The organism is Pseudomonas sp. CH61, assembly GCF_059429415.1.
On the sequence record NZ_CM182098.1, the window covers coordinates 1,144,310 to 2,063,944 of the forward strand.

Below are 919,635 nucleotides of genomic sequence, written 5' to 3' on the forward strand. Positions count from 1 at the left end.
GGCCTCGTTCTCGCAGATGGACACGCGCTACGTCTGGAATGACGACGGCAGCGTGGCGGTGCATTACGTCGACGGCACCGAAGAAACGTACGTCCACGACGAGCGTGCGCGGCTGGTGCGCAAGGTCGAGGCCGACGGTGGTGAACAGCTCAAGGCCTATGACTCCTCGGGGCGCTTGATTGCCGAGCAGGATGCGTTGGGTGCCGTCACCGAATACCGCTACGACGAGGTCGGACGGCTGATTGCGCTGATTCCCCCGGATGAGGCGCCCACGTCCTACGAGTATCGCAACGGTTTCCTGCACAAACGCTCTCGCGGTGACGCGGTGTGGATCTACCGGCGCAATGTCGAGGGCGATGTCACCGAAGCGGTCGACCCCGATGGTCAGGTCACCCATTACTACTACGACACCCGGGGTCAGTTGCTGTCGATCCGCTACCCGGACAGCAGCCGGCATCGGCTGGTCTGGAATGCCCTCGGCCAGTTGACCGAAGAAACGCTGCCCGACGGTGGCGTGCGGCGTTTTTCCTACGACGCACTGGGTCGGCGGACCACCACCGCCGACGAACACGGTGCAGTCACCCGTCAGCATTGGGACGCCGTTGGCCGACTGATTCAGACGACTTTTCCTACCGGCAGCACTCGCGCCTACAGCTATGGCGCCTACGGTCAGGTCACTGCCGAGCGCGATGAACTCGGGCGCATCACCCGCTACGAATACGACGATGACCTGCACTTGGTCTCGCGGCGGATCAACCCCGACGGCACGCGGGTGCAGTACCGCTACGACCATGCGCAACTGCTGCTCACCGAGATCGAAAACGAGTCCGGGGAAAAATACCGGCTCGATTACACGCCGACCGGGCTGATTCGTCAGGAAAGCGGTTTTGATGGCCGGCGCACGGCGTATGCCTATGACCTCAACGGCCATCTGCTGGAAAAGACCGAGTTCGGTGATGACGGCTCTTGTTTGCTCACTGCGTATGAGCGCGATGCTGCCGGGCGTCTGCTGATCAAGACCCTGCCCGACGGCCTCAAGGTCACCTACCAATACGACCGTCTCGGCCGTTTGATTGGCGTCGACGACGGCCAGCAACACCCACTGGCCTTCGAGTACGACCGTCAGGACCGGTTGATCACCGAGCATCAGGGCTGGGGCACCCTGCGTTACCGCTACGACGCCTGCGGCCAGCTCAAGCGCATGCGCCTGCCGGACAACAGCGTGCTCGACTACCGCCACGCCAAGGGCGGCGCGCTGACCGACATCGACCTCAACGGCGCGCCGCTGACCCGTCACGTCTACCAGTCCGGGCGCGAACGGCAACGTCAGCAGGGCCTGCTGCTCAGCGAATACTCCTACGACGATCAGGGACGATTACTCGCCCACGCCGTAGGTCATCAACGCGATTCGCTGTACCGCCGCGATTATGCCTACAGCGCCAACGGCAATCTCGCGCACATCGCCGACAGCCGCCACGGTCAACGCACCTACGGCTACGACGCCCTCGACCGCCTGATCCGCGTACGCCACTCACGCGACGAACTGCCGGAAAGCTTCGCCCACGACCCGGCCGGCAACCTGCTGATGCAGGACCGTCCCGGCCCGAGCCAGATCAAGGGCAATCGCCTGCTGATGCAGGGCGATCGTCATTACGACTACGACGCCTTCGGCAACCTGATCCGCGAACGCCGTGGCCGCGCGCAGACACTCGTCACCGAATACCGCTACGACAGCCAGCACCGCCTGATCGGCCTGACCCGCCCCGACGGCCAGACCGCGTCTTACAAGTACGACGCCTTCGGCCGACGCATCAGCAAAACCGTCGGTGACGCCACCACCGAATTCTTCTGGCAAGGCGATCACCTCATCGCCGAAAGCAGCGAAAGCGAATACCGCAGCTACGTCTACGAACCCGGCACCTTCCGCCCCCTCGCGCTGCTCGACGGCAAAGGCCCGAAAAAAGCCTGCCCGTTCTACTACCAACTCGACCACCTCGGCACCCCGCAGGAGCTGACCGACTACAGCGGCGACATCGTCTGGTCCGCGCGATACGACGCCTACGGCAAAGTCGCCGCACTGACCCTCGCCGGCGAGGACTACCTGAACCAGCCGCTGCGCTTTCAAGGGCAGTACTTCGATGCGGAAAGCGGCCTGCATTACAACCGGCATCGGTATTACGACCCGCGGTTGGGACGGTATTTGACGCCGGATCCGATCAAGTTGGCCGGTGGCTTGAATCAGTACCAGTACGTGCCGAATCCGACGGGGTGGGTGGATCCGTTGGGGTTGAGCTCCAACTGCCCGCCGCCGAATAAGCCTGGGTGTGAGGTGCCGGGTGGGGTTGGTGGGGCTAAGGTAGATGAGGGGGAGCCAGCGCTGCCGACGCCAAAATTAAGCGCGAGTGAAGCTGCGAAGAGAGAGATTGTGAGGCTAAACAACAGTCAGGGGATGCATATGGTTGGCAAGCATGACCCCGAGTTAACAGATGAAAAATTTAAACAAAGAGCTATTGATGGAACGGACCCTATCACGGGTCAACAAAGAAGAGGTCGAAATGCTGGTATAGGCAATCCGAGCTCAAGATTTTACAGTTGGGAAATAATGCTTGAAGCCTATGTCCTCGCAACAACCAGGGTTGAACACGGGCTTCCTCGTTACACCGGCCAGGATAATCAGGGCGCCAACGTTGTAAAGATGAGGCTTCCTGACGCTGGGGAAGGTTACAAGCCAAATAGAAGGGATAAAGAAAATCCTAGATTAGTTACCAATATGGGTGGGTTCGAAATGAAATTCGATCCAATTACAGAAGTGCCATTTACTCTTTATCCGACTGAGTGATTTATGTTAATTGATCCTGAAACGTCGAAGCCATATCTACCTAGTCCCGCATATTTTTTGTGCTGTTTTGATGTTTATGATCGGGAGGAAACCTTGGGTGAGGAGCTTGAAAAATATAATCCGAATGCTGCAGTAGATAGGGAAAGGCTTATTTTAAAGTATTGCATGCCTATGAAGCGCTCGTATCGGCAAAAATTCTTACTTGTAGAATGTTTGAAGCTTGCGTTGCTAGAAGAAGACTACGACTTTCAATCACTTTTCCAATACGACCCTGAAGCCTATTCATCATTTCCGGATGGTTGGGATGAGATGGATAATTCAAGGGTTTTTTTTGAAGATATATATCGGCTAGCCATGGTTGAATGGGCCGCGGATTTGAGTAAGGCAAGTTTGGAAGATCAAGCGACGTGGTAAATGAGTTTAGTAAATTATGCTGTTGTGGTGGAGTAGTGACGGAAAATGTTTAGAGGCGTATACAGTTCACAGTTTGCAAGTCATCGAGCACAGTTGAATGCTTATAACAAAGCGATGACAAGAGAGGCAAGCAAGATGTCGCGATTTACGGGTGAGGACAGAATGGGTAATTTGGTTGTGAGAATGGCTGCCGAAAATGTCGGGCGAGGATATGAACCTAATCCATTAGACCCATTAGAGCCTCGCTTCATTGAAAAAATGAATGGGTTTGAAATGAAGTTTGACTTTGAAACGTTGAGCCCTATCGCCCTGTATCCGGTGGAGAATGTTTGATGTTGATGCATCCCTATCTTGATGTCCCATATAATCCCCAGCTGAAACACTTTCTTGGTGGGTTCGATATATACGATCGCGAGGAGACGCTGGGCTCGGAGTTGGCGGAGTACGATCCTGAGTGTCCTGCGGATCGAGTGAGTTTGATATATAAGTTTATTGTGAAAAGATTTTCTGGTTTGACTTATCGGCACAAGTTTGTCTTGTTTTTCGTGTTGGGTGAGGCTCTGAATGGCGAAATAAGTGATCTTGCTGAAGTTTTTAAACATGATCCTTTTTCTCATTCGTTGCTTCCATTTGGTTGGAACGAAATGAAAGATCCGAAGAGTTTTTTTGAACATATATACTCTATCCTGTCCGAAGTCTGGGTTGATGATTTATATCTAGCCAGTCAGGAAGACTACTCAACGTGGTAGCCGGCATTAGAAGCAGAACCTAGAGTGACTTTACTGACCCCTTCGCGAGCAAGCCTGTTCGCACAGGGATCTGTGTGTTTGGGGGGAATCAACGTTGTCCGATTAGTTGCGATGGGTGGAGGTCTGGAGCGGTGAGACTATCAATCACATGCACGCTATACCCCGGAACATTCTTCGCATGATGCTTCGCCTGGGAAGCCATTTCCGCGAGTTGACTGGCGTCGAGTTGTGCGCAGGCCTCGGGGTGTAGGTGCACCACTCCAATGGACAGCGACAACAACGGAAACTCCTGCCGCACCCCTTGGCGATTCGGCGCAATAAAACATCCCGCCTCAAGGTGTTCAGGCCGGTAGAAGCGCCGGCACTGACTCTGGAAGTCATCAAGCAACTGATTAAGTCTTTTGCGCCAGTCTTCCGGGCCTAGGACGAGCAGGAAGTCGTCACCGCCGATATGGCCAACGAAGTCACGGGTCGGGTCCACCCGCTCGTTGAGGCATTGCGCCAAACACAGCAGAACTTCATCGCCGCGCCCGTAGCCGTAGATATCATTGAAGGGTTTAAAGCTATCGATGTCGACATAGCAGATGACTGACTCGCGGCCTTGTTGCAGCAGGCGAGTCAGACATTGCTGAATCGGCACATTACCCGGCAGCAAGGTCAGCGGGTTGGCATAACGAGCCTGTTGAATTTTCAGCTCGGTGATTAGTTTAAGCACGTCGATCACCCGGCCAAGACCCAGGTAGCTGCCGTTGAGGGTGATGATGAAGTCTTCTTCGATGCGTTGGCGGGCGCGGCTGGTGATCAGGCGGCTGACCTGTTGCAGCGACTGGCTCATTTCCACGGCGAGGAAATCGTCGTTCATCAGGCGGCTGATCGGTTTGCGCGCGAACAGGTCGGTGGCGAACGGTTTGAGCAGGGCATCCGATAACGAGTGGCGGTGGACGATGCCGCAGGGTTGGCCTTGTTCGTCGAGTACTGCCAGTGAGTTGAGATTGGCCTGGCGGCGGAAGGCTTCCAGTACGGTGGCGGTTGGTGTGTCGCGACGCACGGCCGGTTGGTCGTTGAGCAGGGCGCTGAGGTCGCTGCCTTCGTCGTTCAGCGCAACGCTGCTGCTGTCGTGTTTGGGCATCAAGGCGCGTGCATCGCGTGGTGGGTGTTCTTGGGGGCGGCCGAGCAGGTAGCCCTGCACCAGATCAACGCCCATTTCAGTCAGCACTGCGAGTTCTTCCGGCAACTCGATGCCTTCGGCAATGACTTGTGCGCGTGAGGCTTTGGCGATTTGCAGGATCGAGCCGACGAACTCGCGCTTCAGCGCGTCCTGATGAATGCCATCGATGAAGTGGCGATCGATCTTCACGTAGTCCGGGCGCAGTTCTGACCACAGACGCAGGCTTGAGTAGCCGGCACCGAGATCATCCAGCGCAATGGAAAACCCCATCGCCCGATAGTAATGCAGGGCCGTTTGCAGCAACTGGAAATCGTCGATGGGTGTCTGTTCGGTCAGCTCGATGACCACCTGACTCGGCGGAATGCCGAAATCCTGCAGCAGCTGCAACGTGCGCCCCGGTTGATGGGCGGCTTCCAGCAAGGATTCCGGCGAGACGTTAAGAAACAGTTTGCCCGGCAGTTGCTGCTCGTTGAAGCGACGGCAAGCGCTCTGGCGGCAGGCGATCTCCAGTTCGCTCAAACGCCCGGCCTGACGTGCCACGGCGAACAGCGCGATCGGCGAGTGGAGAGGACTGTTGGAAGGGCCGCGCGTGAGGGCTTCGTAGCCGAGAATGCGCCGTTCCGAGAGAGAGATGATCGGTTGGAACAGGCTGTGTAAACCGCTTTGAGTCAGGATCGAGCTCAAGGCACTCAGCTGTTCGGTCGTGGTCATGGCAATCTCTGGCGATAAAAAAAGGACTGGGAGCGCTCTCGATGAAGAGAGTTGCTCCCAGTCCTTTATTGCACGACAGAATGATGACTGTTTGATGACGATCCGGGGATCGTCAGCATTAAATTGCCATCACCTTACTTCTTGGCCACCTGATTGCTCAGCTTCAGGTAATCCAGCAGCACGCGCCCGGTTTCGCTCAGGTAGGCATCGTCTTCTGGTTTGACCTTGTCCGGATCGGCAGCCGCAAGGGCGTCTTCGTCTTCTTTCTTCAGCTCTTTGAGCGGTTCTTCGCCTTTGGCTTTGCGACGGATGTTTTCCATCGTCAGTTGCTTGGCGTCGATGTCGTTGTGCTGGGCACGGCGCTCGGCTTCGTTGAGGCTGACGGTTTTTTCTTCCATCAGTTTCTGCGCCAGGGCCAGCTTGTCACGGATGAACACAAACTCGGCATCCTTGGCGGTGCGCGTGTCATGTTCGGACTTGAGCTGGGCCAGGAACGGTTTGAACGGATCGGCCGCCGGTTTGATTGCCGCGCGGATGGTGTCCCACGGCATGGCTTCCGGCAGTGCGCTCTCGCCAATTTCCTTGGTGTCGATCAGCGACGGATAGTCGATGTCCGGCAACACGCCCTGATGCTGGGTGCTCTGACCAGAGACCCGGTAGAACTTGGCCAGGGTCAGTTTCAGTTCGCCATGGTTCAGCGGCTGAATGGTCTGCACGGTGCCTTTACCGAAGGTCTGGCCACCGATGATCAGTGCGCGGTGGTAGTCCTGCATGGCACCGGCGAAGATCTCCGAAGCCGAGGCGGACAAGCGGTTGACCAGCAACGCCATCGGGCCTTTGTAGAACGCGCCCGGGTTTTCATCTTCGAGTACGTCGACACGGCCATCGGCATTACGCACCAGTACGGTCGGGCCTTTGTCGATGAACAGACTGGTCAGCTCGGTGGCCTCCTGCAGGGAGCCGCCGCCGTTGTTGCGCAGGTCGATGACCACGCCGTCGACTTTGTCTTTCTGCAGCTCGGTGAGCAGCTTCTTGACGTCGCGAGTGGTGCTCTTGTAATCCGGATCACCGGCACGGAAAGCCTTGAAGTCGAGATAGAAAGCCGGGATCTCGATCACGCCGAGTTTGTAGTCCTTGCCGTCCTGTTTCAGGTTGAGCACGGACTTCTTCACGGCCTGGTCTTCGAGCTTCACCGCTTCACGGGTGATCGGCACGATCTTGGTGGTCTGGTCGTTCGGCGCATTGCTCGCCGGAATCACTTCCAGACGCACCACGGTGCCTTTCGGGCCACGGATCAGTTTGACCACTTCGTCGAGACGCCAGCCGACCACGTCGACCATTTCCTTGTTGCCTTGGGCAACGCCGATGATCTTGTCGGCCGGGGCGACCTGTTTGGTCTTGTCGGCCGGGCCCGCCGGCACCAGACGCACGACTTTCACCTGGTCGTTGTCGCTCTGCAACACGGCACCGATGCCCTCGAGGGACAGGCTCATGTTGATGTCGAAGTTTTCCGCGTTATCCGGCGACAGATAGTTGGTGTGCGGATCGTAGGACATGGCGAAGGTGTTGATGTACGCCTGGAAGATGTCTTCCGGACGGGTCTGGTCCAGGCGCGCCAACTGGTTCTTGTAGCGCTTGGTCAGGGTTTCCTGGATCTGCTTCGGCTCTTTGCCGGCGATCTTCATCCGCAGCACTTCGTCCTTGACGCGTTTGCGCCACAGGTCGTCGAGTTCAGCGGTGGATTTGAGCCAAGGGGCGTCCTTGCGATCGATCAGCAAGGTTTCCTTGGTGGTGAAGTCCATCTTGTCGACGCCTTTGTTCAGCTCGGCAAGGGCGAAGTCCAGACGCGACTTGACGCGGTCCAGATAGCGCTTGTAGATGGTGAACCCGGCGTTGAGGTCGCCGCTTTTGAGGAAATCGTCGAACTGGGTCTTCCACTTGTCGAATTCGCTGATGTCACTGGCCATGAAGTAGCTGCGCGACGGATCCAGCAGCTTGAGGTAGCTGTCGTAGATGATCACCGAGCGCGCATCGTCGAGCGGCGGCTTGCTGTAGTGGTGACGCTTGAGCAACTCGACGACGTTCAGGCTGGCGATGACTTCATCGCGATCAGGCTGCAATTTGTCCCAGCTGTTGGCTGCGAATGTATTGCCCGACACCGGCAACAAACCGATACCGATGAAAAGAGCGAGGGCGGTGCTGGGGAGCAAATGCTTCATGCTGATTCGACGCGGGGACAATTGATAACGCATATTAGGCCGTCTTTGAAGTCGCCGGTTCTACGAGAGCCGGTCGCATAATGCAAAAAGCCCGGCGCTACAGCTTCGGGCTCAGTCCAGACTCACTATGGAGGCACTGTGAAGGCATTGCAAGGCGTTGACGGTCAAGTGGCATGGGTTGAAGAGCCGAGTCCTACGTGCGATGTAGGACAAGTCCGCATTCGAGTGGCAGCAGCGGGCCTCAATCGCGCCGATTTATTACAGAAAGCAGGGCTCTATCCGCCACCACCAGGGGCCAGCCAGGTACTCGGTCTTGAGTGCTCCGGGGTGATCAGCGAGGTCGGCGCGGGCAGTGCCTGGCAGGTCGGCGATCGGGTTTGCGCCTTGCTGGCCGGGGGCGGCATGGCCGAAGAGGTGGTCGTCGACGGGCGGCACGTGCTGCCGGTTCCCGAAGGCGTCTCGCTGATCGAGGCGGCAGCATTGCCCGAGGTTTATGCAACAGTCTGGCTGAATGTGTTTCAACTTGCGGCGCTCAAACCGGGTGAGAAAGTTCTCTTGCACGCCGGCGCAAGTGGAATCGGTTCAGCCGCCATTCAGTTGTGCAAGGCGTTCGGCAATCCGTGTTGGGTCAGCGTCGGTTCGTCCGAGCGTTTGGCCTACTGTGAGGCGCTGGGTGCGCAGGGCGGGGTGCTGCGCACCGATGATCTGGAGAGCCTGCGTGATTTCGGGCCGTTCAATGTGATTCTCGATCCGGTCGGCGGCAATTATTCGGCGCTGAACCTCAAGCTGACGGCGCTGGACGGGCGTTGGGTGTTGATCGGTTTGATGGGCGGCCGTGAGGCCAAGCTGGATCTGGCGCAGGTGTTGGCCAAGCGTGTGCAGCTGCTGGGCTCGACGTTGCGCAGTCGTGACGATCAGTTCAAGGCGGATCTGTTGAGTGATCTGGGTCAGCAGGTGTGGCCGCTGTTTGCTGAAGGGCGGTTGAGTCCGCAGTTGGCCAAGGCGTTTGCGGTGAAGGATGCCGAAGCGGCTTTTGCCGAGTTGGCGAGTAATACCGTTTCTGGAAAATTGGTATTGGTGATCGACGAAAGTCTGAGCTGAGATCAAGGCAAAAAGCCCCTCACCCTAACCCTCTCCCAAAGGGAGAGGGGACTGACCGGGTTGTTCGGTCAAGCTACATCGACCTGACACCTCGAGGCGAACTCGGGTTCGGGATGTCAGCCTGTCTGCAATTGCAGATTAAATCTTTGTCATTTCCAGAGATGGATTGGCCAGCCGGCTTTTTCCGCGTGCTCCAGCAGCACCGGGTCCGGATTGACCACGTGCGGGAAATCTACCTTCAAAAGCAACGGCAGATCATTGCGTGAGTCGGAATAGAAACTCGCACCTTCCAGGTTCTCTTCTTCAGCATCCAGCCATTCCAGCAAGCGAGTGATTTTACCTTCGCGGTAGGTCAGGGTGCCGACGGTATGGCCGCTGTAAACGCCGTGCGCGACTTCCAGTTCAATCCCCAGAACTTCATCAATGCCCAATCGATCGGCAATCGGTCTGACCAGATGCGTGCCCGACGCCGAGATCACCAGAATGCGGTCGCCGGCCTTACGGTGGGCGGCGATGGTTTTGGTCGCGTCGCTGAAGATGATCGGTTCGATGAAGTCTTCAACCCATGGCCCGACCAGGTGTTCGACTTCTTCCGGCGTACGCCCGATCAACGGCTCCAGGCTGAATTCCATGTAGTCTTCCATGCGCAATTTGCCATGGCTGTAGGCGTCCATCAGTTCGTTGTTCTTGCGCATGAACGACTCGGGATCGACCCAGGCGAGGCGCCCCATCTGCTCGCTCCAGAGGGTGGCGCAGTCGCCGTGGATCAAGGTTTCGTCCAGATCAAAAATTGCCAGGGCCATCAGTGCAGTTCTCTCTTCAACGTCAGCAAAGTCATCAGGCTACCTTACACAGGGCCGTCGGATCGATGGAAAGCGCCAGACGCTGACCGTCGGGATGCAGATCGGCCGCCGAGCGGTTAAGCACATCCACCACCAGTTCCACGCCACGCGCTTCGATGCGATAGCGGATGACGTTGCCAAGAAGGCTGTGGCTGCGGATCTGCGCGTCGAGTTCGCCTTCCAGGCTCAGTTCGATGGCTTCCGGGCGAATGGCGATGCGGTGGTTGATCGGGCGCTGCAACAGCTTCGATGCGTCGTCGGCATCAAGCAGGTTGTAGTTGCCGATGAAGCCGGCGGCGAACACATCGACTGGCGCGGTGTACAAGGTTTCGGCGTCGCCGCTCTGGACGATTTTTCCCTGATTCATCAGGAAAATCCGATCTGACATGGTCAGCGCTTCTTCCTGATCGTGGGTGACGAAAATCGTCGTCAGGCCGAGTTCGCGCTGAATCTGGCGGATCTGTTCACGCAGGTGCTTACGAATGCGCGCATCCAGTGCCGACAGCGGCTCGTCCAGCAGCAACAAACGCGGACGTGTGACCAGCGAGCGGGCGAGGGCCACGCGCTGACATTGGCCTCCGGACAATTGATGCGGATAGCGACTGGCGAAGTCGTTCAGTTCAACCAGTTTCAACACCTCGGAAACGCGTTTATGGCTGTCGTCGGCATTGACCTTCTGCATGCGCAAACCGAAGGCGACGTTCTGTTCGACGGTCATGTTGGGGAACAGCGCATAACTCTGAAACACCATGCCGATCCCGCGTTTCTGCGGACTCAATGGCACGATATCGACGCCATCCAGCAGGATCTTTCCGCCATCCACCGGCGTCAGGCCGGCGATGCAACGCAGCAGGGTGGACTTGCCGCAACCGGACGGGCCGAGCAGGGTGACGAACTCGCCTTTGTTGATTTCGCAGTCGATGTCGCTGAACACCGTGGTGCCGGCGTAGCTTTTCTGCAGGTGTTGGACGCTGACATAGCTCATTCGCTTTTGTCCTTGTTCAAGATGTTGGCGATCCAGGTCAGGACCAGCACGAAAAAGAAATACGAGATGACCAGCGCACTGGTGAAGTGGCCGCTGCTGTTACGCATGTTGTTCAGATAAACCTGCAGGGTTTCGTAGCGAGTGCCGACCAGAATATTGGCGAAGACGAACTCACCAAACAGGAACGAGAACGACAGCAGCAAGGCGACCATCAGGCCTTTGCGCAGGTTCGGCAGCACCACCAGAAACGCTGCCTGAAAGGTGCTGGCGCCGAGCAGTTGTGCGGCGTCCATCAGGTCGCGCAGGTTGATCGCTTGCAGGTTGTTGGTGATTGCCCGGTACATGAACGGCAGGGCCACGGTGAAGTAGCAACCGATCAGAATCCACGGCGTGCCGACCATCGCCATCGGCCCGGAACCATAGAGCTGCAACAGACCCACCGACGACACCACCGGCGGCACCGCGAAGGGCAGCAGGATGAGGATGTTCATCAGCGCATCGAGTTTCGGGAAGTGGTAATGCACCACGAACAGCAGCGGCAGGATCAGCACCACCGACAGCACCAGCGCGCCGACGCACACCAGCAAAGACTGACCGAACGCGTGAAGAAAGCGCGGATCGCTCCACAACTGGATGTACCACTTTAAGGTGAAGCCGCTGGGCAGGATGGTCGCTGACCAACTGCTGGCGATCGAATAAACCAGCGTGCCTACGAGTGGTAGCAAGAGGATCGCGAACAGCAGATAAACCACGACGCGGTGGTAGAGGCCGGCCGGGCCGGATTCAGCGCGAGACATGGTAGCTCCTCTTCAACAGCAGTTGATGCACGACGGTGACGATGGTCATCAACGCCACCAACACCACGGCCAAAGCGCTGGCCAGATTCGGATCGAGGGAAATATCGCCGGAGACCATCGCTGCAATACGGATCGGCAGGACGTTGAAGTTGCCCGTCGTCAGTGCATACACCGTGGCGTAGGCGCCGAGGGCGTTGGCCAGCAGGATCACGAAGGTGCCGAGCAACGCCGGGGTCAGCACCGGCAAACCGATGTGTCGCCAGAACTGCCAGCCGTTGGCGCCAAGCAACGCGGCCGACTCGCGCCAGTCTTCACGCAAGGCGTCGAAGGCCGGGTAGAGCAGCAGCACGCCAAGCGGAATCTGGAAATAGGTGTAAAGGATGATCAGCCCGGTTTTCGAGTACAGGTTGAAATCCTGAATGATCCCGGACTGCTTCAACATGATGGTGATACTGCCGTTGAAACCGAGCAGGATGATGAACGCGAACGCCAGCGGTACACCGGCGAAGTTGCTGGTCATGTTGGCGAAAGCGTTCACAAAGTTGCGCAGTTTCGAGTCGACCCGGCGTAGCGAATACGCGCCGAGTACGGCGATGATGATGCCGAATACACTCGACCAGAAACTGATTTCCAGGCTGTACTGAATCGCCTGCAGGTAAAATTTCGAGCTGAAGATTTTGCTGAAGTTGGCGAAGCCCCAACCGAACTCTTCCGATTGCAGGCTGCTGATCATCACCCAGGTCAGCGGGGCGATTTCGAAGACGATAAAGAACAACGCGAAGGGCACCACGCACAGGGCTGCCAGCCATTTGCCGCGAGTCATTGAGTTCACTTGAGCAACTCCCGGCACACAGGTTTGTCGTGGGGCACGCCGAGCAGTTCGCAGACCGTGCCGCAGATTTCCGTCTGCTTGGGTGCGGCGCCAGCGTCGAGGCTGAACGCGTCACCGAGGACAAACAGTGGCACTTGGCGCTCTTCCGGCAACAGGCCGTTGTGCGAACGATCGTTGTTCATTCCGTGGTCGGCAGTTACCAATACCTGATAGCCAGCGTCGAGCCAGTTCTGCAGATAGTCGGCGAGGATGATGTCGGCGAAGCGCGCACTGTTGCGGTATTGCGAAGAGTCGAGGCCGTGCTTGTGCCCGGCGTCGTCGATGTTCATCGGGTGAATCAGCAGGAAGTTCGGATCGTGGCGCAGGCGCAGGTTTTCCGCGTCGGCGAACAGGTGCGAATCCGGGTAGTGATCGCTCCAGTAGAAATGCCCGTGCTGGATCGGCAGCGACAGATTGTCGGTGTGGCGGTCGCGGGCGGCTACGAACGGCGAGCGGTTGTACAGCTCGCTGACCCAGTGATACGCCGCCGCCGCGGTTTTCAAATCGGCATCGCGGGCGTAGTGATAAATGCTGCGCTGGTTGGACAGGCGCGAGACGTTGTTGTGGACGATACCGCTGTCGATCGGCGGTACGCCGGTGAGGATGCATTCATAAAGCGGTCGGGACAGGGCCGGCAGTTCGCACTCCAACTGGTAGAGCGCGGCGCGTCCTGCGCCAACATAAGCCTGCAGATGCCCCATGGCGTGACGCGCGACCTCGTAGTTGAGGCCGTCGAGCACGACAAGGATGACGTTGTGCTTCATAGGGGCAAAAACTCCGCGAAAACAGGAAATTTCAGATTCAGCCGAGATCCCCTGTAGGAGTGAGCCTGCTCGCGATAGCTGTTGAACATTCAACGACAATGTTGACTGAACTACCGCTATCGCGAGCAGGCTCACTCCTACATGGGGATTTGTTTCAGATCATGCATCGGTGATCAGCCGGTTTACTTCATCTCGACGATGACTTCCTCGTTCCACTGCTGTGGCAGGGCTTTGGAAGTCTTTTCCCACGCATCGGCGTCTTTGATCGGAGTGACCTTTTTGTACTGCTCGTTCGGCAGCAGTTTGGCCTTCACGTCTTCCGGCAGTTGCAGGTGTTCGGCGCGGATCGGGCGGGCGTTGCCGCGAGCGAGGTTGGTCTGGCCGGCGTCGCTGAAGATGTATTCGCGGGTCAGCTTGGCGGCGTTCGGGTTTTTCGCGTACTTGTTGATGATGGTGGTGTAGCCGGAAATCACCGAACCGTCGGACGGGATCAGCACCACGTAGTCATCCGGGTTGGCCATCTTGGCTTTGTAGCTGAGGCCGTTGAAGTCCCAAACCACACCGACTTCGATCTCGCCTTTTTCCATGGTGGCGATGGTCGGGTTGGCCATCGACAGGCGACCTTGCTTGGCGATGTCGGCGAACAGCAGCAGGGCAGGCTTGATGTTTTTCTCGTCGCCACCGTTGGCCAGGGCTGCGGCCAGTACGCCGTTGGCCGCTTGTGCGGCGGTGCTCACGTCACCGATGGAGACCTTGTATTTGCCGCCCTTGAGGTCAGCCCATTTGGTCGGCACTTCGGAGCCGTGCAGCAGCTTCTTGTTGACGATAAACGCGATGGTGCCGGTGTAAGCCAGTGCCCAGTTGCCGTCCTTGTCCTTGGCCCAGTCTGGAACCTGATCCCAGGTGCTTGGCTTGTACGGTTGCACCACGCCTTGCTTGACCGCGATCGGACCGAAGGCGGCACCGACGTCGCCGATGTCGGCGCTGGCATTGTCTTTCTCGGCGGCGAACTTGGCGATTTCCTGGGCGGAACTCATGTCGGTGTCGATGTGTTTCAGGCCGTAGGTCTTGGCCAGGTCTTCCCAGGTGCCTTTCCAGTTGGCCCAATCATCGGGCATGCCGACGCTGTTGACGGCGCCTTCCGCTTTCGCAGCGGCTTCGAGGGTTTTCAGATCGGTGCCGGCCGCCATGGCGGAGGTGCACATTGCAATGGTCGAGCCTAACAGTGTTGCCAGGAAAAGCTGTTTCATTCCGAAGCTCCTTGGTCGTGTTCAACGCTGCGATTGCGGTGTGTGTTGGTCTAGGTCAGCAATACCTGAGCCAATTTAAGGGGGCTGGATGACACTTTGATGTCGGCGGCCTTGCGGCGGGCCTTTTATTTGCCCGGTATTGGCGGCTGCCAGATAAGCGTAGACCATGCTCAAAGGCCCGGAGCGCAAGGGACTTGGCCGATGTATTGCAAGTCGTGAAGACGACCGTTCGGTAGTTTTGTCATCTCTCGGTCATCTGCACTGCCTAGGCTTGCATCATCAGGAAACGGCTCGATTGCCGTGCGGTTTTGCCCCGAAACAGTGCTGGTCTAGTCCAGATAGGTAACGTTGATGCGCGATGAGGCAACAAAAGCGGTGACAGCGATTGGCCAGGTGTTGCAGGAGCAGCTCGATCACGGCTTGCTGGCGGCGGGCAGCAAGTTGCCGGCCGAGCGCAAGCTCAGTGAGTTGTTCGGCACGACGCGGATTACCGTGCGTGAGGCGTTGTTGCAGTTGGAGGCGCAGGGGCAGATTTATCGTGAGGAGCGCCGTGGCTGGTTCGTCTCGCCGCCGCGTCTGGCCTATAACCTGATGCAGCGCAGTCACTTTCACGCGATGGTCAGTGCGCAGGGGCGGGTGCCGTCGACCGAGGTGATTTCGGCGCGGTTGCAGCCGGCGTCTGCGGCGGTGTGTGCCTGGTTGCAGTTGCCGGCGTTGTCGAGCGTGATTCAGATTTGTCGGTCGCGGCGCATTGATGGGCGGCTGGTGCTTTATGTTGAGCATTATTTGAATCCGCAGTTTTTTCCGGGGATTCTTGAGTTTGATTTGAATCAGTCGATGACCGAGTTGTATGCGCGGCATTACGATTTGCACTATGGGCGGGTGCGTTTTGAGATTGTGCCTACGTCACTGTCTGTGGATGCTGCGGCGGCTTTACGGGTGTCGGTGGGGAGTCCGGGGTTGCGGATTGCTCGGGTTAATTATGATCAGCATGAGCGGTTGATTGATTGTGATCTGGAGTTTTGGCGGCATGATGCGATTCACGTTGGGGTTGATGTGGTTTGATCGTTTTTTTGGGGGGGGCATATCCGTTGCTTCGGGTGTTGCTGATTAGGGTTCCGCCCTTACGGCGGGTCACTTTTTCCAGACGCCGAAAAAGTAACCAAAAAGGCTTGCTCCTGCGTGCGGCCCGCTCGCTGGGGCTCGGGGTTCCTTCGCTCCGGAATCGATCCGGGGGCAGCGCCTACGGTTTGCTTCGCTGCACCTCCTCTCGCTGTGTTTGGCTGCGCCAAACGGTCGCTACGCTCCCACCCCCGGATCAATCCCTCCACTCAGCCTTCCGACGTCGCCCGTGGATCAAGATCAAAAGCGGTACTCGAGCTAACGCTCATTGTGTTGAGTGGTGAGAAGCAGAAGCGGTTGGACTCAATCCTTGTGGAAGCTGGCTTGCCAGCGATGGCGGCCTGACAGCCGACCTGTTTCTGACAGGCTGCACACGTTCCAAATGTGGGAGCGAGCTTGCTCGCGATGGCGGCCTGACAGCCGACCTGTTTCTGACAGGCTGCACACGTTCCAAATGTGGGAGCGAGCTTGCTCGCGATGGCGGCCTGACAGCCGACCTGTTTCTGACCGGCTGCACACGTTCCAAATGTAGGAGTGAGCCTGCTCGCGATGGCGGCCTGACAGCCGAACTGTTCCTGACAGGTTGCACACGGTCCAAATGTAGGAGTGAGCCTGCTCGCGATGGCGGCCTGACAGCCGAACTGTTCCTGACAGGTTGCACACGGTCCAAATGTAGGAGTGAGCCTGCTCGCGATGGCGGCCTGACAGCCGAACTGTTCCTGACAGGCTGCACACGGTCCAAATGTGGGAGCGAGCCTGCTCGCGAAAGCGCCCCCACAGTCACCTCATCTCTACTTGCCAGCCCCCGCATTGGCATACAAATAATCCGTCGCCAACGACGCCAATGTCCTCACGCCCACCACCAGCGCCGACTCATCAACAAAGAACCCCGGATTGTGATTCGGCGCTGCCTTGCTCATGTCCTTGTCTCTTGGTGTCACGCCGAGAAACACAAACAGTCCCGGCACTTCCTTGGCATAGAAAGAAAAGTCTTCCGCGCCCCCCACCAGCGGCGCATTCACCACATCATCCTTGGCCGCCCACTTCAACGTCGGCAGCATTTTTTCCGTCAGTGCCGGGTTGTTAATGGTCGGGTCGTATTTTTCGATGATGGTGACGTCGGCTTTCGCGCCACCGCTTTCGGCGATTTTTTCCACGGTCTGGCGTACGTCGGCATGCAGCTTCTGGCGGATGCCGTAGTCGTAGGAGCGGATCGTGCCGGTCATGTCGACGGATTCGGGAATGATGTTGTAGCGCGTTCCGCCGTTGATGGTGCCGATGCTGACCACAGAGGGATAAGACGAGATATCGGTGCGGCGGCTGACCACGGTTTGCAGGCCGACGATGGTTTGCGCGCTGACGGTGATCGGGTCGATGCCGTCCCATGGGCGGCCGGCGTGGGTTTGTTTGCCGAGGATTTTGATGCGCAGGTCGTCGGAGCTGGCGAGGGTGGCGCCGGGGCGGTAGGCGATCTGGCCGGCGGGGATGCCGGCCCAGACGTGCAGGCCGAAAACCGCGTCGGGTTTTGGCGATTTCATCACGCCTTCCTCGACCATCATTTTCGCGCCCCAGGTGTTTTTGCCGTCGGGGATGAAGTCGCTTGGGCCTTCTTCGGCGGGCTGGAAGTAGAACACCACGGTGCCGGGCAGGGTGTCGCGCATGCCCGTGAGAATTTTCGCCGTGCTCAGCAGGATCGCGGTGTGCGCATCGTGGCCGCAGGCGTGCATGACGTCGACTTCTTTGTCGAGGTAGGTGCCTTTGGCTTTCGAGGCGAAGGGCAGGTCGGAGACTTCCTTGACCGGCAGTGCGTCCATGTCGGCGCGCAAAGCCACAGTCGGGCCGGGCAGGGCGCCTTTGAGGACGGCGACCACGCCGGTGCGGGCGACGCCGGTTTTGACGTCCAGACCCATGGCTTTGAGTTGTTTGGCGACCAACTCAGCGGTGCGTTTTTCAGTGTTGCCGAGCTCTGGATGAGCGTGGATGTCGCGGCGGGTTTCCAGCAGCTCGGGCTCGAGCTTTTGCGCTTGTTCGGCGATTTGCGTGCGGGTACTTTCCAGCGTCGCGGCGCCGGCGTGGCTGGCGAACAGGGTGAGTAGAACGGCCTGGGCAATGCGCGTCAGTTGCATCGGTTTCTCCTTGATTATTGTTGTCGGGCTTCCCTGCCTGTGACTGCAACCGCACGCCTGAGTGCTATTCCTTCGGTTCGCCACCGCCGGCAGTGATCACTTGCACGCTCATGCGCGGCGTTGCCAGATCGAGCCCGGCTTCGTCGAGATGGCGTTTGAGCGACAGGTTGAAGGCTCGGGACACTTCCCATTGTTTGATCGGCGCGGTCTTGAACCGTGCGCGCAGGATCGCGCTGCCGGATTCGAAACTCTCGACCCCCTGAATCTCCAGCGGCGACCAGATGTTGCGTCGCTGCAATGGATCGGTGCGCATCTTCTGGCCGACGTCACGCATCAGTTTGATCGCGTCGTCGATTTCCATGTTGTACGGCACCGCGACGCGGAAGATCGCGTAGCCGAACTCCCGTGAGTAGTTCTTGATGCTTTTGATTTCGCTGAACGGGATGGTGTGGACGATGCCGTCGATGTCGCGCAGGCGCACGGTGCGGATGGTCAGGCCTTCGACGGTGCCGAGGTGGCCGCCGACGTCGACGTAGTCATCGATGGCGAGTGAGTCTTCGATGATGATGAACAGGCCAGTAATCAAATCCGCAACCAGCGATTGCGCACCGAAACCGATGGCCAGACCGATCACGCCGGCACCGGCCAGCAATGGCGTGACGTTCATGCCCATGTTCGCCAGCGCGACGATCAGCGCAATGATGAAGATCGCTACAAACAGTACGTTGCGAATCAGCGGCATCATCGTTTGCGCACGAGCATTTGCCAGACCTTTGCGCGAGCGGGTGAGGGCGTGATGCACGGCGGTGTCGGCGAGGATCCAGATCAGCCAGGAGAAAATCAGTGTGCCGATCAGGCTGAACAGTTTGACGCTGACGTCATGTCCTTCGCCCTCGGCGAAACCGATCAGCGACTGTCCCCAGACGCGCAGGCCGAGTTCGATGAAGACCAGCCAGACCACCAGGTGCGCGAGGGTGTAGAAGAAGTTTTTCAGGCGTTCGGAGTACAGCGCATGACGTTTTGGCCCGCGTTGCGGTTTCAGTGAGTGGCGGCGCACGAGGCCGTTGATCACCATGCACATCACCAGCAGCACGGTGCAGATCAGCGATTGGCGCAATGCCGTGCTGGTGTCGCCGGCGGAAACGAACGTGGCGAACAGCGAGATGCCGACCAGCACCAGCGCCGGCACGTACCAGAAGGTGCCGAGGATTTCGATGGTGTCGCTGAGGGCGCGGCGGGTCAGGCGCCGTGACAGCGGCTGGTTGCGAATCAGATGCGCAATCGGTCGGCGGAAGCGCAGGATAAACAGACCGGTCGACAATGCGGCGAGGACATTGGCGATGGTTGCAGCGGTGTGGGCCAGATGCACGCCGAGGCTTTCGATCAGGCGTGGATCGTTCAACGCCTCACCGAACGCGGCGAAGCTGCCGATCAGCCACAGCGGCCGAAATGCCTGATGACGCAGGATGTACAGCGCACGGTGGCGGTGCGGGCCATCGAGCAGGGAAAACGCGATCACGCAGATCGCCGAGAAACAGGTGCCGACCACCAGCGCATAGGCCAGCACCATCGCCAGGCTTTTACCCAGCGACGACGGCAGCGCATAGCTCATGTAAACGGTCATCACCAAAGCGATCAGCCACGGCCCGAGTTTGCGCAAAGCGAAGCGCAGCATGTCGAGGGCCTTGGGGTGTTGCGGCAATTCTTCGGTAAGGCCGAAGCGCATGCGCACGCGATGGCCGAGCCAGATCAGCGCGGCGGCAAGCAGACTCCACACCGCGAGGATCATGGCGAAGCCGAAGATGATCGGCAGCCATTCGTTGGCCGGCAGCATCATCGCGCTCAGTTCGTCCTTGGCCAGGTCGAACTCGTTGCCCCAGCGGTTGAGCGGGCTGTCGGCGCCGGTGAATTGTTTTTCGAAGTTGGACAGAGTGCCGCCGATCAGGCCGAGCACGCCTTCTTCGGGGCTGGCCTGGGCCTTTTTGGTGGCGTCGCGCAGCTTCTTCAGATCGGTCAGCAACTGTGCGCGTTGCTTGTCGTTTTCCAGCGACTTGATGACTTCGTCGAGGGACTGGCCGAGCGGTTCCTGGGCTTCGGGCTGGGCTTTGTTGGTGTTGAGCAGACCGGGCAAACCGACCGCGTGGGCGGGGGCCAGCGGCAACAGCGTCATCAGGCAGACGAGGAACAGGCTGGGCAAAGCAAAAAGACGAGCGAACACTAGGCGGTCAACCTCGCAAGGGGCGGATTCGCTGGAGTGTACGAGGCCCACTAAAGCAATGCGAGCCGGGCGCGGATTTATTCGTTGAGTTTGGCGAGGATCTTGTACACCACCGTGGCGAGGATTGTCAGCATGCCGACCCACATGGCAAACACCCCGGCGTTCTTGTCACGGAAGTTGAAACCGATCGCCAGCAGGATCATTCCGCACAGGATGGGAATGAGCATGGCGTGGAACGAAGACATCGAGATCATGGAGACTGCCTTGTCGAAATGAATGATGTAAGTCTAGGTCGGTTTTGGCGGAGCAGTTCTGATGTGTATCAGAGTTGAGTCATTCCAAAGATGAAATATGTGTTGTCTGGACTGCCGCTTTCGCGAGCAGGCTCGCTCCCACAGTTTGGAATGCATTCCAGGGTGGGAGCGACGGTGCGACGATTCGACCTGCTCGCGAAGCTTTTAAGGCAACTCGCGGCAGGCGTAGAACGCGCTCAGCACTTTGACCAGATGCGCCAGGTCGTGGCTGCCGCACAGTTCGCGGATCGAGTGCATGGCGAAGGTCGGCAGGCCGATATCGACAGTACGCACACCGAGGTGGCTGGCGGTGATCGGGCCAATGGTCGAGCCGCAGCCCATGTCGCTGCGCACAACAAAGCTTTGCACCGGCACTTCTTCGGCCATGCACAGATGGCGGAAGAACCCGGCGGTTTCGCTGTTGGTGGCGTAGCGCTGGTTGCTGTTGACCTTGATCACCGGGCCGGCGTTGAGTTTCGGGCCGTGGTTGGCGTCGTGCTTTTCTGCGTAGTTGGGGTGCACGCCGTGGGCGTTGTCGGCCGAGACCAGCAGGGATTTCTGGATGGTGCGGACGAACTCGTCACCTTCCGGCAGCAGACGACGCAGGGTCTGTTCGAGCATCGGGCCGTCGGCACCGCAGGCCGAGCAGGAACCGACTTCTTCGTGGTCGTTGCACACCAGCACGCAGGTTTCGTCGGTTTCGGCGGTGAGCAACGCTTGCAGACCGGCGTAGCACGACAACAGGTTGTCGAGGCGCGCGCCGGCGATGAAGTCGCCATTCAGGCCGATGACTGCAGCGCTTTGCGTGTCGTAGAAGCTCAGCTCGTAATCGAGTACGACGTCGGCGTTCAAGCCATGTTCGCGGGCCAGTTGATCGGTGAGCACGGCGCGGAAATCGACGCGCTCGTCACCGGCAAATTGCGCGAGGATCGGCGGCAGTTCGGTCTGCGCGTTGATCGCCCAGCCTTGATTGGCTTCACGGTTGAGGTGAATGGCCAGGTTCGGAATGATGGCGATCGGTGCCTTGAAGTCGATCAATTGGCTTTCGACTTTGCCGTCGCGGCGGAAGGTTACGCGGCCGGCCAGCGACAGATCGCGGTCGAACCACGGTGCCAGCAGCGCGCCGCCGTAGACTTCAACGCCGAGTTGCCAGAAGCCCTGACGCTGCAGTTCCGGTTGCGGCTTGACCCGCAGGCACGGGCTGTCGGTGTGCGCGCCGACCAGGCGGATGCCGCCGTGCAGTGGCGAAGTGCGGCCCATTTTGATCGCGACGATCGAGGAGTCGTTGCGGGTGACGTAATAGCGGCCGTTTGGCTCGGTGGTCCATGGCTCGCGCTCGTCGAGGCGCACGTAACCGGCAGCCTCCAGACGCTGCACCAGACTGGCGGTGGCGTGGAATGGGGTAGGGGAGGCCTTGAGAAAGTCGATCAGGCCTTGGTTCAACTCTTCGCGCATAAGAAACTCCAGACAGCAATGGGCGGGAGTTTAACGCATCGGCCGGGGAATTGAATCTGCACCCGAACCCTTGTGGGAGCGAGCCTGCTCGCGAAAGCGATTGATCAGTCAACATCAATGCTGAATGTGAAACCGCTTTCGCGAGCAGGCTCGCTCCCACAGGGGGGCAGTGTGGTCTGTCAGAACGGCGCGGGACACTCGAAGCGCAGGCGTTCGCCGGTTTGTGGATGGGTGAAGCTGAGCATGCTCGCGTGCAGACACAGGCGTGGCCATGCCGCCAGCGCCTGCTCATGGGCGTAGAGCCCGTCGCCGAGCAGCGGATGCCCGATCGACAGCATGTGCACGCGCAATTGGTGCGAACGGCCGGTGATCGGCGTCAACTCAACGCGACACCAGTCACCGCAACGCTCCAGCACACGCCAGAAGGTCAGTGCATGCTTGCCGAATTCGTGGTCAACCACGTGGCGCGGTTTGGTTGGCGGGTCATAACGCAATGGCAAGTCGATGCTGCCACTGTCGAGTTCCGGCTGACCCCAGGCCAACGCGGTGTAGGCCTTTTCGGTTTCGCGGTCGTGAAACTGCCGCGACAGTTCGCGGTGAGTGTCGGCGTCACGCGCGAGCAAAATGATGCCGGAGGTTTCCCAGTCCAGACGATGGACGATGCGCGCTTCCGGGTAGCCGTTTTCCTGCAAACGGGTAATCAGGCAATCCTTGTTGTCGTCGGCGCGACCGGGCACCGAGAGCAGCAACGTCGGTTTGTTCACCACCAGTACGGCGGCGTCCTGATGGAGGATGTGGATGTTGGACAGCGGCATTAAAACAGCCTCGTAACAAATGCCAACGGCGGCTCGGAACTGCTGATAACCCTGTAAGAGCTGCCGAAGGCTGCGATCTTTTGACTTTGAAGATCAAAAGATCGCAGCCTTCGGCAGCTCCTACACAAGCATCAATAGTCCGAGCCGCCGTAGCGACTGCCGGATCGACTCAGCGATCAGGCAGGGTGATGTTGAGTTCCAGAATCGAGCAACTGCCCTGGCTTTCCAGTGCAACATGTACGTCGTCGTTGCCGATGTTGACGTACTTGCGGATCACGTCGACCAGTTCCTTCTGCAAGGCTGGCAGGTAATCCGGCGTGCTGCGCTGGCCGCGCTCATGCGCCACGATGATCTGTAGACGCTCTTTCGCTACCGAGGCGGTACTTGGCTTTTTGTTGGCACGAAAGAAGTCAAAAAGGTTCATTACCTACCTCCAAACAGGCGCTCGAAGAATCCCTTCTTCTCGACATCGAGGAAACGGTGGGCTTTTTCTTTGCCCAGCAAACGGTCGACGGTATCGCTGTACGCCTGACCGGCATCGCTCTGGTCGTCGAGAATCACCGGGACGCCCTGGTTGGATGCCTTGAGCACCGCCTGGGATTCCGGGATCACGCCGAGCAGCGTTACCGAGAGGATTTCCTTGACGTCTTCAACGCCGAGCATTTCGCCCTTTTCAACACGCTCCGGGTGGTAGCGGGTGATCAGCAGGTGTTCCTTGATCGGGTCTTCGCCACGTTCGGCACGACGCGATTTGCTCGCCAGCAGGCCGAGCATGCGGTCCGAATCTCGTACCGACGACACTTCCGGGTTGGTCACGACGATCGCTTCGTCAGCGAAGTACATGGCCAGGTGTGCACCTTTTTCGATGCCGGCCGGGGAGTCGCAGACGACGAACTCGAATTGTTCCTTGAGCTCCATCAGGACTTTTTCCACGCCTTCGACAGTCAGCGCGTCTTTGTCGCGGGTCTGACTGGCGGCCAGTACGTAGAGGTTTTCCAGACGCTTGTCTTTGATCAGGGCCTGTTGCAGGTTGGCTTCGCCATTGACCACGTTGACGAAGTCATACACCACGCGGCGCTCGCAACCCATGATCAGGTCAAGGTTACGCAAGCCCACGTCGAAGTCGACGATCACTGTTTTGTGGCCGCGCAGAGCGAGGCCGGTACCGATAGCGGCGCTGGTGGTGGTCTTACCCACACCACCCTTGCCGGATGTAACCACGAGAATCTTGGCCAAGGTGTTTCACCCCTAAGGAAGAAGGACTTTTTAGCCCCTGAAAAACATCTCTTGAAAACTACTGCAGTCGGACAGCCTTGGCTGGAATTCGGCGTTGAGCCTTTTTCCTACTTCGTTTGAGCCGTTTTCGCTACGTTTTAGAGATGCTTGGAAAATGCGGCAGTATCCGTTAAAGCCGAATGATGTTCAACACGTCGCCCGACAGGCTGACCTGTACGCCCGAGCCCCACATAGGGTCGCGGCGCAAATCTTCGGAAACCTTGTAATGACCGGCGATGGAGATCAGTTCAGCGCTCAATTGCTGACAGAAAATCCGTGCCTTGGTGTCACCCTTCACGCCGGCCAGCGCCCGACCGCGCATCGGGCCGTATACATGGATGTTGCCATCGGCGAGAAGTTCCGCCCCCGGACTGACCGAAGACACCACGACCAAATCGCCACCCTGGGCATATATCTGTTGGCCACCACGTACTGGCGTGGTGATGACGCGGGTCGGTTTGACCGTTGGCTCCGGCGGTTTTTCCGGTTTCTTTTTGACTTCGGCTTCCGGGGTTTCCAGCGGCCGCTCACGGGCGCCCGATGGCGGTAATACCGGAATGTCGATGGCGATGGCGGCGGCGATGTCTTCGATGCGGCTGGCGCGAATCGCCAGAGTGCGCAGGCCATGTTGGCGGCAGACGCGCATCAGGCCCGGCAGATCGACGGCGCCTTCGCTCGGCGGCAGTTTGTCCAGCGCCAGAACCAGCGGCGCATTGCTGAAGAAGTTCGGCGCCTGGGCGACTTTGGCGGCCAATTGCCGATCGAGGCTTTCGAGGTCGTTACGGGCCAGTTCCAGCACAGTAATGGCCAGCATGCTGCCCTTGAGCTGGAATACGGGATCTTGGTCTAACGGTTCGGTTTGGCTCATGTCGGCATACAACGGCTTGTCACTAAAAGTGCCGAGACTTATAACGAGAACGCCCGCAGGCCGCAAGCCGGGTCGAACGATGTAGAATGCGCGGCCACTGTATTTACGGAAGCTTTAATGGATCGCCCGCGTTTTCGAAAAGCATTTTTATCGCCACGCTTCTGGCCGCTCTGGTGCGGTCTGGGGCTTTTATGGCTGATCGTGCAGCTGCCGTATCCGGCCTTGCTGACCATCGGTCGAGTTTTGGGCGCCTTGATGTATCGCGTGGCCGGCGACCGGCGGCGCATCGCCAAGCGCAATCTCGAACTGTGCTTCCCGGAAAAATCCGCCGCCGAGCGCAAACGTCTGCTCAAGGAGAATTTCGCCTCCACCGGCATCGCCTTTTTTGAAATGGCCATGAGCTGGTGGTGGTCGCGTGAACGTCTGGCGAAGCTGGCCCACGTTGAAGGCCTGGAGCATTTGCAAAAGGCCCAGCGCGAAGGCAAAGGCGTGATCCTGATGGCGGCGCATTTCACCACGCTGGAGATCGGCGCGGCGTTGCTCGGCCAGCAGCACACCATCGACGGCATGTACCGCGAACACAAGAATCCGTTGTTTGACTATGTTCAGCGTCAGGGCCGTGAGCGGCACAACCTCGATTCGCTGGCGGTGGAGCGTGACGACGTGCGCGGCATGCTCAAGTTGCTGCGTTCCGGTCGCGCGATCTGGTACGCACCGGACCAGGATTACGGCGCCAAGCAGAGCATCTTCGTGCCGCTGTTCGGCATTCAGGCGGCGACCGTGACAGCGACGACGAAATTTGCCCGTCTGGGCAAGGCGCTGGTGGTGCCGTTCACTCAGGAACGTCTGGCCGACGGAAGCGGTTATCGCTTGGTCATTCATCCGCCACTTGAAGACTTCCCCGGCGAAACCGAAGAAGCCGACTGCATCCGCATCAATCAGTGGGTCGAGAGTGCCTTGCGTGCCTGCCCCGAGCAATATCTGTGGGCGCACCGTCGCTTCAAGAGCCGCCCACCGGGCGAGCCGAAGTTGTACGCCAAGCGCCGCTGAACCAATCACTGACAAGCACCATGGAGTGTTGCGATGAGCCCAGCTGAACCGGTCACAGGTTTGATTCTTTCCGGCGGCGGGGCTCGGGCGGCGTATCAGGTGGGGGTATTGGCGGCGATTGCCGAGTTGCTGCCGTTGGGCGCGGACAATCCGTTTCCGGTGATCGTCGGTACCTCGGCCGGCGCGATCAATGCGGTCAGCCTGGCCAGTGGCGCCACGGATTTTCGCGCTGCCATCGAACGTCTCACCTTGTTCTGGCAGGGCTTTCGCAGCCATCGCGTGTTGCGCAGTGACTGGCCCGGGGTTATCCGTCAGGCCAGCCGCTTTGTCAGCCACAGCCTGCTCGGCCTCGGTCGGCAACTGCCGGTGGCGCTGCTCAACAGTTCGCCGCTGCGCGAACTGCTCAATGAAAAACTGCACATGCCCGGCATCGCCGAATCGATCGCGCGCAAGCAATTGCATGCGGTGGCGGTGACCGCGTTCGGCTATGAATCCGGACAAGCGGTGACGTTCTATCAGGGTGGCGGCAAGATCGATTCGTGGTTGCGGCATCGGCGCATCGGCGTACCGACGCAATTGTCGGTGGATCACTTGCTCGCCAGTTCGGCGATTCCGTTGCTGTTCGCGCCGGTGAAAATTGGCGATGAATACTTTGGCGATGGCGCGGTGCGGCAATCGGCGCCGATCAGCCCGGCGCTGCACTTAGGGGCGAGCCGGGTGCTGGTGGTCGGTGTCAGCGGCAATCCGCGCGGATATGATCCGCAGCAGCCGCTGGAGCGCGCTTATACGGGGCAACAGCCGACGCTGGCGCAGATTGGCGGGCACATGCTCAACAGCACGTTCATTGACAGCCTCGAGAGCGACATCGAGTTGCTGCAGCGTCTCAACCAGTTCAGCCACTTGATGCCCGCCGGCACACCGACGCGCGAGTTAGGTGTGGCACCGGTGGAGGTGTTGGTGATTTCGCCGAGTCAGCCGATCGATGAGATCGCGGCGCGGCATCGCCAGGAATTGCCGGCGGCGTTACGTCTTTTTTTGCGTGGGCCGGGGGCGACCAAGACCAGTGGGGCAGGGGTGTTGAGTTATCTGCTGTTCGAGGCGGGGTATTGCAGCGAGTTGATTGATCTGGGGCGGCGTGATGCGCTGGCCAAACGTGAGGAGTTGTGCCGGTTTCTCGGACTATCCGAGTCGGTGGTTCCAGTCTGAGATTTGCGGTGAGGTCTTCGCGAGCAGGCTCGCTCCCACATTGGAACTCGGTCGAATGTGGGAGCGAGCCTGCTCGCGAAGCTTTTAAGATCAGAAGTGGAACTTCACCAGGAAGCTCGTGGTGCTCTGATTGGTCTTGAACGCACCGGTGTCGTCGATGCCGTACTTGTCTTTCCAGTAGTCGTATTCCACACCGACATACAACTGCTTCTCGCCGAAACTCAGCGCCTTGCCCAAGTCGTATTTGACCTGTGGGTTGAAGTGCAGGTTGGCGTGGTAATCGCCTTTGGAGTTGGAATCGTTGTCGGTGACCCAGTCCATGAAGCCGTCGATCAGGATGTCCGACTTGCCGACCGGGATGGTGTAGGACCAGACCGGGGTGATCTGCCAGACGTTGTCACCGGCGCGAGCACCCTGGGTGTGGCGCTGGTAGAAGTTCAACTGGAAGTAGTCGAAGCCCGGGATGGCCAGGTCGAAGCCTGGACCGATCAGGTACGACTCGGTATCGCCTTCGCCGAACTCGTAAGTCATCGCCACCAGGACGTCTTTGATCGGGCCGAACTCGATCTTCTGGTCAAGCACTTTGCCCAGCGAGATGCGCGGGCTGAACTCACCGTAGTAGGTGTTCGGACCGTTGCTGAAGTCCTTGCCACCGTTGTAGAAGATCTTGTCGAGGAAGAAGAAGTTGTCCCCGTACTTCCACGCATCGGCGTGCTCGAAGGTGACGGTCTGCTGGATGCGCGGGTTGACCTGGAAGTCCTTGCCATAGAGGTAGGTCAGGCTGTTGTTCTGCCACTGCAGCAGGCCCTCGGCCATGGCCTGGCCGCCGGCCAACATCGATCCCGCGAGCATCAGGCTGGTGCACATACGTTTCATTCGGTTGCTCCCAAAGTAGGTGTTCCACGTTTATTTTTTTTAAGATCGGCGCTCTGGTGTGGCGCCTTTTTTCGTTGCTGCAAAAGTCATCCGATCGGTCAGCTTCGTTGCTGTTAGCAAGAGCCGAGCCAAGGCTTTCGAAAAGCAAAAAAACACCCGCTCGGCTGCTGAAAAACAGTCGATTGAGTGTGTTTTCGGGATGCCTCGGTACTGACCGGGGCCGGGATAAGTTGGCTTTTCGGTCAGGAATTAAATCCGGGCTTTTTTTTAGACCGAATTCAAGAGGCCGCGGAGAATACTGACTCAACGGCCAGGCCTCAAGTGCCCCGCAACAGAGCACCGACGACAGGCATGGGGCACGGTTGCGGGCCATCTTAGAAGTGCACCTTGACCAGCAGGCTGGCGGTGTTCTGATTGGTGTCGAAGTTGTGGGTGTTTTCGACGCCGTATTTATTTTTCCAATAACTGTATTCGGTGCCGACATACAGTTGCTTGTGGCTCCAGCCCAAGGCTTTTCCCAGGTCATATTTGATCTGCGGATTGATGTGCAGGTTGGCGTGATAGGTGCCGCGCGAGTTCTCATCGTTGTCGACCACCCAGTCGAGGTAGCCGTCGATCAGCACATCGGAATTACCGAGGGGAAAGCTGTAGGACCAGCCGGGGGTTATCTGCCAGACGCCATCGCCGGGGCGCGGGCCTTCGGTCTGGCGGCGGAAAATGTTCAGGGTGACGTAGTTGAAACCGGGCACCTTGAGGTCGAAACCGGGGCCGATCAGATAGGCCTCGCTGTCGCCTTCGCCGTACTCGTAAGTCATGGCGAGCAGGACGTCTTTGATCGGGCCGAACTCGAGTTTCTGGTCGAAGATCTTGCCGAACGAGAAGCGCGGGGTGAACTCACCGTAGAAGGCGTGGGGGCCTTTGTTCGCGTCTTCCTTGCCGTTGTAGAAAATCTTGTCGACGAACAGGAAGTTGTCGCCGTACTTCCACTTGTCGGCGTGCTCGAAGGTCAGCGTCTGCTGGATCGACGGATTGATCGCGAAATTCTTGCCGTACAGGTAGCTGAGGCTGTTGGTTTGCCATAGCAATAAATCGCCGGCCATGGCCTGACTCGCGGCCAGCAGGCCGCCACTCAACAGAACGTTGGTTTGCGTGCGAATCATCTGTTGCTCCCTCTTGTTTTTATTGTTTGAGGCGCAGAGCTGTTGACCCTTGTAGGAGTGAGCCTGCTCGCGATAGCGTTCTTTCAATCAACTCATGTGTTGAATGTCATACCGCGATCGCGAGCAGGCTCACTCCTACAGGGGCTACATCGGTGTTGCTGTTAGTGCTGGTGCGCATGGCAGTCGTTGATCGCTGCGCGCTCTTTGCCGCCGAGAATGTTGAACAGCAGGTTCAGCGTCAGCGCGCTGAGCGTGGCCATGGCGATACCGCTGTGGGTAATCGGGCTCATCCACAGCGGCAGGTGCGCGAAGAATTCCGGACGCACCACCGGGATCAGGCCCATGCCGATGCTCACCGCGACCAGCAACTGGTTGCGCCGGTCACCGATGTCGGCTTCCTGCAGGATCTTGATGCCGGTCGCTGCAACCATGCCGAACATCGCAATCGCTGCGCCGCCGAGTACCGCCGGTGGAATCGACGCCACCAGAAACGCCGCTTTCGGCAGCAGGCTCAACACGATCAGCAAGCCACCGGCAACGATGGTCACCGAGCGGCAGCGCACGCCGGTCATCTGCACCAGGCCGATGTTCTGCGCGAAAGAGGAGTGGGTAAACGTGTTGAAGAAACCGGCGACAAACGAGGCGCCGGCATCGCACAGCAAGCCGCGACGCAGCATGCGTGGGCAGACTTCCTGGCCGGTGATCTTGCCCAGTGCGAGGAACATCCCGGTGGATTCTACGAAGATGATCACCACCACCAGACACATCGACAGGATCGGCGCCAGTTCGAATTTCGGCATGCCGAAATGCAGCGGGGTGACGAACTGAATCCATGGCGCGTTGGCCATGCCGCTCAGGTCGACCATGCCGATCGCGCCGCACAGGATGTAGCCGAAGCACATGCCGATCAGTACGGAAATGTTGACCCAGAAACCGCGCATGAAGCGGTGGACCAGCAGAATGGTACCCAAGACCAGGGCGGCGATGGCCAGATAAATCGGTGAGCCGAATTGCGCAGCGGCGGCACCGCCACCGGCCCAATTCACGGCCACGGGGAACAGCGACAAACCGATCGAGGTGATGACCGTGCCGGTCACCAGCGGCGGGAAGAAGCGTACGACCTTGGACATGAACGGCGCGATGAGCATGCCGAAGAAACCGGCGGCGATCGTCGCACCGAAGATGCCTTGCAGGCCGATACCGGGCATGCCGGCTATGGCGACCATGCTGCCGACAGCGGCAAAACTGGCGCCCATCATCACCGGCATGCGAATGCCCATCGGGCCGATCCCTAAGGATTGCACGATGGTGGCGATACCGGCGACCAGCAGGTCGGCGTTGATCAGGAAGGCAATTTCTTCACGACTCAGGCCAGCGGCCTGTCCAATGATCAGCGGCACCGCGATGGCGCCACCGTACATCAGCAGAACATGTTGCAAACCGACCAGGATCAGTTGCAAAAGGGGCAATCGCTGAATGGCGGGTGCGTCGGGGATGCGCGCTTTGGACAGCTCGGACATGCAACACCTCGGATCTTTTTATTCTTGTGATTGAACAGCTGCCGGGTTGCTCACAGCTGTTTCTGTGCATCAGGTAAACCGCGTTGCGGCGATTCGCGAGCAGGCTCGCCCCCACAGGAAATGCGCGATCTCTGTGGGAGCGAGCCTGCTCGCGAAGCTTTGTTGCTTAGTTGGTCTGTGCTCCCTGGGCGATCCATGCACCGATCAGGTCACGTTCCTGCTGGGTCATCTGCGTGATGTTGCCCAGTGGCATGATCTGCGTGGTGATGGCTTGCGCCTGGATGCGCGCCGCGTTCTGGCGAATCTGCTCTGGGGTGTCGAACATCACACCGGCAGGCGCCGCACTGAACAACGGACTGGTTGGTTTGGCCGAGTGGCAAACCGCGCAGCGTTCCTGGATCACTGTGTGCACTTTGTCGAAACCCGGGCCTGCGTTGGAGGCTTGCGCCGGTGCTGCTGCAGGTTCGGCAGGGGCTGCCGGTGCCGCTTCAGCCGGTTTCGCGCCACCGCCCAGGGCCGTTTCCGGCAGCGGTTGGTACTCGATTTTGGCTGGCGCCTTGGCCACTTCCGGCGCGGTCGACATCGGCGTTGGGCCGGTGACGTAGGCCAGGGTGATCATGCCCACCGCTGCCACTGGCAGCGTCCAGGCAAACTTGTGGCTGTCGTGACGGGTGTTGAAGTAGTGACGCACCAACACCGCCAACACCGCGATCCCGGCCAGGATCAACCAGTTGTACTGGCTGCCATAGGTGCTCGGGAAGTGGTTGCTGATCATGATGAACAGCACCGGCAGGGTGAAGTAGTTGTTGTGACGCGAACGCAGCAAGCCTTTGGCTGGCAGCGCCGGGTCCGGCGTACGGTTCTCGGCAATCGCCGCGACCAGTGCGCGTTGCGCCGGCATGATGATGCGGAACACGTTACCGACCATGATGGTGCCGATGATCGCGCCGACGTGCAGGTATGCACCACGACCGCTGAACACTTTGCTGAAGCCATACGCCGCGCCGATGATCAGCACGAACAGAATGAAGCCGAGCAGAGCAGGGCGTTTGCCCAAGGCCGAGTCGCACAGGAAGGAGTAGATGAACCAGCCGATAAACAGCGAGCCGATACCGATGGCCACGCCTTCAGGGCCGCTCAGGGTGCTGCCCGGAGCCAGCAGGTAGAGCGTTGGGTTGGAGTAGAACACCACGCACAGCAGCGCGATCCCCGACATCCAGGTGAAGTAGGCTTCCCACTTGAACCAGTGCAGGTTCTCCGGCATCGCCGGCGGGGCCAGTTTGTATTTTTCGAGGTGATAGATACCGCCACCGTGGATCGCCCACAGATCACCGGCCAGGCCGGTTTTCGGGTTGACGCGGTTGAGGTTGTTCTCCAGCCAGACGAAGTAGAACGACGCGCCGATCCAGGCCACGCCAGTAATCATGTGAACCCAGCGCACGCTCAGGTTCAGCCATTCCAACAGATGTGCTTCCACAGTCTTTACCTCTCGCCTGTCACTCTTGTTGTCGAGTGATCAGACCTTCTCTTATTGGTGGGGGGCGAGGATCAAACGCTCATCCTCTTTGAAAAAATGCTCATCGCAGTTATTGCCTGTGCCACTGCGATCAACCACCAGGAAGTCATCCCGCTTTTCGATCGTCAGCACCGGATGGTGCCAAACGCCGCGATGGTAATTGATGCCCTGCCTGCCGTTGGTGACGAAGGCGCGGACCAAGCCTGATACAGGTTCATCGCCAACGGGCGCGACCACGATCAGAAAGGGGTTGCCGAGCAGCGGAATGAAAGCCTGGCTGCCCAGCGGATGGCGTTCCAGCATGCAAACGGTCAGCGGCATGTCCTGCGCGTCGGCGCGGAAGATGCTGATGATCGCGTTGTCCTCAGGCTGGGCGGTTTCGACCGTCGCCAGTTTGTGGAAGCGCATGGTCGAACCGTTGTTGATCATGAAGTGATCGCTGCCGTCGGTTTCGATCACGTCACCGAAAGGGGCGAAGGCTTCTTTGCTCAGCGGTTCAATCGTTAGTGTGCGCATGCTGTTCTTCTTATCCGAATTCTGTGTTGACTGTTCTGACGCCTTCGCGAGCAGGCTCGCTCCCACAGGGGATTGCATTCCAAATGTGGGAGCGACGGTGCGACGATTCGACCTGCTCGCGAATGGGTTCAACCTTATTTAGCGACCTTGCCCAAAACGCGCAGGCGACTCACACCACCATCCGGGAACACGTTCAGGCGGATGTGGGTGATCGGGCCCAGCGCTTTGATCTGCTCGACGAAGGTGTGTTCGGCGTGCATTTCCAGCTTCTGGCTCGGCAGCAGTTCACGCCAGAACAGCGACTGGGTTTCGATCTGGCTGTCAGTACCACCTTTCACGAACGCGCCCTGGATCGAGCAGGTGTCCGGGTAGTTGCCTTTGAAGTGCAGGGTGTCGACGACGATCTTCTCGATCTCGCCCGGGTGACCCAGCGCGACGATGACCCAGTCATTGCCTGGCGTGCGACGACGTGCAGTTTCCCAGCCGTCGCCCATGTTGATGCCACGGCCCGGGTTGAGGATATTGCTCATGCGGCCGAAGTGTTCGTCGGAGCAGGCGAGGGCGCGGCCACCGTTCAGAGCTGCTGCCAGATCGACTTGCTCGTTGTCGCCAACCGCCGACCAGTCGCGATGCGGCACACCGTACACGCGCAGACGGGCTACACCGCCGTCCGGGTAGATGTTGAAGCGCAGGTGGCTGAACGCTTGGTCGTTGCTGATTTCGTGGTAGTGGTGGCTGTTGCCCTGCAGCTCGACGGCCGACAGCACTTCAGTCCACTGGGTGTTTTCATCAGGCTCGCCCGACGCCAGGAAGCAGGCTTCCAGAGAGGCCGATGGCGGGAAGTTGCCGGTGAAGAATGAAGTGTCGATGTCCACGCCTTTGATCGAGCCCGGTACGCCCAGACGGATCACTGCGCTGTCGAAGCCTTCGAAGCGCTTGCGGCGCGATTCCCAGCCGTCCATCCACTTGCCGTTGTCATCGAACACGCCCTCCTTCCATACGGCCGGGGTCGGTTGGAACAGACGATTGGCGTCTGCGAACCAGTCATCGGTGACCGAGATGATTTTGGTGCCCAGACGGGCATCGGCCAGGTTGACGAATTTTTCGAAAGGTACGGCGTAAGCTTTCATTCTTCTTGTCTGCCTTTAAAAAAGTGGCTGGGGATGCTTGCAAGACCCTGGGTGCTCTCCGCGTCTGATGCACTCGGGTCAGGCTTCGCTAAAGAGTCAGTAAACGGAACAGGGCGATCTTGTTGATCTCCGCCAGCGCGCACTTGAACTCGGTGTCTTGCGAGTTGTGAATGCGCGTTTCGAACGCCGCGAGGATCTGATGCCGGTTGCTGCCTTTTACCGCCATGATGAAGGGAAACTTGAACTTGGCTTTGTAGGCGTCGTTCAGCTCGGTGAAGCGCTGGAACTCTTCGGCCGTGCATTGGTGAATACCGGCGCCAGCTTGTTCATTGGTGCTGGCTTCGGTCAGTTGGCCCTGGACGGCGGCTTTGCCGGCCAGGTCCGGGTGAGCGTTGATCAGTGCCAGTTGACTGGCGTGATCGGCGCTCAACAGGATGTCGCTCATGCGCTGGTGCAGGGTTTCGATCTCGTCGATCGAAGCGTCCGCGCCGAGGTCATAGGCCTTTTCGGCCACCCATGGCGAATGTTCGTAGATGTCGGCGAAAGCTTTGACGAAGGCGTCGCGGCTCAGGCTCGACGGTTGCAGGGTTTGAAAGCGGCTCATTGGGCGGCCCCTTGGTACGGCTGGGTTTCGTGCCAGTGACGCGCGATGTCGACGCGACGGCTGAACCAAACCTGTTCATGACTTTTGGCGTATTCGATAAAGCGTTTGAGCGAAGCGATGCGACCCGGACGGCCGATCAGGCGGCAGTGCAGACCGATCGAGAGCATTTTCGGTGCTTCAGCGCCTTCGGCGTAGAGCACGTCGAACGCGTCTTTGAGGTATTCGAAGAAGTCGTCACCCTTGTTGAAACCCTGCACCTGGGTGAAGCGCATGTCGTTGGTGTCGAGGGTGTACGGGATCACCAGATGCGGCTTGCCGGTCGGGTTGTTCGGTTCCCAGTACGGCAGGTCATCGTCGTAGGTGTCGCAGTCGTAGAGGAAACCCCCTTCTTCCATGACCAGACGACGGGTGTTCGGCCCGGTGCGACCGGTGTACCAGCCCAGTGGGCGTTCACCGGTGATTTCGGTGAGGACGCGGATCGCCTCGAGCATGTGCTCGCGTTCCTGCGCTTCGTCCATGTACTGGTAGTCGATCCAGCGGTAGCCGTGGCTGCAGATTTCGTGGCCGGCATCGACCATCGCGCGGATCACATCCGGGTGGCGCTGCGCTGCCATCGCAACGGCGAAGATCGTCAACGGAATGTCGAATTCCTTGAACAGTTTCAGGATCCGCCAGACGCCGGCGCGGCTGCCATACTCGTAAAGCGATTCCATGCTCATGTTGCGCGCGCCTTGCAGCGGCTGAGCGGCAACCATTTCAGACAGGAAGGCTTCGGATTCTTTATCGCCGTGCAGAATGTTGCGCTCGCCGCCTTCTTCGTAATTGAGTACGAAGGACAGGGCGATGCGGGCATTGCCCGGCCAGTGTGGGTGAGGAGGGTTACTGCCGTAACCGATCAGGTCGCGTGGGTAGTCAGCGCTCACTGCAGTCTTCCTTCTTGTTCGTTGACAGATGTATGTGGCGGCCTGGCAGGCTGGCGTCACAGCGATGGGCTGATTGTATACAACTTTATTCGCAATTTGTAAGCCTGAATTTTCGCATTTTTCACCGACTGTCATCTTTTACTGCTATTGGCGTGAGCCTGCAAGAAACCTGCCTGACCAGTCAGCTAATGGATAGGAGGTTCAATGAATAGGCGTATCGCTGGCTCATCGGCAGGAAACCCCCGAATGGCGGGGGTGAAGTGAAAAATGTCGTTTTTATTGTGTACAATTTTTTTGAAAAGTGTCTTAATCAATCGCTCGCCGCAGCTTTTCGTGCTCCGAATCGGTGCGGTCTCCTTTTCAACTGACTTCGGGAGGCGCGAGGTCTGACTGCTCCAAGCAGGCAGGCGCGCAGAATCAATGGGACGTTTGACAACACACGTTTTGGACGCTGCACACGGTTGCCCGGGCAGTTCGATCAAGGTCGAGCTGTACCGCGTTGAAGGTTCGCAACTGGAATTGGTCGCCAGTGCCGTCACCAACAGCGATGGCCGGGTCGATGCGCCGCTGCTGCAAGGCGACGATTATCGTACCGGGGTTTATCAGGTTCAGTTCCACGCGGGCGATTACTACCGCGCCCGTGGCGTTCAGTTGCCGGAACCGGCATTTCTGGACGTGGTTGTGCTGCGCTTCGGCATCTCCGCCGAACAGGATCACTACCACGTGCCATTGCTGATTTCGCCGTACAGCTATTCCACGTACCGGGGCAGCTGACCCCCAAGCAGCTGCCCCCACCGGGAAGCGACTGCGCATATAGCTTCTTTGGTCTTTCGCCCGCTCACACTGCGGGCTTTTTTTATTTCACTCTGATGATGACGAGGTTGTTTTCCCCGGAACCCTCAATAGGCATGTTTGCGCCAGCGAGATAAATAATCTTGTTGGCAGCGTGATGATCTTGAAGGGTTATCTTGTGGTGAACCTCGATTTTATTGACCAACGCTCTTTTCTTCAGCCAGGTGACCGGGTCAATTGCATTCAGGGATTGGCTAGGGAAATGCACAGGAAACAAAACGAACACGCTATCAAGGCCTCGTCGTTGGATCAGCAGAGCATCTTTCGCATTGCGCCGAAAGTCTTCCGACACTCGGTAGCCATTCCCTTTCAGAATTCCTGTCAGCAAACTTCGCACAGAGGGGCGACTGACATGATATTGCGATCCGGCAAACAACTGAGGGTTGAAATCAATTCTTTGCAGGCCTTCTGCAGACGGCTGAGGCAATTGGAAGTAGCCATTTGCGTCTATCGACTGTGGTGTAAGGAGCATCAACGGATCGCTCAGGTCCTGACGCACGACTCTTTTATCGTCGACGGATACAGGGCGGTTTTCCCAGTACTTGAAAGTCTCGAACAGCGCACTGACACCGGGACCTGTTATTTCATCGGAGTGGCTGGCGCGATTGAAAATCTCCCGCGCGACTCTGTTTGCGCAGTCATAAGAAAGATAGGGAAACTGATCGCTGACAGCTTGGGTCAGGGTTTTGCCAAAGGGCAGTCCCTCGACGATTCTCCAGGTATCACCGCCGCGCCCCGTCCATTTGTCCGCCAGTTTCACCACACCCCAGGGCTGCAATTGAGGCGTGGTTAACAGCATGCGTTCGAACGCATCGAAACGCGTGGCAGCAAATTGCGGATGTTTGATAAAGGCCAGTGAGTCTGTGGCATGTGTTGGCTGGGCGAGGATGGGAAAGTGCAGGCCATCGATTTCGATGGAGTCGCCGACTAACGGTTTCGTCGCAGCGCCCCAGGTTTTCCAGTCTTCAATGCGTATGGCTGAAGTCAGTGTCACAGCCGGGTCGCTCTCACCACCCAGCCGCGCACGTTTGCCTGGCCCCGGTTCGGCGTCTACTCGCGAAGCTGCAACTTCAGCGCTGTAGGCTGGCGAAGTGTGTTGCGCAGCGCTGATGTCTGCCACCTGGCGACGCCATAGCGATTGCCCCGGAATCTGCTCGAGGGTGATGTCGGGCAGGTTGATCGTCGTTGCGCTCGCCAGTTTGTATTCGCCTTGTTCGTTTTTACGAACCATGACAGTGCCGTCGGCGAGGTCGACGTAGATTTTTCCACGGGGTCCCTTTCGAATGCCGTCAACGGATTCATGTGCGCCAGGGAGTAACGTTGCCAGGTTGGGGTCGACATGGAAAATCGCCAGCGGCTCGTCGGCGGTCAGGCGGGGCATGAACAGGCTTCCCTGCACTGATTCGCTCGAGTACCACTGCGCCTCGATACGCCAGCGTGACTGTCCCGGGATCTGTTTCAGAATCGGCGGCGTCACACCCGGTGCGGCGGGCCATGGAATCTGGTAATTCCCGTCGGCGTTGAGTTCTACTCGGTAATAACGGCCTTCTTCAAGATGGGCATAGGTCTGACCGCTTGGGGCTATGAACAACCCGTCGACCGATTCGTGTGGCTGCAAGAGATGGGTTTGCAATCCTGGCAGCGCAATCTCTGCCAGCCTGGCATTCGCTTCGGTAATGATCGGATCAGATATATAGCTCACCACCACGCGTGGCTCGTCGACAACCTCGGTCCTTGGCGGTAATGAAGTTGAAGTGCCCGGTTGTGGATTCAGGTCGGGTATCCGTGAATCTGGATTACCGCTAGTCCTTATGCTGATCGCGCCAGTATCGACGTCGATTCGGGTGATCGTGGAAGTACTCGACGAAGCAGGGAGAACAGTCGTTTTTGTCGGTTTGATCATTGAAGTGCCTCAGAGTCGGTCATGGTTGCATTGCTCACTGTCTCGATTGATCTCTCGTTGATTACTTGTCTCTGATAACGAAGAGCGTTGTCTGCCCGAGCGCATCTTTTTGAACCCCTCCGAGCAGGTAGATGATCTTGTTTTCTTCGCGGTACGTGGACAGTGGTTTTTGCTCGGTGATGAGGGTTCGCAGTTGGCTGTCACTGAACTCAAAACTTTCCAGCGTCACGCGTTTGAGCCTGCCGTTGATAAGCGGTGGCAGTCTCAGCACGAATACCTGGTCGATCTTCTTTCGATGAAACAGCAATGCGTCGTCGCCCAGCGGTTGAGCAGTGGCATTCACTTCGTAACCGTCATCTTCCAGAACCCTGCTGAACAGCCTGCGCAAGTTGGGCGGAGTCCGCGCCGCGGCGTACTCGTTCCAGTGTTGAGAGAATCTTCCGGGATCAAAATCCAGGCGCATCAAGCCTTCACCCAGCGAAGAGGGGATGGTCAGCGTGTCTGACTGTTCTTCGGTCCTGCGCAATATCAGCAACGGATCACTCAGTCCTCGCGGTGGCGCACGGCGCACCTGCCTGTTTTCCCAATAGCGAAACACTTGATTGAGGTGTGCCAGACCATGGCCGCTGATGACCTCGGATCGGTTGGCTCGGTTGAACATGGCGCGAGCCAGCGCGCTGACTGATTGATCCGACAGGTACTTGAAGGTGCTTGAGATGTATTGAGTGATTGGCATCTCGAATGGCACGACGTTGTCCAGAACCGTCCATTGGTTATTGCGCTTGATCGCCCATCTCGGTTGCTGGGCCGGGTTGTCCCGCAGCATGTGTTCGAAGGCGTCGTACAAGGCGGGCGAAAACAAGGGGTGCAACAGATAGACGAGTCTCGGGTTCGGTCCCGGATTCTGATGCAGGATTCGATAGTATTGCCCATCGATCTCGATGTGCTGGCCCAACGGTGGAGGGGCATCTCGCCCCCAGTTGCGCCACAACCCGTAACTCAGATTAATGGCTGCGGGATTGGCTGAAAGCAGGCTTTCGGTCAATGCCTGGGTGGTGTCAGTGGCCTCTTCCAGATGCGCCCGTTTGCTGGGCCCCGGCGCAGGTTCCTGACTGTCGGGCGGGGCTTTGTGTTTTACCGGTTGTGCAGATTCCGCTAATGACTCGCTCGCCTCGGTTTTGCGCCGCCACAGCCGTGTACCGGGAATCTGTTCGAACACTATTGGCGAAGCGTCGCGTGCGCTTGCGGAGGCCTGCTGATAATGACCTTCAGCGTTTCTGCGCACCATGACGGTTCCGTCAGGTGTATCGATATAGGTTTTACGATGTTTGTCATAGCGCAAGCCGTCCGTGGTCTGCAGTGCAGGCGATAGCAGGGTCGCATCTTCGGGCGCAAGGTAGATGGGTTGATGCACCGTCGGCAGGTCAGCGACGGTCTGTCGCTGATCGTGATCCGGGTTGTGCGCAAGCCAGCCGGGGCGTTCAAAAGTCCAGATGGCCTGGCGCTCGGTTTTTACCAGAAAGGGGCCAGGCAAGTGCGGTGTGAAGTTGAAGGGAATCTGGTAACGGCCGTCAGCAAGGCTTTCGACCAGCAGATGCCCTTCATTCTCAACATGGGCATACAACTTGCCATCGGGGCTGGTGAACAGTCCGCTTTCGGCATCCAGGCGTCGCAACAAATGTACTTGCTCGGCAGGCCAGGTGATTGAGCGCAGAGCTGTCTGCGCTGACAGCGTGGTGGCAGGTATTTCTGTGACCTGCACCAACGCTTGTTGCGGGTGTGTGCTCGCCGGGTCGCTCGAGGAATCTGCGTCGGGCGGGTTTTCGCCGGGCAGCCTGCGGGAGCTGCCAGCAGGGTTTGCAACAGGCGGCGGGGAGTCGGGCGCAGTGGTCCCGGCCATACGTTTCGGTGGTTTGGCCATTATTTGTCTCGCTGTTGGTTAGGCGCGGCGATCGATGTGCGTTGGAAGGCGAGTCAACCTTCCCTGATCATGAACAGCGTCGGGTTGTCGGGGGATATCTGTTGCACACCGCCCACCAGGTAGATGATTTCGGTGTGGTTCAAATCGTTCTCAAGCTGCTGTCTTTGCGCGGGGCTGAGTCTGCTCAGGAAATCAGGATTGTTGAGTTCTGATCCTGGCGAGGTGTAGCGAGGCACCTGATTGTCCACGATGCGGGGCAGCTTCAGCACAAAGACCGCGGCGACATCCGGGCGATGAAAGATCAACGCGCCTTCGCTGTGCTGACGGGGGGTGGGATTGATGGTGTAGCCGTTAAGCTGCAAGACCGAGCTGAATAGTTCGCGCAAGGCACCGGGTGTGGGACCCGCTGTGTACGTGGCCCATTCCTGGGCGAAGCGTGCCGGATCAAGATCCAGACGCTGCAGCGGGCTTGAGTCAGGCGCGGGCAGGGTGAGCAAGCCAACGCGTGGCAGACTGCCGGGCGGTGGCGCCAAGACTGGCAGCATGATCAACGGGTCTGACAGATGATGGATGGGCGCCTGGTTATTCGCTCGGTCTGTCCAGTGGCGGAACGTCAGCGCCATCGCTGAAAGGCTCTGCGCATTGACGCCATGAGGGGCAGAGACATGCTCGAATACGGCTCTGGCGAGGTTACTTGCCGATTGCGCCGACAGATAGTTGAATGCGCTGGCAGCGTATTGGGTTGCCGACATTTCAAAAGGCGGGTGATTGTCCAGCACCTTCCATTGGCCTTCGCGTTTGAGTGCCCATTTCGGCTGACGCGAAGGCTCGTGGCGCAACATGGTTTCGAAGGCGTCAAAGCGATCAGGAGTAAATCCAGGGTGTTGCAGGTACACAAGGCCGGTATCGTCTCGCAGACCTTGCGCGACGATCGGATAGTGCTTGCCGTCTATTTCAATGGATTCACCGGATTCTGGCCTTGCGGTTCGCCCCCAGTTTTTCCATTGACCTGCGGAAAGATCCACTGCAATGGACTGTTGAGAAAGCAGACTGCTGACCAGCGTGCTTGCATCTGCGAGGGTGCTGCGTTGCTCCGTTAACGGGGAGTGCCTGCCCGCACTGACTCTCGCCTCGACTGTTTCGGTGGTTGCGGTTTTGTGGGCGAGGGGCGGCGTTTCGACTTCACGCCAGAGCATTGTCCCAGGGATCTGTTCAACCCTTGTCCCGGTGGGTGTCGCTTCCCCAGCATGGGTCTGCCGCCATCCGTCTGTGGTTTTCGACACCATGACGAAACCACCGGGCATTTCGACGTAGGCCTTCTTGCGCTTGTCGTATCGCAAGCCGTCTTCATCGCCGGCCTGTAACTTGAGCAGGTCGGCTGACTCGGGGTTGATAAAAACAGATTGCGGCAAGCTTCCATCCCTCGACGTGCCGGCCAGCGCCAGGTTATCTGGATCAATCGAGTGCCGCCGTACCCATTCCGCTGTGCGCGTTGCGCTTGATTGCGCTTCGTGCACGTGCGCATGACTGACTATAACGCTGGAGCGTTGCGAAGACTCAACCGGTAGCGGGTTCGCCGTTATCACGCCGTGCTCGGAACTGCCTCTTTCAACGGCGAGATTACCGCTTGGGTTGAGTCCGGGATCCGGCGATGTCGACGTTGTTTGTGGTGATGTCTGACGCGGGATTTTCTTGGGTGGTTTGGCCATTGAATTGCTCCGATGAGGTGCTGACAAGTCAAAGGGCCGGTCAATCGGGCAGCACATCAATGTGTTGTGTGCTGCGCCATGATTGCCCGGCCTATCGGCTTCAAAGGCTTGATGTTCGGCAAAAAAACGCACTTGTGTGCGGTACATATGTATTGCGCTGCAAGCTGGAGGCAGCAGAGTGTTGCGCCGTGTTGAAGAGGATTGCGCGACGCTCGCGATCAATCGCGGATGAGCGTCACCGCAGGGCTTAACGCTCTCTGAGAATGAATACCGAGTCCGGTTGCGACTCGACTTTCAGCACCCCGCCGATCAGCCACACCACCTTGTTCTGCGAATGCGCGGCCATCAGCGCGAGAAGTGCGTCTGAGCCAATTCGGGCCGATAGACTTGGATCAGTCAGTTCGTTGCCCGGGGTGTGGGAAAGTCCGACCTGTTCGACCGATCCCAATTTCAAATAAAACACCTGATCATGATGTTCGCGCCTGAACACCAGGGTCGGCTTGCGGTGTTCGTGAGTCAGCGGAAAAACTTCGTATCCCGAACGAATCAGCAGGGCGCCGAGCAGGCGTCTGAGGTTCAGATCGGTTGGATAGGTTTTATAGTGATTCCACTCGAGGGAAAAACGCTGCGGATCGAAGGTCAGGCGTTTCAGATCGCCCTCGGTCTGCGCCGGCAGCGGAATGATTTTCTTGCCTTGATGATCAACGGAGGGCGCAATCGTGAGCAGATTCAGCGGGTCGGCGAACGCCGGTGTGGTGGGAAACGGCTTTTGCTTCCACTGATGCAGGACTGCCTGAATGTGGATCAGTCCAGTACCGGTGATAAAGGGCAAATAGTCGGAAACGTCGAATAGTTTTCTGGCGACCGCCCGTGCAGTGACGTCGGAAAAGTCCGGGAATGCTTCGGCAACCGATCGGGTCAGAGTCGTTTCAAAAAAGCGTTTGCCGGGGTGTATTTCTCCCGGGTCGCTGCCGATGCGAAAGGTGGCGACCGGTTGCAGTGATGGGGTATTGCGCAGCATGTTCTCGAAGGCGTCGAAGCCGCTCGGGACAAATTCCGGGTGTTGCACGAAGTACACTTTGGGCGTGGCATTGGAACCGGCGGGCACTATGGGGTAGTGAAGCCACCCCAGTTGTACCGATTCCACCGCTGGCTTGTGCAAATGTCCCCACGACAGCCAGAAGAACGGTGTTGGATTATCGGTTGTCGCTGTTGCAGTGCGCGATGGCGACGCTGGCGCCAGGGGCTCATCTAGCCTTGGCCGTTTGCTGAGGCTGGGACTTGGTTCGGTCTGCTCGGTAGTGGCACGTGGCCGCTCTGAAACAACAGGCTCACCCGGGATCGTGCTCGCTGCTCTTTGTCGCCAGAGAAGGGTGCCGGGAATCTGTTCGAAAAATACGTCGGGCGAGACGCTGCTAGACGCAAAGGCTTGCTGGTAATCGCCGTTTTTGTTTTTGCGCACCATGACCGTGCCTTCGGCCGTATCGATGAAGGTTTGTTTGAGTTTGTTGTAACGGACCGCACCGGTAGCAGGTTCTGCCTTGGTCAGTGTGCTCGCGTCACTGGGCGACAGGTAGGCCGGCGTTTGCGGCACCGCTGGAGCACCGGCCGGGTTCTGCGTGGGCTGCCAGCCGGGGCGCTGGATACGCCAGCTTGTTTCACTGCCACTTCTTGTTACAACAGGGCCGGGTATCCCAGGCGAGAACGTCAGAGGCACGTAATAGTTGCCGTGCATATCTCGCTCGACAATGAACCGGCCTTCATTGCCGATCTGCGCGTAGGTGCGCTGATCCGGCCCGATGAACAGGCCGGTGTTGTCGGCAAGCGGGGTCAATTCGCTCAATCGAGTCTCAGGCCAGGCGATGGCATTGTGTGCCGCGCGGTAGGTGTCGACGTGACTGCCGGGCATTTCACTGACGACGATTGCAGGCTGGTGAGGGGCCGAGTCTGCGGCAGTGTCCGGTGCGAAAGGTCGTGGAGATGAATCGGCACCAACCCTCGAGACGTCAAGGGTGTGGCGGGTAATGTGGCTGCCCGGATTCGAGTGCGTGGGGTTTGTGTTAACGGTTGAATCGGCTGCGGTTGTCACTGCAACTTTTTTGGGTGGTTTGGCCATTGCAAATTACTCATGGAGTGTGGGATGTCGAGCGCATGGAAGCGACTCGCCGTATTTCGGGCGCACTCGTCTACATCCCGAGGTATCCGGGATGTGACTGTCATGGAGACATTGGTTATTTCAACTTCAGAGTGCGCAAATCGCGATCAGCCATCGACCGACGTCTGCAGCGTCAGGCGGGGGGCACGTCAATCAAGGGCTGTGGAGAGAAGATGTATTTATCTTGATGGCTGCAACGATTGATCACCCGCAACTGCGAATATTCAACGCGCGACTTGTCGGCGCGCAGTATCCAGCCGTGGGCGGCGAAGCTGTAGTTCACCGTTTCACGGAGATCGTCGACGGTGGCGATATTTCTGACCTTCAGCTCTTTGCTGGCCATTGAGGAAAAGACTTCGGGTAAGGCTTTGGTCGCGTCGGGTTCTTCAAAATACCGTGCATCAAGGCCATCCAGATAGATACGGTCGAAGGACAGGTCAACCGTATGTACAACACCGTTTTCGGTAATGACGCGTACCTGATCAATCAGGTCCTCGCTGTCATAAACCGGTAAATGAATCCGGCAAGTGCCGATGTGCAGTTGGTTGTTTTCCAGTGTGATCGTGACCTTGCCCAATGTGGTTGCATCGAGTTCCCAGGTCGAGGAATAGGGCAGACGGACTGTGGCGTTGGCCAACGCGCCCGGCGTAGAAAGCCTGAATGTCATGTCAGCCGCCAAATGGATCAGGTATGTGGAGCCTTCACCTTCCAGACTTTCCATGGCGGTTTGCCCCGGCACGGACGTGAGCATCGCACAACCGTTTTTGCTGCCGAGTTCGTGCGCCTCATTGGTCGGCAGCTCATAAGGGAACTCGCCTGTTCGAAACTTCAAAGGCAAGTTGATTGGAGTTGTCCATTCTTTGAAAGAATACGTAGGGTAGTTCTTGTCAGCAGGGGCGACATCCGTTTCCGGCGTAAGTCCCGCATTCAAGGCAACACCGTCGTTGAATACCAGAACATATTTGCTATACGTGCGAACGGCCATGGTCCGCAGAATTTTGGTCATGTTGTGCGGGTCTTCTCCTCCTCGTGCTCCGGCAAAGTATTTAAGCGTCAAGACCTTCTCGCCAAAGTGGTAGGCAAGATCGCAGCCCGCGAGCAGGTCCTGATTCTTGTCCGATTGTCGTGCAATGAAGTGGGCTTCGGCCTTGGTCAGTTCACTGCTGGCGTAATCCAGATAAAGGGTTGTCACGGCGTCGGTACGTTCTACCGAATGGAACCGGGTAGGTTGCGAGGAGCGCGGCAGGTAGTAACGCACATCGTGCTTATGCATGATCCAGCAGTCGGCCGCGTAGAGAATGGTTGCTTTTGCCGGGTAACCTTTTTTGACGGTAATGACATCGACAAGAAGGTTTTCATCACTGGTTATTTTCTCGGGGAGCACAGGCTTGAGGATGTAACCGTCCAGGGTGAGAAACGTCAGATGACTGTTCTTGAGTTGCCTTTGCGTCCCGACTTGCATGTAGATGTCGTGCAGAGTGACTACGCTTTTGGGCCTGTCATGGAAATCAAAACCTGAGGTGATGATCAAGGCATTGTCCGCAATCACCCAGCTTTCAATCAGCTCCTCGCGCCATTTCAAAACGACAATGCTTGCCTGTACGCCATCCTCATGAATGGCGGTATACCCTTCTTCGTGGGCAATGAAGTATTCGTCGATACCGGCCTCGCCCGAAGCCGTCGCACCGGCGTGCAGTAGATGAATCTGGTCATTTCCTGCTCCCGCATTGATCCTGTCTTTGCCTTGCGAGCGGATGAGGTTGTTGGCCCCGTTGCCCGTCACGACAGATGCAGCACCCTTCAGGGTTTCAATATTTTCGATTCCTTCGAGAAAACTGTGGAAAGTGTATTTTTCGCCATTGTCGGCGGCAGGATCAGCAGTGATTGTCTGGAGCGTCTGTGCCAGCAGATCGATGTCATATCCCGCTTTGGCCTCGTGGCGAGTGTAGTAATCGCCACCGAGCACCAGTGTGTCGTTACCGGCGGCGCCCTTTATCGTCGAGAACCCGGAAATCATCGCGCCTTCGCGAAGCAGATCGCCGGCGCTTTCAAAGACGAAGCGGTCGTCCTTTTCGCCGCCGGTCAGGTCTTTCTTTCCTGAGCGGTAATGGAAGGTATTGGGTTTTTTCTCCACACCCTTGATCGAGTCGCGACCCTCACCGATCAACCACACAACACCTTTGTGTTCTGCCGGAGTGCCCAGTACAACACCGGGCGTGTCTTTGGTGACGCCATCGCGAGCATCGATGATGTCATCGGTGCCTCTGATTTTAGGGACGTTGACGGTTTTCCAACTGTCTTGCTTGGTCCACCAATTGCGCGTCCAGACCTGGGTTGGCTGGAGAAAGACTTCGAACCCGCCGTGGACGATGGCTTCGGTGGTGTCCTTCAACGGACCCTCCAACAACCTTCGAGCCGTGTCCCGCAATTGGGCTGAGTGTTGCAGCCTGGTTTTCGCGGCGTTGTAGCGATCCTGAATGTCCTGATCAATGTCCATCATGCAGAACGAAAACCAGCCGGTGCGCCAACGCTCATCAAGGGTCAGTTCGATGTAATCATCGATGTCGTCGACCACACGCACTGCACCATAGACTTGCGATCCAATCGCCAGAATGGCTCCGGCCGCCAGGCCCACCGGACCGGCGAAGGAGAATCCGGCCATGGCTGCGGTGCCAAGGATCACCGTCATGGCCGCACTGGTGATGCTCAGCCCTGCGCTGACGTAATGATCCATCGCTTCCTTGCCGGTTGTATTGTCTGCGGCCCTGAAAGATCTGATCGCGGTGAAGACATCGAATGGCAGTGTCAGCGCGCCGCCGATCAAACCGCCAGAGCGGCCCAGCCTCAGGGCAAATCGGGTTTTGGCAAAGTCCTTGAAGGCAGTCTGGCCGGCGGTGAGCATTTCGGTGGCGATCTTGCTGACGGTGATGTCCACGGCGATGGAGCCTACTTCCGATGCAATACCAACGCTGTTAATTGCAACTTCGGCTTTATTGTTGGCTTTGATCGCATCGACAACACCGCGCAATCCCATGAATATCCCGAAACCCTGGATACCGACACTTGAACCCAGTGTGGAGTAGCTTTTCGTCAACTCTACCCAGCGTCGGTTGTTCTTTGGAAGATGAGCATGACTCAGGTCGAGTTTCTGTGCGGAACTTAAAAGTTTCGCCAGCTTGTTGCGATAGTTACCCGGGTCAGTATCGGAATCGAGGCTTTCCTTGATCATGCCGGGGGCCGTTAACGGACGCCGGCTGGCCATTTCGAAAAGCAGCGTCGGCAACAGATAACTGTCGTTGCCGGTAGCGGACTTTATGTGCTGTTCGATATTGACTGCGCTGAACTGCAATGCGTCGGTAAATGAGCGCTTGGGTGTTCGGAAGAAAGTGTTTTTGCCATTTAACGGTTGATTGTCGACGGTTGCGCCCAATGCATCGAGGGCAACCCGTGTTATCGATACATCGCCAAATTGCAGCGGGCCAAATACCGAGTCGTTGATTCTCAACTGCTCGACGTTATTTTTGAGCGGCAGATCCGGATTGTTATCAGGGCTGTTTTTTATATCGATCGTTGAAGCATTTTTCTCATTTTTCTCAATGCGCATGTCAGTGATCACGATCGGATCAATGTGTATCGATGCTTCGCTGATAAGCGTGGCCATTTGAACGTCCTTGTTCTGGCGGATTGTCGTTAAAACCGTGAGGGATAGTACGGGGGGATTTTGCGCGATGTATATCAGCGGGTTGTTGCGGTGTATTGCACGCCGCGCCGAGCATTTTTGGCAGGAGCAGGGGAAGTCCGTCGCAAGGGCGGGGCTCCCTGGCTTGAGCCTTTCAAGTCAGGGAGTGTGCAGCTCATCAGCAGTCATTTGAAGTAACGCTTCAATCGTTTCAATGGCTACCCAGCAATGCCGCAGCCCCGGCGCCACCGAACAATCCGGCACTGATCCGGTTGAACCAGCTCTGACCTTTGCCGCTGCGCAGATAGCGAGCCGCACCATGGGCGCCAAGGCCGTAAGCCAGTTTGCACAGCAGGTCCAACAGGGTCCAGGTGACGATCATTACCAGCAACTGCGGCAGGAAAGGCTGTTCGGCACTAAGGAATTGCGGCAGAAACGCAGCAAAAAACAGGATGTCTTTAGGGTTGCTCGCACCCAATACAAAGGCGCGTCCGAACAAGGCGCGAAAGCGTGGGACGGGGGCCGCTTGCGGCACCTCGGCACCCACCGATGGCTGACGCGATTGCTGCCAGCTTTGCCAGGCGAGGTAGAACAGGTACAGCCCGCCGACGATTTTCAGAGCACTGAACAACTGTTCGGAAGCCAGCAACAAGGCGCCCAGCCCCAGAGCCGAAGCGCTGAGTAAACAGATCGATGCCGAGACACCGCCGAGAAACGCCGGATAGGAGCGGCGCAATCCGTAATTCAGACTGTTGCTGATCATCAGCAACGACAGTGGTCCCGGAATGAGGATCACCACCAGTGCAGCGCCGCTGAACAGCAGCCAGGTTTCCAGACTCATCGTTTCGCTCCTTTCTATTGTTATCAAGATGCACAAAAGCCCCACCCGCAAGGGTGAGGCTGTTTTCAAACGTGTGCCGCGCAGCGCTTACAGAAAGATGAACTTGGCGATGAAGATCGCGCAGAGCACCCACAGGCTGACGGAAATTTCCTTGTACTTGCCGGTACCGGCCTTCAACGCCACGTAGGTGATGAAGCCCAGTGCGATGCCGTCGGCGACCGAGAAGGTCAGCGGCATCATGATCGCTGTGACGATCGCCGGAATGGCGTCGGTCGCTTCATCCCATTCGATGTGGGCCATGCCGCCCATCATCAGCATCGCCACGTAGATCAGTGCACCGGCGGTGGCGTAAGCGGGAATCATGCCGGCCAGCGGTGCGAAAAACATTGCCGCTATAAATAGCACACCTACGGTGACTGCGGTAAGACCAGTCCGACCACCAGCGGCTACGCCCGCAGCACTTTCCACATAGCTGGTGACAGGTGGAACACCGACCACGGCGCCGAATACGCTGGACGCACTGTCGGCTTTCATTGCGCGGGAGAGGTTTTCGATGCGGCCGTCAGCGTTGACCAGATTGGCGCGCTGGGCGACGCCCATCAGGGTGCCGGCGGTGTCGAACATGTGCACAAAGAGGAAGGCGAGCACCACGCTGATCATGCTGACGTTGAACACGCCGGCCACGTTCATCGCCATAAAGGTCGGCGCCAGACTTGGCGGAGTCGACATGATCCCTTCGTAGTGCACGATACCCAGGCCCCAACCGGCCAGGGTCACGGTGATGATACTGATGAGGATCGCACCGAACACGCGGTGGTAGCTGAGGATTGCGATCATCAGGAAGCAGATGGCCGCGAGCAGTGGACCAGGCTCGCGCAGGGAGCCGAGTTTGATCAGCGTCGCCGGACTATCGACGACGATGCCTGCAGTTTTCAGGCCGATCAGACCAAGGAACAGACCGACACCTGCGCCCATCGCAAAGCGCAGGCTGACCGGAATACTGTTGAGCAGCCACTCGCGAATCCGCGAGAAGGTCAGGATCATGAACAGCACGCCCGAGACAAACACCGCACCGAGCGCGGTTTCCCAGTTGTAGCCCATGGTGCCGACCACGGTGTAAGTGAAGAAGGCGTTGAGGCCCATGCCCGGTGCCAGACCCACTGGCCAGTTGGCGTAGAGGCCCATCAACAGGCAGCCCAACGCGGCGGCGATACAGGTGGCGACGAAGGCTGCACCGTGATCGATCCCGGCATCGGCCATGATGTTCGGGTTGACGAAGATGATGTAGGCCATGGTGATGAAGGTTGTCAGACCGGCAATCAGCTCGGTCTTCACCGTGGTGCCATGCAAGCTGAGTTTGAACAGACGTTCCAGCAGACCACTGCGTAATGGTGGCGAGAGGTCCAGCGTCGATGCTTCGGATTTGCGGCTTTCCACAGCGAGTACTCCTCAAGAGTTTTATTGTTATTTCTAGGGCCGGACCCATGAGGGGTGGCAGCGGCCCTTTGAGGCATACGCGAATTTGTTGACCATGCGGTCAGGAACTCGCACGCTGTGGATTATGCTTTTGTGTACAAATAAAGCAAATATTGTTTTTGGTTTTGTTTACGAAAGTTCCGTCGATAGGGATATATCACTTGTGCTGGCCCTTCGCGAGCAGGCTCGCTCCCACATTTGAAATACGTTCCCCTGTGGGAGCGAGCCTGCTCGCGAAGAGGCAGTCCCATTCAATCGAGAACCGTCTGACTGTTCCCCAATGCCAGATTCACCGCCAACCAGCCATTCACCGCCGCTTCGCCAGCCTCGGCAAACACCCGCTCCAGCAATTTCACCTGCTCACGCCGCAACGTCTGCTCAAACTTCGCACCTTCCGCCGTCAGCTCCAGCAGGCGTTTACGCTTGTCGGCCTCCGACGCCACGCTGTCGACCAGATGCATTTCCTGCAACTGCCGCAACGGCATGTTCAACGCCTGCTTGCTCACGCCGAGCAATCCCAGCAATTCCTTCACGCTCAAATTCGGGTAACGCGCGATGAAAAACACGATGCGCTGATGCACCCGCGACAGCCCACGGCGCTCGAGCATTTCATCAGCCTTGGCGGTGAAGGCCTGATAGCCGAAGAAAAACGCTTCCATGGCCTGTTGCTGACTGGATGGGTTTTTAAGGTCAAGCATATTGACGTACTCGCTCAAGCTGTCGTAATTTCAGTCAACCAGTTTGACTCATTTTTCGTCCGCCTCGCTACCGGTGACCCCCATGGCTTTTTCCGAACGTGTCTCGCGCCTTAAAAGTTCTTTGATCCGTGAAATCCTCGCTGCCGCTCAGCGCCCTGAGGTGATGTCGTTCGCTGGCGGATTGCCGGCCGAAGCCATGCTGCCGAAGGTCGAGTGGGCCGACATGCCGCTGTCGCTCGGCCAATACGGCATGAGCGAAGGCGAGCCGGCATTGCGCGAGGCTCTGGCGGCGGAGGCGAGGGCGCTTGGGCTGGAATGTCAGGCGAGTCAGGTGCTGGTGGTCAGCGGCTCTCAACAGACCCTCGATCTGGCGGCCAAGCTGTACATCGACAAAGGCACAGAAATTCTGCTGGAGGCACCGACTTATCTCGCCGCACTACAGATATTCCAGCTGTTCGGCGCCGATTGCCTGACCGTGCCGCAAGAGTCCGACGGCCCGAACCTGGCACAGTTGCGCGAGCGTTTGGAGCAACATCACCCGGCGTTTATCTACCTGATTCCGACGTTCCAGAACCCGTCCGCCGTGCGCTATAGCGAAGAAAAGCGTGCAGCGGTAGCGGCTTTGCTCGACGAGTTTGGCGTCACGCTGATCGAAGATGAGCCTTACCGTGAACTGACGTTCGATGGCGGCAGCGCCAAGCCGATTGCCGGTCGCTTGAAGAAATCCAGTTGGATCTACACCGGCACCGTGTCGAAAACCTTGCTGCCGGGTTTGCGTGTCGGCTATCTGATCGCCAGTCCCGATCTGTTTCCGCACTTGCTCAAACTCAAGCAATCGGCGGATCTGCACACCAATCGCATCGGCCAATGGCAGGCGTTGCAGTGGATCGGTACTGAGAAGTATCAGCAGCATCTGAGCGAGTTGCGCGGCTTCTATCGACAGCGGCGGGATGCCTTCCAGGCGGCGCTGGAAACACATTTTTCTGATCTGGCGGATTGGAACACGCCACAGGGTGGGCTGTTTTTCTGGCTGACGCTGAAGCAACCGCTGGACACGCGAACGTTGCTTAACGAGGCGTTGGCCAATGACGTGGCGTTTATGCCGGGGGAGCCGTTTTTCCCGGATACGGATAAGCATCACGGGCATTTGCGTTTGAACTTCAGCCACATCGATCCGGCGCGCCTGGATGAAGGGCTCAAGCGATTGGCGGCGGTGGTGCGCCAGGCGCAGCTAGATAAAGCGGCTTGAAAACAAATAAACCGGCTCGAGGGCCGGTTTGTTTTTGTCTGAGCTTTGAGGTGATTTGGCGGGCCTCATCGCGAGCAGGCTCACTCCTACAGTTGGAATGCATTCACCTGTAGGAGTGAGCCTGCTCGCGATAGGGCCATCAGCCCCAGCACAAAACCATCAGACCGCAGCGAAGCGCTTATCCAGATAATCAATAATCACCTTGGACTCATACATCCAGGTGGTCTGGCCATTCTCTTCAATGCGCAAGCAAGGCACCTTGATCCGGCCACCCTGATCCAGCAGCGTCTGTCGATCCTGCTCGTTGTTCTTCGCATCCTTCAGCGCCACCGGCACATTCAGGCGGCGCAGCGTACGGCGGGTTTTCACACAGAACGGGCAGGCGTGGAACTGATACAGTGTCAGATCCTTCGCGGCTGCATCGACCTGAGCCTGGGCAGCGGCGGGGCGTTTTTTCTTGCCCGGACGGGTGATGAAGTCGATGAAGATAACCAGTTGGCCGAGGCCGACACGAAGCGCTTTGACGAACACGTTGAAGCCTCACGGTGCATATTGAGAAAGGCGCGCAGCTTACCCGATTTTTCTCGGGCGAAAAAAAACCGGCGATGAATGCCGGTTTTTTTCGTGCTGCGAATTACTTGATCAGGCTGAGAAACTCGCTGCGAGTCGCGGCGTTTTCACGGAACTCACCGAGCATCACCGAAGTGATCATCGACGAATTCTGCTTCTCGACACCGCGCATCATCATGCACATGTGCTTGGCCTCGATCACCACGGCCACGCCCAGCGCGCCGGTGACTTGTTGCACTGCATCGGCGATCTGGCGGCTGAGGTTTTCCTGAATCTGCAGGCGGCGGGCGTACATGTCGACGATCCGCGCGACCTTCGACAGGCCCAGCACTTTGCCGCTCGGGATGTACGCGACGTGCGCCTTGCCGATGAACGGCAGCAGGTGGTGTTCGCACAACGAGTACAACTCGATGTCCTTGACCAGCACCATTTCGCTGTTATCGGAGCTGAACAGGGCACCGTTGGTGACCTCTTCGAGCGTCTGTTCATAACCGCGGCAGAGGTACTGCATGGCTTTGGCGGCACGCTTTGGCGTGTCGAGCAGGCCCTCGCGGGACACGTCTTCGCCCAATTGGCCGAGAATCGCGGTGTAGTTCTGTTCCAGTGTCACAGGGGCTGATTCCATAAGGGTTTCAGAGGGGTACTGTTTCTGTCTGTACCAATTTTGTACCAATCAAGCTGTTTTCGAGCTTGCCGAGTTCACCCCAGTCAGTGCTGGAATTGATCCATCGGGCGTAGGTCGATAGCAACATCTGAACGCTATGACCGAGCTGAGTGGCAATAAACGCAGGGTTCATACCCGCCATGACGCACATGGTAGCGTATGTGTGTCGGCAGTTGTATTGCCGGCGGGCGCGAATCCCCAATTCGATCAGCGCAGCCTGAAACGGTCACCGACACCCAGAGCGCCAGACCCGATCTCTCACTTCGGCGATTTTATCGAGTAAAATCGCAGCCCACAGGTCACCTTTACCCTGTAAAGAACTCCGCAGAGTTGCTGCGTGTCGAGGCTGAGCCTTGGCATGGGGAAGGCAACAAGCGTTGAGTGAAAGGTTCATTGAAACGACGGCCCGAAAGGGCCTTTTGCATTACCTGGATGCGATTTTCGCGCCTATTAGCCAAAGGAAGATCATGAAAAGTTCAATCAATGATATGGCGTTTACCGAGCGTCGCCGCGTGCCTGTGAGGGCTTTATTGGGCGGTGTTTTATTCTTGGTCATGGCCATCCAGGGGTTCCGTATGGAGTCCAATGGAATCGCTGCGCTGCTGCTGGTGTGTTCGTTATGGTACTTGGGCATGGCGTGGCTGAATCGCAACGCGGGTTCGCAAACCTTGATGATCCTCAAGGACAAGGGCATCTGGTTTTTCAATGCTGATGGGTTAGTCCCTTACACATCGATTGAAGCCACAGAGGTCGAATCGTACAGAGGGATAGCTCAGATGCAACTCAATACGGTACTTCATATCATTGCCGAAAGGGCTGACACTCTGCCGAACTTTAATGACAGCCGGTGGAAGATCTTCTTCAAGATGCCAAGTGCGCGTAAGGGTAAAGGCTTTCGTAAGCATCTCGTAGTGTTCAACTATGGCGGTCTGCGCGACGAAGACGGCAAAAACGTCGACTATGAGAACCTTGAAGAAGAACTTACGTATCGCATCGAAAAGGCTCACCAAGAGGAACATGAACTGAGCAATTCGGTTTATGTGCCCTCATCGTCAGCAAACGATGCGCTGTCGCCTGTCACTCATTGAATCCCGCTTAACGCGTCGGGCGCTGGCAGTGGGTGCAAAGCCGACTGCCGAAAGCTGCCGTTCGGCTCTGTCTTTCAAACAGCTTCAGCCAAATAAAAGCCCCGCATCGTGACTAACGATGCGGGGCTTCAAATGGGGCGGATTATTCGTCGCGGCCTTCCATCATGGTGCGTTTGAGCATCACGTAAACCGCGCCAGCGCCGCCGTGTCTGGCCTGGCACGAGCAGAAACCCAACACCTGCGCATGTTGACGCAGCCAAGTGTTGACGTGGCTTTTGATCATCGGCCGCTTGCCGTCCAGGCGCACAGCCTTGCCGTGAGTAACACGCACACAGCGGATTTCGAATTTGGTCGCTTCGGCGAGAAACGCCCAGAGGGTTTCGCGGGCCTTTTCCACGCTCATGCCATGCAGGTCGAGGCTGCCTTCGAACGGGATCTGGCCGACCTTGAGCTTGCGCATCTGACTTTCCTGCACGCCGTCGCGGGACCACATCAGCTCGTCTTCCGGGCCGACGTCGATCACGAACTGATCGGACAGACCGTCAACGGTGGTGGCATCGGTGCGCACGGTGGCGGACTGGCGCAGCTTGGCAATCTGTGCGCGGTCTGCCTTGGGTTTGCCGGTGTCGGCGCGGTCGTGCTTGATCGGCTTGACGCCTTGGATCGCACTTTTGAACAGGGAAAAATCGTCGTCTTGCATGTCAGCCTCCGCGAAGGGCGGCCAGTTTACCCAAGTCGAAACAAAACGGCCCGGCAAAAAGCCAGGCCGGTGAGTCAGTCGTGTTTTTTCATCAGGTGCGGGGACATGTTCAGTTCCCGCGATTGCCGTGCGCGACGGCGGCAGCGGCGCCACAGGGCGACACCGAAATACAGAAACAGCAAACCGACCGCCAGAATGATCGCCGAGCCCATCGGCGTAGCGTTCAAGTCACCGAGTGCCGGTGGACGGCCGAGCAGGCTGGCCGCTCCGGCCATCGCCAGCAGCACGCCGAACGTGGCCAGAATGGCCGCGATCGCCGCGCCGAATCGAAAACGCCAGTTGCTTTGGCCTTTGGGCCGCAAGCGGCGTGCGTCAAATCCATCGGATAACTTCATTCCGACCTTCCTCAATGGGTATCGGCCCTTCGACCGGGAGTTGACCGGGTTGTTCCTGAGGCTATGGCATTTGCGGCAAATGAGAGGGTTTTGCGGATGAGCGGCGCGCTGAGCCGCTCATCAGAGCAGATCAGATCAGGTCCTGAGTCAGCGCGAGGGTGGCGAAGTTGTCCGCCATGATCGCCATTTCGGCTTCCTGCACCACGGCGGCGCTGAGCACGCGGCCCTTGAACGGCAAGTCGCGGGTGGCGCAGGCGTCTTCCACCAGGGTGCAGCGGAAACCCAGGTTCTTCGCCGCGCGCACGGTGGTGCTGACGCTGGAGTGGCTCATGAAACCGCAGACGATCAAGTCCAGCGAGCCAAGGTTTTGCAAACGATCGAGCAACTCGGTGCCGTGGAACGCGCTCGGCAGCAGTTTGCCGATAATGGTTTCATCGCCTTGTGGCTCGAGGCCCGGGATGAATTCGCCGCGTTCGCCCTGCGGGTCGAACAAGCCACCGACGGTGCCGAGATGACGCACGTGCACGATCGGCCGACCGGCTGCACGGGCTGCGGCAACCACTTGTTTGATGTTCGCGACGGCCGCGTCCATGCCGCTCAGGGCCAGCGGGCCACTGAGATATTCTTTCTGGGCATCGATGATGACCACGGTGGCATGGCTCAGTGTGGCCGCTGCGTACCCGCGACCGCTGAGTTGAAACATCGTTTTTGGAACGGACATTCTGGGGCTCCTTGGGGTGGGGCTTTTGCGACATTGTCCTCTGGCTGAGCGGTTCTGTGAATCGCTACCATCGTAGGCACCGTCGTTATTGGCCTGCAGCCTTGTCAAGTTACACGTTCTGTTCAATGGCTGATGCAAAAAACAGAAAACTCCTACTGTCGGCGCGATGTTTTTCCTGCGTCGTCGTCACGCGTTTTGGCTGGTAGAATCGCCAGTCGTTTTTTCTGGAGTTCTGCGCCGTGATCACTTCCCGCCTTCGTACCCTGCGTGACCATATCCGTTGGGCCGTCAGCCGCTTCCATGGGGAGGATCTGTTTTTCGGCCATGGCACCGACAATGCCTGGGACGAAGCCCGGCAACTCGTGCTCGGTGCGTTGCACCTGCCGTGGGAAATCGCCGACAGCTACCTCGATTGCGCGCTGGAAGACGACGAGCTGGTCAACCTGCAACGCCTGCTCAAGCGCCGCATCGAAGAACGCATTCCCACCGCTTATCTGTTGGGTGAGGCGTGGTTCTGTGGCATGTCGTTTATCGTTGACGAGCGTGTGTTGATCCCGCGTTCGCCGATTGGCGAACTGATCGAAAACCGCTTCGCCCCGTGGATCGGCACCGAACCTGCGCGGATTCTCGACCTGTGCACCGGCTCCGGTTGCATCGGCATTGCCTGCGCCTACGAGTTCCAGAACGCCGAGGTGGTGCTGGCCGATCTGTCGTTCGAAGCGCTGGAAGTGGCCAACCAGAACATCGAGCGCCATGGCGTCGATGAACGCGTCTACACCGTGCAGGGCGATGGTTTTGATGGTTTGCCGGGTCAGCGTTTCGACCTGATCGTGTCGAACCCGCCTTACGTGGATGCGGAAGATTTCGCTGATATGCCGGATGAATATCAGCATGAGCCCGAGCTGGGTCTGGCTTGCGGTGATGATGGATTGAATCTGGTTCGACGCATGCTCGCTGAAGCGGCGGATCACCTGACCGAGAAGGGCTTGCTGATCGTTGAAGTGGGCAACAGTCAGGTGCACGTTGACGCGCTGTACCCGGAAGTCGATTTCGCCTGGCTGGAATTCGAGCGCGGCGGGCATGGCGTGTTCATGCTGACAGCGGAGCAGTGCCGCAACCACCAAGCCCTGTTCGCTTCCCGCGTCTAATCGAGACTGATCGTTCCCACGCTCTGCGTGGGAATGCCTCAATGGGCGCTCTGCGTCCGCTGTTGGGACGCGGAGCGTCCCGGGCTGCATTCCCACGCGGAGCGTCACTAGTGTCCGGTAAAAACTGAAGGGGGAGCTTGCTCCCCCTTGCTGTGCCTGCTTCCTGAGCAATAATCAGGTTTTTCAGACTCGATTTTCGACTATGTTCACCAGCACCCGATTTGCGCAGATGCTTCAAGCCCTTCCTCATCAGCTTTTCAAAGCAGCGGTCAAGCGCTGTGGGGCTGATCGGTACGCCAAGCAGTTCACCTCCTGGGATCTGCTTGTCACGCTGATTTATGGCCAGATTACTCAGGCCAAGAGCTTACGTACGCTGGCGACAGCTTCGCAGTCACTGGAACCTCATCGCCACCATCTCAACGCTAAGAACATGGTCCGCTCCACCCTTTGTGACGCGCTGAACAAGCGCAGTTCAGAGCCCTTTCGGTTGGCCTGCGAGCACCTCCTCAAAGGCATCGGTCGTAAACAGCGCAAGTCTCTCGAAGCGATGATCACCTTGATCGATTCGACTTCGATCAGCTTGCGCGGCCCAGGTTTTGACGAATGGACCACCGCGACGAAAACCCGTATCACCCAGGGACTGAAGGTGCATGTAGCCATCGATCCAAGGCAAACAGCCCCAACCTACGTAAACATCACTGCGGCAAACGTCAACGATCTAAGCGATGCGCTGACCATGCCACTCGAAGCAGGCATGACTTACGTTTTCGACAAGGGTTACTGCGATTACAACTGGTGGCACCAGATTGATCAGATAGGTTCTTTTTTCGTCACACGCCTGAAAAAAAACGCCAATCTGAAGCGGGTCGAAAATTTGAAAAAAGAGGATGCAGCAGAATCTATCGAGGCGGATGAATCAGTATTGTTCGCCAAGAAATATCTGAGCACCCGACGCCCGAATCTCTATCGGGATCAGGCGGTACGCCGAATACAGGTTCGCCGAGATGATCACGAAACGCCGCTGGTGCTGGTCACTAACGACTTTTCTCGCTCTGCTGAAGAAATTGCCGGGCTGTACAAACAGCGCTGGCAGATTGAGTTGTTTTTCAAGTGGATCAAGCAAAACCTAAAGCTCAAACGCTATTTTTGCTTCTCCGAAAATGCCGTTCGTCTGCAGATTTACAGCGCTCTGATCACATACCTTTTGCTGCATCTCTATCAGCGCCGGTCAGGTGGCTCTGGGTCTATTTCCAGCTTCGTCATTCGGCTAGCCCACTCGTTGTTCGAACGGCCATCAAGCATCGAACATCTTGAACACCGAAGACAGAAGCGAACGGAGCAGAAGGCAGCTCAAGGCTGCCTCCTGCTATGAAACAGGTTTTACCGGACACTAGTGACGCGGAGCGTGGGAACGATCAAGCACAGGGAAATGCATTCCAAGGTGGGAGCGAGCTTGCTCGCGAATGGCCGCGACGCGGTTTCAAGCGATCAGCGGTGTGTGGCAATCCAGATCAACAACCCCGCCTGAAACACCGCAAACGCCACCAGGCACGTAATAGTGAAACGCAAACCAGCGTCTTCACGCTTGAACTTGCTGACCTTGTCTTCCTGCTTCTTCAGCTTCACTTCCTGCTCGGCCAGATTCTGCTCGGCCTGCTGGAGCATCTGCGCCGCTTCAAGAATTTCGACGATCTGCAGCTTTTCGCTGTTCCAGTCACCGAGCAAATCGCCAACCTGCACTTCCTTGACGCTGCCTTTCAAATGCTGGGCGTCGGCGTACACCACATCAAAGCCGTGCACACGCAGGAAATGATCGCGACGCAGACGCGTGTCTTCGTTCAGCGCGTCCTTGTTGTTCAAGTCCATGCCGTCGACGGTGTAGGTCGGCCAACGCTTTTTCGCCCAATTGATGCCTTGCGCGGCCATGTAACGGCCGATGCCACGGTTCATCGGTTCGATCTGCAGGCCGCTGTCCGGGCCGAAGTGCACACGTTTGGTCGTGTGATCTACCCACACGTCCAGTTGATTCTGCTCTTTGCGCACACGCTGGCCCGGCAGTTTGATTGCCATGCGCATCAGGCTTTTTTCTTTGCTGTTGCGCTCGGCATAGCCGAATTCGACGAAGCGCAAGGGGCGCCCGCCAGTGTTGCGATCGGTTTGCAGCGGGGCCAGGCGGAGCATCTTGTGGTGCTCGACGTGGACATCCGCCCACGGCAGCTCGACCGCTGGCGGTGCGTCTTTTTCAGCGGTGGTGTCGGGTGAAGTCTGGGTATCAGTCATAACGGCGAGATCCTGTCCAAGCCCTGCTTGTCGCCAGCCGTTGCGCTGGCGACAAAGGCTTATCGGCCGTTTTTTGCAGGACTAGAGGGCAAACAACCGTTAACGGGTGCGAAGTCCGTCAATAAACTCAATGATCTTCGCGCCGAGTTCCGCCGCTAGCGGCAAATTTGGATCCTTGTACGAAGCCAATTGCCGCTTCATATCGTTGTGGACGATGCGCATGACATGGTTCATGCCGTCGATCACCACCAGTTCGGCGTCGGGTTTGGCGGCTTTCAGCGCCTGCGCATCGCCAACGCCGACCTGCATGTCGTTGCTGCCCTGGACGATCAGCGCCGGCATCTGCAATTGCGCGAAGGCTTTGGCCGGATCCTGACGGAACAGTGAAATCAGGTACGGCTGCACGCTCGGGCGGAAAATCACCTGCAACGGTTGTGGAACATTGTCATCGGTATGGCCGGCCTTGAGGCTGTCGAGCAGTTCGTTACTGCGCAGCATCAGCGGCGGCGGCAGGCTGCGGGCCAGTTGCTCGCGGATCACCTGATCGACCGGGCGGGCGCTGCCGGACAGGGAAATCACCGCCGCCGCATCGACTTTCGGTGCAGCGAGGCTGGCAATCAGCGCGCCTTCACTGTGGCCGAGCAGGATCAACTTGCCGAAACGCGGATCAGTCTTGAGCTTCTGCCCCCACGCCACCGCGTCCGCCGCGTAGGCTTCCACCGACAAATTGCGCTCATCCGGCGTCGCCGCCAGGCTCGCCGCAACGCCGCGTTTGTCGTAGCGCACGCTGGCGATATTGTGTTTAGCCAGCACCCAGGCCAGGCGCTTGAGGCTGTCGTTGCGCCCGCCGTCGGGGTTGTTTCCGTCACGATCCGTAGGACCCGAGCCAGAAATAATCAGGACAACCGGCACCGGGTTGTCAGATTTTGGTAGCAGCAGCGAACCGAAAAGTTCGCCGGTGCCGGTATCCAAAGTAACCGGGCGTTGTAGGACCGTCGCTTGGGCAAAGCCCGTAAACAGGGTAAGACTCAAGATCAAAACTCGCAGCATCATCACGCCATCATTCGCCAAGGTGCCGGTTGGACTCGCCAGCACCACTAAGGTTCGAGGATGAACTACTCGGTTAGCCTGCGTATACTGGCGCGCATCACGAATTTGGGTTTGATTTCACGGAGCGTCCTGCATGTCCGGCAATACCTACGGCAAGTTGTTCACTGTCACCACCGCTGGCGAAAGCCATGGTCCGGCGTTGGTCGCCATTGTCGACGGCTGCCCGCCGGGCCTGGAGATCTCCCTCGAAGACCTGCAGCGCGACCTCGATCGCCGCAAGCCGGGCACCAGCCGCCACACGACCCAGCGTCAGGAAGCCGACGAAGTCGAAATCCTCTCCGGCGTGTTCGAAGGGCGCACCACCGGTTGCTCGATCGGCTTGCTGATCCGCAACACCGACCAGAAGTCCAAGGACTACTCGGCGATCAAGGATCTGTTCCGCCCGGCCCACGCCGACTACACCTATCACCACAAATACGGCGAGCGCGATTACCGTGGCGGTGGCCGCAGTTCGGCGCGGGAAACCGCGATGCGCGTGGCCGCCGGTGCAATCGCCAAGAAATACCTGGCCAGCCAAGGCATCGTTATTCGTGGCTACATGAGCCAGCTCGGTCCGATCGAAATCCCGTTCAAGACCTGGGACTCGGTAGAAGAGAACGCCTTCTTCAGCCCGGATCCGGACAAAGTCCCTGAGCTGGAAGCCTACATGGACCAATTGCGCCGCGACCAAGACTCGGTCGGCGCAAAAATCACCGTGGTTGCCGAAGGCGTGATGCCCGGTCTGGGCGAGCCGATTTTCGACCGTCTCGATGCCGAACTGGCCCACGCGCTGATGAGCATCAACGCCGTCAAAGGCGTGGAAATCGGCGCCGGTTTCGCCTCGGTTGCCCAGCGCGGAACCGAACACCGCGATGAAATGACCCCGGAAGGTTTCCTCAGCAACAACGCGGGCGGCATCCTTGGCGGCATCTCGTCCGGTCAGCCGATTGTTGCCCATTTGGCGCTGAAGCCGACGTCGAGCATCACCACCCCGGGCCGTTCGATCGATATCCACGGCAATCCGGTCGATGTGATCACCAAGGGCCGTCACGACCCGTGCGTCGGCATCCGTGCAACGCCGATTGCCGAAGCGATGATGGCCATTGTGCTGATGGATCACTTGCTGCGTCACCGTGGCCAGAACGCCGATGTGCGCGTGAGCACGCCGGTGCTGGGCCAGCTTTGATGGCGGGCTCTAAAGCCGTCGCGGCATAACCGTGGCGGCGCTCCCTTACTGGCGGCTGTCCAGTTTCTATCTGTTCTATTTCGCCTTGCTCGGTTCGACCGCGCCGTTTCTGGCGCTGTACTTCGATCACCTCGGCTTCAGTCCGGCGCGGATCGGTGAGCTGGTCGCGATCCCGATGCTGATGCGCTGCGTGGCGCCGAACATCTGGGGCTGGCTCGGCGATTACACCGGCAAACGCCTGGCCATCGTGCGCTTTGGCGCGGTGTGCACGCTGCTGACCTTCTCGTTGATTTTCGTCAGCAAGACCTACGCCTGGCTGGCGATGGTCATGGCGCTGCACGCATTCTTCTGGCACGCGGTGCTGCCGCAATTCGAAGTCATCACCCTGGCGCATTTACAGGGGCAGACTTCGCGTTACAGCCAGATTCGCCTGTGGGGCTCGATCGGTTTCATCATCACCGTGGTCGCGCTCGGCCGGTTGTTCGAATGGCTAAGCCTCGATATCTACCCGGCGGCGCTGGTGCTGATCATGGCCGGCATCGTTCTCAGTAGTTTGTGGGTGCCGAATGCGCAACCGCCGCAGGGCAATCGGCCGAACGGCGAGGGCTTTCTCAAACAGCTGCGCAATCCCGGCGTGCTGGCGTTTTACGGTTGCGTGGCGTTGATGCAGATGAGCCACGGCCCGTATTACACCTTTCTTACCTTGCACCTGGAACGGCTCGGCTACACACGCGGCACCATCGGCATGCTCTGGGCCGTGGGTGTGGTCGCCGAAGTGCTGATGTTCATGGCGATGAGCCGGATTCTTGCGCGGTTTTCCCTGCGTCGGGTACTGATGGCGAGTTTTCTGCTGGCGGCGCTGCGCTGGTTGCTGCTAGGTTCGTTCGCCGAGTTTCTGTCGGTGCTGTTGTTCGCGCAGATTCTGCACGCAGCAACCTTCGGTAGCTTTCATGCCGCTGCCATCGCGTTCGTGCAACGTAGCTTCGGCGCGCGCCAGCAAGGGCAGGGTCAGGCGTTGTACGCAGCACTGGCCGGCACCGGCGGCGCCATGGGCGCGTTGTATTCCGGTTACAGCTGGAATGCCCTCGGCGCGACATTGACCTTTAGTATTGCCAGTCTCGCGGCGCTCGCTGCTGCCGTTATCATTGCCACACGTATGCAAGAGGACAGGCCATGAGCCTTACGCGTGAACAACTCGCCCAGCAAATCGTCGATGCCGGGCGCTTTCTTTATGGTCGCGGCTGGTCGCCGGCCACCAGCAGCAACTACTCGACACGCCTGTCGCCGAGCGAAGCGCTGCTGACCGTGTCCGGCAAGCACAAGGGCCAGTTGGGTCTGGACGATGTGCTCGCCACTGACCTTTCTGGGAACAGCCTGGAACCGGGTAAAAAACCGTCCGCCGAAACCCTGCTGCACACTCAGCTGTATAGCTGGCGGCCGGAGATCGGCGCAGTGCTGCACACCCATTCGGTCAACGCCACGGTGCTGTCGCGCCTGACCCCGGAAGACTTTATCGAGTTCGAAGATTACGAACTGCAGAAAGCCTTCAGCGGCATTTCGACTCACGAATCCCGGGTGCGCGTGCCGATTTTCGACAACGATCAGGATATTGCGCGCCTCGCCGCCAAGGTGCAGCCTTGGCTCGACGCCCATCCTGATTGTGTCGGTTATCTGATTCGCGGCCACGGCCTCTACACCTGGGGCGCGCAGATGAACGACGCGCTGCGGCAGATCGAGGCCTTTGAATTTCTGTTTGAATGCGAGTTGAAAACCCGCAGCGTCATGAACCGCCAAGGCTGACTTCACCGGAAGTAGCCCATTTGCCTGATGAAATGCTGTGCCCGACCGGTCTGCAAGAACCGGACGGCAAGGCCGATACCGAGGAATTGCCCCAATGAGCAGCCTGTCCGTCTATCACGTCTCAAGCCCCGACATCCCGAACAAGGTGCTGACGCACTTCGAGGACATCGCCTCGACCCTGGCCGAGCAGGGCGTGCGCTTCGACCGCTGGCAAGCCGCCGCAAAGATCCAGCCCGGTGCCACCCAGGAAGAAGTGATCAGCGCCTATAAAGAGCAGATCGACAAGCTGATGACCGAGCGCGGTTACATCACCGTCGATGTCATCAGCCTGAACAGCGATCACCCGCAAAAAGCCGAATTGCGCGCCAAGTTCCTTGAAGAACACCGTCATGGCGAGGACGAAGTCAGATTTTTCGTCGCCGGCCGTGGCCTGTTTACCTTGCACATCGATGATTACGTCTACGCCGTACTGTGCGAGAAGAACGATTTGATCTCGGTGCCGGCCGGCACCAAGCACTGGTTCGACATGGGCGAGCATCCGCACTTTGTCGCGATCCGTCTGTTCAACAACCCAGAAGGATGGGTTGCCAACTTCACCGGCGAAGACATCGCTGGCCGTTTCCCGCGACTGGAGGACTGATTCGATGTCGATCAAAGCCATTGTCACTGACATCGAAGGCACCACCAGCGCGGTGAGTTTCGTCTTCGACGTGCTGTTTCCGTATGCGGCTAAACACCTGCCGGATTTTGTTCGGCAGAACGCCGGGCGTGCTGATGTCGCCGAGCAACTCGACGCCGTACGCCGTGACAGCAATGCGCCGCAGGCCGATGTTGAACGGGTCGTTGAAATCCTCTTGAGCTGGATCGAAGAAGATCGCAAAGCCACGCCGCTCAAAGCCTTGCAAGGCATGGTCTGGGCCCAGGGTTATCACGCCGGGCAGTTGAAAGGGCATGTTTACCCGGATGCCGTTGAAGCGCTAAAACGCTGGCACGCGGCGGGTTATCAACTGTTTGTGTACTCGTCGGGCTCGATTCAGGCACAGAAGCTGATTTTCGGCTGCTCGGAGGCGGGGGATCTGACGCCGCTGTTCAGCGGGTATTTCGACACGACGTCGGGGCCCAAGCGCGAGGCGCAGTCGTACACCAATATCCAGCAAGCCATTGGCGTTGAAGCGGGGGAGATTCTGTTCCTCTCGGACATCGTCGAAGAACTCGACGCTGCGCAGGCAGCCGGCCTGCAAACCTGCGGCCTCGCCCGTGAAGGCGGCGAATTGGGCAGTCACATCACCGTCGACACCTTCACCGGCATAGAACCCGAAGCTTTCTAACCCACACTCGATCCAAATGTGGGAGCGAGCCTGCTCGCGAAAGCGTCCGTTCAGCCAACCTTTTCAGTGGTTGACACACAGCCTTCGCGAGCAGGCTCGCTCCCACAGGAATTGGCGTCAGGCACAAAAAAACAGGCCGTGAAGCGAAAGCTCACGGCCTGTTTTGTTTAAAACGCTTTAGAAATTACAGCGAGTGATACGTCGGCAGGGCAAAACGCTGCTGGCTCTGTAGCATGGCAATTTGCGGCAGTTCACTGGCTTGTTCAGCCAGGTCGCGGCGAATTGCACTGATCGCCCACGACAATTGGTCGCCGGCATGCAGTTGTTGATAAGTCAGTGCGCGCTTGAACACTTTGCCATCGCTGCTGCGCAGAGTCAGCAGGATCCCGCCATCAGGACGTGGCGCAGTGGTGACGTCGAAGTTGGAGAACAGGGAGGTAAATTTTTCTTGGATCAGGCTCATGTCTATCAGCTCCGTATGCACTTGAATGGCAAGCATGCAGAGGAGGTTGCAGCGATTGTGCCAGCATTTGAAATTAATAAAATCCTTATAAATCAATAAGTTAAAAAATAGGAAAATTCAGGTTGTCGTGCAAACTGCATGAATGGCCATCGTGCATCCTGCATTTTGCGGGATCGTTGTCGAAACAACGGAACCAATCGCTTACCCGATGATCATCGCCGCCGTCGGCCGATCAGCGGATACAAAACATTGCAAAAACCGCGTGTACAGCCCGAGAAGCGCTGACGTATTTTCGATCTCGACCCGCGCTTGAGTGCGCTGGTTGCTTCAAGCAAGCCCGAAAAATAAAAACATCGACCTGCACGCCAAGGTCGAACGGGGAGCTTCCATGAGTCACGCGCCAAGCGACACGATTACCTGGGGCATGATGCTCCGCAAACTGCCGATGATTGCCAAAGCCATTCCGCGAGTGGTCAAGGGCATGAAGGTGGCTAACGTCACGGATCCGACCCAAAGCTGTGGCCTTGGCTGGACATTCGAACAAGCGACGCTGCGCAATCCCGAGGGCTCGGCGTTACTGCAGGGCGATGTGCGGCTGACCTATGCGCAGGTCAACCAGTGGGCCAACCGCATCGCTCATTATCTGAACGGGCAGGGCATCGGCAAGGGCGACGTGGTCGCGGTGTTCATCGAAAACCGCCCGGAATTGCTGGTGACCATTCTGGCGCTGGCCAAGGTCGGCGCGGTCAGCGCGCTGCTCAATACCTCACAGACTCGCGACACGCTGATCCACAGCGTGAATCTGGTGGCGCCGGTAGCGATTGTGGTCGGCGAAGAGCTGGTTCCGGCTTATGCGGCGATTCGCGAGCAAGTGGCGATCACCGCGGCGCGCACCTGGTTTGTCGCCGATCAGGACACCTATAGCCATCCGGGCATTGCGCCCGAAGGCTACGTCAATCTGATCAGCGCCAGTGCCGATGCCTCCAGCGAAAATCCGCCGAGCAGTCTGCAGGTGTTTTTCGACGATCCGTGTTTCTACATTTACACCTCCGGCACCACCGGCCTGCCCAAGGCCGGGGTGTTCAAGCACGGGCGCTGGATGCGCAGCTCCGCTAGTTTCGGCATGATCGCCCTCAATATGGGCCCCGACGATGTCGTCTACTGCACCTTGCCGCTGTATCACGCCACCGGTCTTTGCGTGTGCTGGGGCTCGGCAGTCAACGGCGCCTCGGGCTTCGCGATTCGTCGCAAGTTCAGCGCCAGCCAGTTCTGGAACGACGTGCGTCGTTATCGCGCGACCACCATCGGTTATGTCGGCGAGTTGTGTCGTTATCTGGTCGATCAACCGGCCAGCGCCGATGACAGTCGGCACGACGTGCGCAAGATGATCGGCAACGGCTTGCGTCCCGGCGCCTGGGCCGAATTCAAGACCCGTTTCGCCGTCGAGCACATCTGCGAGCTGTATGCGGCGAGTGACGGCAATATCGGTTTCACCAACATCCTCAACTTCGACAACACCATTGGCTTCTCGCTGATGGCGTGGGAGCTGGTGGCCTACGATCATGACCGCGGTGAACCGCTGCGCAGCGCCGACGGTTTCATGAGCAAGGTTGGCAAAGGTGAGCAGGGCCTTTTACTCGCGCGGATTGACGAAAAAGCCCCGCTGGACGGTTACACCGATCCGCAAAAAACCGCCAAAGTTGTCCTTCACGACGTGTTTAGCAAAGGCGATCGTTTTTTCAACACTGGCGATCTGCTGCGCAACATCGGTTTTGGTCACGCGCAATTTGTTGATCGGCTCGGTGATACGTATCGCTGGAAGGGCGAAAACGTCTCGACCACTGAAGTCGAAAACCTGTTGCTGCAACACCCGCACATCTCCGAAGCAGTGGCTTATGGCGTGGAAATCCGCAATACCAACGGCCGTGCCGGGATGGCGGCGATAACGCCTGCGGAATCCCTTGCGACGCTGGATTTCGCCGAGTTGCTGACCTTTGCCCGGGAGCGTATGCCGGCCTATGCCGTGCCGTTGTTCCTGCGGGTGAAGGTGAAAATGGAAACCACCGGCACCTTCAAATATCAGAAAACCCGCCTGAAAAATGAAGGCTTCGACCCCGGCCAGACGGGCGATGACCCGATTTACGCCTGGCTGCCCGGCACGCAGACTTACGTACGAGTCACCGACGAAGTGTTGGCGGAAATTCATCAGGGCAAGCATCGTTATTGAATCTGGCTATGGCGCGACTTGAGAAAAAGGGGGTGACAGCCAGCGTCTCGCTCGGGAAACTGTCGACTTTCCGATTGACCGAAAGTGGAGTTGCCCCATGTCCGACCAAAGCCGCCAGATGACCCCTGAAGAAGCTGCCGAATTCACTGAGCAGGTTTTCAACAAGGCGCGCGACGGTGATGCCGAGATGCTTGATCGTCTGGTCACGGCCGGTTTGCCGGTCAACCTGAAAAACAGCAAGGGCGACACATTGCTGATGCTGGCCAGCTACTACGGCCATGTGGATGCGGTGCAAGTGCTGCTTAAACACAAAGCCGACCCGGAAATGCGCAATGGCAACGGCCAGAGTCCGATTGCCGGTGCGGCGTTCAAAGGTGATTTGGCAGTGGTCAAGGCGCTGGTCGAGGCGGGTGCCGAGATCGAAGGCTCGTCGTTTGATGGTCGTACGGCGCTGATGATGGCGGCGATGTTCAACCGCGTTGCAATCGTTGAATACCTGATCAGCAAAGGCGCCAACGCGCAGGCCAAGGACGCCAACGGCGTGACCGCGCTCGACGCTGCACGGACGATGGGCGCGGTTGATACCACTGTGCAGCTGGAAAAATTGTTGGGTTGATAAGATCAGAAGATCGCAGCCTGCGGCAACTCCTACACTGATTGCGTTTGTGGCCCGTTTCGCGGTCGAACGCTGAACTTGTAGGAGCTGTCGCAGGCTGCGATCTTTTGCTTTGTGCGCTATCCTCCGCGCCCTCGAAATTCACCTTCGCCACAGGATCCGCCCTCATGAAAGCCGCACTCGTCGAACTCATCAGCAAAATCAGCTCCGGCTGCATGGGCGAGGACGAGATCGTGAAAGTCGCCGACGAAGCGGCACAGGCCTACGCCGATGCTGATGCCTTTCTGACCGCCAACCCCGACATCAACTACGACGAGACCTTTCCGATTCCGCTGGGCGAGTGGGTCGTGGTCGGTAGCTTGCCGGAAACCGTGCTGTTCCAGGCTGACACTTACGTTGACCTGTTCGCGCAGATCGTTGCCTCGTTCGGCCCGGGTGTGGATTTCAACCTCAAACCAAAGCAACTGGCCAAGACCGAAGCGCTGGTCGCACTCAACCGCATCCAGGTGCAGATGAGCAGCATGAACAAGGAAAACGGCGGTTACACGCTGATGAACTTCAGTCAGTTGCTCGACGACGAGCTGCAGATGGTTTTGGTCTACGGCAACGACGTGCCACGGGTACTGGAGTTGTGCGCCGAAGTCGGCATCGCCGCCGCGCCATCGCTTGAAGCCCTGAAGATCGCTGTTCACGTCTGAACGCAATAAAAGGGAACCCTGCGCGCGACCGTCTATCCTAAAAGTGCATGCCACTATTCTGGAGCGACACCATGGGTTCCACGTTCAACGGTCTGATCGGTCTGATCATCCTTGCCCTCGACATCTGGGCCATCATCAACGTGTTGAAAAGCGGCGCGACCACCGGGATGAAAATCGTCTGGGTGCTGCTGATCATCCTCCTGCCGGTGCTGGGCCTGATCATCTGGGCGATTGCCGGACCGCGGGGCAACGTGCGGATCTGAGCCGATCCCGAGAACACCGCAATACCCTGTAGGAGTGAGCCTGCTCGCGATAGCTATCCTTCAGTCAATGAGTCAGTGACTGAAAAACCGCTATCGCGAGCAGGCTCACTCCTACATTGGATTGCGGGTTGCCGATAAAGTGAGGTTCGACCTGTCATCTTCGGCAACGTAGAATGCGCGCCTTTCCCGGGCAATCGTCCCCACGATTGGCGCCCGCGCATTCATCGGAGCACTTGACCATGACCGTCACCAAAACCAGCGAGTACCTGGAAACCCTCTACGAAGGCTACGGCCAGCGTTTTCGCATGGAAAAACTGCTGCACGAAGTGCGCACCGAACACCAGCATCTGGTTATTTTCCAGAACCCGCGCATGGGTCGTGTAATGGCGCTGGACGGCGTGATCCAGACCACCGAAGCCGACGAATTCATCTACCACGAAATGCTCACCCACGTGCCGATCCTCGCCCACGGCAGCGCCAAGCGCGTGTTGATCATCGGTGGCGGTGACGGCGGCATGCTGCGTGAAGTGACCAAGCACGCCGGTGTCGAGCACATCACCATGGTCGAGATCGACGGCACCGTGGTCGATATGTGCAAAGAGTTCCTGCCGAACCACTCCAGCGGCGCCTACGATGATCCACGTCTGAACCTGGTGATCGACGACGGCATGCGTTTCGTCGCCACCACCACAGAAAAATTCGACGTGATCATCTCCGACTCCACTGACCCGATCGGCCCGGGCGAAGTGCTGTTCTCGGAGAACTTCTACCAGGCGTGCCACCGCTGCCTGAACGAAGGCGGCATTCTGGTGACCCAGAACGGCACGCCGTTCATGCAGATCGACGAAGTGAAAACCACCGCCGGTCGCCTGAACAGCCTGTTCCCGGACTGGCACTTCTATCAGGCCGCCGTGCCGACCTACATCGGTGGCTCGATGACGTTCGCCTGGGGCTCGACCAACCCGGCTTACCGCAAGCTCAGCCGTGAAACCCTGCAACAGCGCTTCATCGGCAGCGGCATCGTCACCCGCTACTACAACCCGGAAATCCACATCGGCGCGTTCGCCTTGCCGCAGTACGTGCTGCAGGCGATCAACAAGCCAAGCAACGACTGAATAATCGCTGCAAATCTTTGTAGGAGTGAGCCTGCTCGCGATTACGGTCTGTCTACCAACATCAGCGTTGGATGAGAAATCGCTATCGCGAGCAGGCTCACTCCTACCGTAGATGTCGTTTTTTTCATCTTCGCCCGCTGTAATCCTTTTGAACCAACTTTCGGCGTACACAGTCGAGATAGTGGTAAGCCCATTTGCGGGTTTGATCGAGGAGGCACCGATGCAAAAGTGGAAAGTCACTTTCGTGGACGATCATGGTGAAATTGTCGATGGGGTCTTCGAGTGCGAGGAGTGCCCGAGTCATGAGCGGGCGGCCAAACTCATCAAGGAGCGCTTTCTTCCTGTTGCCGCCGAACTGGATCTGAACGATCTGGAAGGTCGCACCGCCGATGCTGGCGTGAAAAGCCTGAAAACCCAGAACAGCATCGAAATCCTCAGCATCACTCCCGTCTGACATTCTTCCTGTCACCTTTCACGCCAGGCCTTGGCAGCAGCTCTGACTTGGGGCTACTCTGCAAGCGAGATCAGCGAACGGATCGCTAAGGTCTGGTCTTGTCAGCTACATGCTTGTTCCCGCGTGCAACCACGTTGCCGTAGTACTTTGGCCACAGGCCCGGGGCGGGAATACGGAAAGTCTATCCATCTATGCGAGGGGGACGATTCATGAGCACAGCCTATCAAGAAGACATCAGCAGCAATGTTCTGCGCCGCATGAAAGAAGGCGGTTTCGATTTTTCCCGATTCCATCCCATCGAGTTCTACGCGATTTTCCCGGACGAGGAGCGGGCGCGCAGGGCGGCAGGCAAATTTCGCGGTGAGTCCATCAATGCCCAGGTCAGCGTGCGTGATGACGGTGCTTGGGCGCTGGAATTAAGCAAAGTGATGTACGCGACCTATGACGATATCGGCGACTTCGAGCAGGGATTCTCTGCCGTGGTTGAACCTCTGGGTGGCATCATCGAGGGCTGGGGCGTAAAGCAGGAGGTGCGCAACCGCCACCGTTTGAACTGATCTCTGGTTTCATTTGTTGAACAACGGCTGACCTTCGGGTTGGCCGTTGTCATTTCCGACGTAAGCAAAACGCTGTGGCAAAACCCTGAAACAAGAAACCGAGGCAAAAAAAAGCCACCGGAGAGGGTGGCTAAAAGGGAAGACCGATAAGGAGAGGAAACCGGTCAGGGTTACAGCGGGGCGGGCTGCGAGGGCAGTCCAGGTCAGTTGAGCTGGCGACTTCGCGGCGCTGTGCGCGGGGAAGTTTTGCAGCGGATGCGCGGATTATCCGCAGGCAGCGCCGGGCAGTGAAATCAACTCTGACTATGCTGGTGATAGGCGATGCAGTGCGTCGCAATGAAGCGGGGGCAATCCGGTTGGGGCATTTGCCGCACAGGAATGGTGCGGTGCCTGCGGCGTGTATTTCCAACCGATTGAAATCAAAGCGTTTATGCCGATGGCACGGGCCTTGCGAAGGCCTGTAGGTCCGGGTGACAAGGAGTACGGCATGATCCGCACCTATTTTGATGAGATGTACGACGCCGGCGGCCAGGTTCGCCCGCATTATCGGGAGTTCGCCCGCTGGCTGGCCGACACGCCTGACGAACTGCTGGCCCAACGGCGACGCGAGGCCGATCTGCTGTTCCATCGCGCCGGCATTACTTTCACGCTCTATGGCGACGAGCAGGGCACCGAGCGCCTGATTCCCTTCGACACCATCCCGCGCAGCATCCCTGCCAGTGAATGGCGGATCGTTGAGCGCGGCTGCATCCAGCGGGTCAAGGCGCTGAACATGTTTCTCGCCGACCTCTATCACGAGCAGCGCATCATCAAGGCCGGGATCATTCCTGCCGAACAGGTGCTGGCCAACGAGCAATATCAGTTGGCGATGCAAGGCCTCGATCTGCACCGTGATATCTATTCGCACATCTCCGGCGTCGATCTGGTGCGCGACGGCGACGGCACCTATTACGTGCTCGAAGACAATCTGCGCACTCCGAGCGGCGTGAGCTACATGCTCGAAGACCGCAAGATGATGATGCGCCTGTTCCCGGAGCTGTTCGCCGCCCAGCGCATCGCGCCGATCGATCATTACCCGAACCTGTTGCTCGACACCCTGAAAAGCTCAAGCCCGATCGACGACCCGAGCGTGGTGGTGCTGACGCCGGGGCGCTTCAACAGTGCGTTCTTCGAGCACGCGTTTTTGGCGCGGGAAATGGGTGTGGAGCTGGTCGAGGGCGCGGATCTGTTCGTGCGTGACGATAAAGTCTTCATGCGCACCACCGACGGCCCGAAAGCGGTGGACGTGATCTACCGCCGCCTCGACGACGCGTTCCTCGATCCATTGGCGTTCAATCCCGATTCGATGCTCGGTGTGCCGGGGCTGCTTTCGTCTTATCGCTCCGGCAACGTAGTGCTGGCAAACGCCATCGGCACCGGCGTGGCGGATGACAAATCGGTGTACCCGTTTGTCACTGACATGATCCGTTTTTATCTCGACGAAGAACCGATCCTGAAGAACGTGCCGACCTGGCAATGCCGCAACCCGTCTGAACTTTCCCACGTGCTGGCCAATCTTCCAGATCTGGTGGTCAAGGAAACTCAAGGCTCCGGTGGTTACGGAATGCTCGTGGGGCCGGCGTCGACGACGGCGGAAATCGACGCCTTCCGCGAGCGCATCAAAGCCAAGCCGCACGCATACATCGCGCAACCGACGCTGTCGCTGTCGACCTGTCCGACCTTTGTCGAAAACGGCATCGCCCCGCGCCATATCGACTTGCGTCCGTTTGTCTTGTCCGGGCGCGAAACCCGTGTGGTGCCTGGTGGTTTGACCCGTGTGGCGCTGCGTGAAGGCTCCCTGGTGGTGAATTCCTCCCAGGGCGGCGGAACCAAGGACACCTGGGTGGTCGAGGATTGAAGGAAGCTTGCCATGTTAAGTAGAACTGCCTCGGATCTGTATTGGATGTCGCGTTACCTGGAGCGGGCGGAAAACCTCGCCCGGATGCTCGACATCAGTTATTCGCTGTCGCTGATGCCGCAGGACGGTCGCGGCGACGGTTTGCACGAATTGGCCATGCCACTGTTGATCACCGGCACCCTCGACGATTATCTGGAGCGTCACGGCGCGCTGCATGCCGAACGCCTGCTGCACTTTTTTGCCCTTGATGCGGCCAACCCGGCGAGCATCTACAGCTGCCTCGGCGCGGCGCGGGCCAGCGCCCATGCCGTGCGCGGGCGCATCACGGCGGATATGTGGGAGAACATCAATTCGACGTGGCTGGAAATTCGCGGGATCGCCGAACAGGGCCTCAGTCGCTATGGCATGAGCCGTTTCTGCGAATGGATCAAGGAGCGTTCGCACCTGTTTCGTGGTGCGTCCTACGGCACGATCATGCGTAACGATGCATTTCGTTTCATTCGTCTCGGGACGTTCATCGAACGCGCGGACAACACGCTGCGGTTGCTCGATGCACGCTATGAAATGGCCGGCGATCAGGCTGAAGCGGTCAGCGACGGTACGGCCCACGCTTATTACCAGTGGAGTGCCTTGCTGCGCGCCTTGTCCTCCTTCGAGGCCTACACCGAAATCTACCGCGATGCGCCCGGCGCCCGTCACGTCGCCGAGTTGCTGCTGTTGCGTGCCGATGTGCCGCGCTCATTGCGAGCCTGCACCGAAGAGATCGACCAGATTCTCGCGCAGTTGCCTGGCGCCAATGGCCGACCGGCGCAACGTCTGGCAGCAGAGATGGACGCGCGCCTGCGCTACACCGGCATCAACGAAATTCTCGAGGAAGGCCTGCACGCCTGGCTGACCGAATTCATCCCGCTGGTGCGCCAGTTGGGCAACGCCATTCACAGTTCCTACCTGGAGGCTGCATGAGACTTTCCATAAGCCACGAGACCACCTATCACTACGAAGATCAGGTGCGGGCGAGCATCCAGTACCTGCGGCTGACCCCCCACGACAGCGAGCGTCAGCATGTGCTGAGCTGGCAACTCGACCTGCCACGCCCGGTGCGCGCGCAACTCGATCCGTTCGGCAATATCCTGCATGTGCTGACCATGGATGAACCGCACGAAGCGATCATCATCGGCGCCCGCGGGCAGGTCGATATCGACGAATTGCGCGAGGCCGAGCACGAGAGCCAGTCGGCGCTGCCGTTTCTGCGCTTCACTCGCTTGACCGAGGCCGATGAGGCGCTGCGTGCGTTCGCGGAAAAATCCTGCAAGCAGCGGCGCGATCGCACGGCGCTGATTGATTTGATGCACGGTTTGAATCAGCACATGACGTATACGCCGGGTTCTACTGAAGTCGACACCAGCGCGGCGGAAGCTTTCGCCGGACGTGCCGGGGTTTGTCAGGATCACGCTCACGCGTTTCTGGCTTGCGCACGCAGCCTCGGGATTCCATCGCGTTATGTGTCGGGCTATTTGTACAGCGAGGATTGCGAGCATCTGGCGAGCCACGCCTGGGCGGAAGCCTGGCTGGATGACGCTTGGTACAGCTTTGATGTGACCAATCAACTGGCGCGGCCGGAGCGGCATTTGAAACTGGCGGTGGGTCTGGATTATCTGGATGCCTGCCCGGTACGGGGCATGCGCCGGGGCGGTGGGTGCGAGCAGATGCATGCGAAAGTGTTTGTCTCGCCGACGCCAGTCATCTCCGTCCAACAACAGTAACTGGCCCACACAAAACCCTTGTAGGAGTGAGCCTGCTCGCGATAGCGGTCTGTCAGTTACAAATGTGCTGACTGATACACCGCTATCGCGAGCAGGCTCACTCCTACAAGGAAATGTGCTCAGGGCTTAACCTTGCGCCCGGCCATGTGTTTCAAATATCCCACCAACATCTGCAAATCCCCATCCGGCAACACCTCCACCGAAAACCCCGGCATCTTTGCCTGTGGCCACTGACGCAGACTCTGCGGATCACGAATGTAACGCTTGAGGAAATCCGCGCCGAAATACTCGGTCGGGTTATACGGAATATTCAGATCCGGCCCGAACTGCGCATCCCCCGCACCGTTCAACCGGTGACACGCCAGACAGTTCTTCTGAAACAGCACAAACCCTTGGTTCACCGGGTCATCCGCCTTCAACGCAGGATACGGCAGCAGGGCAGGGAAGCGTTCGGCCACCGGCGCCATGCGCTTGATGCTCGCGACCTGGAATGGCCATTGCTCCGGGCTGATATTGCCAGCCTGTGGATCGCTCCAGACCAGATAGAACGGCCCGGCGCTGTGCTTGCCTTCCGACAGCGGTGGCCACGGCTGTGCCGGATCTTCGATGGCCAGCCATGCCCGTGCGCCGTCGCGGTTGAGTAACGGAGCCGCAGCCAATTCCGCGGCAAACCCGTCCAGTGCCACCGCTTGCAGATGATCTTGCGGTTTTATCCCGGTCAGCAGCGCAGCCACAGGCACGACGCGATAGGTCATGTCCTTCTTGTAGGACACATCGTTTTTGATCGTGAGGGTTTGCACTTGAGGATGCTTGAGCAGTTCTTCGGTCTGCCAGGTGCGGCTGTTTGCGCCCAGTTGCAGATCCAACTGTGCGGCAGACAAGGGCATGCTCAGCAGCATGGCCCCGAACACAATGAGCGCTTTCAAATGATCGCCGTCCATGTCGTGGGAGTGCGCAAGGTTGGCACAGCCACGCTGGCCCGGGTAGCGGGCCAGTCACATTTTCAGTGGCGATAAACAGCACCTGCCGCTCGATTCAGCCGATGACCTTGGTCAGATTCGGCAAAATCAACAACAGCGTCGTGGCGAAAAGAATGAGCCCTGCTTGACGAACTTTCGGTTGTTTGAACATGGCTTGACCGCCTTTATTGTTATTTCCTGATGCTTGCCTGCATATCCATGACGGCAAGCGCTGCACTTCCTGTTGAAGAACGTCGGCCTCGGCAAAACCCGACGACTCTGACGTACATGTACTACCTTAGGGCCCGCGTCACGCTTGGCTTAGATCCATTTCATATGGAGTACTAGGCAATTGCGATTAAAAAGGCATGAGGCTTATTGCCAGCTTCTTTGCCGCCCGCTGGCTAGACAACTCGCCGACCTGAACCGGTTCACCCAGCCTTCTGTGACCGTCCGTCTGAGCGTGTGCGTCAACCGCATTGAGCGCTGTGGTCATTGAAACCATGACGGCTTGGGCCAAGAGTGAAGGTACAAGAAATCACTCACCGCACAGGTTCGAGGACGACATGACCCAAGCTTTGATATTCGATGCGCTACGCACGCCCCGTGGCAGAGGCAAGGCCGATGGCGCTTTGCACAGCGTCAAACCGGTGAATCTGCTGGCCGGTCTGCTGACCGCGCTGCAAGCGCGTAACGCGCTGGACACCAGTCAGGTCGATGACGTGGTGGTCGGCTGCGTCACGCCGATTGGCGATCAAGGCTCGGACATCGCCAAAACCGCCGTGCAAGTGGCCGATTGGGACGTCAGCGTTGCGGGCGTGCAGATCAACCGTTTCTGCGCCTCGGGACTCGAAGCGGTCAACCTCGGCGCAATGAAAGTGCGCTCGGGCTTCGAAGACCTGGTGGTGGTCGGCGGCGTCGAGTCGATGTCGCGGGTGCCGATGGGCAGCGATGGCGGCGCCTGGGCGCTGGACCCGCAAACCAACCTGCACAGTCATTTCACTCCGCAAGGTGTTGGCGCGGACCTTATCGCCACGCTGGAAGGCTTCAGCCGTCAGGACGTCGATGCCTACGCCTTGCACTCGCAACAGAAAGCCGCACGGGCGCGGGCTGACGGCTCGTTCAACAAGTCGCTGGTGCCGGTGCAGGACCAGAACGGCATCATCCTGCTCGATCACGATGAGTTCATTCGTGCCGAGTCGACTCTGGAAGGCTTGGGCAAGCTCAAGCCGAGTTTCGAAATGATCGGGCAGATGGGTTTCGACGCGACGGCATTGCGGGTCTACAGCCATGTCGAGCGAATCAATCACGTGCACACACCGGGTAACAGTTCCGGGATCGTCGACGGTGCCGCGCTAATGCTGATCGGCTCCGAAGCCAAGGGCCGCGCGCTGGGGCTGCAACCTCGGGCGCGGATTGTCGCCACGGCGGTTACCAGCACCGATCCAACGATCATGCTCACTGGCCCTGCGCCGGCAACGCGCAAGGCGCTGGCCAAGGCCGGGTTGCGCGTTGAAGACATCGACCTGTTCGAGGTCAACGAAGCGTTTGCTTCGGTGGTGCTGAAGTTCATCAAGGACATGGCCGTCGACCCCGACAAGGTCAATGTCAACGGCGGCTCCATCGCCATGGGCCACCCGCTGGGCGCGACCGGTTGCGCGATCCTCGGCACCTTGCTCGATGAGCTGGAAGCGCGACGCCAGCGCTATGGCCTGGCGACGCTGTGCGTCGGCGGCGGCATGGGCATTGCCACCATCATCGAACGCCTCTGAGCCCCGAATTCAAGGAATCTTGTTATGAGCGAAGCCATTCGTTACGAAAAAGGCCAGGACGCGATCGTCGTGCTGACCATCGACATGCCGGGCCAGAGCGCCAACACCATGAACGCTGTGTACCGCGAGGCCATGGCTGCGTGCGTCGCCCGGCTGGTGGCGGAAAAAGACAACATTGCCGGGGTCATCATCACCTCGGCGAAGAAAACCTTCTTTGCCGGCGGCGACCTCAATGAGCTGATCAAGGTCGGCAAGCCAGAAGCCAAAGCCTTCTACGACATGGTGCTGACCCTCAAGGGGCAATTGCGCACTCTGGAAACCCTCGGCAAACCGGTGGTCGCGGCGATCAACGGCGCGGCGTTGGGCGGCGGTTGGGAAATCTGCCTCGCCTGTCATCATCGCGTGGCGCTGGACGATGCATCGGTGCAACTCGGTCTACCGGAAGTGACCCTCGGCCTGTTGCCGGGCGGCGGCGGGGTGGTGCGCATGGTGCGTATGCTTGGCATCGAAAAGGCGCTGCCGTATTTGCTCGAAGGCAAGAAAGTGCGTCCGCAACAGGCGTTGCAGGCGGGTTTGATTGATGACCTGGCGGCGAACCGCGATGAATTGCTGGCCAAGGCGCGCGCCTGGATCGTTGCCAATCCGACGGCCGTGCAGCGCTGGGATGTGAAGGGTTATCAGATTCCGGGCGGCACGCCGTCGAATCCGAAAGTCGCGCAGATGCTGGCGATTGCTCCGTCGATTCTGCGCAGCAAGACCCAGGGGACAATGCCGGCACCGGAGAAAATCCTCTGCGCGGCAGTCGAGGGCGCTCAGGTCGATTTCGATACTGCACATCTGATCGAAACCCGTTACTTCACTGAACTGACCACCGGCCAGATCTCGAAAAACCTCATCGGCACGTTCTGGTTTCAACTCAATGAGATCAACGCCGGAGGTTCGCGGCCGCAGGGCTTTGCGCCTTATAAGACGCAGAAGGTCGGCGTGCTCGGCGCCGGGATGATGGGCGCGGGGATTGCATTTGTCAGTGCTTTGGCGGGGATTGAAGTGGTGCTCAAGGACGTCAATCTGGCTGCCGCCGAAAAAGGCAAAGCACATTCTGCCGCGTTGCTGGACAAGAAAGTCGCTCGCGGACAGATGGATGCTGCGAAGCGTGATGAGGTGTTGGCGCGGATCAAGCCGTCCGAAAGTGATGCCGACCTCGCGGGTTGCGATCTGATCATCGAGGCGGTGTTTGAAGATCGCGATCTCAAGGCCAGGGTTTCCTCTGCCGCCCAGCAAATTGTCGGCGCCGAAGCTGTCATCGCCTCGAATACATCGACGCTGCCGATCACCGGCCTGGCAAAGGCTGTGCCTGATCCTGGAAAATTCATCGGTCTGCATTTCTTCAGTCCGGTAGAGAAAATGCCATTGGTGGAAATCATCAAAGGCGCGCAGACCAGCGACGAAACCCTGGCTCGAGGTTTCGATTTCGTCCTGCAAATCAAGAAGACCCCGATTGTGGTCAACGACAGTCGCGGCTTCTTTACCTCGCGGGTATTCGGCACGTTCACCAATGAAGGCATTGCCATGCTTGGTGAAGGCGTGAGCGCGCCAATGATCGAGACCGAAGCGCGCAAGGCCGGGATGCCGGTCGGACCTCTGGCGATCTCCGACGAAGTTTCCCTCAGCCTGATGAGCCATATCCGTCAGCAAACCGCCAAGGACCTACAGGCAGAAGGGAAATCGCTGATTGAGCACCCGGCCTTCGCCGTGATTGACTTGCTGCTTAACGAATACAAGCGTCCGGGCAAAGCGGCGGGTGGCGGTTTTTACGATTACCCAAGCGGTGCACAGAAACATTTGTGGCCCGAACTGAAGACGCGATTCGAGAGAGCCGATGGGCAGATTTCGCCCAAGGATGTGCGTGATCGGCTGCTATTTGTACAAGCCATTGAAACCGTGCGCTGTGTGGAGGAGGGTGTGCTGACCTCGACGGCGGACGCCAACGTTGGCTCGATCTTCGGTATCGGTTTTGCAGCGTGGACGGGCGGTGCGTTGCAGTTCATCAACCAATACGGGGTGACGGATTTCGTCGCTCGCGCGCAGTATCTGGCCGAGCAGTATGGCGAGCGTTTCGCGCCGCCAGCGTTGCTGCTGGATAAAGCGGCAAAAGGTGAAATGTTCTAAGGGCAACGAGCATTCCGGGGCTTGCCTTGCCAGGGTGTTTCAAGGCAGGCTCTGGGGTGTTCATTATTCCCATCACGTGTCAGGTATTTTTTATGTCGCTACGCATCTGCATTCTGGAAACCGACATCCTGCGTCCGGAACTGGTCGATCAATATCAGGGTTACGGGCAGATGTTCCAGCGCCTGTTCTCGCAGCAACCGATTGCCGCCGAGTTCACTGTCTACAACGTGATGCAGGGCGAATACCCAAGCGATGACCTGACCTTCGACGCGTACCTGGTCACCGGCAGCAAGGCTGACTCGTTTGGTACTGATCCGTGGATCCAGACCCTCAAGGAATACCTGCTGACTCGTTACGAGCGTGGCGACAAACTGCTCGGCGTTTGCTTCGGCCATCAATTGCTGGCGCTGCTGCTCGGCGGCAAGAGCGAGCGTGCGACGCAGGGTTGGGGCGTCGGCACTCACAACTACAAACTGGCGGCGAAGGCGCCGTGGATGAGTCCGGTACGTGAGGAACTGACGCTGCTGATCAGCCACCAGGATCAGGTCACAGCGCTGCCGGAAAACGCCACGGTGATTGCTTCCAGTGATTTTTGCCCGTTTGCGGCCTATCACATCAACGATCAGGTGTTGTGCTTCCAGGGCCACCCGGAGTTCATTCACGATTACTCGCGGGCGCTGCTCGATCTGCGTCAGGAAGCGTTGGGTTCGCAGATCTACAGCAAAGGTGTGGCCAGTCTCGAGCAGGAACACCATGGTGCGACAGTCGCGGAATGGATGATGCGTTTTGTGGCGCATAAGCCAGAAACTGTCTAAGGCCAAAAGCTTCGCGAGCAGGCTCGCTCCCACATTGGATTTTCGGTGCGCCACCGATCAATGTGGGAGCGAGCCTGCTCGCGAATGTTCCAGTCAACTCGGTCTGCGCTACAACCACCCGGATTTCTTGAAGCTCGCCCACAAACTTACACACCCCACCGCAATAAACCCCAGCACCCCGAAGTAACCGTAGTGCCAGCTCAACTCCGGCATGTTCTGGAAGTTCATCCCGTAAATCCCCGCCACCGCCGTCGGAAACGCCAGGATTGCCGCCCAGGCAGCAAACTTGCGCTGTACCACGCTTTGCCGTGAAGCCTCGAGCAACACACCGATCTCGATGGTCTGGCTGGCGATGTCGGCCAAAGTGCTCAGGTCTTCCATCTGCCGCGTTACGTGGATCTGCACATCGCGGAAGTATGGGCGCATGTTCTTGTCGATAAACGGGAAACTCAGTTTCTGCAGTTCCTCGCCAATCTCCACCATCGGCGCCGCGTACCGGCGCAGGCGCACGACATCGCGGCGCAAGCCATGCAGCTTCTGAATGTCACGTTCATTCAACGCGCTACACAACACGTTGCGCTCCAGTTCATCGATTTCGGCATGGATCGCTTCGCCGACCGGCTGGTAGTTCTCGATGACGAAATCGAGCAACGCATACAGTACGAAATCTTCCCCATGCTCCAGCAGCAGCGGACGCGCCTCACAGCGTTGGCGGACATGGGCGTAGGACGCCGAGTGGCCGTTACGCGCGGTGATGATGTAGCCCTTGCCGGCGAAGATGTGCGTTTCGATGAACTGCAGAACGCCGTGTTCGCGGATGGGCGAATAGGTGACGATAAACAGAGCGTCGCCAAAGGTTTCCAGCTTCGGTCGGCTGTGTTTTTCCAGGGCGTCTTCAATGGCCAGTTCGTGCAGGTTGAACTGACGTTGCAGATTGGACAGTTCCTGTGCGTCCGGTTCTTCCAGACCGATCCAGACAAAGTGACCGGTTTTCGCGGCCCAGGCAGCGCCTTCGTCGAGGGTAATATTGGTGACTTTCTTGCCTGCGCTGTACACCGCAGCAGCAACAACTCGACCCATGGTGGTGATTCACTTCTTCTTGGCAGGTGGCAGGGAATACAAGGCTTCAGCTTAGCCGTGTCGCTGCTTGAGAGTCAGTGAAATCTGTACAGTTCACCGGGCAAAAGAAAACCCGCACAGGGCGGGTTGTCTTTTCAGGCGGCTTGCAGTTGCCGATCCATCGACTCAATGCACTCGCGCATCTGTTCGCGGCACTGATTGATGAGCATGGGCATGTCATCCATGGTCAATCCGGCTGTAGGAATCGCCGGCAGCGAGCGTATGAGAATTTTTCCGCTGCGCCAGCGATTCAGACGCATGTGCTTGATGTAACTGCTCACGCAAACCGGAACGATCGGTACACCAGCGGCAATTGCCATCTGGAACGCGCCTTTCTTGAAGGGCAGCAATTCTTCGCCGAGGTTGCGCGTGCCCTCCGGGAACACCCAGATCGAGGTGTCTTCGTTCTGCAAGGTATTGGTGGTGGTCAGCATCGACTGGCGTGCCTTGTGCGCATTGCCACGGTCGATCAACACATTGCCGGCCAGCCAGAACAGTTGTCCGAACAGTGGCACCCACTTGAGGCTCTTCTTGCCGATGCACACGGTACGGCGCGGCACGACGTTGCCGAAAACGAACAAGTCATAGTTGGACTGATGGTTGGCGATGATCACGCAACTGTCGGGTTTGTTCATCAAACCGCTGACATCGGATTTCACCCGTAAACGCAAAATACACATCGCTGGTAGCGCGTAGAGGCGGGCGCACAGCCGGCTGTTGTCCGGATTGAACGGGCGGCAGATCCCGAGAATCACCCCGAGCACGCCGGCGAGAATAAAGTGCAGGCCCATCAATAACATACGAAACACGAACAGCATTTTCAGGCCCACCGGGACAAAAGGTGGCGCAGTGTACGGATGTGCACTGTTTTCGGCAATTGCCACTATAGAGTCCGGAGATAGCCGATGTTTAAGCGCATGTTTCCGAATGGATGGTCAGACCTGTCCTAGAGCTGTTGCAGACTTTTAAACCATGCGTGCAAGAAAAAGCCCGACACGACGGTCGGGCTTTTCGTTACGTTCTTGAATCCAGCCTTAACCCAGATGCTCCTGATCCTGGATGATCGCGTTATCCAGCGCTTCCAGCAGTGCCTTACGGACTTTCAACTTGGTGTTCTTGTGCGCGAGCATATTGATCTTTTTCAACTGACGCGCAGCGGCGAGGGCGGCACCTTGCAGCTCTTCGGCGGAAACCACCTTGTCGAGAAAACCGGCATCCACGGCGCTTTTCGGATCGAACATTTCGCCGTTGATCACCGAGCGGTGAAACGCCGAGCGACGCAGACGATCACGCGCCAGCTCGATACCGGCGTGGTGCATGGTCATACCGATCTGCACTTCGTTCAGACCGATGCTGAACGGGCCATCAACACCGATGCGGTAATCGGCAGACAACAGAATAAACGCGCCCTTGGCCACGGCATGACCCGGGCAAGCGACGATCACCGGGAACGGGTGAGAGAGCAGACGACGCGCCAACGTCGAACCGGCAGTCACCAACGCTACCGCTTCTTTCGGGCCGGCTGTCATCACCTTCAGGTCATAGCCGCCGGACAAAATCCCGGGCTGACCGGTAACGATCACGATGGCACGATCAGTCACCGCCTGATCCAGCGCCGCGTTGAATGCCGCAATCACGTCCGGAGAAATGGCATTGACCTTGCCGTTGCTCAAGGTCAGGGTCGCGATACCGTCTTCGAGGTGGTAGGAAATCAACTCACTCATGACGCTATTCCTTGTAAGAAAGATGGGCAGACGTTACCCACCGCCGCAGGCCAGGTAAAGCGCCGTGACTGACTCGCCAGTCATCGTTTCCCGGCCCACCCAGCGTAACGAGGCATTGCGCTTCTATATAGAAGGGCCGCACCCACCGAAGATTGGCCGGTTTGCCATGGCCCGCCGGTGGGCAAAATGGTTTTTTCTCTTAACCGCATGAAAATTCTGAAAAAAAGTTTGCCATCGCAAAAGCTTTCGACTACATTAGCGCGCCTCGACAGACAGAACATGTTTGAAGAGATACGGTGAAGTGTCCGAGTGGCTTAAGGAGCACGCCTGGAAAGTGTGTATACAGGAAACTGTATCGAGAGTTCGAATCTCTCCTTCACCGCCACATTCAGTAAACGCAAACCCCTGATTTTCCTAGAGAAAGTCGGGGGTTTGTGGTTTTTGGCGTCTGGAAAATGGTGATATGGGACCAAATCTGGGACCAGAGCAGATTAAGCGCTTCACACTTCGTATAGGTGGGTCTGATCAGTCGGCCCACTTGCCGGTCAGCGCTTTGAAATTTTGATCACATAGACGACAGCACTCGGCTATGAAGAATTTCTGAAAGCTCTCCATGGGGGCGGCCACTGTGATTGCAATGAGCCATCATCCACAAGGAGTTGTACCGATGGCTGTTGAAGACGTAAAAGAAGTAATGAGCACTGACAACGTAAGTAAGAGCAACGCTTACCTCAGAGCTGGCTGGATCCTTTTGGCCGTGAATCCTGCCAGGCAAGAAGATGGTTCGCCTTGGACTTGGTATTCACTTGGCTGGACTTTGCCAGGGGCACCTGTACATCCAGATTATCCGCGCTGAGCGTGAATAGAGCCGCTTAATTAAAAAGCCCCCGAGTCTAGGAACAGGCTGGGGGCTTTTTTCTGAGCAGAGAGATTTGGAGCTTAGATTTTCAACGCTAATTGCAACATTCCTACAACATCCGGTCCATCTTCGTTAATCCAAGTCCCATAGTGCTGCCGAATCATATTCCCGTTGGTATGGCCCATCTGTTCAGCGATCCAGTCAATTGAAGCCACGCCTGTAGTCAGCAACTGGCTGGCATAGGTATGCCAGCATTGACCAGGCCCCCGATAACGCGCCCCGGCCGCATTCAAGCCCGGCCCCGCGTCGGGCTTTTTGATGCTTGGGGGAGGGCGCCGAAAGCACGCCCAACCACCGTCGAAGCACTCAAACGCAGAGGCTCCGCTCGCTATTTTGCGGCTTTCAGTGTCACCGGGCCGGGCCGGGGCATGGTGACATGGCTTTGAGGACATCATCGACCACCGCTTTTGCGAACACCGTCAGCAAGTGCGCGCCCCAGGCTATCGGTCAGTTTCCTTCGCGAAAGCGGCGTCTTCTGCCAGTGATTTGGCCAGGCACAGCAGATCTGATGCCTGAGTCAATGCGTCCTTGAACGGAACGCCGGCACAAACCTGAAACAGTGGCTTGTCCGCGCAATAGATGAAGTGGGTGTGACCGATGGTTTTTTCTTCGGCTCTTTGATCATTTGGCACCTCCAGTAATGGAGGGCAATTGGGAAGAGAATGGAATTAAGCGTTGAGGCTGAGGTGGGGCATATATGAGGGAAGCGCTGTACATGGTCTAACTCCTTGACATGAGGAGCTGCCACTGTCGTTTCCAAGCGAATGGGTGGCAGCTGTACGCAGGTTGGAAACCGGGAGTCAAGGAGACCGGCACGCCCTAAAGACGTCCCACGCACAGCCGCCATAACATAAACCTACAGTCGTAAAAGTACGCTGACGCTTATGAGGGGAGCGCTGTTGCGTGACTCGACGGGTTTCCAAGCCCGATCGCTGAATGTGCAGCGATGTCTGGAGAATATTCCGGCGAATTGAAGGTCGGCAAGGCACTTGCCTGCTGAGAGCAAAGAAGTCGTGCTTCCTTACGCAACTCGCGGAGTTTGCCTACAACCGCGACCTGAGTCACTCGATATTCTGATGGTCGTGCCAAACAGGCGGTGGGCTTGATACGAAAAAACGCCACTCCCCGATAAGGATAGTGGCGTTTTTTCGTATCGAAGGCTTGCTTCACGTAGCTGCGGTAGGACTGCGGGTACAAAATTTTTGTGCGGTATCATGATATAATACCATGAACAATAAACAGCTCAGTACGCTCAAAGCTGTATTCTCCAAGCCCGTACCGAACACACTGGAATGGGCCCGAATCGAAGCCCTCTTCGGTGCGGCGGGCGCCCGGACAATCGAAGGCAACGGCTCTCGAGTGCGTTTTGAATTGAACGGTGTGGTCGCCACCTTTCACCGACCTCACCCAGACAAAGAAGCAAAGCCCTATCAAGTGCGTGACGCGCGGGCTTTCCTTGAGCAAGCAGGAGTCATCCCGTGAACGTAATGAACTACAACGGCTATGCCGCCCGAATCGATTACAGTGATGAAGACGGCCTGTTTGTCGGCCACATCGCGGGCATCAAAGATGTCGTTGGCTTCCACGGTGAGTCGGTCGCAGAACTGCGCAAAGCTTTCCAAGAGGCCGTAACTGACTACCTTGAAACCTGCGCCAAACTCGGTCGCGTCCCCCAAAAACCCTACTCGGGCAATCTCAGCCTGCGCCTGGCGCCGGCTCTCCATGCCACAGTCGCTGTAAAGGCACAGCTGGCCCAGAAGAGCATCAACCAATGGGTGGCGGATATTCTGGATCGTGAAGCGCACGCTTGAAATTTTGCTTTTACGAGTTTCGGCGAAACCACGTTGAAGACCTGAATCAACGCTCGTTGTTATGAAAAATCCCGCTTCAGCTTCGACTGAAGCGGGATTTTTTTTGGGGCAGATAAAGCTGTCATAACTAATATTCTCCATTAGCGATTCCACTGAGCGAGTAGGGCATTTCGTCGGCATCTGAAGCTATCATGCGAAGAGTCTTAATATGCTGGTTATGCGTGCAGTGTTATACGCATGAGCATTTGAATCGATGAAAACCTCAACCACCGTCGCATCTATCTCACAATCAAGAGACCTAATGCACTGGCAAGCCATGCTGGCGGACAGAACCGCGCTACTTGCGGAGCAATGTCATGGTGAATTCTTCGGTAGGCAAGGAGCTGGGGCGCGCCGCCAATGTCGCTCGTGTAGATGTGGGCATGCCACTTGATCCAGATCCTTTGCCCCCGTTGCTGGACGCAACACTTGCAGGCATGGCCGTTATGGGATTCGTTCTCAGCGGCATCGAATACATTGATGGCTGCGTTATGCGCAGTATTGGTGGTGCAAAGGAGTGACTGGTATTTCCGATAAAGAACGGGGCACGGCGGCCCCGTCTACGAAGATCACTTCGATCCACTTGATGTTGCTCGAAAGCAGACAGTTTACCTATGACCGGAAAGGGTCAGGCTCGCCGGTGCATTGCTTCAATCGAGCAATAACGTCCGGGCGGGTTTTAGCAATATCGATCCTGCCTGTTTCATCTAGATAGATGTCAATGGTTCGACCCCACTTGGGTGTGATGTCGATGCACCTCTGAAAACCTTTATCAGTCCACCAATCGAACATCATGAAAAAGTCGTCATCGGGGAATAGGTAGCCGAACTCAACGGCCGAGCCACCGTGCTTGATATCGCCTCTATGAATCCTGTCTTGAGTATTCCAAACGTAGTGAAAATCTCCCTCGCTGTTCGGGGAAAAATTCACCGCTACGACTGGGGAGCCGAAATACCAAAACGCGATTGGAAGGGCGACGAGTATCAGGAGGATCCAGCGCCCATACCGCCGACCGGTTTTATTTGCATTCATGTAATTTGATTCCTTTTCCCCATTCCTTAGGCGGCACTGCAAGGACTTGATCCATGATCATTTTGGCTGTGATGCCACCATTGGGATGTTGACGATAGAGATTCACACCGATGCTTATGGATATTCGATCGGGCGCATCATCCCACGCCCTCAGACCGTCGACATTGGCTGAGCGGTTTGGGCCAGGTAATTCCCATTGCTCTTTAGGCTTTGTTACGACTTCTTGGGCTTTGCGTAGGGCATCTGAAATGATTTGCTCACCACCGGCACCATCCAGCAGCACACTCTCGGATAGACCTCCAGCCCTGCCCACATAGCCGTAATGGACGTTCGACCAAATGTCATAGAAATACTCGTACTTTCCTTGCTTGTGCCAAACGCCTCCGATGGTCTTGCGGATGATCGGCTTGTGGTCCCAAGGGCGATTCTGACCGACACGCTCAGTCCAAATGGCCAATGCTCTGGCTTTCATCCCAAGCGCCATACTATAGAAATCAGGCTTTGGACCGAGTTGAAGCCAGAAGGGCTGCGCCATGTATTCCTTGGTTTTCGCATGGGCGTCGTAGCTGTTCAATTCCCTCATCTGGCGAACGGCTGGGCTATTAATGTTGGTGTTCATCTCGGCCGCGATGTAGCTCGCCAGCTTTTCCATCATGTCAGGGTCTTTACAGACAGCAGGTTCAGCTTTTGGCTCGGGTTTCTTTTCCGGCTTTTTTACGGGTGGCTTGGCTGCGGGCTTCGGTGCTACCAGGGCATTCGCAGCAGTGGCCTTTTCAGTGAGCTTTGGATCGGCCAACAAGGTCGCCATTTTCTCATCGTCCACGGAGCCATCGGGGCGGAAGGCCCCGAGCGCCATGAAGTTGATGATTGTTGCACCACCAGCATCTCCCATGACAAAGCCGCCACCGACATCGCCTGATCCTGTGATGATCGTCCCGCCATGGCTGGTGGGACTTCCCAAGTGAGCCATAGGGCGGCCATTCACCTGGATAGAGGGAAAGCCCGTTGTGATGACAGCGCCACATCCACAGGTATCACCGACACGGGCAGAGCCCATCGTGTTGATGTTTACGTCACCGCTGGCGGAGGCAATCGGGGTGGTGCCGTGACCTGGCAATGGGCAGACGTGCTTGTCACCCAGGCGAGCAGAAGAAATCATTTATCGTCCTTGAGTCATTCATCCGTGTCATGAACCAGCGTCGTGTTGGTTCGGGGGGAGACTACCGCAAACGTATGAAAGGGTCTGTAAGAAAAAGCCGTTTTGAGCGATTACAATCGCGGATTTACTCATCCGTATAAGGACGACATTCCATGATCATTTCCACCACTCACGCCATTGAAGGCCGGCAGATCACAGCGTATTTGGACATCGTCAGCGCCGAGTCGGTACAGGGCGTCAATGTGATCCGTGACATGTTCGCCGGTATGCGCGATTTTTTCGGCGGACGTTCGCAGACACTGGAGCGGGCGTTGAAGGAGGCGCGTATTCAGGCGACCGAAGAGATCAGGGAGCGGGCGCGTGCTCTGCAGGCGGATGCGGTGGTCGGGGTGGATTTCGAGATCAGTATGCCCGGCGGCAAGGGCGGGATGGTGGTGGTGTTTGCGACGGGGACGGCGGTGAAGTTGCGCTGAGTTTTGATCAACAGGCTTGTGAGCCCATTCAGAGTTGAATGGGCTTTTTTTGTCTGCGTTCAGCCCTGCGGCTTGGGGGCCATAACAGTTCAGCGGTGTGATTAAGTATTGCAGGCCATTCGTCGGGCGTCAGCTGATCTGAATTACAAGTCCAGGAATGACCGACTAGTCTCAAAAGCAGAGGAGGTCGGTATTTTTTCAGGCAAAAGAGTTTTTGCCGGTATCGGTCTGTTGCGAAGGGGAAAAGATATGACTGGTCCGTATATCGAAGACGATGGCGCTGAATTTTCCTTCAATAACTGTGTACGGTGCGGTCAGACCGAGTACCAGTCAGGTTTTGGCGAGGATCCGGTGCAAATCGGCAAGATCAAATCCACGGCACCTAAAGGACCGAAGGCGAAATTCCTGCCCAAGGTCACTGCACGATCCAGAAAATAATCATTCTCTGAATAACCCCGTCATTGAACGGGGTTTTTTATGCTTGAGCGTTCGAGGAAATATCTTACGGACGATGTTTGGCGGATGTGGCTGGATTTCACAAACTTTTCACGTCTGCCGCAGTAGGGTGAAGCCATCCGTTAGAAAGCAAGTCTCCAGCCCGTCTCCCCAGCGGGCTTTTTTTTGCCTGTCATAAAACCTTTTCCAGAATCGCTGTCCAATCGGCGCCGAGTACGCGAAGCCACTGATTTAGGCTGGACTTCTTCGCGGCGACAGCATTAAATCCCGGCCCTTTTGTCATCCCAATTTTTGAGGTTTTCGTCATGCGTTTAACACTGCCCGCTCTGGTTCTTGGGCTTCTGGTTGCTCAAGGTGCAATGGCTGCTGGCGATGGTACTGCGGCGCTGGGCGGCGGTCTGGGTGGCGCGCTGGGTAATGTCGTCGGCCAGAAAATGGGCGGCAGCACTGGCGCGGCAATCGGTGCTGGCGTAGCAGGCGCGGCCGGTAGCGCAATGGCCGCGCGCAAGGGTAGCCGGACGAAAGCGGCGATTGGCGGCGGTGTTGGCGCGGCCGGTGGTTCGGTGATCGGCAACAGCTTGGGCGGCAGAACCGGCGCCACGATCGGTGCAGGCCTGGGCGGCGCTGCTGGCGGCGCGGTGGGCAGCAACTTGTCCAAAGGTCACAAGCGTCACTGAGACTGATCGTTGTCCGAAAAAGCCCGACTTGATGTCGGGCTTTTTCATGGCTGAACGTTTTTCCCGTTTGCGTCTCCAATCTCACATAGGCCCATGTCTGGGCGGACTGTCCCGCTTCGGGAACTGTGAGGTTCATATGCGCTTGTCATTATCTGCACTGTTTTTCGGTTTGCTGGTAGCACAAGGGGCGATGGCCGCCGGTGATGGCACCGCCGCTGTGGGTGGCGGCCTGGGCGGCGCGCTCGGCAATGTGGTCGGTGGACAACTCGGTGGCAGTACTGGCGCGGCGGTAGGTGCGGGTGTTGGTGGCGCGGCCGGCAGTGCCGTCGGGGCGAATAAACGCAATCGAACCGAAGCGGCCATTGGTGGTGGTCTCGGCGCGGCGGGCGGCTCGGTCGTCGGCAACAGCCTCGGCGGCTCTACGGGTTCGACCATTGGCGCAGGGTTGGGCGGCGCGGCGGGTGGTGCGGTCGGTAATAACCTGGGTGACGATGGTGGCTCTCATTCGGGCGGCGGTCATAAACACAAGAACAAACATAAAAACCGCCATCATTGATGGAGGGTTAAACGGAAACCCGGCTTTTTGCCGGGTTTTTTGTATTTGCTCGTCGGACACCGGAACGATTGGCTGTAGGGCTTTTCGAACGTCATACACGCCACGAGATGATGAGGTTTGCCATGACTCCCGAAACTGAAGGCAAGGAAGAGAAAGGTTCGAGTGGACTGCCGCCTATCAATGATCCGGGGAATGAGGATCCGGGGTCGTTGATGGATGATGCGACGGTGCCGTTGAATGATTCGGATGAGGCGGATATGGAGTATGAAGAGGATGAGGATGAGCAGTGATGGGGAGTAGGGTGGATTAAGAGTTTGGAGTTGGTTTTAGGGCCTGAGTGAACAGGCCCTTTTGGTGGTCATGTCTAATCGGTTTCTTTTGAGTCAGCCAATACATACAAGTTACTTATGTCTGACATTTTTTTGATTTTTTTTAGCTTTAAATATTCATCGAGTTCTTTTTTAATGGTTTCTTCATCGCAATATTTTCTATGTTTAGAGGGTCTGTCACGGGCAAAGTAGTATAAGCGCCGAGTATCAAACCCATTGATTTCACCGTTTGGGCCATAGTCAAAATCTACGCTTCCTGTCGATAAATTGATGCGGCAGCCAATACCATGCAATACATATTTAACGCCTCGAGTGACTCTCCCGCATCGCTTTATTGCCTTGGTGCGCCAAAGCCTTCGAATGTCACGAGTGCCAAATTTGCGCTCAAATATCAGTGTGCTGGACTCCACCATGGAGATAAAGTCATTTATCAGGATGTCCAAAGTTTCATTTTGATCAGTCATCTTCTTCTCCGATGCTCCAATCTGTCTAAACCTACGTTGTTTGCTGATTCTATTACATCTTCAATACTGTTTAGAGTTTTGTCGTATTTTATGAGGTCGGTTATGAGTTTAATTGTCACATTTGTCGAAGTTTGTCGTGCAGCTGCTGCGCGATGGTGTCCGTCCAGAATATATAGGTTGCCGTCATGTTCTATGACATCGATGGGATCTGTTGGATCGTATCCGTTGAGCATTTTATTTTTATAATCATCGACTGTCTTGGTTGAGGTCTTTCCCTCTATTGTATGTATTCTCTTCAAAGTTTTCGGATCTATATTGTGAGCAATCGCCGGTAGGTTCGGATCTCCTTCATCAACCTTAACCCCATCACTTCCACCCGGCACCTCACACCCAGGCTTATTCGGCGGCGGGCAGTTGGAGTTCAACCCCAACGGATCCACCCACCCCGTCGGATTCGGCACGTACTGGTACTGATTCAGCCCACCGGCCAACTTGATCGGATCCGGTGTCAAATACCGTCCCAGCCTCGGGTCGTAGTACCGATGCCGGTTGTAATGCAGGCCGCTTTCCCCGTCGAAATACTGCCCCTGAAAGCGCAGCGGCTGGTTCAGGTAGTCCTCGCCGGCCAGGGTCAGTGCGGCGACTTTGCCGTAGGCGTCGTATTGCGCGGACCAGACGATGTCGCCGCTGTAGTCGGTGAGTTCCTGGGGGGTGCCGAGGTGGTCGAGTTGGTAGTAGAACGGGCAGGCTTTTTTCGGGCCTTTGCCGTCGAGTAGCGCGAGGGGGCGGAAGTTGCCGGGTTCGTAGACGTAGCTGCGGTATTCGCGTTCGCTGCTTTCGGCGACGAGGTGGTCGCCCTGCCAGAAGAATTCGGTGGTCTCGCCATTGGTGGTTTTGCTGATGCGTCGGCCGAAGGCGTCGTACTTGTAAGACGCGGTCTGACCGTCGGGGCGGGTCAGGCCGATCAGGCGGTGCTGGCTGTCGTAGCGGTATTCGGTGACGAGTGTCTGCGCGCGGCCTCGCCGTTCGCGGATCAGGTTGCCGAAGGCGTCGTAGTCGTAATGACGGTCGCCCTGCATCAGCAGGCGATTGCCCTTGATCTGGCTCGGGCCGGGGCGGTCCTGCATCAGCAGGTTGCCGGCCGGGTCGTGGGCGAAGGATTCCGGCAGTTCGTCGCGCGAGTGGCGTACGCGGATCAGGCGATTGAGGGCGTCGTAGCCGTAGGTGCGCTGACCGTGGCGAGTGTCGGCAATGTGCGCGAGATTGCCGTTGGCGCTGTAGGCATAATCGCGGCGGTACAGCGAATCGCGCTGATGGCCTACGGCGTGGGCGAGTAATCGTCCCTGATCGTCGTAGGAGTATTCGCTGAGCAGCAGGCCCTGTTGGCGTTGCCGTTCGCGCCCAGACTGGTAGACGTGGCGTGTCAGCGGCGTGCCGTTGAGGTCGATGTCGGTCAGCGCGCCGCCCTTGGCGTGGCGGTAGTCGAGCACGCTGTTGTCCGGCAGGCGCATGCGTTTGAGCTGACCACAGGCGTCGTAGCGGTAACGCAGGGTGCCCCAGCCCTGATGCTCGGTGATCAAGCGGTCCTGGCGGTCGTACTCGAAGGCCAGCGGGTGTTGCTGGCCGTCGTCGACACCGACCAAGCGGCCGAGGCGGTCGTATTGATAAGTGACCTTGATCCCGTCCGGCAGAGTTTTGACCAGCAGCCGGCCAGCAGCATCGCGTGCATATCCGGTAATCAGCGTCGAGCCGTCATCACCGAACTCGGTCTTTTCCAGCAGATGGCCGTTGAGGTCATAGGCGTACGCCGTGCGCCGGCCATCAAAACCGCTTTCCTGACGAATCAGCCCGGTCGGCGTGTAATCGAGCCGGTACTTTTCCCCGGACTCGTTTTCGATCTCGGTGAGCAATAACTGCGCATGGTCGTAGCGGTACTGCACCCGCGTGCCGTCAGGGTTGATTCGGCGCGAAACCAAGTGCAGATCGTCGTCATATTCGTAACGGGTAATGCGCCCGAGTTCATCGCGCTCGGCAGTGACCTGGCCGTAGGCGCCATAGCTGTAGGCGCGGGTGCTGCCGGTAGGAAAAGTCGTCTGAATCAGTCGGCCAACGGCGTCCCAATGCTGACGGGTGACCGCACCGTGTTCGTCGACGGTGGTGGTCCGCCGACCCAGTGCGTCGTAGGAAAAACGCCGCACGCCACCGTCGGGCAGCGTTTCTTCGGTCAACTGGCCAAGGCTGTTCCAGACCAAGCGATGCCGGCTGCTGTCCGGGTAGCGGATCGACAGCAACTGACCCCGGGTGTCGTAGTAGTAATGGGTGACCTGGCCATCGGGGTCGACCGCTTCGGTGACATCGCCCTCGGCATTGCGCCGGTAGATCCACACCGCCTCGCCGCGAGAGCGTTTGTGCAGGAAACCGTTGCGATACTCGTAGGACGTGGGCGCCTCATCCGGGGGAATCAGCGCAATCAGCCGTCCGACCTCGTCGTAGCGGTATTCGGTGACCGCACCCAAGGCATCCTGCTGGGCGATCAACCGGCCGGCATCGTCATAGGCCTTGAGCTGCTCACCACCGTCGGCCGAGACTTTACGCATCAGCCGCGCCCGATCATCGTGGACGTAGGTCTCTTCGGTGCCATCGACGTAATGCACCGCCACGCTGCCGTCGCCATTCCAGACGTAACGGGTGTCCATCTGCGAAAACGACGCCCAATGACGCACGCAACGCGCGGCTTTCCCCGAGCGCTCCCACTCCCAGAAAAAACTCGCGCCGCCGGCCAGTTGCCGCTGCAGAATCACGTGAGCGTCGTCGTAGTCGTAACGCTCGCTGTCACCGACGGCGTTGGTCGCTTCGACCAGATGCTGGTAGGCGTCGTAGCGGTAACTGACCAGCGCCTGTTCGGTACTCCAGGCTCCGTCGCGAAACACCTGATAATCGACACCGAGCAACTGCGCGCGGTCATAGCGCAACAGCAGCGAACGCCCGGCCCCGTTATCCAGTCGCTGCACCCGGTCAGAGCGATCGCTCTGCACCGTCAGACGATTGCCATAGGCATCGCTGATCGCTGTCAGTCGTCCTGCGCGAAAGTGATAAAACCGCGCCGTTTCCCCGGCCAGCGCGAGTATCAGCTCTTCCGGTTCATCCCCCAGAAAGATCGCCGCCCGCGACAGGCTGTTGTGAATCGCCGGTCGCTCAACACTCGGCAGCGGAAAACGGGTACGCCGGTTTTCGTGGTCAATCCAGACCACAAAGTCGCCTTCAAAGGCCAGCCGATGCGCCAGCGAATGACTCCAGCCAAACCCCAGCCCGGTATCGATTTCCACCGCACTGCTGCGATACAACCGCGTGAACTCAAACGGCAACACGCCATCGAGCACCGCATCAGTCAGGGTCAGCAGTTCTTCACCGGTGACCATCGACACCGGGCAGCCGTTGGTACAGGTGCGCGGCACGCAATCGGCGCTGTCGCCGTTGGGGTTTTTCGCCTGATCCGGCGAATCGTCGTGAGGCTCATGCCGCTCGATCCGGCTCGAACCGCCAGACTTGTCCCGCACAACAGGCGCCGGATTCGGCACGGTCAACACCACAGAATCAGCCTGACGAATGTTCAGCGGTATCGCCGGTGTCGGTTTCAACTCAACGTCACGCACATTGAGCATCAGCGGCTTCAAAACGCTGGCATGCCGCGTCAAATCCGCCGAGGACGTCAGTTCGGCCAAGCGCAACGCAGAGGCCGCCAGCCATTCCCGAGCGCGAGGCGACTTGACCTTCGCCAGCACCTTGCTGCTCAAACGCAGCGGCACGCCGACGCCCCCCGACAAGCCCATCAGCAGAAAACTGATCAGCAGTTCGACCCGCACCTCGGCCACCACTTCGGCCAGGTGCTGCGGCGGCAGCATCTTCAGCCAACTGGTAAACGCGGCCAGATGAATGAACAGCAGCGGTTCGTCACTGAGGATCAGCAGACCGTTGGCGATGGCGTCGCTGGAGGCATTCAATAACGCCTCAAGCTCGGCCTCGCTGAGGTACTCCAGCAATTTTTCACTGTTGGCCTGCAGGTCGGCGAGGAGGGCGAATATCTGTTTGATGTCATCCCAAACGCCATTCAGGGCTTTCTCGAACCCGCGCCAGTCGGCCTGTTGCAACTGACCGTAACGCTGAAGAAATCCGGCGCTGGAAAACTCCGTCCACTGTGGGTTAAACCCTGCCCACTCCGCGCGCAGCCAGCCTTCCAGGCCTGCAATGACACCTTCATAAGAGGCATACAGAGCACGCACATGGTCGGTGGACACATCGGGAAAGAAGGTGATGCGATAACGCTGGCCCCGATCGCAATCGGTCACCTGCAGAATGCCGCTGGGGCCGATGGTGTGGTGCCGTGGTTCGCCGAAAGTCAGCACGCCGCCGACATCGGCAAGCACCGGTTCGAGGGTTACCGGGGTGTTGCCAATCGGCACAAACCGCGCGGCCTCGAACATGTGCACCAGCGTCAGCGACCCGCTGGCCGAGCACATGACCACCGATGAACTGAGCGGTTGACGCGACTTGATCGGCGCGCTGAGGCGCACGTCGTTACCGACGGTGAAGACCTGCTCGACATCCAGCGCGGTGCCTGTCCAGAACTGCTCGGCCCAGGCGTCGTAGTGGTTCAGACACAGGCGGAATTCGCGGATCAGGTGTTCGAAGTCCGGCTCGTCCGGGTTCAAAGCAGCAACAACGAGCAGGCCGATGCTGTTGTTCAGGGCCAGCAGCCGATCGGTTGGAAGCATTCGCAGTCTCTCGCGCACATCAAAAAGGTGCGGGGACTTTGCGGGGGATCAAACAGGAAAGAAGTCGGGCGAGTAGGCGATGCCTGTAGGATTTTTCGCTAAATGCTCGTGAGTAGTTCATCGGCTCAAAGAACATTGCCCGTTGCTCAATGTCTGCCGCGCTCGTTATGCTGCTGAACCCTTTAATCAGATCCGAGCAGCGGCATCACCTGCCGCCTGGGATGTCTTTGTTAACGGATCCGATGATGAATGCACCGCTGAAGGCGTTCGGCCCGATCAAGGCCGTGATTTTCGATATGGACGGTTTGCTGCTGGACACCGAGGGCATTTATACCGAGGTCACCTCGCTGATTGCCCAGCGTTACGGGCGCACCTTCGACTGGAGCATCAAGCAGAACATCATTGGTCGCGGGGCCAATGATCTGGCGAACTATGTGGTGCAGGCGCTGGATCTGCCGATCACCGCTGAAGAGTTTCTGGTCATCCGTGAACCGCTGATGCGTGAGCGCTTTCCCACCGCGCGAGCGATGCCGGGTGCCGAAGAGCTGATCCGCCACCTCAAGGCGCACAACATTCCGATCGCGGTGGGCACCAGTTCATCGCGGCAATCGTTCGGCCAGAAAACCACGCTGCACCGTGACTGGTTTGCGTTGTTCGACTTCATCGTCACGGCAGACGACCCGGAAGTCGGCGCGGCCAAACCGGCGCCGGATATTTTTCTCACCGCTGCCCGGCGCCTGGGCGTGGCACCTGAGGATTGCCTGGTGTTCGAGGATTCGCCGTTCGGTGTGACCGCAGCGAAATCCGCAGGCATGACGGCGATCGCCATCCCCGATGCCGCCATGGCCGATGAAAAATACGCACACGCTGACGGGATTCTTCGCACACTGAAGGCGTTCACTCCGAGTGCTTGCGGCTTGCCGGCGCTGGAATGGGCGTAAACATCTGAGACAAAAAAACGCCGCCCCTGTGTAAAAAGAGGGGCGGCGTTTTTCGTTCAGTCGACTCAGATAAATCAGGCGCCGAAACCACCGTCGATGGTCAGGCTGGCACCGGTGATGTAACCGGCTTCCGGGCCTGCCAGATAGGCGACGAAGCTGGCGATTTCTTCGGCTTTACCGTAACGACCTACAGCCATCAGCGGGATCAGGCTTTCAGCGAAGTCACCGTGCGCCGGGTTCATGTCGGTGTCGACCGGGCCGGGTTGCACGTTATTGACGGTGATGCCGCGTGGGCCGAGGTCGCGGGCCAGACCTTTGGTCAAACCGACCAGCGCCGATTTGCTCATCGCATACACACCGCCGCCGGCGAAGGGCATGCGGTCAGCGTTGGTGCTGCCGATGTTGATGATGCGCGAACCTTCGCCCATGTGTTTGGCGGCTTCCTGCGAGGCGATGAAGACGCTGCGAATGTTGATCGCTACGGTCTGGTCGAAGTCTTCGAGTTTGAAATCTTCCAGTGGTGCGACGGCCAGCACGCCAGCGTTGTTGACCAGAATATCGACGCGGCCAAAGGCTTCGACGGTGGCGCTGACGGCGTGGCGAATGGCGGCGGCATCGGCGCTGTCTGCCTTGATCGCCAGGGCTTTGCCGCCGTTGGCGGTGATGCTGTTCTGCAATTCTTCGGCTTTCGCGGCGGAGCTGACGTAAGTGAATGCTACTGCAGCGCCTTCAGCGGCCAGACGTTTGACGATGGCTGCGCCGATACCACGGGAACCGCCTTGAATCAGAGCGACTTTACCGCTGAGGTGTTGAGTGGTCATGTTCGATCTCCAGAGTGTTCAAGGCGGGAATGCCTTGGTATTGGTGGCGAGTATCGGCGTGGTATCGACAACTGTGTAGACCATGATTGCTATAGTCTGTGTAAACCAAAAGTTTATAGTGGCGATCATGGAAACCTTCAGCAGCATTGAATGCTTTGTGCGCAGCGCCGAAGTCGGCAGCTTTGCCGAGGCCGCGCGACGCTTGAGTCTGACCCCGGCGGCAGTCGGCAAAAGCGTGGCCAAACTCGAGGTGCGGCTCGGTGTGCGGCTGTTCCAGCGTAGTACACGCAGCCTGACATTGACTGAGGCCGGGCAACTGTTTCTGGATCAAGTCAGCGGTAGTCTGACGACGATTCAAAATGCCGTGGCCAATCTCTCCAGCGTCGAAGGGCGTCCGGCGGGGACGCTGAAAGTCAGCATGGGCGCAGCATTTGGCTGTCTGCATATCGTGCCGATGCTCGGTGAGTTTCTACGACGATATCCGGCGATCAATCCGGACTGGCACTTCGATAATCGACAGGTCGATCTGATCGCCCAGGGCTTTGATGCGGCCATCGGTGGCGGTTTCGAACTTCCGCAAGGCGTGATCGCGCGCAAGTTGAGCCCGGCGCACCGGATATTGGTCGCGTCTACCGACTATTTACAGACCAATCCCGAGATCATCGAACCAGACGACCTCAGCCACCACGATGGCATTCTGATCCGCTCGCCGCAAACCGGACGCGTGCGTTCCTGGCAATTGACCGGACGTAATCCACAGAACTGTCAGCCGTTGATGCTCAAGGCGCGAATGACCATGAGTGATTCCGAGGCCGCTTGCAGGACAGCAGCACAAGGCTTGGGAATCGCGCTGGTGAGTATGCCGTTTGCGGTGGGCTATCTGCAGGCGGGGACATTGCAGCGAGTGTTGCCGGACTGGTTTGTTGATGATGGCAATATCTCGATCTATTACGCCGAACATAAGTTGTTGCCGGGCAAGACGCGGGCGTTTGTCGATTATGTGATTGAGCAGTTTGCGGAGCGGGGGTTGGCGCGGAGGTTCAGTGCAATTTGAGCTCGGCTTGATACCGAGTTGTGGCCTTCGCGAGCAGGCTCGCTCCCACATTTGGAATGCGTTTCCCTTGTGGGAGCGAGCTTGCTCGCGAATGGGTCGACTCGGTTTTCGCTGATCACCTCAGCGGGCAAACCGCCCCGGCCAGCCAATGATGTTCTTCGGTCGCGGTGTCGCATACGTCCGCACTTTCGACGTCGACAAGCGCAATCGCACCAGCGCTTCCGCAATCGTCACCGCCGCCGTCACCCCGTCCACCACCGGCACCCCGGTACGTCGACGAATCTGCTCATCGAGCCCGGCCATGCCGCCGCAACCCAGGCAGATCACCTCGGCTTTGTCCTGCGTCACCGCCAACTCCGCCTGATGCACGATCGCTTCCAGCGCACGCTGTGGTTCGTGCTCCAGCTCCAGAACGGCCAGCCCACTGGCCCGCACCGAAGCACAACGATCCCACAGGCCTGACAGTTTCAGCCGATCCTCGATCAGCGGGACGGTGCGATCCAGCGTGGTTACCACCGAATAGGCATGGCCAAGAAACATCGCCGTACTCGCTGCTGCATCGGTGATGTCCACCACCGGCACGTTGAGTAGTTCCTGCAAACCTTCACGGCCGTGTTCGCCGTAACCGGCCTGAATGACTGCGTCGAACGGCTGATCGTAGGACATCACTCGATCCATCACCGCAATGGCGGCGAGGTAGCTTTCGAAGTTGCCTTCAATCGAATCGGCGCCGAAATATGGCGTCAAACCGACGATTTCGGTTCCGGGTGAAGCGACAGCCTGCGCCGAACGGGCAATGGCCTCGGTGATGGATTCGGTGGTGTTGACGTTGACCACGAGAATACGCATGGGGAAATCCTTATAGCGGGCAGTTCTGCGGCCCGAAACCGGGCCGCGAGGGAGTTAATGGCAGACGTTGTCGACAGCGATCGATTCGCCGCTGATGTCGGCGTAGTGCGGCTGACGCTTGGCGATGATCAGGTAAAGCATTCCGGCGATCCCGGCGCCGATCAGCCAAGAGAATGGCGAGACGCTGTGGAAGCCCGGCACCAGTGCCAGGACGATGGCGATCAGCGCCGCAGGAATAAACGCCGCCACCGCGCGGAAATTGACCCCGTGGTTGTAGTAATAAGCGCCGTTGGGATCTTCGCTGTAGAGCTGCGGGACGTTGATCCGGCCTTTGCGGATCAGCCAGTAGTCGACCATGATCACCCCGTACAACGGGCCGAGCAGGGCGCCGAGGCCGGACAGGAAATACACGATCACCAGCGGGCTGTTGTAGAGATTCCACGGCAGGATCAACACGGCAATGGTCGCGCTGATCAGTCCGGCGCGGCGGAAGGTCAGGTACTTCGGCGCAAGGTTGCTGAGGACGAAGGCTGGGGCGACGAAGTTGGCCATGATGTTCACCGCAACGGTGACGATCAGGAATGCCAGGCAACCGAGCACCAGGAAAAAGGTGTTGGGAATCGAGGCAATGATCTCGGTCGGGCTCTCGATGATCCGGCCATTGATCTGAAATTGCGCACCGCAGAGCAGGACGGTGATCGCGGCGAACACCAGAATATTCACCGGCAAACCCCAGAAGTTTCCTACCTTGATGGTCTTGCGGCACGGCGAGGAGCGGGCGAAGTCGCAGAAATTCAGAATCAGCGTGCCGTAGATCGCCAGCCACAACGCGCCGCCGGCAAAGATGTTGCGCCACATCTCGCCACCGATCAGCGGCTCGCGAGTCGACCAGGCAATGGTCGCGTTGGCCTGGAAATACATCCACGCGGCGAGGGCGGCGACGGTCAGCAGAATCACCGGTCCGGCAAACGCTTCGTAGCGACGCACCATTTCCATGCCGTAGGCGAGGATCGCCAGTTGTACGAACCAGATCGCCACGAAGCAAATCCAACCCAGCGTCGACAGGCCAAGAATCGAGTTGTGGTCGTAATCGGCGAATCCGGGATGGACCGCCGTAAGCAACACGCGGAATACGACCGAGGCCAGATACGTCTGAATGCCGAACCAGGCAATGGCGATAACCGCCCGGATCAGTGCAGGAATTTGCGCGCCGTGGATGCCGAAACTGATCCGGCTGATCACCGGAAACGGCACGCCGGTTTTCTGTCCCATGTAGCCGGACAGGTTCATGAAGAAGTACACCAGCGCCGCGCCGATCCCCAATGACAAGAGAATCTGCCAGCCACCCAGGCCCAGGGCGTAGAGACCGATGGCGAAGGAGTAGTTGGCGATGTTGTGCACGTCGTTCGTCCACAGGGCGAAGATGCTGTATTTGCCCCAGCGTCGACCTTCGGCCTTGGTCGGTGCCAGGTCGCTGTTGTGCAGACGCGGACTGAGTTGCAACGGCTCGGTGAGTCCGCCATCGGGTAACGGTTGGGTAACGGGAGAGGCGGGCAGATTCAGCGTGATGTTATTGGAGAGAGTTGTACGCATTCCGGCAGGCTCCTGATGTTCAAGGCTGCGATGACTGTGCATAAGCCGTCAGGCTCGACATATCTTCGTCGCGGCCAGCGAACATCACTGGTTACGGGGCATCTGCAGCCTGTACGGGATAGGGCGCTTCAGGCTTGCGGATCGAAAGTGTTTATGTTTTGCGGTTTTGTATACAAAACATGTATGCACCTAAGCCAGATCTGTGCCAGTCGTTGATCTATGCGCAGCCGTGCTCATTTCGAAAAGTTATCGATGAGCGCTAAGTGTCTGAAAATAATTGGTTAAAAATTGACCGATTGAACAAGTATTTATTTTTGGCGGGGGATTTTGTTGGCGGGCGGAGGCGAGAGGTTTTTGGTAGGGATGTAACTTTTCAGGGCGCGATACAAAAAAGTGCACACATAAATGGCACCGATGGTGACATTCGTGTGTACACGTTTATTGAGTCGCTAGTGACCTTTGTAGGAGTGAGCCTGCTCGCGATAGCGGTGTATCAGGCAAAAAATTCATCGACTGAGACACCGCTATCGCGAGCAGGCTCACTCCTACAGGGGGAAATCAGCGCGGCAGGGAGTTACGCCTTGCTGATGATATTCCCGGCATGCAGCCCGCATTCTTTCTGCGTCGCTTCTTCCCACCACCAGCGACCTTCGCGCTCGTGCTGGTTCGGCAGGACCGGGCGGGTGCACGGTTCGCAGCCGATGCTGATGAAACCGCGCTCATGCAGGCTGTTGTACGGCAGTTCGAGCATGCGGATGTAACCCCAGATCTCTTCGCTGGTCATCTGCGCCAGCGGGTTGAACTTGTACAGGGTGCGTTCAGGAGTGGAGAACGCTGTATCGATTTCCATCACCGCCACGGCACTGCGAGTGCCCGGGCTCTGGTCGCGGCGCTGGCCGGTGGCCCAGGCTTTGACGCTGGACAGTTTGCGCCGCAGCGGTTCGATCTTGCGGATCCCGCAGCATTCGCCGTGGCCGTCCTTGTAGAAACTGAACAGGCCTTTTTCCTTCACGAACGGTTCCAGTTTCGTGTAGTCCGGCGACACCAGCTCGATGTCGATCTTGTAGTGGTCGCGCACCTGATCGATAAAGCGGTAGGTCTCTGGGTGCAGGCGGCCGGTGTCGAGGCTGAACACCTTGACCTTCTTGTTGAGCTTCCAGGCCATGTCCACCAGCACCACATCCTCGGCGCCGCTGAAAGATATCCACAGATCATCGCCGAACTCGGCAAATGCGAGTTTCAGAATGTCCTGGGCGGATTTGTTGGCATAGGTCGTGGCGAGTTCCACGACGTCGAACGTTGGGCTCATCAGGGCGGCTTCCTACAGGTCGGTGGCGCTGGGCGCTCTATATGGCGCTGATGGTAACAAAAAGCTGCACGGCTCGGGGACGTGCTGTGCGTTGCGCGTCTGCATGTGAGTCGCTAGAGTTCGGCGTCGCTCGACTCAAATAATCACTACAAACGGGAGTGTCTTGTGGAAATTGCTTGCCTGGATCTTGAAGGGGTGTTGGTGCCGGAAATCTGGATCGCCTTCGCCGAAAAAACCGGAATCGAATCCCTCAAGGCCACCACCCGGGACATTCCCGATTACGACGTGCTGATGAAGCAGCGTCTGCGCATCCTCGATGAGCACGGCTTGAAGCTGTCGGACATTCAGGAAGTGATCGCCACCCTGAAGCCGTTGGACGGTGCAGTGGAGTTCGTCAACTGGCTGCGTGAGCGCTTTCAGGTGGTGATTCTGTCGGATACGTTTTACGAATTCTCGCAGCCGTTGATGCGTCAGTTGGGCTTTCCGACGTTGCTTTGCCATCGTCTGATTACTGACGAGACCGGGCGGGTGACCAGCTATCAGCTGCGCCAGAAAGATCCCAAACGTCAGTCGGTGCTGGCGTTCAAGAGCCTGTATTACCGGGTGATTGCGGCGGGGGATTCGTATAACGACACGACGATGCTGGGCGAGGCGGATGCGGGGATTCTGTTCCATGCGCCGGAGAATGTGATTCGTGAGTTCCCGCAGTTTCCGGCGGTGCATACGTTTGCCGAGCTGAAGCAGGAATTCCTCAAAGCCTCGAATCGGGATTTGAGTTTGTAGTCGTCTGGAAAGACGCCATCGCGAGCAGGCTCACTCCTACAGGGGAACGCATTCCAAATGTAGGAGTGAGCCTGCTCGCGATAGCTTTTAAAGGTTCTGCAGGGTTTCGAGCAGGATCTTCACTTTGGTGATCGACTCCTGATACTCCGCCTGCCAGTCCGAATCGGCAACAATCCCGCCGCCACCCCAGCAACACACCTGGCCATCCTTGACCAACAGACTGCGAATCGCGATGGAACTGTCCATCTCGCCGCGCACGTCCAGATACAGCAACGAGCCGCAATACAATCCACGCCGGGTCGGTTCCAGCTCATCAATGATCTGCATCGCACGAATCTTCGGTGCGCCGGTGATCGAGCCGCCGGGGAAACTGCCGGCAATCAGATCCAGTGCGTCGCGATCATCGGCCAATTCACCGGTGACGCTGCTGACCAGGTGATGCACGTTCGGATAGCTTTCCAGGCTGAACAACTCCGGCACCCGCACCGAGCCGATGCGGCAGGTGCGGCCGAGGTCGTTGCGCAGCAGGTCGACGATCATCAGGTTTTCCGCGCGATCCTTGGGACTGGCCAGCAGTTCGGCGGCGTTGGCGGCATCTTCGGCGGGTGTCAGGCCACGCGGGCGGGTGCCTTTGATCGGACGGGTTTCGACCTGACGCTGGCTGACTTTGACGAAGCGCTCTGGCGACAGGCTCAACACGGCGCCGCCGTCGGGCAGGCTTTGGAAACCGGAGAACGGTGTCGGACAGGCTTCGCGCAATTTGCAGTAAGCCAGCCACGGATCGCCCTGGCACGAAGCGCGGAAGCGCTGGGCGAAGTTGACCTGATAGCAATCGCCGGCCTGGATGTAGTGCTGGATGCGTTCGAAGGCTTGGCGGTAATCGTCGGCCGAGAGGTCGGCGGTCATCGGAGCGTTCAATTTGAACGGGGTCAGCGCATCAGCATGTGGCTGAGTGAATAACGCAATCAGGCGTTGTTTCTCGCCGTCGATCACGGACGGGTGGAAGACCAATTGGCTGGTGGCCATCTGGTGATCGCTGATCAGTGCCCAGGCGTACAGGCCAAAACGCGCATCTGGCAATTGCAGATCATCGCGCGCCTGACTTGGCAGGTTTTCCAGGTGCCGACCGAAGTCGTAGCTCAGGTAACCGATCAAACCGCCAGCGAAGGGCAGCTCGAAACCCGCTGGCAAATCAGCCTCACCGAGGCGATTAAGATTGTCACGCAGACGTTGCAGGAAATGATTGCCGCTTTCGTCAGGCAACACCGCCAGTTGTTCCAGCGGCCAGGCGCTGAGCAGGTCATAACGGCCACGGTCAGCGCTCGGGCGGCCACTGTCGAGCAGCACGGCGCCGGGGGCATTGCGAATGGCCGCGAAGTAGTCGGCGGGATTGGCGCGGTAGGGCAGCGGGTGTACGGAACAGGTCAACATGGGCGGGGCAGATCGGCCGTTGAGGCGGGGAGGGGATTGTAGTCCTCTCTCGGCTGTCAGATCAAAATCAAAAGCCTACCCCCTCACCCCAGCCCTCTCCCCCAAGGGGGCGAGGGGGAAAGGGAGCAGATCTTCATGATTTTCAAGATCCGAGTTTGGCTGGATATCTCAAGCTGGTGAGGGGGAAGGGAGCCGATCTTCATGCTTTTCAAGATTCGAGTTCGGCTGGATATCTCAAGCTGGTGAGGGGGAAAGGGCGCCGATCTTCATGCTTTCAAGACCTGAGTTCGACTCAGGACGTTCAGGTCGGCGTACTTCCCACATCCACCTCGGTTGATCTGGCTTAATGATTCTGGACACCCCTAAAGGGCGTTAATCTACGCCCAACGAAGAGGTGTGATTTGACCAGACGATATTTTTCGACAGATTTCAAACGGGATGCGGCTTGCCTGGTTTTGGATAAAGACTATTCGGTGAGTGAAGCCTGCGAAGCAATGGGCGTGGGCCCTACAGCTCTGCGCCGCTGGGTTGAGCAACTGCGTGCGGAGCGCAGTGGCAAGACGCCTGAGAAGTCCAAGGCCATGACCGTTGACCAACAACGCATCCAGGAACTGGAAGCAACAATTCGACGGATTGAGCGCGAGAAGGAAATTTTAAAAAAGGCTACAGCTCTCTTGATGTCGGATTCCCTCGATCGGTAAGGCTGGTCGAGGAGTTAAGCGAGCAATATCCAAGATCCGAGTTGTGTGGCGTGTTTGGTATCAACCGCAGCAGTTATTACGAGCGTCTGAAACAGCGGGCGAAAGTGCATGTCGGGCGCGATCGCCTAAAGATCAAGGCTGCCGAATTACATGAGCAAAGTCGCGGATCAATGGGCGCGCGCAGCCTGTCAAAAGCGCTGTGTAACGAAAAAGAGTCGGTAGGTCGTTACATGGCTCGTAGCCTGATGCGCGAGCTCGGTTTGAAGAGCCAGCAACGGCGCAGGCATCGGTACAAACCCAGCGGTGCGGAGGCGCAATACGCCCCCAATCATTTGGAGCGTAGATTCAAAGTCGAGGCCCCCAATCGAGTGTGGTGTGGCGACGTGACTTACATTTGGGCCGGTACTTACTGGGTTTATCTGGCTGCTGTACTTGATCTGCATGCCCGCCGCATCGTCGGCTGGGCGATGTCCAGAAGTCCGGATTCAGCTCTGACCTGTCGAGCGTTAAAGATGGCTTTCGAGTCGCGAGGACGCCCTGAAAACCTAATGTTCCATTCGGATCAGGGCTGTCATTACAGCAGTAAAGTGTTTCGTGAAACGCTGGCGGACATGCGCATAAAACAAAGCATGAGTCGACGAGGAAACTGCTGGGACAACGCCCCGATGGAGCGTTTCTTTGGCAGTTTGAAATCTGAATGGATACCCAAGGCTGGCTACCGAAACGAAGATGAGGCCAGTACCGATGTATTGCGCTACCTGACCCATTATTACAATCGGATCAGGCTGCACAGTCACAATGGCTACCGAACTCCGGTGGACATGGAGGCCCTGGCGGCATGAAAAAGGGTAAAACCCTATAACCGTGTCCAGTATCGTTTGACCAGATCAGATCAGTCCCCTCTCCCTCTGGGAGAGGGCTAGGGTGAGGGGCTTTTAGTTTTTCAGCTCTTAGCCTTCGACCGCAGGAATATGCCCAAACATCTCCTGAGTAAACGCCACCCGCTCTTCAACCGTCTCCGTCACCCCTCGCGCCTTCAGCTCTTCCAGCCGCGCTTCCACTGCATGGGTACGCAACGTCAGCCCACAGTCATTGGCAATCTGAATATTCAGCCCCGGCCGCGCATTCAACTCAAGAATCAGCGGGCCTTTCTCCTGATCGAGCACCATATCAACACCGATATAGCCCAGCCCGCACAGCTCATAGCAGCCCGCCGCGAGTTTCATGAAACCGTCCCAGTAGGGCAGTTGCACGCCGTCCACCGCGTTGGTGGTGTCGGGGTGTTTGGTGATGATGTTGTTCAGCCAGGTGCCACGCAACGTCAAACCGGTCGCCAGATCGACACCGACGCCAATCGCGCCTTGGTGCAAGTTGGCCTTGCCGCCGGACTGCCGGGTCGGCAGGCGCAGCATCGCCATCACCGGATAACCCATCAAGACGATGATGCGGATGTCCGGCACGCCTTCGTAGCTGATGCTTTTGAAGATCTGATCCGGGGTCACCCGGTATTCGATCAGCGCCCGGTCGCGGTGGCCGCCCAGCGAATACAGGCCAGTGAGAATGCTCGAGATGTGATGCTCAAGCTCTTCGTGGGCAAGGATCTTGCCCGACACCGTGCGATAGCGACCTTCGAAACGGTCGGCGATGACAATGATGCCGTCGCCGCCGGCGCCCTGCGCCGGTTTGATCACGAAGTCGCTGCGCCCGCCGATGATCTCGTCGAGCTTGTCGATTTCCTTCTCGGTGGAGATCACGCCATACAGCTCCGGCACGTGAATGCCGGCCTCGATCGCGCGTTCCTTGGTGATGATCTTGTCATCGACGATCGGGTACAGGCTGCGCTTGTTGTACTTGAGCACATAGTCGGCGTTACGCCGATTGATGCCCATGATGCCGCGCGCTTCCAGCGCCTTCCAGGTCTTCCAGAAACCGAACATCAGGCGTCAGCCTTCTTCAGGAAAGCCTTGAAACGCACCAGTTCGGTCAGGCGGTAGCCGCGATAGCGACCCATCGCCAGCATGAAGCCGACCAGAATCAGCAGGATCGCCGGGAAGGTGAACACGAAGTACACCAGCTCAGGCACGGTCATGATCAGGTGCGCCAGAGAAGCGGCGAACAGCGTGCCGATGGCGACTTTCATCGCATGGCTGGCACCGCGCTCTTCCCAGGTGATCGACAGGCGTTCGATGGTCATGGTCAGAATCACCATCGGGAACAGCGCAACAGACAAGCCGCGCTCCAGACCGAGCTTATGGCTGAACAGGCTGATCGCCGCGATCAACACCACAACAAAGGTCAACACCACCGAGAGTCGCGGCAGCATTTGCAGCTTCAGGTGTTCCAGATACGAACGTAATGACAAGCCCAGCGCCGTGATCACGGTAAACAGCAGAATGCCGAAACCCAGCTGCGTTTCGCGGAAGGCGAGGGCGATCAGTACCGGGGTGAACGTGCCGAGCGTTTGCAAGCCGATCAGGTTGCGCAGGATCAGGATCACCAGCACGCCAATCGGGATCATCACCATGATCATGAAGGTCTGCTGGGTCTGTAGCGGCAAGCCGTACAGCGAATACTCGAGGAAGTTGGCGTCGGTGTTTTCGTCGGTCAGCTTGGCCAGACGAATCGCGTTCATCTCGCTGTTGTTCAGGCTGAAGGTCACGTTGGCTTTTTTGCCGCCATCGACGGTGATCAGGTTTTCATCGCCGGTCCACCACAGCAGGCGGTCGGTCGGCAGGCCTTGCTCGCCGGTTTCCGGATTGAAGTACAGCCAGTCGTTGCCATTGAAGCTGCGCAGCCACAGTTCAGGCATTTGTGGCTGATCGGCGACGAGACGGATGGTGTGGACTTTTTCCACCGGCACGTGGGCGATGGACAGCAGCAGTTCGACGATTTTGGCTTTGTGCGGCGTCGACGGATCGCCGGCCAGCAGCAGTTTGACGTTGTCATCGTTGACGTTGTTGACGCGTTTGATCGCCTCGCCAATAAAGGTTTCGACGTCGGCCGAGTGCTGGCGGATCGGCGCGAGCAGGGCTTCGGCGGCGATTTTCTCAGGGCCTTCGATAGCGATGCTGTCGCGGAAGGTCGGGCCTTTGATCTTGGATTTTTCCGCGGTGTAACGCTTGGTCAGCACCAAACGGTAATAAAGCGTCTGGTTGCCCTTGGCCCGGCGTGCCGACCAGGTGACCTTGCGGTTGCCGTCGACGCGGTTGACGGCGACCCCGTAGTTATTGGAGATAAAGCTCTCGTTGAGGCTGACGTAGTCGCGGCTCAACGGTGGCACGAACATCTGGATCTTCACCGGATCCTTGGTGCTGGCGACGAACTCGACCTTGGCGTCGATGTTCCACAAGTCGTCGGTCGCATCTTCGGTCACCGGGATGCCGAGCACGAAAATCTGATAGGCCGTAACCGAAACGCCCAGCAGCACCAGAATGGTGATCAGGATTTTCAGGTGGAAGGTTAGAGAACGCATGGAAATTACTCGGCGGTATGAGCGGCGATGGTGCAGGCGGGTTTGCCGGCAGCGTATTTAAGGCTTGGATCGACCAGCGCATCGAAGCGTTTCAGCGCTTCGGAGCCAATCAAAAGCGGGTATTGGAACGCACTTCGGTCGGTCAGGTTCACTTCGATGCTGCGCATCGCCGATCCCATGCAGATATCCAGCTCGATCACCGGACGGGCGGTGTACTTCTTGCCTTCTTCCGGGTCGTAGTCGCCGGCACGGCGCTTGATCTTGCTGACCCGGGCCAGCGGCCGTTCGATCGGGTGCGAATGCGCGGCATCGATCGCCAGGTAGAAACGTACCCAGGATTCACCGTTGCGTTTAAAGCGTTTGATGTCGCGGGCGCTCAGCGAGGCGGTTTTCGCCCCGGTGTCGAGTTTGGCTGCGACTTCGAGATTGATGCCGTCAAGCGAAGCGTATTCGTTGAGGCCGTACACGGTTTTTTCCCCCGCGGCGGCGAGGCCGGGCAGGCAAAACAGGGCAAAGAATGTGGGAAAAGGCTTGAGTCTCATAAATCCTGGTGCGCAGCGTTCCGTTTTCGGTTCAGGTCCTTGGCAAAACTTGCGCAAGGCCCTTCGTGTGCCTGGCAGCTTTATATGACAAGCCGTACAAATGGCCAGCAAATGCGGGCGGCATTCTAGCACGGTGGTTTTATGGCGCCAGCGCCGGGGCCGGTCTATAACCCTTGGGATTCCCTGTGGGAGCGAGCCTGCTCCGGGCGGCGTTCCGACGAAGGCGGTGCGTCATCTCAAGCAGATGCTGACTGACACTACGCTTTCGCGAGCAGGCTCGCTCCCACAGGGTTAATCGACCAATGGAAGATTGCCTACGGTTATTAGACGATTGTCGACAATACCTATTTATCCTTTGACTGATGCGGGCTAATTGGCTAGTTTTTGCCGCATTGGATTTAAAGGTGTCGACAATCATGCTGGATCAACTCGATCCCCCGGTTATCAGTGGCGACGATTCCGAGACGCTTTCGGAAAACGTCTTCCGGCGCATTCAGGCAGCCATCGTCAAAGGCGAGATCGCCCCGGGCAGCAAGATCTCCGAGCCGGAGCTGGCGCGCACCTACGGCATCAGCCGGGGGCCGTTGCGTGAGGCGATTCATCGCCTGGAAGGTCAGCGCCTGCTGGTGCGCGTACCGCACGTCGGCGCGCGGGTGGTCTCACTCAGCCATGCCGAATTGCTTGAACTCTACGAAATTCGCGAATCCCTCGAAGGCATGGCCTGCCGTCTGGCGGCCGAACGCATGAGCGTCGAAGAAATCGAGGAACTGCGCCGGGTGCTGGAAACCCACGAGCGCGATGCCGCGTTTCAGGCCGGTGTCGGCTACTACCAGCAAGAAGGCGATTTCGACTTTCACTACCGGATCATCCAGGGCAGCGGCAACCGCACGCTGACGCAGATGCTCTGCGGCGAGCTGTATCAATTGGTGCGCATGTACCGCATCCAGTTCTCCACCACGCCGAACCGTCCGCGTCAGGCTTTTGCCGAACACCACCGGATTCTCGATGCCATCGCCGACCGTGACGGCGAACTCGCGGAATTGTTGATGCGCCGTCACATCGGCGCCTCGAAACGCAACATCGCCCGTCATTACCAGGACGGCGCCCACAATAAGACAGCCACTGAACGAGGTGAGTCATGAGTTCCAAGCACAGCACTCCAGGCCAGCGTTTCCGCGATGCGGTCGCCAGCGAGCACCCATTGCAGGTGGTCGGCGCGATCAACGCCAACCACGCGCTGCTGGCCAAGCGCGCCGGTTTCAAGGCGATCTACCTGTCCGGTGGCGGGGTGGCCGCAGGCTCGCTCGGCGTGCCGGATCTGGGCATCACCGGTCTGGATGATGTGCTGACTGACGTTCGGCGGATCACCGACGTTTGCGATCTGCCGCTGCTGGTCGATGTGGACACCGGTTTTGGCTCGTCGGCGTTCAACGTCGCGCGCACGGTCAAATCGATGATCAAGTTCGGCGCGGCGGCGATTCACATCGAGGATCAGGTCGGCGCCAAGCGCTGTGGCCACCGTCCTAATAAAGAGATCGTCAGCCAGCAGGAAATGGTCGACCGCATCAAAGCCGCCGTCGATGCCCGCACCGATGACAGCTTCGTGATCATGGCGCGCACCGATGCGCTGGCGGTGGAAGGTCTGGAATCGGCACTCGACCGCGCTGCCGCGTGCATCGAGGCCGGTGCCGACATGATTTTCCCGGAAGCGATCACTGAGCTGGAAATGTACAAGCTGTTCGCCAACCGTGTGAAAGCGCCGATCCTGGCCAACATCACCGAGTTCGGCGCGACGCCGCTTTACACCACCGAGCAACTGGCCGGCGCCGACGTGTCGCTGGTGCTCTATCCGCTGTCGGCGTTCCGCGCGATGAACAAGGCTGCGGAAAACGTCTACACGGCGATCCGCCGCGACGGCACGCAACAGAATGTCATCGACACCATGCAGACTCGCATGGAGCTTTACGATCGCATCGATTACCACACGTTCGAGCAAAAGCTCGATGCGTTGTTTGCACAAAAGAAAGGCTGAACAAGACCCTCTGTGGGAGCGAGCCTGCTCGCGAAAGCGGTGGATCAGGCAATATCAAAGTGACTGACACGACGCTTTCGCGAGCAGGCTCGCTCCCACAAGTTTCCCCATACAAATTCAAAAAGATTGGAGAACACAATGGCCGAAGCAAAAGTACTCAGTGGCGCCGGGCTCCGTGGCCAGGTTGCCGGGCAAACCGCACTGTCCACCGTGGGCCAGGCCGGTGCCGGACTGACCTATCGCGGCTACGACGTGCGCGAACTCGCTGCCGATGCGCAATTTGAAGAAGTCGCCTACCTGCTGCTCTACGGCGAGCTGCCAACCCAGGCGCAACTCGACGAATATCAAAGCAAACTGAGCAAGCTGCGCGACCTGCCGCAAGCGCTGAAAGAAGTGCTCGAACGCATCCCCGCCGACGCCCACCCGATGGACGTGATGCGCACCGGTTGCTCGTTCCTCGGCAATATCGAGCCGGAGAAAGACTTCTCCGAACAGCGCGACAAGACTGACCGCTTGCTGGCCGCATTCCCGGCGATCATGTGCTACTGGTATCGCTTCAGCCACGATGGCAAGCGCATCAATTGCGTCAGCGACGAGCCAACCATCGGCGGCCACTTCCTGCACCTGCTGCACGACAAGAAGCCGAGCGAACTGCACGTCAAAGTCATGAACGTCTCGCTGATCCTTTATGCCGAGCACGAATTCAACGCCTCGACCTTCACCGCCCGTGTTTGTGCATCGACGCTGTCCGATCTGTATTCCTGCGTAACCGCCGCCATCGGTTCGCTGCGCGGTCCGTTGCACGGTGGCGCCAACGAAGCGGCGATGGAAATGATCGAGCGTTTCGCGTCGCCGGAAGAGGCGATCAAAGGCACCCTCGGCATGCTCGAGCGCAAGGACAAGATCATGGGTTTCGGCCACGCGATCTATAAGGACAGCGATCCGCGCAATGAGGTGATCAAGGGCTGGTCGAAAAAACTCGCGGATGAAGTCGGAGACAAGGTGTTGTTTCCGGTTTCGGAAGCCATCGACAAGACCATGTGGGAGCAGAAGAAATTGTTCCCCAATGCCGATTTCTACCATGCCTCGGCGTACTACTTCATGGGCATCCCGACCAAGCTGTTCACGCCGATCTTCGTCTGCTCGCGCCTGACCGGCTGGGCTGCGCATGTGTTCGAGCAGCGCGCCAACAACCGCATCATCCGTCCAAGCGCCGAGTACGTCGGCGTCGAACAGCGCAAGTTCGTGCCAATCGAACGTCGCTGAAATGGTGGGCTGACCCGGAGAGCAAGATCACCGCTAACCCCTGTAGGCCTTCGCCTGCTCGCGATGACGGACTGACATTCACCATCAATGTCGACTGATCTACCGCTATCGCGAGCAGGCTCACTCCTACAAGGGACGGTGTGAATCTTGAGTCTGGCGTCTGCCCACCCTTTGAAACTACCGTGACCCGAGTCCTGACCCGATGAACACAGAATTCCGCAAAACCCTGCCCGGCAGCCCTCTGGATTATTTCGACGCCCGTGCGGCGGTCGAAGCGATTCAGCCCGGCAGTTACGACACCCTGCCGTACACCTCCCGCGTGCTGGCGGAAAACCTTGTGCGTCGCTGCGACCCGGCCACGCTCACCGATTCCCTCAAGCAACTGATCGAACGCAAACGCGACCTCGACTTCCCGTGGTTCCCGGCGCGTGTGGTCTGCCACGACATTCTTGGCCAGACCGCACTGGTCGACCTCGCCGGCCTGCGTGACGCGATCGCCTTGCAGGGTGGCGACCCGGCGCAAGTCAACCCGGTAGTGCCGACGCAACTGATCGTTGACCACTCGCTGGCGGTGGAGGCGGGCGGTTTCGACAAGCAGGCGTTCGAGAAAAACCGCGCCATCGAAGACCGTCGCAACGAAGACCGTTTCCACTTCATCAACTGGACCAAAAAGGCTTTCAAGAACGTTGATGTGATCCCGCCGGGCAACGGCATCATGCACCAGATCAACCTGGAGAAAATGTCGCCGGTGATCCAGGTACGTGAGGGCGTGGCGTTCCCCGACACCTGCGTCGGCACCGACAGCCACACCCCGCACGTCGATGCGCTGGGCGTGATTGCCATTGGTGTCGGCGGTCTCGAAGCCGAGAGCGTGATGCTCGGTCGCGCGTCGTGGATGCGCCTGCCGGAAAGCGTCGGCGTCGAACTGACCGGCAAGCTGCAACCGGGCATCACCGCCACCGACATGGTGCTGGCGCTGACCGAATACCTGCGCAAACAGAAAGTCGTCGGCGCGTGGCTGGAATTCTTCGGCGAAGGCGCCGCCGCGCTGACCCTCGGCGACCGCGCGACCATCTCCAACATGGCCCCGGAATACGGCGCCACCGCAGCGATGTTCTACATCGATCAGCAGACCATCGATTACCTGAAACTGACTGGCCGCGAAGACCAGCAAGTGCAACTCGTCGAGCAATACGCCAAGCTCACCGGCCTGTGGGCCGACAGTCTGAAAGGTGCCCAATATGAGCGCGGTCTGACTTTCGACCTGTCTTCGGTGGTGCGCAACATGGCCGGCCCGAGCAACCCGCACGCGCGCGTCGCGGTATCGGATCTGGCCGCCAAAGGCATCTCCGGGCAGTGGGATGACGTGCCGGGGCAAATGCCCGACGGCGCGGTGATCATCGCTGCCATCACCAGTTGCACCAACACCAGCAACCCGCGCAACGTCATCGCCGCCGGCCTGATCGCGCGCAACGCCAACAAGCTCGGTCTGACCCGCAAACCTTGGGTGAAATCCTCGCTGGCGCCGGGTTCGAAAACCGTCGCGCTGTACCTCGACGAAGCGGGGTTGACCACTGAGCTGGAGCAACTCGGTTTCGGTGTCGTCGCCTTTGCCTGCACCACCTGCAACGGCATGTCCGGCGCGCTCGATCCGGTGATTCAGCAAGAGATCATCGATCGTGATCTGTATGCCACCGCCGTGCTCTCGGGCAATCGCAATTTCGACGGCCGCATCCACCCGTACGCCAAGCAAGCGTTCCTCGCTTCGCCGCCGCTGGTGGTCGCCTATGCGATTGCCGGGACCATCCGCTTCGATATAGAAAAAGACGTGCTCGGTGTCGTGGACGGCAAGGAAATCCGCCTCAAAGATATCTGGCCGAGCGACGAAGAAATCGACGCCGTGGTGAAGTCTTCGGTCAAGCCTGAGCAGTTCCGTCAGGTCTACATTCCGATGTTCGCCGTCCACGAAGACACCGGCCCGAAAGTCACGCCGCTGTACGACTGGCGCGAGATGAGCACCTACATCCGCCGCCCGCCGTACTGGGAAGGCGCGCTGGCCGGCGCGCGTCCGCTGAAGGGCATGCGCCCGTTGGCGGTGCTGCCGGACAACATCACCACCGATCACCTGTCGCCCTCCAACGCGATCATGCTCGACAGCGCCGCCGGCGAATATCTGGCGAAAATGGGCCTGCCGGAAGAGGACTTCAACTCCTACGCAACGCACCGTGGCGACCACTTGACCGCGCAACGCGCAACGTTTGCCAACCCGAAACTGTTCAACGAAATGGTCGTGGAAAACGGCAAGGTCAAACAGGGTTCGCTGGCGCGGGTCGAGCCGGAAGGCAAAGTGATGCGCATGTGGGAAGCCATCGAAACCTACATGGAACGCAAACAACCGCTGATCATCATTGCCGGCGCCGATTACGGTCAGGGTTCGTCCCGCGACTGGGCGGCGAAAGGCGTGCGTCTGGCCGGCGTCGAAGCGATTGCCGCTGAAGGTTTCGAGCGCATTCACCGCACCAACCTGGTGGGCATGGGCGTGTTGCCGCTGGAGTTCAAGCCGGGCACTGACCGTCACACCCTGGCCATCGACGGCAGCGAAACCTACGACGTGATCGGCGAGCGCAAACCGCGTGCGGATCTGACGCTGGTGATCCATCGCAAGAACGGCGAGCGCGTTGACGTGCCGGTGACTTGCCGTCTGGATACTGCTGAAGAAGTGTCGATCTACGAGGCCGGCGGCGTGTTGCAGCGCTTTGCTCAGGACTTCCTTGAAGAGTCGGCGGTTGCCGTTTAAATCAACTGATGCAGGCGTGAGGCTTGGGTCTCACGCCTGTGGTTAAGGAGCACCATGGCTCACGCACCACAAATCAAAATTCCTGCGACCTACATGCGCGGCGGCACCAGCAAAGGCGTGTTCTTCAGCCTCAAGGATCTGCCCGAAACGGCGCAGATTCCCGGTCCGGCTCGCGACGCTTTATTGCTGCGTGTGATCGGCAGCCCCGACCCTTACGACAAACAAATCGACGGCATGGGCGGCGCGACTTCAAGCACCAGCAAAACCGTGATCCTGTCGAAAAGCATCAAGGCCGATCACGACGTCGATTACCTGTTCGGTCAGGTCTCGATCGACAAGCCGTTCGTGGACTGGAGCGGCAACTGCGGCAACCTCTCGGCTGCGGTCGGTTCGTTTGCCATCAGCAACGGTCTGGTCGACGCCAGCCGCATTCCGCACAACGGTGTTGCGGTGGTGCGCGTGTGGCAGGCCAACATCGGCAAAACGATTATTGCCCACGTGCCAATCACCAACGGCGAAGTGCAGGAAACCGGTGATTTCGAACTCGACGGGGTGACCTTTCCGGCCGCCGAAGTGCAAGTCGAATTCATGGACCCGGCGGCGGAAGAAGAGGGCGGCGGTGGTTCAATGTTTCCTACCGGCAACCTGATCGATGAGCTGGAAGTGCCGGGCGTTGGCACGTTCAAGGCGACCATGATCAACGCCGGCATCCCGACGATTTTCGTCAATGCTGAAGACATTGGTTACACCGGCACCGAGTTGCAGAGCGCGATCAACAGCGATCCGAAAGCATTGCAGATGTTCGAGACGATTCGGGCTTACGGCGCATTGCGCATGGGCCTGATATCCAATCTGGACGAAGCGGCCAAGCGGCAGCACACGCCGAAAGTCGCGTTCGTTGCCAAACCTGCGGATTATGTGGCGTCGAGTGGCAAAGTGGTTGGCGCGGGTGACGTGGATTTGCTGGTGCGGGCGTTGTCGATGGGCAAGTTGCACCACGCGATGATGGGCACGGCGGCGGTGGCGATTGGTACTGCGGCGGCTATTTCCGGCACCTTGGTAAACCTTGCTGCCGGGGGCGTTGAACGCAATGCCGTGCGTTTCGGGCATCCGTCCGGGACGTTGCGCGTTGGCGCTGAAGCCAGTCTGGAAAACGGCGAGTGGATCGTCAAAAAAGCGATCATGAGCCGCAGTGCGCGTGTCCTTATGGAAGGCTACGTGCGCATCCCGGGCGATTCTTTCTGATTTGAGATTTTTCACCCTCACCCCAGCCCTCTCCCGGAGGGAGAGGGGGCCGACCGAGTTGTCTGGAGTAGTACATCGACCTGAAAGATCGAGTCGATTATGGATTCAGGGGCCGACCGAGGTGTCTGGGGTTGTACATCGACCTGAAAGATCGAGTCGATTATGGATTCAGGGGCTGACCGAGGTGTCTGGGGTTGTACATCGACCTGAAAGATCGAGTCGATTATGGCTTCAGCTGGTCGACCGAGGTGTCTGGGGTTGTACATTGACCTGATCGATTACGGATTCAGCGCAGATCGCTCAGGTCGGTGCACCTCTACAGCATCCCCCAATCAGTTCCCTCTCCCTCGGGAGAGGGCTAGGGTGAGGGGCCCACCCACTGAAGAAACCCAAAACAAGCAGGCACCCCAGACCTGCAATCAACCAGAACAAACCCGCCAAGCCTTGAGGAAGACCGCACCACTCATCATTCCCGCACAGGAGAACCGCAATGAGCGCCAACGTCGACCTGAACAACCGCCCCGACTACGATCATGTCCTGCAGGACATCGCCGATTACGTCTTCACCTTCAAAGTCACCTCCGCCGAAGCCCTCGACACCGCCCGCAACTGCCTGATGGACACGCTGGGCTGCGGCCTGTTGGCGCTGCGCTTTCCGGAATGCACCAAGCATCTCGGCCCGATCGTCGAAGGGACGCTGGTTCCTTACGGTGCGCGGGTCCCCGGCACCAGCTATCGCCTCGACCCGGTCAAAGCCGCGTGGGATATCGGCTGCATCGTCCGCTGGCTCGACTACAACGACACCTGGCTCGCTGCCGAGTGGGGGCATCCCTCCGACAACCTCGGCGGCATTCTCGCCGTGGCCGATCACCTCTCGCAGAAACGCCTGGCCAACGGTGACCCGCAGTTGACCATTCGCGATGTGCTGGAAGCGATGATCATGGCCCATGAAATTCAAGGCGTGATTGCCCTGGAAAACTCCTTCAATCGTGTAGGACTCGATCACGTCATTCTGGTGAAAGTTGCTTCAACCGCCGTCACCGCCAAACTCATGGGTGCCAATCGCGAGCAACTGTTGTCGGCGTTGTCCCACGCGTTCGCCGACGGTCAGGCCTTGCGCACCTATCGTCATGCGCCGAACGCCGGTTCGCGAAAATCCTGGGCAGCGGGGGATGCGACGAGTCGTGGCGTGCGCCTGACCGACATCGCCATGCGCGGCGAGATGGGCATCCCCGGGGTGCTGACTGCGAAACAGTGGGGCTTCTACGACGTGCTATTCAGCCACAGCAACAGCGATCTGGCGCTAAAACCGGAAGGCAAACGCGCCTTCAGTTTTTCGCGGCCGTTCGGCAGTTACGTGATGGAAAACGTGCTGTTCAAGATCAGCTTCCCCGCCGAATTCCATGCGCAAACCGCCTGTGAAGCGGCGGTAACCTTGCACCCGCAAGTGCGCAATCGTCTGCATGAAATCGACCGGATCGTCATCACCACCCACGAATCGGCAATCCGCATCATTTCCAAAGTCGGGCCACTGGCCAACGCCGCCGACCGCGACCACTGCATTCAGTACATGACCGCCGTGCCGCTGGCGTTCGGCAATCTGGTCGCCGAACAATACGAAGACGATTTCCACAAGGCGCATCCGGTCATTGATGTGTTGCGCGAAAAAATGGTGATCGTCGAAGAACCGCGTTTCACCCGCGAATACCTGGAGCCTGACAAGCGCTCGATCGCCAACGCCGTGCAGGTGTTTTTCAAGGACGGCAGCAGCACTGAAAACGTCGTCGTGGAATACCCGATCGGTCATCGCCGGCGCCGTGCCGAAGGGTATTCCATTGCTGGAGGACAAGTTCAAGGCCAATCTGGCTACGCGTTTCACCGGTCAGCGCTGCGGCGAGATCTTTGCGTTGTGCAAGGATCAGGCGCTGCTTGAATCGACGGCAGTCAACCGCTTTGTGGATATGTTCGTTATCTGAACCACTTTTCCACAGGCAATTTGGTGATCGCAAAACCACTCAACAAAATCGCCGAATAGATCATCAGCTCCCGGGACAGGGTTTGCCCCTCGTACCAGGCGCCGATGATCACGGCGAACACCGGGAAAATGATAAACACGAACGACAGGATGATCGGGCTCAAGCGTTTAAGCAGCAAAAAGTAAACGATGAATCCGCCGACCGAGGCCACCAGCCCGAGATAGAGCAAGGCGCCCCACGAGCGTGCTGTCACTCGCGCAAACACCGGCGCTTCAACACTCAATCCGACAATAAATAACATCGCTCCGGCGATGCCGATCGGCAGGGTGTTGTAGGTGATCACGCTGATCGCGCTGCCGTGTTTTTTCGTCACCACGTAGCACAGCGCATGCATCACCGCTGCACACAGGATCGCCAGCACCCCCAGCCATTCGGCCTGATCCAAGTGCAGACCCTGACTGCGAATAATCATGAACAGACTGCCAAAACCGATGGCGATGCCGAGCATTTGCGAGGGGTAGATTCTCTCGCGCAGAAACAGTGCGGAAAACAACAGGATAAACACCGGCATGCAACTGAACAGCAGGGCGGTCAGGCCCGATGACACGTGCATCTCGCCGTAGTTGAGCAGGTAGTAGGGCAGGCTGAAATACGACAGCGTGACGAACACAAAAAACCAGCGACTTTGCCGTGGGAACAACAGCGGTTCCTTGCGCAACAGCGCGAAGCTCAGGAACAGCGGAAAGGCAATCAGAAAGCGCAACCCGGCGGCGGTCAGCGGCGGCACGCTTTCCACCGCAATCTTGATCCCCAGCCACGTCGTGCCCCAGCTCAGACAGACGATCAAAAACAGCGTGCTGGTGAGCAATCCGGCGAGCCAGGGTTTGCTGATGTGCATCGGTGTGCTGACGGCGGTCGACATGTGGTGTGCTCCGAACGGTGGAATTGACCTGATCGCGGAAACGGTCTATTTCTGATTGAACCTGTTTCCAGCACGCTATTCGGGGCGAGAATGACTGTCAAAGTAAGTATTGCCATGGTGTCAATCCTCCGCGACGGCCTCGCCAATGGCGTCGGCGTGAAATACAAACGCCTGGCCGATGCGGTCGCACAGGCCATCGACGAAGGGGTGATCGATGCGGGATGCAAGTTGCCGCCGCACCGATTGCTGGCGGATAGCCTGGGGGTGACCATCGGCACCATCAGCCGTGCCTACGGTGAACTTGAGCGTGTCGGATTGGTGGTTGCTCGCGTAGGAGATGGCACCTATGTGTGTCAGCGCGGGATGGAGCGGCCGCAGGACAAAGGCTTTCGCAATGTCAGTGATGAGCCTTCGGCTTGTTTCGATATGAGCCGCAATCAGCCGATTCCCGCACAGGAAGCGGCGTTCATGAGCCAGAGTCTGCAGGAGCTGGCCAGCGATCCGCGGGTGTTACAGCAGTTGACTGGGTACACCGCCGAAGCGGGGCTGGCACGGCACCGATTGGCCGGGGCGGTCTGGTTGCAGCACGAAGCGTTCGTGCCGCACGCCGATCAGGTGTTGTGCGTCAACGGTGGTCAGCATGGCTTGTTGTGCGCGTTGATGGGCTTGCTCAAGGCCGGCGACACAGTGGTTACCGAGCATTTGTCCTACCCGGGATTGATCGGCGTCGCACGCCAGCTTGGGATAAAACTTGTCGGCGCGGCGATGGACGACGAAGGGCTTTTACCGTCGGCACTGGAGGACATCTGCCGTCAGCACCGAGTGTCGGCAGTGTATTGCACGCCGACGATCCAGAATCCTACAGCCGCCGTGATGTCGATCTCGCGGCGCGAGGCGATTGCCGAGCTCTGTCGCCAGCACAATTTGCTGATTATCGAAGACGAAGCTCACGCGGTTCTGGACCGTCAACGCCCGTTGCCGCTCAGTTATTTTGCGCCGGAGCGTTCAGTGCTGATCGGCAGTTTGAGCAAAGCTGTTTCCGCCGGATTGCGCGTCGGTTACCTGCACGCTCCGCAGCCGTTGATCGGGCGTTTGAGTGCTGCAATCCGCGCAACGTGCTGGATGGCCAATCCGTTATCGATGGAAGTGGCGAGCCTGTGGATTGAAAGCGGCATGGCCGAGCGCTTGCTGGACGAACAGATCAGCGAGATCGCTCGGCGCAAAGTGTTGGTGGCGCCTGTTCTGCAGGGTTTGAATTACAAGACTCACCCTTACAGCCCGCATTTCTGGGTCGAGGTGCCTGAGTTGTGGCGGGCCTCGCAGATTGCGGCGGAATTGAAGGAGAACAATTATCTGGTAGCAACCGCCGAGGCGTTTGCGGTGGGGCATGCAGCGGTGCCGCAGTTTGTTCGGGTGAGTGTGTGTAATGCGGTGGGGGATGATCGGTTGTTGCTGGCAGGTTTTGAAGCTTTAAGCCGGGCACTGACAGAGATCGTGTAATCGTTCATCGCGAGCAGGCTCACTCCTACAATGAATCTCTGTCGTCCACGTGATCTGTGCCCGCTGAAGATCAACTGTAGGAGTGAGCCTGCTCGCGATAGCGGTCATTCAGACACCACAAATCTATTTGAACCGCCGCTCCACACCTTTCTCCACCAGAATCTTCGCCGAAATCTCTTCCACCGAAAAATGCGTGGAGTTGATGTTGGGGATGTTCTCGCGGCGAAACAGATTTTCCACTTCGCGCACTTCGAATTCGCACTGCGCGTAGCTCGAATAGCGGCTGTTGGGCTTGCGCTCGTTGCGGATCGCGGTGAGGCGGTCGGGGTCGATGGTCAGGCCGAACAGCTTGTGCTGATGGGCGCGCAGGGCCGTCGGCAGGGTCAGGCGCTCCATGTCGTCTTCGGTCAACGGATAGTTGGCCGCGCGGATGCCGAACTGCATGGCCATGTACAGACACGTCGGCGTTTTGCCGCATCGCGACACACCCACTAGTATCAAATCGGCTTTGTCGTAATAGTGGGTGCGCGCACCGTCGTCGTTGTCGAGGGCAAAGTTGACCGCCTCGATGCGCTCCATGTAATTGGAGTTGTGCCCGATCGAATGCGATTTGCCGACGGTATAGGAAGAATGCTCGGTGAGTTCCTGCTCAAGCGGGGCAAGGAAGGTCGAGAAAATGTCGATCATGAAACCATTGGACGTTGCGAGAATCTCACGGATGTCCTGATTGACGATGGTGTCGAAGATGATCGGGCGAAAGCCGTCGGTTTCAGCGGCTTTGTTGATTTGTTGTACCATGGCCCGCGCTTTTTCAACGCTGTCGATGTACGGTCGCGTGAATTTGCTGAAGGTAATGTTTTCGAACTGCGCCAGAAGGCTTTGCCCCAGGGTTTCGGCAGTGATGCCGGTGCCATCGGAGATGAAGAAAGCAGATCGTTTCATTTGCACCTTGGGCCTTAAGCTAGTCATCAATCTTGGATATGATAGGCGCGATTTGTCGGCCGCGATTGGCCAGCATTCTCACTTATTTTCCAGGTCCAGGCCATACAACCGGCCAAGGCTCCCCCGGGCCGCCGGTTTCTGAGCTTTTCCAACACAGTTAGTGGAGAGATCACCTTGGTAGAGTACGTAGTTTCCCTCGATAAGCTCGGCAAACACGATGTTGAGCATGTGGGGGGCAAGAACGCATCCCTGGGCGAGATGATCAGTAACCTGGCAGGCGCCGGTGTTTCGGTCCCCGGCGGCTTCGCCACGACGGCTCAGGCTTATCGTGATTTCCTCGAACTGAGCGGCCTCAACGACCAGATCCACGCGGCCCTCGATGCGCTCGACGTCGATGACGTCAACGCCCTGGCCAAAACCGGCGCACAGATCCGTCAATGGATCATGGAAGCCGAATTCCCCGAAAAACTGAATGCCGAGATCCGCACCGCGTTCGCCGCGCTGTCGGCTGGCAACCCTGACGTGGCCGTGGCCGTGCGTTCTTCCGCCACCGCCGAAGACTTGCCGGATGCATCCTTCGCCGGTCAGCAGGAAACCTTCCTGAACATCCGTGGTGTGGAAAACGTTATCCGCGCCGCCAAAGAGGTGTTCGCTTCGCTGTTCAACGACCGTGCGATTTCCTACCGCGTGCACCAGGGCTTCGACCACAAACTGGTCGCCCTGTCGGCCGGCGTGCAGCGTATGGTGCGTTCGGAAACCGGCACTGCCGGCGTGATGTTCACCCTTGATACCGAATCCGGTTTCCGTGACGTGGTGTTCATCACCGGCGCCTACGGTCTGGGCGAAACCGTCGTACAAGGCGCGGTCAACCCGGACGAGTTCTATGTACACAAGGGCACGCTGGAGGCCGGTCGTCCGGCGATCCTGCGTCGCAACCTCGGCAGCAAAGCCATCAAGATGATCTACGGCGACGAGGCCAAGGCCGGTCGTTCGGTCAAGACCATCGATGTCGACAAGGCTGATCGTGCGCGTTTCTGCCTGTCCGACGCTGAAGTCAGCGAGCTGGCCAAGCAAGCGATGATCATCGAAAAGCACTACGGCTGCCCGATGGACATCGAGTGGGCCAAGGACGGTGACGACGGCAAGCTGTACATCGTGCAGGCCCGTCCGGAAACCGTGAAAAGCCGCACCCAGGCCAACGTCATGGAACGTTACCTGCTGAAAGAAACCGGCACCGTGCTGGTTGAAGGTCGCGCCATTGGCCAGCGCATCGGCGCCGGTAAAGTGCGCATCATCAAGGATGTCTCCGAGATGGACAAAGTCCAGCCGGGCGACGTACTCGTTTCCGACATGACCGACCCGGACTGGGAACCGGTGATGAAGCGCGCCAGCGCCATCGTCACCAACCGTGGCGGCCGTACTTGCCACGCAGCGATCATCGCTCGCGAGCTGGGTATTCCGGCTGTGGTTGGTTGCGGCAACGCCACCCAATTGCTGAAGGATGGCCAGGGCGTGACCGTGTCCTGCGCCGAAGGCGACACCGGTTACATCTTCGAAGGCGAGCTGGGCTTCGACATCAAGAAGAACTCCGTCGATGCCATGCCGGAGCTGCCGTTCAAGATCATGATGAACGTTGGCAACCCGGACCGCGCTTTTGACTTCGCGCAGCTGCCGAACGCCGGTGTCGGCCTGGCCCGTCTGGAATTCATCATCAACCGCATGATCGGCGTCCACCCGAAAGCGCTGTTGAACTACGACGGTCTGCCACAGGAAATCAAGGACAGCGTCGACAAGCGCATCGCCGGTTACAACGACCCGGTCGACTTCTACGTCGACAAACTGGTGGAAGGCATCAGCACCCTGGCTGCAGCGTTCACGCCGAAAAAAGTCATCGTGCGTCTGTCGGACTTCAAGTCCAACGAATACGCCAACCTGATCGGCGGCAAGCTCTACGAGCCGGAAGAAGAGAACCCGATGCTGGGCTTCCGTGGCGCTTCGCGTTACATCAGCGAATCGTTCCGCGACTGCTTCGAGCTCGAATGCCGCGCGCTGAAACGTGTGCGCAACGAGATGGGCCTGACCAACGTTGAAATCATGGTGCCGTTCGTCCGTACTCTGGGCGAAGCCAGCCAGGTTGTCGATCTGCTCGCCGAAAACGGCTTGAAGCGCGGCGAGAACGGTCTGCGCGTGATCATGATGTGCGAACTGCCTTCCAACGCGATCCTCGCTGAAGAATTCCTCGAATTCTTCGACGGTTTCTCGATCGGTTCCAACGACCTGACTCAGCTGACGCTGGGCCTGGACCGCGATTCCGGTATCATCGCGCACCTGTTCGACGAGCGTAATCCGGCGGTCAAGAAGCTCTTGGCCAACGCGATTGCCGCGTGCAACAAGGCCGGCAAGTACATCGGCATCTGCGGTCAGGGTCCTTCGGACCACCCGGATCTGGCCAAGTGGCTGATGGAACAGGGCATCGAAAGCGTGTCGCTGAACCCGGATACCGTGCTGGAAACCTGGTTCTTCCTCGCCGAAGGCCAAGCCCCGGCTTGATCAAGATGTGAACGGGCCGCGTCTCCCTGTAGGAGTGAGCCTGCTCGCGATAGCGTCATGACAGTCAGCATTGATTCGAATGACACACCGCCATCGCGAGCAGGCTCACTCCTACACGATTCGGCTCCTTATGATTCAAACAGGGCGGGGTCTCCGGATGCCGCCCTTTTTTGTGCAAGAGCATTATGCAAAGCAGCAGCAACCTGTTTCCTGTCGCCCTGATCAGCGCCGAACGGCGCGGCGATCTGAGCGAAGACGTGTATCGACTGAAACCCGGCAACAGTCCCGACTGGTCCGTGGAAATCGCTGTGACCCGGTTGGGCATGGCCGATGCCTCGGCGCCTCGCGGTGTGCCGGTGATTCTGCTGCACGGCAGTTTTTCCAATCGGCGCTTCTGGTTCTCACCCAAAGGCCTGGGCCTGGGCGCGTATCTGACGCGACTGGGGTTCGACGTGTGGATTCCGGAGATGCGCGGCCACGGCCTGTCGCAGCGCAACGAGGAATACCGGCGCAACCGTGTCGCCGACTATGCCCGTTACGATCTGCCGGCGATTGCCGCATTCGTGCGTGAGCAGAGCGGGCAGATTCCGCACTGGATCGGCCATTCGCTGGGCGGCATCACCCTGGCCGCCGCGCTCGGTGGCGAATACCTCGGCGAGCCGGCAGTTGCCTCTGCGGCGTTTTTCGGCACGCAGGTCAGTCGCACGTACTGGCCGCTGAAAATCCCGCCGGTGGAGTGGAGCGGGCGCTTTATTCTCAAGCGCTTCGCGCAGCTGTCGGGTTCGCGGCTCAAGCGTGGCCCGGAAGATGAGCCGATCGGTCTGGCGCTGGAAAGCATGCGTTGGTACGGCTTGTTCGGCCGTTTTGGCGACAAGGACAAGGATTGGTGGGCGGGACTGGCCGATGTTCAAGTGCCAGTGCTGGCGGTGACTGCGGCCGGGGATCATCAGGATCCAGCGTGGGCCTGTCGCAAGTTGTTCGAGCAGATCGGCTCGGAGCACAAGCAGTTCATCAATCTGGGCCGCGAGCAGGGCTTCAACGATAATTTCGGCCATGTCGAGATGTTGGTGAGCAAAGCGGCGCAAACCGAGGTGTGGCCGTTGGTGGCGCGCTGGTTGAACGATCAGCACACGCCATTGCTGGGCGAGAAGCCGGATCTGGCTGCTGCGGTCTGAGAGGCAGGCCCAGAAAAGGGCATTTCGTTCGGGTTGGCTTGCGGCTAAGATATGACGCATTGTGCGGTTCTGGTCATTTTTGGTGGCTGTTTAGCTATTACGTTTCAGGGTTTGTTCAGGTTCGTTCAGCGACCATGGGATGGACTAAGGTAAACAGCGACCGCCGGAGATCGTCTCAACAGAATGCGTCATCCTTGATCGTCTTCCTTGTTACAGGAGTTTTTCGATGAACCATTACCTTACGCCTGACCTGTGCGACGCCTATCCGGAGCTGGTGCAGGTGCTGGAACCGATGTTCAGCAATTTCGGCGGCCGTGATTCGTTCGGCGGCGAAATCGTGACCATCAAATGCTTCGAAGACAACTCGCTGGTCAAGGAACAAGCCGAACTCAAAGGCAACGGCAAGGTGCTGGTGGTCGATGGCGGCGGTTCGCTGCGTCGCGCGCTGTTGGGTGACATGATTGCCGAGAAAGCCGCTAAAAACGGCTGGGAAGGGCTGGTGATCTATGGCTGCATCCGTGACGTCGATGTAATCGCGCAAACCGATCTGGGCGTGCAGGCGCTGGCCAGCCATCCGATGAAAACCGAAAAACGTGGTATCGGCGACCTCAACGTGCCGGTGACTTTCGCCGGTGTGACGTTCCACCCGGGCCAGTACATTTATGCGGACAACAACGGCGTGATCGTCTCGCCGAGTCCGCTGAAGATGCCTGAATAAGCTTTCGACAAAGGGATGCGGATGTTCGAGGAAGAAAACGCGCAATGGGGGCTGGTGCATGCCCTGGTGCTGGACGGAAAAGGCGGTGCGCGTTCGATAGCCCGGACTGAGCTCGACGATTTGCAGCTGCAGGCCCATGAAAGCCTGTGGCTGCACTGGGATCGCAGCCATCCGCAAACCCAGACCTGGCTGCGCAAATCCAGCGGTCTCAACGAATTCACCTGCGATCTGCTGCTGGAAGAAAACACGCGTCCGCGTCTGTTGCCGTTGCCCGATTCCGAGCTGCTGCTGTTTTTGCGCGGAGTCAATCTGAATCCGGGCGCCGAGCCGGAAGACATGGTCTCGGTGCGGATTTTCGCCTCCGCCCAGCGGGTGATTTCCCTGCGTTTGCGCCCTTTGCGTGCCACTGATGAGCTGTTGGTGCAATTGGCCGACGGCAAGGGCCCGAAAACGGCCTCTGAACTGATCCTTTATCTGGCGCAGTTCCTCACCAACAAGGTGCAGGATCTGGTCACTTGCCTCTCGGAAATCGCCGACGAGGAAGAAGAAAAGATGGATGCCGACGAACGGTATACCCCTGAGCATGGCGCCATTTTGCACATCCGTCGCAGAGCTGCCGGGCTGAAGCGTTTTCTTGCGCCGCAGCGGGATATTTTCGGACAACTCACACGGATAAAACTGCCGTGGTTTGTCGATGACGATGCCGATTACTGGAACGAATTGAACAACAGCCTGACCCGCTATCTCGAAGAGCTCGAATTGACCCGAGAGCGCGTGGGGCTTGTGCTGGAGGCTGAAGACCGGCGTTTGAGCGAGCGCATGAATCGCACGATGTACCGCTTCGGGATCATCACCTGCATCTTTTTACCGATGAGTTTCATCACCGGTCTGCTGGGCATCAACGTTGGCGGAATTCCATTCTCCAGCAGCCCTTATGGTTTCCTGATCGCCTGCTTGACGGTGCTCGCCCTGGCCTTCGGTCAGTGGTGGTTATTCCGTCGTTTGCGCTGGGTCTGAACATGGCGCATGTGACCCGACCAAATCTGCCCGCGTCTTTCACAGACATCACGAGAGGTGCGTATGCACGATCCGTTTGAACAGTCTTTGCGCGACATGCTCAACGCCTCGCCGTCCAGCCGCGACGACGATGCCTGCCTGGGCCGCGTACTCAAAACCGCCAACCGCCAGGTCGGCGCCGGTGATCTGTTCAGCCTGCTGGGCCGCTGGCTGCCCGCGCTGATGATCGCCCTGAATAACGGCTCGGCCCATGTCTCGCCGGTTTCCCGTCTTCGTAAACCTACCGCTCGCACTGCTGATAAGGCTGATTGAATATGGAACTCGACCTCTGGACTCAGAGCCTCGTCACTGCAATGACTGCGTTGTGGACCAAAGTAGCCAACTTCATCCCGAACCTGTTCGGCGCACTGGTCGTGCTGCTGTTGGGTTTCGTCGTGGCCAAGCTGCTCGATACCTTGCTCTCCAAGCTGCTCGCCAAACTCGGCCTCGATCGCTTGATGGGCGGCACCGGCCTGACCAAATTGATGTCGCGTGCGGGGCTGCAGGTTCCGATCTCGACCCTGATCGGCAAGATCGTCTACTGGTTCGTTCTGCTGATTTTTCTGGTTTCGGCAGCAGAATCACTTGGCCTTGAGCGAGTTTCAGCTACGCTGGATATGTTGGCGCTCTATTTGCCGAAAGTATTCGGCGCGGCGCTGGTGTTGCTGGTAGGTGTTTTGCTCGCGCAACTGGCCAACGGACTGGTGCGCGGGGCGGCAGAAGGCGTAGGCCTGGACTACGCTTCGGGGCTGGGGCGAATTGCGCAAGGGCTGGTGATCATCATCAGTATCTCGGTTGCGATCAGCCAGCTTGAGGTCAAGACCGACCTGCTGAACCATGTGATTGTCATCGTATTGATTACCGTTGGTCTGGCCGTTGCGCTGGCCATGGGTTTGGGAAGCCGGGAAATTGCCGGTCAGATTCTTGCGGGAATCTATGTGCGTGAGTTGTATCAGGTTGGGCAACAAGTGCGTGTTGGCGAGGTCGAAGGGCAGATCGAGGAGATCGGCACGGTGAAAACCACATTGCTGACCGATGAGGGTGAGCTAGTCTCTCTTTCCAATCGGATCCTGCTGGAACAGCATGTGAGTAGCCGCTAATCCGGCAAACCCTGCTAATGTATGCCGCCGCAAAATGCCAGCTGATGCTGGTTGCGGTGGACATTGACCTGACTGTCGGCACGACTTGTTTTGAATAAAGCCCAAACGCTATCCACGCGCTACGACCCCCGCGAGCTCTCTGATGAGGAGTTGGTCGCGCGCTCGCATACCGAGCTTTTTCACGTAACGCGCGCTTATGAAGAACTGATGCGGCGTTACCAGCGAACATTATTTAACGTTTGTGCGAGATATCTTGGGAACGATCGCGACGCAGACGATGTCTGTCAGGAAGTCATGTTGAAGGTGCTGTATGGCCTGAAGAACTTCGAGGGGAAATCGAAGTTCAAAACGTGGCTCTACAGCATCACGTACAACGAATGTATTACGCAGTATCGGAAGGAACGGCGAAAGCGTCGCTTGATGGACGCATTGAGTCTTGACCCCCTCGAGGAAGCGTCCGAAGAAAAGGCGCCGAAACCCGAGGAGAAGGGCGGGCTTGATCGCTGGCTGGTGTATGTGAACCCGATTGACCGTGAAATTCTGGTGCTTCGATTTGTCGCAGAGCTGGAATTTCAGGAGATCGCAGACATCATGCACATGGGTTTGAGTGCGACAAAAATGCGTTACAAACGTGCTCTAGATAAATTGCGTGAGAAATTTGCAGGCATTGCTGAAACTTAGTTCAGCGCAAATATCTCTTACGTGTAGGCAAGTTCTGATAGACTTGCCGCCGAGTTGTCCCCCGGTTTGCGGGACTGCTTCACAATCACCAGATGGGGATTTAACGGATGAAACTGAAAAACACCTTGGGCTTGGCCATTGGTTCTCTGATTGCCGCCACTTCGTTCGGCGCTCTGGCACAAGGCCAAGGCGCAGTTGAAATCGAAGGCTTCGCAAAGAAAGAACAATTCGACAGCGCTCGTAACTTCAAGAACAACGGCAACCTGTTCGGCGGCTCGATCGGTTACTTCCTGACCGACGACGTTGAACTGCGTCTGGGCTACGACGAAGTGCACAACGTGCGTTCCGACGACGGTCGTAACATCAAGGGCGCTAACACCGCTCTGGACGCTCTGTACCACTTCAACAACCCAGGCGACATGCTGCGTCCATACGTATCGGCTGGTTTCTCCGATCAGAGCATCGGTCAGAACGGTTCCGGCGGTCGTGACCGCTCCACCTTCGCCAACCTGGGCGCTGGTGCCAAGCTGTACTTCACCGAGAACTTCTACGCCCGTGCTGGCGTTGAAGCTCAGTACAACATCGACCAGGGCGACACCGAGTGGGCTCCTAGCGTTGGTATCGGTGTGAACTTCGGTGGCGGCTCCAAGCCTGCTGCTGCTCCAGTTCCAGCACCAGCTGAAGTCTGCTCCGACAGCGACAACGATGGCGTTTGCGACAACGTTGACAAGTGCCCGGACACCCCAGCCAACGTAACTGTTGACGCTGACGGCTGCCCAGCAGTTGCTGAAGTTGTTCGTGTTGAGCTGGACGTTAAGTTCGATTTCGACAAATCTGTTGTTAAAACCAACAGCTACGGCGACATCAAGAACCTGGCTGACTTCATGAAGCAGTACCCATCCACCACCACTACTGTTGAAGGTCACACTGACTCCGTCGGTCCTGACGCTTACAACCAGAAACTGTCCGAGCGTCGTGCAAACGCCGTTAAGCAAGTTCTGACCAACCAGTACGGTGTTGAATCGTCCCGCGTTCAGTCTGTTGGCTACGGCGAATCCCGCCCAGTTGCTGACAACAAAACTGAAGCTGGCCGCGCTGTAAACCGTCGCGTAGAAGCGCAGGTTGAAGCTCAAGCTAAGTAATTAGCTGCCGCTCTGAGAAAAGCCCGGCTTAGGCCGGGCTTTTCTTTGCCTGCGATTTGGCTTTGCAGCTTTAAAAGATCGCAGCCTGCGGCAGCTCCTACATGAAATCTGCATGCGTCCTGTAGGAGCTGCCGCAGGCTGCGATCCGTTGATCTTCAACAACAGCCGCCACAGCCCCGATCACCAGAATCGCCGGGCTTTTCAATCCGAAAATTCCTGCGTCATCGCTCATGCTCATCAGATCACTACGGCATTCGCGCTGCTCTGGCAACGATGCATTCTCGATCATCGCCACCGGCGTATCCGCCGACATCCCGCCCGCCAGCAACTGATCACGAATCTCGCCCAGCTTGGCCACGCCCATATAAACCACCAGCGTCGTACCGCCCTGCGCCAGCGCCTGCCAGTTCAACTGACTATCGTCCTGAGTATGCGCAGTCACCAGTGTCACCCCGCGCGCCACACCGCGTAACGTCAGCGGAATATCGCACTGCGTCGCCCCAGCGAGCCCGGCGGTAATGCCATTGACCAACTCCACCTCAACGCCACGTTCACGCAACCACTGCGCCTCTTCACCGCCACGGCCGAAAATGCACGGATCGCCGCCCTTGAGCCGCACCACACACTTGCCATGGCGGGCATAGCGCAGCATCAACCGATGGATAAATGCCTGCGGCGTGGAACGGCAACCACCGCGTTTACCCACCGCAATGATGCGGGCGCCAGGGCAGTGTTCGAGCACCGCGTCGTTGACCAGATCATCGATCAGCACCACATCGGCTTCGCGCAGGGCGCGCACCGCTTTGAGGGTCAATAATTCGGGATCACCAGGACCTGCACCCACCAGCCAGACTTTTGCGTTCATGGTGTTTTCCTCATCAGATGACGGCGACTGGCTGCACATCGGCAGCCAGCAAGCGTTTTATTTCCGGGACACAGGAGCCGCATTGGGTGCCGCAGCCCAGATTGTTTTTCAAGCCTTGCAGATCCAGCCCCTGGCGAATGCCGGCGCAGACCGCGTTGAGGCTGACGTTCTTGCAGTTGCACAGGGTTTTATCCGCAGCGATCTGCGCCCCGGCACTGCCCGGCGGAGCACTCATCGGTGCCAACAACCAGCGCCGCAGTTGTTCGTCCGCACGCCCCTCCAGCCACAACCCTTGCAGCCAATGCCGGGCGAGGGTTTCGCCGGCCAGGCGAATCGCGGTGATTCGGCCGTTTTCAATGCGTACGCGCTTGCCAATGGCCCGACGTGGATCGTCGTAAGCCAGTACCGGGCCGTCGATCAGTGACAGGCATCGGTCGATTTCACTGAGCAATTGCGCATCCGGCGCCTCACTGCTGGCTGCGCGTATCAGCAATGCCGATCGTTCACGTCCGACAAGGCTGAGACTCACGTAGGAAAATGCCTCACAGAGCGGTCGTAGGGCCTCGAAATGCCGTTGAACATCGCCCTCAATGAGCGCGAAAAGCTGCCACGGCAGATTGACCGGCTCCAGGCGCACACCGCTGTGTTTCAGTTCCGGTTGTTTCGACAATGGATCGAAGGCCGGCAGGGTCAGGCTGTTCACACCGCCCTTGAGAAAACGGTCACCCCAGTGCATCGGCAGAAACGCCTGTCCCGGACGTACGCTGTCGTCGCTGCCAACCGCGACGATCACTGCGTCGCGACGACTTTTAAGGTTGACCAGATCTCCCGGCTGCAAGCGATGCCTGCGCAGTTCGTCCGGGTGCAAGCTCAACACCGCTTCGCTGACATGCCCGAACAGTTGCGCCGCCGTGCCGGTGCGGCTCATACCGTGCCATTGATCACGCAGACGTCCAGTGATCAATGTCAGTGGAAAGCGGGCATCACGCTGTTCTTTGGCGGCGCGATAAGGATCTGCGATGAACTGAGCGCGTCCGTTGGCGGTTGGGAAAATCCCATCCTCGTACAGGCGTGGCGTTCCTTGCCGCGCGCCGGCAGGGAAGGGCCATTGCTGCGGTCCGATCTGGTCGATCAGCGCATGACTGATCCCGGACATATCCAGATCGCGGCCATGCGTCAGCCCTTTGAATTCATCGAATAACTGCGCAGGTTGCTTGAACGTAAACAGGCTCGATTCAGCGGGACGCAGACGTTTCTCCAGACGTTGTGCGAAATCTACCGTAATCGCCCAATCCGGCCGCGCTTCGCCCGGTGGGAGGATGGCTTTGCGCACGTGGGAAATGCGTCGCTCGGAATTGGTTACCGAGCCTTCCTTCTCGCCCCAACTGGCAGCAGGCAGCAGCAGATCGGCGAACGCAGCGGTTTCGGTGGTGCGAAAAGCCTCCTGCAACAGCACAAACGGGCAGGCTTCCAGCGCCGCGCGCACCGCACTCTGATCCGGCATCGATTGCGCAGGGTTGGTGCAGGCGATCCACAACGCTTTGATCTTGCCGCTGCGCACTTGCTCGAACAGTTCGATGGCGCTGAGACCAGTGCTTTCCGGCAGTTGATCCACACCCCAATAAGCCGCCACTTCAGCGCGGTGTTCAGGGTTGGCTGCGTCTCGATGCCCCGGCAACAAGTTCGACAAACTGCCGGTTTCGCGTCCGCCCATGGCATTTGGCTGACCAGTGAGGGAGAAAGGTCCTGCACCCGGACGGCCGATTTGCCCGGTGGCCAAGTGCAGATTGATCAGTGCACTGTTTTTCGCGCTGCCAGCCGTGGACTGGTTCAATCCCATGCACCACAGCGACAAAAAACTCGGCGAAGTGCCGACCCATTCGGCGCACTGCTGCAATTGCTCGACGCTGATGCCGCATAACTGCGAAACCATTTGCGGGGTGTAATCGCGCACCAGACTTTTCAGTTCGGCGAGGCCATCGGTGTGCGCTTTGACGAAATCGCGGTCGATCCAGTCTTCCCACAACAACAGATGCAAAATCCCATGAAACAAAGCGACATCGGTACCGGGCAGAATCGCCAGGTGCAAATCGGCAAGGTCGCAAGTGTCGGTGCGCCGTGGATCAATGACGATGACTTTCATCTGCGGGCGGCGAGATTTTGCTTCTTCCAGCCGACGAAAAAGTACCGGATGGGCGTAGGCCATGTTACTGCCGACAATCATCACGCAATCGCTGAGTTCCAGGTCCTCATAACTGCAAGGCGGGGCGTCGGCGCCGAGGCTGCGCTTGTAGCCGACCACGGCTGAAGACATGCACAGGCGTGAATTGCTGTCGATGTTGTTGGTACCGACCAGTGCCCGTGCCAGCTTGTTGAAGGCGTAATAGTCCTCGGTCAGCAACTGTCCGGAGATATAGAACGCCACGCTGTCCGGGCCGTGTTCGGCGATGGTTTCGGCGAACACGTTGGCGGCGTGTTCCATTGCCGTGTCCCAGTCCGTGCGGCTGCGCGCCAGGCCTTTGCCCAGACGCAGTTCCGGGTACAGCGCGCGGGCCGTGAGGTCGCCGGTCAGGTGCAGGGTCGAGCCTTTGCTGCACAGTTTGCCGAAGTTGGCCGGGTGCGCCGGATCGCCGCTGACGCCGAGGATGCGCTCGCCGTCATGCTCGATCAGAACGCCGCAGCCGACCCCGCAATAACAGCAGGTCGAGGCGGTCGTCTGGCGGTTCATCAGATGGCGTCCCGCAGGGCCAGTTGCACACGACCGTTTTCGACCCGCGCCGGGTGATGGTGCGCGCAACCGATGTCTGGCGCTTGCGCTTCGCCAGATTCGAGGTCGATTTGCCAATTGTGCAGCGGACAGGCCACGCGTTTGCCGTAGATCAAACCTTGTGACAACGGCCCGCCCTTGTGTGGGCAGCGGTCGTCGAGGGCGAAAACCTCATCGTCACTTGTACGAAAAATCGCGATGTCACCTTTTGGTCCGGCAATGATCCGCGAGCCGAGGGCGTTGATCTCTTCGAGAGCACAGATATCCAGCCAGTTCATGCCGGCACCTCCAGGTTTTTCACAGGGATCACATCGAATTCTTTCTTCAGTTGCGGCTGCGCCAAGCGTTCTTTCCACGGATCCTGTTCGAACGACAGGGAGAATTGCAGGCGCTCGTTCAAGGCTTTGCGGCGCTCGGGATCTTCCAGCACGGCTTTCTTGATGTGCTCCATGCCGACCCGTTGCAGGTAGTGCACGGTGCGTTCGAGGTAGAAGGCTTCTTCGCGATACAGCTGCAGGAACGCACCGTTGTATTCGCGCACTTCCTCGGCAGTTTTCAGCTTGACGAAGAATTCGGCGACTTCGGTTTTGATCCCGCCGTTGCCGCCGATGTACATCTCCCAGCCGGAGTCGACGCCGATGATTCCTACGTCTTTGATCCCCGCTTCCGAGCAGTTGCGTGGGCATCCGGAGACGGCGAGTTTCACTTTGTGTGGCGACCACATGTTGAACAGGTCGTGCTCAAGCTCGATGCCCAGTTGCGTCGAATTTTGCGTGCCGAAGCGGCAGAACTCACTGCCGACGCAGGTTTTTACCGTGCGGATGGATTTGCCGTAGGCGTGGCCGGACGGCATGTCGAGATCTTTCCAGACGCCGGGCAGATCCTGCTTCTTGATGCCGAGCAAGTCGATGCGCTGGCCGCCGGTGACCTTGACCATCGGCACCTGATACTTGTCAGCCACATCGGCAATTCGCCGCAGTTCCGAAGGATTGGTCACGCCGCCCCACATGCGTGGTACCACCGAGTACGTGCCGTCCTTCTGGATGTTGGCGTGTGCACGTTCGTTGATCAGGCGCGATTGCGGATCGTCCTTGGCTTCGCCGGGCCAAGTGGAAATCAGGTAATAGTTGAGGGCAGGGCGGCAGGTTGCGCAGCCGTTCGGGGTGCGCCAGTTGAGGTAGCTCAGGGTGCCGGCGATGGTCAGCAGATGTTGCTCGCGGATGGCCTGACGGATCTGCCCGTGGTTGAGGTCGCTGCAACCGCAGATGGCCTTTTCGCTTTTCGGTTTGACGTCCGCCGCACCACCGACGGTGTTGATCAGGATCTGCTCGACCAGGCCGGCACAGGAGCCGCAGGAGCTCGCGGCTTTGGTGTGTTTCTTCACCTCATCAACGCTGAACAGGCCGTGTTCCTGAATGGCTTTGACGATGGTGCCTTTGCACACGCCGTTGCAGCCGCAGACTTCGGCGGTGTCGGCCATGACCATGGCTTTGTCCTGGCCCTGATGTCCTACGTCGCCTAACGCATTTTCTCCAAACATGAGGTGATCGCGGATCTCGCCGATGGCGTGATTCTCACGAATCTGGCGGAAATACCAACCGCCATCTGCCGTATCGCCGTACAGACAGGCGCCGACCAGCACGTCATCCTTGATCACCAGTTTTTTGTACACGCCACCGATCGGGTCGGAGAGGGTGATGGTCTCGGTGCCTTCGCCGCCCATGAAGTCGCCAGCGGAAAACAGGTCGATGCCGGTGACTTTCAATTTGGTCGAGGTTACTGAGCCCTGATAACGGGCGAAACCCAATTGTGCGAGGTGGTTGGCGCAAACCTTGGCCTGTTCGAACAGCGGCGCGACCAGACCGTAGGCAATCCCGCGATGGCTGGCGCACTCGCCGATGGCATAAATACGCGGGTCGTAGGTTTGCAGGGTGTCGTTGACCAGAATCCCGCGATTGCACGGGATGCCGGCCTTTTCCGCCAGTTCGGTGTTGGGGCGAATGCCGGCGGCCATTACCACCAAGTCGGCGGGGATGATGTCGCCGTTCTTGAATTGCACCGAGCCGACCCGGCCATTGCCAGCGTCGTGCAGGGCTTGGGTCTGTTCGCACAGACGGAAGTGCAAACCACGGGATTCGAGGGCGCTTTGCAGCAGTTGACCGCTGGTTTTGTCCAGTTGCCGTTCCAGCAGCCATTCGCCGATATGCACCACGGTGACGTGCATACCGCGCAGCATCAGGCCATTGGCGGCTTCGAGACCGAGCAGACCGCCACCGATGACCACCGCGTGTTTGTGGGTTTTCGCGGTGTCGATCATGGCTTGGGTGTCGGCGATGTCGCGGTAACCGATCACCCCGTGCAAGGTGTTGCCGGGGATCGGCAGAATAAACGGCGTCGAACCGGTGGCGATCAGCAGGCGATCGTATTCGGCTTCGGTGCCGTCCTCGGCGATCACCCGGCGTTTGACCCGGTCGATCTCCACCACTTTGCGGTTGAGCAGCAACTTGATGTGGTTTTCCAGGTACCAGTCGAGGTCGTTGAGCACGATCTCCTCGAAGGTCTGCTCACCGGCCAGCACCGGTGACAGCAGGATGCGGTTGTAGTTGGTGTGCGGTTCGGCGCCGAAGACCGTGATGTCGTACAGCTCGTTACTCAGCTTGAGCAGTTCTTCGAGGGTGCGGACCCCGGCCATGCCATTGCCGATCATCACCAGTTTGAGTTTTTTCATCAGGTTCTCCGGGGAGCTGCGGCTGGCCTCTTGTGGGCAGTCAGGCCTTGCTCGAGAAATTTTGCGCAAACAAAAAAAGGCGTCCCGCTAGTTGCCTAGCGAGGACGCCTTTGTCCTGGTCCCGTTCTCTCGGGAAGCGCAGCCTTCGTCGTTGAAGGTTGGGCTTTATGTGTGTGTTGGTAGAGGTAATGCAGTGGTTGTGCCAAGTGGGGGAATGGCGTGTTTATTGGGATTTAGCAGTTTTTGAGGGGGATTTTTTGCACTGAATCGAGGCGGGTTGCTCGTTCGTGGGGCGCTCAGGTAGATGGATTTCTGGTGAATGGGCTGACGTCATCGCGAGCAGGCTCACTCCTACAGGGGAACGCATTTCAAATTGTAGGAGTGAGCCTGCTCGCGATGGCCGCGACGCGGTGTCAGTGATGAAACAACAAAATCAGCAGCACCAGATTTCCCAACAGAGCCACCAACGCCATCGTCCGCCAGACCTTCAACGGCTCACGCTCCAATAATGGTCTGGGCCGCACGCTCAAACTGCGCCGCTCGCCCTGTTCCAACACCAACAACCATTCCTCAGCCGTTTCAAAGCGCAACTGCGGATCAGCCGCCACCCCACGCTCCAGACTCTGCGCCAGCCATTCCGGCAGATCCGGCCGATAGCGACTGGCGCTTACTGCCACAGCAAATCGCGGCCGCTGAAATGCTTCGATCTCGCCATAGGGATAATGCCCGGTGAGCAGGAAGTACAGGGTCACGCCGACTGCATACAAATCCTGTTGCGCACTCGGCGGATCCCCGCGAAACGCTTCCGGGGCGATGTAGCTGGGCGTTCCCGGCAACGTTGACGGCGCGTCTTCGGACAATCCCGGACAATACGCCAGGCCAAAATCCAGCAGGCGCAGTTCGCCATCGTCACCCACGTGCAGATTTTCCGGTTTGATATCGCGGTGCAGGATCTGCCGCCGATGCAGCAGCCCGACCGCACGCAACAGGCGCTCGGCGATGTCCTGCCACTGCGCCAGCGGCAATGGGCCGGGCTGTTGAAACAACTGAGCGAGCGTTGCCCCGGAGTATTCGCGCATCACGTAGTACAAATGCTGACGCTGGCTGCACGCATGGACTTCAGGAAAATGCCGTCCGGCCACACGTTTCAGGAACCATTCTTCGGACAACAGCGCTTGCCCGGCGTAGGAATCATCAGCGGAGCGCGTGGGCAGGGTTTTCAGCAACCACCTCTGACCCTGACCATCCAGCACTCGATAGAGCAGCGATTGCTGACTCTGAGCAACAATCTCTTGCACCTGCCAGCCTTCAAAGTGCTGCCCGGATTTCAGCGCTGGAGGCAGTGGCCATTGCTGCAGATGAATCAGCGCATCACCAATACTCGTCTCACCGACAGCATCGACCCGCACCAGCAAAGCACTGGCATTGTCCTGGCTCCCCGCCAGATGCGCGGCGTTGACCAGCGTCTGCGCGGCGCTGTGCAGATCTGGCTGATCACGCAGAATCGCCGCAATGGCGGTATCGCCCAGCGTCGACCAGACACCGTCACTGAGCAAAACAAAGCACTCGCCGTCGCGCAGTTCACCGTCAAGGAAGTCCAGCACCAGATGCTGATCCAGCCCCAGCGCACGCTTGAGCACATGCTGCATGCCTTGCTGTTCCCAAACGTGATCTTCAGAGATCCGCTGCAAACTTTCGCGGTGCCAGCGATACACCCGGCAATCGCCGACGTGGGCGAGGGTAAAACGCCGACCGCGCATGACCAAGGCACTGACCGTGGTGAGCAACGGTTGCCCACCACCGTTGGCCTGCAACCAGCGGTTTTGCGCAAGCAGCAGGCGATCCAGCGCCTGGGCCACGCTCCAGGTTTCCGGCGTGGCGTAATAGTCGAGCGCCAAGGCCTGCAAGGTCGAACGCGCAGCCAGTCCGCCATCGGCACACTGGCTGACGCCGTCGGCGATGGCGAACAGAAAACCTTTGCTCGCCGCCAGCGCCGGAGCGGGCGTGACCAGGCGCAAAGCGTCCTGATTTTCCGCGCGCGGGCCGGTGGCGCTGGCTTCGGCGAAACTCAGTTGCAGGGCCATCGATGCTTCAGACCCGCGCCGCCGTCACTGCCGCCGAACCCCAAGTGGTTCTCCAGCGACGCTTGACGCCGTGCAGACCAAACCACGCCAACACGCCAAGGCTGGCGAACAACCACAGTGCCAGTTGATAGCTGCCGGTGCTCTGTTTGATCGCGCCCATGCCGGCGGCCAAGGCAAAGCCGCCGATGCCGCCGGCCATGCCGATCAGCCCGGTCATGACACCGATCTCCAGACGAAAACGCTGCGGCACCAGTTGGAACACCGCGCCGTTGCCGGCGCCCAGACCGAGCATGGTGCAGACGAAAAGTGCCAGCGCCGCGTAGGAACTTGGCAGATTGAAGCCGACAGCAGCGATGCAGACGGCAGCGACGGTGTACATCGCCAGCAAGGTGCGGATGCCACCGAAACGGTCAGCCAGGGCGCCACCCAATGGCCGCATCAAACTGCCGCCGAACACGCAAGCTGCGGTGTAGTAACCGGCGGTCACCGGGCTCAGCCCGTACTGATCGTTGAAGTAGCCGGGCAGGGCGCTGGCCAGACCGATGAAGCCGCCGAAGGTCACGCTGTAGAAAAACATGAACCACCAACTGTCACGGTCGCCCAAGGCTTTGAAGTAGTCGGTCATGGCTTTGGCTTTCGGCCGCTCAGGGGCGTTTTTTGCCAGCCAGGCGAACAGCACCAGGGTCAGAATCAGCGGGATCAGAGCGAAACCGAAGACATTGCTCCAGCCGAACGCGGCGGCGAGCACCGGCGCGAGCAGCGCGGCGAACACCGTGCCGGAGTTGCCCGCACCGGCAATGCCCATGGCTTTGCCCTGATGCTGCGGCGGATACCATTGCGACGCCAGCGGCAGGGCGACGGCGAACGAGGCGCCGGCCATGCCGAGGAACAGACCCAATATCAGCGCCTGCTCGTAGCTATGAATGCCGATTTTCCAGGCACCGAACAGTGCGCAGATGACGATGACCTGACCGATCAGCCCGGCGGTTTTCGGCGACAGTCGATCGGCGAGCATGCCCATCACAAAGCGCAGCACTGCGCCCGCGAGGATCGGCGTGGCGACAACGAGGCCGCGTTGTTGCGTGGTCAGGTGCAGGTCGGCGGCGATTTGCACCGCCAACGGGCCGAGCAGGTACCAGACCATGAAGCTCAGGTCGAAATAGAGGAAGGCCGCGAACAATGTCGGGGTGTGGCCGGATTTCCAGAAGCTTGAATTCATCGCGCACCTCAGCTGAAAAGAGTCTCGAAAGGAGTCATGCAACAGCAAGTGGGGCGCCGCTACGGCCGCACCACCGGCCCCGAGCTGTGGGGCCAAAACGCAAAAACGCCGCTACCTGATGCGCCGGTTGGGCGAACGGGTGAGCGACGTCTTTGTCGTGGGTGGGGCAACCGCCGTTGGTTACCTGTGCGTTTTACTTAGCGAGATTTGTGCCAACAGCCGGAAAATCAAAAGCCCCTCACCCTAACCCTCTCCCGGAGGGAGAGGGGACTGACCGAGGTGTCTTGCGCTAAACATCGACCTGAAAGACCGAGTCGATTATGGATTCACAGCAGAAAACTACAGGTCGGCGTACTTCGCGAGGGGACTGACCGAGGTGTCTGGCGTCAAACATCGACCTGAGAGACCGAATCGATTATGGATTCACAGAAGAAATTGCAGGTCGGCGTATTTTCCGAGCATCCCTCGGTCGGTCCCCTCTCCCTCCGGGAGTGTATGTACCGGACACATGGTGGACAGGTGTTCGGAGACATGGTGGACACATTTTAATAGACGCATTGCTCATCGCGAAGGAGATGGCCTGTGTCTTGGGAAGAGGTGTCCACCGTGCAACTTCGTTCAGAATTCGTGCTGTTGGCTCGGCAGGAAGGGGCCAATGTTCGGCAGCTTTGCCGTCGATTCAATATCAGCCCAAGCACTGCCTACAAATGGCTCAACAGGTTTGAAAACCTGGGTGAGGAAGGGTTGATCAATCAGTCTCGACGACCCAAGACGTCACCCAAACGCTGCGCTGGAGAGGTTGAGCAGCAGATTCTGACCGTGAGTCAGGAGTACGCGGCTTGGGGCGCTCGCAAGCTCAAGCGTATGTTGGAAGACGACGGAAAAGTGATGCCTTCGGTCAGTACCGTGCATGCGGTTTTACAGCGTCATTCGCGCGTTGATCCAAAGGCTGCTGAGATCAAACCGTTTATCCGGTTCGAGCATGAAGCGCCCAATGATCTTTGGCAGATGGACTTCAAGGGGCATATCAGCCTGGCTCAAGGGCGTTGCCATCCGTTGACGATATTGGATGATCATTCACGGTTTTCGCTGTGCATCGCCGCGTGCGGCAATGAGCAGCGCCGAACCGTCCAGGAGCAACTAGTGCGGGCCTTTCGGCTCTACGGTCTGCCTCTGCGCATGACGATGGACAACGGTTCGCCTTGGGGTGATCAGACAGGCGTTTATACCGCACTGGAGGTCTGGCTGATGAGCCAAGGCATCAAGGTCGGCCACTCTCGTCCTTATCATCCGCAAACCCAAGGAAAGCTGGAACGCTTCCACCGCAGCCTGAAAAATGAAGTCCTGCGAGACCGGCATTTTATCGATCTCAACGACGCGCAACGGGCGTTTGATATCTGGCGTGATATCTATAACCAGAAGCGCCCGCATCAAGCGCTGGACATGCAGGTTCCTGCTACTCGTTACAGCAGCAGCCCACGGGAATATCAGGAGCAACCTGCGGCCCCGGAGTACGACGAAGGGGACGTGGTCAGGAAGGTTCAGGTGAAGGGCGAGATTTACTGGGGGAATCGTGAATACACGGTCGGAAAGGCTTTTTACGGAAGATCAGTAGCTATCCGGGAAACGACGGAGGACGGCATCCACGATGTCTACTGGAGTAGACATCGTATCGCCCAAATCGACTTGAACTTGCAGATCGTGACGGCAGGTAAGAAGATCTAAAACCGTCCACCATGTCTCCGAACATGTGTCCACCATGTGTCCGGTACATACAGGGAGAGGGCTAGGGTGAGGGGCTCTTCAGCGGTGAGAACACCTCAGCCCAGCAGCTCACTCATGGCAATAATCTGCTCCGCCACCTGAATCAGCTTCTGCTGCCGGCTCATCGCCTGGCGCCGCATCAAGGTATAAGCCTCTTCCTCATTGCAGTCCTTCATCTTCATCAATAACCCCTTGGCCAGCTCAATACGCTTGCGCTCAGCCAATTGCAGGTCTCGCGCCTGCAACTGCGCACGCAAGGCCTGATCACTCTCGAAACGCGCCATCGCCACATCGAGAATCGGCTGCAAACGCTGGGCGTGAATGCCTTCGACGATGTAGGCACTGACCCCGGATTTGATCGCCTGACGCATCACCCCCGGATCATGCTCGTCGGTAAACATCACGATCGGCCGAGGCTGGTCGCGGCTGACCAGCACGACTTGCTCCATGACATCGCGGCTCGGTGACTCGGTATCGATCAGGATCACGTCCGGGCGCACCGTTTCGACGCGCGCGGGCAGGTCGATGGTCAGACCGGATTCATCGATGACTTCGAAACCGGCTTCAGTCAGCGCGGCTTTCAGGCGCCCGACTTTTTTCGCTGTGTCGTTGATCAACAGAATGCGCAACATGTTCGCGGTCTCCTGTCAGCGGCGGGCGAGAAGGGGAGCGTCGTCGCTCATCGCGTGCAGCTTGAAGCTGCGCGCATAACCGGCCGGATCGCTGCCGTCCCAGACTTTGCCGTCGAGCAACTGGCTGCTGCGCATGTCGGTGCCCCACGCCGCCACGCCGACAGCGGTTGCCGCATCGCGGTAGATAGCCAGTTGCTGGACCTGCCGGGCGACGCCGAGATAGTCCGGATCCTCACGCAGCAGGCCCCAGCGGCGGAACTGGGTCATGAACCACATGCCGTCCGACAGATACGGCAGATTCACCTCGCCGTTGCCGTGGAAGCGCAGCGCATGAGGATCCTGCCAACGATTGCCCAGCCCATCGGCATAGTCCCCGAGAAAACGCGGTTCGATGCACGCAAGCGGCGCGTCCAGATACGCCGGCGCGCTGAGCAATTGCGCGGTGCTGCGACGATTTTCCGGGCTCTCTTCGATAAAGCGGCTGGCTTCAAGGATCGCCATCACCAGCGCCCGCGCCGTGTTCGGGTATTGCTCGACAAATTCGCGAGTGCAGCCAAGGACTTTTTCCGGGTGATCGGGCCAGATGGTCTGGCTCGTCGCCAGGGTGAAACCGAGATCCTGCTGCACCGCACTGGCCGCCCACGGTTCGCCAACACAAAAGCCGTCGATGCGCCCGGCTTGCAGGTGCGCGACCATTTGCGGCGGCGGCACCACCACGCTGTCGACATCCTGCAGCGGATGAATGCCCTGGCTTGCCAGCCAGTAATAAAGCCACATCGCGTGCGTGCCCGTGGGGAAGGTCTGCGCGAAGGTGAGTTTTGCGCGGCTTTGGTGCACGTGGCGGTCCAGCGCTTCAGGACTGCTCACGCCAAGGTTTTGCAGACCGTGGGAGAGGTTGAGGCTTTGGCCGTTCTGGTTCAGCCCCATCAGCACCGCCATCTCAGTCGGGGCGACACCGCCGATGCCCAGATGCACCGCGTAAATCAGCCCATAAAGACCGTGTGCAGCGTCGAGTTCGCCGCTGACCAGATTGTCGCGCAGATTCGCCCAAGAGGCCTGGCGCTTCAGGTTCAGCGTTAGTCCGTAAGGTTGGGCAAAGCCCTGTGTGGCGGCAACGACAACCGATGCGCAGTCGCTCAACGCCATGAAACCGAGGTTGATTGCAGTCTTTTCCGGGGCATCGCTGCCATTGACCCAAGCCAGCGGCCCTGCTGAAGATTCATTCATCCAACGCTACCTCGAAAAAAAAACGTCGCCGCGGACTTTGCGCAGGCAAAACCCGGGACGACGCCATTGTCCTTACCCACACGCCGCCATTGGCCTGCAAGCTGATAGCGATGAAAGTGCAAGGCATATGCCAGTCACCTCGATTTGCGCATGTGCCTCGCGCCGCAGGTCGATGCCCGGCTATAATCGCCGCCTCTTTTCGCCGCTCGAGTCATCGCCGCCCATGTACACCCTGGCCCGTCAGCTGTTGTTCAAACTTTCCCCGGAAACCTCCCACGATCTGTCGCTGGATCTGATCGGCGCGGGTGGGCGTTTGGGCCTCAACGGCTTGCTGTGCAAGGCGCCGGCGAAGAAGCCGGTGACGGTCATGGGCCTCGAATTCCCGAACCCGGTGGGTCTGGCGGCCGGTCTGGACAAGAACGGCGCGGCCATCGATGGCTTTGCGCAACTGGGTTTCGGTTTTGTCGAAATCGGCACCGTGACCCCGCGTCCGCAGCCGGGCAACCCGAAACCACGGATTTTCCGCCTGCCGGAAGCCGAGGCGATCATCAACCGCATGGGCTTCAACAACCTCGGTGTCGATAACCTTTTGGCGCGCGTTGCCGCCGCTAAGTACAAAGGCGTGCTGGGCATCAACATCGGCAAGAACTTCGATACGCCGGTTGAACGCGCGGTCGACGATTACCTGATCTGCCTGGACAAGGTCTACGCCCACGCCAGCTACGTGACGGTCAACGTCAGCTCGCCGAACACCCCGGGCCTGCGCAGCCTGCAGTTCGGCGATTCGCTCAAGCAATTGCTCGCCGATCTGGCCACGCGCCGCGCCGAACTGGCGTTGCGTCACGGCAAACATGTGCCGCTGGCGATCAAGATCGCGCCGGACATGACCGATGAAGAAACCGCGCAGGTGGCTCAAGCGTTGATCGAAACCGGCATGGACGCAGTGATCGCGACCAACACAACGCTGAGCCGTGTTGGCGTTGAAGGCATGGAACATGGCGACGAGGCGGGCGGTTTGTCCGGTGCGCCGGTGCGTGAGAAGAGCACCAATACCGTGAAGGTGCTGGCCGGTGAGTTGGCTGGGCGGTTGCCGATCATTGCCGCGGGTGGCATCACCGAAGGCAAGCATGCGGCAGAGAAGATTCTGGCCGGTGCGAGCCTGGTGCAGATCTACTCCGGTTTCATCTATAAGGGCCCGGCGCTGATCCGTGAATCGGTAGACGCGATCGCCGCCCTGCGCTGATCCATAGACACCACTGTTCCCTTGTAGGAGTGAGCCTGCTCGCGATAGCTTTCTTTCGGTCACTTCATCAGCGACTGACAGACCGCTATCGCGAGCAGGCTCACTCCTACAGGTTTTGTGTATGGCACAGATAATGTGACAGGCATAAAAAAGGGCTCCTCGAAGGAGCCCCTGGGCCGTAGCCCGCCGTCCGGGAAGGACGTGCATGGTAAGTCGTTACAAATTCAGATTGTCGTGTCGGAATTAATGCCCTGTGTCAGCCGACGGCGTGAAGTTCGTTGAGTCTGTGGATTCCCGCAGTGCCGGTCATACCGTCCCAGTTGTCGCCGCGTCCTTCTCGCCAGCCGTTAATCCAGGCTTGGCGTACCGACGGTAGAGTAAATGGGCAAAGCTCACGGGATTTGCCACCAACGCCATATTGATATCCGCGCAAAAATGCTCTTTCCAACGGATCACGCTTAAGTCTTCTCATAGGGTGTTTCCCTCACTTGTTGACTGTTTTGTGTCGCGTTGACCTCAACTGAGGTCTGGCAGAAGTAACCTGCCATGGTGCGGCTCGCTGCCGGCGTGGCGAGCCAAGGTGTTGACGCCGTTGCGACGTCAACCTGTGTTCAGTTCTAACCAATGAGTCACACCGAGGGAATGATCGTTTTGTCATAAGGACGTAACGAAATTAGTGCTACAGCCATAAGTAACGACGGGTTTCATGCACGGTTTTTCAGCAAACCCCGGTATGATCGGCCCCGCGCTGGATGATGGGGTTAATTCTTTAGTGAGAATGACCCACGTTTGCGCTGGGGTATAAAGCGACGAAGGGTCGCTTTAAGACTTTTTGTTTCATCAACTTTTTTATCTGTCCCGGCATCTAAGCTCCTTTAACCCGAGCAGCGGGGATGGAACGGCACATCTTCGTGCCACGCGGGCGTTCTTTTAGAAAAACGCCTGATTGAAAACCGGATCGGCAATGCGTTGCCGATTCACTAGCCAAAGGCTTTGGAAATCCCATGTCCGACCGTTTCGAACTCTTCCTCACTTGCCCTAAAGGCCTTGAAGGCCTGCTCATCGAGGAAGCCGTCGGGCTTGGCCTTGAAGAAGCGCGCGAGCACACTTCCGCCGTGCGTGGCATGGCGACCATGGAAACCGCTTATCGCCTGTGCCTCTGGTCGCGCCTGGCCAACCGCGTATTGCTGGTGCTCAAGCGTTTCCCGATGAAAGACGCTGAAGACCTCTACCACGGTGTGCTCGACATCGAGTGGCAGGATCACATGCTCAGCGACGGCACCCTGGCCGTCGAATTCAGCGGCCACGGCTCAGGCATCGACAACACCCACTTTGGTGCCCTGAAAGTCAAAGACGCCATCGTCGACAAACTGCGCACCCCGCAGGGCGACCGTCCGTCGATCGACAAGCTCAACCCGGACCTGCGCATTCACCTGCGTCTGGATCGCGGTGAAGCGATTCTCTCCCTCGACCTTTCCGGCCACAGCCTGCACCAGCGCGGCTATCGCTTGCAGCAGGGTGCGGCGCCGCTGAAGGAAAACCTCGCGGCAGCCATCCTGATCCGTTCCGGCTGGCCACGTATTGCCGCTGAAGGCGGCGCGCTGGCTGACCCGATGTGCGGTGTCGGTACGTTCCTCGTCGAAGCCGGCATGATTGCCGCTGACATGGCGCCGAACCTGCGTCGTGAGCAGTGGGGCTTCACCGCTTGGCTCGGTCACGTGCCGGCGCTGTGGAAAAAACTCCACGAAGAGGCCGTCGAGCGCGCCGCTGCCGGTCTGGCCAAGCCACCGCTGTGGATTCGTGGCTACGAAGCCGATCCGCGTCTGATTCAACCGGGCCGCAACAACGTTGAGCGTGCCGGCCTGAGCGAGTGGATCAAGATCTACCAGGGCGAAGTCGCGACCTTCGAGCCGCGTCCGGATCAGAACCAGAAAGGTCTGGTCATCTGTAACCCACCGTACGGCGAGCGTCTCGGCGACGAAGCCAGCCTGTTGTATCTCTACCAGAATCTCGGCGAGCGCCTGCGTCAGGCCTGCCTGAACTGGGAAGCGGCGGTGTTCACCGGCGCCCCGGATCTGGGCAAGCGCATGGGCATTCGCAGCCATAAACAGTATTCGTTCTGGAACGGCGCGCTGCCGTGCAAGCTGCTGTTGATCAAAGTGCTGCCGGATCAGTTCGTCACCGGCGAGCGTCGCACCCCGGAACAGCGTCAGGCCGAGCGCGAGCAAGCGGCTTACGACCAGACCCCGGACGAGCCGCAAGAACGCAAGTTCAACAAGAACGGTAACCCGATCAAACCGACGCCAGCCCCGGCACCGGTGATCGAGCAACCGCGCTTGAGCGAAGGCGGGCAGATGTTTGCCAACCGTCTGCAGAAAAACCTCAAGGCCATGGGCAAGTGGGTCAAGCGCGAAGGCATTGATTGCTACCGCGTCTACGACGCCGACATGCCTGAGTACGCGATGGCCATCGACCTGTACCACGATTGGGTGCATGTCCAGGAATACGCCGCGCCGAAATCGATCGATCCGGAAAAAGCCTCGGCGCGCATGTTCGATGCCTTGGCGGCGATTCCGCAGGCGCTGAACGTCGACAAGAGCCGCGTGGTGGTCAAACGCCGCGAGCGCCAGAGCGGCACCAAGCAGTACGAGCGTCAGGCTGCGCAAGGCAAGTTCAATGAAGTCAGCGAGGGCGGCGTGAAGTTGCTGGTCAACCTCACCGACTACCTCGATACCGGCCTGTTCCTCGATCACCGTCCGATGCGCATGCGTATTCAGAAAGAGGCCGCCGGCAAGCGCTTCCTCAATCTGTTCTGCTACACCGCGACCGCCAGCGTACACGCGGCCAAGGGCGGCGCGCGCAGCACCACCAGCGTCGATCTGTCGAAGACTTACCTCGACTGGGCGCGTCGCAACCTGTCGCTGAACGGCTATTCGGACAAGAACCGTCTGGAGCAGGGCGATGTCATGGCGTGGCTGGAAAGCAGCCGTGACGAGTACGACCTGATCTTCATCGATCCGCCGACGTTCTCCAACTCCAAGCGCATGGAAGGCATCTTCGACGTGCAACGTGATCAGGTGCAGTTGATTGACCTGGCCATGGCCCGTCTGGCAACCGGTGGTGTGCTGTATTTCTCCAACAACTTCCGCAAGTTCCAGTTGGAAGAAAACCTCGCCGAGCGTTACGCGGTAGAGGAAATCAGCGCGCAGACCATCGATCCGGATTTCGCCCGCAACACCAAGATTCACCGCGCCTGGAAAATCACGGCTCGTTGACGCTTTGCGCAATTGGATCCACAGAGCCTTGATTTTTAAAGGCTCCGTGGATCTGCCCGCGCTAGCTAAATTAGTGGCTAATAGCTATAACTCACACACGGTCAATGGGGTTTTCCCGTAAATGCTGGCGTAGTGAGTTGTCTTTATGTCGTTGCACCCCGTGCGCCCAAAGATTCTGGGTTTCATCAGCGAAGACGTCTCGGCCTGGCTGGTCGCGCTGCTGGTATTGCTCGCCGGCGGGATTCTCACGGGGCTGCTCGCCTGGGCCACCCTCAATCAGTTTCAGCAACAGACCCGTCAGCGTTTTCAACTGCTGGCCAACGAACGTTACAGTCGCATCGAAGAACGCTTTCAGGATCAGGAGCAACGCCTGGACGGCTTGCGCCGCTTCTTCGCCAACTCTGAATCGGTGTCCCGCACCGAATTCGACGGTTACACCCAACCCTTATTGATGCGTACCCAGGCCTATTCGTTTGCCCTCAAGGTCAGCGGTGCCGAGCGCGCGGCATTCGAGCAGCGGGTGCGTGACGAAGGCCTGAGTAACTTCACCCTGCGTGAACTGAATGCCCAGGGCGAGCTGCAACTGGCTGGCGTGCGCGATGCCTACGTGCCGGTGCTCTATAGCCAGACGCAAAGCCGGCTCGGCTCACCGTTGGGTTATGACTTGCTCGCGCAACCGCTGCGGCGCGACACCCTGCAACGTGCCGACAAGCTCGGCGGGCTGGCGGTATCGCAACCGATGCATCTGGTCAGCATCGAGCCGTCCTATGCGCGCGGTGTGCTGCTCGTCGCGCCGGTGAGCCGCAATGGCGAGCGCCAATCGTTCGGCTACGTGATGGCGGTGATCAGCATGCGCCAGCTGCTGGCCGACGGTTTGCCGGATGCCTTCCATGACTATCTGTCGGTGCGCATTCTCGACATGTCGACCCATGATCAGCACGAGGTGTTGTTCGAATCGACCAATGAACCGGCGCCGAGCGACCTGTCGGCCACGCGGTTACTGCGCATGGCCGATCACGACTATCAGGTCGATATCCTGCCGAGCGACGCGTTCGTTCAGGCCAACCATTCGTCGGTGGGCAGCGTGATCATTCTGGGTGGCTTGCTCAGTCTGCTGCTCAGCGCCTTGCTCTACGTGTTGGTCAGTCAGCGTCAGCGCGCCTTGCTTATGGTTGAGCAGCGCACGCAGGAACTGCACGCCAGCGAACAGGAACTGCGCGGCACCCACGGCCAGTTACGCGGCGTGCTGAATGCGGCGACGCAGGTGGCGATCATCGCCACCGACCTGCGCGGCGTGATCAACACGTTCAATCCCGGCGCCGAGCAAATGCTCGGCTACAGCAGCGCCGAAGTCGTCGGCCACATGACCCTGGAAAACCTGCACCTGCCCCGAGAGCTGGCGGCCCGTGCCGGCGAATTGAGTGCGCGCTACGGTAAAAGCATCCCGACCTGCCACGCGATGCTGGTCGAGGGCGGCGAAGTCGGCGGCCACGAGGCCCGCGAGTGGACGCTGGTGCGCAGCGATGGCAGCCATATTCCGGTGAACATGCTCGCCACCCCGGTACTGGATGAGCAGGGTTTGTGGGTCGGGCATCTGGCGATCTGCATCGACATCACCGAGCGCAAGCGCGTGCACGAGGTGCTGGCGGCGCGCGACGTCTTGTTGAAAAAGCTCAGCGCGCACGTGCCCGGCGGCATCTATCAATTCAAGATGGAATTCGACGGGCGCTTCAGTGTGATCTACGCCAGCGACGGTATTCGCGAGATCTACGAGCTGGAGCCGGACGTGCTGTTGTTCAACGCCGAGGCGATCTTCACGCGCATTCATCCACAGGACGTTGTCCGCGTGCGCTCCTCAATTCGCGCCTCGGCCGACAGTCTCAGTCCGTGGCGCGAGGAATACCGCGTGCAACTGCCTGAGCGTGGCCTGCGCTGGGTGCGCGGCGAGGCGACGCCGGAAGAACTGCCGGGCGGTGGTGTGCTGTGGCATGGCTATATCTCGGACATTTCTGACCTCAAGCGCGTGGAAGAAGAACTGCGCGCACTGTCGGTGACCGACTCGCTGACCGGCATTCACAACCGTCGCTATTTTCAGGAACGTCTGACCACGGAAATGGCCCGGGTCGAGCGCGGCGGCGGTGAGCTGTCGGTGATCATGCTCGACATCGACCATTTCAAACGCATCAACGATCAGTATGGCCACGCCGTCGGTGACCGGGTGCTGCAAGCGGTGTGCGAGCGGATTGGCCATCGTCTGCGGCGTACCGATGTGTTCTGCCGGTTGGGCGGTGAGGAGTTCATGGTGCTGTGCCCGGACATCGACGGCGAACATGCGTACATGCTGGCGGTTGAGTTGTGGCAGGGTTTGCGCAGTGCGCCGGTGGATGTAGTCGGCGTGGTCACGGCGAGTTTCGGGATCGCCAGTTGGCGATCGGGGGAGGGCGCGGATGCGCTGCTGTTGCGGGCGGATTCGGGTGTGTATATGGCAAAGCAGCGCGGGCGCGATCGTGTCGAGCAGATGAGCTAGGGTCTTGCGCAAAACCTTGTAGGAGTGAGCCTGCTCGCGATTGCGGTATGTCAGTCACCTCGATGTATCGGGACCGACGCTATCGCGAGCAGGCTCACTCCTACAGGAGGCGCGGTGATCAGAGGACCGAAGCGGTCTGCGCCAGTTTCGGTTGCTTGTACAGATCCAGCAGCACCTGATCGAGCACCGACGATGCGCCAAACGGTGCCTTGTCGTTGAGGATCGCCACCACCGCCCAGGTATTGCCATTCACATCACGGCTGAAACCGGCAATCGCCCGCACAGTGTTCAAAGTACCTGTCTTGACGTGCGCCTCACCGCGCATCGCCGTGGTTTTCAGACGCTTGCGCATGGTGCCGTCGGTGCCGGCGATCGGCAGCGAGCTGATGTACTCGGCGGCATACGGGCTGTGCCAGGCGGCTTGCAGCATGCTCGCCATTTCACGGGCGCTGACCCGTTCAGCACGGGACAGGCCGGAGCCGTTCTCCATCACCAGGTGCGGTGCGGTAATGCCTTTCTTCGCCATCCACTGGCGCACCACACGTTGTGCGGCTTTCGCGTCATCACCGTCAGCGTCGTTGCGGAATTTCTGCCCAAGACTCAGGAACAACTGCTGAGCCATGGTGTTGTTACTGTATTTGTTGATGTCGCGGATGATCTCCGCCAGATCCGGCGAGTAGGCACGCGCGAGCAGTTTGGCGTTGCTCGGCGTCGACGCCAGGCGATCCTTGCCCTGAATGCTGCCACCCAGTTCTTTCCAGATCGCGCGCACGGCGCCGGCGGTGTAGGTCGCGTGGTCGAGCAGCGACAGGTAAGTCTGCGAGCTGCAACCTTCGCCCAACTGGCCGGCCACGGTCACGGTCACGCTGCCATCCGCCTCTGGCACCGGGTTGTAGCGCACGCCGCCGGTGCATTGTTTGGAGGGCAGGGCTTTAACGGTGTTGGCGATGTGGATGCTGGCAATCGGCGGCTCAACCGAAATCAGCACTCGGCCATTGTCGTTACGGGCAACAAAGCGCAGGGCCTTGAGGTTGACCAGCAGCGAATCCGGTTTGACCAGGAACGGTTTGTTCTCGTCATTGCCGTCATCGTTGAATTCCGGCAGTTGCGGCTGCACGAAGAAGTTGCGGTCGAGAATCAGGTCACCGGTGATCTGGGTCACGCCGTTGGCTCGCAGGTCGCGCATCAGCAGCCAGAGTTTTTCCATGTTCAGCTTCGGATCGCCGCCACCCTTGAGGTAGAGGTTGCCGTTGAGGATGCCGCCGTTGAGGTCGCCGTCAGTGTAGAACTCGGTCTTCCACTGATGATTGGGACCGAGCATTTCCAGCGCCGCGTAAGTAGTGACCAGCTTCATGGTCGAGGCCGGGTTGACCGAGACGTCGGCATTGAACACGGTCGGCGTGCCCGGGCCGTCGAGCGGCACCATCACCAGCGACAGGGCGCTGGGCTGCAATTTGCTTGCCTTGAGGGCTTTTTCGACATTCGGGGTGAGTGAAGTATTGATGGTGGCAGCGGAAACAGGCAGCGCCAGAGGCAGAAGAAGGCCGGCGAGAAGCAGAGGACGCAACGATTTGATCATATGAAATAAAACCCTACAGCCGAGGGGAAAAAAGACGAGGACATGGATGAAAAGGTCCTCAGTGGTCACGAAAGTGTCGGCATTATGCCCCAAGGTGTAACCGATTGTGCCGTCCTCGGGGTGGCGATTCGTTGATTTTTTTACAGGCGGTCGGCCTCCGTGTCCAGAGAGGCGGGCAATCGATTGCTTAAACTGGTAAAGTGCCCGCCGTATTTACTTAAGAGGATTGTTCCAATGGCGACTAACCGTTCCCAGCGTCTGCGCAAAAAACTGTGCGTTGATGAATTTCAAGAGCTGGGTTTCGAACTGAACCTGGACTTCAAAGAAGACTTGTCCGAAGAAGCCATTGACGCTTTCCTCGAAGCCTTCATCAAAGAAGCCATGGAAGCCAATGGTCTGGGTTATGTTGGCGGCGACGACTTCGGTCTGGTTTGCCTGCAGAAGCGTGGCTCGGTCAACGAAGAGCAGCGTGCTGCCGTTGAAGCCTGGCTGAAAACCCGCTCCGAGCTGACCAAGTATGAAGTCAGCCCGTTGCTGGACGTTTGGTATCCGGAAAAGCCGATCAACGCGGCTAAGTGATACTGAAAAAAACGGCGACCTGAGGGTCGCCGTTTTTTTTCGTCTGGGGTTTGGCTGTTCGGTTTGGGATTTGTGGTGAGTCTGCCCCTCACCCCAGCCCTCTCCCCCTGGAGAGGGAGCCGATTTATGGGCTTTTCAAAATTCGAGTTCGACTCGGGATCTCGTCTTGGTATAGCTCGCGCGTCCAACACGGTCAGTCCCCTCTCCCTCGGGGAGAGGGCTAGGGTGAGGGGCTTTTGACCTTACGCTTTGCGCCAATTCAAAATCACCAGCGTCAAAACCCCCGCAACAATCCCCCAAAACGCCGAACCAATGGAAAACAGCGTCAGCCCCGACGCCGTGACCATAAAGGTAATCAACGCCGCTTCCCGTTCCTTCACCTCAGTCATCGCAATGCTCAAGCCATTGATGATCGAACCAAACAACGCCAACGCCGCAATCGACAGCACCAGTTCCTTCGGCAACGCTGCAAACAACGCCGCCAACGTGGCGCCGAACACCCCGGCAATCCCGTAGAAAATCCCGCACCAGACTGCAGCGGTGTAGCGCTTGTTGCGATCTTCATGGGCGTGCGGCCCGGTGCAAATCGCCGCGCTGATCGCTGCGAGGTTGATGCCGTGGGAGCCGAACGGCGCCAGCAACAGTGAAGCGATGCCGGTGGTGGTGATCAGCGGCGAGGCCGGGACGTTGTAGCCGTCGGCGCGCAGCACGGCGATGCCGGGCATGTTCTGCGAGGTCATCGCGACCACGAACAGTGGAATGCCAATGCTGATGGTCGCGGCCAGCGAGAAGTGCGGCGTGGTCCACACCGGCGTCGCCACCTCCAGATGAAAACCGCTGAAATCCAGCAAGCCCATGAAGCCTGACAGCGCGGTGCCAATCAGCAGTGCCGCGAGCACGGCATAACGCGGTGACAGGCGTTTAACCAGCAGATAGGTGAAAAACATCCCCAGCACTAGCCCGGTGCGATGCTGCGCGGCGACGAAAATTTCGCTGCCAATCTTGAACAGAATCCCTGCCAGCAATGCGGCTGCGAGCGAGGCCGGAATCTTTTTCACCAGCCGTTCGAAGCTGCCGGTCAGCCCGCAAATCGTCACCAGCACCGCGCAAGTGATGTAGGCGCCGATGGCCTCGCCATAACTGACACCGCCCAGACTGGTGATCAGCAACGCCGCGCCGGGTGTCGACCAGGCGATGGTGATCGGCGTGCGATAACGCAACGACAGGCCGATCGAACACACCGCCATGCCTATGGAAATCGCCCAGATCCACGAAGAAATCTGCCCGCTGGTCAGGCCTGCCGCTTGCCCGGCCTGGAACATCAGCACCAGGGAGCTGGTGTAGCCGGTCATCATCGCGATGAAACCGGCGACGATCGCCGAGGGCGAGGTGTCGGCCAGAGGGCGCAGTTGAGTGTGCGTGGCGTCGTTCATGACAACGGTGTTCCTTATACCAATGAAGATGTCCGCCATGACGCAAACCCTTGTAGGAGTGAGCCTGCTCGCGATTGCGGTGGGTCAGCCACAACATTGCCCAATGACACACCGCAATCGCGAGCAGGCTCACTCCTACAGGGAAATGTGCGTTGAAGGCGGATTCTGCGATCAAGCCTAAACTCAATCGTAACGGATCGTTGCAATACAGCCGAGGTCGCAAACAGCCGTACAGTCGTGTTGCCACCTTTCATTGTGTACAATCGCGCTGTTTTTTACGCGATACTTGCCAGCGACCTACTGTGCCGTATTACAGTCACGGTCTATTCGCCGCAGTTCTCCCGACTCGAGTGCCCATGAACGAACAGTTGCAACCCCTCAAGAAACAACCGCGAGCAGGCAAAGCCGGCCGCAGCGGAACCCAGGACGATATTGTCTACGCGCATATCTTTGAGGCTATCCTCGAACAGCGTCTGGCGCCCGGCACAAAATTGAGCGAAGAAGCGCTGGGGGAAATCTTTGGGGTCAGCCGCACCATCATTCGCCGCGCGCTCTCGCGTCTGGCCCATGAAGGCGTCGTGCTGTTGCGGCCGAACCGTGGCGCCGTGGTCGCCAGTCCGAGTGTGGAAGAGGCGCGACAGGTGTTTCTCGCCCGCCGTCTGGTCGAGCGCGCGATCACCGAGCTGGCCGTGCAACACGCCACCGCCGAGCAGATCGCCGAGCTGCGCCAGATGGTCAATGATGAACGCGACAGCTTCTCGCGTGGCGATCGCGGTGCCGGTATTCGTCTGTCGGGCGAATTCCACCTGAAACTGGCGGAAGCGGCGATGAACGCTCCATTGATCAGCTTCCAGCGCAGCCTGGTGTCGCAGACATCGCTGATCATCGCTCAGTATGAAAGCGGCAACCGTTCGCACTGTTCGTACGACGAACACACCCAGTTGATCGACGCGATCGAGAAACGCGACGGTGAGCTGGCGGTCAATCTGATGATGCATCACATGGATCACATCGACAGCAAGCTCAACCTCGACGAGGAAGGCGCGTCGGATGATCTGCATGCGGTGTTCTCGCATTTGTTGCAGACCAAGAAGCCGGGGCGCCCTGCGGCCAAGCTCTAAGTTAGACCGAGCTGGCCCCATCGCGAGCAGGCTCACTCCTACATTGGATCTTCAGTGGCCACAAAATGTGTGAACAACTAAGATCAACTGTAGGAGTGAGCCTGCTCGCGATAGCAATCTGACAGACAACAAAAATCCCCCAGGCTGAAAGGCGCTGGGGGATTTTTTTTCGACGATAAATTTTAGCGCTGATGCACCAACGCACCCGCCGCATACGTCTGCTGCACCGTGCGGTCATCGCCCAGCGTCATCAACACAAACAACGTCTCGGCAATGTTGTTGGCCTGCTTCAGGCGATAGCTCAGCAGCGGCGTAGCGTTGTAATCCAGCACTAGGAAGTCAGCGTCGGAACCCGGTTGCAGATTGCCGATCTTGTCCTCCAGACGCAGCGCTCGCGCACCGCCCAGTGTCGCCAGGTACAGCGACTTGAACGGGCTCAGTCGCGCACCTTGCAGTTGCATCACCTTGTACGCTTCGTTCAGGGTTTGCAGCAGCGAGAAACTGGTACCGCCACCGACGTCAGTGCCCAGACCGACATTGAGTTTGTGCTTCTCGGCCATCGGCAGGTTGAACAAGCCGCTGCCGAGGAAGAAGTTCGAGGTCGGGCAGAACGAGATCGCCGAGCCGGTTTCTGCCAGACGCGCGCATTCGTCGTCGCACAGGTGCACGCCGTGAGCAAATACCGAGCGCTCGCCGAGCAGTTTGTAGTGATCGTAAACGTCGAGGTAGCCCTTGCGCTCCGGGAACAGCTCCTTGACCCACTCGATTTCCTTGAGGTTCTCGCTGATGTGGGTCTGCATGTACAGATCCGGATATTCGGTGAGCAGTTGCCCGGCGAGGGTCAGTTGTTCCGGGGTGCTGGTCGGCGCGAAACGCGGGGTGACTGCGTAGTGCAGACGACCCTTGCCGTGCCAGCGCTCGATCAGCGCTTTGCTGTCGACGTAGCTGGATTCGGCGGTGTCGGTCAGATAATCCGGCGCGTTGCGGTCCATCATCACCTTGCCGGCGATCATGCGCAGGTCGAGCTTCTCGGCCGCTTCGAACAACGAGTTCACCGACTGCGGGTGCACGCTGCCGAACACCAGCGCGGTGGTGGTGCCGTTGCGCAGCAGTTCCTTGATGAAAATGTCAGCGACTTCGTCGGCGTGGGCCTTGTCGCCGAACTGGCTTTCGCACGGGAAGGTGTAGGTGTTGAGCCAGTCGAGCAGTTGCTCGCCGTAGGCGCCGACCATGCCGGTTTGCGGAAAGTGAATGTGCGTGTCGATGAAGCCCGGGGTGATCAGCGCGTCTTTGTAGTGCTCGATTTCGATGTCCGCCGGCAGGGTCGGCAGCAAATCACTGGCGTGGCCGAGGGCGCTGATCTTGCCGCCATCGACCACCAGCAGGCCGTCCTCGAAATATTCGTAGGAGGCTTCGATCCCGACTTCGGCGGGGTCGGCGATGCTGTGCAGGATGGCGGCGCGGTAGGCTTTGCGAGTCAGAGGCATGAGGGTTCTCTAATCAGTTTGAGGCTTTGAGTTTGGTCGCCTGACTGCGCCGCGAAACCGGCAGCAGTTTGGCAATCGGTTCGGCGCTGGCAGTCTGCTGGCCGAAGTTGGCGTTGTAGGTGGCGATGATTTCGCCGGCGATGGAGATGGCGATTTCCACAGGCAATTTGCCTTTGACTTCGCCGATGCCCATCGGGCAGCGCATGCGTTGCACGACGCCGCTGTCGAAACCGCGATCACGCAAGCGATGTTCGAACTTCGCGCGTTTGGTCTTCGAACCGATCAGGCCGAAGTAGGCGAAGTCGTTGCGCTTGAGGATCGCAGCAGTGAGTTCAAGGTCGAGCTGATGGTTGTGGGTCATGACGATGCAATAACTGCCGGCGGGCAGCTCATCGATTTCATCCACAGGCTCTTCGGCGACGATTTTACGCACGCCGTGGGGGATCTGTTCGGGGAATTCGGCCTCGCGCGAGTCGATCCAGCGCACCCGGCAGGGCAGGCTGGCGAGCAGCGGCACCAAGGCGCGGCCAACATGGCCGGCACCGAACACGGCGATCTGCGCCTGCACCTGGCCCATCGGTTCGAACAGCAACACGGTCGCGCCGCCGCAGCACTGGCCCAGGCTGGCGCCGAGGCTGAAGCGCTCCAGATGGGTGTCCTGCTTGCCGCTGGCGAGCATCTCGCGGGCAATCTGCATGGCTTTGTACTCCAGATGCCCGCCACCGATGGTGTCGAAACTCTGATTGGCACTGATGACCATTTTCGAGCCGGCGTTGCGTGGCGTCGAGCCGAGTTCTTCGATGATCGTCACCAGAACGCAGGGTTCACCCTGGTTCTGCAGGTCGGCGAGGGCGTCGATCCAGTTGTACATGTTCACCTCGACATCTTCGTTGTCTGTTCGGGCCTCATCGCGAGCAGGCTCACTCCTACATTTGGAATGCGTTCCCCTGTAGGAGTGAGCCTGCTCGCGATAGCCGCGCCTCGGTCCTAGAGCGGAGCCAACTCGGTTTCAGCTTCGACGGCTTTCACCGCTTTCAGCTGACGCATCTGCTCGCAACCCCACAACACCCGCTCCGGTGTCGCCGGCGCATCGATCTGCGGCTGATGCTTGTAGTCACCGAGGCTCGCCACCGCATCCTTGATCGCACACCACGACGCAATCCCGAGCATGAACGGCGGTTCACCGACAGCCTTGGAGTGGAACACCGTGTCTTCCGGGTTCTTGCGGTTTTCCACCAACTTCACCCGCAGATCGAGTGGCATGTCCGCCACCGCCGGAATCTTGTAGCTGGCCGGGCCGTTGGTCATCAGCTTGCCTTTGTTGTTCCAGACCAGCTCCTCCATGGTCAGCCAGCCCATGCCCTGGATGAAACCACCCTCGACCTGACCGATGTCGATGGACGGGTTCAGCGAGGCGCCGACGTCGTGAAGAATATCGGTGCGCAGCATCTTGTATTCGCCGGTCAGGGTGTCGACGATTACTTCGCAGCACGCCGCGCCGAAGGCGAAGTAGTAGAACGGACGGCCACGCGCCTGGCTGCGGTCGTAATAGATTTTCGGGGTCTTGTAGAAGCCGGTGCTCGACAGCGACACCTGATTGAAATACGCCTGCTGGATCAGCGCTTCAAAGGTCAGGATGTGGTCGCGAACCCGCACGTGGCCGTTGTGGAATTCAACGTCTTCTTCAGTGACTTTGTAGTGCCGCGCAGCGAATTCGATCAGGCGTTTCTTGATGATTTCCGCCGCGTTCTGCGCCGCTTTACCGTTCAGGTCAGCGCCGCTGGACGCCGCTGTCGGCGAGGTGTTCGGCACCTTGTCGGTGTTGGTCGCGGTGATCTGCACGCGATCGATTTCGACCTGGAACACTTCGGCCACGACCTGCGCGACTTTGGTATTCAAGCCCTGACCCATTTCCGTGCCGCCGTGGTTCAGGTGGATGCTGCCGTCGGTGTAGATGTGGATCAGCGCACCGGCCTGGTTCAAGAAACTCGCGGTGAAGGAAATGCCGAATTTCACCGGGGTCAGCGCCAGGCCTTTTTTCAGGATCGGGCTGTTGGCGTTGTAGCGACGAATTGCTTCGCGGCGTTCGTGATACTGGCTGCTTTGTTCCAGTTCAGCGGTCATCTCTTCGAGCATGTTGTGCTCGACGGTCTGGTAGTAATGGGTGACGTTGCGCTCGGTCTTGCCGTAGTAGTTGGCCTTGCGCACAGCGAGCGGATCGAGGTGCAGGTGACGGGCAATCGCGTCCATCACTTCTTCGATCGCGACCATGCCTTGCGGGCCACCGAAACCACGGTAAGCGGTGTTCGACGCGGTGTTGGTCTTGCAGCGGTGACCGTTGATGGTCGCGTCGCCGAGGTAGTACGAGTTGTCGGAGTGAAACATCGCGCGGTCAACGATCGAGGCGGACAAGTCCGGCGAGCAGCCGCAGTTGCCGGCCAGGTCCATGTTGATCCCGTGCAGGCGGCCGGTGCTGTCGAAGCCGACGTCGTATTCGACGTAAAACGGGTGACGCTTGCCGGTCATCAGCATGTCTTCGACGCGCGGCAGGCGCATCTTGGTCGGCTGGCCAGTGAGGTGCGCAACCACCGCGCACAGGCACGCCGGACTGGCGGCCTGAGTTTCCTTGCCACCGAAACCACCGCCCATGCGGCGCATGTCGACGACGATTTTGTTCATCGACACGTCGAGCACTTCGGCGACCAGTTTTTGCACTTCTGTGGGGTTCTGCGTCGAGCAGTAGACGATCATGCCGCCGTCTTCAGTCGGCATTACCGAGGAGATTTGCGTCTCCAGGTAAAAGTGTTCCTGACCGCCGATGTGCAGCGTGCCTTGAATGCGGTGTTCAGCGGTCGCCAGCGCGGAGGCCGAGTCGCCGCGCTGATGGGTGTGGCTGTCGAGCACGAAGTGGCGTTTGCGCAGGGCTTCAACCACGTCGAGCACAGGTTCGAGGTCTTCGTATTCGATGATCGCGGCCATCGCGGCTTTGCGCGCGGTTTCCAGATCTTTCGCGGCGACGGCCAGCACCGGTTGACCGACGAACTGCACATCATCGATGGCCAGCAGCGGGTCGCCCGGCATCAACGGGCCGATGTCTTTCAGGCCCGGCACGTCTTCGTGGGTGATGGCGATGCGCACGCCTTCGAAGGCGTAGCACGGCTTGGTGTCGATGCTGATGATTTTCGCGTGGGCGCGATCCGACATGCGTGCGTACAGGTGCAATTGGTTGGGAAATTCCAGGCGATCATCGATGTACTGCGCTTCACCGGACACGTGCTTGGCGGCGCTGTCGTGCTTGACGCTGCGGCCGACACCGGAGGTCAGGTCCTTGGCGAACAATTCAGCCAGTTCAGCTTGAGTTTTCTCTACGCCGTGATGGTTAGACATAAGCGGTCACCCGAGTCTCGATGTGCGGTGTTTGCAGTTCGATGAAGTATTTACGCAGCAGGTTCTGCGCGCTGAGCAGGCGGTATTCCTTGCTGGCGCGGAAGTCCGAAAGCGGCGTGAAATCTTCGGCCAGCGCGGCGCAGGCGCGTTCGACCACGGCGTTGTTGAACGGCGCACCGATCAGCGCAGCTTCACAGTGGGCAGCGCGTTTCGGGATCGCGGCCATGCCACCGAAGGCCATGCGCGCATCGGTGATCACGCCGTTTTCCACGCGCAGGTTGAACGCGGCGCAGACGGCGGAGATGTCGTCGTCCAGACGCTTCGACACTTTATAGGCGCGGAACAACTGCTCGGCGCTGGCGCGCGGCACGATGATCTTTTCGATGAATTCACTTTCCTGACGGGCCGTGACTTTGTAATCGATGAAGTAATCGTCGAGGTTCAGGGTGCGGCGGGTTTCGCCTTTGCACAGCACCACCTGTGCGCCGAGGGCGATCAGCAGCGGTGGCGAGTCACCAATCGGCGAGGCGTTGCCGATGTTGCCGCCGAGGGTGCCCTGGTTGCGGATCTGCAGCGAGGCAAAGCGGTGCAGCAGTTCGCCAAAGTCCGGGTACTCGGCGTTCAACGCTTCGTAGCAGTCGGAGAGGGCGGTGGCAGCGCCGATTTCGATGCGGTCATCGAAGGTTTCGATGCGCTTCATTTCCGCGACGTTGCCAACGTAGATCATCACCGGCAGGGTGCGGTGAAACTGGGTGACTTCCAGCGCCAGATCGGTGCCGCCAGCGAGAAGCCGTGCTTGTGGATAAGCGTCGTAGAGATCGGCCAGATCAGCGACGGTCAGCGGCACCAGGCAGCGCTTGTCGCCGCTGTTGAGTTCGCCGATATCGGTCGGGGCGATGGCTTTCAGGCGCGCGATGGTCTCTGCTTCGCGGGCATCGAACTGATCCGGTTGCTTGCCGCAGCACGATTGCTCGGCAGCCGCCAGAATCGGCCGGTAGCCGGTGCAGCGGCAGAGGTTGCCGGCCAGCGCTTCGTGGGCCTTGGCGTGATCCGGTGCATCGCTGTTCTTTTGCAGGGCGAACAGCGACATGACGAAACCGGGGGTGCAGAAACCGCACTGCGAGCCGTGGCACTCGACCATGGCTTTCTGCACGCTGTGCAGTTCGCCCTGGTGCTTGAGGTCTTCGACGCTGATCAATTGTTTGCCATGCAGCGACGAGACAAAGGTCAGGCACGAGTTGAGGCTGCGATAGCGAATGTGTTCGCGGCCAGCGTCATCCGTTTGCAACTCACCGACCACCACGGTGCAGGCGCCGCAGTCACCGCTGGCGCAACCTTCTTTGGTGCCCGATTTACCCACGTGTTCACGCAGGTAATTGAGCACAGTCAGATTCGGGTCCAGGGCGTGCTCGCTACGGAGTTCCTGGTTAAGTAAAAACTGGATCACGGAAGGCCTCGCAGACTCATTATTGTTGTTAACCGACTTGAGCCGAATTTAGCAGGTCTGACTTTTCGGTCAATGGTTTTCTGACTTAAAGGTCAGGAAAAAACATTTCGTCGATCAACAACGTGTCTATTCAGTATTGACCTTCATCGGTCAGCCTGGTTTTTTGTTTGGTTTTCTAAAGAAAACTGCGGGATTCGTGCCAAAAACCGCTGAGTGGGCACTCCGCCATGACCGTGCATTTGCGCTACACTGCGCCGCTTGTGCAGATCGATAGAGTTTGAAGGACAACCATGACGTTCAAGGCGCCGGACAGCCTCGCCGAGCAAATCGCTCACCACCTCGCCGAACGCATCATTCGTGGCGAAATGAAGCCGGGAGAGCGCATCCAGGAACAGAAGGTCACGCTGGCCCTCAATGTCAGCCGCGGCTCGGTCCGCGAAGCCTTGCTGATCCTCGAACGCCGTCACCTGATCGCGATCCTGCCGCGTCGTGGTGCGCACGTCACCGAGCTGACGCCGCACAAGGTGCAGAGCCTGTGCACGCTGATGAGCGAGCTGTACATCCTGCTCGGCAACTCGGTGGCCAATGGCTGGCAAGTGCAGTCGGACATGGCGCCGTTCGTGCAGATCCAGCAGCGCCTGACCGCCAGCTACGAGCGTCAGGACATCCGCAGCTTCGTCGACGACAGCTTCAGCGTGATGCGCGCTGCCTATCCGTTCGCCAACAATCCGTACCTGCAAGAAACGGTCGAGAACCTGCAGCCGGCCATGAGCCGCGCTTACTTTCTCGCCCTCGAACAGCGCAAGGCCTCAATGAGCGAGTTCCTCGAACTGTTCGAACGCCTGCTGGCCGCCGTGCTTGCCCGTGATTTGCCGCAGATCCGCATCGTGCTGACGGCGTACGCCCAGCGCAGTTGCGATCTGGTGGTCTCCGCGCTGACGGTTGCCTAAGCGTGCGGCTCAAGTGCATCAAACTGGCGGGATTCAAATCCTTCGTCGACCCGACCACGGTGAACTTCCCCAGTAACATGGCGGCGGTCGTCGGGCCGAACGGTTGCGGCAAGTCGAACATCATCGACGCCGTACGCTGGGTGATGGGCGAAAGTTCGGCGAAGAACCTCCGTGGCGAGTCGATGACCGACGTCATCTTCAACGGTTCGACCAGCCGCAAACCGGTGAGTCAGGCGAGTATCGAGCTGGTTTTCGACAACTCCGACGGCACGCTGCTGGGCGAGTACGCCGCCTATGCCGAGATTTCCATTCGCCGCAAAGTCACCCGCGACAGCCAGACCACGTATTACCTCAACGGCACCAAGTGCCGTCGCCGCGATATCACCGATATTTTCCTCGGCACCGGTCTCGGCCCGCGCAGCTATTCGATCATCGAGCAGGGGATGATCTCCAAGCTGATCGAATCCAAGCCCGAAGACCTGCGTAATTTCATCGAAGAAGCGGCCGGCATCTCGAAATATAAAGAGCGCCGCCGCGAGACTGAAAACCGCATCCGCCGCACCCACGAAAACCTCGCGCGTCTGACCGACCTGCGCGACGAACTGGAACGTCAACTCGAACGCCTGCACCGTCAGGCCGAAGCGGCGAAGAAGTACCAAGAATTCAAAGCCGAGGAGCGTCAGCTCAAGGCGCAACTGTCGGCCCTACGCTGGCAGGATCTGAATGATCAGGTTGGCCAGCGCGAGTCGATCATCGGTACTCAGGAAATCAGTTTCGAAGCACTGGTCGCCGAGCAGCGTAATGCTGACGCGGCCATCGAGCGCCTGCGCGACGGTCACCATGACCTGTCCGAACGCTTCAATCTGGTGCAGGGACGCTTCTATTCGGTCGGCGGCGACATCGCCCGGGTCGAGCAGAGCATCCAGCACGGCCAGCAGCGTTTGCGACAGTTGCAGGACGACTTGAAAGAAGCCGAGCGCGCACGCCTCGAAACCGAATCACACCTGGGCCACGACCGCACGTTGCTGCTGACCCTCGGCGAAGAGCTGGACATGCTCACCCCTGAGCAGGAAGTCACCAGCGCCGCCGCCGAAGAAGCCGCCGCTGCGCTGGAAGATTCCGAATCGGTCATGCACGGCTGGCAGGAGCAGTGGGACGCCTTCAACCTGACCGCCGCCGAACCGCGCCGTCAGGCCGAAGTGCAGCAGTCGCGCATCCAGCAGCTGGAAACCAGCATGGAGCGTCTTGCTGACCGGCAAAAGCGTCTTGGCGAAGAGCGCGCGTTGCTCTCGGCCGACCCGGAAGATGCGGCGATCATGGAGCTCAACGAGCAGCTCGCCGAGTCCGAAGCGACCCTCGAAGATTTGCAGACCAGTGAAGAAGCCCAGGTCGAAAAGCTTGAACAACTGCGGCAAGAATTGCAGCAAGCACTGACTTCGCAGCAACAGGCGCAGGGCGATTTGCAGCGCCTCAATGGTCGCCTCGCATCCCTCGAAGCTTTGCAGCAAGCCGCGCTCGACCCGGGCACCGGCACCGCCGAATGGCTGAAGGAACACAATCTCGCCGAGCGTCCGCGTCTGGCCGAAGGCCTGAAGGTCGAGGCCGGTTGGGAACTGGCGGTGGAAACCGTGCTCGGCGCTGATCTGCAAGCGGTGCTGGTCGACGATTTCAGCGGTTTCGATTTATCCGGTTTCACCCAGGGCGATCTGCGCCTGCTCAGCCCGGCCAGCGATGGCGTGCGTGTGGCGGGCAGCTTGCTCGACAAGGTCGACGCGCAGATCGATCTGTCGCCGTGGCTCGGTCAGGTCAAACCGGTCGACAGTCTTGAGCAGGCGTTGGCCTTGCGCGGGCAGTTGAGCGCTGGCGAGAGCCTGATCAGCCGCGACGGTTACTGGGTCGGTCGGCACTTTTTACGCGTACGACGCGCCAGCGAAGCAGAAAGCGGCATGCTCGCCCGGGGTCAGGAAATCGAAGCGCTGCACCTTGAGCGCGAAGAAAAAGAAGCCACGGTCGAGGCCATGGAAACCCGTCTGCAAACCCTGCGCGCGCAACAGCGTCAGCAGGAAAACGGTCGCGAGCATTTGCGCCGTTTGCTGCAAGACGAAGCGCGTCAGCAAGGCGAATTGAAAGCACAGCTGTCCGCCGGTAAAGCCAAGGCTGAACAGTTGACCCTGCGTCGTACTCGCCTCGATGAAGAGCTGGTCGAACTCGGCGAGCAACGCGAACTCGAGCACGAACAGATCGGCGAAGCGCGCATGCAATTGCAGGAAGCGCTGGATGCCATGGCGCTGGACACCGAGCAGCGTGAGTTGCTGCTGGCCCAACGCGACAGCCTGCGCGAACGCCTCGACCGCGTGCGCCAGGAGGCGCGGCAGCACAAGGATCACGCCCATCAACTGGCCGTGCGTCTTGGCTCGTTGCGCGCGCAGCACGACTCCACGCGTCAGGCGCTTGAGCGTCTGGAAATGCAGGCCGAGCGCCTCACTGAAAAGCGCGAACAGTTGAGTCTCAATCTGGAGGAGGGCGAGGCGCCGCTGGAAGAGCTGCGCCTGAAGCTCGAAGAACTGCTCGACAAGCGCATGACCGTCGACGAAGAACTCAAGACCGCGCAGATCGCCCTCGAAGACGCCGACCGCGAATTGCGCGACGCGGAAAAACGCCGGACTCAGGCTGAGCAGCAATCGCAGTTGATTCGTGGCCAGCTCGAACAGCAACGCATGGAATGGCAGGCTCTGACCGTGCGCCGCAAGGCTCTGCAGGATCAATTGCTGGAAGACGGCTACGATCTCAACGGCGTGCTCGCGACATTAACCGCGCAAGCCAGTGAACGCGAAGCCGAAGAAGAACTCGAACGCATCAACGCGCGAATTCAGCGCCTGGGCGCGATCAACCTCGCGGCCATCGATGAATACACGCAACAGTCCGAGCGTAAACGTTATCTGGATGCTCAAGACGCCGATCTGGTCGAAGCACTGGAGACCCTGGAAAACGTAATCCGCAAGATCGACAAGGAAACCCGTAACCGTTTCAAAGATACCTTTGATCAGATCAACGGTGGTTTACAGGCACTTTTTCCAAAAGTTTTCGGTGGCGGGCGCGCGTATTTGGAACTGACGGGCGAAGATCTACTCGATACAGGGGTAACGATCATGGCGCAGCCGCCAGGGAAGAAGAACAGCACCATCCATTTGCTCTCCGGCGGGGAAAAAGCCTTGACCGCGCTGGCACTGGTGTTTGCCATCTTCAAATTGAACCCGGCGCCGTTCTGCATGCTCGATGAGGTTGACGCGCCACTGGATGACGCTAACGTTGGACGCTACGCACGCTTGGTCAAAGAGATGTCGCAGACCGTGCAGTTCATCTATATCACCCACAACAAGATCGCCATGGAAATGGCCGAGCAGTTGATGGGCGTGACGATGCATGAACCGGGTTGTTCGCGACTGGTAGCCGTGGATGTCGAGGAGGCGATGGCGATGGTGGACGCCTGAGTCAGCGTGGTGTCGGAAAAGGTAATTCAGGGCTGTAGGACTTTTTTACCAACTGCGACTTGCTGGCCAATCGACATATTCGCGCAAGCCAAATGAGACAGACGGTGTAAAGTTGTCTTTGGTCGTGCTAGTTTAATGTCAATTTTTCGTATACGTGGGCAAAACGCCTGTCAGAACATAGAGTTGGCGCCACGTTTTAAAGCGGTTTGCACAATGTAAACCCCTTATTTTTCAGCATTTTTTATAGAGGCACGGGATTACATGGAAATCGGTCTGCGCGAGTGGCTGATCGTCATCGGCATCATTGTGATAGCCGGTATTCTTTTCGATGGCTGGCGCCGTATGCGCGGCGGCAAGGGAAAACTGAAATTCCGTCTTGACCGAAGTCTGTCCAACCTGCCGGACGAGGACACCAGCGCTGAGCTGTTGGGCCCGGCCCGTGTACTGGACAACCATAAGGAACCACAGCTGGACGAACACGACCTGCCGTCGGTGAGCATGCCGGCCCGCGAAGCACGCGAGCCTCGCGAATCCGGCTCGAAACGTGGCAAGCGTGGCAGCAACGGTCCGGCGCAGGGCGACCTGAACCTCGACCTGGATCTGGATGGCGGCCCGAGCTTCAGCAGCCGTGACGACGATTTCGCCGAAGACACCAAGCCTTCGCCGGCGGTGGTCGACAAAGACCAGCCGCAAGCTGAAGAAGTGCTGGTGATCAGCGTGATCTGCCGCGACGCTGCCGGCTTCAAAGGCCCGGCGCTGTTGCAGAACATTCTCGAAAGCGGTCTGCGTTTTGGCGAGATGGATATTTTCCACCGCCACGAAAGCATGGCCGGCAACGGTGAAGTGCTGTTCTCCATGGCCAACGCGGTCAAGCCGGGCATTTTCGATCTGGACGATATCGACCATTTCAGCACCCCGGCGGTGAGCTTCTTCCTCGGCCTGCCAGGCCCGCGCCATCCGAAGCAGGCCTTCGATGTGATGGTGGCCGCAGCCCGCAAGCTGTCGCAGGAACTGAACGGTGAGCTGAAAGATGACCAGCGCAGCGTTCTGACCGCACAGACCATTGAGCACTACCGTCAGCGCATCGTCGAGTTCGAACGTCGCGCCCTGACCCAGAAGCGCTAAGGCCAAGATCAAAAGATCGCAGCCTCGTTTCACTCGACAGCTCCTGCAGGATTGCGATGTCTGTAGGAGCTGCCGAAGGCTGCGATCTTTTGCTTCTGCTGCCACAGATAGATGAATTAGAGCAGCCTCGGCTGCTCTTTTGCTTTATGAGAGAACACCCCATGACCGCCGCCAAAAACCGCATTCTCGAGCTACGCGCTGAACTCGATCAGCACAACTACCGTTATCACGTCCTCGACGAGCCGAGCATTCCGGACGCCGAGTACGACCGGTTGTTCCACGAGCTCAAGGCACTGGAAGCGGCCAATCCGGAATTGATCACCAGTGATTCGCCGACCCAGCGCGTTGGCAGCGTGGCACTGACCGCGTTCACCCAGGTGCGCCACGAAGTGCCGATGCTCAGCCTCGGTAACGCCTTCGAAGAAAGCGACATGCGCGAGTTCGATCGCCGCGTCACCGAAGGTCTGGACATGCCGGTCGGCGATCTGTTCGGCGGCAGTGCGGCGGTGGAATACAGCTGCGAGCCGAAACTCGATGGCCTGGCGGTCAGCCTGCTGTATCAGGATGGCGTGCTGGTGCGTGGCGCCACACGCGGCGACGGCACTACTGGTGAAGACATCAGCGTCAACGTGCGCACCGTGCGCAATATTCCGCTGAAGCTGCACGGCGAAGGCTGGCCGGCGACCCTGGAAGTTCGCGGTGAAGTGTTCATGTCCAAGGCCGGTTTCGAACGCCTTAATGCCTCGCAACTGGAAGTTGGCGGCAAGACCTTCGCCAACCCGCGCAACGCCGCTGCCGGCAGCTTGCGTCAACTGGATTCGAAGATCACCGCCAATCGTCCGCTGGAATTCTGCTGCTACGGCATCGGTCAGGTTTCCCACGATATTGCCGACACGCACATCGGCAACCTCAAACAACTGCAGAAGTGGGGCATGCCGATCAGTCACGAACTGAAACTGGCCAAGGGTATCGGCGAATGCCTGGATTACTACCGCGACATCGGTGCGCGTCGAAACTCGCTGACCTATGAAATCGACGGCGTGGTGTTCAAGGTCAACAGCATTGCCGATCAGCGCGAACTGGGCTTCCGCGCTCGCGAACCGCGTTGGGCGATCGCGCATAAATTCCCGGCGATGGAAGAGCTCACCGAGTTGCTCGACGTGGAATTCCAGGTGGGCCGTACTGGCGCTGTTACGCCGGTGGCACGTCTGAAGCCGGTAAAGGTTGCCGGCGTCACTGTGGCCAACGCCACGCTGCACAACATGGATGAAGTCGCGCGTCTGGGTCTGATGATCGGCGACACCGTGATCATCCGCCGTGCCGGTGATGTGATTCCGCAAGTGGTGCAAGTGGTCATGGATCGCCGCCCGGAAAACGCGCGCGCGGTACAGATTCCAGAGAGCTGCCCGGTGTGTGGCTCACACGTCGAGCGCACGCAACTGATCAAGCGCAGCAAGGGCAAGGAAACCGTCAGCGAAGGTGCGGTGTATCGCTGCGTCGGCCGTCTGGCCTGTGGCGCGCAACTGAAGCAGGCGATCATTCACTTCGTCTCCCGTCGTGCGATGGACATTGAAGGTCTGGGCGACAAGAGCGTCGAGCAACTGGTCGATGAAGGTCTGGTCAGTTCGCCGGCGGATCTGTATGCGCTGAAGTTTGATGACATCGTCGATCTGGAAGGCTTTGCCGAAGTCTCCAGCAACAAGCTGTTGGCAGCCATCGAGGACAGCAAGAAGCCGGGGCTGGCGCGCTTCATCTATGCGCTGGGGATTCCCGATGTCGGCGAAGAGACGGCCAAGGTGCTGGCGCGCTCGCTGGGTTCGCTGGAGCGTGTGCAGCAGGCGCTGCCGCAAGTGCTGACCTACCTGCCGGACGTCGGGCTGGAAGTGGCGCACGAGATTCACAGCTTCTTTGAAGATGCGCATAACCAGCAGGTGATTACCGAATTGCTCGGCCATGGTTTGCAGATTCAGGACCAGGGTGAGCTGGGCGCCGAGTTTGCCGCCAGCACCACGCTCGGTGGCTTCCTCGACAAGCTGCACATTCCTTCGGTCGGCCCCGGTGGCGCGCAGAAGCTGGCGGACAAGTTTGGTTCGCTGGAAGCGGTGATGGATGCGGACTGGCTGGACATGCGTCAGGCCTTGCCGGAGAAGCAGGCCAATTCGGTGCGCGAGTTTTTTGCGCTGCCTGAGAACCGGCAACTGGCTGAGGCCTCCGAGAAGCAACTGCGTGATTTCGGCATGCACTGGCAGAGCGAGAAGAAAGTCGTCGAAGGCTTGCCGCTGTCCGGGCAGACCTGGGTGCTGACCGGCAAGGTTGAGCTGATGAGCCGTGATGTCGCCAAGGAGCATCTGGAAAGCCTAGGCGCCAAAGTCGCGGGTTCGGTGTCGGCGAAGACTCATTGCGTCGTCGCAGGCCCCGGTGCCGGTTCCAAATTGACCAAGGCCAATGAGCTGGGTGTGAAGGTGATGGACGAGGAAACCTTCATCGCCTTCCTCAAAACCCACGGCCTGAACGTCTGATCGTTCCCACGCTCCCGCGTGGGAATGCCGCTCCGGACGCTCCGCGTCCGCTGTGACGCAGAGCGTCACTGGATGCATTCCCACGCAGAGCGTTGGAACGATCAGCAAAGCGCGGGAACGATGTTGTCATGGGAATGATCTAGTCTTGGCAAGCCCCAGGGAGAGATCGCCATGCACCGCTTTTTCGAGCAGCTCAGTTCCCGCATCATCGCGCCGTTCATGGGCGAATCTTCACGCAACAGCAAAGTCTGGCCGTGCCGCTGCGGCCAGTCGCTGTTCTTTCGTAACAGCCAGTGCCTGGCTTGCAATGCCTTGCTCGGTTATCAACCCGAAGAAAGCCGTCTGACGTCGCTGCAAGCGGGGCCGTACGAAGGCGCCTGGACGCTCGATGCCGACCCCGAGGCCGGGTTGTTCCGCCGCTGCGCCAACCTCGACACAGCCGCCGCGTGCAACTGGCTGCTGCCGGTCAACGATCACGACAGCCTGTGCGTCGCTTGCAGCCTCAATCGCACCATCCCTGACTTGTCTGATCCAGACAACCCTGAGCGCTGGCGCAAAGTCGAAATCGCCAAGCGTCGGCTCGTCGCGCAGTTGATCACCCTCGGCTTGCAGGTCATCCCGAAAACCGTCGATGAAGACACCGGCCTGGCCTTCGACTTCATAGGCGTCGACCTCGAAGGCAATTCGCCGATGACCGGCCACGCCAACGGCCTGATCACCCTCGACATCAAAGAAGCCGACGACGCCCACCGTGAGCAGGTGAGGGCGGCGATGCACGAACCCTATCGCACGTTGCTCGGGCATTTCCGCCATGAGGTCGGCCATTATTACTGGGATCGACTGATCGCCAACGGCCCATGGCTCGGCTCATTCCGCAGCCTGTTCGGCGACGACCGCGCCAGTTACGCCGAGGCGCTTGATCGTCACTATCAACAAGGCGCACCGCTGGACTGGCCGCAGCACTACGTCAGCGCCTACGCCACCATGCATCCCTGGGAAGACTGGGCGGAAACCTGGGCGCATTACCTGCACATGATGGACGCGGTGGACACGGCGCTGGGTTTTGGCATGAGCGCGCGGGAAATGGATTTCGACTACCAGCCGTTTCCGACCAGCACGCTCTACGACCCGGAGCATCCCGGTGGCGAGGCGTTCCTGTCGTTCGTCAACGCGTGGATCGAGTTGGCGGGGATGCTCAATGAACTGTCACGCAGCATGGGCCAGCCGGATTTCTACCCGTTCGTGCTCCCGGCGCCAGCGATTGCCAAGCTGCACTTCATTCATCTGGTGATCCAGCAGGCGGGCGGCAGGGCGGATGAGGTGCTGGCCCTGTAGAAGCCGCCGCGGGCTGCGATCTTTATGTCCTTGAACCCGTTCATATTTTTAATCTGCAACCAACGGTTGTAACTTCGTCTCAGATAGGTACAATGGCGCGGCTCGCCGACAGGCAAGCGTCGTTATGGTGACCCCATCGGTCCCCCCGCAACGATTACCCGTGAACCTGGTCAGAGCCGGAAGGCAGCAGCCACAGCGGGAACATTGTGTGCCGGGGTGTGGCTGGTGGGGTTACCACCTTAACGAACAATCGCACGCTTCAATCGAACTGCATGGGTTTCGCCCACTGCGGTTTTTTTGTGTCTGCGATTTATGAATCCGACACAAATCTCCTGTAGGAGTGAGCCTGCTCGCGATGGCGGTGGATCAGTTAATTCATTATTGGCTGACAGGACGCCATCGCGAGCAGGCTCACTCCTACAAGGGGTTATGGGGTGGCTTCGGAGGACCCGGTGTAGAGCCGGATAATCTGATCAATCTCCCCCGACATTTTCATCCGCAGCAACGTGCGCAATATCCGTTGCACCGGCACCTTTGGGTCATTCCGCACATAGCAGCCGACCTTCTGCTCCTGCAACACCGCTACCCCTTGCAGTTGTTGCTCCGGCATCAAGCGCTGGTTAAACCAGTCCAGCGTCCACTGATTACTCACCGCATAGCGATAACGCCCGGCCAGCAGTTTCTCCAGCACCTGCTCCTGATTGCGCGCATCTTCGCGTTGCAGCCGATCAGTATCAAACAGCGGTTGCAGGGTAGGGTAGGTGTAGCCCAGAACGGTGCCGATGGATTGGCGGGGCAAATGCGCGGGGACGACACTGGCAGGTTGATCCTGGCGGCTGATCAACAGATCGCGCTGGAAGAACAACGGCAGACTCCAGATGTAATCCCCCGACTGATTCGGCAGCCACGACTGTGCGGCATAGCAGCGCACGTCGATCTCGCCATGTTCCATGGCGCTCTGCACGCGGGCGCGGGGCAGGACGTGGAACTCGGCCGGTACGCCGACCTGCGTGGCCAGGCTGAGCAACAGGTCATAGAGGATGCCTTGCGTGGGTCGGCCGCGTTCGTATTGCACCATCGGCATCGCCCAGCTGTCAGGCATGGCGAAGCGCAACGGGGTTTCCGCTGCCGTCACGTTCAGGCTGATTCCCAGCAACGCCCCCACGGCCCACCGCATAAACGCTCCGGTAATTCCCGCTCCCGAGCCGATAAAAGCCTCTGCTGATGCAGCTTAGCCATATTAGACGAGGACACCGGATGCAATTTTGCCCTTGCTCCGCTAGCATTAGCCGCTTCAGCTTCCTTCGTTGCGACGGTTTTCGATGAGTTATCAGGTTCTTGCACGTAAATGGCGTCCGCGCTCGTTCCGCGAAATGGTCGGCCAGACCCATGTGCTCAAGGCTCTGATCAATGCCTTGGACAGCCAGCGGCTGCACCACGCGTACCTGTTCACCGGTACGCGCGGGGTGGGTAAAACCACGATTGCGCGGATCATTGCCAAATGCCTGAACTGTGAGACAGGTATCACTTCCAGCCCGTGCGGCGAGTGCTCGGTGTGCCGTGAAATCGACGAGGGTCGTTTCGTCGACCTGATCGAGATCGACGCCGCGAGCCGCACCAAGGTCGAAGACACCCGTGAACTGCTCGACAACGTGCAGTACGCGCCAAGCCGTGGGCGCTTCAAGGTCTACCTGATCGACGAAGTGCACATGCTTTCCAGCCATTCCTTCAATGCGCTGCTGAAAACTCTCGAAGAACCGCCGCCGTACGTCAAGTTCATCCTCGCGACCACTGATCCGCAGAAACTTCCGGCAACGATTTTGTCGCGCTGCCTGCAGTTCTCGCTGAAGAACATGACGCCGGAGCGCGTGGTCGAGCATTTGACCCACGTCCTGACCGCCGAAAACGTGCCGTTCGAAGACGATGCACTGTGGTTGCTCGGTCGCGCCGCTGACGGTTCGATGCGTGACGCCATGAGTCTGACCGATCAGGCGATTGCCTTCGGTGAAGGCAAGGTGCTCGCCACCGACGTACGGGCGATGCTCGGTACGCTGGATCACGGTCAGGTCTATGACGTTCTGCATTCGTTGATCGAGGGCGATGCCAAGGCGCTGCTCGAAGGCGTGCGTCATCTGGCCGAGCAAGGCCCGGACTGGAACGGCGTGCTCTCGGAAATTCTCAACGTATTGCACCGGGTGGCCATCGCTCAGGCGTTGCCGGAAGGTGTCGACAACGGGCATGGCGACCGTGATCGCGTGCTGGCACTGGCGCAAGCCTTGCCCGCCGAAGATGTGCAGTTCTATTACCAGATGGGCCTGATCGGTCGCCGCGATTTGCCGCTGGCGCCGGATCCGCGCGGTGGTTTCGAAATGGTCCTGCTGCGGATGCTCGCCTTCCGGCCGGCAGATACGGCGGACGCCCCGAGGCAACCGCTAAAGCCAGTGGGGATCAGCCAGGCCACAGTTGATTCCGCAAACTCCGTGGCTGCCGCGCCTAAGCCTGCGCCGGTAGTCGCTGCGGCTGTTGCGCCGGCTCCAGCTCCGGCACCCGTGGCAGCACCAGCACCAGCACCAGCTCCCGAGCCCGCGCCGGTTGCTCCTGTTGCCGCGCCAGAACCTGAGCCTGCGCCTGTCGTTGCCGAAGCCGTCGTCGACCTGCCGTGGAATGACCCGGTAGAGCCCGAGGCGGAGCCAGAGCCCGAACCCGCGCAGCAACCCGCCGTCGAACCGGTGCTGGAAACCACCGCCGAGCAACCCGAGTTGCCGCCGATGCCGTTGCCGACCCCGGACAGCGTCGTTCCGGAAGCTCCAGAACGGGCCGCCGTACCGATTCCCGAGCCGTCGGTCGCCGAGGTCGATGCCGCCACGCCGGGCATGGACATGGACGACGAGCCGCCGCTGGATGAGGATTACATCGAACCGGACATGGATTCGGCGTACAGCTACCTCGACGAGTTGGCCAGCGAACACGCCGCTGATCCCGAACCGGAACCCGAGCCAGAACCGGCTGCGGCACCGGCCACTGGCTTGGCGTTGCAATGGCTGGAGCTGTTCCCGAAACTGCCGATCTCCGGCATGACCGGCAGCATCGCCGCCAACTGCACATTGATCGCGGTCGATGGCGATCATTGGCTGATGCATCTTGACCCGGCGCACAGCGCACTGTTCAACGCCACGCAGCAGCGACGTCTGAACGATGCGTTGAACCAGTTCCACGGTCGCACGCTGAGCCTGACCATCGAACTGATCAAGCCCGAGCAGGAAACCCCGGCCCAGGCCGCGTCCCGTCGCCGCGCCAACCGTCAGCGCGAAGCGGAAGAGTCGATTCACGGCGATCCGTTCATCCAGCAGATGGTTCAGCAGTTCGGCGCGGTGGTGCGACACGATACTATTGAACCTGTCGACGCCTTGGTCGCCCAAGGCTAATAACTGAAGGTGCCCGGCCTCGCTGGCCGGGCGCTGTTTTGATCCAAGTACTTTGAGGTGATTCCCATGATGAAAGGTGGCATGGCCGGCCTGATGAAGCAGGCGCAGCAGATGCAGGAAAAAATGGCCAAGATGCAGGAAGAACTGGCCAACGCCGAAGTCACCGGTAAGGCCGGCGGCGATATGGTCACCGTGGTGATGACCGGTCGTCACGACGTCAAAAGCGTGAGCATCGACCCAAGCCTGGTTGAAGGCATGAGCGAAGACGACAAAGAGATGCTGGAAGCGGTCATTGCTTCCGCCGTCAACGACGCAGTGCGCAAGATCGAAAAGAACAGCCAGGACAAAATGGGCAACATGACCGCCGGCATGAACCTGCCAGCCGGTATGAAACTGCCATTCTGATTCGCCATTCGGCGGCAGATGAGCTACACAAAATGCCAGGCCTTGTGCCTGGCATTTTTGTTTCCGACTGATCGTTCCCACGCTCTGCGTGGGAATGCAGCCCGGGACGCTCCGCGTCCCAAGTACAGAGCCGAACGCGGAGCGTCCGCTGCGGCATTCCCACGCGGAGCATGGGAACGATCAGCCCCGGCACCTGAATAAACATCGAACGCGCAAAAGCCACAACGGTCTGCTCCCTATACCCGCTGAATTCACTATTCACAGGAGACGCTGACATGTCCGACCCTCTTACCCTCAACCAACGCTTCGTCCTCGCCTCGCGCCCGGTCGGCGCGCCGACCCCGGAAAACTTCCGCCTCGAACGCGAAGCGCTGCCCGATCTTGCGGACGGCGAAATACTGCTGAAAACCCTCTACCTGTCCCTCGATCCCTACATGCGCGGGCGCATGAGTGACGCGCCGTCCTACGCCGCGCCGGTGCAAATCGGCGAAGTGATGACCGGTGGCGCGGTCAGCCGTGTCGAGGACTCGCGTCATCCGAAGTTTCATAAAGGCGATCTGGTGGTCGGCGCCACCGGTTGGCAAAGCCACAGCATCAGCGACGGACGCAATATCATTCCGATCCCGGCCGGTCTGCCGAGCCCGTCGATGGCGCTGGGCGTGTTGGGCATGCCGGGGATGACCGCGTACATGGGCTTGATGGACATCGGTCAGCCTAAAGAAGGCGAAACGCTGGTCGTGGCTGCGGCTTCCGGCGCGGTGGGCTCGGTGGTCGGCCAAGTGGCGAAGATCAAAGGCCTGCGCGCGGTCGGCGTGGCCGGCGGTGCCGACAAATGCAAATACGTGGTCGAAGAGCTGGGTTTTGACGCCTGCATCGATCACAAGGCGCCCGATTTCGCCGAGCAACTGGCCAAGGCCTGTCCCGATGGCATCGACATCTATTACGAGAACGTCGGTGGTCATGTGTTCGATGCGGTAGTGCCGCTGCTTAACGCCAAGGCGCGCATTCCGTTGTGCGGTCTGATCGCCGGTTACAACGCCTCCGAAGCGCCGCAAGGCCCGGATCGTCTGCCAATACTGCAACGCACACTGCTGACCAAACGCGTGCGTATTCAGGGCTTTATCGTCTTCGACGACTACGGAGATCGGCAGCCGGAATTCATCAGCCACATGGTGCCGTGGGTGCGCGACGGCAAGGTGAAGTTCCGCGAGGACGTGGTCGATGGCCTGGAGCGGGCGCCCGAGGCGTTTATCGGTCTGCTGGAGGGGCGCAACTTCGGCAAACTGGTGGTGAAGGTCGCCCAGGACTGAGTATTTGACGCTGGCCAGAGGCGCGGGTATAAACCGCGTCTCGTTGTTTTGTCGGACTTTTTACCCATGAGCTTCAGCCCTTTGATTCGCCAACTGATCGACGCGCTGCGCACCTTGCCGGGCGTGGGTCAGAAAACCGCCCAGCGCATGGCGTTGCAGATGCTCGAGCGTGACCGCAGCGGCGGTTTGCGTCTGGCCCAGGCCCTCAGCCAAGCTATGGAAGGGGTCGGTCACTGCCGTCAGTGCCGCACGCTGACCGAAGATGACCTGTGCCCGCAATGCGCCGATACCCGCCGTGACGATACGTTGCTGTGTGTGGTGGAAGGGCCGATGGATGTCTATGCGGTCGAACAGACTGGCTTCCGTGGCCGCTACTTTGTGCTCAAGGGGCATTTGTCGCCGCTCGATGGTCTGGGGCCTGAGGCGATCGGCATTCCGCAGTTGATGACGCGGATCGAAGAGGCGGGGACTTTTGCTGAAGTCATTCTCGCGACCAACCCGACGGTGGAAGGTGAGGCGACGGCGCATTACATCGCGCAGTTGCTGAGCAACAAAGGCCTGATCGCTTCGCGGATTGCCCACGGCGTGCCGTTGGGGGGTGAGCTGGAGCTGGTCGATGGCGGCACGCTGGCGCATTCGTTTGCCGGGCGGAAACCGATTTCCCTTTAAGTTATGTAGCGTTTGATTTGACGCCTTCGCGAGCAGGCTCGCTCCCACATTGGTTTTGTTTCGATCACGAATCCATTGTGGGAGCGAGCAGGCTCGCGAATGGCGCACCTCGGTCAATCTGATTCACACAATTGAGTTGAAAACCAAGCAAGCGCTCGGTTAAGTTCGGCGAACCCTTCCGTGGAGCTCGCCCATGCCTGCCTTTCAGGAATACTTCGATCCCAGCCATCAATTGGTCCGCGACAGCGTCAGGCGCTTCGTCGAGCGCGAGATCCTGCCGGACATCGATCAGTGGGAAGAAGCCGAAAGCTTCCCCCGCGAGCTGTACCTGAAGGCGGGCGCGGCGGGCATCCTCGGCATTGGCTATCCCGAAGCGCTGGGAGGCAGCCATGAAGGCGATCTGTTCGCCAAGGTTGCCGCCAGCGAGGAGTTGATGCGCTGCGGCTCTGGCGGCCTGGTAGCGGGGCTCGGCTCGCTGGACATCGGTCTGCCGCCGATCGTCAAATGGGCGCGTCCCGAAGTCCGCGACCGCGTTGTGCCGCAAGTGCTCAGCGGCGAGAAGATCAGCGCCCTGGCGGTCACCGAGCCCGGCGGCGGCTCCGACGTTGCCAACCTGCAAACCCGCGCCGTGCGTGACGGTGACTGCTATCGCGTCAGCGGCAGCAAAACCTTTATCACCAGTGGCGTACGCGCTGATTTCTACACCGTCGCGGTGCGTACCGGTGCGCCGGGTTTCGGCGGTATCAGCCTGTTGCTGATCGAGAAGGGCACGCCGGGCTTCACCGTTGGCCGTCAGTTGAAGAAAATGGGCTGGTGGGCGTCGGACACCGCCGAATTGTTCTTCGACGATTGCCGCGTGCCTGTGGGAAATCTGATTGGCGCCGAGAATATGGGTTTCGTCTGCATCATGGGCAACTTCCAGAGCGAACGGCTGGCGTTGGCGCTGATGGCCAACATGACCTCACAGCTTGCGCTGGAGCAAAGCCTGAAGTGGGCGCGCGAGCGCGAAGCGTTTGGCAAGCCGATCGGCAAATTTCAGGTGATCAAGCATCGCCTCGCCGAAATGGCGACTGCGCTGGAAGTCTCACGCGAATTTACTTACCGGCAAGCGGCGAAGATGGCGGCGGGGCAGAGTGTCATCAAGGAAATCTCCATGGCGAAGAACTTTGCCACCGACACGTCGGACCGGATCACCACCGAGGCGGTGCAGATTCTTGGCGGGCTCGGTTACATGCGCGAGAGTCTGGTGGAACGGCTGTATCGGGATAACCGCATCTTGTCGATTGGCGGCGGGACGCGGGAGGTGATGAACGAGATCATCAGCAAACAGATGGGGCTTTAGGTTTTGCGGTGAGGCTGCCGGCCCCTTCGCGAGCAGGCTCGCTCCCACAGGAGAATGCATTCCAATGTGGGAGCGAGCCTGCTCGCGAAAGCGGTCTGACAGGCGCTACTTACTTATCAGTCAGGGCAAACTGCGTCAGGCAGAACGTCGGAATGCCCATGTCCTCAAGGCGCTGCGACCCGCCCAGCTCCGGCAAGTCAATAATCGCCGCCGCCTCATGTACCCGCGCGCCCATGCGGCGAATCAGGTTGGCTGCCGCAATCAGCGTGCCGCCCGTGGCAATCAAATCATCGAACATCACTACCGAATCGCCTTCGCACAGGCTGTCGGCGTGCACTTCCAGAAACGCTTCGCCGTACTCGGTCGCGTAACCTTCGGCCAATACGTCCGCCGGCAGTTTGCCTTGCTTGCGAAACAGCACCAGCGGCTTGTTCAACTGATAGGCCAGCACCGAGCCGATCAGAAAACCGCGGGCGTCCATCGCACCGATGTGGGTGAAATCGGCTTCCACATAGCGGTGGGCGAAGCTGTCCATCACCAGGCGCAGGGCCTTGGGCGATTGAAACAGCGGGGTGATGTCGCGAAAGATCACGCCCGGTTTCGGGAAGTCGATCACAGGGCGGATAAGCGATTTGATGTCGAAGGAGTCGAAGACCATCGTCGAGGTGTCCTGGCAGGGCTGCAAACGGCGCAGTATACCCGCGGCTGAAACGCTTCGCTCAACCGCGGATCGACATTAACCCTCGAGTGAGCCACCGGCCAGCGCGCAGAGCTGGATCGGGTCGAGGATGTGAATCTCCTTGCCCTCGGCGGCGATCAGCTCGTTTTGCTGGAAGCGCGTGAACACGCGCGACACCGTTTCCACGGCCAGGCCGAGGTAGTTGCCGATTTCATTGCGCGACATGCTCAGGCGGAACTGATTGGCCGAGAAGCCGCGAGCGCGGAAGCGTGCGGACAGGTTAACCAGGAAGGTGGCGATGCGCTCATCAGCGGTTTTCTTCGACAGCAGCAACATCATTTGCTGGTCATCGCGGATTTCCCGGCTCATCACGCGCATCAACTGGCGACGCAGTTGCGGCAGTTGCAGGGCCAGTTCGTCGAGGCGTTCAAACGGGATTTCGCAGACCGAGGTGGTTTCCAGTGCCTGCGCCGACACCGGGTGTTTCTCGGTGTCCATGCCGGACAGACCAACCAGTTCGCTCGGCAGGTGGAAACCGGTGAGCTGTTCTTCGCCGCTGTCGCTCAGGCTGAAGGTTTTCAGGGCGCCGGAGCGTACTGCATAAACGGAATCGAACGTGTCGCCCTGGCGGAACAGGAACTCGCCTTTTTTCAGCGGGCGGCCGCGTTTAACGATTTCGTCCAGCGCATCCATGTCTTCCAGATTCAGAGAAAGTGGCAGGCAGAGAGGGGCCAGGCTGCAATCCTTGCAATGGGCCTGGTTATGAGCGCGCAGTTTAACTGGCTCGGACATTTCTTTAATCCTTGTGGGAAAACACACATAAGCCGTAAGGGTAACCCACGGGAGGACATTCAGGCCAGTCTGGGGCGACTTTGCCCTACAGCCATAAAGCCACAGGGCCAGCAGCCGATAAACAGGTATCAAAGTGCATACAAGGAACGAATCGATGGCCGCCATTGGCACGCTGGGCCCCGGTAGCAGCGACGTTGCGGCCATGCCGGAAACGTTTAAAACCTCTTTAAACAACGCACGTGACCCAGAGTCGACCGAAGAGGCAACCCCGACCTTGGTCGAGGGCGTCAAAGTGTCGCTGTCCGGTGCGTCGATCGCAAAATCTGCCGGTGTCGGTGGTGAAAACAGCGACATCGACGACAGCGGGTTGCCGGAGAACATCCAGCAATTGCTGAAGATGATCCGCAAACTGCAAAAAGAAATTGCCGAGAAAAAGGCGCTCATCGAAGCGGTCATGGCCGACAAGCGCCTCTCCAACGAAGAAAAGATCATCAAAACCGCCGCGCTGCGCGGCGCCATCGCCGCGTTGAATACCGGTCTGATCACGGCCAATCTTGCTTTATCGAAAGTGGTGGGGCAGTCGGGCCTGACCGCGGATCAGAATATGAAAGTCGGTTCGCTGCTGATGAAAAACTAAATCACCCGCGAAAAACGCTGGCGGTTCTGCTGTTCCAGGTACGCATCGAACACCATGCACACCGAGCGCACCAACAGGCGTCCCGCCGGCAATACTTCAATCCGTTCGCGATCCAGCGCAATCAGGCCATCGCTAGCCATGCCTTGCAGTTGCGGCCACAGCGCGCCGAAGTAACCCTGAAAATCGATGTTGAACTGCTGCTCGATCTCGGCGAATTGCAGGCTGAAGTTGCAGATCAGTTGCTGGATCACCGCACGACGCAAGCGATCATCGGCGTTGCACACCAGGCCCCGACTGGTCGCCAGTTGCGCGGCGGCGAGGGTGTTCTGGTACTCGTTGAGATCGCTGCTGTTCTGGCAGTACAGGTCGCCGATCTGGCTGATCGCGGAAACCCCCAGACCAATCAGATCGCAATGACCGTGGGTGGTGTAACCCTGGAAGTTGCGTTGCAGGGTTTCCTCCTCTTGGGCAATGGCCAGCTCATCGTCGGGCAGGGCAAAGTGGTCCATGCCGATATAGCGATAGCCAGCGGCGGTGAGCTGTTCGATGGTGCGTTCGAGCATTTCCAGTTTCTGCGCGGGCGCCGGCAACTCATTGCCATTGATCCGCCGCTGCGGCATGAAACGCTCCGGCAGGTGCGCATAGTTGAACACCGAGAGTCGGTCCGGTTGCAGACTGATGACTTCTTCGACTGTGCGGGCGAAGTTTTCCGGGGTCTGTTTGGGCAAGCCGTAGATCAAGTCGATATTGATCGAGCGAAATTGCAGGGTGCGCGCGGCATCGATCACCGCGCGGGTTTCTTCCAGACTCTGCAGGCGATTGATCGCGCGCTGCACCGCAGGATCGAGATCCTGCAGGCCGATGCTGACCCGGTTGAAACCGAGTTCGCGCAGCAGGCCCATGGTCGACCAGTCGGCTTCGCGCGGGTCGATCTCGATGCCGTAGTCGCCGGAGTCGTCATCCAGCAGATTGAAATGCTTGCGCAGGTGCGCCATCAACTGCCGCAGTTCGTCGTGGCTGAGAAAGGTCGGCGTGCCGCCACCAAAGTGCAGTTGCTCGACTTTCTGTGCCGGGTCGAGATGACAGGCGATCAGCTGGATTTCCTGCTCCAGTCGTTGTAGATATGGCGCCGCGCGACCTCGGTCCTTGGTGATGACCTTGTTGCAGGCGCAGTAGTAGCAAATGTTCGCGCAGAACGGCACATGCACGTACAGCGACAACGGGCGCAAAGCCTTGCGGCTGTCGCGCAGGGCATGGAACAGGTCGAAGGTGCCGACCTGACCGTGAAATTGCACGGCCGTCGGATAGGAGGTGTAGCGCGGCCCCGCCAGGTCGTAGCGGCGGATCAGATCAGAGTCCCAACGAATGGCGTCGAGCATGCGGGCATTCCCCCGGATAGGCTGGCAGTGTGAGCGAGTCTATCGGGGTGCGGCGATGGGGCTGTTGATTTGCATCAACGGGGAGAGGTGTGGTGTTAGTGCGGGCCTCTTCGCGAGCAGGCTCGCTCCCACATTGGATCGGTGGTGCAACACAAATCCCCTGTGGGAGCGAGCCTGCTCGCGAAGGCCGCGCCGCCGATCTAATGGCCCATCAGCCAATGTTGATGTGGGCCGGGTAATGTCCAGATACCAAAGAGGATCACCAGCAATCCACCGGCCATGCGCACGCTGCGTTTGCGCAAAATGGCGGTCACGCGTTCTGCCGCAAGGCCCGTGGCGAGCAATACCGGCCAGGTGCCGAGGCCAAAAGCGAGCATCAACAACGCACTGTCCAGCGCATTGCCCTGACTCGCCGACCACAGCAACGTGCTGTAAACCAGTCCGCAGGGCAGCCAGCCCCACAACGCACCCAGCAATAACGCACGAGGCAGACTCGACACCGGCAGTAGGCGGTTGGCGACGGGCTGAATGTAGCGCCACAAACCGCGTCCAAGACTTTCAATGCGCGTCAGCCCGCTCCACCAGCCGGCCAGATACAAACCCATGGCAATCAGCAGCAGCCCGGCCAGCACGCGCATGAACAGCGCCGCCGGACTGTTGGCCACCGCCCATCCCGCCAGTCCGATCAGCAATCCCGCCGTGGCATAACTGAGAATCCGCCCGAGGTTATACGCCAGCAGCAAACGAAAGCGTCGGCTGCGCTGTTCCTTGGGAATCGCCAGGGTCAGCGCGCCCATCAATCCGCCGCACATGCCCAGGCAATGACCGCCGCCGAGCAGGCCGAGGATCAATGCCGAGACCAGCAATGGCGCCAGTTCAAGCATGGGGTGGGGCCTTGTCGTCCGGTTTGCTGGCGTTGGCTTCGTCCACCGCCGCGGTGTGGTTCGGATCCTGATCATCGAACAGGATGCTGTGCGCCGGGCCGTCGAGGTCGTCGTACTGACCGCTGTCCACTGCCCAGAAAAAAATGTACACGGCGATGGCCACGATCAGCAGGGCGGCCGGGATCATCACGTAAAGAGCTGGCATCGGTACTCCAGGCGCCCGCGCGGCTCAGGCCGGCAGCGGGCGGGTTTGCGAGCGGGTGCTGGCGGGCGGCGGACTCGGCAGGCGAGTCAGGCGCAGGGCATTGAGCACCACGGTCAACGAACTGATCGACATGCCGACGGCGGCCCACACCGGAGTGATCCAGCCGAGGGCGGCGAACGGCAACATGAGGCCATTGTACAGCGCCGCCCACAGCAGGTTCTCGATGATTACCCGGCGGGTGCGGCGCGCCAGCGTGAAAGCCTGGACCAGTGCGTCGAGGCGGTTGGACAGCAGCACCGCATCAGCACTGGTTTTCGCCAGATCGGTGGCCGAGCCCATGGCGACACTGATGTCGGCCGCCGCGAGCACCGGCACATCATTGACGCCGTCACCGAGCATCAGCACCTTGCGACCTTCCTTGTGCAGTTGTTGCAGCACTTGCAGTTTGTCGTCCGGGCGCAAGCCGCCACGGGCCTCATCAATGCCCAGTTCCGCCGCCACACTGGCGACCATCGGCGAGCTGTCGCCGGACAAGAGCAGCGTCCGCCAGCCACGCGCCTTGCACGCGGCGAGCAGCGCCGGGGCGTCGTCACGCAAGCGATCGTCGAGGACGAACCACGCCAGTGGCCCTTGAGTGTCGCCGAGCAGCAGCCATTGGCCGGCCTCGTCCGGCATCGACGGTGTTGCAGTGCCGCTGAGGGCGCAGACAAATTCTGCCTGGCCGATGCGCAAACGCTGTCCGCCCACCAAGCCTTCAAGGCCAAGCCCCGGCGTGCTGTGGACCTCTTCAGCAGCCAGTGGCGCACGGCCAAAGGCGCGGGCAATCGGGTGTTCCGAACGGTTTTCCAAAGCGGCGGCGAGGCTCAGGCATTCATCGCTGTCATGCGCGCCGAGTGGGCGAATCGAGCGCAGCACCAATCGGCCTTCGGTGAGGGTGCCAGTCTTGTCGAAGATCACCGTGTCGATCTGATTCAAGCCTTCCAGCACATGACCACGGGTCAGCAGCAAACCAAGTTTATGCAGGGTGCCGGTGGCGGCGGTGAGGGCGGTCGGCGTTGCCAGCGACAGTGCGCACGGGCAGGTGGCAACCAGCATGGCGAGGACAATCCAGAATGCTCGCGACGAATCCAGTTCCCACCACAACAGGCCAATGGCGGCCGCCGCGATCAGCGATAACAGCAAAAACCATTGCGCGGCACGGTCGGCGATTTCCGCCAGTCGCGGTTTTTCCGCCTGGGCGCGGTCGAGCAAGCGAACGATGGCGGACAGGCGCGTATCTTGACCCAGTGCCTGAACTTCCACGGTCAACGCGCCTTCGACATTGAGTGTGCCGGCGGTGACCGAGTCGCCGGGTACGCGCGGTTGCGGCAGGTATTCGCCGGTGAGCAGCGATTCGTCAATGCTCGACTGGCCATCGATGATTTTGCCATCCGCCGGCAGAATCGAGCCGGCCTGCACCAGAATCCGCTCGCCGAGGCGTAATTCGCTGAGCAGGATGCGTTCGCTCTGGCCGTTGTTGTCCAGTCGCAGACACGATGCCGGCAACAGATTGACCAGTTGCGCCGTTGCGGCGGCAGTTCGCTCGCGGGCACGGCGCTCCAGATAACGCCCAGCGAGCAGAAACAGCGCGAACATGCCGACCGCGTCGAAATACAGCTCGCCAACCCCGGTGATCGAGGTCCAGATCCCGGCAATGTAGGCGCTGCCGATCGCCAGCGACACCGAAACATCCATGGTCAGGTGACGTGTGCGCAGATCGCGCATCGCCCCTTTGAAGAACGGCGCGCAACTGTAGAACACGATCGGCGTGGTCAGGAACAGCGCGACCCAGCGCAGGATCGTGTGCAGCTCGGGGCTGAGGTCTATGTTGAATTCCGGCCAGGTGGCCATGGTCGCCATCATTGCCTGAAACCACAGCAGACCGGCGACACCGAGCTGGCGCAGGGCGAGGCGGTTTTCGCTGGCCAGTTGTTCGCTGGCGCGGTCGGCCTGATACGGGTGGGCGGCGTAACCGATGTGACGCAGTTCGGCTAGGATCTGGCTGAGCGGCAATTGCGCGTCGGCCCAACTCACATGCAAACGATGGTTGGACAGGTTCAGCCGCGCGTCGGCCACGGCGGGCAACGTGCGCAGGTGTTTTTCGATCAGCCAGCCGCAGGCGGCGCAACTGATGCCTTCCATCAACAGCGTGGTTTCGGCTAGTTCACCTTCGCGACGAACGAAGGGTTGCTGCACATCGGCGCGGTCGTACAGCGCCAGTTCGTCGGTCAGTTGCACCGGCAATGCTTCAGGGTTGGCCGAGGCTTCGCTGCGGTGTTGGTAATAGCTTTCCAGACCACCGGCGACGATGGCCTCGGCCACGGCCTGACAGCCCGGGCAGCAGAATTCGCGGGACTCCCCGAGCACGACGGCGGTGAAGCGGCTGCCGGACGGGACGGGCAGGGCGCAGTGGTAGCAGGGGAGTGGGGTAGTCATGGCATCGTTGAGGGGGTAAGCCCTTGCATTGGAGTTGTCCGCTTACCCTCACCCCAGCCCTCTCCCGGAGGGAGAGGGAGCCGATCGGTGCGAGCCTGGATTTTCACTGTCATACACAAAACGTGCAAACACTCGAGATCAGTCCCCTCACCCGGAGAGAGAGGGAGCCGATCGGTGTGAGCCTGGATTTTCACTGTCATACACAAAACGTGCAAACACTCGAGATCAGTCCCCTCACCCGGAGAGAGAGGGAGTCGATCGGTGTGAGCCTGGATTTTCACTGTCATACACAAAACGTGCAAACACTCGAGATCAGTTCCCTCTCCTGGGGGAGAGGGCTAGGGTGAGGGGGCTTTTGAAGTTGTTTACTTCTTCAAGTCTTCGGCACCTTGCAGCGGCTCATCACCCAGCAGCAGATCCTTGTCATGGCTGACCAGCTCTTCTTCGAACATGCGCCACACATGATCATCCTGACTACCGAGCAGTTCAACAAAGCGACGACCCTCAACCTTGTCACCCAACTGACCAATATAACGGCCGGTTTCGCTTTCGCTGCGAGTCAGAACAATCTTGCGATCCTTCTCCGGCTGCGTCGGCGAGATCAGATTCAATTCCAGCGTCTTTGGCTGACTGTCACCGCTCAAACGCAAATCAACTTCACCGGTCATGCCATCCAGATGCACCGCCGCACGCATCTTCAGGTTCTGCGCCAACAGCTCACGATCCAGCGAACGGTTGATGCCTTTGCCAGCCTCGTAGTAGTTGTCGTTGACCAGGTTGTCCGGGTTGTTCACCGCGATGGTCACCATGGACAGGGTCAGGGTCACCGAACAGGCCAGAATCCCGATGATGATCCATGGCCATAGGTGCTTGTACCAAGGACTTGCGGCGTTTGCTGCGGGCATGTTCAGTTCTCTCAGCGGATTTGTGGGCCGATGAATCGGCTCTTGGCTTCAACGTGGACGCTGTCATCATCGGCATCCTTGAGGAGGAATTTCACCTCGTTGGTGCTCGATGGCAGTTGTTCCGGCGCGCTCGACAACTCGACCGGCATGCTGACGATGTCGCCGGCCGCGACCTTGATCTCGCGCTTGCCTTGCAGGCGCAGATCCGGCAAGCCGGCGGCTTCCAGCAAGTAGGTGTGGTCGCGCTGATCCTTGTTCATGATCTTCAGGCTGTAGACGTTTTCGATCCGGCCTTCGGCGTTTTCGCGGTACAGCACGCGGTCCTTGCTGACGTCAAAACCGACCAGCGAACGCATGAAGAACGCAGTGACCAAGAGGCTGATCATCGCCAGCAACACCACGGCGTAGCCGATCAGGCGTGGCCGCAGTTTATGGGTTTTCTGCCCGGACAGGTTGTGTTCGGTGGTGTAGCTGATCAGGCCACGCGGGTAATCCATCTTGTCCATGATGCTGTCGCAGGCATCGATGCACGCGGCGCAGCCGATGCATTCGATCTGCAGGCCGTCGCGGATGTCGATACCGGTCGGGCAGACCTGAACACACATGGTGCAATCGATGCAGTCACCGAGGCCTTGGGCCTTGTAATCGATGCCTTTCTTGCGCGGACCACGGCTTTCGCCGCGACGTGGATCGTAGGAGACGATCAGCGTGTCCTTGTCGAACATCACGCTCTGGAAGCGCGCATATGGACACATGTAGATGCACACCTGCTCGCGCAACCAGCCGGCGTTGCCGTAGGTGGCGAGGGTGAAGAAACCGACCCAGAAATACGACCAGCCATCGGCTTGCCCTGTGAAGAACTCGAAAACCAGTTCACGGATCGGCGAAAAGTAGCCGACGAAGGTCATGCCGGTGACAAAACCGATCAGCAGCCACATCGAATGTTTGGCGGCTTTGCGTAGAAACTTGTTGGCACTCATCGGCGCCTTGTCGAGCTTGATGCGCTGGTTACGGTCGCCTTCGGTGACCTTCTCGCACCACATGAAAATCCACGTCCACACGCTTTGCGGGCAGGTGTAACCGCACCAGACGCGGCCGGCATACACGGTGATGAAGAACAGGCCGAACGCGGCAATGATCAACAGGCCCGAGAGCAGGATGAAGTCCTGCGGCCAGAAGGTGGCGCCGAAAATGAAGAACTTGCGCTCCGGCAGGTTCCACCACACGGCCTGATGACCGCCCCAGTTCAGCCACACCGTGCCGAAATACAGCAGGAACAATGCCGCGCCGCCCATCATCCGCAGATTGCGGAACAGGCCGGTGAACGCGCGGGTGTAGATTTTTTCTCTGGAGGCGTAAAGGTCAACGCTGTTGTTCGCGTTTTTGCTCGGTGGTGTGACGTCGTGTACCGGAATCTGGTTGCTCATCATTGCATCCCACGGCAGTGGAAAAATGCCTCGGTCGATACGTGCCAACCAAGGTCAAAAAGGGGTGTTGCAGTGGCGCAATGATACGCCGGTCGCTCTGGTTCAAGGGTGCGACCTTTGGTCGCGTTGGGTAAAAAACCTGAATGGTGTAGCGAATGCAGCAAAGCCTGATGCAGGTCAATTGACTTGTTGAGTATGGACGGTTTTGGCGTGGCGGCTAATCCAGGGTTCTCAGGGGTGCTCAGTTCGCTGGGGCTGGCCATCGTCAAAAAAGCCCCATCAGTAATCTGGCGGGGCTTTTCACGATCAGCTATTGGCAGCGATCCATGGGTTGATCAGATGAACGCCGCTGAGTTGAAAGTCGGCAACATTACGGGTGACCAGGGTCAGCCCGTGTACAAGCGCAGTGGCGGCAATCAAGGCATCGCATTCATTGCTGCGATCAGGGACGTGCAACTGAGCGCATCGGGTGGCGACGGCGCTATCGACCGAGAGGATTCTTCCCGAGAATGCCGGTTTGACGTGGCGCTCAAGCCAGTTACGCAGCATCCCTCCTTGCGGTGGGTCGCGGCGTTCGATGCGCAGAATGCCGGTTTCCAGTTCCAGTACGGTAATTGCCGATAGATACAGGCTGGCCGGGGCGACGCTGTTTGCCCATGTCACCACTTGTGGGTCGGCTTGGGGTTTTCGTAGTTCGGAGACCACGTTGGTATCGAGTAGAAACATCAGGACAGATCCACACGGCGAGGGGTGATGACGGCGCGCTCGGGTTCGAATTCGATGTCAGGCGCATTCGGCATGACCAGCAGGTCGACGATGCTGGTCTGGCTACCGGTCAGTTTCTGGTATTCCTCGATGCTCAGCAGTACATGGGCAGGCTTGCCACGATCGGTAATGATGACCGGACCCTGATGCGCGGCTTTTTTGGCTGCACTGGTGTCCTGATTGAATTCGCGGCTGGAAATGGTCGTGATGGCCATCATGTTTGGCCTCCAGAGATTCGGGTGTAGAAACGTTACTACCTTGGAGTTTGCGCGGCAATCGAAAAGGTGGATTGCGGACGATAGGTTTATCACTGTCATAACGGCACCGGCGAAAGCGCCCCTGCCGAACGGCGGGGGCGCAGGGTATTGGGCAAATGTTCGCTGTGTTTTGCTGCCCCGTGTCAGGGCAATCGCCCGCCGCCGAGACCGTCCAGACCACCTCCGTTTCCCGGATGGCCAGCGGTGTCTGGCAATGTTGAGCTAGCGGGCGTAGCAGGCGTTTTTACCGGCGTTGCGTGATGATCAGGGCGGGGCTGCAAACGTTTTGGCAATGTGTTTTGGTCATTTTTTGACATGTAGGCTTCATCCTTGAAGGTTGACCCGATGCTGCTCATCGGGGTGAGAAAAACCTACAGGGCAGCTCTCCTCAGGTCTATTGAGCAAACGTTTCAAGTCATGAATGCCAGCATGAAAAAAGGCCCCGCCAATCAATATTGGCGGGGCCTTTTTGTGCTTCAAGCGATGGCCTTACTCGGCGTTCGCTTCCGGTGCTTTTTCACCGTGGGACAGGCTGTAAACATACGCCGCCAGCAGGTGAACCTTGTCGTTGCCTTGCAGTTGTTCCTGCGCCGGCATCTGGCCCTGACGGCCGTAACGGATGGTCTGCTGCAGTTGCGCGAAGCTCGAACCGTAGATGAAAGCACCCGGGTGGGTCAGGTCAGGCGCGCCCATGGCGGGAGTGCCTTTGCCGGCCGGACCGTGGCAGGCCACGCAGTTGGCGGCGAACAGTTTGCCGCCGTTGGCCGGGTCAGCCTTGGTGCCTTCCGGCAGCTTGCGGCCATCCAGGTTGGTCACGACAAACGCTGCCACGTCGGCAACGCCTTGCTCACCAATCACTTCAGCCCAGGCTGGCATCACCGCGTGACGACCGCCCATGATGGTGGTCTTGATGGTTTCCGGCTCGCCACCCCAGCGCCAGTCGGCGTCGGTCAGGTTAGGAAAGCCGTAAGCGCCCTTGGCGTCGGAACCGTGACACACCGAGCAGTTGGAGGCGAACAGACGGCCACCCATTTTCAGCGCTTGCGGATCCTTGGCCACTTCTTCGATTGGCATCGCGGCGAACTTGGCGAAGATCGGACCGAACTTGGCGTCCGAACGGGCCATTTCCTTTTCCCACTCGTGCACGCCGGTCCAGCCGGTCTGGCCGTTGGCGAACGCGGTCTGCTTGTCGTTATCGAGGTAGTTGTAGCCCGGCAGCAGACCTTTCCAGTTGCCCAGGCCCGGGTACAGCACCAGGTAACCCAGGGCAAAAATGATCGTGCCGACAAACAGCATGAACCACCATTTAGGCAGTGGGTTGTCGTACTCCTCGATCCCGTCGAAGGAGTGCCCGACCGTCTCGTCCGTCTGTTCGCTGCGCTGGCCCTTGCGGGTCGACAGCAGCAGCCAGGTCAGGGCGAAGATCGTACCGAGACTGAGGACTGTGACGTACAGACTCCAGAATGTAGTCATTCTTTGTTACTCCTAGAAGCTTGCTCGACGTGCTTGATGGCTTCGGGGTCATCCGCAAAAGGCAACAAGGTCGCGTCTTCAAACTCCGACTTGCGCTTGGGGCTGAACACCCACAAGGCCAGACCGATGAAGGCCACCATCACGACAACGGTGCCCAGGCCACGAATCATCCCGATATCCATCTAATTCACCGTTTGCTTTTGATGATGGTGCCCAGGCCTTGCAGATAGGCCACCAGCGCGTCCATTTCGGTTTTGCCCTTCACGGCGGCCTGTGCACCGGCGATGTCTTCGTCGGTGTAAGGGACGCCGAGGGTGCGCAAGACTTCCATTTTTTTGGCCGTCTCTTTGCCGTCGAGCTTGTTTTCCACGAGGAACGGGTAAGCCGGCATTTTCGACTCAGGGACCACGTTGCGCGGGTTGTACAAGTGCGCACGTTGCCAGTCATCGGAGTAACGACCGCCGACACGGGCCAGATCCGGACCGGTACGTTTGGAACCCCACAGGAACGGGTGATCCCAGACGCTTTCACCGGCGACCGAGTAGTGGCCATAGCGTTCGGTTTCAGCACGGAACGGACGGATCATCTGCGAGTGGCAGCCGACACAACCGTTGGCGATGTAAACGTCGCGGCCTTCCAGCTCCAGCGCCGAACGTGGCTTCATGCCTTCGACCGGCTTGTTGGTGACGTCCTGGAAAAACAGCGGAACGATTTGGGTCAGGCCGCCAATGCTGACGGCGATGACCATGAAGAAGGCCAGCAGGCCAATATTCTTCTCGACAGCTTCATGCTTCATCAGTGAGCTCCAACGACAGCGATCTGGGCGGCGGCTTCGGCTTCAACCGGGTTCGAGGCGCGCACGGTGCGCCAGACGTTGTAAGCCATCAGGAACATGCCGCTGGCGAAGAAAGCACCGCCCAGGGCACGGACGATGTAACCCGGATGGCTGGCTTGCAGCGCTTCAACGAACGAGTAGGTGAGGGTGCCGTCGTCGTTGATTGCACGCCACATCAGGCCCTGAGTGATGCCGTTGACCCACATCGACGCGATGTACAGCACGGTGCCGATGGTCGCGAGCCAGAAGTGCGCGTTGATCAGGCCGACACTGTGCATCTGCGCACGGCCGAACAGACGCGGGATCATGTGGTAGATCGCGCCGATCGAGATCATCGCTACCCAGCCCAGAGCGCCGGCGTGTACGTGGCCGATGGTCCAGTCGGTGTAGTGCGAGAGCGAGTTGACGGTCTTGATCGCCATCATCGGACCTTCGAAGGTCGACATGCCGTAGAACGCCAGCGAGACCACGAGGAAACGCAGGATCGGGTCGGTGCGCAGCTTATGCCAGGCGCCCGACAGGGTCATCATGCCGTTGATCATGCCGCCCCAGCTTGGCGCCAGAAGGATGATCGACATTGCCATGCCCAGCGATTGTGCCCAATCCGGCAGCGCGGTGTAGTGCAAGTGGTGCGGGCCGGCCCAGATGTACAGGGTGATCAGTGCCCAGAAGTGCACGATCGACAAGCGATATGAGTAGATCGGACGTTCGGCCTGTTTCGGCACGAAGTAATACATCATCCCGAGGAAACCGGTGGTGAGGAAGAAGCCCACCGCGTTGTGGCCGTACCACCACTGGATCATCGCGTCGGTCGCGCCGGAGTAGGCAGAGTAGGACTTGAACAGGTTCACTGGCAGCGACATGTGGTTGACGATGTGCAGCATCGCGGTGACGACGATGAACGCACCGTAGAACCAGTTACCGACATAGATGTGCTTGGTTTTGCGCTTGGTGATGGTGCCGAAGAACACCAGACCGTAGGTGACCCAGACAATGGCCAGCAAAATGGCGATCGGCCATTCCAGTTCCGCGTATTCCTTGGTGGTGGTGTAGCCCAGCGGCAAGGTAATGATCGCGCCGACGATCACCGCTTGCCAGCCCCAAAAGGTGAAGGCCGCAAGGCTGTCGGAAATCAGTCGCGTCTGGCAGGTTCGCTGCACGACATAGTAGGAAGTGGCAAATAGTGCACAACCACCGAAGGCGAAAATCACCAGGTTTGTGTGCAACGGGCGCAGGCGTCCAAAGCTCGTCCACGGCAGACCGAAGTTCAACTCCGGCCAGACCAGTTGCGAGGCGATGAAGACACCGAGCCCCATGCCAAGGATCCCCCAGACCACCGTCATGATGGCGAACTGGCGGACTACCTTATAGTTATAAGCAGTCGGACTGATTGCTGTGCTCATTCTAAGGTTCCACGGTTTGGGTGTTTTATTAGGATTAAAATCGGCCGCAAGTATGCAGAGAGCAGGGGGTCATTGCAACGCGCCATGACCTGGGTCAATGCTTTCCAACGCTGATTCTGCGGCCTTTCCATGCGCCGCGTAAGGACAAAATCGGCCTCGGACAAAATGTCGCAGCGGACGAAAAAAGCGAGGGGTTCAGGTCGCTTGTAACGGGGTGCGTTCAAACGCTCGGTTCGGGTGACGGACGGTAAATGGCACGACAGCCGGTATCTACCGGCGTTTGCGGCCACATCAGTCAGCCGGTTCGCGGAACACAGCAGTCAGCGTTGACCTGGAACCGGCACAAGCCAGTCCGCATCGAGCAAGCGTAGACCCGAATCCGGGGAACCGAAAGGTGAGGGTGTGAAGGGGTGCGACAATGCGTCGCAAAGGGGCTGGATGCTGCCGCACCGAGACAGGTGCGGCAGAGGTGTACGCAATACTTACTTGTTGTTGTCTTCAGTAATCAGTTTTTCTGTATTCAATCCGTGAGATAGGCTGTACACATAAGCGGCGAGCAATTGCACTTTATCGTTACCCAACAGCTCGTTCTGCGCCGGCATGTGGCCCTGGCGACCATGGCGAATGGTCTGCTCGAGTTGAGTCAGGCTGGTGCCATAGATAAACCCGGCCGGATGCGTCAGATTCGGCGCACCCATGGCTTCAGTGCCGTGGCCGGTTGCCCCATGACAGGCTACGCACGTGGTGCTGAACGCCTGTTGTCCGGCTTGCAGGTCAGCCTTGCTGTCGGCGGGCAATGGCAGCCCGGCCAGTTCGTGACGCACATAGGCGGCCACGTTTTTCACCCCGGCCTCGCCCAACACTTCGCCCCAGGCCGGCATCGCCGCCATCCGGCCACCCATGATGGTGGTCTTGATGGTGTCGGCGTCGCCGCCCCAGCGCCAGTCACTGTCGGCGAGGTTAGGGAAGCCGAACGCGCCCTTGGCATCGGAACCGTGGCACACCGAGCAATTGGAAGCGAACAAGCGGCCACCCATTTTCAGTGCCTGCGGATCCTTCGCCACTTCTTCCACCGGCATGGCGGCGAACTTGGCGAAGATCGGCCCGAATTTGGCGTCAGCTTTGTTCATCTCCTTTTCCCACTCGTGGACACCGGTCCAACCATCCTCGTAACCCGGCAGGATGCCCTTCCAGTTGCCCAGGCCCGGATAGAGGATCAGATAGCCCACGGAAAACACCAGCGTGCCGGCGAACAGCATGAACCACCACTGCGGCAGCGGGTTGTCGTACTCCTCGATGCCGTCGAAGCTGTGGCCCATGGTCTGGTCGACGCTGCCCTTGGTTTCGCCCCGGCGGGTGCCGATCAGCAGCCACGTCAGGCCGATCAGGCTGCCGATGGTCAGTACGCAGATCCACGTACTCCAGAAGGTGGTCATGGCCGGGTACTCCTTGTTTCATTTGCTTGGGTTGTTTCGGCTTGCGGTTCGTCGGCGAACGGCAGCAGACGTGCTTCGGCAAACTCCGGGGTGCGCTTGCGGTTGAACACCCAAAGCGTCAAACCGACGAAGGCGACGAACACCACGACCGTGCCGAGGCCACGAATCAGGCCTGCACTCATTTCAATGATCATCGTGCTCACCTCTTGCTCTTGATCGCAGTGCCGAGCACTTGCAGGTAGGAGACGAGGGCGTCCATTTCGGTCTTGTCCTTGAGGCTGGCCACTGCGCCGCTGATGTCGTCGTCGGTGTACGGCACGCCGAGGGTGCGCATGGTCTTGAGCTTGGTTTCGGTGTGGCTGCTGTCGACCGCTTGCGTAACCAGCCACGGATAGGCCGGCATTTTCGATTCCGGTACGACGTTGCGCGGGTTGTACAAGTGCGCGCGGTGCCAGTCATCCGAGTAACGCGCGCCGACCCGGGCCAGATCCGGACCGGTACGTTTCGAGCCCCAGAGGAACGGGTGATCCCAAACGCTTTCGCCTGCAACCGAGTAGTGCCCGTAGCGCTCGGTTTCGGCGCGGAACGGGCGGATCATCTGCGAGTGGCAACCGACACAGCCTTCGCGGATATAGATGTCGCGGCCTTCCAGTTGCAGCGCGGTGTAGGGCTTCATGCCTTCCACCGGTTTGTTGGTGACGTCCTGGAAGAACAGCGGGACGATCTGGGTCAGGCCGCCGATGCTCACGGCGAACACCATGAGCAACATCAACAGGCCGACGTTCTTTTCAATCGTTTCGTGTTTCATGGCGGACTCCTCAGGCCATCTGCGCGGCAGCAACGACATCAGCAGGCTGCGAGGCCCGCACGGTGCGCCAGGTGTTGTAAGCCATCAGGAACATGCCGCTGAGGAAGATCGCCCCACCAATCAGCCGCACGACGAAGCCTGGGTGGCTGGCCACCAGGGTTTCGACGAAGGAGTAGGTCAGCGTGCCGTCCTCGTTCACCGCGCGCCACATCAGGCCCTGGGCGATGCCGTTGACCCACATCGACGCGATGTAGAGCACGGTGCCGATGGTCGCGAGCCAGAAGTGCGCGTTGATCAAACCGACGCTGTGCATCTGCGCTTTGCCGAAGATTTTCGGGATCATGTGGTACAGCGCGCCGATGGAAATCATCGCCACCCAACCGAGGGCGCCGGCGTGTACGTGGCCGATGGTCCAGTCGGTGTAGTGGGAGAGGGCGTTGACGGTCTTGATCGCCATCATCGGACCTTCGAAGGTCGACATGCCGTAGAACGCCAGCGAGACCACGAGGAAGCGCAGGATCGGGTCGCTGCGCAACTTATGCCAGGCGCCCGAGAGGGTCATCATGCCGTTGATCATGCCGCCCCAGCTCGGTGCCAGCAGAATCAGCGACATCACCATGCCCAGCGACTGTGCCCAGTCCGGCAGCGCGGTGTAGTGCAAGTGGTGCGGGCCGGCCCAGATGTACAGGGTGATCAACGCCCAGAAGTGCACGATCGACAGACGATACGAGTACACCGGACGCTCGGCCTGTTTCGGCACGAAGTAGTACATCATCCCGAGGAAACCGGCGGTGAGGAAAAAGCCTACGGCGTTGTGGCCGTACCACCATTGCACCATCGCGTCGGTTGCACCGGCGTACACCGAGTACGACTTGGTGAAACTCACCGGCAACTCAAGGTTGTTGACGATGTGCAGAATCGCCACGGTGATGATGAACGCGCCGAAGAACCAATTGCCCACATAAATGTGCTTGGTCTTGCGCTGCATGATCGTGCCGAAGAACACGATGGCGTAGGCGACCCAGACGATGGTGATCAGGATATCGATCGGCCATTCCAGCTCGGCGTATTCCTTGGAACTGGTGTAACCCAGTGGCAGGCTGATCGCCGCCAACAGGATCACCAGTTGCCAGCCCCAGAAGCAGAACGCGGCGATTTTTGGCGCAAACAATTGGGTCTGGCAGGTGCGTTGCACCGAGTAGAACGAACTGGCGAACAGCGCACAGCCACCGAACGCGAAGATCACCGCGTTGGTGTGCAGCGGGCGCAGACGGCCGAAACTGGTCCAGGGCAAATTGAAGTTGAGTTCGGGCCAGACCAATTGGGCCGCGAGAAAAACCCCGAGGCCCATGCCGACGATGCCCCACACCACCGTCATAATGGCGAATTGGCGGACCACCTTGTAGTTGTAGGCGGTACTGATAGAAGTGTTCATGGTTCCCCATCCACGGTTCAGCCGAAGTGAGCGCGCGCAAATACGCGGCGAATCCTTCGTCTGGAGTTATAGGCAGACTAAAAGCGAGGCAAGCATGGACAAACAGCACAAGGCCAGTATTGACGGGGATCAATGGGCGCAGTGCGTGCGTGATCATGGGTGGCTTTGGGATGCCGCCCGTGGTGAGGCTGCGGCGACGTTGATCCTTGCTCACGGTGCTGGTGCGCCGATGGATAGCGAGTGGATGAACGACATGGCTGGGCGCCTTGCCGGGCTTGGGGTGAATGTTTTGCGGTTTGAGTTTCCTTATATGGCGCAGCGGCGGGTGGATGGGGTGAAGCGGCCGCCGAATCCTGCGGGGAAATTGCAGGAATGTTGGCGTGAGGTGTATGCCGAGGTGCGGCGTCATGTCGCTGGGGTTTTGGCGATTGGCGGGAAGTCGATGGGGGGGCGGATGGCGAGTCTCTTGGCTGACGAATTGGGCGCTGATGCGTTGGTGTGTCTGGGGTATCCGTTTTATGCGGTGGGGAAGCCGGAGAAGCCGCGGGTTGAGCATTTGGCTTCTTTGCAGACGCGGACGTTGATTGTGCAAGGCGAGCGGGATGCGTTGGGCAATCGTGAGGCGGTTGAGGCTTACGCCTTATCACCGAGTATTGAGGTGACGTGGCTAGCTGCAGGCGATCATGATTTGAAGCCGTTGAAGGTTTCTGGGTTTACCCATGAGCAGCATTTGGCCAGCGCCGCCGAGCGTGTGAGCGGGTTTCTGCGGGGTAGATCGAGTTGAATTGGATTTTGAACTGCATGGAGATTGGCTCCCTTCCCCCTCGCCCCCTTGGGGGAGAGGGCTGGGGTGAGGGGGTAAATCTTGAACGCGACACATTTTTCGATCTGAGTGCATATCCATTGCTGCGGTAACGGCCGCTCAGGGTTCCGCCCTTACGGCGGGTCACTTTTTCCAGACGCCGAAAAGTAACCAAAAAGGCTTGCTCCTACGTGCGGCCCGCTCGCTGGGGCTCGGGGTTCCTTCGCTCCGGGAGCGATCCGGGCGCAGCGTCTCCGGTTTGCTTCGCTGCACCTCCTCTCGCTGTGTTTGGCTGCGCCAAACGGTCGCTGCGCTCCCACGCCCGGATCAATCCCGGAACGAAGCCTTCCGACGTCGCCCGTGGATCAAGATCAAAAGCAGGCGAGCTGACACTCGGCCTATTGAGTGGTGAAGAGCGGGGCGTAGTCGGCTTTGGATTTGTGGTGGATTTTTCCCTCACCCCAGCCCTCTCCCGGAGGGAGAGGGAGCCGATGGTGGGCCTTTCAGAATCTGAGTTCGACTCGGTATCGCACGTCGGCGTATCTCTTCCATTCCACGCGGTCAGTCCCCTCTCCCTCTGGGAGAGGGTTAGGGTGAGGGGCTTTTGATCTGTTTTTCAGAATCTGAACTCGACTCGGTATTTCACGTCGGCGTACCTTGCCCAAACGCCTCGGTCAGTCACCTCTCTCTGGGAAGGAGAAGAGCCGATTTGTGTGCTTTTCAGTGCTTGAGTTCAACGCGGTATTGCACGTCGGTATACCTTGCCCAAACACCTCGGTCAGTCCCCTCTCCCTCTGGGAGAGGGTTAGGGTGAGGGGCGATTTCGCTGACACGATAAAAAACTGGAAGCGCTCTCTGTCCAGCATTTCCTGTGCGTCAACATGATTTTGTGAGCGCGTTTAAAGTACACGAACCGTTACGCCATCGGGCCTACAACACCTTGCGCCGTTACCTACGCGTACGCCAGAATCCGCCTGCTTACGCGGCTATGAGGTGGGTTGTATCGTTTCTCTGTCACTGGAAAACAGTGATCGGGTTTGGTAGCCCGCTTCGAAACCGTATTGTGTCACCGTATGCAGTCTCTTTCTGGGGGCTCAGATTTTTATGGTGGACATGCGTGGGGCTCATTCGTGAGCGCCGGGTTTCCCGTTTCGACCGGTCTACCAACCCACGTATGGCCACCACCCACTCGTTTGGTAGCGAGGGTGATGGCTCCTAATATTCGAAACTGGAGTTACACCTATGTTCAAAATCACACCAAACCCGCCCGTTACCGATCCAATCCCACACGACCCCGTGCTTAGCCCGCAAAAGATCAAAGAAGCAACCGACCGCGCCCTCGACTACTACCTCCGACCCGAAGCACTGGGTGCTCCGCCAAACCCGCCCAAGTTTCGCCCGGTCTATCTCGTCGACCCCACGCTGGATGACGAAACCCTGCTGGTCGAGGCGAGCGAGTCGCTTTCATACGCCCATGCCATGGCCGGTAACATCGCCAACTCAATCGGCGGCCCGGAACGCAAACCGCTGCTGGCGCTGCAACAGGTGATCATGCTCAACGAGCTGTTGGTCAATCGACTGCTGGATAAGCTGAAGCTGCCTCAATAATTTAACTGGCTGTTATGGCCTCATCGCGAGCAGGCTCACTCCTACAGGGGATTGTCGTCGGACACAAATCTGTGATCCCACTACGTTCCAAAGTGGGAGCGAGCCCTGCTCGCGAAGGTGGTCTGCCAAGCACTATCAATTTCAGACACGCGATAAAAAAAACCGGAAGCTTTCGCTGCCCGGTTTTGCAGTATCAAAGGATCGCAGCCTGCCACAGCCCTTACAGATCATCGGCATGGACGGTGCGCAGGTAGCGATCTTTCGCTTGTTGCCGGTCTCGATTAGCTCTTTGAATCACAAATCATCCAGATCGGGAAAGATAATCCTGCCTAATGCCCAGGGTTCAACGATTTCACAATGCACGGTGCGCAAAAATGACCCCCACTCGCTTCGGTTATGGGCATCCGGGTCGGTGATTGTCAGTAGCAAGTACTCATCCCGAAAAGCGTCATAGGCATAAATCAGCCAAAAGTCATTGTCAGCATCATTAACCAATGCTGTCCGGTAATACTGACGATTGATTTTTGCCCATCGAGCCTGCAGTGCCTGTGTACTGGCAAGGTGGATATGGTGCATGTCGCTCAGATCGAGTCGTTCATCCCGCCCGAAAATGGCAGGTAATTCATCGCAGATTTTGTAGTTGTAGAAGTGTGCAGCAAAGTTTTGCCAGTTATTGATTCGTTCAAAAAGTGCAGAAATTTTGATGGCTGGCATCCAGGCCTACTTTGTAATAGGTAGCCTGCCAGTGATCACAAATTTATCGAACACTTTCTGCCCATCACGCGCGGCTTGCCGAACATCAAGGAATGTCAGTTCTTCACGAACTTCCTTTTTGCTGGGTTTGTCGGTTTTTCGGGTGGTGGCCATCGGAGCCTCCGAAGGATGTGTATTCATGCTGACCAGCTTATGTGAATAAGTTTTGACCGGCAAACAATAGAACCTGGCCTTAACGAGCACCAGTCGGCTCATTCTGGGCGAGTTGTAGGCAGTGTCTGCATTGCTTGAGTGAGATCTTCGCCGGCAGAGAAGGCCTCTTCGCGAGCAGGCTCGCTCCCACAGGAGATTGTCGTCGGACACAGAACTGTGGTTCCGAGCAGTTCCAATGTGGGAGCGAGCTTGCTCGCGAAAGCGGTCAGCCAAACAACATCTATTTCATACAAGCAACAAAAAACCCGGAAGCTCTCGCTGTCCGGGTTTTTTGTTATCACCAGTTCAATCAGCGGTTAAACCGCTCCACCAACGAGTACTGCGTATTCGCCGTCTTCGTCAGCTCTTCACTCAGCAACGCCGAGTTATGCGCTTGCTCGGAAGTCTGATCCGCCAACTCCGAAATATTGCTGATGTTGCGGCTGATCTCTTCAGCCACAGCACTTTGCTCTTCGGTCGCCGCAGCAATCTGCGTGGTCATGTCGGTGATATTAGCCACGGCTTCACTGATCCCGACCAACGCCTGATCCGCTTCCAGCACCCGCGCTACGCCTTCTTCGGCCTGGCGATGGCCGGCTTCCATGGTTTGCACGGCACTCGAAGCCGTCTGCTGCAACTTGGCGATCAGGGCATGAATCTGCCCAGTCGACTCACTGGTGCGTTGCGCCAATTGGCGAACTTCGTCAGCCACCACGGCAAATCCACGGCCCATTTCACCGGCACGCGCGGCTTCAATCGCAGCGTTCAGTGCCAAGAGGTTGGTCTGGTCAGCGATGCCTTTGATCACATCAACCACGCCACCGATTTCGTCGCTGTCCTTGGCCAGTTGGGTCACGGTCAAACCGGTTTCGCCAACGACGACCGACAAACGCTGAATGGCTTCGCGGGTTTCCCCGGCGATGTCACGGCCGCGACCGGTCAGGCGATTGGCTTCCTGAGTGGCGTCGGCGGTGCGCTGCACGTGGCTCGCTACTTCCTGAGTAGTGGCGGCCATTTGGTTGACGGCGGTGGCGACCTGTTCGGTTTCCACGCGTTGACGTTCCAGACCGCTGGAGCTGTTGTGCGCCAGGGCGTCGGATTGCTTGGCCTGATCGGTCAGGTGTTCGGCGGTGTCCTGCAGGCGGGTCAGGCAGGTTTTCAGGCGGGCTTCCTGGCTGAGGATCGACATTTCCAGACGCGCCTGGGCGCCACGGCTGTCGGTGTACATCTGCGCGATCAGCGGGTCGGAGGTGGTCTGCTCGGCCAGACGCAGCAGGCGTTTGAGCCCGCGTTGCTGCCATTGCAGGCCCATCAGGCCCAGCGGCACCGACAGACCGGCGGCGAGGGCGAAGCCCCACTGCGAATTCAGGGTCGCGCCGATCACGAAGCTCAGTTGACTGACCAGAATGAACGGCAGCCAGTCTTGCAACACCGGCAGCCATTTATCGCTGGAAGGGATCGCCGACTTGCCTTGGTTGATGCGTTGGTAGAGCGCTTCGGCACGGCGGATCTGTTCGGCGGTGGGTTTGATCCGCACCGACTCGTAACCGACCACCTGATTGCCGTCGAACACCGGTGTGACATAGGCGTTAACCCAGTAATGGTCACCGGTCTTGCAGCGATTCTTGACAATGCCCATCCATGGCAAGCCTTGTTTCAATGTGCCCCACATGTGCGAAAACACCGCAGCCGGGACGTCGGGGTGACGGACCAGATTGTGCGGCGCACGGATCAGTTCTTCACGCGAAAACCCGCTGATCTCGACGAAAGCGTCGTTGCAGTAGGTGATCACGCCCTTGGCATCAGTTGTGGAGATCAACCGCTGCTGAGCCGGGAAAGTCCGTTCGCGTTGTGTAATGGGCTGGTTATTACGCATGGTTTTTCAATCCGCAAGGCTTTGAAAGGTTGTCGGCGGTGACAGCTTTTTATTGAAATTTTTTTTCAATAATCAGCACGGCGTCGCAAAACGGCGCTTGCTTCAGCCGGCGAGCATCGGATAGGTGAACAGGCCAAAATGCAGCAGGTTCAGGCCGAAATGCGTGGCGATCGCCGCGCCGAGCCCGCCAAAACGATAGGCCAGACCATAGCCGACACCCGCCAGCCCTGCCAGCAACACCCAGGTCCAGCCCGCGCCGGCATGCACCAGACCAAACAGCAACGAGGCCAGCAGCAGGGCGAGGTTGTCGCCGTACGGCAGGTGTTTGAAGCGCTGGCTGAGGCCGCCCTGTATATAGCCGCGAAACAGCGCTTCTTCGACCAAGGTCACCAGCAGCAGGTTGTTCAGCACCCATAGCCACGCCTGATCCGGCCACTTCGGCGCCCAAGCGATTACGCCCAGCAACAGCGCGCCGCCGAGAGCCAGAACCGCGCTCAGCGTCAGGGCGAGAGCGGTGGCGTACACGCTCAGGCGCAACGACCGTCGCCCGACAATCCACGGGCAGACCAGCAATAGCCAGAAACCAATCAGCGGTTTATCCAGATTCAGGTACATCGAGAACGGTACGGCGTCATCGGTGAAGCGTTGCGGATCGATGGCGCGACCGTTGGCGAAGCCCGGCAGCCAATGCAGTGCCAGCGCCAGGGTCAGCACGATGAACAGGCCATGGCCGAGAAAACGCGCGACCGGCACCTGTTGCTGGCGCACGGCAAAGCCTGCGAACACCAGCAATCCAACGGAAATCAAAGCCAGCCAGCCGAGGTGGCCGTAGCTCAGCGCCCATCCATAACCGAGGCTGAGAAGTGCCAGATAGAGCCATGGCAAAGCCTTCATCGAAAGTCCCTGTGCAAATGTGTGGAGGGGCTTTCTACACGGGTGGGGGCGTGGGGACAAGTTAAGGTGTGGCGGTGATCGGGGACAACCAAAATATCCTTGGTAACCCGATCAACTGTAGGAGTGAGCCTGCTCGCGATAGCGGTGGATCAGCCAACATCTGCGTTGAATGACACACCGCTATCGCGAGCAGGCTCACTCCTACAGGGTTTTGCGTTTGGCTTGGGATCAGTGCAGATTGAGTTTCGCGGCAGCACGTTCGGTGATTTCCGTGCGCAGCTTCAGCGATGGCGCGGCGCGCAATCGTGCTTCATCGACAATCGCCCCCGGCGCAGTCTCCGGGCTGCCTGCGTTGAACGGCGGTGCCGGCGCATATTCCAATTGCAACTGGATCAGTTGCGCCGCGTCGGCACCCACCAACTCTTCAGCCAGCACCAAGGCAAAATCAATCCCAGCCGTAATTCCGCCACCGGTAAAAAGATTACCGTCACGCACCACCCGATCCTTCACCGCAATCGCGCCCAGTGTCGGCAGCAAATCGTGATACGCCCAATGCGTGGTCGCGCGTTTGCCTTGCAGCAGGCCCGCCGCGCCGAGCACCAGCGAGCCGGTGCACACTGAGGTCACATATTTCGCCTGAAGGGCCTGGCGTTTGATGAAGTCCAGCGTCTGCGCGTCTTCCATTAACGGCCCGACACCGCCGCCACCGGGAATGCAGATCACATCCAGACACGGGCAATCCTCGAACGTGATGGTCGGTTTCAATAGCAGCCCGGTGCTGGCGGTGACCGGCATCAGATCCTTCCAGATCAAGTGCACCTGCACGCCCGGCAACGAGGCGAGCACGTCGTACGGCCCGGTCATGTCGAGTTGCTGAACTTGCGGAAACAACAGAAAACCGATCTGCAACGTCATCGTTCTTGCTCCATGAAAAGGGGTGGACGGCTTCACTGTAGGCGCGTAGGTTCTGGCGCATACGCCAATAACCCCACGAATTACGCCAAATGCCCAAAGCCATCCATGTACTCGCGTTTGCCAACATGCAGATTCTCGACGTCACCGGGCCGTTGCAGGTGTTCGCCTCGGCCAACGACATCGCCCGCCAGCGCGGCTTGCCGATGCCTTATGCGCCGAGCGTGATTGCCAGCGGCGGCGGGGCGGTGATGTCGTCGGCGGGGTTGGCGGTGTTGGCCGAGCCGTTGCCGGACGTGGCCAGCGACACGCTGATCATCGCCGGTGGCTGGGGCATTTATCCTGCCGCCGAAGATGTGCTGTTGGTGGATTGGGTACGCGAGCACGCCGCTAAATGTCGGCGTGTGGCCTCGGTGTGCACGGGTGCATTTCTGTTGGCGGCCAGTGGTTGGCTCGATGGCCGTCGCGTGGTCACCCACTGGACCCGCTGCGAACAACTGGCGCAGCAGCATCCGAAACTGCAAGTCGAAGCCAATCCGATTTTCATCAATGACGGCCCGGTCTGGACCTCGGCAGGAGTCACTGCCGGTATCGATCTGGCATTGGCGATGGTCGAGGAGGATCTGGGCAGCGACATCGCTTTGGATGTCGCCCGCCATCTGGTGGTGTTCCTCAAACGCCCGGGCGGGCAATCGCAATTCAGTGTGACCCTGTCGTTGCAGAATCAGGGCAATCGTTTTGATGAACTGCACGCGTGGATCGCCGAGAACCTCACCTGCGACCTCGGCGTTCCGACCCTGGCCGAACAGGCTGGCATGAGTGAACGCAGTTTCGTCCGCCACTACCGCGCCGACACGGGGCAGACCCCGGCGCGGGCGATTGAACTGATCCGTGTCGAGACCGCGCGGCGACTGTTAAGCGACACCGGATTGCCAGTCAAACGCATCGCGGCCAATTGCGGTTTTGGTAGTGAGGAGACGTTGCGCCGTAGTTTTCTGCGCGCGATCGGCGTGACGCCGCAAGCCTATCGTGAGCGGTTCTCGGTCAGTGCAGTGGTTAACCCGTAATGCCTTGGGGGTTCTCCTTCAACTAAACCTCGGCTTCCGCCAGCTGATTGAAATACTTCGTCCGATCCGGGGTAAACGTCACCCGCATCTTCGTCCCTGAGCACGTCAGCGAACGCTCTTCGCTCAAATCAATATCCAGATCTTCGCCACGCAAGCCCTGCCACTGGGCCAGGTATTTCAGTGAGCCATACTTTTCGTTTTTCTTCAGGCTGCGGCTCACGCCACCCTTCCAGCCGAGCACGGGCAGTTCGCCGGCGAGACATTTTTGTGCGAGGTCGGGAAAACGCGCGGCGCGCTGGCGGCCGATTTCCCAGCATTTGATCAGGCCTTTGTCCGCGGCTTCCCAAAGTTGGGTGCGGGTCAGGCCGCTGCGAAGGGGCGTGTCGATGGTGCGTTGGACGTGCTGGGACATTCTGGTTCCTTGAATTCGGGTTTTGTTGGACAGCTCCGCTGTGCCCGTTGCGGTGGATGGTAGGGGTGGATGTAACGGCTGGCAACAAGGTATTTCAGGGTGTAAGTGCAGTTTGCGGGGAAGGGATTGGCAAGGATTTGTTTAATAGATGCAGGCATCCAGACACGCCCTGTGTGGCGAGGGAGTTTGCTCCCGCTCGGCTGCGCAGTAGCCGCAAAGCCAGGCAATACGGTGTTTTTGGCGCAATTGGGATAAGGAATCGGGGCCGCTTCGCGACCCGGCGGGAGCAAGCTCACTCGTCACAGGAACTGCGACTCTGTTTATTTGTGTGTAGGGGTTAGCCCCGGGAAGCGCGTAGATGCGGCAGATTTCCTACATACCCTGGCGAAATTACGGCTGCCACTCACTCTTCTCCCCGCTCAAGCGCCGATCGAGAAAACTCGCCGCACTGATCAACGCCAGATGTGTCAGCGCTTGCGGCGTATTGCCCAGATGCCGGCCATGGCTGTCGAATTCCTCGGCATACAACCCCAGCGGATTGGCATAACGCAGCAATTGCTCAAACTCCAGATGGGCTTTTTCAACCTGTCCCGCGCGAGCCAGGCATTCGACGTACCAGAACGAGCACGCCGCGAAGGCGCCTTCGGTGCCGGCCAGGCCATCGATATTGCTGTCGTCGTTGCGATAGCGATAAACCATGCCGTCGCGCACGAGGGTCTTTTCGATGGCCGCGAGGGTCGACAGCCAGCGCGGATCCTTGGCGCTGACGAAACGCACCAGCGGCATCAACAACATCGAGCCATCCAGCGCCGTGCCACCCTTGTACTGAACGAAATGCCCGCGCTCTTCATTCCAGAAGTTGTCCCAGATATCGGCGTAGATCGCTTGCCGGGTCTGATCCCATTGCGCAAACGGTGCCGGCAGCGAACGTTTCGACGCCAAACGAATGGCTCGATCCAGCGCCACCCAGCACATCAAGCGCGAGTGCAGAAAGTGGTGCTGTTCACCGCGCATTTCCCAAATCCCTACATCCTTGGTCTGCCACGTTTCACAAACTTGATCGACGACTTCACGCACATGTTTCCAGCCCTCGTGGGAAATCGCGTCGCCATATTTGTTGACCAGATACACCGCGTCCATCAGCTCGCCGAAGATGTCGAGTTGGATCTGGTCGTACGCGCCATTGCCGATGCGCACCGGTTTCGCGCCGCCGTGTCCCGACAGGTGATCCAGTTCGGTTTCCGGCAATTCCTGTTGTCCGTCGATGGCGTACAGAATATTCAGTTTCATCGGCTGGCCACAGCAGTCGCTGACCCGCCCGCGCAACCAGCCCATATAGGCGTTGGCTTCGCCGACGAAACCCAGGCGCATGAACGCGTACACCGTGAACGAGGCATCGCGGATCCATGTGTAGCGATAATCCCAGTTGCGTTCGCCACCCGGCGTTTCCGGCAGGCCGAAGGTCGCGGCAGCGAGAATGGCGCCGTGTTTGCGCGAGGTCAGCAGTTTCAACGCAAGGGCCGAGCGATTGACCATCTCCCGCCAGCGCCCGCGGTAAATCGACTGTCCGATCCAGTCGCGCCAGAACTTCAGCGTGCGTTCCATGCACAAGTGTCCGGCGCCTTCGGCGAATCGCGGATCGTCGGTCGCACCGAGCATGAACGCCGCCGTTTCATCTTGCTTGAGGGTGAATTGCGCCACCGCCGCTTGCGCGTCGATCTGCATCGGCTGATCCGAAGCCAGGCGCAGTGACGGTTGGCCGGAAGCGCTGAACGTCACGTCTTGTTGATCCATCTCTGCTCGGGTGTCGGCTCGGGCGTAGTCGTGGCGCACGGCGCAGCGCATCGTGAAAGTCGCCGAGCCGCTCACTACACGAACCCGCCGCATCAGCAGCGGCAGGGCATCGTCACTGTCTCCGATAGGCAGCAGATCGGTGACTTCCACCACCGCCCGCTCGCTCAGCCAGCGGGTTTGCAGAACATTGGTGTCCGGCAGATAGATCTGCTCGCGGCGGGCGTCGGGCAAGTCAGGCGCCAACTGGAAAATCCCCGCATCAGGGGTGTCCAGCAACGCGCAGAAAATCGATGGACTGTCGAACTCCGGCCAACAGAAAAAATCCACGCTGCCACGGTCGTTGATCAGTGCCGCGCTGCGCATGTCGCCGATGATGCCGTGGGCATCGATCGGGCTTTGTCGTTCCAGGTGATGCTCAGCCATTGCCGCGAAACTCCGGATAGAGGCTCATGCCGCCGTCGATGAACAGGGTGGTACCGACGATGTAATCGGAGGCGTCCGAGGCGAGAAAGACCACCGCATTGGCAACGTCCTCAGCATCGCCGATGCGCCCGTAGGGAATCAGTTCGAGCAGCTTTTCAGCGGCCGCGCCTTCGGTGGCGTCTTGATTGATCGCCGTGCGAATCGCCCCCGGCGCGATGCCATTGATGCGAATGCGTTGATGGCTGACTTCCTGCGCGAGGGTCTGCATCAGTTGATCGACGCCGCCCTTGGACGCGGCGTAATTGACGTGCCCGGCCCAGGGAATGCGCTGGTGCACCGAGCTCATGTGGATGATCTTGCCGGCCGCGCGCGACACGCCTTGGCGAACGCCCTGGCGATTGAAAATTCGCAGGGCGGCGCGGGCGCAGAGGAACTGCCCGGTGAGGTTGACGCCGATCACCGCGTTCCAGTCGTCCAGCGACATATCCACAGCGGCGGCGTCTTTTTGCAGACCGGAATTGGCCACCAGAATATCCAGTGAGCCGAAGGCATCGATAGCCGCAGCGAACAGCCGTTCAACCTCGTCTTCTTTCGACACATCGGCGCCGATGGCGATGGCTTGTCCACCGTCAGCGATGATCTGCCGGGCCAATGCTTCCGCAGGTTCGGCCTGGCGGTTGTAGTTGATGACGACAGCAGCGCCGGCTGCGGCCAGGGCTTTGGCACACGCGTAGCCGATGCCGGAACTGGCGCCGGTGATCAGGGCTGTTTGTCGGGCGAGGGAAATGTGCATGCAACGTCGCGCCTTGGGTCGGTGGGCTTATTTAGCTGACTGACGAGCGGCGGCGAGAGTTCATCTCGCGATCATGAAAAGATCGATAGCTTTAGACCTGATAGCGCCCACTGGTGCGATGCCACTCTACGCTGCCGGCCAGCCAGCACTTGAGGCCTGTCAGATAGCATTTGAGTAACGGCGAGGCCTGCGGCAGTACGCTGCTTTCTGCCGCCTCGTACAAATGCATGATTTCGTCGTGAATGGCGGCACTTTGCGCCATCGCTTGTTCAGGCGAACATTGCTGTTCGCGGATCAACAGCAAGGGCAGGTTGAAATCACCGATCCCGGCTTGCTGTTCCTTCAGCGCCGAAAAGAGATCATTGGCAATGATCGTCGCGCTGGCGGCCAGTGTCGTGACGCGTCGCACATCGGGTGCGCTATACACATTCGCGGGCAGTTCATAGCCCCCGATGATGTCGATCAACGACAGGCACGGCAGGAAACTGTTGACCTGACGGTGGGCCAGATATTCCCAAAGCGCTGGCGTGAGACCTTCGGTGCGCCAGGTCGCTTCGGCGCTCATGGTCACGAACATGGCGATGATTTCATGGCGTACGCGTGCGACCTGTGCCGGTGTTGCGAGGGCCTCCACCCGCGCCAGATAGCCGCGCAGAGCGACCAATACCGGATCGCTGCTCAATGCCTGCTCAAGACCGGGCCGGAACCGTTCGCTCAAGTACACCGGTTCCAGTGCCGCCAGCGCCACGGACAGTCGCGGGCCGACCATTTTCGGTTCCGATCCGGTTCTCTCGTCATCACAGTAGTAATCATCGACAGCGAAGAGAGCGGCAAAACATTGCGCCGCCAGTAGCAGACGATCGGGATCATCGGTGTCGGTATGACACAGCACGGCGAAGCGCCCGAAGCCCATCGCCCGCACTTTTTTGTGCTTACCTGGAAAAATCCCGACCTGCTCGATCCACGGCATGAGGCGATCATCCACTTCTGCCGCCAGAGAGAGGTCGACTCTAAAGGGCGCAAGTCCATACAGCGGTGGGACGGTCCAGGGCGATTTCATTGACGATTCCTTCGCGGTTGAGCGCAGGGTCATCAGAGCCCTATTGGCCAAAAAAGGCACCTGTCATACCTGACAGGTCTGTGCGTTTTGCGACGGGTGGTCAACGTCGATCCAGCATCCGACGGAGGTTTCCATCGGTCTGGTCAGTTGACACCGGCAGGCTCGCCGGGGCGGCTGAGTCATCTGTTTATCAAAAGGCCCTTGGACTTCACTCCTTCACATTCCACCAACAATTCCCCGCTTCCCCGACACCCGACCCTATGGCAACTTGGCGGCCCTTGATGAGGCTGCAATCCATGGCAAACCCCTACCGCGAACTATTCAACGCCCCCGGCGCACGCAATTTTGTGTTGGCCGGAATGATCGCGCGCATGCCGATCTCCATGACCGGTATCGGTGTGATCACCATGCTCTCGCAGTTGAAGGGCGGCTATGCGTTGGCGGGTGCGGTGGCGGCGACGTTCGCACTGGCAACGGCGTTTTGCGCGCCACAGGTGTCGCGGCTGGTTGACCGCTATGGCCAGCGAAAAATTCTCCCGGCATCGGCGTTGATCGGCGGCGGGGCGCTGTTGATGTTGCTGCTCTGCACCCGCTTGCAGGCGCCAGCCTGGACGCTGTTTGTGTTCGCTGCGCTGGCCGGGTGCATGCCGAGCATGTCGGCGATGGTGCGGGCGCGCTGGACGGAAATCTATCGTGGCCAGCCGCAACTACAGACTGCTTATGCGCTGGAGTCGGTGCTCGATGAAGTCTGCTTTATCGTCGGAGCGCCGCTGTCGGTCGGGCTGTGCGTGACGCTGTTTCCCGAAGCCGGGCCGTTGGCGGGGCTGTTGATGCTGGCAGTCGGCGTTACAGCATTTGTTGCCCAGCGCAGCACCGAGCCAACGGTGCATCCGCATGAGGAACACCATCAAGGCTCGATCATTCGTTCCACGGACATGCAACTGCTACTGCTGTTGATGACGGCCATGGGCGTCATCGTCGGTGTCATCGATGTCGTCAGCGTTGCGTTCGCCCAGCAACAGGGTCAGCCCGCGGCGGCAAGCATTGTGTTGTCGGTGTACGGTATCGGCTCATTTCTGTCCGGTATCGCTTTCGGTGCGATGCGCTCGAAGTTGCCATTGCCGCAACTGTTTTTGTACGGTGGAGTGGCGACAGCGGTGACGACACTGCCGCTACTGCTGGCGAGCAATATTTTCGGCTTGTCGGTGGCCGTGTTCGTCGCCGGGCTGTTCTTCTCGCCGACGCTGATTGTGGCGATGGCGTTGATCGAGCGCATCGTGCCGCCGGCCAAACTGACGGAAGGCCTGACCTGGCTGGTAACGGGATTGAGCATCGGCGTGGCGATCGGTGCGGCGGGCTCTGGTGCGTTGGTCGATGCCTTCGGCGCGCGCAGCGGGTTCTGGCTGGCGATCGTGGCCGGGGCGGTGGTGTTGGGTTCGGCGATACAGAGTTATCGCCATCTGAAATGAGATTGTCATTGTGGGAGCGAGCCTGCTCGCGAAAGCGGTCTGTCATTCAACACTCATATTGAATGTGAAATAGCCTTCGCGAGCAGGCTCGCTCCCACAGGATTTGCAGTGTTACCACCCGCGTCCCGAGTTCACCCAGAAGTTCACCGACAACGACGTCGACACCGATTCCACCTGATGGAACCAGCCCTCCGGCAAAAACAGCAAGTCCCCAGCCTCCAGCGTCACCCGCAGGAACGTCACGTCGCGCGCCTTGGGGAAACGCAGGTAATCCGGCGCATCCGGGTTGAAGTCGCAACCGTCCAGTCCGCCTTCCGGCGCCGTTGACCAGGTGCCCAGCGCTTCACGGTGATGCGGTGCGGCGAGGGTGAATGTCTTCTGCCCCCAGACCTGCGCGAACAGGTTATCGGTGTCATCACGGTGCAGCGGCGTCAGCGTGCCCTTGGGGCCGATCCAGATCCGCGGCGGGATAAACAGCGAGGCATCGAAGTAAGCCGGGTATTTGATCTGCTGCATCAACGCGGCCGGCAAAATGTTGTTGCCCATGTAGGCGGGAGGTTCACCGTCCGCACCTTTGACGGCCGGGCTGTCGAGCGAGGCGATGAAGTCGGCCATCGACGTCGAGCGGAAATCCCGTTCGGTGGAGAACGTTTTCTTCACGTAATCACCGTGGCGGGTGATGCCTTGCAGTTCGGCGAAATGCACCAGCGATTCTTCGCGGCTGAGCTTGAACAGCGGCCAGTCGTGCAGCGCATTGCTGATCACCACGGGAACGCCGTGGGGCAGATAACGGCTTCTGAATTCAGTCACCGACAGTTCATCGCGGGCACGGTGTTCGACGTTGAGCTGGGTCGGCAGGCTGGCGGTGAGCTTTTCGCTGAAGCGTGGCGGCGTCGGGTAGCGTTTGTTCATATCGACCTTTTCCGCCACGGCGCCGCCACCGTTGCGTGCGTGGTCAATGATCTGTGGCAACAGCGTCGCCAAACCCATGTTGCCGCCGATTTTCAGGCGACCGCTGGCGAACAGTTCCTCGACGTTGGCCATGCCAGCCATGATCCCGAGGAAATCCTGTTCCGCGACTTCAATGGTCACGTCCGGACTGGCGTGGCGCCCGGCCTCGGTGCGGCTGCTGGCCTTGACCTCGGACCAGTAGGCCTGTTGCGGGCCAAAGACGAATTGGAAAACACCTTCGATGCCGACGGCACCGGCGTTGGCGAACAGCTTGCCCAGAATGCTCTGCAAGTCCACGGTGAATCCTCGTTATTGGTTTTGGTCTGAACAGTTAACGAGGGCCTGTAGAGGGGATTTAGCGCGCGGCGACTAATTTGTGTGGGCGGCGATCCGTTTCTCTCTACAGACGAATTCTTTTGAGGGACGTGTGGTGACCCAGCTGACTCTGCTGTGCCTGCCTTATTCAGGTGCCAGTGCGATGGTCTATAGCCGCTGGCGGCCGAAGTTGCCGCAGTGGCTGCAACTCAAACCGGTTGAATTGCCAGGGCGTGGGGCGCGATTTGACGAGCCACTGCAGACCGACATGCGCGCCTTGGCGATGCAATTGGCCAAGGAGTTGCAACCCACACTGAAGACGCCTTATGCGTTGTTCGGCCATAGCCTGGGAGCCTTGCTGGCGTGTGAAATTGCCCATGCGCTGCGTGCGCTGGGTTGCGCGGAGCCAGTGGCACTGTTCGCTTCCGGCACCGCAGCGCCGACCCAGCGTGCCGACTACGATCGCGGATTTGCCATCGCCAAGACCGATGTCGAGCTGATCGAGCAACTGCGCACGCTCAATGGCACCAGTGAAGAAGTGCTGGCCAATGACGAGTTGATGAGCCTGACCCTGCCGATCCTGCGTGCCGATTTCCTGCTGTGTGGCAAATTCGAGCCGCTGCAACGGCCGTTGCTCAATTGCCCGGTGCATGTGCTCGGCGGCAAGGCTGACCGCGCCACTACCGAGCAATTGATTGGCTGGAGCAAGGAAACCTCAGGCAGCTTCTCGGTGGACATGCTCGCCGGCGGGCACTTTTTCATTCATGAGCACGAGGCAAAAGTGCTCAAGGTGATCAAGGATCAGCTCGACGTTCACCACCGCCGCCACGCGATGGTCGCCACGGCCTGAACAGCGCAGAACCTGTGGGAGCGAGCCTGCTCGCGAAAGCGTCGTCACCGTCGACATTTTCATTGCCTGACATACCGCTTTCGCGAGCAGGCTCGCTCCCACCTTTGATTTGTGCTGGCAAAAAAATCCCCGCTCTACCTCTCGCCTGATAGTTGTTCTCAATCGCTAATTTTTCCGGTCTGCATTCGTTTTATAGGGACGACGTGCCTTTGTGCTGCCTGCCTACTGATCCGGATGCCAAGAAATGAATGCAGAAGACTCCCTGAAACTCGCTCGCCGGTTTATCGGGTTGCCCCTGGAAAAACGCCAGATGTTCCTCGCTGCCTTGCAGAGGGAAGGGGTGGATTTTTCCCGGTTTCCGATTCCGGCCGGGGTCGAGGCTGAGGATCGGCAGGCGCTGTCTTATGCCCAGCAACGCATGTGGTTTCTCTGGCATCTGGATCCGCAGAGCGGCGCGTACAACCTGCCGGCCGCGGTGCGCCTGAGCGGGCGGCTGAACCAGTCAGCGCTGGAGCAGGCTTTCGCCAGCCTGATCGAACGCCACGAAACCCTGCGCACGGTGTTCCAGCAGCAGCCCGACGACAGCCTGCTGCAGGTGCCGCTGCAACAACCACTGGATATCCAGCGCATCGACCTCAGCGCCTTGCCGGCCGCCGAGCGCGAACTGCGCGTGGCCGCGGCGGCCGAAGAGCAATCGCTGCTGCCGTTCGATCTGGCCAACGGCCCACTGCTGCGTGTGCGTCTGCTGCATCTGGCCGAGCAGGAACATGTGTTGCTGCTGACCCTGCACCACATCGTTTCCGATGGCTGGTCGATGAACGTGTTGATCGACGAATTCTGCCGTTTCTACGATGCCCATGATCAGGGGCAAGTGGCCGAGTTGCCGCCAATGCCGGTGCAGTACAGCGATTACGCACTGTGGCAGCGGCGTTGGCTGGAGGCTGGCGAGCAACAGCGGCAGCTCGATTACTGGCTGGCGCAAATGGGCGATGAGCACCCGGTGCTGGAGCTGCCGCTCGACCGGCCGCGCCCGGTATTGCCGAGCAATCGCGGGCGCCGCCATGAGCATGTGGTGGACGCGGCACTGGTCGAGCAATTGCGCGGCGTGGCGCGCCAGCACGGCGTCACGCTGTTCATGCTGTTGCTCGGCACTTTCAACATTCTGCTGCACCGTTACACCGGGCAGAACGATCTGCGCGTCGGTGTGCCGATCGCCAACCGTAACCGCCGCGAGATCGAAGGTCTGATCGGCTTCTTCGTCAACACTCAGGTGCTGCGCGTACAGCTCGACGGTCAGACCGCATTCGCTGATCTGCTCAGTGCGCTCAAGGAAACCGCGCTCGGTGCCCAGGCGCATCAGGATCTGCCGTTCGAACGGCTGGTCGAGGCGCTGAAACTGGAGCGCAGCCTGAGTTACAACCCGCTGTTCCAGGTGATGTACAACCATCAGCCGGAAGTCGCTGACGTCACCACCCTCAAGGTCGGCAGCGGTCTGGAACTTGGCGTGATCGAATGGGAAAGCCGCAGCACCCAGTTCGACCTGAGCCTGGACACCTATGAAAAGGGCGGTCAACTGCACGCCGCGTTCACCTACGCCAGCGACCTGTTCGATGGCGCAACTATCGAGCGCATGGCGCGGCACTGGACACATCTGCTGCACAGCATCGCCAGCGATCCGCAGCAGCGGGTTGGCGAGATCGGTTTGCTGCAAGCGCAGGAGCTGAAGCAACTGACTCAGGACTGGGGCCGTCACGACACGGTCTGGCCGAGCGAGCGCCCGGTGCATGAGCTATTCGAAGCGCAAGCCGCGCAGACGCCGGATGCCATCGCGCTGATTTTCGACGCTCAGCAACTGACTTGTGCACAGCTCAACGCCCGCGCCAACCGTCTGGCCCGTACGTTGCTGGCGCAGGGCGTCGGCCCGGAAGTGCTGGTCGGCGTTGCGCTTGATCGCGGGCTGGAGCTGATCGTCGCCATTCTCGCCGTGCTCAAGGCTGGCGGCGCGTATGTGCCGCTGGATCCGCAATACCCGCGCGATCGCTTGCTGTGCATGATCGAGGACAGCGGCAGTCGTTTGCTGCTGACGCAAAGCCATTTGCTCGAACGCCTGCCGGTGCCGCAGAACGTGCGCAGCCTGTGCCTCGATCAAGCTGAGGCATGGGCGTTCACCGACGAAAGCAATCCGCAACGCGCGGTGTGGGCGGATAACCTCGCTTATGTGATGTTCACTTCCGGCTCCACCGGCCGCCCTAAAGGCGTCGGCATCAGTCACGGGGCGCTGAGCAAACACGCCTTCGCCTCGCAGCATTACTACGGCTTGAGCGCTGCCGATTGCGCGCTGCAATTTGCCACGTTCAACTTCGATGCCTTCGGCGAACAACTGTTCGGCCCGCTGACCTGCGGCGCCTCGGTGGTGCTGCGCGGCAATGAAGTCTGGGACAGCGAAACCCTGTACCGAAATATCGTCGAGCAGGGCATCACGGTCATGGACTTGACCACCGCCTACTGGAACATGATCGCCAAAGAGTTCGCCGCTGCCGGCCCGCGTGATTACGCCGCGCTGCGCCAGGTGCACAGCGGTGGTGAGGCGATGCCGCCGGAAGGTGTGCAAGCCTGGCGTCTCGCCGGGCTGGAACACGTCAAGTTGCTCAATACCTACGGCCCGACCGAAGCCACCGTTACTGCGACCACCCTTGATTGCAGCGATTACGTGTGCGCTCGTCAGCCGCTGCCGCTGACCCTGCCGATTGGTCAGCCGTTGCCGGGGCGGCATGCCTATCTGCTGGATGCTGACGGTCAACCGACGCCGATTGGCGTGGTCGGCGAGTTGCTGATTGGCGGTGAATTACTGGCGCGGGGTTACTTCCAGCGTGCGGACTTGACCGCTGAGCGATTTATTCCCGATCCGTTTTCCGCCACGGGTGCACGTCTTTACCGCACCGGCGACCTGGCGCGTTTCAACGCCCGAGGCCAGATCGAATACGTCGGTCGCGTTGACCATCAAGTAAAAATCCGTGGCTTCCGTATCGAGCTGGGCGAAGTCGAAGCCCGTCTGCTAGAACTCGATGCCGTCAAAGAAGCGGTGGTGCTGGCAGTGCAGGGCGGCAGCAGCCTGCAACTGGTGGCGTACGTGGTGCCGAAAGACACCGCCGTGATTGCGGCTTCAACTGAAGCCCAAGGCGCCGCGCGCGAAGCGATCAAGGCGCAGCTCAAGGACAGCCTGCCGGACTACATGGTGCCGACGCAGTTGCTGTTCCTCGGCGCATTGCCGCTGAGCCCCAACGGCAAACTCGATCGCAAGGCCTTGCCGGCGCCGGACGCCAGCCAGATGCAGCAAGCGTTTGTCGCCCCGCGCAGTGAGCTGGAACAGAAAATCGCAGCCATCTGGCAGGACGTGCTCAAGCTCGAACAGGTCGGCCTGACCGACAACTTCTTCGAGCTGGGCGGTGACTCGATCATCTCCATTCAAGTGGTCAGCCGTTCGCGTCAGGCCGGGATTCATTTCAGCCCGCGTGACCTGTTCCAGCACCAGACCGTGCAAGGTCTGGCCAGCGTCGCCCAGCAAGGCAACGCCGGCGTGAGCATCGATCAAAGTCCGGTCAGCGGTGAAATGCCGTTGCTGCCGATCCAGCAAACGTTCTTCGCCGACGACATTCCCCAGCGTCACCACTGGAACCAGGCGGTGCTGCTGCGCAGTCATCAGACCCTCAATGCCGAAGCACTGTTGCAGGCACTGAATGCCTTACTGGTGCAGCACGATGCGCTGCGTTCGCGTTTCATCGACAGCGCCGAAGGTTGGCGTGCAGACATCGCGCCGGTTGCGGCGGAGCCTGAGCTGTTGTGGACGGCTGACCGTCTCGACGCTGATGCTTTGCAAGCGCTTTACGCCAAGGCCCAGCAAAGCCTGAATCTGCAAAACGGCCCGCTGCTGCGCGCCGTACTGGCGACCGTCGCCGATGGCAGTCAGCGCCTGTTGCTGGCTGTACACCACTTGGCAGTGGACGGTGTTTCGTGGCGGATTCTGCTCGAAGATTTGCAACAGGCTTATCAGCAAGCACTGCAAGGCACGAGCATCAAACTGCCGGCCAAAACCAGTTCGTACAAAGCCTGGGGCGAGCATCTGCAAGCCTATGCGGCGACTGACGCGGTGCAGGCCGAACTGAATTTCTGGCAGCAACAACTCGCCGGCGCAGCACTGGATCTGCCCTGCGACAACCCGCAGGGCAGTCGGCAAACTCGCCACGCTCAGGTGCTGCACAGCCGCCTCGACAAAACCTTCACCCAGCAACTGCTGCAACAGGCGCCGGCGGCGTATCGCACCCAGGTCAACGACCTGTTGCTGACCGCGCTGGCGCGGGTCATCTGCCGCTGGAGCGGGCACGCCGACACGTTGATTCAACTGGAAGGCCACGGTCGCGAAGACCTGTTCGACGACGTCGACCTGAGCCGCACCGTCGGCTGGTTCACCAGCCTGTTCCCGGTACGCCTGACCCCGGCCGATTCGTTGCCGGGAACAATCAAGCAGATCAAGGAACAACTGCGCGCGATCCCCAACAAGGGCCTCGGTTTTGGCGTGCTGCGTTACCTCGGTGACGATGCGGCGCAAGCCACGCTCAAGGCGCTGCCGTTGCCCCGTATCACTTTCAACTACCTCGGCCAGTTCGACGGCAGTTTCGATGCCGAGGACGGCGCACTGTTCAGCCCGGCCGGTGAGCGCGCCGGGCTGGAGCAAAGTCTCGATGCGCCGCTGGACAACTGGCTGGGCGTCGAAGGCCAGGTTTACGACGGTGAACTCGACTTGCGCTGGACCTTCAGCCGTGAGCAGTTCAACGAGGCAACCATCGCCCGTCTGGCTGACGAATACGCCGCTGAACTGCAAGCGCTGATCAGCCATTGCTGCCTGCCGGAAACCATGGGCATTACGCCGTCGGACTTCCCGCTGGCGCACATCGCTCAGGCGCAACTGGATGCGATCGCGGTGCCGGCCGCTGGCATCGAAGACATTTATCCCTTGTCGCCGATGCAGCAGGGCATGCTGTTTCATACCTTGTACGAGCAGGGCACCGGCACTTACATCAACCAGCTCTGTGTCGATGTCGACGGCCTCGATCCCGAGCGTTTCCGCGCCGCGTGGCAGGCGACCATGGATGCCCACGACATCCTGCGCAGCGGTTTCATCTGGCAGGGAGAATTGCAGGAACAACTGCAGATCATCCATCGCCGCCTCGAATTGCCGTACACGCTGCTCGACTGGCGTGAGCGCGCCGACATTGCTCAGGCGCTCGAGGATTTCACGGCTGCCGATCTCGCTCAGGGCTTCGATCTGACCGAGGCCGGACTGCTGCGGGTGACGCTGATTCAAGTCACCGATCAGCGTCATCACCTGATCTTCACCAACCACCACATCCTCATGGATGGCTGGAGCAGCGCGCAGATGCTCGGCGAAGTGCTGCAGCGTTATGCCGGCCAGCAACCGCCGCGTCCGCTGAGCCGCTACTCCGATTACATCCAGTGGCTGCAACGTCAGGACGGCGCTGTCAGCGAAGCGTTCTGGCTGGGGCAACTGGCCGACTTCCATGAGCCAACCGTGCTGGCGCAAGCTGCGGCGGGCGGCGGTGAGGTGCGTGTCGAGCGCGGGCATGCGCTCAAGCATTACTCGCTCGACGCAGCGCGTACGCAACGCCTGAACGAGTTTGTCCGGCAGCAGAAAGTCACCGCCAACACCTTGGTGCAAGCGGCGTGGCTGCTGCTGTTGCAGCGTTACACCGGCAGTGCTTGCGTGGCGTTCGGCACCACCGTCGCCGGGCGTCCGGCGGAACTGGTCGGCATCGAGCAGCAAGTCGGCTTGTTCATCAACACGCTGCCGGTGATCGCCGGTTCGCGTCCCGATCAAAGCGTTGCCGCATGGCTGGCCGCGGTGCAGGCGCAGAACCTCAGCCTGCGCGAGTTCGAACACACGCCGCTGGCCAACATTCAGCGCTGGGCCGGGCAGGGCGGCGAGTCGCTGTTCGACACGCTGCTGGTGTTCGAAAACTTCCCGATTTCCGAGGCGCTGCAACACGGCACCGCGCAAGGCGTGGTGTTCGGTGAAGTGGCCAACCAGGATCAGACGCACTACCCACTGACTCTTGGCGTAACGCTGGGCGAAACCCTGGCGCTGCACATGAGTTTTGATCAGGCGCATTTCAGTGTCGCGACTGTCGAGCGCCTGAGCGCGCAACTGCTGCATCTGCTGGAGCAATTCGCCGAATCTGCCGAACGCCGCCTCGGTGAAATCGCCTTGGCAACGGCTGAGGAACACGCCCGGCAGATCCTCGAAAATCAACCGCAGGCGTACCCGGTCGACCTTGCCGTGCATCAGCGTTACGCGCGCCTGGCGGCGCAACAGCCGGATCGCACCGCGGTAATTTTCGACGGCCAACATTTCAGCTACGGCGACATCGACGCCCGCGCCAACCGTCTCGCCCATGAACTGGTAGCCCGCGGCGTTGGCGCCGAAGTGCGTGTCGGTGTTGCGCTGCCACGCAGCGAGGGCCTGATCGTCGCGTTGCTGGCGGTGCTCAAGGCCGGTGGCGCCTACGTGCCGCTGGACACCAGTTACCCGCGCGAGCGTCTGGCGTACCTGATGGAGGATTCCGGTCTGGCGCTGTTGCTGACCGATTCGCGGGTGACCGCGCAATTGCCGATCGCGGACGCACTGACCGTGCTGGAACTCGATCACCTCGACCTCAGCGCGCATTCGACGCAGGCACCGATCGTTGCACTGGATCCGCACAACCTGGCGTACGTGATTTACACCTCGGGTTCCACCGGCAACCCGAAAGGCGTCAGCGTCAGCCACGGGCCGCTGGCCATGCACTGTCTGGCGATTGGTGAGCGCTATGAAATGCGCGACAGCGATTGCGAATTCCACTTCATGTCGTTCGCCTTCGACGGTGCCCACGAGCGCTGGTTGACCAGCCTGACCCACGGCGGCTCGCTGCTGATTCGCGACGACAGCCTGTGGACACCTGAGCAGACCTACAACGCGATGATCGAACACGGCGTGACCGTGGTCGCGTTCCCGCCGGTGTACCTGCAACAACTGGCCGAACATGCCGAACGCGTCGGTAATCCACCCAAGGTGCGCATCTACTGCTTCGGCGGTGATGCGGTGCCGAATGCCAGTTTCGAGCGGGTCAAACGTGCGCTGAATCCCGAGTACATCATCAACGGCTACGGCCCGACCGAAACCGTGGTCACGCCGCTGATCTGGAAGGCTGGTCGCGACGAGCCGTGCGGCGCCGCGTATGCGCCGATCGGCAGCCGCATCGGTGATCGCAGCGCCTATGTGCTGGATGCCGATCTCAACCTGTTGCCGCAAGGCATGGCCGGTGAGTTGTATCTGGGCGGCAGCGGTGTGGCGCGGGGGTATCTCAATCGTCCGGCGATGACCGCCGAACGTTTTGTCGCTGACCCGTTCAGCCGCCGCGGTGGCGTGCTCTATCGTACCGGCGACCTGGTGCGCCAGCGTGTCGATGGCACGTTCGACTACCTGGAACGTATCGACAATCAGGTGAAAATCCGTGGTTTCCGCATCGAACTCGGCGAGATCGAAGCCAGTCTGCAGGCGCTGGATGGCGTGCGCGAAGCGGTGGTCGTGGCGCAGGAAAGCGCCGGCAGCAAACGCTTGGTCGCGTACGTGGTCAGCGATTCGCCGCGCGAGGATTTCGCCGAGCAATTGCGTGAGCAACTCAAAGCCACGTTGCCAGCGCACATGGTCCCGGCGTACGTGTTGCGCCTGGAGCGCATGCCACTGACGCCGAACGGCAAACTCGATCGCAAGAATCTGCCCAAACCGGATGTCAGCCAATTGCAGCAAGTCTATGTCGCGCCGCAAAGCGCGCTGGAGCAGCAACTGGCAACGATCTGGCAGGACGTGCTCAAGCTCGAGCGCGTCGGCCTCAGCGACAATTTCTTCGAGCTGGGCGGCGATTCGATCATCTCGATTCAAGTGGTCAGCCGGGCCCGTCAGGCCGGTTTGCGCTTTACCCCGAAAGACTTGTTCCAGCACCAGACCATTCAGGCACTGGCCGCCGTGGTGCAAAGCGGCGAGCCGCTGCAACTGATCGATCAACAACCGGTGACCGGCGCAACGGCATTGCTGCCGATTCATCAGTGGTTCTTCGCGCAGCCGATTCCTGATCGTCACCACTGGAATCAGTCGGTGATGCTCAAACCGTCCCAGGCGCTCGACGCGCAGGTGCTGGAGCAAGCGCTGGATGCGCTGGTGGCGCATCACGACAGCCTGCGTCTGGACTTTGCCGAGCAGGCGCACGGCTGGTCGGCGCAGTATCGCGATGTCGCGACGCAAGCGGGCGAAACCGTTCTGTGGCAAGTCGAGGTCGCCGATCTCGCGGCGCTTGAGGCGCTGGGCAATCAGGCGCAGCGCAGCCTGCAACTGAGTGACGGTTCGCTGATCCGCGCGGTGCTGGCGAACCTCGCCGACGGTACTCAACGACTGCTGCTGGTGGTTCACCACTTGGTGGTGGATGGCGTGTCGTGGCGGATTCTGTTCGAAGACCTGCAAAGCGCTTATCGGCAGATTCTGTCCGGCGCAGCCGTGCAACTGCCGGCCAAGACCAGTGCGGTCAAAGCCTGGGCCGAGGCACTGCAGGGCTACGTCGCGAGCGCGCCGTTGCAGGCCGAACTGGGTTTCTGGCAGCAACAGCTGCAAGGTGCCTCGACTGCATTGCCGTGCGATAACCCGCAAGGTGCTCAGCAACACAATCAGGCGCAATCGATCCGCACGCAACTGAACAAAACCCTGACCCGGCAGCTGTTGCAGGAAGCCCCGGCGGCCTACCGCACGCAAGTCAACGACCTGCTGCTGACCGCACTGGCGCGAGTGATGGTGCGTTGGACCGGCGACAACAGTGTGCTGGTGCAACTGGAAGGCCATGGTCGCGAAGACTTGTTCGACAACGTCGACCTGACCCGCACCGTTGGCTGGTTCACCAGTGTGTTCCCGGCACGCTTGGTGCCGGTCGCTGATCTCGGCGCTTCGCTGAAACAGATCAAGGAACAGTTGCGCGCGATTCCCGACAAAGGCATCGGTTTTGGAGCGCTCGCGCACCTTGGCGACGCCGCTGCACAGCAAGCGTTGCAAGCCCTGCCGAAACCGCGTCTGACCTTCAACTACCTCGGCCAGTTCGACGGCAGCTTCGATGCTGGCGACGACGCCTTGTTCGTGCCAACCAGCGAATCCGGCGGCGAAGAAGTCAACATGGCCGGCCCGTTGGGCAGCCCGTTGGCGCTGGACGGCAAAGTGTTTGGCGGCGAGTTGGACCTGAGCTGGACCTTCAGCAGCGAGATGTTCAACCCGGCGACGATTCAGCGTCTGGCCGACGATTACCTGCAAGAACTCACCGCGCTGATCACGCATTGTTGCGACAGCGCCAACCGTGGCGTGACGCCGTCGGACTTCCCACTGGCGACGCTGACCCAGTCGCAGCTGGACGTGCTGGTGCAACAGCCGCAGTCCGTCGACGACATCTACCCGCTGTCGCCGATGCAGCAGGGCATGCTGTTCCACACCTTGCTTGAACAGGGCGGTGGCGACTACATCAACCAGATGCGTCTGGACGTCGACGGCATTGATCCGCAGCGTTTCCGCGCCGCGTGGCAAGCGGTGGTCGATGCCCATGACATTCTGCGCACCGGGTTCTTCTGGCAGGGCGATCTGGATCAACCCGTTCAAGTTGTGCAGCGCCATCTGGAGGTGCCATTCCGCGTGCTCGACTGGAGCGCTCAGGCGAATCTGGACGCTGCGCTGCAAAACCTCGCCGATGCGGAGCGCGCGCAAGGTCTGGATCTGAGTGCTGCACCGCTGATGCGTCTGGTCTTGGTGCGCACCGCGGCCAACCGTCATCACCTGATCTACACCAACCACCACATCCTGATGGATGGCTGGAGCAGTGCGCAGTTGCTCGGCGAAGTGTTGCAGCATTACAGCGCTGAAGCGGTGGCGCGGCCGAACGGGCGTTATCGCGATTACATTGCCTGGTTGCAGCGACAGGATGCCGCTGCCGCAGAAGCCTTCTGGCTCGATCAATTGCGTGAACTGGATGAGCCGGTGCGCCTGGCGCAGGTGTTTGCGGCACCGACGCAAGGCGTCGAGCCTGAGGCTTATGCGCAACATCGGGTACAACTGGACGCGACACAGACCCTGCGCCTGAGCGATTTCGCCCGCGATGCGAAAGTCACGGTCAACACGCTGGTACAAGCGGCGTGGCTGCTGCTGTTGCAGCGCTACAGCGGCAAATCCTGCGTGGCGTTCGGCGCGACGGTGTCGGGGCGTCCGGCGGATCTGCTCGGCGTCGAGCAGCAGATCGGGCTGTTCATCAACACCTTGCCGGTTATAGCCAGCCCGCGTCCGGAGCAGCGCCTCGGTGACTGGTTGCACTGTGTACAGGCGCAAAACCTGGCGTTGCGCGAGTTCGAACACACCGCGTTGTTCGACATTCAGCGCTGGGCCGGGCTGGGCGGTGAGGCGCTGTTCGACAACATTCTGGTGTTCGAGAACTACCCGATTTCCCAAGCGCTGGAACAAAGCTCGCCGCAAGGCCTGCGTTTCGGTGCCGTGGACAACCTCGAGCAAACCAACTATCCGCTGACCCTGTCGGTCAGCCTCGGTGCCGAACTGGCGGTGCAATTCAGCTACCAGTGCGCACAGTTTGCCCCGGCTTCAGTCGAGCAGATGGGCTTGCACCTGCAACGGTTGTTGCTGCAGATGATTGACGGCAGCGAGCGTGCGCTCGGTGACTTGAACCTGCTCGACGCCGCCGAAACCGATCAGCAATTGTTGGCGTGGAATGCCACCGCAGCGGCCTGGCCTGAAGCGCGTTGCATCCACCGCTTGATCGAAACGCGCGCGGATCAGACACCTGACGCGATTGCGCTGGTGTTTGCTGAACAGCGCCTGACCTACGCCGAGCTCAATGCGCAGGCCAACCGTCTGGCCCATCGCCTGATTGCCCAAGGGGTTGGCCCGGATCGTCTGGTCGGCATCGCGCTGGAGCGTGGCGTGGCGATGATTGTCGGCTTGCTGGCGATCCTCAAGGCCGGTGGCGCTTACGTGCCGCTGGATCCGCAATACCCGAGCGATCGTCTGGCGCACATGATCGAAGACAGCGGCTTGCAGTTGTTGCTGACTCAAGCCTCGTTGCTACAAGTGCTGCCGATTCCGGCCGGTGTGCAGACGCTGGTGCCGGGTTCCCTCGAAGAGCCGATCAGCGCTGCACAGGCGGCCAATCCGCAGGTGCCGGTCGACGGTGACAACCTCAGCTATGCGATCTACACCTCGGGCTCCACCGGCAAGCCGAAAGGCGTGATGGTGCGTCATGAGGCACTGGTCAATTTCGTCGCGAGCATGGCCCGTGAGCCGGGGCTGGTGGCGACTGACCGGGTGCTGTCGCTGACCACGTTCTCGTTCGATATTTTCGGGCTTGAACTGTACGGCGCGCTGTTCAGCGGAGCCTGCGTGGTGCTGGTGGACAAGCAGAGTGCGCACGACCCGCAGGCGCTGCTGCAGATCATCGAGCAACAGCAGGTCAGCGTCGTCCAAGCGACACCGTCGACCTGGCGCATGTTGCTCGATCATCCGCAGGCTGCGCGGCTCGCGGGGCGCAAATGCCTGTGTGGCGGTGAAGCGCTGGCCGAGGATCTGGCCGCGCGTCTGCTCGCTGTCGCCGGGCAAGTCTGGAACCTTTACGGGCCGACGGAAACGACGATCTGGTCGGCGGCGTATCAACTGACGGCCGAGCAGCGCCAGCCGTACCTCGGCGGGCCGATTGCCAATACCACGCTACATATCCTCGGCGAACACTTTGCGCCGAACCCGGCCGGTGTGATCGGTGAATTGCTGATCGGTGGCGATGGCCTCGCGCGGGGTTATCACGACCGGCCGGCGCTGACCGCCGAGCGCTTCCTGCCCGATCCGTTCGGCAACGGTGCGCGGTTGTATCGCACCGGTGACCTGGCGCGGTATCGCGCTGACGGGGTGATCGAGTACCTCGGGCGTGTCGACCATCAGGTGAAGATCCGCGGTTTCCGCATCGAGCTGGGCGAAATCGAAGCCTGCCTGTTGGCTCAGGCGTCGATTCGCGAAGCAGCCGTGGTGGCGCAGGAAGGGCCGGGTGGCTTGCAACTGGTGGCCTACCTGATTGCGGCGAATCCGCAGGATGCCGACCCCGCAGTCCTGCGCGACACGCTGAAATCGGCACTGGCACCTTTGCTGCCCGATTACATGATTCCTGCGCACTGGATGCTGCTGGAGCATTTCCCGCTGACCCCCAACGGCAAGCTCGACCGCAAGGCCTTGCCGCTGCCGGACGCCAATCAACTGCTGCGCACCTACGTGGCGCCGGACGGTGCGCTGGAACAGAGCGTCGCGGATATCTGGCAAGACGTGCTCAAGCTCGAACGGGTAGGGCGCGACGACAACTTCTTTGAACTGGGTGGACATTCACTGTTGGCGACTCAGGCCACGGCGCGACTGCAACTGGAGCAAGGGGCGGCAGTGCCGCTGGACCTGCTGTTCCGCACCGCATCGCTGCGCGAGTACGCCGAGCAACTGGCGGTTCACCTGACCCCTCACTCCAGCGAAGACCTGAGTGAGATGCATGATTTCCTGGCAGACCTGGAGACCCTTTGAAAATGACTCAGCTCGATAACCTGTCTCTGGTTCAGCGATTCATCCGTTTGCCGCTCGCCCAACGGCAAGCGTTTCTGCAAAAAATGCAGAGCAAGAACATGAGCTTTGCGGCGTTGCCGATTCCGCCGGTGCGCGATGAGTTCGAGAGCATTGGCCTGTCGTTCGCACAGGAGCGTCAGTGGTTCCTTTGGCAGCTTGATCCGCACAGCGCGGCTTACCACGTGCCGACAGCGTTGCGTTTGCGCGGTGCTCTTGATCTGTCGGCGTTGCAGCACAGCTTCGATGCCTTGCTGGAACGCCATGAAGTGCTGCGCACGGTGTTTGTCGATGGCCCGGATGGTCCGATTCAGGTAGTCCAGCCGCGACTGAGCCTGGCGCTGACCGCGCAGGTGCTGGACACGCCGCTCGACGATGCAGGCCTCAAGGCATTGATCGACACTGAAATCGCCACGCTGTTCGACCTGCAACAGGGCCCGCTGCTGCGGGTCAAGCTGCTGCAAATCGCGCCGGATGATCATGTGTTGGTGCTGACCCAGCATCACATTATTTGCGACGGTGCTTCGGCGCAGATCATGGTCGATGATCTGGTCAAACTCTACGCCGCGCACAGCAGTGGTCAGCCAGCCAACCTCGCGCCTTTGCCGATCCAGTACGCCGATTACGCGATCTGGCAGCGCAAGTGGATGGAGGCCGGTGAGCTGGAGCGGCAACTGGCGTACTGGACCGAGCGTCTGGGCGATGGCGGCGAAGTTCTGCCATTGCCCACGGATCGTCCGCGCCCGGCAGCGCAAAGCTATCGCGGTGCGCGTCTGGATCTGCGCGTTGGCAGCGAGCTGACTGAACGCTTGAAACAGTTGGCCCAGCGCGAGGGCCTGACCCTGTTCATGGTCTTGCTGGCGTCGTTCCAGGCCTTGTTGCACCGCTACAGCGGCCAGGCGGATATCCGCGTCGGCGTGCCGGTGGCTAACCGTAATCGGGTCGAAACCGAAGGGCTGATTGGCTTCTTCGTCAACACCCAGGTGCTGAATGCTCAGGTGCAGGGCGGCATGCCGTTCCTGGAGTTGCTGGCGCAGGTCAAACAGGCGTCGTTGGGCGCGCAGGCGCATCAGGATCTGCCGTTTGAGCAACTGGTGCATGCCCTTGCACCGGATCGGCAGTTGAGTCACAGCCCGCTGTTCCAGGTGATGTTCAACCATCAGGGCGGCGCTACGGCGCAGGCCCTGCAACTGCCGGGTCTGCAAGTCGAAAGCCTCGACTGGAGCTCGCACACCGCGCAGTTTGATTTGACCCTCGACACCCACGAAGCTGACGGCGCATTGGCGGCAACCCTGAGTTACGCCACCGACCTGTTCGACGCCGCTACCGTGCAGCGCATGGCCGGGCATTGGCTGAACCTGCTGCACGGCATCGTCGCCGACCCGCAGCACCGCATCGGTGAACTGCCGTTGCTGGACGCCATCGAGCAGCAACAGAACATCGCCCAATGGAACCCGAACCCACGCAGTTTCCCGAGCGAAGCCTGCGCGCACCAGTTGATCGCCGAGCAGGCGCGTCTGCGTCCCGATGCAATCGCCGTACGTTTCAACGAGCAAACCCTGAGCTATGGCGAACTCAACCGTCAGGCCAACCGCCGCGCCCATCAGTTGATCGCCCTCGGCGTCGGCCCGGACGTGCTGGTTGGTCTGGCCGCCGAGCGTGGTGTGGAAATGATCGTCGGCCTGCTGGCAATCCTCAAGGCCGGCGGTGCGTACGTGCCGCTCGACCCGGCTTATCCGCAGGATCGTCTGGCCTACATGATCGAGGACAGCGGCATTCAGTTGCTGCTGAGCCAGGCTGCGCTGGCCGGTCAACTGCCGGTGCCGGACGGCGTGCAGACCTTGCTGCTGGACAGCGATGTCAGCGCCTTCGTCGACACCGATCCGCAAGTAACGATGGCGTCGTCGAACCTCGCCTACGTGATCTACACCTCCGGTTCGACCGGCAAACCTAAAGGCACTTTGCTGCCGCACCAGAATATTTTGCGTCTGTTCGAAGCCACCGAGCCGTGGTTCGGTTTCGGCCCGACGGACGTCTGGAGCCTGTTCCATTCCTACGCCTTCGATTTCTCGGTGTGGGAGATTTTCGGTGCGCTGTTGCACGGCGGTGAATTGCTGGTGGTGCCGTACGACGTCAGCCGCTCGCCGCAGGAATTCCACGAACTGCTGTGCGACGCCGGGGTCACCGTGCTCAACCAGACGCCATCGGCGTTCAAGCAATTGATGCACGTGGCCTGCGCCGATACGCGGGCGAATGCCTTGCGTTACGTGGTGTTCGGCGGCGAAGCGCTGGATGTGAAATCCCTGCGCCCGTGGTTCGAGCGTTTCGGTGACTCGGCGCCACAACTGATCAACATGTACGGCATCACCGAAACCACCGTGCACGTGACGTATCGTCCGTTGTCGGTGGCGGATCTTGAGCAGGACGCCAACAGCCCGATCGGCGAACCAATCGCTGACCTGTCGTGGTACGTGCTCGACGGTGAACTGAACCCGGTGGCCAAGGGCTGCATCGGCGAGTTGTACGTCGGCCGTGCCGGTCTGGCACGCGGTTATCTGAACCGTGGCGACCTCACCGCACTGCGCTTTATTCCCGATCCGTTCGGCGAGAGCGGCGCGCGTCTGTACCGCACTGGCGACCTCGCGCAGTACCGCAGCGACGGTGTGATCGAGTACGTCGGGCGTATCGACCATCAGGTGAAAATCCGTGGTTTTCGCATCGAACTCGGCGAAATCGAAGCACGCCTGAATGCCCTCGACGCCGTGCGCGAAGCGGTGGTGCTGGCGCAGGACGGGCCGAGCGGTCAGCAACTGGTCGGCTACGTGATTGCCGCGCACCACGTCGACAACGACGCCGAATTGCGCGAGCAACTGAAAGCCCAACTCAAAGCCAATCTGCCGGATTACATGGTGCCGACGCACCTGTTGTTCCTCGAACAATGGCCACTCACCGCCAACGGCAAACTCGACCGCAAAGCGCTGCCGCAAGCGGATGCCAGCCAGGTTCAGCAGGATTACGTCGCGCCGCAAAGTGAACTGGAACAGCAGATCGCGGCGATCTGGCAGGACGTGCTGAAACTTGAGCGAGTCGGCCTCAGCGACAACTTCTTCGAACTCGGCGGCCATTCGCTGTTGGCCACGCAAATGGTTTCGCGCATCCGCCAGACCCTTGGGCTGAATCTGCAACTGCGCCAATTGTTCGAAAACGCCAGCCTCAAAGCCTGCGTTGCCGCGCTGGAACAAACCCAGGTGGCCAAGCCAACAGATATTCCTCGGGCGCCGCGTGATAAAGCACAACTGCCGTTGTCGTTTGCCCAGCAGCGTCAGTGGTTCCTCTGGCAAATGGAGCCCGCGAGCGCGGCGTACCACATTCCGGCGGCGCTGCGCATTCACGGCGCGCTGGATCTGAACGCGCTGCAACGCAGTTTTGCCGAGCTGATTCAGCGTCACGAGAGCCTGCGTACGACCTTCGTGCAGATCGATGAACAAGCGTTTCAGGTGATTCACGCGCAACAGGCACCGCTGCTGGTGCCGGACATTCTCGACGGCACTTCAGGCACTGCTGCCGAGCAGACTCAGGCGTATGTGCAGCGTCAGATCAGCCAGCCGTTCGATTTGCAAAACGGCCCGCTGCTGCGCGTCGGTTTGTTGCAAGTCGCCCGCGAAGAACATGTGCTGGTGTTGACCCAGCATCACATCGTCTCCGATGGCTGGTCGATGCAACTGCTGGTGCAGGAACTGATTCAGCGCTATGCCGCGTATAGCCAGGGCCAAACGGTCGAGTTGGCTGAGTTGCCGATTCAGTACGCCGATTATGCGCTGTGGCAACGTCAGTGGATGGAGGCCGGCGAGCGCGAGCGCCAGCTCGATTACTGGACCGGCGTACTCGGTGGTGAGCAACCGTTGCTGGAACTGCCGACTGACCGTCCGCGTCCGGCGCGGCAGAGTTTTGCAGGCGCACGTCTGGCCATCGACCTGCCGCCGCTGCTCAGCCAGCAACTGCGGCAACTGGCCCAGCGCGAGGGCAGCACGCTGTTCATGGTCTTGCTGGCCTCGTTCCAGAGCCTGTTGCATCGCTACAGCAACCAGTCGGACATTCGCGTCGGCGTGCCGATTGCCAACCGTAACCGGGTCGAGACCGAAGGCCTGATCGGCTTCTTCGTCAACACTCAGGTGCTCAAGGCCGAGGTCGATCCACAGCAGCGCTTCAGTGCACTGCTGGCGCAGGTCAAACACGCCGCACTCGGTGCCGAGGCGCATCAGGATCTGCCGTTCGAACAACTGGTCGAGGCGCTGCGTCCGGAACGCAACCTGAGCCATAGCCCGCTGTTTCAGGTGTTGTACAACCACCAGAGTGCCGGGCGTCAGGCCTTGCCGGCGTTGCCGGGGCTGGTCATCGAAGCGCAGGACTGGGACAGCCAGACCGCACAGTTCGACCTGACCCTCGACACCCTTGAAGCGGACGGCCAACTCAGCGCTGCGCTGACCTATGCCACCGATCTGTTCGACGCCGCCACCGTGCAGCGCATGGCCGGGCACTGGCTGAACCTGCTGCACGGCATCGTCGCCGACCCGCAGCACCGCATTGGTGAACTGCCGTTGCTGGACGCCAGCGAGCAGCAACAGAACATCACCGAGTGGAACCCGAATCCGCGCAGCTTTCCGAGCGAAGCCTGCGCGCACCAGTTGATCGCCGAGCAGGCGCGTCTGCGTCCCGATGCAATCGCCGTGCGTTTCAACGAGCACACCCTGAGCTACGGCGAACTCAATCGTCAGGCCAACCGCCGCGCCCATCAGCTGATCGGCCTCGGCGTCGGCCCGGACGTGCTGGTTGGTCTGGCCGCAGAGCGTGGTGTGGAAATGATCGTCGGCCTGCTGGCGATCCTCAAGGCCGGCGGTGCGTACGTGCCGCTCGACCCGACGTATCCGCAGGATCGTCTGGCCTACATGATCGAGGACAGCGGCATTCAGTTGCTGCTTAGCCAGGCTGCGCTGGCCGGTCAACTGCCGGTGCCGGACGGCGTGCAGACCTTGCTGCTGGACAGCGATGTCAGCGCGTTTGCCGACACCGATCCGCAAGTAACGATGGCGTCGTCGAACCTCGCCTACGTGATCTACACCTCCGGTTCCACCGGCAAACCCAAAGGCACGTTGCTGCCGCATCAGAACATCCTGCGCCTGTTCGAAGCCACCGAGCCGTGGTTCGGTTTTGGCCCGACGGACGTCTGGAGCCTGTTCCATTCCTACGCCTTCGACTTCTCGGTGTGGGAGATTTTCGGTGCGTTGCTGCACGGTGGCGAATTGCTGGTGGTGCCGTACGACGTCAGCCGTTCGCCGCAGGAATTCCATGAATTGCTCTGCGACGCCGGGGTCACCGTGCTCAACCAGACGCCATCGGCGTTCAAGCAATTGATGCACGTGGCCTGCGCCGATACGCGGGCGAATGCCTTGCGCTACCTGGTATTCGGCGGTGAAGCGCTGGACGTGAAATCCCTGCGTCCGTGGTTCGAACGTTTCGGCGATGCTGCCCCGCAACTGATCAACATGTACGGCATCACCGAAACCACCGTGCACGTGACGTACCGTCCGTTGTCGGTGGCGGATCTTGAGCAGGACGCCAACAGCCCGATCGGCGAACCGATTGCCGACCTGTCGTGGTACGTGCTCGACGGTGAACTGAACCCGGTGGCCAAGGGTTGCATCGGCGAGCTGTACGTCGGCCGTGCCGGTCTGGCGCGCGGTTATCTGAACCGTGGCGACCTCACCGCACTGCGCTTTATTCCCGATCCGTTCGGCGAGAGCGGCGCGCGTCTGTATCGCACCGGCGACCTCGCGCAATACCGCAGCGACGGTGTGATCGAGTACGTCGGGCGTATCGACCATCAGGTAAAAATCCGCGGGTTCCGTATCGAACTCGGCGAAATCGAAGCACGCCTGAATGCTCTCGATGCCGTGCGCGAAGCCGTGGTGCTGGCGCAGGACGGGCCGAGCGGTCAGCAACTGGTCGGCTACGTGATTGCCGCGCACCACGTCGACAACGACGCCGAATTGCGCGAACAACTGAAAGCCCAACTCAAAGCCGATCTGCCGGATTACATGGTGCCGACGCACCTGTTGTTCCTCGAACAATGGCCACTGACCGCCAACGGCAAACTCGACCGCAAAGCGCTGCCGCAAGCGGATGCCAGCCAGGTTCAGCAGGATTATGTGGCGCCGCAAAGTGAACTGGAACAACAGATCGCAGCGATCTGGCAGGACGTGCTCAAACTCGAACGCGTTGGCCTGACCGATAACTTCTTCGAACTCGGCGGCGACTCGATCATCTCCATTCAGGTGGTCAGTCGTGCACGCGCGGCGGGCATTCGTTTCTCGCCGAAAGATCTGTTCCAGCACCAGACCGTGCAGGCGCTGGCTTCGGTGGCGCAGACCGGCAGTGATGAACACACGGTCGATCAGGCCCCGGTTCAGGGTGCTGCGTTGTTGCTGCCGATCCAGCAAGCGTTTTTCGCTGAGGCGATTCCCGAGCGTCACCACTACAACCAGTCGGTGCTGCTGAAACCGGCCGGCCCGTTGCAAGCCGAGCTTGTCGAACAAGCCTTGCAGGCACTGGTGCAGCATCACGATGCCTTGCGTCTGTCGTTCAGCGAAAGCGCTGAAGGCTGGCGCGCCGAGTACCGTCAAGCGGCGTCGGAAAACCTGCTGTGGGTGCGCGAAGTCGCCGATGCAGCGGCGCTGGAAACCCTGGCCAATCAGGCCCAGCGCAGTCTCGATCTGCAAGCCGGGCCGTTGTTGCGCGGGGTGTTGGCGAACCTTGCCGATGGCACTCAACGGCTGTTGCTGGTGATCCATCACTTGGCGGTGGACGGCGTGTCGTGGCGGATTCTGTTCGACGATCTGCAAACCGCTTACAACCAATTGCACGCCGGGCAGGCCTTGCAACTGCCGGCCAAGACCAGTTCGGTCAAAGCCTTCGCCGAACAGTTGCAGGCCCACGCCCGCAGCGCCGAACTGCAGGAACAATTGGCTTACTGGCAGGCGCAGTTGAGCGATGTGCAGGGCGACCTGCCGTGCCTCGATCCACAAGCCAGTGCGCTCAACAGTCAGGCCGTCACGGTCGATACGCGACTGGACAAGCAACTGACCCGACAACTGCTGCAAGAAGCCCCGGCGGCGTATCGCACGCAGGTCAACGATCTGTTGCTGACCGCGCTGGCGCGGGTGATTTGCCGCTGGAGCGGGCACGCCAGCACCTTGATCGAGCTGGAAGGTCATGGCCGCGAAGAGTTGTTCGCCAATATCGACCTGACCCGCACTGTGGGCTGGTTCACCAGTCTGTTTCCGGTGAAATTGACCCCGGCGGCTGACCTTGCCGATTCGATCAAGTCGATCAAGCAGGGCTTGCGCGCAATTCCCGACAAAGGTGTCGGTTTTGCTGCGCTGCGCTTCCTCGGAGACGACGCCACCCGCGCAGCGTTGCAGGCACTGCCGCCACCGCGCATCACCTTCAACTACCTGGGCCAGTTCGACGGCAGTTTCGATGAAGCGCAGGGCGCGTTGTTCAGCCCTGCCAGCGAAGGCGCCGGCGATGAGCAGAGCCCACTGACCACGCTCGGCAACTGGCTGACCCTCAATGGTCAGGTGTTCGACGGCGCGTTGAATCTGGGCTGGACGTTCAGTCGCCAGCAATTCGATCCGGCGCTGATCCAGCAACTGGCCGATGACTACGCCGCTGAGTTGGCGCTGCTGATCGCGCATTGCTGCGACCCGAGCAATCAGGGCATGACGCCGTCGGACTTCCCGCTGGCCGACTTCACTCAGGCGCAGCTTGATGGTCTGGCACTGCCGGCGCGCGCGGTAGACGACATTTATCCATTGGCGCCGATGCAGCAGGGCATGCTGTTCCACAGCCTCTATGAAAACGGCAGCGGGCATTACATCAATCAAATGTGCCTGGACATCGAAGGCCTCGATCCACAGCGTTTCGAAAATGCCTGGCAGGCCGCCGTCGATGCCCACGACATTCTGCGCAGCAGCTTTGTCTGGCAAGGCAGTGAGCGTCCGCTGCAAGTGGTGCACAAGCAAGTGCGTGTGCCATTCACGTCGCTGGACTGGAGCGCTCGCGCCGATGTCACGTCAGCACTCGCTGACTTGGCTTCGGCAGAACTGGCGCAGGGCTTTGATCTGGCCTGCGCACCGTTGTTGCGTCTGGTGCTGGTGCAGACCGGCGCGCAGCGTTATCACCTGATCTACACCCATCACCACATCCTGATGGATGGCTGGAGCAATTCGCAGTTGCTCGGCGAAGTGCTGCAGCGTTATGACGGCCAGACCTTGCCGCATCAGGCCGGGCGCTACCGCGACTACATCAGTTGGCTGCAAGGGCGCGATGCCAAGGTCAGTGAAGCGTTCTGGCTGGAGCAACTGCGTTCGTTCGAGGCGCCGACCCGTCTCGCCGAAACCCGTTTCGACGTTGACGAAGCGGCGTTCGCCAGCAGCCATGCCAGTCACGATCACTGGTTGGACACAGCGCAGACCCAAGCCCTGAGCGAGTTTGCCCGTACGCAGAAAGTCACCCTCAACACCGTCATCCAGGCTGCCTGGCTGATGCTGCTGCAGCACTACACCGGGCATGCCACCGTGGCCTTCGGTGCCACGGTCTCGGGACGCCCGACCGAGCTCAAAGGCATCGAGCAACAGATCGGCCTGTTCATCAACACCTTGCCGGTCATCGCCAGCCCACGTCCGGAGCAGTCAGTGTCGGCGCTGTTGCAACAGGTACAGGCGCAAAACGTCGCCCTGCGCGAGCACGAGCACACGCCGCTGTTCGAGATTCAGCGCTGGGCCGGGCAGGGTGGTGAGGGCTTGTTCGACACCTTGCTGGTGTTCGAAAACTACCCGTTGTCGGACGCGCTGCAAGCGCAGGCACCGTCAGGGTTGAGCTTCGGCACCGTGGACAATCAGGAACAGACTAATTTCCCGTTGACCCTGGCCGTTAATCACAATGACACCCTGAGTCTGCACTTTACTTATGCCCACGCTGCTTTCCCTACACACACCGTCGAGCGCCTGGCTGAACAGGTGGCACACGTGCTCGCGCAGATGGTGAGCGCGCCGGCCGGCCGCAGCCTCGGCGAGATCGACTTGCTGGGCGATGTCACGCGCACGCTGTTGTTGCGCGACTGGAACGCTACGGCCGTCGAAACCTCCGAGCGCCGTCAGGTGCAGCAATGCATCGAAGCGCAGGCACGCCTGACCCCGGACGCCGTGGCGCTGGTGACCGAGCAGGCCACGCTGACGTATGCGCAACTCAATGCCCAGGCCAACCGTTTGGCCCATGCCTTGATCGAGCGCGGCGTCGGCCCTGACGTTCTGGTCGGTCTGGCGATGTCGCGCAGCGTACAGATGGTGGTTGGCCTGCTGGCGATCCTCAAGGCTGGCGGCGCTTACGTGCCGCTGGATCCGGCGTATCCACAAGATCGTCTGACCTACATGGTCGAGGACAGCGGCATTGCCTTGCTGCTGACTGAAACCAGCTTGCAACCACGTTTTGCCGATGTCGCGGTGACCACGCTGTTGCTCGATCAGCCAGCGCATTGGCTGGACGCTTACAGCGAGCGCGATCCGCAGGTGCTGATCGATGAGCAGAACCTCGCCTACGTGATCTACACCTCCGGCTCCACCGGCAAGCCGAAGGGCGTGACCTTGCGTCATGGCGGCTTGAGCAACCACATGCAGTGGATGCAGGAATGCCTGCAACTGACGCCGGCGGATCGCGTCCTGCAAAAAACCGCGATCAGCTTCGATGCGTCGGTCTGGGAATTCTGGCTACCGCTGATGAACGGTGCGCAACTGGTGCTGGCCTCGGCACAATTCAATCTCGACCTGACCACGCTGTGGGCCGACGTCGCACGCCTGCGTATCAGCGTGCTGCAAATGGCGCCGTCGCTGTTGCAAGCATTGTTGCCGCTGGCGACGCGTGAACAACTGGCCTCGCTGCGCCTGTTGCTGTGCGGTGGCGAGGCCCTGAGTGCGCACCTTTCGCGTCAAGTGCTGGCGCTGTTCGACGGCGAGTTGCGCAATCTCTACGGCCCGACCGAAGCGACCATCGACACCAGCAGCCACGCCGTACCGCGCACGGTTGAAGATGATGCGCGAATCATGCCGATCGGTCGTCCGATCAACAATGTCCGCACCTATGTGCTGGACGCAGCGCTGCAACCTTGCGCCATTGGTGCCACTGGCGAGTTGTACATCGCCGGTGACTCGCTGGCCCGTGGTTATCACCAGCGCGGCGCGCTGACCGCCGAACGCTTTATTCCTGATCCATTCGCCGGTTTCGGAGGTCGTCTGTACCGCACCGGCGACCTGGCGCGCTATGCCGAGGACGGCGTGATCGAGTACATCGGCCGCATCGACCATCAAGTGAAAATCCGCGGTCTGCGCATCGAACTGGGTGAAATCGAAGCACGCCTGCAAGCATTGCCCGAGGTTCGTGAGGCGGTGGTGCTGGCGCGGGAAGAGCTGAGCGGGCCGAATCTTGTTGCGTATCTGGTCAGCCACGACCACAGCCTCGATCCGACATCTCTAGCAGAACAACTCAAGGCGCAATTGGCCCGGCAGGTGTCGGACTTCATGGTGCCGACCCACCTGGTCTTCCTTGACCAATTGCCGCTGACGCCTAACGGCAAACTCGATCGCAAGGCCTTGCCGGCGCCGGACACCCGCGCCCATCAGTCGGTCTATCTGGCGCCGCAAAGCGAGCTGGAATGCAAGGTCGCAGCGATCTGGCAGGACGTGCTGAAAATCGAGCAGGTCGGGCTGGCTGACGACTTCTTCGAACTCGGCGGGCACTCGCTGCTGGTGGTCAACGTGGTCTCGCGCCTGCAACTCGAACTGGGCCTGAAGCTGACGCCGCAACTGATATTCCAATTCCCGGTGCTGGGTGCGTTTGTCGCGCAACTCGAGCAGTCCGGCGAGCAAATGAGCACGTCGAAATTGAGCAAGCTTGAAGCGCTGCTTGATGAATTTGAGGAGGTTTGATGGACACCGCTGTCGCACAACGTATTGCCAGGCGCTTCATAACGCTGCCGCTGGAAAAACGTCGCTTGTACTTGCAGAAGATGCTCGAAGAGGACGTTTCCCCGGCGAACCTGCCGATTCCGCCTGTCAGTGCCGAGTTCGACACCTTGTCGTTGTCTTTCGCCCAGGAACGCCAATGGTTCCTGTGGCAGCTGGATCCGGAAAGCGCGGCGTACCACATGCCCACGGCCCTGCGTCTGCGCGGGCCGCTGGACGTCGCTGCGCTGGAGAAAAGTTTCCATGCGCTGGTGGCGCGCCACGACAGTCTGCGCACTACTTTCGTGCTGCACGGCGAGCACGCCGTGCAGCAAGTCCACGCGGTTACGCCGGTGCAGCTGCAAGCGCAAGTGCTGGCGCAGATGCCGGACGACACGCAACTGCGCCACTTGATCGAAGAAGAAACCCGGCAACTGTTCGACCTGCAACAAGGGCCACTGCTGCGCACACGCCTGTTGCAACTGGCGCCAGACGATCATGTGCTGATCGTGACCTTGCACCACATCGTCTCCGATGGCTGGTCGATGCAGGTGATGGTCGAGGAACTGGTCAAAGGTTACGCCGCGTTCATTCAAGGCCAGGCGCCGCTGTTGCCCGAATTGCCGATCCAGTACGCCGACTATGCGATCTGGCAGCGCCACTGGATGGAAGCGGGCGAGCGTGAGCGTCAACTTGAATACTGGGTCGCGCGCCTCGGCGGTCAGCAACCGGTACTCGAATTGCCGAGCGATTTTGCCCGCCCGGCGGTCATGAGTTATCGCGGTGCACGTCTGGAACTGGATATCGACGCCGCGTTGGCCAGTGGCCTCAAGCAGATGGCGCAGCGCGAAGGGGTCAGTCTGTTCATGATCCTGCTGGCTTCGTTCCAGGCCTTGCTGCATCGCTACAGCGGTCAGAACGACATCCGCGTCGGCGTGCCGACGGCCAACCGCAACCGCGTGGAAACCGAGCGCCTGATCGGCTTTTTCGTCAACACCCAAGTGCTCAAGAGCGAGGTCGACAGTCAGGACGCGTTCAGCGCGTTGCTGCAACAGGTCAAGCAGACTGCGCTGGGCGCGCAGGCGCATCAGGATCTGCCATTCGAGCAATTGGTCGAAGCGCTGCAACCCGAGCGCAACCTCAGTCACAGTCCGCTGTTCCAGGTGATGTTCAATCACCAGACCCAAGGCTTGTCGACTGCGGCGCCGGTGGGCGGTTTGAAAGTCGAGGGCTTGCGTTGGGACAGCCACAGCGCGCAGTTCGATCTAACCCTGGAAACCGTCGAGCACAGCGATGGCCTGTCGGCGGCGTTGATCTACGCCACTGATCTGTTTGGCGCCGACACCGTTGCGCGCATGGCCGGGCATTGGCAGAACCTGCTGCGCGGGATTGTCACCAATCCTGCGCAGTCCATCGGCGAACTGCCGCTGCTGAGCGCCGCCGAACATCAAGCGCAGCTCAACGACGGCAACCGCAGCGTCGTGCCGGCACCTGAAAAGGGCTTCGTTCATCAACTGTTCGAAGCACAAGCGGCGCGCACTCCCGATGCCCCGGCGCTGGTGATCGATGGCCAGCGCTTGAGCTACGGCCAGCTCAATGCCCGGGCCAATCAGTTGGCGCGCAAGCTGCAAACCCTCGGTGTCGCGGCAGATGTGCTGGTCGGTATTTCGGTCGAGCGCAGCACGCACATGCTGGTGGGCCTGCTGGCGATCCTCAAGGCGGGCGGCGCCTATCTGCCGCTGGATCCGGCATTCCCGCAGGATCGTCTGGCGTACATGATCGACGACAGCGGCATCGATTTGCTGCTGACGCAAAGCTCGCTGCTCAGCCAGTTGCCCGTCCCGGCCACGGTCACCACGCTGGTGCTGGATCAGGAGGGCGATTGGCTCGACGGCTTTGCCTGCGAGGATCTGCCGACACGTCTGCATGCCGAACATCTGGCCTACGCGATCTATACCTCCGGCTCGACCGGCCAGCCGAAAGGGGTGATGGTTCGCCACGCGGCGTTGACCAATTTCGTCGCCAGCATGGCCAAGGCCCCGGGCATGGTCGCGCAGGATCGTGCGCTGTCGCTGACCACGTTCTCATTCGATATTTTTGGCCTGGAAATCTACGTTCCGCTGATGGTCGGTGCGTGCATTGTCCTGACCGGTCAGGAGGTCGCGCAGGATCCGTACGCGGTACTGGCGCTGATGACTGCCGAGCAGGTCAACGTGGTGCAGGCGACGCCGTCGACCTGGCGCATGCTGCTCGACAACGAAAACGCCGCACAGCTGCGCGGTTGCAAGTGCCTGTGCGGCGGCGAAGCGCTGCCTCAGGAACTGGCGGTGCGCATGCTCGCCCTCGGCGGTGAAGTGTGGAACCTCTACGGGCCGACCGAAACCACGATTTGGTCGGCGTTGCATCCGCTGCGCGCGCAAGATGCGCAACCTTGGCTGGGAGGGCCGATCGACAACACCACGCTGTACATCGTCGGCGCCGATTTGCTGCCGGTGCCTTATGGCGTGGCCGGCGAGTTGCTGATCGGCGGTGAAGGCCTGGCGCGCGGTTACTTCCAGCGTCCGGCGCTGACGGCCGAACGGTTTGTGCCGCACCCTTATTCCGCGACGGGCGAGCGTCTGTACCGCACTGGCGACCTTGCGCGTCAGCGTGCCGACGGCATCATCGAATACCTCGGCCGGATTGACCATCAGGTGAAAATCCGTGGCTTCCGCATTGAATTGGGCGAGATCGAAGCGCGCCTGCTCGAACAGGACGCCGTGCGCGAAGCGGCCGTGCTGGCGCAGGATGCTCCGGGTGGTCAGGCGCTGGTGGCTTACGTGGTGCCGAGCGCTGATCTGAGTACACTCGATGCCGACGCACAGAGCCGCTTGCGCGACAGCCTCAATGCCCGCCTCAAGGTCAATCTGCCGGATTACATGGTGCCGGCGCACATGGTGCTGCTGGCGCGTTTCCCGCTGACGCCGAACGGCAAGCTCGATCGCAAACAGTTGCCCAAACCCGACGCCAGCCAATGGCGCAAAACCTATGTGGCACCAGAGACGCCGGTGCAACAGGCCGTGGCCGCGATCTGGGCGCAAATCCTCAAGGTCGAGCGCGTTGGTCTGAGCGACAACTTTTTCGAACTGGGCGGTCATTCGCTGCTGGCCACGCAAGTGGTGTCGCGCATTCGTCAGCAACTAGATATTCAGGTGCCGCTGCGCTTGCTGTTCGCCCACAACAGCCTGCAAGGGTTTGTCGAGGCGATGGACCCGGCATCTGCCGAGCAGGAGCCGGCGATCAGTCGCGTTCCGCGCGAGCAGCCGCTGGCCTTGTCTTACGCGCAACAGCGTCAGTGGTTCCTCTGGCAACTGGACCCGACCAGCAGCGCTTATCACATTCCGGCGGCGCTGCGTTTACGCGGCGAGCTGGATCAAGCGGCGCTGCAACAGAGTTTCGATGCGCTGGTGGAACGTCACGAAAGTTTGCGTACCCGCTTCGTGCTGGACAACGAACGTCCAGTGCAAGTCATTGAGGCTGCTGCCCCCGTCACCATTGCGATGACATCGGTCGACGCCGCGCTCGACGCGCCAGCCCTGCGCAGCTTGATCGAAGCCGAAACCCGGCAACTTTTCGATTTGCAGCGTGGGCCGCTGTTGCGGGTCAAACTCTTGCAATTGGCCGCTGACGATCATGTGTTGATCCTGACTCAGCACCACATCGTCTCCGATGCCTGGTCGATGCAAATCATGGTCGATGACCTGATGCAGCTGTACGCCGGTTTCAGTCAGGGTCAACCGGCTGCACTGGCACCGTTGCCGATCCAGTACGCCGACTATGGCCACTGGCAACGGCAATGGCTGGAGGCGGGGGAGCAGCAACGGCAACTGGATTACTGGACGGCGCAGTTGGGCGGCGAACAGCCGATTCTCGAACTGGCCACCGATCATCCGCGTCCGGCGCAACAAAGCTATCGCGGCGCGCGCCTGCCGATCAGCCTGGAACCGGCGCTGGCGGAAGGTCTCAAGCGTCTGGCCAAAGAGCGCAACACCACGTTGTTCATGCTGTTGTTGGCGGGGTTCCAGACCCTGTTGCATCGCTACACCGGGCAAAACGATATTCGCGTCGGCGTGCCGATCGCCAACCGCAATCGCGTGGAAACCGAGCGCCTGCTGGGCTTCTTCGTCAACACGCAAGTGCTCAAGGCTGACATCGACGGCAACCTGCGTTTCGACCAGTTGCTTGATCAGGTCAAACAGCACGCTTTGGGTGCGCAGGCGCATCAGGACCTGCCGTTTGAACAACTGGTGGAATTGCTCGCACCCGCTCGCAACCTCAGCCATACGCCGTTGTTCCAGGTGATGTTCAACCACGCCAGCGATGCGCGCCGCGCCGTTTCGGCGTTGCCCGGCCTGAGCCTGGAAGAGCTGACTTGGGACGCCGGCACCGCGCAGTTCGACCTGACGCTGGACACCTTCGAGTTCGATGAAGGCATCAGTGCGGCGCTGTCGTATGCCAGCGATCTGTTCGAACCTTCGACTATCGCTCGTCTCGGCGAGCATTTCCTCAATCTGTTGCGCGCGATCGTCGCGCAGCCGACCCGACGCATTGGCGAACTGCCGATGCTCGACGCGGCGCAGCGCCGAGTGATCGTCGAAGACTGGAACCACACGTTTGCCGACTACCCGAATCAGCAGCCGGTGCATCATCTGATCGAAGCGCAGGTCGAGCGTGCTCCGCACGCGGTGGCGTTGACGTTCGAAGGGCAGTCGCTGACCTACCGTGAGCTGAACGAGCGGGCCAACCGTTTGGCCCATGCCTTGATCGCACGGGGCATTGGCCCGGATGTGCTGGTGGGCATCTCGGTGCACCGCAGTCTGGAAATGGTCGTCGGCTTGCTGGCCACTCTCAAGGCCGGTGGCGCTTACGTGCCGCTGGATCCGGAGTACCCGACCGAACGTCTGGCGTACATGATCGATGACAGCGGCATCCAATGGTTGCTGACGCAACAGGCGCTGGTCGAGACCTTGCCGATTCCAGAGCATGTGCAGACGCTGCTACTCGACGCCGATGACGCGTGGCTGGGGGACGCCGAGTCGAGCAATCCGACGCTGGCGCTGAGCGCACAAAACCTCGCGTACGTGATTTACACCTCTGGCTCCACCGGCAAGCCGAAAGGCGCCGGCAACAGCCACGGCGCGCTGACCAACCGTTTGTGCTGGATGCAGCAGGCTTATGAGCTGCGCGGCGCTGACAGCGTGCTGCAAAAGACCCCGTTCAGTTTTGACGTGTCGGTGTGGGAATTCTTCTGGCCCCTGATGACCGGCGTACGTCTGGTCGTCGCGGCACCGGGCGACCATCGTGATCCGGCGAAACTGGTCAGCCTGATCGAGCGCGAAGCGATCACTACCCTGCATTTCGTGCCGTCGATGCTGCAAGCGTTTGTGCTGGATGCCAATGTCAGCCGCTGCACCAGCCTGACCCGCATTGTCTGCAGCGGTGAAGCGTTGCCGATCGATGCGCAGCAACAGGTCTTCGCCAAGTTGCCGAATGCCGGTTTGTACAACCTCTACGGCCCGACCGAAGCGGCGATCGACGTGACCCATTGGACCTGCCGCGACGAAGGTCGCGATACGGTGCCGATCGGCGAGCCGATTGCCAACCTGATGACCTACATTCTCGACGCCGAACTCAACCCGGTGCCGAGCGGCGTCAATGGCGAGCTGTACCTCAGCGGCCAAGGCCTGGCGCGCGGCTACCACCGTCGCCCGGAATTGACCGCCGAACGCTTTGTCGCCAGTCCGTTCGTGGCCGGCGAGCGCCTGTATCGCACCGGCGATCTGGCGCGCTATCGCCCGAACGGTGTGATCGATTACATCGGTCGCATCGACCATCAGGTGAAAATCCGTGGTTTCCGCATCGAGCTGGGTGAGATCGAAGCGCGTCTGCTGGAGCACGACGCCGTGCGTGAAGCGGTGGTCGTCGCGCAGGACAGCCGCAGCGGCAAAGTCCTCAGTGGTTATGTCGTCGCCACGGAGATCGACGCGACGGATTGGCCATCGATGCGTGAGACCCTGCAGGCGCATTTGCGCCAGACCTTGCCGGAGCACATGGTGCCTGCGCACTTGACCCTGCTGCAGAGCATGCCGCTGAGCCCCAACGGCAAGCTCGACCGCAAGGCATTGCCAGCGCCTGATGTGGCCGAAGCCCAGCAAGATTTTGTCGCGCCGGTCAATGCGATCGAAACAGCGCTGGCGCAGATCTGGCAAGCGGTGCTCGGCGTGGCTCAGGTGGGTACGGCGGACAATTTCTTCGCCCTCGGTGGCGACTCGATCAACTCGATTCAAGTGGTCAGCCGCGCGCGTCAGCAGGGCATTGGCCTGACCCCGAAAGACCTGTTTCTGCATCAGAACATTCAAGCGCTGGCCCGCGTGGCCACGGCCGCCGAGGAAGCGTTGATCGATCAAGGCCCGGTCACCGGCGACAGTCCGCTGGTGCCGATGCAGCAATGGTTCTTCGCCAGCGACATCCCGCACCGCGAGCACTGGAACCAGTCGGTCATGCTGACGCCGCGCGAAGCGCTGAACGTCGCACACTTGCAGCAGGCGCTGGCGCATGTCGTGGCGCATCACGATGCCTTGCGTCTGCGTTTTGTGCAGGCGAGCAATGGCGCTTGGCAGGCCAGCCATCAAGCACCGGCCGAGCAAGCGCTGGAAATCTGGCAACGCTCAGCCGAGGGCGCTGACGAAATTGTCGCCATCGCCGATGAGGCCCAACGCAGTCTCGATCTGCAAAACGGCCCGTTGTTGCGCTGCACATTGATTGCCGTGCAGGACGGCAGCGAGCGTCTGCACCTGGCGATTCACCATTTGGTGATGGACGGCGTGTCGTGGCGAGTGTTGCTGGAAGATTTGCAAACCGCCTATCGTCAATTGAATTCAAACCAGCCGGTGGCGCTGCCGGCGAAATCCACCGCGTTCAAAGCCTGGGCCGAGCAGTTGCAGGCCTATGCGCACAGCGCAACGCTGAACAAGGAACTCGACTACTGGAGTCGTCAACTCGATCAGGCCTTGCCGGAGTTGCCGCGCAGTCGTCCCGAGGGCAGTCAGGCGTCGGTGCATGGCCGTTCGGTCAACACGCGGCTGGATGCCGAACAGACCCATCGTCTGCTCAAGCAGGCGCCGTCGGCGTACCGCACGCAGGTCAATGACCTGTTGCTCAGCGCTCTGGCGCAGGTGATCTGCCAGTGGACTGCGCAACCGGCGTGCCTCGTGCAGCTCGAGGGTCATGGTCGCGAAGAACTGTTCGACGGCGTCGACCTGAGCCGCACGGTGGGTTGGTTCACCAGCCTGTTCCCGGTGCTGCTGACCCCGGCGAAACAACCGGCCGAGGCGATCAAACGCATCAAGGAACAACTGCGCGCGGTGCCGGAAAAAGGCCTGGGTTATGGCGTGTTGCGCTACCTCGGCGCGGACGCTGTTCAGCAACGTCTGGCGCAATTGCCGCAAGCGCGGATTACTTTCAACTACCTCGGCCAGTTCGACCAGAGTTTCGATGAGCAGGCGCTGTTCGTACCGAGTGAAGAGGGCAGCGGGGCCGGGCACGGCGACGACGTCGCCCTGAGCAACTGGCTGACCATCGATGGCCGGGTGTTCAACGGGCAATTGTCGCTGGACTGGACGTTCAGCCGCGATGTCTTCGACGAAGCGGTGATTCAGCAACTGGCGGATGCCTACGCGGTGGCGCTGGAGCAATTGATCGAGCATTGCTGCACGCAGGAACATTTGGGCCTGACACCGTCCGACTTCCCATTGACGTGTCTGACCCAGCCGCAGCTGGATCGACTGCCGGTGCCGGTGGCGCAAGTGGAGGATATCTATCCGCTGTCGCCGATGCAGGACGGCATGCTGTTCCACACCCTGGCCGACGACAGTTCCGGTTTGTACATCAACCAGATCAGCCTGCCGGTGCACGGTCTGGACACCGAACGGTTTGCCCGGGCGTGGCAATATGTGATCGGGCGCGAGGATATTCTGCGCACCAGTTTCCACTTCCCGGAAGGCTCGAATACCCCGGTGCAGATCGTCCATCGTCAGGTCGAATTGCAACTGACGGTGGAAGACTGGCGTACAAAAGACATCAGCGAGGCGGCCGTCACCGAGCGGGCGACCGCCGATTATCTGGCCGGTTTCGACCTCGGCCAGGCGCCGTTGCAGCGCGTCCTGCTGCTGCGTCTGGAAGACGATCGCTACCAGATGATCTGGACCTGCCACCACATCCTCATGGACGGCTGGAGCAGTTCGCGGTTGTTCGGCGAGGTGATGCAGTTCTACAGCCACGGCCAGGTGCAGGGGCGCAATGGCCGCTATCGCGAGTTCATCGAATGGCTGCAACGCCAGGATCAGGGTTCGCTGGAAGGTTTCTGGCGCAACCGCCTCGAGCCGCTGCAACAGGCGACGTCGCTGAATCAGGCGATGTTCCCGCGGCATGTCGAGGAACTGCCGGGGCACGAGGCGATATATTCACGTTGGGACGCGGCGCAAACCGCGCGTTTGCAGCAAGCTTGCCGTGCTCTGCAAATCACCCCGAACACCCTGATTCAGGGGGCGTGGTTGCTGCTGCTGCAACGCTTTACCGGGCAGAACACCGTGGTGTTCGGCGCGACCGTTTCGGGGCGCCCGGCCGGTTTGGCCAACGCTGACAATATTCTTGGCCTGTTCATCAATACCTTGCCGGTGATTCAGACCCTGCGCCCGGAGCAGCCGCTGGACCAGTGGCTGCAGCAACTGCAGGCTTACAACACCGATATTCGCGAGTTTTCCCATGCACCGCTGGCGGACATTCAGCGTTGGTCGGGACTCGGCGGGCAGGGCTTGTTCGACAGCATCATCGTCTTCGAGAACTACCCGATCGACGAACGTCTGGGCGAGCAGCAGGACAGTGGTCTGAGCTTCGGCGAGTCGCGCAATCATGACGTCACCAACTTCCCGATGGACCTGGCGGTCAATCTCGGCGAACAGCTGTCGATCGAATATCTGTTCCTGCGCAATGCCTTCAGCCTGGAGGCGGTGGAGCAGATCCGGCGCACTCTGGAAGACACCCTTGAAGCCATGATCGTCGCGCCGAGCGAGCGTCTGGGCAACCTGCAGCGTTTGTCCGCGCAACAGTGGCAAGCGTTTGAACAATGGAGCGCAGCGCCTGGCGCAAGCTATCAGGAGCAGTTGCTGCCTGAGTTGATTGCCCGCCATGCACAGTCGCGGCCAGAGGCCACGGCACTGGTGTGCGGTGACGCTACGCTGAGCTACGGCGAACTGGAGCGTCGCGCCAACCGTCTCGCTCATCGTCTGATCGAACTGGGTGCCGGGCCGGAAGTGGTCATCGGTGTGGCGCTGGAACGTTCGGTCGAGATGGTCGTGGCGTTGTTGGCGGTGATGAAAAGCGCTTCGGCGTATGTGCCGCTGGACATCGATTATCCGCCGGAGCGACTGGCGTTCATGATCGAAGATTCGGCGATGGCGCTGCTGCTCACCCACACGCAGGTGCAGGAGCGCTTGCCAGTGGTCGAAGGGCTGGCGCGGCTGGCTATCGATGAGTTCGACGACAGCGCTTACCGCGACACAGCTCCGCACAGCGGCTTGCTCGCCGGCAACCTCGCCTATCTGATCTACACCTCCGGTTCGACCGGGCGGCCGAAAGGCGTCGCAGTGGCGCACGGGCCGATGAGCATGCATTGCCAGGCGATCGCCGAGCTGTACGACATGGACGAGCACAGCCGTGAGCTGCATTTCATGTCGTTTGCCTTCGACGGTGCCCACGAGCGCTGGCTGAGCACGCTGTTCAGCGGCGGCACGCTGGTGATCCGCGATGCCAGCCTGTGGACACCGGAACAGACCTTCGAGGCCCTGCATCAGCACGGCATCACGATTGCCTGTTTCCCACCGGCCTACCTGAAACAACTGGCCGAATACGCCGCACACAGCCAATTGGCGCCACCGCCGGTGCGCGTATATTGCTTTGGCGGCGACGCGGTGCCGGATCAAACCTTCGAGCAAGTGAAAGCCGCGTTACGTCCGCAATTCTTCACCAACGGTTATGGCCCGACCGAAACCGTGGTCACGCCGATGCTGTGGAAGGTGCCGGTCAGCGAGCGCTGTGAAGCGGCTTACGCGCCGATCGGTCGTGCTGTCGGCGAGCGTGCGCTGTACGTGCTCGACGAAGATCTCAATCCGCTGCCACCGGGCATTGCCGGCGAACTGTACATCGGCGGCCAGGGCATCGCCCGTGGTTACTATCAGCGGCCGGACCTGAGCGCCGAGCGTTTCGTGCCGGATCCGTTCGGCCAGCCGGGTGAGCGTCTGTATCGCAGCGGTGACCTGGTGCGCCAGCGTGCCGACGGCGTGCTCGATTACGTCGGGCGGATCGACCATCAGATCAAGGTGCGCGGGTTCCGGATCGAACTCGGCGAAATCGAAGCCAGTCTGCGTCAGCTCGCCGATGTCAGCGATGCCTTGGTGATCGCTCGTGACAGTGCGTCGGGCAAACAACTGATCGGTTATGTGGTGACGCCAGAGGGCGTGGCCATCGGTGATCGGCTGAAGTCCGAGTTGCGTGCGCAACTGCCCGATTACATGGTGCCGGCGCAGGTGATCTGCCTTGCCGCGTTACCGGTCACGCCGAACGGCAAACTCGATCGCCAGGCCTTGCCGGAACCCGAGTTCAAAGGCGCGGAGTATGTGCCGGGGCGCACCCGTGACGAGCAACTGCTGGCCGAGGTCTGGGCCGATGTGTTGCAAGTCGAGCGCGTGGGCATTACCGACAACTTCTTCGAACTGGGTGGCGACTCGATTCTCAGCCTGCAAGTGGTTTCGCGGGTGCGTAACCACGCGGAGTTGAAGCTGGATCTGAAACTGCGCGACCTGATGCGTGGGCAGACCATCGAAGCGATTTTCGAACAGCGTTCGAGCGCTGTGGCGAGCGTGGTTGAAGACGTGACGCAGGTGGCGGCGGAAGGGCAGTTCAACCTGATTCCGATCCAGCAATGGCTGTTCGATCAGCGCATGAGCGAGCCGCATCACTACAACCAGGCGTTGATGTTGCGTGCGCGGCAAGCGCTGAATCTGCCAGCGCTGGAAATGGCCCTGCGCGCGATGATGCAACAACACGATGCACTTCGCTTGCGCTTCAGCGATGTCGGCGGGCGGCATTATCAGCATTACCAACCGCTGGCGGACATGCAGGCGCAATGGGCCAGCGAACCGCTGCTGTGGCAGCACGAAGTGGCCGATGAAGCCGAGCTGGAACTGTACGCCGAGCAAGTGCAACGCAGCCTCGACCTGCAAAACGGACCGGTGTGGCGCACGGCGCACGTGACCTTGGCTGATGGCGAAATCCGTGTGCTGATGGTCATTCATCACCTGGTGATCGACACGGTATCGTGGCGTTTGCTGTTGCAGGATTTGCAGGTGGCTTACGAGGCGTACAGCGCCGGTGGCTCGCCGAACCTGCCGATTCGCACCAGCAGCTATCGCGCCTGGGCCGAAGGCTTGCAAGCCTATGCGGCGGATTACCCGACGGAGGAAAAAGCCTGGTGGCTGGCGCAGATCGACCAGCCCGGCAGCGAGTTGCCGTGCGATAACCCGCGCGGCAAGAATCAGGTGCAATACCAGTCGGTGGCGCATTTGGGGTTGTCGGAGCAGCACACCCAGCAACTGCTCAAGCAAGTGCCGGCGGTGTATCAGACGCAGATCAACGACGTGTTGCTAGCGGCGTTGAGCCGGGTGTTGTGCCGCTGGAGTGAGCAGTCTTCGGTGCTGATTCAACTTGAGGGCCACGGTCGTGAGGACCTGGTCAAAGACATCGACCTGAGCCGCAGTCTGGGCTGGTTCACCAGCATGTTCCCGGTGCGTCTGACACCGGGCGAGAATACCGACATCGGCACCTCGGTGCGTGCCGTGCAGCGACAATTGGCGGCGGTGCCGAACAAAGGTCTGGGCTATGGCGTGCTGCGTCACATGAGCGGCGGGCAAATGGCTGAAACATTGAGTCAGGCACCGCAGGCACGGGTGACCTTCAACTACCTCGGGCAGTTTGACCAGAGCTTCGACGACAAGGCCATGCTGGTGCCGGCGGCAGAAAGTTACGGCAGTTGCTACAGCCCGCACGCTGCATTGGGTAACTGGCTGGAAGTGGTGGGGCAGGTGTATGACGGGCGCTTGGCTTTGCGCTGTATTTACAGCACTCGCCGTTACCGCGCCGAGACCGTCGAACAGCTGATGCGCGAGTATCAGGCGGAACTGGAGGCGCTGATCGAGCACTGTGTCGCACAAGCGGCCTAAGTATTGGGCCTGATCCATCGTTATACACAGAGGAGCCCTTGCGGCTCCTCTTTTGTCTGTGGCTATTTCATAAGGAAACCTGCGATGTCCCTGCATCCGGAACTCAATGCCTTCCTCGACCTGGCCGAAGAAAGCCAGGCCGATGGCCCCGGCCCGTTTCATTTGTCGACGCCAGCTCAGGCCCGGGAGGCTTTCGAGCGCACCACGGAGCAGTTGCGCTGGGGCGCGCCGGCGGATGTCAGTGTCGTGACGCTGCCGTTTACAGCGCGTGACGGTGCCGGCCTGGAATTGCGCCTGTACCGTCCCGCCAATCCGCAGGCCGAGGCGCTGCCGGTGCTGGTGTATTTCCACGGTGGCGGTTATGTGGTCGGCAGTCTGCAATCCCACGATGGCGTGTGCCGCGAGTTCTGCGCCCGGACGCCGTGTGCGGTGTTGTCGGTGGGCTATCGCGTAGCCCCGGAACACAAGTTTCCAACGCCGCTCAATGATGGGGCCGATGCCTTGGCGTGGCTGGCGCAGCACGCTGCGGCTGAAGGTCTGGACATCACGCGCGTGGCGTTCGGTGGCGACAGCGTCGGCGCGACACTGGCGACAGTATTGGCTCTGCAATCGGCGCGCGATCCCGCCTCTCTGGCCGTTACGCCTCGTCTGCAACTGCTCTGCTATCCGGTAACGGACGCCTCGACCAGCAGCCCCTCGACCGAGCTGTTCGGCGAAGGCTATCTGCTGGAAAGCGAGACACTGGAATGGTTTTACCGGCACTACGCCAACGACGCGGCGGATCGTCTCGACTGGCGCTTCTCGCCGTTGCTGGCAACGGATTACCAAGGCATGGCCCCTGCGGTGATTGCCCTGGCCGGTCACGATCCGTTACTGGATGAAGGCCGCGCCTATGCCCGGCGTCTGCAAGAGCAGGGCGTCACCGTGGAACTGATCGAGTACAGCGGTTTGATTCACGACTTTCTGCGTCTGCAGAGCGTGGTGCCGGACATCGATAACGTCTACACCCAACTCACCCAAAGCCTGCGCACAGCCTTGTCACATTAAACACATCCCCTGCAGGAGCTGCCGAAGGCTGCGATCTTTTGCTCTTGAAGATCAACAGATCGCAGCCTTCGGCAGCTCCTGCAAAGAGCGGTTTCAGGGCATAAAAAAACCGGGCAATCGCCCGGTTTTTTGTCGGTGGGGTGGCTTACCAGTCGTAAGACACTTCAACCGATGCAACGCGCTCCTGGCCGTAGTAGCAACCGAACGAGTAGTTGCAGTCCGAGATGTACTCACGGTCAAAGATGTTCTGCACGTTCAGGCTGGTTTGCACACCGCGCAGGCTAGGCGACAGTTTGCCCATGTCGTAGCTGACGGTGGTGTCGTAGACAACGTAGGACGGCACGTCGAACGAGTTGGCCGCATCCCCCGGCTTGCGCCCGGTGTAGCGTGCGCCCGCACCAAAGGTCAGGCCGTTGAGCGACGCCTGGGTGAAGTGGTAGTTGGCCCAGACCAGTGCCGAGACCGGCGCCTGAGCTTCGCTGCGGTTGTCTTTGTTGCCCCAGGTGTCTTTGGTGTAGAAGGAGTCGAGATAGCTGGCGGCAGCCATCACGTCGATGTTGTCGAAGGTCGATTTGACTTCCAGTTCGACGCCGCGCGAACGTACTTCACCCGTCTGGGCCTGGTACTGCGGGTAATCGGTGTCGCCGGTCAGCACGTTCTTCTGCTTGATCTGGAACACCGAGGCGGTGATCAGGGTCTGGTCGAACGGCTGGTATTTCACACCCACTTCGTACTGCTGGCCTTCGGTCGGCTCGAAGCCCTTGCCACCGCGTTCAGGTGCTGCGGTGCCGAGGGTTGGCAGGAACGATTCGGAGTAGCTGACGTACGGCGCAAGGCCGAAGTCGGTGACGTACGTCAGGCCCACGCGGCTGGTGAACTTGTGGTCACGCTTCTCTTCGACGGTACGTGCCAGCAGGTCCTTGTTTTCCACTTCGGCCCAGTCCTGGCGGCCACCGATGGTCAGGATCCACTTGTCCAGTTTGATCTGGTCTTGCAGGTACACACCGGTCTGGCGAATGGTGTTGTCCCACTTGGTGTCCAGTTGTGGCGTGACGCTGCTGGTGTCGTAGTTGTTGTTTTCGCCATACAGGTTGATCGGCAACACGTTATAGGCGTTGTAGCCGTCGTACTTGCGGTTGAAATGGCGATAGTCGACGCCCATCAACGTGGTGTGTTCCAGCGCACCGGTGTTGAATTTGTATTCCAGGTTGTTATCGACGGTGTACGCGGTGTTGTGCTGTTTCCAGTTCAGCTTGACCCGATTGGCGCGGGTGTAATCGGTCACGCCGGCGTCATCGGTGACGAAGCTGCGCAGGTAGAAACCCTTGTAGTCATCGCGTACGTCGGTGTAACGCGCGGTGGAGCGGTACTTCAGATCTTCGGTGAAATTGTGCGTGAAGTCGTAGCCGAAGACGTATTGGTCACGCTTGTAGTCGTTGTATTTGGAGTCGCCGGAGAAAAACTCGCGGTCGATGCGCTCGCCGTTCGGGCCGCGCTTGAGCGAGCCGATCATCGGCAGCGCCTGATAGTCTTCCAGGCCGTCGTCACGCTGGATCTGTGCGAGCAGGGTCAGGGACGTGTCGTCGTTGGGTGTCCAGGTCAGGCTGGGCGCCAGCAACATGCGCTCGCTGTGCGTGTGATCGACCTGTTGGCCGCCTTTCTTGCCAACGCCGATGACGCGGTAGGTGAACTCTTTCTGATCGTCGATCGGGCCGCTGGTGTCGAATGCGCCGTTGACCCGGTCGTAGCTGCCGGCGCCCAGTTTGACCTGGCTGCGCTGTTCGGTGGTCGGACGCTTGGAGACCATGTTGATGATGCCGCCCGGCTGGTTCTGACCGTAGAGCACCGACGACGGGCCCTTGAGCACTTCGATACGCTCGAGGGTGTACGGGTCGATCTGCGGAGCACCGCCCAGGCTACCGGCGTACGGCAGGTAGGCGCCGTCGAGGTACAGCGGGGTCGGCGCGAAGCCACGGCTGGTGATTTCGTCGGCGATGGCGTTGCGGTCGGTGAAGCCACCGACGTTCAGGCCGGGCGTGTAGCGCAGGGCCTGGGTCAGGTTGCGTGCACCCTGGGTCTGTACTTGTTCGGCGGTGACGACGTTGATGGTTTGCGGAATTTCGAGAATCGGCGTGTCAGTCTTGGTGCCGGTGGCACTGCGGGTCGCGACGTAACCATCGACCGGGCCGTAAGCGGATTCCACGGCTTTGCCATTGATGTTGGTCGCACCCAGTTCCAGCGAGTTACCGGAAGATCGGGCGCGCAAGGTGACGGTGTTGCCTTGTACGGTGAACATGACGCCGGTCCCCACCAGCATCTGCGACAGCGCCTGCGACGGCGACAACCGGCCGCTGACCGGCTGGCTGCGCAAGCCCTGCACGTCATCGGCGCTGTACAGCACTTGCATGTTCGATTGCGTGCCCAACGCCTGCAGTGCACTTGCCAGCGATTGCGCAGGAATATTGAAACTGACTTCTTCAGCCTGGACATGCGCGCTGAACGGCAAGGCAAGGGCCATGCTGAAAGCAGTGGCACTGAAGCCCGGTTGCAACATGCGACGCATGATCAGCGCCTTGGTAAAACGTGGAATCCCCGGAATTGCTGGCATCGTGTTTCACTCTTGCAGGTTTTAATTGGGTTGTAGTTGTTATCGATTCTTAATTAGACGCACGAGGCTCATAAAACCAGAATGAGAATCGTGGCTATTTACGCCGTTTGCAGTTCCGTAATGACTTTTCCTGCTTCCATGCGCACCAACTGGTCGGCAATGTCGAAATAGCGGTCATCGTGGGAAATGACGATGATGGTTTTGCCCAGACGCTTCAGGTCGGGCAGCAGTTCGGTGTAGAAAATTCTTCTGAAGGTCGGGTCCTGATCGGCGGCCCACTCGTCGAAGACCAGTACCGGACGTTCCTCCAGCCACGCATTGACCAATGCCAGACGCTTGCGCTGACCGGTCGACAGATCGGTGGTGGTGAACGAGCCGTCACGCACGCTGACCTTGTGCGCGATCTCCAGGCGTTGCAGGTACTGGTTGGCGTCTTCGGGGATATGCGTGTCGCCCTGCACCACGTCGTCGAACAGGTAGTAGTCGGCGAAAATCGTCGTGAACAATTGTCGGTAATCGTCGCGGGTGAGGGCGGTGACCACTTGCTCGTTGAGGCGGATTTCACCCTGCTGCGGCGCGTAAAGTCCCAGCAGCAACTTGATCAGGGTGGTCTTGCCGCAACCGTTTTCGCCGACGATGAAAATGATGTCGCCCTGATCGATTTTCAGGTTCACCGGCCCCAGGCGGAATGGCGTGGCGCCTTCGACCGCCGGGAAGCTGTAGGCGACGTCGGTCAGTTCCAGGCTGTGCACCGGGGTTTTGCGATTGCCCTGATCGCTGAGCAGCAGGTGCGGCTCTGGCGAGGAGAACTGCTCCGACAACTCGGCAATACGGCGGAAGGCGATCTGTGCGCGGCTGACAATCGGCAGCGTGCCGATCAGATGCTCCAGCGGTCCTTTCATGTACAGCAGCACCAGCACGAAGCCGCTCATCACCGCTTTGTCAGTGCTCGGCCAGAGTGACTGCAGGGCCAGCGCCAAACCGATCACGACAAAGAACAGCATCGAACCGAACGTTTTCGCGACCACGAAAATGTTCACCGAGCGAATCTGCGTGTCGCAAATCTTGTCGGCGGTGTGCTCGATACCCGAGACGAACATGCGGTGCCGGCGCGGGCGATGAATGCGCAACTCTTTGGCGCCTTCGGCAATCGCGTTGTAGTGCTTTTGCAGTTCGTCTTCGGAATCGCGGGCCTCCATGAACCCCTTGATGCCGTGGCCACGAGCGATGTACTGAACAACGGTGCCGATAATGATCGCTACGACCATCATCAGAAACATCGGCCACGACAGCATCGCCAGATAGCCCATGCAGCCCAGTGTCACGGTCAGGGAAATAGCCAGCGGCGCGAACGCAAAGGCGAAATCGCTGATGGTGTCGACATCGTGAGTCAGCACCGGAATCAGACGATGGCTGCGATAGCGTTCGATCTGTTCGATCGGCGCCGAGAGGACTTTTTCACCCAGCTCCTTGCGCAGCTTGGCAATGATTTTCTGGCCGACGTAGTTGGTACCGATATCGGAAAAAATCGAACTGACCAGTGCCAGCAGGCACAACCCGGCGAACGCGGCGACCACGGTGTTGGTCAGGCCGCCCTCGGCATGCAGGACATTGTTGATCGTCGCCAGCAGCACGGTAACGCTCAGGCCACCGACCATGCCCAGCAGGATCGAGCCGGCAACAATCAGACGAAAGGGTTTGAGCAGGGTGAACAATTCATTGATCACCCCGCGTGTTGGTTTGCTCATGGAGGTTCCCTGCTTGTAAGAACGACGAAGGCCGGCATCGGTGGCGGCCTTCACCTGGGTGACGTTGAGGGCGGGGGCGCGTCGCTTTGGAGCGCGCCCACCTGTAAAACGACTGGAGGGGGGGTTAATTTAAGCGGCGTGGTCGTTACAGATCGCGGGCAACCCGGAAGCCGATCCAGTCGCCGCGATCACCGGGCACCAGTGCATTGCGGTTGCCGGAGCGAGAAAACACCGGAGCCTCACCCCAATCGTTGCCACGGATGCGCTTGAATTCACACTTGCCGGTCAGCCAGGCACTGCCATCGCTCGGTGCGCCGACGTAGTTTTCGTTGTAGCAGTCGGCTGTCCATTCGTAGACATTGCCGTGCATGTCGTACACGCCAAAGGCGTTCGGCGCGAAGCTGCCAGCCGGGGCGGTGAAGTTGTAGCCATCGGCAGCACCATAGGTGTTGGCGTGTTTGGCGATGCTGTATTCCTTGCCTTCATCGAACGGGAAGGGGAACGGGCCGCTGGTACCGCCACGGGCGGCGTATTCGCGCAGGGATTCGCTGACCAGGCGGTATTGCTTGCCGGTCTTTTTCGACAGCCACGCGACATAGGCGTTGACCTCGGCAAAGTCCATGCACACGGCCGGGTGGCGGTCGGTGTATTGCTTGCGCGGATCACTGCCCTGGTAGTCCGGGATCCCGGCCTTGCAGGCACGACCCGGGCGGTCATCGCCGTCAGGCATCTGGTAGCCGGTGTCTTTGAGGAAGGCGAACCACTCGCCCTTGAGCACTTGAAAGCGGCTGATGGCCAAGGGTCTGGCGAACGTCACCGGGTGCATCGGGCCTTCGTCAGGCTCGCGGCCGACTTCGTCTTCCGGGGTGCCCATGGTGAAGGTGCCGGTCGGTAGCACGACCATTTCCGGGCAATCCTTGCACTCTTTGAACACTTTGCCTGGCGCGGGTGGTGTTGCGGCCTGAGCGGCGCTCGGCAACAGGCCGGCGGCGAGGGCGGCGAGCATCAGGGCAGGCAGGACTTTCAAGGAAAAACGAGGTAACTCACTGTTCATTTCGCGTCTCGCTAAAAGGAAAAAAGGATCGGCTTCACAGGGCCTGGTCGAGGATGTCCAGCAGGCGGTCGATCTGCGCTTCGCTGTTGAGCAAACCGGGGGCGGTGCGGATCACCGGGCCGACATCACGGGTCACGGCATCGGCAACCACGCGGTTGGCCATCAGGTGCGCGGCGATCTTGTCGCTGTCCTTGCCCTTGACCCGGAAGAAGGTGAATCCGGCAGAAAACTCGGGGTTCAGCGGCGTCACCAGCTCGATCTGCGGGCGTTGCAGCAGACGTTTTTTCAGGTAGCTATTGAGTTCATGGATGCGCGCCTGCACCTCGGCTTTGCCCAATTGCAGGTGCAATTTGAACGCCTCGGTCAGCGCCCAGCGGTGTTCGAAGGCGTGGTAACCGCCCGGCGTCATCGTCGTGGAAAAGTGCTCGGCCTCGGAGAACGTCGGGATGATCGGCGTGACGTATTTCACTTCCGGCGTGCGGCTGCACACGATGCCGGTGCCGCGCGGGCCGAACATCCATTTGTGCGTGCCAGCGATAAAGAAGTCGCAATTCATCGCCGGGAAACTCAGGTCCTCGACGCCAAAACCGTGCACGCCGTCGACCACGTAAATGATCCGGTCAGCATCGCTGCGGCCGCGGTTGTGTTTGTCGACCAGCGCGCCGATGGCGCCGAGCGGCAGTTTCACGCCACTGCCCGAATGCACCCAGCACATACCGAGTACGCGGGTTTCCGGGCGGATGCTGCGGTCGATGTTGGCCAGTAATTCTTTTTCACTGATCTTTTGCGGGTCGTCGAACAGGCGAATCTTGCGCACCTTGGTGCCTTCGCGTTCGCTGCGCAGTTCCAGAATCGTGTGGGTGGCGTAATGCTCGTGTTCGGTGGTGAGGATTTCCTGATCGGCGCGCACGTGCACACCGCCATAAATCATCGTCAGACCTTCGGTGGTGCTGCCGGTCAGGGCGATTTGCCTGGCATCGGCTTGCAGGTATTGGCCGGCCCAGACGCGTACGTCGTGTTCGCGCTGTTCGATCACGCCGACGTCCCAGTCCATCGCCAGCCCGGGGTTTTTATCGAGGGCGGCGCGGTGCATTTCAATCGCCTCGCGCACCGGTTTCGGGTGGGTGGTAATCAGGAAGTTGGAAAAGTGCAGGTAGTCAGGATCCTGATTGAACAACTGCTGCAACTGCCGCCACTTGTCGCGCGGCAACGCTGTGGCGGGCGCTGCGGGCGCGGCAGCGGCGACGTTTGGCAGGCTCGCACCCAATGGCAGTGCCGCGGCGAGAATCCCGGCCTGCTTCAAGAAGTCACGACGGTTGCTCATGGCTTGACGACATCCCGAGCAGTGGCCAGCGCCGGTTTGGCAGATTTCTCGACCTGATCCCAGACGCGCAGAAAGTTGCCGCCCCAGAGCTTGGCGATGTCGGCTTCGGAGTAGCCGCGTGAAATCAGTTCAGCGGTGACGTTGCGAATCTCGCCGACGTTCTCCCAGCCTTTGACGCCGCCCCCTTCGTTGAAGTCCGAGCTGATGCCGACGTGGTCGATGCCGATCTTGCGCACCGTGTAATCGATGGCGTCGCCCAAGTCCTTGAGGCTGGCTTTCGGCTCTTCTTCGAGGATGGCGTAGAGCTGGCCGGCGTACTCGCCGAACTTCTGCTCGGACCATGCGGCGATGATCGGGTCGCCCGGCATCAGCGCCATGGCCAGGTTTGGCAGCGGCGGCAGGTCGTAGCGTTTGCGCAGTTCGTTGAGCTTGTCCTGGGTGCCTTGGGTCAGCGGGCGCAGGTACTGCGAGAAACCGACGATCTGCACCACGCCACCGCTGTTCTTGATCAGCTGCAATTCCTTGTCGCTGAGGTTGCGCGGGATGTCCACCATCGCCCGTGGTGCCGAGTGCGACGCCACCAAAGGTGTGCGGCTCAGTTGCGCGACCTGCTCCAGGGCCTTGGTCGACATCTGCGAGACATCAATGATCACGCCCAGGTCGTTGAGGCGTTTGACCGCTTGCTTGCCCAGATCCGACAGGCCATCGAGGGCGTCCGGCGAATCATTGAAAAACGGCAGCGGCCGCGACGAGTCAGCCCAGTCGTTGTTGCCGATGTAGCTGAAGCCGAACATGCGCATACCGCGCGCCGTCCACAGATCCAGCAGGTTGAGGTCGTGGCCGAGCGGGTAGGCGTTGAGCATGCTGATGAAAATCGCAAACTTGCCTTCGCCGTGCAGGCAGCGGAAATCGGCAGGGGTGTAGGCGATCCCGACCTGGTTGGGAAAGTCGCGGACCATGCCGGAAATGATCTTGTAGCGGATTTCCTGCTGATTGCGTGCTTCGTCGACGAAACCGGCGGTAGGTTTGTGCGGCGCGTTGGCACCGTTCCAGATTTCCGGCCAGCCGAAAATCGTCAGCGCCGCACCGGACAGGCGACCACGGTTGGCTTTGACCAGATCGAACTGGCCACTGCCGTCCTTGTCGACTTCGTTACCGGTGGTGCCGAAATCCTGGGTGACGGTGATGTGACTGTCGAACGAGAGCATGTGTTCGTGCAGCGCTTCGGCCTGCTGCATGACCTTGTGCGGATAGCCGGGATTGTCCTTGAACCAGATATCCCAGACCGCGAAAGCGGCGCCGGCACTGATCGCCAGAGCCAGCGGCAGGCCAATGAAAAGAGCCTTTTTCGAACGTGGTTTTGTCATTGCCATCTCAGTCAGGTTCGCCGTCGAGGTGCAGGCGCAGAGGCCTTTGCTATCTGGGAAGAACGAGTGGATGGCCGTGGAATTTAGGTCGCCGGGTTAAAAGATCGCAACCCCCATAAATTTACCCGCGCAGCAAACGTTCTAGCTTGGATAAAGCCTGCTTCATGGCTGACACAGGTAGGGCAATGAGGATTTCTCGACGATGGTTCATGGCAGGCCTGGCGTTGACCGGCGCTGCCGTGCCTGCGGCTTATTTCGGGCACCGTGAATGGACGAAGCCTGACCCGACGATCACTCCGGGTGAGGCGTCGTTCGATGTCGCTGACGTGGCCGGGCAGCGCCTGGCCAACGCCTTGCGCGGGGTCTGGAAAATTCGATTTACCGGCATTGACGCCGGCCTCGATGGCTTGCCGGCTGAAGGGCTGGAAGTGTTTGTCGACATCGGTCAGAAGGGCCGGGGCGTCAATGGCTTCCTCGACACTGCCGAGCGTTTGCGCAGTGATGAAACACCTCGTTACCGAATTCTTGGCGATCTGGCCGGGGCAGAGGCCTCGAAACTCAGTTGGCGGTTGCTCGGCACTGACGGTCGCGTCGATTACGAACTGAACATGATCCTCGATGAAGTCTGGGCTGACTTCGGCAATGCCGGCAGCGGCACCCTCAGTGGCACGGTGCAGCGCCTTGATCGCCCGTTGGCCTTGCCCGCTCAGGATAATCGCTTCATCGCGGTGAAATGCCTGTTCCCTGAAGCCCGCCAACGCACGCCACTCAACGAGCCATTGCTGGCGTGGTTAGTTTCGCCCGAACATCGCCTGTTCCATCAGGTCTGGCACGCCACCCGTGACAAGTGGCACACCCTGTCCGAGGACAAGCGCAACGCATTACGCGGCTTGGGCTGGCAGCCCGGTCCGCGTGACAAGGAGCGCGACGCCCGCGGTGTGCACAAGGATCGTAACGGCTCCGGCATCGATTTCTTTTTCATGCACCGGCACATGCTCGGCACGGCACGCTCGATGATGGATCTGCCGTCGTGGCAGTTCTTCCCATTGCCGCAACCGGAGCTGATCCGCGACCGCCAGGGCTTCGCGCGCTACTTCGACAACCACGATGGCACGGCGCTGCCGCCAACCTGGCTGGCGGCCGAAGATGACGAATACACCCAGTGGGTCAGCGATCTGAAAACCGCCGAGACCTATCAAAGCAATTTTGAAGTCTGGGAATCGCAGTACCGCGATCCGCAATATCTGTCGAAATTGACTTTGGGCCAGTTCGGCTCGGAAGTGGAACTCGGTCTGCACGACTGGCTGCACATGCGCTGGGCGTCGGTGCCGCGCGACCCTTCCAACGGTCAGCCGGTACCTATGGCGCGGGATCTCGACGACTTCGCCGCGCGCTGGTTCGCCCCGGAAAACGACTTTCTCGGCGACCCGTTCTCTTCCCATGTGAATCCGGTGTTCTGGCATTTCCATGGCTGGATCGATGATCGTGTCGAGGATTGGTATCGGGCGCACGAGCGCTTCCATCCCGGTCAGGTCACGCGCCTTGAGGTTAACGGCGTAAAGTGGTTTGCCCCAGGTCGCTGGGTCGAAGTCGCGGATCCGTGGCTGGGGCCGGACACCCACGGTTGCAGCACCACGCCGGGTTTGCAGGTGGGAAGGTCGGTGGAGATGGATCCGGAAACCATGAAGCTGGCGCTGCGCATCACCTTCGGCGAAGACGAAAAGAAACTCGCCAATCTGTTCCGCCGCGTGCCGCAGCGACCGTGGTATGCGCGCAATCTCAAGCCGAAACAAACTTCGGCTTGAGACCGCGTCATCGTTCTTCGCGAGCAGGCTCGCTCCCACACTGGATCTCATTCCTAGTGAAGGAACTCGGTCAAATGTGGGAGCGAGCCTGCTCGCGAAAGCGGCCTGACAGGCTGCGCAATTAAAAAGCCTGCCACCCACCCCCAAGCGCCTTGTACAAGGCAATGCTCGCCTGCATCCGCGACAGCCGCAGTTGCACGTTCAGGTCCTGCGCCGCATACAGCGTGCGTTGGGTTTCCAGCACGGTCAGCAAATCTTCGGCGCCCGCCTGATAGCGGCTTTGGGCAATGTTGAACGCGGTCTGCGCCTGATTCAGTTCTTCGCTCTGCCACTGGCGTTGTTCATCGAGGCCGCGAATGCTGTTGAGGGCTTTTTCGACGTCGGCAAAACCGTTGATGATCGCGCCGCGATAGCTCTGCAGCAGTTCCTCCTGACGCGCCGTGGCCTTGTCGCGCTCAGCGCTCAGGCGGCCGTTGTTGAAGACCGGCGCGAGCAGTCCGGCAGTCAGGTTGTAGAAGGGGCTGCGGATCAAGTCGTCGAACTGGTTGGCCCCCGAGCCTATCTGCGCCGTCAGGGTGACGGCGGGCAGCATGGCGGCGCGGGCGACTTTGACGTCGGCCCGGGCGGCGGCCAGTTGCGCTTCAGCGCGGGCGATGTCGGGGCGGCGGGTGAGCAAATCGCTGGGCACGCCACTGGCAATCCCCGGCCATTGCAGGCGATCGAATGATTCCTGGTTGGCCGCCAACTGCTGTACCGATTGGCCGAGCAGGGCGGCGAGGCTGATCAAGGCTTCCTGCGCCTGTTGTTGCACCAGCGGCAATTGCCGTTGCTGGGCCGCGACCAGGCTTTTCTGCTGCGCCAGTTCCAGTGCGGTGGCCGAACCCGAATCAAAGCGCGTCTGCACCAGTTTCAACACGCTCTGTGCGTTGGCCAGATTCAGTTCGGCGATGCGGCTTTGCTCGCGCAATGACAAGGTTTGCGCATAAGTGCTGGCGACGCTGCTGAGCAGGGTCAGTTCGACGGTCGCCCGATCGAACTCGCTGGCCTGCAAGGTGAATTGCGCACTGTCGCGGGAGGCGCGTTTGCCGCCCCAGAAATCGATTTCATACGTGGCGCTCAAACTGGCATCGAAGTAGTCCACAGCCTTGTTGCTGCTGTCGGCATCCAGCTGGCTGTAGCCATTGCCGCGCAACAGTTTCTGCCGATTGGCATTGAGCCCGGCCTTGACCTCTGGAAGCAACGAGCCGCTGGCAATCACTGTGCTGGCCTGCGCTTGGCGCACTCGGGCCACCGCAGCGGCAAGATCGAAGCTGCCGACGCGCGCCTGTTCGATCAGGCGATCCAGTTGCGGGCTGCCGAACTGGGTCCACCACTGCGGGTTGTTGCGAGTGATGCTTTCGTGGTGCGGCGATTGCCAGGCAGCAGGCGCTTGCACGCCACTGTCCGGACGTTGCACGGGACTGCCGCAGGCACTGAGGATCAGGCACACGGTCAATAAACTGAGGCGCGGTTTCATAGGTCGATCATTCACTGGTAAGGGCCGTGACCGGGTCGAGCCGGGCAGCTTTGCGGGCCGGCATGAAGCCGAAGACAACACCGGTCACAAGGGCGCAGCCGAAGGCGCCGAGCACCGCGATCAACGAAAATGCCACGGCGACTTCGCTGAGGATCAATACACCGCCGACGATCAGCGCCAGGGCGATCCCGGCGATGCCGCCGACCACCGAGAGCATCACGGCTTCGGTGAGGAACTGGCGCAGAATATCGCGCTGACGCGCACCGGTGGCCATGCGGATACCGATTTCGCGAGTCCGCTCGCGCACGGTCATCAGCATGATGTTCATCACGCCGATGCCGCCGACCAGCAGCGAAATCGCGGCAATCGAACCGAGCATCAGCGACAGGGTATTCTGCGTGCGCGCCTCGGCCTGAATCATTGCGGCGTTGTTGGTCAGCTCGAAGTCCTTCTTGCCGTTGTGCAGGCGCAGCATCAGCTGTTCGATGGCGTGCTCGGCTTGCTTGACCTTGCGCGCATCGGCAGCGGCAATCGCTACGTATTCAGGGTCACGCGTGCCGAACAGGCGCACGCTGGCTGCCGAGTAAGGCACGGCGATGCGGTCGTCACTGTCGGAATCGCCGGAGCTGGCGCCTTTTTCCGCCAAGACGCCGACGACCTGGAAGGGTACGTTTTCGATCAGGATGTATTGGCCGATCGGGTTGGCGACGTCCTTGAGCAATTTGTTGCGGACCTTGTTGCCGATCACGGCCACGGCCGAGGCATTCTGTTCGTCCTTCTCGGTGAAGTAGCTGCCCTGAACCACCGGCCAGTTGAAGATGGCCGGGAAGTTGGTGTCATTGCCGCCGACGTAACTCAAGTGGTCGACATTGCCGTAGCGCACGCCGGCTTCGGCGCCGATGACCGGCATGATCCGCTGCACTTGCGGCAGGCTCGCCACCGCGCGGACATCGTCCAGCGTGATGATCCCTGCCGGTGTGCGCGGGTTCGGTGCCGAGCCGCTGAGATAAAGAATGTTGGAGCCGAACGCGCCCATTTGCGCCATGACCTGACGCTTGCTGCCTTCGCCGACTGCGAGCATCACCACCACCGAGGCCACGCCGATGATGATGCCGAGCAGGGTCAGCGCCGTGCGGAAGCGGTTGATCCACATCACGCGCCACGCCGCGTGCAAGGCATCCACCAGCTCGCCTTTCCACGCGCCGGTGGCTTCGGCGCCTTCGCTCAGACGCTTGCGCAAGTCGACCGCTTGCAAGGCGCCGGGGTTGGCGCTGGTCTGGGCTTCGGGGTTGTCTTTGGCGCTGTCGCTGATGATCAGGCCGTCGCTGATTTCGATGATGCGTTTGGCGCGTGCCGCCACTTCGCGATCGTGGGTGATGAGGATCACCACATGGCCCTGACTGGCCAGTTCGTCGAGCAGCGCCATGACCTCTTTGCCGCTGTGGCTGTCGAGGGCGCCGGTTGGCTCATCGGCAAGAATGATGTGGCCGCCGTTCATCAAGGCGCGGGCAATCGACACCCGTTGTTGCTGACCGCCGGAGAGCTGGTGCGGACGGTTGCCGGTGCGTGATGCCAGGCCGAGGCGGTCGAGCAGGGCGGCGGCGCGGGCGTGGCGCTCGGCGGCCGGAGTGCCGGCATAGATCGCCGGCATTTCGACGTTTTCCTGGGCCGAGCCGGACGGAATCAGGTGATAACCCTGGAATACGAAACCAAAGGCTTCGCGGCGCAGCCACGCCAGCTCATCGCTGTCGAGGCCAGCGACGTTTTCCCCGGCGAAGCGGTATTCGCCGGACGTCGGTCGGTCGAGGCAGCCAAGGATGTTCATCAGCGTCGATTTGCCGGAACCGGAGGCACCGACAATCGCGACGAATTCGCCGGCGTGGATCGACAGGTCGATACCACGCAGCACATGAACTTCCGGCGCGTCGCCGCCACCGTAGGATTTGCGGATGTCCTGCAGGTCGATCAGGGGCGTTTGCATTTAACCCCCGTTGCCATCAGCCGGGCCGATCAGCAGGTGATCACCTTCACTCAGGCCATCGAGAATCTGCACCTTCAGCCGATCGCTGATACCGGTGCGCACTTCGCGGGATTCGATTTTGCCGTTGGCGGCAACCACCTGCGCGGTCTGCTGGTTGGCTTTGTCGCTGCCTTGCAGGGCCGCCACCGGGGCGGTGAGGACATCCCTGGCCTGATTGGCGACGAAGAATACCTGGGTGGTCATCTCCGCCATCAGTGCGTTGTCGGCGTTATCGACGTCGAGCAAAACCGTGTACAGCACGACCCGGGCGCTGCCGCTTTTGCTGCTGCTGGCCGGGCTGCCACCGCCCTGGCTGGTCTGATCGAGCGGTTTGGGTGGCACCGGGAGGATTTGCCGTACGGTGCTGCTCCAGCGCCGATTGCCGCCGCTGAGGGTAGTGAAATAAGCGGTCATGCCCGGTTTGACATGGCCGATATCCGCCTCGGAAACCTCGGCCCAAACGGTCATCGGTGACAGCTTGGCGATGCGCAGGATCAGCGGCGTCTGCTGTTGCGCGTTGAGAGTCTGACCCTCGCGGGCATCGAGGGCGACCACGGTGCCGGCCATGGGCGCATAGATCCGTGTGTAGCCAAGCTCGGCCTGATCGCTGCGCAGGCTGGCTTCGGCCTGACGGATCTGCGCCTGGAACATGTCGATGCGCGCTTGCGTGGCTTTCAGTTCGGCGCGGGCGGTCTGCACGTCTTCCTCGCGGGTTGCCCCGCCGGCCGCCAGATTCTGCTGGCGCTGATACTTCTGTTGCGCCAATTCGTGCTGGGCACGTTGTTCCTGCAATTGCGCCTTGAGGTTTTCGATCGAGAAGCGCCCGGCGTCGAGCTTGGCTCGTTGCGTCGACGGGTCGATCTCCACCAGCAGTTGGCCTTCCTTGACCACGTCGCCGACTTCGACATGGATTTTCCGGATCTGCCCGGACGCCTGCGCACCGACGTCCACGTAACGGCGTGGTTGCAAGGTGCCGAGCGCGGTAACGCTGCTTTCGATATCGCCGCGCGACACTTGCACGGTGGCGAATTTATCCCGGCCCGGCGGCATCATTTGCCACGCGGCATAGCCAACAACGGGGATCAGACAGAGGACTACGAGCAGGGCGCGTCGGGCGGGGCGGGGACGTTTCATGCAGGGTTCCGGCCAGTGGAAATCGGCCCGTCGTTCGGCTGGCACACAGGTTCGGGCAGCACTGAACGCTGTCGCAAGGTGCGACAGACACGGGGAGCTGTCCTGTAAACGATGGAAGTGCAGGGGAATTTAACTGCGGACACACGAAGTTACAGCTATAGAGCAGGACTATTTGTCGGTCAACGACAAACACCACTTTAAATCTATATGAGAATTACTATAAATTACGCACCTCAAGTTGCCACTATCTTGCTACTGCGTTTCGCGCAGCGGTAACTCAGTGAGCTCAAGGACAGAACCCGCAGGTTTGCGGCCGGGAGTCATGTTGGAAAACTACTATCGGGAGCTGGTGTGTTTCCTGAACGCCAAGCTCGGCAACCGTCAGGTTGCCGAAGATGTGGTGCATGACGCCTATCTGCGGGTGCTGGAACGTTCCAGCGACACACCGATCGAGCAACCCCGGGCCTTTCTTTACCGCACCGCGCTCAATCTGGTCATCGACGACCATCGCCGCAACGCTTTGCGCCAGGTCGAATCACTCGAGGTGCTCGATAATGAAGAGCGCTATTTCACCCCGTCGCCCCACGGCACCCTCGATCATGGCCAGCGCCTGGAGATGCTTCAGCGCGCGCTGGCCGAGTTGTCACCGCTGTGTCGTGAAAGTTTTCTGCTGCGCAAGATCGAAGGCCTGTCACACCCGGAAATCGCTCAGCAGCTGGGCATTTCCAAGGCTCTGGTGGAAAAGCACATCGTCAATGCCATGAAGCATTGCCGACTGCGCATCAAGCAATGGGATGCCCATTGAGCCGTCCGCGTTAAATTTTATTTCACTGTCCTCGTTCCTACTCAACAGACGACCTGCTGTCCTGCTCAAGGCCAGTCAGGTCACTTAGGCTCTCCTTGCCCCTTGTTGAGGGGTTCATCCAGAGGACACTGGAAATGACTCAGGCAATTGCATCGCCCATCGTTCACGACCTGATCGGCGTCGGTTTCGGCCCTTCGAACCTGGCGCTGGCTATCGCTCTGCAAGAGCGCGGGCCGACCCACGGCGAGCTGGATGTGCTGTTCCTCGACAAGCAGGCCAACTACAGCTGGCACGGCAACACCCTGTCGACCCAGAGCGAGTTGCAGATTTCCTTCCTCAAGGATCTGGTGACCCTGCGCAATCCGACCAGTCCGTATTCCTTCGTCAACTATCTGAAGTACCACGGTCGTCTGGTCGACTTCATCAACCTCGGCACCTTTTATCCTTGCCGCATGGAGTACAACGACTACCTGCGCTGGGTCGCCGCGCAGTTCACCGAACAAAGCCGTTACGGCGAAGAAGTGCTGACCATCGAGCCGGTGCTGCACAACCATCAGGTTGAAGCGCTGCGGGTGATTTCCCGTGGCAGCGATGGTCAGCAATTTGTGCGTACCACGCGCTCGGTTGTCGTCAGCGCTGGCGGCACCCCGCGGATCCCGGAGGCGTTCAAAGCGCTGAAGGGCGACACCCGCGTCTTCCACCATTCGCAATACCTGTCGCAAATGGCCAAGCAACCGTGCGTGAACAATCAGCCGATGAGCATCGCGATCATCGGTGGCGGCCAGAGCGCGGCGGAAGCCTTCATCGATCTGAACGATTCGTTCCCGTCGGTGCAGGTCGACATGATCCTGCGTGGTTCGGCCCTGAAACCGGCGGATGACAGCCCGTTCGTCAACGAAGTGTTCTCCCCGGAATTCACCGACCTGGTGTTCCAGCAGAACAGCGCCGAGCGTGAGCGTCTGGTCAACGAGTACCACAACACCAACTACTCGGTGGTCGACATCGACCTGATCGAGCGTATCTACGGCATCTTCTATCGTCAGAAGGTCTCGGGGATTGCCCGTCACGCGTTCCGCACCCTGACCACCGTCGAGAAAGCCACCGCCACCGAAAACGGTATCGAACTGGCCGTGCGCAACAACGCCACTGGCGAAGTCACCGTGCGCAACTACGACGCCGTGGTACTGGCCACCGGTTACGAGCGGCAGATGCACCGCAAACTGCTGGCGCCGCTCGAAGAGTACCTGGGTGACTTCGAAGTCGATCGCAACTACAAACTGATCACCGACGAGCGCTGCAAGGCTGGCCTCTACATGCAGGGCTTCTGCCAGGCCAGCCATGGTCTGAGCGACACACTGCTGTCGGTGCTGCCGATTCGCGCGGACGAGATTGCCGGTTCGTTGTATGAACATGGCAAGAACCGTGGGCATCGGTCGATGGCGGATCTGTTGTTAGCAACCGCCAGCTAAGATCAGCGGCGCCTGATACACCGCTATCGCGAGCAGGCTCACTCCTACAATGTTCTGTGTACGCAGGACCAATGTAGGAGTGAGCCTGCTCGCGATGGGGCTCTCGAAAACACCAGAGTTTCACAATCCTGAACCCTTCCTGAACATCCGCCACATTCCCCGACACACCTCCTTTTGCGGGTTTACTCTGCAGACATCGGGGCGTAAGCTTCGCGCGTTTTCATCAATAGCGGAGACCCACAGTGGGTACTTGTTCGAGTGACAGTTGTCGGCCGGTCTCGGTAACCGGCAGATTCTCGGCAAGATAACGCAGACTTTCTCTGTCGTTGTCTCGCCGTAAAAGCGAGCAGCGGCATCCCGTGCATGGCCCGTCAGTGGTCATGTCTGGACGTTCCTTCTCATCGACGCTGAACAGAGCGTGATTTCGACTTCATTGTCGCGATCGCAGCCCTATCGACACGCCTGTCTTTTCTGACCGGCGCGCCAGGCCTTGCCGTGCCGGTTTTTCCGGCGGACGAGGCGCGGCCGTACCTGCTTGACGGTTTCCCGGCTGACCATAGGGGCAACAGCCATGAAACTTACGCTCAAGGAATTTTTCGCAGGCTTCCTGCGGACCCGCCACATCGCCCGACACTTCCGTCGCCTGGCGCTGCTGGAATCGATCAACGACACCACGGTCAGCCGTGAAGTCCCGCCCACTCTGGCCAACACGTTGGTCGATGCCGCGCATTGCGACAGCGGTGTATTGCTGTCGTCACTCGGCACGCATTCCGATGGTCTGACCGATTTCGAAGTCGATGCGCTGCGTGCGCAATACGGCCTCAACGAAGTCGAACACGAGCAGCCGCTGCCATGGTGGATTCACCTGTGGCACTGCTACAAAAACCCGTTCAACCTGCTGCTGACGCTGTTGGCGGTGATCTCGTGGCTGACCGAAGACCTCAAGGCCGCCGTGGTGATTTTCTCCATGGTGGTGCTGTCGACGCTGCTGCGCTTCTGGCAGGAAAGCAAATCCAACCAGGCCGCCGATGCGCTGAAAGCCATGGTCAGCAATACCGCGACGGTGATGCGCCGTGATGCGCCGCGCAGCGAATTGCCGATCAAGCAATTGGTGCCGGGCGATCTGATCGTGCTCTCGGCCGGTGACATGATTCCTGCCGATTGCCGCGTGCTCAGCGCCAAGGATCTGTTCGTCAGCCAGGCGGCGATGACCGGCGAATCGATGCCGGTAGAGAAGTTTCCGCGTCAGGCTGATCGCGACACGCGCAATCCGCTGGAGCTGGACAACATCCTGTTCATGGGCACCAACGTTGTCTCCGGCACGGCGGTGGCGGTGATTCTCACCACTGGCAACAGCACCTATTTCGGCGCGCTGGCTCAGCGTGTCGGCGCCACTGATCGTGCAGTGACTTCATTCCAGCAAGGCGTCAACAAAGTCAGCTGGCTGTTGATCCGTTTCATGTTCGTCATGGCGCCGCTGGTGCTGTTCATCAACGGCTTCACCAAGGGCGACTGGACTGAAGCGCTGCTTTTCGCGCTGTCAATTGCCGTCGGCCTGACCCCGGAAATGCTGCCGATGATCGTCACCTCGACGCTGGCCAAAGGCGCGGTATTTCTGTCACGGAAAAAAGTCATCGTCAAACGCCTCGACGCGATCCAGAACTTCGGCGCCATGGACGTGCTGTGCACCGACAAAACCGGCACGCTGACTCAGGACAAGATCTTCCTGGCGCGCAATGTCGATGTCTGGGGCGCCGATTCCGACGACGTGCTGGAAATGGCTTACCTCAACAGCTACTACCAGACCGGTCTGAAAAATCTGCTGGATGTCGCGGTGCTGGAACACGTGGAAATCCACCGCGAACTGAAAGTCGGTACGGCGTTTCGCAAGGTCGATGAGATCCCGTTCGACTTCAATCGTCGGCGCATGTCGGTGGTGGTCGAAGGCCGTGGCCAGCCACATCAACTGATCTGCAAAGGCGCCGTGGAAGAAGTCCTGGCAGTGTGCAGCCGCGTGCGTCACGGTGAGGTCGATGAAGCCTTGAGCGATGAATTGCTGACCCGGATTCGTCAGGTCACCGCAGCATTCAACGCTGAAGGCTTGCGCGTGGTGGCCGTGGCCGCCCGCTCGATGCCCGAAGGTCGGGAGATTTACAGCCTGGCTGATGAACAGGAACTGACGCTGATTGGTTACGTGGCGTTCCTCGATCCACCGAAGGAAAGCACCGCGCCAGCGCTCAAGGCCTTGGCCGAACACGGTGTGGCAGTGAAGGTGCTGACCGGCGATAACGAACTGGTGACGGCGAAGATCTGCCGCGAAGTAGGTCTCGCTCAGCAAGGTTTGCTGCTGGGCAACGACGTCGAGCGCATGAGTGACGCCGAACTGGCAGTGGCAGTGGAAACCACCAACGTCTTCGCCAAACTGACGCCGTCACACAAGGAGCGCATCGTGCGCATCCTCAAAGGCAACGGTCACGTGGTCGGCTTCATGGGTGACGGCATCAACGACGCGCCAGCGCTGCGCACCGCCGACATCGGTATTTCCGTGGACAGTGCGGTGGACATCGCCAAGGAAGCGGCCGACATCATCCTGTTGGAAAAGAGCCTGATGGTGCTGGAGGAGGGCGTGCTCGAAGGGCGGCGCACCTTCGCCAACATGCTCAAGTACATCAAGATGACCGCCAGTTCCAACTTCGGCAACGTCTTCTCGGTGCTGGTCGCCAGTGCGTTCATTCCGTTCCTGCCGATGTTGCCGATGCACCTGCTGGTGCAGAACCTGCTCTACGACATTTCGCAGATTGCCATTCCGTTCGATAACGTCGACGAGGACATGCTGAAAAAACCACAACGCTGGCAGCCGGGCGACGTCGGGCGCTTCATGCTGTTCTTCGGCCCGATCAGTTCGATCTTTGACATCACCACGTTCGCCTTGATGTGGTACGTATTCGATGCCAACACCCCGGATCACCAGACGCTGTTCCAGTCCGGCTGGTTCGTGGTCGGGTTGCTGACCCAGACGCTGATCGTGCACATGATCCGCACGCCGAAGATTCCGTTCCTGCAAAGCCGTGCAGCCATGCCGCTGCTGGTAATGACCGGGATCATCATGGCGGTCGGCATCTTCCTGCCGATGGGGCCGCTGGCGCACTACTTCAAATTGCAGGCGCTGCCGTCGCTGTACTTCGTGTTCCTGCCGGTGATCCTGCTGGCGTACATGGCGCTGACCCAGGCAGTGAAAGGTTTTTACATCCGCCGGTTCGGCTGGCAATAACAGCACGGCCAACACCATTTCCCCCTGTGGGAGCGAGCCTGCTCGCGAAAGCGGAGTGTCAGCCACTACAGCTGTGGCTGAAAAACGCCTTCGCGAGCAGGCTCGCTCCCACAGGGGGACTTTGTGTTCTCAAGGATTTCATCATGCAAGCCATCAACAACCTCAACCTCGATTCGCTGCTCGACACCCTGGTCAGCCTCAGCGCCGCGTTCATTCTCGGTGGCCTGATCGGCTTCGAGCGCCAGTACCGGCAACGCACTGCCGGCCTGCGCACCAATGTGCTGGTCGCCGTCGGTGCAGCGATTTTCGTCGACATGGCCAACCGTCTCGCCGGCGCCGAGGGCGCGGTGCGTGTGGTCGCCTACGTGGTGTCCGGCATCGGTTTTCTCGGCGCCGGGGTGATCATGCGCGAAGAGGGCAACGTGCGCGGCCTCAACACCGCCGCGACCCTGTGGACCTCCGCAGCGGTCGGCGCCTGTGCCGGTGCTGACCTGCTCGCCGAAGCCGTGCTCGGCACACTGTTCATCCTCGCCGCCAACACTTTGCTGCGGCCGATCGTCAACAACATCAACCGTCAGCCACTGGACGTGGTCTCGGCGGAAGTCACCAATATCGTCTACGTCATCGCCCGCCGCTCCCAGCAAACCGCCGTGTTCGCCTTGCTCGAAGCCGAGCTTGAGCGCAGCAACTACCCGGCCAGTGACGTCGATGTGCATGCGTTCGGCGCCGATGAAATCGAGATCGAAGCGACGCTGGCGACGACATCGGTCGATGGTGATGAACTCGACGCTCTGGTGGCGCGGATTTCCACATCGGCGCTGGTGGTGCAGGCGTTCTGGAGTCCTAGCACTACTGAATAAAAGTACTACCGAATAAACCGCTCTCCATCTTCCAGGGGGTTGAGACGGTCACCAAAGCGTCGAGTGATGGTCAGGCTCGTTGAGCCTGCGATGAATAACCGTATTTTTCGGAATATTCCTACAGAACCGGCCCCGGGGCTTGCGTAGTCTTGCCGCACCCAGAAACCGTGACCCCGGGAGATTGACCATGATCAATAAAGCCCTGCGCATCCTGATCGCCGACACGCAGCATTTCCACCGGTTGAAAATCGAGCGGCTGTTCAACAGCCTCGATTATTACCGTGTGGCTCCGGCACAGAGCCTGACCGAACTGCTGACGCTGGTGGACTTCGGGTGCGAGCCGTTCGATGCGGTGGTCATCAATGCCGAACTCGCCAAGGGCTCGCTGGATCTGCTGGGTTTTTTCCTGGATAACCCGCAGGTTCGTCAGGTACTGATCTACAACGAAGCCACGGCGCCGTTACAACAGGCCTCGGGTTTCGCCCGGGAAAATGTGCAAGTCAGCCATTTGGCACTGCCCTCAAAACAGTCGATCAGTCAGCTGATGGCGTTGGTCGATACACCTGCGAGGCGGCAAGTGTTGTCAGCCAGCCAGCCGTACTCGTCGGTGAAAATCGTTGCTCATGCATAAAAACTCACTGGCCGCAACTGTCAGGTCTGACAGGTGATTTGCTCGCCGTTCCATGTAACAGTCCCGGCGCAGCCACTGAGTCTGGATCAGCCCCGATCGGTGGCCTGTTCGTCAGACTTTGCACCGGGAGTGGCCATGAAGTCAGCGCTGATCGTCGACGATCATCCGGTGGTGCGCGCCGCCATCCGGATCGTGTTGCAAGCCGCAGGATTCAAGCAGATCTACGAGGCGTCCCAAGGCAACGAGGTGGTGTCGCTCATTCGGCAACACCAGCCTCGATTGGTGATACTCGATCTGAATTTGCCGGGAAGCAACGGGCTGCAGGTTCTTGCCAGGATCAAGGCCAATGATTTTGCTTGCCGAGTGCTGGTGTTCAGTACACACGAACCCATGTTCTATCAGGATCGCTGCGTACGGGCCGGAGCCATGGCCTACGTGACCAAAACCAATCAACTGGAGCAACTGCGCAACGCCATTCGAGCTGTGATGTCGGGCCACACCTATTTTTCCTCACTCCCGGACAGTTTCAGTACGCTGAATGCCGTGCAAACCACGGAAAAACAGATGATCGATCAGCTTTCCGACCGTGAGTTGAGCATTTTTCAGCAATTGGGACAGGGCAAGTCCAACAAGGCGATTGCCGAGGACATGCACCTGAGCCACAAGACCGTGAGTACCTACAAGACCCGTCTGATGAAAAAACTCGGGGTCAGTTCAGCGGTGCACTTGCGCGATTTCGCCAAGCGCAATCATGTGATCTGAGCGACCGCACATGAGCCCGGGCCGCTGGATTATGTGTTTGGGCTTGAGCCTGATGGCCACCTGCTGGGCCAGTGACACGCCGCAGGTGCTGCAATTGCTGAGCCGCACCGGACTGGAAAACGTCCAGCTGCGCCTCGACGAACAGGATCGCCAATGGCTGCGTCAGCACCCGGTGCTGCGCATGGGGATTTCCGGGCCGGATTACCCACCGTTCGAGATCTCCCGCAATCAACAGGAACTTGAGGGCCTGACCGCCGATTACGCTGATCTGCTCGCGCAGTTACTGGGTGTGCGTATCGAAGTGCGGCGCTTTGCCGACCGCGATGCCGTGATGGCGGCGCTCAAGCGCGGCGATCTCGATCTGTTGGGGACCTCCAACCAGTTTGAAGCCGCCGACCCGGACTTCATTTTGTCCCGTGCCTACGCTGAAGATCAGCCGATGCTGGTGACCCGACTCGAAGAACAGTTGCCGACGGATCTTGCCGGCAAGCGTCTGGCCATGGTCGAGGACTATCTGCCGTTGGCGAGTGTGCAAGCGTTCTATCCTCAGGCGAACGTGCAGCGCTATCTGTCAGCGATGGATGCGCTTGGTGCAGTGGCCTTCGGCGCGGATGACGTTTATCTGGGCGACTTGATCAGTGCCAACTACCTGATCAACACCAATTATCGCAACGACCTGCAACTGGCCGGTCCTGCGGGGCTGGATGCCCTTTCGTTCAGCTTTGCCCTGTTGCGCAGCGATGCGCGCCTCAAACGCATCGTTGACAAGGCACTGGCGGCCATTCCCATGGAGCGTCGCCAGCGCATCGAGCAACGCTGGAGCGTAGGCCTGGCCGAGATGGCTGAGCAGAGCCGGGTGCAACTCAGTGCCAATGAACAGGAGTGGCTGGACCAGCATCCCGTGGTCCGGGTCGGTGCCATCGAAGATTTCGCACCGCTGACGTTTTTCGATGCCGATGGCCGCTTCAGTGGGCTGACGGCGCAACTGCTGAGTTTGATCAGCCAGCGCAGCGGGTTGAACTTCGAGATTGTGCGCGGAACGTCGCTGGATCGTCAGATCGAACAGCTCAAGGCCGGTGAACTGGATGTGTTGCCGGTGGTGACGCCGAGCAGCGAGCGCGAAACCGAACTGCAATTTACCCGCGCCTATCTGAACAATCCGTTTGTGCTGGTCAGTGCAATTACTGCGCAAGGGCCGCTCAATCTTGATGATCTGGCAGGCAAGCGGCTGGCCATTTATCGCGGTCATCCGTTGCGCAGTTATCTCTTGGGGCGCGTGCCGCAGATCCGTCTGGTCGACGTCAAAAGCCCCGCTGAAGGCATGGCATTGATTGCCAAAGGCCAGGTCGACGCCACGGTGAGTTCGTTGCTGGTGGCACGCTTTCTGATCGCACGTCACTACCGCGAGCGCCTGCGCATCACCGGGACCATCGGCGATCAACCGGCGCGCATTGCGTTGGCGACGGCCCCGCAGATGCCGGCACTGCATTCGATCCTGAACAAGGCGCTGTTGAGCATCGCCCCGCAACAGATGGACGAACTGGTGGAGCGCTGGAGCCACGATGTGGTGGTGGAAGGCAGTTATTGGTTACAGCATCGTCGCGAGATTCTCCTTGGTTTTGCCGGTGCGGCAGTGTTGCTGACGCTGGCGTTGGCCTGGATCGTTTTTCAACGCCAGCAGATTCGCCGACGCCAGCAGTGGTTACAGCAATTGCAGGAAGCCAAGGACGCGGCGGACGACGCCAATCGGGCCAAAACCACGTTTCTGGCGACCATGAGCCATGAAATCCGTACACCGATGAATGCCTTGATCGGCATGCTCGAACTGGCCTTGAAGCGCGCCGAGGAAGGCGTGACTGACCGTCTGGCGATTCAGGTGGCGTCCAATGCCGGGCAACAATTGCTGGCGCTGATCGGCGACATTCTCGACATCGCGCGGATCGAGGCCGGGCATTTGTCCCTCGCCCCCGAACGCGCCAACTTGCGGGAACTGGTGGTGTCGGTGTGTCGGGTGTTTGAAGGGCTGGCGCGACAGAAGCGTTTGTTGTGGCACATCGAACTCGATGCGCGCAGCAATGTGGACGTGCTGATCGATCCGACGCGCTTCAAGCAAGTGCTGTCGAATCTGCTGAGCAATGCGATCAAGTTCACCGAGGAGGGCGAGGTCAGCCTGCGACTGGTGGTGACCACAATGGCCGCCGAGCACCTGGCGGTGAAAGTCCTCATTGAAGACAGCGGTGTGGGGATCAGCCAAGACGATCGGCGACGGCTGTTCAGCCCGTTCGTACAGGCGAGCCATGATTCGAAAACCGCACGCAGCGGCTCCGGATTGGGTCTGGTGATCAGTCGCAGCCTGTGCGAAATGATGGGCGGCACGCTGCGACTCGACAGTACACCGGGCGCAGGAACACAGGTCGAAGTCAGCCTCGAACTGCCGCTGTTGGAAGCCCTCGCACAGGCCCCGGAGCCCTCAGACACTGCGCTCACCGCGACGTGCTCACTGAATGTTCTGGTGGTGGACGATCATCCGGTGAACCGCTTGCTGTTGTGCTGGCAGTTGAGTGAACTCGGCCATCGTACGGTCGACACCGAGAACGGCGATGAAGGGCTGGAGCGCTGGCGGGCGCAAGCGTTTGATGTGGTAATCACCGATTGCAACATGCCGCGGCGCAACGGTTATCAACTGGCGCGGGCGATCCGTGATGAAGAGTCGCTTGCCGGCCGCCAACCCTGTCTGATTCTTGGTTTTACCGCCAACGCGCAGGTCGAGGAGCGGATGCGTTGCCTGAATGCCGGCATGGACGAATGTCTGTTCAAACCGATCCGCTTGCATGACCTGGCGCAGGCATTGGCGGCGGCCAGTCATTGCGACATCGCGGTTGACCCCGGCGAAACGCCGGTGCTGGCGGAAATCGACCTGAGCACCCTGGAGCAAATGGCCGGGGATGATCGTGGCTTGATCGAACAATTGCGCAAGGAAGTGTTGAACAGTTTGCAACTCGATCTGCAACGTCTTGCTGATTTGCAACCTGAGCAGGATCGCGCAGGGCTGCGTGAACTGACTCATCACATCAAGGGCGGGGCGCAGATGGTGGGCGCGGCGCAAGTAGTGGCGGCGTGTGTTGATCTGGAGCTGGCGAGTCAACAGGCGCAAGCGGCAACGCTGGGCATCGCGGTCGAGACGTTGCGCAAGGCCATGACCGGTCTCGCGCAACGTCTGCAGGCCTGAACGGGCACTATCGCCGGATCAGTCCCAGTCTGGCGCGATGCCTTTGGGGCTGGTCAGGCGATGGCCGCGATCCAGCGTGGCAATCAGCGCCATGTCGGCGTCGCTTAGCGTCAGTGCGGTGGCGGCAAGATTGCTTTGCAGGTTGTCACGTTTGGTCGACGACGGAATCACGGCATAGCCCGACTGCATCGCCCAGGCCAGGGTGACTTGCGCCGGGGTGGCCTGCAGGCGCTCGGCGATTTGCTGGATCAGCGGATCTTTCAGCACTTCACCGTAAGCGAGGGTCATGTACGAAGTGATGTGAATGCCTTGGCTCTGGGCAAACTCGACGACTTTACGGTTTTGCAGGTACGGGTGCAGTTCGATCTGGTTGGTCGCGATGTGGTCGGCACCGACCGCCGCAATCGCCTGCTTCATCAAATCGATGGTGAAGTTGGACACACCGATCTGCCGGGTCAGGCCCAGGCGTTTGGCTTCGAGCAGGGCGCCCATGAATTCTTCCACCGGTACCTGGTTTTCCGGCGATGGCCAGTGAATCAGCGTCAGGTCGAGGTAGTTGGTCTGCAGTTTTTTCAGGCTGTCCTTGAGGCTGTCGATCAGGCGATCCTTGGCGAAGTTGGCGACCCAGATCTTGCTGGTGATGAACAGCTCGTCGCGCGGGATGCCGCTGGCCGCAATGGCCGCGCCGACATCAGCTTCGTTTTCGTAGATTTGCGCGGTGTCGATGACCCGGTAGCCGAGTTCAAGGGCGGTGCTCACTGAGTCAATGACGACCTGGCCTTGCAGGCGAAACGTGCCAAGGCCGAAAGCGGGAACAGACATGAAAGACTCCAGGGGTTGCAGTGGGAATGAGCAGGAGTATCCGCATCCGGATGGTTGAGAAAAACCGCTGGCGGGACAAAGCACTGTTGATCAGAAGTCATGAATCATTTTCAGGACTTATGTTGTCGGGGCTGGCCTCTTCGCGAGCAGGCTCGCTCCCACATTGGAATGCGTGCTCATGTGGGAGCGAGCTTGCTCGCGAAGGGCGCACCGCCGATTCAGGCAATGTCGCTGTGGGCAAACTCCTCCCCGAGAAAATCAATCAACGTCCGTACCGACGGCAACAACCCGCGCCGCGACGGAAAGATCGCATGCACCACCCCGCATTTCGGTGCCCACCCCGGAATCAGCTCCACGACGCGTCCGGCGGCAATGTCCTCTCGCACGACTACGCTTGGCAGATGCGCCACGCCAACGCCGGCAATCACCGCCTGACGCAAGGCAATCAAGTCATCGGTGACCATCCGCGGCGTATGCCGAATCAGCGCCGTGTTGTCATTCGGCCCAAGCAGTTCCCACTGATATTCACGCTGCGCCGCGCCCCAATGCAGGCTCGGCAGGCCATTGAGGTCAGCAGGCGAGGGCGGTGATGACAGGCGTTCGACAAACTGTGGGCTGCCGACCACCGATTGCATGCTGTTGCCGAGCACTTTCATGACCATGTCGGTGTTTTCCAGCGGCGGAAAGCGCACGCGCAGGGCGATGTCGAAGCCTTCGTGCAGCAGATCGACACGGCGGTTGGTGCTCTCGATAAATAACTCCACCAACGGGTACTTGAGCATGTAGCGCGTGAGCATCGGCCCGACCCAGGAGTTGAGCAGCGCCGTCGGGCAACTCAGGCGCACCAGCCCTTGCGGTTCCGAGCGATTGCGCTCGATCAGCTCGGCGGCGCTTTCGGCTTCGACGCGCATGGCCAGGCAGCGCTGGTAATAGGCCTGGCCGATTTCCGTCAACGAGCAATGGCGGCTGGTGCGATGCAGCAGGCGTACGCCGAGGCGCTCTTCCAGTTCGGAAATCCGCCGGCTGAGCTTCGATTTGGGCATGTCCAGTGCGCGCCCGGCGGCGGCGAAACCGTGGTGTTCGACCACTTGGGTGAAGTAGTAGAGGGTGTTGAGGTCTTCCACCATCGTTCTCCAGATAGAACGCTAAGGCTGATTTTTGCAGTCTAGTGCATTAATGCCCATGGATTTAAGCTTAATCCATCGCGTCACTCACCCAAATTGGAGACAACCATGAAAAACATCATCGGTATCTACACTAGCCCGCGCGGCCATTGGGTCGGCGATGGTTTCCCGGTTCGCACGCTGTTTTCCTACGACAACCTGGGCAAACACATCAGCCCGTTTCTGCTGCTCGATCACGCCGGCCCGGCCGATTTCACCCCGACCAGCGAACGGCGTGGCGTTGGTCAGCATCCGCACCGTGGTTTCGAAACCGTGACTATCGTTTATGAAGGCGAAGTGCAGCACCGCGACTCGACCGGCAGCGGCGGAGTGATCGGCCCGGGCGATGTGCAATGGATGACGGCCGCTTCCGGGATCCTCCACGAGGAATTCCATTCGGAAAACTTCGCCAGAACCGGCGGCAAACTGGAAATGGTCCAGTTGTGGGTCAACCTGCCGGCCAAGGACAAAATGGCCGCGCCGGGTTACCAGACGATTCTCGACAGCGACATCCCGAGCATCGCGCTCAAGGACAACGCTGGCAGCCTGCGCCTGATCGCCGGTGAATTCGATGGCCACAAAGGTCCGTCGCGCACCTTCACACCGATCGACGTGTGGGATCTGCGTCTGAACGCCGGCAAGTTGCTGACGCTCGATTTGCATGAAGGCCGCAACACCGCGCTGGTGGTGTTGAAAGGCTCGGTGCAGGTCAACGCTGTGGAAGCGGTGCGTGAAGGGCAATTGGCGCTGTTCGAGCGTGACGGCCAGCAACTGACCCTCGAAGCCAGCCAGGACGCCGTGGTGTTGCTGCTCAGCGGCGAGCCGATCGACGAACCGATCGTCGGCCACGGCCCGTTCGTGATGAACACCGAGCAGGAAATCCACCAGGCCTTCGCCGACTTCCAGTCCGGCCGCTTCGGCCAGATGCACGCTTAACGCACCATCACTCCGCTCTACACAGGACGCGTAGGCCGGTTCGCAGGCCAGGGATGGCTGTTGCCTATAGAAAAGAGGAAACGCACATGAACATTGTCAATGCAGCGAACTTCGACGGCCAGAAACCGACCATCGATGCCAGCGACGCAGCGATGCTGCTGATCGACCACCAGAGCGGTCTGTTCCAGATCGTCAAGGACATGGACGTGCCGCAACTGCGCGCCAATGCCATCGCACTGGCCAAAGCCGCGACCCTGTTGAAGATGCCGGTAATCACCACCGCCTCCGTGCCGCAAGGGCCGAACGGGCCGTTGATCCCGGAGATTCACGAAGCGGCGCCGCATGCGCAATACGTGGCGCGCAAAGGCGAAATCAATGCCTGGGACAATCCGGAATTTCACGCAGCGGTCAAAGCTACTGGCAAGAAGACGTTGGTGATCGCCGGCACCCTGACCAGCGTTTGCCTGGCGTTCCCGTCGATCGCCGCCGTGCACGAAGGCTACAGGGTGTTTGCCGTGGTCGACGCGTCCGGTAATCACTCGAAACTCGCCACTGATCTGACCGTTGCCCGTTTGGCCCAAGCCGGGGTGGTGCCGATCGACATCATGGCTACGCTTTCCGAGCTGCAAGGGTCGTGGAACCGTCCCGATGCCGAGCAGTGGGCGGCCGTCTACGCCCAGGCCATGCCGCATTATCAATTGCTGATCGAGAGCTACCTCAAGGCTCAGCAAGTCGCGAACGAACACGAAGTGCTGGATTCCCAGCGCTGATCGAGTCTCCTGAGGCCGACCACCGGTCGGCCTCTACCACCCGCGAGGATTACTGCAATGACCACTCAATACAAACGTCTGGACAAGAACAACGCTGCGGTGCTGCTGGTCGACCATCAGGCCGGGCTGCTGTCGCTGGTGCGCGACATCGATCCGGACAAATTCAAGAACAACGTGCTGGCGCTGGCCGATCTGGCCAAGTACTTCAAACTGCCAACGATCCTCACCACCAGTTTTGAAACCGGCCCGAATGGCCCGCTGGTGCCGGAACTCAAGGCACTGTTTCCCGAGGCGCCATACATTGCCCGTCCGGGGCAGATCAACGCCTGGGACAACGAGGATTTCGTCAAGGCGATCAAGGCGACTGGCAAGAAGCAGTTGATCATTGCTGGTGTGGTGACCGAAGTTTGCGTGGCGTTCCCGGCACTGTCGGCGATAGAGGAAGGTTTTGATGTGTTCGTGGTCACCGATGCCTCGGGCACGTTCAACGAACTGACCCGCGAATCGGCGTGGAATCGCATGTCCTCGGCCGGCGCGCAATTGATGACCTGGTTCGGGCTGGCCTGCGAACTGCATCGCGACTGGCGCAACGACATCGAAGGGCTGGGCACGCTGTTCTCCAACCACATCCCGGACTACCGCAACCTGATGACCAGCTACAGCACCCTGACTAACGGTAAATAACCCAAGTCCTGTGCAATAACTGTAGGAGTGAGCCTGCTCGCGATAGCGGTGGGTCAGTCAAAGAGATTTCGACTGATACCCCGCCATCGCGAGCAGGCTCACTCCTACATGGGTTTTGCGATGTTTTTGCGTGGGCGTTCATGCTCTGAAATCAATTGCTCCTACACTTGCTCAATCTGTGCGATCTTCTCGCGATTGGCCCCCGTCGGAGTTGTTTGATGCTGTCTCTGCTCACTGAACATCCGTTGTTTTGCGCGCTGATCCTGATCCTCCTCGATCTTGGGTTATGGCGCTTGATCAGCTCCCATGGCAGCGAGTGGAAACTGCTGGTGCGGGTGCTGATTTTCACTCTGTTCAGCGTGCTGCTGTTCAACGAAGGCCTCAACCCGATGGAGCCCGCACCGTGGGCCGACAACGTGCCGCTGCATTTGGCGGCGACCGGGTTGCAGATTGGCTGGTGGCTGTTCGGTGCGCGCACTCTGACGGTGTTGATCGGCGCGGTGATGATGCAGCGGGTCGGCCACACCGGGCGGCTGTTGCAGGACTTGCTCGGCGCGGTGATTTTCCTTATCGCGATCATCGCGGCGCTGGCCTATGTGCTGGATCTGCCGGTCAAAGGCGTGCTGGCGACGTCTGGCGCGTTGGCGATCATCGTCGGTCTGGCCTTGCAGAGCACGCTCAGCGATGTGTTCTCCGGGATCGTCCTCAACACCACCAAGCCGTATCAACTGGATGACTGGATTTCCATCGACGGCACCGAAGGCCGGGTCACCGACATCGACTGGCGCGCCACGCGCCTGCAGACCAGTCAGGGCAGCATGGCGGTGATTCCCAACTCGCTGGCGGCCAAGGCGAAGATCATCAACTTCAGTCGGCCGAGCAATATGTTCGGCGTCGCAGTCAGCGTGCAGGTCAGCCCGCATGCGCGGCCCAATTCGGTGATCGATGCGCTGGAGCGGGCGATGCAGGGCTGTCGCCAGTTGCTCGACACACCTGCACCGAGCGTCGCACTGAAAAGCTCAGGCAGCAGCGGTGCGGAATACGAAATCAGTGGATTCGTTGCATCCATGGGCGAGAAGCGCGTGGTGCGCAATCAGCTGTTCGACCTGGCGTATCGGCATTTGCAGGCGTCCGGGGTCAATCTGCTGTCGAGTGATGAAAGCAGCGCGCCGACTAACCTTAACCTGTCGCGGCCACGGGCACTGCTCGACAGTTCGCCGATTTTCTCGACCCTGCGTCAGGAGGAGAAAGACACTTTCAGCCAGAACATGAACCTGCAAACCTTCCGTGCCGGCGAAGTCATTCTCGCGGGCGGCGAGGTCAGCGATCATCTGTTCATTATTGAGTCCGGTGTGGTGTCGGTGACGTTGAAGCGTCACGGCACGCCGTTCGAATCCGGGCGCATGGGGCCGGGCGAGGTCATCGGCGAGGCCGGGATTCTTGCCGATACCTCGCTGCCTGCGGACTTTTCGGCGAAAACCTTTTGCGTGCTGTACCGCATCGAAAAGTCCTACCTCAAGCCGTGCCTCGACGCCCGCCACGACATCAACGATGCGATGCAAGCCTTGCTCGATTATCGCCTGCACAAGGCGCAATCGCTGACCGAGGAAACGCCGGTGGTCGCACCGAAAAAAGGCTTTCTGCAATGGCTGCGCAATCGTACCTGAATGTTTTACGCGTAGGCGGCGAGTTTCTGCTCCAGATGCAAGCGCACCTGCGGCCACTCGTCGTCGATGATGCTGAAACGCACCGAGTTGCGCTTGCGCCCGTCCGGCATTATTCGTTCGTGGCGGACGATGCCTTCCTGCTGTGCGCCGAGACGCAGAATCGCGTTGCGCGACTTCTGGTTGTTCTCGTCGGTGGTGAACTGCACGCGCACGCAACCGAGGACTTCGAAGGCGTGACGCAGCATCAGGTACTTGGCTTCGGTGTTGACGAAGGATTTCTGCCAGCTCGCCGCGATCCAGCTGCTGCCGATTTCCAGCTTGCGATTGAGCGGGTCGATCTTCCAGAAACGCGTGGAGCCGATGACTTGGCCGCTATCTTTCAACACGATCACGAACGGCATCACCGTGTCGGCATCACGGCCATCGAGGGCTTTTTTCAGGTAGCTGTCGACCGTGCTGGCCGAAGGCACCACGGTGACGGTGAGGTTCCACAATTCGCCGTCAGCGGCCGCATGGAGCAGGGCGGCGGCATCTGAATACTCAAGCGGGCGCAGGAGAATGCGCTGACCTTGCAGCGTGGTTTTCATGGGGATCAGGTCTCGGCGGAGCGGGCGAATGGCGAGGGCCTATTACGCCGCATCGGGTGGATCCGATGCAACCGCCACGATGTTCACGAGGTCACAGTTTTCACAGCCCATGGGCAGGAGCCTCAGTTGATGAAAAACCTGCGGATCGCCACCTACAACGTCAACGGTTTACGCGCTCGTTTGCCGAATCTGCTGGATTGGCTCAAGCGCGAGCAACCGGACATCGCCTGCCTGCAAGAACTCAAATCTGTCGACACGGCGTTCCCCGCCGCCGAACTGGAAGCCGCCGGTTACGGCGCAATCTGGCAGGGACAAGCCGCGTGGAACGGCGTGGCGATTCTTGCCCGTGACGCGCAACCGCTGGAGAGTCGGCGCGGTTTGCCCGGCGATCCCGACGACAAGCACAGTCGTTATCTGGAAGCGGCGGTGCATGGGGTGTTGGTCGGGTGTCTGTACCTGCCGAATGGCAACCCGCAACCGGGTCCGAAATTCGATTACAAACTGGCCTGGTTCGAGCGACTGATCAACTATGCGAAAGACTTGCAAAGCAGCGATCACCCGGTGGTGCTGGCGGGTGACTACAACGTTGTGCCCACTGACATGGACATCTACAACACCCGCTCGTGGCTCAAGGATGCGCTGCTGCAACCCGAAAGCCGCGAGTGTTATCAACGCTTGCTCGATCAGGGCTGGACCGATTCGCTGCGGCATTTGTATCCCGAGGATCGCCTCTATACGTTCTGGGATTACTTCCGCCAGCACTGGCAAACCAATTCCGGTTTGCGCATCGATCATCTACTGCTCAATCCGGCGCTGAGTCCGTATTTGCACGAGGCCGGGGTAGACGCCTGGGTGCGCAACGAACCCCACGCCAGTGACCATGCGCCGACGTGGATCCGTATCGGTTCACGGAAAAAACGCTAGCGGGCGATTGGCGAAATCAATTGTCGGAACCAGTGCCCGATCCCGTATACATGGCGACCATCAACGCAGTGAACTGCGGCCCCATGCATAAGGACCGAGCAATGAGTGAGCCTCGCCTGACGAATCTGAAGTTGTACCTGCAACGTCTCGGTTTTGAAGCGCCACCGGAGCCGACACTGGACACCCTGCGACTGCTGCAATTGCGCCACACCGGCGTGTTTCCTTTCGAGAACCTGGCGACGATTAGCGGGGCGCCGGTGTTGATCGACCTGCCGTCCATCGAAGAAAAAATCCTCGTCGGTGGCCGTGGTGGTTACTGCTACGAACTCAACAACCTGTTCTTTGCCTTGTTGCTTGAACTGGGCTTCGACGCACGCGCTATCAGCGGGCGCGTGGTGATGAATCAGCCCGAAGGCAACTGGACAGCGCGCACCCACCGCTTGAGTCTGTTGACCATCGACGACGTGCGTTACATCAGCGATGTCGGCTTCGGTGGCATGGTCCCGACCGCGCCGCTGCTCCTCGACACCGAAGCCGAGCAAGCGACCCCTCACGAACCTTATCGCATCGAAAAACAGGTCGACGGCTACATGCTGCAGGCCAAGGTGGCGGGGGAGTGGCGATCGATGTACCTGTTCGATCTGCAACGCCAGGAAGACATCGATTACACCATTGGCAACTGGTACGTCTCGACACATCCTGAGTCACCGTTCAGTCAGCGCCTGATGGTCGCGCGCACCGGGGAGGGCTGGCGCAAGACGCTGAACAACGGCAGCTTCGCCGTCCATCGCATGGGTGCCAATAGTGAGCGGCGCGAAGTGACGCAGGTCGATGAGCTGATTGAGTTGCTGGCGCGCGAATTTGCTCTGCACCTGCCGGATCTACCCCACACTCGGCAGTCTCTGGCGCGGATGATCGAGCCCGTGTCTGGCTAGGGCTTGGCGTCTGGCTCCAGCACTCGGCGGATTTCCCCGACCGCTGCCGACAGTTTTTTCTCGAGGCTTTTGAGATCGGCGGCGGTGATACCTTTCTTGAATTGGCCGCTCGATTCGACTTGCTCCGGTTTTGCAATCGCATCGAGCAGGGCATGACGCAGGGTGTTATTGATTACCGTCTGATAACCGAACCCTTCGCTCTCCGCGGCCGTACGCGCCGCTTCGATGACGGCGTCATCCAGCATGATGGTAATGCGCGTTTTACCCTTGTTGGGCGCCACTGCACCGCGTTTGCCCTGAGAGAAGTCATATTCGTCTTTCATCGGTCAAGCCTCCAGAAAATAAGCGCAACGTTCGCTGGGTGTGGCGACACGTGCAGAAATGATTCGAACGACATTCGCATCCCGGTAACTGTAAGCAACGACCAACAAGCGCCCTTTGCCGTTGAGGCCAATAGTGATCCAGTGCTGTTCGTCATGGTCGTTGTCCTCGACCGTCAGTGCTCGTTCGTCGTGCAAGACCGGTTCAGTTTCGGCGAGGCTGACGCCTTTGTGCTTGAGTTTGTTGGCTGCGTTCTTGCTTTTGTCGTACTGAATAGTGAATGACTTCATTATGCATACTTTATATGTATAAAAAAGAGTGCGACCGCGCCGCTGGTCGCCATGAACACTTCAGCCTAGTGGGCGTTGGCGCAGACACAGAAGCGCATGTGTTGCCGGATTTGTGGGGGATGCAAGCGGCGGGATAGAAGGTTGGGTGGCTACCTATCCATTATGTGACTGATAAGTTGTATACAACTCTATGGACATTTGTCGTGAGTATTGAATACAGTGTGCGCATAACAAAAACCAGGGAACCCCCCACCATGAAAACGCCCCATGTTTCACACCAACGGCCCGAGGACGAAAATCTCGGGGTCGGCGCGAATATGGCTTACGGCCTGCAACATGTTCTGACCATGTACGGCGGTATCGTTGCGGTGCCACTGATCATCGGCCAGGCGGCCGGCCTGTCGCCGGCGGACATCGGTTTGCTGATTGCTGCTTCATTGTTTGCGGGGGGGCTGGCGACGCTGCTGCAAACCCTGGGTCTACCGTTTTTTGGCTGTCAGTTGCCGCTGGTACAGGGTGTGTCGTTCTCCGGTGTGGCGACCATGGTCGCAATCGTCAGCAGTGGCGGGGAGGGCGGCTTCCAGTCGGTGCTCGGCGCAGTGATTGCGGCGTCCTTGATAGGCTTATTGATCACACCGGTGTTCTCGCGGATCACCAAGTTCTTCCCGCCATTGGTTACCGGCATTGTGATCACCACCATCGGCCTGACGCTGATGCCGGTGGCCGCACGCTGGGCGATGGGCGGCAACAGCCATGCGCCGGACTTCGGCAGCATGCAGAACATCGGTCTGGCGGCGGTCACGCTGGTATTGGTGCTGCTGCTGAGCAAGGTCGGCAGCTCGACCATCTCGCGTCTGTCGATTCTGTTGGCCATGGTGATCGGCACGGTGCTGGCGGTGTTCCTCGGCATGGCGGACTTCTCCAGCGTCACCACCGGGCCGATGTTCGGCTTCCCGACGCCGTTCCACTTCGGTATGCCAACCTTCCACTTCGCCGCGATCCTGTCGATGTGCATCGTGGTCATGGTGACCCTGGTGGAAACGTCCGCAGACATTCTCGCGGTCGGTGAAATCATCGGCACCAAGGTCGATTCCAAGCGTCTGGGCAACGGCCTGCGGGCGGACATGCTGTCGAGCATGTTTGCGCCGATCTTCGGTTCGTTCACCCAGAGCGCTTTCGCCCAGAACGTCGGGCTGGTGGCGGTCACCGGGATCAAGAGCCGTTACGTGGTCGCTACGGGCGGTATCTTCCTGGTGATCCTCGGCCTGCTGCCGTTCATGGGCCGGGTCATCGCGGCGGTGCCGACCTCGGTACTCGGCGGCGCCGGTATCGTGCTGTTCGGCACCGTGGCGGCGAGTGGTATCCGCACGCTGTCGAAGGTTGATTACCGCAACAACGTCAATCTGATCATCGTCGCCACCTCGATCGGTTTCGGCATGATCCCGATTGCTGCGCCGAACTTCTACGATCATTTCCCGAGCTGGTTCGCGACCATTTTCCACTCGGGCATCAGCTCGTCGGCGATCATGGCGATCCTGCTCAACCTGGCATTTAACCACTTCACGGCGGGCAACTCGGATCAGCAGTCGGTGTTTGCGGCGGCGGAAGAGCGGACTCTGCGTTATCGCGATCTGGCAGCGCTGCGTGAAGGTGATTACTTCAGCGATGGCAAGCTGCATGACTGCGATGGCAAGGAAGTGCCGGTCATCGAGCCGGATGATCACGATCATGGGCACGGAGCGCCGAAGGTGCAGGTGAAGAGCAGCGAACACGTCTGACGGCTGTCTCTAAACAAAAAGGGCCGATCTGTTAAACACAGATCGGCCCTTTTTCATTTCAAGATCAAAAGATCGCAGCCTTCGGCAGCTCCTACACAGATCTCATACTCCGCCGACTCTGTGGATGAACGCTGAACCTGATCTTTTCGAGCGCCCACAAAAAAGCCCCTGAATCTTGCGATTCAGGGGCTTTGCTATTTGGCTCCACAACCTGGACTCGAACCAGGGACCCAATGATTAACAGTCATTTGCTCTACCAACTGAGCTATTGCGGAATTGGTGCGTATGTTACTGATTCAAAAAGAGAAGTCAAGCATCGGTTGCAAAAATGAGTGAATTCTCGGGACGGACGGTGGTTTGTCAGCGATTGGCGGTTACCAGAACCGTAGCAGAGGTCTACCATGGCCGCCCGGAAGTGGTGACACGCGCTGCCGGCCATTCGCCGAAAAGGTACGCGCCATGAAGCATTCAATCCGCAACAACGAGGTGTTCGCATGAGCATCGCGCAAATCAGCCTGCCCAAAGGCGTCGGCCCACACGCCGAAAAACTCTTCGACGCAATCACTCAGGCTGGCACCGCTGAAGAATTGAACCGCGCCGGCGGCAAGGCCGAAGGTTTTGTCCTCGGCCTGGAAAGCACCAAGGCGATCAAAAGCCAGATCGCCGAATCGCTGTACGTCGTCTATGACGATGCCGCGACTCAGCGCGCGAGCGAACTGGCTTAACTGCCGAAGGTAATAGTGCCCAGCATCAGTTTGGCGTAGGCCGCGGTGGCTGCCAGTTGCACCAGCCACAACACCAGGCCACCCAGGAACACACCGGCGGCGACTTGCAGCACCAGGCTTTTTTCGCGTTTGGCCGAGGCGCGAGGGATGAAATCATCCAGATCGTCACGGTCGGCGCGCAGGTTGTCGTTTTTCATTAGGGTTCTCGCAGAATTCTTGGGTTAACTCATCACTAATGTGGGAGCGAGCCTGCTCGCGAATGCGGTGGGTCAGTCGCCATCATTGTTGGCTGACAAACCGTATTCGCGAGCAGGCTCGCTCCCACAATTGGATTTGTGTGCAGTTTAGAGGGAATGTTGCATTCCTTCGGACAAATAAAAAACGGGAAGCCCCAAGGCTTCCCGTTTTTCATCACGCGCTGAAATCAGATGACCTGAACAATCGCATCCGTCACAGCCTTGATGTTGCTCTGGTTCAGCGCGGCCACGCAGATGCGGCCGGTGTCCAGGGCGTAGATGCCGAACTCGTTACGCAGGCGATGCACTTGCTCAGTGGTCAGGCCAGAGTAGGAGAACATGCCGCGCTGACGACCGACGAAGCTGAAGTCGCGGCCCGGGGCTTTCTCGGCCAGCAGGGCAACCATCTGCTCACGCATGCCGCGAATGCGCAGACGCATTTCAGCCAGTTCCGCTTCCCACTGCGCGCGCAGTTCCGGGCTGTTCAGCACAGCGGCGACGATGCTGGCACCGTGAGTCGGCGGGTTGGAGTAGTTGGTGCGGATCACGCGTTTGACTTGCGACAGCACGCGCGCGCTTTCTTCTTTCGATTCGCTGATGATCGACAGGGCGCCAACGCGCTCGCCGTACAGCGAGAACGATTTGGAGAACGAGCTCGAGACGAAGAAGGTCAGGCCGGACTCAGCGAACAGGCGCACGGCAGCGGCGTCTTCATCGATGCCGTCGCCAAAACCCTGGTAAGCCATGTCGAGGAACGGCACGTGACCTTTGGCCTTGACCACTTCCAGCACGTTGTTCCAGTCCGCCGGGGTCAGGTCGACGCCGGTCGGGTTGTGGCAGCACGCGTGGAGGATAACGATCGAGCCGTTCGGCAGGGCGTTGAGGTCTTCGAGCATGCCGGCACGGTTAACGTCGTGGGTGGCGGCGTCGTAGTAACGGTAGTTCTGCACCGGGAAACCGGCGGTTTCGAACAGCGCGCGGTGGTTTTCCCAGCTCGGGTCGCTGATTGCCACAACGGCGTTAGGCAGCAGCTGCTTGAGGAAGTCGGCACCGATTTTCAGTGCGCCGGTACCGCCGACAGCCTGAGTGGTGATGACGCGACCGGCGCTGATCAGCGGCGAGTCGTTACCGAACAGCAGCTTTTGCACGGCCTGGTCGTAGGCAGCGATGCCATCGATCGGCAGGTAACCGCGCGAAGCGTGTTGAGCGGCGCGAACGGTTTCGGCTTCGATCACGGCGCGCAGAAGTGGAATTCGCCCCTCTTCGTTGCAATACACACCCACGCCCAGGTTGACCTTGGTGGTCCGGGTATCGGCGTTGAATGCTTCGTTGAGGCCCAGGATTGGATCGCGGGGTGCCATTTCGACAGCGGAGAACAGGCTCATTATTGCGGCGGCTCTGAATGGAGAATGGAGGGACGTGTCGCGCTCCAGCCGGATGCACTAGAGCGGTGCACAAACGGGGAGCTAGTATAGAGGCCATTACTGAGCAATGGCGACAGGCGATTGGGCTTTTCGGGTAAGTTTTTCCTATTATTTCTTGACCGTTAGTCGACTGCGCGTGTCAGAGTCTTTACCGGATGTAGGACGTTTGCCTTGAAAGGTGAGGCGATCGCCACCACATTGAGCACAATCCAGGTTTTTTCTTGCGCGACACCGGTCGTTTGCGGTCGTCCCCGTGGTACTCCGCTTTGCTCGGAATGCCGCGATCCCAGAGGTGTATATGTCCGAATTCCAGCTCGTCACCCGCTTTGAGCCCGCCGGCGATCAGCCGGAAGCCATCCGCCAATTGGTGGAGGGCATCGAAGCCGGGCTGGCGCACCAGACGCTGCTCGGTGTGACCGGCTCGGGCAAGACCTTCAGCATCGCCAATGTCATCTCGCAGATTCAACGGCCGACGCTGGTGCTGGCGCCGAACAAAACCCTCGCCGCGCAGTTGTACGGTGAGTTCAAGGCGTTCTTCCCGAACAACGCCGTCGAATACTTCGTTTCCTACTACGACTACTACCAGCCCGAAGCCTATGTGCCGTCGTCCGACACCTTCATCGAGAAGGATGCGTCGATCAACGACCACATCGAGCAGATGCGCCTGTCCGCGACCAAAGCGTTGCTGGAGCGCAAGGACGCGATCATCGTCACCACGGTGTCGTGCATCTACGGTCTGGGTAGCCCGGAGACCTATTTGAAAATGGTCTTGCACGTTGATCGCGGCGACAAGCTCGATCAGCGCGCACTGCTGCGGCGTTTGGCTGACCTGCAATACACCCGCAACGACATGGATTTTGCCCGTGCGACCTTCCGTGTGCGCGGCGATGTGATCGACATTTACCCGGCGGAATCCGATCTGGAAGCGATCCGCATCGAATTGTTCGATGACGAAGTTGAAAGTATTTCCGCGTTCGACCCGCTGACCGGTGAAGTCATCCGCAAGATGCCGCGCTTCACCTTCTACCCGAAGAGCCACTATGTGACGCCACGGGAAACCCTGCTCGACGCCATCGAACACATCAAGGTCGAACTGCAGGAACGCCTCGAATACCTGCGCAGCAACAATAAACTGGTCGAAGCCCAGCGGCTGGAGCAGCGCACCCGTTTCGACCTGGAAATGATCCTCGAGCTGGGTTACTGCAACGGCATTGAAAACTACTCGCGCTATCTGTCTGGACGTCCGGCCGGTGCCGCGCCGCCAACCCTTTACGATTACCTGCCGGCGGATGCCTTGCTGGTGATCGACGAATCCCACGTCAGCGTGCCGCAGGTCGGCGCGATGTATAAGGGCGACCGTTCGCGTAAGGAAACCCTCGTTGAATATGGCTTCCGTCTGCCGTCAGCGCTGGACAACCGGCCAATGCGTTTTGACGAGTGGGAAGGGGTCAGCCCGCAGACCATTTTTGTCTCGGCGACCCCGGGCAATTACGAAGCCGAGCACGCCGGGCGGGTGGTCGAGCAAGTGGTGCGGCCGACCGGTCTGGTCGACCCGCAGGTTGAAGTGCGCCCGGCGCTGACTCAGGTCGACGATCTGCTCTCTGAAATCAGCAAACGCGTGGCGGTCGAGGAGCGGGTGCTGGTCACCACGCTGACCAAACGCATGGCCGAAGATCTCACCGATTACCTCGCCGACCACGGCGTGCGTGTGCGTTATCTGCACTCGGACATCGACACCGTCGAGCGCGTGGAAATCATCCGTGACCTGCGCCTCGGCACCTTTGACGTGCTGGTCGGGATCAACCTGCTGCGTGAAGGCCTGGACATGCCGGAAGTGTCGCTGGTGGCGATTCTTGATGCGGACAAGGAAGGTTTCCTGCGCTCCGAGCGTTCGCTGATTCAGACCATCGGCCGCGCGGCGCGTAACCTCAATGGTCGGGCGATTCTATATGCCGATCGCATGACTGGTTCGATGGAGCGGGCGATTGGTGAAACCGAGCGTCGTCGTGACAAGCAAATTGCCTTCAACCTGGAAAACGGCATCACCCCGCGCGGTGTGATCAAGGACGTCGCCGACATCATGGAAGGCGCCACCGTGCCGGGCTCGCGCAGCAAGAAGCGCAAAGGCATGGCCAAAGCCGCCGAGGAGAACGCCAAGTACGAAGCCGAACTGCGCTCGCCGAGTGAGATCACCAAGCGTATTCGTGCGCTGGAAGAGAAGATGTATCAGTTGGCGCGGGATCTGGAGTTTGAAGCGGCGGCGCAGATGCGTGACGAGATTGCCAAACTGCGCGAGCGGCTTTTGGCAGTTTGATCTTCATTGCCTGGGCGGGCCTCTTCGCGAGCAGGCTCGCTCCCACTTTGGGTCTGTGTCGTTCACAAATCCCCTGTGGGAGCGAGCCTGCTCGCGAATGGCGGCAACGCGGTCTTAATGAGACTCCCCAGCCTTCAGCCCCTCCGGCAATTTCTTGGTCAACAAAATCGCCAGCATGCTGATCCCCAACGCAATCCCGACAAAGTGAAACGCATCGTTGTACGCCATGATCGCCGCCTGCTGATGGACGATCTCACTCAATTTGCCCAACGCTGCCGTGTCACTGCCAAACCGATCGGTCATCGACGCCAGCCGTTCCGCCACCTGCGGATTGGTCGGCACCACCGCCTCACGCAAATAATCGAAGTAAGTTTTGGTGCGCGCATCCAGCAGCGTCGCCAGCAGAGCAATACCAATCGCGCCGCCCAGATTTCGCAGGATATTGAACAGACTCGACGCTGACCCTGCGTCCTGCGGCAGGATGTACGCCGTGGCGATCAGCGAAATGGTCACCATGATCAACGGCTGCCCCAGCGCGCGAATAATCTGAATCTGATTGAACTGCGGCCCGGCGAAATCCGGGTTGAGCACGCCGGACGAAAAACTCGCCAGACCAAACAAGCCAAACCCCAGCGTGCACAGCCACTTCGGCGAAATAATCTTCATCAGTTTCGGCACCAGCGGAATCAGAAACAGCTGCGGCACGCCCATCCACATGATCACTTCGCCGATCTGCAGGGCGTTGTAGTTCTGAATCTGCGCCAGGTACAGCGGCAACAGATAAATCGAGCCGTACAACCCGACACCCATGCCCAGGCTGGAAATACTCGACAACCCAAAGTTGCGATTGCGCAGAATGCCCAGGTTGATCAGCGGATTGGGTTTGGAGATCTGCACGATCACAAAGGTGATCAGACTCACCAGCGCGATGCTGCCCAGCGTCACGATCAGGCTCGATTCCAGCCAGTCCTTGCGATGACCTTCTTCCAGAAAAACCTGCAAGCAACCAAGACCAATGCCGAGCGTGAGAATGCCGGTGTAGTCGGTGCTTTTCAGCAGTTCCCAGTGCGCTTCTTTCTTCTCCAATCCGTACATCAGGCCGGCGATCATGATCAGGCCCGGCGGGATGTTGATATAGAAGATGTATTCCCAGCCCCAGTTTTCCGTGAGCCAGCCGCCCAGCGTCGGGCCGATCGACGGCGCGAACGTGGCGGTCATGGCAAACATCGCCATGCCTTTGGCGCGGTGGTGTTCGGGGAGTTTGATCAGGGTCAGGGTGAATGCCAGCGGGATCAGCGCGCCGCCGGTAAAGCCCTGCATGGCGCGAAAGACGATCATGCTCTCCAGGCTCCAGGCCATCGAGCACAGCAGCGAAGAAACCAGAAAGCCCAGCGACACCCACACCGCCAGACGCCGCGCCGAGAGCAACTGCACCAGCCACGCGGTCAGCGGGATCATGATGATTTCCGCGACCAGATACGACGTGGAAATCCACGAGCCTTCTTCCAGCGTCGCTGACAAGGCGCCCTGAATATCTTTCAAGGAAGAGTTGGTGATCTGGATATCGAGCACGGCCATAAAGGCGCCGAGCATCACGCTCATCACCGCAATCCAATCGCGCCGGGTCGGCTCGCCGACCGGGCGGATCAGTGAATCACCGGCCATTGTCCGGAGCGTCTTTGATGTTCACGGTGGCGGTCACCGACATGCCCGGACGGATCTTGCCGTGCAGCGGGTTGTCGGCCTTGAAGGTCAGTTTCACCGGAATCCGCTGCACGACCTTGGTGAAGTTGCCGGTGGCGTTGTCCGGCGGCAGCAGGCTGAACTGCGCGCCGGACGCGGCGAACAGACTATCGACTCGCGCTTCGATCGGTGTGTCGCCATACGCGTCGAACGTCAGTTCGGCTTTTTGTCCAGGTTGCATATGACCGATCTGGGTTTCCTTGAAGTTGGCCTGCACCCAGATGTCTTCGTCCGGGACGATCGACAGCAGATAAGCGCCGGCCTGTACCACTTGACCATTGCGCGCAGCGCGCTGGCCGACCAGACCACTGATTGGCGCGTGGATTTCGCTACGGGTCAGGTTGAGTTCGGCTTGCGCGAGATCGGCGCGGGCGTTGGCGATCTGTGCGTCGAGGCGTTTGATTTCCGCGTTCAAGGCGTTGACCTGTTGGCGCTGGCCCTGTGCGTCGGCTTGCGCCTTGGCCACTTGCGAACGGGCGATATGAGCGTCAGCGGAGAGGGTGGTCACGCGCTCTTCGGAAACGTAACCGGGTTTGCGCAGGGTTTCGGCACGCGACAAATCCATCTGCGAGCGGCCGAGGGTAGCTTGGGTGGTCGCCACTTGCGCATCACTGGAAGCAATCAGACTGGCTTGTTGAGTCAATTTGCTTTGCGCTTGCAGACGTTCGGCTTCGCGGGTGGCGAGCGCGGCATTGGCGCGGTCGATGGCCAGACGGAAATCATTAGGTTCAAGGCGCACCAATAACTGGCCTTTTTCCACGTGCTGATTGTCCTGCACCAACACTTCATCGATGCGCGCGCTCAATTGGCTCGAGACACGGGTGATTTCACCCTGGACATAAGCGTTGTCGGTGCTTTCATAAAAGCGTCCCTTGAAAAACCAATGGGCGAAAAAGCCCCCGGCGATCAGCAGGACGAGCAGCAGGAAAATCAACAGGCGACGCTTGAGTTGGGCAGGCATGGGCAAACTGTAGTCGAGGAATTGTAAGGAAAGTTATCAGCAGGCGAATCTGGCATACAGCCGATCAACGGTAAATGCCATCCGCTGATATTTGCCCATTCACCACGACTTACCGGCGTTCCAGAGGCAAACTTGGCTTAAATGCCCTGTCTGCTGGAGCGGGGCGGGTGTCGCCTGTTACCATTCGCCGCTTGATTGTTTTGCTTTTCATTCTTTTCGAGACATGCCATGACCACCGTCCGCACTCGCATCGCGCCATCGCCTACCGGGGATCCCCACGTAGGTACCGCTTACATCGCATTGTTCAACTACTGCTTTGCCAAGCAGCATGGCGGTGAGTTCATCCTGCGGATCGAAGACACCGACCAGTTGCGTTCGACCCGCGAGTCCGAACAGCAGATCTTCGACGCCCTGCGCTGGTTGGGTATCGACTGGAGCGAAGGCCCGGACGTCGGCGGCCCGCACGGCCCGTATCGCCAGAGCGAGCGCGGCGACATCTACCAGAAGTACTGCCAGCAACTGGTCGACATGGGTCATGCGTTCCCATGCTTCTGCACCGCTGAAGAACTCGATCAGATGCGCGCCGAGCAAATGGCTCGCGGCGAGACCCCACGTTACGACGGCCGCGCGCTGTTGCTGTCGAAAGAAGAAGTCGCGGCCCGTCTGGCCGCTGGCGAACCCCACGTGATCCGCATGAAAGTGCCGAGCGAAGGCGTTTGCGTGGTGCCGGACATGCTCCGTGGTGATGTCGAGATCCCGTGGGATCGCATGGACATGCAAGTGTTGATGAAGACCGACGGCCTACCGACGTACTTCCTCGCCAACGTCGTCGACGACCATTTGATGGGCATCACTCACGTCCTGCGCGGCGAAGAGTGGCTGCCGTCGGCGCCGAAACTGATTCTGCTGTACGAATACTTCGGCTGGGAGCAGCCAGAGCTGTGCTACATGCCGCTGCTGCGTAACCCGGACAAGAGCAAGCTGTCCAAGCGCAAGAACCCGACTTCGGTGACGTTCTACGAGCGCATGGGCTTCATGCCTGAGGCGATGCTCAACTACCTCGGTCGCATGGGCTGGTCGATGCCGGACGAGCGCGAGAAGTTCTCGCTGCAGGAAATGGTCGACAATTTCGACCTCAAGCGTGTCTCGCTGGGCGGGCCGATCTTCGACATCGAGAAGCTGTCGTGGCTCAACGGCCAGTGGCTGCGTGATCTGCCGGTGGAAGAATTTGCCGCACGTTTGCAAAAGTGGGCGTTCAATTCCGAATACATGATGAAGATCGCGCCGCACGTTCAGGGCCGTGTCGAGACTTTCAGCCAGGTCGCGCCGCTGGGCGGGTTCTTCTTCGCTGGTGATATCAAACCGGATGCCAAGCTGTTTGAATCGAAAAAACTTTCGGGCGATCAGGTTCGTCAGTTGATGCAGTTGATCCTGTGGAAGCTGGAAAGTCTGCGTCAGTGGGAAAAGGACAACATCACTGCGACGATTCAGGCGGTGGTCGAGTCGCTGGAACTGAAGTTGCGCGATGCGATGCCTCTGATGTTTGCTGCGATCACCGGTCAGGCGAGTTCGGTGTCGGTGCTCGATGCAATGGAAATCATTGGCCCGGACCTGAGCCGTTATCGTCTGCGTCAGGCGATTGAGCTGCTGGGCGGCGTGTCGAAGAAAGAAAACAAAGAGTGGGAAAAGCTGCTGGGCGCTATCGCCTAAGCACGCCTGACTCTGCAGGAACCACCGAAGGCCGGGATCTTTTGATTCCGGCCTTCGGCGTTTTTCCCCCCGAATTTACGGGGGGGGGGCGGTAAGTGATTGTTATGCCGACGAAAAACTTTGAAATTTTTCAAAAATAAGTTTGACAGGCTTTCGATACGCCCTTAAGATTCGCCCCGTCCTCAGCGATGACATCAACGATGAGGGGCTATAGCTCAGCTGGGAGAGCGCCTGCATGGCATGCAGGAGGTCAACGGTTCGATCCCGTTTAGCTCCACCAATTTACACTTCGAAGCCTGGCCACACCGGCTCCGAAGCGATCAACACTCAGCGTTGATCAGTTGTATAGAAGGGTTTGCGTCCCCTTCGTCTAGTGGCCTAGGACACCGCCCTTTCACGGCGGTAACAGGGGTTCGAGTCCCCTAGGGGACGCCAGTTTTACAGAAGCGATGTTGCAAGATGTCGCTCCGCCGCGAGGCGAAAAATCCGGGGCTTTAGCTCAGCTGGGAGAGCGCCTGCATGGCATGCAGGAGGTCAGCGGTTCGATCCCGCTAAGCTCCACCAATTTTACACGGTCAAGGTCTGGCCACACCGGCCTTGAATCGATCAGTTCTCAGCGCTGATCAGTTGTATAGAAGGTTTGTGTCCCCTTCGTCTAGTGGCCTAGGACACCGCCCTTTCACGGCGGTAACAGGGGTTCGAGTCCCCTAGGGGACGCCACGATTACCCGCTCTGCGGGATTTTATAAGGGTCATTCAGTTATTGAATGGCCCTTTTGTTTGTCTGGCGTTTGGCCAACTCTCCTTTTTCCTTACACTGTGCTTCAGACCAGCGGTCATATCCTTGACTTGCAGAATATTATTATGCGAATAATATTCTAGTCGTAATATTCGGAGGCAACGATGAACGATAAAAAAGCTCAAACCCGCGAGCGCATCCTCAAGGCTGCCAGCGCCGCACTGATTCAGCGCGGCCCGGCTGACCCTAGCGTGGGCGAAGTGATGGGCGCAGCCGGCCTCACCGTCGGTGGCTTCTATGCGCACTTCGAAAGCAAGGACGCGATGATGCTCGAGGCGTTCAAGCAATTGCTCGGTCGCCGCCGCGACCTGATTGCCGACATGGATACCGAATTGACCGGCGAAGAGCGCCGCGCCCTGGTCGCCGCGTTCTACCTGTCGCGCAAGCATCGTGATTCCAGCGACGCCGCGTGCCCGATTCCAGCGTCCATCGGCGAATTGGGTCGTTTGCCGGAATCGTTCCGCATCGCGCTGAACGAACACCTGGAGTTGATGATTGCGCAGTTGGCGTCCAGCCCTGAGGACACCGACAAAGCCCTGGCCGACGTGGCCTTGATGGTGGGTGGTCTGGCCCTCGCAAGGGCGCTGGGCCCGGGAGATTTATCCGATCGATTGCTGCGCGCTGCCAAGTCGGCGGTGCGTTGACCTGAAGGCAACACGCCTGAGGAGAGAGCGATGAACACGTTGAAGTGGGTTCGTGGCGTTAATGGCACCTTGGGCTGGATTGCACCGCAACGGGTAGCGAGCAAAATGCGTCTGGCGTTCATGACGCCACGTTCGCTGCCGCTAAGGGATTGGGAGCTGCCGCTGCTGGCCAGCTCCGAACGCATCACTTTGCGCTTCGGTCTCTCGGCGCTGCGCTGGGGCCAAGGTCCGACGGTGCTGCTGATGCACGGCTGGGAAGGGCGGCCAACTCAGTTCGCCGCGCTGATCACCGCGCTGGTCGACGCCGGTTATACCGTCGTCGCGCTCGATGGTCCGGCCCACGGACGTTCGCCGGGGCGTGAAGCCAATGTCGTGTTGTTCGCCCGGGCGATGCTCGAAGCGGCTGCCGAGTTGCCGCCACTGCAAGCGGTCATCGGTCATTCCATGGGCGGCGCCAGCGCCATGCTCGCCGTGCAATTGGGCTTGCGCACCGAAACCCTCGTCAGCATCGCCGCGCCTGCGCGCATTCTTGGCGTACTGCGCGGATTTGCTCGCTACGTTGGTATGCCGCCCCGGGCCCGTTCCGCTTTCATCCGTCAGGTCGAGCAAGATGTCGGCATGCGCGCCGCGACTCTCGACGTTGCCCACTATCAACTGGATATGCCCGGTCTGATCGTGCATGCCGAGGACGACAACTTCGTCTCGGTCAAAGAGTCGCAACTGATCCACGAATCCTGGTTCGACAGCCGCTTGCTGCGGCTTGAGGGCGGTGGTCATCAGCGCGTGCTGGCCGACCCGCGGGTGGTTGATGGCGTGTTATCACTGCTGGCCGGCCGCAGCCTTCAGGCGCGCCAATCGGCGTAAGCTCCGTTACACTGCCCCGGTTGAATACATTGACCGGGAGTGGGGCATGGGCTGGGATCGGGCAACGCCGTTTACCATTGATCTGCAAGTAGGCGCCGAGGACATCGACGGGCTGGGCCATGCGAACAACGCGGTGTACGTGACCTGGCTCGAGCGTTGCGCCTGGCGCCACTCGCAGCGTCTGGGCCTGGATCTGGTCGAGTATCGGCGACTGGATCGGGCGATGGCCGTGGTCCGTCACGAGATCGATTATCTGGCCGCCGCCTATGAAGGCGACGAACTGCAATTGGCGACCTGGATCGTCGATTGGGATCAGCGCCTGAAAATGACCCGGCATTTCCAGCTCAAGCGCCCGAGTGACAACACCACGCTGTTGCGCGCGCAAACCACGTTTGTCTGCATTGAACTGTCCACGGGTAAGCCCAAGCGCATGCCGGCCGAGTTTATCGAGGGCTATGGTCCTGCGATCCAGATCCCGGATACCGCGCAAATCTAAATGTGGGAGCGAGCCTGCTCGCGAATGCAGTCTGTCAGTTGATATATGCATGGCTGATCCACCGCTTTCGCGAGCAGGCTCGCTCCCACAAGGTTTCTGCGATTTCTTGCGATATCCAGTAAACTGCCGCACGTTTTTCTTCAAGTAGTGTTTTCCCATGCAAATTGCTCTGGCGCCCATGGAGGGGTTGGTCGACGACATTCTCCGCGATGTGCTGACCCGCGTTGGCGGCATCGACTGGTGCGTGACCGAATTCATTCGCGTCAACGATCAGTTGCTCACGCCGGCCTATTTCCACAAGTTCGGCCCGGAGTTGCTCAACGGCGCACGCACCGCGTCCGGTGTGCCATTGCGCGTGCAATTGCTCGGTTCCGACCCGGTATGCCTGGCGGAAAACGCTGCACTGGCCTGCGAACTCGGCTCCGAGGTGATCGACCTCAACTTCGGCTGCCCGGCCAAGACCGTCAACAAATCCCGTGGCGGCGCCGTGCTGCTCAAAGAGCCGGAACTGCTCAACCAGATTGTCGAGCACGTGCGCCGCGCCGTACCCGCGCATATTCCCGTCACCGCAAAAATGCGCCTCGGTTTCGACAGCCCGGACGGTTCGCTGGTCTGCGCAACGGCATTGGCCGAAGGCGGCGCCGAGCACATCGTGGTCCACGCCCGAACCAAAATGGACGGCTACAAACCGCCGGCCCATTGGGAGTGGATCCCGCGCGTGCAGGACGTGGTCAAAGTCCCGGTGTTCGCCAATGGCGATATCTGGAGCGTCGAAGACTGGCGCCGCTGCCGCGAAATCAGTGGCGTGGAAGACATCATGCTCGGTCGCGGTCTGGTGTCGCGCCCGGATCTGGCCAAGCAGATCGCTGCCGCCCGCGCCGGCGAAGAAGTGGTCGAGATGACCTGGGCTGAGCTGATGCCGCTGATCCAGGACTTCTGGCTGCAAGCCAAAGCGCAGATGACCGCACGCCAATCGCCGGGCCGTTTGAAGCAATGGCTGGCCATGCTGACGCGTAATTATCCTGAGGCTGCCGAGCTGTTCACCGTCCTGCGTCGTGAGACCGAGCTGGATCATGTCTCGCGTTTGCTCGGTTTGCCGGTCGCCGAAGCGGCCTGAAAAAAATCTGCAAATACTCTCTTGAAATCATTTCAGCGGTCCCTATCTAAGGGTTACGCGATGCCGAATTCGGGTCGCGGAATCAAAAAACCTTGCTGATTGTTTTCAGGAGATTTGAACCATGAGTACTGCATTTTCCCTCGCGCCACTGTTCCGTTCCTCGGTAGGTTTCGACCGTTTCAACGACCTGTTCGAAACCGCCCTGCGCAACGAGCCGGGCAGCAGCTACCCACCTTACAACGTCGAAAAGCACGGTGATGACCAGTACCGTATCGTCGTTGCCGCCGCCGGTTTCCAGGAAGATGACCTGGAGCTGCAAGTCGAAAAAGGTGTGCTGACCATCAGTGGTGGCAAGCGTGATGCCAACGAAGGCGTGACCTTCCTGCACCAGGGCATCGCCCAGCGTGCGTTCAAGCTGTCCTTCCGTCTGGCCGATCACATCGAGATCAAGGCTGCCGATCTGAGCAACGGTCTGCTGAGCATCGACCTGTTGCGCGTGATCCCGGAAGAAGCGAAAGCCAAACGCATCCCGATCAACGGGACGCAGAAGCCGGCGTTGCAGCACTGAGTCATGTGCCGCAACACAATCGCCTGAACCGGCGATGAGCCGCTGAATGAAGGCCCCGATACGTCGGGGCCTTTTTTGTGCGCGCAAGAAAACCGCTGTGCGACTTTGCCGCTGGCGGCGGTTTCTCTACAATCCGCCGCAGTTTTGCCGACCCCCATTTCTCACCGGTCGGCCTGGAGCCTTTTTCATGGACGAGATTCAACAGCGCTGGCTGTGCGCTTTGTCTGCGCCAATGGCGGCGATCAATACCGGCGCCAGCTACGACGACCCCGCGTTCTGCGACGATCGCTACATCGACCTGAAAGACAGCTGGGGTATCGATGACCGTGGGCAATTGTTCGACATGCTCGAACGGATGACCGACGACGGCCATGCCAAGCACCTCAGCGCGGCCTACTTGGCGTGGCAGCGTTGTCTGCCAAGTGAATGGCAGGCTCTGCTCGACGACCTGAGTCCCCGTGAACGCACCCTGCATGAGTTTGCCAGCCGCACCTTCGGCAGTTGTGGGCCGGGCGGGATTTTGTCCTGGGACTATGGCCGTATGGGGTTTCTCTTGCGCTGCGCGGTGCGCAATCAGTGGGTCGACCTGGACGAAAGCAACTGGCTGCACAGTCGTTTGGCCCTCAGAGCGCAGTTTCACTACGGTAGCTGGATGGCTTACTTCGACGGCTTTGTCGTGGGCCGGACGTTTTGGTCCTGCCTGAGTGCCAGCGACGATGAGCTGGCGCGCGAACTCGATCGACAAGGCGCCAACGCCCTTAACCTGCGGATTGCCCGTGGGCTTGCCGAAAACATCCCTCGGTTCCTTGCTGATTTGCCGTGGCATATGGAAATCGATTTGCCGCCACGCCCGGCATCGCTCAAGGAGTTCGACTGGTCATGAGTTGCTGGATCCGCCTGGGCATCGAGCCTACTAACGACGAAACCCTGATTCGCAATGCCTACCGCGCACGCTTGCCAGCGCATCACCCGGAGACTGACCCGCAAGGCTTCCAGGCGCTGCGCATGGCCTACGAAAACGCCCTGCGTCTGGCGCGTGAAGACGACGAAGAAGAGCCCGAGGACGAGGACGAGTCCCAAGCCTCAGAACAGACTGTCGTTGAGGTCCCTCCGGTGTTCGGGGATTTTTGCGAGCTGCTGGATGATCCCGCGCGCCGGTTCAATTTCGCCGCGTGGCAGGCCTTTGTCCGAGGACTGGATGAGCTGTCGCTGGACGTGCTCGATGAACTCAGCTGGCCGCTGTACCACCGGATGGCCGACGCCGGTCCGTTGTCGTACCGCTGCGCGAATCTGTTGGCCAAGCGTATGGCCTGGGATCAACAGTTGCTGGATCTGGGCTTCGACGACGCCCACCAGGTGGGCTTCTTTCTCCAGCGAATCGAAACGCCGGACCCGTTCGACACGGATCTGATGTGCACCTGGTCAGAGGCAGCCCAGACTGAATCGCTGTGGTACGCCCGTAGTCTCGACTTCATCTTCAACCAGCGTCCACTGCAGGAGTTCGCCGATTTCGCCAGTCAGCATACCTGCCTGCCGTTGCCGGAGGATGCCGCGTTCCTCAAGCGTCTGTTGGTGCAGTTCACTCAGGCAGGTATTGGCGGGCCGACGTTTTTGCAGTGCTGTGTCGAACAGCAGCTTGCTGCCCCGGATGATGTCGACTGGCTTTACCTGTTGGCCTGTCAGAGCAGTCTGCTGGGCCGGGACGATCAGGCATTGCCGTGCTGGATCCGGCTGTGGAACGAGCACCGCCATCCGATGGCTGAAAGTCGTCTGCTGGAAATGTGCGCCAAGCGCCAGCCGACTTTTCTGCCCCTGCTGATTCAGGCATTCGATCGCCTGCAGGGCATCTCTGACTGGTCAGAGGATCTTGCCGATGACTGCCAGGTGTTTGGCAGCCCGTCACAACACCCCGAAACACTGAACCGTTGGCTGGGTGTCGGCAGACTGAAGCTTGAGAGCCTTGCGCAAAGCTTTGTCGATTGGCGTATCACGGGTGATGAACTGCCGTTGCTCGCGCAATTATTGGGCGAAAATGCCGACAGCCGATTGCTGCATCTGTACCGCCACGCCTGGGCGCTTCATCGAGGTGAGGCAGCGTTGTTGCAGCAGATTGTGGATGCACCGCTGCCGATCGATGCCCTCGAAAGCCTGGTGATGAGCGGATTCAAATATCAGGCCGAGCAACATCTGCGCTGGTTGCGCAGGGCGCCGATTGCGCTGGCCATGAGCGCGTTCAGCGATGCGGATTCAGGTTCGCGGCCATTGCCGCAGGTGCTGACCAACGGCGAGCCGCACAAGGTCTGTCGTCTGTGGTTGCGTCGCTTGCGGCCTTACAGCGACGCTGCGCTGGAACGGCTGGCAGACGCGTTCACGCTGGCCGCGGTCAAAGATGATTGCGACTTGTCCGAACTCGATTTGATTCTGCAGTTGAGCCAGCGCGGGATTCAGTTGCCACCGGTCGGGCTGGGTGAGGCCACTTGGGAGTGGCACGCGCAGACCTTGTTTTTGCTGGCGTTGCTGGAACAACCCGAACGCTGGTTGCAGTTGATTGACGCGCAGTGCGTTGAGCGCCTGCCTTTCAATCCGGCCCATCCCTTGAGTCGCCTGCAACCTTTGTTGCGGCGCTTGCAGCGTGAGCAAGGCCACTGCGCCGGTTTGCTCGGATGGCTGCAAGGCAATGACCCGGTACACGGCTTGTTGGTGCAGCAATTGTTCAGCGTACAGCAGGCACTCGACAGTATCCGGTTGCCGGCCAATACCCTGCTTTACACCTGCCTCGAAAGTGATCGTGCTGCCTGCGGCGACGATTTGCTGGGTTTGATGATGTTCTGGGGCGTGCTCTATCACGATCCGAGCCTGAGTGCCGAGCAGCATCGCGCATTGTTGCAATCGATCGCGGCGATCAGTTGTGAAGACGACTGGTTCGAAGGCTTCCGCGACGGTTTGATCAAAGGCGAACCGGTGTGGCCGCCGCGCAAAGTGCTGACCGATTTTGGCGTCGACAAACTGCTGGCGTATGAAGCGCTGGATGCGCTCAAGGGCTTGATTCGCTATGGCGCTGCCGGCGTGCCGAAAACGCGCGTCCTGCGCCAACTGCAACAGGGCAAGGACGATGTGCAGAACAGCGTTGGCCTGCGCCTGGCCTTGTGCGCGTTATTGTCCTGGTCGGAACGATTACTGCTGGCGAAAAGCGATGTGCAGCCGGTACCAGCGAGAGCGATCTGGCGTCTCGGCTCGCGGTTGGGGCGCAAGGCTTTTATCGCTCAGGTCTTGGGGTGTTTGGTGATTGCGCCGGTGGCAGGGTTGATCAGCGGCACCACGGGCGCTGGCATTCTTATCCTGCTATTGGCCGTGCTGCTGGTGTTCGGCGCCATTCTGCGTCGATTGCACGACATGGGCCGAGGCATTCCGACGTTGCTCATCTTCATGGCGCTGACGCCGGTTCTGCCATTTTTGCCGTTGGTGTTGTTCGGGCTTGCCGGTGACAAGTTGCCCAACCGCTATGGTGTGCCGCCGGACAGCGGTGATAGCGAAATGCTGTCCGGCGGCCTGCAGGCTGCCTTGCGGCGTCTCAACGGCTAGAGACGCAGTTGATCCAGCGCCTTGTTCAGCTCTGTGCGATGGCTGGCAATCTCCGAGGGTTGCTGGCCGCCGAGCACGGTGGTGAAGTTGTGCAGCCATTCGGCAATGTGCTCGCGTTGCGTGCCAAGACTCTGCATCCATGCCCGTTCCAGACGAGCCAGCAATGTGCGGTTGGGCAGCGCATCGCGCGGATGGACTTTCAGTGTCGACAGCCGGTTATGGCTGTCTCGGCGCGCTTGCTCGTCCAGACCGGTGGGGCTGCGGTCGATGCTGTGACTGTGACGCTCGCCGGTTTCGAGCAGGGTGACGTCGACTTCGAGCAAACCGTTGATGTCATAGCTGAAGCGCACGTCCAGTTCCTGGATGTGTTGAGTAGGCGTCAACGTGACTTCGAAAGCATCAATCAGAATGTTGTCGCACACCCACGGCCGTTCACCCTGATAGACGGCGATGCGCAGCACTGTTTGCTTAGGTTGGGTGGTGTAATAGCGCTCCACCCTTGACGTCGGAATGATGGTGTTACGTTCGATGATGGGCGAGAAGGCACCTTTGATGTCTTCGCCACGCATGGTCGCAATCCCCAGCGTATACGGGCAGACATCCGTCAGAATCAACTCTTCAACCGCCCCGTCGCGCGCCTTGCACGCTGCTTGTGTCGCCGCCCCGAGCGCAACAATGGTATCCGGATCAAGATGCCGGTAAGGCAGGCGCCCGAACAGCGTGGCGACCATTTGCTGCACCGCCGGCATGCGCGTGGCGCCACCGACCAGCACCAGGCTGTCGAGATCGCGAGGTTTGAGTCGGGCATCGCGCAGGGCTTGCTCGATCGGCGCGCGCAAACGCGCCAGCAACGGTTCCCAGATTTTTACCGCCGCCGCTTCGTCCAGTGACCATTCGAAGGTTTTGTCGGCGTGGCGCCAGCTCAGGTGTTGAGTGCCTTCGCCGAGTTTGCATTTCAGTTGCTCAAGGGCATCACCGAGGCTGGCCATGCTTTGCGCGTCGACCATTGCCGGGGTCAGTTGCCAGTGTTTCAGGCAGGCCTGCAACAGGGCGGCCGTGAAGTCTTCGCCGCCGAGAAAGTTGTCGCCGGTGGAGGCGTGCACTTCGATCAGCGGCAAAGCGTATTCCAGCACCGTAACGTCGAAGGTGCCGCCGCCCAGATCGAAGATCAGCGTGCGTTCGAACTTCTGTTCATGCAGTCCGTAAGCCATGGCGGCGGCGGTCGGTTCGTTGATCAGACGCGTCACCGAGAGCCCGGCCAGTTCGGCGGCAAACAGCGTGCGTTTGCGTTGTTCATCGCTGAAATACGCCGGTACGGAAATCACCGCTTCCGAAACGGCGTGGCCGAGAAAGGCTTCGGCGTCCTGCTTGAGTGAGCCGAGGACCAGCGCTGACAACTCTTCGGGGCTGAACTGACGTGTGCCGAGCTGGACTTGTTTATCGCTGCCCATGAAGCGCTTGAATGCTGCAGCGGTTCGCTCCGGGTGCGTGGTCAGGCGGGCGCGGGCGGCTTTGCCGACCAGAATGGTGTCGTCTTCATCGAGGCTGACCACCGAGGGCGTCAGCACATCGCCCAGAGCGTTGGGAATCAGCCGGGCCTGACCGTCCTGCCAGACGGCGATCAGACTATTGGTGGTGCCAAGGTCGATGCCCAGCAGAGCCGGGCGGGGGAGGGTTGCATCCTGCATGACAGATCTCGAAACGGCGCAAAAACCGCGACCCTACAGGTTGCCGCAAACCGTGGCAATTGCGCGTCTGTTGCAACGTGCACCGGTTATGGCAGGAGCTTTTTCAGATCCTCCAGCGCAACCGGTCGACTGTGCAGATATCCCTGATACAAATGGCAGCCCAAACCTTGCAGGAACGCCAGTTGTTCCGGGGTTTCCACGCCCTCGGCAATCACCTCCAGTTCAAGACTGCGCGCCATGGCAACGATCGCGCGGATGATCTCGGCATCGTTCGGATCGGTCGTCGCATCGCGGATAAACGATTGATCGATTTTCAGCGTGTCCACCGGCAGGCGCTTGAGGTAAGTCAGCGAGGAATAACCGGTGCCGAAGTCATCCATCGCAAAGCTCACACCGAGCTTTTTCAGCCGGCGCATTTTGCTGATGGTGTCTTCGAGGTTCTGGATGACGATGCCTTCGGTGATTTCCAGTTTCAGCAGCGAACAGGGCAGGCCGTGGCTGCTCATGCTGTGCTCGATGCGCTCGACAAAGTCGTTCTGGCGGAACTGCCGTGGACTGATGTTCACGCACAGGCTGAAATTCAGCGGATCGACCAGCTTCAGCGCGATCAATTGTTTGAAGGCATTGCAGGCCTCGTCGAGGATCCAGGTGCCGACTTCGAGAATCAGGCCGCTGTCTTCCAGCACCTTGATGAACTCGGTAGGTGACTGCGCGCCCAGTTCCGGGTGATTCCAGCGCACCAGGGCTTCGGCGCCGATGATGCGGTTGTCGCGGGCATCCACCTGCGGCTGAAAGTGCACGTTGAATTCACCGCGCGACAGCGCCAGGCGCAGGTCGGTCTCCATGCGCAGCCGTTCGCTGGCGGCTTTCTGCATGGTGTTGTGGTACATCTGCGTGGTGTTGCGCCCGGAATCCTTGGCTCGGTACAGCGCGATGTCGGCGCGCTTGAGCAGGTCGGTCGGCGTCGAGCCGTGATCGGGGATCAGCGCCACGCCGATGCTCGGCGTCACTTGCAGGCGCTGGCCGTCGAGGAACATCGGTTCCGAGAGCAATTCGCGCAGGGTGTCGGCCAGATTGCGCACTTGCGTGCTGACTTCGTTGCGCGAGCCTTCGAGGCCGCTGAGCAGTACGACAAACTCATCGCCACCGAGGCGCGCGACCGTGTCTTCCATGCGCACGCTGGCTTCCAGTCGCGCTGTGATGATCTTCAGCACGGTGTCGCCGACCGGGTGACCGAGTGAATCATTGATGTGCTTGAAGTGATCGAGGTCGAGAAACAACAAGGCGCCACGCAGATTGTGGCGTTTGAGCAGGGCGATCTGCTGGCTCAGGCGATCCATCAGCAGGGCACGGTTGGGCAAGTTGGTCAGCGGGTCGTGATACGCCAGATGTCGAATCTGCGCTTCGGCGTTTTTCAGCAGGCTGACGTCCCGCGCGGTCAGCAGCAGGCAAGCAGTTTCATTGAGGGTGATCGGCTCGACCGAGACTTCCACCGTCAGCATCTCCCCGCGTTTGTTGCGCCCGAGCATTTCCTGATGGTGCACGCGGCCCTTGATCTGCAACTCGGCGAGTAACGCCGAACGCTGTTTCTCTTCAGCCCAGATCCCCACCTGATAAACCGTTTTGCCCACGACCTCTTCGGCACGATAGCCAGTGAGACGGCAAAAACCGTCGTTGACCTCCAGATAACGCCCGGTGTCGCGCTCGGTGATGGTGATCGCGTCGGGGCTGGAGTGGAACGCCTTGGCGAATTTCTCCTCACTGGCTTTCAGCGCCGCTTCCGAGCGCTGCTGCTGGGTGATGTCGCGCAGGGTGGTGACGATGCACGGCTGGTCGCCGACGCTGATCTGCCGACTGGAAATCACACAGGTCAGCGACTGGCCGTCCTTGTGCTGAACGATGATCGCGACATTGCTCAAGCCCTGTTCGCGGATGACCCGTTCGATGCGTTGCAGGCTTTTCGCCGAGGCATCCCACAAGCCGATTTCTTCAGCGGTGTGGCCAATCACGTCGGCGGCGCTCCAGCCGAAAGTCTGGGTAAAACTGTTATTGATTTCGATGAACTCGCCACTGTCCTGGCGGGTCACGCAGATCGGGTCCGGGCTGACCTGGAACAGCGTGGCGAATTTCTCTTCCGAGGCCACCAGTCGTTGCTCGCGCTCGACCTGATCGGTGATGTCGAGCAACGTGCCGGCCATGCGCAGCGGCGCGCCGTTGTCGTCACGGTAGAGGCGGGCGCGGCTTTCCAGATAACGCGAACTGCCGTCCGGCAATTGCACGCGATAGGTCAGTTGATAGTTGCCTGCCGGGCCTTCGCGCAGGCTGCGGTAGGCGTCGCGCATGCTGTCGCGCTCTTCGCCGGGCACGCCCTCGAAAAACTCTTCAAACGATTCATGAAACGGTATCGGTTCGAGCCCGTGCAATTGCGCGGCCCGCGCCGAGCCGTAGAGCATGCCGCTGGGGATGTGCCAGTCCCAGGTGCCGAGCTGTGCCGAGTCCAGTGCCAGATCGAGGCGTTCCTGGCTGTCCTTCAAAGCGTGTTCAGCGGCTTTGCGTTCAGTGGTGTCGAGGAAGGTGCTGAGCAGATACGGCTGACCTTCAAGTTCGACTTTCTGCGCACTGAGAATGCCGTCGTGAATCTGCCCGTTACTGGCGCGAAACTGCACCTCCATGCTGATCAATTCGCCCTTGGTGTTGGTCTTCTTCACCAGTTCGCCGCGCTGTTCGGGGTGCACCCACAGGCCCAGTTCCAGCGTGGTGCGGCCAATAGCGCTTTGTACCGGCCAGCCGAACAGGCTTTCGAAATATTGATTGGCCTCGCTGATCAGGCCGTCTTCCTGACGGGTCAGCAAGACCATGTTCGGGCACAGGTGAAAAAGTGTCGCGAAACGTTTCTCCGAGCTGCTCAGGGCCTGTTCGCGTTGGCGCTGGTGGGTGATTTCACGAATCACCCCGATCATTCGGGGGCGGCCGTGTTTATCCGGCAGCAGGCTGCCGCTGATCTCCAGCCAGTGCAGGCTGCCGTCAGGCCAGCGAATGCGGTGGTGCATCGCCTGTTCCAGCGGCGCGCCGGCAATCACCGCGTGGAAGGCGCGGACGGTTTTCGCCCGGTCTTCCGGCGGCAGCAGGTCGAGGTATTCCAGATCTTTGGGCAGCGGTTGCCGAGGATCGAAGCCGAACAATGCCTGCGTACCGCGCGACCAACTGATCTGCCCGCGCTCGATGTCCCAATACCAGGCGCCGAGCCGCGCACCGTTGAGCGCCGCCAGCAATTGCGGCGCGCTTTCCCAGCTCTGCTCGGAATGACGCGGGTCAATCGCCTGAATACGCGGCATCGGCGGAATTCGGTCAACAGATTTCGGCATCGTGGACAAGCCTTGAGCTGATGGTGGCGTTAGGCACAGGAGCAGCGGCTCTATAGGAGTAGCACAAGTTGGCCTCAACTCCCTGGCAGATCGATTTGTGCATCCAGCAAGGCCATGAAGGCCCGTGCCGCATTCGAGAGCGTCCGTTCAGTGTGCAGGATATAGCCTAGCTGGCGACTGAGCTGTATGCCCGGCAATACGATGCTTGCCACCTGTTCATCGAGCATGGTGCGTGGCAAAACGCTCCAGGCCAGACCGATCGAGACCATCATCTTGATGGTTTCCAGGTAGTTGGTGCTCATGGCGATGTTCGGCGTCAGCCCTTGGGCCTCGAACAAGCGTTGGACAATGTGGTGGGTAAAGGTGTTGCCACCGGGGAAAACCGCCGGATGACCGGCGATGTCCGCCAGATTGACCGGGCCATTGCTGATCAGCGAATGCTCCGGGGCGACCACAAAGTCCAGCGGGTCGTCCCAGACGGGCGTGGCTTTGACCAGTGTGTGTGGCTCAGGCGCGAGGGTGATGACCGCTAATTCTGCGCGGCCGTGGAGAATTTCTTCGTAGGCCACTTCCGAATCAAGGAACTGAATATCCAGCGCCACCTGTGGGTAACGGCGGGTGAATTCCCTTAATAGAGGCGGCAAACGGTGCAGGCCAATGTGGTGACTGGTGGCCAGCGTCAGGCGACCGCTGACTTCGCCGGTGAGGTTGGTCAGGGCGCGGCGGGTGTCATCCAGCACGTTGAGAATCTGATACGCCCGTGGCAGCAGGGCGCGGCCAGCCTCGGTCAGGCCGACTTCACGGCCCAGTCGATCGAACAGGCGCACCTTCAATTGCTGCTCCAGCCCGGCGATGCGTTTGCTGATCGCCGGTTGTGTCAGGTGCAGGCGTTCGCCGGCGCCGGAGAAGCTGCCGGTCTCGGCAATTGCGATAAAAGCGTTGAGGTTGGCCAGATCCATGTTCGTATTCCAGTTGGTTATCCAAAGCATAAAAAATATGAATTTGAGTTATTTAATCTAACCCCATAGGATCGGCCTCACAAGCCAAAGGGTTATTGATAAGCCCAGGGCATAGAAACAAGCTGATGAGGAACCGTCTGATGGCCGGCAAAACGCTCTACGACAAGCTCTGGGATTCGCATTTGGTCAAGCAGCGCGACGATGGCTCGGCGCTGATCTACATCGATCGTCACATCATCCACGAAGTGACCTCGCCGCAAGCTTTTGAAGGCCTGCGTCTGGCCGGGCGCAAGCCTTGGCGCATCGATGCCAATATCGCGACCCCGGACCACAACGTACCGACGACTCCAGAGCGCAAGGGCGGCATCGAAGCCATTGCCGATCAGGTCTCGCGTTTGCAGGTTCAGACCCTTGATGACAACTGCGATGAATACGGCATTGTCGAGTTCAAGATGAATGACGTCCGCCAAGGCATCGTCCACGTGATCAGCCCGGAGCAGGGCGCGACCTTGCCGGGCATGACCGTGGTCTGCGGCGATTCGCACACCTCGACTCACGGCGCGTTCGGCGCTCTGGCGCACGGTATCGGCACTTCCGAGGTCGAGCACGTGCTCGCCACCCAGTGCCTGGTCGCGAAGAAAATGAAAAACATGCTGGTGCGCGTTGAAGGGCAATTGCCGTTCGGCGTGACCGCCAAGGACATCGTCCTCGCGGTAATCGGCAAGATCGGCACCGCCGGCGGTAACGGCCACGCCATCGAATTCGCTGGCAGCGCGATCCGCGACTTGTCCGTCGAAGGCCGCATGACCATCTGCAACATGTCCATCGAAGCGGGCGCCCGCGTCGGTCTGGTGGCAGCGGACCAGAAAACCGTCGACTACGTGAAGGGCCGTCCATTCGCCCCGAAAGGCGCGGAATGGGACATGGCCGTCGAAGCCTGGAAAGACCTGGTGTCCGATGACGACGCCAAGTTCGACACTGTGGTTGAGCTCGACGCTGCGCAGATCAAACCGCAAGTCAGCTGGGGCACTTCGCCGGAAATGGTTTTGGCCGTTGATCAGAACGTGCCGGACCCGGCCAAAGAAATGGATCTGGTCAAACGCGACTCGATCGTCCGTGCCTTGAAGTACATGGGTTTGACCGCCAATCAGGCGATCACCGACATTCAACTGGATCGCGTTTTCATCGGTTCCTGCACCAACTCGCGGATCGAAGACTTGCGCGCTGCGGCGGTGATCGCCAAGGGCCGCAAGGTCGCTTCGACCATCAAGCAAGCGATCGTGGTGCCGGGCTCGGGTCTGGTCAAGGCGCAGGCAGAAGCCGAAGGTCTCGACAAGATTTTCCTCGAAGCCGGTTTCGAATGGCGTAAGCCGGGTTGCTCGATGTGCCTGGCGATGAACCCGGACCGTTTGGAGTCCGGCGAGCATTGCGCCTCGACCTCCAACCGTAACTTCGAAGGCCGTCAGGGCGCCGGTGGCCGTACCCACCTCGTCAGCCCGGCCATGGCGGCGGCGGCAGCGGTGAATGGTCGTTTCATCGACGTTCGTGAATTGATTTAAAGGAGCGCAGCATGAAAGCTTTTACCCAGCACACTGGTCTTGTCGCGCCTTTGGATCGTGCCAACGTCGACACCGATCAGATCATTCCAAAGCAGTTCTTGAAGTCGATCAAGCGCACCGGTTTCGGCCCGAACCTGTTCGACGAGTGGCGCTACCTCGATGTCGGCCAGCCGTATCAGGACAACTCCAAGCGTCCGTTGAACAAGGACTTCGTCCTCAACGCCGAGCGTTATCAAGGCGCCAGCGTCTTGCTCGCTCGCGAGAACTTCGGTTGCGGCTCCAGCCGTGAACACGCGCCGTGGGCGCTGGAAGAATACGGTTTCCGCAGCATCATCGCGCCAAGCTACGCCGACATCTTCTTCAACAACAGCTTCAAAAACGGTTTGCTGCCGATCATCTTGAGCGACGCTGAAGTCGATGAATTGTTTAAGCAAGTTGAGGCCGAGCCGGGCTATCAATTGCAGGTCGATCTGCAGGCGCAGACCGTGACCCGTCCGGATGGCAAGGTGTACAGCTTCGAGATCGATGCGTTCCGCAAGCACTGCCTGTTGAACGGTCTGGACGATATTGGCCTGACCTTGCAGGACGGCGATGCGATTGCGACGTTTGAGGCCAAGCACCGGGTTAGTCAGCCGTGGTTGTTCCGCGACGCGTGATTTGCGTATGGCGAATGGCGCCATCGCGAGCAGGCTCACTCCTACATTTGAAATGCGTTCCCCTGTAGGAGTGAGCCTGCTCGCGATGAGGCCCTCAAAAGCACCACAAGACTCACCCTAAAAAGGAAGTCCCCAATGACCAGCACCGCCCAACACACCCAGGTCGTACAAAAGCAATTCGGTGAACAGGCCGCCGCCTACCTGAGCAGCGCCGTTCACGCTCAAGGCACCGAATTCGCGCTGCTACAAGCTGAGCTGGCCGGGCAGGGCAACGCCCGGGTGCTGGACTTGGGTTGCGGCGCCGGTCACGTCAGTTTCCACGTCGCACCGCTGGTCAGGGAAGTGGTTGCCTACGACCTGTCGCAGCAAATGCTCGACGTGGTCGCCGCCGCTGCCGTTGATCGGGGGATGAGCAACATTGCCACGGTCAACGGTGCCGCCGAGCGACTGCCGTTTGCCGATGGCGAGTTCGACTTCGTGTTCAGCCGTTATTCGGCGCATCACTGGAGCGATCTCGGTGTGGCCCTGCGCGAAGTGCGCCGGGTGCTGAAGCCGGGTGGTGTGGCGGCGTTCGTTGATGTGTTGTCACCGGGCAGTCCGTTGTTCGACACTTACCTGCAAAGCGTCGAAGTGCTGCGCGACACCAGCCATGTGCGCGATTATTCCGCCGCCGAATGGTTACGTCAGGTCAGCGAGGCCGGTTTGCATGTGCGCAGCACCACCCGTCAGCGCCTGCGTCTGGAATACACCAGTTGGGTTGAACGCATGCGCACACCGGAAGTGATGCGCGCCGCGATCCGCCAGTTGCAGCAGTCGATGGGCCACGAAGTGCGCGAATATTTTGAGATTGATGCCGACGGCTCGTTCAGTACAGATGTCATCGTGCTGATGGCCGAGCGATAAGAATTTTTCCGGGCGCGTCTAAGATGGCGCACCGACTGAAGACACGAGGAAAGCATGAGCAAGCAGATTCTGATTCTCCCAGGTGACGGTATTGGTCCGGAAATCATGGCCGAAGCGGTCAAGGTGCTGGAGCTGGCCAACGACAAATACAGCCTGGGCTTCGAGCTGAGCCATGACGTGATCGGTGGCGCCGCCATCGACAAGCACGGCGTGCCGCTGGCCGATGAAACCCTCGACCGTGCCCGCGCTGCCGACGCTGTGCTGCTGGGCGCCGTTGGCGGCCCGAAATGGGACACCATCGAGCGTGACATCCGTCCCGAGCGCGGCCTGCTGAAAATCCGTGCGCAACTGGGCCTGTTCGGCAACCTGCGTCCGGCGATCCTGTACCCGCAACTGGCTGACGCTTCGAGCCTGAAGCCGGAAATCGTTGCCGGTCTGGACATCCTCATCGTTCGTGAGCTGACCGGCGGCATCTATTTCGGCGCGCCGCGTGGCACCCGCACTTTGGAGAACGGCGAGCGTCAGTCCTACGACACACTGCCGTACAGCGAAAGCGAAATCCGCCGCATCGCCCGTGTCGGTTTCGACATGGCCATGGTTCGCGGCAAGAAGCTCTGCTCGGTGGACAAGGCCAACGTGCTGGCGTCCAGCCAACTGTGGCGTGAAGTGGTCGAGCAAGTGGCCGAGGATTACCCGGAAGTCGAACTGAGCCACATGTACGTCGATAACGCCGCCATGCAACTGGTGCGCGCACCGAAGCAGTTCGACGTGATCGTCACCGACAATATGTTCGGCGACATTCTGTCCGACGAAGCGTCGATGCTCACCGGTTCCATCGGCATGCTGCCGTCGGCCTCGCTGGATTCCAACAACAAGGGCATGTACGAGCCTTGCCACGGTTCCGCTCCGGACATCGCCGGTAAAGGCATTGCCAACCCGTTGGCGACCATTTTGTCGGTGTCGATGATGCTGCGTTACAGCTTCAATCTGCATGACGCGGCCGATGCCATCGAGAAAGCCGTGAGCGTGGTGCTGGATCAAGGCCTGCGCACCGGTGACATCTATTCGGCCGGTTGCAGCAAAGTCGGTACGCAGGAAATGGGCGACGCAGTAGTCGCCGCGCTGCGGAATCTGTAATCTCTCGGGCCCGCTGCGAAATTCAATACAAAGCAGCGGCCCACTTTTCAAGAAGGTGTAGTTGCGATGAAACGTGTAGGTCTGATCGGTTGGCGCGGGATGGTCGGTTCCGTGCTCATGCAGCGGATGCTGGAAGAGCAGGATTTCGATCTAATCGAGCCGGTGTTTTTCACCACGTCCAACGTCGGTGGCCAAGGCCCGTCCGTGGGCAAGGACATTGCTCCGCTCAAGGATGCTTACAGCATTGATGAGCTGAAGACCCTCGACGTGATTCTGACCTGCCAGGGCGGCGACTACACCAGCGAAGTGTTCCCCAAGCTGCGCGAAGCCGGCTGGCAGGGTTACTGGATCGACGCGGCCTCGAGCCTGCGCATGAACGATGACGCGGTGATCATTCTCGATCCGGTCAACCGCAAGGTCATCGACCAGCAACTCGACGCGGGCACCAAGAACTACATCGGCGGCAACTGCACCGTCAGCCTGATGCTGATGGGCCTGGGCGGTCTGTTCGAAGCCGGTCTGGTCGAGTGGATGAGCGCCATGACCTATCAGGCGGCCTCCGGTGCCGGCGCGCAGAACATGCGTGAACTGATCAAGCAAATGGGCGCAACCCACGCCGCGGTCGCCGATCAACTGGCTGATCCGGCCAGCGCGATCCTCGACATCGACCGTCGTGTGGCCGACGCCATGCGCAGCGAAGCGTACCCGACTGAAAACTTCGGCGTACCTTTGGCCGGCAGCCTGATCCCGTGGATCGACAAGGAACTGCCGAACGGCCAGAGCCGCGAAGAGTGGAAAGCTCAGGCCGAGACCAACAAGATTCTCGGTCGCTTCAAGAGCCCGATCCCGGTCGACGGCATCTGCGTGCGCATTGGCGCGATGCGTTGCCACAGCCAGGCGCTGACCATCAAGCTGAACAAAGACGTGCCGATCGCCGATATCGAGGGGCTGATCAGCCAGCACAACCCTTGGGTCAAACTGGTGCCGAACCAGCGCGAAATCAGCATGCAGGAGCTGAGCCCGACCAAGGTCACCGGCACTTTGAATGTTCCGGTGGGTCGTCTGCGCAAGCTGAACATGGGTTCGCAGTTCGTCGGTGCCTTTACCGTCGGCGACCAACTGCTGTGGGGCGCGGCCGAACCGCTGCGTCGCATGTTGCGGATTTTGCTTGAGCGTTGATTGCTTGAAGTAATGAAAGAGCCCGTGCCTTGTGAGAGGTGCGGGTTTTTTTATGCCGATCGTTCCCACGCTCTGCGTGGGAATGCATCCCGGGACGCTCCGCGTCCCTTTACAAGCCGAACGCAGAGCGTCCGATGCGGCATTCCCACGCAGAGCGTGGGAACGATCCTGGTGGGCAGAAATTGCCTGTGCGCCAGTCACCCGGTAAAGTGCCGCTCCCCCCGTTTCGCCAGAGGCTCGCACCATGACCCAGACCCTAGATATTGCCGTGATCGGCGCCACCGGTACTGTCGGCGAAACCCTCGTACAGATTCTCGAAGAGCGCAGCTTCCCGGTTGCAAACCTGCACCTGTTGGCGAGCAGCGAATCCGCTGGCAGCTCGGTGCTGTTCCGCAACAAGAACGTGCGCGTTCGCGAAGTCGACGAGTTCGATTTCAGCAAGGTCAAACTGGTGTTCTTCGCCGCCGGCCCGGCCATTACCCTGAGTTACGCCGCCCGTGCCCACGCCGCCGGTTGCTCGCTGATCGACCTGTCCGGTGCCTTGCCGGCCGATCAAGCGCCGCAAGTGGTGCCGGAAGCCAACGCCGAAGTGCTCGCCGCTCTGAAAGCACCGTTCCAGGTCAGCAGCCCAAGCCCGTCGGCTACTTCGCTGGCGGTGGTACTGGCGCCGCTGCTCGATCTCATTGACCTGCAATCTGTGCATGTCACCGCTAATCTGGCCGTGTCCGCCCAAGGCCGTGAAGCCGTGACCGAGCTGGCGCGGCAGACCGCCGAGCTGTTGAACATGCGCCCATTGGAGCCGACTTTCTTCGACCGGCAGATGGCCTTCAACCTGCTGGCCCAGGTCGGCACGCCCGATGCGCAGGGCCATACGCTGCTGGAAAAACGCCTGATGCGCGAGTTGCGTCAGGTGCTGGCCAAGCCTTTATTAAAGATTTCCGCAACTTGCGTTCAAGCCCCGGTGTTTTTTGGCGATAGCCTTAGCGTGACTTTGCAGTCAACGTCGGCTGTCGACCTGGCAAAAGTCAACGCTGCCCTCGAAGACGCGGCCGGTATCGAGCTGGTCGAGGCTGGTGATTACCCGACCGCAGTCGGTGACGCGGTAGGGCAGGACGTTGTCTATGTCGGTCGCGTGCGCAGCGGTGTCGACGACCCGGCGGAACTAAATCTGTGGCTGACGTCAGATAACGTACGCAAAGGCGCGGCCCTTAACGCTGTGCAGGTGGCTGAATTGTTGATAAAAGACCTGCTGTAAAAGATACTTGGCAACAATTTGTCGACTGATTCTAGGTGAGCGCTATGCTTGCCCAGATTGCTTGATAACGTGTCACCCTCCGGGACATTCCGGGGCATCAAAGAAATGATCGCGCGCGACATCTGTCGTCGTCGCGCGCAATGCCTTACGGCAGCGGTATTCAACATCTTCTCGCTGGCCGAGGAACGTTCAAACAAAGGATGAGGCTATGGTTCAAGTTCGCAAACTGGTGTTAGCAATAGCGGCCGCCTCGGCGCTGTCCTCCGGTATGGCGCATGCCCTCGGGCTCGGGGAGCTGACCCTGAAGTCGACCCTGAACCAGCCGCTGGTGGCTGAAATCGAGCTGCTCGACGTCAAGGATCTCACCGCTGCCGAAGTGGTGCCGAGCCTGGCTTCACCCGAAGATTTTGCCAAGGCCGGCGTCGATCGCCAGGCCTTCCTCAATGATCTGACATTTACCCCGGTACTCAGCGCCAGCGGCAAAAGCGTGCTGCGCGTAACCTCGAGCAAGCCGCTGTCGGAACCGATGGTCAAGTTCCTCGTGCAGGTGATGTGGCCGAACGGCCGTCTGCTGCGCGACTACAGTGTGCTGCTCGATCCGTCGAAGTTCTCGCCACAGACCGCTGACGCCGCTGCACAACCAGCGCCGTCGCAGACCATCGCAGCGCCGACCACTGGCGCTACGCATCCGACCCAATACACCACCACGCCGCGCGACACCCTGTGGGAAATCGCCGCGAAGGCGCGTACCGGCGGCTCGGTGCAGCAGACCATGCTGGCCATTCAAGCGCTGAACCCGGATGCGTTCATCGGCGGCAACATCAACCGTCTGAAAACTGGCCAAGTGCTGCGTCTGCCGGATGCGGTGCAAAGCACCGCGCTGCCGCAATCGAAAGCGATTGCTGAAGTCGCGGCGCAGAACGAAGCCTGGCGTCAGGGCCGTCGTTATGTGGCCAAACCAGGCACTGGCCAACAGCAACTCGATGCGACCAACCGTGGTCGTGGCAATACCGGTGCAGCACAGAACGCCCAGGACAATCTGAGTCTGGTTTCCGCCGAAAGCGCCAAGGCGCGCGGCAAAGGCCCGGCGGGTGACGCCAAGGCGCTGAGCAACAAGCTTGCGGTCACTCAGGAAAGCCTCGACACGACCCGTCGTGACAATGAGGAATTGAAAAGCCGCATGTCCGATCTGCAAAGCCAGATGGACAAGCTGCAAAAACTCATCGAGCTGAAGAATAATCAACTGGCGAAACTGCAGGCTGAAGGGGCGGGCGCAGTGCCGGCCGCCAACGCTGCTGCACCGGCGGTGCCTGCGATCACGGCTGAACTGGCTGCCACACCGCCGGCCACCCCGGCTGAAGCAGCGCCGACGCCAGAATCCGCCATTGCGCCGCCGGCTGAAACACCAGTCGTCGAGCCAGTGGTCGCACCAAAGCCGCCTGTCGATGAAGAGAAAACCTTCAATGAGCTGCTGACCAATCCGATCCTGCTGGGTCTGATCGGTGGCGGTGCTGTGGTTCTGGCGCTCCTGCTGTTGCTGCTGGCACGTCGCCGCAAGGCCCAGCAGGAAGCCGAGAAACATCTGCGCATGGCCCGCGCTCTGTCGGAAGAACAAGAGTTCTCCGCCGAGCAGGATCTGCCGGAAAGCAGCTTCGAAGGTCTGGAAACCCCGGCGGCCAGCGTCAAGCTCAACACCCCGGCACCTGCTCCGGCAGCCGTAGTGGCTCCGGTAGTCGCGCCGATCGTGATGGCTGAACCGATTGCTGCGCCGCTGGTGGCACCGGCCGCCGAACGTTCCGATGACGTTCTGGACAAGGCGCAATCGCACATCAACGCCGGTCGCCTGAATCAGGCTGCCGCGTTGCTGGAAGAGGGCGTTAGCCTGGAGCCGCAGCGCAGTGATCTGCGTCTGAAGCTGATGGAAGTCTACGGTCAGCAGGGCGACCGCGATGCCTTCGTCGGTCAGGAGCGTCAACTGGTCGCCAATGGCGACAACTTCGCCAAGGTCGAAGAGCTGAAAAGCCGCTTCCCGGCCATGGCCGTGGTCGCTGCTTCGGGTCTGGCCGCTGCTGCCGTGGCCGCCGAACTGGACGCGCAATACGTCAAGGATCTTCTGCTGGATGAGCCGGAAGCACCTGCGCCGGCGCCAGCGGAAGACGATCTGGACAGCGCGTTTGACCTGAGCCTGGACGATCTCGACAACATCACCCCGGTAGAGCCTGCGCCGGTGGTTGAACCTGAAGCGCCGGTCGAGCTGGACGAGTTTCCAGCGGACGACGACCTGAGCTTTGAATCGGTGCTGCAGCAGCAGACCGAGATCAAAGAAAACCTGGACGACCTGTCGGACTTCGACCTGGATATGGATCTGGGGGCCGAGCCGGCGCCTGCGGTTGATCTGGCGGACGATGATTTCCTGCTGGACCTGGACGAGGGCGTGAAGGATCTGCCGCCGGTCGAGGCGCCGGTGGTGGCTGACGTGCCACAGGATGATCTGGAACTGCCGGCCGATTTCGATCTGTCGCTGGCCGATGAAATGGACAGCAACCCAGCGGCCGAGCCTGATACGTTCGCTGCCGAACTGGACGACGTCAATGCTGAGCTGGATCGTCTGTCGCAAACCATTGCCGAGCCGACCTTCACCGAAGCTGATGCGGCAATCGGTGGTGATCTGGGGGAAGACGATTTCGACTTCCTCGCCGGCACTGATGAAGCCGCGACCAAGCTCGATCTCGCCCAGGCCTACATCGACATGGGCGACAGCGACGGCGCGCGCGACATCCTCAACGAAGTGTTGACCGAGGGTGACGAGAAGCAACGTGGTGAAGCCAAGGAAATGCTCTCGAACCTGGCGTAAGTTCACATCGGTAAATCAAAAACGGCAGCCCGGTGAGGCTGCCGTTTTTGTTTGTGCCGGATTCAGTGGTGTCTGAAGGATTGCTATCGCGAGCAGGCTCACTCCTACATTTGGAATGCGTTTCCCTGTAGGAGTGAGCCTGCTCGCGATAGGGCCAGAACTGCCAATAGAGAGTTCTGGCATCCCTGAACCACAACCTTATAATGCCCGCCTTTGCACAAACAGCAGGCTGTCCCACCTTGGCAAACATAGATAACCCGGTCGCCGAAATGGCCCCCGACGGCTTTTACCGCGTCGCGCTGGGCGTTGAGTACAAAGGCTCGCGCTACAGCGGCTGGCAGCGTCAGTTGACGGGTGTGGCGACGGTGCAGGAAGAGCTCGAAAAAGCCCTGTCGAAAGTCGCCAATTCACCGGTTTCGCTACAGTGCGCCGGGCGCACCGACGCCGGCGTGCATGCCTGCGGGCAAGTGGTGCATTTCGATACCACCGTCGATCGTTCGCTGAAAGCCTGGGTCATGGGCGCCAACATCAATCTGCCCCATGACATCAGCGTCAGTTGGGCGCGGGTGATGCCGGCGCATTTTCATGCGCGCTTCAAAGCCATCGCCCGGCGTTATCGCTATGTGATCTACAACGATCAGATCCGCCCGGCGCATCTCAACGAAGAGATCACCTGGAACCACCGTCCGCTGGACGTCGAGCGCATGGCAGAGGCCGCGCAGTACCTGATTGGCACCCACGATTTCAGTGCCTTCCGCGCCGGCCAGTGCCAGGCCAAGTCGCCGATCAAGAAGATGCATCACCTGCGCGTGACCCGCCACGGCAAGATGATCGTGCTCGACATCCGCGCCAATGCGTTTCTGCATCATATGGTGCGCAACATCGCCGGTGTGTTGATGACCATTGGTGCCGGCGAGCGTCCGGTGGAGTGGATGAAGGAAGTGCTGGAAAGTCGCGAGCGCCGTTCCGGTGGCGTTACGGCGCATCCGTACGGTCTGTATCTGGTGCAGGTCGAGTACCACGACGAATTCCCGTTGCCCGAGCGTTTTATCGGGCCACATTTCCTTACGGGTTTCTCCGAACTTGACGGCTGACGGCCTCGAACGCTTTTGTTACCATCCGGGACTTTCCCGGATTTTACCTCGGAGTTTTTCTCGACATGCCAGCCGTTCGCAGCAAGATCTGCGGGATTACCCGCATAGAAGATGCGCTGGCCGCCGTTGAGGCCGGAGCGGATGCGATCGGGTTCGTGTTCTACGCCAAGAGTCCACGCGCTGTCACCGTACAGCAGGCGCGGGCGATTATTCAGGCATTGCCGCCGTTCGTGACCACCGTGGGCCTGTTCGTCAACGCCAGCCGCTGCGAGTTGGGGGAAATCCTCGATGCCGTGCCGCTGGATCTGTTGCAGTTCCATGGCGATGAAGCTGTTGAAGATTGTGAGGGCTGGCATCGTCCGTACATCAAGGCGTTGCGGGTCAAGGCCGGCGATAACATAGCGGCGGCGGTTGATGCCTATCCGAGCGCCAGTGGCGTGCTGCTCGACACCTACGTTGAGGGCGTGCCCGGTGGAACCGGTGAGGCGTTTGACTGGTCATTGATTCCGCAAGGTTTGAGCAAACCGTTGATTCTGGCCGGTGGTTTGACCCCGGAGAACGTAGCAGACGCCGTGGCTCGGGTGAAACCGTACGCGGTAGACGTCAGCGGCGGGGTAGAGGCGAGCAAGGGCATCAAGGATCACGCAAAGATTCACGCGTTCATCAACGCGGTACGCAAAGCGCCATATTGATGTGACGGCTGGCAGTCTGCCGCCGTCCATCAATGCACTTGCACAAAGCAGGCGCGGCTGAGGGTTTCTGGATCGCACGCAGGTCATGTTTCGCGCTGATCGTGGCAGTCCGGCAACCATCGCCACACACATGAATTTAGCTGAAGGGCATACGCGGGGCTGCGAACCAGAGCGTTCGGGCCGCCGGTACTGGAGAAAGAAAGCATGAGCAACTGGTTAGTAGACAAACTGATCCCTTCGATCATGCGTTCCGAGGTCAAGAAGAGCTCGGTCCCTGAAGGTCTGTGGCACAAATGCCCGTCTTGCGAGGCGGTGTTGTATCGTCCAGAGCTGGAAAAGACCCTGGACGTTTGCCCTAAATGCAACCACCACATGCGCATCGGCGCACGTGCGCGCATCGACATCTTCCTCGATGCCGAAGGTCGCAACGAACTGGGCGCCGATCTGGAGCCGGTTGACCGTCTGAAATTCCGCGACGGCAAGAAGTACAAGGATCGCCTGACCGCTGCACAGAAGCAGACCGGCGAAAAAGATGCGCTGATCTCCGTCAGCGGCACCTTGCTGGGCATGCCCGTAGTGGTTTCGGCCTTTGAATTCGCTTTCATGGGCGGTTCCATGGGCGCCATCGTTGGTGAACGCTTCGTGCGCGCCGCCAACTACGCGCTGGAAAACCGCTGCCCGATGATCTGCTTCGCCGCCTCCGGTGGTGCGCGCATGCAGGAAGCGCTGATCTCGCTGATGCAGATGGCCAAGACTTCGGCGGTACTGGCGCGTCTGCGTGAAGAAGGCATTCCATTCATCTCCGTACTGACCGACCCGGTCTACGGCGGTGTTTCCGCGAGTCTGGCGATGCTCGGCGACGTGATCGTCGGTGAGCCGAAAGCCCTGATCGGCTTCGCTGGCCCGCGCGTTATCGAACAAACCGTACGTGAGAAGCTGCCGGAAGGCTTCCAGCGCAGCGAATTCCTGCTGGAGCACGGCGCGATCGACATGATCATCCACCGTCAGGAACTGCGCCCGCGTCTGGGTAACCTGCTAGCACAAATGACGGGCAAGCCGACGCCGAAATTCGTCGCCGCGCCAATCGAGCCGATCGTGGTTCCACCGGTCCCTGCTGGCCTATGACCGAGCGCACCCTTGGCGAATGGCTCGCCTACCTTGAGCAGTTGCATCCGTCGGCCATCGACATGGGTCTGGAGCGTTCGCAACAGGTAGCGTCCCGCATGGGGCTGGGCCAGCCGGCGCCTCGGGTGATCACGGTCACCGGCACCAACGGCAAGGGTTCGACCTGTGCTTTCGTGGCTTCCTTGCTGCGCGCGCAGGGCCTGAGCGTTGGTGTCTACAATTCTCCGCACCTGCTGCGTTACAACGAGCGGGTGCAGCTCAATGGCGTCGAAGCCACTGACGCACAGCTGTGCGAAGCCTTTGCAGCAGTCGAGGCCGGGCGCGGCGACACTTCCCTGACTTACTTCGAAATGGGCACCCTCGCGGCGTTCTGGCTGTTTCAGCAGGCCGGGCTTGATGCGGTGGTGCTGGAAGTCGGGCTGGGCGGGCGTCTGGACACGGTCAACGTGGTCGATGCCGATATCGCACTGGTCACCAGCATTGGCGTCGATCACGCCGATTATCTGGGCGACACCCGCGAATCCGTGGCTTTCGAGAAAGCCGGAATTTTCCGTCAGGGCAAACCTGCCTTGTGCGGCGATCTGAATCCTCCGCAACCGTTGCTCGACAAGGCGCGTGAACTGGCTTGTCCGTTCTTCCTGCGCGGGCGCGACTTCGATCTCGGCATCACTGATCAGCACTGGCAATGGCGCGGCACCGATGCGCGCGGTCAGGCTGTTGAGCTGCGTGACTTGCCGCTGCTCGATCTGCCGATGGAAAACGCCGCACTGGCGTTGCAGGCGTATCTGCTGCTCGGTTTGCCGTGGAATGCCCAGCAGATTGTCGCTGCGTTGCAGGCCACTCGCGTGGTCGGTCGTCTGGATCGTCGCTCCTTCGAGTGGAACGGCAAGCGCCTGAATCTGTTGCTGGATGTGGGACATAACCCGCATGCCGCCGAGTATCTGGCCCGCCGTCTGGCCTCGCGACCACCGGTCGGCAAGCGTCTGGCGGTATTTGGTCTGCTGGCCGACAAGGATCTGGATGGTGTTGTCAGCGAATTGAATGCTAGTGTCGAGCATTGGGCGGTGGCGCCGCTGGATTCGCCGCGCGCACGTCCAGTGGCTGAATTAAACGCTGCCTTGCAGAACCTTGGCGCTGCGGTCACGTCTTACGACAGTGTCGCCGCCGCCCTGGAAGGGCAGTGCGCGGTGGCTACAAGCGACGACGAGATTCTGTTGTTCGGATCATTTTATTGTGTCGCCGAGGCCCTTGAATGGCTGGCCCGGCGCTCCACGGAGGAAGCGGCAAATGGCTTTGCTGGATAAAGCGTACAAGCAGCGCATGGTTGGCGCTCTGGTGCTGGTTGCGCTGGCGGTGATCTTCCTGCCGATGCTGTTTTCCCGTCAGGACGAGCAGCGTCAGGTAACTGTCGAAGCGCCGGCCGCTCCGCAAGCGCCTGTCGTGCCGCAAGTGCAAATGGAAACGGTGGCTGTTCCCGAGCCGCAAGCCTTGCCGCAAGAACCTGTGCCGACAGATGAAGAAGTCGCAGAAGAGGCGGCGCCTGCCGCACCCGTTGCGCCGGCACCGGCACCGGCAGCGCCCATTATGATCACCAAGCCTGTTGCGCCGCCGGCGGTGGCCAAGCCGATTCCTGCGCCTGCCCAGCCGATTACCTCTGCATCGAGTAAGCCCGACACCACGCAAAGCCGCGTCGATGCCAACGGCCTGTCGGTGAGCTGGTCGGTGCAACTGGCCAGTCTGTCGAGCCGCGCCAGCGCCGAAAGCCTGCAGAAAACCCTGCGCAGCCAAGGTTATAACGCCTACATCCGCTCTGCCGACGGCAAAAATCGGGTGTTTGTCGGCCCGCTGATCGAGCGTGCCGAGGCTGATCGTCTGCGTGATCTGTTGGGTCGTCAGCAGAACCTCAAAGGGTTTGTCGTGCGCTTCCAGCCTGAGCGCGGCTAAAAACTATCACCTCGATTGAAATGCACTGACAATCGCAGCTTACCGAGAGGCATGCGCTCTGCTAAAATGCGCCGCCTTATCCGTCTGTAGGCTGCACTGTGCCATTTACCTGGGTTGACTGGGCGATCGTTGCAATCATCGCCATCTCCGCTTTGATCAGTTTGAGCCGCGGCTTCGTCAAGGAAGCATTATCGCTGGTGACCTGGATCATCGCAGGAGTCGTCGCCTGGATGTTCGGTGGCTCATTGTCCGAGTACCTCGCCGGATACATCGAAACCCCATCGGCTCGCGTGATCTCGGGCTGTGCCATCATGTTTGTCGCCACACTGATCGTGGGCGCAATGATCAATTATCTTATCGGCGAGTTGGTTCGCGTCACCGGGTTGTCCGGGACCGATCGATTCCTCGGCATGGCCTTCGGCGCTGCGCGTGGCGTGTTGCTGGTGGTCGTGGCGGTCGGGCTGTTGAGCCTGGGGCCGGTACAGCAGGACGGGTGGTGGAAAGAATCACAGCTCGTACCAAAATTTCTATTGGTCGCTGATTGGTCCAAAAACCTGATTCTCGGGTGGAGCAGTCAGTGGCTTGCCAGCGGAATCAGCGTACCCGCTGATATTCCGTTCAAGGAGCAACTCTTGCCGTCGGCGAAAACGCCTCAGTGAGTGTTGTTCAGTTCAGATCCATTAAGTAGGGGTTGCGTCGCATGTGTGGCATCGTCGGTATCGTCGGTAAGTCGAACGTCAATCAGGCGCTGTATGACGCGCTAACCGTGCTCCAGCACCGCGGCCAGGACGCTGCCGGTATCGTGACCAGCCATGATGGCCGGTTGTTCCTGCGCAAGGACAATGGCCTGGTGCGTGACGTGTTTCAGCAGCGTCACATGCAGCGTCTGGTCGGCCACATGGGTATCGGCCACGTCCGTTATCCGACCGCGGGCAGCTCGACTTCGGCCGAAGCCCAGCCGTTTTACGTCAACTCGCCTTACGGCATCACCCTGGCGCACAACGGTAACCTGACCAACGTTGAACAGTTGGCCAAAGAGATCTACGAATCCGATCTGCGTCACGTCAACACCAGTTCCGATTCGGAAGTGCTGCTCAACGTGTTCGCTCACGAGCTGGCCCAGCGCGGCAAGCTGCAGCCGACCGAAGAAGACGTGTTTGCCGCCGTGACCGACGTGCACAACCGTTGTGTCGGTGGTTACGCAGTAGTCGCCATGGTGACCGGTTACGGCATCGTCGGTTTCCGTGACCCGCACGGCATCCGTCCGATCGTGTTCGGCCAGCGTCACACCGACGAAGGCGTCGAGTACATGATCGCCTCGGAAAGCGTTTCGCTGGACGTGCTCGGTTTCACCCTGATTCGCGACCTGGCCCCGGGTGAAGCGGTCTACATCACTGAAGACGGCAAGCTGCACACCCGTCAGTGCGCGACCAACCCCTCTCTGACCCCGTGCATTTTCGAACACGTCTACCTGGCGCGCCCGGATTCGATCATCGACGGCGTGTCGGTCTATAAGGCCCGTCTGCGCATGGGCGAGAAGCTCGCCGAGAAGATCCTGCGCGAGCGTCCAGAGCACGATATCGACGTGGTTATCCCGATTCCGGACACCAGTCGCACTGCGGCACTGGAGCTGGCCAACCACTTGGGCGTGAAATTCCGCGAAGGTTTCGTCAAGAACCGTTACATCGGTCGTACCTTCATCATGCCGGGCCAGGCGGCTCGCAAGAAATCGGTACGCCAGAAGCTCAACGCCATCGAGCTGGAATTCCGCGGCAAGAACGTGATGCTGGTCGACGACTCGATCGTGCGCGGCACCACCTGCAAGCAGATCATCCAGATGGCCCGTGAAGCCGGCGCGAAAAACGTCTACTTCTGCTCGGCAGCCCCAGCGGTACGCTTCCCGAACGTGTATGGCATCGACATGCCAAGCGCCCACGAGCTGATCGCACACAACCGTTCGACTCAGGACGTGGCGGATCTGATCGGCGCTGACTGGCTGATCTATCAGGACTTGCCTGACTTGATCGAAGCGGTCGGTGGCGGCAAGATCAAGATCGAGAACTTCGATTGCGCGGTGTTCGACGGCAAGTACGTCACCGGCGACGTCGACGAGGCGTACCTGAACAAGATCGAGCAGGCGCGTAACGACTCCTCGAAGATCAAGACCCAAGCGGTCAGTGCGATCATCGATCTGTACAACAACTGAGTTATCACCGGCCCTGAGGGGCCGGTTTTGTATCTGACTTTCAATTTTCGCGAACAGGGCAAGGAGTGACAGCATGAGTCAGGAATGGGATGCCGGTCGGCTGGACAGCGACCTCGAAGGCGTAGCGTTCGACACCCTGGCCGTACGTGCCGGTCAGCACCGTACGCCGGAAGGCGAACACGGTGATCCGATGTTCTTCACCTCCAGCTACGTGTTCCGCACCGCTGCCGACGCGGCCGCGCGGTTTGCTGGCGAAGTGCCGGGCAACGTTTACTCGCGTTACACCAACCCGACCGTGCGCGCGTTCGAAGAGCGCATTGCTGCGCTGGAAAGCGCTGAGCAAGCTGTTGCCACCGCAACCGGCATGGCCGCGATCATGGCAGTGGTGATGAGCCTGTGCAGTGCCGGTGATCACGTACTGGTTTCGCGCAGCGTATTCGGCTCGACCATCAGCCTGTTCGAGAAGTACTTCAAGCGTTTCGGTGTGGAAGTTGATTACGTGCCATTGGCTGACCTGTCAGCCTGGGATGCGGCGATCAAGCCGAACACCAAACTGCTTTTCGTCGAATCGCCATCCAACCCTCTGGCTGAGCTGGTCGATATCGCCGCACTGGCGGAAATCGCTCACGCCAAAGGCGCGATGCTGGTAGTCGACAACTGCTTCTGCACCCCGGCGTTGCAACAGCCGCTGAAAATGGGTGCCGACATCGTCGTGCATTCGGCGACCAAGTTCATCGACGGCCAGGGGCGTTGCATGGGCGGTGTGGTAGCCGGTCGCAGCGAGCAGATGAAAGAAATCGTCGGCTTCCTGCGCACCGCCGGGCCGACCCTGAGCCCGTTCAATGCGTGGATCTTCCTCAAAGGTTTGGAAACCCTGAGCCTGCGGATGAAGGCGCACTGCGCCAACGCCCAAGAGCTGGCCGAATGGCTGGAGCAGCAGGACGGTATCGAGAAGGTGCATTACGCCGGTCTCAAGAGCCATCCGCAGCACGAACTGGCCCAACGTCAGCAGAAGGGCTTCGGCGCGGTAGTGAGTTTTGAGGTCAAGGGTGGCAAAGAGGGCGCGTGGCGCTTTATCGATGCGACTCGACTGATTTCGATCACCGCCAACCTTGGCGACAGCAAAACCACCATCACGCACCCGAGCACCACCTCTCACGGCCGTCTGGCGCCGCAGGAGCGTGAGGCAGCAGGCATCCGTGACAGCCTGATCCGTATTGCGGTCGGTCTGGAAGACGTTGCTGACCTGCAAGCCGACCTGGCGCGCGGTCTGGCAGCGCTGTGATCGAGTTGTCCACTCCGAAAGCCGGTACCCATGGCCGCGTTGCGCTGGTCACGGGTGCCGCGCGCGGTATCGGTCTGGGGATCGCGGCGTGGCTGATCAGCGAAGGCTGGCAAGTGGTGCTGACGGATCTGGATCGTGCGCGCGGTTCGAAAGTGGCTAAGGTACTGGGCGAAAACGCCTGGTTCATCGCCATGGATGTTGCCGATGAGGGCCTGGTAGCGCTCGGTGTTGCTGAAGTGCTGGGGCAGTTTGGTCGCCTCGATGCGCTGGTGTGCAACGCGGCGGTCGCCGATCCGCACAACATCACTCTGGAAAGCCTCGATCTGGCTTACTGGAATCGCGTGCTGGCGGTAAACCTCAGTGGGCCGATGCTGTTGGCCAAGCACTGTGCGCCGTACCTGCGCGCGCATAACGGGTCGATCGTCAATCTGGCCTCGACCCGTGCACGGCAGTCGGAGGCGGACTCCGAGGCGTATGCGGCGAGCAAGGGCGGCTTGTTGGCGCTGACGCATGCGCTGGCAATCAGTCTGGGGCCGGAGATTCGCGTCAATGCAGTCAGCCCGGGCTGGATCGATGCGCGGGATCCCTCTGCGCGTCGGGCCGAGCCTTTGGCCGAAGCTGATCATGCTCAGCATCCAGCGGGCAGGGTAGGGACGGTTGAAGATGTGGCGGCCATGGTTGCGTGGTTGCTGTCGAGGAATGCCGGGTTTGTCACCGGGCAGGAATTCGTCGTCGATGGCGGTATGACGAAAAAGATGATCTATAGCGAGTAGATCGCCTTTTTCTGTGAGTTTGCGTTGAATGAACTGACGCTTTCGCGAGCAGGCTCGCTCCCACATTTGGAATGCATACCCCTTGTGGGAGCGAGCTTGCTCGCGAAGGCGGTCTTGCAGGATGGAAACAATTTCGTCTTTTTTAGAAAAACTTCAATCCTGCTATTGACTTAGGTTCGCTACCTGCGTAAATTTCGCGGCCTCGGAGATGCAAACGGGTGATTAGCTCAGCTGGGAGAGCGTCTGCCTTACAAGCAGAATGTCGGCGGTTCGATCCCGTCATCACCCACCACTCCCCGAGAAACTTGCGTAAGCAAGAGCGTAGGCTGAAAGTGCCTGCACCGACGCGCAGCGGTAGTTCAGTCGGTTAGAATACCGGCCTGTCACGCCGGGGGTCGCGGGTTCGAGTCCCGTCCGCTGCGCCATATTTTACGAATCAGGCTTGTCTGGTTCGCGATTGCAAAGCACCGAAGCTTGCAGTCAAAACGAGTTACTTGAGCGCAAGCTCAAAGCGATACGCAGCGGTAGTTCAGTCGGTTAGAATACCGGCCTGTCACGCCGGGGGTCGCGGGTTCGAGTCCCGTCCGCTGCGCCATATCTGCTCCAAGGACCACTGAACGCCTTGAAGCACCGAAAGCAACCCTTGGTTGATTCGGAATCGATAGCAAAGACCCTGGTCGAAAGACCGGGGTTTTTTGTGTCTGAAATTTGGCTATTCCCCTCTTATTCGCCTGCCCCAACTCCTGAAGCCAACACAAATCCCTGTAGGAGTGAGCCTGCTCGCGATAGCGTCAGTTCAGCCATGCTGCTGGTGACTGACACTCCGCCATCGCGAGCAGGCTCACTCCTACAAGTGTCTATCCGCCTGCTGCGGTGCCACGTCGCATTGATTTTTTGATTCTTTAGTCAAATTTTTGTAACTGGTTGTTTGCTGCGAGCGCAGAAACCTTTAAAGTTAACCTTTCGGTCAGCTTTGCACTGTCAACACGCCCTTTGTTTCGCCAAAGAGGGCTTCTGCAAGACTCGAGATTCCCCAGTAGATAACCAGAAGGGCGGATACATAACCGCCCAGAGGATGATCCATGTCCAACCGTGATATATCCCGGCGCTCGTTCCTCCAGGGCGGGCTGGTGGCGGGTGTGAGCGTCACGCTCACGCCGCTCAGCAGTCAGGCGCTGGCTGCCTTGATGGAAAACACTGTCACCGTGCCGTCCGAGAAGTGGCTCGGCAGCAACGGCAAGGCGCGTCAGCGTAACGACGCACTGTCCAAGGTCTGCGGCAGCAAAGTCTTCGCCCGCGACATCCGCTCCAAGGACATGCCGGGCTGGCCCGAGCAGCAAGGCCACGCCATGCTGCTGAAAACCATCAAGGCTGACCGCATCTACGCCGGTTACGACCTGTCGTGGCTCGGCGCCGATTTGCAGCCGGACCGCATCGTCACCGCTGCGGATCTGGACAAGGACGGCATTGTCTTCCCGGAGGAGCACGCGCCTGATCCGCTGCTGCCAGAAGGCAAGGTGCCGATGTTCATCGGTCACCCGGTGGCGATCCTGATCTGGAATGACTTCGAGCGTTTCCGTCAGGCCAAGAACAAACTCAAATTCAATGACAAAGCGATTCGTTACGGTGCACAAGTGCCGTTCTACGAAGGCGATCCCTACGGTAGCTTCCGCTACGTACGTGTGGGCGGCGCGACTTCGGCCGACGAAGACGAATTCGCCAGCCTGAAGGACTCGATCCTCTTTCCGATGCTGAAAAACCGTCGTCCGGTGTGGAATTCCCAGCCGAATCTGCACGGCAATCTGACCGAGCGTGGCTTGTTCTACGCTGACCGCATGAAGCAAGAGATCGATACGCCGCCGGACAACTGGCTGGTGTTCGACGAGCGCTACAAAACCCCGTCGATCGAACCGGCCGCCATGGAGCCGGACAACGGCAACGGCTGGTACGACCCGAAAACCAAAACCCTGCACTTCGTGGTGGCTACCCAGTGCCCGCTGGAAGCTGCGACCGAGACCGCGAAAATGATCGCGCCGTCGCGCTTCGGCCTCGACAATCTGAACATGCACCCGGGTTACACCGTCGGTTACGGTTCCAAAGATCACAACATCTTCGTTTACTACGCAGCCCTTGCTGCGCTGTACGGCGCCGGCGTGCCAGTGCGTCTGGCCAACGACCGCTACGAACAATTCCAGAGCGGCATCAAGCGTCACCCGTTCGACATCCGCTACCAATTGGCCGTGGACAAGAACGACTACAGCTTCAAGATTTTCCGCTCTGAAATGAGCGTCGACGGTGGTGGCCGCATCAACTACAGCCCATCGGTAGCTGCGGTTGGCGCCACGGCCGCGCAGTCGATCTACTACATGCCGCAGAACGATCTGCAAGTCACCGCCTACCACTCGCGTGGTGTTGAGGCAGGTTCGATGCGCGGTTACGGCACCCTGCAAAGCATGGCGGCGACCGAGATGATGGTCGACGAAATCGCCAACCGTCTCGGTGTCGATGCGATTGACCTGCGTCGCAAGAACGCCCTGCGTTCCGGCATGAAAAACACTCAGGGCGCGATCCCGGCCGGTGCCTTGCGCCTGCACGAAATCCTCGACAAGGCCTCGGTGCACGAGGTCTGGAAAAACCGCGACGCGATCAAGAAACAGCGCGAAGCCGCCGACCCGGACAACTGGTACGGCGTTGGTTTCGCCATCTGCCAGAAAGACTTTGGCACCGGCTCCGAAGCGCCGATGGCCAGCATCGAATTCACTGCTGACGGTCGCATCACCTTGCGCCACATCGGCATTGAAATCGGCACCGGCATGTCCACCTCGCAAGCCCTGGTCGTGGCCGATTTCCTCGGCAGCCCGGCGCACGAAGTGAAGACCGGCGAAACCGAATGGAAGGAAATGCAGCTGATTACCAGCGGCAACCCTTACATCATGAGCCAGGCCGAACAGGACAACCTGCTGCGCAACCCGCGCTGGGTCGGCAAGTTGGCTTCGGCTTCGTCTGCGACCAACTCGGCGTACTACTTCAGCCACGCCACCCGTGAAGCGGCGCGCGTGCTGTTCAACAACGGTTTGTGGCCGGCGGCCATGGAAATCTGGCGTCAGGGTCCTTACGGCGGTCAAGCCAACCCTTACGTGGTGCGTCGCGAAGATGCGCACTGGGTCGACGGCAAGCTCACCGCCAACGGCATGCAGCCGTTGAGCTTCGAAGAGCTGGCCAAACACGCTCACGAGCGTGGCTTGGTGACCGGGGCCACCGTTCACGCGTTCAACCGCTGGAGTTGGGCTGAAGCCGAATACAGCATCGACGGTGTGCGCGAGCGTCTGCCGCTCGATGGTCTCGCCGTGAAATACGGTGACGGCGCGCCGAAAGCGAAGAAAGCGTTGATGACCACATCTGGTTTCCACCTGTTGGATCGCCAGAACATCAATTATCCGGTTGTTCAGCTGAACAACGCTGCCGTGACTTACTACAGCCCGGTCGCCACGCTGGTCGAGCTGAAGGTCAACAAGGGTTCTGCCGAAGTCGAAGTGCTCAACCACCATTCGTGGGTCGAGTGCGGTCGTGTGTTGGTCGAGGAACTGGTCAAGGGCCAGCTCGAAGGCGGTATTGCCATGGGCATCGGCCACGCCTTGATGGAAGAGATGCCGCTGTACGAAGGTGGACCGGGGGAGGGTGACTGGAACTTCAACCGTTACCGTCTGCCGATGGCGCGTCACGTTGCCGTGTGGAAGCAGACGTCGGAGATTCTCCCGGCGCTGTCGCCGAGCGACCCGTCGAAAGGCATCGCCGAAGTGGTGATGATCCCGATTGTCGGTGCCATCGGTAACGCCGTGGCGCACGCCATCGGTAAACGTGTTCGCGATCTGCCAATCACTGCTGCGCGCATCAAGGAGGCCCTCAATGGCTAACCGTCCGCTTCAACTGACCCTCAATGGTCAATCCGTCGGCCCGGTGGACATCCCTGATGACCTGCCGATGATCGACTACCTGCACGAATATAAAAACCTCACCGGCTCGCGTCTGGGCTGCGGCCAGGGCATCTGCCACGCCTGTGTGGTGATCGTCGACAACCCGGACGGCACCAGCGAAGAAGTGCGCACCTGCATCACCGGCGCGCATTACTTCGAAGGCAAGAAAGTCCGCACCATCGAAGCTCACGCCAAGCGTGATGAGGCGGGCCAGGTCACCGAACTGAACCCGATCCAGCAGCGCTTCGTCGATGAGTTCGCGTTCCAGTGCAGCTACTGCGCGCCGGGCTTCGTCAACGCTGCGACCGTGCTGGTTGAAAAGCTGCAGCGCCAGCCGATCTTACAAAGCAAGCTCGAACAAGTCATCGAGGACAGCCTTGGCCATCACGTCTGCCGTTGCACCGGGTACGTGCGTTATTACAACGCCACCCGCAACGTGCTGACCGATCTCGGCCTGGTCAAGGAGGGTTAAGCATGAAGCTTTTTCTGACCCGCCTGACCCTGGCGGTCGGCCTCGCTGCGCCGGTGTTGTTTGCCCACGCCGATGATCAGGTCAAGCGCGGCGAGTATCTCGCTCGCGCCGCTGACTGCATGGCTTGCCACACTGCACCGGGCGGCGCGCCGTTTGCCGGCGGCCTGCCGATCGTCTCGCCGTTCGGCACGATCTATGGCACCAACATCACCCCGAGCAAAGAGCACGGCATCGGTTTGTACAGCGACGACGAGTTCTTCGCGGCGCTGACCGAAGGTAAGCGTCGCGATGGCGCGAACCTCTATCCGGCGATGCCGTATACCTCGTATCACCTGATGCCGCGTGCAGATTCGGATGCGATCCATGCCTACCTGAAAACCATCGAACCGATCGAGCGCGCAGCTCCGGTTACCAGCCTGAGCTTCCCGTTCAACGTGCGTCCGGGCCTGATCGGCTGGAACATGATGTACGGCAAAGCGCTGAAGCTGGAGCCAGCCGAAGGCAAAAGCGAAGCCTGGAAACGCGGCCAGTACATGGTCGAAGTCCTCGGTCACTGCGGTGAGTGCCACACGCCCCGCGGCCTGCCGGGTGCGATGCAGTTGGACAAGCGTCTGACTGGCGGCATCCTCAATGGTTACCTGGCGCCGAGCCTGTTGGCCACTGATCTGGCTGCGCGCGGCTGGAACGAGCAGGATCTGGCCACGTTCCTCAAGCACGGCATGAGCGCGCAGGGGACGATGTTCAACGAAATGTTCCCGGTGTTTCACAACAGCACGCAAGGCCTGAGCGATACCGATCTGGCAGCGATGGCGACCTTCCTGCTCGGCGACAAACCGCCAGCCGCCAAAGCCCTCGTCGAAGTGCCAGTAGAGAAACTCAGCGCCAGCGCCCAGCGCGGACAGCAGGAGTACCTGAACGTCTGCGCCGGCTGTCACGCGGTCGGTGGCGAAGGCAAGCCGCACATCGCGGTGGCCATGCGCGGCAACACCACGTTGCGCCTCGAAGATCCACGCAATCTGTTGCGGGTGATCGAGGATGGTATTGGCGAACAGAAGTTCTCCGGGTTCGAGCACATGCAACCAATGCCGGGTTTCGCTGACAAGCTCAGTCCTGAACAGCTGACCGATCTGCTCAACTACCTGCGTCAAGGTTGGGGTGGTCAGTCCGCTGAACTGGCGGTGAGCGACGTGCAGAAACTGCAAGCCGACGCACCGTCCATCGAGCACAAGGCGCACTGACATGCAGCATCTCGATCTACAAGTGGTTCGTCGGGCGCTGGAGTGGTCGGTGGCGGGGCAGCGCATCTGGCTCTGCACCGTGCTGACCACTTACGGCTCGGCACCGCGTGCGCCGGGTTCGCTGCTGGCGGTGAACGATGGCGGACAGTGGATCGGCTCGCTGTCCGGCGGTTGCGTCGAGGAAGATTTTCTCGAGCGCGTCGCCGAAGGTGCGTTTATCGATGCGGTCAACGTCGTGCGTTACGGCGAAGGCGATGATCCGCGTTCGCGGGTCAGCCTGCCTTGTGGCGGCATTCTTGATGTGCTGGTTGAGAAATTTGACGCTGACTGTGAAGTACAGGCGCATTTGCGTGAATTGGAGTCGGCGCTGCTCGGTCAGCGGCGCTTGATTCGCGAGGTTGATCTGGCCAGCGGTGCGCGCAGTCTGTTCGCTGATCGCGAGCAGGGTGCGCGGATCGAGCGTGAGATTGATCGTGTGCGCATTCGTGTCGGCGCGGCCCAGCGCTTGTTGCTTGCCGGGTATTCCAGTGTGGCGCAGGCGTGTGCCGAGTTTGCCGTTGGATTGGGTTTTGAGGTGATTCTCTGTGATCCGCGCGATGAAGTGCTGGAAGGCGTGGCGCTGGATGGCGTGGAAATTCGTCGGCAATTGCCATCGGTGTTTATTGCCGACGGTGGCTGTCATCGTGATACGGCGGTCGTGGCGCTAACCCACGATCCACGTATCGACGACTTGGCGATGATGGAAGCGGTGCGCACTGAAGCCTTTTACATTGGCGTGATGGGTTCGCAGCAGACGTCGCAAAAGCGCTTCGAGCGGTTACGTCGGATTGGCGGCTTGGGCGAGGCTGAGCTGGCGCGGATTCATGCGCCGATTGGTCTGAACCTCGGCAGCAAGACGCCGGCGGAAATCGCGCTGGCGGTGCTGGCGGATATCTTGCGCATCCGCAGCGGGATTGCTCGGGATCAGCTCTGAAACCGTTCAGTGTTGAATAAAAAGGGGCCGCTATTCAGCGGCCCTTTTTTACATCCCGAATTTATCGCGTAGCCCGTAATACCACGCACCCAGTGCGGCAAACGGTGTGCGCAACAGTTGCCCGCCGGGGAACGGGTAGTGCGGCAAGTCGGCAAACGCATCGAAGCGCTCAGCCTGACCGCGCAGCGCCTCAGCCAGCACCTTGCCTGCCAGATGCGTGTAAGTCACACCATGGCCGCTGCAACCCTGCGAGTAATAGATGTTGTCGCCCAAACGGCCGACTTGCGGCAAACGCGACAGGGTCAGCAGGAAATTTCCTGTCCAGGCGTAATCAATCTTCACATCCTTGAGTTGCGGGAAAGCCTTGAGCATCTTTGGGCGAATGATCGCTTCGATGTTCGCCGGATCACGCGCGCCATACACCACGCCACCGCCGAAGATCAGGCGTTTGTCGCCGGTCAGGCGGTAGTAGTCGAGCAAGTAATTGCAGTCTTCAACGCAATAATCCTGTGGCAGCAAGGCTTTCGCCAGCTCATCGCCCAGCGGTTCGGTGGTGATCACTTGCGTGCCGCATGGCATCGATTTGGCGGCCAGTTCCGGTACCAGGTTGCCGAGATAGGCATTGCCGGCGACGATGATGAACTTGGCCCTGACCTTGCCTTGCGGCGTATGCACCACCGGATTGGCGCCGCGTTCGATGCGCACGGCAGGCGATTGCTCATAGATGATGCCGCCGAGGGACTCGACCGCCGCCGCTTCGCCGAGCGCGAGGTTCAGCGGATGAATATGCCCGCCGCTCATATCGAGCATGCCGCCGACGTACTGATCGCAGGCAACCACTTCGCGGATACGGCGTTGATCGAGCAGTTCGAGTTGCGTATGACCGAAGCGCTCCCAGAGGCGTTTCTGCGATTCCAGATGGCCCATCTGCTTGGCGGTAATGGCTGCGAATACGCCGCCATCCTTCAGGTCGCACTGTATGTTGTACTTGGTCACACGCTCGCGAATGATCCGGCCACCCTCGAACGCCATATGTCCGAGTAGTTGCGCTTGCTTGGGGCCGACGCTGCGTTCGATCACGTCAATGTCACGGCTATAACTGTTAACGATCTGCCCGCCATTACGCCCGGAGGCGCCGAAACCGACCTTGGCCGCTTCCAGCACGGTGACGCGAAAACCGTTTTCCAGCAGAAACAGGGCAGAAGACAATCCGGTATACCCGGCGCCGATCACACAGACGTCCGTCTCCACATCATCCTGCAAGGCAGGGCGGGGCGGGACGGCATTGGCCGACTCAGCGTAATAAGACTCTGGGTAAGGGGTGTTCGCCATCCTGCAGCCTCTGTTTAATATATTTTACGAGTGCGCCGATCCTACCCGACTTGAAAAACCTCCGCCAGCCACCGGAAAATCTTCGTCGACGACCCGAAATTAAATATTTTGCATATTCATAGGGTTAGGTGAAAAAAAGGTGTTGACACCCCTCCGGAATTCCGTAGAATGCCGCCTCACAGCAGGCACGTAGCTCAGTTGGTTAGAGCACCACCTTGACATGGTGGGGGTCGTTGGTTCGAGTCCAATCGCGCCTACCAAACAAAATCCGCTCTGCTGGGCGGTCTAGAAGGGCTCACCGAAAGGTGGGCCCTTTTTTGTTGTCTGCGATTTGTGCGGAGTGCCCAAAAGGTCTCGGGCTTGTTCATCTGGGCGCCGGGAGCGCTGTTGTGCCTGTAGGGATTATTGGCATTCAATATTCCAAGCGTCGACTCTCATGTCTTTTACCTTCTCACCTATCGTGCTGACGATCAGGCATGCATCGTTTTTCTTATAGTTGAACTCGCAGTATTGAACGCCTTCCGTGCATCGCTCTACTTCAAGAAGGCCTATGTTTCTAAGCGTTTTCATGGCGCCGTCGGGGGCCGTTTCATCCGTTGGGTCCGGAATCCAGCCCTGCTTGATCAACGCCTTTCGCGCGCTCAGAAATGGCATCCCCTTCGTTATGGGGAGCTCAGTGGCACTGGCAAAGAAGCTGATGCAGGCGAGAAGAACACAGGTGATCGCATAAGGTTGCATTTTTCGGAGTCCGTTAAGGTTCGCCTTATGCGTGCATCAAAAATCTGAAAGGGTCATTGGCACTTAAAATCCCAGGCATCAATAACAAGTTCCTCTACCTCTTCGCCAGTTGTGGTGACGCCCAGACATTGCTTGTTTTTCTTGTAGTGGAACACGCAATACTGCACGCCTTGAGTGCATCGTTCGATTTCGATGATTCCTCTGTTTTTAAGTTCTACAGCCGTTCCAACAGGCTGCATCTCTTTAGAGATGCTTGGTTTCCAGCCTTTTTTAAGGAGTTCCTTCCTCGCTGACAAAAAAGGCATGCCTTCTTTTATCGGGATGTCTGTTGCGCTGGCAAAGGTGCAGCTGAAGCAAAGCAATAAAGATACGAACAGATGTGTTCTCATTTCGCAGTCCCGCCAAATTTCTTGTAAGTCGACACGACGTCGTCATAGGGCATGTACTTTTGGCCGGAGGGCTTTCCATTCAGCGGGCGGTTGGCTTGGCCTGGGCCCATGGGTAAGGCTTCCCACTGGCCAGATGCCTTGTGAATTGCATCCTTGATGTCGCCATTTACGATTGGATCAATTGCCTTTACCGATCGAAGGATCTCGATTGCAGTTAAATCCTGAGTGTGGGGTGAAAAATCAGTCAAGCCCATTGCTGTGGTGCATTGCAATTTCCATGTGGACTTGGTGATCTGATACCTGCCTGACGCTGTGGTCGATCCGCCAAACCCTGCTCCAGGGTGCGTTGATTCATCCGTAAACTTCCAGTCTCCGCGAGCCCATCCATAACCAAACTTGGCATGGTAGTCACCGCCCTCGGCCTCTGAAATGGTATCCAGAAAAGCCTTCACGTTCTTGTTCTTCAAATACTCTTCATTTTCCGCCCGTCGTTTCTCTTGCTTGACTGACAGCAACATCGTTTTCGCGGTGGTGTCTTTTATCGGGGTCACCGCTCTTGTGAGTCTGGGCGACATTTTTTTGCCATTGGGGCTGATCACGTCTGTCACGTTGATGCTCGCTCAAAAATGTTGATTTGCGGGTTCGGCGATAACTCAGTCTTCTAAAAAGAGCGTGATGGTTTCCGCAAGGTGCGAGCTGACAACGTGTGTGTAGCCATTCTTGTCGCTGACGCCATGTTCGATGCTGCCATCGGCGCGCTGGAAAGCGTAAACATGATCAGGCAGAGGTTCGCCAGAGTCCTCATCGATCAGTTGAAACCTGTCGCTGAAGTGCACGGGCATTGGCATCAAGCCACTAAACGGTGCTGTGACCACGGTGTCGCCAATAATCACTGTGCCGGATCCTCCAATCACCACATTGCCATGGGCGCCAGTACTGTCTTTAGTTGCCGCATTCAGTCCGTTGATGAACACCGTCTCACTTACGCCGCCGGTAATGGGGCTGCCGCACGCTGATTTGTCGGTCATTCGAGCAGCAGCCAAGCCATCGAAGTTTACATTGGGTGAGCCACTGACAATCGGATTCGTGCCATGTCCCGGCAGAGGGCAGTTGGTGGGATCTGTTACGCGAGCTGCGGGTTTGCCACTCATGGGAAATTCCTTTTCAACGTTTCAGGCGGGTGCTGGCAGGCTGTCGCTGAATCGACGATGCGAGCTATCCATGGAGTCTTTATGAAATGTTTGGGCGGTGCGGGAAGCGGCGGGGAGTGGAGCGGGCGCCGGCAGGGAGGAACCTGTCCATAGGATTAAAGTGCATCAAATTGAACCGTCCATGTAAGTTCGTACGCAGATGATCCTACTATTTCGAAGCATGGTTAACAATTGTTACATCTTTTTTGTTGACTGAATTTGGATGGTGTTTTGCGGCGCTCTGATTGATTTGCGATCATTGCTGGTTTGCGCACGAATCTTCAGGCCGGGCGGAAGTGGTTGTTGCCAGTGCTGAAGTTATGCTTTGTGGCGGCCGATGAGTAACCGTCTGTCGCCATCGTCCTTTGAAATAGTGTGGATATTTAATGACTTACGATGATTTTTAACCGACCGGTTATCAAAAATAAGTTGTTAGGTGCAGCATGATTCAGTAAGATCCGCCCCGCGTTCACCACCACGGTTTATGCATTTTTAAATCCCAAGCTTCCATCAGCTGCTTGGGATTTTTTTTGCCTGCGATTTGCCTCAACTGGCTGAAATTTCTCCTTTCGATCTCTCCTGAAAGCCTGGCGACACCCCGCAGGCAAATCCTTGTTTTTTCAACTACTACTGACTGGCCGATTTTCAACTCTTTCTGATGAGGGTGTATCGATGCTGGTTCATTGGTTTCTTGCAGCTGTTCATCTGCTGGCATTTGCCTTGGGTTTTTGGGCGGTGCTGACGCGTGGGACGGCGTTCAGTCGCCTGGCGGCCGGGACGGGGGAGGCCGGTCGGGTTCTGCTGGCTGACAATTTCTGGGGGATTTGCGCGCTGATCTTGTTGATCACAGGCGGGATGCGTGCCTTTGGCGGTTACGAAAAAGGCACTGACTATTATCTTCATCAGCCGCTGTTTCACCTGAAGATGACGCTGTTCGTGCTGATTCTGTTGATGGAGCTTGCGCCGATGATCACGCTGATCAAATGGCGGATCGCCAAGGCGCGGGGGGCGGTGCTCGATACCGGGAGAGCAAAGTTGTTTGCACGCATCAGTCACGTCGAAGCGCTGTTACTGGTGCTGATGATGGTTGCAGCCACAGGCATGGCACGTGGTGTGACGTTCGGGTAGGAAGGCCAATTCCCTTCGCTCTATCGGAAATGTCCGACAGCCAGTCTTGAGAATGCTCGGTAGTATCGATCAGCAGAAAGGGCGGGAGGGTAACGCGGAAGGATCATGTGTCAGGCGCCGTACCCAGCGAGGTGGGAGCGGATGGCAAAACGGCGCGTGAATCTCTAGCCAGTCATTCCACAAGGTAAAACGGACTGGCTACTGACTGCGAGGCGGCTCAGGGAGTTTGTGGCTTGTCCGGGGCGGTCAGGCCAGCCTGAATGCGCTGGTAAATCTCTTCACGGTGCACGGCAACGTTTTTCGGAGCGTTGATACCAATGCGGACCTGTTGGCCGCTTACGCCCAGAATGGTGATAGTGATGTCATCACCGATGTTTATGCTTTCACCGACTTTGCGGGTGAGTATCAGCATGGTCTTCTCCTTGATTGCTTTGTAGGGCACCTGATTCAGACAGTGCAGAGGTCGGTGGTACGTATAGATTAGTGCGAAGTCTCACGGTTTGGGTGCCTCTTTCTGACGCGCAGATGCGGCATTAATTCCCAGGGCGTAACTATACAGAGGCTGCAGGCATCAATCTCGTTGTTTTGTGCCCATTTTGCGGGGCTCGCGAAGTATTTATGAATGATAAGATCGCGGCTTTGAGAATTTCGAGGAAAGCGTTGTGCGCAAATTGGTTTGGGTAGTCGCGGCACTGGTATTGGCAGGGTGTGGTGAAGGCAAGAATGCAGACGCAGCAAAACCACAGTCGGCAGCAGTGACGGCGCCGGCGGCGGCCGCTGCACCACAATGGGATCTCGAAGTGCGCGGTGAAACGCCACAGGCTGTCAGCGACCTGAGTGGCTGGCTCATCGAGCACGCCTTCGTGCCTACGGTGATCAAGGACAGCAGCGGCAAAACGCGAATTCTGATTGGCCCGTTCAACTCCCAGGCTGAAGCGGAAGCTCGCAAGGTTCAAGTGGATGCTGCGCTGGTGAAGGCCAAGAAACAAAACGTTGAATCGGTGTTGGTCGAGCATCCGCTCACGCCGTAAACGTTCCGGTCGGCGGAATCTCCTAAAGGCTCTCTAGCGCGACTCGTTCCTATTGAAGTCGTTGATGATTTCCTGAAGGAGTTCCCCATGGCCTCCGCCAATCCTTACAAATTGTTCGATGTAACCTTGCATCGAAAAACCCGGTTGAGCCCGCACATGATGCGGATCACGCTCGTCGGTCTTCCAGTCCGCGAAATGGCGACCTGGGCGCCGGATCAGCGGGTGAAGCTGTTCTTTCCTGCAGCCAATGGCTCGCACGCCAAGCTTTCTCAAGAGGACGGTTGGTACGCCCGGTTTCGCGCGATGCTGGCAGACCGACGTCCCGCTATGCGCACCTACACCATCCGGCATTTACGCGCGGAGCAAGGCGAAGTCGATATTGATTTTGTTCTACACGGTGAGACCGGGCCGGCGTCGCGTTGGGCGCTGCATTCGCAGCCTGGTGATTCGATGCAGATCCTTGCGCCCGATCGCCATTTCTCGGCGCAGGAGGCCGGCGGTTTTGAATGGAAGCCGCCACAGGCACTCAAGCAGCTTTTGCTCGTTGCAGATGCGACGGCGCTGCCAGCAGCCATGGGCATTCTTGATGAGTTGGCGATGCTCGCCGAGCCACCACAAGTTCAGGCATTTTTCGAAGTGGACAGTGCTCAGGACATGCTCGACGTCCCTGATTGGCCGGCGTTGTCGGTACGTTGGTTGATCCGGGAACCTGCGAGCGAAACAGTCGCGGGAGCGCTGATGGTGGAGGCGGTCAGGGCGGCGACTTTGCCCGTCCATGTATCTTCAGCGGGGCAAGCGATTGAATTGGCTGACGTTGACATAGAGAAGGACATTCTCTGGGAAATCGCCGATACCGCCACTGAAGGCTTTTATGGCTGGATTGCCGGAGAGTCGGCGGCGGTGATGAGTTTGCGCAGATACCTGATCAAAGAATGTGGCATGCCTCGTGAGTCTCTCAATTTGATGGGCTACTGGCGGCACGACAAGGCAGCCAACTAGGCACAAATGAAAAGGCCTCGAACATTACGTTCGAGGCCTTTTTTCTGCGCTGAAATCAACCGCAGGCTTTCATGTTCACCGGGCCGACGAATTCATTACCGCGCCCCATCACACACGCCACGCTCTGATTGCGCTGACGCTCCCAGTCCTGCACCGGGTAAGTCTTGTCCCACGCCTCATACAATTGTCGATCCTGTTTCGACAGGCGCAAGCCGTACTGCTTGCTCATGTAGAAATAGGTGCGGGCGATCATGCCGCGAATTGACGGGCGAGGCATGACCTTCTTCGCCTTGAAGTCGACCTGGGTCAGGCACGAGCCGTATTGCCCGGATTGCACTGGCAGCCAGCCGTAGCTGAAATTGCTGCGATCGCCATTGACCTCGCCAATGCTCGGCACCAGGTTATGCAGATCGGCTTCAGCCTTTTGATAGCTTGGGTCGTATCGGGTGCAGTTCTTGCGGCCGCCTTCCTGCCAGCACTGACGCTGATGGCCGAACTGCCAGGCCGGCACGATGTGTTCCCATTCAATGCGTGACGCACGCTTGGCATTCTTGCGCGGTACGTAACCGCAAGCCTTCAGGTCAACCTTGTTGCCGGTGTACTTGCACCCGCAATAAAACTCTGTGGACTGCGGTGCATAAAGCTTCCAGGCGACCTTCTTGGCTTCGGTAAATGTGCGGGGTGCGCCAGCCTGGGCACCCATGGCGATGAACAAAAGCAGCAAAGCAAAACAGCGGACACTCATTGAATCAATCTTCCTTCGGTACAACCCAAAAAATCTGCACGCCACCGTCGTCGCGATAGGCGAGGGTGACGTTGTCGTTCTCGTCGATTTCCTCGAGCAGGCGCTCCCACTCGTCCATCGGCTCGTCCGGCAGACGGAAGATCAGTGCGGCTTTGGCTTTTTGTGCGGTGGGGGAATTGATGATTTTCTGAACGCGCATGCCCATGCGTTCGTAAGCGTCAGGAGCATCAGGGGAGGTGGCCACGAGGTTATCCTTATTAAGCTGTACGTGCATACAGTATTTAACTGTAAGCATTTTCGCAACTGCTTAAAATTCAAGAAAATCCTCTGACAGCGGTTTTCCGAGTTTGGTGTAGGTCGTGTCGAATTTTTTGTGGGAAAAGTGCGAGAGCGTTATGAGCGATGCACCACCCACCGGTCAGGCGAGTGGCGCAGGGTGCCCAATCAAGAATTGATTGGGCGAAGGTCCATCAATATTCCCAGAACATCCGTTGCAGCTCTTTGCTGTCGTTGGTTTTGGTCAGGGCGACCATTGCCAGGATGCGAGCTTTCTGCGGGTTCAGGTCGTGAGCAACAACCCAGTCGTACTTGTCGTCCGGCTGTTCGGCGTTACGCAGAACGAAGCCGCCAGCGTTGACGTGGGACGAACGAATGATTTGCACGCCATCCTTGCGCAGCGCTTGCAGGGCTGGAACCACGCGGGAGGAGACTGAGCCATTACCGGTACCGGCATGGATAATTGCCTTGGCACCGGATTGGGCGAGAGCCTTGTAGGCAGTATCGCTGACGTTGCCGTAGGAATAAGCGATTTCTACATCAGGAAGGCTCTTGATGTTTTTGATGTCGAATTCCGAATCCATGGTGTGACGCTTGGCTGGCAAGCGGAACCAGTAGGATTTGCCTTCAACCACCATGCCCAGTGGGCCCCAGGCACTTTTGAAGGCCTCAGTCTTGATGTTGATCATCTTGCTGACGTCGCGACCGGACTGGATTTCGTCATTCATGGTCACCAGTACGCCTTTGCCATGCGCTTCTTTGCTGCTGGCCACGGCCACGGCGTTGTACAGGTTAAGCATGCCATCGGCGGACATGGCAGTGCCCGGGCGCATCGAACCGACGACGATGATCGGCTTGTCGGTTTTTTCCACCAGGTTGAGGAAGTAAGCGGTTTCTTCCAGGGTGTCGGTACCGTGGGTGATGACGATGCCGTCGACGTCTTTGCTGTCGGCCAGTTCGGCTACACGACGACCCAGTTGCAGCAGGTTTTCGTTGGTGATGCTTTCCGAGGCAATCTGCATGACTTGTTCGCCACGCACGTTCGCCAGTTTGCTCAGTTCGGGAATGCCGGCGATCAATTGTTCGACGCCAACCTTCGCCGCCTGGTAGGTGGCGCTGTTGGCGGCGCTTGCGCCGGCGCCGGCGATGGTGCCGCCGGTGGCCAGTACTACGACGTTAGCGAGCTTGGTCTGGGTTTCGACTTCTTTCGCCTGGAGGGCGGTGGGCAGGAGCAGGAGAAGGGCCAAAGCGCCCGGTACCAAAGTGTTGAAAGCAGATTTCATTATTTTTCTCTCTAGTAGTGAGACGGTGCTGATGCAGGTTCATCTAGATGCACCCCAAGCCGATCTGGATGCCCGGGGTGCGGTGAAGGGAGCAGGATCTGTACCAGCCGTACTTTGCGTCAGAGAAATGTTTAACTTGATGATTTACATCAAGATTTTTGGAGTTGGCAAATTGCGGGGCGAATCGTTTATCCGGGTTTCCGAACAATGGACGCTTTCGCGTTCGGCTCTCCGAAAAGGACTACTGCTTTTGTCGAGTGATTCGAGTGGCCGGTTTCGGCTTTTCTGCTAAAGAAACCTTCGCGGGGGCCGATGGTTGTTCAAGGAAAAAGAATCTAGGGAGTTCACATGTCACTGACGGTCGGTTTATCTAATCCTGCGGCAGTCACCATCGGCGGCAAAACCGCAGCGACTATCAATGCATTGAGCGAGGCGGGAGCGGAGGCTTCCACCGAGGCGCTGGGCACAGAGAAAGAATCGAACAATCAGGTCAGGACCGGTGGTGCTGCCGCGCCAGAAGACAGCAAGGCTGAAAGCGGCGACAACCTGAGTGTCACGGTCAAGATGTTGCTCAAGCGCATGCAGGAACTGCAGAAGCAACTTCAGGAGCAGCAACAACAACTGGCGGCCGCACAGGCCAAGAGCTATCCGACGCCTGAGGCCAAATCGCAGGCGGTGATGTCCATTCAGGGGCAAATCGCGCAAACCAGCGCTGCGATGGCAGAAGTGGCCGGTGCACTGGTCAAGGAAATGACCAAGAGTTCCACCAGCGGTAACCTGGTCAGCACCACGGCATAAGCAGCGGAGGGCGAGTCGGACGATTCGCCCTACAAAAAATGACGATTTCTGATTGTTGACAAATGTCGGCGGGATTCGCATAGTTCGGTCTACGCAAACGTTTGCGTGGCGCTCCCGGCGCTTTATGGCCCGGCAGAAAGCCAAGTAGCTTACGCCAGCGCAAGCGTTGCTCACAATAATCATAAGATCGGAGTGAACCCATGAAGCTGCCATTCGCTGGACGTCTTCTTGCTGTCGCTATGCTGGCTGCCACAGCCGCCGCACTACCTGTCTCCTCGGCATTCGCCGAATCCGCCGAAAAACCTAAAGTCGCGCTGGTCATGAAGTCTCTGGCCAACGAATTCTTCCTGACCATGGAAGATGGCGCCAAGGCCTACCAGAAAGAACACTCCGCCGATTTCGACCTGATCTCCAATGGCATCAAGGATGAAACCGACACTGCTGGCCAGACCCGCATCGTCGAGCAAATGATCCTGGCCAAGGTCAATGCACTGGTGATCGCGCCTTCCGATTCCAAGGCCATGGTGCCGGTGATCAAGAAAGCTGTCGATGCCGGCATCACCGTGATCAACATCGACAACCAGCTCGATCCGGCCATCGTCAAAAGCAAAAACATCAGCGTGCCTTTTGTAGGCCCGGACAACCGCAAAGGCGCGCGTCTGGTCGGCGAATACCTGGCCAAGCAGCTCAAGGCCGGTGACGAAGTCGGCATCATTGAAGGCGTGTCCACGACCACCAATGCCCAGCAGCGCACTGCTGGCTTCAAGGATGCGATGGACGCTGCACAGATCAAGATCGTTTCCCTGCAATCCGGTGACTGGGAAATCGACAAGGGCAACAAGGTTGCCGCGTCGATCCTCAGCGAATACCCGGACGTCAAAGCATTGCTGGCCGGCAACGACAGCATGGCTGTAGGTGCTGTCTCCGCCGTGCGTGCTGCCGGCAAGGCGGGGCAGGTTAAAGTCGTCGGTTACGACAACATCAATGCCATCAAGCCAATGTTGAAGGACGGCCGCGTGTTGGCCACGGCTGACCAGTTCGCTGCCAAGCAGGCCGTGTTCGGTATCGAAACCGCGCTGAAAATCATCAAGGGCGAGAAAGTCGACAGCGGCGCCAACGGCGTGATCGAAACACCGGTCGAGCTGGTCACCCAGTAAGTCTTCTGGCGACACAACGGCGCTCGTCCGTCCGGGCGAGCGCATGGAGAGTTTTTATGTCAGTTTCCGCCCCGAACGCTGTCCTCTCGGTCAGCGGTATCGGTAAGACCTATGCGCAGCCGGTGCTCAGCGGCATCGATCTGACGCTGATGCGCGGTGAAGTGCTGGCGCTGACCGGCGAGAATGGTGCCGGCAAAAGTACCCTGTCGAAAATCATCGGCGGACTGGTCACCCCGACCTCCGGCCAGATGCAATTCAACGGCAAAGACTATCGTCCGGGCAGCCGTACCCAGGCTGAAGAGCTCGGCGTGCGCATGGTCATGCAAGAACTCAATCTGTTGCCGACATTGTCGGTCGCGGAAAACCTGTTTCTCGACAATCTGCCAAGCAACGGCGGCTGGATCAGCCGTAAGCAACTGCGCAAAGCGGCGATCGAAGCCATGGCACAAGTCGGCCTCGATGCGATCGACCCGGATACGCTGGTTGGCGAGTTGGGTATTGGTCATCAGCAGATGGTTGAAATCGCCCGCAACCTGATTGGCGATTGCCATGTGCTGATCCTCGACGAACCGACCGCGATGCTCACCGCGCGCGAAGTCGAAATGTTGTTCGAGCAGATCACCCGCTTGCAGGCGCGCGGCGTTTCGATCATCTACATTTCCCACCGTCTCGAAGAGCTGGCCCGCGTAGCGCAGCGGATTGCCGTGCTGCGTGACGGCAATCTGGTCTGCGTCGAGCCGATGGCCAATTACAACAGCGAGCAACTGGTTACGCTGATGGTTGGTCGTGAACTGGGCGAACATATCGACATGGGGCCGCGCAAGATTGGTGCTCCGGCTCTGACTGTCACGGGTCTGACTCGCTCCGACAAAGTGCGCGATGTCTCGTTCGAAGTGCGTGCCGGCGAGATCTTTGGGATTTCCGGATTGATCGGGGCAGGGCGCACAGAGCTGCTGCGACTGATCTTCGGCGCAGACATTGCCGACAGCGGCAGCATTGCACTCGGCTCGCCGGCCAAAGTGGTCAGCGTACGCTCGCCGGTCGATGCGGTGAGTAACGGTATCGCGTTGATAACCGAGGATCGCAAAGGTGAAGGCCTACTGCTCAGTCAGTCGATCAGCGCCAACATCGCGCTCGGCAACATGCCGGAAATTTCCAGTGGCGGGGTCGTCAACAACGGCGACGAAATCGCTCTGGCGCAGCGTCAGATCGACGCCATGCGTATCCGCAGTTCGAGTCCGACACAACTGGTTTCAGAGTTGTCCGGTGGCAACCAGCAGAAAGTCGTGATCGGCCGCTGGCTGGAACGTGACTGTTCGGTGCTGCTGTTCGACGAGCCGACCCGTGGTATCGACGTCGGTGCCAAGTTCGACATTTATGCCTTGCTCGGCGAACTGACGCGTCAGGGCAAAGCGCTGGTGGTGGTATCCAGTGACCTGCGTGAACTGATGCTGATCTGCGACCGGATCGGCGTGCTTTCGGCGGGGCGCTTGATCGACACTTTCGAGCGCGACAGCTGGACCCAGGATGACTTGCTTGCCGCCGCGTTCGCCGGCTACCAAAAACGTGATGCGTTGCTCAATGAAGCGGCGCCTAGGGATCTCCCATGAAAACTGCATCTCCTGCCGGCAAACGTGGTGGCAACTTCTATGGCCTGGGCACTTATCTGGGCCTGGCCGGTGCCTTGCTGGCGATGATTGCGCTGTTCTCGGTCTTGAGCAGCCACTTTCTGTCCTATAACACCTTCAGTACATTGGCCAACCAGATTCCCGATCTGATGGTGCTAGCGGTCGGTATGACCTTCGTGTTGATCATCGGCGGCATCGACCTTTCGGTGGGGTCGGTTCTGGCACTCGCCGCTTCGACGGTCAGTGTCGCCATTCTTGGCTGGGGCTGGGGCGTGTTGCCGTCAGCATTGCTCGGCATGGCGGTGGCGGCACTGGCCGGTACGGTCACTGGTTCGATCACTGTGGCCTGGCGGATTCCATCGTTCATCGTCTCTCTGGGTGTGCTGGAAATGGCTCGGGGCCTGGCCTATCAGATGACCGGGTCGCGCACTGCCTACATCGGCGACTCGTTTGCCTGGCTGTCGAACCCCATCGCGTTCGGTATCTCGCCGTCGTTCATCATTGCCTTGCTGGTGATCATCATTGCCCAAGCCGTTCTGACCCGTACCGTGTTCGGTCGCTACCTGATCGGCATCGGCACCAACGAAGAGGCGGTGCGTCTGGCGGGGATCAATCCGAAACCCTACAAGATTCTGGTGTTCAGCCTGATGGGCCTGCTGGCCGGTATCGCCGCGCTGTTTCAGATTTCCCGTCTGGAAGCTGCTGACCCGAACGCCGGTTCCGGTCTGGAGCTGCAAGTGATCGCCGCGGTGGTGATCGGCGGTACCAGCCTGATGGGCGGGCGTGGCTCGGTGATCAGCACATTCTTTGGCGTACTGATCATCTCGGTACTGGCGGCGGGTCTGGCGCAGATCGGCGCGACCGAACCGACCAAACGAATCATCACGGGTGCGGTCATCGTGATCGCGGTGGTGCTCGATACTTATCGCAGTCAGCGCGCCAGTCGCCGGGGCTAAGACATGGCAACGATCAAGGACGTGGCAGCCCTCGCGGGAATTTCCTACACGACGGTGTCGCATGTGGTCAACAACACGCGGCCGGTCAGTCAGGAAGTGCGGCTGAAAGTCGAGGCGGCGATCAAGAGCCTCGACTATGTGCCGAGTGCGGTAGCGCGCTCGCTGAAGGCCAAGACCACTGCAACCATTGGCCTGCTGGTGCCGAACAGTCTCAACCCGTACTTTGCGGAGTTGGCGCGGGGTATCGAGGATTATTGCGAGCGTAACGGCTACTGCGTGATCCTCTGCAACTCCGACGACAACCCCGATAAGCAGCGCAGCTATTTGCGCGTATTGCTGGAGAAACGCATCGACGGTTTGATCGTCGCCTCCGCTGGCGGTGACAGCGGTCTGGCGCAGGGGTTGGCCGGAGTGAAAACGCCGATGGTCATCGTCGACCGTGGTCTCGACGGTGTCGATGCCGATCTGGTGCGCATCGACCACGAATACGGCGCTTACCTCGCCACCCGGCACTTGCTCGAATTGGGGCATCGCGACATCGCCACCATTGGCGGTCCGGCCAGTACCAGTGTGGCGCAGATGCGTCAGGCCGGATATTGCCGGGCGCTGAAAGAAGCGGGCATCGAAGTGCGACAAGCGCGCATGCTGGAAAGTGATTTCACCAGTACCGGCGGCTACAACGCGGCAGCGATTCTCCTCGAGAGCAATCCACCGAGCGCGATCTTTGCCGGTAACGACATGATCGGTATCGGTGTGCTGCGTGCGGCGGCGGAACGTAATGTCCGCGTGCCGAGCGAGTTGTCGGTGATCGGTTTCGACGATATCCAGATGAGTCGTTACGTGTATCCGGCACTCACCACGGTGGGGCAATCGATCCTGCAACTGGGTGAGATGGCCGCCGAAGTGCTGTTGCGAAGGATCGCTACGCCGACTCTGGGTACCGATCAGCGGATCGTGACCCCGAGTATTGTCTTGCGCGAATCGACCGCCCCGTTGTCCGGCGTGTTCACCGAGTACCGCTGAAACCGAATTGACGAGTAATGATGTATGCCAGCAAATGTAGTGGTAATAGGCAGCCTGAACATGGATCTGGTGACCCGGGCGCCACGGCTGCCCGTAGGTGGTGAAACGCTGATCGGTCATTCATTTGCCACGGTTTCCGGCGGCAAGGGCGCCAATCAGGCGGTGGCCGCCGCGCGATTGGGCGCGCAGGTGGCGATGGTCGGTTGCGTTGGCAATGACGACTATGGCGTGCAATTGCGTAACGCCCTATTGGCCGAGCAGATCGATTGTCAGGCAGTGAGTACAGTCAATGACTCCAGCGGCGTGGCGCTGATCGTGGTCGATGACAACAGTCAGAACGCGATTGTCATTGTCGCCGGCGCCAACGGTGCCATGACGCCCACAGTGATCGATCGGTTTGATGCGGTGCTGCAAGCCGCCGACGTGATCATCTGCCAGCTCGAAATTCCCGATGCCACGGTCGGTCATGCGCTCAAGCGTGCGCGTGCACTGGGCAAAATCGTCATCCTCAATCCGGCGCCGGCCAGTCGTCCGCTGCCGGCAGACTGGTTTGCCGCGATTGACTACCTGATCCCCAATGAGAGCGAAGCGACCGCGTTGAGCGGGTTGCCGGTGGACTCGCTGGAAAGCGCAGAAAGTGCCGCCAGCCAACTGATCGCCATGGGTGCGGGTAAAGTCATCGTTACCCTCGGCGCTCAAGGTTCGCTGTTCGCTAACGGCCAGAGCTTTGAGCATTTTCCGGCACCGAAAGTGAAGGCTGTCGACACCACCGCCGCCGGAGACACTTTTGTCGGTGGCTTTGCGGCGGCGCTGGCAAATGGCAAGTCCGAGGCTGAAGCGATTCGCTACGGGCAGATCGCCGCCGCGCTGTCAGTAACTCGTGCCGGCGCGCAACCGTCCATTCCAACCCAATCCGACGTACAGGCCTTTAAACCCGCATGAAAAAGACTCCTCTGCTTAACGTCGCACTGTCGCGGCTGATCGCATCCCTGGGCCATGGCGACATGGTGGTCATTGGTGATGCCGGGCTGCCAGTGCCGCCGGGTGTCGAGCTGATTGATCTGGCGCTGACCCATGGCGTTCCGGATTTCGTCAGCACCCTGAAAGTCGTGCTCAGCGAGATGCAGGTGGAAAGCCATGCGCTGGCCAAAGAAATCTTCGACAAGCAACCGTCCGCACTGACTGCGCTGGACGCGTTGAATGAAGAGGGCGCTCTGGGCCGTCGCGATCTGCTCAGTCACGAGCAATTCAAGGTTCTCAGCCGACAGGCTCGGGCGATTGTTCGTACAGGTGAATGCCAGCCGTACTGCAATATCGTCCTCGTCGCCGGGGTTACATTCTGATTTTCGATTCCACATGCACAAGGAATGCGCCATGCAACGCTATGCTCAGAAACTGCATCAACTCATCCGGGGTTTACTGCTTTTGTCCGTAATCACTGCGACCGGCGCTCAGGCGGCGGAAAAAATCGACCTGATCATCGATACCGATCCTGGGGCCGACGACGTGGTCGCCCTGTTGTTCGCGCTGGCCTCGCCGGAAGAACTGAACATTCGCGCGCTGACCACCGTCGCCGGTAATGTGCGCCTCGACAAGACTTCGCGTAACGCGCGCCTGGCTCGCGAGTGGGCAGGGCGCGAAGACGTACCGGTTTATGCGGGTGCGCCAAAGCCGCTGATGCGCACGCCGATTTACGCCGAGAACATCCATGGCAAGGAAGGCCTGTCGGGTGTCACCGTGCACGAACCGAAAAAGGGTCTGGCTGAAGGCAATGCGGTCAACTACCTGATCGATACGCTGAAAAAAGCCAAGCCGCACAGCATCACGATCGCCATGCTCGGTCCGCAGACCAACCTGGCATTGGCGCTGATCCAGGAACCTGAAATTGTTCAGGGCATCAAGGAAGTGGTGATCATGGGTGGTGCGCACTTCAACGGCGGCAACATCACCCCGGTGGCTGAATTCAACCTGTTTGCTGACCCGCAAGCGGCCGAAGTCGTGCTGAAAAGCGGCGTGAAACTGACCTACCTGCCACTGGACGTGACCCACAAGATTCTCACCAGTGACGCGCGACTGAAGCAGATCGCGGCGCTGAACAACAACGCGAGCAAGATTGTCGGCGACATCCTCAATGAGTACATCAAAGGCGACATGGAGCACTACGGTATTCCGGGCGGCCCGGTGCATGACGCTACCGTTGTGGCCTATCTGCTCAAGCCGGAACTGTTCGCCGGTCGTTCGGTGAATGTCGTGGTGGATAGTCGTGAAGGGCCGACTTTCGGTCAGACCATCGTCGATTGGTACGATGGCCTGAAAGCGCCGAAGAACGCCTTCTGGGTGGAAAACGGCGACGCGCAAGGCTTCTTTGATTTGCTGACCGAGCGCCTGAAACGTTTGAAATAAGGCTGAAACCCGCAGGTGCCAATCTGCGGGTTTTTATTCTCTCTCGGTATCCAGTGTGACCTTGTGGTCGTGCTGATACCGCTCGAACACTTGAGCGATAAACGTTTGTGCGCCCTGTGTTCCCATCGTCTTGACCAGCAGGTCGATGCTGATCAACGCCAGCTCCTCCGAACTGCCCGGGCTATATGAGCTGTGCCCCTTCGGCCACAGGACTTTGATGTCGGCGGTGATGCTTACGGTGCTCATGAGTGCGCTCGAAGAGTCGGGAATGTATGAGAGCGAGTTAACCATTTTGTCGGGCATTTGGCACTGCGACTTAGGCATGAGCGGAGCGCTATGCGACACTTGGTCTTTTAAAGGCTCGCAAGGATTTTGCTGTGCAGATCGATTTGAATACCCCTGACGGCCTCACGCTCGATGCGGTGCGCCAATTGCTCGCTTCGGCTAGCGATGACGAACACACGCAGCTGCGCGTGACCAAGGGCGGTATCGCTTACATTTCTTCCGGCGTTACCGGTGGGCAGGATATCGACGGTTTGCTGTTTCGCCTGGAAACCTGGGCCAAGGGCTCGGGCTACGTGGGCAATGTCGCGGCCAGTGACGAGGTGTGGGTGATACAGATTTTCAATGCGCTGAAGGACAACTGGCCGAATCCGCCGTATGACTACATCGACGTCTACTGAGCGCCGTTAATATTCAGTCACGATTGATTGCTGAAGTGACGCATGCCGCTCAGGCACACTCGGCGTTTTTCCGGTCGTGGGGCGGGGTGATGGCCTTGGCCGTGAAACCAAATGCCGGAACGGCGGTCGCACGATCTCAGCTTAACCATTTTGAAAACAAGGAGGCTTCATGCCTTTGAAGTTCGCGACACTGGGTGCACTTATGGCCGCTGCCATGTTGGCCGGTTGCAGCACGACCTCCAGCGAGTCGGCAAAGGAAACTGCGGCGACCGAAGCCGGTCACAGCCGCTGTGAAGCAACGGCGGCGGAATTCGCCATCGGCGAGAAAGCTTCACCAGAGTTGCTGGAGCAAGCACGCAACAAAGCCGGGGCGCAAAATGCCCGCTTTCTCAAGCCGAACGACATGATCACGCTTGAGTACCGCTCCGATCGCTTGAATCTGAACACCGACAACAATCTGGTGATCACACGCGTCAACTGCGGCTGATCAGCGAAGGCTTTTGTTGCAGACATAAAAAACCCCGTCACATGGACGGGGTTTTTTTAGTGCGCGCAGAAATTACTCTGGGCGAACCTGTGCAGCTTGCATACCCTTTTGGCCTTTCTCAGCCACGAAGGAGACGGTCTGGCCTTCTTTCAGGCTTTTGAAACCGTCGGATTCGATAGCTTTGAAGTGTACGAACAGGTCGTCACCGCCACCTTGAGGAGTGATGAAGCCGAAGCCTTTTTCATCGTTGAACCACTTAACGGTGCCGGTTTGGCGATTAGACATGGTGTATCTCCAAGAAACATATATTTTTCAGTACTGTGCTGCTCAGGCCAACTGGGCACACCGGGATATCATAGTCGAAATGTTCGCTTTGGTAGCCCCCCGGACGTGCTGTTTGCCAATCAGTCGTGTTTTCTTTACTGTCTATTTCGGCTGAAAGCCCCGGTTTACAAGGCTTTGCGCGGAACGTAAAGACAATAAAAAAACCTGTAAAACCTGCATAAATCGTCCGAAAAGGCTCAAATTCAGCCCTTTTTAGCGGCGTTGAGCCGACTCAGAATGCTTTTTCGATCACTTTTTCGCCGGGGTGTTTGCCTTGCATTTGGCGATTTGGCCCAGCGCTTTCTGCTGCAATTCAGGAGTGGCTTTGTTGTCCATCAGCGCCTGAATGTCGCTCGCTGGATAAGACTTGATGGCATCAGCGCCACAAGCGCAGTGCGATTTGGCCGCAGCAGCGCCAATTTGCGGAGTCGCCGCCTGGGTGCACTGGGCCATGTACTTCTCACGCTCGCCCTTAGGCCAGTCGGCGTGGGCACTCAGCGGCAGCAACATAACGATAGGGGCGACGACGGCGAACAGGGTATTCAGACGCATGCGAGGATGCTCCTTGTGGGTCAATGTCTTGTTATCTGAGGGCTGAAGGGGCCATCAAGTTCAGCACTCTGGCATAAAAACAGACGATTTGCCTTGTGATCAAACAGAGGCATAAGTGACCGCTCATCTGTGCTAGCATGCCGGGCTCAAGCGTTCTCAGGCTCCGGATGACCTACAGTCCCGGCAGCGGTCGACGTGCGAATAATTCGATTTGAATCCCAGTCACTCTGGTTCGGTTTTCCGGTTGGCCGCAAGGCTCCTGCCGCTGTAAGGCAGGCGTTCGTCATTGAATGGCCTGGATCGGATCTTGTACTGGCTCATCCCAACCCACGTGACCTTTGGTAGGGGTCACCACTAGGAGAGGAGGCGCCATGCCAACTATTACTCTTCCCGACGGCAGTCAACGTTCATTCGATCACCCGGTTTCCGTAGCCGAGGTCGCCGCATCCATTGGTGCCGGTCTGGCCAAAGCCACCCTGGCCGGCAAGGTCAATGGCCAACTGGTCGACGCCAGCGACATCATCAGCAGCGACGCGACCCTGCAAATCATCACGCCAAAGGATGAAGAGGGGCTGGAGATCATTCGCCACTCTTGCGCTCACCTGGTGGGTCATGCGGTCAAACAGTTGTACCCGACTGCGAAAATGGTCATCGGTCCGGTCATCGACGAAGGCTTCTATTACGACATCGCCTTCGAACGTCCTTTCACTCCGGACGACATGGCCGCTATCGAACAGCGCATGCAGCAGCTGATCGAGAAAGATTACGACGTCATCAAGAAAGTCACTCCGCGCGCCGAAGTGATCGAAGTGTTCAAGGCCCGTGGCGAAGACTACAAGTTGCGCCTGGTCGAGGATATGCCGAACGAACAGGCCATGGGCCTGTACTATCACGAAGAATACGTCGACATGTGCCGCGGTCCGCACGTGCCGAACACACGCTTCCTGAAATCCTTCAAGCTGACCAAGCTGTCCGGTGCCTACTGGCGCGGCGACGCCAAGAACGAGCAATTGCAGCGCGTTTACGGCACCGCCTGGGCAGACAAAAAGCAGCTGGCGGCTTACATCCAGCGCATCGAAGAAGCTGAAAAGCGCGATCACCGCAAGATCGGCAAGCGTCTGGGCCTGTTCCACACCCAGGAAGAATCCCCGGGCATGGTGTTCTGGCATCCGAACGGCTGGACTCTGTACCAGGTGCTCGAGCAGTACATGCGCAAGATCCAGCGCGACAACGGCTACCTTGAGATCAAGACTCCTCAAGTCGTTGACCGCAGCCTGTGGGAGAAATCCGGGCACTGGGCCAACTACGCCGACAACATGTTCACCACTCAGTCGGAAAACCGCGACTACGCCATCAAGCCGATGAACTGCCCTTGCCACGTGCAGGTGTTCAACCAAGGCCTGAAGAGCTACCGCGAGCTGCCGATGCGTCTGGCCGAGTTCGGTGCCTGCCACCGTAACGAGCCGTCGGGTGCGCTGCACGGCATCATGCGCGTACGTGCGTTCACTCAGGACGACGCCCACATCTTCTGCACCGAAGAGCAGATGCAGGCTGAATCCGCTGCATTCATCAAGCTGACCATGGACGTTTACCGCGACTTCGGCTTCACCGATGTCGAGATGAAACTGTCCACTCGTCCGGAAAAACGCGTCGGTTCCGACGAGCTGTGGGATCGCGCTGAGGCAGCACTGGCTGCAGCCCTTGATTCTGCGGGCCTGCCGTACGATCTGCAGCCGGGTGAGGGTGCGTTCTACGGTCCGAAGATCGAGTTCTCGCTGAAAGACTGCCTTGGTCGGGTCTGGCAATGTGGTACTCTGCAGCTCGATTTTAACCTGCCTGTCCGTTTGGGCGCTGAATACGTCTCCGAAGACAACAGCCGCAAACACCCAGTGATGTTGCACCGTGCGATCCTCGGTTCCTTCGAGCGTTTCGTCGGGATTCTGATCGAGCACTACGAAGGTGCGTTCCCTGCCTGGCTCGCGCCAACGCAGGCAGTGATCATGAATATCACTGATAAACAGGCAGATTTTGTTGCAGAAGTTGAAAAAACTCTCAACGAAAGCGGATTTCGTGCCAAGTCCGACTTGAGAAATGAAAAGATCGGCTTTAAAATCCGCGAGCATACTTTGCTCAAGGTTCCCTATCTCTTGGTAATCGGAGATAAGGAAGTCGAGATGCAGACTGTCGCTGTGCGTACTCGTGAAGGTGCTGACCTGGGCTCGATGCCCGTCGCCCAGTTCGCTGAGTTTCTCGCGCAAGCGGTTTCCCGGCGTGGTCGCCCAGATTCGGAGTAATTATTATTAAGCGTGAAATGAGACAAGATAAACGAGCTGCACCGAAAGCCCCGATCAACGAGAATATCTCGGCACGCGAGGTTCGGTTAATTGGGGCTGAAGGTGAACAGCTTGGGATTGTGTCAATTGAAGACGCGCTTCTTAAGGCTGAAGAGGCCAAACTGGATTTGGTGGAAATTTCCGCCGATGCAGTACCCCCTGTTTGCAAACTGATGGACTACGGCAAATCGATCTTCGAGAAGAAGAAACAGGTTGCCGCAGCCAAGAAAAACCAGAAGCAGATTCAGGTTAAAGAAATCAAGTTTCGTCCAGGGACGGAGGAAGGGGATTACCAGGTAAAACTGCGCAACCTGGTACGTTTCCTGAGTGATGGGGACAGGGCCAAGGTATCCTTGCGATTCCGCGGCCGTGAGATGGCCCACCAGGAGCTGGGGATGGAACTCCTCAAGCGGGTTGAAGCTGACCTGCTCGAGTACGGTTCGGTCGAACAGCATCCTAAGATGGAAGGACGCCAGCTGATCATGGTCATCGCCCCGAAAAAGAAGAAGTAATCAACAGGGCACGGCAGGCCTTCTGATTATGTTTATCAACTGAATGCGGAGTATCCGAACATGCCAAAAATGAAAACCAAAAGTGGTGCTGCTAAGCGGTTTCTGAAAACTGCTAACGGTATCAAGCACAAGCACGCTTTCAAGAGCCACATCCTGACTAAAATGTCGACCAAGCGTAAGCGTCAACTGCGCGGTAGCAGCTTGCTGCATCCGTCTGACGTGGCAAAAGTCGAGCGCATGCTGCGCCTTCGTTAATTTTAGTCAAGAATAGAGGAAGTAACTCATGGCTCGTGTAAAGCGTGGCGTCATTGCCCGTAAGCGTCACAAAAAAATTCTGAAACTTGCTAAAGGCTACTACGGCGCACGCTCCCGCGTATTCCGTGTTGCCAAGCAAGCGGTAATCAAGGCAGGCCAATACGCCTACCGTGACCGTCGTCAGAAAAAACGTCAGTTCCGCGCTCTGTGGATCGCTCGTATCAACGCTGGTGCTCGTGTTAACGGTCTGTCCTACAGCCGTTTCATCGCTGGCCTGAAAAAAGCGTCCATCGAGATCGACCGTAAGGTTCTGGCTGATCTGGCAGTGAACGAAAAAGCGGTGTTTGCTGCGATTGTCGAGAAAGCTAAAGCCACCTTGGCTTAAGTACCCCCGACAATCACCCGGTCTCACTTCCGTGGGGCCAGGTGGTAAACGTCTTAAATAGGGGAAGAGCCTTCAAGCTCTTCCCCTATTTTGTATCTGGAGTCTGTACATGGAAAACCTGGATGCGCTGGTCTCTCAAGCACTAGAGGCTGTGCAAAGCGCTGAAGATATCAATGCCCTGGAGCAAATCCGGGTTCAATACCTTGGCAAAAAGGGTGAATTGACTCAGGTGATGAAGACCCTGGGGAATTTGCCGGCAGAAGAGCGTCCGCAAGTCGGCGCCCTGATCAACGTTGCCAAGGAACGTGTTACAGGCGTTCTCAATGCGCGCATGGCTCTGTTTGAAGAAGCCGAACTGGCTGCCAAACTGTCTGCCGAATCCATTGACGTGACATTGCCGGGCCGTGGCCAGACCTCCGGTGGTCTGCATCCGGTGACCCGGACTCTGGAACGTGTCGAGCAGTTCTTCACCCGCATCGGCTACGGCATTGCCGAAGGCCCTGAGGTCGAAGACGACTATCACAACTTTGAAGCGCTCAACATCCCAGGCCATCACCCGGCCCGGTCGATGCATGACACCTTCTATTTCAACGCCAACATGCTGCTGCGCACTCATACCTCGCCGGTACAGGTCCGCACCATGGAATCGAAACAGCCGCCGATCCGCATCGTCTGCCCAGGCCGCGTGTATCGCAGCGACTCCGATATCACCCACTCGCCGATGTTCCACCAGGTCGAAGGCCTGCTGGTTGATCGCGACATCAATTTTGCCGATCTCAAAGGCACCATCGAAGAATTCCTGCGGGTGTTCTTCGAAAAAGAGCTGGCCGTACGTTTTCGCCCTTCGTACTTCCCGTTCACCGAGCCGTCCGCTGAAGTCGATATGGAATGCGTGATGTGCAGCGGTAAAGGCTGCCGTGTCTGCAAGCAGACTGGCTGGCTGGAAGTGATGGGCTGCGGCATGGTTCACCCGAACGTGTTGCGCATGTCCGGCATTGATCCGGAAGAGTTCTCCGGTTTTGCTTTCGGCATGGGTGTCGAGCGTCTGGCCATGCTCCGTTACGGCGTAAACGACTTGCGTCTGTTCTTCGACAACGACTTGCGGTTCCTCGCGCAATTTCGCTAGTCGTAACGAATTCTTAGGAGAGCAGGATGAAATTCAGTGAACAATGGCTGCGTGGCTGGGTTAGCCCGCAGGTAAATCGCGACGAGCTGGTTGCTCGTCTGTCGATGGCTGGCCTGGAGGTCGATAGCGTGACCCCGGCCGCCGGTGTATTCAGCGGCGTGGTGGTGGGCGAGGTGCTAAGCACCGAGCAACACCCTGATGCCGACAAGTTGCGCGTGTGCCAGGTCAGCAATGGCGCGGAAACCTTTCAGGTCGTGTGCGGAGCGCCAAACGTGCGTCCGGGTCTGAAGATTCCGTTCGCCATGATCGGTGCCGAACTGCCGGGCGACTTCAAGATCAAGAAGGCCAAGCTCCGTGGCGTCGAGTCCAACGGCATGCTCTGCTCGCAAGCCGAGTTGCAGGTCGGTGAAGGCAATGACGGTCTGATGGAACTGCCGGCCGATGCGCCGGTGGGCGAAGATTTCCGTGTGTACCTGGATCTGGAAGACGCCAGCATCGAGGTCGACCTGACCCCGAACCGCGGCGACTGCCTGTCCCTGGCCGGTCTGGCCCGTGAAGTCGGCGCGCTGTACGACGCGCCGGTCACCCGTCCGGTGGTCATGAGCATTCCTGCCGTGCACGACGAAGTGCGTTCGGTAGAAGTGCTGGCATCAGCGGCATGCCCACGTTACCTGGGGCGCGTTATCCGTAACGTTGATCTGTCCAAGCCGACACCGCTGTGGATGGTTGAACGTCTGCGCCGCGCCGACGTGCGCAGCATCGACGCTGCCGTCGACATCACCAACTACGTGATGCTCGAGCTGGGCCAGCCACTGCACGCCTTCGATCTCGCCGAAATCAACGGCGGCATCCGTGTGCGCATGGCGGAAGAGGGCGAGAAGCTGGTACTGCTCGACGGTCAGGAAGTCAGCCTGCGTAGCGATACGCTGGTGATTGCCGACCACACCCGCGCGCTGGCGATTGCCGGTGTCATGGGTGGTGAGCACAGCGGTGTGTCCGCGACCACTCGCGACGTATTCCTGGAATCCGCATTCTTCGACCAGATCGCTGTCGCTGGCAAGGCTCGGTCCTACGGTCTGCACACCGATGCGTCGCACCGCTACGAGCGTGGCGTCGACTGGCAACTGGCCCGTGAAGCCATGGAGCGCGCCACTGGCCTGCTGCTGGACATTACTGGCGGCGAAGCCGGCCCGATCATCGAGACCGTCAGCGAGCAGCATCTGCCGTCGATCGCACCGATCACCCTGCGTTCCCAGCGCATCACCCAGATGCTCGGTATGGAAATGGATTCCGCGCAGGTCAAGCGTTTGCTCGGCGGTCTGGGTCTAGGTATTGCTGCCGATGGCGAAGGCCAGTGGCGTGTAGAAGTGCCAAGCCATCGCTTCGACATCAGTCTGGAAGTCGATCTGATCGAAGAACTGGCGCGTCTGTACGGCTACAACCGTCTGCCGGTTCGTTACCCGCAAGCGCGTCTGGCGCCGCAAGCCAAAGCAGAAGCGCGTAGTGATCTGCCGGAGCTGCGCCGTCTGCTGGTGGCTCGTGGTTATCAGGAAGCGATCACTTACAGCTTCATCGATCCGCGTCAGTTCGAGCTGTTCAACCCGGGCGTTGAGCCGTTGTTGCTGGCCAATCCGATCTCCAATGACATGGCGGCCATGCGTTCGTCGCTGTGGCCGGGTCTGGTCAAAGCGCTGCAGCACAACCTCAACCGTCAGCAAGATCGCGTGCGTCTGTTCGAAAGCGGTCTGCGCTTCGTTGGTCAGCTGGAAGGCCTGAAGCAAGAGCCGATGCTGTCCGGTGTGGTTTGCGGTAGCCGTCTGCCAGAAGGCTGGGCACAAGGTCGCGACACCGTCGATTTCTTCGACGTCAAAGCTGACGTGGAAGCGGTGCTGGGCTTTGCCGGCGCACTGGATTCGTTCACCTTCACACCGGGCAAACACCCGGCGCTGCACCCGGGTCAAACCGCACGCATCGAGCGCGAAGGGCGTGAAGTCGGCTTCATCGGCGCCATCCACCCGGAATTGTCGAAAGCGCTGGGTCTGGATCGTCCAGTCTTCGTTTTCGAGCTGGTTCTGGCTGAAGTGGCACTCGGTAAAATGCCGAAATTCCACGAGTTGTCGCGCTTTCCTGAAGTGCGTCGTGACCTTGCACTGATTGCGCACAAAGACGTCGCGTCCGCAGCCGTACTGGACGTAATCCGTGAAAATGCAGGCGAATGGCTCACAGATCTCAGGCTGTTTGACGTGTATCAGGGTAAAGGTATTGATCCTGATAGAAAAAGCCTTGCAGTTGGCTTGACCTGGCAGCATCCATCGCGCACTCTTAATGACGATGAGGTGAATTCGACGACGCAAAATATCCTCACCTCGCTCGAACAAAGGTTGAACGCCACGTTAAGGAAGTGACGTATGGGGGCTTTGACGAAAGCTGAGATGGCGGAACGTCTGTATGAAGAGCTGGGCCTGAACAAGCGGGAAGCCAAGGAATTGGTCGAACTGTTTTTCGAGGAAATCAGGCACGCTCTTGAAGACAACGAGCAGGTCAAATTGTCCGGTTTCGGCAATTTCGACCTTCGGGACAAACGCCAGCGGCCTGGCCGCAACCCGAAAACGGGGGAAGAAATCCCGATCACGGCTCGCCGTGTGGTCACCTTTCGTCCAGGGCAGAAGTTGAAGGCCCGAGTTGAGGCTTATGCTGGAACCAAGTCATAACGACGAACTACCCGTCATCCCTGGCAAACGCTACTTCACCATCGGTGAAGTCAGCGAGCTGTGTGCCGTAAAGCCACACGTGCTGCGCTACTGGGAGCAGGAGTTTCCTCAACTCAACCCAGTCAAACGCCGCGGAAACCGCCGGTATTATCAGCGCCAGGACGTGCTGATGATCCGGCAAATCCGCGCGCTCCTTTACGATCAAGGTTTCACCATCGGCGGCGCACGCCTGCGTTTGTCCGGCGATGAAGCCAAAGACGACACGACCCAATACAAGCAGATGATTCGGCAGATGATTGCCGAATTGGAAGATGTACTGGTGGTTCTCAAGAAATAAAAAGCGGCGTTTGAATACTTCCAGTTTTCAAACGCTTGCGCTATATTCTTGAGCGTTCTTCGAGGTGGAGAGCGAGTTGCAAGACCAGTCGGGGCGTAGCGCAGTCCGGTAGCGCACTAGCATGGGGTGCTAGGGGTCGAGTGTTCGAATCACTCCGTCCCGACCATATTTTTCAATGACTTAGCCCAATCTGAAAAGGTTGGGCTTTTTCATGCTTGGGGAGTTTTGAGGGGGCATCCCGTTTCTCTCCTCAAGATAGTCGGCGGCAGTCCTCTCGAATTGATTGCCCTCGATGCGGACTCAGCCAACGGCTGCGTGGGTCATGCTGTCGTATACGCATGACTGCACCGATGCATGCTAGATGTCGATGAAAGCCATTACTCCCGATGCTAGACGACATTGCTTCTAGAGTGTCGCGTGGGCGCCAATAAAATCTCTTGCTCTACAACTTAGCACTTTCGAAATAGCGCTATAGTGCTGATGTTACTTTGTGGGTCTGGTATATAGAAGTATATAGGCCGTAAGTATCTTTGACGCCAAGAAATATCGAACTATAGTTTTTTTGCTGCAGACAAAATTCTATTTCTTGGATGATGAGGTGTTGCTAAATGGAAAGTAAAATTCATGCAAATAAGGGCTGGCAGCGTATCGGGAAAATTCCATCGGCAGGTAATCTTTATGCAGATGGTACATGGTGCTTCAATACTCGCGAGCGAGACGCCAGAACCTGTGATGCTAAAGGATATGGTGTAGGCAAGGGCAACTACTACATTATGAATATTGATAAGGGGGACAAGAAATATCCTTATAGCGGTGAGAAGGCAATAGTGGGGCAGGCAATATTTAGAGTCGGCGAGAATGGATCGCCAGAGGCGCTGGGTCTGCGAGGGGAGTTTAGGGGGGGGGAGGATGTGTGGATGATGATCAATGACACGTTCGACGGCCTTGATGACAATGACGGTTCCCTCCAACTCAGGTTTGTTCCGGCGGGAGGACGGTCGCTAGACCCGACAAACTCTCTCGGTGATCCCATCGGTACTCAATATCCAAAGGACACGTTCACGAACTAAGAATGATTGCGTGGTTCTTGGTGTTTCTATTCGTGCGGGATGATGATGTTCTCACGTTCCAATAGTTTTCGTTCGATTTAACTTTGCTGGCTGTGCAGTTGTTGGGTTTTTCTGGTGCTACAAATCAATAAAGTCGGGGGGTGGGGGCGAGCACAAACAGGAGGTGCCACTAAGCGACTATCAGAGTCACTCTGTCCCGTTCGTTTAATTCATTTAAAAGGCCAGTGCATTCTGTATTGGCCTTTTTAGTACGTGTCTCTTTATGATATGCCAGCGCGGCTAACTTGTAGTCATTGGCAATCACCATTGAAGATCAGGTACGGGTTGATTCTAAGCGTGAAACACCATTAAAAATCAGAGATCGCCTCTGTACGAGAACTGATGCCTTCCTCGACATCTGATTTCTCCCGTCTATGCGTAGTAGAGGCTCAGCGCAATCAGCTCAAACACAGCCACAAATACGCAGAACGCAACGAATCTTCGGGTAAACACCCGGCGAGGCTTTTCATAGCCTTGATAGTTACTGAATGCGCTGCAAAGGTTTCCCAGAAAATCAATAAAGTCCATCAATCCTGCATCCTCGCCTGCGTGCTTCATGCATTTAGAAAAGCCCTGGCACACGCCAAGGCTTTTTCGTTGCTGACGCCACCGCCAATAAATCTCAGGACGATCCAACCCTGTCGTCCCGCACCTGCATCAGTGCAAACCCCAGAAGATTCAGGCCTTTCCACAGATTCGGATCGTTCACGTCTGCGTGATCCTGCGCGAGCCCAATTCCCCAAATGGCATCAACCGGGCTCGCTTCGACAATGACCCGGGATCCGGTGCGCATCAGGAATTCGTTCAGTTCCGGATTTTGGGAAAACTTGGCTTGGTTTGCCTGGACGACGATGTCGTATCGGTGTTGCAGCCAGAGTCGGTCGTTGAACCCGCGCACTTTGCGGCCGAGGGCTTTGGCGGCGTTCGGGGTCGGGGCCTGGAGCACTTGTGCACGAATTTCCTGATCGTCGAACAACGCTGCCTTCTCGGCCATCATGAAGTGTTCGGCTGTCGGGTAGCGTTGCCCCTCGACAACGAATTCGGCTTCGTACCACTGGCTGAAGCACGAAGCCGTGACGGCGTCTTTGCTTCGCTGGTGTCCCCAGAAAAAAGTGAAATCCAGAGGCTCTCCAGCGTTGAAGCGAGCGCGTAGATCTTCGAGAAGTTTAGAGTCGTGCAATGAGATTTCCTCGGTAACTGACGTTCGACGTTACAGTTGCTGTGCGTGTCAGGGCAATACGCAATATTGCCCAGAGACTAATCCAATGGGCCCAAGACCTGGCGGTAGTGTTCTTCGCCTTGAGGCGTCTGCCGGGTCAGGCGGATTTCCAGGCCTTGGGGGTTTTCTTTGCGGTTGCCGCTGAGCTGGCGCCACCCCATCTGCGGTTCCCAGACGCGCACTTGCAGATCGCTGATTCTGTCGAGCACCGCCACTGCCTGTTTCGGCGCAGGCAGCGGGTAGCGATCACGTGGCGCGGCGGCGGCGCGGTACAGGGTTTGATCTTTCAACCACCAGCGCACGCGCTGCAAGCCGTTCTGCGAGGTGGCTGCACTGCGAATCACGTCAAGACGAAAGCTCTGGTCGTCGGCACTGCGCACGCTGATTGCCGCTGGCTGCCCGGATCGTTCGTCATCGTTGTCGTTCAACAGTGGTTCGCGCAGTTCGATGCTGGCGCGCAAGGCGATATCTCGTTCCAGTTGATGCAGCGTGCGCAGCAGTGCTTCGGTGTGTTCGGTGCTCGCCTGCAGGTGCGTGTCGGCGCGGCTCACGCTGTCCAGACCGCGCCAGGCAATCAGGCTGACGATCGCCATGAGCAGGATCGCGACCATCACTTCGATCAGGGTAAAACCCTCTTGCCGGTTATTCATGGCTGGTTGGCCAAGGTCAATTTGCCCGTGGCTGTGCGCTGCACGGTGAGCGTGTTCTGGCCGTCCGAGAGTTGCAGTTGCACGGGTGAATCGAACCACTCGGCGTTCAGTATCAGCGGCTGCCTGGGTGTCACTCGGACCTTCAGCGATGGCGTTTCCCAGTGACGAGGGCGCAGTTGCGGATCGGCGAGAAAGTGATCCAAGCCTGGGCCTTGTTCATTGCGACGACTGAAACGAAAGCCGTTTTTGTCCGCCAGCCAAGTGATCGGGCGTCCATCGGCCAGGGCTTCGGCATGGGCAATTTGCAGCAACTGGATCAAGCGATTGGCGTCCTTGCGCAGCAGTTGCGCTGGGTCAGGCTTGATACTCAGGCTGATGGCGGCGCTGGCAATACCGATGATGATCAACACCACCATCAATTCGATGAGGGTGAAGCCCGTTTGTCTGTCCTTGCTCATACCGCAACGTTCCTTCGTTGTGAATCCATCCTGGCGGATTCGAACCTTCAATCCGGATAGAAAAGCGAATGTTGTCCTGTAGACTGCGACGCAGGACAACAGGGAGGTTGGGTCTTGGCATTTACTTTTCGCTTATCCGCAATGCAGCTTGTGCAATCGGTGGCGCTGATCGCGGCGCTGGCAGGGGGACTGTTCTGGTCCGCGCTGTTGCTGACGCCGGCCGAATCCCACGTTCCGGCGGTGGACCCCCAAGTGTTGCCGACGCGCGCCGACACAGCGGCTTTGCAGTGGTTTTCCAACCAGCCGGCACCGTTGGATATCAAGGTTTCCGGAGTGCTGGCAGGGGCGCACGCCGCGGTGGCAATTCTAAGTCTCAACGACGGTCCGCCGCGCAGTTTTCTGGTGGGTGATCGCTTGACCCAGGGGGTGCGCGTGATAGCCATTGAGCAGGATGCAGTGGTCATTGAGCGTGGCGCGGAACAGAGCCGATTAAAAGTCAGCACGCTGCCAGACTCGCCATCGCTGCCTCGACTGACTCGACCCTGAGCAGCGTCATTGGCGCTTTTCCTGCGGCCGGCCGAGTAAGGTTTCGAGTCGCGCCAGGGGTGGTGCCTGACGTTCGCGATCGGAAACCAGCAGCGTCACGCGCATCAATCGTCCATCGGTGCTCGGCGTCACGTGTTGATCGCAGTGCAGTTGCAGGCGACCTTGATCACAGTCGAAGGTTTTCAGTCCCGGGGCAAAGTCTTCTTCCAGACGCAGTTCGGCGAGCCGGGTCTGCGCCGCCAGCAAAGCGATCGAGCGATCGCGCAACAGGCCATTGCTCTGGGTCATCAGCCCCGCAACGCGAACGGCCGCAGACATGGCCACGGCGATGATCGCCAAGGCCACCAGAACCTCGATGAGGGTGAAACCTCGCTCCTTGCGCAACGCTTCCATGCTTGTCTCTGCGGTTGAAACCGGCCCGCAGAATAACACCCGTCCTTTGGCGAATGTGCAGAAAAACAGTGCGTTAATGATTGTTGTACGATGACTGGCTTTTGTTACACTGCGCGCCGAATGTAATCATGCCAAGGAAGGTTGAAATGGATTTCGCGCGCGTCAAATCTCAGTCCGCAGACCGTCGAGGTCAGCAGGGTTTCACCCTGATCGAAATCATGGTGGTGGTGGTCATCCTCGGCATTCTGGCGGCGATGGTCGTGCCCAAGGTGCTCGACCGACCTGATCAGGCCCGAGCCACTGCGGCAAAACAAGACATCGCCGGCCTGATGCAGGCGCTCAAACTCTACCGCCTCGACCACGGCACTTATCCGACGCTGAATCAGGGGCTCAAGGTGTTGGTGGAGCGTCCGGCGGATGCGAAAAACAGCAACTGGCGCTCTTATCTGGAGCGCTTGCCCAACGACCCGTGGGGTCGTCCTTACAACTATCTGAATCCTGGCGCGAACGGTGAGATCGACATCTTCTCCCTCGGCGCAGACGGCCAACCCGACGGCGACGGCGTCAATGCCGATATTGGTTCCTGGCAGCTCTGAGAGCGGCCATGAAATCATCCTCGCCACAGGCGCAGAAGCAGCGCGGCATGGCCATTATCAGCGCCTTGCTGATTGCCGCCGTAGTTGCGGTGATTGCGGCTGGCATGCTCACCCGGCAGAGCGTCTTTACCCGTTCTCTTGAAGCGGAACAGTCCCGAGTGCAGGGCGCTGCGGCACTGTTGGCGGGGCTGGAGCTCAGTCGGCAACTGCTCAGGGACACGCGTCAACAGGACGCGCTGACCCGGCTCGATCAACCTTGGGCGCAGCCTGTCAAAAGCCATTTGTTGAATTCGCCGGGGGGCGGTTTCGAGGGGCGCATCGAGGATCAGCAGGGCAAGTTCAATTTGCGCAATTTACTCAGCAATGAGCGCGTCGATGGCGGACAGTTGCGCAGCTTCGAACGCCTCTGCGAAATGATCGGAATCGATGCTGCCCTCAGCCAGCGCATCAGTCAGCGAGTCATTGCCTCTTACCCGAGAATGCCCGACGTGCAAGCCGTCGGGCAAAGCATGGCGCAGACGGGTTTCGACGGCGTCCGTGCGACATCGCCGAGTGCGCGCCGAAGTCCCTTGCCGGCTACTCAGCCGATGTTGCGCAGCCTTGATGATTTACGTGGCCTCGAAGGCATGAACGAGGAGCTGCTTGGGCGTTTGAATCAGTATGTCAGCCTGATTCCGGCCAAGACCTGGGTCAACGGTAATACTGCCAGCGCCGAGGTATTGGTGGCGGTGGTGCCGGGTTTATCGCTGGCGCAGGCGAGGGCCGTGGTGGCGGAGCGCGATCGGGGCCAGTGGTTCATCAATCGCGGGGACTTCGTCAACCGTCTGCACTTGCCGCATCTGACCGTCGACGGACTGAACGTCGGCATCAGCAGCGATTGGTTTCTGCTGCGCGGACACGCGCGTCGTGACCAGCGCCGCGTCAGCCTGGATGCGTTGCTGCATCAACCCGCCGACGACCTGCCGAAAGTGGTCTGGTCGAGGCTCGGCGTATGACTCGCCTGCGCGTCGCCTTGCCGCCGCTGGCGGGTTTGACCTCAGACTCTGAGGTTGAATTTGCGCGCCTGGATCGGCACGACCAGGTCAGTCAGGTCGGTGTCAGTACGCTGTTGCTGATTGAGCAGGAGTCGCCGTTACAGCCCGTCGAGTTTTTTCTGCATCCGGCGGACAGCGTACTGACCAGTTTGCAGTTGCCACCGCTGGCGCCGGTGAAGATCGAGGCGGCGGTGAAGTGTGCCGCGCAGGCGCTGATTCTGGGTGGCACTGAACAGATGTACGTTGCACACAGTGCTCGTGAGGTCTCGGGGCAAGTGTCGCTGGCGTGGCTCGCGCAGGCATCTCTGGATCGTTTCGGGCTGTTATTGGCTCAGCACCGATTGAAGCTGCGAGGCCTTTACCCGGCACCTTATGCTTTGCCGGTGCCCGCGCAGGGGCAGGTCAGCGCGTGCGTGTTGGACGGGCAATTGCTGCTGCGCTTCAGCCGTGCGCAGGCTTCGGTAGAACCCTTGGCGCAGGAGCGTCTGGATGAACTCGTCACCAGTGGTCGCGGCTTGCAGTGGATCGGCGCGGATGCTCCTGCAACAGTCGTCGAACCACGACCTGCGGAGCAGCGCTGGTGTGGCGTTGCGCCGGGATGGGGGTTGCATGCAGGCATCGGCAAGGCTGCCGGACACACAATCGGTTGGGGCAGGGCAGCCTTCTGTTGTGCCTTGGCGATTGCGATCTGGGTGTCTGGGCTGAACCTTTACGCGGCCCGTGAAGTGACTCGGGGAGAGCAGCTCAAGGCGCAAATGAGCCAGCGGGTAAAGCAGGCTTTTCCAGAGTTACCGGTGATCCTCAATCCGTTGCAGCAGGCTCGCCAGCAACTGGCGGCTCGACACAATGGCGTGGCGGCCGACGCGAATCACGGGTTTGCCTACCTGGTGCAACACGCCGCGAGCGCGCTGCCGTTCATGGCGGGCAGCGTCCAGCGCATGACCTATGAGCAGGGGCGTTTGCAGTTGGAGTTGGCCGCCGACACTGCGCAGGCACCCGCCGATGGCGCATTGCCGGGAGCGCTGACGCAGGCCGGGTTGGTCGCCAGGCGCGAAGACAACGTGTGGATTTTCAGCCCGCAGATTGAGCCGGCAGCGGTTGAGGACGATGCCGTCATGGACAGCGACGATGAATAATCTACTGGCGATCTATCGGGCTCGCTGGCTGCTGCTGCGAGCACAGATTCATCGGCATTGGGCGCCGCTGACCTTGCGCGAAAAACGCCTGGTCGCGGGCACCGCATTGATGTTGGGGGGCGTGCTGATCTGGCTGCTGCTCGTCCAGCCACCGCTGAAAAAGATTGAGCATTGGCAGACCGAAACGCCGAAGTTGCGTGGCCAGGCCGAAGCGCTGGATCTGTTGTTGCGCGAGGTGGCGACAGCGCCCATCGGACAAAACTTCGAGCGGTCATTGCAGCAATCTCTCGATGGCAGCGGGCTGCTTGGTCACTACCAATTGCAGGCAATTGGCACCGCTTGGCAGTTGACGTTCGAGGATGCGCCCGCTGATGCCGTCATCAGTTGGCTGTTAATCCACCCCGTGCAGTTTTCACTTGAAGTGGTCGAGGCTCGTTTGCAGCGTGCAGACGCAGCCAAGGTCGACGATACGGCCGGCACTTTGTCAGGCACCGTTCGCATGGATCAGGCGCTGGGCGCTAAGGAAGCTTCATGAAGGGGTCAGGATCCAAACCGGCACGTCTGGCGTTGCCGATGCTGCTGATGGCGTTGAGCGCGTGCAGCAACACCACCACGCCGCAGAATCAGCCGCCGTTGCTGGTCGACAGTGAACTCGGGCGGCCGCTGGCCAACACCCAGCGTAGCGGCGATGCGGTGCTCGATCGCGAACGTGCGCAGGCTCAGGCGCGACCTGTGCCGAAGCCATTGCACAACATCACCAAGAGTGCGCGCAGTGGCGCGGCGGCGTCGGGCATTGCCTTGCCGAGTAATCCGTTGGGCGATCAACCGGTGACGCTGAATTTTGTCGACGCCGATATTCAAGCAGTGGTGCGGGCTCTGTCTCGTTCGACAGGCCAGCAGTTTCTCGTCGACCCTCGGGTCAAGGGTACGTTGACGCTGGTTTCAGAAGGTCAGGTACCGGCGCGGCAGGCGTACGACATGCTGCTGGCGGCGTTGCGCATGCAGGGTTTCAGTGTGGTTGATGTCGGCGGTGTCGCGCAGGTGGTGCCGGAGGCGGATGCGAAGTTGCTCGGCGGGCCGATTTACAGCGCCGACAAACCGGCCGGTAACGGCATGCTCACACGCACGTTTCGTTTGCAATATGAGAACGCGGTGAACCTGATTCCGGTGCTGCGGCCTATCGTTTCGCCGAACAATCCGATCAACGCCTATCCGGGCAACAACACCATCGTCATCACCGATTACGCCGAGAACCTGACCCGCGTTGCGCAGTTGATTGCGAGTATTGATTCGCCGAGTGCGATTGACACGGATGTGGTGCAAATTCAGAACGGCATCGCTGCCGACATTGCGCCGATGGTGGCGGATTTGCTCGATGCGCCGGGCAATGATCCGACGCAGAAAATCGCGGTGATTGGTGATCCGCGCTCCAACACCATCATCATTCGCGCTGGCAGCCCGGAGCGTACTGAGCTGGCGCGCAATTTGATTTACAAACTCGATAACGCGCAGAGCAATCCGAGCAATCTGCACGTGGTTTATCTGCGTAACGCGCAGGCGGCGAAACTGGCGCAGGCGCTGCGCGGTTTGCTGACGGGAGAGAGTGACAGCGGCACCAGTGACAGTGCGCGTTCGGTGCTCAGTGCGATGGGCGCAAGTACCGGCGGTAGTGCTGGGCAGAACGGCCAGAGCGGTACGCAAACCAGCGGCACGACATCGACCAGCAATAGCAGCGGCAGTACCGGTGGCAGTTACGCACAAGGCAGTGGCGGCACCAGTAGTAGCGGTAATCAGGCGAGCGAACAGAACGTCGCCTTCAGTGCCGGCGGCGTGACCATTCAGGCTGACGCGACTACCAACACCTTGCTGATTTCTGCGCCGGAGCCGCTGTATCGCAACCTGCGCGAAGTCATCGATCTGCTCGACCAGCGTCGTGCGCAAGTGGTGATCGAAAGCCTGATTGTCGAAGTCGGCGAGGACGATGCCAGCGAGTTCGGCGTGCAATGGCAGACCGGCAACCTCGGTGGCAACGGCGTGATCGGTGGCGCGAATCTCGGTGGTTCGGGGATCAACACCAACGGCAAGACCAGCATCGATGTACTGCCGCAAGGTTTGAATCTGGGCTACGTCAACGGCACCGTCGATATCCCCGGCATCGGCAAGATTCTCGATCTGAAAGTGCTGGCCCGCGCGTTGAAGAGCAAGGGCGGCACCAACGTGCTGTCGACGCCGAACCTGCTGACCCTGGACAACGAGGCGGCGAGTATTTTTGTCGGCCAGACCATTCCGTTTGTCAGCGGCAGTTATGTGACGGGCGGCGGGGGCACCAGCAACAACCCGTTCCAGACCGTGACCCGGGAAGAGGTCGGTTTGAAGCTCAACGTGCGCCCGCAGATTTCTGAGGGCGGTACGGTCAAGCTCGACATCTATCAGGAGGTCAGCAGCATTGATGAGCGGGCTTCGGCCAGTGCCAATTCGGCGGGAATTGTCACCAACAAACGGGCGATCGACACCAGTATTTTGCTCGACGACGGCCAGATCATGGTCCTTGGCGGGTTGCTGCAGGACGGCTACAGCCAGAGCAATGACGCGGTGCCGTGGCTGGGCAGCTTGCCGGGCATTGGCGCGTTGTTTCGCAACGAGCGTCGAGCGATTACCAAGACCAACCTGATGGTGTTCCTGCGCCCGTACATCATTCGCGACAGCGAAGCGGGGCGCAGCATTACTCTTAATCGCTATGACTTCATGCGCCGCGCGCAAGGCGGTTTGCAGCCTGAACGCAGCTGGGCGATGCCGGACATGCAGGCGCCGCAGTTGCCGACGGCGGCGCAGGGTGTGCCGGCGATTATGCCCGCCTCAGGGCCGCGCGCGACGATCAAAGCGGTGCCCATCCAATGAGTTCGCTGCCCTACGCCTGGGCCAAGGCGCAGCGCATTCTGTTGTGCGATGGCGTGTTGACGGTGTGCCCGTCGACGCCGGGCTGGTCGATCAGCGAGGCGCGGCGTCAGTTTGGTGCGACCACGATTCAGCGGGTGCGCGATGACGAGCTCGATGGCTTGCTCGCCAGTGCTTACGCCGACACCGGTAGTGCGGCGGCAGTGGTCGGCGCTGCAGAAAACGAAGTCGACCTCGACCGGCTGATGCAGGACATGCCGGAAATCACTGACCTGCTCGACACTCAGGACGGCGCGCCGGTGATCCGCATGATCAACGCACTGCTGACCCAAGCCGCGCGCGATGAGGCCAGCGACATTCACATCGAGCCGTTCGAAACCCATTCGGTGGTGCGCTATCGGGTCGACGGAACCCTGCGCGATGTGGTCTCGCCGCGCAAGGCGTTACACGGTGCGTTGGTGTCGCGGATCAAGATCATGGCCCAGCTCGACATCGCCGAAAAACGGCTGCCGCAGGACGGTCGCATCGCCTTACGGGTGGCCGGGCGGCCGATCGATATTCGTGTTTCCACGGTGCCAACCGGACATGGCGAGCGTGTGGTGATGCGCCTGCTCGACAAACAGGCCGGGCGTCTGCATCTGGAAACGCTGGGCATGGACGCGCAGGTGTTGGCCAAACTCGATCATCTGATCCGCCAGCCCCACGGCATCGTCCTGGTCACCGGCCCCACCGGCAGCGGTAAAACCACCAGCCTCTATGCGGCACTGGCCCGGCTCGATGCGAGCACCAGCAACATCCTCACCGTCGAAGATCCGGTGGAATACGACTTGCCGGGGATCAGCCAGATTCAGGTGAATGCCAAAATCGACATGACTTTTGCCCTGGCGCTGCGAGCGATCCTGCGTCAGGACCCGGACATCATCATGATCGGTGAAATCCGCGATCTGGAAACCGCACAAATCGCGGTGCAAGCATCGTTGACCGGTCACTTGGTGTTGGCGACGCTCCACACCAACGACGCGGTGTCGGCAGTCAACCGCTTGATCGACATGGGCGTCGAACCGTTTCTGCTGGCCTCGTCGATGCTCGGGGTGCTCGCACAACGACTGGTGCGGCGCCTGTGCAATCAGTGCAAGCAGGAAGACCCGGCGGCGCCGGGAACGTGGCGCCCGGTCGGTTGCCCAGCGTGCAATCAAACCGGCTACAGCGGCCGCACCGGCATTCACGAATTGTTCTGCATCGACGACGACATCCGCACCCTGATTCACCAAGGGGCTGGGGAGCAGGCTCTGCGCGCATCAGCCGCCAAGGCCGGGATGTTCAGCTTGCGTGAGGACGGTGAACGCTGGATCCGCAGCGGCGCCACCGCGCCCGAAGAAATCCTCCGTGTGACACGGGATGCCTGATGAATCGCTATCGTTTTGAAGCCGCCGACGCCACCGGCAAGATCGAATCCGGGCATCTTGAGGCGGACAGCCAGGCTGCCGCGTTCACAACATTACGTGGGCGCGGTTTGACCGCTTTATCGGTGCACAAAGAAAGCAACGTCGCCCAGCACGGCGGCGGTGGACTGTTCAGCGCCAAGCTCTCGGACAACGATCTGGCGTGGGCCACGCGGCAACTGGCGAGTCTGCTCGGCGCGAGTCTACCGCTGGAAGCGGCGCTGAGTGCCACGGTCGAGCAGGCTGAGAAAAAGCACATCGCCCACACGCTCAGCGCCGTGCGCGCCGATGTGCGCAGTGGTATGCGTCTGGCGGAATCATTGGCGGCGCGACCACGGGATTTTCCCGAGATCTATCGCGCGTTGATTGCGGCGGGTGAAGAATCCGGCGATCTGGCGCAAGTGATGGAGCGGCTGGCGGATTACATCGAGGAACGCAACAACCTGCGTGGCAAGATTCTCACCGCGTTTATTTATCCGGGCGTGGTTGGGTTGGTGTCGATTGGCATTGTTATTTTCCTGCTCAGTTACGTGGTGCCGCAGGTGGTGAGCGCGTTTTCCCAAGCGCGGCAGGACTTGCCGGGGCTGACGTTGGCGATGCTCAATGCGAGTGATTTCATCCGCAGTTGGGGCTGGATGTGCGCGGGGATCATGGTCGGCGCGTTCTGGAGCTGGCGTTTGTATCTGCGTAACCCGGCGGCGCGTTTGAGTTGGCATCATCGGGTGCTGAAGTTGCCGTTGTTCGGGCGTTTCATCCTCGGTCTGAACACCGCACGTTTCGCCTCGACGTTGGCGATTCTCGGCGGCGCCGGTGTGCCATTGTTACGCGCACTGGAGGCGGCGCGGCAGACGCTGTCCAATGACCGCTTGAGCCTGAGCGTCACTGAGGCCACGGCCAAGGTGCGCGAGGGCGTGAACCTGGCGGCAGCGTTGCGGGTGGAAAATGTGTTTCCTCCGGTGCTGATTCACCTGATCGCCAGCGGCGAAAAAACCGGTTCACTGCCACCGATGCTGGAGCGCGCAGCGCAAACCCTGTCGCGGGATATCGAGCGGCGGGCGATGGGCATGACCGCGCTGCTGGAGCCGCTGATGATCGTAGTCATGGGCGGGGTGGTGCTGGTGATTGTGATGGCGGTGTTGTTGCCGATCATTGAGATTAATCAACTGGTCCAGTAGCCGGTTTTGATGGTGTCTGATCGGGCCCCTTCGCGAGCAGGCTCGCTCCCACAGGGTTCTGTGTTGTGAGGTAAATGGCATTCGATCATTGCGAGCACTGAGTTGATCCAGTAGTGGTGTCTTTGATGTTTTGGTGGTGTTTGGGCCGGCCCCTTCGCGAGCAGGCTCGCTCCCACAGGGTTCTGTGGTGTGAGGTAAATGGCATTCGATCATTGCGAGCACTGAGTTGATCCAGTAGTGGTGTCTTTGATGTTTTGGTGGTGTTTGGGCCGGCCCCTTCGCGAGCAGGCTCGCTCCCACAGGTTTCTGTGGTGTGAAGGAAATTGCATTAACAACATCACTCCCTGTGGGAGCGAGCCTGCTCGCGAAGGGGCCAGTCAGGGCAATGAATAATCCAGATTTTCCCAGAACTCCAACTCCACCCCCGCACCAGCTTCAAGCAGACATGAAAAAGCCCTCGTCACCGAGGGCTTTTCATTGACACGGTTACATCGACCAATCAGATCTTGCCAGCGCCAGCCTTGGCCTTAACGTCGGCCGCGACTTTGTCTGCGTTCAGCGGGGTGTAGCTGTAAGGCGGGGTCCAGCCGATGTTGGTGCCCCACTTGCAGGTCAGCAAGGTGCCATTGAGCGTAGACCCCTGATCAAGGTAAGCGCTGCCACCGTAGTCGCCGGCGATTTTGTCGCAGCCGCTGATGCCGGAGATTTCGAAGGCATTTTTCTCGGAGAAAATCTTCGAGTTTTTGCCCACACCGTGCGCGTAGCTGAACGGGTAGACCTTATGGCTGGTGCTGCCCACGTGATAGTTGTTATACAGGTGCACCTGGCCGAAGCGAACGCGTGGTGCGCGTGCGGAGATGTTTTCGAACAGGGTGTTGTGGATCGTGACCTTGAGCTTGCCATCATCGGTGGTGCGGCTGTCGCTGGAACCGATCAGGTTGTTCTTCTCGTGCGATTTGAACGCCGAGTAGGAAATGGTCACGTAGTTGGCGCCGTTTTTCACGTCCAGTGCGCCGTCGTGGTGTTGCTTTGGACGACCGTTGGCGGTGCCGTTCTGGTCATCGGTGCGGCGGCCATCGGTGAAGGTGACATGGTCGACCCACACATTGTTGGCGCCTTCGATGGTCAGCCCGTCGTACTCGGAGTTCCAGTTGCCGGCGCTGCCGTCATTGGCGTCCCAGATCGGCTCGGGATCCCACGGGTTTTCGATGGTGATGTTGCGGATGATCACATCGTTTTCCTTGGCATAGAAGAAACCTTCGCGGATCTCTGCCGTGCTGCTCGTACCGACGATGGTCGTCTTGCCCGGGATATCCAGACGACCGCGCTTTTTCATATCAGCGGTCGTCGTATAAGCTTTGCCTTCGCTGATGTCGATCGGCCCGGTAATCTTGATGATGCGACCGTTGGTGCCGACCGAAGCGCTGAGTGCGGTCTTCAGTTCGGCAGCGTTCTTCACGGTGTAGATGTTGTTGGCTGCCGCTCTGGAGCCACCCTTGGTGCCACCGTTTTGCGTGGCCCAGCCAGTCGTTGCAACATCCAGCCAGATATCGGCCGCTTGTGCGGGCAGGCTGGAAAACAGCAGGCTGCCGACGATGGCGCTGGCCAGTTTGCAGGCCGTGAAGGTTGTTGGTTTTGTCATGAGTAATCAGATCCTTGATTAACTTGAGTGTTTTACACGCGATGTCTCCACGTGTTTCTCGAGCGGACGTCCTTATCGCCAGTGCAGCGAATCGAACGTCCGCTGCATGAGAAATCCTATCATTGAACTGGTGCGTTGTCGTACAACTGAATGGGCTATGATGCGTAATTATTCGAAAATTCGAGATTTTTGTTGCTGATGGACAGATCCAACGCCACACCCAATGTTCGTCGCCGGCATCGCAGCCTGGCGGAGGACCTGGTCACCGAGCTGTCCCGACGCATTTGCAGTGGCGAACTCGCACGCGCGACGAAGCTGCCGACTGAATCTCAGGTCATGGCCGAGCACGGCGTCAGTCGCACAGTGGTGCGCGAGGCGATATCGCGTCTGCAGGCAGCGGGCCTGGTGGAGACCCGTCACGGTATCGGCACCTTTGTTCAGGACATTCCCAGCCCAAGCGGTTTTCGCATTGATCCGGACAGCATCGTCACGCTTCAGGATGTCTTGGCGGTGCTTGAGTTGCGCATCACCCTTGAGGTCGAGGCCGCCGGCCTGGCGTGTGCGCGGCGTACCGATGAGCAGCTGCAACTGATGCGTGATTCGCTGGACGCCATCAACTCCCGAGCCGTCAGCGTCGACTACGCCGTGTCGGCGGATTTCCAGTTCCACCAGCAAATTGCGCTGGCCACCGGCAACCGCTATTTCACCGACATCATGCTGCACCTGGGCGCGAACATTCTGCCGCGCACACGCCTGCATTCCAAACGCCTGGAAAATGACCGCAAGGAGCCCTATCTGGAGCGCCTCAGTCGCGAGCATGAAGACATTTACATTGCGATTGTCCGGCGTGATTCCGACGCCGCGCGCGCAGCCATGCGTTTGCATCTGTCCAACAGCCGCGAGCGTCTGCGCCGTGCCTACGAAGCTGCAGACGCGGCGGCGTTGAACGTCTGAAGCCTCAGGCGCGGGCCTTGGGTTCGGGCAGGCCTTGAACGCCCGGGTTGAGGGCAAAGACTCCGCCCGCCAGTGGCTGATCGGCGAGGTCGATGCCTTGCGGGCGAATCGAGGTGACAAACAGGGTGTCGAGCCGAGGGCCGCCAAAGGCACACATCGTCGGTTTCTTTACCGGTACCGGCAGCGCGCGATCCAGTTTCCCCTGCGGGGTAAAGCGCAGCACCAGGCCGGCATCAATCGCGCAGATCCAGTAAAAGCCGTGTGAATCGACGGCGGCACCGTCCGGTCGACCGGGGTGGTCGTTCATGTCGACGAACACGCGGCGGTTGTGCGGCGTGCCGCTGTCGATGTCGTAATCGAAGGCCCAGATCAGTTGCCGGCTCGGGTGCGAGTCGGACAGGTACAGGGTGCGCCCGTCGGGACTGAACGCCAGGCCGTTGGGCACCACGAGTTCCTCCAGTTGCGGCGCCAGAACCGATGCATCATTCGGCTTTTGCGCGTCGTAGCGATACAGCGCGCCGACCGCCTCGGCACCCATGGCGGTTGGCATCGAACTGGCCCAGAAGCGTCCCTGACGATCGCAGCGACCATCATTGAAACGCATGCGCGGGCGGGCGTGCTCGACGCCGATGAGCTTTTCCGCAGCCAGACGTCCGTCAGCCTGCGGGCGCAGTTTGAACAGGCCACTTTCCTGCGCGCCCAACCAATGTCCCGCTTCGCTGCGGGCGATACAGGCGAGCATTTCATCCGCCTGCCAGCAGTCGGTCTGGCCGTCGAGTTGCCAGCGATGCAAGCGGCCGGCCGGAATATCCACCCAATACAAGGCATTTTCGTCGGCTTGCCAGACCGGGCTTTCACCGGTGGCGTTGCGCGCATCGACAATCAGTTCGGCCGTCATGAGCGCGCCTGCGCCGGCGTTTCAAACGGACCTGCTGCGGTAAAGGCGCCGCCCTGATACAAGCGGTCCGGGTGGTCGGCAGCGAGTGCCGGTTGTTGTTCGACCTTTGCGCGAAAGGCTTCGGAACTGTCCTGAGGCGCAAAGCCCAGGTGCGCGGCGTGGCGGTTGCTCCACCACTGATCACGGTTGGCGGACACCCCGTACACCACGCTGTGCCCGACATCGCTGGCCAGCAGTGCGCGGGCGATCAGGTGCTGCAGATCCGTATAGCTCAGCCAGGTCGCCAGCATGCGCAAGTTGCGCGGTTCGGGGAATGAGGAACCGATGCGCAGGCTCACTGTTTCGATGCCATAGCGGTGGAAATAGAACGTTGCCAAGTCCTCGCCGTAAGCCTTCGACAAACCGTAATAACCGTCCGGGCGACGCGGCGAATGGGCGTCGATCTGTTCGTCCTGCGGGTAGAAACCGGTGACGTGGTTGGAGCTGGCGAAGACGATGCGCTTGACCCCGTGCAGACGCGCGGCCTCATAAACGTGAAAGGTGCCGCGAATATTCGCCTCGAGGATTTCTTCGAAGGATCGCTCCACCGAGATCCCGCCCAAATGCACGATGGCATCGACGCCCTCGACCAGCGCGGCGACAGCGGCCTTGTCGCTCAGATTGCAGTTGATCACTTCGTCCTGCGCGCCGCGGCTCGGCGTCATCGCACTGATGTCCGAGGCGCGGACGATGTCGGCGTGAACCTGCAGGGTTTCGCGCAAAATCTGGCCGAGCCCACCGGCGGCGCCGGTCAGCAGAATACGGTTGAAGGGTTTGGCTTGCGTAGCGTGTGTGGTCATGCTCGGGTCTTCCATTACGCGGTGGTGAAAGGGGATGGGCGGCGGGTGTCTGCCCGACAAGCGATGCGCGCTCGCCAGGCAAAACCAGTGCGCGGCTTACATGAAGTTGTACTGCACGCCCAGGCGCCAGCGAGCCTGGCGGTCGGGTGAGGTGGAGTCGACTTTGATGTCGCCGATTTCCATGAAGGGCGCCCATTGTTTGGTGAGCTTGTATTTGACGATCAGGTTCTGTTCGTAGTCGTTCTTCTTGTTGTCGTAGCGGATGTAGTCGGTCTTGAAATAGATGAACTGATATTCGTAAGCCCACTTGTTGGCTGGCGTGTAGCCGAGCCAGCCTTCGAAGCGGTGGGTGGTCTGGTCATCCTTGTAGTGATCGGGCATGTCTTTGTTGACCTGATCGCGATCGAGTTTGCGCAGGTCCAGGCGATAGCGCGTCGCTACGTAGAAGGCGTCGTCGATTTTGTAGTTGTACTTGAGGCCGAACTTGTAGGCGGTCGCATCCTTCGAGCTGTCCATCTGAAACGCCGGGGTCAGCGTCGACTGCGCGCTGAGCTTGTAGTTGTAGCTCACCGTGAACTCATGGCCGTTGTTGACCATGTTGTCGTAGGCGACATCTTTGCGGTCACCGGCCGTGCGGTATTTCATCTCCGCCTCAAACCCCAGCCCACTGTCCAGGCGGTAGTTGAGCTTGATTCGGTCGGCGTGGGCGCTGTCCTCCTCGGTGTACTGGTGGCGGTAGTTGAGGCTGGCAGAGTCAGCGTTGACAGCGAAGGGCAGGCCGAGGGCCGCGACAGTGACGAGCGTGCGTAGGGTGGTGTTCATACGGTCTTCTTTTTTGTTTTTGTTAGGGTCGTTTGACGAGTACTACAGGCACCGCGATGTTGCGTATGGCTCTCATTTGAGGCGCAGATATAAGTTATCGTACGACAAGATGACTCGTCTACGTGATTTTGCTGGTTTAGAAACATATTGATACATATATGCCCTATGAATAGGGGTCTAAAGCAAGTCCTGTTATTCCGTAGTCATCTTTAAATATGGCGCTTTGCTGGACGTTTAGCCGCAAATACTTCGATTCGAAGAGGTGTTATTGGGTCTTTTCAAGTGTTGTACGATGACCTATGATCGGTCGCAACCGACGACACTCCTGTCACAAATCCAATAAGAAGGCTCAAGACGTCCATGAGAATCACAGCAGTCAACGTCCAGGTTTTTTCCTATCCCACCCGCCGCGCAGTCGACAGCGCCGGTCATGCTCATCCCGGCGATGTCAGTCAGGCGCAAATGGCGTTGCTGCGCATCCAGACCGAAGACGGCAAGGAGGGTTACGCCCTCGGTGCGCCGGAGCTGATTCGTCCTTATGTGCTGGACGGTTTTGTGCGCAAGGTGCTGGTCGGGCAGAACGCCTTTGATCGCGAAAAGATCTGGCATGACCTGGCCCATTGGCAGCGTGGCAGCGCCAGCCAGTTGACTGATCGCGCGCTGGCGTTGGTCGAGCAGGCGTTGTGGGACTGGGCGGGGCGCAAGCTCGGCGTGCCGGTGCACAAGTTGATCGGCGGTTTTCGCGACAAGGTGCCGGCGTACGGCTCAACCATGTGCGGCGATGAATTGCCGGAGGGCCTGGCGACGCCGGAAGACTACGGACGCTTTGCCGAAACGCTGGTCAAGCGCGGCTACAAGGCGATCAAGTTGCACACCTGGATGCCGCCGGTCTCGTTCGCGCCGAGCCCGCGCATTGACGTCAAAGCCTGCGCGGCGGTGCGCGAAGCGGTGGGCCCGGACATTGCCTTGATGCTCGACGGTTATCACTGGTACAGCCGCACCGAAGCGCTGTACATCGGACGCGAACTGGAAAAACTCGACTTCGCCTGGTTCGAAGAACCGATGATGGAAGAGTCCGCCGAATCCTATGCCTGGCTGGCGGGGCAACTGGACATTCCGGTACTCGGCCCGGAAACCCTGTCCGGCAAACACCTGAGCCGGGCCAGTTGGGTCAAGCACGACGTTTGCGACATCCTGCGTGCCGGGGTTGCCGGGGTCGGCGGGATCGGGCCTTGCCTGAAAGTCGCACACATGGCCGAGTCGTTTGGCATGGACTGCGAAATTCACGGCAACGGCGCAGCCAACCTGACGGTGGTTGGCGCGATCAAGAACTGCACCTGGTACGAGCGCGGCTTGCTGCACCCGTACCTGGATTACGACGAGGTGCCGGCGTACCTCAAGCGCCTGGTCGACCCGATGGACAGCGACGGTTTTGTGCATTTGTCCGACCTGCCGGGTCTGGGCGAAGACATCGACTTCAACTTCATCGAGATGAACACGCTTAAAAGCTTCTGACGTGTACGCGGGCTGCCCGGTGCATGCCGGGCTGTCCGAGAGCCCTATAAATATAAGAAAGGCACTCTCGCTATGAACATTCTTCCTTCGCTGTGGGCGCGGGTTCTGGCGGCTACCCTGACGGTGACCGCGCTACCTGTCGTCCATGCCAAAACCCCGGCCGATCAATTGATCGTCGGCATGAGCATGATCAATTTGCTGTCCCTCGACCCGGCGGCGGCCACAGGTCTGGACGTGTCGGAGATCAATGCCAACCTCTATGACATGTTGCTGGTGCAAGACGTCGCTGCGCCGGATCGGCTGTTGCCGGCACTCGCCGAGCGCTGGCAAGTCAGCGACGACCGCAAGACCCTGACCTTCAATCTGCGCCAGGGCGTGCAATTTCAATCGGGCAACCCGTTGAGCGCCGAAGACGTCGCCTGGTCGTTGCAGCGCGTGCTCAAACTCAATCTCGCATTGGCGTCGACCTGGAAGGCTTACGGTTTTACCGCCGACAATGTCGAGCGTTCGATGCGCGCGACCGATGCCAATACCTTCGTCATTGAATTGCCGCGACCCACCGATCCGCAGTTGGTGCTCAACACGCTGGCGACCTCGCCAAGTGCCTTCATTCTCGACCGCAAAAAAGTCCTCGAACATCAGAAGAACAATGACCTGGGCGCCGCCTGGCTGGTGACGCACACCGCCGGCAGTGGTGCCTTCGTGCTCAATGACTGGCGTGCCAACGACGTGATTCTGATGAGCCGTTTCGACGGTTACTGGGGTGGCCCGGCCAAGCTCAAACGCATCGTCATGCGCAACATGACCGAGTCGCAGTCGTTGCGGCTGATGATTGAGCGCGGTGACCTCGACATCGCCAAAGGCATGTCGGCGCCGGACATCCAGGCCTTGCAGAACAGCGACAAGGTCCGCACGCAAACTCTGCAACGCGGCACTCTGTATTACGTCGCACTGAGTGTGAAGCAGCCGATGTTCGCCGACGCGCGCGTGCGCAAGGCCGTGCGCTCGTTGATCGACTATCAAGGCATCAACCAGACCGTCATGCCGCACTACGGCGTGATCAATCAGCGGCCGATGCCGTTGGGACTGGCCGCGCGCTTGCCGGATCCCGGTTATCGACTGAATGTCGATGAGGCAAAAAAACTCCTCGCCGAAGCCGGTTACCCCAACGGGTTCAAGACCAGTATTCGCGTGCTGGCCGAGCCGCCGTTCATCAATATTGCCTCCAACCTGCAATCGACGCTGGCGCAGGCCGGGATCGAAGCCAGCATCATCACCGGCACCGGTAACCAGATCTACGGCGCCATGCGTGAGCGCAGTTTCGACATCATCGTCGGCCGTGGCGGTGGCGGCGCCGAACGTCATCCCCATTCGAGCCTGCGCACGCTGGTGTACAACCCGGATAACCGTGACGAAGCCAAGCTGAGCAACTTCCAGGGCTGGCGCACTTCGTTTTACAGTCCCGAGTTGAATCAGTTGATCGAGAGTGCCGAAGTCGAGCCCGATGCGCAGAAACAGCAGGCGCAGTATCAGGACATCCAGCAGCAACTCGATCAGCAAGTGGGCGCGATTCTACCGGTCTCGCAAATGACCGATACGGTGCTGGTCTACGCCGATGTTGCCGATTTTCAAGGGCACACGGCCGCGACCACGCGCTACAAAGACGTCTACAAAAAACGCTGAAATGCACGGATGAACTTCGCGTGCCGGGTGCACCGGTGACCGTTTTATCAGGAGCTCACTATGTTTGTTATGACTGCCTCTGCCATGGGAGCCCGCGCCTCCAATACCGCGCGGCGTGCCAGCACGGTACTGGTGACGTTGCTGGGCCTGCTGGCGCTGACGTTTATCATCGGTCGGGTGATGCCGCTCGATCCGGTGCTGGCGGTGGTCGGGCCGGACGCCGACAGTTCGACCTACGATCAGGTGTACCGGGCGATGGGGCTGGACAAGCCGATCTGGACCCAGTTCGGCCTGTACCTCAATGACTTGCTGCACGGCAATTTCGGCAACGCGCTGCTGACCGGGCACCCGGTGCTCGATGACATCCGCCGAGTGTTTCCGGCCACCATCGAACTGGCGACTCTGGCCATCCTCTTCGGTGTGCTGATCGGTTTGCCGCTGGGCGTCTGCGCGGCGAGCAATCAGGGGCGACTGGGCGATCATGTCGCGCGGGTGATTACCCTGTTCGGCTATTCCACGCCGATTTTCTGGCTGGGCATGATGGGCTTGCTGGTGTTTTACGCCTGGCTCGGCTGGGCCGGGGGCGCCGGTCGCATCGACCTGGCGTACGACGGCATGGTGCCCGAAGTCACCGGGCTGTTGCTGATCGATTCAAGCCTGGCGGGTGATTGGGAAGCCTTCGCCAGCGCCTTGCGCCACATCGTCTTGCCGGCGCTGATCCTCGGGCTGAACTCGGTGGCTTACATCAGTCGGATGACGCGCAGCTTCATGCTCGAGCAACTGTCTCAGGAATACATCATCACCGCTCGGGTCAAGGGGTTGTCGCGTCGCCAGGTGGTCTGGGGCCACGCCTTTCGCAACATCCTCGTGCAACTGCTCACAGTGGTGGCGCTGGCTTACGGCTCGCTGCTCGAAGGCGCGGTGCTGATCGAAACGGTCTTTGCCTGGCCGGGTTTCGGCCAGTACCTGACCAGCAGCCTGATGCTCGGCGACATGAACGCGGTGATGGGCTGTGTGCTGGTGATCGGTTTGATTTTTGTCGCGCTCAATCTGATCAGCGATGCCTTGTACAAGGTCTTCGATCCGCGCACCCGTTAACACGCCTGGCGGCGGCACCAAAACTATAAAAACAAGGATTTTTCAATGACGACTGCATTTACCAAACTGCACGCTGGCCTGCTGGCGGCGATCCTGGCGCTGGTGCCGATGACCCAGGCCAGCGCCAAGACGCCGGCCGATCAACTGATCGTCGGCATGAGCATGGTCAACCTGTTTTCCATCGATCCGGCCAACGCGCCCGGCCTCGATGCTTCCGGCGTCAATGCCAATCTTTACGACACTCTGGTCAAGCGTGATCAGGGCAATCCGGAACAGCATCTGCCGCAACTGGCCGAGCGCTGGACGATCAGCGACGACGGCAAGCAGATAACCTTTCATTTGCGTCAGGACGTCAAGTTTCACTCCGGCAATCCGCTGACCGCTGAAGACGTGGCCTGGTCGTTGTACCGGGTGATGAAACTGAATTTCGGCCTGGCCACGACCTGGAAAGCCTACGGTTATAACGTCGACAACATTCAGTCACTGATCCGCGCCAGCGATGCCCACATGCTGGTCATTGACTTGCCGCAAACCATGGACCCACTGTTATTGATCGACTCGCTGGCGATCTCGCCAAGCGCGGTGGTGATCGATCGCAAAACAGCGTTGGCGCATGAGAAAAACAATGATCTCGGTGCTAACTGGCTGGTGACCAACGAGGCCGGCAGCGGCCCCTTTGTGCTGAGCAAATGGACCGCGAACGACTCGCTGTTGCTGACCCGCTTCGACGGTTATTGGGGCGGTGCTGCCAAGCTCAAACGGGTGGTGGTGCGGCACATGACCGAATCGCAATCGCTGCGCCTGATGCTGGAACGCGGTGACCTCGATCTGGCGTATGGCATGGCCGCGCCGGACATCCGCGCCATCGACGGTTCGGAAAAAATCCACGTGCAGTCACTGCCGCGCGGCACTATGTACTACGTCGCGCTGAGCATGAAACAGCCTGAATTTGCCAATCCCAAAGTGCGCGAAGCGGTGCGCAACCTGATCGACTACAAGGGCCTCGACGAACAGGTGATGCCGTATTACGGCAAGCTGAATCAGCAGCCGATGCAACTCGGTCTGGCGGCGCGCCTGCCGGATCCGGGGTATCGCATGGACGTCGCCAAGGCGAAAAAACTCCTCGCCGAAGCGGGTTATCCGGACGGCTTCAGCACGACCATTCGCACATTGTCAGAGCCGCCCTTCATCGACATCGCCGCGCGCCTGCAAGCGACGCTGGCCGAGGGCGGGATCAAGGCCAGCATCGTCAACGGTACTGGTAACCAGGTGTACGGCGCCATGCGCGCGCGCAACTTCGACATCATCGTTGCGCGCGGGGCCGAGCGCTATCCGCATCCGTATTTCAGCCTGCGCACGTTTGCCTACAACCCCAACAACAGCGATGACGCCGGCCTGCCGAATTTCCAGGGCTGGCGCGCGTCGTTTTTCAGCCCGCAGCTCAATAGCCTGATAGATCAGGCCGGGGTCGAACGCGATGCCGGCCAGCGCCTGAACCTGTATCACCAGGCGCAAAAAATCTACGACGAGCAGGTCGGCCCGATCATGATGATTTCGCAGATGACCGACACCGTGGTCAGCGCCGCCGACGTCAAGGGGTTCGCCGGTGATGATGCCGAGGCGACGCGTTATCTGGGTGTCTATAAACAACGCTGAACGCTGCCCGGTGCGTCGGCGTATGCGCCGGGTGATCCTGAATTCAATCCGAGAACATGCCCATGATTGCCAACATGTCTTCTACTGATTCGAGCGCCAAGCGGCGGTCGGATCGTACCCCCGGATCCAGCTTCGACGCCTTCTGCAAAAGTGCCCTGAAAGTCTTGCGGCACTTGTTGCGCAACCCGATGACCCTGGCCGGATTGCTGGTCGCGCTGGTGCTGGTAGTGGTGGCGCTGTTTGCGCCATGGATCGCCACCCATGATCCGGTGGCGCAAAACCTCGCCAATGCCCTGCAGGCGCCGGGCGCCGCGCACTGGTTCGGCACCGATGAATACGGCCGGGATATCTTCAGTCGGCTGGTCTACGGCTCGCGCATCACGCTGTACATCATCACCCTGGTGACCGTGATCGTCGGCCCGATCGGGCTGTTTATCGGCACCGTCTCCGGCTATTACGGTGGTGTTGTCGACACGGTGTTCATGCGTCTCACCGATATCTTCATCTCCTTTCCCAGTCTGGTGCTGGCGCTGGCATTTATCGCTGCGCTCGGTCCGGGCCTGGAACACGCGGTGGTAGCGATTGCGCTGACGTCGTGGCCGCCGATTGCGCGACTGGCGCGGGCGGAAACCCTGTCGTTGCGCAAGGCTGACTTCGTTGTGGCGGTCGAGCTGCAAGGGGCTTCGTCCACGCGAATCATCTTGCGGCACATTGTGCCGATGTGCATGTCGTCGGTGATCATCCGCCTGACCATGAACATGGCCGGGATCATCCTCACCGCAGCGGCTTTGGGCTTCCTCGGCCTCGGTGCGCAAGCGCCGTCGCCGGAGTGGGGCGCGATGATTTCCACCGGGCGTCGCTACATGCTCGAGTGCTGGTGGCTGGTGGCTGTTCCGGGGGCCGCAATCATGTTGGTCAGCCTGGCTTTCAACCTGTTGGGCGACGGCCTGCGGGACATTCTTGATCCGCGCAGCGAGTAATCGGAGGCTGTATGTCTGCAATCAAATTGAACGTCGAAGGGCTCAATGTGCGCTTCGTCAATGCTCAGAAAGAAACCCACGCCGTGCGCGACGTGTCCTTCACCCTCGGGCGGGAAAAACTCGCCATCGTCGGTGAGTCGGGCTCGGGCAAATCGACGGTGGGTCGCAGCCTGCTCAAGCTGCATCCGGCCAGCGCGCGGATCACCGCCAAGGCCATGCAGTTCGGTGAAGTCGATCTGCTGTCGGCCGGCGAAAAGGTCATGCAGAAGATTCGTGGCCAGCGCATTTCGATGATCATGCAGGACCCGAAATACTCGCTGAACCCGGTGGTCAAGGTCGGTGATCAAATTGCCGAGGCGTATCTGGCGCACCACAAGGCCAGCCGCAGCGAGGCCCGCGAGCGGGTGCTGGAAATGCTCGAAAAAGTGCATATCCGTGATCCGCAACGGGTCTACAACCTGTACCCGTATGAGGTTTCCGGTGGTATGGGCCAGCGGATCATGATCGCGATGATGGTCATCACCCGACCACAGGTGATCATCGCCGACGAGCCGACCTCGGCCCTTGATGTGTCGGTGCGTCAGCAAGTGCTCAACGTGCTGGAAGAATTGGTCGAGCAGCAGGAAATGGGTCTGATTTTCGTCAGCCACGACCTCAACCTTGTGCGCAACTACTGCGATCGCGTGTTGGTGATGTACGCCGGCAGGGTGGTCGAATCGCTCGCCGCCGGCGATCTGCAACATGCACAACATCCCTATACCCGCGGCCTGATGGCGGCGTTGCCGAGCATGGACAACCGTCGCGAACGGCTGCCGGTGTTGCAACGCGATCCACTGTGGCTGACTTGCTGAGGAATCGACCATGTCCATGATCCAAGCACACGCGCTGAACCTGAGTTTCGGCGCCGGCCCGGCCCTCAATCAGGTTCTGCACGACGTCAACCTCAGTGTCGCCGATGGCGAATCCTTCGGTCTGGTGGGGGAGTCCGGCTCCGGCAAGACCACCGTACTGCGCTGCCTGGCCGGGCAGTACCGGCACTGGACGGGCGAGTTGAGCATTGCCGGCGCGCCGCTGCAGCACAAGATTCCCAAGGAACATTTCCGTCAGGTGCAGATGGTGTTCCAGGACCCTTACGGCTCCCTGCATCCGCGCCACACCGTCGACACGGCCCTGCGTGAGCCGCTGATTATTCACGGCGTGCGCGACAAGGACGACCGGATCAACGAGATCCTGCTCAAGGTCGGTCTGAACGACAGTTACCGTTTTCGCTATCCGCATCAGTTGTCCGGTGGCCAGCGCCAGCGCGTGGCAATTGCCCGTGCGCTGATTCTCGAGCCGCGCGTATTGCTGCTCGATGAGCCGACCTCGGCGCTGGATGTCTCGGTGCAGGCGGAGATTCTCAATCTGCTGGCGGATTTGCGCCGGCGCGAGAAACTCACCTACCTGATGGTCACTCACGATCTCGGTGTGGTCACGCACCTGTGTGATCGAGTGGCGGTGATGCAGCAGGGCAAGATCGTCGAGCTGCTCGACAGTCAGGCGCTCAGCCAGGATCTGGCAAGCCACGCCTACACGCGAATGCTGGTGCAGGCCAGTCGAGATTTCAGCGAGGAGTCAGTGCGCCAGCTCGCTGGTTAAACCGATCCATCAAGGAGCGCGACATGCCGCATTGCCTTATCGATTGCCCGCAAAGCCTGGCCCAGCGTGTCGGCGAGCAAACCCTGCTCGCTGCCGTGCATGACGCCCTCGATGCCTTCGGCCTGTTCAAGGCCGGGGACATCAAGGTGCGCCTCAATACGTTCGAGCACTACCGCTGCGGCGCGGGCGCGGACGATTTTGTCCACGTCGTCCTGTCGGTGTTGTCCGGGCGCAGTGCTGAACAGCGCCAGCGTCTGGCCTCGGCGACCGTGGCGGCGCTGGTCGCTTTACTGCCGGACGTCGAGTCATTGTCGATGGAGGTTGTGGAAATGCCCCGCGAGACGTTCGTCAACCGCAGCCAATATCTGCAAGAAGCCGGATTTTCGGCCTGAACAAGGAGTGCTCATGCCTTATCGAAATGTTGTTCCGACGCAGCGCAAACAGCCTTTGGCTTTGTCGCTGGCAGCCACGTTGACGCTGGTTTGCAGTGTGCCGTCGTGGGCGCTGGAGGCGCCGGCAAAATTGCAGGTGCCGACCCTGGCCTACGATGATCAGCAGATCATTCTGGTCTGGGAAAAGCCCGCCGATCACGCCGATATCAGCGACTACCGGGTCTACGCCAACGGTGTGTTGCTGGGCGGCAGCAACGCCAACAATGACCGCGTCTCGCCGGCCAAACCTTACATCGACCGCTTCTACGAACAGGATGTTGCCGGTTTTCATCATCGCATCGGCATTCACAGTTACACCGCGCAAGGCTTGAAAGCGGATACGGCCTATCGGTTCACCGTGCGTTCGGTGGGCACCGATGGCACGGAGTCGGCAGACAGTCCGCCCGTTGTGCAGCGGACGAGCAAGGTCGCCGCCGTGTTCGATGTCAGGAAATATGGCGCCAAGGGCGATGGCAAAAGCCTCGATACCCTGGCGATCCAGAACGCCATCGATGCCTGCACCCCCGGCTGCAAAGTGTTGTTGCCCAGGGGCACCTACAAAAGCGGGGCGCTCTACCTGAAGAGCAACATCACCGTGGAAATCGCCGAGGGTGCAACGCTGTTGGGTTCCGAGCGGGCCGAAGACTATCCGCTGGCCGGCTACATCCAGTATCCGTATTCGAGCACCGTGCGCCCGGCGTCGCTGATCAACGCCTTGCCGCGTGATCCGCGGCAGCATCAGTCGTTCGAAAACATCCGCATCGTCGGCAAAGGCACGATTGACGGCAACGGCTGGAAGCGCCGCGCCGATGTCGTCGACGAGCGCGGTCAGCCATTGCCGTTCTACCTGCCCAGCGACAACACTCGCTACCAACAGGACGGCATTCTGGCCAAGGCGCAAGTCGAGCAAGCGGTGGCGCGCGGCATGAACGTCAAGGATGCCTACGGGCAGATGCGCTCGTCGCTGATCACCCTGCGCAACGTGAAAAACGTGTTCTACGGCGGTTTCACCGTGGTGAATCCGGCATTCCACGGGATCATGAACCTGGAAACCGAGAACGTAGTGCTGGCCAATACCACGCATAAAACCTACGACGCCAATAACGGCGACGGCATCGAATTCGCCAACAGCAAGGGCGCGATGGTCTTCAACAACTTCTTTGATACCGGCGATGACTGCGTCAATTTTGCTGCGGGTACCGGCGCGGAGGCCGTGCAGCAAAAACCGCAGGAAGATGCCTGGATCTTCAATAACTACTTCCGCAAGGGCCACGGCATGGTGGTTGCCGGCAGCCATACCGGCGCATGGATTCAAAACATTCTGGCCGAAGACAACGTTTCCGATGGCACCGATGCCGGCCTGCGCATGAAGAGCACCAACTTCATGGGCGGCGGCGCGCGTAACGTCATTTTTCGCGACTCGGCGATCCGCAATACGCTCAAGCAGGCGTTCATTTTTACCCTCGACTACAACGATCCGAACGCCAAGCTGGATTACCAGCGTTCAACCATTCCCGGGCAATTTCGCGATATCCGCGTCGCCGACGTGAGCATCGAAAATGCTCAAGGCAAGGCGATCGAGGTCAAGGGCGACAGTCAGCACAACGCCTGGCATCAGGGGTTGGTGTTCGAGCGCGTGCGCTTCAGTGGCCCGGCCAAAGCGCAGATCGACGGGTTGAAGGATTCGCTGTTCGACCATGTGTCGTTCAGCGAGCATGGCGCTGCCAACCCGTGGCAAATCACCGGGAGTGTCGGGCTGACGTTCACGGATGTGCAGCCACCACCTCCGTAGAACCCTGATCAAGGTTTCGGCGATTTACCGAGGTCTTCCGAGTCGCTCGAAGTAGCAGCATCTTTGGCTGTTTCATGCGACTCGGCGCCGGAGTTCGAGCCCGACGCCTCTTCACCTTTCTTGTCGGCCTTGTCGGCGCTGGATTGCGCTTTGCCGGCCTGATTCACGCCGGGAAGCGCGGTCGGTGGCGCGGCAGACTCGTCAGCAGTCTTCGTGGCTGCCGAGGCGAAAAGCGGGCAGGCCGCGAGCAGGCCGGCCAGGGTGATCGCTGCAATTTTGCTGTTCATGATGGGTGTCTTCCGGTCGAAGCGGATGGTGATCATTGGAAGCACCCGGCGAGCGAAGGTGCCCGCTGCTGGACGGGCGGTCAGTCGCTGCTGTTCTTGTCACGTGAGGTCGACGATCTGGCTCCACTCAAGCCCGAACCGGCCGAGGTATTTCCTCAGTCGATCGGCGTCGTTGGCTTGTGCCTTGGCCTGGCGCGATATTCCGAACAGCCGGCGGCCGGCGTCGGACAAGCTGTCCGCCTGCCGGCACACCTCGATCACTGCCTTCAATTGCAAGCGGTCGAACAGATCCATGGTTTCGGCGTCCCCCGGTAACTCTCCTGAAATCGCCTGCGGTTGCGCCAATCCCCAGGCATAACGCAGCCGGTCGATCTCCTCCTGCACCTGCGCCTCATCAATCCGTCCGCTGTCGGCGAGGGTCGCCATGCGCGTAATCGACGCCGACAGTTCGCGGAAGTTGCCCAGCCACGCCGCCTCGCGAGCGCTGGCGAACGCCAGATAACTGCGCCGGGCTTCCAGATTGAAGCGCACCAGTTGCCCGTGTTCGCGGGCGTGGCGTTCCAGCTCGAAATCAATGTTCGGTTCGATGTCCTCGCGGCGGCCGGCGAGGCCGGGCAGGTCGAACGTCCACAGGTTGATGCGCGCGTACAAATCTTCGCGGAACAAGCCGTCAGCGACTCGGCTGCGCAGGTCGCGGTGGGTGCCGGCGATGATCAGGAAATCGCTTTCGACTTCCTTGTCCGAGCCCAGTGGAAAGAAGCGTTTTTCTTCAATCGCCTTGAGCAGCATCGCCTGTTCGTCTGCGCCCAGTTCGCCGATCTCATCGAGAAACAGCATGCCGCCATCGGCAGCGCGCAACAGGCCGTCGCGAGCATTCTGTGCGCCGGTGAAGGCGCCTTTGACATGGCCGAACAACGCCGACATCGCGCCATCGCCACGCAAGGTGGCGCAGTTGACCTCGACAAAACGCCCCTGCATCTGATGGCGACTGCGTTTGAGTTCGTAGATGCGTCGGGCGAGGAAGGATTTGCCGGCGCCGGTCGGGCCGATCAGCAGCATCGGCGCCTTCGAGCGCACGGCCACGCGCTCGATCTGTTCGATCGAGCGGTTGAAGGCGGCGTTACGTGTGGCGATGCCGGACTTCAAGAACTCCAGGCCTTCGAGGCGCTTGTTGGCGAAGCGCGAAGCGATGCGATCGTAGCGCGACAGGTCGAGATCGATCAGGGCATGCGTGCCGATGGCGTGATCGCTTTCGCTGTTGCGCTTGGCGGGGGAGGTCTGGATCAGCCGCGCCGGCAAGTAGCGCGCCTCGGTCAGCAGGAACCAGCAAATCTGCGCGACGTGGGTGCCGGTGGTGATGTGGACGAGGTAATCCTCGCGCTCGGTGTCGAAATCGTAGGCGGTGGTGAAGTCGTGCAGTGCGCCGTAGACCTCTTCGAAATCCCATGGGTTGCGCAATGACATCGGGTGCAGGCGCACTTCGGTCTCTGGCGAAACCTGCTGGATGTCGACGCGTACCCGCTCGGCGAGGCTGACGTCACGGGCGTCGATGCCGTGAATCAACTCGAGCCGGTTGATCAACACGTCCTGCTGTTGGCATAGGCCTACGCTGGGGCGCCAATGGCTCCAGCGATTGGCACCCTTGCCGACGCGATCAAGGGTGGCACCGATAAATCCGATGGCGACGGTTTGCTTGTTTGGCATGTTTATCTCAAAAGATAAAAAACGATATCCAATGATAATTATTCGGCGAAGGGTTTGTCGTCAGTTGATTCGATGAAATACGACATAAAGAATAAAAACGTTGTAAATCAATAAGTTGTAAATATTTTTCGTTGGAAATCAAAAGCTGGCACAGCCGCTGCAATACCTATCGCAACGAACAGGACAACACAGCGAGACGCCAAGATGGCCAACTCAACTCTCTTCAACACGCAATCGAATCACCTGCCGGCCTGCGACACCTTGAACGCCTCCGGTGCCAGCGCTTATGCCTACAGCCCGAAGCACCAACTGGCGCAATTGGCAGTCACCGGTTGCCTGAACCAGACCTTCTACGCCTCCGCAGAAAGTCAGCTGGATCAAGTGCTGAAGCTGGTGGCCGAGCTCGACAGTCGCTTCGTGGCGAAAGCTGCGATCTACGCTCGCAAGAAAGGTCACATGAAAGACATGCCGGCATTGTTACTGGCGGCATTGACCGCGCAGCGTTCAAGTCTGGTGCCAGAGGTTTTCGAGCAAGTCATCGACAGCGGCAAGATGCTGCGCAACTTTGTGCAGATCCTCCGTAGTGGTGCCACCGGACGTAAATCCCTTGGCTCGCAACCCAAGCGTCTGGTGCAGAACTGGCTGAACAGCGCGACCGAGCGGCAACTGCTGCAAGCGTCGATCGGCAATCAACCGTCGTTGGCGGACGTGGTGAAAATGGTTCACCCGAAACCTGCCGAAGCGTGGCGTGAAGCGTTTTTCGCCTGGTTGATCGGCAAACCGGTGGAGGCAAAGGCCTTGCCGGAGCTGACTCGCGATTTGCTGGCGTTTCGCAGCGGCGCGAGTGATGAAGTGCCAGCGGTGCCGTTTCAGTTGCTCGGCAACGAAACACTGAGCAAGGAGCAATGGGCCCATCAAGCCCGCAATATGGGCTGGCAGGGGTTGCGCATCAACCTCAACACCTTGGCGCGCCACGGTGCGTTTGAAGTGCCGGGTTGCATCGAATATGTCGCGGCGCGGTTGGCCGATCCACAGGAAGTGGCGAAGGCGCGGGTGTATCCGTACCAGTTGTTGTCGGCTTATCGGATGATGGGCGAAAACATCCCGGCAGCGATCCGCGACGCCTTGCAGGAGGCGCTGGAGTTGTCGCTGGCCAACGTGCCCACGCTTGAGGGGGCGGTAGTGGTTTGCCCGGATGTGTCGGGTTCGATGGGCAGCCCGGTAACCGGTTATCGTCCTGGTGCGACCTCGCAGGTGCGCTGCATCGACGTGGCGGCGCTGGTCGCCGCAGCGGTCTTGCGCAAGCAGCCGGCTGCCCGGGTCATGCCGTTCGAGATCAACGTGGTGGATATCCAGCTCAACCCGCGTGACAGTGTGATCAGCAACGCCGAGAAGCTCGCCGGCATTTTTGGCGGCGGCACCAACTGCTCGGCACCGCTGAAAAGATTGGCGGACAGCAAGGCCAGGGTCGATACGTTGATCATGGTCTCGGACAACGAATCGTGGATCGATGCGCAGCGTCGCGGCGCCAGCGAGACGATGCGCCAATGGGAGCGGATCAAGAAGCTCAACCCACACGCCCGGCTGGTGTGCATCGATATCCAGCCAGGCCTTGCAACACAAGTGGCGGATCGCGATGACATCTTGAATGTCGGCGGTTTCAGCGATGCGGTGTTCGACGTGATCGAGCAGTTCACCAGCGGCCAATACAGTGCGCAGCACTGGGTCGAGGCGATCGAAAGCGCGTCATGAATTGATTGATCACCGGCGCTGAATGCCGATGGGACTACATCCAAGACGTCTCATCAAGCCCTTGTCAGCGCCAGTGACGGCACGAATGCCTGATGGCTGTACATCTTAGGCCGGTTAAGTCCGGAGCGCGGCAACGCGCAACAGTCATCAACTTTTGTCGTGCCACCTTTTTTGCAGTGATGGGCAGCGAATGCGACAGGCACTACATCGGAACGCGGGTTCGACTCCCGCCCCGGCAACGGGGGCTCAACTGGCAGAGCCACAGTGCCTGTGTTTTTGTCGCTGCGACTTACAGAACAACGCCGAATCATCGGCCAATGAATAAAGAATGAAGACATGAAAGAACACACTTACCAACTGCTCGAAGTCGCCAACGGCAAACCGATCAAACTCTGGATCGAAGGCGTCCCGGTGGAAAACGAGGCCCGCGAGCAGTTGATGAACACCGCGAAAATGCCGTTCATCTTCAAACATCTGGCGGTCATGCCGGACGTGCACCTGGGCAAGGGCTCGACCATCGGCAGCGTGATCCCGACCGTCGGCGCGATCATTCCGGCAGCGGTCGGCGTCGACATCGGCTGCGGCATGATCGCCGCGCGTACGTCGCTGACCGCCGCTGATTTGCCGGACAACCTGCTCGGTCTGCGCAGCGCTATCGAGCAAGCGGTGCCGCATGGCCGCAGTTCAAACCGTTCGCGACGCGACAAGGGCGCCTGGGATGAAATCCCGCAGCAAGCCGATCAGGCCTGGGCGGGGCTGCAGCCTCGGTTCAAATTGATTACCGACAAGTACCCGAAACTGGCCAACACCAACAACCGTGGGCACCTCGGCACGCTCGGCAGCGGCAACCACTTCATCGAAGTGTGCCTGGATGAAGCCAACAGGGTCTGGTTCATGTTGCACAGTGGCTCGCGCGGTGTCGGCAACGCCATCGGCAACCTGTTCATCCAGTTGGCTCAGGCAGACATGCGTCAGCACATCGCCAACCTGCCGGATCGTGACCTGGCCTACTTCGAAGAAGGCAGTCAGCACTTTGATGATTACGTGGAAGCGGTGGGTTGGGCGCAGGACTTCGCCAAACAGAACCGCGAACTGATGATGCGCGCAGTGATTCAGGCGACACGGCAGATTATTCGCAAGCCGTTTGAAGTGGCGCTGGAAGCGGTCAACTGCCACCACAACTACGTGCAGAAAGAGCGGCATTTTGGTGAAGAGGTGCTGGTCACCCGCAAAGGCGCGGTGTCGGCGAAGAAGGGCGAGTTGGGGATTATTCCGGGCTCGATGGGTGCCAAAAGTTTCATCGTTCGCGGTCTGGGCAACGAAGAGTCGTTCAGCTCCTGCAGCCACGGCGCCGGCCGCACCATGAGCCGCACCAAGGCCAAGAACACCTTCACCGTCGAAGATCAGATTCGCGCCACTGCCCATGTGGAGTGCCGCAAGGACGAAGCGGTGATCGACGAAATTCCGATGGCCTACAAGGACATCGACAAAGTCATGCACGCCCAGCGTGAGCTGGTGGAAGTGCTGCACACCTTGCGTCAGGTGGTGTGCGTCAAAGGATAAAAGGGAAAGCAAGTCATGGAACTGCAAGAGCGTCATCCGCTGTGCGCCACGATGCGTGCGCGGGTACTGGAAGAGCTGGCGCGCATAGAGCGCGAGCGCAATGTCACCGTTTTGTATGCCTGTGAGTCAGGCAGCCGGGCCTGGGGTTTTGCCTCGACCGACAGCGATTACGACGTGCGGTTTGTTTATGTGGAGAAGCCCGAGTGGTTCGTCCAGGTCGATACGCCGCGTGATGTGATCGAACGTCCGCTGGACGATGAACTCGACGTCAGTGGCTGGGAACTGCGCAAGACCCTCGGGTTGTTGCGCAAGTCCAATCCGACCTTGCTGGAGTGGCTCGACTCGCCGCTGGTTTATCGCAGTGAAACCGCGCAAGTGGCACAGCTGCGCGAACTCGCCGAAGCGTTCTACAGCCCGCCAGCGGCGCGTAATCACTATCTGTCGATGGCGAAGAAGAACTTTCGCGGTTACCTGCAAGGTGAAACCGTCCGTTTCAAGAAGTACTTCTACGTGCTGCGGCCACTGCTGGCGGTGCGCTGGATCGACCAAGGCCGAGGGCGGCCACCGATGACGTTCGCCGACCTGCTGACCACCGTCGACGACCGCGCGCTGCTCGCTGAAATCGACGAACTGCTGGCCCTCAAACGCAATGCCGACGAGAGCGCCTACGGGCCGCGTCGTCCGGCGTTGCACGGGTTCATCGCCGCCGAGCTTGAGCGCGAAGTGCCCACATTACTCAGAACTCAGGAAGACTCGCGACGGCTGGATCAGTACCTCAGGGATACCGTCGGGCTGTACGCGTAAGGAATGCAATGAAACAGGAAGTGATAGAACTGGACGGTGCCATCGGTGGCGGCCAGGTGTTGCGCAGTGCCTTGAGCCTGTCGATGCTGACAGGCCGGGCGTTTCGCATTAAACAGATCCGCGCCAAACGCAGCCGTCCGGGATTGCTCAGGCAACATTTGACGGCGGTCATGGCGGCGGCCGAGGTCTGCGGCGCGACGGTTTCCGGTGCGCAGTTGGGCTCGCAAGCGTTGAGCTTTGAACCCGGCGCGATTCGCTCTGGCGATTACCAGTTCGCCATCGGCACGGCCGGCAGTTGCACGCTGGTTTTGCAGACCTTGTTGCCAGCGCTGTTGCGGGCACCGCTGGCGAGTCGGGTGCGCATCTCGGGTGGCACGCATAATCCGCTGGCGCCGCCGACCGATTTCCTCACGCGCAGTTGGCTGCCGTTGCTGCGGCGTATGGGCGCCAACGTTGAGCTGGACTTGTTGAAACATGGATTTGTCCCGGCAGGCGGTGGCGAGATTGAAGTGAACGTGCAGCCGTCGAACCTGACGCGGTTGGACCTGTGTGAACGCGGCGAGGCGATTTCGCAACAGGCATCGGCGCTGACTGCCGGGCTGGCACCGACGGTGGCCGAACGTGAGTTGAGCCAAGTGGCCAAGCGTTTGAGTCTGCCGCCTGCGGCGCTGCAACATGTCACGCTCGATCCGGCGCGGGGGCCGGGCAATGTGTTGTTGCTGGAGTACGCATTCGAGCACGTCACCGAGGTGTTCAGCGCGTTTGGCCAAGTGTCGCTACGGGCTGAAAAAGTGGCCGACACCGCGATCAATCAGGCTGCCGACTGGTTGCGCAGTGGTGCTGCGGTGGCCGAGCACCTTGCCGATCAGTTGCTGCTGCCAATGGCGCTGGCCGGTGGCGGCTCCTTCACTACGCCGCGCATGACCGAGCATCTGCACAGCAATATCGCAGTAATAGAGTTGTTTTTGCCGGTTCGCATTGACTGTCGGGAGGAGGGCGCTGATCGATTGCGCGTTGAGGTCAGCGCCAATTGATAGTCCGCCTAGGGGCGGTGGGATTTCATCAGGAAATCCCACCGCCCTTTTTTACGTCCGCAAAAAACTCGCGAAAGGCGGCAAATTGCTGGCCCCCGGATTTTCGCTTCCCCGGCAAAATCGCCTTTTTTCAAAAGGTTAGGTTGGCTCTATGCGGACGATTGTCATCACCGTTGCAACGCTTTCCCTGGCTGTTTTCGCGGTGGGGGTGCAGGCGAAAGAACTGAGCAAAAGCCATCGCTTTGCCTGCACCTGGGGCTCGGACATTGCTGCCGGTGCCCAGCAATCGAAGTTGTCGGGCGTCTCGCTTTATGGCGCACGCAAACAATTGCAGGTGCGCCGCTTCCAGCAACCGTGGATGCGCATGACCGCGATGGGGATTACCGAGCAAACCTACAACAGCACGTCGAAGCTCAAGCCGGCGGCGGTTAAGCAGACGTATTACGAACAATGCGTACGCCACGAACTGGCCCAGCGATAACGCAGAAAGCCCAATCTTTTCAGGTTGGGCTTTTTCATGCCTGAGGAAATGTCAGGGTTACTTTTCGCTCTCGCAATTGACCATCCACGATACGCCAAAGCGATCCACCAGCATGCCGAAACGCACCGCCCAGAAAGTCGCTTCCAGTGGCATATCCACGCGACCGTCCTTGGCCAGTGCGTTAAACACGCGCTCGGCCTCGGCAATGCTGTCGACATTCAGAGAAATCGAGCAGCCGCTCATGCCTTGGGTCGGGCGGTCGGGCGTGGTGTCCGAGGCCATGATCATCTGATCACCCACTTTCAGACAGGTGTGGATGATCAGAGAGTGATGCTCTTTGGGCACATGCTCGGCGGCGGGTGTCTCGCCGAACGTCATCATCGCCTCAAGCTTCCCTTGCAAGGCTTGCTCGTAAAAGGTGAAGGCCTCGCGGCAGTCACCGTTGAAGATCAGGTACGGGTTGATTTTCATCTCTCTGCTCCCGGCAGTCAGGCGCGGAGCGTGGCGAGGGTTCGCCGGGTTCCGCGATGGCGGTTAAAACATAGCAGAGCGTTGGACGTCGGGACGGGCAGAGTCTTACAGACGTTTTTCTTATGAGAAATGCTGGGCTTAGCACTGCACTGAGCTGCTTAATCGACGATGACGCGATCGTTGCCCAGGCAAATTGACAATTGATGGCCTTGTTTATCGAATGCGCAACTCGGCAGCGGCTTTTGCAGGGCGTTGATTATCGGAAACCCGACAAACAACAGGGCGATCAGCAGTGCCACGACGAACTGGCCGATGAGGAGAGGGCGGGACGGTAGAGTGGTGGTCTTGAAGCGCGGGCGCAGGAACAGCCCCAAGGCCAGAAAGGCGGCACCGGTCAACATGGCTCGGCCGATTTCGTCTGGACTGACGCTATAGATCAACTGATCCGCATTGTCTGGATAGTTGAGGTAGCAAAAGGTGCCAATGCCCAAGGTAGAAACGCCTGCGCCGACGCAGGCACAAATCGATCCCGGCGCGCGCAAGATCAAGGTCAACAACAACCCCGTCACGGCCATGAGCCAGCCACCGTTGAGCACTAGCCCGTTCATGCCGCCCATCAAGGTGCCGCCGACGTCGGTCGGTTTCAATAGCTTCCAGTCAGTGAAAACGATGTGCGCCAGCAGTGACAGCGCGGCAAGCCAGCAGATCAGGTAGTAAATCCATAGAGCTTTGGGGCGGGTTAACACACGCAGTCCTTTTCGTGGTGTCGGGGAGGGCGCCAGTATGCCGAGGAACCTTTGCGGTGTGAAGTTCAGTGGTGGCGCTGGAGTACCATGAGCCACTGTCATCATCTGCAGAGCTTATTACCGCATGCCTGATCTATCGCGTATTACCTCTTTGTTCGATCAGGCGCAACGAGCCATGCGACTGGTCTGGGAAACGTCGCGTGGCTTGTTTCTGGGGTTGGTGCTGGCAACGCTGGTGGCCGGCTTGCTGCCAGCACTGGCGGCATGGCTGGGCCAGCGGATTGTCGATGCCGTGGTGGCGGCGATGCAGTTGCACGCGCAACACGGCAGTGCGCCGCTGTGGCCAGTGTTGCGTTATGTGTTGCTGGAGGCGGGGGTGTTGGCAATGTTGTCCGGCACACAACGGGCACTCTCGGTGCAGCAGTCGTTGTTGCGGGTGCAACTGGGGCAGAAGGTCAATACGCTGATCCTGGAAAAAGCGCAGACCCTGTCACTGGTGCAGTTCGAGAACTCCGAGTTCTACGACAAACTGGTGCGTGTCCGTCGCGAGGCTTCGACCCGGCCACTGGCGCTGGTGATGAAGTCGTTGGGACTGATTCAGAACCTGATCATGCTGATCAGCTTTGGTGTGCTGCTGGTGCACTTTTCCCCTTGGGCGCTGGTGCTGCTGGTGGTCGGCGCGTTGCCGGTGTTCTTCGCCGAGGCGCATTTTTCCGGTGACGCCTTTCGACTGTTCACCCGCCGCGCGCCGGAGAGTCGGCAGCAGAGCTACATCGAAACCTTGCTGTCCCACGAAACCTATATCAAAGAGGTCAAACTGTTCGGCTTTGCACCGTTGCTGCTGCAACGCTACCGCGACACGTTCGCCAGGCTGTATGCCGAAGACCGGCGTTTGACGTTGCGGCGCGATGGCTGGGGTTTCGGTCTCGGCCTGCTCGGCACTGCGGCTTTCTACGTGGCCTATGCCTGGGTGGTGATCGATGCCGTGCACGGCCAGATCAGTCTCGGCCAGATGACCATGTATCTGGTGCTGTTCAAGCAAGGCCAAAGTGCGGTGAGCAGCAGTTTGAGTGCGATCAGCGGCCTGTACGAAGACGGCCTCTACCTGACGAGTCTTTATGAATACCTGGCCGAACCGGTGCAGGTCGATACCGGCCACCTGACGGTCGGAGCCTGCCCGGGCGATGGTTTGCGTTTCGAAAACGTCGGTTTCCGTTACCCCGGTGCCAGTCGGCCAGCGCTGGAAAACATTGATCTGCAACTGGTGCCAGGCAAGAGCGTTGCGCTGGTAGGGGAAAACGGTTCAGGCAAGACCACGCTGATCAAGTTACTGACCCGGCTCTACCGCCCTGATCAAGGGCGCATCCTGCTCGACGGCAGCGATTTGCAGGATTGGCAGGAAACCGCGCTACGTCGACGTATAGGCGTGATTTTTCAGGACTACATCCGCTACCAGTTCAGCGTCGGAGAAAACATTGGCGTCGGCGATACCTTGGCGTTCAACGACGCGCAACGCTGGAAAGAGGCGGCTGCCCAAGGGATGGCGGCACCCTTTATTGAAGGACTGGACAAGGGCTATGCCACGCAATTGGGACGCTGGTTTGCCGGTGGCCAGGAATTGTCTGGCGGGCAGTGGCAGAAGATTGCCTTGTCCCGCGCGTACATGCGCCGTGAAGCCGACATTCTGATCCTCGATGAGCCGACTTCCGCCCTTGATCCGGCGGCCGAAGCGGCGGTGTTCGAGCATTTCAGCCAGCACAGCGAAGGGCGCATGACCTTGCTGATTTCCCATCGTTTTTCCAGCGTGCGCAATGCCGACCACATCATCGTGCTGCAACAAGGCCAAATCCTCGAGCAGGGCGGCCACGATCAACTGATCGCCGCTGACGGGCATTACGCGCAACTGTTCGATTTGCAGGCTCGCGGCTACCGTTAAGTGTCCCGTCCGTTGCGAACAGTCGTAGGTCCGGCCACTCGAGGGGCCGGTTTACTCTGCATCAGGCTGTCGAGCGCCTTGCGATAATTCTGCCCACCCAGCGCCATGCTGTTGTTGTGCGTCGCGCCGGGCACCAACAGTAAACGCTTGGGTTGTTGCGCGGCGTTGAACAGTTGTTCGCTGAAGCGCGGTGGCACGAAAGCGTCGGCCAGACCGTGCACCACCAGCAGTGGCATATGAATGTCGGCAATCTTGTCGATCGAATCGAATTTCTGCGAGAGCAGCCAGCGTACCGGCAGGGAAGTGTTGGCCACGGAGGCGGCAACATCCGCCAGCGTGGTGAAAGTGGACTCGATCACCAGCCCGCGCACAGGAAGCGCGGAATGATCGCGGGCGGCGGTCTGCCCGAGTTCTGCGGCCAGATCGATGGCCACAGCGCCACCGAGGGAGTGCCCATAGATCAGACGTTTGGCCGGATCCGGTTGCAGCAGTTTGAAACGCTCCCACGCCACACGCGCGTCTTCGTAGACACTGCTTTCCGATGGCAGATCACCGTGACTCTTGCCGAAGCCGCGATAGTCGATGGCCAGCACCGAATAACCCGCCGCGCGCAATTGTTCGATGCGGAACAGTTGCCCGGTGAGATTCCAGCGTACGCCGTGCAAATAAAGAATGGCCGGCGCATTGGCCTTTTCCGCCGGCCACCACCAGGCATGAATGTTCTGCCCGGCCTTGAAACTCTTCGGTTGCAGGTCGAGTTCCTGCACGCTGCCGGGCAAGCCGTGATACCAGCCGGCCGTGCCCGGTTCGATGCGAAACAGCAGTTTGCGTTCGGTGTGTTCAAGCACGGCACAACTGGTCGGCACGCCGATAATCAGCGCGACCATGCAGGCGAACGCCAAACGGCGGCGGCGCAGACGCGTCATGAAGGACAGGAACATTAAACGTTTCACTCAGGCGCAGACAAAGAAGGCTTTTTACCAGATGCCTCGCTCTGCGCGTGAGTTTTTCGACCACCGCCCCGGCGCAACAATTACCAAATGCTGCAAACACTCACACGACCTGCAGCACGATCTTGCCGATATGGTCGCCAGCCTCCATGTGCGCGTGAGCCTGAGCGGCGTCGGCGAGAGGGTAGACCTTGTCGATCATCGGTAGACAGCGCCCGGCAGACAGTGCCGGCCATACGTGCTCACGCAGTTGATCGGCAATCGCGGCTTTTTCGACAGCGGTGCGGGCGCGCAAGAGAGAGCCGGTGATGACCGCGCGTTTGGCCATCATTGCCAACAAATCAAAATCGTTGGCCCGCGCGCCGCCGAGAAAGCCGAGCATGACCAAACGGCCATCCATCGCCAGGGCGCTGACGTTATCGTTGAGGTACGAGCCGCCCATGATGTCGAGGATCACATTGACGCCCTGGCCTGCGGTTTTATCGGCGATGACCTGTGCGAATTTCTCATCGCGGTAATTGATCGCTTCGCCACCCAGATCGCGAATTGCCGCGCATTTGTCCGGGCTACCGGCGGTGGCGAACGCTTCTATACCGAATTCGCGGCAGAGCATCAGTGCGGTAGTGCCGATGCCGCTGGTGCCACCGTGAATCAGCGCGCGTTTACCACGGCTGGCGCCGCCGAGGCCGAACAGGTTGGCCCATACGGTAAAGAAGGTTTCCGGGATCGCGGCGGCGTGCACCCAGTCCAGGCCGTCGGGAATCGCCAGGGTCTGGCCGGCCGGGACGGCGCAGTATTCGGCATAACCGCCGCCATTGGTCAGCGCGCAGACTTTGTCGCCCACGGCGAACTGACTGACACCCGCTCCGAGTGCGACGACTTCGCCGGCCACCTCCAGACCGGGGATCGGGTTCATGCCGGGTTTCATCGGGTATTTGCCGGCCCGTTGCAAGGCGTCCGGCCGGTTGATTCCGGCGGCGTGGACGCGGATCAGCACCTCGCCATCTGCGGCGACCGGCAGCGGCACGCGTCGCGGTTGCAAGACCTCGGGGCCGCCGGGCTCGGTAATTTCGATTCGGGTCATTTCATTGGGCAGGGACATATCGTTTCTCTTGGCTTGAGTTGTGTAAGTGGGAGCCTGCCGAGCAGGCAATGATTCCCTTCAATGTGCACAGCAGCGCTGCTCAATAGGGGCGGGCAGCCATTTCATGGCTTGTTCCAGCAGCAGCGCCACGACGATCGCGCCTGCGGCAATGATGAACAATAATGCGTGATGACCGCCGCTGGCATTGAACAGCGCCGAGTAGGCAAAACCGGCCAGCGCCTGAAACGTAGCGAACGACACCGTGGCGCGGCTCCAGGCGATTTGCTGGCGATGATGCTCTGGCACCAGCTCATGCACGCGGGCCAGCGCCAGCGGCACAATGCCGGGCGGAAATGAACCGAGAATCACCGCCAGCAATGCCAGTGCCAGAAACGAGTGAGTCAGCGCCAGCAATCCAAGGGCAATCGCCTGCACCACCAGCACCAGGCGAATGCCGGACCGCGCGCCAAGCTGATCGGCGAGAAAGCCATAACTCACCGGGCCGACAATTGCGCCCAGGCCATACATCACCCAGATCAGCGCGCCGATATGCGCGCCGGCGCCGAGTCCACGCGCCACGTAATCCACCAGAAATACCATCGCCGGAACTAGGCCGGCAGCCATAAAGGCGTATTGGGCGAACAGCAAGTACACACCGCGCGGTGTCGGTTCTGCGGACACCGTTTCCTGTGCAACGACCGGGTGCAGGAAATCAGACGGCCAGCCAAACCAGCTCAGCGCCGTCAGCAACAGGGCCAAAGCCCCGAGGCCCAGCCACGTCGCCTGCAAACCCAGGCTCAACAGCGGCGGCACAAGCGTCCCGGAGCCGGCAATGCCGAGACCGATGCCGAGGAAGATCGAGCCACTGGCCAGCCCTTTACGCGCCGCCGGAACATGCGGCAGTACCGTCGCGGCGACCAGCACCATGATCGCGCCACCGGCAATCCCCGACAGCAGCCGCCAGCCGAAGAACCAGCTCACCGACAACGGAAACGCGCAGGCAAAAAATGCGGCGGTGACGATCAGCATCATCAGCCGCAAGGCGTTTTTATTGCCGAGTTGACGCGCTGCCGGCCGGCCCAGCAGGGCGCCGATCAGATAACCCACCAGATTGGCCGCGCCGAGGTAGACCACATCATTGGCGCTAAACCACTGCGCTTCAATCAGCGCAGGAATCAACGGCGTGTAAGCGAAACGCGCCAGCCCGATGCTGACCAGGCTGGCGCACAGGCCAGCAAAGATCGGCAACCAGATACCGGTGGAGGTTGAAGTGCGCATGATAGCGATCTCGCGGAAGGTTTATGACGCTCAGCATATCGGCTATCTTTGCTGCGTTAATGCAGCGATTAAGCGGCGCGCTGATGCGTATTTGCATCATACGGAGGCAGCATGAATTGGGATGACGCACGGGTATTTCTCGCCGTTTGCCGCGAGTCGACGCTACGTGGCGCTGCACGGGTTTTGGGGGTGGATCAGGCCACTGTCGGGCGACGGATCACGGCGCTGGAAAAGTCCCTGAGCGCGACGTTGTTCCTGCGTACCTCTGATGGGTACGCGTTGACGGCGGTCGGCGAAGCAGCGCTTAAAAGCGTTGAGAAAATGGAGCATTCGGCGCTGGAGCTGGAGCGGCAGATTCAAGGCCTGGACGATCGCCTGACCGGCACGGTACGCGTCAGTACTACGGATTCGCTGGCGATCGACTTTCTGATCCCGGCCATTGCCCGCTTGCACGAGCAGCACCCGGACGTGCACGTGCAACTGGACGCGTCCACGCAGATCCTCAGCCTGGCCAAGCGCGAGGCGGATATCGCCGTGCGCAACACCCGGCCGGACAATCCTGACCTGATCGCCCGGCGCATTGCCCGATGGCCAGTGGGGCTGTTCGCCTCTCAAGCCTATATAGACGCCAATGGCGTGCCGCAGCCGGACACGGCGTTCGAAGGGCATGATCTGGTGGTCTATCAACCGTATCTGCAAAGCAAAAAGGACCTGACCCTGGTGTCGGAGCCGTTGAGTCGCGGTCGGATCGTCGCCAGCCTCAGTTCCAGTTTGCTCGTCCGTCGTTCGATTGCAGCAGGGTTGGGTGTAGGAGAAATCCCGGTGTACATGGGCGAGCGCGATGGCTTGATCAGGCTCTGGTCGGAGCGCACTACGCCGCTCCCGTATGAGGTATGGCTGGTAACCCATGCGGACCTGCGCCATACCGCGCGGGTGAGGGCGGTGATTGAGCAGATTGTCGACGTGTTCGCGTCGGAGAATGAGTAGGTAGAGGCTGTTTTGGCAGGGCTACAACCTCTGACGAAACGGCCTACACCAGAGGCAGAATCTCCCGGCTTGTGAGCCTGTTGAATGGGGCCTATTGTTTCGGCATGTCGGTGAGGGGCGTAGGGCTCGCACTGATGTTGATACCAGGGAAGGTATTGGTAAACCCAGGAAGGTGCCGAATTGAGAACCACGGAATTCAGTCAAAATCCAATCAGTGACCTATCGAGTAAAGGTCGGAATACTCAAACCATGAACGCTATAAGCCGTGAAGAGTTCAATGCCAGGATCGAGACCATTGAGACGAGGATGGATGCTCGGTTCGAGGGTGTGTCGGCAAAAATCGATGCTTATCTTTTGACTCAGGCGGAGAGGGACAAACGGTACGATTTGATGTGGGACGGCGTACAAAAAATCGCCGAAGAGTCAAAAGAAGCCATCAAACAAGCCTCGACAGTGAAGGCGCATTACTGGGCGACGACAGCCGTCCATTTCCTCGGAATGATCACCGTCGTTGTGGGGGCGCACTTTGCCAATCAGGCAGCGGTGTTAACCACCTTGCAGACGACACTCGCTGCGATCCAGGTAGGTAAGGATATAGGCGCACCAAGACCTGCTTCGCAACAAGCACCCGAATCAGCACAATAGAAAACGGCCTTCAAAGAAGGCCGTTTTTGTGGGCGTTGAAACGCAGCGTTATGGCATCTCTGGCAATTCCTGCGGCCGCAGGTCGAATACCAGCACTTCGGCATCGACACCGTTGCTCAAAGTCAGCAACTGTTCTTCGCGAACCCGTACGCCGTCACCTTCCTGCAATGGCTGGCCGTTGAGCTCAACACTGCCGCGCGCCACATGCACATAGGCATAGCGGTTGGCCGCCAGTTCCAGCGTGGCGCTTTCCTTGCCGTCGAACAACCCGGCGAAGACCCGTGCATCCTGACGCACCTTGAGCGAGCCGTGCTTGCCGTCCGGCGAAATGATCAACTGCAGGCGACCGCGTTTTTTCTCGGCGCTGAAATGCTCCTGTTGATAGCGCGGTTTGGCGCCGCTGACGTCCGGCACGATCCAGATCTGCAGGAAGTGCACCGGTTTGCTCGCCGAATGGTTGAACTCACTGTGTGCCACGCCACTGCCAGCGCTCATCAATTGCACATCACCCGGGCGGATGACTGAACCGGTGCCCAGCGTGTCCTTGTGTTCCAGCGCACCTTCCAGCACGTAGGAAAAAATCTCCATGTCGCGATGCGGGTGCTGGCCGAAGCCTTTACCGGCGGCAACTCGGTCATCGTTGATCACCAGCAGGTCGGAAAAACCCTGTTCGCGAGGGTCGCGATAGCTGGCAAAGGAAAAGGTGTGAAAGGACTTCAACCAGCCATGATTGGCGAGGCCACGATCGGAGGCTTTGCGAAGGGTCAGCATGATGAAATCTCCTTGCGGGACGTGAATTCGTCCGAGTGAGGAGAAGGTTACTGTTTACTGATCGACGCAATAAGTAGATGAGAATTGAAAGACTGTCCCTTTCAGGTTGACAGTTTTGCGATAGCCGTCACACAAAACTTTTGCGCTCAAACGGCTACAGTTGGCCATAATGTCTGGTCTGTATCATGTCTCTCTGATCTAAGTGATGTCTGCCCATGAAAACCGTGGCAATGGTGCTGTTCCCCGACTTTCTTCTGCTCGACATGGCCGGGCCATTGGAGGTTTTTTCGGTTGCCAATCGCTACCTGAAAGCCGAAGCGCATTATCAATTGATCACGCTTGGCACTGAACGTGGCCCACTTCGGGCATCCAATGGCGTGTTGGTGCATGCCGACGCGACCATCGATGACAACACCGAACATTATGATCTGCTGTTGGTACCGGGCGGCCCGGGTGCCTACAACCAACAATTTCCGGCGCTGTTCGCGTGGCTCAAGGGCGCGGTCCAGCGCGTCGAGTATTACGGTTCGATCTGCACCGGCGCCTTTGTACTAGGCCATGCCGGATTGCTTGACGGTTATCGGGTGACCACCCACTGGAACTACACCGAGCGCCTGATCAAGGGCTTTCCGAAAGCCCATGTCACCACGGATCAGATCTATGTCGAAGATCGCAATCTGATCACCTCGGGCGGCGTCACAGCCGGGATCGATATGGCGCTGGCCGTGATCGCCCGCGATCACGGGAAGAAACTCGCCCAGGATGTCGCCAAAGTCCTGCTGGTGGTGATGAAACGGCAGGGCGGGCAGGCGCAGTTCAGTCCGCTGATGGCCGCTGTGGCACCGCAGGAAACACCGATTACCCGCGCGCAAAGCTACGTACTGGAACATCTCGACGAAGCCTTCACGGTCGAGCGCATGGCCGCCATCGCCAACATGAGTGCGCGGCACTTTGCACGGGTGTTTGCCCGCGACATCAACATGACGCCGATGGAATTTCTGCAAAGTGCGCGCATCGACTGCGCGCGCAATCTGCTGGAAACCAGCGATCTGCCGCTGAAAACCGTGGCTTACAAAAGTGGCTTCGGCAGTGTGCGGCACATGCGTTCGCTGTTCGCTGAAAAGCTCGGCCTGACCCCGGCGCAATACCGCGAACAGTTCAGCTAGAGCGCTGGTGTCCGTCTGGCGCACCCGGATGTCCGTGTTGCGCCCCGTGTAGCGGTTGTCGCGTCATCTGAGGCTGCCAAGATGGTTGGCATGGATAGCCTCATTGATTTGAACACGGCGTCGGTGCTGCATTTCGGCCCTTACGCCTTCCACCTGCGCCAACGGCTGATACTCGATGGAGATCGGCCCTTGCGCATGGGCGGGCGTGCGCTGGACATTCTGCAAGTGCTGGTCGAGCGTGCCGGTCGAGTGGTCAGGAAGGAGCAATTGATCGCTCTGGTATGGCCCACGTCGGTGGTCGAGGAGATCAACCTGCGCGTACACATCGCTGCGCTTCGGCGGGCCTTGGGTGACGGTGAAAACGGTCAGCGCTACATCGTCAACGTGCCGCAATGCGGTTACAGCTTTATCGCCCCGGTGCGTTGCGACAGCGTTGCGCAAGTGGTCTTCGAGAACTTGCAAACGCCCCAGCATAATTTGCCGGCGCGACTGACCTCCGTCACCGGTCGCGACTCGCTGGTTGGCGGGTTGGTGCGACAAATGCCGCTGTGTCGGCTGATGACTCTCACGGGAGCGGCCGGGGTGGGTAAATCCACTGTCGCGTTGCGGGTCGCGGAATTGCTGTTGCAGTACTACAGAGATGGCGTGTGGCAGATTGATCTTGGTTTGATCGACGACGACACACCGCTGCTCAATCATGTGCTGCGCACCCTCGAAAGCGACTTGCCCGGACTGTCGACCCGCCATGCGTTGCTGCTGCTGGATAACTGTGACCACCGCAGCGACGCTTGCAGAGCAGCGGTTGAAACGTTGCTCGAGGCAGCTCCCCGACTGTCGATTCTCGCCACCAGCCGCGAGGCCTTGCAGGTCAGTCTGGAAACCCATAAATGCGTGCCACCGCTGACCCTGCCAAAACGCTCGGCAGGCGATTGCCTCCCTGAAGCCATGGGCCATTCTGCGGTGCAGTTGTTCGTCAGTCGTGCCCGGGCGCGCCAGCATGATTTCAGCCTGCGCGAGCAGGACGTCAAAGTCGTGGTCGAGATCTGTCGCCAACTCGACGGTTTACCGCTGGCGATCGAACTGGCGGCGGCGCAGATCGATGCACTGGCGTTGGTCGGCTTACAGGCGCAAATAGCCAACGGCCTGCAAGTGCTCAGCCATGGCCGGCGCACCGCAGTGTCGCGGCACCAATCCATGCAGGCGGCACTCGACTGGAGCTATCAACGCTTGAGTGAGCAGGAACAAATCGTGCTGCAGCGTTTATCGGTGTTCAAAATGGCGTTTACGCTGGAGGCGGCGCTGGCGGTGATCAGTTGTCCGAACCTGGCTCCGCAGAGGCTTGCCGCGATTATCGACGGCCTGGCGCAAAAGTCATTGTTGACGGTGGAGCGGGGCGGCAGTGCAGGTCGATACCGGATGCTCAACACCACCCGCTGCTATGCCCGCGAGCAACTGGAGCGCAGCGGTGAAGGGATTGAGCTTGAACGCCGGCATATGCGTTACATCAACCGGACTCGCCAGGCTTCAGACGTGCACGTGCTCGCGTAGTTCGTCGATCAGCAAGCGCACCTTGCGCAAGTCCGGGGTCGCGTAGCCTTCGGTGAAGCGTTGATAGATCGGGCTGAGCAAATCCAGCGCCTCGCGATAGCGCGACTGGCGCTGCCAGAGTTTCGCCAGTGACGTGGCACTGCGCAGTTCCCAGGCGAGCGCGCCTTGGTTGCGAGCGATGGTCAGGGATTGTTGCAGGAGTGCTTCGGCTTCCTGAATGGCCCCTTCGCGAGCAGGCTCGCTCCCACAGAGATTTTGGGTGTGCTCAGACCCCATGTGGGAGCGAGCCTGCTCGCGAAGAGGCCCGCCCAGACAACCCATCTCACCATTCAATAACGCATTCGCCCGAGCCCGCAAAATCTCCGCCGTGCTCCACCCCGCATCCCCACTCAACGCCCGCTCAACCAGCGCGTCATCCACAAAACTGCCATCCAGCGTGACCATGATTTCCCGAATCAGCCCACTGCTGTCCTTCGGCACGGGCATGCTGGTTTGCGTGTCGATCACTTGCGCATAGTGCCGCGCCCAGGTGTTGAACAGCAGCACCGAATGTTTCTGCGACTGTTCGAGCAGCAACTGCAACAGCGCCCGGGCGTTTTGCTGATCGCCGTTGTAATGGGCGATCAGGCAACTGGCCAGCGCCAGGGTGTAGCAAATCGAAGTGCCATGGTCGATCTGTACGGCGATGTCCAGCGCCTGCCGCGCCGTGCGCCACGCTTGCTCCGGCAGTCCCTGCATCCACAGTACACGCGCCAGCACCGTCAGTGACGCGACACTCTGGTCGTATTGCACGCCAAAACCGTGAGTGAAGCGGTTGACATGGCCGCTCTGCGCCATGCACTGAAGCACCTGCTCGGCATGAATGCGCGCCTGCAATTGGTCGCCGGCATAATGCAGGGCCAATACGCGCAAGCGGTGGGTACTCAGTGACAACAACGGGTCGCCGTGCAGACCGAGCCGGTCGAAGTGCTCACTCTGTGCCAGCGCCATGCGGTAGTGGCCGCAGCTGAGATTGACCGCCATGTGCCCGGACACCGCGCGCAGTTGCCCGGCGACGTCATCGTTTTCGTGCGCCAACCGGCGGGCATCGGCGAACGCTTCGATGGTCTCTGCAGTACCGCCCCACGTGTGATAACAGGCACTGCCGAGGGCCAGTTTCAGCGCAACTTTCAGGCGCAGGCAGGGTTCGCCGAGTTCATCAAGCAGGCTCAGCGCTCGCCGGACATAGCCGCCGTACTCCTTGAGCAGCGACAACTCTTGCCACAAGGGTGCCGACGCTGCCGTCAGGCGAATCCCCAAACCACCCGGGCCGATACCGTTCAGGCACCAGTCCAGTGCTGCTCGCAGATCTTCCAGCCCTCGTGCGTAACGCTCGATCCACAATAGCGTTGGCGTGTTTTCCCAATCGTTTTGCGCCTGCTGCATCAACGCGAGGCAACGTTCGGCATGGCGCTCACGGGTTTCCGCGCATTCAGCTGCGTGCTCGAGTTTTTCCAGGGCGTAGCGGCGGGTCGTGTCGAGCAGGCGATAGAACACCTCTTCGTCACCGACTTCGACGCTGAGCAGGGATTTGGCCACCAGTTGGGTGATTGATACAAACACCATGCTGGGGTCGATTTGTTGGCCGACGATAACGGCGGCCGCCGATTCCAGGGTAAAACCGCCGCGAAATACGCCCAGGCGGCGCAGACAGGTTTGTTCGCATCGGTCGAGCAGATTGAAACTCCAGTCCAGCGTGGCGCGCAGGGTGAGGTGGCGCTCAAGACTGTTTTGATTGCCCGCTGCCAACGGCGGCAAGCGACCCTGTAACTGGCTCAGCAGACCGTCCAGACCCAGTTCGGCGACCTGCGCTGCTGCCAGCTCAAGCGCCAGTGGAATGCCATCGAGCCGATGGCAGATCTCGATCGCTTGGGGCAACTGGGTATCGCTCAGCTCGAAGCTTTCCTGCGTGGCCGTCGCTCGTTCGACGAACAATTGCAGCGCCGAAAAATTCAGCGTTTGCTCACGATTCAGCGTCGTCGTCATCGGCGGGTATTCGAGGGAGTCCAGACGCTGCACGTATTCACCTTCGGCTCGCAGACTTTCGCGGCTGGTGGCGAGGATATGCACGTGCGGCGCTCCGCGCAGAATGCTTTCACTGAGCGCCGCAATGGCATCAATCAAATGCTCGCAGTTGTCGAGCAGCAACAGCATCTGGCGCTGTTGCAGGCCTTTGACCAGCGCTGTCTGCGGGTCGCCTTCGAGGAGCGCCAGATCAAGCAGGGCGGCCAGGTGTGAACAGATCAGCCGGGGATCGCTCAGAGGTGCCAGATCCACCAGACGAATGCCATCGCGGTAATGCCCGATCAACTGCTCGGCCACACGCAAGGCCACCGTGGTTTTGCCGATCCCACCGGGGCCGACCAGGGTGATGCAGCGTTGACGCGGTAACTGCGTCATCAAGCTGTCGACCAGTGGCTGGCGGCCGATCATCCGCGTGCGCCGCAAGGGCAGGTTGTGCCGACCGCCAACATCGCCCACAGGACGCTCCTCCATGGATTCCAGCAACACTGGCGCGACAAAACTGTAGCCCCGTTGCGCCACGGTGATGATGTAACGCTGGCCGGCCTGACCGTCACCGAGGGCTTTGCGCAGTGCCGCCATGTGCACACGCAAGTTGATGTCTTCGACCACGCTGTCCGGCCAGACTCCGGCCATCAATTGCTGCTTGCTCACCACTTCGCCGGCGTGGGCCAGCAGAATCAGGAGGATGTCCATCGCCCGTCGGCCCAGACGTAACGGCTGCTCGCCTTCGAGCACCCGCCGTTGTCCGGGATGAATCCGATAGGGGCCAAAACCGAGGGCCTGATTCGGCGAAAGACTCAACAGCTCACTCCTGCGATGCTGCGGCGGACAGAGCGGAGTAGTGCCGCGCGCATGCGCAGGCCTTCTAATCCGGGGTGTCCCGGCATAATCCTCAGGTTTGAGCGTCAGTGCAACGGTTGCCGGGCTCAAAACACGGCAGGTTGTAAACGAGGAGCTTTCGGTTCCCGCATGATCTGGCAGCGCCAGGCAAACGGATTGATGCCTTCGCTGCGGGTGAACATATGGCAGAAATGCGCTTGATCGCAGAACCCGCATTCCAGGCTGATTTGCGTCAGGCTCAGGTCGGTGTGCTGGATCAGCAGCTTGGCCCGTGCGATGCGCTGGGTACGAATCCAGTCTTGCGGCGACAACCCGGTGCTGCATTTGAAGGCGCGGGAAAAATGGCTGCGTGACAGCGAACAGGCGCGGGCCAGTTCGGTGACCTCGAGGCTTTCGCCCAGACGTTCGAGGATCAGTTGTTTGACCTGTCGTTCGCGCTGCGGACTGAGCCCGCCGATCCCGGTTTTGCGTGGTGCGTTGGCAGGGGCGAGGGCGACGCTGTGCTGTGAGTGAGCCATGGCCAAAGTCCGTGTCGATGGGGAATGCACGGTCGGCGCATCCCCTCAGGTCAAAAAAACAACGCTGCGCAGAGGGTTTCATTGTTGGCCGAGGGCTGGAGGCTGACGAGTTAATCGTTGTTAATTTCGCTGCGAAACGGCGCTAACAGTCCCGTTGATCGCGTAAAGTGCGCAGCACTGGCGTCTGACTGGCTAAAAGGAATCTGTGCCCATGAACCGTAACGATCTGCGTCGCGTCGACATGAACCTGCTGGTGATTTTCGAAGCGCTGATGTTCGAAAAGAACCTGACCCGCGTCGCCGAAAAACTGTTCATGGGGCAACCGGCGGTCAGCGCTGCGTTGGGGCGTTTGCGCGATCTGTTCGACGATCCGCTACTGCTGCGCAACGGTCGCAGCATGGAGCCGACCGCGCGGGCGTTGGCGATTCTCAAAGAGCTGCAACCGGCGATGGATGTCATTTCTGGCGCGGTCAGCCGGGCGAAGGAGTTCGAACCGGCGAGCAGTTGCGATGTGTTTCGTATCGGTTTGTCGGACGACGCTGAGTTCGGACTGTTTCCGCCGTTGTTGCGTCAGCTTCAACAAGAGGCACCGGGGATTGTCGTGGTCGTGCGCCGCGCCAATTACTTGTTGATGCCGGCACTGTTGGCCTCTGGAGAAATCTCTGTTGGCGTCAGTTACACCACTGAGTTGCCGGCCAACGCCAAGCGCAAGACATTGCGCGACATTCCCTGCAAGGTTCTACGCGGCGACGACCGCCCTGGCCCGCTGACCCTCGACGAATACTGCGAGCGTCCGCATGCGATGGTGTCGTTCTCCGGCGACCTGAGCGGCAATATCGACATGGACCTGGCCAAGGTCGGTCGTACCCGCCGCGTGGTGTTGGGCGTGCCGCAATTCAGCGGCCTGCGCGCCTTGCTCGCTGGCACCGAGATGATCGCCACCGTGCCGGATTACGCCGCGTGCGCGCTGGTGGAAGGGTGTGCCTTGCGCGCCGAAGATCCACCGTTCCCGATCGATGCGGCGCAATTGTCGATGGCCTGGAGCGGGGTGCATGACAACGACCCGGCGGAGAAATGGCTCAGGTCGCGGATCAGTCAGTTCATGGCGGCGCCGCTGGATATCCCGCCGATTTAAATCCCTGCGCAAATCTCACAAACAACACCAATCCCCTGTGGGAGCGAGCCTGCTCGCGAAAGCGGTGTGTCATTCAAAGCATTTATCAACTGACCCGACGCCTTCGCGAGCAGGCTCGCTCCCACATTGGCTCGGTGTGATCCAAAGATTTTCGGTGCTTTAAACATCGCCGTTTAAGCAACACCCACAGACACTCTTTCAGGCTACGCAACCTTGCGCCTTTGCCTACAGCTACGCCAGAATCCGCCGGCTTGTGCGCTTGTGGTCGGGTCTCTATCGTTTGGTGGTCGCTGAAAACTCAGCGATCGGGTTTAGCGACTCGGACCAAAAAAAGTGCATCAGCGCTCCATGCTTTGTTGCAGGCTATCGTCTGCACTTCGCTATGGCGGCTGTATGCGGGAGACCTTCGGGTCTACCGGGTTGCCTTTTTACCGGTTCGCTAACCTGCATACGGTCGCCACCCATCCTGTTTAGCGACAGGACGTGGTGATCCCGGCTCTAAAAAGGAGATTCACCATGTTCAAAGTCACGCCCAACCCGCCAGACATCGCCCCCACATCCCCCTACGAATCCATCGATTCCCGAAAACTCCACGAAGCCGCCGACCGCGCCCTCGACCATTACCTCCTTCCACCCGGCTCCACGCCACCCCCACGCAGAACCCGTGGCATGTACGCCGTAACCGCTGACACCAAAAACGAAGAACTGCTGACCGACGCCAGCGAAACACTCGCCTCGGCCAAGACCATCGCCCAGGACGTAGCCCATCTGTTGCCCGCGCCGCAGCGCCGGGCGTTGTTGGGGATTGCGCAGTTGATCATGCTCGGTGAGCTGGCAGTGAATCGGGTGCTGGATAACCTCGAGCCACCGGCCTAAGCGCACCCCCTGTGGGAGCGAGCCTGCTCGCGAAAGCGCTGTGTCATTCAAAGTATTTATCAACTGACCCGACGCCTTCGCGAGCAGGCTCGCTCCCACATTGGCTCGGTGCGATCCATAGATTTTCGGTGGTTTAAACATCGCCGTTTAAGCAACACCCTCAGACACTCTTTCAGGCTACGCAACCTTGCGCCTTTGCCTACAGCTACGCCAGAATCCGCCGGCTTGTGCGCTTGTGGTCGGGTCTCTATCGTTTGGTGGTCGCTGAATAGTTCAGTGATCGGGTTTAGCGACCCGAATTGGATACAGGCGCACAGTGCACCCTACGTCTTTGCAGATTGTCTTATTGCAATTGATGTTATGGCGGCTGCGCGCGGGAGGCCTTCGGGTCTGCCGGGTTCCTGTTCCTCCCGGTTCGCTAACCTGCGTGCAGCTGCCACCATTATTTGTTTAGCGACAGGTCATGGTGGTTAACCTAGGACAGGAGATTCACCATGTTCAAAGTTACACCCAACCCACCAGACATCGACCCCACATCCCCCTACGAATCCATCGATTCGAGAAAACTCCACGAAGCCGCCGACCGCGCCCTCGACCATTACCTCCTTCCACCCGGCTCCACACCACCTCCACGCAGAACTCGCGGCATGTATGCCGTAACCGCCGACACCAAAGCCGAAGAACTGCTGACCGACGCCAGCGAAACACTCGCCTCGGCCAAAACCATCGCCCAGGACGTCGCTCACCTGTTGCCCGCGCCGCAGCGCCGGGCGTTGTTGGGGATTGCGCAGTTGATCATGCTCGGTGAGCTGGCAGTGAATCGGGTGCTGGATAACCTCGAGCCACCGGCCTAAGCGCACCCCCTGTGGGAGCGAGCCTGCTCGCGAAAGCGCTGTGTCATTCAAAGTATTTATCAACTGACCCGACGCCTTCGCGAGCAGGCTCGCTCCCACAGGGTTGTGCGGTGTTTCACGAATCCCGGAACACCGTGGAACTGAGCACACCCATCCAATTTCCTCCCGACCAACCCCGGCATGATTCACCCAATAATTATTCACGGGTGAGTCCATGCACGTTTCTCAACGGGATGAACAGGCGCGCGACATCGGTTTGCTGTTCCTGCGGGCCAGCGGTGGGTTGTTTCTGCTGTGGGTCCACGGCTTGCCCAAGCTGCTCGACTTCACCGCGCAACTGCAGCTGATCGAAGACCCGTTTCACCTCGGTTCCCACCTCACCCTGATTCTGGCGATCTTCGCCGAAGTGCTCTGTCCGCTACTGATCGTCGCCGGGTTACTGGCGCGATTGGCCTGCGTGCCTATTCTCTTTGTGCTGCTGGTGGCGTTGCTGGTCGTGCATCCGCAATGGAGTGTGGCCGAGGGGCAGTTCGGCTGGTTGCTGTTGATCCTGTTTACCACTGTGTTGATCGCCGGGCCGGGACGGCTGGTGATTTCTGTTCGTTTGCCCGGAGTGCTGCGTTATGCCTGAAGTCCTCAATCCACAGTCACCGGGGGCCGATGAGACGGTCACGCTGATCATCAAGCACCGGGTCAAGGCCGGTTTCGAGTCGGCATACGAGGCCTGGCTGCGCAATATCGTCCGCGTGGCGGGGCAGCGTGAGGGGCATTTGGGGGTGGACGTGGTGCGTGGCAGGCGCGGCCGTCTCGATTTCTACACCTGCGTGCTGCGCTTCAGCAGCACCGAAGCGATGCAAGGCTGGCTGGAGTCGCCGCAGCGCCAGGCACTGGTCGCCGAAGCGGCGCCGATGCTGGCTGACGGCGATCAGACTGAAGTCGCGCCGATCAAGGAGTTCTGGTTTACGCCACTGGCCGACGCCGCTTCGCCACCGCCGCGCTGGAAGCAGGCTGTGGTCACGCTGCTGGTGATTCTGCCGCACACCTTGCTCGTGCCGCTGATCTGGGGGCCGTTGCTGGCGCTGCATCCGCTGCTTTCCAATTACGTGGTCGCCACGTTCCTGATCACCCTGACCATCGTCCTGTCGGTGGTGTACGTGGTGATGCCGCCGGTTACCCGTTTGTTTACGCCGTGGCTTGAAGCCAGCCAGGCCCATGAACACCTCGACTCCCAAGAAACCTCGCCACGCTGAGCGCGCGAGGTTCGCTCCTTTTCACTTTGCTTGAGGAACTGCGATGAGCGCCGATCTGATTTTATTCAATGGCCAGTTTCATACCGTAGACCGCACCAAACCGCTGGCCAGTGCCGTGGCCATCACCGACGGCCGTTTCGTCGTCGTCGGCAACGACAACCAGGCCATGGCCCTGCGCGGGCCGAACACGCAAGTGGTCGATATGCACGGTCGCTGCGTCATCCCGGGCCTCAACGACTCGCACTTGCACCTGATCCGTGGCGGTTTGAACTACAACCTCGAACTGCGCTGGGAAGGCGTGCCGTCGCTGGCCGATGCGTTGCGCATGCTCAAGGATCAGGCTGACCGCACGCCGACTCCGCAATGGGTGCGCGTGGTCGGTGGCTGGAACGAATTCCAGTTCGCTGAAAAACGCATGCCAACTCTGGAAGAAATCAACCAGGCCGCACCGGACACCCCGGTGTTCATCCTGCACCTGTATGACCGCGCCTTGCTCAACCGCGCCGCGCTGCGCGTTGCCGGCTACACCCGCGACACGCCGAACCCGCCGGGTGGCGAGATCGTCCGCGACAGCAACGGCAACCCGACCGGCATGCTGGTTGCGCGACCGAACGCGATGATCCTCTATTCGACGCTGGCCAAGGGGCCGAAGCTGCCGCTGGAATATCAGGTCAACTCGACCCGCCAGTTCATGCGCGAACTCAATCGCCTCGGCCTGACCAGTGCGATTGATGCCGGCGGCGGTTTCCAGAACTACCCGGATGATTATCAGGTGATCGAACAACTGGCCAAGGACGACCAGTTGACCGTGCGCATCGCCTACAACTTGTTCACCCAGAAGCCGAAAGAAGAACTGAGCGATTTCCAGAACTGGACCGGCAGCGTGAAATTGCATCAGGGCGATGACTTCCTGCGCCACAACGGCGCCGGCGAAATGCTGGTGTTCTCGGCAGCGGACTTCGAAGATTTCCTCGAACCACGCCCCGATCTGCCGCACACCATGGAAGAAGAGCTGGAGCCGGTGGTGCGCCACTTGGTTGAACAGCGCTGGCCGTTCCGTTTGCACGCCACTTACAACGAATCCATCAGCCGCATGCTCGACGTGTTCGAGAAGGTCAACCGAGACATCCCGTTCAACGGACTGCCGTGGTTCTTCGACCACGCCGAAACCATCACCCCGCAGAACATCGAGCGTGTGAAGGCATTGGGCGGCGGCATCGCGATTCAGGATCGCATGGCCTTCCAGGGCGAATACTTTGTCGACCGTTACGGCAAACAAGCCGCCGAGGCGACGCCACCGATCAAGCGCATGCTCGCCGAAGGCGTACCGGTCGGCGCCGGCACCGATGCGACGCGGGTGTCGAGCTACAACCCGTGGACTTCGCTGTACTGGATGGTCAGCGGTCGCACAGTCGGTGGCCTGGCCTTGTACGAAGAAGGTTTGCCGCGCGCCACCGCGCTGGAACTGTTCACTCACGGCAGCGCCTGGTTCTCCTCGGAGCAGGGCAAAAAGGGCCAGATCAAGGTCGGGCAACTGGCGGATCTGGCGGCGCTGAGCGCGGACTTCTTCCATGTCGAAGAAGAAGCGATCAAGTGGATCGAGTCGGTACTGACCGTGGTCGGCGGCAAGATTGTTTATGCCGCCGGCGACTTCGAAGACCTCGGCCCGCGCTCGATACCCGTGCTGCCGGACTGGTCGCCGGTGGTGAAAGTCCCGGGCCACTGGCGACCGAATTCGCCCTTACAGGCGCAGGTTCACCAGTGCAGCGGCCCGTGCGCAGTGCATACCCACAGCCATGAAAAGGCGCGGATGTCGAATGCACCGGTCAGCGACTTCGCCGGTTTCTGGGGCGCGTTCGGCTGTTCCTGCTTCGCTTTCTGATTTTCCCTGAAGCGCCGGCCATCCGGTCGGCGCTCAATGCTTCATCCATCCGTCCATCAGGAGTTTTCCCATGAGCGTTCCTTACACACGTCTGAACAAAGATGATGCGGTCGTACTGCTGGTCGATCACCAGACCGGTCTGATCTCGCTGGTCCAGGATTTCACTCCGAACGAATTCAAGAACAACGTGCTGGCGCTGGGCGACATCGCCAAGTTCTTCAAGCTGCCGACCATTCTGACCACCAGTTTCGACGCAGGCCCGAACGGCCCGATCGTGCCTGAGCTGCGTGAGCAGTTTCCGGATGCGCCATTCATTCAGCGCCCGGGGCAGATCAATGCCTGGGATAACGAAGACTTCGTTAAAGCGATCAAGGCGACCGGTCGCAAGCAACTGATCATCGCCGGTGTGGTGACGGACGTTTGCGTGGCATTCCCGACCTTGTCGGCGATTGCTGAAGGCTACGAAGTGTTTGTGGTGACGGATTCGTCGGGCACCTTCAACACCACCGTGCAGCAAGCGGCGTGGGCGCGGATGTCAGCGGCGGGTGCCCACCTGTTGAACTGGTTCTCTGTGGCGTGCGAGCTGCAGGGCGACTGGCGCAACGACATGGAAGGGTTGGCGCATTTGCTGTCGGAGCGTCTGCCTAACTATCGCAATTTGATCAACAGCTATACCAAGTTCACTGCCAAGTAATCGTCTGATCTTGAAGAGCCCCTCACCCTAGCCCTCTCCCAGAGGGAGAGGGGACTGACCGAGGGGCTCTTTCGAGGTACGCCGACGTGCAATACCGAGCCGAACTTCAGTTTTGAACAGCTTGAAGATCGGCTCCCTTTTCCTCTGAAATCTTGGGGAGAGGGGACTGACCGAGGGGCTGTTTCGAGGTACGCCGACGTGCGATACCGAGCCGAACTTCAGTTTTGAACAGCTTGAAGATCGGCTCCCTTTTCCTCTGAAATCTTGGGGAGAGGGGACTGACCGGGGGGCTCATTCGGAATACACCAACCTGGGGAAATCGAGCCGAACTCCGGACTTGAAGCACACGGAGATCGGCTCCCTTCCCCCTCGCCCCCTTGGGGGAGAGGGTTGGGGTGAGGGGGTAGGCTTTTGATCTTAAAATCCCCGCATCAGCGCTTCTGCAACCAACCGAGAAACCCACCTTTCCTCACCACCACCGGTTTAGCCATCAACGCGAGGCGACTGTTCTGCTGACGCACCGCCTGCAATTTATTCAACGCCCGACCCACTTCCGTGCGCTGCTCCATGCACTCGCGAGTGAGGTGCTTGTCGAGACGATAGATGATGCTCGACGTCAACGCCGTGAACGTCGCCTGCGACGGCGTATCGGCCAGAATGCTCTGTTCACCCATGACCTCACTCGGCCCCATGCGCCCGGCCTCGACCTTGCTGTCACCGTCAGGCACAGTCGCACTGACCACCCCGGTGGCAATCACAAACAGACTGTCCGGCACTTCATCCAGATCCAGCACCACCTGGCCCGCCGCATACTGCTGCGCAACCATCGATTCGGCGAGGCGATCACGTTCCTCGCTGCTCAGCGAGCGGAAGATTTTCACTTCATCCAACAACGTGCGGGCGCGGGTCGACGGCTCGATCACGCCGTCCGGATGCCGCGAAATGCCCGCCGCTTCAAGATGCCGGTGGGCGAGGTCGAACAGTTGATTGCGAACTTCGCTTTTCTTGCCGAGCTCGGCGATGAAGCCGCTGGCGACGTATTCCGACATGGTTTCACCGGCCTCTTTCAGCACGGCTTTCGGCGCTGGCGTCAGCAACAGAGCGCTGCTGCCCTGCAAGGTGCGATCAAGCGCATCGAGCACCCGGCGCGGGCGAATGTGATTCGGCACCTGAATGCTGATCGACACGCCGTGCATGTTGTTCGGACGGCTGAGGTTGACGATCTTCGCCTTGGCCGCCACCGAGTTCGGCACCACCGCCATGGTTCCGGCGCTGGTCAGCAGGTGGGTGGCGCGCCAGTCGATGTCGAAGACCTTGCCTTCAACGCCGTCGATCACCACAAAATCATCCACCTGATACGGCTTGGTGGTGTTGAGCACGATCCCGGAAAACACATCGGCCAAGGTGCTTTGCAGCGCCAGACCGACAACAATCGCCACCACGCCGGAGGTTGCCAGCAAACCCTTCACCGGCAGCTCCAGCACGTAACCGGCCGCGGCGACGGTGGCGACCAGGAAGACCAGAGCGCCGATCACGTCCTGCAGCAAACGACCGCTGTGGCCGATGCGACGCATCAGCGCCAGGCCGATGACTTCGGTCAGCACCCGCGCGGCGTACAGCCACCAGAGAATTCCCAGTGCCGTCGCACCCAATTGCGCCACGCGGTCATCAACAAACTGTGGTGCTTGCAGTGGGCTGACGCCGGCGTTGATCACCAGCGCCGTGAACGCCAGAAACAGCGCCAGCCGCACACCGACTCTCGGAGCGCGATGGGTGAAGGGCGAGAAGTGCCAGAGCACGGCGTCGAGCAGCAGCAGGGCGGCGCTCCAGGACAGCAGGTGGGTGTAGAAAAATGTCATGACCTTGGCTCCGCGGTGTCTGCAAGTGAAAAGATCGCAGCCTGCGGCAGCTCCTACAGGAGAACGTATTCCAATGTAGGAGCTGCCGAAGGCTGCGATCTTTTGCCGTTAAGGCTGCAAGTGGGTTTTCAGCTCAGCCGCTGCCTGACGCACGGCCGCCTTCACTTCAGGAATCTGACTCAACGGATTGAGCAGGCCGAAGTCATGAATCATCCCGTTGTAGCGCACCGAGGTCACCGCTACACCAGCCGCATCCAGGTGCCGCGCGTAGCCTTCGCCTTCGTCACGCAACACATCGAACTCGGCAGTCTGCACCAGTGCCGCAGGCAAGCCTTTGAGTTGTTCGGCGCTGGCGTTGAGCGGCGAGGCGTGAATCTGCGCACGCTCGGCGGGGTTGGTGGTGTAGTTGTCCCAGAACCACTGCATCATGCCTTTGGTGAGGAAGTGGCCCTCGGCAAATTGCTGGTACGAGCCGTCGTCGAACTGTGCGTTGGTCACCGGCCACATCAGCAGCTGGAAGCGCAGTGCCGGGGCTTTCTGTTCCTTGGCCATCAGCGCCACGACCGCCGCCATGTTGCCGCCGACGCTGTTGCCGGCCACCGCCAGACGCTTGCCGTCGACACCGATGTCCTTGCCGTGCTCAGCCACCCATTTCGTCGCGGCGTAAGCCTGGTTGATCGCGGTCGGGTACTGCGCTTCCGGCGACGGTGTGTAGTCGACGTACACCGCAACCGCGCCAGAACCCACCACCAAGTCACGAATCAGGCGCTGGTGGGTCGGGTAATCACCGAGCACCCAGCCGCCACCGTGGAAGAACATGAACACCGGCAACTCGCCTTTGACCTTGGCCGGACGCACCACTTTCAGGTTGATCGTCTGGCCATCGACCTTGATCGCCTTGTCGCTGACTTCAACACCGGACAGATCCACTTTCACCGAAGCCTGGGCGCCGGTCAGTACTGCGCGGGCGTCTTTCGGGCTCAGTTGCTCAAGGGGTTTGCCACCGCCGGCGGCGAGGGCGTTGAGGAAGGCTTGGGTGTTGTGTTCGACACCGGAGGTCTCGGCGGCGAATGCATTGCCGATGGACAGGGCGAGGAGGGAAGCGGCGAGGGTTTTCGTGATGTTCATGTTCAATTCCATTTTTGATTTTGTTGAGTGTGTGGGGGGTTGGTTTCAACACCGTGGACACAGATTAATAGGGTGCCGAGAAGTGAAAAAGCGGCTATAAAGCGTTTAACTGTCCACCAGAGAGTGACAATGAACCCGTTCGAAGACATGCGTATTTTCTGCCAGGTCATGGACTCCGGCAGCTTCACCTCGGCGGCCGATCAGTTGGGCCTGTCCAAGCAGTTCGTCAGCCGGCGTTTGATGCAACTGGAGGAGCGCCTCGGCGTGCGATTGTTGAACCGTTCGACCCGGCGACTCGATGTGACGCCGCTGGGGCAGAGTTATTACGAATCGGCGTTGCGCCTGTTGGGTGAAGTCGAGCAAGTGGAGCAGGGCATCGCCGGGCAAACCGCCGAGCCACGCGGGACGATTCGCCTGAGTGCGCCGCTGTCGTTCGCCGTGGCGCATCTGGGCTGTTTGTTGCCGCTGTTCTTGCAGCGTTATCGCGAGGTCACGGTTGAGGTCGATCTGAGTGATCGGCCGGTGGATTTGCTCGGTGAGGGTTACGATCTGGCGCTGCGCATTGGCGTGCTGGAAGACTCGACGCTGATTGCCCGGCGTATCGCCTCGATCGAACGGGTGTACTGCGCCAGTCCGGCGTACCTCGCCGAGCGCGGCACGCCGCTCAAGCCTGAAGATCTGCACAGCCATGATTGTCTGCCGTATGGGCACGGGCGGTCAGTGCAGTGGCGCTTCAACGCGGGGCAGGGCAAGCCGCTGTTGGTCAATGTCACCGGACGCATGCGCGTTAACAACGGCGAGTTGCTCAGGGATGCGGCGGTGCAGGGGATGGGTATTACGTATCTGCCGACGTTCATCGTTGGTGCAGCGCTGAAGGATGGCCGGCTGGTGCCAGTGCTGGATGATCTGCGCCCGGAGCCGCTGACGTTGTCGGCGGTGTATCCGCAGCATCGTCAGGCTTCCAGACCGGTGCAGGCGCTGGTTGAATTTCTGCGCGAACGCCTGAACCAGAGCCACGTCGCCCTCTGATATAGGTCTTTGCTGGCTCGCGATCGCCGTTCCTGGATGCCCAACACGAATCTATAGGGAGCGGCCGCAGGCTGCGATCTTTTTGACCTTGAAAAACCAGATCAAAAGATCGTAGTTTCCGGCAGCTCCTCCGTTCAGGAAACCGGGTGGATCGCATGCCCCGGCTGTGCGTAAAGATCGATGCCGAGGGCATGCATAACTTTCAAAACCGTTTCGAAGCGCGGCTTTGCGCCGGGCGCGAACGCCTTGTACAGACTTTCGCGACCCATGCCAGAAGTTTTGGCTACCTGCGTCATCCCGCGCGCCTTGAGCACATAGCCGATTGCGCGAAGAAACTCTTCGTTATCCCCGTCTGCAAGAACCTGGGACAGGTATTCGCTGATGGCTTCGTCACTGTCCAGCAATGCTGCCACGTCGAAATTCGTTAACGTCTGGCTCATGGTTAAACCTCCTTAGCCATTTTTTGTGCGCGTCGGATGTCTGCGCTTTGTGATGGTATCCACGTGAGCAGAGTTGAATAGTCAGCTGTGTCCGTTATCTGTTTTGATAATTCGCCGACACTTGTAGGCATGAACACTCAGATATGTAGGAGCTGCCGTAGGCTGCGATCTTTTGATCTTGACCTTTAAACCCCAAGATCAAAAGATCGCAGCCTGCGGCAGCTCCTACACGAATTGGCTTACAAGTTTGCAACAACCGCAATTGCCGGGCAGATCTAGACTCGGATCCGCTCAATCACGAGCATCGTCCGGAGTGCGCCATGGAAGTGCCCAATAATAAAACCGCCATCGAGAGCAATCGGCAGGCGTGGAACGATTCCGCCCGCCATCATCAGGATTCGCCTGATTGGCAGGCCCTGCTCGGCGAGGTCGCGCGGGCGGATTTCTCCTGCCTCGATGAGACCCTGAGCGGGTTGCTGGAGGTCGATGGCAAGGATGTGATTCAACTGGGCTGCAACAACGGCCGTGAGAGTCTCTCGCTGTTTGCGCTTGGTGCCAGAAGCGTGGTCGGTGTCGATCAGTCGGCGGCGTTTCTCGATCAGGCGCGTGAGCTGAACAAGCGTTCACCGCACAATGCCGAGTTCATCGAAAGCGATATCCATCATTTGCCAGCGTCGTTGCAGAACCGCTTCGACGTGGCGCTGATCACCATTGGTGTTTTGAACTGGATGCCGGACATCGGCGAGTTCTTCCGCCACGTCGCCTCGACCCTGAAACCGGGTGGCAAACTGGTGATCTACGAAACCCATCCGTTTCTGGAAATGGTCGATCCCGACGCAGAGGATCCGTATCGCCTCGCCAGTTCCTACTTCCGCGCAGAGCCGTTTGTGCAAGAGGAGCCGATTGTCTACGTCGGCAAGGTTGAACAGCAGGCAGCGAAGTCGTATTGGTTTGTGCATACGCTGGGGGCGATTTTCAGCGGTGCCATCGGGGCAGGGCTGAACATTGCGCACTTCAAGGAATACGCGCATTCGAATCGGGAGGAGGTTTATGACCGGTATCTGAATCGAGAGGCGCAGATGCCGATGTGCTTTACCCTGGTCGCCACCAAGTCCTGATTGATCGATGCGGCTGCCGGCCTCATCGCGAGCAGGCTCACTCCTACATTTGAAATGCGTTCCCGTGTAGGAGTGAGCCTGCTCGCGATGGCGGCATCAAAGCCGCCACAAATATCCAGACTGAATCAAGCCTGCGCCGCCGCCGTCACTACCGGTCTTTCCGGCTTGCGCAGTGCCTCCAGTCTCGAGTTGCTGTAGTTCGATTCGCGGAAGAAACGCCAGTGCCCGAACAGGTCGTAAACATGGGTGATATGCCCTTGTTCCTGATAGCCCAGGCGAATATGCATCTTCAGCGCCTGTACATTGGCGTTGTCGCAGATATCCACGACTTTTTTAAAGCCTCGGGCAGCCATGACTTGCCAAAGTGCGGTCTGTGCATCGACGGTCAAGCTACTGCCGAAATAGTGCCGGGTAATTTCGGCACCGAACTGAAAGTATTCACCGGGCTTGACCGGGAACGTGCAGCGGTAGAAGTGACGGTCGTAATAGTCGCGAGTGCTGGCCCAGACAAACCCGACGGTGTGATCGTCCTGGTCCAGGTACATGTGCCCCGTATGCCCTTCAGCGGCCAGTTCGGCCATGGTCTCCACGCGGTCACCAAAGTACTTGCCGAATGCCTTGGCGTTGTCCTCGGTGATGTCGACTCTGCGCAAACCTTCGCAGGGGCGCAGTTTGTTCGCGGCAATCGGCGTGACCAGGTCGCGCTCCATCCACAGCAGTTCACGGTGAGCGAACACGTAACGTTTCCACAGCGCGCCAAGGGTGCGGCGCAGGCCTTTTTGTTTGATGCGCAGAAGCAGATTTTCGATGACGCTCATGATGCCCTCCGAGGCGCTAGCCCAGGTGTGTTGGATGGTGTTGCCGGTTGAATTTCGGATGTGTTCGCCGCCGTCGAGTTGCCGGCATGCGGTGCGCGCCATTTTTGCAGGGCCGGTTTGACGTGGTGCCAAAGGCGTAGCCCCAGGCCCAGCAGCAGACCGCTCGGGCGCCATGAGTAGAAACTCCAGCGCCAGTGTTCCAGTTGCCCGGTCATGCGTTCGTGCAGTTGATGGCTGGAGTTTTCCAGGCTGACCCGCGACGCATCGATCCAGCGCCAGTGCTCATCCAGCCCCCAACGAATCCATTCCTCCAGCAATACCCGGCCACTACCGAGGTCGGCGTACTGCGGCAAAAACGCCAGGTTGTAATCGTAGAGGCGGCCCTGTTCGAGCAGGCCGAGGCGATAGCTGATGCAGCGGCCGTTCAGCTCCAGCGTCACGACCCGCACCAGGCCTTGGTCGGCGAGGGCGGTGAAGGCGCTTTGCATCCACTGACGACTGCGTTCGGTGGCGAATATCCCGACGCCCTCGTCACCTTTCCAACTGACCGACTCGACTTCCTGCAGCGCTTCCAAAATCGTAGGCATCGACAGCGCATCGGCGGTGATTCGCCGCACTTGTGCACCGCATGCGGTAATCCGTTTGCGTGCCCGACGCAACTTGTAGCGCGGGTCACCGGAGATCTCCTGATGATCGGCGTCGCTGATCAGATGCACCGGCACTCGGCAACTCAGGCGTCGTTCAGCCGTGGAACTGCGCGCCATCCATTCGGTGAGCGCACTTTCTTCACCGGCAGGTTCCGACAGTTCATTGAGTTGCAGCAGCGCGTGGGGCAGATGCTTACGGATCAGCACCAGTGCCTTGTGCATGTCTTCGCTGCCGAGCAACGACAGCAAGGCCAGGCGATCGGCCATTGGATAACCCAAGTGATGCAAAACGCGAAACGGTACGCCAGCGAAGCGTTCGCGGCTGGCCACCAGTGGCAGGCACAGCAGCAATTGCTCGGCTTCCCAGCCAAGCAGAATATGCAGGCGCTGATCCTCGTCCAGGGCCTGCTCTGCCGCGCACAACCAGCCAAGATTGTTGAACGGCGTGTGGTCGGCCACGCGCAGGCGCAGTGCCTCGTAGGCCTTCGCCGGGAAGTCGGCAGCGCACAGGGAGGTGCGCCATTCGAATCGCATCACCATGGGTTCAGGCCGCCGTTGCTGTGACAGGTGGACGGGAAGTTTTACCCAGCGCCGCCAGACGCGAGCCGCTGTAGCGGGTTTCGCGATAGAAGCGCCAGCGGCCGAACAGCGTGTAGATATTCATGATCCGCTGTTGTTCGGTATAGCCCATGCGCAGGTGCAGCTTGAGCGCGGGGATGTTGCACGAGTCACAGACATCGACCACTTTGCGGCAGCCTTTGGCGGCCATGGTTTTCCACAGGCGCACTTGCACATCGACTGACAACTCGCTGCCCCAGTAGGCACGGGTCATTTCGCCACCGAATTCGAAGAACTCGCCGGGTTTCACCGGGAACCGGCAACCGTAGTAATGCCGATCGAAATAGTCGCGCGGCGTGCCCCAGATAAACGCTACGGCATCGCCTTGCTCGTCGACATGCATATGCCCGGTGTGACCTTCACTGGCCAGCTCGGCCATGACGCCGACACGGTCGCCGAAGTAACGGGTGAAGGCGCTGGCGTTGTCGGCGGTGATCTTCATTACGCGCAGCGGCGGGTAGGGTTTGAGGTTGTGCGGCGGCACGGGGCTGACCAGATCGCGCTCCATCCACAGCAGTTCCTGATGGGCAAAAATGTACATTCTGCGGATCTTCGCCAAGGTCGCTCGCAGGCCTTTACGACGGATATGTCCGCTGAGTTTTTGCAAAACATCCATGGTCTCTTCTCCTGTTGAAGGTCCCACGCACAGCAAGACGCTCGCGGGACAGAACATCGAAGGGCGGTTCATGAAGCGCTCCAGTTCAGGGCAAACAGGGTTTGCCCTGGTAATTCGAAACGTACGCGCCCGTTTTCGCAGGCAAACGGTATGTCGCGGCTGCGATTGTCAGCGCCGAACAAACGCAAGGCGCTTTGCTTCAGCGGGCACTTGGCGCCGCTCAGATCAACCCGTTGCAGGCGCGTGCCTTTGTTCACCCCGAGCAGTGCGCGCTGCTCGTCGCCGGCCATCGCCAGGACATCCACCTCAAAGGCATCGTTATCCAGTTGCAGCACTTGTGGCAGCCAATTCCGGGCGATGAATTGCTGGGCAAGGCCCACCGGTTTCAATTCAAAACGACCATTGTCCAGCACCCGCACCATGCCCTTGCCGTAGGGCGGTTCGTCGGCGGCCTGAAACCAGTTGAGCATGCTCAGCAGGCCGTCCTGAGAGGCGTTGATGACCACCGAGGCCCACCACAGAGCGGTGTAATGGGTTTCCTGATCGTAGGGGCTCAGGGCGGAGCCACTGGACAGATTGGTCTGATCCAGCAGCAACGCTTTGCGTGGCTGACCGTTAGCGTCCAGCCCCACCAGGTCTGCTGCGCGGCGCACGCTGTCGCGGTAGACCCGGGTCGCCAGCAAGTCGCGAATCATCCATTCATGCCAGGCCAATGCATCGACCTGATCGGCGGATTCACTGAGTAGACGCCGCGCCCAATCGATGCCGCGCTTGTCCGCTGCGTTGCGGGCGAACGGCCCGTTGACAAAACGTGAACTGGCGGGCATTGCGATGCGTACGCCGGCCTTGGCATTGGCCGGATCGCTGCGCACCTGGCGGGCCATGCTGACAAAAATTGCCCGATAATCTTCGTAGCTCGAATAGTTCAGGTTCGGCTCGTCGGCGAAGCCGATGTAATGCGTACCTTGACCCTCCAGGGCACGAGTGCCAGCGAGCCATGCCTCAAGGCCGTTGTTGCTTTGCACGTCGGCACGCAGATCGGCCCGGCGCCCGGTGCCTGCGAGCAGGGTGATGTCCTGGCGGATGCCGAAGCGAGTCTGATAGAGCTGACGAACCGGGTCTGCGACACGGGTATTTTTCGAAGTGACGTCAACGTAGCTGTAATAACTCGCCGCACTCGGTTTCAAGGCATCCAGTGCGGCATGACTGGCCGCGGGCGGCATGAGATTGGGCAGGGCAATGCCCAGATCGGGGGTGCGACCGAGGACCTTATCGTGCAGGGTCAGGCGTACCTGGCCCGGCTCTTCACGCAAGGGCTGGAGCTGCTGCGGATTTTGCGCAAACAGATTGGCTGTGCCGTCGAGCCAGAATGCCGCTTTGCCGCTGCCCTGCAGGCGCAAGCGCCAGACCTGGGGCTGGTCGCTGACCGGCAAGGCCACTTGGTCGAATTGCCAATAGGCGCGGTAAGGCTTGAGGGCCAACGACAGTTGTTGTCCATCGTCCATGCGCTGGGCTTGCAGCGCGTTGACCCCGCCATGGTATTTGCCGTTCAGCACCGCGTGTTCTCCCGGTGCCACTTGGAAAAACAGCTCATCGCCATTGCCGGTTTCGACACTGAAATGCACTTTGGCCGGGCTGAACAGCGCCACTGTTTTATCGTCATGCTCGACGCGATAACTGCGGAAGCTGTAGCCGGGAATCTCCAGTCGATAACTGGCAGCCCCGGGCAGCAACGGCCAGCTCTGCGAACCGCGAGTTTCGCTGGCCTTGATCAGCCGTTCGCCCTGCAGCTTGCCCTGACCGTCGAGCAGATAAATATGCTCTTCATTGGCCTCGGCCTGCCATGCCGGCACCCAGCGCACTGTCACGGTGTCCGGGCGATCCGCTTGCAAATACAAACTGCCGTCACGGATATCGCCCCACTGCATCGGCGCCGCGAAACCGTTCAGCGTCAGGCCGAGTCCGAACAGCAGGGCCAGGCGTTTCATGCGGTCTTCCGACGTTGCAGCATCAACCACATCGGGGTGATGTCGCTGGGCAGGATGATCAAGGTTTGCCAGAACGGCACGTTGCTCAAGCGGCAATAAAGCACCAGCATCGCCACCGTCACCGCCAGATAGGCGATCGATGAGGCCGCCGCTGCACCGACAATGCCGTAGGCAGGAATCAACAGCAGATTCAGCGACAGGTTGAGTATGGCGCCGATGCCCATCAGCAACGACACCGTGCCCGGGCGATCCTTGCCAATCAGATCCAGACGCAGAATGCTCGCATAGCACAAGCCCAGCAGGCCGGGCAGCAACGCGAGCAGCGCCGGATACGCCGGTTGATACGCGACGCCGAACAGGGTGACGATCAACCATTCGCCGATCACTGCCATGGTCAGGCAGGCGCCGAGCATCACCGTGGCGGTCAGGCGTAGCGCCAGCGGCGTGACCTTGTCCATGCCTTTTTCCTGTTGCAGCAGTCGCTTCATCAGCGGTGTGGTGACTGCCTCCGGAACGATCAGCAACAGTTCGGCGGCGGCGCTGGCCATGGCGTAGTGGCCGAGCGCGGTACTGCCCAGCAGGGCGCCGATAAACAGGTAGTCGGAGCGCAGAATGATCTGTTGAAACAGCAGGTCCGGATGGCTGCGCGCACTGAATCGCAGCAGCTCGTTCTGGCTCGCACGATCCCATTGCAGTTGCAGAGGTTGTGCGCGTTTGAGCCACATCCAGCCGACCAGCACCACCAGACTGATGCCGGCCAGCCAACTGATCAGCGCGGCTTCGAGTGCTGCCTCCTTCCACATCCAGAACAGCGCAACAAACAACAGCAGCGGCGCGAGGGATTCGATCAGCCGCAGAACATTGAAGGCGACCACGCCGCCCGATGCGTTGTGCAAGGTCAGCAGACCGCTTTTAAGCACGGTAAGCGGCACCGCCAGCAGCAACAGCCACGCCAGCAGACCAAGCTGCATCGTCACATCGAGTTCGCTGCCGAACTCACGGGCCAGCGCGACCACCAGCAAGGTCAGCAGCCCGGCCAGAAGACAGCCGAACACCAACACCTGAGCGAGCAACACGCCCATCGGCCGCTGATTGGCCGCTTGATAACCGACTGCCGAATTCAAGCCGCCGCTGGTGGCCGCGCTGATCAGATCCGGCAGGGTGCTGAGCAGGGCGAACAAACCGCGTTCACTCGGGCCGAGAATCCGCGCCAGCAACACATTGCGCAGCAGGCGCAAGGCGATCATTGCCAGTTTGGTGCCCATGCTCAGGGCCAGATGCTTGAGGTAGCTGCCGCGACTCATGGCCGTGCTCCGCGATAAATGCGCCACGACAACAACGCCGGATTGCACGCGATGCGCTGACTGACGCCGAAGCGCGGCAGGTTCAGCGGGTCGCCTTCGCCGCGATAAATGCCGGTGCCGGTGCCGAGGGCGAACGGATAATCGTGATTGGCGATCTGCTCGCGCACGCGTTCATCGTTGTCGCCGTTGGGGTAGCAATACACCGGCAGTGGGCGGTTGCAGCCGTTGTACAAGGCATCGCGGCTGCGGCTGATTTCTTCGTTCAGGCGCTGATCATCAAGGCCGGTGAGGATGGCGTGGCTGGCACCGTGCGGGCCAAAGCGCACCAGACCGGAAGCCTCCAGCGCGCGCACTTGATGCCAGTCCAGCGCTTGCGGCTGTGATTCGGCTGGGCACTCATCGGTGAGTTTTTCCAGTTCCTGCGGGTCAAGCGTCTTCAACCCTTGGAGGAAATGCAGCAGCGCCAGGCTGCGGCGGTCGACATCGATGTCATCGAGCAATACCGGCAATGGGTGATGCATGAACTGCAGGCACTCGATCAAGTGCATCCGCGCTTTTTCCCCGTGGCTGCCCCACAGGGTTTCGCCAAGGCTTTCCCACCAGAAACGCTGACGGCTGCCGATGAAATCGGTGGAGAGGAAAATGCTCGCCGGTACCTGATGTTTCTGCAGCAGCGGGAAGGCGTTGACGGCGTTGTCGCGCCAGCCGTCATCAAAGGTCAGCGCCACCCGTGGGCGCTCGCTGCGCAGCGAATTGGGCTGGAGGATTTCCAACAGCGGCACGCAATCGAAATGCCGACGCAGCCACAGCAGTAAATGCTCGAAGGCCTTGGGCCCGACGCACAATTCATTGCGGTGCGGGAGGTTGGCGGCACGGTCGTTGGCCAGCACCCGGTGCAGCATCAGAATGACCCCGGCACCGTGCAACTGGTTGCGCCCCACTGACGAGTTGAGATAAAGCCAGCCGCTGGTGCGTTTTAGCAGTTGTTTGATCGCCATGGCATGAGTCCTCTCAACGATTCTGGTCAGGATTCCACTGTGCGTAACGTTGCCCGCGCAGGAACTGCCACAGACCGACGCTCATGCCGGCCAGCGTCACCAGCAGGAACGCCGCGAGGCGGAACGGCTTCGGCAAACGGTGTTGCGAATCCAGCAGGCCGGCGATGGCCACCGCGTAACCGAGCAATTGCGCCACCAGGCTCAGGCGATAGAAACCGTGCTCGTTCCACAGCCAGAAATTGCTCAGCAGCAGCGGCAGCAAGAGAATCGGCGCGAGGCGGCGGATCAGTTTGTGGCTGATCAAGGCGATGGAATAAAGGCCGTACTTGAACGGATTCAGCAGGGCGCTGCGTTGCGCCAGGCTTTGCAGGCCGCCGACGGTGACCCGCTGGCGGCGGCGCCACTGCTTGCCCGCTTCGTCGACGCCCTGGTCGATCACCTGCGCCTGGGGTACGTAAACGATGCGTTTGTGCGCGACCGGCGCGCAGGTACTGATGAAGAAGTCGTCGTTGACTTCGGCCGGTACGTTCTGGAACAGCTCGCGGCGCAAGGCGAGCAGGGCGCCGTCGGCGGAGACCATGCAGCCGGTGCGATTCTCGACCCGGCGCAACCAGCCTTCGTAATGCCGATAGAGGCTGTCGCCAATACTCAGGCCACCACCGGTGACCGGGATCACCATGTGCCCGGCGCAGGCACCGACCTGCGGATCACTCAATGGCGCGAGCAAATGGCCGAGGGTGTCGCGCGACCATTGGTTGTCGGCGTCGGTGAACACCAGAATGTCGCCGCTGCTCACGGCGACGCCGGCATTCAGTGTGGCGGCTTTGCCCTGGCGCGGCAGGTCGAGGACGGTGATGCGCGGATCGATCACTTTGTGCGCGCAGGCCACGGTGTCATCGCTCGAGCCGTCGCTGGCGAGAATGATCTGCAGCGTGGCGGGCTGATAATCCTGGGCCAGCAGGGTGCGCAACTTGTGCTCGATGTGACGCGCCTCGTTGTGCGCGGCGATGACGATGCTGACGTTCAACGGCGGCGCCGGCGCGTGCCGCCAGGCCGGGAACAGCGGCGCCAGCAAGGTCAGCAGCAGCGGATAGCCGATGTAGGCGTACGCCGGCAGCACAAGGCACAGGCAAAAAATGAATTCAGCCACGGGCGGGCCTCCTGGCGTTCCAATGACACAGACTGAGAACAAGTGCCGCGCTGGGCAGGTGCAGGCGTAACCAGTGCAGACCCCACAGCTGCAAGGTGAGGCGAGCATTGTGGTGCTTGATACTCTGTCGCACGCTGAGCGCCAGACTCGGCAGCAGAGTCAGCACCAGCAGGATCATCGCGAGCTGCGCGAGGCCGGCGAGCAAGGCCACGATCAGTAGAAAATCCGTCATCCAGACCAGTAACGACAGCAGCGGAAAACGCAGCAGGCGCAGGCTCATGCCATGGGTGCGCAGCAACTGCAGGTGGCTGCCTTGGCGCCACAGCTCCTTGCCCATCCACTCGCGCCAGTTCATTTCGTAGCCCCAATGCAGGGCGATGCTGTTGCTGGTCGACAGCAGCCGAGCGCCCTGTGTGCTCAGACGCAAGGTGTATTCCTTGTCTTCGCCGGTGCGCAGGGTTTCGTTGAATCCGCCGACGACGTCAAACCAGCGTTTGCGCATCAACAGGTTGGCGCTGGGCAGCCAGTCCACGGTGCGATTGGCGTGCGCTGATGGACGCAACATGCGCCGTTGCCAGGCGGTCGCGTACCACGGCGCGGCGGCGGGGGTGTGCAGATCCAGGCCAAAAATGTCGCCCTGATTCTGCGCGTCGAGAGCGAACAATTCGCTCAGCCAGTTTTCGGGCATTTCAATGTCGGCATCAATGAACGCCAGCCATTCACCGCTGGCAACGGTTGCGCCACGATTGCGCAAAGCGCCGATCAGCAGGCCGGGCAGCACCAGCACCTGAGCGCCGAATGCGCGGGCGATCTGTGGCCCGTCATCAGTGGAACCGTTGTCGACGACGATCAGTTCACAGTCGATGTCGGCGGCGTTCGCAGCTTTGCGAGCGGCCAGGAGGGTGCGGCCGATGTGCCGTGCCTCGTTGTACATCGGAATGACGATGCTGATCCGGCTCATGCCTTGGCCTCCGTCAGCGGTGCTTGCTCGGCTTTCAGGCGCAGCACCCAGGTCAGTGCAAGCATGATCCACAGGTATTTCAGGTTCGGCGCGCTGAGAAACATCAGGAACAACGTCAACGACAGAAAACTCATGCCCAGATGGGTCATCAGGTCGGCGTGCTGCCACTCGCGCCGTTGCAGCCATTCGCGTCGTGCGCGGATCAGGTTGTAGAAACCCTGCACGAGCATGCCGACAAACAGCAGGCCGGCGGGAATCCCCAATTCGCTGAAGATCTCCAGATAAGTGTTATGCGCCCGGCGATACAGGTCGCCGATCTTGCGGTTGGCCGAGAATGCCTTGGCATAACCGGTGGTTGCGTAGTGCAACGGGAAGGTCCCCGGGCCCGAGCCGAGCAGCGGATGCTCGCGGATGATCTGGCTGCCGACGACAATGTACGAGGCGCGACGGCCGAGGGATTCATCCTGAGCCTTGGCCCCGGCGCTCAAGATACTCAGCGACTGGATGCGCGCCAGATAACCGGCAGGCATCGCATAAATCGCCAATGGCAGCACGATGGCCGCGCCGAGCATGGCGAATCCTAAATGCCGGGGACGGATACGGTTGAGGTGCTGGCGGTAATGCCAGACCCCGATCGCCAGACTCAAGGCCAGTACCACCAAGCCTGAGCGCGACTCCGTTTTGGTCATGCCGCCGAGCAGCAAAAGACAGCAGCCCGCCCAGAACAGACGGTGCAGCAGGTTCGGGCCGCGAATCACCAGCAGCAGGCCCAGCGGCACGGCGAAGGCAATCAGCAGAGCAAAGGCATTCGGGTCATCGAGCAGGCCGGCGGCGCGGCCCTTGTCCTGGAATCGGCTGGAAAACATCGCCATCGCGCAGGTGGCGCTGACGCTGAGCGTGACCAGTCGGGCGAACAGATCGAGGTTCAGTTCGCGGCCGATCAACAAAGTGATCACGAACAGAATCAGGCCCACACTCAGTTCACGCAGATGACTCTGTGACATGCCCATGTTGTCGGTGGCGATCAGGCTCAACAGGTACAGCGTCATGAAACCGATCAGGTAGCGCCACAGATTGCTGCGCAGGCGCTGCGATGGAATCTGGTGCAATGCCAGTTGCAGCGCCAGGATCAGCGCCAGCGAAGCACCGATCAATTTGCTCCCGGATAACGCGCTGTCCTTGAAGAACCCTTCAAACGGTACCAGCGCGGCAATGCCCAGCAGGCCCCACGACGGTTTGCGGTACAGCACCGTGAAACCCAGCAGCCCCAGCACTGCCCCCGGCGCCAGATACGGATAAGGACTGACCAGCAAAGCCATGCAGACCAGTGCCAGCAGGCTGACGATCGAGAGCGGGAAAATCATGCGCGTGCCTCCCGTGCCGTGTGGATGTACAACTGCGACCAGCGTTCAGCCAAAGCCTTGAGGTCGTAGCGTTCCTGTTGTGTGCGTCTGGCGTTGTCGCGTAGTTGTGCGGCCAGCTGCGGTTCGGCCAGCAACGTGTCGAGCTGACGGGCGAGGGCGGCGGTATCGGTCGGTGCGGCGAGCAGGCCGTTGTGGCGGTCCTGCAAGACATCGGGAATGCCACCGACCGCGAACGCCACCACCGGCACACCGGCCTGCATCGCTTCAAGCAGAATCATCGGCGTACCCTCGGTGCGCGAGCTGATCACCAGCGCATCGAGTTGCTGCCACCAGCCTTGCATCGCCGTCTGATAGCCCGGCAAGCAAATCCGCTGTGGTAAACCGGCAGCGTCGATACGCGCCTGCAAGGCCTCACGTTCCGGACCGTCACCGAGCATCACGGCGTCCAGTTGCGGATGCTGGTGACACAACGCAATCAGCGCATCGAGAAACAGATCCGGGCCTTTCTCGCTGCTCAACCGGCCGACGTAACCGACCAGCCAGCGTTGTCGTTCCAGCGCCGGCGGCAGTGCTGGCGCCGCTGGCAAACCGTTGGCAATCACCTGCAACTTCTCGGCACGGACGCCGGCCTGACGGTGCAGCGCAGCGATGCTTTGCGCGACGCAGACCACCCGCTTCACTGAGGCCGTGCGGCACAGTTGCAGGCTTAGCCAGGTGTAGAACTTCTGCTTGCGACTGCGCGGGGTGAAACCGTGCTGAGTGATCACCAGCGGCAGGCGCAACACAGTGGCGCCGACCCAGCCGAACACTAGCCCTTTGAAGTTGTGCGTGTTGAGCAACGGCTTGTCACCACGGCGCTGATGCAGGTGCCACAGCAGTCCGCCGAGCCCGGCACAGGCGCGAGCGTCCACCCCGGCCTGGCGAAAGCGCTCGATCAGCTCTGGAGGCGCATCGAGGAACAGCACCTGGTGCTGCCCCGGCGTCGCCAGGCAATGATCCAGCAACATCCGCTCGGCGCCGTAGAAGCCGCCGCTGCTGAGCAAATGAATGATCGGCAGGGCGACGCACGGGGTGGACGCCGCGTTCAATTGCGCACCCAGTGAACCAGGCTCGGCACGGTCCAGTTCTTGTGCGGATTGCCCGGCTGCGACGTTTCTTCGTTGAGCACCAACAGCACCGGCAGGCCCAGTTCATGGCTGATTTGCGCAGGATGCTTGAAGCGGTGATCGAAGAACTCACGTACATAGACGAAGGCAATGGCCAGCAGCAGTCCGGTGAGCAGACCAAACGGAATGATCAGCATCGGCTTGGGAAACGCCGCCTCGGTCGGTTCATACGGCGGGCTCAAGACACGGGCGTTGGACAAGTCGTTATCCAGCGCGCGCGTCGTGCTGCTTTCGGCAAAGCGTTGCGCATAGGTTGAGAACGCTGCGTGCAATGCGCCGATCTCGGTGTCCATCTGGCGCAGCTTGCTTTGGGTTTGCTGCAATTGATGGATGCGATTCTTGAAGTCGGCAATGCGCGCGGTTTTCTGCTCGATGACCTGGCTGACCACCGACAGGTCGATCGTGCGTTCCTGGATGCGGTTGTTGACCACTTTGAGGAACTGCTGGCGTGTGCGGGCAATCTGCTCGCGGGCCAGCAACATCGGTTCGCTGCTGGGCTGGAATATCGCCAGGTCGTTCATATAGCGGCTGACCTGAGTGGTCAGCGCCTCGCCCATCTGCCGGATCTCGCGGTCTTCGAACGCGATGTTGTCCACCGTCGTCGTGAAGGTGAACGGAAAGGTGTAGTCATTGAGTTTGTTGGTGTTGGCGGTGGCCAGGCTGGTTTTCAGGTAATCGAGCCAGCGCTGGCTTTGCAGCAAGCGATCGCGATACAGGTTGAGTGCCTGCTCTTCGGTGTTGATCGCGTTGAGGCGAAAGGTGATTTCCTCTTTCGGATCGGACGAACCGACGCTTTCCAGCAGGCTCAGCCGCGCGCCTTCCAGGCCATCGAGGCGGACCTGATACTGATGCTTCTTGGTCTCGTAGAACGATTGCGGCAGCTCGATCGATTGCAACGCCTGACGATCGACCAGATAGTTGCGCAGCAGCGTGGCAACGAACGTCGTGCCCTGGGCAGGATCAGGGAAGTTGTAGAGGATCGAGATGACATTGGAACCCGGCAGGGTTTCAATTTTCAGATTGTCGATGGCCTCCTGAGTCAATCCATCCAGCACCGTGTCGCGCACCGGATCGGTTTCCATGCCCATTGCATCACGCAGCGGATTGATCACGTATTCGCGCAGCGGCGTGCTGACGTAGCGCTTGAACGGTTCGCCAACCAGCTTGCTGAGCATCCCCGGCGGCGGGTTGTACTGACCCTGGTCGCGCAGTTCGCTGATGGTCTGACGGATCAGCGCCGGCGAACGGAGGATGTTGCTTTCGGTTTCCATATCCGCCAGCGATGGAGGAATGAAGGTGGCGTTGTCCTGGGTCAGCGAGGTGGTCGCATCGCCCTGGGAGAGTTTTTTCGACTGCACGATCACCTGCGCGGTGATATCGAAGCTCTGTTTGAGCAACAGCGGCAGCAACAGCGCGATCACTGCAAAGATCAGGAAGATGCGCTTCACCAGTTGCTTGTTGGCGAAGAAAATCCTGAAGAACTCGTGCAGGTAATTTTCTTTCGGAGTCATGTCGTTCACCTGAGAGTCAGTTGTTACTGCCTTTGTTGTCGACGCGGTAGCCGAAGCTGAAACCCACGCCCTGGAACAGCACTACGTCGGCCAGTTGGCGGGCGAGTTCGCCGGCGCTGGCCAGTTTGGTTTTTGGCACGTAAAGCATGTCGTCCGGTTGCAGGTAGGCGATCTGTGGCGCATCGCCGGACAGGGCTTTCTCTACGTCGTAGTTCATGGCCTGCACCTGATTGCCATTGCGCCGCATGATCACTACCGAATCGAGACGCGCCTTGACATTGGTGCCGCGCGCCAGGGTCAGCGCCTCAAGCACCGACACCGGCCGGCGGATCGGGTACGAGCCCGGTTGAGCGACTTCGCCGAGCACGTAGATCTCGTTGCCGGCGGTGGATTTCAGCAGCACATCCACAGTCATCCGTCCTGGCAGTTGCGCGTACTTGCTGTTGAGGAAGGTTTCCAGTTGATTGACGGTCATGCCTTGCAGCGGCACGGCGCCGATTTCCGGAAAACTCGCATAGCCATCGGTGCCGACGGTGATTTCGCGGCTCATGCCGGTGGCCGGGTGGTTCAGCGCGCTTTTGAGGTTCTGCTCGTTGCTCAGCGGGCTCAGAATCTGCACCGAGAGTTGATTGCGGTTGGGCTGGAACAGTTGCTTGCGTTGATAGGCGCGCTGGATTTCCTGCCGCGCCTCGTCGCTGGTCAGCCCGGCAATTTTCACCGAGGTGTTGGCGCCCGGCAGTTCGATGGTGCCGTCAGGCAGCACCAGTTGCGTGCCGTTGAGCTGACTGGCAGCGGTGAAGTTCAGGCCGATCTGGTCACCCGACTGCACGCGGTAAGCGTTCGAGCCGCTGGTACTGATGTGGAAAATCACATCCAGCACATCTTTCGGGCGCAGGGTCTGCTCGACCCTCGGCATGTCGGTGGCTTGCGCATTGGCCGGTGTCGCGGTGAGGATATTCACCGGCATGTTGCGGGTGTCGGAATTGCTGGAGCAGCCTGCAAGCGGCAGCAACAGCAGGACAAGCATTTTGGCGTTCATGGCGTCATCCTTTGCGTTCGCTTACAGGTTTTTGTAAAGCCATTTGGGCATGTAGTACTTGCGCCGGTTGAACACGCTACCGACCACTTTTGCCCCGGCCTGAGTCAGGCGTTGCACGGCGGCTTGCGCGACTTCCCAGCGGGTGTCTTCGGCGCGTACGACAAGCACCACACCATCGACTTGCGTGCTGATGACCAGCGTGTCGGCGTCGGAGTACACCGCGTCGCCATCGATCACCACAAAGCGGTACTGGCTGCCCAATTGATCAAGCAACGGGCTCAGACGCTCGGCGGTCAGGTGCTCCAGGGTGCGGATCGGCCGGCCGTTGGGCAGCACGTGGAACGGCAGGCTCGAGACCTGCACCACGCAGTCCTGCAACAGCGGCGGTTTGTCCGGGTTGAACAGCAAGTCGCGCAGGCCGCGCTCCTTGCTCAGGTTCAACTGCTGGGTGAGATTGCTCGCCGACTGACTGGCATCGACCAGCAGCACTTGGCCGCTGCTCATTTGCGCCAGTTGGCTGGCCAGCGCCACGGCACTGGTGGTGGTGCCTGAGCCGGGGTTGGCGGCGGTCAGGAACAGGATCCGCAGATCGAGATCCAGCACGGTCGAGGTCAGGTTCGATTCGCTGGGGGTGGCGATGCTCAGGCTTTTGTTGGTTGAACCGTCCATTAGCTTGCTCCGTGGCCGCTGAATACTTTGAAGGGGGTTTTCAACAGAATCTTCAGATCAAGCAGAAGGCTCTGCTCGGCGATGTAGCTGAGGTCCAACTCAACGCGCTGGTCGAAGTCGATATTGCTGCGTCCGGAGATCTGCCACAGGCCGGTCATGCCGGGGAAGATCGCCAGACGCGCGAGGTGATTGTCCTTGTAGCGATAGGCGTTGAACGAGGTCGGACGCGGGCCGACCAGGCGCATGTCGCCGGTCACTACATTGATCAGGTTGGGCAGTTCATCAAGGCTGGTGCGCCGCAGGAAACCGCCGATGCGGGTGATGCGCGGGTCGTGGTCGATCTTGAAATCGATCGCGTCGGCACCGTGCTTGTTAAGGTGACGCAGTGACTCTTTCAACTCTTCGGCGTTGGCGACCATGGTGCGGAATTTGTACATGCCGAATTTGCGCCCGCGATAACCGGTGCGTTTCTGCACGAACATCACCGGGCCTTCGCTGGTGAATTTGATGGTCAGCGCCAGACCGATCAACAACGGCGAAATCAGCACCAGGATCAGCAGCGCCCCAAGGCAGGCGACCACGCGATTGGTGCGTGACAGTTGCCATGGGCGACCGCCGTCGCGGCCGGTGAACCAGCCGCGACCCTGGCGATGAATCGCCGCGTCGAGACGCATTCGGTGCTCGGGATCCACGCGCTTGTCGCGGCGCATTTCTAGGATCGGTACACCTTTCTCATGTCCAGTCATGGAGTCCTCCACATGAATTCAGCCGCGAACGGCGCGTGGGCGATAGGCAGTGGGGTAGTAGTCGCGGAACCAGGCGATAAAGCGTCCGAGTCCCTCATCCAGCTCTATCCGGGGCTGAAATCCGGTGGCCTGGGCCAGATCGCTGGCCTCGGCGCAAGTGTTGAGCACGTCGCCCGGTTGCAGCGGCAGCAACTCGACAATGGCGGTCTGACCGAGGTGCTTTTCCAGCAGCGCCAGATAGGTTTTCAGCTCGACCGGGTGCTGCCCGCCGATATTGAACAGGCGCCACGGCGCCATGCTGCTGGCCGGGTCGGGCTGCTCGCGATCCCACTGCGGATTGACCTGCGGTGGCTGCTCGATAAGGCGGGCGATGCTCTCGATGATGTCGTCGATGTAGGTGAAGTCGCGCTGGTGCTCGCCGTAGTTGAACAGCTTCAGCGGAGTGCCTTCGCTGATCGCCCGGGCGAACTGGATCGGTGACATGTCTGGCCGGCCCCAAGGCCCGTACACAGTGAAAAAGCGCAGGCCGGTGCAGGGAATGCCGAACAAGTGGCTGTAGCTGTGCGCCATCAGCTCGTTGGCTTTTTTAGTGGCGGCGTACAGCGACAGCGGGTGATTGACGCCGTCCTGCACCGAGTACGGCGTGTGCTGGTTGGCGCCGTAGACCGAACTCGACGAGGCGTAGATCAGGTGTTCGACCGGGTGATGCCGGCAGCTCTCGAGAATGTTGAGGAAGCCGTTGAGGTTGCTGTCCAGATAGGCCCGTGGGTTGTCCAGCGAGTAACGCACCCCAGCCTGCGCGGCGAGGTGGATCACCACTTGCGGACGTTCGCGGACAAACAGTGCTTCGATGGCCGAGGCATCGGCCAGGTCAACCGTAGCGAGCTGGAAATCGCCGGCCTGCTCACGCACCCACTGCACGCGGTCGTGCTTGAGTTGCGGGTCGTAGTAGCCGTTGAAATTGTCCAGGCCGACCACCGCATGCCCGTCGCGCATCAGCCGCAACACGCAATGGGCACCAATGAAACCGGCCGCACCGGTGACCAGCACCTTCATGGCCGCAGCCCTTCTGGGGCAATGTGGCGCAGACCGATGCCGCTGTAATGCAGGCCGGCGGCCGCCACTTGTTCCGGGTTGTACAGGTTGCGACCGTCGATGATGACCTTTGAACGCAGTTTTTCGGCGAGCAGTTCGAAATCGACCACGCGGAAGTTTTTCCACTCGGTGCAGATCACCAGGGCGTCGGCGTCTTCCAGAGTGTCGTCGCGGGTGGCGCATAGGTGCAGGTCGTTGCGGTAACCGTAAATGCGTCGGCATTCGGACATAGCTTCCGGGTCGTAAGCCTGCACGCTGGCGCCCTCGGCCCACAGCGCATCCATCAGGTAACGGCTCGGGGCTTCGCGCATGTCATCGGTGTTTGGCTTGAATGCCAGGCCCCAGATCGCGATCGATTTACCCGCCAGGCCTTGCGGGAACTGTGCTTTGAGTTTGCTGAAGAGGATGTGCCGCTGCAGGTCGTTGACGTCGGTGACGCTGCGCAGCAATTTCAGCGGCATGCCGTTGTGTTCGGCGGTGTGCAGCAGGGCGCGCAGGTCTTTGGGAAAGCACGAGCCACCGAAGCCGCAGCCCGGATAGATGAAGTGGTAACCGATGCGCGGATCTGAACCGATGCCTTTGCGCACCGCTTCGATGTCGGCGCCAAGCAATTCGGTAAGGTTGGCCAACTCGTTCATGAAGCTGATGCGCGTCGCGAGCATGGCGTTGGCCGCGTACTTGGTCAGCTCGGCGCTGCGGTTGTCCATGAACATCAGTTTTTCGTGGTTGCGGCAAAAGGGTGCGTACAGCTCGCTCATCTGCTCGCGGGCCGCGTCGTCGTGGGTGCCGACGATGATCCGGTCCGGGCGCATGCAGTCGGCGAGGGCGCTGCCTTCCTTGAGGAATTCCGGGTTGGACACCACGCGCACTTGCAGATCAGTCTTGCCGCGCCGCAGCAATTCGCTGTTGGCGGTGGCCAGCACCTGATCGGCAGTGCCCACCGGCACCGTGGATTTGATGATCAATGTGCGGTCAGCTTCCATGTACGAAGCAATTTGCCGGGCGACGTTGAGCACGTGGCTGAGGTCGGCAGAGCCATCCTCGTCGGCCGGGGTGCCGACGGCGATGAAGATCAGCTCGGCATGCTCGACCGCGTCGCTGGCCTGAGTACTGAACAACAGACGACCGGCCTTGATGTTCTCCTCAAGCGTGCTGGACAAACCTGGCTCGCTAATGGGTGGCACTGCTTGTTGCAGTTGTTTAATTTTATTTGGGTCAATGTCCACGCATAAAACGCGATGACCGACATCTGCAAGTGCGGCGGCTTGTATAAGTCCGACATAGCCAGTGCCAAATACGCTCACGTCCATCTGCGCACCTCAATAACACCAAAAAGTTAACTACGGAATGAGATAGTTAAAGGGGTATAGCGCAGCGTTTGAAAAGCGTGTCAGCAAAATGACATGTTGCATCTGTATAACACTTGAGCATTTTTTGGCGATTGGCCATCAAGTCATTGCTGCGATTGAATTTGTTGCTTTTGTGCAGATTTGTTCAGATTTCAAATATGCGATAAACGGTCGAAAGCCGCTAATTTAAAGGCTTGCGGCGTCTTCGATGTGTCAGATTTGAGTCACCGGTTTTTTGACGCTATCCCTGATAAAACAGTCAATTCTTGCGCTTTGATGGCCGGGTGCTAGTGTCAGTTTCTGACTGACAAACCTTTGACTCCCTGCCGTTTTGCCCGATCGGTATCGCCATGTTCAGATATGCCAAAGAATTGTTCTTAATTGTTTATTTGTTGATGTATTCCGAATATTACATTGATCGGTTAAATGCTATCGGCCTCGGTTTTTCTGTACTTCTTTTTGGCGCGATGTTTTTGGCGCTTACTTTTGCGTTATATCTAACGGCGTATATAAGGCAGACTCTCATTCGCCACGTGTTCGCATTGGCAATGTTTGTTTCGGCAGTGTTTTTCGATGTCTATACCCGGGTCACGGCGGATTACCTGACCTACAGCGGTTTCGTCTCATTGGTTTACTCCGGCGGTTTTATCCAGGAAGCGGCGTACCAGTACCGGGACGCGCTCCTGCGTGGCGTGCTCAGCGGTTTGCTGTTGCTGTTCGGCATCGGTCTGAAGCCCCGTCATGGGCTGGCGATTCCCAACGCGTTGCGTGTGGCGGCGCCGGTGTGCGGCGTGTTGCTGCTCAGTGCGGTGCTGTTCTTGCGTGCGGGAGAGGGCGCTCGCGGCTTGCCGATCATGTACACGCCGCTGGCCTATCTCAATCTGTTTGCCTATGAAGCGCTGCACAACACGGTCGGCCCGCGCGAACCAGTGACACTGGCGCGCACCTCGCAAGCCGTCGGCCATGACATCGTGCTGATCATCGACGAAAGCATTTCCGGCAATTACCTGGACATCAACGCGCCGTTTGGGGTGCACAGCAACCTCAAACAAGCGCGTCCCGGCGTCGATATCTTCAATTACGGCTACGCCGCGTCCATCGCCAATTGCAGCGCCGACACCAACGTGACCCTACGCTACGGCGGCACCCGCGCCGACTACATGCGTATCAACAGCACACTGCCGTCGATCTGGCAGTACGCGAAAAAGGCCGGGCTGCGCACGGTATACATCGATGCGCAGCGCACCGCCGGCAATCTGCAGAATCTGATGACCGATAGCGAGAAGAAGGACATCGACCAGTTCGTGCAATTCGACCAGACCAGCGTGCGCGATCGCGACATGGCGGCAGCGGCGAAGCTGATCGAATTGCTCAACGATGACAAGTCGGAGCTGGTGGTGATCAACAAGGTCGGCGCGCACTTCCCGGTGCATGACAAATACCCGGATGCGTTCATGGCCTACCGCCCGACCTTGCCGCGCGGGCAGTTCACCGAGGTGGCCGATACCGGCGAACGCAACGGTTTCAATGGTCAGCCGGATGACTGGGTGCTGTACCGCAATGCCTACAAGAACACCGTGTTGTGGAATGTTGGCGAGTTTTTCGCGCGAGTGTTCGCTCAGGGCAATCTGAACAATGCGCTGCTGATCTATACCTCTGATCATGGCCAGGATCTGCACGAACGCGGTAATCCGGGTTTGAACACCCATTGCGGCGGCGATCCGGTGGAGGAGGAAGGGCTGGTGCCGTTGGTGGTGATTCAGGGCAGCGCTCTAAAGACGCTGGACTGGTCGGCGCAATTGGCGGCGAACAAGGATCGTTCCAGCCACTACAACATTTTTCCGACCCTGCTGCAGTTGATGGGCTATGACTTGGCGGGGATCGAGGCGGTTTATGGCAAGCCACTGAGTGTCGCGACGGCGGATGAGTTCACCTTCAACTACCGCTTCAATGCGCGGTTGGGGGCCAAGCCTGAGTGGAAGCACATAGATCTGGGCAGCATTGTCACGCCGTCGCAGGCGCCGGCGAGTGTGGCAGTCGGGCAGTAAGTTTTGAGTTGGCTGGGCTGACGCTTTCGCGAGCAGGCTCGCGAAGGGGCCGGTCAATTCAACGCTGAATTCAAGTCTGTCATCGCCATCCGCTATCCTTGCCCCACACTGACCGATCAGGTGGCGGCATGCTTCGTGTTGAAAACGTCTTCAAAAGTTATCTCACCCCGCAAGGCCCATTGCCGGTGCTGCAAGGCGTCGACCTGACGCTGGCGCCCGGCAGCAGCCTGGCGTTGATGGGCGAATCCGGCAGTGGCAAAAGCACCTTGCTGCACTTGGTGGCCGGTCTCGACAAAGTCGACAGCGGCAGCATCCGCAGCGGCGAGCATCGATTGGAAGCGATGAACGAGGCGCAACTGGCCAACTGGCGGCGCACGGAAATCGGTCTGGTGTTCCAGCAGTTCAACCTGATCGGCAGTCTGCGCGTCGAGGATAATCTGGCGTTTCAGGCGCGCCTGGCCGGGCGCCATGAGCCGCGTTGGCAGGCGCATCTGGTGCAGCGTCTGGGCCTCGGCGATTTGCTCAAGCGTTATCCCGAGCAACTTTCCGGTGGTCAGCAGCAGCGGGTCGCGTTAGGCCGGGCCTTGGCCTCGCAGCCGAAATTGCTGTTGGCCGATGAGCCCACCGGTAGCCTCGATGAGGCGACCAGTGATGAAGTGCTGCGGCTGTTGCTGGAATTGCTCGATGACACGCCCACTACATTGTTGATGGTCACTCACAGTCAGCGGGTTGCGGCGCGATTGGCGCAGCGGGTGGTGTTGTCCAGCGGACGGCTGACGTGATCGTTTTCCGTCAGACCCTGCGTGCGCTGCTCAGCCATTGGCGGCGTCATCCGGTGCAGTTTTTCAGTGTGCTGACCGGGTTGTGGCTGGCGACCAGTTTGCTCACCGGCGTTGAAGCATTGAACAGTCAGGCGCGCGACAGTTACGCGCGGGCCAGCCAGTTGATCGGCGGCGAACCGCAGGCCAGTCTCAGCACCCCGAACGGTGCGACCTTCCCGCAGCAATGGTTCGTTGATCTGCGCCGACAGGGCTGGCCGGTGTCGCCGCTGTTGCAAGGTCGGGTGCTGCTCAAGGGCTTCGAAAATCAGCGGCTGCAATTGATGGGCATCGAACCGGTGTCGCTGCCGGCCGATTCGGCGGTGGCTGGGCAGGCGCTGCCGATTGATCGTGTGGTCGAGTTCTTCACGCCGCCGGGCAGTACGTGGATTTCACCGGAAACGCTACAAGCGCTGGATCTGCGTGAAGGCGACACGCCGCAAACGCTCAATGGCTTGAAATTGCCACCGTTGCTCGCGCAGAAGGACATGGCGCCGGGCGTGTTGCTGGTGGACATCGGCGTCGCGCAAACCCTGCTGGAACAACCCGGACAATTGTCGCGGCTATTGCTGCCCAAGGATTTCCACGCCGAGTTGCCGGCTTCATTCAAAGGCTTGCTGCAGCTGAAAAGCAGCGGCGAGGAAAACAATCTGGCACGACTGACCGAGAGCTTCCACCTCAATCTCGATGCGTTGGGTTTTTTGTCGTTCATGGTTGGCTTGTTCATCGTCCACGCCGCGATTGGCCTGGCTCTTGAGCAACGGCGCGGTCTGCTGCGCACCCTGCGCGCCTGCGGGGTCAGTGCGCGGATGTTGATCTGTTGCTTGATCGTTGAGTTGGGGGTTCTTGCACTGATCGGTGGACTGTTCGGCGTGATCAGCGGCTATTGGCTGGCGAGTGTCTTGCTGCCGGATGTCGCCGCCAGCCTGCGCGGTTTGTACGGCGCAGAAGTGGCGGGGCAGTTGCGCCTCAGCCCCTGGTGGTGGTTCAGTGGCATCGGCTTGAGCCTGCTCGGCGCGTTGCTCGCCGGGGCCAACAGTCTGCTGCGCGCCGCCCGTTTGCCGTTGTTGGCGGTGGCGGATCCGCAAGCCTGGCATCAGCAATATGCACGCTGGTTGCGTCGGCAGGGCTGGTTGGCGGCAGGGTTGGGTTTGATTGCGTTGGCGGCATTGATCTGGGGCGACAGTCTGGCCAGCGGTTTTGTCCTGATGGCCGGATTGCTGATCGGCGCCGCATTGGCGCTGCCGGTTTTGCTCAGCGCGCTGTTGAATCAGTTGCTCGGGCGCAGTCGCTCGGTGCTGGGGCAGTGGTTTCTCGCCGATTGCCGTCAGCAACTGCCGGCACTGAGTATGGCGTTGATGGCTTTGCTTTTGGCGCTCGCCGCCAATATTGGTGCGGGTAGCATGACCGCCGGTTTTCGCCAGACCTTCAACGACTGGCTAGAACAACGCCTGAGTGCCGAGTTGTATATCAACCCGAGCAATCCGGCCCAGTCGCGGGAAATGTACAGCTGGCTCAAGCAGCAGCCGAACGTCGCGGCGATTCTGCCCAACTGGCAGGTCGCGGTCACATTGCAGGGCTGGCCGGCAGAGGTGTTCGGCATCATCGATCACGCGCATTATCGCCAGCATTGGCCGTTGCTCGATGTCAGTGGCAGCGACCCGTGGGCGCATCTGGCCACCGACGATGCCGTGATGCTCAGCGAACAACTGGCGCGTCGGCTGAAGGTACGGGCGGGCGATCGACTGACGATTCCTGCGCCGAATGGTGCGTGGTCGCCGCGCATCGTTGGCATCTACGCCGACTACGGCAATCCCAAGGGGCACTTGCTGGTCAACATCCACCACCTGCTGCGCGGCTGGCCGCAACTGACGCCGAACCGTTTCAATCTGCGCATCGAACCGCAGAACATTCCGCCGTTGTTGAATAGCCTGCAGGCGCGTTTTCAACTCGATGACAGCCGCATCGTCGATCAGGCGCGGCTCAAGGGCTGGTCAGTGCAGGTTTTCGAACGGACCTTTGCGGCGACGGCGGCGTTGAACAGTCTGACCCTGGCGGTGGCGGGCGTGGCGCTGTTCATCAGCCTGCTGACGCAAAGTCAAAGTCGCCTCGGCCAACTCGCACCGCTGTGGGCGCTGGGCGTAACGCGGCGGCAATTGATGCTGCTCAATCTGGGACAGACGTGGTTGCTGGCGGTGCTGACGCTGGTGTTGGCGTTGCCACTGGGGATTGCGCTGGCGTGGTGTCTGGACGCGGTGATCAATGTGCAGGCGTTTGGCTGGCGGCTGCCGTTGCGGGTGTTTCCGTGGCAATTGCTGCAGTTGATGGGGTTGGCATTGTTGGCGACGTTACTGGCTTCGGCATGGCCGCTGTACTCGCTGTACCGCACGCAACCGGCGGACCTGCTGAGGACGTTTGCCCATGAGGATTAACTTCGTTGTGCTCATGGTTTTGTTGCTGCTCGGTGGTTGCGATCAATCGGCTCCGGAGCAAAAAGGCTTCGCCGGGATGGGCGATCAGGCGTTGGCGTTTACGCCGGTAGTGCCGGGGCGGGTGTTCAGTTTTCCCGCAGATCACGGGGCGCATGACGGTTTTCGCATCGAGTGGTGGTACGTCACCGCCAATCTCAAGGATCAGCAGGGCAATGAATTCGGCGTGCAGTGGACGCTGTTTCGCAGTGCGCTGAAACCGCTGGCGGAGCAGGCCGGTTGGGCTGATCAGACGATCTGGCTGGGGCATGCGGCGGTAACTTCGAGCACGGTGCATCACGCCGCCGAACGTTACGCTCGAGGCGGAGTAGGGCAAGCCGGTGTGCGGCTGGCGCCGTTCGAGGCGTGGATCGATGATTGGCGGTTTGCCAGTCAGGCGCAGGATCCGTTGAGCGACCTGCAACTCAGCGCTCGCGACAAGGATTTCGCCTATCAACTGCACCTCACCTCGAGTCGTCCGTTGGTGCTGCAGGGCGACAAGGGTTTCAGTCAGAAATCCGAAGAAGGTCAGGCGTCGTATTACTACAGCCAGCCGTTTTTTCAGGCCAGCGGCACGTTGCAGATTGACGGCCAGACCTACACCGTCAGCGGCCCGGCGTGGCTTGATCGCGAATGGAGCAGCCAGCCGCTGACCGCCAATCAAACCGGTTGGGACTGGTTTTCCCTGCATCTGGACAGTGGTGAACACGTGATGCTGTACCGCATGCGCCAGAAGGACGGCGCGCCGTATCTCACCGGCACGTGGATCGCTGCTGACGGTCAGACGCAAACCCTGCGTAGTTCGCAGATCCAGCTCACCCCGCAAGACACCGCAAAAGTCGCCGGCCGGGCGATGCCGGTGAAATGGTCGATCAGCATCCCCGACAAACACCTCGACATCACCCTCGACGCGCTCAACCCCAATGCCTGGATGAACCTGCGCATCCCTTACTGGGAAGGTCCGGTACGCATCAGCGGCAGCCATCCCGGCCGGGGCTATCTGGAAATGACCGGGTACTGACAGCACCTCGTAAAAACTGCGAGTTGTAACGGGCGCAGAATCCGGATCTGACCGAGATCAAAATGTGGGAGCGAGCCTGCTCGCGAAAGTGCCCGCCCAGACACCACAGAGAAATTGGCCGGAACTCCGCTACTTCTCAACCCCTCTACCAAATATCTCTCACACCTTTGTGAAACGCCGTCGAGGACTCCCCCATGAGCGACGACCTGCAACCCCCAGACATGACCACCTGGCAGCGCCTTTTCGACGACCAGACCTACTGGCAGCAATCCCCCGACGCGCACTATTTCGACCTGCAACGCATCGCCGACGACCTGCTCGGCCAGGGCGCCATCGACCTTGAGCAATGGCAGATCCTGCGCGCCAAAGCCGACGACCTGCACAAGGATTCACCCGCGATCAACGTCACCCGTGAACTCGACGACCCCGAAGCTTGAGGACCACTCCATGAAACCGATCACCCAAGGCGAACACCCCGACGAACCCCGGCCACCGGGCGAAACCGAACGCGACAACGACGCCCTGCGCCCCACCGACCCGAAACAACGTGAAAACACTGGCAAAGGCACGCCCAGCGGCGAATCCACCGCGCAGGACACCGCAAAACAACAAACACCCGCCAAGCCCTGAACAGCGTCTATGCTCAGTGGCACGCCCGGCGTCGAAGTCGCTTCAACGCCGGGCGCTGCCATTCATCACAGGGAAAGTATTGATTATGAAGCTCGACGCACTGGCCAAGGCCATCACTCTCGCAACTGTACTGTCCGCCACCAGCTTCGGCGCTCTGGCTGCCGATATTCCGCTGTCTGCCACTGTTGAAGCCGATCAGGTCACCACCAAAGTGATCTCCGTCGACGCCGCCAACCATCAGGTTGTGCTCGAAGGCGCCGAAGGCAAGCCGGTTCATGTTCAGCTCACTGATAAGGCGAAAAACCTCGCCAATCTCAAGGCCGGCGATCAGGTCAAAATCCAGGTACAGCGATCCGTCGCTGCTTACCTGGACACCGATGTGGATAAAGGTCTGCCTGGCACCACCGAACGTACCGGTGAGTTGCGTAAGGCTCCGGGCAGCGATAACCCCGGTGGCGAGGCGTACCGTCAGGTTCAGGTGCAACTGAAAATCACCAAAATTGATTTGAAGACAAATCAGGTGACCCTGCAAAACCCGGCGGGCGTATCGAAAGTTCTCGACGTGAAAAAGCCTGAAATTCAAGCCAAGCTGAAAGATCTGAAAGAAGGGCAGAGCGTTATTGTCACTTACACCGATATCTTGAAAGTGACTAGTCAGCACGAAAGTTGAGTATTAGCTCTACAGAGTGACTGCTCTTGTACAGTTTTTGTATGAGAGTAGTCATACTATTAGTTATCCTTGGTGTTATTGAAAGTTTCGCGAAAGAATTCGTCGATAAATATCTATTAACTTTTTCGTACATAATTTTTACATTCAAGAATGAGGACATAAGCGCCAACTTCTATTAAAATCCTACCCGTTCGCCCAGTGTCAGGGCTCTTTACCGGTGCATGGATTGCCAGGCCATTACACTGGGCGAACACCTCTTCGGAGTAGATGTATACAATTTCTGCAAACAAAAAGGGCGACTTTATAGTCGCCCTTTTTGTTTGTCGGAAGTTAAACCGAGGTGTTCGCTGCAGGCTAGCCTTGCTGCCCTTGAAAGCGCTTCAGCGTGGCCTGATACATTTTTGTCCTGCGGTGATTGGCCCCGTAAGTGCCTGCAGCCGCGACGGTTCCTGACTGAATGTGATCCAGATAGCTGAAAATCTTGCGCGGCGACAGAAACTTGATGCCATAGCCCAAGCTGCTCATGCGATCTTGCAGCGCATAACCGGGCACCTGCTCATCCATGCAGAAGTGCAAGCCCAGGGACTTCATCAAACGCGCATTCCACAATGTGCAGAAACTTTTCAGATGAGTTTCCTTGTAGGGTCTAGGCATTTTCGAGCGCAGGCCCAGACGCACTTTCGCTTTACGAACATAGTGCTTGCAGAAACGCGAAGTTAAACGCCAGGTGTCACGCACAATCCCGCGATTGAGTTGTTCGACACAACCGACTGCAGCCATATCCGGGGTTTTCGTGCACTCGCGCATCATCATGGCAAACACCTCTTTGTCGTACACAAAGGTGTCGGTGTGCAACAGAAAAAGATAATCCGTGTCGACTTTTTTCAGTGCCAGATCCAGTGCTTTACCGTGCGCAATATGCCCGGCTTCCTTGCCCGGCGAAGGCCGTTCAATCAAGTTGATCCAGTCGAGCGAACGCAAGTAATCGAGACTGGCATCCGCCGAATCGTTATCCACCACCCACACCGGAATGCGTTGCTCCTGGACGTGCTCACGCAACAGCTCAAGGCACATTCGGGTGATGTCCGGGGTTTTGTAATTTACCAAGACAAGGCTGAAATTCGACGCTGGCTGGGCTGGTAAATCAAACGCTTTCATGTCGGAAGGACTCATCTGCGATTCAAGGGCGACAGGGTTTCGTGGCCGCGATCGTAGCGAGGCAACCTTAGTCGAACCTTAATTTGCGGATGTGACGGTAGATGTATGCCGAAGGGAGAGCGCTGGTCTTATGAAATGCATGGGGTGCTGCCGGTCATTACCGGATAAAATGCGCGCCCCTCTCACGGTTCAAGGAAGAAACGGCGCACGCCGTTGTGTCACGGATGAAACCACTCTCCCTCTACCACCCAGCCCTCTACTGGCTGCGCGTGTGGCAAAAAAGACTGTTCCGCCAGATTGCCTGGCACTGTTCCAGCAAACGCTACGCACGCCCCGTCGCCGCAGCCGAGCGTCTGCCATATCGCTACCTCAAACACACCTCGAAACTCATCCGCAAACTCGGCGACTCCGACCTCGCCCTGCAACACAACAAAGTCATCAACCTCAAACTCGCCGTCGCCGCCATCGACAGCGTTATCATCGCCCCCGGCGAACACTTCTCCTTCTGCCGCCTCGTCGGCCGCCCGACGTTGAAACGCGGCTACGTTGAAGGCATGGAACTGTCTTTCGGCGAGGCACGACGCGGGGTAGGCGGTGGCATTTGCCAACTGAGCAACCTGATCCACTGGATGGCCATTCATTCACCGCTGGTGGTGGTTGAACGCTCCAACCACAGCTTCGACCCGTTTCCGGACGAAGGGCGGGTGCTGCCGTTTGGATCCGGGGCGGCGATTTTCTACAACTACGTTGATCTGGTGCTGCACAACCCAACGGATCGGCACTTTCAGTTGAAGTTGAACGTCGGCGAGACACAACTCGAAGGGGAGTTGCTGTGTGATCGGGTGAGGGAATATCGCTATCACGTGTTTCAAGAGGCGCATCGGTTTGTGCGGGAGGGCGCGCGGGTGTATCGGGAGAATGAGATTTGGCGGGAAGTGCGGGAGAAGGGGCAGGTTGGGGAATTGGTGGAGCGGGTGAGGTTGTATCGGAATCGGGTGGTGGTTAAGTACGAGGTGGACGAGCGGATGTTCGAAGCGAGCTAGTATTTTGCGCAAGGTTTTCGTTGGATTTTTAAGCCACAAGGAAGTAACAAATGATCAAGCGTTTCAAAACTGTCGGTGCGGCGAGCACTGCACTTTTTTCAATATTCATCGCCTGTAATACGTGGGCACAAGCGCCGCGTGATTACTACGACGGTATGAAGGCAGGGAAGTGCGCGCCAAATTCTGAGCGGCTGCATGAACAAGCGGTCGCAGGTGATCTCGACGCGCAGACGCAGTTTGGCAAAGCCATTCAGGAGAACCTCTGCGGGGTGGTTGAGCAGTGGTCACCGGGCATGCCGGAAGCGTGGTTTCGCAAAGCTGCAGAGCAAGGTAATGCTGAAGCGCAAGTCGGATTGGCTGAGGAACTTCGTTGGGATCGAAGCGTTGAGGGTGAAGACGCAAGTGTTTACTGGGATCTGAAAGCTGCGGAGCAAGGTAATGCCAAGGCCCAGTTCAGTTTGGCGCAGATCTACCATCGCGGTGGCCGATCGATCAAAAATCTCAAGGACATGGACAAAGCATTAGCGTACTACCACCAATCCGCCGAAGGCGGATATCCCTCAGCCTACATGCTGCTGGCAAGCCTTTATGAGAAAGGGGACGGAGTTACACAGGACGATGTTGTTGCCGCTCAGTGGTATCGCAAACTGGCTGAAACCGGTGACGACTACGGACAGCTTCACCTCGCGGAAATGATCGCCGCTGGACGTGGTGTGGACAAGGATGAAGCGCTGGCTTTTACCTGGTTCGGCAAGTCGGCTGCGCTCGGCAATAAGTACGCGCAGTATGAAATGGCGCAAATGCTTGAACAGGGGCGAGGCACCGTAAAAAACCAACGTGAAGCGGCCAAGCTTTACCGCAAGTCTGCGGATGCCGATTTTGGCAACGCGCAGTTGGCGCTTGGAAAAATGTACGCACAAGGACGTGGCGGCTTGCCAAAAAGTAAATCCAAGGCCGAGTACTGGATGCTCAAAGCAATTGATCGCGGTGCTCCGGGAGCTAAAGAAGAGCTGCAAAAGCTTTGATTTAAACGGGGAGAATATAGTGATTTAAAAGAGGGCGATCATGGGGTCGCCCTTTTTTAATTTGGATAAATCAGACTTCCTGTCGCCAAGCAGAGAGTGTGATCACTGTGCCGTCATCTTTTCTATTACTGATTTCAATCTTGTAGGTGCCGCCACCAATATAGCCTTCAACGAGTGCCTTTCTCTGGTTGCCGCTGATTTCGGCATCCTTCGCATGCTGCTGATAGAAGTCGATGACGTCCGCGTACTCTGTAAAAGTCCGGAGAATGACTTCGAACTCATGTTGTGGACGGCCGGCTATTTTGTCCCAGTCACCTTCAATCGGCGTGCCCTCCATTCCCGGTGTCGTGAAAACACCGTGTGCGCCAGCACCTATCAGGTGAGCCCGCTGCGGAAGCATCGCCAGCATGGCTTTGGGAAAGTCGGAAGGTAACTGTGCCGCTGTCCACGCTCCCTGTTCCGGTTTGGTTGCAGCGTATTCAACGCTGGCAATTTTCTGCGCGTTGGCTCGGCGCTCCGGATCATCACTTTCCGCCCATATCGCCATCATCGGAGGCAGTTGTTTACTCCAGCCAATCAAAGATTCGGCATCAGCTTGTTTAGCGCCTTGCGGTTGGAAAATGGTCAGCACTGTTTGCGGGGCATCATTACAGGTCAAAGCCTCCTCACGCGACTTGACCGTACAGTGGCCATTGACCAGCCCGACAGCGACCAACTGGCCCTTGTCGTTAAGCAACAATGCGCCGCGCTCAAACCCATTGTTGCCATCATCCATGGCAGTAATCATTTTGCTGCCGGCAGGCACACCGTCCGCAAACGTCGACATTTCCGAATCAAGCGCTTCCAGAACTTGCTGCACAATCATTGTGTTGTCGTTGGTGTAGCTACCGGTCTGATAGCCAAAAAAATCGACCAGTGCAGAGCGCACCGCTGGATCCTGGTTGAGCTTTGGCGCGCGTTCTGCGGCGGGTTCGTTTGAAAGTAACAGGGCAGTGGTGCCGTCGGGGCGTTGTTCGGAGCGAAGGGACAGTGCAGTCGCATTAAGGGAGAAGGTGAGGGCGAGGAGGATGGAAAATGGGCGATTCAGGCGTTTCAAGGGTACAGTCCTTTGATTGTTCAGTCCGGGGGAGTAGAGGTTAAACAACGAGACTTCTCAGGGGCTGCCTGCGGTTCTCTCGTTTTTTCTAAAGCAAATACCAGGCTTGTCGGGATTAAAGTTTTTAGTCCTCGTTGAGCCACTCGGCATTTTGCACCATGGCTTCTTCTAGCCACTTATCGAAGTTAGCGTAGGTGGCGTGAAGTTCCCAGCCCTCTGACGCATAAGCATGAATTATCAACACATGGGGCTGCCCAGAAAGATCCTCTCCATCAAAACACGCGATATCATCATTCGCGTTGAATTTGGCGAATGGGATCAATGTGCGTTTTGGATAAAGCCGTTTGAGTGTTTTGTACCAGTTGCTGATTGTACCTTCGTTGTATACCAGCAGCCACCAAGGCTCGATGTCTGTTTCTGGGTCAGTGGATGCAAAATGGAGGAAGTTTGTAGGGTATGGGTAGGCGGGCAGGTCATCGATGTTGAGATGGATTTTCATAAGTGATTAATCAGCGTCATTCAGAAAAGGGGGCAGATTTGAATGGCACTTACTTAACAGCTAACCACTTGAGCTGAAAGCAAAAAATGAAGAAGGGCTGGTCTTGGTCTACGGTGATAGTTGCGAACACACCCCGACAAACCAAGGACACAGCCCCAAATGGATCGTAGACGTGAAATTCTTCAGCATCAACAGCATCGTTTTCATCGACACGCTTCGGACTGCGATGCCTATGCGTTTTTCAATCTCCTCACGTCTCCCGATCTCTTACAACGCGTCGAGTCTGCACTGCCAGAACATCGGGAACGCCTGTTTCCGCCAACTGAAACGTTGTCTATGTTTCTGGCTCAAGCAATGAGCGCCGACCGCTCCTGCCAGAATGCCGTGAACGACCTGTCGATTAAACGGTCCTGTGGCGGCATGAAACCCAATAGCACTCGCACGGGCGCCTACTGCAAGGCCAGAAAACGCCTGCCTGTGGAAATGGTTTCCACACTGGTCAGGCACACCGGTGCTTCGATAAGTGATAACGCACCCTCGTCGTGGCGCTGGATGGGACGACCTGTGCGGCTGGTGGATGGCACGACGGTCAGCATGCCCGACACAGCGGCCAATCAGGGCGCCTATCCGCAATCTCGCGGCCAGAAAATCGGTCTTGGTTTTCCGTTGTGTCGAGTGGTGGGCATCGTCTGCCTCTCCAGCGGCGCCGTTTTAGATGCTGCCCTTGGGCGTTTCCGAGGCAAGGGCGGCGATGAACAGACACTGCTCAGATCAATGCTCGACACGTTGAAAACAGGTGACATTTTGTTAGGCGACGCTTACTACGCTACCTATTTCTTGCTGTGCGAGTTGCAACGAAGAGGTATCGATGGCGTGTTCGAACAATACGGTGCTCGACGGCGCAGCACGGACTTTCGCCTAGGGCAGAGTCTCGGTTCGGAAGATCACCTGATCGAATTGAAAAAGCCTGCAAGAAGACCGCTGTGGATGAGTCAAACGCATTACGAAAAGGCGCCTGAAAAACTGACCGTGCGGGAGTTGAAGGCGGGTGGAAAAACGTTGGTCACCACGTTGCATTGCCCAAAGCAGACACCTAAAACAGCCCTGAAATCGCTGTACAAGGGTCGATGCCATGTTGAACTGGATCTGCGCAATCTCAAAGCTACGCTGGGACTTGGAAAGTTAAGCTGCAAAACCCCAGGCATGGCAGTAAAGGAGTTATGGGTCTATCTGTTAGCTCACAATCTGATCCGAATGCTGATGGCACAATCGGCTCTGTTAGCTGACTGTTTACCTCGCGAACTGAGCTTCAAACACAGCCTTCAGCTATGGCTGGCGCTGCGACAATATGGCAACCCCGAAGACGAGGATGGCCTGTCGAATTTATTGATGCTGATTGCTCAGAGGCGCGTCGGGAATCGGCCTGGTCGTATCGAGCCGCGAGCCATAAAACGAAGACCTCAAGCCTACCCCTTGCTGACCAAACCACGTCGGTCTGCAAGGGCAGATGTCAGAAAAAACGGGCACCCAAAACATGTTAAGTAAGTGCCATTCAAATCTGTCCCCTTTTTGGTCCTTTTTGGTCAGAAGCTCATAAAGTGCAGATTACCTTCAGAAAAAGAAAACGTGGTCTGTCCCTCGTTTACGCTGCGAACAGCAGCATCGTTTAGTAGCTGTAAGAAAGAAACTTTGCTATTTCTAAATAAGGTTAAATGCACTGTGTCTCTCCAAACTACCTAGCATGATGTACGCAAAGTCGGAGCGCGGATGCGTACGGTTATTTCCGTCCCTTTTTCTACTCACTCCATAAATCAATAAAATCATCAAAGTTATTAGAAATTAAGTGGGTTTTACTTGAATTTGGGTCAAAAATTTCAACCGTAATTGAGGGCGTACTGAAATTCAGGCAAACAAGGTAACCGCCCGCATCCCGTGCGATAGGGACCAATCCATTCGGAAGCCCTGGGGGTTTTCCTGCCCCTGAGTACCATGAGATGGTATACGGGGTTGCGTCGGGCGAAAATGAAAAGAACTCGCTTATGCAAGTTCCTTCGTCGTCATATGAAAATGAAGACACCTCAGGAGAGGCTTCGTCAGAATATGTAACTAAGTCCAAGTAGGACTCTGGGAAAATTACACTAAGTAGTTTTTCTACTTGGGAAATCGTATTGGCATCCACTGAGGATCCCTGTTCAATCCCAAAAGAACTCCAGTCGAACTTCATGTCAGCCCTCCGTAATTATTTCTTTCCATCTGCAAAGCCCCCTTTGTTTCCGGGGTGGAACATCTTCTGCCAAAGAGCATTCCATTGAGGGCCTTTCAATTGTTCATGTTATTCAGGGACAGACCACCTTCAGACAAAATAAAACGTGGTCTGCTTCCCGTTTACAGCTTTACTATTTCAGTTGGTAACTAAAATTCTCATCCGGTCCAAAGTCTTCATCTTGAGTTTTGACTCGATCAAGAATAATTAATATTTCTCTATATGAGTCGTCCATTAGTTCTTCTGAATGTTTTGAGTTTGTCCAAATTAATTCAATTGGGCGCTCTACATCGGTGCTGAGTAGATCCCAGAGCGCATTAAGATTGTTTCCATAGTATTGAGTAACAGAAAAAGCAGACGCTATCCGCTTATGGAATTCTTGCTCAGATGAGATGGAGAATCCATCAAGCTCAACTATCATTTTAATTTACTTCCTCTTTCCAATACCAGGCGTTACAGGGACAGACCACGTTAAATAGCGAGAAAGAGGAGAGTTTCCAAAGGGCAGATTATAGATACAAAAAAAGAAACCGTGGTCTGTCCCGTTTTCTACTCATGATTCGCTGAATTTTATTAGAGTATTTTTCCTCAATAACTGCTTCAGTTCAATCAGGTTGGGAAGCTGCGGCGATTGCCACCTCGGAGAAGGTAGAGTCAAGAAGTTTTTTTAAAAGCTCTATCGCTTCGGGCGATCGCAACTCTCCGAGAGCAGCAGCGCTTCTTTCTTGCCAGTATTCCTCTTTTAAAAGAATTGATTCATTAAGTTGTTGCCAGTCCATGGCGTTAATTTCCTTAAACTCCATGAGCTACCTGTTCAGTAATGTACTCATTCCAATTTGAGTCTTCATTTGCTCCAAGCCAGTAGTTATATTCTTCGTAAACCTTGCTGTTCATGTTGTTCAGGGACGGATCACGCTAAATAGCGAGAAAGAGGTGAGTTCCCCGACGGCAGATTATGGATGTAAAAACTGTGATCTGCCCCGTTTAAAATAAGGAGTCGTGGTCTGTCCTTGCTTTATTTCTTTCGGTTGCCTAGAGTCGATTTGTTTTTATTGAGTGCTATCGCTGGTATGAACGCAATCATGATCATCCATATAGATTAGCACTTTGAAGTTATCGTCGACTATCCAGAATGGGAATCCAGTCGTTTCGGAAAATAGCGTTTTAAGATCTGCAGAGGTTGCTAGTTTCCAAGCGTGAATCTTACTGTCCTGAACTATTAGTAAGGGGTTTTCAAAATTTTCGAGAATGTCTACTTTTTTCCAGAAGTCTGGATCGTGTTTTTTTTGGGGGCTCCTCAAGAAAAAAGGGTCGAGGCCCTTTGTTTCAGGAGAAAAAAATGATGCCGTTAGCTTCATGATCAATTTAGATAGTTCGTTCTCGCGTACTTTCTCATGCGCTAAGTTCTGCTCTGATAATGCCGAATCGATTTCTTTTTCTAGGTAGTTCATTGAGGATCTCCAATTCTCGCGCGTGATACAGGCACAGATTCTAACAATATGTGTCCTCTAACAGCCCCACCTGTTCCACGCTTACCTGGCGTTTGGTAACCGACATGAGGATCTGCCGGACCATCACCAGAAGGAACGAGGCGAGGATCATCTATGTTTACTTCTGCACCCTTATTTCTGCCCTCTAATACGCGCCATTCTGTTGGGTAAGATTTTCCATATTGGTCTTTGCCCCATTTGGTAACTGAAAATTCGTTTTTAGGCACGCCTGTTCGAGTAAATGCCTCGTCCACTCCTTTGTGCATTTGCTGGTATGACGTCCCAGGTGTACCCCTCCAGTCTAAATCAACCTCAGAATTGAATTTCCATGTTCCGCCTGGGACAGGCTGTGGACAATTTGTCGGGCCGCTAGCTAGACCTAAAGGGTCTACCCACCCCGTAGGGTTAGGCACGTACTGGTAGCTATTCAACCCACCCGCAAGCTTGATCGGATCCGGCGTCAAAAACCGTCCAGCCCCCGGATTGTAGTAGCGGTGCCGGTTGTAATGTAACCCTGTCTCGGCATCGAAATACTGACCCTGGAACCGCAACGGGTTATCGATCTCACTGACGTCCAGCACGGCGAGATTACCGTAGGCTCGGTACTTCGCCGACCACATGATTTCACCGCTGTAGTCGGTGAGCTCCTGCGGTGTGCCGAGGTGGTCAAGTTGGTAATAGAACGGCGTGGCTTTACGTGGGCCTTCGCCATCGAGCATCGCCAACGGCCGGAAGCTGCCCGGCTCGTAGATGTAGCTGCGGTAGCGGTTTTCGGCGCTTTCGGCAATCAGGCGTTCGCCTTGCCACAGGAATTCGGTGATGTGGCCGTCGACGGTTTTTTCTATACGTCGACCGAAGGCATCGTACTTGTAGGTTGCAGTGCTGCCACCCGGTAGGCTAACGCCGATCAAGCGGTGCTGGCAGTCGTAACGATACTCGGTGACGAGTTTCTGTCCTGTGCCACGGCGTTCGCGACTCAGGTTGCCGTACGCGTCGTACTCGTAGTGACGATCACCCTGCATCAGCAGGCGGTTGCCTTTGACGTTGGCGAGGTTTGCTGTGCCTTCATTGCTTTGGCCCAGCAGGTTGCCCGCCGGGTCATGGGCGAAGCTTTCCGGAGTAGCACCGCGCACGCTGATGAGTCGATCGAGCGGGTCGTAGTGGTAGCTGCGATTGCCTTTGCGGCTGTCATCAATGCCAGCGAGGTTGCCGTTGGCATCGTAATTATAACGACGCTGGAACAGGTTCTTGTCTCGCTGGCCAACAGTGTGGGCTTGCAGGCGGCCTTGTTCGTCGTACTGGTATTGGCTGAGCAGCAAACCTTGCTGACGTTTTTGTTCGCGCCCAGCACTGAACTGGTGAGAGGTCAGGCGCGAGCCATTGAGGTCGATGCTGCTCAGTTGCCCGCCCGGTTGGTGACGGTAATCGAGTTTGCTGCCGTCAGGGAGGCGGCAGTGTCTGAGCTGACCAACGCTATCGTACTCGTAGCGCAGGGTGCCCCAACCTTGGTGTTCTTCGATGAGGCGGTCTTGCAGGTCGTATTTGTAGGCGAGCGGCCAGTGGCCGTCGTCGACGTTTACGAGGCGACCGAGAGCGTCGTAGCTGTAGTGGATTTCTTCGCCATCGGCCAGGGTTTTCACCAGCAGCCGACCAGCAGCATCGCGCTGATACTCAGTGACCAGTTCGCTGCCATCGTCGCCGAATTCGGTTTTCTTCAGCAGTTGACCGTTGAGGCCATACTCGTAAGCCGTGCGACGACCGTCGAAGCCTGTTTCCTGCTGGATCAGGCCGTTGGCGTAGTAGTCGAGGTGGTATTGCTCGCCGCGCTCGTTTTCGATTTCAGTCAGCAGCAGACGCGAGTTGTCATAGCGATAGCGCACTTGGCTGCCGTCCGGATTGATGCGGCGGCTGACCAGATGCAGATTTTCCGCATATTCGTACCGAGTGATGCGGCCGAGTTCATCGCGTTCAGCGGTGACATTACCGTAAGCGTTATAGGTAAACGCACGGGTTGCACCGCCCGGCAGTGTGACTTGGGCGAGGCGATTGGCTGCATACCACTGGTATTGGGTAATGGCGCCGGATTCTTCCTGGCGGGTGATCTGCCGACCCAGCGCGTCGTAACGATACTTGCGCTGGCCGCCATCGGGCAGGCGTTCTTCCAGCAACTGGCCGAGGTTGTTCCAGCCGAGTTGATGACGGCTGCCGTCCGGGTGGCGAATCTCCAGCAGGCGCCCCTGAGGATCGTAGCTGTAGAGCGTGGCATTGCCGTCCGGGTCGATTTGCTGGGTGATATCGCCCTGACGGTTGCGTTGGTACTTCCAACTGGCTTTGCCGCGATGAACATCACTGACGAAGCCGTTGATGTATTCGTACGTTGTGGCTTCGTCTTCCGGCGGGATAACGGCAGTGATCAAGCCGTTGTCGTTGGAGAAAAGGGGACAGATTTATTTTCAGTTTGTAGAAAATAAATCTGTCCCCTTTTGTCCGTCCCCTTTTGTCCAATATTAAGGAATCAAGTCGCGTCTAGAGCTTTAAGTGTTTCGGGCCGTTCTGGTCTTTTGTCTTTCGATTCGGGCATGTTGTACGCGGCAAAGCCGTGGCCTTTATGCGTTCTTTATTGTTGCAATAATAAGTACTAAATAGACCTAAGGTTTCCGGGGGGTTACATTTTTTACGAAGGGTCTGTTTTTTGACTGCGTAAAGATTACGCTATTTTTATTTTATTCAGGGCGTGATATAACGCTTTTTCAAGTTCGGCCCAAGTTTTCGCACTTTCGCTGTATATTGGCGACTCCCAGTTTTGATGTGAGATTAGCGAGATTCTAAAGGCGCCATTTTCGCTGAATTCTGGGTACCATCCAATATCGATTATTTGTTCGAGTGGCAGTGATGCTTGTAAAAGGTCTTCTTTGAGTTCGTCGGTTATAAGTGTGATGTCGGATCCAACTAGTGTGGAGAGATCATCGAAGGTTATTGTTCCGCCGAGCGTTGTTATCTTATTAATGTTCATCGCTTATTTTTTCTTCTTGGTTAGCCTTTTGAAGGCGTCTTCAGATATCGGATGTCCATGTATGGTATTCGCACTCAATTCCACCCTCATGTACCGGGTTTCTTTTTCGTCGTTAGCGCCGATCAGAAAAGGGGACAGATTTATTTTCATTTTAGAGAATAAATCTGTCCCCTTTTTGGTCACCTTTTTACAGTGGGTTCCGTCGAAAGAGTTAGAGGCTCTCTATATTGGTTGGGCCGCCGTCATCAATGAGTTTTCTCATGCGGCGATTATAGAGTTCAAGGTCTTTAACATTATTGTTGGCTTCGATTGTTTTTCTCAGAAAGGTCATGATATGTGAAATTTTCTGTTTCTCACTATCAGCAGCATCGCGTACAAGATCAAATCCATCTTTTGACAAGAAAGGATGTTTATTTCTTAGGTAGTAATAGCAGCCAATGTTTTCAAGCAGGTCGCTGGCGTCATTTTTTGTAAACTCAACCGAGTTTAAGTATACGCTAAATGCATTCCTCAATATTTCGATCGAGCTTTCTAACGACTTTAAATAGCCGCATAGTCCTTGCCAATTTATGATATGCAACTGGGTTCCCCAGTCGGGGTCTCTTGTGAAATATTGGCCATTACCTCTGAAATAGTCAGGGAATTCATTCTTTTTCAAAGCTATTTCAAAGTTGGTTGTCATTGAAGTTGTTCCCAGTCGTCAAATTGGCTTAGAAGCTTGTTCATGTCGGCGCCGTGGTCGATTTTTTCAGAGCCAATAAGAAAAGGGGACAGATTTATTTTCTCTAGCTTTAATGTTTCTGACTCTTTGTTCAAGCTGCGCCGAAGGCGTCTTAATACCAGGGCTTAAACGGTTTATGGATAAAAAGTGGGGAAAATTTATTTTTAGCGTGTAGAAAATAAATCTGTCCCCTTTTTTTCGAACTCGAGTTAGTCAAAATAATATTGTATCTACGTTGCCAATGTGTGCTGTTAATTTTTCACGGAAATCCGTTTCGCTGGTGAAGCTAGTGTTGTCAATCATGTTAAGGAACCAAGTCACATCTAGATCTGTGAATATTTCAAGCCATTCTGGTCTTTTAGCTTTCGATTCAGGCATGTCGTTCGCGGCAAAGCCGTTGCCTTTGCCTTCGGATAAGTAAAAATAGTTATCTGCGAAGGAATAGCCTATAACCTTTGGCCAGTTTGAGCTATGCAGGAGGTTTGGCTCCATATCTTTATTAGCAATCACGTAAAAAGTTCTCATTTTTTCCGGAAGTACGTCGAATGAAGAAAAGAGACAGATTTATTTTCAGTGGGTAGAAAATAAATCTGTCTCTTTTTAGTCCATTTTTTGTATTCCCCCTTCTTTCACGGTTGAAAGTTAAGTTCTGAGTTCGACGTATTCCTCAAAGAATGAATAGAAGTTTTCCGCTATTTTCTTAGACGGTTTGCGCTTAAATAGATCGTAGCTAATGACCTGTCCATTTCCCGTGGGACCGCAATCAATTGCCCAGCAAACTTCGTCGTCTTTTAAATAAATGACGGCAAAATGACTAGGTAATTCAAACTCTGAACGGCAGTACATGGTGCTGTAATTTACAGTTCCGCCGTTATCTAGAGTTGCATCATTATTCTCAATTCCGCATATTTCTGAGTCTGCTGCACCACCACCACCGCATATACTCAAGAAGTCAACGAAATCTTCAGGCAGCTTTATGCCTAGAATATTCTCGAGTTTTTTAATTTGCTCGGCAGTGGCGGGGCCGAGCCAAAATGTTTCTTCATCGGAGTTGTCGAGTTTCGTTATCAAGTCTTGATATTTATGCATGGTTCTGCTCACTCAAAGTCTTTGGCTCGTTCTTTCCAATATGCTTTTCTAAATTTTGCATACTGTAACTCAAGCTTAGGGTTGTTTCTGAAGCTATCACCGTCTTCAATCGTTCCATGAAGCTCTTTATGGTATTTCTTATGTACGGTACCAGTTAACTCTACCATCGGACCTGGTTCATCGCCTGTAACGTGGTGAAGGTTTATGTATTTCCCATCTGGACCAATGGGTGCGTTCCCGTTTCTCATTAGGTCCAAATTGCTCCACCCGTCTTCTTCGATTTTTTTGCGTATTCTAGGGTCAACGCTTTTGTCGATTGTTGTAGGAACCCCGGGCTCTACGTCTACAGTATTTTTATAGACCTTACGACCCAATACTTCCTCTGGTTTGTATTTGGTGCTGGAAAATTTGCGAACATCTTTTTCGGGAGCTGGCACCTCATCGGGGCATTCTCCAAGGACGCAGTTTAGCCCCAGAGGATCCACCCACCCCGTAGGGTTAGGCACGTACTGGTAGTTGTTCAATCCACCCGCAAGCTTGATCGGATCCGGTGTCAAAAACCGTCCGGTGCTGGGATTGTAGTAGCGGTGCCGGTTGTAATGTAATCCCGTCTCGGCATCGAAATACTGACCCTGGAAGCGCAGAGGGTTGTCGATTTCGGCGATATCCAAGGTTGCCAGATTGCCGTAGGCACGGTATTTCGCCGACCACATGATCTCGCCGCTGTAGTCGGTGAGCTCTTGAGGTGTACCGAGGTGGTCAAGTTGGTAATAGTACGGGGTTGCCTTGACGGGGCCCTCGCCATCGAGCATTGCCAGCGGACGGAAGGTGCCAGGCTCGTAGATGTAGGTGCGATAGCGATTCTCGGCACTTTCGGCGATCAGGCGTTCACCTTGCCAGAGAAACTCTATGGTCTGACCATCGACGGTCTTCTCAATGCGACGACCAAAGGCGTCGTACTTGTAGCTTGCGGTGCTACCACCGGGCAGCGAGACGCCAATCAAGCGATGCTGGCAGTCGTAGCGGTATTCGGTGACCAGTTGCTGTCCGGTACCACGGCGTTCCCGGGCCAGATTGCCGTAGGCGTCGTAGTCGTAATGCCGGTCGCCTTGCATAAGCAGGCGATTACCTTTGACGTTGGCGAGGTTCGCAGTTGGCAGATCGCTTTGGCCCAGCAAGTTGCCGGCCGGGTCATGAGCGAAGGTTTCGGGAGTGGCGCCGCGAACGCTGACCAGACGATCCAGTGGGTCGTAGTGGTAGCTGCGGTTTCCTTTGCGGCTGTCATCGATGCCGGCCAGGTTGCCGTTTGCATCGTAGGCGTAGCGGCGCTGGAACAGATTGCGATCCTGCTGACCTACCGTGTGCGCTTGAAGCCTTCCCTGTTCGTCGTATTGGTATTGGCTAAGCAGCACGCCTTGTTGGCGCTGCTGTTCACGGCCAGCGTCGAACTGATGCGTAGTCAGGCGCGAACCGTTGAGGTCGATGCTGCTCAGCCGACCGCCGGACAAGTGGCGGTAATCGAGTGTGCTGCCATCCGGCAGGCGGCAGTGATTGAGTTGGCCGACGCTGTCGTACTCGTACCGCGTGGTGCCCCAACCTTGGTGCTCAGTGATCAGGCGATCTTGTACGTCGTACTCATAGGCGAGGGGCCAGTGGCCGTCGTCAACGTTTACCAAGCGACCCAAAGCATCGTAGCTGTAATGGATTTCTTCGCCATCAGCGAGGGTTTTGACCAGCAAGCGGCCAGAGGCGTCGCGCTGGTAGTCGGTCACCAGCTCACTGCCGTCGTCACCGTATTCGGTTTTCTTCAGCAGTTTGCCGTTGAGGTCGTACTCGTAAGCGGTACGACGCCCGTCAAAACCGGTTTCCTGCTGGATCAGCCCGTTTGAGTAGTAATCGAGTTGATAGTGTTCGCCGCGTTCGTTTTCGATATCGGTGAGCAGCAGGCGTGCATTGTCGTAGCGATAACGCAGTTGGCTGCCGTCCGGGTTGATTCGACGGCTGACCAGATGAAGGTCGTCGGCGTATTCATATCGAGTGATGCGCCCCAGTTCGTCGCGTTCTGCAGTGACGCGGCCGTATGGGTTGTAGGTGAACGCACGGGTAGCGCCGCCGGGCAGCGTGATCTGTGCCAAGCGGTTAGCCGCATCCCACTGGTAGTGGGTGATCGCACCCGTTTCAGCCTGACGTGTGATCTGGCGACCGAGTGCATCGTAGCGGTACTTGCGCTGGCCGCCGTCGGGCAGGCGCTCCTCCAGCAATTGGCCGAGGTTGTTCCACCCCAGTTGGTGGCGGCTGCCGTCGGGATGGCGGATCTCCAGCAGGCGTCCTTGGCGATCATAGGTGTAATGCGTAGAGTTGCCATCCGGGTCGACTTGCTCAGTGATGTCACCCTGGTCGTTACGCCAGTAGATCCATTTGGCGGTACCGCGATTCACCACACGGACAAAGCCCTTGTAGTACTCGTAGGTGGTCGCCGCGTCTTCTGGCGGGATCACCGCGATCAAACGGCCGGCCTCGTTGTACTGATATTCAGTGACCGCACCCATCGGGTCTTTTTCGGCGATCAGTCGGCCTTTGTCGTCATAGGCCTTTAGATGTTCGGCACCATCCGGATCAACTTTGGCGACGAGTCGCGCCTTGTCGTCGTGGGTATAAATCTCTTCGCTGCCATCGGCGTTGGTAACGGTGACGCTGCCTTTGTCATCCCACGCATAGTGCGCATCCATCTGAGAGAAACTGGCCCAGTGATGGATGCAACGTGCGGACTTGCCTTCCTTTTCCCACTCCCAGTAGAAGCTTGCGCCTCCGGCGAGCTGCCGCTCAAGAATGACGTTCTGTTCGTTGTAGGCATAACGCTCGGACTCTCCCAGAGCGTTTGTGGCTTTGATCAACCGATGTTGAGCATCGTACTCATAGGTGGTCAGCGTCTGAACGGTGTTCCAGGCGTCTTCGAGATTGTCCGCTGGAATAAACTGCTGAAATTTATCAGGGACGGACCACGTTTAAGTGCGAAACGGAAAAATATAGCCTGTCTCCTATTGCTCGGAGCTCGCAAGTGAAAAGGTTGCTCATATATCGTTTTTGATCTTATTCTGTATCAATGAGTTTTTTGTATCGGTTGAATATAGTTATGCAGGTTTGATCTTCGTTAACTAGGTTTTCATAAAAGCTGTCGTCTTCAGCCCACTCTTGAAAAACAAATTGAGTTTTGTTTTTGTTGTTGTGAGTCTCCTTGGATTTCAAATTCCAGTGAGATGAAAGTTTCTTGTCGGAGATCTCAAAAAAATCCAGGGCAAACGCTTTCGGATATTCGTCATAGGGTTCTGCGCAAATGTAAAGCCAGGGGCAGTTATCCCAAAGCTCAATGCCATAAACTACATATTCTTTTCCAATTTCGATTTCCAGTTCATCGTCGCCAATTGAAATGTAGCGCTTTAGTCTTGATACTGTTTCTGTCGAGAAGTTTTCGCCTATCTTGTTTGTTTTGCATGTGACTTTCACTTTTTGTCTCCGGGTGGAACGCTTGGATCGTTACCCCATAGAAAATAAATCTTTCCCTTTTTTAGTCTTTTTTTTATGGAAAAGAAACGTAATGTCCCAGGTCACGTTTACGCGTTAGGGCTTCTATTTTTTAATATTTGTTAGGTGAAGTGAAAAAATCTTTTTGGCTGTTCAGGGTAGATATGGACTGCCCCCCACTTACCATTGTTCTATTGTTTGTATACTCGATAACCCGCATCAAAATCGCTAACGGTGTGCATATTGCTGTAGGTTGTGTCGAATATTCCCTGAATTGGAGGTTGGACACGATTTGCTTGTAAATTTAAGAGTTCTACTGAGTTCTGGAGTTCTTCGTATGTTGCTATATAAGTGTGGTTCGAAGGGGTGAACTCGATAGTTACTTTTTTTGGTGAGATTATGGCAAGATTGATCAATAACTGTGGTGTTGAGAATGATCTCCCTCCGACGTCGTAGATTTTATCTTCGTTCGCTAATTTGGGACCGTAAGACTCGTGCGTCAAGTAACCTTCATCTTGGTTTAATAGGCGTATTAGTTTTTCATGACCCTTCATCTTCTCAAATGTAATGATTGCTTTCTTGAGTATTAGGAAGCCGTCCTCGTCCATGTTGTCTAGGAATTTTGAATTCTGAAATTTTATTGAAGAGACTACTGGTTCGTCTATTAGGTTAAGAACGACATTAAAAATTTCGAGTTGAAAGCTATTATGAATGTTTTCAGTAGGGGGGATATTTATATAGGATATGACTCCGCCGGCATTGTCGAAATCGATAGCGCCAAAGGATTTTGTAATGTCAATTAAAAAATTCATTTTGCTCTCTCGATTATAAATTGATCAAGTTGTTTTGATTCTATTTGATTGCCGTCAATGGTTTTAAAACCTTTTGGGTCGACTTTTGTTTGCGAGACTATTCTTAGTCCTAGCTCTTCTATTTTTTTCAATGATTTTTTTATGTATTTGTTCGCGAATGCGCTGCCTGTAAGGGTGATTTGTCCATTGTCGGCTAATACCCTTAGTATTTCTGGGTTTAAAGGGTCGTAACCATATGGGTTATCCATATTGATATGACTTTGCGATCCTGATTTTATACCCGATAAATCCGTTGCATTGCCAGCGTGTACGCCCGGAGCTTTAGGGTCAATATCGATATTGTAATAGCCTTCAATCGGGTTCGTACCAGCACCAATATTTAAGGAACCATCAGCATTTGCGGGCTTGTCTAGGTAATTCCCAGTTTTGACAGGTGTGGCAGGTTTGGCCGAATCGCTACCCGGACACTGCTGAAGTCCAAGAGGATCCACCCAACCTGTAGGATTTGATACGTACAGGTAATTATTCAACCCACCCGCAAGCTTGATCGGATCCGGTGTCAAAAACCGCCCGGTGCCTGGATTGTAGTAGCGGTGGCGGTTGTAATGTAACCCCGTCTCGGCGTCGAAATACTGGCCTTGAAAACGCAACGGGTTATCGATTTCGCTGACATCGAGTGCCGCCAGGTTGCCATAAGCTCGGTATCTGGCCGACCACATAATCTCGCCGCTGTAATCGGTTAGTTCCTGCGGTGTGCCGAGGTGGTCGAGTTGGTAGTAAAACGGGGTGGCTTTACGTGGGCCTTCGCCGTCGAGCATGGCCAACGGACGGAAGCTGCCCGGTTCATAGATGTAACTGCGGTAGCGGTTCTCGGCGCTTTCAGCGATCAAGCGTTCGCCTTGCCACAGGAACTCAGTGGTGTAGCCGTCGACGGTTTTTTCTATACGACGGCCGAAGGCGTCGTACTTGTAAGTTGCAGTGCTGCCGCCCGGCAGGCTGACGCCGATTAGACGATGCTGACAGTCGTAGCGATATTCGGTAACGAGTTTCTGGCCGGTGCCACGACGTTCGCGGCTCAAATTACCGTAAGCGTCGTAATCATAATGGCGGTCGCCCTGCATCAGCAGGCGGTTGCCTTTGACGTTAGCCAAATTGGCTGCGGGCAGGTCATTCTGACCGAGGAGGTTGCCTGCTGGATCGTGGGCGAAGCTTTCCGGTGTCGCACCACGCACACTGATCAGTCGATCCAACGGGTCGTAGTGATAGCTGTGATTACCTTTTCGGGTGTCATCTACGCCGGCTAGGTTGCCATTCGCGTCGTAGTTGTAGCGTCGCTGGTACAGATTTTTTTCGCGTTGGCTAACGCTATGCGCTTGCAGGCGACCTTGTTCGTCGTACTGGTATTGGCTTAGGAGCAAACCCTGTTGTCGCTGGTGCTCGCGACCGGCGCTGAACTGGTGAGAGGTCAGGCGAGAACCGTTAAGGTCGATGCTGCTCAGACGTCCGCCGGACAGGTGGCGGTAATCAAGCGTGCTGCCATCGGGCAGGCGGCAGTGACTCAATTGGCCAACGCTGTCGTACTCATAACGTGTGGTGCCCCAACCCTGGTGCTCGGTGACAAGCCGATCCTGCACGTCGTATTCGTAGGCGAGCGGCCAGTGACCGTCGTCGACGTTTACCAGGCGCCCCAATGCGTCGTAGCTGTAATGGATTTCTTCGCCGTCTGGCAAGGTTTTGACCAGCAGGCGTCCGGATGCATCACGCTGATACTCGCTGACCAGTTCGCTGCCGTCATCGCCGAACTCGATTTTCTTCAGCAACTGGCCGTTGAGGTCGTACTCGTAGGCAGTACGGCGACCGTCAAAACCAGTTTCCTGCTGGATCAGGCCATTCGAGTAGTAGTCGAGTTGGTAGCATTCGCCGCGCTCGTTCTCGATCTCGGTGAGGTTGAGTTGCGAGTTGTCGTAGCGATAACGCAGTTGGCTGCCGTCAGGATTGATACGGCGGCTGACCAGGTGCAGGTTGTCGGCGTACTCGTAACGGGTGATTCGCCCAAGCTCGTCGCGTTCGGCGGTGACGCGGCCATATGGGTTGTAGCTGAAGGCGCGGGTGGCGCCGCCGGGCAGGGTTACTTGGGTCAGACGATCAGCAGCATCCCATTGGTATTGGGTAATAGCACCGAATTCATCCTGGCGGGTAATCTGCCGACCCAAAGCATCGTAGCGATACTTGCGTTGGCCGCCATCGGGCAGGCGTTCTTCCAGCAACTGGCCGAGGTTGTTCCAGCCCAGTTGGTGACGGCTACCGTCGGGATGACGAATTTCCAGCAGTCGGCCCTGACGGTCATAGCTGTAATGGGTTTCGTTGCCATCCGGGTCGGTTTGTTGGGTGATGTCGCCCTGTCGGTTGCGCTCATATTTCCAGCGGGCCTTGCCACGCTGTACGTCGATAAGTTGACCGTTGAAATAGTTGTAGCGGGTTGGCACACCTTCTGGCGGGATAACGGCGATCAAACGCCCAGCTTCGCTGTACTGATACTCAGTGATCGCGCCCATCGGATCTTTTACGGCGACCAGACGTCCCTGATCGTCGTATGCATTTTGCGTTTCACCGCCGTCGGGCGCGGTCTCGCTGACCAGCCGCGCATTTTCGTCATGCACGTAGACCAGCTCACTACCGTCGGCGTTGTAGACGGTCACCGAGCCTTTGTCGTCCCACTCGTAACGCGCTTCCATTTGCGCGTAATTGGCCCAGTGGCGTATGCAGCGGGAGTGTTTGCCTTCACGTTCCCATTCCCAGAAGAAACTGGCGCCGCCGGCCATTTGTCGTTCGAGGATGACATGCTGATCGTTGTATCGGTAATGCTCGGTTTCACCCGCCGCATTGGTAGAAGAAATCAGTTGATTGCGTGCGTTGTATTGGTAGGTGACGAGCGTTTGAATGGTCAGCCATGGATCCTGACGTTCACCGCGGTCATTGTATTCCTGGCGTTGTTGCTGCTGATCGACGGCCACAATGTGTCGGTCGTCGTAACGCATTAGCAGGGCACGGCCTGCACCGTTATCGATGCGCTGGATACGGTCAACGAAGTCATAACTGATATGTAAGCGGTTTTCGTAGGCGTCGCTGATCGTGGTTAGGCGACCGGCTCGGAAATGGTAGAAGCGTGTTTTTGCCCCGGCCTGAGTCAGGACAAGTTCACCGGGAGCATCGCCTAGATAAATCGCCGCTTGCGCCAGACTATTGGTAATGGCGGGGCGCTGTTCAGTGGGCATCGGGAATCGGGTCTGCCGGTTCTCGTTGTCTGTCCACAGCACACCTTCATCATCGAGATGCAAACGATGAGAAAGCGAATGGCTCCAGCCATGGCCGAGACGGCTGTCGATCTCAACCGCACTGCTTCGGTATAGGCGGGTCCACTCGAAGGGCAGCAAACCACCCATTTCACCATCGGTCAGCGTGAGTAATTCCTCACCGGTCACCATCGACACGGGTTCACCGTCGGAGCAGGTTTTGTCGACGCATTGTGCGGGTTTTTCGGCAGGGTTTTTTGACTGATCTGGCGCGTTGTCGACGTGTTCTACCTGTTCGACACGCGAGGCAGGCTCATCTTTTTTGCGTGCTTGAATCTGCGCATCGGACTCCACCTTTCCGCCGCTAACCGGTGGCTTGTTTTTCGGTGCTGCTGCTGTTTCGGCAGGTTTGGGTGCCGCAATCTGCACATCCGCTTTACGTGCCGGATTGAACTTCGAATCCCCATTAAGCAACAAAGGCTTCGACGCTTCGGTGTGCGGTGTGGCCTTGGATTTGCTGACTTTCATCAGCATGCCGGTAAAGTCTTCGATCAGTTTTATGACCTTGCCGCTGCTTTGCACCCCTTGGATTGCCTTTGTGCCCACTCGTACAGCCAGACCCAGGCCACCTGTCAGGACCACACCGACCAGAATGTTCAGCAAGAATTCTGTGCTCATTTGCGCCAGCACTTCCGTGCAGGTTTGTGGCGGCAGCATCTTTATCCACGCCACGATGGCGGCGACGTAGACCCACATCAGTGGCTCATCACTGGCGATCAGCAAGGCCGTGTGGATGGCCTCTGCTGAGGCATCATAAATTTTCTTGATCTGCTCCTCAGTGAAAAACTTTTTCAGCTTTTCGTAGTTTTCGCGAGGGTGGGCGACGAGGTCGTAGAGGCTCTTGATATCGCCCCACAAACCCATGATCGCCTTCATGAAGCCTTCCCACGCGGCTTCCAGCTCCTGCAGGGCACGGCCGCCCAGTGATGCATCAGTGTGTGCCTGCCAAAGCGGCAAGAAACTTGTGCTCCACTCGGTTTGCAGCCAACCGCCGAGCTCACCGATCACACCTTGGTAGGAGTTGAACAAGCTATCGATCTGAGCGGGCGTAGGATTAGGGAAGAACGTAATCTTGTATTGCTGATTGGGTGTAAGCCCAGAGACTTCCAGAATGCCGGTCGAGTCGATGGTTTTGTTGATGGTTGGACCGACTTCGTTCTTGCCAATAAAGCGGCCATCTACCACTGGTGTCAGACGGACCGGTGTATTACCGATCGGTACAAAACGTGCGGATTCGAAGCTGTGCACCAGTACGAGCTTGCCGTTCGCCGGGCAGTTGGCATAAAGGGTGTTTTCCTTTTTGCTGTCCTTGTCTGCAGTGCCGACTTCGTCCCCGACCTTGAACTGCTGCTCGGCATCCAGAATGCCGCCATACCAGGCTTCGGCATGCTCACGGTAGTCTTTCAGACACTTCTTGAAGTCGGCAATGATCGCCTGAGCATCAGGTTGTTTTGCCGTGAGGCCACCAACGATCCCACCCATCAAAACGCTCATACAACCACCTCATTTTCCAGATGGGCTTTCAGCAGCCCGGCAAAATTTTCTTCCGTGAGCGGCGTGCGCTTTACAAAACGCGCCACTTTTTGTTTCAGATTTGATTCGGGGAACGAGAAGTACAGATCGGCATGTTCGTCCAACAGCCACTGCATCATGTTGCCGATGACGGTCGAAGGATTTTCCGCCATCAATCCATCCAGCAAATCCTTCGGCACCTCCCACCACGGCCAGTCCCGCACCTTCGGCACAACCCGCGTCCCAACCTCCAGCGACTGCCCATTAATCAGATACCGCTCAAACATCGGCAGTACTTCCCCAGCCTTCTCTCCCAATCCATGCAGAATCGGATAGATATGCCGTCCATCCCAAAACCGGAAAAACACTTCGGTCCCGTCCGGCATCTTCACCTGCGTCAGACTGCGCAGATGCTCGAACACTTCATTCGGCTCGGAACGCGACACCGCCAGCCAGCCCCAATCAAGGGCATCGGTTTCAGCGATCCACGGCAGGAACGCGGAATTGGCTTTGAGTTCGGTGACATACGGCATCACCGGTTGCCAAGTGGAGTAGGGCGTGCCGCCCCAGATCGGGATGAGCTGGGCGGTGGGTTCGGTGAGATACAGGTTTTTCAGCGCGTCGGAATCACTCGCCGCACTGATCACCAGATACAAGCGCTCGCCAGTCTGCAACGGCTGTTGCGCCAGCCAATCCTTGGGCGTAATTCGATCAGATGGCACAGGCACCTGCCTTGCATTTTTCGCATTCTTCGCAGAACGGCGCGTTGCGTTTGAGGGTGTTGATCTGGGCCGGGGTCAGGACCTGGCCGGCCTTGTCGGCGTCGGCTTGTTTCAGGATGCCCGGCATCAGCGGGGCGGCGCCCGTGCCGCTGCCGGGGCTGCCGCCGGAGTTCATGTTGATCACCGGGCCGCTCATGGTCACGCCGCCGGCGTCGATCTTGATGAAGCTGCCGCCGCCGATCAGGGTCAGCTCGCTGCCGGCTTCCATTACCACCTTCATGCCGCTGCTGAGGTGGATTTCCTGGCCGGCGTCGATGAACTGGCCGGTGCCGATCTTGATGTGCTGATTGACGCCGACGGTGAGGTGATCATTGGCGCGGGCTTCGACTTTGCGGTCGGCGTAGACGGTGTGGTGTTCTTCGGCTTTGAATTCTGTGTAGCTGTTCTTTTCGACCGTGTCGTGGCGTTCGTTGCCGACCCTGATTTTCTGGTCGTGCTCGACGTTTTCGTCCCAGTCGCGCTGGGCGTGCAGGTAGATCTGTTCCTGACCTTTTTTGTCTTCGATGCGCAGTTCGTTGTAGCCGCCACCGCCCATGGAGCTGAGGGTTTTGAAGGTGCTGCGGGTCTTGTTCGCCGGCAGTTCATACGGGACGGTGTTTTCCTTGTGGTACAGGCAGCCGCTGATCAACGGTTGATCGGGGTCGCCTTCAAGGAAGGTAACGAGCACTTCCATGCCGATGCGTGGGATGGCGATGCCGCCGTACTGGGCGCCGGCCCAAGCGCTGGAGACGCGCAGCCAGCAGCTGGTTTTGTCGTCGGCCTGGCCTTCGCGGTCCCAGTGGAACTGGACTTTGACGCGGCCGTACTCGTCGCAATGGATCTCTTCGCCTTTCGGGCCGGTGACCACGGCGCTCTGGCTGCCGAGGATGCGCGGTTTCGGATGGCGCAGGGGCGGGCGGTTCGGCACGTCCCACGGCGTGGCCTGGAAGCGGTTGCGGTAGCCTTGATGGAAGTCGTCTTTGAGTGCGGTGGTGTCGCTGGTCACCGACTCTTCGAGGACTTGCGGCTGCTTGCCTTCGTGGTGGACTTCGGTCAGTAACCAGAGGTCGTTCCACTTGGCTTTCGGGTGCGCGGTGAGCGCAAGGAAGTGGCCGCTGACCAGCAGCGGCTGATCGCTCTTGCCTTCGGCGAGCTGGAAGTCGCTGCGATGGCGTTCGAGGGCGCGTTTGGCCAGGTGTTTGCCGCGCTCGCGGTCGATGAAGCGACCGGGGTAATCGTAGTCTTCAAGGTCGGGCAGCGCGTCGCCACGGTTTTCGCTTTCGAGAGTAAGGCGTGGTTTTTCGAAGTCGTAATCGCGGCGGGTGGTGCGGCTGGTACGGGTTTCCAGGCGCAGGTCGAAGCGCTTGATCACCGGGTCGCTGGCGACCATGCCGGAGTCTTGCTGATAGGCCACAGGCTTGAGTTTCGGGAACACCGTCTGGTCATCGCCGAACACCAGTTTGTGCGCCGTCGCCGTGTGCTGGAAGTGGTAGTGAATACCTTCTTCCTCGCACAGGCGCTGGATGAAATGCAGGTCCGATTCATCGTATTGCACGCAGTAGATGCGCTCGGGATAAATCGAACCGGTCTTGAATTCGTAGGCGTTGCTTTGGATGCCGTGCTCTTCGAGGACCTTGCCGATGATTTTCGGCACGGTGAGGTTCTGGAAAATGCGCTGATTGACGCGATGTGCGAGGTAAGACAATTGCGGACGCAGGGTCACCGAGTAACGGGTCAGGCGTTTGCCCGAATCGCCTTGCGCGGCGCGGTAGATCTGGCCGTGGATGCCGCTGCCGTCGGGCGACAGTTGCAGGAAGGCCGGTTTGTGCAGCAGGGTTTCGAGGTCCAGCGACGGCTGCTCACTGACCAGCTCCACCTCAAAGACAAAAGGCTGGCTGATGGCTTCGCGACCTTGCAGGGTGAATACCTGAAAGTCAGCAGAAAGACCTTCGATGGTCAGGGCAAAGTGAGTTTCATTGGCCGGCGCGAACATCCCTTGTTCCTCGTGCTGTACAGCGGCGTGAGTTGACGACCGCAAAACGGCTCAACTTACGCGAAATTCTGGAGGGCGAAAACAACATCGACCAGCAGAGCTGGCCGATGCTTGTAACGATCAGCCGTAATTAAACGACTGGAGCACGCCAGTCATCGGAACCCGAAGTACCGGATACTTCGTGGGTCCAGGTGATTTTGCGGTAGGTGAACTGCACTTCTTCCAGGTGGGTGAAGTGCGAGTTGCCTGGATCCTGGCAGTTGTGCATTTTGTTGTTGATGGCGACGATGATCGCGTCTTCCAGTTTTGTAAAAGCTCAGACTCGATGTAACGGTTGTCGGACCACCTGATTTTTGGCAACTATATAGCTCAGCTATTTGTTAATTCCTATGCCTTGCTTTCGTTTAGGTTTGCCTTGAAGTACGTCATAAAATCCTGTCCTTGAGCAAAGGCTTTTTCGATTTTCGCGCTTTGCTCTTTAAGCGCCGGGCTTGGCTTGCCCCATTGTTCAGGCGGAAGAGGTTTAGACCACTCAGCAATGGATTCAGGTAGAGATTTCATGCCGAAACGATGGTCCCATTCTGCTACCCAATACGGAAAACGCCACCAAGTGATCAAATGTGTCAGGTACCACCAACTAACTCCTAAAGCGGAACGTTCGTTGTGCTGGTATTCCTCGTGCATGTCTTGTCGTTTTTTATCAAAGGTGTGGCGACCCTCGTAGGGTGCCTTGCCTGGGCAGAACTCTGGACCTTTTTCCATATAGATCCGTATGGCTTCCCACTTACCCAAGGCATGGGCAGGAGTCATAACGCCTTGTCTCACAAAATGCACTACGTCAGCTCTGGAATCGTCGAACGCCATACCAAATGTATAGGCGCTTGTTACGCCTACTCCAGTAACACCTGTACTGATCGAAAGCCAAGATACTATCTCTTCCCATGGTTGAATGACGGGGAGGTCAGAACCTTCGGGAAAGAAACAGACTTCACGACGTTGGCGGTTGAATCTAATTGGACGGGTGCGCGACTTCGCTCTGGTAGTGCTCAAGATAACGTAAATACCCAAGAGCGCAGCTATACCTCCACCCCAAATACTAAAGGTCACACCGAAATCGAACATGCCTGCAGTTCTGTCCCAAAAGGACTCGGAAAATGGGGATCCCCAGGTAGTAGATCCTGCAAGCAAAGGCAAAATAATCAGGCATGAAAAAATAAACATCATCCCGAGCCCAATCATTGCCCTCGCTTGGAAAGCCTTGCCGAAATTACTACTGCCTACGTCGAGGAATGTGTCATTTACCTCAACAAAGCTTCCGCCCAAATCCATGGGGACGTTGCCCGTTGGTATCGGAAGCGGGGAGAAGAATAATGCCTCACCTGTCGCGAACTTACGTTTCTCACCAGCCACGGGCCGTATTTTTTTGAGATTTAGATCGTCGCTGGATTGCTCATTTATTGAAGACATTAAGTTTGCCCGGCTTGTTTTGATGATTCGAGCACAGTTAGCGTGTCGGTGGTCACAATGAATGCTTGAGCATTTGTATTTCGTGCGCTGAGAAACCCGGTTGTTGAAAATTCCTTCCCGCTTCCAACGTTAAGTGTCTTGGTTTCAAACATTATTTCCTGAAGTTTTTGGTCTCCGGGGAGTGGATGGTATCGCAACTTTATGGCAAGACCGTGCTGAGCGTTAGCCTCATGCGCAAAAATTTCTAACCCCAATTGGAGTGGCGCGTCTGGTGGACTCAGTAAATTGAGTTGATATAGCAAAGGTTCAGTCCAAGGCTCCCAGTCATTGCGCTGGAGATTGCTTGACCAATACGCGGTAAGGCCAAATCCAACATCATCCAGCTCTCGAATTGTTATATTTGGAATGCTAATCACTGCAGTAGGCCTGTTATTTATTTGTCTTAGACCGACCTGAGGGGTTGAAGTGATCTCTGCCAATTGCATGCGATCTTCTTGGAATCCGCGATTTTGGTTCTTCTTTCCCCACGCGCCCTGCTGAAGCCAGTTATCAAGCTTCGTTTTATTGTTTCGGTTGTAAATCCACTCGCCACCTAGCTGCAACACCGTCAAGCCTAACCCTATTAGGTTGGCTCTCGCAGCAACGCTCAGAAGTTTGCCTCCAGCTGTAACCCAAGCGACAGCTCTTGCTTGACTAACATTTGAAGCCGCCTCAAACATATATTGCCCTGTTCGTGCAACTGCCCAACCGTTAACGACGAACTGTCCAGAGTCGCCCGCGATTGTCATGCTGGCACCAGCCAGCTTTGCACTATCTCCCGACCTCAAGGCTTCAGTCCAACGAGCGACAGAGCCTTTTTCCCCGTACAGACTTGTGGCTGCCGCCGCCATACCGAACCCGTAAGCAGCTAGTCCCAGCCCCCCGGTGAGCTTTCCAATGCGCGCGGCTAGCTGGACTTTGCCGGCAGCACTTGAATAGTTGTTTTTGACTACGTTTAGAGTGGTGGCAGATATCCCCTGTGCAGCCGCAAAGCCTCCTCCGCTTGCAGAGAAGAACGCATTGCCAAATGCAACGTAATCAGTTTTATCCCAGCTGGGTTTTCTTCTTAACTCTGAATAAACAGTGACAAAGCTAATTAATTGAACGACAAATACAGCGGATGCGAAGATGTCGCCTCCCGCAGATTGAAAGATATCTTTTCCTAGTCCTCTTACCTTATCGCCTGTGTTTAAGCGATGATCTTCGGCCATTCGGTGGACTTCAGCTTCTTGGGCGCTGGTTAGGCCTTTTATTTTTATACTTGCTTTACTCGGGCCTTCGCCAACAGCAATCATCGCAGGCGCGATTCTTTTCTCTAACGGGGCGACGGATTGCTGAACAGATTTACGCTGTGCAACCAAAGATCGATAGCTCCCCTTGGGGGCCCGACCTTTTCGTTCGTTAGCCAATGTCTCTCTGATCCTGTTTTTCAACGAGGACATCTGCTGGCGGAGTTCGGTGAGTTTCGCCATGTCAGCTTCGAACGCATGAAGCTGGCTTGCAGAAGCAAACTCAAGAGTAATTCCTTTTTTGCCAAATGTTCTTAGTACGTCGATCCATGCTGAGCCGGGAATGTTTCGTAGAATTTTAGATGGGTCTATTGCCCGGCCGTTGCGTAGTCCTTCTATAGCTTCTTCTAGAGCATTCGCCAAGCGGAGTTGTTTGGCAGGTTCATAAGCAGTGTTTCGTGCTTGATCGAAAGTTATACCATCGTTGCTTAGATTGATTGATGCCGCGAGATCCTGGGTCAGGAGCGTGACAAAATCTCGACTAATTTTTTGCAATCCTTGGAAGTCCTTCGCTGAAAGGGGTATATCCCGAGCCGATTTTATTAATGAGCCGATTTTTGCAAACAGGTCCTTCTGATCGGTTAAACTTGCAGTAAAGAAGGTTGGAACTGTAAAGCCCGGCTCTTTTTCTATTAGGTCTGCAATCGCTTCGGTAGCCTTGTCGGTGCGGCATATATCTTTCATGCACGCGTATTCAGTAGCAAGAGCCGATTCAAGTTGGGTTACAAGTTTTGGGTCAAAATACCAAGCAGATTTATAGAAGCGTTTTTCACATACTAATTTTGCTCGATCTTCAGTTATCAGATCCAAACGCTTGTTCCAACGGCTTAATTGTGCTCGCTGTTGTTTAAGGAAGGCTTCCATAGCCGGTCGGTCAATCAGGTCGTTAATGCCTTCTTGTCCCATTTTTGCGCCATTGAGCGCTTCATCCGCGTTGTCTTCGATGGTCTCGATCAGGTCTTCGTACTTGGAATACAAAGGTCCAAGATTCGTACGCATCCGCGACTTTGAGGCTGCAATAGCCCCACGATGCGTACCAGCGCCTGAATACTGGGTTTGATTTTTAACGTTGACGTAGTCGACGATCGATTGCCTCTGCTCTTCGCTTGTTTCGTCCTTGAGTTTGGCAAAGCGAGGGTCGCCTTGGGCGGCATTCAGAATGGTTTCGCCTGTTACGGTGTACAACGATTCGATGTAGCAACCAAACACATACTTCTTTTGATTGGCCTCAGCGTCGCTCCAGTCGCTGATCCAGCCAGTGACCAAGTCCTGATGCTCAGCGAGATCGCGTAACACGCCCAGGTCATCCTGTAAGACCAAGTACAGATGGTCACGCTCATGTTCTGCCTTGACTTGCTTTTTGAGTGTGCCCAACTGAGTTTTCTTGAAGTGCGACGCTTGCTCCCAGAGATAGTCCTGACTTTCCTCAGGTTTGGCACCCGTAACCGACGGCTCTTTACTCGGCTGCTCCGAAACCTCCGCAATCCACTTTTCCGCCTGACTTGGCGTCAGTAGATTAGCTACGCCTTTCTCAGGGTCTGCATTGGTGAGATCGACCTTCTGCATGAAGTACTCACGTTCAGACTTGTGCTTGATGACCTGCGCGCATTTCGCGGCGGTCCATTGCACCTCGGAGTAGTTGACGTAGAGTTTGCTCAAACGCGGGAAGACCAACACGGCTTCGCCCACATTACTTTCGCGTTTATTGGCGGTGATCTCACCTTTCTCCCACAGCAGTTGCGTAACGATGCCGTTCTGGATTCGGTATTCGTGCATTACGGCTTCAGGCTTCTTGTCGACGATGACGTAGAGCCAGCCGTCACGCATCAATCGAATGCCTAGTGGGCGAGAAGTGGTTTTGTACGGCATGGTCAGCGCGCTTGACGGGTCGAGTCGTTCAACGAGGCCGTAACGCAGTGGGATGAGCTGGATTTTTGCCTTCATCAACGAGCAGCCGCCCATTGCACACTTGCCGTCATCCCGGCTTTTTGCAGCGTTGTTCGGGCTTTTGCCAGTCGATGTTGGCGTTGTCATCCTTGGCTCCTGTTCAATGTTGCTGCCCGTTCCTGGGCAATATCAGCGACCCTTTCGAGTCGTTGAGCGGGCGTTTGTTCCGACGGGGTTTTGAGTATGGCGTCGAGGTCTGGATGTTCTTCCAGTGCTCGATCGCCAAGGAACCCGTGAATGTTGGCGTAGAGGGTGATATCGAGTTCGGTGTTGAAGCCGCGATCATAGGAGGTCGAAGCCAACGCATGCAGGTGTTCCCAGCGTTGCTGTGGGGTCGACTGTGCCTGATAGCTTGGGAAATATTCTTGCATGTGTGCATCGAGACGCATCACAACATTGCGAAAGTTCACCTCGTCCAGTTGACTGAGTTGTGCTTCGCTCAATCGATAGCGCTTGCTGTGGTCGGGCTCGGGAGCGTTGCCCGGCCTATTGTTTATGTACCAGCAATCCAGTGCTGCATCGGCAGTAACGATTTGTTTGCACGGGCCGAATAGGGTCGGATCCTTGATGGTTTCTGCGTGAGCGAGCAGTGCGTGGGTTACGGCCGGGTCCGCGATTCGCAACAACACTTCCTCACCGAGTGGGTGCATGACGCTGGTGAGCCAGCGAAAGTGTGCGACCAGTTGATCCCATGATTGATCGCTAAACACCAAGTGCCCCCATTCCTGACGCGATGCGTTCAGGAACCGGGTCAGGACCGGATTGTTCTGTGCTTTTATTTGCACGAGGCATGGGGAGATATCGCCCAACTCTGCCCAACGAGTCCCAAGATAAAGCGGCTCGAACTCAGGGTTTTCCGTCCACTGATACAGGTGCTGCGGAAGCTTCTCAACGCTGACGCCATCAAGCAGTAAACCTACCGTGCCATTCCATGGAAGGCCTTGGGGGAGGCCGTTTTCCAATGGAAATTCCGACTTAAGCATTCTGTGCCTCCAATTTGGCTTTCTCGCACACCGCACAAATCGGCTTCTTCTGCATCAACGCCTGCCGCTGCGCTGGCACCAGCAATTGCCCGGCTTTATCCGTATCCGCCTGCTTCAACGGCCCCGGCAACAACGGCGCCGCCCCCGTGCCACTCCCCGGGCTACCCCCGGAGTTCATGTTGATCACCGGCCCACTCATGGTCACGCCGCCGGCGTCGATCTTGATGAAGCTGCCGCCGCCGATCAGGGTCAGCTCGCTGCCGGCTTCCATCACCACTTTCATGCCGCTGCTGAGGTGGATTTCTTGCCCTGCGTCGATGAACTGGCCGGTGCCGATCTTGATGTGCTGGTTGACGCCGACGGTCAGGTGGTCGTTGGCGCGGGTTTCGACTTTGCGGTCGGCGTAGACGGTGTGGTGTTCTTCGGCCTTGAACTCGCTGTAGCTATTCTTTTCGACGGTGTCGTGGCGTTCGTTGCCGACGCGGATTTTCTGGTCGTGCTCGATGTTTTCGTCCCAGTCGCGCTGGGCGTGCAAGTAGATCTGCTCCTGACCTTTTTTGTCTTCGATGCGCAGTTCGTTGTAGCCGCCACCGCCCATGGAGCTGAGGGTCTTGAAGGTGCTGCGGGTCTTGTTCGCCGGCAGTTCATACGGGACGGTGTTTTCCTTGTGGTACAGGCAGCCGCTGATCAGCGGTTGATCGGGGTCGCCTTCAAGGAAGGTGACCAGCACTTCCATGCCGATACGCGGGATGGCGATGCCGCCGTACTGGGCGCCGGCCCAGGCGCTGGAGACGCGCAGCCAGCAGCTGGTTTTGTCATCGGCCTGGCCTTCGCGGTCCCAGTGGAATTGCACTTTGACGCGGCCGTACTCGTCGCAGTGGATCTCTTCACCTTTCGGGCCGGTGACCACGGCGCTCTGGCTGCCGAGGATGCGCGGTTTCGGGTGGCGCAGGGGCGGGCGGTTGGGCACGTCCCACGGCGTGGCCTGGAAGCGGTTGCGGTAGCCCTGGTGGAAATCGTCTTTCAGCGCAGTGGTGTCGCTGGTCACCGATTCTTCGAGGACTTGCGGCTGCTTGCCTTCGTGCAGGACTTCGGTCAGCAGCCAGAGGTCGTTCCATTTGGCTTTCGGGTGCGCGGTCAGGGCGAGGAAGTGGCCGCTGACCAGCAGCGGCTGATCGCTCTTGCCTTCGGCAAGCTGGAAGTCGCTGCGATGGCGTTCGAGGGCGCGTTTGGCCAGGTGTTTGCCGCGCTCGCGGTCGATGAAGCGGCCTGGGTAATCGTAGTCCTCAAGGTCGGGCAGGGCGTCGCCACGGTTTTCGCTTTCGAGGGTGAGGCGCGGTTTCTCGAAGTCGTAATCGCGGCGGGTGGTGCGGCTGGTGCGGGTTTCCAGGCGCAGGTCGAAACGCTTGATCACCGGGTCGCTGGCGACCATGCCGGAGTCTTGCTGATAGGCCACAGGCTTGAGTTTCGGGAACACCGTCTGGTCATCGCCGAACACCAGTTTGTGCGCCGTCGCCGTGTGCTCGAAGTGGTAATGGATACCTTCTTCCTCGCACAGGCGCTGGATGAAATGCAGGTCCGATTCATCGTATTGCACACAGTAAATGCGCTCGGGATAGATCGAACCGATCTTGAATTCGTAGGCGTTGCTTTGAATACCGTGCTCCTCGAGAACCTTGCCGATGATTTTCGGCACGCTGAGGTTCTGGAAGATGCGCTGGTTGACGCGATGCGCCAGGTAGGACAGTTGCGGACGCAGGGTCACCGAATAACGGGTCAGGCGTTTGCCGGAATCGCCTTGCGCGGCGCGGTAGATCTGGCCGTGGATGCCGCTGCCGTCGGGCGACAGTTGCAGGAAGGCCGGTTTGTGCAGCAGGGTTTCGAGGTCCAGCGACGGATGCTCACTGACCAACTCCACCTCAAAGACAAAAGGCTGGCTGATGGCTTCGCGACCTTGCAGGGTGAATACCTGAAAGTCAGCAGAAAGACCTTCGATGGTCAGGGCAAAGTGGGTTTCATTGGCCGGCGCGAACATCCCTTGTTCCTCGTGCTGTACAGCGGCGTACGTTGACGACCGCAAAACGGCTCAACTTACGCGAAATTCTGGAGGGCGAAAACAACATCGACCAGCAGAGCTGGCCGATGCTTGTAACGATCAGCCGTAATTAAACGACTGGAGCACGCCAGTCATCGGAACCCGAAGTACCGGATACTTCGTGGGTCCAGGTGATTTTGCGGTAGGTGAACTGCACTTCTTCCAGGTGGGTGAAGTGCGAGTTGCCTGGATCCTGGCAGTTGTGCATTTTGTTGTTGATGGCGACGATGATCGCGTCTTCCAGTTTGGTGGTGTAGTAGTGCTCTTGGGTGCCTTGAGCAGAAGTACGGAACCACTGGATAACGATTTCGCTCATGCGCTCGCCGGAGGTCAGAGCGGCTTGCAGCAGAGGCGAAGCCTTGTCGTAGACCTTGGTGATCACAACTGGCTTGTGAACGCGCTGACCGGTTGGCTGACCGGATTGTGGGTCACGCGGGATGATCACGTCGTGGCTGAAAGCCTGAACCATAACCTGGTCTTCGTGGCCTTCCTGGTAGGTGTTGCCTACGGAGTCAGCGGTGAAAGCGCCTGCAGTGATCAGGCCTTGTTTTTCGCCGGTAACCGACATGTACGCTGGTGTTGCCATGGGGTGCTCTCCTTGCGGAATAATTTAAGGTGCCCGGGAGGCGAAATCGCCCGGTGGGTGCCTGACTGTTATCAAGGAGCGTGCCAACAATTGTGCGGGCCATGCGGGCCGGGGTGTTTGTCTGATTTTTCAGCTGCTTGTACGAAAAAAAGCGCTCGCCCAATGCAAAAGTGCGCAAGAAGTTGCGCAGTACTGCGCAACTTCTTGCGCACTTGGCTGCAGGCCTTGTGCGACGTGGCTCTCAGCGGTTTTATCAGGCTTTTTTACAAAACAAGTGCGCAACTTCTTGCGCACAATGGCTACACGCCATCATTTGGTCGGAGTGGCTGCCGAAGGCTGCGATCTTTTGATTTTTCAACGCGCAAAATGGGTCAGACACTCATCGATCGAACGCTGCTGCGTCGCCGCATACAACCCCAACTCATCAATGGTTGCGCGACCCAACGCCTGCTCAAAAGCCTGCCGATTGGAATGCTCGCCATAATGCGCCTGCGCCGCGTCGCCAAGGTTCGACTGAAAAATCCCTGCCGCACTCACCGGCAGGAAATCTTCGTACACCAACGGTTCCGCTTTCACATAACCATCGCGCAACAAATCCTCCAGAGACGACTGCCCAAGCCCTCCAGCTGCCAGCCCTTTTTCCGTGGCGAAATAGCGAAAGTACGCCAACTCTTGTTCACGCATACCCTCGACACTGTCAGGAAATTCGCCAAAGTGCTGCGCCATCAGCGCGTTGTAGCGTGCGGCGTTGGCTTCGTTGGGGAAGTCGCCGAGTTCATCGCGTGCGGCATTCAGCAAACGGTCATACAGCGCCCGGCCTTTGGGCGTGAGTGCCGCGCCGCGTTGTTCGATTTCGCCGAAACGCGCGCTGTGGCTACCACGAGTTTGGTCTTGATCGGTGAAGGCGATCGGCTCGTCCAGCGCCTTGAAACTGGTCTGGCGCAAGAGGATCGGGCATTGCCGGCGCGGCGGGCCTTCGATCACGGCTTTCGGGGTGATGCCATGGGCTGGCATTTGCTCCTGCACGCGGTCGATGTCCAGCGTGCGCGGCGTCAGGTGATTGATGTGCGGGCCTTTGAACGCCACGACGTCGGCGATCAAGCGATGTTGCGCGCTCAACGTCTGATATTGCGCAGCGGTAACCGTGGCGCTGTGATGCCAGCGAAAAGTTTCCAGTGCCTGCAGCACGAATACCTCGGCCTCGCTTTCATTCAGTCCACCCGCGTTTTCAGCCTGCGCGATCAGACGCAACGCCTCCGAGGTAAAGATCGAACGCTGGGCCAGCACTGATTCGGCAAAGGTGCGTAGTTGCGCATCCTCAATCAACTCGAGGCGCAACAGCGACGTAAACACCCGAAACGGGCTGACTTGCAGCGCCTCTTCATGCACCGCGCGAAACGCTGTGGAGTGTACCGGCACGCCCGCCGGGGTCAGGTCGTAATAACCCACCGGCTGCATGCCCATTACCGCAAACAGGCGGGCGAGGGTCGCCAGTTCCGTCGCAGTGCCAACGCGGATGGCGCCATGACGCTCCATGTCCAACCGTTGGATTTCGCCGGTGCTGTCGAGTTGCCGGGCGATGTCTGGCTGACGTGCAAGCACTTCGCGGTTGGTCTGTTCCACCAACTCCATCAGCGCGCCGTACAACGGCACTTCTTCGCGGTACATGTCGGACATCGCTTTGGAGAAGCGTTGGCGGATCAGGTCGGGGCTGACGAACGGCTGCACGGTCATGAAAAAAATTCCTGCCACGGTCACGGAATGGATGAGGGAAAAGATCGCAGCCTTCTCGCACGCGGGCAAACGAAGAATCCTACGAACTTCATTCTGCCAACGACTGATCCACCAGTTCGATCCAGTGCATCACCCGTGTGCGTCCGGCGCTGGCCAGATGGCTCTGACAGCCGACGTTGGAGGTGACGATCAGCTCTGGGCGGCCGCTCTCCAGCGCGTTGAGGCGGTTGTCGCGCAGTTGTCGGGCCAGCACCGGTTGCGTCAGCGAATAGGTGCCTGCCGAGCCGCAGCACAAATGGCCGTCGGGCACGGCGGTGAGATTGAAACCGAGGCGGGTCAGCACGGCTTCCACCGCGCCGCCCAGTTTCAACGCGTGCTGCAACGTGCACGGGCAATGCACGGCAATCCGCCGTTCAGTGGCGGCGCAGATCTGTTCGAGCGGTTCCTGCGCGAGTATCTGCACCAGATCCACCGTCCGCTCGCTGATTTCCTGTGCCTTGGTCGCATACAGCGGATCGTCTGCCAGCAAATGCCCGTAATCCTTGATGAATGCACCGCAACCGCTGGCGGTCTGCACAATCGCTTCGGCACCGTTTTGCAGGTGCGGCCACCAGGCATCGATATTTTGCCGGGCGCGGTCGAGGCCTTTGGCCTGGGCGTCGAGGTGGTAGTCCAGCGCGCCGCAACACCCGGCCTCGGCCACCGGGGTGACACTGATGCCCAAGCGATCCAGCACCCGCGCCGTGGCGTCATTGGTGTTTGGCGACAACCCCGGTTGCACGCAGCCTTCCAGCAACAACACGCGACGGGCGTGGCGAGGGGCAGGGCGCGAGCCGTTAACCGGCAAGTGCTGCGGCAGTTTGCTTTCAAGCAAACGCGGCAACAGCGGCCGGAATGTCGTGCCCACCCGCAGCAAGCCTTTGAACAATCCCGGATTCGGCGCCAATGCGCGCAAGCCCTCACGCAACAGACGCTGCGCCGCCGGGCGTGGCAGCGCGTGATCGACCACCGCGCGGCCGATGTCGAGCAGGTTGTGATAGTCGACGCCCGACGGGCAGGTGGTTTCGCAGTTACGGCACGACAGGCAGCGGTCCAGATGCAGTTGTGTCTGCGCCGTTGCCGGCGCGCCTTCGAGCACTTGTTTGATCAGGTAGATGCGCCCGCGCGGGCCATCGAGTTCATCACCGAGCAATTGATAGGTCGGGCAGGTCGCGTTGCAAAAGCCGCAATGCACGCAGGTGCGCAGAATCTTTTCCGCCTCGGCGGCGCGGGGCAGTTGTCGCGATTGTTCGCTGAGGGTGGTTTGCATGGCTAGAACTCCGCGTACATGCGCCCGGGGTTGAACAGCCCTTGCGGGTCGAGTTGCGCCTTGAGTTGTCGGTGATAGCGCAGCAGTGTCCAGGCCAGCGGCTGGAACGGCGAAGAGCTGGCGCCGTGGCTGAAGCAGGTGGCATGGCCGCCGAGTTCCTGAGCGAGGATATGAATGTGCGCCGCGTCGGATTTCAGCCAGCGTTGTGCACCGGCCCAGTCGATCAGTTGCTCGCCGGGCAGATCCAGTGGCCCGAGATTGTTCGGCAACGACAAGCGCCACAGCGGCAGACCCTCGTTGAAAAACCCTAGACGCTGCTCATTCAGATCCCGCCAGAACCCTGAATCCAGCGGCTCACCACCGAGTCGTTGATGCGCCGCCGTCACTGAGCCTTCGCCGCCCTCAAGCCGCAGATACAGACTCTGACCATCGTGGCAGGCGGCACTGATTGGCAGCGGTTGCTGGCCCCACTCGGCAAGCTTGGCCAGCGCCCGCGCGCATTCCATGTCGAGGCGAATGCTCAGGCACTGGCGCGGTTTGGGCAGGACTTTCAGCGACACTTCGGTGAGCACGCCGAGGCAGCCGTAACTGCCGGCCATCAGCCGCGACAGGTCGTAACCGGCGACGTTTTTCATCACTTCGCCGCCAAAACGCAGGTGCTGCCCGAGGCCAGTGATCACCCGCGTGCCAAGGACGAAGTCGCGCACCGAGCCCGACCACGGCCGCCGAGGCCCGGATAAACCCGTGGCGATCATGCCGCCGACAGTGGCGCCTTCACCGAATGCCGGCGGCTCGCACGGCAGCATTTGCCCGGCAGCGTCCAGCGCCGCCAGCAGCTCGGACAACGGCGTGCCGGCGCGCGCCGTGATCACCAGTTCAGTCGGCTCGTAGCGGACGATGCCGCAGTGGGCGCGGGTATCGAGCACTTCGCCGGCCACCTCGCGGCCGAGAAAGGCTTTGCTATTGCCACCCTGAATCTTCAGCGGCGTGGCGTTGGCCCGCGCCTCGTTGACCTGATCGAGCAGGGCGCTGGCGGCGTCGACATCGGCCATCAGAAGCGCTCCAGTTCGGGGAATGGCAGTTGCCCGGCGTGAATGTGCATCGCGCCGAATTCGGCGCAACGGTGCAGGGTCGGAATGTTCTTGCCTGGGTTGAGCAGGCCTAGCGGGTCGAACGCGGCTTTTACTGCATGAAACAGGCTCAGTTCGTCACTGTTGAACTGCGCGCACATCTGGTTGATTTTCTCGCGACCGACGCCGTGTTCGCCGGTGATGCTGCCGCCGACCTGCACGCACAGTTCAAGGATCTTGCCGCCCAAGGCTTCGGCGCGGTGCAGTTCGCCGGGTTGGTTGGCGTCGAACAGAATCAGCGGGTGCATGTTGCCGTCGCCAGCATGGAACACGTTGGCCACGCGCAAACCGTATTCTTCGCCGAGGCGGGCGATGCCTTGCAGGACGCCGGGCAATTCGCGGCGCGGGATGGTGCCGTCCATGCAGTAATAGTCCGGTGACAAACGGCCGATGGCCGGAAAGGCATTTTTGCGCCCGGCCCAGAACCGCACGCGTTCGGCTTCGTCGCGGGCCTGACGCACTTCCGTGGCGCCGGCCGCGGTCATGACCTCGCGCACCCGTTGGCAATCGTCGTGGACATCGGCTTCGACGCCATCGAGTTCGCATAGCAGAATCGCCTCGGCATCGACCGGGTAACCGGCGTGAATGAAGTCTTCAGCGGCGCGAATGGCGAGGTTGTCCATCATCTCCAGACCGCCGGGAATGATCCCCGCCGCGATGATTTCGGCGACCGCGCGACCAGCCTTTTCCACGGAATCGAAACTGGCCAGCAGGACTTTCGCGACCTGCGGTTTGGGCAGCAGTTTGACCGTGACTTCGGTGATGATCCCCAGCAAACCTTCGGAACCGGTGAACAACGCGAGCAAATCGAAACCTGCTGAGTCGAGGGCATCCGAACCGAGGGTCAGGCGTTCGCCTTCGATGGTCAGCACTTCGATTTTCAGCAGGTTGTGCACGGTCAGGCCGTACTTGAGGCAATGCACGCCGCCAGCGTTTTCGGCGACGTTGCCGCCGATCGAGCAGGCGATCTGCGACGATGGATCCGGCGCGTAATACAGGCCGAAGGGCGCCGCTGCCTGAGAGATCGCCAGATTGCGCACCCCCGGCTGAACCCGCGCGGTACGGGCGGCGGGGTCGATGTGCAGAATATTATTGAAGCGCGCCATTACCAGCAGCAGGCCCTGTTCCAGCGGCAAGGCGCCGCCGGACAATCCGGTGCCGGCACCACGGGCAACCACCGGGACGTTCTTCTGATGGCAGAGTTTGAGCAGGGTTTGCACTTGCTCGAGTCGACGGGGCAGGGCGACCAGCATCGGCGTGGTGCGGTAAGCGGAGAGGCCGTCGCATTCGTAGGGTTTGAGTTCTTCCTCGCGCCACAAAATGTCGAGATCAGGCAGCGCTTGCTGCATGGCCTTGAGCAACTCAGCCTTGTTCACCTGCGGCAACGGACCGTCGAGGCGTTCGTCATAAAGAATGTTCATCTCAGGCTTACCCCTTGCTGATCGTTCCCACGCTCTGCGTGGGAATGCAGCCCGTGACGCTCCGCGTCACTGGACGCGGAGCGTCCCTTGAGGCATTACCACGCAGAGCGTGGGAACGATCAGGGGCTGGGTGCATTGTCATCTTTGGCTTCCCAGAAATTCGCGATACAGCCGCGCCGTATTCCCCGGCTGTTCGACCATCGGCATGTGCCCGACATGATCCCAGACATCCACGCGCAGATTGGCGATGCCCTTGCTCCACACCGGCACGCTGCTGACGTCGATCAGCCGATCCTTGCGCCCCCAGAGCAACAGCGCCGGGCATTTGATGTCGGCGAGTTTCGGCTCCATCGGCGGGCTGGCGCGAAAATCGCGGAAGATCTCTTCCAGTTCATCGCGTTGTTGTTCGTAACGCTGGGCGATGGCGTCCAGCACCAGGTTCGGCACCCACGGCGGCGATTCCATGGTCATCGCGTAAAACTGGCGAAACTCCTCCCGGGAATTGATCAGAAACGGGTTATGCCCGCGCGCCAGATGCCGCTCCATGTCGCTGGCCTCCGGTGCGGTGACGCCCGCCGGGTCGATCAATGCCACCGAAGCGATGCGGTCGGGATAAGTCGCCGCCAGCCACGCGGCAATGTAGCCGCCCATCGAGTTGCCGATCACATGGACTTTCTCCACGCCGCAGACGTCGAGCAACTGGATCATGCGCTTGGCCTGCAAGGGAATGTCGTAGCCGCCGCCCGCCTTGAAGCCGGTTTCACCGTGGCCGGCGAGGTCCGGGATGATCACCCGATACTGGCGCACAAAGTGCCGGGAAAAGCGCAGCCACAGGTTCTTGTCGGCGCTGTAGCCATGCAGCATCAGAATCGCGCTGGCCGCTTCGTACGGCCCTCCTTGCCAGGTCGAGACGGTCATCTCGGCGATCGGCACTTCGATCTTGTGCAATTTGTACAACTTGGCCTCGATGGCCATGTTCAGGTCGTACAGCCAATGACCGACCGCCGGATAACTCAACCAGCTCCAGGCCACGAAAACCGCGAGGGCGACAAACAGCAAAAGCATCGACGTCTTCCTTTTACGTGTTCAGGACAGAATGTGGTCGGCCGGTTTCAGCGCCCGGGTCAAGCGGTGATAGCTGAAACTGAAGCCGGGAAACATCGCGATCACATGACCGCTCTTGCTTTGATACCAACTGTGGCAGCCGCCGGACTTCCAGACCGTGCGTTCCATCTCCCGATGAATCATCTCAGTGTAGGTACGTTCCGCTTCGGGGCGCACTTCGATGCTGCGCAGGCCTTTGGCCTGCACGGTGCGAATGCAGTCGAGGATGTAGTTCATCTGCGATTCGATGATGAACAGCGCCGAGGTGTGCCCAATGCCGGTGTTGGGCCCGGTGACGATAAACAGGTTGGGGAAGTCCGGCAGGCTGGTGCCCAGATAGGCGCGCGGGTATTGCGCCCAGACCTCTCTGAGTTGCACGGCGTTTTTTCCGCTGACCGGATAGGAAATCACCCCGTCGGTGGCGTCGTAACCGGTCGACCAGACGATCAGATCAACATTGATGTGCTGACCGTCCTCGGTGTTGATGCCGGTTTCGTCGATGGAAGCGATGCCTTGTTCGCGGGTATGCAAGGTCACGTTGGGACGGCTCAGCGCCGGGTAATAGGTGCTGGACACCAGCACCCGTTTGCAGCCGATGGTGAAATCCGGGGTGAGTTTTTCTTGCAGTACCGGGTCCGGCACCTGGCGTTTGAGAAAACGCAGGGCGTGCTGCTGGACCATGTGAATCGCCGCTTTCGAGTATTTGAAGGCGATGACCCGGGTTTCGAATTGCCAGTAAATCAGCCAGCGCAACAGCTTGTAGGCGGGTTTGCGGCCGAGCAGCCAGCGTTGCAGCGGCCCGAACTGGCGATCGGCGCGGGGCAACACCCAATGCGGCGTGCGTTGAAACACGTGCAGTTGCTCGACCTGCGGCGCAATCACCGGAATCACCTGCACCGCACTGGCGCCGCTGCCGACAATCGCCACGCGTTTACCCCGGTAGTCGTAGCTGTGATCCCAATTGTTCGTATGAAAAGTCTTGCCTTGAAAGCGCTCCTCGCCGGGAAAGTGTGGGATGACCGGTTGGCTCAATGGTCCGGTGGCATTGATCAGGAACTGCGCATAAAAGGTGCCTTTGCTGGCGGTATGCACGGCCCAGCGTTTTTCCATGTCGTCCCATTCGACGCGCTCGACATTGGCCTCCAGCTCAACGCGTTCGCGCAAACCGAATTCCTCGATGACATGTTCGGTGTAGCGCTGCAGTTCGGCCTGCCCGGCGAACATCTGCGACCAGCGGTACGGCGCGAACGACAGCGAATACAGCGGCGACGGCACGTCAACCGCCGCGCCGGGGTAGGTGTTCTGGCACCAGGTGCCGCCAAAGAAATCCCGTCGCTCCAGCAGGCGAAAATCGTCGATCCCGCCTTTGAGCAGGTTGACCGCAGCACATTGACCGCCAAAACCGCTGCCGATGATCAACACGTGATAGGTGTGCATGGGCCTCCTTCTTATAGTTGTTTTTCCATTTTGCTCCTTTCATGTATAGCCAAATATTTGCACTGTGCGCGGCCCTGATGTCGCTCTATTCAGCCCGCTGGCCGGTGATGGCTATTTAACGTCGCCCTGTTAGACTTCCAGCACATCCGTCCTGCGGTGTGCGTGATCGAGGTCCTTATGGGAAATACCGGAGGAAAGGGACTTTCATTGGCCAGGAGGCTTTATACATCGCGCATCCTCGGGTTGATTCTGGGGCTCGTGTGCGTGAGCGTGGCGATGTACTCGCTCGATCCGCCGCTGTGGGTCTGGGCGCTGATGTTCTTCAACGGCTTGGTCTGGCCGCATCTGGCGTTTCAATGGGCGCGCCGCGCCCGGGTTCCTTACCACGCTGAACACCGCAATCTGTTGATCGACGCCTTTTTCGGCGGCTTTTGGCTTGCCGCCATGCATTTCAATCCGCTGCCCACGGCCACGACCATTTCGATGATGGCGATGAACAACGTCGCTATCGGCGGTTCACGTTTTCTATTGGCAGGCTCTGCTGCGCAGTTGCTCGGGGTTGGCGTCGGGCTGGTGGTATTTGCTCCGGCCTTCGTTCCGCAGACCACGCCTGCGCAAATGTACGCCTGTTTCCCGTTACTGCTGCTGTACCCGTTGGCGCTGGGCTGGATCTGCTTTCGCCAGGCCTACACCCTTGGCCGGCATAAACGCGAATTGCTCGCCTTGAGCCGCACCGACAGCCTCACCGGGTTGCTCAATCATGGCGCCTGGAAAGATCAACTGGAGATCGCTTTTCAGCGCTGCAAACGGCAGAAACAGGGGGCGGCGATTGCGTTGATCGACATCGATCACTTCAAGGCCATCAACGATACCTACGGCCATGTTGCCGGCGACATCGTGTTGCGCCAGTTGAGCAAATTACTTAAACAAAACCTGCGGGCGACAGACGTTGCCGGGCGTTATGGCGGTGATGAGTTCTGCGTGATTTTGCCGGATCTGCCGCTGTTCAATGCCGCGCAGGCGATGGAGTCGTTGCGTGAGCGTTTTGCGATTCTGGGGTATGAGCAGAATCCGGCGTTGAAGGTCAGTTTGAGTATCGGCCTGGCGGCGTACGACCCGGCGCATGCTGACGCGACGCGCTGGCTCAATGATGCCGATCAGGCGTTGTATGAAGCCAAGGCAGGCGGGCGTAATCGGGTGATCTGCAATTGTGATGGCAAGCCCCGGCGGACGTTGCTGGATTCGGTTTGATCCGCATCACCACAAATCCCTTGTGGGAGCGAGCCTGCTCGCGAAAGCGCTGGGTCAGTCAATATTGATATCGCCTGACACGACGCCTTCGCGAGCAGGCTCGCTCCCACAGGGGTTTGTGTGTTGTCGGTTAGATCAGTGTCGCATTCGGTGTAGAGCCTCGCGCCGATGTCGGGTACGGTTAAATCCCCCCGACGCGAAACAAGGATCGCTTCATGACGTGCTCATTTTCTCGCTCCCTGCTGGCCGCCAGCCTCGGCCTGTCTCTCGCCTTCTCCGCTGCCCACGCGTTTGCCGAGCCGCACAAACAAGTACTCGCTGATGCCGAGCAGTACCAGCCAGAAGCGCTGAAATTGCTGGAGCGGCTGGTCAATATCGACTCTGGTTCCGGCTATGAACCGGGCCTCAAGCAAGTCAGCGACATCGCTATCGATGAACTGAAAAAACTCGGCGCCACCATCGAACTGGTACCGAACACGCCGGAAAAATCCAACCATGTACTGGCGACGCTGAAAGGCACTGGCAAGGCAAAAATCCTGCTGATGGCGCACATGGACACGGTGTTCAAGGAAGGTTCGGCGGCCGAGCGGCCGTTCCACATCAAGGACGGCCGTGCTTACGGGCCGGGGGTGATGGATGACAAGGGCGGCATCGTCGCCGGCATCTATGCGCTGAAAGTCCTGAAAAACCTCGACTTCAAGGACTACGCGCAAATCACCTTCCTGCTCGACGCCAGCGAGGAAACCGGTTCGGACGTCGCCACTGACCTGATCAAGAAAACCGCCAAACAGCACGACGTGACCCTCAACCTTGAGCCGGGCCGCCCGGCCGATGGCTTGGTGGTATGGCGCAAGGGCAGCGCGACGGCGCTGGTCGAGGTCAAGGGCAAAGCCGCGCACGCCGGTGTCGCGCCGGAACTGGGGCGCAACGCCGCGATGGAGGCCGCGCACCAGATTCTGCAACTGGGCAAACTTGGCGATGAGGCGAAGAAAACCACCATCAACTTCACTGTGCTCAAGGCCGGCGACCGCACCAACGTGATTCCCGATCAAGCCACGGCCAAGGCTGACGTGCGCGCGGCGGTGCCTGAGGAGTTTGACCGGATCGAGAAGGATCTGGCGCGGGTGTCGCAGGACAAGCTGATTGCTGAGACGGAAGTGAAGACTTCCTTGCAGCGCGGCTTGCCACCGATGCCGCAGACGCCGGAGTCGGATCGTCTGATGGCCGTGGCCCAGGGGATTTACGGCGAAATTGGCCGCAAGTTGACCGAGGAGGGCAGTGGCGGCGCGGCGGATGCGAGTTTGTCCGCCGGGGTTGGCACGCCGACGCTGGATGGTTTCGGGATTGTTGGCGGCAATATTCACACGCCGGAGGAATACGCCGAAGTGGCGAGCGTGGCGCCGCGGATTTATCTGTTGTCGCGGATGATTATGGAGTTGGCCAAACCGCGGTGAGTGGGTTTGTGGTGTGACTGATGCGGGTGGGGTGTCAGGTGCATTTGCCCTCACCCTAACCCTCTCCCAGAGGGAGAGGGGACTGACCGCGTTGTTTGTGGTCCATGTGGCAACCGGCAGATCAAGTTGAATTCAAATTTGCATTCAACGCGATCTCTCACGTCGGCGTAGATCCCGAGCATCCCCCAATCAGTTCCCTCTCCCGAGGGGGAGGACTGACCGTGTTGTTTGTGATTAACACGGCGACCTGAAAGATTAACTTTGAATTCAAAATCGGATTCAGCGCGGTGCCACAGGTCGGCGTAGCTCCCGAGCATCTCCCAATCAGTTCCCTCTTCCTCTGGGAGAGGGCTAGGGTGAGGGGCTTTTGTGGGAAAAGTGGAAGGCGCGGACGCCGTACAAAAAATACCGAAAATTCCGACAGAAGCTCTCGTTGCAGCCGTTGAGCGCTGCTCTTATAGTCTCGGCTCGCAGAAAACTCTGCGACGATCTTGGCCGGTCGAATACAGAACCTGACCTTTCTGGAGTGAACTCTATGACCGACCAAGTAATGCCCCGCTTCCTCCCCATCGACACCTACGACGCCGAATCCCCGGTGCTCTTCCTCAACACCCATTCAGAACTCAGCGACATGGCCGCCTGTGCGATGCACCGGTTTGTGGTTGTGCGCGATCTGGCCGACACCTTCGCCAGCCTCAACCTCAAGGGGATTTCAGATTGTGATCTGACGCGGGTGACCAGCGCGGTGCATCTGTTGATGCGCGAGGGCTGTGCGATTCTGAATGTGATTCAGGCGCGGGCGGTGCAGCGGGAGGAGGCGTACAAGACGCCGGTTTAGCGGTGTAGCGGCTGTTGCTATCGCGAGCAGGCTCACTCCTACATTGGATCTTCAGTGCACACAGCATTTGTGTTCAACACTGATCAATTGTAGGAGTGAGCCTGCTCGCGATGGCGTCAGCCCGGCCAACCCATCACTCCTTGACGCTCATGTATTCCTTGGCCCAGAGAATGTATTCCTCCGGCTGGGTATAGGTGTGCGTCAACTCGGTCGCGCTCAGATCGGACGCCTGGGTAAAGATCTGCCGCTGTTCACGCAAGCTGTCATACGTCGCTTTGATCGCGGCAAAGTAAGCGCCATGGCCATCAATGGTCACGCGCACACCGAGTTCGGCCAGACGTTTGTCATCGCGCAGTGCAGGGTTGCCGTAGGTCACCAGTATCAGCGGCACGGTCAGGTGCTCGGCGATTTGTTCAAGCTGATCGAAATCCTGAATCCCGACCATGCAGATACCGTCAGCCCCGGCCGCCTGATACTGGCGAGTGCGGCTGATGATTTCCTGATTCGGCAGGATGCCGGCGTTGGTACGGGCGATGATCGCCATTTCCGTATCAACCCGGGCTTCCAGCGCCGCGCGGATCTTGCCGACGCCTTCGGCAACGGTGATCAGGTCGGTGGATTTGCGGCCGAATTGTGCCGGCAGCAAGGTGTCTTCGATGGTCAGGGCGGCGACGCCGGCGCGTTCCAGTTCAACGATGGTGCGCATCACGTTGAGGGCGTTGCCGTAGCCGTGGTCGGCGTCAGCGATCACTGGCAATTGGGCGACGCGGCCGATGCGGGTGGCCTGTTCGGCGAACTCGCTGAGGGTGATCAGGGCAAAGTCCGGGGCACCGAGCACCTGCAACGAGGCCACGGAACCGCCGAGGATCCCCACTTCAAAACCCAGGTCAGCGGCAATGCGTGCGGACATCGGATCGAACACCGACGCCGTGTGATAGCAGGTGTCGGAAGCCAGCAGTTGACGGAAGTTACGGCGCAAATCTTGATGGGAAAGCCTGGTCATACGAGTTCCACCAATACAAAGGAATGGAAAGGCTTGAACAAAGGTGTCAACGCCGAAGAATGAAAAGGCTATCACGCGAATGGGTCAATGATCATGACGAATTTGCAAGGGACAGGTTGTCGCGGACCCTTTTGCTGAAAGGATTTACCTTTTTTGCGGTGATGACCGTCAGGCCGCCACCGCCTGTTGCTGTTGATTGGGCAGCATCGCCGCGCGCACCGAATTGCCCGGTTGCAGTTGCAGGCGCTTGGCGGTGAGGCGGTCGATTACCAGGCTGCTGCCGACCCGGCGGGCGCGGGCGACGGTGATGCGGCAGTTTTCCAGACGGCGGTTGTGAATCAGCCACAGCGGTGCCTGTTCATCCGGGCTGCCGAGGCTCAGGGTCAGCTCAAGGCTTTCGCGGACGGTGCGGATATTGCGCACCGGCGCCTCGATCACCGGGCCGCCGTCGAAGATGTCGATGTAGCCTTTGTGGGTAAACCCTTCGGCCTGGAGAATTTTCAGCGCCGGTTCGGTATTGGGGTGTGCCTGACCGATCGCCGCTTGGGCTTGTTCGGTGAGCATGCAGGTATACAGCGGCTGGCGCGGCATCAGTTCGGCGATGAACGATTTGTTACCCAGCCCGGACAAGTGATCGGCATGGCTGAAGTCCATTTGAAAGAAATGCCGGCCCAGACTGTCCCAGAACGGCGAACAACCGTGTTCATCGGCACTGCCGCGCAGTTCGGCAATCATCTTCTCGCCGAACAGGTGCGGGAACTCGGCAACGAACAGCAAGCGCCCCAGTGACAACAGGCGGCCATTGCTGCCGTGGCGCTGATCATGGCCGAGAAACAGCGAGCACAGCTCCGATTGGCCAGTCAGTTCGTTGTTGAGGAACAGTGTCGGTATCTGCCGTTGAATGCCCAGGTCCGGCGCCGAACTCACGGTCAACCCGACCCGATAGTTGTACCAGGGCTCGCGCAGGCCGACCGCCCCGGCCAATGCGCTGACGCCGACCACGCGCATGTCGTCGTCTTCGAGTACAAACAGATAGTCCGCGTCGGCCCGTTCGACCTGTTCGGCGAACGCCCGTTGTGCCCAACGGACCCGGTGGGACAGGCGATCTTCGTTGGCCGGCAGGGTGGTGAACCCCGGGCCGGCCTGTTGCACCAGCGCCAGCAAGGCAGGCAGGTCGCTGACTTTGACCGGACGGACAATCATGCTGTAACTCCTTCTGCGCGCCTGTTCGGGCACTGTCGTTGGCTGCGCAACCGCGCGGGTTTCACAGGGCAATCAGCCGAATCGGGCTGCCATCGGTCACGTTCAGCGCCGCACACATTGCAGGGGTGAGGGACAGCGGTTGATCGGGTTGGAAATCGAGTTCGGCCATGATCGCCCGGAAGCCGAGCAGTGCGTTGTTGCTCAACAGATAACGGCCACGGGCATCGATCTGTGGCCGTTGCTGCACCGTTGCAGTCTGGCTGCGGGCAATCGAACGGATATTCGAGGTACGCGCATACAGGGTCGGGCCCGCGTCGAACAGGTCGATATAGCTATTGGTTTCGAAGCCTTCACGCTCAAGGATGTCGAACGCTTCCTGACCGTCCGGGTGGATCCGACCGATGCAGTCCTGCGCCGCTTGCGGCAGCATCGGCACGTAGATCGGGTATTGCGGCATCAGTTCAGCCAGGAACGAGCGGCTCTGCAGGCCGCACAGGCGTTCGGCCTCCGCGTAGGGCAGGTCGAAGAAGTGTTTGCCCAGCGCATCCCAGAACGGCGAATGGCCTTCCTCGTCGCTGTAGCCGACGATTTCGGTAATCACCGCCTCGGCAAAGCGCGGCGCATGGGCGGCGATGAACAACAGGCGCGCCCGTGACAGCAATTCGGAGAACGGCGTGCGCACCAGCGCGGCGTCGATATGAAAACCGCGCAGCAGCGTGTGGTCGTTGAGGTCGTGACACAGCGACAGCGCCGGCACGCCGTGTTCGATGTTCAGCTCGCGTGACGCGCTGGTGAAATGGCGGTTGCGCAGGCTGTAGAACGGCTCGTCGAAGCCCGCCGTCGCGAGAATCTCCGAGCAGCCGCGCAGGCTATGATCATCCAGATCTTCCAGCACGAAAAAGTAATTCTCCGGACCGTTAGCCTCTGCCGCGCTGGCGAACGAAGCGCAGGAACCGGCGATTTTCTCGCGCAGGCGCTCGCTGTCGTCCGGCAGGGAGGTCACGCCCACCAGACTGTCGCGGGCCAATTGTTGGAGCTGGGGCAGGTCAGTCTGTTCGACTGGGCGTAAGACCAGCATGGATGTACTCCTGTATCAAAAGGTTCGGCAAAGTCGCCGAACCTGACTATCACTGTCGGTTTCCACGCGATAAATCGGCGGTCGCCTGATTTGTTGTCAGACGCCGCTCTTTTTCTTGTCAGCCGTTGCTCGGGTCCGGCAGCGCGGTGCTGGCGCCGAGTTTGTTGAGGAGGAACAGGTACACCAGACCCAGAGCAATCCAGATCAGCCCGAGTTTCTGCGCATCGACGCCCATGTTGTACATGATGGCCGCGACGATGATGAAGCCGATCACCGGGCAGATCAGGTGACGCACGACCTGACCGGACTTCTGCCGACGCCAGTAGTAGTTGATCACTGTCAGGTGCAGCAGCATGAAACCGCTGAGCGCGCCGAAGTTGACCAGCGAGGTCAGGGTGTCGACCGAGTTGATGAACAGGTAGCAGATCACCAGCGACAGCACCGCCACCAGATAAATGCTCAGGTACGGCGTGTTGTGTTTCGGGTGTACCTTGGCCAGCAATTTCGGCAGCTTGCCGTCGCGGGCCATGCCGAACAGCAGACGCGAGACAGCGGCTTGCGAGGTGATCGCTACAGCCACGCCCCAGGCCAGCGCCGTCGCGACAGCAGTCAGGGTCGCCAGCCAGCTGCCAGCGGCGATTTCGGCGATTTCATAGAACGCGGTGTCGGCGGATTTGAAGCCCATGCCTGCCGCCAGGTCGGTAGCAATCCAGGTTTGCGCAACGAAGATCACGCCCATCACTACCAGAGTGATCAACGCCGCTTTACCGACGCTCTTGCCCGGATCGCCTTTGATTTCTTCGGCGAGGGTGGAGATCGCATCGAAACCGAGGAACGACAGCACCGCAATCGACACCGCTTGCATCAGCAGGGCGAAGTTGAAGGTTTCCGCGTGATACAGCGGCGCCAGGGTCAGCTCGCCGTTACCGCCACCGTTGTGCAAGGCATTCCACGCGTAGAACAGGAAGATGCCGAGTACTACCAGTTGCGCCAGCAGGAAGATGATGTTCATCCGGGCGGTGAAAGTGATGCCGCGCAGGTTGACGAAGGTCGCGCTGACCAGGAACGCCAGAATGAAGCCGACTTTCGGAATGTCCGGGTACAAATGGTTGAGCGCCATCGCTGCGTAGACATAGAGCAGCGGCGGAATCAGCAGGTAATCGAGCAGCATCAGCCAACCGGCGATGAAGCCGACATGTTGATTGAGGCCGCGTTGCGCGTAGGAATACACCGAGCCGGCAATCGGAAACGCCTTGGCCATGCTGCCGTAGCTCAGCGCGGTGAACAGCATCGCCACCATGCCGATGATGTACGCCAGCGGCACCATCCCCGGTGCCTCGGCGTTGACGTAGCCATACACACCGAACGGGGCGATGGGGATCATGAAGATCATCCCGTACACCACCAGGTCGGTCAGCGTCAGGCTACGTTTCAACTCTTGCTTGTAGCCGAATTCTTCAATTTCCATGAAGCGCAACTCCTTGTCAGCCAGTCGGTCGTTTTAGTTGTTATCGGTCCATCGTTTACAGCGTCAGCAGTCTTTCGTTACAGCAATGGCGCGAGGTATCCGGCCCAGCGTGATACGGCTTCGGGGCTGCGCAGCAAATCATTGCGCACCTCGATCAGCACCGAGTCGAGGCCACGGGCATCGCCGTGCACCGGCACGGTCATGTCGCCCAGCGGATCGATCTTGTAGGGCTGGTTGCCGGCCACTTTCAGCGGATGTTCGCCGAGGCCATCGAGAAAACGTTGCGCGTAAGCCTTGGCCTGACCGAACAGCACGCCGACTTCCAGCGGTCGCGGCTGGCCGTAATACACTGGGGTGAAACTGTGAATCCCGACCACACGCACTGCCTGGCCCTGAGCAACACGTTCGTCGATCAAGGTCTGCAAACGTGCGTGAAACGGTTTGAACAGGGTCTGGCGGCGGTACTCACGGGTGGTTTCGTCAAGCTCGCGGTTGCCCGGCACCTGATAAATCTCGCTCTGCGCCGGAATGCTGTCCGGGGCGTGGCGTGGCCGGTTCAGGTCGATCAGCAGCCGCGAATAATTGGCACTCAACAGGGTGGCGCCGAGCCTTTCCGATAGCTGTTCAGCCAGTTGCAACGCACCTATGTCCCAGGCGATGTGTTCAGCGGCGGCGGCAGCGTCCAGACCCAGATTGTTCAGGGCCTCGGGGATGTAGCGGCTGGCGTGTTCGCACACCAGAATCAACGGGTGCGTCGAGTCTTCGCGGCTCAGGTTGTAGGCCGGGCGGGTGTACAACCCCAGTTCGGCGGATTCAGTACAGGCGTGCATAGTGCTCACACAAGTCAGCGGGCGAGAGCTGTTCCGTCAGCGCCAGTTCCTCGGTTTTCAGGGCGTAATAGGTGTCGAGCAACGGCTTGGGCAGCCATGCAGTGAAGGCGCCACTGTTGCGCAGGCAATCCAGTGCCTGGGCCAGCGAGGCGGGCAGGGCGACGATGCCCCGTGCCTGGCGTTGCTCGTCGTTGAGTGAATCGGGAATTTCATCGGTAATCGCGTTCAGCGCCAGGCGCTGTTCGATGCCCAGCCGTCCGGCGATCAACAGCGCGGCCATCGCCAGATGCGGTGAGGCAGTGGCGTCCATGGCGCGGAATTCGAGGTTGAACTGGTTGGCCACAGGCTTGCCGCCAAGGGTTACGGTCGGGCAAATGCGCAGCGCCGCTTCACGGTTCTGCTGGCCGAGACAGGCGTAAGACGCACTCCAGTGATGCGGCTGCAAACGTTCGTACGACACCGGCGTCGGCGCGGTGAACGCGCAGAGGGCCGGCAAGTAATGCAGGATTCCCGCCGCCCAATGCTGGCCGAGGCTCGACAGACCATTGCTGGTGCCAGCGTCGTAAAGCATCGGCTGACCAGCCAGATCGAGCAGGCTGACATGCAAGTGCACGCCGTTGCACACCGCGTCGGCAGCAGTCTTCGGCGCGAAGCTCAGATCCAGACCCATTTGCCGGGCGATCTCGCGGGTGATCTCGCGCACGTTGACGGCGCGATCGGCCGCGGCCACGCCGAGCGTCGGGCGGCAGGTGATTTCGTATTGGTGCTTGCCGTATTCGGGCAGAAACATTTCCGGCTCGACACCGCCGGCGCGCAAGGCACTGAGCAGCCAGCCGCCGAACTCGGCACCCTGACGCTGAGCTTCGAGGGAAAACGCCAGATGCTCGGCAAAACCGGCATGCAGGTTGAATTCGTGTTCGAACGCGGCGTTGACCTGCAAGCCCAGTTCATCGCGATAACGTTCGATTTCATCGCGCAACAGCGTGCGCGGGCAGGCGCCCCATGGGCGGCCATCGGTCTCGCGGATATCGCCGTGGATGAAATCCAGCGCCGGTGCGTCGACGTCCGGGCCGTTGCCGACGGTGACGCGGCTGCCCAGATCGGGAATCAACCGCAGGTCGCCATAAGCGCCCCACGGATTGGTCGAAGCAATGATGTCCTGCGGCGTCAACGCACTGTTGGCCGGCACCCAGCCACACCCGGCGGCTTGATAGTGCTCAAGCTCATCAGTGGGAAACGAACGGCCACGGGTGATGCCGATCAGGTCGGTGGTGACCAGCGTGGTCATCGGCAGCGGCGTCAGGCGGGCGCTCATGGCCGCATCTCCTGCAGGCGGGCGAGCACGGTGTCGGTGTCGGTGATCCAGCAGTAACCCTTGATCGCATTCAGGCAGGCGTGATGGCGTTCGGCGCTGTAGGTGGCGCAGGCATCTTCGACCAGTGTGACCAGATAGCCGCGATCGGCGGCGTCGCGCACGGCCATGTCGACGCATTGGTCGGTGACGATGCCGGCGATGATCAGATGACGGGTTTCCAGGTTGCCCAGCACGTAGTCGATGTTGGTCGAGTTGAACACCCCGGACGAGGTCTTCGGCAGGACGATTTCGTTTTCCACCGGGCTCAGGTCTTCAATGATCCTGGCCTGCACGCTGCCTTTGGGCAGGTGCATGTCCGAGAGTTTGTGGTCGAGCGAGCGGTCGCGGCCATCAGCCGTAAGGCTTTCGATAATGGTGTGCAGCACGTTCTGCCGCGCTTCGCGAAAAGCGCTGAGCAGGCGACGTTGGTTGGGCACCACCTGCATGTGCGCGCGGGTCAGGAAATATTCGGCTTCAGGACCGTTGAGGTGCGCATCGAACTGCGGTTCGAGCCAGGCACGCTGCATGTCCACCAGCAACAGCGCGGTGTGATCGGTGGCAAACGGCAAGTCCCGCGGCGAGCGGTGGGGAAGGCTGAACATCCTTATTTATCCTCCAGCAGGTGGGTGTTGAAGTCATTGCGCAGGGCATCGATGCCTTCCAGGCGATCGGCGAGGTTTTCGGTGCGCAAGGTCAGGCAGGCAATCAGTGCTTCGACCTGAGCCAGCGCCGGGACCATGGTGTCGAACGGCGAGGCCGATTCCACCGGGGCGCTGATGATCAGGTCGGCCAGTTCGCGCAGCGGCGAGGCATAGATGTCGGTGAACAGCACCACTCGCGCATTGTTGTTTTTCGCCGCACTGGCGACCCGCAAGGCCTGGGTTTGATAACGGCGATAATCGAACACCAGCACGACGTCCTGGCGTTGCAGATCGAACAGGCGATCGGGCAGTTGCGCGTTGTCTTCCAAAGCGAAGCAACCGGGGCGCAGCAGACGCAGGTGGTTGAGTAGATAAGTCGCCATCAGACTGCTGAAACGCCCGCCGAAGCAATACACCTGATGCCGGGCATCGAGCAGCCAGTCGGTGAGAATGCGCACGTCTTCGGGTTGGGTCAGCGATTGGGTTTCGACCAGCAGGCGATGGCTGTCGCCCAGGTAGTGGCTCCAGGCGTCGTCCTTGTGCTGATGGGCGCGCGGTTGCAACAGCGTGCGCGGCGAGCGCAGGCGATGGTCCATGTCGCTGAGCAGTGCTTCCTGGAATTCGGCGTAACCGCCAAAGCCGAGTTTTTTCACCAGCCGCACAATGGTCGGATCGCTGACGCCAGCATGTTCGGCCAGACGCGCCATCGGCCCCAGACCATTACGTGGGTACTGATCAAGCAAGGCGCGAACGACTTTGCGCTCCGACGGCGTAAGATCCAGGCCGGGATCGGTGATCAGGTCTCTGAGAGGGGGCATCCGGGCTCCTGCTGGATGAGGGTGTTGAATTCGCTTCATAATCCGTTAAAACAGTATTTATGTAACTGGCGTTACATGTCTAGTGAATTTTTCAGCGTGTTGAAAAGGCGCCAAAATGGCGCGCGGTGCCCGTGTAACAAGGGCTACACGGAATTCGACCGACCTTGTAGTCCATTGCCTACAAAGGTGTCAGATATTGCCGTATTCCTAGCGTCGTCCGTTTTTCCGGTGGCTATCCGGCAGCCCCGCAACCCTCGGTTTACGGCACAATTGCCAACAGAACGGCTTGGCGCCGTTGATTTTCGTAAAGGCCTACCGGAGCGATGCCTGTGCAGACCACTCGTTTGACATTGATTTGCCATGCGCGAACCGTCGCACAAAAATTGGCGTGTTTTCCTACGAATGAGCCTGTTGAAAATAGAGGGTTGGCGTCGGGTGCATTGGCCCAGCGTTTCAACCCCGCGCGACGCTTGATTTGCGCGCCGGAATTGCGCACACGGCAGACAGCGGCGTGGTTTGGCGCGGATGCGCAAGTGGATGACGCGCTGCGCGATTGTGACTGGGGCCGTTGGCACGGGATGTCGATCAAGGATCTGCAACGCTCGGAAGACGCCGCGCTGCAGGCGTGGCTGGAAGATCCCCACGCACCCCCCCACGACGGTGAGTCGGTGGCGCAGTTATGCGAGCGTGTGGCGATATGGTTGAGCAGCCTGGAAGCCATGCCGGGACAGGTGGTGGCGGTGACGCATCCGTTTGTCATCCGCGCCGCGCTGATCCACGTGATGCGCGGTTCGGCATTTCATGACATTGATGTCGAACCGCTGTCGATGCTCGAACTACGCTTCACCGGGCGCTGGCGCCTGTGCCTTAAAGGAGCTTTGTGATGAAACAACTGCTGGTGATCGGCATCGGCGCCGGTAACCCCGACTACATCACGATGCAGGCCGTGAAGGCGCTGAACCGGGTCGACGTGTTCTTTTTGATGGATAAAGGCCAGAGCAAGGACAAGCTGATCGACTTGCGCCGGGAGATCTGTGAGCGCCACATCGACGACCTCGACTATCGCTTCGTCGAAGCCCACAGCCCGGAACGCGAACGCGGTGATGTCGACTATACCGCCAGTGTCGATGAGCTGAACCGTGCCAAGCAGCAGACCTTCGAACGCCTGATCAATGACCAATTGTCTGATGGTCAGTGCGGCGGTTTCCTGGTGTGGGGCGACCCGGCGTTGTACGACAGCACCGTGCGCATCCTTCAGGCGATTCTGGCCTCGGGTACGTGTGCCTTCGAGTTTGAGGTGATTCCCGGGATTACCAGCGTTCAGGCGCTGGCGGCGCAACACAAAGTGCCGCTGAACACGATCGGCCGCTCCATTGAAATCACCACCGGGCGGCGTTTGGCGGCCGGGCAGGTGAGTGATACGGACAGTCTGGTGGTGATGCTCGATGCTGAAGATTCGTATCAGCGGGTCGCCGATCAGCAGACTCAGATTTATTGGGGCGCCTACTTGGGCACGCCGGACGAGATTCTGATCAGTGGCCGGCTGGCGGATGTCGCGGATGAGATCGAGCGGGTGCGCAAGGCGGCGCGGGCGGAGCATGGGTGGATCATGGATACGTACTTGCTGCGTAAGCCTTAGATTTTCGCTGGCCGGGCTGGCCTCTTCGCGAGCAGGCTCGCTCCCACATTTTGAAATGCATTCCCTGTGGGAGCGAGCCTGCTCGCGAAGGCGCCGGAACATTCAACGCACATTTCCAACAGGCAAAAAAACACCCGGTGCAACGCAAGTCGCACCGGGTTTTTGTTGCCAGCAAGCGGCGGATGTCGTGGATCCGCCGATCACTGTTGAACTCTGGTTATGCGCGTTCCAGCGCCAGCGCCACACCCTGGCCGCCGCCGATGCACAGGGTCGCCAGACCCTTTTTCGCATCACGCTTGATCATTTCATGCAGCAGGGTCACCAGTACGCGGCAACCCGATGCACCGATCGGATGGCCCAGCGCGATGGCGCCGCCATTGACGTTGACCTTGTCCAGATCCCATTGCAGATCCTTGGCCACCGCCAGCGATTGCGCGGCGAAGGCTTCGTTGGCTTCGATTAGGTCGAGCTGGTCGATGTTCCAGCCAGCCTTGTCGAGGCAGCGGCGGGTCGCCGATACCGGGCCGATGCCCATGATTGCTGGATCAACGCCTGCGTTGGCGTAGGCGGCGATTTTCGCCAGCACGGGCAGGCCGAGGGCTTTGGCTTTTTCGGCACTCATCAGGATTACCGCAGCGGCGCCGTCGTTCAGCGACGAGGCGTTGCCAGCAGTGACGCTGCCATCCTTCTTGAACGCCGGGCGCAGTTTCGCCAGTGATTCGGCAGTGGTGTCGCCACGCGGTTGCTCATCAACCTTGAACGCCACTGGATCGCCTTTGCGCTGCGGGATCAGGATCGGGGTGATCTCATCGACAAAGCGACCGGCCTCAATCGCTGCAGCGGCTTTCTGCTGCGACGCGGCAGCGAAGGCGTCCTGCTGCTCACGGCTGATCTCATATTTGTCGACCAGATTCTCGGCGGTAATGCCCATGTGGTAATCGTTGAACGCATCCCACAGACCATCGCTGATCATGGTGTCGACGATTTGTGCGTGGCCCATGCGCAGACCGGTGCGTGCGCCCGGCATCACGTAGTTGGACAGGCTCATGTTTTCCTGACCGCCGGCGATGATCACGTCAGCGTCGCCGCAACGGATCGCCTGTGCACCGAGGTGCAGGGCTTTGAGGCCCGAACCGCAGACCTTGTTCAGGGTCAGCGCCGGCACGGCGTGGGGCAAGCCAGCCTTGATCGCCGACTGCCGTGCCGGGTTCTGGCCGGCGCCGGCGGTCAACACCTGGCCCATGATCACTTCATCGACCTGCGCACCGTCCAGACCGGTCTGCTCGAGCAACTGGCGGATCACCGCCGCGCCCAGATCCACCGCGGACACGCTGGCCAGCGAACCCTGGAAACTGCCGATCGCGGTACGCGTGGCGGCAACAATTACGACGTCTTGCATTTTCGAATTCCTCACTGGGCAGCGAACTGCATTTCCGGTACGTGATCCGGGACGATCAGTTTACCAGCGGTTTTGGCGACGATTTCCTCGACGCTGACGCCAGGTGCGCGTTCCTTGAGGACAAAAGCGCCATTTTCGATTTCCAGGTAGGCGAGGTCGGTCAGCACCCGCTTGATGCAACCGGCGCCAGTCAGCGGCAGGCTGCATTTGGCGAGTAGCTTGGACTCACCGTCCTTGGATGCGTGGGTCATGATGACGATGATGTTGTCAGCGCCGGCCACCAGGTCCATCGCGCCGCCCATGCCCTTGACCAGCTTGCCGGGGATCATCCACGAAGCGATGTTGCCTTCGACGTCGACTTCGAACGCGCCGAGCACGGTCAGGTCGACATGGCCGCCACGGATCATCGCGAAGGATTCGGCGGAGTTGAAAATTGACGCGCCGATGCGCGCGGTTACGGTCTGTTTGCCGGCGTTGATCATGTCGGCATCGATAGTGTCTTCGGTCGGAAACGGGCCCATGCCGAGCAGGCCGTTTTCCGATTGCAGCATGACTTCCATGCCGTCGGGAATGTAGTTGGCGACCAGGGTCGGAATGCCGATGCCGAGGTTTACGTAGAAGCCGTCCTGCATTTCGCGGGCGACGCGCTGAGCCATTTGTTCGCGGGTAAGTGCCATGTTCTTGTTCTCCGTCAGCCTGAATTATTTGCGGATGGTGCGCTGTTCGATGCGTTTTTCGAACGTGCCGCAAATGACCCGATCGACGTAGATGCCCGGGGTGTGGATCTGCGAGGGATCGAGTTCGCCGGGTTCGACGATTTCTTCGACTTCAACCACGGTGATCTTGCCGGCGGTGGCGGCCAGCGGATTGAAGTTCTGCGCGGTGTGACGGTAGACGACGTTGCCGAAGTGGTCGGCTTTCCAGCCTTTGACGATGGCGAAGTCGCCGGTGATGGATTCTTCCATCAAGTACTTGCGACCTTTGAATTCACGCACTTCCTTGCCTTCGGCAACCGGGGTGCCGACGCCGGTGGCGGTGAAGAAGGCCGGAATGCCGGCGCCGCCCGCGCGCATTTTCTCGGCGAGGGTGCCTTGCGGGGTCAGGATGACTTCGATGTCGCCTTTGAGCAGTTGCTCTTCGAACAGCTTGTTTTCGCCGACGTAGGAGGCGATGACTTTGCTGATCTGACGATCGGTGAGCAGTACGCCGAGGCCGAAACCGTCGACGCCGCAGTTGTTGGAGACGACGGTGAGGTCGCGGGTGCCTTTGCGCTTGATCTCGGCGATCAGGTTTTCCGGAATGCCGCACAGACCGAAGCCGCCGGCGATGACGGTCATGCCGTCCTCAAGCCCGGCCAGGGCTTCCTCGTAGGAACTCACGCGCTTGTCGAAACCTGCCATATGCACCTCTTTTATTATTTGCGGGCGGCTGGCTAGCCGAATGGTTGGAGTGTCGCGCTGGAGGATATATTTGTTAAGTTGATTTTTAAGGTCGATTGATTGATAAAGCTCAATAGTCGCGTTACCGCGTGCTGCTTTGATCGTTCCCCACGCCCCTCGTGGGAATGCCTCTAGGGACGCTCCGTGTCCAGTGACGCGGAGCGTCACGGGCTGCACTCCCGCGCAGAGCGTGGGAACGATCATCAGGCTTGTCGCTTAACGCTTGTAGCTTACAACTGGAGCGAAGCGAGCATGACCATCAAACAGATCCGCGCCTTCCTCGCCGTAGCCCAGAGCCTCAGCTTCGCCGTCGCCTGCGAGCGTCTGCACCTGTCGCAATCGGCGTTGAGCCTGACCATCAAAGCGCTGGAGGAGGGCCTGGGCGGTCGCCTGTTCAGCCGCAATACACGCAACGTCGCGCTGACTGCCGAAGGTGAATCCTTGCTGCCACTGGCGCGACGGCTGATTGCCGACTGGGATAACGCCGAAGACGAAATGCGTCAGCGCTTCAGTTTGCAACGCGGGCGGGTGACGCTGGCGGCGATGCCGTCGTTCGCCGGCAACCTGCTGCCGCCGATTCTCAAGACCTTTCGTGCGCGCTATCCGAACGTCAACGTCACGGTTAATGACGTGATCAACGAGCAAGTGCTGGAAATGGTCCGTGATCGCCAAGTGGAACTGGGGGTGGCGTTCGAGCCGATGCAAAACACGGCGATGACGTTTACGCCGTTGTACACGGATCGCTTCGTCGCGGTGGTGTCGAAGGATTCGCCGTTGGCGCGGCTTAGCGAGATCGACTGGCAGACGTTGTTGCAGGAGCCGTTTATCACCTTGCAGCGGCCATCGACGGTGCGGGTGATGCTCGAAGAGCACTTGCAGGCGCGCGGCATGAAGTTGCCGGTGGAGTTTGAAAGCCATCAATTGGCGACGGTCGGGCGCATGGTCGCCAGCGGGCTGGGCGTCAGTGCCGTGCCGGCGTTGTGCGCCGGGCAGATGCAGGAGCTGGGCGCGCATTGCCTGACGCTGGATGACTCGGTGGAACGGGCCATCGGCGTGCTGACCGAGCCGGGCAATGAACTGTCGGCAGCGGCGCAGGCGTTGTTCGATATCCTCCAGCAAGAGAACCTGAGCCAACGCCTGTCTCCCTGATTGCCCCGATCGCTGTAGGAGTGAGCCTGCTCGCGATAGCGGCGTATCAGTCAGACTTGCTGTGGCTGACAGAACGCTATCGCGAGCAGGCTCACTCCTACAGGGGATCTGTATATTCAGTAGGTGAGGCGTTGTGTCAGCAGGGGCAACAGCTGTTCACACGACGCTTCAATCTTCAAATCCAGCAAATCATCCGCGCGGGTCTTGCCCAGATTGATCGCAATCAGCGGCTTACCGCGATCGGCAATCACCCGGCACAGGCGAAACGCCGAATACGCCATCAACGAAGACCCCACCACCAACATCCCCGCCGCATTTTCTGCCGCCGCCATCGCCCGAGCCGCCGTGGGCTGCGCGACGTTTTCGCCGAAAAACACCACGTCCGGTTTCATCCGCTCGCCAGCGCAATACGGGCAGTGCGGTACCTGAAAACGCGCCTCGAACGCCGGGTCGAGCAGGGTGTCGCCATCCGGTGCCTGCACGGCATCGACCCCGGCCAGATACGGATTTTGTCGTTCCATCAATTGCTGAATCGAATCACGCTCACTGCGTTGGCCGCAGTCCAGGCACAGAACCCGATGCAGGCTGCCGTGCAGTTCGATCACATCGTGACTGCCAGCCTGATCGTGCAGGGTGTCGACGTTCTGGGTAATCAAGTCGTGGATCAGCCCATGACGCTGCAAGCCGGCCAACGCTTCGTGCGCTGCATTCGGCTGCGCCTGACGCACCCTCGGCCAACCGAGCATGGCCCGCGCCCAATAGCGGCGGCGTGATTCAGGGGCAGCGAGGAATTCCTGGTACATCATCGGTTGCCGCCCACGGCGTACACCGTCGCTGTCGCGGTAGTCCGGAATGCCCGACGGCGTGCTGATGCCGGCCCCGGTCAGGACGAGGAAGTCGCCATCAGCCATCACCTCTTGCAGGGTGTCGAGGTGTTCGCGGGTCGGGCTGTCGAGCATGGTCAGCGCTCCGAAATGGGCAGTGCCAGCAGGTTAGCACGCGACCCGCGCGGGTTACTTGCGCGCCTCCAGAATAAGGTTGAACGGCGTTTGCGTGGCCCGGCGGAAGTGTTTGAACCCGGCCTCGACAAACACTTTACGCAAGCGCATTTCCCCCGCCTGCGCACCCAGACCGAGGCCGACTTCCTGAGACAGCGAGTTCGGTGTGCAAATAAACGTCGAGGCCGCGTAGAACAGCCGCCCGACCGGGTTGATGTTGTCGTCCAGCGTGTCGTTGGCAAATGGCTCGACCAGCAACACCGTGCCGTCGTCCTTCAGTGAATCATAGGCGTGACGGGCGGCGCCGACCGGGTCGCCCATGTCGTGCAGGCAGTCGAAATAGCAGATCAGGTCGTAGTCATTGCCCGGGTAGCTCTTCGCCGAACCCTGGAAGAACTTCGCCCGGCTGCTGACGCCTCCTTCCTCGGCGCGTTGGGTGGCGACGGTGATCGACGGCGCGTGATAGTCGTAGCCGACGAAACGCGAGTTGGGAAACGCCTGGGCCATGATCACCGTCGAGGCGCCATGACCGCAGCCAATGTCGGCGACTTTGGCGCCTTCTTCCAGTTTGGCCACCACGCCGTCGAGCGCCGGCAGCCATTCGGCGATCAGGTGACCTTTGTAGCCGGGCCGGAAGAAGCGCTCGGTGCCGCTGAACATGCACGGATGGTGATCGCCCCAGGGCAGGGCGCCATTGCCGCGCATGGCTTTGACCAGTTTGTCCTTGTCATGGAAAAACGACGCCACCACGCCGAGACCACCGGCAACGTAAACCGGCGAGTCTTCGACGGCCAGCGCCAGTGCCTGCTCTTCTGGCAAACGGAACTGGCCGTCGTGGTGCTCCATATAGCCGGAGGCCGCGTGAGCGCTGAGCCATTCGCGCACCAGGCGCGGGTTGCAGGTGGTTTTTGCCGCGAGGGCATCGGCGCTGATCGGCTGACTGTCGGCCATGGCCCGGTACAAGCCGAGTTCTTCGCCGACGATGACATTGGCCAGCATCGCCGCGCCGCCCATGTCGTTGACCAGTTTGCCCATGAATTGGTTGAGCTTCGCCTCGTCCATCATGTGTGCTCCTGAAACAGGATCACGGTCCGGCGGCGTCGAAGGTCGAGGCGTGCGCCACCGGGCGGTGGTCACGGAGTTGGGCAGGGCACGGCTGACGTCCTGCGTCCCCCTCGACTGGGTAATAAAGGAGTCTAGCCCCGGTCCCGGTCTGCCGCTGTATTTGTGAACACTGAAAACCTCGGTGGGAGCGAGCCTGCTCGCGAAAGCGGCATTTCAGGCAATTCTTATATTGGCAGTGCCGACGCTTTCGCGAGCAGGCTCGCTCCCACAATATTGATCGGCAGTGAGGCTGTATCACCGTGTATCGCCGTCATCGCCGGATACACAGGGTTGCAAATGCCCGGTCATGTGTACACAGCCGCGATACAGCCGGCGGCTCAAATGTGGAAAATCCACTGCTGAGGTAGATCCCATGCATACGCCGCCCTCATCTCGGCCACCCAGCGTCGGCCTCGGCCTGCGCCGTGGTCTGCTGAGAGACCTGCAAGCTGCCCGTACCGGCGCTTTCGACTTTCTCGAGGTCGCTCCGGAAAACTGGATCGGCGTCGGCGGCGCCCATGGTGCGGCGTTGCGTGAACTGGCCGAGCGCTACCCGTTGTCCTGTCACGGCTTGTCGCTGTCACTCGGTGGCTCGGCACCGCTGGATGTCGGCTTCTTGCAGGAAGTGCGGGTGTTTCTCGACCATTACAACGTGCCGCTGTACAGCGAGCACCTGAGTTATTGCAGCGATGACGGTCATCTGTATGACTTGCTGCCATTGCCGTTCACCGAAGAGGCGGTGCACCACGTCGCTGCGCGAATCCGTCAGGCCCAGGACATTCTCGGCCGGCGTCTGGCCGTGGAAAACGTCTCCTACTATGCCGCGCCACGTCAGGACATGGACGAGTTGACCTTCACCAATGCCGTGCTGCGTGAGGCCGATTGCGACTTGCTGCTGGACGTCAACAATGTCTACGTCAACGCGATCAACCACGGATTTGATCCGCAAGCATTTCTAGCCGGTATCGAGCCGGGCCGGGTGGTCGGCATGCATGTGGCCGGGCATTTCGATGAGTCCGACACGCTGAAAATCGATACCCATGGCGCCTCGGTAAAACCGCAGGTCTGGGCATTGCTGGCTGAGGCCTACGCGCGGTTTGGTGCGCAGCCAACGTTATTGGAGCGGGATTTCAATTTCCCGGCGTTTTCCGAACTGGTCGACGAGTTGCAGACCATTCGCCACTTGCAAGCGGGGGGCGGCCATCGTGGATAACCTGCTACAGCAACAACAGGCGCTGACCCGATATTTGCGTGATCCCGACCATCAGTCGCCGCCCGTCGACATGAATGTGCAAAGGGTTAACGTCTACCGGGACCTGGTATTCAACAACCTGTCGCAATTGTTGAGCGGCACCTTCCCGGTGTTGATCCGAATCATTGGTGAACAACGCTGGCGCTTGCTGGTGCGAGGTTTCTTGCGCGACTGGCGGGCGCAGACCCCAAAGTTTGGCAAGATTGCCGAAACCTTTCTCGACTATCTGGCCACGCAACCGCAGGTAATGCGCGAAGGTGAGTGGCCGGCGTTTTTGCTGGAGCTGGCGCATTACGAGTGGGTCGAGATGGTCTTGCAGCAGTCCGATGCTCAAGCGCTGCTGCCGACAGATCCGGCGTTGTTGCTGGAGCGGCCGCTGCAAATCTCGCCGCTGGCCTGGCCGTTGGCGTACGAGTGGCCGGTGCATGAACTCGATCCGAACCATCAGCCCGCCACGCCACCGGACCAACCGACGTTTTTGCTGGTGCGGCGTACGGCCGACTGGAGTGTGAAGTTTTCCGAACTGAGCCCGCTGGCCTGGCGCTTGCTGCAGCGCATTGACGAGTTTCCCGCCCTTGATGGCCGTCGGCAGTTGCAAGCTTTGGCCGTGGAGGCGGGGGTGGCCGCAACCGCTGCGTTCATGGACAACGGATCGATATTGCTGCGGCAATTGCATGAGGACGGCGTGCTCGGCAGCGTCGTTTGAATCAATGGGCAGGCAACCACGATGGCGGGCAGGGATGCTGCCGATAGAAGTTGCGCAGTTGCGCCATATCGCGCGTGAACCCATCGATGAGCCATTGGCGATAGTGCGTCTGGGCAGGCACTTGCAAGGCCGGCCGGCGAAGAAGATCCGTCACCGCTTGCGCGGCTTGCATGCCGCTCATCAACGCTTTGAGTACGCCGTGGGAAGACGCCGGGTCGAGCCGGTTGGCGGCATCACCCACCAGAAAATAACCGGCGCCGGCGGCTTCCGGGGTGAGGCGCCAGGTCACATCGGCGCCACGCACGGCCCCCACCGCTGGCAATGATTGCAGGGTGGAGGGGAGCATCACCGACCGAGTGTTGCGTTCGAAGCTCAGGCGGGTCCAGTGCAGCAAACGATCCTCAATCTGGGCGATCCACGTCCACCCATCAGGGTCGGCCAGCAAGTGTGCTGTCGTGGCATAGGCTGCGTTGTTGCCTTGCAAATAGCCGTAGCGTGCCACCAACGGCGCAGAACAATGGTGGGTCGTCAGACCGAGTTGGCGGCTCAGCCAGTCGCGAGTGCCGCTGGCGTCGATCAGGCAGGTCGCGTACAAGCAACCGCTGTCGGTATCGACGCCGATCACTCGATTGGCCTGAGTCAGCACCCGTAGTGCCCGGCATGGCTGGTTTACCTCAACGCCCAAAGAAACGGCTTGCGCCAGCAACGTCGCGTCCAATTGCGCTCGTTCGAGATGAAAGCCCCGCCAAATACCACGGTCATCGGCGCCAAAAGCGTTGAAACGCGGCGCGCCGTTCCACGTTACCCATTGGCCGTCAAAGCGTCGGGCCGAGGGGCCGCACAACTGCTTGGCGACACCCAGTTGCTGCAGCAGCGGTTCGATGCCCGGATGCAGGCTTTCGCCGGGGCGAAACCGTGGGAACGTTTGCCGTTCGATCAAAGCCACGTGCAAGCCACGCTGGGCGCAACTGATTGCCGTTGCGCATCCCGCAGGGCCGGCGCCGACGATTACCACATCAAAATGCTTCATGGGCGACCTGCCACGACAGCATGTCGGTTTTGATCAGGATCGCATCGGTGCTGAGCAGCAGGATCACCAACGCTTCGACTTCGACATGACGCAACCTGAAATCGCTTTCAGCGATCTGCACGGCGCCGCGCTTGTACAGCAAAAAGCGCTGCACCCAGCCGTCGAGGACCTGCCCGGATTCCGCCTGCGCAGTGTCCAGTTCGGCATTCGGCCGCTGCACTTCAATGAACGACAACAGCGGCCATGTATTGCGCAATGGTTTGTCGCTGGCGGCGCCGAGCGCGCGGTACACGCGATACATCGACAGCACGCGTCGTTGATACGCCGTTTGCGAGGTGTGACCGGTCATGCCCAGGGAAAACAGGTTATCGAGAGCCACTTGTGTGTAGTCGGCATGGGCGTACGCGCGGTATTGGGCGAATAATCGATTGTCATGCGTGATCAGTTGCGGGGCGCGCTGGTGATCCCAGGCCACACCGCCGCCCATGCCGATTTCCTCATCGGTCAGGGGAATGATGCTGTGCAGGGTCGAGCGCGGCTCGAACACCCGCGCCGAATCCGGTGACACGCCCGGCCAGAAAGAACCTAGCGCCGCGCAAATCTTCGCATCCTCGGGAAACGGGCTGGCCATCTGATAACCGGCAAGAACGTTGATCCATTCGTCGTCCGCAGTCCGCTGACGAACCCAACCGACCTCCCAGCCCGGCCCGAACACCCCGGCGGCGCCGTCTGGTAGCGAGGTCGGGCGCGACGGCGACGGCAGTGTGCTGGTGGATTGCTGCATGCCGGTTTGATCGGCGAGACCGACGATGGCGCTCACTCCACGATCGGCGGGGGAAAACAGGTGATCCTGCAACTCCAGGTTGGCGCAGTAGCGGACATTGGAAAGCGCTTCCAGTCGTGCGTGCCAGAGACCGGTGCTCGGTAACGTCGGCTCGTCGCTGATCCAGTGCAACAGCTTGCGTTGACTGCACAGCGGATAGAAATCCGGAGGGCCGATCACCGAGTAGGCCGCCACCGTCGGCAAACTGTTTTCCAGCGTCGGGCAGCGTGGCCGCACCCAGCCATCGGCGGTGCCGTCCTGATAGTGCAAGGCGCGATAACCGCCCTGACGCAGCAGTTCCTCGACATCTTCGTGGTCGTTCAGATCCTCGATGCTGCCATCGGCCTCGACCCGGTGACGCCCGTGAATCATGCTGCCACTGTTGGCCGGCATCACAAAAGACAACGGTTGACCCTGATAGACGACCGGCTCGACCAGCCGTGATTTGGCGTTGGGCACCAGCAACCCCGGGCCGACATCGGTAACCGCTGCCCAACGCGCCAGATTTTCAGTCACGACGAAAGGTGGCAGGCTGATCTGCGGTTCCTGCCAGCCAGTGCCGCTGTGGCGTAAATGGATATGCCGCAGTTTTTCGTTGATCTGGTGGTTGTCCAGCGTTAACGCCAGATTCATGCCTTGCAGGCACTGCGAGCCATTGAACAACTTGTGCAACGGTACCCAGAAATCCAGTTCGGGATCGACCTCAAGCTGGAAATCCATTGGCCCGAAGCGTTCGGCATCGCCCTTCAGTTGTGCGGCAATGTAGGCGCTGTAGCGCACCGGCATCACCCGGATGCCGTGCGGGTCACCGTCAACGAAGGGCAGGAAACTGCGCAGCTTTGCGTCATAAAACGCGGGGGCGGTGCCGACGCGGGCAATGCCGGTGCGCGAGAAACACAAGTCGGCATGCCGGCCATGCACGGTGTCGGCGGCGCAACGATATTCGCTGGCGAACGCGACCATTGCCAACGGTGCGCCCCGGGCTTTGTGGCGAAGGCTGTCGAGCGTGGGCGGGCTGACGCTGAAGACATAGTCGAGCATTGTCTCGATCTCAGCGGCGGTGGGAAACAGCTGCAATGTCTGCCCGTTCTCATCACAAATGACCTGTGGCGAGGCCAATGCGTGAAAGAGCAGGCTGCGCGCCGGTGCCCCGGCTTCGATCGCGCGGCTCCCGGCCAGTGCGAAATCGGCAAACCCGGGTATTGAACGGTCGATGTTCAGCGGTTTGTTCAGTTCCGCCGCCAACGGGTCGGCGAGCAGGTCCAGGCCATGGGCGAGCATCAGCGAATGCCAGCCGCCGGGCGCCAGTCGCCTGCACACTTGAGTGACGGATTCGAGCAGATTCATGTTGCGCCTCGGCAGGTTGGGCCAATCGTCATGGAACCGCAGCCCGGCGCTGACTCGCCACTGTCAGATCTGACAGTGGCGACCAATGGTGATCATTGCGAAACGGGCAGCACAACCATAAGCGCAACGGCTCAGGCGCACAGTCAGCGGATTCTGAGGAGGTTGTAGGCATTGGCGCGGCAATGTGCAGGCTACCGACCGACGCCTGTCGGTAGCGTTTAAACAAGCGCCGTTGAAATGTTCAGGGCTGCAGCGGCAACTTCAATTCAGCGCACAATCCGCCACCCTCACGGTTGCTCAGGGTCAGCGAACCGCCCAGCGCCATGGCCAGTTGCTGGGCGATGGCCAGTCCCAGTCCGGTGCCGCCGGTATCGCGATTGCGCGAGTTTTCTACGCGGTAGAACGGTTGCAGCACTTGCGCCAGTTCAGCGTCGACGATGCCCGGGCCACGGTCCATGACGGTGATTGCCAGGCTGCCCTTGTTGGCTTCGACCCAGACTTCGGCGGCACCGGCGAATTTCAGCGCGTTGTCGGTGAGGTTCACCAGCACTCGGCGCAACGCATGAGGACGGGTGTCGATAACCGTTGCACTCTTGCCAACCAGTTGCACCTGCTTGCCCATGTCCTGATAGTCGAACACCAGGCTTTCGAGGAAGGAATCCATGTTGGTGCGGCGGCTTTCTTCGGTCGAACCATGGATGCTGCGCGCGTACGCCACGCCTTCGCGCACCAGATGTTCCATCTCGCTGAGGTCATTCCACAGTTTGTCTTTCTCGGTGCAATCGTCCATCAGCTCGGCGCGCAGTTTCATCCGCGTGATCGGCGTTTGCAGGTCGTGGGAAATCGCTGCCAGCAGTTGCATGCGCTCTTTGAGGTAAGCGGCGATACGCGCCTGCATCGTGTTGAATGCACGAGCGGCGTAGACCACTTCGTTCGGGCCGCTTTCGTCGAGGTTGATCGGGTGGGCGTTGGGGTCGAGGGTTTCCACGGCGTTGGCCAGACGGGTCAGGGGGCGCACCGCAATGCGCACCGCCAGCCAGGTGCAGGCGATCATCAGCGCCAACTGGCCGAGCAAGACCACCGGCAACCAGGGCGACAACGGGACCATGGCGGGGCGCACGTCGATGGTCACCGGGCTGCCGTCGCTCAGGCGCAGATGACCCTGAAAGTGTTTCTTCGGCCCGGGAATATCGGTGAAGGTCAGCGGATAGCGTTCACCGATGGCTTCGGTGATCGAGGTGACGGCCACCGGCACATCCCCGGCCTCGATCGGCGTGCCCGGTTCGCCTTCGCTCAACAGGTAGCCATAATTTTTTCGCGCCAGACGCTCGAGCCAGGCAGGGCGCTCTTCGGCAGGCAGTCGATCGAGGATCGCAATCGAGGTCGATACGTCGGTTTCGAGATTGCCGAGCATGGTGTTCTTGGCGCTTTGGTAACGCTCGTAATACTGCGCGCCGAACGACAGTGCCTGAGCGAGTAGCAAGCCGATCAGGAAAATCAGCGACAGGCGCGAGGCGAGGGTGCGCGGCCAGTGCAGATTGACGCTCATGCCGGGGCACCGAGAATTTCGACTGGCAGTGAGAACACGTAACCTTCGCTGCGCACGGTCTTGATGTAGGCCGGCTCGCGCGCATCATCGAGCAGACGCTGGCGCAAACGGCTGACCAGCAAATCGATCGAGCGGTCAAACAGATCGGCATCACGGCCCTGGGTCAGATTGAGCAGTTGATCGCGGCTGAGCACCCGTTGCGGGTGATCGAGAAACACCCGCAGCAAACGGTATTCGGCGCCGCTGAGGGCGACCATGGTGCCGTCCTTGTCCAGCAAGTGACGGGCCGAGGTGTCCAGTTGCCAACGGCCGAAGGCCAGCAATCGACCGGCTTCGGTGACCACCAGATTCGGTGGCAGCATCCGTGTGCGGCGCAGCACAGCGTTGATCCGCGCCAGCAGTTCGCGGGCAGCGAACGGTTTGGTCAGGTAATCGTCGGCGCCCATTTCCAGGCCGATGATGCGGTCGGTTTCATCGTTGCGCGCGGTCAGCATCAACACCGGCGTGGCCTTGTGTTTGCCCACGCGCAGTTCGCGGCACAGCTGCAGGCCATCGTCGCCGGGCATCATGATGTCGAGGACGATCAGGTCGACGGTGTTGGCCTCGAGAAAGCTGCGCATCTGCCGGCCATCGGCGACCACCGTGGTGCGCAGGCCGTTTTTCTTCAGGTAGTTGCCCACCAGTTCACGGATCTCGCGGTCGTCGTCGACGATGAGAATGTGATCGACATGATCCATCGGTGCAAACCTCTATCAAAAGGGACTGCGGTGCAGTGTATCGAGCCTGCGGCGGCTCGCCTGCCTGCCTTTGTATTGCAGTGTATCTGCTGTATCGGAGGATACACGGGAACGCAAAAACGCCAATTTTCCTGGGTTTTGTATCGCTGTGTATCCCCCGCTGGCAGGGATACACAGCGATTGAAACGCGCCTGTTCCTGACACAGACGCGATACCTCGCGAGCCTCAAATAGCCTCCATCGAGGCCCGCACCGATCGCCTCGGCTCAAACCCCACTGAAGCCTTGAGGAAAACCCCATGAACAACAAATCCGTAATCGCCGCCTGCCTGTTTGCCGCGCTGAACATCTGCACGCTGTCGGCCCGCGCCGAAGCCGCTGTCACCGCGCAAACCTATACCTACGGCACCCACCTGGATATCCAGAAAGTGCTCTCGCTGAAACAGGACAACTCGGTGACTTGCGGGATTGTCGAGGCGCGCATGACCTACCTCGATTCGGCCGGCAAAACCCGCGTGCTCGATTACAGCAAGTTTGCCGACGGCTGCAACAACGACAACTGAGTCATCACTCTTTATAGAAGGAAACAACCATGAACAACGTATCGCGCTTTTTGACTGCCATCGTTTTCTCTCTCGCCGGCGTTGCCGCCCATGCCAATGCTGCGGTTGAACAGCATAGCTGCCACAGCAACACCTGCTTCCAACTGACGCCAGTAGGCAAGCAGGGCAGCGATGGCTTGATTGCTGCGGACGGCTCCAGCCGCACGCCACAGGGCCAGATGGTTGCTGCGGACGGCTCCAGCCGCACGCCACAGGGCCAGATGTTTGCCGAGAACGGCGCCAGTCGCACGCCGCAGAGCCATTGGCTGGAGAGCCAAAGCGTCTGAACGGCTCGCCACATTCATTGATCAAGGGTGACTCACTATGTACCTCATCGCATTCCTCGGCGGTCTGCTGACCGTGCTCAGCCCCTGCATTCTGCCGGTGGTGCCGTTTCTGTTTGCCGGCGCGCAACGCAGCCGCGCTTCGATACTGCTGACCCTCGGCGGCATGGCGCTGACCTTCGCGCTGATTTCCAGCCTGGCGGTGGTCAGCAGCGAGTGGGTGATCCAGGCCAGCAACAGCGGACGTTACGTCGCACTGATCGTGATGAGCGTGTTCGCCCTGTCGCTGATCTCGGCGCGCATCGGCGACTGGCTGACACGACCGTTCGTGATGCTCGGCAACCGCCTCGATCCGGATACCCGGAAAAAGGCCGGGCCGATGGCTTCGATCATGCTCGGCGTCGCTACGGGGTTGCTGTGGGCACCGTGCGCCGGACCGATTCTCGGTGTAATCCTCACTGGGGCCATGCTGCAAGGCGCCAACGCACAGACCAGCCTGTTGCTGCTGGCCTACGGCGCCGGCAGTGCGCTGTCGCTGGGCACGCTGATCTCCACCGGGCGCAGCTTGGTCAATCGCCTGAAGCCGTCGATCCCGTTTACTGGCTGGTTGCGCCGAGGTGCCGGGGTTGCGGTACTGGCGACGGCAGCGGTGATTGCCACGGGCGCAGATAAAACCTTGCTGGCGAAGACCTCCTCTGAAGGCGTCGCCAGCGTGGAAAAAAGCGTGTTGGAAAACGTGCCGAAAGTGCTCGACTACTTCATCAGCAAAGTCCGCGCGGACTCGCCGATGGAGCAGGGCAAAGGCGCGATGCCGTCGCTGGCCGGTGCAGTGCAATGGCTGAACTCGCCCGAGCTGAGCGCTGAAGCCCTGCGCGGCAAAGTGGTGCTGGTGGACTTCTGGACCTACGACTGCATCAATTGCCAGCACACCCTGCCGTACGTCAAAGACTGGGCGAAGAAATACGAAAAAGACGGGCTCGTGGTGATCGGTGTCCACACCCCGGAATACGGCTATGAGCGGATCATCGACAACGTCAAGGATCAGGTGAAAAAACTCGGTATCACCTACCCGGTAGCTATCGACAACAACTACACAATCTGGCGCAACTTCGACAATCAGTACTGGCCGGCGCATTACTTGATCGACGCCAAGGGGCAGGTGCGTTACAGCCACTTCGGCGAAGGTCGCTACGAAGCGCAGGAACAGATGATCCAGCAGTTGCTGAAAGAGGCAAAGGCGCCCGCCGCTTGATCAGCAACACCAATGGCTCAGAGGTCGCGCCCCATGAGCCATTGCTCGTTGTCCCAGGCGCGAAAACGCTCCAGGACTTGCCAGCCGCGTTTGGCGTAGTAGTCCTGCTTGTTCTGCGTGTGCAGATACAGGCGCGCAAAGCCGCAGTCTTTCGCCTCCTGACAAATCCCTGTAATCAAGCGCTCCGCCAACCCTTGCCCGCGTGCCTCAGGGCTGACGAACACGCAGGCCAGCCAAGGGCCGAGATCGGGGCGCAGGGCGAGGTCATCACGTGCCAGCGCGGCGCCGCCGAGCAGATGTTCACCGTCCATGGCGATCAGGCAGGACCAGTCGCCATTGCTTTGGCCCAGGGCAAATTCACGCTGCCATTCGGCCAGCGGTTGGTCGACGTATTCGTAAGGGAATTGTTGATGAATCCATTGGGCATAACGGTCGCTGTGGTGCATGTGATGCGCGAGCCAATCAAGTTTCAGTGACATCAGTCGAGTCCTTTCCAGAAGCGAGAACGCATCAGAAACCAATCCCCCAACCTTGGCAATCCTCAAGGTGTTCCAGACGCTTTACAGATTTCCACCGCTCATCGGCAAACCCCGGTTTTACGGGGTTGCCAGACGATTGGCAGGGACGCCGAGCGGTCTCGGCGCGATAGTGCTTGAGCAGGGTCACTGCCGGCCTTGCCCCATAACAAGAGCGCGAGGTTGCCATGCCTAAATTCGTCATTGAACGCGAGATTCCAGGGGCCGGAAAGCTGTCGGAAGCAGAACTCAAAGCTGTGTCGAAAACGTCCTGTGATGTCTTGCGCGAACTCGGTCCGCAAGTGCAGTGGCTGCAAAGTTACGTCACCGCTGACAAGATCTATTGCGTGTACATCGCACCTGACGAAGAGCAGGTACGCGAACACGCCAGACTCGGTGGGTTTCCGGCCAACAGTGTGGCGCGGGTGATGACGGTCATCGATCCGACGACGGCCGAATGATCACCGGCCCCACTCGCAGCGGAGTTCACGCTTATGAGTACCCCGATTGACCTGACTGCCCTGAAGGAACGCCAGAAAGTCGCCTGGGCCAGTGGCGACTACGCCGTGATTGGTACGACGCTGCAAATCGTCGGCGAAAACCTCGCCGAAACCTGCGACCTGCGTTGTGACGAGGAGGTGCTGGATGTCGCTGCCGGCAACGGTAATGCAACGCTGGCGGCGGCGCGGCGCGGTTGCCTGGTCACCTCGACCGATTACGTCGCGGCTTTGCTGGAACGCGGCCAGGATCGTGCCCGCGCGGAGCATCTGGACGTGACGTTTCAGGTGGCCGATGCCGAAGCGCTGCCGTTCGCCGACGAGAGCTATGACGCCGTGCTGTCGACCTTTGGCGTGATGTTCGCGCCGGATCAGGACAAGGCTGCTGTTGAACTGGGCCGGGTTTGTCGCCGTGGCGGGCGGATCGGTCTGGCCAACTGGACGCCGGAAGGTTTCGTTGGCCAGATGTTCAAGACCCTCGGCCGACATCTGCCACCGCCTGCCGGCGCACAACCGCCGTCGAATTGGGGCTCCGATGCGTGGCTGCACAAGCATTTCGATGACCGCGATTTTCTGCTGCGCGTGACGCGCCGCGAGTTCAATTTTCGCTATCGCTCGGCCGCGCACTTCATCGATATTTTCCGCCATTGGTATGGGCCGGTGCACAAGGCCTTTGCGGCACTGCCGCCGGAGAGCGGGCAGGCGCTGGAAAGTGATCTGGCGGATTTGCTCAACAGGTTGAATCGGGCGGGGGAGGCTTCGCTGGTGGTGCCGAGTGAGTATCTGGAGGTGGTGATCACTAAACGCTGAATGGAGATCCATGTGGGAGTGAGCCTGCTCGCGATAGCGTTCTTTCAGTCAAAAATATTCAGCTGACAGACCGCGATCGCGAGCAGGCTCACTCCTACATTGGATTTATGTTGGGCTCTGGAGCCTATTTCACCTGCGGCCGATCAAACCACTCCAGCGCCGTGCGCCAGATGCAGATCCCCAGAAAGTATGCCGACATAAGTAACCACAAGCCCATCACCAACGGGTTGATCACTGGGTGGTTGAGCACCAGCGACAAACTGCACAGCAGCCAGATCGCCGTCACCGCAATGTTGATCGGCATGAACCGGCGCACACGGAACGGGTGGAGGAATTTCATCCGCGTCACCGTCAGCAGCGCCAGGCCAATCACCGTCAGGAAGGTAATCCACGGCCCAGGCCCAATGATGTACAGACACAGCGCGACCACATTCCACGCCGCCGGAAACCCGACAAAGTAGTTGTCCTTGCTCTTCATATTGACGTTGCAGAAGCAGAACAGCGATGACACCAGAATCAGCGACACGGTCAGCAGCAGGGTGTAGTCGGGCAATGGAATGTAGCGATAGATGAATAGCGCCGGAATGAACACGTACGTCAGGTAATCGATCACCAGATCAAGGATCGAACCGTCGAAGCTCGGCAGCACCGATTGCACGTTGACCTTGCGCGCCAGTGCGCCGTCGAGGCCGTCGACAATCAGCGCCACGCCCAGCCACATCAGGCAGTGGGTGGGCTGGTTTTCCAACAGGGCGAGGGTGGCCAGAAAAGCAGTGACCACGCCAGTCGCGGTAAAACCATGGGCGCCCCATGCTTTGAGCCTGGCGATGTGTACAGTCGATATCACGGGGGCGTTCTCCAGAAAGTGAAGCAAGCCGGGTATCACCCTTAGCGGGAAGGGCGCCGGCAAACCGGGTCGGGGTTGCAGCTATCGACCGGTCTGGCCGGGATAAGGTTCACCATTGATCAATCTTAGCTGGCCGGCGAAAAAATACGCGGGCGAAATCCATCGGAGCATTGGGTGTCAGCCAAACGGTGCTGGCGCTATGGCTGCCGGGGTCTATTGTTGCCAGACGCAGTCACTGCCAATGCTTGAGGATGACGTCATGAACACCAGCGATTTGCTTGAAAAACTGCTGCGAGGCCAGGACTCGACCGGCCAACAATCTTCAGCGTCTGCCGGCGATGGTTTGGGTGGTTTGGGTGGGTTGCTGGGTGGACTGCTCGGTGGCGGCTCGGGCGCGGCCAGCGGCGGCGGATCTGCCGGTGGACTTGGCGGCTTGGGCGGCTTGCTCGGTGGTTTGCTCGGCGGCGGTGCCGGTGGTGGTCTTGGCGGCGCCTTGGGTGGGGCGCTGGGTGGCGGTGGCGGCACGCAAAGCCGCTCCGGCGGCACCAACTATGCGGCGCTGGCATCGCTGGGAATGATGGCCTTTCAGGCGTATCAGGCCTGGCAACGCAGCCAGGCCAGTTCGGCACCGCAACAAACGCCGCAAACGGCTAACCTCCTGGCCGGCCCGGAGATTGAAGAGCACAGCCACGCGGTGTTACGCGCATTGATCGCGGCGGCCAAGGCTGATGGTGAGATTGAAGCCCGCGAACAAGAGATGATCGACGGGGAAATCATCAAGCACACCGATGATCCACAATTGCAGCAATGGTTTGCCGCTGAAGTTTTGAAACCACTGGATGCGAACGAAGTCGCACAGGCGGCCAAAGGCGATCCAGCCGTCGCCGCTGAGATGTATCTGGTCAGCGTGATCCTCGTGGATGACCAGCGCGACGCGGAACGCAGTTATCTGGACGAGCTGGCAGCAGCCTTGCAGATCGACCCGGATTTGCAGGTGCATCTGGAACAGCAGTCCAAAGGTCAGGCCTGAACTAACGTCAAAAAACCATAGCCCTCAGCAGCTCCGCCAAGGAGCTGCTTCGCCGTCCGTCCGGGCAATTTTCACGTCGATTGAATTTTTCGCAGGCGCCGCCTCTCTGCTGCTGTAGAGGCGTGTGGAACAGCGTCCTGCCAACCGACCGAGAACTTTGCCATGACTGTCCTGACACACCTGCAGGCCGCGCCTGCCCAACCGCATCTTATGAATGCCGCCGGGAACATCCGCCAGGTCTATGAAGCGTTGTTGCGTGATGACAATCCCCTCGACCTTGCGCGGGCGTTTTTGCAGGAGCAACTGCAACATGCCGCGCAACTTGCCGACTCTCTGCCCGAAGATCCCACGACCTGGCACGCCTGGGTGGCCGAACATTGCGCCGATGTCGCCCGGCAATATGCCGACTATCTGCAGCAGCGCAAGGCCGGCGGGCCTCGGCAATTCTTCCGGGGCAAGGCGCAGGCGCTGTATTTCCTGCAAGCGGTGGCACCGACCAAACTGGTCGACGGTGCCTGGCTTTATGGTCTATTGCCGCGCTGGCAGGACCCGCGTTTCCAAGGCTTGCTACGAACCTTTCTGGAGGAGCTGGGCGAGGGCAATCCGGCGCAGAATCACGTAGTGATCTACCGCAAATTGCTCGCCGAGCACGACTTGCAGGACAGTGCTGCCATCGACGATGAACGCTACCTGCAAGGCGCGATACAACTAGCCCTCGGTGTCTGTGGCGCTGATTACCTGCCCGAGGTGATCGGCTACAACCTCGGCTATGAACAGCTGCCGTTGCACTTGTTGATCAGCAGCTACGAACTCAGCGAACTGGGTATCGATCCTTACTATTTCACCCTGCACGTGACCATCGACAACGCCAGCACCGGCCATGCGCAAAAAGCCGTGCAGGCGGCGCTTGATCTACTGCCGATCGAGGCCGATCGCGGCGAATTTTTGCGTCGGGTAGCGCTGGGCTATCGGCTCAACGACCTGGGGCTGGGCAGTCGCGCGATCATCGAAGGTTTCGACCTTGAGCACGAATTGCTGGCGATGCTCGAACGCAAGTGTCCGTTCGCCCAGCACATGCATTCCGATTACTGCCGCTTCGAAGGGCAGACCGTCAATCAGTGGCTGGCTGCACCGGAGCAATTGCCCGGATTTCTGCAGGCATTGCAGAACAAAGGCTGGATCAAACGCCACGAAGACCCGCAGGCCAGTCGTTTTTGGCAACTGATCGCGGGCGACGGTGCGGCGATGTTTGGCGTGTTCAATGCCTATGAAAAGCAACTGGTGCACGACTGGATTGCGGGTGACTGGACCTCTGCGGATAAAACCAAACCCGCTCGACGGCACAGTCAGACCGCAGCGGCCATCGAAGGGCTTGAACAGGATCCCGATGTACAGGCGCTCAACGCGGCGCTGCAAGGTCAGGACGAACTGGCGCAGATCGCGACTCTGATCCCGTGGCTTGCTCCCGCGCGCCATGCACACCCCGCCGGACTGCTCGCCACCCGGCGCTTTATCGAACTCAAATCCCGCTTGCCTTAAGGACATCACCGATGAATCAGGAAGAACAACTCTGCCCCAACGATCTCGTGCTGCTGCACCTCGGCCGGCGCTTGTTGGCAGACGGATATCGGTTCACCACGCCGACGCCGTTGACCCATCAACGGGTCAACCAGCGTGACGAGGGCCAGATGGCCGACTCTTTGCGCGATGTATTCGGCTGGTCGCGTCCGTTCGCGCCGGGGTTGTTGTCGGCCGATGAACAGCGGCAACTGCAAGATGCGCAGGTCATTGATAATTACGAAGGCCACCTGAAGAGTCGCGTGCGCTGGTCGAGCCTGGATGATTTGCTGTTCGTGCATTCGGCGTTCCCTACCGACGCGGCCGACGCGGTATTTTTCGGCCCGGACACCTATCGATTCGCCCAATTGATTCACGCCCACTTGCAACAGAACTTCGCGCCGATCCATCGCGCGGTGGACATTGGTTGTGGGGCTGGCGTCGGTGCGATTCTGATCGGCCGCGCCCGTCGCGAGGCACAGGTGCTGGCGCTGGACATTAACCCTGCAGCGCTGCGTTTGACCGCGATCAACGCGGCGCTGGCGGAAGTCGCCAACGTCGAAGCGCGGGCCAGTGATCTGTTGCAGGGTGTCGACGGCGAATTTGACCTGATCGTCGCCAACCCTCCATACATGGCCGATCCGGCAGAGCGCGCCTATCGCCATGGTGGCGGGACGCTCGGGGCAGGGATGTCGCTGCGCATCGTCGAGCAGGCGCTGAACAGACTGGCCCCCGGCGGCTCGCTGCTGCTCTACACCGGCGTGGCGATGGTCGATGGTCGCGATCCTTTTCTCGACACCGTGCTACCGCGACTGGATGAAAAACGCTTCGGCTGGACTTACCGCGAACTTGATCCGGATGTCTTTGGCGAAGAACTGCTCAACCCCGGCTATCAACGGGTCGACCGCATCGCGGTGGTGGCGCTGACCGTGACGCGGATTGGCTGAAACAAGGCAGGTGGACGATGAACAGGAACCTCGACGACTACAACCGCATGCGCGATTTTTCAGCGACCTCGGAACCGGCCGCCGTCAAGCGCTCGGGACGTAAAACCGCCGCCGAGCATGCTTTGCAGTTCTGCATTCAGAAGCACGATGCATCGCACCTGCATTACGACTTTCGCCTGGAACTCGATGGCGCACTGAAAAGCTGGGCGGTGCCGAAAGGGCCGTCGCTCGACCCTAAGGTCAAGCGTCTGGCGGTGCATGTCGAGGATCATCCGCTCGATTACGCGACATTCGAAGGCAGCATTCCCGAAGGGCATTACGGCGCCGGGGATGTGATTGTCTGGGATCGTGGCGTGTGGATTCCGCTGGAAGATCCGCACAAGGCCTACGAAAAGGGCAAGCTCAAGTTCGAGCTGCAAGGCGAAAAGCTCGGCGGCATCTGGAACCTGGTGCGCACGCACATGCCGGGCAAGAAGGAACAATGGTTTCTGATCAAGCATCAGGACGATGCCGCGCGGCCGCAGGATGATTACGACGTGCTGCTGGCCGAACCGGACAGTGTCCTGAGCGAACGCACGATAGTGGGCAAACCCAAACTGGCCGCCGAGCAAAGCAAACCACTGAAAAAGTCCCCGTCCAAGACGCGCAAAGCCGCGACCGGCAAGCTCACCGGCGCGCACAAGGCCAAACTGCCGACGCAACTCAAGCCGGAACTGGCCACGCTGGTCGACAGCGCACCGGAAGGGCAGTGGAGTTACGAGATCAAATTCGACGGCTACCGGATCATGGCGCGCATTGATCACGATCAGGTGCAACTGTTCACCCGCAACGGACATGACTGGACGCACAAGTTGCCGCAACAGGCCGCCGCCCTGGCGGCGCTGGGATTGGAATCGGCGTGGCTGGACGGGGAAATGGTCGTCGCCAACGAACAGGGCGTACCGGACTTTCAGGCCCTGCAAAATGCTTTCGAGGCCGGGCGCAGCGGCAACATCCTCTACTACCTGTTTGATCTGCCTTATCTCAACGGTGTCGACCTGCGTGAAGTGCCAGTTGAAGAGCGGCGCGCCGCGCTGGCCACGGTGCTCGGCAGTCATGAGCAACCCTTGTTGCGTTTCTCCGAAGCCTTCGACGAAACCCCGGATGCACTGCTCAACAGCGCCTGCCAGATGCAGATGGAAGGCCTGATCGGCAAACGCCTCGGCTCGCCGTATGTGTCGCGGCGCAGCGGTGACTGGATCAAGCTCAAGTGCAAACATCGTCAGGAGTTTGTGATCGTCGGTTACACCGATCCGAAAGGTTCGCGCAGTGCTTTCGGTGCCTTGTTGCTGGGGCTGCATGATCGCGACAGCGGCGAGTTGCGCTACGCCGGCAAGGTCGGCACCGGTTTCAACGAGTCGACGTTGAAAAGCATTCTGACCCAGCTCAAACCGTTGCAGGTGAAGAAGGCGGCGGTGGTCAATCCACCCAGCGGCTTTGAGGTCAAAGGTGTGCACTGGCTGAAGCCAAAACTGCTGGCAGAAGTCGCATTTGCCGAAATGACCAAGGACGGTTCGGTGCGCCACGCTGTGTTTCATGGCTTGCGCGATGACAAACCGGCCAAGGACATCACTGAGGAGCGAGTGAAATCCGTGAAGACCGCAGAGAAGAAAACTGCCGCGAAAAAAACCACGAAAATAGCCCCGGCGAGCAAAGCCGACACCGCACCGTCACAACTCGGACTGGCCAACGGTAAGGTGCGCATCACTCACCCGGATCGAGTCATCGACGCGGTCAGCGGCACCACCAAGATGCAACTGGCCGAGTATTACGCCAGCGTCGCCGAATGGATCCTGCCGCAGCTCAAGGATCGTCCGGTCGCGCTGGTGCGTGCCCCGGACGGAATCGCCGGCGAACTGTTCTTCCAGAAAAACGCCGAACGCCTGGCGATCCCCGGCATCACCACGCTGGACAAGGACGTTACCGGGCAGCCGGTGATGTTGATCAACAACGCCGAAGCGCTGATCGGCGCGGTGCAGATGAGCACGGTCGAACTGCACACCTGGAACGCCACCACGGTCGATCTGGACAAGCCCGATCGCTTCGTTCTCGACCTTGACCCGGATCCGGCGCTGCCGTGGAAAAGCATGGTCGAAGCGACGGCGCTGACATTGACCGTGCTCGATGAGCTTGGCCTCAAGGCATTCCTCAAAACCAGCGGCGGCAAGGGTATTCACCTGGTCGTACCGCTGACCCGCAAACTCGGCTGGGACGAAGTAAAGGACTTTAGCCACGCTATCGTCAGTCATATTGCCAAGCTGTTGCCGGAGCGCTTTTCGGCGGTGTCGGGGCCGAAAAATCGCGTCGGGCGGATCTTTATCGACTATCTGCGCAACGGCCTCGGCGCGACTACGATCTGCGCTTACGCCGCGCGCACCCGCGAAGGTCTGCCGGTGTCGGTGCCGCTGTTTCGCGAGGAAGTCGCCGAGATCAAGGGCGGCAATCAGTGGAACGTGCGTAACGTTCACCAGCGGCTGGCCGAGGTCGGTGACGAACCGTGGGCCGACATGAAGAAAACCCGCCAGAGCATTACCGCCGAGATGCGTAAACGCCTGGGTCTGAAAAAGTGATCAGGTGTCGCGCAGCAAGTCGTGGGCGTTGAGCAGTTCGAAAGCGATCTCCGGGCGATTTTCCAGTCCGCGGCGAATGGCCGCCGGAATCGCTGCGCGGGTCTTGCGGCACAGGCCCGGTAACTCGTCGATCTGAATGGCAATGCCGCGCATGGTGCGCACTTCGTTGAAACCGGGGGCGACGTCGACGCGAACGCCCAGTTGCTCGAACATCCGCTGTTGCAGATGCTTGAGATCATTCAGGTCTTTGAGCATTTCGAGGCGAGCGAGCAGGCGTTTTTCTTCCTCTCGTGTCAGGCGCAGGATGCGCAGATCTGCGCCGGGCATTTCCAGCAACGGGTCGCGCCCGCAATTGCAGGCGCCGGGCGGGCAGGGTGAGCGCAAGGGCACAGAAGTCGTCATGGCCTCCATCATAGAGGCCGTCGGACAGTTTTGCCTATGCGCCGTCAGCGGCCATCCATCGGCTGCTTTATCCGTGACGGCTACTGATTCAGGCCTTCGTAATGCACCAGAATCGCGTTGGCCAGATCTTCATCGCTGGCGTTGATGCCAGGATTGTCCTGGCGAACCTGTTGTAGTACCGATTCAAGATAAACCCCACGAATGGCCCCGCCACTGGCGACAAATGCAGACAAGTCGTCACGGGCTGGAATCACCATTTTGTGATCCTTGAAGGTCGAGTACAGCGACGCGGAGACACCGGCCGAGGTGGCGACATCACCCGCATCGACGCGGGCCAACGCCGAACCGACGGGCAGGCATAAGAGTAAAGAAGAAACGAGCACTAACTTGCGCATGACGGTGTTCCTCCACAAGCGCGAAGCAAAAAGGGAAGGATTACATAATGTGAGAGGCGCGCGGCGGGCGGGAGTTCCGTGGGGCTGGAAAGTCTGCGTTATTGCAAGTCAGACGCGGGCAACGCCATGGCGGGCTGCCCGGTCTTTATTTCGCGAGGGCTCAGATCACCCCGCAGGCCATGCGATCACCGCCGCCGCCCAGCGGTTTGGGCATGTCGGCATGGTTGTCGCCGCCGGCATGGATCATCAGCGCATGGCCCTTGATCTCGGCGATCTTTTTCAGGCGCGGCGCCAGCACCGGGTAGTTGGCGACGCCGTCAGCCGTCACGTAAACCGCCGGAAGGTCTCCCAAATGACCATCAGCGTAGGGGCCGAGGTGCTTGCCGGTTTTCTCCGGGTCGTAATGTCCGCCTGCGGCCAGCGCAGCGCCTTTCACGCCATCCTTCATGCCCGCCTCGCAACTACCGTTTTCATGGACGTGAAAACCATGGATGCCGGCCGGCAGGGATTTCAGATCCGGGGTGAACAGCAGGCCATACGCGGTTTCACTGATGGTGACCGAGCCGATCGCCTGCGACGCACCGTCGGCGCTGACCAGATTGATGGCGACTTTTTCCGTCGCCGCGTGTGCGGTGCCGATGGCGAAGGTGCCGAGCAAACCCAACCACAATGCGCGTTTCATAGGCGTTTCCTTTTGCTGTACGAATGTTCAGAGCGACGGACTCAATAGCCTGACGGCATTAACCGGCGATGAAGGCGTTAGCCGTGCGCGTTGAAAAGTGAGACTTGCTGCGCAATCGGAAAGTTTTGCTGCCTTTAGCCAGCATGCCGACACCTGCTGACACGCTCTGGCGCGGCAGACCTGCGCAAATAGGCTTAACTGAAGGCTGACAAGCGCTTACGGGCGTAACGAGAGAGGAAAATCCGGTGTCGATCAAACCGCGTTTAGTGTTGCTGATTGTGACAAGTCTGCTGACGGCGTTGATCGTGAGCCTGGTCAGTTACGTCGGCAATCAGCGGATGGCCTCGGCGGTCAACGATAACGCGGTCAGCATGAGCGCGCTGCGTAACCACATGGAAGCCGACATGATGCACGACGCCCTGCGCGCCGATGTCTACTCGGCAATGCTGGTCGGGCTGGGCAAAAGCACCAACACGGCGAGCGAGGTGCGCGATTCGATCAACGAGCATGCCGGGCATTTCCGTGAGGTACTCGAGGAAAACCTCAAGTTACCGATCAACCCGACATTGCGCACCGCGCTGGAGCAGATCAAGCCGAGCCTCGATACCTACATCAACGCGGGCGAACGGATCGTCGGGTTGGCGCTGGACAATCCTGATGCCGCTCAACAGGAACTGGGCACCTTCAACACGGCGTTTGGCCAGTTGGAAGAGCAAATGGCAGCGTTGAGCGAGTTGATCGAGTCCAATACGCTGCAGACCAGCGCAGCAACCGAATCAGCGATCCGCAGCGCCAACGTCGCGCTCGGCGTGGTGTTGATCGCCAGTCTTGTGCTGCTCTTGATCCAGGGACGCTGGGTCATTCTGAGCATCATGGGGCCGTTGAAGACCGCCAGTCGCATCGCCGAAAGCATCGCCCACGGCAACCTCAGCGAGCCGATCGCCGAGCCGTCCGGCAAGGACGAAGCCAGTGTCTTGATTCGCACGCTGGCGACCATGCAACGCGACTTGCGCAACATGATCGATGTGGTGCGGCGCAATGCTCACGGCGTCAGTGGCATGAGCGAACAACTCAGCCACGGCTGCCATCAGGTCGCCGACAGCAGTCAGCAGCAAAGCGTGGCTGCCGGCACCATGGCCGCCGCCGCCAGCCAGATGACCGCGAGCATCGAGGAAATCACCCGCCACGCCGAACGTGCCCTGAGCATGGCCAATCAAGCCGAAACCCTGGCGAAAGAGGGCGGTGGTGTGATTCATCAAGTGGTCAGCGACATGGACGATATCGCCCGATCAGCCCAACAGTCGGCACAGGTGATCCGCACGCTGGATCAGGAATCCGAAGCCATTTTCAACATCATTCAGGTGATCAAGAGCATTGCCGACCAGACCAATCTGCTGGCGCTCAACGCCGCCATTGAAGCGGCTCGGGCCGGCGAGCAGGGAAGGGGGTTTGCGGTGGTGGCGGATGAAGTGCGTAGTCTGGCGGCACGCACCAGCGCTTCTACCCAGGAAATCGCCGCGATGGTCGCGCGCATTCAGCACAGTACCCGCGAGGCGGTCAGCAGCATGGAGGCGGGTGTCGCGCAGGTCGACAAGGGCATGGCGGTGACGGTGGATGTCGAGCGGGCCATCCGCGAAATCCTCGAGGCGACTTTGAGCACGACACAACTGGTCAACGACATCACCCGCACGATTGGCGAGCAGAGTCAGGCCAGTAACGAAATTGCCCATCAGGTGGAAATGATTGCCGGGATGTCCGAGGGCAATAGCCGGGTGATCGGGCAAACGGCGAATACCACCGATGAGTTGTCGAGCCTGGCGGGGCAGTTGGCGCAGTCGGTGGATCGGTTTCGGTTGTAACCAGAAAGATGTGTAATGCCTGGGCTGCCGCCTTCGCGAGCAGGCTCGCTCCCACCTTTGGAATGCGTTCCCCTGTGGGAGCGAGCCTGCTCGCGAAGAGGGCAGCCCAGTCCACATCTATTCAGAGTCAGTTAACCCCGATCAAAACTTGAACGCCTGCCGCCCCACCAGCAACCACTTGCCGTCCTGCTTCTGCCAGATCTGGAAATTCTCGATCTCGGTCGGCACCACCTCGGTCCCCTTCAACGCCTGTGCGGAAAAGTGGTGGCGCACCAGCGCGGTATCGCCGGACAGGGTAATGGTCTGGTTCTGCATTTCCAGGGTCTTGAACGCGCTCTTGCCGGTTTCGATATCGGCGATGAATTCTTTCTTGTCCTGAATCTTGCCGCTGGAATGGCCGTAGGTCAGGTTGGGTGCGGTGAGGGCGTTCAGTTCGGCAATGTCCTTGTGCAGCATCGCCTGGGTCAGATGATCCACCGCTTGGGCGACGTCTTTTTCCGCCGGGGCCGAGGCGGCCATGGCGTAACCGTTGAAGGCACAGAGTAAACCGATCAGCAGTCGGGTCTTGGTCATTGCGGTTGTTTCCTTGTTGTTATGGGGTTGATGACATATTTGTCAGTCGTCGTACAACGTAGCAGATAATTCCTGAGTAAGGCACTGCCGAAAAGCGCTTGGTCGCGGGGCAACTACACTTGAATGCTGGATGGTTTGAGTCGGCGCACTGATGGAGGGTCATGTTCAGCGTTTGGCTGCCGATAAGTCCCTGAGCGGAAAAAGACTCTCAAGTCGGGAACAGACGCGCGGGTTTGCCCTGACGTGATATTCTTCGCGCCAACTTGGTTTGACCTTATTCAGTTTGCTTGCCTTCGGGCGGGCCGACGGAATCCCTGTCGCTCAAGTAGCTGAGCCAATAATGATAAGAAGTCAGTTCAGAAGGGACATTAACTGAGGTCGATGCAGCATGTCGGCCTTGTGTGCCCACCCGTCAAAATTGAAGTGTGCCGGAATCTGCGACGCTAGCCTGAGCGTCATCAAAGCGGATCGCATACTGATAACAGCGGCGGGCGGAAGGCGTTTTATCATAGGTGCAACAGATGTTTAAAAAAGTGAACACAGCCCTGCTGGGTCTGGCTTTGGCGATGGGGATGACATCCGCCAATGCTGACGAAGCAAAGAAAGTCGACGTCCTGCTGATCGGCGGCGGCATCATGAGCACCACCCTCGGTGTGTGGATCAATGAGCTGGAGCCAAGCTGGTCGATGGAAATGGTCGAGCGCCTCGACGGCGTCGCCCTGGAAAGCTCCAACGGCTGGAACAATGCCGGTACCGGTCACTCGGCGCTCGCTGAGCTGAACTACACCCCGGAAGACGACAAAGGCAACGTGACGATCCCGAAAGCCGTCGAGATCAACGAAGCGTTCCAGGTCTCCCGTCAGTTCTGGGCCTGGCAGGTTCAGCAAGGCGTTCTGAAGAACCCTCGCTCGTTCATCAACACCACTCCGCACATGAGCTTCGTGTGGGGCGATGACAACATCAAGTTCCTGAAAAAGCGCTACGAAGCCCTGCAAGCGAGCCCGCTGTTCGCCGGCATGCAGTACTCCGAAGACCCGGCTGTGATCAAGAAGTGGGTCCCGCTGATGATGGAAGGGCGTGACCCGAACCAGAAAATCGCGGCCACCTGGAGCCCGCTGGGTACCGACATGAACTTCGGCGAAATCACCCGCCAGTTCGCCACGTACCTGCAGACCAAGCCTAACTTCGATCTGAAACTGTCGAGCGAAGTCCAGGACATCACCAAGAATGCCGATGGCACTTGGCGCGTCAGCTACAAAAACCTGAAAGACGGCACTAAAACCGAAACCGACGCCAAGTTCGTCTTCATCGGCGCGGGCGGCGGTGCTCTGCACCTGCTGCAGAAGTCGGGCATTCCTGAAGCCAAGGAATACGCTGGCTTCCCGGTTGGCGGTTCGTTCCTGGTGACCGATAACCCGGCCATCGCTGAACAGCACCTGGCCAAGGCCTACGGTAAAGCGTCGGTTGGCGCACCACCGATGTCCGTTCCGCACCTGGACACCCGTGTTCTGGACGGCAAGCGCGTCATCCTGTTTGGCCCATTCGCGACCTTCAGCACCAAGTTCCTCAAGGAAGGCTCGTACCTGGACCTGCTGACCAGCACCACCACCCACAACATCTGGCCTATGACCAAGGTCGGCATCAAGGAATACCCGCTGGTCGAGTACCTGGCTGGTCAACTGATGCTGTCGGATGAAGACCGTCTGAACGCGCTGAAGGAATACTTCCCGAACGCCAAAGCCGAAGACTGGCGCCTGTGGCAAGCCGGCCAACGCGTGCAAATCATCAAGCGTGATGAAGCCGCGGGCGGCGTGTTGAAACTGGGCACCGAAATCGTTGCTGCACAAGACGGCTCCATCGCCGGCCTGCTGGGCGCATCGCCAGGCGCGTCGACCGCTGCTCCGATCATGCTGAGCGTGCTGCAGAAAGTCTTCAAAGACAAAGTTGCATCGCCTGAGTGGCAAACCAAGCTGCACCAGATCGTTCCAAGCTACGGCACTCAGCTGAACAGCGATCCGGCCAAAGTGGCTGCAGAGTGGGCGTACACCGCCAAGATCCTCGAACTGCCGACACCTCCAGTGATCGGTCAGGTGGCTGCTCCGGCCGCACCTGCAGCTGAAAAGGCTGAAGCTCCGAAGGAAAACGCTGCACGTGATATGGCGCTGTAACTAGCCGCCTGACACACAAAGCCCACTGAACCGGCGACGGTCAGTGGGCTTTTTTTTGTGCCTGAATCAGGCTTTGGCCGACGCCAGAAAAGCGCCCAGTCGCCGTCCCATCTCCTCACCCAACGCCTGCAATCCGCTCAGCGGGCGAACCATCACCTCGAACTCGACAATCTTGCCGTTCTCATCAAAGCGAATCATGTCGATGCCTTTCAGCTCCTTCGAACCCACCTTGGCGCTGAACTCCAGAATCACATTCAAGCCATCGGCAGTCGCCAGCTCACGGTGATAGGTGAAGTCTTCAAACACCTCGAACACGGTATTGAGGATCATCGACACCACTGGCGCGCCCGGATAAGGCGTGTGCGCCATCGGCGAGCGGAACACGGCTTGCGGGTCGAGCAGGCCGGGCAGGGCGCTGAGGTTGCCGGTGCGGATCATTTCGTGCCATTTGCCTAACGATGCGGCGACGTTGGGTTGCAGGTTCAGGTCGGTCATGTTCACTCCAGGATTTTTCTTGTTGTTGTCGCGACGGCAATGACTCTAGATCAACCACGCCGAAATTGAACCCTTGTGCCGCGATCTGAATATCGGCCCATGGCCCATACGGATCAGATGTGCATCTGATCCGTATTTTTTCACTGGATCTGCCTCTGTTACCAGCTCAGTCATCCGCTCAAAATAGCCCCACGGTTCGGCACTCGCGGCAGTCCTTCATCCCGAAGCGCCCAGTGCACCGCAAGCTCAGCTTTGAGGAGAGCAACATGAACAAGATGGCGTTTTTTCTGGGTGGCTTTCTGACACTGACCATTCTGATCGGCCTGCTCGCAACGATTTCTCCGGTCTGAGGCGAGCCTTTTCCAGTGACGTCCACGGGTGTGTCGCGCAAAGCATGTTTAAATGCCGCGCCCCCACACCTGTAAATGGACTTCAGTCATGGCCGAACACCGCATTCGCGCGCTCGCACTTTGCGTTTTTCATCACAACGGCAAAATTCTGGTTAACGAATTTCGTGACCCGGTCAGCCAGCAAACCTGCTTTCGGCCTATTGGCGGCGGTATTGAATTTGGCGAGACCAGCGCCGAAGCGATCGTGCGCGAAGTGCAGGAGGAGTTGGGCCTGTCCATGAGTGACGTGCGTCTGCTCGGCACACTCGAAAGCCTCTTCGTCTACAACGGCAAACCAGGTCATGAAATCGTTCAGGTGTATGACGCGACGTTTGTCGATCAGGGCGTATACGACCACGCACAGATCGATGGCCATGAAATCGACGGCGCGCCCTTCACCGCGCGCTGGCATGACAGCTCAAGCTTCAGCGAGCAGGCGCCTTTGGTGCCGAATGGCTTGCAGGAACTACTGAAAAGCGCCGGATTGCTCGGATGAATTCACTCACGCTTCCCCCGACCAATACCAAAGCGTATCGCCCCAATTCGAGCCACTGAACCTAGGCATGATTTCCCCCAAATCGAAGTAACGTCGGGAGTTTGCCTGTGCAGGGCTGAACCAATAACCCGCGGCGCTACAAGGCTGACCGGCCTCTATTCGTGCTGGAGTTTTCGAATGCGCATCGTCTTGGTCGAATCGCGCGTACCAGCGCTCGGTACTGTCTTGTTCGAAGCAGTTACCGTAGGGTGAATAAGTGTGCAGTTGATCGGGTTTTGGATTACGAAGCTGTTTCAAAACACGGTTCACCGCTACATAGGTGACGGGTAGAGGTTCATGGATAGCGCCCAGTTCGGGTAAAGCGCCGGCGCGAATGATCAGTCCGCCCTGATAATCCAGCATCTCGACGTCGCCACGTCCGCTGAAGGCGTGGCGTAATCCGTCTTTGCCCCCCAGTTGCTCTGTAAATCGAGTGCCAACAATGGTGTACCAGTTGACACCTTTGATGTGATCAAGCAGTTCTCGTTTGAAGTTGTGCACCATTGAGTCAACTTCCAGACCGACATATTGCTGCGCCAGTTGAAATTCCATGGGCATGTAACGATCGAAGTCGTAGGGCAGTATGCTCGAGAGTCCGCCGTAGCCATGTTCGGCTTCAACCTGATCGCACAAGTAAACCAGCCATTCTTCAAAGCGCGCGACGCCATCGGGCTCTTTCAGGAAACTCCAGGGCAATGTCAACTTCAGGTATGAGCGTTTTTGATCGCCATGCACCTCGAACGAGTTCAGTGCGGACAGGCTGTACGCGGCAGCTTCGTTCGCCGTTGCGGCGCTGCTGATGTGCCATTCGTATTGTTCGTTCGGCCCTGACTCGTGGATTTTTTCCTGGGTTTTGCTGAATCCGGAATCTGTCAGCTTCTTGTAGCGGTCGTCGAACTGTCCCTTCAGATGCTGGCCGAACTCTTCCTTGAATCGGGTGAAGCATTGCATGACATTGCGCTTGCTTTGCAGCGAGTAGCCTTCCTTGAAGTAGAGGGTTGCGATCAGCCCGAGTCGTACAACGGGGGTGTTATCGGGTAGCTCAAACGTCAGGTCTGGAGCTTGTTCGCTCAGTTTTTCCAATGTATTCATAAAGCTCTCTTTTATCAGGCTGTCGCCGCAGCAGTGATAGCAGCGCCGCCCAAAATGGTGGCCAGCACGGCCCATGAAAGCTGAGCCAGTCGAACGATAACCAAAATTGCTGCGACAATAGCAGCAGGCACACCGGCAGCAACCAGTGCAGCTCCAATAGCAAAAGCCACCACTACGGTGGCAACGACTGTTCCTACGTCAATCAATACTTGCATCCAGTCGATTTCCTTGAGCTTTTCCAAGGTCAGGTCGGTGAAATGCTGAATTTCCTTCCACGCAGCCCTGAGTTGCTCATCCGTCCAGCGAACGATTTTCGCACCTGTTTCACTGACCCATTCCCAGGCTTTTTGAGACTCACGTCTAATCCATTGACCCTTGATTCCGAGCCACGTAGCGGCGTCTTCGAGGTGTTGTTGCATTTCTTGCGATAGCCTTCGAATGCCCTGAGCACCTTGCTCCAGGAGTCCTTCAACGGCCTCTTGAAGTTGCGTCCAGCTTTCGACCCGCGCCGGTCTGGGTGTCGCTGTTGGGCCGTACGCGGGAACAGGGACCGGAGCGGGTCTTGGGGCTTGCCCCGGGCCTCCGGTCGGGGGCAGCAAAACAGGCCATTGCTGTGGGTTGAACTCACCAGTAGGCTTATGTTGTCTGTTGTATTCGCGGTCGCGTTCACGCTCGCCGTCATCTCGACAATCATTGATTTCGAGTACAGAAAAACGGTTTGGGCCACCTGCTATATCCAGATAAGCCTCTCGCTGTGCCATACCGAGGACGTCCCCAGGAAACTTCACTTCCACTAGCCTCTCCAGATTATCCGGATGCGCAACACCTTGATGATCTGTTCCAGCTTGTCCCGGCCAACGCAAGCTGCGTGTCTTGACGATGATAACGTCGGGACGCCGTAATAATCCTTTGACTGAACCTTTAGGAAATGGAAAGAGTGAATGGCGCCGCGTGGGGTCTGGCTTCACGTCGTCGCCCAGCCATGAGGAACTCAGGAATGGTTTGGGGGGGAGGGACGACATGTCGAAGCAGACTTCAGCTTTGTAATCCCATTTGAATTCCCAGCGATATTCATCTGCCCGAATCAATCCACTCATTACCAGCTGTTTAAGCTCCATGCCGGTGAAGTCGCCATCTTTGGCTTTTTTTATCGTTAATCTGGGAAACCGCGATGCGTAATTGGCTTTTTCCATCAGATACGGTTTGTTATCAGGATTGGGCAGCGGTGCTTGTTTGACCGTACCTTCGATACTGGTGTTCGTGCAGCCTTGTGGCGTTTGAGGTGGTTGCATGACCGGCATGATTCAGCCCTCCGAGTTGGCGTTTTTGAAGTCCAGGGTCATTTCCTTGGGTGCGCTTTCCCCCGCCCTGATCAACGGCTCTTCAGGCTCGGGTTTGCGTACAGGTGTCAGCAGTTCAACCTCTGCCGGGCTGCTGCTGTGTGCCTGAAAGGTTTTTCCTTCTTCGTTGGTATAACCGGCAATTCGGGTGCCATCAGCGAGCTTCAATGTATAGGGGGTACCCACCAGAGGGTCACCGGTTTTCTCATCCAGCAACAGGTAGCGCGCCTTGTGACTGCGCGGCGCGCTGTCAGGCAATTGGCCGAATTTATCGGTGTCAACTGCGCCGGGAATCAACGGCACCAGAATCCTGATCCCGGTGCCAACCCCAGGCGCGCCGCCGGTATTGACCTTCACTTCAGCGCCGCTGATGGTCACGCCGCCGGCGTCGACCTTGACGAAACTGCCGCCAGCCTTGGCGGTGAGTTCCATGCCGGCGTCTATCACGACCTTGTCGCCGGCGTGGTAGTGGATTTCGCTGCCGGCTTCGACGAATTGAGCGGTGCCGACTTTTACATGCTGCGTCACACCCACGGTCAGGTGATCATCCGCACGCATCTCGCTAATCCGATCCAAATGCGTAATCCGGTGCTCTTCAACCTTGAACTCACTCAGCGTGTTGGCTTCGACGGTGTCGTGACGTTCGTTGCCGACGCGGATCTTCTGGTCGTGCTCGATGTTTTCGTCCCAGTCGCGTTGGGCGTGGATGTAGATCTGCTCGACGCCTTTCTTGTCTTCAATCCGGAATTCGTTGTAGCCCTTGCCGCCCGGTGAACTCAGGGTTTTGAAGGTGCTGCGGCTTTTGTTTGCCGGCAGGTCGTAGGGGACGACGTTTTCCTTGTGGTACAGGCAACCGGTGACCAGTGGCTGGTCGGGATCGCCTTCAAGGAAGGTGACGAGGACTTCCATGCCGATGCGCGGGATGGCGATGCCGCCGTAGGCTGCGCCGGCCCAGCCGCTGGCGACGCGCATCCAGCAGGTGGTTTTGTCGTTGGACTGACCGTCGCGGTCCCAGTGGAATTGTACTTTGATGCGGCCGTACTGGTCGCAGTGGATCTCTTCGCCTGCGGGGCCGGTGACCACAGCGGTCTGGCTGCCGAGGACTTTTGGTTTCGGGTGCTCGAGGGCAGGGCGGTAGTGCGCGTCCCACGGGGTGGCGAGGAAGCTGTTGCGGTAGCCCTGGTGGAAATCGCTTTTGTGGTCGGTGACGTCGCTGGTGACGTTTTCGCCGAGCACTTGCGGTTGTTTGCCTTCGTGGAAGACTTCCAGCAGCAGCCACAGGTCGTTCCATTCGGCGCGCGGGTGTTCGGCCAGCGTGAGGAAGTGGCCGCTGGTGAGGGTCGGTTCGTCACCTTTGCCTTCGGCGAGTTTGTAGTCGCTGCGATGGCGTTCGAGCGCGCGGGTGGAGAGGAACTTGCCGCGCTCTCGAGTGGTGAAGCGGCCGGGGTAGTCGTAGTCCTCGAGGTCCGGGGCGAACTCGGTTTTGACCGCGCCTTCGGGGAGGATCTTTGGTTTTTCGAAGTCGTAATCGCGGCGGCTGACGCGGGTGGTGCGGGTTTCCAGGCGCAGGTTGAAGCGTTTGATCACCGGTTTGTCGGCAGCCATGCCGGAGTCTTGCTGGTAGCTCACCGATTTCAGCTTGCGGAACACGGTCTGGTCGTCGCCGAACACCAGTTTGTGGCCGCTGCTGCTGTGCTGGAAGTGGAAGTGAATGCCTTCTTCCTCGCACAGGCGCTGGATGAAATGCAGGTCGGATTCGTCGTACTGCACGCAGTACTCGCGCTGCGGGTATTCGGCGCCGAGCTGGAAGCTATAGGCGTCGGCGAGGATGCCGCGATCTTCCAGCACCTGAGCGATGATCTTCGGTACGGTCAGTTGCTGGAAAATCTGCTGATCGTGGTTGTGCCGCAGGTAGGCCAGTTGTGGCACCAGGCTGAGGCTGTAACGGGTCAGGGTCTTGCCGGAGTCGCCTTGCTCGATGCGGTAGACCAAGCCATGGATCTTGCCTTCGCCGGTGGCGCCGAAGGTCAGGACGCCGGGCTTGTGCAGCAGCTCTTCGAGTTTGAGGTCGGGGCGGGCGCTGACGAGTTCGAGGTCGAAACGGAACGGTTGGTTGATGGCTTCACGACCAACAAAGCTAAACACTTGCAGGTCGGCGTTGGCGCCTTCGACAGTGAAGGTAATGTGGCTAGCGTTTGCATCCAGCATGCTCGACTCCATCCATTGGAAAAGCTGTGCCGATGTTGCAACAACTGAAACAGCCGATCAAGCGTCCAAACGCGCCATAATCAGCGATCAGACTCAGCTCACGATTCAGCCATCGAGGGACGGACGAGCCATGGATTCGCTGATCAACGCCGCCGGCCGCGCGCTGTCTGCTGGTGACCCGCTCGGCGCGTTGAACTACGTCGCTCTGCGTGAGGACCCGCCGGCGCTGGCCCTGCGCGCAATTGCCATGGCTCAGCTCGGTGATCTGCCCCGTGCCAAGGCGTTATTGCAACGAGCCGTGAAGGCGTTTGGCAACAATGAACCGCTGTCGCGGGCGCGTTGTGTGGTCGCCGAGGCCGAGGTCGCGCTGGCGGCGCGGGATCTGGGCTGGCCGGTGAAAGCGCTGGAGGCGGCGCGGCGGGTCTTGCAGGAGCACGGTGACGGCGTGAACGCGGCGCACGCGCGCTATTTGCAGATTCGCCGGTTGCTGTTGATTGGCGAGCTGCAAGAGGCCGAAACGTTGCTGGGTGAAACTGATCCGGCGCCGCTGCCGCCGGCGCTGCGTACTGCTCATGAGTTGATCGCCGCCGGGATCGCCGTGCGCCGAGTCCAGGCAAAAAAAGCCAATGCGGCTCTGGTTCGGGCCCAGGTTGCGGCACGACAGGCCGGGATTGCCGCACTGAGCGCCGAAGTCGATCACGCCAGTCAAATGCTCGCTGCGCCGGCAGCGCGGTTGATCGTTGCCGGTCAGGCACAACGGGTGAATCTGGCGCAGGTTGAAGCTTTGTTCAACTCGTCGACACTGATCGTCGATGCCTGCCGCTATAGCGTGCGCGGTGCCGGCATGACGGTGGCGCTGGCCACGCGGCCGGTGCTGTTCAATCTCGCACGATTACTTGCGCAAGCCTGGCCAGGCGATGTGGCGCGCGAAACACTGTTTGTCACAGCCTTTGGTTTTCCCCTCACGGATGAATCGCACCGTGCTCGCCTGCGGGTCGAAATTGGCCGATTGCGTGCAGCGTTGGCACCGCTGGCGAACATCAGCGCGACGCCAAAGGGGTTTGCGCTGATGGCCGAGGATTTGGCACTGCTGACACTGCCAGTCGAAGACAAATACGCGGCGTTGCTGGCCTTGCTTGCCGACGGCGAGGCCTGGTCGAGTTCAGCGCTGGCACTGGCTTTGGGCAACAGCCAGCGCCAGGTGCAACGCGCCTTGGAGGCTCTGGCGCGGGCGGACAAAGTGCAGGCGTTCGGTGTCGGCCGGGCGCGGCGCTGGATGACGCCGCCGATGCCCGGTTTCGCGACGATCTTGTTACTCCCGGTGTCGCTGGGCAATGGTTAGGCTGGACCCACACATCCACGAGGAAGCCTCCATGAAACACGCAAACGCAGAAATCCTTCGCGAGTACGGCCCTTTTGATGGCATCAAAGGCATTCACGGCGTGACCTTCGATGGCCAGCAGGTCTGGTTCGCCAGCGACGGACAGCTCAACGCCCTGGATCCGGCCAGTGGCGAAACCGTGCGCACGCTCAAGGTCGGCGCCGACGGTGGCACCGCCTTCGACGGCCAGCACCTGTACCAGATTGCCGACCGCCACATCCACAAAATCGACCCGGCCACCGGACGCGTTCTGCACACCATTCCGGCACCGGGCAATGGCGGTGATTCAGGCATGGCCTGGGCGGACGGCTCGTTATGGGTCGGGCAGTATCGCGAGCGCAAGATTCATCAGATTGATCCGCAGACCGGCGAGATCCTGCGCACGCTGGAGTCGAACCGCTTTGTCACGGGTGTGACCTGGGTAGATGGCGGGTTGTGGCATGGTACTTGGGAGGGAGATGAAAGTGAGCTGCGGCGGATCGATGCGCAGGACGGAAAGGTTATCGAGTCGCTGAAGATGCCCGCGGGGCAGGGTGTCTCCGGGCTGGAGGCGGACGGCGCGGATCGCTTTTATTGCGGTGGCGGCGACAGTGGACGGGTAAGGGTGGTGCGTCGGCCCAAGTCGTGAGGGTGACTGCACCGGCCTCTTCGCGAGCAGGCTCGCTCCCACAGTGATTGCGGGTGAATACACATTTTGTGAACCACTCCAAACCTTGTGGGAGCGAGCCTGCTCGCGAAAGCGCAGTATCAGCCACCGCTGTTTCGGCGACGTTCATCACCATTCGGGTTACCGATGTCCAGCAACCTCCTTTCCAGCAAAACATTCTCAAGGGCCTGACGCTCTACCGGCTTCATTTGGTGCTCACGCTTTTTCAGCTCCAGCAGAATCGGGCTGGACCAGGTGCGGTAAGTCTGTTCGATGGTGCGACGCGACGTCATCAGTCTCTCCTTGATCAAGAGCCCGGTGTTGCGGGCAGGGGCTCTGTCCGATGAGGTATTAACGTTAGTCGACAAAGCCGGAAGTCGCGAATGCGACGGCTTTATGTGGGAGCGAGCCTGCTCGCGAAAGCGTTGGATCAGTCAATGTTGCAGTGGCTGACAGTATGCCTTCGCGAGCAGGCTCGCTCCCACATTGAAGTTGTGGTGAATTGGAAATCAGTCGTCGACGTTCATCAGTTGTTGCACACCTTCCCACGCTTCGGCGCGCATGCGTTCGATATCCAGCCCCGGAATCACGCCGTTATCCACGACCACGCGGCCGCCGACCAGGCTGTATCTCACCGTGATCGGCTCACCCGCTACCACCGGTGCAACGGCACTGTCGTGGAAGCCATAGAACCGTGGATGGTCGAGGCTGTAGATCACCAGATCCGCCGCCTGACCGACTTCAAGTGTGCCAACGGCGCCGAGGCCAAGCACCTGCGCGCCACCCGCCGTGCCCCAGTGAATGACGTCTTCAGCGGTGGTCGCCGAGGCGCCTTGTTCGGCGCGGTGGATCAGCCACGCGGTGTTGGCTTCGCCGACCATGCTCCCGGACTCATTGGAGGCCACACCATCCACGCCCAGGGAAATCGGCACGCCGGCTTCGTACATCTGCGGCACCGGCGCGACGCCGCTGCCCAGTCGGGCGTTGCTCACCGGGCAATGGGAGATACCCGTTCCAGTCTGCGCAAGCATGCGGATTTCGCCAGGTTGTAGATGCACGGCATGGGCAAACCAGACGTCAGGGCCGAGCCACTCGTGTTCGGCGACGAATTCCACCGGCAGGCAGTTGTATTTTTCGCGGCAGAAATTCACGTAGTTCTGCGTTTCCGACAGGTGCGTGTGCAGGCGCAAACCGAGGCCGCGTGCGGTGTGGGCGAGTTCGCGCAGTAGCGTCGGCGGTAGGGAGAACGTCGGCGTGGTCGGGGCGACAACCACGCGACGCATCGCGTCCGGGGTGTCCTGGTGATACAGCGATTTCAGCCGCTCGATATCGCCAACCATCTGCTCGAGGCTTTCCGGTTGCAGCGCGGTTTTCGAGAAGCCCGGATGCGCGCTCGCCGACTCCAGCGCGCCGCCACGGCACAGCACAAAACGCAGGCCGAATTCATCGGCCATATCGAACAGCAAGTCGCCGGTCTCGGTGCTGCCGTGGGCGTGGTAGAGGTAATGGTGGTCGGCGCAGGTGGTGACGCCGGACAGCAGCAACTCGACCATGCCCAGACGCGCGGCGATGCGCGCCAGTTGCGGGGTAAAACGGTTGAGGCGCGGGTAGGGCACGCTCGCCAGCCAGCCTTGCAGATCCTGATTCAGTCCTGCGGGCACGGCTTTGAGCAGGTTCTGGAACAGGTGATGGTGGGTGTTGATCCAGCCCGGATAGACCACGCAATGGCGCGCGTCGATCACCCGTTCGCCGGGTTGCGCTTGCAGGTCGGCGGCCATTTCGGCAATGCGACCGTTGACCACGCGGATGTCCACGGCCCCGGCCCGCGCGCGGGGGCCACGCAGGCCGGCCATCACCGCGACCGGGTTCTTGATCAGGATGTTCTGAAGTTGAGTCATGGGCAGCTCCAAACTAAAGGATGTGCGAGGCGGATTTGCTGGCGGTGGTTTGCGCCACGCTGACGCCATTCAGGGCGGCGTTGAGCAGCACCGACACCAGGCAAGCGATAACCACGCTGCTGTGCAGGAACGGCTGCGACCACTCGGGAAGTTGCTTGAACAGGGTGGGGGCGAGCACCGGCACCAGCGCGGCGGCGATGGTGAAACCGACGATCAGCACGTTGTAGCGATTGCGCTCGTAATCGACTTTGGCGAGGGTCTGAATGCCCGCCGCCGCGACCACGCCGAACATGGCGATGCCGGCACCACCGAGGGCCGCAGTCGGCATCGAGGCGATGATCGCGCCGGCCTTCGGCACCAAGGCAATCGAGCACATCAGCAAGCCGCTGACCGCGACCACCCAGCGGCTGCGCACGCCAGTGAGGATCACCAGTCCGACGTTTTCCATGAAGGCGATAAACGGAAACGCGGCGAACATGCCGGCGATGGTGCTGGCCAGGCCATTGGCGCGCAGGCCGTTGATGACCTGTTTGTCTTCCACCGGTTTTTCAACGATGTCGCCGATGGCCACGAACAGCCCCATCGACTCGACCATTTGCACGATCATCACCACGACCATGGTCGCGATGGGGATCAGGCTGAAGGTCGGCAAACCGAAGTAGAACGGGTAGGGCACGGTCAGCCATGGCGCTTCTTCGACGCTGTGAAAACTGCCCATCCCGAGACCGTAGGCGAGACCGGCGCCGATCAGCATGCCGATCAACACCGCCATGTTGCGCAGCAGCGGGCTGCCATAACGGTTGACCAGCAGAATCGTCAGCAACACCACCACCGCCACGCCGAGAAACGCCGGGGCGCCAAAGTTGCTCGCGTTGCGTCCGCCGCCGACCCATTCATAGGCAATCGGGAACAGCTGCAAACCGATCACGGTGACGATGCAACCGGTGACCACGGGCGGAAAAAATCGCCGCAATCGCCCCACGAACGGCGCCATCAGCATGGTGAACAACCCTGCACCGATCACCGCTCCGCAGACTCCGGCGAACCCTACTTCCGGGTTACTGCCGATAGCGATCACCGGGCCGACGCTGCTGAATGCGACGCCTTGCAGAATCGGCAGGCGCACGCCGAATTTCCAGAAGCCGACGGTTTGCAGAAGGGTGGCGATACCCGAGCAGAACAGCGTGGTGCTGATCAGCACCACCGTGTCGGCGTGGGACATTTTCAGGGCACTGGCGACAATCAACGGCACGGCGATGGCGCCGATGTACGAGACGGCCATGTGTTGCAGGCCGAGGGTGAGCATCTGTCGTACCGGCAAAATCCGGTCGACGGGGTGCACGGTGGATGCGGTTTTTGATGGGGATGTGGCTGACGACATGGGGAAACACCTCTGGCTGTTTTTATGCGGTAGAGAGGGGTATTCGTCTGATGCCTCGGACCTGGGAACACCGAAGATTCCCTGTAGGAGTGAGCCTGCTCGCGATAGCGGTGTGTCATTGAGCGGTGATTTGACTGATTCACCGCTATCGCGAGCAGGCTCACTCCTACAGGTTTTATGGCATCAGTCATTCGTACACATGTGCCCGAAGCCGCCATCCACCGGCTTCGATGCCTTGTTTCAGCCTGCCAGGCAGGCGGCGAAGCCTTGGTTCAACGCCGCGCGGTCCAGGTCGCGGCCGATGAATACGATCTTGCTCGAGCGGGGCTCCGTGCCCCACGCGGTCGAGGCACGAAATTCGACCAGGCTGTGCACGCCTTGCAGCACATAGCGCTGGTCTTCGTTGGCCACCGCGAGCACACCTTTCATGCGGTACAGGTTGTCGGCCTGGGAGGAACGCAGTTCGCTGATCCAGCGATGGAACGCCATCAGGTTCACCGCGCCGTCCACGGCGATGCCTACCGATGACACGCTTGGGTCGTGTTGGTGATCCTGCTCTTCAATAGAGTGCTCAGCGTGATGCTCATGGTCGTGGTGATCGTGCTGATCCGCGCCGATTTCCATCAGCTTCTGCGTGCATTCGAACGCGCCGATGCCAAGGATTTTCGTCAGGTCGATTTGCGCATGGGTCGAGGTCACCAGATCCGCTGTGGCATTCAAGCCACGGATCTTGCCGCGCAGGGTTTCCACTTCTTCAGCGCTGACCAGATCGACCTTGTTGATGACGATCCGGTCGGCGCAAACAATCTGGTCCACCGCCTGATTATCGACGCCGTCGAGTTGCAGATCCTCCAGATGCTGGGCGATGTGCTTGGCGTCGACCATGGTCACGATCGCGTCGAGTTCCACTTCCTCGGCAATCGGGTCATTGATGAAAAAGCTCTGCGCCACCGGGTACGGATCGGCCAGACCGCTAGTCTCGATAAGAATGTGATCAAGGCGTACCGGGCGTGCGACCAACTCGCGGACGATGCGCACCAGGTCCTCGCGAACCTCGGCGGTGCAGCACACGCAGCCGTTGACCATCTCGTAGATTTCTTCGGTCTCGGAACTGAGGACGAGGTCGCCGTCGATGCCGACCTCGCCGAATTCGTTTTCGATCACGGCGATCTTGCGGCCGTGGTTTTCCTTGAGGATGTAATTGAGCAGGGTGGTTTTACCGGCACCGAGGAAACCGGTGAGGATGGTCACGGGGATTTTGGTGTTGCGGGTTGGGGCGTTGAAGGGGGTGTTCATGGTGAGGCTCCTTTGTACTGTTTAACCGGTGCACACTGAATTCGGGTGGTGCTGCTTTTTTGTAGGAGTGAGCCTGCTCGCGATGGCGGTGTATCAGCCGACATTTATGTGATTGATACAACGTCATCGCGAGCAGGCTCACTCCTACAGGGGGTTGGGTGTTCTCTCCAGCGGGTGGCGACGCCGGCATCGAGGCCGAACAGGTCGAGCACGCGGCCGAGGCTGTGGTCGACCATTTGCGCCAGATTTTCCGGGCGGGCGTAGAAGGCCGGCACCGGCGGGGCGATGATCCCGCCCATCTCGGTGACGGCAGTCATGTTGCGCAGGTGGGCGAGGGTCAGCGGGGTTTCGCGGGCCATCAACACCAGCGTGCGGCGCTCCTTGAGGGTGACGTCGGCGGCGCGGCCGATCAGTCCCGAGGAAGTGCCAGTGGCAATCTCCGCCAGCGTCCTCATCGAACACGGCGCAACCACCATCCCCAGACAACGAAACGAACCGCTGGCGATCCCGGCAGCGACGTCATCGGCGCGGTGGTAATAACTGGCCAGCGCAGTGACGTCAGCGAGTTTGTAGTCGGTCTCGTGGGCCATGGTCAGCAGCGCGGCACGGCTGATGATCAGGTGGCTTTCGATATCCAGTTCAGCGAGCAATTGCAAAAGGCGTACGCCATAGATGAAGCCGGACGCACCGCTGATGCCGACCACCAGCCGTTGCCGGTTCACGATTCAAGCCCTTTGAGCAAACTCCGCGCGCGCCCCAGAACTTCCTGATCGAGCTGCGCCTTGATCCCGTCAAACCCGGAACCGCGAGTCGCATCCAGGCCCATCCGCGAGGTGGTGCCATTGACCGAGGACGACGGATCGAGCGGACTGCCCGGCAAGCCATCAATGGTGAAAATATCCAGGTGCGGCTGGAAGTGCGTGGCCAGTGCCCACAACACCTGGCTGTCATCGCTGATGTCGATATCGCTGTCCACCGCGATCACGGTTTTCAGGTACGGATCCCAGCCGAGCAAGGCCAGCATGATCTGCCGCGCCTCGCCATCGCGGCTCTGATCCAGCGCCACGTAGCAGTGAAAATGCGTGCCGGAATTGGGGTAATGCACAGCGGTGACGGCAGGGAAACGCGCTTTCAGTTTCTCGCTCATCTCCGCTTCACGGGGCAGACGGGCGAGGGTCAGGTGTTCGGCGTAGCGGCCGCCCATAACGTCGACCAGCCAGGCGTCTTTGCGCTTTAACAGGGTGTCGACGCGCAGCACATTGTTGGTCGAACGATCCGAGGAGTAACCGCTGAATTCGCCGAACGGGCCTTCCTCGGCGTAGGCCGCCGGGTCGATGGCACCTTCCAGCACGAACTCGGCGAACGCCGGCACGCCGATGCCGTAGCGCGGGGTTTTCACCAGCTCCAGCGGCGCGCCGAACAGGCCGCCAGCCACGGCGCGTTCATCGGCGCCATAAGGCAAACGCGCGGCGGCGGCGAGCATGAATAGCGGATGCGCGCCAACCACCATCGCCACACGCAATTCTTCACCACGCTCGCGCGCGGTTTGCAGCATCCGCCACAAGTGCCCACGTGAGTGCAGGCTGGTCGCAAGCGCTTGCCGGGCGTGGCGCATCGAGCGGTGATAGCTCATGTTGGCGATGCCGGTCAGCGGGTCTTCGGCAACGATGATCGCGTTGGTGATGTACGGGCCGCGATCACTGTCGAAATGCTTGAGCATCGGCAGCAGCGCCAGATCGAGCGCTTCGCCTTCGAACACTTCATCGAGGATCGGGCCGCTTTCTACATAACGTGGCGCGATGGGGCGGTTGGCGCGGGTTTGAAAGGTTTCGTGCAATTGCGCCGGGGTTACGCCGAACAGCCGGGCGATGCGGGTTCTGGAGGCGAACAGATTGGTCGCCACCGGCACGCGGAGGTTGCCGACGTTTTCGCAGATCAGCAGTGGATCGCGGCCTTGGGCGGCGAGGGCATCGACCAGGGCGGTGACGTCCTGATCGGCGGAAATCGCTTGGGTAACAGTCAGCACATCGTCCGGGTACTCACGGCGATAGGCGTCGATGAACACGTGAAAGTCCTGAGAATCGCCGAGCGTCGAACGGGTCATGGTGTCACCTCGTAAAAAGCAGGCACGCAGGGGTGAGAGGGCGTTCAAACGGCCAGCCGTTGGCCTGCCGGACGAACGAACGCCGGGTCATCTTCGTGCCTGTAAAGTCGCTGTGTGCCTGGGTTGAACACCGCTCCCTTGTAGGAGTGAGCCTGCTCGCGATAGCGGTGTATCAGTCACTATCACCGCTAAATGACGCACCGCTTTCGCGAGCAGGCTCGCTCCCACATTGGGTTTTGTGTGTGGCTACAGGTAGGTGGTGGTCAGGCGAATGTCGGCCTCGGCCAGGTCTTTCGGCGGAGGCGTCGGTTCGATCCCGCACAACCGTGCGATGTTGTTCCCCAGGTAGTCCTCGAGATGATCCTCATCAATCCCCAGACCCTGCGGTGCCGGCGAGCACAACACCTCCAGTTCCCTCAGCCACATCCCCGGTTCGTTCGGTGGCGAGTCCGTGCCAAAGACGATCTTGTTGCGCGGCAGCTCCTTGGCGAATTCGACGATGCGCGACTGGAAGCACCAGCCCGATTCGCAGTACACGTTTGGCGTGTCCATGGCCATCCAGAACGCTTCGAACGAGTAGTTGCCGCCGGTCTGGATACCGAAGTGACCGATGATGAAATTGACCATCGGAAACTCGCGGATGATCGGGTAGAACATCGTCGGAATCGTATACGGGCCGTCGCCGGTGTGGATCAGCACAACGATGTTGTACTTGGCGCAGACCTTCATCGCCGGGCGCAACCAGTCGAGTGCGCGATCCGGGCGATAGCCGTGCATGTTGGCGTGCAGTTTGAGCATCTTGAAGCCGTATTCCTTGATGTGGAATTCCAGCTCCGCCGCACCGTTTTCCGGTCCCCAGCGCGGGTTGAAGTTGAAGTTGCCGATGAAGCGGTCCGGGTACTTCACACAGAGTTCAGCGACGTAGGACATGTAGTCGCGCACGCCTTCGCGGCCTCGGCGGTTGCCGTCGCGATAGCCGGTGTTGCCCGGTGGCGGCTGGATGAAACCCATGTCGATGCGACGCGGTTTGCCGTTGATCATGTACGGGCCGTCCATCAACTTGAGCATGCGCTCGCCGGTGAACGGTTCGCCGGTGTGGCGCCAGGCCTCGTCGACCAGGTTGGTAGGGTGCAGATGGGTGTCGATGATCATCGGTTCAGCTCCTGGCCAGTTGAGTGGTGACGGGGTGCTTGAGTTGCGCCTCTGCTTCGGAAACGGAACGTGGTGGCGGGGTCGGTTCGAGGCCGATCATCCGCGCGGTGTTGTTGCCCAAGTAGTCTTCGAGGGTGTCCTCGTCGAGGTTCAGGCCTTGTGGTGGTTCGTGGCAGAGCACTTCGAGCAGGCGCAGCCACATGCCCGGTTCGTTAGGCGGCGTGTCGGTACCGAAGAGGATTTTGTGCGTCGGCAAGACCTTGGCGAACTCGACGATCCGCGATTGCAGGCACCAGCCGGATTCGCAGTAGACGTTGGGCAATTCCATCGCCCATTGCATCGGTTCGAACACGTAGACGCCGCCAGTCTGCACGCCGAAGTGGGCCATGATGAAGTTGACGTTGGGGAATTCCTTGATCATCGGCACCCACTCCGACGGGATGCTGTAAGGGCCGTCGCCGGTGTGCAGCTTGACCGGGATGCCCAGTTCGGCGCACTTCTCGAAGCATGGGCGCACCCAGTCGAGCGCACGGTCAGGACGGTAGGCGTGCATGTTGGCCTGCATCTGCACCATGCCGAAACCGTGTTCCTTGACGTAGCGCTCGATCGCCTCGACGCCGTTTTCCACACCGCAACGCGGGTTGTAGACGAAGCAGCCGATGAAACGATCGGGGTAGGTCTGGACCATTTTCAGGGTGTAGGCCATGTAGGCGTCAATGGATTCGCGGCCGCTGAGGTCGCCGTCGGTCCAGGTGTAAATCGTGTTGCCCTGCGGCGGCTGGATGAAGGCTTTGTCGATACGGCGCGGCTTGCCGTTGACCATGTACGGGCCATCCATCATCTCCAGCAGACGCTCGCCGGTGAACGGGTCACCGTCATGCCTCCAGGCGAGGTCCACGAGATCCGTGGGATAGCAGCTGATATCGATGATCATTGCAGTCGATCTCCTGATAGCGGGGAAGGGAGCCTTGCGGCTCTCGGCATCCACGTCCCGGGCAATCGGCCGTTTCTATGCGCAGGATTCGCGCATTCCCTCGCCTGTTCGCATCCGGCCCGGGTGGGTGGTTGCTGAGGGCGAGTATTGGAAAGGGGGGGCGGGTTCGTACAATATTAATTGCACGGGGTGGTGATACTTGTTCTATATGGGCAGGTCAAAAGCGACCCTCACCCCAGCCCTCTCCCGGAGGGAGAGGGGGCCGACCGAGGTGACTTGCCTTGTACATCGACCTGAAAGAACCAGTCGATTATGGATTCACAGCAGGAGGTGCACGTCGGTGTCATTCGCCAATATTCCCCGATCGGTCCCCTCTACCTCTGGGAGAGGGCTAGGGTGAGGGCAGGGTTCTCAAGCGTACACAGGACTAACTGCCTAACCGCATCAACCACCGGCGCTACACGCTCAGCCTGCCCATGCGGCCACACCGCGTAGAGGTTGTAATGCGCCGCAATCTGCGCCTCGTTCAACACCACCAACCGCCCACTGCGCAGCGCATCGGCCGCCAATAATCCACGCACCAGTCCTGCGCCAACGCCTGCTTCAGCCGCCGCAATCAAATTCGCCGCATTATCAAAAATCACCCGCGCCGGTGGTTCAGTCGGCGTCAGCCCGGCCGCATCCAGCCACGGAATCCACGACCTTCGCGTATAGCCCAACAACGGCAACTCAAGAATCTGCGCCGGGCTCAACGGCGCCTGCAAACCATAGCGCTCCAGCAACGCCGGCGAAGCCACCGCCAACACCCGATCGCCACAAATCTGCGTCATCTCACAGTCATCCCAATCGCCATAGCCATAACGCAGCGCCAGATCGACTCGCTCAAACGTACTGCGATCACTGCGCGGCATCGACAGCAGTGTCACCTCGTAATCCGGCAGCTCATCAAGCAACTGCGGCAAGCGCGGATTGAGCCAGCTCTGCGCCAGTTCGCTGTCCACATCCAGGGTCAAACGCTGCGCCACGCTACGGTTTTTCACCGACGAGATCGCCCGGTCAATCTGCGCCAGACCGTCCGACAACACGCTGGCAAACAACTGCCCGGCGTCGGTCAGGTTGCTGCCGCCACCTTCACGGACGAACAGCGGCTGGCCGATGAAATCTTCCAGCGCACGAATCTGCTGGCTGATCGCGCTGTGGGTCAGATCAAGTTTGCGCGCAGCGCTGGAGAAACTGCCGCTGCGCGCCGCGTGGATAAACGCGCTCATGGACTGCACCGACGGGTATCGCTTGTACATGTTGTTAGTCCTGCTTACAGCGGTTGGCAGAAATCGTCGCTGGCCGCGTGTTGCTCAGGGTTCCAATAATCGGTGACCAGGCCCGCACAAAGACGGGCCGCTCTTCTGGAGCCTGACAATGATTGCATTCACGGTTAACGGCGAACGACGCGAGCTGGATGAAGCGTCCTCCTCCATGCCCTTGTTATGGGTACTGCGTGATCAACTGAAGCTCACCGGCACCAAGTTCGGTTGCGGCATGGGCCTGTGCGGTGCCTGCACCGTGCATCTGAACGGCGTCGCGGTGCGTTCCTGCCAATTGCCAGCGGCCGCCGTCGCGGGTCACAGCATCACCACCATCGAAGGTTTGTCGCCGACGCAAAGCCATCCGTTGCAACTGGCCTGGGTCGCCGAAGATGTGCCGCAATGCGGTTACTGTCAATCCGGGCAGATCATGTCCGCCGCCGCGTTGCTCAACACCGGTGCGGCGGTGACCGACGATTCGATCCGCAATGCCATGTCCGGGAATATCTGCCGCTGCGGCACTTACGGACGCATCAACAAAGCGATCAAGCGCGCGGCGAATGCGCCGAAGGAGGCGTGATGAGCCTTATCGACGACACTCGCATCGAACTGCCGCGCCGGGTTTTTCTCAAGCAAGCGGTGACGGTTGCTTCAGGCTTGGCGATTGCTCTGTATCTGCCGGGCGGCATAGCGGCGACTGACCCGAAAGCCCCGGCCCCGGCGAGCGAATTCGAACCCAATGCCTGGGTGCGCGTGCTGCCTGACGGCACGGTGAAACTGGTGGTGCACAAGCATGATTCCGGCACCGGTACGCAAACCGCTCTGGCTGCGTGCGTGGCTGAAGAGCTGGACGTCAATCCGATGACCGTGCAGGTCATCACTCCGGAAGATCCGTTTTTCGAGACCTACATTCACCCGGTCTGGAAGGTGTTTTCCACTGGCGGCAGCACCAGCGTTTCCCTCGAATACGATCGCTTGCGCATGGCCGGTGCCACGGCGCGGGCGCTGTTGATTGCGGCGGCGGCAAAACAGTGGAAAGTCAGCCCTGACAGCTGCGCCACTGAAGACGGTCGGGTCGTTCATATTGCGAGCAAACGCAGCCTCGGTTATGGCGAACTGGTCGGCGTTGCGGCGAATCTGCCGGCGCCGACCAACGTCACGCTGAAGGATCCGGCGCAGTTCAAATACATTGGCAAACTGCGCCACAAACGCGATGCGGCAGCCAAGGTGTGTGGGCGCTTCAAGTACAGCATCGACGTGCAATTGCCGGACATGCTGGTGGCGGTGATTCAGCGTGCGCCGGTGGTCGGAGCGAAAGTGCTCAGCGTCAATTCTGCAGCGGCGCTAAAGGTGCCGGGTGTGCGCAAAGTGCTGGCGATTCCGGGGCGTCCGGATGTGCTGGGCGGCAACATGGAAGGTGTCGCCGTATTGGCGGATACCTTCTGGGCCGCGCAGCAGGGCCGCCAAGTGCTGGAGATCAAATGGAGTGATTCGCCGCTGGCCGGGTTCGACAGCGAGCAACTGGCCAGCGCGCAGGCTAAAGCCATCGGCGATCCAAAAGCTCAAACCGTCAACGCCATGACCCAAGGTGATGTCGCCGGGCAATGGACCGGTGCGGCGCAGCTGATCGAAGCCGATTACACCATGCCCTACAAAGTGCAAAACCCGCTGGAACCTATCTGCATCACCGCGCAGGTCAAGGACAAGGCAATCACCTATTGGGGCGGCGTGCAGGTGCCGTCCTCGGCGCTGGAAGCGGCGCAAACCGTGTGCGGGATCGACAAGGCCAACGTGACCATTCATGAATTGGTCTCCGGCGGCAGCTTCGGCGCGCGGGAGGCCAAATACTGGTTGTTCGAGGTCGCGTATCTGGCGCAGAGAACCGGTTTACCGGTGAAATTGCTCAACAGCCGCGAAGATGAAATGCACGCACTGTTCAATCATCCGGCGACTCTGCATCGGGTCAAAGGCGCGCTCGACGCTCAAGGCAAACTCAGCGCGCTGCAACTGCACGCGGTATCGCCAGCCTCGCCGGAACAGTGGGAGCCGGGCTATTTCGAGCGCCCCGACAAGATGGATTACAGCACCACCGAGGCAATCACCGCGTGGGACTTCGCCTATCGTCCGCCGCATCTGGAGCTGAACTGGGTCAAGCACGAAAGCGACGTGCCCAGCGGTTGGTATCGCTCGGTCAGTTTCATCCCCAACGTGTTTGCCGTAGAAAGTTTCATGGATGAGCTGGCTCATGCAGCAGGCTCTGATCCGCTGGAATTTCGTCTCGCCAATATGCAGGAAAGATCTCGCCATGTGGCAGTGCTCAAGCAAGCTGCCGAGCGCGCCGGTTGGGGTAAACCGCTGCCACCCGGCACGGCGCTGGGGATCGCTACGAATCAGGGTTACACCAGTTTTATCGCCGTGGTTGCGCGGGTGGCGAAGGTCGACGGCAAGGCGAAAGTCGAGAAACTCACCTGTGTGGTCGATTGCGGTCTGGCTGTCTCGCCGGGCGGTGTCGAAGAGCAGATCTATGGCGGTCTGATGTGGGGCTTCGGCCACGCGTTGTTCGACCGGCTCGAGATCAAACAGGGCAGGGTGGTGCAGAGTAATTTCCACGATTACCGCGTTACGCGCATGTCGGACATGCCGGCCATCGACATCCTCGTGCTCGACGGTGAGCCGAGCAAACCCGGTGGCGTCGGCGAATTGGGCAGTCCGTCGGTGGTGCCGGCCATCGCCAACGCGCTGTTCGCGCTGACCGGCGTGCGCCAGCGTTCGACACCGCTGAGTCTGGGGTAAGCCGCCATGGACTTGCGTCTGCTCCGCTACTTCATGGCGCTCGCCGATGAGCTGCATTTCGGTCGCGCCGCCGAGCGCTTGCATATCTGCCAGCCGCCACTGAGTCAGCAGATTCGTTTGCTGGAAGAAGAGTTGGGTACGCCACTGTTCGAGCGCAGCCATCATCGGGTTGAACTGACCGCAGCGGGGCAGATGCTCAAGGAGCAGGCGCCGCTGGTGTTCGAACAGCTCGAACGGGCGCTGGACCTGACGCGACAGACCGGGCGCGGGCAATTGGGCGAGCTGGAAATCGGCATGATCAGTTCGGTGATGGTCGGCGTGTTGCCCAAGGCCTTGCACCTGTTTCGAGAGCGCTATCCGCAGGTCAACTGGCGTTTGCATGAAATGACCCCGGCGGCGCAGGTCAAGGCGTTAAAGGAGAAGCGTATCGATGCCTGCGTGTTTCGCGTCGGTTATGACGATCCGCTGTTGCGCAATGAATTGCTGATCTATGAGCCGATTCATGTGGTGATGCCAGCGGATCATCCGCTGGCTGAGCGTGCGGTGCTGGCCCCGGCGGATCTGGCGCAGGAGTCGTTTGTGGCGCTGGAGTTGAAGCAGTCGCGGTTTGCCAATTTTCTTTATCAGTGCTGCATTCAGGCCGGGTTCACCCCGCAGATTCGTCAACAAGTGATCGAGGTGCAGACCTTGCTGAGTCTGGTGCGCGCCGGGTTTGGTGTGGCGCTGTTGCCGGCGTCCATCGAGCAATTGGCGCCGGCGGGGCTGGTGTTTAGGCGGTTGACCCCGGCGTTGCCGGAGGTGCCGTTGTATGCCACTTATCGCGCCGACGATGCGTCGCCGGTGCTCAAGCTGTTCCTCGACACGTTGCGTGAACTGAAAACCCAATCTCCCGGTTAATCACTTCTTCCCTGTGGGAGTGAGCCTGCTCGCGAAAGCGTAGTGTCAGTCGGCATCTGCTTCGAATGACATACCGCCTTCGCGAGCAGGCTCGCTCCCACAGGAGAATGGTGATCGAGTAGAAGTAGTCGGCACGATCAGAGGCCGCCGCGGTCGTACTCTTCACATGGGCGTATCACTTGTGGAGATCCAATGAGCCAGGAAGTCCTGACCACCGAAACCAACCGCCGCCAGTTGCAGCAGATCATCGCCGGGCTGTCCGACGGGGTGATTCTGCTGGAGCTGGATCAGAGCATTCTCTGGGCCAACGAAGCCGCGCTGGCCATGCACGGTGTCAAGCGCATCACCGATCTGGGCCACAATGCCGACGAATACGCCAAACAGTTCAACCTGCGTTATCGCAACAATCACTCGATCACCGCCGAAAACTACCCGATCAGCCGCGTTGCGCGCTGTGAAAGTTTCAATGACGTATTGATCGAAGTGTCGCCCGCTGACGATCCGGAGCGCATCTGGGTGCACAGCGTGCGCAGCATGATTCTCACCGATCGCGAAGGGCAGCCCGAGTCGCTGGTGCTGATCATGAGCGACGTCACCGACTGGGCCAACGCCGAGCAGCGCTTCGAAAGGACGTTTAACGCCAACCCGGCACCGGCGGTGATCTGCCGGCTCAGTGATCTGCGTTACATCAAGGTCAATTCGGGGTTTCTGGACATGACCGGGTACACCCGTGAGCAAGTGATTGGCACGTCCTCTTATGAAATCGACATTTTCGAGCAGGCCGAACACCGCGATCTGGCGATTCAGCGCCTGCGTGACGTCGCGACCATCCCGCAGATGCAGGCCGAACTGCGTCTGCCCGATGGCAGCAGCAAGCAAGTGATCGTCGCCGGCCAGCCGCTGACGCTCAACGATGAGGATTGCATGCTGTTTTCCTTTGTCGACATGGAGCTGCGGCACAAGGCCGAGGTGGCGTTGCGTCAGAGCGAGGAGCGTTTCGCCAAGGCGTTTCGCCTGACGCCGGTGCCGATCCTGATCTGCAGTGCCGACGAGCAGTTGGTGATCGACGTCAATCAGGCGTTCCTCGAAACCCTGGCCTATGACAGCGAAGACGTGCTCGGCAAGACCGTGACGCAGCTGGACTTCGTCAGTGACAAAGGGGCACGTGCACGGTTACTGACGGCCCTGGAGCACAGCGGGCGGGTTGATCGGGTTGACGTGCAGGTGCGCAGGAAGGACGGCGATGTGCTGGAGTGCGCATTGTCCGCCGACACCGTGAATATTCAGGACATGCCGTGTTATTTGCTGGTGTTGATGGACATCACCGAGCGCAAGCGCACTGAGCTTGAGCTGGTGGCGGCGATTGAAGAGGTGATGAAGGATGCTTCCTGGTTCAGTCGCACGCTGATCGAGAAGCTGGCCAATGTGAAGAAGGTCAACTCGCCGCAATTGCCCAGCGTGTCGTTCACCGATCTGACGGCGCGCGAGCGTGATGTGTTGGGGTTGATCTGTGAAGGGCTGGCGGACAAGGAGATCGCGGCGCGGCTGAAACTGGCGCCGAACACCGTGCGTAATCATGTCGCCACGGTATATTCCAAGCTGGATGTGCACAGTCGCAGTGAGGCGATTGTCTGGGCGCGGGAGCGTGGATTGTTTTCTGGGGATTCGGGTGGCAAGGGTCAGCGATAGGGTGCAAATGCACTAGTTGATCTGGTGCAATTTGAGGTGTTGGCGGGCGGCGGCTGTTCTTAGTCTGGTGGGGTGCGGTGCAAGCCTTTTGAGGTTTGTGGTCGCGTCCCTTCGAAGTGGCTAAAGGAACAACCGCAATGATGAATCTTGCGCAGTTGCGCGCGCAGCTCGAGCGCAGTTTTTCGCCGCTGGCGTGTGAGTGTCTGGTGGATGGTGATCATTCGCTGACGGTGAAGCTGTATCACCCGGTGTCGGGGCAGGTGGATCTGGTGATCAGTGGGTTGAAGCTTGATGCGTTGCGTACGGCTGAGTCGGTCGAGGCGTTGGTTGAAGAGTTGCGGTATGAGCTTGAGAGCAACTCTTTGCGTCCTTCTCGGGATCCGGATTTGGCTTAGGGCTTTTGGGCTTGGCGGCTTTTGGGCTTGGCGGCCTTTGGGCCGACCATGCTCTTGGGGTTTGGGGGGTATATCCGTTTTTTTGGGGGTTGCGGCTGGCGGTTCCGCCCTTACGGCGGGTCACTTTTTCAGACGCCAAAAAGTAACCAAAAGGCTGGGCCCCGGCGTTCGGCCCGCTCGCTGGGGCTCGGGGTTCCTTCGCTCCGGGATCGATCCGGGGGCAGCGCCTACGGTTTGCTTCGCTGCACCTCCTCTCGCTGTGTTTGGCTTCGCCAAACGGTCGCTGCGCTCCCACCCCCGGATCAATCCCTCCACTCAGCCTGCCGAAGGGGCCAGCACGGCAAGATCAAGAGCTGCAGCCGAGCTAACGCTCATCCTGTTGAGTGGTGAGGAGCCGAAGCGATGCGAGGTGGGAGCTGCCTTGTTTTTGCTTTTGCTTTTCTGTGGGAGCGAGCTTGCTCGCGAAGGCGGCCTGACAGCCGACCTGTTTCTTGCAGATGTACTCATTCCAACTGTAGGAGCGAGCCTGCTCGCGAAGGCGGCCTGTCTGGCAAAAGCGAGTCCCAGCCTGCCAACCCTCGCTGATTCCAACGCAAAATCGACAGCCATACCCCTCCGATACGGCCCGTTCACTGGCGCTTGCGGGGGGCTCGGCTATAAAGAATGAGTGGTCAGGTCTTCCGTGGTCGGTTGGGTCGCGGGAGTTGCTCTTCCATTCATCGCGGGTCGTCCTATGAACAATCTTGGGAAACGCGTGTTGCCGTTGGTTTTTTTTACCGTTTTGCTTGCGGGTTGTGCCAGTCCACCGCCACCTCCGCCGGTAGCGCCACCTCCGCCACCGGAACGTACTTGCCAGGTGCTCGAGAACACTGAAGTCGCCGGTGACGTGTACGCCGACGGTCAGGTGACTCGTCACATCACCACCACCCGTTGCGTCACGCAATAGCGCCGGCGAGGCGTAAGTCCCGGGTTGAGCGGATTGTGCTGGTGGCCGACCTGGTCGGCACGGCGGTGTTTGCTGTCGAGGGTGCGATTGCGGCAATGCGCAGTCAGCTCGATTTGCTCGGGGTGATGGTGATTGCGTTTATCGTCGCCCTTGGCGGCGGGGTCACCCGTGATCTTTTGATTGGTGCGACGCCACCCAATGCCGTGGCCGATTGGCGCTACCCGGCGCTGGCGTTTTTCATGGGCGGGTTGGCGTTTGTCTTTCATGAGCAGGTGCTGGGCTGGTCTGGATCGACGCTGATTGTGCTCGACGCTGCGGGGTTGGCGCTGTTTGCCGTGGCGGGTGCGCAGAAGGCGTTGAATTTTGGCATCACGCCGTTCGTGGCGATGTTGATGGGCACGATCACGGGCGTTGGCGGCGGGGTGATTCGCGACATTGTGCTGGCGCGGATTCCGGTAGTGTTGCAGGCGGATTTGTATGCCAGTTCGGCGTTTGTTGGCGCGGCGGTGTTGATCGGCGGGCGCAGGCTGGGTGTTTCGCCGGTCGCGGCGGCGCTGTTGGCCGGGGCGGCGTGTTTGATCCTGCGATTGCTGTCGGTGCATTTCGGCTGGCAACTACCGAAAGTCATTGCCTGATACAAAACCCTTGTGGGAGCGAGCCTGCTCGCGAATGCGGTGTGTCAGATCATGAATGTTGACTGACACACCGCTATCGCGAGCAGGCTCACTCCTACAGGGGGTATGTGTTTGCTTTGGGGATCAGGACAGGAACCCGCCGTCCACATTCAGCGCAACACCCGTGGTGTAGCTCGACGCATCACTGGCCAAGTACAACACCGCACCGGCCATCTCACTCGGATCCGCCACACGCTTGAGCGGGATCTGCGTCAGCGCTTGCTTGAGGATCGCATCGTTCTTCACCAGTGCCGAGGCGAATTTGGTGTCGGTCAGGCCCGGCAGCAGGGCGTTGCAGCGGATGCCGAATTGCGCGCATTCCTTGGCGAAGACTTTGGTCATGTTGATCACCGCCGCTTTGGTCACCGAGTAGATGCCCTGGAAGATCCCCGGCGAAATGCCGTTGATCGACGCCACGTTGATGATGCTGCCGCCACCGTTTTCGCGCATCAGCTTGCCGGCCTCAACCGACATGAAGAAGTAGCCGCGAATGTTCACGTCGACAGTCTTCTGGAACGCGCTCAGATCGGTGTCCAGCACGTTGCAGAACTGTGGGTTGGTCGCGGCATTGTTGACCAGAATGTCGAGGCGGCCGAACTGTTCCTTGATGCCGGCGAATACCTGGCTGATCTGTTCCATTTCACCGATGTGGCACGCCACTGCGGTGGCTTTGCCGCCCGCAGCGATGATCGCATCGGCGACGTGCTGGCAGCCGTCGAGTTTGCGGCTCGAGACGATCACGTGGGCGCCTTGCTGGGCCAACAGTTTGGCGATGGCTTCACCGATGCCACGGCTGGCGCCGGAGACGAAAGCGATTTTGCCGTCGAGGTCGAACAACTGAGTCTTGGACATAAGGGTTCCTGAGTGTGGGCCGTCAGAGGCTCGATTTCGCAATGACTTGCAAGCTCATCTGCTCCAGCAGTTTGTTCATGTGAATGAACTGCGCGAAGCGTTTGTCCTGGGTCTGGCCATGGTAGAAGCGGTAGTAGATCTGCTGCACGATGCCGGCCAGGCGGAACAGGCCGTAGGTGTAGTAGAAGTCGAAATTGTCGATCTGGATGCCCGAACGCTCGGCGTAGTAATCGACGAATTCGCGGCGGGTGAGCATGCCCGGTGCGTGGCTCGGCTGGCGGCGCATCAGTTGCACCGGTGCCGGGTCATCGGCCTGAATCCAATAGGCGAGGGTGTTGCCCAGGTCCATCAGCGGGTCGCCGAGGGTGGTCAGCTCCCAATCCAGCACACCAATGATCTGCATCGGGTTGTGCGGGTCGAGGATGACGTTGTCGAAGCGGTAGTCGTTGTGGACGATGCTTGAGGTCGGGTGGTCGGCCGGCATCTTGTCGTTGAGCCAGGCTTTGACCTTTTCCCAGTGCGGCGCGTCGGGCGTCAGGGCCTTCTCGTAACGCTCGCTCCAGCCTTTGATCTGGCGCGCGACATAGCCTTCCGGTTTGCCCAGGTCGCCGAGGCCACAGGCGTTGTAATCGACGCGGTGCAGTTCGACGAAGCGATCGATGAAGCTTTTGCACAGCGCTTCGGTTTTTGCCGAGTCGAGGCCCAGTTCCGGCGGCAGTTCCGAGCGCAGGATGATCCCTTTGACCCGCTCCATCACATAGAACTCGGCGCCGATCACCGATTCGTCGGTGCAGTGCACGTAGGCTTTCGGGCAATACGGGAAGCCGTCACGCAATTGATTGAGGATGCGGAATTCACGGCCCATGTCGTGGGCGGATTTGGCCTTGTGGCCGAACGGCGGACGGCGCAGGACGAATTCCTGTTCCGGGTATTCCAGCAGGTAGGTCAGGTTCGACGCACCGCCGGGGAACTGGCTGATCGCAGGTGTGCCGCTGAGGCCTGGAATGTGCGCCTTGAGGTACGGATCGATCAGGCTGGCATCGAGTTCTTCGCCAGAGCGGATACGGGTGGACTGGTCAGTAAGCGCCATGCTTATCCCTTCTGCTTATTTTGGAGGCCAGACATCATTGGCTAATCTAATGGCGCGCCCGATTGCTCACAAGCGCGATGCGGTCTTATAGGTTAGCGTGTTGCCGGATAATCACCTTTGAGAATGTGCGCGAAGGGCCGCGGCAGACTAAGGTTTAGCGGGTATGCCATGGGCAAAAGGAGCGTTGAAATGGGCTGTCCGCAAGTCTGTGCCACGGCCACGTTGCAATGCAGTTTCGGCGCCGCGCCGTCGATGCTCAACGTGTTGCCGGTCAATCGCACGCTGACTGGCGGGATGCCGGCGGCGAACATCATGGATCACATCCCGCTGGTCAATATCCTGCCGTTCGGTGTGTGCATGAGCATGGCTAACCCGATGGTCGCCGCCGCGACCGCTGCCGCGTTGGGGGTGTTGACGCCGATGCCGTGTATACCGGCGACGGCCACGCCGTGGATCCCGGGCGGGGCGCCGACGTTGTTGCTGGGCGGGATGCCGGCGATCGATGCCAACTCGACGTTGATGTGCAACTGGGCGGGGGTGATCAAGATTGTCGTGCCGGGGCAGATGCAGATGCTGATTCCCTGAACCGTTGAACCCTCACCCCAGCCCTCTCCCGGAGGGAGAGGGGGCCGACCGAGGTGTCTTGCGCTGTACATCGACCTGAACGACCGAGTCGATTATTAGCTCTGCGCATCGAACCGAGTTGATTTTGGATTCAGCGCATATCCTTCACGTCGGTGAACCTCTTCAATCTCCCCCAATCGGTCCCCTCTCCCTCTGGGAGAGGGCTAGGGTGAGGGGCTCTTCAAGGTTCTCAGGCCTGCTGCGGATCCGCCCACTGCCGATACCACCAGCGCACCCGCGAAATCGGCTTGCCATCCGCCCCCAGCGGCCGCCCGTCCTCGGCAAACCCTTGTTCCGGCTCCAGCAATTGCCCGTTCACATAGCGCGCTTCCAGCGCCGGCTTGCCATTGGGATGAAAGCGCTGATAACGCCCCTCACGTACGCCATCGCGATAGAACTCAGCCTCCGCCACCTGGCCATCAGGGAAATAGTTGAACGCTTCGCCATGCAGCAGCCCGCGTCGATACGTCGCCTTACGCTGTAAAAATCCCTCCGGAGCGTAAAAACTCGCCACGCCCTGCAGTTTGTCGCGCACAAAGGGCATTTGCGCCGAGACCTTGCCGTTGGGGTGATAAAGCAGCGATGTGCCTTGCAGCTCACCCTGGCTGTAATGCAGATCGGCTTGTTTGTGCCCGTCATCCTTGATGTTCAACGCGCCATCGAGTTGACCGTCCTGCAAACGTCCCTTGAGCTGCTTGTCATCCTGCTGCAGATCCAGTGGTGTGATCGCCATGGCTTCTCCTTGTCAGTTGACCTGCACCAGACCGCCCTTGATGGTCAGCATGCCGCCGCCATCCACGGTCTGCGAGGCCGCGCCCTTGTTGGTCAGGCTGATGCCGGCGTCGTTGGTCAGCGTTGTTCCGGCCTTGTTGTCCAGTGACGTGCCGGCCTGATTGGTCAAGGCAGTGCCAGCCTTGTGCGTGATCGAGGTGCTGGCGGACGTCGCCAGATCAGCGCCGCTCTTGATCGTGAAACTACCGCCGCTTTGCAGAGTAAGGGTGCCGCTGACCTTGATCGTCAGGTTGCCATCCACCGTCAGGTTGTAATCGCCGGTGACCTTGTCGGTGTAGTTGCCGCCGGTGCTGTGATTCTGGTCGGCGCCGACTTTCACCGTACGGCTGTCCTTGACATCGAGGCTGTCGCTGCCGGTCTGAATCGTCACGCTGCGTTTGCCTTTCTCCAGCGTCACCGTCTCATCGCCATCCTTGACCGTGCGGGTCCGGGCGTTCTGTACCGTGAGGGTTTCATCGTGACCGACGGTGGCCGCGGTGTCGTTGAGCACGTTGATATTCAGATCCTTCTGCGCCTGCAAAAACACTTCTTCGGCGTCTTTCTTGTCTTCGAAGCGCAACTCGTTGAAGCCACCGCCACCCTTGGAGGACTGGGTTTTAATTCCGGACTGGGTCTGATTGGCCGGCAGCGCATAGGGCAGGGCGTTATCACCGTTGTAGACGCAACCGGTCACCAGCGGCCGATCCGGATCACCGTCGATAAACGTGACGATGACCTCCTGACCGATGCGCGGAATGAACTGCATGCCAAAGCCCTTGCCACTCCACGGCAACACCACGCGCACCCAGCAGGAGCTGGTTTCGTCATTCTTGCCGTCGCGATCCCACGGGAACTGCAGCTTGATCCGGCCGTATTCGTCGGTCCAGATTTCCTCGCCGGATTTGCCCACGACAATGGCCGTCTGCGGATGCATGCGCGGCTTTGGCGTCATACGTTGCGGACGAAACGGCGTAGCTTTGGGGATCGCTTCGAAACGGTTGCGATAACTTTCGTGGCTGGCGTCATGGGTGACCCGCGTCACCACCCAATCGATGTTCAGACTGGCATCGTCGTGCCCGTCGAGGGTGAACCAGTGCCCCGGCACCAGCCATCGACAATCGCTTTCACCGACAAAGCGTTTCTCTTCACTGCGCAAGCCGTCGACCCGTTGCTTGGTCAACGCATCGCCGCGCGCCTTGGCGTTGTAGCCGCCCGGATGCTCGTAGATCGAAAGCGGCCCGGCCACAGCTTCGGCCTGGCCGTACAGAGAGGTTGTCGGCGTGGTGAACTCATAATCCGTCGCCCGATATACCCCGGCCACTGCTTGTAAACAGACTTGGCCGGAACGGATGCCATGCAACTCACGTTCGCCCAATCCCTGGCCCAGGTACTTGACCGTCGGCCCGTTGGGGATCGGCACGAAGGCGTCGTTGCTGTCGCCGAGCACCAGCGTGTGTTTGCCGGCGTCATGGGTGAAAAACCAGAAAATCCCTTCCTCTTCGAGCAGCCGAGAGACAAAAGCGAAATCAGTTTCTCCGTACTGCACGCAGTACTCGCGTGGGGTGTAACTGCCGGTCAGCGACAGCTTGAAGTCGGTGAAACCGTGGGCTTTGAAAATCGTCGTGACGATGTCCGAGGTGGCGAGGTTCTGGAAGACGCGGTTGTTGCTGGCTAGTGTCAGCCACCATAGCCATGGCCTGAGCAGAAGCTGATAGCGCTCTGCGGTCGCATCGGCAGGCAACTGGCGTATCTCCGCGACCAGCGCGTCGAACGGGCGCAGTTGTGCGTCATTGTGCAGAGTGGTGGTGACGTGTGTAGCGACGGCTGAAGTCAGGGTGAGGGACGTGCCGTCGTTGAGGCCATTGAGCGTTTGCACGCCTAACATGTTCAGGGCTTCGTCGCCGGACAGTGACTCAGGGTAAAGCGCCGACAGCGAAGTGGCGGTGAGGGAAAGGCTGGTGTTGCTGTCGATGGCGCGCGGCATTAGGCAGCCTTGTTAGAAATTCGGCAGTGGGCCGAAGAGCAGAATTTGCCGATGCACTCGCTCAACCATGACGAGGCATGGGATTTATAAAGAATTGAAGTTCAGATTAGGCAACATTGACATAACCGCTTCAAAATCCTCTTGCTTCTTGAATTGCTTCCACAGGCCGGGGAAGTGGTCATTGGCAGGCTGCAACCAGTTAAACAGCGGACTTTTATAAAAGCAGGTTCCGTCGCTGACGGCTTGCTGCGGGAGATCGCGGGAAGTACCCCATACAACGGCGTGGGGCCTGAGATTTGCCAGGCCTTGAGCGATTGGCTGAAGTTCGCCGATTTCGGTGTGGGTCTCGCCGACTTCGCAAGCAGCGAGCACGATGAAGCAACTGCCACAGTTGCCGATCATATTGTGCAGCCCGGTGTGTCTGTCTCTTTTTACCATCGTGCTGCCGTGTCCAATAATAATGAGCATGCCACCAAATGAATCTCGCCAGCCTAGGGTCGTGGGGGCAACGAGATCACAAATACCGGAGTATTTGGCCCAGAGTTTTTTGGCTGCCTTCTTTCCATCATCGTCGACATACGTCAGAAGTGTGTCTTTCATTGCTACTGCTCCTCAAGGTTTAACCAACGTGCAATTCCGGATTTCTTCACTGATTGTCGATTCAAGGACGTTCATAGGGAGGACCATCTTTCATTTCTATAAAGGACAGATTGGCCCTGTCGCCTGATAGGTTCTTGAGAAATTTTTGCGGTGCGTCATTCCCTTGCAAATTTCCGTATTTTTTAAGAAAAGCGATAGTAAAAGAGTATTTGGGATGGTCAGCGGCCAGTTTGGCAAACTTGGCAGTGCAGCTCGCGGGCCAGCCCGGCAATGAGTGACTTGGTTTTCTGTCACTGGGAATGCAGGGACTGTGGGTGATGTAAATAGTCACATACTTGACGTCCTGTGCCAAAGCGACGGCTGTCTCAAAAAAATCAATGAGAAACTCTTCCGCGTGTCCCTCTTGCACTACGCCTAGCTCATCGAGATTTCCCTCCGCCAGTTCCGCGTCGATGGCAACCTGACGAGCAGCAAGGGCCGCCGGCATTTCAAGCACTGGCACATTGCTGATTTTCAATCGGTCGTACTTGACCAGTTGCGAGCCCGCGTCTTCCTTTGAATCGAACAGAAAGCACGTTTTACATAGCTTATTGTTGTTGTGTTGAAAGGTCAGGAGCGCGTGGATTTTCTTGTTTCCCACATTTCGTTTGTGCAACTCCGCCATGCCTTCGTGAACCGAATTGAACTGTTCCATAGCTGCAGTTACTCCCGTTGCAAAACGGTTGAAAAATATGCTCTAAATGAGGTAGTCAATACCTTCGCAGAGTTTCCAGAATTCGCTGCGTTGATAGGTGAGAACCATTCCATGGGCGGGATCGTAAACAAGATATTGCCCATATTTGTCAATTTCACAAAGCAGGCAACTATGTGCCTGTGTGTTGAACCTTAAAGTAATCATGAAATTGCCGAGTGGTAATGCTTCCTTGAGTTTTTCTTCCTGGAGGTTTTTGCTGTTGTAGCCCCAAAAATTCACAGGGTATCCCAGCTTCTCAGATACGCATTTGAAGTTCCGATTGTCATACCCGCTGCCATTGCTGTCGCCAACCAGTAAAGTGCTGTCGAAGTGTGTTTTCATTTTCGGAAGGTCATATATTTTGGCCTTGGATTTCACGTTAAAGGCCGTAGCTGCACTGGCAACCATGCAGTTGTAGTCGCCTTTTCCTTGAACAATGCGCAGGTGTTCAGGGATGGTGGCAAAACCACGAACGCCAATTTCATAGATAACTTTAGTTGTCAGTCGTCTGAACATTTTTTCCTATCCTTGGTTGTTTGAGCAGTTGCTTTGACATTCAACTGGACATCTGACGGTCTTCATCCTTGATCAATTTCACTCCAACACCCACTCCGCCAACTTCCCCGTCACCTGCGTCATCAACACATTCTCGACATCCCGCGCACCCGCCGCGCTGCACTTGGCGAGCACCGCTTTGACAATCCCTGAATCAAACTCGAATTGCTTGCCGGTCGCAGCCTTGTAACGGCCACGTAGTTTTTCCAGCTTGGCGAGCACAATCCCTTCCAGCGTCGCCTCATCCAGCGGCCGATACGCGACCACGGTCATGCGCGCCAGAAACGCCGGGCGGAAGGCTTGCAGCAAGACCTTATGCAACGCCTCGTTGAAAGCCTCGGAACCCAGTTGTGCAACCGGCGTATCAAGTAAAAGCTCGGCGCCGACATTGCTGGTGGCGAGCATCACGGTGTTCTTGAAGTCCACCACCAACCCGGTGCCGTCCTCCATCAAGCCTTTGTCGAAGACGTTGTAGAAAGCCTCCAGCACATCCGGATGGGCCTTTTCGATCTCATCCAGCAACACCACCGAATACGGTTTGCGCCGCACCGCTTCGGTCAGTACGCCGCCGCTGCCATAACCGACATAACCCGGTGGTGCGCCTTTGAGTTGGCTGACGGTGTGGGCTTCCTGATATTCCGAAAGGTTGATGCTGATCAGATTGCGTTCGCCGCCGTACAACGCATCGGCCAGGGCATAAGCGGTTTCGGTTTTACCGACGCCGGTAGGGCCGACCAGCAGGAACACACCCACTGGTTTTTGCGGATCGGTCAGTCCCGCGCGGTAGGCCTGCAAGCGTTGGGCGATGGTGTTGAGTGCGGTGCTCTGGCCCATCACCCGTTGGCCCATACGCGTGCCGAGTGTGCGCACCGCGTGGGCTTCGTCGGCGAGCATTTTGCCGACGGGGATGCCGGTCCAGCCGGCAATCACGGCGGCGACGGTTTTGGTGTCGACCTGTTCCGGCACCAGTGGATCGTCCTGGCGAATCGCATCGAGTCCGGCCTCAAGGCGCAACAGCTCGGCGGCCAGATGATCGATGCGGCTGTCGGTGGCTTCATCGGGCTTGTCGCTGTCGGCACGTTCGCTCAAGGCCAGCAGTTCGCGCCGGGTATCGAGCAGTTCGCGTACGGCCACGCGCTCTTCGCTCCAGCGGGTTTGCAGTTCGCGAATCGCCTGCACGTTGCTCTTCGACTCACTTTCCAGCAGCGTGATGCGTTCGCGATGGTCCAGCCCGGTGGCCTGTTCGCGGCGCAGGCGTTCGACTTCCTCTTGCAGACTTTGCTGGCGGTGACGCAGGCTTTCCAGCGGCGGCGGCACGTCGTGCTGGCCGAGGGCGACCCGGGCGCACGCGGTGTCGAGCACGCTGATGGCTTTGTCCGGTAATTGGCGGCCGGAAATGTAGCGGTGCGAGAGCTTCACCGCTTCATGAATAGCGGCATCGAGCACCTGTACGCCGTGGTGCTGTTCAAGTTTGGCGGCCACGCCGCGAAGCATTTCCACGGCAGTGATTTCGTCCGGTTCTTCAACCTGCACCAGTTGAAAGCGGCGGGCGAGGGCCGGGTCTTTCTCGAAGTATTTTTTGTACTCCAGCCATGTCGTGGCGGCGAGGGTGCGCAACTCGCCACGGGCCAGCGCCGGTTTCAGCAGGTTGGCCGCATCGCTGCCACCCTCGGCACCACCAGCGCCGATCAGGGTGTGGGCTTCGTCGATGAACAGGATGATCGGTTTGTCGGCACTGCGCACCGCATCGATCACGCCTTTCAAACGCTGTTCGAATTCACCTTTGACCCCCGCGCCGGCCTGCAACAGACCCAGATCCAGCACGCGCAAACTGACTTCCTGCAACGATGGCGGCACGTCGCCGGCGGCAATGCGCAGGGCCAGGCCTTCGACCACGGCGGTTTTGCCCACCCCCGGCGCGCCGACCAGAATCGGGTTGTTTTGCCGGCGGCGCAGCAGAATGTCGATGCATTGGCGAATTTCGCCGTCGCGGCCAACGATCGGATCAATGCGTCCGGCATGGGCGTCGGCGGTGAGATCCTGGGTGTATTGATCGAGTACCGAGTCCTGGCGCGGTGCTGGATTTGCCGATGACACCGCACGCGGGCCGACATGCTCGCGAGAATTTTCCGTCCATTCCAGCAGATTCGCGCGCAGTGCTTCTTTGGGAATCCGCAGTAACGACGAGGCACTGTTGAGCAGCAAACTGCGGCGCTCATCGCGATCAACCAGCGCCAGCAACAGCAACCCGGAACGAATGCTGTCGAGCCCCAACACACTGGCCTGGACCACCGCGTCTTCGAGCAAACCCAAAGTGTGCGACGACAGTGCTGGCGTGCGCGTGCTGCCGGCCTTGAACAGATCCAGCGCCTTGTTGATCTCCGTCGTCAGCGCATCACGTTCGAGGCCGAAACGCGGCAACAGAAAAGCCAAATCCCCCCCCTCGATGTCGAGCAGTTCGAGCAACAGATGTTCGATCTCGACAAAGTGATGGCCGCGCTGCAAGCAGCGCTGGGCGGCGCGTTCGAGAGCGCGACGATTGTCCGGGTTGAGGCGTCCGATCAGGCTGGCCAGTTCCATGTTCAGGTGATCTCCAGCTGACGAAGGCGGGTTTCGATCGTTTGCACGGTGAGGCTGGCCTGACGCTGCAAACCGCCGTTCCAGCTGACCAGGGCCGGCGCCTGTCGACTGAGTTTCAGCGGCACGGCACCGCGGACCCGCAGCACCAGTCTGACCTCCAGATCCGGGCCGAAATACAATGCTGCGAGGCTGGCCAGTGCCGGGTGCGCTTCGCCATCCGGCAAGAAGCATGCGGCCTGCGCCGACGGCAACGGTCCGAGGGTCAGGCGAATGCCGGCATGTTCATCCCAGACCCGGGTGCCGGCCACGGCGCTGCGGCCCAGTTGCAAGTTGCGTCCACCCGGTTTGATCACGCTGCGGCTGGTCGGCGGGATCTGCCGCCAGGCACCCTCGTAGGCGCTCAACTCGACTGGCACGGCAAACTGCTCGCGCACAATCGCGGCGAACCCGGCCAGCGACCGGCGGCCGTCGGCAAACAGCGCGGTGCAGGCCAATACCGCGCAATCGGGCACCGCCTGACGTTCCTGCAAAGCCTTGGGCAGCAAACCGGTCAGCGCGCGCAATTGCGCCTGCACCGGTGACGCCCCCGGTGTGACGAAGCCTAGCGCCACCCGGTGTTTGCGCATCACTTTGTAAAGCAGGCTGAGCAAGCGATGCTGGAACAGATCGAGAAACGCCGCCGGCGCATGATCCTTGGCCCGCGCCCGTTGTTGCAGCCAATCCTGATAAGCGTAGGGGAGTGGGCCGTCAGGGCCGCCGAGACCGAATATCGGCGTGTCGATCGTCAGCGGCTCGCCGGGTTCTTCGTGCAGGGCTTCAAGCTGGCTGATGGCAAACATCGGCGTCAGTGGTCCGCGCAGTTTCACCGCTTCGGCCTGAGGCGAGGTACCGCTGCCGAGGGGTTCGGCCTGAGGTTGCTCGCGTTCCAGCACCAGCAACGCCTGCAACAACTCGAACGCCTGTGGATCGCGGCGCAGACGTTGGCTCAGCGTCAGAGCGACAGAGGCATGCCGGCTTGGGGTTGCCATGCCTTGACCTCCTTGTCGGACTGCATCAGGACGGTGCGCACAAAGCGATTGGCCGTGGCGTACAGGGAAAAGAATTGCGCCAGCACCGCCGAAAACAGCACCGCGCTGCTGCCGACAAAGTGCTGCGGATCGAGCTGCAACTGCACTTCAAGACCATTGCGCCAGCCGCGCCAGGCATCGGCGCCGACATGGCCGATCACGCGTTGGCAATTGAGCTGCAGCAAGCCTTCGATTTGTCGTAAGGCGCTGGCCTCATCACGCAGGTTATGCAGATGCAGAATCTCTTTCAGTGCGTCCAGCGCCTGGGGGCCTTCGACCAGTGACAGGTGATTGAGGGTCAGTTGCGACACCAGTCGCCAGCGCGAATCACCGTCCAGGCGCGGCAGACTTTGCGCGCTCGGCGGGTTGCGCAGGCGTGCCCAGGCAACCGGGCCAGGGCGCTCGAAACCCAGCGGCGTACCGGCCGGCAGACTTTGCGCCAGATGACGGTTGGTGCAGAGCAATTCTGCGGTGAGGCTGTAATCGGGCAGGTCGGTCTGTGGCTCGAAACGGGTGTCGACCACGCTCACCAGCAAATCGCTGCCGAGCCGGTTCGGCGTCATGCCGTTGACCCGCCGCGCATGCCAGTAACGCTGTTGATCGCCGCCGCTGTGCTGGCTGCCGTAATACGCCGGCAGACGCTGCACGCCAGCACTGGAGCTGGCGCGCATGCCGCGAATGCTGTGGATCTCGACGCTGTTTTCGCGGTGGCTGTCGGCGATCAACCGATACTCGCTGCGCGTACCGTCGGGGCGCAGCGGCTCGGAAGTACGCGGGAACAGGTTGATCACCGGTGCGCAGCCCAAGGCGATGTCGCTGGCCTGCAAGTGCACGCGGCTGCCTGGGGCACGGTCGAAAACGATGTACAGATAGAGTGTCTGACTGTCGCTGGAGACACCGCCCAGTGGCAGATCGAAGAAGTGGAATTTGTCCGGGAAAGCAAAGTATTCGGCGAGCAAACGCATGCCCGGATGGACCCCGTCTTCATCCGGCAACAGCGCTTCGTCATCAGCGAAACCGACGATCTTCGGCAGGCCTTTGAGCGCTGTCGGAACGCTGCCCGGCGATCCCGCCAGCACTTGCACCGCATGGGCGCCGAGCAGGTCATACAGGCAGGCATTGACCACCGGTGAGGCCGCCAGATGAATGCGCAATTGCTCGATGCCCAGCGCCGACCATTGGCTTTCACCGCGGCAGCGCAGACTCAGGCGCAATGCCGAACGCGACTGCGCCACACCGGTCAATGCCTGGGCTTCATCGCTGCCGAGCAACAACGCCTCGGTGACTTCGATCGGCCACAAACGCACGGCGGCCGACGTGCGAAAGTGAATGCTTTCACCTTTGCTGGTGGTCACGAACAGCGGCGTGTCACGGGGCAGGGGATAGCCGTCATCGAGATTGCCTTTGCTCGGGTCAGGCTCGAACTGCACGATGGCGCAGGACGGCAGCGGCCGCATCGCCAACGGATATAGTTGTTCGAGCAGTGCATCGCTGAACTCGGCGTAGTCGTCATCGAGGCGTCGTTGCAGGCGTGCGGCGAGCAGGGCGAAACCTTCCAGTAAACGCTCGACGTGCGGATCGGGGCATTCGCCCGGTGACAGCTCCAGACGCCGCGCGACTTTCGGGTAGCGCTCGGCAAACTGACGGCCAGCGTGGCGCAGCCAGGTCAGTTCGCGTTGGTAGTAGTCGAGCAGTTGCGGGTCAATCGAGTCGCTCATGGCGCACCTCCAGCCCTTGGCCACCCGGTTCGATGACGAACGCCACCGGCCAGCGCTGGCGGCCGCTGCGCAACTCACCGAGCAGGCGAATGCTCATTTGCTGCGGGTGCTCGGGCAAGGGATTGACCTGAACGTCGGCCAGCAGCAGGCGCGGCTCAAAATGCGTGATGGCTTCGCGGATGTCCCGCGCCAGCCGCCGACGGTCGTCGCTGCGCTGTTGTTGCAGAGCGCTCCAGTCGGCGATGCCATAGTCGATCACACTGGGTGGCGTGGTCAGCGTGCGCGGGCCTCGTCGCGTATTGAACAAGCGCCCGAGCTCGGCGTGTACCGAGTCGAGCAAGTCCTGCCGATCGAACTCGCGCGCGCCTTCGGCCTCGCTGGACGCGAGGCGTTCGAACAGTGGCGCGCGCATGCCGGTGCCTGCCATGGCCAGAGCGCCGGGTTAGCTGACAAGCTTGTTGGCGGCCATATCCCAGGTCGACGCGGCGGTGCCTTCCTTGGTGCCGTCGTCTTTCTGTGCGGTGAGTTCCCATTTGATCTTGGTGAAGTTCAGCGACACGGTTTCCACCGGTTTGCCGCCGGTGCCGCCGCTGACGCTGACGTTGGACAGCACCACGTTGGTGAGCGTGTAGACGATAAAGGGCATCAACTGCCCGCTGCCTTCGGCGGCGTTGCGGCCGATGGTGATGATGGCTTCGGGGATCGGTTTGCCGGCGCAGCAGTATTCGTTGAGTGACGGGGTCGAGCTGTCGATAAACTTGGTCACGGTGAACTCGCCGACATGGGGTTTGCCGGAGGTGCGTTCCGAGTTGCTGACGTCGTTGGTAACTTGCATCGCCACGTTGTGGCTGTAGGACATGACTTCGATCTTGTCCGCAAAACCTTCGAGCAGGCTGTCGCCTTTGATGTCGCCGCCGAGGTCGAGAATGATTGCATCCATCGCTTGAAACTCCTGAAGGGTGTCGCGCTAGATAGAGAAAACCCCCACCGCAGCGGCGGCGGGGGCAAAGCAGGTCAGGCAGCAACCGGTGGCGGCAACGTCGCCACCAGGCGGATCGACGCGGTCAGCTCTTCGAGCTGGAAGTGCGGCCGCAGGAACACCGTCGCCCGGTAGGCGCCAGGCTTGCCGGCGACTTCGGTGACGTCCACCCGTGCTTCACGCAACGGGTACTGCGCCTTGATTTCCTGCGGCGCGTTGTCGTTGATCAGCACGTAGTCGGCGATCCAGTTGTTGAGGTAGGTCTGCACGTTGTCGCGAGTCATGAAACTGCCGACCTTGTCGCGCATGATCACCTTCAGGTAGTGGGCGAAACGCGAGGCTGCGAGCACGTACGGCAACATCGCCGAAATGCGCGCGTTGGCGTTGGCCTCGTTGGTGTTGTAGACCTTGGATTTATTGGTGGTCTGGCCGCCGAAGAACACCGCCACATCGCTGTTTTTCTTGTGGCACAGGGCGATGAAACCGAGGTCGTTAAGTTCTTTTTCGCGGCGGTCAGTGATCGCCACCTCGGTCGGGCATTTCAGCGACAAATCGCCGGAGCTGGTGCGGAAGGTATGCGCTGGCAGACCTTCCACCGCGCCGCCGCCTTCAGCGCCACGAATCGCCGCGCACCAGCCGTACTTGGCGAACGCTTCGGTGATGCGTTGCGACAGCGCCCACGCGGCGTTGCCCCACAGGTATTTGCTGTGGTCGGTGCCGTTGACGTCTTCGACGTAGTTGATGCCTTCCACTGGCGAGGTGTCGGGGCCGTAGGGCAGACGCAGGAGGAAATGCGGCAGCACCAGCGAGACGTAGCGCGAATCTTCGCTCTCACGGAACGAGCGCCACTTGATCAGCTCCTGGCTCTCGAACACCTTCGACAGATCACGCGGCACCGCCAGTTCGGTGAAGCTGTTCATGTCGAACAGGCGCGGGCTGGCGGCGGCAATGAACGGCGCATGCGCAGCGGCGGCAACGTTCGACAGCTTCTCCAGCAGGCCGATGTCCTGCGGGTGGCGGCCGAAGGTGTAGTCACCGACCAACAGGCTGAACGGATGGCCACCGAAGGTGCCGTATTCCTCTTCATAGATCTTCTTGAACAGTGCGCTCTGGTCGAACTCGACGGCTTTCTCCAGGTCGTTCTGCAACTCTTTCTGCGTGACGTTGAGCAGGCGCAGTTTCAGCCGGGTGCTGGTTTCGGTGTTCTGCACCAGCAGGTGCAGACCGCGCCACGAGGCTTCGAGTTTTTGCAGGTCGGGGTGGTGCAGGACCTCGTTGAGCTGGGCGCTGATCAGTTCGTCGATCTGGCTGATACGGTCGTTGATCATCGCCACGGTGTCCTTGTCGATGGCCATGCCTTCGTCGAGGACCTGGGTGGCGAATTCCGCGAGCATGTCGCGAGCGTAATCCTGCTGACTGTCATCGTGGGCCATGCGGCCGTCGAGAATGATCTGGTCGAGCAGGGAAAGTGTCTCGGTCGTACTGTCGCTGGCTTGTTTCTGAGCTGAAGCGGGCATGGCGAATTCTCCCCTCGATTAAGTGGACGATCAGGCTTGCGGTTCGGCCGGCGCCTCGGCATCAGCTGCCGGGGTAGCGGTGTCTGGGCGGGCCGATTTGATTTCCTGCAGGCCTTCGGTGTTGGCGATGACATCGCGCAACAGCTTGTCCAGGTCATCGTTGCCGTCGAGTTTGGTCAGCAGGTCGCGCAGGCGCTGGCGGGCCTCGAACAGGCGCCGCAGCGGCGTGACTTGCTCCACCACCTTGACCGGGTCGAAGTCGTCGATGTGTTTGAAGTTGAGTTCGATATTGAGCTTGCTGTCGTCGCCGCTGAGGGTGTTGTTGACCTGCAGCGTGGCGCGCGGGCTGATCGAGGCGAGCACTTCGTTGAAGTTGTCACGGTCGATTTCGGTGAAACGCCGCTCGGTCAGTTTTGCCAATGGCTCAAGCGGTTTGCCGGAGAGGTCGGCGAGAATCCCGACCACCAGCGGCAACTCCTTTTTCTCGATGGCGTTGCCGATTTCGACGTCGTAGGTGATTTGCACTCGGGGCGGGCGCACCCGGTCGAGCTTGTGTTGAGTACTTTCTGCCATGTCGGCGGACTCCGATGCGATGAGCGGGCGCAATGCATCGGGGTGGCCCGTTCATCGCTTTCCCTTGCTGGACCGTAGGTTAGAAAGGGAGGCAGATGACCTGTCGTTCCTTTGACAAACCTTCCTCATTCGGCTGTAGGAACCGAACTACCCAAGACGCTAGAACAGGTCTATAAAAATGCAAGCAAAAACATTTTTGGACAGGTTCGCGAAAAGGAAAATTCATTTTGCGTAGACGACTTTTTCTAACATTGCTGTTTGCGTCCCTGGCCGGTTGCTCGCTCTTCGGGCCGAAGGTGGACCTCGATAGCCTGACCCTCGACGTCGCGCCGAAAGCCAACGACGACACGCCGATTGCCGTGGACTTCATTGCGGTCGTCGACCCTGATCTGCTCAAGCAACTGTCCGGCATCAGTGCCAGTCAGTGGTTCGCCGAACGCGAGCAGTACCAGCGCGACTATCGCCAGCTGATGAGCGTGTGGGGACTGGAGCTGGTGCCGGGGCAATTCATCGACCGTCAACCCTTCCCGTTAGGGGGCAAGAAGGCCGCTGGACTTTTGGTTTTCGCCAGCTATACCACACCCGGAGCACACCGCTTGCGCCTCGACGATCAGAGTGAGGCGTGGCTGAAATTCGACAGCCGCGAGATGAGCCTGGTCAACACCGAACACTGACACACCACCGCTGCCGCCGGATTGCGGCCTTGTCGAAGGGAGTCGTATGAGTCTGCTACCTGACGCGGTTTGCTGGCACGAAGGCATGCAATTGCTGCCACAGCATTTTCAGTTGCAAGGGCTGCGAGCCGAAGCGCTCGGCGCGCATCTGGCGCAAGCCTGCAATCCGTGGTTCTGGGGTGTCAGCCATATGGAGTTCGATCCTTCGGCGCTGAGCGCTGGCGTGGTGCGCGTCTTGTCGCTGCAAGGGACGATGCCCGACGGCTTGCCGGTGGATTTGCAGGCCGGGATCGGGCCGGCACTGGAACTGGATGTCAGTGCGCTGATCGATGCCACCGACGATGCCACTGTCACTGTGTACCTGGCGATCAGCCCGATGTGGCGGGCCGGGCAGTTGCTGCCGCTCAAGGGCCGCTTGCAGTCGGTGGTGGGTGACGCACTGCCGGATCTCACCAGTGGTGAATTTCCTGAGTCGATCACCGTGTGGCGCCCCAATCCACGCCTGTGCACGCAACAGAACAAGGCCGATTCGATCTGTCTGCCGCTGCTGAAAATCCGCAAGGAGGGCGGTGGTTTCCTGCCGCTGTCTTATACCCCACCGACGCCTACTCTGTTGCCGGAATCGGCGCTCGGTCGACGCGTCGCCGGCCTCTGTGCGCGGGCACGGGAAAAGTGCCTGTTTCTCGGCGGCCGTTTGCGACAGGCGCAGCAGGCCGGCAATCAGGACGACGCGCTGGAAATCCGTCGGCAGTTGACCGCGCTGTGGGTTCGCCTGCCGGAAGTCGAAGGCGCGCTGAACAGCCGCATCGCCCATCCGCAAGCGCTGTATGTGCACCTGCTCGGACTGGCGGGCGCGTGGTCGGCGCTGGATCCGCTGGCCGGCGTGCCGGCGTTTGCCCCGCTGGATTTTGTCGAATTGCAGCGCGGTTATGACGCGGTGCTGCAATGGCTGGAAACCACCCTCGAACTGATTCGCGCCGGCTACCGCAGCCTGCCGTTCGAACGTGGTGAGCAGAGTTTTTCGATTCAACTGCCGGACGAGCAGCCGAGTCAGCGTCTGGTCATCGGTCTGCGCATGCCCAACGGTGCCAGCGAGCAAGCCGCGATCGACTGGTTGCGCGGCGCGATCATCGCTTCGGCGCCGCACATCGCGCTGCTCAGTCGTCAGCGCATGAGCGGTTTGTCCCATCAGGCCATGAGCCGCAGCGAACAGGTGGCCTATAGCGTCGGCGAGGACACCCGGCTGTTTGTGCTGACTGCAGAAGGCACGTGGTTCGACGCGCAACTGCCGCTGATGATCGCCGCACCGGCGGCGAAGTTGACCAGCAGTCCGTGGCAAGTGGTGCTGTTTGTCGCCCAGAACAGTGAAAGCGCCTGATCACACAAGGAACGCCGTATGTCGCAAGGAAGTGCCGCAAGCCTTGGGTTGCAGGACGCACCGTTGAGCAGCGCGTTCCGCCAGACGTGGCAGCAATGGCAACAGGACTGGGTGCAATTGCCCAAGGACAGCGAGGACGAAGCGGCGCTGGTGGAGACCGTTGTCGAACTCTCGACACAGGCTTCGCAGCGATTGTGGCGCACCGCTTATGCGCGGGTCGGCGATTCGGCGACCGAGCAGGTCAAGGCACTGGTGTATGCATTCGTCGCGCTGGTCGATGAAACCCTGCTGTTCACACCATGGCCCGGGCAGTCGGCGTGGCAGGACAAACCCTTGGAGTCGCGTCTGTATTCCAGTCGTCAGGCCGGCGAACAAGTGCCGGCGGCGATTCAAACCTTGCTCGACGAGCAGCAACCGACCACCCGCGATCTGGCCAATGTCTATCTGCAGTGTCTGATCCTCGGCTTCCACGGGCGTCTGCGTGGCGAACACAGCCAGGCGCAACTGGAGAAGTGGCGGTTGGCGCTGTACACCTTCGCCTGGCAGGACGATGCCAGTTACGCCGATGTCAGTCAGCGCCTGGTGCAGCCGTCGCTGACCCCGCCATTGCAACTGCCGGTGCGCACGGGACTGCCGGATGGCTTTCGCCTGGCGCTGGGGATTCTGGCGATGGTGCTGTTGCTGACCGGGCTTGGCCAGTTCCTCTGGCGTGACATTCGTTCGGAGCTGGACCCGGTGCTGCAGATCATCGATTCGGTGGCGCCAGCGGAGCAAGACTCATGAGTACCCTGACGATGGTCGTGTGGGGTGTCGCGCTGCTGCTGGTCGTGGTGATCATTGCGCTGGCGGTGTGGTGGTTGCGCACTCAGAGCGGCGCCGCTATCCGCAGTTTCTACGCAGCCGTGCGACAAATGGAGCAGGAGCAGGGCAGTCACGATCGCTATCAGATGCCATGGCTGCTGATGCTCGGCGACGAAACCCAGGGCACGCAACTGGTCAGTGAATGGCGTCTGCAACCGACCGACAAACCGGCGTGGTTCGGCCGCTGGTGGTCGGACCCGGAAGGCGCCGTGCTGGTGGTGCCGCAGGCGTTGTTTCTGCCCGACGACGGCATGCATTTGCAGCGTGGCGGCTGGTGGCGGTTGCTCGGTTTGATCCTGCGGATGCGCAGCAAACGGCCGCTGGACGGGGTGGTCTGGCTGGTGCCGGTCAGTCGCTTGAGTAATCTCGAACAGGCTGCCAGCCTAGGACTGGCGGCACGCCGGCGCTTCATCGATCTGCTGCAACGTTTTGGCCTGAGTGTGCCGGTGTACGTAATCATCACCGGGCTTGAAGAGTTGCCGGGCTTCCAGGAACTGATCAGCGCGCTGCCCGACGAGGCCCGCGAACGTACCCTTGGCTGGTCGTCGCCTTATTCACGCGATGCGGTTTGGCAAGGGCAATGGAGCGATCAGGCGCTCGATCGCATCCATCGCGCTGTGGCGGAAGCGATCATCGAAATCGGCACCTTGTCCGGCCAGTTGAGCGCCGATCTGTACGCCTTGCCGGAGCGTCTGGAAACCTTGCGGCGTGGTTTGCAGAGTGTTCTGGAGCCGGTGTTTCAAGGTAACGCCCAGGGTGAAGCACCGTGTTTTCGCGGTGTCTATTTCAGCGCCAGTCAGGCCTCGGAGGATGCCAAGGATGGATTTTCCGCTGATGACAGCGGCTTGCAGCAAAGCGTCTTTGTGCGCCAGTTGTGGCGCCAGCGTCTGGTCGGCGAGCGCGGACTGGCGCAAGGCGTGCCGCGTCTGTTGCGCTTGCGTCAGCGTTGGCAGCGGCTGACGGCCGGCGTGGCGCTGGTGGTCGGGGTGATCTGGGCGGTGGCGATGCTTTGGGTCTGGCAGGTGTCGGTCAAGGATGCCCACGAACTGGCGCGGCAGATGCAAGGCGCGCAAAAGGGCTACGTGGCGATCAGCGACGAGGCGCAGCGGGTCGACTCGACCCGACGCAACGTGCAGACCTTCTGGCGCGTGCTCGAGCGTGCGCCGCACTGGAACTATGTTTCTCTGGTGTTTCCGACGTCGTGGTTTTCCTCGCTGGACAATCAGCTTGAGCAGCAAGTCTTGCAGTCCACCCAGCGCCACATCATGGTGCCGCTGCATGACCTGTTGAGCGCGCAACTGGCACAGATCAAGGCAATCCGCAGCACCGACCGGCGCAGCAGTGTCGAAAGCGACGACCCGGCGCAGTGGCAGAACTATCTGAAGGCGAACGATCTGGTGGATCGGGCCTTGCGTCTGGAACAGCAGAACCAGTTGTTCAATCAAGTGCAGAACAACCCGCGCGCGCCCCTGGACGACCTGGTGCAATTGAGCAACAACGCGCTGTCACTGAACCTCAACACGGGCACCTTGCCGTATGCGGCGTTCTACAATCGGCTGCTCGTGGCCGGGGAAGACGGCAGCTTGCAGGCACTGGATCTGAGCGTCGACCGACCGCAGATCGTCAGCAACTTTTCCGGGTTGATGCAGCGCTGGCTGGATCAATATTTCCTCGCCGACAACTTTGTCAGCAAGGCTGGCTACCTCAAATTGCATCTGGATCAACTGCAAGCCGGCAGTGGCAACAGCCTGCGGGAGCTGGAAGACCTGACCGCGCTGGTCGACGATCTGCAAGCGGCGATTGCCCTGACCAATTCGACGTGGAGTCGCGGCAAAGGCCAGGAATTGGTGCCGGGTTATGGTGACTTCCTCGCCAAAGTGGGCAAGAGCACATTGTTGGGCGTGCAAGTCCAACAAGACCTCGACACGCAAGCGTCACGCTTGCAGCAGAGCTTTCGCGATCAGTGGATCGCCCAGATCGGCTCGCGGGACAACCTGCTGGTGCAACAAGTCAGCGGGCAACTGGCCTTGCAGGAACAAGTGATCAAGCTGGATAACGCGATACAGGCGCTGTTCAAGCGTGAATTCGTTTCGGTTGCTCTGCGCGACAGTGAAGACAACGTCAACCTGCAAGGCCAGACCGTAGACGGCGATGATCTCAATGAGTCGCTGAAGTATTTCGCCGACTACAACAGCTACGTCGCTGAAGAGCTGCCGCGCATTCCGCCGGCCTATCGGATTGCCCTGCTCAAAACCGCCGAACGCGCCGCCGCTCAGGCGATGTGGCTAAGCCTCAAGGATCACAACGACCAAGCGCATCCTTACGCCGTGTTCAACGTCCAGGCCGAGCAAGCCATGGCCCTGCAGAAGGCGTTTGTCGAGGTGCACCGCGCGGATCTCTCCACACGCCTGCAAGCGGCCCTCAACCGCCGCGCCATGGCGCAGATTACCGGGGGGCTGGAAGACATCACCGCACAGCCGATGTTCGGCGGCCGTACCGAAATCAGTCAGTGGGACGGTTCGAAAAACCTCGGCCTGCAATTGTTTGGCGCCAGTGATGTGCAGGACCTGAAGCTGAGCCTCAAGCAGCAGTTCAACACCATGCTCGGCATCACTGAGCGGCGCACGTCTTCGTTACAGTGGTTGACGACACAGCAAGCCAATCTCTCGGCGCTGGATTACGAACGCGTGACGCAGTTCAGCGCGCTGAACGATGAACTGCGTAAATACAAGGAAGCCAATCCGGCCAGCTCGCCAGCGCAGATCGAACAACTGGTCAGCCGCGATTTCATCGAAATGGACGTCAATTCCTGCCTGCAAATGTTGCAGACCGCCAACCTTGCCGGTGGGCGCGGCACCCTGGCGATGCGCGCGGTCGAGCTGCAACAGGAAGCCATGCAGCGTTGTCAGCAGTTGCAAGTGCAACAGGCGGCGGCCGCGTGGAATGAGCTGGCCAACTACTTCAATCAGTACCTCGCTGACCGGTTTCCATTCGCCAACGGCGTGCAGATGCCGGATGCCGAACCGGCGCGGGTTCAGTATTTGCTGGAGTTGATCGATAAACGCCTGCCGGTCGCCCAGGCCGGACTGGCCACGAATCAGACGCCGGAACGCGTCGCCGCTGAAGACTTTCTCAATCGTTTGAAGCAGGCCAGCACCTGGCTGACGCCGCTGTTCGTGCGCGACAAGAGCGGCATCCTCGGCGTCGAGCTCGACGTGCGCTGGCGCACCGATCGCGATAATGAACAGGGTGCCGATCAAGTGATTGCCTGGGGGTTGCTCGCCGGCAATCAGCAGATCAACTACCCGGTCGCGGCCGAGCAGCCGAGTCTGCGCTGGATGCTCGGCCAGCCGATTCGCCTGACCCTGCGCTGGGCGCGCAACGGCAAGGAACGTCCGGTCAATGATCCGCTGCAACCGAATCTGGTGGTGCGTGACCTGGAGGCCGGTTGGGAATACGGCGGGCCATGGTCGTTGCTGCGGATGATGCGTGCGCACTTCTCGGTGCAGCGTCAGCCGAGCATGGATTACACCGATTTCCCGCTGACCCTGCGCCTGCCCGTGACCGCGTCGGCCAACAGCGTCACCAGCGAATTCACGCGGATGTTCGTGCGCCTGTCATTGATGAGCCAGGGTTCGAAATTGCCGCTGTCGATTGCACCGTTGCCCACCCGTGCGCCGCGCTCACCGTTTCAGGTGACCGGCAGCACTGTCGCCCTTGAATCGCAGAAGGAGGGCTTGTGAGCCTGCCATCGACCGCTGTGCCAGACCTGATTGATCAACTGCTCGCGCCGATCAGCGCGGATGCGCCGTGCGGCGTCGATTTGCGTTATGAGCGTGAGTTCGATCAGTTGCGCGACTTGCGCCGCGAGGATGATGCAAGCCTGCCGACCGGGGTCTGGCAGTCGACACTGAAGCGGGCGAACTGGCCGGAGGTCGAGAAACTCACCACTGCTTTATTGCTCGAACGCAGCAAGGACTTGATGCTCAGCGCCTGGCTCGGCGAAGCGTGGCTGCACCTGCAAGCGCTGGACGGATTGCCCGGCAGCCTCGCGCTGATCGCCGGTTTGTGTGAGCGCTTCCCTGAACACTTGCACCCGCAAGCCGAGGAGGGCGATCAGTCGTGGCGCGTGATTCCGCTGGAATGGCTGGTGCGTCGCTACAGTGAAGTGTTGCTCACTCGCGTGCCGCTGTTCGGCACTCGCAACAGCGATTTCGAAGCTTATACCCTGGAAGTCTGGCGGCGTTTGCAGATTCAACAGGTGCAGGTCAACGACAGCAAGAATGCCAAAAACTCGGCAGAAACTGCACGCAATGAACAGAAAAAACTCAGCGACCAGATCCGTGCCACACCGCTGGCATTCTGGCTGCGCACCCAGGGCAATCTGCTGTTGAGCCTGCAACACCTGCAACGGCTCGACAGCTGGAGCAATGCTTATCTGGGTGAGCAAGGCCCGGGATTACGGCCCTTGCAGGACATCACTCAAGCGTTGCTGAAGCTGGTTCAGGAGTTTATCGCCATGCACCCACAACAACCGGCGCCGCCCGTGCCCGTGGTCGAAGCCACTGCAATCATGACGCAGCCTGAAGAGCCTGCGCCGGTTGCTCAGGTGTTTCGCGAGCCGGCCAATCGTGAGGAGGCCTATCGACAATTGCTGCTGATCGCCGAATACCTGGCCCGCACCGAACCCCACAGCCCGGTGCCGTATCTGATCCGCCGGGGAGTCGAGTGGGGCAACAAACCGCTGAGCGAGTTACTCGGTGAGCTGATCAGTGCCGACGCCGAATCGCGGCGTTTATGGACGTTGCTCGGCGTGCTTTAGTGCACACGCTGGTTGTTGAGTTTCGGTGGCAGCGCGATGGGCGTCAGCACGGGCTCGCCTGAGAAGAACGCCACGAGGTTTTTGCCTACCAGTTCGACCGTGCCTTGCGTCGCTTCCGGTGACAGGCCGGCGACGTGTGGCGTCAGCAGCACGTTGCTCAGGGTTTTCAGCGCATCCGGCACTTGTGGCTCGTGGTCGAACACATCGAGTGCGGCGCCGGCGATTCTGCGTTGTTCAAGCGCAGTGATCAGATCCGCCGTAGCGATGACGCTGGCGCGGGCAATGTTGACGATGAAGCCTTTCGGCCCGAGCGCATCGAGCACCGCGCGGGTGACCAGATGTTGGGTGCCAATGCCACCGGGCGTGGCGACAATCAGAAAGTCCGAAGCCCGGGCCAGTTCGGTCGGCGTCGAGCAGAACGCATAAGGCACATCGCTACGCACCTGGCGGCTGTGGTAGCTGATTTCCATGTCGAAGCCGAGGCTCGCACGTTTGGCGATCGCCAACCCGACGGCGCCCAGCCCGAGGATCCCCAGGCGTTTGCCGGCCAGCGACGGGCGCATGATCTTCGGCCATTCACCCCGGCGTACGGCGGCATCACACCGCGGGATATCCCGGACCAGTGCCAACAACATCGCCATCGCATGGTCAGCCACCGACGAGGCGTTGACCCCGGCGCCGTTGGTGACGGTAATGCCACGGTTGCTGGCGGCTTGCAGGTCGACCTGTTCGTAGCCGGCGCCGATGACGGTAATGATCTTCAACGCGGGCAGGGCGGCGATCTCTTCCGCCGTGAGGCCCAGCGGACCGCGGGTCAGCACCGCATCGATACGGCTGCCTTGGGAGGCAATGGCGTGCGCACGTTCGGCGGGTGTGGGGGCGAGAATCAGGTGGAAGCCCTGATGTTCGAGGATCGGCAAATAGTCATTGATGGTTTCAACCAGTACCAGAACGGTTGCGGGCATTGCGCGGCTCCTGTGAACGTCGGCGGGTTGGTCGCGAAAGTCGTTTCAGAGTGCTGAATCCGCAGCGACTTGGCAATCGTTGTCATTCGCGCAGTGGTGCGTTGATTCTGGACGGCTTCGGACAAGAAGCAAGGCTGGCAGCACACCGGTGATCCGGTGTGCTGCCGACATCATTGAGCCGCTTGGGCTTTGGCTTGCTCAGCCATCGCGATCGGCTTGAAATCGTAGGTCGGATAGAACTCGGTGCGGTAGCTGCCCCAAGCAGTGTTTTCCAGTGCAAGATTCACTTCCGCCAGACGCGAGACAGGAAAGCGCACGGTCACGACCTGGCCGATACCCATCATGATGTTCCAGCTCACCACCTCGACTCCGGCCGGGGGAAAGGTTTTATGGAAACCCTGTTGCGCGAGCTGGGCCTTGAGTTCACTTAATGGTCGGGTTTGATCATGCTTCAGAAACACAGTCAGCATCATCGCGTTGTCGGCAGTGGCGACGGCATTTTTTGCGGGTTGGGTAGCGGTTTGTGCGCTGACCCCGGCGCAATAGACGGAAGAAATCAGTAACGCCGACATCAGCAGGTTTTTAAGTGATTTTTGCATATTGAACTCCTGGTTTTATTATTTGATGACGGACCTGGTTTCTATCGTTCCGGTATAGGGCTCGTGAACGACATGAATGCGAACGAGAGGGTTATTGTCGACCATGTCGCGGGGTACTTCCCGAGAGTAAGTGAATTCGCGGTTGTTCAATGTTTCCAGACGTCTGACCCATGTTCTGGTCGGGCCGATATCCGGCACAAGAATGTGCTGTTGCTGATCGCCGGTGACAAAGAAATAACCGCCGCCGCCGTTGTTGTACTTTGATTCGCCGGTATCGGTGTAAAAGAACTCGTATCGATTACGCTCGGGATCCCAGGTCGATATGCCAACGACGCCGGGGTACTTCGCTTTGACGTCGGTTTCAGGGGCGCCGTCGAGGTAGACCTTGGTGGTCAGCCATCGGGGCGAAGAAGCCAGCTCGCGGACGTCGGCGTTGGCGCTGGCGAGCGGGGCAAGCAGTGCGGCCAACAACAGGCCGGTCATCATGTTCTTCTGCATGCTGTGTCCTCTTGATCACACTTTAATTGCTGGTCGTTAAACTTCAGGGCGATAAAAATATAGACCTGCCGCGGAATATTGTTCAATGGCTGGGTAGTTGTTTGTAACAAATGGCTGGCATTCGGCTTTAAGTAATATTTTGTTGTTGGTTTTTTTTGGCTGTTTAGGCTGTAGGAATATTCTGAAAAGTTGGTGTTTGATTTGCTTGTTTGTTGGTGTTGTCTGTAGTTGAAGTCGCTGGCACCCTTAATTAATTACACGATGCTGTAGGACAGAGGATGCCGTAACAAATGTCTGGTTGACGCAACCGCAGCAAGTCAAGTTGCGTCAACTTCAGAGTGGATTTCCTTAGAACGTCACTTCAGCGCTGTCGATCAATCGTGCAAAGGCGGCACCGAGCGTAGCGTTGTGATGTTTGATGATTGCTTCGGCCGATAGCTCGGTTGTGTCCATGCAGGTGTGGGCGTCGGTGACCAGCAGTGGTCTGAAGCCCAGATCGGCAGCGCTGCGACAGGTGCTGTCGATGCAAAACTGGCTTTTCATACCGACCACATAGAGCTCTTCTACCTGTGCGGCTTTGAGTTGCTGCGCAAGGTCAGTGCCATGGAAAGCATCGGGACGGGATTTGTCGAAGAGGGTGTCGATGTCTGCGTCCAGCTCAAGCGCTGGCAGTAATTGCCAGAAAGGACTGCCAGCGGCAATCGGTGAGCCGTCCGGGCCGGTGTGGCGCACGGCAAAGATCGGCACTTGAGTCGCGCGGGCCTGAGCGACCAGGCGCTGGATGTTGGCCAGAACCCGTTCGCCCTGGTAGGGCTTTTCCGGTCCGTGGAACAGACCAACCTGCATATCGATGATCAACAGTGCTGCGGGCATGGTGTTTCTCCTTGGGGGCTGCAGATGCCGCACGGACGGGAGAAACAACAAGGCCCCGTCCATTGCTGGCGGGGCCTTGGGTTTGCTGCGCTGGGTTTACCTCAGGCAGAAACACCACGACCCGCCGGTGGCGGTCGTGGTGGTACGGGTGAGTTGCAGCGCGCGAATGTTCATGGGGCCGATCATGCTGGCACCGATGCCGGGCTGTCAATCACCCGCTCAAGTGACGTATTGCGCAATGCCGTTACCGAATGACCAGTTCTCTTTTTTCACCTCCACCAGATTGATGAAGACGTCTTCCAGGCGCACCGCCAGTTGGGTGTGCAGGCTTTCGGCGATGGTTTTGAACAGCAACTGTTTCTTCTCTATCGAGCGCCCTTCGCTGATGGTGATCTGAATGAACACCACGCCATCACTGCGCTGGATCCCCAGATACTGCGGGTCGTAAACGAGGTGCTGACTGTCGTGCTCGGTGAGGATCTGGAAGTTGTCGTGCTCGGGCACATCGATACAACTGCGCAGGGCAGCGTAGATGTGCTCGCCGATACGTTTGGCGAAAGTGGGGTCGGGGTTTTGCTGGATATCGACGCGAACCAGTGGCATGGGAAGGCTCCGCAGGGCAGGGGATTCATCTCACGCTAGATCAAGTGGGCCAAATTGAAAGAATAGGGCGCTTGATCTCTGCGCATTACCTAAAAGTCTCTATTTGAGGCGACCTACCTGATCTGAGGAATTTACCTACGAAACCGCCAGACTCGTCTGCTACCTGGCAAGTGATGAATGCGAAATCATCAGGATCCAAAGCAGCCTGTTCAGTCACTGCCAACAGCCAAGGAAGGCAAATGCTTCAGAATGATCGGGAAAATCTGGAACTCGAAAGGCTACAAAACGAATCACGCAAGCTCATTGTCGAGAGACGCAAGCTTATGGCTGAGGAAAACAAACTAAAGCGAGAGAGATTCTGGTACCCGGTAGCAGTAGGCACGGGGCTGCTAACTGCGATTACTGCTGTATTCGGAATGTTGACCAGGTTTTAAATGAAGCGCTTCACCCATCATGGTTTGCGATCAGGCGTACCGGCTGCTCAATAACGTTTTACATAACAGATTGGTCTCGCGACTTAGCAAAGGACGTTAAATATGTACAGAGAAGACCCTGAAGCCAGAGTTGAACGACTTCGACGAGAGGACGCCGAGTTTGCTGAAGAGGCCAAAGGTCTGTCCCCAGCGGAGATTCGCTCAGAATTATTCAGGTTCGGTATGGGGGCAGTGTTTGCGCTGGTCGTCATCACAATCGGGACGATGATTCTTCGTGTGATCTGAAATGTTTTCCTGACGGGCGCGCTTGTCGCTGATACGGGCCAAAAACGACATTCGACGTAGTTGTGGACGACAGCAATTTTCCAGAAAACGACATCCCACTGATCTGCTCCGCACAACCATTCCTCAGCTAAGTCTTTGCTTCTGCTCATTTATCGCGGAGAATCGCGCCCCTGTTTCGGCCGGAGCATGTCTGTCGGTTTTTTCCGACGCGTCCTGACCGAGTGGCAAGTGACCGGAATGCGGAGATCCGACCGGATGAATGATCAGGCCAATAGCGTCGAAGAGCGCTTTGATGCAGCAGCACCCGCTGAACTTTCGAGCTGGAATCGCCAGGACACCACCTGGATGTTGGGGTTGTTTGGAACGGCCATTGGCGCCGGTACCCTGTATTTGCCGATCAACGCAGGCCTGGGTGGCTTCTGGCCGCTGGTGGTCCTTGCGCTGTTGGCGTTCCCGATGACGTTCTACGCTCACCGCGGTCTGACCCGTTTTGTGCTTTCCGGTCGCGAAGGCGCCGACATCACTGAAGTGGTCGAACAGCATTTTGGCATCAAGGCTGGTGCGTTGATCACGCTGCTTTATTTCTTTGCGATCTTCCCGATCCTGCTGATCTACAGCGTCGGCTTGACCAACACGGTCGCCAGTTTCCTTGAGCATCAATTGCACATCACACCGCCGCCACGTGCGCTGCTGTCGTTCGTGCTGATTCTTGGTTTGCTGGCTGTGGTGCGTTGCGGCCAGGAGGCGATCGTCAAGGCGATGAGCCTGATGGTGTACCCGTTCATCGTCGCGCTGCTGTTTCTGGCGGTATACCTGATTCCGCACTGGAACGGCGGCATCCTGACCACCGTTTCGCAGGTGCCGCCGCCGTCGGCGCTGCTGCACACGCTGTGGCTGGCGATTCCGGTGATGGTGTTCTCGTTCAACCATTCGCCGATCATTTCGGCGTTTGCAGTGGATCAGAAGCGTCAGTACGGCGTGCATGCCGATGAGCGCAGCTCGCAGATCCTGTTCCGCGCCCATGCATTGATGGTGCTGATGGTGCTGTTCTTCGTCTTCAGTTGCGTGCTGACGTTGTCGCCGGAGCAATTGGCGGAAGCCAAAGAGCAGAATCTGTCGATCCTGTCGTACCTGGCCAACCACTTCAACAATCCGACCATTGAGTTCGCCGCGCCGTTGATCGCGTTTGTCGCGATCTCCAAGTCGTTCCTCGGTCACTACATCGGCGCCAGTGAGGGCCTGAAAGGCTTGATCGTGAAGAGCGGCAAGCGTCCGAGCGCCAAGGCACTGGATCGCATCGTGGCGGCGTTCATGCTGGTGATCTGCTGGATCATCGCGACCCTGAATCCGAGCATTCTGGGCATGATCGAAACCGTCGGCGGCCCGGTAATCGCGGCGATTCTGTTCCTGATGCCGATGTATGCGATTCGCAAGATTCCGGCGATGGCGCGCTATCGTGGTCAGGCGTCTAACGTGTTTGTAACGGCGGTAGGTCTGGTAGCGATTTCGGCACTGGTTTACAAGCTGACGATGTAAAAGTTCGCAGCCTGCGGCAGCCACTGCCTGAATCCCTGAGCAGACGCTGCACAAGGCTGCGATCTTTTGTTTTTGAGCTACAGTACGCCGCTGCGCATCACCGATGCGCAGCGGTTTTTTTTCGTCTGGAGACAGTGGATTGTCGAGCCTCGCGCCACCTGTTGCACCCATCAATCGCTGGCAGGACGTGCTCGCCGGCCTGTCCATCGCAGGCCTCTTGCTGCCCGAAGCGGTGGCGTATTCGACCATCGCCGCGCTGGCGCCTCAGGCAGGGGTGATCGCTCTGTTTGCCGGGTTGCTGTGTTATGGGGTGTTCGGCACCAGTCGTTTTGCGATTGTGTCGGCGACGTCCTCGTCGGCCGCAGTGCTGGCGGCCGCGACGGCGACGCTGGCCAATGGTGACACGCAATTGCGCTCGACCCTGGCAGTCGGCCTGGTGTTGGTCACGGGCGGCTTGTTTCTATTGGCCGGGCTCTTTCGTCTGGGCAGTGTCACCGCCTTCATCGCCAAACCGGTTTTACGCGGATTTGCCTTCGGCCTGGCGCTGACGATCATTCTCAAACAGGTCGCCAGCGTGGTCGGCGTGCATCTGACTGACGCCAATCTGGTGCGCTTCGCCCCGCAATTGCTTGAACAACTGCCGCAATGGAACTGGCCAGCCGCCGCTGTCGCTGCTGTTGCGCTGGTGTTGCTAGGGTTGTTTTCACGATTCCCTCGGTTACCCGGTGGCTTGCTGGTGGTGGTGATCGGCATCGTCGCCGGGCAATGGCTGAACCTGCCGGCATACGGCGTGAAGATGATCGGCATGATCGACCTCAGCCTCGAAGTGCCCAATTTGCCAGTGCTGCCGTTCGCCGACTGGCTGCGTTTGGGCGAGGTAGGGTTTGCGCTGGTGATGATTCTGTATGCGGAGTCGTATGGCTCGATCAGTGCGTATGCGCTCAAGCATGGCGACCGCGTCACTTCAAACCGCGATCTGCTGGCGCTGGGCGCGTCGAACCTGCTTTCCGGGTTGTTTCATGGCATGCCGGCAGGCGCCGGGTATTCGGCGACTTCGGCGAATGAAGCAGCGGGTGCGACGTCACGCTGGGCCGGCGCGGTGGCAGCACTGGTGGTGTTGATCATCGTGCTGACGGTGTTGCCATGGATTGCCCTGACGCCGGAGCCGATCCTCGCCGCGATTGTCATGCATGCGTTGGGTCGTGGCTTGAGTTTGCAGCCGCTGGGCCGGTATTTCATCTGGCGCCGGGATCGTTTGCTGGTGATCTGCGCAGTCTCTGCCGTGCTGCTATTGGGCGTGCTGGACGGCTTGCTGGTCTCGGTGGCGATCAGTGTGCTGTTGATGCTCAAACAGATGTCGGCGGCGGATATTCAGGTGCTCGGGCGGATTGATGGCGGGCACGATTTTGTTGATGTGCAGCGTCATCCCATTGCCCAGACGGAGCCTGGCGTAATGATCATTCGGCCCAGTGAGGCGTTGTTCTTTGCCAATGTTGAACGAATTCTGGGGGCGGCGTTAAGACTGGTCCGCCATGCAGAGGTGCCGGTGCACACGGTGATTCTGAGTCTTGAAGAGACGCCGGACCTGGATGGCACCAGCATTGAGGCGATGCAGGAGTTTTTCTTGCGGGTGCATCAGGAAGGCAAGCGATTGATTCTGGCGCGGCTCAAGCATGAAGCGCTGACGGTGTTGGACGCTTTGCCTGAAGTGCAGGCCAACGGTGTGATCCTCAGCGGTTTGAGCGTCGATGGCGCCGTGCAGAAAGCCCTCAAGTTCAACCCATAACTCTATGGGGGAAATGCAGTTCTCCTGTCTGGCAAAAATCAAATGTGGGAGCGAGCCTGCTCGCGAAAGCAGTGTGTCAGTCGATGTAACTATTGGATGATGAATCGCTTTCGCGAGCAGGCTCGCACACAGGGTCTATATGTGAGGCATAAAAAAACGCCGCACATCTCACGATGGGCGGCGTTTTTCATTGCGTTGTAACGTTAGGCTTGAACGACCGGGATGTTGGCGTTCGCAGCAGCTTCACGGAACTCGGCGATCTGGTCGAAGGACAGGTAGCGGTAGATATCGGCCGCCATGCTGTCGATCTTGCCAGCGTATTCCATGTACTCCTCGACGGTCGGCAGGCGACCCAGGATCGAAGCCACGGACGCCAGCTCAGCCGAAGCCAGGTAGACGTTCGCGCCGTCGCCCAGACGGTTCGGGAAGTTACGAGTGGAAGTGGACACCACGGTAGCGTTTGGCTCAACGCGTGCCTGGTTACCCATGCACAGCGAGCAGCCCGGCATTTCCATGCGTGCACCAGCCTTGCCGTAGATGCCGTAGTAGCCTTCTTCGGTCAGTTGGTGAGCGTCCATCTTGGTCGGCGGCGACAGCCACAGACGGGTTGGCAGCTGACCCTTGACCTGATCCAGCAGTTTACCGGCAGCGCGGAAGTGACCGATGTTGGTCATGCACGAACCGATGAACACTTCGTCGATCTTCTCGCCAGCAACGCTGGACAGCAGACGGGCGTCGTCCGGATCGTTCGGCGCGCACAGTACCGGCTCGCTGATGTCGGCCAGATCGATTTCGATGACTTCGGCGTATTCGGCGTCGGCATCGGCTTCCATCAGTTCCGGGTTGGCAACCCAGGCTTCCATCGCTTGAGCACGACGTTCCAGGGTACGCGCATCGCCGTAGCCTTCGCCGATCATCCAGCGCAGCAGGGTGATGTTGGAGTTCAGGTACTCGGTGATCGACTCTTTCGACAGCTTGATGGTGCAACCGGCAGCCGAACGTTCGGCCGAGGCGTCGGACAGTTCGAACGCCTGCTCCAGGGTCAGACCTTCCAGACCTTCGATTTCCAGGATGCGGCCGGAGAAAGCGTTTTTCTTGCCTTTCTTCTCAACGGTCAGCAGACCGTTCTGGATGGCGAAGTAAGGAATCGCATGAACCAGGTCACGCAGGGTGATGCCAGGTTTCATTTTGCCTTTGAAGCGCACCAGGATCGATTCCGGCATGTCCAGCGGCATAACGCCGGTGGCCGCAGCAAACGCAACCAGACCGGAACCGGCCGGGAACGAGATGCCCATCGGGAAACGGGTGTGCGAGTCACCACCGGTACCGACGGTGTCTGGCAGCAGCATGCGGTTCAGCCACGAGTGGATGATGCCGTCGCCCGGACGCAAGGAAACGCCGCCGCGGGTCATGATGAAGTCAGGCAGGGTGTGGTGGGTGGTCACGTCGATCGGCTTTGGATAAGCCGCGGTGTGGCAGAACGACTGCATCACCAGATCAGCCGAGAAGCCCAGGCACGCCAGGTCTTTCAGTTCGTCACGGGTCATTGGACCGGTGGTGTCCTGAGAACCCACGGTGGTCATCTTCGGTTCGCAGTAGGTGCCAGGGCGGATGCCTTTGCCTTCTGCCAGACCGCAAGCCTTGCCGACCATTTTCTGCGCCAGGGTGTAACCCTTGGTGCTTTCGATCGGTGCATCAGGCTTCTTGAACAGGTCGAACGCTGGCAGACCCAGTTCGGCGCGAGCCTTCTCGGTCAGGCCGCGGCCGATGATCAGCGGGATACGGCCGCCGGCGCGGACTTCGTCCAACAGCACCGGAGTCTTCATTTCGAAGGTGGTCAGGACTTCGTCGGTGCCGTGTTTGCAGACTTTGCCAGCATGCGGGTACAGGTCGATCACGTCGCCCATGTGCATGTTGGAAACGTCGAACTCGATTGGCAGTGCGCCGGCATCTTCCATGGTGTTGTAGAAGATCGGAGCGATTTTGCTGCCGAAGCAGAAACCGCCAGCGCGCTTGTTCGGCACGTAAGGAACGTCGTCGCCGAAGAACCACAGCACCGAGTTGGTCGCCGATTTACGCGACGAACCGGTACCGACCACGTCACCGACGTAGGCGATCGGGAAGCCTTGACCGCGCATTTCTTCGATCTGCTTCATCGGGCCGATGGCGCCCTGCTGATCAGGAACGATGCCGTCACGGGCCATTTTCAGCATGGCCAGGGCGTGCAGCGGGATGTCTGGACGCGACCAGGCATCTGGAGCAGGGGACAGGTCGTCGGTGTTGGTTTCGCCGGTGACTTTGAAAACGCGCAGGCTGATCTTGTCTTCCAGCGTTGGGCGGTTTTTGAACCACTCGCCGTCAGCCCAGGATTGCAGCACGGCTTTAGCGTGAACGTTGCCGTTCTTGGCTTTCTCCGCGACGTCGTGGAACGCATCGAACATCAGCAGGGTGTGCTTGAGTTGCGCGGCAGCGACTGGCGCCAGCTCGGCGTCGTCCAGCAGGTCAACCAGAGTGACGATGTTGTAGCCGCCCTGCATGGTGCCGAGCAGTTCTACAGCGCGCTTTTTGTCCAGCAGAGGGGAGGAAACTTCGCCCTTGGCCAGTGCAGACAGGAAGCCGGCTTTGACATAAGCCGCTTCGTCCACGCCTGGTGGAATGCGATTGGTGATCAGGTCAACGAGAAATTCTTCTTCGCCAGCCGGAGGGTTTTTCAGCAGCTCGACCAGGCCTGCTGTTTGTTCGGCGTTAAGCGGCTGGGGAACGATACCCAGGGCTGCACGCTCTTCGATATGTTTGCGGTAGGCTTCAAGCACAGTTATTACCCTCATCAGTGGTCCCAAATGGGTGTCCGGGACGCTCATCCCGAAATTGCCGTACTCATGCTCCTCACGACGTTGTGGGTCGTTCGGCCAGAATTACCGGCAATTCCTTACAGAAGCTGCTTTCAAAGTTTTACGCCTGCAGAACGGGGAGCTGATGAGGGTTGGCGCTGGATTTTTCCCCGCTGGAAAAATCCCTCGCCAACACCGCTCTGAAGGAACGACTGTGCTCGTGACGCTTTGAAAACAGCTTCTAACGGACATTGGCGCCTTAAAAGGCTGGCTGATTCTACGGCAAAAAAAATTTAAAGGTAAGTCGCGCTCTATTGGACTTTCGTGGCAATGCGCGCGGCCGGGTCAAACGCGCGGTACGGCTGAGACCCTGATGTTTGAGGGGTGATCAATGGCCGACAAAGGGCTAACATGCCGACCTGTTCCGCGTTTCAGTGTTTTGCCTATCTTATGCCCAATCAGACCATCAAGACCCCCTGCGTCGGCCTCTGCTCCACTGTTTACGGTGATCTGGTGTGCCGTGGCTGCAAGCGTTTCCACCACGAAGTGATCCATTGGAATGGATACAACGAGGAGGAAAAGCGCGCGGTGTGGCTGCGTCTGGAGCAATTGCTGTCACAAGTGATGGCGGGCAAGGTCGAGATTTTCGATTCGGCGCGCCTGCGCGAGCAACTGGAACAGCGCAAGATCCGCTTTGTGCCGCATCAGTCGGAATATTGCTGGGCGTATCAGCTGATTGCCCGGGGTGCGCGGGTGATCATTAATCTGGAAGCGTACGGGATGGTGCTGCTGCCGGAGTTTCGTGACTGGAACCTGCCGGAACTGCGCGATGCCATTGATCGGGAATTCTTCCTGCTGTCGGAAGCGCACTATCAGCGCTACATCGCCCCGGGCTTTTTGAAAGACGCTTTCGGCGCCTAGAAGCTTCGCGAGCAGGCTCGCTCCCACATTTGGAATGCGTACCCCTGTAGGAGTGAGCCTGCTCGCGATGGGGCCGGTACATTCAACATAGTCTTCGGCCGATACACCGCCATCGCGAGCAGGCTCACTCCTACATTTGGAATGCGTACCCCTGTGGGAGCGAGCCTGCTCGCGAAGGGGCCGGTTCAGGTACCGCAATTCTTAATGCTTCACCGCCAACTCCACCAAATGATCCTCAACCTCCTGCGGCTTGAGCACCAGCACATCGCTTTCCAGCGCATCCAGAATCACTTCCGCCGTATTCCCGATCAACGCCCCTGACAACCCGGTACGCGCCACCGTGCCTATCACGGTCACCGCCGCCTGCAGCTTGTGCGCCATGAACGGAATCAACACATCCGCCGGGCCTTCCTCGATGTGCAGGTGCTCATCATCGACATCGAATTCCGCCTGAAACGCCCGACATTGCTCGCGATAGCGCGCTTCGATGGTTTCACTCAGTTGCAGCGTCGGGTCCGCTGCTGACAGCATCGGCGATGGATGCGCCGCGATCACATGCAGATGCGCTTTGGCCAGACTGGCAATGTCGTAGCCATGATCAATGATCGTCGTGTGCAAATGCCGGTGCTCGCCATCGGCATTGCCGACATCCACCGCCGCCAGAATCACTTTGTCCTTCCACGAACCGGCGGTTTTCACCAGCAGCACCGGGGTAGGGCAGTGGCGCAACAGTTTCCAGTCCGCCGGGGTCAGCAGGGCTTTTTTCAGTGAACTGTCCGGAAAGTGCTGCTTGATCACCAGCCCGCAACCTTCGGCCTGCTGCACATCGATGATGGTTTCATGCAGGCTCTCGTTCCACGCCTGCTCGGTGGTCACGCTGTAGCCATCAGCCACCAGCGCAGCCTTGAGTACGCCAAGCATGCCGGCATGATCGTGTTTCTTGTCGCACACCAGCAGGTGCAGATGGGCCTGGGTCACGCCCGCGATCAGCTTGGCGCGCTTGAGCGCCAGGCTTTCCGAATGTTCGGGTTCGATGACCACCAGAATGCTGCGAATGGCTTGCATGAGCGGAGTCTCCAGCAAAGAAAAGGCACGGCGTTGCACAACTATAGTTGCTGCTTGATCGTGCGCGACTTGATGCATATCAACGCCAGCCGCTGGTGGTCTGCGGACAGGCCGGTATAATCGGCGCCCTTCGCTCGAACACCTTTTACCGTGAGCCCCATGATCCTTCCCGAAATCCACGAATTCCTTGGCTGCCGCACCCCCGACGCCTGGGTTCAGGCCGCACTGGCCGATCAGGACACCCTGCTGATCGACCACAAGAACTGCGAGTTCAAGGCTGCCAGCACCGCCCTGAGCCTGATTGCCAAGTACCATTCCCACGTCGACCTGATCAACATGATGTCGCGTCTGGCCCGGGAAGAACTGGTGCACCACGAGCAGGTCATGCGCATCATGAAACGGCGCAAGATCGAACTGCGCCAGCTGCATGCCGGTCGTTACGCCTCGGGCTTGCGCAAGGTTGTGCGCAGCCACGAGCCGGTGAAACTGGTCGATACGTTGGTGGTCGGCGCGTTTATCGAAGCGCGCAGTTGCGAGCGGTTCGAAGCGCTGGTGCCGCATCTGGACGAAGAACTCGGCAAGTTCTACTTTGGCCTGCTGAAAAGCGAGGCGCGGCATTTTCAGGGTTATCTGAAACTCGCCTATCAGTACGGTGATGCGAAAGATATTGCTCAGGTCATCGACAAGGTCCGCGCCGCCGAGCAGGAACTGATCGAATCGCCGGACGAAGAGTTTCGCTTCCACAGCGGTGTGCCTGCCATCTGACGTACCTGTAGCTGCCGCAGGCTGCGATCTTTTGATGTTGTTTTTTAACAGCCAGATCAAAAGATCGCAGCCTGCGGCAGCTCCTACACTTATGGCGATCATCGGGTGAATGTTAAAAACTCTTAAGAGTATGAAACATCACCGAAAACCGGCCCCAGCGGCCGGTTTTTGCTGTCTGAAGCAAACGCCTTCAGCGCGATTGCCGCCATAATGCCGACCACTTCACACTTGGGTGGCAGACGGTCGTTATGGATAACCTGGGTTTTGGCAAAGTCCTGTTGGTGGAAGACGATGAGCGCCTCGCTGCGCTGATTGCACACTTTCTCGAACAACACGGCTACGAGGTGCGCACAGTGCATCGCGGTGATCTGGCCGTGGCGGCCTTTCTCGAATTCAAGCCGAAAGTCGTGGTGCTCGACCTGATGCTGCCGGGGCAGAGTGGTTTGCACGTGTGCCGCGAGATTCGCAGTGTGTCGGACACGCCGATCGTGATTCTGACCGCCAAGGAAGACGATCTCGACCACATTCTCGGTCTGGAATCCGGTGCCGATGACTACGTGATCAAACCGATCAAGCCGCCGGTGTTGCTGGCCCGGTTGCGAGCGCTGCAACGGCGCCAGGTGCCCGACAGCCACGTGGTGAGTTTTATCGAGTTCGGCCAGTTGAGCGTCGACCGCAGTTGTCGGGAAGTGCGGCTGGCGGGCGAGGTCATCGAAATGACCACCATGGAATTCGAACTGCTGTGGTTGCTGGCCAGCGCCGCCGGCAAGGTCCTGTCGCGTGACGACATCCTCAATCGCATGCGCGGGATCGCCTTCGACGGCCTCAACCGCAGCGTCGACGTGTACATCAGCAAGTTGCGCAACAAGCTCAAAGACAACCCCCGTGAGCCGATCTGTATCAAGACCGTGTGGGGCAAGGGTTATCTGTTCAATCCGTTCGCGTGGGAGCTGTAGATGCTGCGGTTATTTTTCGGGCTGTTTCTGGTCATGACGATGGGGCTGGTGCTGGCCTTGCAGACGGTCGAGCGTACCTTCGATGCCTTGCTCGATTATCAGATGCAGGACTACAACCGTGAGGCCGTGCGCGGACAGGCCTGGACGTTGGGTCAGCAATTGCGTGAACTCGACGGCCCGGCCCGGGAAAACCAGCTGAAAACGATTCGCCCGCATTACGGCTTGGGACTGACGCTGGTCGACGCCTCTGAACTGGCACTGAGCGAAACGGAAAAAGCCGAGCTGGCCAAAGGGCTGCTGGTGATCCGTGACAAATACACCCAGTACATTTCCGCGATTGACGATGGCCCGCAATTACTCAGCATCCGCTTGCCGGCCGAGCCGAGTCTGATGCCGTTCTACATCGCCGGCGCCTATCTGATGATTGCCGTGATGATCGGCATCGTCCTGTTTTTCTGGGTGCGTCCGCACTGGCGCGATCTGGAGAAACTGCGCCTCGCTGCAGAGCGTTTCGGCGATAACGATCTGTCGGTGCGCATTCAACTGTCGAAGCGCTCGAACATCCGCGATCTGGCCGAGCACTTCAACCTGATGGCGGCGCGCATCGAAGGCCTGATCGCCAACCAGCGTGAACTGACCAACGCCGTCTCCCACGAACTGCGCACGCCGATTGCGCGGCTGTCGTTCGAACTCGACCAGCTCAAACAGCAACCGGACGCCAGTCAGAACCGAGAGCTGATTGCCGACATGTACGCCGACCTCGGCGAACTCGAGGAAATGGTCTCGGAACTGTTGACCTACGCCAGCCTCGAGCGCGGCGCAACGGTGATCAAGCGTGAAAACATTCAGGCTGCCAATTGGCTCGACAGTGTGGTCGGCAGTGTCGCGCTGGAAGCCGAAGCGGCGGGCGTGCAGTTGCTGATCGGTGATTGCCGGCTCGACACCGTGCGTATCGAGCCGCGATTCATGGCGCGAGCGGTGATCAATCTGCTGCGCAACGCGATTCGCTACGCCGAGCAGCGGGTTGAAGTGACACTGGTGCGCACCGGTGATTATTACGAAGTGCGGGTCAACGACGATGGGCCGGGCGTGCCGGTGCATGGGCGGGAGAAGATCTTTGAACCGTTTTCGCGACTGGATGCCAGTCGCGATCGGCGTACGGGTGGGTTTGGTTTGGGACTGGCTTTGGTGCGCCGGGTCTCGCAGTCCCATGGCGGGCAGGTTGAGGTGGGGGATTCGGCTTGGGGTGGGGCGTCGTTTCGGATGACCTGGGCGCATCTGGATTAATGCTGTGATCTGTGCCGGCCTCTTCGCGAGCAGGCTCGCTCCCACACTGGATTTGTGAGCACCACAGATCACTGTGGGAGCCAGCCTGCTGGCGAAGGGGTCAGTCCAATCAGCATTTTTGCGGCTGACCCACCGCTATCGCGAGCAGGCTCACTCCTACAGGGTCTTGTGTCTTGCTCAAAATTTGTAAGCAACGCAGCCCCCCCCCTGTAGGAGTGAGCCTGCTCGCGATAGGGCCATCCATGGCGCCGCTATTTCAGCCAAGAATCAAAAATCCCACTTGGTGGTCAGCATCAAATTGCGCGGCTCTCCGTAGAACGTCGTATCGAAGTTGCCCAGACCCGTCAGGTAGCGCTTGTCGAACACGTTATTGGCGTTGACCGTGAAGCTCAGGTGCTCGTTGTACTGATAGCGGCTCATCAGGTCGACGAGGGTGTAGCCGCCCTGTTTGATCCGCGTGTAGTCGCCGGCCGGGGCGCTGTAGATCTTTCCGTAGAACGCGCTCTGCCAGCTCACGCCGCCACCGACGGTGACCTTGTCGAGCACGCCGGGCAAACGGTAGGTAGTGAAGGTGCGCACCGTATGCTCAGGCTTGGTGGTCGACAACGGATAACCGTACATGCGCTGCTCATCGGCATCACGGGTGCGCGCGTAGGTGTAACCGGCGGAGACGTTCCAGCCTTCGGCCAGTTCGCCGGCCAGTTCCAGCTCCACGCCCTTGGTGGTGGCGCCGTCGATGGCTTTGTAGATGCCTTCGTTGGTCACCGCGTTGGTGCCGATCGACTCGGCCACGCCGTCCTGCTCGATGCGGAAGAACGCCAGGCTGGCGTTGAGGCGACCGTCGAAATACGCCGCTTTCAAACCGGTTTCATAGCTGTCGCCCTCGACCGGCGCAAGCGTCGAGCCGTTGGCGTCCTTGTAGGTCTGCGGCTGATAAATGCTGGTGTAGCTGGCATACAGCGAGTAGGTGTCGTCGAGGTCATAAATCACCCCGGCGTACGGTGTGACCACGCCGTGTTCCTTGTAACTGGTGTGGGTGTCGTCGAGGCCGGCGCCGGGGTTGTAGCGGTAGTCTTCGTTGTATTTGAAGGTGCTCAAGCGGCTGCCGAGAATCACCGAGAGATCGTCGGTCGGGCGCAGGCGCGTGGCCAGGTAAATGCCGTTCTGGCTCTGGGTGCGCTCGTACTTGCCGTTCTTCGGGAAATCCTGTTTCGGCAGATTGCCGTCCCAGTCGTAGATGCTCCCCGGCACTTCGGAAAACGCACTGCTGTCGTAGGTCGCGCCAGTCTGTCGCGAGTGCGAGGTCATCACGCCGGCGATCAGTTCATGCTCGCGACCACCGAGGGTGAAAGGGCCAGAGACGTTGACATCAGCGGTGTTCTGCACACGATGACCTTCCCAGCGCCCCCAATACATGAACATGCCTTCACCCGTGGCGCGGTTCGGATTACCACCGCTGGCCGAAGCGAGGCGGGTGTCGTGATCGGTGGTTTTCTGGTCGAGGCTGACCTTGAATTTCCAGTCATTGGCCAACGCCTGTTCCAAGGAGGCGAAGTAGGTGATGTTGTCGAAATCGCGGCGGCTCCAGTCAGCGGCGGAGTTGAAGTGGCGGCCAAAGTCGGTTCGCCCGCCATCGGCGAAATACACCGGGTTGCCGGTCCACGACGAACCGCGTGGTGTGGTGCTGGATTTGTCGACGCCGAAGGTCAGCAGGGTGTCGTCGCTGAGGTCGGCTTCGAGGATGCCGTAGAACAGGTCTTTGCGCTGGCTGTAGTGATCCAGATAGGAATTCTGATCGGAATAGGCGCCGACGAAACGTCCGCGCACGTTGCCCGAGTCGGTCAGCGAACCGGAAATATCACCGGCGGTGCGGTAGGCATCCCACGAACCAACGGTGCCGCTGATCGAAGCTTTGAACTCTTTGGTCGGCTTCTTGCGGATCAGGTTGGCCGTAGCCGACGGGTCGCCGGAGCCGGTCATCAGGCCGGTGGCGCCTTTGATGATTTCAATGCGGTCGATGCTGGCGGCGTCGTCGCCGTTGTTCGGGTTCTCGCCGTACACGCCGTCGTATGGAATGTTGACGCCGTCGTACTGGAAGTTGGTGATCGCCAGTCCGCGGGCGGAAAACTCGGTACGGTCGCTGTCGTACTTCTGCATGGAAATGCCGGGGGTGTTGCGCAGCGCATCACCGACACTTTGTACGCCGCGATCATCCATTTGCTGACGGGTAATCACCGTCACCGACTGCGGGGTTTCGCGGATCGACAGCGGCAGACCGGTGGCCGAAGACATGGCGCCGGTGGTGTAGGAGTGGGTGTCCTCGGTAGTGGCGCCGAGGCCTTGGGTGGAAATATTGGTGGCGCCCAGTTGCAAGGTCTGGGCGGTTTTTTCAGCGGCGTTGGCAGAAATGCTCAGCAGTGCCAGTGCCAGCGGGCACAGGGCGAAACGGACGTGCGACATGGAGATCCCTTTGCATCGAATCGATCGGTAGTTGAAGTGCTTCTGAGGGGTTAACCGAACGAGTGCGGGAAAAGGGAACTGCACCGAATCAAGAATGATGAAAAACCTGTGGGAGCGAGCCTGCTCGCGAATGCGTTGGGTCAGAAACATCAATGCTGGCTGACAGGACGCCTTCGCGAGCAGGCTCGCTCCCACAGGGATTTATGTTTGCCTTTGAACTATCGGGTCAAACCGAGGCGTTCATGCCATTGGGCGATGGATTCTTCGGGGTAGACTTCGAACTGTTGGTCTTTGGTTTTGGTTTCGACTTCGACCCAGGTTGCTTTCGAACCGAGCATCAGATGCGTGTGCTCCGGCGGTACCGGCAACGGTGTGTCGATGGCCGAGGCGAACGGGTGGATCAGCTCCGGCCACTCCGGGCTGAACAGCCACAAGCCGCTGCCGCACAGTGAACAGAAATGCCGCTCGGCGCTGCTGCGATGGGCGCGTTTGTCGCCCTCGTCTTTCATCTTCGCGTGATAGACGCTGATATGTTTGCGCCCGCGCACCTTGAGGCTGGTCGCGTCGCCGCCGAGGTTGATCGCATAACCGCCACCGCCCTGGGTCTTGCGGCAGATCGAGCAGTAGCAGCGTTGATAAGGGTAGGGGTGGGCGCTGGTGAGGCTGAATGTGACCTCGCCGCAATGGCAGGAGCCTTCGAGATGCATGGGAGCTCTCCCGTTTTGAATGTGCGCTTGAGCCTAGAACATTCAGTGCGATGCAGGCCGGTGTGATTCGACGGGCGGGCGCAGCGTCTAGCCCCAGTGTCCCCGCAATCCCATGGGGCGAGACTTCGGAACCCGGCATGCAAGCGCTGTTGAACGAGATTCTTGACGCTGTCCGCCCGCTGATCGGGCAGGGCAAGGTGGCTGACTATATTCCCGCCCTCGGCACGGTGCCGGCCAATCAACTGGGCATCGCCGTGTACGGCAACGACGGCGAGATGTACTGCGCCGGTGACGCCGAGACACCGTTCTCGGTGCAGAGTATTTCCAAGGTGTTCAGCCTGGTGCAGGCGATCGATCATTCCGGCGAAGCGATCTGGGAACGCCTCGGTCACGAGCCGTCCGGGCAGCCGTTCAACTCGCTGGTGCAGCTGGAATTCGAGCGCGGTCGGCCACGCAACCCGTTCATCAATGCCGGTGCGCTGGTGATCTGCGACATCAACCAGTCGCGCTTTGCCGCGCCGACCCTGTCGATGCGCGATTTCGTCCGGCGCCTGTCCGGCAATCCGCAGATCATGATCGACGGCAAAGTCGCCGACTCCGAATACCAGCACCGCGCGCGCAATGCGGCGATGGCGTATCTGATGCAGTCGTTCGGCAATTTTCACAATGACGTCGAAGCGGTGCTGCGCAGCTATTTCAGCCATTGCGCGTTGCGCATGAACTGCATCGATCTGGCGCGGGCGTTCTGCTTTCTGGCCAATGACGGTTTCTGCAAACACAGCGGCGAACAGATCCTCACGCGTCGGCAAACCCAGCAGGTCAACTCGATCATGGCCACCAGCGGGCTGTATGACGAAGCGGGTAACTTCGCTTACCGCGTTGGCTTGCCGGGCAAGAGCGGTGTCGGTGGCGGAATTGTTGCGGTGGTGCCGGGGCAGTTCACGGTGTGCGTGTGGTCGCCGGAGTTGAATGCGGCGGGGAATTCGCTGGCGGGGATGGCGGCGCTGGAGATGCTCAGTTCACGGATTGGCTGGTCAGTCTTTTGATCTGAAACCCAATCCCTGTAGGAGTGAGCCTGCTCGCGATAGCGTAGTGTCAGTCAACATGTGTGTATCTGATCCACCGCTATCGCGAGCAGGCGAAGGCCTACACTGGTTTTGTGTTGCCTGTGGGGAGGCTGTTCCTATACATTTTCCGGCCGCTCCCTGCATGGTGAATCCGCTTCATGTCTCTTGCGCTCGAACGTCTAGTCGCTGGCACGCCGATCCCTTTCGCTGGTAACCGCGTCACCGTGGTCAGCTCCGAACAGGCCGCGCGCTTTCAGCCCGGTGACCACCTGCTGGTGGAACAGGTCAGTGGCGAGCTGCTGCTGATCCCCGTGGCGGATCAGCAAGCGGCGTCCGTGGCGATTGAACGCGCAGCAGCGGCATTCACCGCACTGTCGGCGGTATCTGATGAGGCGATCAGCCAGTTTTTCGACCTGTTTGCACAGCGTCTGGAGACCCCGGCGTGCTGGGCGCACATCGAAACCGCCAACCTTGCCGATATCGAACGGGCCAAGGCGCGCGGCCGCTCGACCACCCGTTTGCTCGCCGATGGGCGCATGCGCGACGACATGATCGCCGGCCTGCGCGCCTGGCGCGATGCCGCCGCCACGCGCGGCAAAGTCATCAGCAGCGTCGAGCACGACGGCTGGAAAGTCGAGCAAGTGGTTTCGCCGCTGGGCATTGTCGCGTTTGTCTTTGAAGGTCGACCGAACGTGTTCGCTGATGCCGCCGGTGTATTGCGCACCGGCAACACCGCCGTGCTGCGTATCGGCAGCGATGCCTTGGGCACCGCGCAAGCCATCGTCACTCACGCACTGAACCCGGCGCTGGCTGATGCAGGTCTGCCGGCCGGCGCGGTGTCGTTGGTGGAAAGCGTCAATCACGCCGCCGGTTGGGCGATGTTCGCTGACCGACGTTTGTCGCTGGCGGTGGCGCGTGGTTCGGGTCGTGCGGTTAGTCAGTTGGGCAGCATTGCCCAGCAGGCTGGCACCGCCGTCAGCCTGCACGGTACGGGTGGCGCATGGTTGATCGCCGATCGTGCTGCCGATGCCACACGCTTTGCCGCCGTGGTGCGCAACTCGCTGGATCGCAAGGTGTGCAACACCCTCAACGTGTGTCTGATCCAGCGTGATCGCGCGGCGGAACTGGTGCCGTTGTTTCTTGATGCATTGCAGCAGGCCGGCACCGCGCGTGGGCAGGGCTGCAAATTGCACATCGTCGAAGGCAGCGAAGGCTGCTTGCCGAGTGAGTGGCAGAACGCGACGGTCGAGGTCTATCGCGCTGAGGGTTATCAGACTGAAGCACTGGCTGAGCCCTTGGCGGAATCCGCATTGGGTCGCGAGTGGGAATGGGAAGAAACCCCGGAAGTCAGCCTGATGATTGTCGACGATCTGGATCAGGCGATTGCGCTGTTCAATCGCTACAGCCCGCAATTTACCGTGTCGTTGATCAGTGAGGAGGCAGCCGTACAAGAGCGTTTTTACAACGCGGTGAATGCGCCGTTTGTGGGCAATGGCATTACCCGTTGGGTCGATGGGCAGTACGCGCTGAACAAGCCGGAGCTGGGGCTTTCGAACTGGGAGAGCGGGCGCTTGTTTGCGCGCAGTGCGATTCTTTCGGGGGATGGCGTGTTCACTGTGCGCAGCCGCATGACCCAGATCGATCTCACGGTAAAACGCTGATCTCGTAGTGAGTGATCGTCCCCACGCTCCAGCGTGGGAACGCAGCCCGTGACGCTCCGCGTCACTGGACGCAGAGCGTCCCTTGAGGCATTCCCACGCAGAGCGCGGGAACGATCAGTTGCTCAGGCCGCGTGGGTGGTTTGTGCATGGATCGCGCAAGTCGCCGGTTGCTCGGCCAGTGGCACAAACGTGCGGCGGTCCGAGGACAGCGCATCGACCGAGCCGGTCTCAATGTCATACACCCAGCCATGCAGATTCAGCAGGCCTTTCTCCTGAGCCAGACGCACGCTCGGGTGGGTCTGGATATTCGCCAGTTGCGCGATCACGTTCTCGCGCACCATCGAACTCAATTTCGCCGCCTCATTGGCATGTGGACGCGCCTCGTTAACCACTTTCGCCGATTCGGCATGCTGCAACCAGCCGCTGACGGCGGGCAAGTGATCCATGCATTTGCACTGGGCAATCGCGGTCATCGCGCCGCAGTCAGAATGCCCGCAGATCACAATATCGGTCACACCAAGCACCGCCACCGCGTACTCCACCGTCGCCGAAACGCCACCCGGATGCGGGCTGTAGGACGGCACGATATTGCCAGCGTTGCGGATCACAAACAGTTCGCCAGGTTCTTGCTGGGTCAGCAATTCCGGCACGACACGGCTGTCGGAACAGGTGATGAACAAGGTGCCGGGCTGTTGCGTGGTCGCCAGGTGTTTGAACAGTTCGGTGCGTTGCGGGAACGCTTCGTTCTGGAATCTCAGGAAGCCATCAATCAGGTTTTTCATGGTGTTGTCCTCTCAGTTCGAGCAACCGCTGCCGAATTCGCTGTATTGAAGAATGTGTTTGCCGCCGTGGCTGTCCAGATACGTCATCTCCACCGGCACCACGCCACACACATCGGCAACCGGGGTAATGCTCAGTACTTTGGCGATATCCAGTGGCATGCCGTAGCGGTAGGCGACGGCCTCGTCAGCGGCAGATGCCTGGGCGCAAACGCCGCCGAGCAGAGCCAGAATCAACAGAATTTTTTGCATGGGGCAGCCTCCAGATGTGTTGGTGACGGGTAGCCATTTGGGATGGGTTGACCCGCACGCAGGGTGCGGGCCGGTGCGGATCAGAACGGACGCAGGGGCAGGAATTTGCCGTCGAGGGTGACCACAGCGCGGGAGCCGCCTTCCGGGTCTTCGACTTTCTTGATGTCGAGTTTGAAGTTGATCGCGCTGATGATGCCGTCGCCGAATTGCTCGTGAACCAGCGCTTTGAGGGTGGTGCCGTAGATCTGGATCATCTCGTGGAAGCGGTAGATGGTCGGGTCGGTCGGCACGCCGCTGAGGCTGCCACGCAGGGGGATGATCTGCATCGCCGCGACGTCTTCAGCGCTCAATTCCAGCTTGTCGCCAACCACTTGGGCGGCGTTTTCTGGCAGCGGGTGTTGGCCAAGCAGGGCTGCGGTGACGTACGCCAGGCTGAGGCCGGTGCCGTCAGCCAGATCCTGCCACGACAGATCTTTGCGTGCCTTGGCGTCGAGAACGCGGGTGGTCAGGGCCAGGCTGGTGTCGTTGTAGGCGTGGGACTGTTGCATGGTGTCACTCCTTTCAGGGGTTGGCTTGCTGTGTGGGATTGATCTTCTGCCGATTCATCCATAGCGTCCAAGACCGATATACAATGCTTGGCATAAGCCCTGCCTATGGATGGTGATTCCCATGCTGCTGCGACATTTGCGTTATCTGCTGGCCGTAGCCGATCACGGCGGCTTTACCCGTGCCGCCGAGGCGTTGCATGTGTCGCAGCCAACCCTGTCGCAGCAGATTCGCCAACTGGAGGAAACTCTGGGGGTGAGCCTGTTCGATCGCACCTCGCGAACGGTCAAACCGACGGACGCCGGCGTGGCCTACATCGAATGCGCGCGGCGGGTGTTGGTCGAGCTGGAGGCGGGCAAGCGCGCGTTGCATGACGTGAAGGATTTGTCTCGCGGGACGTTACGTCTGGCGATGACGCCGACATTCATGGCGTATCTGGTCGGGCCGTTGGTGCGCGACTTTGCCGCGCGGTACCCGGGGATTCATTTGCAGATATTCGAGTTGTCGATGGACGATATTGAGGCGGGGCTGGCGGATGACTCGCTGGATATTGCTATTGCGTTTACGCCGGTGCGTAACGTCGATATCGAGTGCATTCCGGCGTTTACCGAAACGTTGGGGATCATGGTCGGGCGTGAGCATCCGCTGTATGACAGTAAGTCGGTGCTGACGCCGGAAGATATTGCTTCGCTGGATTTCGCCTTGTTGGCGCCGGACTTCATCACGCGTTTATCGGTGGATGAGTATTTTCGCCAGCAAGGGATTACGCCGCAGGTGCGGATCGAGGTGAATTCGGTGAGTACGTTGCTGGAAGTGGTGCGGCATTCGCCGCTGGCGACGATGTTGCCGGAAGCGATTGCCACCGAGGATCGGGCGTTGCGCAGGGTGCGGGTCGAGAGTGATGCGCCGCAGCGTGGGGCGGCGTTTTTGCGGCGGCGCAATAATTATCACAGTGCGGCGGCGGTGGCGTTTGTGGAATTGGTGTTGGACATGGGAAGCCCCTCACCCTAACCCTCTCCCAGAGGGAGAGGGGACTGACCGCGAGATGTTGAAGAAATACGCCGACCTGGGAGTCTTTTGCTGAATCCATAATCAACTCGGTGTTCCGGGTTGACGGATGACTTGAGATCACTCGGTCGCTCCCTCTCCCTCGGGAGAGGGCTGGGGTGAGGGGCTACAATTCCAGTCACGCCAAATCAATGCAAGCGAACAAAAAAAGGCCTGCTTCCTTTAAGGAAGCAGGCCTTTCAATTATTTAATGACTAACTCAGCAGAACCGATCAATCACCCGAACTTCATTGTTGTTCTGCATCGAACCCCACGCCTGTTTCAGCGTTTGCAGAACATTACCGATGAAGTCCTTGTCGGCCGCGGCTTTCTTGCCAACATAACCGTGGCCGCGACGGTACATCTTCAGGCGGGCCAGCAGGTTCTGATGGTTGCGGTCGAACTCTTCTTCGCCAGCATGGGGCGCCAGGCAGTCGATATGCACCTGCCCCGACTTGCTGATCCACAGAATATGGCTGTCATGGCTGTCTTTCTGCGCAGCGAACATACGAGCCAGTTCTTCGATAGTTGGTTGATTGTTCAGATTCATGATATTGCCCCTTGACCAGTCTGGTGATCTTTCAAAGTTGATTCGCTAATACAGGTAGCCCATCGGTTAGTTGATCCCTGGCACCGAAACCAGGACGTCAGCGCTCGCCCGTGGACAGTACGGGGTCGTGCATCTGTTGCATGTAGTCGTGTTGAATAACTGCTACGCAATAGCGTCACAACGAGGAGAAGCAGCGAAAACCGGGAGGCTCCTTGACGACATTTACCGTGTCGACCACAAGCGTCTTGAGAATTTTCGCCAGCGCTTCTCGTCCTTGTACTGGACGTTCAGGCCAGGTCAGCTTCTTCAATCTGCCTTGTGGGCAGCGTGTATCCGGAAAAAACAACTCGGCGGTCAGACGAGTTTGCTCAAGCGTGTTACCGATGTTCCCGATCGGGGAACGTCTTCATCATGCAAAAGCAAAACGATGCCGTCAACGGTTTTGTAGTGATTATTTTTGTTCACTACATATTGTCGGACAAAGCTGTTTTGGAATGAGAAAGAATCCGTTCAGGCAACGGAAAAAGGCGTGCGCAGCCCGTAGAAGGTGCACGGATAACCGTCTACTTCGCGCTGCTGCAGGGTGAAGTGGCCATTGCTCAACAACGGAATCAGCCTGGCCCAGAAGCGCTGGGCCGGCAGGTTGGCGTCGATATGGAAAATCTGCCATTGACCAGGGATCTGGCTCAAGAGGGCAGAGACGACAAACTGCGCGACGCCTTGGCCACGGAAGCGTCGCGCGATGAAAAAGTAGCCGATGTTGTGTTCGGCACCGGGAATGTGGATTTCGTCATCGACGGTCACAAACCCGGCCAGTTCGCCGCCGACGCGAATCAGAAAGGGGCGGGTAGCCGGGTGGCGCCAGTAGTCGGTTTTCGGCTGGATGGAGAAGAAGCCGTGTTCGGCGAGCTTCAGCGGCAGCCACTCGCTGAAGTCGTGCATGTAGAACTGCATGAGGTTTTCGATGACTTCCAGCTCATCGCGCTGAGCGGGGTGCAGTTCGATATTGGCCATGCTCCGGGTTCCTGAAAGTGCTGAGCCTTGCAGAAACACTAGCGGGTTTTATTTGCCTGACGGTTTCGCTGTGCGTTTTGTCGTACCCGTGGTTTTGCTGCGGGTCGATTTGCGTTTCTTCTTCCACGGTGCCGCCGCTTTACCGGCCGGCGGCGGGCCGCTGATGGTCAGGCTGAGGCTGGAGCAGCGTGTCACCTGTTTGCTCATCCACGCCGCTTGTTTGGTGACGAATTCTTCCAGGCTCATTTCGCCACTTTGCACCATGTCCAGCGCCTGCTCCCAGATCGCCGTGGTGCCGGGATCGGCAATCGCGCGGGGCACCGCATCGATCAGGCTGAACGCCGCCGGTGTGGCGGCGAGGGCCTTGCCGTTTTTCACCAGATAACCACGGTCAATCAAACCCTGAATGATCGACGCGCGGGTCGCTTCGGTGCCGATCCCGGTGGTGTCCTTGAGCTTCTGTTTGAGCAGTGGATCCTCGACCAGTTTGGCGACGTTCTTCATCGCCTTGATCAGATCACCCTCGGTGTAGGGTTTCGGTGGTTGCGTCCACAGATCCTTGAGCTTCACAGCGGCGATGGCGCATTCGACGCCTTGGCTAAGGGCCGGCAAGGTTTGCGGTGCGGGTGCCTCGCGGCCCTTCGCCGCTGCCAGCGCTTCGGGCAATGCGCGTTTCCAGCCCGGTTCGATGATCTGCTTGCCGACCGCACGCAACGCCTCACCGGCGCAATCGAAATCGGCCTGGGTGCGATCATATTCGTGATTGGGCAGGAACTGCGCCAGATAGCGCGCGCGGATCAGCGTGTAGACCGCGCGGTGCTTGCCACTCAGGCGTTCAAGATTCTTCGCGGCGGCGGTGGGAATGATGCCGTGGTGAGCGCTGACCTTGGCGTCGTTCCATGCCCGGGATTTGCGTTGCGGCTCCAGAAACCCGTTGAGCGCCTCAAGACCCGGATCGGCCTGCCGCAACGCGGCGAGAATCCCCGGCGCCTCGCTGTGCTGGCTCAGGGGCAGATAACCGCAATCACTGCGCGGGTAAGTGATGACCTTGTAGGTTTCATAGAGCGCCTGGGCGATGTCGAGGGTTTCCTGCGCACCGAGTCCGAGTTTCTTCGAACAGACTTCCTGCAAGGTGCCGAGATCGAAGGGCAGGGGCGCCACTTCGCGCATGCGCTCGGTTTTCAGCTTGATCACTCGAGCACTGGCAGCGCTGCTGATCGCCGCAGCCGCTTGCTGGGCCAGCGCCTGATTCAGGCAGCGCTCCTGATCGTCACAAACATCCGACGGCGCGCGCCACTGCGCGGTAAACGGGATGCCGTTGTGCAGCAGATCAACATCGATCGCCCAGAATGGCACCGGCACGAAATCGGCGATGCTGCGGTCGCGATCCACCACAAGGCGCAAGGTCGGCGTCTGCACCCGGCCTACCGGCAACACGCCTTGATAACCCGATTGCCGACCGAGCAGCGTAAACAGTCGACTCATGTTCATGCCAATCAGCCAATCCGCCCGCGAGCGCCCCAGCGCCGAGTGATACAGGCTGAAAGTTTCAGCCCCAGGTTTCAGCGCGGCCAGGGCTTTGCGGATCGAGGCTTCATCCAGCGCCGAGAGCCATAAACGGCGGATCGGCCCGCGATAACGGCAGTGCTCGACCAGTTCCCGGGCGATCATCTCGCCCTCACGGTCGGCGTCGGTGGCGATGATCAGCTCGCTGGCCTCGCCGAGCAGGCGCTTGACCGCTTTGTACTGGCTGGCGGTACGCGGCTTGACGGTCATTTTCCACTTGTCCGGAATGATCGGCAGATCAGCCAGCACCCAGCGCTTGTAGCGTGCGTCGTAGGCGTCCGGCGGCGCGGTTTCGAGCAAGTGGCCGATGCACCAGGTCACCGTGACGTCCGTTCCCAGCCAGCAGCCGTCGCCCCGACGCTTGGCGCCGAGCACGGCCGCAATGTCTTTGGCCTGGGAGGGTTTTTCACAGAGGTACAGCCGCATAACCACCATCGTCGATCAAGGTCCGAACAGGTGCACAGAATGGCCGGACTTGGCGACAGGGGCAACTTTTATCTGTATGGATATACAGATAAAAAGCATTGCAGCAGGTGACGGGTAATACAGGGACGCAGGCCGGGCTATCGAGAAATTGATTAGCGCCCGGTTTGCGCCTGTGTCAGGTTTTTCGCCGATGCAAACACGCGAGTGACAGGACGATCTCGCCAGAAGATCGCCGTGGTCTGTCGACACTGACTACTCAGAAACAAGGAAGTCCATCATGGCTCAAGCCAAATCGAAAACCAGCAGCGCCTTCGACGAAATCGATACGTTCAGCCACCTGTATGACCGTGGCGTCGGGCTGGTCAACGGCAAACCCTCATTCACTGCCGACCAGGCCGCTGATGAAATCCTGCGCAAAGGCCTGTCGTGGAGCGACAAGAACGCTGACGGCAAGATCGACCTCAGTTACACCTTCCTGACCGAGAAACCGGCGAACTACAACGTCAACCTGGGCAACTTCAGCGAATTCAGCGCCCAGCAAAAAGCCCAGGCCGTGCTGGCCATGCAATCCTGGGCTGATGTCGCCAACGTCACCTTCACTGAAGGCAAGGGCGGCGATGGTCACATGACCTTCGGTAACTATGATGTCAGCACCGGTGGCGCTGCGTTCGCTTACCTGCCGAGCAGCGGCAGCTATGACGGCCAGTCGTGGTATTTGATCAACGATCAGTATCAGGTCAACAAAACCCCGGACACCAACAACTACGGGCGCCAGACCCTGACCCACGAGATCGGCCATACCTTGGGCCTGTCGCACCCGGGCGCGTACAACGCCGGTAATGGCAACCCGACCTATAACGACGCCAAGTACGCCGAAGACACCCGTGGCTACAGCCTGATGAGCTACTGGAGCGAAGCCAACACCGACCAGAACTTCAGCAAGGACGGCAGCGACGCGTACGCTTCGGCGCCATTGCTGGACGATATCGTCGCGGTGCAAAAGCTGTATGGCGCCAACTACGCGACCCGCGCCGATGACACCACCTACGGTTTCAATTCCAGCGCCGAGCGCGATTTCTACAGCGCCACTTCGGCCTCCTCCAAAGTGGTTTTCTCGGTGTGGGATGGCGGCGGTAATGACACCCTGGATTTCTCCGGTTTCAGCCAGAACCAGAAGATCAACCTCAATGAAGGTTCGTTCTCCGATGTTGGTGGTCTGGTCGGTAACGTGTCCATCGCTCACGGCGTGACCGTGGAAAATGCCATCGGCGGTTCAGGCAATGATCTGCTGATAGGCAACGCCGCTGCCAACGAACTGGTCGGCGGTGCCGGTAACGACATCATTTACGGTGGTGGCGGTGGCGACACCTTGTGGAGTGGTGCAGGTGCAGACACCTTCGTGTTTGGCGCGGCCAGCGATTCGACTATGACCGCGCCAGACTGGATCATGGATTTCACCAGCGGCCTGGACAAGATCGACCTGTCGGGGATCGCCGGTTTCGCCACGGGTGCGGCGTCGCTGAACTTTGTCAGCGGCTTCACCGGGCATGCGGGCGACGCGATCCTGACCTACTTTGCGCAAACCAATCAGACCAGCCTGATGGTTGACCTGACGGGGCAGGGTTCGGTGGACTTTGCCGTGGGTGTGGTGGGGCAAGCGGTGGCGACTGATATCGTTGCGTGATGCCTGAAAGCGGCCCTCACCCTAACCCTCTCCCAGAGGTAGAGGGGACTGACCGAGTTGTCTGGCGAAAGACACCGACCTGAAAAAACGAGTCGATTATGGATTCAAAGCGAATCGTTCAAGTCGGTAAATCTCGCCAATATCCCCCAATCGGTCCCCTCTCCCTCCGGGAGAGGGCTAGGGTGAGGGGCTTTTGAAGTTGATTGGCCGTTCGGCTGTAAATCCACCCCAACCAGAACCAATGGGCTATACCTGAACCGGTCTCTTCGCCGTATCCAGGAGAACCCCCATGAAAAGCTCCGGCCCCAGTCCTGTCATTGCCCTCGAACAACTTCCCGGCTGCCTGATAGTGAAATTCCACGGCATCCAGGTCGCCGCTTCTTCCCACGTCATGATTCTCAACGAAGCCAACTACCCGCCGGTCTATTACATCCCCCGCGAAGACATCGACGAAAAGTACTTCGCCCGCACCGACCACACCAGTTACTGCCCGTACAAGGGCGACGCTAATTACTTCAGCCTGCAAGTGCCTGGGCATGAAGGGGCGAACGCGGTGTGGACTTACGAAAATCCGAAAGTGTCAGTGGCGCCTATTCGTGATTACGTGGCGTTTTATCCGGATCAGGTCAAGTTTGAGGTGATCGCGGCCGATGCTTGAGTCCACTTACCGCCACTTACCGCCAGTTACCGCCAGTTAACACTGACGTGGGGCTGTGCCTGCTCGGGGGACAGCCTGCATTCAGTCAAACCTGAGAAGGTGGTGCTGATAGATGGAGTATTTGTTTTTCAGCAACGCACCAAAAAATATGGAAAGATCCCGGCCGTCCAGTTTCTGCAGATACTTCAGCGCATTGGTAGTGTTTTGAAAGTCGGTGGATCGGGATAGAAATGCCGATCTGAGCGATTCCGAAACATCAGATGCCTTTATATTGAAGCCAGACGTATCGGGGTCGAATGCTTCCTCTATCCAGTTCAATTGTGTCTCCTTGAGCTTTTCAAATGACACGGGACGGGTAATGCTTCTGACTTCCTTGTCGGGAATTTTGTTTTGACTGGTCAGTGTTTCGACAAAAGAAGTGAAGGAGCGGGCTTCACCAACGTTCTCCGGATCCGAGTGAAAAACAATACTTGGTGTAGCATTGTTGTCGTAGCTGTAGCGGTGGCGGTTGGTCTTTACCAGGCGATGAGGAATGACCGTTATCAGCCCATGAAAGTGTAAGGCCTGAAAGCTCTGCGATTTGCTGTTGCTGGCCTCGGTATACACATGATCACGGTAGTGCCATATTTCATGTCTTTCCAAATCGAGGGCTTTTTCGAGTCGATTTTCCAGTTCGTACTCGGATAGGAATGTCGGGCATACGTAGGCGGCAGTGGACCGTAGCGAAAGCCAATACAAGGCATTGTGTTGTAAGGGTTCATCAGTGCCCTTGTGTTTGCGAAGATCAAACGCGAAAGCACCTGGATCGCTATTAACCGGTATGGCATTTCGCGATGAAATGATTTTGCTGGTGGATCTGCCGGGGTAAAAGCTTGAGGTTTTAGCCTGTATGTAAAATGGCTGAACGCTCGTTGCGACGGCATCGTACCCACCGAGGTTACGTTCCTGTCTTTGCGTGACCTGACGAATTTTTGCTCTTCCGCCATTTCCGTCCGGAATCTTACGCAGCATTCGATCTATCAGAGTCAATAATTCGGCTTCAGCGAATTTGGCTTTTGAAATCACGGATTCTTCCTTGGACATTGAAACTGTTCTACGGATTGAAATGAGAAACGCGGGCTATCTGCCTGGGCAGGTGGATTCACGGCCCCAAGATGAGTCGAGAGCTTTCAATCCGAACTCAACAAGATCAACGCCACCATCGGGTAGTACCTGCCGTCGTGGCTATGCGTCTTCTGCGCACGGCTGGGAGCGACCCAGGCAATCGCAGCACAGGGTATTTCCAGAAGCATTTTCCGGAACATCTGAATCTGCGTCACGTTAGCTGGCTCGCCTGCCGAGTACGGCGCAACGAACACGGCACCCAACCTCGGCTCGTCGTAATGTACCCGGTTGGCATCCCGGATGGCCCACGTGCATTTTTCGTTGATTTGCGTCCTGGCCCGCTCCCGGTTATCGATGGGAACGTAGGAGACCTTTGCCTCGATGCTCCAACCGTGATCTTCATTGGCAATATAGAGATCGTTGCGCCCAATGGACGAGTGCGGTTCTGTCCCCTCGTTTGCAATTTTGCGAACCTGATATTCCTCAATGGCTGTCCAGTCAGCTTTCCATGCGGCTCCCGCAAGAATGCTGACGTTGGCCTGTTCGTTGTACCAGTAAGGCAGATCATCGGCGTCCCAGACATCAATGTAGCGCTGGACGCAATTCATCCAGCTGAGGAGGACTGGTCTCAAACTCTCTAGCGGTGCGTGGGGAATGTCGACATGCCGGTCCTTTGCCAAGAGATGATCTTCTGAAAGATTTTGCTCGTGATATCGGTAAGGGCTGGCAGGGGAATTTGGTGAATCGGTCATATCCTGTTCCTTAGGATGGGGAGCCAGCCACGCGATGGGCGCGCTTGCTGGAGATTCGATGGTATTGAAGTGCCATTAGTCTGTCGATAACAATAATGCGGGCAGCAAAAAGCCGCTTCAGGACCTACCTGAAGCGGCTTGATTAACGTAATCAGTTCTTGTCGAGATCTATATTCTTCGTCTCACGCAAACAGATCATCCCCACCACCAGGCTTACCCCGGTAATCAGCACCGGATACCACAGCCCATAAAAGATATCCCCGGTGTACACCACCAGCGCAAACGACACCGTCGGCAGGAACCCGCCAAACCAGCCGTTGCCGATGTGGTACGGCAGCGACATCGAGGTGTAGCGAATGCGCGTCGGGAACAGTTCTACCATCAGCGCTGCCAGCGGGCCGTAGCACATGGCCGAGATGATGATCAGCGCGACGATCAGGGCGACGATCATCGGTTTGTTGATTTGCTGCAGATCAGCCTGTTGCGGGTAGCCGGCCAGCGTGATCGCACCGCGCAGGGCGGCCTCGTCGAAGCCATCGAGTTTGACGTCGCCGACGCTCACTTGCACGGCGCTGCCAGCAGGCGCAGCTGCGCTGGAGTAGGGCAGGCCTTGTTTGACCAGGAAGGTCTTGACCTTGTCGCACGGGCTGTCGAATTTGGCTTTGCCGACCGGGTCGAACTGGAAGGTGCAGGTCGCCGGATCCGCCAGCACGGTGATCGGTGCCTGACGGCTGGCCTGATCGATCGCCGGGTTGGCGTAGTGCGCGAGGGATTTGAAGATCGGGAAGTACAGCGCGGTGGCCAGCAGCAAGCCCAGCATCAGCACCGGTTTGCGCCCGACCTTGTCCGACAGCCAGCCGAAAAAGATGAAGAACGGCGCGCCGATGACCACGCTGATGATCAGCAAGGTGTTGGCCACCGCCGGGTCCATTTTCAGGAACTGGGTGAGGAAGAACAGCACGTAGAACTGCGCCGCGTAGAAGGTCACCGCTTGCCCGGCATTGATGCTGAACAGGGCGATCAGCACGACCTTGAGGTTTTCCCATTTGCCGAAGGATTCGCGGATCGGCGCTTTCGAAGTTTTGCCTTCCTCTTTCATTTTCAGATAGGCCGGCGACTCGTGCAGGCTCAGGCGAATCCAGGTGGAAATGCCCAGCAGCACGATCGACAGCAGGAACGGAATGCGCCAGCCCCAGACTTCAAACTGATCGCCGGTGAAGTAGCGGCAACCGAGTACCACCAGCAGCGACAACAGCAGGCCGAGGGTCGCAGTCGACTGAATCCAACTGGTGTGGAAGCCGCGTTTTCCGATAGGCGCGTGCTCTGCCACATAAGTCGCAGCACCGCCGTATTCGCCGCCGAGTGCCAGGCCCTGGAGCATACGCAGCACCACCAGAATGATCGGCGCGGCGATGCCGATGCTGGCGTAGGTCGGCAGCAGGCCGACGCAGAAGGTCGCCACGCCCATCAGGATGATCGTCGCGAGAAAGGTGTATTTGCGCCCGATCATGTCCCCCAACCGACCGAACACCAGCGCCCCGAACGGCCGCACGATAAAGCCTGCGGCGAAGGCCATCAGCGCAAAGATGAACGCCGTGGTGTCGTTGACCCCGGCGAAAAACTGTTTGCTGATCACTGCCGCAAGGGCGCCGTAGAGGAAGAAGTCATACCACTCGAACACCGTCCCCAGTGAGGAAGCGAAGATGACTTTGCGTGTATCCGGGCTGGTCTCGACGCTGCGCACGGCGTCCAGCGGCTGAACGTGTTCTGACATATCGGTATCCCTCACAGTGATTGTTTTTGTTGTTCCACTGGTGTTGCGTGTCCGGGTGATGCCTTGAATTAAACGCGGTCCCTTGTAGGAGTGAGCCTGCTCGCGATAGCGGTGTATCAGCCAACACAGATGTCGAATGTTATTCCGTCATCGCGAGCAGGCTCACTCCTACAGGTACGGTGTTTACAGCTTTGGAACTGAGGATCAATTGTGCCGCTTTCTCGGCAATCATCAGCGTAGGCGAACAGGTGTTGCCCGAGGTAATGCGCGGCATGATCGACGCATCGGCGATGCGCAAACCGGGCACGCCGTGGACGCGCAGTTGCGCATCGACCACCGCATCGCCGTCATTGCCCATGCGGCAGGTGCCTACCGGGTGGAAAATCGTCGTGCCGATTTTCGCTGCTGCTTGTTGCAATTGTTCTTCACTTTGCAGGTTGGCGCCGGGCAGGTATTCCACCGGTTTGAATGCTTGCAGGGCAGGGGCGCTGACGATGCGCCGGGTCAGGCGAATCGCATCTGCTGCCACGCGCAGATCTTCAGGATGACTGAGGTAGTTGGGTTGAATCAGCGGCGCCTCCTGCGGGTCCGCCGAACGAATGTCGATGCGTCCACGACTCTGCGGACGCAGATCGCAAACCGAAGCGGTAAACGCCGGAAAGCTGTGCAACGGTTCGCCAAAACGCTCCAGCGATAGTGGCTGCACGTGATATTCAAGATTCGCCGAGGTCTGCTCCGGCCCCGAGCGCGCAAATGCGCCCAACTGACTCGGCGCCATCGACAGCGGCCCGCTACGGTCATACAGATAACGCAGGCCCATGCCCATCTTGCCCCACACGCTGCCGGCGATCTGATTCAGCGTGCGCGCGTTTTCCAGTTTGTAGATCAGGCGCAATTGCAGGTGATCCTGCAGGTTGCCGCCAACGCCCGGCAGCTCATGAATCACGCCGATGCCCAAGCGTTCCAGCAGCGGCCGTGGGCCAATCCCGGAGCGTTGCAGAATGCTCGGAGAACCGACGGCACCGGCGCACAGGACGATCTCCTTGCGCGCCTTGAACTGTTTGACCTGACCTTCATGACGGGCACTGACTTTTGTTGCGCGACCGTCCTCCAGCAGCACACGATCGACCTCAACCCCGGTCAGCACCGTCAGATTCGCCCGGTCGCGCACCGGTTTCAAAAACGCCTTCGCCGCGTTCCAGCGCACCCCGGATTTCTGATTGACCTGGAAGTAGCCGCAACCCTCGTTGTCGCCCTGATTGAAGTCATCGATGCTGGCGATGCCGCTTTGCTCGGCCGCACTACGAAACGCATCCAGAATCGGCCACGACAGGCGCTGCTGTTCAACCCGCCATTCACCCTTGGCGCCGTGGAATTCAGCCGCACCGGCAAAGTGGTTTTCGCTCTGTTTGAACAGCGGCAACACGTCATTCCAGGCCCAGCCCGGATTGCCCTCGGCCGCCCAGCCATCGTAGTCGTTGGCCTGGCCGCGCATGTAGATCATGCCGTTGATGGACGAACAACCGCCCAGCACTTTACCGCGCGGATAACTCAGTGCGCGACCGTTGAGGCCCGGTTGTTCTTCGGTCTTGAAGCACCAGTCGGTGCGCGGGTTACCGATGCAGAACAGGTAACCGACAGGAATGTGAATCCACGCATAGTTGTCGCGCCCGCCGGCTTCGAGCAGCAGCACGCGCTGCTGCGGATCTGCCGACAGCCGATTGGCCAGCAGGCACCCGGCAGGGCCGGCGCCGACCACGATGTAGTCGTATTCATCGAGGGAAGTCTGCATTCCCTGACCTCGCTTTTTGTTTTTATTGTCGGACACTCTAGTTGTTAGCTTTCGTTAAAAGAATGTTAGTTTTTGCGCAGCCGCTGTGCGTTTTCAAACAGCCTGCATTGACCATAGCCGACAAGGACACGCCATGTTCGACTGGAACGACCTGCGGTTTTTTCTCGAACTGCAACGCAGCGGCCGCCTGCTCACCGCCGCCCGCCGCCTCAACACCACCCACGCCACCGTCGCCCGCCACATCGAAGCCATCGAAAAAAGCCTCGGCACCGCGCTGTTCGTCCAGCACGCGCAAGGTTACGAAATGACCCCGGCGGGGGAGGCGCTGCTTAAACACGCTGAAGCGATGGAAAACGTTGCGTTGCTGGCGCAGGAAGAGATCACCCAATCCACCGCGCCACTGGGCAAGATTCGTGTTGGCGTCACCGAAGGGCTGGGCATCAAGTTTCTCGCCAGCCGCATGATCGGCTTGTTCGAGCGCTATCCGGGATTGGAAGTGGAACTGGTCGCGGTGCCGCGCTTTGTCAGCATCCTCAACCGCGAGGCGGAAATCAGCATTCATCTCGAGCGCCCGGCGGCGGACATGCTGGTGACGCGCAAGCTCACGGACTATCGCCTCGCGTTGTACGCCAGCCAACGCTATCTCGATAAGGCGCCGCCACTGCACAGCCGCGAAGACCTCGGGCGGCATGCGTGGATCGGTTATGTCGATGATTTGCTGTTCAGCCAGGAACTGATGTTTCTCAACAGCTTCTGCCGTAGCCCTCGGGTTGTGTTCCATAGCACCAGCGTTATTGCTCAGCAGGAAGCAGCGCGGTCGGGATTGGGCATTGCGGTGTTGCCGTGCTACATGGCGTCATCTGACCCTGACCTTGTCCCATTACTGCCGGATGAAAGCATTGAGCGCAGTTACTGGATCAGCACGCGGCGCGAGTTGCACAAGTCGGTGCGGCTGCGGGTGGTCTGGGATTATGTGGTGGGGTTGTGTGAGGCGGAGCAGGGGCTTTTACGCGGTTAACCAGCTGTATCCAAATCCCCCTGTGGGAGCGAGCCTGCTCGCGAAAGCGGTGTATCTGATACGCAAATCTCGCCTGACCCACCGCCTTCGCGAGCAGGCTCGCTCCCACAGGGGGATGCGCATATCACACGAGATGTGTGTCATCTCCGGGTTGATTTATATATGGATATCCGTATATTCGGATTTCCGTATGTGATGAGCCCGTCCCATGATCACTCCCACCGAAGTCTTCAAGAGCCTCGCCGACGAAACCCGCGTCCGCGCCATGCTGCTCATCGCCGATCAAGGTGAACTCTGCGTCTGCGAACTGATGTGCGCACTCGGCGACAGCCAACCGAAAATCAGCCGCCACCTCGCACAACTGCGCAGCAATGGCTTGCTGCTCGATCGCCGTCAGGGCCAGTGGGTCTATTACCGTCTCAACCCGGAGCTGCCAGCGTGGGTTCGCGAAATTCTGCAATTGACGTCCAAAGCCAACGCCGATTGGCTCAAGGACAATGCCGCGCGCCTGCAGAACATGGATGGCCGTCCTGTCCGTGAAACCGCGTGCTGCTGAGGAAGGAGAAACCCATGCGAATCCTGTTCATGTGCACGGCCAACAGTTGCCGCAGCATTCTCTCTGAGGCCATGTTCAATCACTTGGCACCTGCCGGGTTTGAAGCGGTGAGTGCTGGCAGTTTTCCCAAAGGCCAAGTCTTGCCGCGCAGCCTGTTGACCCTGCAAAAGCATGGCATCGCCATTGATGGCTTGCACAGCAAAGGCAACGACGCTTTTGAAAGCAACCCGCCGGACATCGTCATCACCGTGTGCGACAAAGCCGCTGGCGAGGCCTGCCCGGTGTATTTCGGCCCGGCGTTGAAATCCCACTGGGGGCTGGAAGATCCGTCCGAAGTGAAGGGCGACGAAGCCATTGTCGACGCGGCTTTTCACGCCACCCTTATGCGCATCGGCCAACGCTGTCAGGCCTTCCTCGATCTGCCTTTCCACTCGCTCAGCCGCGATCAACTCAAGGCTGAGCTCGACCGCATCGGCACGCTTTAAGGAGGATTTATGTCCGAACTGCCCAACCTCGATCTCAATCTGTTCGATAACGCCAAACCGTCGCAAGCGGACGCGCACAAACCACGCATCCTGCTGCTCTACGGCTCGACCCGCGAACGCTCGTTCAGCCGTTTACTGGTGGAGGAGGCCGCACGCCTGCTCGAACACTTCGGCGCCGAAACGCGGATCTTCAATCCGTCCGGTCTGCCACTGCCCGACGACGTTCCGGTCGACCATCCCAAAGTGCAGGAACTGCGCGATCTGGTGCTGTGGTCGGAAGGCCAGGTCTGGTGCTCACCCGAACGTCATGGCGCGATGTCCGCCGTGTTCAAGGCGCAGATCGATTGGGTCCCGCTGGAACTCGGCGCGGTACGCCCGACCCAGGGTAAAACCTTGGCCGTGATGCAGGTCTGCGGCGGTTCGCAGTCGTTCAACGTGGTCAACCAGTTGCGCGTGCTGGGCCGCTGGATGCGCATGTTCACCATCCCCAACCAATCCTCGGTGCCCAAGGCCTATATGGAGTTCGACGACACCGGGCGGATGAAAGCGTCGCCGTTCTACGATCGTGTGGTCGATGTGATGGAAGAACTGGTGAAGTTCACCGTGCTGCTGCGCGATCAACAGGCGCATCTGGTCGACCGTTACTCCGAGCGCAAGGAAAGTGCTGAGCAATTGATGGCGCGGGTTAATCAGCGTTCGATCTGAGTAACGCTTGCACAGCATGACAAGGCCGGCTGCAAATGCTGGCCGATTCACCTAGGATATCGGCGCATCACCGTGTGACGGGCAAACTCAAGGAAGTGGTCATGAAATTCAAGGAATGGGTGGACTTGACGGCACTGTATAAACGCAGCCGCAGACAGCCGAACAAGTTGCTGTTCACATGGAAGAATGCGCGCCGGTTGTGGCCGATGTGGGCGGTCGCCGTGTCAACGTTGCCCCTTATTGCTTTGTCCGCTCTGGGCATCAAATACCCGATCTTCGTTCCGATCTCCTACGCCGGTCTTGCCGTGTGGACAGTGGGGTTATTCTTTACTCGACTCAATGCCCTTCGCAGGGTTTATCCCGTGCAGTTCGCTGAACATGCCATTGGCCAGCAACGCTGGGGCGAGCAAGAGAACATTCTTTGCTATGCGTTCTTTTTGCAGATTGTGCAGGATGAGGGCTATACGGCTGCCAAGCTTCGGGAACTCTCGGCGTATTCAGACTTGACTGTCGTGCCAGCCAAACCTGCACTTTCGCAAAATCTGGTCTTCGTTTCGCTCTTCGCTCTGATGATCGGTCTGTCCACGGAACTGATCAAAGCGACATCTTTTTTTCTAGGAGGGAAGGGCGCTGTCATCCTTATTCTGGTCGCCGCGGTGTCGTTTATTTACTGGATTGTCTGGGATGGCATTCAAAGCACGCCCTACCAAAGACTGCGGATAAAACGCTATGTTGATCTGGCCGCCTATGATCTGGAAGAAGCGGTTCAGGATGTTCGAGAATTGAATCCGGTGGAGTCTTCGCCGGTTTTATCGATGAGCAAGCAAACGGAGCCAACAGCATGAGCGAAGACAACAAAGTAAAAGGCCCAGCCTCCTACTTCCCCTCCATTGAAAAGAAGTACGGCCAGCCGATCGATCACTGGCTGAACCTCCTCGCCAGCATCAGCGACAAGAAACACATGGAACTGGTGGCGTGGCTCAAGGAGGAACACGGCATGGGCCACGGTCATGCCAACGCCTTGGTTGCGCATCATCTGGCGGGTAAAAAGTGAGGGCAGGGCAGCGATGAATTTCTCCCACCGGCCAGTGACGGCCGACGACGTCAACACCCTCTGCAGCTTTCCCCAGGGCGAACAAGAACTGTTCTTCATGTTCCCGAAAGCCAACTTCCCGCTGACGGAAGAGCAGATGCACAGCGCAATCAGCCAACGCTTCGACTCCACGGCTTTTCTGGCCAACGGCGAGTTCGTTGGCTTCGCCAATTTCTACCGCGCTGAGCACGATGGCATCTGCTGCATCGGCAACGTCATCGTCGCGCCCTACGCCCGTGGCCAGGGTGTTGCGCGGTACATTGTCGAGACCATGACCGCGCTGGGTTTCGAAAAATACCAGGCCAAGGAAGTGCAACTGTCTTGCTTCAATGAAAACACTGCAGGCCTGCTGCTCTACCCGAAACTTGGCTTCGTGCCGTTCTCCATTGAAGAGCGCCCGGCGCCGAATGGTGGACGTTCCGCCCTCATCAACATGAAACGCCACCGACCATAGCCATCCCCCAATCCCTGTGGGAGCCAGGCTTGCCCGCGATGGCGCCAGCCGCCCGCCGCGAACCCCGAGCCCAACACAAAACCTGTGGGAGCGAGCCTGCTCGCGAAGACGCCAGCCCACTCACCCCAAATCCCAAGCCAGACTCAATCCCCTGTAGGAGTGAGCCTGCTCGCGATAGCGCAAGCCCAGCCACCACCAATCCCACCTCAACCACAAATCCCTGTGGGAGCGAGCCTGCTCGCGAAAACGCCCACCCAGTCACCCCATCAACCATCAACCACTGACCGAAATAAACAGCAAAACCACCACTGTTTAAACGAAGCCTCAAGTAATCACCGAAACCCTACAACGCCTTGCGCCGTTACCTACGACTAAGCCAGAATCCGCCGGCTTGTGCGTCTAGGGCGCGGGTTCTATCGTCTGTCGGTCGCTGAAAAACAGCGATCGGGTTTGGTAGCCCGCCATAACTAGTCGCATCGCGAACCGTTCGCAGACCTCATCAGGTCTCTGCTCAATGGTGGCCATGCGCAGGACACCTTCGGGTGTGCCGGGTCCTAGTTACCGGTCTACCAACCCGCGTATGGCCGCCACCTTCGTTTGGTAGCGAATGTGAAGGCTCCTTTTTATTAACTAGGAGTTTCACCATGATCAAACCAACACCCAACCCACCCGAAACCGACCCCACATCCCCCTACGAATCCCCCGATTCCAAGCGATTCCACGAAGCCGCCGAACGCGCCCTCGACCACTACCTCAAACCCGCCAGCCAAATCATGGCCAGCACCCAACAACCCGAACGCATGTACCTCGCCAACCCGAAGTACGACAGCGAATCCCTGCTCGCCAACGCCAGCGAAACCCTAGGCTCCGCCAGCGAAATGCTCCTCAACTTCGCCGCCATGCTCGACACCCCCCACCGCAAAACCGCACTGGGCATCGCCCAAGTCGTGATGCTCGGCGAAATCGCCGTCAATCAAGCGCTGGATAACGTCGAAATCGCCAGCTAACCCCCACCCCGACGAGGGGAAACCCTCGTCGAACCCCGCGGTCACACCTTGGCTGGCACACGGCCACGGCTTGCGCCCCCCAGCCTCGGCTGTCACCCTTCGGGCCGTTCTCAAGGATCAGAACCAGGAATCACGGATGAGTGGCTACGTACCCAACCCCCCGAAAAACTTCCGCTACGAAGAAGCCAAACCCGTCGATATTCACGCCCAGCGTTGGGCGGAATATGAGAAGCACGGGAAAGAACCTGCGCGCGAACCTGAGAAAATCGGGATAGCGCTGAGGATTGGGGTTTTCTTTGATGGCACTGGGAATAATGCGAACAACACGGCGGCTGGATTGCTGTGTGGGGCGCAGCATCCGATCGCGCCTCAGGATATTCCCGTCAGTTGCATGCCGTACATGAGCGACCCGGACAGCAGTTACGGAGCCGGCCTCACCAATGTTAAAAAACTGCATGATTTATATAAAAAGACTGAGAAAGCTGAGGGCACAGGCGCCTTTAGATGCATATCACGTCCTGTCTATGTCGACGGTATTGGCACTGTAAACAATGAGAAAGACAGCGCCGTAGGCTCAGGTATGGGCCGGGGTGACACCGGTGTCGCTGGGCGTGTTCAGGCGTCTTTCGCGCAAATAAAACAAACCATCGAAGAAGCCCTGCTAGATAGTCCTGGCAGTGAAATAGTGTCTCTGACTTTTGATACGTTTGGCTTCAGTCGTGGCGCAGCAGCTGCAAGGCATTTCTCAAATGAAATCGTGCGAGGCAAGCAAGGGCCATTGGGAAGCTTGTTGAACAACAGTGCCAAAGATTTCAGCCGCAGTTTTGATAGCCAATACGGAAACGGTATCAAAATGGGATTTATCGGCCTGTTCGACACAGTGCCATCCATCGCCGGTTTTACCAACCTTGGTCAAGTGACGAGCCCTATCGCTCCCGGTGTGAAGCTTTATCTGGATCGCAGATTCTTCAAAGATGTTGTCCATCTCGTAGCTCGCGATGAGTGCCGCGCCAACTTCGCGCTCAGTCGGGTTAAGCCCGACCATCCGGAATACACCTTTCCCGGCGTCCATTCGGATATCGGAGGAAGCTACCTCGATGAAGTCGAGGAATGCGTGTTGGTCAGTCCCATGCAAGCGCTTGAAGTCTCAGTCCAAACTGACGTTGCAACTACATCGATCTACCGGGATGCTGCACGCCTGAAAAGTCAGTGGGTTGCCAAAGGGTGGCCTGCAAATCTACTGGAAGTTGTCACACCGGCCGCGCTCTTACTCCCTACGGACAATCAGGATCGACTGGCACCCCGAGAGAAGCGTGTGTACGCCGCGCTGCAACTCAAGCGACCAGTGAGCGGCAAGCTCTCGCGCGTCTACTTGAGAGTCATGTATCAACTGGCGAAGGAAAAGGGCGTCCAGTTCATCGATATGCCTGAGAGCGATGAGTACGCTGTGCCAGATGACTTGCAAGCATTGTGTAATCGTTTTGTCGCCGGCGACTACAGCACCACGGCTGAGGAAGAAAAGCTGCTAAAGCTCAAATACATTCACACCTCCGCGAACTGGAATCATCCCCTCGGCAGGAGGGATGCAAGCGGCATAGAAGCCGTTTACATCAACGCGCCGACGGCAGACGCAATTCGCGTACAACACCCACACGTACCTGATTGGAAGCTTTGGTAATGAGAGCGTTGATTGTTCTGCTGGGCGTTTTTCTGTTAGCGGGTTGCCAGACGAGAGCCGCAGAAAGTGGCGAAAGTGACCCTAAGTCCCCGTGGTGGCAACTAGGGTTTGTTGAGCCGGACTACATGAAAATATGGGTAGAGGACAGCTCCGTTCTGGACATTCAAAACAGGATGTTTTTCAAGGCAGGAGGGAGAACCGCTGCCGGAGGTGAACCCGAAGATGGCACAGAGTCCGCCCGTGGTTGGGGCACTGTTAGCGGTTCCGGTATTCCGGTAACCGGTGCCGATCTTCCCAAACTCATCTTCGTCCGTTGGCAGTCCATATCAGAGCAGAAAACCTACAAGGGTTTCATCGAAATCCCAGAATCAGCCAGGCAATTGATGGTGGACTCAACGCATCATCGTTGCCCGGAAACTCCAGAAAGAGCTGCGCGATATATGGCCTCGCTGTACGTGGGGCTAGCTCCAGGTGGTGTATTGCAAGCGTGGGTCAGGGACTCATGCCACCGCCCGGTCCAAGTTGCTCATGCCCAAGGCGAAGTTGAACCACTAGGTCCGGAGCAAGGGAAGCACGGTGGGCGCTATGCCTACCCTGTGAGTGAAAAGGCCAAGAGGTATATCGACAAGTTCGGCATTCCGTATGGGAGTTGGTAAGCCGTGCGCCAATGAAGCAACTCATTACGATGCTTTGCATCTTGCTAGTCACGGGATGCCAGGTTGCTGATCCACTGTCAGCCAAAAACGACCCGAAATCCGAGTGGTGGGAGTTGGCGTTTACCGAGCCGGACTACATGAAGGTCTGGGTAGAGAACAGTTCTGTTCAAGACATTAATGGCAGGATTTTCTACAAAACCGGCGGCGGCACAGCTGCGGGGGGAGAGCCTGAAGATGGAACGGAGTCCGCCGGAGGTTGGACAGGTGGGGTAGGCGGCAGCGGAAGGAGAGTGGTGGGAGCAGATTTGCCTGTTCGCATCTGGGTCCGTTGGCAATCGATTGTCGAACAGAAAACGTGGCAGGCATGGGTAGAAATCCCAGAGGAAGCCAGGCAGTTGATGGTGGCGTCCGTCAATCAACGTTGCCCGCAGACGCCTGATCAGGAAGCGAGATTTATGGCGTCGGTTTATCTAGGGTTGGCCCCCGGTGGTGTTGTGCAGGTTTGGGTAAGAGACTCTTGCCACCACCCGGTTAAAGTCGCTCGAGCGCAGGCTGAAATTGAGCCACTGGGGCCGAGCCAAGGTAAGAACGAAGGGCGTTACGCTTATCCGGTGAGTGAAAAGGCAAAGCGGTATATCGAGAAGTACGGTATCCCTTACGGTAGTTGGTGAGTAGCGTGCTTCTGACTGACCTCCAACCTCATCCTTAATGAAGCGCCTAACGAGGCTGTTCTCGTACGCCACCTGAGCGTCGCATCATGTTTGGTCGGCGCTGGTCGAATCACGGAAATTTATTGTGAGAATTGAAAAAGCTACACGCTTCGATGATGTCGACCACGACGCGGGATATGGGTGCCGTGGTTTCAACTACGTGATTCGGAATGAAATGGATGAGTTTCACGTCAGAACTTACGATGGTGACCCCGGTAAGGCAACGGTAGTACGCCCGACTTCTATGTACAAAAACTGCAACCTCAGAATGCTTGTTGATTTTTTACAATCCGAACTGAATGCATCCTCGATCTGCCTCTATAAGGGGGAGATTGGTGGCTATGAAGAGATAGATCTGAACGGGTTGATACTTAAAAAATAGGCCTGTCGCCGCTTTTGTAATTGTTCGTCAGGTGGTCGTAGGGGTCTCCAGATAAAGGTGAAGCTCTGACAGAAACCTACAGTGCCCTTTGACTTTTTTGAGCTCGGCGAGCAAGTCATCAATCCGAAAAACCATCAACTTAGCTTTGCCATCATCTAAAGTAGCGCCATCGCGCTTTTCCGCATCGGACTTGCTCCTAGTGAATGCCACAAGGAACCGTTCATCAATGTAACTTTTGACGACCCAGTGAGAAAAGGTATGTCGAAAAATCCTATGCATTTCGATAGTTTCTACTGCTGAGATAATCCCTGCGGTATCTATATTGAGATCGGTTTGCTTGGCCTCTTTTTTGGTATGGAGTAAAACGTCCGCATCATTGAGAAGGAATGCAAAATCACTTGGAGAGCCAAGCCGCTTTTCTCGAAGCATTGCAGTCAATCCTCTGCACAACGCGTCCGACATGCAATACATCTGGATAAGCTCACCGATGAGGGCGAGCTTATCCTTGCCGATATCCTGAAGAAGCAGAGCTAGTTTAGTGTTATTCGCGGCTTCTAGCCGACACATAACCTCAATCATCTCTTCGTCAACCACCCTTTGAATCGAATCAATTGTTTTCATTTCTTCCTCAATTACTGATACGACGTGTTTTGCGTCAGCGTCAAAGATGCTCGTCTAGGAGTTCACGAAGCCCAGAGAGCTGCGCTCCAACGTCTCTGATGTCCAATTTCTCCCACTCCGCGTGAAGAGCGTGGTTGCGGACCGCTGCATATGATTTCAAGCGCTTCGCCTTTACCTGCGTAAAGACGCTGCGCTTTGTCAGTTCATCAATTAGAGGTTCAAGAGACACACCACCAACCGCAATCTCGAATTTCCGCGCTATGCGCTTGATAGTGTCTTCGAGCACTGCAGAAGCAAGGACAGCAGCTTCGTTGACCTTGCCGGCCTTGTGATACTGCGTCGCGTGATCAAGGAAGTCATCGAATGCTGAGGCGACTACTTGGTCCTCGAGCTTGACCAGTAACCCTGCATGCGCTTCAAGCTGCACCGAATGAAGCAGGCCTAAGAGTTTTTCGATGGAGGAAATAGGGAAGCCGCTTTTGAGCTCCTCATGTTCGACGATCCTCTGCAACTCTGCTATGTAGAAACTGCCCGGCGGGGCGACTTGGTGTATCGCGTTAGCCGCGGACGAGAACCAACTTTGCGCCTCTACGACGTCTTTCATCCAGTAGTCTTGCGATGATTGTGAACGGGCGGCGGCATTGCCCCGCGAGATCAGTTCATCGATTCGCTTGAGTACGTGATCCTGCATTGTGAATTACCCCTGCTGTTGTAGAGCATTGAATGGCTGCTTTTTGGCCGAAAAAATCGACACTCTCCCGAAAGCGGCCCCATCCGTAATTCCATATATGTCCAAGCACTGCCAGATCAACGGAATCCATCCGTGGCCTTATCCAGCAACGATGTCAAACGCAGTACCACCCAATACCTCCCCATTAACCATCACCCAAACCCCATGCCGCCCCAAAAAATGCTTCCGCGTCGTAAAGTCCTTAATCACCTGCCGCCTCCCCACAACCACACTCTCAAACCCCACCAAAACCACCGTCTTCAACTTAAAAACCTTCCCCGAAACCCCGCCATTCGCCTTCACATAGTCAATCGCATAATCAATCACCAACCGCTGCTCATGCGCCACCGTCGACTTCACCACAAACGACAACGTAATCGCTTCCCCCAACCTAATCACCGCCGGCTCAACCCGCACATCCAGCAACTCAACCTCAGCCTTTGCCCCGGCACCAATCACCGTCAGCGCCCGCAAATCCCCCTGCTTAATCAAACTCCTCAAAGCATGCTTCGCAATCCAACCCGTGTGCTTGTTCTCCAACGACCAACCTTCAATCGTGTCCAGCACCCACTCCGGATGCACCTTCGTCACATCATTCAAATGATTCGCCACGGACTTGCGCACATACAAACTCTCATCAGCCTTCAATCGATCCAGTATCCCGGCGGCCAACTGTGGATCCGCCTGCACCGCGTCCAACCGAAACGACCAAGGCAGACGAGGGCGGCTGCCTTCGCTGGCGAGGCGTCGAACGTGGTGGTTTTCGTCTCGGGTCCAGTCGTGCATCCGTTCCAACGAGCGCTCCAGGTCGCTGCGCAGAAAGTGGCGGATGGCGAATTCGGAGGAGCCGAAGGTGGTGAAGTACTTCAGGGCGTCCATGGAGGTGTCGAATGCGTGCCCGCCATAGCTCGCGACGTAGTGCGGCAGGCACATGCTGACGAATCCGCTGTTCAGCCTTGGCGCGAGTTCACGCAATACATCGAGGGAATCTTGGTAATCCAGCGGCAACACGGCATGCAGGCTTTCGCTGACACGCGCCATGCGTTGCATTACCGATAATTCAGCAAGTCCATCCTGGGCGTGCTTGAGAAACGCCTTGGCCTTGAACGCCGGGTACACGGCGCTCATTTCGCGGGCGATGTGTTGCAAGCGCTCGGTGTTGAAGATTTCCTTTAACGCCGGGGCGGCGGTGTCGGTGGTGCTCATGGTCAGGTCATCGGGGTGCTGACGAACGCTTCGAGGGTTTCGGCGTAGGCGGTGTATTGGGCGATATGGGGGTAGCGGCGGGTGTCGATCTGGTCGGGGACGACGAGGCCAGTGAAGCTCCAGGCGACGGCCAGGCTGATGCCGGCCTGGGTGAGGGTGTCGTCGGTGGGCAGGCCGGTTTTTTCCAGTTCTTGCTCGAGGGCGGTGAATGCAGCGGCGAGTTGGCCTTCGACGCGTTCGACCCACGGTTGGTATTGAATGTCGGCCGGGCGCAGGTTGCGTTCGTAGTAGAGCTGCACGGCTTTTTCGCAGGCGGCGAGGCTGAGGCCGATCAGGCGCAGGGCTTGGGCGCGTTGTTTCAGGTCGGTCGGCAGCAGGCTTTTGCCGGAACTGGCTTCGAGGTAATCGAGGATGAGGGTGGAGTCCATCAGGACCACGCCGTCGTCGAGGATCAGTGTGGGCGCTTTGACCACCGGGTTGATCTGCTGGAATTGCTCGAAGTGGCGGAACACCGAGACCGACTCGTGTTCGAGGTCGATCCCCAAGCGTTTGGCGGAAATCGCCACGCGGCGTACGTAGGGTGAGTCGAGCATTCCAATCAGTTTCATGTGCAACTCCTTTGGCAAATCACGACCTGACGATGGGAATCGAATGTAGCGGGAAAAGCTGTTGGTTGACTACCGGGAAAAAGTTTTGGCCTTCTGTAATAGTCGTGAAACAGAAACTGTTACAGCGCTGAAACATCCGAAAATAAAGGCGTTCATTGACCTTGCGAGGTGTTTTGGCGGATCTATAGTCAAAGTGCCAGCACCGACCAGGGATGGAACAGTTAAGCGAGCTCAGGCCCTCTGATTCAGTACTCGTTTGTATTACTCCCTTGCAGTCCATCAACCCTAGAGCGATGAGGCACTGCCGTGCGCGCGGTAAGAGTGCGCGCCGTCGGTCACATAAAAGGGTCCGAGGGGCATGTCATGAACAATTTTCATCGTTTGACGATTTGTGCGTTGTGTATTGGGTTGGTCGCTTGCAGTAGCCGCCCGGAACGCGGGGCGGTCGTGCAGCAGTGGTCGGCCAATACGGAGCAGTTGAACTTCAAACCGATATTTCCGCCGCGTGGCAACTTTGAAGTAGGTGATTTTTATGTGGTAAGAGCCGCGAAGGCCGGTAACAAGATGAAAACCGCTGATTACTACATGAGTTCGGTCTGGTTTGATCGGATGAGGCTGGATGAGGAACTGAAGAAGGCCGCGCCTTACATCACCGCGCAGAAAACTCCGGTGGACAAGTCCGGACTTGTGACGGCGACCAGTGTTCCGGACCTTTTTGTACCGAACACCAACGTGAAAATGAATGCACTGGTGGCCTTTCCCGGTTTCACCTTTGCCTCACTGGCTGAGAGTGATATCGGGCTAGGGGTCAGCAATAGCGCGATCGGCGCATTTTTTGGGGGCGCGCGCAAGTCGGGATATTCGGTGGCGTACTCGGTGCCATTGGCGGAAACATATGGGGTGCTGTATAGCGATGCCCATCTTGCGGCCGACAAATATTTAAGCAAATACACCGACGCTCAACGCAACAAGCTGACAAATGCGGTGGTTTCGCTGAAAAACGATGCGAAGATCAACGACAAGAATGACACGAAGTCTGTGCTTGTACTGGTAACCCAGGTTTATCTGGCGCGCTCATTGGATGTGGTGGTTTCCTCGACCGAAAGCAACGGTGCGCAATTGTCTGCGGTTACGCGGGCACTGACAGATCTGGATGAGCGCAAAACGGCTATTGAGAACCAGCTTCGCGCGCTAAAGCCAACTGCCAAAGGGGATGGAGCAGGAGACGGGAAGCCCGCAGTGGCCAAGGCAGGCGATACCAAGGCGGCTGCCGACAAGCCCGCGGCCGTCGTGCCGGCGACCAATCAGGCGCTTGTTAAACAGAAAGAGGCGGAACTGGCACAGGTCAACGCCGATATCCGTAAACGCGTGGAGTCCGTAACGCCCGCGATGCCGGGTGTGACCGGTTCAGTGGTGAAGTCCTCCGCGACGAGTCTGACGTTGCGTCAAGTTTTCGATACACCGGTGGCTATCGGTTATTCGGGCATCAACATTGATATCGACACGTTGATCAAGGATCGCAAAGTCGTCGAAGCGTCCAATATTGATACCTTTCCGTTGAAACAGATCATCAAGGTCAATCTCGAGTAGGTGGCAGCAAATCACAGCGTCGATCTGCTCGGGCAGGTCGTCGCTGTATTAGGTTGTCAGTCGTCAAACCCCGCCTGCTCGTGAATCTCATCGACATTGAGTTCCAGCCGATACGCCACCGCCACAAACAACGCCTGACACAGACACAGCGTCGCACTCAGCGAACGAAAGGCGAGGGCGCTGCCTTCGTTGACCAGCAACACACTGTGGGCGAGTTTCGCCAGTGGCGAGAGGTGGCTGTCGGTGAGGATCAGGGTGTTGGCCTGCTGCTGGCGGGCGAAGCGCAGGCAATGTTGGGTTTCCTTGGCGTAGGGCACGAAGCTGATGGCGATGACCAGATCGTTGGCGCGCACGCTGCGCATTTGCTCGCGATAGCTGCCGCCTAGCCCGGACACCAGATGAATTTTTTTCTGAGTGTGTTGCAAGTTGTAAACGAGGTAGTCGGCGACGGCGAAGGAGCGACGCACGCCGACGACATAAATGTTGTCGGCGTTGACGATCAGGTCGACGGCTTTTTCGAACGCGGCGTCGTCGAGTTCACGGCCCAGGCGTTCGATGCCGGAGCGCGTGGCGTCGATGCATTCGCGCGCGAGGTCGCCGGCGCTGGCTTGCTGCGACTGGTTGGCGATCATGCTGCGGATGCGTTGCTGGTAGTTTTGCACCGGTGAGGCTTTGTGCGTGTAGGCGCTGCGGAACAGTGCCTGCATTTCGCTGAAGCCGCTGAAACCGAAGCGTTGCGAGAAGCGCACGATGGCGGACGGGTGGACTTCGCACTCGCGGGCGATGTCGCTGATGCGGTCGACCATGATCCGGTCGCTCTGCTGGCTGATGTAGCTGGCGATGCGTTTGAGCTGGCGCGGCAGGGCGTCGTATTCGTCGGTGATCAGTTGCAGCAGGCGCTCGGCATTGATCGGGGGGCTGGCGAGTGAAACCTCGTCGGTGGCCGGCAGATCGGGGCGGGGCATAGGTCATCCTTCAAGCTGGTTGATCACACGGTGGGCCTGATAGTAGGGGGGCTTTTGCGGTTCTGCTTTGCTGAAACGATGCAGTGCGTGGTAAAAAATTGCGTCTGGGCGCTGCTTGGTTAGCCGTTTGTCTTCTATATACAGCCGCTCGACTGAATTTCTTGCTATAAACGCACTCCGATTGCCCGTGTGAACGCTGTGTCAGAGCAGTTTCCGGACGTTGTCGGACAAATTCCCTGTATTTACAGTTGCTGAGGCCTCATTCGGGCCTTAGACTGCCGCCCCTCGTAAATTGAGTGCCGGGTGGCATTTGCAATAAACGATGCCTTTTCGCCGACCGCACGCGGTTCGCCGAAACGCTCCCTAATTCGCCTTAATGCACGTTTTTTTATAGAGATATCAATGACAAAGGACAAGTTGCTGGCCATGCCGGCAGATGACTACATGAATGCCGAGCAGCACGCTTTCTTCACTGAGCTGTTGCAGAACATGAAAGTCGAAACCCACGAGCGCATTGAGCAAAATCGTATCGCCATCGAAAGCCTGGACACCCCGGCTGACCCGGCGGACGCGGCTTCGGTTGAAGAAGAGCGCACTTGGCTGGTAAACGCGATCGATCGCGACCAGCGCATGCTGCCGCAACTGGAACAAGCCCTTGAGCGCATCAAGGAAGACAGTTTTGGCTGGTGCGATGACAGCGGCGAGGCCATTGGCCTGAAACGCCTGCTGATCAGCCCGACCACCAAGTACTGCATCGAAGCTCAAGAGCGTCACGAGCAGATCGATAAGCACCAGCGTCAGGCCTGATTCTGTGAGGTGACCCTTTCGATAGGGGCGCCTTGAAAAGATCGCAGCCTTCGGCAGCTCCCACACGGGCGTTGCTGGAGGCTGCGATCTTTGTTTTTGCTCGTCTGCAATAATCCCGAGCCGTTCCATTGACCTGCCACAGACCCCACGACTAACGGACCATGGATAATGGCGTTGTAGTGGCGTTTAATGCAGTTACAACAATGAGAACAAGCGTGGGGTGTTGATATGACGAGAGATGGATCTCTGGTTGGGGCTTTGCCTGCACCAGTGCTTTTGCCGAAAAACCGCTGGATCGCGCCGACCCTGCAAAGCATCGCCCTGATGCTGTTGTTGGCCGGCATGAGCCTAGCCGACTGGTCGCTGTACATCGGCATGCCGCTGGCGGTGCTGATTGTCTGGCTGCCGCGCCTGCGCTCCCGCACCATCCCCGATGTTCAGCCTGCCGACAGCGGCAGCGCCATGTCTGAACTCACCCGCGACCTTTCCTACACCACCAGTCATAACGCCTTGTCGGCAGCCGGCGTGGCATTTTCGGTCAAGGAACTGGCGAGCAAACTCGAATCGCAACTCGATGCGGCGGCGCGGATCGTCAGCAACGCCGAGGTAATGATCGCGACCGAACACGCGACGTCGCAGCTTAGTCGCGAAGCCCTTGAGGCGGCGAGTCAGGCGCATCACAGCAGCGCGGCGGGGCGCACGGAACTGGTGGATTCGATCGCGCGCATGCATCAGCTCAGTCAGCGCGCGAATGCCAGCCGTGAATTGATCGAAGCCTTGAGCCTGCGCAGCGACGATATTCAGCGCGTGACGTTGGTGATTCAGTCGATTGCCAGCCAGACCAATCTGCTCGCACTGAACGCGGCGATCGAGGCGGCGCGGGCCGGGGAACATGGTCGCGGTTTTGCGGTAGTGGCGGATGAAGTTCGCGGATTGGCGGCGCGCACCGCCTCGGCAACCGGTGAAGTGGGTGAGATGGTCGCTGACATTCAGCAGCGCACAGCGCAGGTCGTGGAGCAGATTCGCGAGTTGTCGAGTGATCTGCAGACCGGTGTCGAGCAGGTCGAACACACCGGCCAGCATCTGGAGAATATCGCGCGACTGGCAGCCGGGGTGGAAACTCAGGTCGGTGAAATCGCTCAGGGCGCGGAAACCAATCGCGAACAGCTCGACAGTCTGTTCAAGGCCATCGAACAGATGCGCAGCGACCTGGCGATCAGCGATCAACAGACTCGCCGCCTCGCCGAAGCAGCGGTGCAGATGGAAGGGCAGGCGGAAACCATCAGCGAGCGTCTGGCTGAAGTCGGTCTGGATGACTATCACCAGCGCATCTACGATCTGGCCCGCGAAGGCGCGAGCCAGATTGCTGCGCGGTTCGAGGCGGATGTCGAGCAGGGGCGGATCAGCCTTGAGGAATTGTTCGACCGCCAGTATCAGCCGATCCCGAATACGCAACCGGCGAAGTTTCAAACCCGTTTCGACCGATACACCGATCAGGTGCTGCCGGCGATTCAGGAGCCATTGCTGCCGCGTCACGAGGGGTTGGTGTTCGCCATCGCCTGTACGCAACAGGGTTATGTGCCGACGCACAATCAGCTGTTCAGTCAGCCGTTGACCGGTGATGAGCAGGTCGATGCCGTAAATAATCGCACCAAGCGTAAATTTGCTGACCGCACCGGTATTCGTTGCGGCAGTCATCAGCAACCGGTGTTGTTGCAGACCTACACGCGCGACACCGGTGAGCTGATGCATGACCTTTCGGTGCCGATCATGATCAAGGGCCGGCACTGGGGGGGATTGCGTCTGGGTTATAAGCCGGAAAGTCCGCGTTGAGGGATTGTTACTTCCGGTGCAATGAATCTGTGCACGGAGCTTGCTGTTTCCGCCCGCAAGAAACCATTAATCTGCCCGCTTAGTTAGGGTGCTAATGATTTCGGGAGGGCTGCATGCAGTGCAGAGTTGATGTTGCCGTGATGATCGGCAGTGGCGTGCCCGCCGGTTTGCGCGCAATGGGTCGTAGCGTCTGCTGGGTGGTGTTGCTCAATGGCGAGCGTCGCGGCACCGCTTTTGCCAGTCGCGACGAAGCGGAAGAGTGCAAGGCTGCGTGGCTCGCGCAGTTGCACGCCAAGCCAAGTGACAGCCTGCACTGATCAGAATTACTTGCCGCGATGCAGGCGTACATTCAGTTCATCGACCATGACCGCTTCTTCACCGTCAGCCGTTAACCATTCCTTGAGCAATTGCGCCTGTTGCGGTGACCAGAAGTCGGCGTCGATCAGTTTGACGTCGGCAGCCAGTGGATGCGCTTCGATGAAATCGTCGATTGCTGTGCCTTCTGAAGGCAGCCCCAGTTGATCGAACAGGGTTTTCAAATCGTATGCTGGCAGTTCCATCGTGTACTCCTTCGGTGGGCGCCGGTATGGCGCGGTCGATCTCTCTCTTTATCTGAGGCAACCGCTCGCCAGGAGTTCGATCTTAGACTCAAGTGAACGGGCGAGAGCACAGGCTTCGTTGTGATCTTCGCGGAAACCTCTTACACGCCCGGTCGAGGTTTCCTTGATGTGGAAGAAAGCGTTGCCTGCCGGCACGACTTGAAAGCGTGGCCAGTGCTCGTTGATGGCGCTGACATGCAGGATCAGCGGCGATTCGATCCGTGCGTCAGCAGTCATGGCAAAGTGAGTCCGAGTGCACATGTGAAGTCCTTTTCATCAGTTGGCCGGTAATTACAGGCCGTTTCGGGTAGTCGGAATGAGCATCGCTGCTCTAGAATCGCCAGTACCTGTTGACGACAGGGCTTATCTAAAGCAATTTTTCGCCAGCGATATGTCGGAAAAGTGCTTTTTTTCGTGAGAATTTTCCCTAAAGTTCGTAGTCAGACTGCTCTTGCCAGCGGTGAGGAATTTTCCTTCAAGCTTTGGCGACATCGGGATGAGTTTCGCGAGTGACAATCCAGTAGTCTTACGGACCTCGCGCTGAATGAGCACTCTGCTCTATTCGGGTTTTTATTTGAGTCATTTGGCAGTTACATCGGCCTGGCCGTTTTTTTGCCGTGCGCGTTTTCCGTGTGCGGTTTTTTCAGATGTGGGGATGTTTCTTTGGCAGTCAGTAATCTCGATATGCATGCTTTGTTCGTGTTGGGTGATTTGCGCGCAAAGCTGGTCAAGCTGTTCCAGTCGCGTTTTGTTTACATCACCGAGCAGAACGCCGAAGGCATTTACGTGGCCGAGATCGACACTGAAAGCGCGTTGGTGGTCGATGACAAACCGGGGCTGAAGCTCAAGGTCGGCGATCATTTCAGTGCATCGGTCTTGCCCAGCCGCGAAGGCGGCAAGATGGATATCCGCTTTCGCGAAATCAAACTCACGGTGTATGGGCTGGGCGATTACGCCTTTGTCGACACTGCCGACGGGCACGCGATCCTGTTCAAGGAAGGCCACAGCGTGGTGACCGTGTTTGCGGCCAATCAGCAGTTGCAGGAAGGCCTGACCAAGACCCTAAAAGCTGTTACCGCCAAAGCCGCCAAGTGGCGCAAGGGTGAACTGGTGACGTTCAAGGCCAGCGAGTGAGCCGCGCGGACTTTCATGCGCAGAACCTCGACACTGCACGCGAGGAGGCTCGGCGTTTATTCGCCGCCAAGGCCGAACTGCAAGGCGCCTGGCTGAATTGGCTGGCTGCGCAGATCTACACGCTGCGTCCTGCGGAATACGCCAGCATGGTCAGACGTGAGCTGCAAAGCCTGCAGGAAAAGTCTGATTCATAACCTCGTCCGGAGTGCGGCCCGGAAAAAGCAGGAACCTCGGCTACAGTCAGTTGACTGAGTATTCAGAGGCTTGCGGTCTTCTGTCAGGCCAACCTGCCATTGCTGTGAACAGCACGAGGTGCAATGCATGAACGGATTTCGACGGTTATTGGCCGCCAGCGTGGCCACGTTCGGTTTGCTGACATCCGCGCAATCGGTGACGGCCGCCCAGGCGCCGATCCATTTTGCCGACCTGAACTGGGAAAGCGGCAGCCTGATTACCGATGTGCTGCGGATCATCGTCGAGAAGGGCTATGGCTTGCCGACCGACACCTTGCCCGGTACCACCATTACTCTGGAAACCGCACTGGCCAACAATGACATCCAAGTCATTGGCGAAGAATGGGCCGGGCGCAGTCCGGTGTGGGTCAAGGCTGAGGCCGAAGGCAAAGTCGTTAGCTTGGGCGATACGGTCAAGGGCGCGACCGAGGGTTGGTGGGTGCCGGAGTACGTGATCAAGGGTGACCCGGCCAAAGGCATCAAGCCGCTGGCGCCGGACCTGCGCAGTGTCAGTGATCTGAAAAAGTACAAGGACGTGTTCAAGGATGCAGAAAATCCGAGCAAGGGGCGGTTTCTCAACAGCCCGATTGGCTGGACGTCGGAAGTAGTCAATAAGCAGAAGTTGACGGCTTATGGTCTGCAGGACGATTACACCAATTTCCGCAGTGGTTCTGGTGCGGCGCTGGATGCCGAGATCAGTTCTTCGATTCGTCGCGGCAAGCCGGTGCTGTTTTACTACTGGTCGCCGACGCCGTTGCTCGGCAAGTTCAAACTGGTGCAACTGGAAGAGCCACCGTTTGATGCCGAGGCTTGGAAGACGCTGACTGACGCCGATAATCCCAATCCGAAACCGACCCGTTCGCTGGCTTCGAAGCTGTCGATTGGCGTGTCTACGCCGTTTCAGAAACAGTATCCGCAGATTGCCGATTTCTTCAGCAAGGTGGATTTTCCCATCGAGCCGTTGAACAAGGCGTTGGCGGACATGAGCGAAAGGCACACGGCGCCGCGTGATGCGGCGGTGGCGTTCATGAAGGCGCACCCGGACGTGTGGCAGGCCTGGTTGCCGAAGGATGTGGCGGAGAAGGTTTCGGCTGATTTGAAGTAAAGGGTTGAGGCTGATGGCCTCATCGCGAGCAGGCTCACTCCTACAATTGGAATGCATTCCCCTGTAGGAGTGAGCCTGCTCGCGATGCTTTTAAAACTTCGTTTGCACCGCCAATTCAAAGGTACGCGGTGTCCCCAGGTAATACGCCGGCGAAACATGCGCAAACTCGGCATACACCTCATTGGTCAGGTTGCGCACGCGCCCGGTCACAGTGGTGTGCGAATCAACCTTGTAGCTGAGGAAACTGCCGAACAAGGTGTACGACGGCACGGTCATGGTGTTGGCCGTGTCTGCATACACCGATGCCACATACCGCGCATCAACCCCACCTTGCCAGTGCGGCGAAAAGTCATACGTCAGCCACAGATTGCCGACCCGATCCGGCACATTGGTCGGCGTATTGCCCTTGCGTGACACCACGGCACCGGCAGCATTCTTTTCGGTGAAATCATCGTACTGTGCGTCGACCCAGGCGAAGTTGCCTTCGGCCAAAAGCTTATCGGTGATCCGCAACGAACTGGCGATTTCCACCCCTTTCGAGGTCTGTTGACCGACCGGAATACTGCCGGCCGGATCTAGCGGGTCGGTCACCGCGAAGTCTTTTCGCTCAATGGTGTAGGCGGCAATCGTTGCCGAGCCACGCCCGTTCAGATAATCAAATTTGCTGCCGATCTCCCATTGCTTGCCGGTCGAAACGTCGAAGTCCTGCGTGCCATTCGGTTGCTCGGCGGCGGTGCTGTATTGCACGTAGACGTTGGCCGACGGAATGAACTGGTAGGTCAGGCCCGCGCGGCCGGTGACTGGCTCCCAACTGCGCTTGAGGTGCTTGGGGTTGGCGGCGGTCACGGTGCGATGGTTGGTCACGTCGAGGTCAATGTCGTCATAGCGCAGGCCGGTGAGCAGCGACATTTTTTCGGTCAACGCCAGCCGGTTTTCCACGAACAATGCTTTGGTGGTGACCTCGTTGGTTTTGTCGCTGATCAATTTGGGGTTGGTGCCGGGAATGTCGTAGAAGTGCCCCGGACGATAGTTGTTCGGATCTACCGTGCTGGCGCCTTTGATGTTCAGTGGCGAGTTGGTTGTCTGGTTGACCTTGTATTCGAAGCCCCCCGACCACGTTGTGTCGAGACCGAACAGCGTGTTGTCGTGGCGCAGTTCGAACTGGTTGCCGTTCTGCTCGCCCTGATGGCGTACTTGATAGGCGGTGGAGCGGTTCACGGCCGTATTGTCGGCGTTGTACTGGTAGGTTTCGAGGTTGCGGTAATCGCGTTGGCTGTCGAGGTGATACAGCGTGTTGCGCAGGGTGGTGCTGTCGTTGATGCGGTAGTCGATGATCGAACGGACCCAGATCGTTCTCTGCTCGTAACGACCGTCCTCGACGTTGTAGTTGTTGAAGCGGTTGTGTTGATCGATCTTCAGCTCACCGGCCTTGGGATTGAGCACGGGCGTGCCCCAGTACGGACTGTCTTCGTGTTCGTCCTGATATTCCAGGGCCAACGTGTGCGACAGGTCGGGCGTGAGATCGCTGAGCAGCGAGAACGCCACGCTCCAGGCATCGCGCTCCTGGCGGTCGATGTAGCCGTTGCTGGTGTTGTGACTGACGTCGAGGCGCGCGTAGTGCTGCACGTCGGCGCTGGGATCGGTCAGAGCATGGTTGAGGCCGAACGCGGTTTCGGTGGTGTCGTAGGTGCCGTAGCTGACCCTGCCTTCAACAGCTTGTTCGTCGCGGGTGGCGAGTTTGGTCACGTAGTTCAGCGAGCCGCCGACCGAGCCTGCGCCATTGATCAGCGATGACGGGCCGCCGACCAATTCCACTCGGTCGTATATCCACGAATCGACCGGCCGCGCGAGGCCGCCGGATACGTTGATGCCGTTGAACATCTGGGTGATCTGGCTGCTGGTGAAGCCGCGATAGGAAACAAAACCGCCAAACCCTGGCGGCGCGCTGGCGTTGACGCCGGGCAGGGTGTTGGCGGCGTCCTGGAAGTTCTGCGCGCCGTGGCGCTCGATGTCATTGCGCTTGGCGATGGCCACCGAAGCCGGTGTGTCGCGCACGCTCAGACCCAGGCGCGAGGCCATGCCGCTGGATTGGTCGAGGCTCAGGCCCGGTTCGGCGCCGGACTCGCCATCGATGGTGATCGGCGCCAGATCCACGGTGGCTTGCGCCCAGACGTTAACGGACAGGCAGCCGCACAGGCTCGCCAGCAGAGTGAGTTGTTTCATCATTGAATCCTGAATGCTTGTCTAGGAGTCAGCGCACAGGCGAACGCCGCGCGTTGGCGCAGTGGGCTGACAAATCAAAAAGGCAGGGACACTCAGGCGAGCGGTGGGGCGCGAGGATTGGCCGAAGGCCAGGTGAAGCGGGCAGGGAGGTCGGCGCTGACGATGGGCGCCAGCGGCGGACTGTGTTGTTCTGGCAGGATCGCCAGCGTGAGGCTGGAGTTGAACGCCGGGCCCATGCCGCCGCCGACCGAGCACAGCGGGCAGCCGAATGCCTTGGATAGGGTCGGCAGTTGTTCTTCAGTGGAATTGCTGGCGAGCGGCGCTTGAGTGGCTGGGTCGACTGTACAGAACTGGCCGCCGATGCCGTTGAGCTGCATGCCGACCATTTGTCCGTGACCGATGCTGCAGGCGAACACGTTGAACAGGACGCAGCAATAAAGCATCCAGGCCAGCAGTGAGCGATCGGAACGGGAGAATTTCATGGGGCGGCACTTTACCGTACCGCTGATCGGTCGTGCACTTGAAAAAAATCCGACTAGGATGATTTGTTCAAATCCCTTTCCAAGGATTTCAACCATGACCTTTGTGTTGGCTCAATGGCTGGTGACAACGTTTGCGGTGATCGCCTTGATGCATGTGTATTGGGCGTTGGGTGGGCAGTGGGCGGCGGCAGTCGTGGTACCGCAGGTGCCGGTGCGCGGATTTGTCGCAACGGTGCGGCCGGCGTTCAAGCCTTCGGGCTGGCTCACGTTGATCGTGGCGGCGGCGCTGTTGGTGATTGCGGCATTGGTGTGCATGCGGGTTGGCTGGGGCATGCCGGCGGTGACACACAAGGCGCTGCAATGGGTGATCAGCGCGATTGCGCTGTTGATGTTTGCCCGGGCGATTGGTGATTCCAATCTGGTCGGCTTCTTCAAGGAAGTGAAGGACTCGCGGTTTGCGCGGCTCGACACCTGGGTGTATTCGCCGTTGTGTGCGGTGTTGGGGGCGGGGTTGTTGGCGGTGGCTTGGGTTTGAAATTTGAGGTGATATGAAGATTGCTATCGCGAGCAGGCGAAGGCCTACATTTGGAATGCGTTCCCCTGTAGGAGTGAGCCTGCTCGCGATGGCGTCATCTACAAATCTTCAGCTACCACTCTCGGTACGGCGGCTACTGACCTCGGCCGGCACATCATCCCCAGCCATGCGCTTGCGGAACAACGCCGCCCGCGCCAGCAGCAAAGTAGTCACCGGCACAGTGATCGCCAGCAAAATCGGAATCAGCCAGGCATGTATGACCGGCCCGGACTTCAACGCCGAAAAACAGATGATCGACGCCAGTGCCACACACCACGCGCCCAGTGTCGAAGCCAGTGCCGGCGGATGCATGCGCTGGAAGTAATCCTTCATGCGCAACAATCCGATCGCGCCGATCAACGCAAACAAACCGCTGAGCACCAGCAGGATCGCCACCGGAATCTCGACCCACAGAGACAATTCTGCATTCATTCGATCACCTCGCCACGCAGCAGGAATTTCGCCAGGGCAAACGAGCCGACGAAGCCGAACAGCGCAATCAGCAGCGCCGCCTCGAAGTAAGTGTCACTGGAATAACGAATACCCAGGGTCAGCATCATCAACATCGCGACGATGTACAGGTAATCCAGCGCCAGGACTCGATCCTGTGCCGACGGGCCTTTGAACAAACGCACCAGCGTCAGCACCATGGCCAGCGAGAACAGGAACAGCGTCAGCAGGATGGCGTTCGACAGTAATGGGCTCATTCGAAAATCTCCATCAACGGCCGCTCGTAGGTGGTCTTGAAGTGCTCGATGAATTGCGCTTCATCATCCAGATCCCAGACGTGCAGCAACAGAATGCTGCGGTCCAGCGCCAGCTCCGACCACACCGTGCCGGGCACCACCGTGCAGATCATCGCCAGTGTCGCCAGACCGTGAGCATCGCGCAGGTCCAGCGGGACTTTGACGAAGCCAGAGCGCAGCGGGCGACGACCGGCGTTGAGCACGCCCCACGCGACAATCAGGTTGGACACCACCACGTCGCGACCCACGAGGAAGAACAGGCGCAGGATTGTCCCGGGGCGGCGAATGCGTACCTGTTTCGGACGCAGTTTGCGCATCATCAACGGTGCAGCAAAACCCAGCATCGCGCCGAGCAGCAGATTGCCCGGGCTGATCGACAGGTTCAGGGTCAGCCACAGAACGCACAATGCCAACGACAACAACGGTGCAGGAAACACGCGCTTCATGGCTGCACCTCCAGCATCGCCGATTTGGCTTCCGGACTCGGTACGGCACGGGTGCCGAGCACCGCCATGACGTATTGCTGCGGGTTGTTCAGCGCCTCGGCGGTAGCTTGGGTGTAGCGCAGCAGCGGTTCAGCCTTAAAGGTCAGGACGATACTCAGCCCCAGCAACAGGAAGATCGGCGCACATTCGAGTTTGCGCAGCAGCGGCGAAGGGCGCTCCTCCGGCGTCCAGAAACGCTGGATACCGAGGCGTGAGAACGCCATCAGCGACGCGAGTCCGGTGAGGATCAGCAGCGCCAGCAACGCCCAGGCCGCGTTGGAAATCGGCGCGCCAGTGCCCAGCCCCAGCGGATTGAGCAGTGCACCGATCAGGCTGAGTTTGCCGATGAAGCCGGACAGCGGCGGCATGCCAATGATCAGTAGGGCGCAAGCAATGAAGCTCAGGCCGAGAAACGCCATGGTCCACGGGATGACCTGACCGACCACGGCTTTCTGCTCGTCATCGAGGTTGATGCCTTTGGGTGGTTGCAGGGACTCCTGCGGACGCGGCAGCAGTTCGCTTTCGTCTTCCAGCGGGATCTCGTTGGCCGAGCGCGAACGCTCGATCAACTCGGCCAGCAGGAACAGTGCACTCAACGCCAGCGTCGAGCTGACCAGATAGAACAGCGCCGCGCCGATCAGGTTCGGCTGGGCGAAACCGACGGCGGACAGCAGAATCCCCGCCGACACCAGAATGCTCAGGCTGGCCATGCGCTCCAGGCGTTGCGCGGCGAGAATCGCCAGCGCCGCGCAGGCCATGGTCGCCATGCCGCCGTAGATCAGCCAGTCGCCACCGAAGAATGCCGACGCACCGGCCTGCCCTGAGAACAGCAGCGTCCACAGACGCAGCAGGGTGTACACGCCAACCTTGGTCATGATCGCGAACATCGCCGCCACCGGCGCACTGGCCGAGGAATAGGCTGGCACCAGCCAGAAGTTCAGCGGCCACATGCCGGCCTTGGCCAGGAACGCGACGGCGAGAATCCCAGCGCCGGCATGCAGCAAGCCACGGTCGGCTTCCGGCACCAGCGGAATCTTCAGCGCCAGATCGGCCATGTTCAGCGTGCCGGTGACGCCGTAGATCAATGCCGCGCCGATCAGAAACAGGGAGGAGGCGAGCAGGTTGATCGAGATGTAATGCAGCCCCGACGAAACCCGCGCCCGACCCGACCCATGCAACAACAAGCCATAAGAAGCCGCCAGCAGCACTTCGAAGAACACGAACAGGTTGAACAGATCCGCCGTCAGGAAGGCGCCGTAGAGACCCATCAACTGAATCTGGAACAGCGCGTGGAAACTCGAACCGGCGCCATCCCAACGGGCCATGGCAAACAGCAGGGCGCTAACGCCGATGATCCCGGTCAGCACCAGCATCAGCGCCGACAGGCGATCGACCACCAGCACAATGCCGAACGGCGCCTGCCAGTTGCCCGGCAGGTACACGCCGATGGAACCGGGTACGCCGGTGGTTTGCGTCCATTGCAGCAATAGCACCGAAATGAACAGGCCGACGAGGCTGGAGAACAGGTTGATTTTCGCCTTTAGCGGTCGGTGCCGCTCGCCGAGCATCAGCATGATGGCGGCGGTCAGCAGCGGCAGCAGAATCGGTGCGGCGATCAGGTGAGTCATCGCCATCATTCTTTAGGCTCCCGGCCGTCGACGTGGTCGGTGCCGGTCAGGCCGCGCGAGGCGAGCAGAACGACGAGGAACAGCGCGGTCATGGCGAAGCTGATGACGATCGCGGTGAGTACCAGTGCCTGTGGCAGCGGATCGGTGTAGTGCAGCAAATCCTGGGTGACGCCGTCCTTGATCACCGGCTCCTTGCCGATGAACAGACTGCCCATGCTGAAGATGAACAGATTGACGCCATACGACAGCAGGCACAGGCCCATGACCACCTGGAACGTCCGTGGCCGCAGGATCAGCCAGACGCCGGACGCGGCGAGCACGCCGATGGCGATTGCGATGACTTCTTCCATCAGACGGCTCCCTTGGTGGCGACGGACTTGGGCAGCGATGCGGTCTTGTGACCCCGCACCGATTGGTGGGCGAGAGCAGTGAGGATCAACAGCGTCGAGCCGACCACCACGCCGTATACGCCAATGTCGAAAAACAGTGCACTGGCAACATGGATGTCACCCAGCACTGGCAAGCTGAAATGCCAGGTGTGCGTGGTCAAGAACGGATAACCGACCAACATCGCCCCGAGGCCGGTAGCGGTGGCGAACAGCAGTCCGGTGCCCATCCAGCGCAATGGTCGCAGGCTCATTTGTGCTTCGACCCACTGCGTACCGGCGACCATGTATTGCAGGATGAACGCCACCGACATCACCAGACCGGCAACGAAACCGCCGCCCGGCTGGTTGTGCCCACGCATGAACAGGTAGAACGACACCACCAGCGCAATTGGCAGCAACAGACGCACCAGCACTGCCGGCACCATCATGAAACCGAGCGCGGTGTCGCTGGCCGAACGCGGGTTGACCAGATCGGTGACCACGTCCGGTGCCAGCAAGCGTTGCTGGGCTGGCAGTTGCAGGCTTTCTTTCGGCGGGCGGAAACGGCGGAGCAGGGCGAATACGGTCAGTGCGACGGCGACCAGCACGGTGATTTCACCGAGGGTGTCGAAGCCACGGAAATCCACCAGCATTACGTTGACTACGTTGCTGCCGCCGCCCTCGGGCATGGCGCGGCTGAGGTAGAACGAGGAGATGTCGTTCGGCGTCTGCCGCGTCAGCATCGCGTAGGACAGCAGCGCCATGCCACCGCCGACGGCAATCGACAATAGCAAGTCGCGCAGACGACGAATGCGTGCTTTGCGCAGGCTGCTTGGCAGTGGCGAGACTTCTTCGATACGGCGTGGCAACCAGCGCAGACCGAGCAGGATCAGCACGGTGGTGACCACTTCGACCGCCAGTTGCGTCAGGGCCAGATCAGGCGCGGAGAACCAGACGAAGGTCACGCAGGTCATCAAGCCGCAGACGCTGACCATGGTCAGAGCGGCGAGACGGTGGTACTTGGCCTGCCATGCGGCGCCAAGAGCACAGACAATCGCCAGCAGCCACAGGGTCACAAATACGATCGAGCCGGGAATCTTCGGCCGGTCGCCCCAGCTCAGCGTGCTGTGCAGCATCGGGATCAGACCGGCGAGTACCGCCGCCAACACCATCAGGAACAATTGCATCTGCAGACGCTTGGTGCCGAGTCGCCGTTCCAGACGTCGGGCCAGGCGCATCATAACGACCAGACTGCGCTCGAACAGGCGCTTGCCGTTGAAGCGCCCCACCAGTGGCGGGTATTTGAAGCGCCCGCGCTTGAGCTGATTGCGCAGCAACAGATAGACGATGATGCCGCCGGACATGGCGATCAGGCTCATGATCATCGGCGCGTTCAGGCCGTGCCAGATTGCCAGGCTGTATTCCGGCAGTTCGCCGCCGACGACGGGCAATGCCGCTGCCGCGAGCAATGGACCGACGATCTGCGCCGGGAAAATCCCCACCAGCAAGCAGGTGAATACCAACAGCTCTACCGGCGCACGCATCCAGCGTGGCGGTTCGTGCGGGGTGTGCGGCAGGTCGGTGGCCGGCGGACCGAAGAACACATCGACGGTGAAACGCAGCGAGTAGGCAACGCTAAATGTGCCGGCAATCGTCGCGACAATCGGCAGCGCCGCTTCGACCCAGGCCGTGGCATTGATGAACACGGTCTCGGCGAAGAACATCTCTTTCGACAGGAAACCGTTAAGCAGCGGCACACCTGCCATCGAGGCGCTGGCAACCATGGCCAGCGTCGCGGTGAAGGGAATCAGTTTGATCAGGCCGCTGAGCTTGCGGATATCGCGGGTGCCGCTTTCGTGGTCGATGATGCCAGCGGCCATGAACAGCGAAGCCTTGAACGTCGCGTGGTTGAGGATGTGGAACACCGCCGCCACAGCCGCCAGCGGGCTGTTCAGGCCCAGCAGCAAAGTGATCAGGCCGAGGTGGCTGATGGTCGAGTAGGCCAGCAGACCTTTGAGATCGTTCTGGAACATCGCGCAATAGGCGCCGAGCAACAGCGTACACGCGCCGGCGCCGCTGACGATGTAGAACCATTCTTCACTGCCAGACAGCGATGGCCACAGGCGCGCGAGCAGGAAAACCCCGGCCTTGACCATGGTGGCCGAGTGCAGATAGGCGGAGACGGGTGTCGGCGCCGCCATGGCATGGGGCAGCCAGAAGTGGAAAGGGAACTGTGCGCTTTTGCTGAGTGCGCCGATAAGAATCAGGGGTAAAAGAATAGGGTAGAGGGCGTGTGCACGAATCATGTCGCCGGCGGCCAGGACCTTGTCGAGGTCATAGCTGCCGACGACATGGCCGAGAATCATGACCCCCGCCAGCAGGCATAATCCGCCGGCACCGGTGACCATCAGCGCCATGTACGCGCCGCGACGGGCGTCGGCGCGGTGGTGCCAGTAGCCGATCAGCAGGAACGAGAAGAGGCTGGTCAGCTCCCAGAAAAACACGATCTGGATCAGGTTGCCGGAGATCACCAGACCGAGCATGGCGCCCATGAACGCCAGGAAAAACGCGAAGAAACGCGGCACCGGATCGTCCGGCGACATGTAATAACGCGCATAGAGAGAAACGAGCGTGCCGATGCCGAGCACCAGCATCGAGAACAGCCAGGCGAAGCCGTCCATGCGCAGAACGAAGTTCAGGCCGAGGCTGGGCAGCCACATGAATTCTTCGCGGATCACGCCGCCGTGGGCAATTTGCGGGTACAGCATCGCGACCTGGACGGTGCCGATCAGAGCGACCAGACCTGCCAACAGGGATTCGGTATTGCGCGCATTGTGTGGCAGCACCGCTGCCAGACAGCTGCCAATGAATGGCAGAAGCAGTAGAACTATCAGGGACATAGGCTTCTAATCTGCGGAAGTTTGTGAAGCATCATACGTGCCAGCTCCCCGATCACCAAACGCGAGGATGTCTCAGAATCCTACAAAGTAGTCTGGAATTTTCTGTTTGGCATTGTTTCAGGAAGGTCGATGTTGCTTGGAATGGCCTCATCGCGAGCAGGCTCACTCCTACATTTGGAATGCGTTCACCTGTAGGAGTGAGCCTGCTCGCGATAGCAATAATTCAGACTGTGAAGATTTTGGAGCTTTATCCCTGTGCTTCCCGCTCCAGCTCCGCTTCGGCTTCCGCGACCTTACCCTTGGTCTTCAACTCACTGACAATCACCGCCGCGACAATCAACCCGGCGCCCACCAGCGCGATCGCCGGCAACCGTTCCCCGGCAATCCGCCCGACAATCCCGGCCCATACCGGCTCGCCCGCATAGATCAACGTCGCCCGGGTTGGCGAAACACTCTTCTGCGCCCAGTTCATCGCCACCTGAATTGCCGCACTCGCCGCGCCCAACCCCAGCGCGGTCACCAGCAGGGTCCAGGAGAAATCCGGAAGCGCTTCACCGGTCGGCACCACCAACAGGAACGACAGTACGGAAGTGGTTGCCAGTTGCACAACGGTCACTCGGCGCACATCCACCTGACCGGCATAGGTGCTGATCAGAATGATCTCGGCCGCGATGGCGATCGCGCTGATCAATGTGGCAATTTCACCCGGACTGAAATTCAGCGCCGCGCCGGACGGCCCCGACAACAACATCAGCCCGGTGAACGCCAGCATGATGCCAATGCTCGGCATCAACCCCGGCCGCCGCCCCAACACCAGCCATTGCAGCAACGGCACGAAGGGCACATATAAGGCGGTAATGAACGCCGACTGACTGCTCGGGATCGTTTGCAGTCCCACCGTCTGCAAGCCGTAACCGAGCATGATCGCCACGCCAATAAAGGCGCCCGCCTTGAGTTCGAACAAGGTCAGTGCGCGCAGATGACGCCATGAGAACAACGCGACGATAGCCGCCGCAGCGGCGAAGCGCAGGCCGACAAAGAACATCGGGCCGCTGACGGTCATCGCATGCTGAACCAGCAGAAAGGTGCCGCCCCAGATCATGGTGATCAGCACCAGCACGCACTCGGCTTTGCTGAAACGGGAGAAACGAAGGGGAGTGGGGGAACTGTTCTGCGACGTCATGACCTTGCGCACTTTAAAAAGGAGGCCGCACAATGCGCCCAACGTTGCGCAGTATACTGCCCAACCTCACCGAGTGAGCAATATAGTGCACAAAGATTCAACGCAACGGGCGTCCGTCCTGCAACACGTCAGCCTGAATGTCCGGCGGCTGCGTCATGCCGCCGACATGAGCCAGACCGCGCTGGCGGAAAAATCCGGGGTCAGCCGGCGCATGCTGGTGGCGATCGAGGCGGGTGAAAAGAACGTCAGTCTGACTACGCTTGATCGCGTCGCCGAAGCGCTCGATGTGGCGTTCAGCGATCTGATCCAGGCGCCGGATGCCCGCGATCCAAGCCGCATCAACGAGGTGGCCTGGGCAGGCACCCACCCGGGCAGCAAAGCGGTGTTGCTCTCCAAAGCCACGGCGACTCGCGAAGTCGAGCAATGGGAATGGTGTCTGCAACCCGGCGAGGTCTATCCGTCGCAAGCGGATGCCGAGGGCTGGAGCGAGCAGATTTTCGTCTTCGAGGGTTGCCTGACGCTAATGCTCGGCGATCAGCCGCAGCACATCGGCACGGGTGAGTTTTTCATGTTTGCCAGCAATCAGCCGCATTCCTATCGCAACGATGGCGATGTCGCGGCGCGGTTTGTGCGCAATGTGGTGATTTGAATGAGTCAGAGCGCAGACATCCTGATTATCGGTGGTGGCCTCAGTGGCACGATGCTGGCGGTCCAATTATTGCGTCTGCCTGGCCGGCGCAAGGTCCTGATCGTTGAACCGCGTGCGGAACTGGGAAGGGGCGAGGCGTACAGCGCGGTCGAGTTGGGTCACACACTCAATGGCAATGCGGCGCGCATGAGCGTCGATCCGGATATTCCTGATGATCTGACGCGATGGCTGACTGAGCACATTGCCGGCGGAGGCTGGCCGGAGTCTGCAGAGCAGAATGTGCCGGTCAGCGAATTGTTTCCGCCGCGTGGATTGTTCGGGGTCTATGTGCAGCAGCGTCTGGCTGAAGCGCGCACTGTCGGGGCGCGTTATGGTTCGAGCGTTGAACACATTCGAGCGGAAGTCGTCGATCTGCAGGTCGATGCCGATTCAGTGCAGCTCACACTGAGCAATGGCCAGGCACTGCGCGGTGGCTCCGCGGTCTTGGCGACTGGAATGTTCCCTGCCGCACGAACTCCGCAGAAAGTCTCCAGTGGCCTCAACGCCGCCGCCCTCGATCCTTGGGATGTCGCGGCCATGCGCCAGCTCGATCCGCAATCCACCGTGATGATCATTGGCTCCGGCCTGACCATGGTCGATGCCGTGGTGTCGCTGGAGCAGGCCGGGCATCGCGGGCCGATCGAAGTGTTTTCGCGGCATGGTTTGTTGCCCCATGTGCGCAGACAGCCACCGGTTTGGGTTGATTTTCTTGGCGTCGATCACAACCTGCGCACGCCACGACAGCTGTTGCGTGAATTGCGTCGGCAGTGTCGCGACGCCATGGCCCAAGGCATCGATTGGCAGGCGCCGCTGGACACAGTCCGCGTGCACATCGCCCGGTTGTGGAGTCAGGCGACTGACGTGCAGCGTCGACAATTCGTACGGCATGTGCGGCCGTGGTGGGAAAGTCATCATCACCGTTCGCCGCCGCTGAGTGCGGCGCTGGTTGAGCGTCTTTATAAAGAAGGGCGATTGCGTATTCAGGCAGCTTCGTTCAAAGGGCTTGAGCCGAGCCCTGAAGATGGCGTCAGCATTCGTATTCGACGTCGCGGTGAGTCGCAAACCTGCGTGGTGCAGGGCGCCGCGTTGATCAACTCCAGTGGCATCGAGTACGACTGGCGTCGGGTGGCGCGACCGTTGCCGCAGCAGGTGCTGGCGCGCGGTCTGGTGCAGCCGGGACCGTTGGCGTTGGGGATTGCGGCGGCCGGGGATGGCGCGGTGCTGGATGTCGAGGGGCGAGCGGCTAGCCGGTTGTTTGCCATGGGGCCACCGTTGCGCGGGATGTGGTGGGAGAGTACGGCGGTGACGGATGTGGCGTTGCAGGCCAAGGCGTTGGCGGCGCGGTTGGTGGGATGAGGTTGATGGTGTTCTTTCAGGCCTCTTCGCGAGCAGGCTCGCTCCCACAGGGGGATTCAGGTTGCAAATACCATTTGCGCCACACCACAGACCCTGTGGGAGCGAGCCTGCTCGCGAAAGCGGTGGTTCAGTCAATATAAAAGGTGACTGATATACCGCTATCGCGAGCAGGCTCGCTCCTACACGTGTTGCGTGGAAACCGAAAGAGTTACGCCACCACTCGATAGCACGGCACATACGCCGCGCCGCCCGGCAGTTTCATCCGGTGCTGGGCGACGAAGGCTTTGAGCAGGGCATCGAGCGGTTGCATGATCGCCGCGTCACCACGGATCTGGTACGGCCCGTGTTCTTCGATCAGGCGAATGCCCTTGTCCTTGACGTTGCCAGCGACGATGCCAGAAAACGCCCGGCGCAGATTGGCCGCTAGTTCGTGCGGTGGCTGGTCGCGGTGCAGTTTCAGGTTGGCCATGTTCTCGTGGGTCGGATCGAACGGACGCTGGAAGCCTTCGTCGATTTTCAGCAGCCAGTTGAAGTGGAACGCATCGTTGCGTTCGCGGCGGAACTGCTTCACCGCTTTCAGGCCTTGGGTCATCTGCCGCGCCACTTCGGCCGGGTCGTCAATGATGATTTCGTAGTGCTGCTTGGCCGCTTCGCCGAGGGTCGCGGTGACGAAGGCGTCGAGTTGTTCCAGATACGGCGCGGCGTGTTTCGGCCCGGTGAGGATGACCGGGAACGGCAGTCCTTTATTGTCCGGGTGCATCAGGATGCCGAGCAGATAAAGGAACTCTTCAGCGGTACCGGCACCGCCTGGGAAGATGATGATGCCATGGCCAACACGGACGAACGCTTCCAGACGTTTTTCGATGTCCGGCAGAATCACCAGCTCATTGACGATCGGGTTTGGCGCTTCGGCGGCGATGATGCCCGGTTCGGTCAGACCCAGATAACGCCCGCCGTGAATACGCTGTTTGGCGTGGGCGATGGTCGCGCCTTTCATCGGGCCTTTCATCACACCCGGGCCGCAACCGGTGCAGATGTCGAGGCTGCGCAGGCCCAGTTCGTGGCCGACTTTCTTGGTGTATTTGTATTCTTCGGTGTTGATCGAGTGACCGCCCCAGCACACGACGATCTTCGGCTCGACGCCCGGGCGCAGTGTGCGCGCGTTGCGCAGCAGGTGGAAAACGTAGTCGCTGATGCCTTGCGAGGTGGTCAGGTCGATGCGTTGGCTGTCGAGTTCGTTTTCGGTGTAGACGATGTCGCGCAGGGCGCTGAAGAGCATTTCGCGGGTGCTGGCGATCATTTCGCCGTCGACGAAGGCATCGGCCGGAGCGTTCAGCAGCTCCAGGCGTACGCCGCGATCCTGTTGGTGAATGCGGATTTCGAAGTCCTTGTAGGCTTCGAGAATGGTCTTGGCGTTATCAACATGGGCGCCGGTATTGAGGATGGCCAGGGCGCACTGGCGGAAGAGGGTGTAGGTGCTGCCGGATCCGGCTTCGCTCAGTTGCTGAACTTCACGTTGAGAAAGGGTTTCCAGGCTGCCTTTCGGGCTGACCGAGGCATTGATTACGTGTCGTTGGGTCATGCAATGATCCTTAAAACGATGTCATCTCAAGACTAGGCGATGGCATCCGAATAGTGTGTATCCATGAATGAAGATGGCACGATCTGCGCTATACCGCCATGTCCCCGTTGGACGCTGAAAAGATGAAAAGGAGCCCCAGCATAGCTAAATCCGCGCTAGAGGCGATAATGCGCCGGCCGGTTTTTTCTGTTAGCCCTTTTGTCGCTCAAGGAAGTCATTTGTGATGTTCGAGATTCAGCCGATGGACGCCGCTACCTTTCGCCAGCAGACCCGACGCAGCACGATCATCATCGCCGTGCTGTTCCTGGTGCTGGCGATGTTGTTTTCCAGCGTCGCGGTGGCGCTGTTCGGCGAGCCTGGCGGCGATAACCTGCGCTTCAATGTCGGCGGGGTGTTTGTGGCGTTTCTGCTGACGGCTGCGCTGTTGCGCGGGCGCTTCTGGAATCAGAGTTGGATGGCGCCAGCGGTGTATAGCTGGCGACTCAAGCGCAACCTGATGAGCATCACCAATGTGATGCATCAGGTGACGGCGGCGGTGGACCAGAATGATCCGGCGGCGATGAAGGTTCTGCGCTTCTACCATCTGGGATTGACGCAAATGCACGAACTGGACGGCAACTCCAGTGATCATGGGCAATTGTGGCGGGAAGCTGAAGCACACAAGGAGCGGATGCAGGCGCTGGGGCTCGATACCGAGCAGACGCGCCTGGATCCGGCCTGGCTGGAGGCGTTGAAGCAAACGGCGCGCTGATTACAGTGCGCGGCGCAGTTTCCACAAACGGATTAAACGGCCGTAAACCAGCAGGTTGACCGCCAGCACCACGCTGCCGAGCGCCAGTTGAATCTGCGGGGTGAGCCCGGCCGGATAGATGATCGGCCAGATGTAATGCTCGATGAAGCCGCCGGCGTATTCGGTCTGCCCGGCCGCGTGACGCATAAGGTTTTCCCAGTACGTCAGCGGACAGGTCAGATGCAGCACCTCAACCGCCACACCCCAGGCGGCAGCGGGCAAATGCAGCCACATCAAACGTGGCCATTTGAGGACCAGCAGCCCGCCAAACAGCACGAACAAAATGAAGCACAAATGGAACAGCACCAGCCCGTCGGCTGCGATTCGGTACAGCATGTCGTCTCCCTGACGCAATTGTGAATGGCGCTATGTTACGCCGGTCAGGGGGGCAAAGGTCAGTGCGAAAATCAGCGAATTGCGCGCGCATCCGGCCGATTTCCCACAAGTGCGCAAGATTGTTCAAGCCAAAAAGGCGAAATGGCTGGCACAGTCTTCGACCGTTTTCGTGGTTGAAGAACGTTTATGTCTGATTCTCTTATGCCGCGCAGTGCGTTCCTTCGCGGCGCTGCGGCGATCATGCCGTTGTCTCTGGCCACCGCGCCGTGGGGGCTGTTGGCCGGCTCCATGGCGATCGAAGCCAACCTCACGCCGCTGCAAGGGCAGGGCTTGTCGAGCATTGTGTTTGCCGGGGCGGCGCAATTGGTGGCGATCGGCATGCTCAAGGGAGGTGCGGGGATTTTCTCGATTCTGCTGACCACGCTGCTGCTGACGTCGCAGCACTTGCTGTATGGCATGAGCATGCGTTCGGTCATTTCACCGCTGCCGGGGCGCTGGCGCATAGGTCTGGGTTTTTTGCTCACCGATGAGTTGTTTGCACTGACCAGTCAACATGATCGTCAACAATTCAATCGCTGGTATGCGCTGGGCGTCGGCCTGACGTTCTACATCGCATGGAACCTGTTCACCCTGGCCGGCATTGTCCTCGGCAGCAGCATTCCGGGGCTTGAGCACCTGGGGCTGGACTTCTCGATTGCCGCCACGTTTATCGCGTTGATCACGCCAGTGGTGCGGAACGTGCCGACGCTGGTGTGTGTGGCGGTGTCGCTGTTTTGTTCGGTGCTGTTCAGTTACTGGCAATGGGGCTCGGCCCTGGTGTTGTCCGGACTGGCTGGAATGACCGCTGGGTTTATCTGCAACAAGCTTTATCGGGAGCGCACATGATGGTTTGGGCGGTGATTTTTGGCATGGGGCTGTTGGTGTTTCTCAATCGCTACGTGTTTCTCGAGCCGCGTTTGCCCGTGCGTTTGAGCAGCAATGCGCGGCAGTTTCTCGGGTTTGCGGTACCGGGGATGCTGACCGCTATCTGTGGGCCGATTGTCTTCATGCCCGACAAACAGCTGAATCTGCAGTGGGATAATCCTTATCTGCTTAGTTCGCTGGTGGCGATCGCACTGGTGATCTACACGCGCAGTACTTTGCTCAGCATGTTGTTGAGCATGGCGTTCTTCTTTTTGCTGCGCTGGTGGCTGTAAGTTGTCTGTTCTACGCTTCAGGGATGAAAGGTTACTGATCACGGGAGGTGCACATGGCGACTGAGCAAAAGCATCCAGAGACGGATGACGAAGACACGGATGAACCGACGCAAGAAGAAATAGAGCGGGAGAAGCACAAGGAGCAGACCTGGAAGCACGATGATGGCCGAGAGCTTTCCGATCCTGACCGCAAGTTTTGAGTGACTTCTACGAAAAAGCCCCGCAAATGCAGGGCTTTTTTGTGGTTCAGAGATCGTCCAACTGCGTGAAATCGGGGTGTGTGGCCCGATATCCCAAGGTTCGATCAATCCACGCATTCAGCTCGTTGACCATCACCGGCGCGTGGCCAGGATACCCTTCGAGGGTGGTGCGCAGGATGCGTTCGATATCAGGTACGGAACGCAGGTTTCGGGTCTTGATGTAGTGGCCGATAAAACAGTCGAGTTCAAAGCGTTCTGTCATCGACAGATAAATACACTCCAGGCCGCTGACCTGTTTGATTGCAAAATCGTCGCGCAACTTATTTCTCTGCAAGGCTTGTAGACGTTAGGGGGTTCCTGGTTTGTTGACTCTTTGGTCAACTGGTATACCAAATGGAAATGCGGCGCGCATGCTAGCCGTAGTGCATATAAATGTATGTATGACGGTTGAAATGTCAGACAGGCGGTTAGTTCATTCGAACGTGTGTTTTATTTGCAGCGTCTCAAAGATGAAACAGTTGTTGTAACGATCACGCGTCACCTGTAAGAGCTGCCGAAGGCTGCGATCTTTTGATTCTGAGAAAGCAAGTGTCAAAAGATCGCAGCCTTCGGCAGCGCCTACAGTTGATAAACGCGTGAAGTCGGCAATTGTTTAAGTCTGCTCAATAATCAAACTGGCCCCCTGATTGCGCACGTTACCGACAGCTTTGCCGACTTTGTACCAATCGAACACTTCGCTGCTTTCACCTTCAAATAGCAGCATTTGCTCGGCGCGCTCAACCGGTGTCGCAGGATCTAGCCATTCATGCACCAAGTCCGCGCGGAACACGACGGGTCGGCGATCATGGATATCGAGCATGCCGCCAATAGCATCGGCGGTGATGATCACGAAACCGTCGTCATCCCGAGCTGGCGTTTCGGCTGTCGGAAATTGCCCGATGGCTGCGCAGAAAACCGCTTCGTGATCCGCGCGACGGATCAGCCATGGTTGTCGTGTCTTGTCTGCGCTATCGACCCATTCAAACCAGTTGTCCACGGGCACAATCAAACGATGGCGCCAGATCGCCCGGAAGAACGGGCCATGGGCGACTTTCTCGACCCGGGCATTGATCGGTGGCGGGCGATCCTTGGCCCAATGCGGGCGCCAGCCCCAGCGCAGAGTGTCGGCATGCAGGTGTTGCCCTTGCTGATGCAGGACGGCCAGCGCGGTGGTCGGCGCCGCGTTATAGCGATCAAGCGGTGCGTCGCCGACGTGATTGATCAACGCGTCGGGAATGCTCAGCACCGCGACGAAGTCGTGAATGCCACGGTACTGCGAGAGTCTTCCGCACATGGGCTGAATCTCCGGTTGGAGAGTTCAGCTTAGTCGCTGGCGTCCTGGCCGGTGAAGGTGTCACGCCAGTTCAGCCAGCGGCGTTCGAGCATGGCCAGCAAGCCGTCGCTGAGTTTGCCGAGCAAGGCGAGCACGATGATCGCAGCCAGCACGATGTCCGGCCGCGAGGTTTCCCGGCCGTCACTGAGCAGATAGCCCAAACCCTTGGTGGCCGCGATCAACTCCGCCGCGACGAGAAACATCCACGCCAGGCTCATGCCACTGCGCAATCCGGTGAACAGGCCGGGCAGGGCGGCCGGCAGCAATATTCGTCGCACCAGTTGCAAGCGACTGAAACCATAGATGCGCCCGACTTCCACCAGTTTGCGGTCAATGTTGCGAATGGCGGCGACTACGTTGACGTATACCGGAAAGAACGCGCCGATGGCGATCAAGACGATTTTCGACGTCTCGTCGATGCCCAGCCACAACAACAGCAGTGGCACCCAGGCCAGGCTCGGAATGGAACGCAGCGCCGCAAAGGTCGGTTCCAGATAAGCCTCGGCTTCGCGACTCAAGCCGACCCAGGCAGCAAATACCAGCGCCAGGCTGGCACCGATGGCAAATCCGAGCAACACGCGAATCAGGCTGGCGCCGATGTGTTTCCACAGCGCGCCCTCAGCGAGGTCGGTGAGGGTCAGGGCGATCTCGCTCGGCGCCGGCATCTGGTAGGACGGCAGCCAGCCGATGCGGACGATAATTTCCAGCGCGACGATGATCAGCAGCGGCAGGGCCAGGCCTTTGCCGCGGCGTTGCCACGTCGGATTCAAACTCCCAGGACGCTGGCGCGATACGGCAAGTGGCGCGGGCAAGTCTTTGCTGTGAGTGGTCATGGTTTTGGCTCCGCTCACGACAAATCCGCGACGGGCGCGGATTTGTCGTGAGGCTGATCGGTTACTGGTGGGCGACGGCTTGCTGCACACCACTGTCGAGCAATTGATCGATGACTTGATCGACATTCACCCCACGGCGCACCAGTTCCTCGGAGACCAGAATCGGTGCCGCTGCCTTGGAGGCGCTGATGTCCTGTTGAGTGAGTTGCGGGCTGCTCAGGTCGGTGCGCGACAGTTGCAACTTGGCCACATCCAGCGGCAAGCCGGACTCCTTGGCGAGGAGGGCGGCGAACTCATCGGGATTTTTCAGCGCCCAGTCACGGGCCTGTTCGTAAGCCTTGATCACGGTGTCGATGGTCTGCGGATGTTCTTTGGCGTACTGCTCGGTGACGCTGACCACGCCGTAGCTGTTGAACGCCGGGTTGCGATAGAGCAGGCGCGAACCGGCCTGAACCTGGCTGGCGGCCATGTGCGGATCGAGCCCGGCCCAGGCGTCGACATCACCTTTTTCCAGCGCGGTGCGGCCGTCCGGATGCTGCAGATGGACCAATTCGACATCGTCTTTTTTCAGCCCGGCCTGTTGCAGGCTGCGCAGGGTAAACAGGTACGGGTCGGTGCCTTTGGTGGCGGCGATCTTTTTGCCCTTGAGGTCGGCGACGGACTGATAAGGCGAATCCTTGCGCACCACCAAGGCTGTCCATTCGGCGCGGCTATAGACGTAGACCGATTTGATCGGGCTGCCGTTGGCGCGGCTCAGCACCGCGGCGAGGCTGGCGCTGGAAGCGAAATCCACGCCGCCGCTGTTTAGGTATTCCAGCGAGCGGTTGCTGCCCTGGCTCAGTACCCAGCTGACCTTGGTCTGCGGCAAGGCTTTTTCGAGGAAGCCGAAGTGCTTGAGCACCAGGCTGACTGGCGAGTAATAGGCGTAGTCGAGATGCACTTCCGCCGGTGCGTTTTCAGCTGCGTGGGCGAGTGGTTGCAGGCTCAGTGCCACTGCGCTGGCAGCCAGCAGGGTTTTGAGTCGAGGAAAGAACGATGTCATGGGGCGCTCCGGCAAAGGCACAGGTTTCTTATGTCCAAAAAGATATTTTTATCGAATGCTTCCTGCATGAATGGAATATTGCAGGCTCTGTGCCATGTGCTTGAAAGCGCCGATTTATAAGGGTTTTAACGCCAAGTGCAGGATTTCAGCTGTTGCGTGGGCAACAGTGTGATCCGCTACTGTTGCCAAGCAAACAGCATGTATCAACCGTGATGAGCTTATGCACTTATCGAATTTCAAAACGGTTGATCAAGAGCGTTATGGTCTATGCAATTATCTTTGCAGGACTCGCCATGAAGCTTTCTCGTTTCCTCCGCAGTGCGTTGATCACTGCAGTATTCACCTCTCCGCTGTCCTACGCAGCCGAGCCATTGGTCCTGCATGTCGGCGACCAGAACTACTACAACATCCGTGCCTCGGTGGAGGCATCCGGCGTGTTGAAAGACGCGCCTTACACCGTCGACTGGAAGCACTTCCAGGCCGCCGCACCCTTGGCGGAAGCCTTGCAAACGGGTTCGCTGGATTTGGGCTTTTTGGGCGATTCCGGTTTTCTGTTTCTGGCCGCCAAACAGGCGCCGGTGAAACTGATCGGCGTATCACGGCAGAATCCGGACACCATCGCGTTGTTGGTGCCCAAGGATTCTCCGGTGAAAACCATCGCCGACCTGAAGGGCAAGAAGGTCGCTTATTGGCCTGGCGCCTGGAGTCAGCAGTTGACCTTGCGCGCCCTGGAGCAGGGCGGTCTGCCGGAAAACTACGTCGACTTCGTCAAGTTGATGCCGATCGATGCCGCCGCAGCCCTGCCACAGGGCAGTATTGATGCCTTCCCGGTGTGGGAACCGTACATTTCCCAGCAGATCGTGTTCTCCGGTGCGCGGCCGATTCTGACCGCAAAAAACCTGATGCCGGGCCTCAGTGCAATCGCCGCGTCGACGCCGTCCATTGATAGCAAACGCGCAGCCATCGCGGATTTTCTCGGACGTCTGAAACAGGCGCGGGCCTGGGTCGACAGCCATACGGACGAATACGCCGATCTGTGGGCGAAGAAAGCCAATCTCGATCAGCAGGTGTCGCGCCACTGGTTGCGTCAGGCGCACATGACGGTCGGGCCGGTGGACACGCAAGCGGCGACGGATCTGCAAAGCACTGCCGACTTCCTGTTCAAAGTGAAAGCGCTGCCGGCTCCGTTGGCCACCGCCGGAATTATCGACACGTCTTTTCAGCAGGCATTGGCTCACTGAGCGAGCGCCGGAACCAAACCCTGTGTACCTTATCCAACCTCGGCTCGAATATCCGAGCGCAGGGATGGATAAGGGCGAGGGAGTTTTGCCAATCGATCACATGACGGCAGCCGCCGTGCTCAAGGCAAAACATGACATCCGGATTCAAACTTCTTTGTGCCGCGCTGATTGCTCTCGCGCTGGCCGGTTGTATCGCCGCCCCGATCGAAATGACCGCGCAAACCGAAACGCGCCTGAAAGCCCAGGCACCGGTGCGCTTCCTGTTGACGTTCGATGACGGCCCCAGCGCATCCAGTTTCTGGAATCCGTCGGCCACGGTGCTCGACAGTCTCAAGGACAATCCGCTGATGCCGAATATCAAAGCGGTGTTCTTCGTGCAGACGCGTGCACCGCGAGCGGGAAACAGTGAGATCGGTCGCGGCATCATGCGCCGTGAGTATGAGGAGGGCCACATACTGGCGTTTCACACGGCCACCCACTGGCACACCAATCATCGCTTGCTCGACCCGCAAGAACTCGAAGAGTCGCTGACCAACGGCACGGCTGATATCGCTGCCATCACTGGCGCGCCGCCGAAGTTGCTGCGCCCGCCGTTCTGGAATTACGACAAACGTACCTTCGCCGCCTATCAGCAGCATGGCTTGCATGTGTTGCTCACTGATTTAAGCGCCAATGACGGCAAGATCTGGGGCTTCAATGCCAGCCCGCGACGTCGGGCCAACATGTTGCGACAGTTATCGGCAGTCCGTGAACGTATCGCCCTTGGCGAATTGCCCACCGTGGACGGGGTCATCCCGGTCGTGGTGACGTTTCATGACCTCAACCGCTATACCGCGCGGCACACCCGCGAATACCTGCAGATTCTGCTGGAGAGCGCCGCTGCCACGGGCGTGAGGCTGGCGGACAAGCCTTTTTATGATGATCACGCTGAACTTGAGAAAGCCGCGTTGGCGCGTGCCGTGGAGAACAGTTCGGAGTCGGTGAATTTGCCGGGGATGTGGAACTGGATCTGGGATCATGACGCGCATTGACGGCATGCTTGAAAGTTGTGATCGGGTTGGCATTTTTGTGTCGAGCGAGACACAAATTGCTCATCTATGCTCAACGAGTCGACCGACCCATCGCCTGCGAGGCGTGCACTCATGCTTGCCATTAACGATATTTGCCGGATTGTCGAATCTGGCTTTCCTGCGTTCAAGTGCAAGTGCATTCCGAATTCGCAGGGCCTGCTGCAGATCAAGGTTTATGAGGCTGACAGCGAGCGCGTCGAATTGCTGCTCACTGGCGTTTCCCCGGAACACCTCGTCACGATCCGTGACATTTCCAACTTCATCGGTGAATTACGCACCGAAATAAGCGCTGGTCGTCGAGCCTTCGCGGGCTAACACCTCATAAACGCCGTTGGAACGCTTGAACGATGCGCAGCGTCGCCTCGCTGGTGTGCAGATTGCGCACTGAATCCAACGGATGCCAGATGCAATCGATTATCTCGTTCTGCGGCCGCGCGTGTTCGAGATCCTGCACTGACGCTTCGTAGACATGGTGCCGCGTGCTGCCGCTCTGCAGTTCCATCAGATACAACACGTCGTCGGCGTTCAGGCCGGTTTCTTCCTGCAATTCGCGTACGGCGGCTTGCGCGCGGGTTTCTCCGGGCTCGACTTTGCCGCCGGGCAATGTCCAGCGGCAGTGGGGTTTGCGCACCAGGAGGATGTGGCGATCCTGCTCGCATATGACGGTTGCGCGTACTTTCATCTGATACCTGTTTACTGCTTGTCACAAAAAAGAAATAAAACTGCAATATTTGAGCCGAAGCTTGCGGCAAAGGTTTCATTGGAGTTTGGAGCGTTCGCGGCGGCGAAAAGTGCCAGAACCATGACGGACGCGGCTTGCGACATCCGGTCGGCATTTCGGGCGGATCAGGGTGTAAGGTAAAAGCGTGAAGCTGGATCTGACCGTTAGTAAAAATGGAGGTGTCCATGAGCATGCCGATGTTGAACAAGATGCACATGAACGGCTATGACGTGCTTAGCGTGAACAATGGCCCATGGCGGGTTTGCACTCAGGGCGATCGGCTGGCGTCGTTTGGCAGCCGGGAGGAAGCACTGGCCTACGCCGCCGCGCTGCCTGGCTACAAAAAACGCTCGACGCGCGCGCAAAGTCACAAAACCCACTGACTGGCTGACTGTAATGAAAGAGCCCCGGCAATTGTCGGGGCTTCTGTTTTGGGGGAGGGTGGTCTCAGTGGACCTTGGTTCGGCTGATGGCGCGGGCTTTCACTTCCCTGGCATAGAGTTGCAGTCGTTCTTCATCGCTTTGCAGCACCTCGCAGGATCTCAGCACGGATTGCGCATCCGCCTCGTTGCCGGATTTGCGCAGTTGTTCGGCAATACGCTTCAGGTCGACCGCCGACCATCTCAAGTCCGATGCAACGCTTTGCAGGTCGCGTTGAAGTTCGTGTTCGTATTCATTGAGCCGCATGATCACCTCCAGAACATTCTCGGTAGAAAAGAGTAGTCGCATTTTTCGCTGATGGGCAAAGCGCTTTCGTCTGTACGCCCAGCGGTTGTGAAAAGTTGTGCAGATTGCGTCAAGGGCGCGTTGCCACGATGGATGTGCGCCGGGTTACGCGCTACATTCACTTTTTTCAGATCAGGAAAACACTATGCGGATATGGATCGGGACGTTGGCGTTGGCCCTGTTGGCGGGTTGCTCGTTACCAGCATCGCTGGTGCCGGGCGAACCGAATGTCAGCAAGACCAGTGACAAGGCACCCAAGGACTATGCCGCGTGTGTATTACCGTTGTGGCAGAAGGATGTCGCCAAAACCTCGCAGACGTCGATCTCCAACGGCTACCGCATCACCGCGCCGAGCATCATCACGGCCGATGAGATTCTCGATATCGTCAAGTACAAGGATGGCAGTCGGGTTTCGTTGTATCAGGGGCCGCCGTGGGCCAAGTCCGGTTCGTTGCGCCAATCGGTGCGTGATTGCCTGTAACGACGCCTACAGAGACAAAAAAGCAGAAGCCGTATCGTCGGTTTCTGTTTTTTTTTGGCTGCCTGGAGGCTGAAAGGTGTGGATCTGATTCGCGAAATGAACGGTGACAGTTGCGCACGAGGGTTTTTATTCGTGTGCACTAGGCTTTTGAGGGACGGTCGATAGTCAGGTCGGCCGGTCTTTCAAGGAGCCACGGATCATGGATGATCTGGTCAAAGAAGTTATACCGCTGTTGCAGTACTTGATTCCCGGATTCTTGTCAGCGTGGATTTTTTATTCGCTGACGGCGTTCAAGCGACCGGATACGTTCGGGCAGATTGTGCAGGCGCTGATTTTTACGTTTGTGATTCAGGGCGCGGTTTGGGGCGTGGGCACTCTGTGTTTGTGGGTGGGTTCGAAGGGATTTTCTGTCGGGCGCTGGGATGCCAAGGCCGAAACGATGTGGGCATTCGTTGTGTCGGTGACGCTCGGATTGCTTTCCTGCTACCTGGCTACGAATGACAAATTGCATGGCTGGTTACGCAGTCGAAATGTCACGAAACAAACTTCCTACCCCAGCGAATGGTTCAGTATTTTTGCTCAGCACCATCGTTTGGTCACACTGCATTTGAACGACGAAAGGCGCGTGTTTGGCTGGCCCGTGGAGTGGCCGCCGGAATCCAGCAGTGGCCAGTTCGTGATGCAGAATCCCTGTTGGCTGGATGCCGAAGGGGCAGAAGTGCCTTTTGGCGCTGAGTTTTTGCTGATAGATTCCGGGAAGGTCAAGTGGGTCGAATTCGGCCCGAAATCGGAGGTTTCGTTATGACAGCCAGAGCACCGCAACCAATGCCGGATTGGGTAGCGCGTCGCTACACGAAAGATGGCAAGCCAGTGGCAAATGCTCAGCCCAGAGCACCGAGCGCTCCACCACCGCTGAAGAGCTAGTATTTCCTTAGCCCCAACCCTCAGCCACCGCCCGGCGAATCGCTTCCAGCAACATCGCAAACGCCGGGTTGTCGTTGTTCTCCCGCCAGATCAGATGCAGCTCGCTCTGCACCCCTTCGCCCAGATCGATATCGCGAAACACAACATTCCTGAACACCACACTGGTCGCACAACGCGGCACCAGCGCCAGGCCCATGCCGGCGTTGACCAGGGCCAGAATTGTCAGCGATGACCCCAGCCACTGCACATAATCTGGCGCAACCCGTGCCGAGCGCAGCATGCCGGTCAGTAGTTCATTGAACGGCGGATACGCGGCGTGGGAGTACATCAGGAACGGTTGTTTATCCAGGTCACTGACCGCCACTTCAGCCGCCGTTGCCAATGGATGTCCACTCGGCACCGCCAATACAAACGGCTCGCGCACCAGGCATTCGGTGGCGTAGCCCGGCTCCAATAACGGCGCACGGGCGATGCCCAGATCAATGCGGCGGGCGCGCAGGGCTTCGTGTTGCTGGTATGTGTTCATTTCCGCCAGATCGATTTTCACCTGCGGCTGTTTCAGTCGCGCCTCGGCAATGACCTTGGGCAGAAACTCATACACCGCGCTGCCGACAAAACTGATGTTCACCGACCCGATGTCGCCCTCGGCAAACCGCCGGGCGGTGACGGCTGCTTGCTGCGCGCGCTCCAGCAGATTCTGTGCTTCGATGAAAAATGCACGGCCAGCGGCGGTCAGCGCGACGCTGCGGGTGCTGCGGGTGAACAACTCGATGCCAAGGTGATGCTCCAGCAACTGGATCTGCCGGCTGAGCGGCGGCTGCGTCATGTTCAGTCGCTCGGCAGCGCGGCGAAAGTTGAGTTCGGTGGCGACGGTGGTGAAGCAGCGTAGCTGGGTCAGTTCGAACATTGATCTAATCCGGGTATCAATCGAATGCCAAGTTAGATTAGACGGGATCAATGATCGCCGTCCATGATCGGTCCATCGCTTTACGCCATCCCTAAAAAAACAAGATCGGGAGTCGCCCTTGAAAACCCTCCAGAGTCCGCTGGACGTCACGGTTCTCGCCCGTGCCGCCGCCAAGGTCAAGCGCCACGTGCTGCCGCTGTTCGTGGTGATGTTCATCGTCAACTACATCGACCGGGTCAACATCGGTTTCGTGCGCAGCCACATGGAAACCGATCTGGGCATCGGCGCGGCGGCTTATGGCTTCGGAGCCGGATTGTTCTTTGTCGGTTACGCGCTGTTCGAAGTGCCGTCCAACATGCTTTTGCAGCGTTATGGCGCGCGGGTCTGGTTGACGCGGATCATGTTCACCTGGGGCGCAGCCGCAATGGCCATGGCGTTCGTCAGAGGTGAAACCAGTTTCTATGTGCTGCGCTTTATTCTCGGTGCTGCGGAGGCGGGGTTCTTTCCGGGGATCATTTATTACTTCACCCAATGGCTGCCGGCCTCCGAGCGCGGCAAGACCATGGCGGTGTTCCTCAGCGGCTCGGCGATTGCCTCGGTGATCTCCGGCCCGGTCTCCGGTGCGTTGCTGCACATCAGCGGACTGGGCCTGCATGGCTGGCAGTGGATGTTTTTGATTGAGGGCGCGGCTTCAGTGGTGCTCTGCGCATTCGTATGGTTCTGGCTGCAATCGCATCCGCGTCAGGCCAAGTGGCTGAGCGAAGAAGAGCGCGAAGCACTGGTGGCGGCAATTGCCGAAGAGCAGCGCGCTCGTGAGGCGTCGCAGGTGGCCAAGCCTTCGATGTTCAAGCTGTTGGCGGATCGGCAGATTGCGCTGTTCTGCTTCATCTACTTCTCCATTGCCCTGACCATTTACGGCGCGACGTTCTGGCTGCCGAGCATGATCAAGAAGATGGGCAATCTCGGCGACTTCCAGGTCGGCCTGCTCAATTCGATTCCGTGGATCATTTCGATTGTTGCCATGTACGGCTTCGCGGCAATGGCCGGCAAGTGGAAGTTCCAGCAAGCCTGGGTCGCGCTGACGCTGGTGATCGCGGCGATCGGCATGTTCATGTCGACCACTGGCGGGCCTATTTTCGCCTTCGTCGCCATCTGTTTCGCCGCCATCGGCTTCAAGGCTGCGTCGGCGTTGTTCTGGCCGATTCCGCAAAGCTATCTGGATGCGCGTATCGCCGCTGCAGTGATCGCGTTGATCAACTCCATCGGCAACCTCGGTGGGTTCGTTGCGCCGACGGCGTTCGGCATCCTCGAAGAAACCACCGGCTCCATCGAGGGCGGACTGTACGGCCTGGCGGCGACGTCACTGGTCGCTGCGGTGGTGATCTTTTTTGCCCGCACGGCGCCAGGAGCCAAAGGCAAAACCCCGGCAAAGCCCCATGACGACACCGCCGTCGTTGCGACGGCCAGCCCGGCCGCGAGCCATTGAATTGATTGTTGATCTGTCAGGAGCGTTATCTTGAAAATCACCCGTGTCACCGTGACCCCGATTGCCTTTCGTGATCCGCCGCTGCTCAACGCCAGCGGCATCCACGAACCCTTTGCCCTGCGTTCGATCATCGAGATCGAAAGCGACAACGGCTACATCGGCCTCGGCGAAAGTTATGGCGATGCCCCGGCGCTGGCAATCCAGCAGCAGTTGCAGGCACAGCTGATCGGCCTTGATCCGTTCAACCTCAACCAGTTGCGCGCCATCGTGCAGGCCACCGTCGCCGCGAATAAACCGGCCAGTCTCGCCGGTGCTGAACTGGCACCCGGTTCCCACGCCAGTAAAGCGGTGAGCAATGCCTACTCGGCGTTCGAAGTGGCCTTCCTCGATTTGCAGGCGCATTACCTGAATGTGCCGCTGGTGGACTTGCTCGGCGGCGCGATTCGTGAAGAAGTGCCGTTCAGCGCCTACCTGTTCTTCAAGTATGCGCAGCATGTCGATTCGCCGTACAAACCGGACAATTGGGGCGAGGCACTCAGCGAGCAGCAGATCGTTGCGCAGGCCGCGCGGATGATCGAGGCGTACGGTTTCAAGAGCATCAAACTCAAGGCCGGTACGTTGCCGCCGGAGCATGAAGTGGCGTGCATCAAGGCGCTGAAAAAAGCCTTTCCGGGCTATCCGTTGCGCATCGATCCGAACGGCAACTGGTCGCTGGAGACCTCGATTCGCATGGCCGAATTGCTCGGCGATGATCTGCAATATTACGAAGACCCGACTCCGGGCCTCGACGGCATGGCCGAGCTGCACAAGCGCACCGGTCTACCGCTGGCGACCAATATGGTGGTCACCGATTTTGACGAATTCCGCCGCAGCATCGCGCAAAACAGCGTGCAGATTGTGCTTGCCGACCACCATTACTGGGGCGGCCTGCGCGACACGCAAACGCTGGCGAAGATGTGCGATGTGTTCGGCGTTGGTGTGTCGATGCATTCCAACTCGCACCTGGGTATCAGCCTGATGGCGATGGCCCATGTCGCGGCGGCGGTGCCGAATCTGGATTACGCCTGCGACACCCATTACCCGTGGCAGGAGCCGGATGAAGAGGTGATCAAGGGCGGCAAACTGCCGATTGTCGATGGCTGCGTGAAGATCACCCGGGCGCCGGGGCTTGGGCTGGAACTGGACCATGAGCAGTTGGGCAAGCTGCATGATCAATACCTGACGTGCGGGATTCGTCAGCGTGATGATGTGCGGCAGATGCAGCGGTACAAGCCGGACTGGAGGGCGGTTAAACCAAGGTTTTGAGGTGCCTGAATTGGCGCCATCGCGAGCAGGCTCACTCCTACAGGGAAACGCATTCCAACTGTAGGAGTGAGCCTGCTCGCGATTGGCGTCCTCACGGTTACAACGTTTCTACCAGCCAATCCCGAAACGCTTTCAGCGACGGTAAATTTTCATTGCGCGGCGGATACACCAGGTAATAGCTGCGTCGACTGGTGATCGGCTCGCCCAGTTGCAGCAACTCGCCATTCAACAACTCATCCTCAACCAGAATCCGCGGCACCAACCCCACGCCAATATTGGCCCGCACCGCCTGAATCAAGTGCGAGGTCATTTCAAAGCTCGGCCCGATACGCATGCTTCGGTGCGGCAGACCTTGATGGCTGAACCATTCCGCCCACGCCTGCGCATTGCTGCTGACATTGAGCAGCAGTTGCCCGGCGATGTGTTGTTCGGCGTCGTCGCGCTCAGCGTCAGACAGTTGCGCGCTGGCGATCACCACCAGTTCCTCGGTGTGCAAGGGCAGGGCGGTCAGCCCCGGCCAGTCACCGCCACCGACACAAATCGCCGCGTCAATTTCGCTGGTATCGAAGTCAATCGCTGCGATCCGCGAATGCAAATGCACGGTCATGCCCGGGTGTGCGGTGTAGAAATCCTTCAACCGTGGCAGCAACCATTTCGAGCCGAAGGTCGGCAGCGTCGCCAGGCGCAAGCTGTGAATGCCCGAGCCGAACGCCATGGCCTGCAAGGTCGCGCTGCGAATCTGCCCAAGCGCTTCGGCGAGTTCGCGCTGATACATGCGCCCGACATCGGTGAGCACCACTTTGCGACCTTCGCGGCTGAACAAGCGCATGCCGAGCATCTTCTCGAGAATCTGCACCTGACGGCTGACCGCACTCTGCGTCAGCGACAGTTCATGGGCGGCGCGGGTGTAGCTTTCATGGCGCGCGGCGGCCTCAAAGGCCAGCAATAACGACATGGAAGGGGTGAGCGTGCGCGGATTCATTCGTAAAAGTCATCAATAGCGGGTCGAATTTACGGTTGTCCCGGCGTTCGCCAGCAATGAACATGGGCACCATGAGATGGCGGAGCCTGACGCAATCATTCGTTGCGTACAACTGTTTACCGCCACACAGCCCGATTTGACCGAGATAACCTGACCGATGATTGCCCAGCTGTCCCCCGCCAAAGCCCTGACCAGCGATTACCAGCAGTTCCTCAAAGCCCTGAAAGCCAGCGGTTTTCGCGGTGAAATCAGCGCTGACTACGCCAGCCGCGTGGTGCTGGCGACTGACAACTCGATCTATCAGCGCCTGCCGCAAGCGGCGGTGTTTCCGATGGATGCCGAGGATGTGGCGCGAGTGGCGCGGTTGATCGCCGAGCCGGCGTACCAGCAAGTGGTGATCACCCCGCGCGGCGGTGGCACCGGCACCAACGGCCAGTCGCTGACCGACGGCATCGTCGTCGATCTGTCGCGGCACATGAACCGCATCCTCGAAATCAACGTCGAGCAGCGCTGGGTGCGGGTGCAGGCCGGGGTGGTCAAGGATCAGCTCAACGCTGCGCTGAAATCCGCCGGACTGTTTTTCGCCCCGGAGCTGTCGACCTCCAACCGCGCCACCGTCGGCGGCATGATCAACACCGACGCCAGTGGCCAGGGCAGCTGCACCTACGGCAAGACCCGCGACCACGTGCTCGAACTCGACATGATCTTGCGCGGTGGCGAGCGTCTGCACGGTTTGCCCCTTGAGGAAACTGAGCTTGAAGCGTTGTGCGCCCGCGAAGATCGCGTCGGTGAGGTCTATCGCTGCGCGCGGCAGATCATTGATGAGCAGGGCGAGCTGATCAAAGCGCGTTTCCCCGATCTCAACCGCTGTCTGACCGGTTATGACCTCGCGCACCTGCGTGAGGCGGACAAGCGTTTCAACCTCAACAGCGTGCTGTGCGGCGCGGAAGGCTCGCTGGGGTTTGTCGTCGAGGCGCGGCTGAACGTACTGCCGATCCCCAAACACACGATGCTGGTGAACATCCGCTACGCCGGGTTCATGGACGCACTGCGCGATGCCCGCGCCTTGATGGCACTCAAGCCATTGTCGATCGAAACCGTGGACTCGAAAGTCCTGCTGCTGGCGATACAGGACATCGTCTGGCACGGCGTCGCGGAGTATTTCCCTGAGAGTGCCGAGCGCCCGACCTTGGGCATCAATCTGGTGGAGTTCTGCGGCGACGATCCGGAGGATTTGCAGAGCCGGGTCGAGGCATTCGTCGAGCACTTGAGCTGCGACCGCACGGTTGAGCGTTTAGGCCACACGCTGGCGATCGGCCACGCAGCGGTGAACAAAGTCTATGGCATGCGCAAACGTGCAGTGGGCCTGCTCGGCAATGTTGCCGGTGAAGCGCGGCCGCAGCCGTTCGTTGAGGACACTGCGGTGCCGCCGCAGCACTTGGCCGAATACATCGCCGAGTTGCGCGACCTGCTCGACAGCCACGGTTTGCAGTACGGCATGTTCGGTCACGTCGATGCTGGCGTGCTGCACGTGCGGCCGATTCTCGACATGAAAGACCCGCAACAAGCGGCGCTGGTGCGTCCGGTATCCGACGGCGTTGCGGCACTGACCCAACGGTATGGCGGCCTGTTGTGGGGCGAACATGGCAAAGGCCTGCGCTCGGAATACGCACCGGCCTTTTTCGGTGAGCTGTATCCGGCACTGCAAGCCTTGAAGGCCGCGTTCGACCCGTTCAACCAGTTCAACCCGGGCAAGATCGCCACCCCAGCCAACACCGGCGCTGCGCTGCTAAAAATCGACGAGGTCACGTTGCGCGGCGAACTCGACCGGCAGATCGACGAGAAGGTCTGGCAAAGCTACGGCGCCGCCATGCATTGCAACGGCAACGGCGCCTGCTACAACTTCGATCCCGATGACGCCATGTGCCCGTCGTGGAAAGCCACCCGTGAGCGCGCTCAGTCGCCCAAGGGCCGCGCCTCGTTGATTCGCGAGTGGCTGCGCTTGCAGGGCGAGGCGGGTGTCGACGTATTGTCCGATGTGATTCGCCAACCGGCATTTTTCAGCTCGTTGTGGCAGCGTTGGCGTAACAGTCGTTCGGCGTCTGCAGACTTTTCCCACGAAGTCTACGACGCCATGGCCGGTTGCCTGGCGTGCAAATCCTGCGCAGGGCAGTGCCCGGTGAAGGTCAATGTGCCGGAGTTTCGTTCGCGGTTTCTGGAGCTGTATTACAGCCGTTATCTGCGCCCGGCGCGGGATTATCTGATTGCTTCGCTGGAGTACAGCATCCCGTACATGGCGCGGGTTCCGGCGCTGTACAACGGTTTGATGGGCGCTTCATTCGTTCGTAGCTTGCTGGAACGGGTCGGCGGCATGATCGACGTGCCGTTGCTCAGTCGTTTTGATTTCCATGCGGCGATGCGCCGTTGGCAGGTGCAACCGGCGAAGGTTTCGACGTTGTCGGCGCTGACCGAGGCGCAACGTGAACGCAGTGTGGTCATCGTGCAGGATGCCTTCACGCGTTACTTCGAAGCGCCGCTGTTGGCCGATCTGGTCGAGTTGATTTCGCGTCTGGGTTATCAGGTCTATCTCGCGCCGTTCAGCGCCAACGGCAAACCGCTTCACGTGCAGGGCTTCCTCTCGGCGTTCAACCGCGCGGCGTTGCGTAATGCGCGGCAGTTGCGTGAGTTGGCGGATGTGGGCGTGCCGTTGCTGGGCCTCGATCCGGCGATGACGCTGGTGTATCGCCAGGAATACCTGAAAGTCCCGGGCATGCAGCAATGCCCGGAGGTGGCACTGGTGCAGGAATGGTTGCTCAAGGTCATGCCGGAGCAGGCGCCGCAGGATAAAAACGCCTCGTTCCGACTGCTCGCCCATTGCACCGAGAAAACCAACGCCCCGGCCGCCACCCGCCAGTGGGAACAGGTGTTCGAACGCGCAGGTTTGAAGTTGGCGACGCAAGCCACCGGTTGCTGCGGCATGTCCGGCACTTACGGTCACGAGGCGCGCAATCGCCAAACCTCAGCGGTGATCTACGAGCAGTCGTGGGCACGTCATGTAGACGCGCCGGCAGAGCAGGGCGAAGCCTTGGCGACCGGTTATTCCTGCCGCAGTCAGGTCAAGCGCCAGTCGGATCAGGCACTGCGCCATCCGTTGCAGGTGCTGCTTGAGGTTCAGCGTCGCTGAGGGATGCGTCCGTGTCCTTGTCCCAGATCAGGCGCGGATCGAAACTCATCGCTGCGAGCATGGTGAACACCACCACCAGGCCAAAAAACAGAATGCCCGGTCGTGGCTCGATATCGCCCAGCGCCTGAAACTTGACCAATGCTGCGACCAGCGCCACCACTAGTACGTCGAGCATCGACCAATAGCCGATCAGCTCGACGAAGCGGAACAGCTTCGAGCGTTCCTTGCGCGCCCAGGCGCTGTCGCGTTGCACGGTCATCAGCAGCAACGTCAGGGCGACGAACTTGACGCCCGGCACGGCGATACTGGCGATGAAAATGATCAGCGCAATGTCCCACGCGCCGTGTTCCCAGAACTCCAGTACACCGCTCATGATCGTGCTGTCGGCGCCGCTGCCGAGCATGGTGGTGTTCATCACCGGCAACAGATTGGCCGGCACGTAAAACGCCAGCGCCGCGAGCATGTAGGCCCAGGTGCGCGCCAGTGAGTTGGTCTTGCGCCGGTGCAGTGGCGCGTCGCAGCGCGGGCATTCATGCGGCTCGTCGGTCATGTCGCAGGCCAGGCCGCAGCTGTGGCACAGGCACAGATTGAGTTCGCGGGCAGTCGGTGGCCGTTTCATAGAATGTCCCAGAGGTCGCGGATATCGCGGCCGGCAATCCTGATCATCATCAGGCTCAGCACGGCCAGCGCGAACAGGCCGATGCCAGGCAACACGTCGAGCAATCCCGCCAGTTTGAACACCGCCACCATCGCTCCCAGAAGACACACCTCAAGCATGCTCCACGGCCGCAGGGTTTCCAGCCAGCGCATGCACAGCTTGAAGCCCGGCGCGCGTCGCGATGACAGCGCGAAGCTGAGCACCCAGATCAGCAGCACCAGTTGAAACGCCGGGGCAATGATGATCGAAATCGCCGCAACCATCGCCATGAAGGTGATCGGCCCCTGACTCAGCGCCAGCACCGAATCCCACAGCGTCGCGCTGTTTTTCAGGCCTTTGAGGCTGATGCTCATCACCGGATAGAAGTTGGCGAACAGCCACAGCATCGCCGCCGTGAAGGTCAGGGCCAGACGCTGTTCGACGGTCAAACCGTTGAAGCGCTGGAGTACGCCGCCGCAGCGCACGCATGAGGTTTTCTGGTGTTTGGCCAGCACGGCTTTTTCGTACACACAATCGCAGTGCTCGCAAATGATCAGGTGTTCGGTGTTGACCATGGACAACGCTCGACAGCAGCCGCAAGGGCAGGGGACTTGATCACTATAGAAGCCTGAGGCTATTGGGCAACTTGTGCGGCTGGATCAACCGACGTTTTTCTGAGAATCGCTATCGATTGGGCTTGGGCTTTTGCTATTTATTGTTATAAGGTAACGTGAATTTTTAGCGGTGTTCCTTTTGGGCGCCTGCTGTTAACCCTTCGATTGCGAAACGCTCATGACGATTGTGCTTCCTCGTTCTGCCCCGTTGGCCAATGGCCGGCTGCTGTCCATTGACGCCCTCAGAGGCTTGGTCATTCTGTTCATGCTGCTCGACCACGTGCGCGAAACCTTTTTGCTGCATCGCCAGGTCAGCGACCCGATGGACATTGCCAGCACCGAGCCGGCGCTGTTTTTCAGTCGCACGTTGGCGCATCTGTGTGCGCCGGTGTTCGTGCTGCTGACGGGATTGTCGGCGTGGCTGTTCGGTGAAAAGTACGCGGGCAAGTCTGATGTCAGCGCCTTTCTGTTCAAGCGTGGTCTGTTTCTGGTGCTGCTGGAATTCACCCTGGTGAACTTCGCGTGGACCTTCCAGCTGCCACCGAGTGTGATTTATCTGCAAGTGATCTGGGCGATCGGCTTGAGCATGATCGCCTTGTCGCTGCTGGTCTGGCTGCCACGCTGGCTGTTGCTGACGTTGAGCCTGATGATCATCGCCGGACACAACCTGCTCGACACTGTGCATTTCCCGGTGGAGTCGGCGCTGCATGTACCTTGGGCGATTTTGCATGATCGCGGCTGGATCGACGTCAGCGACACTCTGCGCCTGCGCACCTCCTATCCGTTGTTGCCGTGGATCGGCGTGATCGGTCTCGGTTATGCGCTGGGGCCGTGGTTCGCTCGCGGCGTTGAAGCGGGTTTGCGTCAGTGGCAACTGCTGATCGCGGGGAGCGCCGGGCTGCTGGGTTTTGTCGGACTGCGGCTGATCAACGGCTATGGCGAGAAACCGTGGGCCGTGGGCGACACGTCGGTGCAAACCCTGATGAGCTTTTTCAACATCACCAAGTACCCGCCGTCGTTGCTGTTTATCGCGCTGACCGTGAGCGTCGGGCTGTTGCTGCTACTGGCCTTCGAGCGTGTACAGGATCGTCGCTGGATTCGCTGGTTGACCGTGTTCGGTTCGGCGCCGATGTTTTTCTACCTGCTGCACCTGTACACGTTGAAGGTGTTGTACCTGATCGGCGTGGCCTTGTTCGGGCTGAATCAGGACAGCTATTTCGGTTTTTCGTCCGTCTCGGCAATCTGGCTGGCCGCAGTCATTCTGGCGATTGCGCTGTTCCCGGCCGTACGCTGGTTCTCGGCATTGAAGGCCCGCCGCCGCGACATCGCCTGGCTGAAGTATCTGTAAGCGCTAGTGCCGGTTGCGCACGAAGTCGATAAACGCCCTCAGCGCTGCCGGCACATGACGCCGGCTCGGGTAGTACAAGTGCAGACCCGGATAGTACGGGCACCAGTCAGCCAGCACTTGCACAAGGCGCCCGCTGGCGAGGTGTTCGCTGACCATGTCTTCGAACACATAGGCCAGGCCCAGCCCTTGCAGCGCGGGCCCGATCATCAGGCTGACATCGCCAAGAGTCAGCGGGCCATTGACTTCGATTTCCTGGGCGATGCCGCCGCGCTCGAGCTCCCAGCGATACATCGAACCGCTGGGGTAACGGTGGCGGATGCACGGCAGTGCGTGCAGGTCCTCGGGCTTTTGCGGTGCCGCGTGGCGCTCGAAAAATGCCGGTGAACCGACCACCACCGAGCGCATCGTCGGGCCGATCGGCAGCGACACCATGTCGGCCTCCAGGCGATCGCCGAAGCGCACACCGGCATCGAAGCCGTTGGCGACGATGTCCAGCAGCGCATCGCTCTCGACCACTTCCAGACGAATGTCCGGGTACAGCTGCAAAAACTCACTGGCAATTGGCAGCAACACCAGTTCGCAGGCTTGCCGCCCCGAGGTGATGCGCAAGTTGCCCGAGGGTTTGTCGCGGAAATGGTTGAGATCTTCCAGCGCATCGTCGATGTCGCGGAATGCCGGTTTCAGTCGGGCATACAGGCGTTCGCCAGCCTCAGTCAACGCCACGCTGCGGGTGGTGCGATTGAACAGGCGCACGCCTAGACGGTTTTCCAGCGCTTTCACCGAATGGCTCAGGGCGGAAGGCGTGAGGCCCAACTCAATGGCCGCTTTGCTGAAGTTCAGATGTTGCGCGGTACACAGGAACACGGACAGATCTGCCGCCGAAGGTGATTTCATCTGTGAACGCCTTTCACAAAGTCATGCAAAATTATTGGGATTATCGCATCAGTAGCACGGCTTTAAAGTCGCATCAACGTCGACAAGATTTGAGGCTGCTCGCTTTCTTTTTTATCGACTGGAAACGGTGGTGGATTTTTCTGCGGATTTCGCGCCTTATTCGCTGCGTTATGCAGCTTTTTGATTGCTCAAAGGATGGAATGATGAACGCTATGACTCAGCCGCACGGAGCGCGCGACAAGTTGCTCATACTCGCGGCCGTGTGCCTCTCGGCACTGGTCCTGCCGTTAAGTTTTACTGGCGGTGCGGTGGCGACACCGGCCATCGGCCGTGACTTGGGCGGTAGTCCGGTGGCGCTGACCTGGATCACCAATGCGTTCATGTTGACGTTCGGCAGTTTGCTGATGGCCGCCGGCGCATTGGCTGATGTTTATGGACGCAAACGCCTGTTCACCTTTGGCATGCTGCTGTTTACCGCCGCCTCGATCGCGCAGAGTCTGGCGCCTTCGGTGTTCTGGTTGGATGTATTGCGCGCCGTTCAAGGTGTGGCGGGGGCGGCGGCGCTGGCCAGTGGTTCGGCGGCGTTGGCGCAGGAGTTCGAAGGGCATGCCCGGACCCGCGCGTACAGCGTGCTCGGCACCACGTTCGGCATTGGTCTGGCCTTCGGACCCTTGGTGGCCGGGGCGTTGATCGAGGTCTTCAACTGGCGGGCGATTTTTGTCTTTACGGCGTTGATTGGTGGGATCGCGATGGTCTTCGGTCTGCCACGCATGCGCGAAACCCGTGATCCGGAGGCCAAAGGGCTGGACTGGCCGGGCACGCTGCTGTTCAGCGCAATGCTGGCGCTGTTCACGTTTGGCCTGATTCAGGCGCCGGACAGTGGTTGGGACAGTCCGCTGGTCATCGGTTTGCTGGGTGCTTCGGCGGTGTTGCTGGCGACGTTCGTACTCGTCGAAATGCGTGTCGAACGGCCGATGCTCGATCTGACCCTGTTCCGTTATCCGCGATTCATTGGTGTGCAGATGCTGCCGATCGGCACTTGTTTCTGCTACATCGTGCTGGTGGTGATGTTGCCGCTGCGTTTCATCGGCGTTGAGGGCTTGAGCGAGATCGATGCCGGTCTGCTGTTACTGGCGTTGTCCGCACCGATGCTGGTGGTACCGATGCTCGCCGCGTCGCTGGCGCGTTTTATTTCCGCCGGCATTTTGTCTGGCGCCGGGTTCCTGATTGCCGCCGTGGGCCTGCACTGGCTGAGCCTGTACACCGTCGGTGAGGCGAAATTCGCGCTGGTGGTGCCGATGCTGCTGATCGGTGTTGGCGCCGGTTTGCCGTGGGGGCTGATGGATGGTTTGTCGGTCAGTGTCGTGCCGAAAGAACGTGCCGGCATGGCGGCGGGCATCTTCAGCACTGTGCGGGTCGCGGGTGAGGGGATTGCCTTGGCGATTGTCGCGGCAGTGCTGGCGTCATTGCTGCACGCTGATCTGTCGAGTGCGGTACACGCGCTGACGGGTAGCGCCGAAGCCTCGTTGATTGCCGAGACCGCGCACCGGGTGACCACGGGTGATATGGCGCATGCGATCAACACCGTGCCAGGTCTGGCCAACGAGCGTCTGGTGCAAGGTTATGCGTCAGCGTTTCAATATCTGCTGCATATCCTGACGGTCATCACACTAGTGTCGGCAGCGGTGGTGCTGGGTTTGTTGAGCAAAGATCGCAGCGTCGCCGAGCCGCAACAGGCTGCCGCATAAAGCCAATGTGGGAGCGAGCCTGCTCGCGAAAGCGGAGTATCAGTCGGCATAAATATCGGCTGATGCATCGCCATCGCTGGCAAGCCAGCTCCCACAGGGTTTTGTGTCGGGCAGGAATGATGGGGATTACACCGATCAATGTAGGAGTGAGCCTGCTCGCGATGTCGGTGGCTCAGACAATGGAGATGGTGACTGGGCCGACCTCATCGCGAGCAGGCTCACTCCTACAGGTTTTTCCGGTGTCTGGATTATTTGCGATCCAGCCAAACGGTCTGCGCGTTGCAGAACTCGCGCACGCCGAAGTGCGACAGTTCACGTCCGAAACCGCTCCCACAGGGTTTTGTGCCGGGCAGGAATGATGAGCATTACACCGATCAATGTAGGAGTGAGCCTGCTCGCGATGTCGGTGGTTCAGACAATGGAGATGGTTACTGGGCCGGCCTCATCGCGAGCAGGCTCACTCCTACAGGGTTTGGTGTGAGCAAAGAAAGTGACAGCACTGCTGAGTATTGTGAGAGCAGGCTCGCTCCCACAGGTTTTTCAAGTGTGTGGGTTATTTGCGATCCAGCCAAACGGTCTGCGCGTTGCAGAACTCGCGCACGCCGAAGTGCGACAGTTCACGTCCGAAACCGCTCTTCTTCACACCACCAAAGGTCACGCGCGGGTCGCTGGCGGAGTAGCCGTTGATGAACACGCCGCCGGTGTCCAGTTCGCTGGTCAGTTGCTGGGCCAGTGCGACGTTGGCGGTGTAAATGGTTGCGGTCAGGCCGAACTCGCTGTCGTTGGCAAGGGCCACGGCATGCGCGCAATCACGGGCGGTGATGATCGACGCGACCGGGCCGAACAGTTCCTGTTTGAACGAGGTCATGCGGTCGGTGACGTCGGCCAGCACGGTCGGCTCGTAGTAGTTACCCGGGCCTTCGGACTTGCCGCCGCCGAGCAGCAGGGTGGCGCCTTCTTCCAGAGTGTCGCGCACTTGCTGGTCGAGCTCATCACGCAGGTCGAAGCGTGCCATCGGGCCGATGTAGGTCTCGGCAGACAGCGGATCTCCGACCTTCAATTTACGCGTGGCCTCGACGAATTTACGGGTGAACTCTTCGACCACGCCTTCTTCGATGATCAGGCGTTTCGCAGCGGCGCAAACCTGACCGGAGTTCTGATAGCGACCAATAACGGCGGCTTGCACCGCCTCATCCAGATCGGCGTCGTTGAGCACGATAAACGGATCGGAACCGCCCAGTTCCAGCACGCATTTCTTCAACGCGGCACCGGCCTGAGCACCGATGGCCATACCGGCACGGACGCTGCCGGTCAGGGTCACAGCAGCGATGCGTGGGTCAGCGATGGCGGTGGAAACGCCTTCCGGGGTGACGTTGATCACTTCAAACACGCCATCGGCGAAACCGGCGCGGGTAAAGGCGTCGCGCAACAGGTAGGCGCTGCCCATCACATTCGGCGCGTGCTTGAGCACGTAAGTGTTGCCAGCGATCAGCGCCGGCACGGCACCGCGCAATACCTGCCAGATCGGGAAGTTCCACGGCATCACCGCGAGAATCGGGCCGAGCGGACGGTACTCGATGCGCGCCTTGCCGCCTTCAACCTGAGTCGGTTCGGCATCGAGCATGGCCGGGCCGTGTTCGGCGTACCACTCGCAGAGCTTGGCGCATTTCTCGATTTCACCGCGAGCCTGGGCGATCGGCTTGCCCATTTCCAGAGTGATCATGGTGGCCATGGCATCGCTGGTTTCACGCAGCGCACCGGCGAGGGCGGTCAGCAAGTGCGAGCGATCCTGCAGCGGCTTGCGCTTCCATTTGCCGAAACCATAAGCGGCGCGGGTCAGTGCGGCGTCGAGGGCAGCGGCGGATTCAAACGCGTAATGACCGATCTGCTCGCCGTTGGCGGGGTTGATCGAGATGGCGTGGGTCTGGCTGGAAATCTGGCTCATGGCATCGTCCTGCAGGTTCGTCGGATGAGCCTAGAGTAGGGTGGTGTTTGTTTTCTGGAAACTGAATAATAAAGATCGTTTCTTTCACGATTGGAGAATGACTATGGATCTGGTGCAGCTGGAAATCTTCAAAGCCGTTGCCGAACACGGCAGCATCAGCGCCGCCGCCGCGCAGATCCATCGCGTGCCGTCGAACCTGACCACGCGGATCAAGCAACTTGAGCAGGATCTCGGGGTTGATCTGTTTATCCGTGAGAAAAGTCGTTTGCGCTTGTCGCCGGCCGGGTGGAGTTTTCTTGAGTATGCGCGACGGATTCTCGACCTGGTGCAGGAGGCTCGGGCGACGGTGGCAGGTGAAGAACCGCAAGGCGCGTTTCCGTTGGGTTCGCTGGAAAGCACAGCGGCGGTGCGCATCCCCGAGTTGCTCGCGGCGTACAACCAGTTGCACCCGAAAGTCGATCTCGACCTCTCGACGGGGCCATCGGGGACGATGCTCGACGGTGTGCTTTCCGGGCGACTCGCGGCGGCATTTGTCGACGGCCCGGTGCTGCATCCAGCGCTGGAAGGCGTGCCGGCGTTCGAGGAGGAAATGGTCATCATCGCCCCCATCAATCATGCGCCCGTCAAGCGCGCGGCGGACGTAAACGGCGAGAACATTTATGCCTTCCGTTCCAACTGCTCCTACCGTCACCACTTTGAAAAATGGTTCAGCACTGACGCTGCCGTACCGGGCAAGATTTTCGAAATGGAGTCCTATCACGGCATGCTCGCCTGCGTCAGCGCCGGTGCCGGACTGGCGCTGATGCCGCGCAAAATGCTGCAGAGCATGCCCGGGAGTGCGACCGTCAGCGTCTGGCCATTGGCGGCGGATTTTCGATATTTGACCACTTGGCTGGTGTGGCGACGGGGCACGGTGTCGCGCAGTCTGAGCATGTTTGTGCGTTTGCTGGAACAGCGCGGGGTGGTGCGCGCAGATGCATGATCGCGTCTGCCGCGCACTGGATCGCCGTTATTGCCCGTCGACGCTGCGCGGCACGTTCAGCGGATTACCTTCGCGCAACACTTCTGGCAGTAACTCATCCGGAAAACCCTGATAAGCCACGGGTCGCAAGAAGCGCTCAATCGAAGTCATGCCGACCGAAGTGAAGCGGCTGTCCGATGTAGCCGGAAAAGGGCCGCCGTGCACCGTAGCAAAGGTCACTTCCTGTGGGTGGGCGAAGGCGTTGACCACGATGCGTCCAGTGCGGCGTTCGAGAATCGGCAGCAGGCGCCGCGCCAATCCCAGATCGACACTTTCAAGGTGAATCGCCGCGCTGAGCTGTCCCTTGAACGAACGGGCGATTGCCAGCAGCTCAGCTTCATCACTGACCGATACCAACAGTGCCGACGGGCCAAACACTTCGTGGGCCAACCCCGGTTCGCTGAGCAATTGGTGTCCCTCGACTTCCAGCAACGCAGCACGTCCGGCGAACGTGGCATCGGCTGGCGTGCCTGCCGCGATCACCTGCGCGCCGGCACCTTCCATCACCCTCAGACCCGCGACGTAGGCGCCATGAATGCCCGGCGTCAGCATCGTCCGCGCCGGTGCCGCGCTGACCCGTTTGCGCATGGCGCTGCGCAGCTCATCAAACCCCGCACCGCGGATGGCGATCAGGATCGATGGGCACAAACAGGCCTGGCCGACGTTGACCAGCATCCGTTCGATAAAGCCGTCGCCGATTTCGGCGCCGCGAGCCGCCAGTGCCTCGGGCAGGATGAAGGTCGGGTTGACGCTGGTCATTTCGGTGAACACCGGGATCGGCTCGGGGCGCAATTGCGCGCGGCGGTAGAGCGCCATGCCACCTGGTTCGGAGCCGGTGAAGGTCACAGCCTTGATCAACGGATGATCGACCAGCGCTTCGCCAATGGCATTGCCGCCACCACGCACCATCGAGAAAACACCTTCGGGCAAACCCTGCGCCTGCACGGCTTTGCGAATGGCGCGGGCCTGGATTTCCGAGGCGCCGGGATGGGCGTTGTGCGCCTTGAGAATCACCGGCGCCCCGGCCGCCAGTGCCGACGCGGTATCGCCACCCGCCACCGAGTAGGAGATCGGGAAGTTGCTCGCGCCGAAAATCGCTACCGGACCGATGGCGATTTTTTGCAGGCGATGATCCATCCGTGGGCGCGGCTGACGCTGAGGTTGCGCCGGGTCGATCGCCAGTCGCAGAAAGCGGCCCCGGCGCACCACATCGGCGAACTGGCGGAACTGGGTCGCTGCTCTCAACGCTTCGCCCTCAAACTGAGCTTCGGGCAGTCCGGTTTCCAGTGCCGCGCGTGCCGCCAGTTCGCTGCGTACTTCATCGAGATTGTCAGCGATGCTCTCGAGAAACGCGGCACGCTCGGCCAGCGAGGTGTGGCTGTAGCGGTCGAACGCCGCGTCGGCGAGAGTGACTGCCTGATCAACCTGTGCCGCACCGCCGAAAGCGAAGTCCGGTTCTAGCAGTTGATCGGTGGCCGGGTTCAGCGCTTTCATCGTGCCTTCGGTGGCGGCCACATCCGCCGCGCCAATCAGCAAATGGCCGGTCAGACTCATTGCGCTTCACCCTGTGATTTGAGGTTGGCAATCAGTTCGTCCGTGCTGGCAATCACGTGAGCGAATGTCGGGCCGTTGAGCTCGTGGGCGGCGTGCATCATTTCTGCTTTGAAGGCCGCTGTTGCATCGCGTACGAGGGTGACGTGGTAGCCCAGTTCCGAGGCATAGCGCGCGGTGGCTTCGATGCAGGTGTTGGCCAGCAGGCCGACGATGATCACGTGGGTGACGCCTTGCTGCTTCAGGCGAAAATTCAGGTCGGTGTTGGCGAAACCACTGGAACCCCAGTGTTCTTGAACCACGATGTCGCCGTCCTTCGGCGCAAAATCCGGGTGCCATTCGCCGCCCCATTCGCCCCGGGCAAAATGATGCATGTGCATGATTTTGCATTGCGTCGGGGTCGGGTGATCCCAGGTTTCGTAGTCGCCTTTTTCCCAGCGGTGATGGGGTACGATGACCACCGGAATTTTCAAGTCGCGCACGGTGCGGTCGAGTTTGCGCAGGTTGTCGAGCAGGCCGTTCTGTTCGGCCATGGGTTTGATCAGAGGGAAAATCTTGCCGCCGTCCGACAGAAAATCGTTGTACGGATCGACCAACAGGTAGGCGGTTTTGTCCAGTGGATAGGGGGTATTCGACATGGCTGCTTGCTCCGGCAATGAGATTATCGGTGCACAGGGCTTGTCCTGGCATCGTTTAGATATGATAATCATAGTAACTGTAAAAGAGGCAAGCCCTGATGGCAGTAAACGATAGTCTTCCTGACACGCTGTGCCCGATCTCCCGGGCCGAGACGATCGTCGGCGACCGCTGGACGGTGCTGGTTTTGCGCGAGTTGTTCATGGCCAATCATCGCTATGACGAGATCCAGGCGCAGACGGGCGGTACGCCGCAGATGGTCGCCGCGCGTCTGAAATGTCTGGAAGCGGATGGGTTGGTCGAACGACGCTTGTACAACGAGCGACCGAAACGCTACGAGTACCACCTCACCGCGAAAGGCGAGGCGTTCTACCCGGTGATCATTGCGCTGCGGGCGTGGGGAGAGACCTGGTGCAAAACACCGGAGGAGGGACTGGCGGTGAACATGACCCACAAAAGCTGCAACCACAGCGCCGGCCTTGGGCCGCTGTGTGAGCACTGCGGCGAACTGTTGCGTCGGGAGGATCTGATCAGCCAGCCACAAGCAGCCTACGCCGCCGAACGGCAGGCGCGGCGTGAGGCGTTCAAAAGCAAATAACCTTGATCAAGGCGTGCCGTTTTTACCGTGCAGCACGTAGCCGGGACGCAGGCTCAAGCGCTCGTAATAGGCTTTCACCGCGGCAAAATCCGGGTGAGCCAATGGTGTTTCGAACCATCGGTTCACCGACAGTCCGATGGGAATGTCCGCCAGTGAAAACATCTCGCCGCTGACGTAGGCGCCGGTCTTCTCCAGTTGTCGGTCGAGGATGGCCATGTTCCGCGCCCAGTCCCGGCAACCGGCTGCCAGTGCGGCGCTGTCCTGATGCTCCGGCGACTGGCGCACCAGCGACAGAAACGCGTACGACCACGAGCGATTCAGCTCCGAAGCCTGCCAATCGATCCACTGATCAATCCGCGCCCGCGCCATCGGCTCCGTCGGATAAAGCTGCGTGCCGTCGTAGCGCGAGACCAGATAGCGAATGATCGTGTTCGATTCCCACAACGTGAAATCACCGTCCTGAATCACCGGCACCATGGCGCAGGGATTGAGCGCGAGAAACTCCGAATCGTTGGTCGATCTGAACCCCGATCCCCAGTCTTCACGCTCGAAAGGAATGCGCAATTCAGCGCACGTCCACAGCACTTTGCGCACGTTGATCGATGAGGCTTTACCGAGTATCCGCAGCATTGGATGTCCCTTTCCTCAGAGTCTTCAGGCTTGAAGAAATACCATACCGAAATAAACAAGGCCCGCACTAAGCGGGCCTTGGTTTTTCATCAAATCAATCTCACAGACTGCTCGCCAGTTTTCCGCCCATCATCCGCCGACGGTAGGATGTGTCCCGATTCGCCAGCCAGAAATACAGCGGCGAGGTCACCAGCAAGCCCACCAGCCACGACAGATCCGCGCCATTGATGTGCGCCGACACCGGGCCGACGTACAGCGGCGTGTTCATGAACGGGATCTGCACGGCGATGCCGATCGCGTAAGCCAGCAACGCCTGCGGGTTGTAGCGACCGTAGATGCCGCCGTCGACCTGGAAGATCGACTGGATGTCGTACTGGCCTTTGTGGATCGCGTAAAAGTCGATCAGGTTGATCGCGGTCCACGGCACCAGCACTACCAACAACACCAGCACCATGTCGACGAAGTGGCCGATAAAGTCTTTCGAGGCGCCGACGGCGGCAAAGCAGCAGGCCAGCAAGACGATGATCGAGATCACTGCGCGGCTCTTGGCGGTAGGAATCCAGCGGTAGGCGAAGGTCTGCACCAAAGTGATCAGCGACAGCACCGCGCCGTACAGGTTGAGGGCGTTGTGGCTGATCACGCTGAGCAGGAACAGCACCAGCATCAGCGGGCCAATAGAGCCAGTGGCGAGTTTGACCGCGTCCATGGTGTCCATGCCCACCGGGGTTGCCAGCACGGCAACGGCGCCGAAAATAAACGCCAGACTCGAACCCAGCGCTGAACCCAGATAGGTCGTCCAGAATGTCGATGAGACTTTTACGTCGGCTGGCAAGTAACGCGAATAATCGGACACGTAAGGCGCAAACGCGATCTGCCACAGCGCGGCGAGCGACACAGTGGCCAGCCAGCCGGACAGGTTGAAGCTGCCACGGGTGAGGAAGTCGTCAGTCTGAATATGGGTGAAAATGTAGCCGAAGCCGACAACGATGCCGATCCCCAACACCCACGTGCCGATGCGGTTGAGCACGTGGATAAAGCGGTAGCCGATGATGCCGATGACTCCCGAACCGACTGCGCCAGTGACGATGCCGACCGGTACTGGAACGCTGTCGACCACGCCGTGCAGCGACTTGCCGGCCAGCACGATGTTGGAGGCGAAAAAGCCGATGTACATGACGCCGGCAATCAACACCACCAGCAACGCGCCAAGAGAGCCGAACTGCGCGCGGCTCTGGATCATTTGCGGGATGCCCATCTGCGGGCCTTGCGCCGAGTGCAGTGCCATCAGCACGCCGCCGACCAGATGGCCGACCAGAATGGCGACGATGCCCCAGAGCAGATTCAAGTGAAACAACTGCACGCCCAGCGCACCGGTGACGATGGGCAACGGCGCGATGTTGCCGCCGAACCAGAGCGTGAACAGATCCCTGACCTTTCCGTGGCGATCTTCGGGGGGCACGTATCCTATCGTGTGTTTTTCAATCAGCGGAGCGGAGGATGCTGTTTGGGTAGCCATGACGAACTCCAAGGCAAGGATGAGTACGTGGACGTACTTCGGCAAGCGCCGGCACGGGCGGCGCATTTCTTGTTGAAGCGATCATGTGCAAAGCGTCGGGATAGATAAATTAGTAAGTTTGTTGCTTCAGACCTTAAAAAAAATATGCTTCGGCTGGCGCCCGTGTCCGGTATGTTCAAGTTTGATCGTGCGCCAGGGAACAGGGCGAACACTCGCGCTCTTCGGGAGACTCACATGGCTGCCTACAACCTGCGCCAGCTCAAATACTTCGTCACCACCGCCGACTGCGGCAGTGTCGCCGAGGCCTCGCGCAAGCTCTACATCGCGCAGCCGTCGGTTTCCACCGCGATCAAGCATCTGGAAGAAAGCTTCGGTGTGCAGTTGTTCATCCGCCATCACGCCCAAGGCGTCTCTCTGACGCCCAGCGGTTCGCGCTTTTATCGCAAGGCGCTGGAGCTGCTGCGCGTGGCCCACGAGTTCGAACAGAACGCGCTGGCCGACAATGATGTGGTCGCGGGGCAGATCGATATCGGCTGTTTCGAAACCGTCGCACCACTGTACTTGCCGCGCTTGATCGCCGGCTTCAAGGCGCGCTGGCCGGGGGTGGAAATCCGCATTCGTGATGGCGAGCAACAAGAACTGGTGCAGGCGCTGACCGCCGGCAGCATCGACGTGGCGATGCTGTTCGAGCACGATCTGGACAGCACTATCGAAACCGCACCGCTGATGCCGCCGCAACAGCCTTACGCTTTGCTGCCGGCCAGCCACCGTTTCGCACAACAGGCCAAGGTCTCGCTGGATGATCTGGTGCTGGAACCGATGATCCTGCTCGACGTGGTGCCGAGCCGCACCTATTTCGTGAGCATCTTCGAAGAGCGCGGGCTGACGCCGAACATCGTCTTCAGCTCACCGTCGATCGAGATGGTGCGCGGCATGGTCGGCAATGGTTTCGGCTTTTCGATTCTGGTGACCAAACCGTTCAGCGACTACACCTACGACGGCCAGCAAGTCGTGTGTGTACCGCTGGCGGAAAACGTCACCGGTTCGGGATTGTCGGCGGCCTGGCTGCGTCGTGTGCAACTGACCAAACCGGCGCAGTTGTTTGTCGATCATTGCCGTGAAGAACTGGCCCGACTGCACCCGTGAGTGCCGTCGAGCCGCTGGTCAGAGGCTGATAAACGCCAGCATGCGCTGGAGCATGGCATCGCACGCCTGCAACTGTTCGAGGCTGACAAACTCATCGGGTTTATGGCCCTGGTCCATGCTGCCGGGGCCGCAGACCACCGTGGGAATCCCCACCGCATCAAACAGTCCACCCTCGGTACCGAACGCTACGGTGCCGAAATCCTTTGAGCCGCAGAAGGCTGAAATCAGTTCCGCCGCCTGGCTTTGCGCATCGGTGGCCAATCCTGGATACGCCGACAAGGCGCTGAAGCGAATATCACTCTGCGCACTGACCGCGCGCATACGCGGCAGCACTTCGCGTTCGGCATAGGCTTTCAGCGCCTCGGCAACCAGCGCCGGATCCTGCGAGGGCAGGGCGCGGATTTCGAAGTCGAATCGGCAATCGGCCGGCACGATGTTCAAGGCCTTGCCGCCGCTGATCACACCGGTCTGCACGGTGCTGTAGGGCGGGTCGAAGCGCGCATCGTGATGCTCCGGCGCTTTCAGTTGCTGGCCGAGGCGACCCAGTTCGCCGATCAGTTCGGCGGCGTATTCAATCGCGTTGACCCCGAGCGGCGCATACGCCGAATGGCACGGATGGCCCTGCACATCGCAGCGCATCGCCAGTTTGCCCTTGTGGCCGAGCACCGGTTTCAGTTCGGTCGGTTCGCCGATGATGCACAGCAGCGGTTTGATCGGACGTTGCTGCAAGACCTTCAGCAGCGAGCGCACGCCGAGGCAGCCGACTTCTTCGTCATAGGACAAGGCAATGTGCACCGGCATGCGTAGCGGCGTTTCAACCAGTGACGGCACCAAGGCCAGCACGCAGGCGATGTAGCCCTTCATGTCCGCCGTGCCACGGCCGAACAGTTTGCCGTCGCGTTCGCTCAGTTCGAACGGCGGCAGCGTCCACGGCTGGCCATCGACCGGCACCACATCGGTATGCCCGGACAGCACAATGCCCGGTTGATCCACCGGGCCGATCGTGGCGAACAGGTTGGCTTTGCTGCGCTCATCGTTATAGATCAGCGCACACGGCACGTCGAAACCCGCGAGGTAATCGCGGACTGATTCGATCAGTTGCAAGTTGGATTCACGGCTGGTGGTATCGAACCCCACCAGCACTTTGAGCAACTCGACGCTGTTCATCGATCATCCCCGGCCACGCCATAGCCCGGCGCTTTCGCCGGATCGAGGGCGCGGTCGATGTAGTCCTGAAGCTGCGGCTCGTAAGCGTTCCAGAGTTTTTGCAACTGGCCGATCGGGTCTTCATCGGCCCAGTCGACGCGCAGGTTGACGATCGGCCAGGTCTGCTCGCCGACCACCACGACAGCGGCCGAATGCACCGGCCCGGCTTCGCCACCGAGAGCTTGTGCGGCTTGCAGCGCTTTGAGCAGACGATCAGCGAGTTGACCCTCACCGTCTTCAAAGGCACTGACCATGGCTTCGATCACCGAACGGCCGGCGAGCATGTTGCCGGCGGCAACGCATTGTTCGCCGCTCACGGCGTTGTGCACACCGAGGGTTTGCGCACCGCTGAAATGCGCGGTCTGGCCGAGGTGGTTGATCGCCGTGATCTGCCGGTACTGGCTGTAGCCGTTGCGCGTGAGGACTTTGTCCAGCGCATCGTCCGGCGCCAAACCTTGTTCCATCAGCGCGAGGACTTCCGGGCCGAGGGAGGGCAGGGTGATGTTCTGGCTCGATACTGCGCCGACACCCGGCAGCAGCCATGGGCAACGGGCGCCGACGGCGATGCTGGAGGAACTGATGGCGACACCGAACTGGCCGGTTTCGGCGCAGCGGGCTGCGATTGAAAAGGTCATCTAATGAACTCCTTGTGTGTCTGGACTGGCCTCATCGCGAGCAAGCTCGCTCCCACATTTGATATGCATTCCATTGTGGGAGCGAGCCTGCTCGCGAAGGCCGCGACTCGGTGTGATGCCTTACTCAGGAATCACCGCAATCACATCAATCTCCATCAACCACTGCGGCTGCCCCAGCGCCGATACCACCAACCCGGTGGAAATCGGGAACACGCCTTTAAGCCACTTGCCGACTTCGCCATACACCGCCTCGCGATAACGCGGGTCGATCAGGTAGGTGGTGGTTTTGACGATGTGGCTCATGTCGCTGCCGGCTTCTTCGAGCAGTTGCTTGACGTTGCGCATGGCCTGTTCGGCTTGTGCACGCGGATCACCCAGACCGATCAGATTGCCGTCGAAATCAGTGCCGACCTGCCCACGGACATACACCGTGTTGCCGGCGCGCACGGCCTGGCACAAATCGTTGTCCAGCGTCTGGTTGGGGTAAGTGTCTTTGGTGTTGAACATGCGGATGCGCGTGTGGGTTGGCTGACTCATGTGAAACTCCTGAAGATGGTGCGCCCCGGCGCAATCGGCGTCGGAGCGAAAAAGGCAATCAAGCGTCGACGGTATCGGCGGCTTTACTGTGGATGTTCTGGTGCAACTCGGCCTCGCGCTGCTCGGCATCGCGATAGTCGAGGTACTTGCGCTGGGTGGCGATGTGATCGGCGACGTGTTTGGCGTCGTGCCACACGCCCCAGATAAACGACGAACCGCGACGCGACTGCCATGGCAAACCAAGGAAGTACACGCCCGGCTCGCTCGACACGCCGCGCTGATGCACAGGCTTGCCCTTGTCGTCGAACGCCGCGACTTGCAGCCACGAATAATCCACGGCGAACCCGGTGGCCCAGATGATCGAGGTCACGCCAGCCTTGGCCAGATCGAGATCGGCCAATGGGTTTTTCACGCACTCGGGATCCGGATAGGTTTGGCGCGCTTCCGGTTCTTCCGGCAGATCGAGGCCGTTGCGTTCGATGTAGGCATCGGCGGCATCCAGCAGCGCCAGGTAGTTTTCGTCGCCGCGAGTGAGATTGCCGACGAGGTCCTGCTTAAAGGTCACCACGCCGTTATTGAACGATTCGGTAACGCCGACCAGGGTCATGCCGCGATGGGCTAGACCACGGAAATCGATGGTGCGACCGCCATGGGCGCCACTGACCGCGATGGTCACGTGCTCGCGCCCCGGTTTCATTGCTGCCTGATCCCACTCACCGAGCACACCCAGCCACCAGCAGAAATCCCGATTGCGATAAGCGCGAGGCGGGCGGTCGTGAGCGCCGACCGACAGGTAAACCTGCTTGCCGGAACGTTGCAGTTCATCGGCAATCTGCACGCCGGAAGAACCGGCTCCGACCACCAGCACGGCACCCGCCGGCAATTGCTGCGGGTTGCGATAGTCAGCGGAATGGATCTGCAACAGACGTGCGTCTTGCGGGGCAATTGCCGGGATCACCGGTTTTTGAAACGGTCCGGTAGCGGCGACCACACGGTTGGCTTCGATCACACCTTCGGACGTCTGGACAGTGAAGCCCGGGCGACCGACATTGCGCACCACGCTTTTCACCTCAACGCCGGTGCGGATCGGTGCATTGAATTTCTTCGCATAGGCTTCGAAGTAATCGGCTACGCGCTCTTTCGGGGCGAAACCGTCGGGATCGACGTCATCGAATTCCAGGCCGGGGAAGCGGTCGTGCCACGCCGGGCCGTTGGCCACCAGCGAGTCCCAGCGCCCGGTGCGCCAGCGTTCGGCAATGCGATTGCGCTCCAGCACCAGGTGCGGCACACCGAGTTTGCTCAGGTGCTCGCTCATCGCCACGCCCGCTTGGCCGGCACCCACGATCAGCGTGTCTGTTTTTATTATTTCAGGGGTCATCTCTACATCCTTCCTAGCAAGGCAGTGGGATTCGGGCCGCTGTTGGCTTGTCCGTTTGGCTTGAGGTCAGACTAGGGAGGAGGGGGGTATCGGTAAAATATTATTAAGCTGGGATGTGAAGATAAAATTCTGATGCAGCGCCGGGAAACCCTTGAAACACGGGGTTTGCAGATAGTCGCTGCGGGGTTGGGAGGTAAAAAACCGGTTGGCCTGACGTGCAGTGGTGAGCAGAATCTCCGCGCTCACCACTGCGCCGGTTTCAGCGATTGAGAAACGCCAACAGATCCTCATTCAAGGCCTGCGCATGCGTCACCGCAAAACCATGCGGCGCCCCGGCGTAAACCTTCAGTTCAGCGCCCTTGATCTGCGCCGCCGCCTGTTTGCCGGTAGTTTCGAACGGCACGATCTGGTCGCCGTCGCCATGAATCACCAGCGTCGGCACGTCGATTTTGGCCATGTCCGGGCGGAAGTCGGTTTCCGAGAACGCCGTGACGCAATCCACCGTGCCTTTGAGCGAGGCCATCAGAGCGATATTCAACGTTTGCGTGAGCACGCCGTCGGAGACTTTCTGGCCCTGATTGGTGCCATAGAACGGCGCGGCGAAATCGGCGATGAACTGCGCGCGATCCTTCAGCAGGCCGGACTTGATCCCGTCGAATACCGAGCTGTCGACGCCCTGCGGGAAATCGGCTTTTTTACCGAACAGTGGCGTCACGGCGCCCAACAGCACCAGACCGGCAACCCGCTCGCTGCCATGGCGGGCGATGTAGCGGCTGACGTCGCCACCACCCATGGAAAAGCCCACCAGCGTCACATCGCGCAGGTCGAGATGGTTGATCAGTTGCGCGATGTCATCGGCGAAAGTGTCGTAGTCATAACCGGTCCACGGCTGATCTGAGCGGCCGAAACCGCGACGATCAAACGCAATGGTGCGATAGCCTCGGCTGCTCAGGTATTCCATCTGGTATTCCCACATGTCGGCATCCAGTGGCCAGCCATGGCTGAACAGCACGGGTTTACCGCTGCCCCAGTCCTTGTAGTAAATCTCGGTACCGTCTTGTGTGGTGAAGGTGCTCATGGAAACTCCTGCTTCAGGATTCGCGGTAGTGCCGGAATGGCGGCATTCACTATCAGCGCAAAGCGATCCGGCTACTTGTATGCAGGTGCTGGTTTTGCGCAGTTCAGTCGTGGATCCGCGCCAGAGTTGTATGATGCAACCCAAAGCGGCATCGCCGACTGATGAATCGAGGGAGTACGTTCAAGTGAAACGCAAAAGCCTGCAGGGCAATGCCTGCCCGGTCGCCCGCACGCTGGACCTGATTGGCGACTGGTGGTCGCTGCTGATCATTCGTGACGCGCTGGATGGCATCCGGCGTTTCAATGATTTCCAGAAGAGTCTGGATATCGCCAAGAACATGCTCAGCGCGCGCCTCAAGGGGCTGGTGGAGCAGGGGATTCTGCAGGCGATGCCAGCCGCCGACGGCGGGGCTTATAAGGAATACGTGCTGACAGAGCGTGGCAAAGCCTTGCAGACCGTGATCGTCGCGCTGTCGCAATGGGGCGGTGAATTCATGTATGCGCCGGGTGAGCCAGGGTCGGTGATGGTTGATGCAAAGGATCGTCAGCCAATTCGCAAGCTGCAATTGACGGCGGCCGATGGTCGCGTGCTGGCCCCGGAAGACGTCGCGACGCGGCTGGGCGTTGAACACTGAAAGGCGGCGCTGCTTAATCAGGCTATGCCTCGCGGGACTGCGATCCCATTTGTACATTCCTCGTTACAAACCCGACAAATGGTCGAAACGATTGTTTGACGTCAAAATGATGGCCATCTAATATCGCGCCACTATTTTGATGTCACTTTTCGTCTCGAGGGATCGAACATGTCCTCACCCGCCCTCGTGGCGAGGTTGTGCGTAGCGTTGCTGTGCCTGTCTCCACTCCAGATTGCCGTAGCGGCCCCTACACCCGGTGACACCGACCTTATCCGTGACCGCCAGAATCGCCTGCTCGAAGAACAGCAGCGGCGCCTCGAAGAACTCAAGGATCTGCCCGGCAAGGACGTCAAGCCTGCGCAACCGGCTGCCCCCACCGATACCCGTTGTTTCCCGATCAAAGACATTGAGCTCAAGGGTGCCGACAGCCTGTCGGACAAAGAAAAAAACCGTCTGCTCAAGCCCTATATCGGTGAGTGCCTGGGCGTACCTCAGCTCAACGAGCTGCTCAAGGTCATCACCGATTACTATATCGAGAAAGGCCTGGTCACCAGCCGCGCCTACTTGCCGCAGCAGGATCTGTCCAGCGGGCACCTGCAAGTGCTGGTGGTCGAAGGCAAGCTTGAAGGCATGAAAGGCGCGGAAAACAGCCAGCTCTCGGAGCGCGAACTGGCCATGGCCTTTCCCGGCAAAACCGGTGAACTGGCCAACCTGCGCGAGATCGAGCAAATGGTCGATCAGCTCAACCGCCTGCCATCCAATCAGGCAAAAATGGAGCTGGCGCCGGGCCAGAACGTCGGTGGCAGTGAAGTGCTGGTCACCAACACGCCGCAGAAACCATGGCGAGTCGGGCTGTCGCGCAACAACGACGGCCAGCGCAGCACCGGTGAACAGCAATGGGGCACCACGTTTGACTGGGACAGCCCGCTCGGCCTGGCGGATCAGTTGAGCCTGCGTGGCGGTCACGACGCGATGACTGACCATCAGCACACCTCCAACAACGCCATGCTCAATTACAGCTTGCCGTGGGGCTGGTGGACCTTCAGCTACACCTACAGCCAGAGCGAATACCGCTCGCAAATTGCCGCCAACCTCTACAACTTCAAACAGACCGGCGACAGCGAAAACCATCAGTTGCGCGCCGAGCGGGTGATCCATCGCGACGCCGTCAGCAAGACCTCGCTCAGCGCGGGTCTGTCGTATCTGCGCACCAATAACTTCATCGAAGACAGCAAGCTCAAACTGAGCAGCAACCGCATCAGCGAAGCGCAGTTCGGCTTCAACCACGGTCGTCGGGTCGGCAGTGCTTTCGTCAACTTTGACGCGGGTATGCAGGAAGGTATCGGCGCCTTCGATGCGCAGGGCAGTCACGACCCCGGCCCAAGCGAGCCCAATGCACGCTACCGCAAATACACCGCAACCCTGAGCTACCTGCAGCCGTTCAAGCTCTGGGGCGAGTCGTTCAGCTTCAGCAGCCTGATGACCGGCCAGCGCAGTGAAGATGTGCTGTTCAGCCCGCAACGCACCAGCCTCGGCGGCTCGTCGTCGATCCGTGGCTACAAGGATCAGTCGCTGTCCGGCGACAGCGGTGGTTACTGGCGCAATGATTTGCGTTGGTCGCGCCCGGTCACTGTCGAGTGGCTGCAACCGGTGTTCACCGAGTACGGCACGAGTCTGGGTTACGACCAGGGCGTGATTCAGAACAACCAATACAACGGTGATCAGCACGGGCGCATGTCGAGCAACTCGCTGGATCTGTTTGCCCGTGGCAAACACCTGTCCGCCGGGGTGACGTTTGCCCACTCCCTGGAACGCCCGGCTGCGCTGACCGAGCGTGAAGCACCGATCTACTTCCGTCTGGAATTCTTCCTCTAAATACCGCCTGCCCCGAGATTCTGACATGGACATTCGTCAACTAGCCTTTATCGCCAGTGAGCCTGCTGCTGCCGTTAAAAACCGCGAACTCTTCCTCGGCATGCCGAAACGCGGGCTGGCGTTCCTGTTGGCGAACGTCATGTTCTGGCAACCGATGTGGGCGCAGGCCGACGGCATCGTGGTGGCCAACCCGGATACCTCGCTGGATCGCGCCGGCAATGGCGTGCCGATCATCAACATCGCCACGCCCAATGCCAGCGGTCTGTCGCATAACCAGTTCCACGACTACAACGTCGGCGCGCAGGGGCTGATCCTCAACAACGGCTCGACGCAGAATACGGTTACCCAACTGGGTGGGCACATCGTCGACAACCCAAACCTGAAAAACAGCGGTTCGGCACAGGCGATTCTCAACGAAGTCGTCAGCGGCAACCCGAGCCAGTTGCGCGGTTACACCGAAGTGGCGGGGCAGTCGGCGCGGGTGATCGTCGCCAACCCTTACGGCATTACTTGCAATGGCTGTGGCTTCATCAACTCGCCGCGCGTCACGCTGACTACCGGCAAACCCGTGCTCGATAACGGCCGGCTGGAGCGTTATCAGGTTGACCAGGGTTCTGTGGCCATCGAGGGCGCGGGCCTCAACGCGACCAACGTCGACCGTTTTGAAATCATCACCCGCAGCGCAAAGATCAACGCGCAACTTCAGGCGCAGAACCTGACGATTGTCGCCGGTCGCAACGACGTCAACGCACAAACGCTCAGTGCCACAGCGCGCGCTGAGGACGGCAGCAGCAAACCGCAACTGGCCATCGACTCTTCGGCCCTCGGCGGCATGTACGCCGGGGCGATCAAACTGGTCGGCACCGAGGCCGGCGTCGGGGTGAAACTCGACGGCAAACTGATTGCCAGCGGCGGTGATATTCAACTGGATGCCAACGGTCAGTTGAGTCTGGCCGACACCTCGGCCACTGGTGCGGTCAACGTCAAGGCCGCCAGCCTTGATGCACGCGGCCCGGTATACGCCGGCAGCAGCGTTAACGTGCAAACCCAGGGCAACCTGACCAACCGCCAGACCCTGGCGGCCCGCGACAGCATCACTCTCAGTGCCGGCGGTCAACTGACCAACGCCGGCACGATCGAGGCGGGCGTCAACGCCGATGGCAGCCACAATGCCAGTGGCGACCTGAACCTCACCGCGCAGAATCTCGACAACACCGGCAAGCGCCTCACCGCCAGCCGTGACCTGACCATCAACACCGCGCAGACTCTGAACAATCAGGGCGGTACGCTCAGCGGGCAGAACATCGCCGTCACCGGCGGCAGGCTCGATAACCGCCGCGGGGAGATTCTCGGTGATCTGGGCCTGAATATCGATCTCAGCGGTGCGCTGGACAACCGTGACGGTGTTCTAGGTTCGGCACGCACCGTGTTTTTGAAGGCAGCCAGTCTGGATAACCGCGAGGCCGGGGCGCTGGTCAGCGATGGCAGCCTGACTGCACGCATCAGTGGCACACTCGACAACCGCAACAAGGGTGACATCTCGGCCAAAGGCGCGATTGATGCGCAGGCCGGCACGCTGCTGAACAGCGCAGGTAAAGTCACTGGCAACAGCACGCTGGCTCTGCGCGGCGACACGGCCGACAACCGGGGCGGGGTGATTCAGGCCGACCAGCAGTTGACCGTGAATGTCGCGCAACTGGATAACCGCGAAAAAGGCGTGATCAGCGGCAAGCAAGGACTGAGCTATGTTGGCGCTCGTCTGGATAACAGTGGTGGTCTGGTCAGTGCGGTCGGCCCCGTCAACCTTACGGCTGCGGAAATTCAAAACGCGGCCGGACGGATTTCCAGCCAGGGCGACCTGCTGGCCACCATCGGCCTGCTGCAACAACAGGGTGGTGCGCTGGTTGCCCAAGGCAATCTGAGCCTGACTGGCAAGACGCTCGACAACCGCAACGGCGGGCTGGTCGGCACAACAAAAGCGCTGACACTCTCGGTCGACGACGTCGACAATCGCAGCGGCGAGATCTCCAGCAGCTTGCTGATGAACATCAAAGGCCTGCGTCTGGATAACAGTGATGGCGGCAAAATCCTCTCCGGCAGCAACATTGGGCTGAGCGTCACCAAACTGATCAACCAGAGCAAAGGCTTGATTGCCGCCTCCAAAGGCGCGGTAACAGTCACCGGCGCCACGCTGGACAACAGCGGCGGCAATCTCGGCAGCCTCAACGGTCTGGTGATTACCCTTGATGACGCGCTGACCAATTCGCTCGGCGCGATCAGCAGCGACGGCACGCTGACTGTCAATGCTGCGCGCATTGACAACAGCAACGGCAGCCTTGGCAGTGCCGGCAACCTGAAACTCACCAGCACTGGCGCGTTGCTCAATCAGGCCGGTTCGATCAACACCGACAGCGCGCTGACCCTCAACAGCGGCAGTCTTGATAACAGCCGCAAAGGCGCGATCTACGGCCAAGGCCTCAGCCGGATCGAGACCAGCGCAGTCGACAACAGCCAGGGTGGCAAACTCACCAGCGGCGCGGCGCTGACGCTCAAGGCAGGGCAGGTCAACAACGCCACGGGCCGTATCGCCAGCCAGCAGGCGCTGGACGTTTCGCTCACCGGGCTGGATCAACAGGGCGGTGAGCTGTTCAGCAAGACTGATCTGACCCTCGATCTGAATCACGGCCAGTTGAACAACCAGAGCGGTTTGATCAATGCGCCCGGCACGCTGCTGTTGAAAAACCTCAACGGTGTGAACAACCAGGGCGGGGAAATTTCCAGCCAGCAAGCCTTCACGCTCGCCGCGCACGACCTCGACAACAGCAACGGCAAACTGCTCAGCCAGCAGGGTCTGACGTTGCGCATTGCCGCAGCACTGAACAACCTCAAAGGCGTCATCTCCGCCGCCACGCTGGACAGCCACAGCGCTAGTCTGGACAACCACGAAGGCCTGATCAGCAGTCGCGGCGAGTTGTTGCTCACCACCGACAAGACGCTGGCTAACCAGCTCGGCACCGTCATCGCCGACGGCCAACTCACCGTCAACGCTGATGGCGTGGATAACCGTGAAGGCAATATCAGCGGCAAGGCCGATGCCAGCGTGCAAGCAAAAACCGTCAACAACCAGAAGGGTCAGTTGATCGCTACCGGCGTGCTCAAGCTCGAGGCAGATCAATTCGATAACCGGCAGAACGGTCTGCTGGGGTCGAGCAAAGACATGACCCTGACCGTCGCTGACCTCGACAACCGTGGCGGCGAGATCAGCAGCAAAGGCGATTTGCGCGTTACGGGTAAAAAGCTCGATAACAGCGACGGCGGCAAAATCTTCACCGGCACGGCCCTGACGCTGACCGTCGACGAAGTGCTCAACCGCACTAAAGGTCTGCTCGATGCCGGCTCGCAGTTCAACCTGCAGGGGCGCTCGCTGGATAACAACGGCGGCCAATTGCTCAGTCAGCAAGGCATGCTGTTGAACCTTGCCGGCGCCTTTGACAACACCTCGGGCAAGGTCAGCAGCGAAGCCATGCTGACGGTCAACACGACGCAAGTGACCAATGCCGGTGGCAGCCTGTCCAGCGCGGCGGATCTGAAGCTGGACAGCAGCGGCAGTGTCGACAACCAAGGCGGGCAAGTGGTTACCGATGGCGCGCTCGTCCTCGACAGTGCGAGCCTCGACAACCGTCAAAAGGGCACGCTCAGCGGTAAAGGCGCGGTCACCGTGACCACCGGCGCCTTCGATAACAGCAACGGTCAATTGAGCAGCGCCGACACCCTTAACCTAACTGCCGGCCAGGTCACCAACGGTGGCGACGGCAGTATCGGCAGTCAGAATGCGCTGACGGCTTCGGTCAGCGGCCTCGATCAACAGGGCGGCAAACTGTTCAGCAATACGCAACTGAGCCTGGACCTGAACCACGGCCAGTTGAACAACATCGGTGGATTGATCAACGCGCCGGGCACGCTGCTGCTCAAGCAACTCAACGGCGTCAACAACCAGGGCGGCACAATTTCCAGCGCCGAAGCGCTGACCCTGACCGCGCAAAGCCTCGACAACGGCAACGGCAAGCTCCTGAGCAATCAGGGCCTGACCCTGCGCATCGCGGCCGCACTCGACAACGTCAAAGGCATGATCGGTGCAGCCACCATCGACGCGCATGCCGCAAGCTTGAACAACAGCAGCGGCAACCTGGTCAGCCGGGGCGACCTCGGCCTGACCGTCGACGGTCTGCTGCGCAATGACAACAAAGGCCTGATCAGTGCGGCGCAATCTCTCGCGATCACCAGCGCCGAGTTGAACAACCGCGACAGTGGTTTGATCAACAGCCAAGGCAATCTGACGCTGACTGCCACCGGACTGGACTCCAGCGCCGGCGGCGAAGTCTCCGCCAGCGGCGACATCGATCTGAAGCTGACCTCCCTGATCCAGAACGGCGGACGCCTGGTAGGTGACAAAGCCGTCACCCTTGATCTGGCCAATGGTGATCTCGACAACCAGCACGGCGTGCTCACGGCTCAAGGGCCGTTGATGCTCAAACGTCTGCGTGAGGTGAACAACCAGAGCGGGGAGATTTCCAGCAACCTCGGTTTCGAGCTGATTGCCCGAGCCGTGAACAACAGCGCCGGCAAAATCATCAGCGGTGAAAAACTGCTGTTGCGTGGCACCGAGCTGGTCAACCAGAAAGGCCTGATCTCCGGTTGGCAAGGACTCACCGTCAACGCCGACAGCCTGGACAACCGCAACGGCGGCACGCTCTCCAGCAAATTCGCCGATGTCTCGGTCGACCTCAAGGATGCGCTGCTTAACAGCGACGCTGGGGCTGTAGTCGCCCAAGGCAATCTGAACGTCAAGGCGGGTAGCCTCGATAACAGCAACAAGGGCAATCTGAGCAGTGGCGCAGGGCAAGTCCTGACGCTGGGCGGCGCACTCGATAACAGCCAAGGGCTGATTTTCAGTGGTGCGGCGCTGGATATCGTCAGCACCGCGTTCACCAATGCCGGCGGCTCAATCAATGCCGAACAGGCGTTCACGGCCACGGCCACACGTCTGGACAACAACGGCGGCCAGATCGCCAGCAACGCTACGCTTACCCTCAACCTGAGCGGCGAGCTGAACAACAACGCCGGCAAACTGGCGAGCAGCGGCGCGATGTTGATCAAGGGCGTCACCGACCTGCGCAACCAGAACGGTCAGATCGCCAGCCAGACCACGCTGGAGGCGCGCACCGGTTCGCTGGACAACAGCAACAAGGGCACCCTCGCGGCCAATGAACAGTTGCAGATCATTGCCACGGGCGTCGTAAACAACAGCGCGGACGGGCTGATCTTCAGCCAGAATGCTGGCGTCCAACTGACCGCCGCCAGCTTGCGCAACGGCAAAGGTTCGATCCAGAGCGAAGGCGCGTTGAGCCTTGAAACCAGCGCTGACTTCGATAACCAGAGCGGCAAGGTCATCGCGCAGAATGGCAATGTCTTTGTCACAGCGGCGAACATCGATAACCGTGGCGGCACGCTGTCCAGCATCAAAGGTGCTCTGGAAGCGCGCACCGTCGGTGTGCTGCGCAACGGTTTCGACCTCAATAACAATCGCCAGGGCGGCATCATTCAGGCGCAGGGTCTGACCCTGACGGCACTGGCCGGCCTGAACAACAATGGCGGGCGGATTTCTGCACGAGCAGCAGACCTTGGCATCACCACAGCCGCGCTGGATAACAGCTCTGGCGTGGTTTATTCGAAAGGGCTGTTGGGCGTCACCGGCACAAGTCTGGAAAACGCTGGCGGGCAGATCGCTGCCAACCGCATCGACTTCGGTCTCAGTGGTGCGTTGCGCAACGGCACGGGTGTCATCGAAAGCGATACCCAACTGAGCGTAAAAGCTGCCAGCGTCGACAACCAGAACGGTCGCCTGCGTTCGCTGGGCAACACCGGCAAGACCCTGTTCCAGATCGGCGGTTTGCTCGACAACCGTAACGGTGTACTGGAAACCGCCAACACCGACATGACCCTGGCCGTCGGCGGCCTGCTCAATGCCGGCGGGCAACTCAACCACGTCGGGCGCGGCAGGTTTGACATCTCCACCGCCAATGTCATCGGCGCGGGCGGCAGCATCGTCACCGGCGGACTGCTGGAACTCAATGCCGACAGCTGGAGCAACTCCAACGTCATTCAGGCCGGTCGCCTGAACGTTAACGTCGGGCAGTTCAGCCAGACCGCCAGCGGCAAATTGCTGGCTTCCGATTCCCTGCAGATCCGTGGCGGCAACTGGACCAATGATGGCTTGATCGCCAGTGATGGCATCCTCGATATGCAAATCGGCGGAACCTATGCTGGCAGCGGCCGCTTGACCAGTCAGCGCGGCGCTTACCTTTCCGTCGCGCAGATGAACGTCGCGGCGGCCGGCAGTTTCGCGGTGGGCGCCACATCGACCGTCAATGTTGGCGGGCAACTCAGCAACGCCGGACGCATGACCTCCAGCGAAGACCTGACGATCAACGCGGGCAGTGTTGCCAACTACGGCACCCTGGGCGCGGCGCAGAACCTCATCATCAATACGCCTTCGTTGCTCAACGATCGCGGGCTGATTTTCAGCGGCAATAACATGACCCTCGGCGTCAGCACGCTGACCAACCAGCACGGTGATTTCTACGGTCTGGGCGATGTGGTGATCGGCGGGTATGCCGGCGCGGCAAGGGCAGCGGGGGTGTACAACATTTCCGGCTCGATGGAAAGCGGGCGCGGGTTTACGCTCAGTGCCGATGTGTTTGAAAACCGCACAGAAGGGCCGACGGCGTCGGTTGAACGCAAGCTCATTTCCGGGTTGATTGCTGCAACGTGCGGTGACTGCGTTGGCGGCACCTTCAACAACTTCCTCGCCACTCGCGAGACCTACCAATTCTTCGACACCGATACCAGCGCTTCGGCGATGTTCAATGTCGGCAAGGATTTTACGTTCACCGGCGGCACGTTCCTCAACAGCAAAAGTACGGTAGCGGCGGGTGGCAACATCACCATCACCGCCGATAGTCTGAAGAATATCGGTGCCAAGAGCGGGACTGTCGAAGTCACGCGTCAATACAATTTCGAGATGGGCACGGGCAGCACGGCGCAATTCATGGCCAACGTGATCATGCCGTACAACCAGCGCAACAACCCTGACTTCCCTTTTGTGTATTACGTCATCGCGCCGGAAGGCCTGATCCGTAAAGCGATCGCCAAAACCGTGGGCAATGGCATCGTCATCGTCGACGCCGAGACGGGCGAAAACGTCGGTAGTCGCAAATATGGCCGGGCCATGTCTGGCTATTCCGCTGGCTTTGAAACCTCAACGGCATCGATGTATGACCCGAATAACCTGCTGGCTATACCGAGTGAACTGGCACCGTTCGAAAAAGGCGTTGCTGTCGAGAAACCGGTTAACAGCACCGGTGCTGCCGATACCACTAACTCGCGCAACGCAGTGATTCAGGCCGGCGGTAACGTCTCGATTACCGCCACCCGGGAAGTTGAAAACAGCGTTATCCATCAGGACTACGGTTCAACGGGTGGCACCAACAAAGTTGCCAATACCACGGTCGGAAACAGCGGCACCGTCGTTGTGCGCATCAACAGCCAGTTGCCGCCGGACCTTGCGCAACAGCAAGTCAATCCGCTGAGCCTGCCTGGTTTCTCTCTGCCGACGGGCGAGAACGGTTTGTTCCGTCTGAGCGGGCAGGGCAGCAGTGGCGTCACTGCCGGCAACATTGGCCCAGCACCGACGTGGACGGTTGCCAGTGAGTCGATAAATGCCCAGGACCATATGGTTGCCGCCAGCAGCGGCGGGCCGCGCAACCTGTTCATCGATGCACCTGCGCCGGTGTCCGACAGCACCCGCTTCGTGGATACATTCCACCCGACCCCGAGCATGGTTCAGGCAGTCGCCAGTACCGTCGATGCAAAAGTGCCGGAGAGTTCTGCCGGCTCGGGCAAGCCCAACCGCGGTAACGACATCAAAGAGTCGATCGACACTCGTCCGGTCACGCGTGTCACTGGCCTGCCGGACACCACAGCGCCCTCGAACCCGCACAAATACCTGATCGAAACCAACCCGGTACTCACCGACCTCAAGTCGTTCATGAGCTCGGATTACCTGCTGGAAAAACTCGGTTACAACCCCGACCAGAGCGCCAAACGCCTCGGTGATGGCCTCTATGAACAACGCCTGATCCAGCAAGCCGTCACCGCGCGCACCGGCCAGGCTTTCCTCGACGGCCAGACCTCTAACGAGGGCATGTTCAAGTACCTGATGAACAACGCCATCGCAAGCAAGGACGCGCTCAACCTGTCGGTTGGCGTCGGCCTCACGTCGCAGCAAGTCGCCGCGCTGACCCACGATATTGTCTGGCTCGAAGAGCACGAAGTGAATGGCGAAAAAGTCCTGGTGCCGGTGGTTTATCTGGCGCAAGCCAGCGGCCGTCTCGGCCCGACCGGGGCACTGATTGCCGGTAACGATGTGACGCTGATCGCCGGGGAAAACCTCGATAACGTCGGCACGCTCAAGGCCACCAACAACTTGTCCGCGACAGCGGGCAAGGACCTGGTCAACAGCGGTTCGATCGAAGCGGGCAACCGTCTGGACTTGCTGGCCACCAACAACATCGTCAACAAGGCCGGCGGCATCATTGCCGGCAAGGACGTCAGCCTGACCACGCGCACGGGCGATGTGATCAACGAACGAACCATCACCTCGATGGACGACCAGTACGGCACCGTCACCCGGCATCAGGATTTTGCCGATAACGCAGCGCGGATCGAGGCGGCCAATGACCTGACCGTCAAAGCGGCCAAGGACATCAACGTCATCGGCGGCGTCCTGAAAAGCGGCCAGGACATGGCGTTGAACGCCGGTCGCGACGTCAACGTGGCGTCCGTGCAGATCAACGACAGTGCCTCGCTGGGCTGGAGGGGAGCTGTCAGCAGTGTCACGCAACTGGGCGCCGATATTGATGCGGGGCGTGATTTCAAGGCTGACGCCAAGCGTGACATCAGTGTTATTGCCAGTGACATTGATGCCAAACGAAATGTGTCGATGTCGGCGACTGAGAATCTGGTGATCAGTTCGGCGACGGATGAAGGGCACTCGCGTTCTGCAAACAAGAAAATGTCGCGTCAGGATGATCAGGTCAGACAGGTGATGTCCGGTATTACTGCCGGCGGTGACATGACGTTGAATGCCGGCAAGGATCTGGAACTGATTGCCAGTCGAGTCAGTGCAGGGGATGAGGCTTATCTGTTTGCTGGCAACAATGTAAATCTGGAAACCGCGGATAACCTCGATCACTCGTACTACTCGAAGACCAAAAAAGGCTCGTTCGGCAAGAAAAAGTCGACGATGTCTGAAAGCGAAAGCGCCGTTTCGGTCAGCTCCGTTGTTGAAGCAGGCAACAAGCTGGCGATTTCCGCCGGAGAGGATTTCAACGCCACCGGTGCCAAGCTGAAAAGCGATGGGACATTGCTCGCCACTGCGGGTCACGATATCAATCTTGATGCTGCGCAAGACTACGCGAGTACCGCTAGTGCTTCGTCCAAGAAGGGTTGGACTTCTAGCAAGTCCAGCTCATCGAAAGTCACTGAATCGCGTTTGAACAGTACGGAGCTGGTCGCGAAAAATATCGAACTGAAGGCTGACCATGATATTTCGCTGGCGGCTGCGGCATTGCGTGCTAAGGAGGAGATAAAACTTACGGCCGCCAACGACATATTGGTAGGTGCCAGTGAGGAAACTAAAACAACCGCTCAATCGAAGAGCTCCAGCAAAACCAGTGCGAATCTCACCGGCTACCTGACTTCCGCGCAGAAATCTCAGGAGCGGCAAACGACTTCGACGCGAATGGTTGGTAGCGATATCAGTGGCGGCAGCATTCAGATCAAGAGTGGCCGCGATACAGTTGTCGAGGGCAGCACGCTGGTTGCCGACAAAAATATCGGGATTGATGCCGGTCGCAATCTGGAAATTATCAGCGCTGAAAACACTGAGAGTTCAAGCGCCAAATCCGGCAGCAAAAAGGTTGGTGAAATTGGCTCTTGGTGGCAGGGCGCGACAGGTGTCATCAAGCAAAAAGAAGGCGAGAAGTATGATTCTACTCGGCAAACGGGTAGTCAGATCGCCTCGCTGGGCGGCAATGTCAGCCTCACAGCGGGCGATCATTACACCCAATCCGCCAGCCAGTTAGTCACCCCATTGGGTGATGTGAGCATCACTGCCAAGCATGTCGATATTGAGGCCGGTTTCGATACCCTCAATTCGAGCAGAACCGCCAGTACCAGCCGTACCGCGATTGGCGGGTCGGTGAGTATTCCATTGCTTGATGCTCTGCGGGGTATTCAGCAGATGGGCGAAGCTGCGCAGAAAACCAGTGATGACCGGATGGTCGCGCTGGCTGCCGTGAATGCGGCAATGAGTGCCAACCAGGCGGTTGATGCGGGCAAGGCGTTGATGAACTCGCCGAACGCCGGGATCAAGATCAGTGTCAACCTGAGCGACAGTCGCAGCCATAGCGAAAGCAGTCAAAGTGGGCGCAACGTGGTGGGCAGCGATGTCGTGGCAGGCGGCAATGTAAAAATCGTTGCCACAGGTGATGGTGCCAACAGCGATATCAACGTAATCGGCAGCCGGATTGAAGGTGGCGGGGACGTCAGCCTTAAAGCCGACGGTGAGATCAACCTGCTGTCGGCACAAAACACCGCGCATCAGGAAAGCACCAACAGCAATTCTGGCTGGAGCGCCGGGATCGGCATCGGCTTTGGCGGGGCACAAAACGGTGTCTCGTTTGAGCTGGCTGCCAACGCGGGACGTGGTATGGCAGATGGGGACGATGTCACCCATACCAACACGTATATCAAGGGCGGCAACAGCGTCAAACTGGAGAGTGGTGGCGACACCAACATCAAAGGCGGCGTCGTTTCGGCTGATCAGGTCAAGGTCAACGTGGGCGGTGATCTCAATATTGAGAGCCAGCAGGACACCAGTACCTACACCTCCAAACAATTGAGCGCAAACATCGGCGTCAATATTTGCGTTCCACCGATCTGTGCAGGCATGAGCACGATCAGTGGAGGCATCGCTGCGCAGAACATGAACAGTGAGTACGCCAGTGTCAGCGAGCAATCAGGAATCAAGGCCGGTAATGGCGGCTTCCAGGTTGAGGTCAAAGGCAATACCGACCTTGTGGGTGCGGTCATTGCCAGCACCGACAAAGCGGTAGCCGATGGCAAGAACACCCTGAGTACTGGAACGCTGACCACGTCTGACATCAAGAACAAGGCTGAGTACGACGCAACCAGCATCAACCTGAGCGGTGGCTATGGTGGCAGTATCGGTCGTGACGGCAACGGTAATGCCAGCGCTACGGCCAACCCCAATGGTCCCAAGGTGCCCAATAAAGGTGGCGTCAGCATGTCCACGCCGGTGGTGCTATACGCCGGAGACAGTTCCAGTAGCACCACCCACAGTGGCATTAGCGGTGCGGCCGTTACTATTACCAATAGCACCAAACAGCAGGAATTGACCGGTCAGACGGCGGAGCAGGCCATCGCCGCGATCAATACCGATGTCTCCAGTGAGCGTGACGGCAGCAACAAACTAAAACCGATTTTCGACGCCCAGGAAATCGGCGTGGATTTCGAGATCGTCGGCAAGTTTGTGCAAAACGTTTCCCAGTATATCGATAGTCGTGCGCGGGAAATCGATCAGAAAAAGGAGCAGGCCAACGTTGAAAAAGCCGCTGCTGACAATGAGAGTTTGTCTCTCAGCGATCGAATAGCGCACCACGAAAATTATTTACAGCTCAATCAGCAGATCAAGGAGATTGGCGATAACTGGGGCGCCGGTGGAACTTACCGGCAAATCGCAACGGCGCTGGTCGCCGGTATCAGCGGCAACGTGGCGGGCAGCGGCACGCAGTTCGCGCAAAACATGGTGGTCAATTACGTCCAGCAACAAGGCTCGGCGTACATCGGCGACCTCGTGAAAAAAGGCTTGAAGGAAGGCAGCCCTGAACACGCAGCGCTGCACGCAATTCTCGGTTGTGCCGGCGCCGCCGCAAGCAGCCAGAGCTGCGCGGCAGGTGCCTTGGGCGGATCTGCCGCCAGTCTGCTGGCTGGCCTGTTCGCTGACGCCGATCCGAACGAAACCGCTGAATCGAGAGAGGCCAAACGCAACATCATCACCAGCATCGTGACCGGCATTGCGGCCATGAGTACTCCGAATGGTGCGGCCACCGCGAACAACGCGGCTGCGGCAAACGTCGATAACAACTGGTTAGCGACGCAGCAGTATGTGCAGGCCAAGAAAGAAATTGATGCTGAGCCTAATCTGGCTAAAAAGCTGGCAATTATCGCAAAGTGGGGACTAATTTCGGCACGACAGGATTTGTTGACCGCTTCCGGGGTCATGAAGGGTTTCACGGACGGTATGGCGGGTGCTGGGCTGGGAGCGCTGGACAGCGCAGTAAATCTCCTGCGGGATCCGGTAGAAAGTTTTCACGCCATGAATGAGTTTCTTGCTTCTGACGAGGCGGTGGCCATTCTCGGTAAAAGCGTAGCCGATGCTTTCAAATCGCAACTCTCGCAAATCGCTGAAGCAGCCACCGTGGGCGGCGATGAGAACGCGGAGAATGTTGGCCGGCAGATGGGTCAGGCTGTAGCGCTCATTGTCCAACTCATGGCTGGTGGCGGCAGTAACTCCGCGAACGCATCGTTGCAACTTTCGCGTATGGGTATCGACGTTTCGGTCAAGACCATCAAAGAGGTTGGGGCTACGGTCAAAATCGACAACCTGAAGACGCAGATTACGAAGTTTTCGGATCGAGTGTCTGATTCGGATGTGCCAGTTCTAGATCCGCAGAAGCCGGTTGCGCCGACGAAGCCCGATGTTCCGAATAAACCGGATGTCCCACAAAAGCCGGACGTGGAACCTCCGAAGACTGACAAAACACCGCCCGAAGTAGATGATCCGGTTATTCCTGAGAAGCCGGTCGATCCCGGGAAGCCTATTGAGGTCGACGATGGAATTCCGGCAACATCGGCGATTGCAAGAGAAGAACTCAGGCTCAAGCTTGCAATTGAAGCGGGAATTCCGCGAACCCTGGATCAGGTCTGGGGGGCGACGGTGGACGACTTCATCCAAGCGTATAAGATGGACGGAGCGACGCTTACGCGAAAACCACCAAAACCAGGCACTTCTGGAAAGGCCGAGGCTTATCTTGTTGAAGGCCATCCCGAAATCAGCGAGTTTCAATATCATCCAGGTAGCGGCACTCATGGCAGTGGAGAATATTATAAGTTTGTATATAAAGATGGCCTGGAAGTCAGAGTCATTGACTCGAGTTCTGGCTTTAGCCCAGGGACGATTACAAAGTATCAACAGTATTTTGATAGGGATGGCAGTCGTTTGAAATATATTGGTGGAAAGTGGCTGCCTTGGTGAGGTTCTTAAAATGAGCGATGGTTTTTTTCCAGATATGGACGCCGAGCTGAATCCTGAAGTAAGCGCTGCAGGCTTTCAGTTAGGCGTCAGTCTTTCGTCGGTGATGAAGTTGATAGGTCCTGTGGTTTGGTATGAAGACAACTCCGAGATACATGAGTTGCTTGATAAAAATTCGGGATGGATTGGCGTAAAGAGAAAGTTAGGTCGGCAGGGTAATGATGCTGTTACTCTGACGTTCAAAAGTAGCTGCATTCAACTTGTTTTTGAGTCTCGTGATCTTCTCTATCAGATAGTTGTGGGGGACGGATATTCCGGGGCGTTTGCGGGTGTGAGGGTCGGTGATGACTTGCTGGCGCTTGAGACAGATTTTGAGATTGATTTTAACGATATGGATGATGAGTTTCTGATTCTTGATAAGGGTGAGTATATTTCCGGGATCAGTTTTATTACTGATTACAGAGCGTCTCTTTTGCATGCGCCAAATCAAGTGATAACAGGGATATCGGTGCATAACTGGCAGTTTAGATAAAGGAGTCAATCGAGGTAGACCACGTTTAGGTAATATTTCGGGTCTGTCCCTGAGGGGGTGCCATAAATATACTCTATGCTCTGCGCCTGTTGATGCACCCCATCACGCAGAGCTTTCTCCAAAGCTCCCCAGTATTCGTTCTTCCGTATGGTGTCAGGAGTTAGTCAGTGCCGTACCCGGTTACACCCCTATACTGAATCGCTGCAATACAGCCGGCCTCGTTCTTTGACGCCCCAACCGTTCTGGATAAATGGGGACAGACCACGTTTAATGTAATTGACTGCAACAATACGTAAAAATTTGCCGTCATTTATGCCTTACGGCCCGCTAAGCTTTCAGTTCGGCCAATTGAAAGGATTCATCGATGCCGCGTAGACCCCGAGTTTTGATGCCAGGCGTACCACGCCACTTGATTCAGCGAGGAAATAATAGATCTGTCTGTTTTTTTACCGAGGAAGATTACCTTTTTTATTTGGAGCTTTTGGTCGAGCAGGCTTCTAAAAATGATTGCGATATTCATGCGTGGTGCTTAATGACCAATCATGTTCATTTTTTAGTCAGTCCACATAATGCCAACAGCGCAAGCCTGCTGATGAAAGGTGTCGGGCAGCGTTAGGTCCAATATATAAATCGTACGTATAGTCGCTGTGGAAGTTTATGGGAAGGCCGGTTTCGTTCATGCCTTGTAGAGAGTGAACGATATTTGTTGTACTGTTATCGATACATCGAAATGAATCCCGTCAGAGCGAAAATAGTAAATCATCCGGCAGAATATCGCTGGTCAAGTTACTGTGTTAGCGCACAATCAGAGCGATCACACATTGTTCCCCCCTCATGCCCAGTATTTGGCGCTTGGAGGGCGGGGCGGGCAGCCAGCAGATGCTTATCGCGAACTGTTCAAAAATGACTTAGAGTCAGAGTCGGTTGACCAGATTCGTGACGCGACCAATGGAAATAATGTTATTGGCGGTTTAAGGTTTGCTGTTGATGTCGAGGCAATGCTCGGTCGTCGCGTGCAGCGAGGGAGCCCGGGACGGCCGAAAAAATCGACCATTTAGTGAAAACGTGGTCTGTCCCCGTTTTCCCTCTGATCCAGTTCGGTATAGAGAACGGTTATTCTGAGCAAGCAATTGCCGATGCGTTGAAGGCGCAAAGGGAAGGCGTGGGCTTTGACGGGCCCAATCCTGCCAAGGCGCTGATTCAGGCTTGGACGGTCATGATCACGGGCCCCTTGGTTGCGTCGGAGCTTACGGCCGGATTTGCAGCAATGGCCTTGGGTGCTGCCATTTCCGGAGGCGCCAATACGGCGTACCAAATGCAAAAAGATGAGCCGTTCAGCTACTCCGATGCTTTCATTGCGACGGTCGTTGGGGCAGCGACGCAGGGGAAAGGATTCTGGGTGACACAGGCTGCAGGGGTCGGCGGCTCTCTGACAGGTAGCGTGATAAAGGGGGAGGATCCGATCCCTCCAGTAGTAGGATCAGTTGCCGGCACAACACTCGGCTTCTATGGGGGACCCGTGATCTCGAATATGTTGAAACCCATTGTGCCGGAATCCACATCATCGGTTCTGGGCAACATGGGCGGATCTTATGTATCTGAAGCGCTTTCAGACTGGATTCAAAATGTGGTAGGTAAAAAGTGAGGCGAAAAAAAATAGGAGTGGGAACCTTCCTTCTGGTTTCCATCCTCTGTTATCTGCTGTTTGTTGCAGTGGGTTTAATCTCCGTGTTGTGCGGTGCGATTTTCGTTTTTCTGAAAGACGGAGTCTGGTTGTACAGTTATGAGAGCGTATGGCGTGTACTGAAAGGTGCTGGAGCCTACGCGATGGCGGCAGTGGTTTACCTGGCGATCAAAACGATCCACGGGATATGGAAAGCCAGGCAACAGCATAAGCATGGTGGTTAACCGGCTTTCTTCTCTCTGTGGTTCGGGGGTCGTTGTAATGCGAAGCCGATCCGGGAGGACCGTTACAGGCTCTGCGCCTGATGATTCACTTCATCACGTGGATAAATGGGGACAGACCACGTTTAGAAAGAACTACGAAAACGTGGTCTGTCCCCGTTTTCCATCAAAGGGATGAATCCCGAAGGTGTTAAGATTTCAGATAACTTAAAAGGTCTTTAGTTTATGAAGATTGAGAATCAAGAAGGACTTCTTCTCAATGTTATTGCTGATATAGGCGTCCTGGAGTGGCGGAAATATCAGCAGCGATTTCCTGAAGTGAAGGTTGGTAATGAAATGCGGCGTGAAGATCATTCTGGGCTTCCTCCATTTATCGCTTTCAGATTCAAGTTTATTAGCGAGGATGCTATTGATAAATTGAGGGCCACGGTGGAAGGCTACAAGGGGGCGTTGTCATGGTCTTTTGTCGGGCGGTCACGCGAGGGACTACCTGGGATTAATTGGATGATCGCGCCCTCCAGACTGTGGGAGGTGGAAGAATGCGCGTTTAAATCGAATATTTCTGCCGCAGTGTATTTATCTATCCACGAGCCTTTACTTGGCCCGTTGGCATACAAGGATTTGGCTGGGCTGACAGAACATATTCGCTCGGAATTCTCGATATTTTGAAAAACTGGAGGGCGAAGAATTTCTGGATCCTATATGACAGGTCACTTGTGCAAGGTCACCTGGATAAGTGAGTTTAAATATCATCTAGGGGCGGGCGGCGTCAAAATGGCGAGAGTAAACGGGTAAATTTGATAAATGTGGACAGACCCTGAGGGATCCCCTCAAATCTACTCCAGGCTCTGCGCCTGATGATGCACCTCAGCACGCAGAGCTTTCGCCAGACTTCTCCGATATTCGCTGTAACCTGTAGGGTGAGGATGCATTCATGGCAGTGATCAGGGAAGGTGTGGTTTTGGGTGGTGAGTATTCGGGCTGGGAGATCATTGTTGAGGATGATCGTGATGGCGACACGGGTGGGTATTATTTGTACTTGAAAAAAAGTGGTAGCGAAGGGTTTGATTACTGGTTTGAGAGCGAGTCTGCGCTTGAGGCGCAGTTAGCCGAACTCCATGTTGAGTAGTACTAGTCAGTGCTCCGTCCCCGGTTACCCCGCAACAGTGAGTCGCTGCAATACAGCCGGCCTCGTTCTTTGACGCCCCAACCGTTGGCCATTTATCATGCGAAAGCATAACGGCATCACTGTGTCGTGAATCATTCGAGTACGTGCCTTCCTGCGGCCGCGCACGTCAACCCTGCCTCACCAATCCCGTATCGGCCTAGGCCGTCATTTCAGGTGCTCAACAACGTGTCTGTCCCGAAAATTTCCGTCGTCATCCCCACGTACAACGTTGAGTCCTACATCGCTGAAACCCTCGATTCGCTGATCAATCAAGCCGTGCCGTTGCATGAAATCATCTTGATCAACGACGGCTCGACCGATGGCACGCTCGCGGTGATTGAAGCTGGTTTTGGCCATCGACCGGAAGTCAAAGTGGTCACCCAGGTCAATCAGGGCGTTGGCGCTGCCCGCCGCAATGGTCTGGCGCTGGCGAGCGGCGAGTATGTGTTCTTTTGCGACCCGGACGATGTGGTCAGCCCGGAGTTGTTTTCGACGCTGGTGGAGCAGGTGCATGCCAACGCCGCGCTTGAGTTGTTTTATTTTTCCAAGCGTTCCTACACCGAAGTGGACGGCGAGAAGCAACTGTTGCGACGTAACACCGCCGCCAGTCGCAATGGCTGGTTTGAGGCGGGGCGCGACTTGCTGCAGGATCTGATTTTGTCCGGCAAGTATCACGCGGCGACGTGGCAATACATTTTCAAGCGTTCGGTGTGCGAGCGTTTTGTGGTTCGGCTGGAAGGGCGGGCGCATGAAGATCATGTGTTCAGCATGAATATTTACCTGCACAGCCAGGCGACTTTTGCCACGGCAGCGGACTATTACTTTCAACGGGTCAGGAGCGGTTCGCTGACGCAGAGCCACAAGGACGTTGAGTACGTGATGGGCAGTTATGCCGCGTATCGCGACACGCTGGCAGCGTTGAAAAAACACATTGCTGCGTTCAGTGCCGGGCGCGAAGTTGCGCTGAATTTCATGGAGCGCAATGTCGACGCACTGATCACCAAGTGCATCAAGTATGGTGTGCCGTTGCCACAGCAGATCACCTCAATGACGCGACAAGACAGCCGTGATTGCGGGGTGATGTTGCACACTCGCTGGACGCTGTGGTTTCCGCGCATCGTTCATGGCGGGCGCAAGCTGCGTTTCAATCTCAAGCAGTCGCGCCGGAGTCGAAAGGCCGCCGCTCAGGGGTAGCGTTCACTTGCCGACAAGTGAAAAAAGGGGCGAATTCATATCGATGAATTCGCCCCTTTTTATTGCTGTTCAATTACGCGGTTCTCAGCGAAAGGCTGGCACCACATGCTTGATAAACAGCTCCAACGACTTCTTCTTCTCTTCATGCGGCAAGCTGTTGTCACACCAGAAACTGAACTCATCCACGCCCAGTTCCTGGTAGTACTTGATCCGCGGAATGATCTCTTCCGGCGTTCCGATCATCGCCGTCTTGTGCAGACTCTCCAGTTCAAACTCCGGACGGCCGGCGAACTTCTCTTCTGGGCTTGGCGCGAGGAAGCCGTTGACCGGGGTTTGCTTGTTGCCGAACCACGCATCGAAGGTGCGATAGAAACGTGAGATGGCTTTTGCGCCGACTTTCCAGCCATCCGGATTGTCAGCGGTGTGCACGTGGGTATGGCGCAGCACCATCAATTGCGGACGCGGCACATCCGGGTTGTTATCCAGCGCAGTCTGGAACTTGTTCTTCAGGTCGAGGACTTCTTCGTCGCCCTTCATCAACGGCGTGACCATTACGTTGCAGCCATTGGCCACGGCGAAGTTGTGCGAATCCGGGTCGCGGGCGGCGATCCACATTGGCGGGTTCGGCTGCTGGATCGGCTTCGGTACGCTGGTCGAGGTGGGGAATTTCCAGATGTCGCCGTCGTGGGCGTAGTCGCCTTGCCACAGGGCGCGGACCACCGGGACCATTTCGCGCAATGCCTGGCCGCCGCTGGAGGCAGGCATGCCGCCGGCCATACGATCGAATTCAACCTGATAGGCGCCACGGGCCAGGCCGACTTCCATGCGACCGTTGCTGATCACGTCGAGCAGCGCACATTCACCGGCGACCCGCAGCGGATGCCAGAACGGCGCGATGATGGTGCCGGCGCCGAGGTGGATGGTGGTGGTTTTCGCGGCGAGGTAGGCGAGCAATGGCATCGGGCTCGGCGAGATGGTGTATTCCATCGCGTGGTGTTCGCCGATCCACACGGTGCTGAAACCGCCGGCCTCGGCCATCAGGGTCAGTTCGGTGAGGTCTTCGAACAGTTGGCGGTGGCTGACGCTTTCGTCCCAGCGTTCCATGTGGATGAACAGGGAAAATTTCATGACGCTTCCTCGGATCTTTTGTTGTTGAGGCTACAAAACTTGTAGGAGTGAGCCTGCTCGCGATGGCGGTGTGTCAGAAAAAACATCGACATCGGATAAATCGCTATCGCGAGCAGGCTCACTCCTACAGTTGATTTGTGCGGATCTGACGATCAGGCCAGGACGGGCAGGGCGCCCATCTTGCCGTGGCAATACACCAGCGGCCCGGCGATTTGCTCGGGAACGATCAGATTCTTCACCGCGCCGACCATGATGGCGTGGTCGCCGCCTTCGTATTCGCGCCACAGCTCACATTCGATGATAGCCGTCGCGTTGGCGAGGATCGGGTTACCCAGTTCGCTCAAGGTCCACTCGATGCCTTGGGCCTTGTCTTTGCCTTTGCGGGCGAAGGCGTAGGCCTCGCTTTGCTGGCCGCCGGACAGAACGTGGATGGCAAAGCGTTTGTTTTTGATCAGCACCGGGTAGGAATCAGAACTGTAGTTGGGGCAGAACAGCACCAGCGCCGGGTCCATCGACAGCGAGCTGAACGCGCTGGCGGTCAGGCCGACGATCTGACCGTCATCGTCCAGGGTGGTGATGACGGTTACGCCGGACGGGAACGAGCCCATGACTTGTTTGTAGATGGCGGCATCGATCATTGGTCGGTCCTCGGGTGTGGTGCTACTGTTTTTATGTGTTTGTTGGTCTGATGGTATACCAGTATTCGATCTTTGCAAGGCCTTTTAAGCTGAACCGATAAACGTGCCGCGTTCGTCGGAAACTCAGCGTTTACGGGGCTTTCGACTGGTCTGCAAGCCGCGGTTTCAGTAAGGATGGCGTATCAGATAGCGCCGCAAACTACGGATCAGTCTTGTGAATTGTTTGGAATACCATAATATGGTCTGCATCTGAGGGGCGGCCAGAGAGTCCCCCCGGTTTGGCTTCATACAACGATAAGAACAGACAAACTCGAGTTCATGCATATGTCCCAGATGTCCCGGCAAGATCCGTTGATCGAGAATCATACGGTCGACTACGTCCCACTCGCGGAACGCCACGGGAAGGCCCGCGACCTATTCACCCTTTGGTTCAGCACCAACATTGCGCCACTGCCAATCGTCACCGGCGCCATGGTGGTTCAAGTGTTCCATCTCGATTTGCTCTGGGGGCTGCTGGCGATTGCGCTCGGGCACATGATTGGTGGTGTGGTGATTGCGCTGGCGTCGGCGCAAGGCCCGCGCATGGGCATTCCGCAAATGGTCCAGAGTCGCGGTCAGTTCGGTCGTTACGGCGCGCTGTTGATCGTGTTCTTCGCCGCAATCATCTACATCGGTTTCTTTATTTCCAACATCGTCCTGGCGGGCAAATCCATCGTCGGCATTGCGCCGTCGGTGCCGGCGCCGTTGAGCATTCTGATCGGTGCACTGGCAGCTACGGCGATCGGTGTGATCGGCTACAACTTCATTCACACGCTGAACCGCATCGGCACCTGGGTGATGGGCAGCGCGTTGCTCGCCGGGTTCATCTATATCTTTGCCCATGATCTGCCGGCGGACTTTCTCACTCGCGGCAGTTTCAACCTGTCGGGCTGGCTGGCGACGGTGTCGCTGGGGATTATCTGGCAGATCAGCTTCTCGCCGTACGTCTCCGATTACTCGCGTTACCTGCCGGCGGATATCGGCATTGCCAAGCCGTTTTGGGCGACCTATCTGGGCGCGACGCTGGGCACGATTCTGTCATTCAGCTTCGGCGCCGTGGCGGTGCTGGCGACCCCGGAAGGCACTGAAGCGATGGTCGCGGTCAAGCAGTCGACCGGGTGGCTGGGGCCGATTCTGATGGTGCTGTTTCTGCTCAATATCATCAGCCACAACGCGCTGAATCTGTATGGCGCGGTGCTCTCGATCATCACCTCGATACAGACTTTCGCCAGCCAATGGACGCCGAGTATCAAGGTGCGCGTAGTGTTGTCGAGCGTAGTACTGGCGGGCTGCTGCGTGGTTGCGCTGGGTGCGTCGGCGGATTTCATTTCCGAGTTCATCGGTTTGATTCTGGCACTGTTGTTGGTACTGGTGCCGTGGGCGTCGATCAACCTGATCGACTTCTACCTGATCAAGCGCGGCTGCTACGACATCACCTCGATCTTCCGCGCCGATGGCGGGGTTTACGGGCGCTTTAATCTGCACGCGATCATTGCTTATTTCATCGGCATTCTCGTGCAACTGCCGTTCGCCAATACCTCGCTGTACGTCGGGCCTTACGCCAATCTGGTCGAGGGCGCGGACTTGTCCTGGCTGGTCGGCCTGGTGGTCACCGTTCCGCTGTATTACTGCCTGGCGACACGCGGCCAGACTCAGCAGAGCAGGGCGGCGAGGCTGGGTTACACCGACTGAGCTGATCCGCTCCAGCACAATGCCCGGCCATTCGCCGGGCATTGTTGTTTCCGCATCCCGGCGGTCAATCAAATTGGCCACATCGATCCCCTTTTGGCCCATCCCCCACTGTGCTCCAGCTACGCTGTCAGCAAGAATCAAAACCATAACCAGACGCTGAACCTTTTTTTACCCTTGGCTACCTTTACAGCCGCTGCCGTGTACAGAACATAAAAACCATCGAACTCACGCTGCCTTTTGGGGAACAACCATGGTCACGATGAAACGCATTCTGGGTGCCACTGTGTGTGGGCTGACGCTGTTGGCCGGGGCCGTCCAGGCTGAGCAACGCGAACTGCGCGTGTACAACTGGGCGGACTACATCCTGCCGTCCGTGCCCAAGGATTTCGCCGCCAAAAGCGGCATCAAAGTGACTTGGGATACCTTCGATACCAATGAATCCCTGGAAGCCAAGCTGCTGACCGGCAACTCCGGTTACGACCTGGTGGTGCCGTCGAACCAGTTCCTCGAAACGCAGATCAAGGCTGGCGTGTTTCAGAAGCTGGATAAATCGAAACTGCCGAACTGGAGCCACCAGGACCCGGAACTGTTGAAACTGCTGGGCAAGAACGATCCGGGCAACCAGTACGGCGTCCCCTACATGGTCGGCACCGTGCTGATCGGCTTCAACCCGGCCAAGGTCAAGGCTGCACTGGGCGACAACGCGCCGGTGGACAGCTGGGATCTGGTGTTCAAACCGGAGAACATGGAAAAGCTCAAATCCTGCGGCGTGGCGATGCTCGATTCGCCGACGGAAATCCTGCCGTTGGCCCTGCATTACCTGGGCCTCGACCCGAACAGCCAGAACCCCGCCGACTATGAAAAAGCCAAGGAGCTGATGCTCAAGGTTCGTCCGTACGTGACCTACTTCAACTCGGCCAAGTACATGACCGACATCGCCAACGGCGACATTTGCGTGGCCATCGGTTACTCCGGCAGTTTCTACCAGTTCGGCAACCGCGCCAAAGAAGCGGGCAACGGCGTAGTGGTCGACTGGCGCTTGCCGAAGGAGGGCGCGCCGATCTGGTTCGACACCTTCGCCATTCCGAAGAGCGCGAAGAACGTCGCCGAGGCGCATGAATTCCTCAACAACCTGCTCGACCCGAAAGTCATCGCACCGATCAGTGACTTCCTCGGCTACCCGAATGCGAACAAGGATTCGATACCGCTGATCAACAAGGAAATCACCGACAACCCGAACCTGACGCCGACCCCGGAAGCGCTGAAAAACCTCTACGTCGTGCAGCCGTTGCCGCAGAAGCTTGAGCGCGTGCGTACTCGCGTATGGACCAGTATCAAATCTGACAAATAACACCGCTCCCCCTGTAGGAGTGAGCCTGCTCGCGATAGCGCCAGATCAGTCAACATCGCGTCGTTTGACACACCGCTATCGCGAGCAGGCTCGCTCCCACAGGGTTTTGTGGTGTGTCATTCGGTGCTGCGTTCAGCATTTCGGGTGATGATAAGACTCAGCAGCACCGACCCCAGAATCACCCCTCCCACCACCGCCAACGACCACTCCACCGGCATGTGCAACCACGGCATCAACACCATCTTGCCGCCGATAAACACCAGCACAATCGCCAGCCCATACTTGAGCAGATGAAAGCGGTCAGCCATGTCCGCCAGCAGAAAATACAACGCGCGCAATCCCATGATCGCGAAGATATTCGACGTGAAGACAATGAACGGGTCAGTCGTCACGGCGAAGATCGCCGGGATGCTGTCGACCGCGAACATCAGGTCACTGGCCTCGATCAGCACCAGCACCAGAAACATCGGCGTGGCCCAGCGCACGCCGTTTTGCAGGACGAAAAAGCGTTCGCCATGAAAGCTACTGGTGATGCGCATATGCCCGCGCACCCAGCGCAGCAACGGATTCTTGTCCAGGTCCGGCTGGTGGTCGGCAAACACCAGCATCTTGATCCCGGTGAAGATCAGGAACACGCCGAACGCATACAGCAGCCATTCAAACTGCGACACCAGCCACACCCCGGCAAAAATCATCACCGCGCGCATTACGATCGCCCCGAGCACGCCGTACAGCAGCACTCGCCGCTGCAATTCGGGCGGTACGGCGAAGTAGCTGAAGATCATCACGAAGACGAACATGTTGTCGATCGACAGCGATTGCTCGATCAGATAACCGGTGAGGAATTCGAGGGTCTTTTCCCGGGCGATCTCGGCGCCGAACGCACCGTGCAGATACCACCAGAGCAGGGCGGCGAAACTCAGTGCCAGCAAGCACCAGGCGATGACCCAGGACAAGGCTTCGCGCACTGAGACCCGATGCGCCTTGCGTCCACCGAAGACGAACAGGTCCAATGCCAGCATGGCAAGCACGAAGACGACGAAGGCGCCCCACATCCACGGTTCGCCGATATTGATGTTTGTGGCTGGCATGTCACGCTCCCTGTCTATTCTTGGATTGGGGTCAGACGGGGCCATGCTAGCGACGACTTTGCAGCAAAGAAAAATCGTTTATTTCTGCGCAACAGTTCGATAAAAACGAACTATCCGCCCTCGTTGACAGCTCGGGCACTTTTTACGGAGCAATGTTTTCAACGATGAATACCGACATTCTCGAACCTCAAGCGGTGTGCAGTCCGATCACCAGCAGCGCGATTTTCATCGTTGCGACGCTGAATGCGGGGGCTGAAGCCGCGCAAACCGTGAAGGACTGGTGCGGCGATGTCGCCGGGCTGGTGCGCTCGGTTGGCAAGCGTGTCCCGACCGGCAATCTGACCTGCATCTGTGGCTTTTCCTCGAACGCCTGGGATCGCCTGTTTGGCCATCCACGACCAGCGTCACTGCATGGTTTCCGTGAGTTTGGCGGGGAAGGGCGGCACGCTCCGGCAACCCCGGGCGATCTGCTGCTGCACATCCGCGCCGATCAAATGGACCTGTGTTTTGAACTGGCCACGCAAATCATGGCGGTTCTCGGCGATGCGGTGACGGTGGTCGACGAAGTGCAAGGTTTCCGCTATTTCGACATGCGCAGCATCATCGGTTTTGTCGACGGCACGGAAAACCCGGTCGGGCGCAAAGCGCTCAACTTCACCATCGTCGGTGATGAAGATCCTGAATTCAGCGGTGGCAGCTACGTGCTGGTGCAGAAGTATCTGCACAACATGACCGCGTGGAACGGCTTGAGTGTTGAGGCGCAGGAGCGGGTGATTGGCCGCACCAAACTGTCCGATATCGAACTGGATGATGCGGTTAAACCGAGCAACTCGCACAGTGCGCTGACCACCATCACCAACGCTGCCGGCGAGGAAGTGAAGATCCTCCGTGACAACATGCCGTTCGGCCGGCCGGGAGCAGGGGAGTTCGGCACCTTCTTTATCGGCTACGCACGCTCGCCGGAGCCGATGGAGCAGATGCTGGAAAACATGTTTGTCGGCAAGCCGCCGGGTAATTACGACAAGTTGCTGGATTTCAGCACGGCGGTCACCGGCAGTCTGTATTTCGTGCCGTCAGCGGACTTGCTGGAAGAACTGGCGGATCGCTGATCAGCGAAAAAACTCTCCCGGCGTTTCACCAAACTGCTGACGAAACGCCGCAATAAACGCCGACGTCGAGTCGTAACCACAGGCCAGCGCAACATCGGTAACGCGTTCACCTTTCTCCAACGGTGTCAGCGCACCGAGCAGGCGCAAGCGCTGGCGCCAGGCGCGGAAGGTCAGGCCGGTGTCGCGCAGAAACAGGCGGGTGAGGGTCTTTTCGGTGACGCCGAACTTCTCGCTCCAGTGGCTCAGCGTGGTTTGCTGTTCCGGATGTTGCTCCAGGCTCTGGTAGATCTGCTTTAAGCGCGCGTCTTGCGGCAGCGGCAGCATCAGGTCGATCTGCGGCGCTTCGGCCAGTTGATCGAGGATAACCTGGGCGAGGCGGCCATGCGGGCCGCTCTGGTCGTATTCCACCGGAACCTGACTGAAGGCGCGGATCAGCTCCCTGAGCAGATCGCTGACGCCGAGCACGTGACAGCGCTCGAGCGCCCACCCGGCGACGCTGCAATCGATGTACAGGCTGCGCATTTCCGTGTGCGGCGAACTGAATACCCGATGCGGTACGCCCGCCGGGATCCACACGGCGCGCTCCGGCGGGGCGACGAAGCGGCCGACGCTGGTCTGGATTTCCAGCACACCCTGAATCGCGTAGGACAACTGCACCCACGGGTGACTATGGCGCCGGGTCAGGGCGCGATTGGGCAGCGATTCGGTGCGGCCGTAGAGCGGACGCGGCAGGCTGGGCAGCCCGGGAATGCTGCGCCGCACGCTTTTGTCATGTCCTTTAGGCGGCATCTTGTGGCCCTTCGGCGTTAGTCGGTAATTGGCAGTCACGTTAGAGTCGTCGGCACGCACTGGCAACCCCCGGATGAACCGACCATGACTCGCCCCCGTTTTTTGCCCGACAACTTCACCCTCACGCTGATCGGCGTCGTGCTGCTGGCCAGTTTCCTGCCGGCCAGCGGCCAGGTCGCCGTCGGCTTCGGCTGGCTGACCAACATCGCCATCGCGCTGCTGTTTTTCCTGCATGGCGCCAAACTGTCCCGCGAATCGATCATCGCCGGCGCCGGCCACTGGCGCCTGCATCTGCTGGTGTTCGGCCTGACGTTTGTGCTTTTCCCGTTACTTGGCCTGGCGCTGAAACCGCTGCTGTCACCGCTGATCGGCGACAAGCTGTACATGGGCATGCTTTACCTGTGTGCACTGCCGGCCACGGTGCAGTCGGCCATTGCTTTCACCTCGCTGGCGCGCGGCAATATCCCGGCGGCGATCTGCAGCGCGGCGGCATCGAGTCTGTTCGGGATTTTCCTCACGCCGCTGTTGGTCACGTTGCTGCTCAACGTCCACGGTGATGGTGGTTCGACGCTGGATGCGATCCTGAAAATCAGCGTGCAATTGCTCCTGCCATTCATTGCCGGGCAGATCGCTCGGCGCTGGATCGGCGCGTGGGTCGGGCGCAACAAGAACTGGCTGAAGTTCGTTGATCAGGGGTCGATTTTGCTGGTGGTCTACGGCGCATTCAGCGAAGCGGTCAACGAAGGTATCTGGCATCAGATTCCGCTCATCGAGCTGCTGGGGCTGGTGGTGGTCTGCTGCATTCTGCTGGCGCTGGTGCTGTTGGCGTCGACGCTGTTGGGTAAGGCCTTTGGCTTCAGCCAGGAAGACCGCATCACCATTTTGTTCTGCGGTTCGAAAAAGAGCCTGGCCACCGGCGTGCCGATGGCGCAGGTGTTGTTTGCCGGCAGCACCATCGGCGTGCTGATTCTGCCGCTGATGCTGTTCCATCAGATTCAGTTGATGGTCTGTGCGGTGCTCGCTCAGCGCTACGCCAAGCGCCCGGAATCGGTGCCCGAGCTGATGGCGCAAGTCGATCCGTGATCGCCGCAGATCAGACGATGTCGTCAATCAGGATATGCGATAGCCCTTTGCTGCACTGCTCGATCCGTGCTTCGACCTTGTAGACATCGCGCAGCATCTGCTCGGTAATCACTTCACTGCTCGGGCCGCTGCCCTGACTGGTGCCATCAGCAATCACCAGCACCTGATCGGCGAAGCGCAACGCCTGATTCAGATCATGGATGGCAATGAACACAATCACCTCGCGTTGGCGCGCGAGGCTGCGCATGAAGTTCAGCACTTGCACTTGTCGATGCATGTCGAGGGCGCTGGTCGGTTCGTCCATCAGCAGGATTTCCGGTTCGCGCACCAGCGTCTGGGCGATGGAGACCAACTGCTGCTGACCGCCGCTGAGTTCACCAAGGTTACGAAACGACAGCCCGGTAATGCCCAGCGCGGCGAGAATCTCGTCGACCAGTTTCAGCTCATCATCGTGGACCACCCAGCCCGGGGTCAGTTGCTTGCGTGCCAGCAGCACGGATTCGTACACCGTCAAACGCGCACTGGCGTTCAGGCCTTGAGGCATGTAACTGATGCCGCTCGGGCCTTTTTTCGAGTCCTGCAAAATCACCTGCCCGGGGCCTTCGATCAGCCCGGCCATGCGTTTGAACAACGTCGATTTGCCGGCCGCATTGGGCCCGACCACGGCAACCACCTGACCGCCAGAAAACGTTGCCGTCGAGACACCACGAATGATCTCGCGCTGACCGTAGCGGGCGCCGAGATTGTCCAGTTGCAGCGTCACCATGAGTTTTTCTTCCCGCCGAGAATCAGTGAAATGAAGAACGGCACGCCGATCAGTGAGGTGACCACGCCGATGGGGAAAATCGCGCCGGGGATCAGGGTCTTGCTGACCACCGAACTGGCCGAGAGAATCAACGAGCCGGTGAGCAAGGAGGCCGGTAAAAAGAAGCGCTGATCTTCACCGATCAGCATGCGCGCGATGTGCGGGCCGACCAGTCCGATAAAGCCGATGGTGCCGACGAAGGCTACGGGGAACGAGGCGAGCAGGCTGACCATGATCAGCGTCTGAAAGCGCAAGCTGCGCACGTTGATGCCGAAACTGGCAGCCTTGTCGTCGCCCAGACGCAGGGCGGTCAAGGCCCAGGCGCGTTTGGCGAAAATCGGCAGGGTGATCAGGATCACCAGGCAGATCACCCCGAGTTTCGGCCAGGTGGCTTTGGTCAGGCTGCCCATGGTCCAGAACACCACGGCGGCGACGGCTTGCTCGGTGGCGAAGAACTGCACCAGCGCCAGCAGCGCATTGAAAGTGAACACCAGCGCGATGCCGAGCAGGACGATGGTTTCGGCAGTGACGCCACGGCGCATGCTCAGGAAGTGAATCAACAGCGCCGAAAGCATGGCCATGATGAAGGCGTTGAGCGGCACCATGAATTGCGCGGCCAGCGGGAACAACGCCACACCGAAGGCCAGGCCCAGCGCCGCGCCGAAACTGGCGGCGGCGGAAATGCCCAAGGTGAACGGACTGGCCAGCGGGTTGTTGAGGATGGTCTGCATCTGCGCGCCGGCCAGCGATAACGCCGCGCCAACGGCCACCGCCATCAGTGCCACCGGCAGACGAATGTCCCACATCACCACGCGCACTTGTGGCGAAGCACTGTCCGGCGAAAACAGGGCGCCGAGCACTTCGCTGAAACTGTAACTCGCCGGGCCCAGTGCCAGATCGAGCAGCACACTGCACAGCAACAGAACCACCAGCCCGGCGAGGATCAGGCGTTTACGCAGCACCAGTCGCCGGTAGGTTTCGCGCTGCACCTCGACGGTGTCGGTCAACGAACTCATGGTTTGACCTCAGTATTGCGCAGGCTGACGAAGTAGCCCGACTCATACGACACGGGCAGAAAACGCTCGTGCAGTTCGCGGAAGGAGGCGTCCGGGTCGAGGTCGGCAAACAGCTCCGGGTGAAACCATTTGGCCAATTGCTGAATGGCCACGAACTGGTAGGGGCTGTTGTAGAACTGATGCCAGATGGCGTGGAAGGCTTGTGTCTCCTGAGCCTTGATCCCGGCGTAGGCCGGGCGCTGGGTGTACCACGCGAGTTTTTTTCGCGCCTGGTTCATGTCGGCGCCTGGCCCGACACCGACCCAATGACCGCCGGGTGCAAAGGCTTCCCAGTTGGCCGTGGTGACCACTACGTGCGCCGGATTGGCGACGATGACCTGTTCGGGATTCAACTGGCCGAACGTGGTCGGGATGATCTCCCGGGCGATGTTGTTGCCGCCGGCCATGTCGACAAACAGGCCAAAGTTTTCATTACCGAAACTCAGGCAGCAATCATCGGTGTAGCCGCCGATGCGCTCGATGAACACGCTTGGACGCGGTGGGTGCTGTTTCTCGATGACGTCGGTGACGCGGTGAATCTGCTGGTTGCGAAAATCAATGAAGGCTTCGGCGCGTTGCTCTTTACCGAACAGTTTGCCGAACAGGCGCATGGTCGGCTCGGTGTTCTGCATCGGGTTGTTGCGAAAATCGACGTACACCACCGGGATGCCCAACGCGTCGAGCTTCTCGATATAGCGCGCATCTTCGGTGGCGTGCTGCGCTTCGATATTGAGGATGATCACATCCGGGCGCTGCGAGATCGCTTGTTCGATATCAAAGGTGCCGTCTTCAAAGCCGCCGAAGGTGGGGATTTTGGCAATGCCGGGGAATTTGCGCAGGTAGGCATTGTAGGTGTCCGGGTCGGACTGGATCAGGTCCTTGCGCCAGCCGACGATGCGTTCGATCGGATTCTGTGTGTCCAGCGCGGCGAGCAGATACAGCTGCCGGCCTTCACCGAGGATGACCCGTCTGACCGGCAGATGCACCTTGACCTTGCGCCCGAGCAGATCGATCACTTCGGTGCGCGCCGTATCCGCTTCGCTGGCGTTTGCGTTGCGCGGCGCCAGCGCAGACAGGCTCAGCAGTCCTGCCAGTAACAGCGCAGCCATCGCGAGGCTGCGTCGATCGAAAATCACCATGGTCAAAGCCTTTGCAAAGGTCAGTTCGGCCAACGGCTCACACCGCTGGCCGGCTGAACGTTTCAGAAATCGACAGTCGCCGACAGTAATAAGGTGCGCGGTGAGCCTTGGGAGAACGCGCCGTAGGAAGCGACGCCCGACCAGTACTCGTGATCGAACACGTTCTGCACGGTGGCGCGAAACGTGGTCGGTCGATCATCGATGCGCGTGCTGTAGCGGGCGCCGACATCGAAGCGGGTCCAGTCATCGAGTTTTTGTGTGTTGGCCTGGTTCACGTACTGGCTGCCGGTGTGGATCGCGCCTCCGGTCAGTGTCAGCCCCTCGACCCAAGAGGTGTCCCATTCGGCCCAGAGGTTGGCCTGAACCTCGGGCACGCCGACCGGTTTATTACCGCGGTTGGCGGCCACGCCGGTTTTCGTCAGTTCGGCATTGAGCAACGTCACGCCGCCGAGCAGGCGAGTGCCCGGCGTGACTTCGCCGAACACGTTCAGCTCCAGCCCGCGATTGCGTTGTTCGCCCTGCACCGAGAACACCCCGGAGGCCAGTTCGCCGCTGGGTTTGGTGATCTGAAACAGGCTGATGGTGGAGGTGAACGTGCCGTAATCGGCTTTGACCCCGAGTTCGTGCTGGCGGGAAACATAAGGGGCAAAGATCTCGCCAGCGTTGGACGCGGTGGAAGGCGCGATGTCGCCCTTGCTCAAGCCTTCGAGGTAGTTGTAGTAGAACGAAACGTGATCCCAAGGCTTGATCACCGCGCCGAACAACGGGGTCGTCCGGCCGTCGTCGTAGGACGTGGTCACCACGCCGGCGGCGTTGTAGTTGTCGGATTTGATGTTCTGTTTGCGCAAGCCGAGGGTTACCTGTGCGCGGTCATCGAGAATCGACAGCGTGTCGGCCAGCGCCACGCCAGTCAGTTCGCTCTGCGAGACCTTCGGCGTATCCGGCTTGGGGATATAAGGCTCCGGGCGATCCACCGGGTGATAAATGTTCGACAGGATCGGTGCGCCGGAAATGATCCCGCGCGACAACACATCGCGATAGCGACTGACCTGCACGGTGGTGCGGTGACTGATCGGCCCGGTATCGAAGCGCAGCCGCGCACCGGTATCAACGGTGTAACGCTCGACTTCGAACTTGTAGTAACCGGGGATCGACGAGGTGTCGCCAGCGGCATTGACAATGGTCGGCGTCTGGTCGGACATTCGCGCCACATCCGATTTGCCGCCGCCGGCATGGGCGAACACCGTCAATGCATCGCTGAGGTCATATTCGCCGCTGAGCAGCGCCGATTTGTCACGGGTTTTCGACCAGCCCCAATCCTGACTGACGTTGCTGCGGCCGTTGGCGGCGGAAGGAATGTCAACGCCCGGAGCAATCAGGAACGGCCGCGAAGCGGCGTCGAAGCTTTCTTTCTGGTTGAGCCAGTCGAAGGTTGTGCGCAGGCGTTCGCCCTGATAGTCGAGGGAAATCGCACCGATGTCGACGTGGCGCGATTGATCGTCGATCGCCGTGTTGCCCAGTTGCGTACTGCCGTTGAAGCGCACGCCAAAACGACGCTCTTCACCGAAGCGCCGACTGACATCGAGATGGCCACCGGCCTGAGCATCCATGGCGTAACTGGCGGTGAAACGGGTCAGGTCTTCATCGAGGGAGCGTTTCGGCACCACGTTGATCACGCCACCCACCGCGTTGTTGGGTGACATGCCATAGAGCAGGGCGCCGGGGCCTTTGACCAGTTCGATGCGCTCGGCGTATTCGGTGAAAACCCGATAGTTGGGCGCCACACCGTAAACGCCGTCGAAGGCCAGTTCACCGAGGTTGCCTTCGCCGACGGGAAAGCCACGGATGAAGAACGAGTCGACAATCCCTCCGGTCTGCCCGGTGGAGCGCACCGAAGAATCACGTTCCAGCACATCGCCGACGGTGACGGCCTGCTGATCCTTGATCAGCGCCGAGGTGTAGGTGCTGATGCTGAACGGCGCGTCCATCACGTCAGTGTTGCCGAGCAAGCCCAGACGTCCGCCGTTGGCGACCTGGCCACCGGCATACACCTGCGGCAGGGCATCGCTGCGCTTGTCGGTGCCGATCACGGCGGTTTCATCCAGCGTCACCCGGCGCGGCACCAGCGTGTAGCTGCCGTCACTGCGCAAGACCATGTCCAGGCCACTGCCAGCCAGCAAGCGATTGACCGCCTCCTGAGTCGAGTAATTACCGATCAGCGCAGGGCTGGTCAGGCCTTCGGCCAGCGAGGGCTCGAACGACAGGGCAATGTTGGCGTCCACGGCGAAGCTCGACAGGGTCGCACCCAGCGGCCCAGCGGGAATGTTGTAGGCACGAACCGCGACAGCGTCCAGTTGCACCGGCACGGCGGCCAAGGCAAACGGGCAAACGGCACCGATCAGGACAAGGCTTAGCAACGCACTGCGAACAACGGGTTTGAGCTGACGTTCCGGGCGCAGGTGGCGTGCGGCAAGCATGGATGAATGAGCCTATAAACAGGACGAAAAGATGCTTCTCCCCAATAGCCAGTCGAGATCGAAAAAAGTATCACCGCAGCGGCAATTATTTTTTCACTCAGGCCGGGGAGAGCATGACCCAGTAGCCATTCAAATGGCCGCTGACGAGGATCGGGTAGGTTTGCGCCAGCATGTTCAAGGTGCGCTGGCTGTCGCTGATCGGGTAGGCGCCGGAAATGCGCAGATCGGCAAGCGCCGGATCGAGGCGCACGAATCCCCGGCGATAGCGTGTCAGTTCCTCGACGAAGTCGGCCAGGCGCATCTTGTCGGCCATCAGCATGCCTTGCGTCCAGGCACCGACATAACGGTCGGCAACGCTGAGCTGGCCAAAGGTGTGGGACGAGAAGTCGGTGCGTTGACCGGCGTTGACGATCAGCGGCGTGGTCTGGCGATTGTCCGCGAGCTCGACTTTGACCGCGCCTTCCAGCACCGCAAGGTGGGTGCGCGGTTGCAGTTCGCGCACGGTGAAACGCGTGCCCAGCGCCTGCATCCGACCTTGACGGGTGCTGACCAGAAACGGTCGCGCCAACGGTGAAATGTCCGGCGCGGTCTGCACCAGTATTTCGCCTTCGCGCAGGTGAATGAGGCGTTGATTGGCGTCGAACAGCACGTCGATGGCGGTGTCGGTGTTCAGGGTGATTTTCGAGCCGTCGGCCAGGGTCAGCTCGCGTTGCTGGCCAAAGGCAGTGCGATAGTCGGCTGACCATTGCTGCGACTCTGCCAGCTTCCAGCTGCCCCAACCGGCCGGCAGGATGGCCAGAATCATCGCCAGTTTGCCCAACGCCGCACGGCGCTCCGGGCTGCTCGGGCGATCGAGCGCCGACATCGCCAGTGACGGTGGCAGGCCGCCGAGTTTGCTCTGCAACAACTGCGCCCGCGCCCAGGCACGACCGCGCTCGGGGGTGCTGGCTTTCCAGTATTCCCATTCGCCGCGCTCGCTGTCGCTGAGTTCGCCTTCACTCATGCGGATCAACCAGTCGGCGGCTTCTTCCAGGGCCTGGTGATCGAGGTGCGGCTCATGGCGGCGGCTGAGCATTCACTCCACCAGCAACAGGCACTGCACGAAGGCTTGCTTCATGTAGCGTTTGACGGTGATCAGCGACACGCCCAGCTGCTCGGCAATGTCGTCGTATTTCAGCCCGCTGATCTGCGACAACAGAAAGGCGCGTTTGACCAGCGGCGGCAGGGCGTCGAGCATCGCGTCGATTTCGTGCAGGGTTTCCAGCACCATGAAACGCAATTCCGGCGAAGGCACTTCCGGCGCCGGCACATGGGCGAGGGCGTCCAGGTAGGCACGTTCCAGCGCCTTGCGTTGATACCAGTTGACCAGAATGCCTTTGGCCACGCAGCTCAGATACGCGCGCGGCTGCTCAATGACGGTGACCTGGGAGGCAAGGATGCGCGTGAAGGTGTCCTGCGCCAGATCCGCCGCATCCATGGCGTTTCCCAGTTTTTTTCTCAGCGTCGCGTACAGCCAGCCGTGATGGCCGCTGTACAGTGCTTCGATCGCGCGCAGGTGATTGGCATTATTCGCGGGAAGGGTTTCGCTCATGGCTGCAGATTTTCATGCAATTGAGAAGTATTCCCAATGCTAGTTTACAAAGCCGCTGCGACGCAAGCGCCGATTGTTTTCCGCTTCAGACTCTCGGCAGACGGCTCAGCGCAGCAATCATCGTGTCGATTTCCGCCTCGGTGTTGTACGCATGCAACGAGGCACGGCTGACTTCCGGCAAGTCCCTGTGCTGCATGTCGAGCAGGGTCGAGCGGAACGTCGAGGTGCTGACGTTGATGCGCTTTTCCTGGCCGGCCAGCCACTGCTGAACGTGCGCGGCGCTGCTGTCGCGATGAGTAAACGTGACGATGCCGGACTTCTGCACTCCGAGGTCTCGCGGCGTGATACCAGGAATATTTGCCAGTTGTCGGCGCAGGTAATCTGCCAGTTGCTGAATCCGCAGCCACATCGATTCGATGCCTTGCGCCAGTGCGTATTCCACTGCCGCACCAAGACCGAGTTTGGCGGCGACGTTGCATTCCCAGTTCTCGAAGCGTCGGGCATCGGCGCGGATTTCGAACGTCTCGGCGTCCTGCAATGAGGCAGCATGCAAGTCGAGAAACGCCGGCTCAAGGTTCTGGCACAGAGACTTTTCGACATACAAAAAACCCATCCCGCGCGGTCCGCGCAGGTATTTGCGACTGGTTGCCGCGAGCATGTGGCAGCCGATTTTCTGCACGTCGATCGGCATCTGCCCGACCCCCTGACAGGCATCGAGCAGAAACAGCACGCCAGCCGAACGGGCGAGGGCGCCGATCTGCTCGATGGGTTGCACCGGGCCGCCATTGGTGGCGATCACCGGCAAGGAAATCAGTGCAACCCGATCATCGTCGAGCATGGCCGTTAGTGCCGACAGGGAAACCTGGCCGTGTTCATCGTTAGGAATGACCCGAATCTCGATACCGCGCCGCTGCTTCATTTGCAGATAAGGAATGTAGTTGCCGGCGTATTCGGTGGTCGACGTCAGCACCACATCGCCGGGTTGCAATGGCAAGGAGTAGAACGCCATATCCCATGCGCGGGTCGCGTTCTCGATCACCGCAATTTCGTCAGGCTGAGCGTTGATCAATTGCCCGATGGCGGCGTAGACATTTTCCACTTTGGCCGATTGTTGCCCGGCGGCTTCGTAGCCGCCCAAAGTCGCTTCAAGCTGAATATGACGGGTCATGGTCTCGATCACCGGCGCGGGCATCAGCGCCGCGCCGGCATTGTTGAAGTGGATCAGTTGCGCGACGGCAGGAGTGTCGGCGCGCAGTTGTTCAATGTTCAAAAGCAGACTCCTTGATCATTCGCCGTCTGGGGCTGGGCTCGCTTGCATCGCCGCCGGCCAGTAGCGCAACGCGACGATCGGGATCAGTGCGACGACGTAAGCGAGGCAAACAAACAGATAGGTGTACTGCAAACCGTAGACCTGACTGAGCAGGCCGCCGGCGGAAATCCCCGCAATCGAAGCGAATTGCGCAGTGCCCTGAGCGATGCCCAAAACATGACCCTGTCGCGAGCTGTCGGCGGTTTTCGAGATCAGCGCCATCAACACCGGTGTGGTTGCACCGAGCAGCACGCCCCAAATGAAGTAGGCAATGACAAACACCACCGGGTTGTGGGTGGCGCCTGCCACCGCAGTGAGGACGATGCAGCCGATGACCACGTAAGTCATGCGCTGCAAGGTGTCCTGCTGCCCACGCTGTTCGAAATAACGCGACCACGCCGTGGCCGACAGAATGAAGCCCAGCGCCAGCAAGCCGTAGCAGAGGCCGACCACCGAATTGCTGACCTCGAACACCGAGCTGACATACAGCGAAAACGAGGTCTGCGGCAGCATCCGCGCCAGCAACAGAATGCCCATCACACCGAGCAGCGACAGCAATGGTGAGCCTTGCCAGAGGCTGCCGGAACGCGCCGGCGCAGTTTTGTCGACGACCACGGCTTTCTTCACCGGCGGCACGTCCGGCAAGGTCACGGCGGCGATCACGGTACACACCGCACACAGCGCTGAAGCGATGATGTTGATCCAGAAGAACGTCGCGTAATCGAGGATCAAGCCGCCGACCACCGCACCCAGCAGCGAGCCGACATTGGTCGAGATTTGCAGAATGGCGAACAGCCGTGCGCGCCGCGACGGCGCTTCAATGCTGACGCCATAGGCCTGTGCCGGCGCGATATAGCCGGCAAACGCGCCTTGCAGAAAACGCAGGATCAGAATCACCCAGATATCACTGAAGAGCGCCAGCCCAAGCTGGGTCAACGACAAGCCGGCGAGGGCGCGGATCATCATCAACTTGTGGCCGTAGCGATCGCCGATCCGGCCCCAGAATGCACTGGTGAGAATAATGCCCAGCATCGGCCCGACGTACACGGCGATGCTGGCGAAGCTGAAAAGCGACTCGGAGGTCGTCAGCCCACGCAGGTGGACAGGCCAGAACGGCCCGCTCATTTCCATCGCGCCCATCGATACCAACTGGATCGCAAATAGAAGATAAATCAGGATTCTTACTCTCGAACCCTGGATGGCACCTGCTTGGGACATGAGTCAGCCTCGGTTAAACGCTAGCGAGCGGGTTGGTCAGGGTGTGTTGCAAACGATAGTTGCTGTATTGCATCAAGTGCATGCGCAGCAGCGAACGAGTCGGCCATGGCTCTTCGACGAACGCCTTGTGCTCGGTTTCCCACACGTCTGCCGCGACGCGGTCACGCACCGCTTCGAAGGCGAGGTCGGTTTCTTCGCGCAAGATTTGCCATAGCCGTGTGTTGTTGAAAGCGTATTCCTTGGTCAGCCACAGGGCGATTTCATGCAGGTGCGTGAGGAACGCCGCGTCGAGCACGAACATGCGCACCGGCTCGATATCACCGGAGAATACTGTCGGCAGAATACCCGGCTGCACGTGCGGTTGCAGGCTGTAACCACGGCCCTCGAGCAACGGCGCGTAAGTGCGGCCATCACCGAAATCGCGGATCAGCAGACTACGTGCTTTGCCATCCGGGGAGAACAGCACCATGGTGTTTTGCTGGTGCGCCTCAAGGCCGATGCCGTACATCAAGTAGATCGCCACCACCGGGTGAGTCACCACCTTCGCGTACTCGCGGAACCAGCTCTCGACCTGCGCAGCATTGGCGCGTACACCGTCACGTTCAATAAGATCGGTGAACAGCGGACGACCACTGCCGGGCAAACGGGTGAACAGTGAAGCTACGGTTATCGGCAGGCACTCATCGTTGCGTTCGAATGCAGGCGCACTGGCGCGATACACCACGGACAGATGACGGCCCGGGTGATCGTCCTGCGTCACCGCGTTTTTGTAACGCACACCGATTTCTTCCGGGAAGATTTCCAGGCGCTGATCGAAGCCGTTTTCCGTCTCGAGAATCTTGCTGATCACCGTGCTGATGCGCGGGCCCATGTGAATCGACTTGGCTTGCAGGCTGCGCAGTTCGCTGGTCATCCATACCGCGATGGGCAGTTTGATCAGCGGCGCGGATTCGTCCAGTACCGGCATCATCGTGCGATAGGACATGGTCGGCAGGGTTGGCAGGTCCGGGCCATCGGTGATCAGAATGCCGTCGGCGATTTCCTGCGCGAAGGTTTCCAGCACGTAGGCTTGTAAATGCCAGCTGTGGATCGGCAAGGGCAGCCATTGGTTTTCGTCCAGTCCCTTGCTGTTGAGCGAGGCTTTCCATTGCGTCCATTGCGTCGGGAAGTGCTCGGCAAACCAGGCGCGGTAATCGATCACGTGCGGCATGCTTTCGCTTTTCGCGTTGTCGGCGCGCAGTGCGGCGATGCGCAGGGGCACCTGTGCGTTGAACTCGGGCGACAGTTGCTCGACCTCTTCATCGGTCAGGCCCGGGCGGGCTTTCCAGGTCGGGTAATACGGGTGACCTTCCAGTGAACCCCACTGGTCGAGCAGGATCGCGGCGTCCTTGGTTTTGGCGTGCTGGCGCAAGTAATCAGTGAAGCTGTGCAGTCCTTGATCCTTGGCGGCTTGTGCCAGTCGGGCGTTCCAATGCTGGCGATGCTGACGGGCGTGGGCGTCGTTGCTCAGGCTGTTTTCCATGTCGGACTTGAGCCCGGCCACGCCTTCGTCGGTCGGGGCGAAGTCGAAACTGTCGCGCAGCACATCGAGCATGTCCTGGTGGCTGGTGATCACCTGGCGCACGCCTTCATCGGTGACCAACACCACGTCACCGTCGTTGACCACGGTATCGGCCGGGCCTTTGGCGATGTCGGAAAAAGCCAGGTGGGCGCGGCCGCCCTTGAGCGGATACGTGGCCTGGTTGCCCTCGACGGAAAAGCTCAGGGCCGCTCGGTCGAGGATGTTTTCCGCAAACAGGCAACGCACCAGACGGCGCATGGCGTTTTTGCGGGAGTAGGCGATCAGTGTCTTGAAGTCATCCATATCAGCGGTCTGCTCATCGAAAATTGAATGAAAAGATCAAGCGGCGGCGCTTGTCGTGTGCGGCCATTGGCGCGGGAAATAGTCGAGTGCCGAGCCGCGCAGGCCTTCCATGTAGGCCACGCTCCACTGCAGGACTTCCTCGATGTAAGGCACCTTGAGGTCGAAACGCTTGGCCATTTCCACCAGCAGCACCAGGCCGTAGGCGACGTCTTCGTTGAAGGCGCGGCTCTCGCGCTCGATCACGTAACCGGCGCGGTTGTCGGCAGCCGGCACCATCGGCGCAAGGATGTCGTTGTAGGCCTGATTGGTGCGCAGGATCGACAGCATGCTGCTCGGGTCGCGAATCTGCTCGCCGTAGGCCTCGACGATTTCCTGTTTCAGCGATTTCACCGAAGACAGGTCGATGCCCAGGCGCTGGCTGATCACCGCGCACAGTTGCTGGCTTTCCTGATCCATGCGTTCAAGGAAATAGGCGCCGAGTTCCGGGCATTCGGTCCACCAGCACATGCGCTGCGGGAAGATCTTGCGGTGCCACTGGCCGTAGGGGCCGATGAGGCCGTAGATCACCGAGCTGTGCATGATCGGGTTGCCCGGCGTCAGGGTGATCTCCAGAAAGTGCTCGAGCATCGTCACGCACGGGCCGTACAGCCGCGTGAGTATTTTTTCCAATTGGCGGCGCGCGGTTTGTGGCTCCCGGGCGTGGGTCGCGACGTACAACTGGCTTTTGCCGCCGCCCATTTTGATCGAGCGTCCCGGGGTCAATTCGAACGCCGTGTGCGGCACATCTTTCATGCCCCAGATCACCACATTCGGCCGGTCGGGCAGGGTGGCTTCGGCCAGCCAGTCGAAACCGCAAAAACCGGGAATCGCGCCGATGAACACCGGTTTGCTGGTGGTCAGGTGCGGCGCGATGTCTTTCAACGTTTGCGGGCGCGCATGGGCCGGCACGGTGATGATGACGATGTCGGCATCTTCAACCGCGGTTTTCGCGTCGCTGGTCACCCGATCCAGCCGGGCGCTCAGGGTCGAGCCGTCGGGCAGCAACGCCTGCATCGGCGTCTGGCGAGCGTGTTGTTCGATGACCTCCTGATTATGGGTGTGCATCGAAACCTGAACATTGGGTAGCTGCTTGAACAGGATGGCGTTGAGATGGCCGGTCCTGCCGCCACCACAGATGGCGACTTTCAACAGATTCATCGAGAGGCGTTCCTGTGTGAAAAGTGGGTCATGCGACGCTCAGTTGCAGCGGCGCGGAAACGGTGTCCAGCCAGTGGGTCTTGCCCAGCCAGGCGTCCAGTTGCGGGGCGATGCTCGGATCGATCAGATCGCGCTCCTGCAGCCATTGGTCGTCGAACACGGTGTGCAGGTATTTCTCGCCGCCGTCGGCGATCGGCACGACTACGTTTCCGGTCAGCACGCCTTTGTGGATCAGCTCAAGTGCCTTGAAGATCGCACCACCGGTCGAGCCGCCGACCAGCAGGGCGAAGTTGCGCGCGATGTAGCGGGCGGTTTCGAATGCCTGCGAATCGGTGACTTGCACGCCCAGATCGATGCAGCTGTAGTCGAGCACCAGACCCACGGTGTCGCCGGCCGGCGTACCGGTGCCGGATTGGTAGTACGGGTAGCCGGGGTGGCCGAAGACAATCGAACCGGCTGGTTCCACCGCGACGGTGACGGTGTCCGGGTTGTGCACTTTCAAGCCGCGTGCGATGCCGGTCATCGAACCGCCGGTGCCGACGCAACCGACGTAAGCGCCGACCACGCCTTCAGCCTGCACGATGGTTTCGCGGACGAAATCGCTGTAGCCGCCGGCATTGGCCGCATTGTCGGACTGATTCATGAACACCGCGCCGGGAATCTCGCTGGCCAGTTCGGCGGCCATCTGTTGGCGCTCGACCACCGCGACTTCATCTTCGCGATAAGTGCCTTTGACGAAACGAATGTCGGCACCGAGGGCCTTCATCACGGCGATCTTGTCTTGCGCGGCGTGGTGATCGACCACGGCGATGAAATGCAGACCAAACTCGACCGCCGCCATGGCCAGGCCAATCCCGGTATTGCCCGACGATGACTCAACCACCACGCCGCCGGGTTTCAAGCGACCGGACTTGAGCGCGGCCAGCACCATGTTGCGCGCCATGCGGTCTTTGATGCTGCCGCCGGGATTGTTCTTTTCAATCTTCAACAACAAACGCGCGTTGGTATCCGGAACATCGATGCCCAACATCGGTGTATTACCGATAAGGTCAGAGACTTTATTCAAGATCATTGCAATTGTTCCCTTTAGTAGTCAGGTGAAAACGCATAGTTACCTTCCGTACAACAGGTCGCCATCAGCCGCCGGGGCAGGGGATGGCGATGAAACTCGTTTTCCAGCAAGTCCATCTGGTAACCGGCGGTGTTGATATAAATCAATAAGTCACCGGCTTGCGGTGCCGTTGCAAAGTTGATCAGGCGATGGGTGATGACGTCATCGTCCAGGCAACTATGGCCGGCGATATAAGCCTGAGTCGGGGTGTTTGGCTGTTGTTTGGTGCTGACAAGTATTGGATCTAGCAGATATTCCGAGGCAAACCAGGTTTCGCAAGCGCTGAAACTGCTGCCCTCAACGAAGATTACAGTTTTATTGTCAGCCAATTGTTTGCTGCGCGTGACGCGAAAGATTGAAATGGCGGCTTGATCGACCAGGCTTCGGCCCGGCTCGAGTGCCAGTGTTATTTGCTGGGTCTTCAAGTAATTGGCAATCGACAAGCCGTGAGAATGCTCGGCTTCGAGTAATAACGTCAGCCATTGTGTCGCGGTCAGTTCACTGCCGTAAGGATAATAAGTGGCGGGAACTTTCTGGTTGTCATAGTGGCTCGGGTTATTGTCATTTTGCAGGAACTGAGCGTAGGTCTCAGGTTCGACATAGCGAATCGGCAAGCCGCCACCGATGTCGATCATCTGCGGATTCAAGCCCATTTCCCTGGCCGCCTCGATAAATCCGCTGACCTCACGAAAGGCTTGTGCGCGGGATTCGAATCCATAGCCGCCGAGGTGAAAATGGAAACCTTCAAAATGAAAAAGCTCAGGTTTTTCTGTCAACCGTTGCAGGCATTGCAGCAGGTCTTGCGAACCCATTCCGAATCGGCTGTTCTGACTGCTTTTTGGTCTGTAACGCAGTAAAACTCTGGTTTTCGTCGGACCTGGTTGTGGTGGGAGCACGCAATGCAGGTGATCGAATTCCTCCAGCGAATCCACACAAATCAATGAACCGGCGCTGATCAGCGCTTGATGGAAAACGGCTGTTTTGGCCGGTCCTGTGGCGCAGATTCTGGTGCCCGGCACACCTGCGCGCAGGGCAGCATTCAACTCGTGGATGCTCGACACATCGACGCCGATCCCCGAATTCGCTGCAGCGCCGAGCATACTTTGCGACTTGTTGGCCTTGGCCCCGTAGAAAATGGCATGGGGAACCTGGTATTGCTTCAATACGTTCAGCAGCGCTTGCGTGTTTAATTCAAACGCATGGGGCCAGACCAGATTTAACGGCGAGCCCTGTTGTTCCACCAAGTCTGCAAGTTTATTCGGGAACTTGTTGATAAACGTGGCAATAACCGGGTCGATCAGCGGCGTTAACATTTCCGGGTGATGAACTTTATACGGCTGTTCAACAGCAGATTTATTTGTTGTAGGCATAGTTAACCCATAGCGTCGAAAGTTGCGTCGCCATTGATAGTCCGATCATCGATCGTTATCGATGCGGGTTGTCTTTTTTTGCTCGTCAGCGTCGAGGCTTTAAACAACCGGGAGGCGGGTGCCAAGTGAAATCCGCTATTGGATCTGTAGCCATGATCGTAATAAATGGTTCACAAAATAATTGCATGAGAACCCCATTCCATAAGGTTTGTGCGGATGTATTGAATGGCCATTAGTTGCTGGCCATTGCCCTGTAGCAGCCTGTAGCTGATGTTTAAGTGACATCACTGACAGGTACTTTTGCAGATACCGATGACTTGCTTTGAAACGAGAATAGTTCCTCTTGGCGGCGTGAACAATATTGCGAACAGGAACGATTATCAAGTAAGGTTTTCAAATATTTTTCAATAAAGACCTGTTTCAGGCGAATCCATGAACGTGCATTTACACGCTCAAGGACTCGTTCGTCCCGAGATTAAAAAGTCTCTTAATTGCTTGATCAATAAGGCGTTAAGGGCTGTTGCGATAAGCCCCGGCACGGCAGGCAAATCTGCCGTTGAACGGGCCTGAAAATTTTCAAAAACCACGACGGGTTCACGTCAAAGGAGCAACGCCATGCAATCCGATCGACTCAGCCGCAAAGCGCCACTCGCGATCAGCTACCTGTTCGTGCCGGGCAACCGTCCCGAGCGTTTTTCCAAAGCCTGCGAAGCGGGCCCGGACGCGATCATTCTCGACCTCGAAGACGCCGTACATCCGGACAGCAAAGTCGCCGCCCGTGACGCCATCCAGGCGTGGCAGGAGAAAACGCCGAGCGTTGCTTGTGAGCGTTACATCCGCCTCAACAGCGTCAGCAGTTCGCTGTTTCGCCAGGACCTGAGCTGGCTCAGCGACCTGCGTTACCCCGAGCGTTGCAGCGGGATTTTCCTGCCCAAGGCCGAATGTCCCGAGACGCTGGCGCGGGCGGTCGAGCGCTTGCTGGAGTGGCAACCGAGGCTGGCGATCGTCGCGATCATCGAGACCGCCAAAGGCCTGCAGCAGGTCGAGTCGATCGCTGCGATTGCGGGCGTGGCGCGGCTGGCGTTTGGCTCGCTAGATTTCTCGCTCGATATCAACTGCAGCCAGGTGCCCGAGGCGTTTCTGTTTGCCCGCAACCGCATCGTGCTGGCGTCGCGCACGGCGGATCTGCCGTCGCCGATCGATGGCGTGACGCCGGCGATCAGCGACTTGGCGGTGGTTGCCCAAGACTCGCAATACGCGCGTTCGCTGGGCTTCGGCGCCAAGCTGTGCATCCATCCCGGGCAACTGGCGACGGTGCAGCGCGCCTTCCTGCCGGATTCGCGCCAACTGGCGTGGGCCGACCGCGTGATGCGAGCGGTGGCCACGGGCAGCCATGCGGTGCAAGTGGACGGCGAGATGGTCGACTTGCCGCTGATCGAACTCGCCCAACGCCTGCTCGATGTGGCCAGTCAGCATGCGCCGGTTGCCCGCGCCGATGCCTGCTGAATCCCCGGCGAATCAGGAGATCACCATGGACCACGGTTATCAGATTGCGCTGCGGCCACTGTGCGACGTGTTGCAGTCGGAGCAGGTCGATCCGGCCAACGTGACGCTGCTGCGCGAGTCGATTGTCCGCGCCGGGCATTGGCTGGAACCGATCATCGTCGAGCGTTCGCGCGGCATCGTGATGGACGGCAATCACCGTTTCACCGCGGCGTTGCAGCTGGGTTTGAAACGGGTGCCGTGCATCCAGCTCGACTACTCCGATCCGCGCGTCTGTGTGCGGCATTGGCAAACCGGACAAGCGTTCGAGGTGGCGCGAATTTTCACCACCATCGCCCGCGGCGAGATTTTTCCGTACAAGACCACCCGGCACGCGTTTGACCCCGCGCTGCCGGTGGTCGCGATTCCGCTGGAGCGTCTCTACGCCTGACCCTGATCGGGCGACGGAAAAAAACTTTACTGCGGGTGATACTTTTTCGCAGATCGACTGGCAATAGGAGTGATTACCATTTTCCCTCGATGAAAAGGATCCTCACGTCATGCCTGTTGTCAGTCGTCCTTGCGGTGAGCGGGTGTTAACACTCGCCGTGCGTACCGCCATGCTGAATTTCGTTTTGGTCGCAGGAAGCGCCAACGCTTGGGCCGCCAGCCCCGAGCAAACAGGCGTTGCCGCCGACCCGACTGCGAACGCCGCGCCGGACGCGCTGACCCTCGACACCACCAACGTCAACGCCCGTTACAACGGTGCGACTGCCTTGCCGGAAACCCTCGCCGGTGGTCAGGTAGCGCGCGGCGCACGGCTGGGCATGCTGGGCAACAAAGACGTGATGGACACGCCGTTCAGCGTCACCAGTTACACCGCCAAAACCCTCGCCGATCTGCAAACCGTGACCGTCGCCGATGCGCTGGAACGTGATCCTTCAGTGCGCTCGACCGGGCAGACTGGTGGTATCGTCGACTCGTTTTTCATCCGTGGCTTCCCGATTGGCGAAGGCAACCTTGGTGAGCTGGCGTTCGACGGCGTCTACGGTGTCGCGCCGAATTATCGGGTGTTCACCGACTACGCCGAGCGCGTTGAAGTGCTCAAGGGGCCGGGCGCGCTGATGTACGGCATCTCGCCGAACAGCGGCGTCGGCGGCGTGATCAACATCGTGCCCAAGCGTCCGCTGGATGAAGACCTGACCCGGTTCACCGGCACCTATGCCTCGGATTCTCAGGTCGGCGGGCACCTGGACCTGAGCCGGCGCTTCGGTTCGGAGAACCAGTTCGGCGTGCGTTTCAACGGCAACCTGCAGGGTGGCGATACCGCCGTCGATGATCAGCATCGCGACCTCGGTGTCGGCGCGATCGCCCTGGATTATCGCGGCGAGCGTCTGCGCCTGAACCTCGATTACATCAGCCAGAAAGAAAGCTGGGAGGGCGCTTCGCGGCCCTTCACCATCGCGCCGGGCGTTGATGTGCCGTCTGCGCCGAACGGCCGCACCAATCACTCGCAGGACTGGGGCTGGTCGGACACCAAAGAGCAGTCAGCGTTGCTCGGTGGCGAATATGACCTGACCGACAACGTCACCGTGTTCGCCCATGCTGGTGGCGGCAAGTCCGACGTCAAGCGCCTGTCCGACCAGGTGCCGAGAATCCTCAACGACGCCGGTGATACCAGCAACATTCCCGGCTACTACAAATTCAACGTTGATCGCTCGACGGCTGACGTCGGTATGCGTGGTGTGTTTGCCACTGGCCCGATCACTCACACCACCACGGTCATGGCGACCCGGTATCAGGATGAGCTGTCACGCGGCATCAACAACGGCACGGCCATCTTGTCGAATATCTACCACCCGATCGACAGGCCGCAGCAGTACATCAACTCGCCAAAGGTGTTGCGCGTTTCCGAATCGGAGCTGTCCGGCGTGGCGTTGACCGACACAATGTCGATGCTCGATGACCGCTTCCAGTTGACCCTCGGCGTGCGTCGTCAGGACATCGAATCGCGTAACTACAACGCGGCCGGTGCGGTCAGTTCGAAATACAAGGACAACGCCACGAGCCCGCTGGTCGGCGTGGTGGTCAAGCCTTGGCAAGACGTTTCGCTCTACTACAATTATGTCGAAGGCTTGAGCAAGGGCGACATCGCCCCGGGCACGGCGGCCAATGCCGGCGAAACCTTCGCCCCGTACGAATCCAAGCAGCATGAGATTGGCGTCAAGTACGAGCACGGTACGTTCATGACCACGCTGGCGTTGTTCCAGATCGAGAAGCCGAGCGGTGAAGTCGGTGCCGACAACGTGTTCTCTGTGCAGGCCGAACAACGCAACCGTGGTGTCGAGTTGAGCATGTTCGGCGAAGTGGCCCCGGGCACTCGCCTGATGGGCGGCGTGACCGTGCTCGACGGTGAACTGACCGATTCGGCGACCCAGGCCAACCGTGGCAACAAACCGGTTGGCGTGCCGGACGTGCAAGCCAACCTCTGGGCCGAATGGGACACGCCATGGCTTGAAGGCTTCACCCTCACCGGCGGGGCGATCTACACCGACAGCCAGTACGTCAACCAGGCCAACACTCAGGAGCTGGATGCCTGGACCCGCGTCGACGCCGGCGCGCGTTATGCGACCAAAATCGAAGGCCGGCCAACGACGTTCCGCGCCACCGTGCAGAACGTCTTCGATCGTGAGTACTGGTCGGGCGTGGCGTCCTACGGCGCGTTCTCTCCAGGTTACCCGCGGACCTTGCAGCTGTCGGCCACGGTCGATTTCTGATGTGAACGGGCAGGGCGTAACGGTCGCCAACGGCGGTTACCGATTTTCCTTCTATATATAGCTTCACGATCACGTTGGCTGTCCGAGACGTGGTCCGGCAGGCTGGCAGCAATTGCTGTCCGCCTGAACCTTTCAGAAAAGGAGTATTCGCCATGTTTAATCACTCAGGCGTGGGGGCGGTAAACGCGCCGTTGGCTTTTCGGACAGCGAACAACCCATTGGCCTTTGAGTGTGATCGCAGCGCCAATGCGCATATTCGCGAACTGCTGCGCCACTTTGGGCTGCGCACCAGCCTGATCCGCTTCAAAGTCATCAATGCACTGGTGGTGGCCGGCCGCGACGGGCATGGGATCGGGGTGAATGGCGTGCATGCGTTTGTCGAGTCTTCATCGCCCGAGCTGTCGTTCGTCAGTGTGCGTGAAGTGCTCAAGCGTCTGGGTGAAGAGGGGCTGATCGTGCTTGGCAGTGACAAGACCTACCGATTTTCCTCTGCGGCCATGGAATTGCTGCAGCTACAGAGCCCCCGTGTATTTCACGGCGGCGGCCGCTCGCGAGGGCACGTTCAGCGTGCGTAATAAAGAAGACACATGAATGCGCACCGTGAACGGGGAGATCTCCAGTTCGCGGGCGATTTCCTTGTTGGTTTTGCCTTGGGCAATCAAGCGCAGTACGTCTTGCTGACGAGGCGTGAGAGCGGCGCCGGTTTCCAGCGGCAGCAGGCCTGACGGCGCGAACTTCACCAGTACTTCACCTTCGCGAATTGCCAGAATTGCCTGACCGATTTCGTCCGGAGCGATGTTTTTGCCGATAAAACCGTCGATACCGGCGGCCATGACTTCGCTGATCAGCGACTCATCATCGACCATCGACACCACAATCAGCGTGGTACGGGGTAAGCGTCGACGCAGTTCGGCGAGCTGGCTTACACACGTGAGCCCAGGAAAACGCAAATCAAGCATCAGCGTGTCCGGCACATCACCCAAAGGCAGCAGCGCCAGCACGGCGTCGAGATCGCCGGCTTCGTCGATAACGGCCTCGGGCAGCAACCGCTGAACCGTGCGCAGCATCGCTTCGCGAAACAGCGGGTGATCGTCGGCTATGATAATTCGGCAGGTCATGGCATGACCCTCCCTGGGTCAGGCGTTACTCAAGGCTTGCACCTTAGCACCGGGCGCGAAGTTTGCCTGTAGGCTGATTCGGAAACTGACGATTGCCGCACAAGGACGTTTAACCATGAAGTTCGAGAAAAACACCGAACTCGACCAGGCCAACCTGCGCATCATCATCGCCAGTATTGCCGTGGTTTACATGCTCATACTGGGTTTTTTGCCAGGCCAGCGCTTCGATACCTATCTGCCCGTTGTCACCTACATCATCCTGTTTTTGCTGGCCTCGATCGGTTTGCGTCAGGCGATTGCGCGCTGGCCGGGGCATTACCCGGCGCGGCGGATTTTTTCCATGGTCCACGATTACACCGGCACCTGTTTCGGTCTGGTGGTCGGTGGCGAGGCGGCGTTGCCACTGTATGCGGTGATTATCTGGGTCAACCTTGGTAACGGCATGCGCTATGGCTCGCGTTATCTGGCGATTGCCACGGTGCTGGCCTTGCTGGCATTGCTGTGTGTTTATCGCCTGACCCCGGTGTGGCAGGCACAGCCGTTTATGGTGTTGATGCTGATGATCACCAGCACGGTGATCCCGTTTTATGCGCACTTGCTGCTGGAGCGTACGCGCAAGGCCTCCGAAGAAGCGGTGGCGGCGAATCTGGAAAAGTCGCGGTTTCTCGCCCAGGCCAGTCATGATCTGCGCCAGCCGATTCACTCCATCGGTCTGTTTACCGCTTGCCTGCGGGAGTCGCGGTTGGGCGATGAGGAGCGACGTCTGGTCGATAACATCGACCGATCGCTGCTCAACGTCTCGCAACTGTTCCGCTCGATTCTCGATCTGTACACCCTCGATAACGGCCGGGTTCTGCCCAAACTGCAAACCTTCAATTTAGGTGAATGGCTCGCAGATCTGATTCGCCAGAACGCCGAAGCGGCACGTTGGGCTGGAGTGGAGTTGCGTTTTCGCCCCTGTGAGTATTGGGTGCAAACCGATCCGGCGTTGCTGGCGACCATGGTGCAGAACGTGCTATCCAACTGCTTCAAATATGGTGCGCATCGGCCGGTGCTGATCGGTGTGCGCCGGCGCGGGGCAGGGCTGACCATCGTGATTTATGACCGCGGCAACGGTATCGCCGAAGAACATCTGGCCAAGGTGTTCGAAGAGTTTTATCGGGTGCGCCAGGTACGCGACAAGGATGTCGAAGGCGTCGGGTTGGGGCTGTCGATCGTCAAGCGTCTGGGCGAGTTGATCGGTGTCGGCGTTGCCCTGCGTTCGCAACTTGGGCGGGGTACGGCGGTGACTTTGTACGGCTTGCCCATCACCGCGCCGCCGCAGGTAACGGTCAATCGTGATGAAGCACGTCAGGTCGGTTTGCTGACCGGGTTGAAGGTGTGTCTGGTGGAGGATGATCGCAACGTATTGCTCGCGACTTCGGCGTTATTGGAGCGTTGGGGCTGTGTGGTTCAGGCCGAGTTGACGGCTCAGGACCTGGTCACCGATTGCGACATCATCGTCGCCGACTATGACCTCGGCACTCATGCCACCGGCATTGAATGCATCGACGATGTGCGTCAACAGCGGGGCTGGGCAGTGCCGGCAATGATCATCACTGGACATGACGTCGAAAAAATCCAGGCCGCCCTGCATGACCGCCACATCGCGATCTTGTCCAAGCCGGTGCGCCCGGCCGAACTGCGCGCGACGTTGCGAACCTTGCGCGACCGCCGACCGCAAATCCAACCCCTGTAGGAGCTGCGGCACGCTGCGATCTTTTGATCTTCTTTTTCAGGGTCAGGATCAAAATCAAAAGATCGCAGCCTCGTTGCACTCGACAGCTCCTACAAGTTAATGCGTGCTCAGCGCTTGCACAGGTAATCCTGAGTGATGGTGGTTTGCAGGCAGTTGTACTGGCCCATGGTGCGGCAGATGTTTTTTTCGGAGCCGGTGACCTCGGCGTTTTTGTAGCCCCAGGTCTTGCAGCGTTGCGCGGCGACAGTCATGCCTTGTTCGGCGCTGGTCTGGCCGCTTTCGAACTGGCCCAGTTCATAGGAAACCTGGACGACGCCATCGTTTTTGCTGCCGCCGGTGGCTTCCCATTGTTTCGGCGTGGCGCAGCCAGTGAGGAACAAGGCGCTGAGGGTGAGTGTTGCGATCAGGGATTTCATGGTGTTTCTTCCTTGGTGTTGTTCTGATTTCCAGGCACAACGATCCCGCACGCTGCGAACAGGCAACGTTGAGGAACATCGAGGGGTGCGGGGGAATATAGCGCCAGCGGACAGGGCGGTCGATTAGCACAAATGTGCTAGTGCAGTGGGGGATCGACGGCCGTTAGGCACTTCTCTTCCTGCCCGATTCGGGCAAAGCTCGAATCAGTCTAAAAACTCTGATTCATGTCGACGAGCCTTTGCTAGGCTCAAAGATGTAGGCGAAGACGCAGACTGATGCGCAATCGGATAGCAAGGGGGCGTGGGGCGCGCTCCGAAAGGTACACGGTTAGAAAGATCTCCGCGCTGAGATCCAGCCCTTATGCCGTGTGAAGCAGCCGAGGCCGTACCTTTTCAATTTGGCCCGGTACTGTGGGAAGCCCGATAAACCTTGTAAGCCAGAGACCAGCACTGGCCGCCTACTCGAACATCAAAGCCCGCTTTATGCGGGCTTTGTCGTTCCTGCAAGGTCAGATCGATTGCAGCGCCTGCGCCAGATCGGCGCGCAAGTCTTCGACGTCTTCAACGCCAACCGACAGGCGCACCAGACCGTCGCCAATGCCCAGTTTGGCGCGGGTATCCGCCGGAATCGTCGCATGGGTCATGATCGCCGGGTGCTCGATCAGGCTTTCCACGCCACCGAGACTTTCCGCCAATGCGAAGATCTTCACGTTCTCAAGGAAGCGCCGCGCGCCCGCCAGATCACTGTTCAGATCCACGGAAATCATCCCGCCGAAACCGCGCATCTGGCGCTTGGCCAACTCATGCTGCGGGTGCGACTCAAGGCCCGGATAGTAGACGCGTTTGACCTGCGGCTGCTGCTCCAGCCACTGCGCCAGATCCAGTGCGTTGCTGCAATGACGCTCCATGCGCAGCGCCAAAGTCTTCACCCCGCGCAGGGTGAGAAATGCATCGAACGGCCCGGCAATCGCACCGACGGCGTTCTGCAAGAAGCCCAGCTTCTCGGCCAGTTCTTCGTTCTGGCCGACCACGGCGATGCCGCCGATCACGTCGGAGTGACCGTTCAGGTACTTGGTGGTCGAGTGCAGCACGATGTCGAAACCCAACTCCAGCGGCCGCTGGATATACGGGCTGGCAAAGGTGTTGTCGGCCACGCTGATGATCCCGCGAGCGCGGCAGATACGGGCGATAGCGGCGAGGTCCGACAGGCTCAACAGCGGGTTGGTCGGTGACTCGACAATCACCAGGCGTGTGTCGTCCTGCAGCGCCGCTTCGAACGCCGCCAGGTCAGTCAGATCGACGTAGCTGAAACGGTGTCCGGCACTGCGCTGACGAACCTTGTCGAACAGGCGGAACGTGCCGCCGTACAAGTCATTGCCGGAGATCACGTGCGAACCGGCATCGATCAGTTCCAGCACCGTGGAAATCGTCGCCAGCCCGGAAGCGAACGCGAATGCGCGGGTGCCACCTTCAAGGTCCGCCACGCAACGCTCCAGGGCAAAACGCGTCGGGTTGTGCGAGCGGCCGTAATCGAAACCCTTGTGCACGCCGGGGCTGTCTTGCAGGTAGGTGGAGTTGGCGTAGATCGGCGGCATCAGCGCGCCGGTGGTCGGGTCCGGCGTCTGCCCGGCGTGGATCACCCGGGTCGCGAAGCCTTGGGATTTATCGTCGTGCTGACTCATGCGAGGGATCTCCGTAATTGGTTGAGCATGTCGGTGCGGGTGATCAGGCCATGGAAGCCCGATGCATCGGCAATGATCGCGACGAGGCCACGGCTGAGCACCGCTTCCAGCTCGGCAAGGCTGGCGCCGGGTGCGAGGGTTTGCAGCTTGTCGGTCATCACGCTGGCCACCGATTGGCTGAAGCGCGCGGCGTCTTCGTGCACCGGCAGCAGGATGTCGGATTCGTCGATCACGCCGACCAGTTGCTTGCCTTCCACCAGCACCGGCAATTGCGAAACATCCGCAAGGCGCATGCGCTGGAACGCGGTCAGCAACGTGTCGTCAGGGCCGACGCTGATCACGCGGCCGTCCTCGAAACGCCGGGCGATCAGGTCGCGCAAGTCGCCGTAGCCCTTGCGCTGCAACAGGCCCTGATCGGTCATCCACTGGTCGTTGTAGACCTTCGACAGGTAGCGCGTGCCGGTGTCGCAGACGAAGCTGACCACGCGTTTCGGCTCGGTCTGTTCACGGCAATAGCGCAGCGCCGCCGCGAGCAGGGTGCCGGTCGAGGAGCCGCCGAGAATGCCTTCGGCCTTGAGCAACTGGCGGGCGTGAGCGAAGCTTTCTTCATCGCTGATCGAGTAGGCGTGGCGCACGCTGGAGAGGTCGGTAATCGATGGAATAAAGTCTTCACCAATGCCTTCCACCGCCCATGAACCCGGCGTTGGCAGGGAGCCGTCGCGGCTGTATTGCGCCATCACCGAGCCGACCGGGTCGGCCAGAACCATTTCCAGGTCCGGCTGCACACGCTTGAAGAAGCGACTCAGGCCGGTCAGCGTACCGGCCGAACCGACACCGACGACGATGGCGTCCAGATCATGTTCGGTCTGCGCCCAGATTTCCGGCGCGGTGCTGCATTCGTGGGCCAGCGGGTTGGCCGGGTTATTGAACTGGTCGGCGAAAAATGCGCCGGGAATGTCTTTCGCCAAACGGGCGGCGACGTCCTGGTAATACTCGGGATGGCCCTTGCCGACGTCGGAGCGGGTGATGTGCACCTCGGCGCCCATGGCCTTCAAGTGCAGGACTTTCTCGGTGGACATTTTGTCCGGTACCACCAGCACCACGCGATAACCTTTGGCGCGGCCAACCAGTGCCAGGCCCAGGCCGGTGTTGCCGGCGGTGGCCTCAACGATGGTGCCTCCGGGTTGCAGACGACCATCACGCTCGGCGGCGTCGATCATCGCCAGACCGATGCGGTCCTTGATCGAACCACCGGGGTTCTGCGATTCAAGTTTGAGAAACAGCGTGCAAGGCCCGGTGTCGAAGCGGGTGACTTGCACCAGTGGAGTATTGCCGATCAGCCCAAGTACGGCAGGGCGTGATTCCTTTGACATTTCTTCACCTCTTAGTGGTGTTGATCGCGTTCCAATCGCGGGGAAAAGACTCGCGTGCAACATAGGCTCAGACATCAGCTGTCGCAACCTTTAGTCGGTCGCCAATTCAGCCATTTCGATCTAACGATAGATCGAAATCAAAGACCTGCCGGGGTGCTTTCGGATGCGTTTATACGGAGGCGTCATCGAGTTTTCAAAGGGCGTCTTCATGGCGACGAACAGCTTGAATTGCCGAGAAATTTCCTGCCGCAAAAACCGCTCAACCGTCGTCCGCGCGCTCAACTCTGCAATGTCTTCAGGTGACAGGCTGCGATGATTCGATCATGAGGGAAACTCGTGTTGATCAAGATTAAATTGAGTTTGTCTCACTAGCGACCGATGCCGACAATGGCCGCCATCAACAGGACATTGGAGTTGTTTGTTATGGCACTGGCCCATTCCCTTGGATTTCCGCGCATCGGTCGCGACCGCGAACTGAAGAAAGCGCAAGAGGCGTTCTGGAAAGGAGAACTGAACGAGGCCGGCCTGCGTGATGTTGGCCGTGAGCTGCGCAAGGCCCACTGGGACCTGCAGAAAAACGCCGGTATAGAGCTGCTGCCGGTTGGCGATTTCGCTTGGTATGACCAGGTGCTGACGCACTCGCTGATGTTCGGCGTCATCCCCGAGCGCTTCCGCCCGCACGATGGCAAAGCCACTCTGCAGACCCTGTTCGGCATGGCTCGTGGCGTCAGCGACAGCTGCTGCGGCGGTGCGCACGCTCAGGAAATGACCAAGTGGTTCGACACCAACTATCACTATCTCGTCCCTGAATTCAGTGCTGATCAACGGTTCCAGTTGGGCTGGGATCAGCTCTTCGAAGAAGTCGAAGAAGCCCGCGCACTTGGCCATAACGTCAAACCGGTGATCATCGGCCCGCTGACGTATCTGTGGCTGGGCAAGGCCAAAGGTGCCGAGTTCGACAAGCTGGAATTGCTTGATCGTTTGCTGCCGCTGTATGGGCAGATATTCGCGCGTCTTGCCGCCCAAGGCGTCGAGTGGGTGCAGATCGACGAGCCGATTCTGGTGCTCGACCTGCCGCAGGAGTGGAAGAACGCTTTCGAGCGTGCCTACAACCAGATCCAGCGCGATCCGCTGAAAAAACTGCTCGCTACTTACTTTGGTGGTCTGGAAGAAAATCTTGGTCTGGCGGCGAACCTGCCGGTCGACGGTTTGCACATTGATCTGGTGCGCGCGCCGGAGCAGTACCCGACCATTCTTGATCGTCTGCCGGCTTATAAAGTGTTGTCCTTGGGCGTGGTCAATGGCCGTAACGTCTGGCGCTGCGATCTGGAAAATGCCTTGGCGACGTTGCAGCATGCCCATGAGCGTCTGGGTGATCGCTTGTGGGTGGCGCCGTCCTGTTCGCTGCTGCACAGCCCGGTGGATCTGGGTCGTGAAGACAAGCTCGATGCCGAGTTGAAAAGCTGGTTGGCCTTCGCTGTGCAAAAGTGCGAAGAAGTCGCGGTTCTGGCGCATGCCGTCAATGAGCCTGAGGCGCCGAAAGTGCTGCGTGCCCTGACCGAAAGCCGTTCGGTGCAGGCCGCTCGCGCTGCTTCGCCACGCATTCACAAACCTGCGGTTCAAGCCCGGGTTGCGGCGATCACGGCCAAGGACAGCCAGCGTCAGTCGCTGTTCGCCCAGCGCATTGCCAAGCAACGCGCGGGGCTGGATCTGCCGTTATTCCCGACCACGACGATCGGCTCGTTTCCGCAAACCGCGTCGATCCGTCTCGCTCGGCAGTCGTTCAAACAAGGCAAGTTGAGCGAAGCCGAATACACCGAGGCCATGCACAGCGAGATCCGTCACGCGGTGGAAATCCAGGAGCGTCTGGGCCTGGATGTGCTGGTGCACGGTGAGGCCGAGCGCAACGACATGGTCGAGTACTTTGCCGAGCAACTGGATGGCTACGTATTCACCCGTTTTGGCTGGGTGCAGAGCTACGGTTCGCGCTGCGTTAAACCGGCGGTGATCTTCGGCGACCTCAGCCGTCCGAAAGCCATGACGGTCGAGTGGATCCGCTATGCCCAAGGGCTGACCGACAAGGTCATGAAAGGCATGCTGACCGGCCCGGTGACCATGCTGATGTGGTCGTTCCCCCGTGAGGACGTCAGCCGTGAAGTGCAGGCGCGGCAACTGGCGCTGGCGATTCGCGACGAAGTGGTGGATCTGGAAGCCGCCGGCATCAAGATCGTGCAGATCGACGAAGCGGCGTTCCGTGAAGGTCTGCCGTTGCGTCAGGCGCAGTGGCAGCCTTATCTGGACTGGGCGGCGGAAGTGTTCCGCCTGTGCGCCTCCGGTGTGCGCGACGAAACGCAGATCCACACGCACATGTGCTACAGCGAGTTCAACGATGTGATCGAGTCCATCGCGGCGATGGATGCCGACGTGATCACCATCGAAACCTCGCGTTCGGACATGGAATTGCTGGAGGCCTTCGAAGCCTTCGCTTACCCGAACGACATCGGCCCGGGCGTTTATGACATCCACTCGCCACGCATCCCGGATGCGTCGGAGATGGCAAATCTGCTGCGCAAGGCTGCCAAGCGGATTCCGGCCGAGCGGCTATGGGTCAACCCGGATTGCGGTTTGAAAACCCGTGGCTGGCCGGAGACGGAAGCGGCGCTGGTGCACATGGTTACTGCCGCCCGGCAATTGCGGAAAGAGCTGGCCTGACACCTACAGCTGGAATTCACACAATCCCCTGTAGGAGTGAGCCTGCTCGCGATGGCGTCGTATCAGTCACTTATGAGTTGACTGACACACCGCTATCGCGAGCAGGCTCACTCCTACAGGGGTTGTGTATGTATTTTCAGAAACGGGAATTCTCATGGCATCGCCGAAAAGCTGTTGCTACTGTGCCCTGCCGCATCCCAGGTATTTGCCGCTACATGAGTGATCAACCCGTTATCCAGACCGTGTCCGACGCAGACATTCCTGAAGTTCTGGATTTTGTTCTAAAGGCCCGTGCCGAGCTTTTCCCCAAGCTCAGCGCGACCGGCATGCCTGACGATCTGGCGCGTTTTGCCGAGGTTTATCTGCGTGGGGCAGGGCGCTTTCTGATCGCTCGCCATGAAGGACAAATCGTCGCGTCCATCGGCTATCTCCCTTACGACCGGCGCTTCCCGCACTTGCCCTATCCGGACCTTGAAGTAGTGGAAATCGTCCGTCTGTTTGTCCTGCCATCGCAGCGCCGCTCAGGGTTGGCCGCGGCGATATATCGATCACTCAAAGACCTGGCACTCGCCGACGGAGTCGAGGTGATCTACCTGCACACCCATCCGTTTCTGCCGGGGGCCATCGCGTTCTGGCAACGGCAGGGTTTCGAGATTATTGACGTCGACGCTGACCCGGTGTGGCAGACCACTCACATGCACAACGTCATGAGTGGAATCTGAGAATCTGCGCCCCATCGAACGGGTCCGTCAGATAGTGCGCCCTGACCCCGAACGTCTCCTGTAACCGCTGCGGTGTCAGCACTTCCAGCGGCGCGCCCAGCGCCACCAGTCGCCCGCGCTCCAGCACCGCCAGACGATCGCATTTCAACGCCTGATTAAGATCATGCAAGGCGATCAGCGTGGTCACCGGCAACGCCTGCACCACATTGAGAATGGTCAGCTGATGCTGAATGTCGAGGTGGTTGGCTGGCTCGTCGAGCAAGAGGATTTGTGGCCGCTGCGCCAATGCCCGAGCAATGTGCACCCGCTGCCGCTCGCCGCCGGACAGACTGCGCCAGAGACGGGTGCGCAGGTGCATCGCGTCAACGTCAGTCAACGCCTGCTCGACGATGGCGTCGTCCACCTGCGACCACGGTTGCAGCGCCGACAGCCAGGGTGTGCGCCCCAACGCCACCGCATCGAACACGCGAATGCCGTCGTCGGTGTCGGCCTGTTGTTCGACCACCGCCAGCTTTTGCGCAATGCTGCGCCGGGCCATTTTGCCCAGGCGCTGACCTTCGAGCAGCACCTCGCCAGCGCTCGGCTCACGCAGCCCGGCCAGCAGTTTGAGCAGAGTGGATTTGCCGGATCCATTCGGCCCGACGATGCCGAGGGTTTCGCCGCGCTGAACTTCAAGGCTGACACCGTTGAGCAACTCGGCGCCGCGCACCTTGAAGGTCAACCCGGAACAACTCAGAACACTGCTCATCGTGCAGATCTCCGGCCCACCAGAATCAGGGCAAATACCGGCGCACCGACCAGTGCAGTAATCACCCCGACTGGAATCACCTGACCCTTGATCAGCGTGCGCGACAGCACATCAGCGGCAATCAGAAACACCGCGCCGCCCAACGCACTGGCCGGCAGCAGGCGTGCATGACCGGTGCCGAGCAACAGCCGCGCGGCGTGGGGAATCACCAACCCGACAAAACCGATCGAACCGACAATCGACACCATCACCGCCGTCACCAGCGCCGCGCAGCCAATCAGCAGAATCTGCACACGTCGCACCGGAATGCCGAGGGATGCCGCCGAGTCCGCGCCAAAGGTAAACGCATCCAGCGCCCGGCGATGCCACAGACACACGACCAGTCCCAACACGGCCACCGGCACCGCCAGCCACACCGACGGCCAGCGCACGCCGCCGAGATTGCCCAAGAGCCAGAACATGATCCCGCGTGCCTGTTCAGAGCTGGCCGAGCGGGTGATCAAAAACGCAGTGAGCGCATTGAACAGTTGCGAACCGGCGATCCCCGCGAGAATGATTTGCCCGGTACCGCTGGCCGAACCGCTGACCCGCGCCAGCAGAATCACCAGCACGAACGCCGTGACCGCGCCGGCGAAGGCACCGACTGACAGCGAGATCATCCCTGCGCCAACCCCGAGCAGCGCCACCATCACCGCTCCGGTCGAGGCGCCGGCAGAAATCCCCAGCAGATACGGATCGGCCAACGGGTTGCGCAACAGCGACTGCAAAATCACCCCGCACGTCGCCAGACCGGCACCGCACGCCGCCGCGACCAGTGCGCGGGTAAGTCGGTAGTTCCAGACGATGCCTTCATCGATAGGATCCAGCGCGTATCCGGCGCCCCACAATTTGTTCGCCAGCACTTGCATGACCACGCCCGGCTCAATCGAGGTCTCACCAATGGCCACGCCAGCAACCACTGCAATCAACAGCGTCGCCAAGGCCAGCAACGTACGGATCAGGCTGGCACTCATTGCGACAGGTCATAGCCGTTGATGGCCGTGGCCAGTTGCTCGATGCCGTCGAACATGCGCAGGCTGGCCTGCATGGCCATGGCGTCAAGAATGATGATGCGGTTGTGTTTCACCGCGTCCATATTGCGCGTCACCGGGTCGCTGCGCAGGAAGGCGAGTTTCTTTTCATAGTCGTCAGCGGGGAAGCGCTGACGGTCCATGCGCGCGATGACGAGGAAGGTCGGATTGGCTTTGGCGATGGTTTCCCAGCCGACCGTTGGCCACTCTTCATCGGACTGCACGACGTTGCGCACGCCGAGGGTGTCGAGCATGAAATCAGGAATGCCTTTATGTCCGGCCACGAACGGCTCGATGTCCATTTCGGCGCTGGAAAACCAGACCAGCGCGCTGGCATCCTTCAGCCGTTTGCCCTGGGCGGTGGCAATCGATTTGGCGAGGCTGGCCTTGAGTTGGTCGTTGAGCTGCTGGCCACGCTCCTGCACATCAAAGATCTGCGCCAGTTGGCTCACGCTTTTGTAAATCGTCTCGATGCGAAACGGTGCCAGTCGCGTACCGTCGGCGCCGACCAAGTTGTCCTTGGCTTCGCAATCGGAGGGCAGCAGGTAGGTCGGAATCTTCAGCTCATGAAATTGCTCGCGGGTGCCGACCGCGCCTTGCGGGCCGACCATCCATTCCAGCTCCACGGCGACCAGTTCCGGGCGCTTGCCGATCACCGATTCGAAACTCGGTTCGTTGTCAGCCAGACGCTCGATCTTGTCGTTCTGCGCCTTGTACTTGTCCAGCACGTTGTTGAACCACAGCGACGTGCCGACGACTTTGTCGCCCAGGCCCATGGCGTAGAGCATTTCCGTGCCGGCCTGGCCGATGGTCACGGTGCGCGTCGGGGCGTGCTGGAAGGTCAGGCTGCTGCCGCAGTTTTCGACGGTCAGTGGATAGACAGTCGAGGCCGCCTGCGCCATGGCGCCAAGGGTCAGGCCGGTGATGAGGGTGGCGATGCGGGGCAGCAGCATGGGGCAGTCTCCGAGGGAACCGTACGGGGAGCGGGAGAGTACGGTCTGGAAACACACCATCGAACGCGGTCAGGAAAACAGCGCAAGGCCGGGCAGCCAACGAAGACGCGCACGGCACGATGTCCTTCCCGGACACCCCGCCGGTTAGTAATCACTGTGCCGGCAGGTCTCCTGACTGATGCGTCATCGCCTTGCTCCAGCCTTCCCGGGATTTACCCAGTGGCAGTCGTGGAGCAGGCTCGGCACCTACAGTTGCGGGGGCAGTTCCGATCAATGCTGTGCAAGCACCTCGGATTCCCTATTAGTCCCCTTCGGGAACCGACGGCGGCATGGTAGTCGATCGAGCCGCTGAAGGGGAGACGAATCTGCCGTGGCGAGGATCAGTGTTGGCTCATCAAACCGTGCAACACGCCCAGACGCAGGCCCGGTTCGGAGGGCAGCATTTGTGCAATGCCGAACACTTTGAATGCCGCGAGCATCAACACCAGACCGCCGGGCAGAATGCTCTGGCGGTGTGGTTGCAGACCGGCGAGCTTGAGCTGTTGCACGTTGTTCACTTTCAGCAAAAGCAGCGACAGGCGCAGCAGCCCGCCATAGGTGATGCCGTCCTGACCGAAGTCGTTGAGGCGATTGGCCTTGAGCACTTTGGCGAGCATGCGCGCAGTGCCGGACGAACCGATGGTTTGCTGCCAGCCCTGCGCACGGTAGCGCCGGGCAACCTTTTCAAACTGCAGGATGGCGAAGCGTTCGGCCTCCTGTAGCGCGCCGGCAGACACGTCACCGCCACGAAAGAAGCGCGTGCTCAAGGTGCCGCTGCCGATGGCAATACTTTCGGTGAGCAATGGTTGTGAGCCTTGGCCGAGGATCAGCTCGGTGGAGCCGCCGCCGATGTCGACTACCAGGCGCAGGTCTTCAGCGCTCGGCAAGGCATGGGTCACGCCGGCGTAGACCAGCCGCGCCTCTTCATGGCCGCAAATGACGTCGATGGGAAAGCCCAGATGCCGCTCTGCACTGGCGAGAAACAGTTGCGCATTGTCGGCCTCGCGCACTGCGCTGGTTGCCACCGCACGGACTCGGCCGGCCTCGAAGCCGCGCAGCTTTTTGCCGAACCGCGCCAACGCCTGCCAGCCGCGATCCAGTGCCAACGCATCCAGCGCGCCACCGTCAAAACCTTCAGCGAGGCGCACCGGTTCACGCAGGGTTTTCACTTCCTGAATCTGCAAGCCTTTGCGGCTGCGCACCGACTGGCCGATCATCAGGCGAAAGGCATTCGAACCCAGGTCGATGGCGGCAAACAGCGAGGCGTCGTCTTTCATGGGAGTCCTTGCAGAGCGTCCGTCGCGAGGCTCAAGACGGTTTGCGAGGATTCTGCCGTGATCTTGATGACATCCTGATGACGGGGCAGGGGCGGTTCAATGAATTTAGGGCTGTCATGACACTGTCATTATCCGGCGTCTATGCTGAGGCCAATACATCGCGTGTTCTTAAAGTTTTTGCTGCCGGTTTTGGCAGCTTTTTTTTGCCCGCGATTTGGCTGTTGATCGTTCCCACGCTCCGCGTGGTAATGCCTCTAGGGACGCTCCGCGTCCAGTGACGCGGAGCGTCACGGGCTGCATTCCCACGCAGAGCGTGGGAACGATCAGGGGTAGGGGTTACTCAGCAGGCTTGTGGGGTTTCGCCCCGGGCCAGACGCGCATTGATGTCTTCGATCACTTCAGGCAACTCGGCGATGGTGTCGATCAGATAATGCGGGCGCGAAGGCGCGAACATCTTGCCGATCCGCGCACGTTCTTCCGCCAGTCGATCCGACGGCAATGCCTTGTATTGCTCATAGGTCAGGCCCAGCGCGTTGCCGGAACAGGTCAGCGCCACCGTCCACATGCCTGCACTGCGCCCTTCGAGAATCCCCGGCCAGGTGTCGTCAACCTTGACGCACGCGGCCACGTCATCGATGCCCAGAGCAATCACGTTAGCCAAGGCCTGCGCCGGATAGGGCCGGCCATTCGGCACCTCATCGGTGGCGACGACATGGTCAGCGACGTAGCCATTTTCCCGCGCCAGTTCGACAACCTTGGCCATCACCACCGCTGGATAACCCGAGCACGAACCGATTTTCAACCCCTTGTCGCGCAACGCCGCAATCGCTTCGAGCGCACCCGGAATCAACGTAGAATGCAGGGCGATTTTCTCGATTTGCAACGGCATGAAGCGCTCGTAGATCGCCGTGACATCGTCGTCACTCGGCAAGCGATCAAACGCTGCACGATAACGCTCGGCAATCTGCGGCAGGTTGCACAGGGTGCGGATGTGATCCCACTTGCCCATGCCCATCGGCCCGCGCGCTTCTTCCAGCGACACGGCGACGCCGAACTCGGCAAAGGCCTCGACGAATATCTGCGTCGGTGCAAACGAGCCGAAATCGACAACGGTGCCGGCCCAGTCAAGGATCGCGGCTTGCAGGTGAGTCGGTTGTTGGTACTGCATGGTCAATCTCCGTTTTCAGGTAAGCGTGGGCCGTCCCTCGGCAATGAGGTAGGCGGTCAAGGGGCAGTGCTGATCAGGTCAGCGGTGGATTTGCATCAAACAGTTCGGCAATCACTGGCCGGTTCCGACGGATGCCGAGGCAGCACAAGTGGTATTCGATAAAGAACGGGTGGTCGACAAACGTAATGGGCGTGGTGCCCGGGGTTTCGGCGTACTCGACGGCCGAGACGAAACCGATGCCGATGCCTTTGACGATGGCGTGCACGATGGCTTCGCGGCTGTTGAGTTGCATGACGCAATCGAGCTCGATATCGAGGCGCTTGCAGCTTTCTTCCACCAGTTGCCGGGTGCGCGCGCTGGATTCGCGCATCACCCATTTTTCGCCGCTGATTTCACTGATGTGAACCTGCGCCTGGCGGGCCCACGGATGGTCATCGCGGACCACGGCGATGATCGGATAACGGTGATACAGCCGCGTGTGGAAGCGCTCATCGAATTCCGACAAGGCCAGGATCGCCACATCGATATCGAAGTTGAACAACCGCGCCAGGGTGTCCTTTTCCGAAGAAAATGAAGTTTCCAGTTCTATATCCGGGTGGCGCTGCATCAGCTCATACGTCAGGTTCATCGCAATCGGCGGTGACACCGCGCCGAGGCGCAACATGCCGGTCTTGCGCTGCTTGAAGCTCTGCAACAGTTGCACGGCTTCATCCTCCTGACCGAACAGGCCCTGGGTGATGGCGTAGAGCTTGTGTCCGGCGGCGCTCATTTCGATGTAGCGGCCACGCCGATGGAACAGCTCCACCGAGAAAGTGTTCTCCAGTGCGTTGACCTGCTCGCTGACGGTCGGCTGGCCGACGCTGAGGTACTCGGCTGCGAGAGTGAAACTGCCGGTTTTGGCCACCGCATGAAACGAACGCAACCACTTGTGATACTGGTACATGCAAGCCCCGTCAGCGTCGAATGGACAATGCCACTGCCGCACTGCACAGGCAGGCGCTGGTGACCACTATGAAGATCAGAGACGTATTTGCCGTGGTGTCAAGCAGACGCCCGATCAGTGGCTCGGCCAATCCGGCGAACAGGTACGAGGAAAAGTTCATGATTCCGGTCGCTGTACCGGCGCGTTTTGCCCCCACCAGATCGGGGCACAGCGCCCAGAAACTCGAGGCCGGGCCGTAGACGAAGAAGCCGCAAAGGAACAGTGCCACCAGGCCGATGACACTGTGCGGCGGCAGGCTCCACATCCACAGGCTGGTGGCGGCGCCGAGGAACATATAGAGCATGATCGCCAGATACCGCTTGGAGCCGAACAGTTTGTCCGACACCCAGCCGTTGCTCAGTGCACCGACCGCCATGCCGACGGGGAGGGCGACGGTGATCCATTTCGGATCGATCATGCCGTCACCGCTTTTCCAGTCCGCGCCGAGAAAGTGCACCGGCACCCAGACGATCAAGCCGTAGCGTGCAGCGTTCTGAAAACCCAGTGACAGCGCGGCGATCAGCAGCCGGGGATTTTTCAGCACGGCTTTGTAGCGTTGGGCCGAGGACTCGACTTCGCCCTGCGCGGCTTCCTGATGCTTGTCGTCAGCGTTGGCCACACCGGTATCGCCCACCGGCTCGAAGCCCAGATCCTGCGGGCGTTCGCGGGCAACCAGATAGAAAATGATCCCGCCGGCGAGCATCAGCAGCACCGGCAAACGGAAGATCCAGCGCCATTCCAGTTGCAGCACTTCGAGCACGACGATGGAAGTGACGTACGACAGAATCGACGCGCAACCGGCGGCGAAAGTGTAGAAGCCATAGACCTTGCCGCGCTCGCCCGCCGCCCACCAATTGGCAATCAACCGACCGCCCGGCGCCCAGCCCAAGGCCTGAAAGTAGCCGTTGACGCCCCACGGCAGAATCAGGCTGGTGAAACCGCTGGCAAAACTGGTCACCCAGTTGGCACCGCACGACAACACCGCACCCAACGTCATGATGCGCCGGCCACCGAATTTATCGGCGAGGTTGCCGTTGATGGCCTGACCAATCGCGTAGGCCCAGAGCATCGCCGCAGAAGCCCAGCCGAGGGTTTCCTTGCTCAGGCCGAACTCGGCCTGAATCCCCGGAATGGCAAAACCGAAGGTCTGCCGCCCGGTGTAGAAAAACAGGTAACAGAACATCGCCGCCAGCAGCATGCGCCACTGGGCGACCCGGAACGAGGCAGAACGTACGGCGAGACCAGGCATGGTTTGGGCACGATTCATGATCTTTTCCTTATTGTTGTCGGTTCCCGTCGGTTGTCGTCGGCGGGTGCACTCTTTTTCGGTGCGGCAGGAAATCACCGCGGCTGTATGCCGCTGGCGGTGCTTGGATTACTCGGGTGTCATCAGGCGTCAGGCGGCTTGCGAACCGATGAAGTTCTTGCCGCGCGCGCCCTGCATCGCGAGGTGGATGATGTCTTCGGCATCCTTGGCCGAGACACCGTAATCGGCAAACTCGGTCTTCACTCCGAGGCTGTGCAGGAACTCGCGCAACTGCTGCTGGGCTTTGCCCAGGTCCGCGCCGAACACCCGTTGCAAGGTACGGTCGCGAGTGGCGTCGTGACCCCAGGCCAAACCCAATACCAACGGCAAGGTGAAGGAGCAGGCGATGCCGTGGGGCAAGCCGTGACGCAAGGTCATCTCATAGGAGATCGAATGCGCCAGCGCGGTTTTGGTGTTGGAAAACGCCAGCCCGGCCTTGAGCGCAGCGAGTGCCATGCGGCTGCGCAATTCGTGACTGAAGAGGTCTTTGTGCAGGCGCGGCAGGCATTCGAGAATGTCCTCGATCGCGGAAATCGCGAAGGTGTCGGAGACCGGGTTGGCGTTGACGTTCCAGATCGCCTCCAGCGCATGGGACAGCGCATCGAGCCCGGTGGACACGGTCACGCCGGCCGGTACGGTGAGCATCAGTTGCGGGTCGATGATCGCCACGCGAGGCCACGTGCAATCCAGATGCAGCGAGTATTTTTTCTGGCTGGCGCTGTCCCAGATCGTCGCCCACGGCGTGACTTCGCTGCCGGTGCCGGCGGTAGTCGGCGCGGCGATCAGTTGTTTGCAACGGGCCGGGGTGAACGGTTTGCCCGTGGCCAACAGCGCCAACAGTTCATCGAAATGCCCGGACTCAGTGCCGACGATCAACGCCTTGGCGGTGTCGATGGCGCTGCCGCCACCGACCGCGAGCACCACATCGCAATCGCCGGCCTGCTGCCAGAACTGCTCATAAGTGCTGCGTAGGTGAGCGACGTCCGGGTTGGGCTGAACGTCTTCGACAATGTAGATCAGACGCTCGCCGAGCAACGCTTGCAGGCGATCGACCAGCCCCAGCCCACGGGCTTCAGGGAAAGTGACAAGGGCCACGGTTTGCTGTTCGGTGATGGCAGCGAGGTCTTGCAGGCTGCCCCAGCCGAAACGGGTATCGACGGGGTTCTGGAAGCGGGCAGACATGGTGAATCCTTATTGTTGTTGTCGTGTGGCGCCATACTCAGCGCCCGTCGACAACGGCTCAAATCGATAAATAGCAGGTTTGAATCGGTTCAGCCGATAGCAGCTTTACGCTAGTGCGCCGAACCGCTCTGGATCGCCGCGCGCAGGCGGCTGGAGATGGCATCGGCGACGATCACCATGAAGGTAATGACGATGATGCAAGTCGCGGTTTCCGGGTATTTGAATAGTTTCAGGCTGCTCACCAGTTCGAAACCCAAGCCGCCGGCGCCGACCATGCCCAGCACGGTGGCCGAGCGCAGGTTGACTTCGAAGCGGTACAGAATCACGGCAATCCACGCGGTGATGACCTGTGGCAGCACGCCAAACACGATCACCTGCAGCGGCCGCGCACCGGTCGCTTGCAGCGCTTCAATCGGGCCTTGGTCGATCTCTTCGATGCTCTCGGCGAAGAACTTGCCGAGCATGCCCAGGCCATGCAGCGCCAGCGCCAATACACCGGGGAACGGCCCGAGCCCAACCGCCGAGACAAAGATCAGCGCGAGGATCAGTTCGTTGATGCTGCGGGTGAAATTCAGCGCCTGACGCGTGGTGTGAAATACCCAGCGGTTGCGGCTCAGATTGCGCGCGGCGAGGAAGGACAGCGGAATCGCCAGCAACACGCCGAGCAGGGTGCCCCAAATGGCGATCTGCAAGGTTTCCACCGCTGGCGCGAGCAGACGCGGAAGAATGCTCAGATCCGGTGGGAAGGTGCGCGAAAGGAAATCACCGATCTGCGGCAATCCCGCTGCCAGTTCACCAAGGCTGAGCTGCGCACCTTGCGCGCTCCAGTTCAGCGTCCACAGCACAATCAGGACGATGCCGGCAGTGGTCAGCCAGCCACGTGGGCCACGGGGCCGGTCGCCGACCCACTGATAGTTTTGCGATGACATGCTCAGGCCCTCGAGGCAGCGCGGTAGGACAAGGTGGGCGTGGGCACGTCAGCAGAGGATTGCGCCGATTGCCCCGGATAGATTCGCGCCAGATCCGCTTCGGTCATGCTCGACGCTTTGCCATCGAACACCAGGCTGCCGTGAGCAAGGCCGACCACGCGGTCGCCAAACTCGCGGGCGTATTCGACCTGATGCAGGTTGCACAGCACGGTGATGCCCAGCTCGCGAGTGGCATCGCGCAGATACTGCAACACCAGTCGCGCGGTTTTCGGGTCGAGGCTGGCGATCGGTTCATCGGCCAGAATCACCTGCGGTCGTTGCGCCAAGGCGCGGGCGATGCCGACGCGCTGCTTCTGCCCGCCGGACAATGAGTCGGTGCGCTCGCCGGCCTTGTGCGCCAGCTCGACGCGCTCCAGGCATTGCATCGCCAGCGCCACATCGTCACGGCGGAACAGTTGCAGAATCGAGGCGAGGGTACCGACGGAACCGAGGCGACCGGTCAGCACGTTCTTCAGCACACTCAGGCGCGGCACGACGTTGTGGTGCTGAAAAATCATCGCCACTTCACGGCGCAGAACGCTGGTATCAGGGCAGGTGAGGGCGTCGATGCCGGCCACGCTCAGCGTGCCGCTGTCGGCCTGCGCCAGACGATTGATGCAACGCAGCAAGGTCGATTTACCGGCGCCTGACTGACCGAGTACCACGACGAATTCGCCCGCAGCGACTTCCAGGTCGATACCGCGCAGCACCGGGTTGCTGCCGTAGTGTTTGGTCAGTTGGCGGATGCTGATCATTTCATGCTCCGCAGATCGAGATCGAGCACCTTGGCGGTTTCGCGCACCACGTCATACGACGCGTCGGTGGTGGGCTGGAAGCCATTTAGCACGCCCTGATCACCCCACGGCACGTCCTTGATCGAAGCCAGCGCGTCGGCGACCTTCTTCTTCAATGCCGGATCGAGCGCCTTGCGCCAGACCATTGGCGATTCGGGGATCGGCTTGGAACTCCAGACGATTTCGAAGTCATCCTGCTTGACCACACCTTTGGCCACGGCGCTGGCAAAGATGCGGTCAGCCACGGCGGCGGCGTCGACTTTCTTGTTCTCGACCGCGAGGATACTGGCGTCGTGGGAACCGGAGAAAATCACCCGTTTGAACAGCGTGTCCGGGGCGAACCCTGCCTGCTCCAATCCTGCTTTCGGGAACAGATGACCGGACGCCGAGCTTGGGTCAACGAACGCGAATGTATGGCCCTTGAGGTCGGCCAGCGAATGAATGCCGCTGTCCTTGCGCGCCAGAATCACGCTTTTGTACGCGCTCTGGCCGGTCTTCTTGGTCACCGCCACCGAGAACGCCTCGACGTCGGCCACCGAGGTCGCCAGCACGTAAGAGAACGGCCCGAGGTAGGCGACGTCGAGTTTGCCCGAACGCAGCGCTTCAATGATGCCGTTGTAGTCGGTGGCCACGAACGGCACCACCGGCATGCCGATTTTGCTTTGCAGATCGTCGAGCACCTGCTTGCTCGATTCGATCATCGCCTGGGAGTCTTCGGAGGGGATCAGGCCAATGGTCAGTTTGTCCTTGGCCCAGACCTGGCTGGCGCCGAAGGCAAGTGCGGTGAAGCTGACGACACGCAGAAACTGTTTGATTGTTTTCATGGCATTCCACGGTGTGGTTGGGAGTTGCCACAGGCTAGGTCTGTCACGTGACAGTCATTCAATCAATTCAATATGCGAAACCGCAGATAACTATTGATGGAGTCTATGGATGTCGAGCGCCAAATTGCGGGCCTTTCTCGCCGTCGCCCGCCACGGCAGTTTCAGTGCCGGGGCGCGGGCGTCGGGATTGAGCCAACCGACGCTGACCACGCAAGTGCAAGCCCTTGAGCGTCAGCACAACGTCGAGCTGTTCCATCGGCGCGGGCGGCGCATCGAGTTGTCGGATGTGGGACGGCAATTGCTGCCCATCGCCCAGCGCATCGCCTTGCTGGAGCTGGAAGCGCACAACCTGCTGCGCGACTCCGGGCGGCTTGACAGCGGCCAGCTGAAGGTCGGTGCGGTCGGGCCGTTTCATGTGATCGAGATGGTCGACAGCTACTTGCAACAGCATCCGAATATCGACGTGTCGATTCGCATCGGCAACTCGGCGCAAGTGCTGTCGGATCTGGAAAACTATGTGACCGACATCGCCGTGCTAGCCGGGCGTCAGGATGATCCGGCGTTGTGCGCAGTGCGTTATGCGCGCCACGCGATCATCCTGTTTGCCCATCATGAGCATCCGCTGGCCAATCGCGGCAGCGTGCGGTTGGATGAATTGGAAGGGCAGCGGCTTCTACAACGTGAGCCCGGTTCCACCACGCGGCTGGTGCTGGAGCAGGCGCTGAATGCAGCGCAGGTCAAACCGCGCATCGCCATGGAAATCGGCAGTCGCGAGGCGCTGCGTGAGGCGGTGGTGCGCGGGCTGGGGTTGGGTGTGGTGTCGGAAGCGGAGTTCATTGCCGACCCCAAAATACGCACGATCAGAATCGAAGGCGAAGAGCTGTTTACGGAAACGTATTTGTACTGCCTGGCCGAGCGGCGTTCCAGTCGGCTCATCTCATCGTTTTTCGATGCGGCGCTGAGTTGATTTGCAATTTCGCGTAAGGCTTGGCTAATATACGATCCATATACACATCGTATCGGATTCATATATGGGCATCGTAAAGATTTCAGAGGACATGCACGAGAACCTGCGTATCTCCAGCAACGCGCTCAGCCGCTCGATCAACGCGCAGGCCGAGCACTGGATGCGCATCGGCATGCTCGCCGAACTGCACCCCAACCTCGACCACAGCGCCATTTGCCGCTTGCTGATCCGCGCCGAACAGAACGGCGGGCTGGATCTGCAACAACTGACTCAGGAAGCCGTCAGCGCATGAGAAACCAGATCAAGATCAACACCCCGGCCGACATCGCCCAATCGCGCGCTGCCGGCAAACTCGCCGCTGAAGTGCTGGCCATGCTGGTGCCGCACGTTAAGGCGGGCGTCACCACTGACCAACTCGATCAGCTGTGCAACGACTACATCGTCAACGTGCAGAAAGCCGTGCCGGCCAACGTCGGTTATCACGGATTTCCGAAAACCGTCTGCGCCTCGGTCAATGACGTGGTGTGCCACGGCATCCCGTCTGGCACACCGCTGAAGGATGGCGATATCGTCAATCTCGACATCGCGGTGATCAAGGACGGTTGGTTCGGCGACACCAGCCGCATGTACGTGGTCGGCGAGGCAACGCCTGAAGCGCAGCACCTGATCAAGACCACTTATGACGCGATGTGCGCGGGTATTGGTGTGGTGAAACCGGGCGCGACGCTGGGCGACATCGGCCACGCGATCCAGACGTTGGCGGAGAAGGAAGGCTTCAGCGTCGTGCGCGAGTATTGCGGGCACGGGATCGGCAAGGTCTATCACGATGAGCCGCAGATTCTGCATTACGGCTTTCCCAATCAAGGCATGAAGCTCAAGGCCGGGATGATTTTTACCGTGGAGCCGATGCTCAATGCCGGCAAGCGTCATGTGAAAAACATGCCCGATGGCTGGACCGTGCTGACCAAGGACGGCTCGTTGTCGGCGCAGTGGGAGCATATGGTGGCGGTGACGGAGACGGGCTTCGAAATCCTCACCGCCTGGCCGGATGAAATCGAAGGCTACCGCGCCATCGTCTGATACCGCGTCGTCTGTTTCCCTCACCCTAGCCCTCTCCCAGAGGGAGAGGGGACTGACCGGGTTGTTTGGACGAGTTACTGTTTAGGACTGAGATAAATACAGGGGTAGGTGTGAGGTAAACCCGAGACAATCCGGGATTCGATGGTACAGAGTGGTATGGGGTTTGTAATTGAGTTGCAGCTGGTGCAATTAGATTAAGCCCCGGTCAATGCCTGGTGACCGGGGCGGTAGGTGCGTGGAGGTTGGTAGCTACTCCTCTTCATACGATGCGAACAGGTCACCTTGATCGCGGGCAACTACGGCCAGCCGCATCCTTTTAATGACCTTGTAGACAAACGCCAGCGAGAGGTTGTGCTTCATGGCGATCTCTCGATGGTTACGGCCCTTCCATTCATCAAAGATTTGCTGATGCAGTTTAGAGGCCTGAACATGGATGCCCTTTGGCATGTACAGCTGCTGGCCGCCCCAGATCGTGGCCATTTGCATAGCGACTTCATTGCCATGTGCCTCAGCAAGCTCAGGGCTAATGTTCAGAGTTTCTTTTGCCGACAGGGCAACATGTTCTGCCAGTGTTTGGAGAAGCTCGCCTGCCGTGCTGTTGGGCTCTTTCATACAGCCTCCTTGTTGGTCACACGGTGTTGCCACTGCTTCAGGTTTTCAATCACCCGACTTGCTTGGGGGACGCTGAGCCACTGCAGCGCAGACACCTTGGTCATGCTCTTCACAAAGTTGGCCAAAGCCTCCTCAGAAGGATCGCGAACCGCACCTAGGTCATGCAGTACCAGCCACAGCGAACGGATCTTCTTTGACTGCTCATCATTTGCCAGTGGCCGTTTTCCTGCTTTGTTTGGACGAGGTTTAAAACCCTTCTGCTTGAGCTGCTCCAAAACCCGTAGCAAGTTTGGAACGCTCAAGTCAGCGGTAGACGTTGCGCCGTCCAATCCCTTCATGCCGGCCAGCATCAGGCGGTAGGTGTCGTCATCCATACGCAGCTCGCGCCGGGCAACATGAATCAGCTTGATCAGAGGCAAGCGGTTTGGATTGGAAGGCGCTTTTTTCACTGGGCACCTCCAGACCGCGAGCGTGGGCCGCTGCGTTTTTCGTTTTTGGATGCATGAATCTGCTGGCGGATCTTGCTGCACTTCACGTGGCTACCAACGATACGAGGCCGGTTGCATTGATCGCAGACTGATTGGAACTCCAGCACCCCCGACGTGAGTTTTCCTGTACTTGTGGAGGCCATGGTCAAACTCCTGCCGTTAATAGCGCACGGGGCTGATGCCCTACCGCCTGGTGCAGTTGAGCCGACTTACCAGCTGCATAGCCCGCAGAAATGGCACCTTCGTCTCTGGCCTTCACTCGGCGACGCTTGAGTTCTGCCTTTTCCAGATCCGGGTGGTGTTTTGACATGAACGCCTCAATAGCCTCGGCGATACTGTCTTCAACACCCGCGAATTCATCGACCTTGTGGTACACGGCATCGATCCAGCTGTTGGCGAAGTGGTCACCGCGTGCCACTTTGGTCGAACGCTTGCAGCGCTTATTCGTCGACAGCGACAGAAAGTCCCGACGAGCCTTTTGCAACTGTCGCTCCAGAACCTCATAGGCATACCCAGTCAGTTCCGGCGCTGCGGCACACCCGACGAAAATGAATCCACCACCGGTCAGCCAGCTGTGCGTAATTATCATCCGCGTACCAAACGCATGCGCACATACCTGGGCCAGGCGCACACGCCAAGTCGGTGGCGCGCCATCCGAACCGGCCGCGATCTTTACTTCGCACGCCATGCTGGCCAGCACGTCACCCATCTCAAGGTTGTACAACTCCATCAGCTTGTGAGCCTGGCGCAGTGCAGTCTCAGCCTCGTTCGGGTTGCTGGTTTTGGACTTCGCCATCTCCAAACATTTCTTGATCTTCTCCAACAAACGGTTGTCATCCATGTCACACCGCCGCCAGATCAAGTGAAATGGCTCGATATTCATCAGTGCCGTTGATCCGCTCATAAACGCGGATGTATACGGAGCTGCCGGATACTAGTATGGAGTCCTTCACGGCCTGCATCGCGCTCTTCCAACCGGTGTCATCGATCTCCAATCGCAGCAGATCGAGGACGTCTGAGGTTTTAATCTGGCCGTTACGGTTCGGGCTGAAAACACGGTCGACGATGGCCATCAAATGATTGTCCGCACCTTTGCTCCAGGCCTTGATGCAGTCGTACACCAGTACCTTCGCCACCTCCATTTCCTCGGTAAACGCCAGCCGATCTGCGTAGGAACGCACCACCTTGAACTTCCCGTCATAGGAGGCAATCGTGACATTGCCTTTCTTTCCGCCCATCTGCACGCCGTAGCGTTCACCGGCAATGCTGATCAGATCGGCAACGTCTCCAAGCGCTTTTTTCTTGAAGTTCTTCAAGGCCAAGCTCAGAGCCTTGGCTTCCTGGGAAAGACCAATTGCGACCTGATCACGCAGCTTGTCCTGCTCTCGTACCTGGTCAACCGGCACCAGATGACCAACAGCGTTACGAACAAATCCTGCTGGGATATTGATATCAGAAATGCTCATTGATCCTGCTCCTTAACCAAAGTGAACCAAGCCACACCCACACCGCGAATCGTCGCCGTATTGCGAGCGAGCCGCCCCTCGGTATTGCAACGCATACTGCGAAGCTCATGCCCAAAGCGCCGCGCTAGAAGTTCGAGGCTGTTGGGGTCAACAAAAATCTTATTGTCCGCAAGCACCAACGCCTTGATCACAATTCCGGCCTCACGCATGTCGCGGGTCAGATCATTGAAGGTGGCCAGCTTTTTCGGGAATTCCTCGGTGAGGATGCTAAGCGGCTGAGCTGGGGCCGGATGTACCAGATGCAGAGCGGCCATTTCACACCCCCTTCACGACGTCAGCGGTGACGATTGGCGCGCCGAGTTGTACGGCCAAGTTCATCGCCGCGATCATGAGGTTGCCGATTGCCAACGGGTACAGCAGCGAAACAGTCTCGTCACGACCTCCGCGCCGGCTTGGCTGAGACAGTCGTGCAGCAATCGCCTGGATACCGCTGGCATCAATGACCTCGCCGAGCGTTTTGCCCGCACGGTCAAAGCGAAACTTCAAAAACTCTTCCAGGCGGTTGCCTTCGATTGGCGTTAGGGTGACCCGCTCGCAACGCTGTACGACCTCACGCACATCAGCGTTGCGCTCGCTGAGTTTCACATCCAGTTCAGGCTGGCCGATCATGATGATGCTGACCAGTTTGGTGAAACCGACTTCCAGCTCAAGGATGCGTTTGAGGTGTTTGAGCGTCGGGATCGGCAGGCTGTGTGCCTCTTCGATCACCAGGCAGTGTCGGTAACCGGCTGCGTGGGACTCTTTCAGCGCCTTGTGCAGCTGGGCGAAGCGTGCCTCAGGGCTGCTCTTGGGTTTGGCCAGTGGCGCGACAGCAGCCATCATCGACTCGGCAATGTGAGTGCTTTTCAAGGATTTGCCCTTGGTGTCGTTGTCTTCGGACGCCAGAACATAGGGTTCAATGATGATCACCGGATCACCGCCCTCGGCGATGCGGTTCACCAGGTCGCGGCGTAGCGTGCTTTTACCTGCGCCGGATTCACCCACGACCGCGAGGAACCCACCGTGACGCGCCGTCTGATACATGATCTCGCGGACGTAGCGAATGTCAGGGCTGACCCACATATCCTGGGCGCACTGCAGCTCATCAAAGGGATCGCGGAACAGGCTAAAGGACTTGCGGGTATTTGGCTGTAAGGTCTGTTTTGGAAGTAACATAGGTTCGTCCTCCCCGGACGGCTCATTCATTTGGGCCGGATCTGCCGTGTTGGCGCACGGCAGATCCACTTCTTCAAAGGCGTTGGCGATATCGGCATCGTTGGCGCCGGATTCGGTCAGGAACACTCGGATACGTCCCTGCAGTTCGTCGCAGTCAAGACTGCGAGGCCACTGACTGTGATTCAGCAACTGGGCGACGGTGGCGCCGCTGAGACTCAGCGACTCGGCCAAGGCCGATTGAGGGCGACCCACGTCCTGTAGAATTTTCTTCAACTTCAACATCACTCACCTCCAACCGCTGCCAGGACCAGGCTGAACGGTTTGCGCATGACCTCAACAGGTCGTTTCAGCTCCGCCTCGATAGCGTCGAGCTGCTCTTGTGGTACTCCTTCCGGGTATTTCTGCTGCAGCCAGCCGAAGGACTCAGCGGACCAGAGATTGGCCAAACGTGGTTGCAGCAACTTCGCTGCCTCAACGTGCGTCAGTGGTGCATGTTCTACGGATGGAGCATTCACGTTCAGCGATGTACCGCGACGTGGCATGTAAGCCGGCAACACGGTGTCGCTGACGTGTTTGTGAGGGTCGATCAAGCCACCGAACGGCACGGCCTTGGCCTTGCGTGCGGCTTCAGCGTCGGCCTGATTGGTGGTGCCGGTAGCGATTTGCTCCAGGACTTTGCGTGATACCTGAGCCGGGGTTTCGGCATGGCTCTTGTACTGTTCGCCAATCGTTGCGGCGGTTTCGGAAAAACCAAACTCGTCCATCTCGATACGCTCGATGACGTGGTAGTTTTCGCGACCGTCCTCACCGACCAGGACTGCGATGGCAGCATCCTTGTCGCGCCAGCAGTTGCGGGTGATCAAAAGCTTCTCACCGACCATTACACCCGGCACCGAGCTGACATCGAACTGAGCACCACGGAACGAAACGCGCAGTAGGTTGCTGACCTTGCGGTACTCCGGTGTGCTGACAGCCAGTTCGCGGCAGACCTCAATGCTCGGCGCAAGACGTAACTGTTCCTGCTTGATCAATTGCCATACGCCATACCGGGTGCGGCGGGTGCGCGTATGAATGGAGGTCGCGTTGAAGTAGCGCATCCACTGGCCGGCCCAGGTGTTGATCTGCTCTAGGGTGTTCGCCGCCTGGAATTTCAATGCACTCTCAAACTCACGCTCAACGATGTTGTGCGCTTGTTCTACCTGGCCTTTAGCTCGTGCGTTGCCAACCTGGTTGATGATCAAGTTGATGGACATGGCCCGGCACAGGTTGCGGAAGATGCCACTGGTCATGGCTGCACCAGGGTCAGTCATCAGCATCCAAGGCACGCCGTGAAACGGGTCTGACTCATGGCGTTTTTGCATCGCATTGATCAGCACGTTGCACAGGTTTTCGGCCGACTCAGCACCCAACACGTATTCCAGGTACAAGGTGCCGCTGGTGTGGTCGGTGATGACGTAGCGCCACAGACGTTGGCGCTCGATCTTCTTCAGGTTGCCGGGTTTGCCGTCATAGAACTCGGCTTTGTTCATCACCCGCGCACCGTCGTCAGCCAGGTAGAACTGCGTCGAGATCGATGCATCCACTTGCCAAACATGATTGGGGTGGTTGCTGGCCAGCGACACTGCTGGCGCGTCATGCAGCAGTTGATCCGGGTGCAATTTATAGCTCTGCAGAGCGCGGCTGATGGCTCCGCAGGTCAGTGGGCGAAACAAGCCTGTCGCCTCATCCACCCGACCCGCCAAGATCAGCCCGTTGCTGCGCAGACGCTCTACGGCACGTTCGATGGTGGACAATTGCTTGTTGTTGGCGCGGATCGATTCCAGCAAAACAGCGGAGATCAAGCGGGCCTCTTCCAACGGCAAAGCGCTGTTGCCCGCATCACTGCGACGTTTACGCGGCTTGGCCACTCGAACCTCCTTCAGCTTGCGCTGAAGTGTTTGGATGGAAACACCCAGTTCAGCAGCGCCCGCCTGGTAAACGGCTGTACGCTGCCCGTGCAGAGCGTTGTCCGCACGCTGGGCAATCTGCGCCAGTTGCTGGAGCTGTACTGGGTTCATAGGTTAAGCCTCGGCCGCGTTCAGCCAAACCGGAGCACTGGCACCGTCCACATCTGGCAGGTGGAACTCGCTACGGACCGTTGCAAGGGTGATTTCGAGCTGACGAATCAAGCCGGCTTTAAAGGTGCGGTGGTCTTCGCCGCTCTCGGCTGCATGTTCTTCCAGCTTGGCGAAGCCTTCGCGCAGTGAACCGAGGATGTTCGCTTCCGCCTCATAGGCGACGGCTGCAACTTCTTGGCGGAGTTCTTTTGCGACTTCATTGGCGGGCATGGACTGGAGACGCTTGCGGGTTTTCTCCAGCTCCTGCTTGGTCTTATCCAGCTCGGCAGTTTTCTTCGCCATGACTTCGCTCTGCGCTTCATAGTCGGCGTTGGTTTCGTCAAGACGCTGGCTCAGGTCTTCTTTTTCCTTGGCGTGCTTGGCGATGATCTCTTCGGCGAGATCAACGAAAGCTTCCTTGTCGCCGGTCTTGGCCACTTCGATAAGCGCTGTTTTTTGGTCTTCCGGCAAGCGGCGGTATTGGCGCATTTCGCGGTAGCCGATGCCCATGCGGGACATGGAGTCGAGGGCCTCTTCGCCGAATGTGCGAAGGTTGGCAATGTCCTGGTTAGCCTTTTCGTCCGACACTCCCAGAACGCTGCAGAACTCCTCCCATGTACCCGAAAAAACCAAACCGTTTGGCATGGACTTTCCTTGCAGTGCTCTGTAGAGCTTGTTTTCCTTGACGTAGGCCAACTTGGAAGCCCAAACGGTTTGGGAAAACTTGCCGAAGGCATCTGCCATCTGTGCCTGGCCAAGAAGTTGGTTGACGAGATCTCGATCATCACCGTGTGTGGTCAATGCGGCGGCCATCGAGTTCTGAGTGGCAGTCAGCATTTCACCGTTCAGAGGGGGCAGATCGATTGTCTCTGTAGGCTGGTTTTTTGTGCGGGCCATGATGTTCTCCTTATCTGTTCGATCCAGCAGTAATGCGCTGGTTGATTTCCTGCATACGGTCGGTCAGGCGAGCCATATGTTCGGCATGGGCCTGAGCGATCTGCAGCACACCCACGGAGTGAGCGAACCGGCCGTTATCCAGCTTCACCGCAAGGCCTTCTTCAATCAGGGTCTGCATGGCTCGGGTGATATTGCTGGGGCTGTCCTGGGTGAGATGCGCCAGTTCGGTGTTGCTAAGGCCAGTCACGGTGTGGCCCTTCAAGGCCTTGAGTACGCGCAACACCCGTGCGGCGGCTGAGACGGTGCGGCTCATGGCTGCCCCTCCAGTTCAAGCTGTGGTTGCTGGGTTTGGCTGACATTGCCTCGGTGCCAGGCAAGCCCCTCCATTGCGGCCTGGATGGCTGCAAGGGTCTCTTCGGCTTCGCAGTTCTTCGAGTAAAACGCGAGCAGCTTCCCAGTTGCGGTGGTGAGAAGCTCCTGCAGCGCCTGGGTGTCCTGGGCAGCGCAGTGCCGTCCGGTGGGTACATCGATGGTCAAGCGACCAGCACTGGCAGCGATCCACCTGGTGACGTAATCGCAACCGCAAGCCCGCTCATAGGGACGGATCAGGTTGGCCGGCATACGGCCTGTCTGCAGCCACTTGTAAACAGACCAGTGATCTGCGACGCCCATCTCATCGGCAATACGCTCGACACCCTTGTTGTGGGCGTCTTTAGCGAAGTCCTTGCACAGTTCCAGCGCATGGCGCAACGAGGTCGGTTGAATGCTCTTCCAGCGACGGCGACTCATTGGAATGCCCTCAATAGAGCGTCTTCCAAACAAACAGAGCCTTTGCACATAGGCAAAAGGGTTTCTTCTGGTGCAATGTTTTCGGGTACATTCCCCAACATGGACATGAGAAATGACCGACCGTATTGAGAAACTTGAGGCGCAGATGAACGCATTGGCACAGGGCTGGTTACGCCTTGCTGCCGTTCTTGAGGTTCAAGGGCTCGTTTCATCTGAGGGCATAGATCAAGCACTGCTTTCGGTTCGGTGGCCTGGACAACCCATTGAGGCTGAGGCAACGAAGACGCTGGCATGGCTGAGCGATCAGTTGGCCGAGGCGCGGAACGCACGACAAACAGTGGCGTATGGAACTGCTCTGCGGTAGCCATTACGCAGCCAACGCAACGGTCGGCTTGAGGCCAAGCTTCACCGCAATATCATGGGCCTTGCCGTAATGGGCTTTGGCCTGGCCATTGAGGACGCGATACACCTCGTTACGGGTGTAGCCGTTTTCGAGAGCCCATTGAGTAATGGTTTTGCCGACTCGACGAAAGTTTTCTTTCACCTGGTCGGCGGTTAGGGCTTTGGCATGGGTGGCCATGGTGGTGGCTCCTGTGATGCAAAGATGGTTAGTGTTTGTGTGGCTGATTATGAGAACTATGGTTCTCATAATCAAGGGGTTTATGTGAACTTTTATTCTCTTTCTGCTGAAAGGCTCAAAGCCGAACGGAAGCGTCTCGGCCTGAATCAAGCCGGCGCAGCAGAGCAATGCGGTGTGTCGAGAGAGATTTGGGGGCGTTACGAGCGAGGATTGGTCGTGCCCGGCGGCGAGGTCCTTTTTTCTTTCGCAAGCGCGGGAGCGGATGTCCAATACATCCTCACCGGTGTGCGCTCCTCTGTGGCCTCTGTTGAGGAGCAACTGGTTCTAGAACGGTTTCGTTCCAGCCCTCAGAACCTCAAAGATGCTGTGCTTCGGGTATTACTGGGGGGGGCGTCAGGAGAAGATACAAAGCAAGAATTCAAAGAGGTTGGCCAATACATCCACGGATCGGTCAATCAATCGGGCGTCACGTTCAATGTCGGCGGTAGTAAAGGGAAGAAGTAAACATGAGTCAGGACTTCCATGGAGGTGTAGGCCAAGCGGCCGAAGGCGACATCAATAATTACGGCATCAGCATTAACCTCACAGACAAAGGCGAGTCTCGTGGGCTGGTGTCGGCTCAGCGGAAGGAATTGCATGAAATGCGCGCTAAATGCGAGGAACTGGGCGATGACCCTCGCGATATTTGGCGCAATGTACATGCTCAGCTTGGAGTGACTACGATAAGCGAGATCACTGCTGAGCAATTCGTTGAAGCGCGAAACGTGATGAAAGCAAGATTGGAGTTCCTGCAGGAGGAGGCGGACAAACGTCGCCTAGTAGGAAAGGTCTTGCGGGCCGTGGCTGAGAAGGATGCAAAAGCTGAGATGACAAATTTCTGTGAGTTGAGCTTTGGTCGCACTCAGCTCAAAAACCTGCAGAAAGCACAGCTTCAACGAACGTTGGAGTTTGTACAAAACTTTCAACCAACGGCGCAACAAGACGCTCCGCAAATAGTGCCTAGAGAAGTCTCGATTAGAGAATTTCTAGTCATACATAAACAGAGCGCCGCCGTTTTATTTTGCTTTGGCGTCTTGGTCGGTGGGATTTGGTTCTGAGCAGGCTTTCAAGTAGTTGAAAGTCAAAAGGTGATTCATACAGGGAGTCTGGTCGATGAAGAATATTCTTAGCCTGTTGGTATTGATGGCAGCCGTAACCGCTCATGCGGAGCCTTTCAAGGAAGCGAGCCCGGAGGCGCTTGAACAGGCGACCACGCAAATGCGAGCGTTGAGCAAAGCCATGACTGATGGCGCATCTATTTTGAAAAGCGGTGATCTGGCTTCCGTTAGCGTTCACAGCAAGTACATTTCATCGTTAGTGGACACAGGTAAGAACCAGTTTGGGAGCACTGTCTTTGAGCCACTCGGCAGCTGCTTTGCGGCGGGAATCTCCTCCCGTACTTGGTGGAATGCACAACTCGCAGCCGCGCAAAACGGAGGTGTTGAGAGAATTCCCGGTTCAATCAAAGGTGCGTTTGATGATTACCAGGAAAAGAGAGACGACTGCCTCCACTCAGCTGATCCCGTGGCTTCAGCGACCGCGGCTGCCGAACTCGACGAGGAGTTGAAGAAAAAATTTGGCGGTGGTCGGGAGTGCCTCACTGTGTTCACTGTCGACTCTGAAACGAAGGAGGTTGTTGCGAAACCCAAGCCAGCGCACTGTAAAAGCTGAGCCTAGCGTGGGTTATAAACAAGACTCTGACTGCAATAGAAGTGCTGATGCTAATAAGTGAAGGGTATGAATATGGTTAATCAGGTATTCGGCAATGTGGGGCAAGTGGCTGGCGGTGATATTAATAACTATGGAATTGGGGATCTGACCAACCATAGCCGTGAGGAAGTGGCTGAGCTACTCACTCATCTGCGCGAGCGCCTGACCGACGCTCGTAAGAAAGTCCTGTTAAACCCCTTTGTAGCCTGGATGGCCTTAGGCGTTTTGATGTTCTTCATAGAGGTACTTTCTGGAATCGCCTTTTCGTCTTCAGTACTCCTCGTCGCTACGATTTTTCTAGGGGTCATGTTGCCGTACCTGTTCTTCATTCCAATCCAGAAAAAGTATGGTCGGCTGGTTTATGCATACCGGGAAAGCATCGACTACGTTCAAATCTTTCAACACAGCAGAGGTTGGGCTTAGTTAACGAACACGTTGAATTGCCAACCTATCGATCTCTTTAAACTCGATTAAAAGCCCTCCAGTACCGCGCCGCCCATCATGGCGGCGTGTGTATTTCTGGCGTCCGAAACTGACGGCGCCATTACAGGAGGCGTCCGATGCGACCCGAAACCCCTCGCGGTATCCGCAACTTCAACCCCGGCAATATTCGTCATGTCAAAGGCACCCGCTGGCAAGGCATGTCGGCGAATCAGAATGACACCGCATTTGTCCAGTTCATCGATCCCCGCTGGGGTATCCGGGCTATTGCTCGAACCCTGATCACATACCAGGACAAGCACGGTCTGCGCACCGTCCGCCTGATCATCGGTCGCTGGGCACCACCGAACGAGAACAACACAGAGAGCTACATCCGCCAGGTCGCCGCCCGCCTTGGTGTGGCACCTGAAGATCGTATCGACGTGTACGACTACCGGACCATGCGTGCTCTGACAGAGGCGATCATTCGTCACGAAAACGGTGCTGGTCTTCTCCCCGAGGGCAACTGGTACGGCGAAGCACTGATCAATGAAGGCTTGCACCTGGCAGGCGTTGTCCCGGACGCCTATCACGGGGAGCCAGCATGAAGCTGATCGACAACTGCCACTGCTGCTGGAAGCTTCACAGCGTTCAGCTGGCCATCGTCATCGTGCTGCTCGGTTTTGCCCAGGCCACCATCTTGCCTATGTGGCAAGCGCAGCTTTCTGCATCGACCTATGCAGCGCTGAACAGCGTGCTGGCCACCTTGTTGTTTGTCGCTCGCCTGATTAAGCAAGGCCCTCCTGAGCATCCAGGGCATCCCGAACAACCAGACCAGGAGGTTCCGTCATGAGACTGAATCTCTTTGGTCGGGCCTTCGCTGCGCTGCTGGCCGGACTCGCGGGTGTTTGCCGTTGGCCTGCTCCAAGCACCGCTGCCGGGACCTGGATCAGATCCGGGGTTACGCCCCCTTATCGCCACGGCAAAACCGGCATTGCAGCGGCCAAACGCCATGCGCGTAAGTCCCGCAGACGTATGAGGCAACGCCATGGTGCTTGATCGATTGCCAACAGGACTGCTTGTCGCTGGGCTTGCGTGCGTGATCAGCGCAGCGGCTGCCGGCTCAATTGCCTATGGCTTCGGCTTTCGGTACGCCGAAGCTCTAGGCAACTCCAACTTGCAGACACTCAAGACCACACACGCAGAACAGGCCGGTGCTGCCGAGAAGGAAAACCGTCTGCAGCTGCTGCAACAGGTCGCCCGCGCCAACGAATCCGAGTCCCTGTTGTTTGCTGCATACGAGAGTTTTAGAGAAGAAAAACGCCAGTTTCAGGAGCGAATCCCGCATGTCACGACCCAATACATTCCGGCGCCTGGCGCTGTCGCTAAGCCTATCCCTCGTTGCGTGTTCACTGCTGGCTGGCTGCGCGACTTCAACACCGCCCTCGGTGTGTCCGCCCCAAGACCAGGCACCACTGCCGCCGCTGCTGAAAAAGCGGCCTGGCCCGCCTCCGGCACTGACGCCGAACTATTGGAAAGCGGCGTCACTCCCGCCGACATTCTTGCTCACGCCCAGGACTACGGCCTGTGGGCCCGATCCAACCTCGTTCAGCTCAATGCCTTGCTTGATCTCCAGGAAAAGGAATGACCGCATATGGATGTAGCTGAACCCGCTACAGATGACGACATCAGCGACTCGGAGCTGCGAGTCCGTAACAGCGACCTTCGATGCGGCTCCGGTCGGTCGGTTTACCGCTGCGAGGAATGCGGAGACGCAATTCCTGAAGATCAACGTCAGGACAACCCTGGCATCGAACATTGCTTTGACTGCATCGACGGCTTGGAACACTTGGCCTCACGGGGATTTGAATGAACCTGAATGAACTCAACTTCGGCTTCCAAACCGTTCAGTGGCTGATGCTGACGGTACTCAGCATTTACACCTGGATGACCAAAAGGCAGGCCGCAAGCGCCCAGGAACTGCTGGAACTGCGCACTCGCATCGTCGCCTTGGAGGAACACGTTCGGCACCTGCCTGACCAGACGGCCGTCACCGATCTGCTGGGTGACATGAAGGCGGTACGGGCCGAACTGTCGGGGGTCAAGGAAGCGCTTGGCCCTTTAGCCCGTTCGCTGGACCGGATCAATGATTACTTGCTGCGAGAAAAGACATGACTCAATTCGCCGACTTTCTGCGCCAGGATTACCGCCTGGTAATTCTGCGCCTGCTGGCTGAGACGACCGGCTACCGCGCCAACAGCTCGGTGCTGGCCATGGCCTTGGACAATTACGGGCACACCCTTAGCCGTGACCAGGTGAAAACCGAGTTGCACTGGCTGGCCGAGCAAGGCGCGTTGACTGTTGCCGATGTCGGTCCAGTGCTGGTGGCCACGCTGACGGAACGCGGTCAGGACATCGCTGCTGGCCGCGCACGCGTTCCTGGCATCAAACGGCCGGGAGCATAACCATGGCGGGCAAGTCATCCATCAATCGCCTTCCGCCGATGGTCAAGGCGTACATCCAGAAGCTACTGCGCGAGGACCGCATGACGCTGGATGACATGCTGGCCGATATCCAGTCGCGCTTTCCCAACGAGAAATCCCCCAGCCGCAGTGCGCTGGGGCGCTTCAAGCAAGGTTTCGATTTGCTTACCGAGAAGACCCGTCAGCACCGCGAGCAGGCGGAAGCCTTCGTTGGTGCATTCGGTGAAGACGCATCCGATAAGACCGGCGCACTGCTGGTCGAGGCTATATCGACACTGGCTTACCAGGCCGCGATGGGTGCCCACGAAAAGGATGATGTCACCACCAAGGAAGTGGCCGAACTGGCGCGGGCAGCAAAGAACACGATGCAGGCCCGCACCCTGAGCATGAAAGAGCGACAGGCTATCGAGAAAGCTGCGCGTGATCGCTTGCTTCAGGAGCAAGACGCTGAGTTGGCCAAGACTGTACAGACTGGGGGTATCAGCGAAGAGCAGGCTCTGTTCTGGCGTCAGAAATTCCTGGGTGTCAAATGAGTGCCTCAGCGGTCAAGCCGTCATCGAGCACATTGCGCGTAGTCGAATGGGACGATTTGCCACCGAGCGTCAAGCAGATCCCTAGCGACTACAACCCGATTGCCGACGGCATTCTTATGGCTCACCAGGCCGACTGGCTGAGCATTCAGGCACAAATCAAACTGTGCGAAAAAGGTCGCCGGACGGGCATCACTTTCGCCGAGGCCTTGGACTCGGTGATCACCGCGGCGTCACGCAAGGCCTCTGGCGGCATGGACGTGTTCTATGTCGGTGACACCAAGGAAAAAGGCTTGGAGTTCATCGGCTACTGCGCCAAGTTCAGCCGGGTGATGGCCGAAGCTCAGGCCTCGGGTGTCAGCGAAATCGAAGAGTTCTTGTTTGAGGACCAGGACGAATCGGGTAACACCCGCCAGATCAATGCCTATCGCATTCGTTACGCCTCGGGTTTCAAGATCGTTGCGCTGTCCAGTAACCCGGCCAACCTGCGCGGCCTGCAAGGCAAGGTGATCATCGACGAAGCGGCTTTCCACCGGGACGTGTCCGCCGTGCTCGATGCCGCAACCGCTCTGCTGATCTGGGGCGGTCGGATCGTCGTCATCAGCAGTCATAACGGTAAGAGCAACCCCTTCAACCAGATGGTCAACGACATCCGTGAAGGCCGCTATGGCGACACGGCCGAGGTCTACAAGGCGACCTTTGATGATGCCGTTGCCAATGGGTTGTACGAGCGCAAGTGCATGATGACAGGGGAAGTCGCCACCGTTGAAGGCAAGGAAGCCTGGTACAAACAGATCCGCAACGCCTACGGACCACGCAAAGCGCAGATGCATGAAGAGCTGGACGCAATCCCACGCGACGGCAACGGTGTGTGTATTCCTGGTGTATGGATCGAAGACGCCATGCGTGCCGGCCGCACCGTGTTGCGCCTGGCGCTGGACGATGATTTCACGCTGCAGTCCCTTGCTCGCCGTGAAGCGTATGTCGAAGACTGGATCGAGCGCTATCTCGCGCCACTGGTGCAGGCACTGACGCCTGAGCTGCGGCACTACCTGGGCATGGACTATGCCCGCCACCGTGACTTCTCGATCATCTGCCCGATGTCCGTAGACCAGGCACGGCACCGTGATGTGCCGTTTGTGGTGGAGATGCACAAAGTGCCGTACCGCCAACAGAAACAGATCCTGTTCTACATCCTGCGTCGACTGCCACGCTTTGCCAGCGCAGCCCTGGACGCCACCGGCAGCGGTGAAACCCTCGCCGAAGAAGCTGCCGATGAGTTCGGTCATGACCGCGTCCTGCAGGTGAAACTCAGCCGTGCCTGGTATGGCGCCTGGATGCCTAAGTTCATTCAGCTCTTTGAAGACGGCACTATCACGCTGCCCAAGGATGATTCACTGCAGCAGGACGTGCGCTCGATTGAAACGGTCGAGGGCATTCCAATGATCATGAAAGCCCGCTCACAAGATCTCAAAGACCCCGAGCTCTACCGTCACGGCGACTTCGCTGGAGCCGGCTCACTGGCCAACTTCGCAACACTGGAGAGTTCTGCAGGTCCGGTCTCAGTCAAATCCCGTCGCCCACGTCAGGGCGTTCGCATCACCCAGGGGTACGCATGAACAAGAAAGGTGTGTGGGTCACTCCCACGGAATTCGTTAGCTTCGCCGAGCCGAAGCACAAGGGGCTGACCGAGCATATCGCCAGCCGTGCGCGCAGCTTCGACGCCCAGGCGCTGGGCATGTATCTGCCCAACCCCGACCCGATCCTCAAGGCCCAGGGCAAGGACATCACGGTCTATCGGGATCTGCGTAGCTCTGCCCTGGTCGGTGGCAATATTCGCCGTCGCAAGTCATCGGTTCTCGCCCTGGAACGCGACCTGAAACGGGGTAATGCCCCCGTTCGAGTCGAGCGTTTTTTACGTGACTGGCTGACCGACCTCGATCTTGACCGGATCATTCGCGAAATGCTGGACGCACCGCTGTTCGGGTTTCAGCCCATCGAACTGATGTGGCGTCCTGTCGGGTTGAACATCGTCCCTGAGGACGTGCTGGGTAAGCCGGCCGAATGGTTCCTCTACGACCAGGAAAACAATCTGCGCTTCCGTGCCCGCGATGCCGGCTTGACTGGTGAGCTGTGCGATCCGCAACGCTTTGTCGTGGCCCGCCAGGATGCGACCTACAACAACCCGTATGGCTTCGCTGACTTGTCCATGTGCTTCTGGCCGGTGATCTTCATGAAGGGCGGACTGAAGTTCTGGGTCCAGTTCACCGAGAAGTACGGCTCGCCGTGGGTGATTGGTAAACATCCCCGTGGTGCTAGCACGGGTGAAACCGATCTGTTACTCGACAGCCTTGAGGCGATGGTCCAGGACGCTGTCGCCGCAATCCCGAATGACTCCAGCGTTGACATCATCGAAGCCGCTGGCAAGGCCGGCAGTGCCGAGGTCTACCGTGAGCTGCTGGTTTATTGCCGCAGTGAAATCAACGTCGGGCTGTTGGGGCAGAACCAAACCACCGAGTCCAACAGCAACCGGGCCAGCGCCACTGCAGGGCTGGAGGTGGTCAAAGACATCCGCGATGGCGACAAGGGCATTGTCGCCGCGACCATGAACGCGATTATTCGCCGTGTAGTCGATCTGAACTTCGGCGAGAACGTTGCCGCCCCGGTGTACGAGTTGTGGGAACAGGAAGAGATCGACAAGACCCAGGCGGACCGCGACAAGTCCTTGACCGACTCCGGGGTGAAACTCACCAATCAATACTGGATGCGCACTTACAACCTGCAGGAGGGTGATCTGGAAGAGACTCCGACGCCGGCTGAATCGTCAGCGTTCGCGGAGTCGACCCTGAAGCCGATTCTCGACCAGGTAGCGCTGGACCAAGCAATCAACAGTCTTCCTGCTGAGCTGCTCCAGGAGCAGAGCGAACAGACCATTGCTTCTTTGATCGACGCGCTGTTGCGCGCTCGCACTGACTCAGAGGCGCTCGGCCTGTTGGCTGAAGCATATCCGAAGATGGATGACCAGGCGCTGCAGAACAACCTCACGCGCCTGCTGTTCATGGCCAACATCTGGGGCCGCCTGAATGCCACTGCGGATCGGGAAGACTGATGGCTACCTCCCTGAAGACTCCGAACCCGGCCGACCTCAAGGCCATCTTCGGCATGGAGCCGAAAAACGCGGTGGCCTACCTGAAGTCCAAGGGCTATTCGATCACCTGGAACTGGCAGGACATGCTCGACCAGGCTCACGACCAATCCTTCACCGTGGCCAAGGCCATGCGCCTAGATCTGCTGTCGGACATTCGTGGCGCATTGGAAACTGCACTGCAGGAAGGCCAGACCCTCAAACAGTTCATAGCGGATATACAGCCGGTGCTGGAGTCTCAAGGCTGGTGGGGACAGCAGGTCATTGTCGACAGCGAAGGTGTCGGTGAGTTGGTCCAGTTGGGCAGTCCGCGCCGTCTCAAGACGATCCATCAGACCAACCTGCAGAGCGCCTATATGGCTGGCCGCAAGGCCGAGATGGAGCAAACCACCGAGACGCACCCGTACTGGATGTACGTGGCCATCCTGGACGGCAAGACTCGGCCGAGTCACCGGGCGCTGCATGGGCAAGTGTTCCGCCATGACGACCCAATCTGGTCGGCGATTTTCCCACCCAATGGGTTCAACTGTCGTTGCCGTGTTGTCGCACTGAGCGAAGCCGCCGTGAAACGCCGAGGCTTGAAGGTTGTGTCGAGCGAAGGTCGTATGTTCACCGAGACCGTGGAGACCGGAGTCGACAAACGTACCGGCGAGATCCGCACCGCGCCAGTTACCGGCATCCGCACCACCGATGCAGCAGGCAAGACGATTACGTTCCGCACCGATCCTGGTTTCAACCACGCACCAGGTACTGGCCTGGCTGACATGCTGAAACGCAAACAAGCAGCCGCCTAGGAGGTTTTAAATGTTCACCGTCGAACTGGATCACCAGCGCGTGCAGGCCACCCTGCGCAAAATCGAGTGGGCCGTGGGCGAGCTTGCACCGCTGATGCGTGGCATCGCTGCTGAGCTTGCCAGCCAGACCGAGGAAAACTTCGGCGAGGAAGGTCGCCCCGAGTGGGAGGACCTGTCCGATGTCACCACGGCAAGCCGTGAGAAAAGCGGTAACTGGCCAGGGCAGATGCTGCAGATCAGTTCGGCAGGACTGGCCGCCTCGATCACGACCCAAGCGACCGACAGTTCAGCGTTGGTCGGCAGCAACAAACCCTATGCTGCCATGATGCAGTTCGGTGGCACCAAGTCTGACTTCCCCCATCTGTGGGGCGATATTCCCGGTCGCCCATACTTGCCGATGGACGCCGAGGGCGAGCTGCAGCCCGAGGCAGAGGAAGCCATCTTGGATCTGGCCATGAATCACCTGGAAAAAGCCGCTCGCCTCTAAGGCCCTCAGAAGCGCCTGAGCGCGCATGCGGCCCCGGTTCATCGAGTTGTATAGGCGAATAACGCCGTAAACGTTTTATAAAGCCCTGTCGCCTTACTCCCATCCCATTGCGCGGGTGCCAATCGCACCCTGGCCGCATCATCACCGTCGCGACACTCTTTAAACTCGATTAAAAGGCATGGGCCAATCATTGGCTCAGTCTGTGTGCATCACCTTCAACTGAAGCGCACAGACCATGAAGCCACTCCACATTTTCAAGCCAGGTACGCACGTCGCCATGAGCGGCGCCAGTATCACCTTTGGCGAGTCCGACTTGGCCGCCACCGTGCGCGCCTACGATCCTGCCTTGCACGAAGCACCTCTGGTCATTGGCCATCCCAAGCACGATGCCCCGGCCGCTGGATGGGTCAAGTCACTTTCGGCAGCCCCGGAAGGCCTGATCGCAGTACCGCATGAGGTCGATGTGGCATTCGCGGAATCGGTGGCCCAGAAGAAATTCAAGAAGATCTCCGCCTCCTTCTATCACCCAGACGCAGCGAACAACCCGGTGCCTGGCGTGTACTACCTGCGTCATGTCGGCTTTCTCGGCGCTCAGCCACCGTCAGTGAAAGGCCTGCGTCCCATCGAACTGGCAGAAGACGAAGAAGGTGTCGTCGAGTTTGGCGACTTCGGTGACAGCATCACGGCCGGTGTCTTCCGCCGGTTGCGCGAATGGCTGATTGGCCAGTTCGGCCAGGAAGCGGCCGATCAGGTTGTGCCTGGCTGGGACGTGGACAACCTGGCTGCCGAAGCCCTTCGCGAGGATGTCCGTCCCTCTTTTACCGAACACACCCCACCCAGCAAACCCATCACCGAGGAACACACCGTGAATCCAACGGAAAAGGCCGCCCTGGAGGCGGAAAACACACGCCTCAAAAACGCACTGGACACGCATCTGGCCCAGCAGCGAAAAGACCAGGCTGATCAACGCCACGGCAAGAACCTGGCATTCGCTGAAGGTCTGGTCAGTGCGGGCAAGTTACTGCCCAAACACACCGCCGCACTGATCGCCGCACTGGACTTCGCCGAAGCAGGTGACGCGCCTCTTGAGTTCGGCGAAGGCGATCAGCGCAAGCCGGTAATCGATGGCCTCAAGGCGCTCTTCGATGACTTCCCGCAACAGATCAACTTCGCGGAACAAGCCAGCAAGGAGCGTTCGGGCGAAGTGCATGTGCCTACCGATCTGGAGTTCGCGGAGAAGAACACCGACCCCGACCGCCTCAGTCTGCACAACCGTGCAGCAGCTTTGGCAGCCGAAAAGAACATTCCCTACGAGTCGGCAGTTCGCCAACTCATCAAGTAACAAGGAGTCACCATGGCTGATCGTTTGAGCAAACTGCGGATCGTTGATCCGGTACTCACCAACCTGGCGCGAGGCTATCGCAACGCCCAGTACATCGGCGAAGGCTTGTTCCCTATCGCGCTTATGGACAAGGAAGCCGGCGTAGTTCCACTGTTCGGTAAAGAGGCTTTCGAGGTCTACGACACCGAACGAGCAATCCGTGCCCAGTCCAACATTATGACCCCGGATGACGTGGACGGTCTGGACGTGGTGCTGCGCGAGCACGACCTTGCGTATCCCGTGGACTACCGCGAGAAGAACGAATCCATGTTCGATGCAGAGTCGCGTGCATCCCGTCGCGTGGTCAACGCTATCGATCTGCGCCGCGAAGTGGCATGCGCCAAACTGGCGCAGAGTCCTGGCACCTTCCCGGCCGGCTCCAAGGTCACTCTGTCTGGCTCCAGCCAATGGAGCAATGGCGGCGGTGACCCTATCGCCGTGGTTGAACAAGGCAAGGAAGTGGTTCGCAGTCGAATCGGTATTCGCCCCAACACCATGACCATGGGTGCCTCGGTGTATCAATCACTGAAGTTCCACCCAAAGCTGCAGGAAGCCCTGGGTTCCACCGAGCGCAAGCTGATCACCGTCGAACACCTGAAAGCCCTGTTCGGTATCGAGAACGTCTTGATCGGTGAGTCCCTGGCCGGCTCGGTCAATACCTCCGATATCTGGAGCGACAACCTCACCCTGGCTTACGTGGCCAAACCTGCGGCCGGTGCCCAGACCGACTACGACGAACCGAGCTTCGGCTACACCCTGCGGCGCAAGGGTATGCCCGAGATCGACACCTACGACGGTTCGGGCGGCAAGGTTCGTTTCGTTCGTAACACCGACATCTATAAGCCTGTGGTCGTGGGTTCGGATGCCGGTTACTTGATTACCGACATCAACGGCTGAGGCTCCCATGGCAACTAAAGAAACCAAGGGCACCACCTCAGGAAAGACCGCTGATGCGGCTCAGGGTGATGTCAGTCAAACCGCTGCTACTGCACCTGCTGCTGCACTTCCGACGACGCCTCCAGCTGCCTCGGGCGAACAGACCGGCGATCAGACCGCACCTGCAGCTCCTGTTGTGCCCGTCCCAACTGATACCAATGGTTCAGATGAGCTGAATGGTCCGCTTGATGGGCTCCGAGTGCCGGTAGGTCTCTCTGACGTATCCGCCGCTCTTCAGGATGGAGCCAAGGAAACTCCCGAACTGCCTGGCTACCTGGTCACCGATGTGTCGTCCGTGCTGCACGACGGCACCTGGTATCACCAGGACGATGAAATTTTCTTGAACGATAAGGAAGCGGCTCCGCTGTTGCGCCGCCGCATTATCGAACCGTCCCGGAGCGAACAATGAAGACTCAACAACCTGTACTCACTACCTCGGTTGTCGCGTTGGCTGATCTGCCGCGCTACCGCTTCGCGGGCTTCAATGGTGCCTTGTGTGCTGCCGGTGCGAAGGCTCTGGGCACGGTTCAGGCCGATACCGAAGCCGACAACGTGGCCCCGGTTACAGTCCTGGGCATCTGTCTGATCACTGCCGGTGGTGCAGTAGCAGCAGGAGCCGAGGTGGAGTCCGACGCCTCAGGCCGAGCGGTTACGCTCGCTACAGGCAAGTCGAACGGCATGACCATGGATGCAGCAACTGCTGCAGGTGATGTCATCCGTATCGTCCGGGGAATCTGAGGCCAGCCATGCGCTACTGCACTCGCGCCGATATCGGCAAGGCTATCCCGGAGATGACTCTGGTCCAGCTCTCCAACGACGACCCCTCCGCCATTGAGCCCAACGAGGAAGTCATCGAGGATAGCGTCCGCCAGGCTGAAGAGCTGGTCGATGGTTACCTTCGTGGTCGCTACGACTTGCCGCTCTATCCGGTCCCAACCGTATTGCGCGATGCAGTGGTTTACCTGGCGCGGCACTGGTTGTATCAGCGCCGCCCGGAAGGGGCATTGCCAGATGCTGTGAAGGACAGCCGCAAGGACACCATCAAACTCCTGGAAAGCATCCGCGACGGCGTTGTCACCCTGGGCATGCCAGGCGGTCAGGCGGCTCCAGAGCCTGGTGAGATCCATGTCCGTGCACGTCCTCAGCAGTTCGGCGGCGATCTCTGGGAGCGGTACAGATGAACCAGCCCAAGACCCAAACCGAGCAGTTGGTGGAGGCCATGAGGGTTCGACTGCAGGAAGCCTTCGGCAAGGATCTGACGATTGAGCTGTTTCCCGAAAACCCATCGGTCTACCGCTTGAACCACACGCGGGGCGCAATCCTGCTGGCCTATGGCAAATCAACCTTCGGTGGCTCTGAGGCCATGGACTCAATGTTCCAGGCCCGCAACATCGTCATCAGGCTGACCCTGGTATTTCGCCAGCTCAATGGCAGGGACGGGGTGATCAGCTACCTCGACCAGATCCGCACCTGCCTGACCGGCTGGTTCGCACCGCATTGCGATCAGGCCTGTCGTCCGGTTGCCGAGCAGTTCATTGGCCATATGCAAGGGCTCTGGCAATACGGCCAGGACTTTGCCGTTCGTGCCACGCAATTGCAGGTCATGACTCCACCTGGTGGTGCACCGTTGCTCCCACCGTTCTTTGAGGAAACCCCATGAAACTTACCCGCTACATCTACAACGGCCCGCAAAGCGCCGCCACTTTGCGGGTAAACGACACCCGCGAACTGCTGGACGTGCAACTGCTGCCGGGGAAACCCGTCGAGCTGCCAGCTGACCATGAGTACACCTTGGTGTTGCTGGAACTCAAGCACCTGGTACTTGCAGCGCCTGACGCAAAACCTGCTGGCAAGACTGCAACTACGCCACAAAAATCTGGACAGGAGTGAAGCTCAATGGCTGCTAACTATTTGCACGGTATTGAGACTACCGAGGTCGAACGCGGCCCTCGGGCTATTAGGGTGGTCAAGTCGGCGGTAATCGCCCTGGTCGGCACGGCGCCTATCGGACCAGTCAATGAACTGACCCAATCGTTAAACGAAACGGATGCCGCTCAGTTCGGCTCGCACCTCACCGGATTCAGCATTCCTGAAGCCCTGGAAGGAATCTACGACTTCGGCGCCGGTACTGTGCTGGTGGTCAACGTGCTCGATCCGGCGGTTCACCGCACGAACGTCGTTGGCCAAGAACAACTGTTTGGCGATAACGATCTGCTGCAGTTGGAACACGGCGCGCTGCAGCTGCTGACCGTCAAGTCGGCGAACGATGCCACCACCTACGTATCGGGAACCGACTACACGGCTGACATGCTCATTGGTCGGGTGAAACGTCTGGCGACCGGGAGCATTCCCGCCAATGCTCAGGTGAAGGCTGATTACACCTATGCAGACCCGAGCAAGGTCACTCCTGCCGATATCATCGGCAGTGTCACCCTCGCTGGTCGGCGTACTGGCTTGAAGGCTTTCGAGGACAGCTACAACCTGCTGGGATACTTCCCGAAAATCTTCATCGCGCCGGGTTTCAGCACCCTGAACTCGGTGAGTGTCGAGCTGATCATTTCGGCTGTGCAGCTCAGCGCATTTGCATACATCGATGCGCCCATCGGAACCACGGTTCAACAAGTTATTACCGGGCGCGGTCCAGCCGGCGCCATCAACTTCAATACAAGCAGCGACCGTGTGCGTCTGTGCTATCCGCATGTGAAGGTATACGACGCGGCGACCGATGGTTCTCGCCTGCAGCCATTGTCGATCCGTGCAGCGGGTTTGCGCGCAAAGATCGACAACGACAAGGGCTACTGGTGGAGTTCGTCCAACCAGGAACTGGTTGGTGTGATTGGCCTGGAACGACCGTTGACGGCGCGGGTGGATGACCCAAACAGTGAGGTCAACCTGCTCAACGAAAACGGCATTACCACCGTGTTCAATTCGTTCGGCACCGGTCTACGTTTGTGGGGCAACCGTTCCGCCGCTTGGCCAACCGTGACTCACATGCGCAACTTTGAAAACGTGCGGCGTACCAAGGACGTGGTGGACGAGTCGATTCGTTACAGCTCGCTGCAGTTCGTGGACCAGCCTGTCACCAACTCACTGATTGATAGCATCACCGAAAGCGTCAACCTGTTTATTCGCAAGTTGATCGGTGACGAGGCTCTTCTCGGCGGCGAGTGCTGGTATGACCCTGCCCGCAATCCACAGACCGAGCTGGAGCTCGGACACGTACTGTTCAGCTACAAGCTGGGTGTGCCCGTGCCTTTCGAGCGCGGCACCTTCGAAACTGAGATTACCGGGGAATACCTGGTCAACCTGGGAGCAGCATAAATGGCCGGTTTTAGCGCGCACCGCATTTCCAACGCCAACATCTATCTGGACGGTTCCAGCTTCTTTGGCAAATGTGAAGAGATCGATCTCGGCTCTATCAAGGCCGTGATGAGCGACTTCCAAGGGCTGGGTATGGTCGGTCTGATTGAGCTGCCGGATGGCATCGATAAGTTGGAAGGCAAGATTACCTGGAACAGCCTGTACGCCGAAGCAGCGAAGAAACTGGTCACTCCCTTCAAGAGCATCCAGTTGCAATGCCGTTCCAACGTTCAGGTGTTCAATAACGCAGGCCTGGTCGACGAGATCCCGCTGGTTACGATGATGACCATCACCGGTAAGGAGTATCAGCTGGGCAGTTATAAGCCACGCGACCCGACCAAATATGAAACGCAGTTCTCAGCAACCTATGTACGCCAGGTACTCAACGGTGAAGAGGTGGTTTTGCTGGACTACCTGTCCAACATTTTCCGGGTCGGTGGCAATGATCAGCTGTCGAAGTACCGGCAGAACATCGGACAGGCTTAAGTCAGCCTGGTAGGCCGAGGTGATTGGTGGCGAACTTAACGCCGATGGACAGGGCTTGTCCGGCGAGGTCACCAATTAAACTTTTTGCTCCCGTCTTGGAGGCGTCAACCAATTGCTCACCAAGGCTTGATTCGGTGTTGAGGCTATCCGGGGTTGCCTTCAGCACCTCAAGACCCTTGGCGGTCAGTACGCATTCCGTGTAACCGGTAGCTTGAACCTTGTCCTTGAAGCGCAAGTAGCCTGATTCGGCCAGCCACTCGATACAGGCAAAAAGGAACTCGCCGTCTTTGTTGGGAACGTCGAATCCCAGAAAATCGTCATATGAATAACCATCAGGAGCGAGATTTTTTAGCTGTAGGTAGCACGGCACCGGAAAACCCTCATACAGCACGCCGAGTACTTGGCCGGTGAGTTCATCGAATCGCTTGATATTGGAGGCTGTCATGTCCTTGACTCCTGAAAATGAAAAAGTAAGTCCTCAAAATGTTACTGAGGTCTTGAAGTACATCGATATGCAAGTGCGCCGAGACGTCGACCAAATGCGGGCGAAACAATACTGGGATCGAACTTTGGAAGGGCCCCGAAAGAGGTTTTGGTGGATGCTCTGACCATCGCATTGGTATCCGGCCGTTATCAGATGACACCACGTTGCCAGTGCTGCCGCCATTGTTGATGCATGACCAGGACTAACTCCAACGGACTGGAGCCGCAAGGACGCAACCCGAAGCCCCGCCATCGTGCGGGGCTTCGTCTTTAAACTCGATTAAAAGTCAGCGCCACGACCAGGTGCGATGCTCAGGGCTCACTTAAAGCAGTCGATTAAACCGACAACCTGGAGCAACAAAGATGGCCGAATCACTCAGTTTGACCCTCAAGTTTCCTTTCAAAAGTGCCAGCGGCGAGCAGATCTCGAAGCTGTCCATCAAGCGCTTGAAGCGAAAAGACATCAGCAGCGCTCAGGCCGTCACAAAGGACGAAGCGGCGATGGAAGATCATCTCGTTGCGAAAATGCTGGGTCTTACCATCGAGGACCTCGGCGAGTTCGATATCGCCGACTCCAAGTTAGCCACCGAGGTGTTGCGGGAAATGGCTAGCGGCGGAGACCTTGCTGCAGTCCTGGGACGAAGCGTTGCTATTGGTGTTGAGGATGCAGCCGTCTGAGATTGCCCGACTGGACATGGTTGATTATTGGCGCTGGGTCGATGTTTGTCAGCGTGAGATCAATCGGCGGAACGAGGCTGCCGAGAAGATGAATAGCTGACAGCCGCCACGGCCAACACCATGTCCACCAGCAACACGCCGCCTTCTGCAATAGAAGGCGGCCACCCGCAATAGTCTCCCCTTGTAGAGAAATTTATGGCCAATGAAGTTCGGGTTGGATTAAGGATCGGAGCTGCGGTCTCCGGCACCCTGAGCGGTGCATTCGGTTCGGCCAAATCGATTGTGCAACAGCTCGGTCGTGCGACTGATGGCCTGACGGCCAAGCAGAAACTCATCGGCACCGAACTGTCTGCATCCCTGGCGCGTGGCGGCACTGGCATCGAACGTATGCGTCGGCAGTACGATCAAGTCGGACGGACAATTGATCAACTCAAGGTCAAACAGGACCGCCTCAATATCAGCATCGCTCGTGGCGACACCCTGAAGAACAAGCGCAGTGAGTTACGTGGCCAGGCGATGGAGACAGTCGGTACAGGCGTAGCACTTGGTGCGCCGGTTGTTCAGTCGATGCGCACGGCCATTGACTTCAAGGATCGGACCAACGACATCGCCATCACTGGCGGTTTTGATGCAGCAGAAGAACAACGCTTGGGAGATGTACTTAGGACCTCTGCTCTGAAGTGGAACCAAACGCAAATGGACGTCGCCGCAGGCGCCCAAGTGCTGATCGCTGGAGGTATTTCCAACGTAAAAGAGCTGGAGGCATATGCACCATTAATGTCTAAGTTCGCTACTGCAACAAGAGCCAGCATGGATGACCTTGGCTCTGTCGCAATTGCGCTCAAGGACAACTTGGGAGTTGGAGCGTCAGGATTTGAGCGCTCAATGAATATGCTCGCTTCAGCGGGAAAGAACGGTCAGTTCGAACTCGCTGACATGGCTAAGTGGCTGCCTCAGTTGACTCCTCAGTTTGCCGCTTTAGGTATCACTGGGGAGCGAGCGGTAGCAGAGATTGGTGCTTCCCTTCAGATTGCCCGGCGCGGCGCTGGTAGCAATGACGAGGCAGCCAACAACTTCAAAAACTTCCTTTCCAAGCTTACTGCCAAGGACACTTTGAAGTCATTCGAGGGCGCGGGAATCAACCTTCAAGAGAGCATGCAGAATCTGGTAGGGAAAGGGCTTACCCCAGTTCAGGCAATGCTTGAAGTGATTACTCAATATGTTGGGAGCAAAAGTCCGAAAGCCGCTGGTGAGTTTCAAAAGGCGATGGCTATCAAGGACGATGCCGAGCGAGAAATAGCTCTGAAACGGCTGAACGAATCCTACAAGTTAGGCGAGTTATTTGCCGACATGCAGGTGCTTTCTTTTGTTCGCCCAGCTTTGGCAAACCGCAAGGACCTAAGTGGAATTCAAAAGACCAGTATCGATGATGCCGATAAGGGAGTTGGTGATGCTGATTGGAAAAAACGAATGGAGAGTCCGAAGGAACAGTTGAAGGCACTGACGATCAACCTTTCGGAGATCGGAATAACCATCGGTAGCGTGCTGCTACCCGCTCTTGTCGACGTTACCCAAGCAGTCCTACCGGTAATGCAGTCATTCGCCACTTGGGCTGGCGAACACCCCGCGCTGATCAAGGGTATTGTTGGACTAGTCGGTGGGCTGCTACTCAGCAAACTTGCCTTCATTGGTGTTGCCTACGGCGCCAACCTGGTGTTGTCGCCGTTCGTGGCCATTTCCACGACCATCAAAACACTTTCTGCGAAGTGGACCTTGCTGCGTGCTATGTGGCAGATGGGCAAATTCGCGCCGCTGGTCTCTGGTCTGTCCCGGATCGGCAGTGGGTTGCTCACGGTGGCCAAGTACAGTGGCTCGTTCTTGCGCGGCATCACGATGGCACTGGGAACACCGTTGATGATGGTGGCACGGGGCGGTTTGTCCCTGGGCAAGATCCTCGGCGGCACCCTGTTGTTCGGGTTGAAACTTGCTGGCCAAGCCATCCTTTGGCTTGGAAGAGCTTTGCTGATGAACCCCATCGGCCTACTGATTACGGGTATCGCGCTCGGAGCTTATTTGATCTACCGCTATTGGGAGCCGATCAAAGGGTTCTTCGTCGGGCTTTGGGGCGAGATCAAAGCTGGCTTTAGTGGTGGGCTTGCAGGCATCACCGCCTTGATCGTCAACTTTTCGCCTGTTGGTCTTTTCTACCGTGCATTTGCTGCCGTGATGAATTATTTCGGAGTCGAACTACCCGGCAAATTCAGCGAGTTCGGCGGCATGATTATCACGGGCCTGGTCAACGGCATCAGCAACATGGCCAGCTCGCTGAAGGACAGCGTGATTGGCATTGGCTCTTCAGTAAAAGGCTGGTTCACAGAGACGCTTGGCATCCAATCGCCGAGCCGCGTATTCATGGGATACGGGGCCAATATCAGCGAAGGTGCGGCCATCGGCATTAGTGCGCAGGCTGGCCTGGTCCGTCAGGCCGCGCTCGGCATGGCTGCGCAGTCGGGTGTGGATCTTGCCCCACCGAATCCGGCCAATGTCTCCCGGGCTAGCATGATGGGTGATAGCGGCGGCATGTCATCTACAGGCTCTCCAGGTGCAGGTGGCCAGCCTGTCTTTCACTTCTCCCCTCAAATCACCGTGCCTGGCGGCGCCGACACTCAACAGCAGGTTCAACAGGGGCTGCAAGCCGGTTACTCCGAGTTTGTGCGAATGATGGATCGTTACATGCACGACAAACGCCGTCGTAGTTATGGCCCGTCTGATGGAGGGCTGGCTTGATGTTTGCCATCCTGGGCGATATCGAATTTACCGTAGCCGGTGGCATCACCGGCATGGACCAAAGCAGCACGGCCGATTGGGCCGAGCATGCGCGCATACAGGGCAAACCCTTGCTTGAGTGGGTTGGTGAAGGACTGGATGAATGCAATCTGACCATCGAGCTGCACCCCGTCTTAGGCGATCCCGAGGAAAGGTTGCGGGCACTGCGCCTGGCCAAGACCAAGCACGAACCGTTGGCGTTTGTCATGGGCTCTGGCGAGTACCTGGGCGCCTATGTCATCACCAACATAGGTAACAACATCCGCCGCGCAACAGATACGGGCCAGATCAACTCGGCGACGGTGCAGTTGAGTCTGAAGGAATACACCGGAGCTTTCACGCGCAAGGTTGCTCGTCCGGGTCTACTCGATACTGCGTTGAGCGGCACACCTGCAGCTGCTGCAGGTTCACCCGGACTTGTCTCGCGACTGATGCCATCGCCCAGCACCGTCCAGGCAGTGATTGGTCACGCCAAAACAGCCGGCAATATGCTGAAAGCTGGTCAGAACCTGTATGAAACGGTCAAGAGCGGTAACGCCTCGATGATCCTCGGCCAGGTTCCCCAGTTGCTCGGCGTCACCGCAAGGGCCATTGATCCGTTGCAAGGGCTTACGGCAGCTGCGGGTCTGCTCAAAGATGGTGCCGATCTGTCGCGTTTAGGTGAGGACGTACTAGGCAGTGTGATGGGGGCCCGATCCGCCCTCAATCCAGTTGACCTGGGCAACATCGTGGACCGATTTACCTCGTCCCGCGAGTCGCTAGACCAAGCGCTCACCACCATGAACGGTGCCAGCACCCGCCTTGCAGGGCTGGCGGCACAGGTTCTGACGAGGAAAGCCTGATGTTTCTTACCCATGTCACTACCGAAGGAGAGCGCTGGGATCAACTGGCGTGGAAGTACTACGGAGACGCACATCGGTATTCGCCGATCGTTCAGGCGAACATGCATGTGCCTATCACCAGCGCCTTACCGGCAGGGTTGACCTTGGCCATCCCGCTACTTGATCCCGTGGCGACAACAGAGGATCTGCCACCATGGATGCGATGACCCCAAAACAGGTGCCGGAAGCGCGTTTTGTACTGACTTACCAGCAGAGCAATATCACTCGCAATGTCAGCCTGCACCTGCTTTCACTCACGTATTCGGACTTTCTCACAGGTGAGGCTGACAGCCTGGAGGTCGAACTGGAGGACACCGAGGGCAAATGGCGTGACGCCTGGTATCCAGGTCACGGTGACACCTTGGCCCTCGCTATTGGGTGGGAAGGTGAATCGTTGCGCACGCTGGGCCGATTTGAGATTGATGAGGTTGAGCTTAATTGCCCACCGTCGACCATCACCATTCACGCGTTGGCCACCGGCATCAAGGCATCATTGCGTACCACCGAGCATCGCGCATACGAAAGCACCACTCTGGACGCCATTGCCAAGCAGGTAGCTGACCGGCAAGGCCTGGAGCTGATTGGCAGCATCGAACCGATCAAACTCGACCGATTAACCCAGCAAGAGTCTGACTTGACCTTCCTGCGCAACCTTGCTGGCGAATACGACTATGCATTCAAGGTCACCGGCACCCGGATGGTCTTCCATGCTATCAGTGAGCTGGCCAAAGGATCGCCGGTAGCAACTCAAGTGCTTCAGGATCTGGCCAGCTTGAGGTTGCGCGACACGATCAAGAGTGTGCCTCAGGCTGTAGAGGTCAAGCACAAAGAGCCGGCGAAGAAGCAGTTGATCGCTTACAAGATCGACAACGAGGGCAAGACGGTCGCTGTACCCAGTAGCGTGAGTAAAGCCACCACCAGCGGTGACACGAAGAAGAGCCGCAAACGCAGCGCCTCGGCCGAAGAATCCAAAGCAAAAGCCAAGGCTGAACTAGCCAAAGCCAATCGCGAGCGAACTACTGGCAGTTGGACCGCCATGGGTCGACCTAACCTGGTCAGCGGCAATATCGTGACCTTGGCTGCAGCAGGCATGTTGGGTGGCAACTATTTGATTATGTCCGCGCAGCACCGAATGACGCGCAGCGGCGGTTACACAGTGGATCAGTCGCTCTGCCGCATTTCTGCGCCCTCGATCTCGATGACGCAAGACAGTACAAAGCCAGACCTGGCGCTGTCGACTTATGGCATTCAGCGTGAGGTGGTTGCCTGATGGCTGTTGAACTGGAGTACGGCGAAGTCAGCGCCGTGGATCACATGACGTGCCGTATCCGGGTGCGCCTGGACGACCGCGACGGGGTTGAAAGCTATTGGCTCAACGTGCCCCAACGTAACACCCAGGGCACGCAGCGCCGGCCCCTGATGCCCGAGCTGAATGAACAGGTCGCAGTACTACTGGATGCTGACGGTGTAGGTGGTGTTTGCCTGGGCGGGATCTATTCGACGGCTGAGCCGCCGCCTGTGGTCGACGAGGACACAGACTATGTGCGCTTCAGTGATGGAACAATCTCCACCTACGACCGTGCGGCCGGGGTGATGACGTTAGATTGCGTGGGGGCGTTGCTTTTGAAGTGTGGCCGTAACATCACGGTTGAAGCCGGTGAGCCGGTGGTGGTCAAAGCGCCGTCAGCAACTCTGGACATTCCGCAGGTCACCCTGAATGGGGACCTGCAGGTGAATGGCGATCTCGGTGTTAAGGGCAACGTCAGTGCAACAGGGGCTGTCATGGATGCCGGTGGAAACTCAAACCATCACTCTCATTGAGAATGTCAATTTATGACGACACCAGCACCACACCGCACGGAGAAGTTACCTCCAATGGTGTTACCTCCAATCACAGTTTTCTTAGGCCCTATATCAAGACCTGCATTCTTTAAGCGGAAGGTTACCTCCACAGCTGTGACGGGCGTTTCGATATCAAATAGAGCCTCAGGAGCATCAGCGTAGTGCTTCTGAAGTGCCTCTTTGCTTGCTAGCTCCAAAAACTTCACCGAGCATGAATCACCGTTTGTATATTTCACCGAAAGCATTTTGCCGGAAGGAGGGCAATCGACATCTTCCTCATTACCGTGAACTGTCCAGAAATTTTCTTCCATCGAAAATCTTGGTTCACCGTCAACGGTCACTTGGGCGACGTTAAGAAGTAGGTATCCTTCATCGTCGCGGCTCAGCCAAATCAAAGGAGTTCCTTTGTAACGAATCGCCTCATAGGTCTCCAATAGATAGTTGCCCCCTACAACCATCAACAACTCGTTTCTCATCCAGTTAAACCGCCCCTTCACCTGAGCTGCTTCTACTACCGAGTGTTTTAAGCGCTTAAGCTGCTCGATGGTAAACGCTCCTCCGTCTGCCTGGGCATGATGTTCAGTACACAGAGCGATCATCCCCTCAGGATTGTGGTGATTTAGTTCACGCCAAGGTGGGTCAAAGTGGTGCCACTCTAGAAAGGGTCGACCACAACCAGGAACCGGGCAACCAAAGCCGACCTCCTTCCGAAGTTTCCTGCGTACTTCTATTTTGGGTTTCCTCTCCATCTCAAATTCCTTGTTGTCATTTGGTTCGTGGGTGCCGTCTTTAAACTCGATTAAAAGCCCAGCATAGACTAAATCGCCATCATGGACGCATGACGACGCCCACTCCCTACACCAGCATTACCGCCGCCCACTGGCAACCCGCACTCGGTACATCCGGGGAGGTTGTCGAGGGTCTGCGCGATATCGACCAGTCCATTCGTATCATCCTCACCACGCCCAAGGGCGCGGATGCTCATCGGCCGGACTTTGGCAGTGAGCTACATCTATATATCGATTGGCCTGTTAACCGAGTGACTCCGCACCTGGTGCGTGAAACGGTCGACGCATTGCGTCGCTGGGAAAACCGCATTTCAGTCGCGCAGGTAAAAGTGCAGATTGAAGGAGCGCAGGTCATGGTTCGGGTGCAATGGCGTGTTGCGGACGGTGTCGCCCAGTTGACCGAGGTGCCCTATGCGCGATCTTCCTAAACCTGTGTTTGTCGAGATCGATCCGGCTGCTACGGAAGCCGCTTTGATTGCTCGCTATGAGTCCAAGTCAGGAAAAACCCTGTATCCCGCCCAGATTGAGCGGCTCTTCATCGACCTGATTGCCTATGCAAAGACGCTCTCGGATATGTCCATCCAGAATGCCGGCGAGCAACTTCTGGTGCGCTTTGCGGATGCCCCGATTTTGGATTACCTGGGCGAACTGGTTGCAACCCCCAGGCTCTTGGCTGCCCCAGCGCGTTGCCCGATTCGCTTCAGCATGCCGGCCGTACTGCAGCAGCCTTTGCTGATTCGTGCCGGCACTCGGGTGAGCACCCAGGATGCCAAAATCACCTTTCTGACTGATCAGGATGCCATCATTCCAGCAGGCCAAACCCAAGTTAGTGCGACTTCGACCTGTCTTGCGACCGGGGTGCTTGGCAACGGCTGGGCCGTTGGCCAGATCAGCAGTATTGGTAACCCACCTGCAGCCGGTCTGACGGCAACAAACACCCGCGTCACTGCCGATGGTGCCGAGGACGAAGATAACGACCGCTACCGTGAGCGGATCATCCTGGCACCTGAAGCCTTCAGCAATGCTGGCAGCCGTGGCGCCTATCGCTACCACACATTGGCGGTGCATCAGTCGATCATTGATGTCGCCGTACATGGGCCTGACGAAGGGCAGCCGGACGGCCACGTGGCTTTGTTCCCACTTACCAACACCGGCTTGCCTACGGACGATCTGCTGCAGCGTATCAAAAGCCAGGTCTCCGGCGAAAAAGTACGCCCGCTGTGCGACACCGTACACGCTCTTGCGCCCACCGAAGTGGCCTACGAGATCAAGGCGCGCTTGACCTTTTATGCCGCAGCAGATCGAGCCGAAGCGATGAAAATGGCCAGGGCTGCCGCCGAGGCGTATGTGGTTGATCGTCGGGCCGGACTTGGCCGCGATCTTGTCCAGGAGCAAATTACCGCGCTGTTGCAGGTGAATGGCGTCTATCGCGCTGAACTGGAGTTACCCAGCGCCTGGCGCGAACTGCTGAGTAACGAGTGGGCTAACAACACCACGATCCTGCTGGAAGACGCAGGGGTAGCGTATGGCTGAGCAACAACTGCCGCCAGCCATGGCTGGTGATGAACGTTTCGCGTTGCTCAGCGAGCTGCTCAAAGAGACGTTTGACAGTTTGGATATCAATGCAATGTTGGTTTACCTGGTCGACCTGGTGAAGCCGCGACTGCTGCCCGTCCTGGCCGATCAGTTCTCACTCATCGACGAGGCAGCCTGGTTGCTGGCCGAGTCTGAGGATTCCAAGCGTAATCTAATCAAGGGGGCGGCCGAGTTACATCGGTACAAGGGCAATCCTTGGGCCATTCGCGAAGTTATTCGATTGCTGGGCTTCGGCGAGGTAACGATCCAAGAAGGGCTGAACAACCAGGTGCGTGATGGATCGATCATCAGGGATGGAAACCATGTCCATGGTGATCCTGGTGCGTGGCCCCTCTATCGAGTCTTTCTCAAGCGTGCCATCACCAATGACCAGGCTGCGCTCTTACGCCGCCTTCTACTTTCCGTCGCCCCGACTCGTTGCCGCTTGGTGTCGCTCGACTATCAGTCAGTGGCTATCAGACATAACGGGTTTGCTCGTCGCGATGGCCAATACAACCATGGGAGCAGCTGATGGCTGATTTACCTGAAGTAAATGAATGGCCGGAAGGCATCTACCAGCTTGAGACCTCCGACCCTGTGTTGGGTGGGCCGGAAGGTATCGACAACCTGCAAGGTAAGCAGTTGGCGAGCCGGACGAAGTGGCTCAGGGATCAGTTGGATAAGATCGTCAACGGTGTGACTGCCATCGGCAAGGCTACTCAACTGTTGACCCCACGCGCTTTGAAATTCAAGGGGGCCGTGGCAGGAAACGGTAACTTTGATGGGAGCGCTGACATTGAGATCACGTTGACCTTGGCGAATAGCAGTGTGGTAGCCGGTAGCTATCCCAAAGTGACCGTCAACGATAAGGGGATTGTGACTGGGGGTTCAGCGCTTGTCGCTGCTGACCTTCCAGCAGGTATTACAGCGCCTCAGTTTGATAATGATAAATCGCTTGCTACAACAGAGTTTGTACAGCGGGCGTTGGGCAATCTAGCTGGGTACGCCGTCTACAACGCAAACACTGCACTGACGGCTGCCGATGTCGGCAAATACGTCTATGCAGACGCCGCAACCATTACCCTTACGCTGCCTGACGCGATGCTGCTGCCAGCGGGCAGCAGGCTTTACATGCAGGCGTCGGCAAACAGCAAGCTCACCGTGACTTCGGTAAACGGCAACATCACCGGGCCGAATGGCAACCCGATGGGTTCGTCCAACGTGACTCTCGGCCCCGGCGTTGCGGCAGAGTTCATTTCGTGGGGTGCTGGCTGGCTTTCCGTTGGCGGAACCGGTCTTGCTGCGCTTACCGACTACGGCTACCAGAATTTTCCAGGTGGTCTGATTATTCAATGGGGTATGGGAACCGGTAATGCATCTGGCACTGCCAGTATTACGTTCCCCATCAAGTTCCCCAACGCTTGCCGTCGAGTGCTGACAACCCCGCGAAATAGTGCGCCGTTGAACGCGACATCGAGTATCGGAGCAGTGACTGCTCAAGGAGTCACCATCTATACAACGCTCGCGCCTTCGGGTCAGCCTGGGGTTGCACAGCCGCTTTCTTTCGATTGGCTAGCCATCGGACATTAAGGAGGATTTATGTTCGCTTCAAAATCTGAGCGCTGCTTTTATGATGAGGGCATCAATTCATCAATGGCGGCTGACGCAGTAGAGATCCCAGCTGAGGTCTATGTCGTGCTGATGATTGGCCAAGGTAAGGGCAAGGTAATTGACTGGGGGGACGATGGCCATCCGGTACTGATAGAGCCTCCCGCGCCGTCACTGGAGTTTTTCGCGGATACCGAAAGAACTTGGCGAGATGGGCAGCTTGCAGCTACTGACGGTGTTGTTTCGCGCCATCGGGACGAGATGGAAGAGGCGCAAGAAACCACATTGACTCCTGCGCAATACTCCGAGCTCCAAGTTTACCGCCGAGCGTTGCGGAACTGGCCAGAGGCCGGAGAGTTTCCGCTGATTGATCATCGACCGCCTGAGCCACCTTGGTTAACTGAACACCTCAAATAGTAAATCAACGGTCTACGGATGACGGCAGCAATGGGAGCGAAAGTAAGAGACTGCTCATTCAGATGGAGCATTCGTACCAAGCCTGTTGGCCCATTTTGATATTCTGTTGCAGTGAGCGCAAAAGAACTCAATGCCATTTATCTCAACTCAGGGCGTGTTTTTTTCGCGCGCGGCATCAAGTTACGCCGACTTGGGATACCGAGTCGAACTCAAGTTTTGAACAACATGAAGATCGGCTCCCTTTCCCCCTCGCCCCCTTGGGGGAGAGGGCTGGGGTGAGGGGGTAAATCTCACAGACAACACGATTTCAGTGGGAACCGGCAGCCTTGTTGAGGTCGCTTTCGGTCCATTCGGTGTAGACGCAGGCATCAGCGGTGGCCCAGCGCACTTGCACCTGATCGCCAGCCTTGAGCGGCATGCCAGCAGCCGACAACGCTTTCACCGTCATTGACGTGCCGCCCGAGGTGACCACGCTGCAAGTCTGGCTCTCACCGAGAAACAGCACTTCCACAACCTTCGCTGAAACCTCATTCCAACCCGACGGCAGCGGTTCGCTGATCGCCTGTGCCACGCTCAACGCAAGTGCCTTTTCCGGCCGCACCATCAGCAACACATCCTGATCGGTGTGCAAACCAACGGTCAGGCGAATCGACAATGACTGACCTTCAAACGAAGCCGCCGCATTACCTTGCGCCTTGAGCTTGAGGAAGTTCGAATTGCCCAGAAACGACGCCACAAACGCATTCGGCGGATTCTGATACAGGTCATAACCGCTACCCAGACCAACAATCTTGCCGTGACTGAAAATCGCGATGCGTTGCGACAAACGCATGGCTTCTTCCTGGTCGTGGGTCACGTAAACGATGGTGATGCCCAGACGGCGATGCAGTTGGCGCAATTCATCCTGCAGATCTTCCCGCAGCTTTTTATCCAAAGCACCGAGCGGTTCGTCCATCAACAGAATGCGCGGCTCGTAAACCAGCGCCCGGGCAATGGCGACACGTTGTTGTTGGCCGCCAGATAATTGCGAAGGGCGGCGATGGGCGAACTGCTCAAGCTGCACCAGTTTCAACATCGCATCGACGCGCTTCTCACGTTCAGCCGCCGCCAGTTTGCGAATCGCCAAAGGAAAGGCGATGTTGTCGCGCACCGACAGATGCGGGAACAGCGAGTAGCGCTGGAACACCATGCCGATGTCACGCTTGTGCGGCGGCACATTCACCAGCGACTGGCCGTTGACGAGGATCTCGCCGCTGCTCGGCGTTTCAAACCCGGCGAGCATCGACAGCGTGGTGCTTTTGCCCGAGCCGCTGGAGCCGAGGAAGGTGAGGAATTCACCGTCCTTGATGTCCAGCGAGATGTTGTCGACCGCAGCAAAATCGCCGTAGTGCTTGTTCAGGTTGCGCAGGCTGACCAGGGGTTTGTCATTCTGCTGGGAAGCGTCTTTGATCACGGCACTCATGTCGTACTCCTGGCGCTCAGGCGCTGATTTCGTTGCGCCGGCGCAGTGCGGCGGCGATGACCATGACCAAAACAGACAGGCCGATCAGCAGCGTCGAAGCGACGGCGATCACTGGCGTCAGGTCCTGGCGCAAGGTGGTCCACATTTTCACGGGAAGGGTTTGCAGGGTCGGGCTGGCCATCATCACGCTGAGCACCACTTCGTCCCACGAAACGAGGAAGGCGAAGAGTGCGCCGGCAACCATGCCCGGGCGGATCGCCGGGAACGTCACCTTGAACACCGCTTGCAGGCGCGAGGCACCGCAGATCACTGCCGCGTCTTCAATCGACTGATCAAACAGCTTCAGCGAGTTGATGATCGAGATGATGGTGAACGGCAGCGCGACGATCACATGGCTGACGACAAACGCGAACATCGTCCCGGTGTAACCGAGCTTGAGGAACAGCGCGTACACCGCCACGGCGATGATCACCAGCGGCACGATCATCGGCAGGGTGAACAGACCGTAGAGCATTTCCCGGCCGGGAAAGCGTCCGCGCACCAGCGCAAATGCAGTCGGCAAACCGAGGGCCACGGCGCAGATCGTGGTCAGTACGGCGACCTTGAGGCTGGCCGCTGCAGCGTTCATCCAGTCCGGATTGGAGAAGAACTGGCCGTACCATTTCAGCGTCCAGCCCGGCGGTGGAAACACCAGCCACTGCGACGAACCGAATGACAGCAGCACGATAAACACGATCGGCAACAGCAGGAACAGACCGATCAGCCCAGTGGTGGCGTAGAGGCCGAAGCGCATGCGCCGGCTCATCGCATTGGGAGTCAGGAGCATGTCGGCTTACCTCGCGTTACTGGCGCCAACCGGGGATTCCGGCTGAAGCTTCAGGTAGAAGTAGAACAGCACCAAAGTGATCGCGATCAGCAACGCGGCGCCGGCACTGGCCAGGCCCCAGTTGAGGAACGATTGCACCTGCTGAATGATGAACTCCGGCAGCATCATGTTCTGCGCCCCGCCAAGCAGCGCCGGGGTCACGTAGTAACCGAGCGACATGACGAACACCATCAGGCCACCTGAGGCCAGACCCGGCCGGCACAGCGGCAGGAACACCCGGAAGAAGTTGGTCCACGGACTCGCGCCGCAGATCGAGCCGGCCTGCAGGATCATCGGATCGATGGCCTGCATGGTCGCCTGCAACGGCAGGACGATGAACGGGATCATGATGTAGCTCATGCCGATCACTACGCCGGTGAGGTTGTGGACCATCTCCAGCGGCTGATCGATGATGCCCATCGCCATCAGAGCCTTGTTGATCACGCCCGAAGCTTGCAGCAGCACCAGCCACGAATAGGTGCGGGCGAGCAGGCTGGTCCACATCGACAGCAGCACGACGTTGAGAATCCAGCGCCCCCAGCCACGCGGCACCAGGGTGATCGCCCAAGCCAGCGGAAAGCCCAGTAGCAAGCTGAACAGCGTCACCAGCCCGGCCACCGAAAAGGTGTTCAGCAGCACTCGCGCATAAGCGGAGTTGGCGAACAACTGTTCATAGTTGCCAAGGCCTGGCGTCGGTTCGAGCACACCGCGCAACAGCAGGCCAATCAACGGCGCGAGGAAGAACAGGCCGATGAACAGCAGCGCTGGGGCGAGGTTGCCGGCGCCGCGCCAGCGTTGTCTGAGGGACGGGGCTTGCTGCATCGCAACCGCCTGTGTTCCGTGGGCCGAGCCGGAAGCGCTGGTCGCGCTCCCGGTGGCAGTGGAGGGACGGGACGCGGTGGCCGCCATTTTCATTTGACCAGCCATTCGTTCCACCGTGTCGCGATGGCCTGGCCGTTTTTGGCCCAGTACGCGAAATCTAGAGTGATCTGATCCTTAGCGTAGGCAGTCGGCAGGTTGGGGGCCAGCGTCGAATCCAGACGCTCCACACTGTCGAGGTTGACCGGGGCGTAGGCGGTCAGGTTGGAGAAGTCAGCCTGGCCCTTGGCGCTGCTGGCGGCAGCGAGAAACTTCATCGCCGCGTCCTTGTTTTTCGAGCCTTTCGGGATGACCAGAATGTCGGCCATGACCAGGTTCTGTTTCCAGCTCACGCCGACCGGTGCGCCGTCTTCTTGCAGGGCGTGGATGCGACCGTTCCAGAACTGACCCATGCTCGCTTCACCGGACGCCAGCAGTTGCTGCGACTGCGCGCCGCCGCCCCACCAGACGATGTCTTTCTTGATGGTATCGAGTTTCTTGAAGGCGCGATCGAGATCCAGCGGGTAAAGCTTGTCGGCCGCTACGCCATCGGCCAGCAGCGCCAGTTCGAGCACGCCGGGGCTAGGCCATTTATACAGGGCACGTTTGCCGGGGTAGGTTTTGGTGTCGAACAGGGCGCTCCAGTCCTGCGGCTTGTTGGCGCCGAGTTTGCCCTCGTTGTAGCCGAGGACAAAGGAGAAGAAGAACGAGCCGACGCCGTGATCGCTGACAAAACGCGGGTCGATCTTGTCGCGCTGGATGACTTTGAAATCGAGGGGTTCGAGCAGGCCTTCAGCGGCGGCGCGCAGGGCGAAATCGGCTTCGACATCGACCACGTCCCACTGCACGTTGCCGCTCTCGACCATGGCTTTGAGTTTGCCGTAGTCGGTGGGGCCGTCCTGCACGACGGTGATGCCGCTGGCCTTGCTGAACGGATCGGCCCAGGCCTGTTTCTGCGCATCCTGGGTGCTTCCGCCCCAACTGACGAAGTTCACGCTTTCGGCAGCCATTGCAGCCTGGCCGGTGACGCTGAGCAGTCCCGCAAAAAAGATCGCGGTTGCAGCTTTGTTCAACACCATTTTCACGCCCTCATTGTTGTGTTTTTGAGCGGGCTTGCGTTGTTGCCCGCCTATCGGGAGCAGTAGATGGACGTTCGTTGGAGTGTCCGGTCTATGGAATATCATATTATGGTATTCCAAACTTTGTGCAAGCACTTTGCCTTACCGGTTATCTGGCGGCTGTCCTTTTTTGTGGTTCGAAGAAATAAATCTGGAATGCAAAACCCCTGTAGGAGTGAGCCTGCTCGCGATTGCGGTGTATCAGCCAACATCGTTGTTGAATGTCACACCGCAATCGCGAGCAGGCTCACTCCTACATTTGGATTTGTGTTCGTCGTGGGTTATTCGGTGAAGGGGATGCTTTCGACCACTTCCAGGTCATACCCTGTCAGGCCAGCGTATTTCAGAGGAGGGCCCAGGTGCCGCAGCTTGCCAACCCCCAGATTCTGCAAAATCTGCGCCCCAGTCCCCACCTCGGAATAAATCCGCGATTGCGAACGACTGAACTGCCTCGGCGGCTGAGTCAATTGCGGCACACGCTCCAGCAACGCCTGCGAAGACTCATGATTAGCCAACACCACAACAACCCCATGCCCCTCAGTCGCGACCCGTTGTAACGCGGCCCACAGCGTCCAGTTGCTCGGCCCGCTGTACTCGGCGCCAACCAGATCCCGCAGTGGATCGATCACATGCACACGCACCAGCGTCGGCTCTTCACGGCGCAACTCGCCCATGACCATCGCCATGTGCACGCCGCCCTCGATGCGGTCCTCAAAGGTGATCAGTCGGAACGTACCATGCACCGTCGGCAACTCACGTTCACCGATGCGTTCGATGGTGTGCTCGGTGCTCAGGCGATAGTGAATCAGGTCGGCGATGGTGCCGATCTTGATCCCGTGCTTGCGCGCAAACACTTCCAGATCCGGGCGCCGGGCCATGGTGCCGTCGTCGTTCATCACCTCGACAATCACCGAGGCCGGGGTGAAGCCGGCCAGACGCGCCAGATCGCAACCCGCTTCAGTGTGACCCGCGCGAGTCAGCACGCCACCTTCCTTGGCACGCAGCGGGAAGATATGCCCCGGCTGCACCAGGTCTTCAGCACGCGCATTCGGCGCGACGGCGGCGGCAACCGTGCAGGCGCGATCCGCCGCGGAGATGCCGGTGGTCACGCCAACCGCCGCTTCAATCGACACGGTAAACGCGGTGCTGAACACGCTGCCATTGGCCGGGACCATTTGCTCCAGGCCCAAACGCTGGCAATGTTCGTCAGTCAGGGTCAGGCAGATCAGCCCGCGCGCTTCACGGGCCATGAAGCTGATCGCCTCGGGTGTGCAACGGTCGGCGGCCAGCAGCAGGTCGCCCTCGTTCTCGCGGTCTTCGTCATCGACCAGCAGGACCATTTTGCCGAGGCGATAATCTTCGATGATTTCTTCGATGCTGTTGAAGGCCATGCTGGACTCTCAGGGTTCGTTGGAAATATATTGGTATACCATAATACAAAATCAACAAAGAGGTCACTATGAAGGCGTACTGGATTGCTCATGTGGATATAGCCGATGTCGATCACTACAGCCAATACACCCAGCGCGCGCCGGCAGCCTTCGCTGAGTTTGGCGCGAAGTTTCTGGCCAGAGGCGGGCGCAGCGAGGCGATGGAAGGGCGTGAGACGCCGCAGCGCAGCGTGGTGATCGAGTTTGAAAGCTACGAGAAAGCCGTGGCGTGCTACCACTCGGCGGCGTACCAGGAGGCGAAGCGTTATCGGGAAGAATGGGCGAGGGCGGAAATCATCATCGTCGAAGGTATCGCCCCTATCTAACGGACACCGCAGAACCCCTGTAGGAGTGAGCCTGCTCGCGATAGCGGTTTATCAGTCAACATCATCACCGACTGATACACCGCTATCGCGAGCAGGCTCACTCCTACAAAAAGCGGGTTGCGTGATCAGCGGATAAAGTGGATTTTGCCGCTGTCATCATTGCCCATGTAAATCCCATACACCCCAGCCTGGCGCTCTTCGATATAGCGCTCAAGAATCTGCCGGATCGCCGGGTAATAGATCTGCTCCCACGGAATGTCTTCCGGCGCGAAGAATTTGTAATCCATAGTCTCGGGCCCATACTGCCCGGTGATCTCCAGCGCGATCGCGCGAAAGATGATGTACACCTCGCTGATCTTCGGCACGCTGAAAATCGAGTACGGCGAGACGATTTCCGCACGCACGCCGCTTTCTTCCCAGACTTCACGGAGGGCCGCTTGCTCGGTGGTCTCGCCGCTTTCCATGAAACCGGCGGGCAGCGTCCAGGTACCCGGGCGCGGTGGGATCGCCCGTTGGCACAACAGGTATTTGCCGTCCTGCTCGATGATGCAGCCGGCAATGATCTTCGGATTGACGTAATGGATGTAGCCGCAGCCGCGACACATCAGGCGCTCGTGCGTATCGCCCGCCGGTATCTGCTGACCGAGGTCAGGGCCACCGCATTTCGGGCAATAGCTCGGGCTGAACATATCAGTGACCTATACGGGGTTCTTTCAAGGCGATCGGCAGGGTGATGGGCGGGGTAGCACCAGTCTCTTCCTGCTTGCGCTTGAGATAGTCGAGCGCCACGGCAGCAGCGGCGCGAACGTGATCGACACAGGCGTGATGCGCCACCAGCGGATCACCGCTCTTGATCGCTTCGACCATTTTTTCCATTTCCTGATTACTCGCGCCGCGACGGTTTTCCTGCGATACCGAAGTCGCGCGCAGGTAGCTGATGCGCGCCTGCAACTGACGCAGCTGAGTGGCCGCCACGTGGTTACCCGAGCCTTCGAGCAGCACGTCGTAGAAGCCTTGCACCGAGTCGATGACCTGCTGCAATTCGCCGTCCTTCAGCGCCTTGCGGTTGTCGTCGAGGGCTTTTTCCAGGGCTTTGATGTCCTTGGCCTTGGCCCGCAGAGTGAACAGCTGAACGATCAGGCCTTCAAGTACGCAACGCAACTCGTAGATATCGACGGCATCGGCGAGGGTGATGATCGCCACGCGCGGGCCTTTGGCATCGGCGAACTCGACCAGGCCTTCGGATTCCAGGTGACGCAAGGCCTCGCGCACGGAGGTGCGGCTGACGCCAAGGCGATCACACAGATCGCGCTCGACCAGACGATCGCCGGGCATGAGCTGGAAATTCATGATCGCGCTACGCAGTTTATCCAGCACGATTTCGCGCAGGGTAACGGGGTTGCGATTGACCTTGAAGCTGTCGTCGAGTGGCTGGCGTTTCATGGGGTCCGCTCTTTAAGTTGGCTGTCCATGCCAGACGGGCATCTAAACAGCCGAGGGGTTGACTGAGGCTTCGGCGTCGGCTTCGGCAAAGGCTTCACGGGCCAGCCGGAAACTGTCCACGGCTGCCGGAACGCCGCAATAAATGCCGACCTGAAGCAGAATTTCGCGTATTTGCTCACGACTCAGGCCGTTACGCAAGGCGCCACGCACATGCAGCTTGAGTTCGTGCGGACGGTTGAGCGCCGAGATCATCGCCAGGTTGATCATGCTGCGCTCCTTGAGCGACAAACCTTCGCGCCCCCAGACATGGCCCCAGCAGTATTCGGTGACCATTTCCTGCAGCGGACGGGTGAAATCGTCGGCGTTGTCGATTGAACGCTGCACGTAGGCTTCGCCCAATACCTGAGTGCGGATTTTCAGGCCTTTTTCGTACTTTTCGTTACTCATCATTCCTCCAGTCACCACAAATCCCTTGTAGGAGTGAGCCTGCTCGCGATAGCGGTGGATCAGTCGACATCAATGTTGAATGTCAGTCCGCTATCGCGAGCAGGCTCACTCCTACAGGGTTTTGTGTGAATCCGTCAGGCCAGGGTCGGCAGGGGGCCGAGCTTGCCTTTGTGGTAAATCATCGGCGTCACCGGTTGCGCGGGCAGGATCAGGTTCTTCACCGCGCCAACAATGATCGCGTGATCACCGCCGTCATATTCCCTCCACAACTCGCACTCGATGATCGCGGTGGCCTTGGCCAGAATCGGGTTACCGAGTTCGCTCAAATGCCACTCGATGTCCTTGGCCTTGTCCTTGCCTTTACCGGCAAACGCATAGGCCTCAGCCGTCTGGTCGGCGGACAGCAAATGGATCGCGAACTTCTTGCTGTCGCGCAACACCGGGTAGGTGTCGGAAGCATAGTTGGGGCAGAACAGCACCAGCGCCGGGTCAATCGACAGCGCACTGAAGGCGCTGGCGGTGATGCCGACGATCCCGCCTTCGGGGTCAACGGTGGTGACCACCGTGACGCCGGACGGGAACGAGCTCATGACGTCTTTGTAAATGCCGGGTTCGATCATTTCGCAGGACTCCTAGCGCATCACAAACGGATCAGGCATTGGCGCCTGGGAAAGGTTGATCCACACCGTTTTCAGTTCGGTGTAGGCCAGCACCGAATCGATGCCGCTTTCGCGTCCATAGCCACTGTTCTTGAAGCCGCCGATCGGCGCCATCGCCGAGACCGCGCGGTAGGTGTTGACCCAGATGATCCCCGAGCGCACATCGCGCGCCAGACGATGGGCGCGACCGAGATCGCGGGTCCAGATGCCGGCGGCAAGGCCAAACTGCGAGTCGTTGGCGATCGCCAGTGCTTCGGCTTCATCTTTGAAACGAATCACCGAGGCCACCGGGCCGAAGACTTCTTCCTGCATGATCTTCATCGAATTGCGATCGCATTCGAACAGCGTCGGCTCGTAGAACCAGCCGTCGCCGAGATCCGTTGGGCGCTTGCCGCCGGTACGCAAACGCGCGCCTTCAGCGATGGCATCGGCGACCAGACCTTCGACCACCGCCAGTTGCTGCGCGGTGGCCATCGGGCCCATCTCGCTGTTGTCTTCTTGCGGGTTGCCGATGCGGATGCGCTGGGCGCGTTCGACCAGTCGATTGACGAATTCGTCGTAGATCTCGTCCTGCACCAAAAGGCGCGAGCCAGACACACAACTCTGACCGGACGCCGCGTAGATCCCGGCAATCGCGCCGTTGATCGCGCTGTCCAGATCGGCGTCGGCGAAGATGATGTTCGGCGACTTGCCGCCCAGTTCCAGCGACAGCTTGGCGAAGTTCTCGGCGCTGCTGCGCACCACATGCCGTGCCGTCGCCGCGCCGCCAGTGAAGGCGATCTTGCGGATCAGCGGATGGCGGGTGAGGGCGGCGCCAGTGCTTGGGCCGTAACCGGTGACGACGTTGACCACGCCCGGCGGAATCCCCGCTTCGAGGGCCAGACGCGCCAGTTCAAGAATGGTCGCCGAAGCGTGCTCGGACGGCTTGATCACAATCGTGTTGCCAGCGGCGAGGGCCGGGGCGAGTTTGATTGCAGTCAGATAAAGCGGGCTGTTCCACGGAATGATCGCCGCGACTACGCCCATGGCTTCGTGCACGGTGTAGGCGAACAGGTCAGGCTTATCCAGCGGCAGCGTGCCGCCTTCGAGCTTGTCGGCGAGGCCTGCGGTGTAGTGGAAAAACTCCGGTAGATAACTGACTTGCCCACGGGTTTCGCGGATCAGTTTGCCGTTGTCACGGCTTTCCAACTGCGCCAGTTGTTCCTTGTTTTCCGCGATCAAGTCACCGAGACGACGCAGCAATTTGCCGCGCGCGGTGGCAGTCAGACCACGCCATGCCGGGCTGTCGAATGCAGCCTGTGCCGATTGCACGGCGCGTTCGACATCCGCTTCATCGGCGTCAGGCAGTTGCGCCCAAGCTTGTGCGGTGGCTGGGTTGAGGCTTTCGAAGGTCTTGCCGGAGAGGGCGTCGACCCATTCTCCGCCGATGCACATCTGGAAGCGTGCGAGTGTCATGCAACGATCCCCTTTATATGGTTTTGTCGGGAGTGTGCGAATTGCAGAAATTCCAGCAGCGTCTGATTGACCAGACGCGGCGACTCTACGGGCATCATATGCCGTTGCTCGGGCAGCACGGCAACCTTCGCACCGGGGATGCGCCGGGCCAGTTGCTCGGCCATTTCCGGGGTCGAACCCGGGTCGAGTTCACCGGTGGCGATCAGCGTCGGCGCCTGAATGCTGCCCAGGTCGTCGGCGCGGTACATGTCTTGGGTGGCGAACAATTCATAAGTGGTCAGGTAACCCTGCGGATCATTATTGGCGAGGGTCTGGCGCAATGCGGCGATCTGCGCCGGGTTGGCCGCCTGATACTCGCGGCTGAACCAGCGTGACAACGCGGCTTCAGCATTGGCGTCCGGGCCATGTTCCGCCGCTTGTGCGGTGCGCGCGATGACGCCGGCACGCTGTTCTTCGCTGCGATTGAACACGCTGTTCAACACCACCAGGCTTTGCAGGCGCTCCGGGTAATGCAGGGCAAAGGCCCGCGCGACCAGGCCGCCCATGGAGAAACCGATCACCGCTGCCTGTGGCAGGTTCAAGTGATCGAGCAGCTCCAGCAACTGATCGGCGTAACCGAGCAGGGCGGTGCCACTGGCCGGTCGCGGGCTCGCGCCATGACCGAGCATGTCGTAGGCGATCACCCGGTATTGGCTGGACAGACCGACGATCTGGCCGCCCCACATTTCTTTGTTCAGGCCCACGCCGTGGATCAAAACCACGGGCTGGCCTTGGCCGGTCGCCAGGTAACTGGTGCCAGCCGGGGTGAGTTCAGCGGTGAGCCGAATCATGGAGCGCTCCTGCAGTGCCTTTTTATTGTGATTACTGGGCTTTTTCGGCGGCCAGTTCTTCCAGATCGATGTAGCGGTTGCCGATGCGCGGATGCAGGCGACCACCGTCGGCGCAACCCAGCACGACAACGATTTCGTCGGCACGCGGCGCGTCTTCGATCTGCATTTCCAGAGTGATGTAGTGCGAACGCTGGCCTTCGTCGTCCTTGTGCATCATCGGGATCTGAATCGAAGTGCCCGGGCCGCCGCGCTTGTTGGTGAAGCTCAGGTAGCTCTTGGCGTTGACGGCTTCGCGGTAGTGGTTGCCGAAGCGCAGGGTGTGGATCACCGCGGAGGCGTGTTCGATCTCGCCGTCGGCACCGACCACAGCGGCTTTGCCGTAAGCCTCGATCTTCTCGGCACCGCCGATGATGCCGACCAGACGCTCGACCATCAATGCACCGAGGTCAGAGCAGTTGGCGCGGATCTGCGGCTTGAGGTCTTCGACGAAACCGTTGCCCACCCAAGGGTTTTTCATCACCACGGCGAGGCCGACCATGGTCACCGGCTTGTCAGTGGCTTTGCCGCCTTCGATGAAGGTTTCTTCGACATAGCTGACGATCTTGCGAATTTCGAAACTCATGAGCTGCTCCGTTGGGGGATTGAGAGTGTCTGTGCGTCTGATGGTATACCATAATACCGATCGTGCAAGTCCCCTCGGTAACTTTTGCCGTATCACCCCGGCGAATGGTCATGTATTCAAATCCCAAAGCACCCACAACCTCCTGTAGGAGTGAGCCTGCTCGCGATAGCGGTGTGTCAGTCAATGAATTCTTACCTGATACACCGCTATCGCGAGCAGGCTCACTCCTACAGGGGGAATCCGTCGGCAATGTGGTTAACAAAAGATAACGTGGCGCCGATTGTCAGACGTTTCGAAAGCCCGATAGGATGAGCCAGCTTCCGAAGTGGCTCTGGATTGCGGGTTTCAGGACTATGCTCCTGAGCAGCCATCAGCGGAGCACACTTGCGGCGCCCTTGAAGGCCAGATGGCCTAACAATAATAAATAGGGGAAGGTCTATGAGTCGTTGCCGCCCGCCGGCGTTACGCAACACCGCGTTGCTGGCCACAGCACTCTCTCTGCTGGGCTTTGCCACGTTATCGGCTCCGGTGATGGCCGCCGAGGCGCCAGCCGACGTGGTCTACGCCACCGCATCCGCCAAAGCCACGAAAAGCCTGATACTTGATGTCGTCCACGCTGGCACGCGTCTGGTCGCGGTCGGGGATCGCGGGCACATTCTCTATTCCGATGACCAGGGCAAAACCTGGACCCAGGCCAAGGTGCCGAGCCGGCAACTGCTGACCGCGGTGTACTTTGTCGACGACAAACACGGCTGGGCGGTCGGGCACGACGCGCAAATCCTCGCCAGCGCAGACGGCGGTCTGACCTGGAGCAAACAATTCGAAGACCTCAAACGTGAATCGCCGCTGCTCGATGTCTGGTTCAAGGACGTCAACAGCGGCCTCGCCGTGGGCGCGTACGGCGCGCTGCTGGAAACCACCGATGGCGGCAAAAACTGGCAAGACGTCAGCGACCGTCTCGACAACGAAGACCAGTTTCACCTCAACGCCATCGCGGCGGTGAAGGACGCCGGGCTGTTTATCGTCGGCGAGTCGGGCAGCATGTTCCGCTCCGCCGACGACGGTCAGACCTGGGAAAAACTCGAAGGCCCGTACGAAGGCTCGCTGTTCGGCGTGATCGGCACGGCACAACCGCAAACCCTGCTGGCTTACGGCTTGCGCGGCAATCTTTATCGCTCCACTGATTTCGGCAGCACCTGGGAACAGGTCGAGCTGAGAGCCGCGCGCGGTGCGCTTGAGTTCGGCCTGTCCGGCGCCACATTGCTCCCGGATGGCTCGATCGTCATCGTTGGCAACGGCGGTTCGGTGATCAGCAGCAGCGACAACGGCGAGACCTTCAGCGTATTCAACCGTCCGGACCGCATCTCGCTGTCATCGGTCACCGCTGCCGGCGATGGCAACCTGATTCTGAGCGGGCAGGGTGGTCTTCACACCACACAGCCGAACGGTGCCGAGATCAATAATAAGAAGGCGGGGCTATGACTTCCTTGATCACTCCTCAGCAGGACAAGGCGACGTTTCTTGAACGCCTGATTTTCAACAACCGCCCGGCAGTGATCCTGATCTGTCTGGTGGTGAGCATTTTCCTGTTCTGGCAGGCCACGCTGATCCGGCCTTCCACCAGTTTCGAAAAAATGATCCCGCTCCAGCATCCGTTCATCGAGAAGATGATGGAGCACCGCAACGATCTGGCCAACCTGGGCAACACCGTGCGCATTTCGGTGGAAGCCAAGGACGGCGACATCTTCTCCAAGGAGTACATGGAGACCCTGCGGCAGATCAACGACGAGGTGTTCTACATCTCTGGCGTTGACCGCTCCGGGCTGAAGTCGTTGTGGAGTCCGAGCGTGCGCTGGACCGAAGTGACCGAAGAGGGTTTTGCCGGCGGTGAAGTGATCCCGCAGAGCTACAACGGCTCGCAGGACAGCCTCGACCTGCTGCGCAACAACGTGCTCAAGTCCGGTCAGGTCGGGCGGCTGGTGGCCAACGACTTCAAGTCGAGCATCGTCGACATCCCGCTGCTGGAGTCCTACCCGGACCCGGAAGACCAGGGTAAGTTGCTCGCGCTGGACTATCGCAAGTTCTCCCATGAACTCGAAGACAAGATCCGCAACAAGTTCGAAGCACAGAACCCCAACGTCAAAATCCACATCGTCGGTTTCGCCAAAAAGGTCGGCGACCTGATCGACGGTCTGGTGATGGTGGTGCTGTTCTTCGGCATTGCTTTCGTCATCACCCTGATCCTGCTGCTGTGGTTCACCAACTGCCTGCGCAGCACCATCGCGGTGTTGAGCACGACGCTGGTGGCGGTGGTCTGGCAGCTTGGTTTGATGCACTTCTTCGGCTTCGGGCTCGATCCGTATTCGATGCTGGTGCCGTTTCTGATCTTCGCCATCGGTATTTCCCACGGTGTGCAGAAGATCAATGGTATCGCCCTGCAATCCAGCGAGGCCGACAACGCCCTGACCGCTGCGCGGCGCACCTTCCGGCAACTGTTCCTGCCGGGGATGATCGCCATTCTCGCGGACGCGGTGGGTTTCATCACCCTGCTGATCATCGACATCGGCGTGATCCGTGAACTGGCCATCGGCGCGTCGATCGGCGTGGCGGTCATCGTATTCACCAACCTGATCCTGCTGCCGGTGGCGATTTCCTATGTCGGCATCAGCAAGCGCGCGATTGCCCGGAGCAAGAAAGACGCGAACCGCGAGCATCCGTTCTGGCGCCTGCTGTCGAACTTCGCCAACCCGAAAGTCGCCCGCATCTCGGTGGTGCTGGCACTGATCGCCTTCGGTGGCGGCCTCTGGTACAGCCAGAACCTGAAAATCGGCGACCTCGACCAGGGCGCACCGGAACTGCGTCCGGACTCGCGTTACAACAAGGACAACAACTTCATCATCAACAACTACTCGACCAGTTCCGACGTGCTGGTGGTGATGGTCAAGACCAAGTCGGAAGGCTGCTCACGCTATGAAGCCATGGCGCCGATCGACGAACTGATGTGGAAGATGCAGAACACCGAGGGCGTGCAGTCGGCGATCTCGCTGGTGACCGTGTCCAAGCAGATGATCAAGGGCATGAACGAAGGCAACCTGAAATGGGAAACCCTGTCGCGCAATCCGGACGTGCTGAACAACTCGATTGCCCGCGCCGACGGTCTGTACAACAACAGTTGCTCGCTGGCGCCGGTGCTGGTGTTCCTCAACGATCACAAGGCCGAAACCCTGGATCGTGCGGTGCACGCGGTGCAGGAATTCGCCAAGGACAATAACAAGGACGGTCTGGAGTTCATCCTCGCCGCTGGTAACGCCGGGATCGAAGCGGCCACCAACGAAGTCATCAAACAGGCCGAGCTGACCATCCTGATTCTGGTGTACATCTGCGTGGCGGTGATGTGCATGATCACCTTCCGCTCGTGGGCGGCGACCTTGTGTATCGTCCTGCCGCTGGTGCTGACCTCGGTACTCGGCAACGCGCTCATGGCGTTCATGGGCATCGGCGTGAAGGTAGCGACCTTGCCGGTGGTGGCGCTGGGTGTGGGGATTGGTGTCGACTACGGCATCTACATCTACAGCCGACTGGAGAGTTTCCTGCGTGCCGGGTTGCCGTTGCAGGAAGCCTATTACCAGACGCTGAAATCTACCGGTAAGGCCGTGTTGTTTACCGGTCTGTGCCTGGCGATTGGTGTGTGCACGTGGATCTTCTCGGCGATCAAGTTCCAGGCTGACATGGGCCTGATGCTGACCTTCATGCTGCTGTGGAACATGTTCGGTGCGTTGTGGCTGCTGCCGGCCCTGGCGAAGTTCCTGATCAAGCCTGAGAAACTGGCGGGGCAGAAGGGCAATTCGCTGTTTGCGCATTGATCTGAAGGGCTGAAACGACAAAGCCGCAACCTTAGGGTTGCGGCTTTTTTTGTGGCTCAAGATCAGATCAAGAGCCCCTCACCCTAGCCCTCTCCCCGAGGGAGAGGGGACTGACCGAGGTGTGCGGCTTGATTCATCGACCTGAGATACCGAGTCGATTATGGATTCACAGCAAATCATTCGATCGAGATAACAAGTCGATTATGGATTCACAGCAATTCGTTCGACGTGAGTTGCCAGTCGATTGTGGATTCACTACAAATCGTTCAAGTCGGCGTAAATCCCAAATATCCCCCGGTCGGTCCCCTCTACCTCTGGGAGAGGGCTAGGGTGAGGGCAGGCGATCTCAAGCCCTAAGACAATTCAGTACCCAGCACAACACTCAAAGCACTACGCGCATCATCCAGCTGCACCAACGTCGCATGCCGAGCCCCCAAGGCATCACGATTCTCAATCGCCGTCAAAATCGCCTTATGCCGCGGCAACGCCAGCTCATGCAGATTCGGCCGCTGATTCGAATGCTTCAACGCCTCGGCAATCGCCACCGACAACATGTTGCAAAGGTTCGCCAGCAAATCATTGTGCGTCGCATCGGCAATCCGGCTATGGAAATCCAGATCCGGCTGCAACAACGCTTCCGGTGTCGGCGCTGCTTCCATGCGCTGGTACGCCTCACCAATCGCCGCAATATCAGCCTCGGTCGCATGTTGAGCGGCGAGGGCAGCGGCGGCCGGTTCAATAATGCTGCGCACACTGGTCAGCACATTGAAAAACTCATTCTGCGGACTGCTTTGCATCAGCCAGTGCAGCACGTCCGGGTCGAGCATGTGCCATTCGCGGCGCGCCTTGACCACTGTTCCCACACGCGGCTTGGAGTACACCAGACCTTTGGCGACCAACACCCGCGTCGCTTCACGCAACACCGGCCGGCTGACCGCGTACTCCTCGCAGAGCAAGGCTTCGGCGGGCAGTTTGTCGTCGGGCTTGAAGCGTCCGGAGACGATCTGCATGCCCAGTTCCTGGACGATGCGCGAGTGCATGCTTTTGCGGTCGGAGGGTTTGCGGTAATCCATGGGGAACGGCGCGATCCTGAGCGATGGAGATGCCGCGCATCATAGCAGGCACGGCACAGTCTTGAGGGAGACACACAAGCAAATGTAGGAGTGAGCCTGCTCGCGATAGCGGTGTATCAGATGAACAATTGTTAACTTACACACCGCTATCGCGAGCAGGCTCACTCCTACAGGGGGGCGGTAGGGTTAGTGAGAGTGGGGCGGCACTTCAGCCCCTCGGCAACCAACGAGGAAGTCAAAGTCACAGCCCTGATCCGCCTGCAGCACATGATCGATGTACAACTGGCGATAGCCGCCCACCAGCAACTGCTGCGGTGGCTGCAGATCCGTCATGCGCGCCGCCAGTTCGGCGTCCGAAATATCCAGGTGCAAACGCCCGGTGGCGCAATCCAGCTCGATCCAGTCACCTTCCTTCACTGTCGCCAAAGGCCCGCCGGCCGCCGCTTCCGGCGCTACGTGCAAAACCACCGTGCCATAAGCGGTGCCGCTCATCCGTGCATCGGAAATGCGCACCATGTCGGTCACACCCTGCGCGAGCAGCTTGGCCGGCAAGCCCATGTTGCCGACTTCGGCCATGCCCGGATAACCCTTCGGCCCGCAGTTTTTCATCACCAGAATCGAATCTTTATCGACATCCAGCTCCGGATCGTTGATCCGCGCCTTGTACATATCAAAGTTCTCGAACACCACCGCACGGCCACGATGCTGCATCAATTCCGGGGTCGCGGCAGAAGGCTTGAGCACTGCACCGAGCGGCGCCAGATTGCCGCGCAACACACAGATGCCACCGTCGGCGCGAATCGGATTGTCGAGGGTGCGGATCACTTCGTCTTCGCCATAGATCGGCGCGTCCTTGGTGTTCTCGCCGATGGACTTGCCGTTGACGGTCAACGCATTCGGGTTGGGAATCAGATTAGCCTCACCGAGACGACGCAACACCGCCGGCAAACCACCGGCGTAATAGAACTCTTCCATCAGGAAACGCCCCGACGGTTGCAGGTCGACAATGGTCGGCATGCCGCGCCCGATACGGGTCCAGTCGTCCAGATCCAGCTCTACGCCAATGCGCCCGGCGATGGCTTTCAAGTGAATCACCGCGTTGGTCGAGCCGCCGATAGCAGCGTTCACGCGGATCGCGTTCTCGAAGGCTTCCTTGGTCAGAATCTTCGATAGCTTCAAATCTTCGCGAACCATCTCTACCGCACGCATGCCGGACATGTGCGCCAACACATAACGCCGCGCGTCCACCGCTGGAATTGCTGCGTTGTGGGGTAGGGAAGTGCCGAGCGCTTCAGCCATGCAGGCCATGGTCGACGCGGTGCCCATGGTGTTGCAGGTGCCTGCCGAACGCGACATGCCGCCCTCGGCTGCGAGGAAGTCATCGATGGTAATAGTGCCAGCCTTGACCTGCTCGCTGAGCTGCCAGACCACGGTGCCCGAGCCGATGTCCTTGCCCTTGTGCTTGCCGTTCAACATCGGCCCGCCGGTGACAACAATCGCCGGCACGTCGCAACTGGCCGCGCCCATCAGCAGCGCCGGGGTGGTTTTGTCGCAGCCGGTCAGCAGCACCACGCCGTCGATCGGGTTGCCGCGAATCGCTTCCTCAACGTCCATGCTCGCCAGGTTGCGGGTGAGCATGGCGGTCGGGCGCAGGTTCGATTCGCCGTTGGAGAACACCGGGAATTCCACTGGAAAGCCACCGGCCTCGATCACCCCGCGTTTGACGTGCTCCGCGATCTGGCGGAAGTGCGCGTTGCACGGGGTCAGTTCCGACCAGGTATTGCAGATGCCGATGATCGGCTTGCCATGGAACTGGTGGTCGGCGATGCCCTGATTCTTCATCCAGCTGCGGTACATGAAGCCGTTCTTGTCGGCCGTGCCAAACCATTGGGCGGAGCGCAGGGTGGGTTTCTTATCAGACATGATCGATTCTCTTATTGTATGACTATAGTGTTCCAGCTACGGCTTAATCTAAGCGCAAAATCCTAGGTTTGGAAGTGTTGTTGATGAATTAGTATTACTATATAGTCGTTTTCGACGGAGGGATGGCCCTGACGGTTTTCCGTGAGAGGCGTCACCCGAGGTTCTATAAAAACAACAATCGGAGACCGATCTCATGAGCCAGGAACTGCGGCTGATACGGCGCATTACGCTGAAACTGATTCCCTTCCTGATCCTGCTGTACCTGATCGCCTATGTGGATCGCTCCGCCGTCGGCTTCGCCAAACTGCACATGGGCGCCGACATCGGCATCGGCGATGCGGCTTACGGCCTCGGTGCCGGGCTGTTCTTCATTGGCTACTTCCTCCTCGAAATCCCCAGCAACCTGATGCTCGAACGCTTCGGCGCACGGCGCTGGTTCGCGCGAATCATGATTACCTGGGGCGCGATCACCATCGGCATGGCCTTCGTCCAGGGCCCACACAGTTTCTACGTGATGCGCTTCCTGCTCGGCGCGGCCGAGGCGGGGTTCTTCCCCGGCGTTCTCTACTACATCACCCAATGGTTCCCGGTACGCCATCGCGGCAAGATCCTCGGGCTGTTTATCCTTTCGCAACCGATCGCGATGATGATCACCGGCCCGGTGTCCGGCGGTTTGCTCGGCATGGACGGCGTTCTGGGTCTGCACGGCTGGCAGTGGCTGTTCATCGTCATCGGTACTCCGGCGATCCTGCTGACCTGGCCGGTGCTGCGCTGGTTGCCGGACGGCCCGCAGCAAGTGAAATGGATGGATCAGGCAGAGAAAGACTGGCTGACCGGTGAGCTGAAAAAGGATCTGCAGGAGTACGGCCAGACCCGCCACGGCAATCCGCTGCATGCGCTGAAAGACAAACGCGTGTTGCTGCTGGCGCTGTTCTATCTGCCGGTGACGTTGAGCATTTATGGCCTCGGTCTATGGTTACCGACGCTGATCAAACAGTTTGGCGGCAGTGATCTGGTCACCGGTTTCGTCTCGTCGGTGCCGTACATCTTCGGGATTATCGGTTTGCTGATCGTGCCGCGCAGTTCCGATCGTTTGAATGATCGTTACGGGCATCTGGCTGTTCTGTATGTGCTGGGCGCGATTGGCCTGTTCCTGAGCGCATGGCTGTCGTTGCCGGTCGCGCAACTGGCAGCGCTGTGTTTGGTGGCGTTTGCGCTGTTTTCCTGCACGGCGGTGTTCTGGACGTTGCCGGGACGGTTCTTTGCCGGCGCGAGTGCAGCGGCGGGGATTGCGCTGATCAATTCGGTGGGGAATCTGGGCGGGTACATCGGGCCGTTCGTGATTGGGGCGTTGAAGGAATACACCGGCAATTTGGCTTCGGGATTGTATTTCCTCTCTGGAGTGATGGTGTTTGGCTTGATCCTGACCGGCGTGGTTTACCGCGTGCTGGAACGCAAACATGTCCTGCCGGTTGACCAATTTGCCGCCAGTGCCCGTGGCGCTACCCGCACCTGACAGACCCACACCGGTCCCCTGTAGGAGTGAGCCTGCTCGCGATAGCGGTCTATCAGTTGACAACTTTTTGGCTGACACACCGCTATCGCGAGCAGGCTCACTCCTACAAGGATCTGCGGTGTTTCGAATAACACAGGAGAAAATCATGCATCTGGTTCAATTCGAATTAAGCAACGGCGAGCGCCGCGTCGGCGTGGTCGACAACGGTCTGGTGCGCGAGGTGCAAGACGCACGCAGCGTGCGTGATCTGGCGCTGGCCGCCATCGAGGCCGGCCACTCCCTTGAGCAGCAAGTGCAAAACCTCGGCCTCGGCATCAGCCACGATTACGCCGAGCTACTGTCCCAGTTGCGCATCCTGCCACCACTGGACCACCCGGACCCGGCACACATGCTGGTCAGCGGTACCGGTCTGACTCACCTGGGCAGCGCTTCGGCGCGGGACAAAATGCACCAGCAGGCCGGCGACGAAGCGGCGATGACCGACACCATGCGCATTTTCAAATGGGGCGTGGAGGGCGGCAAACCGGCGGCGGGGCAGGCCGGTGTGCAACCGGAATGGTTCTACAAGGGCGACGGCAGCATCGTCGTGCGTCCGGGCCAACCTTTCCCGGTGCCGCCGTTTGCCGAAGACGCTGGCGAAGAACCGGAAATGGCCGGCCTCTATGTGATCGGTCACGACGGCAAGCCTTATCGTCTCGGTTTCGCGGTCGGCAACGAGTTCTCCGACCACGTCATGGAACGCAAGAATTACCTGTACCTCGCGCATTCGAAATTGCGCAGCTGCAGCTATGGTCCGGAACTTCGTACCGGTGAACTGCCTCAACACCTTGCCGGCACCAGTCGAATTCTGCGTGACGGCGAAGTGCTCTGGCAGAACGAGTTTCTCAGCGGCGAGGCGAACATGTGCCACAGCCTCGCCAACCTCGAATACCACCACTTCAAATACCGCCAGTTCCTGCGCCCGGGCGACGTGCACATTCACTTCTTCGGCACCGCGACCCTGTCGTTTGCCGATGGCATTCGCACGCAACCGGGCGACCTGTTCGAAATCAGCCAGGCCGAATTCGGCGCACCGCTGGTCAACGGCATCGTGCCGATCGCAGGCGCTTTTGCGCCGGACAGCATCGGCACCCTTTAAGGAGATCCCATGACTCAGATTCTCGGTCACAACTACATTGGCGGTCAGCGCAGCGCTGCCGGCGACCTCAAACTGCAATCGGTCGACGCCACTACGGGCGAACAACTGCCGCACGATTTCATTCAGGCCACGGTTGAAGAGGTCGACGCCGCCGCTAAAGCCGCCGCTGCCGCGTACCCGGCGTATCGCAGCCTCAGCGCCGAACGCCGCGCGCAATTTCTCGATGCGATTGCCGATGAGCTGGATGCCCTTGGTGATGACTTTGTCGCCGTGGTCTGCCGTGAAACGGCGTTGCCGGCGGGACGCATTCAAGGCGAGCGCGGACGTACCAGCGGGCAGATGCGTCTGTTCGCCAAGGTTCTGCGACGTGGTGATTTCTACGGTGCGCGGATTGATTTGCCGCTGCCGGATCGTCAGCCGCTGCCGCGTCCGGATCTGCGTCAGTACCGCATCGGCCTCGGCCCGGTGGCGGTGTTCGGCGCAAGCAACTTTCCATTGGCATTTTCCACCGCTGGCGGCGACACCGCGTCGGCGCTGGCTGCCGGTTGCCCGGTGGTGTTCAAGGCCCACAGCGGCCACATGGCGACGGCGGAACTGGTCGCCGATGCGTTGATTCGCGCCGCCGAAAAAACCGCCATGCCCGCTGGTGTGTTCAACATGATCTACGGCGGTGGCGTCGGCGAATGGCTGGTCAAGCACCCGGCGATTCAGGCTGTGGGTTTTACCGGTTCGCTCAAGGGCGGGCGCGCACTGTGCGACATGGCCGCGGCACGCCCGCAACCGATCCCGGTGTTTGCCGAGATGTCGAGCATCAACCCGGTGATCGTCCTGCCTCAGGCCCTGGCCGAGCGTTCGGAAACGGTTGCCCGCGACCTGACCGCTTCGGTGGTGCAGGGCTGCGGTCAGTTCTGTACCAATCCCGGCCTGGTCATCGGCATCCGCTCGCCAGAGTTCAGCGCGTTCGTGCAGCAGGTTGCGGGTTTGATCGGCGATCAACCGGCGCAAACCATGCTCAACGCCGGCACCCTCGGCAGCTACGGCAAAGGTTTGCAGAAGCTGTTGGCGCATCCCGGCATTGAGCATCTGGCCGGCAATCCGCAGCAGGGTAATCAGGCGCAGCCGCAATTGTTCAAGGCCGATGCGAGCCTGTTGATCGATGGCGATGAAGTGCTGCAGGAAGAAGTGTTCGGCCCGACCACGGTGATTGTCGAAGTGGCGGATCAGGCGCAACTCCGTGCGGCGTTGCATGGCCTGCACGGGCAACTCACCGCGACGATCATTGGTGAGCAGGCGGACTTCGAGCGTTTCCCTGAGCTGACACCGTTGCTGGAGCAGAAAGTCGGGCGGATCCTGCTTAACGGCTATCCGACCGGTGTCGAGGTGTGTGATTCGATGGTCCACGGCGGGCCGTATCCGGCGACGTCGGATGCTCGTGGCACTTCGGTGGGCACGCTGGCTATCGACCGTTTCCTGCGCCCGGTGTGCTTCCAGAATTACCCGGACAGCTTGCTGCCGGAACCGCTGAAAAACGCCAACCCGCTGCGCATCCAGCGCCTCGTCGACGGCAAGCCCTCGCGCGACGCCCTCTGACATCACACCAATCCCGTGTAGGAGTGAGCCTGCTCGCGATAGCGGTTTCACATTCAACATATCTGTTGGATGACACAACGCGATCGCGAGCAGGCTCACTCCTACAAGGGCCGCGTACGACAATGAGCTATCATTGGCCCTTTCCCCCTAGAAAGACTGTTTGCCATGACTGCCCAAACCCTTCTCGACGTCCTCGAACAATCCGATATGGTCGAAATCGACGGCTTGCACGCCTTCGAATTTTTCCTCGATGAAGACGACAACCTGCACATCGAATGCATCGACGGCCGAGCGGCCAAGCATTGGGAATTCACCCCGGTTCAGGTTGCCGCTGCAACTTTCGACGACTCTTTGCAGAGCTGGTTGATCGTCGGCTATTTCAATGAGACCAAAGCGATCGGCGAACACCGCTTGGTTTGTCATGGCGACGTAGTCAGCAGCAGCGATGACGAGGATGACAATCAATGAAAATGCGTAAATTGTGGCCGCTGCTGATGGCCGGCAGCGTCGGTGCCATGGGGCTTTCCAGCGCATCCGCCGAGAGCTTCCAGCTACTGGTCGGTTCCTACACCGCCAACACCAGCCAGGGTCTCTATCGAATGAACTTCGACAGTGCCACCGGCCAGATCGCCGCCAAGCCGCTGCAAGTGGTCAAGAGCGAAAACCCGTCATGGCTGACGCTGTCCAAAGACCAGCGTCGGCTGTTCGTGGTCAATGAAAACGGCCCGGGCCAGAAAGACCCGGTCGGCCGTGTCAGCAGCTACTCGATCGATCCGAAAACCCACGCGCTGACCCTGATCAATCAAGTGCAGAGCCTGGGCAACGAGCCGACCCATTCAAGCCTCAGCGCTGACGCCAGCCACTTGTTCGTCAGCAACTATTCGGTGATGGAAGATCCGGGTGGCACGCTGGCGGTATTGCCGGTCAGTGCCGATGGCAAGCTCAAACCCGTCGTGCAGATGAGCGCGCACCCGGCGAGCCGGATCAATCTTGAGCGCCAGGCCTCCAATCACGTGCACTCGACGGTTTCTTCGCCTGACGGCCGCTACGTGTTCTCCAATGATCTGGGCGCGGACAAGGTCTTCGTCTACCTGTTCGATCCGAAGGCCAACCCGGACTTGCCGCTGACGCCGGCGATGACCGCCGCAGTGCCCTTGCCGGCCGGCAGCGGCCCGCGTCATCTGCTGTTCAGCGCTGACGGCAAACACGCCTGGCTGACCATGGAAATGAGCGCGCAGGTCGCGGTGTTCGACTACCACGACGGCGTGCTGACCCAGACGCAACTGGTCGATCTGGCCGCTGGTCAGCCAACGTCGGATAAGGCCGGTGCGGCGCTGCATGCCTCGGCCGATGGCAAGTTCCTCTACGTCAGCAACCGTGGTACCGCCAATCAGTTGGTGGTGTTTGCAATTGATCCGGCTACCGGTCAGCTCAAAGAGTTGCAAAAGCGTTCGGTGGACGGCGATCACCCGCGCGAGTTCAGCCTCGACCCGAGTGGCAAATTCCTGCTGATCGCCAACCAGAAGAGCAACGAAATTGTCGTCGTCGAGCGCGATGGCAAGACCGGTCTGCTCGGCAAAACCGTGCAGAAACTGCCGATGGACGCGCCGAGCGACCTCAAGTTTCTAGTGCGACAATAAGCCACAGGCCCCGGTTTACGGGGCCTGTCTCTTTGTATTAATCGCGCTGATATCCGGTAATGCTACAAAGCATTTCAAGCGATCAACCCTCGAGCGTTAAGTTTGCTTCACAGCCCAACCGGGCAAGCAAGCCAACCAAACACGAGGGTTACCGCCATGAACTTCAATCTCTTCTCCGTTATCGCCGCTTCCGCCATCTCCGCCACCGTGGTACTGCCAGCCGGTGCCAACGTTGAAATCAACAGCAAAAAATCCCACACCCAGAGCTACACCCAGAAATACCTGCAACAGAGCGCCAACTTCTACGCCGCCCTGGATCACAAAGCCCAACACTGAAATGCCCATTGCGCACAACTCCCTGTAGGAGCTGCCGAAGGCTGCGATCTTTTGATCTTGTTTGATCGTTCCCACGCTCTGCGTGGGAATGCCTCTAGGGACGCTCTGCGTCCAGTGACGCGGAGCGTCACGGGCTGCATGCCCACGCAGAGCGTGGGAACGATCGGCAAAAGCAAAATCAAAAGATCGCAGCCTTCGGCAGCTCCTACACGTGTGCGTGTGTTTTTCGCAGCACGATAGGTTTGTTCAAACACGCAAATAGACTGGCTAAATAATTAACGAAGCTGATGTTTACTATGGAAAACCCTGAGTGGTTACCACGGCTTTTTTGATCGATTCTGTGGGCATCGAAACATGCCCACGGGAGAACACCATGGCCAGCGCAATCATTCATTCAGCCAAACGCGGCGCCTACCTGGCCATCGGTCTGTACCTGGCCGTGGTGTTGTTCGTCAGCATCGCATCGCAGATGGAACACCGCTTCGACGCCCCGATTCAAGTCGCCCATCCCGGCATCCAGTTCGAAGTCCGTTCGCAAAGCGTGATGGTCGACCGGGCCGAACTCGCGGGAGTCGGCGGCGCATGAAAGGCTACAGACTTTGGGTGGTCGCCGGTTTGGCGTTTTTCACTAACGGCGCTTCATTATTGGGTATCGGCCAAGGCTCGGTGGGGGCACTTGCACGGGCCATAGAGGCCAATCACAGCATTGCGCACAACATCGAACGGGCGAATACGCTGGGGCTGATGGCCAGCAATCCACCGGTCAAAGTCTCGGCCGATTTTCTCGGCCCGTTCGAAGTCGATTGCACGGCACTCGGCATGTGCAACGCGCTGGCTTAGACGACGCGATTGATCGTTCCCACGCTCCGCGTGGGAATGCAGCCCCGGACGCTCCGCGTCCGATTGGAACGCAGAGCGTCCCTTGAGGCATTCCCACGCAGAGCGTGGGGAACGATCAAAGCAGGAAGGTAAGGGTTACTTCTTCATGATCGAAGTGAAGAGCTCGGATTCGAGGAAGCGTTGCAACCAGGCCTGTAACCGCACATAAGGCGTCTGCGCAAACCACTCGCGATCGACATGGGCAAACTGCCGAACGAAGGGCAGTAATGCCACATCCGCCAGACTCAAGTGCTCGGCCAGCAAATAATCGCGATCCGTCAGCAACTCATCCAGCTTCTGCAAAAACAACGCGCCCTCAGCCCGATAAACCTCCATCCGCTGTTCGGGATAGCGCTCGGCGTACTTGTAGCGATTCAGGTGCACCTTGAACACTTGATCGTTGCCCTGAATCAGCTTGTCCATCCATAACGCCCCGAACGAGTCCCCGTCGAGTAGCCAGTTGTCCGGATCATGCTGCGCCAACGCCCAGCGCATGATCTCCAGACTCTCATCAATCACCCGCCCACCGGCATCCAGCACCGGCACCGTGCCCTTGGGCGAGATCGCCAGCATCTCTGCCGGCTTGGCCTTGAGGCTGACTTCGATGATGTCCACCGGCACACCCGAATAACGCAACGCCATCCGCGCCCGCATCGCGTACGGGCAGCGGCGGAAGGAATACAGCGTGTTCATTTCACCTCCAGCGTGCTCAAACCGTTGCCCTGACGCTGCACCTGAATCTGCACCGGAATCCGCTCGTGCATTTCCTGCACATGGGAAATCACCGCGACCTTGCGGCCCTGCGCCTGCAAGCCATCGAGCGCATCCATCGCCAGTTGCAGCGACTCCGGATCAAGGCTGCCAAAACCTTCATCGATAAACAGCGATTCGATCTTCAGCGTGCTCGACGCCATCGATGCCAGGCCCAATGCCAGCGCCAACGACACGAGGAACGTTTCGCCGCCGGACAACGAATGCACCGAGCGCAGCTCATCGCCCATTTCCGTGTCCATCACCAGCAGGCCGAGCATGCTGCCGCCGCGTTTCAAACGATAGCGTTTGACCAGTTGGCGCAGTTGCACGTTGGCGTGATGCACCAGCAAGTCGAGGTTGTAGGCCTGGGCGATCTTGCGGAAGGTGTCACCGGTGGCCGAGCCGATCAAGGCACTGAGTCGCGCCCAGCGTTGATACTCGGCGTAGGCCGAGGCGATCTGCTGCGCCAGCGCCTGATTGGCGTTCTGTCGGCGCTGATCTTCGGCCTGTTCGGCACGCAATTCGGCGCACTGCTGTTCGCTGACGATGAACTGGTTTTGCACATCTGTGAGGGCGCTGGCCAGTTGTTCGGCATCCAGATTGCCGTTGTGCTGCGCCTGATGATCAATCAGACGCTGGTCACGTTCCTGCAACAACACCTTGGCCTGTTCGATGGCTTTTTCGTTGTGCTGCAAGCGCTGACGCAGCTCGGCGACTTGCCCGTCATCGACTCGCAACAGATCTTCGAGGCCACCGTCATCCAGTTCAGGATGGCGGGCGCGCCAGTCGGCAATCTTGCCGGCCAATTCCTGATCTTCGCTTTGCAGCGCCTGCAAACGTTCCTGCTGCGCTTTGAGCTCGGCAGCGATCTGCACGAGTTGCGTGCGCACGTTCTGCAGTTCCTGCGCGGTAGCGGTTTCGGCGTTGCGCGCCTGTTCAACCGATTGCTCGAGCTGCTGCTGCCAGTGCTCGGCGCTGCTGTGCTCGCCAAGCAATTGCGCGAGTTTCTGCTGGCAGGCTTGCTGTTGCTCCATCAGCGTAGTGAATTGCTGTTCGGCGCTGAGCAACTGCTGTGCGCGAGTCTGCTGACGATCCTGTTCTTTCTCCAGCGTTTGTTGCCGCTGTTGCTGCTCGGCCTGTTCTTCCTTCTGCTGATCGACTTGCGCCAGGCGCTCGGCGATCTGCCGGTCGAGCTGCATGAAGGTTGCCGCTGGTTCCTGGCGAAGGGCTTCGAGGGTGTCGGCCGGCAGCAGATTGCCGAACGCCGTCAGTTCTTCGTCGAGACGCTGACGGTCGCTGCTCAGCTCGCGCTGCTGATTGCTCAGGTGCTGCGCCGCTTGCTGGTGCGCGGTTTCCGCCTGACGCAATTGCTGGGTCAGACGCGCGGCATCCTGTTGCAGGGTGAGCAGGGCGCTTTGGCGTTGCTCGTCCTGAGTAATGCTCTGGTTCAGTTGCTCGTTTTGCCGGGCGAGCCAGGCATCGCGCTTGTCGGCGTCCTGATTGAACAACTGCGCGGACAGCGGATGCGCATCGAGGCTTGGCGCCAGCGCTTGCTGCTGGGTCGCCAGTTGTTCTTGCTGTTGCAGCAGTTCTTTCTGTTGCGCAATCACGCCACCGACTTCGGCGCGCAGTTCGATGAGTGTTTCCTTGAGCTGATCGACCACCTGCTGGGCGTTGGCCTGCTCGCTTTCATCGTGGCGACCAAGGCTTTGCAGCAACGCTTCGGGTTGATGATACGGATGCTCATTGCTGCCGCAGACCGGGCATGGCTGATCGTCCTGCAACTGCGCGCGCAACTCTTCGACGCTGGCACTGCGCGCCACGCGCTGACGTTCAAGCAGCTCGCGGGTGACGTTGAGGGTTTGCTCGGCGACGGTCAGTTCGGCTTTGCTTTTCACACCGTCCTGAGTCAGCCGCTCGCGTTCCTTCTGGGCGCTGAGTTGGCGCTGTTGCAACTCGGCGCTGCGCTTGTCCAGATCCTGTTGCGTGGCCCACAGACGCGATAGGTCTTCGAAGGCGCGCAGTTGTTTACGGTTGTCCTGCAGCAGCGTGCCGAGGATGCCGATCTGCTCGGCGACGGCATCAGGTTCGGCGCCGGCTTCTTTGAACAGCACTTCCAGTTGCTGCTTCTGCGTGGTCAGTTCTGCGGCGCTGCGCGTTGCATTTTCTTCGAGGCTCGCCAGTTCGGCTTGGCCCTTGTTCAAGCGGTTGCCGATCAGCATCAGCTGTTGCAGGCGATCGCGGTAGGCATTCCACGCGTCACTCAACGGCGCCAGATGAGCGCTTTGTTCCAGTTCGGCGGCGATGCGTTGCAGGCGCTCGGCGACCTGGGTCTGTTTATCCAGCAAGGCTTGAATGGCATTCTGGCCATCAGTGCAAGCCTGCTGCGCACTGAGCTTGGCTTCGGTGCTTTGCGCGACATCCTTGACCAGACGGGCGAGGGTGCTTTGTTCTTCAAAAGCCTGACGCAACAGCGGCGCGTTTTCACTTTGCCGTTGCTGCGCTTCGCTCAGGGCGACTTTCGCCGCTTCCAGAGTTTGCTCCAGTTGCGTCTGGCGCTCAGTCAGCTCGGCGTGTTGCTGAGTGTGCGCGGCAATTTGCGCGGCCAGTGGCGTCAGCAGGGCATCGAGTTCGGTTTTACGCGCGAACTGATGCCGCTGCGGGCCGAGCTGCTCCAGTCGCGTCAGTTTCACTCGCTCGCCGGCCAGACTTTCCGATTGCTGCTGTGCACTGTGCAATTGCTCGGCGGCGGCTTGCTGCGCGTCCTGCAACACCCGCAAATCCTTGAGCCAGCTGTGCTGTTGCTCAAGCTGTTTGAGCTGCGCCTGCTGCAACTTCATTTGCTGTTGCGCAGCATTGAAGCGCTCGTCCAGCTCGGCCCGGGCTTCAGGTGCCAACGGGGTGACGCCGGTGGCCTGATCCTGCAACAGCTTGTGCGCTTCGCGGGCCTCTTTGGTCTTGTCGAAGGCGCGGCGGCCGAGACGGGTGTACAGCGCGGTGTCGGTGAGCTTTTCCAGCAGTTCGCTGCGGTCGTTGTCGTCAGCCTTGAGGAATGCGCTGAACTCGCTTTGTGCCAGCAGCACGGCGCGGGTGAACTGTTCGAAGTTCAGGCCGAGCGCAGCTTCCAGTTGAGTTTTGTATTCGCCTTTCTGGCTGGCGAGCAGTTGATCCTGATCGATGTCGCGCAGGCTCTGACGACTCGCCTGCAACTTGCCGCCGGCCTTCTCGCGGGCGCGGTTGGCTTCCCAGCGCGCCCGATAACGACGGCCATCGACACCGACGAAATCCACTTCTGCATAGCCTTCGCCGGTGCCACGACGCAGCAAGGTGCGCGGGTCGCCAGTGGCGATTTCACCGTCGGCATCCGGGACTTTTGCGTCGCGGCCGGTGTTGTTCAGACGCGGCACCGCGCCGAACAGCGCCAGGCACAGCGCGTCGAGCAGGGTGCTTTTACCGGCACCGGTCGGGCCGGTGATCGCGAACAGGCCAGCGCTGGCCAGCGGTTCAGCGGTGAAATCGATTTCGAACGGGCCGGCCAGCGAGGCAAGGTTTTTCAAGCGAATGGCGAGAATCTTCATGGCTGCTCGCCCTCCAGTTGCACGTCTTGCAGCAATTCGGCGAAGTCCTTCAGCGTCTGCTCGTCGACCTCGCTGCCATAGTTGTCGAGCCAGGCGCGGCTGAACAATTCCTGCGGAGTGAGTTGGTCGAGTTCGATCAGCGCGCTGCCGTCCTCCGATCCGTCAGCGCCACGGTTGCCGGCGTATTCAGCGGCGATACGCACCAGGCGCACAGCTTTGCCTTGCAGAGCGCTTTCGACTTGATGGCGCAGATCCGGCTGCGGTTCGTCGAGGGTTACGCGCACTTCCAGCCACGGTTGCCGCTGGGTTTCCGCGAGCAGGTCGATGTTCGGCAGGTCCGCCAGTTGCAGCAGGATATCGGCCAGCGGTGCCGGGCCGATGCGTTGCAGGTTGACCGAGCGCGGGATCAGTTTCGGCTCAACACTGATGAGGGTTTCGCCATCGAGAGTGACGTCGAGAATCTGGTGCTGATAGCTGATCTCCGAGAACGACAACGGGATCGGCGAGCCGCTGTAGCGAATGCGTTCTTCACCGTTGACCTTCTGCGGCTTGTGCAAATGGCCGAGGGCGACGTAACTGATGCTCGGCCCGAACAGACTGGCGGGCAGGGCTTCGGCGTTGCCGATGATCAGGCTGCGCTCGGAGTCTTCCGACACCGAGCCGCCGGCCATGTGCGCGTGGCTGATGGCGATCAGCGCCTGACCGGGTTTGCGCTTGGCGTTGGCCGCTTCGATCAGCCATTCATGCACCTGACCGATGCCGCGCAAATAGTTGTCGCCCAGATGCGCGCCAGTCACCTCCGCCGGGCGCAGGAACGGCAGCGCCAGGCACCACGCGGCGACTTCGCCGGTTTTATCCGGCAACGGCAGCAGCAGGCGTTCGGCATCCAGTTGCCCGTCATCCAGCCACAACACTCGGCCCAGCGCATGGGTGCGCAAACGGCGCATCAGCGGCGCGGGCAGTTCGATCCGCGAGCCGGAATCGTGGTTGCCGGCAATCATCACGATAGTCAGCAACGGCTGCTGCTCGTGGGCGCTGACGATGAAGTCGTAGAGGCGTTCCTGGGCTTTGACCGGCGGATTGACCGTGTCGAAGATGTCCCCGGCAATCAGCAGCACATCCGGCTGCGCCAGTTGCAGTTGGCGCAGCAGCCATTCGAGAAAACAGGCGTGCTCGAAATCGCGCTCCTGGCCGTGCAGGTTTTGCCCAAGGTGCCAGTCGGAGGTGTGGAACAGACGCAAGGTGGACTCCGCAACATTTAAAGAGGTGATGGCCGCAGGGAAGTGATGGGCGGCGAAAGAGGGGAGAGTTTACAGATTATTGCGCGAGTGGTGCTTGTCGGGTCAGGGTACAACAGAGCATATCGATGAATCCCTTCATTGACGCCCAAATGGCGGCTATCTAGTATCTGGCCATCATATTGATATCGCGTCGACCGCATGCGCTTGTGCGAGGTCATTGGGTTTTCGGAAACCTATCATCAGATAGCCGAGCGCTTGGTTGTTGTGCGACAAACTCAACAACAATTCGTGTCAAGTGGGAGTGCGCATGGTGGGCTTGAATTGGGGGGGGCAGACTACGTTTATATAAACTGTAGTCTGCCCTCGGTTCTGTGTCCTCGGTTCTGTATTTGGCATTTGTTCGTGCGCGATACACCCTTGCAGCATCGGGGGGCTTGGCGGAGTGGTGTGATGCTTGAGGGACGTGTGTGAAACTTAACAGTGAAATGGAGCAAATGCTCGCTCGTGCGGGACGTGCTTCTCTGGACGGCGAGTTGGCGGATATCACAAGGTCCGGTTTCGTGGAACGGGATGGCTGTGTTTTTCTGGCGAGTCTGGAGAGCTTCCAGAAGCATGTAAGCCTGAAGAATTTCCCAGATAGAACGGGATATGAATGTTTCGTAAATTCGATCCATGCCGATGATTATGTAAACGCTGATTTTTTGGCATGCGCGTGCTCCTACCTGTCTTTAGTGTTTGAGGCGTGGAACAAGTCATGTATGCCGGGGGTTCTGCAGGGAGTTATTTCGGGTGACGAATTCGATGCGACGGTGAAGTTTCATCTGCTGCGCCCAGGGGAAACCTGGCTGAGCGATGACCTTGAGGGGTATGAGGAAGCAGTGCTTACCGTTGAATCGAGTGACAAGGGATTTCTTGAGACATACGGGTAAATCATGGGGGCAGACCACGTTTAGAAAGTACTCCGAAACGTAGTCTGTCCCCGTTTTACTAACCTTACGTATCGGACGCATTCATGGAACTGAAGTTTTTTCATCATTCAGCCGGTCCTCATCCTGTTGTGGGAGAGGTCTTTTATGACATGGCGCAAGTGATTCCTGGACAGGAAGGGGCTCAACGCTATGAGCTTTATGTCTGCAGTGTGCTGGATGCCGTCGCACAAACCCCCGCAAGTTGTGACCGGCTGCTTGGGTATCTGGCGTCGGTACTGGATGGCACAGAGCAATCAATTTGTGCGGGTGGAAACGACGCTGTATTGAATATTGATACCACGGGTGTGCAGGTTGACATATCGATCAATGACGACTGGATCGGTCAGCCTGAAAGCAAGTTCACCTTGCAGGAATGGCAAAAAATTCTTGAAAGTTGGAAGTACCTCTTGGAGATGCCCAAGGGGTCAGATGAGGTTGTGTTAGTCCAACTGACATAGAAAATGTTGACCCTCAGCGTACGAACTGAGGAGTAGTCGTAAATTCCAAGGCATTTATGGAACTGAAATTTTATCAAACCGCCGGCGGTACCTACCCCGAACGACAGTTGTTTCACGCGATCGTTGAAGTGAATTCTGATCAGGAAGACGCTGAACGCTATCAGCTTTATGTGTGCAGCGTTCTTGATGCCATCGCACAAGTTCCGGAGGATTGTGATCGTCTGCTGGCAGCTATTTCATCTGTAGAGGCGGGCGTGCAAGCTTCAATCACTGATGGGGGAAACGATGTCCTGTTGAATATGAGTGATGAGGGAGTACAGGTCGATATTCTGGTCAACGATGACTGGACTGGGCAGCCGCAAAGCTGGTTTACGTTGCAGGAGTGGAGGAAAGTTCTGGAGCAATGGAAGTGGCTTCTCGAATTGCCGGATGGTTCTGACGAGGTCGTGATACTGAAATTGCCATAGGTCATCACTGAAACGGAAGAAAGGGGCTGAGATTAGAATCGATAAGGATTTGATGAACAGTCGGTACGCTGTTGTGTTAGGTCGAGGCAGCTATAAATAGGACAGACCACGTTTAAATAAACGTGGTCTGTCCCCGATTCTGCCCGATTCTGTCATGAGAACGAAGCCCGAAAAATACCGGAGATAATCGAGTGATTACAGATGATCTAGAAATCGTCAAAAAAATTTTTCAGATGGTCCACGAGGGTATTGTTCACGGATACGACGCCTTCCGTTACGAGATAGAGATGGGTGAAGGGTTCATGGAGGCCGAACTGACAGTCGAAAAAGACGGAGTTGAGGTAACGGACGCTGAAATCGATTTCGATGTCTCCGACGTGTGTTTTTTGGCAAAAGACTTAAAGGCGAATGCCGTGCAGCGTGGCGAACCCTGGAAATCTTTTGTCATGTCTTATCGCGAAGGTGAGCAAGTGAAGACCAAATTCAATTATTGATTCACCCAAGTCTTTTCAAATGCGTGACCTTATGTCCGGAACAACGGACGGCACTCGCCGTCCGTTTTTTTGCATTTGAATTACTTCGTTGCCTGCGCTTCGTGGCAGCATCTCGAAGCGTTTCCTCCTTCATACCGGAGGATAGTGGGACAGACCACGTTTGAATAAACGTGGTCTGTCTTGAGGGGTCAAAGGTCTTTAATTTATGACAGTTGAGAATGAAGAAGGCCATCTCCTGAATGTTATTGCTGAAATTGGCGAACTGGAGTGGCACAAATATCAACAGCGTTTTCCTAAAGTTAGGATTGGGAATGAAATGCAGCGGGAGGATCATTCTGCGCTGCCACCCTTCATCGCTTTCAGGTTTGAGTGTATTAGCAAGGTTGATATCGACAAGTTGAAGGCCGCCGTTGAAGGCTACAAGGGGGGGGTATCATGGTCGCTTGTTGGCCGGTCACGCGAAGGGCTGCCAGGGATTAACTGGATGATTGCACCGTCAAGGTTGTGGGAGGTGGGTGAATGTGCCTTGCAAGCAAACATGTCGGCAGCGGTCTATTTGTCCATTCATGAACCTTTAATTGGTCCAGTGGCATACGAGGATTTAATTGGAATGACGGAACATGTTCGTTCTGTGTTCGATCTCTGAGGATAACGGAACAGGCCTCGTTTAAATAAAACGTGGTCTGTTCCTGAGGGATCACCGCGCACACTTAGAAGAGGGGATGATTGGAACAATCAATTTCCGGAGGTGAGAGAGTGATTGCTGAAGATTTTGAACTTGTGGCGGCCATTTTTCAGCTGGTTGAGGCCGGAATTGTTCACGGTTATGACGCCTTTCGATACCGCGTTGAATGGGGGGGTAACTATATGGAGGCAGACCTCGCTGTTGAAAAAAATGGCTCAGAAATCTGGGATGCTGAAACTGATTTCAACCATTCGAAAATCTATGCGCTTGTAGAAAAATTACACGAGCATGCAGTCGCTCGCGGTGAGCCCTGGAAGGCATTTGTTCTCTCCTATCGCGAAGGCGAACAAGTGAAAACGAAATTCGACTATTGATTCCGATTGTCTTCAGCCTTTTATCCCTAAAGCAAAATCGAAAGATCGCAGCCTTTGGCAGCGCCTACACATACCCTCTGTAGGAGTTGCCGAAGGCTGCGATCTTTTGCTTTTTACTTCGGATAAAGCGGCGGCAACCCGCTATCACCCACCGGATCCTGCACCCGTTCCGCCGCCGGAATCGTGCGGATCGCCCGCCACAAATCCTCACCCTGCCAATGCTGTCCCGTCTCGCTGTACAGCGCACCATTGAGCCCATCCAGCGCATCCGACAACGGCACAAACCGCGCCGCCATGTCCGCCAGTGTCTCCGGCTGCTGCCGCGCCCACGCATCCAGTGCCTGCCGCGTCGCTTGCGGGTCATTGGCCTGGCTCGCGCGCTTGATGTCGTCCATCAAGGTGCGCGGGCTCGGGCCGGTTTGGGCGGCGCGGTGCACTGCCGGTTGCCAGCGTGCGCGCCACCACAGGCCGAAGCCGAGGAGGGTGGTGCAAGCGAGGATCAGGGTGCTGAGTTTCCACCACCACAACACATCGTTATCGACGGCGCTCACTTGCAGATTGCCGGCCGGGGTGTCGACTTGCAGGCTCGGGTTGTTGGCCACTTGCAGGGTGCGCGCGGGCAGGCTGCTGTGTTCCAGATGGTCTTCGAAGGTGTTCCACCAAACCACGTCGACTGTCGGCAATTCGATCGCGCCGCTACGGCTGGGCACCAGGGCTTCGCGTTCTTCGCGGCTGCCGACGATGCCGCGGTCGGTGCTCTGGTTGCTCAGCACTGGTTGATCGGGGTAGCGGCGCAGGCCGTTGACGTCGGTAGCGGGCAGCGCTGGCAGTTGCGAGGCAGCCAGACCTTCGACTTTCAACGTCAGGCTGCGGGTCAGGGAATCGCCGACCTGAGTGTGTTCCGGTTCCGGGTTCCAGCTTTCGCTGAGGCTCAGGCTGCGCGCGGGTAGCCATGGCGCGTCGACCGGATAGGTCAGTGGCTTGGGTTTCACGGTCAGGGGGATTTCGGCGGAACTGACGCGCATCAGTTTGCCCGGTTTCGGCCCCTGTGCATTGGCATCCTGTGACGGCTGCGTATCGACCAGTGTGGCGCTGAAGGTCTGCGGCGCAATGGTCAGCAAACCGCTGTGTTGCGGGTAGATCGCATAGCGCATTTCGATCACGCCATGGCGCACACCGTTGAGGTCTTTTTCGTAGGTACGGGTGTCGCCGAGTTGCTCGATGCGCGCATCGGCAATTTGCAGCGGGGTCAGGCTGCTGTCGTCGTACAGCGACACCGAATGGTAGATGCGCAACGTCAGGATCGCCTGCGCCTGCACATAGACGCTGGACTGATCGAGGCTGGCCTCGATGAACACCGGATCAAGGCTGTTCTTGTTCTCGCGGGTGTCGCTTTCGACCACTTGCACGGTGATCGGCTGGCTCTGCGCATCGCCCAGTTGCAGCGGCGGAATCACCACGCTGCCGTTCTCTTTCGGCAGCAGGGTGATGATCCAGCGCGTGGTCGCGCGGTTGTCACCGTTGAGGGTGTTGAGCTGGTTGACCTGGCGCGTGCCGCGCACTTCGAACAACGCTTCCAGCGCGGTCAGATCGGGTTTGCCGAACTGGGTGACGTCGCTGGTTTCGAGGGTGAGCTCGACCGTCTCGCCGGAGTTCAGGCGACTGCGATCCACACTGGCCGTCAGCTCGGCCGCCTGAGCGGTGGCCGTGCAGAGCAGCAGGGGCAGCAAGAGAGCGGTGAAGCGGGTCATCGAGTGTTTTCCTGATCCTGATGTTGTTGCTGTTCGTACCAGAATTTGCGGCGCAGCAGTTCGCCCGGATCATCCGGGATCTTGCCCAGCCATTGTTCCAGTGCCTGACGCTGCTCGCCTTGGAGGTTGTCTTCACTCGGGCGCAGCGTCGGCACGGTGTCCGTTTGTTCTTCCTCGGCGCTGCCCGGCACTTCGTTGGGGCCTGGCTGCGGCGGCGTGGTCGGTGGCGGTTCGCTGGCCGATTCGCTCGGTTGCGCCTCGCTCTGGGTTTCACTTTTTACCGCCGGTGGCGGCGCGGTCGCGGGCGCTGGTTCGTCGCCCGGCAGACTTTGCTGTTCGCTGGGCTGGGTGTCCGGCTCGGCGGGCGGCGGTGTGTTTTTCTGCTTGAGCAGGTTTTCCACCAGGGCCTTGTTGGTCTGCGCCGGACGCAAATCCGGTTGCAGTTCCAAGGCCTGTTCATAGGCGTCGATTGCCGCTTCCAGCTCACCGCTTTTCGCCAAAGCGTTGCCACGATTGTAGTGGGCGCGGGCATCGCTGCCTTCGGCGAAACGCTGCGCGGCGCCACTGTAGTCGCCGGCCTCGTACAACGCCACCCCTTGCCATTGGTGATCGTCAAAATGCTGCGCGGCTTCGGCCGGGCGCTTCTGTTTGAGCAGGTGCAGGCCCTGTTGGTCGGGGCGCAGCCACAAATCCTCGAAGTCAAAAGCGTAGCTCGGTTGCGGCAAGCAAAACAGCAACGGCAGGCAGAACAACCAGCCGCGTCGCCCGGCGCACGCCGCGAGCAGCAACAGCGGCAACAGCAGCCAGTAACCCTGATCGGCCCAGGTATCGAGGCGCACGGTCTGGCCGTCGTCGCGCAGACTGCGCGGGCCGTTGAGCAGACCGAGCGCGCCAAGATCCGCTTCGTCGAGGCGAGCAGGGTGGTATTCGCCGCCGACGCTGTTGAGGAACGCGCTCAGGCCCGGACTGTCGAGTTGCGGCACGCGAATCGCGCCTTGTTCGTCCTTGAGGAAACTGCCGTCCTCTTGAGCGATTGGCGCACCTTCAGCGGTGCCGACGCCGAGCATCAGCAGTTGTGCCGATTGACCGCTGAGGGCGCGGCGAATGCCTTGACGTTCCTCTTCATCGAGCGATGAGCCGATCAGCAGAATCCGCCCCTGACCGAGCGCGCCTTGTTTGAGCAAGGCCAGCGCTTTGCTCACGGCGAGATCGGCACGATGGCCGCTTTCCGGCATCAACGATGGCTTGAGCGCATCGAGCAGATTGCGGCTGGTCGCCAGGTCATCCGACAGCGGCACCAGCGTGTGCGCGCTGCCGGCGTAAACGACGATGGCGGTCTGCGCATCGCTGCGCGCCTGCAACAGGTCGAAGAGCTTGCGACGCGCCTGCTCCAGTCGCGTCGGCGGCGAATCGGTGGCGAGCATTTCCGGGGTCAGTTCCAGCACCACCACCAAGGGATCGGCTGGCTTCTGACTGGTCTGTTCGACGCGCTCCCAACTCGGCCCGAGCAGCGCCAGAATCGTCAGCAGCCACGCCACACCAAGGGCGATCCACGGCAGTTTGCTGTCGCGACCATTGCCGCCACTGAGCAGGGTGGCATGAAACGCTGGTGGCAAAATCATCTGCCAGCGCCCGGCGCGTTTCTGCCGGTGCCAGAGCTGCCAGATCAACCAGCCCAGCAGCGGCAACAGCAGTAGCCACCAAGGACGAAACCAGTGCGGCCAGAGCGCGATCATCGGCGCCTCCGCAGACGCAGGCGCTTGAGGCGTTCGCGCCAGTCAGGCAGCGGACTTTGCAGATACAGCTCCTTGGTGAACAGGCGTTGCAACGGGTTGTCCGGCCACAATTCACGGGCGACCAGCAACAGGCTCAGCCACAACGCCAGCGCCAGAGGCCAGTGATACAAGGCTTGCGCCGGGCGCGCCTGGGTCGGTTGCTGGGTCACCGGTTCGAGTTGGTCGAGGGTGTCTTTGATCGCTTGCAGCTCTTTGCCGTCGTGGGCACGGAAATACTGGCCACCGGTGACTTCGGCGATGGCTTTGAGCGCAGGTTCGTCGAGGTCCAGACTTGGATTGACCCCAAGTAAACCAGTCGAACCGCTGTCCTCGGGATTGGCGCCGATACCGATCGGATAGATCTTCACGCCTTCACTGGCGGCGAGTTTTGCCGCCGTCAGCGGATCGATTTCGCCGCCATTGTTGGCGCCGTCAGTGACCAGAATCAGCACGCGGCTTTGCGCCGGACGCATGCGCAGGCGTTTCAGGGCCAGACCGATGGCATCGCCGATCGCCGTGTTTTTACCGGCAATGCCGATGCGCGCTTCGTCGAGCCAGACGCGCACGGTGTGGCGATCAAAGGTCAGCGGCGCTTGCAGATAGGCCTGACTGCCGAACAGGATCAGGCCGACGCGGTCGCCATCGCGGCTTTCGAGGAAGTCGCCGAGCAGGTGCTGAACCAGCGACAGGCGACTGACTTCTTCGTCCTGCCACTGCATGTCGGGGAAATCCATCGAGCCGGACACATCCACCGCCACCAAGAGATCTCGCCCACTGGCAGCGATCGGCAGTGGTTCGCCGAGCCATTGCGGACGGGCGGCGGCGGTCAGCAGCAACAGCCACAGCAGCATGAACGGCGCCTGTTGACGCCACGCGGGCAGGTTGGCGCGAGCGCGACGGCGGGCGAGGCCTTCCAGATCGGCGAGGAAGCTCACTTTCAGGGCTGGCTCGCCGCTGTCGGCCACCGGCAAGACCAGACGCATCAGCCACGGCAGCGGCACCAGCACGAAGATCCACGGCCAGGCGAACTCAAACATGTTTGCGAATCCACGTGTCGACGGCTTGGGTCAGGCCGGCGATGGCTTTGTCGTCGAGTTTGCATTCTGGTTTGTACGCGCCTTCGACCAGCACCATCCAGCGCGTCAGGCCCGCCGCCGGGCAACGATTATCGAGAAAGGCCAGCCATTTACGCCCGTTGAGGGTGTGGCTCTGGCTGTAGGGATAGTGGTTGCGGCACAAGCGTTTGAGCAGGCCGTTGAGTTGCTGCAGCCAGGCACCGGCCGGGGCGCCGTCGTAGGGTTTGGGCATTTGTGCGAGTTCAGCGAGGGCGGCGATGCGCACTGGGTCGAGCGGCTGTTCAGCGCGCACGATCGGGCGTTTTTTCATCGGAATGAAACGGCGCAGACGCCAAACGGCGAAACCCAGCAACGGCAACAACAGAAGCAGCAGCCACCAGCCCGGTGCCGGCGGCCAGAAGGCGATCGGTGGCGGCGAGATCAGCGGTTGCAGTTGTTCGAGGCCGTTCATCGACCTTTCCCCGGACGCTGCGGATTGAGGAATTCGCGCATCTGTTCGACCATTTCACTCTGCGTGCTCAGCGGCATCAGCAAAACTCGCAGCTTTTGCGCGAGCAATTCCCAGCGCGCGATGCGTGCTTCGGCCTGGGCGCGATAGGTCTGGCGCAGGTCGAAATTGAGGGTGTCGAGTTCAAGCTGCGCGCCGCGTTCGGCGAATCTGAGCAGGCCGGCAGCGGGCAGGGCGTGATCCAGCGGATCGGAAATCGGCAACATCAACAGGTCGCAATGACGCGATAAAAGGCTGAGCTGTTGTTCGGCGCTGTCGGACAGTGCACGTTCGTCGCAGATCACGATGGCCAGACTGCCAGGGCGCAACACTTCGCGTGCACGGCGCAGGGCCACGCCAAACGCATCGCGATCCGGCTCACGCTCGCTGTGCAGCGACTGATTGACCTTGACCAGACGGTTGAGCAATTGCAGCAGGCTCTGTTTGCTGCGCCGCGGTTTGATTTCATAGTGCTCATTGTCGCCAAACACCAGCCCGCCGACGCGGTCGTTATGGCCGAGCGCGGCCCAACCGATCAGCGCCGCTACTTGCGCAGCCAGCACCGATTTGAACATCAGCCCGGAACCGAAAAACAGCCGTGTGCTTTGCTCGACCATGATGAAGATCGGCCGCTCGCGTTCTTCATGGAACAGCTTGGTGTGCGGCTCTTGCGTGCGCGCCGTCACGCGCCAGTCGATGGTGCGCACGTCGTCGCCGGCCTGATAGACCCGCACTTGATCGAAGTCGACACCACGACCACGGAATTTCGAGTGATGCAGGCCGATCAGCGGGCTGCGCTGACTCGGCGTGGAAAACAGCTGCACTTCACGCACGCGGTGGCGCATCTCGATCAGCTCGGCGAGGCTGACGCGGATGCCCGGTTCGGACGGCAGGGGGGCGTTCATGGGGGTCAAGCGACGGCTACGACGTCGAGAATCCGCTGTACCACCCGATCCTGATCGATGCCGGCGGCTTCGGCTTCAAACGACAAAATGATGCGGTGACGCAACACATCGAACAGCACCGCCTGAATGTCTTCCGGGCTGACGAAATCGCGACCGGCCAGCCAGGCGTGGGCGCGGGCGCAGCGGTCGAGGGCGATCGAGCCGCGCGGGCTGGCGCCGTAGGCGATCCACTCGGCCATTTCCGGGTCGAACTTGGCCGGGTTGCGCGTGGCCATGACCAGTTGCACCAGGTATTCCTCCACAGCGTCGGCCATGTACAGGCCGAGGATTTCCTTGCGCGCGGCGAAGATCGCCTGCTGGCTGACCCGGCGCTCGGGTTTGGTCTCGCCGTTCAGCGCTTCGCCACGGGCCTGCTGCAGGATGCGGCGTTCGACGGCGGCGTCCGGGAAACCGATTTTTACGTGCATCAGGAAGCGGTCGAGCTGGGCTTCCGGCAGCGGATAGGTGCCTTCCTGCTCGATCGGGTTCTGCGTGGCCATCACCAGAAACAGCGGCGACAACTCATAGGTGCTGCGGCCGACACTGACCTGACGTTCGGCCATGGCTTCGAGCAGCGCCGATTGCACCTTGGCCGGGGCACGGTTGATTTCGTCCGCCAGCACCAGGTTGTGGAAGATCGGCCCTTGCTGGAACACGAAACTACCGGTTTCCGGGCGATAGATCTCGGTGCCGGTGATGTCGGCCGGCAGCAGGTCCGGGGTGAACTGGATGCGATGGAACTGGGCTTCGATGCCCTCGGCGAGTTCTTTGATCGCTTTGGTCTTGGCCAGACCCGGCGCGCCCTCGACCAGCATGTGGCCGTCGGCGAGCAGGGCGATGAGCAAACGCTCGATGAGTTTTTCCTGGCCGAGAATCTGCGTTGAAAGAAAGGTTCGCAGCGCCAGCAGCGCTTCACGATGTTCCATCGGTGACTGTTCCTGGAAAGGGGTGGCCACGCGCGTTCGGATAACGCCGGGGCTGGGGGCGTTACTTTAATCCATCGCGGGGGGTGGCGACTAACGGCATTTTGCGCAAAGTGCGGGAAATGACTGGGGGATTTGTTGAATTTTTGTAGCGGGGGAGTGATTGGTTGCCTGTGCCGGCCCTATCGCGAGCAGGCTCACTCCTACAATGGATTGTCGTACCCCGACCTGTAGGAGTGAGCCTGCTCGCGATGGGGCCAGTCCGGACACCATCAAACTTCGTTAATGAAGGTACCTGTCCCATCAAGGATATTCGTCAAGGTCTCAACAACCTCATCCAGATCAACCATATCCGGGTTAAAGCTGATCTCCAGCACATCATCCCCATTCAACGCATCAGCATCCGCCGCCGCAATCTCGATCTTCAGCAGCGTCGAGGTCAAAGTAACTTTTACGCCGTCGAGCGTCGAAGGCTCGCCATCCAGGGTGATCTCCAGCTCGTCCTCATCCGGATAGCGGCTCATCAGAAACATATCGCCCTTGTCGCTATGGCAGCAGAGCATGGCCATGTTGTCTTCTTCGTCATCGCACGGGTTGACGATGAGTAGGGCGGTGGTCATTTGCATGGGGAATTCCTGGTTGGGCGGGCGCGGCAGGCGGGACGCAAAAAGGCGATTTTGCCAGTCTGAGGAAAATTCTGCTGCACATCGTTGAGCCAGGGCGTGATCTTAAGGACGTTTCCTCACGGCGGGTACGAATTATCCGGCGGCCCCGTAGGGTTTCAGAAAAGGCGATGGATGGCGCAAGTTAGACATGTTTTCGCTTGTTTTGGCGGCTTTTTACCGGCAGATTTTGCTGCTCAAGCGCAAGGGAGTGCGATGGACGACATGAAAAAAAGGATCTCTTTTGATGAAGAAGTATTTCGAATGGGCGCAAGAAATCCGGCATCTGTCCGAAGAACAGGTTGAAGCGCTTTACCAGCGCTATCTCAATGGCGAAAAAACCGCTGACTTGATCGCCGAGTACAAGCTCGCGGACACCGTACGCAGTGTGCTGAAAGTACTGCCGCCGATTGTCAGCGCCGACCTGAGATGCCCGTATTGCGATTTGCCGATGTGGATGCGCCGGCCCGCCCGGGGGGCGCCGGTTTCCCTGCGCAGCGCTTACAAATGTGTGAATTGCGAGCATCAATACTTCACCGCCGGTTTTGGCTCGCGACGCAACGTGTGTGGTTGTGATGCCTGTGTCCGACTGCGCAAACAGCAAATCGCCGATCAGGCCGAACGTGACCGCAGTGATTTAGCCATGCGCTACGGCACGCCAAGCCCACCGGTGCCCTTTACCAGTCTTGGATTCCAGCAAAAACTTGCTCTGCTGGCGTTACTGGATGACGGCGGCCAAGGCGCAGGCGAACGCGAACGCATTGCCGCGCTTGATGTTGAACTCAGAGGGGAAAAGCTCACGTCCACTGACACTTTCAGTGAAGAGCTGGTGAAAGGTCTGCACGAGGCGGGCGCGTTGCAGGTCGATACGGCATCGGACATTCGGGCGTTCAATCGGGCTGACGAGTTCAGCATCAGCACGTATTCGGCCGTTTACTGGCGCGCAAACATCGCCCTGGACGAAGGCGTGCGCTGCACGCGCGATACGCTCTATCTGGCGCTGTACGAAGAGTTGTCCGGGCCTGTGCTGCCAGGGTGGAAGCGTGAGTTGTACGCATTGATCTTCAGGCTCGCGCGGGAGGAATCGATTCAATACGTTCACTTGCTGGCCAATCAGGTCGGTATGGCGTTCACCGCCGAAGCCCGCGCCGACTCGGTGATCGGCACTTTGCTGCAGAATTTCTCGGTCAGCCAGATCTACTACTTCGCCAGAGTGGCGGTGAAAAGTGCCGCGCACTTCTATGCTACCGGCAACTCCAAGGGCCGCACCCACGCCTCCAACACGATTCCGCGCAACATGCAGAGCACCGCGCAACTCGCCTTGGCGGAGAACTGGCGCAAGGACAGCTACCGCGATTCGCGCGTGCCGCAGCCGGCCATGACCCGCCTGCTTTACGACGTCGTGCTCAAGGACAGCGGTGCCGGCTTTTCCAAGTCGCCGGGGCTGTTCTGGCGAGACGAGTTTGTGCCTCGGTTTCTCACGGGCTCGCCGATCGCCGCGCCGCAATTCGACCATCCGCAGCTGTTCTGCCGCGAGTGCGACTCCAGCAACATCGACGCCAGCATGGATAAATTGACCCTGCAGATGCAGTGCTACGACTGCGCCACCGTGAGCAAATTTCGCGCTTACGAAGAGTTGCCCGACTGATCCGCGTCAACCGCTGGCGCTGAACCCGATGCCACGCTCAAGGTCGATAGAACGGCCTTGGGCGTTTTCGTTTCTGGATATGTAGAGGAAAAAGGTCTGCATCTGGCACGAATGTCCCGTAAATACGGGCATGCAACCCGGCGTTTTGCGCCACGACTGCTAGTGTTTACCGTTGCCAAAGCCCTTGTTTACGTGCCAATGACCGAATATGTCGCAGCACCGCAAGCAGACACATTGTCGCACCCTTTAAGCTGCGCAACGGATGAGCACCCGTAAAGGCATTGTCGGCACCGCTGGCAGTCGCTTTTGCAGATGCCCATTCAATGGAAGGTGAATGTGACCTGAGTGTCCCGTCCAGCTTCACCCACCTGTCCCCCTGTTTCCTCTGCCCGAGAATCAGGAACAGGGCGACACAAGCCCCGAAAGGGGTGTTGCACGCGACGCTTTCCATCAATAACAAGCTTAAGCGGAGTACCACAGATGGCGTTCTTCACCGCAGCCAGCAAAGCCGACTTCCAGCACCAACTGCAAGCGGCACTGGCGCAGCACATCAGTGAACAGGCACTGCCACAAGTGGCGCTGTTCGCTGAACAATTCTTCGGCATCATTTCCCTGGACGAGCTGACTCAACGTCGCCTCTCCGACCTCGCTGGCTGTACTCTCTCTGCGTGGCGCCTGCTTGAGCGCTTCGATCACGCGCAACCGCAAGTGCGCGTCTACAACCCTGATTACGAGCGTCATGGCTGGCAGTCGACCCACACCGCGGTCGAAGTCCTGCACCACGACCTGCCATTTCTGGTCGACTCGGTCCGTACTGAGCTGAACCGCCGCGGCTACAGCATCCACACCCTGCAAACCACCGTGCTCAGCGTACGCCGTGGCAGCAAGGGCGAGTTGCTGGAAATCCTGCCGAAAGGCACCCAGGGCGACGGCATTCTGCAAGAGTCGTTGATGTACCTGGAAATCGACCGCTGCGCCAACGCGGCCGAACTGAATGTGCTGAGCAAAGAGCTGGAACAGGTTCTCGGTGAAGTCCGCGTTGCGGTCGCCGATTTCGAGCCGATGAAAGCCAAGGTGCAGGAAATCCTCACCAAACTCGACAACAGCGCCTTTGCCGTCGATGCCGACGAAAAGAACGAAATCAAAAGCTTCCTGGAATGGCTGGTGGGCAACCACTTCACTTTCCTCGGCTACGAAGAATTCGTGGTCACCGATCAGGCCGATGGCGGCCATATCGAGTACGACCAGAACTCCTTCCTCGGCCTGACCAAACTGCTGCGCACCGGCCTGACCTACGATGACCTGCGCATCGAAGATTACGCGGTAAACTACCTGCGCGAACCGACCCTGCTGTCGTTCGCCAAGGCTGCGCACCCGAGCCGTGTACACCGTCCGGCTTACCCGGATTACGTGTCGATCCGTGAAATCGACGCTGACGGAAAAGTCATCAAGGAACACCGCTTCATGGGCCTGTACACCTCCTCGGTGTATGGCGAGAGCGTGCGGGTCATCCCGTTCATCCGCCGCAAGGTCGAAGAAATCGAAACGCGCTCCGGCTTCCAGTCCAAGGCTCACTTGGGCAAGGAACTGGCGCAGGTTCTCGAAGTATTGCCGCGTGATGATCTGTTCCAGACCCCGGTCGACGAACTGTTCACCACGGTGATGTCGATCGTGCAGATCCAGGAGCGCAACAAGATCCGCGTGTTCCTGCGCAAAGACCCGTACGGTCGTTTCTGCTACTGCCTGGCCTACGTGCCGCGCGACATCTACTCCACCGAAGTTCGCCAGAAGATCCAGCAAGTGCTGATGGAGCGCCTGAAGGCTTCCGATTGCGAATTCTGGACATTCTTCTCCGAGTCGGTACTGGCGCGCGTGCAGTTGATCCTGCGTGTCGATCCGAAAAACCGTCTCGACATCGACCCGGTGCTGCTGGAAAAAGAAGTCGTGCAAGCCTGCCGCAGCTGGCAGGACGACTACGCCGCACTGACCGTCGAAAGCTTCGGCGAAGCCCACGGCACCAATGTGCTGGCCGACTTCCCGAAAGGCTTCCCGGCTGGTTACCGCGAGCGTTTCGCTGCGCATTCGGCCGTGGTCGACATGCAGCACCTGCTGAGCCTCAACGAAAAAAATCCGTTGGTGATGAGCTTCTATCAGCCGCTCGGTCAGGTCTCCGGCCAGCGCGAGCTACATTGCAAGCTGTACCACGCCGACACCCCGCTGGCGCTGTCCGACGTCTTGCCGATTCTGGAAAACCTCGGTCTGCGCGTACTGGGTGAATTCCCGTACCGTCTGCGTCACACCAATGGCCGCGAGTTCTGGATTCACGACTTTGCGTTCACTGCCGCTGAAGGCCTCGACCTCGACATCCAGCAACTCAACGACACCCTGCAGGATGCCTTCGTCCACATCGTTCGCGGCGACGCCGAAAACGATGCGTTCAACCGTCTGGTGCTGACCGCCGGCCTGCCATGGCGCGACGTGGCGCTGCTGCGTGCTTACGCGCGTTACCTGAAGCAGATTCGTCTGGGCTTCGATCTGGGTTACATCGCCAGCACCCTGAACAACCACACCGACATCGCTCGCGAGCTGACCCGGTTGTTCAAGACTCGCTTCTATCTGGCGCGCAAACTCAGCGACGACGATCTGGAAGACAAGCAACTGCGTCTGGAACAAGCGATTCTGACCGCACTGGACGACGTCCAGGTGCTCAACGAAGACCGCATCCTGCGTCGTTACCTCGACCTGATCAAAGCCACCCTGCGGACCAACTTCTATCAGACTGACGCCAACGGCCAGAACAAGTCGTACTTCAGCTTCAAGTTCAACCCGCACGCGATCCCTGAACTGCCGAAGCCAGTGCCGAAGTTCGAAATCTTCGTTTACTCGCCTCGCGTTGAAGGCGTGCACCTGCGCTTCGGTAACGTCGCTCGTGGTGGTCTGCGCTGGTCCGACCGTGAAGAAGACTTCCGTACCGAAGTCCTCGGCCTGGTAAAAGCCCAGCAAGTGAAGAACTCGGTCATCGTGCCAGTGGGTGCGAAGGGCGGCTTCCTGCCGCGTCGCCTGCCACTGGGCGGCAGCCGTGACGAGATCGCGGCCGAGGGCATCGCCTGCTACCGCATCTTCATTTCCGGTCTGTTGGACATCACCGACAACCTGAAAGACGGCGCCCTGGTACCGCCATTGAACGTGGTTCGCCACGACGATGACGACCCGTACCTGGTGGTCGCAGCGGACAAGGGCACTGCAACCTTCTCCGACATCGCCAACGGCATCGCCATCGACTACGGCTTCTGGCTGGGTGACGCGTTTGCGTCCGGTGGTTCGGCCGGCTACGACCACAAGAAAATGGGCATCACCGCCAAAGGCGCGTGGGTCGGCGTACAACGTCACTTCCGCGAGCGCGGCATCAATGTTCAGGAAGACAGCATCACTGTTGTCGGCGTCGGCGACATGGCCGGTGACGTATTCGGTAACGGCCTGTTGATGTCCGACAAGCTGCAACTGGTCGCTGCCTTCAACCACCTGCACATCTTCATCGACCCGAATCCGAACCCGGCGACCAGCTTCGTCGAGCGTCAGCGCATGTTCGACCTGCCGCGTTCGGCCTGGACCGACTACGACACCAGCATCATGTCCGAAGGTGGCGGTATCTTCTCGCGCAGCGCGAAGAGCATCGCGATCTCCCCGCAGATGCAGGAACGCTTCGACATCAAGGCTGACAAGCTGACCCCGACCGAACTGCTGAACGCCTTGCTCAAGGCGCCGGTGGATCTGCTGTGGAACGGCGGTATCGGTACTTACGTCAAGGCCAGCACTGAAAGCCACGCCGATGTCGGCGACAAGGCCAACGATGCGCTGCGCGTGAACGGCAACGAACTGCGCTGCAAGGTCGTGGGCGAGGGCGGTAACCTCGGCATGACCCAACTGGGTCGTGTCGAATTCGGTCTGAACGGCGGCGGTTCCAACACCGACTTCATCGACAACGCCGGTGGCGTGGACTGCTCCGACCACGAAGTGAACATCAAGATCCTGCTGAACGAAGTGGTTCAGGCCGGTGACATGACCGACAAGCAACGCAACCAGTTGCTGGCGAGCATGACCGACGAAGTCGGCAATCTGGTGCTGGGCAACAACTACAAGCAGACTCAGGCCCTGTCCCTGGCGGCGCGTCGTGCTTATGCGCGCATCGCTGAGTACAAGCGTCTGATGGGCGATCTGGAAGGCCGTGGCAAGCTGGACCGTGCCATCGAGTTCCTGCCGACCGAAGAGCAACTGGCCGAACGTATCGCTGAGGGCCACGGTCTGACCCGTCCTGAGCTGTCGGTACTGATCTCTTACAGCAAAATCGACCTCAAAGAGCAGCTGTTGGGCTCCTTGGTGCCGGACGATGATTACCTGACCCGCGACATGGAAACGGCGTTCCCGCCGACCCTGGTCAGCAAGTTCTCCGAAGCCATGCGTCGTCACCGTCTGAAGCGCGAGATCGTCAGCACCCAGATCGCCAACGATCTGGTCAACCACATGGGCATCACCTTCGTTCAACGACTCAAAGAGTCGACCGGCATGAGCCCGGCGAACGTGGCGGGCGCTTATGTGATCGTGCGTGACATCTTCCACCTCCCGCACTGGTTCCGTCAGATCGAAGCGCTGGACTACCAAGTCAGCGCTGATGTGCAGCTGGAGCTGATGGACGAACTGATGCGTCTGGGCCGTCGCGCTACGCGCTGGTTCCTGCGTGCCCGTCGCAACGAGCAGAACGCTGCCCGTGACGTCGCGCACTTCGGTCCGCACCTGAAAGAGCTGGGCCTGAAACTCGACGAACTGCTGAGCGGCGAAATCCGTGAAAACTGGCAGTCGCGTTATCAGGCTTACGTCGAAGCCGGTGTGCCGGAATTGCTGGCGCGTATGGTTGCGGGCACCTCGCACCTGTACACGCTGCTGCCGATCATCGAAGCCTCCGACGTGACTGGCCAGAACCCTGCCGAAGTGGCGAAAGCTTACTTCGCCGTGGGCAGTGCGCTGGACATCACCTGGTACCTGCAACAGATCAGCGCACTGCCGGTTGAAAACAACTGGCAAGCCCTGGCCCGTGAAGCGTTCCGTGACGATGTCGACTGGCAGCAACGGGCGATCACCATCTCCGTCCTGCAACAGGGCGACGGCACGCTGGACGTGGAAGCACGTCTGGCGCTGTGGATGGAACAGCACGAAAGCATGATCTCGCGCTGGCGCGCCATGCTGGTGGAAATCCGCGCGGCAAGCGGCACGGACTACGCCATGTATGCAGTGGCCAACCGTGAGCTGCTGGACCTGGCGTTGAGCGGGCAAGCGGTAGTGCCTGCTGTGGCTGCGAACGCCGAGCTTGAATTGGCGTAAGTAGTGGCTGAATGAGAAAGCCCCGGTATCGTGAGATGCCGGGGCTTTTTTATGTCTGAGGGTTTTGTGGTGGCTGTTCCGACCCCTTCGCGAGCAGGCTCGCTCCCACAGGGGTAATGCATTTCAAATGTGGGAGCGAGCCTGCTCGCGAAAGGGCCCTTACATTCAATACAACTTCTGACCTTGTTTACTATCCAGCATCGACACTTTGTCCGCCGGCCGCGCGACTAAATTGTTGAGCGACTGGTCAAACTTCTGCAGTGCCCGAACCTGCACATCCTGTTGCTGATGGATATCCGCCACAATCTCTTCCGAACGTTTGAAGTCCGCCCACACCGGCGTCAGTTCTCGCGCCTCCGAACCTTTCGCCGTACCGATATAGTTCAACCGCGCATCATAAAAGTCGGCACTGACATCGGCCTTGATGTCGGAACTGCGCGAGGTGATCAACTGGCTGTGGGTATCGACGATCGCTACCACATCCGGTCCGGCCGCACGCAAGCTTTGCATGTCCGGATACACCGTCACCGAGCCGAACTGACGTTGCAGGGAAGCGTTGACCCAATCCACCGCCATGTCCGGTTTCGAGCTGGCGACATAGGCGTCATGGATCGGCTGCACGAGCAGGCTCTGTCCGAAACCGGTGCCGGCGTTGTCCTGGTAGTCGCGCAGGTATTCGCGGTTGGTCTGGGTGCTTGGGCTGTAGATCACGCCCAAGGACACGCCGGGACCGCTTTTCACTTGCGTGGCGTTGCTGCGGCCGGTGGGATGGGGGAGCAGGGTGTCCAGTGAGGAAACGGCTTGGGGTGCGGTGGGTACCGAACAGGCTGACAGGGCTAAAACCGATATCGCCAGTACACTGGTGAACGCAAGTTTCATGGTGTTTCTCCCGTGAAACAACATCAGTCGGATAGTTTGAAATGCCGTCGGCGACGACAGTTACTTCAGACTAAACCCGCCAAGCTGACAATTTGCTGTAATAAAAGCTGAGCAATAGTCTGATTCGCTTTAACCCTTAATCACTAATTGCCCCGGGAAATAAAACGGCGCCAATCGTCGATTTGCGCCCGTTCATTTATGGCTGGTTAAACAGCCATCAGTTTTTCAGCGGGATCAACACTTGCTCATCCGGGGCCAGCACCATGAACACCAGCAACTTCGCAGGTTTGCTTTGGCTGGCATTTTTCGAGACCAAATGTTCGGAACCAGCAGGCTCGTACCAGAACTGGCCCTTCTTGTAGGTAATCGGTTGTTCACCTTTGACCTGGGAAATCACTTCGCCTTCGAGCACATAGGCCATCGCGGTGCCGTCGTGTTTGTGGGCAATGGAGGACTGGCCGGGTTTGTAGTCGACCTCGATCATCATGGCTTTTTTGCCGGGCGCGTTTTTCAGCATCTGGTCTTGCAGGACGGTGACTTTTTCCGACGGGTCGTGGGCGAAAGCGGCCGAGGTGCAAAGGCTCAAGGCGAGGGCGGCGGCGAAGAAGGGCAGGGTTTTCATGGCGGGTTACCTGTGAGGATCGGGGTGTTGCTGATCACAGTAGTCCGCAGGGCGGGGCATTCAAACGGCCAATATTCGGGAAGATCAGGTGACCAATTGGCGGGGTTTCAGAAAGGTTATCGGTGTGGCGGAATACGCCTTCGCGAGCAGGCTCGCTCCCACAGGGTTCAGCGTCGTTCGATAATTAATGTACGACACAAAAACCTGTGGGAGCGAGCCTGCTCGCGAAGGCGTCAGATCAGACGATAGGAAAGCTGTTGAAATCCACGCTATTGGCCAACCGGCTATCGATCAGTTCAATAAACCCCTGCGCCTCGGGCCGGTTGAAATGCGCCTGCATCGCCGCTTCCGACTGCCAGCGCGCACTGACCGTCCAGCGGTGGCTGTCCTCGGGGCAGCGGTCGACCAGGTAGGAGTCGCAGCCCGGCGTTTCGCGCAGGGTTTCGACGATCTTCTGCAGTTGCCTGCCCAGTTCATCCGAGCGGCCGGCGGCAGCCTGCACCTGTACCGTATTGATCACTTCGTTGGACATTGCTCACACTCCTGAATCAGGCCGGACGAATCCTGCTCATTGAGGGATAACGCCTGTGCAGAATAGGCCTGCACCTGTGGATCACCAATAACCAATCGGCGGTTAAATCTTCAGGCCAATCGCTCAGGCGACCTGCTGGAGGATGTCGCGCAGGCGATCCAGCGCAATGTCGATGTCGAGGGTTTCGATGGCGCCGAAGCCGAAGTACAGGCCGTTTTTCGTGGGCTGTTGATGATAGAAACCATTGATCGAGTACAGGCCGACTTCGACTTTTTTTGCCAGTTCGATTACCAGCGGCAAGTCGATCGGCACCTTACAGAACACCGCCATGTGGAACCCGGCGCTGGCCGGCACCGCCTCCAGCCATGGCGCCAGATCGGTGGCCATGCGCGCCAGAATCCGCTCGCGGCGCTGCGCATAAATCGCATGACAGCGGCGGATATGCTTGAGCAGACAACCCTCGGCGATGAACTTGGCCAACGCCCATTGCGGTAGGGTCGAAGCGTGCAGGTCGGTCAGTTGCTTGGCGCGGATCACCGCTTCTAGAATGGCCGGCGGCAGAATCGCATAACCCAGGCGCAACTCCGGCAACAGGGGTTTCGAGAAGGTGCCGACGTAGGCGACGATGCCGCGCTGGTCGAGGTTGAACAGCGAATCAGTGGGCCGGCCTTCATAGCGAAACTCGCTGTCGTAATCGTCCTCGATGATGATCGCCCCCAACTCATGGGCACGAGCCAGCAAGGCTTCACGGCGCGCCTGACTCATTGGCATGCCCAGCGGGAACTGGTGCGACGGCGTCACATAGATAAGGCGCGTGCCATCGGGAATGTGCTCGACCTGAATGCCCTCGGCATCCACCGGAATCCCGACCACCTCGGCGCCATGGGTGCCGAACAACAGGCGTGCCGGCGGATAACCGGGATCTTCCATCGCCACCAGACTGCCGGGGCGGATCAACACGCGGGTGATCAGGTCCAGCGCCTGTTGCGCGCCGTTGCACACCACGATGTCTTCGTCCTGACAGTTGATCCCGCGAGAAAACGCGATGTGCCGGGCAATCGCATTGCGCAGCGCCGGCAGGCCTTCGGCGACACTGTAGAAACCCTTGGACTGCGCCATCTGGCGCATCGCGTGGGCGACGCAGCGGCGCCAGTCATCCTGCGGAAACTGGCCCTTGCTGGTGGCGCCACCGATGAAGTCGTAGCGCAGCGAGCCTTCCAGCGTCGGATGCCGCAAAAACACCGGCAGATTGCGCCAGCTCTCGATCACTTCGGCACTGGCCAGTTCGGTATGACTTTGTTTGCGCTGGACCTGCGCCGGGCGCGCGTTGACGTAGGTGCCTTTGCCGATCACCCCGGTGAGGAAGTTTTCGTAGGTCAGTTGCGCGTAGGTGTCGGAAATGGTCTTGCGCGAAATCCCCAGTTGCTCGGCGAGCAGACGGCTGGGCGGCAATTGCGTGCCAGCGGCCAGGCGCCCGGATTCAATGGCGCCGCGCAGTTGCTGGTACAACTGACCGGCAAGATCCTTGCGGCCGTTGATCACGACGTGAAGTTCCATACCGACGAGGCTCCTGGGGCTATTAGACGTGCCCGCCAGATTAGCGCTGTTGCGGGATCGGCAATAGTTGCCTACCCCAAAAACCCGAAATTGGCCTAGATCCCTGTAGGAGTGAGCCTGCTCGCGATCACGGTGGCACATCCGACAAAAATGTTGCCTGACACACCGCTATCGCGAGCAGGCTCACTCCTACAGGGATTTGTGCTCGGCTGATGGTGATTGGTGTAGCGGTTTTCCGTGCAATTGGGGCTGTGATGCATGGCTGTCGGCGTTTACGGTGAAGTCATTATTCCGTCTACCGAGACCAGCCCATGTCCCCGCGCCTGGATTACTACAACGCTTCGCCCAAAGCGATGAAAGCGATGATTGCCATGGAGGCGCTGACCAGCAACCTCAGTATCGGACAGCCGCTGCTGCAACTGATCCGGATCCGTGCCTCACAACTCAACGGCTGCGGGTTCTGCACCGACATGCATTCGGTGGATGCGCGACGGGCCGGGGAGAGTGATCGGCGTCTTTATGCGATCGCGGTGTGGCGCGACAGCAACTTCTTCAACCCGCGCGAACGTGCGGCGCTAGCCTGGGCGGAGGCGGTGACGTTGTTGGCGGAAAGCCGCGTGCCCGATGAGGTTTATCAGCAGGCGCGCGAGCAATTCAGCGAAGGCGAACTGGTCGACCTGACCATGGCCGTGACCACCATCAACAGCTGGAACCGCCTCGCGGTGAGCTTCCGCCAAACCCCCAGCGACTGAGCCCCCGATGATCGTTCCCACGCTCTGCGTGGGAATGCCTCAACGGACGCTCCGCGTTCGGCTCTGGATGGGACGCGGAGCGTCCCGGGCTGCATTCCCACGCGGAGCGTAGGAATGATCGGTAAGCGACTGAACACCACAGGATCGTTCCCACGCTCTGCGTGGGAATACCTCAACGGTCGCTCCGCGTTCGGCTCTGGATGGGACGCAGAGCGTCCCGGGCTGCATTCCCACGCGGAGCGTAGGAACGATCGTTAAGCGACTGAACACCACAGGATCGTTCCCACGCTCTGCGTGGGAATGCCTCAACGGACGCTCCGCGTTCGGCTCTGTGGGACGCGGAGCGTCCCGGGCTGCATTCCCACGCGGAGCGTAGGAACGATCGGTAAGCGACTGAACACCACAGGATCGTTCCCACGCTCTGCGTGGGAATGCCTCAACGGACGCTCCGCGTTCGGCTCTGGATGGGACGCGGAGCGTCCCTGGCTGCGTTCCCACGCGGAGCGTGGGAACGATCGGTGGCGTGTCATTGCGGGGGGCGCTGCGGTTTTACCGAGGTGCCGAAGGTATTGCCCATCCGCGTACTAGTTGCGGCTGGCGTCGCGAGGCCAACCTGATTCGGCGGCCGCTTGTTCACCGGCACATTCAGCGCCTCCTGATTCTTCTGCGCCGCCGCAGCGCCTTCGGGGTTGTTGCCCATCTGCTGGCTCAAACAGTCGTAATTCGGCGCCTTGTAACCACCGACCGTCACCTCGACACAGCCCAACGGTTCCTCGGCATAAGCGCTCGACAGCGCCATCAACAACAGCCCGCCAAGGCTCAATCGCCACAGTGTTTTCATGCTCGCCTCCTGGCCGGCCCGGAGGGGCCGCGCTTTGGCTTGAGTCTAGTGCAAGCCTTGCGCAATTCCCGTGATGGTTTTTTTGCACCGCCCGTCACACCAGATTCATAAACAGCCCTCAGGATGACGATTTCCAAGGATTCGTCAGCCGTGCAGCGAGGCAATTCCACGGACGGTTTTCAGCGTTCAACGAGGCTTGTGCGCCGGATGTGTCTGGGGTGGCTGCTTGGCTGTGCGGCAGGCCAGGCCATGGCCGATGCGGTACCGGCGGACTTGCGCATGACGCTGCACATCCCGGCACAGGATCTGGCGCACGCGCTGGATCAGTACAGCCACGCCACTGGCGTTGCGGTGCTGGTCGACAGTCAGTTGAGTCGCGGCCGACGTTCGCTCGCGGTGGACGGTGAATACACCGCCGCCGATGCCCTGCGTCGATTGCTCGGCGGCAGTGGGTTGATGGCGCGGTATGCCCGCGACGATGCGTTTACCTTGCAAGTGGCGCAGGTCGAAGACGTGCCGGCGCCGCCGCAAAAACAGACGCCGGAAAGCGTCGCGGTCAACCGCAGTTACGCGACGGCGGTGCAAGCGGCGATCGAGCGCAACTTGTGCCGCTCGCCGCTGACCCGTCCCGGCAGTTATCGCGCGGTGTTGCAGGTCTGGGTCGGCCGCGACGGCGTGGTGCAGCACAACCGGTTGGTCACTTCGACCGGTGATGTACGGCGCGACAACGCGCTGGTGGAAAGTTTTCGCAATCTCAGGATCGACCGGCCGACGCCCAGCGCCTTGCGTCAGCCGGTCACGTTGCTGTTGTTACCGGAGTCGTCAGGAAAACGCATGGAATGCACCAAATGGGAAGGAGTTTCCGGGGGATGAAAGACACCGGACAAGGTTCGATGGTCCAACTGTTCCTGACGTCCTACGAGGACTTTCGGGTGCGCCTGCGCAGGCGTCTCGGTTCGGAAGATCTGGCCAACGACGTGCTGCACGAAACCTACCTGCGGGTCGACCGCATGGAGACGCCGCCGAACGTCCTGCGGCCCAATGCCTACCTCTATCGCATGGCCCTGAACATCGCCGCCGACCGCCGCCAGGCCGACGCGCGCCTGCTCACCGGCGAGGAAGTCGAGGAACTGCTGCAAATCGGCGACGAAGCCCTCGATCCCGCGCGAGTAGTGGGCGGGCAAAAGGAAATCCAGTCGCTGCTCAGCGCCCTCTACGAGCTGCCCGCGCGGCGCCGGAAGATCTTCATCGCGGCGCGTCTGGAAGAGGCGCCGCATCTGGAAATCTCGCAGCGTTTCGGCATTTCCACGCGCATGGTCGAGAAGGAAATCAAAGCTGCGTTGGGCTTTTGCGCGGCGAAACTGGAAAGAAAAGTGTTTCAGCGGTTCGGTCGCGGGGCCGGAAAACCGTCTTCTGAATAGTGCCCGATCAATTCGTTGAGAATCTGCGCGTTTGAACATCTTTCGACTGACACCTGCCGAGCCATCGGCGGCCGACCATCTGCACAGCGAAGCCCGCGACTGGCTGGTCCTGCTGACCTCCGGCCGCGCCACCGTGGCCGACGCCCGCGCCCTGCGTGAGTGGTGCGCGCAGAGCGCCGAACATGCCCGCGCGTTCGAAGAGGCCAAGCGGTTGTGGCAGCAACTGCAACCGGCCGTGGAGCAAATGCAGGCGCCACGCGGGTTTGGTCGACGTGCTTTTCTCGGTGGGGCGATTGCTGCGTCGGCGGCGTTTTTGCTGGTGCGCGGGACGATTCCTGGTGGTTTTGAAGGGCTGGGCGCGGACTACATCACTGAAGTTGGCCAGCAGCGTCGTTTTGAACCGGCGCAGGGTGTGAGCCTGGAGCTGAATACTCAGACGCGGATCAATCAGCGCTCAATCGATAACGGCGTGCAGGGCTTCGAATTGGTCAGCGGCGAAGTCGAAGTGCAGACCGCTCGCTTGCCGCTGGCGATGCAGGCTGGGGGAGGGTGGTTGCGCACGAGTCAAGCTCGATTCAACCTGCGCAACACCGATCAGCAAGTCTGCGTGACCTGTCTTGACGGCGCGGTGGAAGTCGACGTGGAAGGCCGCAGCCTGCGCCTCGAACCGGGGCAGCAGGTGACCTATGACGCCCGGCAAGTCGGCAGCGTACAAAGCGTCGACACAGCCGCCGTGATGAACTGGCGCCAACAAGTGTTGGTGTTCAACGGCGCAACCCTCAGCCAAATGATCGACGAGATCAACCGCTACCGCCCCGGCATGTTGCTGCTGCTCAACCGCGAACTCGGCCAACGCCGCGTCCAGGCCCGCTTCAGCCTTGACCAACTCGCCGGCGTCGCACTGCTGATTCGGGATGCCTATGGCGTCAAATGCACCGAGTTGCCGGGTGGCGTCGTTGTTTTGAGTTAGTTGGTTTGAACGTGTACATATCCGTTGCTGCGGTAACGGCCGCTTAGGGTTCCGCCCTTACGGCGGGTCACCTTTTCCAAACGCCGAAAAGGTAACCCAAAAGGCTTGCTCCTGCGTGCGGCCCGCTCGCTAAAGCTCGGGGTTCCTTCACTCCGGGATCCATCCGGGCGCATCGCCTACGGTTTGCTTCGCTGCACCTCCTCTCGATGCATTTGGCTGCGCCAAACGGTCGCTACGCTCCCACCCCCGGATGAATCCCTCCACTCAGCCTTCCGACGTCGCCCGTGGATCAAGATCAAGATCAAGAGCTGCAGCCGAGCTAACGCTCATCCTGTTGAGTGGGGCGGCTTTGCCGCTTGGGTTGTACGCAAATTTAAAACTGTGGGAGCGAGCCTGCTCGCGAAGGCGGCCTTCCAGCCAACCAATCCCCAACTGACCACCCCCAATCCAATTGTAGGAGTGAGCCTGCTCGCGATGACGACCTCACAGCCAACCAATCCCCAACTGACCTCACCCAATCCCACTGTGGGAGCGAGCTTGCTCGCGAAGACGGCCTACCAGCCAACCAATCCCCAACTGGCTACCCCCAATCCAATTGTGGGAGCGAGCCTGCTCGCGATGACGGCCCAACAGCCAACCAACCCCCAACTGACTACCCCCAATCCAATTGTAGGAGTGAGCCTGCTCGCGATGACGACCTCACAGCCAACCAACCTCCAACTGACTACCCCCAATCCAATTGTGGGAGCGAGCCTGCTCGCGAAAGCGATCCATCAGTAACAACCATGTTGACTGACCCACCACGCCCGCGAGCAATCCCCTTCCACATTTAATTCATGGCCAGCAAATCACTCCAACGGCCCAATCACCTGCCGATACTTCTCCACCCCCTGCGCCGTCCCCCGACTCAACCGAATCTCCAACCCCAACGGATCCTCCCGCCGATTCCCACTCAACTGCCACCACCCCTTATCCACCTCCCAAACCCGCACCTGCACATCACTGACATCACTCAAAACAGCAACCCCATTCCCCGGCGCCGGCAACGGATACCGACTCCGCGCCTCAGCCACCGCCCGATACAACGTGTCGCCTTTGACCCACCAGCGCACCCGCTGCAAAGCCCCCGGCTGATCCGCCGCACTCCGAATAATATCCAGCCGAAACCCCTTGCTATCACTGCTGCGCACAGTCAAAGCGGGCGGGGCGCTCGGCGGCTCATCATCCACCCCAACCTTCTTCGGCTCGGTCAACTCAATCCCCGCCCGCATCTCCACATCTCGCTGCAACTGATTCAGCGCCCGCAACAAACCGTCACTCTGCTCACTGCTCGCCTGCAAATGACTGTCCGCCCGCGTCACACTGTCCAGCCCCCGCCAGGCAATCAGACTCACCACCGCCATCAACAAAATCGCAACCATCACCTCGATCAACGTAAACCCTTGCTGGCGCTTCATTGCAGGCTGATCCTTCCACTGCCATCACGCAGCACACTCAAGCGATTCAAGCCATCCGACAACGTCAATTGCAGCGGCGGATTGATCCACTCAGCGTTCAGCACAACCTTCTGTTTCGGCTCCACCCGCACCTCCATCTTCGGACTCTGCCAGGCACGCGGCCGCAACTGCGGATCCTGCGCGAAATGATCAAACCCCTTGCCACTGTCACTGCGCCGACTAAACCGAAACCCCTTGGCATCACTCACCCACACAATCGGCCGGCCATCCGCCCGCGCCTCCGCCTGCGCCACCTGCAGCAACTGCGCCACACGCTCGGCATCCTTGCGCAGCAACTGCAACGGATCGGGCTTGATACTCAGGCTGATCGCCGCACTGGCGATGCCGATGATCACCAGCACCACCATCAACTCGATCAGCGTAAAACCCTGTTGCCTGTTCATCACGCGCGCTCCTTTGCGTCCTGCGTCATCGTGCACGGCCAACATGTAAGGCGTGTGAAATAAAACGGAGAGAATTGCCGCGTAGGCTGACAGCAGGGATAAAAAGGAGATTCAACCCATGGCCTTCACCGCACGCTTTTCCCCACCCCAAATGGTCCAGGCCCTCGCACTGCTCGCAGCGCTGGTCGGCGTAGCGACGTGGTCGTCGCTGCTGCTGACCTCCGCCGAATCACACACCCCGGCAGCGGCCCCGCAGTTGCTGGCGGCACGCAGTGATAGCCCGGCGTTGCAGTGGTTTTCCAATCAAACGGCGCCGGTGGACATCAAGGTGAGCGGGGTGATGGCGGGGAGTCGGGGGGCGGTGGCGATACTGAGCCTAAACGATGGGCCGCCGAGGAGTTTTTTGCAGGGGGAGAAGGTGGGGCCTGGGGTGAAGTTGGTGGCGGTGGAGGGGGATGGGGTGGTGATTGAGCAGGGTGGGGAGAGGGTGCGGTTGGGGGTGGAGAGGTTGGCGGAGGGGGTGGTGTTGCCGACGCTGGCTCGCCCCTGAGTTGAGATATTGAGACAGCCATTTTGCTGTTGTCACTTCTGGCCTGTCGGTTTAAGCAGATCAGGAAGATGATTAAACGAACAAGCAAATAATCTGTGATTGCTATCGGCCAAGAGCAACGATGTCACGACATACCGCTACTACTCAGGAAAGCACGATCACTCATTGGGGCTTCCATTTTGGAATCAGCTTTGCATGTCTAATTCGCATTATGTGGCAGACATACCCTTTGCAGGCTTTATCTGTAGGCCACCCTTGATGGCTTGCCGGAACCCGTGACGCAAAATTTCAATGTGCGCCAAAAAGCCGGCTACATTTGTAATGGAGTACACGTTTTTCAATTTTTTCGTTCATGGATTAAAAGGCTAAGGGGAGAGGGAATGTCCATAAAAACAGGAGAAGCAATAAGTGGTGTATACAGCGAGGCAAATAATTTTTTGATAATTGGTCTTACCGGGCGTACTGGTTCAGGCTGCTCCACCGCCGCTAGCAAGTTGGGTGGAACAAGCTTCGAATTTCCTGCGGAAGGCTACGAGGGACTCACGGAAAATGAATTAAAAAAGCACAAAATAGTTCATAAATACTTAAAAGGTAATGACTGGACTCCCTTTTATAAGATTGAGGTGCGATCGTTAATAACATATCATCTACTGCTTCTGGAAAGAGAGGCGTTTATATCATATTTGGCGGGAATCTATGGTGCGGAGATTAAAAAAGAGTCCGCCGCCGCGATTTATGATGAGTTAAATAAAGTGCGAGAGGAGATTCTTCGGCTTAACTCATTCAATGGTAAAGTTGATCCTGTCGAACTCGAGTCATGGATGGATCTTTATTTTTCAACCTTGCCGCGCGTTACTGAAAGTTTAAGAAACAGCTTGGGTGGCGCAGTGTTTACCAAGCTCTACCAAGAGTCTGGCGACAATATTAGGTCCTCGGGGCTTGCAGATAGTAATGTTTTTGACGCTGGCAAGCTGTTTTATTTTCCCAAGCATTTAAATTTTCTGATTAAACTGGTTCGCAAATCTACAACATTAAAAGGAGTGCCGTGTAGGGTCGTCATAGATGCAATTCGAAATCCGTATGAAGCGTTCTTTTTGAAAAGGAGATATGCAAATTTTTATCTGATATCCGTAAATACGCCTAACTCAAAAAGAATGAGTAGTCTGCATGAGTATAGAAAACTTTCAATAAAGGAAATTACGGATCTCGATAACAAGGAGTATCCTGGAAAAATTTCAGGAGCAAATAAATTTATCGCGCAAAATATTCAGGCTTGTATCGAGATTGCTGATGTTCATGTTCATAATTCAAAAGCGAGTGAGTTCAATCAAAATGATTTGGTAAGTCAATTAGCATGGTACTTGGCACTTATGATGCATCCTGGGTTGGTGATGCCAACATCAGTTGAAAACTGTATGCAAATTGCTTACACAGTGAAACAAAGCTCTGGCTGTATTTCGCGGCAGGTAGGGGCTGTAGTAACTGATAATAGTTATAGCGTAAAGAGTGTCGGTTGGAATAGTACTCCCCAAGGACAAACCCCGTGTCTGTTAAGAAGTGCTGAAGACTTACTAAGTGGAATTAATGGCTCTGACTATAGTGAGTATGAAAAAAACGACAATGTATTTCGCAAAGCTTTAAGTGACAAGTATTTTGACTTGATAAAGTCTGGCGCCACACAAAAGCGGAATATCCCGTTTTGCTTCAAGGCCCTACAGAATGAAATTGAGGGAGAAAAGAATCAAGTTCATACTAGGTCACTTCACGCAGAAGAAAATGCTTTTTTGCAAATTGCAAAATTTGGTGGGCAAAAACTTCTAGGTGGCGTGTTGTTTACTACCGCTAGTCCATGTGAACTTTGTGCAAAAAAAGCTTATCAACTAGGGGTCACAAAAATTATATATATCGACCCCTATCCTGGTATTGCTACGGATCACATCCTTTCTGTTGGTGCAAAAAAGCCAATGCTTGAACTATTTCGAGGGGCGGTAGGGCGCGCTTTTTACCAACTTTATCAGCCTTTGATGCCTTATAAAGATGAGCTGGAGTTGTTGTATGATATTCCCTCTTATCATAATCCTGAGAGTCCATCGAAAAACTTTCTAATGAAGGAGAATAAAAAGTTGCTAGAGCAAGTCGATGCATTAAAGGCAGAGTTGCGCAAGTCAAAAGAAAGTTAAGAAGGCCTTGGCGGGTCCTGTGTTTTTGGGTGTGTAGCCCCTTTCGAAGAGGGGCGTTGTCATTTCATTTTTTAAATTCTGTTAGCATGTGCCCCATTTTCAGTGCTTTGGTCTTCAAGTAAGGCGCAGAAGTTACAGTGGATTCGATTTCCAAAGGGCGTCGGGTTACTTCAATACCTGAATCAACGATTGCATCAATTTTTCTTGGGTTATTTGTTAAGAGCTGAATTTCTTTCAACTCGAAGTGGCGCAGTACCTCATTGACTCTCGAGTAATTTCTTGGGTCTTGTTCTATGTTTAGATGTCGATAAGCTTCGGAAGTATCCATGCCATACAATCTGCCAAGCTCTAGTCCACGTACCTTATTTAAAAGCCCCGCTCCGCGACCATCGCAAAGCATATACACTAAATAACCACCTTCATTCGCTATTAGCTGCTGACTTTTACTGAGTTGCGCATGACAATCACAGTCAAGGCTTCTAAATATTTCAGCGGTGTAGCACGCGCTTTGAATTCTTACTAGCGGAGTAGATTTAGTGCTTTTATTTTCAAGTACAAGAATGTTGTCCTCTTCATGCGAACCCCAAGAAAAGCAATGAAAAATAAAGCTCCCAAACTTAGTGTCTATTGTTGTGGTTTCCAACTCAAATGAATTTGCCATTTTTATTTATCACTCTTCAACTCGTTGTTTGGAGGAGCTTTGCATGTTTTCTGGGCTTGGAACCATTGGTAACCACGAATAGTGGGCGTCAAGCGCAATTTTTGAAGCTCGCTCGATAAGAAGCTTTTCTGGGTTTGTTGCGTCTTTATAGTCCAATATTTTATATTGAAATTTGTACAAGTTGTCTTCTAGCTCTCTTTGCGATGTCCTGTAAAGCGCCCATAATTGCTGCGGCTTTCTAAGTTGAAGCCAGGCAGTTGAAAATGCAACGATAGCCGAAAGAGTGGCGGGGGCCACTTTTGCCAAAAACATTCCGCTTCCTAAAGTTAAGAGTAGCGGAGATGTGAGTGCGCCACCCATGGAAAGCCAGAAAAACGCCATGGATTCGTTTTTGTTATGTGCCGCTTTTTTTTTGAAGCCCTTAATTAGGTTTTTTGTAAAATCTTCAGGATCCGGACATTTATCATCATGTTTTATTTCGGGCCGCATTCTTGGTGCTCAGTTAATTAAAAAGTTTAGTGTTTTGGTCTCGGGCTATATTGATCGCAACATGGGTTTTTGCTTGCTGCATACCGAAATAAGCATGGCTTATTTGATAGAGAAGCTGGCAGATTTATATTCAAAAAAATAAATCTGCCCATGTCTGCAAAGCATTAGCGTTTTTTACGTGTTCCCTCACCGTGTACTAGTATCGGAGACCAATTTTTGTCAGCACCTACATGTGCAAATTCTGCTTGGATTTGCTCCACAGTAAAAAAAGGTTTTGACATGAATAGCACAGCATAGAAGTGCTTCCAATCTTCGCTGCCTGCATATCCACGCATATCTTCGTAGAAACCACCAATAATTTTTCTTGCCTCCTCCTCGGTGGTCGCATATTTGTATTCCACTGCAGTTTTTAGCGATGGGACACCCAAATCGGCTTTATAAGTCTTTGTGACTTGGGGGACGGGAATCTCTCGCATTGTGTCAGGGAACACATGTATCAGAAGATCGTATACGCAGTTGCGGACTTCTACCTCGCAGTTTGGCGTAATTTTGCGATCATGTACGATCTTTGGGGTGTTCCTTAATATAGCCTCTAGCAGTACGCGTTGCTTTCTTTCATCCGTTTCTACCGATTCAAGATTAACTAACGATGAAATGGTTTTATAAAAGCGCCAAAAATAACCGAGTGTACTACTATGATAATCCCCATCGCGGTTAGGAGAGCATGAAGTTGGATTGCCTGAGTAAATCGAATAGCCTGATTTAAAGTCATGCAGCAATTGGATGTATCCAAGTGATTCCATTAGAAGACAAAGAGAAAGATGAATACGCTCAATTTTTGAGGAAAAGTAAGTTTCTTCGTCGTCGTAGTCCTCACTGGTACCGCTTTCGGGGTCGATGTACTCACTGAGGTTTTGCAGCTTGTAGACAGAACTCCAAGCATCTGATAGCTGCTCGTCAATGTCTTTAAGTAGAGAGATCTGGGGGGCGTAGTTTACGTTGATTTCCAGCATTTAACCTTCTCCTTGGTTGAAACGATGCAGTCTATACGCAATAGGCTGGACGCTCTGCTCTCCGGCCAGCTCAGGCTTAGCGGCAATTTGATGGCTTACACATTGTGCCTGCTTGATCGATTGCTCATCAACTTCCTCCTGCACACATGGACTCGCGTTTTCAGTAATGAATTTCCCTGAGGTCACAGACATTCAGAAGGAATGACTGCCATAGCTTGCCACAGGCTCTGGCTATGGCCGGGCACGCGAGACGTAATCGTGAAATGAAGGTCTACAAATGCCTAAGGCGACGGATCTGGTCAGGGATACGTGACGCAATGAGGATTCGATAAACACCAACGTTTAAAAAGACATCTCCAGACACTCTCTCAGGCTACATATCCTTGCGCCTTTGCCTACAGCTACGCCAGAATCCGCCGGCTTGTGGGCTTTGTACCTGGTCTATATCGTCTATGGGTCGCTGGCAACCCAGCGGCCGGGTTTAGCGACCTGACCAGGTATAAGTACAACGACGCTCCAGTTTGTCGCAGACGTTTGCGACGACGATATGGTGGCTGTGCGTGGGAGACCTTCGGGTCTGCCGGGTCTTATACCTCTCGGTTCGCTAACCCGCGTACAGCTGCCACCCTTACTTGTTTAGCGACAGGTGTTGGTGGTTTCACCAGGTATAAATTTGGAGCTTCACCATGATCAAACCAACACCCAACCCGCCCGAAACCGCCTCGGTTTCCCCCTACGAATCCATCGATTCCAAAAAACTCCACGAAGCCGCCGACCGCGCGCTCGACCATTATCTCTGTCCGCCCGGTTCCACGCCGCCCCCACGTAAAAGCCGTGGGATGTACGCCGTGACGGCGGACAACAAAACCGAAGAACTGCTGGTCGATGCCAGTGCAACACTCGCTTCGGCCAAAACCATCGCGCAGAACGTCTCCAGCCTGTTGCCGGCATCGCAGCGCAATGCGCTGGCGGGGATTGCGCAGTTGATCATGCTCGGGGAGTTGGCGGTGAATCGGGCGCTGGATAATTTGCAATTGCCGGAGTGATGCGGGTGCCGGGATCACTTGGTGATTGATCGGGTGTTCATTCTGGCGCCTTCGCGAGCAGGCTCGCTCCCACAGGGTTTTATGCTGATGGCAGATGTTGTGTACGACGCTGACATCTGTGGGAGCAGTTGATTATTACCATGCCGTCTTCGTGTGGTTATTGAGCCGCTTCAGGACATTCGCGGGTCCATCGCGTCACCGTCATGTCATTGAATTGCTCACCGAGGGTATCGACGCGTAGGCAAGTTCCTTTCTTCGCGTAGTACAAGATGCAACGCGAGCTATCAAACGAGCAGGTATCCAGTTCGAAGAACTTGTGTGCAGCCAGCTCCTTCTCCACGCCACTGTATTCATAGCCATCGGTGTTATGCATCCGCGTCGGCTTCCAGCCTTGTTTGACTAGCTTGGCCCTGGCCGCCACTAAACGCTCACCGACGACGATGCCTGCTGGCCCGTGCTTTTCGTTTGACGCCTGTGAGCCACCGGCAAACGCTGCGCTGATACCCATGCAATAAACTGCGACAAGTACGAGGGTTGAGGCCTTCATTGGACAGTTCCTCCGCAGATTTGTAGGTCGATAAAAAGTCCGGATACTCGGCGTAAGGTTGCGGAGGATAGTGATTCTTCTTGCCTGGACCTTCGGGAAGCGCCGCCCACTTGTTGTCGATTTCTGGTTTCAATCCTTTTCAGGGCATTTGAAGTTCCAGGAATAAACTTTCATGTCTTTGACTTCTTCGCCGACAGTTCCTACACCTAAACAATCTCCGTTCTTGATGTAGTTGAAGCTGCAGAAACGGGCGCCCTCCGTGCAAGACTCGATTTCATTGAAGCCTTTTCTTTGGATGACGTTTTCAACCCCGAACTCACCTGAGTAGGACGGATTCGGCTTCCAGCCATTTTTGATCAAAGCTTTTCGGGCTTTCGAAAATGGCATTCCCTCTTTGATAGGAACGTCTGCTGCGCTAGAAAATAAACTGACGCAACATAAAAGGCTGATGGCTAATATTTTTAGTTTCATTTAACAGTACCGCCAAAAATCTCCCGTCCATGTACGTTTGCGTCGCACAGAATGCCTGAGGCAAAAGTTGCGCTCAACATTTCCTACAGTCCTTTGATTGACTGTTGGTGAGTGGCTTCTGTCGAGTCGCTCGCAATGCCTTTACGCCCTGACTGGGTTTACGTTTTGTGCGCGGGAAAAATTGCCGGTAATGGGGCAGATTTGTTTAAGTGGGGAGGTGCCGCAGTAAGGTCTCGATAAACGCAAACGTTTAAAAAGACATCTCTAGACACTCTCTCAGGCTACATATCCTTGCGCCTTTGCCTACAGCTACGCCAGAATCCGCCGGCTTGTGCGCCTTGGAGGCGAGTTCTATTGTGGTGCGGTCGCTGATGATTCAGCGATCGGGTTTAGCGACTCAACTTTTTTGTAATAGGTGCATCAGCGTTCCATGCTTTGTCGCAGATTCAATGTCTGCGACTCCGCTATGGTGGCTGTATGCGGGAGACCCTCGGGTCTGCCGGGTGCCTATAACCGGTTCGCTAACCTGCGTACAGCCGCCACCTTTCTGTTTAGCGACAGTTATGGCGGCTCCACTCTAATAGGAGCTTCACCATGATCAAACCAACACCCAACCCGCCCGAAACCGCCTCGGTTTCCCCCTACGAATCCATCGATTCCAAAAAACTCCACGAAGCCGCCGACCGCGCCCTCGATCATTACCTCTGTCCACCCGGTTCCACGCCGCCCCCACGTAAAAACCGTGGGATGTACGCCGTGACGGCGGACAATAAAACCGAAGAACTGCTGGTCGATGCCAGTGCAACACTCGCTTCGGCCAAAACCATCGCCCAGAACGTCTCCAGCCTGTTGCCGGGATCGCAGCGCCATGCGCTGGCTGGGATTGCGCAGTTGATCATGCTCGGGGAGCTGGCGGTGAATCGGGCGTTGGATAATTTGCAATTGCCGGAGTGATGCGGGTGCCGGGATCACCTGGTGATTGATCGGGTGTTCATTCTGGCGCTTTCGCGAGCAAGCACGCTCCCACTGGGTTTTATGCTGATTGCAGATGTTGTGTACGACGTTGAAACCTGTGGGAGCAAACATTGGCTACGGATCTATTTTCTGCCCCACCCATTACCGCCATAAAACATTGATGATTTGAGCGCGGCGTCTGCAAGTCAGAAAGCCGGATTTTCCCTACAACGAACACCGATCCGTCCTGCATTCAAACCTGAGTCCGTTCGCCAAAGTCCTGCGTTTTCAGAACGGGACACGAACGTGACCAGACTCATCCCGCTAAGCGAGTTCCATGGCCAGCGAGAGCAGATCCTCGATGCCTACGAAGCCATGGAACAGTTCCGACAGGCATTGAATCGTCCGGACGACTTGCCCGGATTCGACGACTTGTTAAACGCCATGGGCCTGCATCGTTCCAACTACATGCAAGGCGGGAATGAGCGAAAACTCATCGATGCTGTGCGTAACGGTGATTGGGCTCTGGTCAAGCCACGCATGGCTACAGACAACGGCGGCGCCTCCTGGAATGCTTTCAACCCCAAACCCGAGCCACCTCCTGCACAACACTTGGTGGAGGAACACGCCTACACCTTGCCGCAACCGGCTGAATCAGGTTTCCACATCGTTCAGAAACCCATGACGCTCGAGGCGCTTGAACGGGAGTTGTACGAAATCAGTCCCGGCGACTCACTGCGTCGCGAATTCCGTTCACTCAATCGACATCTCGGTGAGCGGGTCAAGCCTGGGCAAATGGTCTTGTTCAGCGACTCACGCAACTACATGTGCCGGCGCGAAGAAGCACAGATGATGGCCGCTGCGGAGAAGGTGAACGAGGCGTTGAAAGACCTTTCGGATGAAGAAGCGTCGTTCATGGTTGAGCATCATGAGGTCATTGAGCCGTTTCTGGAGGTGTCGGCCGGCACATTGGGCGTTGCGTCATTCATGATCGGGCAGCATTTGGAAGGATTGAAAAACACCCTCAAAGAGTTGGAGCAACTGCATCAGCAGCAATACACCCAACATCGCCATCTACATTCCCCAGAGTTCTTTGCCAAACGCAAACGTCTGATGGCGAAACTGGATGCCAGCCTTGGGCCGCTGGTACGCAAAGGCACGGGTTTGCCAGATCATCCAAAACTCAAACGTGCACTGGGATTGTCCAGCCGCCGAATTGTTCACCGATGGGGCAAAGCAGGCGCACCGGCACAACTGCCCGGATATGCAACCAACATTGCGGGCGTTGCCAGAGCAGCGAAGTTCATGAAGGGAGGTGGTTATCTCGGCATAGGTCTGCAACTGGGCGCATCCAGCTCAAAAATTTACGAGGTTTGCGCGTCCGATCGCGAGGCGGAATGCAGGCAAGTGAGGTTTGTAGAGGGAGGGAAAATGGTGGGCGGTACCGCTGGAGCTCTTGCTGGTGGATATATCGGAGGGAAAGTAGGTTTGGCGGTATGCGCGAAATTGAAAGGAATGGGAAAACTTGTGTGTGTGCTTGTGGTCGGTGCGGCAGGGTCCGTGGAGACGGGAACTCAGATGACGGAGCTAGGAGAGCTATTGGGGCAAGAAATTCATGAGTATTCCGAGTAATGGAAATCACCAGCACAGTATTTGCCTGGGCATGTGGGGCGCAGATCGTGATGGGCGTGATCAACTGCGCAATGATTTTCTACGCCGTTTACACAAAACTCGACGCTCTGGAAAAACACTTTGATGAGTGGCTATACCTATCCATGGACTGTGGTTCATCAGGGGGAAGTTTTTACTCGAGAACTCAGCGGATGACTGCTGTCAGCCGGTTGATTACATCCAAGAGTATCCAACGGCAGGAACCCTTGCTGATAGACGCCGTTCAACGCCTTCCCAGAGGACTCAGGTTTTGGGCGACGAGTCCATTTCATGTCGGCTATTTCGTGTGCGGCGGGACGTCACTGCTTTGGCTGTATGGGAAATACAGAGGTTTTTTGTAATGGGGCAAAAAGAAAATCAGTCCATCGGTGAGGTCGTTTACGAAGACTCTCCCCATGACTGAAATCAAACTTCTGTTCGCCGCCACTGGCATTGCGTTACTGGTGCTGATCATCTCCAACGTTCTGGTGATGATCTATGTCGGGTATTTCAAGCTTTCCGAAATTGAATTGCACCTTGAAAATTGCTTTCTGCTCCACAACTGCCCGCAGAAGGGACGTTCCGGTTTTTGGGCGCGCAGGTACAGGCTCAATCTGATCACTGCTTTGCTTCGTAAACGTCCTTCGCGCCTGTTGCTGGATAATCCGGGTGCCCTCGAAGATGTCCGGAGCCTTCCGCTGAATTTGCGGCGGTGGGTCGAAATTCCATATCGATTGAATGCCTTTTCTCTGCTGGGAATTCTGGCTTTGTATGGTTGGGCGGAATATTTAGGACTGTTCGAGTGAGCACCAGGCTAGCAATCTCGGCCATTTTCTTACGTCTGTTGGAATAAGGGGACGGATCTGTTGCGGGTACGTGACGGAATGAGGTCTCGTTAAACGCGAACGTTTAAAAACATCTCCAAACACTCTCTCAGGCTACATATCCTTGCGCCTTTGCCTACAGCTACGCCAGAATCCGCCGGCTTGTGCGCCTTGGGGGCGGGTTCTATTGTGGTGCGGTCGCTGACGTATCAGTGATCGGATTTGACCGTCCGCCCAATATCAAGGCGCGCCAGCGTTCTGCACGTGTTCAGGCATTGTCTGAAATCATGTCGCGGTGGCTGTGCGTGGGACACCTTCGGGTGTGCCGGATTCCTTGATGTCCGGTCGGTCAACCCGCGTACAGCTGCCACCCTGTTTGTTTGACCGCGAACAGTGGCGGCTCCAGTCATCAAGGAGCTTCACCATGATCAAACCAACACCCAACCCGCCTGAAACCGCCTCAGTTTCCCCCTACGAATCCATCGATTCCAAAAAACTCCACGAAGCCGCCGACCGCGCGCTCGACCATTACCTCTGTCCACCCGGTTCCACGCCGCCGCCACGTAAAACCCGTGGGATGTACGCCGTGACGGCGGACAACAAAACCGAAGAACTGCTGGTCGATGCCAGTGCAACACTCGCTTCGGCTCAAACCATTGCGCAGAACGTCGTCAGTTTGTTGCCGGCGTCGCAGCGTCGGGCGTTGTTGGGGATTGCGCAGTTGATCATGCTCGGGGAGTTGGCGGTGAATCGGGCGTTGGATAATTTGCAATTGCCGGAGTGATGCGGGTGCCGGGATCACCTGGTGATTGATCGGGTGTTCATTCTGGCGCCTTCGCGAGCAGGCTCGCTCCCACCTTTGAGCGTGTTCCAAGGTGGGAGTGCGCAGGCTCTTTAGTCGCGATAACTGTTGAGATGATGTACGCGTATCAGGACCTGCAAGTGGGATGCTTTCTTTGCGTCAATCGACTGCGAGGTTATCCCGAGCCCACTGTTCAGCCGTAGTCACCTGAATCGACTGCTGTTCGTTGAAAGTCCCCGCTTTAGGCCACGACACGCCTCTGCCTTGGGCAAATACGGCGCGGTATTTTTTGATGTGGTGAGTGGGGTCTTTTTCCAGTTCCTGCATCAGGTACGGAACCGTCCAGACGTTACGCTTGAACGGCCGCCCCAGCACTCGTTCAAGCAGGCTCGCCACCTGCCCATACGTCACCGTGTCGCCAGACAGGTACACGATCTCATTGCGAAAGCGCGGTTCGAAGAAAACGATGTCCGCTGTCAGCTTGCCGATATCCTCCGGTGTCGTGAGCGTTACGCTGGTTTCCAGGCTACCCAAGGCGTTGACGGTGTGGTTGTCAAAATCGACGACCTCAAATACTGGCTCGAACAGAAAACTGGTGAACATGCCGGTCGAGATGATCACCCATTCGGTTTTGTCCTGGGCGCGCAGCAGCTCGCGCACGTCGAGTTGCGCATCGAACAAGTCCTGCGGGCTGCCCCGGCCAATCACTTCGAAATCGACGCCAAACTGCCAGGGGAAATAGCGCTTCACGCCGGACCTGAGCGCTGCTGTCGCCAGTTTCATCGGCGTTTCACGGCCCGCGACCATGCCTGCGCAGCCTATGACGGTATCGAATGCTGCGAACACTTCGGCCAGTTGATCGATGGAGTCGTTAACCAGGTCTGCAGCGACTAGCTGAATGCCCAGACTGCGCAGTTCATCGATTTCCCGCTTTTTCTCACGGACTTTCGTGTTGATGGTCGAATCCCTGAGCAGGACGCTGATGGAACTGCCGGGCGAGCGCTCGGCTACCCGCGCAAGATTGCGCAGCACCGGCAGGCCGAGTTCGCCGGCGCCGAGTACGAGAATGGATTGTGGGGAAGGGTGGGTCGCTTGGGTCATGATGTCTCCGGAGATTCGTCGTCTGTATGATTTGGCGATGCTGGCACGATTGCGCAGCGCTCAGAAGAAGGCACACGCGTGATACCAGGGGGACACATGACCGATGAGGAAACCCTTAGCCAGGCAGAAGCGATCTGCCAGACGCTAAGACGAGACGATGATGGCGTGCGGCGCGAAGTCCTGGCTCACGCCGGTAGCCGCTGGTCACTGGGCATCCTGCATGCCCTGGGTGTGTACGGCACGATGCGTCATGCCGAGATCAAAAGGCAGATGACGGGCGTGACTCAGCGCATGTTGACCAAGACGCTGCGGGCGCTGGAACGCGATGGTCTGTTGATACGGCGGGAGTTGGAACAAGTGCCGCCCCATGTCGAGTATGAGCTGACGGCCTTGGGTATGGAGTTGTTGGTTCGCATGTCGCCGATTTGGACTTGGGTTGTGGAGCATGTCGATGATTTTCGCGAGGCGCGCCGGGTGTTTGATGGTCAGAGTGGGAAAAAGCCTGCTTGGCAGGTTCCGGTGGTGGGGCTGGTTGATTCAGAAGGGGCCGATTGAACGCTCGTGTCATTGAATGGTTCGCGCCCGAGAAATCAGCGGCGAATCTATTCAAGAAGGCAGGTGATCGACCACCACCCTCACGGGTGATGGTCGATTGCTTAACGCAGGTTAGATATTCGGGGTGTAAGAGAAACTCTGCGAAGCTTCGGTATCGGTGAATGGCGTGACGCGAGTTTTCTTGTTGAACAGGCCATTGACGACCGAGCCGGGGAACATCTCGATGGCGTTGTTGAACAGTTCGACGTTGCGGTTGTAGATGGTGATGGCAGCACCGACGTTCTCTTGTTGTTCGGCAATTTCACGCATCATGTTGTTTGCCGCTTCTGATGCTTTCAGGTCAGGGTAGGCCTCGAAAGCGATGCGCAAGCCACCCATCAGCTCCCGGGTGGCGGTTTCAACGGTCGTGAGGGCATTGCCATTGGCGCCCGCAGGCAGGGCGTTGACCGCGCTGCGAAGGCCGGTGATCTTTTCCAGGAGGCTGGCCTCATAGACCATGAAATCTGCGAGCACTTTTTGAAGCTGGTCGAGAACTTTGGTCTTCTGGCGTTCGTAAACGAGGACGTCCGACCATGCACGTTGTACTCGGTTGTGTCCTCCGATGATGCCGTTGTAGATGCTGAATCCCCCGATGATCATGACGACAGCGATAACAGCGGCGAGGATGAGTGCAATGTCCATGGCTTACTTCTCTTTGCGGTTTGTAGGGGTAAGGGAGCTGAAGTTGTCATCGTGCAGCTCACTGAGTGCATGGCTCCATTGGAGCGCAGACATCAGGCGCGGCAGTTCGATACCTGCAGAAATTTCTGCGTAAAAATTTTTGGGCGAAGCCAGCGAATACTGAGCACCGTACGCGAGCAGGTCGCTGCTCTCAAAACTGAGGCAGAGCTCTCCACTGTCGGAGAACTCCAGGTTCGGACGATGGAGGATGTCGAACAACTTCAGCAAGTGGAGCACCGTCGAAGGCTTGATGAATTTCGCACAGAGCATCTCGCTGCGACCGGTCAAACGGAACGCTTTATTGAAATCCGGAGAAGTCGTGTCCAGGGGGTGCGAATAGTCGTTCTCTGACTGGTGATCAGATCTGACCGATATTCCGGTGACCCATGGAAAGTCGATGACCAAACTGTAGCGATCGTAGTGGTCATAAACCACTCGAGTCTCCGTTTTGGTATTGCCCTTTTCGTCGGTAACCGTGGTATGCACCTCTCGTTGGTTGACATAGTGCAGCTGGCGGTACGTGTAAGGGAGGTTGCGCAACGTGCCGGTGAATACGCCCTGTATCGACTCGACCAACTTGCGGCTGTAGTCGCCCCGGCGGTAATCACCAAATTCCGTGTCCAGCTCCTTGAGGATCGCGGCCGAGTCTTCTCTCAGGAAAGTCAGTCCGTTGTGGAAGTAGGATGACAGTCGAGCAATTCTTTTACTGAGCGACGGCAACCGATCAGATTTGGATTTCATCCATGTCAGACTCCAAATGGCAATCACGATGCCAAGGAAACCAGTACAGATGCCGAACGAGTCGGGATCAATTTCCAACCGGTAAAAGAACAGAGCGACGCTAGAGATATTCCCAAGCCAATAAAGGACCACAGCACTCGCAAGCAATAGCAGGCCAGTGCCGAAAAACCACCATGCGCGTGTGCGATCGAATTCGAGCGGGCCACGATACGAGGCGAACTCATGGATCACCTTCAATAAGTCGGTGTTGGACTTAGCCCTGTCAACACTGGCTTCGCTCACGGCCAGCAACTTATTTAACCTCGTGTTCTGCGATGGGTTGGCCATGTCAGGTATTCATTGATTCAGAGATGCCTGGTGCGGGAGCAGCGGCCCGGATTGAGGATTTGGTGCTATTCATAATCTGTCAGAAATTTGAAAAAGGAGGGGACGATACCATTGTCATGGCAGTGATGGCTTCTCGCCTGTTTCAGTCTGGAGGGCAAAAGCTACCCTCACCCCAGCCCTCTCCCGGAGGGAGAGGGGGCCGACCGAGTTGTCTTGCGGCGTACGCCGACCTGAAAGATTTTGGCGATTATGGTTTTGGTGATTCTGGGCTTCTCGATTAGAAGCTACCCTCACCCCAGCCCTCTCCCGGAGGGAGAGGGGGCCGACCGAGGTGTCTTGCGGGGTACGTCGACCTGGAAGATCTTGGCGATTATGGCTTTGATGAAGGGCATTCGATTTGGCTTTTGTGAGCTTGGCAATTGTGGATTCAGTGAACGGCTTTCAAGTCGGTGTAACTCTCGAATATCCCCGAATCGGTCCCCTCTACCTCTGGGAGAGGGCTAGGGTGAGGGGCTTTCGGTTCGGGACATTAAAGTCTCCAGCTTGGCCAACGGCGGCGCATCCTGGTTGCGGTCAAATACCTGGATGCCAATCTTGAGCAACCGTCCATTTTCGGCTGCGCTGATCACCTGCTCACACCGCAACAACAACCGCCCCTGATCGCAATCCAGCGCTTTCATCCCCATCGGCAACTTCCCTTCCAGCCGCAACTCCGCCATCCGACTCTGCGCTGCAATCATCGCCACCGACCGATCCCTCAAAACCCCGCTACTCTGCGTCATCAACCCCGCCACGCGCACAGCCGCCGACATCGCCACGGCAATAATCGCCAGCGCCACCAGCACCTCAATCAACGTGAAACCTTCTTCCCGCGAACGCGCACGCATAAGTGGCCCAAAGCCAAAACCCAGCCCTCGACGCTAACCCGCGTGCTTGACGGCTTGACGACGAAAACACCCGAGGATTTTCAACATCACTGACATATCTTCTTGCAACACTGCGCGTCGAATCGAATCAAGCCAGGGTATGTCGAGATGGATATCGCACCTTTCAAATCGCTTCAGCAACCGTTGCGCGCGCCGCGTGGGCAGCAGGGTTTTACCCTGATCGAGATCATGGTGGTCGTGGTGATTCTGGGGATTCTCGCGGCGATGGTGGTGCCCAAGGTGCTCGATCGGCCGGATCAGGCGCGGGCGACGGCGGCGAAGCAGGATATTGGTGGGTTGATGCAGGCGTTGAAGTTGTATCGCCTCGATCACGGCACTTACCCGAGCATGAATCAGGGTCTGAAGGTGTTGGTGGAGCGGCCGGCGGATGCGAAGAACAGCAATTGGCGCTCGTACCTGGAGCGCTTGCCGAACGATCCGTGGGGGCGTCCTTATCAGTACCTCAACCCCGGCGCGAATGGTGAGATCGATATCTTTTCCCTCGGTGCCGACGGTCAGCCTGACGGCGACGGCGTGAATGCCGATATCGGTTCCTGGCAGTTGTAAGGCCGGCCATGAACAGCCGCTCGCCTGAGGGGGCGAAGCAACAGGGCATGGCGATTATCAGCGCGTTGTTGATTGCGGCCGTGGTGGCGGTGATTGCGGCGGGCATGTTGACGCGCCAGAGCGTGTCGACCCGTGCGCTGGAGGCGGATCAGCAGCGTGTGCAGGGGCGTTGGCTGGTGCAGGGCGGGTTGGAGATCAGCCGTCAGTTGCTCTGGGATGCACGTCAGCGCGATCCGTTGACCCGGCTCGATCAGCCGTGGGCGCAGCGTCTCTCCGCGCAAGGTTTTGAAGGGCGACTGGAGGATGAGCAGGGCAAGTTCAACCTGCGCAATCTGGTGGCCAACGAGCGGGTTGATGAGGCGCAGGTCGCTGCGTTTCAGCGCTTGTGCGAGTTGATCGGGGTCAGTGCCGGGTTGAGTCAGCGCATCAGTCAGCGGGTGATAGCTTCGTACCCGCGACTGCTGAATGCGCAGATGGCCGAGGCGCCGAAAAGTGGTTTTGACAGTGGTCGCGCCACCTCGCCCAACGCTTCACACAAACCGCAGAAGCCGACGTTGCCGATGCTGCGCAGCATCGATGATTTGCGCAGTGTCGACGGCGTGAATGAAGCGCTGATCGGCAAACTGGCGCCGTACCTGACGGTGATTCCGGCGACGACTTGGCTCAACGGCAACACCGCCACCGCGCCGGTTTTGGCTGCGTATGTGCCGGGGCTGTCGCTGGAACGCGCGAATGCGCTGATTGCCGAGCGCGATGCCGGGCGCTGGTTTATCAACCGTGGCGATTTCGTTAACCGCTTGCGTATGCCGCAACTGGAGCTGACCAGCGTCAAGGTCGGCATTACCAGTGACTGGTTTCGCCTGCGCGGCGAGGCACGGCGCGATCAGCGGCGGGTCAGCCTTGAGGCGTTGCTGCATCGCAGCCAGGACCGCTTGCCGCAAGTGATTTGGTCGCGGGTGGGCGTATGAGCCAGTTGAAGGTGGCGTTGCCGCCCTTGGCGGAGCTGGATCTGCACAGTCAATTGCACTGTGCCTGGCTGGATCGTCAGGGCCAGGTCACGCGGGAGGAACGCCACAGTCTGAGCCAGTTGAGTCAGCAGTCGAAACTGCCACCGCTGCTGTGTTTTCTGCACCCGGCTGACAGCCTGTTGGCGAGTCTCGATTTACCGCCGTTGCCGGCCAACAAGATCGTCGCGGCGGTGCAGTGTGCGGCGCAGGCCTTGATGCTTGGCGACAGCAACGAGATGCACATTGCGCACAGTTCGCGGGACGAGGCCGGGCAAGTGCAGATCGCCTGGGCGCCTCGGCAGCACTTGTTGCGCTTTGGCCAGTTGCTTAAAAGTGCTGGGCTGAACCTGCGCGGTCTCTACCCGGCGCCGTACAGTTTGCCGGTGCTACCTGGCACCGTCGCTTGTGTGCAGGACGGGCATTTGTTGCTGCGCGACAGCGTGCAAGCCGCGCGGGTGCAGCCGTTGTTCGATGACGGTTTTGACGGTGTTGTTTGGGAGCCGGGCGTCACTTTGCATTGGATCGGTGATCAACCGCCGCCGGGCGCCGAATTGCCGATGGCAGATGCACAGCGCTGGACCGGGCCGCTACCGGGTTGGGGACTGCATGGCGCGGTCCAGCAACAAAAAACCGAGCATCGCGGCTGGGGCAGGGCGATCGCCCTCTCAGCGTTGGCCGTGGCCGTTTGGGTGATCGGTTTGAACCTGTATGCCGCTCGCGAAGCCGGGCAGGGTCAGCAACTGAAAACCCAGATGAACCTGCGGGTAAAGCAGGCGTTTCCCGAGTTGCCGGTGATCCTCAATCCGCTGCAACAGGCGCGTCAGCAATTGGCGGCGCGGCAGAAGGGCGCGGCGGATGATCCGGCGCAGACGTTCAATCGTCTGGTGTTGCAGGCCGGCAGCGGCATGCCGTCGATGGCTGGCAGTGTCGAGCGGCTGGCGTTTGTCGATGGCAGCTTGCAGCTGAGTCTGCTGAGTGAAGCCCGTCGTGGCGGCAATGATCAGGAGTGGCAAAGCACCTTGGCTCAGGCCGGCATCAGCGTGACAGCAGACGACGAGGGCTGGACCTTGCGGCCGTCCACTGAGGCCAGCTCAAGTGAAAGCGATGACAGCGGCGGAGCAGAAGAAGATGAATAAGGCCTCGCTCGCGGTTTACCGCGCCAAGTGGCAACGCTTCAACGCTCAGGTGCAGGCGCGTTGGCAACCGTTGGCCTTGCGCGAAAAACGCATGGTCGGCGGCATGGCCTTAGCGCTGATCGGCCTGTTGTTGTGGGTCGCGCTGATCCAGCCGCCGCTGAAGAAAATCGCTTATTGGCAGACCGAGACGCCGAAGCTGCGCGCGCAGACCGAGGCGCTGGAAGTGCTGCTGCGCGAAGTCAGCGTGCGTCCGGACGGGCAAAGCGTGGCGCAGTCGCTGGAGCAAACCCTTCAGGCCAGTGGCCTGGCGGGACATTACCAATTACAGGAGGCGGAGGGCGCCTGGCAGTTGACCTTCGATGCGGCGCCAGCCGACGCCGTGCTCGACTGGCTGTTGAGCAACCCGGCACAGCTTTCTCTGCAAGTGGTCGAGGCCCGTTTGCAACGCGCAGACAACCCCTCGACCGAAGTCACTGCCGGCACTTTGTCAGGCACCGTTCGCATGGATCAGGCGCTGGGCGCTAAGGAAGCTTCATGAAGGGGTCAGGATCCAAACCGGCACGTCTGGCGTTGCCGATGTTGCTGATGGCGTTGAGCGCGTGCAGCAACACCACCACGCCGCAGAATCAGCCGCCGTTGCTGGTCGACAGTGAACTCGGGCGGCCGCTGGCCAACACCCAGCGCAGCGGCGACGCGGTGCTCGACCGCGAACGTGCGCAGGCCCAAGCGCGACCGGCGCCGAAGCAATTGCACAACATCAGCAAGAGTGCGCGCAGCGGCTCAGCCTCATCGGGCATTGCACTGCCGAGCAATCCTTTGGGCGATCAACCGGTGACGCTGAATTTTGTCGACGCCGATATTCAAGCGGTGGTGCGGGCGTTGTCGCGTTCGACCGGGCAGCAGTTTTTGGTCGATCCTCGGGTGAAGGGCACGCTGACGCTGGTGTCAGAAGGTCAAGTGCCGGCGCGGCAGGCTTACGACATGTTGCTGGCGGCGTTGCGCATGCAGGGTTTCAGTGTGGTTGATGTTGGCGGTGTCGCGCAGGTGGTGCCGGAGGCGGACGCGAAGTTGCTCGGTGGGCCGATTTACAGCGCTGACAAACCGGCCGGTAACGGCATGCTCACGCGCACGTTTCGGCTGCAATACGAGAACGCGGTGAACCTGATTCCGGTGCTGCGGCCGATTGTTTCGCCGAACAATCCGATCAACGCCTATCCGGGCAATAACACCATCGTCATCACCGACTACGCGGAGAACCTGACCCGCGTTGCACAGTTGATTGCGAGCATTGATTCGCCGAGCGCGATTGACACCGATGTGGTGCAGATTCAGAACGGCATCGCTGCCGACATTGCGCCGATGGTGGCGGATTTGCTCGATGCGCCGGGCAATGATCCGACGCAGAAAATCGCGGTGATTGGTGATCCGCGCTCCAACACCATCATCATTCGCGCTGGCAGCCCGGAGCGTACTGAGCTGGCGCGCAATTTGATTTACAAACTCGATAACGCGCAGAGCAATCCGAGCAATCTGCACGTGGTTTATTTGCGTAATGCGCAGGCAGCAAAACTGGCGCAGGCCTTGCGCGGTTTGCTCACGGGCGAGAGTGATAGCGGCACCAGCGACAGTGCGCGTTCGGTGCTCAGCGCCATGGGTGCTAGCACTGGCGGCAATGCTGGGCAGAACGGCCAGAGCGGCACGCAAAGCAGCGGCAGCACGTCGACCACTAACAGCAGCGGCAGCACGGGCGGCAGTTACGCGCAGGGCAGCAGTGGCAGCACAACCGGCAGCGGCGGTACGCAGAACAGCGATCAGAACGTCGCCTTCAGTGCCGGCGGCGTGACCATTCAGGCTGACGCCACCACCAACACCTTGCTGATTTCAGCGCCGGAGCCGTTATATCGCAACCTGCGTGAAGTCATCGACTTGCTCGACCAACGCCGCGCACAAGTGGTGATCGAAAGCCTGATCGTCGAAGTCGGCGAGGACGATGCCAGTGAATTCGGTGTGCAGTGGCAGACCGGCAATCTTGGCGGCAACGGCGTGATCGGTGGCGCGAATCTGGGTGGTTCGGGGATCAACACCAACGGCAAGACCAGCATTGATGTGCTGCCGCAGGGTTTGAACCTGGGCTACGTGAACGGCACTGTCGACATCCCCGGCATCGGCAAGATTCTTGATCTGAAAGTGCTGGCCCGCGCGTTGAAGAGCAAGGGCGGCACCAACGTGCTGTCGACGCCGAACCTGCTGACCCTGGACAACGAGGCGGCGAGTATTTTTGTCGGCCAGACCATTCCGTTTGTCAGCGGCAGTTATGTGACGGGCGGCGGGGGCACCAGCAACAACCCGTTCCAGACCGTGACCCGGGAAGAGGTCGGTTTGAAGCTCAACGTGCGCCCGCAGATTTCTGAGGGCGGTACGGTCAAGCTCGATATCTATCAGGAAGTCAGCAGCATTGATGAGCGGGCTTCGGCCAGTGCCAATTCGGCGGGGATTGTGACCAACAAACGGGCGATCGATACCAGCATCCTGCTGGATGACGGGCAGATCATGGTGCTCGGCGGGTTGCTGCAGGACGGTTACAGCCAGAGCAATGATTCCGTGCCATGGCTGGGCGACATTCCGGGGATCGGCGCGCTGTTTCGCAACGAGCGGCGGGCGATTACCAAGACCAACCTGATGGTCTTTCTGCGCCCGTACATCATTCGCGACAGCGAAGCGGGGCGCAGCATCACCCTCAACCGCTATGACTTCATGCGCCGCGCGCAAGGCGGTTTGCAGCCTGAACGCAGCTGGGCGATGCCGGACATGCAGGCGCCGCAGTTGCCGACGGCGGCGCAGGGTGTGCCGGCAGTTGTACCGAGTTCTGGCCCACGGGCGACGATCAAAGCCGTGCCAATTGAAGGGAGCGCGCGCTTTTGAAACCGGCCCTTAATGTGAAAATTACAGGGATAACGAACAACACCGGACCTGTAGGAGCTGCCGAAGGCTGCGATCTTTTGATCTTGCTCTTCGACGGACCCAAACGGCCAAAGATCAAAAGATCGCAGCCTTCGGCAGCTCCTACAGGGATTGGGGAGGGCTTGAGATGAGCGCGCTGCCTTACGCCTGGGCCAAGGCGCAGCGCATTCTGTTGTGCGATGGCGTGTTGACGGTGTGCCCGTCGACGCCGGGCTGGTCGATCAGCGAGGCGCGGCGTCAGTTTGGTGCGACCACGATTCAGCGGGTGCGCGATGACGAGCTCGATGGCTTGCTCGCCAGTGCTTACGCCGACACCGGTAGCGCGGCGGCAGTGGTCGGTGCGGCAGAAAACGAAGTCGATCTCGACCGTTTGATGCAGGACATGCCGGAAATCACTGACCTGCTCGACACTCAGGACGGCGCGCCGGTGATCCGCATGATCAACGCACTGCTGACCCAAGCCGCGCGCGATGAGGCCAGCGACATTCACATCGAGCCGTTCGAAACCCATTCGGTGGTGCGCTATCGGGTCGACGGAACCCTGCGCGATGTGGTCTCGCCGCGCAAGGCGTTACACGGTGCGTTGGTGTCGCGGATCAAGATCATGGCCCAGCTCGACATCGCCGAAAAACGGCTGCCGCAGGACGGTCGCATCGCCTTACGGGTGGCCGGGCGGCCGATCGATATTCGTGTTTCCACGGTGCCAACCGGACATGGCGAGCGTGTGGTGATGCGCCTGCTCGACAAACAGGCCGGGCGTCTGCATCTGGAAACGCTGGGCATGGACGCGCAGGTGTTGGCCAAACTCGATCATCTGATCCGCCAGCCCCACGGCATCGTCCTGGTCACCGGCCCCACCGGCAGCGGTAAAACCACCAGCCTCTATGCGGCACTGGCCCGGCTCGATGCGAGCACCAGCAACATCCTCACCGTCGAAGATCCGGTGGAATACGACTTGCCGGGGATCAGCCAGATTCAGGTGAATGCCAAAATCGACATGACTTTTGCCCTGGCGCTGCGAGCGATCCTGCGTCAGGACCCGGACATCATCATGATCGGTGAAATCCGCGATCTGGAAACCGCACAAATCGCGGTGCAAGCATCGTTGACCGGTCACTTGGTGTTGGCGACGCTCCACACCAACGACGCGGTGTCGGCAGTCAACCGCTTGATCGACATGGGCGTCGAACCGTTTCTGCTGGCCTCGTCGATGCTCGGGGTGCTCGCACAACGACTGGTGCGGCGCCTGTGCAATCAGTGCAAGCAGGAAGACCCGGCGGCGCCGGGAACGTGGCGCCCGGTCGGTTGCCCAGCGTGCAATCAAACCGGCTACAGCGGCCGCACCGGCATTCACGAATTGTTCTGCATCGACGACGACATCCGCACCCTGATTCACCAAGGGGCTGGGGAGCAGGCTCTGCGCGCATCAGCCGCCAAGGCCGGGATGTTCAGCTTGCGTGAGGACGGTGAACGCTGGATCCGCAGCGGCGCCACCGCGCCCGAAGAAATCCTCCGTGTGACACGGGATGCCTGATGAATCGCTATCGTTTTGAAGCCGCCGACGCCACCGGCAAGATCGAATCCGGGCATCTTGAGGCCGACAGCCAGAGTGCGGCGTTCAGCGTTTTGCGTGGACGCGGTTTGACTGCACTGTCGGTAAGCAAAGAAAGCAACGTTGCCAGTCACGGCGGCGGGGGATTGTTCAGCGCCAAACTCTCCGATAACGACCTGGCCTGGGCCACGCGGCAACTGGCGAGTCTGCTCGGTGCCAGCCTGCCGTTGGAAGCCGCGCTGAGCGCCACAGTCGAGCAGGCCGAGAAAAAACACATCGCCCACACCCTCAGCGCCGTGCGTGCGGATGTGCGCAGCGGTATGCGTCTGGCGGAATCGCTGGCGGCGCGGCCACGGGATTTTCCCGAGATCTATCGCGCGTTGATTGCGGCGGGTGAAGAGTCCGGCGATCTGGCACAGGTCATGGAGCGACTGGCTGATTACATCGAGGAGCGCAACAACCTGCGCGGCAAGATTCTCACCGCGTTTATCTATCCGGGCGTGGTTGGGTTGGTGTCGATCGGCATTGTGATTTTCCTGCTCAGTTATGTGGTGCCGCAGGTGGTGAGCGCGTTTTCCCAAGCGCGTCAGGACTTGCCGGGGCTGACCTTGGCGATGCTCAATGCCAGTGATTTTATCCGCGCATGGGGCTGGTTGTGTGCGGCGCTGATCGCCGGAGCGTTCTGGAGCTGGCGTCTGTACCTGCGTAACCCGGCGGCACGCTTGAGTTGGCATCATCGCGTGCTGAAGTTGCCGTTGTTCGGGCGTTTGATCCTCGGTCTGAACACCGCACGTTTCGCCTCTACCCTGGCGATTCTCGGTGGCGCCGGCGTGCCGTTGTTGCGCGCCTTGGAAGCGGCGCGGCAGACCTTGTCCAACGACCGCCTGAGTTTGAGCGTCACTGAGGCCACGGCCAAGGTGCGCGAGGGTGTGAACCTGGCGGCAGCGTTGCGCGTGGAAAATGTGTTCCCGCCGGTGCTGATTCATTTGATCGCCAGCGGCGAAAAAACCGGTTCACTGCCACCGATGCTGGAGCGCGCAGCGCAAACCCTGTCGCGGGATATCGAACGGCGGGCGATGGGCATGACCGCATTGCTGGAGCCGCTGATGATTGTGGTGATGGGCGGGGTGGTGCTGGTGATTGTGATGGCGGTGTTGTTGCCGATCATTGAGATCAATCAATTGGTTCAATAGTGCTGTTGTTACGCAGGGCCTCATCGCGAGCAGGCGAAGGCCTACATTTGAAATGCGTTCCCCTGTAGGAGTGAGCCTGCTCGCGATGAGGTCAGCTCAGGCAAAGAATCTGTAAAACTTTTACACCGCATTCGACCATCACCCGACCCTCAAAAGAACCATCCTCGGGTTCTCCTTTCTGTCATCTGCAACCACCCGCCAACGGCTCCAGCCCGATTCAGCCAAACCCGCGATCCAGACGCTGCGCCGCACCCGACAAACACCCGAGAAAATCCCTTCAGAAACACCTCGCAGCTCCCGAGGTTTTTTCCTTTATCTGTCACCGGAAACTGCGAATTTCTCAGTGCGACTTAACCAAGGCCAACGCTAGCGAGGGCCCCGGTGAGTCCTCCCAGTGTCATGCAAGTCACCCGAAAACCTGTGTTCCCAAACCTAGTTGAAAAGGAGATTCTTCATGTTCAAGCGCACTCTGATCGCAGCTTCCCTGACCGTCGCCGCTCTGGCTTCCGCTCAAGCCATGGCCGTTACCGGTGGTGGTGCAACGCTGCCTGCCGCTCTGTACAAAGGTTCTGCCGACAGCATCCTGCCAGCCAACTTCTCCTACGCCGCCATCGGTAGCGGCGGTGGCAAAACTGCCTTCCTGACCAACAACCCGGCCGGCTTCAGCACCACCGGCACTGTGCACTTCGCCGGTAGCGACTCGATCCTCAGCACTGCGGAACTCAACACCTACACCACCACTTACGGCGCTTCGTTCGGTCCGCTGATCCAGCTGCCTTCGGTGGCCACTTCGGTTGCCATCCCTTACAAAAAAGCCGGTCAGACTGCTCTGAACCTGACCAGCGCTCAGCTGTGCGATGCCTTCTCTGGCGCTAAAACCACTTGGGGCGCTCTGCTGGGCACGGCTGACACCACCCCGATCCGCGTGGTTTATCGCAACGTTTCCAGCGGCACTTCGGAAATCCTCAGCCGTCACTTGAACTCGGTCTGCCCGACCCAGTTCGCTACCAACTCCACCTTCACCAACGCTCGTCTGCCAGCCGGTTCGGCACTGCCGTCGAACTGGGTCGGCGTCGCCAACACTTCCGATGTCGCCACTACCGTAAACGCGGTTGACGGTTCCATCGGTTATGTCGGTCCGGACGGCGTTGACGCTACCAGCAACGCTGTCGTTGCTCGCGTCAACGGTGTTCAGCCTACTTCGCTGAACGTGACTCTGGCCCTGTCGTCGGTGTCGGCTCCTTCGACTCCAGCCCAGGCTGCCAACCCTGCCAACTGGTCGCCAGTGGTGGCTAACCCGGCTTCCGGTTACAAACTGGCTGCCTACACCAACTTCATCTTCGGTCAGTGCTACAAGGATGCAGCCGTGGCCGCGAGCGTCAAAGCCTTCCTGACCACTCACTACAGCAACCCGGGCAACAACACCGCGACTCAGGCTCACAAATTCGTCGCAGTGCCTAACGCCTGGAAAACCGCTGTCACCGCCAACTTCATCACCAACACCTCGGGCAACAACCTGGACATCAACAACGCCAGCGTCTGCAACGCTATCGGTCGTCCTTTGTAAGTCGGTTGGTTCAGTCTGATGTGTAGATGGCGGCCCTTCGGGGCTGCCATTTTTTTTGGGCTCCCGTTTGAGGGGGCGTTCGATAAGGAGATTGAGCATGTTCAAACGTATTGAAATGGTTTTAATGTCAGCTGCTGTGGCGCTGACATCGGTTCAGGCGATGGCCGTGACCGGTGGCGGTTCGACATTGCCTGCGGCGCTGTACACAGGTTCGGCGAACAGTATTCTGCCCACCAACTTCAGTTACGCAGCCGTCGGTAGCGGCGCCGGCAAGACGGCGTTCCTGACCAACAATGCAGCCGGCTTCAACACCACTGGCACGGTGCACTTCGCCGCGAGCGATTCGATCCTCAGCGCTGCGGAACTCAGCACCTACAACAGCAGCTTCGGTGTTTTGTTCGGGCCGCTGATCCAAGTGCCTTCGGTGGCCACCTCGGTTGCCATTCCCTACAAAAAAGCCGGTCAGACTGCACTGAACCTGACCAGTGCTCAGCTGTGCGATGTGTTCGCGGGCAACAAAACCACGTGGGGCGCTTTATTGGGTAGCGCTGACAACACACCAATCCGTGTTGTTTATCGCAACATTTCCAGTGGCACCACGGAAATTCTGGCCCGGCATCTGAATTCGGTCTGCCCGAGTCAGTTCATCACCAGTACGAACTTCACCAATGCTCGCCTGCCATCCGGTTCGGCTCTACCTTCGAATTGGGTGGGTGTAGCCAGCAACTTTGATGTTGTCACGGCGGTGAACGCGGTTGACGGCTCCATCGGTTATTCCGGCCCTGATGGCCTCACCGTGGCGAACAATGCTGTGGTCGCCCGGGTTAACGGGGTGTTGCCGACGTTGGCCAATGTCGCCCTCGCTGTCATCAGTAGCGTTGCCGAACACGCCTTACAACCCCGCGCAATGGGCACCGGTGGTGCCTAATCCGGCGGCGGGATACAAGCTGGCGGCCTATACCAACCTGATCTTCGGCCAGTGCTACAAGGATGCGGGTGTAGCGAGCGATGTCCGTGCCTTTTTGACCAAGCATTACAGTGTGCCCGGCAACGTCGCCGCCAGTGTGGCGCACGGTTTTGGCCCACTGCCCACGAACTGGAAAAACGCGGTAACCGCCAACTTCCTCAGCAACACCTCTGGCAACAACCTCGACATCAACAACCCTTACGTCTGCAACGGCATCGGCCGTCCGCTTTGAACACATGCACCTTTGATTCACGGCAGCCCTTTGCGGGCTGCCTTTCTTTTGAGCGCTCGGCGCTCCAGGTCCGCGAATACTCCCCCAACATGAAGTTTGTGTGACATCCGTTCGGTCGCGACCCTCGCCAACTGCCTATGACGTAACAGCAGGTTTTTGCAGGCCTGCGGCATCTTTGGCAACCAAAGTGTGGCAATCAAAAAGGATCTCGTAGTGATGCTCGCTCGCCCATCCCGTCGTCGTACCAACGTTCTGCCATCCAAGCGTGAAGTCATGGAACCGGCGCTGTGGTTGCTCAAGCCATTGGCGCACGCGGTGGCGTTGTGTCTGGTGGCGGGCAGCGCGCAGGCGCAGACGGCGTTCAGTTCGAGCTGGTTTGCCGCCAAGGGCGCTGCGCAGCAAGCAGCGGCGGCAAGGCCGAGCGTGGGCGGGTTGCCGGGGATGACGCCGCCACTGGCCCAGCAACAAAAAGCCAATCAGCAATTGCAGCGTTCGATCCAGACCCTGAACAACACCGTCGCCGCGATTGCCGCGCAACAAGCGGCGCAGGCGGCCGGGCGTGCTGCCGCGTTGGGCACGGTGCAGGTTGTGCCGGACGGTCTGGGTGAGGGCGGTTTGAAAGTCGATAACAGCCTCGCCCAGGGCTGGCAGAACGCCAAAGGCCCGCAACAGACTCAGGCCGATGGCAAGACCACGGTGAAGATCGAGCAGACCGCCGACAAGGCGATTCTCAACTGGGAAACCTTTAACGTCGGGCGCAACACCACCGTTGAATTCGCCCAGCAGTCGAACTGGGCGGTGCTCAACCGGGTCAACGACCCGAGCGCGCGGGCCAGCCAGATTCAGGGCCAGATCAAGGGCGACGGCACGGTGATGCTGATCAACCGCAACGGCATCGTCTTCAGCGGCAGCAGTCAGGTCAACGTGCGCAACCTGGTGGCAGCGGCGGCCAACATCACCGACATCCAGTTCCGCGATCGTGGCCTGTATTTCGACAGCACCGGCACGCAGCCAACGTTCACCGATGCCGCCGGCAAGGTGTTGGTGGAACGCGGTGCTGCCATCGCAACCCACCAGCCGGCGTCGTCTACCGATGCCGGCGGCTATGCGTTGCTGCTCGGCAACGAAGTGCAGAACGACGGCAGCATCAGCACCGCCAAAGGCCAGACCGTGCTGGCCGCCGGTGACCGTTTCTACATTCGCAAAGGTTCGGGCACCGAGGGTAATGCGCTGTCTACCACCTTCGGTAACGAAGTCATTCCCGGCTCCAAGGCCGGCGCGGTGACGGGTAAAGTCACCAACAACGGCTTGATCCAGTCCGCCACCGGCGACATCACCCTGACCGGCCATGAGGTGGTGCAGAACGGTGTGTTGCTCGCCAGCACTTCCGTGTCTACGCGCGGCACGATTCACCTGACCAACCCCAGCACCGACAGCAACGGCAGCGTTACGCTGGGGCAGGGCAGTGCCACGGCGATCATGCTCGACAGCAGTGATCTCAGCGCCCTCGACAGTCAGCGCGACGCGAGCCTGACCAATGTCAGCGCGAACAACCGGATCCGTGGCGATCAGTCGCGCATCGAAATCCAGAGTGGCGGCAGCGTCGAGTTCCAGAACGGCTCGATCACCCTGGCCACCGGTGGGCAGGTCGCGGTCAGTGCACAACGCCGCAGCCTGGTACGTGACGGCGCGATGATCGATGTGTCCGGTGCCCTTGGCGTCAAAGTGGCAATGGAAAACAACAACATCAAGATCAACGTGCAGGGCAACGAGCAGCGCGATGCCTCGGTCAACCGGGAGAAGGGTGCGCTCAACAGCAATGACATCTGGGTCGATGTGCGCGAGCTGGTTTATGTACCGGCAGGCACCAACGGTTATGCCACCGATCGCTGGTACACGGCGGGCGGTTTGCTCGAAGTCGGCGGTTATCTCGGCACGCAGGGCCACAGCGTTGGCGAGTGGATGGCCCAGGGCGGCACGGTGAGTTTTGCCGGCAACGACGTGGTCACGGAAAAAGGGTCGTTGATCAATCTGTCCGGCGGCACGCTGGATGTGCAGAGCGGCGAGATCCGCCAGAGCTGGCTGCGCGGCGCCGACGGCAAGTTGTATGAAGTGTCCCGTGCGCCGGGGGATCTGCTCTACACCGGCCTGTACAAAGGTTATGAAGACAACAGCGAACGCTGGGGCCACACCCGCTATTTCTACAATCCGCTGATCGCGCCGCGTTCACGCTTCGAGTCGGGTTACACCGTCGGCCGCGACGCCGGGCAATTGGTGGTTGCCACCGCCAATGCGGTACTCGACGGGCAAATGATTGGCGAGGTGTACCAGGGTGAACGACAGAACCAGGCAGCGAAACCGGTGCTTGATGGCTATGAGCAGAGTCAGACCGCACTGGCGCGCCGCGCGCAGTTGATCGTCGGCAGTTATGACCCGACCTATGTCGCCGCCGCGAGCGGCTTGTTGTACTCGCTCAATCCGACGCTCGACCAAGTGCAGATTGGCGGCGAGCGTCCGGTCGCTGGCAGTGATCTGGACCTGAGCGGTGCGGTGTCCGATGCGCGCAAAGGCAAGTTGTATCTCGATAACGATCAACTCAATGGCTTCCGGCTCGGGGCGCTCAAGGTCGCGGCCAAGGATCAGGTCATTGTCGATGGCGCACTGACCGTCGATACCTGCGGCGATATCACCCTGTACTCCCCGGACGTGCAGATCGGCGCCGACCTGACCGCGCGTGGCGGTAGCGTGCGCCTGGGCAACGTGCTCAATCAGTTCCTCAGCAGCGACACCGCTGACACTCGGCTCACGGCGAAGGTCGATAAGGCGACGCAGGTAAAAGTGGCCGACGGTGTGCGACTCGATACCCGTGGCGTGTGGAGCAACCTGCGCACCAACCCGGACGATGGCGCCAGCCTCGCGTACTTGAATGGCGGTTTGTTGTCGATCCGCAGCAGTGGCGATATCGACATTGGCGCGGGCAGCCTGCTCGATGTGTCTTCCGGCGGTGCGGTATTGGCCAACGGCAAGACCCGCGGCGGTAAGGGCGGTGACTTGATGCTGGAATCCAGTGCGATTTCGGCGCCCGGTAAAACGCACCTCAACCTTGCGGGCGATTTGCGTGGCTACGGCGTCGCGGGCGGCGGCACGCTGACGGTGCAGGCCAACAAAATACTCGTCGGTCAGACCGACAAGGTGCTGGCCGACAACACCCTGCAGCTGTCTGCCGATCTGTTCAGCAAGGGCTTTTCCGCCTACAACCTCATCGGCTTGAGCGGCCTGGACGTTGCCGAAGGTACGGCGATTGATGTGAACATGCCGGTGTACCGTTTCGCTGATGCCGCGCCGAATCAGGTCAGTGGTGTCGACCCGCAAACGGCGTTGGAGTTGTGGACGCCGTCGCTGTTCCAGGAAAACCCGAGCAAGGGCCTGCTGACCCAGCGCGCTGGCGCCAGCCTGACGTTGCAAGGCGGGGCCAGCCTGATTGGCTTGATCGATGCCGCTAACAGCACGTTGACGCTGGGTCGCGGTTCGCGCATCAGCGTCGATCCGGGGCAGAGCATCAAGCTGCGCGGTGCCGGGCAGATTACGGTTGAAGGTGAACTGAATGCCTGGGGCGGGACGATTGATATTCGTCAGCAGCAGTTCGGTTCGAACAAACCGGCGACCGCCATTGTCGTGGCCGATCCGAACGCCCACGACCGGTCGATATGGATCGGTGAGCAGGCTGTCCTCGATGTCGCCGGGCGCGCCAACACGGCAATCGATGCGTTGGGCCGAACTTACGGTCAGGTCGGCAAGGGCGGCAGCATCATCATTGGCGGCGAAATCGATTCGAAACTGGCCACTGCCACGGCCGCCGATGCCTACGTGATCGTGCGTCAGGGCGCCCGGCTGGACGCCTCTGGCAGCGAGGCCATGCTCGATATCGCCGGCCAGGGCCTGACCCGCGTTGCGACGGATGGCGGGCGTATCAGCCTGAGTGCTTACAACGGCCTGTTCCTTGATGGCAACTTGCGTGCAGCGGCGGGCGGTGTCGGCGCAGCTGGCGGTCGTCTGGACATTGCCCTGGAAACGCCGCTGTATGCTGACTCGGCAAGCAATGCAGTACGCGCACCGAGAGAGATGATCATTGGCCAGGGGGCGGGCGACAAGTCGCTCGCGCAGGATCTGCGGCCGGGCGAGGGCGCCGATGGCCTGCGTTATGGTCAGACGCGCTTGAGTGCAGACAGCTTGATGGCGGGCGGCTTCGATAACCTGAGCCTGTTGAGCAACGGTTTGCTGTCGTTTGACGGCGACGTCAATCTGCATATGAAACAGAGCCTGACGATGTACGCCGGGGCGTTGTCTCTGGCGCAAACCTCCGAGAGCACGAGTCGCGTCGATTTGAGCGCGCCGTACCTGCGCTTGTCCGGCGTGGGCACTTACCACGCGGGTTTCGGCCTGATACGGCCGCGATTGACCCTGAATCCGACGACTGAGCTGTCAGACGCGACGTTCAATGCGTCGGCGAACCTGCTGGACGTGGGCAATGGTCTGTCGTTCGGTACACAAGGTTCGATCCTGCAGCTCAGCGCGCCGGCGGTTGCGTATAGCCGACGGGCATTTGGTCTGGTGAACCTCGATAGCAGCGGCGATCTGCGTTTCCTTGCGCCCAATGATGGTGCCGAAAAAACCCGGCTGTGGACGCCGGGTGACTTGAACCTAGGGGCTGCACAAATCTATCCCGCCAGTGGTGTCCAGGCTGAAGTGCGCGTCGGTTATCAGGGCGCCGTTGCGGTGTCCGACCATACGCTGCGGATCAGCAGCCACGGTGCGGCACCCGCGGCGGTGCCGTACTCGGTCTTTGGCAATCTGAGTTTTTCCGCTGCGTACATCGAGCAGGGCGGTGTGGTGCGGGCGCCGCTGGGCAAGATTGTTCTGGGCGACGATTTGCTGACCACCAGTCATGAGGTGCGACTGCTGTCCGGCAGCACCACGTCGGTCAGTGGCGCCGGGCTGGTCATGCCATACGGTGGCACTACGGACGGCATCGACTATCTCTACAACGGTAAATCGGTGGTGTTGAACGGCGTCACGGGCGAAAGGAACGGCGTGGCAATCGGTGGGCAATACGTTGAGGTGCAGAACGGTGCGCTGATCGATCTGTCCGGCGGTGGCGATCTGCGCGGTGCCGGATTCATCTCCGGGCGCGGCGGCTCTACCGATGCGCGCTTCAATCCACTGGTGCGCAATGCCACCGATGGCACCTTCAGTTTGCCGGGGCTGGCGAGCAACCCGGTCTACGCCATCGTGCCGGGCAATCAGGGCAGCTACGCGCCGATACTGGCCGAAGCCGGCGCGGTCGATCCGCGCATCGGCCAGCAGATCACTATTGGTGCCGGCGTGCCGGGGCTGGCGGCGGGCACTTACACGCTGCTGCCGTCCACCTTTGCCTTGTTGCCGGGAGCGTTCCGGGTCGAGGTCAACGGCCAAGCGACGCCGGGTGCGACGACGGCAGCGTTACAGCTGCGCAATGGGTCGTGGACCAGCAGCGGGCAGATGTCGATCGCCAACACCGGTCTGCGCGACAGCCTGGCCAGTCAGGTGATCCTGACGTCGGCGGACGTGTTGCGCCGTTACTCGCAGTACAACGAAACCGGTTTTACCTCGTTCATCCGCAGCGATGCCGCTCGGCGCGGGGTGCCTCAGGCGTTGGCGCCGATGGACGGCAAGACCCTCGATCTGCGTCTGAGCAGCGGTGGTCAGCAAGACATCGCTTTGCAGTTCAACGGGCGTGCACTGTTCAATGCCGCCGAGGGTGGTCGGGTCGGGACGGCGGTGGTGCGCGGCGGTTATGCCGGCAGCAACCTGGAAATCCTCGGTGCCGGGCAGGCGCCGACGGCGGACTCCAGAGATGTGTCGTTGTACGCCGACACGCTCAATAATCTGAATGCCGGGCGTCTGACCCTCGGTGCAATGCCGGATGTTCTGTACGGCACGACCGGCAACATCATTGGTTTCGTCGGTTCCACCAACAATATTGTTTTGCGTGAAGGCGCGGTCCTGTCAGCGCCGGAAGTCTTGTTGCGCACCACTGCGGCCACGGGCGGGATCACGGTCGAGGCGGGGGCCGGGATCAACACGCTCGGTCGCGGCAACGTGCCTTACGATTCAACGTCAGGGTTTCTCTATGAGCCCGGCAAGGCAGGGTTGCTGGTGGTTTCGAACGGCTGGACCAATGTCCTGGCGCCCGCGCTGGCTAACAATCTCGACGGTGCGGGGGCGATCCGTATCGGCCTCTGTTCGACCGGGGATTGCAGCAGCCCATCGCAGCTCTACTCCAATGGCAGCATCACGGCGGCGACCGACAAGCAGTTCGAACTGGGCGAAGCCGTGCGCTTCGGTACTCGCCAACTGGCGCTGGCTGTCGGCGCGGTCAACGCTGGGAGTGCCGAGGCGCTGGCGGCGGCGGGCAGTCGCGTGCCGGCCGGATTGACCTTGAACCAGAACGTGCTCGATCGACTGTTGCGCGGTGACACGCAATTCGGCGCACCCGCCCTGGAAACCCTGAGCCTGACCACCCGCGATGCCTTCAATTTCTATGGCAGTGTGACCCTCGACACGCTTGATCCACAGACCGGCCTGAGCAAACTGCAGAATCTGGTGCTGGTCACACCGGCGATCTACGGTCTGGGCGATGCCAATGATGTGGCGACCATCCGCACCAGCAACCTGATCTGGAACGGTGCCACACAGAGCCCCGGCGGGGTGATCACCGCCGGCGCCGGCACGGGGCAAGGCACGCTGGATATTCAGGCGCGCCGCATCGAACTGGGTTACGGCCCGATGCCACAGCCGAGCGGGCTGGATCAGAACAATCGTCTGGCGCTGGGCTTTGCCAACGTCAACCTGACAGCCAGCGAGCGCATTACCGCCAACCACAAGGGCAGCCTGGCGGTGTATCAGCAGCAGGGCACTTACGACCCGCTCACGGGCTACAGCTACAGCGGCGGTAACCTGAATCTGCGTACGCCGTTGCTCACCGGTGAAGCGGCGTCGGTCAACCTGCTCAAGGCCGGCAATAACCTGACGCTCAGCGGTGGCGGGGCTGCCGGGGTGGCGGACGCGCTGGGTGCCGAGTTGAACCTTGAGGCTCGCAACATCGTGCTCGATAGCCGTATCGCCCTGGCCAGCGGCAAGCTGACGGTCAAGTCCGAAGGCGATTTGACCCTGGGCAGCGCTGCGGTGCTGGACATGGCCGGGCGTACGCTGCCGTTCAACGATGTGAACAAATACAGCTGGGGCGGCGATGTGTCGCTGTACAGCGCCAACGGCAATATCCGTCAAGCGGCGGGCTCGCGGATCGATCTGTCGGCGAAGAACAATCAGGCCGGTAACCTCAGCGCCATTGCGTTGGCCGACGCGGCCGGGACCGTCGATTTGCAGGGTGAAATCCTTGGCGGCAGCAGCGGTTATTACGATGCCGGCGGCACGCTGGTGCCCTACAAGGCCGGGGGCGTGGACATTCGCGCGCAAAATCTGGGCGCAGATGCCACCGCGCAGTTTGCCGCGCTCAATCAGCGCCTGAACGCCGGGCAGGTGTTCGGCAGCCGCAGCTTGCAACTCAAGCAAGGTAATCTGCTGATCGGCGATGGCCTCAAGGCCAGTGACATCAGTGTCTCGGTGGACAGCGGCAGCCTGACGGTGGCCGGTCTGATCGACGCCAGTGGCGAGCGCGTCGGCAACATTCGTCTGTCGGCGAAAAATGGTCTGGCGCTGGCTGGCAACAGTGTGCTCGACGCTCATGGTCGAGTCCTGCGCGTCGACAGCTACGGCAAGATCATCGACGCGCCGAACCGCGCCACGGTGGAACTCAATTCCGGTGAGGGTGTACTCACGCTGGCGTCCGGCGTGCGGATCGACCTGCGTCACGGCACCGATTCGGTGCCCGGTTTCCTTGCAGGACAAAACGATGGAATGCTGCGCGGCACTCTTGAACTCAACGCGCCGCGTCTGGGCAGCAATGACATCGCCATCGACGCCAGCGGTGCGTTGACCATTCAGGGTGCCCGCTCCATTGGCCTCAACGGTACACGCCGCTACACCGATGCCCGCGATGGCGTCGATCAAGCGGTCAGTGGCCGACCGTATCAAGTCATCGATCAAGCCATGCTCGAGCGCATTCACGCTGACAGCGCCACCTTTATCAACGCCGCGCTGGGCAACAGTGATCTGCTGCAACGCAAACTTGCCGGGCTGAACAACGCCACTTACGCCGAGGCTTTCCATCTGCGCCCAGGCGTGGAAATCGCCAGCAAGACGGCTGATGGCGACCTGGTGGTGGAGGGCGATCTGGACTTGTCCGGTTACCGTTACGTCAGCCTGAATCCACACACGCGCCTGAATCCGTCGATCTACGGGTCAGGGGAGGCTGGCAGTCTGGTGATCCGCGCCGGCGGCAACCTCGACATTTACGGCAGCGTCAACGACGGCTTCGCGCCGCCGCCAGAAACCCAGGATGACGCCGGCTGGAAACTGATCGCCGGTGTGCAGCCGTTCGGTGGCGACCTGATCGTGCCGGGCACCGGTGTGTCGCTGGCCGAAGGTACGCAGTTCCCCATAGGCGCCACACTCAATTACGACGTGACCCTCCAGGGGGCGGTATTGGCCAGCGGCACGTTGTTGCCGACTCAGGCGGTGCTGGGAGAGGCGTACACCTTCAGTGCGGGCACCGTGCTGTCGGGGGCGATTCACGACCAGAACGGTAACCTGTTGTACGCCGCCGGCACGCTGCTCAGCGACAGTGTGACGCTGCCTGCCGAAACACGTCTGGGTGCCGGTATTCGCTTGAACAAGGCCACCGCCCTGCAAGCGCTGAACTGGCCCAAGGGCGTGCCGTTGCCAAGCGTTTACGATGCAGATCTGACGACCTTCTCCGGCGTGAAGTTAAAGGGCGAACTGGCCTTGCTGCGCGGTTCGCTGATTCCGTCGATGACCGATGTAAAGCTCGCAGAAGGCACCTCGGTGATTGAACTGCGTCCGCTCAACGGCACGCAACAAGGTAAAAACTGGGCTGTGGCGAGCATGCTGCCGTCGGGTAGTGCGTCGTGGTCGATGCGCGCGGTCGCCGGGGCCGATCTTCTGGCGGCCGACAGCCGTGCCGTGAAACCGGTGACAGCGGATGGCAACTTGCGACTGGCTGACGCTCATTACGGTGTGACGATCACACAGAGCGCCGGTCAACTTGTTTGGGCCGCGGATAATCCCTATGACCTTCCGGCGTATTACCCGGTGCCCGATGACCAACTGGGGGTATGTGACCAGGTTCCGGGACTCTGTGTACCGATGGCACGCTGGGTCTGGGCACCGGGGAACGGTCAGGCACCTGACTACGAACCGGTCACCGAGGAGTATCAAGTCATTTGCGAGATCTATCCGGAGCTCTGTATTGCCAATAATCCCGGCACCACCGCCAAAGCCCATACGCAGATGTTCAGCGTCCTGCGCACCGGTACTGGCGACCTGGATCTGATGGCTGCCGGCAATCTGAGCATGGACTCGCCTTTCGGCGTCTACACCGCCGGTACACAGTCATCGAATGTCGACCCATTGTATAACCAGAAACGCGGGCATCTCTCGGACAATAATTCGGTGTTGGGCAGCGCTGGCGCTGATTATGAAAAGTGGGTCAGTGGTGGCGCCGACAGTCTTTATCAGGCCTGGTATCCGCAGATGGGGGGGAACCTGACAATCAATGCCGGTGGCTCGGTCTCCGGTGACTCGGTCGGGACTAAAGCGCAATCGACAGCGGGCGGTTTCCGCGAGCAGATCGCCAGTGCGTCAGTGGGCAACTGGCTTTGGCGCCAAGGCACGGGAAACCCGGATGTGCCCACGGCCTGGTGGATCAACTTCGGCAGCTACGCGACGCAGTTGCTGACATCTGACGGTAATACCGAACCGTATCTGATGGGCTTCACCGGATTCGGCACCTTGGGCGGCGGTAACATCAGTCTGCGTGTCGGTGGTGACGCCGGTATGCTCAGACCGTTGGGCGATGCGGGCAATTATCCGCGCAGCCAGGGGCTTATCGTTGCCGTGGGCAGCACCGGGCGAGTCGCCAGCGATGGCAGCGTGCAGATGACCGGTGGGGGCGACATGGACATTCGCATCGGCGGCGCACTCAACCCATCGCTGCAAGCACGGGCCGGGGATAACGGGACTCAGCCGCCGAGGCATGATCTACAAGGGACGCTGATCAATTTACGCGGGGCGGCGCAATTGACGGGTGGGGCGCTGGGCGGCATCAATCTGCAATACGGTGCCTTTTCCCGGTCGCATGATGTCCGCGAAACTCGACCGCTGGATCCGTTCACCTCCACGACCAGCAACGCCTCCGGAGGCCTGGTGCTGATTCCCGGCGACTCGGGCATGAGTCTCAGCACCCGTGGTGACCTGGTGTTGGGCGGCGCGGGCGATCCCGGTCGCGTGGGCCTGTTCAATGCCACGCCACTGCTTGATGACAACGGCAATATCCGTACTGGCGGTATCCTGAGCGGCTTCTCGCTATGGACCGATCACACCGCCATCGATCTGTTTTCCGCCGGAGGCAATCTCACTCCCAGCACTCAATTGGCCGAGGCCGATGCGAATCTTACCCCTGTGAGCGGCGCCAATTCGTCGCCCACCGATGGACGTTTTGTGTACCCGTCGATTCTTCGGGCTGTGGCTGCTCAGGGGTCGATTTATGCCGGGCCATCGGCGGCGTACAGCGAGCGCGACTTGTCGCGGACAACCGCTTATTCACTGTTATTGGCCCCTTCGACATCCGGACAACTCGAACTGTTGGCTGGCGACTCCATCTACGCCGGCGGCTACGCAATCAATCAGTCGGGTGCCAGCCCGCTGGCCATCGCCACGCCGTTCAGGCCGTCATTTCTCGCCTTTGCCAGCAATAACCCCAACACGCCATTCAATAGCAACTACGGCAGTGACGGCGTTAAACCGGACAGTAATTTGCGTTATCCATTGTTCGCTTTTGGACCCGACAGCTTTTCCGGTTTGAATGATGTGCAGGGGCCGGCACGGTTCTATGCCCTGACAGGCGATCTGGTGGGGATACGCAGTGGTGAGACGTTGAGTTTCGATACGTCGAAACGCACCTGGTACGAAGCCGCCGGCCCTGTCTGGATGATTGCCGGACGTGACATCGTGGCATCCGGGACCAACCTGGGCCAACCGACAGCCGTGCAGCCCGATGAGATGGGCGTGGGTCGGGAGGGCATCACCTCGACCGGCAACCTGTTCGTCCATAACGATCCGCGAGATGTATCGCGGGTGTCGGCAGGACGAGACATCCTTTATAGCAGCTTCGATATTGCCGGTCCGGGTACGCTGGACATTAAAGCCGGGCGCAACATCCTCATGGAAAACCGTGCCAGCATCACCAGTCTCGGCTCGATAGTTGCCGGGGATCAGCGCCCTGGTGCCAGCGTGGTATTGCAGGCGGGTGTGGGCGCGCAGGGGCCGGATTACACAAGGTTCATCGCGCGTTACCTGAACCCGCAGAACCTTGCCAATCCGAATGCCTCTCTCAACGGTCAGCCGGGCAAAGTGGTCAAGACCTACCTCGACGAGCTGCAGAGCTGGCTTACTCTTGGATATGGCTTCAGCGGCAACGCCGAACAGGCGCAAGCGTTCTACGCCGCGCTGCCGAGTGCCGAGCAGGCGATTTTCGCCCGTCAGGTGTACTTCGCCGAACTGCGTGCCGGTGGCCTGGAATACAACGACGTCGATGGCCCGCGCACTGGCAGTTATCTGCGCGGTCGCAACGCCATTGCAGCGCTGTTCCCGACCACCGATGTGGCGGGCAATCCGATCCGCTACGACGGCGACATCACAATGTACGGCGGGGCAGGGGTCAAGACGCTGTTCGGCGGCGACATCCAGATGCTCACACCGGGCGGCGGTCAGGTGTTTGGCATCGAAGGCGCAGCGCCGCCATCGACGGCGGGGATCATCACGCAGGGCTCGGGCAACATTCAGCTCTATTCGCAGGGCAGTATCTTGCTCGGCCAGAGCCGGATCATGACCACCTTCGGCGGCTCGATTCTCGGCTGGTCGGCCGAGGGCGACATCAACGCCGGTCGAGGTTCGAAAACCACCGTGGTCTACACCCCGCCGAAACGGGTTTACGACACTTGGGGCAACGTCACCCTGTCGCCATCGGTGCCGAGCACCGGCGCCGGTATCGCCACGCTCAACCCGATCGCCGAAGTGGCGCCGGGCGATATCGACCTGATCGCGCCGCTGGGTACCATCGACGCGGGGGAGGCGGGGATTCGCGTGTCGGGCAACGTCAACATCGCCGCGCTGACGGTGGTCAACGCCGCGAACATTTCGGTGCAGGGCAAGGCGACCGGCGTGCCAGTGGTCTCGGCGGTGAATACCGGGGCGATCACTTCGGCCAGTTCCGCCGCGTCGTCGGCCACGCAAGCGGCGGAGGATGTTGCACGTCAGCAGCAAGCGGCGTCGCGACAGAATCAGGCGTCGGTGTTCACCGTGCAGGTGTTGAGCTTCGGCAACGAACAGCTGGCGCCGTCTCGTGATGGTGCCAGCCGCATGCCAGCACCGGGTTACAACCCGAACAGCCCGGTGCAGGTGTTGGGTGCCGGGGCGCTGGATGAACAGGCGAAGCAACAGTTGACCGAGGAGGAGCGCGGGCAACTGACGTTGTAAAAGACTCTCGTGCAGTACGTTTGGGCGGCCGGTTGGTCGCCCTTTTTTATATTTATGAGGTTCGTGGGTATTGTTGTCTGGTGTGGACTAACGTCAGTATTTTGATGCGCCCGTTCACTCGATAGACCAGCAGATAGTTTGGATTGACCACCATTTCCCGGGTGCCTGGCACTCGACCGGACCTGTAACCATAAGGGATTGATGAAAGCCTTTGCGTTGCTGCACCCACCTTGTGCTGCAGAGCCGCTGAAGCGTTGGAATTGTATTGTTCAATGTAATCGATAATGTCAGCCAGATCGTCCAGAGCCTGATCGCTCCATTCAAGCGGCAGCGCGTCGATTCTTGCGTTTCTCTTCTAATAATTGGTCGAGCCGCACCATGGCTTCCTCATGGGGAATGCCCGGGCGAGGATCATCCAGTACAGCCTGCACCTTGGCACGAAACCAGCGATCGTAGCTCTCGGCCTCTTCTTCGGATTCGAAGTCAGAGTAAAACGGGGAAAGTAATATGCTCATAGTGATCTCCGTGATCAATCTCGGCAGTTTAAGGGGGGACATGGCCCGTTGTCGTCACTGGCAGACGATGCACCCCATGAGCCCTTGAGCAACCATGGGATAACGGAGCCCAGTATCTGCAAGCGCACCCTTTAAATCTGCCAGACGTTTCCCCCTGTTGGCCGGTAATCTCGACCGCCGCTGTAGGCGTATTCCACCCATGCGTTTTTCAGGTTTTCAGGCTACAAATCCAGGTGCGCTTTCCTACAAATGCACTCAGAACGCATAGGGAATACTCACCTTCGCCCACAACATTTCCCCCTCCGGCCGGTTCTCAACATCAAATTCCTTGGCCCAGCGAATCTCCGCACTGGCGTACTTGAGAAAGGTGAAGTGCAGCGCCGGGCCAATCGCGAACACCTTGCCGCGCACGCCGTCATCGACGTCCTGCCCGGCAAACTGCACGGTGTGACCGAACTGTTTGTCGTCGGTGGTTTGCTTGAGGTAGTAGCCGTTGACGCCGAGCATCAGGTCGTCGGTGATCTTGTAGCTGGCCGAATAATCGAAGTGGAAGATCTGCCCTGATTTGTAGTCGGTGTCCTTGTTCTTTTCGTTGAAGCTGTAAGTGGTTTTCATCGAGACTTCGGTGTTGTCGGTCGGCAACCAGGTGAACGAGAACAGCGGTTTGTAGGTGTAGAAATTGTTGCTGGTGTTGGCCAGCCGATCGACGCTGTATTCGCCGGTGGGCACGGTGACTTCCACGGCGGCGCCGAGGGTCAGGTTTTTGCCCATGTCCCACAGAATGATCGGTGCAAACGTGGTATCGCCCATGCCTTCGCGAGTGTCGCTCAAGCCGAACACCGAGACTTCCTGCTTCAACCACGGCTGGGCGATGTAACCGGCCAGGCGTCCGCCGAACACACGCACGGGGCTTAAATAATCGAGGCGTGGAATCACGGCAGTGGATTCGATTTCGACATTCGGCACTTTGCCGCCGAACGAGCTGATGTTGAGCTTTCGCGCCTTGTAGTGGTTGTAGTAGAGGTTGAACGCGACCATGTTCTCCGGAAGGCTGTCGACTTCCAGCGGCAGCATGAAAAAGCCGTCGGTTCCGGTGCCGATGTTGTCGACGCCGGCTTCGGTGGCCAGGGCGGGCAACGTCAGAGGGCAACCCGCGATGAAAAGGGCGAGCAGCAAGAAGGATGTTGCACGGTTCTGGCTCATGACTGTCCTCATTATTATTGTGATTGGGACCTGGTACCGGTCGCTCGGAGCGCCGGTACGCTAGAAATAAGCGTTTGGCGTACGTTGCGGCAGGGTATTGGCGGACACCGAGGGGGGCATCTGCGGACAGTTCGCGTACCCTGTGCTAACTTCCTTCGACATAACCGGTTACAAAAATAACAATCAAGCGTGATCCGGAATGTCAGCCCCCATGAACGTAAAAGTCCAAGACCCGACCTTCGAACTGGCGCTGGTCTCGCCATTTCTTTTGCAAACCCTCGCTGAAGTCGCGCAGAACAAAGGCATCGATCCCCAGAGCCTGTGCCGTGGGCTGGGTTTCACCCTTGAGGATCTGCAGGATCCGGCGCAGCGGATTTCCTATCGTCAGGCGGTGGCGATGATTCAGCGCGCGCTCAAAGTGCTGCCCAACCAAGGCCTGGGGCTGTGGGTTGGTGCGCAGAACGTGCTTGGGACGTTGGGGCTGCTCGGGCATGTGTTGTCGCTGTGCAAGACCTTGCGCGATGCCTTTGCGTTGGGCATTCGGCATCAGCACACCTCGGGCGGGATCGTGGTGTCCAGCGTCGATGTGGTTGGCGGGCAGGTGCATCTCGATGCCGAATGCCGCTTGCCATTCGCCGATGTGCAGGTGTTTGCGGTCGAGGAGTTCTTCGCCAGTTTGCTGGTGTATGGCCGCGCGCTGGTCGGGCCTGAGTTCAAGGCGATTGCCGTGGAATTTGTGCATGCCGCGCCGGATTACCTCAGCGAATACCAGCGCCTGCTCGGGCCGGAGGTGCGCTTCGGCTGCCTGCACAATCGCATGCTGATCGATGCGCAGTGGCTGGATGTGAACCTGCCCAATCATCATTCGCTGGCGTTGCGTCAGGCCGTTGCATTGCTGGAGCTGGAAGCGGCGCAGGTGCATCAGAAACTTGATTTGATTCAGGCTGTGGAGCGGGCGATTGCCCGGGATCTGAGTCGTGGCAGCCATATTGAAAAGATTGCCGGCGATTTGAATATGAGCAGTCGTACGTTGCGGCGGCGGTTGACTGAGCATGCGTTGACGTTTGAGGCTTTGCTGGAGCAGGTGCGGCAGGCGCGGACCCTGAGTTTGTTGGCTAATCCGGATATGCCGATCGAGCGGATTACCGAGGAAGTCGGCTACAGCGATGTGCGCAGTTTTCGCCGGGCGTTCAAGCGCTGGACGGGGCTGAGTCCGAGTGCTTGGCGTAATGACGCCAACCCTCACCCCAGCCCTCTCCCGGAGGGAGAGGGGGCCGACCGCAGTGTCTTGCGAGTTACATCGACCTGAAAGATTGCGTCGATTATGGATTCACCGATGCACGCTCAATTCAGTGTCTTACCTCGATCATCCCCTCACCCCAGCCCTCTCCCGGAGGGAGAGGGAGCCGACGGGAGTGTCTTGAGTCATACATCGACCTGAAAGACTTTTGTCGATTATGGATTCGGTACAGCACTTTCAAGTCGGCGTATCTCCACAGCATCCCCCAATCAGTTCCCTCTCCCTCCGGGAGAGGGCTAGGGTGAGGGGCTTTTGACTCCATCCAAACCCCCACAAATCCTCCGGCCACAGGTAAACTCCCGCGCACTTTCCAAGGAGTTCACATGAGTTACTACCAGCCGGGCATTCTCGCCACCCCAGTTCCTGCGCAAGCACGTCACCTGTTTTTCGCCCTTGAGTCGGTGGAAGCGCTGCCGCAGGCGATCGACAATCTGCTGAATCAGGTGGACGGCAAGTCGGCGGTGGTCGGTTTCGGCGAATCCCTGGCCAAGGCCCTCAACGTGCAGATCGACGGCCTGCGCAGTTTCCCGGCGTTGACCGGCGTTGGCGTCGAGAACCCGTCGACCCAGCACGCGCTGTGGGTCTGGCTGCACGGCGTCGACCGTGGTGAACTGCTCAACCGTTGCAACGCCCTCGAAGCCGCACTGGCCCCGGCCCTGCGTCTGGTCGAGATGCAGGAAGCCTTCCGCCACAAGGATGGCCACGACCTGACCGGCTACGAAGACGGCACCGAAAACCCGCACGACGAAGCCGCCATCGCCGCCGCCCTGCAAAGTGCAGGCACTGACGGCATGGTCGGTGGCAGCTTCGCCGCGATCCAGCAATGGCAGCACGACCTCAAGGGTTTCCACAAACTGTCGGCCGATGACAAAGACAACATCATGGGCCGTCGCCTCAGCGACAATGAAGAGATCGACGACGCGCCAGTCTCCGCCCACGTCAAACGCACCGCGCAGGAAAGCTTCGCCCCTGAGGCGTTCGTCGTACGCCGCTCGATGCCGTGGATCGAAGGTGATCGTGCCGGTTTGATGTTCCTCGCCTTCGGTTTCTCGCTTGATGCTTTCGAGGCGCAACTGCGGCGCATGAGCGGTCTGGAAGACGGCATCACCGATGGTCTCTATCGCATCAGCCGCCCAATCACTGGCGGCTACTACTGGTGCCCGCCGCTGAAGGACGGTCACCTCGATCTGCGCGCGTTGCGCATCGGCTGAAGGAATCGATATGGACGTGGTGCGTTGGGGCATGATCGGTTGTGGCAGCGTCGCTGAGCGCAAGAGCGGCCCGGCTTTCTACAAAGCACCCGGTTCAGCGCTGGTGGCGGTGATGGGCCGACGCCTGGAAGCCGTGACCGACTACGCCGCGCGCCACGGCATCGAGCGGGTCTACACCGACGTCGACGCGCTGATCAACGATCCCGAGGTGGACGCGGTATACATCGCCACGCCACCCGACAGCCACCATGCCTACAGCCTGAAAGTCGCCGCTGCGGGCAAGCATTGCTGCGTGGAAAAGCCGATGGCGTTGCATGCCGGGCAGAGCCGGGAAATGCAGCAGGCGTTTGCCGAGGCGGGTTTGCACCTGTTCGTTTCTTACTATCGCCGTTCGTTGCCACGTTTTGCGCAGGTGCGGCAATGGTTGGAGGAGGGGCGCATCGGTGAGGTTCGGCATCTGAGCTGGACGCTGACCAAAGCGCCGTCGCCGGCAGATCTGGACGGTCGCGACAACTGGCGCACCGATCCGGCGGTGGCCGGTGGCGGTTACTTCGCTGATCTGGCCAGTCATGGTTTTGATCTGTTCCAGTACCTGCTCGGCGACATTGTCGAGGTCGCCGGTTTCACTGCGCGTCAGGCCGGGTTGTACGCGGCAGAAGACGCCGTCAGCGCCAGTTGGCGGTTTGCCTCCGGGGCACTGGGCATGGGTTGCTGGAGCTTTGTTGCGGATCGGCGTGAGGATCGGGTCGAGATCATCGGCAGCCTTGGGCGGATCAGTTTTTCGGTGTTTGATGAGCATCCCGTGCAATTGCATGCGGAGGAAATCATCAGCCTGGACATCCCTCATCACGAACACATTCAGTGGCATCACGTGCTGGGCATGAACGCTCACATTCGTGGTGATTCCAAACATCCCGCCGTCGCCGAACAAGCCCTCAAGACCGACTGGGTCATGGACCAGATCCTCAAGCGCCAGTAGCACACAATTCCCCTGTAGGAGTGAGCCTGCTCGCGATAGCGGTGTATCAGATACGAATTCGGCGTCTGACACTCCGCTATCGCGAGCAGGCTCACTCCTACAAAAAGCGACCGTGTGAAGTATCTAAGGTTATGCCCATTCGGTATTTCTCAACCTTGTCATAACAACCCTAAGATCACGTCATAACTCGTTATAACAAGTGATCCCGTGATGACCGATAACGTTCTTTCCCTTAGCAGCGTTCCTCTGCACACCCAGCTGCGCGACGTTCTCCGTGCGCGGATTCTCGACGGCGAATACCCGCAAGACAGCCAGATGCCCTCCGAAAGCGAACTCGGTGCGCTGTTCAAAGTCAGCCGCATCACCGTGCGCCAGGCGCTCGGCGATCTGCAAAAGGAAGGGCTGATCTTCAAGATCCACGGCAAAGGCACCTTCGTCGCCAAGCCGAAAACCTTTCAAAACGTCAGCAGCCTGCAAGGCCTCGCCGAGTCGATGACCGGGCGTGGTTACGAGGTGATCAACCGCCTGCGCAGCTTCAAATTCATCCCGGCTGACAAGCGAGTCGCCGAGCGTTTGCAGGTCGCCGAAGGCGAGATCGTCGCGCAGATCAAACGGGTACGGCTGATCAACCGTGAGCCGATTTCGCTGGAAATCACCTACCTGCCCAAAGCCGTCGGCGAGCGGCTGGAGAAGGCCGATCTGGTCACCCGCGACATATTCCTGATCCTCGAAAACGACTGCGGCATCGCCCTCGGCCACGCCGATCTGGCCATCGACGCGGTGCTGGCTGACAGCGACCTGACCCAGGCGCTGAACGTCGAGGCCGGCTCGCCGATCATGCGTATCGAGCGTCTGACGCACGACGCGCAAGGCCAGCCGCTGGACTTCGAACACCTTTATTACCGTGGCGATGCGTTCCAGTACCGCCTGCGGATTGACCGGCAAAAAGGGGAGCAGGCATGACCCGCAACGTTCTCGAACAGGAATACGACATCGTCGTCATCGGCGGCGGCACCGCCGGCCCGATGGCGGCGATCAAGGCCAAGGAAAAGAACCGCGACTTGCGCGTGTTGCTGGTCGACAAGGCCAACGTCAAACGCAGCGGCGCGATCAGCATGGGCATGGACGGCCTGAACAACGCGATCATTCCCGGTCACTCGACGCCTGAGCAGTACACCAAGGAAATCACCATCGCCAATGACGGCATCGTCAATCAGGCCGCCGTTTACGCCTACGCCACCCACAGCTTCGAAACCATCGAACAGCTCGACCGTTGGGGCGTGAAGTTCGAGAAGGACGAAACCGGCGATTACGCGGTGAAAAAAGTCCACCACATGGGCGCCTATGTGCTGCCGATGCCGGAAGGGCACGACATCAAAAAGGTTCTTTATCGCCAGTTGAAACGCGCCCGGGTGAGCATCACCAATCGCCTCGTTTGCACGCGGTTGCTGACTGACGAGGAGGGCACTGTCAACGGTGTGATGGGCTTCGACTGCCGCAGCGCTGACTTCCATGTGATCAAAGCCAAAGCGGTGATCCTCGCCTGTGGCGCTGCCGGGCGACTCGGTCTGCCGTCGTCGGGCTATCTGATGGGCACCTACGAAAACCCGACCAACGCTGGCGACGGTTACGCGATGGCCTATCACGCCGGCGCCGAACTGGCCAACCTCGAGTGCTTCCAGATCAACCCGCTGATCAAGGATTACAACGGCCCGGCCTGCGCCTACGTCACCGGCCCGCTGGGTGGCTACACCGCCAACAACAAGGGCGAACGCTTCATCGAGTGCGACTACTGGAGCGGGCAGATGATGTGGGAATTCCACCAGGAACTGGAAAGCGGCAACGGCCCGGTGTTCCTCAAACTCGATCACCTGGCCGAAGAAACCATCCAGAACATCGAGGAAATCCTGCACAGCAACGAGCGCCCGAGCCGTGGGCAGTTTCACGCCAATCGTGGCACCGACTACCGCACGCAAATGGTCGAAATGCACATCTCCGAAATCGGTTTTTGCAGCGGTCACTCGGCCTCCGGGGTGTGGGTCAATGAACGCGCCGAGACCTCGGTGAAGGGTTTGTATTCGGCGGGCGACATGGCCGCTGTGCCGCACAATTACATGCTCGGTGCCTTCACCTACGGCTGGTTCGCCGGACATAACGCCGCCGACTTCGTCGCCGGCCGCGAATTTTCTGCGCTGGATGCCGCGCAGATCGAAAAGGAAAAAGCCCGCGTCTACGCACCGCTGGATCGTGAACACGGTCTGCCGCCGGCGCAGGTCGAGTACAAACTGCGGCGCTTCGTCAACGATTACCTGCAACCGCCGAAAGTCACCAAGAAGATGCAGATCGGCCTGCAACGCTTCAGCGACATCGAACGCGATCTCGAGCAGATGAAGGCCAACAACGCCCACGAACTGATGCGCGCGATGGAAACCAGCGTGATCCGCGACTGCGCCGAAATGGCCGCCCGCGCCTCGTTGTTCCGCGCCGAAAGCCGCTGGGGCCTGTACCACTATCGCGTCGACCACCCGCAGCGCAACGACAGTGAATGGTTCTGCCATTGCCATTTGAAGAAGGGCGAGGACGGCCAGATGACCAGTTTCAAGAAAGCCGTCGAGCCTTACATCATCCCGCTCGATGCCGAGGAAATGCAGGCTTACGACCGTTTGCGGGTCGGTGCATTCGCCGCTTGATACATCAATAAATCAAAGAGTCCGAACCATGGCCTATCAAGCTCAGGAAATCTTCTTCCGCTCCAACGCTCCCGTCACCGTGGACGAGGACAAATGCATCGCTGAAAAGGGCTGCACCGTGTGTGTCGACGTTTGCCCGATGGATTTGCTGGCGATCAACCCGGCGACGCAGAAGGCCTATATGGCGTTCGATGAATGCTGGTACTGCATGCCGTGCGAGAAGGACTGCCCGACGGGTGCCGTCAAAGTCGACATCCCTTATCTCCTGCGTTGAAACCCGATCCCCTGTAGGAGTGAGCCTGCTCGCGATAGCGGTGTGTCAGTCAGCACATCAACATCTGGAAAACCGCTATCGCGAGCAGGCTCACTCCTACATTTGAACTGTGACAACCCAAAGCCATCCGGTGAACCCCGGACGCTGGATTCACCGAAAACCCCTCGTTTCCCACCGCGCCCTGATCGCGGCGGAGACGAACTCAAATAAATGATTCGAGGGGAAATAACCATGTTGCGTGCAGCAATCGCCGGTCTGGTACTGGCTTCGTTCACCGTGTCGGCCTCAGCCGAAACCATCCGCATCGCCATCGGCACCCAGGACACCACCATCAACTGCGCCGCCGGCGGCCTGTTGATTCGTGAGCTGGGGCTGCTCGACAAATACCTGCCCCACGACGGCGCCTACAAAGACGCCAAGTACGACGTGCAGTGGAAGAACTTCACCAGCGGCGCGCCGCTGACCAACGAGATGGTCGCCGGCAAACTCGACTTCGGCGCCATGGCCGATTTCCCCGGTGCGTTCAACGGTGTCGCGTTCGAAACCGCCGGCAAGCACAGCCTGTTCATCAGCGTGCTGTCGGGCAGTATCAAGGGCAGCGGCAACGGCATCGTCGTGCCGAGCGCATCCGGCGTGCAGTCGCTCAGCGAACTCAAAGGCAAGACGATTTCCGTGCCATTCGCCTCCACCGCGCACGGCATGCTGCTGCGGGCGGTGGCGGCGCAGGGCTGGGATCCGCTGAAAGATGTGAACATCATCGCCCAGCCGCCAGAGGTCGCCGGCTCGGCATTGCAGGCCGGCAAGATCGACGCCCACGCTGATTTCGTGCCGTTCGCCGAGCTGTTCCCGAGCCGGGGTTTCGCCCGCAAGATCTACGACGGCGCCCAGGCCAATGCGCCGACATTCCACGGTGCGCTGGTGGATCAGGCGTATGCGAAGAAGTATCCGGAGATCGTCGTCGCGTACCTGCGCGCGAGCATCGAGGCCAATCAACTGCTCGCTGCCGAGCCTGAAAAGTACAGCGAGCTGATCGCCAAAGTCACCGGCGTCGATGCCGAAGTGAATTACCTGTTCCACGGCCCGCTCGGCGTGCAGACCCGCGACCTGAGCTGGAAGCCGGAATATCGCCAGGCGGTCGGCACGGCCATCGATACGTTGAAGCTGTTGAAGAAGGCTGATCGCGGGCTCGATCTGAACAGCTTCATTGATGATCAGTACATCCGTGCGGCGTTCAAGGCGTCGGGTCTGGATTACACGGCGCAGTTGGCCAACTACGCGCAGACGCCGTTGAAGGCCACGGATGCGGCGACCGGTAAAGCGATCAGTGACTTCAGCCATGTCGCGGAAATCTGGGTGCGCGGTGAGAGCAAGGTGCGGCAGTACGCGTCTGCGGAAGAGGCGTTTACCGCGCTGGCCGCGTTGAAGCAGGAAGGCAAAAACGTCCGTGCGGTGTATGCGCAGGCCAGTGACAGCGGGATCAAGTTGCTCGCGGAGCAGGCGTGGTTTGCCAGTGATGCGAAGGGGCGTCTGAGTGCGTTTCTGCTCAAGGGGCAGGCTCAGCAATATGCCTCAGCGCAGGGTGGCAAGGTTTTCGACTTCACCGACGCCACTGCCCAGGCTGTTGCTGCGCGCTGATGAAGATCAAAAGCCCCTCACCCTAGCCCTCTCCCGGAGGGAGAGGGGACTGACCGCGGTGTTTGGGCAAGGTACGCCGACCTGAAATACCGAGTCGAACTCAGGTTTTGAAAAGCACGCAGGTCGGCTCCCTTTCCCCCTCGCCCCCCTTGGGGGGAGAGGGCTGGGGTGAGGGGGGGAAATCTCAGCCATCACACAGATCCAGAACTGGAAACCCGCTCCATGAAAACACCCATCCGCTGGACATCAAGAGCCACATCCTTGCTGCTCTGCCTGCTGTTCTGGCAACTCGCTGCCAGCCACCACTGGAACCTCGGCCTCGTCACCTTCGCCAACGTGCCAACACCTATCGCGGTGATCGAAGCAGCGCTGGGTCTGGGCGACTCCGGCAAGCTCCTGCAACACCTCACCGCCAGCCTCAGCCGCGTCTTCGCCGGTTACCTCGCCGCATTGCTGATCGGCATCGCCCTCGGTCTGGCCATCGGCCGTTCAAAATGGGCCGAAGACCTGCTGCTGCCCCCACTGGAAGTCCTGCGCCCGATCCCCGCCGTCGCATGGATCCCGCTGGCCATCCTGATGTTCCCATCGTCCGAACTGTCGATGGTCTTCATCACCTTCACCGGCGCGCTGTTCCCGATCCTGCTCAACACCGTGCACGGTGTCGAAGGTGTCGATCCACGCCTGATCGCCTCAGCGAAAAGCCTCGGTGCAGGGCGCCGCGCGATCCTGCTGGAAGTGATCCTCCCGGGCGCGGCGCCAAGCATCATCACGGGTCTGGCGATCGGCATGGGCACGTCTTGGTTCTGCCTGGTCACGGCGGAAATGATCTCCGGCCAGTTCGGCATCGGTTACTACACCTGGGAGTCCTACACCATTCAGAACTACGCCGACATCGTCGTCGGCATGTTGCTGATCGGCGTGCTGGGCATGGGCAGCAGTCTGCTGATCAAACGCCTCGGCGGGTTGCTCACGCCTTGGCATCGACCGCGAGGAAAAGCCTGATGAGCGTGATGCAAACCCCGGAAGGGCGGATCGACATTCGCCAATTGTCCATCGTCCTTGGTCAAGGAAAAGAAGCGTTCGAAGCGGTGCGCGAACTCGATTGTCAGATCGAACCCGGCCAGTTCGTCTGCATTCTTGGCCCGTCCGGTTGCGGCAAATCGACCTTGCTCGGTGCCTTGGCCGGGCATCTGAACGCGCATGCCGGCAGCCTGAAAGTCGATGGCGCGGCGGTGTCCGGCCCGTCACCGCAGCGCGGCATGGTATTTCAGCACCACACGCTGTTTCCGTGGCGTACGGTGCGTGACAACGTCGCCTTCGGCCTGAAAATGCGTGGCATCGGCAAGGCCGAACGTCATCGCGCCGCCGATGGCATTCTCAAACTGGTCGGTCTCGAAGGTTTCGCCGAACGTTGGCCCGATCAGCTGTCCGGCGGCATGCAGCAACGCGTCGAAATCGCCCGTGTGCTGGTCAATCGCCCGCGCCTGTTGCTGATGGACGAGCCATTCGGCGCGCTGGATGCGCTCACCCGTTTGAACATGCAAGAGCTGCTGCTGGACATCTGGACGCGCATCCGCACCACCGTGGTGTTCGTTACCCATGACATCGACGAGGCGCTGTTCCTTGCCGATCGCTTGCTGGTGATGAGCGCGCGACCGGGGCGAATCATCGAAGACTTGCGTCTGGATTTCGCCCGGCCACGCACCAGCGAACTGGTCACCAGTCCTGAGTTCTCGCGCCTCAAACGCCACTGCCTCGACCTGCTGCGCCACGACAATGACCGACCGCTGCCGCGCCTCAACCCGCTCGGCCTGCCTCCCGAAAACCCTTTGCCGCGATTTGCCCTATGACCTCTATTTTTGCTCTGACCGATAATCAAGACATCCTCGCCCTGCAACCGCGCCTGACCGCTGAAGACGCCGGCGTGCGGCGTATTGCGCTGATTGATCTGGCCGATCTCGAAGAGCCGGATGGCTTGCTCTGGCTGGTTGATCGCCTGGGGCAGGATCCTGCCGAAGACGTCCGTGCCGAAGCCGCGCGCTTGCTTGAGGCCTGGGAAGATGAGGATGTCGTGCAAGCGTTGTGCGAGGCGCTGACTGATCCGTCGCTCGCCGTGCAATCCGCCGCTGCGCAAAGCCTGAGTCTGCTCAAGACTGAAGCAGCGGGGCGGGTGATTTTGCCGTGGACCGATCACGCCGACGTCAGTGTGCGCATCGCCGCGTTCCGCGCCTTGCGTGAACTGCGTTTCGCCGACGCTGCGCCGGCTGCCGTCGCGGCGCTGAACGATGCTGACGCCAGCGTTCGTCGTGAAGCGGTGGGTGTGCTCGGCTGGCTCAAACAACTTGACGCACTGCCAGCCTTGGCGCGATTGGCCAGCGATGACCCGGACACCGAGGTCCGCCGCGCGGCTACCGGTGCTTTGGGCCTGGCCTCCAGCGCCGAAGTCCTCCCGGCCTTGCGCCAGGCTTTGCAGGATCACGCCTGGCAAGTGCGCGAAGAAGCCGCAACGACACTGGGCAAAGTCGGCCACCGCGACGCCGGCCCGGCGCTGGTCGAAGCCTTGAGCGACGATTACTGGCAAGTGCGCCTGCGCGCCACCCGCAGCCTCGGTCGTTTGCAATTTGCCCCGGCACTGGACGCGCTGATTGAAACCCTCGGTCATCGCATCAGCAACCTGCGCAAGGAAGCCGCGCTGGCCTTGGGTGAACTGAATGATCGTGGTGCCGTGGCGGCGCTGCAGGCCGCGCAGGACGACGGCGACCCGGAAGTGCGCAAAGCCGTGCGCATCGCGTTGAGTCAGTTGCAATGAATCCGCTATCGGTGGGTAACTCGCAGAGCGAAGGCACCTTGCGCTTGAGCTGGCCGGACGGTCGCGAACAACAGCTCAACCACGCCGAACTGCGCCGCCAGTGCCCGTGCTCGCAATGCCGCGCGTTTCGCCTGAAAGGTCTGACGCCGCTGGTGGATGATCGCGTACGCCTGATCGAACTCAACCCCCAGGGCTACGGCGTGCAACTGGTGTTCAGCGACGGCCACCAGCGCGGCATTTACCCGTGGGCCTACCTGGCAAACCTCAATCCTTGATACACCACAGCCCCCTGTAGGAGTGAGCCTGCTCGCGATAGCGGTGGATCAGCCAACATCGTTGTTGAATGACACACCGCTATCGCGAGCAGGCTCACTCCTACAAGGGATCTACGCAATATCCGGGTTATTGGGCGGCCGTCATCGAAGGCCGGCAGCCATGGAAAATATCCAGTCCCGGCTGATACAGCGACGTCTTCACCTCAAACAACCCCAGCACTGAATGAAACAGGTTGTCGTGGCTCAGATCCGCCTGCCCGGTCTTGCCTTGCAGGCAGCCGCGATCAATCCCTTCACTCGCCAGCGTGCCATTGCCGAACCACATCACCATCGGCACGTGCGTCTGCGCTTCAGGTGCCAGCGCATACGGCGCCGCGTGCAGATACAAGCCATTCTCGCCCAGCGATTCACCGTGGTCGGAGACGTACACCATCGAGGTGTCCAGCGAGTCCTGATTGCGCTTGAGCAGTTCGATGACCTTGGCGAGGAAATGGTCGGTGTACAGAATCGTGTTGTCGTAGACATTCACCAGTTCATCGCGACTGCAACTGCCCAACTGGTTGGTGTGGCAGATCGGTTGGAAGCGCTCCATGGCTTTCGGATAGCGCTCGTAGTACTCGGGGCCGTGGCTGCCGTCCGCATGCAGGACGATGATCGCGTGGCCCTTGAGGCTGTCGATGTAGCTTTGCAGATCTTGCAACAGCGCCTCGTCGAGGCAGTTGTTGCCATCGCAGAACGGCCCCGGCTGATTCTTCGAAATGTCGCGATGCGGTACGCGCAGGCAGGTGCCTTTGCAGTCGCTGTTGTTGTCCAGCCACAGCACCTGCACGCCGGCGCGCTGAAGGATGTCGAGCAGGCCTTCGTAGGTTTTGCCTTTCTTGTCGCTGTAATCCTCACGCGGGAACATCGAGAACATGCACGGCACCGAGACCGCCGTCGACGTGCCGCAGGAATGCACCTGGGTGAAATTGAGGATGTCCAGTTTGCTCAGTTCCGGATTGGTCTCGCGTTCATAGCCGTTCAGTGAGAAGTGATCGGCGCGCGCGGTTTCACCGACCACAAACACCATCAGCGATTTCTTCTCGCGGCTGGCGGCCTTGGCGCTCATCACCGCGTCTTCACCAATGGCCTGCACCACAAAGTGCTTTTTGATGCCCAGGCGTTGCTTGGTGTACTTGCTGATCGCGTAGATGTAATTGGTCGGGTTGATGAAGTGGGTGAGCTTGTCTTCTTCGCGAAAGATCGGCGCGTAGGTCGAATAGAACGAGCCAACCGATGCGGCGATCACCAGCACACAGGCGATGATTACCAGCACCTTGTTGAGCAGACCGCGAAAGAACGGCCGATAACTCACCGGCCAGCGCCAGATCAACGCCGCCGGCAGTACGCCGAGCAACAGCAGGTAAGCCAGCAGCTTGCCGTTGAACAGCGCGGTGGCTTCGGCGGGGTTGGTTTCGAAGACGTTCTGGATCATCACCGTGTCGATGGTGATGCCGTATTCGTTCATGAAATACGCGGCGCACGCCGAGAGCAGGGCGATCACGGTGAGCGTTGGTTTCAGTGTCCAGCGGAACGACACCAGGGTCAGCAGCAGGGTGATCGCGGCCCACAAAAACAGCCCGAACGAAGCAAAGAACGCCACTTTGTGCGCGCCTTGCAGGCTGACCAGTGTGCCCAGCGCCTTCCAGGTCGCCAGGTTGTACAACGCCACCAGCGCCAGGGAAAACAGCAGCACCAGCCGGGTAGGAGTGATGGACGGTAAACGCAGTCCGTTGCCCAAAGCCATGTCAAACATTCCTCTACATGAATGAAAACCACGCGGTTGCGCGTGTAACTGTAGAAGAACATTAGTAAAAAATTCGTAAACATCCTGTAACAACTACCGAATTCAAAGCAAATCCTTGTAGGAGTGAGCCTGCTCGCGATAGCGGTGGATCAGCCAACATCATTGTTGAATGACCTACCGCTATCGCGAGCAGGCTCACTCCTACAGGGGGATTTTCAGGGGGTCAGAAAGATTTGCTGACGCTGGCGACGACGGTGGCGGTGCAGACGTCTTTGAAACCCCAATTGCTCAGGCATTGGGTTTGTGAGAGATCAGTGTCGATGTAGCTCAGGCCCAACACCACCCCGGCCAGGTTATGGGTGAGTTTGACTTCCCATTCCCGATAACTGTCCTCAGCCTGCCCGGACGCCGAGTACAAATGCGCATCCTTGAAATCCATGTTGCCGTAGCGCAGCTTCAAGCCCGAGTCGTAAGGCAACTCGGTTTCATAGCCGATGTAGCTGTACAGCGAGCTCTGCTTGCTATCGATCCCCGGCGCATCACTGGAGTAATACGCCGCCAGCTTCACCCCATAAACCCCGAGAATCCCGTAGACCTCGCTCTGGTTGAACTGGCTTTCCTTGGGGTAGGCGTACTTGATGTAGCCCAGATCGAGGCTGACCTCCTCGGTTGCCTGCCACAGCCAACCGCCGTAGTAATCGACTTCCTGACGGGTTTTCAGCCCGTCGCCGAAATCGACGTTGGAACTCCAGGCGCCGAGGTACAGACCGCTGCTGTGCGCGAGGGTCAGGCCGGCTTGCACCGCTGGGTCATTCTGGGTTTGCGAGATGCCCCGCGTGCGGTAGTCGCTGGCGAGGGTCAGGTCTACCTCCAGCGCAAAGTCATCGTTCAAGGGGATCGCAAAACTGCTCAAGGGCAGCACGCTCAAGAAACTCAGGGCGAACAGAGGCAAGGCTTTCATGTGAAGTCCCGATGTTGTGATTATTTTTGGGCAGTACGAAAACCTTGTAGGAGTGAGCCTGCTCGCGATAGCGGTATTGCATTCAACATTGTTGTTGGCTGACACACCGCTATCGCGAGCAGGCTCACTCCTACAAAGGAAAGATTGTGTTGTTATTGGGTGGCGGTGTAGACCTGACGACCGCCGAACCAGGTTTGCAGGACCTGGGTGTCATGCAGGGCCTTGTTGTCGACGCTGAACACGTCGCGATCGAGCACGATAAAGTCCGCCTGTTTGCCCGGCGTCAGCGAACCGATCTGCTTCTCCAGGCCAATCGTCCGTGCGGCGTTAACGGTGTAGGCATAGAACATCGTGTCGCGGTCCAGACGCTCCTCGGCATTGAGTACGCCCAATGGGCCGACACGAGTAATCGCCTGGGCCATGGCATTGAACGGATTCGGCGTCGACACCGGCCAGTCACTCGCGCCGGCAATCGTCGCGCCCTGTTTCAACAGCGAATGCGCCGGGTACTGATAGCGAAAGGCGAGGGCGCTGACGTAGGGCTTGATCATGTCGGTGGTGTAGTCGTCGGCGCTGGCCCACAGCAGTTGCATCGAGGCGATGACGTTGAGCGGTTTGAAACGGGCGAACTCTTTCGGGTTGACCATTTGCAGGTGAGTGATCGAGTGGGTCACGCCGCTCTGGCGATCCTTGCGTGCCTGAGCGATGCCGTTCAGCGACTCACGCACGGCGCGGTCGCCGATCGCGTGGATATGCACCAGCCAGCCGCGCTGGTCGATGGCGCTGACCAGTTCGCCGAAATGCTGCGGATCGATCAGCAGTTCGCCCTGTTTGTGCGAGTTGCTGTACGGATCGATCATCGCCGCGCTCTGTGCCGGGAATTCGATCACGCCGTCGGCGAAGATCTTGATCCCGGGCAGGGTCAGGTTGGGGATGCCCTGAAATTGCTGGCGCACCTTGTCCAGCGTATCGAGGTCGGCTGGCACGCTTTTCGGGTTGGCCACCAGCAGCGCGGCGACGTGCACGCTCATGTCGCCGCTTTCCGACAGCGCTTTATAAGCCGGCAGCACGCCGACGGTTTTTTCGGTCGGCTTGAGCGCGAACACTGCTTCGCCCGGTGCGGCGTTGGCGGCCGGGTCCATCCACGCGGTGATACCAAGGCTGTTGTTGTAGCGCACCGCTGATTTCGCGGCGTTCAACATGTCGGCAGGGCTCGGCACCGGCATTTTCGAGGCGACCCGATCCCAACCGGCGTCGACGACAAAGCCGTTGGGTTCGCCGCTGGCCAGTTTGCCGATGGTGTCTTTTTCCGCATCGGGCAGGTTTTTCAGCAGCGCCGCGTCAATGCCGGCGCGCTTGAGCATCACATTGTTGGCCCACGCCGTGTGGTGGTCGCTGCCAATGAACACCACTGGCACATCGGCCCATTCGCCGCTGTTGAAGGTGGTGCCCAAGGCCTCGGCTTGCGCCCAATAAACCGAACTCATGCCAGCGATGCTCAGCACATCGCCGTGTTTGGCCTTGCCGTCTGCACGCCAGTCGCGCAGACGTTTTTGCAGTTCGTCGAGGCCGACGACTTCGTCTTCCATGTTCGCCGAGACCATTTCCAGTCCGCCGAAAATCGCGTGGGAATGGCTGTCGATCAGGCCGGGCATCAACGCTTTGCCCTTGAGGTCGATGACTTGGGTGCCGGGTTCGATCAAGGCTTTGATCTGCGCGTCGGTGCCGACTTTCAGCACTTTGCCGTTTTCTACGGCGAGGGCTTGCACCTTGGGTTGCGCACGGTCGGCGGTGAAAATCTTGCCGTTGAGCAGGATCAGATCAGGTGCGGCCATGGCTTCCATCGAGGCAAAACTTACAGCGGCTACCAACAGACTCGGGATGAATCTTTTCATTGAAGATTTCCTTGTTATTGCGTCTGATGGCGAGATTAGTGGCTGGCAACGGCGGACAGAACGCCTCCCTCACGAAAAACGTTTTTGCCTGAATGGAAAAAGCATGGACAAGTTGGGTGCATTGAAAATGTTCGTCGTCACCGCGCAGCTCGGCAGTTTCAGCCGCGCCGCCGAGCAGTTGGGCAAGACCCCGTCGGCGCTGACCAAAGCGGTCAATCACCTGGAATCGGAGCTGGGCGCACGGCTGTTCGAACGCAGTACGCGGCGGATTCTGCTCACCGAAATCGGCCGGGTGTACCTGGAAACCGCGCGGCTGGTGTTACAGCGGCTCGATGAGGCCAGCGAGGAAATCGAGCAGTTGCAGCACGGCTTGCGCGGCAGCCTGAAAATCACCGCACCGCTGGCGTATGGGCGGGCGTTTCTCGATCAGGTGTGTGACGGCTTTTTGCAGCAATACCCGCAGATCAGCCTGCAAGTGGACCTGTGCGATGCCTTCGTCAATCTGCTGGAAAGTGGTTATGACCTGGCGTTGCGCGAAGGTCACGATGACTTGCCGGGGCTAATTGCGCGGGTGGTTGGCAGCAATCGTCTGGCCTTGTGCGGCAGCCCGGAGTACCTCGCTCGCAAGGGCTTGCCGGTGAATCCGCAGACGCTTGAGCAGCACGAATGGTTGCTTTATCAGCACCCGTTGCTCAGCCGCGAGTTCTGGTGGGCCGAGCGTGACGGGCAGCGTTTGAGCCTGGCGCAACCCGCAGCGCCGTTGTTGCGCAGTGACAATTACGATTTGTTGCTGGCGAGTGCTTTGGCCGGGCGTGGTTTGCTGCACACGCCGCTGTGGAGCGCCGCGCCGTACATCGCCGACGGGCGACTGGTGCGGGTCATGGCCGATTACGAGATCGACCCGGACACCTTCGGCCCGCACATTCTGGCGGTGTATCCGAGTCATCGACGGGCCACGGCCAAAGTCGTCGCGTTCATCGATTACATCGCCGCATTTCTCGCCGAACGTGGCCTTGGCTAACACCCACGCACTGATCGTTTGATCGTTTGATCGTTCCCACGCTCCGCGTGGGAATGCAGCCCGTGACGCTCCGCGTCACTGGACGCAGAGCGTCCCTAGAGGCGTTTCCACGCGGAGCGTGGGAACGATCAGTGCGCGTGGGAACGATCAACGTGGGGTGGGCCGACCTGCGGCGCTTGTCAGGAAAATCCTACAGGAGTACAAATGTACTCCATGACCAATCTGACTCCCCGCCGTACCGCCATCCTGACCTTTATCCGCGATCGAATCGCCGAGCACGGTCAGCCCCCAAGCCTCGCTGAAATCAGCGAGGCTTTTGGTTTTGCCTCGCGCAGCGTGGCGCGCAAGCACGTGCTCGCGCTCACTGAAGCCGGTTTTATCGAGGTCAACCCCAATCAGGCCCGCGGCATTCGCCTGCTCGGGCAACCGCCGCGCCCGGAACTGCTCGACATTCCGGTGCTCGGCCGCGTCGCTGCCGGTGCACCGATTGGCGCCGATGCCGACATCCATAGCCGCTTGCTGCTCGACCCGGCGCTGTTCTCGCGCACACCCGATTACATGCTGCGGGTGCAGGGCGATTCGATGATCGAGGACGGCATCCTCGATGGCGACCTGGTCGGCGTGAAGCGCAATCCCGAAGCACTCAACGGCCAGATCGTCGTGGCGCGGCTCGACGGTGAAGTCACCATCAAACGCTTCGAACGGCTCGGCGCAGAAGTGCGGCTGTTGCCGCGCAACCCGGCGTACCAGCCGATTGTCGTGCGCGACGATCAGGATCTGGCCATCGAAGGGGTGTTCTGCGGTCTGGTGAGGCAAGGCTGATGGGCGCCGTCGTTGCGTTAGACACGCTGTTCAATGGCGGCCAGGTCTGGAAGGGCCGACCTGCGCCCCCCGCTGCCAGCCCGCAACCGACCGGGCACGCCGCGCTGGACGCGGCACTGCCCAGCGGTGGCTGGCCGGAAGCGGCGCTGAGCGAAATCCTCTTGGCCGGCCCGGGTGTCGGCGAGCTGCAACTGGTCTGGCCAACGCTGGCGCGGTTGTCGGCGGCGGGCGAGCGCATCGTGCTGGTGGCGCCGCCATTCGTGCCGTACCCGCAGGCGTGGGAGAACGCCGGGGTCGATCTGCGCCAGTTGTCGGTGATCCACGCCAGCGAACGCGATGCCTTGTGGGCGGCGGAACAGTGTTTGCGTTCGGGCAGTTGTGGCGCCGTACTGTGCTGGCCGCACAAGGCCGATGACCGCGCGTTGCGGCGTTTGCAGGTGGCGGCGGAAACCGGCCAGACCCTGGCATTTGCCTGGCGGCCGTTGAGTGAAGCGGTCAACCCGTCACCGGCGGCGTTACGCATTGCCATTGATGCCAAACCCGCGCAGTTGCGCGTGCTCAAGTGCCGTGGCGGTTTGGCGCGTGCGGCACCGATTGCCTTTGCCGTGGGTCACTGAGGTCGCCATGCGCTGGGTGTGTATTCTGTTTCCGCAATTGGCCCTCGACGCCGTGCTGCGTCAGCGTCCCGATCCCGATGAGCCATTAGTGCTGCTCAACGGCCCGGCCCAGCGCCGGGTGTTGCAAGCGGTCAACCCGGCGGCGCGCAAGCTCGGGTTGCGCGCCGGCCAGTCGATGACCGCCGCCCAAGCGATGAGCAAAGGTTTTGCCACGGCGGATTACGAGGCCGCCGAGGTCGAGCACTGGCAGCAATTTCTCGCCGCGTGGGCCTACCGTTTCAGCGCGCAGGTCAGCGTGCATTATCCGCGCACCGTGGTGTTCGAGATCGAATCGAGCCTGGGTCTGTTCGGCTCCTGGGCGCAGTTCGAAGCACGACTGCGCCAGGAACTGACCGATCTGGGTTTCCGTCATCGCATCGTCGCCGCACCGAATCCGGTGGCGGCGCGGGTGCTGGCCAATGCTTACGACGGCTTGGTGGTGCCGGACGGCGAGGCCTTGCAGCATCACCTCGGTCAGTTACCGGTCGACCGTGTCGGTCTGGAGCCGAGCGTGGCCACGGCGTTGTCGCGTATGGGTCTGCGCACTCTCAATCAGGTGCAGAGCCTGCCGCGTCAGGCGCTGGCGCGGCGCTTTGAAGCGCAGATGCTCAAACACCTCGACACTCTGTTCGGTGCGCGGCCATTGGCGCTGGCGTTTTATTTGCCGCCGGATCGCTTCGATGTGCGCATCGAACTGAATTTCGACGTGCAGTCGCATCAGGCGCTGCTGTTTCCGTTACGGCGTTTGACCGGTGACCTGTCGGCGTTCCTCTGCGGGCGTGACAGCGGCGTGCAGCGTTTCGACCTGCATCTGGAACACGCCGGGCTGCCGGACAGCGTGATCAAGGTTGGTTTGCTCAGCGCTGAACGTGATCCGGCGATGCTTTTCGAACTGGCGCGCGGGCGGCTGGAGCAAGTACAGGTCGAGGCGCCCGTGCGTGGCTTTCGCCTGCGCGCCGAGGACCTGCCGAGCTTCGTGCCGCAGTTTCAGGAACTGTTCGACGACCGCCCGCAACAGACCTTGCCGTGGGAGCAGTTGCGCGAACGCCTGCGTGCACGCTTGGGCGATGACGCCGTGCAGGGGCTGCGTTTTCAGGCCGATCATCGCCCCGAGTGCGCATGGCAGCACGGTG

794 protein-coding genes, 11 tRNA genes, 1 other RNA gene, 9 pseudogenes and 1 riboswitch (2 of these 816 only partly in view) are annotated in these 919,635 nt (G+C 59.1%); of the genes and pseudogenes, 412 read left to right on the plus strand and 403 right to left on the minus strand.

Annotation, left to right across the window (positions count from 1 at the left end; genetic code table 11):
• The 4 genes from AC5SEM_RS05230 to AC5SEM_RS05245 all read left to right on the plus strand — a co-directional run.
• Positions 1-2,839 carry the 3' portion of an RHS repeat-associated core domain-containing protein gene (locus AC5SEM_RS05230; RefSeq protein WP_495472314.1) on the plus strand. The gene continues 1,919 nt to the left of window position 1, outside the view, so 2,839 of the gene's 4,758 nt are visible here — the last part of the coding sequence; its start codon lies off the left edge, out of view; its stop codon occupies positions 2,837-2,839.
• A 3-nt stretch (positions 2,840-2,842) separates the two neighbouring features.
• Complete coding sequence (locus AC5SEM_RS05235; RefSeq protein WP_212622641.1) at positions 2,843-3,253, plus strand: hypothetical protein; 411 nt, start codon at positions 2,843-2,845, stop codon at positions 3,251-3,253.
• Positions 3,254-3,346: 93 nt separating this feature from the next.
• Positions 3,347-3,586, plus strand: a complete 240-nt coding sequence (locus AC5SEM_RS05240) for a hypothetical protein (protein ID WP_495472315.1) — start codon at positions 3,347-3,349, stop codon at positions 3,584-3,586.
• On the plus strand, positions 3,586-4,002 hold the full coding sequence (locus AC5SEM_RS05245) for a hypothetical protein (protein ID WP_495472316.1): 417 nt from the start codon (positions 3,586-3,588) through the stop codon (positions 4,000-4,002). Before AC5SEM_RS05240 ends, AC5SEM_RS05245 begins: the two co-directional genes overlap by 1 nt.
• Positions 4,003-4,090: 88 nt before the next feature.
• Here AC5SEM_RS05245 and AC5SEM_RS05250 read toward each other — a convergent pair whose 3' ends face one another.
• Both AC5SEM_RS05250 and AC5SEM_RS05255 read right to left on the minus strand, forming a co-directional pair.
• Positions 4,091-5,881: a bifunctional diguanylate cyclase/phosphodiesterase gene (locus tag AC5SEM_RS05250; protein ID WP_495472317.1), complete on the minus strand. Its 1,791-nt coding sequence runs from the start codon at positions 5,879-5,881 to the stop codon at positions 4,091-4,093.
• Positions 5,882-6,015: 134 nt separating this feature from the next.
• Positions 6,016-8,100, minus strand: coding sequence for a carboxy terminal-processing peptidase (locus tag AC5SEM_RS05255; protein WP_161986601.1), 2,085 nt, complete (start codon positions 8,098-8,100; stop codon positions 6,016-6,018).
• A gap of 138 nt (positions 8,101-8,238) precedes the next feature.
• Here AC5SEM_RS05255 and AC5SEM_RS05260 point away from each other — a divergent pair, with 138 nt between their 5' ends.
• The gene (locus AC5SEM_RS05260) at positions 8,239-9,201 is read left to right on the plus strand and encodes a zinc-binding dehydrogenase (RefSeq protein WP_495472318.1); all 963 of its coding nucleotides are present in this window, start codon (positions 8,239-8,241) and stop codon (positions 9,199-9,201) included.
• Between the two features lie 149 nt (positions 9,202-9,350).
• Here AC5SEM_RS05260 and AC5SEM_RS05265 read toward each other — a convergent pair whose 3' ends face one another.
• From AC5SEM_RS05265 to AC5SEM_RS05290, 6 genes are all read right to left on the minus strand, one after another.
• On the minus strand, positions 9,351-10,004 hold the full coding sequence (locus AC5SEM_RS05265; protein WP_495472319.1) for an HAD family hydrolase: 654 nt from the start codon (positions 10,002-10,004) through the stop codon (positions 9,351-9,353).
• Positions 10,005-10,038: 34 nt separating this feature from the next.
• Positions 10,039-11,028 carry an ABC transporter ATP-binding protein gene (locus AC5SEM_RS05270; protein ID WP_495472320.1) on the minus strand — a complete coding sequence of 330 codons (990 nt, stop codon included), beginning with the start codon at positions 11,026-11,028 and terminating at the stop codon, positions 10,039-10,041.
• A complete protein-coding gene (locus AC5SEM_RS05275) occupies positions 11,025-11,825 on the minus strand; it encodes an ABC transporter permease (protein WP_116032916.1) in 801 nt (266 codons plus the stop codon). Before AC5SEM_RS05275 ends, AC5SEM_RS05270 begins: the two co-directional genes overlap by 4 nt.
• Entirely contained in the window at positions 11,812-12,648 is an 837-nt protein-coding gene (locus AC5SEM_RS05280) for an ABC transporter permease (RefSeq protein WP_495473443.1), read from the minus strand. The genes AC5SEM_RS05275 and AC5SEM_RS05280 overlap by 14 nt, the downstream gene beginning before the upstream one ends.
• A gap of 5 nt (positions 12,649-12,653) precedes the next feature.
• Positions 12,654-13,460 (minus strand): alkaline phosphatase family protein, encoded by an 807-nt coding sequence (locus tag AC5SEM_RS05285; protein WP_495472321.1) that lies wholly within the window; start codon positions 13,458-13,460, stop codon positions 12,654-12,656.
• 182 nt (positions 13,461-13,642) lie between these two features.
• Positions 13,643-14,710 carry an ABC transporter substrate-binding protein gene (locus AC5SEM_RS05290; protein WP_077571761.1) on the minus strand — a complete coding sequence of 356 codons (1,068 nt, stop codon included), beginning with the start codon at positions 14,708-14,710 and terminating at the stop codon, positions 13,643-13,645.
• A gap of 351 nt (positions 14,711-15,061) precedes the next feature.
• Here AC5SEM_RS05290 and AC5SEM_RS05295 point away from each other — a divergent pair, with 351 nt between their 5' ends.
• Positions 15,062-15,775: a UTRA domain-containing protein gene (locus AC5SEM_RS05295; protein ID WP_007916338.1), complete on the plus strand. Its 714-nt coding sequence runs from the start codon at positions 15,062-15,064 to the stop codon at positions 15,773-15,775.
• An 848-nt stretch (positions 15,776-16,623) separates the two neighbouring features.
• Here AC5SEM_RS05295 and AC5SEM_RS05300 read toward each other — a convergent pair.
• The 8 genes from AC5SEM_RS05300 to minC form a co-directional block, all read right to left on the minus strand.
• Positions 16,624-17,958: an amidohydrolase gene (locus tag AC5SEM_RS05300; protein ID WP_495472322.1), complete on the minus strand. Its 1,335-nt coding sequence runs from the start codon at positions 17,956-17,958 to the stop codon at positions 16,624-16,626.
• A 64-nt stretch (positions 17,959-18,022) separates the two neighbouring features.
• Entirely contained in the window at positions 18,023-20,176 is a 2,154-nt protein-coding gene (locus AC5SEM_RS05305) for a mechanosensitive ion channel domain-containing protein (RefSeq protein ID WP_495472323.1), read from the minus strand.
• A gap of 77 nt (positions 20,177-20,253) precedes the next feature.
• On the minus strand, positions 20,254-20,430 hold the full coding sequence (locus AC5SEM_RS05310; protein WP_016982863.1) for a hypothetical protein: 177 nt from the start codon (positions 20,428-20,430) through the stop codon (positions 20,254-20,256).
• Positions 20,431-20,634: 204 nt separating this feature from the next.
• Positions 20,635-21,924 (minus strand): M18 family aminopeptidase, encoded by a 1,290-nt coding sequence (locus AC5SEM_RS05315; protein ID WP_034151767.1) that lies wholly within the window; start codon positions 21,922-21,924, stop codon positions 20,635-20,637.
• 179 nt (positions 21,925-22,103) lie between these two features.
• Positions 22,104-22,739: an RluA family pseudouridine synthase gene (locus AC5SEM_RS05320; RefSeq protein WP_016982865.1), complete on the minus strand. Its 636-nt coding sequence runs from the start codon at positions 22,737-22,739 to the stop codon at positions 22,104-22,106.
• A gap of 169 nt (positions 22,740-22,908) precedes the next feature.
• Positions 22,909-23,163, minus strand: a complete 255-nt coding sequence (gene minE, locus AC5SEM_RS05325) for a cell division topological specificity factor MinE (protein WP_003223146.1) — start codon at positions 23,161-23,163, stop codon at positions 22,909-22,911.
• Positions 23,163-23,975 (minus strand): septum site-determining protein MinD, encoded by an 813-nt coding sequence (minD, locus tag AC5SEM_RS05330; RefSeq protein WP_007913953.1) that lies wholly within the window; start codon positions 23,973-23,975, stop codon positions 23,163-23,165. Before minD ends, minE begins: the two co-directional genes overlap by 1 nt.
• 169 nt (positions 23,976-24,144) lie before the next feature.
• Positions 24,145-24,882: a septum site-determining protein MinC gene (minC, locus tag AC5SEM_RS05335; protein ID WP_026000431.1), complete on the minus strand. Its 738-nt coding sequence runs from the start codon at positions 24,880-24,882 to the stop codon at positions 24,145-24,147.
• Positions 24,883-24,999: 117 nt separating this feature from the next.
• Between minC and AC5SEM_RS05340 the strand changes: the two genes are divergently transcribed.
• A complete protein-coding gene (locus AC5SEM_RS05340) occupies positions 25,000-25,932 on the plus strand; it encodes a lipid A biosynthesis lauroyl acyltransferase (RefSeq protein WP_007913957.1) in 933 nt (310 codons plus the stop codon).
• 33 nt (positions 25,933-25,965) lie between these two features.
• A complete protein-coding gene (locus tag AC5SEM_RS05345; RefSeq protein WP_137219052.1) occupies positions 25,966-27,138 on the plus strand; it encodes a patatin-like phospholipase family protein in 1,173 nt (390 codons plus the stop codon).
• A gap of 90 nt (positions 27,139-27,228) precedes the next feature.
• Here AC5SEM_RS05345 and AC5SEM_RS05350 read toward each other — a convergent pair whose 3' ends face one another.
• The 8 genes from AC5SEM_RS05350 to puuE form a co-directional block, all read right to left on the minus strand.
• Positions 27,229-28,014 (minus strand): outer membrane protein OmpK, encoded by a 786-nt coding sequence (locus AC5SEM_RS05350; RefSeq protein WP_007913962.1) that lies wholly within the window; start codon positions 28,012-28,014, stop codon positions 27,229-27,231.
• 374 nt (positions 28,015-28,388) lie between these two features.
• A complete protein-coding gene (locus AC5SEM_RS05355) occupies positions 28,389-29,174 on the minus strand; it encodes an outer membrane protein OmpK (protein WP_016982869.1) in 786 nt (261 codons plus the stop codon).
• 161 nt (positions 29,175-29,335) lie between these two features.
• Entirely contained in the window at positions 29,336-30,694 is a 1,359-nt protein-coding gene (locus tag AC5SEM_RS05360; RefSeq protein WP_495472324.1) for a nucleobase:cation symporter-2 family protein, read from the minus strand.
• A 166-nt stretch (positions 30,695-30,860) separates the two neighbouring features.
• Positions 30,861-32,171, minus strand: coding sequence for a urate hydroxylase PuuD (locus AC5SEM_RS05365; RefSeq protein WP_116032901.1), 1,311 nt, complete (start codon positions 32,169-32,171; stop codon positions 30,861-30,863).
• A 51-nt stretch (positions 32,172-32,222) separates the two neighbouring features.
• Positions 32,223-32,726, minus strand: coding sequence for an ureidoglycolate lyase (locus tag AC5SEM_RS05370; RefSeq protein WP_034151759.1), 504 nt, complete (start codon positions 32,724-32,726; stop codon positions 32,223-32,225).
• 134 nt (positions 32,727-32,860) lie between these two features.
• Complete coding sequence (gene alc, locus AC5SEM_RS05375; RefSeq protein WP_095120000.1) at positions 32,861-33,856, minus strand: allantoicase; 996 nt, start codon at positions 33,854-33,856, stop codon at positions 32,861-32,863.
• A gap of 88 nt (positions 33,857-33,944) precedes the next feature.
• Positions 33,945-34,460, minus strand: a complete 516-nt coding sequence (gene uraD, locus AC5SEM_RS05380) for a 2-oxo-4-hydroxy-4-carboxy-5-ureidoimidazoline decarboxylase (protein ID WP_016982874.1) — start codon at positions 34,458-34,460, stop codon at positions 33,945-33,947.
• Positions 34,457-35,383: an allantoinase PuuE gene (gene puuE / locus AC5SEM_RS05385; protein WP_095120001.1), complete on the minus strand. Its 927-nt coding sequence runs from the start codon at positions 35,381-35,383 to the stop codon at positions 34,457-34,459. The genes uraD and puuE overlap by 4 nt, the downstream gene beginning before the upstream one ends.
• 420 nt (positions 35,384-35,803) lie before the next feature.
• On the opposite strand from puuE, the gene uraH reads away from it, so the two are divergent.
• Positions 35,804-36,157: a hydroxyisourate hydrolase gene (gene uraH, locus AC5SEM_RS05390; protein ID WP_008080901.1), complete on the plus strand. Its 354-nt coding sequence runs from the start codon at positions 35,804-35,806 to the stop codon at positions 36,155-36,157.
• A gap of 82 nt (positions 36,158-36,239) precedes the next feature.
• Here the strand turns inward: uraH and AC5SEM_RS05395 are convergent, their stop codons facing one another.
• The 8 genes from AC5SEM_RS05395 to AC5SEM_RS05430 form a co-directional block, all read right to left on the minus strand.
• Positions 36,240-38,138, minus strand: coding sequence for a hypothetical protein (locus tag AC5SEM_RS05395; RefSeq protein WP_495472325.1), 1,899 nt, complete (start codon positions 38,136-38,138; stop codon positions 36,240-36,242).
• A gap of 61 nt (positions 38,139-38,199) precedes the next feature.
• The gene (locus AC5SEM_RS05400) at positions 38,200-40,059 is read right to left on the minus strand and encodes a response regulator (RefSeq protein ID WP_495472326.1); all 1,860 of its coding nucleotides are present in this window, start codon (positions 40,057-40,059) and stop codon (positions 38,200-38,202) included.
• A gap of 53 nt (positions 40,060-40,112) precedes the next feature.
• On the minus strand, positions 40,113-41,768 hold the full coding sequence (locus tag AC5SEM_RS05405; RefSeq protein ID WP_495472327.1) for a hypothetical protein: 1,656 nt from the start codon (positions 41,766-41,768) through the stop codon (positions 40,113-40,115).
• 247 nt (positions 41,769-42,015) lie between these two features.
• The gene (locus AC5SEM_RS05410) at positions 42,016-43,884 is read right to left on the minus strand and encodes a hypothetical protein (protein ID WP_495472328.1); all 1,869 of its coding nucleotides are present in this window, start codon (positions 43,882-43,884) and stop codon (positions 42,016-42,018) included.
• Between the two features lie 172 nt (positions 43,885-44,056).
• The gene (locus AC5SEM_RS05415; protein WP_495472329.1) at positions 44,057-47,584 is read right to left on the minus strand and encodes a calcium-binding protein; all 3,528 of its coding nucleotides are present in this window, start codon (positions 47,582-47,584) and stop codon (positions 44,057-44,059) included.
• Positions 47,585-47,813: 229 nt separating this feature from the next.
• Positions 47,814-48,443 (minus strand): LysE family translocator, encoded by a 630-nt coding sequence (locus tag AC5SEM_RS05420; RefSeq protein ID WP_077571778.1) that lies wholly within the window; start codon positions 48,441-48,443, stop codon positions 47,814-47,816.
• 87 nt (positions 48,444-48,530) lie between these two features.
• The gene (locus AC5SEM_RS05425) at positions 48,531-49,880 is read right to left on the minus strand and encodes an NCS2 family permease (RefSeq protein ID WP_007914003.1); all 1,350 of its coding nucleotides are present in this window, start codon (positions 49,878-49,880) and stop codon (positions 48,531-48,533) included.
• A 290-nt stretch (positions 49,881-50,170) separates the two neighbouring features.
• Positions 50,171-50,617 carry a MarR family winged helix-turn-helix transcriptional regulator gene (locus tag AC5SEM_RS05430; RefSeq protein ID WP_077571779.1) on the minus strand — a complete coding sequence of 149 codons (447 nt, stop codon included), beginning with the start codon at positions 50,615-50,617 and terminating at the stop codon, positions 50,171-50,173.
• An 82-nt stretch (positions 50,618-50,699) separates the two neighbouring features.
• Between AC5SEM_RS05430 and AC5SEM_RS05435 the strand changes: the two genes are divergently transcribed.
• Positions 50,700-51,866 (plus strand): aminotransferase-like domain-containing protein, encoded by a 1,167-nt coding sequence (locus AC5SEM_RS05435; protein WP_495472330.1) that lies wholly within the window; start codon positions 50,700-50,702, stop codon positions 51,864-51,866.
• Between the two features lie 159 nt (positions 51,867-52,025).
• Here the strand turns inward: AC5SEM_RS05435 and AC5SEM_RS05440 are convergent, their stop codons facing one another.
• The 3 genes and pseudogenes from AC5SEM_RS05440 to AC5SEM_RS05450 all read right to left on the minus strand — a co-directional run.
• Positions 52,026-52,397: a glutathione S-transferase N-terminal domain-containing protein gene (locus tag AC5SEM_RS05440; protein ID WP_116032877.1), complete on the minus strand. Its 372-nt coding sequence runs from the start codon at positions 52,395-52,397 to the stop codon at positions 52,026-52,028.
• Between the two features lie 103 nt (positions 52,398-52,500).
• Positions 52,501-53,046 carry a GTP cyclohydrolase I FolE gene (gene folE, locus AC5SEM_RS05445; RefSeq protein WP_010456659.1) on the minus strand — a complete coding sequence of 182 codons (546 nt, stop codon included), beginning with the start codon at positions 53,044-53,046 and terminating at the stop codon, positions 52,501-52,503.
• A gap of 22 nt (positions 53,047-53,068) precedes the next feature.
• Positions 53,069-53,317: pseudogene (locus AC5SEM_RS05450) on the minus strand (site-specific integrase); the annotation flags it as partial.
• Between the two features lie 250 nt (positions 53,318-53,567).
• On the opposite strand from AC5SEM_RS05450, the gene AC5SEM_RS05455 reads away from it, so the two are divergent.
• A complete protein-coding gene (locus AC5SEM_RS05455; RefSeq protein ID WP_495472331.1) occupies positions 53,568-54,188 on the plus strand; it encodes a hypothetical protein in 621 nt (206 codons plus the stop codon).
• Between the two features lie 142 nt (positions 54,189-54,330).
• Here the strand turns inward: AC5SEM_RS05455 and AC5SEM_RS05460 are convergent, their stop codons facing one another.
• The 3 genes from AC5SEM_RS05460 to AC5SEM_RS05470 form a co-directional block, all read right to left on the minus strand.
• Positions 54,331-54,888: a Smr/MutS family protein gene (locus tag AC5SEM_RS05460; protein ID WP_077571781.1), complete on the minus strand. Its 558-nt coding sequence runs from the start codon at positions 54,886-54,888 to the stop codon at positions 54,331-54,333.
• A gap of 74 nt (positions 54,889-54,962) precedes the next feature.
• Positions 54,963-55,283 carry a hypothetical protein gene (locus AC5SEM_RS05465; protein WP_007914024.1) on the minus strand — a complete coding sequence of 107 codons (321 nt, stop codon included), beginning with the start codon at positions 55,281-55,283 and terminating at the stop codon, positions 54,963-54,965.
• Between the two features lie 130 nt (positions 55,284-55,413).
• Positions 55,414-56,004 (minus strand): cysteine hydrolase family protein, encoded by a 591-nt coding sequence (locus AC5SEM_RS05470; RefSeq protein ID WP_007914026.1) that lies wholly within the window; start codon positions 56,002-56,004, stop codon positions 55,414-55,416.
• A 239-nt stretch (positions 56,005-56,243) separates the two neighbouring features.
• On the opposite strand from AC5SEM_RS05470, the gene prmB reads away from it, so the two are divergent.
• Both prmB and AC5SEM_RS05480 read left to right on the plus strand, forming a co-directional pair.
• On the plus strand, positions 56,244-57,152 hold the full coding sequence (gene prmB, locus AC5SEM_RS05475; RefSeq protein ID WP_034151742.1) for a 50S ribosomal protein L3 N(5)-glutamine methyltransferase: 909 nt from the start codon (positions 56,244-56,246) through the stop codon (positions 57,150-57,152).
• 202 nt (positions 57,153-57,354) lie between these two features.
• A complete protein-coding gene (locus AC5SEM_RS05480; protein WP_495472332.1) occupies positions 57,355-58,524 on the plus strand; it encodes an IS4 family transposase in 1,170 nt (389 codons plus the stop codon).
• A 116-nt stretch (positions 58,525-58,640) separates the two neighbouring features.
• Here AC5SEM_RS05480 and AC5SEM_RS05485 read toward each other — a convergent pair whose 3' ends face one another.
• Both AC5SEM_RS05485 and AC5SEM_RS05490 read right to left on the minus strand, forming a co-directional pair.
• Complete coding sequence (locus AC5SEM_RS05485; RefSeq protein WP_110721157.1) at positions 58,641-59,432, minus strand: hypothetical protein; 792 nt, start codon at positions 59,430-59,432, stop codon at positions 58,641-58,643.
• A gap of 99 nt (positions 59,433-59,531) precedes the next feature.
• A complete protein-coding gene (locus AC5SEM_RS05490; protein ID WP_137219042.1) occupies positions 59,532-60,485 on the minus strand; it encodes an alpha/beta hydrolase in 954 nt (317 codons plus the stop codon).
• A 130-nt stretch (positions 60,486-60,615) separates the two neighbouring features.
• Between AC5SEM_RS05490 and aroC the strand changes: the two genes are divergently transcribed.
• The 5 genes from aroC (at position 60,616) to mtnC (ending at position 64,835) form a co-directional block, all read left to right on the plus strand.
• Positions 60,616-61,707: a chorismate synthase gene (aroC, locus tag AC5SEM_RS05495; RefSeq protein WP_077571784.1), complete on the plus strand. Its 1,092-nt coding sequence runs from the start codon at positions 60,616-60,618 to the stop codon at positions 61,705-61,707.
• A gap of 31 nt (positions 61,708-61,738) precedes the next feature.
• A complete protein-coding gene (locus AC5SEM_RS05500) occupies positions 61,739-62,884 on the plus strand; it encodes an MFS transporter (RefSeq protein WP_495472333.1) in 1,146 nt (381 codons plus the stop codon).
• Positions 62,881-63,507 carry a methylthioribulose 1-phosphate dehydratase gene (locus AC5SEM_RS05505; protein WP_034151739.1) on the plus strand — a complete coding sequence of 209 codons (627 nt, stop codon included), beginning with the start codon at positions 62,881-62,883 and terminating at the stop codon, positions 63,505-63,507. Before AC5SEM_RS05500 ends, AC5SEM_RS05505 begins: the two co-directional genes overlap by 4 nt.
• A gap of 94 nt (positions 63,508-63,601) precedes the next feature.
• Positions 63,602-64,147: a 1,2-dihydroxy-3-keto-5-methylthiopentene dioxygenase gene (locus AC5SEM_RS05510; protein WP_007914042.1), complete on the plus strand. Its 546-nt coding sequence runs from the start codon at positions 63,602-63,604 to the stop codon at positions 64,145-64,147.
• A gap of 4 nt (positions 64,148-64,151) precedes the next feature.
• Positions 64,152-64,835: an acireductone synthase gene (mtnC, locus tag AC5SEM_RS05515; protein ID WP_077571788.1), complete on the plus strand. Its 684-nt coding sequence runs from the start codon at positions 64,152-64,154 to the stop codon at positions 64,833-64,835.
• 184 nt (positions 64,836-65,019) lie between these two features.
• Here the strand turns inward: mtnC and AC5SEM_RS05520 are convergent, their stop codons facing one another.
• Positions 65,020-65,298, minus strand: a complete 279-nt coding sequence (locus AC5SEM_RS05520) for a DUF3509 domain-containing protein (protein WP_008080936.1) — start codon at positions 65,296-65,298, stop codon at positions 65,020-65,022.
• 388 nt (positions 65,299-65,686) lie between these two features.
• On the opposite strand from AC5SEM_RS05520, the gene AC5SEM_RS05525 reads away from it, so the two are divergent.
• The 10 genes from AC5SEM_RS05525 to AC5SEM_RS05570 all read left to right on the plus strand — a co-directional run bounded on the left by AC5SEM_RS05525 (position 65,687) and on the right by AC5SEM_RS05570 (position 74,888).
• Complete coding sequence (locus AC5SEM_RS05525) at positions 65,687-67,525, plus strand: long-chain-acyl-CoA synthetase (RefSeq protein ID WP_495472334.1); 1,839 nt, start codon at positions 65,687-65,689, stop codon at positions 67,523-67,525.
• 97 nt (positions 67,526-67,622) lie between these two features.
• The gene (locus AC5SEM_RS05530) at positions 67,623-68,141 is read left to right on the plus strand and encodes an ankyrin repeat domain-containing protein (RefSeq protein WP_495472335.1); all 519 of its coding nucleotides are present in this window, start codon (positions 67,623-67,625) and stop codon (positions 68,139-68,141) included.
• A gap of 167 nt (positions 68,142-68,308) precedes the next feature.
• A complete protein-coding gene (locus tag AC5SEM_RS05535) occupies positions 68,309-68,839 on the plus strand; it encodes a hypothetical protein (protein WP_495472336.1) in 531 nt (176 codons plus the stop codon).
• Between the two features lie 71 nt (positions 68,840-68,910).
• Positions 68,911-69,102: a PLDc N-terminal domain-containing protein gene (locus tag AC5SEM_RS05540; RefSeq protein ID WP_007914053.1), complete on the plus strand. Its 192-nt coding sequence runs from the start codon at positions 68,911-68,913 to the stop codon at positions 69,100-69,102.
• Between the two features lie 239 nt (positions 69,103-69,341).
• Positions 69,342-70,217, plus strand: coding sequence for a polyamine aminopropyltransferase (gene speE / locus AC5SEM_RS05545; protein WP_016982904.1), 876 nt, complete (start codon positions 69,342-69,344; stop codon positions 70,215-70,217).
• Positions 70,218-70,437: 220 nt separating this feature from the next.
• Positions 70,438-70,671, plus strand: a complete 234-nt coding sequence (locus tag AC5SEM_RS05550) for a hypothetical protein (RefSeq protein ID WP_495472337.1) — start codon at positions 70,438-70,440, stop codon at positions 70,669-70,671.
• Between the two features lie 209 nt (positions 70,672-70,880).
• Positions 70,881-71,228 carry a ribonuclease E inhibitor RraB gene (locus AC5SEM_RS05555; RefSeq protein ID WP_007914059.1) on the plus strand — a complete coding sequence of 116 codons (348 nt, stop codon included), beginning with the start codon at positions 70,881-70,883 and terminating at the stop codon, positions 71,226-71,228.
• Positions 71,229-71,715: 487 nt separating this feature from the next.
• Positions 71,716-73,125 carry a circularly permuted type 2 ATP-grasp protein gene (locus tag AC5SEM_RS05560; protein ID WP_016982906.1) on the plus strand — a complete coding sequence of 470 codons (1,410 nt, stop codon included), beginning with the start codon at positions 71,716-71,718 and terminating at the stop codon, positions 73,123-73,125.
• Positions 73,126-73,137: 12 nt separating this feature from the next.
• Entirely contained in the window at positions 73,138-74,088 is a 951-nt protein-coding gene (locus AC5SEM_RS05565) for an alpha-E domain-containing protein (RefSeq protein ID WP_016982907.1), read from the plus strand.
• Entirely contained in the window at positions 74,085-74,888 is an 804-nt protein-coding gene (locus AC5SEM_RS05570) for a transglutaminase family protein (RefSeq protein WP_034151732.1), read from the plus strand. The genes AC5SEM_RS05565 and AC5SEM_RS05570 overlap by 4 nt, the downstream gene beginning before the upstream one ends.
• Before the next feature lie 119 nt (positions 74,889-75,007).
• Here the strand turns inward: AC5SEM_RS05570 and AC5SEM_RS05575 are convergent, their stop codons facing one another.
• Positions 75,008-75,829 carry a c-type cytochrome gene (locus AC5SEM_RS05575; protein WP_495472338.1) on the minus strand — a complete coding sequence of 274 codons (822 nt, stop codon included), beginning with the start codon at positions 75,827-75,829 and terminating at the stop codon, positions 75,008-75,010.
• Between the two features lie 584 nt (positions 75,830-76,413).
• Here AC5SEM_RS05575 and AC5SEM_RS05580 point away from each other — a divergent pair.
• From AC5SEM_RS05580 to AC5SEM_RS05590, 3 genes are all read left to right on the plus strand, one after another.
• Positions 76,414-77,619 carry an acetyl-CoA C-acetyltransferase gene (locus AC5SEM_RS05580; RefSeq protein ID WP_495472339.1) on the plus strand — a complete coding sequence of 402 codons (1,206 nt, stop codon included), beginning with the start codon at positions 76,414-76,416 and terminating at the stop codon, positions 77,617-77,619.
• Between the two features lie 24 nt (positions 77,620-77,643).
• Positions 77,644-79,788 carry a 3-hydroxyacyl-CoA dehydrogenase NAD-binding domain-containing protein gene (locus AC5SEM_RS05585; protein WP_495472340.1) on the plus strand — a complete coding sequence of 715 codons (2,145 nt, stop codon included), beginning with the start codon at positions 77,644-77,646 and terminating at the stop codon, positions 79,786-79,788.
• Between the two features lie 92 nt (positions 79,789-79,880).
• The gene (locus tag AC5SEM_RS05590; RefSeq protein WP_175554920.1) at positions 79,881-80,603 is read left to right on the plus strand and encodes an amidotransferase; all 723 of its coding nucleotides are present in this window, start codon (positions 79,881-79,883) and stop codon (positions 80,601-80,603) included.
• A 108-nt stretch (positions 80,604-80,711) separates the two neighbouring features.
• Here the strand turns inward: AC5SEM_RS05590 and AC5SEM_RS05595 are convergent, their stop codons facing one another.
• The 3 genes from AC5SEM_RS05595 to AC5SEM_RS05605 all read right to left on the minus strand — a co-directional run bounded on the left by AC5SEM_RS05595 (position 80,712) and on the right by AC5SEM_RS05605 (position 83,446).
• Positions 80,712-81,683, minus strand: a complete 972-nt coding sequence (locus AC5SEM_RS05595; RefSeq protein ID WP_116032841.1) for a magnesium and cobalt transport protein CorA — start codon at positions 81,681-81,683, stop codon at positions 80,712-80,714.
• A 134-nt stretch (positions 81,684-81,817) separates the two neighbouring features.
• Positions 81,818-82,540: a lysophospholipid acyltransferase family protein gene (locus AC5SEM_RS05600; RefSeq protein ID WP_116032837.1), complete on the minus strand. Its 723-nt coding sequence runs from the start codon at positions 82,538-82,540 to the stop codon at positions 81,818-81,820.
• 216 nt (positions 82,541-82,756) lie between these two features.
• The gene (locus AC5SEM_RS05605; RefSeq protein WP_495472341.1) at positions 82,757-83,446 is read right to left on the minus strand and encodes a crotonase/enoyl-CoA hydratase family protein; all 690 of its coding nucleotides are present in this window, start codon (positions 83,444-83,446) and stop codon (positions 82,757-82,759) included.
• Between the two features lie 295 nt (positions 83,447-83,741).
• Between AC5SEM_RS05605 and AC5SEM_RS05610 the strand changes: the two genes are divergently transcribed.
• Both AC5SEM_RS05610 and AC5SEM_RS05615 read left to right on the plus strand, forming a co-directional pair.
• Positions 83,742-83,831, plus strand: a tRNA-Ser gene (locus AC5SEM_RS05610).
• A 282-nt stretch (positions 83,832-84,113) separates the two neighbouring features.
• Complete coding sequence (locus AC5SEM_RS05615) at positions 84,114-84,302, plus strand: hypothetical protein (protein WP_495472342.1); 189 nt, start codon at positions 84,114-84,116, stop codon at positions 84,300-84,302.
• A gap of 83 nt (positions 84,303-84,385) precedes the next feature.
• On the opposite strand, the pseudogene AC5SEM_RS05620 reads toward AC5SEM_RS05615, so the two are convergent.
• Together AC5SEM_RS05620 and AC5SEM_RS05625 are read right to left on the minus strand one after the other, a co-directional pair.
• Positions 84,386-84,598, minus strand: a pseudogene (locus tag AC5SEM_RS05620) (site-specific integrase); the annotation flags it as partial.
• A gap of 115 nt (positions 84,599-84,713) precedes the next feature.
• Positions 84,714-85,003: pseudogene (locus AC5SEM_RS05625) on the minus strand (DUF3077 domain-containing protein).
• Positions 85,004-85,592: 589 nt separating this feature from the next.
• Here AC5SEM_RS05625 and AC5SEM_RS05630 point away from each other — a divergent pair.
• The 3 genes from AC5SEM_RS05630 (at position 85,593) to AC5SEM_RS05640 (ending at position 86,736) form a co-directional block, all read left to right on the plus strand.
• Positions 85,593-85,847: a type II toxin-antitoxin system HicA family toxin gene (locus AC5SEM_RS05630; RefSeq protein WP_077571803.1), complete on the plus strand. Its 255-nt coding sequence runs from the start codon at positions 85,593-85,595 to the stop codon at positions 85,845-85,847.
• Entirely contained in the window at positions 85,844-86,176 is a 333-nt protein-coding gene (locus AC5SEM_RS05635; protein WP_495472343.1) for a type II toxin-antitoxin system HicB family antitoxin, read from the plus strand. Before AC5SEM_RS05630 ends, AC5SEM_RS05635 begins: the two co-directional genes overlap by 4 nt.
• A gap of 356 nt (positions 86,177-86,532) precedes the next feature.
• Entirely contained in the window at positions 86,533-86,736 is a 204-nt protein-coding gene (locus AC5SEM_RS05640; RefSeq protein ID WP_495472344.1) for a hypothetical protein, read from the plus strand.
• Between the two features lie 91 nt (positions 86,737-86,827).
• Here AC5SEM_RS05640 and AC5SEM_RS05645 read toward each other — a convergent pair whose 3' ends face one another.
• Positions 86,828-87,247, minus strand: coding sequence for a hypothetical protein (locus AC5SEM_RS05645; protein WP_495472345.1), 420 nt, complete (start codon positions 87,245-87,247; stop codon positions 86,828-86,830).
• Entirely contained in the window at positions 87,234-88,406 is a 1,173-nt protein-coding gene (locus AC5SEM_RS05650; protein WP_495472346.1) for a polymorphic toxin type 44 domain-containing protein, read from the minus strand. Before AC5SEM_RS05650 ends, AC5SEM_RS05645 begins: the two co-directional genes overlap by 14 nt.
• Positions 88,407-88,558: 152 nt before the next feature.
• Between AC5SEM_RS05650 and AC5SEM_RS05655 the strand changes: the two genes are divergently transcribed.
• The 5 genes from AC5SEM_RS05655 to AC5SEM_RS05675 all read left to right on the plus strand — a co-directional run bounded on the left by AC5SEM_RS05655 (position 88,559) and on the right by AC5SEM_RS05675 (position 90,858).
• Positions 88,559-88,879 carry a YbjQ family protein gene (locus AC5SEM_RS05655; protein ID WP_016985528.1) on the plus strand — a complete coding sequence of 107 codons (321 nt, stop codon included), beginning with the start codon at positions 88,559-88,561 and terminating at the stop codon, positions 88,877-88,879.
• Between the two features lie 249 nt (positions 88,880-89,128).
• A complete protein-coding gene (locus AC5SEM_RS05660) occupies positions 89,129-89,317 on the plus strand; it encodes a hypothetical protein (protein WP_077571808.1) in 189 nt (62 codons plus the stop codon).
• 323 nt (positions 89,318-89,640) lie between these two features.
• On the plus strand, positions 89,641-90,012 hold the full coding sequence (locus AC5SEM_RS05665; RefSeq protein WP_016983669.1) for a glycine zipper domain-containing protein: 372 nt from the start codon (positions 89,641-89,643) through the stop codon (positions 90,010-90,012).
• 136 nt (positions 90,013-90,148) lie between these two features.
• Complete coding sequence (locus tag AC5SEM_RS05670) at positions 90,149-90,568, plus strand: glycine zipper domain-containing protein (protein WP_007914081.1); 420 nt, start codon at positions 90,149-90,151, stop codon at positions 90,566-90,568.
• Between the two features lie 122 nt (positions 90,569-90,690).
• A complete protein-coding gene (locus tag AC5SEM_RS05675; protein WP_177412604.1) occupies positions 90,691-90,858 on the plus strand; it encodes a hypothetical protein in 168 nt (55 codons plus the stop codon).
• Positions 90,859-90,932: 74 nt separating this feature from the next.
• On the opposite strand, the gene AC5SEM_RS05680 is transcribed toward AC5SEM_RS05675, so the two are convergent.
• Complete coding sequence (locus tag AC5SEM_RS05680; protein ID WP_495472347.1) at positions 90,933-91,361, minus strand: DUF6896 domain-containing protein; 429 nt, start codon at positions 91,359-91,361, stop codon at positions 90,933-90,935.
• The gene (locus AC5SEM_RS05685; protein WP_495472348.1) at positions 91,358-96,133 is read right to left on the minus strand and encodes an RHS repeat-associated core domain-containing protein; all 4,776 of its coding nucleotides are present in this window, start codon (positions 96,131-96,133) and stop codon (positions 91,358-91,360) included. Before AC5SEM_RS05685 ends, AC5SEM_RS05680 begins: the two co-directional genes overlap by 4 nt.
• Before the next feature lie 245 nt (positions 96,134-96,378).
• On the opposite strand from AC5SEM_RS05685, the gene AC5SEM_RS05690 reads away from it, so the two are divergent.
• A complete protein-coding gene (locus AC5SEM_RS05690; protein ID WP_495472349.1) occupies positions 96,379-97,074 on the plus strand; it encodes an HAD-IA family hydrolase in 696 nt (231 codons plus the stop codon).
• Positions 97,075-97,148: 74 nt separating this feature from the next.
• Here AC5SEM_RS05690 and AC5SEM_RS05695 read toward each other — a convergent pair whose 3' ends face one another.
• Positions 97,149-97,895 carry a 3-oxoacyl-ACP reductase family protein gene (locus AC5SEM_RS05695; protein ID WP_123592755.1) on the minus strand — a complete coding sequence of 249 codons (747 nt, stop codon included), beginning with the start codon at positions 97,893-97,895 and terminating at the stop codon, positions 97,149-97,151.
• 127 nt (positions 97,896-98,022) lie between these two features.
• On the opposite strand from AC5SEM_RS05695, the gene AC5SEM_RS05700 reads away from it, so the two are divergent.
• Positions 98,023-98,949 carry a LysR family transcriptional regulator gene (locus AC5SEM_RS05700; protein WP_495472350.1) on the plus strand — a complete coding sequence of 309 codons (927 nt, stop codon included), beginning with the start codon at positions 98,023-98,025 and terminating at the stop codon, positions 98,947-98,949.
• A 120-nt stretch (positions 98,950-99,069) separates the two neighbouring features.
• Here the strand turns inward: AC5SEM_RS05700 and AC5SEM_RS05705 are convergent, their stop codons facing one another.
• From AC5SEM_RS05705 to AC5SEM_RS05715, 3 genes are all read right to left on the minus strand, one after another.
• On the minus strand, positions 99,070-99,798 hold the full coding sequence (locus AC5SEM_RS05705; RefSeq protein ID WP_495472351.1) for an aspartate/glutamate racemase family protein: 729 nt from the start codon (positions 99,796-99,798) through the stop codon (positions 99,070-99,072).
• A gap of 54 nt (positions 99,799-99,852) precedes the next feature.
• A complete protein-coding gene (locus AC5SEM_RS05710; RefSeq protein WP_495472352.1) occupies positions 99,853-101,391 on the minus strand; it encodes an NCS1 family nucleobase:cation symporter-1 in 1,539 nt (512 codons plus the stop codon).
• A gap of 574 nt (positions 101,392-101,965) precedes the next feature.
• Positions 101,966-102,700 (minus strand): phosphoadenylyl-sulfate reductase, encoded by a 735-nt coding sequence (locus tag AC5SEM_RS05715; protein WP_495472353.1) that lies wholly within the window; start codon positions 102,698-102,700, stop codon positions 101,966-101,968.
• 165 nt (positions 102,701-102,865) lie between these two features.
• Here AC5SEM_RS05715 and thrH point away from each other — a divergent pair, with 165 nt between their 5' ends.
• Positions 102,866-103,483, plus strand: coding sequence for a bifunctional phosphoserine phosphatase/homoserine phosphotransferase ThrH (thrH, locus tag AC5SEM_RS05720; RefSeq protein ID WP_007916444.1), 618 nt, complete (start codon positions 102,866-102,868; stop codon positions 103,481-103,483).
• An 87-nt stretch (positions 103,484-103,570) separates the two neighbouring features.
• Here the strand turns inward: thrH and pabB are convergent, their stop codons facing one another.
• Positions 103,571-104,914 carry an aminodeoxychorismate synthase component I gene (gene pabB, locus AC5SEM_RS05725; protein WP_495472354.1) on the minus strand — a complete coding sequence of 448 codons (1,344 nt, stop codon included), beginning with the start codon at positions 104,912-104,914 and terminating at the stop codon, positions 103,571-103,573.
• Between the two features lie 401 nt (positions 104,915-105,315).
• On the opposite strand from pabB, the gene AC5SEM_RS05730 reads away from it, so the two are divergent.
• A protein-coding gene (locus AC5SEM_RS05730) for an IS3 family transposase (RefSeq protein WP_495471302.1) occupies positions 105,316-106,457 on the plus strand; the annotation gives its coding sequence in 2 pieces (ribosomal slippage) (positions 105,316-105,577 and positions 105,577-106,457; 1,143 coding nt in all).
• 108 nt (positions 106,458-106,565) lie between these two features.
• Here AC5SEM_RS05730 and AC5SEM_RS05735 read toward each other — a convergent pair.
• The 3 genes from AC5SEM_RS05735 to rloA are packed head-to-tail and all read right to left on the minus strand — an operon-like array spanning position 106,566 to position 109,629.
• Entirely contained in the window at positions 106,566-107,552 is a 987-nt protein-coding gene (locus AC5SEM_RS05735) for an alpha-L-glutamate ligase-like protein (RefSeq protein WP_077571819.1), read from the minus strand.
• Positions 107,552-109,087, minus strand: a complete 1,536-nt coding sequence (gene rloB / locus AC5SEM_RS05740; RefSeq protein WP_102900791.1) for an osmotic stress tolerance membrane protein RloB — start codon at positions 109,085-109,087, stop codon at positions 107,552-107,554. The genes AC5SEM_RS05735 and rloB overlap by 1 nt, the downstream gene beginning before the upstream one ends.
• 5 nt (positions 109,088-109,092) lie before the next feature.
• Positions 109,093-109,629, minus strand: a complete 537-nt coding sequence (gene rloA, locus AC5SEM_RS05745) for a retropepsin-like aspartic peptidase RloA (protein ID WP_016983749.1) — start codon at positions 109,627-109,629, stop codon at positions 109,093-109,095.
• Positions 109,630-110,048: 419 nt separating this feature from the next.
• Here rloA and AC5SEM_RS05750 point away from each other — a divergent pair, with 419 nt between their 5' ends.
• The 6 genes and pseudogenes from AC5SEM_RS05750 (at position 110,049) to prpD (ending at position 118,945) form a co-directional block, all read left to right on the plus strand.
• Positions 110,049-110,771: a GntR family transcriptional regulator gene (locus tag AC5SEM_RS05750; RefSeq protein WP_495473444.1), complete on the plus strand. Its 723-nt coding sequence runs from the start codon at positions 110,049-110,051 to the stop codon at positions 110,769-110,771.
• Positions 110,768-111,661, plus strand: a complete 894-nt coding sequence (prpB, locus tag AC5SEM_RS05755) for a methylisocitrate lyase (protein WP_016983750.1) — start codon at positions 110,768-110,770, stop codon at positions 111,659-111,661. The genes AC5SEM_RS05750 and prpB overlap by 4 nt, the downstream gene beginning before the upstream one ends.
• 138 nt (positions 111,662-111,799) lie before the next feature.
• The gene (prpC, locus tag AC5SEM_RS05760) at positions 111,800-112,927 is read left to right on the plus strand and encodes a bifunctional 2-methylcitrate synthase/citrate synthase (protein WP_495472355.1); all 1,128 of its coding nucleotides are present in this window, start codon (positions 111,800-111,802) and stop codon (positions 112,925-112,927) included.
• 202 nt (positions 112,928-113,129) lie between these two features.
• A complete protein-coding gene (acnD, locus tag AC5SEM_RS05765) occupies positions 113,130-115,724 on the plus strand; it encodes a Fe/S-dependent 2-methylisocitrate dehydratase AcnD (RefSeq protein WP_463397072.1) in 2,595 nt (864 codons plus the stop codon).
• A 54-nt stretch (positions 115,725-115,778) separates the two neighbouring features.
• The gene (gene prpF / locus AC5SEM_RS05770) at positions 115,779-116,969 is read left to right on the plus strand and encodes a 2-methylaconitate cis-trans isomerase PrpF (protein WP_495472356.1); all 1,191 of its coding nucleotides are present in this window, start codon (positions 115,779-115,781) and stop codon (positions 116,967-116,969) included.
• Between the two features lie 490 nt (positions 116,970-117,459).
• A pseudogene (gene prpD / locus AC5SEM_RS05775) lies at positions 117,460-118,945 on the plus strand (2-methylcitrate dehydratase).
• On the opposite strand, the gene AC5SEM_RS05780 reads toward prpD, so the two are convergent.
• Positions 118,938-119,843 carry a DMT family transporter gene (locus tag AC5SEM_RS05780; protein ID WP_495473445.1) on the minus strand — a complete coding sequence of 302 codons (906 nt, stop codon included), beginning with the start codon at positions 119,841-119,843 and terminating at the stop codon, positions 118,938-118,940. The pseudogene prpD and the gene AC5SEM_RS05780 sit on opposite strands and share 8 nt — an antisense overlap.
• 114 nt (positions 119,844-119,957) lie before the next feature.
• Here AC5SEM_RS05780 and AC5SEM_RS05785 point away from each other — a divergent pair, with 114 nt between their 5' ends.
• The gene (locus AC5SEM_RS05785) at positions 119,958-121,367 is read left to right on the plus strand and encodes an aminotransferase-like domain-containing protein (protein ID WP_495472357.1); all 1,410 of its coding nucleotides are present in this window, start codon (positions 119,958-119,960) and stop codon (positions 121,365-121,367) included.
• 123 nt (positions 121,368-121,490) lie between these two features.
• On the opposite strand, the gene ppsR is transcribed toward AC5SEM_RS05785, so the two are convergent.
• Positions 121,491-122,309 carry a posphoenolpyruvate synthetase regulatory kinase/phosphorylase PpsR gene (gene ppsR, locus AC5SEM_RS05790; protein WP_034152875.1) on the minus strand — a complete coding sequence of 273 codons (819 nt, stop codon included), beginning with the start codon at positions 122,307-122,309 and terminating at the stop codon, positions 121,491-121,493.
• A 174-nt stretch (positions 122,310-122,483) separates the two neighbouring features.
• Here ppsR and ppsA point away from each other — a divergent pair, with 174 nt between their 5' ends.
• The 8 genes from ppsA (at position 122,484) to AC5SEM_RS05830 (ending at position 130,731) form a co-directional block, all read left to right on the plus strand.
• Positions 122,484-124,859, plus strand: a complete 2,376-nt coding sequence (ppsA, locus tag AC5SEM_RS05795; protein ID WP_016985585.1) for a phosphoenolpyruvate synthase — start codon at positions 122,484-122,486, stop codon at positions 124,857-124,859.
• Positions 124,860-125,044: 185 nt separating this feature from the next.
• A complete protein-coding gene (locus tag AC5SEM_RS05800) occupies positions 125,045-126,034 on the plus strand; it encodes an alpha/beta fold hydrolase (RefSeq protein ID WP_077571827.1) in 990 nt (329 codons plus the stop codon).
• A gap of 226 nt (positions 126,035-126,260) precedes the next feature.
• On the plus strand, positions 126,261-126,752 hold the full coding sequence (gene rraA, locus AC5SEM_RS05805; protein ID WP_034152872.1) for a ribonuclease E activity regulator RraA: 492 nt from the start codon (positions 126,261-126,263) through the stop codon (positions 126,750-126,752).
• A 21-nt stretch (positions 126,753-126,773) separates the two neighbouring features.
• A complete protein-coding gene (locus AC5SEM_RS05810) occupies positions 126,774-127,769 on the plus strand; it encodes a zinc transporter ZntB (RefSeq protein WP_077571829.1) in 996 nt (331 codons plus the stop codon).
• A 63-nt stretch (positions 127,770-127,832) separates the two neighbouring features.
• Entirely contained in the window at positions 127,833-128,081 is a 249-nt protein-coding gene (locus tag AC5SEM_RS05815; protein WP_008076827.1) for a hypothetical protein, read from the plus strand.
• Positions 128,082-128,083: 2 nt separating this feature from the next.
• The gene (locus tag AC5SEM_RS05820; RefSeq protein WP_007916401.1) at positions 128,084-128,908 is read left to right on the plus strand and encodes a mechanosensitive ion channel family protein; all 825 of its coding nucleotides are present in this window, start codon (positions 128,084-128,086) and stop codon (positions 128,906-128,908) included.
• Between the two features lie 90 nt (positions 128,909-128,998).
• Positions 128,999-129,589 carry an RNA polymerase sigma factor SigX gene (gene sigX / locus AC5SEM_RS05825; RefSeq protein WP_011333251.1) on the plus strand — a complete coding sequence of 197 codons (591 nt, stop codon included), beginning with the start codon at positions 128,999-129,001 and terminating at the stop codon, positions 129,587-129,589.
• 107 nt (positions 129,590-129,696) lie between these two features.
• Complete coding sequence (locus tag AC5SEM_RS05830) at positions 129,697-130,731, plus strand: OmpA family protein (protein ID WP_077571830.1); 1,035 nt, start codon at positions 129,697-129,699, stop codon at positions 130,729-130,731.
• A 97-nt stretch (positions 130,732-130,828) separates the two neighbouring features.
• Here the strand turns inward: AC5SEM_RS05830 and cobA are convergent, their stop codons facing one another.
• The 6 genes from cobA to AC5SEM_RS05860 form a co-directional block, all read right to left on the minus strand.
• Positions 130,829-131,596 (minus strand): uroporphyrinogen-III C-methyltransferase, encoded by a 768-nt coding sequence (cobA, locus tag AC5SEM_RS05835; RefSeq protein WP_495472358.1) that lies wholly within the window; start codon positions 131,594-131,596, stop codon positions 130,829-130,831.
• Positions 131,597-131,609: 13 nt separating this feature from the next.
• A complete protein-coding gene (locus AC5SEM_RS05840; RefSeq protein WP_495472359.1) occupies positions 131,610-134,324 on the minus strand; it encodes a nitrate reductase in 2,715 nt (904 codons plus the stop codon).
• A complete protein-coding gene (gene nirD / locus AC5SEM_RS05845) occupies positions 134,324-134,641 on the minus strand; it encodes a nitrite reductase small subunit NirD (RefSeq protein WP_053118721.1) in 318 nt (105 codons plus the stop codon). Before nirD ends, AC5SEM_RS05840 begins: the two co-directional genes overlap by 1 nt.
• On the minus strand, positions 134,638-137,091 hold the full coding sequence (gene nirB / locus AC5SEM_RS05850) for a nitrite reductase large subunit NirB (protein WP_495472360.1): 2,454 nt from the start codon (positions 137,089-137,091) through the stop codon (positions 134,638-134,640). Before nirB ends, nirD begins: the two co-directional genes overlap by 4 nt.
• Before the next feature lie 413 nt (positions 137,092-137,504).
• On the minus strand, positions 137,505-139,175 hold the full coding sequence (locus tag AC5SEM_RS05855; RefSeq protein ID WP_495472361.1) for a bifunctional protein-serine/threonine kinase/phosphatase: 1,671 nt from the start codon (positions 139,173-139,175) through the stop codon (positions 137,505-137,507).
• 7 nt (positions 139,176-139,182) lie between these two features.
• On the minus strand, positions 139,183-140,394 hold the full coding sequence (locus AC5SEM_RS05860) for a nitrate/nitrite transporter (protein ID WP_095120053.1): 1,212 nt from the start codon (positions 140,392-140,394) through the stop codon (positions 139,183-139,185).
• A gap of 582 nt (positions 140,395-140,976) precedes the next feature.
• Between AC5SEM_RS05860 and AC5SEM_RS05865 the strand changes: the two genes are divergently transcribed.
• Complete coding sequence (locus tag AC5SEM_RS05865) at positions 140,977-142,119, plus strand: IS481 family transposase (protein ID WP_495472362.1); 1,143 nt, start codon at positions 140,977-140,979, stop codon at positions 142,117-142,119.
• A 95-nt stretch (positions 142,120-142,214) separates the two neighbouring features.
• Here AC5SEM_RS05865 and AC5SEM_RS05870 read toward each other — a convergent pair whose 3' ends face one another.
• Both AC5SEM_RS05870 and AC5SEM_RS05875 read right to left on the minus strand, forming a co-directional pair.
• Entirely contained in the window at positions 142,215-142,790 is a 576-nt protein-coding gene (locus AC5SEM_RS05870) for an ANTAR domain-containing response regulator (RefSeq protein WP_038365449.1), read from the minus strand.
• Between the two features lie 15 nt (positions 142,791-142,805).
• The gene (locus tag AC5SEM_RS05875; RefSeq protein WP_495472363.1) at positions 142,806-144,017 is read right to left on the minus strand and encodes a CmpA/NrtA family ABC transporter substrate-binding protein; all 1,212 of its coding nucleotides are present in this window, start codon (positions 144,015-144,017) and stop codon (positions 142,806-142,808) included.
• 223 nt (positions 144,018-144,240) lie between these two features.
• Here AC5SEM_RS05875 and AC5SEM_RS05880 point away from each other — a divergent pair, with 223 nt between their 5' ends.
• On the plus strand, positions 144,241-145,260 hold the full coding sequence (locus tag AC5SEM_RS05880) for a quinone-dependent dihydroorotate dehydrogenase (protein WP_034152862.1): 1,020 nt from the start codon (positions 144,241-144,243) through the stop codon (positions 145,258-145,260).
• A 256-nt stretch (positions 145,261-145,516) separates the two neighbouring features.
• On the opposite strand, the gene rmf is transcribed toward AC5SEM_RS05880, so the two are convergent.
• The gene (gene rmf / locus AC5SEM_RS05885; protein WP_003223300.1) at positions 145,517-145,732 is read right to left on the minus strand and encodes a ribosome modulation factor; all 216 of its coding nucleotides are present in this window, start codon (positions 145,730-145,732) and stop codon (positions 145,517-145,519) included.
• Between the two features lie 532 nt (positions 145,733-146,264).
• Between rmf and rlmKL the strand changes: the two genes are divergently transcribed.
• Both rlmKL and AC5SEM_RS05895 read left to right on the plus strand, forming a co-directional pair.
• Positions 146,265-148,535, plus strand: coding sequence for a bifunctional 23S rRNA (guanine(2069)-N(7))-methyltransferase RlmK/23S rRNA (guanine(2445)-N(2))-methyltransferase RlmL (gene rlmKL, locus AC5SEM_RS05890; RefSeq protein ID WP_095047738.1), 2,271 nt, complete (start codon positions 146,265-146,267; stop codon positions 148,533-148,535).
• A gap of 145 nt (positions 148,536-148,680) precedes the next feature.
• On the plus strand, positions 148,681-151,062 hold the full coding sequence (locus AC5SEM_RS05895) for a sensor domain-containing diguanylate cyclase (protein WP_495472364.1): 2,382 nt from the start codon (positions 148,681-148,683) through the stop codon (positions 151,060-151,062).
• 118 nt (positions 151,063-151,180) lie between these two features.
• Here the strand turns inward: AC5SEM_RS05895 and dacB are convergent, their stop codons facing one another.
• Positions 151,181-152,641, minus strand: coding sequence for a D-alanyl-D-alanine carboxypeptidase/D-alanyl-D-alanine endopeptidase (gene dacB / locus AC5SEM_RS05900; protein WP_471896283.1), 1,461 nt, complete (start codon positions 152,639-152,641; stop codon positions 151,181-151,183).
• 234 nt (positions 152,642-152,875) lie between these two features.
• On the opposite strand from dacB, the gene AC5SEM_RS05905 reads away from it, so the two are divergent.
• Entirely contained in the window at positions 152,876-153,220 is a 345-nt protein-coding gene (locus tag AC5SEM_RS05905) for a YggL family protein (RefSeq protein WP_007916365.1), read from the plus strand.
• Between the two features lie 242 nt (positions 153,221-153,462).
• On the opposite strand, the gene AC5SEM_RS05910 is transcribed toward AC5SEM_RS05905, so the two are convergent.
• A complete protein-coding gene (locus tag AC5SEM_RS05910) occupies positions 153,463-154,653 on the minus strand; it encodes a benzoate/H(+) symporter BenE family transporter (protein WP_123592776.1) in 1,191 nt (396 codons plus the stop codon).
• 356 nt (positions 154,654-155,009) lie between these two features.
• Between AC5SEM_RS05910 and AC5SEM_RS05915 the strand changes: the two genes are divergently transcribed.
• Entirely contained in the window at positions 155,010-155,774 is a 765-nt protein-coding gene (locus AC5SEM_RS05915; RefSeq protein ID WP_007918375.1) for a GntR family transcriptional regulator, read from the plus strand.
• Between the two features lie 182 nt (positions 155,775-155,956).
• Here the strand turns inward: AC5SEM_RS05915 and guaD are convergent, their stop codons facing one another.
• The 4 genes from guaD to xdhA all read right to left on the minus strand — a co-directional run bounded on the left by guaD (position 155,957) and on the right by xdhA (position 162,095).
• Positions 155,957-157,261 carry a guanine deaminase gene (guaD, locus tag AC5SEM_RS05920; RefSeq protein ID WP_077571841.1) on the minus strand — a complete coding sequence of 435 codons (1,305 nt, stop codon included), beginning with the start codon at positions 157,259-157,261 and terminating at the stop codon, positions 155,957-155,959.
• Positions 157,262-157,274: 13 nt separating this feature from the next.
• Entirely contained in the window at positions 157,275-158,132 is an 858-nt protein-coding gene (gene xdhC / locus AC5SEM_RS05925) for a xanthine dehydrogenase accessory protein XdhC (protein WP_095047732.1), read from the minus strand.
• 116 nt (positions 158,133-158,248) lie between these two features.
• Entirely contained in the window at positions 158,249-160,648 is a 2,400-nt protein-coding gene (xdhB, locus tag AC5SEM_RS05930) for a xanthine dehydrogenase molybdopterin binding subunit (protein ID WP_495472365.1), read from the minus strand.
• Positions 160,641-162,095 (minus strand): xanthine dehydrogenase small subunit, encoded by a 1,455-nt coding sequence (gene xdhA / locus AC5SEM_RS05935; protein ID WP_495472366.1) that lies wholly within the window; start codon positions 162,093-162,095, stop codon positions 160,641-160,643. The genes xdhB and xdhA overlap by 8 nt, the downstream gene beginning before the upstream one ends.
• A gap of 290 nt (positions 162,096-162,385) precedes the next feature.
• On the opposite strand from xdhA, the gene AC5SEM_RS05940 reads away from it, so the two are divergent.
• The 6 genes from AC5SEM_RS05940 (at position 162,386) to ffs (ending at position 171,746) form a co-directional block, all read left to right on the plus strand.
• Positions 162,386-163,045 carry a GntR family transcriptional regulator gene (locus AC5SEM_RS05940; protein ID WP_038365421.1) on the plus strand — a complete coding sequence of 220 codons (660 nt, stop codon included), beginning with the start codon at positions 162,386-162,388 and terminating at the stop codon, positions 163,043-163,045.
• Positions 163,046-163,047: 2 nt separating this feature from the next.
• Positions 163,048-166,536: a chromosome segregation protein SMC gene (gene smc / locus AC5SEM_RS05945; protein ID WP_495472367.1), complete on the plus strand. Its 3,489-nt coding sequence runs from the start codon at positions 163,048-163,050 to the stop codon at positions 166,534-166,536.
• Positions 166,537-166,797: 261 nt separating this feature from the next.
• The gene (zipA, locus tag AC5SEM_RS05950) at positions 166,798-167,661 is read left to right on the plus strand and encodes a cell division protein ZipA (RefSeq protein ID WP_007916269.1); all 864 of its coding nucleotides are present in this window, start codon (positions 166,798-166,800) and stop codon (positions 167,659-167,661) included.
• 161 nt (positions 167,662-167,822) lie between these two features.
• On the plus strand, positions 167,823-170,180 hold the full coding sequence (gene ligA, locus AC5SEM_RS05955) for an NAD-dependent DNA ligase LigA (protein WP_495472368.1): 2,358 nt from the start codon (positions 167,823-167,825) through the stop codon (positions 170,178-170,180).
• A 171-nt stretch (positions 170,181-170,351) separates the two neighbouring features.
• Positions 170,352-171,515, plus strand: coding sequence for a zinc-binding metallopeptidase family protein (locus tag AC5SEM_RS05960; RefSeq protein WP_495472369.1), 1,164 nt, complete (start codon positions 170,352-170,354; stop codon positions 171,513-171,515).
• A 134-nt stretch (positions 171,516-171,649) separates the two neighbouring features.
• An RNA gene (gene ffs / locus AC5SEM_RS05965) (signal recognition particle sRNA small type) lies at positions 171,650-171,746 on the plus strand.
• A gap of 196 nt (positions 171,747-171,942) precedes the next feature.
• On the opposite strand, the gene AC5SEM_RS05970 is transcribed toward ffs, so the two are convergent.
• Positions 171,943-172,692 (minus strand): substrate-binding periplasmic protein, encoded by a 750-nt coding sequence (locus AC5SEM_RS05970; RefSeq protein ID WP_495472370.1) that lies wholly within the window; start codon positions 172,690-172,692, stop codon positions 171,943-171,945.
• Positions 172,693-172,837: 145 nt separating this feature from the next.
• Between AC5SEM_RS05970 and dnaX the strand changes: the two genes are divergently transcribed.
• The 5 genes from dnaX (at position 172,838) to AC5SEM_RS05995 (ending at position 178,666) form a co-directional block, all read left to right on the plus strand.
• Positions 172,838-174,940, plus strand: coding sequence for a DNA polymerase III subunit gamma/tau (gene dnaX / locus AC5SEM_RS05975; protein WP_495472371.1), 2,103 nt, complete (start codon positions 172,838-172,840; stop codon positions 174,938-174,940).
• 66 nt (positions 174,941-175,006) lie between these two features.
• Positions 175,007-175,345, plus strand: a complete 339-nt coding sequence (locus AC5SEM_RS05980; RefSeq protein WP_016984747.1) for a YbaB/EbfC family nucleoid-associated protein — start codon at positions 175,007-175,009, stop codon at positions 175,343-175,345.
• A 275-nt stretch (positions 175,346-175,620) separates the two neighbouring features.
• Positions 175,621-176,655, plus strand: a complete 1,035-nt coding sequence (curA, locus tag AC5SEM_RS05985; protein ID WP_495472372.1) for an NADPH-dependent curcumin/dihydrocurcumin reductase — start codon at positions 175,621-175,623, stop codon at positions 176,653-176,655.
• Positions 176,656-176,721: 66 nt separating this feature from the next.
• Positions 176,722-177,324 (plus strand): recombination mediator RecR, encoded by a 603-nt coding sequence (gene recR / locus AC5SEM_RS05990; RefSeq protein WP_242209527.1) that lies wholly within the window; start codon positions 176,722-176,724, stop codon positions 177,322-177,324.
• A 193-nt stretch (positions 177,325-177,517) separates the two neighbouring features.
• A complete protein-coding gene (locus tag AC5SEM_RS05995) occupies positions 177,518-178,666 on the plus strand; it encodes an acyl-CoA dehydrogenase family protein (protein ID WP_495472373.1) in 1,149 nt (382 codons plus the stop codon).
• Between the two features lie 109 nt (positions 178,667-178,775).
• On the opposite strand, the gene AC5SEM_RS06000 is transcribed toward AC5SEM_RS05995, so the two are convergent.
• Positions 178,776-179,324, minus strand: coding sequence for an adenine phosphoribosyltransferase (locus tag AC5SEM_RS06000; RefSeq protein WP_003223345.1), 549 nt, complete (start codon positions 179,322-179,324; stop codon positions 178,776-178,778).
• 78 nt (positions 179,325-179,402) lie between these two features.
• A complete protein-coding gene (gene fnr, locus AC5SEM_RS06005) occupies positions 179,403-180,137 on the minus strand; it encodes a fumarate/nitrate reduction transcriptional regulator Fnr (protein ID WP_003223347.1) in 735 nt (244 codons plus the stop codon).
• Between the two features lie 154 nt (positions 180,138-180,291).
• Between fnr and AC5SEM_RS06010 the strand changes: the two genes are divergently transcribed.
• Entirely contained in the window at positions 180,292-180,774 is a 483-nt protein-coding gene (locus AC5SEM_RS06010; RefSeq protein ID WP_495472374.1) for a hypothetical protein, read from the plus strand.
• Here AC5SEM_RS06010 and hemN read toward each other — a convergent pair.
• The 16 genes from hemN to ccoN (AC5SEM_RS06090) form a co-directional block, all read right to left on the minus strand.
• Entirely contained in the window at positions 180,771-182,153 is a 1,383-nt protein-coding gene (hemN, locus tag AC5SEM_RS06015; RefSeq protein WP_495472375.1) for an oxygen-independent coproporphyrinogen III oxidase, read from the minus strand. The genes AC5SEM_RS06010 and hemN overlap by 4 nt on opposite strands.
• 200 nt (positions 182,154-182,353) lie before the next feature.
• Positions 182,354-183,037: a sulfite exporter TauE/SafE family protein gene (locus AC5SEM_RS06020; protein ID WP_016984739.1), complete on the minus strand. Its 684-nt coding sequence runs from the start codon at positions 183,035-183,037 to the stop codon at positions 182,354-182,356.
• On the minus strand, positions 183,030-183,242 hold the full coding sequence (ccoS, locus tag AC5SEM_RS06025) for a cbb3-type cytochrome oxidase assembly protein CcoS (RefSeq protein ID WP_077571858.1): 213 nt from the start codon (positions 183,240-183,242) through the stop codon (positions 183,030-183,032). The genes AC5SEM_RS06020 and ccoS overlap by 8 nt, the downstream gene beginning before the upstream one ends.
• Before the next feature lie 24 nt (positions 183,243-183,266).
• A complete protein-coding gene (locus AC5SEM_RS06030) occupies positions 183,267-185,717 on the minus strand; it encodes a heavy metal translocating P-type ATPase (protein WP_495472376.1) in 2,451 nt (816 codons plus the stop codon).
• 365 nt (positions 185,718-186,082) lie between these two features.
• Positions 186,083-186,622 carry a FixH family protein gene (locus AC5SEM_RS06035; protein WP_127926516.1) on the minus strand — a complete coding sequence of 180 codons (540 nt, stop codon included), beginning with the start codon at positions 186,620-186,622 and terminating at the stop codon, positions 186,083-186,085.
• An 11-nt stretch (positions 186,623-186,633) separates the two neighbouring features.
• Positions 186,634-188,049, minus strand: a complete 1,416-nt coding sequence (gene ccoG, locus AC5SEM_RS06040; RefSeq protein ID WP_212622591.1) for a cytochrome c oxidase accessory protein CcoG — start codon at positions 188,047-188,049, stop codon at positions 186,634-186,636.
• A gap of 306 nt (positions 188,050-188,355) precedes the next feature.
• Complete coding sequence (locus tag AC5SEM_RS06045) at positions 188,356-188,775, minus strand: type II toxin-antitoxin system VapC family toxin (RefSeq protein WP_495472377.1); 420 nt, start codon at positions 188,773-188,775, stop codon at positions 188,356-188,358.
• Positions 188,775-189,029 carry a type II toxin-antitoxin system Phd/YefM family antitoxin gene (locus AC5SEM_RS06050; RefSeq protein ID WP_495473446.1) on the minus strand — a complete coding sequence of 85 codons (255 nt, stop codon included), beginning with the start codon at positions 189,027-189,029 and terminating at the stop codon, positions 188,775-188,777. The genes AC5SEM_RS06045 and AC5SEM_RS06050 overlap by 1 nt, the downstream gene beginning before the upstream one ends.
• 531 nt (positions 189,030-189,560) lie before the next feature.
• Entirely contained in the window at positions 189,561-190,544 is a 984-nt protein-coding gene (gene ccoP / locus AC5SEM_RS06055) for a cytochrome-c oxidase, cbb3-type subunit III (RefSeq protein WP_007917163.1), read from the minus strand.
• Entirely contained in the window at positions 190,541-190,726 is a 186-nt protein-coding gene (locus tag AC5SEM_RS06060) for a CcoQ/FixQ family Cbb3-type cytochrome c oxidase assembly chaperone (RefSeq protein WP_003175465.1), read from the minus strand. The genes ccoP (AC5SEM_RS06055) and AC5SEM_RS06060 overlap by 4 nt, the downstream gene beginning before the upstream one ends.
• Before the next feature lie 5 nt (positions 190,727-190,731).
• Complete coding sequence (gene ccoO, locus AC5SEM_RS06065) at positions 190,732-191,340, minus strand: cytochrome-c oxidase, cbb3-type subunit II (RefSeq protein ID WP_077571866.1); 609 nt, start codon at positions 191,338-191,340, stop codon at positions 190,732-190,734.
• Positions 191,340-192,782: a cytochrome-c oxidase, cbb3-type subunit I gene (gene ccoN, locus AC5SEM_RS06070; RefSeq protein ID WP_034152833.1), complete on the minus strand. Its 1,443-nt coding sequence runs from the start codon at positions 192,780-192,782 to the stop codon at positions 191,340-191,342. Before ccoN (AC5SEM_RS06070) ends, ccoO (AC5SEM_RS06065) begins: the two co-directional genes overlap by 1 nt.
• A 482-nt stretch (positions 192,783-193,264) precedes the next feature.
• Positions 193,265-194,218 (minus strand): cytochrome-c oxidase, cbb3-type subunit III, encoded by a 954-nt coding sequence (ccoP, locus tag AC5SEM_RS06075; RefSeq protein ID WP_236428690.1) that lies wholly within the window; start codon positions 194,216-194,218, stop codon positions 193,265-193,267.
• On the minus strand, positions 194,215-194,412 hold the full coding sequence (locus AC5SEM_RS06080) for a cbb3-type cytochrome oxidase subunit 3 (protein WP_077572245.1): 198 nt from the start codon (positions 194,410-194,412) through the stop codon (positions 194,215-194,217). The genes ccoP (AC5SEM_RS06075) and AC5SEM_RS06080 overlap by 4 nt, the downstream gene beginning before the upstream one ends.
• A 5-nt stretch (positions 194,413-194,417) precedes the next feature.
• Positions 194,418-195,026 (minus strand): cytochrome-c oxidase, cbb3-type subunit II, encoded by a 609-nt coding sequence (ccoO, locus tag AC5SEM_RS06085; RefSeq protein WP_077571868.1) that lies wholly within the window; start codon positions 195,024-195,026, stop codon positions 194,418-194,420.
• A 10-nt stretch (positions 195,027-195,036) separates the two neighbouring features.
• Positions 195,037-196,461 (minus strand): cytochrome-c oxidase, cbb3-type subunit I, encoded by a 1,425-nt coding sequence (gene ccoN / locus AC5SEM_RS06090; protein ID WP_008082029.1) that lies wholly within the window; start codon positions 196,459-196,461, stop codon positions 195,037-195,039.
• A gap of 94 nt (positions 196,462-196,555) precedes the next feature.
• Between ccoN (AC5SEM_RS06090) and AC5SEM_RS06095 the strand changes: the two genes are divergently transcribed.
• Together AC5SEM_RS06095 and AC5SEM_RS06100 are read left to right on the plus strand one after the other, a co-directional pair.
• Positions 196,556-197,245 carry an alpha/beta family hydrolase gene (locus AC5SEM_RS06095; RefSeq protein WP_495472378.1) on the plus strand — a complete coding sequence of 230 codons (690 nt, stop codon included), beginning with the start codon at positions 196,556-196,558 and terminating at the stop codon, positions 197,243-197,245.
• Positions 197,246-198,505: 1,260 nt separating this feature from the next.
• Positions 198,506-198,871 (plus strand): DUF6124 family protein, encoded by a 366-nt coding sequence (locus tag AC5SEM_RS06100; protein ID WP_495472379.1) that lies wholly within the window; start codon positions 198,506-198,508, stop codon positions 198,869-198,871.
• A 294-nt stretch (positions 198,872-199,165) separates the two neighbouring features.
• On the opposite strand, the gene AC5SEM_RS06105 is transcribed toward AC5SEM_RS06100, so the two are convergent.
• The 5 genes from AC5SEM_RS06105 to inhA all read right to left on the minus strand — a co-directional run bounded on the left by AC5SEM_RS06105 (position 199,166) and on the right by inhA (position 203,462).
• Positions 199,166-199,585, minus strand: coding sequence for a type II toxin-antitoxin system YafO family toxin (locus AC5SEM_RS06105; RefSeq protein ID WP_495472380.1), 420 nt, complete (start codon positions 199,583-199,585; stop codon positions 199,166-199,168).
• A gap of 6 nt (positions 199,586-199,591) precedes the next feature.
• Positions 199,592-199,738, minus strand: coding sequence for a hypothetical protein (locus AC5SEM_RS06110; RefSeq protein ID WP_163005103.1), 147 nt, complete (start codon positions 199,736-199,738; stop codon positions 199,592-199,594).
• A gap of 349 nt (positions 199,739-200,087) precedes the next feature.
• Complete coding sequence (locus tag AC5SEM_RS06115) at positions 200,088-201,653, minus strand: methyl-accepting chemotaxis protein (protein ID WP_122604914.1); 1,566 nt, start codon at positions 201,651-201,653, stop codon at positions 200,088-200,090.
• A 102-nt stretch (positions 201,654-201,755) separates the two neighbouring features.
• Positions 201,756-202,547, minus strand: a complete 792-nt coding sequence (locus AC5SEM_RS06120; protein ID WP_495472381.1) for a CPBP family intramembrane glutamic endopeptidase — start codon at positions 202,545-202,547, stop codon at positions 201,756-201,758.
• Positions 202,548-202,775: 228 nt separating this feature from the next.
• Positions 202,776-203,462 (minus strand): isonitrile hydratase, encoded by a 687-nt coding sequence (gene inhA / locus AC5SEM_RS06125; RefSeq protein WP_495472382.1) that lies wholly within the window; start codon positions 203,460-203,462, stop codon positions 202,776-202,778.
• Between the two features lie 89 nt (positions 203,463-203,551).
• On the opposite strand from inhA, the gene AC5SEM_RS06130 reads away from it, so the two are divergent.
• The gene (locus AC5SEM_RS06130; protein WP_495472383.1) at positions 203,552-204,526 is read left to right on the plus strand and encodes a GlxA family transcriptional regulator; all 975 of its coding nucleotides are present in this window, start codon (positions 203,552-203,554) and stop codon (positions 204,524-204,526) included.
• 22 nt (positions 204,527-204,548) lie between these two features.
• Here the strand turns inward: AC5SEM_RS06130 and AC5SEM_RS06135 are convergent, their stop codons facing one another.
• The 4 genes from AC5SEM_RS06135 to AC5SEM_RS06150 form a co-directional block, all read right to left on the minus strand.
• Entirely contained in the window at positions 204,549-204,938 is a 390-nt protein-coding gene (locus tag AC5SEM_RS06135; protein WP_495472384.1) for a hypothetical protein, read from the minus strand.
• Between the two features lie 390 nt (positions 204,939-205,328).
• Positions 205,329-207,155, minus strand: coding sequence for a glycoside hydrolase family 15 protein (locus tag AC5SEM_RS06140; protein WP_495472385.1), 1,827 nt, complete (start codon positions 207,153-207,155; stop codon positions 205,329-205,331).
• Entirely contained in the window at positions 207,148-207,948 is an 801-nt protein-coding gene (locus tag AC5SEM_RS06145; protein ID WP_495472386.1) for a glucose 1-dehydrogenase, read from the minus strand. The genes AC5SEM_RS06140 and AC5SEM_RS06145 overlap by 8 nt, the downstream gene beginning before the upstream one ends.
• Before the next feature lie 91 nt (positions 207,949-208,039).
• Positions 208,040-209,041: a family 2 encapsulin nanocompartment cargo protein terpene cyclase gene (locus AC5SEM_RS06150; RefSeq protein ID WP_495472387.1), complete on the minus strand. Its 1,002-nt coding sequence runs from the start codon at positions 209,039-209,041 to the stop codon at positions 208,040-208,042.
• Between the two features lie 263 nt (positions 209,042-209,304).
• Here AC5SEM_RS06150 and AC5SEM_RS06155 point away from each other — a divergent pair, with 263 nt between their 5' ends.
• The gene (locus AC5SEM_RS06155) at positions 209,305-210,477 is read left to right on the plus strand and encodes an MFS transporter (RefSeq protein WP_077571878.1); all 1,173 of its coding nucleotides are present in this window, start codon (positions 209,305-209,307) and stop codon (positions 210,475-210,477) included.
• 111 nt (positions 210,478-210,588) lie between these two features.
• Here AC5SEM_RS06155 and AC5SEM_RS06160 read toward each other — a convergent pair whose 3' ends face one another.
• Positions 210,589-211,725: a cupin-like domain-containing protein gene (locus AC5SEM_RS06160; RefSeq protein WP_495472388.1), complete on the minus strand. Its 1,137-nt coding sequence runs from the start codon at positions 211,723-211,725 to the stop codon at positions 210,589-210,591.
• A 130-nt stretch (positions 211,726-211,855) separates the two neighbouring features.
• Here AC5SEM_RS06160 and AC5SEM_RS06165 point away from each other — a divergent pair, with 130 nt between their 5' ends.
• The 5 genes from AC5SEM_RS06165 to AC5SEM_RS06185 all read left to right on the plus strand — a co-directional run bounded on the left by AC5SEM_RS06165 (position 211,856) and on the right by AC5SEM_RS06185 (position 249,738).
• Positions 211,856-212,593: a thioesterase II family protein gene (locus AC5SEM_RS06165; protein ID WP_116032097.1), complete on the plus strand. Its 738-nt coding sequence runs from the start codon at positions 211,856-211,858 to the stop codon at positions 212,591-212,593.
• Between the two features lie 244 nt (positions 212,594-212,837).
• Positions 212,838-225,287 carry a non-ribosomal peptide synthase/polyketide synthase gene (locus AC5SEM_RS06170; RefSeq protein WP_495472389.1) on the plus strand — a complete coding sequence of 4,150 codons (12,450 nt, stop codon included), beginning with the start codon at positions 212,838-212,840 and terminating at the stop codon, positions 225,285-225,287.
• 2 nt (positions 225,288-225,289) lie between these two features.
• A complete protein-coding gene (locus AC5SEM_RS06175; RefSeq protein WP_495472390.1) occupies positions 225,290-236,362 on the plus strand; it encodes a non-ribosomal peptide synthase/polyketide synthase in 11,073 nt (3,690 codons plus the stop codon).
• Positions 236,362-248,691, plus strand: coding sequence for a non-ribosomal peptide synthase/polyketide synthase (locus AC5SEM_RS06180; RefSeq protein WP_495472391.1), 12,330 nt, complete (start codon positions 236,362-236,364; stop codon positions 248,689-248,691). The genes AC5SEM_RS06175 and AC5SEM_RS06180 overlap by 1 nt, the downstream gene beginning before the upstream one ends.
• Positions 248,692-248,775: 84 nt before the next feature.
• The gene (locus AC5SEM_RS06185) at positions 248,776-249,738 is read left to right on the plus strand and encodes an alpha/beta hydrolase (RefSeq protein WP_495472392.1); all 963 of its coding nucleotides are present in this window, start codon (positions 248,776-248,778) and stop codon (positions 249,736-249,738) included.
• Positions 249,739-249,883: 145 nt separating this feature from the next.
• Here the strand turns inward: AC5SEM_RS06185 and AC5SEM_RS06190 are convergent, their stop codons facing one another.
• The 5 genes from AC5SEM_RS06190 to pvdM form a co-directional block, all read right to left on the minus strand.
• Positions 249,884-252,346 (minus strand): TonB-dependent siderophore receptor, encoded by a 2,463-nt coding sequence (locus AC5SEM_RS06190; protein ID WP_495472393.1) that lies wholly within the window; start codon positions 252,344-252,346, stop codon positions 249,884-249,886.
• Between the two features lie 98 nt (positions 252,347-252,444).
• Positions 252,445-254,094 carry a cyclic peptide export ABC transporter gene (locus AC5SEM_RS06195; protein ID WP_116030974.1) on the minus strand — a complete coding sequence of 550 codons (1,650 nt, stop codon included), beginning with the start codon at positions 254,092-254,094 and terminating at the stop codon, positions 252,445-252,447.
• 145 nt (positions 254,095-254,239) lie between these two features.
• Positions 254,240-255,148 (minus strand): dihydropyoverdine dehydrogenase, encoded by a 909-nt coding sequence (gene pvdO / locus AC5SEM_RS06200; RefSeq protein WP_495472394.1) that lies wholly within the window; start codon positions 255,146-255,148, stop codon positions 254,240-254,242.
• 34 nt (positions 255,149-255,182) lie between these two features.
• Positions 255,183-256,472 (minus strand): pyoverdine-tailoring periplasmic protein PvdN, encoded by a 1,290-nt coding sequence (pvdN, locus tag AC5SEM_RS06205; RefSeq protein WP_495472395.1) that lies wholly within the window; start codon positions 256,470-256,472, stop codon positions 255,183-255,185.
• Positions 256,469-257,839, minus strand: coding sequence for a pyoverdine-tailoring dipeptidase-like protein PvdM (pvdM, locus tag AC5SEM_RS06210; protein WP_495472396.1), 1,371 nt, complete (start codon positions 257,837-257,839; stop codon positions 256,469-256,471). Before pvdM ends, pvdN begins: the two co-directional genes overlap by 4 nt.
• Positions 257,840-258,024: 185 nt before the next feature.
• Here pvdM and pvdP point away from each other — a divergent pair, with 185 nt between their 5' ends.
• On the plus strand, positions 258,025-259,644 hold the full coding sequence (gene pvdP, locus AC5SEM_RS06215; RefSeq protein ID WP_495472397.1) for a pyoverdine maturation tyrosinase PvdP: 1,620 nt from the start codon (positions 258,025-258,027) through the stop codon (positions 259,642-259,644).
• A 121-nt stretch (positions 259,645-259,765) separates the two neighbouring features.
• Here pvdP and AC5SEM_RS06220 read toward each other — a convergent pair whose 3' ends face one another.
• From AC5SEM_RS06220 to AC5SEM_RS06230, 3 genes are read right to left on the minus strand one after another with little or no spacing between them, the layout of a single operon-like run.
• Positions 259,766-261,160, minus strand: a complete 1,395-nt coding sequence (locus AC5SEM_RS06220) for an efflux transporter outer membrane subunit (RefSeq protein ID WP_495472398.1) — start codon at positions 261,158-261,160, stop codon at positions 259,766-259,768.
• 7 nt (positions 261,161-261,167) lie between these two features.
• Positions 261,168-263,141 carry a MacB family efflux pump subunit gene (locus AC5SEM_RS06225; RefSeq protein WP_495472399.1) on the minus strand — a complete coding sequence of 658 codons (1,974 nt, stop codon included), beginning with the start codon at positions 263,139-263,141 and terminating at the stop codon, positions 261,168-261,170.
• Entirely contained in the window at positions 263,142-264,314 is a 1,173-nt protein-coding gene (locus tag AC5SEM_RS06230) for an efflux RND transporter periplasmic adaptor subunit (RefSeq protein ID WP_331695288.1), read from the minus strand. It abuts the gene before it with no gap.
• 322 nt (positions 264,315-264,636) lie between these two features.
• Here AC5SEM_RS06230 and AC5SEM_RS06235 point away from each other — a divergent pair, with 322 nt between their 5' ends.
• The 7 genes from AC5SEM_RS06235 (at position 264,637) to AC5SEM_RS06265 (ending at position 275,341) form a co-directional block, all read left to right on the plus strand.
• Positions 264,637-265,119 (plus strand): sigma-70 family RNA polymerase sigma factor, encoded by a 483-nt coding sequence (locus tag AC5SEM_RS06235; protein ID WP_116030988.1) that lies wholly within the window; start codon positions 264,637-264,639, stop codon positions 265,117-265,119.
• A gap of 134 nt (positions 265,120-265,253) precedes the next feature.
• Positions 265,254-266,588 carry a lysine N(6)-hydroxylase/L-ornithine N(5)-oxygenase family protein gene (locus AC5SEM_RS06240; protein WP_116030990.1) on the plus strand — a complete coding sequence of 445 codons (1,335 nt, stop codon included), beginning with the start codon at positions 265,254-265,256 and terminating at the stop codon, positions 266,586-266,588.
• 571 nt (positions 266,589-267,159) lie between these two features.
• On the plus strand, positions 267,160-269,859 hold the full coding sequence (gene mgtA / locus AC5SEM_RS06245; protein WP_495472400.1) for a magnesium-translocating P-type ATPase: 2,700 nt from the start codon (positions 267,160-267,162) through the stop codon (positions 269,857-269,859).
• A 143-nt stretch (positions 269,860-270,002) separates the two neighbouring features.
• Complete coding sequence (locus tag AC5SEM_RS06250; RefSeq protein WP_007913384.1) at positions 270,003-270,719, plus strand: MgtC/SapB family protein; 717 nt, start codon at positions 270,003-270,005, stop codon at positions 270,717-270,719.
• 187 nt (positions 270,720-270,906) lie between these two features.
• On the plus strand, positions 270,907-271,350 hold the full coding sequence (locus AC5SEM_RS06255) for a chemotaxis protein CheY (RefSeq protein WP_495472401.1): 444 nt from the start codon (positions 270,907-270,909) through the stop codon (positions 271,348-271,350).
• 135 nt (positions 271,351-271,485) lie between these two features.
• Positions 271,486-272,112 carry a response regulator gene (locus AC5SEM_RS06260; RefSeq protein WP_495472402.1) on the plus strand — a complete coding sequence of 209 codons (627 nt, stop codon included), beginning with the start codon at positions 271,486-271,488 and terminating at the stop codon, positions 272,110-272,112.
• A 52-nt stretch (positions 272,113-272,164) separates the two neighbouring features.
• Positions 272,165-275,341 (plus strand): transporter substrate-binding domain-containing protein, encoded by a 3,177-nt coding sequence (locus AC5SEM_RS06265; RefSeq protein WP_495472403.1) that lies wholly within the window; start codon positions 272,165-272,167, stop codon positions 275,339-275,341.
• A gap of 18 nt (positions 275,342-275,359) precedes the next feature.
• Here AC5SEM_RS06265 and dkgB read toward each other — a convergent pair whose 3' ends face one another.
• Positions 275,360-276,163, minus strand: a complete 804-nt coding sequence (gene dkgB, locus AC5SEM_RS06270) for a 2,5-didehydrogluconate reductase DkgB (RefSeq protein WP_495472404.1) — start codon at positions 276,161-276,163, stop codon at positions 275,360-275,362.
• 218 nt (positions 276,164-276,381) lie between these two features.
• Positions 276,382-277,290, minus strand: a complete 909-nt coding sequence (locus tag AC5SEM_RS06275) for a LysR substrate-binding domain-containing protein (RefSeq protein ID WP_077571901.1) — start codon at positions 277,288-277,290, stop codon at positions 276,382-276,384.
• A gap of 105 nt (positions 277,291-277,395) precedes the next feature.
• Between AC5SEM_RS06275 and AC5SEM_RS06280 the strand changes: the two genes are divergently transcribed.
• The 4 genes from AC5SEM_RS06280 to AC5SEM_RS06295 all read left to right on the plus strand — a co-directional run bounded on the left by AC5SEM_RS06280 (position 277,396) and on the right by AC5SEM_RS06295 (position 281,383).
• The gene (locus tag AC5SEM_RS06280; protein ID WP_077571902.1) at positions 277,396-278,262 is read left to right on the plus strand and encodes a pirin family protein; all 867 of its coding nucleotides are present in this window, start codon (positions 277,396-277,398) and stop codon (positions 278,260-278,262) included.
• An 86-nt stretch (positions 278,263-278,348) separates the two neighbouring features.
• On the plus strand, positions 278,349-279,032 hold the full coding sequence (locus AC5SEM_RS06285) for an isochorismatase family protein (RefSeq protein WP_495472405.1): 684 nt from the start codon (positions 278,349-278,351) through the stop codon (positions 279,030-279,032).
• A 57-nt stretch (positions 279,033-279,089) separates the two neighbouring features.
• The gene (gene ycaC, locus AC5SEM_RS06290) at positions 279,090-279,716 is read left to right on the plus strand and encodes an isochorismate family cysteine hydrolase YcaC (protein ID WP_495472406.1); all 627 of its coding nucleotides are present in this window, start codon (positions 279,090-279,092) and stop codon (positions 279,714-279,716) included.
• A 218-nt stretch (positions 279,717-279,934) separates the two neighbouring features.
• Positions 279,935-281,383 carry a mechanosensitive ion channel domain-containing protein gene (locus tag AC5SEM_RS06295; protein WP_495472407.1) on the plus strand — a complete coding sequence of 483 codons (1,449 nt, stop codon included), beginning with the start codon at positions 279,935-279,937 and terminating at the stop codon, positions 281,381-281,383.
• Positions 281,384-281,388: 5 nt separating this feature from the next.
• Here AC5SEM_RS06295 and AC5SEM_RS06300 read toward each other — a convergent pair whose 3' ends face one another.
• Positions 281,389-281,970: a GNAT family N-acetyltransferase gene (locus AC5SEM_RS06300; protein WP_495472408.1), complete on the minus strand. Its 582-nt coding sequence runs from the start codon at positions 281,968-281,970 to the stop codon at positions 281,389-281,391.
• A gap of 129 nt (positions 281,971-282,099) precedes the next feature.
• Here AC5SEM_RS06300 and xth point away from each other — a divergent pair, with 129 nt between their 5' ends.
• Entirely contained in the window at positions 282,100-282,894 is a 795-nt protein-coding gene (gene xth / locus AC5SEM_RS06305) for an exodeoxyribonuclease III (protein ID WP_095123361.1), read from the plus strand.
• 101 nt (positions 282,895-282,995) lie between these two features.
• On the plus strand, positions 282,996-283,829 hold the full coding sequence (locus AC5SEM_RS06310; RefSeq protein WP_495472409.1) for an arylamine N-acetyltransferase family protein: 834 nt from the start codon (positions 282,996-282,998) through the stop codon (positions 283,827-283,829).
• Here AC5SEM_RS06310 and AC5SEM_RS06315 read toward each other — a convergent pair.
• Both AC5SEM_RS06315 and AC5SEM_RS06320 read right to left on the minus strand, forming a co-directional pair.
• A complete protein-coding gene (locus tag AC5SEM_RS06315) occupies positions 283,826-284,152 on the minus strand; it encodes a BrnA antitoxin family protein (RefSeq protein ID WP_137218010.1) in 327 nt (108 codons plus the stop codon). The genes AC5SEM_RS06310 and AC5SEM_RS06315 overlap by 4 nt on opposite strands.
• A gap of 3 nt (positions 284,153-284,155) precedes the next feature.
• Complete coding sequence (locus tag AC5SEM_RS06320) at positions 284,156-284,440, minus strand: BrnT family toxin (protein WP_495472410.1); 285 nt, start codon at positions 284,438-284,440, stop codon at positions 284,156-284,158.
• A gap of 254 nt (positions 284,441-284,694) precedes the next feature.
• On the opposite strand from AC5SEM_RS06320, the gene AC5SEM_RS06325 reads away from it, so the two are divergent.
• Positions 284,695-286,218, plus strand: a complete 1,524-nt coding sequence (locus AC5SEM_RS06325) for a nucleobase:cation symporter-2 family protein (protein ID WP_007913403.1) — start codon at positions 284,695-284,697, stop codon at positions 286,216-286,218.
• Positions 286,219-286,417: 199 nt separating this feature from the next.
• Here AC5SEM_RS06325 and AC5SEM_RS06330 read toward each other — a convergent pair.
• A tRNA-Asn gene (locus tag AC5SEM_RS06330) sits at positions 286,418-286,493 on the minus strand.
• 219 nt (positions 286,494-286,712) lie between these two features.
• On the opposite strand from AC5SEM_RS06330, the gene AC5SEM_RS06335 reads away from it, so the two are divergent.
• Positions 286,713-286,943: a hypothetical protein gene (locus tag AC5SEM_RS06335; protein ID WP_077571910.1), complete on the plus strand. Its 231-nt coding sequence runs from the start codon at positions 286,713-286,715 to the stop codon at positions 286,941-286,943.
• On the opposite strand, the gene AC5SEM_RS06340 is transcribed toward AC5SEM_RS06335, so the two are convergent.
• Entirely contained in the window at positions 286,940-287,140 is a 201-nt protein-coding gene (locus tag AC5SEM_RS06340; RefSeq protein WP_053118898.1) for a hypothetical protein, read from the minus strand. The genes AC5SEM_RS06335 and AC5SEM_RS06340 overlap by 4 nt on opposite strands.
• Before the next feature lie 227 nt (positions 287,141-287,367).
• Complete coding sequence (locus AC5SEM_RS06345) at positions 287,368-288,564, minus strand: amino acid aminotransferase (protein WP_077571911.1); 1,197 nt, start codon at positions 288,562-288,564, stop codon at positions 287,368-287,370.
• Between the two features lie 337 nt (positions 288,565-288,901).
• Here AC5SEM_RS06345 and uvrB point away from each other — a divergent pair, with 337 nt between their 5' ends.
• Positions 288,902-290,917: an excinuclease ABC subunit UvrB gene (gene uvrB, locus AC5SEM_RS06350; RefSeq protein WP_007913411.1), complete on the plus strand. Its 2,016-nt coding sequence runs from the start codon at positions 288,902-288,904 to the stop codon at positions 290,915-290,917.
• 114 nt (positions 290,918-291,031) lie between these two features.
• Here uvrB and AC5SEM_RS06355 read toward each other — a convergent pair whose 3' ends face one another.
• Entirely contained in the window at positions 291,032-292,582 is a 1,551-nt protein-coding gene (locus AC5SEM_RS06355) for an MDR family MFS transporter (protein ID WP_495472411.1), read from the minus strand.
• Positions 292,572-293,621: an HlyD family secretion protein gene (locus AC5SEM_RS06360; RefSeq protein WP_127926569.1), complete on the minus strand. Its 1,050-nt coding sequence runs from the start codon at positions 293,619-293,621 to the stop codon at positions 292,572-292,574. The genes AC5SEM_RS06355 and AC5SEM_RS06360 overlap by 11 nt, the downstream gene beginning before the upstream one ends.
• Positions 293,622-293,849: 228 nt before the next feature.
• On the opposite strand from AC5SEM_RS06360, the gene gltX reads away from it, so the two are divergent.
• From gltX to AC5SEM_RS06420, 12 genes are all read left to right on the plus strand, one after another.
• The gene (gene gltX, locus AC5SEM_RS06365) at positions 293,850-295,331 is read left to right on the plus strand and encodes a glutamate--tRNA ligase (RefSeq protein ID WP_495472412.1); all 1,482 of its coding nucleotides are present in this window, start codon (positions 293,850-293,852) and stop codon (positions 295,329-295,331) included.
• A gap of 204 nt (positions 295,332-295,535) precedes the next feature.
• Positions 295,536-295,611: transfer RNA gene (locus AC5SEM_RS06370), tRNA-Ala, on the plus strand.
• Between the two features lie 79 nt (positions 295,612-295,690).
• A tRNA-Glu gene (locus AC5SEM_RS06375) sits at positions 295,691-295,766 on the plus strand.
• Between the two features lie 53 nt (positions 295,767-295,819).
• Positions 295,820-295,895 (plus strand) — tRNA-Ala (locus tag AC5SEM_RS06380).
• An 80-nt stretch (positions 295,896-295,975) separates the two neighbouring features.
• Positions 295,976-296,051, plus strand: a tRNA-Glu gene (locus AC5SEM_RS06385).
• 182 nt (positions 296,052-296,233) lie between these two features.
• Positions 296,234-296,773: a TetR/AcrR family transcriptional regulator gene (locus AC5SEM_RS06390; RefSeq protein ID WP_077571915.1), complete on the plus strand. Its 540-nt coding sequence runs from the start codon at positions 296,234-296,236 to the stop codon at positions 296,771-296,773.
• 30 nt (positions 296,774-296,803) lie between these two features.
• On the plus strand, positions 296,804-297,637 hold the full coding sequence (locus AC5SEM_RS06395; protein ID WP_007913423.1) for an alpha/beta fold hydrolase: 834 nt from the start codon (positions 296,804-296,806) through the stop codon (positions 297,635-297,637).
• 46 nt (positions 297,638-297,683) lie between these two features.
• Positions 297,684-298,133: an acyl-CoA thioesterase gene (locus tag AC5SEM_RS06400; protein ID WP_150651002.1), complete on the plus strand. Its 450-nt coding sequence runs from the start codon at positions 297,684-297,686 to the stop codon at positions 298,131-298,133.
• A 157-nt stretch (positions 298,134-298,290) separates the two neighbouring features.
• Positions 298,291-299,250 carry a tRNA dihydrouridine synthase gene (locus AC5SEM_RS06405; protein ID WP_495472413.1) on the plus strand — a complete coding sequence of 320 codons (960 nt, stop codon included), beginning with the start codon at positions 298,291-298,293 and terminating at the stop codon, positions 299,248-299,250.
• Positions 299,251-299,371: 121 nt separating this feature from the next.
• Positions 299,372-299,818, plus strand: a complete 447-nt coding sequence (locus tag AC5SEM_RS06410; RefSeq protein ID WP_495472414.1) for an Hsp20 family protein — start codon at positions 299,372-299,374, stop codon at positions 299,816-299,818.
• A 187-nt stretch (positions 299,819-300,005) separates the two neighbouring features.
• The gene (locus AC5SEM_RS06415) at positions 300,006-300,701 is read left to right on the plus strand and encodes a DUF1266 domain-containing protein (protein WP_495472415.1); all 696 of its coding nucleotides are present in this window, start codon (positions 300,006-300,008) and stop codon (positions 300,699-300,701) included.
• Entirely contained in the window at positions 300,698-303,400 is a 2,703-nt protein-coding gene (locus AC5SEM_RS06420) for a DUF805 domain-containing protein (protein ID WP_495472416.1), read from the plus strand. Before AC5SEM_RS06415 ends, AC5SEM_RS06420 begins: the two co-directional genes overlap by 4 nt.
• Here the strand turns inward: AC5SEM_RS06420 and AC5SEM_RS06425 are convergent.
• From AC5SEM_RS06425 to AC5SEM_RS06435, 3 genes are all read right to left on the minus strand, one after another.
• Positions 303,397-305,088, minus strand: coding sequence for a molecular chaperone HscC (locus AC5SEM_RS06425; RefSeq protein WP_077571919.1), 1,692 nt, complete (start codon positions 305,086-305,088; stop codon positions 303,397-303,399). The genes AC5SEM_RS06420 and AC5SEM_RS06425 overlap by 4 nt on opposite strands.
• A gap of 86 nt (positions 305,089-305,174) precedes the next feature.
• Positions 305,175-308,453 carry a sensor domain-containing protein gene (locus tag AC5SEM_RS06430; protein WP_212622558.1) on the minus strand — a complete coding sequence of 1,093 codons (3,279 nt, stop codon included), beginning with the start codon at positions 308,451-308,453 and terminating at the stop codon, positions 305,175-305,177.
• 74 nt (positions 308,454-308,527) lie between these two features.
• Positions 308,528-309,412 (minus strand): LysR family transcriptional regulator, encoded by an 885-nt coding sequence (locus AC5SEM_RS06435; protein ID WP_077571921.1) that lies wholly within the window; start codon positions 309,410-309,412, stop codon positions 308,528-308,530.
• Positions 309,413-309,552: 140 nt separating this feature from the next.
• Here AC5SEM_RS06435 and leuC point away from each other — a divergent pair, with 140 nt between their 5' ends.
• From leuC to AC5SEM_RS06550, 23 genes are all read left to right on the plus strand, one after another.
• Positions 309,553-310,971 carry a 3-isopropylmalate dehydratase large subunit gene (gene leuC, locus AC5SEM_RS06440; protein WP_495472417.1) on the plus strand — a complete coding sequence of 473 codons (1,419 nt, stop codon included), beginning with the start codon at positions 309,553-309,555 and terminating at the stop codon, positions 310,969-310,971.
• Positions 310,972-310,982: 11 nt separating this feature from the next.
• Positions 310,983-311,627 carry a 3-isopropylmalate dehydratase small subunit gene (gene leuD / locus AC5SEM_RS06445; protein ID WP_007913445.1) on the plus strand — a complete coding sequence of 215 codons (645 nt, stop codon included), beginning with the start codon at positions 310,983-310,985 and terminating at the stop codon, positions 311,625-311,627.
• Between the two features lie 135 nt (positions 311,628-311,762).
• On the plus strand, positions 311,763-312,530 hold the full coding sequence (locus AC5SEM_RS06450; protein WP_116031024.1) for a class I SAM-dependent methyltransferase: 768 nt from the start codon (positions 311,763-311,765) through the stop codon (positions 312,528-312,530).
• Between the two features lie 54 nt (positions 312,531-312,584).
• Positions 312,585-313,667 (plus strand): 3-isopropylmalate dehydrogenase, encoded by a 1,083-nt coding sequence (gene leuB / locus AC5SEM_RS06455; protein ID WP_495472418.1) that lies wholly within the window; start codon positions 312,585-312,587, stop codon positions 313,665-313,667.
• Positions 313,668-313,733: 66 nt separating this feature from the next.
• The gene (gene asd, locus AC5SEM_RS06460) at positions 313,734-314,846 is read left to right on the plus strand and encodes an aspartate-semialdehyde dehydrogenase (protein WP_007913448.1); all 1,113 of its coding nucleotides are present in this window, start codon (positions 313,734-313,736) and stop codon (positions 314,844-314,846) included.
• A 244-nt stretch (positions 314,847-315,090) separates the two neighbouring features.
• Positions 315,091-316,101, plus strand: coding sequence for an aspartate-semialdehyde dehydrogenase (locus AC5SEM_RS06465; RefSeq protein WP_495472419.1), 1,011 nt, complete (start codon positions 315,091-315,093; stop codon positions 316,099-316,101).
• 208 nt (positions 316,102-316,309) lie between these two features.
• On the plus strand, positions 316,310-318,955 hold the full coding sequence (locus tag AC5SEM_RS06470) for a motility hub landmark protein FimV (protein WP_495472420.1): 2,646 nt from the start codon (positions 316,310-316,312) through the stop codon (positions 318,953-318,955).
• Between the two features lie 269 nt (positions 318,956-319,224).
• A complete protein-coding gene (gene truA, locus AC5SEM_RS06475; RefSeq protein WP_034152768.1) occupies positions 319,225-320,049 on the plus strand; it encodes a tRNA pseudouridine(38-40) synthase TruA in 825 nt (274 codons plus the stop codon).
• Between the two features lie 65 nt (positions 320,050-320,114).
• Positions 320,115-320,741, plus strand: a complete 627-nt coding sequence (locus tag AC5SEM_RS06480) for a phosphoribosylanthranilate isomerase (protein WP_495472421.1) — start codon at positions 320,115-320,117, stop codon at positions 320,739-320,741.
• Between the two features lie 204 nt (positions 320,742-320,945).
• Positions 320,946-321,866, plus strand: a complete 921-nt coding sequence (gene accD / locus AC5SEM_RS06485; protein WP_007913458.1) for an acetyl-CoA carboxylase, carboxyltransferase subunit beta — start codon at positions 320,946-320,948, stop codon at positions 321,864-321,866.
• On the plus strand, positions 321,863-323,170 hold the full coding sequence (gene folC, locus AC5SEM_RS06490; protein WP_212622553.1) for a bifunctional tetrahydrofolate synthase/dihydrofolate synthase: 1,308 nt from the start codon (positions 321,863-321,865) through the stop codon (positions 323,168-323,170). The genes accD and folC overlap by 4 nt, the downstream gene beginning before the upstream one ends.
• Positions 323,154-323,810, plus strand: a complete 657-nt coding sequence (locus tag AC5SEM_RS06495; RefSeq protein WP_137217991.1) for an SPOR domain-containing protein — start codon at positions 323,154-323,156, stop codon at positions 323,808-323,810. Before folC ends, AC5SEM_RS06495 begins: the two co-directional genes overlap by 17 nt.
• A gap of 98 nt (positions 323,811-323,908) precedes the next feature.
• Positions 323,909-324,469: a CvpA family protein gene (locus AC5SEM_RS06500; protein WP_495472422.1), complete on the plus strand. Its 561-nt coding sequence runs from the start codon at positions 323,909-323,911 to the stop codon at positions 324,467-324,469.
• A gap of 41 nt (positions 324,470-324,510) precedes the next feature.
• On the plus strand, positions 324,511-326,016 hold the full coding sequence (purF, locus tag AC5SEM_RS06505) for an amidophosphoribosyltransferase (protein ID WP_007913462.1): 1,506 nt from the start codon (positions 324,511-324,513) through the stop codon (positions 326,014-326,016).
• A gap of 73 nt (positions 326,017-326,089) precedes the next feature.
• Positions 326,090-327,301 (plus strand): O-succinylhomoserine sulfhydrylase, encoded by a 1,212-nt coding sequence (locus AC5SEM_RS06510; protein ID WP_471894406.1) that lies wholly within the window; start codon positions 326,090-326,092, stop codon positions 327,299-327,301.
• A complete protein-coding gene (locus AC5SEM_RS06515) occupies positions 327,298-328,074 on the plus strand; it encodes an SDR family oxidoreductase (RefSeq protein ID WP_495472423.1) in 777 nt (258 codons plus the stop codon). Before AC5SEM_RS06510 ends, AC5SEM_RS06515 begins: the two co-directional genes overlap by 4 nt.
• A 216-nt stretch (positions 328,075-328,290) precedes the next feature.
• Positions 328,291-328,366 (plus strand) — tRNA-Val (locus AC5SEM_RS06520).
• A gap of 56 nt (positions 328,367-328,422) precedes the next feature.
• Positions 328,423-328,499, plus strand: a tRNA-Asp gene (locus AC5SEM_RS06525).
• Between the two features lie 93 nt (positions 328,500-328,592).
• A tRNA-Asp gene (locus AC5SEM_RS06530) sits at positions 328,593-328,669 on the plus strand.
• A 487-nt stretch (positions 328,670-329,156) separates the two neighbouring features.
• On the plus strand, positions 329,157-331,988 hold the full coding sequence (locus AC5SEM_RS06535; RefSeq protein WP_495472424.1) for a xanthine dehydrogenase family protein molybdopterin-binding subunit: 2,832 nt from the start codon (positions 329,157-329,159) through the stop codon (positions 331,986-331,988).
• A complete protein-coding gene (locus tag AC5SEM_RS06540) occupies positions 331,981-332,520 on the plus strand; it encodes a (2Fe-2S)-binding protein (protein WP_495472425.1) in 540 nt (179 codons plus the stop codon). Before AC5SEM_RS06535 ends, AC5SEM_RS06540 begins: the two co-directional genes overlap by 8 nt.
• 2 nt (positions 332,521-332,522) lie before the next feature.
• A complete protein-coding gene (locus AC5SEM_RS06545) occupies positions 332,523-333,758 on the plus strand; it encodes a c-type cytochrome (RefSeq protein ID WP_495472426.1) in 1,236 nt (411 codons plus the stop codon).
• A 1-nt stretch (position 333,759) separates the two neighbouring features.
• The gene (locus AC5SEM_RS06550; protein ID WP_077571935.1) at positions 333,760-334,731 is read left to right on the plus strand and encodes an XdhC family protein; all 972 of its coding nucleotides are present in this window, start codon (positions 333,760-333,762) and stop codon (positions 334,729-334,731) included.
• Positions 334,732-334,779: 48 nt separating this feature from the next.
• Here the strand turns inward: AC5SEM_RS06550 and AC5SEM_RS06555 are convergent, their stop codons facing one another.
• Positions 334,780-336,063 carry an NAD(P)/FAD-dependent oxidoreductase gene (locus AC5SEM_RS06555; RefSeq protein ID WP_495472427.1) on the minus strand — a complete coding sequence of 428 codons (1,284 nt, stop codon included), beginning with the start codon at positions 336,061-336,063 and terminating at the stop codon, positions 334,780-334,782.
• A 183-nt stretch (positions 336,064-336,246) separates the two neighbouring features.
• On the opposite strand from AC5SEM_RS06555, the gene AC5SEM_RS06560 reads away from it, so the two are divergent.
• Positions 336,247-336,323, plus strand: a tRNA-Val gene (locus tag AC5SEM_RS06560).
• A 142-nt stretch (positions 336,324-336,465) separates the two neighbouring features.
• Here AC5SEM_RS06560 and AC5SEM_RS06565 read toward each other — a convergent pair.
• From AC5SEM_RS06565 to AC5SEM_RS06580, 4 genes are read right to left on the minus strand one after another with little or no spacing between them, the layout of a single operon-like run.
• Positions 336,466-336,801: a hypothetical protein gene (locus tag AC5SEM_RS06565; protein WP_240049789.1), complete on the minus strand. Its 336-nt coding sequence runs from the start codon at positions 336,799-336,801 to the stop codon at positions 336,466-336,468.
• A 53-nt stretch (positions 336,802-336,854) separates the two neighbouring features.
• Complete coding sequence (locus AC5SEM_RS06570; protein ID WP_240049788.1) at positions 336,855-337,190, minus strand: hypothetical protein; 336 nt, start codon at positions 337,188-337,190, stop codon at positions 336,855-336,857.
• Positions 337,187-337,798 (minus strand): lysozyme family protein, encoded by a 612-nt coding sequence (locus AC5SEM_RS06575; RefSeq protein ID WP_205125807.1) that lies wholly within the window; start codon positions 337,796-337,798, stop codon positions 337,187-337,189. Before AC5SEM_RS06575 ends, AC5SEM_RS06570 begins: the two co-directional genes overlap by 4 nt.
• 45 nt (positions 337,799-337,843) lie before the next feature.
• Positions 337,844-338,341: a PAAR domain-containing protein gene (locus AC5SEM_RS06580; protein WP_495472428.1), complete on the minus strand. Its 498-nt coding sequence runs from the start codon at positions 338,339-338,341 to the stop codon at positions 337,844-337,846.
• Positions 338,342-339,052: 711 nt separating this feature from the next.
• Between AC5SEM_RS06580 and AC5SEM_RS06585 the strand changes: the two genes are divergently transcribed.
• Complete coding sequence (locus AC5SEM_RS06585; protein ID WP_099758543.1) at positions 339,053-339,508, plus strand: DUF2214 family protein; 456 nt, start codon at positions 339,053-339,055, stop codon at positions 339,506-339,508.
• A gap of 217 nt (positions 339,509-339,725) precedes the next feature.
• Here the strand turns inward: AC5SEM_RS06585 and csrA are convergent, their stop codons facing one another.
• Entirely contained in the window at positions 339,726-339,920 is a 195-nt protein-coding gene (csrA, locus tag AC5SEM_RS06590; protein ID WP_003179932.1) for a carbon storage regulator CsrA, read from the minus strand.
• Between the two features lie 250 nt (positions 339,921-340,170).
• On the opposite strand from csrA, the gene AC5SEM_RS06595 reads away from it, so the two are divergent.
• Together AC5SEM_RS06595 and AC5SEM_RS06600 are read left to right on the plus strand one after the other, a co-directional pair.
• The gene (locus tag AC5SEM_RS06595; protein WP_093432120.1) at positions 340,171-340,539 is read left to right on the plus strand and encodes a penicillin-binding protein activator LpoB; all 369 of its coding nucleotides are present in this window, start codon (positions 340,171-340,173) and stop codon (positions 340,537-340,539) included.
• Between the two features lie 87 nt (positions 340,540-340,626).
• A complete protein-coding gene (locus tag AC5SEM_RS06600) occupies positions 340,627-341,538 on the plus strand; it encodes a siderophore-interacting protein (protein WP_495472429.1) in 912 nt (303 codons plus the stop codon).
• Between the two features lie 55 nt (positions 341,539-341,593).
• Here the strand turns inward: AC5SEM_RS06600 and AC5SEM_RS06605 are convergent, their stop codons facing one another.
• From AC5SEM_RS06605 to AC5SEM_RS06615, 3 genes are all read right to left on the minus strand, one after another.
• Entirely contained in the window at positions 341,594-342,283 is a 690-nt protein-coding gene (locus AC5SEM_RS06605) for an endonuclease (protein WP_034152754.1), read from the minus strand.
• Positions 342,284-342,287: 4 nt separating this feature from the next.
• Complete coding sequence (locus tag AC5SEM_RS06610; protein ID WP_166219800.1) at positions 342,288-342,557, minus strand: DUF1654 domain-containing protein; 270 nt, start codon at positions 342,555-342,557, stop codon at positions 342,288-342,290.
• 196 nt (positions 342,558-342,753) lie between these two features.
• Positions 342,754-343,842, minus strand: coding sequence for an asparaginase (locus AC5SEM_RS06615; RefSeq protein WP_034152752.1), 1,089 nt, complete (start codon positions 343,840-343,842; stop codon positions 342,754-342,756).
• 348 nt (positions 343,843-344,190) lie between these two features.
• On the opposite strand from AC5SEM_RS06615, the gene AC5SEM_RS06620 reads away from it, so the two are divergent.
• From AC5SEM_RS06620 to AC5SEM_RS06655, 8 genes are all read left to right on the plus strand, one after another.
• Positions 344,191-344,640: a hypothetical protein gene (locus AC5SEM_RS06620; RefSeq protein ID WP_116031048.1), complete on the plus strand. Its 450-nt coding sequence runs from the start codon at positions 344,191-344,193 to the stop codon at positions 344,638-344,640.
• Positions 344,641-344,840: 200 nt separating this feature from the next.
• Positions 344,841-345,797, plus strand: a complete 957-nt coding sequence (locus tag AC5SEM_RS06625; RefSeq protein WP_007913476.1) for a sugar ABC transporter substrate-binding protein — start codon at positions 344,841-344,843, stop codon at positions 345,795-345,797.
• Between the two features lie 56 nt (positions 345,798-345,853).
• Positions 345,854-347,407: a sugar ABC transporter ATP-binding protein gene (locus tag AC5SEM_RS06630; protein WP_495472430.1), complete on the plus strand. Its 1,554-nt coding sequence runs from the start codon at positions 345,854-345,856 to the stop codon at positions 347,405-347,407.
• Complete coding sequence (locus tag AC5SEM_RS06635; protein WP_095123149.1) at positions 347,404-348,381, plus strand: ABC transporter permease; 978 nt, start codon at positions 347,404-347,406, stop codon at positions 348,379-348,381. Before AC5SEM_RS06630 ends, AC5SEM_RS06635 begins: the two co-directional genes overlap by 4 nt.
• Before the next feature lie 3 nt (positions 348,382-348,384).
• A complete protein-coding gene (locus AC5SEM_RS06640) occupies positions 348,385-349,404 on the plus strand; it encodes a LacI family DNA-binding transcriptional regulator (RefSeq protein ID WP_141129950.1) in 1,020 nt (339 codons plus the stop codon).
• A gap of 24 nt (positions 349,405-349,428) precedes the next feature.
• A complete protein-coding gene (gene rbsK, locus AC5SEM_RS06645; protein ID WP_077571947.1) occupies positions 349,429-350,346 on the plus strand; it encodes a ribokinase in 918 nt (305 codons plus the stop codon).
• Positions 350,343-350,747, plus strand: coding sequence for a D-ribose pyranase (gene rbsD / locus AC5SEM_RS06650; protein WP_077571948.1), 405 nt, complete (start codon positions 350,343-350,345; stop codon positions 350,745-350,747). Before rbsK ends, rbsD begins: the two co-directional genes overlap by 4 nt.
• A gap of 31 nt (positions 350,748-350,778) precedes the next feature.
• Positions 350,779-351,807, plus strand: a complete 1,029-nt coding sequence (locus tag AC5SEM_RS06655; RefSeq protein WP_495472431.1) for a nucleoside hydrolase — start codon at positions 350,779-350,781, stop codon at positions 351,805-351,807.
• Positions 351,808-351,840: 33 nt separating this feature from the next.
• On the opposite strand, the gene AC5SEM_RS06660 is transcribed toward AC5SEM_RS06655, so the two are convergent.
• Positions 351,841-352,053 (minus strand): hypothetical protein, encoded by a 213-nt coding sequence (locus AC5SEM_RS06660; protein WP_454565621.1) that lies wholly within the window; start codon positions 352,051-352,053, stop codon positions 351,841-351,843.
• 131 nt (positions 352,054-352,184) lie between these two features.
• Here AC5SEM_RS06660 and AC5SEM_RS06665 point away from each other — a divergent pair, with 131 nt between their 5' ends.
• Both AC5SEM_RS06665 and AC5SEM_RS06670 read left to right on the plus strand, forming a co-directional pair.
• Positions 352,185-352,490, plus strand: a complete 306-nt coding sequence (locus tag AC5SEM_RS06665; protein WP_495472432.1) for a hypothetical protein — start codon at positions 352,185-352,187, stop codon at positions 352,488-352,490.
• Positions 352,491-352,659: 169 nt separating this feature from the next.
• The gene (locus tag AC5SEM_RS06670; protein ID WP_495472433.1) at positions 352,660-352,977 is read left to right on the plus strand and encodes an I78 family peptidase inhibitor; all 318 of its coding nucleotides are present in this window, start codon (positions 352,660-352,662) and stop codon (positions 352,975-352,977) included.
• A gap of 72 nt (positions 352,978-353,049) precedes the next feature.
• On the opposite strand, the gene AC5SEM_RS06675 is transcribed toward AC5SEM_RS06670, so the two are convergent.
• A complete protein-coding gene (locus tag AC5SEM_RS06675; RefSeq protein ID WP_003179963.1) occupies positions 353,050-353,262 on the minus strand; it encodes a cold-shock protein in 213 nt (70 codons plus the stop codon).
• 288 nt (positions 353,263-353,550) lie between these two features.
• The gene (locus tag AC5SEM_RS06680) at positions 353,551-353,853 is read right to left on the minus strand and encodes a hypothetical protein (protein ID WP_077571952.1); all 303 of its coding nucleotides are present in this window, start codon (positions 353,851-353,853) and stop codon (positions 353,551-353,553) included.
• Positions 353,854-354,224: 371 nt separating this feature from the next.
• Between AC5SEM_RS06680 and thrS the strand changes: the two genes are divergently transcribed.
• From thrS to AC5SEM_RS06730, 10 genes are all read left to right on the plus strand, one after another.
• The gene (thrS, locus tag AC5SEM_RS06685; protein WP_007913488.1) at positions 354,225-356,147 is read left to right on the plus strand and encodes a threonine--tRNA ligase; all 1,923 of its coding nucleotides are present in this window, start codon (positions 354,225-354,227) and stop codon (positions 356,145-356,147) included.
• On the plus strand, positions 356,147-356,698 hold the full coding sequence (gene infC, locus AC5SEM_RS06690; protein WP_170947229.1) for a translation initiation factor IF-3: 552 nt from the start codon (positions 356,147-356,149) through the stop codon (positions 356,696-356,698). Before thrS ends, infC begins: the two co-directional genes overlap by 1 nt.
• Before the next feature lie 60 nt (positions 356,699-356,758).
• A complete protein-coding gene (gene rpmI, locus AC5SEM_RS06695) occupies positions 356,759-356,953 on the plus strand; it encodes a 50S ribosomal protein L35 (protein WP_002553160.1) in 195 nt (64 codons plus the stop codon).
• A gap of 28 nt (positions 356,954-356,981) precedes the next feature.
• Positions 356,982-357,338: a 50S ribosomal protein L20 gene (rplT, locus tag AC5SEM_RS06700; protein ID WP_007913489.1), complete on the plus strand. Its 357-nt coding sequence runs from the start codon at positions 356,982-356,984 to the stop codon at positions 357,336-357,338.
• Between the two features lie 109 nt (positions 357,339-357,447).
• Positions 357,448-358,464 carry a phenylalanine--tRNA ligase subunit alpha gene (pheS, locus tag AC5SEM_RS06705; RefSeq protein ID WP_003226365.1) on the plus strand — a complete coding sequence of 339 codons (1,017 nt, stop codon included), beginning with the start codon at positions 357,448-357,450 and terminating at the stop codon, positions 358,462-358,464.
• A gap of 26 nt (positions 358,465-358,490) precedes the next feature.
• Complete coding sequence (pheT, locus tag AC5SEM_RS06710; protein WP_495472434.1) at positions 358,491-360,869, plus strand: phenylalanine--tRNA ligase subunit beta; 2,379 nt, start codon at positions 358,491-358,493, stop codon at positions 360,867-360,869.
• Between the two features lie 3 nt (positions 360,870-360,872).
• The gene (gene ihfA / locus AC5SEM_RS06715; protein ID WP_002553164.1) at positions 360,873-361,175 is read left to right on the plus strand and encodes an integration host factor subunit alpha; all 303 of its coding nucleotides are present in this window, start codon (positions 360,873-360,875) and stop codon (positions 361,173-361,175) included.
• Positions 361,156-361,512 carry a MerR family transcriptional regulator gene (locus tag AC5SEM_RS06720; RefSeq protein ID WP_003179985.1) on the plus strand — a complete coding sequence of 119 codons (357 nt, stop codon included), beginning with the start codon at positions 361,156-361,158 and terminating at the stop codon, positions 361,510-361,512. Before ihfA ends, AC5SEM_RS06720 begins: the two co-directional genes overlap by 20 nt.
• An 89-nt stretch (positions 361,513-361,601) precedes the next feature.
• A tRNA-Pro gene (locus AC5SEM_RS06725) sits at positions 361,602-361,678 on the plus strand.
• Positions 361,679-362,120: 442 nt separating this feature from the next.
• Entirely contained in the window at positions 362,121-362,582 is a 462-nt protein-coding gene (locus AC5SEM_RS06730; protein WP_137217965.1) for a hypothetical protein, read from the plus strand.
• 661 nt (positions 362,583-363,243) lie between these two features.
• On the opposite strand, the gene ybiA is transcribed toward AC5SEM_RS06730, so the two are convergent.
• The 3 genes from ybiA to AC5SEM_RS06745 all read right to left on the minus strand — a co-directional run bounded on the left by ybiA (position 363,244) and on the right by AC5SEM_RS06745 (position 364,948).
• Positions 363,244-363,801 (minus strand): riboflavin biosynthesis intermediates N-glycosidase, encoded by a 558-nt coding sequence (gene ybiA / locus AC5SEM_RS06735; protein WP_495472435.1) that lies wholly within the window; start codon positions 363,799-363,801, stop codon positions 363,244-363,246.
• 77 nt (positions 363,802-363,878) lie between these two features.
• Positions 363,879-364,490: a PulJ/GspJ family protein gene (locus tag AC5SEM_RS06740; protein WP_137217962.1), complete on the minus strand. Its 612-nt coding sequence runs from the start codon at positions 364,488-364,490 to the stop codon at positions 363,879-363,881.
• On the minus strand, positions 364,487-364,948 hold the full coding sequence (locus AC5SEM_RS06745; RefSeq protein ID WP_495472436.1) for a GspH/FimT family pseudopilin: 462 nt from the start codon (positions 364,946-364,948) through the stop codon (positions 364,487-364,489). The genes AC5SEM_RS06740 and AC5SEM_RS06745 overlap by 4 nt, the downstream gene beginning before the upstream one ends.
• A 114-nt stretch (positions 364,949-365,062) precedes the next feature.
• Between AC5SEM_RS06745 and AC5SEM_RS06750 the strand changes: the two genes are divergently transcribed.
• Entirely contained in the window at positions 365,063-365,494 is a 432-nt protein-coding gene (locus AC5SEM_RS06750; RefSeq protein ID WP_077572024.1) for a type II secretion system protein N, read from the plus strand.
• A 6-nt stretch (positions 365,495-365,500) separates the two neighbouring features.
• Here the strand turns inward: AC5SEM_RS06750 and gspI (AC5SEM_RS06755) are convergent, their stop codons facing one another.
• Complete coding sequence (gspI, locus tag AC5SEM_RS06755; protein ID WP_495472437.1) at positions 365,501-365,887, minus strand: type II secretion system minor pseudopilin GspI; 387 nt, start codon at positions 365,885-365,887, stop codon at positions 365,501-365,503.
• A gap of 146 nt (positions 365,888-366,033) precedes the next feature.
• On the opposite strand from gspI (AC5SEM_RS06755), the gene gspG (AC5SEM_RS06760) reads away from it, so the two are divergent.
• From gspG (AC5SEM_RS06760) to gspF (AC5SEM_RS06790), 7 genes are read left to right on the plus strand one after another with little or no spacing between them, the layout of a single operon-like run.
• Positions 366,034-366,483, plus strand: coding sequence for a type II secretion system major pseudopilin GspG (gspG, locus tag AC5SEM_RS06760; RefSeq protein WP_116031066.1), 450 nt, complete (start codon positions 366,034-366,036; stop codon positions 366,481-366,483).
• 8 nt (positions 366,484-366,491) lie between these two features.
• Positions 366,492-367,478: a type II secretion system minor pseudopilin GspK gene (gene gspK / locus AC5SEM_RS06765; RefSeq protein WP_495472438.1), complete on the plus strand. Its 987-nt coding sequence runs from the start codon at positions 366,492-366,494 to the stop codon at positions 367,476-367,478.
• Positions 367,475-368,653 carry a type II secretion system protein GspL gene (gspL, locus tag AC5SEM_RS06770; RefSeq protein WP_123592867.1) on the plus strand — a complete coding sequence of 393 codons (1,179 nt, stop codon included), beginning with the start codon at positions 367,475-367,477 and terminating at the stop codon, positions 368,651-368,653. Before gspK (AC5SEM_RS06765) ends, gspL (AC5SEM_RS06770) begins: the two co-directional genes overlap by 4 nt.
• Positions 368,646-369,188, plus strand: coding sequence for a type II secretion system protein M (locus AC5SEM_RS06775; RefSeq protein WP_495472439.1), 543 nt, complete (start codon positions 368,646-368,648; stop codon positions 369,186-369,188). Before gspL (AC5SEM_RS06770) ends, AC5SEM_RS06775 begins: the two co-directional genes overlap by 8 nt.
• Positions 369,185-371,551: a type II secretion system secretin GspD gene (gene gspD, locus AC5SEM_RS06780; RefSeq protein ID WP_495472440.1), complete on the plus strand. Its 2,367-nt coding sequence runs from the start codon at positions 369,185-369,187 to the stop codon at positions 371,549-371,551. The genes AC5SEM_RS06775 and gspD (AC5SEM_RS06780) overlap by 4 nt, the downstream gene beginning before the upstream one ends.
• Positions 371,548-372,954 (plus strand): type II secretion system ATPase GspE, encoded by a 1,407-nt coding sequence (gspE, locus tag AC5SEM_RS06785; RefSeq protein WP_495472441.1) that lies wholly within the window; start codon positions 371,548-371,550, stop codon positions 372,952-372,954. Before gspD (AC5SEM_RS06780) ends, gspE (AC5SEM_RS06785) begins: the two co-directional genes overlap by 4 nt.
• Positions 372,954-374,165, plus strand: coding sequence for a type II secretion system inner membrane protein GspF (gene gspF / locus AC5SEM_RS06790; protein ID WP_495472442.1), 1,212 nt, complete (start codon positions 372,954-372,956; stop codon positions 374,163-374,165). Before gspE (AC5SEM_RS06785) ends, gspF (AC5SEM_RS06790) begins: the two co-directional genes overlap by 1 nt.
• 499 nt (positions 374,166-374,664) lie before the next feature.
• Here the strand turns inward: gspF (AC5SEM_RS06790) and AC5SEM_RS06795 are convergent, their stop codons facing one another.
• On the minus strand, positions 374,665-375,807 hold the full coding sequence (locus tag AC5SEM_RS06795) for a pectate lyase family protein (RefSeq protein ID WP_495472443.1): 1,143 nt from the start codon (positions 375,805-375,807) through the stop codon (positions 374,665-374,667).
• A 198-nt stretch (positions 375,808-376,005) separates the two neighbouring features.
• Between AC5SEM_RS06795 and AC5SEM_RS06800 the strand changes: the two genes are divergently transcribed.
• Complete coding sequence (locus AC5SEM_RS06800) at positions 376,006-376,761, plus strand: FadR/GntR family transcriptional regulator (RefSeq protein WP_038364752.1); 756 nt, start codon at positions 376,006-376,008, stop codon at positions 376,759-376,761.
• 4 nt (positions 376,762-376,765) lie between these two features.
• On the opposite strand, the gene AC5SEM_RS06805 is transcribed toward AC5SEM_RS06800, so the two are convergent.
• From AC5SEM_RS06805 to AC5SEM_RS06815, 3 genes are all read right to left on the minus strand, one after another.
• Positions 376,766-377,659: an SMP-30/gluconolactonase/LRE family protein gene (locus tag AC5SEM_RS06805; RefSeq protein ID WP_495472444.1), complete on the minus strand. Its 894-nt coding sequence runs from the start codon at positions 377,657-377,659 to the stop codon at positions 376,766-376,768.
• On the minus strand, positions 377,656-378,498 hold the full coding sequence (locus AC5SEM_RS06810) for an NAD-dependent epimerase/dehydratase family protein (RefSeq protein ID WP_495472445.1): 843 nt from the start codon (positions 378,496-378,498) through the stop codon (positions 377,656-377,658). Before AC5SEM_RS06810 ends, AC5SEM_RS06805 begins: the two co-directional genes overlap by 4 nt.
• 96 nt (positions 378,499-378,594) lie before the next feature.
• Positions 378,595-379,320 carry an oligogalacturonate-specific porin KdgM family protein gene (locus AC5SEM_RS06815; protein ID WP_368967306.1) on the minus strand — a complete coding sequence of 242 codons (726 nt, stop codon included), beginning with the start codon at positions 379,318-379,320 and terminating at the stop codon, positions 378,595-378,597.
• 360 nt (positions 379,321-379,680) lie between these two features.
• Here AC5SEM_RS06815 and AC5SEM_RS06820 point away from each other — a divergent pair, with 360 nt between their 5' ends.
• From AC5SEM_RS06820 to AC5SEM_RS06860, 9 genes are all read left to right on the plus strand, one after another.
• Entirely contained in the window at positions 379,681-380,835 is a 1,155-nt protein-coding gene (locus AC5SEM_RS06820) for a mandelate racemase family protein (RefSeq protein WP_008079679.1), read from the plus strand.
• Positions 380,836-380,907: 72 nt separating this feature from the next.
• A complete protein-coding gene (locus tag AC5SEM_RS06825; protein ID WP_371043487.1) occupies positions 380,908-382,518 on the plus strand; it encodes an ABC transporter substrate-binding protein in 1,611 nt (536 codons plus the stop codon).
• 84 nt (positions 382,519-382,602) lie between these two features.
• Positions 382,603-383,616, plus strand: a complete 1,014-nt coding sequence (locus AC5SEM_RS06830) for an ABC transporter permease (protein WP_016987798.1) — start codon at positions 382,603-382,605, stop codon at positions 383,614-383,616.
• Positions 383,617-383,661: 45 nt separating this feature from the next.
• On the plus strand, positions 383,662-385,272 hold the full coding sequence (locus AC5SEM_RS06835) for an ABC transporter substrate-binding protein (protein WP_495472446.1): 1,611 nt from the start codon (positions 383,662-383,664) through the stop codon (positions 385,270-385,272).
• A gap of 62 nt (positions 385,273-385,334) precedes the next feature.
• Positions 385,335-386,252 carry an ABC transporter permease gene (locus AC5SEM_RS06840; RefSeq protein ID WP_034152645.1) on the plus strand — a complete coding sequence of 306 codons (918 nt, stop codon included), beginning with the start codon at positions 385,335-385,337 and terminating at the stop codon, positions 386,250-386,252.
• 11 nt (positions 386,253-386,263) lie between these two features.
• Positions 386,264-387,103: an ABC transporter ATP-binding protein gene (locus tag AC5SEM_RS06845; RefSeq protein WP_495472447.1), complete on the plus strand. Its 840-nt coding sequence runs from the start codon at positions 386,264-386,266 to the stop codon at positions 387,101-387,103.
• 10 nt (positions 387,104-387,113) lie between these two features.
• Entirely contained in the window at positions 387,114-387,890 is a 777-nt protein-coding gene (locus AC5SEM_RS06850) for an ABC transporter ATP-binding protein (RefSeq protein ID WP_273916401.1), read from the plus strand.
• A 23-nt stretch (positions 387,891-387,913) separates the two neighbouring features.
• Positions 387,914-388,282 (plus strand): 5-carboxymethyl-2-hydroxymuconate Delta-isomerase, encoded by a 369-nt coding sequence (locus AC5SEM_RS06855; RefSeq protein ID WP_495472448.1) that lies wholly within the window; start codon positions 387,914-387,916, stop codon positions 388,280-388,282.
• A gap of 13 nt (positions 388,283-388,295) precedes the next feature.
• The gene (locus AC5SEM_RS06860; RefSeq protein WP_495472449.1) at positions 388,296-390,113 is read left to right on the plus strand and encodes a glycosyl hydrolase family 28 protein; all 1,818 of its coding nucleotides are present in this window, start codon (positions 388,296-388,298) and stop codon (positions 390,111-390,113) included.
• An 8-nt stretch (positions 390,114-390,121) separates the two neighbouring features.
• On the opposite strand, the gene AC5SEM_RS06865 is transcribed toward AC5SEM_RS06860, so the two are convergent.
• Together AC5SEM_RS06865 and rtcR are read right to left on the minus strand one after the other, a co-directional pair.
• Positions 390,122-390,400: a hypothetical protein gene (locus AC5SEM_RS06865; protein ID WP_495473447.1), complete on the minus strand. Its 279-nt coding sequence runs from the start codon at positions 390,398-390,400 to the stop codon at positions 390,122-390,124.
• Between the two features lie 99 nt (positions 390,401-390,499).
• Positions 390,500-392,104, minus strand: coding sequence for an RNA repair transcriptional activator RtcR (rtcR, locus tag AC5SEM_RS06870; RefSeq protein WP_495472450.1), 1,605 nt, complete (start codon positions 392,102-392,104; stop codon positions 390,500-390,502).
• Positions 392,105-392,308: 204 nt separating this feature from the next.
• Between rtcR and AC5SEM_RS06875 the strand changes: the two genes are divergently transcribed.
• From AC5SEM_RS06875 to AC5SEM_RS06895, 5 genes are all read left to right on the plus strand, one after another.
• Positions 392,309-393,856, plus strand: a complete 1,548-nt coding sequence (locus AC5SEM_RS06875; RefSeq protein ID WP_495472451.1) for an RNA-binding protein — start codon at positions 392,309-392,311, stop codon at positions 393,854-393,856.
• Positions 393,857-394,192: 336 nt separating this feature from the next.
• Entirely contained in the window at positions 394,193-395,419 is a 1,227-nt protein-coding gene (locus tag AC5SEM_RS06880; RefSeq protein ID WP_495472452.1) for an RtcB family protein, read from the plus strand.
• A gap of 15 nt (positions 395,420-395,434) precedes the next feature.
• A complete protein-coding gene (locus AC5SEM_RS06885; protein WP_495472453.1) occupies positions 395,435-396,223 on the plus strand; it encodes a nucleotidyltransferase domain-containing protein in 789 nt (262 codons plus the stop codon).
• A gap of 8 nt (positions 396,224-396,231) precedes the next feature.
• Complete coding sequence (rtcA, locus tag AC5SEM_RS06890; RefSeq protein ID WP_495472454.1) at positions 396,232-397,257, plus strand: RNA 3'-terminal phosphate cyclase; 1,026 nt, start codon at positions 396,232-396,234, stop codon at positions 397,255-397,257.
• 151 nt (positions 397,258-397,408) lie between these two features.
• A complete protein-coding gene (locus tag AC5SEM_RS06895) occupies positions 397,409-397,738 on the plus strand; it encodes a hypothetical protein (protein ID WP_016987808.1) in 330 nt (109 codons plus the stop codon).
• 57 nt (positions 397,739-397,795) lie between these two features.
• Here the strand turns inward: AC5SEM_RS06895 and AC5SEM_RS06900 are convergent, their stop codons facing one another.
• Both AC5SEM_RS06900 and AC5SEM_RS06905 read right to left on the minus strand, forming a co-directional pair.
• On the minus strand, positions 397,796-398,209 hold the full coding sequence (locus AC5SEM_RS06900; protein ID WP_495472455.1) for a VOC family protein: 414 nt from the start codon (positions 398,207-398,209) through the stop codon (positions 397,796-397,798).
• A 158-nt stretch (positions 398,210-398,367) separates the two neighbouring features.
• The gene (locus AC5SEM_RS06905; RefSeq protein ID WP_495472456.1) at positions 398,368-399,060 is read right to left on the minus strand and encodes a hypothetical protein; all 693 of its coding nucleotides are present in this window, start codon (positions 399,058-399,060) and stop codon (positions 398,368-398,370) included.
• 19 nt (positions 399,061-399,079) lie between these two features.
• On the opposite strand from AC5SEM_RS06905, the gene AC5SEM_RS06910 reads away from it, so the two are divergent.
• Entirely contained in the window at positions 399,080-400,891 is a 1,812-nt protein-coding gene (locus AC5SEM_RS06910) for an ABC transporter ATP-binding protein (RefSeq protein ID WP_495472457.1), read from the plus strand.
• On the opposite strand, the gene AC5SEM_RS06915 is transcribed toward AC5SEM_RS06910, so the two are convergent.
• From AC5SEM_RS06915 to AC5SEM_RS06925, 3 genes are all read right to left on the minus strand, one after another.
• Entirely contained in the window at positions 400,888-401,832 is a 945-nt protein-coding gene (locus tag AC5SEM_RS06915; RefSeq protein ID WP_495472458.1) for an alpha/beta hydrolase, read from the minus strand. The two genes, AC5SEM_RS06910 and AC5SEM_RS06915, sit on opposite strands and share 4 nt — an antisense overlap.
• 112 nt (positions 401,833-401,944) lie before the next feature.
• Positions 401,945-402,943, minus strand: a complete 999-nt coding sequence (locus tag AC5SEM_RS06920; RefSeq protein WP_495472459.1) for an NAD(P)H-quinone oxidoreductase — start codon at positions 402,941-402,943, stop codon at positions 401,945-401,947.
• Between the two features lie 60 nt (positions 402,944-403,003).
• Positions 403,004-404,203, minus strand: coding sequence for a YbfB/YjiJ family MFS transporter (locus tag AC5SEM_RS06925; protein ID WP_495472460.1), 1,200 nt, complete (start codon positions 404,201-404,203; stop codon positions 403,004-403,006).
• A gap of 111 nt (positions 404,204-404,314) precedes the next feature.
• Here AC5SEM_RS06925 and AC5SEM_RS06930 point away from each other — a divergent pair, with 111 nt between their 5' ends.
• Both AC5SEM_RS06930 and AC5SEM_RS06935 read left to right on the plus strand, forming a co-directional pair.
• Positions 404,315-405,190: a LysR family transcriptional regulator gene (locus AC5SEM_RS06930; protein ID WP_495472461.1), complete on the plus strand. Its 876-nt coding sequence runs from the start codon at positions 404,315-404,317 to the stop codon at positions 405,188-405,190.
• 249 nt (positions 405,191-405,439) lie between these two features.
• Positions 405,440-405,835, plus strand: a complete 396-nt coding sequence (locus AC5SEM_RS06935) for a hypothetical protein (RefSeq protein ID WP_495472462.1) — start codon at positions 405,440-405,442, stop codon at positions 405,833-405,835.
• Between the two features lie 48 nt (positions 405,836-405,883).
• Here AC5SEM_RS06935 and AC5SEM_RS06940 read toward each other — a convergent pair whose 3' ends face one another.
• The gene (locus AC5SEM_RS06940) at positions 405,884-406,606 is read right to left on the minus strand and encodes a pirin family protein (protein ID WP_137217189.1); all 723 of its coding nucleotides are present in this window, start codon (positions 406,604-406,606) and stop codon (positions 405,884-405,886) included.
• A 215-nt stretch (positions 406,607-406,821) separates the two neighbouring features.
• On the opposite strand from AC5SEM_RS06940, the gene AC5SEM_RS06945 reads away from it, so the two are divergent.
• Both AC5SEM_RS06945 and AC5SEM_RS06950 read left to right on the plus strand, forming a co-directional pair.
• The gene (locus AC5SEM_RS06945; protein WP_495472463.1) at positions 406,822-407,772 is read left to right on the plus strand and encodes a GlxA family transcriptional regulator; all 951 of its coding nucleotides are present in this window, start codon (positions 406,822-406,824) and stop codon (positions 407,770-407,772) included.
• A 90-nt stretch (positions 407,773-407,862) separates the two neighbouring features.
• A complete protein-coding gene (locus tag AC5SEM_RS06950) occupies positions 407,863-409,320 on the plus strand; it encodes an ATP-binding protein (RefSeq protein WP_495472464.1) in 1,458 nt (485 codons plus the stop codon).
• On the opposite strand, the gene AC5SEM_RS06955 is transcribed toward AC5SEM_RS06950, so the two are convergent.
• Together AC5SEM_RS06955 and AC5SEM_RS06960 are read right to left on the minus strand one after the other, a co-directional pair.
• Complete coding sequence (locus AC5SEM_RS06955; protein WP_495472465.1) at positions 409,297-412,185, minus strand: ATP-binding protein; 2,889 nt, start codon at positions 412,183-412,185, stop codon at positions 409,297-409,299. The two genes, AC5SEM_RS06950 and AC5SEM_RS06955, sit on opposite strands and share 24 nt — an antisense overlap.
• Before the next feature lie 125 nt (positions 412,186-412,310).
• A complete protein-coding gene (locus AC5SEM_RS06960) occupies positions 412,311-412,742 on the minus strand; it encodes a helix-turn-helix domain-containing protein (RefSeq protein ID WP_116031109.1) in 432 nt (143 codons plus the stop codon).
• Between the two features lie 211 nt (positions 412,743-412,953).
• Between AC5SEM_RS06960 and AC5SEM_RS06965 the strand changes: the two genes are divergently transcribed.
• From AC5SEM_RS06965 to ycaC (AC5SEM_RS06995), 7 genes are all read left to right on the plus strand, one after another.
• Positions 412,954-413,877 carry a LysR family transcriptional regulator gene (locus tag AC5SEM_RS06965; protein WP_495472466.1) on the plus strand — a complete coding sequence of 308 codons (924 nt, stop codon included), beginning with the start codon at positions 412,954-412,956 and terminating at the stop codon, positions 413,875-413,877.
• A gap of 516 nt (positions 413,878-414,393) precedes the next feature.
• A complete protein-coding gene (locus tag AC5SEM_RS06970; protein ID WP_331695360.1) occupies positions 414,394-414,753 on the plus strand; it encodes a DUF6124 family protein in 360 nt (119 codons plus the stop codon).
• 494 nt (positions 414,754-415,247) lie between these two features.
• On the plus strand, positions 415,248-415,607 hold the full coding sequence (locus AC5SEM_RS06975) for a DUF6124 family protein (protein WP_016987821.1): 360 nt from the start codon (positions 415,248-415,250) through the stop codon (positions 415,605-415,607).
• Positions 415,608-415,821: 214 nt separating this feature from the next.
• Entirely contained in the window at positions 415,822-416,238 is a 417-nt protein-coding gene (locus tag AC5SEM_RS06980; protein WP_495472467.1) for a DoxX family protein, read from the plus strand.
• The gene (locus AC5SEM_RS06985) at positions 416,231-416,857 is read left to right on the plus strand and encodes an antibiotic biosynthesis monooxygenase (RefSeq protein ID WP_495472468.1); all 627 of its coding nucleotides are present in this window, start codon (positions 416,231-416,233) and stop codon (positions 416,855-416,857) included. Before AC5SEM_RS06980 ends, AC5SEM_RS06985 begins: the two co-directional genes overlap by 8 nt.
• Positions 416,858-416,900: 43 nt before the next feature.
• Positions 416,901-418,739, plus strand: coding sequence for an amidohydrolase (locus AC5SEM_RS06990; protein ID WP_495472469.1), 1,839 nt, complete (start codon positions 416,901-416,903; stop codon positions 418,737-418,739).
• Between the two features lie 70 nt (positions 418,740-418,809).
• Entirely contained in the window at positions 418,810-419,433 is a 624-nt protein-coding gene (gene ycaC, locus AC5SEM_RS06995) for an isochorismate family cysteine hydrolase YcaC (RefSeq protein WP_007913541.1), read from the plus strand.
• A 431-nt stretch (positions 419,434-419,864) separates the two neighbouring features.
• Here the strand turns inward: ycaC (AC5SEM_RS06995) and AC5SEM_RS07000 are convergent, their stop codons facing one another.
• Together AC5SEM_RS07000 and AC5SEM_RS07005 are read right to left on the minus strand one after the other, a co-directional pair.
• Positions 419,865-421,292, minus strand: a complete 1,428-nt coding sequence (locus AC5SEM_RS07000) for a mechanosensitive ion channel domain-containing protein (protein WP_495472470.1) — start codon at positions 421,290-421,292, stop codon at positions 419,865-419,867.
• A 108-nt stretch (positions 421,293-421,400) separates the two neighbouring features.
• Complete coding sequence (locus AC5SEM_RS07005; protein ID WP_495472471.1) at positions 421,401-422,420, minus strand: alpha/beta hydrolase; 1,020 nt, start codon at positions 422,418-422,420, stop codon at positions 421,401-421,403.
• A 129-nt stretch (positions 422,421-422,549) separates the two neighbouring features.
• Here AC5SEM_RS07005 and AC5SEM_RS07010 point away from each other — a divergent pair, with 129 nt between their 5' ends.
• The gene (locus AC5SEM_RS07010) at positions 422,550-423,449 is read left to right on the plus strand and encodes a LysR family transcriptional regulator (RefSeq protein WP_495472472.1); all 900 of its coding nucleotides are present in this window, start codon (positions 422,550-422,552) and stop codon (positions 423,447-423,449) included.
• A gap of 134 nt (positions 423,450-423,583) precedes the next feature.
• On the opposite strand, the gene AC5SEM_RS07015 is transcribed toward AC5SEM_RS07010, so the two are convergent.
• Positions 423,584-423,889: an addiction module antidote protein gene (locus AC5SEM_RS07015; RefSeq protein ID WP_495472473.1), complete on the minus strand. Its 306-nt coding sequence runs from the start codon at positions 423,887-423,889 to the stop codon at positions 423,584-423,586.
• 320 nt (positions 423,890-424,209) lie between these two features.
• Here AC5SEM_RS07015 and AC5SEM_RS07020 point away from each other — a divergent pair, with 320 nt between their 5' ends.
• On the plus strand, positions 424,210-425,007 hold the full coding sequence (locus AC5SEM_RS07020; protein ID WP_495472474.1) for a class I SAM-dependent methyltransferase: 798 nt from the start codon (positions 424,210-424,212) through the stop codon (positions 425,005-425,007).
• A gap of 125 nt (positions 425,008-425,132) precedes the next feature.
• On the opposite strand, the gene AC5SEM_RS07025 is transcribed toward AC5SEM_RS07020, so the two are convergent.
• The 16 genes from AC5SEM_RS07025 to AC5SEM_RS07100 all read right to left on the minus strand — a co-directional run bounded on the left by AC5SEM_RS07025 (position 425,133) and on the right by AC5SEM_RS07100 (position 443,007).
• Complete coding sequence (locus tag AC5SEM_RS07025; protein WP_495472475.1) at positions 425,133-425,825, minus strand: GNAT family N-acetyltransferase; 693 nt, start codon at positions 425,823-425,825, stop codon at positions 425,133-425,135.
• Positions 425,822-427,012, minus strand: coding sequence for a GNAT family N-acetyltransferase (locus AC5SEM_RS07030; RefSeq protein WP_495472476.1), 1,191 nt, complete (start codon positions 427,010-427,012; stop codon positions 425,822-425,824). The genes AC5SEM_RS07025 and AC5SEM_RS07030 overlap by 4 nt, the downstream gene beginning before the upstream one ends.
• Positions 427,013-427,016: 4 nt before the next feature.
• Positions 427,017-427,706, minus strand: a complete 690-nt coding sequence (locus AC5SEM_RS07035; protein ID WP_495472477.1) for an N-acetyltransferase — start codon at positions 427,704-427,706, stop codon at positions 427,017-427,019.
• A 68-nt stretch (positions 427,707-427,774) separates the two neighbouring features.
• Entirely contained in the window at positions 427,775-429,694 is a 1,920-nt protein-coding gene (locus AC5SEM_RS07040; protein ID WP_495472478.1) for a hypothetical protein, read from the minus strand.
• Positions 429,691-430,998: an oligosaccharide flippase family protein gene (locus AC5SEM_RS07045; protein ID WP_495472479.1), complete on the minus strand. Its 1,308-nt coding sequence runs from the start codon at positions 430,996-430,998 to the stop codon at positions 429,691-429,693. The genes AC5SEM_RS07040 and AC5SEM_RS07045 overlap by 4 nt, the downstream gene beginning before the upstream one ends.
• Positions 430,995-431,996 (minus strand): polysaccharide deacetylase family protein, encoded by a 1,002-nt coding sequence (locus AC5SEM_RS07050; RefSeq protein ID WP_495472480.1) that lies wholly within the window; start codon positions 431,994-431,996, stop codon positions 430,995-430,997. The genes AC5SEM_RS07045 and AC5SEM_RS07050 overlap by 4 nt, the downstream gene beginning before the upstream one ends.
• Before the next feature lie 13 nt (positions 431,997-432,009).
• On the minus strand, positions 432,010-433,146 hold the full coding sequence (locus AC5SEM_RS07055; protein ID WP_095047547.1) for a glycosyltransferase: 1,137 nt from the start codon (positions 433,144-433,146) through the stop codon (positions 432,010-432,012).
• Positions 433,139-434,107 carry a glycosyltransferase gene (locus AC5SEM_RS07060; RefSeq protein ID WP_495472481.1) on the minus strand — a complete coding sequence of 323 codons (969 nt, stop codon included), beginning with the start codon at positions 434,105-434,107 and terminating at the stop codon, positions 433,139-433,141. Before AC5SEM_RS07060 ends, AC5SEM_RS07055 begins: the two co-directional genes overlap by 8 nt.
• A complete protein-coding gene (locus AC5SEM_RS07065; protein WP_495472482.1) occupies positions 434,104-435,471 on the minus strand; it encodes an O-antigen ligase family protein in 1,368 nt (455 codons plus the stop codon). The genes AC5SEM_RS07060 and AC5SEM_RS07065 overlap by 4 nt, the downstream gene beginning before the upstream one ends.
• Positions 435,468-436,559, minus strand: a complete 1,092-nt coding sequence (locus AC5SEM_RS07070; protein WP_495472483.1) for a glycosyltransferase family 4 protein — start codon at positions 436,557-436,559, stop codon at positions 435,468-435,470. Before AC5SEM_RS07070 ends, AC5SEM_RS07065 begins: the two co-directional genes overlap by 4 nt.
• Positions 436,556-438,148 carry a GumC family protein gene (locus tag AC5SEM_RS07075; protein WP_495472484.1) on the minus strand — a complete coding sequence of 531 codons (1,593 nt, stop codon included), beginning with the start codon at positions 438,146-438,148 and terminating at the stop codon, positions 436,556-436,558. The genes AC5SEM_RS07070 and AC5SEM_RS07075 overlap by 4 nt, the downstream gene beginning before the upstream one ends.
• Positions 438,149-438,164: 16 nt before the next feature.
• Positions 438,165-439,187: a polysaccharide biosynthesis/export family protein gene (locus AC5SEM_RS07080; protein ID WP_495472485.1), complete on the minus strand. Its 1,023-nt coding sequence runs from the start codon at positions 439,185-439,187 to the stop codon at positions 438,165-438,167.
• Positions 439,188-439,208: 21 nt separating this feature from the next.
• Positions 439,209-439,856, minus strand: coding sequence for a CpsD/CapB family tyrosine-protein kinase (locus AC5SEM_RS07085; RefSeq protein WP_495472486.1), 648 nt, complete (start codon positions 439,854-439,856; stop codon positions 439,209-439,211).
• Positions 439,856-440,602: a sugar transferase gene (locus AC5SEM_RS07090; protein WP_495472487.1), complete on the minus strand. Its 747-nt coding sequence runs from the start codon at positions 440,600-440,602 to the stop codon at positions 439,856-439,858. The genes AC5SEM_RS07085 and AC5SEM_RS07090 overlap by 1 nt, the downstream gene beginning before the upstream one ends.
• A gap of 18 nt (positions 440,603-440,620) precedes the next feature.
• The gene (locus tag AC5SEM_RS07095) at positions 440,621-441,658 is read right to left on the minus strand and encodes an NAD-dependent epimerase (protein WP_495472488.1); all 1,038 of its coding nucleotides are present in this window, start codon (positions 441,656-441,658) and stop codon (positions 440,621-440,623) included.
• Complete coding sequence (locus AC5SEM_RS07100; protein ID WP_495472489.1) at positions 441,655-443,007, minus strand: UDP-glucose dehydrogenase family protein; 1,353 nt, start codon at positions 443,005-443,007, stop codon at positions 441,655-441,657. Before AC5SEM_RS07100 ends, AC5SEM_RS07095 begins: the two co-directional genes overlap by 4 nt.
• 389 nt (positions 443,008-443,396) lie before the next feature.
• On the opposite strand from AC5SEM_RS07100, the gene AC5SEM_RS07105 reads away from it, so the two are divergent.
• The 7 genes from AC5SEM_RS07105 to AC5SEM_RS07135 all read left to right on the plus strand — a co-directional run bounded on the left by AC5SEM_RS07105 (position 443,397) and on the right by AC5SEM_RS07135 (position 450,701).
• Entirely contained in the window at positions 443,397-445,094 is a 1,698-nt protein-coding gene (locus AC5SEM_RS07105) for a sulfatase-like hydrolase/transferase (protein WP_495472490.1), read from the plus strand.
• Positions 445,095-445,222: 128 nt separating this feature from the next.
• Positions 445,223-445,876 carry an ABC transporter ATP-binding protein gene (locus tag AC5SEM_RS07110; protein ID WP_137217216.1) on the plus strand — a complete coding sequence of 218 codons (654 nt, stop codon included), beginning with the start codon at positions 445,223-445,225 and terminating at the stop codon, positions 445,874-445,876.
• On the plus strand, positions 445,873-448,344 hold the full coding sequence (locus AC5SEM_RS07115; protein ID WP_495472491.1) for an ABC transporter permease: 2,472 nt from the start codon (positions 445,873-445,875) through the stop codon (positions 448,342-448,344). The genes AC5SEM_RS07110 and AC5SEM_RS07115 overlap by 4 nt, the downstream gene beginning before the upstream one ends.
• Entirely contained in the window at positions 448,334-449,401 is a 1,068-nt protein-coding gene (locus tag AC5SEM_RS07120; RefSeq protein ID WP_495472492.1) for a lipocalin-like domain-containing protein, read from the plus strand. Before AC5SEM_RS07115 ends, AC5SEM_RS07120 begins: the two co-directional genes overlap by 11 nt.
• A 194-nt stretch (positions 449,402-449,595) precedes the next feature.
• On the plus strand, positions 449,596-449,838 hold the full coding sequence (locus AC5SEM_RS07125) for a hypothetical protein (protein ID WP_116031342.1): 243 nt from the start codon (positions 449,596-449,598) through the stop codon (positions 449,836-449,838).
• Between the two features lie 10 nt (positions 449,839-449,848).
• A complete protein-coding gene (locus AC5SEM_RS07130) occupies positions 449,849-450,031 on the plus strand; it encodes a hypothetical protein (protein WP_034152556.1) in 183 nt (60 codons plus the stop codon).
• Positions 450,032-450,116: 85 nt separating this feature from the next.
• Positions 450,117-450,701 (plus strand): hypothetical protein, encoded by a 585-nt coding sequence (locus tag AC5SEM_RS07135; RefSeq protein WP_077572119.1) that lies wholly within the window; start codon positions 450,117-450,119, stop codon positions 450,699-450,701.
• Positions 450,702-451,055: 354 nt separating this feature from the next.
• Here the strand turns inward: AC5SEM_RS07135 and AC5SEM_RS07140 are convergent, their stop codons facing one another.
• Positions 451,056-451,859 (minus strand): glycosyltransferase family 2 protein, encoded by an 804-nt coding sequence (locus AC5SEM_RS07140; RefSeq protein WP_495473448.1) that lies wholly within the window; start codon positions 451,857-451,859, stop codon positions 451,056-451,058.
• Between the two features lie 224 nt (positions 451,860-452,083).
• On the opposite strand from AC5SEM_RS07140, the gene AC5SEM_RS07145 reads away from it, so the two are divergent.
• Together AC5SEM_RS07145 and AC5SEM_RS07150 are read left to right on the plus strand one after the other, a co-directional pair.
• Positions 452,084-452,902, plus strand: a complete 819-nt coding sequence (locus tag AC5SEM_RS07145; protein ID WP_495472493.1) for a VanW family protein — start codon at positions 452,084-452,086, stop codon at positions 452,900-452,902.
• A 50-nt stretch (positions 452,903-452,952) separates the two neighbouring features.
• Entirely contained in the window at positions 452,953-453,927 is a 975-nt protein-coding gene (locus AC5SEM_RS07150; RefSeq protein WP_212622466.1) for a tetratricopeptide repeat protein, read from the plus strand.
• Positions 453,928-453,997: 70 nt separating this feature from the next.
• On the opposite strand, the gene AC5SEM_RS07155 is transcribed toward AC5SEM_RS07150, so the two are convergent.
• Positions 453,998-455,023 (minus strand): hypothetical protein, encoded by a 1,026-nt coding sequence (locus AC5SEM_RS07155; protein WP_495472494.1) that lies wholly within the window; start codon positions 455,021-455,023, stop codon positions 453,998-454,000.
• 124 nt (positions 455,024-455,147) lie between these two features.
• On the minus strand, positions 455,148-455,522 hold the full coding sequence (locus AC5SEM_RS07160; RefSeq protein WP_495472495.1) for a hypothetical protein: 375 nt from the start codon (positions 455,520-455,522) through the stop codon (positions 455,148-455,150).
• Positions 455,523-455,681: 159 nt separating this feature from the next.
• Here AC5SEM_RS07160 and AC5SEM_RS07165 point away from each other — a divergent pair, with 159 nt between their 5' ends.
• On the plus strand, positions 455,682-457,067 hold the full coding sequence (locus AC5SEM_RS07165) for an IS4 family transposase (protein ID WP_495472496.1): 1,386 nt from the start codon (positions 455,682-455,684) through the stop codon (positions 457,065-457,067).
• A 250-nt stretch (positions 457,068-457,317) separates the two neighbouring features.
• Here AC5SEM_RS07165 and AC5SEM_RS07170 read toward each other — a convergent pair whose 3' ends face one another.
• From AC5SEM_RS07170 to AC5SEM_RS07300, 27 genes and pseudogenes are all read right to left on the minus strand, one after another.
• Entirely contained in the window at positions 457,318-457,746 is a 429-nt protein-coding gene (locus AC5SEM_RS07170; protein ID WP_150774483.1) for an SMI1/KNR4 family protein, read from the minus strand.
• Positions 457,747-457,918: 172 nt separating this feature from the next.
• Positions 457,919-458,206 carry a barstar family protein gene (locus tag AC5SEM_RS07175; protein ID WP_455804989.1) on the minus strand — a complete coding sequence of 96 codons (288 nt, stop codon included), beginning with the start codon at positions 458,204-458,206 and terminating at the stop codon, positions 457,919-457,921.
• 184 nt (positions 458,207-458,390) lie between these two features.
• Positions 458,391-458,564: a HEAT repeat domain-containing protein gene (locus tag AC5SEM_RS07180; RefSeq protein ID WP_460158144.1), complete on the minus strand. Its 174-nt coding sequence runs from the start codon at positions 458,562-458,564 to the stop codon at positions 458,391-458,393.
• A gap of 270 nt (positions 458,565-458,834) precedes the next feature.
• The gene (locus tag AC5SEM_RS07185) at positions 458,835-459,236 is read right to left on the minus strand and encodes a hypothetical protein (protein WP_150774485.1); all 402 of its coding nucleotides are present in this window, start codon (positions 459,234-459,236) and stop codon (positions 458,835-458,837) included.
• Positions 459,233-461,695: pseudogene (locus AC5SEM_RS07190) on the minus strand (polymorphic toxin type 47 domain-containing protein); the annotation flags it as partial. The gene AC5SEM_RS07185 and the pseudogene AC5SEM_RS07190, both read right to left, overlap by 4 nt.
• Positions 461,696-461,982: 287 nt before the next feature.
• On the minus strand, positions 461,983-462,288 hold the full coding sequence (locus AC5SEM_RS07195; RefSeq protein ID WP_495472497.1) for a hypothetical protein: 306 nt from the start codon (positions 462,286-462,288) through the stop codon (positions 461,983-461,985).
• Between the two features lie 211 nt (positions 462,289-462,499).
• Positions 462,500-462,970 carry a hypothetical protein gene (locus AC5SEM_RS07200; protein ID WP_495472498.1) on the minus strand — a complete coding sequence of 157 codons (471 nt, stop codon included), beginning with the start codon at positions 462,968-462,970 and terminating at the stop codon, positions 462,500-462,502.
• 252 nt (positions 462,971-463,222) lie between these two features.
• Entirely contained in the window at positions 463,223-463,519 is a 297-nt protein-coding gene (locus AC5SEM_RS07205) for a hypothetical protein (RefSeq protein WP_250606833.1), read from the minus strand.
• Positions 463,520-463,651: 132 nt separating this feature from the next.
• Positions 463,652-464,098: an SMI1/KNR4 family protein gene (locus tag AC5SEM_RS07210; RefSeq protein WP_495472499.1), complete on the minus strand. Its 447-nt coding sequence runs from the start codon at positions 464,096-464,098 to the stop codon at positions 463,652-463,654.
• Between the two features lie 8 nt (positions 464,099-464,106).
• Positions 464,107-467,082 (minus strand): annotated as a pseudogene (locus AC5SEM_RS07215) (RHS repeat-associated core domain-containing protein); the annotation flags it as partial.
• Positions 467,083-467,188: 106 nt separating this feature from the next.
• Positions 467,189-467,602, minus strand: coding sequence for a hypothetical protein (locus AC5SEM_RS07220; RefSeq protein ID WP_495472500.1), 414 nt, complete (start codon positions 467,600-467,602; stop codon positions 467,189-467,191).
• Between the two features lie 209 nt (positions 467,603-467,811).
• Complete coding sequence (locus AC5SEM_RS07225) at positions 467,812-468,432, minus strand: hypothetical protein (protein WP_077572135.1); 621 nt, start codon at positions 468,430-468,432, stop codon at positions 467,812-467,814.
• Positions 468,429-473,279, minus strand: a complete 4,851-nt coding sequence (locus tag AC5SEM_RS07230; protein WP_495472501.1) for an RHS repeat-associated core domain-containing protein — start codon at positions 473,277-473,279, stop codon at positions 468,429-468,431. The genes AC5SEM_RS07225 and AC5SEM_RS07230 overlap by 4 nt, the downstream gene beginning before the upstream one ends.
• A complete protein-coding gene (locus AC5SEM_RS07235) occupies positions 473,276-474,019 on the minus strand; it encodes a DUF4123 domain-containing protein (RefSeq protein ID WP_495472502.1) in 744 nt (247 codons plus the stop codon). Before AC5SEM_RS07235 ends, AC5SEM_RS07230 begins: the two co-directional genes overlap by 4 nt.
• On the minus strand, positions 474,009-476,051 hold the full coding sequence (locus AC5SEM_RS07240; RefSeq protein WP_495472503.1) for a type VI secretion system Vgr family protein: 2,043 nt from the start codon (positions 476,049-476,051) through the stop codon (positions 474,009-474,011). The genes AC5SEM_RS07235 and AC5SEM_RS07240 overlap by 11 nt, the downstream gene beginning before the upstream one ends.
• A gap of 130 nt (positions 476,052-476,181) precedes the next feature.
• Positions 476,182-476,361: pseudogene (locus AC5SEM_RS07245) on the minus strand (type VI secretion system tube protein Hcp); the annotation flags it as partial.
• Positions 476,362-476,438: 77 nt separating this feature from the next.
• Complete coding sequence (locus AC5SEM_RS07250) at positions 476,439-477,518, minus strand: DUF6708 domain-containing protein (RefSeq protein WP_495472504.1); 1,080 nt, start codon at positions 477,516-477,518, stop codon at positions 476,439-476,441.
• Positions 477,518-480,880 carry a toxin VasX gene (locus AC5SEM_RS07255; protein ID WP_495472505.1) on the minus strand — a complete coding sequence of 1,121 codons (3,363 nt, stop codon included), beginning with the start codon at positions 480,878-480,880 and terminating at the stop codon, positions 477,518-477,520. The genes AC5SEM_RS07250 and AC5SEM_RS07255 overlap by 1 nt, the downstream gene beginning before the upstream one ends.
• A complete protein-coding gene (locus AC5SEM_RS07260) occupies positions 480,877-481,776 on the minus strand; it encodes a DUF4123 domain-containing protein (protein WP_495472506.1) in 900 nt (299 codons plus the stop codon). Before AC5SEM_RS07260 ends, AC5SEM_RS07255 begins: the two co-directional genes overlap by 4 nt.
• Positions 481,769-483,811 carry a type VI secretion system Vgr family protein gene (locus AC5SEM_RS07265; RefSeq protein ID WP_495472507.1) on the minus strand — a complete coding sequence of 681 codons (2,043 nt, stop codon included), beginning with the start codon at positions 483,809-483,811 and terminating at the stop codon, positions 481,769-481,771. The genes AC5SEM_RS07260 and AC5SEM_RS07265 overlap by 8 nt, the downstream gene beginning before the upstream one ends.
• A 130-nt stretch (positions 483,812-483,941) precedes the next feature.
• Positions 483,942-484,457 (minus strand): Hcp family type VI secretion system effector, encoded by a 516-nt coding sequence (locus AC5SEM_RS07270; protein ID WP_007919523.1) that lies wholly within the window; start codon positions 484,455-484,457, stop codon positions 483,942-483,944.
• A gap of 354 nt (positions 484,458-484,811) precedes the next feature.
• Positions 484,812-486,191, minus strand: a complete 1,380-nt coding sequence (hglS, locus tag AC5SEM_RS07275; protein ID WP_495472508.1) for a 2-oxoadipate dioxygenase/decarboxylase HglS — start codon at positions 486,189-486,191, stop codon at positions 484,812-484,814.
• Positions 486,192-486,279: 88 nt separating this feature from the next.
• Positions 486,280-487,500: a glycolate oxidase subunit GlcF gene (glcF, locus tag AC5SEM_RS07280; protein ID WP_495472509.1), complete on the minus strand. Its 1,221-nt coding sequence runs from the start codon at positions 487,498-487,500 to the stop codon at positions 486,280-486,282.
• Positions 487,501-487,502: 2 nt separating this feature from the next.
• Positions 487,503-488,552, minus strand: a complete 1,050-nt coding sequence (gene glcE / locus AC5SEM_RS07285; protein WP_212622458.1) for a glycolate oxidase subunit GlcE — start codon at positions 488,550-488,552, stop codon at positions 487,503-487,505.
• Positions 488,552-490,051 carry a glycolate oxidase subunit GlcD gene (glcD, locus tag AC5SEM_RS07290; protein ID WP_495472510.1) on the minus strand — a complete coding sequence of 500 codons (1,500 nt, stop codon included), beginning with the start codon at positions 490,049-490,051 and terminating at the stop codon, positions 488,552-488,554. The genes glcE and glcD overlap by 1 nt, the downstream gene beginning before the upstream one ends.
• A gap of 138 nt (positions 490,052-490,189) precedes the next feature.
• On the minus strand, positions 490,190-491,116 hold the full coding sequence (locus tag AC5SEM_RS07295) for an alpha/beta fold hydrolase (RefSeq protein ID WP_242206552.1): 927 nt from the start codon (positions 491,114-491,116) through the stop codon (positions 490,190-490,192).
• Positions 491,117-491,137: 21 nt separating this feature from the next.
• Positions 491,138-492,592 (minus strand): flavin-containing monooxygenase, encoded by a 1,455-nt coding sequence (locus AC5SEM_RS07300; protein WP_495472511.1) that lies wholly within the window; start codon positions 492,590-492,592, stop codon positions 491,138-491,140.
• A 177-nt stretch (positions 492,593-492,769) separates the two neighbouring features.
• On the opposite strand from AC5SEM_RS07300, the gene AC5SEM_RS07305 reads away from it, so the two are divergent.
• The 3 genes from AC5SEM_RS07305 to AC5SEM_RS07315 all read left to right on the plus strand — a co-directional run bounded on the left by AC5SEM_RS07305 (position 492,770) and on the right by AC5SEM_RS07315 (position 496,135).
• On the plus strand, positions 492,770-493,843 hold the full coding sequence (locus tag AC5SEM_RS07305) for a diguanylate cyclase (protein WP_495472512.1): 1,074 nt from the start codon (positions 492,770-492,772) through the stop codon (positions 493,841-493,843).
• A 215-nt stretch (positions 493,844-494,058) separates the two neighbouring features.
• Positions 494,059-495,297, plus strand: coding sequence for a M20/M25/M40 family metallo-hydrolase (locus AC5SEM_RS07310; protein WP_495472513.1), 1,239 nt, complete (start codon positions 494,059-494,061; stop codon positions 495,295-495,297).
• A gap of 535 nt (positions 495,298-495,832) precedes the next feature.
• Positions 495,833-496,135: a hypothetical protein gene (locus tag AC5SEM_RS07315; protein ID WP_034152534.1), complete on the plus strand. Its 303-nt coding sequence runs from the start codon at positions 495,833-495,835 to the stop codon at positions 496,133-496,135.
• Between the two features lie 133 nt (positions 496,136-496,268).
• Here the strand turns inward: AC5SEM_RS07315 and AC5SEM_RS07320 are convergent, their stop codons facing one another.
• The 8 genes from AC5SEM_RS07320 to AC5SEM_RS07355 all read right to left on the minus strand — a co-directional run bounded on the left by AC5SEM_RS07320 (position 496,269) and on the right by AC5SEM_RS07355 (position 504,530).
• Positions 496,269-497,138 carry an isocitrate lyase/PEP mutase family protein gene (locus tag AC5SEM_RS07320; protein ID WP_495472514.1) on the minus strand — a complete coding sequence of 290 codons (870 nt, stop codon included), beginning with the start codon at positions 497,136-497,138 and terminating at the stop codon, positions 496,269-496,271.
• Positions 497,139-497,306: 168 nt separating this feature from the next.
• Complete coding sequence (gene astA, locus AC5SEM_RS07325; protein WP_116031297.1) at positions 497,307-498,341, minus strand: arginine N-succinyltransferase; 1,035 nt, start codon at positions 498,339-498,341, stop codon at positions 497,307-497,309.
• 61 nt (positions 498,342-498,402) lie between these two features.
• Positions 498,403-499,419 carry an arginine N-succinyltransferase gene (locus AC5SEM_RS07330; RefSeq protein WP_116031295.1) on the minus strand — a complete coding sequence of 339 codons (1,017 nt, stop codon included), beginning with the start codon at positions 499,417-499,419 and terminating at the stop codon, positions 498,403-498,405.
• 118 nt (positions 499,420-499,537) lie between these two features.
• A complete protein-coding gene (locus tag AC5SEM_RS07335) occupies positions 499,538-500,887 on the minus strand; it encodes an APC family permease (RefSeq protein WP_495472515.1) in 1,350 nt (449 codons plus the stop codon).
• Between the two features lie 77 nt (positions 500,888-500,964).
• A complete protein-coding gene (locus tag AC5SEM_RS07340; protein ID WP_495472516.1) occupies positions 500,965-501,717 on the minus strand; it encodes an N-formylglutamate amidohydrolase in 753 nt (250 codons plus the stop codon).
• The gene (locus AC5SEM_RS07345; RefSeq protein WP_495472517.1) at positions 501,701-503,032 is read right to left on the minus strand and encodes a type I glutamate--ammonia ligase; all 1,332 of its coding nucleotides are present in this window, start codon (positions 503,030-503,032) and stop codon (positions 501,701-501,703) included. Before AC5SEM_RS07345 ends, AC5SEM_RS07340 begins: the two co-directional genes overlap by 17 nt.
• Positions 503,029-503,673 (minus strand): cysteine hydrolase family protein, encoded by a 645-nt coding sequence (locus AC5SEM_RS07350; RefSeq protein WP_495472518.1) that lies wholly within the window; start codon positions 503,671-503,673, stop codon positions 503,029-503,031. The genes AC5SEM_RS07345 and AC5SEM_RS07350 overlap by 4 nt, the downstream gene beginning before the upstream one ends.
• 2 nt (positions 503,674-503,675) lie before the next feature.
• Positions 503,676-504,530: a MurR/RpiR family transcriptional regulator gene (locus AC5SEM_RS07355; RefSeq protein ID WP_038369126.1), complete on the minus strand. Its 855-nt coding sequence runs from the start codon at positions 504,528-504,530 to the stop codon at positions 503,676-503,678.
• Positions 504,531-504,859: 329 nt separating this feature from the next.
• On the opposite strand from AC5SEM_RS07355, the gene AC5SEM_RS07360 reads away from it, so the two are divergent.
• Positions 504,860-505,414 (plus strand): histidine phosphatase family protein, encoded by a 555-nt coding sequence (locus AC5SEM_RS07360; RefSeq protein WP_495472519.1) that lies wholly within the window; start codon positions 504,860-504,862, stop codon positions 505,412-505,414.
• Positions 505,414-506,169 (plus strand): precorrin-6A synthase (deacetylating), encoded by a 756-nt coding sequence (cobF, locus tag AC5SEM_RS07365; RefSeq protein ID WP_495472520.1) that lies wholly within the window; start codon positions 505,414-505,416, stop codon positions 506,167-506,169. The genes AC5SEM_RS07360 and cobF overlap by 1 nt, the downstream gene beginning before the upstream one ends.
• Positions 506,170-506,386: 217 nt before the next feature.
• Here the strand turns inward: cobF and AC5SEM_RS07370 are convergent, their stop codons facing one another.
• From AC5SEM_RS07370 to AC5SEM_RS07380, 3 genes are read right to left on the minus strand one after another with little or no spacing between them, the layout of a single operon-like run.
• Positions 506,387-507,568: an acetyl-CoA C-acetyltransferase gene (locus AC5SEM_RS07370; RefSeq protein ID WP_034152525.1), complete on the minus strand. Its 1,182-nt coding sequence runs from the start codon at positions 507,566-507,568 to the stop codon at positions 506,387-506,389.
• An 11-nt stretch (positions 507,569-507,579) separates the two neighbouring features.
• Positions 507,580-508,245 carry a CoA transferase subunit B gene (locus AC5SEM_RS07375; RefSeq protein WP_122843518.1) on the minus strand — a complete coding sequence of 222 codons (666 nt, stop codon included), beginning with the start codon at positions 508,243-508,245 and terminating at the stop codon, positions 507,580-507,582.
• A gap of 24 nt (positions 508,246-508,269) precedes the next feature.
• On the minus strand, positions 508,270-508,968 hold the full coding sequence (locus AC5SEM_RS07380; protein WP_007919568.1) for a CoA transferase subunit A: 699 nt from the start codon (positions 508,966-508,968) through the stop codon (positions 508,270-508,272).
• A 291-nt stretch (positions 508,969-509,259) separates the two neighbouring features.
• Here AC5SEM_RS07380 and AC5SEM_RS07385 point away from each other — a divergent pair, with 291 nt between their 5' ends.
• Positions 509,260-510,156 (plus strand): LysR family transcriptional regulator, encoded by an 897-nt coding sequence (locus tag AC5SEM_RS07385; protein WP_077572173.1) that lies wholly within the window; start codon positions 509,260-509,262, stop codon positions 510,154-510,156.
• A gap of 116 nt (positions 510,157-510,272) precedes the next feature.
• On the opposite strand, the gene AC5SEM_RS07390 is transcribed toward AC5SEM_RS07385, so the two are convergent.
• Positions 510,273-511,115 (minus strand): NAD-dependent protein deacetylase, encoded by an 843-nt coding sequence (locus AC5SEM_RS07390; RefSeq protein ID WP_495472521.1) that lies wholly within the window; start codon positions 511,113-511,115, stop codon positions 510,273-510,275.
• Positions 511,116-511,169: 54 nt separating this feature from the next.
• Positions 511,170-512,216 carry a class I SAM-dependent methyltransferase gene (locus AC5SEM_RS07395; RefSeq protein ID WP_331695856.1) on the minus strand — a complete coding sequence of 349 codons (1,047 nt, stop codon included), beginning with the start codon at positions 512,214-512,216 and terminating at the stop codon, positions 511,170-511,172.
• Between the two features lie 415 nt (positions 512,217-512,631).
• On the opposite strand from AC5SEM_RS07395, the gene AC5SEM_RS07400 reads away from it, so the two are divergent.
• Positions 512,632-513,471, plus strand: a complete 840-nt coding sequence (locus AC5SEM_RS07400) for an HvfB family MNIO-type RiPP peptide maturase (RefSeq protein ID WP_495472522.1) — start codon at positions 512,632-512,634, stop codon at positions 513,469-513,471.
• Positions 513,464-514,216, plus strand: a complete 753-nt coding sequence (locus AC5SEM_RS07405; protein ID WP_495472523.1) for an HvfC family RiPP maturation protein — start codon at positions 513,464-513,466, stop codon at positions 514,214-514,216. Before AC5SEM_RS07400 ends, AC5SEM_RS07405 begins: the two co-directional genes overlap by 8 nt.
• Before the next feature lies 1 nt (position 514,217).
• Here AC5SEM_RS07405 and AC5SEM_RS07410 read toward each other — a convergent pair whose 3' ends face one another.
• The 4 genes from AC5SEM_RS07410 to AC5SEM_RS07425 form a co-directional block, all read right to left on the minus strand.
• On the minus strand, positions 514,218-515,246 hold the full coding sequence (locus AC5SEM_RS07410) for an NAD(P)/FAD-dependent oxidoreductase (RefSeq protein ID WP_495472524.1): 1,029 nt from the start codon (positions 515,244-515,246) through the stop codon (positions 514,218-514,220).
• On the minus strand, positions 515,233-517,416 hold the full coding sequence (locus AC5SEM_RS07415) for a hypothetical protein (RefSeq protein ID WP_495472525.1): 2,184 nt from the start codon (positions 517,414-517,416) through the stop codon (positions 515,233-515,235). The genes AC5SEM_RS07410 and AC5SEM_RS07415 overlap by 14 nt, the downstream gene beginning before the upstream one ends.
• A gap of 241 nt (positions 517,417-517,657) precedes the next feature.
• A complete protein-coding gene (locus tag AC5SEM_RS07420; RefSeq protein ID WP_495472526.1) occupies positions 517,658-518,965 on the minus strand; it encodes an ATP-binding protein in 1,308 nt (435 codons plus the stop codon).
• Positions 518,962-519,702 carry a response regulator gene (locus tag AC5SEM_RS07425; protein ID WP_007919579.1) on the minus strand — a complete coding sequence of 247 codons (741 nt, stop codon included), beginning with the start codon at positions 519,700-519,702 and terminating at the stop codon, positions 518,962-518,964. Before AC5SEM_RS07425 ends, AC5SEM_RS07420 begins: the two co-directional genes overlap by 4 nt.
• A 297-nt stretch (positions 519,703-519,999) precedes the next feature.
• On the opposite strand from AC5SEM_RS07425, the gene AC5SEM_RS07430 reads away from it, so the two are divergent.
• Genes AC5SEM_RS07430 through AC5SEM_RS07440 form a run of 3 tightly spaced genes read left to right on the plus strand, consistent with a single transcriptional unit; the run spans position 520,000 to position 521,838 of the window.
• A complete protein-coding gene (locus AC5SEM_RS07430) occupies positions 520,000-520,263 on the plus strand; it encodes a DUF2790 domain-containing protein (RefSeq protein WP_150774506.1) in 264 nt (87 codons plus the stop codon).
• Between the two features lie 29 nt (positions 520,264-520,292).
• The gene (locus tag AC5SEM_RS07435; protein ID WP_495472527.1) at positions 520,293-520,589 is read left to right on the plus strand and encodes a hypothetical protein; all 297 of its coding nucleotides are present in this window, start codon (positions 520,293-520,295) and stop codon (positions 520,587-520,589) included.
• Between the two features lie 37 nt (positions 520,590-520,626).
• Positions 520,627-521,838, plus strand: coding sequence for a cytochrome c biogenesis protein DipZ (locus tag AC5SEM_RS07440; RefSeq protein WP_495472528.1), 1,212 nt, complete (start codon positions 520,627-520,629; stop codon positions 521,836-521,838).
• A gap of 17 nt (positions 521,839-521,855) precedes the next feature.
• Here the strand turns inward: AC5SEM_RS07440 and AC5SEM_RS07445 are convergent, their stop codons facing one another.
• Positions 521,856-522,317, minus strand: a complete 462-nt coding sequence (locus tag AC5SEM_RS07445) for a GNAT family N-acetyltransferase (protein WP_495472529.1) — start codon at positions 522,315-522,317, stop codon at positions 521,856-521,858.
• Between the two features lie 224 nt (positions 522,318-522,541).
• On the opposite strand from AC5SEM_RS07445, the gene AC5SEM_RS07450 reads away from it, so the two are divergent.
• The gene (locus AC5SEM_RS07450; RefSeq protein ID WP_095047497.1) at positions 522,542-522,814 is read left to right on the plus strand and encodes a DUF4242 domain-containing protein; all 273 of its coding nucleotides are present in this window, start codon (positions 522,542-522,544) and stop codon (positions 522,812-522,814) included.
• 33 nt (positions 522,815-522,847) lie between these two features.
• Positions 522,848-523,660 (plus strand): class I SAM-dependent methyltransferase, encoded by an 813-nt coding sequence (locus AC5SEM_RS07455; protein ID WP_116031269.1) that lies wholly within the window; start codon positions 522,848-522,850, stop codon positions 523,658-523,660.
• A gap of 124 nt (positions 523,661-523,784) precedes the next feature.
• Here AC5SEM_RS07455 and pcsA read toward each other — a convergent pair whose 3' ends face one another.
• Positions 523,785-524,507: a phosphatidylcholine synthase gene (pcsA, locus tag AC5SEM_RS07460; RefSeq protein WP_007919592.1), complete on the minus strand. Its 723-nt coding sequence runs from the start codon at positions 524,505-524,507 to the stop codon at positions 523,785-523,787.
• Between the two features lie 259 nt (positions 524,508-524,766).
• Here pcsA and AC5SEM_RS07465 point away from each other — a divergent pair, with 259 nt between their 5' ends.
• From AC5SEM_RS07465 to ligD, 4 genes are all read left to right on the plus strand, one after another.
• Positions 524,767-525,537, plus strand: a complete 771-nt coding sequence (locus AC5SEM_RS07465) for a tellurite resistance TerB family protein (RefSeq protein WP_495472530.1) — start codon at positions 524,767-524,769, stop codon at positions 525,535-525,537.
• A gap of 162 nt (positions 525,538-525,699) precedes the next feature.
• Positions 525,700-527,076, plus strand: coding sequence for an iron-containing redox enzyme family protein (locus AC5SEM_RS07470; RefSeq protein ID WP_495472531.1), 1,377 nt, complete (start codon positions 525,700-525,702; stop codon positions 527,074-527,076).
• A gap of 11 nt (positions 527,077-527,087) precedes the next feature.
• Positions 527,088-528,041 (plus strand): methyltransferase, encoded by a 954-nt coding sequence (locus tag AC5SEM_RS07475; protein ID WP_495472532.1) that lies wholly within the window; start codon positions 527,088-527,090, stop codon positions 528,039-528,041.
• Between the two features lie 17 nt (positions 528,042-528,058).
• Positions 528,059-530,650 (plus strand): DNA ligase D, encoded by a 2,592-nt coding sequence (gene ligD, locus AC5SEM_RS07480; protein WP_495472533.1) that lies wholly within the window; start codon positions 528,059-528,061, stop codon positions 530,648-530,650.
• Here ligD and AC5SEM_RS07485 read toward each other — a convergent pair whose 3' ends face one another.
• The 3 genes from AC5SEM_RS07485 to sodC all read right to left on the minus strand — a co-directional run bounded on the left by AC5SEM_RS07485 (position 530,651) and on the right by sodC (position 532,129).
• Positions 530,651-531,052 (minus strand): hypothetical protein, encoded by a 402-nt coding sequence (locus AC5SEM_RS07485; RefSeq protein ID WP_176091710.1) that lies wholly within the window; start codon positions 531,050-531,052, stop codon positions 530,651-530,653.
• 80 nt (positions 531,053-531,132) lie between these two features.
• Positions 531,133-531,447, minus strand: a complete 315-nt coding sequence (locus tag AC5SEM_RS07490; protein WP_016983279.1) for a DUF2388 domain-containing protein — start codon at positions 531,445-531,447, stop codon at positions 531,133-531,135.
• Positions 531,448-531,607: 160 nt separating this feature from the next.
• Entirely contained in the window at positions 531,608-532,129 is a 522-nt protein-coding gene (sodC, locus tag AC5SEM_RS07495) for a superoxide dismutase [Cu-Zn] SodC (protein ID WP_495472534.1), read from the minus strand.
• Positions 532,130-532,374: 245 nt separating this feature from the next.
• Here sodC and AC5SEM_RS07500 point away from each other — a divergent pair.
• A pseudogene (locus AC5SEM_RS07500) lies at positions 532,375-533,130 on the plus strand (MCP four helix bundle domain-containing protein); the annotation flags it as partial.
• Positions 533,131-533,262: 132 nt separating this feature from the next.
• Complete coding sequence (locus tag AC5SEM_RS07505) at positions 533,263-533,988, plus strand: methyl-accepting chemotaxis protein (RefSeq protein ID WP_495473449.1); 726 nt, start codon at positions 533,263-533,265, stop codon at positions 533,986-533,988.
• 141 nt (positions 533,989-534,129) lie between these two features.
• On the opposite strand, the gene AC5SEM_RS07510 is transcribed toward AC5SEM_RS07505, so the two are convergent.
• Positions 534,130-534,561 (minus strand): nuclear transport factor 2 family protein, encoded by a 432-nt coding sequence (locus tag AC5SEM_RS07510; RefSeq protein ID WP_495472535.1) that lies wholly within the window; start codon positions 534,559-534,561, stop codon positions 534,130-534,132.
• Between the two features lie 521 nt (positions 534,562-535,082).
• Between AC5SEM_RS07510 and mqo the strand changes: the two genes are divergently transcribed.
• Positions 535,083-536,729, plus strand: a complete 1,647-nt coding sequence (mqo, locus tag AC5SEM_RS07515) for a malate dehydrogenase (quinone) (RefSeq protein ID WP_123593933.1) — start codon at positions 535,083-535,085, stop codon at positions 536,727-536,729.
• A gap of 66 nt (positions 536,730-536,795) precedes the next feature.
• Here mqo and AC5SEM_RS07520 read toward each other — a convergent pair whose 3' ends face one another.
• Entirely contained in the window at positions 536,796-537,224 is a 429-nt protein-coding gene (locus tag AC5SEM_RS07520; protein WP_495472536.1) for a nuclear transport factor 2 family protein, read from the minus strand.
• A 119-nt stretch (positions 537,225-537,343) separates the two neighbouring features.
• Between AC5SEM_RS07520 and AC5SEM_RS07525 the strand changes: the two genes are divergently transcribed.
• Together AC5SEM_RS07525 and AC5SEM_RS07530 are read left to right on the plus strand one after the other, a co-directional pair.
• On the plus strand, positions 537,344-537,574 hold the full coding sequence (locus AC5SEM_RS07525) for a hypothetical protein (RefSeq protein WP_077572209.1): 231 nt from the start codon (positions 537,344-537,346) through the stop codon (positions 537,572-537,574).
• Between the two features lie 88 nt (positions 537,575-537,662).
• Complete coding sequence (locus AC5SEM_RS07530; protein WP_495472537.1) at positions 537,663-538,109, plus strand: NUDIX hydrolase; 447 nt, start codon at positions 537,663-537,665, stop codon at positions 538,107-538,109.
• Between the two features lie 6 nt (positions 538,110-538,115).
• Here AC5SEM_RS07530 and AC5SEM_RS07535 read toward each other — a convergent pair whose 3' ends face one another.
• From AC5SEM_RS07535 to AC5SEM_RS07545, 3 genes are read right to left on the minus strand one after another with little or no spacing between them, the layout of a single operon-like run.
• Positions 538,116-539,240 (minus strand): type VI immunity family protein, encoded by a 1,125-nt coding sequence (locus AC5SEM_RS07535; RefSeq protein WP_495472538.1) that lies wholly within the window; start codon positions 539,238-539,240, stop codon positions 538,116-538,118.
• 14 nt (positions 539,241-539,254) lie between these two features.
• The gene (locus AC5SEM_RS07540) at positions 539,255-540,541 is read right to left on the minus strand and encodes a VRR-NUC domain-containing protein (protein ID WP_007919616.1); all 1,287 of its coding nucleotides are present in this window, start codon (positions 540,539-540,541) and stop codon (positions 539,255-539,257) included.
• A 3-nt stretch (positions 540,542-540,544) separates the two neighbouring features.
• Complete coding sequence (locus AC5SEM_RS07545; protein WP_495472539.1) at positions 540,545-542,788, minus strand: type VI secretion system Vgr family protein; 2,244 nt, start codon at positions 542,786-542,788, stop codon at positions 540,545-540,547.
• 130 nt (positions 542,789-542,918) lie between these two features.
• Between AC5SEM_RS07545 and AC5SEM_RS07550 the strand changes: the two genes are divergently transcribed.
• Both AC5SEM_RS07550 and AC5SEM_RS07555 read left to right on the plus strand, forming a co-directional pair.
• Complete coding sequence (locus AC5SEM_RS07550) at positions 542,919-544,130, plus strand: helix-turn-helix domain-containing protein (protein WP_495472540.1); 1,212 nt, start codon at positions 542,919-542,921, stop codon at positions 544,128-544,130.
• A gap of 31 nt (positions 544,131-544,161) precedes the next feature.
• Positions 544,162-544,797 (plus strand): Vgb family protein, encoded by a 636-nt coding sequence (locus tag AC5SEM_RS07555; protein ID WP_495472541.1) that lies wholly within the window; start codon positions 544,162-544,164, stop codon positions 544,795-544,797.
• A gap of 119 nt (positions 544,798-544,916) precedes the next feature.
• Here the strand turns inward: AC5SEM_RS07555 and AC5SEM_RS07560 are convergent, their stop codons facing one another.
• From AC5SEM_RS07560 to AC5SEM_RS07600, 9 genes are all read right to left on the minus strand, one after another.
• Entirely contained in the window at positions 544,917-545,108 is a 192-nt protein-coding gene (locus AC5SEM_RS07560) for a hypothetical protein (RefSeq protein WP_495472542.1), read from the minus strand.
• 216 nt (positions 545,109-545,324) lie between these two features.
• A complete protein-coding gene (locus tag AC5SEM_RS07565) occupies positions 545,325-546,713 on the minus strand; it encodes an amidohydrolase family protein (protein WP_495472543.1) in 1,389 nt (462 codons plus the stop codon).
• Between the two features lie 13 nt (positions 546,714-546,726).
• Positions 546,727-548,094, minus strand: coding sequence for a nucleobase:cation symporter-2 family protein (locus AC5SEM_RS07570; protein ID WP_116031247.1), 1,368 nt, complete (start codon positions 548,092-548,094; stop codon positions 546,727-546,729).
• 240 nt (positions 548,095-548,334) lie between these two features.
• Complete coding sequence (locus AC5SEM_RS07575) at positions 548,335-549,390, minus strand: CobW family GTP-binding protein (protein WP_495472544.1); 1,056 nt, start codon at positions 549,388-549,390, stop codon at positions 548,335-548,337.
• A 104-nt stretch (positions 549,391-549,494) separates the two neighbouring features.
• Positions 549,495-550,112: a UbiX family flavin prenyltransferase gene (locus tag AC5SEM_RS07580; protein ID WP_371043885.1), complete on the minus strand. Its 618-nt coding sequence runs from the start codon at positions 550,110-550,112 to the stop codon at positions 549,495-549,497.
• On the minus strand, positions 550,109-551,494 hold the full coding sequence (locus AC5SEM_RS07585) for a UbiD family decarboxylase (protein WP_495472545.1): 1,386 nt from the start codon (positions 551,492-551,494) through the stop codon (positions 550,109-550,111). The genes AC5SEM_RS07580 and AC5SEM_RS07585 overlap by 4 nt, the downstream gene beginning before the upstream one ends.
• A gap of 246 nt (positions 551,495-551,740) precedes the next feature.
• Positions 551,741-552,646, minus strand: a complete 906-nt coding sequence (locus AC5SEM_RS07590; protein WP_007952854.1) for an amidohydrolase family protein — start codon at positions 552,644-552,646, stop codon at positions 551,741-551,743.
• Positions 552,647-552,650: 4 nt separating this feature from the next.
• Complete coding sequence (locus AC5SEM_RS07595; protein WP_495472546.1) at positions 552,651-553,580, minus strand: amidohydrolase family protein; 930 nt, start codon at positions 553,578-553,580, stop codon at positions 552,651-552,653.
• A gap of 374 nt (positions 553,581-553,954) precedes the next feature.
• A complete protein-coding gene (locus AC5SEM_RS07600; RefSeq protein ID WP_495472547.1) occupies positions 553,955-554,878 on the minus strand; it encodes a LysR substrate-binding domain-containing protein in 924 nt (307 codons plus the stop codon).
• Between the two features lie 118 nt (positions 554,879-554,996).
• Here AC5SEM_RS07600 and AC5SEM_RS07605 point away from each other — a divergent pair, with 118 nt between their 5' ends.
• The 6 genes from AC5SEM_RS07605 (at position 554,997) to AC5SEM_RS07630 (ending at position 562,236) form a co-directional block, all read left to right on the plus strand.
• Positions 554,997-555,461: a (2Fe-2S)-binding protein gene (locus AC5SEM_RS07605; RefSeq protein WP_077572229.1), complete on the plus strand. Its 465-nt coding sequence runs from the start codon at positions 554,997-554,999 to the stop codon at positions 555,459-555,461.
• Positions 555,461-557,674 (plus strand): xanthine dehydrogenase family protein molybdopterin-binding subunit, encoded by a 2,214-nt coding sequence (locus tag AC5SEM_RS07610; RefSeq protein ID WP_495472548.1) that lies wholly within the window; start codon positions 555,461-555,463, stop codon positions 557,672-557,674. The genes AC5SEM_RS07605 and AC5SEM_RS07610 overlap by 1 nt, the downstream gene beginning before the upstream one ends.
• A gap of 6 nt (positions 557,675-557,680) precedes the next feature.
• The gene (locus AC5SEM_RS07615) at positions 557,681-558,571 is read left to right on the plus strand and encodes a LysR substrate-binding domain-containing protein (protein ID WP_212622425.1); all 891 of its coding nucleotides are present in this window, start codon (positions 557,681-557,683) and stop codon (positions 558,569-558,571) included.
• Between the two features lie 192 nt (positions 558,572-558,763).
• A complete protein-coding gene (locus AC5SEM_RS07620; protein WP_116031232.1) occupies positions 558,764-560,260 on the plus strand; it encodes a helix-turn-helix transcriptional regulator in 1,497 nt (498 codons plus the stop codon).
• Positions 560,261-560,397: 137 nt separating this feature from the next.
• Positions 560,398-560,655 carry a DUF1652 domain-containing protein gene (locus AC5SEM_RS07625; protein ID WP_495472549.1) on the plus strand — a complete coding sequence of 86 codons (258 nt, stop codon included), beginning with the start codon at positions 560,398-560,400 and terminating at the stop codon, positions 560,653-560,655.
• A 987-nt stretch (positions 560,656-561,642) separates the two neighbouring features.
• Complete coding sequence (locus AC5SEM_RS07630) at positions 561,643-562,236, plus strand: trimeric intracellular cation channel family protein (protein WP_240049765.1); 594 nt, start codon at positions 561,643-561,645, stop codon at positions 562,234-562,236.
• Positions 562,237-562,359: 123 nt separating this feature from the next.
• Here the strand turns inward: AC5SEM_RS07630 and AC5SEM_RS07635 are convergent, their stop codons facing one another.
• Positions 562,360-563,127 (minus strand): SDR family oxidoreductase, encoded by a 768-nt coding sequence (locus AC5SEM_RS07635; protein ID WP_034152479.1) that lies wholly within the window; start codon positions 563,125-563,127, stop codon positions 562,360-562,362.
• A 22-nt stretch (positions 563,128-563,149) separates the two neighbouring features.
• Positions 563,150-564,217: a phosphotransferase family protein gene (locus AC5SEM_RS07640; RefSeq protein ID WP_495472550.1), complete on the minus strand. Its 1,068-nt coding sequence runs from the start codon at positions 564,215-564,217 to the stop codon at positions 563,150-563,152.
• Between the two features lie 189 nt (positions 564,218-564,406).
• On the opposite strand from AC5SEM_RS07640, the gene AC5SEM_RS07645 reads away from it, so the two are divergent.
• Entirely contained in the window at positions 564,407-564,802 is a 396-nt protein-coding gene (locus AC5SEM_RS07645; protein WP_007911072.1) for a DUF4280 domain-containing protein, read from the plus strand.
• Positions 564,803-565,031: 229 nt separating this feature from the next.
• Here AC5SEM_RS07645 and AC5SEM_RS07650 read toward each other — a convergent pair whose 3' ends face one another.
• The 12 genes from AC5SEM_RS07650 to tssB form a co-directional block, all read right to left on the minus strand.
• Complete coding sequence (locus AC5SEM_RS07650) at positions 565,032-565,574, minus strand: toxin-antitoxin system YwqK family antitoxin (protein ID WP_495472551.1); 543 nt, start codon at positions 565,572-565,574, stop codon at positions 565,032-565,034.
• Positions 565,575-565,586: 12 nt separating this feature from the next.
• Positions 565,587-567,596, minus strand: a complete 2,010-nt coding sequence (locus AC5SEM_RS07655) for a type VI secretion system Vgr family protein (protein ID WP_495472552.1) — start codon at positions 567,594-567,596, stop codon at positions 565,587-565,589.
• Between the two features lie 84 nt (positions 567,597-567,680).
• Positions 567,681-568,196: a hypothetical protein gene (locus AC5SEM_RS07660; protein WP_137217265.1), complete on the minus strand. Its 516-nt coding sequence runs from the start codon at positions 568,194-568,196 to the stop codon at positions 567,681-567,683.
• Positions 568,197-568,257: 61 nt separating this feature from the next.
• Positions 568,258-568,890: a hypothetical protein gene (locus AC5SEM_RS07665; RefSeq protein ID WP_161986533.1), complete on the minus strand. Its 633-nt coding sequence runs from the start codon at positions 568,888-568,890 to the stop codon at positions 568,258-568,260.
• 42 nt (positions 568,891-568,932) lie between these two features.
• Complete coding sequence (locus AC5SEM_RS07670) at positions 568,933-569,445, minus strand: hypothetical protein (RefSeq protein ID WP_495472553.1); 513 nt, start codon at positions 569,443-569,445, stop codon at positions 568,933-568,935.
• Between the two features lie 78 nt (positions 569,446-569,523).
• On the minus strand, positions 569,524-572,064 hold the full coding sequence (gene tssH / locus AC5SEM_RS07675) for a type VI secretion system ATPase TssH (RefSeq protein ID WP_495472554.1): 2,541 nt from the start codon (positions 572,062-572,064) through the stop codon (positions 569,524-569,526).
• Positions 572,065-572,066: 2 nt separating this feature from the next.
• A complete protein-coding gene (gene tssG / locus AC5SEM_RS07680) occupies positions 572,067-573,092 on the minus strand; it encodes a type VI secretion system baseplate subunit TssG (protein ID WP_077573415.1) in 1,026 nt (341 codons plus the stop codon).
• Positions 573,056-574,849 carry a type VI secretion system baseplate subunit TssF gene (tssF, locus tag AC5SEM_RS07685; protein WP_495472555.1) on the minus strand — a complete coding sequence of 598 codons (1,794 nt, stop codon included), beginning with the start codon at positions 574,847-574,849 and terminating at the stop codon, positions 573,056-573,058. Before tssF ends, tssG begins: the two co-directional genes overlap by 37 nt.
• Positions 574,833-575,276 carry a type VI secretion system baseplate subunit TssE gene (gene tssE / locus AC5SEM_RS07690; RefSeq protein WP_471895192.1) on the minus strand — a complete coding sequence of 148 codons (444 nt, stop codon included), beginning with the start codon at positions 575,274-575,276 and terminating at the stop codon, positions 574,833-574,835. Before tssE ends, tssF begins: the two co-directional genes overlap by 17 nt.
• 15 nt (positions 575,277-575,291) lie before the next feature.
• The gene (locus AC5SEM_RS07695) at positions 575,292-575,789 is read right to left on the minus strand and encodes an Hcp family type VI secretion system effector (RefSeq protein ID WP_007911046.1); all 498 of its coding nucleotides are present in this window, start codon (positions 575,787-575,789) and stop codon (positions 575,292-575,294) included.
• 74 nt (positions 575,790-575,863) lie between these two features.
• Positions 575,864-577,345 (minus strand): type VI secretion system contractile sheath large subunit, encoded by a 1,482-nt coding sequence (tssC, locus tag AC5SEM_RS07700; protein ID WP_007911038.1) that lies wholly within the window; start codon positions 577,343-577,345, stop codon positions 575,864-575,866.
• A gap of 30 nt (positions 577,346-577,375) precedes the next feature.
• Positions 577,376-577,918 carry a type VI secretion system contractile sheath small subunit gene (gene tssB, locus AC5SEM_RS07705; RefSeq protein ID WP_064390536.1) on the minus strand — a complete coding sequence of 181 codons (543 nt, stop codon included), beginning with the start codon at positions 577,916-577,918 and terminating at the stop codon, positions 577,376-577,378.
• A 227-nt stretch (positions 577,919-578,145) separates the two neighbouring features.
• Between tssB and AC5SEM_RS07710 the strand changes: the two genes are divergently transcribed.
• Genes AC5SEM_RS07710 through tssA form a run of 5 tightly spaced genes read left to right on the plus strand, consistent with a single transcriptional unit; the run spans position 578,146 to position 585,653 of the window.
• Entirely contained in the window at positions 578,146-578,592 is a 447-nt protein-coding gene (locus tag AC5SEM_RS07710) for a type VI secretion protein (protein WP_077573412.1), read from the plus strand.
• Between the two features lie 46 nt (positions 578,593-578,638).
• Entirely contained in the window at positions 578,639-579,970 is a 1,332-nt protein-coding gene (gene tssK, locus AC5SEM_RS07715; protein WP_495472556.1) for a type VI secretion system baseplate subunit TssK, read from the plus strand.
• 18 nt (positions 579,971-579,988) lie between these two features.
• The gene (locus tag AC5SEM_RS07720) at positions 579,989-580,753 is read left to right on the plus strand and encodes a DotU/TssL family secretion system protein (RefSeq protein ID WP_495472557.1); all 765 of its coding nucleotides are present in this window, start codon (positions 579,989-579,991) and stop codon (positions 580,751-580,753) included.
• The gene (locus AC5SEM_RS07725) at positions 580,750-584,574 is read left to right on the plus strand and encodes a type VI secretion protein IcmF/TssM N-terminal domain-containing protein (protein WP_495472558.1); all 3,825 of its coding nucleotides are present in this window, start codon (positions 580,750-580,752) and stop codon (positions 584,572-584,574) included. Before AC5SEM_RS07720 ends, AC5SEM_RS07725 begins: the two co-directional genes overlap by 4 nt.
• Positions 584,571-585,653, plus strand: a complete 1,083-nt coding sequence (gene tssA, locus AC5SEM_RS07730; RefSeq protein ID WP_495472559.1) for a type VI secretion system protein TssA — start codon at positions 584,571-584,573, stop codon at positions 585,651-585,653. The genes AC5SEM_RS07725 and tssA overlap by 4 nt, the downstream gene beginning before the upstream one ends.
• Here tssA and AC5SEM_RS07735 read toward each other — a convergent pair.
• The 5 genes from AC5SEM_RS07735 to AC5SEM_RS07755 form a co-directional block, all read right to left on the minus strand.
• Positions 585,650-586,618, minus strand: coding sequence for a 2-hydroxyacid dehydrogenase (locus tag AC5SEM_RS07735; protein ID WP_123593910.1), 969 nt, complete (start codon positions 586,616-586,618; stop codon positions 585,650-585,652). The two genes, tssA and AC5SEM_RS07735, sit on opposite strands and share 4 nt — an antisense overlap.
• A 170-nt stretch (positions 586,619-586,788) precedes the next feature.
• Entirely contained in the window at positions 586,789-587,217 is a 429-nt protein-coding gene (locus AC5SEM_RS07740) for a hypothetical protein (RefSeq protein ID WP_077573406.1), read from the minus strand.
• Positions 587,218-587,235: 18 nt separating this feature from the next.
• Positions 587,236-587,715 (minus strand): DUF4822 domain-containing protein, encoded by a 480-nt coding sequence (locus tag AC5SEM_RS07745; protein ID WP_077573405.1) that lies wholly within the window; start codon positions 587,713-587,715, stop codon positions 587,236-587,238.
• A 348-nt stretch (positions 587,716-588,063) separates the two neighbouring features.
• Positions 588,064-588,588, minus strand: coding sequence for a cysteine hydrolase family protein (locus AC5SEM_RS07750; protein ID WP_495472560.1), 525 nt, complete (start codon positions 588,586-588,588; stop codon positions 588,064-588,066).
• Between the two features lie 219 nt (positions 588,589-588,807).
• A complete protein-coding gene (locus AC5SEM_RS07755) occupies positions 588,808-589,191 on the minus strand; it encodes a tautomerase family protein (RefSeq protein WP_116031208.1) in 384 nt (127 codons plus the stop codon).
• Between the two features lie 974 nt (positions 589,192-590,165).
• On the opposite strand from AC5SEM_RS07755, the gene AC5SEM_RS07760 reads away from it, so the two are divergent.
• Together AC5SEM_RS07760 and AC5SEM_RS07765 are read left to right on the plus strand one after the other, a co-directional pair.
• Complete coding sequence (locus tag AC5SEM_RS07760; protein ID WP_064117620.1) at positions 590,166-591,446, plus strand: HAAAP family serine/threonine permease; 1,281 nt, start codon at positions 590,166-590,168, stop codon at positions 591,444-591,446.
• 139 nt (positions 591,447-591,585) lie between these two features.
• On the plus strand, positions 591,586-593,232 hold the full coding sequence (locus AC5SEM_RS07765; protein WP_495472561.1) for a SulP family inorganic anion transporter: 1,647 nt from the start codon (positions 591,586-591,588) through the stop codon (positions 593,230-593,232).
• Positions 593,233-593,435: 203 nt separating this feature from the next.
• Here AC5SEM_RS07765 and acnB read toward each other — a convergent pair whose 3' ends face one another.
• Positions 593,436-596,045, minus strand: a complete 2,610-nt coding sequence (acnB, locus tag AC5SEM_RS07770) for a bifunctional aconitate hydratase 2/2-methylisocitrate dehydratase (RefSeq protein ID WP_116031200.1) — start codon at positions 596,043-596,045, stop codon at positions 593,436-593,438.
• 468 nt (positions 596,046-596,513) lie between these two features.
• On the opposite strand from acnB, the gene AC5SEM_RS07775 reads away from it, so the two are divergent.
• Positions 596,514-596,984, plus strand: coding sequence for a DUF1289 domain-containing protein (locus tag AC5SEM_RS07775; RefSeq protein WP_038366489.1), 471 nt, complete (start codon positions 596,514-596,516; stop codon positions 596,982-596,984).
• A 201-nt stretch (positions 596,985-597,185) separates the two neighbouring features.
• Here the strand turns inward: AC5SEM_RS07775 and AC5SEM_RS07780 are convergent, their stop codons facing one another.
• Complete coding sequence (locus AC5SEM_RS07780; protein ID WP_123593908.1) at positions 597,186-598,049, minus strand: universal stress protein; 864 nt, start codon at positions 598,047-598,049, stop codon at positions 597,186-597,188.
• Positions 598,050-598,208: 159 nt separating this feature from the next.
• Between AC5SEM_RS07780 and AC5SEM_RS07785 the strand changes: the two genes are divergently transcribed.
• The 3 genes from AC5SEM_RS07785 to AC5SEM_RS07795 all read left to right on the plus strand — a co-directional run bounded on the left by AC5SEM_RS07785 (position 598,209) and on the right by AC5SEM_RS07795 (position 601,057).
• A complete protein-coding gene (locus tag AC5SEM_RS07785) occupies positions 598,209-598,814 on the plus strand; it encodes a MiaE family protein (protein WP_077573397.1) in 606 nt (201 codons plus the stop codon).
• Positions 598,815-599,062: 248 nt separating this feature from the next.
• Positions 599,063-599,770 carry a response regulator gene (locus tag AC5SEM_RS07790; protein WP_495472562.1) on the plus strand — a complete coding sequence of 236 codons (708 nt, stop codon included), beginning with the start codon at positions 599,063-599,065 and terminating at the stop codon, positions 599,768-599,770.
• Entirely contained in the window at positions 599,771-601,057 is a 1,287-nt protein-coding gene (locus tag AC5SEM_RS07795; RefSeq protein ID WP_495472563.1) for an ATP-binding protein, read from the plus strand.
• A gap of 267 nt (positions 601,058-601,324) precedes the next feature.
• Here AC5SEM_RS07795 and AC5SEM_RS07800 read toward each other — a convergent pair whose 3' ends face one another.
• Entirely contained in the window at positions 601,325-603,517 is a 2,193-nt protein-coding gene (locus tag AC5SEM_RS07800) for a TonB-dependent siderophore receptor (protein ID WP_495472564.1), read from the minus strand.
• 218 nt (positions 603,518-603,735) lie between these two features.
• Positions 603,736-604,224 (minus strand): GFA family protein, encoded by a 489-nt coding sequence (locus tag AC5SEM_RS07805; RefSeq protein WP_495472565.1) that lies wholly within the window; start codon positions 604,222-604,224, stop codon positions 603,736-603,738.
• Positions 604,225-604,361: 137 nt separating this feature from the next.
• On the opposite strand from AC5SEM_RS07805, the gene glsB reads away from it, so the two are divergent.
• Positions 604,362-605,270 (plus strand): glutaminase B, encoded by a 909-nt coding sequence (gene glsB / locus AC5SEM_RS07810; RefSeq protein WP_034152462.1) that lies wholly within the window; start codon positions 604,362-604,364, stop codon positions 605,268-605,270.
• A 179-nt stretch (positions 605,271-605,449) separates the two neighbouring features.
• Positions 605,450-606,952 (plus strand): aldehyde dehydrogenase family protein, encoded by a 1,503-nt coding sequence (locus AC5SEM_RS07815; RefSeq protein WP_495472566.1) that lies wholly within the window; start codon positions 605,450-605,452, stop codon positions 606,950-606,952.
• Positions 606,953-607,074: 122 nt separating this feature from the next.
• Here AC5SEM_RS07815 and AC5SEM_RS07820 read toward each other — a convergent pair whose 3' ends face one another.
• The 3 genes from AC5SEM_RS07820 to cynS all read right to left on the minus strand — a co-directional run bounded on the left by AC5SEM_RS07820 (position 607,075) and on the right by cynS (position 608,531).
• Positions 607,075-607,734, minus strand: coding sequence for a carbonic anhydrase (locus AC5SEM_RS07820; protein ID WP_495472567.1), 660 nt, complete (start codon positions 607,732-607,734; stop codon positions 607,075-607,077).
• Between the two features lie 12 nt (positions 607,735-607,746).
• The gene (locus AC5SEM_RS07825; protein ID WP_495472568.1) at positions 607,747-607,983 is read right to left on the minus strand and encodes a DUF2790 domain-containing protein; all 237 of its coding nucleotides are present in this window, start codon (positions 607,981-607,983) and stop codon (positions 607,747-607,749) included.
• A gap of 80 nt (positions 607,984-608,063) precedes the next feature.
• The gene (cynS, locus tag AC5SEM_RS07830; RefSeq protein ID WP_016982959.1) at positions 608,064-608,531 is read right to left on the minus strand and encodes a cyanase; all 468 of its coding nucleotides are present in this window, start codon (positions 608,529-608,531) and stop codon (positions 608,064-608,066) included.
• A gap of 121 nt (positions 608,532-608,652) precedes the next feature.
• Here cynS and cynR point away from each other — a divergent pair, with 121 nt between their 5' ends.
• On the plus strand, positions 608,653-609,540 hold the full coding sequence (gene cynR, locus AC5SEM_RS07835) for a transcriptional regulator CynR (RefSeq protein WP_495472569.1): 888 nt from the start codon (positions 608,653-608,655) through the stop codon (positions 609,538-609,540).
• Between the two features lie 256 nt (positions 609,541-609,796).
• On the opposite strand, the gene AC5SEM_RS07840 is transcribed toward cynR, so the two are convergent.
• The 3 genes from AC5SEM_RS07840 to AC5SEM_RS07850 form a co-directional block, all read right to left on the minus strand.
• Positions 609,797-610,126, minus strand: a complete 330-nt coding sequence (locus tag AC5SEM_RS07840) for a hypothetical protein (protein WP_077573387.1) — start codon at positions 610,124-610,126, stop codon at positions 609,797-609,799.
• A 510-nt stretch (positions 610,127-610,636) separates the two neighbouring features.
• Positions 610,637-611,140, minus strand: a complete 504-nt coding sequence (locus AC5SEM_RS07845; RefSeq protein WP_495472570.1) for a GNAT family N-acetyltransferase — start codon at positions 611,138-611,140, stop codon at positions 610,637-610,639.
• A gap of 48 nt (positions 611,141-611,188) precedes the next feature.
• Positions 611,189-613,132: a DNA topoisomerase III gene (locus AC5SEM_RS07850; protein ID WP_495472571.1), complete on the minus strand. Its 1,944-nt coding sequence runs from the start codon at positions 613,130-613,132 to the stop codon at positions 611,189-611,191.
• Positions 613,133-613,409: 277 nt separating this feature from the next.
• Between AC5SEM_RS07850 and AC5SEM_RS07855 the strand changes: the two genes are divergently transcribed.
• Both AC5SEM_RS07855 and AC5SEM_RS07860 read left to right on the plus strand, forming a co-directional pair.
• Positions 613,410-614,816, plus strand: coding sequence for a serralysin family metalloprotease (locus AC5SEM_RS07855; protein ID WP_495472572.1), 1,407 nt, complete (start codon positions 613,410-613,412; stop codon positions 614,814-614,816).
• Positions 614,817-615,105: 289 nt separating this feature from the next.
• Positions 615,106-615,474, plus strand: coding sequence for a DUF427 domain-containing protein (locus tag AC5SEM_RS07860; protein ID WP_495472573.1), 369 nt, complete (start codon positions 615,106-615,108; stop codon positions 615,472-615,474).
• Between the two features lie 81 nt (positions 615,475-615,555).
• On the opposite strand, the gene AC5SEM_RS07865 is transcribed toward AC5SEM_RS07860, so the two are convergent.
• The 4 genes from AC5SEM_RS07865 to AC5SEM_RS07880 all read right to left on the minus strand — a co-directional run bounded on the left by AC5SEM_RS07865 (position 615,556) and on the right by AC5SEM_RS07880 (position 620,896).
• On the minus strand, positions 615,556-616,557 hold the full coding sequence (locus AC5SEM_RS07865) for a hypothetical protein (protein WP_495472574.1): 1,002 nt from the start codon (positions 616,555-616,557) through the stop codon (positions 615,556-615,558).
• 86 nt (positions 616,558-616,643) lie between these two features.
• Positions 616,644-617,330 (minus strand): hypothetical protein, encoded by a 687-nt coding sequence (locus tag AC5SEM_RS07870; RefSeq protein ID WP_495472575.1) that lies wholly within the window; start codon positions 617,328-617,330, stop codon positions 616,644-616,646.
• Positions 617,331-617,481: 151 nt separating this feature from the next.
• On the minus strand, positions 617,482-619,104 hold the full coding sequence (locus tag AC5SEM_RS07875; protein WP_007910646.1) for an MFS transporter: 1,623 nt from the start codon (positions 619,102-619,104) through the stop codon (positions 617,482-617,484).
• A gap of 139 nt (positions 619,105-619,243) precedes the next feature.
• The gene (locus AC5SEM_RS07880; RefSeq protein WP_495472576.1) at positions 619,244-620,896 is read right to left on the minus strand and encodes a GMC family oxidoreductase; all 1,653 of its coding nucleotides are present in this window, start codon (positions 620,894-620,896) and stop codon (positions 619,244-619,246) included.
• 133 nt (positions 620,897-621,029) lie between these two features.
• On the opposite strand from AC5SEM_RS07880, the gene AC5SEM_RS07885 reads away from it, so the two are divergent.
• The 11 genes from AC5SEM_RS07885 (at position 621,030) to AC5SEM_RS07935 (ending at position 629,219) form a co-directional block, all read left to right on the plus strand.
• On the plus strand, positions 621,030-621,914 hold the full coding sequence (locus tag AC5SEM_RS07885) for a LysR family transcriptional regulator (protein WP_150708415.1): 885 nt from the start codon (positions 621,030-621,032) through the stop codon (positions 621,912-621,914).
• Between the two features lie 208 nt (positions 621,915-622,122).
• Positions 622,123-622,470 carry a metalloregulator ArsR/SmtB family transcription factor gene (locus AC5SEM_RS07890; RefSeq protein ID WP_495472577.1) on the plus strand — a complete coding sequence of 116 codons (348 nt, stop codon included), beginning with the start codon at positions 622,123-622,125 and terminating at the stop codon, positions 622,468-622,470.
• 14 nt (positions 622,471-622,484) lie between these two features.
• Positions 622,485-622,955, plus strand: a complete 471-nt coding sequence (locus AC5SEM_RS07895; RefSeq protein ID WP_495472578.1) for an arsenate reductase ArsC — start codon at positions 622,485-622,487, stop codon at positions 622,953-622,955.
• Positions 622,956-622,964: 9 nt separating this feature from the next.
• Positions 622,965-623,660: an arsenical resistance protein ArsH gene (gene arsH / locus AC5SEM_RS07900; protein WP_495472579.1), complete on the plus strand. Its 696-nt coding sequence runs from the start codon at positions 622,965-622,967 to the stop codon at positions 623,658-623,660.
• Positions 623,661-623,761: 101 nt separating this feature from the next.
• A complete protein-coding gene (locus AC5SEM_RS07905; protein WP_495472580.1) occupies positions 623,762-624,505 on the plus strand; it encodes a hypothetical protein in 744 nt (247 codons plus the stop codon).
• Positions 624,502-624,714, plus strand: a complete 213-nt coding sequence (locus AC5SEM_RS07910) for a DUF4287 domain-containing protein (RefSeq protein WP_331695464.1) — start codon at positions 624,502-624,504, stop codon at positions 624,712-624,714. Before AC5SEM_RS07905 ends, AC5SEM_RS07910 begins: the two co-directional genes overlap by 4 nt.
• Positions 624,715-624,727: 13 nt before the next feature.
• Positions 624,728-625,207 (plus strand): GNAT family N-acetyltransferase, encoded by a 480-nt coding sequence (locus tag AC5SEM_RS07915; RefSeq protein ID WP_495472581.1) that lies wholly within the window; start codon positions 624,728-624,730, stop codon positions 625,205-625,207.
• A 644-nt stretch (positions 625,208-625,851) separates the two neighbouring features.
• Positions 625,852-626,214 carry a DUF6124 family protein gene (locus AC5SEM_RS07920; protein WP_099758690.1) on the plus strand — a complete coding sequence of 121 codons (363 nt, stop codon included), beginning with the start codon at positions 625,852-625,854 and terminating at the stop codon, positions 626,212-626,214.
• A 136-nt stretch (positions 626,215-626,350) separates the two neighbouring features.
• Positions 626,351-627,892, plus strand: coding sequence for a phospholipase effector Tle1 domain-containing protein (locus tag AC5SEM_RS07925; RefSeq protein WP_495472582.1), 1,542 nt, complete (start codon positions 626,351-626,353; stop codon positions 627,890-627,892).
• Complete coding sequence (locus AC5SEM_RS07930) at positions 627,892-628,548, plus strand: DUF2931 family protein (protein ID WP_495472583.1); 657 nt, start codon at positions 627,892-627,894, stop codon at positions 628,546-628,548. Before AC5SEM_RS07925 ends, AC5SEM_RS07930 begins: the two co-directional genes overlap by 1 nt.
• An 11-nt stretch (positions 628,549-628,559) precedes the next feature.
• A complete protein-coding gene (locus AC5SEM_RS07935; protein WP_495472584.1) occupies positions 628,560-629,219 on the plus strand; it encodes a DUF2931 family protein in 660 nt (219 codons plus the stop codon).
• A 448-nt stretch (positions 629,220-629,667) separates the two neighbouring features.
• Here the strand turns inward: AC5SEM_RS07935 and AC5SEM_RS07940 are convergent, their stop codons facing one another.
• The 4 genes from AC5SEM_RS07940 to AC5SEM_RS07955 form a co-directional block, all read right to left on the minus strand.
• A complete protein-coding gene (locus tag AC5SEM_RS07940; RefSeq protein ID WP_495472585.1) occupies positions 629,668-630,261 on the minus strand; it encodes a hypothetical protein in 594 nt (197 codons plus the stop codon).
• A gap of 40 nt (positions 630,262-630,301) precedes the next feature.
• Positions 630,302-630,952, minus strand: a complete 651-nt coding sequence (locus AC5SEM_RS07945) for a hypothetical protein (RefSeq protein ID WP_495472586.1) — start codon at positions 630,950-630,952, stop codon at positions 630,302-630,304.
• Positions 630,953-631,090: 138 nt separating this feature from the next.
• Positions 631,091-632,197 (minus strand): DNA alkylation repair protein, encoded by a 1,107-nt coding sequence (locus AC5SEM_RS07950; RefSeq protein WP_495472587.1) that lies wholly within the window; start codon positions 632,195-632,197, stop codon positions 631,091-631,093.
• A gap of 2 nt (positions 632,198-632,199) precedes the next feature.
• A complete protein-coding gene (locus AC5SEM_RS07955; RefSeq protein ID WP_495472588.1) occupies positions 632,200-632,805 on the minus strand; it encodes a glutathione S-transferase in 606 nt (201 codons plus the stop codon).
• 363 nt (positions 632,806-633,168) lie between these two features.
• On the opposite strand from AC5SEM_RS07955, the gene AC5SEM_RS07960 reads away from it, so the two are divergent.
• On the plus strand, positions 633,169-634,395 hold the full coding sequence (locus AC5SEM_RS07960; RefSeq protein WP_495472589.1) for a hypothetical protein: 1,227 nt from the start codon (positions 633,169-633,171) through the stop codon (positions 634,393-634,395).
• A gap of 56 nt (positions 634,396-634,451) precedes the next feature.
• Here AC5SEM_RS07960 and AC5SEM_RS07965 read toward each other — a convergent pair whose 3' ends face one another.
• Positions 634,452-635,360, minus strand: a complete 909-nt coding sequence (locus AC5SEM_RS07965) for a MurR/RpiR family transcriptional regulator (protein WP_123593870.1) — start codon at positions 635,358-635,360, stop codon at positions 634,452-634,454.
• Positions 635,361-635,762: 402 nt separating this feature from the next.
• On the opposite strand from AC5SEM_RS07965, the gene AC5SEM_RS07970 reads away from it, so the two are divergent.
• The 3 genes from AC5SEM_RS07970 (at position 635,763) to AC5SEM_RS07980 (ending at position 638,317) form a co-directional block, all read left to right on the plus strand.
• Positions 635,763-636,167: a TraR/DksA family transcriptional regulator gene (locus AC5SEM_RS07970; protein ID WP_003225981.1), complete on the plus strand. Its 405-nt coding sequence runs from the start codon at positions 635,763-635,765 to the stop codon at positions 636,165-636,167.
• A 609-nt stretch (positions 636,168-636,776) separates the two neighbouring features.
• Positions 636,777-638,000, plus strand: coding sequence for a methyl-accepting chemotaxis protein (locus AC5SEM_RS07975; RefSeq protein ID WP_495473450.1), 1,224 nt, complete (start codon positions 636,777-636,779; stop codon positions 637,998-638,000).
• Between the two features lie 113 nt (positions 638,001-638,113).
• Positions 638,114-638,317 carry a hypothetical protein gene (locus AC5SEM_RS07980; protein WP_034152426.1) on the plus strand — a complete coding sequence of 68 codons (204 nt, stop codon included), beginning with the start codon at positions 638,114-638,116 and terminating at the stop codon, positions 638,315-638,317.
• Between the two features lie 6 nt (positions 638,318-638,323).
• Here the strand turns inward: AC5SEM_RS07980 and AC5SEM_RS07985 are convergent, their stop codons facing one another.
• Both AC5SEM_RS07985 and AC5SEM_RS07990 read right to left on the minus strand, forming a co-directional pair.
• Positions 638,324-638,560 (minus strand): DUF2789 family protein, encoded by a 237-nt coding sequence (locus AC5SEM_RS07985; RefSeq protein WP_311886580.1) that lies wholly within the window; start codon positions 638,558-638,560, stop codon positions 638,324-638,326.
• A gap of 48 nt (positions 638,561-638,608) precedes the next feature.
• The gene (locus AC5SEM_RS07990; protein ID WP_034152424.1) at positions 638,609-638,860 is read right to left on the minus strand and encodes a hypothetical protein; all 252 of its coding nucleotides are present in this window, start codon (positions 638,858-638,860) and stop codon (positions 638,609-638,611) included.
• Between the two features lie 423 nt (positions 638,861-639,283).
• On the opposite strand from AC5SEM_RS07990, the gene AC5SEM_RS07995 reads away from it, so the two are divergent.
• The 3 genes from AC5SEM_RS07995 to AC5SEM_RS08005 all read left to right on the plus strand — a co-directional run bounded on the left by AC5SEM_RS07995 (position 639,284) and on the right by AC5SEM_RS08005 (position 641,071).
• The gene (locus AC5SEM_RS07995; RefSeq protein WP_174245057.1) at positions 639,284-639,733 is read left to right on the plus strand and encodes a hypothetical protein; all 450 of its coding nucleotides are present in this window, start codon (positions 639,284-639,286) and stop codon (positions 639,731-639,733) included.
• Entirely contained in the window at positions 639,730-639,927 is a 198-nt protein-coding gene (locus AC5SEM_RS08000) for a hypothetical protein (RefSeq protein WP_038366428.1), read from the plus strand. The genes AC5SEM_RS07995 and AC5SEM_RS08000 overlap by 4 nt, the downstream gene beginning before the upstream one ends.
• Before the next feature lie 127 nt (positions 639,928-640,054).
• Complete coding sequence (locus AC5SEM_RS08005) at positions 640,055-641,071, plus strand: ABC transporter substrate-binding protein (RefSeq protein ID WP_495472590.1); 1,017 nt, start codon at positions 640,055-640,057, stop codon at positions 641,069-641,071.
• 90 nt (positions 641,072-641,161) lie between these two features.
• On the opposite strand, the gene AC5SEM_RS08010 is transcribed toward AC5SEM_RS08005, so the two are convergent.
• On the minus strand, positions 641,162-643,294 hold the full coding sequence (locus tag AC5SEM_RS08010; RefSeq protein WP_495472591.1) for a TonB-dependent receptor: 2,133 nt from the start codon (positions 643,292-643,294) through the stop codon (positions 641,162-641,164).
• 92 nt (positions 643,295-643,386) lie between these two features.
• Positions 643,387-643,776 carry a DUF2946 domain-containing protein gene (locus tag AC5SEM_RS08015; protein ID WP_495472592.1) on the minus strand — a complete coding sequence of 130 codons (390 nt, stop codon included), beginning with the start codon at positions 643,774-643,776 and terminating at the stop codon, positions 643,387-643,389.
• A gap of 94 nt (positions 643,777-643,870) precedes the next feature.
• On the opposite strand from AC5SEM_RS08015, the gene AC5SEM_RS08020 reads away from it, so the two are divergent.
• A complete protein-coding gene (locus tag AC5SEM_RS08020; RefSeq protein ID WP_007910751.1) occupies positions 643,871-644,311 on the plus strand; it encodes a DUF3995 domain-containing protein in 441 nt (146 codons plus the stop codon).
• 108 nt (positions 644,312-644,419) lie between these two features.
• Here the strand turns inward: AC5SEM_RS08020 and AC5SEM_RS08025 are convergent, their stop codons facing one another.
• From AC5SEM_RS08025 to AC5SEM_RS08055, 7 genes are all read right to left on the minus strand, one after another.
• A complete protein-coding gene (locus tag AC5SEM_RS08025) occupies positions 644,420-644,782 on the minus strand; it encodes a Na+/H+ antiporter subunit G (protein WP_016982998.1) in 363 nt (120 codons plus the stop codon).
• Complete coding sequence (locus AC5SEM_RS08030; RefSeq protein ID WP_007910754.1) at positions 644,779-645,057, minus strand: K+/H+ antiporter subunit F; 279 nt, start codon at positions 645,055-645,057, stop codon at positions 644,779-644,781. Before AC5SEM_RS08030 ends, AC5SEM_RS08025 begins: the two co-directional genes overlap by 4 nt.
• A complete protein-coding gene (locus AC5SEM_RS08035; protein WP_007910759.1) occupies positions 645,054-645,542 on the minus strand; it encodes a Na+/H+ antiporter subunit E in 489 nt (162 codons plus the stop codon). The genes AC5SEM_RS08030 and AC5SEM_RS08035 overlap by 4 nt, the downstream gene beginning before the upstream one ends.
• Entirely contained in the window at positions 645,539-647,218 is a 1,680-nt protein-coding gene (locus tag AC5SEM_RS08040) for a monovalent cation/H+ antiporter subunit D (RefSeq protein WP_116029183.1), read from the minus strand. Before AC5SEM_RS08040 ends, AC5SEM_RS08035 begins: the two co-directional genes overlap by 4 nt.
• On the minus strand, positions 647,215-647,559 hold the full coding sequence (locus AC5SEM_RS08045; RefSeq protein WP_007910763.1) for a Na+/H+ antiporter subunit C: 345 nt from the start codon (positions 647,557-647,559) through the stop codon (positions 647,215-647,217). Before AC5SEM_RS08045 ends, AC5SEM_RS08040 begins: the two co-directional genes overlap by 4 nt.
• Complete coding sequence (locus AC5SEM_RS08050) at positions 647,559-650,477, minus strand: monovalent cation/H+ antiporter subunit A (RefSeq protein WP_495472593.1); 2,919 nt, start codon at positions 650,475-650,477, stop codon at positions 647,559-647,561. The genes AC5SEM_RS08045 and AC5SEM_RS08050 overlap by 1 nt, the downstream gene beginning before the upstream one ends.
• 247 nt (positions 650,478-650,724) lie before the next feature.
• On the minus strand, positions 650,725-651,660 hold the full coding sequence (locus tag AC5SEM_RS08055; RefSeq protein ID WP_495472594.1) for a DMT family transporter: 936 nt from the start codon (positions 651,658-651,660) through the stop codon (positions 650,725-650,727).
• Between the two features lie 85 nt (positions 651,661-651,745).
• Between AC5SEM_RS08055 and AC5SEM_RS08060 the strand changes: the two genes are divergently transcribed.
• Both AC5SEM_RS08060 and AC5SEM_RS08065 read left to right on the plus strand, forming a co-directional pair.
• On the plus strand, positions 651,746-652,309 hold the full coding sequence (locus tag AC5SEM_RS08060) for a helix-turn-helix domain-containing protein (RefSeq protein WP_095120325.1): 564 nt from the start codon (positions 651,746-651,748) through the stop codon (positions 652,307-652,309).
• Positions 652,310-653,704: an FAD/NAD(P)-binding protein gene (locus AC5SEM_RS08065; RefSeq protein ID WP_495472595.1), complete on the plus strand. Its 1,395-nt coding sequence runs from the start codon at positions 652,310-652,312 to the stop codon at positions 653,702-653,704. It abuts the gene before it with no gap.
• A gap of 208 nt (positions 653,705-653,912) precedes the next feature.
• Here AC5SEM_RS08065 and ppnN read toward each other — a convergent pair whose 3' ends face one another.
• On the minus strand, positions 653,913-655,286 hold the full coding sequence (gene ppnN / locus AC5SEM_RS08070) for a nucleotide 5'-monophosphate nucleosidase PpnN (RefSeq protein ID WP_008085844.1): 1,374 nt from the start codon (positions 655,284-655,286) through the stop codon (positions 653,913-653,915).
• 223 nt (positions 655,287-655,509) lie between these two features.
• Between ppnN and AC5SEM_RS08075 the strand changes: the two genes are divergently transcribed.
• Positions 655,510-656,037 carry a DUF3087 domain-containing protein gene (locus AC5SEM_RS08075; protein ID WP_495472596.1) on the plus strand — a complete coding sequence of 176 codons (528 nt, stop codon included), beginning with the start codon at positions 655,510-655,512 and terminating at the stop codon, positions 656,035-656,037.
• Here AC5SEM_RS08075 and AC5SEM_RS08080 read toward each other — a convergent pair whose 3' ends face one another.
• A complete protein-coding gene (locus AC5SEM_RS08080) occupies positions 656,038-656,412 on the minus strand; it encodes a DUF2784 domain-containing protein (protein WP_495472597.1) in 375 nt (124 codons plus the stop codon). It abuts the gene before it with no gap.
• A gap of 186 nt (positions 656,413-656,598) precedes the next feature.
• Between AC5SEM_RS08080 and AC5SEM_RS08085 the strand changes: the two genes are divergently transcribed.
• Genes AC5SEM_RS08085 through AC5SEM_RS08095 form a run of 3 tightly spaced genes read left to right on the plus strand, consistent with a single transcriptional unit; the run spans position 656,599 to position 657,808 of the window.
• A complete protein-coding gene (locus tag AC5SEM_RS08085) occupies positions 656,599-657,297 on the plus strand; it encodes an AzlC family ABC transporter permease (RefSeq protein ID WP_212622363.1) in 699 nt (232 codons plus the stop codon).
• Positions 657,297-657,608, plus strand: coding sequence for an AzlD domain-containing protein (locus tag AC5SEM_RS08090; RefSeq protein WP_162835977.1), 312 nt, complete (start codon positions 657,297-657,299; stop codon positions 657,606-657,608). Before AC5SEM_RS08085 ends, AC5SEM_RS08090 begins: the two co-directional genes overlap by 1 nt.
• A gap of 53 nt (positions 657,609-657,661) precedes the next feature.
• Entirely contained in the window at positions 657,662-657,808 is a 147-nt protein-coding gene (locus AC5SEM_RS08095) for a hypothetical protein (protein ID WP_176470073.1), read from the plus strand.
• Positions 657,809-657,854: 46 nt separating this feature from the next.
• Here the strand turns inward: AC5SEM_RS08095 and AC5SEM_RS08100 are convergent, their stop codons facing one another.
• The 4 genes from AC5SEM_RS08100 to AC5SEM_RS08115 form a co-directional block, all read right to left on the minus strand.
• Positions 657,855-658,127: a hypothetical protein gene (locus AC5SEM_RS08100; protein WP_077573339.1), complete on the minus strand. Its 273-nt coding sequence runs from the start codon at positions 658,125-658,127 to the stop codon at positions 657,855-657,857.
• Positions 658,128-658,460: 333 nt separating this feature from the next.
• The gene (locus tag AC5SEM_RS08105; RefSeq protein WP_495472598.1) at positions 658,461-659,141 is read right to left on the minus strand and encodes an SOS response-associated peptidase; all 681 of its coding nucleotides are present in this window, start codon (positions 659,139-659,141) and stop codon (positions 658,461-658,463) included.
• A gap of 29 nt (positions 659,142-659,170) precedes the next feature.
• Positions 659,171-660,013: an ABC transporter permease gene (locus AC5SEM_RS08110; protein ID WP_495472599.1), complete on the minus strand. Its 843-nt coding sequence runs from the start codon at positions 660,011-660,013 to the stop codon at positions 659,171-659,173.
• A gap of 61 nt (positions 660,014-660,074) precedes the next feature.
• On the minus strand, positions 660,075-661,055 hold the full coding sequence (locus tag AC5SEM_RS08115; protein ID WP_495472600.1) for an aliphatic sulfonate ABC transporter substrate-binding protein: 981 nt from the start codon (positions 661,053-661,055) through the stop codon (positions 660,075-660,077).
• 293 nt (positions 661,056-661,348) lie between these two features.
• Between AC5SEM_RS08115 and AC5SEM_RS08120 the strand changes: the two genes are divergently transcribed.
• From AC5SEM_RS08120 to AC5SEM_RS08130, 3 genes are all read left to right on the plus strand, one after another.
• Entirely contained in the window at positions 661,349-662,296 is a 948-nt protein-coding gene (locus AC5SEM_RS08120) for an ABC transporter substrate-binding protein (RefSeq protein ID WP_495472601.1), read from the plus strand.
• Between the two features lie 131 nt (positions 662,297-662,427).
• Positions 662,428-663,327, plus strand: a complete 900-nt coding sequence (locus AC5SEM_RS08125) for a polysaccharide deacetylase family protein (RefSeq protein ID WP_495472602.1) — start codon at positions 662,428-662,430, stop codon at positions 663,325-663,327.
• A gap of 111 nt (positions 663,328-663,438) precedes the next feature.
• Entirely contained in the window at positions 663,439-663,681 is a 243-nt protein-coding gene (locus AC5SEM_RS08130; protein WP_495472603.1) for a DUF1652 domain-containing protein, read from the plus strand.
• 4 nt (positions 663,682-663,685) lie between these two features.
• Here AC5SEM_RS08130 and AC5SEM_RS08135 read toward each other — a convergent pair whose 3' ends face one another.
• Positions 663,686-664,048, minus strand: coding sequence for an NUDIX hydrolase (locus tag AC5SEM_RS08135; protein ID WP_471896668.1), 363 nt, complete (start codon positions 664,046-664,048; stop codon positions 663,686-663,688).
• A gap of 224 nt (positions 664,049-664,272) precedes the next feature.
• Between AC5SEM_RS08135 and AC5SEM_RS08140 the strand changes: the two genes are divergently transcribed.
• Positions 664,273-664,470, plus strand: coding sequence for a hypothetical protein (locus tag AC5SEM_RS08140; RefSeq protein WP_034152400.1), 198 nt, complete (start codon positions 664,273-664,275; stop codon positions 664,468-664,470).
• Positions 664,471-664,534: 64 nt separating this feature from the next.
• On the opposite strand, the gene AC5SEM_RS08145 is transcribed toward AC5SEM_RS08140, so the two are convergent.
• The gene (locus AC5SEM_RS08145; protein WP_007910805.1) at positions 664,535-664,774 is read right to left on the minus strand and encodes a hypothetical protein; all 240 of its coding nucleotides are present in this window, start codon (positions 664,772-664,774) and stop codon (positions 664,535-664,537) included.
• Positions 664,775-664,958: 184 nt separating this feature from the next.
• On the opposite strand from AC5SEM_RS08145, the gene AC5SEM_RS08150 reads away from it, so the two are divergent.
• Both AC5SEM_RS08150 and AC5SEM_RS08155 read left to right on the plus strand, forming a co-directional pair.
• A complete protein-coding gene (locus AC5SEM_RS08150) occupies positions 664,959-665,294 on the plus strand; it encodes a hypothetical protein (protein WP_077573332.1) in 336 nt (111 codons plus the stop codon).
• Between the two features lie 199 nt (positions 665,295-665,493).
• Positions 665,494-666,099, plus strand: a complete 606-nt coding sequence (locus AC5SEM_RS08155) for a DUF6338 family protein (protein ID WP_077573331.1) — start codon at positions 665,494-665,496, stop codon at positions 666,097-666,099.
• Positions 666,100-666,225: 126 nt separating this feature from the next.
• Here the strand turns inward: AC5SEM_RS08155 and AC5SEM_RS08160 are convergent, their stop codons facing one another.
• Positions 666,226-667,125, minus strand: a complete 900-nt coding sequence (locus tag AC5SEM_RS08160; RefSeq protein ID WP_495472604.1) for a LysR family transcriptional regulator — start codon at positions 667,123-667,125, stop codon at positions 666,226-666,228.
• A 118-nt stretch (positions 667,126-667,243) separates the two neighbouring features.
• On the opposite strand from AC5SEM_RS08160, the gene AC5SEM_RS08165 reads away from it, so the two are divergent.
• Entirely contained in the window at positions 667,244-668,611 is a 1,368-nt protein-coding gene (locus AC5SEM_RS08165; RefSeq protein WP_495472605.1) for an MFS transporter, read from the plus strand.
• Between the two features lie 30 nt (positions 668,612-668,641).
• Positions 668,642-669,916 (plus strand): glucarate dehydratase family protein, encoded by a 1,275-nt coding sequence (locus AC5SEM_RS08170; protein ID WP_495472606.1) that lies wholly within the window; start codon positions 668,642-668,644, stop codon positions 669,914-669,916.
• A gap of 97 nt (positions 669,917-670,013) precedes the next feature.
• On the opposite strand, the gene AC5SEM_RS08175 is transcribed toward AC5SEM_RS08170, so the two are convergent.
• Positions 670,014-670,898, minus strand: a complete 885-nt coding sequence (locus tag AC5SEM_RS08175; protein WP_495472607.1) for a LysR substrate-binding domain-containing protein — start codon at positions 670,896-670,898, stop codon at positions 670,014-670,016.
• 157 nt (positions 670,899-671,055) lie between these two features.
• Between AC5SEM_RS08175 and ydiJ the strand changes: the two genes are divergently transcribed.
• Positions 671,056-674,082 (plus strand): D-2-hydroxyglutarate dehydrogenase YdiJ, encoded by a 3,027-nt coding sequence (gene ydiJ, locus AC5SEM_RS08180; protein ID WP_495472608.1) that lies wholly within the window; start codon positions 671,056-671,058, stop codon positions 674,080-674,082.
• On the opposite strand, the gene AC5SEM_RS08185 is transcribed toward ydiJ, so the two are convergent.
• Together AC5SEM_RS08185 and AC5SEM_RS08190 are read right to left on the minus strand one after the other, a co-directional pair.
• Entirely contained in the window at positions 674,015-674,701 is a 687-nt protein-coding gene (locus tag AC5SEM_RS08185; protein WP_495472609.1) for a paraquat-inducible protein A, read from the minus strand. The two genes, ydiJ and AC5SEM_RS08185, sit on opposite strands and share 68 nt — an antisense overlap.
• Complete coding sequence (locus AC5SEM_RS08190; RefSeq protein WP_077573324.1) at positions 674,698-675,294, minus strand: paraquat-inducible protein A; 597 nt, start codon at positions 675,292-675,294, stop codon at positions 674,698-674,700. The genes AC5SEM_RS08185 and AC5SEM_RS08190 overlap by 4 nt, the downstream gene beginning before the upstream one ends.
• 217 nt (positions 675,295-675,511) lie before the next feature.
• Here AC5SEM_RS08190 and AC5SEM_RS08195 point away from each other — a divergent pair, with 217 nt between their 5' ends.
• Positions 675,512-676,681 carry an acetyltransferase domain-containing protein gene (locus AC5SEM_RS08195; RefSeq protein ID WP_495472610.1) on the plus strand — a complete coding sequence of 390 codons (1,170 nt, stop codon included), beginning with the start codon at positions 675,512-675,514 and terminating at the stop codon, positions 676,679-676,681.
• 3 nt (positions 676,682-676,684) lie between these two features.
• On the opposite strand, the gene AC5SEM_RS08200 is transcribed toward AC5SEM_RS08195, so the two are convergent.
• Positions 676,685-677,575 carry a LysR family transcriptional regulator gene (locus tag AC5SEM_RS08200; protein ID WP_495472611.1) on the minus strand — a complete coding sequence of 297 codons (891 nt, stop codon included), beginning with the start codon at positions 677,573-677,575 and terminating at the stop codon, positions 676,685-676,687.
• A gap of 203 nt (positions 677,576-677,778) precedes the next feature.
• Here AC5SEM_RS08200 and AC5SEM_RS08205 point away from each other — a divergent pair, with 203 nt between their 5' ends.
• Entirely contained in the window at positions 677,779-679,323 is a 1,545-nt protein-coding gene (locus AC5SEM_RS08205; RefSeq protein ID WP_495472612.1) for an MFS transporter, read from the plus strand.
• Positions 679,324-679,876: 553 nt separating this feature from the next.
• Here AC5SEM_RS08205 and AC5SEM_RS08210 read toward each other — a convergent pair.
• Positions 679,877-681,268 carry an aldehyde dehydrogenase family protein gene (locus AC5SEM_RS08210; protein ID WP_495472613.1) on the minus strand — a complete coding sequence of 464 codons (1,392 nt, stop codon included), beginning with the start codon at positions 681,266-681,268 and terminating at the stop codon, positions 679,877-679,879.
• A gap of 103 nt (positions 681,269-681,371) precedes the next feature.
• Here AC5SEM_RS08210 and ptrR point away from each other — a divergent pair, with 103 nt between their 5' ends.
• Positions 681,372-682,250, plus strand: a complete 879-nt coding sequence (ptrR, locus tag AC5SEM_RS08215) for a putrescine utilization regulator PtrR (RefSeq protein ID WP_495473451.1) — start codon at positions 681,372-681,374, stop codon at positions 682,248-682,250.
• 27 nt (positions 682,251-682,277) lie between these two features.
• Here ptrR and AC5SEM_RS08220 read toward each other — a convergent pair whose 3' ends face one another.
• Both AC5SEM_RS08220 and AC5SEM_RS08225 read right to left on the minus strand, forming a co-directional pair.
• Positions 682,278-683,843, minus strand: coding sequence for an aldehyde dehydrogenase (NADP(+)) (locus AC5SEM_RS08220; protein WP_495472614.1), 1,566 nt, complete (start codon positions 683,841-683,843; stop codon positions 682,278-682,280).
• Entirely contained in the window at positions 683,840-684,478 is a 639-nt protein-coding gene (locus AC5SEM_RS08225) for a cysteine hydrolase family protein (protein WP_495472615.1), read from the minus strand. The genes AC5SEM_RS08220 and AC5SEM_RS08225 overlap by 4 nt, the downstream gene beginning before the upstream one ends.
• Positions 684,479-684,576: 98 nt before the next feature.
• Here AC5SEM_RS08225 and AC5SEM_RS08230 point away from each other — a divergent pair, with 98 nt between their 5' ends.
• Positions 684,577-685,074 (plus strand): winged helix-turn-helix transcriptional regulator, encoded by a 498-nt coding sequence (locus AC5SEM_RS08230; protein ID WP_495472616.1) that lies wholly within the window; start codon positions 684,577-684,579, stop codon positions 685,072-685,074.
• Between the two features lie 6 nt (positions 685,075-685,080).
• Here the strand turns inward: AC5SEM_RS08230 and AC5SEM_RS08235 are convergent, their stop codons facing one another.
• Positions 685,081-685,704, minus strand: a complete 624-nt coding sequence (locus AC5SEM_RS08235) for a glutathione S-transferase family protein (RefSeq protein ID WP_495472617.1) — start codon at positions 685,702-685,704, stop codon at positions 685,081-685,083.
• Between the two features lie 100 nt (positions 685,705-685,804).
• Positions 685,805-687,220 (minus strand): purine-cytosine permease family protein, encoded by a 1,416-nt coding sequence (locus AC5SEM_RS08240; RefSeq protein ID WP_495472618.1) that lies wholly within the window; start codon positions 687,218-687,220, stop codon positions 685,805-685,807.
• 234 nt (positions 687,221-687,454) lie between these two features.
• On the opposite strand from AC5SEM_RS08240, the gene AC5SEM_RS08245 reads away from it, so the two are divergent.
• Entirely contained in the window at positions 687,455-688,366 is a 912-nt protein-coding gene (locus AC5SEM_RS08245; RefSeq protein WP_077573310.1) for a LysR family transcriptional regulator, read from the plus strand.
• 18 nt (positions 688,367-688,384) lie between these two features.
• Here AC5SEM_RS08245 and argE read toward each other — a convergent pair whose 3' ends face one another.
• The 5 genes from argE to AC5SEM_RS08270 all read right to left on the minus strand — a co-directional run bounded on the left by argE (position 688,385) and on the right by AC5SEM_RS08270 (position 693,200).
• Positions 688,385-689,533 (minus strand): acetylornithine deacetylase, encoded by a 1,149-nt coding sequence (gene argE, locus AC5SEM_RS08250; protein ID WP_495472619.1) that lies wholly within the window; start codon positions 689,531-689,533, stop codon positions 688,385-688,387.
• Entirely contained in the window at positions 689,530-690,207 is a 678-nt protein-coding gene (locus AC5SEM_RS08255) for a DUF1028 domain-containing protein (RefSeq protein ID WP_495472620.1), read from the minus strand. Before AC5SEM_RS08255 ends, argE begins: the two co-directional genes overlap by 4 nt.
• Before the next feature lie 120 nt (positions 690,208-690,327).
• On the minus strand, positions 690,328-690,744 hold the full coding sequence (locus AC5SEM_RS08260; protein WP_099758743.1) for a RidA family protein: 417 nt from the start codon (positions 690,742-690,744) through the stop codon (positions 690,328-690,330).
• 58 nt (positions 690,745-690,802) lie between these two features.
• A complete protein-coding gene (locus AC5SEM_RS08265) occupies positions 690,803-692,122 on the minus strand; it encodes a flavin-containing monooxygenase (RefSeq protein ID WP_495472621.1) in 1,320 nt (439 codons plus the stop codon).
• 259 nt (positions 692,123-692,381) lie between these two features.
• Positions 692,382-693,200, minus strand: a complete 819-nt coding sequence (locus AC5SEM_RS08270; protein WP_077573305.1) for an alpha/beta fold hydrolase — start codon at positions 693,198-693,200, stop codon at positions 692,382-692,384.
• Between the two features lie 184 nt (positions 693,201-693,384).
• Between AC5SEM_RS08270 and AC5SEM_RS08275 the strand changes: the two genes are divergently transcribed.
• From AC5SEM_RS08275 to AC5SEM_RS08315, 9 genes are all read left to right on the plus strand, one after another.
• The gene (locus AC5SEM_RS08275) at positions 693,385-693,834 is read left to right on the plus strand and encodes a winged helix-turn-helix transcriptional regulator (protein ID WP_331695513.1); all 450 of its coding nucleotides are present in this window, start codon (positions 693,385-693,387) and stop codon (positions 693,832-693,834) included.
• Between the two features lie 168 nt (positions 693,835-694,002).
• Positions 694,003-695,709: a ShlB/FhaC/HecB family hemolysin secretion/activation protein gene (locus tag AC5SEM_RS08280; RefSeq protein WP_495472622.1), complete on the plus strand. Its 1,707-nt coding sequence runs from the start codon at positions 694,003-694,005 to the stop codon at positions 695,707-695,709.
• Between the two features lie 25 nt (positions 695,710-695,734).
• Positions 695,735-709,168, plus strand: a complete 13,434-nt coding sequence (locus AC5SEM_RS08285) for a hemagglutinin repeat-containing protein (RefSeq protein ID WP_495472623.1) — start codon at positions 695,735-695,737, stop codon at positions 709,166-709,168.
• Between the two features lie 10 nt (positions 709,169-709,178).
• Positions 709,179-709,697 carry a hypothetical protein gene (locus tag AC5SEM_RS08290; RefSeq protein WP_495472624.1) on the plus strand — a complete coding sequence of 173 codons (519 nt, stop codon included), beginning with the start codon at positions 709,179-709,181 and terminating at the stop codon, positions 709,695-709,697.
• A 364-nt stretch (positions 709,698-710,061) separates the two neighbouring features.
• Entirely contained in the window at positions 710,062-710,313 is a 252-nt protein-coding gene (locus AC5SEM_RS08295) for a transposase (protein ID WP_495472625.1), read from the plus strand.
• Between the two features lie 441 nt (positions 710,314-710,754).
• The gene (locus AC5SEM_RS08300) at positions 710,755-711,342 is read left to right on the plus strand and encodes a hypothetical protein (protein ID WP_495472626.1); all 588 of its coding nucleotides are present in this window, start codon (positions 710,755-710,757) and stop codon (positions 711,340-711,342) included.
• A gap of 485 nt (positions 711,343-711,827) precedes the next feature.
• Entirely contained in the window at positions 711,828-712,271 is a 444-nt protein-coding gene (locus AC5SEM_RS08305; RefSeq protein WP_331695516.1) for a hypothetical protein, read from the plus strand.
• A gap of 265 nt (positions 712,272-712,536) precedes the next feature.
• The gene (locus AC5SEM_RS08310; protein WP_331695517.1) at positions 712,537-712,731 is read left to right on the plus strand and encodes a hypothetical protein; all 195 of its coding nucleotides are present in this window, start codon (positions 712,537-712,539) and stop codon (positions 712,729-712,731) included.
• Positions 712,732-712,956: 225 nt separating this feature from the next.
• Positions 712,957-713,964, plus strand: coding sequence for a glycosyltransferase family 2 protein (locus tag AC5SEM_RS08315; protein WP_495472627.1), 1,008 nt, complete (start codon positions 712,957-712,959; stop codon positions 713,962-713,964).
• Positions 713,965-714,048: 84 nt separating this feature from the next.
• On the opposite strand, the gene AC5SEM_RS08320 is transcribed toward AC5SEM_RS08315, so the two are convergent.
• Positions 714,049-715,092, minus strand: a complete 1,044-nt coding sequence (locus AC5SEM_RS08320; protein ID WP_077573303.1) for an LLM class flavin-dependent oxidoreductase — start codon at positions 715,090-715,092, stop codon at positions 714,049-714,051.
• Between the two features lie 152 nt (positions 715,093-715,244).
• Positions 715,245-715,730: a flavin reductase family protein gene (locus tag AC5SEM_RS08325; protein ID WP_016987069.1), complete on the minus strand. Its 486-nt coding sequence runs from the start codon at positions 715,728-715,730 to the stop codon at positions 715,245-715,247.
• A 324-nt stretch (positions 715,731-716,054) separates the two neighbouring features.
• Between AC5SEM_RS08325 and AC5SEM_RS08330 the strand changes: the two genes are divergently transcribed.
• Positions 716,055-717,461 carry a purine-cytosine permease family protein gene (locus tag AC5SEM_RS08330; protein ID WP_463573706.1) on the plus strand — a complete coding sequence of 469 codons (1,407 nt, stop codon included), beginning with the start codon at positions 716,055-716,057 and terminating at the stop codon, positions 717,459-717,461.
• A gap of 250 nt (positions 717,462-717,711) precedes the next feature.
• On the plus strand, positions 717,712-718,812 hold the full coding sequence (locus tag AC5SEM_RS08335) for a polyamine ABC transporter substrate-binding protein (protein ID WP_141127597.1): 1,101 nt from the start codon (positions 717,712-717,714) through the stop codon (positions 718,810-718,812).
• 116 nt (positions 718,813-718,928) lie between these two features.
• On the opposite strand, the gene AC5SEM_RS08340 is transcribed toward AC5SEM_RS08335, so the two are convergent.
• Positions 718,929-719,903: a TerC family protein gene (locus AC5SEM_RS08340; RefSeq protein ID WP_495472628.1), complete on the minus strand. Its 975-nt coding sequence runs from the start codon at positions 719,901-719,903 to the stop codon at positions 718,929-718,931.
• A 164-nt stretch (positions 719,904-720,067) separates the two neighbouring features.
• Here AC5SEM_RS08340 and AC5SEM_RS08345 point away from each other — a divergent pair, with 164 nt between their 5' ends.
• Entirely contained in the window at positions 720,068-721,012 is a 945-nt protein-coding gene (locus tag AC5SEM_RS08345; RefSeq protein WP_495472629.1) for a Dyp-type peroxidase, read from the plus strand.
• Here the strand turns inward: AC5SEM_RS08345 and AC5SEM_RS08350 are convergent, their stop codons facing one another.
• Positions 721,013-721,801, minus strand: coding sequence for an AraC family transcriptional regulator (locus AC5SEM_RS08350; RefSeq protein WP_123593825.1), 789 nt, complete (start codon positions 721,799-721,801; stop codon positions 721,013-721,015).
• 84 nt (positions 721,802-721,885) lie between these two features.
• On the opposite strand from AC5SEM_RS08350, the gene AC5SEM_RS08355 reads away from it, so the two are divergent.
• Entirely contained in the window at positions 721,886-722,884 is a 999-nt protein-coding gene (locus AC5SEM_RS08355) for a bile acid:sodium symporter family protein (protein ID WP_116029147.1), read from the plus strand.
• A gap of 10 nt (positions 722,885-722,894) precedes the next feature.
• On the opposite strand, the gene AC5SEM_RS08360 is transcribed toward AC5SEM_RS08355, so the two are convergent.
• From AC5SEM_RS08360 to AC5SEM_RS08415, 12 genes are all read right to left on the minus strand, one after another.
• On the minus strand, positions 722,895-723,650 hold the full coding sequence (locus AC5SEM_RS08360; protein ID WP_495472630.1) for an ABC transporter ATP-binding protein: 756 nt from the start codon (positions 723,648-723,650) through the stop codon (positions 722,895-722,897).
• Complete coding sequence (locus tag AC5SEM_RS08365; protein WP_077573294.1) at positions 723,644-724,705, minus strand: FecCD family ABC transporter permease; 1,062 nt, start codon at positions 724,703-724,705, stop codon at positions 723,644-723,646. Before AC5SEM_RS08365 ends, AC5SEM_RS08360 begins: the two co-directional genes overlap by 7 nt.
• Positions 724,702-725,883: an ABC transporter substrate-binding protein gene (locus AC5SEM_RS08370; RefSeq protein ID WP_495472631.1), complete on the minus strand. Its 1,182-nt coding sequence runs from the start codon at positions 725,881-725,883 to the stop codon at positions 724,702-724,704. Before AC5SEM_RS08370 ends, AC5SEM_RS08365 begins: the two co-directional genes overlap by 4 nt.
• A 62-nt stretch (positions 725,884-725,945) precedes the next feature.
• Complete coding sequence (locus AC5SEM_RS08375; protein WP_495472632.1) at positions 725,946-728,360, minus strand: TonB-dependent siderophore receptor; 2,415 nt, start codon at positions 728,358-728,360, stop codon at positions 725,946-725,948.
• 97 nt (positions 728,361-728,457) lie between these two features.
• The gene (locus tag AC5SEM_RS08380; protein ID WP_077573292.1) at positions 728,458-729,435 is read right to left on the minus strand and encodes a FecR domain-containing protein; all 978 of its coding nucleotides are present in this window, start codon (positions 729,433-729,435) and stop codon (positions 728,458-728,460) included.
• Positions 729,436-729,951: a sigma-70 family RNA polymerase sigma factor gene (locus AC5SEM_RS08385; protein ID WP_016987079.1), complete on the minus strand. Its 516-nt coding sequence runs from the start codon at positions 729,949-729,951 to the stop codon at positions 729,436-729,438.
• Positions 729,952-730,036: 85 nt separating this feature from the next.
• Positions 730,037-731,221, minus strand: a complete 1,185-nt coding sequence (locus tag AC5SEM_RS08390) for an aminotransferase class V-fold PLP-dependent enzyme (RefSeq protein WP_495472633.1) — start codon at positions 731,219-731,221, stop codon at positions 730,037-730,039.
• 15 nt (positions 731,222-731,236) lie between these two features.
• Positions 731,237-732,478 carry an MFS transporter gene (locus AC5SEM_RS08395; RefSeq protein ID WP_495472634.1) on the minus strand — a complete coding sequence of 414 codons (1,242 nt, stop codon included), beginning with the start codon at positions 732,476-732,478 and terminating at the stop codon, positions 731,237-731,239.
• Between the two features lie 13 nt (positions 732,479-732,491).
• Positions 732,492-734,342, minus strand: a complete 1,851-nt coding sequence (locus AC5SEM_RS08400) for an IucA/IucC family protein (RefSeq protein ID WP_495472635.1) — start codon at positions 734,340-734,342, stop codon at positions 732,492-732,494.
• 36 nt (positions 734,343-734,378) lie between these two features.
• Positions 734,379-735,539, minus strand: coding sequence for an NAD/NADP octopine/nopaline dehydrogenase family protein (locus AC5SEM_RS08405; protein WP_495472636.1), 1,161 nt, complete (start codon positions 735,537-735,539; stop codon positions 734,379-734,381).
• A gap of 28 nt (positions 735,540-735,567) precedes the next feature.
• Entirely contained in the window at positions 735,568-736,611 is a 1,044-nt protein-coding gene (locus tag AC5SEM_RS08410) for a PLP-dependent cysteine synthase family protein (protein WP_495472637.1), read from the minus strand.
• A gap of 14 nt (positions 736,612-736,625) precedes the next feature.
• A complete protein-coding gene (locus AC5SEM_RS08415; protein ID WP_077573286.1) occupies positions 736,626-738,020 on the minus strand; it encodes a Y4yA family PLP-dependent enzyme in 1,395 nt (464 codons plus the stop codon).
• 615 nt (positions 738,021-738,635) lie between these two features.
• Between AC5SEM_RS08415 and AC5SEM_RS08420 the strand changes: the two genes are divergently transcribed.
• The 4 genes from AC5SEM_RS08420 to AC5SEM_RS08435 all read left to right on the plus strand — a co-directional run bounded on the left by AC5SEM_RS08420 (position 738,636) and on the right by AC5SEM_RS08435 (position 742,854).
• Complete coding sequence (locus AC5SEM_RS08420; protein WP_495472638.1) at positions 738,636-739,526, plus strand: HpcH/HpaI aldolase/citrate lyase family protein; 891 nt, start codon at positions 738,636-738,638, stop codon at positions 739,524-739,526.
• 25 nt (positions 739,527-739,551) lie between these two features.
• The gene (locus AC5SEM_RS08425) at positions 739,552-739,953 is read left to right on the plus strand and encodes a ParB N-terminal domain-containing protein (RefSeq protein ID WP_150707589.1); all 402 of its coding nucleotides are present in this window, start codon (positions 739,552-739,554) and stop codon (positions 739,951-739,953) included.
• 109 nt (positions 739,954-740,062) lie between these two features.
• The gene (locus AC5SEM_RS08430) at positions 740,063-742,279 is read left to right on the plus strand and encodes a TonB-dependent receptor (RefSeq protein WP_495472639.1); all 2,217 of its coding nucleotides are present in this window, start codon (positions 740,063-740,065) and stop codon (positions 742,277-742,279) included.
• Positions 742,280-742,431: 152 nt separating this feature from the next.
• Complete coding sequence (locus AC5SEM_RS08435) at positions 742,432-742,854, plus strand: fe2+ zn2+ uptake regulation protein (protein ID WP_495472640.1); 423 nt, start codon at positions 742,432-742,434, stop codon at positions 742,852-742,854.
• On the opposite strand, the gene AC5SEM_RS08440 is transcribed toward AC5SEM_RS08435, so the two are convergent.
• Entirely contained in the window at positions 742,792-743,397 is a 606-nt protein-coding gene (locus tag AC5SEM_RS08440) for a LuxR C-terminal-related transcriptional regulator (RefSeq protein ID WP_495472641.1), read from the minus strand. The genes AC5SEM_RS08435 and AC5SEM_RS08440 overlap by 63 nt on opposite strands.
• Positions 743,398-743,512: 115 nt before the next feature.
• Here AC5SEM_RS08440 and AC5SEM_RS08445 point away from each other — a divergent pair, with 115 nt between their 5' ends.
• Positions 743,513-745,135 (plus strand): ATP-binding response regulator, encoded by a 1,623-nt coding sequence (locus AC5SEM_RS08445; protein ID WP_368967853.1) that lies wholly within the window; start codon positions 743,513-743,515, stop codon positions 745,133-745,135.
• Positions 745,136-745,242: 107 nt separating this feature from the next.
• On the opposite strand, the gene yecR is transcribed toward AC5SEM_RS08445, so the two are convergent.
• The 3 genes from yecR to AC5SEM_RS08460 form a co-directional block, all read right to left on the minus strand.
• On the minus strand, positions 745,243-745,551 hold the full coding sequence (gene yecR / locus AC5SEM_RS08450) for a YecR family lipoprotein (protein WP_495472642.1): 309 nt from the start codon (positions 745,549-745,551) through the stop codon (positions 745,243-745,245).
• A gap of 509 nt (positions 745,552-746,060) precedes the next feature.
• The gene (locus AC5SEM_RS08455; RefSeq protein WP_495472643.1) at positions 746,061-747,233 is read right to left on the minus strand and encodes a cystathionine gamma-synthase; all 1,173 of its coding nucleotides are present in this window, start codon (positions 747,231-747,233) and stop codon (positions 746,061-746,063) included.
• Positions 747,230-748,606, minus strand: coding sequence for a pyridoxal-phosphate dependent enzyme (locus AC5SEM_RS08460; protein ID WP_495472644.1), 1,377 nt, complete (start codon positions 748,604-748,606; stop codon positions 747,230-747,232). The genes AC5SEM_RS08455 and AC5SEM_RS08460 overlap by 4 nt, the downstream gene beginning before the upstream one ends.
• Positions 748,607-749,029: 423 nt before the next feature.
• Here AC5SEM_RS08460 and metE point away from each other — a divergent pair, with 423 nt between their 5' ends.
• On the plus strand, positions 749,030-751,318 hold the full coding sequence (gene metE / locus AC5SEM_RS08465; protein ID WP_495472645.1) for a 5-methyltetrahydropteroyltriglutamate--homocysteine S-methyltransferase: 2,289 nt from the start codon (positions 749,030-749,032) through the stop codon (positions 751,316-751,318).
• Positions 751,319-751,533: 215 nt separating this feature from the next.
• Positions 751,534-752,040 carry a GNAT family N-acetyltransferase gene (locus AC5SEM_RS08470; RefSeq protein WP_495472646.1) on the plus strand — a complete coding sequence of 169 codons (507 nt, stop codon included), beginning with the start codon at positions 751,534-751,536 and terminating at the stop codon, positions 752,038-752,040.
• Here the strand turns inward: AC5SEM_RS08470 and AC5SEM_RS08475 are convergent.
• The 11 genes from AC5SEM_RS08475 to phnD form a co-directional block, all read right to left on the minus strand.
• The gene (locus AC5SEM_RS08475) at positions 752,024-752,788 is read right to left on the minus strand and encodes an ABC transporter ATP-binding protein (protein WP_495472647.1); all 765 of its coding nucleotides are present in this window, start codon (positions 752,786-752,788) and stop codon (positions 752,024-752,026) included. The two genes, AC5SEM_RS08470 and AC5SEM_RS08475, sit on opposite strands and share 17 nt — an antisense overlap.
• Entirely contained in the window at positions 752,785-753,789 is a 1,005-nt protein-coding gene (locus AC5SEM_RS08480) for a FecCD family ABC transporter permease (RefSeq protein ID WP_368967871.1), read from the minus strand. Before AC5SEM_RS08480 ends, AC5SEM_RS08475 begins: the two co-directional genes overlap by 4 nt.
• 8 nt (positions 753,790-753,797) lie before the next feature.
• Positions 753,798-754,811, minus strand: a complete 1,014-nt coding sequence (locus tag AC5SEM_RS08485) for an ABC transporter substrate-binding protein (protein WP_495472648.1) — start codon at positions 754,809-754,811, stop codon at positions 753,798-753,800.
• Positions 754,812-754,955: 144 nt separating this feature from the next.
• Positions 754,956-755,149: riboswitch (cobalamin riboswitch) on the minus strand.
• A 42-nt stretch (positions 755,150-755,191) separates the two neighbouring features.
• Positions 755,192-756,127 (minus strand): Ppx/GppA family phosphatase, encoded by a 936-nt coding sequence (locus AC5SEM_RS08490; RefSeq protein ID WP_077573272.1) that lies wholly within the window; start codon positions 756,125-756,127, stop codon positions 755,192-755,194.
• A gap of 340 nt (positions 756,128-756,467) precedes the next feature.
• A complete protein-coding gene (gene phnX / locus AC5SEM_RS08495) occupies positions 756,468-757,295 on the minus strand; it encodes a phosphonoacetaldehyde hydrolase (RefSeq protein WP_495472649.1) in 828 nt (275 codons plus the stop codon).
• A 73-nt stretch (positions 757,296-757,368) separates the two neighbouring features.
• Positions 757,369-758,238, minus strand: a complete 870-nt coding sequence (locus tag AC5SEM_RS08500; protein ID WP_077573270.1) for a LysR substrate-binding domain-containing protein — start codon at positions 758,236-758,238, stop codon at positions 757,369-757,371.
• 10 nt (positions 758,239-758,248) lie between these two features.
• Positions 758,249-759,544 (minus strand): MFS transporter, encoded by a 1,296-nt coding sequence (locus AC5SEM_RS08505; protein ID WP_495472650.1) that lies wholly within the window; start codon positions 759,542-759,544, stop codon positions 758,249-758,251.
• A 129-nt stretch (positions 759,545-759,673) separates the two neighbouring features.
• Positions 759,674-760,765, minus strand: coding sequence for an iron-containing alcohol dehydrogenase PsrA (gene psrA, locus AC5SEM_RS08510; RefSeq protein WP_495472651.1), 1,092 nt, complete (start codon positions 760,763-760,765; stop codon positions 759,674-759,676).
• 110 nt (positions 760,766-760,875) lie between these two features.
• Positions 760,876-761,694, minus strand: a complete 819-nt coding sequence (gene phnE, locus AC5SEM_RS08515) for a phosphonate ABC transporter, permease protein PhnE (RefSeq protein ID WP_495472652.1) — start codon at positions 761,692-761,694, stop codon at positions 760,876-760,878.
• Between the two features lie 2 nt (positions 761,695-761,696).
• Positions 761,697-762,488, minus strand: coding sequence for a phosphonate ABC transporter ATP-binding protein (gene phnC / locus AC5SEM_RS08520; RefSeq protein WP_495472653.1), 792 nt, complete (start codon positions 762,486-762,488; stop codon positions 761,697-761,699).
• A complete protein-coding gene (gene phnD, locus AC5SEM_RS08525; protein ID WP_495472654.1) occupies positions 762,485-763,351 on the minus strand; it encodes a phosphonate ABC transporter substrate-binding protein in 867 nt (288 codons plus the stop codon). Before phnD ends, phnC begins: the two co-directional genes overlap by 4 nt.
• A gap of 109 nt (positions 763,352-763,460) precedes the next feature.
• On the opposite strand from phnD, the gene AC5SEM_RS08530 reads away from it, so the two are divergent.
• The 3 genes from AC5SEM_RS08530 to map all read left to right on the plus strand — a co-directional run bounded on the left by AC5SEM_RS08530 (position 763,461) and on the right by map (position 765,398).
• Positions 763,461-764,318, plus strand: a complete 858-nt coding sequence (locus tag AC5SEM_RS08530) for a LysR substrate-binding domain-containing protein (protein WP_495472655.1) — start codon at positions 763,461-763,463, stop codon at positions 764,316-764,318.
• 64 nt (positions 764,319-764,382) lie between these two features.
• The gene (locus AC5SEM_RS08535) at positions 764,383-764,610 is read left to right on the plus strand and encodes a ParD-like family protein (protein WP_007918027.1); all 228 of its coding nucleotides are present in this window, start codon (positions 764,383-764,385) and stop codon (positions 764,608-764,610) included.
• Positions 764,607-765,398, plus strand: a complete 792-nt coding sequence (map, locus tag AC5SEM_RS08540; protein WP_495472656.1) for a type I methionyl aminopeptidase — start codon at positions 764,607-764,609, stop codon at positions 765,396-765,398. The genes AC5SEM_RS08535 and map overlap by 4 nt, the downstream gene beginning before the upstream one ends.
• 249 nt (positions 765,399-765,647) lie before the next feature.
• On the opposite strand, the gene AC5SEM_RS08545 is transcribed toward map, so the two are convergent.
• From AC5SEM_RS08545 to AC5SEM_RS08590, 10 genes are all read right to left on the minus strand, one after another.
• The gene (locus AC5SEM_RS08545; RefSeq protein WP_447808809.1) at positions 765,648-766,010 is read right to left on the minus strand and encodes a Mor transcription activator family protein; all 363 of its coding nucleotides are present in this window, start codon (positions 766,008-766,010) and stop codon (positions 765,648-765,650) included.
• Positions 766,007-766,459 (minus strand): gp16 family protein, encoded by a 453-nt coding sequence (locus tag AC5SEM_RS08550; RefSeq protein WP_495472657.1) that lies wholly within the window; start codon positions 766,457-766,459, stop codon positions 766,007-766,009. The genes AC5SEM_RS08545 and AC5SEM_RS08550 overlap by 4 nt, the downstream gene beginning before the upstream one ends.
• A gap of 184 nt (positions 766,460-766,643) precedes the next feature.
• The gene (locus AC5SEM_RS08555; RefSeq protein ID WP_495472658.1) at positions 766,644-767,339 is read right to left on the minus strand and encodes a DUF2786 domain-containing protein; all 696 of its coding nucleotides are present in this window, start codon (positions 767,337-767,339) and stop codon (positions 766,644-766,646) included.
• A 1-nt stretch (position 767,340) separates the two neighbouring features.
• Entirely contained in the window at positions 767,341-767,964 is a 624-nt protein-coding gene (locus AC5SEM_RS08560; protein ID WP_495472659.1) for a DUF3164 family protein, read from the minus strand.
• Positions 767,961-768,278, minus strand: coding sequence for a hypothetical protein (locus tag AC5SEM_RS08565; protein WP_495472660.1), 318 nt, complete (start codon positions 768,276-768,278; stop codon positions 767,961-767,963). The genes AC5SEM_RS08560 and AC5SEM_RS08565 overlap by 4 nt, the downstream gene beginning before the upstream one ends.
• Position 768,279: 1 nt before the next feature.
• Positions 768,280-769,461, minus strand: coding sequence for an ExeA family protein (locus tag AC5SEM_RS08570; RefSeq protein WP_495472661.1), 1,182 nt, complete (start codon positions 769,459-769,461; stop codon positions 768,280-768,282).
• Entirely contained in the window at positions 769,461-771,236 is a 1,776-nt protein-coding gene (locus tag AC5SEM_RS08575) for a TnsB C-terminal domain-containing protein (RefSeq protein ID WP_495472662.1), read from the minus strand. The genes AC5SEM_RS08570 and AC5SEM_RS08575 overlap by 1 nt, the downstream gene beginning before the upstream one ends.
• A 3-nt stretch (positions 771,237-771,239) precedes the next feature.
• Entirely contained in the window at positions 771,240-772,172 is a 933-nt protein-coding gene (locus tag AC5SEM_RS08580) for a hypothetical protein (RefSeq protein ID WP_495472663.1), read from the minus strand.
• 10 nt (positions 772,173-772,182) lie between these two features.
• Complete coding sequence (locus tag AC5SEM_RS08585) at positions 772,183-772,485, minus strand: helix-turn-helix domain-containing protein (protein ID WP_495472664.1); 303 nt, start codon at positions 772,483-772,485, stop codon at positions 772,183-772,185.
• Positions 772,482-772,961, minus strand: a complete 480-nt coding sequence (locus tag AC5SEM_RS08590; protein WP_495472665.1) for a hypothetical protein — start codon at positions 772,959-772,961, stop codon at positions 772,482-772,484. The genes AC5SEM_RS08585 and AC5SEM_RS08590 overlap by 4 nt, the downstream gene beginning before the upstream one ends.
• 112 nt (positions 772,962-773,073) lie before the next feature.
• On the opposite strand from AC5SEM_RS08590, the gene AC5SEM_RS08595 reads away from it, so the two are divergent.
• Entirely contained in the window at positions 773,074-773,325 is a 252-nt protein-coding gene (locus AC5SEM_RS08595; RefSeq protein WP_495472666.1) for a hypothetical protein, read from the plus strand.
• Positions 773,326-773,328: 3 nt separating this feature from the next.
• Here the strand turns inward: AC5SEM_RS08595 and AC5SEM_RS08600 are convergent, their stop codons facing one another.
• Complete coding sequence (locus tag AC5SEM_RS08600; protein WP_447808819.1) at positions 773,329-773,541, minus strand: DNA-binding protein; 213 nt, start codon at positions 773,539-773,541, stop codon at positions 773,329-773,331.
• A gap of 39 nt (positions 773,542-773,580) precedes the next feature.
• Between AC5SEM_RS08600 and AC5SEM_RS08605 the strand changes: the two genes are divergently transcribed.
• The 24 genes from AC5SEM_RS08605 (at position 773,581) to AC5SEM_RS08720 (ending at position 789,312) form a co-directional block, all read left to right on the plus strand.
• Entirely contained in the window at positions 773,581-774,045 is a 465-nt protein-coding gene (locus tag AC5SEM_RS08605) for a helix-turn-helix domain-containing protein (RefSeq protein WP_495472667.1), read from the plus strand.
• Between the two features lie 2 nt (positions 774,046-774,047).
• On the plus strand, positions 774,048-774,638 hold the full coding sequence (locus AC5SEM_RS08610) for a hypothetical protein (protein ID WP_495472668.1): 591 nt from the start codon (positions 774,048-774,050) through the stop codon (positions 774,636-774,638).
• A gap of 55 nt (positions 774,639-774,693) precedes the next feature.
• Positions 774,694-775,251 (plus strand): hypothetical protein, encoded by a 558-nt coding sequence (locus AC5SEM_RS08615; RefSeq protein WP_495472669.1) that lies wholly within the window; start codon positions 774,694-774,696, stop codon positions 775,249-775,251.
• A gap of 66 nt (positions 775,252-775,317) precedes the next feature.
• Positions 775,318-775,713 carry a hypothetical protein gene (locus AC5SEM_RS08620; protein WP_495472670.1) on the plus strand — a complete coding sequence of 132 codons (396 nt, stop codon included), beginning with the start codon at positions 775,318-775,320 and terminating at the stop codon, positions 775,711-775,713.
• A gap of 137 nt (positions 775,714-775,850) precedes the next feature.
• A complete protein-coding gene (locus AC5SEM_RS08625; RefSeq protein ID WP_495472671.1) occupies positions 775,851-776,318 on the plus strand; it encodes a structural protein in 468 nt (155 codons plus the stop codon).
• The gene (locus AC5SEM_RS08630; protein WP_495472672.1) at positions 776,315-776,563 is read left to right on the plus strand and encodes a DUF7940 domain-containing protein; all 249 of its coding nucleotides are present in this window, start codon (positions 776,315-776,317) and stop codon (positions 776,561-776,563) included. The genes AC5SEM_RS08625 and AC5SEM_RS08630 overlap by 4 nt, the downstream gene beginning before the upstream one ends.
• A gap of 195 nt (positions 776,564-776,758) precedes the next feature.
• Positions 776,759-777,358 (plus strand): lysis protein, encoded by a 600-nt coding sequence (locus AC5SEM_RS08635; RefSeq protein ID WP_495472673.1) that lies wholly within the window; start codon positions 776,759-776,761, stop codon positions 777,356-777,358.
• Between the two features lie 6 nt (positions 777,359-777,364).
• Positions 777,365-777,583 (plus strand): TraR/DksA C4-type zinc finger protein, encoded by a 219-nt coding sequence (locus AC5SEM_RS08640; protein ID WP_495472674.1) that lies wholly within the window; start codon positions 777,365-777,367, stop codon positions 777,581-777,583.
• The gene (locus AC5SEM_RS08645; protein WP_025132158.1) at positions 777,580-777,885 is read left to right on the plus strand and encodes a DUF2730 family protein; all 306 of its coding nucleotides are present in this window, start codon (positions 777,580-777,582) and stop codon (positions 777,883-777,885) included. Before AC5SEM_RS08640 ends, AC5SEM_RS08645 begins: the two co-directional genes overlap by 4 nt.
• Complete coding sequence (locus AC5SEM_RS08650) at positions 777,882-778,175, plus strand: VpaChn25_0724 family phage protein (protein WP_495472675.1); 294 nt, start codon at positions 777,882-777,884, stop codon at positions 778,173-778,175. Before AC5SEM_RS08645 ends, AC5SEM_RS08650 begins: the two co-directional genes overlap by 4 nt.
• A 2-nt stretch (positions 778,176-778,177) precedes the next feature.
• Complete coding sequence (locus AC5SEM_RS08655) at positions 778,178-778,726, plus strand: phage protein Gp27 family protein (RefSeq protein WP_447808829.1); 549 nt, start codon at positions 778,178-778,180, stop codon at positions 778,724-778,726.
• Positions 778,723-780,342, plus strand: coding sequence for a hypothetical protein (locus tag AC5SEM_RS08660; RefSeq protein WP_495472676.1), 1,620 nt, complete (start codon positions 778,723-778,725; stop codon positions 780,340-780,342). The genes AC5SEM_RS08655 and AC5SEM_RS08660 overlap by 4 nt, the downstream gene beginning before the upstream one ends.
• On the plus strand, positions 780,339-781,832 hold the full coding sequence (locus AC5SEM_RS08665; protein ID WP_495472677.1) for a phage portal protein family protein: 1,494 nt from the start codon (positions 780,339-780,341) through the stop codon (positions 781,830-781,832). The genes AC5SEM_RS08660 and AC5SEM_RS08665 overlap by 4 nt, the downstream gene beginning before the upstream one ends.
• On the plus strand, positions 781,832-782,662 hold the full coding sequence (locus tag AC5SEM_RS08670; protein ID WP_495472678.1) for a phage head morphogenesis protein: 831 nt from the start codon (positions 781,832-781,834) through the stop codon (positions 782,660-782,662). Before AC5SEM_RS08665 ends, AC5SEM_RS08670 begins: the two co-directional genes overlap by 1 nt.
• Before the next feature lie 10 nt (positions 782,663-782,672).
• On the plus strand, positions 782,673-783,149 hold the full coding sequence (locus AC5SEM_RS08675) for a phage virion morphogenesis protein (protein ID WP_495472679.1): 477 nt from the start codon (positions 782,673-782,675) through the stop codon (positions 783,147-783,149).
• Between the two features lie 235 nt (positions 783,150-783,384).
• On the plus strand, positions 783,385-784,491 hold the full coding sequence (locus AC5SEM_RS08680; protein ID WP_495472680.1) for a peptidase: 1,107 nt from the start codon (positions 783,385-783,387) through the stop codon (positions 784,489-784,491).
• A 12-nt stretch (positions 784,492-784,503) separates the two neighbouring features.
• Positions 784,504-785,427 carry a major capsid protein gene (locus AC5SEM_RS08685; RefSeq protein WP_495472681.1) on the plus strand — a complete coding sequence of 308 codons (924 nt, stop codon included), beginning with the start codon at positions 784,504-784,506 and terminating at the stop codon, positions 785,425-785,427.
• Between the two features lie 7 nt (positions 785,428-785,434).
• Positions 785,435-785,875: a hypothetical protein gene (locus AC5SEM_RS08690; RefSeq protein ID WP_495472682.1), complete on the plus strand. Its 441-nt coding sequence runs from the start codon at positions 785,435-785,437 to the stop codon at positions 785,873-785,875.
• On the plus strand, positions 785,872-786,204 hold the full coding sequence (locus AC5SEM_RS08695) for a capsid cement protein (RefSeq protein WP_495472683.1): 333 nt from the start codon (positions 785,872-785,874) through the stop codon (positions 786,202-786,204). The genes AC5SEM_RS08690 and AC5SEM_RS08695 overlap by 4 nt, the downstream gene beginning before the upstream one ends.
• Before the next feature lie 8 nt (positions 786,205-786,212).
• Positions 786,213-786,647 (plus strand): gp436 family protein, encoded by a 435-nt coding sequence (locus AC5SEM_RS08700; protein WP_495472684.1) that lies wholly within the window; start codon positions 786,213-786,215, stop codon positions 786,645-786,647.
• The gene (locus AC5SEM_RS08705) at positions 786,644-787,126 is read left to right on the plus strand and encodes a Gp37 family protein (protein ID WP_495472685.1); all 483 of its coding nucleotides are present in this window, start codon (positions 786,644-786,646) and stop codon (positions 787,124-787,126) included. The genes AC5SEM_RS08700 and AC5SEM_RS08705 overlap by 4 nt, the downstream gene beginning before the upstream one ends.
• Positions 787,123-787,356, plus strand: a complete 234-nt coding sequence (locus tag AC5SEM_RS08710) for a hypothetical protein (protein WP_495472686.1) — start codon at positions 787,123-787,125, stop codon at positions 787,354-787,356. Before AC5SEM_RS08705 ends, AC5SEM_RS08710 begins: the two co-directional genes overlap by 4 nt.
• A gap of 6 nt (positions 787,357-787,362) precedes the next feature.
• Positions 787,363-788,787 carry a phage tail sheath subtilisin-like domain-containing protein gene (locus tag AC5SEM_RS08715; protein WP_495472687.1) on the plus strand — a complete coding sequence of 475 codons (1,425 nt, stop codon included), beginning with the start codon at positions 787,363-787,365 and terminating at the stop codon, positions 788,785-788,787.
• Positions 788,788-789,312, plus strand: a complete 525-nt coding sequence (locus AC5SEM_RS08720; RefSeq protein ID WP_463955964.1) for a phage major tail tube protein — start codon at positions 788,788-788,790, stop codon at positions 789,310-789,312. It begins immediately after the preceding gene.
• 1 nt (position 789,313) lies between these two features.
• Here AC5SEM_RS08720 and AC5SEM_RS08725 read toward each other — a convergent pair whose 3' ends face one another.
• A complete protein-coding gene (locus AC5SEM_RS08725) occupies positions 789,314-789,757 on the minus strand; it encodes a hypothetical protein (protein WP_495472688.1) in 444 nt (147 codons plus the stop codon).
• A 401-nt stretch (positions 789,758-790,158) separates the two neighbouring features.
• Here AC5SEM_RS08725 and AC5SEM_RS08730 point away from each other — a divergent pair, with 401 nt between their 5' ends.
• The 6 genes from AC5SEM_RS08730 (at position 790,159) to AC5SEM_RS08755 (ending at position 796,001) form a co-directional block, all read left to right on the plus strand.
• Complete coding sequence (locus AC5SEM_RS08730; protein ID WP_495472689.1) at positions 790,159-790,473, plus strand: phage tail assembly protein; 315 nt, start codon at positions 790,159-790,161, stop codon at positions 790,471-790,473.
• Positions 790,474-790,668: 195 nt separating this feature from the next.
• On the plus strand, positions 790,669-793,260 hold the full coding sequence (locus AC5SEM_RS08735; protein WP_495472690.1) for a phage tail tape measure protein: 2,592 nt from the start codon (positions 790,669-790,671) through the stop codon (positions 793,258-793,260).
• Positions 793,260-794,141, plus strand: a complete 882-nt coding sequence (locus AC5SEM_RS08740) for a phage tail protein (protein ID WP_495472691.1) — start codon at positions 793,260-793,262, stop codon at positions 794,139-794,141. Before AC5SEM_RS08735 ends, AC5SEM_RS08740 begins: the two co-directional genes overlap by 1 nt.
• Complete coding sequence (locus tag AC5SEM_RS08745; RefSeq protein ID WP_210623428.1) at positions 794,141-794,347, plus strand: tail protein X; 207 nt, start codon at positions 794,141-794,143, stop codon at positions 794,345-794,347. The genes AC5SEM_RS08740 and AC5SEM_RS08745 overlap by 1 nt, the downstream gene beginning before the upstream one ends.
• Positions 794,335-795,450: a phage late control D family protein gene (locus AC5SEM_RS08750; protein ID WP_495472692.1), complete on the plus strand. Its 1,116-nt coding sequence runs from the start codon at positions 794,335-794,337 to the stop codon at positions 795,448-795,450. Before AC5SEM_RS08745 ends, AC5SEM_RS08750 begins: the two co-directional genes overlap by 13 nt.
• Entirely contained in the window at positions 795,450-796,001 is a 552-nt protein-coding gene (locus tag AC5SEM_RS08755; protein WP_495472693.1) for a phage baseplate assembly protein V, read from the plus strand. Before AC5SEM_RS08750 ends, AC5SEM_RS08755 begins: the two co-directional genes overlap by 1 nt.
• A gap of 5 nt (positions 796,002-796,006) precedes the next feature.
• On the opposite strand, the gene AC5SEM_RS08760 is transcribed toward AC5SEM_RS08755, so the two are convergent.
• On the minus strand, positions 796,007-796,771 hold the full coding sequence (locus tag AC5SEM_RS08760; protein ID WP_495472694.1) for an HNH endonuclease signature motif containing protein: 765 nt from the start codon (positions 796,769-796,771) through the stop codon (positions 796,007-796,009).
• An 89-nt stretch (positions 796,772-796,860) separates the two neighbouring features.
• Here AC5SEM_RS08760 and AC5SEM_RS08765 point away from each other — a divergent pair, with 89 nt between their 5' ends.
• The 5 genes from AC5SEM_RS08765 to AC5SEM_RS08785 are packed head-to-tail and all read left to right on the plus strand — an operon-like array spanning position 796,861 to position 800,410.
• On the plus strand, positions 796,861-797,238 hold the full coding sequence (locus AC5SEM_RS08765) for a GPW/gp25 family protein (protein ID WP_495472695.1): 378 nt from the start codon (positions 796,861-796,863) through the stop codon (positions 797,236-797,238).
• Positions 797,222-798,343 (plus strand): baseplate assembly protein, encoded by a 1,122-nt coding sequence (locus AC5SEM_RS08770; protein ID WP_495472696.1) that lies wholly within the window; start codon positions 797,222-797,224, stop codon positions 798,341-798,343. The genes AC5SEM_RS08765 and AC5SEM_RS08770 overlap by 17 nt, the downstream gene beginning before the upstream one ends.
• Complete coding sequence (locus AC5SEM_RS08775) at positions 798,336-798,917, plus strand: phage tail protein (RefSeq protein ID WP_495472697.1); 582 nt, start codon at positions 798,336-798,338, stop codon at positions 798,915-798,917. Before AC5SEM_RS08770 ends, AC5SEM_RS08775 begins: the two co-directional genes overlap by 8 nt.
• Positions 798,917-799,975, plus strand: a complete 1,059-nt coding sequence (locus AC5SEM_RS08780) for a gp53-like domain-containing protein (RefSeq protein WP_495472698.1) — start codon at positions 798,917-798,919, stop codon at positions 799,973-799,975. Before AC5SEM_RS08775 ends, AC5SEM_RS08780 begins: the two co-directional genes overlap by 1 nt.
• Positions 799,976-799,984: 9 nt before the next feature.
• Entirely contained in the window at positions 799,985-800,410 is a 426-nt protein-coding gene (locus AC5SEM_RS08785) for a phage tail protein (RefSeq protein WP_495472699.1), read from the plus strand.
• A gap of 307 nt (positions 800,411-800,717) precedes the next feature.
• Here AC5SEM_RS08785 and AC5SEM_RS08790 read toward each other — a convergent pair whose 3' ends face one another.
• From AC5SEM_RS08790 to ribBA, 5 genes are all read right to left on the minus strand, one after another.
• A complete protein-coding gene (locus AC5SEM_RS08790) occupies positions 800,718-801,872 on the minus strand; it encodes an ABC transporter ATP-binding protein (protein ID WP_495472700.1) in 1,155 nt (384 codons plus the stop codon).
• Positions 801,873-801,888: 16 nt separating this feature from the next.
• On the minus strand, positions 801,889-802,698 hold the full coding sequence (locus tag AC5SEM_RS08795; protein WP_007918021.1) for an ABC transporter permease: 810 nt from the start codon (positions 802,696-802,698) through the stop codon (positions 801,889-801,891).
• Between the two features lie 6 nt (positions 802,699-802,704).
• Positions 802,705-803,652 carry an ABC transporter permease gene (locus AC5SEM_RS08800; RefSeq protein WP_495473452.1) on the minus strand — a complete coding sequence of 316 codons (948 nt, stop codon included), beginning with the start codon at positions 803,650-803,652 and terminating at the stop codon, positions 802,705-802,707.
• A complete protein-coding gene (locus AC5SEM_RS08805; protein ID WP_007918009.1) occupies positions 803,649-804,674 on the minus strand; it encodes an ABC transporter substrate-binding protein in 1,026 nt (341 codons plus the stop codon). Before AC5SEM_RS08805 ends, AC5SEM_RS08800 begins: the two co-directional genes overlap by 4 nt.
• A gap of 320 nt (positions 804,675-804,994) precedes the next feature.
• Positions 804,995-806,104 (minus strand): bifunctional 3,4-dihydroxy-2-butanone-4-phosphate synthase/GTP cyclohydrolase II, encoded by a 1,110-nt coding sequence (gene ribBA, locus AC5SEM_RS08810; protein ID WP_495472701.1) that lies wholly within the window; start codon positions 806,102-806,104, stop codon positions 804,995-804,997.
• Positions 806,105-806,172: 68 nt separating this feature from the next.
• On the opposite strand from ribBA, the gene AC5SEM_RS08815 reads away from it, so the two are divergent.
• Positions 806,173-806,469 (plus strand): DUF1330 domain-containing protein, encoded by a 297-nt coding sequence (locus tag AC5SEM_RS08815; RefSeq protein WP_495472702.1) that lies wholly within the window; start codon positions 806,173-806,175, stop codon positions 806,467-806,469.
• 125 nt (positions 806,470-806,594) lie between these two features.
• Here AC5SEM_RS08815 and AC5SEM_RS08820 read toward each other — a convergent pair whose 3' ends face one another.
• From AC5SEM_RS08820 to AC5SEM_RS08850, 7 genes are all read right to left on the minus strand, one after another.
• Complete coding sequence (locus AC5SEM_RS08820) at positions 806,595-807,158, minus strand: NUDIX hydrolase (RefSeq protein WP_007918003.1); 564 nt, start codon at positions 807,156-807,158, stop codon at positions 806,595-806,597.
• 1 nt (position 807,159) lies between these two features.
• Positions 807,160-807,912 (minus strand): GntR family transcriptional regulator, encoded by a 753-nt coding sequence (locus AC5SEM_RS08825; RefSeq protein WP_495472703.1) that lies wholly within the window; start codon positions 807,910-807,912, stop codon positions 807,160-807,162.
• Between the two features lie 42 nt (positions 807,913-807,954).
• Entirely contained in the window at positions 807,955-808,359 is a 405-nt protein-coding gene (locus tag AC5SEM_RS08830) for a carboxymuconolactone decarboxylase family protein (protein WP_016984498.1), read from the minus strand.
• 134 nt (positions 808,360-808,493) lie between these two features.
• Positions 808,494-808,979, minus strand: coding sequence for a flavin reductase family protein (locus AC5SEM_RS08835; protein WP_016984497.1), 486 nt, complete (start codon positions 808,977-808,979; stop codon positions 808,494-808,496).
• Positions 808,980-808,991: 12 nt separating this feature from the next.
• Positions 808,992-810,473, minus strand: a complete 1,482-nt coding sequence (locus tag AC5SEM_RS08840) for an aldehyde dehydrogenase (RefSeq protein WP_150707614.1) — start codon at positions 810,471-810,473, stop codon at positions 808,992-808,994.
• Positions 810,470-811,303 carry an alpha/beta fold hydrolase gene (locus AC5SEM_RS08845; RefSeq protein ID WP_095122917.1) on the minus strand — a complete coding sequence of 278 codons (834 nt, stop codon included), beginning with the start codon at positions 811,301-811,303 and terminating at the stop codon, positions 810,470-810,472. Before AC5SEM_RS08845 ends, AC5SEM_RS08840 begins: the two co-directional genes overlap by 4 nt.
• Positions 811,304-811,334: 31 nt before the next feature.
• Positions 811,335-811,925, minus strand: coding sequence for an amino acid synthesis family protein (locus tag AC5SEM_RS08850; protein WP_007917992.1), 591 nt, complete (start codon positions 811,923-811,925; stop codon positions 811,335-811,337).
• Positions 811,926-812,363: 438 nt separating this feature from the next.
• On the opposite strand from AC5SEM_RS08850, the gene AC5SEM_RS08855 reads away from it, so the two are divergent.
• Together AC5SEM_RS08855 and AC5SEM_RS08860 are read left to right on the plus strand one after the other, a co-directional pair.
• Positions 812,364-813,407, plus strand: coding sequence for a WD40/YVTN/BNR-like repeat-containing protein (locus AC5SEM_RS08855; RefSeq protein ID WP_495472704.1), 1,044 nt, complete (start codon positions 812,364-812,366; stop codon positions 813,405-813,407).
• Positions 813,404-815,788 carry an efflux RND transporter permease subunit gene (locus AC5SEM_RS08860; RefSeq protein ID WP_116029110.1) on the plus strand — a complete coding sequence of 795 codons (2,385 nt, stop codon included), beginning with the start codon at positions 813,404-813,406 and terminating at the stop codon, positions 815,786-815,788. The genes AC5SEM_RS08855 and AC5SEM_RS08860 overlap by 4 nt, the downstream gene beginning before the upstream one ends.
• A gap of 353 nt (positions 815,789-816,141) precedes the next feature.
• Here AC5SEM_RS08860 and AC5SEM_RS08865 read toward each other — a convergent pair whose 3' ends face one another.
• Positions 816,142-816,861 carry a FadR/GntR family transcriptional regulator gene (locus AC5SEM_RS08865; RefSeq protein WP_095122912.1) on the minus strand — a complete coding sequence of 240 codons (720 nt, stop codon included), beginning with the start codon at positions 816,859-816,861 and terminating at the stop codon, positions 816,142-816,144.
• A gap of 186 nt (positions 816,862-817,047) precedes the next feature.
• Positions 817,048-818,784 carry an IlvD/Edd family dehydratase gene (locus AC5SEM_RS08870; RefSeq protein WP_495472705.1) on the minus strand — a complete coding sequence of 579 codons (1,737 nt, stop codon included), beginning with the start codon at positions 818,782-818,784 and terminating at the stop codon, positions 817,048-817,050.
• Between the two features lie 193 nt (positions 818,785-818,977).
• Between AC5SEM_RS08870 and AC5SEM_RS08875 the strand changes: the two genes are divergently transcribed.
• The 8 genes from AC5SEM_RS08875 to AC5SEM_RS08910 all read left to right on the plus strand — a co-directional run bounded on the left by AC5SEM_RS08875 (position 818,978) and on the right by AC5SEM_RS08910 (position 825,844).
• Positions 818,978-820,300: an MFS transporter gene (locus AC5SEM_RS08875; protein WP_038368111.1), complete on the plus strand. Its 1,323-nt coding sequence runs from the start codon at positions 818,978-818,980 to the stop codon at positions 820,298-820,300.
• 145 nt (positions 820,301-820,445) lie between these two features.
• Complete coding sequence (gene araD1 / locus AC5SEM_RS08880) at positions 820,446-821,438, plus strand: AraD1 family protein (RefSeq protein WP_495472706.1); 993 nt, start codon at positions 820,446-820,448, stop codon at positions 821,436-821,438.
• A 9-nt stretch (positions 821,439-821,447) separates the two neighbouring features.
• Entirely contained in the window at positions 821,448-823,028 is a 1,581-nt protein-coding gene (locus AC5SEM_RS08885; protein WP_495472707.1) for an aldehyde dehydrogenase (NADP(+)), read from the plus strand.
• 165 nt (positions 823,029-823,193) lie between these two features.
• Positions 823,194-823,496, plus strand: coding sequence for a DUF5629 family protein (locus tag AC5SEM_RS08890; protein WP_095050106.1), 303 nt, complete (start codon positions 823,194-823,196; stop codon positions 823,494-823,496).
• Positions 823,493-824,668 carry a lactonase family protein gene (locus AC5SEM_RS08895; RefSeq protein ID WP_495472708.1) on the plus strand — a complete coding sequence of 392 codons (1,176 nt, stop codon included), beginning with the start codon at positions 823,493-823,495 and terminating at the stop codon, positions 824,666-824,668. The genes AC5SEM_RS08890 and AC5SEM_RS08895 overlap by 4 nt, the downstream gene beginning before the upstream one ends.
• A 156-nt stretch (positions 824,669-824,824) precedes the next feature.
• The gene (locus AC5SEM_RS08900) at positions 824,825-825,004 is read left to right on the plus strand and encodes a hypothetical protein (protein WP_108226762.1); all 180 of its coding nucleotides are present in this window, start codon (positions 824,825-824,827) and stop codon (positions 825,002-825,004) included.
• Between the two features lie 373 nt (positions 825,005-825,377).
• Positions 825,378-825,590 (plus strand): hypothetical protein, encoded by a 213-nt coding sequence (locus AC5SEM_RS08905; RefSeq protein WP_495472709.1) that lies wholly within the window; start codon positions 825,378-825,380, stop codon positions 825,588-825,590.
• On the plus strand, positions 825,587-825,844 hold the full coding sequence (locus AC5SEM_RS08910) for a hypothetical protein (protein ID WP_495472710.1): 258 nt from the start codon (positions 825,587-825,589) through the stop codon (positions 825,842-825,844). The genes AC5SEM_RS08905 and AC5SEM_RS08910 overlap by 4 nt, the downstream gene beginning before the upstream one ends.
• Before the next feature lie 135 nt (positions 825,845-825,979).
• Here AC5SEM_RS08910 and AC5SEM_RS08915 read toward each other — a convergent pair whose 3' ends face one another.
• Genes AC5SEM_RS08915 through AC5SEM_RS08925 form a run of 3 tightly spaced genes read right to left on the minus strand, consistent with a single transcriptional unit; the run spans position 825,980 to position 831,455 of the window.
• Complete coding sequence (locus tag AC5SEM_RS08915) at positions 825,980-826,576, minus strand: glutathione S-transferase (protein ID WP_495472711.1); 597 nt, start codon at positions 826,574-826,576, stop codon at positions 825,980-825,982.
• A complete protein-coding gene (locus tag AC5SEM_RS08920) occupies positions 826,573-830,214 on the minus strand; it encodes an SbcC/MukB-like Walker B domain-containing protein (RefSeq protein WP_495472712.1) in 3,642 nt (1,213 codons plus the stop codon). Before AC5SEM_RS08920 ends, AC5SEM_RS08915 begins: the two co-directional genes overlap by 4 nt.
• Complete coding sequence (locus AC5SEM_RS08925; RefSeq protein ID WP_495472713.1) at positions 830,211-831,455, minus strand: exonuclease SbcCD subunit D C-terminal domain-containing protein; 1,245 nt, start codon at positions 831,453-831,455, stop codon at positions 830,211-830,213. Before AC5SEM_RS08925 ends, AC5SEM_RS08920 begins: the two co-directional genes overlap by 4 nt.
• A gap of 467 nt (positions 831,456-831,922) precedes the next feature.
• Between AC5SEM_RS08925 and AC5SEM_RS08930 the strand changes: the two genes are divergently transcribed.
• The 6 genes from AC5SEM_RS08930 to AC5SEM_RS08955 all read left to right on the plus strand — a co-directional run bounded on the left by AC5SEM_RS08930 (position 831,923) and on the right by AC5SEM_RS08955 (position 834,901).
• The gene (locus tag AC5SEM_RS08930) at positions 831,923-832,384 is read left to right on the plus strand and encodes a PM0498 family protein (protein WP_495472714.1); all 462 of its coding nucleotides are present in this window, start codon (positions 831,923-831,925) and stop codon (positions 832,382-832,384) included.
• 83 nt (positions 832,385-832,467) lie between these two features.
• Positions 832,468-832,881: a hypothetical protein gene (locus AC5SEM_RS08935; RefSeq protein ID WP_495472715.1), complete on the plus strand. Its 414-nt coding sequence runs from the start codon at positions 832,468-832,470 to the stop codon at positions 832,879-832,881.
• A gap of 56 nt (positions 832,882-832,937) precedes the next feature.
• Complete coding sequence (locus tag AC5SEM_RS08940) at positions 832,938-833,348, plus strand: hypothetical protein (protein WP_495472716.1); 411 nt, start codon at positions 832,938-832,940, stop codon at positions 833,346-833,348.
• A 191-nt stretch (positions 833,349-833,539) separates the two neighbouring features.
• The gene (locus tag AC5SEM_RS08945; protein WP_495472717.1) at positions 833,540-833,842 is read left to right on the plus strand and encodes a hypothetical protein; all 303 of its coding nucleotides are present in this window, start codon (positions 833,540-833,542) and stop codon (positions 833,840-833,842) included.
• A gap of 205 nt (positions 833,843-834,047) precedes the next feature.
• Positions 834,048-834,488: a hypothetical protein gene (locus AC5SEM_RS08950; RefSeq protein WP_495472718.1), complete on the plus strand. Its 441-nt coding sequence runs from the start codon at positions 834,048-834,050 to the stop codon at positions 834,486-834,488.
• A gap of 110 nt (positions 834,489-834,598) precedes the next feature.
• Positions 834,599-834,901 (plus strand): hypothetical protein, encoded by a 303-nt coding sequence (locus tag AC5SEM_RS08955; protein ID WP_099758854.1) that lies wholly within the window; start codon positions 834,599-834,601, stop codon positions 834,899-834,901.
• Positions 834,902-835,014: 113 nt separating this feature from the next.
• On the opposite strand, the gene AC5SEM_RS08960 is transcribed toward AC5SEM_RS08955, so the two are convergent.
• From AC5SEM_RS08960 to AC5SEM_RS08990, 7 genes are all read right to left on the minus strand, one after another.
• Entirely contained in the window at positions 835,015-836,652 is a 1,638-nt protein-coding gene (locus tag AC5SEM_RS08960) for a BatD family protein (RefSeq protein ID WP_495472719.1), read from the minus strand.
• A complete protein-coding gene (locus tag AC5SEM_RS08965) occupies positions 836,649-838,388 on the minus strand; it encodes a vWA domain-containing protein (RefSeq protein ID WP_495472720.1) in 1,740 nt (579 codons plus the stop codon). The genes AC5SEM_RS08960 and AC5SEM_RS08965 overlap by 4 nt, the downstream gene beginning before the upstream one ends.
• Positions 838,385-839,464, minus strand: coding sequence for a vWA domain-containing protein (locus tag AC5SEM_RS08970; protein WP_371043961.1), 1,080 nt, complete (start codon positions 839,462-839,464; stop codon positions 838,385-838,387). Before AC5SEM_RS08970 ends, AC5SEM_RS08965 begins: the two co-directional genes overlap by 4 nt.
• Positions 839,457-839,954, minus strand: coding sequence for a DUF4381 domain-containing protein (locus tag AC5SEM_RS08975; RefSeq protein WP_095050116.1), 498 nt, complete (start codon positions 839,952-839,954; stop codon positions 839,457-839,459). Before AC5SEM_RS08975 ends, AC5SEM_RS08970 begins: the two co-directional genes overlap by 8 nt.
• Positions 839,951-840,895 (minus strand): DUF58 domain-containing protein, encoded by a 945-nt coding sequence (locus AC5SEM_RS08980; protein WP_116029096.1) that lies wholly within the window; start codon positions 840,893-840,895, stop codon positions 839,951-839,953. The genes AC5SEM_RS08975 and AC5SEM_RS08980 overlap by 4 nt, the downstream gene beginning before the upstream one ends.
• A gap of 5 nt (positions 840,896-840,900) precedes the next feature.
• Positions 840,901-841,860 (minus strand): AAA family ATPase, encoded by a 960-nt coding sequence (locus AC5SEM_RS08985; protein ID WP_007913915.1) that lies wholly within the window; start codon positions 841,858-841,860, stop codon positions 840,901-840,903.
• Between the two features lie 269 nt (positions 841,861-842,129).
• Positions 842,130-842,483: a hypothetical protein gene (locus AC5SEM_RS08990; RefSeq protein WP_007913918.1), complete on the minus strand. Its 354-nt coding sequence runs from the start codon at positions 842,481-842,483 to the stop codon at positions 842,130-842,132.
• 283 nt (positions 842,484-842,766) lie between these two features.
• On the opposite strand from AC5SEM_RS08990, the gene AC5SEM_RS08995 reads away from it, so the two are divergent.
• Together AC5SEM_RS08995 and AC5SEM_RS09000 are read left to right on the plus strand one after the other, a co-directional pair.
• Positions 842,767-844,167 (plus strand): hypothetical protein, encoded by a 1,401-nt coding sequence (locus tag AC5SEM_RS08995; protein WP_495472721.1) that lies wholly within the window; start codon positions 842,767-842,769, stop codon positions 844,165-844,167.
• Between the two features lie 480 nt (positions 844,168-844,647).
• Entirely contained in the window at positions 844,648-849,543 is a 4,896-nt protein-coding gene (locus AC5SEM_RS09000; protein WP_495472722.1) for an NAD-glutamate dehydrogenase, read from the plus strand.
• Positions 849,544-849,708: 165 nt separating this feature from the next.
• Here AC5SEM_RS09000 and AC5SEM_RS09005 read toward each other — a convergent pair whose 3' ends face one another.
• The 4 genes from AC5SEM_RS09005 to pdxR all read right to left on the minus strand — a co-directional run bounded on the left by AC5SEM_RS09005 (position 849,709) and on the right by pdxR (position 853,133).
• The gene (locus tag AC5SEM_RS09005) at positions 849,709-850,422 is read right to left on the minus strand and encodes an ATPase (protein ID WP_495472723.1); all 714 of its coding nucleotides are present in this window, start codon (positions 850,420-850,422) and stop codon (positions 849,709-849,711) included.
• 217 nt (positions 850,423-850,639) lie between these two features.
• The gene (locus AC5SEM_RS09010) at positions 850,640-851,044 is read right to left on the minus strand and encodes a cupin domain-containing protein (RefSeq protein WP_077573228.1); all 405 of its coding nucleotides are present in this window, start codon (positions 851,042-851,044) and stop codon (positions 850,640-850,642) included.
• Between the two features lie 238 nt (positions 851,045-851,282).
• Positions 851,283-851,576, minus strand: coding sequence for a putative quinol monooxygenase (locus AC5SEM_RS09015; protein ID WP_495472724.1), 294 nt, complete (start codon positions 851,574-851,576; stop codon positions 851,283-851,285).
• Between the two features lie 123 nt (positions 851,577-851,699).
• Positions 851,700-853,133, minus strand: coding sequence for a MocR-like pyridoxine biosynthesis transcription factor PdxR (gene pdxR, locus AC5SEM_RS09020; protein ID WP_495472725.1), 1,434 nt, complete (start codon positions 853,131-853,133; stop codon positions 851,700-851,702).
• A gap of 311 nt (positions 853,134-853,444) precedes the next feature.
• Between pdxR and AC5SEM_RS09025 the strand changes: the two genes are divergently transcribed.
• Positions 853,445-853,885: a carboxymuconolactone decarboxylase family protein gene (locus AC5SEM_RS09025; protein WP_495472726.1), complete on the plus strand. Its 441-nt coding sequence runs from the start codon at positions 853,445-853,447 to the stop codon at positions 853,883-853,885.
• 526 nt (positions 853,886-854,411) lie between these two features.
• Here AC5SEM_RS09025 and AC5SEM_RS09030 read toward each other — a convergent pair.
• Positions 854,412-854,726: a hypothetical protein gene (locus tag AC5SEM_RS09030; RefSeq protein WP_460064239.1), complete on the minus strand. Its 315-nt coding sequence runs from the start codon at positions 854,724-854,726 to the stop codon at positions 854,412-854,414.
• Positions 854,727-854,933: 207 nt separating this feature from the next.
• Between AC5SEM_RS09030 and AC5SEM_RS09035 the strand changes: the two genes are divergently transcribed.
• From AC5SEM_RS09035 to AC5SEM_RS09045, 3 genes are read left to right on the plus strand one after another with little or no spacing between them, the layout of a single operon-like run.
• A complete protein-coding gene (locus AC5SEM_RS09035) occupies positions 854,934-855,599 on the plus strand; it encodes a secretin and TonB N-terminal domain-containing protein (protein ID WP_495473453.1) in 666 nt (221 codons plus the stop codon).
• The gene (locus AC5SEM_RS09040) at positions 855,596-856,147 is read left to right on the plus strand and encodes an RNA polymerase sigma factor (RefSeq protein WP_007913935.1); all 552 of its coding nucleotides are present in this window, start codon (positions 855,596-855,598) and stop codon (positions 856,145-856,147) included. Before AC5SEM_RS09035 ends, AC5SEM_RS09040 begins: the two co-directional genes overlap by 4 nt.
• 31 nt (positions 856,148-856,178) lie before the next feature.
• Positions 856,179-857,117, plus strand: coding sequence for a FecR family protein (locus tag AC5SEM_RS09045; protein WP_495472727.1), 939 nt, complete (start codon positions 856,179-856,181; stop codon positions 857,115-857,117).
• 848 nt (positions 857,118-857,965) lie between these two features.
• Here the strand turns inward: AC5SEM_RS09045 and AC5SEM_RS09050 are convergent.
• Both AC5SEM_RS09050 and gspH read right to left on the minus strand, forming a co-directional pair.
• Positions 857,966-858,574, minus strand: coding sequence for a type II secretion system protein GspJ (locus tag AC5SEM_RS09050; protein ID WP_495472728.1), 609 nt, complete (start codon positions 858,572-858,574; stop codon positions 857,966-857,968).
• Positions 858,571-859,017 carry a type II secretion system minor pseudopilin GspH gene (gene gspH / locus AC5SEM_RS09055; RefSeq protein ID WP_007913940.1) on the minus strand — a complete coding sequence of 149 codons (447 nt, stop codon included), beginning with the start codon at positions 859,015-859,017 and terminating at the stop codon, positions 858,571-858,573. Before gspH ends, AC5SEM_RS09050 begins: the two co-directional genes overlap by 4 nt.
• A gap of 118 nt (positions 859,018-859,135) precedes the next feature.
• Between gspH and AC5SEM_RS09060 the strand changes: the two genes are divergently transcribed.
• Positions 859,136-859,567: a type II secretion system protein N gene (locus AC5SEM_RS09060; protein ID WP_495472729.1), complete on the plus strand. Its 432-nt coding sequence runs from the start codon at positions 859,136-859,138 to the stop codon at positions 859,565-859,567.
• 380 nt (positions 859,568-859,947) lie between these two features.
• Positions 859,948-861,747: a hypothetical protein gene (locus tag AC5SEM_RS09065; protein WP_495472730.1), complete on the plus strand. Its 1,800-nt coding sequence runs from the start codon at positions 859,948-859,950 to the stop codon at positions 861,745-861,747.
• 64 nt (positions 861,748-861,811) lie between these two features.
• Here the strand turns inward: AC5SEM_RS09065 and AC5SEM_RS09070 are convergent, their stop codons facing one another.
• The 3 genes from AC5SEM_RS09070 to AC5SEM_RS09080 form a co-directional block, all read right to left on the minus strand.
• Positions 861,812-862,408 carry a GTP cyclohydrolase II gene (locus AC5SEM_RS09070; protein WP_495472731.1) on the minus strand — a complete coding sequence of 199 codons (597 nt, stop codon included), beginning with the start codon at positions 862,406-862,408 and terminating at the stop codon, positions 861,812-861,814.
• A 9-nt stretch (positions 862,409-862,417) separates the two neighbouring features.
• Positions 862,418-862,897, minus strand: coding sequence for a DUF4231 domain-containing protein (locus AC5SEM_RS09075; protein WP_495472732.1), 480 nt, complete (start codon positions 862,895-862,897; stop codon positions 862,418-862,420).
• Between the two features lie 164 nt (positions 862,898-863,061).
• Complete coding sequence (locus AC5SEM_RS09080) at positions 863,062-863,910, minus strand: PD-(D/E)XK nuclease domain-containing protein (RefSeq protein ID WP_495472733.1); 849 nt, start codon at positions 863,908-863,910, stop codon at positions 863,062-863,064.
• Between the two features lie 686 nt (positions 863,911-864,596).
• Here AC5SEM_RS09080 and AC5SEM_RS09085 point away from each other — a divergent pair.
• Entirely contained in the window at positions 864,597-864,956 is a 360-nt protein-coding gene (locus tag AC5SEM_RS09085) for a DUF6124 family protein (protein ID WP_495472734.1), read from the plus strand.
• Positions 864,957-865,113: 157 nt separating this feature from the next.
• On the opposite strand, the gene AC5SEM_RS09090 is transcribed toward AC5SEM_RS09085, so the two are convergent.
• Positions 865,114-865,503 (minus strand): hypothetical protein, encoded by a 390-nt coding sequence (locus AC5SEM_RS09090; protein ID WP_495472735.1) that lies wholly within the window; start codon positions 865,501-865,503, stop codon positions 865,114-865,116.
• Positions 865,504-865,632: 129 nt separating this feature from the next.
• Positions 865,633-865,974 carry a hypothetical protein gene (locus AC5SEM_RS09095; RefSeq protein WP_262415977.1) on the minus strand — a complete coding sequence of 114 codons (342 nt, stop codon included), beginning with the start codon at positions 865,972-865,974 and terminating at the stop codon, positions 865,633-865,635.
• A gap of 594 nt (positions 865,975-866,568) precedes the next feature.
• Between AC5SEM_RS09095 and AC5SEM_RS09100 the strand changes: the two genes are divergently transcribed.
• The 5 genes from AC5SEM_RS09100 (at position 866,569) to AC5SEM_RS09120 (ending at position 870,186) form a co-directional block, all read left to right on the plus strand.
• Positions 866,569-866,928, plus strand: a complete 360-nt coding sequence (locus AC5SEM_RS09100) for a DUF6124 family protein (protein WP_495472736.1) — start codon at positions 866,569-866,571, stop codon at positions 866,926-866,928.
• 306 nt (positions 866,929-867,234) lie between these two features.
• Positions 867,235-868,560 carry a hypothetical protein gene (locus tag AC5SEM_RS09105; protein ID WP_495472737.1) on the plus strand — a complete coding sequence of 442 codons (1,326 nt, stop codon included), beginning with the start codon at positions 867,235-867,237 and terminating at the stop codon, positions 868,558-868,560.
• Positions 868,560-868,940: a hypothetical protein gene (locus AC5SEM_RS09110; RefSeq protein ID WP_495472738.1), complete on the plus strand. Its 381-nt coding sequence runs from the start codon at positions 868,560-868,562 to the stop codon at positions 868,938-868,940. The genes AC5SEM_RS09105 and AC5SEM_RS09110 overlap by 1 nt, the downstream gene beginning before the upstream one ends.
• 54 nt (positions 868,941-868,994) lie before the next feature.
• Positions 868,995-869,384: a hypothetical protein gene (locus AC5SEM_RS09115; RefSeq protein WP_495472739.1), complete on the plus strand. Its 390-nt coding sequence runs from the start codon at positions 868,995-868,997 to the stop codon at positions 869,382-869,384.
• Positions 869,385-869,826: 442 nt separating this feature from the next.
• Complete coding sequence (locus AC5SEM_RS09120) at positions 869,827-870,186, plus strand: DUF6124 family protein (protein WP_495472740.1); 360 nt, start codon at positions 869,827-869,829, stop codon at positions 870,184-870,186.
• A 177-nt stretch (positions 870,187-870,363) separates the two neighbouring features.
• On the opposite strand, the gene AC5SEM_RS09125 is transcribed toward AC5SEM_RS09120, so the two are convergent.
• Positions 870,364-871,305 carry an aromatic alcohol reductase gene (locus AC5SEM_RS09125; RefSeq protein WP_495472741.1) on the minus strand — a complete coding sequence of 314 codons (942 nt, stop codon included), beginning with the start codon at positions 871,303-871,305 and terminating at the stop codon, positions 870,364-870,366.
• 96 nt (positions 871,306-871,401) lie between these two features.
• Between AC5SEM_RS09125 and AC5SEM_RS09130 the strand changes: the two genes are divergently transcribed.
• Complete coding sequence (locus tag AC5SEM_RS09130; protein WP_495472742.1) at positions 871,402-871,860, plus strand: winged helix-turn-helix transcriptional regulator; 459 nt, start codon at positions 871,402-871,404, stop codon at positions 871,858-871,860.
• Positions 871,861-871,971: 111 nt separating this feature from the next.
• Here AC5SEM_RS09130 and AC5SEM_RS09135 read toward each other — a convergent pair whose 3' ends face one another.
• The 3 genes from AC5SEM_RS09135 to gspI (AC5SEM_RS09145) all read right to left on the minus strand — a co-directional run bounded on the left by AC5SEM_RS09135 (position 871,972) and on the right by gspI (AC5SEM_RS09145) (position 874,535).
• On the minus strand, positions 871,972-872,541 hold the full coding sequence (locus AC5SEM_RS09135) for a LemA family protein (protein ID WP_110719111.1): 570 nt from the start codon (positions 872,539-872,541) through the stop codon (positions 871,972-871,974).
• 3 nt (positions 872,542-872,544) lie between these two features.
• The gene (locus AC5SEM_RS09140) at positions 872,545-873,648 is read right to left on the minus strand and encodes a hypothetical protein (protein ID WP_495472743.1); all 1,104 of its coding nucleotides are present in this window, start codon (positions 873,646-873,648) and stop codon (positions 872,545-872,547) included.
• Positions 873,649-874,148: 500 nt separating this feature from the next.
• A complete protein-coding gene (gspI, locus tag AC5SEM_RS09145; protein ID WP_495472744.1) occupies positions 874,149-874,535 on the minus strand; it encodes a type II secretion system minor pseudopilin GspI in 387 nt (128 codons plus the stop codon).
• Between the two features lie 147 nt (positions 874,536-874,682).
• Between gspI (AC5SEM_RS09145) and gspG (AC5SEM_RS09150) the strand changes: the two genes are divergently transcribed.
• The 10 genes and pseudogenes from gspG (AC5SEM_RS09150) to AC5SEM_RS09195 all read left to right on the plus strand — a co-directional run bounded on the left by gspG (AC5SEM_RS09150) (position 874,683) and on the right by AC5SEM_RS09195 (position 898,470).
• Positions 874,683-875,141, plus strand: a complete 459-nt coding sequence (gspG, locus tag AC5SEM_RS09150; RefSeq protein WP_273914941.1) for a type II secretion system major pseudopilin GspG — start codon at positions 874,683-874,685, stop codon at positions 875,139-875,141.
• 8 nt (positions 875,142-875,149) lie between these two features.
• Positions 875,150-876,109, plus strand: a complete 960-nt coding sequence (gene gspK, locus AC5SEM_RS09155; RefSeq protein ID WP_495472745.1) for a type II secretion system minor pseudopilin GspK — start codon at positions 875,150-875,152, stop codon at positions 876,107-876,109.
• Positions 876,106-877,284 (plus strand): type II secretion system protein GspL, encoded by a 1,179-nt coding sequence (gene gspL, locus AC5SEM_RS09160; RefSeq protein ID WP_495472746.1) that lies wholly within the window; start codon positions 876,106-876,108, stop codon positions 877,282-877,284. The genes gspK (AC5SEM_RS09155) and gspL (AC5SEM_RS09160) overlap by 4 nt, the downstream gene beginning before the upstream one ends.
• Entirely contained in the window at positions 877,277-877,822 is a 546-nt protein-coding gene (gene gspM, locus AC5SEM_RS09165; protein WP_495472747.1) for a type II secretion system protein GspM, read from the plus strand. The genes gspL (AC5SEM_RS09160) and gspM overlap by 8 nt, the downstream gene beginning before the upstream one ends.
• The gene (gspD, locus tag AC5SEM_RS09170; protein WP_495472748.1) at positions 877,819-880,206 is read left to right on the plus strand and encodes a type II secretion system secretin GspD; all 2,388 of its coding nucleotides are present in this window, start codon (positions 877,819-877,821) and stop codon (positions 880,204-880,206) included. Before gspM ends, gspD (AC5SEM_RS09170) begins: the two co-directional genes overlap by 4 nt.
• A gap of 166 nt (positions 880,207-880,372) precedes the next feature.
• Positions 880,373-881,779 carry a type II secretion system ATPase GspE gene (gene gspE, locus AC5SEM_RS09175; RefSeq protein ID WP_122605145.1) on the plus strand — a complete coding sequence of 469 codons (1,407 nt, stop codon included), beginning with the start codon at positions 880,373-880,375 and terminating at the stop codon, positions 881,777-881,779.
• Positions 881,779-882,990: a type II secretion system inner membrane protein GspF gene (gene gspF, locus AC5SEM_RS09180; RefSeq protein WP_495472749.1), complete on the plus strand. Its 1,212-nt coding sequence runs from the start codon at positions 881,779-881,781 to the stop codon at positions 882,988-882,990. The genes gspE (AC5SEM_RS09175) and gspF (AC5SEM_RS09180) overlap by 1 nt, the downstream gene beginning before the upstream one ends.
• 454 nt (positions 882,991-883,444) lie before the next feature.
• Positions 883,445-884,557, plus strand: a complete 1,113-nt coding sequence (locus AC5SEM_RS09185) for a substrate-binding domain-containing protein (protein ID WP_495472750.1) — start codon at positions 883,445-883,447, stop codon at positions 884,555-884,557.
• Positions 884,558-884,654: 97 nt separating this feature from the next.
• Positions 884,655-885,756 (plus strand): annotated as a pseudogene (locus tag AC5SEM_RS09190) (substrate-binding domain-containing protein).
• Between the two features lie 216 nt (positions 885,757-885,972).
• Positions 885,973-898,470 carry a filamentous hemagglutinin family protein gene (locus AC5SEM_RS09195; RefSeq protein ID WP_495472751.1) on the plus strand — a complete coding sequence of 4,166 codons (12,498 nt, stop codon included), beginning with the start codon at positions 885,973-885,975 and terminating at the stop codon, positions 898,468-898,470.
• Between the two features lie 52 nt (positions 898,471-898,522).
• Here AC5SEM_RS09195 and AC5SEM_RS09200 read toward each other — a convergent pair whose 3' ends face one another.
• The 3 genes from AC5SEM_RS09200 to AC5SEM_RS09210 form a co-directional block, all read right to left on the minus strand.
• Positions 898,523-898,810 carry a type II toxin-antitoxin system RelE/ParE family toxin gene (locus tag AC5SEM_RS09200; RefSeq protein WP_495473454.1) on the minus strand — a complete coding sequence of 96 codons (288 nt, stop codon included), beginning with the start codon at positions 898,808-898,810 and terminating at the stop codon, positions 898,523-898,525.
• Entirely contained in the window at positions 898,791-898,985 is a 195-nt protein-coding gene (gene relB / locus AC5SEM_RS09205) for a type II toxin-antitoxin system RelB family antitoxin (RefSeq protein WP_077573204.1), read from the minus strand. Before relB ends, AC5SEM_RS09200 begins: the two co-directional genes overlap by 20 nt.
• Positions 898,986-899,240: 255 nt before the next feature.
• Entirely contained in the window at positions 899,241-900,188 is a 948-nt protein-coding gene (locus AC5SEM_RS09210; protein ID WP_495472752.1) for a SphA family protein, read from the minus strand.
• A gap of 211 nt (positions 900,189-900,399) precedes the next feature.
• Between AC5SEM_RS09210 and AC5SEM_RS09215 the strand changes: the two genes are divergently transcribed.
• The 11 genes from AC5SEM_RS09215 to AC5SEM_RS09265 all read left to right on the plus strand — a co-directional run bounded on the left by AC5SEM_RS09215 (position 900,400) and on the right by AC5SEM_RS09265 (position 911,361).
• Positions 900,400-901,497 (plus strand): AraC family transcriptional regulator, encoded by a 1,098-nt coding sequence (locus AC5SEM_RS09215; RefSeq protein ID WP_495472753.1) that lies wholly within the window; start codon positions 900,400-900,402, stop codon positions 901,495-901,497.
• Between the two features lie 314 nt (positions 901,498-901,811).
• The gene (locus tag AC5SEM_RS09220) at positions 901,812-902,699 is read left to right on the plus strand and encodes a Dyp-type peroxidase (protein ID WP_116029061.1); all 888 of its coding nucleotides are present in this window, start codon (positions 901,812-901,814) and stop codon (positions 902,697-902,699) included.
• Positions 902,700-902,709: 10 nt separating this feature from the next.
• Positions 902,710-903,678 (plus strand): Gfo/Idh/MocA family protein, encoded by a 969-nt coding sequence (locus tag AC5SEM_RS09225; protein ID WP_495472754.1) that lies wholly within the window; start codon positions 902,710-902,712, stop codon positions 903,676-903,678.
• Positions 903,679-903,888: 210 nt separating this feature from the next.
• Positions 903,889-904,641 (plus strand): GntR family transcriptional regulator, encoded by a 753-nt coding sequence (locus tag AC5SEM_RS09230; protein WP_016774450.1) that lies wholly within the window; start codon positions 903,889-903,891, stop codon positions 904,639-904,641.
• The gene (locus tag AC5SEM_RS09235) at positions 904,638-906,368 is read left to right on the plus strand and encodes a fumarate reductase/succinate dehydrogenase flavoprotein subunit (protein ID WP_495472755.1); all 1,731 of its coding nucleotides are present in this window, start codon (positions 904,638-904,640) and stop codon (positions 906,366-906,368) included. The genes AC5SEM_RS09230 and AC5SEM_RS09235 overlap by 4 nt, the downstream gene beginning before the upstream one ends.
• A 28-nt stretch (positions 906,369-906,396) precedes the next feature.
• The gene (locus AC5SEM_RS09240) at positions 906,397-906,642 is read left to right on the plus strand and encodes a 4Fe-4S dicluster domain-containing protein (protein WP_003225615.1); all 246 of its coding nucleotides are present in this window, start codon (positions 906,397-906,399) and stop codon (positions 906,640-906,642) included.
• Positions 906,643-906,873: 231 nt separating this feature from the next.
• Positions 906,874-908,277 carry an ABC transporter substrate-binding protein gene (locus AC5SEM_RS09245; protein WP_495472756.1) on the plus strand — a complete coding sequence of 468 codons (1,404 nt, stop codon included), beginning with the start codon at positions 906,874-906,876 and terminating at the stop codon, positions 908,275-908,277.
• A gap of 222 nt (positions 908,278-908,499) precedes the next feature.
• Complete coding sequence (locus AC5SEM_RS09250; RefSeq protein WP_495472757.1) at positions 908,500-909,279, plus strand: ABC transporter permease; 780 nt, start codon at positions 908,500-908,502, stop codon at positions 909,277-909,279.
• On the plus strand, positions 909,279-910,127 hold the full coding sequence (locus tag AC5SEM_RS09255) for an ABC transporter ATP-binding protein (protein WP_495472758.1): 849 nt from the start codon (positions 909,279-909,281) through the stop codon (positions 910,125-910,127). Before AC5SEM_RS09250 ends, AC5SEM_RS09255 begins: the two co-directional genes overlap by 1 nt.
• The gene (locus AC5SEM_RS09260; RefSeq protein WP_495472759.1) at positions 910,124-911,086 is read left to right on the plus strand and encodes a HEAT repeat domain-containing protein; all 963 of its coding nucleotides are present in this window, start codon (positions 910,124-910,126) and stop codon (positions 911,084-911,086) included. The genes AC5SEM_RS09255 and AC5SEM_RS09260 overlap by 4 nt, the downstream gene beginning before the upstream one ends.
• Positions 911,083-911,361 (plus strand): DUF971 domain-containing protein, encoded by a 279-nt coding sequence (locus AC5SEM_RS09265; RefSeq protein WP_322846956.1) that lies wholly within the window; start codon positions 911,083-911,085, stop codon positions 911,359-911,361. The genes AC5SEM_RS09260 and AC5SEM_RS09265 overlap by 4 nt, the downstream gene beginning before the upstream one ends.
• Positions 911,362-911,488: 127 nt before the next feature.
• Here AC5SEM_RS09265 and AC5SEM_RS09270 read toward each other — a convergent pair whose 3' ends face one another.
• The 3 genes from AC5SEM_RS09270 to AC5SEM_RS09280 all read right to left on the minus strand — a co-directional run bounded on the left by AC5SEM_RS09270 (position 911,489) and on the right by AC5SEM_RS09280 (position 916,003).
• Positions 911,489-913,141, minus strand: a complete 1,653-nt coding sequence (locus AC5SEM_RS09270; RefSeq protein ID WP_495473455.1) for a phosphoethanolamine transferase — start codon at positions 913,139-913,141, stop codon at positions 911,489-911,491.
• A 229-nt stretch (positions 913,142-913,370) separates the two neighbouring features.
• Positions 913,371-914,108 (minus strand): TorF family putative porin, encoded by a 738-nt coding sequence (locus tag AC5SEM_RS09275; RefSeq protein ID WP_331695600.1) that lies wholly within the window; start codon positions 914,106-914,108, stop codon positions 913,371-913,373.
• Between the two features lie 152 nt (positions 914,109-914,260).
• Positions 914,261-916,003 (minus strand): amidohydrolase, encoded by a 1,743-nt coding sequence (locus AC5SEM_RS09280; RefSeq protein WP_495472760.1) that lies wholly within the window; start codon positions 916,001-916,003, stop codon positions 914,261-914,263.
• A gap of 103 nt (positions 916,004-916,106) precedes the next feature.
• Between AC5SEM_RS09280 and AC5SEM_RS09285 the strand changes: the two genes are divergently transcribed.
• The 4 genes from AC5SEM_RS09285 to AC5SEM_RS09300 all read left to right on the plus strand — a co-directional run.
• Complete coding sequence (locus AC5SEM_RS09285; RefSeq protein WP_495472761.1) at positions 916,107-917,024, plus strand: LysR family transcriptional regulator; 918 nt, start codon at positions 916,107-916,109, stop codon at positions 917,022-917,024.
• A gap of 204 nt (positions 917,025-917,228) precedes the next feature.
• Positions 917,229-917,846 (plus strand): transcriptional repressor LexA, encoded by a 618-nt coding sequence (lexA, locus tag AC5SEM_RS09290; RefSeq protein ID WP_368969052.1) that lies wholly within the window; start codon positions 917,229-917,231, stop codon positions 917,844-917,846.
• Complete coding sequence (imuA, locus tag AC5SEM_RS09295) at positions 917,846-918,463, plus strand: translesion DNA synthesis-associated protein ImuA (protein ID WP_064120652.1); 618 nt, start codon at positions 917,846-917,848, stop codon at positions 918,461-918,463. Before lexA ends, imuA begins: the two co-directional genes overlap by 1 nt.
• A 7-nt stretch (positions 918,464-918,470) precedes the next feature.
• Positions 918,471-919,635: the 5' portion of a Y-family DNA polymerase gene (locus AC5SEM_RS09300; protein ID WP_495472762.1), read on the plus strand. It continues 251 nt past the right edge of the window; 1,165 of the gene's 1,416 nt are visible here — the first part of the coding sequence; the start codon lies at positions 918,471-918,473; its stop codon lies off the right edge, out of view.

What these genes read in the sequence shown, in the direction of transcription:
- AC5SEM_RS05235 (WP_212622641.1), top strand. Translation starts at nt 2,843, where the DNA reads ATGTTAATTGATCCTGAAACGTCGAAGCCATATCTACCTAGTCCCGCA.
- AC5SEM_RS05245 (WP_495472316.1), top strand. Translation starts at nt 3,586, where the DNA reads ATGTTGATGCATCCCTATCTTGATGTCCCATATAATCCCCAGCTGAAA.
- AC5SEM_RS05250 (WP_495472317.1), bottom strand. Translation starts at nt 5,881, where the DNA reads ATGACCACGACCGAACAGCTGAGTGCCTTGAGCTCGATCCTGACTCAA.
- AC5SEM_RS05255 (WP_161986601.1), bottom strand. Translation starts at nt 8,100, where the DNA reads ATGAAGCATTTGCTCCCCAGCACCGCCCTCGCTCTTTTCATCGGTATC.
- AC5SEM_RS05265 (WP_495472319.1), bottom strand. Translation starts at nt 10,004, where the DNA reads ATGGCCCTGGCAATTTTTGATCTGGACGAAACCTTGATCCACGGCGAC.
- AC5SEM_RS05270 (WP_495472320.1), bottom strand. Translation starts at nt 11,028, where the DNA reads ATGAGCTATGTCAGCGTCCAACACCTGCAGAAAAGCTACGCCGGCACC.
- AC5SEM_RS05275 (WP_116032916.1), bottom strand. Translation starts at nt 11,825, where the DNA reads ATGTCTCGCGCTGAATCCGGCCCGGCCGGCCTCTACCACCGCGTCGTG.
- AC5SEM_RS05280 (WP_495473443.1), bottom strand. Translation starts at nt 12,648, where the DNA reads ATGACTCGCGGCAAATGGCTGGCAGCCCTGTGCGTGGTGCCCTTCGCG.
- AC5SEM_RS05285 (WP_495472321.1), bottom strand. Translation starts at nt 13,460, where the DNA reads ATGAAGCACAACGTCATCCTTGTCGTGCTCGACGGCCTCAACTACGAG.
- AC5SEM_RS05290 (WP_077571761.1), bottom strand. Translation starts at nt 14,710, where the DNA reads ATGAAACAGCTTTTCCTGGCAACACTGTTAGGCTCGACCATTGCAATG.
- AC5SEM_RS05295 (WP_007916338.1), top strand. Translation starts at nt 15,062, where the DNA reads ATGCGCGATGAGGCAACAAAAGCGGTGACAGCGATTGGCCAGGTGTTG.
- AC5SEM_RS05300 (WP_495472322.1), bottom strand. Translation starts at nt 17,958, where the DNA reads ATGCAACTGACGCGCATTGCCCAGGCCGTTCTACTCACCCTGTTCGCC.
- AC5SEM_RS05310 (WP_016982863.1), bottom strand. Translation starts at nt 20,430, where the DNA reads ATGATCTCGATGTCTTCGTTCCACGCCATGCTCATTCCCATCCTGTGC.
- AC5SEM_RS05315 (WP_034151767.1), bottom strand. Translation starts at nt 21,924, where the DNA reads ATGCGCGAAGAGTTGAACCAAGGCCTGATCGACTTTCTCAAGGCCTCC.
- AC5SEM_RS05320 (WP_016982865.1), bottom strand. Translation starts at nt 22,739, where the DNA reads ATGCCGCTGTCCAACATCCACATCCTCCATCAGGACGCCGCCGTACTG.
- minE (WP_003223146.1), bottom strand. Translation starts at nt 23,163, where the DNA reads ATGAACCTTTTTGACTTCTTTCGTGCCAACAAAAAGCCAAGTACCGCC.
- minC (WP_026000431.1), bottom strand. Translation starts at nt 24,882, where the DNA reads ATGAGCCAAACCGAACCGTTAGACCAAGATCCCGTATTCCAGCTCAAG.
- AC5SEM_RS05340 (WP_007913957.1), top strand. Translation starts at nt 25,000, where the DNA reads ATGGATCGCCCGCGTTTTCGAAAAGCATTTTTATCGCCACGCTTCTGG.
- AC5SEM_RS05345 (WP_137219052.1), top strand. Translation starts at nt 25,966, where the DNA reads ATGAGCCCAGCTGAACCGGTCACAGGTTTGATTCTTTCCGGCGGCGGG.
- AC5SEM_RS05350 (WP_007913962.1), bottom strand. Translation starts at nt 28,014, where the DNA reads ATGAAACGTATGTGCACCAGCCTGATGCTCGCGGGATCGATGTTGGCC.
- AC5SEM_RS05355 (WP_016982869.1), bottom strand. Translation starts at nt 29,174, where the DNA reads ATGATTCGCACGCAAACCAACGTTCTGTTGAGTGGCGGCCTGCTGGCC.
- AC5SEM_RS05360 (WP_495472324.1), bottom strand. Translation starts at nt 30,694, where the DNA reads ATGTCCGAGCTGTCCAAAGCGCGCATCCCCGACGCACCCGCCATTCAG.
- AC5SEM_RS05370 (WP_034151759.1), bottom strand. Translation starts at nt 32,726, where the DNA reads ATGCGCACACTAACGATTGAACCGCTGAGCAAAGAAGCCTTCGCCCCT.
- alc (WP_095120000.1), bottom strand. Translation starts at nt 33,856, where the DNA reads ATGAAAGCTTACGCCGTACCTTTCGAAAAATTCGTCAACCTGGCCGAT.
- uraD (WP_016982874.1), bottom strand. Translation starts at nt 34,460, where the DNA reads ATGAGCCGCTTTCAAACCCTGCAACCGTCGAGCCTGAGCCGCGACGCC.
- uraH (WP_008080901.1), top strand. Translation starts at nt 35,804, where the DNA reads ATGGGACGTTTGACAACACACGTTTTGGACGCTGCACACGGTTGCCCG.
- AC5SEM_RS05395 (WP_495472325.1), bottom strand. Translation starts at nt 38,138, where the DNA reads ATGATCAAACCGACAAAAACGACTGTTCTCCCTGCTTCGTCGAGTACT.
- AC5SEM_RS05400 (WP_495472326.1), bottom strand. Translation starts at nt 40,059, where the DNA reads ATGGCCAAACCACCGAAACGTATGGCCGGGACCACTGCGCCCGACTCC.
- AC5SEM_RS05405 (WP_495472327.1), bottom strand. Translation starts at nt 41,768, where the DNA reads ATGGCCAAACCACCCAAGAAAATCCCGCGTCAGACATCACCACAAACA.
- AC5SEM_RS05410 (WP_495472328.1), bottom strand. Translation starts at nt 43,884, where the DNA reads ATGGCCAAACCACCCAAAAAAGTTGCAGTGACAACCGCAGCCGATTCA.
- AC5SEM_RS05415 (WP_495472329.1), bottom strand. Translation starts at nt 47,584, where the DNA reads ATGGCCACGCTTATCAGCGAAGCATCGATACACATTGATCCGATCGTG.
- AC5SEM_RS05420 (WP_077571778.1), bottom strand. Translation starts at nt 48,443, where the DNA reads ATGAGTCTGGAAACCTGGCTGCTGTTCAGCGGCGCTGCACTGGTGGTG.
- AC5SEM_RS05430 (WP_077571779.1), bottom strand. Translation starts at nt 50,617, where the DNA reads ATGCTTGACCTTAAAAACCCATCCAGTCAGCAACAGGCCATGGAAGCG.
- AC5SEM_RS05435 (WP_495472330.1), top strand. Translation starts at nt 50,700, where the DNA reads ATGGCTTTTTCCGAACGTGTCTCGCGCCTTAAAAGTTCTTTGATCCGT.
- AC5SEM_RS05455 (WP_495472331.1), top strand. Translation starts at nt 53,568, where the DNA reads ATGAAAAGTTCAATCAATGATATGGCGTTTACCGAGCGTCGCCGCGTG.
- AC5SEM_RS05460 (WP_077571781.1), bottom strand. Translation starts at nt 54,888, where the DNA reads ATGCAAGACGACGATTTTTCCCTGTTCAAAAGTGCGATCCAAGGCGTC.
- AC5SEM_RS05465 (WP_007914024.1), bottom strand. Translation starts at nt 55,283, where the DNA reads ATGAAGTTATCCGATGGATTTGACGCACGCCGCTTGCGGCCCAAAGGC.
- AC5SEM_RS05470 (WP_007914026.1), bottom strand. Translation starts at nt 56,004, where the DNA reads ATGTCCGTTCCAAAAACGATGTTTCAACTCAGCGGTCGCGGGTACGCA.
- AC5SEM_RS05480 (WP_495472332.1), top strand. Translation starts at nt 57,355, where the DNA reads ATGTTCACCAGCACCCGATTTGCGCAGATGCTTCAAGCCCTTCCTCAT.
- AC5SEM_RS05485 (WP_110721157.1), bottom strand. Translation starts at nt 59,432, where the DNA reads ATGACTGATACCCAGACTTCACCCGACACCACCGCTGAAAAAGACGCA.
- AC5SEM_RS05490 (WP_137219042.1), bottom strand. Translation starts at nt 60,485, where the DNA reads ATGATGCTGCGAGTTTTGATCTTGAGTCTTACCCTGTTTACGGGCTTT.
- aroC (WP_077571784.1), top strand. Translation starts at nt 60,616, where the DNA reads ATGTCCGGCAATACCTACGGCAAGTTGTTCACTGTCACCACCGCTGGC.
- AC5SEM_RS05505 (WP_034151739.1), top strand. Translation starts at nt 62,881, where the DNA reads ATGAGCCTTACGCGTGAACAACTCGCCCAGCAAATCGTCGATGCCGGG.
- AC5SEM_RS05510 (WP_007914042.1), top strand. Translation starts at nt 63,602, where the DNA reads ATGAGCAGCCTGTCCGTCTATCACGTCTCAAGCCCCGACATCCCGAAC.
- mtnC (WP_077571788.1), top strand. Translation starts at nt 64,152, where the DNA reads ATGTCGATCAAAGCCATTGTCACTGACATCGAAGGCACCACCAGCGCG.
- AC5SEM_RS05520 (WP_008080936.1), bottom strand. Translation starts at nt 65,298, where the DNA reads ATGAGCCTGATCCAAGAAAAATTTACCTCCCTGTTCTCCAACTTCGAC.
- AC5SEM_RS05525 (WP_495472334.1), top strand. Translation starts at nt 65,687, where the DNA reads ATGAGTCACGCGCCAAGCGACACGATTACCTGGGGCATGATGCTCCGC.
- AC5SEM_RS05530 (WP_495472335.1), top strand. Translation starts at nt 67,623, where the DNA reads ATGTCCGACCAAAGCCGCCAGATGACCCCTGAAGAAGCTGCCGAATTC.
- AC5SEM_RS05535 (WP_495472336.1), top strand. Translation starts at nt 68,309, where the DNA reads ATGAAAGCCGCACTCGTCGAACTCATCAGCAAAATCAGCTCCGGCTGC.
- AC5SEM_RS05540 (WP_007914053.1), top strand. Translation starts at nt 68,911, where the DNA reads ATGGGTTCCACGTTCAACGGTCTGATCGGTCTGATCATCCTTGCCCTC.
- speE (WP_016982904.1), top strand. Translation starts at nt 69,342, where the DNA reads ATGACCGTCACCAAAACCAGCGAGTACCTGGAAACCCTCTACGAAGGC.
- AC5SEM_RS05550 (WP_495472337.1), top strand. Translation starts at nt 70,438, where the DNA reads ATGCAAAAGTGGAAAGTCACTTTCGTGGACGATCATGGTGAAATTGTC.
- AC5SEM_RS05555 (WP_007914059.1), top strand. Translation starts at nt 70,881, where the DNA reads ATGAGCACAGCCTATCAAGAAGACATCAGCAGCAATGTTCTGCGCCGC.
- AC5SEM_RS05560 (WP_016982906.1), top strand. Translation starts at nt 71,716, where the DNA reads ATGATCCGCACCTATTTTGATGAGATGTACGACGCCGGCGGCCAGGTT.
- AC5SEM_RS05565 (WP_016982907.1), top strand. Translation starts at nt 73,138, where the DNA reads ATGTTAAGTAGAACTGCCTCGGATCTGTATTGGATGTCGCGTTACCTG.
- AC5SEM_RS05570 (WP_034151732.1), top strand. Translation starts at nt 74,085, where the DNA reads ATGAGACTTTCCATAAGCCACGAGACCACCTATCACTACGAAGATCAG.
- AC5SEM_RS05575 (WP_495472338.1), bottom strand. Translation starts at nt 75,829, where the DNA reads ATGGACGGCGATCATTTGAAAGCGCTCATTGTGTTCGGGGCCATGCTG.
- AC5SEM_RS05580 (WP_495472339.1), top strand. Translation starts at nt 76,414, where the DNA reads ATGACCCAAGCTTTGATATTCGATGCGCTACGCACGCCCCGTGGCAGA.
- AC5SEM_RS05585 (WP_495472340.1), top strand. Translation starts at nt 77,644, where the DNA reads ATGAGCGAAGCCATTCGTTACGAAAAAGGCCAGGACGCGATCGTCGTG.
- AC5SEM_RS05590 (WP_175554920.1), top strand. Translation starts at nt 79,881, where the DNA reads ATGTCGCTACGCATCTGCATTCTGGAAACCGACATCCTGCGTCCGGAA.
- AC5SEM_RS05595 (WP_116032841.1), bottom strand. Translation starts at nt 81,683, where the DNA reads ATGGGTCGAGTTGTTGCTGCTGCGGTGTACAGCGCAGGCAAGAAAGTC.
- AC5SEM_RS05600 (WP_116032837.1), bottom strand. Translation starts at nt 82,540, where the DNA reads ATGCTGTTCGTGTTTCGTATGTTATTGATGGGCCTGCACTTTATTCTC.
- AC5SEM_RS05605 (WP_495472341.1), bottom strand. Translation starts at nt 83,446, where the DNA reads ATGAGTGAGTTGATTTCCTACCACCTCGAAGACGGTATCGCGACCCTG.
- AC5SEM_RS05615 (WP_495472342.1), top strand. Translation starts at nt 84,114, where the DNA reads ATGGCTGTTGAAGACGTAAAAGAAGTAATGAGCACTGACAACGTAAGT.
- AC5SEM_RS05630 (WP_077571803.1), top strand. Translation starts at nt 85,593, where the DNA reads ATGAACAATAAACAGCTCAGTACGCTCAAAGCTGTATTCTCCAAGCCC.
- AC5SEM_RS05640 (WP_495472344.1), top strand. Translation starts at nt 86,533, where the DNA reads ATGGTGAATTCTTCGGTAGGCAAGGAGCTGGGGCGCGCCGCCAATGTC.
- AC5SEM_RS05645 (WP_495472345.1), bottom strand. Translation starts at nt 87,247, where the DNA reads ATGAATGCAAATAAAACCGGTCGGCGGTATGGGCGCTGGATCCTCCTG.
- AC5SEM_RS05650 (WP_495472346.1), bottom strand. Translation starts at nt 88,406, where the DNA reads ATGATTTCTTCTGCTCGCCTGGGTGACAAGCACGTCTGCCCATTGCCA.
- AC5SEM_RS05655 (WP_016985528.1), top strand. Translation starts at nt 88,559, where the DNA reads ATGATCATTTCCACCACTCACGCCATTGAAGGCCGGCAGATCACAGCG.
- AC5SEM_RS05660 (WP_077571808.1), top strand. Translation starts at nt 89,129, where the DNA reads ATGACTGGTCCGTATATCGAAGACGATGGCGCTGAATTTTCCTTCAAT.
- AC5SEM_RS05665 (WP_016983669.1), top strand. Translation starts at nt 89,641, where the DNA reads ATGCGTTTAACACTGCCCGCTCTGGTTCTTGGGCTTCTGGTTGCTCAA.
- AC5SEM_RS05670 (WP_007914081.1), top strand. Translation starts at nt 90,149, where the DNA reads ATGCGCTTGTCATTATCTGCACTGTTTTTCGGTTTGCTGGTAGCACAA.
- AC5SEM_RS05675 (WP_177412604.1), top strand. Translation starts at nt 90,691, where the DNA reads ATGACTCCCGAAACTGAAGGCAAGGAAGAGAAAGGTTCGAGTGGACTG.
- AC5SEM_RS05680 (WP_495472347.1), bottom strand. Translation starts at nt 91,361, where the DNA reads ATGACTGATCAAAATGAAACTTTGGACATCCTGATAAATGACTTTATC.
- AC5SEM_RS05685 (WP_495472348.1), bottom strand. Translation starts at nt 96,133, where the DNA reads ATGCTTCCAACCGATCGGCTGCTGGCCCTGAACAACAGCATCGGCCTG.
- AC5SEM_RS05690 (WP_495472349.1), top strand. Translation starts at nt 96,379, where the DNA reads ATGAATGCACCGCTGAAGGCGTTCGGCCCGATCAAGGCCGTGATTTTC.
- AC5SEM_RS05695 (WP_123592755.1), bottom strand. Translation starts at nt 97,895, where the DNA reads ATGACCACTCAACACCTCAGCGGTAAAGTCGCTCTGATTCAAGGCGGT.
- AC5SEM_RS05700 (WP_495472350.1), top strand. Translation starts at nt 98,023, where the DNA reads ATGGAAACCTTCAGCAGCATTGAATGCTTTGTGCGCAGCGCCGAAGTC.
- AC5SEM_RS05705 (WP_495472351.1), bottom strand. Translation starts at nt 99,798, where the DNA reads ATGCGTATTCTCGTGGTCAACGTCAACACCACCGAATCCATCACCGAG.
- AC5SEM_RS05710 (WP_495472352.1), bottom strand. Translation starts at nt 101,391, where the DNA reads ATGCGTACAACTCTCTCCAATAACATCACGCTGAATCTGCCCGCCTCT.
- AC5SEM_RS05715 (WP_495472353.1), bottom strand. Translation starts at nt 102,700, where the DNA reads ATGAGCCCAACGTTCGACGTCGTGGAACTCGCCACGACCTATGCCAAC.
- pabB (WP_495472354.1), bottom strand. Translation starts at nt 104,914, where the DNA reads ATGTTGACCTGTTCCGTACACCCGCTGCCCTACCGCGCCAATCCCGCC.
- AC5SEM_RS05735 (WP_077571819.1), bottom strand. Translation starts at nt 107,552, where the DNA reads ATGTTCGGTTTCTGGAAGACCTGGAAGGCGCTGGAAGCGCGCGGCATC.
- rloB (WP_102900791.1), bottom strand. Translation starts at nt 109,087, where the DNA reads ATGCGTTCTCTAACCTTCCACCTGAAAATCCTGATCACCATTCTGGTG.
- rloA (WP_016983749.1), bottom strand. Translation starts at nt 109,629, where the DNA reads ATGAGACTCAAGCCTTTTCCCACATTCTTTGCCCTGTTTTGCCTGCCC.
- prpB (WP_016983750.1), top strand. Translation starts at nt 110,768, where the DNA reads ATGAGTTCCAAGCACAGCACTCCAGGCCAGCGTTTCCGCGATGCGGTC.
- prpC (WP_495472355.1), top strand. Translation starts at nt 111,800, where the DNA reads ATGGCCGAAGCAAAAGTACTCAGTGGCGCCGGGCTCCGTGGCCAGGTT.
- acnD (WP_463397072.1), top strand. Translation starts at nt 113,130, where the DNA reads ATGAACACAGAATTCCGCAAAACCCTGCCCGGCAGCCCTCTGGATTAT.
- prpF (WP_495472356.1), top strand. Translation starts at nt 115,779, where the DNA reads ATGGCTCACGCACCACAAATCAAAATTCCTGCGACCTACATGCGCGGC.
- AC5SEM_RS05780 (WP_495473445.1), bottom strand. Translation starts at nt 119,843, where the DNA reads ATGCACATCAGCAAACCCTGGCTCGCCGGATTGCTCACCAGCACGCTG.
- AC5SEM_RS05785 (WP_495472357.1), top strand. Translation starts at nt 119,958, where the DNA reads ATGACTGTCAAAGTAAGTATTGCCATGGTGTCAATCCTCCGCGACGGC.
- ppsR (WP_034152875.1), bottom strand. Translation starts at nt 122,309, where the DNA reads ATGAAACGATCTGCTTTCTTCATCTCCGATGGCACCGGCATCACTGCC.
- AC5SEM_RS05800 (WP_077571827.1), top strand. Translation starts at nt 125,045, where the DNA reads ATGCAAAGCAGCAGCAACCTGTTTCCTGTCGCCCTGATCAGCGCCGAA.
- rraA (WP_034152872.1), top strand. Translation starts at nt 126,261, where the DNA reads ATGAACCATTACCTTACGCCTGACCTGTGCGACGCCTATCCGGAGCTG.
- AC5SEM_RS05810 (WP_077571829.1), top strand. Translation starts at nt 126,774, where the DNA reads ATGTTCGAGGAAGAAAACGCGCAATGGGGGCTGGTGCATGCCCTGGTG.
- AC5SEM_RS05815 (WP_008076827.1), top strand. Translation starts at nt 127,833, where the DNA reads ATGCACGATCCGTTTGAACAGTCTTTGCGCGACATGCTCAACGCCTCG.
- AC5SEM_RS05820 (WP_007916401.1), top strand. Translation starts at nt 128,084, where the DNA reads ATGGAACTCGACCTCTGGACTCAGAGCCTCGTCACTGCAATGACTGCG.
- AC5SEM_RS05830 (WP_077571830.1), top strand. Translation starts at nt 129,697, where the DNA reads ATGAAACTGAAAAACACCTTGGGCTTGGCCATTGGTTCTCTGATTGCC.
- cobA (WP_495472358.1), bottom strand. Translation starts at nt 131,596, where the DNA reads ATGAACGCAAAAGTCTGGCTGGTGGGTGCAGGTCCTGGTGATCCCGAA.
- AC5SEM_RS05840 (WP_495472359.1), bottom strand. Translation starts at nt 134,324, where the DNA reads ATGAACCGCCAGACGACCGCCTCGACCTGCTGTTATTGCGGGGTCGGC.
- nirD (WP_053118721.1), bottom strand. Translation starts at nt 134,641, where the DNA reads ATGAACTGGCTGGATATCTGTGCTCTCGAAGAGATCAACGCCCTCGGC.
- nirB (WP_495472360.1), bottom strand. Translation starts at nt 137,091, where the DNA reads ATGAAAAAACTCAAACTGGTGATGATCGGCAATGGCATGGCCGGGGTC.
- AC5SEM_RS05855 (WP_495472361.1), bottom strand. Translation starts at nt 139,175, where the DNA reads ATGGCCCTGCAACTGAGTTTCGCCGAAGCCAGCGCCACCGGCCCGCGC.
- AC5SEM_RS05860 (WP_095120053.1), bottom strand. Translation starts at nt 140,394, where the DNA reads ATGAATTCAAGCTTCTGGAAATCCGGCCACACCCCGACATTGTTCGCG.
- AC5SEM_RS05870 (WP_038365449.1), bottom strand. Translation starts at nt 142,790, where the DNA reads ATGTTGCGCATTCTGTTGATCAACGACACAGCGAAAAAAGTCGGGCGC.
- AC5SEM_RS05875 (WP_495472363.1), bottom strand. Translation starts at nt 144,017, where the DNA reads ATGAATGAATCTTCAGCAGGGCCGCTGGCTTGGGTCAATGGCAGCGAT.
- AC5SEM_RS05880 (WP_034152862.1), top strand. Translation starts at nt 144,241, where the DNA reads ATGTACACCCTGGCCCGTCAGCTGTTGTTCAAACTTTCCCCGGAAACC.
- rmf (WP_003223300.1), bottom strand. Translation starts at nt 145,732, where the DNA reads ATGAGAAGACTTAAGCGTGATCCGTTGGAAAGAGCATTTTTGCGCGGA.
- rlmKL (WP_095047738.1), top strand. Translation starts at nt 146,265, where the DNA reads ATGTCCGACCGTTTCGAACTCTTCCTCACTTGCCCTAAAGGCCTTGAA.
- AC5SEM_RS05895 (WP_495472364.1), top strand. Translation starts at nt 148,681, where the DNA reads ATGTCGTTGCACCCCGTGCGCCCAAAGATTCTGGGTTTCATCAGCGAA.
- dacB (WP_471896283.1), bottom strand. Translation starts at nt 152,641, where the DNA reads ATGATCAAATCGTTGCGTCCTCTGCTTCTCGCCGGCCTTCTTCTGCCT.
- AC5SEM_RS05905 (WP_007916365.1), top strand. Translation starts at nt 152,876, where the DNA reads ATGGCGACTAACCGTTCCCAGCGTCTGCGCAAAAAACTGTGCGTTGAT.
- AC5SEM_RS05910 (WP_123592776.1), bottom strand. Translation starts at nt 154,653, where the DNA reads ATGAACGACGCCACGCACACTCAACTGCGCCCTCTGGCCGACACCTCG.
- AC5SEM_RS05915 (WP_007918375.1), top strand. Translation starts at nt 155,010, where the DNA reads ATGAACGAACAGTTGCAACCCCTCAAGAAACAACCGCGAGCAGGCAAA.
- guaD (WP_077571841.1), bottom strand. Translation starts at nt 157,261, where the DNA reads ATGCCTCTGACTCGCAAAGCCTACCGCGCCGCCATCCTGCACAGCATC.
- xdhC (WP_095047732.1), bottom strand. Translation starts at nt 158,132, where the DNA reads ATGTACAACTGGATCGACGCCCTCGCCGACCTGCAGAACCAGGGTGAA.
- xdhB (WP_495472365.1), bottom strand. Translation starts at nt 160,648, where the DNA reads ATGTCTAACCATCACGGCGTAGAGAAAACTCAAGCTGAACTGGCTGAA.
- AC5SEM_RS05940 (WP_038365421.1), top strand. Translation starts at nt 162,386, where the DNA reads ATGACGTTCAAGGCGCCGGACAGCCTCGCCGAGCAAATCGCTCACCAC.
- zipA (WP_007916269.1), top strand. Translation starts at nt 166,798, where the DNA reads ATGGAAATCGGTCTGCGCGAGTGGCTGATCGTCATCGGCATCATTGTG.
- ligA (WP_495472368.1), top strand. Translation starts at nt 167,823, where the DNA reads ATGACCGCCGCCAAAAACCGCATTCTCGAGCTACGCGCTGAACTCGAT.
- AC5SEM_RS05960 (WP_495472369.1), top strand. Translation starts at nt 170,352, where the DNA reads ATGCACCGCTTTTTCGAGCAGCTCAGTTCCCGCATCATCGCGCCGTTC.
- AC5SEM_RS05970 (WP_495472370.1), bottom strand. Translation starts at nt 172,692, where the DNA reads ATGCGGTGGGCCGTGGGGGCGTTGCTGGGAATCAGCCTGAACGTGACG.
- dnaX (WP_495472371.1), top strand. Translation starts at nt 172,838, where the DNA reads ATGAGTTATCAGGTTCTTGCACGTAAATGGCGTCCGCGCTCGTTCCGC.
- AC5SEM_RS05980 (WP_016984747.1), top strand. Translation starts at nt 175,007, where the DNA reads ATGATGAAAGGTGGCATGGCCGGCCTGATGAAGCAGGCGCAGCAGATG.
- curA (WP_495472372.1), top strand. Translation starts at nt 175,621, where the DNA reads ATGTCCGACCCTCTTACCCTCAACCAACGCTTCGTCCTCGCCTCGCGC.
- recR (WP_242209527.1), top strand. Translation starts at nt 176,722, where the DNA reads ATGAGCTTCAGCCCTTTGATTCGCCAACTGATCGACGCGCTGCGCACC.
- AC5SEM_RS05995 (WP_495472373.1), top strand. Translation starts at nt 177,518, where the DNA reads ATGCCTGCCTTTCAGGAATACTTCGATCCCAGCCATCAATTGGTCCGC.
- AC5SEM_RS06000 (WP_003223345.1), bottom strand. Translation starts at nt 179,324, where the DNA reads ATGGTCTTCGACTCCTTCGACATCAAATCGCTTATCCGCCCTGTGATC.
- fnr (WP_003223347.1), bottom strand. Translation starts at nt 180,137, where the DNA reads ATGTCCGAGCCAGTTAAACTGCGCGCTCATAACCAGGCCCATTGCAAG.
- AC5SEM_RS06010 (WP_495472374.1), top strand. Translation starts at nt 180,292, where the DNA reads ATGGCCGCCATTGGCACGCTGGGCCCCGGTAGCAGCGACGTTGCGGCC.
- hemN (WP_495472375.1), bottom strand. Translation starts at nt 182,153, where the DNA reads ATGCTCGACGCCATTCGTTGGGACTCTGATCTGATCCGCCGCTACGAC.
- AC5SEM_RS06020 (WP_016984739.1), bottom strand. Translation starts at nt 183,037, where the DNA reads ATGCTTGAACTGGCGCCATTGCTGGTCTCGGCATTGATCCTCGGCCTG.
- ccoS (WP_077571858.1), bottom strand. Translation starts at nt 183,242, where the DNA reads ATGCCAGCTCTTTACGTGATGATCCCGGCCGCCCTGCTGATCGTGGCC.
- AC5SEM_RS06030 (WP_495472376.1), bottom strand. Translation starts at nt 185,717, where the DNA reads ATGACTACCCCACTCCCCTGCTACCACTGCGCCCTGCCCGTCCCGTCC.
- AC5SEM_RS06035 (WP_127926516.1), bottom strand. Translation starts at nt 186,622, where the DNA reads ATGCCCGCAGCAAACGCCGCAAGTCCTTGGTACAAGCACCTATGGCCA.
- ccoG (WP_212622591.1), bottom strand. Translation starts at nt 188,049, where the DNA reads ATGAGCAACCAGATTCCGGTACACGACGTCACACCACCGAGCAAAAAC.
- AC5SEM_RS06045 (WP_495472377.1), bottom strand. Translation starts at nt 188,775, where the DNA reads ATGTTTCTACTCGATACCAACGTGGTCTCCGAACTACGAAAACCCCAA.
- AC5SEM_RS06050 (WP_495473446.1), bottom strand. Translation starts at nt 189,029, where the DNA reads ATGGCCATCACGACCATTTCCAGCCGCGAATTCAATCAGGACACCAGT.
- ccoP (WP_007917163.1), bottom strand. Translation starts at nt 190,544, where the DNA reads ATGACTACATTCTGGAGTCTGTACGTCACAGTCCTCAGTCTCGGTACG.
- AC5SEM_RS06060 (WP_003175465.1), bottom strand. Translation starts at nt 190,726, where the DNA reads ATGGATATCGGGATGATTCGTGGCCTGGGCACCGTTGTCGTGATGGTG.
- ccoO (WP_077571866.1), bottom strand. Translation starts at nt 191,340, where the DNA reads ATGAAGCATGAAGCTGTCGAGAAGAATATTGGCCTGCTGGCCTTCTTC.
- ccoN (WP_034152833.1), bottom strand. Translation starts at nt 192,782, where the DNA reads ATGAGCACAGCAATCAGTCCGACTGCTTATAACTATAAGGTAGTCCGC.
- ccoP (WP_236428690.1), bottom strand. Translation starts at nt 194,218, where the DNA reads ATGACCACCTTCTGGAGTACGTGGATCTGCGTACTGACCATCGGCAGC.
- AC5SEM_RS06080 (WP_077572245.1), bottom strand. Translation starts at nt 194,412, where the DNA reads ATGATCATTGAAATGAGTGCAGGCCTGATTCGTGGCCTCGGCACGGTC.
- ccoO (WP_077571868.1), bottom strand. Translation starts at nt 195,026, where the DNA reads ATGAAACACGAAACGATTGAAAAGAACGTCGGCCTGTTGATGTTGCTC.
- ccoN (WP_008082029.1), bottom strand. Translation starts at nt 196,461, where the DNA reads ATGAACACTTCTATCAGTACCGCCTACAACTACAAGGTGGTCCGCCAA.
- AC5SEM_RS06095 (WP_495472378.1), top strand. Translation starts at nt 196,556, where the DNA reads ATGGACAAACAGCACAAGGCCAGTATTGACGGGGATCAATGGGCGCAG.
- AC5SEM_RS06100 (WP_495472379.1), top strand. Translation starts at nt 198,506, where the DNA reads ATGTTCAAAATCACACCAAACCCGCCCGTTACCGATCCAATCCCACAC.
- AC5SEM_RS06105 (WP_495472380.1), bottom strand. Translation starts at nt 199,585, where the DNA reads ATGCCAGCCATCAAAATTTCTGCACTTTTTGAACGAATCAATAACTGG.
- AC5SEM_RS06110 (WP_163005103.1), bottom strand. Translation starts at nt 199,738, where the DNA reads ATGGCCACCACCCGAAAAACCGACAAACCCAGCAAAAAGGAAGTTCGT.
- AC5SEM_RS06115 (WP_122604914.1), bottom strand. Translation starts at nt 201,653, where the DNA reads ATGCGTAATAACCAGCCCATTACACAACGCGAACGGACTTTCCCGGCT.
- AC5SEM_RS06120 (WP_495472381.1), bottom strand. Translation starts at nt 202,547, where the DNA reads ATGAAGGCTTTGCCATGGCTCTATCTGGCACTTCTCAGCCTCGGTTAT.
- inhA (WP_495472382.1), bottom strand. Translation starts at nt 203,462, where the DNA reads ATGACGTTGCAGATCGGTTTTCTGTTGTTTCCGCAAGTTCAGCAACTC.
- AC5SEM_RS06130 (WP_495472383.1), top strand. Translation starts at nt 203,552, where the DNA reads ATGCCCAAAGCCATCCATGTACTCGCGTTTGCCAACATGCAGATTCTC.
- AC5SEM_RS06135 (WP_495472384.1), bottom strand. Translation starts at nt 204,938, where the DNA reads ATGTCCCAGCACGTCCAACGCACCATCGACACGCCCCTTCGCAGCGGC.
- AC5SEM_RS06140 (WP_495472385.1), bottom strand. Translation starts at nt 207,155, where the DNA reads ATGGCTGAGCATCACCTGGAACGACAAAGCCCGATCGATGCCCACGGC.
- AC5SEM_RS06145 (WP_495472386.1), bottom strand. Translation starts at nt 207,948, where the DNA reads ATGCACATTTCCCTCGCCCGACAAACAGCCCTGATCACCGGCGCCAGT.
- AC5SEM_RS06150 (WP_495472387.1), bottom strand. Translation starts at nt 209,041, where the DNA reads ATGACCCTGCGCTCAACCGCGAAGGAATCGTCAATGAAATCGCCCTGG.
- AC5SEM_RS06155 (WP_077571878.1), top strand. Translation starts at nt 209,305, where the DNA reads ATGGCAAACCCCTACCGCGAACTATTCAACGCCCCCGGCGCACGCAAT.
- AC5SEM_RS06170 (WP_495472389.1), top strand. Translation starts at nt 212,838, where the DNA reads ATGAATGCAGAAGACTCCCTGAAACTCGCTCGCCGGTTTATCGGGTTG.
- AC5SEM_RS06175 (WP_495472390.1), top strand. Translation starts at nt 225,290, where the DNA reads ATGACTCAGCTCGATAACCTGTCTCTGGTTCAGCGATTCATCCGTTTG.
- AC5SEM_RS06180 (WP_495472391.1), top strand. Translation starts at nt 236,362, where the DNA reads ATGGACACCGCTGTCGCACAACGTATTGCCAGGCGCTTCATAACGCTG.
- AC5SEM_RS06185 (WP_495472392.1), top strand. Translation starts at nt 248,776, where the DNA reads ATGTCCCTGCATCCGGAACTCAATGCCTTCCTCGACCTGGCCGAAGAA.
- AC5SEM_RS06190 (WP_495472393.1), bottom strand. Translation starts at nt 252,346, where the DNA reads ATGCCAGCAATTCCGGGGATTCCACGTTTTACCAAGGCGCTGATCATG.
- AC5SEM_RS06195 (WP_116030974.1), bottom strand. Translation starts at nt 254,094, where the DNA reads ATGAGCAAACCAACACGCGGGGTGATCAATGAATTGTTCACCCTGCTC.
- pvdO (WP_495472394.1), bottom strand. Translation starts at nt 255,148, where the DNA reads ATGAACAGTGAGTTACCTCGTTTTTCCTTGAAAGTCCTGCCTGCCCTG.
- pvdN (WP_495472395.1), bottom strand. Translation starts at nt 256,472, where the DNA reads ATGAGCAACCGTCGTGACTTCTTGAAGCAGGCCGGGATTCTCGCCGCG.
- pvdM (WP_495472396.1), bottom strand. Translation starts at nt 257,839, where the DNA reads ATGACAAAACCACGTTCGAAAAAGGCTCTTTTCATTGGCCTGCCGCTG.
- pvdP (WP_495472397.1), top strand. Translation starts at nt 258,025, where the DNA reads ATGAGGATTTCTCGACGATGGTTCATGGCAGGCCTGGCGTTGACCGGC.
- AC5SEM_RS06220 (WP_495472398.1), bottom strand. Translation starts at nt 261,160, where the DNA reads ATGAAACCGCGCCTCAGTTTATTGACCGTGTGCCTGATCCTCAGTGCC.
- AC5SEM_RS06225 (WP_495472399.1), bottom strand. Translation starts at nt 263,141, where the DNA reads ATGCAAACGCCCCTGATCGACCTGCAGGACATCCGCAAATCCTACGGT.
- AC5SEM_RS06230 (WP_331695288.1), bottom strand. Translation starts at nt 264,314, where the DNA reads ATGAAACGTCCCCGCCCCGCCCGACGCGCCCTGCTCGTAGTCCTCTGT.
- AC5SEM_RS06235 (WP_116030988.1), top strand. Translation starts at nt 264,637, where the DNA reads ATGTTGGAAAACTACTATCGGGAGCTGGTGTGTTTCCTGAACGCCAAG.
- AC5SEM_RS06240 (WP_116030990.1), top strand. Translation starts at nt 265,254, where the DNA reads ATGACTCAGGCAATTGCATCGCCCATCGTTCACGACCTGATCGGCGTC.
- mgtA (WP_495472400.1), top strand. Translation starts at nt 267,160, where the DNA reads ATGAAACTTACGCTCAAGGAATTTTTCGCAGGCTTCCTGCGGACCCGC.
- AC5SEM_RS06250 (WP_007913384.1), top strand. Translation starts at nt 270,003, where the DNA reads ATGCAAGCCATCAACAACCTCAACCTCGATTCGCTGCTCGACACCCTG.
- AC5SEM_RS06255 (WP_495472401.1), top strand. Translation starts at nt 270,907, where the DNA reads ATGATCAATAAAGCCCTGCGCATCCTGATCGCCGACACGCAGCATTTC.
- AC5SEM_RS06260 (WP_495472402.1), top strand. Translation starts at nt 271,486, where the DNA reads ATGAAGTCAGCGCTGATCGTCGACGATCATCCGGTGGTGCGCGCCGCC.
- AC5SEM_RS06265 (WP_495472403.1), top strand. Translation starts at nt 272,165, where the DNA reads ATGGCCACCTGCTGGGCCAGTGACACGCCGCAGGTGCTGCAATTGCTG.
- dkgB (WP_495472404.1), bottom strand. Translation starts at nt 276,163, where the DNA reads ATGTCTGTTCCCGCTTTCGGCCTTGGCACGTTTCGCCTGCAAGGCCAG.
- AC5SEM_RS06275 (WP_077571901.1), bottom strand. Translation starts at nt 277,290, where the DNA reads ATGGTGGAAGACCTCAACACCCTCTACTACTTCACCCAAGTGGTCGAA.
- AC5SEM_RS06280 (WP_077571902.1), top strand. Translation starts at nt 277,396, where the DNA reads ATGAAAAACATCATCGGTATCTACACTAGCCCGCGCGGCCATTGGGTC.
- AC5SEM_RS06285 (WP_495472405.1), top strand. Translation starts at nt 278,349, where the DNA reads ATGAACATTGTCAATGCAGCGAACTTCGACGGCCAGAAACCGACCATC.
- ycaC (WP_495472406.1), top strand. Translation starts at nt 279,090, where the DNA reads ATGACCACTCAATACAAACGTCTGGACAAGAACAACGCTGCGGTGCTG.
- AC5SEM_RS06295 (WP_495472407.1), top strand. Translation starts at nt 279,935, where the DNA reads ATGCTGTCTCTGCTCACTGAACATCCGTTGTTTTGCGCGCTGATCCTG.
- AC5SEM_RS06300 (WP_495472408.1), bottom strand. Translation starts at nt 281,970, where the DNA reads ATGAAAACCACGCTGCAAGGTCAGCGCATTCTCCTGCGCCCGCTTGAG.
- xth (WP_095123361.1), top strand. Translation starts at nt 282,100, where the DNA reads ATGAAAAACCTGCGGATCGCCACCTACAACGTCAACGGTTTACGCGCT.
- AC5SEM_RS06310 (WP_495472409.1), top strand. Translation starts at nt 282,996, where the DNA reads ATGAGTGAGCCTCGCCTGACGAATCTGAAGTTGTACCTGCAACGTCTC.
- AC5SEM_RS06315 (WP_137218010.1), bottom strand. Translation starts at nt 284,152, where the DNA reads ATGAAAGACGAATATGACTTCTCTCAGGGCAAACGCGGTGCAGTGGCG.
- AC5SEM_RS06320 (WP_495472410.1), bottom strand. Translation starts at nt 284,440, where the DNA reads ATGAAGTCATTCACTATTCAGTACGACAAAAGCAAGAACGCAGCCAAC.
- AC5SEM_RS06325 (WP_007913403.1), top strand. Translation starts at nt 284,695, where the DNA reads ATGAAAACGCCCCATGTTTCACACCAACGGCCCGAGGACGAAAATCTC.
- AC5SEM_RS06335 (WP_077571910.1), top strand. Translation starts at nt 286,713, where the DNA reads ATGAGCATCGCGCAAATCAGCCTGCCCAAAGGCGTCGGCCCACACGCC.
- AC5SEM_RS06340 (WP_053118898.1), bottom strand. Translation starts at nt 287,140, where the DNA reads ATGAAAAACGACAACCTGCGCGCCGACCGTGACGATCTGGATGATTTC.
- AC5SEM_RS06345 (WP_077571911.1), bottom strand. Translation starts at nt 288,564, where the DNA reads ATGAGCCTGTTCTCCGCTGTCGAAATGGCACCCCGCGATCCAATCCTG.
- uvrB (WP_007913411.1), top strand. Translation starts at nt 288,902, where the DNA reads ATGTCCGAATTCCAGCTCGTCACCCGCTTTGAGCCCGCCGGCGATCAG.
- AC5SEM_RS06355 (WP_495472411.1), bottom strand. Translation starts at nt 292,582, where the DNA reads ATGGCCGGTGATTCACTGATCCGCCCGGTCGGCGAGCCGACCCGGCGC.
- AC5SEM_RS06360 (WP_127926569.1), bottom strand. Translation starts at nt 293,621, where the DNA reads ATGCCTGCCCAACTCAAGCGTCGCCTGTTGATTTTCCTGCTGCTCGTC.
- gltX (WP_495472412.1), top strand. Translation starts at nt 293,850, where the DNA reads ATGACCACCGTCCGCACTCGCATCGCGCCATCGCCTACCGGGGATCCC.
- AC5SEM_RS06390 (WP_077571915.1), top strand. Translation starts at nt 296,234, where the DNA reads ATGAACGATAAAAAAGCTCAAACCCGCGAGCGCATCCTCAAGGCTGCC.
- AC5SEM_RS06395 (WP_007913423.1), top strand. Translation starts at nt 296,804, where the DNA reads ATGAACACGTTGAAGTGGGTTCGTGGCGTTAATGGCACCTTGGGCTGG.
- AC5SEM_RS06400 (WP_150651002.1), top strand. Translation starts at nt 297,684, where the DNA reads ATGGGCTGGGATCGGGCAACGCCGTTTACCATTGATCTGCAAGTAGGC.
- AC5SEM_RS06405 (WP_495472413.1), top strand. Translation starts at nt 298,291, where the DNA reads ATGCAAATTGCTCTGGCGCCCATGGAGGGGTTGGTCGACGACATTCTC.
- AC5SEM_RS06410 (WP_495472414.1), top strand. Translation starts at nt 299,372, where the DNA reads ATGAGTACTGCATTTTCCCTCGCGCCACTGTTCCGTTCCTCGGTAGGT.
- AC5SEM_RS06415 (WP_495472415.1), top strand. Translation starts at nt 300,006, where the DNA reads ATGGACGAGATTCAACAGCGCTGGCTGTGCGCTTTGTCTGCGCCAATG.
- AC5SEM_RS06420 (WP_495472416.1), top strand. Translation starts at nt 300,698, where the DNA reads ATGAGTTGCTGGATCCGCCTGGGCATCGAGCCTACTAACGACGAAACC.
- AC5SEM_RS06425 (WP_077571919.1), bottom strand. Translation starts at nt 305,088, where the DNA reads ATGCAGGATGCAACCCTCCCCCGCCCGGCTCTGCTGGGCATCGACCTT.
- AC5SEM_RS06430 (WP_212622558.1), bottom strand. Translation starts at nt 308,453, where the DNA reads ATGCCGAAATCTGTTGACCGAATTCCGCCGATGCCGCGTATTCAGGCG.
- AC5SEM_RS06435 (WP_077571921.1), bottom strand. Translation starts at nt 309,412, where the DNA reads ATGGATCTGGCCAACCTCAACGCTTTTATCGCAATTGCCGAGACCGGC.
- leuC (WP_495472417.1), top strand. Translation starts at nt 309,553, where the DNA reads ATGGCCGGCAAAACGCTCTACGACAAGCTCTGGGATTCGCATTTGGTC.
- leuD (WP_007913445.1), top strand. Translation starts at nt 310,983, where the DNA reads ATGAAAGCTTTTACCCAGCACACTGGTCTTGTCGCGCCTTTGGATCGT.
- AC5SEM_RS06450 (WP_116031024.1), top strand. Translation starts at nt 311,763, where the DNA reads ATGACCAGCACCGCCCAACACACCCAGGTCGTACAAAAGCAATTCGGT.
- leuB (WP_495472418.1), top strand. Translation starts at nt 312,585, where the DNA reads ATGAGCAAGCAGATTCTGATTCTCCCAGGTGACGGTATTGGTCCGGAA.
- asd (WP_007913448.1), top strand. Translation starts at nt 313,734, where the DNA reads ATGAAACGTGTAGGTCTGATCGGTTGGCGCGGGATGGTCGGTTCCGTG.
- AC5SEM_RS06465 (WP_495472419.1), top strand. Translation starts at nt 315,091, where the DNA reads ATGACCCAGACCCTAGATATTGCCGTGATCGGCGCCACCGGTACTGTC.
- AC5SEM_RS06470 (WP_495472420.1), top strand. Translation starts at nt 316,310, where the DNA reads ATGGTTCAAGTTCGCAAACTGGTGTTAGCAATAGCGGCCGCCTCGGCG.
- truA (WP_034152768.1), top strand. Translation starts at nt 319,225, where the DNA reads ATGGCCCCCGACGGCTTTTACCGCGTCGCGCTGGGCGTTGAGTACAAA.
- AC5SEM_RS06480 (WP_495472421.1), top strand. Translation starts at nt 320,115, where the DNA reads ATGCCAGCCGTTCGCAGCAAGATCTGCGGGATTACCCGCATAGAAGAT.
- accD (WP_007913458.1), top strand. Translation starts at nt 320,946, where the DNA reads ATGAGCAACTGGTTAGTAGACAAACTGATCCCTTCGATCATGCGTTCC.
- folC (WP_212622553.1), top strand. Translation starts at nt 321,863, where the DNA reads ATGACCGAGCGCACCCTTGGCGAATGGCTCGCCTACCTTGAGCAGTTG.
- AC5SEM_RS06495 (WP_137217991.1), top strand. Translation starts at nt 323,154, where the DNA reads ATGGCTTTGCTGGATAAAGCGTACAAGCAGCGCATGGTTGGCGCTCTG.
- purF (WP_007913462.1), top strand. Translation starts at nt 324,511, where the DNA reads ATGTGTGGCATCGTCGGTATCGTCGGTAAGTCGAACGTCAATCAGGCG.
- AC5SEM_RS06510 (WP_471894406.1), top strand. Translation starts at nt 326,090, where the DNA reads ATGAGTCAGGAATGGGATGCCGGTCGGCTGGACAGCGACCTCGAAGGC.
- AC5SEM_RS06535 (WP_495472424.1), top strand. Translation starts at nt 329,157, where the DNA reads ATGTCCAACCGTGATATATCCCGGCGCTCGTTCCTCCAGGGCGGGCTG.
- AC5SEM_RS06540 (WP_495472425.1), top strand. Translation starts at nt 331,981, where the DNA reads ATGGCTAACCGTCCGCTTCAACTGACCCTCAATGGTCAATCCGTCGGC.
- AC5SEM_RS06545 (WP_495472426.1), top strand. Translation starts at nt 332,523, where the DNA reads ATGAAGCTTTTTCTGACCCGCCTGACCCTGGCGGTCGGCCTCGCTGCG.
- AC5SEM_RS06550 (WP_077571935.1), top strand. Translation starts at nt 333,760, where the DNA reads ATGCAGCATCTCGATCTACAAGTGGTTCGTCGGGCGCTGGAGTGGTCG.
- AC5SEM_RS06555 (WP_495472427.1), bottom strand. Translation starts at nt 336,063, where the DNA reads ATGGCGAACACCCCTTACCCAGAGTCTTATTACGCTGAGTCGGCCAAT.
- AC5SEM_RS06565 (WP_240049789.1), bottom strand. Translation starts at nt 336,801, where the DNA reads ATGCAACCTTATGCGATCACCTGTGTTCTTCTCGCCTGCATCAGCTTC.
- AC5SEM_RS06570 (WP_240049788.1), bottom strand. Translation starts at nt 337,190, where the DNA reads ATGAGAACACATCTGTTCGTATCTTTATTGCTTTGCTTCAGCTGCACC.
- AC5SEM_RS06580 (WP_495472428.1), bottom strand. Translation starts at nt 338,341, where the DNA reads ATGAGTGGCAAACCCGCAGCTCGCGTAACAGATCCCACCAACTGCCCT.
- AC5SEM_RS06585 (WP_099758543.1), top strand. Translation starts at nt 339,053, where the DNA reads ATGCTGGTTCATTGGTTTCTTGCAGCTGTTCATCTGCTGGCATTTGCC.
- csrA (WP_003179932.1), bottom strand. Translation starts at nt 339,920, where the DNA reads ATGCTGATACTCACCCGCAAAGTCGGTGAAAGCATAAACATCGGTGAT.
- AC5SEM_RS06600 (WP_495472429.1), top strand. Translation starts at nt 340,627, where the DNA reads ATGGCCTCCGCCAATCCTTACAAATTGTTCGATGTAACCTTGCATCGA.
- AC5SEM_RS06605 (WP_034152754.1), bottom strand. Translation starts at nt 342,283, where the DNA reads ATGAGTGTCCGCTGTTTTGCTTTGCTGCTTTTGTTCATCGCCATGGGT.
- AC5SEM_RS06610 (WP_166219800.1), bottom strand. Translation starts at nt 342,557, where the DNA reads ATGCACGTACAGCTTAATAAGGATAACCTCGTGGCCACCTCCCCTGAT.
- AC5SEM_RS06615 (WP_034152752.1), bottom strand. Translation starts at nt 343,842, where the DNA reads ATGAAATCTGCTTTCAACACTTTGGTACCGGGCGCTTTGGCCCTTCTC.
- AC5SEM_RS06620 (WP_116031048.1), top strand. Translation starts at nt 344,191, where the DNA reads ATGTCACTGACGGTCGGTTTATCTAATCCTGCGGCAGTCACCATCGGC.
- AC5SEM_RS06625 (WP_007913476.1), top strand. Translation starts at nt 344,841, where the DNA reads ATGAAGCTGCCATTCGCTGGACGTCTTCTTGCTGTCGCTATGCTGGCT.
- AC5SEM_RS06630 (WP_495472430.1), top strand. Translation starts at nt 345,854, where the DNA reads ATGTCAGTTTCCGCCCCGAACGCTGTCCTCTCGGTCAGCGGTATCGGT.
- AC5SEM_RS06635 (WP_095123149.1), top strand. Translation starts at nt 347,404, where the DNA reads ATGAAAACTGCATCTCCTGCCGGCAAACGTGGTGGCAACTTCTATGGC.
- AC5SEM_RS06640 (WP_141129950.1), top strand. Translation starts at nt 348,385, where the DNA reads ATGGCAACGATCAAGGACGTGGCAGCCCTCGCGGGAATTTCCTACACG.
- rbsK (WP_077571947.1), top strand. Translation starts at nt 349,429, where the DNA reads ATGCCAGCAAATGTAGTGGTAATAGGCAGCCTGAACATGGATCTGGTG.
- rbsD (WP_077571948.1), top strand. Translation starts at nt 350,343, where the DNA reads ATGAAAAAGACTCCTCTGCTTAACGTCGCACTGTCGCGGCTGATCGCA.
- AC5SEM_RS06655 (WP_495472431.1), top strand. Translation starts at nt 350,779, where the DNA reads ATGCAACGCTATGCTCAGAAACTGCATCAACTCATCCGGGGTTTACTG.
- AC5SEM_RS06660 (WP_454565621.1), bottom strand. Translation starts at nt 352,053, where the DNA reads ATGAGCACCGTAAGCATCACCGCCGACATCAAAGTCCTGTGGCCGAAG.
- AC5SEM_RS06670 (WP_495472433.1), top strand. Translation starts at nt 352,660, where the DNA reads ATGCCTTTGAAGTTCGCGACACTGGGTGCACTTATGGCCGCTGCCATG.
- AC5SEM_RS06675 (WP_003179963.1), bottom strand. Translation starts at nt 353,262, where the DNA reads ATGTCTAATCGCCAAACCGGCACCGTTAAGTGGTTCAACGATGAAAAA.
- AC5SEM_RS06680 (WP_077571952.1), bottom strand. Translation starts at nt 353,853, where the DNA reads ATGCGTCTGAATACCCTGTTCGCCGTCGTCGCCCCTATCGTTATGTTG.
- thrS (WP_007913488.1), top strand. Translation starts at nt 354,225, where the DNA reads ATGCCAACTATTACTCTTCCCGACGGCAGTCAACGTTCATTCGATCAC.
- rpmI (WP_002553160.1), top strand. Translation starts at nt 356,759, where the DNA reads ATGCCAAAAATGAAAACCAAAAGTGGTGCTGCTAAGCGGTTTCTGAAA.
- rplT (WP_007913489.1), top strand. Translation starts at nt 356,982, where the DNA reads ATGGCTCGTGTAAAGCGTGGCGTCATTGCCCGTAAGCGTCACAAAAAA.
- pheS (WP_003226365.1), top strand. Translation starts at nt 357,448, where the DNA reads ATGGAAAACCTGGATGCGCTGGTCTCTCAAGCACTAGAGGCTGTGCAA.
- pheT (WP_495472434.1), top strand. Translation starts at nt 358,491, where the DNA reads ATGAAATTCAGTGAACAATGGCTGCGTGGCTGGGTTAGCCCGCAGGTA.
- ihfA (WP_002553164.1), top strand. Translation starts at nt 360,873, where the DNA reads ATGGGGGCTTTGACGAAAGCTGAGATGGCGGAACGTCTGTATGAAGAG.
- AC5SEM_RS06720 (WP_003179985.1), top strand. Translation starts at nt 361,156, where the DNA reads ATGCTGGAACCAAGTCATAACGACGAACTACCCGTCATCCCTGGCAAA.
- AC5SEM_RS06730 (WP_137217965.1), top strand. Translation starts at nt 362,121, where the DNA reads ATGGAAAGTAAAATTCATGCAAATAAGGGCTGGCAGCGTATCGGGAAA.
- AC5SEM_RS06740 (WP_137217962.1), bottom strand. Translation starts at nt 364,490, where the DNA reads ATGAATAACCGGCAAGAGGGTTTTACCCTGATCGAAGTGATGGTCGCG.
- AC5SEM_RS06745 (WP_495472436.1), bottom strand. Translation starts at nt 364,948, where the DNA reads ATGAGCAAGGACAGACAAACGGGCTTCACCCTCATCGAATTGATGGTG.
- gspI (WP_495472437.1), bottom strand. Translation starts at nt 365,887, where the DNA reads ATGGAAGCGTTGCGCAAGGAGCGAGGTTTCACCCTCATCGAGGTTCTG.
- gspG (WP_116031066.1), top strand. Translation starts at nt 366,034, where the DNA reads ATGGATTTCGCGCGCGTCAAATCTCAGTCCGCAGACCGTCGAGGTCAG.
- gspK (WP_495472438.1), top strand. Translation starts at nt 366,492, where the DNA reads ATGAAATCATCCTCGCCACAGGCGCAGAAGCAGCGCGGCATGGCCATT.
- gspL (WP_123592867.1), top strand. Translation starts at nt 367,475, where the DNA reads ATGACTCGCCTGCGCGTCGCCTTGCCGCCGCTGGCGGGTTTGACCTCA.
- AC5SEM_RS06775 (WP_495472439.1), top strand. Translation starts at nt 368,646, where the DNA reads ATGAATAATCTACTGGCGATCTATCGGGCTCGCTGGCTGCTGCTGCGA.
- gspD (WP_495472440.1), top strand. Translation starts at nt 369,185, where the DNA reads ATGAAGGGGTCAGGATCCAAACCGGCACGTCTGGCGTTGCCGATGCTG.
- gspE (WP_495472441.1), top strand. Translation starts at nt 371,548, where the DNA reads ATGAGTTCGCTGCCCTACGCCTGGGCCAAGGCGCAGCGCATTCTGTTG.
- gspF (WP_495472442.1), top strand. Translation starts at nt 372,954, where the DNA reads ATGAATCGCTATCGTTTTGAAGCCGCCGACGCCACCGGCAAGATCGAA.
- AC5SEM_RS06795 (WP_495472443.1), bottom strand. Translation starts at nt 375,807, where the DNA reads ATGACAAAACCAACAACCTTCACGGCCTGCAAACTGGCCAGCGCCATC.
- AC5SEM_RS06800 (WP_038364752.1), top strand. Translation starts at nt 376,006, where the DNA reads ATGGACAGATCCAACGCCACACCCAATGTTCGTCGCCGGCATCGCAGC.
- AC5SEM_RS06805 (WP_495472444.1), bottom strand. Translation starts at nt 377,659, where the DNA reads ATGACGGCCGAACTGATTGTCGATGCGCGCAACGCCACCGGTGAAAGC.
- AC5SEM_RS06810 (WP_495472445.1), bottom strand. Translation starts at nt 378,498, where the DNA reads ATGACCACACACGCTACGCAAGCCAAACCCTTCAACCGTATTCTGCTG.
- AC5SEM_RS06815 (WP_368967306.1), bottom strand. Translation starts at nt 379,320, where the DNA reads ATGAACACCACCCTACGCACGCTCGTCACTGTCGCGGCCCTCGGCCTG.
- AC5SEM_RS06820 (WP_008079679.1), top strand. Translation starts at nt 379,681, where the DNA reads ATGAGAATCACAGCAGTCAACGTCCAGGTTTTTTCCTATCCCACCCGC.
- AC5SEM_RS06825 (WP_371043487.1), top strand. Translation starts at nt 380,908, where the DNA reads ATGAACATTCTTCCTTCGCTGTGGGCGCGGGTTCTGGCGGCTACCCTG.
- AC5SEM_RS06830 (WP_016987798.1), top strand. Translation starts at nt 382,603, where the DNA reads ATGGGAGCCCGCGCCTCCAATACCGCGCGGCGTGCCAGCACGGTACTG.
- AC5SEM_RS06835 (WP_495472446.1), top strand. Translation starts at nt 383,662, where the DNA reads ATGACGACTGCATTTACCAAACTGCACGCTGGCCTGCTGGCGGCGATC.
- AC5SEM_RS06840 (WP_034152645.1), top strand. Translation starts at nt 385,335, where the DNA reads ATGATTGCCAACATGTCTTCTACTGATTCGAGCGCCAAGCGGCGGTCG.
- AC5SEM_RS06845 (WP_495472447.1), top strand. Translation starts at nt 386,264, where the DNA reads ATGTCTGCAATCAAATTGAACGTCGAAGGGCTCAATGTGCGCTTCGTC.
- AC5SEM_RS06850 (WP_273916401.1), top strand. Translation starts at nt 387,114, where the DNA reads ATGTCCATGATCCAAGCACACGCGCTGAACCTGAGTTTCGGCGCCGGC.
- AC5SEM_RS06855 (WP_495472448.1), top strand. Translation starts at nt 387,914, where the DNA reads ATGCCGCATTGCCTTATCGATTGCCCGCAAAGCCTGGCCCAGCGTGTC.
- AC5SEM_RS06860 (WP_495472449.1), top strand. Translation starts at nt 388,296, where the DNA reads ATGCCTTATCGAAATGTTGTTCCGACGCAGCGCAAACAGCCTTTGGCT.
- AC5SEM_RS06865 (WP_495473447.1), bottom strand. Translation starts at nt 390,400, where the DNA reads ATGAACAGCAAAATTGCAGCGATCACCCTGGCCGGCCTGCTCGCGGCC.
- rtcR (WP_495472450.1), bottom strand. Translation starts at nt 392,104, where the DNA reads ATGCCAAACAAGCAAACCGTCGCCATCGGATTTATCGGTGCCACCCTT.
- AC5SEM_RS06875 (WP_495472451.1), top strand. Translation starts at nt 392,309, where the DNA reads ATGGCCAACTCAACTCTCTTCAACACGCAATCGAATCACCTGCCGGCC.
- AC5SEM_RS06880 (WP_495472452.1), top strand. Translation starts at nt 394,193, where the DNA reads ATGAAAGAACACACTTACCAACTGCTCGAAGTCGCCAACGGCAAACCG.
- AC5SEM_RS06885 (WP_495472453.1), top strand. Translation starts at nt 395,435, where the DNA reads ATGGAACTGCAAGAGCGTCATCCGCTGTGCGCCACGATGCGTGCGCGG.
- rtcA (WP_495472454.1), top strand. Translation starts at nt 396,232, where the DNA reads ATGAAACAGGAAGTGATAGAACTGGACGGTGCCATCGGTGGCGGCCAG.
- AC5SEM_RS06895 (WP_016987808.1), top strand. Translation starts at nt 397,409, where the DNA reads ATGCGGACGATTGTCATCACCGTTGCAACGCTTTCCCTGGCTGTTTTC.
- AC5SEM_RS06900 (WP_495472455.1), bottom strand. Translation starts at nt 398,209, where the DNA reads ATGAAAATCAACCCGTACCTGATCTTCAACGGTGACTGCCGCGAGGCC.
- AC5SEM_RS06905 (WP_495472456.1), bottom strand. Translation starts at nt 399,060, where the DNA reads ATGATGACAGTGGCTCATGGTACTCCAGCGCCACCACTGAACTTCACA.
- AC5SEM_RS06910 (WP_495472457.1), top strand. Translation starts at nt 399,080, where the DNA reads ATGCCTGATCTATCGCGTATTACCTCTTTGTTCGATCAGGCGCAACGA.
- AC5SEM_RS06915 (WP_495472458.1), bottom strand. Translation starts at nt 401,832, where the DNA reads ATGTTCCTGTCCTTCATGACGCGTCTGCGCCGCCGCCGTTTGGCGTTC.
- AC5SEM_RS06920 (WP_495472459.1), bottom strand. Translation starts at nt 402,943, where the DNA reads ATGTCCCTGCCCAATGAAATGACCCGAATCGAAATTACCGAGCCCGGC.
- AC5SEM_RS06925 (WP_495472460.1), bottom strand. Translation starts at nt 404,203, where the DNA reads ATGCGCACTTCAACCTCCACCGGTATCTGGTTGCCGATCTTTGCTGGC.
- AC5SEM_RS06930 (WP_495472461.1), top strand. Translation starts at nt 404,315, where the DNA reads ATGAATTGGGATGACGCACGGGTATTTCTCGCCGTTTGCCGCGAGTCG.
- AC5SEM_RS06935 (WP_495472462.1), top strand. Translation starts at nt 405,440, where the DNA reads ATGAACGCTATAAGCCGTGAAGAGTTCAATGCCAGGATCGAGACCATT.
- AC5SEM_RS06940 (WP_137217189.1), bottom strand. Translation starts at nt 406,606, where the DNA reads ATGCTGACCCTTCGCAAAGCCTCCGATCGTGGCCTCGCCAATCATGGC.
- AC5SEM_RS06945 (WP_495472463.1), top strand. Translation starts at nt 406,822, where the DNA reads ATGAAAACCGTGGCAATGGTGCTGTTCCCCGACTTTCTTCTGCTCGAC.
- AC5SEM_RS06950 (WP_495472464.1), top strand. Translation starts at nt 407,863, where the DNA reads ATGGATAGCCTCATTGATTTGAACACGGCGTCGGTGCTGCATTTCGGC.
- AC5SEM_RS06960 (WP_116031109.1), bottom strand. Translation starts at nt 412,742, where the DNA reads ATGGCTCACTCACAGCACAGCGTCGCCCTCGCCCCTGCCAACGCACCA.
- AC5SEM_RS06965 (WP_495472466.1), top strand. Translation starts at nt 412,954, where the DNA reads ATGAACCGTAACGATCTGCGTCGCGTCGACATGAACCTGCTGGTGATT.
- AC5SEM_RS06970 (WP_331695360.1), top strand. Translation starts at nt 414,394, where the DNA reads ATGTTCAAAGTCACGCCCAACCCGCCAGACATCGCCCCCACATCCCCC.
- AC5SEM_RS06975 (WP_016987821.1), top strand. Translation starts at nt 415,248, where the DNA reads ATGTTCAAAGTTACACCCAACCCACCAGACATCGACCCCACATCCCCC.
- AC5SEM_RS06980 (WP_495472467.1), top strand. Translation starts at nt 415,822, where the DNA reads ATGCACGTTTCTCAACGGGATGAACAGGCGCGCGACATCGGTTTGCTG.
- AC5SEM_RS06985 (WP_495472468.1), top strand. Translation starts at nt 416,231, where the DNA reads ATGCCTGAAGTCCTCAATCCACAGTCACCGGGGGCCGATGAGACGGTC.
- AC5SEM_RS06990 (WP_495472469.1), top strand. Translation starts at nt 416,901, where the DNA reads ATGAGCGCCGATCTGATTTTATTCAATGGCCAGTTTCATACCGTAGAC.
- ycaC (WP_007913541.1), top strand. Translation starts at nt 418,810, where the DNA reads ATGAGCGTTCCTTACACACGTCTGAACAAAGATGATGCGGTCGTACTG.
- AC5SEM_RS07000 (WP_495472470.1), bottom strand. Translation starts at nt 421,292, where the DNA reads ATGACATTTTTCTACACCCACCTGCTGTCCTGGAGCGCCGCCCTGCTG.
- AC5SEM_RS07005 (WP_495472471.1), bottom strand. Translation starts at nt 422,420, where the DNA reads ATGAACATCACGAAAACCCTCGCCGCTTCCCTCCTCGCCCTGTCCATC.
- AC5SEM_RS07010 (WP_495472472.1), top strand. Translation starts at nt 422,550, where the DNA reads ATGAACCCGTTCGAAGACATGCGTATTTTCTGCCAGGTCATGGACTCC.
- AC5SEM_RS07015 (WP_495472473.1), bottom strand. Translation starts at nt 423,889, where the DNA reads ATGAGCCAGACGTTAACGAATTTCGACGTGGCAGCATTGCTGGACAGT.
- AC5SEM_RS07020 (WP_495472474.1), top strand. Translation starts at nt 424,210, where the DNA reads ATGGAAGTGCCCAATAATAAAACCGCCATCGAGAGCAATCGGCAGGCG.
- AC5SEM_RS07025 (WP_495472475.1), bottom strand. Translation starts at nt 425,825, where the DNA reads ATGAGCGTCATCGAAAATCTGCTTCTGCGCATCAAACAAAAAGGCCTG.
- AC5SEM_RS07030 (WP_495472476.1), bottom strand. Translation starts at nt 427,012, where the DNA reads ATGGTGATGCGATTCGAATGGCGCACCTCCCTGTGCGCTGCCGACTTC.
- AC5SEM_RS07035 (WP_495472477.1), bottom strand. Translation starts at nt 427,706, where the DNA reads ATGGATGTTTTGCAAAAACTCAGCGGACATATCCGTCGTAAAGGCCTG.
- AC5SEM_RS07040 (WP_495472478.1), bottom strand. Translation starts at nt 429,694, where the DNA reads ATGAAACGCCTGGCCCTGCTGTTCGGACTCGGCCTGACGCTGAACGGT.
- AC5SEM_RS07045 (WP_495472479.1), bottom strand. Translation starts at nt 430,998, where the DNA reads ATGAGTCGCGGCAGCTACCTCAAGCATCTGGCCCTGAGCATGGGCACC.
- AC5SEM_RS07050 (WP_495472480.1), bottom strand. Translation starts at nt 431,996, where the DNA reads ATGGCGATCAAACAACTGCTAAAACGCACCAGCGGCTGGCTTTATCTC.
- AC5SEM_RS07060 (WP_495472481.1), bottom strand. Translation starts at nt 434,107, where the DNA reads ATGAGCCGGATCAGCATCGTCATTCCGATGTACAACGAGGCACGGCAC.
- AC5SEM_RS07065 (WP_495472482.1), bottom strand. Translation starts at nt 435,471, where the DNA reads ATGATTTTCCCGCTCTCGATCGTCAGCCTGCTGGCACTGGTCTGCATG.
- AC5SEM_RS07075 (WP_495472484.1), bottom strand. Translation starts at nt 438,148, where the DNA reads ATGACTCCGAAAGAAAATTACCTGCACGAGTTCTTCAGGATTTTCTTC.
- AC5SEM_RS07080 (WP_495472485.1), bottom strand. Translation starts at nt 439,187, where the DNA reads ATGAACGCCAAAATGCTTGTCCTGCTGTTGCTGCCGCTTGCAGGCTGC.
- AC5SEM_RS07085 (WP_495472486.1), bottom strand. Translation starts at nt 439,856, where the DNA reads ATGGACGGTTCAACCAACAAAAGCCTGAGCATCGCCACCCCCAGCGAA.
- AC5SEM_RS07090 (WP_495472487.1), bottom strand. Translation starts at nt 440,602, where the DNA reads ATGACTGGACATGAGAAAGGTGTACCGATCCTAGAAATGCGCCGCGAC.
- AC5SEM_RS07095 (WP_495472488.1), bottom strand. Translation starts at nt 441,658, where the DNA reads ATGAAGGTGCTGGTCACCGGTGCGGCCGGTTTCATTGGTGCCCATTGC.
- AC5SEM_RS07100 (WP_495472489.1), bottom strand. Translation starts at nt 443,007, where the DNA reads ATGGACGTGAGCGTATTTGGCACTGGCTATGTCGGACTTATACAAGCC.
- AC5SEM_RS07105 (WP_495472490.1), top strand. Translation starts at nt 443,397, where the DNA reads ATGTTCAGATATGCCAAAGAATTGTTCTTAATTGTTTATTTGTTGATG.
- AC5SEM_RS07110 (WP_137217216.1), top strand. Translation starts at nt 445,223, where the DNA reads ATGCTTCGTGTTGAAAACGTCTTCAAAAGTTATCTCACCCCGCAAGGC.
- AC5SEM_RS07120 (WP_495472492.1), top strand. Translation starts at nt 448,334, where the DNA reads ATGAGGATTAACTTCGTTGTGCTCATGGTTTTGTTGCTGCTCGGTGGT.
- AC5SEM_RS07125 (WP_116031342.1), top strand. Translation starts at nt 449,596, where the DNA reads ATGAGCGACGACCTGCAACCCCCAGACATGACCACCTGGCAGCGCCTT.
- AC5SEM_RS07130 (WP_034152556.1), top strand. Translation starts at nt 449,849, where the DNA reads ATGAAACCGATCACCCAAGGCGAACACCCCGACGAACCCCGGCCACCG.
- AC5SEM_RS07135 (WP_077572119.1), top strand. Translation starts at nt 450,117, where the DNA reads ATGAAGCTCGACGCACTGGCCAAGGCCATCACTCTCGCAACTGTACTG.
- AC5SEM_RS07140 (WP_495473448.1), bottom strand. Translation starts at nt 451,859, where the DNA reads ATGAAAGCGTTTGATTTACCAGCCCAGCCAGCGTCGAATTTCAGCCTT.
- AC5SEM_RS07145 (WP_495472493.1), top strand. Translation starts at nt 452,084, where the DNA reads ATGAAACCACTCTCCCTCTACCACCCAGCCCTCTACTGGCTGCGCGTG.
- AC5SEM_RS07150 (WP_212622466.1), top strand. Translation starts at nt 452,953, where the DNA reads ATGATCAAGCGTTTCAAAACTGTCGGTGCGGCGAGCACTGCACTTTTT.
- AC5SEM_RS07160 (WP_495472495.1), bottom strand. Translation starts at nt 455,522, where the DNA reads ATGAAAATCCATCTCAACATCGATGACCTGCCCGCCTACCCATACCCT.
- AC5SEM_RS07165 (WP_495472496.1), top strand. Translation starts at nt 455,682, where the DNA reads ATGGATCGTAGACGTGAAATTCTTCAGCATCAACAGCATCGTTTTCAT.
- AC5SEM_RS07170 (WP_150774483.1), bottom strand. Translation starts at nt 457,746, where the DNA reads ATGAAGTTCGACTGGAGTTCTTTTGGGATTGAACAGGGATCCTCAGTG.
- AC5SEM_RS07175 (WP_455804989.1), bottom strand. Translation starts at nt 458,206, where the DNA reads ATGATAGTTGAGCTTGATGGATTCTCCATCTCATCTGAGCAAGAATTC.
- AC5SEM_RS07180 (WP_460158144.1), bottom strand. Translation starts at nt 458,564, where the DNA reads ATGGACTGGCAACAACTTAATGAATCAATTCTTTTAAAAGAGGAATAC.
- AC5SEM_RS07185 (WP_150774485.1), bottom strand. Translation starts at nt 459,236, where the DNA reads ATGAACTACCTAGAAAAAGAAATCGATTCGGCATTATCAGAGCAGAAC.
- AC5SEM_RS07195 (WP_495472497.1), bottom strand. Translation starts at nt 462,288, where the DNA reads ATGAACATTAATAAGATAACAACGCTCGGCGGAACAATAACCTTCGAT.
- AC5SEM_RS07200 (WP_495472498.1), bottom strand. Translation starts at nt 462,970, where the DNA reads ATGACAACCAACTTTGAAATAGCTTTGAAAAAGAATGAATTCCCTGAC.
- AC5SEM_RS07210 (WP_495472499.1), bottom strand. Translation starts at nt 464,098, where the DNA reads ATGCATAAATATCAAGACTTGATAACGAAACTCGACAACTCCGATGAA.
- AC5SEM_RS07225 (WP_077572135.1), bottom strand. Translation starts at nt 468,432, where the DNA reads ATGAATTTTTTAATTGACATTACAAAATCCTTTGGCGCTATCGATTTC.
- AC5SEM_RS07230 (WP_495472501.1), bottom strand. Translation starts at nt 473,279, where the DNA reads ATGAGCGTTTTGATGGGTGGGATCGTTGGTGGCCTCACGGCAAAACAA.
- AC5SEM_RS07240 (WP_495472503.1), bottom strand. Translation starts at nt 476,051, where the DNA reads ATGTTCGCGCCGGCCAATGAAACTCACTTTGCCCTGACCATCGAAGGT.
- AC5SEM_RS07250 (WP_495472504.1), bottom strand. Translation starts at nt 477,518, where the DNA reads ATGTCTTCAATAAATGAGCAATCCAGCGACGATCTAAATCTCAAAAAA.
- AC5SEM_RS07255 (WP_495472505.1), bottom strand. Translation starts at nt 480,880, where the DNA reads ATGACAACGCCAACATCGACTGGCAAAAGCCCGAACAACGCTGCAAAA.
- AC5SEM_RS07260 (WP_495472506.1), bottom strand. Translation starts at nt 481,776, where the DNA reads ATGCTTAAGTCGGAATTTCCATTGGAAAACGGCCTCCCCCAAGGCCTT.
- AC5SEM_RS07265 (WP_495472507.1), bottom strand. Translation starts at nt 483,811, where the DNA reads ATGTTCGCGCCGGCCAATGAAACCCACTTTGCCCTGACCATCGAAGGT.
- AC5SEM_RS07270 (WP_007919523.1), bottom strand. Translation starts at nt 484,457, where the DNA reads ATGGCAACACCAGCGTACATGTCGGTTACCGGCGAAAAACAAGGCCTG.
- hglS (WP_495472508.1), bottom strand. Translation starts at nt 486,191, where the DNA reads ATGACCGTGCAGCCGTTCGTCAGCCCCGACCTGATCCGCCAACGCTTC.
- glcF (WP_495472509.1), bottom strand. Translation starts at nt 487,500, where the DNA reads ATGCAAACCACCCTCAGCGAACAATCGCGACAACTGCCCCGCGCCGCC.
- glcE (WP_212622458.1), bottom strand. Translation starts at nt 488,552, where the DNA reads ATGGCCGATGTCGACGCCGCCAGCGCCCTGCTCGATCAGGTCAACGAG.
- glcD (WP_495472510.1), bottom strand. Translation starts at nt 490,051, where the DNA reads ATGAACATTCTTTATGACGAACGCCTCGACGGTCCGTTGCCGCAGGTG.
- AC5SEM_RS07295 (WP_242206552.1), bottom strand. Translation starts at nt 491,116, where the DNA reads ATGCTTTTGCTGTTTGTCGCCCTCGCGGTTTTCGTGGCCTGGAGCTGG.
- AC5SEM_RS07300 (WP_495472511.1), bottom strand. Translation starts at nt 492,592, where the DNA reads ATGCACACCTATCACGTGTTGATCATCGGCAGCGGTTTTGGCGGTCAA.
- AC5SEM_RS07305 (WP_495472512.1), top strand. Translation starts at nt 492,770, where the DNA reads ATGGGAAATACCGGAGGAAAGGGACTTTCATTGGCCAGGAGGCTTTAT.
- AC5SEM_RS07310 (WP_495472513.1), top strand. Translation starts at nt 494,059, where the DNA reads ATGACGTGCTCATTTTCTCGCTCCCTGCTGGCCGCCAGCCTCGGCCTG.
- AC5SEM_RS07315 (WP_034152534.1), top strand. Translation starts at nt 495,833, where the DNA reads ATGACCGACCAAGTAATGCCCCGCTTCCTCCCCATCGACACCTACGAC.
- AC5SEM_RS07320 (WP_495472514.1), bottom strand. Translation starts at nt 497,138, where the DNA reads ATGACCAGGCTTTCCCATCAAGATTTGCGCCGTAACTTCCGTCAACTG.
- astA (WP_116031297.1), bottom strand. Translation starts at nt 498,341, where the DNA reads ATGATTGTCCGTCCGGTCAAAGTCAGCGACCTGCCTGCCTTGCTGGCG.
- AC5SEM_RS07330 (WP_116031295.1), bottom strand. Translation starts at nt 499,419, where the DNA reads ATGCTGGTCTTACGCCCAGTCGAACAGACTGACCTGCCCCAGCTCCAA.
- AC5SEM_RS07335 (WP_495472515.1), bottom strand. Translation starts at nt 500,887, where the DNA reads ATGGAAATTGAAGAATTCGGCTACAAGCAAGAGTTGAAACGTAGCCTG.
- AC5SEM_RS07340 (WP_495472516.1), bottom strand. Translation starts at nt 501,717, where the DNA reads ATGCACGCCTGTACTGAATCCGCCGAACTGGGGTTGTACACCCGCCCG.
- AC5SEM_RS07345 (WP_495472517.1), bottom strand. Translation starts at nt 503,032, where the DNA reads ATGAGCGCCCGCCTGACGCCGCTGCCGATGACCACGCTGGTCACCACC.
- AC5SEM_RS07350 (WP_495472518.1), bottom strand. Translation starts at nt 503,673, where the DNA reads ATGTTCAGCCTTCCCCACCGCTCGCCGCGGGACTTGCCGTTTGCCACC.
- AC5SEM_RS07355 (WP_038369126.1), bottom strand. Translation starts at nt 504,530, where the DNA reads ATGCCCCCTCTCAGAGACCTGATCACCGATCCCGGCCTGGATCTTACG.
- cobF (WP_495472520.1), top strand. Translation starts at nt 505,414, where the DNA reads ATGAAACAACTGCTGGTGATCGGCATCGGCGCCGGTAACCCCGACTAC.
- AC5SEM_RS07370 (WP_034152525.1), bottom strand. Translation starts at nt 507,568, where the DNA reads ATGCAAGACGTCGTAATTGTTGCCGCCACGCGTACCGCGATCGGCAGT.
- AC5SEM_RS07375 (WP_122843518.1), bottom strand. Translation starts at nt 508,245, where the DNA reads ATGGCACTTACCCGCGAACAAATGGCTCAGCGCGTCGCCCGCGAAATG.
- AC5SEM_RS07380 (WP_007919568.1), bottom strand. Translation starts at nt 508,968, where the DNA reads ATGGCAGGTTTCGACAAGCGCGTGAGTTCCTACGAGGAAGCCCTGGCC.
- AC5SEM_RS07385 (WP_077572173.1), top strand. Translation starts at nt 509,260, where the DNA reads ATGACCATCAAACAGATCCGCGCCTTCCTCGCCGTAGCCCAGAGCCTC.
- AC5SEM_RS07390 (WP_495472521.1), bottom strand. Translation starts at nt 511,115, where the DNA reads ATGCTCGACAGCCCGACCCGCGAACACCTCGACACCCTGCAAGAGGTG.
- AC5SEM_RS07395 (WP_331695856.1), bottom strand. Translation starts at nt 512,216, where the DNA reads ATGGACGAGGCGAAGCTCAACCAATTCATGGGCAAACTGGTCAACGAC.
- AC5SEM_RS07400 (WP_495472522.1), top strand. Translation starts at nt 512,632, where the DNA reads ATGCATACGCCGCCCTCATCTCGGCCACCCAGCGTCGGCCTCGGCCTG.
- AC5SEM_RS07410 (WP_495472524.1), bottom strand. Translation starts at nt 515,246, where the DNA reads ATGAAGCATTTTGATGTGGTAATCGTCGGCGCCGGCCCTGCGGGATGC.
- AC5SEM_RS07415 (WP_495472525.1), bottom strand. Translation starts at nt 517,416, where the DNA reads ATGAATCTGCTCGAATCCGTCACTCAAGTGTGCAGGCGACTGGCGCCC.
- AC5SEM_RS07420 (WP_495472526.1), bottom strand. Translation starts at nt 518,965, where the DNA reads ATGAGCGTCAATCTGCACTGGCCGCGCACCCTCGCCTCGCGCCTGTCG.
- AC5SEM_RS07425 (WP_007919579.1), bottom strand. Translation starts at nt 519,702, where the DNA reads ATGGATCATGTCGATCACATTCTCATCGTCGACGACGACCGCGAGATC.
- AC5SEM_RS07430 (WP_150774506.1), top strand. Translation starts at nt 520,000, where the DNA reads ATGAACAACAAATCCGTAATCGCCGCCTGCCTGTTTGCCGCGCTGAAC.
- AC5SEM_RS07435 (WP_495472527.1), top strand. Translation starts at nt 520,293, where the DNA reads ATGAACAACGTATCGCGCTTTTTGACTGCCATCGTTTTCTCTCTCGCC.
- AC5SEM_RS07440 (WP_495472528.1), top strand. Translation starts at nt 520,627, where the DNA reads ATGTACCTCATCGCATTCCTCGGCGGTCTGCTGACCGTGCTCAGCCCC.
- AC5SEM_RS07445 (WP_495472529.1), bottom strand. Translation starts at nt 522,317, where the DNA reads ATGTCACTGAAACTTGATTGGCTCGCGCATCACATGCACCACAGCGAC.
- AC5SEM_RS07450 (WP_095047497.1), top strand. Translation starts at nt 522,542, where the DNA reads ATGCCTAAATTCGTCATTGAACGCGAGATTCCAGGGGCCGGAAAGCTG.
- AC5SEM_RS07455 (WP_116031269.1), top strand. Translation starts at nt 522,848, where the DNA reads ATGAGTACCCCGATTGACCTGACTGCCCTGAAGGAACGCCAGAAAGTC.
- AC5SEM_RS07465 (WP_495472530.1), top strand. Translation starts at nt 524,767, where the DNA reads ATGAACACCAGCGATTTGCTTGAAAAACTGCTGCGAGGCCAGGACTCG.
- AC5SEM_RS07470 (WP_495472531.1), top strand. Translation starts at nt 525,700, where the DNA reads ATGACTGTCCTGACACACCTGCAGGCCGCGCCTGCCCAACCGCATCTT.
- AC5SEM_RS07475 (WP_495472532.1), top strand. Translation starts at nt 527,088, where the DNA reads ATGAATCAGGAAGAACAACTCTGCCCCAACGATCTCGTGCTGCTGCAC.
- ligD (WP_495472533.1), top strand. Translation starts at nt 528,059, where the DNA reads ATGAACAGGAACCTCGACGACTACAACCGCATGCGCGATTTTTCAGCG.
- AC5SEM_RS07485 (WP_176091710.1), bottom strand. Translation starts at nt 531,052, where the DNA reads ATGACGACTTCTGTGCCCTTGCGCTCACCCTGCCCGCCCGGCGCCTGC.
- AC5SEM_RS07490 (WP_016983279.1), bottom strand. Translation starts at nt 531,447, where the DNA reads ATGCGCAAGTTAGTGCTCGTTTCTTCTTTACTCTTATGCCTGCCCGTC.
- sodC (WP_495472534.1), bottom strand. Translation starts at nt 532,129, where the DNA reads ATGAAACGCGCATTGTGGTTGGGTTTGCTCGGCACCTTCGCCATCGGC.
- AC5SEM_RS07505 (WP_495473449.1), top strand. Translation starts at nt 533,263, where the DNA reads ATGGCCGCCGCCGCCAGCCAGATGACCGCGAGCATCGAGGAAATCACC.
- AC5SEM_RS07510 (WP_495472535.1), bottom strand. Translation starts at nt 534,561, where the DNA reads ATGACCAAGACCCGACTGCTGATCGGTTTACTCTGTGCCTTCAACGGT.
- mqo (WP_123593933.1), top strand. Translation starts at nt 535,083, where the DNA reads ATGTTTAAAAAAGTGAACACAGCCCTGCTGGGTCTGGCTTTGGCGATG.
- AC5SEM_RS07520 (WP_495472536.1), bottom strand. Translation starts at nt 537,224, where the DNA reads ATGACCGACCTGAACCTGCAACCCAACGTCGCCGCATCGTTAGGCAAA.
- AC5SEM_RS07530 (WP_495472537.1), top strand. Translation starts at nt 537,663, where the DNA reads ATGGCCGAACACCGCATTCGCGCGCTCGCACTTTGCGTTTTTCATCAC.
- AC5SEM_RS07535 (WP_495472538.1), bottom strand. Translation starts at nt 539,240, where the DNA reads ATGAATACATTGGAAAAACTGAGCGAACAAGCTCCAGACCTGACGTTT.
- AC5SEM_RS07540 (WP_007919616.1), bottom strand. Translation starts at nt 540,541, where the DNA reads ATGCCGGTCATGCAACCACCTCAAACGCCACAAGGCTGCACGAACACC.
- AC5SEM_RS07545 (WP_495472539.1), bottom strand. Translation starts at nt 542,788, where the DNA reads ATGCTGGATGCAAACGCTAGCCACATTACCTTCACTGTCGAAGGCGCC.
- AC5SEM_RS07550 (WP_495472540.1), top strand. Translation starts at nt 542,919, where the DNA reads ATGGATTCGCTGATCAACGCCGCCGGCCGCGCGCTGTCTGCTGGTGAC.
- AC5SEM_RS07555 (WP_495472541.1), top strand. Translation starts at nt 544,162, where the DNA reads ATGAAACACGCAAACGCAGAAATCCTTCGCGAGTACGGCCCTTTTGAT.
- AC5SEM_RS07560 (WP_495472542.1), bottom strand. Translation starts at nt 545,108, where the DNA reads ATGACGTCGCGTCGCACCATCGAACAGACTTACCGCACCTGGTCCAGC.
- AC5SEM_RS07565 (WP_495472543.1), bottom strand. Translation starts at nt 546,713, where the DNA reads ATGACTCAACTTCAGAACATCCTGATCAAGAACCCGGTCGCGGTGATG.
- AC5SEM_RS07570 (WP_116031247.1), bottom strand. Translation starts at nt 548,094, where the DNA reads ATGTCGTCAGCCACATCCCCATCAAAAACCGCATCCACCGTGCACCCC.
- AC5SEM_RS07575 (WP_495472544.1), bottom strand. Translation starts at nt 549,390, where the DNA reads ATGAACACCCCCTTCAACGCCCCAACCCGCAACACCAAAATCCCCGTG.
- AC5SEM_RS07585 (WP_495472545.1), bottom strand. Translation starts at nt 551,494, where the DNA reads ATGACCCGTTCGACGCTCGGCGATTCTCAGGACTTTCACGTGTTCATC.
- AC5SEM_RS07590 (WP_007952854.1), bottom strand. Translation starts at nt 552,646, where the DNA reads ATGATCATCGACACCCATCTGCACCCTACCAACCTGGTCGACGAGGCC.
- AC5SEM_RS07595 (WP_495472546.1), bottom strand. Translation starts at nt 553,580, where the DNA reads ATGATCATCGATATCAGCTGCTATCCCACGGATCTCGTGGACCTCGCC.
- AC5SEM_RS07600 (WP_495472547.1), bottom strand. Translation starts at nt 554,878, where the DNA reads ATGTACAAGCGATACCCGTCGGTGCAGTCCATGAGCGCGTTTATCCAC.
- AC5SEM_RS07605 (WP_077572229.1), top strand. Translation starts at nt 554,997, where the DNA reads ATGATTGCATTCACGGTTAACGGCGAACGACGCGAGCTGGATGAAGCG.
- AC5SEM_RS07610 (WP_495472548.1), top strand. Translation starts at nt 555,461, where the DNA reads ATGAGCCTTATCGACGACACTCGCATCGAACTGCCGCGCCGGGTTTTT.
- AC5SEM_RS07615 (WP_212622425.1), top strand. Translation starts at nt 557,681, where the DNA reads ATGGACTTGCGTCTGCTCCGCTACTTCATGGCGCTCGCCGATGAGCTG.
- AC5SEM_RS07620 (WP_116031232.1), top strand. Translation starts at nt 558,764, where the DNA reads ATGAGCCAGGAAGTCCTGACCACCGAAACCAACCGCCGCCAGTTGCAG.
- AC5SEM_RS07625 (WP_495472549.1), top strand. Translation starts at nt 560,398, where the DNA reads ATGATGAATCTTGCGCAGTTGCGCGCGCAGCTCGAGCGCAGTTTTTCG.
- AC5SEM_RS07635 (WP_034152479.1), bottom strand. Translation starts at nt 563,127, where the DNA reads ATGTCCAAGACTCAGTTGTTCGACCTCGACGGCAAAATCGCTTTCGTC.
- AC5SEM_RS07640 (WP_495472550.1), bottom strand. Translation starts at nt 564,217, where the DNA reads ATGGCGCTTACTGACCAGTCCACCCGTATCCGCTCTGGCGAAGAACTC.
- AC5SEM_RS07645 (WP_007911072.1), top strand. Translation starts at nt 564,407, where the DNA reads ATGGGCTGTCCGCAAGTCTGTGCCACGGCCACGTTGCAATGCAGTTTC.
- AC5SEM_RS07650 (WP_495472551.1), bottom strand. Translation starts at nt 565,574, where the DNA reads ATGGCGATCACACCACTGGATCTGCAGCAGGATGACAAGCAGCTCAAG.
- AC5SEM_RS07655 (WP_495472552.1), bottom strand. Translation starts at nt 567,596, where the DNA reads ATGCCGCGCGCCATCGACAGCAACACCAGCCTTTCCCTCACCGCCACT.
- AC5SEM_RS07660 (WP_137217265.1), bottom strand. Translation starts at nt 568,196, where the DNA reads ATGAAAGACACACTTCTGACGTATGTCGACGATGATGGAAAGAAGGCA.
- AC5SEM_RS07665 (WP_161986533.1), bottom strand. Translation starts at nt 568,890, where the DNA reads ATGGAACAGTTCAATTCGGTTCACGAAGGCATGGCGGAGTTGCACAAA.
- AC5SEM_RS07670 (WP_495472553.1), bottom strand. Translation starts at nt 569,445, where the DNA reads ATGTTCAGACGACTGACAACTAAAGTTATCTATGAAATTGGCGTTCGT.
- tssH (WP_495472554.1), bottom strand. Translation starts at nt 572,064, where the DNA reads ATGGAACTGGCCAGCCTGATCGGACGCCTCAACCCGGACAATCGTCGC.
- tssG (WP_077573415.1), bottom strand. Translation starts at nt 573,092, where the DNA reads ATGGCAACCCCAAGCCGGCATGCCTCTGTCGCTCTGACGCTGAGCCAA.
- tssF (WP_495472555.1), bottom strand. Translation starts at nt 574,849, where the DNA reads ATGAGCGACTCGATTGACCCGCAACTGCTCGACTACTACCAACGCGAA.
- tssE (WP_471895192.1), bottom strand. Translation starts at nt 575,276, where the DNA reads ATGGCAGGCACCGGCATGCGCGCGCCACTGTTCGAACGCCTCGCGTCC.
- AC5SEM_RS07695 (WP_007911046.1), bottom strand. Translation starts at nt 575,789, where the DNA reads ATGGATGCAATCATTCTCGACCTCGGCGGCGACATCAAAGGCGACAGC.
- tssC (WP_007911038.1), bottom strand. Translation starts at nt 577,345, where the DNA reads ATGCCCGCTTCAGCTCAGAAACAAGCCAGCGACAGTACGACCGAGACA.
- tssB (WP_064390536.1), bottom strand. Translation starts at nt 577,918, where the DNA reads ATGGCAGAAAGTACTCAACACAAGCTCGACCGGGTGCGCCCGCCCCGA.
- tssK (WP_495472556.1), top strand. Translation starts at nt 578,639, where the DNA reads ATGAGTCTGCTACCTGACGCGGTTTGCTGGCACGAAGGCATGCAATTG.
- AC5SEM_RS07720 (WP_495472557.1), top strand. Translation starts at nt 579,989, where the DNA reads ATGTCGCAAGGAAGTGCCGCAAGCCTTGGGTTGCAGGACGCACCGTTG.
- AC5SEM_RS07725 (WP_495472558.1), top strand. Translation starts at nt 580,750, where the DNA reads ATGAGTACCCTGACGATGGTCGTGTGGGGTGTCGCGCTGCTGCTGGTC.
- AC5SEM_RS07735 (WP_123593910.1), bottom strand. Translation starts at nt 586,618, where the DNA reads ATGCCCGCAACCGTTCTGGTACTGGTTGAAACCATCAATGACTATTTG.
- AC5SEM_RS07740 (WP_077573406.1), bottom strand. Translation starts at nt 587,217, where the DNA reads ATGCAAAAATCACTTAAAAACCTGCTGATGTCGGCGTTACTGATTTCT.
- AC5SEM_RS07745 (WP_077573405.1), bottom strand. Translation starts at nt 587,715, where the DNA reads ATGCAGAAGAACATGATGACCGGCCTGTTGTTGGCCGCACTGCTTGCC.
- AC5SEM_RS07750 (WP_495472560.1), bottom strand. Translation starts at nt 588,588, where the DNA reads ATGCCCGCAGCACTGTTGATCATCGATATGCAGGTTGGTCTGTTCCAC.
- AC5SEM_RS07755 (WP_116031208.1), bottom strand. Translation starts at nt 589,191, where the DNA reads ATGCCACTGGTTCGCGTCGATATCCAGCAAAACCCCGACCCCACTTTC.
- AC5SEM_RS07760 (WP_064117620.1), top strand. Translation starts at nt 590,166, where the DNA reads ATGAATGATCAGGCCAATAGCGTCGAAGAGCGCTTTGATGCAGCAGCA.
- AC5SEM_RS07775 (WP_038366489.1), top strand. Translation starts at nt 596,514, where the DNA reads ATGCCCAATCAGACCATCAAGACCCCCTGCGTCGGCCTCTGCTCCACT.
- AC5SEM_RS07780 (WP_123593908.1), bottom strand. Translation starts at nt 598,049, where the DNA reads ATGCAAGCCATTCGCAGCATTCTGGTGGTCATCGAACCCGAACATTCG.
- AC5SEM_RS07785 (WP_077573397.1), top strand. Translation starts at nt 598,209, where the DNA reads ATGATCCTTCCCGAAATCCACGAATTCCTTGGCTGCCGCACCCCCGAC.
- AC5SEM_RS07790 (WP_495472562.1), top strand. Translation starts at nt 599,063, where the DNA reads ATGGATAACCTGGGTTTTGGCAAAGTCCTGTTGGTGGAAGACGATGAG.
- AC5SEM_RS07795 (WP_495472563.1), top strand. Translation starts at nt 599,771, where the DNA reads ATGCTGCGGTTATTTTTCGGGCTGTTTCTGGTCATGACGATGGGGCTG.
- AC5SEM_RS07800 (WP_495472564.1), bottom strand. Translation starts at nt 603,517, where the DNA reads ATGTCGCACGTCCGTTTCGCCCTGTGCCCGCTGGCACTGGCACTGCTG.
- AC5SEM_RS07805 (WP_495472565.1), bottom strand. Translation starts at nt 604,224, where the DNA reads ATGCATCTCGAAGGCTCCTGCCATTGCGGCGAGGTCACATTCAGCCTC.
- glsB (WP_034152462.1), top strand. Translation starts at nt 604,362, where the DNA reads ATGCAAGCGCTGTTGAACGAGATTCTTGACGCTGTCCGCCCGCTGATC.
- AC5SEM_RS07815 (WP_495472566.1), top strand. Translation starts at nt 605,450, where the DNA reads ATGTCTCTTGCGCTCGAACGTCTAGTCGCTGGCACGCCGATCCCTTTC.
- AC5SEM_RS07820 (WP_495472567.1), bottom strand. Translation starts at nt 607,734, where the DNA reads ATGAAAAACCTGATTGATGGCTTCCTGAGATTCCAGAACGAAGCGTTC.
- AC5SEM_RS07825 (WP_495472568.1), bottom strand. Translation starts at nt 607,983, where the DNA reads ATGCAAAAAATTCTGTTGATTCTGGCTCTGCTCGGCGGCGTTTGCGCC.
- cynS (WP_016982959.1), bottom strand. Translation starts at nt 608,531, where the DNA reads ATGCAACAGTCCCACGCCTACAACGACACCAGCCTGGCCCTGACCACC.
- cynR (WP_495472569.1), top strand. Translation starts at nt 608,653, where the DNA reads ATGCTGCTGCGACATTTGCGTTATCTGCTGGCCGTAGCCGATCACGGC.
- AC5SEM_RS07840 (WP_077573387.1), bottom strand. Translation starts at nt 610,126, where the DNA reads ATGAATCTGAACAATCAACCAACTATCGAAGAACTGGCTCGTATGTTC.
- AC5SEM_RS07845 (WP_495472570.1), bottom strand. Translation starts at nt 611,140, where the DNA reads ATGGCCAATATCGAACTGCACCCCGCTCAGCGCGATGAGCTGGAAGTC.
- AC5SEM_RS07850 (WP_495472571.1), bottom strand. Translation starts at nt 613,132, where the DNA reads ATGCGGCTGTACCTCTGTGAAAAACCCTCCCAGGCCAAAGACATTGCG.
- AC5SEM_RS07855 (WP_495472572.1), top strand. Translation starts at nt 613,410, where the DNA reads ATGGCTCAAGCCAAATCGAAAACCAGCAGCGCCTTCGACGAAATCGAT.
- AC5SEM_RS07860 (WP_495472573.1), top strand. Translation starts at nt 615,106, where the DNA reads ATGAAAAGCTCCGGCCCCAGTCCTGTCATTGCCCTCGAACAACTTCCC.
- AC5SEM_RS07865 (WP_495472574.1), bottom strand. Translation starts at nt 616,557, where the DNA reads ATGTCCAAGGAAGAATCCGTGATTTCAAAAGCCAAATTCGCTGAAGCC.
- AC5SEM_RS07870 (WP_495472575.1), bottom strand. Translation starts at nt 617,330, where the DNA reads ATGACCGATTCACCAAATTCCCCTGCCAGCCCTTACCGATATCACGAG.
- AC5SEM_RS07875 (WP_007910646.1), bottom strand. Translation starts at nt 619,104, where the DNA reads ATGTCAGAACACGTTCAGCCGCTGGACGCCGTGCGCAGCGTCGAGACC.
- AC5SEM_RS07880 (WP_495472576.1), bottom strand. Translation starts at nt 620,896, where the DNA reads ATGCAGACTTCCCTCGATGAATACGACTACATCGTGGTCGGCGCCGGC.
- AC5SEM_RS07885 (WP_150708415.1), top strand. Translation starts at nt 621,030, where the DNA reads ATGTTCGACTGGAACGACCTGCGGTTTTTTCTCGAACTGCAACGCAGC.
- AC5SEM_RS07890 (WP_495472577.1), top strand. Translation starts at nt 622,123, where the DNA reads ATGATCACTCCCACCGAAGTCTTCAAGAGCCTCGCCGACGAAACCCGC.
- AC5SEM_RS07895 (WP_495472578.1), top strand. Translation starts at nt 622,485, where the DNA reads ATGCGAATCCTGTTCATGTGCACGGCCAACAGTTGCCGCAGCATTCTC.
- arsH (WP_495472579.1), top strand. Translation starts at nt 622,965, where the DNA reads ATGTCCGAACTGCCCAACCTCGATCTCAATCTGTTCGATAACGCCAAA.
- AC5SEM_RS07905 (WP_495472580.1), top strand. Translation starts at nt 623,762, where the DNA reads ATGAAATTCAAGGAATGGGTGGACTTGACGGCACTGTATAAACGCAGC.
- AC5SEM_RS07910 (WP_331695464.1), top strand. Translation starts at nt 624,502, where the DNA reads ATGAGCGAAGACAACAAAGTAAAAGGCCCAGCCTCCTACTTCCCCTCC.
- AC5SEM_RS07915 (WP_495472581.1), top strand. Translation starts at nt 624,728, where the DNA reads ATGAATTTCTCCCACCGGCCAGTGACGGCCGACGACGTCAACACCCTC.
- AC5SEM_RS07920 (WP_099758690.1), top strand. Translation starts at nt 625,852, where the DNA reads ATGATCAAACCAACACCCAACCCACCCGAAACCGACCCCACATCCCCC.
- AC5SEM_RS07925 (WP_495472582.1), top strand. Translation starts at nt 626,351, where the DNA reads ATGAGTGGCTACGTACCCAACCCCCCGAAAAACTTCCGCTACGAAGAA.
- AC5SEM_RS07930 (WP_495472583.1), top strand. Translation starts at nt 627,892, where the DNA reads ATGAGAGCGTTGATTGTTCTGCTGGGCGTTTTTCTGTTAGCGGGTTGC.
- AC5SEM_RS07935 (WP_495472584.1), top strand. Translation starts at nt 628,560, where the DNA reads ATGAAGCAACTCATTACGATGCTTTGCATCTTGCTAGTCACGGGATGC.
- AC5SEM_RS07940 (WP_495472585.1), bottom strand. Translation starts at nt 630,261, where the DNA reads ATGAAAACAATTGATTCGATTCAAAGGGTGGTTGACGAAGAGATGATT.
- AC5SEM_RS07945 (WP_495472586.1), bottom strand. Translation starts at nt 630,952, where the DNA reads ATGCAGGATCACGTACTCAAGCGAATCGATGAACTGATCTCGCGGGGC.
- AC5SEM_RS07950 (WP_495472587.1), bottom strand. Translation starts at nt 632,197, where the DNA reads ATGAGCACCACCGACACCGCCGCCCCGGCGTTAAAGGAAATCTTCAAC.
- AC5SEM_RS07955 (WP_495472588.1), bottom strand. Translation starts at nt 632,805, where the DNA reads ATGAAACTGATTGGAATGCTCGACTCACCCTACGTACGCCGCGTGGCG.
- AC5SEM_RS07960 (WP_495472589.1), top strand. Translation starts at nt 633,169, where the DNA reads ATGAACAATTTTCATCGTTTGACGATTTGTGCGTTGTGTATTGGGTTG.
- AC5SEM_RS07965 (WP_123593870.1), bottom strand. Translation starts at nt 635,360, where the DNA reads ATGCCCCGCCCCGATCTGCCGGCCACCGACGAGGTTTCACTCGCCAGC.
- AC5SEM_RS07970 (WP_003225981.1), top strand. Translation starts at nt 635,763, where the DNA reads ATGACAAAGGACAAGTTGCTGGCCATGCCGGCAGATGACTACATGAAT.
- AC5SEM_RS07975 (WP_495473450.1), top strand. Translation starts at nt 636,777, where the DNA reads ATGATCGCGACCGAACACGCGACGTCGCAGCTTAGTCGCGAAGCCCTT.
- AC5SEM_RS07980 (WP_034152426.1), top strand. Translation starts at nt 638,114, where the DNA reads ATGCAGTGCAGAGTTGATGTTGCCGTGATGATCGGCAGTGGCGTGCCC.
- AC5SEM_RS07985 (WP_311886580.1), bottom strand. Translation starts at nt 638,560, where the DNA reads ATGGAACTGCCAGCATACGATTTGAAAACCCTGTTCGATCAACTGGGG.
- AC5SEM_RS07990 (WP_034152424.1), bottom strand. Translation starts at nt 638,860, where the DNA reads ATGTGCACTCGGACTCACTTTGCCATGACTGCTGACGCACGGATCGAA.
- AC5SEM_RS07995 (WP_174245057.1), top strand. Translation starts at nt 639,284, where the DNA reads ATGCATGCTTTGTTCGTGTTGGGTGATTTGCGCGCAAAGCTGGTCAAG.
- AC5SEM_RS08005 (WP_495472590.1), top strand. Translation starts at nt 640,055, where the DNA reads ATGAACGGATTTCGACGGTTATTGGCCGCCAGCGTGGCCACGTTCGGT.
- AC5SEM_RS08010 (WP_495472591.1), bottom strand. Translation starts at nt 643,294, where the DNA reads ATGAAACAACTCACTCTGCTGGCGAGCCTGTGCGGCTGCCTGTCCGTT.
- AC5SEM_RS08015 (WP_495472592.1), bottom strand. Translation starts at nt 643,776, where the DNA reads ATGAAATTCTCCCGTTCCGATCGCTCACTGCTGGCCTGGATGCTTTAT.
- AC5SEM_RS08020 (WP_007910751.1), top strand. Translation starts at nt 643,871, where the DNA reads ATGACCTTTGTGTTGGCTCAATGGCTGGTGACAACGTTTGCGGTGATC.
- AC5SEM_RS08025 (WP_016982998.1), bottom strand. Translation starts at nt 644,782, where the DNA reads ATGAATGCAGAATTGTCTCTGTGGGTCGAGATTCCGGTGGCGATCCTG.
- AC5SEM_RS08030 (WP_007910754.1), bottom strand. Translation starts at nt 645,057, where the DNA reads ATGAGCCCATTACTGTCGAACGCCATCCTGCTGACGCTGTTCCTGTTC.
- AC5SEM_RS08035 (WP_007910759.1), bottom strand. Translation starts at nt 645,542, where the DNA reads ATGAAGCGCGTGTTTCCTGCACCGTTGTTGTCGTTGGCATTGTGCGTT.
- AC5SEM_RS08040 (WP_116029183.1), bottom strand. Translation starts at nt 647,218, where the DNA reads ATGATGGCGATGACTCACCTGATCGCCGCACCGATTCTGCTGCCGCTG.
- AC5SEM_RS08045 (WP_007910763.1), bottom strand. Translation starts at nt 647,559, where the DNA reads ATGGAAGAAGTCATCGCAATCGCCATCGGCGTGCTCGCCGCGTCCGGC.
- AC5SEM_RS08050 (WP_495472593.1), bottom strand. Translation starts at nt 650,477, where the DNA reads ATGTCCCTGATAGTTCTACTGCTTCTGCCATTCATTGGCAGCTGTCTG.
- AC5SEM_RS08055 (WP_495472594.1), bottom strand. Translation starts at nt 651,660, where the DNA reads ATGACGTCGCAGAACAGTTCCCCCACTCCCCTTCGTTTCTCCCGTTTC.
- AC5SEM_RS08065 (WP_495472595.1), top strand. Translation starts at nt 652,310, where the DNA reads ATGAGTCAGAGCGCAGACATCCTGATTATCGGTGGTGGCCTCAGTGGC.
- ppnN (WP_008085844.1), bottom strand. Translation starts at nt 655,286, where the DNA reads ATGACCCAACGACACGTAATCAATGCCTCGGTCAGCCCGAAAGGCAGC.
- AC5SEM_RS08075 (WP_495472596.1), top strand. Translation starts at nt 655,510, where the DNA reads ATGTTCGAGATTCAGCCGATGGACGCCGCTACCTTTCGCCAGCAGACC.
- AC5SEM_RS08080 (WP_495472597.1), bottom strand. Translation starts at nt 656,412, where the DNA reads ATGCTGTACCGAATCGCAGCCGACGGGCTGGTGCTGTTCCATTTGTGC.
- AC5SEM_RS08085 (WP_212622363.1), top strand. Translation starts at nt 656,599, where the DNA reads ATGTCTGATTCTCTTATGCCGCGCAGTGCGTTCCTTCGCGGCGCTGCG.
- AC5SEM_RS08090 (WP_162835977.1), top strand. Translation starts at nt 657,297, where the DNA reads ATGGTTTGGGCGGTGATTTTTGGCATGGGGCTGTTGGTGTTTCTCAAT.
- AC5SEM_RS08095 (WP_176470073.1), top strand. Translation starts at nt 657,662, where the DNA reads ATGGCGACTGAGCAAAAGCATCCAGAGACGGATGACGAAGACACGGAT.
- AC5SEM_RS08105 (WP_495472598.1), bottom strand. Translation starts at nt 659,141, where the DNA reads ATGTGCGGAAGACTCTCGCAGTACCGTGGCATTCACGACTTCGTCGCG.
- AC5SEM_RS08110 (WP_495472599.1), bottom strand. Translation starts at nt 660,013, where the DNA reads ATGACCACTCACAGCAAAGACTTGCCCGCGCCACTTGCCGTATCGCGC.
- AC5SEM_RS08115 (WP_495472600.1), bottom strand. Translation starts at nt 661,055, where the DNA reads ATGACATCGTTCTTTCCTCGACTCAAAACCCTGCTGGCTGCCAGCGCA.
- AC5SEM_RS08120 (WP_495472601.1), top strand. Translation starts at nt 661,349, where the DNA reads ATGAAGCTTTCTCGTTTCCTCCGCAGTGCGTTGATCACTGCAGTATTC.
- AC5SEM_RS08125 (WP_495472602.1), top strand. Translation starts at nt 662,428, where the DNA reads ATGACATCCGGATTCAAACTTCTTTGTGCCGCGCTGATTGCTCTCGCG.
- AC5SEM_RS08130 (WP_495472603.1), top strand. Translation starts at nt 663,439, where the DNA reads ATGCTTGCCATTAACGATATTTGCCGGATTGTCGAATCTGGCTTTCCT.
- AC5SEM_RS08135 (WP_471896668.1), bottom strand. Translation starts at nt 664,048, where the DNA reads ATGAAAGTACGCGCAACCGTCATATGCGAGCAGGATCGCCACATCCTC.
- AC5SEM_RS08140 (WP_034152400.1), top strand. Translation starts at nt 664,273, where the DNA reads ATGAGCATGCCGATGTTGAACAAGATGCACATGAACGGCTATGACGTG.
- AC5SEM_RS08145 (WP_007910805.1), bottom strand. Translation starts at nt 664,774, where the DNA reads ATGCGGCTCAATGAATACGAACACGAACTTCAACGCGACCTGCAAAGC.
- AC5SEM_RS08150 (WP_077573332.1), top strand. Translation starts at nt 664,959, where the DNA reads ATGCGGATATGGATCGGGACGTTGGCGTTGGCCCTGTTGGCGGGTTGC.
- AC5SEM_RS08155 (WP_077573331.1), top strand. Translation starts at nt 665,494, where the DNA reads ATGGATGATCTGGTCAAAGAAGTTATACCGCTGTTGCAGTACTTGATT.
- AC5SEM_RS08160 (WP_495472604.1), bottom strand. Translation starts at nt 667,125, where the DNA reads ATGTTCGAACTGACCCAGCTACGCTGCTTCACCACCGTCGCCACCGAA.
- AC5SEM_RS08175 (WP_495472607.1), bottom strand. Translation starts at nt 670,898, where the DNA reads ATGAATCCGCGCACGCTCACCCCTTCCATGTCGTTATTGCTGGCCTTT.
- ydiJ (WP_495472608.1), top strand. Translation starts at nt 671,056, where the DNA reads ATGATTGCCCAGCTGTCCCCCGCCAAAGCCCTGACCAGCGATTACCAG.
- AC5SEM_RS08185 (WP_495472609.1), bottom strand. Translation starts at nt 674,701, where the DNA reads ATGAAACGGCCACCGACTGCCCGCGAACTCAATCTGTGCCTGTGCCAC.
- AC5SEM_RS08190 (WP_077573324.1), bottom strand. Translation starts at nt 675,294, where the DNA reads ATGGTCAACACCGAACACCTGATCATTTGCGAGCACTGCGATTGTGTG.
- AC5SEM_RS08195 (WP_495472610.1), top strand. Translation starts at nt 675,512, where the DNA reads ATGACGATTGTGCTTCCTCGTTCTGCCCCGTTGGCCAATGGCCGGCTG.
- AC5SEM_RS08200 (WP_495472611.1), bottom strand. Translation starts at nt 677,575, where the DNA reads ATGAAATCACCTTCGGCGGCAGATCTGTCCGTGTTCCTGTGTACCGCG.
- AC5SEM_RS08205 (WP_495472612.1), top strand. Translation starts at nt 677,779, where the DNA reads ATGAACGCTATGACTCAGCCGCACGGAGCGCGCGACAAGTTGCTCATA.
- AC5SEM_RS08210 (WP_495472613.1), bottom strand. Translation starts at nt 681,268, where the DNA reads ATGAGCCAGATTTCCAGCCAGACCCACGCCATCTCGATCAACCCCGCC.
- ptrR (WP_495473451.1), top strand. Translation starts at nt 681,372, where the DNA reads ATGGATCTGGTGCAGCTGGAAATCTTCAAAGCCGTTGCCGAACACGGC.
- AC5SEM_RS08220 (WP_495472614.1), bottom strand. Translation starts at nt 683,843, where the DNA reads ATGAGTCTGACCGGCCATTTGCTGATTGGCGCGGCGGATGTGGCCGCC.
- AC5SEM_RS08225 (WP_495472615.1), bottom strand. Translation starts at nt 684,478, where the DNA reads ATGTCGAATACCCCCTATCCACTGGACAAAACCGCCTACCTGTTGGTC.
- AC5SEM_RS08230 (WP_495472616.1), top strand. Translation starts at nt 684,577, where the DNA reads ATGGCAGTAAACGATAGTCTTCCTGACACGCTGTGCCCGATCTCCCGG.
- AC5SEM_RS08235 (WP_495472617.1), bottom strand. Translation starts at nt 685,704, where the DNA reads ATGCTGCGGATACTCGGTAAAGCCTCATCGATCAACGTGCGCAAAGTG.
- AC5SEM_RS08240 (WP_495472618.1), bottom strand. Translation starts at nt 687,220, where the DNA reads ATGGCTACCCAAACAGCATCCTCCGCTCCGCTGATTGAAAAACACACG.
- AC5SEM_RS08245 (WP_077573310.1), top strand. Translation starts at nt 687,455, where the DNA reads ATGGCTGCCTACAACCTGCGCCAGCTCAAATACTTCGTCACCACCGCC.
- argE (WP_495472619.1), bottom strand. Translation starts at nt 689,533, where the DNA reads ATGAACAGCGTCGAGTTGCTCAAAGTGCTGGTGGGGTTCGATACCACC.
- AC5SEM_RS08255 (WP_495472620.1), bottom strand. Translation starts at nt 690,207, where the DNA reads ATGACCTTTTCAATCGCAGCCCGCTGCGCCGAAACCGGCCAGTTCGGT.
- AC5SEM_RS08260 (WP_099758743.1), bottom strand. Translation starts at nt 690,744, where the DNA reads ATGAGTCAGCCAACCCACACGCGCATCCGCATGTTCAACACCAAAGAC.
- AC5SEM_RS08265 (WP_495472621.1), bottom strand. Translation starts at nt 692,122, where the DNA reads ATGACCCCTGAAATAATAAAAACAGACACGCTGATCGTGGGTGCCGGC.
- AC5SEM_RS08270 (WP_077573305.1), bottom strand. Translation starts at nt 693,200, where the DNA reads ATGAGCACCTTCACCACACAAGACGGTACCGAGATTTACTACAAGGAC.
- AC5SEM_RS08280 (WP_495472622.1), top strand. Translation starts at nt 694,003, where the DNA reads ATGTCCTCACCCGCCCTCGTGGCGAGGTTGTGCGTAGCGTTGCTGTGC.
- AC5SEM_RS08285 (WP_495472623.1), top strand. Translation starts at nt 695,735, where the DNA reads ATGGACATTCGTCAACTAGCCTTTATCGCCAGTGAGCCTGCTGCTGCC.
- AC5SEM_RS08290 (WP_495472624.1), top strand. Translation starts at nt 709,179, where the DNA reads ATGAGCGATGGTTTTTTTCCAGATATGGACGCCGAGCTGAATCCTGAA.
- AC5SEM_RS08295 (WP_495472625.1), top strand. Translation starts at nt 710,062, where the DNA reads ATGCCGCGTAGACCCCGAGTTTTGATGCCAGGCGTACCACGCCACTTG.
- AC5SEM_RS08305 (WP_331695516.1), top strand. Translation starts at nt 711,828, where the DNA reads ATGAAGATTGAGAATCAAGAAGGACTTCTTCTCAATGTTATTGCTGAT.
- AC5SEM_RS08310 (WP_331695517.1), top strand. Translation starts at nt 712,537, where the DNA reads ATGGCAGTGATCAGGGAAGGTGTGGTTTTGGGTGGTGAGTATTCGGGC.
- AC5SEM_RS08320 (WP_077573303.1), bottom strand. Translation starts at nt 715,092, where the DNA reads ATGAAATTTTCCCTGTTCATCCACATGGAACGCTGGGACGAAAGCGTC.
- AC5SEM_RS08325 (WP_016987069.1), bottom strand. Translation starts at nt 715,730, where the DNA reads ATGATCGATGCCGCCATCTACAAACAAGTCATGGGCTCGTTCCCGTCC.
- AC5SEM_RS08330 (WP_463573706.1), top strand. Translation starts at nt 716,055, where the DNA reads ATGTCCCAGATGTCCCGGCAAGATCCGTTGATCGAGAATCATACGGTC.
- AC5SEM_RS08335 (WP_141127597.1), top strand. Translation starts at nt 717,712, where the DNA reads ATGGTCACGATGAAACGCATTCTGGGTGCCACTGTGTGTGGGCTGACG.
- AC5SEM_RS08340 (WP_495472628.1), bottom strand. Translation starts at nt 719,903, where the DNA reads ATGCCAGCCACAAACATCAATATCGGCGAACCGTGGATGTGGGGCGCC.
- AC5SEM_RS08345 (WP_495472629.1), top strand. Translation starts at nt 720,068, where the DNA reads ATGAATACCGACATTCTCGAACCTCAAGCGGTGTGCAGTCCGATCACC.
- AC5SEM_RS08350 (WP_123593825.1), bottom strand. Translation starts at nt 721,801, where the DNA reads ATGCCGCCTAAAGGACATGACAAAAGCGTGCGGCGCAGCATTCCCGGG.
- AC5SEM_RS08355 (WP_116029147.1), top strand. Translation starts at nt 721,886, where the DNA reads ATGACTCGCCCCCGTTTTTTGCCCGACAACTTCACCCTCACGCTGATC.
- AC5SEM_RS08360 (WP_495472630.1), bottom strand. Translation starts at nt 723,650, where the DNA reads ATGGTGACGCTGCAACTGGACAATCTCGGCGCCCGCTACGGTCAGCGC.
- AC5SEM_RS08365 (WP_077573294.1), bottom strand. Translation starts at nt 724,705, where the DNA reads ATGAGTTCGTTGACCGACACCGTCGAGGTGCAGCGCGAAACCTACCGG.
- AC5SEM_RS08370 (WP_495472631.1), bottom strand. Translation starts at nt 725,883, where the DNA reads ATGGTGATTTTCGATCGACGCAGCCTCGCGATGGCTGCGCTGTTACTG.
- AC5SEM_RS08375 (WP_495472632.1), bottom strand. Translation starts at nt 728,360, where the DNA reads ATGCTTGCCGCACGCCACCTGCGCCCGGAACGTCAGCTCAAACCCGTT.
- AC5SEM_RS08380 (WP_077573292.1), bottom strand. Translation starts at nt 729,435, where the DNA reads ATGCTCAGCCGCCGCCATGAGCCGCACCTCGATCACCAGGCCCTGGAA.
- AC5SEM_RS08385 (WP_016987079.1), bottom strand. Translation starts at nt 729,951, where the DNA reads ATGAGCGAAACCCTTCCCGCGAATAATGCCAATCACCTGCGCGCGATC.
- AC5SEM_RS08395 (WP_495472634.1), bottom strand. Translation starts at nt 732,478, where the DNA reads ATGTCCCAAGCAGGTGCCATCCAGGGTTCGAGAGTAAGAATCCTGATT.
- AC5SEM_RS08400 (WP_495472635.1), bottom strand. Translation starts at nt 734,342, where the DNA reads ATGGATGACTTCAAGACACTGATCGCCTACTCCCGCAAAAACGCCATG.
- AC5SEM_RS08405 (WP_495472636.1), bottom strand. Translation starts at nt 735,539, where the DNA reads ATGAATCTGTTGAAAGTCGCCATCTGTGGTGGCGGCAGGACCGGCCAT.
- AC5SEM_RS08410 (WP_495472637.1), bottom strand. Translation starts at nt 736,611, where the DNA reads ATGATCTTGAATAAAGTCTCTGACCTTATCGGTAATACACCGATGTTG.
- AC5SEM_RS08415 (WP_077573286.1), bottom strand. Translation starts at nt 738,020, where the DNA reads ATGCCTACAACAAATAAATCTGCTGTTGAACAGCCGTATAAAGTTCAT.
- AC5SEM_RS08420 (WP_495472638.1), top strand. Translation starts at nt 738,636, where the DNA reads ATGCAATCCGATCGACTCAGCCGCAAAGCGCCACTCGCGATCAGCTAC.
- AC5SEM_RS08425 (WP_150707589.1), top strand. Translation starts at nt 739,552, where the DNA reads ATGGACCACGGTTATCAGATTGCGCTGCGGCCACTGTGCGACGTGTTG.
- AC5SEM_RS08430 (WP_495472639.1), top strand. Translation starts at nt 740,063, where the DNA reads ATGCCTGTTGTCAGTCGTCCTTGCGGTGAGCGGGTGTTAACACTCGCC.
- AC5SEM_RS08435 (WP_495472640.1), top strand. Translation starts at nt 742,432, where the DNA reads ATGTTTAATCACTCAGGCGTGGGGGCGGTAAACGCGCCGTTGGCTTTT.
- AC5SEM_RS08440 (WP_495472641.1), bottom strand. Translation starts at nt 743,397, where the DNA reads ATGACCTGCCGAATTATCATAGCCGACGATCACCCGCTGTTTCGCGAA.
- AC5SEM_RS08445 (WP_368967853.1), top strand. Translation starts at nt 743,513, where the DNA reads ATGAAGTTCGAGAAAAACACCGAACTCGACCAGGCCAACCTGCGCATC.
- yecR (WP_495472642.1), bottom strand. Translation starts at nt 745,551, where the DNA reads ATGAAATCCCTGATCGCAACACTCACCCTCAGCGCCTTGTTCCTCACT.
- AC5SEM_RS08455 (WP_495472643.1), bottom strand. Translation starts at nt 747,233, where the DNA reads ATGAGTCAGCACGACGATAAATCCCAAGGCTTCGCGACCCGGGTGATC.
- AC5SEM_RS08460 (WP_495472644.1), bottom strand. Translation starts at nt 748,606, where the DNA reads ATGTCAAAGGAATCACGCCCTGCCGTACTTGGGCTGATCGGCAATACT.
- metE (WP_495472645.1), top strand. Translation starts at nt 749,030, where the DNA reads ATGGCACTGGCCCATTCCCTTGGATTTCCGCGCATCGGTCGCGACCGC.
- AC5SEM_RS08470 (WP_495472646.1), top strand. Translation starts at nt 751,534, where the DNA reads ATGAGTGATCAACCCGTTATCCAGACCGTGTCCGACGCAGACATTCCT.
- AC5SEM_RS08475 (WP_495472647.1), bottom strand. Translation starts at nt 752,788, where the DNA reads ATGAGCAGTGTTCTGAGTTGTTCCGGGTTGACCTTCAAGGTGCGCGGC.
- AC5SEM_RS08485 (WP_495472648.1), bottom strand. Translation starts at nt 754,811, where the DNA reads ATGCTGCTGCCCCGCATCGCCACCCTCATCACCGGCCTGACCCTTGGC.
- AC5SEM_RS08490 (WP_077573272.1), bottom strand. Translation starts at nt 756,127, where the DNA reads ATGAAAGACGACGCCTCGCTGTTTGCCGCCATCGACCTGGGTTCGAAT.
- phnX (WP_495472649.1), bottom strand. Translation starts at nt 757,295, where the DNA reads ATGCAGTACCAACAACCGACTCACCTGCAAGCCGCGATCCTTGACTGG.
- AC5SEM_RS08500 (WP_077573270.1), bottom strand. Translation starts at nt 758,238, where the DNA reads ATGTACCAGTATCACAAGTGGTTGCGTTCGTTTCATGCGGTGGCCAAA.
- AC5SEM_RS08505 (WP_495472650.1), bottom strand. Translation starts at nt 759,544, where the DNA reads ATGAATCGTGCCCAAACCATGCCTGGTCTCGCCGTACGTTCTGCCTCG.
- psrA (WP_495472651.1), bottom strand. Translation starts at nt 760,765, where the DNA reads ATGTCTGCCCGCTTCCAGAACCCCGTCGATACCCGTTTCGGCTGGGGC.
- phnE (WP_495472652.1), bottom strand. Translation starts at nt 761,694, where the DNA reads ATGTCATCGCAAAACTATCAGTGGGTCGGCGACCGGCCCCGTGGCCCA.
- phnC (WP_495472653.1), bottom strand. Translation starts at nt 762,488, where the DNA reads ATGATCAGCATCCGCCAACTGACCAAACACTACGGCAGCAACCCGGTG.
- phnD (WP_495472654.1), bottom strand. Translation starts at nt 763,351, where the DNA reads ATGAAAACAATCAAACAGTTTCTGCGTGTCGTCAGCTTCACCGCACTT.
- AC5SEM_RS08530 (WP_495472655.1), top strand. Translation starts at nt 763,461, where the DNA reads ATGTCGAGCGCCAAATTGCGGGCCTTTCTCGCCGTCGCCCGCCACGGC.
- AC5SEM_RS08535 (WP_007918027.1), top strand. Translation starts at nt 764,383, where the DNA reads ATGGGCATCGTAAAGATTTCAGAGGACATGCACGAGAACCTGCGTATC.
- map (WP_495472656.1), top strand. Translation starts at nt 764,607, where the DNA reads ATGAGAAACCAGATCAAGATCAACACCCCGGCCGACATCGCCCAATCG.
- AC5SEM_RS08545 (WP_447808809.1), bottom strand. Translation starts at nt 766,010, where the DNA reads ATGAAAGAGCCCAACAGCACGGCAGGCGAGCTTCTCCAAACACTGGCA.
- AC5SEM_RS08555 (WP_495472658.1), bottom strand. Translation starts at nt 767,339, where the DNA reads ATGGATGACAACCGTTTGTTGGAGAAGATCAAGAAATGTTTGGAGATG.
- AC5SEM_RS08560 (WP_495472659.1), bottom strand. Translation starts at nt 767,964, where the DNA reads ATGAGCATTTCTGATATCAATATCCCAGCAGGATTTGTTCGTAACGCT.
- AC5SEM_RS08565 (WP_495472660.1), bottom strand. Translation starts at nt 768,278, where the DNA reads ATGGCCGCTCTGCATCTGGTACATCCGGCCCCAGCTCAGCCGCTTAGC.
- AC5SEM_RS08570 (WP_495472661.1), bottom strand. Translation starts at nt 769,461, where the DNA reads ATGTTGAAGTTGAAGAAAATTCTACAGGACGTGGGTCGCCCTCAATCG.
- AC5SEM_RS08575 (WP_495472662.1), bottom strand. Translation starts at nt 771,236, where the DNA reads ATGAACCCAGTACAGCTCCAGCAACTGGCGCAGATTGCCCAGCGTGCG.
- AC5SEM_RS08580 (WP_495472663.1), bottom strand. Translation starts at nt 772,172, where the DNA reads ATGGCCCGCACAAAAAACCAGCCTACAGAGACAATCGATCTGCCCCCT.
- AC5SEM_RS08585 (WP_495472664.1), bottom strand. Translation starts at nt 772,485, where the DNA reads ATGAGCCGCACCGTCTCAGCCGCCGCACGGGTGTTGCGCGTACTCAAG.
- AC5SEM_RS08590 (WP_495472665.1), bottom strand. Translation starts at nt 772,961, where the DNA reads ATGAGTCGCCGTCGCTGGAAGAGCATTCAACCGACCTCGTTGCGCCAT.
- AC5SEM_RS08595 (WP_495472666.1), top strand. Translation starts at nt 773,074, where the DNA reads ATGACCGACCGTATTGAGAAACTTGAGGCGCAGATGAACGCATTGGCA.
- AC5SEM_RS08600 (WP_447808819.1), bottom strand. Translation starts at nt 773,541, where the DNA reads ATGGCCACCCATGCCAAAGCCCTAACCGCCGACCAGGTGAAAGAAAAC.
- AC5SEM_RS08610 (WP_495472668.1), top strand. Translation starts at nt 774,048, where the DNA reads ATGAGTCAGGACTTCCATGGAGGTGTAGGCCAAGCGGCCGAAGGCGAC.
- AC5SEM_RS08615 (WP_495472669.1), top strand. Translation starts at nt 774,694, where the DNA reads ATGAAGAATATTCTTAGCCTGTTGGTATTGATGGCAGCCGTAACCGCT.
- AC5SEM_RS08620 (WP_495472670.1), top strand. Translation starts at nt 775,318, where the DNA reads ATGAATATGGTTAATCAGGTATTCGGCAATGTGGGGCAAGTGGCTGGC.
- AC5SEM_RS08625 (WP_495472671.1), top strand. Translation starts at nt 775,851, where the DNA reads ATGCGACCCGAAACCCCTCGCGGTATCCGCAACTTCAACCCCGGCAAT.
- AC5SEM_RS08630 (WP_495472672.1), top strand. Translation starts at nt 776,315, where the DNA reads ATGAAGCTGATCGACAACTGCCACTGCTGCTGGAAGCTTCACAGCGTT.
- AC5SEM_RS08635 (WP_495472673.1), top strand. Translation starts at nt 776,759, where the DNA reads ATGGTGCTTGATCGATTGCCAACAGGACTGCTTGTCGCTGGGCTTGCG.
- AC5SEM_RS08640 (WP_495472674.1), top strand. Translation starts at nt 777,365, where the DNA reads ATGGATGTAGCTGAACCCGCTACAGATGACGACATCAGCGACTCGGAG.
- AC5SEM_RS08645 (WP_025132158.1), top strand. Translation starts at nt 777,580, where the DNA reads ATGAACCTGAATGAACTCAACTTCGGCTTCCAAACCGTTCAGTGGCTG.
- AC5SEM_RS08650 (WP_495472675.1), top strand. Translation starts at nt 777,882, where the DNA reads ATGACTCAATTCGCCGACTTTCTGCGCCAGGATTACCGCCTGGTAATT.
- AC5SEM_RS08655 (WP_447808829.1), top strand. Translation starts at nt 778,178, where the DNA reads ATGGCGGGCAAGTCATCCATCAATCGCCTTCCGCCGATGGTCAAGGCG.
- AC5SEM_RS08660 (WP_495472676.1), top strand. Translation starts at nt 778,723, where the DNA reads ATGAGTGCCTCAGCGGTCAAGCCGTCATCGAGCACATTGCGCGTAGTC.
- AC5SEM_RS08665 (WP_495472677.1), top strand. Translation starts at nt 780,339, where the DNA reads ATGAACAAGAAAGGTGTGTGGGTCACTCCCACGGAATTCGTTAGCTTC.
- AC5SEM_RS08670 (WP_495472678.1), top strand. Translation starts at nt 781,832, where the DNA reads ATGGCTACCTCCCTGAAGACTCCGAACCCGGCCGACCTCAAGGCCATC.
- AC5SEM_RS08675 (WP_495472679.1), top strand. Translation starts at nt 782,673, where the DNA reads ATGTTCACCGTCGAACTGGATCACCAGCGCGTGCAGGCCACCCTGCGC.
- AC5SEM_RS08680 (WP_495472680.1), top strand. Translation starts at nt 783,385, where the DNA reads ATGAAGCCACTCCACATTTTCAAGCCAGGTACGCACGTCGCCATGAGC.
- AC5SEM_RS08685 (WP_495472681.1), top strand. Translation starts at nt 784,504, where the DNA reads ATGGCTGATCGTTTGAGCAAACTGCGGATCGTTGATCCGGTACTCACC.
- AC5SEM_RS08690 (WP_495472682.1), top strand. Translation starts at nt 785,435, where the DNA reads ATGGCAACTAAAGAAACCAAGGGCACCACCTCAGGAAAGACCGCTGAT.
- AC5SEM_RS08695 (WP_495472683.1), top strand. Translation starts at nt 785,872, where the DNA reads ATGAAGACTCAACAACCTGTACTCACTACCTCGGTTGTCGCGTTGGCT.
- AC5SEM_RS08700 (WP_495472684.1), top strand. Translation starts at nt 786,213, where the DNA reads ATGCGCTACTGCACTCGCGCCGATATCGGCAAGGCTATCCCGGAGATG.
- AC5SEM_RS08705 (WP_495472685.1), top strand. Translation starts at nt 786,644, where the DNA reads ATGAACCAGCCCAAGACCCAAACCGAGCAGTTGGTGGAGGCCATGAGG.
- AC5SEM_RS08710 (WP_495472686.1), top strand. Translation starts at nt 787,123, where the DNA reads ATGAAACTTACCCGCTACATCTACAACGGCCCGCAAAGCGCCGCCACT.
- AC5SEM_RS08715 (WP_495472687.1), top strand. Translation starts at nt 787,363, where the DNA reads ATGGCTGCTAACTATTTGCACGGTATTGAGACTACCGAGGTCGAACGC.
- AC5SEM_RS08720 (WP_463955964.1), top strand. Translation starts at nt 788,788, where the DNA reads ATGGCCGGTTTTAGCGCGCACCGCATTTCCAACGCCAACATCTATCTG.
- AC5SEM_RS08725 (WP_495472688.1), bottom strand. Translation starts at nt 789,757, where the DNA reads ATGACAGCCTCCAATATCAAGCGATTCGATGAACTCACCGGCCAAGTA.
- AC5SEM_RS08730 (WP_495472689.1), top strand. Translation starts at nt 790,159, where the DNA reads ATGGCCGAATCACTCAGTTTGACCCTCAAGTTTCCTTTCAAAAGTGCC.
- AC5SEM_RS08735 (WP_495472690.1), top strand. Translation starts at nt 790,669, where the DNA reads ATGGCCAATGAAGTTCGGGTTGGATTAAGGATCGGAGCTGCGGTCTCC.
- AC5SEM_RS08740 (WP_495472691.1), top strand. Translation starts at nt 793,260, where the DNA reads ATGTTTGCCATCCTGGGCGATATCGAATTTACCGTAGCCGGTGGCATC.
- AC5SEM_RS08745 (WP_210623428.1), top strand. Translation starts at nt 794,141, where the DNA reads ATGTTTCTTACCCATGTCACTACCGAAGGAGAGCGCTGGGATCAACTG.
- AC5SEM_RS08750 (WP_495472692.1), top strand. Translation starts at nt 794,335, where the DNA reads ATGGATGCGATGACCCCAAAACAGGTGCCGGAAGCGCGTTTTGTACTG.
- AC5SEM_RS08755 (WP_495472693.1), top strand. Translation starts at nt 795,450, where the DNA reads ATGGCTGTTGAACTGGAGTACGGCGAAGTCAGCGCCGTGGATCACATG.
- AC5SEM_RS08760 (WP_495472694.1), bottom strand. Translation starts at nt 796,771, where the DNA reads ATGGAGAGGAAACCCAAAATAGAAGTACGCAGGAAACTTCGGAAGGAG.
- AC5SEM_RS08765 (WP_495472695.1), top strand. Translation starts at nt 796,861, where the DNA reads ATGACGACGCCCACTCCCTACACCAGCATTACCGCCGCCCACTGGCAA.
- AC5SEM_RS08770 (WP_495472696.1), top strand. Translation starts at nt 797,222, where the DNA reads ATGCGCGATCTTCCTAAACCTGTGTTTGTCGAGATCGATCCGGCTGCT.
- AC5SEM_RS08775 (WP_495472697.1), top strand. Translation starts at nt 798,336, where the DNA reads ATGGCTGAGCAACAACTGCCGCCAGCCATGGCTGGTGATGAACGTTTC.
- AC5SEM_RS08780 (WP_495472698.1), top strand. Translation starts at nt 798,917, where the DNA reads ATGGCTGATTTACCTGAAGTAAATGAATGGCCGGAAGGCATCTACCAG.
- AC5SEM_RS08785 (WP_495472699.1), top strand. Translation starts at nt 799,985, where the DNA reads ATGTTCGCTTCAAAATCTGAGCGCTGCTTTTATGATGAGGGCATCAAT.
- AC5SEM_RS08790 (WP_495472700.1), bottom strand. Translation starts at nt 801,872, where the DNA reads ATGAGTGCCGTGATCAAAGACGCTTCCCAGCAGAATGACAAACCCCTG.
- AC5SEM_RS08795 (WP_007918021.1), bottom strand. Translation starts at nt 802,698, where the DNA reads ATGCTCCTGACTCCCAATGCGATGAGCCGGCGCATGCGCTTCGGCCTC.
- AC5SEM_RS08800 (WP_495473452.1), bottom strand. Translation starts at nt 803,652, where the DNA reads ATGAAAATGGCGGCCACCGCGTCCCGTCCCTCCACTGCCACCGGGAGC.
- AC5SEM_RS08805 (WP_007918009.1), bottom strand. Translation starts at nt 804,674, where the DNA reads ATGGTGTTGAACAAAGCTGCAACCGCGATCTTTTTTGCGGGACTGCTC.
- ribBA (WP_495472701.1), bottom strand. Translation starts at nt 806,104, where the DNA reads ATGGCCTTCAACAGCATCGAAGAAATCATCGAAGATTATCGCCTCGGC.
- AC5SEM_RS08815 (WP_495472702.1), top strand. Translation starts at nt 806,173, where the DNA reads ATGAAGGCGTACTGGATTGCTCATGTGGATATAGCCGATGTCGATCAC.
- AC5SEM_RS08820 (WP_007918003.1), bottom strand. Translation starts at nt 807,158, where the DNA reads ATGTTCAGCCCGAGCTATTGCCCGAAATGCGGTGGCCCTGACCTCGGT.
- AC5SEM_RS08825 (WP_495472703.1), bottom strand. Translation starts at nt 807,912, where the DNA reads ATGAAACGCCAGCCACTCGACGACAGCTTCAAGGTCAATCGCAACCCC.
- AC5SEM_RS08830 (WP_016984498.1), bottom strand. Translation starts at nt 808,359, where the DNA reads ATGAGTAACGAAAAGTACGAAAAAGGCCTGAAAATCCGCACTCAGGTA.
- AC5SEM_RS08835 (WP_016984497.1), bottom strand. Translation starts at nt 808,979, where the DNA reads ATGATCGAACCCGGCATTTACAAAGACGTCATGAGCTCGTTCCCGTCC.
- AC5SEM_RS08840 (WP_150707614.1), bottom strand. Translation starts at nt 810,473, where the DNA reads ATGACACTCGCACGCTTCCAGATGTGCATCGGCGGAGAATGGGTCGAC.
- AC5SEM_RS08845 (WP_095122917.1), bottom strand. Translation starts at nt 811,303, where the DNA reads ATGATTCGGCTCACCGCTGAACTCACCCCGGCTGGCACCAGTTACCTG.
- AC5SEM_RS08850 (WP_007917992.1), bottom strand. Translation starts at nt 811,925, where the DNA reads ATGAGTTTCGAAATTCGCAAGATCGTCAGCTATGTCGAAGAAACCTTC.
- AC5SEM_RS08855 (WP_495472704.1), top strand. Translation starts at nt 812,364, where the DNA reads ATGAGTCGTTGCCGCCCGCCGGCGTTACGCAACACCGCGTTGCTGGCC.
- AC5SEM_RS08860 (WP_116029110.1), top strand. Translation starts at nt 813,404, where the DNA reads ATGACTTCCTTGATCACTCCTCAGCAGGACAAGGCGACGTTTCTTGAA.
- AC5SEM_RS08865 (WP_095122912.1), bottom strand. Translation starts at nt 816,861, where the DNA reads ATGGATTACCGCAAACCCTCCGACCGCAAAAGCATGCACTCGCGCATC.
- AC5SEM_RS08870 (WP_495472705.1), bottom strand. Translation starts at nt 818,784, where the DNA reads ATGTCTGATAAGAAACCCACCCTGCGCTCCGCCCAATGGTTTGGCACG.
- AC5SEM_RS08875 (WP_038368111.1), top strand. Translation starts at nt 818,978, where the DNA reads ATGAGCCAGGAACTGCGGCTGATACGGCGCATTACGCTGAAACTGATT.
- araD1 (WP_495472706.1), top strand. Translation starts at nt 820,446, where the DNA reads ATGCATCTGGTTCAATTCGAATTAAGCAACGGCGAGCGCCGCGTCGGC.
- AC5SEM_RS08885 (WP_495472707.1), top strand. Translation starts at nt 821,448, where the DNA reads ATGACTCAGATTCTCGGTCACAACTACATTGGCGGTCAGCGCAGCGCT.
- AC5SEM_RS08890 (WP_095050106.1), top strand. Translation starts at nt 823,194, where the DNA reads ATGACTGCCCAAACCCTTCTCGACGTCCTCGAACAATCCGATATGGTC.
- AC5SEM_RS08895 (WP_495472708.1), top strand. Translation starts at nt 823,493, where the DNA reads ATGAAAATGCGTAAATTGTGGCCGCTGCTGATGGCCGGCAGCGTCGGT.
- AC5SEM_RS08900 (WP_108226762.1), top strand. Translation starts at nt 824,825, where the DNA reads ATGAACTTCAATCTCTTCTCCGTTATCGCCGCTTCCGCCATCTCCGCC.
- AC5SEM_RS08905 (WP_495472709.1), top strand. Translation starts at nt 825,378, where the DNA reads ATGGCCAGCGCAATCATTCATTCAGCCAAACGCGGCGCCTACCTGGCC.
- AC5SEM_RS08910 (WP_495472710.1), top strand. Translation starts at nt 825,587, where the DNA reads ATGAAAGGCTACAGACTTTGGGTGGTCGCCGGTTTGGCGTTTTTCACT.
- AC5SEM_RS08915 (WP_495472711.1), bottom strand. Translation starts at nt 826,576, where the DNA reads ATGAACACGCTGTATTCCTTCCGCCGCTGCCCGTACGCGATGCGGGCG.
- AC5SEM_RS08920 (WP_495472712.1), bottom strand. Translation starts at nt 830,214, where the DNA reads ATGAAGATTCTCGCCATTCGCTTGAAAAACCTTGCCTCGCTGGCCGGC.
- AC5SEM_RS08935 (WP_495472715.1), top strand. Translation starts at nt 832,468, where the DNA reads ATGGAACTGAAGTTTTTTCATCATTCAGCCGGTCCTCATCCTGTTGTG.
- AC5SEM_RS08940 (WP_495472716.1), top strand. Translation starts at nt 832,938, where the DNA reads ATGGAACTGAAATTTTATCAAACCGCCGGCGGTACCTACCCCGAACGA.
- AC5SEM_RS08950 (WP_495472718.1), top strand. Translation starts at nt 834,048, where the DNA reads ATGACAGTTGAGAATGAAGAAGGCCATCTCCTGAATGTTATTGCTGAA.
- AC5SEM_RS08960 (WP_495472719.1), bottom strand. Translation starts at nt 836,652, where the DNA reads ATGACCCGCTTCACCGCTCTCTTGCTGCCCCTGCTGCTCTGCACGGCC.
- AC5SEM_RS08965 (WP_495472720.1), bottom strand. Translation starts at nt 838,388, where the DNA reads ATGATCGCGCTCTGGCCGCACTGGTTTCGTCCTTGGTGGCTACTGCTG.
- AC5SEM_RS08970 (WP_371043961.1), bottom strand. Translation starts at nt 839,464, where the DNA reads ATGTTTGAGTTCGCCTGGCCGTGGATCTTCGTGCTGGTGCCGCTGCCG.
- AC5SEM_RS08975 (WP_095050116.1), bottom strand. Translation starts at nt 839,954, where the DNA reads ATGAACGGCCTCGAACAACTGCAACCGCTGATCTCGCCGCCACCGATC.
- AC5SEM_RS08980 (WP_116029096.1), bottom strand. Translation starts at nt 840,895, where the DNA reads ATGAACGCCCCCCTGCCGTCCGAACCGGGCATCCGCGTCAGCCTCGCC.
- AC5SEM_RS08985 (WP_007913915.1), bottom strand. Translation starts at nt 841,860, where the DNA reads ATGGAACATCGTGAAGCGCTGCTGGCGCTGCGAACCTTTCTTTCAACG.
- AC5SEM_RS08990 (WP_007913918.1), bottom strand. Translation starts at nt 842,483, where the DNA reads ATGCAAATGACCACCGCCCTACTCATCGTCAACCCGTGCGATGACGAA.
- AC5SEM_RS08995 (WP_495472721.1), top strand. Translation starts at nt 842,767, where the DNA reads ATGAAGAAGTATTTCGAATGGGCGCAAGAAATCCGGCATCTGTCCGAA.
- AC5SEM_RS09000 (WP_495472722.1), top strand. Translation starts at nt 844,648, where the DNA reads ATGGCGTTCTTCACCGCAGCCAGCAAAGCCGACTTCCAGCACCAACTG.
- AC5SEM_RS09005 (WP_495472723.1), bottom strand. Translation starts at nt 850,422, where the DNA reads ATGAAACTTGCGTTCACCAGTGTACTGGCGATATCGGTTTTAGCCCTG.
- AC5SEM_RS09010 (WP_077573228.1), bottom strand. Translation starts at nt 851,044, where the DNA reads ATGAAAACCCTGCCCTTCTTCGCCGCCGCCCTCGCCTTGAGCCTTTGC.
- AC5SEM_RS09015 (WP_495472724.1), bottom strand. Translation starts at nt 851,576, where the DNA reads ATGTCCAACGAAGTGATCAATACGGTACAGGTGCAGGCTGCCGCCGGC.
- pdxR (WP_495472725.1), bottom strand. Translation starts at nt 853,133, where the DNA reads ATGGAACTTCACGTCGTGATCAACGGCCGCAAGGATCTTGCCGGTCAG.
- AC5SEM_RS09025 (WP_495472726.1), top strand. Translation starts at nt 853,445, where the DNA reads ATGTCCCCGCGCCTGGATTACTACAACGCTTCGCCCAAAGCGATGAAA.
- AC5SEM_RS09030 (WP_460064239.1), bottom strand. Translation starts at nt 854,726, where the DNA reads ATGAAAACACTGTGGCGATTGAGCCTTGGCGGGCTGTTGTTGATGGCG.
- AC5SEM_RS09035 (WP_495473453.1), top strand. Translation starts at nt 854,934, where the DNA reads ATGTGTCTGGGGTGGCTGCTTGGCTGTGCGGCAGGCCAGGCCATGGCC.
- AC5SEM_RS09040 (WP_007913935.1), top strand. Translation starts at nt 855,596, where the DNA reads ATGAAAGACACCGGACAAGGTTCGATGGTCCAACTGTTCCTGACGTCC.
- AC5SEM_RS09050 (WP_495472728.1), bottom strand. Translation starts at nt 858,574, where the DNA reads ATGAAGCGCCAGCAAGGGTTTACGTTGATCGAGGTGATGGTTGCGATT.
- gspH (WP_007913940.1), bottom strand. Translation starts at nt 859,017, where the DNA reads ATGAACAGGCAACAGGGTTTTACGCTGATCGAGTTGATGGTGGTGCTG.
- AC5SEM_RS09060 (WP_495472729.1), top strand. Translation starts at nt 859,136, where the DNA reads ATGGCCTTCACCGCACGCTTTTCCCCACCCCAAATGGTCCAGGCCCTC.
- AC5SEM_RS09065 (WP_495472730.1), top strand. Translation starts at nt 859,948, where the DNA reads ATGTCCATAAAAACAGGAGAAGCAATAAGTGGTGTATACAGCGAGGCA.
- AC5SEM_RS09070 (WP_495472731.1), bottom strand. Translation starts at nt 862,408, where the DNA reads ATGGCAAATTCATTTGAGTTGGAAACCACAACAATAGACACTAAGTTT.
- AC5SEM_RS09075 (WP_495472732.1), bottom strand. Translation starts at nt 862,897, where the DNA reads ATGCGGCCCGAAATAAAACATGATGATAAATGTCCGGATCCTGAAGAT.
- AC5SEM_RS09080 (WP_495472733.1), bottom strand. Translation starts at nt 863,910, where the DNA reads ATGCTGGAAATCAACGTAAACTACGCCCCCCAGATCTCTCTACTTAAA.
- AC5SEM_RS09085 (WP_495472734.1), top strand. Translation starts at nt 864,597, where the DNA reads ATGATCAAACCAACACCCAACCCGCCCGAAACCGCCTCGGTTTCCCCC.
- AC5SEM_RS09090 (WP_495472735.1), bottom strand. Translation starts at nt 865,503, where the DNA reads ATGAAGGCCTCAACCCTCGTACTTGTCGCAGTTTATTGCATGGGTATC.
- AC5SEM_RS09095 (WP_262415977.1), bottom strand. Translation starts at nt 865,974, where the DNA reads ATGAAACTAAAAATATTAGCCATCAGCCTTTTATGTTGCGTCAGTTTA.
- AC5SEM_RS09100 (WP_495472736.1), top strand. Translation starts at nt 866,569, where the DNA reads ATGATCAAACCAACACCCAACCCGCCCGAAACCGCCTCGGTTTCCCCC.
- AC5SEM_RS09110 (WP_495472738.1), top strand. Translation starts at nt 868,560, where the DNA reads ATGGAAATCACCAGCACAGTATTTGCCTGGGCATGTGGGGCGCAGATC.
- AC5SEM_RS09115 (WP_495472739.1), top strand. Translation starts at nt 868,995, where the DNA reads ATGACTGAAATCAAACTTCTGTTCGCCGCCACTGGCATTGCGTTACTG.
- AC5SEM_RS09120 (WP_495472740.1), top strand. Translation starts at nt 869,827, where the DNA reads ATGATCAAACCAACACCCAACCCGCCTGAAACCGCCTCAGTTTCCCCC.
- AC5SEM_RS09125 (WP_495472741.1), bottom strand. Translation starts at nt 871,305, where the DNA reads ATGACCCAAGCGACCCACCCTTCCCCACAATCCATTCTCGTACTCGGC.
- AC5SEM_RS09130 (WP_495472742.1), top strand. Translation starts at nt 871,402, where the DNA reads ATGACCGATGAGGAAACCCTTAGCCAGGCAGAAGCGATCTGCCAGACG.
- AC5SEM_RS09135 (WP_110719111.1), bottom strand. Translation starts at nt 872,541, where the DNA reads ATGGACATTGCACTCATCCTCGCCGCTGTTATCGCTGTCGTCATGATC.
- AC5SEM_RS09140 (WP_495472743.1), bottom strand. Translation starts at nt 873,648, where the DNA reads ATGGCCAACCCATCGCAGAACACGAGGTTAAATAAGTTGCTGGCCGTG.
- gspI (WP_495472744.1), bottom strand. Translation starts at nt 874,535, where the DNA reads ATGCGTGCGCGTTCGCGGGAAGAAGGTTTCACGTTGATTGAGGTGCTG.
- gspG (WP_273914941.1), top strand. Translation starts at nt 874,683, where the DNA reads ATGGATATCGCACCTTTCAAATCGCTTCAGCAACCGTTGCGCGCGCCG.
- gspK (WP_495472745.1), top strand. Translation starts at nt 875,150, where the DNA reads ATGAACAGCCGCTCGCCTGAGGGGGCGAAGCAACAGGGCATGGCGATT.
- gspL (WP_495472746.1), top strand. Translation starts at nt 876,106, where the DNA reads ATGAGCCAGTTGAAGGTGGCGTTGCCGCCCTTGGCGGAGCTGGATCTG.
- gspM (WP_495472747.1), top strand. Translation starts at nt 877,277, where the DNA reads ATGAATAAGGCCTCGCTCGCGGTTTACCGCGCCAAGTGGCAACGCTTC.
- gspD (WP_495472748.1), top strand. Translation starts at nt 877,819, where the DNA reads ATGAAGGGGTCAGGATCCAAACCGGCACGTCTGGCGTTGCCGATGTTG.
- gspE (WP_122605145.1), top strand. Translation starts at nt 880,373, where the DNA reads ATGAGCGCGCTGCCTTACGCCTGGGCCAAGGCGCAGCGCATTCTGTTG.
- gspF (WP_495472749.1), top strand. Translation starts at nt 881,779, where the DNA reads ATGAATCGCTATCGTTTTGAAGCCGCCGACGCCACCGGCAAGATCGAA.
- AC5SEM_RS09185 (WP_495472750.1), top strand. Translation starts at nt 883,445, where the DNA reads ATGTTCAAGCGCACTCTGATCGCAGCTTCCCTGACCGTCGCCGCTCTG.
- AC5SEM_RS09195 (WP_495472751.1), top strand. Translation starts at nt 885,973, where the DNA reads ATGCTCGCTCGCCCATCCCGTCGTCGTACCAACGTTCTGCCATCCAAG.
- relB (WP_077573204.1), bottom strand. Translation starts at nt 898,985, where the DNA reads ATGAGCATATTACTTTCCCCGTTTTACTCTGACTTCGAATCCGAAGAA.
- AC5SEM_RS09210 (WP_495472752.1), bottom strand. Translation starts at nt 900,188, where the DNA reads ATGAGCCAGAACCGTGCAACATCCTTCTTGCTGCTCGCCCTTTTCATC.
- AC5SEM_RS09215 (WP_495472753.1), top strand. Translation starts at nt 900,400, where the DNA reads ATGAACGTAAAAGTCCAAGACCCGACCTTCGAACTGGCGCTGGTCTCG.
- AC5SEM_RS09220 (WP_116029061.1), top strand. Translation starts at nt 901,812, where the DNA reads ATGAGTTACTACCAGCCGGGCATTCTCGCCACCCCAGTTCCTGCGCAA.
- AC5SEM_RS09225 (WP_495472754.1), top strand. Translation starts at nt 902,710, where the DNA reads ATGGACGTGGTGCGTTGGGGCATGATCGGTTGTGGCAGCGTCGCTGAG.
- AC5SEM_RS09230 (WP_016774450.1), top strand. Translation starts at nt 903,889, where the DNA reads ATGACCGATAACGTTCTTTCCCTTAGCAGCGTTCCTCTGCACACCCAG.
- AC5SEM_RS09235 (WP_495472755.1), top strand. Translation starts at nt 904,638, where the DNA reads ATGACCCGCAACGTTCTCGAACAGGAATACGACATCGTCGTCATCGGC.
- AC5SEM_RS09240 (WP_003225615.1), top strand. Translation starts at nt 906,397, where the DNA reads ATGGCCTATCAAGCTCAGGAAATCTTCTTCCGCTCCAACGCTCCCGTC.
- AC5SEM_RS09245 (WP_495472756.1), top strand. Translation starts at nt 906,874, where the DNA reads ATGTTGCGTGCAGCAATCGCCGGTCTGGTACTGGCTTCGTTCACCGTG.
- AC5SEM_RS09250 (WP_495472757.1), top strand. Translation starts at nt 908,500, where the DNA reads ATGAAAACACCCATCCGCTGGACATCAAGAGCCACATCCTTGCTGCTC.
- AC5SEM_RS09255 (WP_495472758.1), top strand. Translation starts at nt 909,279, where the DNA reads ATGAGCGTGATGCAAACCCCGGAAGGGCGGATCGACATTCGCCAATTG.
- AC5SEM_RS09260 (WP_495472759.1), top strand. Translation starts at nt 910,124, where the DNA reads ATGACCTCTATTTTTGCTCTGACCGATAATCAAGACATCCTCGCCCTG.
- AC5SEM_RS09265 (WP_322846956.1), top strand. Translation starts at nt 911,083, where the DNA reads ATGAATCCGCTATCGGTGGGTAACTCGCAGAGCGAAGGCACCTTGCGC.
- AC5SEM_RS09275 (WP_331695600.1), bottom strand. Translation starts at nt 914,108, where the DNA reads ATGAAAGCCTTGCCTCTGTTCGCCCTGAGTTTCTTGAGCGTGCTGCCC.
- AC5SEM_RS09280 (WP_495472760.1), bottom strand. Translation starts at nt 916,003, where the DNA reads ATGAAAAGATTCATCCCGAGTCTGTTGGTAGCCGCTGTAAGTTTTGCC.
- AC5SEM_RS09285 (WP_495472761.1), top strand. Translation starts at nt 916,107, where the DNA reads ATGGACAAGTTGGGTGCATTGAAAATGTTCGTCGTCACCGCGCAGCTC.
- lexA (WP_368969052.1), top strand. Translation starts at nt 917,229, where the DNA reads ATGTACTCCATGACCAATCTGACTCCCCGCCGTACCGCCATCCTGACC.
- imuA (WP_064120652.1), top strand. Translation starts at nt 917,846, where the DNA reads ATGGGCGCCGTCGTTGCGTTAGACACGCTGTTCAATGGCGGCCAGGTC.